875 protein-coding genes, 26 tRNA genes, 7 rRNA genes, 2 other RNA genes, 9 pseudogenes, 3 riboswitches and 6 other annotated features (2 of these 928 cut by a window edge) are annotated in these 922746 nt (G+C 43.7%); of the genes and pseudogenes, 306 read left to right on the top strand and 613 right to left on the bottom strand.

Annotated features, from left to right (window positions below; translation table 11 throughout):
* The 8 genes from C5Z26_RS01525 to C5Z26_RS01560 all read left to right on the top strand — a co-directional run.
* Positions 1–715 carry the 3' portion of a nucleotidyltransferase gene (locus C5Z26_RS01525; protein WP_105448272.1) on the top strand. Its footprint begins 431 nt before the window's first position, so 715 of the gene's 1146 nt are visible here — the last part of the coding sequence; its start codon lies off the left edge, out of view; the stop codon is at positions 713–715.
* 134 nt (positions 716–849) lie between these two features.
* Positions 850–1401, top strand: coding sequence for a YceD family protein (locus C5Z26_RS01530; RefSeq protein ID WP_105448273.1), 552 nt, complete (start codon positions 850–852; stop codon positions 1399–1401).
* A 57-nt stretch (positions 1402–1458) separates the two neighbouring features.
* Complete coding sequence (gene rpmF, locus C5Z26_RS01535; protein ID WP_105448274.1) at positions 1459–1638, top strand: 50S ribosomal protein L32; 180 nt, start codon at positions 1459–1461, stop codon at positions 1636–1638.
* A gap of 233 nt (positions 1639–1871) precedes the next feature.
* Positions 1872–3308 (top strand): NADP-dependent phosphogluconate dehydrogenase, encoded by a 1437-nt coding sequence (gene gndA, locus C5Z26_RS01540; protein ID WP_105448275.1) that lies wholly within the window; start codon positions 1872–1874, stop codon positions 3306–3308.
* 110 nt (positions 3309–3418) lie between these two features.
* Complete coding sequence (locus C5Z26_RS01545; protein WP_105448276.1) at positions 3419–4762, top strand: replication-associated recombination protein A; 1344 nt, start codon at positions 3419–3421, stop codon at positions 4760–4762.
* 198 nt (positions 4763–4960) lie between these two features.
* Positions 4961–5647, top strand: coding sequence for a response regulator transcription factor (locus C5Z26_RS01550; RefSeq protein WP_003638551.1), 687 nt, complete (start codon positions 4961–4963; stop codon positions 5645–5647).
* Entirely contained in the window at positions 5647–7284 is a 1638-nt protein-coding gene (locus C5Z26_RS01555; RefSeq protein WP_105448277.1) for a HAMP domain-containing sensor histidine kinase, read from the top strand. Before C5Z26_RS01550 ends, C5Z26_RS01555 begins: the two co-directional genes overlap by 1 nt.
* Before the next feature lie 147 nt (positions 7285–7431).
* Entirely contained in the window at positions 7432–8370 is a 939-nt protein-coding gene (locus C5Z26_RS01560; RefSeq protein WP_105450104.1) for a UbiA family prenyltransferase, read from the top strand.
* A 67-nt stretch (positions 8371–8437) separates the two neighbouring features.
* Here C5Z26_RS01560 and yidC read toward each other — a convergent pair whose 3' ends face one another.
* On the bottom strand, positions 8438–9370 hold the full coding sequence (gene yidC / locus C5Z26_RS01565; protein ID WP_105448278.1) for a membrane protein insertase YidC: 933 nt from the start codon (positions 9368–9370) through the stop codon (positions 8438–8440).
* A gap of 63 nt (positions 9371–9433) precedes the next feature.
* A complete protein-coding gene (locus tag C5Z26_RS01570; RefSeq protein ID WP_105448279.1) occupies positions 9434–9706 on the bottom strand; it encodes an acylphosphatase in 273 nt (90 codons plus the stop codon).
* Between the two features lie 111 nt (positions 9707–9817).
* Between C5Z26_RS01570 and C5Z26_RS01575 the strand changes: the two genes are divergently transcribed.
* The 11 genes from C5Z26_RS01575 (at position 9818) to C5Z26_RS01625 (ending at position 19640) form a co-directional block, all read left to right on the top strand.
* Positions 9818–10588 (top strand): TrmH family RNA methyltransferase, encoded by a 771-nt coding sequence (locus C5Z26_RS01575; RefSeq protein ID WP_105448280.1) that lies wholly within the window; start codon positions 9818–9820, stop codon positions 10586–10588.
* A 96-nt stretch (positions 10589–10684) separates the two neighbouring features.
* Positions 10685–11191, top strand: coding sequence for an HD domain-containing protein (locus C5Z26_RS01580; RefSeq protein ID WP_105448281.1), 507 nt, complete (start codon positions 10685–10687; stop codon positions 11189–11191).
* A gap of 37 nt (positions 11192–11228) precedes the next feature.
* Positions 11229–11600, top strand: coding sequence for a winged helix-turn-helix transcriptional regulator (locus C5Z26_RS01585; protein ID WP_105448282.1), 372 nt, complete (start codon positions 11229–11231; stop codon positions 11598–11600).
* Positions 11601–11927: 327 nt separating this feature from the next.
* Positions 11928–12974: a phenylalanine--tRNA ligase subunit alpha gene (gene pheS / locus C5Z26_RS01590; protein WP_105448283.1), complete on the top strand. Its 1047-nt coding sequence runs from the start codon at positions 11928–11930 to the stop codon at positions 12972–12974.
* Between the two features lie 8 nt (positions 12975–12982).
* The gene (gene pheT, locus C5Z26_RS01595; RefSeq protein WP_105448284.1) at positions 12983–15400 is read left to right on the top strand and encodes a phenylalanine--tRNA ligase subunit beta; all 2418 of its coding nucleotides are present in this window, start codon (positions 12983–12985) and stop codon (positions 15398–15400) included.
* Positions 15401–15504: 104 nt separating this feature from the next.
* Positions 15505–16692, top strand: coding sequence for an endolytic transglycosylase MltG (gene mltG / locus C5Z26_RS01600; RefSeq protein ID WP_105448285.1), 1188 nt, complete (start codon positions 15505–15507; stop codon positions 16690–16692).
* A gap of 20 nt (positions 16693–16712) precedes the next feature.
* Positions 16713–17342: a uridine kinase gene (udk, locus tag C5Z26_RS01605; protein ID WP_105448286.1), complete on the top strand. Its 630-nt coding sequence runs from the start codon at positions 16713–16715 to the stop codon at positions 17340–17342.
* 108 nt (positions 17343–17450) lie between these two features.
* A complete protein-coding gene (gene greA / locus C5Z26_RS01610; protein ID WP_105448287.1) occupies positions 17451–17933 on the top strand; it encodes a transcription elongation factor GreA in 483 nt (160 codons plus the stop codon).
* Between the two features lie 139 nt (positions 17934–18072).
* Entirely contained in the window at positions 18073–18819 is a 747-nt protein-coding gene (locus C5Z26_RS01615; RefSeq protein WP_105448288.1) for an SDR family oxidoreductase, read from the top strand.
* A gap of 9 nt (positions 18820–18828) precedes the next feature.
* Positions 18829–19212: a MerR family transcriptional regulator gene (locus C5Z26_RS01620; RefSeq protein ID WP_105448289.1), complete on the top strand. Its 384-nt coding sequence runs from the start codon at positions 18829–18831 to the stop codon at positions 19210–19212.
* Positions 19213–19337: 125 nt separating this feature from the next.
* On the top strand, positions 19338–19640 hold the full coding sequence (locus C5Z26_RS01625; RefSeq protein WP_105448290.1) for a HesB/YadR/YfhF family protein: 303 nt from the start codon (positions 19338–19340) through the stop codon (positions 19638–19640).
* A gap of 44 nt (positions 19641–19684) precedes the next feature.
* Here C5Z26_RS01625 and C5Z26_RS01630 read toward each other — a convergent pair whose 3' ends face one another.
* Positions 19685–22324 carry a YfhO family protein gene (locus C5Z26_RS01630; protein ID WP_105448291.1) on the bottom strand — a complete coding sequence of 880 codons (2640 nt, stop codon included), beginning with the start codon at positions 22322–22324 and terminating at the stop codon, positions 19685–19687.
* Between the two features lie 388 nt (positions 22325–22712).
* Here C5Z26_RS01630 and C5Z26_RS01635 point away from each other — a divergent pair, with 388 nt between their 5' ends.
* From C5Z26_RS01635 to C5Z26_RS01665, 7 genes are all read left to right on the top strand, one after another.
* A complete protein-coding gene (locus C5Z26_RS01635) occupies positions 22713–24755 on the top strand; it encodes a peptidoglycan D,D-transpeptidase FtsI family protein (RefSeq protein ID WP_105448292.1) in 2043 nt (680 codons plus the stop codon).
* Between the two features lie 128 nt (positions 24756–24883).
* Complete coding sequence (rpmG, locus tag C5Z26_RS01640; RefSeq protein ID WP_105448293.1) at positions 24884–25033, top strand: 50S ribosomal protein L33; 150 nt, start codon at positions 24884–24886, stop codon at positions 25031–25033.
* 148 nt (positions 25034–25181) lie between these two features.
* The gene (locus C5Z26_RS01645) at positions 25182–25748 is read left to right on the top strand and encodes a 5-formyltetrahydrofolate cyclo-ligase (RefSeq protein WP_105448294.1); all 567 of its coding nucleotides are present in this window, start codon (positions 25182–25184) and stop codon (positions 25746–25748) included.
* 25 nt (positions 25749–25773) lie between these two features.
* On the top strand, positions 25774–26412 hold the full coding sequence (locus C5Z26_RS01650; protein WP_234005739.1) for a rhomboid family intramembrane serine protease: 639 nt from the start codon (positions 25774–25776) through the stop codon (positions 26410–26412).
* A 27-nt stretch (positions 26413–26439) separates the two neighbouring features.
* Complete coding sequence (locus C5Z26_RS01655) at positions 26440–26661, top strand: YqgQ family protein (protein ID WP_105448296.1); 222 nt, start codon at positions 26440–26442, stop codon at positions 26659–26661.
* A 17-nt stretch (positions 26662–26678) separates the two neighbouring features.
* The gene (locus C5Z26_RS01660; protein WP_105448297.1) at positions 26679–27641 is read left to right on the top strand and encodes an ROK family glucokinase; all 963 of its coding nucleotides are present in this window, start codon (positions 26679–26681) and stop codon (positions 27639–27641) included.
* Positions 27642–27774: 133 nt separating this feature from the next.
* Complete coding sequence (locus C5Z26_RS01665) at positions 27775–28188, top strand: rhodanese-like domain-containing protein (protein WP_105448298.1); 414 nt, start codon at positions 27775–27777, stop codon at positions 28186–28188.
* Between the two features lie 53 nt (positions 28189–28241).
* Here the strand turns inward: C5Z26_RS01665 and C5Z26_RS01670 are convergent, their stop codons facing one another.
* Entirely contained in the window at positions 28242–28418 is a 177-nt protein-coding gene (locus tag C5Z26_RS01670; protein WP_024625559.1) for a DUF3042 family protein, read from the bottom strand.
* A gap of 107 nt (positions 28419–28525) precedes the next feature.
* Here C5Z26_RS01670 and C5Z26_RS01675 point away from each other — a divergent pair, with 107 nt between their 5' ends.
* The 9 genes from C5Z26_RS01675 (at position 28526) to C5Z26_RS01715 (ending at position 39866) form a co-directional block, all read left to right on the top strand.
* Positions 28526–29260: a glycerophosphodiester phosphodiesterase gene (locus tag C5Z26_RS01675; RefSeq protein ID WP_105448299.1), complete on the top strand. Its 735-nt coding sequence runs from the start codon at positions 28526–28528 to the stop codon at positions 29258–29260.
* Positions 29261–29263: 3 nt separating this feature from the next.
* Positions 29264–30190 (top strand): tRNA (adenosine(37)-N6)-dimethylallyltransferase MiaA, encoded by a 927-nt coding sequence (gene miaA, locus C5Z26_RS01680; protein ID WP_234005707.1) that lies wholly within the window; start codon positions 29264–29266, stop codon positions 30188–30190.
* Positions 30191–30299: 109 nt separating this feature from the next.
* Positions 30300–30680 (top strand): MerR family transcriptional regulator, encoded by a 381-nt coding sequence (locus C5Z26_RS01685; protein ID WP_105448301.1) that lies wholly within the window; start codon positions 30300–30302, stop codon positions 30678–30680.
* A gap of 43 nt (positions 30681–30723) precedes the next feature.
* Positions 30724–32070 (top strand): type I glutamate--ammonia ligase, encoded by a 1347-nt coding sequence (glnA, locus tag C5Z26_RS01690; protein ID WP_105448302.1) that lies wholly within the window; start codon positions 30724–30726, stop codon positions 32068–32070.
* A gap of 272 nt (positions 32071–32342) precedes the next feature.
* Positions 32343–34703, top strand: a complete 2361-nt coding sequence (locus tag C5Z26_RS01695; RefSeq protein ID WP_158682780.1) for a BspA family leucine-rich repeat surface protein — start codon at positions 32343–32345, stop codon at positions 34701–34703.
* Between the two features lie 342 nt (positions 34704–35045).
* Complete coding sequence (locus C5Z26_RS12755) at positions 35046–37280, top strand: BspA family leucine-rich repeat surface protein (RefSeq protein ID WP_158682782.1); 2235 nt, start codon at positions 35046–35048, stop codon at positions 37278–37280.
* Between the two features lie 203 nt (positions 37281–37483).
* Positions 37484–38371 (top strand): exonuclease SbcC, encoded by an 888-nt coding sequence (locus C5Z26_RS01705; protein ID WP_105448305.1) that lies wholly within the window; start codon positions 37484–37486, stop codon positions 38369–38371.
* Positions 38361–39311: a hypothetical protein gene (locus C5Z26_RS01710; protein WP_234005708.1), complete on the top strand. Its 951-nt coding sequence runs from the start codon at positions 38361–38363 to the stop codon at positions 39309–39311. Before C5Z26_RS01705 ends, C5Z26_RS01710 begins: the two co-directional genes overlap by 11 nt.
* Positions 39312–39326: 15 nt before the next feature.
* Entirely contained in the window at positions 39327–39866 is a 540-nt protein-coding gene (locus C5Z26_RS01715) for a dUTP diphosphatase (RefSeq protein WP_105448306.1), read from the top strand.
* Positions 39867–40731: 865 nt separating this feature from the next.
* On the opposite strand, the gene C5Z26_RS01720 is transcribed toward C5Z26_RS01715, so the two are convergent.
* Positions 40732–40805, bottom strand: a tRNA-Arg gene (locus C5Z26_RS01720).
* Positions 40806–40992: 187 nt separating this feature from the next.
* Here C5Z26_RS01720 and C5Z26_RS01725 point away from each other — a divergent pair.
* Together C5Z26_RS01725 and C5Z26_RS12695 are read left to right on the top strand one after the other, a co-directional pair.
* On the top strand, positions 40993–41907 hold the full coding sequence (locus C5Z26_RS01725; RefSeq protein ID WP_105448307.1) for a prenyltransferase: 915 nt from the start codon (positions 40993–40995) through the stop codon (positions 41905–41907).
* 120 nt (positions 41908–42027) lie between these two features.
* A complete protein-coding gene (locus C5Z26_RS12695; protein ID WP_255414937.1) occupies positions 42028–42153 on the top strand; it encodes a hypothetical protein in 126 nt (41 codons plus the stop codon).
* Between the two features lie 90 nt (positions 42154–42243).
* On the opposite strand, the gene C5Z26_RS01730 is transcribed toward C5Z26_RS12695, so the two are convergent.
* On the bottom strand, positions 42244–42399 hold the full coding sequence (locus C5Z26_RS01730) for a hypothetical protein (protein ID WP_105448308.1): 156 nt from the start codon (positions 42397–42399) through the stop codon (positions 42244–42246).
* 208 nt (positions 42400–42607) lie between these two features.
* Here C5Z26_RS01730 and C5Z26_RS01735 point away from each other — a divergent pair, with 208 nt between their 5' ends.
* The 19 genes and pseudogenes from C5Z26_RS01735 to C5Z26_RS01825 all read left to right on the top strand — a co-directional run bounded on the left by C5Z26_RS01735 (position 42608) and on the right by C5Z26_RS01825 (position 57348).
* The gene (locus C5Z26_RS01735; protein ID WP_105448309.1) at positions 42608–43234 is read left to right on the top strand and encodes a TetR/AcrR family transcriptional regulator; all 627 of its coding nucleotides are present in this window, start codon (positions 42608–42610) and stop codon (positions 43232–43234) included.
* A gap of 64 nt (positions 43235–43298) precedes the next feature.
* Positions 43299–43371, top strand: a sequence feature (ribosomal protein L21 leader region).
* Between the two features lie 22 nt (positions 43372–43393).
* Positions 43394–43702 carry a 50S ribosomal protein L21 gene (gene rplU, locus C5Z26_RS01740; protein ID WP_105448310.1) on the top strand — a complete coding sequence of 103 codons (309 nt, stop codon included), beginning with the start codon at positions 43394–43396 and terminating at the stop codon, positions 43700–43702.
* Between the two features lie 21 nt (positions 43703–43723).
* Positions 43724–44059, top strand: a complete 336-nt coding sequence (locus C5Z26_RS01745) for a ribosomal-processing cysteine protease Prp (protein WP_105448311.1) — start codon at positions 43724–43726, stop codon at positions 44057–44059.
* Positions 44060–44083: 24 nt separating this feature from the next.
* On the top strand, positions 44084–44362 hold the full coding sequence (gene rpmA, locus C5Z26_RS01750) for a 50S ribosomal protein L27 (protein WP_105448312.1): 279 nt from the start codon (positions 44084–44086) through the stop codon (positions 44360–44362).
* Positions 44363–44485: 123 nt separating this feature from the next.
* The gene (locus tag C5Z26_RS01755) at positions 44486–45550 is read left to right on the top strand and encodes a M24 family metallopeptidase (protein WP_105448313.1); all 1065 of its coding nucleotides are present in this window, start codon (positions 44486–44488) and stop codon (positions 45548–45550) included.
* Between the two features lie 68 nt (positions 45551–45618).
* Positions 45619–46176 (top strand): elongation factor P, encoded by a 558-nt coding sequence (efp, locus tag C5Z26_RS01760; RefSeq protein WP_105448314.1) that lies wholly within the window; start codon positions 45619–45621, stop codon positions 46174–46176.
* A gap of 41 nt (positions 46177–46217) precedes the next feature.
* Positions 46218–46676 (top strand): Asp23/Gls24 family envelope stress response protein, encoded by a 459-nt coding sequence (locus C5Z26_RS01765; RefSeq protein ID WP_105448315.1) that lies wholly within the window; start codon positions 46218–46220, stop codon positions 46674–46676.
* On the top strand, positions 46673–47092 hold the full coding sequence (gene nusB / locus C5Z26_RS01770) for a transcription antitermination factor NusB (protein WP_105448316.1): 420 nt from the start codon (positions 46673–46675) through the stop codon (positions 47090–47092). The genes C5Z26_RS01765 and nusB overlap by 4 nt, the downstream gene beginning before the upstream one ends.
* Positions 47093–47235: 143 nt before the next feature.
* Positions 47236–48096: a bifunctional 5,10-methylenetetrahydrofolate dehydrogenase/5,10-methenyltetrahydrofolate cyclohydrolase gene (locus C5Z26_RS01775; protein WP_105448317.1), complete on the top strand. Its 861-nt coding sequence runs from the start codon at positions 47236–47238 to the stop codon at positions 48094–48096.
* Positions 48089–49441, top strand: a complete 1353-nt coding sequence (gene xseA / locus C5Z26_RS01780) for an exodeoxyribonuclease VII large subunit (protein WP_105448318.1) — start codon at positions 48089–48091, stop codon at positions 49439–49441. Before C5Z26_RS01775 ends, xseA begins: the two co-directional genes overlap by 8 nt.
* Positions 49434–49673, top strand: coding sequence for an exodeoxyribonuclease VII small subunit (locus C5Z26_RS01785; RefSeq protein WP_105448319.1), 240 nt, complete (start codon positions 49434–49436; stop codon positions 49671–49673). Before xseA ends, C5Z26_RS01785 begins: the two co-directional genes overlap by 8 nt.
* Positions 49666–50556, top strand: coding sequence for a polyprenyl synthetase family protein (locus C5Z26_RS01790; protein ID WP_105448320.1), 891 nt, complete (start codon positions 49666–49668; stop codon positions 50554–50556). The genes C5Z26_RS01785 and C5Z26_RS01790 overlap by 8 nt, the downstream gene beginning before the upstream one ends.
* A 14-nt stretch (positions 50557–50570) precedes the next feature.
* Positions 50571–51386: a TlyA family RNA methyltransferase gene (locus C5Z26_RS01795; RefSeq protein ID WP_105448321.1), complete on the top strand. Its 816-nt coding sequence runs from the start codon at positions 50571–50573 to the stop codon at positions 51384–51386.
* Between the two features lie 86 nt (positions 51387–51472).
* Entirely contained in the window at positions 51473–51931 is a 459-nt protein-coding gene (locus C5Z26_RS01800; RefSeq protein ID WP_105448322.1) for an arginine repressor, read from the top strand.
* A gap of 61 nt (positions 51932–51992) precedes the next feature.
* Positions 51993–53687 carry a DNA repair protein RecN gene (gene recN / locus C5Z26_RS01805; RefSeq protein ID WP_105448323.1) on the top strand — a complete coding sequence of 565 codons (1695 nt, stop codon included), beginning with the start codon at positions 51993–51995 and terminating at the stop codon, positions 53685–53687.
* Positions 53688–53910: 223 nt separating this feature from the next.
* A pseudogene (locus tag C5Z26_RS01810) lies at positions 53911–55121 on the top strand (betaine/proline/choline family ABC transporter ATP-binding protein).
* On the top strand, positions 55118–55747 hold the full coding sequence (locus tag C5Z26_RS01815; protein WP_105448325.1) for an ABC transporter permease: 630 nt from the start codon (positions 55118–55120) through the stop codon (positions 55745–55747). Before C5Z26_RS01810 ends, C5Z26_RS01815 begins: the two are co-directional and overlap by 4 nt.
* A 12-nt stretch (positions 55748–55759) precedes the next feature.
* Positions 55760–56695, top strand: a complete 936-nt coding sequence (locus tag C5Z26_RS01820) for an osmoprotectant ABC transporter substrate-binding protein (protein ID WP_105448326.1) — start codon at positions 55760–55762, stop codon at positions 56693–56695.
* Positions 56695–57348 (top strand): ABC transporter permease, encoded by a 654-nt coding sequence (locus C5Z26_RS01825; RefSeq protein ID WP_105448327.1) that lies wholly within the window; start codon positions 56695–56697, stop codon positions 57346–57348. The genes C5Z26_RS01820 and C5Z26_RS01825 overlap by 1 nt, the downstream gene beginning before the upstream one ends.
* Before the next feature lie 153 nt (positions 57349–57501).
* On the opposite strand, the gene C5Z26_RS01830 is transcribed toward C5Z26_RS01825, so the two are convergent.
* Entirely contained in the window at positions 57502–57837 is a 336-nt protein-coding gene (locus C5Z26_RS01830) for a hypothetical protein (RefSeq protein ID WP_105448328.1), read from the bottom strand.
* A 189-nt stretch (positions 57838–58026) separates the two neighbouring features.
* Between C5Z26_RS01830 and gmk the strand changes: the two genes are divergently transcribed.
* From gmk to C5Z26_RS01890, 12 genes are all read left to right on the top strand, one after another.
* Positions 58027–58647 carry a guanylate kinase gene (gmk, locus tag C5Z26_RS01835; RefSeq protein ID WP_105448329.1) on the top strand — a complete coding sequence of 207 codons (621 nt, stop codon included), beginning with the start codon at positions 58027–58029 and terminating at the stop codon, positions 58645–58647.
* Entirely contained in the window at positions 58644–58856 is a 213-nt protein-coding gene (gene rpoZ / locus C5Z26_RS01840) for a DNA-directed RNA polymerase subunit omega (RefSeq protein WP_105448330.1), read from the top strand. The genes gmk and rpoZ overlap by 4 nt, the downstream gene beginning before the upstream one ends.
* A 170-nt stretch (positions 58857–59026) precedes the next feature.
* The gene (coaBC, locus tag C5Z26_RS01845) at positions 59027–60253 is read left to right on the top strand and encodes a bifunctional phosphopantothenoylcysteine decarboxylase/phosphopantothenate--cysteine ligase CoaBC (RefSeq protein WP_105448331.1); all 1227 of its coding nucleotides are present in this window, start codon (positions 59027–59029) and stop codon (positions 60251–60253) included.
* Between the two features lie 15 nt (positions 60254–60268).
* Entirely contained in the window at positions 60269–62686 is a 2418-nt protein-coding gene (priA, locus tag C5Z26_RS01850) for a primosomal protein N' (RefSeq protein WP_105448332.1), read from the top strand.
* Positions 62687–62702: 16 nt separating this feature from the next.
* Positions 62703–63650, top strand: a complete 948-nt coding sequence (fmt, locus tag C5Z26_RS01855) for a methionyl-tRNA formyltransferase (RefSeq protein WP_105448333.1) — start codon at positions 62703–62705, stop codon at positions 63648–63650.
* Positions 63647–64990 (top strand): 16S rRNA (cytosine(967)-C(5))-methyltransferase RsmB, encoded by a 1344-nt coding sequence (gene rsmB / locus C5Z26_RS01860; RefSeq protein ID WP_105448334.1) that lies wholly within the window; start codon positions 63647–63649, stop codon positions 64988–64990. The genes fmt and rsmB overlap by 4 nt, the downstream gene beginning before the upstream one ends.
* Positions 64991–65007: 17 nt before the next feature.
* Positions 65008–65757, top strand: a complete 750-nt coding sequence (locus C5Z26_RS01865) for a Stp1/IreP family PP2C-type Ser/Thr phosphatase (RefSeq protein WP_105448335.1) — start codon at positions 65008–65010, stop codon at positions 65755–65757.
* Positions 65754–67760, top strand: coding sequence for a Stk1 family PASTA domain-containing Ser/Thr kinase (pknB, locus tag C5Z26_RS01870; RefSeq protein WP_105448336.1), 2007 nt, complete (start codon positions 65754–65756; stop codon positions 67758–67760). Before C5Z26_RS01865 ends, pknB begins: the two co-directional genes overlap by 4 nt.
* A 119-nt stretch (positions 67761–67879) precedes the next feature.
* Positions 67880–68776, top strand: a complete 897-nt coding sequence (gene rsgA, locus C5Z26_RS01875; RefSeq protein WP_105448337.1) for a ribosome small subunit-dependent GTPase A — start codon at positions 67880–67882, stop codon at positions 68774–68776.
* A gap of 9 nt (positions 68777–68785) precedes the next feature.
* Positions 68786–69439, top strand: a complete 654-nt coding sequence (gene rpe / locus C5Z26_RS01880; RefSeq protein ID WP_105448338.1) for a ribulose-phosphate 3-epimerase — start codon at positions 68786–68788, stop codon at positions 69437–69439.
* Positions 69439–70080 (top strand): thiamine diphosphokinase, encoded by a 642-nt coding sequence (locus tag C5Z26_RS01885; protein WP_105448339.1) that lies wholly within the window; start codon positions 69439–69441, stop codon positions 70078–70080. Before rpe ends, C5Z26_RS01885 begins: the two co-directional genes overlap by 1 nt.
* A 132-nt stretch (positions 70081–70212) precedes the next feature.
* Complete coding sequence (locus C5Z26_RS01890; RefSeq protein WP_158682784.1) at positions 70213–70572, top strand: bacteriocin immunity protein; 360 nt, start codon at positions 70213–70215, stop codon at positions 70570–70572.
* Between the two features lie 136 nt (positions 70573–70708).
* Here the strand turns inward: C5Z26_RS01890 and rpmB are convergent, their stop codons facing one another.
* Positions 70709–70894: a 50S ribosomal protein L28 gene (gene rpmB / locus C5Z26_RS01895; RefSeq protein ID WP_105448341.1), complete on the bottom strand. Its 186-nt coding sequence runs from the start codon at positions 70892–70894 to the stop codon at positions 70709–70711.
* 238 nt (positions 70895–71132) lie between these two features.
* On the opposite strand from rpmB, the gene C5Z26_RS01900 reads away from it, so the two are divergent.
* The 18 genes from C5Z26_RS01900 (at position 71133) to C5Z26_RS01985 (ending at position 90323) form a co-directional block, all read left to right on the top strand.
* Entirely contained in the window at positions 71133–71495 is a 363-nt protein-coding gene (locus C5Z26_RS01900) for an Asp23/Gls24 family envelope stress response protein (RefSeq protein ID WP_105448342.1), read from the top strand.
* A 34-nt stretch (positions 71496–71529) separates the two neighbouring features.
* Positions 71530–73224: a DAK2 domain-containing protein gene (locus C5Z26_RS01905; RefSeq protein ID WP_105448343.1), complete on the top strand. Its 1695-nt coding sequence runs from the start codon at positions 71530–71532 to the stop codon at positions 73222–73224.
* 116 nt (positions 73225–73340) lie between these two features.
* Positions 73341–75380: an ATP-dependent DNA helicase RecG gene (recG, locus tag C5Z26_RS01910; RefSeq protein WP_105448344.1), complete on the top strand. Its 2040-nt coding sequence runs from the start codon at positions 73341–73343 to the stop codon at positions 75378–75380.
* Positions 75381–75418: 38 nt separating this feature from the next.
* A complete protein-coding gene (gene plsX / locus C5Z26_RS01915; RefSeq protein ID WP_105448345.1) occupies positions 75419–76465 on the top strand; it encodes a phosphate acyltransferase PlsX in 1047 nt (348 codons plus the stop codon).
* A 38-nt stretch (positions 76466–76503) separates the two neighbouring features.
* Positions 76504–76749, top strand: coding sequence for an acyl carrier protein (acpP, locus tag C5Z26_RS01920; RefSeq protein ID WP_105448346.1), 246 nt, complete (start codon positions 76504–76506; stop codon positions 76747–76749).
* A 168-nt stretch (positions 76750–76917) separates the two neighbouring features.
* Entirely contained in the window at positions 76918–77619 is a 702-nt protein-coding gene (rnc, locus tag C5Z26_RS01925; RefSeq protein ID WP_105448347.1) for a ribonuclease III, read from the top strand.
* Between the two features lie 23 nt (positions 77620–77642).
* Complete coding sequence (gene smc, locus C5Z26_RS01930) at positions 77643–81203, top strand: chromosome segregation protein SMC (RefSeq protein ID WP_105448348.1); 3561 nt, start codon at positions 77643–77645, stop codon at positions 81201–81203.
* Between the two features lie 20 nt (positions 81204–81223).
* Positions 81224–82573 (top strand): signal recognition particle-docking protein FtsY, encoded by a 1350-nt coding sequence (ftsY, locus tag C5Z26_RS01935; protein WP_105448349.1) that lies wholly within the window; start codon positions 81224–81226, stop codon positions 82571–82573.
* Positions 82574–82649: 76 nt separating this feature from the next.
* Positions 82650–82997, top strand: coding sequence for a putative DNA-binding protein (locus tag C5Z26_RS01940; protein ID WP_105448350.1), 348 nt, complete (start codon positions 82650–82652; stop codon positions 82995–82997).
* Between the two features lie 24 nt (positions 82998–83021).
* Complete coding sequence (gene ffh / locus C5Z26_RS01945) at positions 83022–84461, top strand: signal recognition particle protein (RefSeq protein ID WP_105448351.1); 1440 nt, start codon at positions 83022–83024, stop codon at positions 84459–84461.
* Between the two features lie 96 nt (positions 84462–84557).
* Complete coding sequence (rpsP, locus tag C5Z26_RS01950; RefSeq protein WP_003638633.1) at positions 84558–84830, top strand: 30S ribosomal protein S16; 273 nt, start codon at positions 84558–84560, stop codon at positions 84828–84830.
* A gap of 17 nt (positions 84831–84847) precedes the next feature.
* On the top strand, positions 84848–85105 hold the full coding sequence (khpA, locus tag C5Z26_RS01955) for an RNA-binding protein KhpA (protein ID WP_105448352.1): 258 nt from the start codon (positions 84848–84850) through the stop codon (positions 85103–85105).
* A gap of 70 nt (positions 85106–85175) precedes the next feature.
* Positions 85176–85700 (top strand): ribosome maturation factor RimM, encoded by a 525-nt coding sequence (rimM, locus tag C5Z26_RS01960; RefSeq protein ID WP_105448353.1) that lies wholly within the window; start codon positions 85176–85178, stop codon positions 85698–85700.
* Positions 85700–86440 (top strand): tRNA (guanosine(37)-N1)-methyltransferase TrmD, encoded by a 741-nt coding sequence (gene trmD, locus C5Z26_RS01965; RefSeq protein ID WP_105448354.1) that lies wholly within the window; start codon positions 85700–85702, stop codon positions 86438–86440. The genes rimM and trmD overlap by 1 nt, the downstream gene beginning before the upstream one ends.
* Positions 86441–86557: 117 nt before the next feature.
* Positions 86558–86914, top strand: a complete 357-nt coding sequence (rplS, locus tag C5Z26_RS01970; protein WP_105448355.1) for a 50S ribosomal protein L19 — start codon at positions 86558–86560, stop codon at positions 86912–86914.
* Positions 86915–87197: 283 nt separating this feature from the next.
* Positions 87198–87770, top strand: coding sequence for a PadR family transcriptional regulator (locus C5Z26_RS01975; RefSeq protein ID WP_105448356.1), 573 nt, complete (start codon positions 87198–87200; stop codon positions 87768–87770).
* A complete protein-coding gene (locus tag C5Z26_RS01980; protein WP_105448357.1) occupies positions 87763–89307 on the top strand; it encodes an MFS transporter in 1545 nt (514 codons plus the stop codon). Before C5Z26_RS01975 ends, C5Z26_RS01980 begins: the two co-directional genes overlap by 8 nt.
* A gap of 149 nt (positions 89308–89456) precedes the next feature.
* Complete coding sequence (locus C5Z26_RS01985) at positions 89457–90323, top strand: SPFH domain-containing protein (RefSeq protein ID WP_105448358.1); 867 nt, start codon at positions 89457–89459, stop codon at positions 90321–90323.
* Positions 90324–90489: 166 nt separating this feature from the next.
* On the opposite strand, the gene tnpA (C5Z26_RS01990) is transcribed toward C5Z26_RS01985, so the two are convergent.
* Positions 90490–90945, bottom strand: coding sequence for an IS200/IS605 family transposase (gene tnpA, locus C5Z26_RS01990; RefSeq protein WP_105448359.1), 456 nt, complete (start codon positions 90943–90945; stop codon positions 90490–90492).
* 98 nt (positions 90946–91043) lie between these two features.
* On the opposite strand from tnpA (C5Z26_RS01990), the gene C5Z26_RS01995 reads away from it, so the two are divergent.
* From C5Z26_RS01995 to C5Z26_RS12580, 4 genes are all read left to right on the top strand, one after another.
* A complete protein-coding gene (locus C5Z26_RS01995) occupies positions 91044–92300 on the top strand; it encodes an RNA-guided endonuclease InsQ/TnpB family protein (protein ID WP_105448360.1) in 1257 nt (418 codons plus the stop codon).
* Positions 92301–92558: 258 nt separating this feature from the next.
* Positions 92559–93257 (top strand): DUF6883 domain-containing protein, encoded by a 699-nt coding sequence (locus C5Z26_RS02000; protein ID WP_105448361.1) that lies wholly within the window; start codon positions 92559–92561, stop codon positions 93255–93257.
* Complete coding sequence (locus tag C5Z26_RS02005) at positions 93247–93429, top strand: hypothetical protein (protein WP_105448362.1); 183 nt, start codon at positions 93247–93249, stop codon at positions 93427–93429. The genes C5Z26_RS02000 and C5Z26_RS02005 overlap by 11 nt, the downstream gene beginning before the upstream one ends.
* Positions 93430–93921: 492 nt before the next feature.
* Entirely contained in the window at positions 93922–94302 is a 381-nt protein-coding gene (locus C5Z26_RS12580; protein ID WP_234005709.1) for a DUF4355 domain-containing protein, read from the top strand.
* A 262-nt stretch (positions 94303–94564) separates the two neighbouring features.
* Here C5Z26_RS12580 and C5Z26_RS02015 read toward each other — a convergent pair whose 3' ends face one another.
* Both C5Z26_RS02015 and C5Z26_RS02020 read right to left on the bottom strand, forming a co-directional pair.
* Entirely contained in the window at positions 94565–94780 is a 216-nt protein-coding gene (locus C5Z26_RS02015; protein ID WP_105448363.1) for a CsbD family protein, read from the bottom strand.
* 129 nt (positions 94781–94909) lie between these two features.
* On the bottom strand, positions 94910–96349 hold the full coding sequence (locus C5Z26_RS02020; protein WP_105448364.1) for a C69 family dipeptidase: 1440 nt from the start codon (positions 96347–96349) through the stop codon (positions 94910–94912).
* 128 nt (positions 96350–96477) lie between these two features.
* Here C5Z26_RS02020 and C5Z26_RS02025 point away from each other — a divergent pair, with 128 nt between their 5' ends.
* From C5Z26_RS02025 to C5Z26_RS02045, 5 genes are all read left to right on the top strand, one after another.
* Entirely contained in the window at positions 96478–97371 is an 894-nt protein-coding gene (locus C5Z26_RS02025) for a YitT family protein (protein WP_105448365.1), read from the top strand.
* Between the two features lie 51 nt (positions 97372–97422).
* Positions 97423–97617: a 2-hydroxymuconate tautomerase gene (thmT, locus tag C5Z26_RS02030; protein WP_105448366.1), complete on the top strand. Its 195-nt coding sequence runs from the start codon at positions 97423–97425 to the stop codon at positions 97615–97617.
* 86 nt (positions 97618–97703) lie between these two features.
* Positions 97704–99026 (top strand): diaminopimelate decarboxylase, encoded by a 1323-nt coding sequence (lysA, locus tag C5Z26_RS02035; protein WP_105448367.1) that lies wholly within the window; start codon positions 97704–97706, stop codon positions 99024–99026.
* Positions 99027–99248: 222 nt separating this feature from the next.
* Complete coding sequence (locus C5Z26_RS02040) at positions 99249–100022, top strand: potassium channel family protein (protein ID WP_105448368.1); 774 nt, start codon at positions 99249–99251, stop codon at positions 100020–100022.
* 179 nt (positions 100023–100201) lie between these two features.
* Positions 100202–100537 (top strand): hypothetical protein, encoded by a 336-nt coding sequence (locus tag C5Z26_RS02045; RefSeq protein WP_105448369.1) that lies wholly within the window; start codon positions 100202–100204, stop codon positions 100535–100537.
* 47 nt (positions 100538–100584) lie between these two features.
* On the opposite strand, the gene C5Z26_RS02050 is transcribed toward C5Z26_RS02045, so the two are convergent.
* Positions 100585–101394, bottom strand: coding sequence for a Cof-type HAD-IIB family hydrolase (locus tag C5Z26_RS02050; protein WP_105448370.1), 810 nt, complete (start codon positions 101392–101394; stop codon positions 100585–100587).
* 146 nt (positions 101395–101540) lie between these two features.
* Here C5Z26_RS02050 and C5Z26_RS02055 point away from each other — a divergent pair, with 146 nt between their 5' ends.
* Positions 101541–102908, top strand: coding sequence for an RsmF rRNA methyltransferase first C-terminal domain-containing protein (locus tag C5Z26_RS02055; protein WP_105448371.1), 1368 nt, complete (start codon positions 101541–101543; stop codon positions 102906–102908).
* A gap of 356 nt (positions 102909–103264) precedes the next feature.
* On the opposite strand, the gene fni is transcribed toward C5Z26_RS02055, so the two are convergent.
* The 4 genes from fni to mvk form a co-directional block, all read right to left on the bottom strand.
* Positions 103265–104305, bottom strand: a complete 1041-nt coding sequence (gene fni / locus C5Z26_RS02060; protein WP_105448372.1) for a type 2 isopentenyl-diphosphate Delta-isomerase — start codon at positions 104303–104305, stop codon at positions 103265–103267.
* A 93-nt stretch (positions 104306–104398) separates the two neighbouring features.
* On the bottom strand, positions 104399–105490 hold the full coding sequence (locus C5Z26_RS02065) for a phosphomevalonate kinase (protein WP_105450106.1): 1092 nt from the start codon (positions 105488–105490) through the stop codon (positions 104399–104401).
* 69 nt (positions 105491–105559) lie between these two features.
* The gene (gene mvaD, locus C5Z26_RS02070) at positions 105560–106540 is read right to left on the bottom strand and encodes a diphosphomevalonate decarboxylase (protein WP_105448373.1); all 981 of its coding nucleotides are present in this window, start codon (positions 106538–106540) and stop codon (positions 105560–105562) included.
* 14 nt (positions 106541–106554) lie between these two features.
* Positions 106555–107493, bottom strand: coding sequence for a mevalonate kinase (gene mvk / locus C5Z26_RS02075; protein WP_105448374.1), 939 nt, complete (start codon positions 107491–107493; stop codon positions 106555–106557).
* Between the two features lie 357 nt (positions 107494–107850).
* Between mvk and C5Z26_RS02080 the strand changes: the two genes are divergently transcribed.
* From C5Z26_RS02080 to C5Z26_RS02100, 5 genes are all read left to right on the top strand, one after another.
* Positions 107851–110655, top strand: a complete 2805-nt coding sequence (locus C5Z26_RS02080; RefSeq protein ID WP_105448375.1) for a helicase C-terminal domain-containing protein — start codon at positions 107851–107853, stop codon at positions 110653–110655.
* Positions 110656–110726: 71 nt separating this feature from the next.
* Entirely contained in the window at positions 110727–111227 is a 501-nt protein-coding gene (locus tag C5Z26_RS02085) for a cell wall elongation regulator TseB-like domain-containing protein (RefSeq protein ID WP_105448376.1), read from the top strand.
* Between the two features lie 22 nt (positions 111228–111249).
* Entirely contained in the window at positions 111250–112449 is a 1200-nt protein-coding gene (locus C5Z26_RS02090; protein WP_105448377.1) for a pyridoxal phosphate-dependent aminotransferase, read from the top strand.
* A gap of 17 nt (positions 112450–112466) precedes the next feature.
* The gene (gene asnS, locus C5Z26_RS02095) at positions 112467–113765 is read left to right on the top strand and encodes an asparagine--tRNA ligase (protein WP_105448378.1); all 1299 of its coding nucleotides are present in this window, start codon (positions 112467–112469) and stop codon (positions 113763–113765) included.
* Positions 113766–113837: 72 nt separating this feature from the next.
* Entirely contained in the window at positions 113838–114569 is a 732-nt protein-coding gene (locus C5Z26_RS02100; protein ID WP_105448379.1) for a DnaD domain-containing protein, read from the top strand.
* Between the two features lie 91 nt (positions 114570–114660).
* Here the strand turns inward: C5Z26_RS02100 and C5Z26_RS02105 are convergent, their stop codons facing one another.
* Together C5Z26_RS02105 and recU are read right to left on the bottom strand one after the other, a co-directional pair.
* The gene (locus C5Z26_RS02105; RefSeq protein WP_105448380.1) at positions 114661–116979 is read right to left on the bottom strand and encodes a transglycosylase domain-containing protein; all 2319 of its coding nucleotides are present in this window, start codon (positions 116977–116979) and stop codon (positions 114661–114663) included.
* Between the two features lie 32 nt (positions 116980–117011).
* Positions 117012–117620 carry a Holliday junction resolvase RecU gene (recU, locus tag C5Z26_RS02110; protein ID WP_105448381.1) on the bottom strand — a complete coding sequence of 203 codons (609 nt, stop codon included), beginning with the start codon at positions 117618–117620 and terminating at the stop codon, positions 117012–117014.
* A gap of 256 nt (positions 117621–117876) precedes the next feature.
* Between recU and C5Z26_RS02115 the strand changes: the two genes are divergently transcribed.
* The 6 genes from C5Z26_RS02115 (at position 117877) to C5Z26_RS02140 (ending at position 121791) form a co-directional block, all read left to right on the top strand.
* Positions 117877–118446, top strand: a complete 570-nt coding sequence (locus C5Z26_RS02115) for an SLOG family protein (RefSeq protein ID WP_105448382.1) — start codon at positions 117877–117879, stop codon at positions 118444–118446.
* Between the two features lie 74 nt (positions 118447–118520).
* The gene (gene gpsB, locus C5Z26_RS02120; protein ID WP_105448383.1) at positions 118521–118862 is read left to right on the top strand and encodes a cell division regulator GpsB; all 342 of its coding nucleotides are present in this window, start codon (positions 118521–118523) and stop codon (positions 118860–118862) included.
* Between the two features lie 15 nt (positions 118863–118877).
* An RNA gene (rnpB, locus tag C5Z26_RS02125) (RNase P RNA component class B) lies at positions 118878–119256 on the top strand.
* Between the two features lie 180 nt (positions 119257–119436).
* On the top strand, positions 119437–120585 hold the full coding sequence (locus C5Z26_RS02130) for a THUMP domain-containing class I SAM-dependent RNA methyltransferase (RefSeq protein ID WP_105448384.1): 1149 nt from the start codon (positions 119437–119439) through the stop codon (positions 120583–120585).
* 232 nt (positions 120586–120817) lie between these two features.
* Positions 120818–121249 carry a hypothetical protein gene (locus C5Z26_RS02135; RefSeq protein WP_158682786.1) on the top strand — a complete coding sequence of 144 codons (432 nt, stop codon included), beginning with the start codon at positions 120818–120820 and terminating at the stop codon, positions 121247–121249.
* Positions 121250–121272: 23 nt separating this feature from the next.
* Positions 121273–121791: a hypothetical protein gene (locus C5Z26_RS02140; RefSeq protein ID WP_105448386.1), complete on the top strand. Its 519-nt coding sequence runs from the start codon at positions 121273–121275 to the stop codon at positions 121789–121791.
* A 413-nt stretch (positions 121792–122204) separates the two neighbouring features.
* Here C5Z26_RS02140 and C5Z26_RS02145 read toward each other — a convergent pair whose 3' ends face one another.
* From C5Z26_RS02145 to C5Z26_RS02170, 6 genes are all read right to left on the bottom strand, one after another.
* Positions 122205–122585, bottom strand: coding sequence for a hypothetical protein (locus C5Z26_RS02145; protein ID WP_105448387.1), 381 nt, complete (start codon positions 122583–122585; stop codon positions 122205–122207).
* Positions 122578–122898: an acetyl-CoA carboxylase gene (locus C5Z26_RS02150; RefSeq protein ID WP_234005710.1), complete on the bottom strand. Its 321-nt coding sequence runs from the start codon at positions 122896–122898 to the stop codon at positions 122578–122580. The genes C5Z26_RS02145 and C5Z26_RS02150 overlap by 8 nt, the downstream gene beginning before the upstream one ends.
* Entirely contained in the window at positions 122891–124192 is a 1302-nt protein-coding gene (locus tag C5Z26_RS02155; RefSeq protein ID WP_105448389.1) for a Y-family DNA polymerase, read from the bottom strand. Before C5Z26_RS02155 ends, C5Z26_RS02150 begins: the two co-directional genes overlap by 8 nt.
* A 148-nt stretch (positions 124193–124340) precedes the next feature.
* The gene (locus tag C5Z26_RS02160) at positions 124341–125096 is read right to left on the bottom strand and encodes an alpha/beta fold hydrolase (RefSeq protein WP_105448390.1); all 756 of its coding nucleotides are present in this window, start codon (positions 125094–125096) and stop codon (positions 124341–124343) included.
* 183 nt (positions 125097–125279) lie between these two features.
* Positions 125280–126383: a hypothetical protein gene (locus C5Z26_RS02165; RefSeq protein WP_105448391.1), complete on the bottom strand. Its 1104-nt coding sequence runs from the start codon at positions 126381–126383 to the stop codon at positions 125280–125282.
* 153 nt (positions 126384–126536) lie between these two features.
* The gene (locus C5Z26_RS02170; RefSeq protein WP_105448392.1) at positions 126537–127055 is read right to left on the bottom strand and encodes a MarR family winged helix-turn-helix transcriptional regulator; all 519 of its coding nucleotides are present in this window, start codon (positions 127053–127055) and stop codon (positions 126537–126539) included.
* Between the two features lie 142 nt (positions 127056–127197).
* Between C5Z26_RS02170 and C5Z26_RS02175 the strand changes: the two genes are divergently transcribed.
* From C5Z26_RS02175 to C5Z26_RS02200, 6 genes are all read left to right on the top strand, one after another.
* The gene (locus C5Z26_RS02175) at positions 127198–128133 is read left to right on the top strand and encodes an ATP-binding cassette domain-containing protein (RefSeq protein WP_105448393.1); all 936 of its coding nucleotides are present in this window, start codon (positions 127198–127200) and stop codon (positions 128131–128133) included.
* A gap of 16 nt (positions 128134–128149) precedes the next feature.
* Complete coding sequence (locus tag C5Z26_RS02180) at positions 128150–128923, top strand: ABC transporter permease (RefSeq protein ID WP_370447977.1); 774 nt, start codon at positions 128150–128152, stop codon at positions 128921–128923.
* A 399-nt stretch (positions 128924–129322) separates the two neighbouring features.
* Positions 129323–133480, top strand: a complete 4158-nt coding sequence (locus tag C5Z26_RS02185) for a leucine-rich repeat domain-containing protein (protein WP_105448394.1) — start codon at positions 129323–129325, stop codon at positions 133478–133480.
* Positions 133481–133772: 292 nt separating this feature from the next.
* Positions 133773–134375, top strand: coding sequence for a nitroreductase family protein (locus tag C5Z26_RS02190; RefSeq protein WP_105448395.1), 603 nt, complete (start codon positions 133773–133775; stop codon positions 134373–134375).
* Between the two features lie 315 nt (positions 134376–134690).
* The gene (locus C5Z26_RS02195) at positions 134691–136229 is read left to right on the top strand and encodes a GH25 family lysozyme (protein WP_199774973.1); all 1539 of its coding nucleotides are present in this window, start codon (positions 134691–134693) and stop codon (positions 136227–136229) included.
* Between the two features lie 146 nt (positions 136230–136375).
* Positions 136376–137482: an NAD(P)/FAD-dependent oxidoreductase gene (locus C5Z26_RS02200; protein ID WP_105448397.1), complete on the top strand. Its 1107-nt coding sequence runs from the start codon at positions 136376–136378 to the stop codon at positions 137480–137482.
* Here the strand turns inward: C5Z26_RS02200 and C5Z26_RS02205 are convergent.
* Positions 137479–137865, bottom strand: coding sequence for a ribonuclease HI family protein (locus C5Z26_RS02205; RefSeq protein ID WP_105448398.1), 387 nt, complete (start codon positions 137863–137865; stop codon positions 137479–137481). The two genes, C5Z26_RS02200 and C5Z26_RS02205, sit on opposite strands and share 4 nt — an antisense overlap.
* 35 nt (positions 137866–137900) lie before the next feature.
* Between C5Z26_RS02205 and C5Z26_RS02210 the strand changes: the two genes are divergently transcribed.
* The 8 genes from C5Z26_RS02210 to C5Z26_RS02245 all read left to right on the top strand — a co-directional run bounded on the left by C5Z26_RS02210 (position 137901) and on the right by C5Z26_RS02245 (position 147213).
* Positions 137901–138278 (top strand): EbsA family protein, encoded by a 378-nt coding sequence (locus C5Z26_RS02210; protein ID WP_105448399.1) that lies wholly within the window; start codon positions 137901–137903, stop codon positions 138276–138278.
* A gap of 118 nt (positions 138279–138396) precedes the next feature.
* Positions 138397–140052: a formate--tetrahydrofolate ligase gene (locus tag C5Z26_RS02215; protein ID WP_105448400.1), complete on the top strand. Its 1656-nt coding sequence runs from the start codon at positions 138397–138399 to the stop codon at positions 140050–140052.
* 140 nt (positions 140053–140192) lie between these two features.
* Complete coding sequence (lspA, locus tag C5Z26_RS02220; RefSeq protein ID WP_105448401.1) at positions 140193–140642, top strand: signal peptidase II; 450 nt, start codon at positions 140193–140195, stop codon at positions 140640–140642.
* Between the two features lie 20 nt (positions 140643–140662).
* Complete coding sequence (locus C5Z26_RS02225) at positions 140663–141586, top strand: RluA family pseudouridine synthase (protein ID WP_105448402.1); 924 nt, start codon at positions 140663–140665, stop codon at positions 141584–141586.
* Between the two features lie 125 nt (positions 141587–141711).
* On the top strand, positions 141712–142236 hold the full coding sequence (pyrR, locus tag C5Z26_RS02230; protein WP_105448403.1) for a bifunctional pyr operon transcriptional regulator/uracil phosphoribosyltransferase PyrR: 525 nt from the start codon (positions 141712–141714) through the stop codon (positions 142234–142236).
* A 31-nt stretch (positions 142237–142267) separates the two neighbouring features.
* Positions 142268–143350, top strand: a complete 1083-nt coding sequence (locus tag C5Z26_RS02235; RefSeq protein ID WP_105448404.1) for a carbamoyl phosphate synthase small subunit — start codon at positions 142268–142270, stop codon at positions 143348–143350.
* Complete coding sequence (locus C5Z26_RS02240) at positions 143347–145914, top strand: carbamoyl phosphate synthase preATP-grasp domain-containing protein (protein ID WP_234005711.1); 2568 nt, start codon at positions 143347–143349, stop codon at positions 145912–145914. Before C5Z26_RS02235 ends, C5Z26_RS02240 begins: the two co-directional genes overlap by 4 nt.
* A 228-nt stretch (positions 145915–146142) precedes the next feature.
* Complete coding sequence (locus C5Z26_RS02245; protein WP_105448405.1) at positions 146143–147213, top strand: GDSL-type esterase/lipase family protein; 1071 nt, start codon at positions 146143–146145, stop codon at positions 147211–147213.
* Between the two features lie 62 nt (positions 147214–147275).
* Here C5Z26_RS02245 and C5Z26_RS02250 read toward each other — a convergent pair whose 3' ends face one another.
* The 3 genes from C5Z26_RS02250 to C5Z26_RS02255 all read right to left on the bottom strand — a co-directional run bounded on the left by C5Z26_RS02250 (position 147276) and on the right by C5Z26_RS02255 (position 150764).
* On the bottom strand, positions 147276–147680 hold the full coding sequence (locus C5Z26_RS02250; protein WP_105448406.1) for an iron chaperone: 405 nt from the start codon (positions 147678–147680) through the stop codon (positions 147276–147278).
* A 267-nt stretch (positions 147681–147947) separates the two neighbouring features.
* A complete protein-coding gene (locus C5Z26_RS12700; protein ID WP_255414938.1) occupies positions 147948–148076 on the bottom strand; it encodes a hypothetical protein in 129 nt (42 codons plus the stop codon).
* A 114-nt stretch (positions 148077–148190) separates the two neighbouring features.
* A complete protein-coding gene (locus C5Z26_RS02255) occupies positions 148191–150764 on the bottom strand; it encodes a YfhO family protein (RefSeq protein WP_105448407.1) in 2574 nt (857 codons plus the stop codon).
* A gap of 324 nt (positions 150765–151088) precedes the next feature.
* Between C5Z26_RS02255 and C5Z26_RS02260 the strand changes: the two genes are divergently transcribed.
* The 8 genes and pseudogenes from C5Z26_RS02260 (at position 151089) to C5Z26_RS02295 (ending at position 161322) form a co-directional block, all read left to right on the top strand.
* Positions 151089–152087: a glycosyltransferase family 2 protein gene (locus tag C5Z26_RS02260; RefSeq protein WP_105448408.1), complete on the top strand. Its 999-nt coding sequence runs from the start codon at positions 151089–151091 to the stop codon at positions 152085–152087.
* A complete protein-coding gene (locus tag C5Z26_RS02265; RefSeq protein WP_105448409.1) occupies positions 152080–154122 on the top strand; it encodes a hypothetical protein in 2043 nt (680 codons plus the stop codon). The genes C5Z26_RS02260 and C5Z26_RS02265 overlap by 8 nt, the downstream gene beginning before the upstream one ends.
* Positions 154123–154486: 364 nt before the next feature.
* Positions 154487–156238, top strand: coding sequence for a hypothetical protein (locus C5Z26_RS02270; RefSeq protein ID WP_105448410.1), 1752 nt, complete (start codon positions 154487–154489; stop codon positions 156236–156238).
* A 257-nt stretch (positions 156239–156495) separates the two neighbouring features.
* Positions 156496–157551: a MupG family TIM beta-alpha barrel fold protein gene (locus C5Z26_RS02275; RefSeq protein ID WP_105448411.1), complete on the top strand. Its 1056-nt coding sequence runs from the start codon at positions 156496–156498 to the stop codon at positions 157549–157551.
* Complete coding sequence (gene murQ / locus C5Z26_RS02280; protein WP_105448412.1) at positions 157548–158435, top strand: N-acetylmuramic acid 6-phosphate etherase; 888 nt, start codon at positions 157548–157550, stop codon at positions 158433–158435. Before C5Z26_RS02275 ends, murQ begins: the two co-directional genes overlap by 4 nt.
* Positions 158436–158453: 18 nt before the next feature.
* Positions 158454–159938, top strand: a pseudogene (locus C5Z26_RS02285) (PTS transporter subunit EIIC); the annotation flags it as partial.
* Positions 159939–159977: 39 nt separating this feature from the next.
* The gene (locus tag C5Z26_RS02290) at positions 159978–160823 is read left to right on the top strand and encodes a MurR/RpiR family transcriptional regulator (protein ID WP_105448414.1); all 846 of its coding nucleotides are present in this window, start codon (positions 159978–159980) and stop codon (positions 160821–160823) included.
* A gap of 16 nt (positions 160824–160839) precedes the next feature.
* Entirely contained in the window at positions 160840–161322 is a 483-nt protein-coding gene (locus C5Z26_RS02295) for a PTS sugar transporter subunit IIA (RefSeq protein WP_105448415.1), read from the top strand.
* Positions 161323–161627: 305 nt separating this feature from the next.
* Here the strand turns inward: C5Z26_RS02295 and C5Z26_RS02300 are convergent, their stop codons facing one another.
* Positions 161628–163331: an NFACT RNA binding domain-containing protein gene (locus C5Z26_RS02300; protein ID WP_105448416.1), complete on the bottom strand. Its 1704-nt coding sequence runs from the start codon at positions 163329–163331 to the stop codon at positions 161628–161630.
* A gap of 220 nt (positions 163332–163551) precedes the next feature.
* Between C5Z26_RS02300 and C5Z26_RS02305 the strand changes: the two genes are divergently transcribed.
* The 7 genes from C5Z26_RS02305 (at position 163552) to C5Z26_RS02335 (ending at position 168465) form a co-directional block, all read left to right on the top strand.
* On the top strand, positions 163552–163974 hold the full coding sequence (locus tag C5Z26_RS02305; RefSeq protein WP_105448417.1) for a transcriptional regulator, SarA/Rot family: 423 nt from the start codon (positions 163552–163554) through the stop codon (positions 163972–163974).
* Positions 163975–164065: 91 nt separating this feature from the next.
* Positions 164066–164932, top strand: a complete 867-nt coding sequence (locus tag C5Z26_RS02310) for a DegV family protein (RefSeq protein WP_105448418.1) — start codon at positions 164066–164068, stop codon at positions 164930–164932.
* A gap of 2 nt (positions 164933–164934) precedes the next feature.
* Positions 164935–165366 carry a GNAT family N-acetyltransferase gene (locus tag C5Z26_RS02315; protein ID WP_105450109.1) on the top strand — a complete coding sequence of 144 codons (432 nt, stop codon included), beginning with the start codon at positions 164935–164937 and terminating at the stop codon, positions 165364–165366.
* Positions 165367–165481: 115 nt separating this feature from the next.
* Positions 165482–166228, top strand: a complete 747-nt coding sequence (locus tag C5Z26_RS02320) for a DUF975 family protein (RefSeq protein WP_105448419.1) — start codon at positions 165482–165484, stop codon at positions 166226–166228.
* 266 nt (positions 166229–166494) lie between these two features.
* Entirely contained in the window at positions 166495–167247 is a 753-nt protein-coding gene (locus C5Z26_RS02325) for a hypothetical protein (RefSeq protein WP_105448420.1), read from the top strand.
* Between the two features lie 92 nt (positions 167248–167339).
* On the top strand, positions 167340–167627 hold the full coding sequence (locus C5Z26_RS02330; protein WP_105448421.1) for an RNA-binding protein: 288 nt from the start codon (positions 167340–167342) through the stop codon (positions 167625–167627).
* Positions 167628–167697: 70 nt separating this feature from the next.
* Positions 167698–168465, top strand: coding sequence for a DUF4931 domain-containing protein (locus C5Z26_RS02335; RefSeq protein ID WP_105448422.1), 768 nt, complete (start codon positions 167698–167700; stop codon positions 168463–168465).
* A gap of 62 nt (positions 168466–168527) precedes the next feature.
* Here C5Z26_RS02335 and C5Z26_RS02340 read toward each other — a convergent pair whose 3' ends face one another.
* On the bottom strand, positions 168528–168839 hold the full coding sequence (locus C5Z26_RS02340) for a hypothetical protein (protein ID WP_105448423.1): 312 nt from the start codon (positions 168837–168839) through the stop codon (positions 168528–168530).
* 148 nt (positions 168840–168987) lie between these two features.
* On the opposite strand from C5Z26_RS02340, the gene C5Z26_RS02345 reads away from it, so the two are divergent.
* Both C5Z26_RS02345 and C5Z26_RS02350 read left to right on the top strand, forming a co-directional pair.
* Positions 168988–169320, top strand: a complete 333-nt coding sequence (locus C5Z26_RS02345) for a hypothetical protein (protein ID WP_105448424.1) — start codon at positions 168988–168990, stop codon at positions 169318–169320.
* A gap of 24 nt (positions 169321–169344) precedes the next feature.
* On the top strand, positions 169345–169653 hold the full coding sequence (locus tag C5Z26_RS02350; protein WP_105448425.1) for a DUF960 domain-containing protein: 309 nt from the start codon (positions 169345–169347) through the stop codon (positions 169651–169653).
* Between the two features lie 71 nt (positions 169654–169724).
* On the opposite strand, the gene C5Z26_RS02355 is transcribed toward C5Z26_RS02350, so the two are convergent.
* Complete coding sequence (locus tag C5Z26_RS02355) at positions 169725–170582, bottom strand: DUF368 domain-containing protein (RefSeq protein ID WP_105448426.1); 858 nt, start codon at positions 170580–170582, stop codon at positions 169725–169727.
* A 193-nt stretch (positions 170583–170775) separates the two neighbouring features.
* Between C5Z26_RS02355 and C5Z26_RS02360 the strand changes: the two genes are divergently transcribed.
* Entirely contained in the window at positions 170776–172119 is a 1344-nt protein-coding gene (locus C5Z26_RS02360) for an amino acid permease (protein WP_105448427.1), read from the top strand.
* 37 nt (positions 172120–172156) lie between these two features.
* Here the strand turns inward: C5Z26_RS02360 and C5Z26_RS02365 are convergent, their stop codons facing one another.
* From C5Z26_RS02365 to C5Z26_RS02380, 4 genes are all read right to left on the bottom strand, one after another.
* Complete coding sequence (locus C5Z26_RS02365; RefSeq protein ID WP_105448428.1) at positions 172157–172507, bottom strand: hypothetical protein; 351 nt, start codon at positions 172505–172507, stop codon at positions 172157–172159.
* Positions 172508–172645: 138 nt separating this feature from the next.
* Complete coding sequence (locus C5Z26_RS02370) at positions 172646–174241, bottom strand: L-lactate permease (RefSeq protein ID WP_105448429.1); 1596 nt, start codon at positions 174239–174241, stop codon at positions 172646–172648.
* A 21-nt stretch (positions 174242–174262) separates the two neighbouring features.
* On the bottom strand, positions 174263–175612 hold the full coding sequence (locus C5Z26_RS02375) for a hypothetical protein (protein ID WP_105448430.1): 1350 nt from the start codon (positions 175610–175612) through the stop codon (positions 174263–174265).
* Between the two features lie 535 nt (positions 175613–176147).
* Complete coding sequence (locus C5Z26_RS02380; protein ID WP_105448431.1) at positions 176148–177116, bottom strand: alpha/beta hydrolase; 969 nt, start codon at positions 177114–177116, stop codon at positions 176148–176150.
* A 152-nt stretch (positions 177117–177268) separates the two neighbouring features.
* On the opposite strand from C5Z26_RS02380, the gene C5Z26_RS02385 reads away from it, so the two are divergent.
* The 11 genes from C5Z26_RS02385 to C5Z26_RS02435 all read left to right on the top strand — a co-directional run bounded on the left by C5Z26_RS02385 (position 177269) and on the right by C5Z26_RS02435 (position 189526).
* Positions 177269–177688, top strand: a complete 420-nt coding sequence (locus tag C5Z26_RS02385) for a MarR family winged helix-turn-helix transcriptional regulator (RefSeq protein ID WP_105448432.1) — start codon at positions 177269–177271, stop codon at positions 177686–177688.
* Positions 177689–177953: 265 nt separating this feature from the next.
* Entirely contained in the window at positions 177954–178655 is a 702-nt protein-coding gene (locus tag C5Z26_RS02390; RefSeq protein WP_105448433.1) for an IspD/TarI family cytidylyltransferase, read from the top strand.
* Position 178656: 1 nt separating this feature from the next.
* Positions 178657–179682: a ribitol-5-phosphate dehydrogenase gene (locus tag C5Z26_RS02395; RefSeq protein ID WP_105448434.1), complete on the top strand. Its 1026-nt coding sequence runs from the start codon at positions 178657–178659 to the stop codon at positions 179680–179682.
* Entirely contained in the window at positions 179670–180782 is a 1113-nt protein-coding gene (locus tag C5Z26_RS02400; RefSeq protein ID WP_105448435.1) for a CDP-glycerol glycerophosphotransferase family protein, read from the top strand. Before C5Z26_RS02395 ends, C5Z26_RS02400 begins: the two co-directional genes overlap by 13 nt.
* Before the next feature lie 25 nt (positions 180783–180807).
* Positions 180808–182697: a CDP-glycerol glycerophosphotransferase family protein gene (locus C5Z26_RS02405; protein ID WP_105448436.1), complete on the top strand. Its 1890-nt coding sequence runs from the start codon at positions 180808–180810 to the stop codon at positions 182695–182697.
* Between the two features lie 228 nt (positions 182698–182925).
* Positions 182926–184182 (top strand): ISL3 family transposase, encoded by a 1257-nt coding sequence (locus C5Z26_RS02410; RefSeq protein WP_105448437.1) that lies wholly within the window; start codon positions 182926–182928, stop codon positions 184180–184182.
* Between the two features lie 167 nt (positions 184183–184349).
* Entirely contained in the window at positions 184350–184607 is a 258-nt protein-coding gene (locus C5Z26_RS02415; protein WP_158682788.1) for a type II toxin-antitoxin system RelB/DinJ family antitoxin, read from the top strand.
* 313 nt (positions 184608–184920) lie between these two features.
* Positions 184921–186210, top strand: a complete 1290-nt coding sequence (locus C5Z26_RS02420) for a glycosyltransferase family 2 protein (protein WP_105448439.1) — start codon at positions 184921–184923, stop codon at positions 186208–186210.
* A 14-nt stretch (positions 186211–186224) separates the two neighbouring features.
* Positions 186225–187778 (top strand): ArnT family glycosyltransferase, encoded by a 1554-nt coding sequence (locus C5Z26_RS02425; RefSeq protein ID WP_105448440.1) that lies wholly within the window; start codon positions 186225–186227, stop codon positions 187776–187778.
* A gap of 539 nt (positions 187779–188317) precedes the next feature.
* A complete protein-coding gene (locus C5Z26_RS02430; protein ID WP_105448441.1) occupies positions 188318–189169 on the top strand; it encodes a phage integrase N-terminal SAM-like domain-containing protein in 852 nt (283 codons plus the stop codon).
* A gap of 156 nt (positions 189170–189325) precedes the next feature.
* Positions 189326–189526, top strand: a complete 201-nt coding sequence (locus C5Z26_RS02435) for a YozE family protein (protein WP_105448442.1) — start codon at positions 189326–189328, stop codon at positions 189524–189526.
* Positions 189527–189586: 60 nt separating this feature from the next.
* On the opposite strand, the gene msrA (C5Z26_RS02440) is transcribed toward C5Z26_RS02435, so the two are convergent.
* The 6 genes from msrA (C5Z26_RS02440) to parE all read right to left on the bottom strand — a co-directional run bounded on the left by msrA (C5Z26_RS02440) (position 189587) and on the right by parE (position 197268).
* The gene (gene msrA, locus C5Z26_RS02440) at positions 189587–190105 is read right to left on the bottom strand and encodes a peptide-methionine (S)-S-oxide reductase MsrA (protein ID WP_105448443.1); all 519 of its coding nucleotides are present in this window, start codon (positions 190103–190105) and stop codon (positions 189587–189589) included.
* 12 nt (positions 190106–190117) lie between these two features.
* A complete protein-coding gene (msrB, locus tag C5Z26_RS02445; RefSeq protein WP_105448444.1) occupies positions 190118–190555 on the bottom strand; it encodes a peptide-methionine (R)-S-oxide reductase MsrB in 438 nt (145 codons plus the stop codon).
* Between the two features lie 158 nt (positions 190556–190713).
* Positions 190714–191643 (bottom strand): manganese-dependent inorganic pyrophosphatase, encoded by a 930-nt coding sequence (locus tag C5Z26_RS02450; protein ID WP_105448445.1) that lies wholly within the window; start codon positions 191641–191643, stop codon positions 190714–190716.
* A 21-nt stretch (positions 191644–191664) separates the two neighbouring features.
* Positions 191665–192624 carry a LysR family transcriptional regulator gene (locus C5Z26_RS02455; RefSeq protein WP_105448446.1) on the bottom strand — a complete coding sequence of 320 codons (960 nt, stop codon included), beginning with the start codon at positions 192622–192624 and terminating at the stop codon, positions 191665–191667.
* A 174-nt stretch (positions 192625–192798) separates the two neighbouring features.
* Complete coding sequence (gene parC, locus C5Z26_RS02460) at positions 192799–195249, bottom strand: DNA topoisomerase IV subunit A (protein ID WP_105448447.1); 2451 nt, start codon at positions 195247–195249, stop codon at positions 192799–192801.
* A gap of 12 nt (positions 195250–195261) precedes the next feature.
* Positions 195262–197268, bottom strand: a complete 2007-nt coding sequence (gene parE / locus C5Z26_RS02465; protein ID WP_105448448.1) for a DNA topoisomerase IV subunit B — start codon at positions 197266–197268, stop codon at positions 195262–195264.
* A gap of 372 nt (positions 197269–197640) precedes the next feature.
* On the opposite strand from parE, the gene plsY reads away from it, so the two are divergent.
* Positions 197641–198255, top strand: coding sequence for a glycerol-3-phosphate 1-O-acyltransferase PlsY (gene plsY, locus C5Z26_RS02470; protein ID WP_105448449.1), 615 nt, complete (start codon positions 197641–197643; stop codon positions 198253–198255).
* Positions 198256–198427: 172 nt separating this feature from the next.
* Here plsY and C5Z26_RS02475 read toward each other — a convergent pair whose 3' ends face one another.
* The 5 genes from C5Z26_RS02475 to trmFO form a co-directional block, all read right to left on the bottom strand.
* Positions 198428–199306 carry an aldose 1-epimerase family protein gene (locus C5Z26_RS02475; protein ID WP_105448450.1) on the bottom strand — a complete coding sequence of 293 codons (879 nt, stop codon included), beginning with the start codon at positions 199304–199306 and terminating at the stop codon, positions 198428–198430.
* 23 nt (positions 199307–199329) lie between these two features.
* On the bottom strand, positions 199330–200757 hold the full coding sequence (gene hslU / locus C5Z26_RS02480) for an ATP-dependent protease ATPase subunit HslU (protein WP_105448451.1): 1428 nt from the start codon (positions 200755–200757) through the stop codon (positions 199330–199332).
* A gap of 14 nt (positions 200758–200771) precedes the next feature.
* The gene (gene hslV / locus C5Z26_RS02485) at positions 200772–201314 is read right to left on the bottom strand and encodes an HslVU peptidase proteolytic subunit (RefSeq protein WP_105448452.1); all 543 of its coding nucleotides are present in this window, start codon (positions 201312–201314) and stop codon (positions 200772–200774) included.
* 16 nt (positions 201315–201330) lie between these two features.
* Positions 201331–202242 (bottom strand): tyrosine recombinase XerC, encoded by a 912-nt coding sequence (xerC, locus tag C5Z26_RS02490; RefSeq protein WP_105448453.1) that lies wholly within the window; start codon positions 202240–202242, stop codon positions 201331–201333.
* 69 nt (positions 202243–202311) lie between these two features.
* Positions 202312–203634 carry an FADH(2)-oxidizing methylenetetrahydrofolate--tRNA-(uracil(54)-C(5))-methyltransferase TrmFO gene (gene trmFO, locus C5Z26_RS02495; protein ID WP_105448454.1) on the bottom strand — a complete coding sequence of 441 codons (1323 nt, stop codon included), beginning with the start codon at positions 203632–203634 and terminating at the stop codon, positions 202312–202314.
* A gap of 214 nt (positions 203635–203848) precedes the next feature.
* On the opposite strand from trmFO, the gene gnd reads away from it, so the two are divergent.
* The 3 genes and pseudogenes from gnd to C5Z26_RS02510 all read left to right on the top strand — a co-directional run bounded on the left by gnd (position 203849) and on the right by C5Z26_RS02510 (position 207654).
* Positions 203849–204745 carry a phosphogluconate dehydrogenase (NAD(+)-dependent, decarboxylating) gene (gnd, locus tag C5Z26_RS02500; RefSeq protein WP_105448455.1) on the top strand — a complete coding sequence of 299 codons (897 nt, stop codon included), beginning with the start codon at positions 203849–203851 and terminating at the stop codon, positions 204743–204745.
* A 16-nt stretch (positions 204746–204761) separates the two neighbouring features.
* A pseudogene (locus C5Z26_RS12775) lies at positions 204762–206299 on the top strand (gluconokinase).
* A complete protein-coding gene (locus C5Z26_RS02510) occupies positions 206299–207654 on the top strand; it encodes a gluconate:H+ symporter (protein WP_105448456.1) in 1356 nt (451 codons plus the stop codon). Before C5Z26_RS12775 ends, C5Z26_RS02510 begins: the two are co-directional and overlap by 1 nt.
* 58 nt (positions 207655–207712) lie before the next feature.
* Here the strand turns inward: C5Z26_RS02510 and topA are convergent, their stop codons facing one another.
* The 35 genes from topA to dnaE all read right to left on the bottom strand — a co-directional run bounded on the left by topA (position 207713) and on the right by dnaE (position 244702).
* Entirely contained in the window at positions 207713–209872 is a 2160-nt protein-coding gene (topA, locus tag C5Z26_RS02515; RefSeq protein ID WP_105448457.1) for a type I DNA topoisomerase, read from the bottom strand.
* 88 nt (positions 209873–209960) lie between these two features.
* A complete protein-coding gene (gene dprA, locus C5Z26_RS02520) occupies positions 209961–210833 on the bottom strand; it encodes a DNA-processing protein DprA (RefSeq protein WP_105448458.1) in 873 nt (290 codons plus the stop codon).
* Between the two features lie 36 nt (positions 210834–210869).
* A complete protein-coding gene (rnhB, locus tag C5Z26_RS02525; RefSeq protein ID WP_234005716.1) occupies positions 210870–211637 on the bottom strand; it encodes a ribonuclease HII in 768 nt (255 codons plus the stop codon).
* The gene (gene ylqF / locus C5Z26_RS02530; protein WP_105448460.1) at positions 211630–212484 is read right to left on the bottom strand and encodes a ribosome biogenesis GTPase YlqF; all 855 of its coding nucleotides are present in this window, start codon (positions 212482–212484) and stop codon (positions 211630–211632) included. The genes rnhB and ylqF overlap by 8 nt, the downstream gene beginning before the upstream one ends.
* Before the next feature lie 154 nt (positions 212485–212638).
* Entirely contained in the window at positions 212639–214138 is a 1500-nt protein-coding gene (locus tag C5Z26_RS02535) for a S41 family peptidase (protein ID WP_105448461.1), read from the bottom strand.
* A gap of 30 nt (positions 214139–214168) precedes the next feature.
* Positions 214169–214390 carry a YozE family protein gene (locus C5Z26_RS02540; protein ID WP_105448462.1) on the bottom strand — a complete coding sequence of 74 codons (222 nt, stop codon included), beginning with the start codon at positions 214388–214390 and terminating at the stop codon, positions 214169–214171.
* 12 nt (positions 214391–214402) lie between these two features.
* Positions 214403–215044, bottom strand: a complete 642-nt coding sequence (locus C5Z26_RS02545; RefSeq protein WP_105448463.1) for a YpmS family protein — start codon at positions 215042–215044, stop codon at positions 214403–214405.
* A 13-nt stretch (positions 215045–215057) separates the two neighbouring features.
* Positions 215058–216002, bottom strand: coding sequence for an SGNH/GDSL hydrolase family protein (locus tag C5Z26_RS02550; RefSeq protein ID WP_105448464.1), 945 nt, complete (start codon positions 216000–216002; stop codon positions 215058–215060).
* Between the two features lie 66 nt (positions 216003–216068).
* Complete coding sequence (locus tag C5Z26_RS02555) at positions 216069–216920, bottom strand: DegV family protein (protein ID WP_105448465.1); 852 nt, start codon at positions 216918–216920, stop codon at positions 216069–216071.
* Between the two features lie 106 nt (positions 216921–217026).
* Complete coding sequence (locus C5Z26_RS02560) at positions 217027–217515, bottom strand: dihydrofolate reductase (RefSeq protein WP_105448466.1); 489 nt, start codon at positions 217513–217515, stop codon at positions 217027–217029.
* Positions 217516–217526: 11 nt separating this feature from the next.
* Positions 217527–218477, bottom strand: coding sequence for a thymidylate synthase (locus tag C5Z26_RS02565; protein ID WP_105450110.1), 951 nt, complete (start codon positions 218475–218477; stop codon positions 217527–217529).
* 13 nt (positions 218478–218490) lie between these two features.
* Entirely contained in the window at positions 218491–220383 is a 1893-nt protein-coding gene (locus C5Z26_RS02570) for an ABC-F family ATP-binding cassette domain-containing protein (RefSeq protein ID WP_105448467.1), read from the bottom strand.
* A 143-nt stretch (positions 220384–220526) separates the two neighbouring features.
* Positions 220527–220979 carry a hypothetical protein gene (locus C5Z26_RS02575; RefSeq protein WP_105448468.1) on the bottom strand — a complete coding sequence of 151 codons (453 nt, stop codon included), beginning with the start codon at positions 220977–220979 and terminating at the stop codon, positions 220527–220529.
* 60 nt (positions 220980–221039) lie between these two features.
* A complete protein-coding gene (locus C5Z26_RS02580; protein ID WP_105448469.1) occupies positions 221040–222263 on the bottom strand; it encodes a CCA tRNA nucleotidyltransferase in 1224 nt (407 codons plus the stop codon).
* Positions 222260–223045 (bottom strand): 4-hydroxy-tetrahydrodipicolinate reductase, encoded by a 786-nt coding sequence (gene dapB, locus C5Z26_RS02585; protein WP_105448470.1) that lies wholly within the window; start codon positions 223043–223045, stop codon positions 222260–222262. Before dapB ends, C5Z26_RS02580 begins: the two co-directional genes overlap by 4 nt.
* Before the next feature lie 125 nt (positions 223046–223170).
* Positions 223171–223968 (bottom strand): Cof-type HAD-IIB family hydrolase, encoded by a 798-nt coding sequence (locus C5Z26_RS02590; RefSeq protein ID WP_105448471.1) that lies wholly within the window; start codon positions 223966–223968, stop codon positions 223171–223173.
* 64 nt (positions 223969–224032) lie between these two features.
* Positions 224033–225301, bottom strand: a complete 1269-nt coding sequence (locus C5Z26_RS02595) for a tetratricopeptide repeat protein (RefSeq protein WP_105450111.1) — start codon at positions 225299–225301, stop codon at positions 224033–224035.
* Between the two features lie 118 nt (positions 225302–225419).
* Positions 225420–225695, bottom strand: coding sequence for an HU family DNA-binding protein (locus C5Z26_RS02600; RefSeq protein ID WP_105448472.1), 276 nt, complete (start codon positions 225693–225695; stop codon positions 225420–225422).
* A 246-nt stretch (positions 225696–225941) separates the two neighbouring features.
* Positions 225942–227252, bottom strand: a complete 1311-nt coding sequence (gene der / locus C5Z26_RS02610; protein WP_105448473.1) for a ribosome biogenesis GTPase Der — start codon at positions 227250–227252, stop codon at positions 225942–225944.
* An 81-nt stretch (positions 227253–227333) separates the two neighbouring features.
* Positions 227334–228629 carry a 30S ribosomal protein S1 gene (gene rpsA / locus C5Z26_RS02615; protein ID WP_105448474.1) on the bottom strand — a complete coding sequence of 432 codons (1296 nt, stop codon included), beginning with the start codon at positions 228627–228629 and terminating at the stop codon, positions 227334–227336.
* Between the two features lie 89 nt (positions 228630–228718).
* Positions 228719–229402, bottom strand: a complete 684-nt coding sequence (gene cmk / locus C5Z26_RS02620) for a (d)CMP kinase (protein ID WP_105448475.1) — start codon at positions 229400–229402, stop codon at positions 228719–228721.
* A 34-nt stretch (positions 229403–229436) separates the two neighbouring features.
* A complete protein-coding gene (locus tag C5Z26_RS02625) occupies positions 229437–230063 on the bottom strand; it encodes a LysM peptidoglycan-binding domain-containing protein (RefSeq protein ID WP_105448476.1) in 627 nt (208 codons plus the stop codon).
* Positions 230064–230124: 61 nt separating this feature from the next.
* Positions 230125–231564: a RecQ family ATP-dependent DNA helicase gene (locus C5Z26_RS02630; protein ID WP_105448477.1), complete on the bottom strand. Its 1440-nt coding sequence runs from the start codon at positions 231562–231564 to the stop codon at positions 230125–230127.
* Entirely contained in the window at positions 231551–232591 is a 1041-nt protein-coding gene (locus C5Z26_RS02635) for a YpbB family protein (RefSeq protein ID WP_105448478.1), read from the bottom strand. Before C5Z26_RS02635 ends, C5Z26_RS02630 begins: the two co-directional genes overlap by 14 nt.
* A 129-nt stretch (positions 232592–232720) precedes the next feature.
* Positions 232721–233305 carry an ECF transporter S component gene (locus tag C5Z26_RS02640; RefSeq protein WP_105448479.1) on the bottom strand — a complete coding sequence of 195 codons (585 nt, stop codon included), beginning with the start codon at positions 233303–233305 and terminating at the stop codon, positions 232721–232723.
* 116 nt (positions 233306–233421) lie between these two features.
* A riboswitch (FMN riboswitch) is annotated at positions 233422–233543 on the bottom strand.
* A 58-nt stretch (positions 233544–233601) separates the two neighbouring features.
* Positions 233602–234318 carry a pseudouridine synthase gene (locus tag C5Z26_RS02645; protein ID WP_105448480.1) on the bottom strand — a complete coding sequence of 239 codons (717 nt, stop codon included), beginning with the start codon at positions 234316–234318 and terminating at the stop codon, positions 233602–233604.
* Positions 234318–234926 (bottom strand): SMC-Scp complex subunit ScpB, encoded by a 609-nt coding sequence (scpB, locus tag C5Z26_RS02650; protein ID WP_105448481.1) that lies wholly within the window; start codon positions 234924–234926, stop codon positions 234318–234320. Before scpB ends, C5Z26_RS02645 begins: the two co-directional genes overlap by 1 nt.
* The gene (locus C5Z26_RS02655) at positions 234913–235677 is read right to left on the bottom strand and encodes a segregation and condensation protein A (protein WP_370447978.1); all 765 of its coding nucleotides are present in this window, start codon (positions 235675–235677) and stop codon (positions 234913–234915) included. The genes scpB and C5Z26_RS02655 overlap by 14 nt, the downstream gene beginning before the upstream one ends.
* Positions 235649–236029, bottom strand: a complete 381-nt coding sequence (locus C5Z26_RS02660) for an N-acetyltransferase (RefSeq protein WP_105448482.1) — start codon at positions 236027–236029, stop codon at positions 235649–235651. The genes C5Z26_RS02655 and C5Z26_RS02660 overlap by 29 nt, the downstream gene beginning before the upstream one ends.
* 14 nt (positions 236030–236043) lie before the next feature.
* Positions 236044–236934 (bottom strand): site-specific tyrosine recombinase XerD, encoded by an 891-nt coding sequence (gene xerD / locus C5Z26_RS02665; protein ID WP_105450113.1) that lies wholly within the window; start codon positions 236932–236934, stop codon positions 236044–236046.
* 7 nt (positions 236935–236941) lie between these two features.
* Positions 236942–237829, bottom strand: a complete 888-nt coding sequence (locus C5Z26_RS02670; protein ID WP_105448483.1) for a CvfB family protein — start codon at positions 237827–237829, stop codon at positions 236942–236944.
* A gap of 16 nt (positions 237830–237845) precedes the next feature.
* Entirely contained in the window at positions 237846–238304 is a 459-nt protein-coding gene (locus C5Z26_RS02675) for a DUF441 domain-containing protein (protein ID WP_105448484.1), read from the bottom strand.
* A gap of 133 nt (positions 238305–238437) precedes the next feature.
* A complete protein-coding gene (gene pyk, locus C5Z26_RS02680; protein ID WP_105448485.1) occupies positions 238438–240198 on the bottom strand; it encodes a pyruvate kinase in 1761 nt (586 codons plus the stop codon).
* Between the two features lie 74 nt (positions 240199–240272).
* Positions 240273–241235, bottom strand: coding sequence for a 6-phosphofructokinase (gene pfkA / locus C5Z26_RS02685; RefSeq protein ID WP_105448486.1), 963 nt, complete (start codon positions 241233–241235; stop codon positions 240273–240275).
* A 113-nt stretch (positions 241236–241348) separates the two neighbouring features.
* The gene (gene dnaE / locus C5Z26_RS02690) at positions 241349–244702 is read right to left on the bottom strand and encodes a DNA polymerase III subunit alpha (RefSeq protein ID WP_105448487.1); all 3354 of its coding nucleotides are present in this window, start codon (positions 244700–244702) and stop codon (positions 241349–241351) included.
* A 127-nt stretch (positions 244703–244829) separates the two neighbouring features.
* Between dnaE and C5Z26_RS02695 the strand changes: the two genes are divergently transcribed.
* Positions 244830–245030, top strand: coding sequence for a YjzD family protein (locus C5Z26_RS02695; RefSeq protein WP_105448488.1), 201 nt, complete (start codon positions 244830–244832; stop codon positions 245028–245030).
* 55 nt (positions 245031–245085) lie between these two features.
* Here the strand turns inward: C5Z26_RS02695 and clpB are convergent, their stop codons facing one another.
* From clpB to C5Z26_RS02715, 4 genes are all read right to left on the bottom strand, one after another.
* Positions 245086–247689: an ATP-dependent chaperone ClpB gene (gene clpB / locus C5Z26_RS02700; protein WP_105448489.1), complete on the bottom strand. Its 2604-nt coding sequence runs from the start codon at positions 247687–247689 to the stop codon at positions 245086–245088.
* A 114-nt stretch (positions 247690–247803) separates the two neighbouring features.
* Positions 247804–249045: a peptidase T gene (gene pepT, locus C5Z26_RS02705; RefSeq protein ID WP_105448490.1), complete on the bottom strand. Its 1242-nt coding sequence runs from the start codon at positions 249043–249045 to the stop codon at positions 247804–247806.
* Positions 249046–249065: 20 nt separating this feature from the next.
* A complete protein-coding gene (locus C5Z26_RS02710) occupies positions 249066–250091 on the bottom strand; it encodes a Nif3-like dinuclear metal center hexameric protein (RefSeq protein ID WP_105448491.1) in 1026 nt (341 codons plus the stop codon).
* Entirely contained in the window at positions 250078–250785 is a 708-nt protein-coding gene (locus C5Z26_RS02715; protein WP_105448492.1) for a tRNA (adenine(22)-N(1))-methyltransferase, read from the bottom strand. The genes C5Z26_RS02710 and C5Z26_RS02715 overlap by 14 nt, the downstream gene beginning before the upstream one ends.
* Before the next feature lie 244 nt (positions 250786–251029).
* Here C5Z26_RS02715 and C5Z26_RS02720 point away from each other — a divergent pair, with 244 nt between their 5' ends.
* Complete coding sequence (locus C5Z26_RS02720) at positions 251030–251890, top strand: helix-turn-helix domain-containing protein (protein ID WP_105448493.1); 861 nt, start codon at positions 251030–251032, stop codon at positions 251888–251890.
* Between the two features lie 81 nt (positions 251891–251971).
* Here C5Z26_RS02720 and rpoD read toward each other — a convergent pair whose 3' ends face one another.
* The 11 genes from rpoD to rpsU all read right to left on the bottom strand — a co-directional run bounded on the left by rpoD (position 251972) and on the right by rpsU (position 262940).
* Positions 251972–253090: an RNA polymerase sigma factor RpoD gene (gene rpoD / locus C5Z26_RS02725; RefSeq protein ID WP_105448494.1), complete on the bottom strand. Its 1119-nt coding sequence runs from the start codon at positions 253088–253090 to the stop codon at positions 251972–251974.
* A 14-nt stretch (positions 253091–253104) separates the two neighbouring features.
* On the bottom strand, positions 253105–254973 hold the full coding sequence (gene dnaG, locus C5Z26_RS02730) for a DNA primase (protein ID WP_105448495.1): 1869 nt from the start codon (positions 254971–254973) through the stop codon (positions 253105–253107).
* Between the two features lie 263 nt (positions 254974–255236).
* The gene (glyS, locus tag C5Z26_RS02735) at positions 255237–257318 is read right to left on the bottom strand and encodes a glycine--tRNA ligase subunit beta (protein ID WP_105448496.1); all 2082 of its coding nucleotides are present in this window, start codon (positions 257316–257318) and stop codon (positions 255237–255239) included.
* Complete coding sequence (gene glyQ, locus C5Z26_RS02740) at positions 257318–258217, bottom strand: glycine--tRNA ligase subunit alpha (protein ID WP_105448497.1); 900 nt, start codon at positions 258215–258217, stop codon at positions 257318–257320. The genes glyS and glyQ overlap by 1 nt, the downstream gene beginning before the upstream one ends.
* Before the next feature lie 285 nt (positions 258218–258502).
* The gene (gene recO / locus C5Z26_RS02745; RefSeq protein ID WP_105450114.1) at positions 258503–259279 is read right to left on the bottom strand and encodes a DNA repair protein RecO; all 777 of its coding nucleotides are present in this window, start codon (positions 259277–259279) and stop codon (positions 258503–258505) included.
* Between the two features lie 29 nt (positions 259280–259308).
* A complete protein-coding gene (gene era / locus C5Z26_RS02750; protein ID WP_105448498.1) occupies positions 259309–260214 on the bottom strand; it encodes a GTPase Era in 906 nt (301 codons plus the stop codon).
* Positions 260215–260231: 17 nt separating this feature from the next.
* Entirely contained in the window at positions 260232–260645 is a 414-nt protein-coding gene (locus tag C5Z26_RS02755) for a diacylglycerol kinase family protein (RefSeq protein ID WP_105450115.1), read from the bottom strand.
* Entirely contained in the window at positions 260629–261102 is a 474-nt protein-coding gene (gene ybeY / locus C5Z26_RS02760; protein WP_105448499.1) for an rRNA maturation RNase YbeY, read from the bottom strand. Before ybeY ends, C5Z26_RS02755 begins: the two co-directional genes overlap by 17 nt.
* 12 nt (positions 261103–261114) lie before the next feature.
* The gene (locus tag C5Z26_RS02765) at positions 261115–262092 is read right to left on the bottom strand and encodes a PhoH family protein (protein ID WP_105448500.1); all 978 of its coding nucleotides are present in this window, start codon (positions 262090–262092) and stop codon (positions 261115–261117) included.
* Between the two features lie 175 nt (positions 262093–262267).
* Positions 262268–262711 (bottom strand): GatB/YqeY domain-containing protein, encoded by a 444-nt coding sequence (locus C5Z26_RS02770; RefSeq protein WP_105448501.1) that lies wholly within the window; start codon positions 262709–262711, stop codon positions 262268–262270.
* A gap of 40 nt (positions 262712–262751) precedes the next feature.
* Entirely contained in the window at positions 262752–262940 is a 189-nt protein-coding gene (gene rpsU, locus C5Z26_RS02775; protein WP_105448502.1) for a 30S ribosomal protein S21, read from the bottom strand.
* Positions 262941–263171: 231 nt separating this feature from the next.
* Between rpsU and C5Z26_RS02780 the strand changes: the two genes are divergently transcribed.
* Entirely contained in the window at positions 263172–263987 is an 816-nt protein-coding gene (locus tag C5Z26_RS02780; protein ID WP_105448503.1) for a pyruvate, water dikinase regulatory protein, read from the top strand.
* Positions 263988–264045: 58 nt separating this feature from the next.
* Here C5Z26_RS02780 and C5Z26_RS02785 read toward each other — a convergent pair whose 3' ends face one another.
* The 7 genes from C5Z26_RS02785 to hisS all read right to left on the bottom strand — a co-directional run bounded on the left by C5Z26_RS02785 (position 264046) and on the right by hisS (position 271940).
* Positions 264046–264942 (bottom strand): deoxyribonuclease IV, encoded by an 897-nt coding sequence (locus C5Z26_RS02785; protein ID WP_105448504.1) that lies wholly within the window; start codon positions 264940–264942, stop codon positions 264046–264048.
* 121 nt (positions 264943–265063) lie between these two features.
* The gene (locus C5Z26_RS02790; RefSeq protein ID WP_105448505.1) at positions 265064–265882 is read right to left on the bottom strand and encodes an ABC transporter permease; all 819 of its coding nucleotides are present in this window, start codon (positions 265880–265882) and stop codon (positions 265064–265066) included.
* Between the two features lie 27 nt (positions 265883–265909).
* On the bottom strand, positions 265910–267037 hold the full coding sequence (locus tag C5Z26_RS02795) for a CDP-glycerol glycerophosphotransferase family protein (protein ID WP_234005741.1): 1128 nt from the start codon (positions 267035–267037) through the stop codon (positions 265910–265912).
* 204 nt (positions 267038–267241) lie between these two features.
* Positions 267242–268117 carry a YitT family protein gene (locus tag C5Z26_RS02800; RefSeq protein WP_105448507.1) on the bottom strand — a complete coding sequence of 292 codons (876 nt, stop codon included), beginning with the start codon at positions 268115–268117 and terminating at the stop codon, positions 267242–267244.
* Between the two features lie 118 nt (positions 268118–268235).
* Positions 268236–268772, bottom strand: coding sequence for a peptide-methionine (S)-S-oxide reductase MsrA (gene msrA / locus C5Z26_RS02805; RefSeq protein WP_105448508.1), 537 nt, complete (start codon positions 268770–268772; stop codon positions 268236–268238).
* An 86-nt stretch (positions 268773–268858) separates the two neighbouring features.
* Positions 268859–270637, bottom strand: a complete 1779-nt coding sequence (aspS, locus tag C5Z26_RS02810; protein ID WP_105448509.1) for an aspartate--tRNA ligase — start codon at positions 270635–270637, stop codon at positions 268859–268861.
* A gap of 19 nt (positions 270638–270656) precedes the next feature.
* Positions 270657–271940 (bottom strand): histidine--tRNA ligase, encoded by a 1284-nt coding sequence (hisS, locus tag C5Z26_RS02815; protein WP_105448510.1) that lies wholly within the window; start codon positions 271938–271940, stop codon positions 270657–270659.
* Positions 271941–272330: 390 nt separating this feature from the next.
* Here hisS and C5Z26_RS02820 point away from each other — a divergent pair, with 390 nt between their 5' ends.
* Positions 272331–273179 (top strand): N-acetylmuramoyl-L-alanine amidase family protein, encoded by an 849-nt coding sequence (locus C5Z26_RS02820; RefSeq protein ID WP_105448511.1) that lies wholly within the window; start codon positions 272331–272333, stop codon positions 273177–273179.
* A 69-nt stretch (positions 273180–273248) separates the two neighbouring features.
* Here C5Z26_RS02820 and C5Z26_RS02825 read toward each other — a convergent pair whose 3' ends face one another.
* The 8 genes from C5Z26_RS02825 to C5Z26_RS12595 form a co-directional block, all read right to left on the bottom strand.
* Complete coding sequence (locus C5Z26_RS02825) at positions 273249–273872, bottom strand: HAD family hydrolase (RefSeq protein WP_105448512.1); 624 nt, start codon at positions 273870–273872, stop codon at positions 273249–273251.
* 88 nt (positions 273873–273960) lie between these two features.
* Positions 273961–274407: a D-aminoacyl-tRNA deacylase gene (dtd, locus tag C5Z26_RS02830; RefSeq protein ID WP_105448513.1), complete on the bottom strand. Its 447-nt coding sequence runs from the start codon at positions 274405–274407 to the stop codon at positions 273961–273963.
* 13 nt (positions 274408–274420) lie between these two features.
* On the bottom strand, positions 274421–276685 hold the full coding sequence (locus C5Z26_RS02835; RefSeq protein ID WP_105448514.1) for a RelA/SpoT family protein: 2265 nt from the start codon (positions 276683–276685) through the stop codon (positions 274421–274423).
* Between the two features lie 93 nt (positions 276686–276778).
* Complete coding sequence (locus C5Z26_RS02840) at positions 276779–277102, bottom strand: hypothetical protein (protein ID WP_105448515.1); 324 nt, start codon at positions 277100–277102, stop codon at positions 276779–276781.
* A gap of 69 nt (positions 277103–277171) precedes the next feature.
* Positions 277172–277924 carry a 16S rRNA (uracil(1498)-N(3))-methyltransferase gene (locus C5Z26_RS02845; RefSeq protein WP_105448516.1) on the bottom strand — a complete coding sequence of 251 codons (753 nt, stop codon included), beginning with the start codon at positions 277922–277924 and terminating at the stop codon, positions 277172–277174.
* Between the two features lie 15 nt (positions 277925–277939).
* Positions 277940–278890: a 50S ribosomal protein L11 methyltransferase gene (gene prmA, locus C5Z26_RS02850; protein WP_105448517.1), complete on the bottom strand. Its 951-nt coding sequence runs from the start codon at positions 278888–278890 to the stop codon at positions 277940–277942.
* 13 nt (positions 278891–278903) lie between these two features.
* A complete protein-coding gene (locus C5Z26_RS02855) occupies positions 278904–279539 on the bottom strand; it encodes a DNA-3-methyladenine glycosylase (RefSeq protein WP_105450116.1) in 636 nt (211 codons plus the stop codon).
* Positions 279540–279572: 33 nt separating this feature from the next.
* Positions 279573–279857 carry a hypothetical protein gene (locus C5Z26_RS12595; protein WP_105448518.1) on the bottom strand — a complete coding sequence of 95 codons (285 nt, stop codon included), beginning with the start codon at positions 279855–279857 and terminating at the stop codon, positions 279573–279575.
* Between the two features lie 258 nt (positions 279858–280115).
* On the opposite strand from C5Z26_RS12595, the gene C5Z26_RS02865 reads away from it, so the two are divergent.
* The gene (locus C5Z26_RS02865; protein ID WP_105448519.1) at positions 280116–280409 is read left to right on the top strand and encodes a hypothetical protein; all 294 of its coding nucleotides are present in this window, start codon (positions 280116–280118) and stop codon (positions 280407–280409) included.
* 132 nt (positions 280410–280541) lie between these two features.
* On the opposite strand, the gene C5Z26_RS02870 is transcribed toward C5Z26_RS02865, so the two are convergent.
* The 34 genes from C5Z26_RS02870 to rpsB form a co-directional block, all read right to left on the bottom strand.
* Positions 280542–281984 carry an APC family permease gene (locus C5Z26_RS02870; RefSeq protein ID WP_105448520.1) on the bottom strand — a complete coding sequence of 481 codons (1443 nt, stop codon included), beginning with the start codon at positions 281982–281984 and terminating at the stop codon, positions 280542–280544.
* A 15-nt stretch (positions 281985–281999) separates the two neighbouring features.
* Positions 282000–283349, bottom strand: coding sequence for an aspartate aminotransferase family protein (locus tag C5Z26_RS02875; protein ID WP_105448521.1), 1350 nt, complete (start codon positions 283347–283349; stop codon positions 282000–282002).
* Between the two features lie 697 nt (positions 283350–284046).
* Entirely contained in the window at positions 284047–284511 is a 465-nt protein-coding gene (gene tnpA / locus C5Z26_RS02880; RefSeq protein WP_105448522.1) for an IS200/IS605 family transposase, read from the bottom strand.
* A gap of 186 nt (positions 284512–284697) precedes the next feature.
* Entirely contained in the window at positions 284698–284952 is a 255-nt protein-coding gene (locus tag C5Z26_RS02885) for a hypothetical protein (RefSeq protein ID WP_105448523.1), read from the bottom strand.
* 893 nt (positions 284953–285845) lie between these two features.
* The gene (gene lepA / locus C5Z26_RS02895; RefSeq protein WP_105448525.1) at positions 285846–287681 is read right to left on the bottom strand and encodes a translation elongation factor 4; all 1836 of its coding nucleotides are present in this window, start codon (positions 287679–287681) and stop codon (positions 285846–285848) included.
* A 139-nt stretch (positions 287682–287820) separates the two neighbouring features.
* Positions 287821–289107, bottom strand: coding sequence for a D-alanyl-lipoteichoic acid biosynthesis protein DltD (gene dltD, locus C5Z26_RS02900; protein ID WP_105448526.1), 1287 nt, complete (start codon positions 289105–289107; stop codon positions 287821–287823).
* A complete protein-coding gene (gene dltC / locus C5Z26_RS02905) occupies positions 289104–289340 on the bottom strand; it encodes a D-alanine--poly(phosphoribitol) ligase subunit DltC (RefSeq protein ID WP_490329878.1) in 237 nt (78 codons plus the stop codon). The genes dltD and dltC overlap by 4 nt, the downstream gene beginning before the upstream one ends.
* A gap of 32 nt (positions 289341–289372) precedes the next feature.
* Positions 289373–290590 (bottom strand): D-alanyl-lipoteichoic acid biosynthesis protein DltB, encoded by a 1218-nt coding sequence (gene dltB / locus C5Z26_RS02910; protein ID WP_105450117.1) that lies wholly within the window; start codon positions 290588–290590, stop codon positions 289373–289375.
* Positions 290590–292116: a D-alanine--poly(phosphoribitol) ligase subunit DltA gene (gene dltA, locus C5Z26_RS02915; protein WP_105448528.1), complete on the bottom strand. Its 1527-nt coding sequence runs from the start codon at positions 292114–292116 to the stop codon at positions 290590–290592. Before dltA ends, dltB begins: the two co-directional genes overlap by 1 nt.
* A 38-nt stretch (positions 292117–292154) precedes the next feature.
* Positions 292155–292304, bottom strand: a complete 150-nt coding sequence (locus C5Z26_RS02920; protein ID WP_105448529.1) for a teichoic acid D-Ala incorporation-associated protein DltX — start codon at positions 292302–292304, stop codon at positions 292155–292157.
* A gap of 34 nt (positions 292305–292338) precedes the next feature.
* Positions 292339–293517 (bottom strand): serine hydrolase domain-containing protein, encoded by a 1179-nt coding sequence (locus C5Z26_RS02925; RefSeq protein ID WP_105448530.1) that lies wholly within the window; start codon positions 293515–293517, stop codon positions 292339–292341.
* A gap of 430 nt (positions 293518–293947) precedes the next feature.
* On the bottom strand, positions 293948–295204 hold the full coding sequence (locus C5Z26_RS02930) for an ISL3 family transposase (protein WP_105448531.1): 1257 nt from the start codon (positions 295202–295204) through the stop codon (positions 293948–293950).
* A 247-nt stretch (positions 295205–295451) separates the two neighbouring features.
* The gene (gene dnaJ / locus C5Z26_RS02935) at positions 295452–296603 is read right to left on the bottom strand and encodes a molecular chaperone DnaJ (RefSeq protein ID WP_105448532.1); all 1152 of its coding nucleotides are present in this window, start codon (positions 296601–296603) and stop codon (positions 295452–295454) included.
* 104 nt (positions 296604–296707) lie between these two features.
* Positions 296708–298567, bottom strand: coding sequence for a molecular chaperone DnaK (gene dnaK, locus C5Z26_RS02940; RefSeq protein ID WP_105448533.1), 1860 nt, complete (start codon positions 298565–298567; stop codon positions 296708–296710).
* A gap of 40 nt (positions 298568–298607) precedes the next feature.
* On the bottom strand, positions 298608–299204 hold the full coding sequence (grpE, locus tag C5Z26_RS02945) for a nucleotide exchange factor GrpE (protein WP_370447979.1): 597 nt from the start codon (positions 299202–299204) through the stop codon (positions 298608–298610).
* Between the two features lie 20 nt (positions 299205–299224).
* Entirely contained in the window at positions 299225–300268 is a 1044-nt protein-coding gene (gene hrcA, locus C5Z26_RS02950) for a heat-inducible transcriptional repressor HrcA (protein ID WP_105448535.1), read from the bottom strand.
* 191 nt (positions 300269–300459) lie between these two features.
* Positions 300460–301173: an acetolactate decarboxylase gene (budA, locus tag C5Z26_RS02955; protein ID WP_105448536.1), complete on the bottom strand. Its 714-nt coding sequence runs from the start codon at positions 301171–301173 to the stop codon at positions 300460–300462.
* A gap of 3 nt (positions 301174–301176) precedes the next feature.
* Positions 301177–302181 carry a riboflavin biosynthesis protein RibF gene (gene ribF / locus C5Z26_RS02960; protein ID WP_105448537.1) on the bottom strand — a complete coding sequence of 335 codons (1005 nt, stop codon included), beginning with the start codon at positions 302179–302181 and terminating at the stop codon, positions 301177–301179.
* Positions 302182–302195: 14 nt separating this feature from the next.
* Positions 302196–303119: a tRNA pseudouridine(55) synthase TruB gene (truB, locus tag C5Z26_RS02965; RefSeq protein WP_105448538.1), complete on the bottom strand. Its 924-nt coding sequence runs from the start codon at positions 303117–303119 to the stop codon at positions 302196–302198.
* A gap of 112 nt (positions 303120–303231) precedes the next feature.
* Positions 303232–303585 (bottom strand): 30S ribosome-binding factor RbfA, encoded by a 354-nt coding sequence (gene rbfA, locus C5Z26_RS02970; protein WP_105448539.1) that lies wholly within the window; start codon positions 303583–303585, stop codon positions 303232–303234.
* Positions 303586–303612: 27 nt separating this feature from the next.
* The gene (infB, locus tag C5Z26_RS02975) at positions 303613–306270 is read right to left on the bottom strand and encodes a translation initiation factor IF-2 (RefSeq protein ID WP_105448540.1); all 2658 of its coding nucleotides are present in this window, start codon (positions 306268–306270) and stop codon (positions 303613–303615) included.
* Between the two features lie 14 nt (positions 306271–306284).
* Positions 306285–306590: a L7Ae/L30e/S12e/Gadd45 family ribosomal protein gene (locus tag C5Z26_RS02980; RefSeq protein ID WP_105448541.1), complete on the bottom strand. Its 306-nt coding sequence runs from the start codon at positions 306588–306590 to the stop codon at positions 306285–306287.
* On the bottom strand, positions 306580–306879 hold the full coding sequence (gene rnpM / locus C5Z26_RS02985) for an RNase P modulator RnpM (RefSeq protein ID WP_105448542.1): 300 nt from the start codon (positions 306877–306879) through the stop codon (positions 306580–306582). Before rnpM ends, C5Z26_RS02980 begins: the two co-directional genes overlap by 11 nt.
* 18 nt (positions 306880–306897) lie before the next feature.
* On the bottom strand, positions 306898–308112 hold the full coding sequence (gene nusA, locus C5Z26_RS02990) for a transcription termination factor NusA (protein WP_234005718.1): 1215 nt from the start codon (positions 308110–308112) through the stop codon (positions 306898–306900).
* A 19-nt stretch (positions 308113–308131) separates the two neighbouring features.
* The gene (gene rimP, locus C5Z26_RS02995; protein WP_105448543.1) at positions 308132–308608 is read right to left on the bottom strand and encodes a ribosome maturation factor RimP; all 477 of its coding nucleotides are present in this window, start codon (positions 308606–308608) and stop codon (positions 308132–308134) included.
* A 136-nt stretch (positions 308609–308744) separates the two neighbouring features.
* Positions 308745–313061 (bottom strand): PolC-type DNA polymerase III, encoded by a 4317-nt coding sequence (locus C5Z26_RS03000; protein WP_105448544.1) that lies wholly within the window; start codon positions 313059–313061, stop codon positions 308745–308747.
* A gap of 132 nt (positions 313062–313193) precedes the next feature.
* On the bottom strand, positions 313194–314903 hold the full coding sequence (locus tag C5Z26_RS03005; protein ID WP_105448545.1) for a proline--tRNA ligase: 1710 nt from the start codon (positions 314901–314903) through the stop codon (positions 313194–313196).
* Positions 314904–314943: 40 nt separating this feature from the next.
* Positions 314944–316221: an RIP metalloprotease RseP gene (rseP, locus tag C5Z26_RS03010; protein WP_105448546.1), complete on the bottom strand. Its 1278-nt coding sequence runs from the start codon at positions 316219–316221 to the stop codon at positions 314944–314946.
* Between the two features lie 43 nt (positions 316222–316264).
* The gene (locus C5Z26_RS03015) at positions 316265–317050 is read right to left on the bottom strand and encodes a phosphatidate cytidylyltransferase (protein WP_105448547.1); all 786 of its coding nucleotides are present in this window, start codon (positions 317048–317050) and stop codon (positions 316265–316267) included.
* A gap of 16 nt (positions 317051–317066) precedes the next feature.
* Entirely contained in the window at positions 317067–317846 is a 780-nt protein-coding gene (gene uppS / locus C5Z26_RS03020; protein WP_105448548.1) for an undecaprenyl pyrophosphate synthase, read from the bottom strand.
* 119 nt (positions 317847–317965) lie between these two features.
* Positions 317966–318529 carry a ribosome recycling factor gene (frr, locus tag C5Z26_RS03025; protein ID WP_105448549.1) on the bottom strand — a complete coding sequence of 188 codons (564 nt, stop codon included), beginning with the start codon at positions 318527–318529 and terminating at the stop codon, positions 317966–317968.
* A gap of 1 nt (position 318530) precedes the next feature.
* Positions 318531–319253 (bottom strand): UMP kinase, encoded by a 723-nt coding sequence (gene pyrH, locus C5Z26_RS03030; RefSeq protein ID WP_105448550.1) that lies wholly within the window; start codon positions 319251–319253, stop codon positions 318531–318533.
* Positions 319254–319408: 155 nt separating this feature from the next.
* Positions 319409–320287 (bottom strand): translation elongation factor Ts, encoded by an 879-nt coding sequence (gene tsf, locus C5Z26_RS03035; protein ID WP_105448551.1) that lies wholly within the window; start codon positions 320285–320287, stop codon positions 319409–319411.
* A gap of 101 nt (positions 320288–320388) precedes the next feature.
* Positions 320389–321192, bottom strand: coding sequence for a 30S ribosomal protein S2 (gene rpsB, locus C5Z26_RS03040; RefSeq protein WP_105448552.1), 804 nt, complete (start codon positions 321190–321192; stop codon positions 320389–320391).
* Between the two features lie 223 nt (positions 321193–321415).
* Between rpsB and C5Z26_RS03045 the strand changes: the two genes are divergently transcribed.
* On the top strand, positions 321416–322138 hold the full coding sequence (locus C5Z26_RS03045) for an HAD family hydrolase (RefSeq protein ID WP_105448553.1): 723 nt from the start codon (positions 321416–321418) through the stop codon (positions 322136–322138).
* Positions 322139–322268: 130 nt separating this feature from the next.
* On the opposite strand, the gene C5Z26_RS03050 is transcribed toward C5Z26_RS03045, so the two are convergent.
* The 3 genes from C5Z26_RS03050 to C5Z26_RS03060 form a co-directional block, all read right to left on the bottom strand.
* A complete protein-coding gene (locus C5Z26_RS03050; protein ID WP_105448554.1) occupies positions 322269–323267 on the bottom strand; it encodes a D-2-hydroxyacid dehydrogenase in 999 nt (332 codons plus the stop codon).
* Positions 323268–323351: 84 nt separating this feature from the next.
* On the bottom strand, positions 323352–323624 hold the full coding sequence (locus C5Z26_RS03055; RefSeq protein ID WP_199774975.1) for a GIY-YIG nuclease family protein: 273 nt from the start codon (positions 323622–323624) through the stop codon (positions 323352–323354).
* On the bottom strand, positions 323614–324366 hold the full coding sequence (locus C5Z26_RS03060) for a tRNA1(Val) (adenine(37)-N6)-methyltransferase (protein WP_105448556.1): 753 nt from the start codon (positions 324364–324366) through the stop codon (positions 323614–323616). Before C5Z26_RS03060 ends, C5Z26_RS03055 begins: the two co-directional genes overlap by 11 nt.
* A gap of 112 nt (positions 324367–324478) precedes the next feature.
* Here C5Z26_RS03060 and C5Z26_RS03065 point away from each other — a divergent pair, with 112 nt between their 5' ends.
* On the top strand, positions 324479–325114 hold the full coding sequence (locus C5Z26_RS03065; RefSeq protein WP_105448557.1) for a lysophospholipid acyltransferase family protein: 636 nt from the start codon (positions 324479–324481) through the stop codon (positions 325112–325114).
* Between the two features lie 20 nt (positions 325115–325134).
* Here the strand turns inward: C5Z26_RS03065 and C5Z26_RS03070 are convergent, their stop codons facing one another.
* Both C5Z26_RS03070 and C5Z26_RS03075 read right to left on the bottom strand, forming a co-directional pair.
* On the bottom strand, positions 325135–325371 hold the full coding sequence (locus C5Z26_RS03070; protein ID WP_105448558.1) for a YneF family protein: 237 nt from the start codon (positions 325369–325371) through the stop codon (positions 325135–325137).
* A 97-nt stretch (positions 325372–325468) separates the two neighbouring features.
* Positions 325469–325708: a DUF896 domain-containing protein gene (locus C5Z26_RS03075; RefSeq protein ID WP_105448559.1), complete on the bottom strand. Its 240-nt coding sequence runs from the start codon at positions 325706–325708 to the stop codon at positions 325469–325471.
* 154 nt (positions 325709–325862) lie between these two features.
* On the opposite strand from C5Z26_RS03075, the gene lexA reads away from it, so the two are divergent.
* Positions 325863–326495, top strand: coding sequence for a transcriptional repressor LexA (gene lexA / locus C5Z26_RS03080; protein WP_105448560.1), 633 nt, complete (start codon positions 325863–325865; stop codon positions 326493–326495).
* A gap of 24 nt (positions 326496–326519) precedes the next feature.
* On the opposite strand, the gene C5Z26_RS12705 is transcribed toward lexA, so the two are convergent.
* Both C5Z26_RS12705 and C5Z26_RS12710 read right to left on the bottom strand, forming a co-directional pair.
* Positions 326520–326813 carry a DNA alkylation repair protein gene (locus C5Z26_RS12705; protein WP_105448561.1) on the bottom strand — a complete coding sequence of 98 codons (294 nt, stop codon included), beginning with the start codon at positions 326811–326813 and terminating at the stop codon, positions 326520–326522.
* Complete coding sequence (locus C5Z26_RS12710; RefSeq protein ID WP_105448562.1) at positions 326723–327172, bottom strand: DNA alkylation repair protein; 450 nt, start codon at positions 327170–327172, stop codon at positions 326723–326725. Before C5Z26_RS12710 ends, C5Z26_RS12705 begins: the two co-directional genes overlap by 91 nt.
* A 138-nt stretch (positions 327173–327310) precedes the next feature.
* Between C5Z26_RS12710 and C5Z26_RS03095 the strand changes: the two genes are divergently transcribed.
* On the top strand, positions 327311–327916 hold the full coding sequence (locus tag C5Z26_RS03095) for a hypothetical protein (protein ID WP_105448563.1): 606 nt from the start codon (positions 327311–327313) through the stop codon (positions 327914–327916).
* Positions 327917–327964: 48 nt separating this feature from the next.
* Here the strand turns inward: C5Z26_RS03095 and C5Z26_RS03100 are convergent, their stop codons facing one another.
* The 6 genes from C5Z26_RS03100 to C5Z26_RS03125 form a co-directional block, all read right to left on the bottom strand.
* The gene (locus C5Z26_RS03100; protein WP_105448564.1) at positions 327965–329134 is read right to left on the bottom strand and encodes a hydroxymethylglutaryl-CoA synthase; all 1170 of its coding nucleotides are present in this window, start codon (positions 329132–329134) and stop codon (positions 327965–327967) included.
* A gap of 45 nt (positions 329135–329179) precedes the next feature.
* Positions 329180–329554 (bottom strand): hypothetical protein, encoded by a 375-nt coding sequence (locus tag C5Z26_RS03105; RefSeq protein ID WP_105448565.1) that lies wholly within the window; start codon positions 329552–329554, stop codon positions 329180–329182.
* Between the two features lie 173 nt (positions 329555–329727).
* Positions 329728–330288 (bottom strand): TMEM175 family protein, encoded by a 561-nt coding sequence (locus C5Z26_RS03110; protein ID WP_105448566.1) that lies wholly within the window; start codon positions 330286–330288, stop codon positions 329728–329730.
* A gap of 170 nt (positions 330289–330458) precedes the next feature.
* Positions 330459–331019 (bottom strand): sugar O-acetyltransferase, encoded by a 561-nt coding sequence (locus C5Z26_RS03115; protein WP_105448567.1) that lies wholly within the window; start codon positions 331017–331019, stop codon positions 330459–330461.
* A gap of 117 nt (positions 331020–331136) precedes the next feature.
* Complete coding sequence (locus tag C5Z26_RS03120) at positions 331137–331793, bottom strand: putative bacteriocin export ABC transporter (protein WP_105448568.1); 657 nt, start codon at positions 331791–331793, stop codon at positions 331137–331139.
* Complete coding sequence (locus C5Z26_RS03125; protein WP_158682792.1) at positions 331783–333693, bottom strand: DUF1430 domain-containing protein; 1911 nt, start codon at positions 333691–333693, stop codon at positions 331783–331785. The genes C5Z26_RS03120 and C5Z26_RS03125 overlap by 11 nt, the downstream gene beginning before the upstream one ends.
* A 604-nt stretch (positions 333694–334297) precedes the next feature.
* Here C5Z26_RS03125 and C5Z26_RS03130 point away from each other — a divergent pair.
* A tRNA-Ser gene (locus C5Z26_RS03130) sits at positions 334298–334385 on the top strand.
* 294 nt (positions 334386–334679) lie between these two features.
* Here C5Z26_RS03130 and C5Z26_RS03135 read toward each other — a convergent pair.
* The 14 genes from C5Z26_RS03135 to rnz form a co-directional block, all read right to left on the bottom strand.
* Entirely contained in the window at positions 334680–335870 is a 1191-nt protein-coding gene (locus C5Z26_RS03135) for an NUDIX hydrolase (protein WP_105448570.1), read from the bottom strand.
* A gap of 103 nt (positions 335871–335973) precedes the next feature.
* Positions 335974–336426: an IS3 family transposase gene (locus C5Z26_RS12780; RefSeq protein ID WP_370447986.1), complete on the bottom strand. Its 453-nt coding sequence runs from the start codon at positions 336424–336426 to the stop codon at positions 335974–335976.
* A gap of 12 nt (positions 336427–336438) precedes the next feature.
* Complete coding sequence (locus tag C5Z26_RS12785) at positions 336439–336780, bottom strand: IS3 family transposase (RefSeq protein WP_370447980.1); 342 nt, start codon at positions 336778–336780, stop codon at positions 336439–336441.
* 59 nt (positions 336781–336839) lie between these two features.
* Positions 336840–337322, bottom strand: a complete 483-nt coding sequence (locus tag C5Z26_RS12790; protein WP_370447981.1) for a helix-turn-helix domain-containing protein — start codon at positions 337320–337322, stop codon at positions 336840–336842.
* Between the two features lie 203 nt (positions 337323–337525).
* Positions 337526–337945: a PTS glucose transporter subunit IIA gene (locus C5Z26_RS03145; protein ID WP_105448571.1), complete on the bottom strand. Its 420-nt coding sequence runs from the start codon at positions 337943–337945 to the stop codon at positions 337526–337528.
* 134 nt (positions 337946–338079) lie between these two features.
* Positions 338080–339831 (bottom strand): thiamine pyrophosphate-dependent enzyme, encoded by a 1752-nt coding sequence (locus tag C5Z26_RS03150; protein ID WP_105448572.1) that lies wholly within the window; start codon positions 339829–339831, stop codon positions 338080–338082.
* A gap of 84 nt (positions 339832–339915) precedes the next feature.
* Positions 339916–340338 (bottom strand): Rrf2 family transcriptional regulator, encoded by a 423-nt coding sequence (locus tag C5Z26_RS03155; protein WP_105448573.1) that lies wholly within the window; start codon positions 340336–340338, stop codon positions 339916–339918.
* A gap of 110 nt (positions 340339–340448) precedes the next feature.
* Positions 340449–340745 (bottom strand): DUF2316 family protein, encoded by a 297-nt coding sequence (locus tag C5Z26_RS03160; protein ID WP_105448574.1) that lies wholly within the window; start codon positions 340743–340745, stop codon positions 340449–340451.
* Positions 340745–341179 (bottom strand): MarR family winged helix-turn-helix transcriptional regulator, encoded by a 435-nt coding sequence (locus tag C5Z26_RS03165; RefSeq protein WP_105448575.1) that lies wholly within the window; start codon positions 341177–341179, stop codon positions 340745–340747. Before C5Z26_RS03165 ends, C5Z26_RS03160 begins: the two co-directional genes overlap by 1 nt.
* 162 nt (positions 341180–341341) lie before the next feature.
* The gene (locus tag C5Z26_RS03170) at positions 341342–341860 is read right to left on the bottom strand and encodes an adenine phosphoribosyltransferase (RefSeq protein WP_105448576.1); all 519 of its coding nucleotides are present in this window, start codon (positions 341858–341860) and stop codon (positions 341342–341344) included.
* Between the two features lie 18 nt (positions 341861–341878).
* Positions 341879–344212 carry a single-stranded-DNA-specific exonuclease RecJ gene (recJ, locus tag C5Z26_RS03175; RefSeq protein ID WP_105448577.1) on the bottom strand — a complete coding sequence of 778 codons (2334 nt, stop codon included), beginning with the start codon at positions 344210–344212 and terminating at the stop codon, positions 341879–341881.
* Positions 344213–344235: 23 nt separating this feature from the next.
* Entirely contained in the window at positions 344236–344586 is a 351-nt protein-coding gene (locus tag C5Z26_RS03180; RefSeq protein WP_105448578.1) for a lipopolysaccharide assembly protein LapA domain-containing protein, read from the bottom strand.
* Positions 344587–344598: 12 nt separating this feature from the next.
* Complete coding sequence (locus tag C5Z26_RS03185; protein WP_105448579.1) at positions 344599–345390, bottom strand: SDR family NAD(P)-dependent oxidoreductase; 792 nt, start codon at positions 345388–345390, stop codon at positions 344599–344601.
* A 19-nt stretch (positions 345391–345409) separates the two neighbouring features.
* On the bottom strand, positions 345410–346336 hold the full coding sequence (gene rnz, locus C5Z26_RS03190; RefSeq protein ID WP_105448580.1) for a ribonuclease Z: 927 nt from the start codon (positions 346334–346336) through the stop codon (positions 345410–345412).
* Positions 346337–346481: 145 nt separating this feature from the next.
* On the opposite strand from rnz, the gene C5Z26_RS03195 reads away from it, so the two are divergent.
* Positions 346482–346763 carry a hypothetical protein gene (locus C5Z26_RS03195; protein ID WP_105448581.1) on the top strand — a complete coding sequence of 94 codons (282 nt, stop codon included), beginning with the start codon at positions 346482–346484 and terminating at the stop codon, positions 346761–346763.
* 57 nt (positions 346764–346820) lie between these two features.
* Here the strand turns inward: C5Z26_RS03195 and obgE are convergent, their stop codons facing one another.
* A complete protein-coding gene (gene obgE, locus C5Z26_RS03200; protein ID WP_105448582.1) occupies positions 346821–348116 on the bottom strand; it encodes a GTPase ObgE in 1296 nt (431 codons plus the stop codon).
* A 234-nt stretch (positions 348117–348350) separates the two neighbouring features.
* Here obgE and C5Z26_RS03205 point away from each other — a divergent pair, with 234 nt between their 5' ends.
* The 4 genes from C5Z26_RS03205 (at position 348351) to C5Z26_RS03220 (ending at position 353475) form a co-directional block, all read left to right on the top strand.
* On the top strand, positions 348351–349106 hold the full coding sequence (locus tag C5Z26_RS03205; RefSeq protein WP_105448583.1) for a DeoR/GlpR family DNA-binding transcription regulator: 756 nt from the start codon (positions 348351–348353) through the stop codon (positions 349104–349106).
* Complete coding sequence (gene pfkB, locus C5Z26_RS03210; protein WP_105448584.1) at positions 349103–350020, top strand: 1-phosphofructokinase; 918 nt, start codon at positions 349103–349105, stop codon at positions 350018–350020. The genes C5Z26_RS03205 and pfkB overlap by 4 nt, the downstream gene beginning before the upstream one ends.
* 27 nt (positions 350021–350047) lie before the next feature.
* The gene (locus C5Z26_RS03215) at positions 350048–352000 is read left to right on the top strand and encodes a PTS fructose transporter subunit IIABC (protein WP_105448585.1); all 1953 of its coding nucleotides are present in this window, start codon (positions 350048–350050) and stop codon (positions 351998–352000) included.
* A 176-nt stretch (positions 352001–352176) separates the two neighbouring features.
* On the top strand, positions 352177–353475 hold the full coding sequence (locus C5Z26_RS03220; protein ID WP_105448586.1) for a metallophosphoesterase family protein: 1299 nt from the start codon (positions 352177–352179) through the stop codon (positions 353473–353475).
* Positions 353476–353547: 72 nt separating this feature from the next.
* Here C5Z26_RS03220 and uvrC read toward each other — a convergent pair whose 3' ends face one another.
* From uvrC to C5Z26_RS03235, 3 genes are all read right to left on the bottom strand, one after another.
* Positions 353548–355362 carry an excinuclease ABC subunit UvrC gene (gene uvrC / locus C5Z26_RS03225; protein ID WP_105448587.1) on the bottom strand — a complete coding sequence of 605 codons (1815 nt, stop codon included), beginning with the start codon at positions 355360–355362 and terminating at the stop codon, positions 353548–353550.
* A 149-nt stretch (positions 355363–355511) separates the two neighbouring features.
* Entirely contained in the window at positions 355512–356252 is a 741-nt protein-coding gene (locus C5Z26_RS03230; protein ID WP_105448588.1) for an amino acid ABC transporter ATP-binding protein, read from the bottom strand.
* On the bottom strand, positions 356245–357720 hold the full coding sequence (locus tag C5Z26_RS03235; protein WP_105448589.1) for an ABC transporter substrate-binding protein/permease: 1476 nt from the start codon (positions 357718–357720) through the stop codon (positions 356245–356247). The genes C5Z26_RS03230 and C5Z26_RS03235 overlap by 8 nt, the downstream gene beginning before the upstream one ends.
* A gap of 193 nt (positions 357721–357913) precedes the next feature.
* Here C5Z26_RS03235 and C5Z26_RS12530 point away from each other — a divergent pair, with 193 nt between their 5' ends.
* Complete coding sequence (locus C5Z26_RS12530; RefSeq protein ID WP_199774976.1) at positions 357914–358087, top strand: SPJ_0845 family protein; 174 nt, start codon at positions 357914–357916, stop codon at positions 358085–358087.
* 233 nt (positions 358088–358320) lie between these two features.
* Here C5Z26_RS12530 and C5Z26_RS03240 read toward each other — a convergent pair whose 3' ends face one another.
* The 10 genes from C5Z26_RS03240 to rpsO form a co-directional block, all read right to left on the bottom strand.
* Entirely contained in the window at positions 358321–358728 is a 408-nt protein-coding gene (locus C5Z26_RS03240) for an iron-sulfur cluster biosynthesis family protein (protein ID WP_105448590.1), read from the bottom strand.
* Between the two features lie 167 nt (positions 358729–358895).
* Positions 358896–359192, bottom strand: coding sequence for a nucleoside triphosphate pyrophosphohydrolase family protein (locus C5Z26_RS03245; RefSeq protein WP_105448591.1), 297 nt, complete (start codon positions 359190–359192; stop codon positions 358896–358898).
* A 2-nt stretch (positions 359193–359194) separates the two neighbouring features.
* Entirely contained in the window at positions 359195–359788 is a 594-nt protein-coding gene (yihA, locus tag C5Z26_RS03250; RefSeq protein ID WP_105448592.1) for a ribosome biogenesis GTP-binding protein YihA/YsxC, read from the bottom strand.
* A gap of 168 nt (positions 359789–359956) precedes the next feature.
* Complete coding sequence (gene clpX, locus C5Z26_RS03255) at positions 359957–361222, bottom strand: ATP-dependent Clp protease ATP-binding subunit ClpX (RefSeq protein ID WP_105448593.1); 1266 nt, start codon at positions 361220–361222, stop codon at positions 359957–359959.
* A 227-nt stretch (positions 361223–361449) separates the two neighbouring features.
* A complete protein-coding gene (gene tig / locus C5Z26_RS03260; RefSeq protein WP_105448594.1) occupies positions 361450–362766 on the bottom strand; it encodes a trigger factor in 1317 nt (438 codons plus the stop codon).
* A gap of 205 nt (positions 362767–362971) precedes the next feature.
* Positions 362972–364159: an elongation factor Tu gene (gene tuf, locus C5Z26_RS03265; protein ID WP_105448595.1), complete on the bottom strand. Its 1188-nt coding sequence runs from the start codon at positions 364157–364159 to the stop codon at positions 362972–362974.
* 215 nt (positions 364160–364374) lie between these two features.
* Positions 364375–365295: a hypothetical protein gene (locus tag C5Z26_RS03270; protein WP_105448596.1), complete on the bottom strand. Its 921-nt coding sequence runs from the start codon at positions 365293–365295 to the stop codon at positions 364375–364377.
* A 60-nt stretch (positions 365296–365355) separates the two neighbouring features.
* Positions 365356–367071, bottom strand: coding sequence for a ribonuclease J (locus C5Z26_RS03275; protein ID WP_105448597.1), 1716 nt, complete (start codon positions 367069–367071; stop codon positions 365356–365358).
* A gap of 15 nt (positions 367072–367086) precedes the next feature.
* Positions 367087–367962 (bottom strand): 4-hydroxy-tetrahydrodipicolinate synthase, encoded by an 876-nt coding sequence (gene dapA, locus C5Z26_RS03280; protein WP_105448598.1) that lies wholly within the window; start codon positions 367960–367962, stop codon positions 367087–367089.
* Positions 367963–368150: 188 nt separating this feature from the next.
* Complete coding sequence (gene rpsO, locus C5Z26_RS03285; protein WP_105448599.1) at positions 368151–368420, bottom strand: 30S ribosomal protein S15; 270 nt, start codon at positions 368418–368420, stop codon at positions 368151–368153.
* A 238-nt stretch (positions 368421–368658) separates the two neighbouring features.
* On the opposite strand from rpsO, the gene rpsT reads away from it, so the two are divergent.
* Positions 368659–368913, top strand: coding sequence for a 30S ribosomal protein S20 (rpsT, locus tag C5Z26_RS03290; RefSeq protein WP_105448600.1), 255 nt, complete (start codon positions 368659–368661; stop codon positions 368911–368913).
* 90 nt (positions 368914–369003) lie between these two features.
* Here the strand turns inward: rpsT and holA are convergent, their stop codons facing one another.
* The 18 genes from holA to pdhA form a co-directional block, all read right to left on the bottom strand.
* The gene (gene holA, locus C5Z26_RS03295; RefSeq protein ID WP_199774985.1) at positions 369004–370044 is read right to left on the bottom strand and encodes a DNA polymerase III subunit delta; all 1041 of its coding nucleotides are present in this window, start codon (positions 370042–370044) and stop codon (positions 369004–369006) included.
* Positions 370004–372253 (bottom strand): DNA internalization-related competence protein ComEC/Rec2, encoded by a 2250-nt coding sequence (locus C5Z26_RS03300; protein ID WP_234005719.1) that lies wholly within the window; start codon positions 372251–372253, stop codon positions 370004–370006. The genes holA and C5Z26_RS03300 overlap by 41 nt, the downstream gene beginning before the upstream one ends.
* Positions 372254–372292: 39 nt before the next feature.
* A complete protein-coding gene (locus C5Z26_RS03305; protein WP_105450118.1) occupies positions 372293–372778 on the bottom strand; it encodes a ComE operon protein 2 in 486 nt (161 codons plus the stop codon).
* A gap of 53 nt (positions 372779–372831) precedes the next feature.
* Positions 372832–373581, bottom strand: a complete 750-nt coding sequence (locus C5Z26_RS03310) for a helix-hairpin-helix domain-containing protein (RefSeq protein WP_234005720.1) — start codon at positions 373579–373581, stop codon at positions 372832–372834.
* A gap of 87 nt (positions 373582–373668) precedes the next feature.
* Positions 373669–374712 (bottom strand): SepM family pheromone-processing serine protease, encoded by a 1044-nt coding sequence (locus tag C5Z26_RS03315; protein WP_105448603.1) that lies wholly within the window; start codon positions 374710–374712, stop codon positions 373669–373671.
* Entirely contained in the window at positions 374712–375197 is a 486-nt protein-coding gene (gene coaD, locus C5Z26_RS03320; protein ID WP_105448604.1) for a pantetheine-phosphate adenylyltransferase, read from the bottom strand. The genes C5Z26_RS03315 and coaD overlap by 1 nt, the downstream gene beginning before the upstream one ends.
* 3 nt (positions 375198–375200) lie before the next feature.
* Positions 375201–375764 (bottom strand): 16S rRNA (guanine(966)-N(2))-methyltransferase RsmD, encoded by a 564-nt coding sequence (rsmD, locus tag C5Z26_RS03325; protein ID WP_105448605.1) that lies wholly within the window; start codon positions 375762–375764, stop codon positions 375201–375203.
* A 15-nt stretch (positions 375765–375779) separates the two neighbouring features.
* Positions 375780–376079, bottom strand: coding sequence for a YlbG family protein (locus C5Z26_RS03330; protein WP_105448606.1), 300 nt, complete (start codon positions 376077–376079; stop codon positions 375780–375782).
* Positions 376080–376227: 148 nt separating this feature from the next.
* The gene (locus tag C5Z26_RS03335; RefSeq protein ID WP_105448607.1) at positions 376228–379659 is read right to left on the bottom strand and encodes a pyruvate carboxylase; all 3432 of its coding nucleotides are present in this window, start codon (positions 379657–379659) and stop codon (positions 376228–376230) included.
* Between the two features lie 27 nt (positions 379660–379686).
* Positions 379687–380853 carry an FtsW/RodA/SpoVE family cell cycle protein gene (locus C5Z26_RS03340; protein WP_105448608.1) on the bottom strand — a complete coding sequence of 389 codons (1167 nt, stop codon included), beginning with the start codon at positions 380851–380853 and terminating at the stop codon, positions 379687–379689.
* A 204-nt stretch (positions 380854–381057) separates the two neighbouring features.
* Positions 381058–382896 carry a translational GTPase TypA gene (gene typA, locus C5Z26_RS03345; RefSeq protein WP_105448609.1) on the bottom strand — a complete coding sequence of 613 codons (1839 nt, stop codon included), beginning with the start codon at positions 382894–382896 and terminating at the stop codon, positions 381058–381060.
* 190 nt (positions 382897–383086) lie between these two features.
* Complete coding sequence (locus C5Z26_RS03350; protein ID WP_105448610.1) at positions 383087–383863, bottom strand: inositol monophosphatase family protein; 777 nt, start codon at positions 383861–383863, stop codon at positions 383087–383089.
* An 11-nt stretch (positions 383864–383874) separates the two neighbouring features.
* Positions 383875–384162, bottom strand: a complete 288-nt coding sequence (locus C5Z26_RS03355) for a UPF0223 family protein (RefSeq protein WP_105448611.1) — start codon at positions 384160–384162, stop codon at positions 383875–383877.
* Positions 384152–385084, bottom strand: a complete 933-nt coding sequence (locus C5Z26_RS03360; RefSeq protein ID WP_105448612.1) for a lactate dehydrogenase — start codon at positions 385082–385084, stop codon at positions 384152–384154. The genes C5Z26_RS03355 and C5Z26_RS03360 overlap by 11 nt, the downstream gene beginning before the upstream one ends.
* 203 nt (positions 385085–385287) lie before the next feature.
* Entirely contained in the window at positions 385288–386700 is a 1413-nt protein-coding gene (gene lpdA / locus C5Z26_RS03365; RefSeq protein ID WP_105448613.1) for a dihydrolipoyl dehydrogenase, read from the bottom strand.
* Between the two features lie 7 nt (positions 386701–386707).
* A complete protein-coding gene (locus tag C5Z26_RS03370; RefSeq protein WP_105448614.1) occupies positions 386708–388012 on the bottom strand; it encodes a 2-oxo acid dehydrogenase subunit E2 in 1305 nt (434 codons plus the stop codon).
* A 56-nt stretch (positions 388013–388068) separates the two neighbouring features.
* A complete protein-coding gene (locus C5Z26_RS03375) occupies positions 388069–389046 on the bottom strand; it encodes an alpha-ketoacid dehydrogenase subunit beta (RefSeq protein WP_105448615.1) in 978 nt (325 codons plus the stop codon).
* Between the two features lies 1 nt (position 389047).
* Positions 389048–390160: a pyruvate dehydrogenase (acetyl-transferring) E1 component subunit alpha gene (gene pdhA, locus C5Z26_RS03380; RefSeq protein WP_105448616.1), complete on the bottom strand. Its 1113-nt coding sequence runs from the start codon at positions 390158–390160 to the stop codon at positions 389048–389050.
* Positions 390161–390465: 305 nt separating this feature from the next.
* Here pdhA and def point away from each other — a divergent pair, with 305 nt between their 5' ends.
* The gene (def, locus tag C5Z26_RS03385; protein WP_105448617.1) at positions 390466–391026 is read left to right on the top strand and encodes a peptide deformylase; all 561 of its coding nucleotides are present in this window, start codon (positions 390466–390468) and stop codon (positions 391024–391026) included.
* 60 nt (positions 391027–391086) lie between these two features.
* On the opposite strand, the gene C5Z26_RS03390 is transcribed toward def, so the two are convergent.
* Positions 391087–391629 (bottom strand): hypothetical protein, encoded by a 543-nt coding sequence (locus C5Z26_RS03390; RefSeq protein ID WP_234005721.1) that lies wholly within the window; start codon positions 391627–391629, stop codon positions 391087–391089.
* 276 nt (positions 391630–391905) lie between these two features.
* Between C5Z26_RS03390 and C5Z26_RS03395 the strand changes: the two genes are divergently transcribed.
* The 3 genes from C5Z26_RS03395 (at position 391906) to C5Z26_RS03405 (ending at position 394836) form a co-directional block, all read left to right on the top strand.
* The gene (locus tag C5Z26_RS03395) at positions 391906–392124 is read left to right on the top strand and encodes a DNA-directed RNA polymerase subunit epsilon (RefSeq protein ID WP_105448618.1); all 219 of its coding nucleotides are present in this window, start codon (positions 391906–391908) and stop codon (positions 392122–392124) included.
* The gene (gene rnjA, locus C5Z26_RS03400) at positions 392121–393797 is read left to right on the top strand and encodes a ribonuclease J1 (RefSeq protein ID WP_105448619.1); all 1677 of its coding nucleotides are present in this window, start codon (positions 392121–392123) and stop codon (positions 393795–393797) included. Before C5Z26_RS03395 ends, rnjA begins: the two co-directional genes overlap by 4 nt.
* A gap of 82 nt (positions 393798–393879) precedes the next feature.
* Positions 393880–394836, top strand: coding sequence for a diacylglycerol/lipid kinase family protein (locus tag C5Z26_RS03405; protein ID WP_105448620.1), 957 nt, complete (start codon positions 393880–393882; stop codon positions 394834–394836).
* 52 nt (positions 394837–394888) lie between these two features.
* Here C5Z26_RS03405 and C5Z26_RS03410 read toward each other — a convergent pair whose 3' ends face one another.
* The 37 genes from C5Z26_RS03410 to C5Z26_RS03590 all read right to left on the bottom strand — a co-directional run bounded on the left by C5Z26_RS03410 (position 394889) and on the right by C5Z26_RS03590 (position 432219).
* Positions 394889–395092: a hypothetical protein gene (locus tag C5Z26_RS03410; RefSeq protein ID WP_105448621.1), complete on the bottom strand. Its 204-nt coding sequence runs from the start codon at positions 395090–395092 to the stop codon at positions 394889–394891.
* A 176-nt stretch (positions 395093–395268) separates the two neighbouring features.
* Positions 395269–396792 carry a C40 family peptidase gene (locus C5Z26_RS03415; protein WP_105448622.1) on the bottom strand — a complete coding sequence of 508 codons (1524 nt, stop codon included), beginning with the start codon at positions 396790–396792 and terminating at the stop codon, positions 395269–395271.
* Between the two features lie 430 nt (positions 396793–397222).
* Positions 397223–397753: an MFS transporter gene (locus tag C5Z26_RS03420; protein WP_105448623.1), complete on the bottom strand. Its 531-nt coding sequence runs from the start codon at positions 397751–397753 to the stop codon at positions 397223–397225.
* Positions 397710–398246: an MFS transporter gene (locus C5Z26_RS03425; RefSeq protein WP_105448624.1), complete on the bottom strand. Its 537-nt coding sequence runs from the start codon at positions 398244–398246 to the stop codon at positions 397710–397712. The genes C5Z26_RS03420 and C5Z26_RS03425 overlap by 44 nt, the downstream gene beginning before the upstream one ends.
* Before the next feature lie 487 nt (positions 398247–398733).
* A complete protein-coding gene (rbsU, locus tag C5Z26_RS03430; protein ID WP_105448625.1) occupies positions 398734–399618 on the bottom strand; it encodes a ribose/proton symporter RbsU in 885 nt (294 codons plus the stop codon).
* Positions 399619–399653: 35 nt separating this feature from the next.
* The gene (gene rbsD, locus C5Z26_RS03435; RefSeq protein WP_105448626.1) at positions 399654–400049 is read right to left on the bottom strand and encodes a D-ribose pyranase; all 396 of its coding nucleotides are present in this window, start codon (positions 400047–400049) and stop codon (positions 399654–399656) included.
* 1 nt (position 400050) lies between these two features.
* A complete protein-coding gene (rbsK, locus tag C5Z26_RS03440; protein ID WP_105448627.1) occupies positions 400051–400968 on the bottom strand; it encodes a ribokinase in 918 nt (305 codons plus the stop codon).
* Positions 400969–401075: 107 nt separating this feature from the next.
* The gene (gene rbsR, locus C5Z26_RS03445) at positions 401076–402074 is read right to left on the bottom strand and encodes a ribose utilization transcriptional repressor RbsR (protein ID WP_105448628.1); all 999 of its coding nucleotides are present in this window, start codon (positions 402072–402074) and stop codon (positions 401076–401078) included.
* Positions 402075–402185: 111 nt separating this feature from the next.
* Positions 402186–403151 (bottom strand): ribose-phosphate diphosphokinase, encoded by a 966-nt coding sequence (locus C5Z26_RS03450; protein ID WP_105448629.1) that lies wholly within the window; start codon positions 403149–403151, stop codon positions 402186–402188.
* A 126-nt stretch (positions 403152–403277) separates the two neighbouring features.
* The gene (gene recD2, locus C5Z26_RS03455; protein ID WP_105448630.1) at positions 403278–405779 is read right to left on the bottom strand and encodes an SF1B family DNA helicase RecD2; all 2502 of its coding nucleotides are present in this window, start codon (positions 405777–405779) and stop codon (positions 403278–403280) included.
* 12 nt (positions 405780–405791) lie between these two features.
* Positions 405792–406478 (bottom strand): tetratricopeptide repeat protein, encoded by a 687-nt coding sequence (locus tag C5Z26_RS03460; protein WP_105448631.1) that lies wholly within the window; start codon positions 406476–406478, stop codon positions 405792–405794.
* 13 nt (positions 406479–406491) lie between these two features.
* Positions 406492–407157, bottom strand: coding sequence for a histidine phosphatase family protein (locus C5Z26_RS03465; RefSeq protein ID WP_105448632.1), 666 nt, complete (start codon positions 407155–407157; stop codon positions 406492–406494).
* Between the two features lie 173 nt (positions 407158–407330).
* The gene (locus C5Z26_RS03470) at positions 407331–407993 is read right to left on the bottom strand and encodes a potassium channel family protein (protein ID WP_105448633.1); all 663 of its coding nucleotides are present in this window, start codon (positions 407991–407993) and stop codon (positions 407331–407333) included.
* A 15-nt stretch (positions 407994–408008) separates the two neighbouring features.
* On the bottom strand, positions 408009–409358 hold the full coding sequence (locus tag C5Z26_RS03475) for a TrkH family potassium uptake protein (protein ID WP_105448634.1): 1350 nt from the start codon (positions 409356–409358) through the stop codon (positions 408009–408011).
* 147 nt (positions 409359–409505) lie between these two features.
* Positions 409506–410630, bottom strand: a complete 1125-nt coding sequence (gene mnmA, locus C5Z26_RS03480; protein ID WP_105448635.1) for a tRNA 2-thiouridine(34) synthase MnmA — start codon at positions 410628–410630, stop codon at positions 409506–409508.
* Positions 410631–410747: 117 nt separating this feature from the next.
* On the bottom strand, positions 410748–411089 hold the full coding sequence (locus tag C5Z26_RS03485) for a DUF1831 domain-containing protein (RefSeq protein WP_105448636.1): 342 nt from the start codon (positions 411087–411089) through the stop codon (positions 410748–410750).
* Between the two features lie 22 nt (positions 411090–411111).
* On the bottom strand, positions 411112–412263 hold the full coding sequence (locus C5Z26_RS03490) for a cysteine desulfurase family protein (RefSeq protein WP_105448637.1): 1152 nt from the start codon (positions 412261–412263) through the stop codon (positions 411112–411114).
* A 26-nt stretch (positions 412264–412289) separates the two neighbouring features.
* Positions 412290–412985, bottom strand: a complete 696-nt coding sequence (locus C5Z26_RS03495; RefSeq protein ID WP_105448638.1) for a 5'-methylthioadenosine/adenosylhomocysteine nucleosidase — start codon at positions 412983–412985, stop codon at positions 412290–412292.
* A gap of 18 nt (positions 412986–413003) precedes the next feature.
* Positions 413004–413255 (bottom strand): hypothetical protein, encoded by a 252-nt coding sequence (locus C5Z26_RS03500; RefSeq protein ID WP_105448639.1) that lies wholly within the window; start codon positions 413253–413255, stop codon positions 413004–413006.
* Positions 413248–413808: an NUDIX hydrolase gene (locus C5Z26_RS03505; RefSeq protein WP_105448640.1), complete on the bottom strand. Its 561-nt coding sequence runs from the start codon at positions 413806–413808 to the stop codon at positions 413248–413250. Before C5Z26_RS03505 ends, C5Z26_RS03500 begins: the two co-directional genes overlap by 8 nt.
* Before the next feature lie 150 nt (positions 413809–413958).
* Positions 413959–414957 carry a diaminopimelate epimerase gene (gene dapF, locus C5Z26_RS03510; RefSeq protein ID WP_105448641.1) on the bottom strand — a complete coding sequence of 333 codons (999 nt, stop codon included), beginning with the start codon at positions 414955–414957 and terminating at the stop codon, positions 413959–413961.
* Between the two features lie 172 nt (positions 414958–415129).
* Positions 415130–417928, bottom strand: coding sequence for an isoleucine--tRNA ligase (gene ileS, locus C5Z26_RS03515; RefSeq protein ID WP_105448642.1), 2799 nt, complete (start codon positions 417926–417928; stop codon positions 415130–415132).
* Between the two features lie 64 nt (positions 417929–417992).
* Positions 417993–418209, bottom strand: a binding site (T-box leader).
* Positions 418210–418240: 31 nt separating this feature from the next.
* Positions 418241–418942, bottom strand: a complete 702-nt coding sequence (locus tag C5Z26_RS03520) for a DivIVA domain-containing protein (protein WP_105448643.1) — start codon at positions 418940–418942, stop codon at positions 418241–418243.
* 23 nt (positions 418943–418965) lie between these two features.
* Positions 418966–419751 carry a YlmH family RNA-binding protein gene (locus tag C5Z26_RS03525; RefSeq protein ID WP_105448644.1) on the bottom strand — a complete coding sequence of 262 codons (786 nt, stop codon included), beginning with the start codon at positions 419749–419751 and terminating at the stop codon, positions 418966–418968.
* Positions 419752–419774: 23 nt separating this feature from the next.
* Positions 419775–420029, bottom strand: coding sequence for a YggT family protein (locus tag C5Z26_RS03530; RefSeq protein ID WP_199774942.1), 255 nt, complete (start codon positions 420027–420029; stop codon positions 419775–419777).
* Positions 420030–420051: 22 nt separating this feature from the next.
* Positions 420052–420468, bottom strand: a complete 417-nt coding sequence (locus C5Z26_RS03535; protein WP_105448645.1) for a cell division protein SepF — start codon at positions 420466–420468, stop codon at positions 420052–420054.
* Between the two features lie 24 nt (positions 420469–420492).
* Positions 420493–421800 carry a cell division protein FtsZ gene (ftsZ, locus tag C5Z26_RS03540; RefSeq protein WP_105448646.1) on the bottom strand — a complete coding sequence of 436 codons (1308 nt, stop codon included), beginning with the start codon at positions 421798–421800 and terminating at the stop codon, positions 420493–420495.
* Between the two features lie 30 nt (positions 421801–421830).
* Positions 421831–423177, bottom strand: a complete 1347-nt coding sequence (ftsA, locus tag C5Z26_RS03545; RefSeq protein WP_105448647.1) for a cell division protein FtsA — start codon at positions 423175–423177, stop codon at positions 421831–421833.
* A 125-nt stretch (positions 423178–423302) separates the two neighbouring features.
* On the bottom strand, positions 423303–424175 hold the full coding sequence (locus C5Z26_RS03550; RefSeq protein WP_105450121.1) for a cell division protein FtsQ/DivIB: 873 nt from the start codon (positions 424173–424175) through the stop codon (positions 423303–423305).
* A gap of 30 nt (positions 424176–424205) precedes the next feature.
* Complete coding sequence (gene murG / locus C5Z26_RS03555; RefSeq protein ID WP_105448648.1) at positions 424206–425300, bottom strand: undecaprenyldiphospho-muramoylpentapeptide beta-N-acetylglucosaminyltransferase; 1095 nt, start codon at positions 425298–425300, stop codon at positions 424206–424208.
* Positions 425300–426679, bottom strand: coding sequence for a UDP-N-acetylmuramoyl-L-alanine--D-glutamate ligase (murD, locus tag C5Z26_RS03560; RefSeq protein ID WP_105448649.1), 1380 nt, complete (start codon positions 426677–426679; stop codon positions 425300–425302). Before murD ends, murG begins: the two co-directional genes overlap by 1 nt.
* 37 nt (positions 426680–426716) lie before the next feature.
* Positions 426717–427682 carry a phospho-N-acetylmuramoyl-pentapeptide-transferase gene (mraY, locus tag C5Z26_RS03565; protein WP_105448650.1) on the bottom strand — a complete coding sequence of 322 codons (966 nt, stop codon included), beginning with the start codon at positions 427680–427682 and terminating at the stop codon, positions 426717–426719.
* Between the two features lie 29 nt (positions 427683–427711).
* On the bottom strand, positions 427712–429853 hold the full coding sequence (locus tag C5Z26_RS03570; RefSeq protein ID WP_105448651.1) for a penicillin-binding transpeptidase domain-containing protein: 2142 nt from the start codon (positions 429851–429853) through the stop codon (positions 427712–427714).
* Entirely contained in the window at positions 429850–430233 is a 384-nt protein-coding gene (gene ftsL / locus C5Z26_RS03575) for a cell division protein FtsL (RefSeq protein ID WP_105448652.1), read from the bottom strand. The genes C5Z26_RS03570 and ftsL overlap by 4 nt, the downstream gene beginning before the upstream one ends.
* Before the next feature lie 20 nt (positions 430234–430253).
* Positions 430254–431213: a 16S rRNA (cytosine(1402)-N(4))-methyltransferase RsmH gene (gene rsmH, locus C5Z26_RS03580; protein WP_105448653.1), complete on the bottom strand. Its 960-nt coding sequence runs from the start codon at positions 431211–431213 to the stop codon at positions 430254–430256.
* 33 nt (positions 431214–431246) lie between these two features.
* Positions 431247–431672, bottom strand: coding sequence for a division/cell wall cluster transcriptional repressor MraZ (gene mraZ, locus C5Z26_RS03585; protein WP_105450122.1), 426 nt, complete (start codon positions 431670–431672; stop codon positions 431247–431249).
* A gap of 184 nt (positions 431673–431856) precedes the next feature.
* The gene (locus tag C5Z26_RS03590; RefSeq protein WP_105448654.1) at positions 431857–432219 is read right to left on the bottom strand and encodes a DUF3397 domain-containing protein; all 363 of its coding nucleotides are present in this window, start codon (positions 432217–432219) and stop codon (positions 431857–431859) included.
* A gap of 113 nt (positions 432220–432332) precedes the next feature.
* On the opposite strand from C5Z26_RS03590, the gene C5Z26_RS03595 reads away from it, so the two are divergent.
* Together C5Z26_RS03595 and C5Z26_RS03600 are read left to right on the top strand one after the other, a co-directional pair.
* Positions 432333–433289: a magnesium transporter CorA family protein gene (locus C5Z26_RS03595; protein WP_105448655.1), complete on the top strand. Its 957-nt coding sequence runs from the start codon at positions 432333–432335 to the stop codon at positions 433287–433289.
* A gap of 76 nt (positions 433290–433365) precedes the next feature.
* Entirely contained in the window at positions 433366–433488 is a 123-nt protein-coding gene (locus tag C5Z26_RS03600) for a DUF4044 domain-containing protein (RefSeq protein ID WP_105448656.1), read from the top strand.
* A gap of 73 nt (positions 433489–433561) precedes the next feature.
* On the opposite strand, the gene C5Z26_RS03605 is transcribed toward C5Z26_RS03600, so the two are convergent.
* The 8 genes from C5Z26_RS03605 to C5Z26_RS03640 form a co-directional block, all read right to left on the bottom strand.
* Entirely contained in the window at positions 433562–433948 is a 387-nt protein-coding gene (locus C5Z26_RS03605; protein ID WP_105448657.1) for a PTS glucitol/sorbitol transporter subunit IIA, read from the bottom strand.
* 21 nt (positions 433949–433969) lie between these two features.
* Entirely contained in the window at positions 433970–434971 is a 1002-nt protein-coding gene (srlE, locus tag C5Z26_RS03610) for a PTS glucitol/sorbitol transporter subunit IIB (RefSeq protein WP_370447982.1), read from the bottom strand.
* An 11-nt stretch (positions 434972–434982) separates the two neighbouring features.
* Positions 434983–435549, bottom strand: a complete 567-nt coding sequence (srlA, locus tag C5Z26_RS03615) for a PTS glucitol/sorbitol transporter subunit IIC (protein ID WP_105448658.1) — start codon at positions 435547–435549, stop codon at positions 434983–434985.
* A gap of 15 nt (positions 435550–435564) precedes the next feature.
* Entirely contained in the window at positions 435565–436068 is a 504-nt protein-coding gene (locus tag C5Z26_RS03620) for a transcriptional regulator GutM (protein ID WP_234005722.1), read from the bottom strand.
* 1 nt (position 436069) lies between these two features.
* Entirely contained in the window at positions 436070–437926 is a 1857-nt protein-coding gene (locus C5Z26_RS03625; RefSeq protein WP_105448659.1) for a BglG family transcription antiterminator, read from the bottom strand.
* Between the two features lie 15 nt (positions 437927–437941).
* Entirely contained in the window at positions 437942–438745 is an 804-nt protein-coding gene (locus C5Z26_RS03630; RefSeq protein ID WP_105448660.1) for an SDR family oxidoreductase, read from the bottom strand.
* Positions 438746–438958: 213 nt separating this feature from the next.
* Positions 438959–441310, bottom strand: coding sequence for a DNA translocase FtsK (locus tag C5Z26_RS03635; protein WP_105448661.1), 2352 nt, complete (start codon positions 441308–441310; stop codon positions 438959–438961).
* A 145-nt stretch (positions 441311–441455) separates the two neighbouring features.
* Positions 441456–441968 carry a tRNA (cytidine(34)-2'-O)-methyltransferase gene (locus C5Z26_RS03640; protein WP_105448662.1) on the bottom strand — a complete coding sequence of 171 codons (513 nt, stop codon included), beginning with the start codon at positions 441966–441968 and terminating at the stop codon, positions 441456–441458.
* A 154-nt stretch (positions 441969–442122) separates the two neighbouring features.
* On the opposite strand from C5Z26_RS03640, the gene C5Z26_RS03645 reads away from it, so the two are divergent.
* The 3 genes from C5Z26_RS03645 to C5Z26_RS03655 all read left to right on the top strand — a co-directional run bounded on the left by C5Z26_RS03645 (position 442123) and on the right by C5Z26_RS03655 (position 446149).
* Entirely contained in the window at positions 442123–442770 is a 648-nt protein-coding gene (locus tag C5Z26_RS03645; protein ID WP_105448663.1) for an NAD(P)-dependent oxidoreductase, read from the top strand.
* A 142-nt stretch (positions 442771–442912) separates the two neighbouring features.
* The gene (gene brnQ / locus C5Z26_RS03650) at positions 442913–444256 is read left to right on the top strand and encodes a branched-chain amino acid transport system II carrier protein (protein WP_105448664.1); all 1344 of its coding nucleotides are present in this window, start codon (positions 442913–442915) and stop codon (positions 444254–444256) included.
* A 117-nt stretch (positions 444257–444373) separates the two neighbouring features.
* Positions 444374–446149, top strand: coding sequence for an IS1182 family transposase (locus C5Z26_RS03655; protein ID WP_105448665.1), 1776 nt, complete (start codon positions 444374–444376; stop codon positions 446147–446149).
* A gap of 175 nt (positions 446150–446324) precedes the next feature.
* On the opposite strand, the gene C5Z26_RS03660 is transcribed toward C5Z26_RS03655, so the two are convergent.
* Positions 446325–447176 (bottom strand): methyltransferase domain-containing protein, encoded by an 852-nt coding sequence (locus C5Z26_RS03660; protein WP_105448666.1) that lies wholly within the window; start codon positions 447174–447176, stop codon positions 446325–446327.
* A gap of 192 nt (positions 447177–447368) precedes the next feature.
* Here C5Z26_RS03660 and rpsN point away from each other — a divergent pair, with 192 nt between their 5' ends.
* Complete coding sequence (gene rpsN / locus C5Z26_RS03665) at positions 447369–447638, top strand: 30S ribosomal protein S14 (RefSeq protein WP_105448667.1); 270 nt, start codon at positions 447369–447371, stop codon at positions 447636–447638.
* Positions 447639–447765: 127 nt separating this feature from the next.
* On the opposite strand, the gene C5Z26_RS03670 is transcribed toward rpsN, so the two are convergent.
* The 3 genes from C5Z26_RS03670 to C5Z26_RS03680 form a co-directional block, all read right to left on the bottom strand.
* A complete protein-coding gene (locus C5Z26_RS03670) occupies positions 447766–448314 on the bottom strand; it encodes a hypothetical protein (protein WP_105448668.1) in 549 nt (182 codons plus the stop codon).
* 106 nt (positions 448315–448420) lie between these two features.
* Entirely contained in the window at positions 448421–449548 is a 1128-nt protein-coding gene (locus C5Z26_RS03675; RefSeq protein WP_105448669.1) for an AI-2E family transporter, read from the bottom strand.
* Positions 449549–449567: 19 nt separating this feature from the next.
* On the bottom strand, positions 449568–449927 hold the full coding sequence (locus C5Z26_RS03680) for a PTS glucitol/sorbitol transporter subunit IIA (RefSeq protein ID WP_105448670.1): 360 nt from the start codon (positions 449925–449927) through the stop codon (positions 449568–449570).
* Between the two features lie 134 nt (positions 449928–450061).
* Here C5Z26_RS03680 and C5Z26_RS03685 point away from each other — a divergent pair, with 134 nt between their 5' ends.
* Positions 450062–451087: a lactonase family protein gene (locus C5Z26_RS03685; RefSeq protein WP_105448671.1), complete on the top strand. Its 1026-nt coding sequence runs from the start codon at positions 450062–450064 to the stop codon at positions 451085–451087.
* A gap of 16 nt (positions 451088–451103) precedes the next feature.
* Positions 451104–451742, top strand: coding sequence for a copper homeostasis protein CutC (locus C5Z26_RS03690; RefSeq protein WP_105448672.1), 639 nt, complete (start codon positions 451104–451106; stop codon positions 451740–451742).
* A gap of 47 nt (positions 451743–451789) precedes the next feature.
* Here the strand turns inward: C5Z26_RS03690 and C5Z26_RS03695 are convergent, their stop codons facing one another.
* From C5Z26_RS03695 to yjbM, 3 genes are read right to left on the bottom strand one after another with little or no spacing between them, the layout of a single operon-like run.
* Positions 451790–452677, bottom strand: coding sequence for an RluA family pseudouridine synthase (locus C5Z26_RS03695; RefSeq protein WP_105448673.1), 888 nt, complete (start codon positions 452675–452677; stop codon positions 451790–451792).
* Positions 452674–453477, bottom strand: a complete 804-nt coding sequence (locus tag C5Z26_RS03700) for an NAD kinase (RefSeq protein ID WP_105448674.1) — start codon at positions 453475–453477, stop codon at positions 452674–452676. The genes C5Z26_RS03695 and C5Z26_RS03700 overlap by 4 nt, the downstream gene beginning before the upstream one ends.
* A gap of 3 nt (positions 453478–453480) precedes the next feature.
* Positions 453481–454140 carry a GTP diphosphokinase gene (gene yjbM / locus C5Z26_RS03705; protein WP_105448675.1) on the bottom strand — a complete coding sequence of 220 codons (660 nt, stop codon included), beginning with the start codon at positions 454138–454140 and terminating at the stop codon, positions 453481–453483.
* Between the two features lie 298 nt (positions 454141–454438).
* Here yjbM and C5Z26_RS03710 point away from each other — a divergent pair, with 298 nt between their 5' ends.
* Positions 454439–455071 carry a DsbA family protein gene (locus C5Z26_RS03710; RefSeq protein WP_105448676.1) on the top strand — a complete coding sequence of 211 codons (633 nt, stop codon included), beginning with the start codon at positions 454439–454441 and terminating at the stop codon, positions 455069–455071.
* Between the two features lie 72 nt (positions 455072–455143).
* Here C5Z26_RS03710 and pepF read toward each other — a convergent pair whose 3' ends face one another.
* The 5 genes from pepF to C5Z26_RS03735 all read right to left on the bottom strand — a co-directional run bounded on the left by pepF (position 455144) and on the right by C5Z26_RS03735 (position 460517).
* Entirely contained in the window at positions 455144–456952 is a 1809-nt protein-coding gene (gene pepF / locus C5Z26_RS03715) for an oligoendopeptidase F (protein ID WP_105448677.1), read from the bottom strand.
* Between the two features lie 72 nt (positions 456953–457024).
* On the bottom strand, positions 457025–458116 hold the full coding sequence (locus C5Z26_RS03720; protein ID WP_105448678.1) for a competence protein CoiA: 1092 nt from the start codon (positions 458114–458116) through the stop codon (positions 457025–457027).
* Between the two features lie 95 nt (positions 458117–458211).
* Complete coding sequence (locus C5Z26_RS03725) at positions 458212–458943, bottom strand: adaptor protein MecA (protein ID WP_105448679.1); 732 nt, start codon at positions 458941–458943, stop codon at positions 458212–458214.
* A 138-nt stretch (positions 458944–459081) separates the two neighbouring features.
* A complete protein-coding gene (gene spxA, locus C5Z26_RS03730) occupies positions 459082–459480 on the bottom strand; it encodes a transcriptional regulator SpxA (RefSeq protein WP_105448680.1) in 399 nt (132 codons plus the stop codon).
* 293 nt (positions 459481–459773) lie between these two features.
* Positions 459774–460517, bottom strand: a complete 744-nt coding sequence (locus tag C5Z26_RS03735) for an MBL fold metallo-hydrolase (RefSeq protein WP_105448681.1) — start codon at positions 460515–460517, stop codon at positions 459774–459776.
* Positions 460518–460647: 130 nt separating this feature from the next.
* Here C5Z26_RS03735 and C5Z26_RS03740 point away from each other — a divergent pair, with 130 nt between their 5' ends.
* The gene (locus C5Z26_RS03740) at positions 460648–461148 is read left to right on the top strand and encodes a hypothetical protein (RefSeq protein ID WP_105448682.1); all 501 of its coding nucleotides are present in this window, start codon (positions 460648–460650) and stop codon (positions 461146–461148) included.
* Between the two features lie 121 nt (positions 461149–461269).
* Here C5Z26_RS03740 and C5Z26_RS03745 read toward each other — a convergent pair.
* The 28 genes from C5Z26_RS03745 to C5Z26_RS03880 form a co-directional block, all read right to left on the bottom strand.
* A tRNA-Asp gene (locus C5Z26_RS03745) sits at positions 461270–461343 on the bottom strand.
* A gap of 2 nt (positions 461344–461345) precedes the next feature.
* Positions 461346–461419 (bottom strand) — tRNA-Met (locus C5Z26_RS03750).
* A 13-nt stretch (positions 461420–461432) separates the two neighbouring features.
* Positions 461433–461505: transfer RNA gene (locus C5Z26_RS03755), tRNA-Glu, on the bottom strand.
* Positions 461506–461525: 20 nt separating this feature from the next.
* A tRNA-Ser gene (locus tag C5Z26_RS03760) sits at positions 461526–461613 on the bottom strand.
* Between the two features lie 2 nt (positions 461614–461615).
* A tRNA-Ile gene (locus C5Z26_RS03765) sits at positions 461616–461689 on the bottom strand.
* Between the two features lie 8 nt (positions 461690–461697).
* Positions 461698–461768: transfer RNA gene (locus C5Z26_RS03770), tRNA-Gly, on the bottom strand.
* Positions 461769–461782: 14 nt separating this feature from the next.
* Positions 461783–461855, bottom strand: a tRNA-Phe gene (locus C5Z26_RS03775).
* 33 nt (positions 461856–461888) lie between these two features.
* A tRNA-Asp gene (locus tag C5Z26_RS03780) sits at positions 461889–461962 on the bottom strand.
* Between the two features lie 2 nt (positions 461963–461964).
* Positions 461965–462038 (bottom strand) — tRNA-Met (locus tag C5Z26_RS03785).
* An 8-nt stretch (positions 462039–462046) separates the two neighbouring features.
* Positions 462047–462136, bottom strand: a tRNA-Ser gene (locus tag C5Z26_RS03790).
* Between the two features lie 43 nt (positions 462137–462179).
* Positions 462180–462253, bottom strand: a tRNA-Ile gene (locus C5Z26_RS03795).
* A 15-nt stretch (positions 462254–462268) separates the two neighbouring features.
* Positions 462269–462342: transfer RNA gene (locus C5Z26_RS03800), tRNA-Met, on the bottom strand.
* A 32-nt stretch (positions 462343–462374) separates the two neighbouring features.
* A tRNA-Pro gene (locus C5Z26_RS03805) sits at positions 462375–462448 on the bottom strand.
* Between the two features lie 5 nt (positions 462449–462453).
* Positions 462454–462527: transfer RNA gene (locus C5Z26_RS03810), tRNA-Arg, on the bottom strand.
* A 10-nt stretch (positions 462528–462537) separates the two neighbouring features.
* Positions 462538–462623, bottom strand: a tRNA-Leu gene (locus C5Z26_RS03815).
* 14 nt (positions 462624–462637) lie between these two features.
* Positions 462638–462709 (bottom strand) — tRNA-Gly (locus C5Z26_RS03820).
* Positions 462710–462725: 16 nt separating this feature from the next.
* A tRNA-Thr gene (locus tag C5Z26_RS03825) sits at positions 462726–462798 on the bottom strand.
* Between the two features lie 96 nt (positions 462799–462894).
* Positions 462895–462967 (bottom strand) — tRNA-Lys (locus C5Z26_RS03830).
* A gap of 3 nt (positions 462968–462970) precedes the next feature.
* Positions 462971–463043: transfer RNA gene (locus tag C5Z26_RS03835), tRNA-Val, on the bottom strand.
* A 6-nt stretch (positions 463044–463049) separates the two neighbouring features.
* Positions 463050–463166 (bottom strand): 5S ribosomal RNA (rrf, locus tag C5Z26_RS03840).
* Between the two features lie 47 nt (positions 463167–463213).
* Positions 463214–463286 (bottom strand) — tRNA-Lys (locus C5Z26_RS03845).
* 3 nt (positions 463287–463289) lie between these two features.
* A tRNA-Val gene (locus C5Z26_RS03850) sits at positions 463290–463362 on the bottom strand.
* Positions 463363–463368: 6 nt separating this feature from the next.
* Positions 463369–463485: ribosomal RNA gene (rrf, locus tag C5Z26_RS03855) — 5S ribosomal RNA — on the bottom strand.
* Between the two features lie 74 nt (positions 463486–463559).
* Positions 463560–466480: ribosomal RNA gene (locus tag C5Z26_RS03860) — 23S ribosomal RNA — on the bottom strand.
* Between the two features lie 206 nt (positions 466481–466686).
* Positions 466687–468260: ribosomal RNA gene (locus C5Z26_RS03865) — 16S ribosomal RNA — on the bottom strand.
* Together the 16S, 23S and 5S rRNA genes with 21 tRNA genes alongside form the textbook arrangement of a ribosomal RNA operon.
* 362 nt (positions 468261–468622) lie before the next feature.
* On the bottom strand, positions 468623–469003 hold the full coding sequence (locus C5Z26_RS03870; protein WP_105448683.1) for a hypothetical protein: 381 nt from the start codon (positions 469001–469003) through the stop codon (positions 468623–468625).
* Positions 469000–469404 (bottom strand): CvfD/Ygs/GSP13 family RNA-binding post-transcriptional regulator, encoded by a 405-nt coding sequence (locus C5Z26_RS03875; protein WP_105448684.1) that lies wholly within the window; start codon positions 469402–469404, stop codon positions 469000–469002. Before C5Z26_RS03875 ends, C5Z26_RS03870 begins: the two co-directional genes overlap by 4 nt.
* A 110-nt stretch (positions 469405–469514) precedes the next feature.
* The gene (locus tag C5Z26_RS03880) at positions 469515–470099 is read right to left on the bottom strand and encodes a peptidylprolyl isomerase (protein WP_105450125.1); all 585 of its coding nucleotides are present in this window, start codon (positions 470097–470099) and stop codon (positions 469515–469517) included.
* A 178-nt stretch (positions 470100–470277) separates the two neighbouring features.
* Here C5Z26_RS03880 and C5Z26_RS03885 point away from each other — a divergent pair, with 178 nt between their 5' ends.
* Positions 470278–470934: a VTT domain-containing protein gene (locus C5Z26_RS03885; RefSeq protein WP_105448685.1), complete on the top strand. Its 657-nt coding sequence runs from the start codon at positions 470278–470280 to the stop codon at positions 470932–470934.
* Between the two features lie 54 nt (positions 470935–470988).
* Here C5Z26_RS03885 and C5Z26_RS03890 read toward each other — a convergent pair whose 3' ends face one another.
* From C5Z26_RS03890 to ccpA, 20 genes are all read right to left on the bottom strand, one after another.
* Positions 470989–471630, bottom strand: a complete 642-nt coding sequence (locus C5Z26_RS03890) for a TIGR01906 family membrane protein (protein WP_105448686.1) — start codon at positions 471628–471630, stop codon at positions 470989–470991.
* Complete coding sequence (locus C5Z26_RS03895; RefSeq protein ID WP_105448687.1) at positions 471614–472405, bottom strand: TIGR01457 family HAD-type hydrolase; 792 nt, start codon at positions 472403–472405, stop codon at positions 471614–471616. Before C5Z26_RS03895 ends, C5Z26_RS03890 begins: the two co-directional genes overlap by 17 nt.
* Positions 472406–472420: 15 nt before the next feature.
* Positions 472421–473056, bottom strand: a complete 636-nt coding sequence (locus C5Z26_RS03900) for a YutD family protein (RefSeq protein ID WP_105448688.1) — start codon at positions 473054–473056, stop codon at positions 472421–472423.
* Between the two features lie 16 nt (positions 473057–473072).
* Positions 473073–474458, bottom strand: coding sequence for a bifunctional metallophosphatase/5'-nucleotidase (locus C5Z26_RS03905; RefSeq protein WP_105448689.1), 1386 nt, complete (start codon positions 474456–474458; stop codon positions 473073–473075).
* 68 nt (positions 474459–474526) lie between these two features.
* Complete coding sequence (locus tag C5Z26_RS03910) at positions 474527–475135, bottom strand: metallophosphoesterase (RefSeq protein WP_105450126.1); 609 nt, start codon at positions 475133–475135, stop codon at positions 474527–474529.
* 127 nt (positions 475136–475262) lie between these two features.
* Entirely contained in the window at positions 475263–476645 is a 1383-nt protein-coding gene (locus C5Z26_RS03915; protein WP_105450127.1) for an amino acid permease, read from the bottom strand.
* A gap of 334 nt (positions 476646–476979) precedes the next feature.
* Positions 476980–478176 (bottom strand): acetate/propionate family kinase, encoded by a 1197-nt coding sequence (locus tag C5Z26_RS03920; protein WP_105448690.1) that lies wholly within the window; start codon positions 478174–478176, stop codon positions 476980–476982.
* A gap of 12 nt (positions 478177–478188) precedes the next feature.
* A complete protein-coding gene (locus C5Z26_RS03925; protein WP_199774977.1) occupies positions 478189–479238 on the bottom strand; it encodes a class I SAM-dependent methyltransferase in 1050 nt (349 codons plus the stop codon).
* 60 nt (positions 479239–479298) lie between these two features.
* Entirely contained in the window at positions 479299–479496 is a 198-nt protein-coding gene (locus tag C5Z26_RS03930) for a hypothetical protein (RefSeq protein ID WP_105448691.1), read from the bottom strand.
* A complete protein-coding gene (locus C5Z26_RS03935; RefSeq protein WP_105448692.1) occupies positions 479493–479927 on the bottom strand; it encodes a type II secretion system protein in 435 nt (144 codons plus the stop codon). The genes C5Z26_RS03930 and C5Z26_RS03935 overlap by 4 nt, the downstream gene beginning before the upstream one ends.
* Complete coding sequence (locus C5Z26_RS03940) at positions 479908–480111, bottom strand: histidine kinase (protein ID WP_105448693.1); 204 nt, start codon at positions 480109–480111, stop codon at positions 479908–479910. Before C5Z26_RS03940 ends, C5Z26_RS03935 begins: the two co-directional genes overlap by 20 nt.
* Positions 480101–480553 (bottom strand): type II secretion system protein, encoded by a 453-nt coding sequence (locus C5Z26_RS03945; RefSeq protein WP_105448694.1) that lies wholly within the window; start codon positions 480551–480553, stop codon positions 480101–480103. The genes C5Z26_RS03940 and C5Z26_RS03945 overlap by 11 nt, the downstream gene beginning before the upstream one ends.
* Positions 480537–480884 (bottom strand): competence type IV pilus major pilin ComGC, encoded by a 348-nt coding sequence (gene comGC / locus C5Z26_RS03950; protein WP_105448695.1) that lies wholly within the window; start codon positions 480882–480884, stop codon positions 480537–480539. The genes C5Z26_RS03945 and comGC overlap by 17 nt, the downstream gene beginning before the upstream one ends.
* Entirely contained in the window at positions 480881–481930 is a 1050-nt protein-coding gene (locus C5Z26_RS03955) for a type II secretion system F family protein (RefSeq protein ID WP_234005723.1), read from the bottom strand. Before C5Z26_RS03955 ends, comGC begins: the two co-directional genes overlap by 4 nt.
* On the bottom strand, positions 481866–482843 hold the full coding sequence (gene comGA, locus C5Z26_RS03960; protein WP_105448696.1) for a competence type IV pilus ATPase ComGA: 978 nt from the start codon (positions 482841–482843) through the stop codon (positions 481866–481868). Before comGA ends, C5Z26_RS03955 begins: the two co-directional genes overlap by 65 nt.
* Before the next feature lie 118 nt (positions 482844–482961).
* On the bottom strand, positions 482962–483882 hold the full coding sequence (gene rbsK / locus C5Z26_RS03965) for a ribokinase (protein ID WP_105448697.1): 921 nt from the start codon (positions 483880–483882) through the stop codon (positions 482962–482964).
* A 136-nt stretch (positions 483883–484018) separates the two neighbouring features.
* A complete protein-coding gene (locus C5Z26_RS03970; RefSeq protein WP_105448698.1) occupies positions 484019–484747 on the bottom strand; it encodes a YebC/PmpR family DNA-binding transcriptional regulator in 729 nt (242 codons plus the stop codon).
* Between the two features lie 104 nt (positions 484748–484851).
* On the bottom strand, positions 484852–485175 hold the full coding sequence (locus C5Z26_RS03975; protein WP_234005724.1) for a DsrE family protein: 324 nt from the start codon (positions 485173–485175) through the stop codon (positions 484852–484854).
* Position 485176: 1 nt separating this feature from the next.
* Complete coding sequence (locus C5Z26_RS03980; RefSeq protein ID WP_105448699.1) at positions 485177–486043, bottom strand: TIM barrel protein; 867 nt, start codon at positions 486041–486043, stop codon at positions 485177–485179.
* A gap of 75 nt (positions 486044–486118) precedes the next feature.
* Positions 486119–487129, bottom strand: a complete 1011-nt coding sequence (ccpA, locus tag C5Z26_RS03985; protein ID WP_105448700.1) for a catabolite control protein A — start codon at positions 487127–487129, stop codon at positions 486119–486121.
* Positions 487130–487398: 269 nt separating this feature from the next.
* On the opposite strand from ccpA, the gene C5Z26_RS03990 reads away from it, so the two are divergent.
* Positions 487399–488508 carry a M24 family metallopeptidase gene (locus C5Z26_RS03990; RefSeq protein WP_105448701.1) on the top strand — a complete coding sequence of 370 codons (1110 nt, stop codon included), beginning with the start codon at positions 487399–487401 and terminating at the stop codon, positions 488506–488508.
* Positions 488509–488579: 71 nt separating this feature from the next.
* Here the strand turns inward: C5Z26_RS03990 and C5Z26_RS03995 are convergent, their stop codons facing one another.
* The 3 genes from C5Z26_RS03995 to C5Z26_RS04005 all read right to left on the bottom strand — a co-directional run bounded on the left by C5Z26_RS03995 (position 488580) and on the right by C5Z26_RS04005 (position 490566).
* Positions 488580–489533 carry an aldo/keto reductase gene (locus tag C5Z26_RS03995; RefSeq protein ID WP_105450130.1) on the bottom strand — a complete coding sequence of 318 codons (954 nt, stop codon included), beginning with the start codon at positions 489531–489533 and terminating at the stop codon, positions 488580–488582.
* An 80-nt stretch (positions 489534–489613) separates the two neighbouring features.
* Positions 489614–490147: a YtxH domain-containing protein gene (locus tag C5Z26_RS04000; RefSeq protein ID WP_105448702.1), complete on the bottom strand. Its 534-nt coding sequence runs from the start codon at positions 490145–490147 to the stop codon at positions 489614–489616.
* 2 nt (positions 490148–490149) lie between these two features.
* Entirely contained in the window at positions 490150–490566 is a 417-nt protein-coding gene (locus C5Z26_RS04005; protein WP_105448703.1) for a DUF948 domain-containing protein, read from the bottom strand.
* Positions 490567–490796: 230 nt separating this feature from the next.
* On the opposite strand from C5Z26_RS04005, the gene C5Z26_RS04010 reads away from it, so the two are divergent.
* On the top strand, positions 490797–491687 hold the full coding sequence (locus tag C5Z26_RS04010) for a mechanosensitive ion channel family protein (protein WP_105448704.1): 891 nt from the start codon (positions 490797–490799) through the stop codon (positions 491685–491687).
* Between the two features lie 61 nt (positions 491688–491748).
* Here C5Z26_RS04010 and C5Z26_RS04015 read toward each other — a convergent pair whose 3' ends face one another.
* From C5Z26_RS04015 to racE, 6 genes are all read right to left on the bottom strand, one after another.
* Entirely contained in the window at positions 491749–492903 is a 1155-nt protein-coding gene (locus C5Z26_RS04015) for an N-acetyldiaminopimelate deacetylase (RefSeq protein WP_105448705.1), read from the bottom strand.
* Positions 492904–492920: 17 nt separating this feature from the next.
* A complete protein-coding gene (dapD, locus tag C5Z26_RS04020; RefSeq protein ID WP_105448706.1) occupies positions 492921–493631 on the bottom strand; it encodes a 2,3,4,5-tetrahydropyridine-2,6-dicarboxylate N-acetyltransferase in 711 nt (236 codons plus the stop codon).
* Positions 493632–493652: 21 nt separating this feature from the next.
* The gene (gene cbpB / locus C5Z26_RS04025; protein WP_105448707.1) at positions 493653–494144 is read right to left on the bottom strand and encodes a cyclic-di-AMP-binding protein CbpB; all 492 of its coding nucleotides are present in this window, start codon (positions 494142–494144) and stop codon (positions 493653–493655) included.
* Between the two features lie 88 nt (positions 494145–494232).
* Positions 494233–494751, bottom strand: a complete 519-nt coding sequence (locus tag C5Z26_RS04030) for a metallophosphoesterase family protein (protein WP_105448708.1) — start codon at positions 494749–494751, stop codon at positions 494233–494235.
* Entirely contained in the window at positions 494748–495350 is a 603-nt protein-coding gene (locus C5Z26_RS04035; RefSeq protein WP_105448709.1) for an XTP/dITP diphosphatase, read from the bottom strand. Before C5Z26_RS04035 ends, C5Z26_RS04030 begins: the two co-directional genes overlap by 4 nt.
* Before the next feature lies 1 nt (position 495351).
* Complete coding sequence (gene racE, locus C5Z26_RS04040) at positions 495352–496164, bottom strand: glutamate racemase (RefSeq protein WP_105448710.1); 813 nt, start codon at positions 496162–496164, stop codon at positions 495352–495354.
* A gap of 199 nt (positions 496165–496363) precedes the next feature.
* Here racE and C5Z26_RS04045 point away from each other — a divergent pair, with 199 nt between their 5' ends.
* Positions 496364–496894: a YslB family protein gene (locus C5Z26_RS04045; protein WP_234005725.1), complete on the top strand. Its 531-nt coding sequence runs from the start codon at positions 496364–496366 to the stop codon at positions 496892–496894.
* Positions 496895–497023: 129 nt separating this feature from the next.
* Here C5Z26_RS04045 and trxA read toward each other — a convergent pair whose 3' ends face one another.
* The 18 genes from trxA to C5Z26_RS04135 all read right to left on the bottom strand — a co-directional run bounded on the left by trxA (position 497024) and on the right by C5Z26_RS04135 (position 516165).
* A complete protein-coding gene (gene trxA / locus C5Z26_RS04050) occupies positions 497024–497341 on the bottom strand; it encodes a thioredoxin (protein WP_105448711.1) in 318 nt (105 codons plus the stop codon).
* 84 nt (positions 497342–497425) lie between these two features.
* A complete protein-coding gene (locus C5Z26_RS04055) occupies positions 497426–499792 on the bottom strand; it encodes an endonuclease MutS2 (RefSeq protein WP_105448712.1) in 2367 nt (788 codons plus the stop codon).
* 56 nt (positions 499793–499848) lie between these two features.
* The gene (gene zapA / locus C5Z26_RS04060; protein ID WP_105448713.1) at positions 499849–500100 is read right to left on the bottom strand and encodes a cell division protein ZapA; all 252 of its coding nucleotides are present in this window, start codon (positions 500098–500100) and stop codon (positions 499849–499851) included.
* 172 nt (positions 500101–500272) lie between these two features.
* Positions 500273–501331, bottom strand: coding sequence for a WxLIP family cell surface protein (locus tag C5Z26_RS04065; RefSeq protein ID WP_105448714.1), 1059 nt, complete (start codon positions 501329–501331; stop codon positions 500273–500275).
* Between the two features lie 47 nt (positions 501332–501378).
* Positions 501379–501999, bottom strand: a complete 621-nt coding sequence (locus C5Z26_RS04070; protein ID WP_105448715.1) for a WxL domain-containing protein — start codon at positions 501997–501999, stop codon at positions 501379–501381.
* Positions 502000–502031: 32 nt separating this feature from the next.
* On the bottom strand, positions 502032–504389 hold the full coding sequence (locus C5Z26_RS04075) for a hypothetical protein (protein ID WP_105448716.1): 2358 nt from the start codon (positions 504387–504389) through the stop codon (positions 502032–502034).
* Positions 504390–504431: 42 nt separating this feature from the next.
* Positions 504432–505526 carry a polysaccharide pyruvyl transferase family protein gene (locus tag C5Z26_RS04080; protein WP_105448717.1) on the bottom strand — a complete coding sequence of 365 codons (1095 nt, stop codon included), beginning with the start codon at positions 505524–505526 and terminating at the stop codon, positions 504432–504434.
* A complete protein-coding gene (locus tag C5Z26_RS04085) occupies positions 505511–506908 on the bottom strand; it encodes a lipopolysaccharide biosynthesis protein (RefSeq protein ID WP_158682796.1) in 1398 nt (465 codons plus the stop codon). Before C5Z26_RS04085 ends, C5Z26_RS04080 begins: the two co-directional genes overlap by 16 nt.
* Before the next feature lie 59 nt (positions 506909–506967).
* Positions 506968–507960, bottom strand: a complete 993-nt coding sequence (locus C5Z26_RS04090) for a glycosyltransferase family 2 protein (RefSeq protein ID WP_158682798.1) — start codon at positions 507958–507960, stop codon at positions 506968–506970.
* Positions 507961–507982: 22 nt separating this feature from the next.
* On the bottom strand, positions 507983–509155 hold the full coding sequence (locus C5Z26_RS04095) for an EpsG family protein (RefSeq protein WP_105448720.1): 1173 nt from the start codon (positions 509153–509155) through the stop codon (positions 507983–507985).
* Positions 509156–510322, bottom strand: a complete 1167-nt coding sequence (locus tag C5Z26_RS04100) for a glycosyltransferase (protein WP_105448721.1) — start codon at positions 510320–510322, stop codon at positions 509156–509158.
* Positions 510319–511344 carry a Stealth CR1 domain-containing protein gene (locus C5Z26_RS04105; protein WP_105448722.1) on the bottom strand — a complete coding sequence of 342 codons (1026 nt, stop codon included), beginning with the start codon at positions 511342–511344 and terminating at the stop codon, positions 510319–510321. Before C5Z26_RS04105 ends, C5Z26_RS04100 begins: the two co-directional genes overlap by 4 nt.
* Before the next feature lie 168 nt (positions 511345–511512).
* Positions 511513–512283, bottom strand: a complete 771-nt coding sequence (locus tag C5Z26_RS04110; RefSeq protein ID WP_105448723.1) for a glycosyltransferase family 2 protein — start codon at positions 512281–512283, stop codon at positions 511513–511515.
* Positions 512280–512957: an exopolysaccharide biosynthesis polyprenyl glycosylphosphotransferase gene (locus C5Z26_RS04115; protein WP_105448724.1), complete on the bottom strand. Its 678-nt coding sequence runs from the start codon at positions 512955–512957 to the stop codon at positions 512280–512282. Before C5Z26_RS04115 ends, C5Z26_RS04110 begins: the two co-directional genes overlap by 4 nt.
* A complete protein-coding gene (locus tag C5Z26_RS04120; protein WP_105448725.1) occupies positions 512938–513882 on the bottom strand; it encodes an SDR family NAD(P)-dependent oxidoreductase in 945 nt (314 codons plus the stop codon). The genes C5Z26_RS04115 and C5Z26_RS04120 overlap by 20 nt, the downstream gene beginning before the upstream one ends.
* 18 nt (positions 513883–513900) lie before the next feature.
* Complete coding sequence (locus C5Z26_RS04125; protein ID WP_105448726.1) at positions 513901–514674, bottom strand: tyrosine-protein phosphatase; 774 nt, start codon at positions 514672–514674, stop codon at positions 513901–513903.
* Entirely contained in the window at positions 514661–515383 is a 723-nt protein-coding gene (locus C5Z26_RS04130; RefSeq protein WP_105448727.1) for a CpsD/CapB family tyrosine-protein kinase, read from the bottom strand. Before C5Z26_RS04130 ends, C5Z26_RS04125 begins: the two co-directional genes overlap by 14 nt.
* A 14-nt stretch (positions 515384–515397) precedes the next feature.
* The gene (locus C5Z26_RS04135; RefSeq protein WP_234005726.1) at positions 515398–516165 is read right to left on the bottom strand and encodes a YveK family protein; all 768 of its coding nucleotides are present in this window, start codon (positions 516163–516165) and stop codon (positions 515398–515400) included.
* 391 nt (positions 516166–516556) lie between these two features.
* Here C5Z26_RS04135 and C5Z26_RS04140 point away from each other — a divergent pair, with 391 nt between their 5' ends.
* Positions 516557–517117, top strand: coding sequence for a tyrosine-type recombinase/integrase (locus C5Z26_RS04140; RefSeq protein ID WP_105448729.1), 561 nt, complete (start codon positions 516557–516559; stop codon positions 517115–517117).
* 65 nt (positions 517118–517182) lie between these two features.
* Here the strand turns inward: C5Z26_RS04140 and C5Z26_RS04145 are convergent, their stop codons facing one another.
* From C5Z26_RS04145 to ruvA, 14 genes are all read right to left on the bottom strand, one after another.
* The gene (locus C5Z26_RS04145; protein ID WP_105448730.1) at positions 517183–517476 is read right to left on the bottom strand and encodes a DUF1292 domain-containing protein; all 294 of its coding nucleotides are present in this window, start codon (positions 517474–517476) and stop codon (positions 517183–517185) included.
* Between the two features lie 16 nt (positions 517477–517492).
* Complete coding sequence (ruvX, locus tag C5Z26_RS04150; RefSeq protein ID WP_105448731.1) at positions 517493–517927, bottom strand: Holliday junction resolvase RuvX; 435 nt, start codon at positions 517925–517927, stop codon at positions 517493–517495.
* Positions 517924–518193, bottom strand: coding sequence for an IreB family regulatory phosphoprotein (locus tag C5Z26_RS04155; protein WP_105448732.1), 270 nt, complete (start codon positions 518191–518193; stop codon positions 517924–517926). The genes ruvX and C5Z26_RS04155 overlap by 4 nt, the downstream gene beginning before the upstream one ends.
* A 107-nt stretch (positions 518194–518300) precedes the next feature.
* Positions 518301–520943 (bottom strand): alanine--tRNA ligase, encoded by a 2643-nt coding sequence (alaS, locus tag C5Z26_RS04160; protein WP_105448733.1) that lies wholly within the window; start codon positions 520941–520943, stop codon positions 518301–518303.
* Positions 520944–521245: 302 nt separating this feature from the next.
* Entirely contained in the window at positions 521246–523510 is a 2265-nt protein-coding gene (locus C5Z26_RS04165; protein WP_105448734.1) for an ATP-binding cassette domain-containing protein, read from the bottom strand.
* 192 nt (positions 523511–523702) lie between these two features.
* Positions 523703–525046: a DEAD/DEAH box helicase gene (locus C5Z26_RS04170; protein ID WP_105448735.1), complete on the bottom strand. Its 1344-nt coding sequence runs from the start codon at positions 525044–525046 to the stop codon at positions 523703–523705.
* Positions 525047–525048: 2 nt separating this feature from the next.
* A complete protein-coding gene (locus C5Z26_RS04175) occupies positions 525049–526005 on the bottom strand; it encodes a DHH family phosphoesterase (protein WP_105448736.1) in 957 nt (318 codons plus the stop codon).
* Between the two features lie 91 nt (positions 526006–526096).
* Entirely contained in the window at positions 526097–527230 is a 1134-nt protein-coding gene (gene dinB / locus C5Z26_RS04180) for a DNA polymerase IV (RefSeq protein ID WP_105448737.1), read from the bottom strand.
* Positions 527231–527355: 125 nt separating this feature from the next.
* Entirely contained in the window at positions 527356–533028 is a 5673-nt protein-coding gene (locus C5Z26_RS04185) for an immunoglobulin-like domain-containing protein (protein WP_105448738.1), read from the bottom strand.
* Positions 533029–533281: 253 nt separating this feature from the next.
* Positions 533282–533689, bottom strand: a complete 408-nt coding sequence (yajC, locus tag C5Z26_RS04190) for a preprotein translocase subunit YajC (protein ID WP_105448739.1) — start codon at positions 533687–533689, stop codon at positions 533282–533284.
* Positions 533690–533760: 71 nt separating this feature from the next.
* Positions 533761–534903: a tRNA guanosine(34) transglycosylase Tgt gene (gene tgt / locus C5Z26_RS04195; RefSeq protein ID WP_105448740.1), complete on the bottom strand. Its 1143-nt coding sequence runs from the start codon at positions 534901–534903 to the stop codon at positions 533761–533763.
* A 93-nt stretch (positions 534904–534996) separates the two neighbouring features.
* Positions 534997–536031 (bottom strand): tRNA preQ1(34) S-adenosylmethionine ribosyltransferase-isomerase QueA, encoded by a 1035-nt coding sequence (gene queA / locus C5Z26_RS04200; RefSeq protein ID WP_105448741.1) that lies wholly within the window; start codon positions 536029–536031, stop codon positions 534997–534999.
* Between the two features lie 20 nt (positions 536032–536051).
* A complete protein-coding gene (gene ruvB / locus C5Z26_RS04205; protein WP_105448742.1) occupies positions 536052–537062 on the bottom strand; it encodes a Holliday junction branch migration DNA helicase RuvB in 1011 nt (336 codons plus the stop codon).
* A gap of 10 nt (positions 537063–537072) precedes the next feature.
* A complete protein-coding gene (ruvA, locus tag C5Z26_RS04210) occupies positions 537073–537681 on the bottom strand; it encodes a Holliday junction branch migration protein RuvA (protein WP_105448743.1) in 609 nt (202 codons plus the stop codon).
* Positions 537682–537856: 175 nt separating this feature from the next.
* On the opposite strand from ruvA, the gene C5Z26_RS04215 reads away from it, so the two are divergent.
* On the top strand, positions 537857–538372 hold the full coding sequence (locus tag C5Z26_RS04215; protein ID WP_105448744.1) for a DUF1015 family protein: 516 nt from the start codon (positions 537857–537859) through the stop codon (positions 538370–538372).
* A 19-nt stretch (positions 538373–538391) separates the two neighbouring features.
* Here the strand turns inward: C5Z26_RS04215 and C5Z26_RS04220 are convergent, their stop codons facing one another.
* From C5Z26_RS04220 to yfmF, 11 genes are all read right to left on the bottom strand, one after another.
* Positions 538392–541463 carry a YfhO family protein gene (locus C5Z26_RS04220; RefSeq protein ID WP_105448745.1) on the bottom strand — a complete coding sequence of 1024 codons (3072 nt, stop codon included), beginning with the start codon at positions 541461–541463 and terminating at the stop codon, positions 538392–538394.
* 191 nt (positions 541464–541654) lie between these two features.
* Positions 541655–543622, bottom strand: a complete 1968-nt coding sequence (mutL, locus tag C5Z26_RS04225) for a DNA mismatch repair endonuclease MutL (RefSeq protein ID WP_105448746.1) — start codon at positions 543620–543622, stop codon at positions 541655–541657.
* Positions 543623–543648: 26 nt separating this feature from the next.
* Positions 543649–546270 (bottom strand): DNA mismatch repair protein MutS, encoded by a 2622-nt coding sequence (mutS, locus tag C5Z26_RS04230; RefSeq protein ID WP_105448747.1) that lies wholly within the window; start codon positions 546268–546270, stop codon positions 543649–543651.
* A 26-nt stretch (positions 546271–546296) separates the two neighbouring features.
* Complete coding sequence (locus C5Z26_RS04235) at positions 546297–547103, bottom strand: TIGR00282 family metallophosphoesterase (protein ID WP_105448748.1); 807 nt, start codon at positions 547101–547103, stop codon at positions 546297–546299.
* 129 nt (positions 547104–547232) lie between these two features.
* Positions 547233–548792 carry a ribonuclease Y gene (rny, locus tag C5Z26_RS04240; RefSeq protein WP_105448749.1) on the bottom strand — a complete coding sequence of 520 codons (1560 nt, stop codon included), beginning with the start codon at positions 548790–548792 and terminating at the stop codon, positions 547233–547235.
* Between the two features lie 333 nt (positions 548793–549125).
* A complete protein-coding gene (gene recA, locus C5Z26_RS04245) occupies positions 549126–550253 on the bottom strand; it encodes a recombinase RecA (RefSeq protein ID WP_105448750.1) in 1128 nt (375 codons plus the stop codon).
* A gap of 91 nt (positions 550254–550344) precedes the next feature.
* Complete coding sequence (locus C5Z26_RS04250; protein WP_105448751.1) at positions 550345–551607, bottom strand: competence/damage-inducible protein A; 1263 nt, start codon at positions 551605–551607, stop codon at positions 550345–550347.
* 144 nt (positions 551608–551751) lie between these two features.
* Entirely contained in the window at positions 551752–552336 is a 585-nt protein-coding gene (pgsA, locus tag C5Z26_RS04255) for a CDP-diacylglycerol--glycerol-3-phosphate 3-phosphatidyltransferase (RefSeq protein WP_105448752.1), read from the bottom strand.
* Between the two features lie 22 nt (positions 552337–552358).
* Entirely contained in the window at positions 552359–553252 is an 894-nt protein-coding gene (locus tag C5Z26_RS04260) for a helix-turn-helix domain-containing protein (RefSeq protein WP_105448753.1), read from the bottom strand.
* A gap of 106 nt (positions 553253–553358) precedes the next feature.
* A complete protein-coding gene (yfmH, locus tag C5Z26_RS04265; RefSeq protein WP_105448754.1) occupies positions 553359–554660 on the bottom strand; it encodes an EF-P 5-aminopentanol modification-associated protein YfmH in 1302 nt (433 codons plus the stop codon).
* On the bottom strand, positions 554651–555922 hold the full coding sequence (gene yfmF / locus C5Z26_RS04270) for an EF-P 5-aminopentanol modification-associated protein YfmF (RefSeq protein ID WP_234005727.1): 1272 nt from the start codon (positions 555920–555922) through the stop codon (positions 554651–554653). The genes yfmH and yfmF overlap by 10 nt, the downstream gene beginning before the upstream one ends.
* A 214-nt stretch (positions 555923–556136) precedes the next feature.
* Between yfmF and C5Z26_RS04275 the strand changes: the two genes are divergently transcribed.
* On the top strand, positions 556137–557492 hold the full coding sequence (locus C5Z26_RS04275) for an aspartate kinase (RefSeq protein WP_105448755.1): 1356 nt from the start codon (positions 556137–556139) through the stop codon (positions 557490–557492).
* Positions 557493–557618: 126 nt separating this feature from the next.
* Here C5Z26_RS04275 and C5Z26_RS04280 read toward each other — a convergent pair.
* The 16 genes and pseudogenes from C5Z26_RS04280 to ezrA all read right to left on the bottom strand — a co-directional run bounded on the left by C5Z26_RS04280 (position 557619) and on the right by ezrA (position 576218).
* A pseudogene (locus tag C5Z26_RS04280) lies at positions 557619–558453 on the bottom strand (amino acid ABC transporter substrate-binding protein).
* An 11-nt stretch (positions 558454–558464) separates the two neighbouring features.
* Positions 558465–559106 (bottom strand): amino acid ABC transporter ATP-binding protein, encoded by a 642-nt coding sequence (locus tag C5Z26_RS04285; protein ID WP_105448756.1) that lies wholly within the window; start codon positions 559104–559106, stop codon positions 558465–558467.
* A gap of 12 nt (positions 559107–559118) precedes the next feature.
* Positions 559119–559760: an amino acid ABC transporter permease gene (locus C5Z26_RS04290; RefSeq protein ID WP_105448757.1), complete on the bottom strand. Its 642-nt coding sequence runs from the start codon at positions 559758–559760 to the stop codon at positions 559119–559121.
* 166 nt (positions 559761–559926) lie between these two features.
* Positions 559927–560159: a binding site (T-box leader), on the bottom strand.
* 48 nt (positions 560160–560207) lie between these two features.
* Positions 560208–561014, bottom strand: coding sequence for a septum site-determining protein MinD (minD, locus tag C5Z26_RS04295; protein ID WP_105448758.1), 807 nt, complete (start codon positions 561012–561014; stop codon positions 560208–560210).
* On the bottom strand, positions 561014–561682 hold the full coding sequence (locus C5Z26_RS04300) for a septum site-determining protein MinC (protein WP_105448759.1): 669 nt from the start codon (positions 561680–561682) through the stop codon (positions 561014–561016). The genes minD and C5Z26_RS04300 overlap by 1 nt, the downstream gene beginning before the upstream one ends.
* A gap of 23 nt (positions 561683–561705) precedes the next feature.
* A complete protein-coding gene (gene mreD, locus C5Z26_RS04305) occupies positions 561706–562224 on the bottom strand; it encodes a rod shape-determining protein MreD (RefSeq protein ID WP_105448760.1) in 519 nt (172 codons plus the stop codon).
* Between the two features lie 16 nt (positions 562225–562240).
* The gene (gene mreC, locus C5Z26_RS04310; RefSeq protein ID WP_105448761.1) at positions 562241–563086 is read right to left on the bottom strand and encodes a rod shape-determining protein MreC; all 846 of its coding nucleotides are present in this window, start codon (positions 563084–563086) and stop codon (positions 562241–562243) included.
* Positions 563087–563156: 70 nt separating this feature from the next.
* Positions 563157–564161, bottom strand: coding sequence for a rod shape-determining protein (locus C5Z26_RS04315; protein WP_105448762.1), 1005 nt, complete (start codon positions 564159–564161; stop codon positions 563157–563159).
* A 222-nt stretch (positions 564162–564383) separates the two neighbouring features.
* Positions 564384–565013 carry a JAB domain-containing protein gene (locus tag C5Z26_RS04320; RefSeq protein ID WP_105448763.1) on the bottom strand — a complete coding sequence of 210 codons (630 nt, stop codon included), beginning with the start codon at positions 565011–565013 and terminating at the stop codon, positions 564384–564386.
* Positions 565014–565057: 44 nt separating this feature from the next.
* Positions 565058–566371: a bifunctional folylpolyglutamate synthase/dihydrofolate synthase gene (locus C5Z26_RS04325; protein ID WP_105448764.1), complete on the bottom strand. Its 1314-nt coding sequence runs from the start codon at positions 566369–566371 to the stop codon at positions 565058–565060.
* 78 nt (positions 566372–566449) lie between these two features.
* On the bottom strand, positions 566450–569119 hold the full coding sequence (locus tag C5Z26_RS04330) for a valine--tRNA ligase (RefSeq protein WP_105448765.1): 2670 nt from the start codon (positions 569117–569119) through the stop codon (positions 566450–566452).
* A gap of 54 nt (positions 569120–569173) precedes the next feature.
* Positions 569174–569526: a binding site (T-box leader), on the bottom strand.
* A gap of 37 nt (positions 569527–569563) precedes the next feature.
* Positions 569564–570058, bottom strand: coding sequence for a peroxiredoxin (locus C5Z26_RS04335; RefSeq protein WP_105448766.1), 495 nt, complete (start codon positions 570056–570058; stop codon positions 569564–569566).
* A gap of 100 nt (positions 570059–570158) precedes the next feature.
* Positions 570159–571439 carry a hypothetical protein gene (locus C5Z26_RS04340; protein ID WP_105448767.1) on the bottom strand — a complete coding sequence of 427 codons (1281 nt, stop codon included), beginning with the start codon at positions 571437–571439 and terminating at the stop codon, positions 570159–570161.
* A gap of 502 nt (positions 571440–571941) precedes the next feature.
* Positions 571942–573159, bottom strand: a complete 1218-nt coding sequence (gene thiI, locus C5Z26_RS04345; RefSeq protein ID WP_105448768.1) for a tRNA uracil 4-sulfurtransferase ThiI — start codon at positions 573157–573159, stop codon at positions 571942–571944.
* A 17-nt stretch (positions 573160–573176) separates the two neighbouring features.
* On the bottom strand, positions 573177–574331 hold the full coding sequence (locus C5Z26_RS04350; RefSeq protein ID WP_105448769.1) for a cysteine desulfurase family protein: 1155 nt from the start codon (positions 574329–574331) through the stop codon (positions 573177–573179).
* A gap of 177 nt (positions 574332–574508) precedes the next feature.
* Positions 574509–576218, bottom strand: coding sequence for a septation ring formation regulator EzrA (ezrA, locus tag C5Z26_RS04355; protein ID WP_105448770.1), 1710 nt, complete (start codon positions 576216–576218; stop codon positions 574509–574511).
* A 172-nt stretch (positions 576219–576390) separates the two neighbouring features.
* Between ezrA and C5Z26_RS04360 the strand changes: the two genes are divergently transcribed.
* Both C5Z26_RS04360 and rpsD read left to right on the top strand, forming a co-directional pair.
* Positions 576391–576852 (top strand): GAF domain-containing protein, encoded by a 462-nt coding sequence (locus tag C5Z26_RS04360; RefSeq protein WP_105448771.1) that lies wholly within the window; start codon positions 576391–576393, stop codon positions 576850–576852.
* A 199-nt stretch (positions 576853–577051) separates the two neighbouring features.
* Positions 577052–577660 (top strand): 30S ribosomal protein S4, encoded by a 609-nt coding sequence (gene rpsD, locus C5Z26_RS04365; RefSeq protein ID WP_105448772.1) that lies wholly within the window; start codon positions 577052–577054, stop codon positions 577658–577660.
* 48 nt (positions 577661–577708) lie between these two features.
* Here rpsD and C5Z26_RS04370 read toward each other — a convergent pair whose 3' ends face one another.
* Complete coding sequence (locus C5Z26_RS04370) at positions 577709–578323, bottom strand: DUF1054 family protein (protein WP_105448773.1); 615 nt, start codon at positions 578321–578323, stop codon at positions 577709–577711.
* 79 nt (positions 578324–578402) lie between these two features.
* Here C5Z26_RS04370 and C5Z26_RS04375 point away from each other — a divergent pair, with 79 nt between their 5' ends.
* Positions 578403–578864 (top strand): YueI family protein, encoded by a 462-nt coding sequence (locus C5Z26_RS04375; protein WP_105448774.1) that lies wholly within the window; start codon positions 578403–578405, stop codon positions 578862–578864.
* Positions 578865–578931: 67 nt separating this feature from the next.
* Here C5Z26_RS04375 and gshAB read toward each other — a convergent pair whose 3' ends face one another.
* The gene (gshAB, locus tag C5Z26_RS04380; protein ID WP_105448775.1) at positions 578932–581181 is read right to left on the bottom strand and encodes a bifunctional glutamate--cysteine ligase GshA/glutathione synthetase GshB; all 2250 of its coding nucleotides are present in this window, start codon (positions 581179–581181) and stop codon (positions 578932–578934) included.
* Positions 581182–581315: 134 nt separating this feature from the next.
* Here gshAB and C5Z26_RS04385 point away from each other — a divergent pair, with 134 nt between their 5' ends.
* From C5Z26_RS04385 to C5Z26_RS04395, 3 genes are all read left to right on the top strand, one after another.
* Complete coding sequence (locus C5Z26_RS04385; protein WP_105448776.1) at positions 581316–582596, top strand: replication-associated recombination protein A; 1281 nt, start codon at positions 581316–581318, stop codon at positions 582594–582596.
* Positions 582597–582931: 335 nt separating this feature from the next.
* Entirely contained in the window at positions 582932–583213 is a 282-nt protein-coding gene (locus C5Z26_RS04390) for a hypothetical protein (protein WP_105448777.1), read from the top strand.
* A gap of 69 nt (positions 583214–583282) precedes the next feature.
* The gene (locus tag C5Z26_RS04395; RefSeq protein WP_105448778.1) at positions 583283–583765 is read left to right on the top strand and encodes a universal stress protein; all 483 of its coding nucleotides are present in this window, start codon (positions 583283–583285) and stop codon (positions 583763–583765) included.
* 131 nt (positions 583766–583896) lie between these two features.
* On the opposite strand, the gene C5Z26_RS04400 is transcribed toward C5Z26_RS04395, so the two are convergent.
* The 5 genes from C5Z26_RS04400 to C5Z26_RS12605 are packed head-to-tail and all read right to left on the bottom strand — an operon-like array spanning position 583897 to position 588423.
* A complete protein-coding gene (locus tag C5Z26_RS04400; protein ID WP_105448779.1) occupies positions 583897–584784 on the bottom strand; it encodes a hypothetical protein in 888 nt (295 codons plus the stop codon).
* 36 nt (positions 584785–584820) lie between these two features.
* Positions 584821–585498, bottom strand: coding sequence for a zinc ribbon domain-containing protein (locus C5Z26_RS04405; protein ID WP_105448780.1), 678 nt, complete (start codon positions 585496–585498; stop codon positions 584821–584823).
* Positions 585499–586755 (bottom strand): serine hydrolase, encoded by a 1257-nt coding sequence (locus C5Z26_RS04410; protein WP_158682800.1) that lies wholly within the window; start codon positions 586753–586755, stop codon positions 585499–585501.
* 22 nt (positions 586756–586777) lie between these two features.
* Positions 586778–587872, bottom strand: a complete 1095-nt coding sequence (locus C5Z26_RS04415; RefSeq protein WP_234005728.1) for a PrsW family intramembrane metalloprotease — start codon at positions 587870–587872, stop codon at positions 586778–586780.
* Between the two features lie 11 nt (positions 587873–587883).
* A complete protein-coding gene (locus C5Z26_RS12605) occupies positions 587884–588423 on the bottom strand; it encodes a DUF805 domain-containing protein (protein ID WP_105448782.1) in 540 nt (179 codons plus the stop codon).
* Positions 588424–588710: 287 nt separating this feature from the next.
* On the opposite strand from C5Z26_RS12605, the gene C5Z26_RS04425 reads away from it, so the two are divergent.
* Positions 588711–589382, top strand: a complete 672-nt coding sequence (locus C5Z26_RS04425; RefSeq protein ID WP_234005729.1) for a helix-turn-helix domain-containing protein — start codon at positions 588711–588713, stop codon at positions 589380–589382.
* Positions 589383–589461: 79 nt separating this feature from the next.
* On the opposite strand, the gene C5Z26_RS04430 is transcribed toward C5Z26_RS04425, so the two are convergent.
* The 32 genes from C5Z26_RS04430 to C5Z26_RS04585 form a co-directional block, all read right to left on the bottom strand.
* A complete protein-coding gene (locus C5Z26_RS04430) occupies positions 589462–590358 on the bottom strand; it encodes a helix-turn-helix transcriptional regulator (protein WP_105448783.1) in 897 nt (298 codons plus the stop codon).
* A 462-nt stretch (positions 590359–590820) separates the two neighbouring features.
* Complete coding sequence (locus C5Z26_RS04435) at positions 590821–592380, bottom strand: glycerophosphodiester phosphodiesterase family protein (RefSeq protein ID WP_105448784.1); 1560 nt, start codon at positions 592378–592380, stop codon at positions 590821–590823.
* A gap of 140 nt (positions 592381–592520) precedes the next feature.
* The gene (locus tag C5Z26_RS04440) at positions 592521–594104 is read right to left on the bottom strand and encodes a cation:proton antiporter (protein WP_105448785.1); all 1584 of its coding nucleotides are present in this window, start codon (positions 594102–594104) and stop codon (positions 592521–592523) included.
* 125 nt (positions 594105–594229) lie between these two features.
* Positions 594230–595342, bottom strand: a complete 1113-nt coding sequence (locus C5Z26_RS04445) for a D-alanine--D-alanine ligase family protein (protein WP_105448786.1) — start codon at positions 595340–595342, stop codon at positions 594230–594232.
* Positions 595343–595442: 100 nt separating this feature from the next.
* Positions 595443–596471, bottom strand: a complete 1029-nt coding sequence (locus C5Z26_RS04450; RefSeq protein WP_105448787.1) for a zinc-binding alcohol dehydrogenase family protein — start codon at positions 596469–596471, stop codon at positions 595443–595445.
* 16 nt (positions 596472–596487) lie between these two features.
* Positions 596488–597462 (bottom strand): DUF2785 domain-containing protein, encoded by a 975-nt coding sequence (locus tag C5Z26_RS04455; RefSeq protein WP_105448788.1) that lies wholly within the window; start codon positions 597460–597462, stop codon positions 596488–596490.
* A gap of 144 nt (positions 597463–597606) precedes the next feature.
* The gene (locus C5Z26_RS04460) at positions 597607–598521 is read right to left on the bottom strand and encodes an L-lactate dehydrogenase (RefSeq protein ID WP_105448789.1); all 915 of its coding nucleotides are present in this window, start codon (positions 598519–598521) and stop codon (positions 597607–597609) included.
* Between the two features lie 150 nt (positions 598522–598671).
* Positions 598672–599499 carry a MetQ/NlpA family ABC transporter substrate-binding protein gene (locus C5Z26_RS04465; RefSeq protein ID WP_105448790.1) on the bottom strand — a complete coding sequence of 276 codons (828 nt, stop codon included), beginning with the start codon at positions 599497–599499 and terminating at the stop codon, positions 598672–598674.
* A gap of 20 nt (positions 599500–599519) precedes the next feature.
* Positions 599520–600212 carry a methionine ABC transporter permease gene (locus C5Z26_RS04470; protein ID WP_105448791.1) on the bottom strand — a complete coding sequence of 231 codons (693 nt, stop codon included), beginning with the start codon at positions 600210–600212 and terminating at the stop codon, positions 599520–599522.
* Positions 600205–601236, bottom strand: coding sequence for a methionine ABC transporter ATP-binding protein (locus C5Z26_RS04475; RefSeq protein ID WP_105448792.1), 1032 nt, complete (start codon positions 601234–601236; stop codon positions 600205–600207). The genes C5Z26_RS04470 and C5Z26_RS04475 overlap by 8 nt, the downstream gene beginning before the upstream one ends.
* Before the next feature lie 373 nt (positions 601237–601609).
* Positions 601610–601906, bottom strand: a complete 297-nt coding sequence (locus C5Z26_RS04480) for a glycine cleavage system H family protein (RefSeq protein WP_105448793.1) — start codon at positions 601904–601906, stop codon at positions 601610–601612.
* Positions 601907–601934: 28 nt separating this feature from the next.
* Positions 601935–603140, bottom strand: coding sequence for an FtsW/RodA/SpoVE family cell cycle protein (locus C5Z26_RS04485; RefSeq protein WP_105448794.1), 1206 nt, complete (start codon positions 603138–603140; stop codon positions 601935–601937).
* A gap of 89 nt (positions 603141–603229) precedes the next feature.
* The gene (locus C5Z26_RS04490; RefSeq protein WP_105448795.1) at positions 603230–603457 is read right to left on the bottom strand and encodes a DUF2969 domain-containing protein; all 228 of its coding nucleotides are present in this window, start codon (positions 603455–603457) and stop codon (positions 603230–603232) included.
* A complete protein-coding gene (gene yidD, locus C5Z26_RS04495; protein WP_105448796.1) occupies positions 603458–603712 on the bottom strand; it encodes a membrane protein insertion efficiency factor YidD in 255 nt (84 codons plus the stop codon).
* Between the two features lie 6 nt (positions 603713–603718).
* Positions 603719–604714: a rod shape-determining protein gene (locus C5Z26_RS04500; RefSeq protein WP_105448797.1), complete on the bottom strand. Its 996-nt coding sequence runs from the start codon at positions 604712–604714 to the stop codon at positions 603719–603721.
* A gap of 70 nt (positions 604715–604784) precedes the next feature.
* Positions 604785–605339, bottom strand: coding sequence for a GNAT family N-acetyltransferase (locus tag C5Z26_RS04505; RefSeq protein WP_105448798.1), 555 nt, complete (start codon positions 605337–605339; stop codon positions 604785–604787).
* A 126-nt stretch (positions 605340–605465) separates the two neighbouring features.
* Complete coding sequence (murA, locus tag C5Z26_RS04510) at positions 605466–606788, bottom strand: UDP-N-acetylglucosamine 1-carboxyvinyltransferase (RefSeq protein WP_105448799.1); 1323 nt, start codon at positions 606786–606788, stop codon at positions 605466–605468.
* A gap of 476 nt (positions 606789–607264) precedes the next feature.
* Complete coding sequence (locus C5Z26_RS04515) at positions 607265–607693, bottom strand: F0F1 ATP synthase subunit epsilon (RefSeq protein ID WP_105448800.1); 429 nt, start codon at positions 607691–607693, stop codon at positions 607265–607267.
* Positions 607694–607704: 11 nt separating this feature from the next.
* Positions 607705–609108 (bottom strand): F0F1 ATP synthase subunit beta, encoded by a 1404-nt coding sequence (gene atpD, locus C5Z26_RS04520; protein WP_105448801.1) that lies wholly within the window; start codon positions 609106–609108, stop codon positions 607705–607707.
* 24 nt (positions 609109–609132) lie between these two features.
* Complete coding sequence (locus C5Z26_RS04525) at positions 609133–610077, bottom strand: F0F1 ATP synthase subunit gamma (RefSeq protein ID WP_105448802.1); 945 nt, start codon at positions 610075–610077, stop codon at positions 609133–609135.
* Positions 610078–610107: 30 nt separating this feature from the next.
* Complete coding sequence (gene atpA, locus C5Z26_RS04530) at positions 610108–611628, bottom strand: F0F1 ATP synthase subunit alpha (protein WP_105448803.1); 1521 nt, start codon at positions 611626–611628, stop codon at positions 610108–610110.
* Positions 611629–611657: 29 nt separating this feature from the next.
* Complete coding sequence (gene atpH / locus C5Z26_RS04535) at positions 611658–612203, bottom strand: ATP synthase F1 subunit delta (RefSeq protein WP_105448804.1); 546 nt, start codon at positions 612201–612203, stop codon at positions 611658–611660.
* Positions 612193–612708 carry a F0F1 ATP synthase subunit B gene (gene atpF, locus C5Z26_RS04540; protein ID WP_105448805.1) on the bottom strand — a complete coding sequence of 172 codons (516 nt, stop codon included), beginning with the start codon at positions 612706–612708 and terminating at the stop codon, positions 612193–612195. Before atpF ends, atpH begins: the two co-directional genes overlap by 11 nt.
* 54 nt (positions 612709–612762) lie before the next feature.
* Complete coding sequence (gene atpE / locus C5Z26_RS04545; RefSeq protein WP_105448806.1) at positions 612763–612975, bottom strand: F0F1 ATP synthase subunit C; 213 nt, start codon at positions 612973–612975, stop codon at positions 612763–612765.
* Between the two features lie 40 nt (positions 612976–613015).
* Positions 613016–613729, bottom strand: a complete 714-nt coding sequence (gene atpB / locus C5Z26_RS04550; RefSeq protein WP_105448807.1) for a F0F1 ATP synthase subunit A — start codon at positions 613727–613729, stop codon at positions 613016–613018.
* A 278-nt stretch (positions 613730–614007) separates the two neighbouring features.
* The gene (locus C5Z26_RS04555) at positions 614008–615288 is read right to left on the bottom strand and encodes a uracil-xanthine permease family protein (RefSeq protein ID WP_105448808.1); all 1281 of its coding nucleotides are present in this window, start codon (positions 615286–615288) and stop codon (positions 614008–614010) included.
* A 526-nt stretch (positions 615289–615814) separates the two neighbouring features.
* The gene (upp, locus tag C5Z26_RS04560) at positions 615815–616444 is read right to left on the bottom strand and encodes a uracil phosphoribosyltransferase (protein WP_105448809.1); all 630 of its coding nucleotides are present in this window, start codon (positions 616442–616444) and stop codon (positions 615815–615817) included.
* A 79-nt stretch (positions 616445–616523) separates the two neighbouring features.
* On the bottom strand, positions 616524–617762 hold the full coding sequence (glyA, locus tag C5Z26_RS04565; protein ID WP_105448810.1) for a serine hydroxymethyltransferase: 1239 nt from the start codon (positions 617760–617762) through the stop codon (positions 616524–616526).
* Between the two features lie 55 nt (positions 617763–617817).
* A complete protein-coding gene (locus C5Z26_RS04570) occupies positions 617818–618837 on the bottom strand; it encodes an L-threonylcarbamoyladenylate synthase (RefSeq protein WP_105448811.1) in 1020 nt (339 codons plus the stop codon).
* 24 nt (positions 618838–618861) lie between these two features.
* Positions 618862–619722: a peptide chain release factor N(5)-glutamine methyltransferase gene (gene prmC, locus C5Z26_RS04575; protein ID WP_105448812.1), complete on the bottom strand. Its 861-nt coding sequence runs from the start codon at positions 619720–619722 to the stop codon at positions 618862–618864.
* Positions 619715–620797: a peptide chain release factor 1 gene (gene prfA, locus C5Z26_RS04580; protein WP_105448813.1), complete on the bottom strand. Its 1083-nt coding sequence runs from the start codon at positions 620795–620797 to the stop codon at positions 619715–619717. The genes prmC and prfA overlap by 8 nt, the downstream gene beginning before the upstream one ends.
* Before the next feature lie 14 nt (positions 620798–620811).
* A complete protein-coding gene (locus C5Z26_RS04585) occupies positions 620812–621390 on the bottom strand; it encodes a thymidine kinase (protein WP_105448814.1) in 579 nt (192 codons plus the stop codon).
* 214 nt (positions 621391–621604) lie between these two features.
* On the opposite strand from C5Z26_RS04585, the gene C5Z26_RS04590 reads away from it, so the two are divergent.
* Positions 621605–622951, top strand: coding sequence for a Mur ligase family protein (locus tag C5Z26_RS04590; RefSeq protein ID WP_105448815.1), 1347 nt, complete (start codon positions 621605–621607; stop codon positions 622949–622951).
* Positions 622952–622953: 2 nt separating this feature from the next.
* Positions 622954–623676 carry a type 1 glutamine amidotransferase gene (locus C5Z26_RS04595; RefSeq protein ID WP_105448816.1) on the top strand — a complete coding sequence of 241 codons (723 nt, stop codon included), beginning with the start codon at positions 622954–622956 and terminating at the stop codon, positions 623674–623676.
* 216 nt (positions 623677–623892) lie between these two features.
* Here C5Z26_RS04595 and manA read toward each other — a convergent pair whose 3' ends face one another.
* From manA to C5Z26_RS04610, 3 genes are all read right to left on the bottom strand, one after another.
* Positions 623893–624858 carry a mannose-6-phosphate isomerase, class I gene (manA, locus tag C5Z26_RS04600; protein ID WP_105448817.1) on the bottom strand — a complete coding sequence of 322 codons (966 nt, stop codon included), beginning with the start codon at positions 624856–624858 and terminating at the stop codon, positions 623893–623895.
* Between the two features lie 76 nt (positions 624859–624934).
* Positions 624935–625951, bottom strand: coding sequence for a serine hydrolase domain-containing protein (locus C5Z26_RS04605; protein ID WP_234005730.1), 1017 nt, complete (start codon positions 625949–625951; stop codon positions 624935–624937).
* Positions 625952–626120: 169 nt separating this feature from the next.
* Positions 626121–627149 (bottom strand): branched-chain amino acid aminotransferase, encoded by a 1029-nt coding sequence (locus C5Z26_RS04610; protein ID WP_105448819.1) that lies wholly within the window; start codon positions 627147–627149, stop codon positions 626121–626123.
* A gap of 167 nt (positions 627150–627316) precedes the next feature.
* Between C5Z26_RS04610 and C5Z26_RS04615 the strand changes: the two genes are divergently transcribed.
* The gene (locus tag C5Z26_RS04615) at positions 627317–627646 is read left to right on the top strand and encodes a hypothetical protein (RefSeq protein ID WP_105450134.1); all 330 of its coding nucleotides are present in this window, start codon (positions 627317–627319) and stop codon (positions 627644–627646) included.
* Positions 627647–627705: 59 nt separating this feature from the next.
* Here the strand turns inward: C5Z26_RS04615 and C5Z26_RS04620 are convergent, their stop codons facing one another.
* The 5 genes from C5Z26_RS04620 to C5Z26_RS04640 form a co-directional block, all read right to left on the bottom strand.
* Complete coding sequence (locus C5Z26_RS04620) at positions 627706–628674, bottom strand: hypothetical protein (protein ID WP_105448820.1); 969 nt, start codon at positions 628672–628674, stop codon at positions 627706–627708.
* Between the two features lie 14 nt (positions 628675–628688).
* Positions 628689–630578: an ABC transporter ATP-binding protein gene (locus C5Z26_RS04625; RefSeq protein ID WP_105448821.1), complete on the bottom strand. Its 1890-nt coding sequence runs from the start codon at positions 630576–630578 to the stop codon at positions 628689–628691.
* Positions 630578–632308, bottom strand: coding sequence for an ABC transporter ATP-binding protein (locus tag C5Z26_RS04630; RefSeq protein WP_105448822.1), 1731 nt, complete (start codon positions 632306–632308; stop codon positions 630578–630580). The genes C5Z26_RS04625 and C5Z26_RS04630 overlap by 1 nt, the downstream gene beginning before the upstream one ends.
* A gap of 368 nt (positions 632309–632676) precedes the next feature.
* The gene (locus C5Z26_RS04635; protein WP_105448823.1) at positions 632677–633069 is read right to left on the bottom strand and encodes a YxeA family protein; all 393 of its coding nucleotides are present in this window, start codon (positions 633067–633069) and stop codon (positions 632677–632679) included.
* Between the two features lie 211 nt (positions 633070–633280).
* Positions 633281–633352, bottom strand: a tRNA-Gln gene (locus tag C5Z26_RS04640).
* 161 nt (positions 633353–633513) lie between these two features.
* Between C5Z26_RS04640 and C5Z26_RS04645 the strand changes: the two genes are divergently transcribed.
* The 4 genes from C5Z26_RS04645 to C5Z26_RS04660 all read left to right on the top strand — a co-directional run bounded on the left by C5Z26_RS04645 (position 633514) and on the right by C5Z26_RS04660 (position 634682).
* The gene (locus C5Z26_RS04645; RefSeq protein WP_105448824.1) at positions 633514–633720 is read left to right on the top strand and encodes a hypothetical protein; all 207 of its coding nucleotides are present in this window, start codon (positions 633514–633516) and stop codon (positions 633718–633720) included.
* A 45-nt stretch (positions 633721–633765) separates the two neighbouring features.
* Positions 633766–633838: transfer RNA gene (locus tag C5Z26_RS04650), tRNA-Glu, on the top strand.
* 326 nt (positions 633839–634164) lie between these two features.
* On the top strand, positions 634165–634392 hold the full coding sequence (locus tag C5Z26_RS04655) for a hypothetical protein (RefSeq protein WP_105448825.1): 228 nt from the start codon (positions 634165–634167) through the stop codon (positions 634390–634392).
* A 23-nt stretch (positions 634393–634415) separates the two neighbouring features.
* Complete coding sequence (locus tag C5Z26_RS04660) at positions 634416–634682, top strand: hypothetical protein (RefSeq protein WP_105448826.1); 267 nt, start codon at positions 634416–634418, stop codon at positions 634680–634682.
* 128 nt (positions 634683–634810) lie between these two features.
* Here the strand turns inward: C5Z26_RS04660 and C5Z26_RS04665 are convergent, their stop codons facing one another.
* The 6 genes from C5Z26_RS04665 to C5Z26_RS04690 form a co-directional block, all read right to left on the bottom strand.
* Complete coding sequence (locus C5Z26_RS04665) at positions 634811–635002, bottom strand: hypothetical protein (protein WP_105448827.1); 192 nt, start codon at positions 635000–635002, stop codon at positions 634811–634813.
* A gap of 146 nt (positions 635003–635148) precedes the next feature.
* Positions 635149–636498 carry a glucose-6-phosphate isomerase gene (locus C5Z26_RS04670; RefSeq protein ID WP_105448828.1) on the bottom strand — a complete coding sequence of 450 codons (1350 nt, stop codon included), beginning with the start codon at positions 636496–636498 and terminating at the stop codon, positions 635149–635151.
* Positions 636499–636706: 208 nt separating this feature from the next.
* Positions 636707–637564 (bottom strand): GRP family sugar transporter, encoded by an 858-nt coding sequence (locus C5Z26_RS04675; protein ID WP_105448829.1) that lies wholly within the window; start codon positions 637562–637564, stop codon positions 636707–636709.
* Between the two features lie 225 nt (positions 637565–637789).
* Positions 637790–638971 (bottom strand): class I SAM-dependent methyltransferase, encoded by a 1182-nt coding sequence (locus C5Z26_RS04680; protein ID WP_105448830.1) that lies wholly within the window; start codon positions 638969–638971, stop codon positions 637790–637792.
* A 167-nt stretch (positions 638972–639138) separates the two neighbouring features.
* Positions 639139–640656: a sensor histidine kinase gene (locus C5Z26_RS04685; RefSeq protein ID WP_105448831.1), complete on the bottom strand. Its 1518-nt coding sequence runs from the start codon at positions 640654–640656 to the stop codon at positions 639139–639141.
* On the bottom strand, positions 640653–641381 hold the full coding sequence (locus tag C5Z26_RS04690) for a response regulator transcription factor (protein WP_105448832.1): 729 nt from the start codon (positions 641379–641381) through the stop codon (positions 640653–640655). The genes C5Z26_RS04685 and C5Z26_RS04690 overlap by 4 nt, the downstream gene beginning before the upstream one ends.
* Positions 641382–641793: 412 nt before the next feature.
* Here C5Z26_RS04690 and C5Z26_RS04695 point away from each other — a divergent pair, with 412 nt between their 5' ends.
* Positions 641794–642720, top strand: coding sequence for a DMT family transporter (locus C5Z26_RS04695; protein WP_105448833.1), 927 nt, complete (start codon positions 641794–641796; stop codon positions 642718–642720).
* Between the two features lie 55 nt (positions 642721–642775).
* Positions 642776–643147, top strand: a transfer-messenger RNA (tmRNA) gene (ssrA, locus tag C5Z26_RS04700).
* A gap of 256 nt (positions 643148–643403) precedes the next feature.
* On the opposite strand, the gene C5Z26_RS04705 is transcribed toward ssrA, so the two are convergent.
* From C5Z26_RS04705 to C5Z26_RS04735, 7 genes are all read right to left on the bottom strand, one after another.
* Entirely contained in the window at positions 643404–644567 is a 1164-nt protein-coding gene (locus C5Z26_RS04705; protein WP_105448834.1) for a DUF998 domain-containing protein, read from the bottom strand.
* A gap of 120 nt (positions 644568–644687) precedes the next feature.
* Positions 644688–646178 (bottom strand): hypothetical protein, encoded by a 1491-nt coding sequence (locus tag C5Z26_RS04710; RefSeq protein ID WP_158682802.1) that lies wholly within the window; start codon positions 646176–646178, stop codon positions 644688–644690.
* A 171-nt stretch (positions 646179–646349) separates the two neighbouring features.
* On the bottom strand, positions 646350–646904 hold the full coding sequence (locus tag C5Z26_RS04715) for an ECF transporter S component (protein WP_105448836.1): 555 nt from the start codon (positions 646902–646904) through the stop codon (positions 646350–646352).
* 39 nt (positions 646905–646943) lie between these two features.
* The gene (locus C5Z26_RS04720; protein WP_105448837.1) at positions 646944–647234 is read right to left on the bottom strand and encodes a hypothetical protein; all 291 of its coding nucleotides are present in this window, start codon (positions 647232–647234) and stop codon (positions 646944–646946) included.
* A gap of 221 nt (positions 647235–647455) precedes the next feature.
* Positions 647456–648625 carry a hypothetical protein gene (locus C5Z26_RS04725; RefSeq protein WP_105448838.1) on the bottom strand — a complete coding sequence of 390 codons (1170 nt, stop codon included), beginning with the start codon at positions 648623–648625 and terminating at the stop codon, positions 647456–647458.
* Between the two features lie 214 nt (positions 648626–648839).
* Positions 648840–650009 carry an MFS transporter gene (locus C5Z26_RS04730; protein ID WP_105448839.1) on the bottom strand — a complete coding sequence of 390 codons (1170 nt, stop codon included), beginning with the start codon at positions 650007–650009 and terminating at the stop codon, positions 648840–648842.
* Between the two features lie 94 nt (positions 650010–650103).
* Positions 650104–650877, bottom strand: a complete 774-nt coding sequence (locus C5Z26_RS04735) for an NrtR DNA-binding winged helix domain-containing protein (RefSeq protein WP_105448840.1) — start codon at positions 650875–650877, stop codon at positions 650104–650106.
* A 199-nt stretch (positions 650878–651076) separates the two neighbouring features.
* On the opposite strand from C5Z26_RS04735, the gene C5Z26_RS04740 reads away from it, so the two are divergent.
* A complete protein-coding gene (locus tag C5Z26_RS04740) occupies positions 651077–652333 on the top strand; it encodes an ISL3 family transposase (protein WP_105448531.1) in 1257 nt (418 codons plus the stop codon).
* Between the two features lie 100 nt (positions 652334–652433).
* Here C5Z26_RS04740 and C5Z26_RS04745 read toward each other — a convergent pair whose 3' ends face one another.
* From C5Z26_RS04745 to C5Z26_RS04755, 3 genes are all read right to left on the bottom strand, one after another.
* Entirely contained in the window at positions 652434–652598 is a 165-nt protein-coding gene (locus C5Z26_RS04745; RefSeq protein WP_105448841.1) for a hypothetical protein, read from the bottom strand.
* A gap of 475 nt (positions 652599–653073) precedes the next feature.
* The gene (locus C5Z26_RS04750; protein ID WP_105448842.1) at positions 653074–653949 is read right to left on the bottom strand and encodes an alpha/beta hydrolase; all 876 of its coding nucleotides are present in this window, start codon (positions 653947–653949) and stop codon (positions 653074–653076) included.
* Between the two features lie 8 nt (positions 653950–653957).
* Positions 653958–654860, bottom strand: a complete 903-nt coding sequence (locus tag C5Z26_RS04755) for a C40 family peptidase (protein WP_105448843.1) — start codon at positions 654858–654860, stop codon at positions 653958–653960.
* A gap of 162 nt (positions 654861–655022) precedes the next feature.
* On the opposite strand from C5Z26_RS04755, the gene C5Z26_RS04760 reads away from it, so the two are divergent.
* Positions 655023–655487 carry an Lrp/AsnC family transcriptional regulator gene (locus C5Z26_RS04760; protein ID WP_105448844.1) on the top strand — a complete coding sequence of 155 codons (465 nt, stop codon included), beginning with the start codon at positions 655023–655025 and terminating at the stop codon, positions 655485–655487.
* Positions 655488–655568: 81 nt separating this feature from the next.
* Here the strand turns inward: C5Z26_RS04760 and C5Z26_RS04765 are convergent, their stop codons facing one another.
* The 3 genes from C5Z26_RS04765 to C5Z26_RS04775 all read right to left on the bottom strand — a co-directional run bounded on the left by C5Z26_RS04765 (position 655569) and on the right by C5Z26_RS04775 (position 658212).
* Entirely contained in the window at positions 655569–655811 is a 243-nt protein-coding gene (locus C5Z26_RS04765; protein WP_105448845.1) for a hypothetical protein, read from the bottom strand.
* A gap of 172 nt (positions 655812–655983) precedes the next feature.
* Entirely contained in the window at positions 655984–657537 is a 1554-nt protein-coding gene (locus tag C5Z26_RS04770; RefSeq protein WP_105448846.1) for an ABC-F family ATP-binding cassette domain-containing protein, read from the bottom strand.
* An 87-nt stretch (positions 657538–657624) separates the two neighbouring features.
* Entirely contained in the window at positions 657625–658212 is a 588-nt protein-coding gene (locus C5Z26_RS04775) for a GNAT family N-acetyltransferase (protein ID WP_105448847.1), read from the bottom strand.
* A 58-nt stretch (positions 658213–658270) separates the two neighbouring features.
* Between C5Z26_RS04775 and C5Z26_RS04780 the strand changes: the two genes are divergently transcribed.
* The gene (locus tag C5Z26_RS04780) at positions 658271–658708 is read left to right on the top strand and encodes a VOC family protein (protein ID WP_105448848.1); all 438 of its coding nucleotides are present in this window, start codon (positions 658271–658273) and stop codon (positions 658706–658708) included.
* A 147-nt stretch (positions 658709–658855) separates the two neighbouring features.
* On the opposite strand, the gene C5Z26_RS04785 is transcribed toward C5Z26_RS04780, so the two are convergent.
* The 7 genes from C5Z26_RS04785 to C5Z26_RS04815 form a co-directional block, all read right to left on the bottom strand.
* Positions 658856–659134 (bottom strand): hypothetical protein, encoded by a 279-nt coding sequence (locus C5Z26_RS04785; protein ID WP_105448849.1) that lies wholly within the window; start codon positions 659132–659134, stop codon positions 658856–658858.
* 175 nt (positions 659135–659309) lie between these two features.
* On the bottom strand, positions 659310–661295 hold the full coding sequence (gene nagE / locus C5Z26_RS04790; protein WP_105448850.1) for an N-acetylglucosamine-specific PTS transporter subunit IIBC: 1986 nt from the start codon (positions 661293–661295) through the stop codon (positions 659310–659312).
* 273 nt (positions 661296–661568) lie between these two features.
* Positions 661569–662522: a ketopantoate reductase family protein gene (locus C5Z26_RS04795; protein WP_105448851.1), complete on the bottom strand. Its 954-nt coding sequence runs from the start codon at positions 662520–662522 to the stop codon at positions 661569–661571.
* A 432-nt stretch (positions 662523–662954) separates the two neighbouring features.
* Complete coding sequence (locus C5Z26_RS04800; protein ID WP_105448852.1) at positions 662955–663878, bottom strand: DegV family protein; 924 nt, start codon at positions 663876–663878, stop codon at positions 662955–662957.
* Between the two features lie 167 nt (positions 663879–664045).
* Positions 664046–665323: a homoserine dehydrogenase gene (locus tag C5Z26_RS04805; protein ID WP_105448853.1), complete on the bottom strand. Its 1278-nt coding sequence runs from the start codon at positions 665321–665323 to the stop codon at positions 664046–664048.
* Between the two features lie 19 nt (positions 665324–665342).
* The gene (locus tag C5Z26_RS04810) at positions 665343–666623 is read right to left on the bottom strand and encodes an O-acetylhomoserine aminocarboxypropyltransferase/cysteine synthase family protein (RefSeq protein ID WP_105448854.1); all 1281 of its coding nucleotides are present in this window, start codon (positions 666621–666623) and stop codon (positions 665343–665345) included.
* 2 nt (positions 666624–666625) lie between these two features.
* On the bottom strand, positions 666626–667486 hold the full coding sequence (locus C5Z26_RS04815) for a homoserine O-acetyltransferase/O-succinyltransferase family protein (protein ID WP_234005743.1): 861 nt from the start codon (positions 667484–667486) through the stop codon (positions 666626–666628).
* An 842-nt stretch (positions 667487–668328) separates the two neighbouring features.
* On the opposite strand from C5Z26_RS04815, the gene trpX reads away from it, so the two are divergent.
* From trpX to C5Z26_RS04840, 4 genes are all read left to right on the top strand, one after another.
* Complete coding sequence (trpX, locus tag C5Z26_RS04825) at positions 668329–669324, top strand: tryptophan ABC transporter substrate-binding protein (RefSeq protein ID WP_105450135.1); 996 nt, start codon at positions 668329–668331, stop codon at positions 669322–669324.
* A complete protein-coding gene (locus C5Z26_RS04830; protein WP_105448856.1) occupies positions 669321–670226 on the top strand; it encodes an ABC transporter permease in 906 nt (301 codons plus the stop codon). The genes trpX and C5Z26_RS04830 overlap by 4 nt, the downstream gene beginning before the upstream one ends.
* Complete coding sequence (locus C5Z26_RS04835) at positions 670213–670992, top strand: ABC transporter ATP-binding protein (protein ID WP_105448857.1); 780 nt, start codon at positions 670213–670215, stop codon at positions 670990–670992. The genes C5Z26_RS04830 and C5Z26_RS04835 overlap by 14 nt, the downstream gene beginning before the upstream one ends.
* 193 nt (positions 670993–671185) lie before the next feature.
* Complete coding sequence (locus C5Z26_RS04840) at positions 671186–672541, top strand: FAD-dependent oxidoreductase (protein ID WP_105448858.1); 1356 nt, start codon at positions 671186–671188, stop codon at positions 672539–672541.
* A 148-nt stretch (positions 672542–672689) separates the two neighbouring features.
* Here the strand turns inward: C5Z26_RS04840 and C5Z26_RS04845 are convergent, their stop codons facing one another.
* From C5Z26_RS04845 to hisJ, 13 genes are all read right to left on the bottom strand, one after another.
* Positions 672690–673550, bottom strand: a complete 861-nt coding sequence (locus C5Z26_RS04845; protein ID WP_105448859.1) for an NAD(P)-dependent oxidoreductase — start codon at positions 673548–673550, stop codon at positions 672690–672692.
* 3 nt (positions 673551–673553) lie between these two features.
* On the bottom strand, positions 673554–674309 hold the full coding sequence (locus C5Z26_RS04850; RefSeq protein ID WP_105448860.1) for a TerC family protein: 756 nt from the start codon (positions 674307–674309) through the stop codon (positions 673554–673556).
* Positions 674310–674465: 156 nt separating this feature from the next.
* On the bottom strand, positions 674466–675542 hold the full coding sequence (hisC, locus tag C5Z26_RS04855) for a histidinol-phosphate transaminase (RefSeq protein ID WP_105448861.1): 1077 nt from the start codon (positions 675540–675542) through the stop codon (positions 674466–674468).
* A gap of 14 nt (positions 675543–675556) precedes the next feature.
* Positions 675557–675877, bottom strand: a complete 321-nt coding sequence (hisE, locus tag C5Z26_RS04860; protein ID WP_105450136.1) for a phosphoribosyl-ATP diphosphatase — start codon at positions 675875–675877, stop codon at positions 675557–675559.
* Between the two features lie 5 nt (positions 675878–675882).
* Complete coding sequence (gene hisI / locus C5Z26_RS04865; protein ID WP_105448862.1) at positions 675883–676212, bottom strand: phosphoribosyl-AMP cyclohydrolase; 330 nt, start codon at positions 676210–676212, stop codon at positions 675883–675885.
* Complete coding sequence (hisF, locus tag C5Z26_RS04870) at positions 676209–676967, bottom strand: imidazole glycerol phosphate synthase subunit HisF (RefSeq protein ID WP_105448863.1); 759 nt, start codon at positions 676965–676967, stop codon at positions 676209–676211. Before hisF ends, hisI begins: the two co-directional genes overlap by 4 nt.
* Complete coding sequence (gene hisA, locus C5Z26_RS04875; RefSeq protein ID WP_199774979.1) at positions 676949–677680, bottom strand: 1-(5-phosphoribosyl)-5-[(5-phosphoribosylamino)methylideneamino]imidazole-4-carboxamide isomerase; 732 nt, start codon at positions 677678–677680, stop codon at positions 676949–676951. Before hisA ends, hisF begins: the two co-directional genes overlap by 19 nt.
* Entirely contained in the window at positions 677661–678287 is a 627-nt protein-coding gene (gene hisH, locus C5Z26_RS04880; RefSeq protein WP_105448865.1) for an imidazole glycerol phosphate synthase subunit HisH, read from the bottom strand. Before hisH ends, hisA begins: the two co-directional genes overlap by 20 nt.
* Complete coding sequence (gene hisB, locus C5Z26_RS04885) at positions 678288–678872, bottom strand: imidazoleglycerol-phosphate dehydratase HisB (RefSeq protein WP_105448866.1); 585 nt, start codon at positions 678870–678872, stop codon at positions 678288–678290.
* Positions 678873–678884: 12 nt separating this feature from the next.
* Complete coding sequence (gene hisD / locus C5Z26_RS04890; RefSeq protein WP_105448867.1) at positions 678885–680171, bottom strand: histidinol dehydrogenase; 1287 nt, start codon at positions 680169–680171, stop codon at positions 678885–678887.
* The gene (gene hisG / locus C5Z26_RS04895; RefSeq protein WP_105448868.1) at positions 680168–680821 is read right to left on the bottom strand and encodes an ATP phosphoribosyltransferase; all 654 of its coding nucleotides are present in this window, start codon (positions 680819–680821) and stop codon (positions 680168–680170) included. Before hisG ends, hisD begins: the two co-directional genes overlap by 4 nt.
* Positions 680822–680823: 2 nt before the next feature.
* The gene (locus C5Z26_RS04900) at positions 680824–681966 is read right to left on the bottom strand and encodes an ATP phosphoribosyltransferase regulatory subunit (RefSeq protein ID WP_105448869.1); all 1143 of its coding nucleotides are present in this window, start codon (positions 681964–681966) and stop codon (positions 680824–680826) included.
* Between the two features lie 70 nt (positions 681967–682036).
* Positions 682037–682270, bottom strand: a binding site (T-box leader).
* 58 nt (positions 682271–682328) lie between these two features.
* The gene (hisJ, locus tag C5Z26_RS04905; RefSeq protein WP_105448870.1) at positions 682329–683165 is read right to left on the bottom strand and encodes a histidinol-phosphatase HisJ; all 837 of its coding nucleotides are present in this window, start codon (positions 683163–683165) and stop codon (positions 682329–682331) included.
* Between the two features lie 239 nt (positions 683166–683404).
* Here hisJ and C5Z26_RS04910 point away from each other — a divergent pair, with 239 nt between their 5' ends.
* The 3 genes from C5Z26_RS04910 (at position 683405) to C5Z26_RS04920 (ending at position 685922) form a co-directional block, all read left to right on the top strand.
* A complete protein-coding gene (locus tag C5Z26_RS04910; RefSeq protein WP_105448871.1) occupies positions 683405–684568 on the top strand; it encodes a VanZ family protein in 1164 nt (387 codons plus the stop codon).
* A gap of 68 nt (positions 684569–684636) precedes the next feature.
* The gene (locus tag C5Z26_RS04915; RefSeq protein ID WP_105448872.1) at positions 684637–685545 is read left to right on the top strand and encodes a magnesium transporter CorA family protein; all 909 of its coding nucleotides are present in this window, start codon (positions 684637–684639) and stop codon (positions 685543–685545) included.
* Between the two features lie 29 nt (positions 685546–685574).
* A complete protein-coding gene (locus tag C5Z26_RS04920; protein WP_105448873.1) occupies positions 685575–685922 on the top strand; it encodes an iron chaperone in 348 nt (115 codons plus the stop codon).
* 202 nt (positions 685923–686124) lie between these two features.
* On the opposite strand, the gene C5Z26_RS04925 is transcribed toward C5Z26_RS04920, so the two are convergent.
* Complete coding sequence (locus C5Z26_RS04925; RefSeq protein WP_105448874.1) at positions 686125–687186, bottom strand: aspartate-semialdehyde dehydrogenase; 1062 nt, start codon at positions 687184–687186, stop codon at positions 686125–686127.
* Positions 687187–687339: 153 nt separating this feature from the next.
* Here C5Z26_RS04925 and C5Z26_RS04930 point away from each other — a divergent pair, with 153 nt between their 5' ends.
* Positions 687340–688293, top strand: coding sequence for a linear amide C-N hydrolase (locus C5Z26_RS04930; protein WP_105448875.1), 954 nt, complete (start codon positions 687340–687342; stop codon positions 688291–688293).
* A 60-nt stretch (positions 688294–688353) separates the two neighbouring features.
* On the opposite strand, the gene C5Z26_RS04935 is transcribed toward C5Z26_RS04930, so the two are convergent.
* Complete coding sequence (locus tag C5Z26_RS04935; protein ID WP_105448876.1) at positions 688354–688575, bottom strand: hypothetical protein; 222 nt, start codon at positions 688573–688575, stop codon at positions 688354–688356.
* Positions 688568–689200 carry a TMEM175 family protein gene (locus C5Z26_RS04940; protein WP_105448877.1) on the bottom strand — a complete coding sequence of 211 codons (633 nt, stop codon included), beginning with the start codon at positions 689198–689200 and terminating at the stop codon, positions 688568–688570. The genes C5Z26_RS04935 and C5Z26_RS04940 overlap by 8 nt, the downstream gene beginning before the upstream one ends.
* 157 nt (positions 689201–689357) lie before the next feature.
* Between C5Z26_RS04940 and C5Z26_RS04945 the strand changes: the two genes are divergently transcribed.
* Entirely contained in the window at positions 689358–691988 is a 2631-nt protein-coding gene (locus C5Z26_RS04945) for an MMPL family transporter (RefSeq protein WP_105448878.1), read from the top strand.
* Between the two features lie 72 nt (positions 691989–692060).
* On the opposite strand, the gene C5Z26_RS04950 is transcribed toward C5Z26_RS04945, so the two are convergent.
* Entirely contained in the window at positions 692061–693965 is a 1905-nt protein-coding gene (locus C5Z26_RS04950; RefSeq protein WP_105448879.1) for a SpaA isopeptide-forming pilin-related protein, read from the bottom strand.
* Between the two features lie 262 nt (positions 693966–694227).
* On the bottom strand, positions 694228–694662 hold the full coding sequence (locus C5Z26_RS04955; protein WP_234005731.1) for a GNAT family N-acetyltransferase: 435 nt from the start codon (positions 694660–694662) through the stop codon (positions 694228–694230).
* 192 nt (positions 694663–694854) lie between these two features.
* Here C5Z26_RS04955 and C5Z26_RS04960 point away from each other — a divergent pair, with 192 nt between their 5' ends.
* Positions 694855–697011, top strand: a complete 2157-nt coding sequence (locus C5Z26_RS04960; RefSeq protein ID WP_105448880.1) for an LTA synthase family protein — start codon at positions 694855–694857, stop codon at positions 697009–697011.
* 102 nt (positions 697012–697113) lie between these two features.
* Here C5Z26_RS04960 and C5Z26_RS04965 read toward each other — a convergent pair whose 3' ends face one another.
* Positions 697114–698115, bottom strand: coding sequence for an NAD(P)/FAD-dependent oxidoreductase (locus C5Z26_RS04965; protein WP_105448881.1), 1002 nt, complete (start codon positions 698113–698115; stop codon positions 697114–697116).
* A gap of 130 nt (positions 698116–698245) precedes the next feature.
* Here C5Z26_RS04965 and C5Z26_RS04970 point away from each other — a divergent pair, with 130 nt between their 5' ends.
* On the top strand, positions 698246–699001 hold the full coding sequence (locus C5Z26_RS04970) for an alpha/beta hydrolase (protein ID WP_105448882.1): 756 nt from the start codon (positions 698246–698248) through the stop codon (positions 698999–699001).
* Between the two features lie 52 nt (positions 699002–699053).
* Here the strand turns inward: C5Z26_RS04970 and C5Z26_RS04975 are convergent, their stop codons facing one another.
* Both C5Z26_RS04975 and C5Z26_RS04980 read right to left on the bottom strand, forming a co-directional pair.
* On the bottom strand, positions 699054–699731 hold the full coding sequence (locus tag C5Z26_RS04975) for an ATP-binding cassette domain-containing protein (RefSeq protein WP_105448883.1): 678 nt from the start codon (positions 699729–699731) through the stop codon (positions 699054–699056).
* On the bottom strand, positions 699732–700484 hold the full coding sequence (locus C5Z26_RS04980; RefSeq protein ID WP_105448884.1) for a hypothetical protein: 753 nt from the start codon (positions 700482–700484) through the stop codon (positions 699732–699734).
* Between the two features lie 247 nt (positions 700485–700731).
* Between C5Z26_RS04980 and C5Z26_RS04985 the strand changes: the two genes are divergently transcribed.
* Positions 700732–702135: an Ig-like domain-containing protein gene (locus C5Z26_RS04985; RefSeq protein WP_105448885.1), complete on the top strand. Its 1404-nt coding sequence runs from the start codon at positions 700732–700734 to the stop codon at positions 702133–702135.
* A 130-nt stretch (positions 702136–702265) separates the two neighbouring features.
* On the opposite strand, the gene C5Z26_RS04990 is transcribed toward C5Z26_RS04985, so the two are convergent.
* Complete coding sequence (locus C5Z26_RS04990; RefSeq protein ID WP_105448886.1) at positions 702266–703150, bottom strand: polyphosphate kinase 2 family protein; 885 nt, start codon at positions 703148–703150, stop codon at positions 702266–702268.
* Between the two features lie 262 nt (positions 703151–703412).
* On the opposite strand from C5Z26_RS04990, the gene C5Z26_RS04995 reads away from it, so the two are divergent.
* The 7 genes from C5Z26_RS04995 (at position 703413) to C5Z26_RS05025 (ending at position 709334) form a co-directional block, all read left to right on the top strand.
* A complete protein-coding gene (locus C5Z26_RS04995) occupies positions 703413–704372 on the top strand; it encodes a nucleoside hydrolase (protein ID WP_105448887.1) in 960 nt (319 codons plus the stop codon).
* 1196 nt (positions 704373–705568) lie between these two features.
* On the top strand, positions 705569–705991 hold the full coding sequence (locus tag C5Z26_RS05000; protein WP_105448888.1) for a DUF2712 domain-containing protein: 423 nt from the start codon (positions 705569–705571) through the stop codon (positions 705989–705991).
* Positions 705992–706062: 71 nt separating this feature from the next.
* Positions 706063–706860 carry a hypothetical protein gene (locus tag C5Z26_RS05005; protein WP_105448889.1) on the top strand — a complete coding sequence of 266 codons (798 nt, stop codon included), beginning with the start codon at positions 706063–706065 and terminating at the stop codon, positions 706858–706860.
* On the top strand, positions 706847–707560 hold the full coding sequence (locus tag C5Z26_RS05010; protein WP_105448890.1) for a hypothetical protein: 714 nt from the start codon (positions 706847–706849) through the stop codon (positions 707558–707560). Before C5Z26_RS05005 ends, C5Z26_RS05010 begins: the two co-directional genes overlap by 14 nt.
* Positions 707557–708198 (top strand): hypothetical protein, encoded by a 642-nt coding sequence (locus tag C5Z26_RS05015; protein ID WP_105448891.1) that lies wholly within the window; start codon positions 707557–707559, stop codon positions 708196–708198. Before C5Z26_RS05010 ends, C5Z26_RS05015 begins: the two co-directional genes overlap by 4 nt.
* A 24-nt stretch (positions 708199–708222) precedes the next feature.
* A complete protein-coding gene (locus C5Z26_RS05020) occupies positions 708223–708873 on the top strand; it encodes an ATP-binding cassette domain-containing protein (RefSeq protein WP_105448892.1) in 651 nt (216 codons plus the stop codon).
* Positions 708870–709334 carry a hypothetical protein gene (locus tag C5Z26_RS05025; RefSeq protein WP_105448893.1) on the top strand — a complete coding sequence of 155 codons (465 nt, stop codon included), beginning with the start codon at positions 708870–708872 and terminating at the stop codon, positions 709332–709334. The genes C5Z26_RS05020 and C5Z26_RS05025 overlap by 4 nt, the downstream gene beginning before the upstream one ends.
* Positions 709335–709453: 119 nt before the next feature.
* Here the strand turns inward: C5Z26_RS05025 and C5Z26_RS05030 are convergent, their stop codons facing one another.
* Both C5Z26_RS05030 and C5Z26_RS05035 read right to left on the bottom strand, forming a co-directional pair.
* Positions 709454–710224 (bottom strand): HAD family hydrolase, encoded by a 771-nt coding sequence (locus C5Z26_RS05030; RefSeq protein WP_105448894.1) that lies wholly within the window; start codon positions 710222–710224, stop codon positions 709454–709456.
* A 17-nt stretch (positions 710225–710241) separates the two neighbouring features.
* Entirely contained in the window at positions 710242–711180 is a 939-nt protein-coding gene (locus C5Z26_RS05035) for a LacI family DNA-binding transcriptional regulator (protein ID WP_105448895.1), read from the bottom strand.
* A 196-nt stretch (positions 711181–711376) separates the two neighbouring features.
* Here C5Z26_RS05035 and C5Z26_RS05040 point away from each other — a divergent pair, with 196 nt between their 5' ends.
* Positions 711377–712234, top strand: coding sequence for a MurR/RpiR family transcriptional regulator (locus C5Z26_RS05040; protein ID WP_105448896.1), 858 nt, complete (start codon positions 711377–711379; stop codon positions 712232–712234).
* A gap of 73 nt (positions 712235–712307) precedes the next feature.
* On the opposite strand, the gene C5Z26_RS05045 is transcribed toward C5Z26_RS05040, so the two are convergent.
* From C5Z26_RS05045 to C5Z26_RS05055, 3 genes are all read right to left on the bottom strand, one after another.
* Positions 712308–712955 (bottom strand): FusB/FusC family EF-G-binding protein, encoded by a 648-nt coding sequence (locus C5Z26_RS05045; RefSeq protein WP_105448897.1) that lies wholly within the window; start codon positions 712953–712955, stop codon positions 712308–712310.
* A 198-nt stretch (positions 712956–713153) separates the two neighbouring features.
* Complete coding sequence (locus C5Z26_RS05050) at positions 713154–714131, bottom strand: Gfo/Idh/MocA family protein (RefSeq protein WP_105448898.1); 978 nt, start codon at positions 714129–714131, stop codon at positions 713154–713156.
* Between the two features lie 11 nt (positions 714132–714142).
* Positions 714143–715165 (bottom strand): Gfo/Idh/MocA family oxidoreductase, encoded by a 1023-nt coding sequence (locus C5Z26_RS05055; RefSeq protein WP_105448899.1) that lies wholly within the window; start codon positions 715163–715165, stop codon positions 714143–714145.
* A 215-nt stretch (positions 715166–715380) separates the two neighbouring features.
* Between C5Z26_RS05055 and C5Z26_RS05060 the strand changes: the two genes are divergently transcribed.
* Both C5Z26_RS05060 and C5Z26_RS05065 read left to right on the top strand, forming a co-directional pair.
* Positions 715381–717384: a cation:proton antiporter gene (locus C5Z26_RS05060; protein WP_105448900.1), complete on the top strand. Its 2004-nt coding sequence runs from the start codon at positions 715381–715383 to the stop codon at positions 717382–717384.
* Positions 717385–717454: 70 nt separating this feature from the next.
* A complete protein-coding gene (locus C5Z26_RS05065) occupies positions 717455–718009 on the top strand; it encodes a cysteine hydrolase family protein (RefSeq protein WP_105448901.1) in 555 nt (184 codons plus the stop codon).
* Between the two features lie 98 nt (positions 718010–718107).
* Here the strand turns inward: C5Z26_RS05065 and C5Z26_RS05070 are convergent, their stop codons facing one another.
* Positions 718108–718458 carry a winged helix-turn-helix transcriptional regulator gene (locus C5Z26_RS05070; protein WP_105448902.1) on the bottom strand — a complete coding sequence of 117 codons (351 nt, stop codon included), beginning with the start codon at positions 718456–718458 and terminating at the stop codon, positions 718108–718110.
* A gap of 170 nt (positions 718459–718628) precedes the next feature.
* Here C5Z26_RS05070 and C5Z26_RS05075 point away from each other — a divergent pair, with 170 nt between their 5' ends.
* Entirely contained in the window at positions 718629–719648 is a 1020-nt protein-coding gene (locus C5Z26_RS05075; protein ID WP_105448903.1) for a zinc-binding alcohol dehydrogenase family protein, read from the top strand.
* A 479-nt stretch (positions 719649–720127) separates the two neighbouring features.
* Here C5Z26_RS05075 and C5Z26_RS05080 read toward each other — a convergent pair whose 3' ends face one another.
* The 6 genes from C5Z26_RS05080 to C5Z26_RS05105 all read right to left on the bottom strand — a co-directional run bounded on the left by C5Z26_RS05080 (position 720128) and on the right by C5Z26_RS05105 (position 724962).
* Positions 720128–720892: an ABC transporter permease gene (locus tag C5Z26_RS05080; RefSeq protein WP_105448904.1), complete on the bottom strand. Its 765-nt coding sequence runs from the start codon at positions 720890–720892 to the stop codon at positions 720128–720130.
* Entirely contained in the window at positions 720885–721595 is a 711-nt protein-coding gene (locus tag C5Z26_RS05085; protein ID WP_105448905.1) for an ATP-binding cassette domain-containing protein, read from the bottom strand. Before C5Z26_RS05085 ends, C5Z26_RS05080 begins: the two co-directional genes overlap by 8 nt.
* Complete coding sequence (locus C5Z26_RS05090) at positions 721588–721962, bottom strand: GntR family transcriptional regulator (RefSeq protein ID WP_105448906.1); 375 nt, start codon at positions 721960–721962, stop codon at positions 721588–721590. Before C5Z26_RS05090 ends, C5Z26_RS05085 begins: the two co-directional genes overlap by 8 nt.
* Before the next feature lie 143 nt (positions 721963–722105).
* Positions 722106–722891 (bottom strand): glucose-1-dehydrogenase, encoded by a 786-nt coding sequence (locus tag C5Z26_RS05095; RefSeq protein ID WP_105448907.1) that lies wholly within the window; start codon positions 722889–722891, stop codon positions 722106–722108.
* 16 nt (positions 722892–722907) lie between these two features.
* Complete coding sequence (locus tag C5Z26_RS05100) at positions 722908–723762, bottom strand: GRP family sugar transporter (protein ID WP_105448908.1); 855 nt, start codon at positions 723760–723762, stop codon at positions 722908–722910.
* Positions 723763–724038: 276 nt separating this feature from the next.
* Positions 724039–724962: an alpha/beta hydrolase gene (locus C5Z26_RS05105; RefSeq protein ID WP_105448909.1), complete on the bottom strand. Its 924-nt coding sequence runs from the start codon at positions 724960–724962 to the stop codon at positions 724039–724041.
* Positions 724963–725064: 102 nt separating this feature from the next.
* Here C5Z26_RS05105 and C5Z26_RS05110 point away from each other — a divergent pair, with 102 nt between their 5' ends.
* The 3 genes and pseudogenes from C5Z26_RS05110 (at position 725065) to C5Z26_RS05120 (ending at position 728165) form a co-directional block, all read left to right on the top strand.
* Entirely contained in the window at positions 725065–726867 is a 1803-nt protein-coding gene (locus C5Z26_RS05110; RefSeq protein WP_105448910.1) for a M3 family oligoendopeptidase, read from the top strand.
* An 18-nt stretch (positions 726868–726885) separates the two neighbouring features.
* A complete protein-coding gene (locus tag C5Z26_RS05115; RefSeq protein WP_105448911.1) occupies positions 726886–727302 on the top strand; it encodes a helix-turn-helix domain-containing protein in 417 nt (138 codons plus the stop codon).
* 9 nt (positions 727303–727311) lie between these two features.
* Positions 727312–728165 (top strand): annotated as a pseudogene (locus C5Z26_RS05120) (SAM-dependent methyltransferase).
* A 115-nt stretch (positions 728166–728280) separates the two neighbouring features.
* Here the strand turns inward: C5Z26_RS05120 and C5Z26_RS05125 are convergent.
* The 5 genes from C5Z26_RS05125 to C5Z26_RS05145 form a co-directional block, all read right to left on the bottom strand.
* Complete coding sequence (locus C5Z26_RS05125) at positions 728281–729066, bottom strand: alpha/beta fold hydrolase (protein WP_105448912.1); 786 nt, start codon at positions 729064–729066, stop codon at positions 728281–728283.
* Positions 729067–729211: 145 nt separating this feature from the next.
* A complete protein-coding gene (locus C5Z26_RS05130; RefSeq protein ID WP_048000313.1) occupies positions 729212–729532 on the bottom strand; it encodes a thioredoxin family protein in 321 nt (106 codons plus the stop codon).
* A gap of 76 nt (positions 729533–729608) precedes the next feature.
* On the bottom strand, positions 729609–730730 hold the full coding sequence (locus C5Z26_RS05135) for a PLP-dependent transferase (protein ID WP_105448913.1): 1122 nt from the start codon (positions 730728–730730) through the stop codon (positions 729609–729611).
* Positions 730731–731084: 354 nt separating this feature from the next.
* Positions 731085–731306 carry a hypothetical protein gene (locus C5Z26_RS05140; protein WP_105448914.1) on the bottom strand — a complete coding sequence of 74 codons (222 nt, stop codon included), beginning with the start codon at positions 731304–731306 and terminating at the stop codon, positions 731085–731087.
* 121 nt (positions 731307–731427) lie between these two features.
* On the bottom strand, positions 731428–732126 hold the full coding sequence (locus C5Z26_RS05145; RefSeq protein WP_105448915.1) for a hypothetical protein: 699 nt from the start codon (positions 732124–732126) through the stop codon (positions 731428–731430).
* A 580-nt stretch (positions 732127–732706) separates the two neighbouring features.
* Between C5Z26_RS05145 and C5Z26_RS05150 the strand changes: the two genes are divergently transcribed.
* Complete coding sequence (locus tag C5Z26_RS05150) at positions 732707–733144, top strand: MerR family transcriptional regulator (protein WP_105448916.1); 438 nt, start codon at positions 732707–732709, stop codon at positions 733142–733144.
* 54 nt (positions 733145–733198) lie between these two features.
* Here C5Z26_RS05150 and C5Z26_RS05155 read toward each other — a convergent pair whose 3' ends face one another.
* Positions 733199–733486 carry a hypothetical protein gene (locus C5Z26_RS05155; RefSeq protein ID WP_105448917.1) on the bottom strand — a complete coding sequence of 96 codons (288 nt, stop codon included), beginning with the start codon at positions 733484–733486 and terminating at the stop codon, positions 733199–733201.
* 228 nt (positions 733487–733714) lie between these two features.
* The gene (locus C5Z26_RS05160; RefSeq protein WP_105448918.1) at positions 733715–734350 is read right to left on the bottom strand and encodes a hypothetical protein; all 636 of its coding nucleotides are present in this window, start codon (positions 734348–734350) and stop codon (positions 733715–733717) included.
* 420 nt (positions 734351–734770) lie between these two features.
* On the opposite strand from C5Z26_RS05160, the gene C5Z26_RS05165 reads away from it, so the two are divergent.
* Positions 734771–735427: a DedA family protein gene (locus C5Z26_RS05165; protein ID WP_105448919.1), complete on the top strand. Its 657-nt coding sequence runs from the start codon at positions 734771–734773 to the stop codon at positions 735425–735427.
* Positions 735428–735515: 88 nt separating this feature from the next.
* On the opposite strand, the gene C5Z26_RS05170 is transcribed toward C5Z26_RS05165, so the two are convergent.
* From C5Z26_RS05170 to C5Z26_RS05195, 6 genes are all read right to left on the bottom strand, one after another.
* Positions 735516–736850, bottom strand: coding sequence for an MFS transporter (locus C5Z26_RS05170; RefSeq protein WP_105448920.1), 1335 nt, complete (start codon positions 736848–736850; stop codon positions 735516–735518).
* Between the two features lie 158 nt (positions 736851–737008).
* Positions 737009–737452, bottom strand: coding sequence for a MerR family transcriptional regulator (locus C5Z26_RS05175; RefSeq protein ID WP_105448921.1), 444 nt, complete (start codon positions 737450–737452; stop codon positions 737009–737011).
* 175 nt (positions 737453–737627) lie between these two features.
* Positions 737628–738077, bottom strand: coding sequence for a hypothetical protein (locus tag C5Z26_RS05180; protein WP_105448922.1), 450 nt, complete (start codon positions 738075–738077; stop codon positions 737628–737630).
* A 13-nt stretch (positions 738078–738090) separates the two neighbouring features.
* Complete coding sequence (locus tag C5Z26_RS05185; protein ID WP_105448923.1) at positions 738091–738474, bottom strand: hypothetical protein; 384 nt, start codon at positions 738472–738474, stop codon at positions 738091–738093.
* Between the two features lie 13 nt (positions 738475–738487).
* A complete protein-coding gene (gene lplA, locus C5Z26_RS05190; RefSeq protein WP_105448924.1) occupies positions 738488–739501 on the bottom strand; it encodes a lipoate--protein ligase in 1014 nt (337 codons plus the stop codon).
* Positions 739502–739996: 495 nt separating this feature from the next.
* Positions 739997–742315 (bottom strand): SH3 domain-containing protein, encoded by a 2319-nt coding sequence (locus C5Z26_RS05195; RefSeq protein WP_199774980.1) that lies wholly within the window; start codon positions 742313–742315, stop codon positions 739997–739999.
* 544 nt (positions 742316–742859) lie between these two features.
* Between C5Z26_RS05195 and C5Z26_RS05200 the strand changes: the two genes are divergently transcribed.
* Both C5Z26_RS05200 and C5Z26_RS05205 read left to right on the top strand, forming a co-directional pair.
* Positions 742860–743309 (top strand): universal stress protein, encoded by a 450-nt coding sequence (locus C5Z26_RS05200; RefSeq protein WP_105448925.1) that lies wholly within the window; start codon positions 742860–742862, stop codon positions 743307–743309.
* A gap of 80 nt (positions 743310–743389) precedes the next feature.
* Positions 743390–744292, top strand: coding sequence for an RluA family pseudouridine synthase (locus C5Z26_RS05205; protein ID WP_105448926.1), 903 nt, complete (start codon positions 743390–743392; stop codon positions 744290–744292).
* Positions 744293–744374: 82 nt separating this feature from the next.
* Here the strand turns inward: C5Z26_RS05205 and C5Z26_RS05210 are convergent, their stop codons facing one another.
* Both C5Z26_RS05210 and C5Z26_RS05215 read right to left on the bottom strand, forming a co-directional pair.
* On the bottom strand, positions 744375–746741 hold the full coding sequence (locus tag C5Z26_RS05210; RefSeq protein WP_105448927.1) for a phosphoketolase family protein: 2367 nt from the start codon (positions 746739–746741) through the stop codon (positions 744375–744377).
* 449 nt (positions 746742–747190) lie between these two features.
* Positions 747191–747913: a GntR family transcriptional regulator gene (locus C5Z26_RS05215; protein ID WP_105448928.1), complete on the bottom strand. Its 723-nt coding sequence runs from the start codon at positions 747911–747913 to the stop codon at positions 747191–747193.
* Positions 747914–748037: 124 nt separating this feature from the next.
* Here C5Z26_RS05215 and ybaK point away from each other — a divergent pair, with 124 nt between their 5' ends.
* Complete coding sequence (ybaK, locus tag C5Z26_RS05220; protein WP_105448929.1) at positions 748038–748544, top strand: Cys-tRNA(Pro) deacylase; 507 nt, start codon at positions 748038–748040, stop codon at positions 748542–748544.
* A gap of 4 nt (positions 748545–748548) precedes the next feature.
* Positions 748549–749328: a hypothetical protein gene (locus C5Z26_RS05225; RefSeq protein ID WP_105448930.1), complete on the top strand. Its 780-nt coding sequence runs from the start codon at positions 748549–748551 to the stop codon at positions 749326–749328.
* 87 nt (positions 749329–749415) lie between these two features.
* Here the strand turns inward: C5Z26_RS05225 and C5Z26_RS05230 are convergent, their stop codons facing one another.
* From C5Z26_RS05230 to C5Z26_RS05240, 3 genes are all read right to left on the bottom strand, one after another.
* A complete protein-coding gene (locus C5Z26_RS05230) occupies positions 749416–750069 on the bottom strand; it encodes an HD domain-containing protein (RefSeq protein ID WP_105448931.1) in 654 nt (217 codons plus the stop codon).
* A 13-nt stretch (positions 750070–750082) separates the two neighbouring features.
* Entirely contained in the window at positions 750083–750832 is a 750-nt protein-coding gene (locus C5Z26_RS05235; protein WP_105448932.1) for a LytR/AlgR family response regulator transcription factor, read from the bottom strand.
* A gap of 207 nt (positions 750833–751039) precedes the next feature.
* Positions 751040–751564: a DUF1836 domain-containing protein gene (locus tag C5Z26_RS05240; protein ID WP_105448933.1), complete on the bottom strand. Its 525-nt coding sequence runs from the start codon at positions 751562–751564 to the stop codon at positions 751040–751042.
* A 145-nt stretch (positions 751565–751709) separates the two neighbouring features.
* Here C5Z26_RS05240 and C5Z26_RS05245 point away from each other — a divergent pair, with 145 nt between their 5' ends.
* From C5Z26_RS05245 to C5Z26_RS05255, 3 genes are all read left to right on the top strand, one after another.
* Positions 751710–752066 carry a hypothetical protein gene (locus C5Z26_RS05245; RefSeq protein WP_105448934.1) on the top strand — a complete coding sequence of 119 codons (357 nt, stop codon included), beginning with the start codon at positions 751710–751712 and terminating at the stop codon, positions 752064–752066.
* A gap of 131 nt (positions 752067–752197) precedes the next feature.
* Positions 752198–752629, top strand: coding sequence for a MarR family winged helix-turn-helix transcriptional regulator (locus C5Z26_RS05250; protein WP_234005732.1), 432 nt, complete (start codon positions 752198–752200; stop codon positions 752627–752629).
* Positions 752619–753272, top strand: coding sequence for a YczE/YyaS/YitT family protein (locus C5Z26_RS05255; RefSeq protein WP_234005733.1), 654 nt, complete (start codon positions 752619–752621; stop codon positions 753270–753272). The genes C5Z26_RS05250 and C5Z26_RS05255 overlap by 11 nt, the downstream gene beginning before the upstream one ends.
* A gap of 55 nt (positions 753273–753327) precedes the next feature.
* Here C5Z26_RS05255 and C5Z26_RS05260 read toward each other — a convergent pair whose 3' ends face one another.
* Both C5Z26_RS05260 and C5Z26_RS05265 read right to left on the bottom strand, forming a co-directional pair.
* Positions 753328–753744, bottom strand: coding sequence for an Hsp20/alpha crystallin family protein (locus C5Z26_RS05260; protein WP_105448935.1), 417 nt, complete (start codon positions 753742–753744; stop codon positions 753328–753330).
* 33 nt (positions 753745–753777) lie between these two features.
* Positions 753778–754116, bottom strand: a complete 339-nt coding sequence (locus tag C5Z26_RS05265) for a hypothetical protein (protein WP_105448936.1) — start codon at positions 754114–754116, stop codon at positions 753778–753780.
* A 162-nt stretch (positions 754117–754278) separates the two neighbouring features.
* Between C5Z26_RS05265 and C5Z26_RS05270 the strand changes: the two genes are divergently transcribed.
* Positions 754279–755655 (top strand): hemolysin family protein, encoded by a 1377-nt coding sequence (locus C5Z26_RS05270; protein ID WP_105448937.1) that lies wholly within the window; start codon positions 754279–754281, stop codon positions 755653–755655.
* A 49-nt stretch (positions 755656–755704) separates the two neighbouring features.
* Here the strand turns inward: C5Z26_RS05270 and C5Z26_RS05275 are convergent, their stop codons facing one another.
* Together C5Z26_RS05275 and C5Z26_RS05280 are read right to left on the bottom strand one after the other, a co-directional pair.
* The gene (locus C5Z26_RS05275; protein WP_105448938.1) at positions 755705–756346 is read right to left on the bottom strand and encodes a LytR/AlgR family response regulator transcription factor; all 642 of its coding nucleotides are present in this window, start codon (positions 756344–756346) and stop codon (positions 755705–755707) included.
* 36 nt (positions 756347–756382) lie between these two features.
* Positions 756383–756715 carry a bacteriocin immunity protein gene (locus C5Z26_RS05280; RefSeq protein ID WP_370447987.1) on the bottom strand — a complete coding sequence of 111 codons (333 nt, stop codon included), beginning with the start codon at positions 756713–756715 and terminating at the stop codon, positions 756383–756385.
* Positions 756716–756978: 263 nt separating this feature from the next.
* Here C5Z26_RS05280 and nrdI point away from each other — a divergent pair, with 263 nt between their 5' ends.
* Positions 756979–757452 (top strand): class Ib ribonucleoside-diphosphate reductase assembly flavoprotein NrdI, encoded by a 474-nt coding sequence (nrdI, locus tag C5Z26_RS05285; protein ID WP_105448940.1) that lies wholly within the window; start codon positions 756979–756981, stop codon positions 757450–757452.
* Positions 757453–757552: 100 nt separating this feature from the next.
* On the opposite strand, the gene C5Z26_RS05290 is transcribed toward nrdI, so the two are convergent.
* The 3 genes from C5Z26_RS05290 to C5Z26_RS05300 form a co-directional block, all read right to left on the bottom strand.
* Positions 757553–758722: an MDR family MFS transporter gene (locus C5Z26_RS05290; RefSeq protein WP_105448941.1), complete on the bottom strand. Its 1170-nt coding sequence runs from the start codon at positions 758720–758722 to the stop codon at positions 757553–757555.
* A 19-nt stretch (positions 758723–758741) separates the two neighbouring features.
* On the bottom strand, positions 758742–760130 hold the full coding sequence (locus C5Z26_RS05295; RefSeq protein WP_105448942.1) for a class II fumarate hydratase: 1389 nt from the start codon (positions 760128–760130) through the stop codon (positions 758742–758744).
* Between the two features lie 94 nt (positions 760131–760224).
* The gene (locus C5Z26_RS05300) at positions 760225–760764 is read right to left on the bottom strand and encodes a TetR/AcrR family transcriptional regulator (protein ID WP_105448943.1); all 540 of its coding nucleotides are present in this window, start codon (positions 760762–760764) and stop codon (positions 760225–760227) included.
* Between the two features lie 140 nt (positions 760765–760904).
* Here C5Z26_RS05300 and C5Z26_RS05305 point away from each other — a divergent pair, with 140 nt between their 5' ends.
* From C5Z26_RS05305 to zwf, 3 genes are all read left to right on the top strand, one after another.
* A complete protein-coding gene (locus tag C5Z26_RS05305) occupies positions 760905–761690 on the top strand; it encodes an SDR family oxidoreductase (RefSeq protein ID WP_105448944.1) in 786 nt (261 codons plus the stop codon).
* Positions 761691–761853: 163 nt separating this feature from the next.
* Positions 761854–762207 (top strand): SdpI family protein, encoded by a 354-nt coding sequence (locus tag C5Z26_RS05310; protein ID WP_105448945.1) that lies wholly within the window; start codon positions 761854–761856, stop codon positions 762205–762207.
* 127 nt (positions 762208–762334) lie between these two features.
* On the top strand, positions 762335–763816 hold the full coding sequence (gene zwf, locus C5Z26_RS05315) for a glucose-6-phosphate dehydrogenase (protein ID WP_105448946.1): 1482 nt from the start codon (positions 762335–762337) through the stop codon (positions 763814–763816).
* 48 nt (positions 763817–763864) lie between these two features.
* Here the strand turns inward: zwf and pdxR are convergent, their stop codons facing one another.
* Complete coding sequence (gene pdxR, locus C5Z26_RS05320; RefSeq protein WP_105448947.1) at positions 763865–765253, bottom strand: MocR-like pyridoxine biosynthesis transcription factor PdxR; 1389 nt, start codon at positions 765251–765253, stop codon at positions 763865–763867.
* A 100-nt stretch (positions 765254–765353) separates the two neighbouring features.
* Between pdxR and C5Z26_RS05325 the strand changes: the two are divergent.
* Both C5Z26_RS05325 and dapA (C5Z26_RS05330) read left to right on the top strand, forming a co-directional pair.
* Positions 765354–766513: pseudogene (locus tag C5Z26_RS05325) on the top strand (aminotransferase class I/II-fold pyridoxal phosphate-dependent enzyme).
* A gap of 15 nt (positions 766514–766528) precedes the next feature.
* Complete coding sequence (gene dapA / locus C5Z26_RS05330) at positions 766529–767410, top strand: 4-hydroxy-tetrahydrodipicolinate synthase (protein WP_105448948.1); 882 nt, start codon at positions 766529–766531, stop codon at positions 767408–767410.
* 276 nt (positions 767411–767686) lie between these two features.
* Here dapA (C5Z26_RS05330) and C5Z26_RS05335 read toward each other — a convergent pair whose 3' ends face one another.
* Positions 767687–768328 carry an SDR family oxidoreductase gene (locus C5Z26_RS05335; RefSeq protein ID WP_105448949.1) on the bottom strand — a complete coding sequence of 214 codons (642 nt, stop codon included), beginning with the start codon at positions 768326–768328 and terminating at the stop codon, positions 767687–767689.
* Positions 768329–768469: 141 nt separating this feature from the next.
* Between C5Z26_RS05335 and C5Z26_RS05340 the strand changes: the two genes are divergently transcribed.
* Positions 768470–768988, top strand: coding sequence for a GNAT family N-acetyltransferase (locus tag C5Z26_RS05340; protein WP_105448950.1), 519 nt, complete (start codon positions 768470–768472; stop codon positions 768986–768988).
* 113 nt (positions 768989–769101) lie between these two features.
* On the opposite strand, the gene addA is transcribed toward C5Z26_RS05340, so the two are convergent.
* The 10 genes from addA to pyrR (C5Z26_RS05390) form a co-directional block, all read right to left on the bottom strand.
* A complete protein-coding gene (gene addA / locus C5Z26_RS05345) occupies positions 769102–772839 on the bottom strand; it encodes a helicase-exonuclease AddAB subunit AddA (RefSeq protein ID WP_105448951.1) in 3738 nt (1245 codons plus the stop codon).
* A complete protein-coding gene (locus C5Z26_RS05350) occupies positions 772836–776432 on the bottom strand; it encodes a PD-(D/E)XK nuclease family protein (RefSeq protein WP_105448952.1) in 3597 nt (1198 codons plus the stop codon). Before C5Z26_RS05350 ends, addA begins: the two co-directional genes overlap by 4 nt.
* Before the next feature lie 193 nt (positions 776433–776625).
* Positions 776626–777255 carry an orotate phosphoribosyltransferase gene (gene pyrE, locus C5Z26_RS05355; RefSeq protein ID WP_105448953.1) on the bottom strand — a complete coding sequence of 210 codons (630 nt, stop codon included), beginning with the start codon at positions 777253–777255 and terminating at the stop codon, positions 776626–776628.
* A complete protein-coding gene (gene pyrF, locus C5Z26_RS05360) occupies positions 777248–777970 on the bottom strand; it encodes an orotidine-5'-phosphate decarboxylase (RefSeq protein WP_105448954.1) in 723 nt (240 codons plus the stop codon). The genes pyrE and pyrF overlap by 8 nt, the downstream gene beginning before the upstream one ends.
* Positions 777967–778884, bottom strand: a complete 918-nt coding sequence (locus C5Z26_RS05365) for a dihydroorotate dehydrogenase (protein WP_105448955.1) — start codon at positions 778882–778884, stop codon at positions 777967–777969. The genes pyrF and C5Z26_RS05365 overlap by 4 nt, the downstream gene beginning before the upstream one ends.
* A gap of 19 nt (positions 778885–778903) precedes the next feature.
* On the bottom strand, positions 778904–782080 hold the full coding sequence (carB, locus tag C5Z26_RS05370) for a carbamoyl-phosphate synthase large subunit (protein ID WP_105448956.1): 3177 nt from the start codon (positions 782078–782080) through the stop codon (positions 778904–778906).
* Complete coding sequence (locus C5Z26_RS05375; protein WP_105448957.1) at positions 782073–783167, bottom strand: carbamoyl phosphate synthase small subunit; 1095 nt, start codon at positions 783165–783167, stop codon at positions 782073–782075. Before C5Z26_RS05375 ends, carB begins: the two co-directional genes overlap by 8 nt.
* Positions 783164–784456, bottom strand: coding sequence for a dihydroorotase (gene pyrC, locus C5Z26_RS05380; protein ID WP_105448958.1), 1293 nt, complete (start codon positions 784454–784456; stop codon positions 783164–783166). Before pyrC ends, C5Z26_RS05375 begins: the two co-directional genes overlap by 4 nt.
* Positions 784440–785399 (bottom strand): aspartate carbamoyltransferase catalytic subunit, encoded by a 960-nt coding sequence (locus C5Z26_RS05385; RefSeq protein WP_105448959.1) that lies wholly within the window; start codon positions 785397–785399, stop codon positions 784440–784442. The genes pyrC and C5Z26_RS05385 overlap by 17 nt, the downstream gene beginning before the upstream one ends.
* A gap of 159 nt (positions 785400–785558) precedes the next feature.
* Positions 785559–786098, bottom strand: a complete 540-nt coding sequence (gene pyrR, locus C5Z26_RS05390; RefSeq protein ID WP_105448960.1) for a bifunctional pyr operon transcriptional regulator/uracil phosphoribosyltransferase PyrR — start codon at positions 786096–786098, stop codon at positions 785559–785561.
* Positions 786099–786515: 417 nt separating this feature from the next.
* Between pyrR (C5Z26_RS05390) and C5Z26_RS05395 the strand changes: the two genes are divergently transcribed.
* From C5Z26_RS05395 to C5Z26_RS05410, 4 genes are all read left to right on the top strand, one after another.
* Positions 786516–787205, top strand: a complete 690-nt coding sequence (locus C5Z26_RS05395; protein WP_370447983.1) for a DUF1275 family protein — start codon at positions 786516–786518, stop codon at positions 787203–787205.
* Positions 787206–787413: 208 nt separating this feature from the next.
* Complete coding sequence (locus C5Z26_RS05400) at positions 787414–789003, top strand: PucR family transcriptional regulator (RefSeq protein ID WP_105448962.1); 1590 nt, start codon at positions 787414–787416, stop codon at positions 789001–789003.
* Positions 789004–789102: 99 nt separating this feature from the next.
* Positions 789103–789201, top strand: a riboswitch (purine riboswitch).
* A gap of 57 nt (positions 789202–789258) precedes the next feature.
* Positions 789259–790596, top strand: coding sequence for a nucleobase:cation symporter-2 family protein (locus tag C5Z26_RS05405; protein ID WP_105448963.1), 1338 nt, complete (start codon positions 789259–789261; stop codon positions 790594–790596).
* Positions 790597–790800: 204 nt separating this feature from the next.
* A complete protein-coding gene (locus C5Z26_RS05410; RefSeq protein WP_105448964.1) occupies positions 790801–792084 on the top strand; it encodes an NCS2 family permease in 1284 nt (427 codons plus the stop codon).
* Between the two features lie 104 nt (positions 792085–792188).
* On the opposite strand, the gene C5Z26_RS05415 is transcribed toward C5Z26_RS05410, so the two are convergent.
* The 15 genes from C5Z26_RS05415 to C5Z26_RS05485 form a co-directional block, all read right to left on the bottom strand.
* Complete coding sequence (locus C5Z26_RS05415) at positions 792189–793343, bottom strand: 5-methyltetrahydropteroyltriglutamate--homocysteine S-methyltransferase (RefSeq protein WP_105448965.1); 1155 nt, start codon at positions 793341–793343, stop codon at positions 792189–792191.
* A 383-nt stretch (positions 793344–793726) separates the two neighbouring features.
* Positions 793727–794962, bottom strand: coding sequence for a phosphoribosylamine--glycine ligase (gene purD / locus C5Z26_RS05420; protein ID WP_105448966.1), 1236 nt, complete (start codon positions 794960–794962; stop codon positions 793727–793729).
* A 15-nt stretch (positions 794963–794977) separates the two neighbouring features.
* Complete coding sequence (gene purH, locus C5Z26_RS05425) at positions 794978–796510, bottom strand: bifunctional phosphoribosylaminoimidazolecarboxamide formyltransferase/IMP cyclohydrolase (protein WP_105448967.1); 1533 nt, start codon at positions 796508–796510, stop codon at positions 794978–794980.
* Positions 796510–797088: a phosphoribosylglycinamide formyltransferase gene (purN, locus tag C5Z26_RS05430; protein ID WP_105448968.1), complete on the bottom strand. Its 579-nt coding sequence runs from the start codon at positions 797086–797088 to the stop codon at positions 796510–796512. Before purN ends, purH begins: the two co-directional genes overlap by 1 nt.
* Positions 797081–798106 carry a phosphoribosylformylglycinamidine cyclo-ligase gene (gene purM, locus C5Z26_RS05435; protein WP_105448969.1) on the bottom strand — a complete coding sequence of 342 codons (1026 nt, stop codon included), beginning with the start codon at positions 798104–798106 and terminating at the stop codon, positions 797081–797083. Before purM ends, purN begins: the two co-directional genes overlap by 8 nt.
* Complete coding sequence (gene purF / locus C5Z26_RS05440; RefSeq protein ID WP_105448970.1) at positions 798107–799558, bottom strand: amidophosphoribosyltransferase; 1452 nt, start codon at positions 799556–799558, stop codon at positions 798107–798109.
* On the bottom strand, positions 799543–801762 hold the full coding sequence (purL, locus tag C5Z26_RS05445; RefSeq protein ID WP_105448971.1) for a phosphoribosylformylglycinamidine synthase subunit PurL: 2220 nt from the start codon (positions 801760–801762) through the stop codon (positions 799543–799545). Before purL ends, purF begins: the two co-directional genes overlap by 16 nt.
* Positions 801755–802429: a phosphoribosylformylglycinamidine synthase subunit PurQ gene (purQ, locus tag C5Z26_RS05450; protein ID WP_105448972.1), complete on the bottom strand. Its 675-nt coding sequence runs from the start codon at positions 802427–802429 to the stop codon at positions 801755–801757. The genes purL and purQ overlap by 8 nt, the downstream gene beginning before the upstream one ends.
* Before the next feature lie 2 nt (positions 802430–802431).
* On the bottom strand, positions 802432–802686 hold the full coding sequence (purS, locus tag C5Z26_RS05455) for a phosphoribosylformylglycinamidine synthase subunit PurS (RefSeq protein WP_105448973.1): 255 nt from the start codon (positions 802684–802686) through the stop codon (positions 802432–802434).
* The gene (purC, locus tag C5Z26_RS05460; protein WP_370447984.1) at positions 802686–803420 is read right to left on the bottom strand and encodes a phosphoribosylaminoimidazolesuccinocarboxamide synthase; all 735 of its coding nucleotides are present in this window, start codon (positions 803418–803420) and stop codon (positions 802686–802688) included. The genes purS and purC overlap by 1 nt, the downstream gene beginning before the upstream one ends.
* A 3-nt stretch (positions 803421–803423) precedes the next feature.
* Positions 803424–804554, bottom strand: a complete 1131-nt coding sequence (gene purK / locus C5Z26_RS05465; RefSeq protein ID WP_105448975.1) for a 5-(carboxyamino)imidazole ribonucleotide synthase — start codon at positions 804552–804554, stop codon at positions 803424–803426.
* Positions 804538–805020, bottom strand: a complete 483-nt coding sequence (purE, locus tag C5Z26_RS05470) for a 5-(carboxyamino)imidazole ribonucleotide mutase (protein ID WP_105448976.1) — start codon at positions 805018–805020, stop codon at positions 804538–804540. Before purE ends, purK begins: the two co-directional genes overlap by 17 nt.
* Before the next feature lie 307 nt (positions 805021–805327).
* Positions 805328–806599: an NADPH-dependent oxidoreductase gene (locus C5Z26_RS05475; protein ID WP_105448977.1), complete on the bottom strand. Its 1272-nt coding sequence runs from the start codon at positions 806597–806599 to the stop codon at positions 805328–805330.
* Positions 806600–806614: 15 nt separating this feature from the next.
* On the bottom strand, positions 806615–807223 hold the full coding sequence (locus C5Z26_RS05480; protein ID WP_105448978.1) for an NADPH-dependent FMN reductase: 609 nt from the start codon (positions 807221–807223) through the stop codon (positions 806615–806617).
* Positions 807224–807442: 219 nt separating this feature from the next.
* Complete coding sequence (locus C5Z26_RS05485; RefSeq protein WP_105448979.1) at positions 807443–808234, bottom strand: tyrosine-protein phosphatase; 792 nt, start codon at positions 808232–808234, stop codon at positions 807443–807445.
* A gap of 146 nt (positions 808235–808380) precedes the next feature.
* Here C5Z26_RS05485 and C5Z26_RS05490 point away from each other — a divergent pair, with 146 nt between their 5' ends.
* The gene (locus C5Z26_RS05490) at positions 808381–809013 is read left to right on the top strand and encodes a carbonic anhydrase family protein (protein ID WP_105448980.1); all 633 of its coding nucleotides are present in this window, start codon (positions 808381–808383) and stop codon (positions 809011–809013) included.
* Positions 809014–809030: 17 nt separating this feature from the next.
* On the top strand, positions 809031–809840 hold the full coding sequence (locus tag C5Z26_RS05495) for an alpha/beta hydrolase (protein ID WP_105448981.1): 810 nt from the start codon (positions 809031–809033) through the stop codon (positions 809838–809840).
* Positions 809841–810124: 284 nt separating this feature from the next.
* On the opposite strand, the gene C5Z26_RS05500 is transcribed toward C5Z26_RS05495, so the two are convergent.
* Complete coding sequence (locus tag C5Z26_RS05500) at positions 810125–811099, bottom strand: asparaginase (RefSeq protein WP_105448982.1); 975 nt, start codon at positions 811097–811099, stop codon at positions 810125–810127.
* Positions 811100–811394: 295 nt separating this feature from the next.
* Here C5Z26_RS05500 and C5Z26_RS05505 point away from each other — a divergent pair, with 295 nt between their 5' ends.
* The 7 genes and pseudogenes from C5Z26_RS05505 to C5Z26_RS12820 all read left to right on the top strand — a co-directional run.
* On the top strand, positions 811395–812153 hold the full coding sequence (locus C5Z26_RS05505; protein WP_105448983.1) for an ABC transporter ATP-binding protein: 759 nt from the start codon (positions 811395–811397) through the stop codon (positions 812151–812153).
* A 14-nt stretch (positions 812154–812167) separates the two neighbouring features.
* A complete protein-coding gene (locus tag C5Z26_RS05510) occupies positions 812168–813958 on the top strand; it encodes an ABC transporter permease (RefSeq protein ID WP_105448984.1) in 1791 nt (596 codons plus the stop codon).
* Between the two features lie 23 nt (positions 813959–813981).
* Positions 813982–814260, top strand: a complete 279-nt coding sequence (locus C5Z26_RS05515; protein ID WP_105448985.1) for a hypothetical protein — start codon at positions 813982–813984, stop codon at positions 814258–814260.
* A gap of 30 nt (positions 814261–814290) precedes the next feature.
* Positions 814291–814659, top strand: a complete 369-nt coding sequence (locus C5Z26_RS05520) for a GntR family transcriptional regulator (RefSeq protein ID WP_105448986.1) — start codon at positions 814291–814293, stop codon at positions 814657–814659.
* Positions 814659–815531, top strand: coding sequence for an ATP-binding cassette domain-containing protein (locus C5Z26_RS05525; RefSeq protein ID WP_105448987.1), 873 nt, complete (start codon positions 814659–814661; stop codon positions 815529–815531). Before C5Z26_RS05520 ends, C5Z26_RS05525 begins: the two co-directional genes overlap by 1 nt.
* A complete protein-coding gene (locus C5Z26_RS05530) occupies positions 815521–816321 on the top strand; it encodes an ABC transporter permease (RefSeq protein ID WP_105448988.1) in 801 nt (266 codons plus the stop codon). Before C5Z26_RS05525 ends, C5Z26_RS05530 begins: the two co-directional genes overlap by 11 nt.
* Positions 816322–816429: 108 nt before the next feature.
* Positions 816430–816531: pseudogene (locus tag C5Z26_RS12820) on the top strand (IS200/IS605 family transposase); the annotation flags it as partial.
* Between the two features lie 72 nt (positions 816532–816603).
* Here the strand turns inward: C5Z26_RS12820 and C5Z26_RS05535 are convergent.
* Positions 816604–818010 carry an MDR family MFS transporter gene (locus C5Z26_RS05535; protein ID WP_105448989.1) on the bottom strand — a complete coding sequence of 469 codons (1407 nt, stop codon included), beginning with the start codon at positions 818008–818010 and terminating at the stop codon, positions 816604–816606.
* Positions 818011–818147: 137 nt separating this feature from the next.
* Between C5Z26_RS05535 and C5Z26_RS05540 the strand changes: the two genes are divergently transcribed.
* Positions 818148–818714: a TetR/AcrR family transcriptional regulator gene (locus tag C5Z26_RS05540; RefSeq protein WP_105448990.1), complete on the top strand. Its 567-nt coding sequence runs from the start codon at positions 818148–818150 to the stop codon at positions 818712–818714.
* A gap of 72 nt (positions 818715–818786) precedes the next feature.
* On the opposite strand, the gene C5Z26_RS05545 is transcribed toward C5Z26_RS05540, so the two are convergent.
* Positions 818787–819257 (bottom strand): universal stress protein, encoded by a 471-nt coding sequence (locus C5Z26_RS05545; RefSeq protein ID WP_105448991.1) that lies wholly within the window; start codon positions 819255–819257, stop codon positions 818787–818789.
* Between the two features lie 169 nt (positions 819258–819426).
* Between C5Z26_RS05545 and C5Z26_RS05550 the strand changes: the two genes are divergently transcribed.
* The 5 genes from C5Z26_RS05550 (at position 819427) to C5Z26_RS05570 (ending at position 822383) form a co-directional block, all read left to right on the top strand.
* Positions 819427–819666 carry a hypothetical protein gene (locus C5Z26_RS05550; protein WP_105448992.1) on the top strand — a complete coding sequence of 80 codons (240 nt, stop codon included), beginning with the start codon at positions 819427–819429 and terminating at the stop codon, positions 819664–819666.
* Between the two features lie 87 nt (positions 819667–819753).
* A complete protein-coding gene (locus tag C5Z26_RS05555; protein ID WP_105450141.1) occupies positions 819754–820161 on the top strand; it encodes a GtrA family protein in 408 nt (135 codons plus the stop codon).
* A gap of 89 nt (positions 820162–820250) precedes the next feature.
* Positions 820251–820574, top strand: coding sequence for a hypothetical protein (locus C5Z26_RS05560; RefSeq protein ID WP_105448993.1), 324 nt, complete (start codon positions 820251–820253; stop codon positions 820572–820574).
* Between the two features lie 122 nt (positions 820575–820696).
* On the top strand, positions 820697–820879 hold the full coding sequence (locus C5Z26_RS05565; RefSeq protein ID WP_105448994.1) for a hypothetical protein: 183 nt from the start codon (positions 820697–820699) through the stop codon (positions 820877–820879).
* A 247-nt stretch (positions 820880–821126) separates the two neighbouring features.
* Positions 821127–822383 carry an ISL3 family transposase gene (locus tag C5Z26_RS05570; protein ID WP_105448437.1) on the top strand — a complete coding sequence of 419 codons (1257 nt, stop codon included), beginning with the start codon at positions 821127–821129 and terminating at the stop codon, positions 822381–822383.
* A 97-nt stretch (positions 822384–822480) separates the two neighbouring features.
* Here C5Z26_RS05570 and C5Z26_RS05575 read toward each other — a convergent pair whose 3' ends face one another.
* From C5Z26_RS05575 to C5Z26_RS05600, 5 genes are all read right to left on the bottom strand, one after another.
* On the bottom strand, positions 822481–822681 hold the full coding sequence (locus C5Z26_RS05575) for a transposase (protein ID WP_105448995.1): 201 nt from the start codon (positions 822679–822681) through the stop codon (positions 822481–822483).
* A gap of 440 nt (positions 822682–823121) precedes the next feature.
* Positions 823122–823640 (bottom strand): 2'-5' RNA ligase family protein, encoded by a 519-nt coding sequence (locus C5Z26_RS05585; protein WP_105448996.1) that lies wholly within the window; start codon positions 823638–823640, stop codon positions 823122–823124.
* 143 nt (positions 823641–823783) lie between these two features.
* Positions 823784–824980 (bottom strand): MalY/PatB family protein, encoded by a 1197-nt coding sequence (locus tag C5Z26_RS05590; protein ID WP_105448997.1) that lies wholly within the window; start codon positions 824978–824980, stop codon positions 823784–823786.
* 151 nt (positions 824981–825131) lie between these two features.
* Entirely contained in the window at positions 825132–825644 is a 513-nt protein-coding gene (locus tag C5Z26_RS05595) for an NUDIX hydrolase (RefSeq protein ID WP_105448998.1), read from the bottom strand.
* Between the two features lie 255 nt (positions 825645–825899).
* Entirely contained in the window at positions 825900–826538 is a 639-nt protein-coding gene (locus C5Z26_RS05600) for an LVIS_2131 family protein (protein WP_105448999.1), read from the bottom strand.
* Between the two features lie 198 nt (positions 826539–826736).
* Here C5Z26_RS05600 and C5Z26_RS05605 point away from each other — a divergent pair, with 198 nt between their 5' ends.
* A complete protein-coding gene (locus C5Z26_RS05605; RefSeq protein WP_105449000.1) occupies positions 826737–827051 on the top strand; it encodes a hypothetical protein in 315 nt (104 codons plus the stop codon).
* 117 nt (positions 827052–827168) lie between these two features.
* Here the strand turns inward: C5Z26_RS05605 and C5Z26_RS05610 are convergent, their stop codons facing one another.
* Positions 827169–828899: a glycoside hydrolase family 13 protein gene (locus C5Z26_RS05610; RefSeq protein ID WP_105449001.1), complete on the bottom strand. Its 1731-nt coding sequence runs from the start codon at positions 828897–828899 to the stop codon at positions 827169–827171.
* A gap of 153 nt (positions 828900–829052) precedes the next feature.
* Between C5Z26_RS05610 and thrC the strand changes: the two genes are divergently transcribed.
* Positions 829053–830546, top strand: coding sequence for a threonine synthase (gene thrC, locus C5Z26_RS05615; RefSeq protein ID WP_105449002.1), 1494 nt, complete (start codon positions 829053–829055; stop codon positions 830544–830546).
* Positions 830547–830565: 19 nt separating this feature from the next.
* On the top strand, positions 830566–831363 hold the full coding sequence (locus C5Z26_RS05620; protein WP_105449003.1) for a Cof-type HAD-IIB family hydrolase: 798 nt from the start codon (positions 830566–830568) through the stop codon (positions 831361–831363).
* Positions 831364–831435: 72 nt separating this feature from the next.
* Here the strand turns inward: C5Z26_RS05620 and C5Z26_RS05625 are convergent, their stop codons facing one another.
* From C5Z26_RS05625 to C5Z26_RS05635, 3 genes are read right to left on the bottom strand one after another with little or no spacing between them, the layout of a single operon-like run.
* The gene (locus C5Z26_RS05625) at positions 831436–831993 is read right to left on the bottom strand and encodes an NUDIX hydrolase (RefSeq protein WP_105449004.1); all 558 of its coding nucleotides are present in this window, start codon (positions 831991–831993) and stop codon (positions 831436–831438) included.
* Between the two features lie 15 nt (positions 831994–832008).
* The gene (locus tag C5Z26_RS05630) at positions 832009–832755 is read right to left on the bottom strand and encodes a 3-oxoacyl-ACP reductase (protein WP_105449005.1); all 747 of its coding nucleotides are present in this window, start codon (positions 832753–832755) and stop codon (positions 832009–832011) included.
* Positions 832755–832976, bottom strand: coding sequence for a DUF2829 domain-containing protein (locus C5Z26_RS05635; protein WP_105449006.1), 222 nt, complete (start codon positions 832974–832976; stop codon positions 832755–832757). The genes C5Z26_RS05630 and C5Z26_RS05635 overlap by 1 nt, the downstream gene beginning before the upstream one ends.
* A gap of 167 nt (positions 832977–833143) precedes the next feature.
* On the opposite strand from C5Z26_RS05635, the gene C5Z26_RS05640 reads away from it, so the two are divergent.
* Both C5Z26_RS05640 and C5Z26_RS05645 read left to right on the top strand, forming a co-directional pair.
* Positions 833144–834235 (top strand): DUF871 domain-containing protein, encoded by a 1092-nt coding sequence (locus tag C5Z26_RS05640; RefSeq protein WP_105449007.1) that lies wholly within the window; start codon positions 833144–833146, stop codon positions 834233–834235.
* A 12-nt stretch (positions 834236–834247) separates the two neighbouring features.
* Positions 834248–835432 (top strand): GNAT family N-acetyltransferase, encoded by a 1185-nt coding sequence (locus tag C5Z26_RS05645; RefSeq protein ID WP_105449008.1) that lies wholly within the window; start codon positions 834248–834250, stop codon positions 835430–835432.
* A gap of 80 nt (positions 835433–835512) precedes the next feature.
* Here the strand turns inward: C5Z26_RS05645 and C5Z26_RS05650 are convergent, their stop codons facing one another.
* From C5Z26_RS05650 to C5Z26_RS05665, 4 genes are all read right to left on the bottom strand, one after another.
* Complete coding sequence (locus C5Z26_RS05650; protein ID WP_105449009.1) at positions 835513–836958, bottom strand: 6-phospho-beta-glucosidase; 1446 nt, start codon at positions 836956–836958, stop codon at positions 835513–835515.
* A gap of 18 nt (positions 836959–836976) precedes the next feature.
* A complete protein-coding gene (locus C5Z26_RS05655) occupies positions 836977–838416 on the bottom strand; it encodes a 6-phospho-beta-glucosidase (protein ID WP_105449010.1) in 1440 nt (479 codons plus the stop codon).
* 100 nt (positions 838417–838516) lie between these two features.
* Positions 838517–838867 (bottom strand): PTS lactose/cellobiose transporter subunit IIA, encoded by a 351-nt coding sequence (locus tag C5Z26_RS05660; protein WP_105449011.1) that lies wholly within the window; start codon positions 838865–838867, stop codon positions 838517–838519.
* A 98-nt stretch (positions 838868–838965) separates the two neighbouring features.
* The gene (locus C5Z26_RS05665) at positions 838966–839280 is read right to left on the bottom strand and encodes a PTS sugar transporter subunit IIB (RefSeq protein WP_105449012.1); all 315 of its coding nucleotides are present in this window, start codon (positions 839278–839280) and stop codon (positions 838966–838968) included.
* 193 nt (positions 839281–839473) lie between these two features.
* On the opposite strand from C5Z26_RS05665, the gene C5Z26_RS05670 reads away from it, so the two are divergent.
* Entirely contained in the window at positions 839474–840181 is a 708-nt protein-coding gene (locus tag C5Z26_RS05670; RefSeq protein ID WP_105449013.1) for a GntR family transcriptional regulator, read from the top strand.
* A gap of 93 nt (positions 840182–840274) precedes the next feature.
* Positions 840275–841009 (top strand): glycosyltransferase family 2 protein, encoded by a 735-nt coding sequence (locus C5Z26_RS05675; RefSeq protein ID WP_105449014.1) that lies wholly within the window; start codon positions 840275–840277, stop codon positions 841007–841009.
* A 71-nt stretch (positions 841010–841080) separates the two neighbouring features.
* Here the strand turns inward: C5Z26_RS05675 and C5Z26_RS05680 are convergent, their stop codons facing one another.
* Both C5Z26_RS05680 and C5Z26_RS05685 read right to left on the bottom strand, forming a co-directional pair.
* Entirely contained in the window at positions 841081–842418 is a 1338-nt protein-coding gene (locus C5Z26_RS05680) for a WxL domain-containing protein (RefSeq protein ID WP_105449015.1), read from the bottom strand.
* Positions 842419–842524: 106 nt separating this feature from the next.
* Positions 842525–843145, bottom strand: a complete 621-nt coding sequence (locus tag C5Z26_RS05685) for a WxL domain-containing protein (protein WP_105449016.1) — start codon at positions 843143–843145, stop codon at positions 842525–842527.
* Positions 843146–843451: 306 nt separating this feature from the next.
* Here C5Z26_RS05685 and C5Z26_RS05690 point away from each other — a divergent pair, with 306 nt between their 5' ends.
* Positions 843452–844126 (top strand): histidine phosphatase family protein, encoded by a 675-nt coding sequence (locus C5Z26_RS05690; RefSeq protein ID WP_105449017.1) that lies wholly within the window; start codon positions 843452–843454, stop codon positions 844124–844126.
* On the opposite strand, the gene C5Z26_RS05695 is transcribed toward C5Z26_RS05690, so the two are convergent.
* Complete coding sequence (locus C5Z26_RS05695) at positions 844104–844595, bottom strand: hypothetical protein (RefSeq protein WP_105449018.1); 492 nt, start codon at positions 844593–844595, stop codon at positions 844104–844106. The two genes, C5Z26_RS05690 and C5Z26_RS05695, sit on opposite strands and share 23 nt — an antisense overlap.
* A gap of 228 nt (positions 844596–844823) precedes the next feature.
* Complete coding sequence (locus C5Z26_RS05700; RefSeq protein ID WP_105449019.1) at positions 844824–845645, bottom strand: HAD family hydrolase; 822 nt, start codon at positions 845643–845645, stop codon at positions 844824–844826.
* A gap of 165 nt (positions 845646–845810) precedes the next feature.
* On the opposite strand from C5Z26_RS05700, the gene C5Z26_RS05705 reads away from it, so the two are divergent.
* The gene (locus C5Z26_RS05705; RefSeq protein WP_105449020.1) at positions 845811–846755 is read left to right on the top strand and encodes a DMT family transporter; all 945 of its coding nucleotides are present in this window, start codon (positions 845811–845813) and stop codon (positions 846753–846755) included.
* Positions 846756–846841: 86 nt separating this feature from the next.
* Here C5Z26_RS05705 and C5Z26_RS05710 read toward each other — a convergent pair whose 3' ends face one another.
* Together C5Z26_RS05710 and C5Z26_RS05715 are read right to left on the bottom strand one after the other, a co-directional pair.
* Positions 846842–847792 (bottom strand): phosphoglycerate dehydrogenase, encoded by a 951-nt coding sequence (locus tag C5Z26_RS05710; RefSeq protein ID WP_105449021.1) that lies wholly within the window; start codon positions 847790–847792, stop codon positions 846842–846844.
* 76 nt (positions 847793–847868) lie between these two features.
* Entirely contained in the window at positions 847869–849503 is a 1635-nt protein-coding gene (locus tag C5Z26_RS05715; RefSeq protein WP_105449022.1) for a hypothetical protein, read from the bottom strand.
* Positions 849504–849725: 222 nt separating this feature from the next.
* On the opposite strand from C5Z26_RS05715, the gene C5Z26_RS05720 reads away from it, so the two are divergent.
* Positions 849726–850178 (top strand): flavodoxin, encoded by a 453-nt coding sequence (locus C5Z26_RS05720; protein WP_105449023.1) that lies wholly within the window; start codon positions 849726–849728, stop codon positions 850176–850178.
* 9 nt (positions 850179–850187) lie between these two features.
* On the opposite strand, the gene C5Z26_RS05725 is transcribed toward C5Z26_RS05720, so the two are convergent.
* Together C5Z26_RS05725 and C5Z26_RS05730 are read right to left on the bottom strand one after the other, a co-directional pair.
* Positions 850188–850412 carry a hypothetical protein gene (locus C5Z26_RS05725; RefSeq protein ID WP_105449024.1) on the bottom strand — a complete coding sequence of 75 codons (225 nt, stop codon included), beginning with the start codon at positions 850410–850412 and terminating at the stop codon, positions 850188–850190.
* A gap of 12 nt (positions 850413–850424) precedes the next feature.
* The gene (locus tag C5Z26_RS05730) at positions 850425–851165 is read right to left on the bottom strand and encodes a type I 3-dehydroquinate dehydratase (protein ID WP_105449025.1); all 741 of its coding nucleotides are present in this window, start codon (positions 851163–851165) and stop codon (positions 850425–850427) included.
* A gap of 239 nt (positions 851166–851404) precedes the next feature.
* On the opposite strand from C5Z26_RS05730, the gene C5Z26_RS05735 reads away from it, so the two are divergent.
* Positions 851405–852838 (top strand): amino acid permease, encoded by a 1434-nt coding sequence (locus C5Z26_RS05735; protein WP_105449026.1) that lies wholly within the window; start codon positions 851405–851407, stop codon positions 852836–852838.
* A 219-nt stretch (positions 852839–853057) separates the two neighbouring features.
* Complete coding sequence (locus C5Z26_RS05740; protein WP_234005736.1) at positions 853058–853510, top strand: MarR family winged helix-turn-helix transcriptional regulator; 453 nt, start codon at positions 853058–853060, stop codon at positions 853508–853510.
* 173 nt (positions 853511–853683) lie between these two features.
* Here the strand turns inward: C5Z26_RS05740 and C5Z26_RS05745 are convergent.
* The 7 genes from C5Z26_RS05745 to C5Z26_RS05775 all read right to left on the bottom strand — a co-directional run bounded on the left by C5Z26_RS05745 (position 853684) and on the right by C5Z26_RS05775 (position 862922).
* A tRNA-Thr gene (locus C5Z26_RS05745) sits at positions 853684–853756 on the bottom strand.
* A gap of 90 nt (positions 853757–853846) precedes the next feature.
* Positions 853847–853963, bottom strand: a 5S ribosomal RNA gene (gene rrf, locus C5Z26_RS05750).
* Between the two features lie 74 nt (positions 853964–854037).
* Positions 854038–856958 (bottom strand): 23S ribosomal RNA (locus C5Z26_RS05755).
* A 206-nt stretch (positions 856959–857164) separates the two neighbouring features.
* Positions 857165–858738: ribosomal RNA gene (locus tag C5Z26_RS05760) — 16S ribosomal RNA — on the bottom strand.
* Positions 858739–859311: 573 nt separating this feature from the next.
* Positions 859312–859824, bottom strand: a complete 513-nt coding sequence (locus C5Z26_RS05765) for an ECF transporter S component (RefSeq protein WP_105449027.1) — start codon at positions 859822–859824, stop codon at positions 859312–859314.
* Positions 859825–859990: 166 nt separating this feature from the next.
* Complete coding sequence (tyrS, locus tag C5Z26_RS05770) at positions 859991–861247, bottom strand: tyrosine--tRNA ligase (protein ID WP_105449028.1); 1257 nt, start codon at positions 861245–861247, stop codon at positions 859991–859993.
* Between the two features lie 54 nt (positions 861248–861301).
* Positions 861302–861498 (bottom strand) — a binding site (T-box leader).
* A gap of 35 nt (positions 861499–861533) precedes the next feature.
* A complete protein-coding gene (locus C5Z26_RS05775; protein ID WP_105449029.1) occupies positions 861534–862922 on the bottom strand; it encodes an MFS transporter in 1389 nt (462 codons plus the stop codon).
* Between the two features lie 158 nt (positions 862923–863080).
* Between C5Z26_RS05775 and C5Z26_RS05780 the strand changes: the two genes are divergently transcribed.
* Positions 863081–863554: a MarR family winged helix-turn-helix transcriptional regulator gene (locus tag C5Z26_RS05780; protein ID WP_105449030.1), complete on the top strand. Its 474-nt coding sequence runs from the start codon at positions 863081–863083 to the stop codon at positions 863552–863554.
* Positions 863555–863640: 86 nt separating this feature from the next.
* Here C5Z26_RS05780 and C5Z26_RS05785 read toward each other — a convergent pair whose 3' ends face one another.
* The 4 genes from C5Z26_RS05785 to C5Z26_RS05800 all read right to left on the bottom strand — a co-directional run bounded on the left by C5Z26_RS05785 (position 863641) and on the right by C5Z26_RS05800 (position 866435).
* On the bottom strand, positions 863641–864306 hold the full coding sequence (locus tag C5Z26_RS05785) for a hypothetical protein (RefSeq protein ID WP_105449031.1): 666 nt from the start codon (positions 864304–864306) through the stop codon (positions 863641–863643).
* Positions 864307–864635: 329 nt separating this feature from the next.
* On the bottom strand, positions 864636–864836 hold the full coding sequence (locus C5Z26_RS05790) for a helix-turn-helix domain-containing protein (protein WP_105449032.1): 201 nt from the start codon (positions 864834–864836) through the stop codon (positions 864636–864638).
* A gap of 161 nt (positions 864837–864997) precedes the next feature.
* Positions 864998–865768, bottom strand: a complete 771-nt coding sequence (locus C5Z26_RS05795; protein ID WP_105450143.1) for a C39 family peptidase — start codon at positions 865766–865768, stop codon at positions 864998–865000.
* A 94-nt stretch (positions 865769–865862) separates the two neighbouring features.
* A complete protein-coding gene (locus C5Z26_RS05800) occupies positions 865863–866435 on the bottom strand; it encodes an NAD(P)H-binding protein (protein WP_158682806.1) in 573 nt (190 codons plus the stop codon).
* Positions 866436–866613: 178 nt separating this feature from the next.
* On the opposite strand from C5Z26_RS05800, the gene C5Z26_RS05805 reads away from it, so the two are divergent.
* Complete coding sequence (locus C5Z26_RS05805; RefSeq protein ID WP_105449034.1) at positions 866614–867963, top strand: sensor histidine kinase; 1350 nt, start codon at positions 866614–866616, stop codon at positions 867961–867963.
* Between the two features lie 84 nt (positions 867964–868047).
* A complete protein-coding gene (locus C5Z26_RS05810) occupies positions 868048–868548 on the top strand; it encodes a YueI family protein (RefSeq protein WP_105449035.1) in 501 nt (166 codons plus the stop codon).
* 209 nt (positions 868549–868757) lie between these two features.
* On the opposite strand, the gene C5Z26_RS05815 is transcribed toward C5Z26_RS05810, so the two are convergent.
* Both C5Z26_RS05815 and C5Z26_RS05820 read right to left on the bottom strand, forming a co-directional pair.
* Positions 868758–869435: a DUF554 domain-containing protein gene (locus tag C5Z26_RS05815; RefSeq protein ID WP_105449036.1), complete on the bottom strand. Its 678-nt coding sequence runs from the start codon at positions 869433–869435 to the stop codon at positions 868758–868760.
* A 33-nt stretch (positions 869436–869468) separates the two neighbouring features.
* On the bottom strand, positions 869469–869972 hold the full coding sequence (locus C5Z26_RS05820) for a YagU family protein (protein WP_105449037.1): 504 nt from the start codon (positions 869970–869972) through the stop codon (positions 869469–869471).
* Positions 869973–870141: 169 nt separating this feature from the next.
* Here C5Z26_RS05820 and C5Z26_RS05825 point away from each other — a divergent pair, with 169 nt between their 5' ends.
* Together C5Z26_RS05825 and C5Z26_RS05830 are read left to right on the top strand one after the other, a co-directional pair.
* Positions 870142–871209, top strand: a complete 1068-nt coding sequence (locus tag C5Z26_RS05825) for an ABC transporter permease (RefSeq protein WP_105449038.1) — start codon at positions 870142–870144, stop codon at positions 871207–871209.
* Positions 871210–871221: 12 nt separating this feature from the next.
* Complete coding sequence (locus tag C5Z26_RS05830) at positions 871222–871896, top strand: ABC transporter ATP-binding protein (RefSeq protein WP_105449039.1); 675 nt, start codon at positions 871222–871224, stop codon at positions 871894–871896.
* An 83-nt stretch (positions 871897–871979) separates the two neighbouring features.
* On the opposite strand, the gene C5Z26_RS05835 is transcribed toward C5Z26_RS05830, so the two are convergent.
* Together C5Z26_RS05835 and C5Z26_RS05840 are read right to left on the bottom strand one after the other, a co-directional pair.
* Positions 871980–872531, bottom strand: a complete 552-nt coding sequence (locus C5Z26_RS05835) for an ECF transporter S component (RefSeq protein WP_105449040.1) — start codon at positions 872529–872531, stop codon at positions 871980–871982.
* The gene (locus C5Z26_RS05840; protein ID WP_105449041.1) at positions 872528–873517 is read right to left on the bottom strand and encodes a nucleoside hydrolase; all 990 of its coding nucleotides are present in this window, start codon (positions 873515–873517) and stop codon (positions 872528–872530) included. Before C5Z26_RS05840 ends, C5Z26_RS05835 begins: the two co-directional genes overlap by 4 nt.
* A 22-nt stretch (positions 873518–873539) precedes the next feature.
* A riboswitch (PreQ1 riboswitch) is annotated at positions 873540–873584 on the bottom strand.
* Positions 873585–873995: 411 nt separating this feature from the next.
* Here C5Z26_RS05840 and C5Z26_RS05845 point away from each other — a divergent pair.
* Entirely contained in the window at positions 873996–874532 is a 537-nt protein-coding gene (locus C5Z26_RS05845) for a dihydrofolate reductase family protein (protein WP_105449042.1), read from the top strand.
* 60 nt (positions 874533–874592) lie between these two features.
* Here C5Z26_RS05845 and C5Z26_RS05850 read toward each other — a convergent pair whose 3' ends face one another.
* Positions 874593–875765: a cation:proton antiporter gene (locus tag C5Z26_RS05850; protein ID WP_105449043.1), complete on the bottom strand. Its 1173-nt coding sequence runs from the start codon at positions 875763–875765 to the stop codon at positions 874593–874595.
* A 295-nt stretch (positions 875766–876060) separates the two neighbouring features.
* Between C5Z26_RS05850 and C5Z26_RS05855 the strand changes: the two genes are divergently transcribed.
* From C5Z26_RS05855 to C5Z26_RS05875, 5 genes and pseudogenes are all read left to right on the top strand, one after another.
* Positions 876061–876744 carry a DUF6198 family protein gene (locus C5Z26_RS05855; protein ID WP_105449044.1) on the top strand — a complete coding sequence of 228 codons (684 nt, stop codon included), beginning with the start codon at positions 876061–876063 and terminating at the stop codon, positions 876742–876744.
* Between the two features lie 64 nt (positions 876745–876808).
* Positions 876809–877732: an AEC family transporter gene (locus tag C5Z26_RS05860; RefSeq protein WP_105449045.1), complete on the top strand. Its 924-nt coding sequence runs from the start codon at positions 876809–876811 to the stop codon at positions 877730–877732.
* Between the two features lie 192 nt (positions 877733–877924).
* Positions 877925–879411: pseudogene (locus C5Z26_RS05865) on the top strand (MDR family MFS transporter).
* Complete coding sequence (locus tag C5Z26_RS05870) at positions 879408–879911, top strand: DUF4811 domain-containing protein (protein WP_105449046.1); 504 nt, start codon at positions 879408–879410, stop codon at positions 879909–879911. The pseudogene C5Z26_RS05865 and the gene C5Z26_RS05870 overlap by 4 nt, the downstream one beginning before the upstream one ends.
* Before the next feature lie 344 nt (positions 879912–880255).
* On the top strand, positions 880256–880639 hold the full coding sequence (locus tag C5Z26_RS05875) for a type II toxin-antitoxin system HicB family antitoxin (protein WP_105449047.1): 384 nt from the start codon (positions 880256–880258) through the stop codon (positions 880637–880639).
* Between the two features lie 322 nt (positions 880640–880961).
* On the opposite strand, the gene C5Z26_RS05880 is transcribed toward C5Z26_RS05875, so the two are convergent.
* Positions 880962–881972, bottom strand: coding sequence for a YeiH family protein (locus C5Z26_RS05880; RefSeq protein WP_105449048.1), 1011 nt, complete (start codon positions 881970–881972; stop codon positions 880962–880964).
* A 115-nt stretch (positions 881973–882087) separates the two neighbouring features.
* On the opposite strand from C5Z26_RS05880, the gene C5Z26_RS05885 reads away from it, so the two are divergent.
* Together C5Z26_RS05885 and C5Z26_RS05890 are read left to right on the top strand one after the other, a co-directional pair.
* Positions 882088–882912, top strand: a complete 825-nt coding sequence (locus tag C5Z26_RS05885; RefSeq protein ID WP_105449049.1) for a LysR family transcriptional regulator — start codon at positions 882088–882090, stop codon at positions 882910–882912.
* A 292-nt stretch (positions 882913–883204) separates the two neighbouring features.
* Positions 883205–884344 carry an RNA-guided endonuclease TnpB family protein gene (locus C5Z26_RS05890; RefSeq protein ID WP_105449050.1) on the top strand — a complete coding sequence of 380 codons (1140 nt, stop codon included), beginning with the start codon at positions 883205–883207 and terminating at the stop codon, positions 884342–884344.
* 171 nt (positions 884345–884515) lie between these two features.
* On the opposite strand, the gene asp1 is transcribed toward C5Z26_RS05890, so the two are convergent.
* Positions 884516–886024, bottom strand: a complete 1509-nt coding sequence (gene asp1, locus C5Z26_RS05895) for an accessory Sec system glycosyltransferase Asp1 (protein ID WP_105449051.1) — start codon at positions 886022–886024, stop codon at positions 884516–884518.
* Positions 886021–887565, bottom strand: a complete 1545-nt coding sequence (locus C5Z26_RS05900; protein WP_105449052.1) for a glycosyltransferase — start codon at positions 887563–887565, stop codon at positions 886021–886023. The genes asp1 and C5Z26_RS05900 overlap by 4 nt, the downstream gene beginning before the upstream one ends.
* A 390-nt stretch (positions 887566–887955) precedes the next feature.
* On the opposite strand from C5Z26_RS05900, the gene apf reads away from it, so the two are divergent.
* The gene (apf, locus tag C5Z26_RS05905; RefSeq protein WP_105449053.1) at positions 887956–888822 is read left to right on the top strand and encodes an aggregation-promoting factor; all 867 of its coding nucleotides are present in this window, start codon (positions 887956–887958) and stop codon (positions 888820–888822) included.
* Positions 888823–888856: 34 nt separating this feature from the next.
* Here apf and C5Z26_RS05910 read toward each other — a convergent pair whose 3' ends face one another.
* Positions 888857–889426: a bifunctional transcriptional activator/DNA repair enzyme AdaA gene (locus tag C5Z26_RS05910; protein WP_105449054.1), complete on the bottom strand. Its 570-nt coding sequence runs from the start codon at positions 889424–889426 to the stop codon at positions 888857–888859.
* A gap of 146 nt (positions 889427–889572) precedes the next feature.
* On the opposite strand from C5Z26_RS05910, the gene C5Z26_RS05915 reads away from it, so the two are divergent.
* The 3 genes from C5Z26_RS05915 to C5Z26_RS05925 all read left to right on the top strand — a co-directional run bounded on the left by C5Z26_RS05915 (position 889573) and on the right by C5Z26_RS05925 (position 892246).
* The gene (locus C5Z26_RS05915) at positions 889573–890067 is read left to right on the top strand and encodes a methylated-DNA--[protein]-cysteine S-methyltransferase (RefSeq protein WP_105449055.1); all 495 of its coding nucleotides are present in this window, start codon (positions 889573–889575) and stop codon (positions 890065–890067) included.
* A 66-nt stretch (positions 890068–890133) separates the two neighbouring features.
* Positions 890134–891033, top strand: coding sequence for an ABC transporter ATP-binding protein (locus tag C5Z26_RS05920; RefSeq protein WP_105449056.1), 900 nt, complete (start codon positions 890134–890136; stop codon positions 891031–891033).
* Positions 891026–892246, top strand: coding sequence for an ABC transporter permease (locus C5Z26_RS05925; RefSeq protein ID WP_105449057.1), 1221 nt, complete (start codon positions 891026–891028; stop codon positions 892244–892246). Before C5Z26_RS05920 ends, C5Z26_RS05925 begins: the two co-directional genes overlap by 8 nt.
* Positions 892247–892294: 48 nt before the next feature.
* Here C5Z26_RS05925 and C5Z26_RS05930 read toward each other — a convergent pair whose 3' ends face one another.
* The 3 genes from C5Z26_RS05930 to C5Z26_RS05940 are packed head-to-tail and all read right to left on the bottom strand — an operon-like array spanning position 892295 to position 893792.
* Positions 892295–893038 (bottom strand): SDR family oxidoreductase, encoded by a 744-nt coding sequence (locus tag C5Z26_RS05930; protein ID WP_105449058.1) that lies wholly within the window; start codon positions 893036–893038, stop codon positions 892295–892297.
* A 12-nt stretch (positions 893039–893050) separates the two neighbouring features.
* A complete protein-coding gene (locus C5Z26_RS05935) occupies positions 893051–893374 on the bottom strand; it encodes a carboxymuconolactone decarboxylase family protein (protein ID WP_105449059.1) in 324 nt (107 codons plus the stop codon).
* 13 nt (positions 893375–893387) lie between these two features.
* Positions 893388–893792 carry a cupin domain-containing protein gene (locus C5Z26_RS05940; protein ID WP_105449060.1) on the bottom strand — a complete coding sequence of 135 codons (405 nt, stop codon included), beginning with the start codon at positions 893790–893792 and terminating at the stop codon, positions 893388–893390.
* A 154-nt stretch (positions 893793–893946) separates the two neighbouring features.
* On the opposite strand from C5Z26_RS05940, the gene C5Z26_RS05945 reads away from it, so the two are divergent.
* Entirely contained in the window at positions 893947–894381 is a 435-nt protein-coding gene (locus C5Z26_RS05945; protein WP_105449061.1) for a MerR family transcriptional regulator, read from the top strand.
* Positions 894382–894499: 118 nt separating this feature from the next.
* Here the strand turns inward: C5Z26_RS05945 and C5Z26_RS05950 are convergent, their stop codons facing one another.
* The 5 genes from C5Z26_RS05950 to C5Z26_RS05970 all read right to left on the bottom strand — a co-directional run bounded on the left by C5Z26_RS05950 (position 894500) and on the right by C5Z26_RS05970 (position 897729).
* Positions 894500–894730, bottom strand: coding sequence for a hypothetical protein (locus tag C5Z26_RS05950; protein ID WP_105449062.1), 231 nt, complete (start codon positions 894728–894730; stop codon positions 894500–894502).
* Between the two features lie 15 nt (positions 894731–894745).
* The gene (locus tag C5Z26_RS05955) at positions 894746–895000 is read right to left on the bottom strand and encodes a GlsB/YeaQ/YmgE family stress response membrane protein (RefSeq protein WP_105449063.1); all 255 of its coding nucleotides are present in this window, start codon (positions 894998–895000) and stop codon (positions 894746–894748) included.
* A 162-nt stretch (positions 895001–895162) separates the two neighbouring features.
* Complete coding sequence (locus tag C5Z26_RS05960) at positions 895163–895618, bottom strand: GtrA family protein (protein WP_105449064.1); 456 nt, start codon at positions 895616–895618, stop codon at positions 895163–895165.
* Positions 895619–895636: 18 nt separating this feature from the next.
* Entirely contained in the window at positions 895637–896872 is a 1236-nt protein-coding gene (locus C5Z26_RS05965; RefSeq protein ID WP_105449065.1) for an ArgE/DapE family deacylase, read from the bottom strand.
* Positions 896873–897114: 242 nt separating this feature from the next.
* The gene (locus C5Z26_RS05970; protein WP_105449066.1) at positions 897115–897729 is read right to left on the bottom strand and encodes a sugar O-acetyltransferase; all 615 of its coding nucleotides are present in this window, start codon (positions 897727–897729) and stop codon (positions 897115–897117) included.
* 186 nt (positions 897730–897915) lie between these two features.
* Here C5Z26_RS05970 and lepB point away from each other — a divergent pair, with 186 nt between their 5' ends.
* A complete protein-coding gene (gene lepB, locus C5Z26_RS05975; RefSeq protein ID WP_105449067.1) occupies positions 897916–898530 on the top strand; it encodes a signal peptidase I in 615 nt (204 codons plus the stop codon).
* Between the two features lie 79 nt (positions 898531–898609).
* Here the strand turns inward: lepB and C5Z26_RS05980 are convergent, their stop codons facing one another.
* The 19 genes and pseudogenes from C5Z26_RS05980 to C5Z26_RS06065 all read right to left on the bottom strand — a co-directional run bounded on the left by C5Z26_RS05980 (position 898610) and on the right by C5Z26_RS06065 (position 916789).
* Complete coding sequence (locus tag C5Z26_RS05980; protein WP_105449068.1) at positions 898610–899944, bottom strand: glycosyltransferase family 2 protein; 1335 nt, start codon at positions 899942–899944, stop codon at positions 898610–898612.
* Positions 899945–899960: 16 nt separating this feature from the next.
* A complete protein-coding gene (locus tag C5Z26_RS05985) occupies positions 899961–900485 on the bottom strand; it encodes a hypothetical protein (RefSeq protein WP_105449069.1) in 525 nt (174 codons plus the stop codon).
* A 14-nt stretch (positions 900486–900499) separates the two neighbouring features.
* The gene (locus tag C5Z26_RS05990) at positions 900500–901312 is read right to left on the bottom strand and encodes an EAL domain-containing protein (RefSeq protein ID WP_105449070.1); all 813 of its coding nucleotides are present in this window, start codon (positions 901310–901312) and stop codon (positions 900500–900502) included.
* Between the two features lie 194 nt (positions 901313–901506).
* The gene (locus tag C5Z26_RS05995; protein WP_105449071.1) at positions 901507–901968 is read right to left on the bottom strand and encodes a hypothetical protein; all 462 of its coding nucleotides are present in this window, start codon (positions 901966–901968) and stop codon (positions 901507–901509) included.
* 125 nt (positions 901969–902093) lie between these two features.
* Entirely contained in the window at positions 902094–902348 is a 255-nt protein-coding gene (locus C5Z26_RS06000; protein ID WP_105449072.1) for a hypothetical protein, read from the bottom strand.
* 26 nt (positions 902349–902374) lie between these two features.
* On the bottom strand, positions 902375–902677 hold the full coding sequence (locus C5Z26_RS06005) for a hypothetical protein (protein WP_105449073.1): 303 nt from the start codon (positions 902675–902677) through the stop codon (positions 902375–902377).
* Between the two features lie 99 nt (positions 902678–902776).
* Positions 902777–903412, bottom strand: coding sequence for a histidine phosphatase family protein (locus tag C5Z26_RS06010; protein ID WP_105449074.1), 636 nt, complete (start codon positions 903410–903412; stop codon positions 902777–902779).
* 100 nt (positions 903413–903512) lie between these two features.
* Positions 903513–903956: a universal stress protein gene (locus C5Z26_RS06015; protein ID WP_105449075.1), complete on the bottom strand. Its 444-nt coding sequence runs from the start codon at positions 903954–903956 to the stop codon at positions 903513–903515.
* A gap of 22 nt (positions 903957–903978) precedes the next feature.
* Positions 903979–904551 (bottom strand): sugar O-acetyltransferase, encoded by a 573-nt coding sequence (locus tag C5Z26_RS06020; RefSeq protein WP_105449076.1) that lies wholly within the window; start codon positions 904549–904551, stop codon positions 903979–903981.
* A gap of 94 nt (positions 904552–904645) precedes the next feature.
* The gene (locus C5Z26_RS06025) at positions 904646–905629 is read right to left on the bottom strand and encodes a zinc-binding dehydrogenase (RefSeq protein ID WP_158682808.1); all 984 of its coding nucleotides are present in this window, start codon (positions 905627–905629) and stop codon (positions 904646–904648) included.
* Between the two features lie 13 nt (positions 905630–905642).
* Positions 905643–906236 carry an NADPH-dependent F420 reductase gene (locus C5Z26_RS06030; RefSeq protein ID WP_105449078.1) on the bottom strand — a complete coding sequence of 198 codons (594 nt, stop codon included), beginning with the start codon at positions 906234–906236 and terminating at the stop codon, positions 905643–905645.
* 130 nt (positions 906237–906366) lie between these two features.
* Positions 906367–907533: a MalY/PatB family protein gene (locus C5Z26_RS06035; RefSeq protein ID WP_105449079.1), complete on the bottom strand. Its 1167-nt coding sequence runs from the start codon at positions 907531–907533 to the stop codon at positions 906367–906369.
* Positions 907523–908389, bottom strand: coding sequence for a DUF3737 family protein (locus C5Z26_RS06040; RefSeq protein WP_105449080.1), 867 nt, complete (start codon positions 908387–908389; stop codon positions 907523–907525). Before C5Z26_RS06040 ends, C5Z26_RS06035 begins: the two co-directional genes overlap by 11 nt.
* A 192-nt stretch (positions 908390–908581) precedes the next feature.
* The gene (locus C5Z26_RS12720; protein WP_255414946.1) at positions 908582–908716 is read right to left on the bottom strand and encodes a hypothetical protein; all 135 of its coding nucleotides are present in this window, start codon (positions 908714–908716) and stop codon (positions 908582–908584) included.
* Positions 908717–908758: 42 nt separating this feature from the next.
* Positions 908759–910546, bottom strand: a complete 1788-nt coding sequence (locus C5Z26_RS06045) for an ABC transporter ATP-binding protein (protein ID WP_105449081.1) — start codon at positions 910544–910546, stop codon at positions 908759–908761.
* Positions 910546–912296 (bottom strand): annotated as a pseudogene (locus C5Z26_RS06050) (ABC transporter ATP-binding protein). The gene C5Z26_RS06045 and the pseudogene C5Z26_RS06050 overlap by 1 nt, the downstream one beginning before the upstream one ends.
* Before the next feature lie 184 nt (positions 912297–912480).
* On the bottom strand, positions 912481–915786 hold the full coding sequence (locus C5Z26_RS06055; RefSeq protein ID WP_105450144.1) for a YhgE/Pip domain-containing protein: 3306 nt from the start codon (positions 915784–915786) through the stop codon (positions 912481–912483).
* A gap of 31 nt (positions 915787–915817) precedes the next feature.
* Positions 915818–916375 (bottom strand): TetR/AcrR family transcriptional regulator, encoded by a 558-nt coding sequence (locus tag C5Z26_RS06060; RefSeq protein WP_234005737.1) that lies wholly within the window; start codon positions 916373–916375, stop codon positions 915818–915820.
* An 84-nt stretch (positions 916376–916459) separates the two neighbouring features.
* The gene (locus C5Z26_RS06065) at positions 916460–916789 is read right to left on the bottom strand and encodes an ArsR/SmtB family transcription factor (protein WP_105449082.1); all 330 of its coding nucleotides are present in this window, start codon (positions 916787–916789) and stop codon (positions 916460–916462) included.
* Between the two features lie 182 nt (positions 916790–916971).
* Between C5Z26_RS06065 and C5Z26_RS06070 the strand changes: the two genes are divergently transcribed.
* On the top strand, positions 916972–917235 hold the full coding sequence (locus C5Z26_RS06070) for a hypothetical protein (RefSeq protein WP_105449083.1): 264 nt from the start codon (positions 916972–916974) through the stop codon (positions 917233–917235).
* Between the two features lie 94 nt (positions 917236–917329).
* On the opposite strand, the gene C5Z26_RS06075 is transcribed toward C5Z26_RS06070, so the two are convergent.
* Positions 917330–918574 (bottom strand): PTS sugar transporter subunit IIC, encoded by a 1245-nt coding sequence (locus C5Z26_RS06075; protein WP_105449084.1) that lies wholly within the window; start codon positions 918572–918574, stop codon positions 917330–917332.
* A gap of 622 nt (positions 918575–919196) precedes the next feature.
* On the opposite strand from C5Z26_RS06075, the gene C5Z26_RS06080 reads away from it, so the two are divergent.
* Positions 919197–919664: a VOC family protein gene (locus tag C5Z26_RS06080; protein ID WP_105450146.1), complete on the top strand. Its 468-nt coding sequence runs from the start codon at positions 919197–919199 to the stop codon at positions 919662–919664.
* 187 nt (positions 919665–919851) lie between these two features.
* On the opposite strand, the gene C5Z26_RS06085 is transcribed toward C5Z26_RS06080, so the two are convergent.
* The 4 genes from C5Z26_RS06085 to C5Z26_RS06100 all read right to left on the bottom strand — a co-directional run.
* The gene (locus C5Z26_RS06085) at positions 919852–920781 is read right to left on the bottom strand and encodes a DNA/RNA non-specific endonuclease (RefSeq protein ID WP_105449085.1); all 930 of its coding nucleotides are present in this window, start codon (positions 920779–920781) and stop codon (positions 919852–919854) included.
* A gap of 79 nt (positions 920782–920860) precedes the next feature.
* Positions 920861–921406: a GNAT family N-acetyltransferase gene (locus C5Z26_RS06090; protein ID WP_105449086.1), complete on the bottom strand. Its 546-nt coding sequence runs from the start codon at positions 921404–921406 to the stop codon at positions 920861–920863.
* 16 nt (positions 921407–921422) lie between these two features.
* Entirely contained in the window at positions 921423–922376 is a 954-nt protein-coding gene (locus C5Z26_RS06095; protein WP_105449087.1) for a zinc-binding dehydrogenase, read from the bottom strand.
* 90 nt (positions 922377–922466) lie between these two features.
* Positions 922467–922746, bottom strand: the 3' portion of a protein-coding gene (locus tag C5Z26_RS06100; protein ID WP_105449088.1) for an MFS transporter. It continues 1226 nt past the right edge of the window; only the last 280 of its 1506 coding nucleotides appear in the window; its start codon lies off the right edge, out of view — the gene reads right to left on this strand; it ends in the stop codon at positions 922467–922469.

Below are 922746 nucleotides of genomic sequence, written 5' to 3' on the forward strand. Positions count from 1 at the left end.
CACACTAAATCAGTCTAATGATTTATTAGGGTTCTGCTATGCAGTTGCGAATCAACGGTTAGGTCGGCCCTTGCAGCTGGTCCCGATTAAACGGCAAGTTGCCGGGCATAATGATATGTCGATTTCGCCCACTGGGCATTTTGCCAGTGGAACGGCGATTCGACAGGCGGCCTTTAAACAGGCTTGGCCGGCGATTGAACCAGTCGTCCCAGCCGTGACGTTGCAGGCACTGAAAACGCAACGACTACAACAATGGTCTGACTTTTGGCCGTACCTGCGCTACCAGCTTTTAACGGGGAGTGTGGCCCAGAGTCGAGCTTATGATCAAATGGCCGAGGGTCTGGAATATCGGATGCGTGAGATGGCTCAAACTGCGACTGATTTTCCAGCGTTTATCAGCTTGGTTAAGTCAAAACGGTATACTTATACCCGGTTACAACGCGTGGCAACGGCGGCGTTACTACAATTAACGCATGCTGAGGTTCAGGCTGCACAACAGCATAATTATGTGCGGGTACTTGGATTTACGCCGACTGGACAGCAGTATTTACATCAAATTAAAGCGCAGTTGTCGTTACCGTTATATACTAAAATCAACAAAAAATTACGATTACATGAGTTAGCTTTAGATTATCGGGCCGGGCGGGTCTATCAAATGATTAATGGTCAATCACAAGATCTGTATCGCCGACCATGGATACAATCAGCACGATAATATCGGTTGACTGGCTCGTAGGGAACTGTTATGGTAGTGACCAATGGCGGGCTTTTTAACCTGTCAAGGAAAAAACATTGACAAAGGATTTTTACACAGGTATAATTTATCACGTTGCATTAGGAGGTTTTTAAATGAAATGGTCGTTAGGGCAGCTTAAAAGTTACCGGGATGAACCACTTCAGTTTGATGAAGCACTGGATTTAAAAGACGCCCTGATGACGCGTTATCCTGAGATTGTTGACGCCGAGGCAGCCCAAGTTAAGGGTTACTTGTCATATGATCATGGTAATGTGCTAATTTCAGCGGCCGTGACAGTAACGTTAACGTTACCGTCAACCCGGTCGTTGACGCCGGTGTTGGTGCCACTGGCCTTTCAAATAACGGAATATTATGTGCCTCAAGGAGCCGATTTAGATCAGTTCGGTGAGGATGATACGGTAATTATTTTACCGGAAGATGATATTTTGAATTTTGATGTCGCTGTGGAGGATAATATTTTAATTCACATCCCCATGCAGATTCTTTCTGAAGCTGAACAGAATGGTGAACCTTTGCCAACTGGTAACGGTTGGGAAGTCTTCAGTGAAGACGACCTTGCCAAGCAAGCTACAGAACATAAAACTGTTGATCCGCGTTTAGCTAAGTTGAAAAACCTGTTCCCTGATCAGGAAACTAAGGATTAAGTTAGTTAGACCTATCAAAATCACATTTGTGAAATTATTTTAAGGAGGTGTTCGTTGATGGCTGTACCTAAGAGAAGAACATCTAAGATGCGTAAACGCAACCGTCGTGGTCATATTAAATTGGCTACCCCAAACTTGTCAGCTTGCCCAAATTGCGGCGAATTACGAGTTTCACATCACGTTTGCCCAAGTTGTGGATTCTACAACGGTAAAGAAATCGTTAAAGTAAACAACTAATTTGATTTAGTTGATGAAAAGGCGTATCGCGGCCATGGCGCATACTACTTTTCTTTACAAGACGGATTTAAAAACTCGCTGCGGCGAGTTTTTTTGTGGTTCACTATGAAAATTAATTTCTCTAAGAATGAAACTTAATGAAATTAATTTTATAAATCACGACAATATCCTTTTATTAAAAGCATTTTTTTGGTACGATTAGCACGTAGTAAAATTTGGGAGGTAAACAACTAATGAGTAATGAAAAACCACAGATTGGTGTCATTGGGATGGCCGTTATGGGCAAGAACTTGGCTTTGAATATTGAAAGCCGCGGCTATAAAGTTGCCATCTTTAACCGGACGGGTTCAAAGACGGAAAAAGTCGTTCAGGATCATGCGGACAAACAATTAGTTCCAAGCTATAACGTCGCTGACTTTGTTGCATCACTGGAAACGCCACGGCGGATTATCATGATGGTTAAGGCTGGCAAACCAACCGATGCCGTCATTGATGAATTATTGCCATTGCTCGATAAAGGCGATGTGTTAATTGATGGTGGGAATACCAACTTTAATGACACGATGGCACGAAATGCCCGCTTAGACAAGTCTGGGATTAACTTTATCGGTATGGGAGTTTCTGGCGGTGAATTAGGCGCCTTACAAGGCCCTTCATTGATGCCCGGTGGTCAAAAGGAAGCTTATGACTTAGTTGCCCCAATCTTAGAAAAGATTGCTGCTAAGGCCCCTCAAGATGGCGCACCTTGTGTCACTTATATCGGTGCTAACGGTGCCGGTCATTACGTTAAGATGGTCCATAATGGGATCGAATACGGTGATGAAGAATTAATTGATGAAAGTTACAACATGATGCGGAACGTCGCTGGCCTATCAGTTGATGAAATGTCTGACGTCTTCACCGAATGGAACAAGGGTGAATTAAGCAGTTACCTCGTTGAAATTACCGCAGATATTTTATCGCGTAAAGACGACTTGGGTGCTGACAAGACGAAGCCAATCGTTGATATGATTTTAGACCGTGGGAACAACAAAGGAACTGGTAAGTGGAGTTCCGAAGATGCATTGAACGTCCAAGTCCCACAATCAGTGATCACTGAAGCGGTTTATGCGCGTTACATTTCTATGATGAAGACTGAACGGGTTGCCGCTTCTAAGAAGCTTGCCGGTCCTAAGAATGACGTTAAGTTACCAGCTAAAGAAGAATTAGTTGAGAAAATTCGTCAAGCCTTATACTTCAGCAAAATCATGAGTTATGCGCAAGGTTTCGAACAATTACGCTTTGCTGCTGAACATTATGGTTGGGATTTGAAGTTTGGTGAATTAGCACAGATCTGGCGTGCTGGTTGTATCATCCGGGCACAATTCTTACAAAATATCACCAATGCTTTTGATAAGAAGCCTGACTTAAACAACTTGTTGATGGATGATTACTTTACAGATATTGCTGCGAAGTATCAACAATCAACGCGTGATGTTTTAAGCTTAGCGGTTCAAGCCGGTGTACCAATGCCAGCCTTTAGCGCTGCGTTGTCATACTATGACTCATATCGGGCTGAAGTATTGCCAGCTAACTTATTACAAGCGCAACGAGATTACTTTGGTGCCCATACCTACGAACGGACTGACCGCGAAGGGGCTTTCCATTACACTTGGTATGAAGAACAATAAAAATTAATGTTAATCTGAAAAGTTGCAGTCATTTGGCTGCAACTTTTTTGTGTCGAACGTTTGTTTGCGTTAAACTAGACTTATTAACTATGCGTAAATGAGGTGGGCGTGTGAAGCAAGCATCGTTGTTCAATCCAGACCGGTCAACCGATAGTCCATTAGCCTATCGTGTTCGACCGGCGACGTTAGCAGAATTTAAAGGCCAGGACCATTTGTTGGGGCCGGGTAAGTTGTTACGACAATTTATTACGCAAGACCAGTTACCATCCCTGATTTTTTGGGGACCACCGGGGGTCGGCAAGACGACCTTAGCAGAAATTATTGCACAACAAACGCAGGCCCACTTTATGACGTTTAGCGCGGTCACTAGTGGGATTAAAGAAATTCGCCAAATTATGGATGACGCAGAAGCTAATCGGGACTTTGGTGAAAAAACCATTGTGTTTATTGATGAAATTCATCGGTTTAATAAGGCGCAACAGGATGCTTTTTTGCCCTATGTGGAACGAGGAAGTATCACGTTAATTGGGGCGACTACCGAAAATCCGTCTTTCGAAATTAATGCGGCGTTATTATCACGATGCAAAGTCTTAGTCTTAAAAGAACTGACCGAAGCGGATTTAGAGCAGGTCTTAAAAGCGGCGTTAGCCCATCCGCAAGGGTTTCCAGGCTTGACGGTTCATTTGCAGGCGGATACGTTGGCCTTGATCGCTAACTTTGCTAACGGTGATGCGCGGATGGCGTTGAACACGCTTGAGATGGCGGTCCTAAATGGTGAACGAACGGCAGATCAGCAGGTCACCGTGACGGCCGCAAGTTTAAATCAATTAATCAATACGAAATCATTGCGTTATGACAAACATGGCGAAGAACATTTTAATCTGATTTCGGCCTTGCATAAGTCGATGCGCAATAGTGATGTGGATGCCGCGATTTATTGGTTGATGCGGATGCTAGGTGGCGGTGAATCGCCAATTTATATTGCGCGGCGGTTGATTCGGTTTGCGAGTGAGGATGTTGGATTAGCCGATCGGCAAGCCTTACCGTTAACAGTCGCGGTGTATCAAGCGTGCCAACTTATTGGGATGCCAGAATGCGATGTTAATTTAACCGAAGCGGTCACTTACTTGGCCTTGGCGCCGAAATCAAATGCCTTATATATGGCAAAAGCTGCGGCAAAAAAAGCCATCAAGACAACGGGTAATCTGCCCGTGCCATTACAAATTCGGAATGCACCGACGCAATTGATGCAAGACTTAGGTTATGGTGAGCATTATGAATATGCTCATGATAATCCAGATAAATTAACGGCAATGACGACGATGCCACCAGAATTAATGGGGCAGACGTTCTATACGCCGACGGACCAGGGCCAAGAAAAGAGTTGGCAACAACGCCTGGCAGCGATTAAACGTTGGCATGCCAACCATCCGGCACCATCGTCGCAAAATTAGCGTTGTTATCGATTGCATTTAACTAGATTCTTGATAGAATGAGATTTAGATGAGGGCTGGCCTAAATTTCGACAGTAGGAAATTTAGCAAATTCATGGTAAAATAACATGTTGTACCTGTTGCGTGCAGTTAGTTCTCATTTAACTCGGAACAGGTTGGTTGTTAGATAAGTTGAATATTAGGAGTGACTAAAAGTAAATGAGTCGAATATTAATTATTGAAGACGAAAAAAATCTGGCCCGCTTTGTCGAACTAGAATTAAAGCATGAAGGTTACGACATTCAAGTTGAATATAATGGTCGTAAAGGTTTGGACGCAGCGTTAGCCGAAGATTTTGATGCGATTCTCTTAGACTTAATGTTGCCTGAACTAAATGGGTTGGAAGTTTGTCGGCGGGTCCGTGAAGTTAAAAATACCCCAATTATTATGATGACGGCCCGTGACTCAGTCATCGATCGTGTTTCTGGATTAGATCATGGGGCAGATGACTACATTGTTAAGCCGTTTGCAATTGAAGAATTATTGGCACGTTTACGGGCCTTATTACGGCGGATTGATCTCGAAAGTGAACAACAGAGTACGAAACAAACCACAGTAACGTATAAAGATTTAACGATTGAAAAAGAGAACTTAGTCGTTAAACGTGGCGATGAAGTGATTAATTTAACGAAGCGGGAATACGAACTGCTATTGACCTTAATGGAAAATATCAACGTCGTCTTAGCGCGTGACGTCTTGTTAAACAAAGTTTGGGGTTATGAATCTGAAGTTGAAACTAACGTTGTCGATGTTTATATTCGTTACTTACGAAATAAAATTGATCGACCAGGCGAAAAGAGCTACATCCAAACTGTTCGTGGGACAGGATATGTGATTCGGTCGTAATGACTGACACGACAACTGCCAAGACAACGCAACCAAAACGTTGGTCGTTGAAATGGAAATGGGCGCTCGGGACCGCAATTGGGACCGCGCTCATTTTTATTTGTTTTTCATTATTGGTTTATAAGAGCTTCACGAACCTCTTATTACGCCAAGAACAACGTGACGTTGCGAGTGCCGTAAGCACTATTCAACAATCTTTGCGAACTGAATCCAAAGGCTTAACCATTAAATCAGTCGCCGAAAAACTACAACCAGAAGCCAATGTCGAGCCTAGTAGTAGTATGTCTGACCGACGACAGGGCGCTTTGAAGACGACGTTCTTTTCAGATTCAGAGCTCACGGCTTTATCGCGGACTAATCTAGCCGTGACCGTCTATGATCCAGACGGCACGACGTTATACATTTCACGACGTGATACGCATGAATTTAAGCGGAGTCCGCAACGTGATATTAAGCTTATCGGTCATGGAACAGCGGCTGAATTGGTTGGGCGGGCCCCCATCCGGACGGCTAATAAGGCCAAGGTGATTGGCTATGCGCAAGTCACGGATAGCTTAACGGATTATCACAGTACCACGCATAATTTAATGTGGATATTTGTTGTGATGACATTAATTGCCATTTTTGGCGCAACGTTATTAGGGTACTTTTTGGCCGCCTTTTTATTGCGACCAATGCGGCAGATTACCCGTACAATTAGTGCGGTTAATTTAGATCCACAGACAGATTCACGGGTCCCCGATTTAAAACGCAATGATGAATTGTCTGATTTGGGCCATTTGTTTAATGATATGTTAGATCAAATGCAGCGCTACATCACGCAACAACAACAATTTGTGGAAGATGTTTCCCATGAATTACGAACGCCGGTCGCAATTATTCAAGGTCATATGGAATTGTTGAATCGTTGGGGCAAGGATGATCCTAAGGTGTTGGCTGAGTCCTTGGCGGCTAGTTTATCGGAAACCAAGCGTATGCAAAGTCTGGTACAAGAGATGCTTGACCTGTCACGGGCTGAACAATTGGAAATCAACTTTAGTCATGAAACAACTGACGTCCAGAAGTTGGTTGCCCAGGCGTTTAATGACTTCAAGATGATTCATCCGGACTTTCTTTTTACGTTTGATGATGATGTTGAGCAACCCGTTTATGCCCAAATTTATCGGAATCATTTAGAACAAATTCTGATTATTTTGCTAGATAATGCGGTGAAATATTCAACTAAACGCCGCGAAATTCACTTATCCTTGTCGACGGATGTCCGGTATATTGAAGTTGCCGTTCAAGATTTTGGTGAAGGAATTTCAAAGGATAATCTCGATCGGGTCTTCAATCGGTTCTACCGGGTAGACAAAGCCCGTAGCCGTGATAAAGGTGGTAACGGTTTGGGCTTGTCCATTGCGCAACGGCTAGTGGAAGGCTATCATGGTCGGATTAGTGTTGAGTCAGTTGTGGGTCAAGGGTCGATTTTTAGATTCCATTTACCGATTTTAAAAGATCCTAAATTATTGGCCCAGGCCGCGGATGAGGCGACGACGGTTGAAAAGATTCCAAAGACCGCGCTACCAGCTGGTATTAAGCCAGCGACACCTGATCCAGATGAGCCACCGTTAGATGCACATGAACATGAAAAGTAAAGGTCACCAGCAGTCCGCTCAGTCACTTGAGCGGACTTTTGCTATTGCAAAGGTTTTCACAAACAATAATTACTGTTATAGTAAAAGAGCAGTAATTTTATTTTTGGGGAGGCAACTAGGGTGACTAATGAAACAGCTTATCGGCCAATGACGTTTAAAATCTTTTTGCAATTTATTCGATTGAATGCCAAGGCCGCCAGCGTCGTCCCATATTTTATGGGCGTTTTATTTTCAATTTACTATTTTCAAGCATTTAATTGGCTCAATTCACTGATTTATCTCATTGCCCAAGTGGCGATTGCCTTATTTGTAACGGGGTTCAATAATGTGCAGGATTATTATTTGGCAATCGACTTACATTATCGTGACACGTACAATATTATTGGCCGTGAGCACTTATCGCCACGCCGTTCGTTAAGACTAATGCTCAGTATGTTAGCGACAGCCATTATTTTAGGGCTCGTTTTAGTTTCACGGACCAATTTGCTTTTGCTATTTATGGGAGCGGCGGCGATTGGCGTCGCAATATTTTATACGTATGGGCCAGTGCCGTTTTCCCGCTTTCCGTTGGGAGAATTATTGTCAGGCACGGTTGAAGGATTCGGTGTGTTCTTTTTAGCGGTCTATGTTAACGTTGCTACGCCAGTGTTAATGGGCTTTACTTGGGCGTGGCCTCACTTTGCCATTGTCGGTAATTTACAACATATCTTAATCATGATATTAGTGGGCTTACCGAATATCTTTTTAGTGGCAAATATTATGTTAGCCGATAATATTTGTGATTTAGATCAAGATGTGCGAAATCAACGTTATACGGTGCCTTATTATATTGGGAAAGCGCGGGCTTTGAAAGTCTATGATTGGTTAGCGTTGCTCAGTTATTTACCGGTGCTTGTGAGTGTTGGCTTACAAATTTTACCGCTTTATCAATTATTAGTTGTTTTGGCACTACCTAAAATTATCAAAAATATTAAGGCCTTCAATGCTGTTCAGGTGAAGGAAACAACGTTTAATACGGCGCCACAGAATTTGATGTTGTTTCAAGGGTTACAATTAATTGCCCTGATTCTAGGGCTTGTTTTTTAAAATCCATCAAAAAAAGACGATAATCACAGTCCACTTACGGGCGTGATTATCGTCTTTTTATAGTTAATTAATGATGTCGTTGCTGTTTACCCGCATTGCGACCGGCACCATTTGCTTGGTGTGGTGTTGGGGTATCGGTTACTGGTTTTTCAGTGGCGTTAACTGGTTTAGCACCACCAACGGCACTTGGCGTTGGCGTCTTGATTGGATGCTTCTTTAAATCAGCTTCAACTTCTCGCCGAATGCGAGGACGGAAATAGTTGATGATTAAAGTTTGTAAGCAGGCGAACAGGCCACCAACGAAGAAGTAGAGCCCCAAACCGGCGGGTGCCGACATGGTTACAAATAAAATCATAACGGGGCTGACCACTAGCATGGTCCGCATGGCCTTACGTTGCTCAGCAGGTAAGCCAATCATTGAGAGGTAACCTTGGGCGAGGTAAGAAACGAACGCTAGAATTGCCAATAGGAGACTGGAGTGTCCTAAAGCAATCCCCATAAACTTAGCACTAGAAAGTTCTGGTGAGTAGCGAATCGCATAATATAATGCCGAGAAAATTGGAAATTGAATTAGTAAGGGTAAACAGCCGATGCCGCCAGTCATACTAATCCCATTATCACGGTAGAGTTGCATCATTTCATTGCTGACAGCGGCCTTTTCAGCTTGTGTCGTGGCTTGTTTTTGCCGCGCTTGGATATTAGCTAATTGGGGCTTAACTGCCGCCATTTTTTCTTGTTGATAGGTTGATTTACGTTGTTGATTAATCATCATTGGTAATAAGACTAACCGCACGATGACCGTTAAGCCAATAATGGCCCAACCATAATTGTTACCGAACAACTGTGATAACCATTGCATCACAATTTGTCCAGGTCGCGCTAAGTAGTCATACACGAAGCCGTATGGTTTACCAGCTTTTGAAACCTGTACACAGCCACTAAGTAGCAACGCTAAGCTGGACAGTGCCAGCGTAACGGTGAGGCCTTTTCTCTTTTTCACTTGATCATAATCCCCTTTATTTTAGTCATATAAGCATGATGATACTAGAGATGGCAGGGGATTTCAATTGGTTATCCGAAAATTATGATAGTTTTGTGGCGTAACGTCTTGCACAATGAGGTGTTTGACACGACCAAAGTCGGTCGGTGATTGTTTAATGACGTCAATGAAAACTTGAATGCGTTGGTCTTCACCTTCAGCCTCAATGAAAACTGAGCCATCCATCAAATTACGAACGATGCCATTGACACCGCATTTATCAGCGGCAACCTTGGTGGCCCAACGAAAGCCAACGCCTTGCACGCGACCGCTAACTTGTAATGTTACTGCTCGCATATTGTCACTCCCTTTTAAAGCTTACACTATATATAATAGCATGGAAGTTAGTTGGGGGCGATATGCTATACTTGTCTTTAACTAAAACGTTCAGTAGAGGAAGATTTTCGCATGGAAAAAATTAATTCGTTACAAAATGCCCACGTGAAAGCGTGGAAAAAATTACAGACGAAAAAGGGTCGTCACCAACAAGGCTTGTATTTATTGGATGGGTGGCATTTAGTTAATGAAGCAGTCAAAGCCAAAGTTTCAATCAAAACACTGCTATTAACTGAAAAACAATTGGCAACTAAGCCAGATCTAACGCATTTTCCAGACGTCATTGAAATTTCAGAGGAGGTTGCCAGTCATATCAGTGCAACCGTGACGCCACAGGGGGTGTTTGCGTTAGCCTTGTTACCTAAGCCAGCCGCTGATCCATTAGCTCAGCTGGATTTGAGTCGCCCATGGTTACTGTTAGATAATGTGCAAGATCCAGGTAATATTGGCACGATGGTACGGACCGCAGATGCAGCGGGCTTTGCCGGGGTAGCGTTCGGGACTGGTACTGGTGATATTCATCAACCTAAAGTAGAACGAGCCATGCAGGGGAGCCAATTTCATTTGCAATTAATCAGTACTGATTTAACGGCACTGGTGACCAAGATGCAAGCCCAAGGATTGCCAATTTATGGGTCAGAATTAAACCCACAGGCGGCCGCGTACTTAGATGTGGCTGCCCCTGCGAGCTTTGGGCTGATTATGGGTAACGAAGGTAATGGTATGAGTGCCGCTTTATTGGCCCAAACGACTAAAAATTTATATATTCCAATTAAAGGCCGGGCCGAATCACTGAATGTTGCGATTGCGGCTGGTATTTTGATGTTCGGACTTAATCGTTAAGTTGCCGTTAGAATTAGGGGGTTGCTAAACAAAATACTTTCAAAATGGCTTACTTTTTAGTAGAATAGCGGTAGTTATTAGCAAAGGGAGCTTTCAATGAAAATCAATGCATGGAAACAAGATTCCGAGTACGTGGCAATTGTCGCTGATTTATTAGCTCAACCGGCTGTGCAACACTTAGCCGATTTTACACAACACCATCATTCGAATCGATTAGATCATTCAATTGCAGTTTCATATGATAGTTATTTATTAGCAAAGAAATGGCACCTCAACACGACTGCGGTCGCACGTGGCGGTTTGTTGCATGATTTGTTTTATTATGATTGGCGTGAAACCAAGTTTGACTTGGGCTCACACGCCTTTATTCACCCGCGGGTAGCGTTACGAAACGCTGAAAAGTTAACCAAATTAACCCCGATGGAAAAAGACATCATTTTAAAGCACATGTTTGGGGCGACGTTAGCCATTCCTAAATATCGGGAAAGTTTGTTAGTCTCTTTAGTCGATGATTATGAAGCAGAACATGAGTTTTTTGGACCATTACGTCTCAAGGTGGCCAAACAACTGGACCGATTCCGGGGGAAAGTTTCCGCTGGGTAAATAACCGGCCAGGAGAACTTTTTTGGAGGTCATGTAAATGTCAGAAATGATACTGGATACGGTTGTTGACACGACCGCTGAATCCGAATTTGAATTGTGTCCTAAATTTGAACAAACCTTTTCAATTTTAGGCAAAAAGTGGAATGGCCTAATTATTGACGTTTTATTAGAAGATGGGCCACAACGTTTTAAGAACTTAGCCCGGCGAATTCCACGCTGTAGTGACCGAGTTTTGGTGGTCCGTTTGAAGGAATTAGAAGCAAATGGCATCGTTAGTCGGATTACCCACTGTGATTCGGCTTTGATTGAATATCGGTTAACTGCGAAGGGCGCCGATTTAAAGCAAGTGATGCAAACGGTCCATGGTTGGTCTGATAAGTGGAACAGTACGACTGATTCTTGCGAGTAGGACTTGACGCTACGCCGGGTTTGCCATAAACTGACATAGTAGATTGAAAAGCATTGATGAGAAGTAGTAATTAGTTATACCGTCTTAGGAACGAGTGTCAGCGACTGGAAGCACTCTGGCGGTTACGCTAACGAATTCACTCTTGGAGCTGAAGTTAGGCGTTTAAACCGCAATTAAATTTCCGGTACCCGGCCGTTATCCGGTGAAAGTGCGTTAATTTGAGCCAAGCGATAATTGACGAACAAGGGTGGTACCGCGATGACCTCGTCCCTTTTAGGACGGGGCTTTTTTGTGTCTAAAATGCAACTAAAAAATTGGAGGCAGCATATGAGTTTACAAGATCGATTAACCGAATTACGCGATCAAGGCTTAGCAGATATTAAGTCAGCGGATGTCTTGAAAAAAGTCAATCAAGTTAAAGTTGATTTGCTTGGAAAAAAAGGTCCGATTACAGAAGTTCTACGTGGTATGCGGGACTTGGAACCAGAAGAACGGCCTAAAGTTGGGGCTTATGCGAATGAAGTTCGGGATAAGTTACAAGCGGCAATTGATCATCGACGGGAACAATTAGAACAGGCCGTTGTCAATAAGCAATTAGTTGCTGAGACGGTTGATGTGACTTTGCCTGGTCGCACGGTGCCACAAGGGCAACCCCATGTGATTACCCAAATTATTACGGAATTAGAAGATTTATTTATTGGCATGGGCTATCAGATTGAGGATGGCGACGAAGTTGAAGAAGATTACTATAACTTCGAACGGTTGAACTTACCAAAAGATCATCCGGCCCGCGATATGCAAGACACGTTTTACATTACAAAAGAAGTCTTATTACGGACGCAAACTTCCGCTGATCAGCCACGCTCACTAGAAAGTCATGATTTTTCTAAGGGGCCTTTGAAGGTGTTATCACCAGGGCGGGTCTATCGACGTGATACGGATGATGCGACCCATTCACATCAATTCCATCAAATTGAAGGGTTAGTTGTTGATAAAAATATTACGATGGCCGATTTAAAAGGGACCTTAGTTCTAGTTGCTAATGAATTATTTGGTGATCAATTTGATGTTCGGATTCGACCAAGCTATTTCCCATTTACAGAACCATCTGTTGAAGCGGATGTCACTTGTTTTAACTGTAATGGCAAGGGCTGTGCCGTCTGCAAACAAACTGGTTGGATTGAAGTTTTAGGTGCCGGGATGGTTCATCCACGCGTCTTAGAGATGTCTGGAATTGATCCCGAAGTTTATGGTGGTTTTGCCTTTGGCTTAGGTCCAGATCGGTTTGCCATGTTGAAGTATGGGGTAGACGATATTCGTAACTTCTACTTAAATGATGTTCGGTTCTTGTCACAGTTCTATAAGAAAGGTTAGGCGGTCCTATGAAAATATCTTATGCATGGTTACGTGATTATTTACAGTTGGACATCCCAGCCGATGATTTAGCGGAAAAAATTGAACGGACGGCAGTTGAAGTTGATGGTGTGATTCGGCCCAGTGAAGGGTTGAAGAAGGTTGTCGTGGGTGCTGTGTTAACGTGTGTGCCACATCCTGATTCTGATCATCTACACATTTGTCAAGTCGATGTCGGCGCTAGTGATCCGATTCAAATCGTTTGTGGCGCGCCGAATGTGGCTGCTGGTGAAAAGGTGATTGTCGCATTACCTAATTCTTGGATTGGCAATCACACTAAGATTAAGCGTAGTAAGATGCGCGGTGAAGTGTCTAACGGGATGTTATGTGCGTTGGATGAATTAGGGTTCGATGAAAAACTAGTACCAAAAGAAGTTAGCGATGGGATTTTTATCTTGCCAGCTGATGCGACCCCGGGCGAACCCGTTTTCTCATATTTAGGGATGGACGATGAAATCATCGATTTATCAGTCACACCAAATCGCGGGGATATGCTCAGTATGAACGGGACTGCCCATGAATTAGGGGCAATCTATGATCAAAAACCAACGATGCCAACCGTTGATTTACATGAAGATGCGGCTGACTTAACGGATGATGCCTTAGACGTGACGGTTGACGTTGACGAAGCGGATGTGCCAATCTACAAAATGCGTTTAGTTAAGAATATTACCATCAAGCCGAGTCCCCTTTGGTTACAAATCCGGCTTTGGAATGCTGGAATGCGGCCGATTAATAACGTGGTTGATGCGACGAACTACATCTTAATGCAATATGGGCAGCCCTTACATGCCTTCGATTATGACCAATTAAATGCCGGTAAAGTGAATGTGCGCTTTGCTAAGCCTGGCGAACAGTTAACCACTTTAGATGGTGAAGAACGGGACTTGTTAGCCACTGATTTACTAATTTGTAGTGATGACAAACCGATTTGTTTGGCCGGAACCATGGGTGGCTTAGCTACTGAAGTGACTGATCAAACGACAACGGTAGTCCTTGAAGGGGCCGTTTTTGATGCGGTTAAGATTCGTAAGACTGCACATAGCCATGACTTACACAGTGAAGCTGCCATGCGTTATGAACGTGGGATTGACCACAGTGCGACCCAAACGGCATTAGATGCTGCCGCTGCTTTGATTGCTGAATTAGGTGCCGGTCAAGTCACCATGGGCACTGCAGTTGGGCGGGAAGAAGTTGTCACGCCTGCGGTCGTTGAAATTACGTTAACGCGGATTAATCATGTGTTAGGAACGACGCTCACCACGGCTGAAGTGACAGCCATTTTCCGTCGGTTAGCCTTTCCAACGGTTGTTAAGGCAGATACCTTTACCGTGACGGTGCCAGCTCGGCGGTGGGATATTCATATTCCAGCCGACTTAATCGAAGAAGTTGCACGGTTATATGGCTACGATAAGTTACCAACGACGTTACCAACTGGACAACCGACCATTGGAAAACTCAATGAAACGCAACAATTGATTCGCGATTCACGCCGGTTGATGGAAAGTGCTGGGTTGACACAAGCAATCAGTTATTCATTGACTACGGCAACTAAAGCGCAAGCCTTTGCGTTACATGCCAGTGAAGTAACGAAGCTGGACTTCCCAATGAGTTCCGAACGGACGACCCTACGCTTAAACTTAGTGGCCGGTTTATTAGATGATTTAGCCTACAACAAGGCCCGTAAAGAACATGATGTGGCGTTGTATGAAGTCGGGCGGGTCTTCTTCAGTCAACCAGAACAAGTTCGGCCCAAAGAAGTGACCCATATTGCTGGGGCTATTACCGGTTCAATGGTGAAAGCAGCCTGGGATACCCAAGCGACCCCGGTTGATTTTTACCAAATCAAGGGAATTGTCGCTGGCTACTTAAAGTCATTGGCCTTAGAAACGCCAGTAACGTATGTCGCCAGTGCCACCCATCCGGAAATGCATCCTGGTCGGACCGCGGATATCTACAGTGGCGATCAATTGATTGGGTTCGTCGGTCAGATTCATCCAACTACTGCTAAAGCCTATAAAGTTCGCGAAACCTTTGTGTTTGAATTAGATTTAGATGCGCTAATTGCGTTACCAAAAGCCCGGCAACAATATCAACCAATTTCAAAATTCCCAAGTGTGACGCGGGATGTTGCGATGTTGATTGACCAATCCGTGACGAATGCAACGGTAATGGCTTTAATTACGGCCAAGGGCGGTGCTCATTTACAAGATGTGCAACTCTTTGATGTTTATCATGGGAAGAATGTCCCAGCTGGGAAGCAATCATTGGCTTATACGTTAACGTATCAAGATCAAAATGCGACCTTAGTTGATGATGAAGTGACCCAAGCATTCGAAAAAGTCCTCACTGCTTTGACGACTGAATTAGGTGCGGAAATCCGTTAAGTTGTTATTAGAACGGACTTATAATCCTAAAAAAGCCTAAAAGTCTGATAGAACTAGTGCAAAATGAGCCTCAGTTTTGTATAATTGATAGGATTAATCAATAGATGGAGGGGCGAATTTTGAATAACGACCAAGATAAGCAGAATCAACCAGATCACAGTACCGATAATCAACCTGAGGTGAATCAGAAGGAACGCAAGTCGTTTTCTAAACATGTCATCTGGGGGGTCATTGGGATTCTAGTGGCTTTGTTGGTTATTATTGGGATAATGGGTTATCGCTATTTTGATAATGCTACACAGCCCTATAATAAGAGTGACACCCAAGTGGTCCAAGTTAAGATTCCATATGGGGCCAATGGAAAAAAGATCGCGAATATTTTGCAATCCAAAAAAGTGATTAAGAGTGGTTTTGTCTTTGAATATTGGACGAAGGCGCATAACTTGTCTAATTTTCATGCGGGCTATTATCAATTAAAGCCAGCGATGTCATTGGAGCAGATTGCGAAGAAATTAAATAAGGGTGGCACTTCTGAGCCTATTCAAAGTTCAACCGGACGGGTTTTAGTGATTGAAGGTAGTCAGATTAAGACGATTGCGCAAACCATTCAAAAACAAACTGATTTTACGTCGAAGGAATTCTATGCTTTGATGAAAGATCAAACTTTCTTGAATTCGTTAGCAAAGAAGTATCCTGATTTATTAGGTTCAGCAATGAAAGCTAAAAACGTGCGTTATCGCTTAGAAGGTTACTTATTCCCAGCGACTTATCAAGCCGATAAGAAGACGACGTTGAAGCAATTAGTGACCCAAATGGTGACTAAGACGGATGCCGAAATGCAACCTTATTATAAGCAAATCAAGAAGTCCGGAATGACGGTACAACAGGTGATGACTTTAGCCTCCTTAACTGAACGTGAGGGGAGTACCACGAAGGATCGTCGGATTATTGCTGGCGTCTTCATGAATCGGATTGCGGCTAAGTGGCGCTTAGATTCTGATATTTCAGTGCTATATGCGATTAATTCGACGAAAGCCTCTTTAACAGCGAAGGACCTCCAATCGAAGTCGCCCTATAACTTACGCTTACACTTAGGTTATGGCCCGGGACCATTCAATAGTCCTAGCTTGATTTCAATTAAAGCCGTCCTTGATCCAGCCCAACGTAGTAAAGATTATATGTACTTTGTGGCGGATCTCAAGACCGGGAAAGTTTATTATGCTAAGGACGACGCTGGACATGCTGCCAACATCAAGAAAGTTGCTAAGCATAACGCAGCTGCCGAAGATTAAAAATGAGGCTGAGATAAAATATGACTGAAAAAAAACATCGTCGCCCAGTTGTGATTGGCGTTACTGGTGGGTCCGGTAGTGGTAAGACCACGGTTAGCCAGGCTATTTATAATCAGTTGTCAGGTCAATCATTGTTGATTTTACAACAAGACTCTTACTATAATGATCAAAGTGAGATGACCATGGCTGAACGCCGGCAAGTTAACTACGACCACCCACTGGCCTTTGATACGGATCTAATGATTGCCCAAATCAAACAACTTTTGCGCTATGAACCGATTGAAAAGCCCGTTTATGACTATGAACAATCTACCCGTAGTACCGAAACTATTCATCAAGAACCACGTGATGTGATTATTGTCGAAGGGGTTTTAATTCTAGATGATCAGCGGTTGCGTGATTTAATGGATATTAAAGTTTTCGTGGATACGGATGATGATTTACGGATTATTCGGCGGATTCAACGCGATATTAAAGAACGTGGTCGGACACTAGATTGGGTCATTGACCAATATTTAGCGACGGTCAAGCCAATGTATCATCAATTCGTCGAACCGACGAAACGATATGCGGACTTAATCGTGCCTGAAGGTGGCGAAAATAAAGTCGCCATTGATCTTTTGACCACGAAAGTTCGTTCGATTTTATAAACAAAATTAAAAGACAGCCTATTTTTCGGATTTGAGCCTTTACTATTAAAATCCGGCATGGTAGGCTGTTCTTTGTTAACTATTTGAAGAACTAGAGGAGTGGAAACATTGGCTGAAGAAAAAAGATATCCAATGACGGAAGAGGGTCAAGTTAAGCTCGAACATGAACTTGAAGACCTCAAGCTTAACCAACGCCCAGAAATTATTAACCGGATTAAAATTGCACGGAGTTATGGTGATTTATCAGAAAACTCTGAATATGAATCAGCAAAAAATGAACAAAGTTTATTAGAGAACCGGATTAAGACGGTTGAACATATGCTTCAATACGCTGAAATCATTGACAGTGAAAAGATTGATGTTTCTGAAGTTTCAGTTGGTAAGATTGTGACTTTTAAAGAATTACCTGATGAAGAAGCTGAAAGCTACACGATTGTTGGTGCGGCTGAAGCTGATCCGGTTTTAGGTAAGATTTCCAACGATTCGCCAATTGCTAAGGGCTTAATTGGTCATCACGTGGATGAAGAAGTGACCATCGAAATTCCCGCTGGTAAGATGAACGTTAAGATTATTAAGGTAGAAAACGCCTAAGTTACGGGCGTGATATTAGACGACCAATTCATTATTGAATTGGTTTTTTTTATTTTGTAAAAAGGCCTATTTTCACTTGCCTTGGAGTCGACTCAAAGGTTTACACTAGGGCTATTAAATAAGTAAGGGAGTTTTTAACATGAGTATTAAAGGTAAAGTCGTGATTATTACCGGCGCTTCAGCGGGGATTGGTGCGGCGACCGCTAAGTTATTAGCCAGTAAAGGTGCCAAACTTGTATTAGGTGCACGACGTGAAAGTAAGCTGCAAGCCATGGTTCAAGAAATTATTGCCGCTGGTGGCGAAGCGGTTTATCGAGTGACTGATGTGACTAAGGTGGCTGATAATCAAGCTCTAGTTGAATTGGCACAGACGAAATTTGGCCAAGTCGATGTCATGTTTTTAAATGCTGGCTTAATGCCTAATTCCCCACTTTCGGACTTAAAGACGGCTCAATGGCACCAAATGGTTGATGTGAACATTAATGGTGTTTTAAATGGGTTAGAGGCAGTGTTACCAGTATTTAAAACGCAAAAGTCCGGTCATATCATTGCGACGTCATCGGTTGCTGGCTTGAAAGCTTATCCTGGTGGGGCAGTTTATGGCGCGACTAAATGGGCCGTCCGCGACTTGATGGAAGTGTTGCGGATGGAATCAGCCCAAGAAAAGACGAATATTCGAACGGCGACGATTTATCCAGCCGCAATCAATACAGAGCTTTTGGATACGATTACCGACCAAGCAACTGCCAAAGGGGCAGCGGAGATTTATGCGGCATACGGTATTTCACCAGCGCGGGTTGCTAACGTGGTCGCATTTGCGATTGATCAGCCTGAAGACACGAACGTTAGTGAATTTACGATTGGTCCGACGACGCAACCGTGGTAGACTAAAAGCATGAAAATTAAAGCTGTTGTTGAAAAATACCAGATTTCTGCTGACACGTTGCGCTATTGGGAACGGGTCGGTGCAATCCCCGCTGTTCACCGCGATCAGGCGGGCTATCGTAACTATGACCAAGAAGATTTAGGTTGGATTGAATTTGCACAGTGCATGCGAGAGGCCGGCGTCAGCATTGACTATTTGATTGAATATATTGACTTATTTCGGCGAGGCGAGGCAACTCGATCAGCACGTCAGGCGTTACTTAACGAGCAATTAGTTGGCATTCACCAACGCTTGGCCCGGATGCAAAAAACGTACGATTTAATTAAATACAAAGCGGACCATTACGAAGAACATGTGGAAGGCTATCATGGTAAGTTATTACCACCAAAATAGTTGGTGGCGTCCATTTTTTGGGCGCCTTTTTTTGGCATACTTTGCTCACCAAGTTGCAATGTTGCGTTTTAACGGTAAAAAGGAGACAATACTGTAAACGATTACAATTAATGAGGTGAACCGATATGAAAATAACAGTTACGGATGCAGCCAGTCATTGGTTCCAAACTGAAATGGGCGTAGTAGCTGGCAACGGTGTCCGTTTTTACGGTAAAACGTATGGTAAAACTGCCGTCCATCATGGTTTTTCGATTGGACTGGCGCGCGATGATGAGCCCCATCGCCCGATTGCACTAGTTGAAAAGGATGGCGTGAATTATTACGTTAATGACCGTGACGACTGGTTCTTTAAAGGCTATGATTTGACGGTTGATTTTGACGCTGAAAATGATGGTCCCAAATACGATTATCACCCAAATCAAGACTAAAAAAATGGATTCGAGACGCTGGTCTCGAATCCATTTTTAGGTTATTAGTGGCGCCGGCGCTTGATGGTAAACCAAGCAACGGTCCCAACGGCAGCGACACCAGTGACGAGCGCGCCGGTAGCGAGGTAAGGTGGCCGATACGTTAGCGTGACCGTATGGTGACCCTTACTTAGTGGGACGGCGACAAAGGTGTTGATGACTTTCTTAGTTGTAACCGTCTGACCATCGACTTTAGCATGCCAGCCAGCCGAGTAAGGAATGGTTGTCATTAAAACTTGGTGCTTTTGCTTAATGTTGATAGTGCCAGTCAATTTGCGACTGGAGTGCTTGGTTAACTTCCAAGGCGACTGTTGTAACTTTTTAGCGGACTGCTTGAACGCACTGTTATTTAACTTATACAGTGTGAAGTTTTGCAACCACAAGGACGTCTTTTTCATCTGAATCCCAAAGGTAATGGTTTTACCCTTACTATTAGCCGCAATGTTTACCGCAATGGTATGGCGGTAAGTAGGGTACTGCTTGAGCTCTTTACCATTGATATAGTAACTGGCATTAGACGTTGTTAAGTTTTGTCCAAGCGTCAAATAGTATGAATCATTGGTTTGCGGCGTGAATTTGAAGTAAATCGACCCAGTTTTAGCCAGATTTTGCTTATTAACCACTGACCCGGTAAGCGTGACGACTTTTTTCACATTCTGGAAAATGACTTGGTCAAAATTTTCCGCTGAAATTAAGCCGGTGGTGGAGCGGTTGGCTAAAGTTTGATAAATCAATTCTTGCCGGGCAATCGGATCACCAGTAGTTTTAGCAACTTTCAGATTAACAATCTTATCCGAAGCGGCAAAGCCTAAGCCTAGGGCATACGGATTCTGGTAAGTCGTTGCTTCACGGTTACTTAAACTTGATTTTTTATGATAATTTTGTAAATCCGGCTTCGTGCTCGTAACTGGGATATAACTATTGTAGTTGTCATTATCCGTTTGGGTAGTCGGCACGGTCTTATCCATGAAGTAAGACATGTCTAATAGGGAGTCCGTAATCAGTGTCCCGTTCGAATAAGTGACGACCCCATCACCATCTGGTTGACCGATTGAACCGAAGAAGTTCGGAATGATGCTTTCAAAGGTCGAACTGAAATGGTCGGCCCCGTTATAAGCAGCCTGCATTGGGTCATCCTTGGTCCGTGTAAACGTCTTACCAATGCGATAAAAGTGACTGTCGCTGGCTTTGATTTTATTAACGGTGCGATCCAAGGCAGTCGTGTAGTTACCAAATTCGGCTTGCGACACATAGGATAGGTTGCCTAAGGAAGCTGAGGCATTAATCATCATATCAGTTGCGACTAACAAGAGCGCAATCGCTTGATATAAGCCTAAATGGTGTTTAGGTACAATCAATAAGATTAAGGTAATCGCAGCTAGCCCGATAGTAATGACAAGGTTAGCTTGCGTCACGTACGTCACATGTTTCATATTCAAATAAACCGTTGTGAAAAGGCCAATTAGTAGTCCTAACATCACTAGCGCTTGCCATAATTTGATGGTCATTTCTTTGGTTAACGCTTGTGCGCCAAGCCATACGATCCAAAAGCTAAAGACAAAGGAGAAGCGGTAAGGATACCAAACGGGAAATTGGTCGGCGTGCCAGAGTAAGTCTAAAGGTTCGTAACAAAATGAGAGCAGTAAGAAGGCCGTTACTAATAAGACGACGAGCTTAACTTGCCATTTGGCCTGCCGGCGTAGGAAAAATAAGATAAATGCCAGAATCGCCAGCCAGGCGATGTAGAAGTTAGGCTGACCGGATGGCATTTGGTTAAAATTAAAACTGCCGGTAATGAATTTAGCGAGCATTTTCCAAGGTGCATATTCAAATTTCCAATGTACGGTGGTTTCATTATATTGCGCCTTACTTTGAACTAAGGCCCACAGGGTAGGTAAGAGTAACCAAGCTGATAATGCAGCTGCCAATAAGCCCCCCCAAGCGAATTTTAATGCTTGAATACCGAGGGTTTTAAAGTTTTGCCAATATTTCGTGGCGCCATACAACCAGTAGAGACAGGCAAACAACACGACCATGTAACCCATATAATAGTTATCAATTAACATGACTGCTAGCCAACCAGCGAACCAGCGTACTTTCCCAGTCTTAAAGAGGCGTTCAAGGCCTAAGATAACTAGCGGCAAGATGGCGACGGTATCCAGCCAAATCATGTTGAGTTGGTTAGCAACCATCCAGCCCATCATCGCATAAGCGGTACTGAAAGTTGGGACGAGCCAACCTTTTTGCGTCTGCGTTTTAGTTAATAGCCACGCGAAGGCTAAACCGGCACAGCCGTATTTCAAGACCGTGACGATGAAAATCCCAGTGGTCAGCGATTGACCAGGGAAGAATAGGTAGATTAAATTAAAGGGACTCATTAAGTAATAAGCCCAAACGCCTACCATTTCGCCACCAATCGTTTTAGAAAAGGAATAGAAAAAAGCACTTGGATCGTGCAACAGCGTATGGCGGAAGTAGGCGAATAGGTCAACATATTGTTGCCCTAAATCAACAGTCAATAAACTGCTGGACCCAAATGGCGCCATGTGTCGATAAATAAAATAGCCAGTCATTAATATTAATGGCAGCCAGAAACTCAGCCAGAGCGGCCAAGTTCGTTTGTCAAAAATACGACGGATTCTCAAAATGCCACCTCAATCTTTATTTAAATCTTCAACTAACGTAAAAGTTAACCGGATTAGCTTGCTTGATTAGTTGAAATTCTTATGTCTACTATATAGAATATCATATTCTTTACACGGTACGCGTTAAATCTTTATTATGATCAGCGGTTAATTAGCGGGACCAACTTTGGTTAATCGGCCCGCAAAAGCGTGCTGATTTTGGGAATTGTTAAAGATGGTGATAAAGTAGTTGCAATCGGAAGGCTAAACTGTCAGATTTATAGTACACTATTGATTGAAAAATAGGCATAGGCTACAATAGTATGAGTAATGCAATTATCTAAAAGTGCTAGTAACGGCTGATGAATGACGAGCCAATTTTACCAAATTAAGAACGGGAGCCTGAGAATTGAAACTGTTTAAGAAAATTACTGCGAACCGTGATCCTAATAAGTCGCATATTCCATTCCGATTGAATTTTTTGTTTTTTATCGTCTTTTTACTATTTGCGGCGTTAATTGGTCAGTTGGCTTACTTACAAGTTGATTATGGTGGTAAGTTTGCGACTGAAGTTAACTCAGCGAATAATACGACGGCGACGGCAAGTGTCCAACGGGGATCAGTCTATGATTCAACGGGGCGGGTTTTGGTCGGTAATAAATCACATCAAGCCATTCAATATACCAAGGGCTTGAGTGTCGCATCGACCAAAATGTACCAAGTTGCAACGAGCTTAAGCGACTATTTAACTATTTCGACGTCGAGTTTGACGGACCGCAATAAAGCTGATTACTATTTGGGTAGCAGCGCAAATTTAAAAGCAGTTGCCAAGCATATTTCAGGAGCGTCCGCTTTATCGGCAGATACCTTATATGATAAAGAAGTCGCTTATACTGAAAAACACCTCATTGATAATTTTACAACCGAGCAAGAAAATGCCGCCGCTATTTATGCCAAAATGAGTGCGGCGTATTCCTTGTCAACGGTTAACATCAAGTCGACTGGCGTTACCAGCAAAGAGCTGGCTGAGATTGGCGAACACCAATCGCAAATGCCTGGGGTAAAAGTTGGGACTAGCTGGACTCGGAGTTATCCCAATGGAACTAGTATGACCAGTGTACTGGGAACCGTTACCACTGAAAAGCAAGGGCTACCTAGTGATAACATCAAGACGTTATTGGCTGAGGGTTACTCGCGGGATGATTCGGTTGGTCAAAGCCAATTGGAAAAGCAATACGAGAGTGTGCTCCGTGGTACCAAGTCGCAAACTGAAGTGAAGACACAAGATGGCGTCATCAAAAAAGAAATTAAGAAGTACGGTGGGCAAAAGGGTGACAACGTTGTTTTGACGATTAACTCAGCCTTCCAAAAAGATGTTCAAAAGATTATGATGGCGCAGACTAAGAGTGCCGGGGCAGCTAATCCGTATTTGCCAGGCGCTTATGCCGTCGTCATGAATCCTAAGACTGGGGCGGTTTACGCCTTAGCTGGGGCTAGTCGTAATCTATCGACCGGTAAAGTTACTGAAAATGCACTTGGCACGATTAACCAATCCTTTGTTATGGGGTCGGTTGTTAAGGGTGCAACTGTGATGGGGGCCTTACAATCAGGCGTCATTACGCCAACCAGCAGCACATTAACCGATACGCCAATCAAGCTGCAAGGTACGGCTACCAAGAGTTCTTGGTTTAACAAAACTGGGGCAACGAGCTTATCCTTAAATGCGTCTGAAGCAATGGAAGTGTCTTCTAACTCGTACATGATGCAGTTAGCCATGAAGGAAGGCAACTATACGTATGCTTCAGGTAAAGCCTTGACCATGTCGACGTCGATTTTCTCCAAACTTCGGAGCTACTTTAACGAATTTGGGTTAGGGGTCAAGACTGGGATTGATTTACCAGGTGAAGCGACCGGGTATCAAGGGGATTCTAGCGAGAGTAGTATTGGTAAATCGCTTGACTTGTCCTTTGGTAACTACGATTCATACACGACTATCCAAGTTGCCCAATACATGGCAACCATGGCTAATGGTGGGCAACGGATTGCCCCACATGTGGTTTCTGCCATTACTGGGACGAAGTCTGATGGGACCCAAGGTCGGGTTAAGACGAATGTTGGCACCCGGGTCTTGAACACAGTTGATGTCCCATCATCATATTTTGATGTCGTTCAAAAGGGTTACTATTTGGTGGTTCATGGGACCAGTACCTATAAGACTGGGAGTGCTCTAGAAGACTTATCACCACAAGTGGCTGCTAAGTCTGGGACTGCCGAAACTTTCCATGGGACGACTTCGACGGAAACGTTGAGTTTGGCGACTTATGCGCCATATAAGAATCCAAAAGTGGTCATGGCTATTGTCTTCCCTGGGATTACAGCAACAAGTAGCGCGGTTAATACCACGACTGCGACCCAGATTTACAAGGCTTACTGGAAGTACTATGCAAAATAACTAAAATCTTGATTTTTAGGTGCCAGTATCTTAATTGATACTGGTATTTTTTTGCCATTAATGGTATAGTAATTCAAGTTAAGGGTTCCGGCCCTGTAATTTGCGAATGAGTTTGGAGGGTCAACAACATGCGGGTACACATTACACTAGAATGTACTGATTGCCATGAACGTAACTACTTATCTTCAAAGAACCGTCGGAACAATCCGGATCGGGTTGAATTTAAGAAGTACTGTCCACGGGAACATAAAGTAACTTTACATCGTGAAACAAAATAACAACGGGGTTACCTGTTGTTTTTCTGTTGCATTGTCATTAGACAATGGGTTTCTCATTTGTTGGCAAATGAGTGATTGGGTTTCCAGTCACTTATGTTGATGAATGAGATTTTTTGTTATTTAAGCAAAAAATTAGGAGCTGGTTACGATCGATAAAAAGCAATTTCGACAACAACAACTAACGCGCCTAGGCACAATGAATGCAGCTGATCGACTGGCCCAAAATCAAGCACTACAGCGGCAATTATTTGCTAGTCCTGCTTGGCAACAAGCCACCCGAATTGCTGTGACAATTAGTAGTGCCATTGAGGTGGATACCCGGCCAATTATTGAAGCGGCCTGGCGGGCACATAAACTTGTTTTTGTACCTCAGACGCGACCCAAGCGGCAACTTGCCTTTAAGCCGTATACGGCAACCACCCAATTAGAACGGACTAAGTTCGGTATTTTAGAACCGATTACTGGGTTGACGGTTGATAAGGCCACGTTAGATTTGATTTTGGTCCCCGGATTAGGCTATAGTCAGGCGGATGGTGCGCGGATTGGCTTTGGTGGCGGCTATTATGATCGTTATCTGGCTGATTATCCAGGGGTCAAGTTAACCTTGGCTTTTCGCGAGATGGCATTTGATCAAGCTGGCTGGCCGATTGAGCCGACTGATATCTTATTGGATCAATTATTAGTAGCAGAGGATGGTGATAGTGACGGACATTAAACGATGGTGGCGGACCCAACCTGCGATGACGCAAATCATTTTAGGGGTTACGGTCGGGGTCTTTTTAATTGAATGGTTGCTGGGTGGCAGTACGAATGCCGCTATTTTATATTTAATGGGAGCCAAGAATAATCAAGCCATCATTGCTGGTCAGTGGTGGCGGTTTGTAACGCCAATCTTCTTACATATGGGCTTAACCCACATTGTGTTAAATGGGGTGGTCATTTATTTCATGGGTATGCAGATTGAAGCGTTGTTTGGTCGATGGCGCTTACTAGCGATTTATTTATTAGGTGGTATCAGTGGGAATGTGATGAGCTTTGGCTTATCTGCGAACCAGTCAGTGGGCGCAAGTACGGCAATTTTTGCTTTACTAGGTGCGTTCTTAATGGTAGGCGAATCATTCTGGGAAAATCCGATGATTCGACAATTAACGGGGCAATTCTTACTATTTACGGTGATGAATCTGGTGTTTGATTTATTCTCGACGGGGATTGATATTTGGGGTCACGTTGGGGGCTTAATCGGCGGTTTCTTGATTGCTTATGTCATTGGGGTGCCTAAGATGGGTAAAATACCAAACTTAAAGCGGATTTTAGCTGGCCTCACGCTAATCGTTGCGTGGGCTGCCATGATAAAATTGGGTTTTACAAATTTTAAATAAACGGTATAATTAATCGAGGTTACGCACATGAAAACACTTTACGATGTACAACAGCTACTGAAAAAGTTTGGTGTTTACGTTTATGTGGGCAAACGTATTTGGGATATTGAATTAATGGCCATCGAAATTGATCATTTGTATCAAGCTGGGGTTATTAATGCCAAAATGTATGCCCGGGTGAAGATTGTATTGAATCATGAGCACCGGCTTGAAGCAGAACAAGCGCCAACAGCGCAGAAACATGATTAATGGAGGGATTTAGTCACATGGACCGCAAATTAATTGGTGTCGACCTTGGTGGGACGACAACTAAGTTCGCTATTTTAACTGAAAATGGCGACATCCAACAAAAGTGGAGTATTGAAACGACAATTCTTGATGAAGGGACGCATATCGTACCGAACATCATTGAATCAATCAATCACCACATCAATTTATATAAGATGGACCGCTCACAATTCGTCGGAATCGGGATGGGAACTCCTGGGACCGTTGATTTAGAAGCTGGGACCGTTATTGGCGCCTACAATTTGAACTGGAAAGTTTTACAACCAGTTAAGCAACAGATTGAAGAAGGTACCGGTATCAAGTTCACCTTAGACAACGACGCTAATGTCGCTGCCTTAGGCGAACGCTGGAAGGGTGCTGGCGAAAACAATGACAATGTGGTTTTCGTTACCTTAGGGACTGGTGTTGGTGGCGGGATCGTCGCTGGCGGTCACTTGTTACATGGTGCCGCTGGGGCTGCTGGTGAGATTGGTCACGTTACGGTTAAGCCAGATGGGTACATGTGTACTTGTGGTAAGCGCGGTTGTTTGGAACAATACGCCTCTGCTACTGGCGTTGTCCATGTGGCACGTGATATGGCTGAAGAATTCTCTGGTGTTTCTAAGTTAAAACAACTTTTAGACAACGGTGAAGAAATCAGTTCTAAGATTACCTTTGATTTAGCTAAAGAAGGCGACATTTTAGCCAAGAGCGTCGTTGATCGCGTCTCATTCTACTTAGGCTTAGCCTTAGCGAATGTTGGTAACACGATGAACCCAGCCGCCATTATTATTGGTGGTGGCGTTTCAGCTGCTGGCGACTTCCTATTGCGCCAAGTTGAACATTACTTTAAAGAAAATACCTTCCCAACGGTACGTAATACCACTGCTTTGAAGCTAGCGGTATTAGGTAACGATGCGGGTGTGATTGGGGCCGCTTCATTAGCCCAACGATTTATCTAATTTAACGATTTTTGAGAGGCTGACCAGCGATGGGGCCTCTTTTTTAGGGCATAATTAGCTTTTAATGGGTTTAGGTCTAGTAAAAGTAAGCGGTTTTGTGTAAAATAAAGAAGTAGAAATTAGGAGGGATAGTGTGGTTTTAGGTGCAATCAGCGTTTGGAATTCAATTAATATTGTCTTAATTATTCTTATCGCAGCGTATTTTATTTATGTTTTTTATAGTTATATTCGACGCCGCCAAGTCTCGACGATGTTGGAAGCTGACGAATTTAATGCCGGCATGCGGAAAGCGCAAGTCGTTGATTTGCGTGAAAAGAAGGAATTTGATGCCGGCCATATTCTTGGCGCCCGGAACATTCCATATAATATGTTGAAATCTCGGATGGGCGAATTACGTCAAGATATGCCAGTCTATGTCTATGATCAGACCCATACATTGAGTACCCGTGCCGTGGCAACCTTATCCAAAAATGGTTTCAAAGAATTGTTTATTTTGAAGCCAGGTTATGCCCGTTGGGAAGGAAAAACTAAAAAAGCGAAGTATTAAAAAATGGCGGCCAGAACAAAAATTTACTTTTTGTTCAAGCCACCATTTTTTAATTAACCATTATGAGCGGAACGGCTTTTACGTAAAGCCTTTTTCCGACTTTCTTCAAACTTATTTTCTTGATCTTCGATGGGATCGACGACCTGCTTTTTAAATGATAGTACAGAGCCGATAACGGCACCTGCCGTGGCAACGACGCCGAATAAAAAGCCGCGTGTAAATGATTTCATAGAATTGACCCTCCTAGTAAGTTATTAAGTTCATTATGATTGTTTTGAGGCTAGATATCAATACGAAAGGCTTAAAAAATATCTTGGATGAAGTTGAGGTGATTTAGATGTTAACGCAGATTATTGCGCATCGGGGGAGCAAGGGCACCCGACCAGAAAATACATTAGTGGCTTTTCAAGCGGCGTTGGCAGATGGGGCGGATGGTCTTGAAACCGATGTCCATTTATCTAAAGATGGGCATTTGATCATTATGCACGACGAACGGGTCGACCGGACAACTAACGGGACTGGGCGGATCGCTGATTTAACCTTGGCTCAATTAAAAAAGTTAGATGCTGGCGCTTGGTTTGCACCAGACTATGCTGGCACACGGGTTCCCACACTAGATGAAGTCGTGCAGTTATTAGTGGCACAGAATTTTACCGGTATCTTTAATCTAGAATTAAAAACCAATAAAATTCATTATGATGGGATTGAAGCGTTGGTGGCCGATTATTTTAATCATCATGACGTTCCATTTAAGTTGGTCTATTCCAGTTTTTATGGTAAATCAATCGAACGGCTACATGCGTTACAACCGACCGCTGAGTTTGATAGTTTATTTAAAAGTAAATTTCAAACCGCCAAACGGTTACATGCAGAACGAGTGATTCTTGGTTATCATCCAGATATTCGCTGGGTGCGGCGGCATTGGCTAATGTTGCCTAAGGTGCAACTACGGCCGTGGACGGTCAATACTGCCCGTGATATGAAGTTTTGTTTCCGGCACCGGTTTGCCGGCCTAATTACGGATTATCCTGGCCTAGCTCATCAGTTGCGCCGGACAATGCAAGGAGGATAAATTGTGACAACGAAGCAAGTACTCTTAATTGCGGGACCAACTGCAGTTGGAAAAACCGCGTTATCATTAGAATTGGCTCATCAATTTGATGGTGAAGTTATCTCTGGCGATTCGATGCAAGTTTATCGGCATTTAGACATTGGTACGGCCAAAGTCTTACCAGCCGAACGGCAAGCCATTCCCCATCATTTGATTGATATAAAATCAGTACAGGATTCCTTTACAGTCGCTGAATTTGTGTCGCGAGCAACGCTACTGATTAATCAGATTCAAGCGCGGGGGAAGCTGCCGATCATTGTTGGGGGAACCGGGTTTTACTTACAATCATTATTAGCCGGCTTTCAGTTTGGCACGGCCGAGGTGGCCCCGGACTTAACGTATCGGCAGACTTGGTTAGACTTAGCGGCACTTAAAGGCCCCCAAGCCGTCTGGTCAGTCTTGCAAGGTGTTGATCCGCAAGCGGCTGCCAAGATTGAGCCACAAAATGTGGTCCGCGTGGTCCGAGCTTTAGAGTATCAACATGTGAGTGGCCGGCGATTCTCAGAGCAGGCTGATCAGCGGCCGGCGGATTTATCAGCATTAACCGTGTGTTTAACAGCAGACCGGGCAGAACTGTACCAGCGGATTAATCAACGGGTGGATCAGATGGTTGCAACGGGGCTCATTGATGAAGCGCGCTGGCTTTACGAACGGGGCGGTCGGGAGTTGCCAGCCGGTAAGGGAATCGGTTATCATGAATTATTCCCGTATTTTGCAGGGGACACGGCGCTGACTACCGCGGTTGACTTAATCAAACGGGACTCGCGCCGGTATGCGAAGCGCCAGCTAACTTGGTTTCGCAATAAAATGACGGTCAACTGGTATAACTTACTGGAACACCCAGAACAACGGCGTGAAATTGATGACTTAGTCACTAATTGGCGCCACTAAAATATAATTGGTATACCCAATTAAAGCATGTAATGTTTTCTAACATGAATGATTGACATTCCGTGCCGACATTGCTACTATTAAGTCTGTATTAAGAAGGAGGGTCGTTATGAAAGAAAAGGAATTACGTCGTTCGTTAGCAGTCTTACCAATTGGTACGGTTATGAAGTTAGCTAACTTGTCAGCGCGTCAGATTCGTTATTATGAAGAACAAGACTTGATTCGCCCGGAACGTAATGCGGGTAATCGCCGCATGTTCTCTTTGAATGATGTGGATCGATTATTAGAGATTAAGGATTATTTAGCTGATGGCATTAACATGGCGGGGATTAAAGCCATCTATACCATGCAAAAGCAAAAAGCCCAGCAAAAAGAAGCGGACTTAGCGCGCCCACTGACTGACAACGATGTTCGCCGGATCTTACATGACGAGTTTCTGACTATTGGCGGTTTAAAAACCAAAGATGGGCCAGAATATCCCACTCATTAATCCATCTGCACCCATTAGTCAATCAATTTAAGGAGCGATTCACATGGCAAAACAGCAGTATACAAAGGACGACATTCGCAAAATCGTCGATGAAGAAAATGTTAATTTCTTACGTTTAATGTTCACTGATTTATTTGGGACGATCAAAAATGTGGAAGTTCCAGTGTCACAATTAGATAAATTATTAGACAACAAGTTAATGTTTGACGGTTCTTCAATCGACGGTTTCGTACGAATTGAAGAAAGTGACATGTACTTATATCCAGACTTATCAACTTGGTTGATTATGCCTTGGAATACTGAACATGGCAAGATTGCACGGATTATTTGCGAAGTTTATAATGCTGATCGCGAACCATTTGAAGGCGATCCACGGAACAACTTAATTCGGGTCCTAAGTGATATGCGTGACGCTGGTTTTACAGCTTTTAATATTGGGACTGAGCCAGAGTTCTTCTTATTTAAGATGAATGACAAGGGTGAACCAACCACTGAATTGAACGATAAAGGGAGCTATTTTGATTTAGCGCCAATGGACTTAGGTGAAAACTGTCGCCGTGATATTGCGTTGGAATTAGAACGCTTAGGCTTCAATGTTGAAGCTAGTCATCATGAAGTTGCACCTGGTCAACATGAAATTGACTTTAAATATGCGGATGCTTTAACTGCCGCAGATCATATTCAAACCTTTAAGTTAGTCGTCAAAACGATTGCACGTAAGTATAATTTATGGGCCACCTTTATGCCAAAACCATTGAATGGGGTTAACGGCTCTGGGATGCACGTTAACATGTCCTTGTTCCATGACCAAGGCAATGCCTTTTACGATGCAAGTGAAAAAGACGAACTGCAATTGTCAACGGACGCCTATCATTTCTTAGGTGGCTTGATGAAGCATGCCCGGAGTTACACGGCAGTCACTAACCCAACCGTTAACTCATATAAGCGGCTAGTGCCAGGTTATGAAGCACCTGTTTATGTCGCTTGGTCTGGTTCTAACCGGTCACCAATGATTCGGGTCCCAAGTTCACGCGGATTATCCACGCGCTTGGAACTACGAAGTGTTGATGCGTCTGCTAATCCATACTTGGCATTTGCGGCGGTTTTGGAAGCCGGCCTTGATGGGATTAAAAACAACATCGAACCACCAAAGAGTGTTGACCGTAACATTTATGTGATGGATGAGGACGAACGTCGGGCTGCTGGCATTGCGGATTTACCTTCGACATTACACAATGCTCTAAAAGAATTCCAAACTGATCCAACGATGAAGAAAGCCTTAGGACCACATATCTATCAGAGCTTCTTAGAAGCTAAACGGTTGGAATGGGCATCATATCGCCAACAAGTTAGTGAATGGGAACGTGAACAATATATGGAATTGTACTAAGCCTTATAAAAAATAAATGATTAAGTGACATGAAAGTTATTCGAGAGTTTTTAATTCTTGAATAACTTTTTTTATGTTTGTTAATAATTAATTAGTATTATTTTGGTGCGTTTACATGTCGATTAGGTCAACCTATGATACGATAGGTGATGATGATACGGCGGGTCGACAGTAAACGCCATTAATGATTAGTTCTAGCTAATCGATTGATTATTCAACGCATGACAAAAAAGTTGGTGCGTGCCACCAATTACAGAATGAAGGGATTCGTGATGAGTAAATTACAAAGCAAATGGGGCTGTTTGTTGCTTAGCTTAACGGTCGGGGCTGTGACACCGCTAACAACGGTAGGGGCTGCTGTGACTGAAGCGCAGACCGTGACGACCGCCAATTCACTGCCACCAGTTGATTCAGATGATGCGGTCGCGCGCTTGGTGGCGACCACGGCTTCAGCGGTGAGCGATTCGGCAGTTTCAAGTAGTGCACCGGTGACTGACAGTGGCGCAAGTAGTGTCACTGCTAGTTCGTCCGCGGTTCCTAACACGGCTGCATCAGCAAGTGAGACCACGAGTAGTGCCGCCGTGACCAGTGCAACGACTAGCGGTGAAGCTAGTCGGGCAGCGACTGAGACTGCAGTAACGAAAACCACGGCGACCACTGATGATGCGGTGGCAACTGGAATTAGTGGTACGGTTAATTGGACAATTGGTGATGATGGGGTCTTGCATTTAAGTGCTGGGAGTTTTGGCACATTGCCAAGCAGTGTTTCGCTGTGGAACAGCTATGCGGCTCAGATTACCAGCATTAGCATTGAGGGTGCCATCACAGCGGGAACGGGTGCGACCTATGCGCGTCTATTCTCCGGGCTACCTAATGTAACCACGATTACGGGATTAAAGCAGTTGAGTCTGGCTGGCGTGACCAATGTGAGTTATATGTTTTATAACGATACCAGTCTGACAAGCGTTGATTTTGGTGATAATGATTTTTCGAGTGTGACGACCATGCTATCAATGTTTCAAGGTTGTACTAAACTAACGGCTGTTGGGACGGCGTGGACCTTCAACAAGGTGACCAACTTAGCAAATGTTTTCTATAATTGTGCAGCTTTGACCACGGTCAATACGCGCGGTTGGGATATCAGTAATGTCACAACGCTTAGTGGGACCTTTTCAGGGTGTAAAGCCTTAACCGCCATCGATGTTAGTGACTGGCAGACTGGTAACGTGACCGCCTTGACTAATACTTTTGCTAATTGTACCAGCTTGACGACGTTAGCAGTCGGTAACTGGGACACAAGCAAGTTGACCTCCCTAAATAGCACCTTTAGCAACTGCTCACATTTAACGACGCTAAATGTGAGTAAGTGGAAAATGGGTAATGTAACCACTTTGGCATCTGCTTTTAATGGTTGTAGCAACTTGACGACACTTCCGGTGGGTAATTGGGATGTGAGCAAGGTGACAACACTTAGCTATACTTTCACTAACTGTAAGAGCCTCACTTCCTTAGATATTAGACAGTGGCAAACACCGCAATTAGTTACTTTTTCGCAGACGTTTCAGAATGCAAGTAGTCTTACAGCCTTGGACTTTAGCGGGACGGGGTGGGATACGAGCAAGGTGACCAGTATGTTTGGGCTTTTTAACGGTACCGGATTAGAAACGCTTGATTTAAGTCAGCTGACGACGGCTAACGTTACGAATTTTGGTAGTACCTTTTACGGAATGACTAAGTTAACCACCTTGAATTTGGCTAGTTGGGATACTTCAGCGGCAACTAGTTATAAGACTATGTTTGGCAATTCTCAAAACTTACAACATCTCACACTGGGGGAAAAATTCACGTTTCATGGTGATACGTCGATGGCGCTGACTAGCGGTGCGATTACTAATGGATATACTGGCGATTGGCAGTTGGGGGATGATGGGCCGGCCATTGCGACAGACGACTTAATGACGACCTATGATGGCAGTACGATGGCCGGGCAATATAATTGGGTCAAAGTGCCGACAAAATCAACGGTTACTGTGAAGTATGTGGATACAGTCGGTGAGACTGTGTCGCCAGCGGTAACTTATACTGGTATGGTTGGTTCTGACTACACGTTTGCGCCTAAAGTATTGGCTGGTTATACGTTAACAACGACCCCAGCTAATGCGACTGGTGTTTACACGGCTGACCCGATTACCGTGACTTATGTGTATACGGGTAACCTGATATTCAGTTCAGTACCTAGTATGGTGAGCTTTGGGCGCCATACTTTGACGGGACAGTCGGCGACCTATGGCGCTAACTTAGATCAGGAGTTGGTAGTGAAGGATAATCGAAGTCCCAATGCTAGCTGGACGTTGTCAGCGCAACTAGGTGCCAGCGGTTTTGTTAATACAGCGACCGGTGACTCATTGGCGGCGACCCTAACTTATCGAGATGCGCTGGGCACCGCAACGGTGATTGGCAATGTGGCAACGCCGATTGTGACCCAGATGAGCACCTCGAATAATCCTGTTAGCGTGTCAAGTGACTGGTCAACGACGACTGGGTTACTCTTAACGGCGCAAGATAGTAGTCTGATTGGTACTTATCAGGCCGAAATAACGTGGGATTTAGGCGATACCGTCGCAAATAACTAAATTTAATTATCCAGTTGTTGTAACTAACGATTGGATAATTTTTTTGTGGTGTTTGAACCTGTAAAATAGGCCCTAAAATAGACCCTAAAATAGTCGCTAAAGTCCCCGATTATTAGGGCTCTATCCAGATTATGATAGGCTAAGGGGATGATGACCCTAAAATTTGAAAAATTGCTGTGTCCATTACAGTAACCTATGGTACGATAGATAATAATAGTGTGAAAGGTCGACAGTAAACGCGGTTAACCGTGACTGAATTGGCTGGCTGAAAATAAGCTAACGGGAATGAGTTATTAGCACAAAAATGGCGGGGGTCGCCAGTTAAGGATGATGGGAGTAGCCATGAGAAAAAAATCATATAAATGGGGTAGCCTAATCATAGGGGTCATGTTGGGGCTGGTAGCGCCAGTTGCAACGGCTGTCGTGCCATTGATTGAGGTGCAAGCGGTTACGACCGCTGATACGTCGCAACCAGCCAAGGATAATTCAATTTCACGGTTGGTCACCGCCACGTCTTCGGCTGTCGATAATGAGGCGCCGATTCCACCGAGTGCGTCGACGGATACGGCGACTACAACCGCCGACCGTACTTCGGCTAGTGATCAGAGTAGTCAGGCAACCAGTGCGTCAACGGCGAGCAGTTCAAAAGCGACCGCTGTCAGCAGTAGTCGCATGCCAAAGTCGTTAGCCCGAGAAGCCGCAGCGACTGACGATATTGCCAGCGGTTCGAATGGGACTGTGAGTTGGCGGCTTGATAGTGCCGGGGTGTTGCATTTGAGCGGTGGGAGCTTGGCAGTTACCGGGACTAGTAGCGTGTCGCCATGGCCCCTGACAGCGGTTGATAGCATCAGTATTGAGGGGGATATTACCGTTGATACGCTGACTTCCTATACTTATTTGTTTGCCAATTTAGCTAATTTAACCAATATTGAGGGTCTAGATAAGTTGAAAATGGCTGGCGTTACGAGTACAGCATATATGTTCTATGGGGACAAGAAGCTACAAAGCATTGATTTTGGTGAAAATGACTTTTCCAGTGTGCAATCGATGGCATCAATGTTTTCACAATGTAAAGTAGTTGCCACTATTAATACCCAAAATTGGGACGTTAGACAGGTTAAAAATATGAGCCAGCTTTTTTCTGGCGACGCAGTTTTAAGAACTTTAGATTTCTCAGGTTGGCAGACCAGTAGTGTGACAAACATTAATATGATGTTTTGGAACTGTGATTGGTTACTAACGTTGGATTTAAGTGGCTTTGATACCAGTAAAGTAACACAGATGGCTTATACTTTTGCAGGCTGCACTAATTTACAGAAATTTAATATAACAGGCTGGCAGACTGGTAATGTCACGAATTTTACCCGCACTTTTTATGGTTGTATATATTTATCAAATCTAGACGTGGCTAATTGGGATGTTAGCAAAGCAACTACTTTGTCAGAGACCTTTTCTTTATGTACACATTTAACTAGTCTGGATGTCTCGAAATGGGATACGTCTAGGGTGACGGACTTTTATAGTACTTTTTATCAACTGGGACAAGGTAACCCACAGGTACTTGATGGTGGTACCTTGGATACATTGGATGTGGGAAAATGGGATACTTCAGCTGGAACTGATTTTAGACGGACGTTCTATCAGTGTGGCTTGCAGACCTTAGATTTGACGAATTGGGACACAAGTGCGGCAACTAGTCGCTTTAATATGTTCTCTGGCGCAAGTGATTTAAAACACTTAACATTAGGATCTAAGTTTAGTTTTCATGGTGATACACAAATGGCACTTAACCCAATCAAAATAGGAACATATGATAGTTACAGTTATACAGGCAAGTGGCAGTTTGGGACCGATGGACAAACTTATACAGCTGATGAGTTAATGACAACTTATGATGGTGCAACTATGGCCGGTCAATATAACTGGGAACGAAAATCAGGCACGATTACGACAAAATATCTTGATACTGCAAAGAATGTGCTGGCGCCCGAAACAACTCAAACTGGACTAGTTGGCGATAGCTACACGACAAAAGCATTAGATATTGATGGCTACGAATTAACGGAGACGCCAACCAATGCGACTGGTACGTATCCACGTGTAAATCGAACAAATGCTGATCCAAGCATAGTGACTTACATTTATCAGGCAGGTAGCCTAGCCTTTGGATCTGTACCGACTGTTATTGATTTCGGCACTCACAAGTTAGCCAGTCATGCCACTTATGGGGCGACGCCTGACCAACCACTAACCGTGCAAGACAATCGGCGGCTGGCTTCGGCTTGGACCCTCACAGCGCAACTAGGTTCAGGTGGTTTTGTGGATGATTCAGATGCTACGAAGCCAAAGTACCTTGGTGCCACGTTGCGTTATCGCACGGGTGACCAGAATACGATTATTGGCCAGGCCGCCACACCGATTGTGACTCACACGACCACATCACATGACCCAGTTGAGTTATCAAGCGGGTGGTCGGATACGGCCGGCTTGATGTTAACGGCACCGGAAAATGGGTTGGTGGGTCACTATCATGCCACGATTACGTGGAATTTGGGTGCCACGGTGGCAAACCAATAGTATGTCAATTGAGCTTTCAGAACCTTATTTTTTAGTAAAAGAAATGCTTAGAACGCAAAATTGGTCGTTCTAAGCACTTTTTTGTTATAAAATTGGAAAATTGATGGCACAAACCTTTATTAATTGGTTAATATTCGGTAACATAAACAACAGTAGCATAATTCAGCAATTTGCCAATTAACAATAATTGCAAGGAGATTATCATGGAAAAACAAAATCAGCCTGATCTCGAAAAACAAGATCAACCTACGCGCGAGCTAACCGATAGTTTACAGGAAAAATTAGACTATTTAGCAACGCTGCGTCAAGCAATTATGGCTGGCGATGACCGGTTGATCTATGAATTGATCGATGGTGATCACTATCATCAAGCCTTATTAAATGAGGATCAAAATCCTGCCCGAAATGTGCAAGTTGGTTTGATTACGGATGTTCATCCGTCAATTAGCCATTACCTTAGCACAAAGTTAATTGATTATTTAGCGCAGGTTTATCCGTTCTTTTACTATGAAGAAACCCAACCGGGCGAATTTCAAATTTACTTTGGGAACTGGTGGGACCGGCGTAAGTTCGGTAAATTAAACGTTTTAAAAGTCGCTTTTGAATTCAGTCAGGCTGAATTTGATAAATTACAAAAAACGTTTGAATTGGCCGCAGCGCATAAACGCTTCAATACGGATAATATTCAGAAGGTCTCAGCGGCTAATGATGAGTTGCAAAAGTTAATTACGGCGCAAAGTGATCGTGATGATCAAAAAGACGCTTTACGGCAACAATTAAAAGAAAATGGGCAACGTAATTCCTTGTTTGATTCTGGTCGAATTAAGGAAGAACGCCAACAAATTATTGATCAATTGTCGAAGCTGGCAGATGAAGACGAACAGGCGAACAACGCCCACGCAACGATGAAAGACAATGAAGCTAAAATCTTAACGTTGTCGAAAGAAGACACGATTTTGGCTTACGAAAAGCAAGCCATTGAAACCGCATTTAAGAGTTTTGAAAACTTTAATGAGCGTAACCGTAGCCTCTATGTCGACTACCTCACCACGCTGATTGGAAAGGCGCAGGTTGATGCTGATGGCGAATGAAGATAAGCAGATTGATTCCGCAACTTTAAGCACCCATGGCAAGCTGGCGATGTTTAACGAGGGTCTGAAGAGTGGTCTTGCTAATGGGCAACAGTTCACCGCATTGATGGACCAGTTGATTGATGCCACTGATGGTGAAGTGTTATTGACGGCAGCGCAAAAGCTCGCTGATTTTAAGTTGGATTCAGCGTATGTAACGTTCCCGCATCAATACAAGAATGCTGATTACTATCTTATTTTTATGAGTCGTTTGTTGAGCATGCATGAAGATGAGCAAGCAATTTTGAACACTCGGACCCATAGTGAATCGTTGTATCACGTTTTTTCAGCGTTATCAGACGATTATACTTTCTTGTATCAAGTCGTTGCGGGCGAAAATGGTGGCGCTTATTATCATGAACAGACGACGGGTGAAAATTTATTTTACATTCATTTAGAACGCCGGTTACTGCGGTTTAACAGTACGGCTTTTACGAATCTGTTCATTAACAAGTTACTGTTAAAGGGGACCGGTGTTGACCAGATTAACACGGTTTTAGCCACGTTAATTAACTTCGGTCATTTCTTGCAAGATGACTTTGGTTTTAACGTAGACTTCAATATCTTAGACGTGGATAATGCGGCTAAGTATGAACTCCGTGAGACTGATTTAGCTGGCGAAGTGGTCGATAAGTTATTCGTCACGGCCGCCCAACATGATTATATGTTACGTAACTCGCCAAATGGCCGCGGCGCTCAGATTGAACTACCTGGGAAGCTAGTCGTGGATCTCTTCGATACTGGCACTGCTCAGCAAGCCAAATGGGTTCTGACGGTACGTGATCCAGATCAACGGGTGTCATGGTTTGATGTCTTATTACACTTTGACTTCATGCGTGATTGGTATTTAGATAATATTGCCTCACTTGAAATTAAAGCGGACCCCGTGGTATTTGCGTAACTTTCAGGAGGATGTATGTTAGATTTAACCACTTTATTACAACAATCGATTCGTTTAGACCGGGATATTACGGCGAAACAAGCCATTCATTGGCGGCCAGCTGAACGATTACAAAATGCGATGGTCGCCTTAGATGTTGAATTGGCCGAAATGGCGAATACGTCGGAATGGTTCAAAGTTTGGAAGATTCACAAAGGTAAGGCGGATGCTGGGAAGACTGCGCGTGAAACGTTGTTAAATGAATACGTCGATGCGATGGATTTCTTTTTCCTAGTGGCTGCGATCCAACAGTGGACGCACCTCATTCCTATGACGGCGACTGACTTAGATGAGCTTAGTGCCAAGCCAAGTACGGACTTGAATAAACAGTATTTGGCCATTAAACAGCTATTATATGATGCTTACTTTACCCATCGTCAAGCCAGTTACCAACACGCTTGGCACGTGTTCTTGAAACTGGGACTCGTGGATTTTAGTTATTCGCAGGCGGAGATTCAAGCAGCGTTCATTGCTAAGAACCAGGTGAACGAGCAACGACAAAAAGATAATTATTAAAAGGGAAGTGTAACTGGCTTGGAGCTGGTTATGCTTTTTTGAAATTTGGCGAGGAAATACGTTCTTTTAAGGATGTGTTTCCTCGCCTAATTTCATAAAAAGCATTCGCTATATGGCGGATAGCAAAAACGCCCTCATCAGATTTAGAATGTCGGTGTCAGAGCCAAACAGTCAAAATCGAAAGGGGACGTCAGCAATGGTGAATAAACTAAGTGATTTTAAAAGGATATTCGATTATTATGCCGATTAAGGATCAAGATAAGCAATATCAACGCGGCTTAAAGTGGTGGCAACAGCAACTTGGCTTTGATACACAAAAGCCAGCGCCTTGAGACGCTGGCAAGTACATAGGACTTATAGCCCTAGAGCAAACTATTTTCTGTTTTCCAACTCGATCATTTTATCTAAAATTTGTCCAAATTTTTCTCCTAGTGTCAGGGCGATGGCCTTTATAATACGGCCGGATATACTATTAGTTCCACTTTTTGATAAGCTAGTGCGTTGCAGTGTTGACTGACTTACACCACTAGTTTTGCTAACTTGGTAGTGGGTGATGTAAGTCTAAATACTTTTGGAATATGCTCATTTGTTTGAAGACTCCTTTACTATTGAAACAAGAACTGTGAGGGTTATTAAAACTAAAAACGCCCATATAAAACTATTACTTAGATAATGAGTGAAAGAGTCAATTATAATCATCTGATATAATTATGGTCACGAAAAAACAGACGCTTTATGGACACATTTTGTGCACATTTTTTTAATAATACGGTGTAATCTAGTGCAAACTAAAAAACAGGAAACTCGCTAAACGTTGATTTAACGGGATTCCTGTTTTTTAAAAAAGTTCTTATGTGACCAATTATGTCACGAGTGGGACTTGAACCCACAACCCTCCGCTTAGAAGGCGGATGCTCTATCCAGTTGAGCTATCATGACAACAACAAGCCTAATTATAGTTAAGAAAATTAACCCTGTCAATTCTTATTTGAAGTTGTTACCGAGGGGCTTTAAGATTAATGCCGGCTGACTTGTGAAATGAAAAAGAGGCTGGTCGTCAAAAGTCGCTTTTTAGTGAAAAATTTGCAATACTAAAAACGAAATCAATTTCAGGGGGAACCAATAAATGGCAAAATGGTTGAAATGGTCAGTTTTTTACGAGTTAACAGAAATTTATACGGCGCCACTAAATATCATGTGGTTTATCTTGGGCGCAGCGATTGCACAGTATCACGTCCACACGGTTAATTGGATCAATGTGGGCTTGTGCCTGTTAGTCGTCTTCATCTTCGACTTGGCGGTAAACGTTGCTGACAATTATTATGATTATCAGCACGCGCAAGATCGCCAAGATTACGCCCAGAAAACGAATCCGATTGGTCGGTTAAAGTTGCCGTCGCGCGGTATTTTTTGGTTGGCTTGGCTATTGTATGCGGTCGCAGCCATTCCAGGAGTTGCGCTCATCTTGCGAACGGGCTGGCCGGTAGCGATTTTTGGGGTGGTCGGGTATCTGATTGGCATTTTCTACACAGCGGGACCGCATCCGATTAATGCGACACCGGTGTCGGCGCTCGTAGTGGCATTAGCAATCGCATTTTGGATTCAATTGACGTGTGTGTACGTGTCCATCTATGGGCAACAGCCGTTGACTTGGCGCATTGTTGGGACGACCTTTCTCCTGTGCTTACCTTTAACTTTAATCTTCTTTACGGTCCAATTAGCTAATGATACAGCGGATCGTAATGAGGACATTGCGAATCATCGCTATACTTTGGCCGTTTACTTGGGTCAACCGGGGGCGGTTCGCGTGATGCAAGTGGCAATTGGGATTGGGACGTTATGGACCTTGGTCAATGCTTGGCTAGGATTAGCGCCAGTGGTGACTGCATTAACAGTGGTCTTGCTCCCAATCATGTGGCGTGGGATGCGACCATTCTTTGCGGTTCAAGATAAGCAAAAAACGTTTATGGCAATTGTAAAAAGTGCGTCGTTATTTTTCGTCGCATATCCGGTCTTGTTTGCCTTGGGTACTTGGTTTTGAGGGCTTAAATCTTAAGAAAAGCTAAAGGTGATTAAAAAATGACGGTTAACTAGTCGTTTTGCTTGAAATAATCCTGTAACATAACGATAATATAAATGTAACAGGAGAGGAGAGACGCTTATGGTTTCAGTTTTAGCAATCGTTGGCATTTTAGCCGTTGCCGGAGGGATTCAATATTATTCGAACTTTGTTTCTAAGGAGAATGCAGCCAGTAAACATTTCACTGCTTCCCGTGATAACCATTAGTTATCAGTTAGTTCCTAATTGTTTACGGCAACTTTATCTATTAATGAGTAATAAAAAAAGAACTGACCAAAAGGCCGGTTCTTTTTTTTATTACTTGATTTTTGGTGTGGCTTCAATGGTTTCAGTCTTACCAGCGGCCCAACGTTGAATCGCGGCAGTTTGCTTTTCGCGACGAAGACGCTTTTGCTTATCAGCAACTGGACGACGTGTGGCCCATGTATTGTAAGGTTTTGCTACAACAGTCATGAGAGAATTACCTCCTTTTAATTAGTCCAATAACAATTATTGTAAGACTAGTATAACGTAAAATGCAACTAAAATTAATGAAAACCTGTTTTTTTTTGAAAAAAGCCCTCGATTATGGACGATTTGTCCTAATTTGTTCTGATAATAATGATTATTAGACGCTCCGGGGGATTGATGGTATATTTATCTTAGAAAGTAGGGAAGTTAAATGAACCATGAAATTGATCCCCGGGTTGATAAGACCCGGCGGCATTTACGGCAAGCTTTAATTACATTATTACAAACTAAAAATGTTGAAGATATCTCGGTCCAGGAGTTAACTGCAACAGCATCAGTGACTCGGGGCACCTTTTATCTTCACTATAAAGATAAGCCGGCGTTTGTTAGTCAAGCGCTCGATGATTTAGTGACCGATCTGTTTGCAACGGGCATCGTCACGGTTTCAATTGGGGAGGTCATTACCAATCCGGCTGATCCATTACGCCGTGTTCAAGTCCTATCCTTGGCTAAGGCGTTGGGCTATATCAACGATCATGCCGAGGCCTTTAAAACTTTGTTGATTGATCAGAGCCAACTAGCGGTAGATCACCGCATCAAGCAACAGCTCACGACTTGGATGCAACAGTTTTATCATGAGTTTGAAGATCAATTTGCCGACTTAGAAGTACCAATTAGTGTTCAAACCGCTTATTATGTTTCAGCGACCGTCGGGTTGATTACCGATTGGCTTGAAAATGATTTGATTTACACGCCACGTTACCTCACTAAATGTATTAAAAAGCTGCATCGGTTGATGACAGTTGGTAATATTACTTTCACAGATTTCTTTGTATAATGAAAATATAGCTTGACTAGTGGCGTCTATTTTGATAGTATTTTCTTGTTGTATTTGTGAACTTCTACAGCTACAACCGCACGAATTAAGTTTTAAGTTCGGCAACGACGCTTAATTTGGCGAGTCTAAGTGATTCATAATTTAAGGAGGTGCACAAACGTGTACGCAATTATTGTAACTGGTGGTAAACAATATAAGGTTGAAGCAGGTCAAGCTGTTTATGTTGAAAAGCTTGATGCAGCCGCAGGCGATAAGGTTGTTTTTGATCAAGTCGTTTTTGTTGGTGGCGAATCAACTAAGATTGGTAATCCGACTGTTGATGGTGCTACGGTCGAAGGAACTGTTGAAAAGCAGGGCCGCGAACGTAAAGTGGTAACTTTCAAGTATAAGGCCAAAAAAGGGACTCATACGAAAAAAGGTCATCGCCAACCATATACTAAGGTAACGATCGACACAATTAATGCATAATTAAGAAAGTAGGCATTCCTTATGATTCAAGCAATGATTTTCCGGGATCAAGACAGTGCAGTAACTGGCTTCCGGTTAACGGGTCATGCTGATTCAGGTGCTTATGGACAAGACATCGTTTGTGCGGCGGTTTCGGTGTTAGCAATTAGTACAATCAATGGGATTGAACAAGTTGCGCACTTGAAACCCGAAGTCCAGAGCGATGAAACCAATGGTGGTTTGTTAATTGCTGATTTTACTAAGTTAGATTTAGCTAACCAACAATTGCAGACGCTCCTTGAAAGTTTCACACTCGGATTAAACGATGTTGCCACGAACTATGGTGATTATATCCAGGTTCGTGAACAAACACGATAACCACATTCGGAGGTGGACTTTACTATGTTAATGAACTTGCAATTCTTCTCTCACCATAAAGGTGGCGGTTCGACTGCCAACGGTCGTGATTCAGCTGGTCGGCGTTTAGGCGCTAAACGGGCTGATGGCCAAACTGTTAAGGGTGGTAACATCCTTTACCGTCAACGCGGAACCCATATTTACCCTGGTGTTAACGTTGGCCGTGGTGGCGACGATACATTATTTGCAAAGGTTGACGGAGTCGTTCGTTTTGAACGCAAAGGTCGCGACAAGCGCCAAGTTTCTGTTTACCCAGCAAAATAATCTTTTGAAAGAGCCTCTGCGTGAGGCTCTTTTTTAACGCATTAGTGATGAATCATGACTGAGCGACGTTTACCAGGCTGAAGTTTGGTATAATGAAGCAGAGGTTATGATGGGAGTGACTAAATGCCAAGTCGAATTGAACGGTTACAACAGCAATTTGATCGGTTAAAAATTGATGCGTTTTTGGTGTCAAGCAATGGTAATTTACAATATTTAACCGGAATGGATGATCTAGCAGGTGCGGGCTATCTATTAGTTTTAGCGCACGAGGCTTATCTGATTACGGATGCACGTTATCAAACGGCCTTTGCTAAGGAATATGATCATGACCATCTGGTGATTACGCGGGATTACTTAGGGGCTATTTGTGAGTTGATTGCACAGACCAGCACCGGTGTCATGGGATTTGAGGAGACGTTGCCATACGTTGATTATACTTACTTAGATGAGTATCTAGTCAGCGATTTGGTGGCGCTATCAAATGTGGTTGAAGCTTTGCGCGTGGTTAAGAGTGCGGCTGAAATTGCCAAGTTACGTGCCACCGCGCAATTGGCGGATGCTGGGTTTGGCTATGTGACGAGCATTGTTCGACCTGGAATGCGTGAATGCGATGTTAGTAATTTACTAGATGCGTTTATGCGCTCACGTGGTGCCAGCGGACCGTCGTTTACGACGATTGTCTTAGGCGGTGCCCGGGCGGCTTTACCACATGGGGTGGCTTCAAATGCGCACCTCACGGCTGGTCACTTGGTTACCCTCGACTTTGGTTACTTTTTAGATGGGTATACGTCAGACATGACCCGAACTTTTGCTTTAGGGACACCAGATGCTAAGCTTAAAACGGCCTATGAGGCTGTCCAAGCGGCACAACAGGCCGTTGTGACCCAAGTACGTCCCGGGGCCGTCAGCGCTGATTTAGACGCAGTGGGTCGCGAGATGTTAACGACTGCTGGGTATGGACCAGCCTTTAACCATGGGATGGGACACGGGATAGGCTTAGAGATTCATGAAGCGCCGCTGATTTCGACCAACAGCTCGGCGACGTTAGTGAGTGATAGTGTCGTGACCGTTGAACCAGGGGTATATTTCCCCGGTCTTGGCGGGATTCGCATTGAAGATGATGTGTTAGTTACTGCGACTGGGCATGAACGCTTGACGCAAGCAACCCGTGATTTAGTGATTTTATAGCCAAGACAGTTGCCACGGCGGCTTGGTCTTGTTATAGTAATAAAGATATCTTCATAGGAGGACTTTAAATGATTTCTACAGCAGATTTTAAAAATGGATTAACAATTGAAGTTGACAATGCAATTTGGCGTATCGTGGAATTCCAGCACGTTAAGCCAGGTAAGGGCGGCGCGTTCGTTCGTTCAAAGCTTAAGAATTTACGGACTGGTGCAGTTCAAGACAAGACTTTCCGGGCCGGTGCTAAGATGGAACAAGCCCCAATCGAAAAGAGTACCATGCAGTATTTGTACGCTGATGGGGACAGTTATGTCTTCATGAACACGGATACTTACGAACAAATTGAAATTCCTGGGGACAACATTCAAACTGAATTGAAGTTCTTAAAGGAAAACATGGAAGTTCAAGTAACGTTGTTCAATAGCGAAGTTTTAGGGATTGAATTACCTAACACGGTGACGCTAGAAGTTGCTGAAACGGAACCCGGGATTAAGGGTGACACCGCTTCTGGTGGTTCTAAACCAGCTACGCTTGAAACTGGTGCGATTATTCAAGTGCCTTTCTTTGTTAAGGCTGGCGACAAGTTGATCGTTAACACTGTTGATAGCACGTACGTTTCTCGGGCTTAATTTACAAGTGCCGACAAACATGGAATTGGAGGAATGTCAAAATGGCTGATAGCAGCAATATTATGCTACAAAGCAAAGAACCCAGCTTAGGACAAATTCAAATTGCACCCGAAGTGCTTGAAATAATCGTTGGTATCGCGGTAAGCCAGATTGATGGTGTTAACCGGATGCGCGGTTCGATTTCTTCCAGTGTAAATGAGTTGTTCGGTCGTAAAAAGAGTCTGGGTAAAGGGGTTAAGTTAACGATTGTTGATGATCAAATCAGCGTCGATATCTACGCCTATTTGAATTATGGCGTTTCGGTACCCAAGGTTGCTTTAGCGATTCAAGATAAGGTTAAGCAACAAATCTTGTTTATGACTGATTTGGCGTTGAGTGAAGTTAACGTCCACATTACCGGGATTGTTACTGAAAAGACGGAGAGTGCAATTGATCCGAATAATCTTTTTGGTGAAGCCAATCCAGAAACTGATAACGATGAAGATGGTGAAGAATCTTGAGTTTAACGCGTCATGAAATCCGAGAAAAAGCCTTTCAAGCTTTATTTGCCTTGAATGCTAATCCCGATGCTGATGAAAATCAGTTGTATCAACAATTGTTAAATCCTGAGGGCACGGTGGAACTAGAAATCCCTAGTTATCTGAGTACGTTGGTAACGGGCGTTCGTGATCATCAAACTGAACTAGACACTTTGATTCAACCGTATTTAAGTCAAGCTTGGTCGTTAGATCGACTAGCAAAGACGGATTTAATTGTCTTACGGATTGCATTCTTTGAGTTGAAGTTTGCTGATGGTGTTCCAGCTAAAGTTGCCGTTAATGAGGCCATTGAATTAACTAAAACTTTCAGTGATGATCAATCACGTAAGTTTGTGAGTGGCGTCTTAGGCAAAGCCGTTAATGACGAAGCAATTTAAGCTAAATCCGAACAATATGATGTTCAACTTGAAAGTCTGGCAATTTGCCAGACTTTTTTTTATAAGTTATCGTTAAACCAGCTATTTATCTCTGGTCTTAATATGCTAAAATGAAAAAAGACAACCAAAGGAGCGTGGCAGGTGTGACAACAATTATTGATGGTAAACAAGTGGCAAAACAAGTTAATCAAGCAACTCAGGCTGAAGTTAGCAAGTTAGTTGAACGTGGGGTACAACCAGGAATTGCAGTGATTATTGTTGGTGAGGACCCAGCTAGTCAGATTTATGTACGAAATAAGAATCGTAAAGCAACTAAGTTGGGGATGCATTCGATTGTTCGGCAATTACCGGCAACGACGACCCAGGCTGAATTACTATCAATTATTGCGGCTTACAATGCTGATGATAAAATTCACGGGATTTTGGTCCAATCACCGCTACCAAAGCAAATTAACGAGCCGCTAGTGACGTTAGCAATTGATCCGAATAAAGACGTGGATGGCTTTCATCCCACCAATGTCGGTAAGCTAATCACGAACTATGCTGGTCACTATCCAATTGCCAATACCCCCCGGGGGATTATGACGATGCTGGCAGCGTATGATGTTGATCCAACTGGTAAGTACGCCGTAGTCATTGGGCGTAGTACGATTGTTGGGAAACCCATGGCCGCTTTGTTGACGAATGCCAATGCGACGGTGACGTTAGCCCATAGTAAGACGGCCGATTTGAAGGCCGTTGCGCGAACTGCCGATATTTTGGTTGTGGCAACGGGCATCGCGCATCTGATCACAGGTGCCGATATTAAGCCGGGGGCGACAGTGATTGATGTTGGTATGGATCGTGATGCGAACGGTAAGTTAGTGGGCGACGTTGATTTTGAGTCAGCCCAAGGTGTGGCTGGCTTAATTACCCCAGTACCTGGCGGGGTGGGCCCGATGACGATTGCCACGTTGATGCAAACGACGGTCGAGTTAGCAAAATGGAGTGATTTAGGTGAGTGATAGTCAAGAATATTTGACAGTTTCGGCGTTAACCCAATACTTAAAGCGTAAATTCGAAGTTGATCCTTATCTGGGTAAAGTTTATTTAACTGGGGAAATCTCAAACTATCGCCCACGGCCGAACACGCATCAATATTTTAGTTTGAAAGATGACCATGCTAAGATTTCGGCGATTATGTTCAAATCAGCTTTTGCCAAAGTAAAATTTCAACCAGAAGTTGGGATGAAAGTCCTAGTCGTGGGTCGCATTAGTCTATATGAACCCAGTGGCAGTTATCAAATCTACGTTGAACGGATGGAACCAGATGGGGTTGGGGCGCTTTATCAAGCGTTCGAACAATTGAAGGCTAAGTTAGCGGCCGAGGGGTTATTTAATGCGCCTAAACAGCCATTAGTCCGGTTTCCAAAGCGAATTGCAGTGGTTACGAGTCAAAGTGGTGCGGTCATTCGTGATATCATCACGACGGTGCGACGACGCTTCCCAATCGCACAACTGGTCTTGTTTCCAGCCCAAGTTCAAGGAGATGCGGCAGCACCAGAGATTGCGCGCCAAATCGAACGGGCTAATCAAGCGGGCGATTTTGATACGTTGATTATCGGCCGTGGTGGGGGCTCGATTGAAGACTTATGGCCGTTCAATGAAGAAGTCGTGGCCCGCGCCATCGCAGCCAGCCGCTTGCCGGTTATTTCATCAGTTGGTCATGAAACCGATACGACCATTGCCGATTTAGTGGCGGATGTCCGGGCGGCAACCCCAACGGCAGCGGCCGAGTTAGCGGTACCCGTGTATAATGATGTGTTGTTACAATTGAATCAAGACCGTTTACGAGTCTTTAATGCGTTTCAAAATTTAGTGCAACATGATCGGCAACGTTTAAATAAATTAAAACAGTCGTATGTTTTTACCCAGCCTAACCGGTTGTATGAAGGCTATTTACAAAAGTTAGACTTTTTATCTGAACGGCTAAAGCAAGCGGGTCAACAAACTATCAGTCAATCACAACAACGTTATCAGCAGATGGTGCAACGACTGACCCAACAAACGCCCATTCATCGAGTACGGCAAGCGCAGACACAATTAACTAACTTGCAACAGCGGCTAACACGGGCGACCCAGCAAGTGATGGTGACTAAACGCCAGCAATTGGCGCGGACGACCCAGTCACTTGATTTACTAAGTCCGTTGAAGATTATGGGGCGCGGTTATGCGTTTGTGACTGAACAAAATCAAATTGTGCGGTCAACCGAGCAATTGAAGCCAGCCCAGACGGTGGCAATTCATTTTGCGGATGGCGAGGCTACGGCACAGATTACTGAAGTTAATGGAGGAAAAAGCAATGGCTGAAAAACCAACCTTTGAAACAAATTTAACTAATTTAGAAACAATCGTTAACCAATTGGAACAAGGCGATGTGCCATTAGAACAGGCTTTGGATCAGTTTCAAAAAGGGGTAGCGTTGAGTCAACAATTACAAGCAACCTTAGAAGGGGCCGAAAAGACCTTGACTAAGATGATGGATGAAAATGGGAATGAAGTCCCATTTGAACAAGCGAAAGCGCCAGCAACTAATGAATAAGCAAGTTTTAGCAGATTTTGAAGCAGCTTGGGTGCCACGAATCAATACCTATCTGGATGAGCAGCTCCAGCAAGTTAGCGATCAAGATCAACTAACGGCGGCCATGCGCTATTCGGTATTGGCTGGTGGCAAACGGTTACGACCGTTATTAACGTTGGCAGTGTTAACGGCTTTTGAGCAACCGATCACCGCTAAGGAATTACGGGCCAGTGTGGCGGTAGAACTCATGCATACTTATTCGTTGATTCATGATGATTTACCCGCAATGGATAATGATCGTTTACGCCGAGGACAACTCACGAATCATGTAAAGTTTGGCGAAGATTTGGCGATTCTGGCTGGTGATGCCTTACAACCCTTGACGTTTCAATGGTTAGCTGACAGTCAATTATCCGCAACAATGATTGCCCAATTGACCTTGGCATTAGCGCAAGCAACGGGACCTAAAGGGATGGTTGCGGGGCAGGTTGCGGATGTGACTGGGGCTGGCGTTCAGTTACCACTCGCAGCGCTACAACAATTACACCGTGAAAAAACCGGCGCTTTGATTCACTATGCCGTCGTCGCTGGGAGTATTCAAGCGACCGTGACTGGTCCCGTTCAAACGGCATTATTAGCCTTTGCGGATGCATTTGGCTTAGCTTTTCAAATTTATGATGATATTTTAGATGTGACTAGCACCCCGGCAGCCATGGGAAAAGCGACGCATAAAGATGCGCAGGAGCATAAGAATACCTATCCCGGACTATTAGGATTAGCAGGTGCTAAAAGGGCTTTAAAACAAGCCTTGAATCAAGCTCAAAACGCTTTAAAGCAAGCCGAAACGTTGAGTCAACGTGATTTGGGATTATTGGCTGCATTTTTAACGTATTTTACGAATTAGAGGACTTAATCAAGATGGAAAAAGAACGGATTGATGTGTTATTGGTTCAGCAGGGTCTATTCGATACGCGTGAAAAGGCCAAACGAGCCGTGATGGCGGGTGAAATTCTCGGTGTGAATGAAGAACGCCTAGATAAGCCGGGGGTCAAAATTCCAGTGACCACTGAATTACATTTAAAGGGTAAGCCGATGCCATACGTCTCCCGTGGTGGGTTAAAACTGGAACGCGCGTTAAAAAGTTTTGCCATCGACGTGACCGATCGTACCGTGTTAGATATCGGCTCTTCGACGGGTGGTTTCACGGATGTCATGCTACAAAATGGGGCGAAGATGAGCTATGCGTTAGATGTCGGCAGTAATCAGTTAGTCTGGAAATTGCGGCAAGATCCACGCGTGGTCGTCATGGAACATACTAATTTTCGGTACAGTAAGTTAGCGGACTTTACGCAAGGCCGGCCTAACTTTGCGTCAATTGATGTTTCCTTTATTTCATTACATCTTATTTTACCACCGCTCCATGCTATTATTGAGCCAGGAGGTGACGTGGTTGCGTTGATCAAACCTCAGTTTGAGGCTGGTCGTGAGAACGTCGGTAAGCATGGCATTGTTCGTGATCCGGCCGTGCATACGGCAGTGTTGACAGATATTGTCACGTTTGCGCGTCGTGCGGGCTATAACGTCTTAGGTTTAGATCATTCGCCAATCAAGGGTGGCGAAGGTAATATTGAATTTTTAATCCATTTACAAGCAACTGATGAACCGGCGACAGTTGCGTCCACGGTTTCTATCGAACGGACGCAGCAAACCGCTTACGACCAGTTGAATAAGTAACGGATTCTTAAATCCAGTCTTTCATATTTATGCAAAATAGCTTATTATGTGAGTATAGATATGACTAAGACGCCGGGGGTGATCGGGTGAAAAAGCAAGAACGCCAACGCTACATTAAACGATTATTAAGTTCAAAAGAAATTGAACGACAAGAAGACTTTGTCAGCTTATTACGTGCGGAAAATATTGATGTGACGCAAGCCACGATTTCTAGAGATATTAAAGACATGCAACTGGTAAAAGTTCCCTCGGCGACGGGTGGCTATCGTTACAGTATGCCAGTGCAAAAAAAGATGGATACTGAAAAGAAGCTTAAGCGGACCTTGAAAGACGCCTACATTTCCTATGCCACGCAAGACAAGTTTGTGTTAATTAAGGTCTTACCAGGTAACGGCCCGGCTTTAGCGGCATTGGTTGAAGCCATGCATTATGAGAACGTTTTTGGAACCTTAGGTGATGATGCCACCGTGCTAATTATCTGTAAATCACTGGCGGCAACGCTAGAATTACAACAAACCATCCAACGATTATTAAGCGATAACTAGGTTATCATTGGGCCTGCTCACATTGCCGTGACAGGCCGTTTTTTATAGGGAGGAAATTGCAGTGTTACAAGAATTATCAATTACTAACTTTGCTATTATTGAACACTTGGACATTGCCTTTGAAGCTGGCATGACCGTCTTAACTGGTGAGACTGGGGCTGGTAAGTCAATTATTATTGATGCAGTCGGGTTGCTAGCTGGTGGTCGGGGGTCCCAAGAATTTATTCGGACCGGTGCGGACAAAGCCATCTTACAAGGGATGTTTATCTTGCCAAAAACAGGCAATACGGCGCAACTGTTAGATGCAGCCGGCATTGACCATGCTGATAATACGGTAATTCTCCAACGTGAGATTGCCAAAAGTGGGCGTAATACCTGTCGCATCAACGGCATGTTAGTCAATACGACGACCCTAAAGCAAATTGGCGAAACAATTGTCGACATTCACGGCCAAAATGAACATCAAGAGTTGATGCAACCAGAGAAACATTTAGGGTTGTTAGATGAATTCGCGGCTGCTAAAATTCGCAAGTTAAAGCAACAGTACGCGCAACAATATGAAGACTATCAACAGTTGAATCAAGAATTACGAAAAAAGAATGCTAATGAAAAAGAGTGGGCCCAACGGTTAGATATGCTGAATTTTCAAGTTGACGAAATTTCTGCAGCGCAAGTTAAAGTTGGCGAAGAAGCGGATTTAACTGCGGAACGCGACCGTTTAGATAATTATCAGACCATTAATCAGGCCTTGCAGCAAAGTTATAGTTTGTTGGCTGCCGAGGAAGAAACGACCGGGGCTGTCGATATGGTTGGCGAGGTGATGCATGCCTTAGATCCAATTGCGACCTTGGATCCTGCCTTCAATGAAATTGCTGTCAATGTAAAAAACGCCTTCTATGCGTTGCAGGACGCAGCTGGTCAAGTCTCTAATCAATTGGATTTGCAAGAATTTGATGAGGGCCGGTTAGATGAGTTAGAGCAACGGCTAGATGTGTTAAGTCAATTGAAACGTAAATATGGTGATTCTGAACAACAAATTTTGGATTATTATCAAAAGATTTCAGCAGAATTGGCTAAAATGACAGATTCTGAAGAAAACAGCGAAGATTTGGCTCAGCGTGTTGCGGATCAGCAAGCCGAGTTGTTAAAAACCGGGCAGGCACTGTCCGACAAACGACGGGCATGTGCCAAAATCTTGCAACGACAAATTCATCAAGAATTAAAAGACCTCTACATGGATAAAGCGATTTTTGAAGTGCGGTTTAAGCCGACTAATGGGCAGATTTATCGGAGTGGGCTCGATCGCGTTGAATTTTATATTCAAACCAATCCAGGTGAACGGATGCGACCATTAGCGAAAATTGCGTCCGGGGGTGAACTTTCACGGATGATGTTAGCGTTAAAAACCATTTTTTCAGAGTCACAAGGGATTACGAGTATTATTTTTGATGAAGTAGATACCGGCGTTAGCGGACGAGTAGCGCAAGCGATTGCTGAAAAAATCAGTGGTATCGCGCAATTTTCACAAGTGTTATGTATTACGCATTTGCCACAAGTTGCGGCAATGAGTGATCATCACTACTTTATTGCTAAAAAGATTACGGGGCAGCGAACTAAAACCAGTGTGTCAAAATTAGCTCATCCGGCGCGCGTGCAAGAATTAGCACGGATGTTAGCGGGCACGAAGGTCACTAAATTGTCATTAGAACATGCGGAAGAGTTATTACGCTTGGCCGGTGAAGCTAAAGCTAATTAACTGATTGACCAAGTTAGTCCTAGGTGAAATTAAAAAAAAACGTGGTTTTTTTTAATCGCGTTCAACCGGTACTGTTGACTGCAATCCAGCGAGGTCGGGTGGTTAATTAGATTTCGAGTTGTTTGCAATTTGGTTTCATTATAAGTTATCCTTTATTAAGCACTGCTTTAGAAAGTTAATTAAAAAACTAAAAAAGATTGGAGCGATGAGGTTGTTTCTAACAATGGAACATTTGAACAAAACTTATCCCGGGGCAAGATTGCTGTCGAAGATTTTAACCTAGAAATTGAAAAGGGTGAATTTATCTGCTTCATCGGGACGTCTGGTTCTGGTAAGACGACGACGATGCGGATGATTAACCGGATGCTTAGTCAAACTTCAGGAACCATTAAACTAGAAGGTAAAGACATCGGTCAGCTTGATCCAGTGAAGTTACGCCGTAAAATTGGGTATGTGATTCAAAATATCGGCTTAATGCCCCATTTAACCATTCGTGACAATATCACGTTGGTTCCGAAATTATTAAAATGGTCGCAAGATAAGATGAATGAACGGGCTGAAGAAATGATTAAGCTCGTTGAATTACCAGCTGAGTTTTTAGATCGTTACCCTTCCGAATTATCTGGTGGGCAACAGCAACGGATCGGGGTTGTCCGCGCATTGGCTGCCAACCAAGACTTAGTATTAATGGACGAACCATTTGGGGCGTTAGACCCGATTACGCGTGAAGCCTTGCAAGATTTGGTGAAAGACTTGCAAGAACGACTGGGCAAAACTTTTGTGTTTGTTACCCATGATATGGACGAAGCTTTGAAGCTTGCTACCCGGATTGTCATCATGGATGGCGGGAAGATTATGCAAGTTGATACGCCAGATGGTATTTTGCGCCACCCGGCCAATGAATTCGTTGAGAATCTAATCGGGAAAGATCGGTTGATTCAAGCACGTCCAAGTATTACCACCGTTGGTCAAGTGATGTTAAAGAATCCTATTTCAACGACACCGGGCAAGTCTTTAACGGCCGCATTACGGTTAATGCATGAAAAACGGGTTGATTCACTCTTGGTAACCGATGAAGCGAACATTCTAAAAGGGATGATTGGCATTGAAGATGTGGATTACAGTTTCAATTCGGCGACGAGTGTTGACGATATTATGACCCGTGACATTTTCTATGTTCAATCCAATTCGTTAATTCGCGATACGGTTGAACGGATTTTGAAGCGCGGCTTTAAGAATATTCCCGTGGTTGATGATCAACATCGCTTAGTTGGGATTGTCACGCGGGCGACCCTAGTCGATATTGTGTACGATGCACTTTGGGGTGATGAAGAAGAAGATGAAGAAACAAACAACATTCATCATCACAACGATGAAGTAGCGGCGACTTCAGCGGCCACTCAAACGACTACTGAAGGCGGTGATCAGCAATGATCACGTTTCTACAAAATTATGGCGGTCAGCTACTGCTTAAAACTTGGCAACATCTCTATATTTCGGCGATTTCGCTAGCTTTAGGGATTTTAGTAGCGGTGCCGTTAGGAATTTTATTGACGCGGACGAAAGCCATCTCCGGTTTTGTGATGGCGATTGCTAGTATGCTCCAGACCATTCCAGCCATGGCTTTGTTAGCACTCATGATTCCGTTTTTCGGAATTGGGGCAGTGCCAGCCATCATTGCGTTGTTCATCTATTCGTTACTCCCTATTTTGCGGAATACGTATTTAGGGATGGAAGATGTTAATCCGGCTCTGATTGATGCAGCTAAAGGCATGGGGATGACCTCATGGCAGTCGATTATTAAAGTAGAATTACCGATGGCTGCACCTGTTATTATGGCCGGGATTCGGTTATCAGCGACGTATGTGATTGCTTGGGCAGCGTTAGCTTCATATATTGGTGCCGGTGGTTTAGGTGACTTTATTTTTAACGGGTTAAATTTATATCGGACCGATTTAATTTTAGGTGGGTCGATTCCAGTTATTATCTTGGCCTTAATTGTCGATTGGTTGTTGGGTAAGCTTGAAGCTGCGGTGACCCCACAAACGACACAGGCGTAAGGAGGAAACGACATGCGAAAATTTAAAAAATGGCTCCTTGAGTTAATCGCCGCCGCTTCCAGTGCGTTATTGTTAGCGGGGTGTGGTTTTCCAGGGTTATCAGGAACATCTAGTGATACGGTCCGAATTGCCGCTCAAAATACGACGGAACAACAAATCATGGCGTATGTGATTCAAGATATGATTGGGCATTATTCGAACTTAAATACGACCATTATCAATAACTTAGGTTCCGGAACAGTTAGTTTTAATGCATTGAAAAATGACCAAGCGGATATTTCATCAATTCGATTTACCGGGACGGATTTAACGACGATTTTGGGTGAAAAAGTTGAGCGGGGACAAACCAAAAAGACCGATGCGAAAGTTAAACGGTTATTTAATTCTAAATATCAAATGACGTACTTCCCATCTTATGGTTTTGCGGATACTTACGCCTTTATGGTGACGCAACAAACGGCTAAAAAGTATCATCTGAATACGATTAGTGACATGAAAAAAGTGGCCCCTAAGTTAACTGTTGGGTTAGATCAAACTTGGCTTGAACGAAAAGGTGACGGCTACGATGCCTTCAAGACGTTGTACGGTTATCAATTTGGTAAGACTTACCCGATGCAAATTGGGTTAGTGTATGATGCCTTGGAGTCGGGTAAAATGGATGCTATTTTAGGGTATTCTACCGATGGTCGGATTGGGAGTTATGACTTAAAAATCTTAAAAGATGATAAGAGTTTCTTCCCACCTTACAATGCGAGTGCCGTTGCGACGAATAAAGTTCTCAAAGCATATCCACAATTGAAGCCAATCTTGTCACGTTTAAATGGCAAAATTAATTTGAAGACGATGCAAAACTTGAATTATCAAGTCGACAATAACTTAGTTGAACCCGAAGTTGTTGCCAAACAGTTCCTCGAAAAAAATAATTACTTTGAAGGGAGTGGCAAGTAATGGCTAATATGAATATGTTGCAACAATTAATTTATTACTACCAGCAAAATGGTGCATATGTCCTTAGTCAATTCTCGCGACACTTTTTAATTTCAATTTATGGGGTGCTCTTTGCAGCAATTGTTGGGATTCCAATTGGCATCTTTATTGCGCATCATAGTAAATTAAGTGCGACCGTCATTGCGATTGCGAACGTTATTCAGACAGTGCCATCGTTAGCGATGCTGTCGATTATTATGATCGGGTTGGGGCTTGGTGTGAATACTGTCATTGTGACTGTCTTCTTGTATGCCTTACTCCCAATTATTAAGAATACGTATACTGGGATGTTGAATGTTGATCCTAGTGTCTTGGATTCTGGTAAAGGGATGGGGATGACCCGTTGGCAGATTTTACGAATTGTCGAATTACCGTTATCGTTGTCAGTGATTATGGCCGGATTACGGAATGCCTTGGTCCTAGCGATTGGGATTACTGCGATTGGGACCTTCGTAGGTGCCGGTGGTTTAGGGGATATCATTATTCGGGGAACTAATGCCACGAATGGTGGTGCCATCATTCTTGCCGGAGCTTTGCCAACCGCTTTAATGGCAATTATCTCTGACGCAATTCTTGGTTGGATTGAAAAGAAAGCTGATCCAACTCAGAAATAGTTGTAAAATAAAAAGATTGATTTACAGGTATCAAGTCATACTCATTCAGGGGAGTAGCTTGAACTGTAACATCAATCTTTTTTTGGTTGCATCGAAAACACCACAGCAATACGCAAGGTTGTATGAACTATGATTTCATCTCTCGATGCAGCATTAGATGCGTTTTAGGTAGCGAATCTGATCAGCATCAATAATGTGGGTGAGCTGGCGGTCATGATTAACTAGAACCAATTGACCAGAAGCTAAGGTCTTTAAACGACCATGAATGTTATAAGGATGGGTTTCGGTTAAGCTGGGTTGCATTTGTAGCATAATTGGATAGTGTTTAGCTTGTGCCTGAGTTAAAAACAAAGTTAGTTGAAAGGTCGGCATCTGAGGTAACAAAGGCACGACGACTTCAGCAGCAGTAGAGAATTCATCAAAGAATTGCCGATAAGACGCTTGTAGATTTTTAGAAATATATTTAAGATTTGATTGCTTGTTTTGCATGATAACCACCTCGAACATTTGTTTGTGTTTATATTATACGAACAAACGTTCTGAAATGCAAGCGATAATTTTAGCTTTAAATGGGTCAAATTATGAAAATCAGGTGCCGACCGTGATAAGACTTGCAATCTAGCGCTAAAAAGTGCAAAATAATCTTTAAAACATATTTAATAAGGGGAATTTGCGATCATGGCGAAACAAGGCATGTTAATCGTCTTATCAGGTCCTTCGGGCGTCGGCAAGGGTACCGTCCGCAAGGTAATCTTTGACTCAGATGATAACGATTTTCAATATTCAGTCTCAATGACTACTCGGAAAATGCGTCCGGGCGAAGTTGATGGAAAGGACTATTATTTTGTCGCTAAAGATGAATTTGAGGATGAAATCAAGAGTGGCGGTATGCTTGAATATGCCAAGTATGTTGACAATTACTATGGGACGCCCTTAAAATATATTAAGCAGTCATTGGCTGCCGGTAAAGATGTCTTTTTAGAGATTGAAGTTAACGGTGCCATGCAGGTGCGTGAAAAAATGCCCGATGGGGTGTTTATTTTCTTAACACCGCCAGACTTAATGGAACTCAAACATCGTATTATTGGTCGTGGGACTGATGATATGACGGTCATCAATAAACGGATGGCCAAAGCTGTCGACGAAATCAAGATGATGCGTAATTACGATTATGCGGTCGTTAATGATGAAGTCCCGTTGGCTGCTGAACGGATTAAAGCGATTATTCGCAGTGAACGTTTCAGTGTCAAACGGGTAATGCCTCAATACGAAGAAATGTTAGGAGATGCTGAATCTTGATCTTATATCCATCAGTTGATGATTTATTAAAGCAAGTTAATTCACGTTACTCATTGATTATGCTAGCTAGCAAGCGGGCCCATGAATTAGATGCCGGCGCTGCACCAATGCTTAGCGAATACAAATCAGTTAAAACCATTGGTCGGGCGTTAGAAGAAATCGCGGCCGGCGACTTAATGATTGATCCTGACGAAACCGATAAGGACTAGTTACGGATTAACAAAGCGAGTGGGTTCGAGACTTTGGTCTCGAACCTATTTTTTTATATGCAACCTTTGGACTTCAACAAAGGCCTGATTCTTGATACAATCATATTAAGTGTATAATAGGCTGTTCATAGGTAAGTGAGCGATAAATTGATTAAAAGGGCGTGACCAAAGTGAGTATTTGGACGAATCGGCGGGTAACGGTAGTCATTAGTGGGGGCATTGCCAGCTATAAAGCAGTAACCTTGATTCGGTTATTAATGAAACAAGGGGCGACGGTCCGGGTCGCAATGACGGCACATGCCGCTGAATTTGTGACCCCATTAACGTTTCAAACGTTAACGCAACAACCAGTCGTTTGTGACGAGTTTACCTTGGCAGATCCGCACCACGTGGTGCATGTGGCGTTAGCAGATTGGACGGAACTCATGGTAGTCGTCCCAGCTACCGCCAATATTATTGCTAAAATGGCGATGGGCTTAGCGGATGATGCGGCGACCACCACTATTTTAGCCACAACGGCCCCTAAATATGTGATACCAGCAATGAATACACATATGTATGAGAATCCAGCCACACAACGTAACCTTGCGCAACTGACGGCGGATGGTAATCACGTTTTGACGCCGGCCACTGGCATGTTAGCAGAAGGTTATGTTGGTCAAGGTCGGTTACCTGAACCACCGGCGATTTTAGCGTGGTTGACAGATCAGCTACTAGCAGCGACGCCAACGTTACCACTGCATGGTCAAAAGGTCCTGGTGACGGCTGGTGGCACGCGTGAGCAACTTGATCCGGTGCGCTATCTCTCTAATCGGTCTTCTGGAAAAATGGGTTACGCAGTCGCACAAGCGGCCTATATGATGGGGGCTCAAGTGACACTAATTAGCGCTCAAACTGCCCTACCAAAACCAGCTGGTGTGACCATCGTGTCCGTTACTTCGGCAGCTGACATGCTGGCAGCGACAACTAAAGCCTTTGCTACGACCGATATTTTAGTGATGGCGGCCGCGGTTTCAGACTATCGACCAGTTCAGCCAGCGACTCAAAAAATTAAAAAGCAGGCCGGTCAAACTGGTCTGACGTTAGATTTAACGGAAACAACGGATATTTTAAAGTATCTAGCAACCCAGAAAAAAGCGCAATTTGTGATTGGGTTTGCTGCAGAAACTGAGCATTTATTAGCTAATGCTAATAAAAAATTAGCGGCTAAACAATTAGATTTATTAGTGGCCAATGACGTTGCTAAACCTGGTGTTGGTTTTAATGGGGAGACGAACCAGGTCACCTTGTTACGGTCAAATGCACCGGCAATCACGACGGCAGTGCTACCTAAATTAGCTATTGCCGAAAAGATTTTAGAAACCGCAATTAGTCAGGGCGCTGTGAAGCACCAATAAGAGAGGAAGTTAAAGGTGGCTCAAATTGCACAAGTCTTAGTCGATGTCCCAACGATGCAGACGGACCGGCCATATAGTTATCAAATTCCGGCTGCGTGGCAATCTCAAGTTCAGCCAGGCATGCGGGTGGTCGTGCCATTTGGGCGGGGTAAACGGCGAGTTCAAGGATTCGTTTTAAGTTGTGCGGCGGCGACGGATTACGCTGGCGATTTAAAGGCGATTGATGCGGTCGTTGATTTAGCACCTGTCTTGAATCAAGAAGCGTTGGCGTTGTCGGCTTGGTTAGCGAAGAGTACGTTTTCATTTCAGATAACGTGTGCCCAAACCATGCTGCCAGCCGTTATGCGTGCTAAGTATGAAAAGTTGTTACGGCCGACGCCGCAAACGTCACCGGCGATTGCAACCCAACTTTTTCAAGGTCAAGCCGAAGTTGAATTTGACCAAGTTGCAACGACTCCGGCTGCAGTGAGTCAGTTATTACGCTTACAAGCTGCCGGCGAAGTGGAAGTTTATTATCAAGTTAAAAACCAAGCGCACCATAAAACCTTAGTTGGCGTGCAAGCGGTCTTATCAACGAGCCAATTGCAACAGGCAATGACCATGGTCCGGGCTGGGGCAGCGAAACAACTAGCACTCTTGCAGGGCTTACAAATTTTGAATGGGGAAGCAATCACTCAAAAGGAATTTTGCCAACGATTCGGGGTGACTGAGGCGGTCATTCGAACGGGTGAACAAAAGGGCTGGCTGAAAAAGTTAGCGTTAGAAATATATCGTGATCCTTATGCGACTGCTGATATTAAACCAACGCAACCGCTGACTTTGAATGCTGAGCAACAAGTTGCTGTTGACCAAATTACACAAGCGGTTGATCAACCGGCGACGACCACCTTTTTATTAGAAGGGGTAACGGGTAGCGGTAAAACCGAAGTCTACCTGCAAGCCATTGCGGCAGCGTTAGCTCAAGGCAAAACTGCGTTGATGTTAGTCCCAGAAATTTCATTGACACCTCAGATGGTGCAACGTGTTAAGGGGCGCTTTGGAAAAGCAGTGGCTGTCTTACACAGTGGACTATCTAGTGGTGAGAAATACGATGAATGGCGCCGTATTCGGCAACAAACTGCGCAAGTGGTCGTTGGCGCCCGTTCAGCTGTTTTTGCACCGTTGACTAATATCGGTATTATTATTATGGATGAGGAACATGAAAGTAGTTATAAACAAGACGATGCGCCCCGCTATCATGCCCGTCAGGTGGCGTTATGGCGGAGTCAGTATCACCATTGTCCGGTGGTCCTCGGTTCGGCGACGCCGGCTTTAGAGACCCGTGCTCGAGCCGAAAAAGGCGTGTATCAGCGATTAGTCTTAGCGGATCGCGTCAATCAACGCCCGTTACCACCGGTTGCGATTATTGATATGAAAAAAGAATTACAGCAACATGCTGAAAGTAATTTTTCACCAGCATTGTTAGTGGCCTTGCAAGACCGGTTAGAGCGGCATGAACAGAGTGTTTTGATGCTCAATCGGCGCGGTTATTCATCGTTTGTGCTTTGTCGAGATTGTGGATTTGTGTTGAAGTGTCCAAATTGTGATATTTCTTTAACGCTACATATGGATACCCACACGATGAAGTGCCATTATTGTGGGCATGAAGAAGCGATTCCAAAAGTATGCCCCAACTGCCATAGTCGTCAAATTCGCTATTATGGGACGGGAACGGAAAAGGTTGAAGAAGAACTCCAAACGTTAATGCCAACTGCTCGGATTATTCGTATGGATAATGATACGACCCGTAAGAAGGGGGCCCATGCGAAGTTATTGGCACAGTTTGGCCGGGCCGAAGCGGATATTTTGATTGGAACCCAGATGATTGCTAAAGGCTTGGACTTTCCCAATGTGACGCTGGTGGGCGTGTTAAATGCCGATACGGCTTTGGGATTGCCGGATTTTCGTGCCAGTGAGCGAACTTTTCAGCTCTTAACTCAAGTTAGTGGACGGGCTGGCCGAGCCGAAAAGAGCGGGCAGGTGTATATTCAAACCTTTAATCCCGAACATTATGCAATTCGTTTTGCGCAACATCATGACTATGAAGGCTTCTTTAAATATGAGATGCGGATGCGTCATCAAGGCGGTTATCCGCCGTATTATTTCACAGTTCAGATTACGGCTAGTGATTTAGATGAAGCCGTGGCTGCCAAACGGATGTATCAACTGTTACAATGGTTAAAGCCGCGACTGGCGCCTTCGACTGTTTTGCTCGGTCCGACGCCCAAGCCAATTGCGCGCGTTAATCGACGCTATTATTATCAAATCGTCATTAAATATAAACAAGAACCAAACTTAGCAGCGACTTTAACGACCTTATTACAAGAAACTCAGGTCCAGCAACGGCAAGGATTACAGATTGCGATTGACGTGGAGCCGTTACACTTTATGTAATTGGAGGAATTTTTAAATGACATCAGTGATTTTTATGGGAACGCCGAAGTTTGCGGCCCCAATCTTAACAAGTTTGATTGAACAAGATTATCAAGTGTTGGCGGTTGTGACCCAACCCGATCGGTTAGTGGGCCGTAAGCGCGTCTTAACTGCTTCGCCGGTCAAACAAGTGGCCGTGGCGCATGATATTTTGGTATTACAACCAGAAAAGATCAGCGGTAGTGATGAAATGCAGCAAATTATTGCGATGCAACCAGATTTGATTGTCACCGCAGCCTTTGGTCAGTTTTTACCGACTAAGTTATTGCAAGCCGCTAAAATTGGGGCGGTGAACGTGCATGGTTCATTGTTACCGAAGTATCGTGGTGGTGCACCGGTGCAGTATGCCGTTATGAACGGCGAAAAAGAAACTGGGGTAACCATTATTTATATGATTAAAAAGATGGATGCCGGCGATATGTTGGCTCAGCGGGCAATTCCCATTGAAGCGGATGATGATACCGGTACCTTGTTTGACAAGCTCAGTTTAGTTGGTCGTGACTTGTTGTTGGCCACATTACCTAAGTTGATTGCGGGTGAGATTGTGGCGACTCCGCAAGATGAGACACAGGTCACCTTTTCACCAACCATTAAGCCGGAAGAAGAGCAATTGGACTTTACCAAAACGGCGGCGGCCATTGATTATCAAGTCCGTGGATTACGACCAGCACCGATTGCTTACGCTATTCTAGATGGTAAACGCACTAAGTTCTGGCAAGTGACCCCGTTAGCTGAAACGGTCACCCAAGCGCCAGGTCAGGTCGTTCGTAAGACCAAGCATGAGTTAGTTTTAGCGGCGGGACAGCATACCGCCTTAGCAATCAACGAATTACAGCCCGCTGGTAAGCCTAAGATGGCGATTACCGCTTTCTTAAATGGCGCGACTGATAAATTTAATACTGGAGAGCAGGTAATTACAAAATGACAGAAGTAGGCAATAGTCCTCGTTGGTTAGCCGTTTCGGCGTTAGCCAAGATCAATAATGGGGCGTACTCTAATTTACAATTGAGCCAATTAATCAATCAACATAGCATGGACCGGCGCGATATTAATTTATTAACGAATATCGTCTATGGCGTTATTCAACACCGGTTGACGCTGGAATATTGGTTAACCCCCTTTGTTCGCCATCCGCACCAACTTGATCCTTGGGTGCATGAACTATTACTAACAGCGCTCTATCAATGGCAATATTTAGATAAAATCCCACAACGAGCCGTCTTCAATGAAACGATTGAAATCGCTAAAGTGAAGGGTCATCCGGGAATTCGGCGGTTTGTGACGGGGGTCTTGCATCAAATGGATCGCAGTGGATTACCTGATTTTGATCAGATTGAAGATGCCGATGAACGATTGAGTGTGACTTATAGTATGCCAATCTGGATTATTGACGAACTGCGTGATCAATTAGGTGCAACTAAGATGCAGCAGATTATTGCATCGTTGAATCAACCCGCTAAGCAATCCTTACGAGTGAACACGGCTGTTTCCGACGTTGACGGGGTCGCAACGGCTTTGCGCAATGAAGACTTAGACGTTGAATTAAGTGAGCTATCACCGCTTGGCTTGGTGGTTACTGAGGGCCAAGCGATTAACACGGATGCCATGAAATACGGCATGTTTACCGTGCAAGATGAAAGTGCCCAACTCGTGGTACCAGCGATGGGGGTCCAACCGGGTGACCGGGTCTTGGATGCTTGTGCTGCGCCTGGTGGGAAAACAACCCAGATTGCAGCAGCTTTAGATGCAAGTCAAGGTGGGCAAGTGGTCGCTTTTGATATTCATACGCCGAAAGTTCGGTTAATTAACCAAAATGCCGCACGGATGCACGTGGCTGATCGGATTGTGGCGACTGAATTGGATGCGCGCAAAGTGCAGACTCAGTTTTCAGCAGAAACCTTTGATCGGATTTTAGTGGATGCGCCATGCTCCGGATTAGGTCTTATTCGGCGGAAACCAGAAATTCGTTACGAAAAAGAATTACAAGATAGTTTGAACCTTCAACGGGTCCAATTATCGATTTTAACGGCGGTTGCCCCAACCTTGAAAAAAGGTGGTATTATGACGTATAGCACATGTACCATTTTGCAACAAGAAAATCAAGATGTGATTAATGAGTTTTTAGCAAACCATCCGGATTTTGAATTGGTCAAAACACCCACTGAGCAGCAAGTGAAAGCTGACCGGGAGTCATTGACCTTAGCCATCTATCCAGATGATTATCTTTCAGATGGTTTCTTCATTGCCTGTTTACGAAAAAAATAACCGTGGAGTGATAAACTGTGGATTTTGCATATCGGTCGGATATTGGCCAACAACGCGAAGAAAATGAAGACTATGTTGGCGTGTTTAAAAATACGGCGGGCATTAATTTTGCCATTGTCGCAGATGGTATCGGTGGGCATCAAGGTGGCGACGTGGCGTCCGAAATGGCGGTCTCTCATATGGGGTACCGTTTTGAAAATACGACGTTTAGTCAACCAACAGATGCCGTTAAATGGCTCGCCAACGAAGTTCAAGATGAAAATCAACATATTATTGATAAGGCGCGGGAATTCTCAGATCTAAATGGGATGGGTACCACGATGGTAGCGGCCTTATTGTTTGATGATGAGTTCTTGATGGCTAACATTGGGGACAGTCGGGGCTACCTGTTGCGCGATGGCGAACTAAGACAACTTACCGAAGACCATTCTTTAGTCAATGAGCTGGTTAAACGAGGCGAGATTTCGGCAGAAGAAGCGCGCCAACACCCACAAAAAAATATCATTACGCGAACTTTAGGCATTTCACCGGATGCTGATATTGATACTAACTTGTACAAAATGCAAGCTGGCGATCAATTGCTATTATGTTCAGACGGGTTGACTAACATGGTGACGGATGCGCAACTTATGCAGGTGTTACAAACGACAACTCAATCCGCAACTGAAAAATGTGAAACCTTAGTTAAAATGGCGAATACCGCCGGCGGTTTAGATAATATTACCGCTTTAATTGTGGCGGTTGATGGTGAGGTGGCCAGTAAATGACACCTAACTACACACTTAGTGGACGGTATCGGATTATCCGGTCTTTAGGTGAAGGTGGTATGGCGAATGTTTACTTGGCGCATGACTTAATATTAGATCGCGATGTCGCGGTCAAACTTTTACGGTTGGATTTACGTGATGATCCTAAGACCATCAAACGGTTTCAACGGGAAGCTTTAGCGACGACGGAATTGGTGCATCCACATATTGTGAGTTTATACGATATCGGTGAAGAAAATGGCATGCAGTATTTGGTAATGGAATATGTTAAGGGAATGGATCTCAAGAATTATATTAAGCAACAGTTTCCGTTTCCACGCCAACAAGTCATTGACATCATGGAACAAATATTAAGTGCAGTTGCTACGGCCCATGCGCACAACATTATTCATCGAGATCTAAAGCCACAAAATATCTTAATCGATGAACAGGGCAATGCTAAAATTACGGACTTTGGGATTGCCGTAGCGTTATCGGAACATACCATGACCCAAACTAATACGATTTTAGGGTCAGTCCACTACTTATCGCCCGAACAGGCGCGTGGTAGCATGGCGACTAAGCAATCGGATATTTATTCATTAGGCATTATTTTATACGAGATGTTAACGGGATCGGTCCCGTTCAAGGGGGAAACGGCAGTCTCAATTGCATTGAAGCATTTTCAAAATGAAATGCCATCGGTGCGTCATTTTGATGCTGATATTCCCCAAGCTTTAGAAAACGTGGTACTACAGGCAACCGCTAAGGATCCACGTGAACGCTATGCGACTGTCGAAGATATGGCAAATGATTTATTGACTACTTTAACGAGCACCCGCGCTGGTGAAAAACGGTTTGAACCGCAAGATTTAGGTAATGATGAGACTAAAATCATGCCTAGCGCTGACATTGCGGCGGCGATTGCGGCTAATCAACCCGCTGATTCTGCGGCGAGTGTCACCGACCAACAACCTGAAACTACGGCAACGGCTGCCGCGCAAACGGCGCCGTTACCCAAGCGGTCTTGGTCAAAGCGCCACCCGTTAAGACGACGATTAATTATTGTTGGCGTTATTTTAGCGCTCTTGATGGTGGCCTTTGGTATTGGTCTAGCTTTAAGTCGGCCACAAATGACGACGGTGCCTAAGGTGACTGGTATGACCCAAGCCGCAGCCACCACTGCTTTGGCGAAACGCCATTTAGCGGTAGGTACAATTAAACGCGTCAAAAGTAATCGCGTTGCTAAAAACCAAGTGATTAAAAGTACGCCGGCGACGAAGGCCCATGTTCAAGTTCGTTCACGGATTAACTTAACGCTCAGTAATGGCGCCAAACAAGTCAGTTTCGGTAATTATATTAACGAAAGCTATGCGGCCGTGCGGCAAACATTAGTGGCGGAAGGGTTCAAAGTTCAGGAGCGTTTTAGTACTTCTGCCGTCGGGACTGGGCAAATTATTAGTCAAGACGTTGTCGCTGGTAGTCAGGTTTTGCCGACTAAAACAACGATAACGTTTACGGTAAGTGCCGGTAATCGGCTGGTAGCTTTGAAAGATTTGACGGGCGAAAGTCAGGCTGATATCTTGGCTTATGCGACCGCTAATCGGTTAAATGTGAACTTTAAACCGGGCTATTCTGATGAACAAAAGACGGGTTATTCTTATGATCAAACCCCAGATGGTGGGACGCAGGTCCGGGCCGGGTCAACGTTAACGGTCAGTGTGTCCAAAGGCGCACAGCCAGCGACCACGGCGACACTGAAAAACTTTTATGTTAAAGTAACGGTGCCCTATGTGACACTGAATTCGGCGACGACCCAATCAAATGATGTCAAAATTTATTTAGCTGATGATAGCCATTTATTGACGACACTTTATCGTAATGTTGCAATTACGCACAATACGCGGTTGAGTTTGCCATTTCAGTTAACCAATGGCGCAGTGGGGCGGTATCGAATCGTTCGTAATGGGGTGGTTGTTGCTGAAAATGCAAAAGTGACCAGTGCTGATGCGACGAATGAGTAAGGAATTAGTGATAAATAGCTGAATAAAAAATGGTCGGGGTTTTATCCTGACCATTTTTTTTGGTACAATAGAGTTATTAGAAGTGGACCGTACCAAATCATAAATAAGGTGGTGCTAATTTGAAAATTGGACAAATTCGACAATCGTTAAGTGGGTTTTATGATGTTTATGCGGATGGTGAACTTTATCGAACGCGGGCCCGTGGGAATTTTCGTAAGCGTAAGATTACGCCGTTAGTTGGGGACCGAGTCGAGTTTGATAGCACGACGCCCCAAGAAGGTTATATTTTAAAAGTGCTGGATCGAGAGACACAATTAGTCCGACCGCCAGTCGCTAATATTGATTTGGCGATTGTGGTGACTGCAACCACGACCCAAGAATTTTCAACCAACTTATTGGACCGCCAGTTAGTTGCGTTAGAAGTGGCGGGCGTGCATTCGGTGATTTACATGGCTAAGACTGACTTGCTTAGTGAGGCCGAATTTGCGGCCCGCGCGCAATTAGCAGCGGCCTATGAGGAGATTGGTTATCAGGTTATTATTGACCGAACCGCTTTTTCAACGGCTGCGCTAACGGCAGTTAAAAAAGCGATTGCGGGCCATGTTGCGGTAGTTATGGGCCAGACGGGGGCCGGCAAATCGACCTTGTTGAACCATTTACGCCCTGATTTAGGCCTCGCCACCGGTGAGATTTCACAAGCATTGAATCGGGGGAAACATACGACCCGGAAAGTTAGCCTCATTGAAATTGCTGCCGGATTAATTGCTGACACGCCGGGATTTTCTTCTTATGAAGTGTTCGATATTCCAGCAACGGATTTAACCCATTATTTCCCAGAATTTGTGCGGCTCAGTGTTGATTGTAAGTATCGCGGTTGTGTGCATATTAATGAGCCACATTGTGCTGTTAAAGCCGCCTTGGCGGATCAACAGATTTTGCAAAGCCGCTATGATAATTACTTACAATTTTATGAAACGATTAAAAATAAAAAAGTTATCTATAATAAGAAAAAGTGAGTGAGACTAATGATTAAAATTGCCCCTTCAATTCTAAGTGCCGATTTTGTTAATTTACAACGCGATGTCAGTATTGTGGAACAGGCCGGTGCGGACTATTTGCACATCGACGTGATGGATGGTCAATTCGTGCCGAATCTATCATTTGGGATGAGTACGGTCGCAGCATTGCGGCCTTTAACGTCGTTAACGCTAGATTGTCATTTAATGATTGTGGAACCAGAGCGATTTGTCACCCAATTTGCACAAGCTGGTGCGGATTTAATCGGGGTGCACGTCGAAAGTACCCAGCATATTTACCATGTCTTACAATTAATTAAAAATGCCGGTGTTAAGGCTGAAGTGGTGGTTAATCCCGGGACCCCCTTGAGCATGATTACGGAATTGTTGCCGCTTGTTGACCAAGTGTTAATCATGACTGTTAATCCTGGTTTTGGTGGTCAACATTTCTTAGCACCAATGATCAAAAAAATTCAGGCTTTACATCAATTAAAACAACAAAATGGTTATACGTTTGATATTGAAGTTGATGGTGGTATCAATGATCAGACGGTTAAAGCTTGTTACGAGGCGGGAGCGACGGTCGCAGTCGCTGGGTCATTTGTGTACGCCAGTGCCGATCCTAGTCAACGGATTCAGGATTTAAAGGTGGCGACGAACTAATGCCCAAAACGGTTAGATTGTTAGTGGGTGGACCAACGACGAACTGGCCGACCGGGTTAGCGCAATTACCGGGACCCTGGGTTGGAGCTGATCGTGGGGCATTACGGTTGGTTAAGTTAGGCCTTAAGCCAGTCATTGCAGTCGGGGATTTTGATTCAATTGATGCGGCTGAATTAGCGACGGTGAAACAAGTGTTGACGGGGACTGTCGTGGTTAAGCCTGATCAGGATCAGACGGATACGCAATTAGCGGTTAAGACAATTTTTGCGCAGCTGCATCCGGATGAGTTAATCATCTATGGGGCGACAGGTGGGCGCTTAGACCATCTATTAGCGAATTTGTGGTTGGTCCTCGATCCTCAATTTCGGCAGTGGGCGCCGCAAATTAAATTAGTTGATCGCCAGAATAGTGTGCAATTCTTTTTGCCGGGCGTCTATACGCTTCAAAAAGAGGTTGATAAGACCTATCTGGCCTTTGTACCACTGTTACCGACACATTTAACGTTAGCTGATGCGAAGTACCGCTTACAAGATGCTGCCAATGACTATCCAATCTCATGGGCCAGCAACGAATTTGTTGGGGATACAACGCGGTTTAGTTTTGACCAAGGTGTGGTGGCCGTGATTCAAAGTTGTGATTAAAGATAAGCCAGCCTTTAGTTGGTTATCAATTAGCGGTTGTCCTAGGTTGGACACCGTTTTTTTTCGCATTTTTTGCGGGCGAGTGTTAGTCTAATGAGAAGCGTTAGGTGTCAAATAGGGGAGATGATGTTGATGGATAAACCAACTAAGGCGATTGTAACATCGGCAGCGCGGGTGACGTTACTGACAGATCAGTTAAGTGCAGCCTACGCTGAGGCGCAGCAGGCGGATGATCAGGCCTTACAAAAGTTATTGTTAACGCATGCAATAGCGCTTAATAATGGCACGCCATATCTGGAGGTCATTAATCAGTTAACACATGCTATTTCAGGCTATTATGTTCATTATCACCAAGTGCCGCCAGCTGTATTAGCCATTTATCGTGGCTTACAGGCGGATGTTACTGCCGGTACCATCGACGCTGCGGCGTTACGAAAACGAAATTTAGCAACCGGTTTAAGTTTAGCCCCAATTACTTTTGAGGGCTGTTAAACGGTCATCAAAAAAATCGCTCATTGACTTAATCAATGGGCGATTTTCTAAAGTTTATAAAAAATGACGATCAAACTAGCCATTTTAAGCAACAAAAAACGCCACCCACAAAAAAATGTGGTGACGCTTTGCTGCGCTAAACGCGCGTTACTTTACCTGATTTCAAGGTCCGAGCTGAAATCCAAACCTTCTTTGGTTTACCATCAACTAAAATGCGAACTTTTTGCAAGTTAGCTTTCCAGCTGCGGCGGCTGTGGTTTAAAGCGTGAGAACGCGAGTTACCAAAGTGCGTCCGTTTGCCTGTAACGAAGTCTTTTGCCATGTTGATCTGCCTCCTTTGGTAATCATTAGATAAAAGGTCGATGCTTTATCATTCACTAGAATAATTTATCATAGATTAATAAAGGTTGCAATACATTTCTATCAAGTAATTTTACTTTACTGCTAAATTCCGTTAATTCAGGCTTTCTAAAAGCCAGTCGTGTAATTTTTCTTTCCACAACTCTTGTGCTATGATAAACTATCGTAAATGAACGCGTTAAAACAAGGAGGCTATTTTCATGGCTGTCAAAATCAAAACGCAATTTGGAACAATCGATATCGATAACGATGTGATTGCGACGGTAGTTGGCGGTGCCGCTACTGATAACTACGGAGTTGTCGGCATGGCTAGTCGGAACCAAATTCGTGATAATTTAAATGAAATTTTACGCCGCGAAAACTTTGCGCGGGGTGTGGTGGTACGACAAGAAGATAATGGGGTCGCAATTGAAGTCAACATTATTGTCAGTTATGGGACAAAAATCTCAGAAGTATCACGAAATGTCCAAGCCAAGGTCAAATATAACTTACAAAATATGCTTGGCGTTGCGGCAAATTCGGTCAACGTCATTGTCCAGGGTGTTCGGGTAATGAACGACTAATCGAAATTGTGTAAGCCAAGGAGGAATTTTGAAATTGAAAATCACCATGATAACTAATCTTGAATTTGGCAAGATGGTGCAAGCGGCGTCACAAAAGCTTAACCAACGGGCCGAATTTATTAATTCTTTAAATGTTTTCCCGGTACCAGATGGTGATACCGGTACAAATATGAGTTTATCAATGGCTAGTGGCGCGAAATATGAACGCGAAGAAACTAGCATTAAAGTCGGCGATCTAGCTTCAGCGTTAGCCAAAGGGTTACTGATGGGCGCGCGGGGGAATTCCGGCGTTATTTTGTCGCAAATTTTTCGGGGCTTTTCTAAGTCAGTCGCCGGTAAAGACGAATTAACGGCAACTGATTTGGCTGAAGCGTTAGCAGCTGGGGCTCAGACGGCCTATAAGGCAGTTATGAAGCCAACTGAGGGAACTATCCTCACGGTGATCCGTAAAGCTGCTGGTGCCGGTAAAGAAGCCATTAAAACGACGGATGATATTTGTGAAGTCATGGTGGCTGTAGTTGACGCGGCTGAAGCCGCTTTGAAGTCGACCCCTGATTTGCTCCCGGTTTTGAAGCAAGTCGGCGTGGTTGATTCTGGTGGTCAAGGGTTAACTTTCGTATTGGAAGCCTTTAGTGATGCGCTCAGCGGTAAAGTTGATGAATCACAAGACTACGTTCCAGACGATGCCGAGATGGATTCAATGATTGACGCGGCTCATCATCAAAGTGTCCAAGGACAACTTGATCCTAATGATATTAAGTATGGTTATTGTACTGAAATCATGGTTCGAATTGGTGACGGCAAGTTGGTCGACCAGAAGTTTGACTATGATACGTTTTATAACTACTTAGCGAAGTTAGGCGACTCACTGTTAGTCATTAATGATGATGAAATTGTTAAGGTGCATGTGCATACTGAACACCCTGGCGATGTCATGATTTGGGGCCAACGGTTTGGGGCTTTGATTAAAGTTAAAGTTGATAACATGCGGTTACAGCAAGAAACCATCATGGAACATGACCAGGCAGCAGCTGCCACTACGCCAGCTGTTAGCCAACCAGCCCAAGATATGCACGGCTATGCGATTATTTCAGTCGCTTCCGGTAAGGGAATCGGGCAATTATTCAATGGGCTAGGCGTCACCGATATTATTGCCGGTGGGCAGACGATGAACCCTAGCACGGCGGATATTGTTAAAGCGGTCAATGCAAGTGGAGCTAAGCGCGCCCTAGTATTACCTAATAATAAAAATATTTTCTTAGCTGCTGAACAAGCTGCGGATGTCGCGGATATTCCGGTTGAAATCGTCCATAGTAAGACAATCTCACAGGGGATGACCGCAATGTTGGCTTTTAACCCGGAAGCGGAATTAACGGCTAACCAAAGTGCCATGGAAGAGACGTTGGATACGGTGGTTAGTGGTCAAGTTACCCATGCCGTACGTGATACGACGATTGATGGCTTGGCGATTCATAAGGACGATTACATGGGCTTAGTAGACGGCGAAATCGTGGTCACTGATCCAGATCGTCAAACGGCAACTATCGCCATGGTCCAACACATGCTTGATGACGACAGCGAATTAGTAACGATTATTTTTGGAGCAGATGCGACACAGGCTGACGCTGATAAGTTATCAACGGCTATTCAAGGCTTGGATGATGAACTTGAAATAGAAATTCATGAAGGCGACCAACCCGTCTATCCATTCTTGATTTCGGTTGAGTAACGAATTTAATACAAAAATGGGTCGTGGGAGCTTGAGTGCCTACGACCCGTTTTTTGAGCAGGATTAGGTGCCGTTGGTCTAATTATTAAAAATCAATTGAAGGGGGAATTGAAGCCATGCCAAAACAATTAACTGATTCAGTTGGTGATCTGACCGGGGTTGGCCCCACTCGGCAAAAAGCGCTGGCTGAGCTAGGGATTAATACCGTGGCGGATTTGCTGACCTATTACCCCTTTCGTTATGACGATTTACAAGTGAAAGATATTAATGAGATTGCTGATCAAGAGAAGGTGACTTTAAAGGGGACTATTGCCTCTGAACCAGTATTAGCCCGTTTTGGGCGCAAAAAGAATCGCTTGAATTTTCGATTACTGATTGCGCATGATGTCTACATGGTGACTTTTTTTAATCAGCCCTATCTGATGAAACAACTTGAAACTGGACAGCCAATTGCGGTATACGGTAAGTGGGATGCCACTCGTAATAGCATGACCGGGATGAAAATTATTAATCCGAATAATGCTGAGTCGGCATTTGGTTCGATATATCCGGCAAGCAAGGCCGTGCGCCAGACCACGATTCAAAAACTCATTAAACAAGCGTATGACGCCTATCAGACTGAGCTGGTCGATATTGTCCCAGCGCCATTACTGGCTAAATATCGGTTATTACCACGCCGGCAGATGGTTCATGATATGCATTTTCCAACTAGTCAAGCGGCTTCAACGGCCGCACGGCGGTCGGCAACGTATGAAGAATTCTTAGTCTTTCAAATGCAATTACAAGCGTTAAAGCAAGCTGATCATGCGACGGATGGCATTGCGATTCATTATGATAATGACCAGCTAAAAGCCTTTATCAAGACGTTGCCATTTGAATTAACGCGCGCGCAAAAACGAGTGGTTAATGAAATTTGTTTAGATTTGAAATCACCTAAGCACATGAACCGGTTGTTACAAGGTGACGTTGGTTCTGGGAAAACGATTGTGGCCGCAATCGTCATGTATGCCGCCATTTCAGCGGGCTATCAAACTGCTTTAATGGCGCCAACCGAAATTTTGGCGGAACAGCATGCTGACAACTTGGCTAAAGTTTTTGCCGCGACGGATGTTAACGTTGCGTTGTTGACGGGCTCAACTAAGGCGGCGGCCCGTAAGACTTTGCTGGCGGCTTTAGCGGCGGGTGAGATTGACCTGTTGATTGGGACACACGCGTTAATTCAAGCGGGTGTTGATTATGCTAACTTAGGTCTAGTGATTACTGATGAACAACACCGTTTTGGTGTCAATCAGCGTGCGCAATTTCGTCAAAAGGGACATCAACCGGATGCTTTAGCCATGACGGCAACACCGATTCCACGGACCTTGGCAATTACTGCTTATGGTGAAATGGATGTTTCTGAAATTGACGAATTGCCGGCGGGTCGCCAACCGATTCAAACAACCTGGGTTCGCAGTAATCAAGCACAATCAGCCCTGGATTTTGTCCGCCAACAAATGGCAACGGGGTCACAAGTGTACGTTGTCACCCCGTTGATTGAAGAATCAGAAACGTTAGATGTTAAAAATGCGGAAGCTTTATCTGAAAATTTACAGGCTTATTTTGCCCCTGATTATCACGTGGGGTTACTCCATGGCCGGATGAAACCGGACGAAAAAGAAGCTGTGATGGCTGATTTTAAGGCGGGAAAGCTACAATTGCTAGTGTCAACGACAGTGATTGAAGTTGGTGTTGATGTCAAAAATGCCACGGTGATGATGATTTATGATGCGGATCGTTTTGGGTTAGCCCAGTTGCATCAGTTGCGCGGCCGAGTTGGTCGTGGCACGAAAGCCTCATATTGTATTTTAGTGGCCGATCCTAAAAATCAACAAGGCATTCAACGAATGCAAATTATGACAGAAACCACAAATGGTTTTGTATTAGCACAAAAAGATTTAGAGCTACGAGGTTCCGGCGAAGTGTTGGGCGTTAAACAGTCGGGGATGCCAACCTTTAAAGTGGGTGATCCGATTGCGGACTTGAACGTCTTACAGGTGGCACAACAAGATGCGCATGCGCTGATTGCAACGCCAGCTTGGCAACAACAACCGGAAAATCAAGCTCTAGCACAGTATTTGCAAGCAAAATTAGCCGCTGTTGGCACGTTAGATTAACCGATGGTGGCCTTAAACGAGAAGGAATGGTGAATAACATGGTAAAAATTGCAATTGATGCAATGGGCGGCGATTTTGCACCAACCGCAGTCATTGAAGGGGTCGAACAAGCCCGTGATTTATTTGAAGATACGGTCTTTTTATTATATGGTCAGCGTGACGTCATTAATCAACATTTGAAAAACCGTGATCGGATTCAAGTCATCAATGCGGATGAAGTGATTACCATGGAAGATGAACCAGTGCGAGCGGTTCGCCGTAAAAAACAGTCATCGTTAGTCATGGCAGCTCAGGCGGTTAAAGATGGGCAAGCCGACGCATTCTTTTCAGCAGGAAATTCGGGGGCTGTGCTTGCCGCGGGTTTGTTTATTGTTGGCCGCATTAAAGGCATCGATCGGCCTGGGTTAGTGACTGCATTACCAGTGGTTCGGAATGCCCACCAGTCAAATTTTGTCATGATGGATATTGGGGCCAATGCTGACAGCAAGCCATTAAACTTGGAACAATATGCCGTTTTAGGGACATATTATGCAGAACGGATGCTGCAAGCAACGAATCCTCGCGTGGCATTATTGAATAATGGGACTGAAGATGATAAAGGAAATAAAGTGCACAAGGCGGCCTTTGAACGATTACAACAAACGGCTGATATTAACTTTATCGGTAATGTTGAATCGCGGGACTTACTAAATGGCGTAGCGGATGTCGTCGTCACTGATGGCTTTACTGGAAATGCCGTTTTAAAGAGTATTGAAGGCACGGCCCGTGCGATGCTAGGCTTAGTGAAAGATGCCGTTTATAATACCGGGATTAGTGGTAAACTAGGCGGTTTGTTGTTAAAGCACGGGTTCAGCCAGATTCAATCACAAATGGATTATTCGCAATATGGCGGCGCGGTCTTATTAGGCTTAAAGGCGCCTGTTGTGAAGGCCCATGGTTCTAGTAAGGCGCCGACCATCGTTAATACGATTCGGCAAATTCGGCAGATGGTCAATACCGACTTAGTGCCTGGTGTGGCGGCATACTTTGCCAGCCAGCAAGTAAATCAGCAAGCAAGTGTAGACAAGCCTGCCGAAAACGATTAGAATACTTGAGTGAATTCAAGTTAGTGAGGGGTATTTGCATGACTAAGGAAGAAATTTTTAATAAAATTGCTGCAATCATTGCCGATCGTTTTGAAGTGGATCAAAGCAAAGTGACCATGGAAATGAACTTGCAACAAGATTTAGATGCAGATTCAATTGATTTTGTTGAATTTGTCTTAGAACTCGAAGACACTTTCGGTAGCGAAATCTCAGATGAAGATGCTGAAAAATTAAACACGGTTGGTGAAGTTGTCGATTATGTGGCAGCTCGGCAAGCCAAGTAAGACAGAAATAAGAATCAGTAAGTAAGCAGGTGCCCCGGTTAAATAACCGGGGGCCTGCTTTTTGCGACCTTATTTGATGAAAGTAGCTGGATAAAATTGTTATTAATCCAGCAATCATAGTATAATAATTTAATGTATCGGTATTTAAATTCAGAAAGGATGTTAAAAATGATTACTGAACTAGCCGCAATGTTAAAAGAACGCTTTGGAATCACCTTTAAGAACCCTGATTTGTTAGCTGAAGCATTTACGCAAGCTTCTTACGTGAATGAGCATCAAGATCAAAATTTAAAATTTTATGAACGGGTCGAATTTTTGGGAGATGCCGTCTTGGAATTGACAGTTTCTGAGTATTTATACAAACGCTATAAAGACATGCCCCAAGGTAAGTTGACTCGCCTCCGGGCAGCCATGGTTTGCGAAGATAGTTTCGCCAGCTTTGCTCGTGAGTGTGGGTTTCCGCAATATATTCGCTTAGGTAAAGGTGAACAAAAAGCCAAAGCCTGGGAACGTGATTCACTATTATGTGATATTTTTGAGTCCTTTGTCGGGGCCTTGTATTTAGACCAAGGTCGCGAGCCAATCTTAAAATTTGCCCATCAGGTCATTTTTCCTAAATTAGATGAAGGCCGTTTTGATGGCGTGTTTGATTATAAAACGACTTTACAAGAATATCTGCAACAAGCCGGCGATGTCGAGATTGACTATGACTTAGTCGAACAAAATGGTCCGGCGAATGACCGATCTTATGAGATTGCCGTGCTGGCTAATGGTAAAAAGATTGGTGTGGGTACGGGTTATTCCAAAAAGGAAGCGGAACAAAGCGCTGCCCGACAAGCTTATACGCAATTACAACAAAGTAACGATTAATACTTACAGGAAGTTTGGGTCGAATGCAACTTAAATCATTAGAAATCAGCGGCTTTAAGTCGTTTGCCGATAAAACAAAAATTGACTTTCAAGCTGGTATGACAGGGATCGTTGGACCAAATGGGAGTGGCAAAAGTAACATTATTGAAGCCATTCGTTGGGTTCTAGGTGAGCAAGCTGTCAAACATTTACGAGGCACGAAAATGGCCGATGTAATTTTTGCCGGCTCAGCGCATCGTAAACCGCTGAATCTCGCAAAAGTGACCATTGTTTTTGACAATAGTGATCACTTTCTCCCCCTGGATTATGCCGAAGTCAGCATTACACGGAAATTATTTCGAAATGGTGATAGCGAATACCTCATCAACAATCAAGCGTGTCGCCTCAAGGATATTACTAACTTGATGGTAGATACCGGTTTGGGGAAGGATTCATTTTCAGTCATTTCACAAGGCCGCGTTGAAGCGGTTTTTAATGCTAAACCAGAAGAACGTCGCAGTATCATTGAAGATGTGGCGGGGGTTTTGAAGTATAAAAAAGATAAATTGACGACCGAAAACAAATTAGCTGAAACGACGGATTATTTGGATCGCGTCAATGATATTGTGACCGAATTGGCACAACAAAGGGAGCCATTGGCTGAACAAGCAAGCTTAGCCCGTGATTATCAAGATCAAAAACAAAAATTTGATCAGCTTGATCAGGCGCGGTTGGCTAAAAAAGTCACGATTGCCCATGATCAATTAGTCGAAGTTAATGCACAGTTGGTGAAGGCCAAAGCTTTAGTCACGGATTATCAGCAAAAGGCCACCGCTGGCGCACAACAATTGGCGCAAATGCAAGCAGATCAAAGTGCCAAGTTACGCCAAAAGGACAAGCTAACTGCTAAAAACTTAACGTTGACTAAAACCATCGAAAATACCCAAGGTCAACAAGGGGTGGATGCTGAACGCCAGCAAAATCAGCAGGCCACCCATCAACGGGTCCAAGCTGAATTAGCAGCAGCAACGGCCCAACTTCAGACGCTGACGACGCAACAAACCGAGTTAACAACGCAGTTAGCTACGCAAAAGCAGCGGGTTATGACCGTTGAGGCTGTGGTCGATCAGTTAACGATTGCCACTAGTGCGCAAGGCCGGCAACAATTAGCCGCGCAACTGGCACAGCTGCGAGCGGATTATATTAACGAAATGCAGCGTCAGGCCTCACTCAATAATGAAGCGAAGCATTTAGATAAACAGCACCAACAAACTGATACGCAACGAACCGCCGCTGCCCAAAATTTAGCGACTAGTCAGGCCCAGCTCAAACAAGCTGAAACCACGGTCGATGTTAAAAATCGGGTTCGCAGTGAGTTAGCCAATCAAGTCACTGCTGAAAAGCAATTACTCCAGCAACGAGAAGCACAACAAAAAGCGAATCGGGTTAAAGTTGACGAGCAACAGCAGCAGTTGTTCGATGCGGCGGGAATCAAGCAAAAAGCGCGCCTAGAAGTCGAAAACTTGCAAGCGGCGCAAGAACGCTATACGAATTTTTACGCTGGGGTACGGACCGTGCTACAGCATCGGCAACAATTTCCGGGGGTGGCTGGGCCGGTTTCTGAATTATTGACGGTGCCAGCTGATTACACGAAAGCGGTTGAAGTCGCTTTAGGCGGTCAACTCCAGAATGTGGTTTGTGATACACAATTTACCGCCCGGAATGTGGTTAATTTTTTAAAGCAACAACATTTGGGTCGGGCGACCTTTTTACCAGTTGAACGGATTCAAGCCCGGCAGTTGCCCGTAGCGACAGAGCACGATCTCCAGCAACAAGTTGGCGTGGTCGGCGTTGCGAGTGAATTAATCAAATGTGAGCAAGCGTTTGTCGCCATTAAGCGCTATTTGTTAGGGACGACGGTCATTGTGGATACGCTCGAGCATGCGCTGACTATTTCCAAAACGCGGCGGTTTCATTGTAAATTCGTTACGGTTGCTGGTGAAACCATTGCTGCCAGTGGGGCTATTACTGGTGGGGCTAATCGCCATGAAACACAGGGTCCATTGCAACAACAACAACGAGTCAAAAGCCTAACCGCTAACATTGAAAAAATGGATGCGGCCCTAATCACGCACGAACAAGCACTAGCAACGGCCAAGCAGTTAGGGCAAGAATTGGTCAGTCAGATTGAAACCCGGCAACAACACTTAGCAGCGTTGCAGCAACAGCTGTCACAGGCGCAAGTAGCGTTGCAAGCGGCGCAAAATGACCGCCAGCAATTAGCGCGCCAAGTCAAAGCATTAACCTATGAACAGACGCAACGGGCGACGGATGAGACCAGTTATGCTACGCAAGTCAGTGAAAATAAAACTAATTTAGCCGAAAATCAGCAAAAATTAGCTGATTTCAAGGCTGAAATGGCTAATATTGAACAACAACAACGTGACTATGAACAGTATCAAAAGGACCAGACGGGTAAGTTGCAAACGCAACGTGAAACGTTAGTGACGTTAAAAGAGCGTTGTAAACAAACTGAACAACAGTTGCAGCAATGCCAAGCGCAACTTAAAAGCCAGACAATGGCGAAAACAACGGCGACTGCTAGTTTGGCCCAAATTCAAACGAATCTATCAAGTCAGCAACTTTCCGTGCAAGAACGAACTGCACGCTTAAAGCAAGCCAAAGCTGAGCAAGCCAAAGTCGTTGCCCAGCAAGCCCAAGTACAAGCTGATTTGACGGCTTTAACTGATGGTGTTGCGGCTGCAACCACTCAGCAAACGCGTCAACGCGAATTAGCTGCAGCTGCAACGGATGACTATCGTCGATTAGAGCTTAGTCAAACCAAGTTAACGGGCGAAGTTGAACATGCAACCGCTGATTTGGCAGAGAAATATGACTTAACTGTCAGTGCGGCGCAAGCAACGGTCAGTTCATTAACGTTGACAGAAATTAATGACCAATTAAAGCTATTAAAACGTGGCTTAGATGAGATTGGGACTGTTAATTTAGGTGCAATTGAAGAATTCGACCGGGTATCCGCTCGCTATGACTTCTTAACACAACAAGCCAGCGATTTGAAGGCGGCTAAAGTACACTTGTTACAAACGATGGCGGACTTAGACGCAACCGTGGTCACACGGTTTAAAACGGCCTTTGATCAAGTTGCCACGGCCTTTAGTCAAATTTTTAGTCAGATGTTTGGCGGTGGCGAAGCGCGCTTGATGCTAACTGATCCCGACCACTTGTTGACAAGTGGGGTCGATATTATGGCACAGCCACCCGGCAAAAAATTCCAACGCTTAAGCTTATTATCTGGTGGTGAACGGGCCCTGACGGCAATTACCTTGTTGTTTGCTATCTTGGCAGTTCGACCGACGCCGTTTAGTATTTTAGATGAGGCTGAAGCTGCCCTAGATGATGCCAATGTCGATCGGTTTAGTCAGTATTTGAATGATTTTCAAACGGACACCCAATTTGTCATCATTACTCACCGGAAAGGGACTATGATGCATGCTAACGTGTTATATGGCGTGACCATGGAAGAATCCGGCGTCTCTAAGATGGTCTCAGTATCATTGGATGATTTAAAAACGACCCAAAATTAACTCAAAGGAGTGTCAAATAAATGGGATTATTTAGTCGCCTCAAAAAAGCATTTAGTTTACCAGAGTCCGAAGCAGCTTCAAGTGCGGCCAGTACAAGTACCGCCGCTGAAACGACTGATGACAGTCAAGCGACTGCAGCCGTCACTGCTACAAGTACTGCATCGGCTGAACCAGCAACCAGCACCGCTACAACGGTTGCGGCACCGACGACGCCAACCGTTGTTGAAGTCACAGCCACTTCATCAGTACCAGCGAGTGCCGCTAGTGGCGCACCAGTAGTGAGTGCTGAAGCTGATGTCGTTGATAGTCAGGCGACCAATAGTGCATCATCAGCAGCGGCATCTTTAGCGCCCGCAAGTGAACCAGCGGCTAGTGAAGTTGCAGAATCAAACGTTGAACCAAGTGTTGAACCAGCGACGGCTGCAGCCGAACCCACGGAAGCGGAACGGTATGATCAAGGATTAAAGAAATCACGTCAAACGTTTGGTGACCGGATTAACAACTTTTTAGCCAATTTCCGGCACGTGGATGAAGGCTTCTTTGATGAATTGGAAGATACGCTCATTGAATCCGATGTTGGCTATGAAACGGCGATGCAAATTAGTGATGAGTTACGCGATGAAGTAAAACTCAAAAATGCTAAAAGTAAAAAAGAAATCTCGAGTGTCATTGTTGAAAAATTAGTCGACATGTATGGTGAAGCTGGTGCCGGTGAAGATAATAGTATTCATTTAGCCGCATCCGGACCGACCGTGATTTTATTTGTCGGCGTGAATGGCGCTGGTAAAACAACGACAATTGGTAAGATGGCGAATATGTATAAGCAACAGGGTAAAAAAGTGTTGCTAGCGGCTTGTGATACCTTTAGAGCTGGCGCTATTCAACAGTTACAAGTATGGGGCAAACGTGATGGCGTCGACGTGGTTGCGGGTCCGGAAAAGAGTGATCCGGCGGCTGTTTGTTTTGATGCGGTGAAGCGAGCTAAAGCTGAAGCTTATGATATTTTGTTCGTCGATACGGCGGGCCGTTTACAAAACAAAGTCAACTTGATGAATGAATTGGAAAAAATCAAACGGGTGATTACGCGTGAGATTCCAGCAGCCCCCCAAGAAGTTCTGCTAGTCTTGGATGCGACTACGGGTCAAAATGCGTTGAACCAAGCGAAGTTATTTAAACAATCGACTGCAGTGACGGGCATCGTCTTGACGAAGTTAGATGGTACCGCTCGTGGTGGGATTGTGTTAGCTATTCGTAACGAGTTACATTTAGCGGTTAAATACGTTGGCTTAGGTGAAAAGGTCACTGATTTACGACCATTTAATGCAAATGACTTTGTTTATGGGCTATTTAAAGACGTGATTACTGGTTAAGAGTTGACCTTTCTCAGTAAAATCGGTACTCTAGATTAAGCTTGTATTACTGCGCTGTCAATTGAAGGAGCCTCGCATGGAAATTGCAAAGAATTATCGCATCAATTCGTTATTTGAATTCTATGAACCCTTATTAACGAATAAACAAAAAAGTTACATTCAGTTATATTATGGTGACGATTATTCATTAGGCGAGATTGCGGCGGAGTTTGCCGTTTCACGGCAGGCCGTCTATGATAATATCAAGCGAACCGAAAAGATTTTGGAAGATTACGAAACCAAATTGCATCTTTATCAGGCGTTTGTTGCTCGTAATCACCAAGTAGATGCGATTTCTGATTATATTAAAAAATCTTATCATGGTGATGCACACTTGTTAAAAATGATTCAACAACTAGTCAACTTAGAAGCTGACTCAGAATAATAAAATGAAGGTTAGGTGACACTAATGGCATTTGAAGGCCTAACAGAACGTTTACAAAAGGCGATGACCAATCTCCGACGGAAAGGGAAAGTTTCCGAAAGTGATTTACGACAAACCATGCGTGAAATTCGGCTGGCACTATTAGAAGCCGATGTTAATTTTACGGTGGTCAAAGATTTTGTTAAAACGGTTCGGGACCGAGCACTCGGAGCTAAAGTCCTTGAAGGATTGAACCCCGCTCAACAAATCGTCAAAATCGTTAATGAAGAATTGACCAAGACGATGGGTGAGACGGCGGTACCGTTGAATCAATCGGATAAGATTCCAACAGTCATTATGATGGCTGGGTTGCAAGGGGCCGGTAAAACGACCACTGTTGGGAAATTAGCCTTAAAACTAAAGACTGAACAAAATGCGCGGCCGCTAATGATTGCGGCGGATATCTATCGGCCTGCTGCGATTGAACAATTGCAACAAGTTGGGGATCAAATTGATGTGCCCGTGTTCCAATTAGGAACGGATGTTGATCCTGTTGAAATCGTGCGCCAAGGGATGCAACAAGCGGCCACTAATCATAATGATTATGTCTTTATTGATACGGCTGGGCGATTACAAATTGATGAACAGCTCATGAATGAATTGGCTAACATTAAAGATTTAGTCCATCCTGACGAAATCTTGTTAGTCATTGATGCGATGACCGGTCAAAATGCGGTTAATACGGCACAAGGCTTTAATGACAAGCTGGATGTGACCGGGGTCGTCTTGACGAAGTTAGATGGTGACACCCGTGGTGGGGCCGCTTTATCCATTCGGGCCGTAACGGGTAAGCCAATTAAGTTCGTTGGTCAAGGCGAAAAGATGACCGACTTAGACGTCTTCCACCCTGATCGTATGGCTGATCGTATCTTAGGTATGGGCGATATGTTGACCTTGATTGAAAAGGCGCAACAGCAATATGATGAAAAACAAGCTGAAGAAATGAATTTAAAGATTCAGGAAAACAGCTTTGACTTTAATGACTTCATCGATCAACTGGACCAAGTTGATAAGATGGGGAGCATGGAAGATATCATGAAGATGATTCCAGGCATGGCGAACAATCCGGCGATGAAGAATATGACTATGGACCCGAAGGATATTGCCCATATCCGGGCCATCGTTTATTCAATGACAGCGAAAGAAAAGGCTGATCCCGACTTGTTGAACCCCTCTCGGCGGCGCCGAATTGCGGCTGGGTCTGGCCGACCAGTGCAAGAAGTTAACCGGATGATTAAGCAATTCAACCAAACTAAGAAAATGATGAACCAAATGTCTAAAGGCAACTTTTCTGGGATGGAAGGCTTAATGGGCAATGGCGTTGGCGGTAAAATGCAAAAGATGGCAATGAACCGGATGGTCCGTCAAACTAAAAAGCAAAAAAAGAAGCGATTAGCCAAGGCAATGCGGCGGCGTAAACGTTAATCTAAACCATTTTTTAGCCTGTCAAGAAAAAAACCTTTACAAGCTATTGATTTACTGGTATATTATTACCTGTTAAAGAATTCGGGAGGTGTTTAAATGTCAGTCAAGATTCGTCTAAAGCGGATGGGTTCTAAGAAAAATCCATTTTACCGGATTGTTGTCGCAGACTCACGGTCACCACGTGATGGTCGTTTTATCGCCCAAGTCGGCACATACAACCCACTTACAGAACCAGCCCAAGTTAAACTTGAAGAGGAAGATATCCTCGGTTGGTTGAACAATGGTGCACAACCTTCAGATACGGTTAAGAATATCTTATCAAAAGCCGGTATCATGAAGAAGTATCACGAAGCTAAGTTCACTAAATAATAAAGCGGTAATTGATCATGGCAGATATTAAAGCTTTAATCCAAACGGTCGTTACGCCGTTAGTCCAACATCCAACCGATATTAAGATTGGTTTCCAAGAAACTAGTCGTTACTTAGAATATAACTTAACTGTTAATCCTGAGGATATCGGGCGGGTCATTGGTCGACAGGGCCGGGTTGCTTCAGCAATTCGAACGATTGTTTATAGTGTCCGAGTTTCTGGACCTAAACGCGTCCGTCTTACGATCGAAGATGGACAGAAAAAAAACGCTTGAGCGAAGCAGCAATGTTTTGTTTGAGTGTTTTTTTATTACAATTAAATTGATTTTTTGAGGAGGCAACCAAATGGATTATTATCGAGTTGGAACTTTAGTTAATACGCATGGCATCCGTGGTGAAGTGAAGGTCGTCGCAGTAACGGATTTTCCGGAAAAACGTTTTGCCAAAGGGCAACAATTAACGCTATTTAAAGATATCGATGACACGACCGGTGGGTTAACCGTCACCATTACAAGTTCACGCGCACAAAAAGGCTTATTCTTTTTAACTTTCGCCGGTTTTGACAATATAAATGATGTTGAAAAGTATAAAGGTTGGACGTTAAAAGTCACAGCTGATAAGTTACAGGACTTACCCGCTGGTCAATATTATTATCATCAAATCGTTGGTCTTAAGGTGGTCACTACGACCGGAGAAACGTTAGGTCACATTAAAGAAATTCTGGCACCTGGCGCCAATGATGTCTGGGTCGTGCAACGCGAGCATGGTCAAGCTGACGTCTTGCTACCAAAGATTCCGCAAGTTATTAAAACGGTTGATTTAGCCACTGAGACGGTTACGGTGGAATTGATGGAAGGATTGATTGATTAATGCGGATTGACATTCTAAGTTTATTTCCAGAGATGTTCACCGGGCCCTTACATGAATCTATGATTGGCAATGCTGTGGAAAATCAAGTCATTGACGTGGGAGTCACGAACTTTCGCGACTATACGACGGATAAACACCAACATGTCGATGACTACCCTTATGGGGGTGGGGCGGGGATGTTATTACAACCGCAACCGATTTTTGACGCCTTAGCGGATGTTGAAGCCAAGCATCCTACTAAGGGGCGGGTCATTCTACTTGATCCAGCAGGGTATCAGTTCACTCAGACGGTTGCAGAAGACTTTGCTAAAGAAGACCACCTCACGTTTATTTGCGGGCATTATGAGGGTTATGATGAACGTATTCGGTCATTAGTGACGGATGAGGTTTCGCTCGGTGATTATGTCTTAACGGGTGGCGAACTAGGTGCCATGGTGATGATTGATGCGACGGTGCGGTTGATTCCGGGCGTGTTGGGTAATGCTGAATCGGCGCCTGGAGATTCCTTTTCGTCTGGCTTGCTGGAATATCCACAATACACGCGTCCAGCTGATTTTCGGGGGCTAAAGGTCCCAGATATCTTATTGAGCGGGGACCACGGTAAAATTGATGAGTGGCGGTTACAGCAGGCTTTAAAGCGGACCTATGAACGACGGCCTGATATGTTGGCCAAGTTACAGTTGTCGGGCAGGGCACGGCAGCTATTGGCTGATATTAAGGCGGATGCCGCCGGTCAGTAAAGAAAAACTTGCAGTGGCCCCCTGTAATATGGTATTCTATTTATTGGCTATTAAGCCCATTAACGACATTCCGCTGACCAAGTTGTCACGAATTTCGGCGAAAGGAAGAACTAAACTATGCGTCAAAACCAATTGATCGAAAAGCTTACCAATGAACAACTCCGTACGGATATCCCTGATTTCCGTGCCGGTGATACTGTTCGCATCCATGCCCGAGTTGTTGAAGGCACGCGTGAACGGATCCAATTATTTGAAGGTGTCGTTATCAAACGTCACGGTTCTGGAATTAGCGAAACTTATACAGTTCGTAAAATCAGTAACGGTGTCGGTGTTGAACGGACTTTCCCATTACACACACCACGGGTTGCTTCAATCGATGTTGTCCGTCAAGGTCGTGTTCGTCGTGCTAAGTTATACTACTTACGTGACTTACATGGTAAGGCTGCGCGGATTCCAGAACGTCGCCGTAACTAATTTAAAATCAATTAAACAACAAGCTTTTGCTTGAGTTTAATGAGCCAGTTAACTGAGTTTTCAGTTAGCTGGCTTTTTTGATGGCTAAATCAGAAAATTAAAGAGTCACTGGCTAATTATAAGCGGCAGGCCTCGTCACATAGCGGCGTTGTCAGGCTGTTTTTAACTGCGCAAGGGATTTAGCACTCTTATTTTGGCATAAGCTAAAATAATAATTGACAATACGTCGAAAAGACCTATACTTAATAAGTCGTTAAGACTTATTGAACAGGAGGAGACGCAAATGTATGACTTATTAGTATTGGGCGCGTTACTTGATCATGACCGATCGGGTTATAAGTTAGGCAAAGTGCTTGAAAATTCGTTAGTCCCGCGGCGTAAGATTTCAAATGGGGTCATGTATCCCTTGCTGAATAAGTTAGCGGCGGCTGGTGATATTGTCTTTGTTGCCGCTACCGAAAGTTCGCGTGGGAAACGGTTAGCGCATTTAACAGCTACTGGTAAAGCGCATTTACATACGATGTTGTTAGCACCGGTGCCGATGGATGCGAAACGAGAATCTATCTATCGATTTAAGTTTAAGGGAATGGCACAGGAAACACCGATGGTTCAAGGTCAAATTTTGAATGACTATAAAAATGCTGTTTTGACTGACTTACAAAGTTATCAACGGATTTATGTGCATTTAGAAAGAAAATCAGCGGTAGGCGGTTCAAACCAAGTTTCAGTCGATTGGGGCTTGCGTACGCTCAGTTTACAGATTGCGGAGAGTGAAGCTAAAATCAAATGGAGTAACCAACAATTAGAGAAAGTGCAGCAAGTGATCGCACATGGAGGAATGACCAACAATGACTAAAAATTACCGAAAATGGATTGGGTTAGTTGCCCTATCACTGGGTGTCTTTATGGCGCTCTTAGATGTCACGATTGTAAACGTGGCGTTACCAACAATGGTTCGTGATTTTAATGAATCATTTAATAATGTGCAATGGGTGTTGAATGCATATTCACTAGTTTTAGGGGTCACGTTACTGATTGTCGCTAAAATTGGTGATATGTATGGTTTAAAGAAGATTTTTGTGATTTCACTAGGACTTTTTGTCTTAGCCTCGGCAGTTAATGGCCTTGCACCATCTTTGTTAGTTCTGGACATTGGGCGTGGGGTTCAAGCGCTTGGCGGTGCCGGGATGAATGCTTTGGCGATGGCGCTCGTCGCCGTTAGTTTCAAAGGGAGCCAACGTGGCGTTGCGTTAGGAATTTTAGGGTCCGTGATTGGGCTATCTTCGGCTTCAGGGCCATTAGTCGGTGGCTATTTAGTGGCGTTATTTGGCTGGCGGTCAATTTTTTTCGTTAATATTCCGATTGGTTTAATTGCCATTGTGTTAACGTTGATTTATGTCGACGAGGTGCCTGATATTAGCACTAACAAAAAAATTGATTTTATTGGAATGTTTTTGTCAGCTGCAAGCTTATTTGCCTTGATTTATGGCTTGATTTTAAAAGAAAGCCATCCGACATGGGGTTGGACGAGCATGCACATGTTGCTATGGTTAGGTACCGCAGTCGTATGTTTTGGACTTTTCATTTTGGTGGAAGCTCATACGAAGCAACCCATGGTCAATTTAACCATGTTTAAAAATCCGCATTTTATTGGGACGGTTATTGTCGCCTTAACTTTGGGAGCTGGAATTTATTCTTATAACACTTATCTCACTGCGCTCATGCAAAATTATATGGGGTATTCAGCGCTGGATGCAGGGGTCCGACAATTAACGATCAGTATTTGGTCATTGATATTAGGACCAGTCACGGGGTATTTAGGCAATCGATATTCTAAAAAATGGATGATTAGTGGTAGTTTATTCTTGGGCGGTATTGGGTTTTTGATGTTAGCCAACGCCATGACGGTTAAGGTATCTTTTGCGCAATTGTGGCCTGGCATGGTTTTGATGGGGATTACTAATGGCTTGGTTAATCCTTTATTGAATTCTGCAGGTATGGAAGGGGTTGCTGTCCGTGAAATGGGGATGGCATCCGGCTTAATTAACGTCTTTCGGCAGATTGGGGTCACACTGGGTATCGTGACCATGGGCTTGGTTCAAAGTAATGTTTATGAACAGTATTTGACCCAACATTTCAGTCAGGCCAAATTACCAAAAGTCTCCGCTACTGCCATTCATGCGGCTTTAGTAAAGGCGGGGCCATTCTCAGGTCATGCGATTGCTTACAGTCAGCGGTTGAGTCAAATGCCGTTTGCTAAGACCGTACAACAACTTGTTTGGCAAGCATACGCCAATGGCACACGAGCCGTGACCTTGACTGCAGCTGGTATTGTGATTGTTGGTGGCTTAAGCGCAGCACTCTTTATGCGCAATCGTCAGATGACACATTAGCTCAGCTTAAATTAATATTAAAATGACATTTAGGTCGCCATTGGCTGGTTAAATGTCATTTTTAGGTTGTGGTGATAAAATTGAAGCAATTAAACTGGTTTTACTAATTTTGACAGGTATACTTAGAACATAAAAGGGGGCTTTTAAGTATGAAAGAAAAGCAAGTTTTTCATATTAATGGGTATATTGGATTAGTCTTAGCTATTTTATTTGTTCTCGGTGGTGGCTGGTTAGTCTGGTCGGGAAGCACGACTAATCAGTTGGTGACGGTCTTTTTAGGCGCTATTTTAATTATTATTGCGGGTTTTGGTGCAAGCTCGTTAACTATTGTGGGGCCTAATGAGGCACGGGTGATGACCTTTTTTGGAAAATATATTGGCACAATTCGTGATTCTGGCTTATTTATGACAGTCCCCTTAACGAGTAAGTTTTCAATCTCACTAAGAGTACGTAATTTTAACAGTGCCATTTTAAAAGTGAACGATTTACGTGGTAATCCTGTTGAGATTGCGGCTGTTATTGTGTTTAAAGTAGTTGATACCAGTATGGCCTTGTTTGCAGTTGATGATTATGAACAGTTTGTGCAGATTCAGAGTGAATCGGCTGTGCGCCACGTTGCTTCTGAGTATCCCTATGATACCTTTGATGATGACAAGAAGTTAACGTTACGCAGTAATCCAACGGAAGTGTCTGATCGACTAACGGCTGAATTACAGGCACGGTTAACTGTCGCTGGTGTAGAAATCTTAGAAACACGGTTGACTCATTTGGCCTATGCAACTGAAATTGCCAGTGCCATGTTACAGCGCCAACAATCTTCCGCGATTCTTTCGGCGCGTAAGGTGATTGTAGAAGGGGCTGTTTCAATTACGGAAGAGACGATTCGGCGCCTAGAGAAGGATACCGGGATGCAATTTTCAGATGATAAGAAATTACAATTGATAAATAATATGATGGTCACCATTATTTCGGAGCGGGGTTCACAACCGATTATTAATACTTCGGAGGTTAAATAGGAATGTTGATGTGACAACGTTTGTAGCTGTGTTTTTTAAACGCATCACCATTATAAAAATTGGTGATGCATTTTTGTGGTGAAGTCAGTGGTGAAGAAATCGCAAATTTAATTAAAAATAGGGCAGAAATCACCTGATTTTAATCAGGTGAATGAATGCCCTAAGCTTAACGCCGGGAGGCATTTTTATTTGCCGCTGTCGTTCGTTGATTGTCAATGTATCGTTCCACTACTTCTTTACTCATATTTCCGAGTGTACTCATATAGTAACTATGTGACCATAGATGCCCGCCCCAGAATTTTTGCTGTTTTATTTCAGGGTGTTTCTCGAAAAATAGACGGGCAGAGCCACCTTTGAAAGCCTTAACAACGTTGGTCGGTGCATATTTTGGCTTAAAGCTAATAAGAAGGTGGACATGGTCTGGCATAACTTCCATATGTTCGATAGTGACCTCATTGAGATCAGCGATTCGCTGAAGGATAATTTCCATATCATTTACTAATTGTGGTGTTGAAAATGCAGTATTGCGGTACTTAGTGACCCATATTAAGTGGAAATGGAAGTTGTAAACGTAGTTACGTTCATAAATAGTATCATCTAAGTGGTTGTTGTTTTTATTCATCTGTTTGCTCCTTAAAGCGTATGCTAATAGTATTAATACGTATAATTCTATGCTCATGTGTTATACTCAGTATAACACAATTAAGGAGGTGAATTCGTATGAGTAAAACGATGGCCCAGCTACCCTATCATTATGGTGTCAAAGTGCGTGTTTTCCCAGCCACTGAACAAAAACGGTTGATCAAACACAATAGTGATGCGAGTCGCTTTATCTATAACGAAATGAATGGTATGAATCGGGAATTACTTATGTTACGTCAAGTTAAAATTCCTATCACCATGGTTCAGCAACGTATTCAGACATTAGAACAGCGTCTTAAGTCACCAGCAACTGGCATTTCAAACATCCATGGCTGGCTTAATGATCATGATCTAGATAGCCTGATGAAGGCTAATGCTATCAAAAACTATCGTGCTGCTTGGAACCTTTTTCGTAAGGTTCATCAGTCAGGCACACCAGTTTTCCATAAAAAGCAAACTGAGCAAAAATATCAAACTTCCTGCCTGTATGCTAGTAAGGTAGGTAATCCTGGTATGGCTAATGGTAGTGTTCGATTACTCGACCAGCAGCATATACAATTACCAAAATTGGGTACCTTACGGTTCAAGGGAATGCCTACTAAATTACTTAATCGGCAAGATGATGTGCGGATTGGAACGACAACTATCTCAATGGATGCCACTGGTCGGTACTATATCTCGATGCAACTGGCTTCTGAACGACCGTTTGTCAGTGAAGTAAAGAATAAAACAGCCATAGCTATTGGCATTGACTTAAATATTGATAATTTTCTAACTGATTCTAACGGCAACATTGTTGCCAATCCACATTACTATCGTTCCATTAAGGGCAAACTTGCAAAAGCCCAGCGCAAGCTATCGCGCCGTGCACTTCGTGCGAAGAAGGAACACCGTCCTTTACGCAATGCTAAAAATTATCAAAAACAACGGGCAATTGTCGCAACTATCCAACGTAAAGTAGCCAATCGACGTAAAAACTTCTTGCATCTCGTCTCGACAACACTAATCAAGAACCACGATTTGGTTGTCGCTGAAGAGTTGCGGAGTAAGAACATGCTACGAAATCACGCCCTGGCGATGAGTATTGCCGATGTAGGTTGGCGCACGTTTTTGGGTATGTTGTCCTATAAAGCTGATCTGTACGGGCAGAAATTTATTACCGTGAACCCTCGAAACACGACGCAAACGTGTGCTGATTGTGGCTACTTAATGCATGGTGATGAAAAGCTAACTCTTGCAGATCGTGAATGGACGTGCCCACAGTGTGGCGTCCATCACATTCGAGATTGGAATGCCGCTAAGAATATTTTGGCAAAAGGCTCAACAAGCGCCTAGCTTGCTTGTCCGTCTGGCAACCTGCGGACAGTAAAGGCTTTGGTAATTAGCACGTAAGACCTGTTTACAGGCAACCGCTGTATCTAAGCAAATTGTGGTCATTGTACCGTTAGGTGCGATTCTCACAAGCTTCCGACTTTAGTCGGGAGTGGTTGACACAGATCTAGTAGTGCATCGTAGGCACGATTGGTTAGAGGAATCTTTTGAATACTTTTTGTCGTTTTGGGCGTATCTAGCATCATATCTTTTAGTCCATTGTTGTTTACCTTAGCTGTTATTCACTTATCAAACAGTCCGTATAAGTTAAATCGAACTGCTAACGATCCAATTGATGGTAATCTGATTAAATTAAAGCCTGATGCTACTTATGCGGAATGGGAAAAGGCTTTAGTCTTGAAGCACGGTAAGTACGAAGTTGACAAGAGTAACCAGCGGACTAATAGCTATCCTGCTGACAAAGCATTTTATGATGAAATGTCTGCATTCATTAGCGATAAACATATGCCAACCTTCAATAAGTTTCAAGAAATGAAGTATAATGATGATAGAGATTGGCGTAATTTGCATCTTGACTATTTACGTCAGAATAAGCTTAACAATCATTTAGAGTTACAATTACCTAATTTAAATAATTTGGATTTACCAATTGCCAAGTTCACTAAGTATTTGTTCAATCCTGGCAGTGAGGTTGGATGGCCTAAGGGTCAGTTAATTACTAATAAGCTTGGAATTGGAACGAACAATTATCAAGAACTACGAAAGATTATTTTAGATGCTGCCGTGAAGTATCCAGCGATATCCAAAGGTGACTTGGGGCACGGTGAACGTTATCAACAAAATATCATTGTTTATGATAAGGATAACCATGCAACCAATATGTTAGTTGCGTGGATTGATGATCATGGTTCTACACGGATGACAACTACTTTTATCGAGGAGGCTAAGGATGGAAATTAAAGAGTTTGATGATGTTGTGTTGAAAGATGGACGTACAGCGGGAATCGTTGAAGTTCTCGATAGTACGCACTTCTTAGCTGATGTTGGCGATGGACCGAGTGACTGGGAAAATATTGCAATTGAATTAAAAGATATTGAACGAGTTTACAATCGTCCAAGTGATTTCAAGTAGAGCTATCGGCAATTATATTACTGATGGCTTTTTAATTTGACCTGAGCATGTCACTAAACTACTCAAACTAAATAGCATGCGTGGGTCTGATAAGGATGCCACGATCAATTTAGCACAATTTGTGGGGCCTTCGGGCAATGCACGGGGTGCTTTTTTTGTGGGCTGATTTATCAGGAATGCGTGGGTATGGAGGAACTTAATTATGAAAAAACTACTGAAACTAAAGATGAATTTACAAATGTTTGCCGAAGGTGGCGATGAAGCCAGTGGTGATGGTGCTAACGCTGCTGATGTTGTGGCCGATAATGGTAATGTTGATTAAAATGATAGCAAGGACGGCGACGCTAAGGATGGTAAGCCAGTTACGCCATTTAAATCGTTTGCCAACGAGAAAGAATGGCAGTCGAGTGTTGATAAGCTAATCCAAACAGCTATTAAAACACATGACGAAAAGCCAGCCAGCACAGCTGAACAGAAAAAGGACTATACAAAATGTCAGACCTCGAAAAAGCTCAGTATGACCGTGATAATTTTCAGACTAAGCTAGCCGAAGCAGAACGTCACGGCAAGATTATTGAAAATCGGGCTAAAATGACTGAACAGCTCGGCGCTGATGACTTGCCTACTGGTTTTATTGCTATGTTTGGTGAAAGAACACTTGCTGATGATGGGGTTGAAGAAGCCTATAAAGCTATCAAAGAGGTATTTAGGGATAATTTGCAAAAGGCAATTGACAAACGAATCTCGGTCTCGGCGACAACCTCGCCTACTGACACTAGTGATGCTAAAAAGTCAGAAGGAGCCACAGTAGCTGAACAATTGAATGGTTCACAACAAGGTAGTTCGTCCAGCTTATGGGTTCCTTTAGCATAATCAATAAAACGAGGCCGAGACCACTAACGACTAACATTCTTTTTCCTCCAAATTATCTTGGCTCTATCAGGCCCAGGCGCTTTTTAGATAGCACTGGTAATTGAGATACTGTCGTACTTCTCTTCACCAATACAATTGGTATTAAATATGAAGCTGTCGTCACTTGTTTCAAGCGGCAAGTGGTGAACCAATGCAAAAAAAAACCAGCACCGCCTAAAGCCGTTGGTTCGGCAAATTAGGTGATACTGATTCGTATAAAAACTTATTTATCGGACTGATTTAATTTTTCTTTGGCACCATCTACGGCACCTTTGACTGAGTCTTTGGCATCCGCTAACTTTTCTTTCGCTTTGCCAATTAACCCTTCTGTTTTACCCTCAGTTTCGCGGGCTTTATCACCGGTAACTTTACCCTCAACCTCTTTAGCCTTACCACTAACCTTATCTTTAGTGCTATCGATCTTTTCATCTAAACTCATCAGATAACCTCCCTTAATCATAAGAATTGTTATCATTATGCCGTAGCGTTTAAAGAATGGCCAATAATATGCTCACGCTTATCAAAACGATAATAAATGCTTGAAAAACAAATGCTTCGATTCGATGAGTTACAGATTCAAATCGGTTTGATAATTTAAGGGTGACAGGTCCGTGCTAATGGTAATCAAGTCGGCCGCCAGTTGTTGCATGGCCGTTAAAGCTAAGGTCGCCGCAGTCGCATTGGCTTGATCAAGCGCGGCTGGCAAAGCCGTTGCTGATAAGGTTTTAAGGGTGGCATCCGTGGTTATTAGATGATGACCAAGCTGAATCGCTAAGTCCTGTTGCACGGCTTGCAATTTGGGATGCAGGTCATGATAATGAGCATCGACTAAGACACCAACGTGTTTAAAAATCCAATAGGCGGACTGAGGATCAAACTTTTCAGTCGCTAATTGATAGGCAGCTGGAGTGGTGTCTGCGCCCGCATAAAAAGGCACGTAGACGCTTTCAGCGGCGACACCCATCGCTAACCAGTGAATCCCACTAATTGCAGTGGGATAGTCTGGCCGAATTTGCAAGACGTGAGATTCCTGAGTTTTGGCTAGACTGATTGGTCGATAGCGGTGCTTATCGGCATCAGTGCCACCACCAACGGGGTCAAAGGGAGTACCTTCATAGTGTGAAGCTAAGAAGTGTTGTGCCTCGTCAATATGAATCAAGCGGTTCGCACGTTGAATAAAAGGTAAGTTGAATGATTCAGGTGTTTGGTCGATTTCGGGACTAAAGTAACGCTGCCCATCCCAAACGCGAGGGGTATTGTAGTGTTGGTCTGAAACGTCAGCAGTCCCAAAGACTTCCCGGAAGTTCAGGCCGTTAGTCATTGAGGCTAATTGATGGTCTACGACGAAATCGCGAATCCCTTTTGCATATAAGAAATTCTCGTGGTCAGCTAAATCAATTTCTTGAATAGCTAACTGGTTAGCAACGACTGCATAGGCGTCGTCAGGAATCCGTTGTGCCACCCAATAGTGGCCGGCACCGGTTTCCATGTACCAGACTTCTTCGGCATCGCTAAAGAGAATGCCATTAGTCTCATAAGTTCCAGCAGTTTCAATAATGTGACCGAGGCGTTCTACTCCGGCCCGTGCTGAGTGAATGTAAGGTAATGTTACGGTAACCATCGCTTCTTCACCAATGCCATTTTGCACGTATGGATCAGCGGCGAGAACGCGTGTATTACAATAAGCACTCTCAGTGGCACTCATAGCGACGCCGTATTCATTAATGCCGTCTTCTTCAAATAACCCAAACTTCGGGGTCCATTCGGGGGTAGCGGTATATTTAGCGCGGATTTTGGGCAAAGTCAGCTCAAACGGATGCGCAACATCCGCTGATTTAAATGTTGGGGCAGTGGTAAATTCGGCATGCGCATGAACGACAAGCTTTTTCGCCCAAGCGGCCCGTGAATCTTCATTGCGGCCAATCATGGTTGAGCCATCCGCCGTGGCATTTTTACCGACTAGGATACTGGTACAAGCGGAATAAGGATTAAACTGATGGGTCAGCATAAGGGACCTTCTTTCTAAAAGTAAACCGACAAGAAAAATTTTCTAATCTAATTTTAGCATTTATATGAATAAATGGGGCTTTTTCGCTATAATAGCAAGTGAGAAAAATAGGAAAAGAAGGTTAGGGCATGTCACATCTTTCAAATCCACGATTAGCCTTTCTTTGGCAACTAGTTGTCATGGTGGCTTCGGCGGTGGTTTCAGCATTTGCATTGAATGAATTTTTGATTCCGGCAAACACGTTTAGTGGTGGGGTTAATGGGATTGCTCAGCTTTTATATTCAGCCGGCAAGCCGCTGGGACTGCAAATTAACACCGGGTATTATATCCTGGTATTTAACGTCCCAATCGCCTTGTTAGGTTGGTTTAAGTTAGGTCATCGGTTTACGATTATGAGCTTTGTAACGGCCTTTTTAACGTCGCTGGCCGCAGTTTTGATGCCGGTCACCAATATTGCCCATAATCCGTTACTGGGCGCTCTATTTGGCGGGATTTTGACCGGAGTCGGTATTGGCATAACGATGCGTTACGGTTTTTCGACGGGCGGTTTTGATATTATCGTCCTCGTATTAGAACGAGCAACAGGACGGACCGTTGGTAGCTTGATGTTCCTGATAAATTTTGCCATCATTCTATTGTCTGGCCTGTTGTTTAGTTGGGAAAATGCATTATTTACGATCATTTCGATTTATGCGGCGACAAGAATGGTGGATTTAATTCATACGCGCCATCAAAAGTTGACGGCGATTATTGTGACAACGAAGCCAGATGCAGTGGCACAAGCGATTCAAACGGCGATTCTACGGGGAGTTACGATGACTGATTCCAAAGGGGCGTATTCTGGGCAACCGAATGCGACGTTAATGGTTGTCTTAAATCGCTATGAATTATACGCATTACAGGCGTCAGTTAGTACCACTGATGCGCATGCGTTTATTAATATTTTAAATACAGTTGATACTAGCGGTTTATTTATGAATGAGCGGGAACAAGCAGAACAACGCCAACAGTTGCAAAATTAGAAAATTAAGGTATGATTAGATTTTATAAGATAATAATAGGAGTGTGACCACATGCCAATCGTACACATTGATTTAATTGCCGGACGTTCACAATCACAACTTAAAGCACTGGTTAAGGACGTGACGACGGCCGTTAGTAAGAACACTGGCGCGCCGGCTGAACATATTCATGTCATTTTGAATGAAATGCAAAAGGACCGCTACAGTGTTGGCGGTGTTTTAAAAAGTGATGAAGCTGCCGAATAGGCGGTGAATTGCTTGGACCGGCCGGGTTAAAGGGCCGGTTCTTTTAGAATCGAGCCACGTGGTCTAATAAAAAGTGAGGTTAAATTGTGAATGAACAAATTACGCCAGCCGTTTTAAATACGGCAAAACATTTAACGGTCGGCGGGGTTGATACGCTGGCGCTAGCACAACAGTATCAAACCCCCCTCTATGTTTATGATACGGGGGCAATTCGGGCCGAAATTGCGGCGTTCAAACAAGTCTTTGAAGCCAATCAAGTCCATTATCAGATTAGTTATGCCAGTAAGGCCTTTGCAACGGTTGCGATGTACCAGTTGGCAGCGCAAGCTGGGATTCACTGTGATGTCGTGTCTGGCGGTGAATTATATACTGCCAAGCAAGCTGGTTTTCCGATGGCTAAGTTGTCATTTCATGGTAATAACAAGTCGATTGAAGAATTAACAATGGCATTGGATGCTGGTGTCGGTTGCATTATGGTTGATAATTTTTATGAATTGCAATTATTAGCACGGTTAACGGCCGAACGTGAACAGTTGACAACCATTATGTTACGGATTGCACCTGGAATTTCAGCGCATACCCATGAGTATATTTCGACCGGGCAAGCGGATTCTAAGTTTGGCTTTGACTTGCATAGTGGTCAAGCGGATACAGCAGTCAAACAAGCACAGGCTGCGCCATACTTAGATTTGGTCGGTATTCATTGTCATATTGGTTCCCAGATTTTTGAAGTCGATGGTTTTAAGCTGATCGTGGATAAGCTAGTGGCTGTATTTGCCCGCTGGCAGACCGAGTTAAACTTTTATCCTAAAATTATGAATGTTGGGGGTGGCTTCGGCGTCAAGTATACGTCAGCTGATCAACCCCTATTACCAACTGAATTCGTGGATGCAATCATTAAGGAGACCATCGCACAAACGCAAGCGCATGCGGTACCCATGTTAGAAATCTGGATTGAACCGGGGCGGTCATTGGTCGCAACGGCCGGGATGACGTTGTATACGTTGGGCGCCACTAAAGAAATTCCTGGAATTCGGAAATATTTGGCGGTTGATGGTGGGATGGGCGATAATATCCGACCGGCCTTGTATGAAGCAAAATATGAAGCTGTCTTGGCTAAGAACCCAACGTTACCAAGTGATGAGGTTGTCTCGATTGCCGGTAAGTATTGTGAATCTGGCGATATGTTGATTTGGAATCAGCAGTTGCCGGCTACACAGCCGGGTGACATTTTAGCCGTTTTAGATACGGGGGCCTACGGGTATTCAATGGCAAGTAACTATAACCGCAATCCACGGCCCGCCGTGGTCTTTTGTGAAGATGGTCATAGCCAGCTGGTCGTTCAACGAGAGACGTATGCCGATTTGGTCCGGTTAGACGTGCCGTTGGTGACAAAGGTCAATAATTAAAAGCGTTTGATGTGCCAGTAGGTGAGTCAAGCAGGCCTTAACTGGCGATTTAGGGTAATTTTTTTGGCGTCCAATAACTCATTGCGGGTTAGGTTGGATGCCATTTTATTTGTGCAGATTGAGAATCTTAATAAACCAATAAATTTAGGGGGTCGTGACTAGTTAATTTAAGCCGATAAGACTATATTATTAACTAGTTTATAGTGCTAGGAGTCTGATCATATGGGGAAACGACAGCAAAGTTTGGTCGTCGGCTATCATTTAGCAGTCACAATATTAACCCTCTTGTCCGTTGGTAATGTTATTTTAATGACGTTTCACATTGGTGATTGGCAAGTGGAACGGGTGGTGGCTAATAGTTTATTGGCGGTCTTTGCAATTGACTACTTAGTTCGCTTTGTGACCGCTCATGATCGTAAAATGTTTTTGATTCATTCAGCGTTTGATCTGATTGGGATTATTCCGATGCATCCTATCTTTGCCTTGTTTCGCTTGGGTCGGTTGGCACGGATGATTCAGTATCACCATCTTTTTTGGCGTTTAGGCCTAGACGGCAAGTGGTCACATGATTTTCATCGTTTTGTTTATAGCACCGGTTTTATTTATCTATTTTCAATTAGTATTGCCATCATTGTGCTAAGTGCGCTGTTATTTTCGGTTTTTGAACATCAAAGCTTATCGAATTCCCTGTGGTGGGCGATTACTACCGCGACAACGGTCGGTTATGGCGATGAGACACCGCATACGCCCGTTGGTAAAATTATTGCCGCCGCGCTAATGTTCGGTGGAATTGGGTTTATTGGGTTGCTAACTAGTACGATTACGGACTTCTTCACGACTCAGACTAGTGAGAACGACAGGCTAAAGCCGGCTGATAGTCAAGCGGATATTCAGTTATTATTAGCTAAAATCGAGACTTTAACTCAAAAAGTAGATGCGTTACAGACCGAGGTTAAACGCAGTGAAAGGCGGCAGCGGTCTAAAAATCAGCACTGAATTGAAAGGCATTTGGGATTAGCCCAAATGTCTTTTTGACGATAACCACTTTGATCACACAACTGCACGCGAATATTAATAAGCTTTCCAAATAAAACACTAAGTTTTTCATTCACGATTAACTGCGCTAAATTAGACTTATTCACTGTAACTAAGCTGACTTGGAGGGGCGGTTTTTCGTGGAAAAAAAGCAACCAGAATTCGACTGGTTAAATCGAATTAATTGGCGCATGCTGGGGGTACTAATTGCGAGCTTGGTATTAGTTGTAGGTAGCAAGACGCAAGTCGTTCAAGCCCACCAATCCGAACCAACGATGGTGCAGACAGCGTCTAAAAGTAGGTATCAGGTTAAACATCCAGAAGTGATTGATAGCCGCAGTGGTGCATTGTTGGTAGTAGCAACTAATGGAAATGATAGTACAACTAAAGTGAATGAAATCAGTATTGCTTTTTTAATTGCAGTATTGGTGATTGGCGGCTCCTGTTGGTATCGAGCGCGCCATTATGAGAAATGAGTGTCATAAAAAAACCGCCAGCTTGCCATGGCGGTTTTAGTTTGGCCCTATTCAGCTAATTTAAAATAATCTTGTAAATAGCGCGCTACGCCATTTTGATCATTATCATAGGCAGTCACGTCATCAGCGGTTGCCTTGATACTAGCAGTACCGTTACGCATGGCGACGCCGAGGCCGGCATATTGCAACATCTCTAAATCATTATGTTCATCGCCAAAGGCAATAATGTTTTGGCGTGGAATATGAAACTGGTCGGCTAAGTAAGCGACGCCCTTGGCCTTATGCACGCCTTTTGACGTAATTTCCAAAATGGCATTTGGCCCACCCCAAACGCCAACATCGACGAAATCACCAAAGTGGTCATTAATCCAAGCAATAATGGTTGATCGTTGGGCCGGCTTTACGAGTAAGACCAGTGAGTTAGGATTCCGGGTTAAATTGGCCGGTGTAATTGGTAAGCTTTTAGCAATTTCAGGGAAAAATTGACCTGCAATTAGGTCTTGTCCGGCCGTTAAGGTACTGTTTTTGTTTTCAGCAATGATTTGATTAATCCCCAATTGTTCACGGTGTTGCACCAAAGCGAAGACAATCGCTTTATTAACCGTGAATTGATATTCCGAATCCCATCGCTGGTGGGGTAAATGTCCCAATGAACCATTAAAATTAATCATAGGACTGGTTAGTTGGAGCTCATCATAAATCAATTGCGAGCCTTGATAAGAACGACCGGTAATAATACTAACTAAGTGGCCGGCCGTTTGCAGGCGTTGCATGATTTGGATGGTGGGTAAGTTTAATTTAGAACTGGCATTCAACGTGGTGCCGTCTAAATCTAATGCAATCAATTTTCGTTCCATTAAAAAAACACCTCAATTATCAGAAATACGCTTAGTCTTTTCAATTTAGCATATTTTCTGAAAGAATGCGAATGTGGATCAGCGAGGGCGGTTCGAAGTGTGGTAATCTATTCTATGATCATGTTTTGAATTAGGAGGACTGACGGTTGAACTTACCAGCAGAATTTATTACAAAATATCAAAAATTACTTGGTCCAGCAGCGCCGGCTTTTTTTGCGGCATTTGATGAACCGGTTGAAAAAGGCTTCCGCGTTAATCCGGAAAAAGCAGTGACGCCCGCAATGCGTGCCAAAATGGCTGACCCGATTGCTTACAGTGAAATCGGTTATTATGGCAAAGTTAATGGTAATTCGCTAGAACATTTAGCTGGCGCTGTTTATAGCCAAGAACCCAGTGCGATGACGGTTGGAGAAGTGGCGCGACCAGAATTGAATGAGCGGGTTTTAGATTTATGTGCGGCCCCTGGTGGCAAGACGACGCATTTATTAAGTTATTTAAAACAAACGGGGTTATTAGTCACAAATGAAATCAACCCCAAACGTGTCACGGCGTTAGGTGATAATGTCGAGCGGTATGGCGCCCGCAATGCTGTGATTATGAATGAGACCCCCGCGCATTTAGCGCAGGCGTTACCACACTTTTTTGACCGGATTTTAGTGGATGCCCCTTGTTCTGGTGAAGGCATGTTTCGTAAGGATCCGGATGCGATGCAATATTGGTCGCCTGAGTATCCAGCTGAATGTGCAACCCGCCAACGAGAAATCCTAACTGAGACGGTTAAGATGCTACGGCCAGGCGGACATTTGATTTATTCAACGTGTACGTTTGCACCTGAAGAAGACGAACAAATGATTGCATGGTTATTGGCGACTTATCCAGCATTGGCACTAGAACCAATCGAAAAAAGTGCTGGTATGGTGGCAGCTAAACCCGAATGGGCCGATAATAATCCTGAATTAGCGAAGGCTGTCCGGTTATTTCCACACTTAGTGCGTGGTGAAGGTCATTTTATTGCAAAGCTGGTTTATCGTGATGAGACCAAGGTTAAACCAGTCAAAGTTGTTCGTGATAGCTTAACGCCAGCTCAGCGACAATTATGGCACCAATTTTTAACGCAATTGCAGGTGACCGACTTTCCTGCGCTGGTCTTGCAAGCACATGGGGATCAGTTGTATGGATTGCCAGCAATGATGCCGGTCACGCGCCGGTTAAAAGTTTTTCGTCCAGGTATTCAATTAGGGACCTTTAAGAAAAAACGATTTGAACCTAGTTATGCGTTAGCCTTGGCTAGTGATGATTTGAACCTACCTAAATTGCCTATTACTGCGACACAATGGACTAAATATGTTCATGGTGAAACTTTTGAACTAACGGCACCAGCGATGACCGGTTTTGTGGTACTAACTTGTGCCGGCTTACCAGTTGGTTTTGGGAAAGTTGTTGGCCGGACCGTGAAGAATTTCTTTCCAAAAGGCTTACGTTTCTTAGCGACAACGGAAAATTCAACCCTATAATAGGGACATCTTTAACACAAAAAACCTCGCGCTGCTGTGACTGCGCGAGGTTTTTGTATGTTAAAGACTAACCGTCCGTTGACGGAGAACTTGAATGCAATAGGTACAGTAGCTGACTGAGTTGGTCTTTAAAAATGAGCGAATTTCAGTTAGCGCTGGTTTGGGGACCTCAAAAAGAAAGTAGGCCCGATCACGTTTGTTTAATGGTTTACCACAGTTTTGACAAATTAGCATTTTAATCGCTCCCATCCGTTTAAGCCTAGCTTACCGAAAGTAACGCTAATTGGATAAGATTGACATTTGAAAGGATACTGGCATATCTAAAGCAGGGACTGCAAGGGGTTCATACTCGTTTATTAGGGTGTCAGCGTTTGGCGATAAGCTAACAACGTAGGTGAAAAAATCAATTTATCACGCATTTGATGTAAGTCACTAATTTTGTTAGCTCCGACTAGTGCCATTAGTAATTTAAATTGCGCTTGCCAGTCGTTTAACTGGGCAATGACTTCAGCGTCAGTGTGATGTAAAAGGGCGTGTAAGACGACGCCCGCGATGCCCACTGCATCGGCGCCTAGAATTAGGGCCTTTAAAGCATCTAAGGGGTGGCGGATGCCACCAGCCGCTAAAATTGTTAAATCTTGTGGATGGTCCTGAACGGCTAATAAAGATTCAACCGTTGATAAGCCAAAGTTATCTAAATAGGCCATATCACGCGCTGGCCGCCGGCGGTTTTCAATCTCGACAAAGTTAGTGCCGCCATGTCCGCCTAAATCAAGATAGCGGACGCCGGCTTGGTAAAGCTGGGTCATCGTGGGCTTAGAGATACCAAAGCCCACTTCTTTAGCGATGACCGGGATTGGTAGGGTGGTCGCTAATTGTTGAATGTTCGCTAACCATTTAAAGTCGCGGTCACCTTCTGGCATGACAATTTCTTGAACAACGTTTAGATGCAATTCTAAGGCATCAGCGGCTAACATTTGAATGGCTGTTTTAGCAGCGGCTAAGGAGTGCCCAGCACCAAGATTGGCAAAGACTAAGCCCGTTGGATTAGCGGTCCGGACATTAGCAAAAGTCGGGGCTAAGCTGGGATCTTTAATGGCAACACTTTGGGAGCCAGTGGCAATTGGCAAGTGACAGGCGGCCGCAATGGTGCCTAACCGAGTATTCAAACGCCCGGTTTGAATTGAACCACCCGTCATCGCTTCGATATAGAGTGGGGTAGCCCAGTGCCATTTTCCAACGGTAGCCTGGGTTGAAATTTCCGCCACAGTGGTTTCTGGCAAGGCATCGTGACGTAGACGGAGGTCGTCGAATCCGTTTGGTTGATCGGCATGGTAATATTTTTCAGCTAATGAGACATGTTCATCTTTACGATGAGATTGCATACTTTGTGGCATGGGCCACCTCCAAATAAACAAAATTAAGGTTAAAAAAACGAATCGGCACCGCGACCTGCTTAGTGGCCGGAGCGATTCGTATTTAAAGTCAGTTTAAGCTTTCGAGATTGGGCTATCACCAACTAAATGCACGTTTAGGTTCAAGCGTTCGATGCCTTCATGCGCCCACTGTTTTAGAAGTGGGGCTGGATTGATGGCTTGGTCAATTAAGACGATGCCACAATCACCGCCACCAGCACCAGAAGTTTTAGCGGCCGCACCGGCGGCTTCAGCGATGGCAATCATTTTTTTGAGCATGGGCGTTTCAATCGTGACTTGACTAAAGGCGCCTAAGGCTTGTAATAACTGTCGATTTTGACGTAACTCCGCTTGGATTTCAGCCAGATTGTGCGTGTGAAAGCCTTGAATCATCCGTTTTAAGCAAGTTTTACTAGCAGCTAAAAAGGTTTGGTATTCGGACCGTTGCTTAGCTTTCACCAAGGCCACCTTGTCAACTAAGTGTGAAGTTGAGGCCGGCGACCCGGTCCAACCGATAATCAGCCGAAGATCGGCTGGCGGTGTCAGTAGCTCAATATTTAAATCTGGCCAGTCCATGGCAAGTAAGTCAGTTAATGAGGCTGTTTGGCGTTGCTTAGCTAACCATTGCCGATTAAAAGAGTGGTAGGCAATCCAGCCACCATAAACACTTGCCGCAATATCCCCTAAGGAACCGTTACCTTGGACGGAGAGGTGAGCAATCGCAGCTAATTTAAAGAGCTTACTTTTATCCATTGATAAGTGGTAGAACTCACAGAGCGCTTTGACCGTGGCAACGGTGACGGCGGCAGATGAGCCTAAACCGTATTTTTTGCCATCGGAACTATCTAGCTCACTATTAATGCCGAGGTGATAAACGCCCAGTTCACGCCCAGCTTCACGGGCATAACTTTCAGTTAAGCTAATTGCTGAAAGAATGTAGTGGAATGGATTATCGCGATTGTCAAACACCATTTTGTTGCCACGGCGTTGCCAAAAGATTGAGTTTTCTTGATATTGCTTCGAAACGATACTTCCGAAAGTATCACTAGGTGAAATTGTGGCCGTCACAAATTGGTCGAGAGCCACAATAATGGCCGGAAAGCCAGACTCAACCACTGCATATTCCCCTGCAATGTAGAGTTTTCCAGGTGCTTTCACCGTAATCATGCCATCATGTCCTTTCATGGTAGTAACACCGCACGCAGTTAGTCACTACCAGTCAAAATTAAGTCTAAATTAATTGGTTGTCATTGTAATTCCTGGGCCCGGTTTAGCAATGATGAGTTGTTCGGCGGTAAAGTGTGTTTGTAACGCGCTGGTGATTTTAGCAGTATCTTTACCAGCACAAATAATCTTCACGTTGGGCCCAGCATCCAAAGTATAATAACAGTTAATCCCCCGTGCACGCAAGTTTTCAACGATTTTAATGGTTGTTAACGTATCCGCAGTGAAATAATTAAAAGCTGGTTTAGCGCTTAGATTCAAAGCGTGCATCCGCATGGCGTTGGTCTCGGCAATTTCACCGACCGCAGTTAAGTTCCGGTCAGCGATAGCCGTGCGCATCTGTGCTAAATCATGATTAGCTGTTTTGACCCAAGCCGCATAATAAGGAGACGTTTGGACGACGCGGGCCATGCCATTAGTTGAACTGATGGGCTTTTTATGTGCCTGCAAGACAACTGCAATCATTTGAATGTCCCAATCAACGGGATCTTGAATGGTCTCCGCATAGGAACTGGCGTCATCATGGCCAGCATGCCATTCAACGAAGCCACCGAAAATGGAGCGGGTGGCTGACCCAGATCCGCGCCGTGCTAGCCGACTTAATTCAGTTGGTGTGAGGGTTAAGCCGGCTGCTTGGCTACTGGCTGCCGCTAAGGCCGCAAAGCCAGAAGCCGATGAGGCTAAGCCGGCCGAAGTGGGGACATGGTTACTGGTCTTGACAATCGCCCGGGCGGTTTGACCACTTAGCTGGCGAACAAGGTCGAGAAAGCTGACCATGCGCCGAGCCTTGCCAGGGGCTAGCTTCGTCTGATTAAAATAAATAACATCTTGATTAGCCTTAGCGTCAAAGGTGACACTCGTTTCGGTATAAAAATGATCTAAAGTTAATGAGATACTGCCATTTTGAGGTAGCATCAATGTGGCATCTTTTTTCCCCCAGTATTTAACGAGTGCAATATTGGTGTGGGCTTTAGCAGTAACAGTTTTTGACATGTGGGTCCTCCAAATTAATCAGTTGGTAATAGGGGTTCAACCCAAGTAGCGGTCGCCCCAGCGGCGGAAAGTTTTTGTGACAGATTATTTGCAATGCTAGCTTCAGGGGCGATGGCGATGAGACAGCCACCTTGACCGCTCCCCGTTAATTTAGCCGCTACGGCGCCATTTTGGCGGGCCACTGCCAAGAGCTGTTCTAAGGCTGGGTGGCTAACTCCTAATGAACGCAAATCATCTTGTGCACCATTCAAAGCCGTGGCTAAGGCCGTTAAATTACCGGTCGCTAAGGCTGAACGTGTTTGTTCGGTGAGCTGGCCTAAGTGTTCGATTCGGCTTTGAATAGTCGTTCCTTCAACCATTAAAAGATTTTTAACGGTTGCCACGGCCACTTTGGTCTGACTTTTAATGCCGGTGTCCGCAATCACTAAATAACCGGGTAATTTAATGGGAATTGGAAAGTTTTCACGATCTTTAATAAACCAGACCGGTGAATTAGCACTTGCGGTCGCCACATCTAAGCCGCTTGGTTGCCCGTGAGTATAACTTTCGGCAATATTAGCGGTTCGGAGTAAGTCCTGATGTGATAAGGGCTGTTCAAAGAAGTCATAAAGCGCCCGTGTCACTGCTACGGCGGCCGCCGCTGAAGAACCCATGCCGCGTTCCGAAGGGATATCACTGGTAATATGAATATCGAAGCCTTGATTAGGACGCTCAAAACGAGCTAACAAAGTTTTGATTAAGGCTTGGATACCACCTAAGTTAGCGCTCATCATTTGAAAGTCCCCATTAAAGTAACGACTTTTAACCGTTTGAGCCGTATCACGGCGGTGAATGACGGCTTGCATTTGAATCGTCGAAATCGGTAAGGCGATGGCGGGTTGTCCGTAGACGACGCCATGTTCGCCAATTAAAATGATTTTGGCATGACTAGTGCCGGTAGCTAGATTTTTCAATCGTGTCGCTGCCTTTCTAAATGGATTAATAATAGGATAATGATACCTTAGAATTTAGTTTTTTGCTACGTTCCATTAGGGGCCGGTTAGTAATTTATCGGATTTATAAAGAACAGTTACAAAAGTTTGAGTAAAATCTAACAAAAATGGGGTCAGTTGAGACTAGTCCGGTGACTAAAAGTTGAATCTGACCAGTTAGGTCAACAATTATGGTAAGCTTAGGGCTAAAATTTAGGACCGTTTGGGCGTGTTAACGCTTGAAATCGACCATAATTCGCTTTACGTCTATGCTATAATTTAAAGAGACTAATTTTTTCAGAAAAAATAATATTAAAGACTGAATTTGGGGAAATGACCATGAAACCAAACACGACCTATGCCGTTGTTGATATTGAAACAACTGGTACTAGTGTTAAGGATGGCGATCGTATCATTCAAATTGGCTGTGCGTTCGTCAAAAACAATAAAATAATTAATACTTTTGCAGCGGATGTTAATCCACTGACGAAAGTGCCACCGGTGATTGAAAATTTAACCGGTATTAGTAATGCGCGGGTGCGTAAAGCGCCGCCATTTGATGACTTGGCAGGGACGATTTATAGTCTTTTACAAGGCACTGTTTTTGTGGCGCACAATGTTAATTTTGATTTACCGTTCATCAATGCTGAATTACAACGAGTTGGCTATCCAGAATTGCCGATTCAAGCGGTTGATACGGTTTCGTTGAGTCAGATTTTATTGCCAACGGCCCCGAGCTTTCGTTTGCGAGATTTAAGTGCGCTATTGACGATTGAACATCAACATCCGCATGCTGCTGATAGTGATGCAATTGCGACGGCCCATTTGTTTATCTTTTTGCAACAACGCTTAGCACAGTTACCGTTGACGACGTTGCAACAAATGGTGCAACTAACGCCGGAATTACCACGCGATACAGCGGAACTATTTGCGTATGCCTTACAACAAGGGAAAAAGCATCCGGGCCGGTTGCCACATGATTTAATGATCAAGAACGGGTTAGCATTGCGCAAAAAAAAGTTGCCGCAACAACCAGTTGGCCGTAGCGATGCTCGTTATCCGTTAACTAAGGTGCAAAAAGTGCACCTATTTGGCACGGATTTACGGTATCGACCACAGCAAGCGCGGATGATGAACCAAATTTATCGGCATTATACGAAAGCTAGCAGTCAAAATGAACCGTTGTTAATTGAGGCGCCGACCGGAACTGGCAAGACACTGGGCTATTTGTTGCCACTGGCGTACTTGGCGCAAGGACAACGGCAAGTAATCATCAGTACGGCAACCACGGTGTTGCAGAATCAACTGTTAGACCAAGGCGTTCAACTCTTAAACGTGTTATTACCTAATCCGGTCACCGCAGTCGTCATTAAAGGAAATCAGCATTATGTTGATTTAGACCGGTTTGCGCGGGGGCTGGCGTTACATGAGCATTCTAAGCAAACGCAACTCCTAAAATTACGTGTGTTAGTATGGTTGACCACGACGACAACGGGTGATTTAGATGAACTTCATCTGACCACTTATCAGGCCCCTTACTTTAAAGAAATCGCGCATCATGGGGTGGCCTCACTTAAGGCGGATGATCCGTTCTTCAAAGATGACTTTTTACGGTTTCGGGATCAGCAGATGGCCCAAGCAACCTTTATTATTACGAACCACGCTTATTTGATGCAACACGTGGCGCAATTAGGTAGTCGACAACAACAGCCATTATTAGTTTTAGATGAGGCACAGCATCTCGCTGAAGGCGTCTTACGGGAATCGCGACAACGCTTTGATTTCAACTTCTTCATGGCAGCTTGTCATAGTTTGACCAGTCGGATTGATCAAGAACACGGGCTGAATCTACGGGCGCTGTTTGCCGAACAACCACAATCCGATTATCGGTTAAAGTTATTAGATAATTCCTTGAATGATACGGATTTACATTTGCAACAATTACAAGCGGCCTTAGCGCGGGAATTTGTCGTCGCACAAAAGGGTGGCAGTCAGCCGGTTGAAATTGCGGTTACAACCGAAGCGGTCACGGCCTTTTTTGCAACGCATAATAGTTTGATTAAGCAATTGCAGACGGCGATTGAGAATTGTTTCTTACAATTTCAACAATTGAATGAACAATATCAACATGATCAAGCGGAAGTATTGCCTTCTGAGCAACATGTTCTCGATGATTTTTATAATCGGATGCAGGATTTACGCCAAGGCTATGATTTGTTACGAACGTGGTTAATGCCAGCGACGCGTGAACAGCGGGTCTTTTGGATTACCCTGAATCAGTGGCATGATCGTGGTAGCTTGAGTTTGTCAGGTAGTTTGATTGATACGAAGGGGTATTTCAAGGAACAGCTCTATCCGTATTTCAGTGCGCCATTGTTTACGGGTGCGACGTTATTTGCGACAGGAAAGTCACAGTATGTTTATACGCAATTGGACCTTGATGAAAAGACAACGGTCCATCATCAATTATCAACCCCATTTGATTTAGAAAAGCAGGCGCGGCTATTAATTGCCACGGATGCTGTCGGTCCAGAAGCCCCCGGTGGTAAGCAACGGGTCGCCTACTTAACGCAGGCCATTAATGCCATTGCGATGGCGACACCCAAGCAAACACTGGTCTTATTTAATTCGTTGAACATGATTGAAGCAGTCTTTCATGGGCTACATCAAACGAAGTTAAGTGCAGATCGTGAAATCTTGGCTCAGGGTGTCAATGGCAGTCGCGAGAAATTATTGCGGCGTTTTGTTCAAGGTGATCATGCGATTCTATTAGGGGCGGCTAGTTTTTGGGAAGGCATTGATTTGCCACAAGACCAATTAGAGTTATTAATTATTACCCAATTGCCCTTTGAATCACCGGATCGTACCACAACTAAGGCCCGTTACCAGCAATTACGGCAGGCCAAGCTTAATCCATTCTATAATGAAGCGTTACCAAAGGCTGCGTTACGGTTACGTCAGGGGATTGGCCGGCTCATTCGTACGGAACAAGATACGGGTGCTGCGGTTATTTTAGATGATCGCCTCGTTACAAAGCGGTATGGACAAACAATTTTAAAGGCGTTACCTAAAACAATGCCGCCAGTTAATGGCTCAATTGCTGAAATTACAACGGAACTACAAAGTTTTTTCAAAACTAAGTAAGAAAGCGTTCCGTGCCCGGTGTAATTTGCTATAATTAGGCTATCTATTTTTTGAAAGGATCCGGAAAAACTATGAGAGTTCAACGTAGAAGACGTCCAGAACGACTAATCATGATCATTTTGTTAGTGGTCTTAGCAATTATTGTGGCCGTCTATGGGACCCTATGGGTGGCCCAACGTCCGGTGCACAATGCCCAAAAAACAGCTTATAGTTTAGCTGTTAGTAAAGGCAAGCTAAAAACGACGACGGCATTTTCTCAGTATAATGGGACAGCTAGTTATTATGTGGTTACCGGGACTTCTAAAAAGAATGTACCAGTATATGCCTTGATTAAGACTAAAAAGCCTCATCAGACGACAATTGTGAAGCAATCCGCCGGAATTACTCGTACGAAGGCCCTACGCAAAGTTTGGTCGAAACGTAATCCTAGCAAAGTGATCAAAGCCACGTTAGGCGTGTATGAAGGTCAAGTTGTTTGGGAAATTACGTATTTAAATCAGAAAAAAGCCCTCTGTTATGAAATTTTACAGTATGCTACTGGTAGTGAAATAAAATCAATTATTAATATTTAAATGTAAAGGAGCTCGGTCATCAATGGAATTATCGCATAAAGTCATGCAGATTCAGCCATCCGCGACCTTAAAAATTAGTGCGCAAGCAAAACAAATGATTGCGGCCGGTATCGATGTTATTAATCTGGGAATTGGTGAACCGGATTATCAGACGCCAGAAAATATTAAACAGGCGGCAATCACGAGTATCACTAATGGACAGGCCAGTTTTTATACACCGGCAACTGGATTACCCGCATTAAAACAAGCGATTAGTCAACGAATTATGGCTGATCATGGCTATCAATTTGACCCGAGCCAAATTGTCGTGACCGATGGCGCTAAAATGGCGTTATTTACGTTATTTCAGGTTATTTTGAATCCGGATGATGAAGTTTTATTGCCAGTTCCGTATTGGGTGAGCTATTCGGAACAAGTTAAACTAGCTGGTGGGGTGCCAGTTGAAGTTGGGACTGACCGGCAACTACGGTTCACGATTGCGGACTTAGAAGCCCAACGAACGACTAAGACCAAAGCCCTTGTCTTGAATTCACCACAAAATCCATCAGGGTTAGTTTTTAGTCGCGCAGAATTAACGGCAATCGTTAATTGGGCGGTTCAACATGATATTTTAATCATTGCGGACGAAATTTATGAGAAACTATTATATAATGGCAATCATTTTACGTCGGTATTGGAATTAGATGCTGCCAATATGGATCACATTGTGCTCATTAATGGGGTTTCAAAGGCTTATTCGATGACTGGCTGGCGGATTGGCTATGCCGCTGGTCCTAAAGCAATCATGGCGAAAATGGGTGTGGTTTTAGGCCATGCGGCTAGCAATCCAGCCGCAGTATCACAATATGCGGCCATTGAGGCGTTTGGAGGTGACCAGACGTCCGTGGAAACAATGCGTCAAGGGTTTGAAAAACGCTTGAACGACTTGTATCCACTAATTAATGCGCTACCGGGCTTCAAGTTGCCAAGTGGTAAGCCAGCGGGGGCTTTTTATCTGTTCCCAGATGTGACGGAAACGTTACGGCTGACCGGGTATGCGGATGCGCCGGCGTTAGTAAGTGCTATCCTGACTGAGGCCCATGTTGGTTTAGTGCCAGGCGAAGCCTTTGGATTGCCTGGTCATATTCGGTTAAGTTATGCGACGGATTTAGAGTCGTTACATACTGCTTATCGCCGGCTAAAAACATTTATTGATCAAAAAATTGCTGAACAAGCGAAATAACTGGAGGATTTAAATTAATGGTGCAAGAAATCAACATTACACAAGCTAAAGACCATGTTGACGAAAAAGTTAAAATTGGGGTCTGGCTAACAAATAAGCGTTCAAGCGGTAAAATTGCGTTTTTACAATTACGTGATGGGACAGCCTTTTTCCAAGGGGTTGTTGTTAAGAGTCAAGTGACACCTGCCGTTTTTGAACTAGCTAAAGAAGTTAAACAAGAAACCAGTATGTGGTTGACTGGGGTCATTCATGAAGATAGTCGCTCAAAATTCGGTTACGAAATCGAAGTTGAAGACATTGAAGTTGTCGGCGAAAGTGAAGACTATCCGATTACCCCGAAAGAACATGGGGTTGATTTCTTAATGGATCATCGTCATTTATGGTTACGTTCAACGCGGCCATGGGCGGTTATGAATATTCGTAATGAAGTTATCCGAGCAACGTACGAATTCTTCAATCAAGAAGGCTTTATCAAGATGGATTCACCAATTCTGACTGGGAGTGCCCCAGAAGGAACTACTGAATTGTTCCATACTGAATACTTCGATCGGGATGCTTACTTATCACAAAGTGGGCAATTATACGCTGAAGCTGGGGCTTTAGCCTATGGCAAGGTCTTCACCTTTGGGCCAACTTTTAGAGCTGAAAAATCTAAGACACGGCGGCATTTGATTGAATTTTGGATGATTGAACCTGAAATGGCGTTCATGCATCAAGAACAAAGCTTAGAAGTTCAAGAACGTTACATTGCCTTCTTAGTTCAAAGTGTCATTGACAACTGCAAGTATGCCTTGGATATTTTAGATCGCGATGTTGAAAAATTACAAAAGTATACGAAGTTACCTTACCCACGAATCAGTTATGATGAAGCAATTGATTTATTAAAGGCAAATGACTTTGATGTGGAATGGGGCGCTGATTTTGGCTCACCAGAAGAAACTTTCTTGGCGGACCATTTCGACCAACCAGTTTTCGTTCTCAACTATCCTAAGGCTATCAAGCCGTTTTATATGAAGCCACATCCAACCCGTAAAGATGTTGTGATTTGTGCCGATTTATTAGCGCCTGAGGGCTATGGTGAAATTATTGGTGGTTCTGAACGGGCCACTGATTATGACTACTTACTTGATCAAATTAAAAAAGCGGGTCTAGATCCTAAAGACTACGCTTGGTATTTAGATTTGCGTAAGTATGGTAGTGTGCCACATGCTGGCTTTGGTTTGGGCTTGGAACGTTTCTTGACGTGGATTACCTCTGAGGACCATGTGCGTGAAACAATCCCATTCCCACGGTTATTGAACCGTATTTACCCGTAAAATTTTAAATGAGTGGTAGGCAGGGAGTGAGACAAAATTGTCGCACTCCCTGTTTGTTCAGGAGGTTATGTGATGGAACCATTAGCACAAGCGTTAGTCAATGGCGGTCAGACCAATATTGCCAATAGTTTATTAAGTCATTATCGCGCCATTGGTCTCACAAATGATGAATTATTAGTCTATCTGCAATTTAAGCGGTTGATGGATCAAGGCGATCAATTTCCGGATGCGGGGGTCGTTGCACAAAGTTTAGGCGAGACGACGAATACTGTTTTTCAGCGGTTACATGAGATGTTAGCTAAGAAGTTACTGACGATTGAGTCGATTACGGCAGCTGATCAAAAAATTCATGATCGGTATAATTTTGATGGCCTCTACGACAAGTTGGCGGTGGCTTTGAAGCAGGAACCGACCGTGGCTATCGTCACTGGGACTGCGGCAGCAGTCACTGAGAATCCACGTCAAAAAGTGTTTAAAGCGATTGAAACTGAATTCGGTCGGGCACTTTCACCGATGGAGATGGAACGGGTCAGTCGTTGGTTTGATGAAGATCACTACGATCCCGAAATCATTAAACTTGGGTTGCAGGAAGCTGTTTTACGACAAGTATATAATTTAACTTATATTGATCGTATTTTGCTTAATTGGCAAAAACGACATCTGACGACCGCAGTTCAAATTGAAGCTGATCGGCGTCAAGGGATTGAGCAACGGTTGAATTCAGCACCAAAACCCCAACGACAGACCGGGGAGCATGCTGGTCCCCAGATGCCGCTGTTTAAGTTGGGTGAAACTCAAAATTGAAGGTTTAATCTCAGTTGACCCTGAGTGGATAACCAAAAACGCACCAACAGGCCATATTAGGCTTGCTGGTGCGTTTTTTGGTTGTGGCTAATTAATTACCTGCATTATCATCGGTCGCCGGTTCAGTGGAACTAGCGGCGGTTGATGACGAAGCAGCTTCACTGGAACTAGAACTGCTAGCGACTTCAGAGCTAGAACTAGCTTCGGAGCTACTGCTGCTACTAGTTTCGGCTTCCGAACTACTACTTGAAGCTTCAGATGAGGAACTAGCTGAAGACGATTCACTAGAACTGGCGGCACTACTGCTGGTCGCATTGTTGGAACTGGCAGTGGCAGTAGAACTAGTCGTTGAAGCGGAAGCGGCACTCGTGGTTCCTGAGGACGTCTGTGATGCTGAGAAGACATGGTTGGCCAAGTATAATTCTTGGAGACCATGTCTAGTTGTTGTTGCAACTGAGCTAGGCTTGGTCCAATCAGAATTCGGTGAATATTGTTGTAAGTAGGTCATCATTTCACGATAGATATCTTGCGAAATTTTTGACGTCGTTGAATCAATATAGCCGTTCTTAGCATAAGCTTGATCGTAACCAGTCCAAACTGAAACTGAATAGTTTTTCGTATAGCCGGCCATCCAAGAGTCAATATCGGCGTCTGATGGGACCTTACTCTTCCAATCGCTTGGATAACCATCGGTCCCAGTCTTGCCGGCTTGGTAAACACCACTAATTTTAGCGGTGGTCCCAGTCCCAGTAGAACTGTTAATGACGCCTTTTAACATATCTGTGATCATGTAAGCCGTGGATTTTTTCATCGCCCGTTTACCAGTACTACTGTAGGTGGTTGTCTCATTATCTTGACTGACAATTTTGTTGACATAGTAGGGCTTATGGTAAACGCCACCGTTGGCAAATGCGGCATAAGCGCCAGCAACTTGTAAGGTCGATACGTTAGCCCCAATGGCGTAAGCATAAGGAATCGTACCGGTAAAGTTCATCCCTAAACCATTGGCAAAAGTTTTGGCTTTTGTGCGGCCAACTTGTTCCAAGGTTCGTACGGCGGGAATGTTTCGGGATTGAACGAGCGCTTCACGCATCGTCATGTTCCCTAAGGTCTTGTTATCAAAGTCATTGACTGAAATCTTGCTACCAGGATACTTATATTTAGTATCAGAAACAGTCTTATAAGTTGGCCAATTGAGGTATTCAATTGCCGGGCCGTAATCCAAAATTGGCTTCATCGTGGAAGCGTTGGAACGGTCAGTTTGGACGGCTCGATTCAAGCCGTAGGTAACGTCCCCAGTTTTACGGCCACCAATCATGGCTGAAATTTTCCCAGTATACGAATCGACGACGGAAACCCCTAACTGAAACTTGTCATTGGGGTAGGAGACGTAGGTATCACTATTGGCAATTTGATAGAGCCGTTTCTGGGCATTCATGTTTAAGTTAGTATAGACTTTTAGGCCATCAGTATATGGATCGTAACCTTTGGCTTTAATGGCCGTGATGACTTCTTTTAAATAGGCATCGACTACTTTGTTTTTATGCTGCTGGGTGACTAAGCTGGTGTGCGTCTTAGCTAACCCCGTTTGAACATTCACATTTTTAGCGGCTGTCATTTGTTGTTTCGTGATGGCTTTATTAGAATACATTGCTTCTAAGACGAGGTTGCGCCGGCTCGTCGCATAGGCGGGATAGGTTGTTGGGTCATAATTAGTTGGTGATTGTGGCATACCGGCTAATAAGGCCAACTGGCTGAGATTAAGTTGACTCAAGGACTTGCCATAGTAATATTCTGCGGCGGTTCCCATCCCATAGACACCGTTCCCCATATAAACCTTGTTAATGTAGAATTCCAAAATTTGGGATTTACTAAAGTGTTTTTCAACATTTAGCGCTAACCAAGCTTCTTGGGCCTTAACTTTAATATTTCGATCGGAAGTTTTCGTTGAAAAGACGGACAACTTGACCAGTTGCATGGTCAGCGTACTCCCACCTTGCATCCCCAGTGAGGAGCCTTTAAGGTTACCTAAAGCTGCGCCGAGAATCCGGTAATAGTCGACCCCTTTATGTTGGTAAAAACGACGATCTTCAATGGAGACAACCGCGCTTTTTAAAGTTGCTGGAATCTGATTAGATTTAACGTATTCGCGATTACTGTTACCTAGATTAGCGAATAGTTTACCGTTAGCATCGTAGACACGCGTGGTGTTTTCGCTTTTAAGACTGCTTTCAGTAACTGTGGGGGAACTTTGGGCAAAGTAGAAGAAGAGGCCAATGCCAGCCAGAATACCGACAACTGCTAATGCAATTAACGTTAAGATGATTCGACGTACCCAATGTTTTTTGGGTGGTTGGGGGGTATCCCGTTTACGCGCTACCCGTGAGTTTTGATTATTGTTACCTGCCATGATGGTCTCCTTTAATGACTTGATAATTAATATTAATGCTTAATAAGGATATCAACCGCTTCTAAATAGGGAATGAGCGGATTAATCTGGTAGTGCATTTCACTGGCTAAGCGTTCAATGTCAGCAAGTGGAATTGATTTGCGACCACCATCAGCTTGGTGATCCCAATAAGTAAATAAATCTGAAGCTTTTAATAAAAATAACCGATTCAAAACTGCAAAGCGAATGATGACAAAACAAATGCCGGCTTGACCCAAACATTTTCGCATGTGCTCAATTTGGTGTTCGTGGAAATTTTTGAGTGGAAAGGCCGTTTTACTTTTGGTTTCCTTAGCTTCAAAATCAAGATAGTTGCCTTGATAAACGCCATTATAATCAGTCGTCGAGGCGTGTTTGAAATAAGCTTCGCGGATGACGGCGGCACTCCGGTTAGGATAATCCACCTTAACAATTTGAATGGGCGTCGGTTTTTTATAAACGACGGCGATATCATGTTCAAGATAATAGGTGTTGCTGGTGTTAATCTCTTCCTCCAGGCTCATCCCACGATCGCCAAAATTAACGTTAGCGAATTTTGATGGGTGCGATTTGGCATGGGCCGGTTGGTGATAGGGATTGCCGTTTGGATAACGAATCGTCACATTATCAACCTCCTAATAATCACATATTATACCAATAAATGCCGTTTTTACATAATGGACTCAAGTCCTTTTGAAAATATGGCGTTTTTAAAGTGTTTAGTGACAAGTTTTGATGACTTAATGATGTCATTAGTTGTTCCTATCATAACGTAAATGACTGGCAATTCCCGTAATTGAGTAACGTCGACAATGTACTTGTTAAAAGCGGCATTTCCGGTTAAAGTAAACATTAACGAATATTAAGGGAGGCTTTTTTGTGAGTCGTTTATGGATGAGCGGCTATCGTAGCTATGAACTGGGTGTTTTTGGTGATACCGATGATAAATTAAAAGTGATCAAGTATGCGTTGACCAGTTATTTAACAGCCCAGATTGAAGATGGGGTTGATTGGTTGATTACCGGTGGTCAATTAGGCGTCGAACAATGGTGTGCAGAGGTTGGGGTTGCTTTAAAACAAACCTATCCTGAATTAAAAGTGGCCATGATGTTACCCTATGCGGAATTTGGCGGGCGTTGGAAAGAAAATAATCAGGCCAAATTACAACTACTATTGGCGCAAGTTGATTTTCATGCCGCAATCAGTAAACGACCTTACGAAAATCCACAACAATTAAGAAATTATCAAGAATTTATGGTGACCCATACAGATGCGGCTGCGTTAGTTTATGATTTAGATAATCCAGGAAAACCTTCGTATGACTACGATGCTATCCAGTCATTTACTGAGACACAACCGTATCCGTTAACAGTAATTGACTTCGATTGGTTGCAAGAAAGTGCGAATGAGTATGCAGAAAAACAGAATAATGGTTTTAATTTCGAATAAAGTCTGCTACAATGTTTTAAGTAATGCGGATGCCGTTTCGGTATTGCGCGAATAACAATGAGGTGTTTTTAAGTATGGCTAAACATAATTTTACTCCCAAAGACATCCTACAAAAAGAATTCAAGCCAAAGATGCGGGGTTATGACCCAGCTGACGTGGATGGTTTCTTAGATAATGTCATTAAGGACTATGAGTCATTTAATAAAGATAACCAACAACTTTCAGATGAAAACGAACGGTTGCGGGCCAAAGTCGATGAGCTTACAAAGCAAGTCGCAGTTGGTGCAACCAGTCCATCTTCACAGCCAACTAGTACGGTGACGAATATGGATATTCTGAAACGCTTATCTAATTTGGAACGGCACGTGTTTGGCGCCCAATTAGATAACAATCAAAATGAATCTCATCGACTTTAGCAGAGATTCGATGTAAATTCTGGGTAATCGCGGTCGGCTTATGTCGGCTGAGGAAGGTCCATGCCCGCACAAGCTGCGATGCTTGTAGTGTTCGTGCTCGGTGAAAAAATAAGCTGGGGAACCGATTTTATCGGTTACGGCGGGAAAAACGGCTAAGGCGCAAGCTATGCCCGAGTATCCCTGAAAAGTGCCACAGTGACGATACTTAGCTGGAAACGGCTAAGTTGGAACGCGGTAAACCCCTCGAGCGGGCAACCCAAACTACGGTAGGGGCGCTTCACATAAGTAAATGAACTAAATGTGGGGGGAGATCCTTGTGATCTCGAGATAGATGATTGCCGCCTAATCAACAGCCACCTGTGCTTTGGTTAGGTACAAAACATGGCCTACAGGAATTTACATTTTGACAGGAGACTAGGACAAAAGTTCGCTTTTGTCCTAGTTTTTTTATATGGTCAAGCTAACCACCATAAAACTATGCTAAACTGAGTAGGGCGACCGCACCAACGTGGTCGCGATGAAATAAGTACTTAAAATAAATGATAATAATTGTTTTACGATGTAGGAGGAACACATGGAAGAATTTAGATTAATTGCGACCGCAGCCAGCGGGATTGAAGCCTTAGTTGGCCGAGAATTACGGGATTTAGGGTATCAAACGCAAGTTGAAAATAGCCGTGTTCGGTTTAATGGGACGATTAAGGATGTTTTACGGACAAACTTATGGTTACGGACGGCTGATCGGATTAAAATTATCGTGGGCGAATTTAACGCCTATACTTTCGATGAACTATTCGAAAAAACCTTGGCCTTACCTTGGGATCAATTTTTACCAATGGATGCGGAGTTCCCGGTTGAAGGTAAGTCACGGAACTCAAAGTTACACAGTGTGCCAGATGTTCAGTCAATCGTAAAAAAAGCGATTGTTAATCAATTATCTAGTACCTATCATCGGAGTGGGCACTTACCAGAAACCGGCGCCTTGTTCCCGTTGGAAGTTGCGATTAATAAAGATAAGGTCTTGTTAACCCTTGATACCACGGGTAGTAGCTTGTTTAAGCGTGGCTATCGGGTTGAAAAAGGGAGTGCGCCATTAAAGGAAAATATGGCCGCCGCCTTAGTGATGTTAGCCAAATGGTATCCGGATAATGCGTTTGTCGACCCAGTTTGTGGTTCTGGAACGATTCCGATTGAAGCAGCGATGTTAGCACGGAATTTAGCACCTGGTTTTAACCGTTCTTTTGCTTGTGAAAAGTGGGATTGGGTGCCGAAAGGTCTCAGTCAAGAGTTACGGGATGAAGCAGATAGTCAAGCTGATTATGAGACAGAATTAGATATCAGTGGGTATGATATTGATGGCAAGATGATTGATATTGCTAAGCTGAATGCACAAGAAGCTGGGTTGTTAGATGATATCAACTTCAAACAGCTGGCGGTCAAAGACTTCACAACAGAAAAAGTGAATGGGGTCATTATTGCCAACCCACCTTATGGGGAACGGTTAAGTGATCGTGAGAGTGTCCGGGTCCTTTACGAACAGATGGGTGATGTATATGCCAAGTTACCTAGTTGGAGTAAATACATTTTAACCAGTGATCTTGAGTTTGAAGATTACTTTGGTAAAAAGGCCACTAAACGGCGGAAATTGTATAATGGTGCGTTACGGACGGATTACTTCCAATATTGGGGAAAACGTATTCGACCAGCGCGGACTGAAAATTAAATTATCAGGTTTAATGACACTTTAAGTAATCGTGCGTCATCGGGGCTAGTCAATCTTTTTGGCTAGTTCTTTTTTAGCCTAAATATTGGCTGAATACTACTCAATTCAAACACTTTAATACTGTTTTGATATTGAAGGTAGCATAAGCGATGATGACGGTAATGCATCGGTGACATATAATGTGAATGACGGTAGTACAAACTTCACCATAAGTAGTGCGGTGGAGGAAATGTTGACTCAAAACGAGACTGCCATTGGCGCATCGGATATGACTAATGCGATGAACGAAATTGCTGGCATCATTAAAAATGGTGATATCACCAGTAATACATCGATTAGTGCTTCTAAAATGGATATTACGCTAAAAATCAAGTCCACTTATGAGCACAAGGCAAGTAACGGTCGGACATATTCCATTGAGTATGTCATGACTTTGAAAATTCATTTCAAGGAATTTGTAGATCCATTGCCAGTTGGAGTCACAGAAACACAGGCGACTGATTACAATGCGAACTTGGCGAACGCCTTACAAAAGTTTGAAAACTCAATGAATTTCCTAAATGATTTGCATCCAGATTTGCAATTTGCACCAGTTGCTGCGTTCGAGGAAGGTACAATGACAGGTGTGGCAATATTCATAGTCGCAATGTTGCTTACCGCATAATATGATTGAATGGAGGGTGGTTTGTGCAGAATAGTGTTCAAGAAGCGATAGTAAGCTGCGTATTTATAATGGTTATACTGTATTTACTAGTTGTGTCCATTGTTTTAACGTTTGTCAGAAGCTTTCACATATCAGTAGGTCCCTTGCACTTCAAAGCAAGATTTCGTGCTAGGAAGAGTTATGTTTCAATGCCGATGAAAAATAATCCAAAAATTCGCAAGGCTTATATTAGATACTTGATAATAAGTGCTCTGACTGCTTTAAGCATTGTTGGCCAGCTTATTGTCATGCAAATTGGTTATCCCGTTGAAGCGGCAGTAGTTGGATGCACCTTGTATGGATTAGAGTGGTGGTCCGCTAAGGCTGTCTACCTACTGAGAGATTATTGGGAAAAACATGATACAAAAGCTGCTGGACTTACACTGGCCTCTAAAGAAGTGTTTAAAATAAGAATGACGTTATATAAAAGTACTATCATTGGTACAACTATTATGACTCTATCCTTTATGATTTATATGTTAAATTTCGGAGTTTATTTCTAAAGTATTTGAAAGTCCTTATCATTGCCACAATTCGTCACACCAAAAAGATTCGAACCAGTCTGTCCGAACCTTTTTGGTGACTAAATACGTATACTAAAATCAAAAGTTTGATATTGGTATTCAGTACGATCGTAGAGTTCTTGACGACCATAAGTGACTGATGTGATGTCTTTTAATTCGATTGATGACGAAATTTTTGAAAATAAAAAATAGCGCCCGAAAGCACTATTTTGAAGTGAACGCCTTGAGTTAGAGTAAATCCAAATTCAGGGGGTTTTACTATGTTTAAGTTTAATTTAAGGCTCCTAAAAGTGAACCGCCTCAGGCTGACATTATTGTCCAGCTGGGGCGGTTCACTGCTTGGTGCCGTTTTTTTAATTGGGTAGCTGTTATTAGCTACGGCTGTGTCAAAACTAGTTAGTCAGCGGTCGAACGTTTCGAATCGATGCTAAGGCGATAAAGTGAGTCTCGTTGATAATAATGTCAGTGTTGTTGTAACCACTAACAGTGCCAACCTGGTCGGGAAACAAGTGTCCATTAGGGTCCACTGCCTGTAATTGAATAGTGACCAAAGTATGCTGGGTGTAACTAGCCGCTAAAATAGCCGAAATGGCTGGGAGCGACTGGTGGGGACGTTCTTCATAGGTTAGTTGCATTTGAGCATGTTGCTTATTTAAGGCACTCGTATGATCCGAAAGGTAGAAGCCTTGCCATTTGACCATGCCGCGATCATGGTAGTCAGACGTAAAAAAGCGGTTAACGATAGTCATATCAAAATCATCTGATTTATTCATAGTTATGGCGCACTTTCTGAATAAGGTGGTGGTTTTTTGGCCAGCGAATGCCAGCAAACCCTTCGTATTCAATTGTTAGCTGTGTCAAGTGGTGTAACTCAGTCACGACTAATTCCAAGTGAACCAAGTTGCGGCCATGCAAACTGTGTAATGGGACTGATTTTAAACGTTCCCATTTTCGTTGAGAATTGAAGAAAACATTGAATTCGTCATCATAAGGATCATTCACAATTTGAAGCCAGTATTTAGTAGCCGTTAAGCGTTTGAACAATAATTGCATGCGCGTATTAATCAGCCGGGTATCATCAGTCATAGGCATTACCACCATTGTGACCACCAACTAACGATGCCCGTTGAATCGCGGTACTACCAGTCAGTAAACTATTGCCATAGACTAATTTAGTGAAGCCAAAACGGTTACGGATGTCGTCAACAACCTGATTAATTTGGGCTTTTTTCTGTTGTTGCTGTGTATCTTGAAATGAATTCAATTGTTGACCAGCATTAGGGCTTAATTTAGTGGCGTAGACCGAAATATGACGGATTGGCTGCTTCGTCCAATTGGTTTTGAATAAATAGTATAGGGCCTGAGTGATCTCAGAATTGCTATTGGTTGGATCAATCGCAATTGTTTTTGTAAAGCCATTCCGACCGTCATCTTGCGTTGTGGCAAACGAAAAGCCTAGACTCAATGATAGCTGACTAGCCAATTTGTGATGGCTACGCAAACGAGCAGCGACTTGTTCACCGATTTCTTTAATGACTGTTTTGATTTCGATTGGATTATGATAATCACGGGAGAGCACCTGGGAATTACCTAGACTAGCTGCACGTGTTTGGGGCCGATACCGCATATCACTACGATCGACACCCCAAGCAACTGCAAATAATTGCGCGCCCATGAGGCCCAACTGTTGTTTGAGTAAGTAAGGATTATAGTGCGCTAAGTCATTCATATTTTGGATACCAAGCGTTGCTAGGCGTTTAGCTGTTCGTGATCCAATACTCCAAACATCAGTTATTTCAGGGATTGTCCAAATTTTTTGTGGCACCGTTTCGTAATGGATTTCACCAATTAAATCTGGATTGTGTTTGGCGTAAATGTCTAAGGCAATTTTAGCTTGGACCGGGTTATCGCCAATACCAACGGTTGTATATAACCCCAATTCTTGCCGAATCGTTTTCTGGATTAATTGTGCTAGCTCTCTGGGGTTCTTACCATAAAGACGCAAGGAGTGGGTACAATTTAGGAGACTTTCATCAATTGAGTAGGGTAATAGATCTTCTTCGGCGACAAAACGTGAAAAGATTTGATTAATTTGTAAGTTGCGCTGAATATATAAATTCATTCGCGGCGGCACGACCATTAAGCGTGGATCGCGAGGTAAATCACGTTGGCGGGACACGTTCGCTTTCAAATGAAATAATTGTTTAGCAGTCGGGGAGGTTGCCAGAATGAGCCCGCCATTAGTGTTAGCCTGTTCACTCATAACGACTAATGGCACTTTGAGCGGATTAAGCCCACGCTGAATGGCCTCAACACTAGCATAAAACGACTTATTATCAATTAAGAAATAGACGCCCCGGGGTTCCTTATCTATGAACATAGTGGTCAACCTTTCTAAGTAAGATGGTTTATATTTTATCACAAAAAGGGGAACTTGTGTTCTTGATAATGCCAGATTAAGGCAATCGCTTTATTATTTAAAAAAACCGCTAACTTGACATCTTTAAATGTCAAGATTAGCGGGAAGTCTAGGTGTTGAGATAATAGTCAAAGAAGTTGGCAATTTTAGTCATTAATGGGATTTTAACCAAATGCTTAGCCTGATAGCCGGTAATGAAGGCCACCTGTTCGGCATAGGGTTCGGTATGGATGCGGTCAAAAAAGTCACGGGATTGGGCATATGGAATCCGCTCATCGGCGGTGCCGTGCCAAAATAAGACGGGCCGGTGGTTAAGGGTTTCCGGTCGCTGATTTAAGTCATAATAGTTGAGCCAACTGGTTAATTGAACCATATCCGTTGGGAGATATATTTGGCGACGGGCTGCTGAATCGCGGACTAGCTGGGCATAGGCAGCTAGGTTAGGCGTGCCCATGATAATACTTGCAGCCTTAATCTCTGGGTGTTGCGTCAACAAGGCCCCAGTTGTCATACCACCCATTGAGTAGCCACCGACCCCAATTTTATCAGCCAAGATGAGGTGCTGTTGCTGATAAAAATCAATAATTAATTGAAACTCGGCGAGGTTACCTTGAATACTTTGCCAAAAGGTCCATGAGGGTAAGCGACTGACCGGTTGTTGCCGGGCACCGTGGTTTGGGGCATCTGGTAAAATGACGCGTAATCGTTTAGCGGCAAGCTTGCGCGCCTGGGTTAAGACGAGCGCTTTACTTGATTGCCAGCCGTGATAAAAGACGACTAGTGGTAAGGCTTGATGTTGGTCGTCGGCATTGACAACTTCGAGGAGCGGAATATCTTGAAGCTGCCGGTTAAAAATTTCAATCATTTTGTTAAGCTCACTTTAATATGGTTTTAGGTAACTTAACCATGCCAGAAACGACGTCAAAAAACAAGTTAAGGGCTTTCAAATACTGACCGGCTGAAAATACGTGTGCGACTAAGCCAAATTTTAAAGGCATATAAAAAAGCTCAGGAAAAATTCCTGAACTTTTTTTGATCAGCTTAACTTTTAATAGCCTAACAATAGCGTGTAATAGTAATAAGCGCCTAGAATAACGATCCAAATGACTAACCAAATAATGGTTATGCTGACATGGAAGGTGCGTAAATGATACCGGAACCGGTCAAAAGTATCACGGTCACTAATTTTGAATGGTAATTTAGTGGTATCTAAAGTTTGCAAATAATCGTAGTTACGTTGTGGCCAGGAAAAGCCGACGCCAACAATCAAACAAATAGCGAGGAGCGCCATAATAGCAGCGGGAAAGACTGTGGTTAAGTCTACTGAAAAGGTTGGCGATACGATGTTAAAGTACAGACTAGCTAGGGCCCAAAGTGCTAAGGCGTAACCAATTAAGCGAATCACGTGAACGAGAATAACACGGGTTTTTAAAGCTGGTTGCTGTTGCAAGAGCGCTTTAGTTGCTTGATAGTGGCGTTTTCCCCAGCTGATTTTACCAGGTTGAACGCGCAAGTAACGATTTTGGTGCAGATAAGGTAATTGCGCTAAGGCAGTAATGCAGGCAATTACTGGAATTGCTAACATCACCGTCATTGCTAAGTCTTCGAGTGCGACACTTGGCGTTGTACTACTTGCCCAAACCCGGCCAATCCAAATCACTAAGATGAGTCCAATTGCGGCCCAAGTGGCCCATAATTGATGACGTCGGTAGCGTTTGAAGGTCTTACCATCAACTAAGGTAAAAGGCTGTTTCTTAGTGAGGTGTGCTGCCCAATAATGATAGTTTTGTGTCGGCCAAACCAAGGGATAGATTGTGAGCAAAGCAGTGCCAAGCACGATTAAGATGGCACTGATAAAAGCCAATCGTGTGGGGAAAACCAATAAATCTAGTTTTGCTTCGACTAGGTAGGCACTAATCAGGATTAAGATAACGCCTAACCAAGTACTAATCTGGCTAAAATAAAACAAGCTTTTTAACTTGGGATTAGCGTTAGTAGTTGTCTGGCGAGCTTGTCGCGGCAAGGTAAGCCGGGCTGACAAATTCGCTGGCGCGGTAAGTGGTTCTAAATACGGATGAAACCAGTTCAAGCCAAGCTGTGATCCAAGTAAAATTAACAGAAGGGCTAGAAGCACAAAAATTATAATTAGCATAGATGTAAGTCCTTTTAAATGAATTATAGTACAACCAATTAAGTTTAAAGCTAATTGAAATGAAAGGTGGGGCTTCTACCAAACCTTGAGATTTTCTTAAGTTCTATGGCTATTTTGTGAAAAAATCATGTCATTTAATTGTTGTGCTTGCATTTAAAGGAACCAGTCGCGTAAGTGGTTGGTTACCGTTTGTTGGAACTTATTAAACAAAGTGGGATTAGCGGTGTTGATTTCGTTATAAAGACTGTCATTAATTTTTGTCAGAATTGTTGTGAGTTGATCTAGTTCAGTGTCAGTCAACACGTTTAAAAATTCTGGCACTTTTTCTATTTCTGCAGCCGCGGTTTCACGGCCCAATGCTGTCAGATGAATGATGGTTTTGCGGCGATCGGTCGTTGACTTTTCTTTTGTAACTAGCGCTCTTTTGACTAATTTGTTGACAAATTCAGCGGTTGATTGCGCCGTTAAATTTAACCGGGTAGCCAGTTCCTTTTGGGAAAGACCGTCAGTTTGTGAGAGTGCCAGCAGAATTTTGCCTTGCCCCTGAAACCGCAATGGGTGGTCATCTTTAGCTGAATGGCTACGGTGGCTTAATTCGTCAGCGGTGTGTCGCACCATACCAAATTCGATCAGCTTGCCGGTCGCTTTTTTTTGTTTACTTATATTAGGCATCTTAATCACGCTCCCTATAATCATTATACCCGACGAGGACTTTAAATGGGATGGCGAATCAATTCTTGACAAATTAATCAGGGGACCTTATTATATATTTAGTCAGGGGGACCTGATTAAAATGACCTAAGAGGGGATTAAAATGGCAGCTATTAATGCAATTGAAGTTAATCATTTGAGCAAGCGATTTGGACAAAAGACAGTGGTGGATGATATTTCGTTTAACGTGCGTCAGGGAACGGTCTTTGGGCTACTAGGCCCTAACGGTGCTGGCAAGACGACAACGTTACGGATGATGACGACGTTACTGCAAGCAACCACCGGGCAGGTGAAAATATTTGGTCACGATACGCGTCTAGAGGGGCGGTTAGCACGGTCAATGTTTGGGTTAACTGGTCAATATGCAGCTGTTGATGAAGATATTTCAGCACGCGAAAATCTGATGATCTTTTCACGACTAAATGGTCTTTCACGTTTAGCGGCTAAGCAACGTACGGCTGAACTGCTGACTGAATTTTCATTAACGCAGTCTGCGGATCAGGCATTAAAGCACTTTTCCGGTGGCATGCGTCGCCGGCTGGATTTGGCAGTTAGTTTGATTACGCGACCAGCCCTCATCTTTTTAGATGAACCGACTACGGGGCTCGATCCGCGGACCAGAACCCAGATGTGGACGACAATTCGTCAACTAGTGAAGCAAGGGTCAACCATTATTTTGACGACCCAGTATTTAGATGAGGCCGATCAATTAGCGGATGAGCTGGCAATCATTGATCACGGTAAGTTAGTGCGCATGGGGACGCCGGCGGAACTCAAACAGCAGGTTGGCGGGCTTAAGTTAAAACTGATGATTGACCAGGCAGGACAGGTGACACCAGCGATGCAGGTGTTGACGGCACAAGTGGCTGATGGTATTCAACAAACCGGGCAACAGTTCAGCTTGCGGGTAAATAAATTTTCACAGGTTGCGCCAATCTTGACGGTGCTTAATCAAGCTGGAATTGCGTTTAGCCAATTAGTTGTTCAGGAACCTTCGCTGGATGATGTCTTTATGAAGTTAACCGTCGGTAAGAATTAAGAAAGTGGGATGCAAGATGGAGATGCAAACGTACAAGCGTCATTTAGGCATGAATATAGCCACGATGGCTTATCGAAATTTACTGAAGACCATTCATAATCCGGATAGATTTATGGATGTGATTATACAACCAATTATGTTTATGTTGATGTTTGGTTATCTGTTTGGGGGGGCGATTGCGGGCGGTGTCAAAGCTTACTTGCCAACCATTGTGCCCGGGATTTTGATTCAAACGATGCTCTCAGCGGCGTCTGGTTCTGGCGCACAAATCAGAGAGGATCTCGACTCAGGGGTCTTTGATCGGTTTAAATCCTTACCGATGGCACACATTGCACCGTTGGCCGGCCAGCTATTTGCCGATAGCTTACGCTTATTGATTGCAGCCATGACGTCATTGGCAACCGGGTATGTCATGGGTTGGCGCCCTGCCGTGGGGGTTGGCTGGGTCGTGGTGATTGGATTATTAGCCATTTTTTCAGGTTGGGCGTTGTCATGGCTGTTTGCGTTGCTTGGCTTGTTGGCTAAAAGTGCGGGGGCCGTTCAAAGTGTTTCATTAATGACGATGTTAGTGTTGTCATTCATGTCAAATGCTTTTGTACCGCTACATTCACTGACCAAGCCGCTACAGGTGATTGCCCGTCTAAATCCGGTGACCTACGTTATTACCGCAATCCGCCAGATCCTGGTAACCGGTAGCTGGACATCTGAGGCGTTGCTCGTCTTGTTAGTTGATGTTGGAATTGTTGTGGTTTGTGCCCCGTTAGCCGTTTGGGCCTATGATCGCAATTAGTAGGTAGTTGTCTCGTATAAAAAGTAAGGTCTTAAGCAAACAGGACGAGCAACCAAAATTTGGTTACTCGTCTTTTTGCTTGTGTAGAAGCTAGTTATGGCACAGCCTGTTTTATGCAACAAGTTATAAGTTTAGTCCGAACAAGCTTGGAACCTTTCAATGGCAGTTTATCGACACTTAACTTTTAAGGTCGTCCATATTGTTCCGGGGGGCTTAAGCAGGTCAGACTGACACGTTTGGTTTAATGAAAAATTGGGAGTGCTTTTAATAAATTAGTGGCTGTACGCTGACTAAATTAAGTGGTAACGTTTAAATAGTAGAACCTATGAGCATAGAGCAGCGTTAGTCTTTTTAGTCATGAGCGGCTAACAAATAATTATCTGAGGGAAGTTAAGCCAGATGCATGATGAGCAACTAAAAAAACAACTGACAGCAAAGAAAAAGTGGTTATATACCGGGATTACAGTCTTAGGGATTGGTGCCGAAGTTGGCTTGACTAATGGGTTAATTGCGAATGCAGCGACTAGTACGACAACAACGGTGCAGACTGCAACGACTAGTGCTTCTTCAGCAACTGAACAAACGTCAAGTCAAACCGCAACGAGTAATCAAAGTAGTGCTGATAGTCGTACAACTGCTAGCATGGCTTCTTCAACCGAGGAGGCTAGTTCAACTGTATCAAGTGCCAGCAATAATGCTGTCACTAGTGCTGCTTCGACTAGTTCGGCGACTAGTCAAGTAACGGCTAGTGCCGTTTCAACGACGACCAGCACAGCACCTGTGGCGGTTGAATCACAAACGAGTACTGTAACGGTGACTTCAACCGAAAGTGAGGTTGCTACCGCATCAGCCGCAGTTACCCCTAGTAGTAGTTATGCACAAACGGCAACGGTTGCTAGTCAGGCGGCGCCCGTTACAACGGTTCGTGCAACTGTCAAAGCTTTAGGAACGACCACAACAGCGACGGCGGATGACGTGTCTGATTTTAACTTTAGCTTAGATGCAACTGGCACAGTTTATACAGTAACTGGTTACACCGGTGCGCGCCAGAAACAAAACGCAGGTGGTCAAACACCAACGGCTGGGTACCAAACAGCAATCACGATTCCAGATACTTATAATGGTCATGACGTGACGGCCATTGCTGACAACGCTTTCAACAATGACGGTTCCGAAAATGATAATTTGACAATTGTTAGCGCTTTAACGGCGGTGACTTTTGGTAAAAATATTCAAACAATTGGCGCCAATGCCTTTCAAGCTAATCAACTCACTGCGGTTAGTTTACCAGATTCGGCTTGGTTAATTGGTGCCAGCGCCTTTGCCAATAATCAATTAACGACAGTGACATTTCCTGGAGTAACGGTGATTGGTGCGGGTGCGTTTGCAAATAATCAATTGTCAGGAACTTTGACGCTACCAACTAGGTTAACGACAATTGGAGATAACGCTTTTCTGAATAATGCGTTGACGGGATTAACGATGGGAGCGGCAGTCATTTCAATTGGGACGGCAGCCTTTGCCGGTAATCAGTTGACGGGGACGTTGAGTTTGCCGGATACGCTAACTTCAATTGGGGATCAAGCCTTTCTAAATAATCAATTAACCACCTTAACGTTAGGCCAAGCAATTAAGACGATTGGTGATTCGTCTTTTTCGGGCAATCAATTGGCGGGAATATTAGTCGTACCAGCAACGCTAACCACGATTGGGGATCAAGCTTTTTATCAGAATGACCTCACGCAGCTCATTTTGGGGTCGAGTGTGAAATCAATCGGAACGTCAGCATTTGCGAATAACCAACTTAGTGGCACGCTAGTTTTATCGGCTGGATTAACTGATTTGGGGGACGCTGCATTTGAAAATAATGATTTGACACAGGTTAGCTTTGGCAATCAGCTGGCTGAAATTAAGGTAGCAACGTTTGCCAACAATGCGTTGACGGGGACCTTAAACTTAAATAATGGCTTAACGACGATTGATGAACAAGCTTTTTATAATAATGCATTGACTGGGTTAGCATTGGGAGCTGATGTAACTACAATTGGAACGTCGGCCTTTGAAAAAAATCACCTCACAGGTCAACTCACATTAGATGATGCGTTAACAACAGTCGATGAACGGGCTTTTTATGATAATCAACTAACGGGACTTACGTTAGGTCGTTCGGTCAATACGTTGGGCGTTTCGGCCTTTGAGAACAACCAATTAACGGGCAACTTAACATTAGATGCGGCCTTAGTCACGATTAATAAACGAGCTTTTTATGATAATCACCTAGTGAGGCTGACTTTTAATCAGGTTTTAACGATGGTTGGCACATTGGCATTCGCTGACAATCAGCTTACTGGTGCGTTGGTGTTGCCGCCTTCACTAGTGACAGTGGAAGCGGGTGCATTTGAAATGAATCAGATTACGAGCATTAGTTTTGGCGGGCTAACAACGATTAATGATGCGGTTTTTAGCCATAACAATTTAACTGTGTTAGTGATTCCAGCTGATATTACTTACATTGGTAATCAGGCGTTTGAAGCTAGTGGTATCACTGCTTTAACTATAGGCGCCGGGGTGGCCGCGATTGGGACGGCGGCTTTTGCAAACGACGATATTAATGGGACATTGTATTTGCCAAGTGCGCTATTGTATATTGGCGATCAAGCATTTACAACGAATCAGTTGACAGCATTGACAGGTGGAACCGCAGTTAAGACCATCGGGACTGAATCTTTTGCGAAAAATCTGCTGACACGGCTAAGTTTAGCAGATAGTGTGACTGATATTGGTCAGTCGGCTTTTGAAAATAATCACTTAACAACGCTCCAATTAGGTCAGGGGTTAAACAATATTTCCGAGCGGGCGTTTGCGACTAATGACTTGCAGCAATTAAATGCCAATGCTGCAGTTAACCAGATTTTAACGGCGGCGTTTGCTGAACAGACTGATTTAACGGTTACGGTAGCTGCCACGGCGACGACAGTAGTTGGAATTAGAGCCGCACTGATTGCTAAACTTGGCTTGAATAATCTAGATTTATCCGGGTTAACCTTGAGGGTAGGCAATCAGGCTTTGGCATATGATGAAGCCACAGATACGTTAACCTTACCAATCACGGCAACTGCGTTAGCTAGAACTAGTGATGCTAGCTTAACGGTTACGCTAACGTCGACGGGAGCTGGTCAATATGGCGTTAATACGTTGACGTTGGATTTGTCACCAGAAATGGTTACAGCAATGGTTGCCATTTCTAGTAACTTAGGCGTTCAATCGGTTAACGCAACCGGTGAAATTGGACGTACTATTCAAATTATGGTGCCAACAGTAGCCGGTTATACGGCGGATAAGCCGAGTGTAACGGCGACTGTGACTGTCGATGGGACGATTACGACCGATGAGGCAATTGTCTATACAGGTAATCAAGTGACTAACGATGTGACGATTGATAGTAACTTAGGTAATCAAGTTGTTATAGCGGTAAGCGGCCAAGTTGGTAGCACTGTGCTGGTAAGGGTTCCAGCAGTAGTTGGTTATACGGCTAATAAAACTAGTGTAACGGCTGTGGTGAATTCCGATGGCACAATCACAACTGATGAGGCGATTGTCTATACCGGTAATCAAATCACTAGTGATATCACAATTAGCAGTAACTTAGGCAATCAGCTGGTTAAAGCGGTGCACGGTCAAGTTGGTGAAAGTGTATCAATAAGCGTACCAGAGATGGCCGGCTATATCGCGGATAAAATTAATGTGCGGGCGACCGTGAATGCCAATGGCACCATTACCACGAAACAAGTTATTGTTTATACTGGTAATTATATGATCAGTGATGTGCTTATTAGGAGTAATCGAGGCAACCAATATATCACTGCTGGTGGGCAAGTGGGCACAATTATCCAAATTACGGTGCCAAACTTAAGCGGCTATACGGCTAACAAGACTAGTGTCCAAGCCGTGGTTCATACGGATGGCACGATTACGACCGCTGAAACAATTGACTATATTGGCAATCAGATTACAGGCGTTGTGACAGTGACGAGTAATCGAGGCCAGCAAGTTGTTAAAAACGTTAATGGTCAGGTAGGAACTAATGTCCTGATTAAAGCGCCTAAAATTAAAGGGTATGCAACCAAACAAACCACCATGCTAGCATGGGTTCAACCGGATGGGACTTTTAAGGTGACGATGCCGCTGGTCTATACGGAGTTAAAGCCGCGTTATCAGCCTGAGATTCAACTAAAATCAGATGAAAAATCGGTTAATGCTAAACGATTTGATAGAACCCCAGTCAGTGACCAACAGCAGGCGATTTTTGGAATTAATGGCAACTTTAATCTGAATTTTAAACAAGCCACAATACTGAGCAAATCAATGGTGATTAGCCCAATGTTAAAGCCCTCAAAGGGTCGAGTAATTAAGTCTAAAAGTGTGGTGCCAACAATCAGACTTAGTAATCAGACAACTTTACCTAAAACTAATGAAAGTGGAAACAGTTGGCGTTGGCTAGGGTTAGTAAGTTTAATTATCATTAACTTAGCCGGATTAAAATTACGGCGGCACTAAAGTCGTCATTTAATGGTGCCAAATAAAATCAGTTGTTATCAGCAATAAGTAAGGTTAATCGTTATAGATCAACGTTATCTGGAATAGAAAGTATCGGCTTTAGCGCTGTTTGTTATGGCTCAACATGTTTCAAGCCTATTACTTGTATTGGTCAAATCCAGATTTTACCTTTAGCACAACGACTATCTGAAGACGTAAAAAAGAATAATTAAAAAAATAGAATAAAACGCTTTACTAACTAAAAGTAAGTGATATACTGAAGTCATCATACAAATAAGGAAGTCGATTATTCATGGAAAATCAATTCATTAATTTACAAAGTAAACGTCGTTCAATCTATGCTTTAGGTAAGAATTTAACGCAGGCTAATGCTGATTTAGTTAAATTCATTGAAGCTGCCATTAAGAACGCCCCTTCAGCTTTTAACAATCAAACGGTTCGGGCTGTGATTCTATTCAATCAATATCATGATCAACTTTGGGACATGACTGCTGATCGTTTGAAGTCAGAAGTGCCTTCTGAAGCAGCGTACCAAAAGACCGTTGAAAAGTTAAACGGCTTCAAGGCGGCTTATGGGACCATCTTGTACTTTACCGATACTGATGTTGTTAAGCAAAATGAAGCTGATTTTCCATTATATGCGGCTAACTTTGCTGATTGGTCAGAACAAGGCCAAGGTAATGCCCAATACAGTGTATGGACTGCGTTAGCTGAAAATGGGATCGGCGCTAATCTGCAACATTACAATCCACTAATCGATGACGGTGTTGCTAAAGCTTACGATATTCCAGCTAACTGGAAATTACGGGCCGAAATGCCATTTGGTTCAATTGAAGCCGGTGCCGGTGATAAAGAATTTATGGCCGATGCTGATCGATTTAAGGTTTTTGAATAAATAAATAGTTTAATAATGCTAAAGAGTCAATTGCCTAGCTGGTGATTGACTCTTTTTTAGGAAAAACGGTGTTTGTAATCAATTTGTAACTGCGGATAGCAGTTTTCACATTGAATGATTAATAAATTTTGTGTATTATTAAGTATAAACATTTATGTAAAAAGACTTTTTATGACTGTGAGCAAACACCATTCATTTGTAAACGTTTTGTAAAATCATTGATACATGTTTGTTGCTAAATTTCAATATTTTATTAGTATTATTAACAAAGTAATTGTTATTTACATATTTTTTAGTTGGAAAGGTGAATTTAGTTTGAAAGTAAGAAAAGAATGGGGTTTACTCCTCATGGGATTGAGCTTTTTGTTAACTATCGGCGTGTCAACGAAAGCGTCAGCGGCCGTACCAGATATTTCTGAGTGGCAGGGCCAGTTGACCAGTACGCAGGTTAGTAGCTTGAAGTCACAAACCAGCTTTGTCATTAACCGGGTTCAGTATGGATCTGGTTATGAAGATATTTATCATAAGAGTAATGAAAACTTGTATGTTAAATACGGTGTGCCATTTGGCTCATATGATTATTCAACTTTTACAAGTACGAGCAGTGCGGTAACCGACGCAAAGAACTTTTATGCGCGTTCAAATAAGAATACGAAGTTTTACGTATTGGATTTTGAAACAACATCAATGAACAGTTCGACTGCGAATGCGGCGGTAAAAGCTTGGTATAATGAAATGCGTAAATTAACGAGTAAAAAGTTAATTTTCTATTCTTACCAATCGTTTGCGACCACTTATGCTAATAGCGCGCGTCAAAGTTTTGATGCCCAGTGGATTGCGAACTATTCTTATCGGCCAACGGTTTCGTTCTCATTGTGGCAGTATTCCAGCAATTATTATTTATCAGCCTTAAATCAATATGTTGATAATAATTTATTTGATAGTGCGTCAGTGTCCAACTACCATCCCTTGAGTTGGTGGTTGAATACCAGTACGGCTAAGCCTAAGACCTATGCCTACAGTAGCTACAAGACGGGGCAATATGCTTATGTCTATTCAAAGGCTAGCATGTATTATGATCGTAGCAAAGTTCCAAGCTCAGCCAAGCAAAAGATGTATAAAATTACTGCAGTTAAATCAGTGACCAAGAGTAATTCCAAACAACTGGTTTACTTGTCAGGGTTGAATCAATGGGTCCTTTCGCAAGATGTTGGTGGTTATTGGGGTCAAGGTCAAAAGGGCACCTTTACTTTAAACTATAATGCCAATATTTATAGTAATGCGGCGCTTTCGACTAAGTCAGGTCGGACTCTCGCTAAAGGTGCCAAGGTAACTGGGACGGTTGTTAAATACGGTAAATTGTACCGAGTTAAGTTAGATGGTGGTGGCTACATTACTGCCGCAGTGCAAGAAACTAACTTTACACCAGCACCAAAGGTTTATGCCTATAGTAGTTATAAAGCTGGACAATACGCTTATGTTTATTCGAAGGCCAGCATGTATTATGATCGCAGTAAAGTCCCAAGTTCAGCTAAGCAAAAGATGTATAAAATTACCGCAGTTAAATCAGTAACCAAGAGTAATTCTAAACAACTATTGTATTTGGCAGGACTAAACCAATGGGTCCTTTCACAGGACGTCGGCGGTTATTGGGGTCTTGGTCAAAGTGGCACTTTCACTTTGAAGTATAATGCCAATATCTATAGTAATGCGGCGCTTTCCAAAAAATCTGGTCGGACCCTTGCTAAAGGGGCTAAAGTGTCCGGGACGGTTGTTAAATACGGTAAATTATATCGGATTAGGTTAACAACGGGGGGTTACATTACCGCTGCAGTCCAAGAAACAAATCACTAATTAAAAGTTAATTTAAAATGGTCTTGTCATAATGATGACAGGGCCATTTTTTGTGTTAAGAAAATCTCAAACCGATTTTATTCGCTAAAGCACGCTAGCAAGGGTATGCTAAAATAGAAACTAACATGGGTGTGGAGGTAGTCAAAATGCGAAAACAGGTAACGATTATTGGTAGTGGAATTGTGGGCGCTGTCACGGCGTATTATTTAAGTGCAGATCCTAATCTAAGTGTCACTATTTATGATGATGGAATTGGACAGGCCACTAAAAATTCGGCGGGAATTATTTCACCATGGTTGTCAAAGCGCCGCAATCAACGTTGGTATAACCTAGCTAAAGCTGGGGCTGCCCTTTATCCAGAAATTGTTGAAGCGACTCAAATGGGTTATTCTGTCTATCAACAGTCCGGAACAATTGTCACGCGTCATGATGCGGCTGATTTACAAGCTTTATATGAGTTAGCAGTTAAACGGCAGCAGGATGCCCCGCAGATGGGGACGATTACCCAATTGACCGCTGAAGAAGTGCAAGCCAAAATTCCATTATTGACGCAGCCACAACCCGGGGTTTTTGTGAGTGGTGGTGCCCGTGTCGACGGTGATAAGTTTGCCCATAATTTATTGAAATATGCTGAAAAGCGTAATTTAATTCGGCATAAGGGCAAAGTTACTTTAGGCGATCAAGGCCAACTATTAACGCCCCATGGGCAACAAGCTTATGATACGTTGATTTTAGCAGTAGGCGCCTGGTTGAAGCCGCTATTGTTACCGATGCAAATTGTTGCCGATGTGCGTCCGCAAAAGGGCCAATTAATTGAATTACAATTGCCAGAAACTTGGGGGGATGAAGTCCCTGTTCTAATGCCAGAAGGTGAACGTGATTTTATTCCCTTTACACGTAGCAAGTTAGTCGTCGGCGCAACTCATGAAAATGATAAGGGTTACGACATTCAGGCGTCATCACTGGTTGAAGCAGATTTATTTGCGAGCGCCGTCAAGTTAGACGCTAATCTAACACAAGACCAGATCAGTCAGGTCAAAGTTGGTACCCGGGCGTATACCCGCGATTTTGCCCCATTCTTTGGCCCGTTGCCAGACAATCCACATATTTTAGTAGCGAGTGGCTTGGGTTCTTCTGGCTTAACGACGGGGCCAATGATTGGGAAGTTATTGGCAGATTATGTGCAGACTGGCCGTCATGATTGGGCGCAGTATCAGTTACCGATTGAGACTTATTTAGAAGTTGATGATTAAGCTTTTAAGTGTAGCCCTTGTTGGGCCAACTGATGGGCACCGTGATTTTCACTTTCAGGAATCCAACGGGTAATGACAACTTGGCACTGATCTTGTAAGTGTAGTAAGGTTTTTAGCTCAACTGAAAAGTTTTTGCTATAGGCTTTGCTGATACTTTCAGCGACTACTTGACTGTCAGTAAAAAAGAAGACCGCCTGATTAGACCCATAGGTGTCTAAAATCAGTTTAAAGCCTGCAATGGCGGCCAAAAATTCGGCGGTATGATTGTCACTAGGTGGTAAGACCTGCTTGAATTGATGTTGCTTGCCAGCGTCAATCAATAAAATTCCGGCGGCACTTTGGTGATTAGCCGGGGTTGTGGCCGCATCCGTATATAATTGCATGTTTAAGCACTCCATTTTGAAAGGATTTTAATATTTTGAATAATTCTAAGCATACCTTTAAATACCAGCCAAATCTATCTTCCAGCTTAATTGTCTGGTCATGGACACTAGTCATTCTGATGGGTACGATTATTTGGTGGTTAGAAACGTTAAAGTTTAAATGGCCATTTGTCTTATTAGGGCTCATCTTTATTGCGGTATGTGCCGTTCAGATCAGTCTACGACGTGTTTCAATTGACCGTAATCTAATGATTTTTAGTACGGTCTTAAATCGGTCTTGGCTTGTCATTCCACGCGATCAGCTGGAATCAGTGACTAAAGTCCGTGGTGGGATTGAAGTTAAGATTGATGGTAACGCCTATCGATTTTTAATGGCTAAAAAGAGTTGTCGGGCGTTACTTGATTTGATTTAAATTAACGAATAGCCGAACTTTATTAAGAATGATGAAATAATTGTTCCGGATTTTGTCGTTTTCCAAGCTAGAAACAGGTATACTAAATTTATAATATGACAAAAGGGGCGGATTTTGAATGAAAGATATCGATATTGCACAACAAGTGACACCCGAACCGATTACGACTATCGCGGCCAAAGCCGGTTTAACCAGCGATGAGATTGACCAGTATGGGAGTGCGAAAGCTAAGTTGAAGTTGCCATTGCCCAAAAAAGCGACCCAACGAAAGTTAATTTTGGTAACGTCGATTAATCCGACGCCGGCCGGTGAAGGTAAGTCCACCGTCACCATTGGACTTGGCGATGCACTAACGAAGCTAGGTAAGTCAACGATGATTGCATTGCGGGAACCATCCTTAGGCCCAGTTATGGGCATGAAAGGTGGCGCTACTGGCGGGGGCTATTCGCAAGTTATTCCGATGGAAGATATCAATCTGCATTTTACCGGTGATATGCATGCCCTGACGGCAGCTAATAATACGTTAGCTGCTTTAATTGATAACCATATTCAGCAAGGGAATGCTTTGGGATTAGATCAACGTCGCATTCAATGGAAGCGCACGTTAGATATTAATGATCGGGCATTACGTCGAATTGTAATCGGATTAGGTGGTCCTACATCGGGGGTACCACGAGAAGATGGGTTTGATATTACAGTTGCCAGCGAGTTGATGGCAATTTTATGTCTTTCAAAAAACATCGCAGATTTAAAACGGCGGATTAATCAGATTGTGATTGGCTATACACATGACCGGCAACCGGTAACTGTGGCCGATTTAAAGGTCGGTGGCGCAATTACGTTGCTCTTAAAAGAAGCGTTGCGGCCTAATCTGGTCCAAACATTAGCGCATACACCAGCAATGGTCCATGGGGGGCCATTCGCTAACATTGCCCACGGATGTAATAGCGTTTTAGCAACCCAAGCTGGCTTGAATTTAGCTGATTACACAGTCACCGAAGCTGGTTTCGGTGCTGATTTGGGCGGCGAAAAGTTCATGGATATTAATGTGCCAGCAGTTGGTCAAGCACCAGATGCGGTGGTGATTGTGGCGACCATTCGGGCGTTGAAATTACATGGTGGTGTCGCTTTAGCCGATTTGGCTACCGAAAATGTAGCGGCATTGAAGCAAGGTGCAGCTAATTTAGGCCACCACATTCAAGCGATGCAACAATATGGCATTCCAGTAGTGGTTGCAATCAATGAGTTTACGGCGGACACGGCCGCTGAAATTCAAGCGGTTCAGGACTATTGTTCAGCACTAGGCGTTGATGCAGTCTTGGCCGATGTCTGGGGGCAAGGTGGTGCCGGCGCCACTGATTTAGCAACGGCAGTCGTTAAGTTGGCGGCGCAACCAAGCACTTTCAAACCGTTATACGATAACAATGATTCCATTGAAGCTAAAGTTATGGCGGTGGTGACCAAGATTTATGGTGGTGCTAATGTTGAATACAGTGGTAAAGCGAAACGGCAATTACGTGATTTTGCCAAGTATGGCTGGGATAAATTACCAATTTGTATGGCTAAAACGCAATACTCATTGAGTGATAATCCGAAGTTGTTGGGCGCCCCAACTGGGTTTACGATTAAGGTGCGCGAATTCGTACCTAAGTTAGGTGCCGGATTTATTGTGGCCTTAACTGGCAATGTATTAACCATGCCTGGGTTACCGAAACATCCGGCAGCATTAGATATGGATATTACTGATGATGGTCAGATTTCAGGCTTGTTTTAACCGTTAAGAAGTGTTTGGGCCAAGCCCAGGCGCTTTTTTTGCTTATTTATGGAAAATGAAATTTACGGTGGAAGACCGCTTACTAACTTGTCATTGTCTGGTATAATTAAACAAGTTTAGCGGATTGTGAGGCGTAAGAAATGTGGATTTATTGGGGTCTAATGTTTATCTTGGTCATCATTGACCAAATTATAAAATCAGCAGTGGTACGTCAAATTGCTTTAGGCGCGACCCAAACGGTGGTACCTGGCTTATTTTCATTAACTAATTTACATAATAGTGGTGCAGCTTGGAGTATTCTGCAAGGTAAAATGGGCTTTTTCTACTTGATTTCCATCGTCGCGTTAGGTGTCATGGTCTATTTACTATGGCGCTTACGGGAACATCGACTGTATGAATTTGGGATTGTATTAATGATTGCCGGGACTTTAGGGAATTTTATCGACCGGGTCCGTATCGGTTACGTGGTTGATATGTTCCAACTGGATTTCATTAATTTTCCAATCTTTAATTTTGCGGATTCATGTTTGACCGTGGGGGTCATTCTTATTTTGATTGCCGTTTTGCGGGATGATACGTTCGATAAATAGGACTAAAAGGAGTTAAGAATTTGGCAGGGGCAACGACGGAACAACGATTTAAGGTTAGTGACGAAACGGGTCGGTTAGATAAAGTCTTGGCGGGATTACAAGCTATTTGGTCACGTTCACAAATTGACAAACTAATTAAGACGGCACAAGTGACCGTCAATGGTCAGCAGCAACCTAGCAAGTATCAGGTTCAAGCTGGTGACCAGATCGTGGTGGCGGCCCAGACCGTCCAGACGACTGAATTGACACCAGAGAATATCCCGTTAGACATTGTCTATGAAGATGATGATGTGATTGTGGTCAATAAGCCGCAAGGGATGGTGGTGCATCCGGCACCGGGACATCCAGATCAAACCTTGGTGAATGCCTTGCTTTATCATAGTCCCCTGTCCACGATTAATGGCGAATTTCGGCCAGGCATTGTTCATCGTATCGATAAGGACACGTCAGGCCTACTAATGGTTGCTAAAAACGATCAAGCTCATCATGCGTTGGCGGCCCAGTTAAAAGCTAAAAAAAATTTGCGAGAATACTGGGCATTAGTCCATGGTGTTATTAAAGAAACGACCGGGACAATTGATGCGCCACTTGGGCGATCACCTAAGGATCGAAAAAAACAAGCGATTGTCAAGGATGGTCGGCAGGCAGTGACCCATTTTGAGGTATTAAAACGTTATCAACACTACACGTTGATTGCTTGTCGACTAGAGACCGGACGAACCCATCAAATTCGGGTGCATTTACAATCTATCGGTCATCCCATTGTTGGTGACCCATTATACGGCCCGAAAAAAACAATTACTGGGCATGGCCAATTTCTGCATGCTCGGACGTTAGGGTTTGAGCACCCCGTAACGGGCCAATTGATGCAATTTGAAGCACCGTTACCAGCCATTTTTACGGCGACTTTGGCGAAGCTTGACAAAACGGATGCAACTCATTAATCTAACAGTAAAGATAGTCCTTTAATCCGGCCCAGTGAGACTGAAAGGCAAACGGGAACCATTACCTTTGACGGTCGTGACAAGTTTAATGTCCGACCGTCTTTATTTTAAATTAGGAGGCCATCATGCAAAAAGAAGTAGTGGATTCTATGGCAATGAAACGAGCTTTGACTCGAATTACGTATGAAATTATTGAACAAAATAAAGGTATTAAAAATGTGGCGCTAGTGGGTATTAAGACCCGTGGTGTATACATTGCACAACGGATTGCAGATCGACTACGTCAGCTTGAAAGTGCGACGATTTTAGTGGGTGAGTTGGATATTACTGCTTTTCGTGATGACCAGCCAATGGTGATTACGGTAGCGCCGACCGACTATCAATTGGATTTTGATGTTAGTGGCAAAAAAGTCATTTTAATTGATGATGTTTTATTTACTGGTCGAACGATTAGAGCTGCCTTAGATGCTCTAATGGGTGGTGGCCGGCCATTAAGCATTTCGCTAGCTGTATTGGTTGACCGTGGTCATCGGGAATTGCCGATTCGGGCTGATTTCATTGGCAAGAATATTCCGACTGCACGCCAAGAACGTATTAAAGTTTCAGTGACCGAAGTTGATGGTCATGATGGTATTGAAATTATTAATTAAGTTTCATATTAAAGGATGAGAAGGGATCGACATGGCAGACCGCTATTTGATTCTTGAAGACGGCAGTGCTTATCTTGGTGAGGGCTTTGGTTCACCAGCGGTTTCTACCGGTGAAATTGTGCTAAACACTAGCATGACGGGCTATCAAGAAATTATTACAAATCAAATTTATCATAATCAAATTATTGCTTTTACCCAACCAACGATTGGGAGCTATGGGATTAATCACGATAGTTATGAATCAATTTTACCCACGGTTAAAGGTGTGGTGGTGCGCGATGTAGCAAGTATTTCAACCAATCGTCAGCGCCGCTGGTCACTTGATCAGTATTTAAAGCAACAAAACATTCCAGGAATTAGTCATATTGATACACGGCATCTTGCCAAGCAATTGCGTGCTAGTGGCCCCATGAAGGCCAGTATTGTGGATGTTGCAGACGCACATGCTTTTGACCAATTAGGCGCCACCGTTTTAACTAATCAGCAGGTTGCCGCTGTCGCAACCCCGAAGCCGTTTCCTAATCCTGGAACCGGTCTAAATGTGGTGGTAGTTGATTTTGGGTTGAAGCATGGTATTTTGCGAGAGTTAAGTAAGCGTGCTTGCAATGTCACCGTTTTACCGTATACGGCCACGATGGAAGAAATCATTAATTTAGATCCCGATGGGGTCATTTTATCGACGGGTCCCGGGAAACCGCAAGACTTACCCGACAGTGTCTTAACGATGATTAAAAATGTCCAGACCCGGGTGCCGTTGTTTGCCATTGGCTTAGGTCATGAATTATTTGCGATGGCTAACGGCGCCAAAATTATGAAGCTTTCACCAGAACATCACGGTGCTAACCATCCAATTCGCGAAGTGATTACGAATCAAATTATCTATGCTTCGCAAGGACAAGGATTTACGGTTAATCCAGAAACGGTGGATCGTGACAAATTAATTACGACATTTGTAGATTTGATTGATGGTACGATTCAGGGGTTACGTTATCGTGACTTCCCGGCGTTTTCAATCCAGTTCTTTCCAGATGGTGCCCCAGGTCCAACTGATGCGCGTGATATTTTTGATGAATTCGTTGAATCAATGCAACAAGCAAGGGGGCCGGTCTGGTGAATATAGCTAGTCAAACATTACAAAAAGTTTTAATTATTGGAGCCGGCCACAATGATATTGGTCGTGAGGGCCAACATGATGCGGCGGTTACTCAAATTGGTCAGGCTATTCATAAATTAGGGATTGCAGTTATTTTAGTTGATAACAATCCATTTTCAGTAGCTGCTGAAAACAACTTTGCGGACAAAGTTTATCTAGAGCCATTAACGGTCGCCGCTTTGACTAAAATTATTGAAGCTGAGCAACCGACCGGCCTGATAGCGTCGCTAGGTGGTATTCAAGGGGTCAATTTAGTGCAAGGCTTGATTCGCAATAATGTTTTAAAAAATAACCAGGTTCGATTGTTACAGTGGGATACTGAAACGATTGATATGGTGGTTAATCCAGCACTAATGAGCAATCGATTACGAGCTTTAGGTCAACCGGTGATTGCGTCACAAGTTGTGGCGAGTCAAGTTGAGGCTGACCAAGTGGTTAAAGCTGTGGGATTCCCGGTGATTGTTAAAGCAGTTGCGCCCCGAATCGAAACTAGTCGGCAATTGTGTGAGGATGAAGATGATTTAGCCGTAGCCTTATCGCGCGGCTTTAAACTTTCGGCGGTTAAGCAATGTATTGTGGAACAAAGTATCGTGGGCTATAAAGAACTTGAATTTGTTGGCATGCGCGATGTGAAAGATACTGCGCTACTAGTCAGTGGTATGGAAAATTTTGATCCAGTTGGGATTCATTCTGCCGACTCCATTATTTTTGCGCCCACTCAAACGATTACTGATCAGGAGTATCAGCAATTTCGGTCAGCAACGTTAAAAATTATGCGGGCGTTACATTTAGTTGGTGCTTGCCATATTCAGTTTGCGTTAGATCCGACGACCCAACACTATTATGTGATTAAGGTGACGCCTTACTTTGATCGCACTATGGCGTTAGCAGCGCGGGCAACGGGTTATCCGATTGCGATGATTGCTGCTAGTTTAATGGTGGGAGTTAGTTTGGCAGAAGTGAAATTACCGGTTAATTACCGGAAGCAAACCGCATTAATTGAACCGGTTCTTGATCACATTGTTTGTCGAATTCCAGTCTGGCCGTTTAACGTCTTAAAAAAAGTCAGTCACCAATTGGACACGGTCATGGAGTCAACGGGTTCAGTGATTGGGATTGGCCGTTCCACGGAGGAAGCTTTATTAAAAGGCCTACGCTCGACTGATGAATCACGCTATCACGTCATCGCCAATCGACCACAGAATTATTCTGAAGGTGAATTGATTCAGCGGTTGATTCATCCACAAGCTGGCCGAATGTTAGTCTTATTGGAAGCCCTCAATCGGGGGTATCAAATAGATGAACTAGCTGAATTGACGAAGATCGATGCGTTTTATTTTTATAAATTACGGCATATTATCGAAATTGAAGAAGCTTTACGTGCACACCCACTAGATGTACATGCACTGGGTCGGGCCAAGTATTTTGGCTTCACGGATGAAGATGCTGCCGCCGCTTGGGACGTTGCCCCTAGTAAGGTCAGTCACTTTGCCATTGAAAATGAAATTCAGCCGACGTTTAAAGAAGTTGAGCCAACTGCCGGCGAGTTTACGGAACAGACCAATACGTATTATTCAACGTATGAATTCGATAATGAAAGTCAGCCCATTACGGAACGGAGTGCGGTGGTGATTGGTTCCGGTGCTAATCGTATTGGGACAAATCATGCCAATGACTATCTGGTTTCACAACTCCTATTCTATTTGAAAAAAGCTGATTATCGGCCCATTCTAATTAATGCAAATCCTAATAGTGTGGCGATGACGCCGCAATTAGCATCTAAACGGTATATTGAACCGAAACAGGTTTCAGATATATTGAATGTGTTAGCGATTGAAAAACCAAGTGTTATTTTTACCACATATCATGATTACCGGTTGGGACAACAGTTAACGCAACTTGGTTATCATGTGATTCAAATTAATAATAGCTTACCGCGTGAACAGATTAAGACTAATGATTCGCCGGCCGTTGAGGTGATTACGGATGGTGAATCAGTCATGATCTTTGGCATTAGTGAGATTATTGCGGGCAATAATTTACGGACCAATGTGCACGGAGCCATCTCGGTTTTTCCAATTCAAGATAAGGCTGAAAATCAGGCAATCGATGCCTTACGTGCTGAAATTGAGCAGCGGGTGTTGACTTTCGGGGTGCCCGGGTTATATACCGTTCGGTTAACGATTGTTGATGAAGCGTTGCGTTTAGCAACAGTGGAACCAATGAGTTTAGCAACCATTGCCTTGATTAGTAAGGCCAGCGGTTCGAGTGTCCCGCGCTTGTTATTGCACGTTAAGCTGGGTGAGCCGTTAGCTGATGTGATGTACGATTATCCTGATACAACGCATCTTAAAACGATTTTTGTGCAAGCCAATACATTTCCTTATAATCAGTTACAAATATATGATGATACGGAAATTACCGGTGAACCAGGGCATGCAACTGGGACGGTAATTGCCCATGGGGAGACGTTAAAGGCAGCATTAGTGGCCTTAAACGCTGGTAATGAGAGTACTGATTTCTAGTTAAAAGTGCGGTAGCCGATACGATCAGCGGCACTATAATGAGGTTTAAAAGTCATTCCGTAACTAATCAAATTTAGCCGGGATGACTTTTTGTTTGGCGAATTAGCTGTGATAAATTAAAATTATGTCAACTAAAGTTGAATCAATACCAATCAACTTTCAAATAGTTGCATTCGAGGTACAGGGTGCTTAAACTGAATTTATTATGAGGAGAGGTCGGAGATATAGATGGTTAAAGTTACAGCTTGGCGGCAAATGGTCGCAAATTTTCCTAATATTGAAGCGATTAATCAAAGCCATAAGCAAGTGGTTCAGATTAAACAATCATTAGGGACTCACAAGCTACGGTTGGAAATTGCGAATGACTTTGGGGCGACAGCTTTAGTTATCTCACAATTAGAAATTAGGTTAAATGATCAGGTTGATGCTTTGCTGGGGCGGGTTAATGGTCAGACTAGTTTTTCGGTACCGGCTCATCAGCGCTGCTGGACGGATTGGCTAACACTGCCAGTGCAGGCAGGAGATTGGTTAAGAATAGTCACCGTCTCACCCACAACTAGCCCACATACTTTAATGCAAACGTTAGATCAATCACGGATTAAGCTAAAATCAGTAGCGACACAACGGTTCTTTGGTGTTGATGCGATTGAAGTTGAACGTAGGCAACCGGCCCGGCAACTCTTGTTTTTTGGCGATTCATTAACTAATCAAGGTTATTATTCAGCGGCACTGACGCAAGCGTTTGAAAAGCGATTTCCAGACCAATGGGGCGTCATTAATGGTGGGATTTCCGGCAATCGACTCCTACGCCCGGGACATTCCACTTCGGTGTGGGGTCCTAGCTTTGGTGCGGCGGGGTTAGATCGCTTAGCACACTTATTAGTTGCGCAGCCAGTGGATCAATTAATCTTTATGGCGGGACTGAATGATTTGTTACATCCGGGGACCGGTTCACCGATATCGGAACTGCCAACTGCCGCTGAATTGATTGCTGGGTTATTGCAGGTTGAACAATTAGCAGCAAAGACTCAAACGAAGCTCATTCGGTTAACCGTGACCCCCTTTAAAACCAGCGTGATTGATGGTCAAGCTGGTTGGACAGTTGCAAAGGAGACGCGGCGACAAGCAGTCAATCACTATTTAGGTCAATTTGATACTACAATTGATGTGGCAAGTTATGTGGCGGCACCAGCGGATCCGGCTAGGTTAGCACCGGAATTTGATTGCGGCGACCATATTCATTTTTCAGCGACAGGTGGCCAGCTGGTTGCTGACTATATTGCCAGTCAATTGTGGTGAAACAAGTGAACTTTATCATAAAAGGATATTGCTACTAACAACTAATTTAATGTATTATACAACTAATTGCCTTTGGGACGCCAAAAGGTGGTCATCGTTTGTTTAGTGTCAAGATTGTACTGAATGGCCTGTTGTAGTAGCGAATAATTAACCGGGTGACCATACGCCACTTGCCAAAGCATGGTCGTGACACGGTCATCGCTAGCACTAATTTGGGGTGCAAAGTGGTCAAGCGTGGTCTTTTCTAGGGCAATGTTAAAGTGCGGCTTGGCAACACTGAAGCCAACAATAAACGTGTCATGCTGAGTAAACATGGGTTGCTTCCAAGCGTAACGGGGGGCAAGTTCGGGAAAGGTTGTGCTTACCCAGTTTAGGACGGTTATGACTTGTTTCCGATGAGTTGTATCGGTGATGGCGGTCGTGAAGGGTTCAAAGACTGCTAATTTTGGCATTAATAGGGTTGACATGGATTTTACCTCACCTTGTTTTAAGTTAGGCAAAGTGTAGCGAATTTAGCTAGTGGCGTCAATCAAAGTCGCTTTATCTAGCCGAAACGATAACCTGAATTCAAATCAAAATAGCACGACCGTAACTTTGCTAAAAAAGTTACGGTCGTGCTATTAAGTCATGTTATCGTTGATCTACTGATTGGTCTGGTGAAGCAGATTTTTGAAATTGGCAAAATGAAATTTGTAAGCCCACTACGATTCACGCCTTTCATTTTGCACAATTATTTAGTTTTTTTTGAAAAATAGTTGCCATTGCCAAGTTGTTGTTAAATCAGTGGTATAGCACACTAGCGGTATCGTCACTTTTAGCTTAGTTATCGGTGACTGTTGCAGATATAGTTGCTGTTTTGGCATTTGTGTCAGGTCCTTTCATCATTGAATACCCTTAGTTTAGCCAAAATCGACTTATACAACTACTGCATTTTGATAAGTGTTAAATAAGCTTTTCTTAGAAATAGGTGGTCACCGTTAATGCACGCGGTAGTGTTTAAATTGTTGCTGGTCGAGTTGTCGTTGTTTTGACCGATAGTGCTGAACTCCTGTCCACAAACCAAAGGTCAGGAAACCTAGCAGTGAGAGCACACTACTAAATTTTAATGCCGGGACATGGTACTGTAACTGAATCTTATTTTGACCCGCCTTAACGGGTAGAGCCGTTAAGCCGCCGATGATTTTTTTCGTATTAACTGGTTGGTCATTAACCGTGGCTTGCCAAGCGGTATCGTACGGAATCGCAACGTATAACCAATGCTTGTTGCTTCGGTTATTAACGTGGCCAGTGACAGTGGTGGTCAATCCATGCGCATGGTACTTTGGAATAAAGGCGCTGGATTTAAGCGTGTCATAAGCAGCTTTGAAAGTGGTCCTATCCAGACTGGCAAGCTGTTGGCTAGTCGTTAAATGCCGATTATTAGTTTCAAATTGCAAGGTGACCGTTTGACCACGGCGATAAGTCCCTAATGGCCATAACAAGCTTTGATAATCGGCATTGACGCTGGGTGTGATTGGCTGGCCATTAACTTTAAAGGTTGAATAGCGCGTCCCTTGATGTGGATCGCTATAATACAGTGGTCCACTGGCATTGATTTTTAGTTGCAGTCGATGTTGATAGTGATGACCACTTGCAGTTACTGAATTTTGCTTGAAAGAAGTTGCCATGTAGTATGGCGAAATGCTAGCCTGAATATTTTGTAGAATCTGTTCTTGATTAGCTAGCGCATGATTAGGCGTCAACGTCACTTGGGTAAGTTGCGCTGGAATGACAAAGCCCATTCCTAGATAGTTAGGGTTGAGTTCAGTTTGTGCGCGACCATTATGTCGTAAGAAGACATTGTATTTAATGCCTAACAGCATGGCACTGACGGGCGTTAATCCTTCTGAATTAATCCGACGAGCATTGCGACTATAGAGACCTAAATTCTGCAAAGTTAGGCGAGATTGTTCATTTAAAGTCGAACTATAGTAATTGATCCCATGGAAGTTAAATAGTAACGGGTCATTATAATTATTATATTTCTCGCGATAGGCATGATTAATGAGCGTATTTGTATTATTAACCCGATAAAGTTGTCCATCCGGATCACTGACTTTTTGCATCTGTTTTGCTTCCGTGGTGTAGGCGGTCTGATAGATCGCCTGACTACCAAATGAAGTTGTTTGCATACTTAATAATAGATTGCCGCCTAACTCAGTTAGCACGATGCCAGTGATTAAGAGCGCTTGGCGGCGTTTGACAAGAAAGATGGCGGCCGTTGTCAACCACACATAGCCTAGACTTAACGCCAAAGTTGAACTAGCAAGCGGCTGTTTAAGCCCATAATTAGTTAACCAGCCAATGATAAGGCCAGCGGTTAAAAGACTTGGGAGTCGCCATTGCCAGCGGTGCGGAATTTGACGAGGCCCAGCTAACCAAGCTTCATAAGCTAGCATAATTAAGACAAAGCTGAAGAAGAAGGCATTCCGGAATGGAAAACCAGCTGGTTGCTGAAACAGGTGCCAAATGGTATTAAATAGTTGAATGAGCATACTTAATAATAGTGCCAGCAATAAAAAGCCAGCTGCTCGGCGCCGACGTTTCGTAATTTTAGGATGAACAAAATAAGTCATCACCAATAAGATGACGAAAGTCGTGCAAAAAATAGTTGGCGCATGTGCTAGGCGTTGGGCATAGTTATTAGCGCCTAACCCTAGCTGGCTAAAAACTTCGAGCCCAAATTGCGGTAAAGGTAAAAAATTTGTGCTAGTTTGCGTGGTCTTCGCAGTTTGAAGCATCCCCAGGGCAGTTGGAATTAATAAAAACAACGCACTGACGACGCTCAGTAACCCGGTCATTAGTAATTGTAATAGCCGGTATCGGCGTTGATAGACCGTTTGCCAAAAGCTGGTCGTCTTAGTTAAAGCTAATTGATAGACGAGATAGAAGCCTACAAAGAGACAAGTCATGTAGCCCAAGTAGAAGTCCGTGACGATACTGACCCATAGCCACCAAAAGAAACGAGCGGCATGGCCGGTGGCAAGCAACTGATCGAGACCTTTGAGAATTAAAGGCAACCAAATCAGAGCATCTAGCCACATCAGGTCAAAATAATTCAAGGCCACGAAACCACATAAGCTAAAGGCTAACCCAAATAAGGCGGCGGACCGTCGATTGGTTCGATAATGTGTTTGTAAAAAATGGGTGGTCGTGATCGCAATTGCGCTGATTTTGACCATGATGATTATCGTGATACCAGTCGGTAACTGCGCCGCTGGAAATGCCAAAATAATCAAATTAAATGGGCTCATTAAATAATAAGCAATCGTAGGGACCATGCTACCACCCAAAGATTGCGAAAAGGAATATAATTGGAAATTATGATTAAGTAAGGCATGACGATAGGTCGTGAAAAATGAGAGATACTGGGTGCCCATATCACTAATCAATAAATTGTGATCACCAAATGGTGTAATTTGTTGTTGCCATAAGATGGTACTGACAATTATTAGGGCAAGTATCCCCGCAGTTAGCGGGACTGTCCATACACGTGGTACATTTTTTTGCATCTGAACCACCTCAATAAGTTTAGGTTGTTAAAAATAGATTGGGGAGGACAACGGACTAGTCATAAGTCGTTCAGTGCGTAAATTAGCGTTTCAATTACCATAATTTAGTCAGCGCTAGAAAGCAACCATTTGGATTGTTTAGTTAAGTCGATTATTTAGCCGGTTAATTATAATTCAGTTTACTTCGTATTAAGTTAACGATATCGGTATAATATTAAGCATAGGACCAGACTAGTGTCTGAGTTAGTTAGTATTTGGGGTATTAACTAGCTAGTATGTCAAAATTTTAGAGTTAGATTTGTCTATTTAAGGGGGAGTTCCATGATGAAGCAGCCACGGTTAACCATTGTGGTACCATGCTATAATGAAGAAGCCGTTTTACCAAAGTCGTCTGCCGTATTGGGGGAAATTGTAACCCAATTGATTCAAGCGCAACAAATCAACCAAGATAGTCAAGTGCTCTTTGTTGATGATGGTAGTGCGGATAAAACGTGGCAATTAATTCGCCAGTTTGAGGCGCAAAACAAAGTTTTTAGTGGTTTAAAATTTAGTCGCAACTTTGGTCATCAGAATGCGTTAATGGCGGGGATGAAAGTCGCCGGTAAGTTTTCGGATGCGGTGGTGACGATTGATGCGGATTTGCAAGATGATCCAAAGCTAATTCCCGAAATGGTCGCCCGTTTTAAGGCGGGCAATGAAGTGGTTTTAGGGGTCCGCAACGATCGAACCAGTGATTCACACTTTAAACGTTGGACGGCAGAAACGTTCTACCGGTTGATGCGGCATATCGGCGTTCAATTAGTGCCAGATCATGCGGATTTTCGCTTGCTTAGCCAGCGAGCGGTAGCAACTTTAATGCGGTATCATGAAACGAATTTATTTTTACGCGGTATTGTGCCACAACTCGGCCTGAAAACAAGTAAGCTGTACTATCAGCGTAAACCCCGTCTGGCCGGTGAATCAAAATATCCGTTTAAAAAGATGATGGCATTTGCCATTGATGGGATTACGTCATTTTCGGTAGCACCAATTAAAGCAATTATGACGCTCGGTTTGTTCGTCATTGGGATTAGCCTATTGATGTTAATCTACGCGACTGTGCGCTTTTTTACGGGAGATGTGATTGATGGCTGGACCTCGTTAATGATGAGTTTGTGGTTCCTAGGAGGGATTCAATTGATTGGCATCAGTATTATTGGAGAATACATCGGTAAGATTTTTGCCGAAGTTAAACACCGTCCACGTTATATTATCGAAACGGATGATTATAGTGCGGCTCAGCAGCCCGCCTTATTTACGAAGCACCAGCAGTACAATGACTAAGCGGTTACTGGTTGGCTTGAATTGGTTAGCTGCTGGGATTTTGTGTTGGGCCGTTGGGTTTGCAATCATCTTACCAATTCGTTTTTTTGCTGATCAAGACTGGGTGTCGCCAGTTGTCAATGTGTTACTCGTTTTAGGCTTAATCTTGATTTTAAATGGGTTAAAAGCTTGGATTAGCCAGTGGTCGGCGCGCACTTATCGCTATTGGTTGTGGGGATTGGGCGGATTAATTGTTGTTGTTCAAGTCTGGGTAGCGGTGCACTTTGTCGATGCAGGGCGAGCCGATGCCTTTTTTGTCCGTAATCAAGCTTTAGCACTAGCTCAAGGTAAGCTTAACTGGGCGGTGTATTTTAAAGTCTATCCGAACAATGTTAATTTTACGCTGTTGGAAGCTGGCTTATTAAAAGGGCTGCTAGCGGCCGGCTTAAAAACGCCATGGGTCTTGTTAAATGGGTTACGTTTTATCTGGTTAGATACAGGATTGATTGCCGGATTAAGCCTCTTATGGCAGTGGCAACGTTGGCGACCAGGGGCGTTCGGCCTGTTACTGACTTGGTTAGTTAGCGTGCCGGTGTATGCCTATGCCTTGTTTGCTTATACGGATGCCTTAGTTATGCCGCTAATAATTGATGTTTTAGCGCTCAGTTGGTGGTGGTGTACTAAAACGGGTTGGTCGCGTTGGCTAGCAGGCGGTATGACATGGCTGCTGATTGGGTTAGGCGTCGTGATGAAAAGTAACATGATTGTGTTATGGTTAGCGGCGGCAATCACCTTACTAGTTGCTGGCGCACAGCGGCATTTACCCTGGCAACTCGTGCTCAAGTGGCTAGTTGGCAGTGTTGTTGTTTTAGGTTTAATGTCAGCGGGACTCACTAAGGTAGCAACACAAGCGGGTTATCAAAAAAATGTGAATGCTGCGGTACCTGTGACTAGCTGGATTGCGATGAGTTTGAACCCGAAGACTAATGGTCAATATAATAATGCTGACTTCACGCGTGTTCGCCGTATCCCGACACAGGCAGGCAAGCAAAAAATGACGCAGCAGATGATTAAGTCCCGCTTAAAAACGTTACGCCCAACTGGAATCGCAGTCCATGTGATTAGAAAACTGCGGGTGTTTTTAGCAACTGGGGATTTTGACAGCTTTAAGCTCACAACCCAATGGTTACGGGAACCTAATTGGTATCGGCAACGACAACGTACGGTTCAATTCTGGTTAGTAATGGCAACACAGACTTGGTATTTAATTTTACTAATGGGGAGTATCAGTATCTTAGTCACACGTGGTCAGCACCGGTTAATGGTCGGTTTCTTAGCGTTAACAATATTAGGGTTAACGAGTTTTCACGTATTGCTGTGGGAAGTTGAGCCTCGGTATGCCTTGCCTTTATTGCCAGTAGTCATGTTACTAGGCTGTCTTGGTTGGACCCGTCGTCCAGCTCGCCAACTGACCTTGCACCGGCGGCAACTTTATAGTGGCTTGGCTATTTTAGGTGCTGGCTTTAGTTTGTGGAGTATTCGGCAGACCAGCCGTAGCACATTAATAACGGGTTATAGTGCTGCTCGTCAAGGGAATGGCGCATACTTCACACCAAATCGACGAACGCTGCAACCAGGACAAATGTTACGTGTTAAATTACCGGTGTCGGTGGCAAGTAATCAAGTGCGATTGCTGCCTAAATCCGCGCATGGGTTAGTGACGGTTAAGTTACAGGCTGGATCACAGCGACTGCAGCGTACTGGTCAGCCGAAGCAGGTTGCTAAATTAAGTTATCCGACCACGGCAGCAGCAACTTTAACCGTGACCATTATTAATCGTGGCAAGTTACCGGTTCAATATGGTTCAGTGCGCACTCAATATAGTCAACAAACCGGGCGCATTTTGCGGCAACGACAAAATAGCTTGCAATATTCAGTTGCCATGACGCATGCGCCAACTAGTTTAACTGGCACTAAAACAATCGTCGGGGTCGTTGGCACCGTGTTAGTGCTTGTTTTGAGTAGTTTATGGTGGCGACCACGTCAAGTTAATTAATGAGGGCTTAAGCTAATCTGGTTGGGGTGATTAGCTTAAGCTTTTTTTGTAGTTCCAACTTTGGCGCGGGTCATTCGAGTTCAAAGGATCAACTTGATAAGCATCTGCGTTGTTTGCTATAATCACAATTAATTTAGTGAACAATAGTTGGTGGCTAGTCGCTAAATTAATGGCTTAATTACGCTACTTTGGATATGCTAAAATTGAGTAGTATAAAATATGAAAAGCGCCTATAATTAGAACGGTGGTTTTCAGTTAAATGCCAATGCTAATCAGTTATTGATAACTTTTGAGGGATTAGCTTTACTATTGACATCGGATAAATATTTTTTTAGCTGCATCATTTGGGGAGGAAACGTTACTTATGTCTAAGAATAAAAGGGCGATTATTATTATTGGCCTTGCCGTGCTTTTATTGATGAGTCCATTGATTTTCAATCAACAGGCTTTATTAGGTGTTGATGGCTATTTTCAATATAGTCGAATTTATGAAGCTGCCATGCAATTAAAGAACCATAATATTAGTTTTATTAATATTTATTCATTTCAACAAGCTGGACGAATTGTTAATAGTCTATATAGTCCACTGATCACTTATCTTGCCGGTGCCGTGTTATTGTTAGTGGGTACCTGGTATCGTTTTCAATTAGTAAGTGTTTTTCTAGTTTACTTCATTAGTGGCTATGTGACCTATCATGCTGCACGTCGTTTTCAGTTATCACAACGGCTATCGTTGGCATTAGGACTCATTTTTCTAAGTTCCAATGCGGTATATGGGTTTATTTTTGGGGTCACTTGGCGGTCAATTGCGTTTGGGCTACTGCCGATCTTTATCGGACCAATGTTGGATCTTTATAAGGGGGACTGGCGCTTACCTGCGATGCTTAAACTTGGCATCTATATTGGCATTTTAGCCCAATTTCAAGTTTTAACGGTCGCATTGTTACTCCCATTCTTACTCCCGTTTTTCGTGCGTGGTTTGTGGCATTCTAGCCTTAAACTAAAAGCCCTATTAAATTTAGTAGCGGCAGTGTTATTAGTACTTTTACTTAGTTTAAATGCGTTATTACCATTGTTAGAGGTCTATCGTGGTAATACGTTAATTCCACCGGTTGCGATGGACATGATGAGCAATACCAGTTTGATTTTGCAGCCAATTTATAATGGCGTTGATTCCAATAGTGATATTGTCATAACGGTGATCGTCTATGCAATGGTGATGGGGTTAATTATGTTCTGGTCACGATTACATGGATTTACCAAGTTATTGGCCGTTGTGGCCTTGTGCTATACAATTGCGGGCACGAGTTTAATTCCTTGGGATTTAATTCAAAAAAACATGCCATATTTGCAATCATTTTTACAAATGCCTCGTCGTATCTCACTAGTTGGGACGCCATTTCTAATTGTTGCGGCGGCGCTCATCTATCATGATGCTGCTCGTAGCACTGAAAGTGTCAAATTTCAGAAGGGACTGGTCTTTGCAAGTCTATTTCTAGGGCTCTTATCATTGTTGCTTTGCACCCAAAAAGTTGTTAAAAATGTGCATCGGACGCTACAACCAACAACGTCTTTGGCCAGTGGCTTACAAACTGCGGACAATAATGTGCATTCTAAATTAACGCATTTTATGCAATTGCAACCGGCTTTTCATACCCATGATTTAAGCAAACTAATCCGAGAAGCTGATCGGACGACGCCAGACTATATTCCGATTACGCACAAAGTTGAAACTCATGCGAATGTTTACGGCGCTTATTTAAAGAAATTCTCAGCGCAAAAGCATAAGTTTAGCTATCGAGTTATGAGAGCTGGTGTTCAGTTGACATGGACTGCCAAGCGGGCTAAAACGCGCTCGGTACCCGTCGTGGCTTATCGGCGATCAACGTTAACTTTAAATGGGAAACCATTAACACATCAGCAGATGACACATAATTGGGTTGGGGATATTTCCATTAAACAGCACCGAGGGCGTAATGTCTTGACCGTTCGATATACCCCTAGTCGAATTACCACACTGGGTACGAACGTAACGCTGGGGGTGTGGTTGGTTGTTATCTTGGTGCTAATCCAGCAGGGCTTTAATCGGTTGCGACATCGCCGCTTGGTTGGATAAACGAGTCATGAACAGCTGATTACTATCAGCTTAAATATTTAACTAAATGATAGTTGCCAGTTAAAAAAATGGACCTTAAATAAAGTGCGACGAAAAACGACTGTTAAGTTTTTCGTCGCACTTTATTTTGAAAGCTATTTTGTGAATAATAGTTTCAAAAATAAAAGAATGTATTAAAAAATATTGTAATTTAAATACATTGATGGTATATTAATGACAAGCAAATGAAAACGATTTCAACAAAAGGAGCGAGACTCATGCTTGGTTTTTCGGTTTATTTGAATCAGTCATTAGATACGCACCAGTTTAATCAAATGGCCAGCTTGCAACAAGCCGGCTTTACCGGTGTCTTCACCTCGTTACATATTCCTGAAGAGGATGCGACGCAATATTTAGCACGGCTCAAGGCTTTGGGTGCGGCCTGCCAGCGGTTAGGTCTAACGTTGACCGCTGATGTGTCGGCGGCGGGGATGCAACGGATGGGACTGGCTATTGAGAATCCCAACGACATGCTGGCATTAGGCGTCACTACTTTAAGAATTGATGATGGTGTTGAAATGGCAACTATTGCAGCCCTGTCACAGCAACTCCCGATTGCGCTGAATGCAAGTACAATTACGACAGCCAATATTTTAGCGTTAAAAGCGGCCGATGCCAATTTTGATCATTTGGAAGCTTGGCACAACTATTATCCACGCCCTGAAACGGGATTAGATGAGGCCTGGCTGAAGGCGAAGAATCAATGGTTACAAGCACAAGGCTTTACAACTATGGCATTTGTTGCCGGTGATGCTGAGCGACGTGGTCCTATTAAGGCGGGGTTACCGACGTTAGAATGTGATCGTACTCGTCAGCCATTAGCCGCAGCCTTAAATTTGTTACGGCATGATCATGTCGATCGTGTCTATATTGGGGACCCAGCACTGAGTTGTCGAGTTCGCCACCAATTCGAACAGTATTTTAAAAATGATATTTTACAATTAACCGGTCGAACGACTGTCCCAGCGGTGTATGATCAGCTTTGGCATAATCGGATTGATGTGGCGCGTGATGTGGTGCGGCTCGTTGAAGGTCGTCAACGGTTGACTGCGATTACGCCTGTATCGCCAGTTAGTCGACCGATTGGCGCCATTACCATTGATAATGAAGCTTATGGTCGTTATGTTGGCGAATTACAACTGGTTAAACGCGGGTTAGCACCAGATCAACGAGTGAATGTTGTGGGTCAAATCAGTGCTGCAGACGTGGCATTATTACCATTAATTGGTGGTAATCAGGCCGTGAAGATAATTAAGGAGGAACCTAACCAATGAATTTAAGTCACTTAACTACTGAAACACGTAATCAAAAAACGATGGCGCTCGATACCATGCCGGTTGCGGATGTTTTAACTTTAATGAATCAGGAAGATCAAAAGGTACCGGCAGCGATTACAAAAGTTTTACCCCAAGTTGAAACCGCTGTCAAAAATATTATTAAAAGTTTTCAAGCTGGTGGTCGCTTATTTTATATTGGCGCTGGTACTAGTGGGCGTTTAGGCGTATTAGATGCTGCGGAGTGTGTACCAACCTTTGGGACTGAACCCGAGATGGTCCAAGGCCTAATCGCTGGTGGTATGACTGCCATGACCGTCGCAGTCGAAGGTGCAGAGGATTCTAAAGCATTTGGCAAACAAGATCTTGTCACTGCGCATTTAACCGCTAATGATACGGTTGTAGGGATTGCCGCGAGTGGTCGGACACCTTATGTGATTGGTGGTTTAGATTATGCCAAGACGGTGGGGGCCGCAACAGTGAGCTTGGCCTGTAATTCTGGGGCGCTTATTAGTGAGCATGCGGATACCGCCATTGAAGTGGATGCTGGTCCTGAAATTTTGACAGGGTCAACCCGTTTGAAGTCAGGAACGGCCCAAAAATTAGTCTTGAATATGTTGTCGACGGTTTCAATGATTGGTATTGGTAAGGTTTATCAAAACTTAATGGTCGATGTTAAACCCACCAATGAAAAATTGGTTGAACGTGCTAAGCGCATCATCATGCAAGCCACAGATTGTTCAAGTACAACAGCAACGACGGCGTTTACCGCAGCAGATCAAGATGTAAAATTAGCAATCGTGATGGTCTTGACGGATTTGGATCATGATGAGGCGGCTAAACGATTACGGGCTGGTCAAGGTTTCGTTAGGAAAGCAATTTAATTAAGGAGGATTAGGCAGATGGCTGAAGATAAATATGTACGCATCGGGCAGGAAATCTATGATAATGTCGGTGGACCTCAAAATATTGCCAAGTTAATTCATTGTATGACACGGGTTCGAATGACAATTCGGGATGAATCATTAGTTGATATGGATGGCTTGAAGGCGATTAAAGGCGTCATGGGAGTTGTTCAAGAAGATACGCTACAGGTGATTGTCGGTCCCGGGACGGTTGATAAGGTCGCACAAGCGATGGTAGACGCCGTTGGAGTAAAGTTAGGTGATCCCTTCCCAGCACCGGAAACTTTTACGACGAAAACCACGCCGGCTACAAGCCAGATGACAGATAAAGAACTGGTTGAAGCGAAAGCGAAAAAAGTGCATGCCGCTCAAAAAGCGAAGATTAAACAAACGCCGATGCGGAAGATATTAAGTGCGATCTCAAGTATTTTTATTCCATTAATTCCAGTCTTTGTTGGTGCTGGTTTGATCTCTGGGATTGCGGCTATTTTATCTAACATGATGTTGGCCGGTGATATTGGTAAGAGTTGGACTGATTTCATCAATGTTTTAAAGGTCATCAACAGCGGTTTATTCACTTATTTAGTTATTTATGTTGGGATTAATAGTGCGACGGTGTTTGGCGCGACTGCTGGATTAGGTGGGGTAATCGGTGCCGTTACGATGTTAACTGGGATTATGCCACAAGCACCGATTCATAATATCTTCAATGGTCAGGCTTTATCGGCTGGTCAAGGTGGGATTATCGGTGTCATCTTTGCTGTATGGGTCTTATCAATTATTGAAAAATGGTTGCACAAGGTCATTCCAGATTCAATTGACATTATTATTACGCCAATGGTGTCGTTACTAGTCGTTGGGGTGTTTACCATTTTCTTGGTTATGCCAATTGCAGGTGTTATTTCAACGGGCTTAGTTGGTGGTGTGGAATGGGTCTTAAACGTTGGTGGGGCCTTCTCCGGCTTCATTTTAGGGCTATTCTTCTTACCGATGGTGATGTTTGGGTTGCACCAAATTTTAACCCCAATCCATATTGAAATGATTAACAGTATGGGTAGCACACCACTTTTACCAATCTTAGCCATGGCTGGTGGCGGTCAAGTTGGGGCAGCGTTAGCGTTATGGATTCGTTGCCGTAATAATCAAGAATTAACAAATCTTATTAAAGGTGCCTTACCAGTCGGAATTTTAGGAATTGGCGAACCGTTGATTTATGGGGTTACCTTACCATTAGGACGCCCATTCATTACTGCTTGTATCGGTGGTGGGATTGGCGGAGCCGTTGTCGGTGGCCTGGGTCATATTGGCGCGATTGCCATTGGACCTTCCGGCGTCGCCTTAATTCCATTGATTGCCAATGGGCATTGGTTGGGCTATGTTGCTGGATTATTAGCTGCATATATCGGTGGATTTGTGGCGACTTACTTCTTCGGTATTCCCAAGGATGCCATGGCTGCTAAGGATAAAGATGGCAAGTTGCTAAATGCCTAGTTAACGGTAAAATGAGATGGGAGGGATATAATGACTAATATTTTATTTACCATTCATAGTCGGTTAGCCGATTTTTCTAAAGCGGATCAAAAAATTGGGCGTTATATTCTAAAACATGCGCATGCCGTGATTACGATGAGTACCGCTGAATTGGCAACCGCTGCTGGAGTTAGCACAGCGACAGTCGTGCGCTTTGGTAAGGCGATTATCCCAGATGGCGGTTACCCAGCTTTAAAATTAAAATTATCTGCTGAAACGAATGTTGATCAAAAATTGTATGCTGAAATCAATCCGCAAGATAGTTTGACGGCGGTTAAGTCCAAGCTAGCATTACGGGTATCACATACTATTGAAGAAACTAATGTGGTGTTAGAAAATGCCGCATTAAAAAAAGCCAGTCAATTATTGGCACAAGCACAAAATATTTATGTTTTTGGCATTGGCGCCTCTGATGTGGTGGCGTCTGATTTCCAACAGAAGTTTATGCGGGTCGGTAAATCGGTGATGCATGCGGCCGATGGTCACTTGGTGGCAGTCGGCTTGACAACACAGAAAGCCCATGCGGTCTTGGTGTTAGTATCAAATTCAGGTGAAAAAGCCGAAGGGCAACAATTAGCGGAACTAGCCAAAACCGTTGCGGTCCCGATTATTGTTTTAACACGCAATGCCAAAAGCCCACTGGGCCAATTGGCAGACGTTGTTTTACTGAATGATGATAGTGAGGAAAATCAAACGGCGCGGAGTGCGGCGACAACATCGTTATTAGCGCAACTTTATGTAGTGGATTTGCTGTATTATACGTACATTAAAGCTGATTATCAAACGCATATCCAACAACTAATTGAGTCACGAGACGCTATTCAAGAACATTTTTAATAAGGAGAATCAGGTCATGTTTGGACTTAAAAAGAAAAATAAATTGGTTCGTTTAGGGGCCATTGCCACAGGTCAATTAATGCCAATTACCGCGGTTACTGATCAAGTGTTTTCACAAAAGATGATGGGCGATGGCTTTGCCATTACGCCTAGTACCGGTCAAATTGTAGCGCCGGCTGCTGGTGAGATTAAAACAATTGCGGCTACGAAACATGCGATTATGATGACTACGGCGACTGGCTTGGAATTAATGCTCCATTTAGGGTTAGATACGGTTGAATTAAACGGTGCGCCGTTTACGGTTCAAGTTAAAGTTGGCGATCAAGTACAACTAGGAACGCCACTGGTGACGATGGATTTGGCAGCCATTCAAGCCGCCGGAAAAGCGACGACAGTGATGACCGTTGTGACTAATATGGATCAAGTGACTAACCTCACTGCAGCCAATAATCAAGCGATTACGGCCGGCGAAGTTGCTGTTGAAGCGACTTTGGCCTAAACAATTAAGCTAGTTATCAAGGATTAAGCCCTGATAACTAGCTTTTTTTAATCAGCTACATTGACTAACATAGAAATTAGCTAACGAATTAGTTCAAACGGGAGACGCTTAGTAAACCTGACTTTTGTATGATACAATTTTTTGGGGGAATCGTAATTATTAGCAATATTAGTAAAACAGGATTGTTGGGTATCACAATCGCCTTAGAGGCACTTTAAGATTTATAGAAAAATATTGATAAAAATAGGGCGTACTAAAATAAACGAGCCACCAATAATGGTGATTCGTTTATTTTTGGTGATGCTTTATTTTTTTACAGCCAATGCTTCAACCAAGTCAGCGTCTGGTGAGACATATAATGTTTTTTGTCCCTCGTAAATAACGAGCCCAGGCTTAGCACCATTAGGTTTGCGGATGCGATTGACTTGAACATAGTCGACTGGAACTGTAGCCGAGTCACGAGCTTTTGAGAAGTAGGCCGCTAGATTGGCTGCTTCAGTTAAGGTCTGTTCACTAGGCGTGTTTGAATGAATAATGACATGTGAGCCGGGAATCTTTTGCGTATGCAACCAATAATCACTCTTGCGGGCAGTTTTTAATGTCAATTGATCATTTTGCCGGTTATTTTTACCAACAGAGATTTCGGTGCCATCACTAGCCACGAATTTTTGAGGCTGGATGGGTTGGCGACGCCGGGCTTTCTTCTTAGTCTTACGAGCCTTTAAATAGCCCTGTTGCGTTAGTTCTTCACGAATTTCGGTAATGTCAGCCGGGGTCGCTAATTCAATTTGAGTTTGAACATTGTCCAAATAATCAATTTCAGCTTGAGTTAGTGTTAACTGTTCGCCAACATAAATTACGGCATTCTTTTGTTTCTGATAGCGCGAAAAATATTTCTGAGCATTACGTGAAGGCGATAATTGATTAGATAAGGCAATCTTTAAAGGAACATTATCATGATAATAGTCTGGTAGACTGATTTCAGTCATGCCCCGTTTGACTTCGTGTAAATAAGTCGTTAAGATCTCACCTTTGAGTCGTAGTTCATCGGCCTGTTTAGTATTAACTAGTGTTTGTTGTAACTTTTTGAATTTGTTGCGGTTTTTCTTTAAATCATTTCGTACGACCCGAACTAAATTACCAGCCTGCTGCTGCACGCGTTCCCGTTGGGCGGCATCTTGATAATAAAAGTCTAACAGCGCACTCAATGAGTCAAACTGGCGCGTTTTCGAGCCGAAAAATGGGTAAGGCCCGGCAGCAAACATCGTCTTGCGGTTAGCAAGGGTCAATAAGGTGGCCTTTGGCTGATCGAATTGCGCCAAGAAAGCCTGATAGTGAGCCGAGACATCGCCGGTTTGATGTAAATCAGCCGCTAATTGAAGGGAACTATCACGGCCAAGTCCTTGATAATGTTGTTGCAGTTGCTGAGCTAAAACTTCTTGATTGGGGTATTGCTTAACCAATTCCAGAAAATCCTGATTCGCGATGAAAGGATTAACTTTATCTTGTTTAGGTGGCTCGATATAAGTTGCCCCTGGTAGCAGTAGCCGGTAGCGATTTTGATCCGCCCCAACGTGTTTAATGACATCTAAAATTTTACCCGTTTGATTATCAACCAAAATAACATTACTGTGACGAGCCATAATTTCAATGATTAAAGTGAGCTGTTCAGCATCACCTAACTCGTTACGGGTGGTAATTGTAAAGTGGACGACCCGGTCATTAGCCACTTGTTTAATACCAGTTAAAATAGCACCTTGGAGATATTTGCGCATCATCATGGCAAAGTTAGTCGGGACCGCTGGGTTAACGTATGGAATTTGCGTCACTTGCACCCGTGGATAGGTAGGATCAGCCGATAACAATAACGGCCAATTTTTACCATTCGAACGAATCGTTAGAATTAACTCATTTTGATAAGGCTGGTGAATTTTAGTAATGCGGCCATTTAATAAATTTTCGTGTAATTCGGTGACCATGGCATGGGTAAATAATCCATCAAAAGACATGTGATCACTCGCTTTCATATAGTAGTTTCAACTTGACTGGTGATTAACAGTCAACCTTTACTAGTATACCTTGGGAACTAACTTGGTGCAAAATAATTGGTCGGGTAACTCAATGTTATATACAAAAACTGATTTACCAAGAGATTCTCGAAAAACTGCTTTCAGACAAAGGTTGCTTATTGTATAATACATATGACTTTATATTTTGGAGGTAACTAACATGAAATCGAGTTTAGCAGCCTTGGCAGCCACCGCCAAGCAACAGACCGCCGTCTTGAAAAAAATTACGAAAGCCCAGGGAATCACGGTGGCTGAGTGGCAATTACTCACTAAATTATTGGCTGGGTTTGATACACAAGAGAAGTTAGCGATTGAAATGCAACTAGATACATCGACGTTGAGTCGACAACTCGCTAGCTTGGTAAAAAAAGAAAAACTGAGTAAGCAAGCGGTTGGGCGGGATCGCCGGCAGTTGATCTATACGATGACGACCACGGGTCAACAGGCAGTCGACGTGGTTGCAACTGATTATGCGACCTATGAAGCAGCTGTTTTTGATAAATGGCCGCAAGATGAGCAAAACTTATTACGAATTCTATTGAACCGGCTAAATAAATCGGTTGAGCGGACTTTAGTCGACTAAGCCACTTTTTGTTGGCGACGACAAGGTGGAGTCGAACTTAGTTTTATGCTATGATGATGAATATTATTTAGATGAGAAGTAGGTGTATGTCATGAAGATTGCTGTTGTTACTGACAGCACTAGCTATTTGACACCGCAAGAGGTTGCTGACAACGATATTCATGTTGTGCCGATTCCGGTTATTATAGATGGAAAAGTGTATCAAGAAGGCGTCGATATTACGACGGAGGAATTCTACGCTAATATGAAGTCCTTTAAGTCATTTCCAAGTACGTCACAACCAGCTGTTGGTGAAATGATTGAATTTTACAATCGTTTAGGCGATGCTGGCTATGATGCAGTGATTAGTATCCATTTGGCCAGTACTATTTCAGGGTTTTATAATAGTCTTGAAAAGATGCGTGATGCGGTTGATCGGGTCAAGCTTTACCCTTATGATTCGCAAATCACAGTTCGACTAATGGGATACTTAGCACTAGAAGCAGCTTGCATGGCTAAAGCTGGTCATACGGTGGCTGAGATTTTAGCGCGTTTGGATGATTTACGGGCTTCTATGGGCGAGTACTTTATTGTAGATGATTTACAAAACCTCGTGCGTGGGGGCCGGTTATCTAATGCATCCGCTTTTATTGGCAGTGTTCTACGCATTAAGCCAATTTTAACTTTTAATGAAAAGCATGAAATTGTGGCGTTTGAGAAAGTGCGGTCAACTAAAAAAGCAATCGCACGAGTTGAGCAACTATTTGCTGAAGCGCAAGCTAAGCTGAATTACCCGTTGCGAGCAATTATTGTCCAAGGCAATAATCTAGAAGCGGCGCAAGCTTGGAAAGAAAAACTTCAGCAGCAATATCCGGACATGCCGATTGATATTACGTATTTTGGACCGGTGATTGGGACACACTTAGGTGATAAATCATTGGCGTTAGCTTGGCTGAAAGATATTGATAAGGCGTATTAATGATGACAATTATTTTTTCAAAGGCACCTTATAATCGGGCCGCTGCAATGGCATTACGACAAGCTGTTTTTGTGGAGGAACGTGGTATCGCTGCGCAGGTTGAATTTGACGACAAAGATGATGACCAGCGCTTATATGCGGTGGCTTACGCACAGCCGTCATTACCGGTGGCAACCTTACGCTTAGAACCACAAGCTAATCAAGTGATGCGATTTGGGCGCGTTTGTACCCGGAAAAGTTATCGGGGACGTGGTCTGGGACAACAGCTATTAGCGGCTGCTGAAAAATGGGCTGTCGAACACGGGTATACGCAAGGTCTGATTCATGGTGAGTTGACCGCACAATCTTTTTATGAACGTTGTGGGTATACTGTCGCAGTCGGGACGTTCGCTGAAGATGGCGCACCGGTGGTTAGTTTGCATAAAGATCTTTAGCACTTATTCAGATGTTGAGATTAAATTCTCACATCTTTTTTATTTTCCATGCCGTAATTAGGTTTGCTTGATAATCCTAAAATGTTATGATAAATACCTAAAAGGGAGTTGAAATATCGGAATGAAAACTCGAGCTGAGCTCAAACAAGAAGTTAAGCAATTATTTAAAGGGCGTTGGAAGAATGCCATTTTACTTTGTATTGTGGTTAGTCTGCTTAGTATGTTTGGTGTTTTATCTAATTATTCAAGCCGGATTAATCATTCAGACAGTTTAAGTGACAACCACCAAATGGTAACTGCGCTATTTGATAAGATTACGATGCAAGAGCTGATAACGGCTTTAGTGGCCTTCTTAGTGGTCTTATTAATTGAATTAGTCTTTGCTTTCATTGTTCGTATTTTTGCGGTTGGGACGTCTTATTCAATGCTCGATTGGGTTCGCCAACCAGACCGTGAAATTCATGCAGTTAGTGATTCAACAGTTGGCTTTACCAAAAAATATGCTTGGCCAATTATCGCCTTACAAATTCTTCAAGGTGTTTTGACGTTATTGTGGGGGCTATTATTAATCGTACCTGGGATTATCAAGTCCTTCGCGTATTCACAGACCTTCTATGTGTATAAAGATATGTTGGCAGCAACGCCGGCCGGGCAGCCACGACCACGTTTTCGTGATGCGATTACCCGTAGTCGTCAGTTAATGCACGGACATAAGTTTGAATACTTTGTCTTACAATTGAGTTTTATCGGTTGGGCGATTCTTAGCATCATGACCTTTGGCATTGGCCAACTCTGGTTAACGCCATATCGTTATGGGGTTTTTGCTAATTATTACCAAAACCTAGTGGACTTAGCCGCTTAATTTCAGTAGTAACTTGATTCTAGTTTAATAGGGTCAAGTTATTTTTTTGCAGTGTGGAAGTCCTGAACCGTTTGGATGTGCGGTGGACTCATGACTAATGGGGATTCAGAGGCTAAATATCAGCATCAGCCGGCGAATTAATATTTATTTCGTGATTTATTGCGGGAATTGGATTAATATTTAACTATGAGTGAGTAAAACCCGTCACGACAAGTGCCTAAAAATATGGTAAACTGGCGGAAGCAAGAAAGGAAGTGCGATAGTTAATGCCTGAACAACAGCCGACGCGGATGTCACGTTTAAAGTCGCGACAGGAATCGACGAGTAGTAAGCGATCAAAGACTAACACGCCGCAACCACCTAAGACGCCAAAGTCACCAAAATCGCCGAAATCACCGAAAAAGAAGCGCCATCTCTCGTTATGGTTATTGGCTCTAATCGTGATTGCGCTTGGGGGAACGATTGTGTATTTTGTGAAAGCTTCGACTGATCAAGATCTAGTTGAAACCACCAGTTCCTCAAGTAGCAGTAGGTCGCGTAAAAGTTCATCGTCCTCAAAAAAGAAAAAGGCCAAAAAACAGTCTAGTAAGTCAAGTTCCAGTACGAGTGATGAGAGTGATCTAACGGATAATACTGGCAATGACAATACTGCTGACTATGGCAATAGTACCGACAATGATAGTAGTAGTTCGGTGCAAAGTCATACGACCAATGCGACGACAACTACGCAAGCAACTAGTAGTAGTCATGCCACTGCCAACAGTAGTCATCATAGCTCAACCGCACAAGCGTCATCGACCACTGCTGCTAGCAGTAGCAGTAGCGCAACAGCGGCTAGTTCGAGCAGTGCCGCTGCATCAAGCACAACTAGCAGTAGTAGTAGTGCCAGTACAAGTGGATCAACAAAATCCTTTAGTACCCGTGAAGATGCCATTAAATATGGTCAATCACACAGTGGTAACTACACTGTTGTAAATGGCGATACCAATGGGACGTATTATAAGGTTACGACTGAATAATTTAGGTAACCTTTAAGAATTTAACCGACCCTTTTCTTTTTGGATGAATCCCGGTATGATAGCCTTAAAGTAATAGAATCGGAGTGGTGGGATTGAATCAAAATGTTGAAGTGAAATATCCAGCTATTTTTCGCGATGAAGGGACCTATTGGGATGTTCGTTTCCCGGATGTGCCAGCAGCCCAGACTTTTGGCTCAAGTGTGCAAGTGGCAGCTGATAACGCAGCCAATGCGCTAGCGGTTGCTTTGTTTGGACAAGCCTTACCAGCAGCATCGGATCCGCAATATTGGCGGTTAGCCTCCACGGAATTTGTTGTTTGGATTACCATGGCTAACGTTGAATTTGGACCAGATTCGGCGTCATCACCATCGCTTAAATAGAATTGGTCACTAAAGTAGGACGGTTTGCTAAGGGCAGACCGTTCTTTCTTGTTGAAAGGATGAATTAGCATTGCAAGCACACCCATTGATTTTTGATACTAATATTGCAAAAGATAAACCTGAAAATATTCGGCATCCGCATAACGATTGTCCGTTTTGTGATCCAACACAGTTGACTGATGTGTTAGCGCAAACGGCAGATCGTATCTGGCTCATGAATAAGTTTCCAACATTACAAGCAACTTGGCAGACGATTGTGATTGAAACTGCTGATCATCAAGGGGACATTGCCACGTATTCGCCAGCGCAAAACCAAGCTGTTTTTGCATTTGCTTTGAAAAATTGGCAAGCAGCGATTGCGAGTCAACGGTTTGAATCCGTATTATTGTATAAAAATTTTGGTCCCCATTCAGGTGGGAGCTTGCGACATCCGCACATGCAGATTGTTGGGTTAAATGACGTTGATGGTTATGCCAATATCACGCCAGCTAACCTATCTGGCTATCCGGTATTAACGGATGGGGATCTAAGTGTGACCGTTTCTGATCAACCCGTGATGGGGTTTGTTGAATTTAACGTCACCACCGCTTGGACCGCGCATGCACGCTTAGCGGATGCTGTTCAAAAAGTGGTTCAATATGTTTTGAATGATTATTTTAATGGTCGCTGTGACAGTTATAATCTATTTTTCTATCCAGACGGTGACCGCGTGGTTTGCAAGATTGATCCATTATTTAATGTCTCACCTTATTATATCGGCTACCGGTTATCACAGGCAGATACGCCGAATCGCATGCGTGAGATTGCGGCTGCTGTTCGGCAACGGTTTCAAGCGTAACGGAAAGTAAAAAATCCTGGTAAGCTGACTGACAGTCATTTTACCAGGATTTTTAAGTTGTTTTAAGCTTGTAACGTTGCTAGATCAGCTTTGATTGCGGTGATTAATGCCTCGCGCTGATCAATGTCATCGTCGCATTCAAAGAAAGCCCCAAGTTCTTGTTTTAAGATATCGTCACCAGTATCCATGTAGCGTTCATCATAGCTGGTTAGGGTATAGTCGCCAGTTTCTAAGCGGGCCACAACACAGCCGTTGGCAGCCTTATGACTGTCATCGGTAAATTCAACGGCATAAATAACACAGTCGGTCCGTTTATTCGTTTGATAGATTTGAATACTTTTAGCGATATTACTTGCAATTGCTGCCAATTTCATGTTTACACCTCAATTTAAATTATACCGATTATTAAGGTTAGATGCTAGCGTTGGCGATGAAAATTAGCAAGGAACTGGGGTTGATATGTTATCATAATAGGTAAGAAATCATTTAGTGATTCAAAGTTGATAAGTGGAGGAATGCAGCGTGCAAAATTTAATTCCAGGTGACATGCTTGAAGTGGGTCAAAAATTAAGGTGGGAATTAGATACTGGGATGACGGCGGATGAACAGAGTGTCATCAATGATGCCGTATTAGCTGGCACTCAGTATTTCGTGGATGAAGCTTTGGAAGGCAGTTATTGGACGGTCAAGTGGGATAGTCAACATCAAAATGTGGCTATTTATGGGTCTGATGGCACCATTGTCGGGACAATCAAACCGGTTGGCGCTAGCTTGGAAGCTGATTTTCGACAAGATTCACAACGATTGTTTATTCGGATTGAAAAAGAAGTTGCAGTGGTCGTGCGTAAAAATTAGTGACCAAGAAGTGAGGTGGCAAGAATGTTTGATCAAGATGCAGAGCGATATGCCACGTTTGGCCTGGTCGCAAAATTGCCTAGTTCAGTGATTGATCAGATTTGGCAAATCATTGATGAGGATTTAAAAGGTGTCGTGACCTTATCACAGGTGTTACAATTTGCGTTAATTGAACGCCATGGGACTGTCACCGTCGTTTTTGATGATCAGCATGATTCGATTTTAGAATTTGATTTACCGGATGATTATCAACGGGCTTTTCCAGAAACGATTGCAGTCTTGGATGATGGCCATTATCAAACGATGATGTTATTGGCGGAATTATCAGCCTAACTAAACAAACCAAGCAACAACTGAGCCGATGTGGCGAGCTGTTGCTTGGTTTGTTTAGTTTGCAATACCTTTTATTTGTATTTGGTTTCTAAACGACTCATCCAGTAACCCAATCCTACGCCAATTAAGCAGGCGGCTAGACTGATTAAAAGTGTCGTGGTGGTCACGCCGGTATAAACAATACTTTCGGCGGCATGCGGATTAGGGATTAAAATTAGCATTGTGCTAGCTACGACAATCCCTAAAATAAAGTGGTACACCCGTGAATGAAAGCGATGAATCAAATAATCCATCCCTTTGGAGAAGAGTAACATGGCTAAGATGCCACCCAACGCAATTGGCAAATAGGTGCCTAACAGGTCAAAGCGCTTGAAACCAGTTAGCATTGGCGTAAAGAGGCCTAGAATTAGCAATAAGTTGGATGGGCTTAGGCCTGGGACCAATACGCCTAAAGCAATCAGGACCCCGGCGATAACGAAGCCACCAAAGTTGGCAGGTAAGGGTCCAAATAACTCACTCATAAAGTATAACAACCCGCTACTGATTAATAAAGTGCCGAAAAACCAGAGGTAGTCAATGCCATCGCGTGGTGTTTTAGCGCTAGCGGTCTGAGCTAATGCGGGTAAGGTGCCGATGATTGCGCCAGCAAAACCCCATAAGACAATCACCTGAGCGTGAGCTAATAAATAGGCTAAAGGCGCCGATAACAATGCAATTCCAACAATGCCACCCAGACCAACGGGGACAAAATACAAAAAGTCGCGTTTGAAATTTTGACGAAAATGAGCCATAAAGCCTAGTAGACGTTCGTAAATACCAAGAATTGCGGCTAAAACACCACCAGAAACGCCGGGGAGGATAAAGCCTAAGGCAATGATGACCCCTTTGAAGAATCGTTTGATAAAGCTGTCAGTTTGTTTAGTTTGCATGAAAAGCTCCTTTAGTTGAATTATTGGCTAATAATCTAAACATACCAAAAGTAGTCACGTAAAGCAATCCAGACCACATGAAAAGTGAGTAGAAAATGAATTGAGTTGCTCGAAAAAGCTTTTTAGCATAAAATGTATTAATATGAAAATATGCGATTTTTTATGAAAATGAGTAAAAGAAAGTTGAGACAATATGGAAAATCAACAACTCGCGCGTAAGCTGAAGCGACGCCATGTACAAATGATCGCCCTCGGTGGTGCGATTGGAACTGGGCTATTCTTAGGTTCTGGGGCAGCGATTAAGCAAGCGGGACCATCAATTTTATTAGCGTATGCCATTGGCGGGCTATTTTGTTACTTAATGATGCGAGCCCTCGGTGAACTGCTTTTATCGAATACGAAGCTACATTCTTTCTTGGAATTTATTAATTTATATTTAGGTAAAAAATTTGAATTTGCGATTGGCTGGACTTATTGGCTCTGCTGGATCAGTTTAGCCATGGCGGACTTAACGGCGAGCGGGATTTATATTCGTTATTGGTTTCCGGCTATTCCACAATGGGTGACGCCACTCATCATTATTCTCATTTTGTTAGTATTTAATTTACTCTCAGTGAGCGCTTTTGGGGAGTTAGAGTACTGGTTTTCGATGATTAAAGTCGTCGCCATTATTGCTTTAATTGTGACTGGCGCTATTTTGATTGGTTCAGCGGCGCACGTCGGCGGTCAAACGGTTTCCGTCACTAATTTGGTTAGTCACGGTGGCTTCTTTCCCAAAGGGGCTGGTGGCTTCTTAACGTCATTCTCGTTAGTTATCTTTGCTTTTACCGGGATTGAAATGGTTGGGATTACAGCTGGAGAAGCTGAGAATCCAGAGACCGAATTACCACGGGCGATTAACAGTTTACCGATTCGAATTTCTTTCTTCTATGTCGGTGCTCTGTTTGTGATTATGTCCATCTATCCATGGAATCAGATTGCGACTAATCAATCACCCTTTGTGCAAGTCTTTAGTGATGTTGGCATTAAGGCCGCGGCTAGCATCATCAACTTTGTCGTCTTGACAGCGGCGTTGTCAGCTTGCAATAGTGCCATCTTTAGTACGAGTCGCACGTTGTTCACCTTGGCACATGGTCAAAATGCGCCTAAGTGGATGGGCAAGGTGAATCGACAGAATGTCCCCGCACGGTCATTACTTTTTTCATCGTTGATTTTACTAGTGATTGTGGTCCTGAATTACGTGATGCCTAGCACGGTCTTTACCTTGATTTCCAATGTAGCGACGACTAACTTTATTATTGTGTGGTGTGCCTTACTCATTTGTCACTATGTCTATAAAAAGACGGCGGATAGTAGTCAAAATCCTTTTAAATTACCACTATTTCCCGCTTCGAATCTATTGACATTAGCGTTCTTTATTGGTGTAACGATCATCTTGTGTTTTGATGCCGTTAATCGCTGGGCTGTTATTGGTTCAATCGGCTGGTTCATCGGATTATTGTTGGTTGAAACAGCACTACGACATAAAACGAGTTAACCTAAAAACGTCATTGGCAAAATTGCCGATGGCGTTTTTAGTTGGTTATAGTGGGCGGCTTTAGCTGTTGTTCAATTGAGGCGGTTACTTTTAAGATAACCGCCTGATCGGATATGGTTAATAAGTGATGTTGGGCAATAATTGCCGGAGTTAAAGCGTGGTAAACAGCGGCGGCGACTATCCAACAAGTTGTTGCGGTGTCATCCGCGGGCGCTTTAAGTAAGTCGTATCCGGCACTTTGATCAACGTAAACCTGAAAGCCAATTCCTAAACGCGCTTGCAGTCGATTACTGTAACGCTGGAATAAGGCTAAGTTAGCAGTCGCATCATTAGTTGGGCCAACCGTCCGGGTCCCAAGATGCAAATTAGGAACTAAGATTATTTTCAAATCCCCACCTCCAGTTAGCTCTATTTTAAGCCAAATCAGCGTTTTGTGCATCAACTGGCCGATACAGAATAAAAGTTTAAAATGGCTAAGCTTGGTGAGCTCAAAAAACGCTTGGGTTGCCCCAAACGTCAGTGGTTGTTAGATTAAATTGAGTAAGACGACGCCGGCCACACCGATTAAAGCGGCATAACCGAGTGCTGGTAGAATGGTCTGCCGTAAAATAACGCCTTCTTTACCACTAAGCCCCGCTACAGAGCTGACAGCCACGATATTGTGGACACAAATCATATTACCGGCGGCGGCGCCAATTAATTGAGCCGCTAAAACAACTGGTTCATTGAGATGCGCATTGGACGCAATGTCTGCTTGAATTTGGCTGAAGGTCAAGGTAGAGACTGTTGCACTACCGGTGACAAATGACCCTAATTCGCCTAAGAATGGCGCAATAATGATCCAGATACCAGCTAAATACTTGGCGACAAATTTAGCGATGTACATTGGCATACTAGGTAGGTCGGCGGTGTTTAGCCCAGAATTGGTAAAGACTTGTACCATAATCAACGTCACAATCAAGGCAATCGCCGTTCCACCCATTGAACCGACCACTTTTTTAGTTGTGGGCCATAGAGGCCGTAAAGATTTGGCTTGGACCGCTAACCCAATGATCGCGGCTAACGTTAACATTGTTCCTGGCGAGTAAAGAAATTCCCAATCGGAACTGATACTTTGAAAGCCTAGAATCTGCTGCCAGGATAAATTGAGATAATGCGTTAAAAAGGCCTTTAAAGGCACTAAAATACGACTAGCCAATAGTAAGACGATAACTAAAATGTAGGGGAACCAAGCTTTAATTAACGACATTTCTGACGGTGCTGTTTGTGTCGTATCCGTTGGAACCGTGGCAACTTGCCAGGGGGTGACTTGAGTGCTTTTAGGCAATAACCAATGTTGACGGATGCTAATGATTGCGACAATCAAAGTTCCAAGCGGTGCTAAAATCGAGATGAATTCATAACCAATTAGCCAAGCACTCACCAGCGCAATACTACTATAAACTAAACCAATGAGTAGCGCCCATGGTAAAATGGTCAACCATTGCCGAAAACGATGTTGCTTGGGGCCGAATAACCAAATTAAGATGAAGACTAATAAAGCTGGCATGAGAGCCCCCACAAACAAATCTAGTTGCGTGACCCTTAAGCCAATTAAATTTAAGAGCTGTGTTTTTTCAGTAACGTTACTAAGCCCCACAGTTAGCGGTGTCCCCACGGCGCCAAAAGCCGCGGCGGTCGAATCAGCAACTAGGGCTAAAACAACGGCGGCCATCGGTGAAAAGCCCAAGGCAATCATCAAAGGCGCGGTTACCATGGCCGGTGTCCCAAAGCCAGAAACCCCTTCGATTAGACCACCGAAAAGAAAGGCAACGAGGACAGTTTGTAACCGCATGTCAGCGGTCAAAGCTTGAAACCCCTGATTAATACGATTGATGGCGCCCGTGGCCCGTAGACTATTAAGCATCAATAAGGCACCAAATAAAATCCAGAGAATCGGTAAAGATTTGTGTAATGATTGTAAAATTGAAGCCCCAATCACCTTAGGCGTTAAATGCCAAAATAAGTAACCAGTGATAATCACAATGATTGCACTGATACTCATACCGCGAGTGGCCGGCATATTTAAGACGCCAAGTAAGATCAGTGGCAAAATAATGGCAGCTAAAGCAATGAAAATCATAATTTAGGTCTCCTTTTGATACTAAGCGGATTGACGGTGAGCTTTAAAGATTTGCTGACCATAGATCGTAATTAGTGAGATAAGTAGCGACAAGCCAATCAAGGGCCAAGTCATTCCATGTAAATAAGTTAGCTTATCCGTTGCCGTAGTGGGATTGAAGAAGGCCATTAAGCTTAAATGGTGCCCAGCGCTGACCGTTACTAGTAGTCCGAAAAAGCATAATTGGCAAAGTAACCCACCGTAAGTTGAAAAACGATACTTATTAATGATAGCTAAATCCGGGTCGTTCGCATCGGCCGTGTAGACACTCGTATTAATTGCCGGGTTTTCAAAACCGACATAGAGGGCAATTAGTAGCAGGCCAATAGTGTATAAAACTGGGATGGTGGTCAACGCTAACAGATGCCCAATAATTAGCCCAAGTTGTGCGTGTTTCTTCGCAACGGTGACGACCTGATGAGCCAAGCCGAGGTACAACGGTCGGCCACCTTCGAAGCCTAGCAAGTAGATGGCAAAAATAATGTACATGCCATGCTTGCCCAGGACGAAGTAACCAAAGAAACTGTTAAACAGTAAGACAAAGCTCACTAAAAATCCCCGATTCACAATCCGCAATTTATTAGCCGGCATGGCTTTCCAATCAGCCGCCAATTCTAAGTTTAATAAAACAATCGCTAAAATTACCACGCCCAGGACGTAAGGTAATGCGATGGTTAGATTGATTTTCCGTAGTAAGGTCAATAAACCAATCGCTGCAAAGAAAATAATGAACCCAAGCACACGCCAAAGCTTGATTGGTTGTCGTTGTGAACTCGTCTGATGTTTATAGAAAGCCAATGAAAATTGATTCAGTAGGCGGCCGGCGGGGAGCGCCAAAACGAATAGCAGGGCTAAGATAACGAATGCTAATCGGTAATGTAGGTCAAATAAGAAATCAGCGACGAATAATAACCCCAGGGCCAAAAAAATAACCCAATAAAGGCGTTTTAATTTGAAATTGGTACTAGCGGTTAAATGTAATTTAATCGTTAGAAAGTAGGGCCAAATATTAGATGACGTATAACCAAGACAAATGCCACCAATAATCAGCCAAACCAAATTACTAGTTACACTGTAGATAATGCTACCAACGACACCCAGCCAAAGACAAAGTAGTAAATAAGTGCTGGCTTTTAAATTAAGCCGCTTTGTCGAAAACACACTTGCAGCGCGAGCAACGTAGAAAACAATAATGGCAACTAAGTAATTAATACTGTGGGTCTGTTGATACTTAAATAAAATTAGCACATAAGGGAGGACGATTCCGATGTTAGCCAAAAAGTTTAGCGTTGCAATGGAAAAATCCAAAAACGTATTCCGTAATTTACTCAAAGATTTCACACACCATTTCATTAGCTTATATGGCTAAGTATAGCAATTTATAGGGGTAAAAGCTTAAAAAACGACTAAAAAAGACAGCTAGTGGGGTAGTGGCTGGCCATTGTTAAGCTTGAACAGCTGGGAAAAACAGCGTATCTTAATTTGTATATGCGTTGTGCATACATAAAAAAGAGTCGAAATCGCTCTGACTTTTCTGTTTTTGGCCTTTAATCAGAACGCATGTTCCTGTATAATAAAGAATGACTCACTTTAAAACGCAGGAGTTATGTGAGCTCAAAGTTACGTAGTTGTAATGTGTTACTTTAACTAATCACATGCAATCCAAAAACCTAGCCACCAGCTTATTCGCTTCCTTTGGCTGACGCAACCCCATCAAACCATTTTTCTCACAATTAACTACTAGGGCGAGGGACCTATAAGCAGACCACTTCCTATATTAATTAACCAAACTAGCATTAAAAACCCCCTGACAACCAGCTATAGTAGCCAGTTGTCAGGGGGTACTTTCGTTTTAAATTAAGAAGATCTAGTGGTTACGTTGCATGACCCAGCTGGTTGATAGATCCATTGCAGCCCGGGTTGCATGTGTTTGATCAAGTGCATGGACCATGACGAAATCATGCACCATCGCGAAATCATGCACCATCGCTTGAAAGCGGACCTGAGTAACAGCTACGCCAGCGGCACGTAACTTGTTTGCATAGGCTTCGCCTTCGTCACGTAAGACGTCGGCTTCATCGGTTAAAATTAAGGCTTCTGGTAAATCAGCCAACTCAGTTAAACTAGCTCGTAATGGCGAAGCAGTAATTTCAGCACGTTCGGCTGGGTCCGTGGTATATTGGTCCCAGAACCATTGCATGCCAGCTTTGGTTAAGTAATGATCTTCCGCAAATTGATTGTACGATTCAGTTTCGAAATTGGCATCCGTAACCGGGTAGTAGAGTAATTGTTGACTGATAGGTAAGCCTTGACGTTGTTTGGTCATTAAGGTCATGACAGTCGCCATGTTACCCCCGACTGAGTCACCAGCCACCGTCAACTTATCTAGTGACAAGTTATAACGAGTAGCTAATGCGGGTAATTGCTGTAAAATGGCGTAGTTTTGCTCGATGGCCGTTGGGTATTGTGCCTCTGGTGAACGGGTATATTCTGGGAAAACGACAACTGAATTAGTCCGTACGGCTAGTTCCCGAACTAACTTATCATGTGTTTGCGCACTCCCAAAAACCCAGCCAGCCCCATGGATATAGAAAATAACGGGTAATGTCGTATGGTTCCCAGCCGGGCGAACTAAACGAACATTCAGGTTCCCCCAAGAACCTGCAGTCATTGCCAAATCTTCAATATCAACATTGTACTTATTAACAGGTGCGGTTTGAACTTGTTCCAGCAACTCACGACCCGCAGTGGGTGCGAGTTCATAAATCCGAGGATGTGGGGCATTGGCCAAACTAAATGCTTGCGCAGCTGATTCCAACAAAACTTCCTTAGACATAATAATTCCCCCTTGTGTTTTACACGATTTAATCGTGTGTGTCCTAAGACAACTTCAATTATAACTAACTAGTTTAGGTTGTCAACAATTAAATTGCTTAAAATTAACAATCGCTCTATAATGGGGATGCTATCGAAGGAGGCAACCGTACCATGCGCAAACTAGAAGATCATTTTTGTTTTTTAATGTACGTCACATCCCGCGCTATTCAGCGGGCTTATCAACCAGAATTAGCAGTACAACCCCTCACTTATCCGCAATATCTGGTATTAGTGCTCTTGTATGAGCAACCTAACTTAACCGTCAAAACGATTGGTCGTTGGTTGGATCTCAGTACCGGGACCGTGACGCCGTTGTTAAAACGACTGGCCGCTGAAGGCTTGATTACCCGTCAACGTAGTCAAACGGATGAACGCCAAGTCAGCATTCAACTGACTCCAGCTGGGACTGCTAAACGGATGGCTATCAGTGATTTACCAGAAGTTCTAGTCGAAAAAGGGCAACTGAGTCCGGCAGAATGGACGCAACTGACGCAATTGGTCCATAAACTCATGACTAATCTTAAAAATTAAGCATATCTTAACCCCCATTAATCGCTAGGCTCACGCTAATTAATGGGGGTTAACTTTAACCAGACAACTGGTGTTATAACACTAGTTAAGCGTGATGCTAGTGGTTTAGGCGTGGTTCAGGGCAGTCATGAGCCGAGCAAAAAGCTGATATTCAAGGATTACCACCAGCTTGGTCACAGTTCCGTCACATAAAATTCATAAAAAAATCACATATTTTCTTTATGATTATCCTAATAATTTGAACCATGAATGGAGTAATGTTGATATGATTTATGCTCAGATTTTAGCCGGTGGCAAAGGTACCCGAATGGGTAATGTCCCGATGCCCAAACAATTTTTATCGTTGGCCGATAAGCCAATTTTAATCCACACAATTGAAAAGTTTGTTCTGGAAAGTCGCTTTGATGCCATTTTAGTTGTCTGCCCAGCGGACTGGTTGAGTCACACGCAAGATCTCGTTAGCAAGTATGTGCACGATGAACGCGTGCATGTGGTGACTGGTGGTTCAGAACGGAACGAAACCCTAATGAAAGGGATCAGCTACATCCGTGAAAATTACGGCAGTCATGATGATGATGTCGTGGTCACCCATGATGCTGTCCGTCCATTTATTACGCAACGGATTATTAATGATAATATTGAAGCCGTTTTAAAGAATCCGGCCGTAGATACCGTTGTGCCAGCAATTGATACGATTGTCCAAGGCACTGAAAATCAAATTGAAGATATCCCAGTGCGGTCAACGATGTATCAAGGCCAGACGCCGCAAAGCTTTAACATTAAAACATTAGTTGATTCATATGAGGCCTTATCAGCGGCTCAAAAAGAAACCTTATCAGATTCATGTAAGATCTGTTTATTAGCCGGTCAACCCGTTACTATGGTACGTGGCGAAAACTTCAACTTCAAAATTACAACGCCTTACGATCTACGGGTCGCTACTGCGCTAGTGGAAACGAGGTCTTAAGATGTTAAATCAAGTTTATCGGCTCGTAGCGGCACGCCAGTTTGAAGTTCAAACCGTCGCTGAAACGGTTACCGATCAAGACATCGTTGTCCGACCACGGTATTTATCCGTCTGTCACGCTGACCAACGGTATTTCTCTGGGCAACGCTCGCAAGCGGTGTTACGACAAAAATTACCGATGGCCTTAATTCATGAAGGGGTTGGCGAAGTGGTTCATGATCCTAAGGGCGAATTTGCGCCTGGGACCTTGGTCACGATGATTCCTAATACCCCCGTTGAAACGGACCCCATTATTAAGGAAAATTACTTACCAACGTCGAAGTTCCGTTCCAGTGGCTTTGATGGCTTCATGCAAGAATACGTTTGTTTACAACGTGACCGGGTCCTGGCCTTGCCAACTGATTTTGATATGGAAATGTCAGCTTTTATCGAAATGATTTCAGTCGGCGTTCATGCGCTAACTCAATTAGAAGCGACGATGGATGCTGATCAAAAAGTCATTGGTATTTGGGGTGATGGTAACTTAGGTTACATTACCGCAACGTTAGTTAAACAGCTCTTCCCAGAGAGCCAATTGGTTATCTTTGGTCGTCATCAGTCTAAGTTAGATTACTTCTCCTTTGCAGATAAGACTTACTTAGTCGATGATATCCCAGCTGACTTAAAAGTTAGTCAAGCACTCGAATGTACCGGTGGTCGGGGTAGTGAAGCGGCGATTGGTCAAATCATTGAACACATCCGGCCAATGGGAACCGCTATTTTAATGGGGGTTTCTGAAGACCCCGTTGATATCGATACTCGGTCAGTCTTAGCGGAAGGCTTAACCTTACGTGGGGTTAGTCGTAGTGGTCGCGTCGATTTTGAACGCGCTTTAGATATTTTAGCGAAGAGTCCCGTTACCCGGGAACGTTTACAGAATTTAGTCGGCTTAACGCGTAAGGTTAGCACCATCCAAGACATCATCGAATTCTTTGAAAGTGACCTCACGAATTATTGGGGTAAGGCGGTGATGGAGTGGGACGTCTGAAAACTATTAAGCTAACGCTATTACGCGCTAGCTTTAATCTTTTTTATCAGACTTGTTACCATCTAGGTGGACCACGGCCGCAGCGCGTGACCTTTGCCACGATGCGCAGCACCACGTTAAACGATAATTTAAAAGCCCTCCACCAAGAATTTTCAGCGGCTGATACGGATTATCAAGTAACGGTTTTCTGCTATCACTACGATCATTCGTTTAAAAGTAGATTAGGCTTTTTATGGGCTTCAATTCGGGCATTACATGCATTGGCCAGGTCCGAGCTATTTATCGTCGACGATTACTTTTTCCCACTGTATGCCATCAACAAGCATGCGGACAATCAAGTCGTGCAATTGTGGCATGCCATTGGGTCGTTGAAAAAGTTTGGCCTGAGTTTACCGCATGCTGATCAAAGTATTCTAAAGCCCCATACTAATTATGATTGGGTCTTTATTAACTCAGCGGTTGATAAACCAGCCTATGCGGATGCCTTTGATATTGATCCTGAACACATTCTAGCAACGGGTGAACCTATGATGGATCAACTGATGGCAATGCAACCAGAAACTCATCCAGGGCCTAAGCGGCTATTGTATTCACCGACCTATCGTCCAGGCATCCATGGTGAGCAGCAGGTCTTAGCTTATGTGCAAGCATTTATTAAAGCCGCCGCGCAATTAACCGCGGATTGGGAAATTAACATCTCATTGCATCCGTACTTGAAGTTACCGGCATCATTGAACTTGCCAGCTAACGTGCATATTTTTCAAGATGCAACCCGGGTCAAAACTAGTATGCCAACGACTGATCTATTTATAACTGATTATTCTTCATTATCGTTGAACTTCAGTTATTTTGACCGGCCCATCCTGTTGTTTACACCGGATTATGCGGCTTATATGGCGGTTTGTGGCTTCTACGTTGATTATTATGACTATCTAGGTGCACCACACTTTGCCCAAGCAGACCAATTGATTGAATTTATCAATCAACAGTTGCCTCGTTTAGATTTAGCGTATGTGCACCAGCTAAAAGCGAAGACGTTTCCACACCAAGATGGTCAAAATAGTCGCCGGGTCTACCAATTTCTAACCAAATTACTCTAATTATTAGCGGGGAGCGCATGTATTTATGTTACAACGATTAAAACGAGTCGCTCGACGGGTGCTTTACGGTCGTCGACCAGCACCAACCGTGGGCACGGTCCCGACTGAAGCAGTCGATACCTCGTTGAAGTATCTAAACGAACCACGTTTAGATAACGATGCTGAATCACTCATCAAGCGGCAAGTGACACGTTTAGAATTTAACAGTTCTTACTTAGTCATTGAAGGCCAAGCCTATTTTGAAAAATATCCAGAGACGGATGATGAACGGATTGTTAAGAGCTTGTTGCTGGTCAGTGATCAGCGTGACGAGCTTGAGATTCCGTTGGTTAATCAAACCATTGCGGATGGTCATTATCCCCAAGCCGGTTATCGAGGCGCCATTAATTTTTCAACTATTAATAATGGTAAACCCCTGCAACCAGGAACTTATGAAGTTAAATTACAACTTAAACAATATCTGAATAAAGGTTGGCTGATTCGCCGGACCACCATCGGTAAGATTGCTGATACCAATCAAGATTTAAATTATACAACGAAGATGACGAGCTATTCTGCTAAGAGCAACAAATCATATAGCTTAATTTTCCGGTATAACTTAGCTGCTCAGGCTTTAAATGTCACGTCTTATCAACTAAGTGAAATCAATCCATTGGAGAATGAATTCACGAGTGATGAGGGCCTTGATACAGCTGCCATGCGGGCGTTAAAACGCCGCGCATTGAAAATCTGGTATCGGTGGTATTGCCTACAACCAATTCGAAAGAAACAGATTTCATTTGTTTCTGACAGTCGGGTTACCATTTCCGGTAACTTTGAATTTATTTATCAAGAATTAAAGCAACGTCAAACTGATTTCAAGATTTCCTTTTATTTGAAGCCTAGTATTAAAGCTAAAAAATCTTGGAAAGAAGTGCGCACGTTAGCTAAAGCCTTAGCAACTAGTCGCTATATCATTCTTGATGACTTCTATCCTTTGGTCTATCCTTTGGCTATTCGCGAGCATGCTGACTTAATTCAAGTTTGGCATGCAGTCGGTGCCTTTAAGACCTTTGGTTATAGTCGTTTAGGGATGCCCGGTGGGCCGAAGCTCCAATCACTTAATCATCGAAATTATACGAAAGCGTTAGTCTCATCGCATAATATTGCTGATAAGTATGCGGAAGGTTTCGGCATTGCCCCCGATAAAATTGCCCCACTTGGGATTCCACGAACGGATGTTTTCTTTGATCAGCCTAAGCAAGCCGAGATTCGAGCCCGCTTAGAGACAGAGCTACCGTTCATTAAGGGCAAGAAAGTCATCTTGTTTGCCCCAACGTTCCGTGGCAATGGGCAACAATCAGCGTATTATCCGTTTGAAATGTTAAACTTCAAAGAGATCTATGAAGCTTTACATGAGGATTACGTCTTCTTGCTCAAGATTCATCCATTTGTACAAAATAAACCAACTTTGCCATATGAATATTCAGATTTCTATTATGATGTTTCAGACTATCGTGAAATTAATGATCTGCTGTTAGTTGCTGATCAATTAATTACCGATTATTCCTCAGTTTGCTTTGAATACGCTTTGCTAAAACGGCCCATGGTGTTCTTTGCACCTGACTTGGCTGATTACATGCAATCACGTAGTTTCTACTTTAATTACTTTGATTTTATTCCAGGTAGTTTAGCTGAAAATACTGGTGATCTGATTAAACAACTTGAACATCCAGCTTTAAATAAAGCCAAATTAGATGGCTTCATTAATTTCTTCTTCGATGACTTAGATGGGCATGCAACGGCACGTTTCGTTGATGCCTTACAAGATAACTTCGGGGAAGACGAAGCCTTGATTGATACTGGTGATGGTCCAGAAATGAGCGAGGATGGTAAAATTATCCCAACCTGGGGTAAGAAGACCCCTAAAGCTTAAATTAATATGAACGCCCTGACCTGTCGATTGACAAAGCGGGGCGTTTTTTATGAGGTTCTAAAATATCTGTTGTTGGTAATTGAGTGAAAACTTGATTACTGGCAGCGGATATTTTTGTATGTATTTTATTTGTAGTATATTAAAAAAGTGCAGAAAAAGAGATATAGTCGGCAGACTTATATATCTATCCACTACCACATTTCAAGAGAAAGAAGCGACTATACCCCTATGAGTAAGGATACTAAATTTTTATTGGGAATTAAAGACCAAAACATCAAAAAAGTAACTATTATCAATAACATTCAAGAAAAAGGACCAATCGAGGTTCAAGCAGTTTTGGACTATCGTCCAAAAGCGTGTCCAAAGTGCGGCGTGCTCAACAGAAAAAGCATCATTCGTTATGGCTGGCGGCAAGTAAAAGTTAAGCTACTTAGGAGCAGTGAGCGAGACGTTTTACTGCATCTAAAGAAACGGAACTTTAAGTGTAAAGTGTGCAACAGCTATTTTTTAGCAGCAACCAGTTTAACGCAACGGAATCATACAATCTCTAATAATGTTCGTATCGCTTGCTTAGAGAAGCTGAGTGAACCGGTGACCATGACACACATTGCTCACGAATTGAATATTTCAAGTAGTACAGTTGTCTCAATGTTAAAGACCTACGAACGTGATTTATTGACCCATTATGATTGGTTGCCAAGTGTCATTTGTATGGATGAAATCAAGTCAACCAAAGATGCCAATGGTTCGATGAGTTTCGTCTTTATGGATGGAGAAACTCATCAATTTATAGATATCTTAGAATCGAGAACACTTGCTAGTCTTGAAAAATACTTTAACCGTTATACGAAAGCAGCCCGAATGGGTGTCAAAGTTATTGTAACGGATATGAATTATACGTACCCTGAGCTAGTGTCAGTATTTCCAGAGGCCATAATCGTTACTGACCGGTTTCACATCGTGAAATCGGCGGTGGTAGGCTTTAATCAAACTCGTATTCGCGTCATGAAACAATTTGCTAAATCAAATATTAAATATAAAGCACTAAAGAGATATTGGAAACTACTCTTAAAACCTAACGAGAAACTTGATATCAAGAACTATAGGCACTATTCCTTTATTGCCGGACGCCATACCCAAAATCAAATTGTTGAAGAGATGCTGGAATTTGATCCAGATTTAAAACGAGCCTATGACGCCTTGCATACACTCAGAAGCGCCGTCAAATATCGAGATTTACCCCGTTTAAGACAGGTTCTCGATGCTAGTAATCAATTTCCAGAGGAAATGGAGAAACATTTTTTGAAACTACGAGATAGCCAAGAGTCGATTGAGAACGCACTTAGATATCAATATTCAAATGGTCCTTTGGAAGGGACAAATAACAAAATCAAAGTTTTAAAACATACCGCCTATGGTTTTGGAAATTTCAATAATTTCAGATTGCGTATACATTTAATGTTCGCATTAAAAAAAGGTGCTTAGCTGTTGCGCGGCTAAGCACCAATAAAAAGATTACCAACAACAGTTGACAGAGAACCTTTTATGAATCAATTGGCCGTTACAGGCCCAGCAATGGTGGGGTAGGGACGAAAATGTTTTGTATTGACATTTACTATACAAATGATATACTTGTTGCTGAGGTGATTGAGATGGATAACAGTAAAAATATTGCAATTTCATTTCGAGTAAATGAGCAAGATAAACGACAAGCGGCCTTAATCTATGAGGCACTAGGCTTAAACTTGTCGACGGCTTTCAGTATGTTTTTAAAACGCACCATCGCTGTTGGTGGCGTCCCATTCGATGTCACCAATCCTGATTTACAATATACTGAAACCGCAGCGTTGAAACAACAATTAGCAGCAATCCGTAATGGTCAACTGCCCACAACTGATGATGAAGCTTAAAAACGAGTTATCCTGGCCGATGAACTAAATAGATAATTCAAGTTTGAATGTCGGTATCATAAAATCTATTGCTAATAACCAATATTTTGGTTATTAGCAATAGATTTTTTTGTTCAACTTATAAAAGAAACTAATCATCATGGCCGGTAAAGGCGATATCAAAAATCAATTTTTTTTAATACAGTAATTCATAAGTTCACTATGTTTTCCCACTCCAATTAGTAGGAGTCAGGCCTAAATGATGGTTATAATGACAATTGATCACCTATCTAATAGGCGTAAAATCAGTATCGGCTTGGGGGAGCATTTTATAATGAAAATTATTATGGGGATTGGAATTACCATTTCAAGCTTATTTTATCTCTATTTTTTATTAGATATTATTTTAATGAATCACTATCGAGAACCTGTTCAGCCCACAACTAAAGGCGCTGCCAAATTCAACTTATATTTAGTGATTCCAGTTTTAAATGAGGATCAAATCATTGCGAAAACAGTTAGCCGGCTTTCTGCACAATTAGCAAAATTGCCGGCCACCATCCACGCTCAAATCATCACGGTTGATGATAATTCAACTGATAATAGCTTAGCGACCTTAGCGGCTTCTAAATCACCATACTTACAAGTACTGCATCGTGCTGGTAATGATCAGCAGGGGAAAGGGGCCGTCATTAACACGGCAATCCAATATTTAGCGCACACCTTAGTTAAAGGGACCGCTCCTGAACAAAATATTATTGGTATTTTAGATGCAGATGCGTTTATGAGCAGTGCTGATCTCATTCAAGTCGTTGCTCGCTTTGAACGGACAACTAAGTTAGCAATGCTCCAAACGGGCGTTAATATTTATAATCAAACTAATTGGCTGACCCGCATGCAAGATTTTGAGTTTATAGGGGTCAATAGTGCAACACAGCAGTTGCGTGAACGTCTAGGACAAGGGATTGCGTCTGGTAACGGGCAATTTGTCCGACTACCGCTAGCGCTTAAAAATCCCTGGGGGAATAGTTTACTAGAAGACTTAGAGTTCACGTTAAGAACTTGGTTATTGGGCGGGCAAGTTGAGTTCACGCATACCATTGTCGTCCAGCAAGAGGCCGTTGCGCACCTACGCCCATTTTTCAAGCAACGGGTGCGTTGGTGCCAGGGGGCTTTACAATGTATGTACTATTTACCGGCTATTTGGCGATCTGCTTACGTTAATTGGTTTCAAAAAATCGATACAACTTTTTGGATTTTAATGCCAATCACCGGTTGTTTGGTGCCACTGGCTAGTCTGATAACGTTAATTACGCTCATTAGTCGCAGTCTTCAGGATTGGACCGGGGGCTGGCATCACTTGGCAATTATAACCATTTTATTGATTGCCTTATTAAGCTGTGCACTATTAGCCGTTATTTGTCAGCGAAATTATGCCGATATTCATCAAAAGCTCCCGTTTTGGCGAGCCATGCTGACTAGCATCGGATTTCAGGGCTATCTATTAATTATTGCAGTGACGCCATATGCCGCGATTTATCGGCAATTGGTCGGCAAAACCAGTTGGACTAAAACACGTCATGAAGCGACGCCAGTGTACTCACACTTGAAACGCTCATATTAATAGGAGGGGCAGCGATGTTAAAACGAAGCTTTATCAAGAGTGGTCAGGGGTTAACGCTGGTCCTTGCTGGCGGGTTAGTCGTTTGGCTACTAGTGGCCATGATTCAGAGCATGTTAACAGAACTACCAGCCATTACTGGGGTAACAATCAGCTTAATCGCCGTTCTGAGTTTGGTGCTATTAATTGGTATTTGGGGGCTCGCACGTTTACTCGCACGACGCCAAACCAGTGGGGTGATTTTAACTTTTACATTTTTAACACTCATTAAATTACCAATCGTTGCTCTATTAAAAATTACCCCAACTTCAGATTTTTGGAGTTATCATGCTTTAGCGGCCTACAGTGCGCAGGGAATGACTTGGAAAACTATGGCGGCAACGGGGCGGTTGGGCACTTATGTTATTTTCCCACACGCACTGAACATTGCTAACTTTTTTAGTCTCGGCGCAGCCTTTGGTGGCACTAATTTTTTTATCAGCCAATTAATTAATATCAGCAGTACCTGGCTTGATATGTTACTCCTGTATTGGTTAGGATCACGCTGGTTTTCTCGTGAGGTTGGGATAACGGCCGGTTTGTTATTTTACGGCATTCCTGCCTATTGGTTATATAGCACTTTGCTAAATGGTGCTGAGCCTTTATTTTTAACGTTCGTTTTAGTGGCAATGTTAGCCTTAACAAAAGCATTATTCCCATTAAAAACGGCTACTCCCAGTGACCAGTGGTTAAACCTTGGACTCGCATGGTTGGCCACTTTAGCAGCCAATATGTTACGGCCAATTATGTTGGTTTTTATCCTAGCTTTAATCATCTTAAGTCTATGGCTCTGGATACAAAATTTAACTTTAAAAAGACACTTACGCCAATTAATCATTTATATTGTGGCAACGATATTACTTATCGGCTGTTCACCAGTAGTTTATAACTGGCTTTACGGGGTACAATTGGCGCCAACCAGGGTTAGTACGGCTTATAGTTTAGCCACCGGAACAGATTCACATAGTGCTGGCCAGTATGATCCGGCTATCATGCACCAAGTGACCACTAAATTAAAAAATAAGACCGAGCCTAACCAAGCTTATCCTAAATTAGCCTCAACTTTGCAGACCGATACGCAGCAACACCTACAAGAATTAACTAAACAAGGTCGCTGGGGCGCGTTTATCAATGTAAAAACACAAAATTTAATGAGTGCTGCTTACGGTTATAACTGGACGCTTTACAATTTAAATTTAAAGCAATCGCAGCAACAAATTAATCGCCATTGGTATCAATTACGTGGTCCAATCATATTATTATCATTTGACTACTTGGGCTTACTTTTAGTCGGCGCTTTAATCAGTATACTAATTGGTTTATGGACATTATTCAGCAGCAATAATTATCGTAGTGCCAATTGTTTCTTTTTTGAAACGTTGCTGCTGATTGGTTTGACGATTAGCACCTTATGTTTAGAAGTTCAGGGTCGTTATCAGATTGTGTTATACATCCCAATCATCATGTTAATTGGGACCGGCTTAGCAGCCATTAAGGCTCATCAACCAGATAATAAAAAATCCAATAATTGATTGCAATTAAAAAACTCAGCTCAAATTATTTGGGCTGAGTTTTTTATTATCTGCACATTTTTAAAACGAAAATACTGTAAATTGTTGTTTTTAGGGCTCATTGGTGGAACCATGCTGATAGTTTGAGAGGGGTGTTTTTAAACATATTCTAGTTTACATAATATATATTATGCGAAGTAGAAGCTAGAATTGAAATAGGTCCCCCACGGCTTATTTTTCATAATTAGATCCATTTTTGAATAGTTCCGATTACGCTGTTAGTTTTTTTGATTTTATTGCTATACCTGCTAGCAATAATCTGATTGCTGATAACTTGTTTTGGCTTAATTTATTTTTGCTTAACAATTGTGAGCTTGTTTTATAAAACATCAATATCAGCGAAATGTATTTTAAGGTGTTCAGCTTGATAGTTATCCGTTTTATAATCGAACTAACGCTTAGAATCGACCTCTCAGCATGTGTTTAATGGCTTGTTTTGTTTTTGATTTTGTGTTTTAGTTAAAGTAACGAATCACAACTAGAAAGGATTTCTGACCTCCATGACAATCAATTTCCCCTATGAAAAAAGTTTTGTGGCGCACTTAACTGCTGCTGATAAGCAACCTAAAACTATCACGCAATATCAATTAACTTTAACTGATTTTTTTAACTATGAACAACACTTTAACGATACCTTTGCTGCCAGTAATTTACTAGTAGATTTAACTGAAAATGACATTAAACTTTATTTAGCCATGCTGAAAGACAATCGTCACTATCAGCAATCGACTTTAAACAAAACACTTTCTAATTTAAATGGCTATTTTAGCTATTTATTTGAACATCGAATTATGCCAACTTTGCCGACCTTTGCAATCAAGGGCCAGCCACTAACTAACGAACAACTGCCAGCAGATTGGCCGACAACCTTACCAGAATTACTCAAAAATGATGACCTCCATGTCTACACACGTGCTTTCTTGCTATTAACTTGCAAAGGTTACACCGTTAGCGAAATGTTGGCCGTTGATTTTTACCAAACACTTAAAAAGATCACTTTCACCACTTCAGAACAGGTGTTCTTATCAACATTGACAACTTTTTTGAGTCCTTTACAAAGTCACTCCCAAACTAACGATATCTTCTTGAAAACACGCCAACGTGGTCAGGATCCACATCTTAGTTTAGCTGCCCTTCATAAATATTTAGCTGGCGATGGGCAACGCCTGGGCTTACCGTTAAAGCCTACCACCATGCGGCAGAGCTATATTTTATGGTACCTTCGTCAACATCGGTCACTTGATTCAGTCACCGTATTAAAAGTATTACGGCTAGATATTGAGAGTCTCGATTATTATCAAAATTTACTACGCAAACAGGATCTGAAACGATTACGCTCGGCTAATCAGTAGCATTGCAATTCGTTTACAAGAAGTTACGATTCAATCACAAGCTTTACAGGTCATTTGCAGGTTCGTTAAGAACGCTTAAATCGCTGTACTTCAAAGTTTCTAACCTTTAAACTAAGCATTAATCAAGTAAGTTAAGTTTTGAAAGGATGGATTCAGATGACTTTTTATCGCTGGCTAGAACCGTTTCTAAACCAACACGGCCCGTATTATTCGGCTGCCTGCTACGCCCATTCAGATTTTGATTTCCCATTAACTAGTGATGTCCATGAATTATCCAATTACATCACTTACTTAAATATCCGTGATTCGGTAAAAAAATCATTTTATTCGGCTTTAAACGCCTATCAAACCGCCTAAAAAATAGCGTCCTCATTGAAAATGAAAAATCAATGGGGACGCTATTACGTTAATAACTAGTTAGTTAGTCCAATGCTGTTTAATAAACTTTTCGCGGCCACCCATTTCTTCAATTTGATAACGGAATGGATTACGACGATAAAAGTCTTGGTGTTCAGGTTCCGCCGGATAAAATGGCTGCACATCCTCAATCTGGGTAACAATTGGGGCGTCAAACTGTTCACTAGCGGCTAATCGTGCCTTGGATGCGGTCGCAATTTGACGTTGGTCAGTATCTTTCACAAAAATAACCGGTCGATAGCTATCGCCACGATCTTGAAATTGCCCGGCGGCATCGGTTGGATCCGTTTGATGCCAATAAATTTCAACTAGTTCCGCATAACTAATCACTTCAGGATCAAATGTGATTTCAACGGCTTCGGTATGGCCGGTCGTATGACTAGCGACTTGTTCATAAGTGGGATTAGCAACGGTGCCACCAGTATAACCTGAGACAACCTTTTTAATTCCTGGCAAGCTATCAAAAGGCTTCACCATACACCAAAAACAGCCACCGGCAAAAATTGCTGTTGTTTCCATCTGATACGCCCCCTATTTATTAAAAAATGTCAAATACTTCCCATAGCCAGCTTGTTGGAGGTCAGCAACGGGAATGAACTTTAACGCGGCTGAATTGATGCAATAACGTAACCCGCCTTTGTCTTGCGGACCATCATCAAAAACATGCCCCAAATGTGACTTCGCTTCATGACTTAATACTTCCGTCCGACGCATGCCGAATGAGTGATCCGTATGTTCAGCTAATTGGGTTGATGCAATGGGCTTAGTGAATGATGGCCAACCACAGCCAGCGTCATATTTATCTAACGAACTGAATAACACTTCACCACTAACCACATCTACATAAATCCCAGCTTGATAAAAATCATCATATTCACCGCTGAAGGGACGTTCAGTAGCGGCTTCTTGGGTAACTGCATATTGTTTTGAAGTCAATCGTTGTCGTAAAGCGGCCTTATCTTCACTCATATTATCGATTCCTCCTAAGATGATATCTGAATTTTTAGCAATTGAGTTGTGTACAACCTAATTACCTTATTTATCATACCGCAAAATTTCATAAGTACAACTATTAGGCTCAAAAAAGGACTCGTTTTTTCAACGAGTCCTTTCAGGAAACAACCTATTTAGGCATTAAATGCATCAGTTAATGGTGGTACAACTTGTTTCTTACGTGAAACAACCCCTGGTAAGCTTAAGCGATTATTTTCGATTTTCTTACCAAAAGCTTTTTCAACTGGTTCCGTTGGGGCCCCAGCAATAATTAATTCAGAATTACTATCCAAAATGTTAGTTGCTAACATTAAGAATAAATCATAACCTTCAGCAGCATTTTCTGCTTTCGCAGCTGCTTCTAAGGCGACTTGACGATCAAGTACGTCAGCTAAATCAACGGTATTAATTTGAGCCACTCGCACCGTTGAACCATTCAATTCAAATGATTTGGCATCGGCATCAATTAATTCTTTTTCACTCTTGCTAGCTAAGTTAGTCCCTGCTTTAAGCATGTCCAACCCATAAGCTTCGTAATCAATTTTTGCAATATTTGCCAAGTCTTTAACAACAGCTACATCAGTTGGCGTTGTTGTTGGTGACTTCAACAATAACGTATCTGAAATGATTGCTGAAAGCATTAATCCGGCTAACTTAGCTGGAATTTCAACATTGTTTTCTTTAAATAACTTGTATATAACAGTGCTACAGCAACCAAGTGGTTCAGCCCGGTAAAACAATGGTTGAGTCGTTTCAAAACCAGCAATCCGATGATGATCAACCACATGAGTCACTGTAACATCAGCAATATCGCTGACACTTTGTTGTGGTTCATTATGATCAACTAACATAACCTCACTAACTTCAGGTGCCGCTTTAGTGATGACCCGTAGTGCGGGTTCGTCAAAATAATCTAAAACAAATTTAGTTTCTTCATTAGGTTCGCCCAAAGCAACTGCTTCAGTATCCATCCCTAACTTGTTATCTAAATATGAAAGTGCCTTAGCAGCAACAATTGCGTCAGTATCCGGACTTTGATGACCGAAAATTAATTCTTTGCTCATTAGTAAAAGACTCCCTTATAACTATTTTTGATTAATTTTTTGTAACCGTGAGATATAGTCTTCGGCATGTAAGTAATTATCAAATTCATCCAAGAAATTCTTAATCCGCGGAATTTGATCCTTATCCTTACGAAAGACGAAGTTTAAATCAAATTTAATCGCGGGTTCAAATGAAACCGTGTGTAAATTATCAGCTGTTGGATTAGCTACCATAAACGAATTTGGCAATGCCGTATTCGTGCCTGTCGCAGCCACAAACCGATAAATTTGTTGTGGCGTCGTAAACCGTGCAATCGCCGTTGGCAAATCCGCCAATTGGTTCTTGTAAGATTCTTTGATAACTTGATCCAAATAATAATTTTCAGGATACATTACCCATGGTTCGCTGGTTGTATCTTTAAATTTAATTCGTTTCTTTTTGGCCTGCTTAGGATCACTAGTAATAAATAGCAAGTCATCTTGAATAATCCGTTTTGATTGGTATGGTTTCCAGTTCTTGATACTTTCATCTGGCAAATACATAACCGCCAAGTCAATTCGGTTATTTTCTAAACGTTCCCAAATCTCTTTACGCGTTAACATGTGGAACGAAATAATCACGTTCGGATTAGCATCATAATACTTAATCGCAAAATCCTCGAAAACATGATCTTCAATCGACGCCAAAATCCCGATATTGATGGACCCTTGGGTTGCGCTGGTCGTTTGTTGAATTTCATCAGTTGCCTTATTAAGGACATTATAAATGCTATGTGTCGCATTCAACATCGTATAGCCAGCATCTGACAGTCGCAGCTTTTTACCCACGGAATAGAACAATGGTGCGCCGACTGTGCGCTCTAATTTTTTAATTTGTTGCGTTAACGCGGGCTGAGTAATTCCCAAAATTTGCGCCGCTTGTGTATAATTCATTGTTTCAGCTAATTGCAAAAAATAAGTTAAAGTTTTAGATGAAAAAATACTTTCTTGCGTTGTTTTCATGAATTTTACCTGATCCTTTCGTCTTATCGTAACCTTATAATAGCTATAATATTATACAAGTTTAGAATTGAAAGCAAGCGATTGTTATCAGTAAATAAACCTTAACTAATTATTAATTGTATCTTAGTCTTGTTTTCATGGTAAGCCAATGTTCGAACGCATGCAAGCGTTATTTTAAACCGTTAATGGCACTGGATGAACCTGAATGGACACTGGAGTTCCTTCCTTGTCAGTATCAATAACAAAGGAGCCGTTTGAATAACGGGCACTCACAGGATGTTCATCACTCAAAATAGAATGACGCTTATAATGGTCCGTTAAGACTTCTAAAGCGATCCCCGTTTGTTGGGCATCGATTAAAACGTAATCTGCAATCTCATGCGGCTTACTCTTCAATTCACGTAAGACTTGAACGCCCCGTCGAGCACGACTGGTCACAGGAATATCAGCTACTTTCATTTTCTTAAAGGACCCACGTTGCGTAATCATGGCAACCAAATCCGTCGTCGCCGCAATTGTTGCACGCACGATTAAATCATCTCGTAAATCCATTGACTTAACACCCACGGCCTTAGCACCGATGGTTGGCACTTCGCTCAAGTCATAGCGCAACCCATACCCATGCTGCGTCATTAAGACTAAGGTGCCCGTTGGTGCGCTTGGTAAATACTGAACCGATACGACTGCTGACGTGGCGGCCTTTAGCTTCATGAATTGACTCGCACGAGTTTTATAAGTTCGCCCAGGCAAGTAATCTGCAAAGGCCGTTTGTTTGATATAGCCATCATTAGTCGCAATTAGAAACTTCCCGGTTTGTTGTAGGTCAGTAAAATTAAAGACCCACGTAATCCGTTCATCAGCTGCTAAACCAATGGTTTGCGAAATATGTTCACCAGTATCTTTCCACTTGGCATCAGCGATTTCATAGACCGGCCGATAAATTAAGTGTCCTAAATTCGTGAACATCATCAAATGATCCAACGTATTATTCTTTTCCAAATAAATTGGGAAATCGGCTTCTTTCAAACCATTATCCTCGGCATCAGATGCCGTGTAAGACCGTAAGCTAGTTCGCTTGATATAGCCATCATGACTAATCATCACGACAACATCTTCTTGTGGAATCACAACTTCCGTTTCAATCTTCAATTCTTGAATTTCAGTTTGAATTTCAGTTAAACGCTGACTAGGATACGCTTTTTGAATCGCCTTTAACTCACGCCGCAAAACTTTATCAAGCTCTTTAGGTTCCTCTAAAATAGCATGATAGCGTTCAATTGCGGCAGCCAGTTCAGCCGCTTCTTTTTCCAATTGTGTAACGTCAGTATTAGTTAACCGATAAAGTTGCATCGTTACAATAGCTTCAGCTTGCGCTTCGCTAAAATCAAATTGTTGCACTAAGTTGGTTTTAGCATCTTTTTTATCTTTACTGCCTCGAATAGTAGCAATCACTTGATCCAAAATTGACATGGCTTTAATTAAACCTTGCACAATATGTTGCCGATCAGCCGCTTTAGTTAGATTAAACTGCGTCCGTCGAGTAATCACATCACGTTGATGTTCCAAATACGCCGTCAAAATGGTTTTTAAGCCCACATGTTCTGGCCGCTGGTGATAAATTGCCACCATATTAAAGTTATACGTAATTTGCAAATCAGTATTTTTAAACAGGTACGTTAAAATTCCAGCCGCATTCACATCACGTTTTAGTTCAATGACGATCGATAGGCCTTTACGATCACTCTCATCACGAACTTCGGCAATGCCTTCGATTTTCTTCATAATCCGAATTTCATCCATCTTCTTAACCAATTGGGCCTTGTTGACTTCATATGGGATTTCAGAAACTTCGATTTGAGCTTTATTCCCCTTCAAGGGAACAATCTTAGTCCGTGAACGAACGGCGATACGGCCACGACCAGTTTCATAAGCCTTCTTAATACCATTTAGTCCTTGAATAATCCCACCGGTTGGAAAATCTGGGCCCTTTACGAAATCCATTAAATCGGCCAAATTCGCTTTAGGATGATTCATTAGAAATAGGATTGCATCAATGACTTCTCCTAAATTATGCGGTGGAATCTCGGTCGCATAGCCGGCTGAAATCCCCGTCGCACCATTAACGAGTAAATTAGGAAACCGCGCTGGCAAAACCGTTGGTTCATATTCAGTATCGTCAAAGTTTAAGACCATATCGACCGTTTTGCGATCAATATCTTGTAACATTTCACCTGCAATTTTGCTTAAACGAGCTTCTGTATAACGCATCGCCGCTGCGGGATCACCATCCATGGACCCGTTATTTCCATGCATTTCGATTAGCGGTTCGCGTAACTTCCAATCTTGACTAAGTCGAACCATCGCTTCATAGATTGAAGAATCCCCATGTGGATGAAAATTCCCCATGACGTTTCCAACTGACTTGGCCGACTTTCGGAAGCTTTTATCAAAGGTATTACCATCCTGATTCATCGCATATAAAATCCGACGTTGCACTGGCTTTAAGCCATCTCGAATATCTGGTAATGCCCGTTCTTGAATAATATACTTAGAATAACGGCCAAAGCGGTCGCCCATGACGTCTTCAAGCGTCAATTCTTGAATTTTTGATTGATTAGTTGTCAATTTGCGACCTCCTTATTTTTTCAATTGCTGGGCCAGCTCTTCATCGGCCTGTTCATGAGCCGAAGTCACGGCTTGGTTATCTAGCAAAGAACCATCTTCATCGAGACTGAATTGAACGTTGTTTTCAATCCACTTCCGCCGCGGTTCAACCTTATCACCCATCAGTGTCGTGACTCTTTTTTCAGCTAAAGCAGCATCGTCAATCCGAACACGAACTAAAGTTCGCATATCAGGATCCATAGTCGTTTCCCATAATTGTTCCGCATTCATTTCGCCAAGCCCTTTGTAACGTTGCAGCGCATAGCCCTTGCCGAAAGTCTTGGTTCGTAAAGCCAATTCTTCATCAGTCCACGCATATTCCGTCCGTAGCTTTTTTCCTTGTTTCTTCTGTAGCCGATATAATGGTGGCAAAGCAATATAAATCTTACCGGCATCAATCATTGGGCGCATGTATTTATAGAAAAAGGTCAATAATAAAATCTGAATATGCGCACCATCAGTATCCGCATCAGTCATAATAATGACTTTGTCATAATTACTGGCTGCAACATCAAATTCTGGTCCAACTCCCGCCCCAATTGTATAGATCATGGTGTTGATTTCTTCATTCTTAACAATATCTTGTAATTTGGCTTTTTCGGTGTTTAAAACCTTACCACGTAAAGGTAAGATCGCTTGGAACTTACGATCACGACCTTGTTTTGCAGAACCACCGGCGGAATCCCCTTCAACTAAGAAAAGCTCATTTCGCTTGGCATTCTTCGATTGGGCCGGCGTTAGCTTACCAGACAGTAAGCGTTCTTGCTTGTGCCGGCGCTTCCCATTACGACTCTCATCACGGGCCTTGCGAGCTGCTTCACGTGCCTGCCGAGCCTTGGTCGATTTGCGGATTAACATCTGCGCAAATTCACCATTTTCCATTAAGAAAAATTGTAATTGCTCACTAATCACGCTATCGACAATGGTCCGTGCTTCTGGCGTCCCAAGTTTTTCCTTGGTCTGGCCTTCAAATTGCAACAAATTTTCGGGAATGCGTAGCGAAATCACTGCAGATAGCCCTTCGCGCACATCGGCACCTTCTAGGTTTTTATCTTTTTCCTTTAAAAGACCGACCTTCCGTGCATATTCATTAAAAGCTTTGGTCCAGGCACTCCGAAAACCGGCTTCATGAGTCCCACCATCAGGCGTCCGTACGTTATTGACGAACGATAATAAGTTTTCAGAGTAGCCATCGTTATATTGTGCGGCTACTTCAACCTCAACGCCATCCTTAGTGCCATCAAAGTCCATGACATCACCCAAGGTATCTTTGTCTTCATTGAGATAAGTCACGAATTCTTTGATGCCCGCTTCATAATGAAAAACAATTTCTTGCGCTTGATTTTCGCGTTCATCGGTCAACGTAATCTTGACACCTTTTAATAAAAAGGCAGATTCACGTAAGCGTTCCGATAAAGTTTGAAAATTATAAACTGTTGTTGTAAAAATACTAGAATCTGGTTTAAACGTTAACGTCGTTCCAGTTGGTTTATTGGTTTTGCCTTTTTTCTCGAGGGTGCCCACTGGGTGCCCGCCATTTTTAAATTTTTCTTGATAGCGATAACCATCACGAACGATGGTGACCGTCAATTCGGTCGATAGTGCATTCACAACACTAGCACCGACGCCATGCAAGCCGCCTGAGGTCTTATAGCCCCCTTGACCGAACTTACCGCCGGCATGGAGCACCGTCAGAATAACTTCTGGCGTGGGAACACCTGAAGCATGCATCCCAACGGGCATCCCACGACCATGATCCACGACCGTGATGCTATTGTCAGCATGAATGATGACATTGATTTCTTTCCCAAAACCTGCTAAAGCTTCATCAACCGCGTTATCAACTATTTCATAAACCAAATGGTGTAAACCACGGCCGTCGGTTGACCCAATATACATCCCTGGTCGTTTCCGAACAGCTTCTAATCCTTCAAGCACTTGAATTGAAGAATCATCATATGTTTGCATTTTTTTTGCCATTCATCATTTGCTCCTTTGGTTTTCTGTTCATAATTGTTTCATTAACCCTTTACTGTCGCCGATTATCCGGTCCTAGCAATGCTAAATCGAAACTATGCAGATTAAATTATAGCACAGCAATTGTAATTATTTACTTATTTTGCGATATTAAATGATTGTGAGGCGAATTTTAAGCCACACTTCGTTTAAAATTTAAGTAAATCCTATAATTAAAACATCAGAATACAGATTTAAATATACGAATGTATGTTCGCTTAATTGTAATCAATCGCCCCACCGTTTGTCAACTGAAAATTTTTTAATCAAAACTGACCCGATTGCCCTTAAAGCATGCTAAAATATTGGTTGACTCTATTACAGGAGGACTCAATTGTGGAAATTATACTCATGCTGATTGTCGCCTATTTGCTAGGTGCAATTCCTTCGGGTGTCATCATTGGCAAGCTTTTCTTTCATACGGATATTCGCCAAGCGGGTAGCGGAAATATTGGTACGACCAACACTTATCGGGTACTAGGCCCAACCGCTGGCACCATCGTAATGGCTATGGACATCTTAAAAGGAACCCTAGCGGCTGCACAACCAGCGCTCTTTCATTTACCCGTTAATGCGCTATTGATTGGTTTAGGGGCCATCGTCGGCCATACTTTCTCAATCTTTATTGGTTTTAAAGGTGGCAAAGCGGTCGCCACTAGTGCGGGCATTCTATTAGCCTATAACTGGCATTTCTTCTTAATTGCCAGTGCCATTATGTTCACATTAGTCTATCTAACCAGTATGGTTAGCGTTGCGAGCATGACCTCACTAACCTTAGTTAGCCTAATTGCAATCTTCTATTATCAAGATTGGATTTTATCCGTCATTGCAGTCATATTAACCATCTTTATTTTCTATCGGCACCGAACTAATATTAAACGTATTTTAGCTGGGACCGAATCGTTAGTGCATTTTGGGCTTGGCTGGCGCCACTATCAACGTAAGCAGTAACCTAAAAAGGCTGAAACGCAATGTTTCAGCCTTTTTGCTGGGTTAAAAATTGGGTTATTGCGGGTGTTGATTTTGTTTGCTTTAGTTAAAGTAACATAATACTAATTGATTATTTTAACAAAAACAAAAAAATAGCCGCCATCCGCAATGACGACGACTATCAACGAGCCGATTAGAAAAACTTAATCGCATAACTGGCATTAAATGTTTGATTAGCTGCTAACCGATTAATACCCATTTTATGACTTAATTGCCCATCATGATTGATATTATCCGCAATCCCCCACCAAGGTTCAAGACAAACAAACGGTGCCGCTTGTGGGTATGGTGACCACAGCCCCACGTATGGTGCCGCATCAATCGTCATTGCAACCCCATGGTCATCTAAGTCGGAGCTTAACAGTAATGTCGTTTCTTGCTTATTCAAGGCCAAAATAACCGCATCATCTTTAAACAGCTCCCGGGTTAAGGGTAACGGCTTAGACAGGTCCATCGTCGTCGCCTGATCAACATCATTATAAGGGGCTTGTAATGGGATGTGTTGATACTTTTGTTTAGGTGCCACTGTGACCTGATAATTAGCTAAACTTCCCTCAGGCGTCGCTAACGGGGCGTTAAACGCTGGATGTCCACCGATTGAGAACAATAGTTCTTGATTAGCTGGATTATGCACGTCATAGCCGACCGTTAATTCATGATCCGTTAACGTGTAGTGTAAGCGTAACCGGAACGCAAAGGGATACATCGCACGGGTAGCCTGGCTATCGGTTAATTCTAGTACGGCTTGCGTTGGTGTCTGTGACACCACTCGGAACGTTTGATCCCGCGCAAACCCATGTTGCCCCATTTGATAACTTTGACCAGCAATTGTATACTGATCGTCTTTTAATCGACCGACGATTGGAAATAGCACGGGCGCATGCCGACCCCAAAACTTCGGATCAGCCTGCCACATGTATTCAAGCCCATCATTGGCCTTTACACTGCTTAACTCTGCGCCCGCTTCATTAATTTGGACGGTGAGGTATTCATTTTTCAATTCAACTGTCATTACCGTTGACTCCCTTGTTTTAATTAGAGAATATACCGACTAAGATCCTTATCTTGGGCAATATTACCAATTCGTTCATTAACATAGCTTTCGGTAATCGTCACTTCACCCATTTCCATGTCAGGACCTTCGTAAAGCAATTCTTCTAATAGTTTCTCTAACACCGTATGCAACCGCCGGGCGCCAATATTTTCAGTTTCGTGATTGACATTATACGCAATTTCAGCAATTGCTTCGATTGCTTCCATCGTAAACGTCACTTTAATATTATCCGTCCCAATCAAGGCAATATATTGCTTAATTAAGGCATTTTTAGGTTCCGTTAAGATTTTAACGAAGTCATCTTTTGATAAATCATCTAATTCAACTCGAATTGGGAACCGACCTTGTAATTCTGCAATCAAATCGCTAGGTTTGCTTTCCGCAAAAGCCCCAGACGCAATAAAGAGAATGTGATCCGTATTAATCGGACCATACTTGGTCGTGATTTGAGAGCCTTCCACGATTGGTAGGATATCGCGTTGCACGCCTTCACGAGAAACCTCACCCGAGTTCTGTTGACCACCGGCAGTAATCTTGTCAATTTCATCCAAGAAAATGATCCCGGTATTTTCAGCCCGAACAATGGCATCATGATAAATATCCGCATTATTCACTAATGTTTCAGATTCTTCACGAACTAGAATCTCCCGTGCTTCCGCCACAGTCATGGTCCGCTTAATCCGCTTCTTAGGGATCATCTGGCCTAGGGTATCCCCCAGATCAATGCCCATTTGTCCTAGCATATTGCTATTGCCACTGGCGGCTTGTTGCGGGTCATCCATTTCAATCGTCACTTCAGAATTTTCGAGGACCCCTTTTTTCAATTGTTCAGCCACTGAAAGTCGTTGATTACGAACATCATCCGTCACGGTTTCCTCACTATTCGTCGCTGCATCCGGGGTTTGTCCATTTTGCATCTGGCTTAACATGTTCATCATGTTTTGGAAATCATTGCCATTACGCTTGTTCGTCGTTTGCTTTTGCGCTGGGACAGGCACCAATAATTTGACTAACCGTTGATCAGCGGCTTGCACGGCCGAAGAACGAACGCGTGAATAAGCCTGCTTTTTTTCCATCTCAATGGCAATTTCAACCAAATCCCGCACCATTGATTCAACATCACGGCCGACATAGCCAACCTCGGTAAATTTCGTCGCTTCGATTTTAACAAAGGGCGCATTCACAATTTTAGCTAACCGGCGCGCAATTTCAGTTTTACCGACCCCAGTTGGACCGATCATTAACATATTTTTAGGCGTAATTTCAGCTTGCATATCCGCTGAAAGTTCCATCCGGCGATACCGATTTCGTAAAGCAATCGCAACAGCTTTTTTGGCAGCGCCTTGACCAATAACATAATTATCTAAGGCCGCCACGATCTGTTTAGGTGTCTGATTAATTTGTTCCATAATAAGGTTCCTCCTTATAAGGCTTCTGAGATCACGTTATGATTCGTAAAGATATCAATATCACCAGCAATATTAATGGCCGCTTCCGCAATCGCTTGGGCACTCATATCCTGACTATGCAATTGCATCGCCCGCGCCGCAGCTAAAGCAAAATTACCGCCTGAACCAATGGCTAAGACATCATTGTCTGGGGTGATCACTTCACCGCTCCCAGAAACGAGCAACATGTCATCCTTATTCATCACAATCAACAAAGCTTCTAATTTCTGTAAAGCTTGGTCACTCCGCCAATCCTTGGCTAGTTCGACTGCCGCCCGTTGTAAATTCCCAGAAAACTCGTTTAGTTTCTTTTCAAACCGTTCTTCTAAGGTGAAGGCATCCGCAACACTACCAGCAAATCCGACGACGACTTCATCATTATAAATTCGCCGAACTTTCCGAGCGGTCCCTTTCATTACAACTTTTTCACCCATGGTGACTTGACCATCACCGGCCATGGCATTATGGCCATTTTGACGGACGGCACAAATTGTCGTTGCTTCAAATCTTACTGTCATGATAAAACTCCCTCAACTATTCCCGCGTTGCGCGTGGGAAGAAATTTCGATAATCTTGCTGTAAATGTTCCTTAGTGACGTGGGCATAAATCTGCGTGGTTGATAAACTCGTATGCCCCAATAATTCTTGGACCGTTCGTAAATCAGCCCCGTTGTTTAGCATTTGGGTCGCAAACGTATGGCGTAACATATGGGGATGGATATCTGCAGTCAAACTACTTTTTTTCACAATTTGATTTAAGACGTATTCAATCCCACCACCCGTAATGGCACCACCATGGCGATTAATAAACACTGTCGTATGGGTCTGGTCATATTGTGCCATGACTGGCGTTCGACACTGCTCAAAATACTGTTGTAAGGCTTGAGCAGCGTACCGCCCAAATGGCACATAACGTTCCTTATCGCCTTTCCCACGAATCAGCATCATCTTTAAGTCAAAGTCGACGTCGGCTAATTGTAAATTGACACACTCACTCAACCGAATACCAGTTCCATACAGGACCTCTAACAAGGCGGCGTTTCGTGACCCCATCAAGGACTCATCCGCATAGACGGTCTTAAACAACACATCTAATTCTTTTTGGTAAAAGAAGCGTGGCAACCGCGCGGCATGTTTCTTTAATTGCACGTAAATAAACGGATTCAATTTTGCCAAATCATTTTTAACAAGAAAATTATAAAAGGACCGTAAACTAGAGACTTTACGGGCAATTGAATTCCGCGTTAAATGGCGGTCATACAACGCACTTAAGTAAACGTTCACATCTAAATGGTCAACTGCCGTATAGGACTTAGCGCCACCGTTAGCTGTTAAGAAGGTGTCAAACGCTTGAATATCTTCGCGATATGCCACCGCCGTTTCTGGCGAATACTGCCGTTCAACCCGTACATATTTTAAAAACAAATCCAAGTACTGTTGTTCCATACAAAAAAACCTCCATACGTTGCTACTTTAGCAAAGTATGGCGGAAAAAACAATTAAGATTCTCGGGACTTAGTCAACTTTCAAAGCCGTTGCTTGAAAGTCGGTTAGTTCGGTCAAGGCCCGTTCTGATAAGGCCGTATTACGTTCGCGCTTATCATGAATCCGTTGCTTTAGCTTAGGAACAATGCCAAAATTCGCATTCATGGGTTGGAAATGTGCGGCACTGGTATGGGTAATATAGTGCGCCATAGCGCCCATCATGGTATGCTTTGGAAAGACTACTGGGTCTAAGCCTAATGCCAATCGGGCCGCATTAGTCCCAGCGACAATGCCACTAGCCGCACTCTCGATATAGCCCTCAACCCCGGTCATTTGGCCGGCAAAAAACAAGTCTGGGCGTTGTTTAGTCTGGTACGTTGGTTGTAGTAATTTAGGTGATTTCATAAAGGTGTTACGATGCATGACGCCATAACGCACAAATTCAACGTGTTCTAACCCAGGAATTAACCGGAAAACACGTTTTTGTTCGCCCCACTTTAAATGCGTTTGGAACCCGACAATATTAAAGAGTTCGCCAGAAGCATCATCTTGACGCAGTTGCACGACCGCAAAAGGTTGTTTTCCCGTCTCAGGGTCTGCTAACCCGACCGGCTTCAATGGGCCAAATAACATCGTCTGTCGTCCCCGTTGAGCCATGACTTCAATTGGCATACAACCTTCAAAGACTTCAGAATTTTCAAAGTCATGGGCTTCAGCCATTTCAGCATGAATCAAGGCATCGTAAAAACGATCGAACTCGGCTTCCGTCATTGGGCAATTGAGGTAAGCGGCTTCACCACGATCATAACGCGATTTTAGATAGACCTTGTCCAGGTCAATGGAGTCTTTCGTTAAGATGGGGGCCGCCGCATCAAAGAAGTGTAAGTCATCTTCTTCATTAAAGCTTTGAATGGACTGCGCTAAAGTAGCCGCAGTTAATGGCCCGGTAGCAACCACCGTAATGCCAGCTGGTAAGCTAGTGACCTCTTCGTTGATGACTTCAACATTGGGTAACTTGGTCAGCTTATCGGTAATCGCTTGTGAGAACGTGTCGCGGTCAACAGCCAAGGCGCCTCCGGCAGGAACGGCATGGCCGGTTGCGGACTGCATTACGACTGAATCTAATTGCTGCATTTCGGCTTTTAACAGCCCCGCCGCATTACTTAATTGCGTTGCCCGCAGTGAATTCGTACAAACGAGTTCTGCAAACTGAGCGGTATGGTGCGCTGGCGTCATCTTAGTCGGTCGCATTTCATAAATGCGCACATTGACGCCTAACTTTGCAATTTGCCAAGCGGCCTCGGAGCCTGCTAGCCCCGCACCGATGACGTTAACGGTTGGTATTGATGCCATCCAATTTTCCTCTTTTCTTGGAAACGTACCCTTGATAGTACTAGCGTCATCATACCGGAGTTCCATTGATTATACAAACTTTAATTGGTTAAGTTGCCGTTTAAAGCTAATTGATAAAATCGGCATTTTGTAAACCGTTTTCACGTTTATCTTTGATTTGCGTAAACTATTTTTATATACTGTCAGCGACTACTAAAACAAAGAGGGGCTTAATATGAAAATTGGCTTAATTGGCCTTGGTAAAATGGGGCTAAACTTAGCATTAAATATGCAAGCACACCAGGTGACGGTGTTTGGCACTGACCTTACTGCTCCCCACCGCCAAGCCGCAGCTGATCAAGGAATTGCTACTACAACTGACTTAACCACACTGTTAGCGCAACTACCACAGCCCCGCATCATTTGGGTCATGGTACCTGCTGGTCCGGCCACTACGACCGTCTTAGCACAACTAACCACCCAGCTAGCTCCCGGCGATATTGTTATCGATGGCGGCAATTCTTTTTATCGCGACAGCATTCAACATGGACAGGCCTTAGCCACCCATCAAATTGCCTTCTTTGATGTTGGGACTTCTGGTGGTCAAGCTGGGGCGCTTAACAATGGTAATTTCATGATTGGGGGTGACCCCAACATCTTTCCGCAAATTGAACCGCTCTTTAAAGCAATTGCCGCCCCCGGTGGTTATCTGTATACTGGTCCAGTTGGGAGTGGGCATTACTTAAAGATGGTGCATAATGGTATCGAATACGGCATGATGGCTGCGATTGGTGAAGGCTTCGATGTTTTACAGCATAGTGACTTTGACTATGATAATGCGGCCGTCGCTAATTTATGGAATCACGGGTCCATCATCCGTAGTTGGCTAATGGCGTTAACCGCCGAGGCTTTTACTGATGATAACCAATTGGCCCAACTAAAAGGCATCATGCATTCTTCTGGTGAAGGTCGTTGGACCTTAGATGCCGCTTTAGATCAACAAATTGCAACTCCCGTGATTGCAATGGCCCTGCTGATGCGCTACCGTTCTACCGAAACCGATACCTTTACCGGTAAAGTCGTGGCCGCGCTCCGGAATGAGTTTGGCGGTCACGCCGTTGACAAACAATAACGAGGAGGACAAACAGATGCACTATATTATTGGCACTGACTTAGGGACCACGAGCACCAAATCGGTCCTATATGACTTAGCGGGGCACGTCCAAGCGACCGCTAATGTCACTTATCCGTTATACCATGATGTTCCTGACATGGCTGAAGAAGACCCGACTGAAATTTGGCAGGCGGTCCAAACCACAATTCGCCAAGTGACGGCTCAAATTGATGCCACTCAAGTACTAGGCATCGCCTTTTCAGCCGCCATGCATAGCTTGATTTTATTAGATGCCCAGCGCCAGCCGCTGACGCGGGTCATCACGTGGGCAGATAACCGAGCCGCCGCTGCGGCAACTGCGCTCAAGGCGCAACCCTTGGGCGCCACGTTATTTGCAGCAACTGGGACACCGATTCATCCGATGAGTCCGCTTAATAAGCTGCACTGGTTAGCCACCAGCGTACCCGAAAAATTAGCACAAGCTAAACAAATTGTCGGGATTAAAGAATATATTATTAACCAGCTGACGGGCACCCTTCAAATGGACTACTCAATGGCCAACGCCACTGGCTTGTTTAACTTGCATACCTTTGACTGGGAACCGCAAGCCTTGGCTTGGGCCCAAATCAACCCTAATCAACTCCCAACATTAGTCGATACAGATGCGGTGATTGACCAGCTGTCTCCTGCGAGTGCCCAAGCTTTGGGGTTACCAACAACTACCAAAGTAATTATGGGGCTAGTGATGGTGCCTTATCCAACTTAGGCGTGGGCGCTGATCAGCCCGGAGTCGCCGCAATTACCATTGGCACATCTGGTGCCGTTCGCGTCATGACCAAAACCCCTTACTTAGATCCCGCCGGTCGATTATTTTGTTATTACGTCGCGCCTCACCGCTGGATTGTCGGTGGGCCGGTCAATAATGGTGGGCAAGTGCTGCGCTGGGTTCGCGATGAACTAGCTGCGCCTGAAAGTGCCGCAGCCAGTCAACAAGGCCAAGACCCTTACGACCGTATCACTGCGGCAGCGGCTAAGGTTCCTGCCGGCGCCAACGGCTTATTATTTCAACCTTATTTAAGCGGTGAACGTGCCCCACTATGGAATGCGGATGCACGTGGCTCTATGGTTGGCTTAACCACCACTACCACGAAAGCCGAAATTACCCGTGCCGTGCTTGAAGGCATTGTCTTTAACTTAAATGCGGTTCTAAACTTAACCAAGGCGGCGGTCCCCATCCATGAAATTCGGGCTACCGGTGGTTTTGCCCGCTCACGGCTTTGGCGCCAAATCTTAGCTGATATTTTAGGCCAACCCATCACCATCCCGACTAGTTTCGAAAGTTCCTGCCTTGCCGCAGCGGTCATGGGACTAACGGCGTTGGGAAAATTACCCGACTTAACCGCTATTCATCAGATGATTGGTCAAACGACCGTCTATGCGCCACAACCGGATAATCAGCGCCGGTATCAACAGCTCCAACCCTTATTTGATCAAATCACCGCTCAACTGGTGCCCTTGTATCATCAACTTGCGGCCGCTCAACGTCAACCGTTACCAGGAGGTCAAAACTAATGCCTTTTCTCATTTTAACGTTTGGGATTTTATTGTTGCTCGTCCTCATCGTTAAATTCAAGCTGAATACTTATGTGGCCTTAATTGTGACAGCAGTCGTAGTCGGCATCGGCTTAGGCATGCCCCTCAATAAAATTGCGACAAGTATTCAAACCGGGATTGGCAGTCAATTAGGCGAACTAGCTTTAGTCTTTGGCTTTGGGGCGATGCTAGGCCGATTAGTGGCGGATGCCGGTGGGGCTTACACGATTTCGACCACCTTAATTGATTTCTTTGGCCGTAAACGACTACAAATTGCGATTGTCATCGCTTCCTTTATTATTGGAATTGCGCTCTTCTTTGAAGTCGGGATCGTACTTTTAATTCCAATCGTATTTGCAATTGCGATTGAAGCCCAGGTGCCCATTCTATTTCTGGGAATTCCAATGGGGGCGGCGTTGTCAGTCACTCATGGCTTTTTGCCACCACATCCGGCACCAACCGCCATTGCCACAACCTTGAATGCCAACGTGGGCCGGGTCTTATTGTTCGGCATTATTATTGCCATTCCAACCGTCTATATTGCGGGTCCACTATTTTCCCGTTTGGCTAAAAAGATGGTGCCAGCGGCGTTTAATGCGAAACCTAACCTGCCAGCAATGAGCAATGAACGCAAATTCAAAGTTTCTGAAGCCCCTAATTTCGGGTTAAGCGTGCTGACTGCGTTATTCCCAGTTATTTTAATGACTATCACAACAGTCTATGATTTGGTGATTAATCACGGGGTTACTCCCAAGCATCCAACAACCCTAGACCAAATTGTGGCCTTAATTGGGGCACCTGGGATTGCCATGCTTATTTCGTTACTCTTTGCCTTGTGGTCGATGGGCCTACATCAACATAAATCCAAACCGGCGATTGCGACCACCCTCGAAGATGCCACTAAATCCATTGCGATGCTTTTATTGATTATTGGTGGCGGTGGCGCCTTCAAACAAATCTTAATTGATGGGGGCGTCGGTACGGCCGTAGCGCAACTCTTCAATGGCAGTCATATTTCACCATTGCTATTAGGTTGGCTAGTCGCTGTCATTTTACGAATTGCCTTAGGCTCAGCGACCGTTGCTGCCTTAACCGCAGCTGGCTTAGTTGCGCCCCTCATGACTCAAGCGGGCGTTGATCCAGCCCTAATGGTCATCGCCGTGGGCTCGGGTAGTGTCGCCGCTTCACACGTCAATGACGCTGGCTTTTGGATGTTCAAGGAATATTTCAATTTGACCATCAAGGAAACCCTATTGACCTGGACCTTCCTAGAGACCCTGATTGCCGTTTGTGGGCTCGTCGGTGCCCTCGGTTTAAATTTATTATTCCACTAAAAAAGTCAACCTTAACGGTCCAAGACAATTAGCCTTGGTCGTTAAGATTGACTTTTAATTATTTTTGTTTATCTTCAGTATAGTCGCCATTTGGACAAAGGACTTGTTTCCCGCCCTTGACCTTCTTTTCAACTAAGAAATGACCATCCTTTGGACAATCACGACCAATCGGTTTATCCCAAGAAACAAAGTCACATTCAGGGAAACGGGAGCAACCGTAGAAAATCCGATTCTTCTTGGATTTCCGTTCAATGACTTGGCCTTGTTTACATTGCGGACAAAGCACACCGATTTCTTTAACAATTGGCTTTGTATTGCGGCAATCAGGGAAACGGGAACAAGCATGGAACTTCCCGTAACGGCCCATTTTAACCACCATCGGCGCACCACAGATGTCACAGTTGAACCCAGCCAATTCATCTTTAATCTGAATCTTTTCCATCCCAGCTTCCGCATCCGCCACTTCTTTCGAAAATGGTTGATAGAAACTATCGACGACTTTGACCCAGTTTTCTTGGCCCTCTTCGGTGGCATCTAATTGCTCCTCCAACTTAGCCGTAAAGCCAACGTTCACGACATCCGGGAAATACTCCTGAATAATATCGTTAACGATGGTCCCTAGCTCAGTCGGGACAAACCGCCGCGCTTCAATTTTAACGTAATACCGCCGTTGAATCGTATCCAACGTTGGGGCATACGTTGATGGTCGACCAACCCCATTTTCTTCCAACGCCTTAATTAGGTTAGCTTCAGAATAACGCGCCGGGGGCTGAGTAAAATGTTGTTGTGGATCAGTCTTATTTAACTTGAGCACATCGCCTTCACTCAAAGCAGGTAAGACGTTATTTTTTTCGGTCTTATCATAGATCTTCGTGAACCCGGCAAATTTGGTCTGCGACCCATTCGCTCGAAATTGAACGTCATTTTGATCAATCGTCACTGCCATCGTATCTAAAACTTCCGGTGTCATCTGACTCGCCACAAACCGTGACCAGACTAATTGATACAAGCGGAATTGATCTTTTGACAAATAATCTTTGATGCTGGCGGGCGTCCGAAAGACGGAAGACGGCCGAATCGCTTCATGGGCATCTTGCGCACCTTCCGGCAACTTGCCTTTGACGGGTTTAGTGGCCGCATATTCCGCCCCATATTCTTTATGCAAGAATTGAGACGCTTCATGCTTCGCAATTGATGAAATCCGTGTTGAATCGGTCCGCATATAGGTAATTAACCCCACGTTACCGTCTTTCCCCACATTAATTCCTTCATACAATTGTTGCGCCGCCATCATTGTTTTCCGAGTTCGGAAATTTAGCTTACGGTTCGCATCTTGTTGCATTGTTGACGTGGTAAATGGCGGTGCCGGGAACCGTTTACGTTCCTTTTTAACGACTTTAACCACGTTAAACTCACCGTCACGGTCCAATTGGGCCAAAACTTTTTGAACCGCCGCATTATCGGCTAGGGCTTGTTTCTTTTGCTTGGTGCCATAAAAACTCGCCATAAACTTAGAACGACCTTTTTGAAATTCACTTTCAATCGTCCAATATTCCTGCGGCTTGAAGGCCTTAATCTCATTTTCCCGTTGAATAATCAAATCCAACGCAATTGATTGTACCCGTCCTGCTGATAACCCTTTTTTGACTTTTTTCCAGAGTAATGGACTAATTGAATAACCCACTAACCGGTCTAAAATCCGCCGCGCTTGTTGCGCATCCACCAGATCCATATCAATCGAACGTGGTTCTTTAAAGGCATTTTTTACTTTGTCTTTCGTAATTTCATTAAAAACAACCCGATTTTGGGCTTTAGGATCTAGTCCAAGTAAGTAAGATAAATGCCAAGCAATGGCTTCACCTTCACGGTCCGGGTCAGATGCCAGATAAACAGCTTTGGCCTTTTTAGCCTCTTTCCGTAACCCTTTAATCACATCACCTTTACCACGAATCGAAATGTAATGCGGTTCGTAGTCATTCTCGACATCAACACCCATTTTACTTTTCGGTAAATCTCTAATGTGCCCTAAACTGGCAACGACCTTATAGGAACGGCCTAAATACTTTTCAATGGTTTTGGCTTTGGAAGGTGATTCTACAATTACTAATTTCTTTCCAGTTTGCCGAGTGCGCCGCTTCGTGGCAGTTTTCTTGGCCGGTTTTCGCGTTCCGGTCTTCTTTGGTGCCGCTTGCTTAGCTTTGGTTGTACTAGCAGCCACTTGATCAGCTCCTTAAACTTTTAATTATCATTATCATGAGTCTTATACTTACAAATCCATGTAATCATATTTCAAAAGTTAGCACTTGTCAAATCATCGGTAAAAACTCTTCTATTATATGCCCCGAATTTAAGACTGGTTTCGCACCGGCTAAGATCAATTCATTACACCCGACCGACATGGGCGCATCGATTGGCCCCGGAACTGCCAATACATTTCGATTCGCTTGCAATGCCAGGTTAGCTGTTATCAAACTCCCAGAATGGGCCCGCGCTTCTATCACAACTAGTGACTGACAAAGGCCTGCGATAATGCGATTACGGGCCGGAAAATGATGGCGTGCCGGTGGACTGCCCAGGGGGTATTCACTGATTAGTAAACCAACCTGCCCAACTCGTTGTTGTAAAGCGGTATTTTGGCGTGGATAACTGACGTCTAGCCCAGTACCAATAACCGCAATTGTCTTCAAACCGACCCGTAAAGCCGTTTGATGTGCTAACCCATCCGTACCAGCAGCTAACCCACTGGTCACCGTTAAGGGTCGTTCTGCCAAAACTAACGGGGGCAACAGTCGGTTGAGTACCCGTTGTGCATATGGGCTCGCTTGACGGGCGCCCACCACCGCTAACTGCGTCGTCGCTAATAGTTGGCGCTGTCCCTGTAAAAATAAGACTAACGGGGGCTGATAACTCGCTAATAACGATGCCGGATAGTCGGCATCCAAAATGGTTAAGATTGGCACCTGCTCGTGTTGCCGCAAAGCTTGTTGAAAGCGGTCACTAGCCCAGTCTAATTTAAATTTTTGCGCCGCTGCCGTTGACAGCTGAGCGACAGTCGTCATAGCCGTCACCGTTGTTAAGACCGTTGCCGTCTGTCGACAATGCTGTAAAACTCGGACGATGCCTTGATAGCCAATGCCTTGTGCCAAGTGCAGTCGAATCAGTAAACTACGTAATTGCATGTTTGTCACTCCTTTTGAGTAACAACTCCGCAATAACTAGCCTTCTGCGTTGCGAACGGGGGCAAAAGAATGGCGATGAATGGGCGTGATGCCGAATTGGCGCAAGCCGGCTAAATGTTTTGCCGTGCCATAACCCATATTGTCAGCGAAATCATAACCCGGATAGACTTGATCATACATGGTCATTAAGTGATCCCGGGCAACTTTAGCGACAATACTAGCCGCTGAGATACTAGCGCTCTTGGCATCACCTTTAATAAGGCGGGTTTGGGCAATCGGTACCGGAATTTGCATGGCGTCAACCAATAATTGCGTCGGTCGAATGGTCAAACTTTCAACAGCTTGACGCATCGCCACCCGCGTTGCCTCGTAAATATTTAAATGATCGATTTGTTGCGCATCCGCGATGCCTAAACTAACGGCCACGGCTGCCTCTAAAATCTTAGGCATGAGTTCTGCCCGTTTTTTAGCCGTCAGCTGCTTAGAATCGTTAACTTCAACTAAATTAAAATTAGGCGGTAAAATAACCGCCGCCGTTACGACTGGTCCCGCTAATGGCCCACGACCGACTTCATCAATCCCAGCCACATAAGGCTCACCTTGTTGCCAAAACCGTCGTTCAAACTGCAAATGTTGTTCCAATCGCGCCCCTAATTGTGCTTGCTTTTCCATCTGGCGTAAATACCGCTGGTAAGCCTGCTGGACGCCTTTACGAGCATCAGCTTGGGCTGCTTGCAAAACTGCAGTCGTGGGGTGATCGGCTAATAAGGCTTTAAACGCTGCAATGGTCAGCTGTTCAGTCACGCTGCTCATCTCCCGTTAAGTCTAACGTGAACCGCCCGAGACGGCTCTTACGGATATCCAATAAAAAGGCCACACAGAACCGTTCCCAATCATCTCGCATCCCGGCATTTTTGGTCATCACAATCAACAACTCCGGATTAGCTAATTCAATTTGGGCCGCCGTCACGTGGTAGCGCTCCATTAGGCGTTGTGGATAATAAGTTTTGAAAAAGTCCAACGCAAATAAGGCCACATCATCGTTGGGATAAATATTTTCTTTGATTGCACCGGTAACCGCTAACTTAGTCCCCACCACTTGATCTTCAAATTTAGGCCATAAAATCCCCGGGGTATCGAGTAATTCCAACTTATTCGATGCCTTTAACCATTGCTGGCCTTTAGTTACACCAGGGCGATCGCCCACTTTAGCAATCTTTTTATTCACGATATGGTTTAATAACGTTGATTTTCCAACGTTAGGAATACCCACACAAACCGCCCGAATTGGCCGGTTAGTAATCCCACGCGCCGCAATGTTAGCTAATTTATCGGCTAGCATGGTCGTTGCGGCTTGGGTGATTTGTTTGCCCGTCAACCGATTACGAGAATCAATCGCAATTGCAGTTTGGCCTTGCGCCTCATAATGAGCCACCCAATCAGCGGTTTTTTGCGGGTCAGCTAAATCTTTTTTAGTCATAATTAATAAATGGGGCTTACTTTGAATTACTTTCTCAATATCAGGATTCCGCGATGCCTCTGGAATTCGCGCATCCACTAATTCAAACACGATATCCACTAGATGCAAATTATCTTGAATTTGATGGATGGCTTTTGCCATATGTCCGGGATACCATTGAATATTTGCCATAATAAGCGCTTCCTCTCATGCCGTTTAATACGGTGGTCTGCTTTAGTCACTATGCTCCATCATACCGATATTCCGCTAAAAACACCAGCTTAAACGCATGACAGCCCACAAAAAAGCACTCAGCTCAACCGCTGAGTGCTCACCTAATCATCTTTTAGTTTGACATTAATTTAAGGGCAGCCTTATAGGCCCGATCATTGTCACTAATTTTAGTTGCTAATTCAGTTTCCAACTTGCTTAAGGTCGTCTTATCAACAGTCCCCGTCGTCTTCAACTTAGCATGCTTTTGATACTGTTTAACCGCATCGGTCGTAGTCGCCCCAAAGTAGCCATTCGCTGAATCTTTAAAGTAACCTAACGCCTTAAGATAAGCTTGCAACGTCTTCACGTTATCGTTCACTTGGCCGGCCTTTAAATCGGCTAGTTTGCTAATAACAGTCAAACTGGCATAACTTGGTTCACTTGCCTTAACATCTGGGGTTAACCCGGTCTTATTAATCCAAGTCCCATTAGGCGTCAGCCACTTGGCGACGGTAATCTTCATCTCAGTCTTATCGCTAAAGGTGCTGACCGTTTGCACGGTCCCTTTCCCGTATGACTGTGCGCCCACTAACTTCACGCCAGCGGATTGCTGCAATGCCGCTGAGAAGATTTCGGCTGCCGAAGCACTCCCACCATCAATTAAGACCGTGGTTGGCTTGGTCTCTTTATAACCACCATCATACTTCTTGCCGGCCACATATTTTTCAGCTTGCGCACCGCGCGTTTGTACTTGCATGATTGTCTTGCCATTCTTCATAAACATTGACGCCATCTTCAAAGCAGCCGTCATTAAACCACCAGGATTACCCCGCATATCAATCACGAGCTTCTTAGCTCCCTTTTTATCGAGTGCTTTTAAAGCCGTCTTAAATTCTTTGGCGGTATTCGTTGAGAAGGTCGAAACAGTCACATAACCAATCTTCTTGTCCCCACCAACGAGCTTATAATCCACGGTAGTTACCGGAATTTTGGCCCGCTTCAAGGTCACCGTAAAGGTCTTACCACTACGGTCAATGACCAACTTAACAGTGGTCCCAACTTTACCACGCATTAAGTTCACCGCTTGCGTTAAAGTTTTACCCGCAATCGACTGACCATTCACGGACTTGATGACATCTTTAGGTTTTAACCCCGCCTTTTTAGCTGGTGTCCCCGCAATTGGTGAAATGATTTGAACATAATTCCCAGATTTTTGAACTTGCGCACCAATCCCTGAAAATGAACTGTCAATAGTATCATTCAAACTTTCAGTCTCGCTCTTATCCATATATTCAGAGAATTTATCCCCGAGGGAACTGACCATCCCGTTAATTGCCCCATTAGCCAATTTATTGGCGTTGACCGGTTGATAATAGTTATCACTGATGGTTGCATAGACTGATTGAATCTTCTTCATAGCTTGACTTGTCTGTTGCATACTGGCGATTTGTTGGTTAACTGCTCGGCCTAAGACCCAGTATGTCCCACCAATCCCAACACCTAAAGCCACCACGATTGAAATCACATACGTCCATAAGCCCACGCGCCGTTTTGGCCGTTGTTGGTGTGACTTAAGATGTGAATTGACCGCTTTTTTAGGTGTCGCCTTTGTTTGCTTTGGTTCTTCTGGCATGCCCAAAATCCTCTTTCCTTGCTAAATCAGCTAGGCTTCACTGGCTAAATAAGCCTGCCAAGCATCATCGAAAATGGTCATCGATGGTAAATAGCCCGCATTTAATTCTAAATACTGTGAAACTTCATGAAAATCTTTACCTTGTTTTGGAAATGATTGATCAAAAAACGCATTATTTGCGAATTCAGCAATTGATTCGGTACTATCCGGATTTCGTTGAGTCATTAAATATTGATAAAACGTTCTATGCATTAGATCGCCTCACTAATCATTACTTTGTGGAATATGCATCTTAAAATTAAAGGTATTGGCCTTTAAATCTAATTTATCAACGCTATACCGCACATCATTTTTACCTACTAGCTTATTCAAATACAAGTTAATCGTCTTATGCTTGGCACTTAATTTTACCCAACTTGGAATTTTATAATTATTATTAATGTAATTAATCACAAAACTGATTGGAATTGACATTGTACCGACCGATAAACGCGTCGCCTTTAACGAGATATTCCCGTTATCAATGACACTCGGTTGCATGGTAATCACAAATGAAATGTTTTGTCCAAGGACCTGCGTTGTCCCTAATAAATAAGCGCCATCCGCGCGGACCACAAATTTATATTTCAAATCCTGACCCTTTTGCACATCTGCCAAATAATAGGCTGCCAATGCATTCAATTGTTGCCGATTCATCTTGATTGGGATACTGGCCGCACTCGTGCTCGTCTTGGTAGTGACCGTTGCCGTTTCAGTGGGTGACCGTAATACTTGCGTCCCCGCGTATAACCCTAATCCTAAAATCAAGGCAATCAAGATAATTGCAACCCATTTCCAAAGATTAATGGGTCCCCGGGGAGCTTTGGGACTCGGGGTCTTTTGCTGTGTTCGTTGTTCTTCACGCATCCGTGCGTCCCCCTTACTTTTTAATTAACCAGGCTGGATGAGCAACCATAGTTTGATACAACTTATTGGTAAACACTTGATAACCACGCTGATTAGGATGGAAATTATCGCTTTTAGAAATCAACCGATTAGCCTTAGATTTGGCATTTAAAGCCGTCCCCAGTGCTGTCGAATTCGTAATTTTTGTTAAATCCGTATTCGTGGAAGCTTTCTTCAGGCGACTAATTTGGGCCGCCGTCGTGTACTGTCCGTGTGACATGGTGGTATTAATATCCATGAAATAAGTCTTTTGATAGTGACTGATTGTCGTTTGCGTCTGATCATTCCACTGACTGACATATTGCGTAATTGCCGTGACATTCGGAAAGTTCACATAAATTGGATTGTAAATACTAAAGACAAAAATTGAAGCCTGCTGATTCAACCCTTGCAACTTATTAAACAATTTCGTTAATTTGTTAGCATAGGTCGTTTGCGCCGTCGCCACGGTGGTATTATTTTTTGCCGTATTATTGGATGTAATCGACCCTTCCAAAGTTTGCAACAAATCATTACCCCCAACCGTGACCGTAATCACATCAGCAGCTGCAATTTTTTGTTGCAACGACTTAGACTTATTGATGCGTGCTAAAATTTGATCACTACGATCACCCGACTTACCTGCATTGGTCGTCATTACGGTCAAATTTTGCCGTTTCGTCAACGTTTTTTTTATTTGACCCACGTAGCCGCCCTCGGCTTCATCGCCCACACCTTCAGTCAATGAATCGCCTACTGCGACTAACTTAATTTTAGTTTTATGCGCCACTTTTTTCGTAGCTGATGATGCTTTCGTCGTCTTTTTAGACGTTGTGGTGGTCGTCGTGTGATGGAGACCACGGTTTAAGCCCCAAAAAACACCCCCGGCTAAAATGACAACGACCAACGCCACCTTAACAACTTCCCATATTTTCCGCATGCCGTTTTAGCATCCTTTCTTTAATCATTTTAAGCAAAAAGGACGCCACAATTGCGTCCCGTCTGCTTAAGCTAAGGTCTGCGTGTGGTATTCCACGGCAAACGCACCTGGACCACCATGGGTCGCAATAATCGGTACGGTTGGTTGCACACTAACCTTCAAGCTTGGAATAGCCGCTTGCAGGCGTTCCCGATAAGTTTCCACCCGTTCTGTAGCGCCAACATGTGAAATGGCAACTTCAACAACATTCGGGGTCTGAATGATATCTTCGATTACCTTATCAAAAAATTTATTAATCGCTTTAACGCCGCGACCCTTCATCTTAACGTCTAACGACCCATCATCAACTTCCAACGCAATTTTGACGTTTAGTAAGGTACTGATGGCCCCCGTCAAACGACTGATACGCCCGCCAGCAACTAAATTATTGAGCGTCATCACGCCCATGAATAATTTAGTATGTGCTTGGGTGGCATGAACTTGATCAACCACGGCTGCCTTATCTGCCCCAGTTTGCGCTAACTTAGCCGCATTTAAAACTTGAAAGGCCATTGCCCGATCAGTGGTACGAGCATCAATCACAGTCACATCGGTTTTGGTAATTGAAGCCGCCTGTTCCGCTGTGTGCACGGTCCCCGAAATAGCTTCCAACATGTTGATACAAACCACACTAGCGCCATCCGCACCGAGGCGATCAAACGTTTCGATGAACGTTCCTAAAGCTGGTTGACTCGTTTTAGGGAGAGATTTAGCGCTCGCCATCTTTTGGATGAACTCGTCACGCGTAATGGTTTCATCTTCAACATAAATTGTGCCATCGATCATGACGGACAACGGAATCACGGTAATATCGTATTTTTGAATCTCGGCATCTGTTAAATTTGCCGAAGAATCGGTCACAATCTTGATTTTCGTCATACTTTGCCACGCTTTCTTATGCTTGTAATGGTTACAATACCGTTACAATAAATTAATGCTTTTAGTATAGCAGAAATAGCGCCGTGTTTCACGGTTACTTATCGAATCATCGCCGGTTAAACTCATCAAAACTATAGGTGTATGGTACTGCAGCAGTTGCAATCCCCGGTGTTTGCGTGGTTAACTGCCACTGCGTATAATCAATCGCCGGCATCCATGTATCGCCAGTAAAATCCTGGTTAATCATCGTCCGGTACAAACGATCGGCGCGTGGTAAGACCGCTTCAAAAACGGTACTCCCACCAATCACGAACACTAATTCATCCGGCTGCTGCGCAATCAACGCCCATAACTCATCAAGTTGCTTGAATTGCTGAACGCCCGCCGGTAAGATAAGGGGTTGATGTGATAACACAATGTTTTGTCGGTAGGGTAACGGTCGTTTAAACCCGGCAAAAGTCTTACGTCCCATAACAATCGGATGATGCAAAGTTAACGTCTTAAAACGTTTGAGATCAGCTGGTAAGTGCCAAGGTAATTGACCCGCTTTCCCGATCACACCGTTGGCCGCTTGGGCCCAAATCAAAGCTAGCATTCAGGTCCCTCCTAAATCGCAACCGGCGCTTTAATCGCCGGTGCGGGATCATAACCAACTAACTGAATATCTTGCATTTGATAATCAAAAATACTTTCAGGATGACCACTCAATTGTAACTGTGGCGCTGGTTTGGGCGTTCGGGTTAACTGCAACTTGATTTGATCTAAATGATTCGTATACAGATGGGCATCGCCCAAGGTATGCACGAATTCACCGACTTGTAAGCCAGTCGCCTGGGCGACTAAATGCGTCAGTAACGCATAACTTGCAATATTAAAGGGAACGCCTAAAAAGACATCACCAGAACGCTGATAAAGTTGACAGCTTAACTTGCCATCCGCCACGTAAAATTGAAACAACGTGTGACATGGTGGTAAGGCCATACTAGGCACATCTTCTGGATTCCAAGCCGATACAATCAACCGCCGTGAGTCTGGGTGGGTTTTAATCATCTCAATAACATTAGCAATCTGATCAATCGTTGAACCAGTTCGGGTCTGCCAATGACGCCACTGAGCACCATAGACATCACCTAAATTTCCATACTGCGCCGCAAACTGATCATCCGTTAAAATTTGCTGATCAAAAGCGTGCATTTGTGCTTGATAGCGTGGTTTGAAATCTGGATCCGTTAAGCGCCGATGTTCAAAATCGGTCATATCCGGCCCCTGATAAGCTGGACTCGTGACCCAATTCTTAAACGCCCATTCATCCCAAATATGGTTATGATGTTGCAACAAATATTGAATATTCGTATCGCCGTGTAAAAACCACAACAACTCACTCTTAATCAAGCCAAAGGGGACTTTTTTAGTCGTTAACAACGGAAATCCTGCGGCTAAATCAAAGCGCATTTGATAGCCAAACAGACTATAAGTCCCAGTCCCAGTCCGATCATCTTTATAGGTCCCATGCGCTAAAATATCGCGCGCTAAGTTTAAATAACTATCTTCTAACATTGCCGCCATCCTCTCATGCCTCAGCGTATTGGCTTAGATAATCCCATCGATCCATCTGTTCATCAATTGTTTGTTCCGTCGTCGTCAATTCTTTTTGTAACGCTGCTAATTGTCCATAATCACTGGCATTATCGGCCATAGCTTGCTCAATTTCGGTTTTATGGCTATCTAGGGTTTCAATCTTACCCTCAATTTTTTCATACTCTAATTGTTCAGCATACGTTAACTTAACTTTGGTCTTGGGCTTAGTCGTTGGCGTTGCGGTAACCGGTGGCGTTTTGACTGCCGCATTAGCTGGCTTTAAAGCTGCTTTTTGATCTTTCAAATAGCTTGAGAAACGACCAGCATAGCGATCAATCTTGCCATTTCCTTCAAAAATCAATAATTCAGTGCCGACTTTATCCAAGAAATAACGATCATGTGAGACGGTAATGACCGTTCCGGCAAACGAAGCGAGGTAATTTTCGAGCACTGTCAACGTCCCAATATCCAAGTCATTCGTTGGTTCATCGAGTAATAACACGTTTGGTTGTTGCATCAACAATTTCAATAGATACAACCGGCGTTTTTCACCACCTGACAGTTTCCGAATCAACGTCCCATGCATGGCGCGTGGAAAGAGAAACTCTTCTAATAATTCAGTCACTGAAACCCGTTCACCTTGCTTATTGAGTACATTCTCCCCGACATCTTGCAAGTAATTAATCATCCGTTTATCACCTGGAATAGGTTCTGTCTGCTGGGTGTAATAACCTAACTTGACCGTTTCACCAATCGTCACGGTCCCTGAATCTAACGGCAAACGGCCTGCAATCACATTGAGCAAGCTCGACTTTCCCGCACCATTCAAACCAGTAATCCCAATACGGTCATTAGCTTGAATCAAGATGGAGAAATCGTTTAAAATCGTCTGCTGATCAAATTTTAAGTTGGCGGCTTTAACTTCGATGACCTTTTTACCTAATCGTTGTTGCCCTAACGAAATATCCACATCATCATCAACTTGTAAGGTATTCAGATTATCTTTTAAATCATTAAACCGGTTAATCCGGCCTTGTTGCTTGGTACTTCGGGCCGGGGCACCAGCTCGCATCCATGCTAGTTCTTGCTTGTACAGCTGCTGTTGCTTATGTTCCGCAGTCACGTCACGGGCCACCCGTTCGGCTTTAGCTTGGACATAATCTTGATAGTTCCCGGTGTACTTATAAAGTGACCCAAAGGACAATTCAAACATCTGATTAGCCACTTGGTCTAAGAAGTACCGATCATGGGTCACGACCATTAAAGCCCCTTTATAAGCGGCTAAATAGGCTTCTAACCATTCAATCGAGTCAAAATCCAAGTGGTTGGTTGGTTCATCAAGTAACAATAAATCAGGCGACTGTATTAGAACTTGGGCCAATCCGACTCGCTTCCGTTGCCCACCGGACATGGTCTTAACCACTTGCGTTAAATCCGTAATATGCAATTGCGTTAAGATGGTTTTAACATCATTTTCGGTCGTCCAAGCATCCGCTTGATTCATCTTCGTTTCGGCGTCTAAATAGGCCTGCTGCGCAGTGGGATCTTCTGGGGTTTGCCCATAGGCCGCCAGGGTCGCTTCGTAATGTCGAATCGTTTTAAAAATTTGTTGACTCCCAGCCAACACAGCATCTAAGGCCGTTAAGGTTTCATCTAATTCTGGTTGCTGCTTTAAATAACCAATTTCATAATTTTTGGGCTGGACTAATTGACCAGCTTCTGGTGCAGTGATCCCAGCTAAAACATCCAATAAGCTGGTCTTACCAGAACCATTGACGCCAATCACGCCAATCCGATCATGTTCATTAATGATAAATGAAATATCATCAAATAACGTCTTCTCACCATAAGTTCGGGTCAGATTTTCTGCTCTCAATGTTTGCATTCTTACAAACCACCCTTTTTTACATCATTAAACTCTATCTTAGCTAGAAATCTGCTAAAACACAACTAACAAACATGGTCATTCATGTTTCTCATAAAAAAAACTTCTAGCCTTAAAGACTAGAAGTTTCGGTTAACACGTCATTATTTTTGATCACCATAAACATCTAAAACCGTGTTTTCAGCGTCAACAACTAAATGTAATGACCCATTGGCAGACAATGAACTGGTTTGATAAACATTATCCAACCCGTCCACGTCTTTGGCTTTGAATGGCAAGTAAACTTGTTCACTCCCCCGTTCATCACCAAACAAGATATCCACTTTTTCAATATCTTGGAAATGCGTCACCCGTTCAAACATCCCACTGGTTACCGATGCTAGATGTGTGGTGTCTGGATCAACGGCATCGGCATCAGGTTCAAATTCAGCCTTGAATGACTTACAAGGATGAATAATCGTCATTTTGCCGCCTTTAATCCGACCATAACTCGTGGTTACTCGGCTAATCCAAAGATCAGAAATATCCTTGTGGTTAACAACCCAAGTATCCCCGTTCCGAAAATAAAACTTTAATGCTTCTAATGCTCTATCCATTTTCGATCACCTCATTGAAGAATTAGTTCCACTTCAATCCTAACAGATTAACAGAAAATATCAATCACTTTTTGTATCCGCTACCATCCGTGCAAAATCAAGCAATTGCTTGCTCTCATTTGGCACTTGGCCTTGGACAACGGCCAGCAAGGTTTGGGCCAAAATTTGACCCATTTGCGGCCCTGGTGTGACGAGGTGATTTTTTAATAAATCACCGCCATTAATCGCCAAGTCACGTTTATGTTGAATCGGCAACGCTGCATAATCAGCCAACAGTGTCGACATGGGTTGACCAAAGCCTAATAAGTTAGCCACCGTATTAGCGGTCGTTAAAGCCGCTGTGCCCGCGTTAAACAATTCAGGAGCTGTTAGATGACCATTCGCCTTAAGCGCCGTTAGAACCAACCAGGCGGCCGTGACGTGCTCAATTAAGTCGTTACTCGTCTTCCAAGCTTTTAAGCTCTGCCGAAGCGCAGCTTGATTTGGTAATGGTAATAACCAGACCAATAGCGTCCAAGTGCTTTCGATCGTTGGTAAGTGCCAGTCAGGCAACGCCACCAATTGGGCTAAGACCGCTCGTTGATCTGCAAACTGTGGCAAGTAACGATACAGCCCCGTCGTTAACAACGCCGTTAACCCACGTTTAGGTTCAGTCCCCATTAATAACTTTTCCCATTCAACGCGGGTACGCTCAATCGCAATCTTGGTGAGTAACTCAGCATTGTCTTGAATCGCTTGGCGCGTCACTGGCTCAATCTCAAAGCCCAACTGACTAGCAAAACGCACCGCACGCATCATCCGTAAAGCATCTTCATGAAACCGTTCCTCAGCGACACCCACAGCCCGTAAAATCCCATTTTGCAAGTCCGTCAGCCCCGCAAACAAATCAATAACTTCGCCATTAGCGCGCATCGCAAGGGCGTTAATAGTGAAGTCTCGGCGCTTTAGGTCTTCTTTAAGTGAGCGCACAAAGGTCACTTGGTCTGGCCGACGAAAATCTTGATAACCCGATTCCGTTCGAAAAGTGGTCGTTTCATAGCCTTGCCCGTGATCTAAAATCATGACTGTACCGTGCTCGATTCCCGTATCCACGGTACGTTTGAATAATTTTTTTACCTCAGCTGGAAAAGCACTGGTCGCAATATCAACATCATGAATGGGTTGACCTAAAATGGTATCCCGCACACTACCCCCAACAAAATAAGCATCAAAACCAGCTGCTTCAATAGTTTCGATAATCGGCTTGGCTTGTTGAAATTCGATCGGTAGTTGGTCCAAAATCATAGTAAGTGCTCCAAGCCAACGAAGAGTTCATGATACTGGTTGACCTTTTCAACTGCAACTTTAACTCCCGTCATAAATGAAATGCGATCAAAAGAATCTTGCCGAATCGTTAGACCTTCACCAGGACCGCCAAACATAACTTCTTCATGCGCAACTAGGCCTGGCAACCGCACAGCGTGAATGCGCATGCCTTCATAATCGGCACCACGAGCACCGGGTAAGGTTTCTGTGGCAGCCGGATTACCTTGTTGCTTGGGTTGCCGGACTGCCGCAATCTTCTTAGCCGTGCTGATAGCCGTTCCACTAGGTGAGTCAATTTTATCATCATGATGCATTTCAATAATTTCAACATCTGGAAAGTATTTTGCGGCTTGTTGGGCAAATTGCATGAGCAAAACCGCACTGATGCCAAAATTAGGCGCAATTAAGCCACCGACTTGTTGCGCTTTAGCTAATTTTTGTAACGCTGCCACTTGCTCATCCGTCATGCCAGTTGTGCCAATGACGGGAGAAATCCCATGTTTAAGCGCAAATTGCGCATTTTCATAAACTGCAGTCGGCACGGTAAAGTCAATCCAGACAGTCGCATCCGTGGTCAATTGATTTAAATCATGAAAAGCTGGGACATCCTGATCACTGAACTGATTAGTCTCGTTTAAATTCCGCTCGGTGCCACGCGCATCATACACGCCGACCAATTCAAAATCAGGGTTATCAATAACCATTTGTGCAGCTGTACTACCCATGCGGCCTTGATAGCCCGCGACAATTACTTTTATCAAAATAAATCCTCCTCAAATTTAACCTCTATTACTAACCTAGTTATCTTACAGTTTACCAGACTATCGCACATTGGTTAATTTTTAATCGAAAAAAGGAGCTTGGGCAACTACCCAAACTCGCAAATTTAAATTAACGTGGCGATTGTGCGTAAAACCCCGTCATGATTATTGTCATGAGTCGTCGTATACGCCGCCATCTGCCGCACCGGTAAAATCCCATTTTTCATGGCAAAACTATAATCCGCTTCACGTAGCATTTCAAGATCATTGCCATTATCACCAAAGGCGGCGGTCTGAGCGGCGGTTACTTGCCAGTGTGTTTGTAAATACGCTAAACCTTGTGCTTTATTCACATCTGGCGCAATCACATCGAGCCCGTTGCCACCACTGACGGTCGCTCGTAACCGACCTTTAAAACGAGTATTAATTAACGCAGCGTGGGCATCAGCATCGGCATCCGCCCAACTAAAGGTAGCCTTATAAATATGGTCATCGACCGCCATTAAATCATTAACTATTTTAATATTACTTAAATAATACTGCATGATAGCACTATCATCTTGTGGCCGAATATAACCGCCCTTTTTACCAGATAACGACACTTTTGCGGTGGCTAACACCGGATCGGTCATCACCATGGTCAAAAGCTCATGCAACACCGGCCGCGTTAATAAGCTTTCGTGTAAGACTTGACCATCATTGGTCACCACGAGGCCCCCATTTTCTGCCACATAAGTTAACTCACCATGAATCCCAGCAAATACATCAATACAATGTTGCAATTGATTCCCACTAGCGACCACAAAATGTTGCCCATTAGCATTTATCTGGTCTAATTGCGACTGAAAACGGTCATGGTCAAACTGATGATCATCTCGTAAAAACGTGCCATCTAAATCGGTGGCAATTAACGCTACTTTCAAATTTTGGCCTCCTAAGCTAACTCGTTACTCTTATTTTACCAAATTTGTAAGCATTTTCAATCCGTTAATAGCCCTGGTCTTCAAAATCTTCTAACATGGCGACTAATTCACCATCATCTGGCTCAATCACTAAATAATTACGTAACGCTGCAGCGGCTTGTGCTGGCAAGCCAGCTTCCCGGAAGAAATAAATAGCTGGCTTTAAGAAATCAGCATTGTGCTCAAAGAAAGGATACGCCGCTAAATAATTAGCCTTCGCTTCCTTGAAATGATCCAACTGAGCATTAGAAACCGCTAAATTCCAGTAGAACTGCGGGTCGAATTCATTACTTTGTAAATATTGATCCAATAATTCAATATTAGCCTGGTACCGCGTTTGCTTAACTAACAAGTTAGACAGTTCCAAGATGGTCGTCAAGTTATCGGGATCAATACTTAGCCCTTCCCGCAGATACTTTTCAGCGAGGTCCGCATCGTCTAATTTAAGCGCGATACGTGCCGTCTTCAAGTACAACTGCTCATTATACTGATCAACCGCTAAACCTTCTTGTAACGTCAATAACGCCTGGTCTAGCTCATTTAATTGTTCTTGTGCCTCTGCCAAATACGGATAGACCGTCGCATATTGGGAATCTTGTTCACGTAGCTTATTAAAAATATCAATTGCTTTTTGTGGTTCATTGAGCTGCAAGTAAGTAAAACCCAATTCAAATTGACTATCTGGCGTTAATTGTGCGGGCTTAATTTGTTCTAAATAGCCGACCGCTTGTTCAAAGCGACCTGCTTCCGCATAAGCGACGCCGAGTCGTTCAACTAGGTTAACTTTAGAAAGCTCTAATTGCCCCTGCTTGATTAAATCCAAATAAAACTGAATAGCTTTATTATAATTACGAATTAGAAAATAAAACTCGGCCAACGCAAATTCCACAACTGGTTCATCAGGAGCCAGTCGATACGCAGTCACAAGCTTCTGTTCACTAACTTCAAATAATTCTTGCGTTTGATAAAGATCTGCGGCGACCAGTAAAGCCTGCACATAAGCTGGCGAATCCGGCTTGACCTCGTTTAAGTAACGCAAGGCCAAGTCAGAATCATCGTCATCAATTGCGATATCCGCCAAGCTCGTCCGTAAACTATCTTCCGTTGGATATTTTTCCAATAACTTTTTATAGATTCGAGTGGCTTGCTTAATAAACCCTAACCCATACAATTCTTCTGCCAAACTATACAGGGTATCATCGTCATCTTTTCGTAACGCCCACGCAAACTGTTTGTTCGCTGTCTCTAATTGCCCGCTTGAAAGTGCCGCGAGCATCTTTTCTGAATAAGTCATCGCACCCATCCCTTTAGCCTATTTAGTCCTATCACTCGACTTACCATCATAACGCAACTGACAACAAAAAAGCCAGTATAACGGTTGTTATACTGACTTTAAAGTTACTTTGTGGAAACTATTTAACTGCATCCTTTAAAGCTTTCCCTGGTTTAAATGCAGGTACTTTGCTTGCTGGAATTTGGATTTCGTCGCCAGTTTGTGGGTTACGGCCCTTACGAGCAGCACGTTCACGTACTTCGAAGTTACCAAATCCGATTAGTTGAACTTTTTCACCCTTTGCAAGAGTGTCTTGGATTGATGCAAATACTGCGTCGACCGCAGCAGTTGCGTCTTTCTTAGTTAAGCTAGTTGCCGCAGCAACGTTGTTAACTAATTCAGCCTTGTTTGCCATGTTTGATTCACCTCCCCTTTACAGAGTGAAGATGTCAGTATTCTAAGTACTACATCCAGATGATCATTTTTGAGTGGTCCAAAAATGAGAGAAACGATGACAAGCATCATTTCTTCATCAAAGATAGCATAGGAATGCTGTAATAGCAAGCTTTTTTAGACTTTTTGCTTAAAAAGCTAAATTTGAGTAATAATCATTTACAACTTTAAATTCTTATGCTAAAATGCCGGTTTCAAGCCTTTTATGCTACTTTCGCCGACGTTCGATCATATGGATCGGCGTGCCGGAAAAATCAAAGGCATTACGAATCTGATTTTCCAAAAAGCGCTCATATGAAAAATGCATCATATCAGGATCATTAACAAAGACCACAAAGGTTGGTGGCTGAATCGCCACTTGCGTCGCATAGTAAACACGCAACCGTTTCCCATTATCACTTGGCGTTGGATTCATCGCAATGGCGTCCATAATAACGTCATTTAAGACGGACGATTGAATTCGACGAGAGTGATTCAAATCAACCTTTTGAATCAAGGCAGGCAATTGTTCCAAGCGTTGACTCGTCTTAGCTGAAACAAAGATAATCGGTGCATAGCTGAGATAAACGAATTGATCACGCACATACGCTTCAAATTCCTTCATCGTGTGGTTATCCTTTTTAACGAGGTCCCACTTATTGACCACGATGATAATCCCTTTACCAGCCTCATGCGCATATCCAGCAACCCGCTTATCTTGTTCCCGGATACCTTCTTCACCATTAATCACGAATAACGCCACGTCACTGTTGTCAATTGCTTTGAGTGCACGCATAACACTGTAACGTTCTGTGTTTTCATACACTTTACCTTTTTTACGAATTCCGGCCGTATCAACCATCACGAACCGATTACCGTCCGCATCCGTAAACTTCGTATCAATCGCATCACGAGTCGTCCCAGCAATATCAGACACGATCACCCGGTCTTCACCTAGTAAGGCATTAACAATTGAAGATTTTCCAACATTGGGACGACCAATTAAGCTAAACCGAATCGTGCCAGGTTCATCTTCGCCAGTTCCTTCAGGGAAATTCTTAACAACTGCATCTAACAAGTCCCCTAGACCCAAGCCATGCGCCCCAGAAATTGGATATGGATCTCCAAAACCTAAGGAATAAAAATCATAAATTTCATTTCGTAATTCTGGATTATCAACTTTATTGACCGCTAAAATCACTGGCTTATCTGATTGATATAAAATCCGAGCCACGTGTTCATCCGCATCCGTCACGCCTTCTTTGGCACTGACCAGATAGACAATCACGTCCGCCTCGTCAATCGCAATTTCAGCTTGTTGCTTAATTTGCTTAATAAACGGGGCATCATCCATATCGATCCCACCAGTATCAATCAAACTGAACTCTTGACCAAGCCATTCACTATTCGCGTAAATTCGGTCACGCGTAACCCCGGGTGTATCTTCAACGATGGAAATTCGATCACCGGCGATCCGATTAAAAATCGTGGACTTCCCAACATTTGGGCGACCAACAATGGCCACAACTGGTTTTGGCATTTAAATTCCTCCTTTACCTTAAAAATCATAAAAAAATATCCTTCAAGGCAAGCTTGAAGGGTATTTTTAACTTAACAATGACTAGTTTTCGTCATTATTATTGTTTTCGGCGTTCTTCAATTCGTTACCGATCAAATCACCTAATGTAAAACCAGTTGATTCTTCTGGAGCGTTAGCCGTTGAGCGTTCGCTTGCAGAACGATTTGAACGGTTGTTGCGACGGTTGTTGTTACCACCGCGATTGTTGTTGCTGTGGCTTTCTTCTTCGCCTTCAACAGCTTGTGGCTTTTCTTCCAAAGCCTTAATTGACAATGCCAACCGTTTTTCATCTGGACGAACATCCAAAACTTTAACTTTAATTTCTTGACCAACCTTCAAGACATCGTTTGGTGTTGCGATGTGTTGATGTGAGATTTGTGAAATATGAACCAAACCTTCAACGCCAGGGAATACTTCAACGAAGGCCCCAAAGCTAGTCAAACGTTTAACTTTACCATCAAGTACGGCACCTTGTGGCGCTTTTTCTTCAATGCCATCCCATGGTTCAGGTAAGGTTGCCTTAATTGACAATGAGACCCGTTCACGATCAGCATCAACAGATAAAATCTTAACTTCAACTTCTTGACCAACCTTCAAAACATCAGCTGGCTTTTCAACACGGTCATATGAAATTTCTGAAACATGCACTAACCCATCAATACCGCCAAGGTCAACGAATGCCCCGAAATTAGTTAAACGAGCCACTTTACCAGTAACAACTGAACCAGCTTGTAACGTTTGTAAAGCTTCGGCACGTTGTGCTTCGCGTTGCTTTTCAACAACTGCACGGTGTGACAAGATTAATCGGTTTTCGCTAGGTTCGATTTCAATAATCTTAAGTTCAAGTTCTTGGCCTTTGTAAGCACTCAAGTCTTCAACGTAATGATCATCAATCATAGAGGCTGGGATAAACCCACGTACACCAGCATCAACAACTAAGCCACCCTTAACCACTTGGGTTACAGGCGCCTTAATAGTATGGCCTGCTTCGTATTCTTTTTCAACGTCGTCCCAAACTTTGCGAGCTTCTAACCGACGATGTGACAGTAAGTAACTGCCGTTTTCTTTATCGGTACCAATCCGAGAAATGACAACTAAGTCTAATACATCGCCTACTTTGGCAACTTCATTGACATCTTCAACCCGTTGTGTTGAAAGTTCCTTCAAAGGAACCACCCCTTCAACACCGGTGCCTTGGATTCCAACAATGACTTGTTTGTCATCGTCAATAGCTAAGACTTCACCCTTAACTACGTCACCGACGTTAACTTCCTCAACGCTATTTAAAGCGTCTAAAAGTTCATTTTTCTCATTTTGACTGTTTTCGTTTTCACTCATGCAAATTTTCCTCCTGTCAACAATAACTCTAACCTATATCATAGCTGAAAACGCAATGAAAAGCTAGCTAAAAGCACTAAGTAATGCAATTAGATTGTTGAATTTTGTTTTTTTATAATTTCCGCAATGGTTGTCACAACTTCTTCAATCGACATTGGCGTCGTATCCACTAAGATTGCGTCGTTTGCCTGTGTCAAAGGTGACACCTTCCGGGTTGAATCCTTATGATCACGTAATTCAATTTCGGCTTGTAATTGTGCGAGCGGGGTTCGGATCCCCTTTTTTAAGTTTTCCGTATACCGCCGTTGCGCCCGTTCCGCCGCCGAAGCCACTAAGAAAATCTTTACTTCTGCCTGTGGCAAGACAGTGGTCCCAATATCGCGACCATCCATGACGACCCCACCAGCGGCCGCAATGCGGCGTTGCTGGTCAGTCAAAATCTCACGAACTTTAGGCAATGCCGCAATTGTTGACACATTATTAGTTACATCCGGTTGCCGAATCGCCATTGTCACGTCGACCGTATTAGCAAAAACCAATTGATCAGGTTCCCCTGGCTTGAAACTAATGGTTAACGTGGGCATTAAAGCAATCACGGCCGCTTCATCAGTCAACGCAACCTGATGTTGCATCGCCCAATAAGTGACGGTTCGATACATGGCGCCAGTATCCACATACACATACCCAAACCGTTTTGCTACTAACTTTGCCACCGTGCTTTTACCAGCTGATGCTGGTCCATCGATGGCAACTTGAAGTCCTTGCTTAGCCATTAACTTTTACCCTCACAATCTAAAAATCGCATTTTTAACGGACGCGTAACCGTTGTCCAGCTGAAATCGTTGCGCCAGACGATAACCCATTTAATTCCAGTAACTTATCCACTGAAATTCCAGCATTGGTTGCGACCCGATAAACACCTTGGCCCGCTTCAACGGTGACGTACTTGGTTCCTGCTGAAGATGATGAGGAACTACTACTGCTACTAGCACTGCTTGCGCTAGTACTGCTATCAGCCGCACTACTTGACGCTGAAGCAGCCTTAGCTTTAGAACTTGCAACCGCTAAACGACTACTACGTTTAGCCGCCTGCTTCTTGGCCGCTACAGTGGACGCACTTTTTTTAGCTGCGGCTTTTGAAGTCGATTTAGCAAGGGCCGCACTCGATGACTTTTTCTTAGAACTCGAACTAGCGACTTGCTCAGTTTGTTGTGGACTATTCAGTGAATTTTTACGCACCAAGAAATATCCAATTGGTGCTAAGGCGAGCAACAAAATTAAAACCACTAAAATGGTGGTTAACGTTGAATTACTATTATTTCGTTTGCGTTTTTGAGTTCGCGATAAATTACCCGAATCATCCCGATCGTCTTCAAAAGTTTTGTCCCATGGTTTATCTTTCTGGGACTTTTCATTATCATTCTTTTGACTCATAGGGTGTTCCTCCTCAAAAAACTTTCATCAAATATTGTAACATAACCCTTAACTGATTTCTTTAAGAATTTTGTAAAAACAGTTGTGTTAGAATTTGATGCCAAGCTGGCACCGGTGCTAACTTCGGCCTTTCAGGCGCCGTTAATCCTAATGAAGCCACTGGAATTGGCACGCCCTTTAACTGACAGCAAGCCGCCGTGTGGTCGTTGGCTTGCTCATCAAAATAAGCTAACAAGACCGCCCGCCGACAAGTTGCAGTTTGAATATAAGCCATTAACTGGGTTAGTTCTGCCGTCTTAGCTTGTTGCCGTTGTTTAAATAACGTGGTCACTTGGACCACCGAATAAGCATGCTCCCAATAAAATTGCAAGACCTGACTTTGAGCGGTCTCGGCTGGTCGTTGGCTTTGAAAACGCTGAAAATCTAATTGGATTTCCGCCGGACTAGCCGCAGTTAACTCATTTAAATTACGAACCAGCTGGTCATCTCCAGGCGCATACAGCAACACAGCTAATGCTTGCTCACCATCCCGACCGGCGCGGCCAATTTCTTGCACATAATCCGCTAACGTCGTTGGTAAATGATAATGAACAACCATGCGAATATCTGCTTTATTAATCCCCATGCCAAACGCTGATGTGGCACAAATCACATCCAAAGCCCCCGCCATAAATTGCTGCTGAATCTTGTAACGATCCGTAGCAGTCAAGCCAGCATGATAAGCGGCAACCCGTAATCCGGTCGTTGCCTGTAACCATTCGGCAATCAAGTCAGTTTGTCGTTTAGAGCTAAAATAGACGATACTTGGCCCTTTGACCGTCGTAACCAGTTGCTGCAATCGGACGCGTTTAGCAGCTTCATCTGCAGTTGCTTCCACCGCTAAATAAATATTAGCCCGATCTACCGAATAAACGACTTGCTTGGCTGCCTTAACTTGTAATTGGGTCACAATATCTTGCCGCACAGTCGCAGTTGCAGTGGCTGTTAACATTAACGTTTGTGGGTCATTTAGCTCGTGTTTCAATGCCCCTAATGCTAAATAATCCGGTCGGAAATCGGGGCCCCAAGTTGAGATACAGTGCGCCTCATCAACAACGAACAAAGCTAGTTTAATCGATTTCAATGCAGTTAATACCACTGGTTGCTTAAGCATTTCCGGTGAAATGAACAAATAATTCAACGCTGAAATATGCGTTAAAATTCGTTGACGCGCGCCGAAATCCAATTGTGATGTTAAGGCGGCCACCTTTTTTTCACCTTGATAATTTAACCGCGCTACTTGATCTTGCATTAATGAAATTAGCGGTGAAACCACAATGACCAAGCCCGGCGTAATCGTCCCAAAGAACTGATAAATTAACGATTTACCCGTCCCAGTTGGTAAAACGGCCAACACATCTTCACCTGCAAGTAACGCCGCAATCACCGGATATTGCCCTGGTCGAAAATCATCAAAGCCATACTTATTTTTTAATAGTCGATAAATTTCAGCGCGCTGCATCGTGACACCTCATAATCTGGAAAAGTCGGAACCAAAAGAAATCTAATTGTGGCTCAACAGCGCTAACTGTGGCATATTGCCACGTTTCAACTGCTGGATTCGTTGCAAAAATCGCTGTTAACCGTTGTACCCGCGCAGCTGTCAATAATTGCTGATACGGAAATTCTGGCATTAGAATCGCCACCTCCAACAAATGCTCGCGAACCGTGCTTAATTTTAAATGCCGTTGCTGTGCAATTTGGGCTAAATCTGGCGTCACTTTCAACGCTTGATACGTTTGCCAAGCGCTGGTGCTAACTGGCGTCGCCTTTATCAACGGGCGTAATAGAGCCGCTAGTGGCCCTTGCTTGGTCTGCCGTAGCCATTTAATCCACAAACAAGTCAAATCCTTGCGCATCACCAATATTTCGACCGTCGAACACTTAAATTGTTCAGCCAATTGTTGATCAGTTTGGCCAGGAAAAGCATGGCCCGTTAAGCTCGCCGCAAAAATCGTCGCTAAGTCTGGTGAGACCGTTTGTAAAAACTGCTGTAACTCCTGATAAATTGTCGTCCCTAGTTCCGGCCGGTACCATTGGCGTAACCATTGTTTAACTGTCGCTTGAACCCCTGGATCAGTACTGATTGGATAATATTGTCGTTGCTGGTGGACCGCTTCTGAAACAACTTGCAACGCTAACTGACTCAACGCTTCAAAACGGCGCACATCAACTTGTTGAAATTGGTCCCAAGCTTGCGGCAAATATAACGTCTGTTGCAACTTGGCCTGTTGTGCTTGCCCGGCAGTCGTTAATTGCAGTTGTCCGGCGGTTGGGGAACTTAGCCAACCGGCGGCGACCAACTCATCAGCGGCGGCTTCAAACTTAGCTAACGGGACCCCATGCCAACTGTCCAATTGGTCTAGTCGCTGGTAGCTTAGTCCAGCAAACAAGGTTGAGACTGTCCGGCGACCACGTAACAGGTTAAAGAGTGCCTTGGACCGCCGGGGCGTCGTCGTGAACATTAATAATAAATAATCAGCAAACATCCCCAACCACCTTTCAATCATTACCTTTAAGCATAGCATGTTAGCGTCTGACTGACTACTTAAAACCAGCTCATAAATTTCAAAAAAAGGCCCAAGACAATCCGTCTCAGACCCACTTTAGTGATTTAATTAAGTACGACTCATGAGTTGATTTTGCTTGCTTAACCATTTAGCTAAGCGATGATAGACTAGCCAAAAGACATTGCCAACCAGCACCCCTTTAATTAAGTTAAACGGCACCACCGCAACTAATATCATCGTATTGAGCGACACATTTAGCTTCAACCCCATCACCTGCATATAAAATGGCAAGACAAAGGTTAAATTAGCTAACGATTCAACAATAATCAAGCCAATCGTTGCCAAACCAATTGCCAGCGGCATCCGCCATTTCGGATTACCACGATAATAGCGTAAAACTAGTGCAAATACGATAATCAAAACCGCTGACCCCATAAAGCTGGCCAACGAGCCGATTAAATCTGGTAACGCAAAGCCCATCGTCGCTGAATGTAAGACTAGCTTGACCAAAGTAATGGCAAACGCGCCACCCATTCCATATAGGAACAAGCCAATCAAAATAGGAATATCTGAAAAATCAATCTTCATCCATGACGCCATCGGGATGATTGGAAACTCTAGTAACATGACAATATATGCACACGCGCCAAGCAAGGCAATGCCCACTAGTCGGCGTAACGTTGTTTGTTGCATAACGTACCCTCCTATGGGTCATCTTCAATGAACTACTTCGTCATTTTCTACAAAAAAACACCCTGAGCCTTAACGGTCATCAGGGTGAGGTTATTTGCGGATTTATGCCAAATAAGCTCGATCTTCTTTATACCAGACTTTAACTGTCGACTTTGGAATCACACCAAATCACTACAACAAACGTAGGTCGCGGGCTATAACCGCCGGTCGGGAATTACACCCTGCCCTGAAGATGAACCAACTATTTATTTTTGTAACAGTTTAAGTTTAACGATTTTTAACCCATAATGCAAGCGTTATCTTTCGCCTTTTAATTTACTAATTTCAATTGGCTTCAACTTACGATATTCACCGGCCTGCAAACTTTGCAAGTCTAAGACACCATAGCGTTCCCGTTTTAGCTTCGTTACGGGATGCCCAATCGCCGCCAGCATATTTTTAACTTGATGATTATGGCCTTCGTGGATGGTCAATTGTACCAACGCATTATTTTTCTTGTGGTCACTATCCAATAAATTAGATTTTGCCGGCGCTGTCATGCGGCCATCAATTTCAACCCCTAATCGTAATTGCTTTAAATCAGCATTTGTTGGGACGCCTTCCACTTTAGCCAAATAAGTTTTTTTGATTTCAAATTTTGGATGGGTTAACCGATTGGCTAAGGCGCCATCATTAGTCATAATTAATAACCCTGAAGTATCATAATCCAAGCGGCCCACTGGATAAATCCGTTCCGGTACATCTTTGAAAAAGTCCATCACCGTTTTCCGGCCCCGTTCATCATGAACCGTCGTCACAACACCACGTGGCTTATAAAACAAATAATAAACTGGTTTTTCTGCCAATAAAGGTAGCCCATCAACCTCAACCCGGTCGCTAGCTTCAACTTTAACCCCTAAGGTAGTCACGGTTTGCCCATTCACACGGACATGTCCCGAGGTAATTAGTTTTTCTGACTTGCGCCGTGACGCCACGCCCGCCTCGGCCATCACTTTTTGTAATCGTTCTGCCATTAGTTTTCCTCACTATCTTCATGTTGTCCATTCAATCTATCTTGAAATGCCGTTAAAAATAAATCAGTTTCAGGTGCTGGATGCGTGGTATCGCTTAACGCCTCCAAATCAATCTTAGGTAGCTCTTCCAATGATTTCAACCCAAAGTAATCCAAAAATAGTTCAGTGGTCCCATACAAAATTGGTCGACCGGGCTCACTTAGTCGCCCAGTTTCTGTTACCAATTGGCGTAAGACTAATTTTTGAATCGTCGAACCACTTTGAACACCCCGAATTTCATCAATTTCAATTCGCGTTAGCGGCTGTCGATAAGCAATAATTGCCAATACCTCTAGCGAAGCCTGCGATAAACTCGTTGATAGTGGCGCCTCAAAGTAACGCTTCAAAATCGGTGCGACCGCTTGCTTAGTCGCTAAGCGGTAGGTGTTCGCCGTAGATAAAATCACCAAAGCACTATCCGCATCTTGTTCATACTTAGCTGCTAGGTTCGTTAACATCATATTGATTGCAGGTTTGGCAAAACCAGTCGCATGTTCTAACTCCGCAACTGTAATTCCTTCATCCCCAGCAACAAATAATAAGCCTTCAATTTGTTCAATGTTCGTCATGCTGTTCATCCTGTCGTAAATATAAATGAATCGGTCCAAGGCCATCGGTCTGAACCAATCTTAATTGTGCTTGCTTAGTTAATTCTAACACGGCCATAAAAGTCGTGACTAACATATCATCACTGGCAGTCACCGTAAATAAGGCCGCAAAATCGACCCCCTGTGGCTGCTGTTGTAACTGCTGAGCAATCTGTTGCATTCGGTCTTCAATGTTGACAGGATCGGCCGTCACCGTTTTTACGAGCGGCTGAGCGCGTCGCCGCTTGGCAACCAATTGTCGAAATGCCGCTTGCAAATCAGCGACGGTAATCCCCGCAGTGAGCTTGGGGACCGCTAATTCGGTTGGCACCAACATGGCTTCGCGTGTAAAATGCTGATGACGCGCTTGCTCTTTAACGCGCAATTCTCCTGCCGCTTCTTGGTACACTTTGTAAGCCAATAATTCCGCAACCAGTGAATCACGGGGATCCTCATCTACCTCAGTTTCAGCCAACTCATCGGCCTCTGCCGACGGTGGCAATAAATATCGACTCTTAATCGTCATTAAAGTCGCCGCCATGACCAAATAATCACCTGCCACATCTAATTGTAACGCCTGCATAGAATGTAAATAATCCAAATATTGCTGCGTAATTTCAGCGATTGGAATATCGTAAATATCCATTTTGTTTTGCCGAATGAGGTGCAATAACAAGTCCAAGGGACCCTCAAATTCTGAGATTTTAATGGTGATTGGCTGTTCGTTGTTCATCACGATTGCGCTCCCATTCCCCAATAATTGGGGCCATTTCTAAGGTACCCATCACCCGTTTATCCGGATATAACGCTGCTAGCTCATCTAACATTTGATGTTGATTGGCCGGTGTCCGTTCTTCTGGCGATAAGGAATCGTGGTGAACTAGAACAAAATCTGTCCCAACTTCTAACCCCACGATGCCACTAAAATCACCACTAGCTTGCCGCCACAATAATAATTGATGATTACCAGTCGCCTGATACCATTTCATTTCAGTCTGCAAATGACCAATATCTTTAAAATCAGGAATAAAAGAGAGTAAGCCCATCGCCACTTTTTCGTAGTCTTTACGATATTTAACTAACATCAGACCCCTCCTAACTAAGCCCGGGGATGGTATTTATTATAAACCTCCGCCAGTCGCTTTTTGGTAATATGCGTGTAAATTTGCGTCGTTGAAATGTCCGCATGACCCAATAGCTCTTGTACCACCCGCAAATCAGCGCCATTTTCCAAAATATGCGTTGCAAACGAATGGCGCAAGGTATGCGGGGTCACATCTTTTTCAATGCCAGCCGCTTTCACACTGGCTTTCAGATTTTTCCAAACACCCTGTCGTGTCAGTTGCCCACCGTGATTATTAAGAAATATATAAGTATTTCGTCGCTTAGGTGAAACTAACTTGGGCCGGGCTGTTTTAAGGTAACGTTCAACGAAATCAATCGCAATATCACCGATTGGAATAATCCGTTCCTTATCACCCTTACCAATCGTTTGTACCAAGCCTAAGTCTAAATGTAAATCATCCATTTTTAAATTAATCGTTTCACTGACTCGTAGACCAGTTGCGTACATTACTTCCAGTAGCGCCCGATCGCGTAAACCTAAAGTGGTGTCTAGCTTAGGCACTGCTAATAGCCGTTCGACCTCGTGCGCCGACAAGACTTGTGGCAAATGTTGTGCCCGTTTAGGGGTGTCGATTTTTAGCATTGGATCTTGATCAATCTGTCGTAATTGCACCAGATATTGAAAAAATTTCCGTAAACTAGAAACCGCATGAATAATTGTATTCCGCGACTTACCCGTCTCATCTAAAACTTGAAGATAATTTAGAATCACATAACGATCGACTACCTTGAATGACGCAATTTTTTGAGTGGTCAAATAACCACAAAATTCGGTCAAATCCTGCCGATAACTTTTAATACTATTCGTAACTAGCCCGCGTTCGACACGCAAAAAATGCAGGTAGTCAGCAAGCTGGTCCTGCATCTCTCGATTAATCGTCGGCTTCGTCATCGCTAACCTCAATTAACTTAATTTCACCGGGTTGTTGACTAATGAGTCGTTGCTTCAATAAATTACCGACGGCGCGCTTAAATTGTGACTTACTAATCCCAAAATAGGTCCGAATATCTTCGGGATCACTTTTATCCCAAAAAGGTAATGTATGAGTGCCTTGATGTTGTAATGCCGCTAATAACATCTGAGCATCATCGCCAATTTCTTCATAGCCCCGGGGCTTCAAAGAAAGGTTCATTTCGCCATCACGTAAGTTACCGATGACCCGGGCCTTCATGTGCTGCCCCAGACGTGGTTCTTGATCTCGTTCTGAAGGGTGCACAAAACCCAAATGACCATCATCAGTAATCACGGAAGTTCCCGCCATTTTTAAGCGAAAGACCGTCACAACTGTATCAGTATTTTTAACTTGGTTACGATCATAAGGCGTCGCAATTTCCGCAAAATAAGTTTGATCGGCTAAAGTACCCCATAACCGTTGCTTGTTATCCCGCGCGAGCTTAACCATTAATCGATCGTCTTTTTTAGGCCATAGCCGACTAATCGTTGGCAATTCATCCAATGAAACCACTAAATCTTTGTTTGGTAACCCAACATCGACAAACACCCCTAAATCATGGCGTGTGCGCACAACAGTCCCCCAAACATAATGGTCAAATGAGATTTCAGGAATATGCCGCGTTAATTGTAACCGATGTTGCTCATTTTCATAAGCAAACCCTTCATATAAGCCACCGATATGTAACGGTTGTTCTGGTTCCAACTTATCAACCCAGAACGTTTCACCATTAACTTGTACAAAATACGCATCATCATTTTCATCCGTTACCTTACCTGTAACGACCGTTCCCATAATACTTTCCATGTTTAACTCCTTTATATTATTGCAAACTCAAATGTAAAACTTGAATAATACAATAAGTAATGCCGGCCGCAATAATCGGGCCAGCCGCAATTCCACGTAACAACACCACACCTAAGATAGTCCCAAAAACTAATGCCACTGTAATTTCTGGCGTTGCCGATAATAAACCGACACCGTGAAATGACAGCACTGAGACTAACACACCACAGGCAACTGCAATCCAACCGACTGGCGATTTGAAAGCATGCCATAAATCCTTAAAACCAACTTGACCCGTGGCAATTGGAATGAGGATGGCAACCGTAATGACGGTCACGCCCCAATTAATCCCCTTTTGCCCAATCGTCGTCAATAATTTATTCGTATTTGGAATGAGCTTAATCAGTAAAACAACCACGGTGGCAATTTGCAAGGATTGATTCTTACCTAGCCAAGCCACCACTAAAATAGCTAATAAAAATAGCCAACTTTCCATATGACACCTCACGTGATATTAATTGTAACTGAAAACGCACCAGATAGCGAGGTTTGACCGCAATTAACTCATAATATGTATATAAAAAGCCGCCGCAAAGCGACGACTTTTTACGTTCAAATTAAATTTGAAATTAAAGTGCGTTAGATGCACCGCGGTAAATGAACCCACGACGTGAATCAACTGTGATCAATTGACCATCAGCAATAACAGAAGTTGCATCCTTAACACCAACGATAACTGGAATCCCCATTGAGATACCAACAACCGCAGCGTGTGAAGTTAAACCACCGTTTTCAACAATCAAAGCACTAGACTTTTCAATTGCTGGCAAGTAGTCTTTGTCGGTCGTCTTAGTAACTAAAACGCCGCCTTCAACAGCCTTGTCAATTGCTTCTTGCGCAGAAGTAGCAATAACAGCCTTACCAATGACAGTTTCGTCACCGACACCTTGGCCATCAGCTAATTTTGAGCCGATTAATTGAATCTTCATGATATTAGTTGTCCCACGTTCACCAACTGGAACCCCAGCGGTGATCAAGATTAAGTCGCCTTCCTTGGCAAAACCAAGTTCAACAGCTTTAGAAGCAGCTAAATCAAACATGTCATCGGTTGTTTCTGGTTTTTCAGCCACGATTGGTTGAACACCCCAGTTAACCATCAAACCACGTTGTGTCCGTTCGTCGAAAGTGATTGCTAAAATGTCAGCATCTGGACGGTACTTTGAAATCATCTTAGCAGTGTAGCCAGATTCAGTCGCAGCAACAATCGTCTTGATACCCAAGTTTTTAGCAGCCCGAGCAATCGCGATACCAATGGTTTCAGTAACACTAGTCTTATCGAAACGGTTTAATTGTAAACTACCGTTTTCAGCTAAAGTGTTTTCAGCCTTTTGGTCGATTTTAGCCATCATAGCAACTGATTCAACTGGGTAAAGCCCATTAGCACTTTCACCTGAAAGCATCGTTGCGTCAGTACCATCAAAGACAGCATTGGCAACGTCAGAAGCTTCGGCACGAGTAGGACGTGGGTTTTCTTGCATTGAATCAAGCATTTGAGTAGCCGTAATAACTGGCATCCCTAAAGCATTACATTTCTTGATCAAGCTCTTTTGTACCAAAGGTACATTTTCAGCTGGAATTTCAACACCCATGTCACCACGAGCAACCATCAAACCATCACAAACCTTAAGAATTTCATCGACATTGTCGATACCTTCTTGTGATTCGATCTTAGGGAAGATTTGAACATGTTCCATATGCTTTTCTTCGAGTAATTCATGGATGTCTAAGACATCTTGTGGCTTACGAACGAAAGAAGCAGCAATATAGTTGATTTCGTGATCCAAACCGAAGCGAATATCGCTTGAGTCCTTTTCAGTAATCCCTGGTAAGTTGATTGAAACGCCAGGAGCGTTGGTCCCTTTACGTGAACCTAGAACACCGGCGTTTTGGACAGTGGTAACCAATTCGCGGTTAGCTTCGTCTTTTTCGTCAATCTTCATGTCTAATAAACCATCATCGAAGAGGACATGACCACCAATATGAACATCGTCATAAAGGCCATCATAGGTAACGGCAATTCTGTCATGAGTTGATTCTAGAGAATCATCCATGGAAATACGTACCTTATCACCGATCTTGTATTCAGACTTACCATCTTTTTGAACAGTTGTCCGAATTTCAGCACCCTTAGTATCAAGCATGATACCAACAGTCTTACCCGTAATCTTTTCAGCTTCATGAACCTTGTTTAAACGATCCAAATGTTCTTCATGATCTCCATGTGAGAAGTTAAAGCGGAAAATATTTGCGCCGGCTTCAATCAATTTAACAATAGTGTCGATATCGGTGCTGGCAGGACCAAGTGTTGAAACAATCTTGGTTTTCTTCATAAGAAAAATCTCTCCCTTGAAAGTTTTTATAAAAAGACATTTACGTCATTTTTATCAAATTAGTAAAAAACAAATTAGTTAAATGAAATCTCATCATTCAACTTAGTCAATGATAGTTCAGATTCATGTTTAGAATCAAACAAATCTAAAATACTATGGTTAACCAATTGATTATTTTGGATTCCAACGGCGACGCCACCCTTACCCGCAAGTAAGAGTTCAACTGCATAGGCGCCCATCTTGCTGGCCATAACACGGTCTTTAGCAGTTGGACGACCCCCACGTTGCATATGACCAATTGTATTGGCCCGGGCATCAAAGTCACCATATTCAGATAACTTTTCAACAAATTCAGCTGCACCCATGACACCTTCCGCCAAAACAACAATGTTGCTTCGATGGCCGTTAGCCCGGTTGTACTTAATTTTGTTGGCGATGGTTTCCATATCCCAATCTTGTTCAGGAATCACGATAGCGTCGGCACCAGCTGAAACGCCAGCCCACATAGCAACGTCACCAGCTCCACGACCCATAACTTCCACAACGAAAGTCCGGTCATGACTGTGTGCCGTATCATGAATCCGATCAAGTGCTTCAACGTCAGTATTAACTGCCGTATCAAACCCAATCGTGAAATCAGTAAATGGAATATCGTTATCAATTGTTCCTGGTAATCCAATAGTGTTATAACCATGTTCAGTTAAGCGCAAGGCCCCATGATAAGACCCGTCGCCACCAATAACTACCAAGGCATCAATACCAAACTTCTTTAGTTGTTCGATACCTTTCAATTGACCTTCAACTTGAGCGAATTCAGGATAACGTGCTGAATAAAGTAATGTGCCACCTTGTTCAATCACACCATCCAAATCTGCTGACTCTAATTTATGAATGTCGCCAGCAACCAATCCGGCAAAACCGTAGTTGATGCCGTATGCTTCTAACCCTTCGGCCATTGCTTTACGAGCAACAGCACGAACGGCCGCATTCATACCAGGAGCGTCACCGCCACTGGTTAAAATACCAATGCGTTTCATTTTTTCACCTCAGGCAATAAATTGAGTTCGTAACTCCATGAGTAATTTTAACACTTTTACCAAAAGTTGTCTGTTATTTTTTGAAATTAAATATGATTAAAAACGCCGTCACATCAAGGGGTTTCGCTTTTTACGACAACATTATCGCGACCTAACAGGCTTGTAAGCGCTCCAACCATTTTTTCATCATCCGTCACCCAATACTGGGAATTTAGTTCAACTGTCTTACGAGCAGTGGCGGAATAGATCAAAACCGGGTTTGGCCCGGGGGCTTGCCGTAAAATCGTCAGAATCTGCTTTTGAATTGTTGGGGTTGCCTGGTCCGCTGTTAATCGTAAAAATAGCTGGCTCGTTGGTGCCGTAAAACTAGCTGCCGGTTGCCATTGATCAACAATCAGTTGTAACCCACGCTGTTGTTCTACTTTGCCACTAACTAATACGACGGTTTCCGATTTCAACTCGGCCTGTAACCGTTGATAGGTGTTAGGGAAAATCGTTAGATCAATTTCGCCAGACAAATCACTACCCGTGGCAAAGGCCATCGGTTGTCCTCGTTTGGTCCGAATAACCCGTGTCTTCGTAATATAGACCAATAATTTCACGCGTGCTTCAGCACGGCACGCACTAATTAACGTTGTTCGCTGCTGTTGTGCCAGCCAACGATAGGCTTCCACCGGATGTCCTGACACGTATGCCCCCAGATAGTCGACCTCTTTGGCCAATCGTTCACCTAGCGGTAATTCTGGTTGCTTTTTGATAGTCGGCGCTAATGAAGCAAACAAGCTCATACTATTTCCCGCCAATTCGGCACTAGACATTAGTTCTGGCACGGCGGTTAGTAGTTCCGCTCGATTCAAACCAAAATGATCCAAAGCACCCGCATAAATTAAGGCTGTCATTAGATCCGGCTTCAACCATTGTGAATCAAGCCGCTGCATCAACTGCTGCAAGCTTTTAAACGGCCCATTTGCTTGCCGTTCAGTCACAATACTACTAATAAAATCGCGCCGTAAACCCTTAATTGAACTCAGGCCAAAGATGATACTTTCGCCGTCCCAATCAAAATAATTGCGACTACGATTAATGTCTGGCGGCACGATTTTGACATGGTGTTGTTTAGCTTCCCCTAAGTATTGCTTTAATTTGGTCCCGTTACCCAGGATTGAATTCATGAGTGACGTGAAAAAAGCACCAGGATAATGCACCTTTAAATAAGCTAATTCAAACGCCATCTTGCTATAAGCCACCGCATGTGACCGATTAAAGCCGTAATTGGCGAATTGTTCAATATATTGGTACACTTCGGCCGCCACCGCGGTTGAAAAATGTAAAGCTGCTGCCCCTGTCATAAACTTTTGTCGCATCTCATCAAGGACGATTTTCTTCTTTTTACTCATTGCGCGCCGCAACAAATCCGCTTCCCCGAGGCTAAAGCCCCCCATCACGGCGGCCACCTGCATCACTTGTTCCTGATAAACCAAAATACCATAGGTGGGGCCTAAAATAGGTTTAAGCGCATCGGCGGGATAAGTGACCGCTTCAGTCCCTTTTTTACGCGCAATAAAGTGATCAATGTTTTCCATTGGTCCTGGCCGGTAAAGCGCATTGACTGCGGCAACTAGTTCAAAATTATCGGGATGTAGTTGGCGTAAGACGTTCCGAATCCCAGCTGATTCAAATTGGAAAACGCCCGTCGTATCTCCTGCTTGAAATAATTGCAACGTTTTTTCATCATTTAGATCAATTTTTGTCAGGGCCAACGGCTGGCCTGTTTGACGTTGCACATAATGAAGCGCACTCGCCATTAAAGATAAATTTCGCAAACCCAAGAAATCCATCTTTAACAATCCCACGGCTTCCACCGTGTCTTTGGTATATTGGGTCATCAGCATCGTTTCACTACCCGCTTGTAAGGGCACAATTTGAATTAACGGAACCTGACTCAATACCACCCCCGCCGCATGTGTTGAATAGTGTCGCGGTAGCCCTTCAATGCGTTGTGCCGTTTGAAAGAGCAACTGATTCTTACTGGAATCGGCTACGAGGTTTTGCAGTCGGCGGGACGCTTGATAAGCGGCTTTCAAGGTAATGTGTAACTGATTAGGGATGGCTGCACTCCAATCACTCATCTCAAAAGTCGATAGGCCAAAGACCCGACCAACGTCTCGTAAAGCTTGTTTAGCCGCCAAGGTCCCAAAGGTAATGATTTGTGCCACCCGGTCATGGCCGTATTTGTCATGGACATAGGTCAAGACTTGCTCACGACGATTATCCGGAATATCTAAATCAATATCCGGCATGTTCGCCCGTTTGGCATTTAAAAATCGTTCAAATAAGAGCTCATATTTGATTGGATCAACATCCGTTATTTGCAACACGTAAGCCACGAGTGACCCCGCTGCTGACCCCCGGCCTGGTCCGGTTGTAATTTGAGCCTGATGCGCATAATTCATGACATCCCACACAATTAGGAAGTAATCATCAAATCCCATCTGATCGATGACTTCTAATTCATGATCCAAGCGCTGATGATACGTCTCAGTAGCAGTTGTCGCTGGCATTGCTGCCAAACGCTGTTGTAATCCTTGTTCACAGAGCTGGCGTAAATATTGGGTTGCCGGTTGTTGGTCAGGTGTGGGAAACTTTGGTAGCTGGGGTTTTTGAAAAACTAAGGTGACTTGACAAGCGGCAGCAATCTCAGCCGTAGCTGCAACGGCAGCCGTTAAATCCAACTCAGTATACGCTGCAATCAGGTCGGCGGGCGCCCGTAAATAATGACTGCCCGGCACCGTCTGCAATTGTTCCGGCTGGTCAATTTGTTGACCACCGCCGATTGCTTGCAAGACTGAAACGGCAAAATAATCCGTCGCTTGGACGTAATCCACCGGATCTAAAGCGACAATTGGCACTTGTAACTGCTGCGCAAATTGTACTAAAGTTGTCCGCAAAGCCGGTGATTGATCTAACGAGACCCCCAAATAAAGACTATCGGCAGTCGTTGCTGCCTGTAGTTGCTGTACCCAGGCAGTCGCAGCTTGGGCGTTATCTTGTAATAATAACGTGGCCAACTCACTATTCCGAGCTGGCGTTAATACCATTAAATGACCCAAATGTGGGGTCACCGCTGCTAAAGTTAAGGGTGCCGCCTTAGTGGCCGTTTGTTTCAAGGTTGATAGTTGCATTAACGCTTGATAACCGGTCCAGTCTTTAGCTAAAACGATTAAACTAAACGTTTGCTCACTTTCCGGACGTTGACTAGCCAACGTTAAATTAATCCCTAAAATTGGGGTAATCTCAGCTTGACGACAGGCATTATAAAAATCCACAATGCCATACATCACGTCAACATCAGTCAATGCCAACGCAGGGTACCCTTGTTGCTTCGCTGCTTGGACCAAATCAGTGACGGTACTTGTACTTTGCAGTAAACTAAAGGTACTCATCACTTGTAGGGGAATATATTGCATCTTAGGGCTCCTTTCTGAAGATTAATTGATTTCATTATACCAAACAGTTGTTCCAGACGGCAGTCATAAGGTAATTGCATTTCTGATTAGTTGTGCTAAAATTACTTTCACTGGGAGGTGTTAGAATATGACTAAACAAATCATGGTAATCGTTTGGAGTGTTATTTTTGGTGAAGTCATCGGTTATATCGGTGGTGCACTTGAACAAATGACTTACAATTTTGGCGAAATCGGCGTGGTTTCAGCAATTTTTGCCTTAATTATGGTCAACGGCATTTCATACATTACTAATCATTCTATGCCCATTAAAGGTGCCAAAAACAAGTAAACTGGCTAAAAATAAAAACCCGACTTAGTCGTCATTGACTAAGCCGGGTTTTTGTTTAGGCTTTAACTGCCGGTTGTGTTTCAAAGGTTAACTGATTGTCCACTAATTTAATCAATACCGTTGACTGTGGGACCACTTTGCCAGCAATAATTGCCTTGGCCAGTGGGGTTTCCACATCTTTGGTAATCAATCGCCGCAATGGCCGTGCACCATAAGCCGGTTCGTAACCTTCTTGCGCTAACCAGGCTTTGGCTTGATCTGAAATTTTCAAAGTAATTTCACGGTCTGCCAGCCGGACGGACAACTGATCAATCAACTTAACCACGATTTGTTCAATCGCGGACAACTGTAACGGTGTGAACATGATAATATCATCCACCCGATTTAAAAATTCAGGTTTGAAGCGACTTTGAACCAACTGCATCACTTGGTCATGCGTTCCCGCAGCTAAGTGACCTTGATCATCCATACCAGCCAATAGTAATTCCGATCCCAGGTTCGACGTCATGATCAAAATCGTATTCTTAAAGTCAACCGTCCGTCCCTGACCATCCGTCAAACGCCCGTCATCTAACACTTGTAACAAGATGTTAAAGACATCGGGATGGGCCTTTTCGATTTCATCAAATAACACGATTGAATAAGGATTTCGACGTACCGCTTCAGTCAGTTGGCCACCTTCTTCATAACCAATATAGCCCGGTGCCGCACCCACTAATCGTGAGACAGACTCCTTCTCCATATATTCACTCATATCGATTCGAACCATATGATCATCAGCATCGAACAAATTCTCAGCTAGCGCTTTAGCTAACTCAGTCTTACCGACCCCGGTAGGACCTAAGAACATGAATGACCCTAGTGGTCGGTTAGGATCTTGTAGCCCCGCACGCGACCGTAAAACGGCATCCGCTACCGCGGTTACAGCGGTATCTTGACCAATGACCCGTTGATGTAAGTTATCAGCTAAATGCAACAGTTTTTCCCGTTCACCTGCCACTAACTTATTCACCGGAATCCCAGTCATCCGCGAAACCACATTAGCGACTTGGTCGGCCGTGACAGACTCTTCAACGAGCCAATCGGCATGGTGATCATCCGCTTCTAACTGTTGTAATTCCGCCGTTAGCTTCGGAATCGTGCCATGCTGCAAGCGAGCTGCGGCTTCCAAATCATACTGGCTTTCCGCATTTTCAAGGTCATGCTTTGCTTGGTCTAAAGCCGATTTTTTAGCGCTTAACGTTTGCAAACTCTTCTTTTCAGCCGTCCAACGTTCAGCCAAGGCCCGTTGTTTTTCTTGGGCACTAGCGAGTTCCTGTTTTAACTCACCCAAACGTTGCACCGAAGCCGCATCCGTTTCTTGTTTCAACGCCGCAGCTTCAACTTGTAATCGCATTAATTGCCGGTTAACCTGATCGAGTTCTGTCGGATTAGAATTCATTTCAACTCGAATTTCTGCTGAAGCTTCATCAATCAAATCGAGCGCTTTATCAGGTAAAAAGTGGTCGGTAATATACCGATCAGATAGCTTAGCTGCGGCCACTAGGGCATTATCATGAATTCGGACACCATGATGAATTTCGAACCGTTCTTTGAGTCCTCGTAAAATACTAATGGTATCTTCCACGGATGGTTCCGCAACTAAAACCCGTTGGAACCGCCGTTCAAGGGCTTTATCCTTTTCAAGATATTGCCGATACTCATCCAACGTCGTGGCCCCAATCAAATGCAATTCACCGCGGGCTAACATTGGCTTTAATAAGTTCCCCGCGTCCATGCTACCTTCCGTTTTACCGGCACCCACAATATTATGAATTTCATCAATAAACATAATAATCTGACCATCGCTCTTTTTAATTTCTTTAAGGACCGCTTTAAGTCGTTCTTCAAACTCACCACGATATTTGGCCCCAGCAATTAAGGCACCCATGTCTAAAGAAAATAGTGTTTTATCCTTTAAATTTTCCGGCACATCGCCACGGACGATTCGTTGCGCTAAGCCCTCGACAATCGCCGTCTTACCAACCCCAGGTTCACCAATTAAAACGGGATTATTTTTAGTTTTCCGTGATAGAATTCGAATCAAAGCCAAAATCTCTTCATCGCGCCCAATAACTGGGTCTTGATTCCCTTTCCGAGCAGCCTTAACTAAATCGACCCCATACTTCTCTAAAGCTTGATATTGATCTTCTTGATTTCGTGATGTCACCCGTTGGCCCCCACGAATCCGGTCCACGGCATTCTTAACCTGCCCAGCCGTAATCCCTTGTTTGATCAAATATTTTGTGAACTGATCACTAGTTTGAGCCATTAACGCGAGTACCACGGCATCAGTCGCTAAGAAGTCATCACCCAGTGTTTTACGTTTGGCATCAGCTGCCTGCATCAAGGTCGCTAAGCTGTTACTAAAACTCTGACCATATTGCACGTTACCACCACTGACCGTACTAATATCATCCAATTCACGATCTAATTCCGTTTGTAATTGTTCAAGATCTGCACCGGCTTCACTGAAAATCTGACGCACCAATTCACCTGGTTGCGTTAGGAATTTAAATAGATGTGGGACCCCAACTTCTTGATGATGCCGAGTTTGCGCAATTTGTTGGGCTTGTGCTAATGCTTGTTGTAAGCTTTCTGTTAGTTGTTCTGGATTCATAATTATCATAACCTCCCAAAATTCGGTTAGCAAAAAGGTAGCTAAAATAGCTACCAATTATTGTTTGACCTTTATTGACTATTAAATTATATAACGAATCGCATCACTTGCCAACTATTTAGCTTGCTGCGTATTATCGTGCACAATTTGTAGAATAACATCCACCGCTTGTGCCATAACTTGTTCTGAAACGTATTCAAAACGGCCATGCATGTTTTCACCACCAGCAAACAAATTCGGCGTCGGTAAGCCCATGAACGAGATTTTTGAGCCATCAGTCCCACCACGAACTGGATAAATAACCGGTTTAATCCCTAAGGTCTCCATCGCATGTTTAGCGAGGTCAACCACCGTCATATCCTTTTCAATCACTTCACGCATATTGTAATATTGGTCTTTCATCATGACTTTTAGATGATTAACGCCATATTGCGCATTGATTTGGTCAGCGGCCGCTTGGAACGTCTTTTTACGAGCTTCAAAAGTCGCGCGGTCATGATCACGAATAATATAGGTCATTTTTGCATTATCAACCGTTCCATCTAACGCCAACAGGTGGAAAAAGCCTTCCCGACCACTGGTTTTTTCGGGCACATCATGCGCGGGTAAAGCCTGCTGAAAGTCTACCGCTAATTGTAACGCATTCACCATAATTCCTTTGGCTTCACTGGGGTGCACATTAACGCCGGTGATTTGGACCTCAGCTTGAGCCGCGTTAAACGTTTCATATTCCAATTCACCTAAGGGCCCACCATCAACGGTGTAGGCATAGTCCGCATTAAAATCGGCAACATTAAAATGATCCGCACCAGTCCCAATTTCTTCATCCGGGCCAAATCCCAGCCGAATCGTGCCATGTTTAATTTCCGGATGAGCTAATAAGTATGCCGCTGCACTAATGATTTCAGCCACACCGGCCTTATCATCAGCGCCCAACAAAGTCGTCCCATCCGTCGTAATTAACGTCTGGCCAGCATAGTTTTTCAAGCTAGCAAAAACCTTTGGATCGAGCTCATAACCACTTTCACCGAGCTTAATAATAGATTTGCCATCATAGTTTTCAACGATTTGGGGAGTCACGTGTTCCGAATTAAAATCAGCTGTGTCGATATGCGAGATAAACCCCAATGTTTTCATTGGTTGCGTGCTGGTCGCGGGCAACGTTGCAAACACGTAGGCACTTTGTGGGTCCTGATGAACATCACTTAGCCCTAAAGCGGTTAACTTAGTCATTAATTGCGTTAAAAAAGCTGTCTCGCGTGGTGATGATGGGACCGTTTCAGACTGTTCATCTGACCGACTATTAATTTTTACAAACGTTAAAAAATCAGAAATCAACTGTGGATATTTTGCCATATGAATCTTCCTTTCGAGGTTTAAATAAAGGTAAACGGATCGGTATTAATTTTAGACGGGACAACTGCCAAAGCCCACTCATTTTCAAGCCGCCACTGGTCAAATAAGGCTGTTAACTTCGGAATACAAATACTTTCAATATGGTGACCGGGATCAACTACTGATAATCCTGCGGCCAACATATCATGGCCGGTATGATAATAAACATCACCAGTAACATAGACCTGCGCACCCTTTTGTAGTGCCTGCTGATAAAATTTACCCCCATCACCGCCTAAAACGGCCACGCGCTGAATCAATTGATCTGGTTGGTCACTTATGAGCCGTAATCCACCTAATTGAAAGACTTGCTTACACTTAAGGGCAAATTCAGCAACAGTCATTGGCTGAGCTAACTCACCAATGCGACCCATCGACGACGTTTGACCGCCAGTTAATAGCGGGAGCGCTTCGTAATCCCAAGTGCCCGGCGTCACAAATTGATTAATGCCAGCAACCGCCGTAGCTAAATCTGGCCGTGGTAAGTTCACGCTAAATTGTTCACCCGAATTCAACGCATACCGATTCAAATGAGCTTGGGGACGTGCCGTCAAGTATTCTTGGACCGCTTCCACTTGATCCGTCGGCACCGTTACGGTTAACTTCACAAATTCAGTCCGATGACCAGGTACTAACCCCGTCACGTGCTGTAAGTTTAGCGCCGCTGCCAACCAGTCATTCATCCCATTATCAGCACTATCCAGATTCGTATGTGCTGCATAGACCAAGATATGATGAGCAGCAATTTTCGCATACATCGCTTTTTGGGGATCTTGATAATCTAAATTAGCCGTTGGCCGAAACATCACCGGATGATGTGCAAAAATCATATCAGCACCGACTCGAATCGCTTCATCAACGACTGCTGGCCGAACATCCAGGGTGACCAACACACGTTTTACTGGTTGCTTAGGATCGCCAATTTGTAACCCACTCGGATCTCGATCCCATTTTAAGGACAAGGGTGCAAATTGCTCAAAACGGGTAATTAAATCACTTGCCAACATCAGCTAAGACTCCTTCAATTAATTTTATTTTAGCGTTAATCGTGGCTAACTGTTCCGTTGGCGCCACTTTTGCTTGTTGCATCTGGGTCACTGCAGTTTGTGCCCGTGCTAATTCATGTTGCCACTTAGCACTAAACACCGGTGATTTTTCAGTCCCTAGCAATGGTCCCACTAGCAACTCTTCCGCCGTATATTGAACCGCATGCGTCACCGGTTCAGCCACAATAATTTCATACGTATGACCATCCTCAGCTAGAATCCGTTCAGCCACGATTTGAAACCGATGCGTCATTAACCAAGTCCGTAACGTTACTTCACCAACATTAGGTTGTAAAATCAGCCGTTGCACACCAGCTAATTGGGCTTGGCCTTGATCCAAAATATGCCGAATCAACGGGCCACCCATACCAGCAATCGTCACCACGTCAATCTGATCAGCTGGTTGAATTGCTGCCAAGCCATCGGCTAAACGGGCATGAACCCTTGCCGTTAATTGTAATTTTTCAATCTCCTGTTGTGCATTCTCAAATGGTCCACGAACCACTTCACCCGCAATACCATAACTAATTCGCTGATTTAAAGCCAAATTAGCTGGTAAATAAGCGTGATCGGAACCAATATCGGCTAGCCGTGCTCCTAGCGGGACAAAAGCCCCCACCGTTGCTAACCGTTGTGATAATTGTTTGGCATCCACCGACATAACCCCTTTTATCAAGTCATTTTAGTATTCTAAACATAGTTTAACATGCTTTAACCTGCTTTTTCAGATTGACCTTTAAAAATTATTGGATTAAATTAATCCCTTTTTAAAATTAATTTCCAAGCGTTACCGTAGCTTAATGATATGAGGAGGTCAGTGAACCAGCATCGCGACAGCTCACGGTGCCAAGCGCCACCATTACCATCTAATCGACCCACACTAAAAGGAGTGCTTCAATATGATTCAATCGCAACTTGAAACCATTTTGCAAGATCGAACAATGACCCCAGCCGAATTGGCCCACTTAACGGGGATTGAGCATCATACTTTGACCAAGTTAATTAATGGTCACGCCAAAAGTATCACTTTTAGTCACCTGAATAAAATCATTCAGGCATTAGACATCGAATTGGAAACGCTTTTCACAGTTACGCCTGATTTAGATTTGGACGTTGACCTGACCAGTATTAACGAAACTACCAAACACTTCACCGGGACACTTCACTTTATCGACCACGAGCAACAATTAACCGTTGACTTGCCACTAACCGGCACCTATCGCCAGACCGGTTCGCTGTTTACATTCACCATGAATGATGCCTTTGACGACCAATTGGATGGCGATGGTATCGCCACGCGTTTAGATGAGTTACAACCTGTCGAAACCGTGACGCACACCAAGCAACAGTTATTGGCGCTATTAAAGGCTCATCCCGAACAGCAAGCTTGGTTTGAACCCGCCGGCATGCAATTAAGTGATGAGCCGACTGATGCTGAACTCGAACGCTACTTACAAGTCGGTAACTTAGTGGCTCGGACTCAATATGAAAAGTTACATCGCTTATTGGAACCCTTAGCAATGAATTTTTTAGCCGCCATTTATAATAGTTTCCCGCAATTTTTAGGTGACCCCCAACTCATCACGGTCCCCTGGGGCATTCCTGACACCTTTCGTGTTTTTAATTTCAACTTGGCTGAAAGTCCTGAATCCCTGGCAACCAACGGGATTACCAAACGCCAAGAACAATTCCGCCAGCAACAAGCCTTTCCCGTTAGTTATACTAGTTTAGACGTTATTAGCTATTTTTCGCCCGCTTAACCTAAATTAAGGTCTAACTAAAAATGGCGCCAAAAGTCCCCTCATTGCAGGGGTCTTTTGGCGCCATTTAAATAGTTGTTTTTATTCCAAGAAATCTTTTAATTGTTTGCTCCGTGAAGGATGGCGTAACTTCCGTAAGGCCTTGGCTTCAATTTGGCGAATCCGTTCGCGAGTAACCCCGAAGACTTTTCCAACTTCTTCCAAAGTCCGTGTCCGACCATCATCCAAACCGAAACGCAACCGTAACACATTTTCTTCCCGATCAGTTAAGGTATCTAAGACCCCTTCTAATTGTTCTTTTAATAATTCATATGCAGCGGCATCGGCCGGTGAAGTCGCATCCTGGTCTTCAATGAAGTCGCCTAAATGGGAATCATCCTCTTCACCAATTGGCGTTTCCAACGAAACTGGTTCTTGCGCAATCTTCAAGATTTCGCGAACTTTTTCCGTTGGCATATCCATTTCAGCCCCAATTTCTTCAGGGGTTGGTTCCCGGCCCAAATCTTGTAGTAATTGCCGTTGAATTCGGATTAACTTGTTAATCGTTTCGACCATATGAACGGGGATTCGAATAGTCCGCGCTTGGTCCGCAATGGCCCGCGTAATTGCTTGGCGAATCCACCAAGTGGCATAAGTTGAAAACTTGAATCCTTTGCGATAATCAAACTTTTCAACCGCCTTCATCAAGCCCATGTTACCTTCTTGAATTAAATCCAAGAATTGCATCCCCCGACCAACATAACGCTTCGCAATCGAAACGACTAGCCGCAAGTTAGCTTCAGCTAATTCCTGTTTAGCCGATTCATCGCCTTGTTCGATCCGCAAAGCTAATGCCACTTCTTCGTCAGCCGTCAACAAATCAACCCGGCCAATTTCTTTCAGATACATCCGCACGGGATCATTAATCTTAATCCCCGAAGAAGAGCCGGCGCTACTTAATTCTTTCTTGCTAACTTTTTTAACACTCTTAACGGCCCGAACATCGGGTTCACCCTTTTCGTCAACGACACTGATCCCAGCATCTTCAACTTTTTGCAATAATTTATCAATGCCACTAGCATCTAATTTATATGGCGCCGCAATCTTGTCTGATAATTCATCATACTTGATACTGCCCGTTTTCTTATATTCTTTAATTAAAGCCTTAACCGTCTTGTTGTACTCAGCTGTCGTGGTTTTTGTTGCTTTTGCTTTCGCCATAAAGTAGTAGCCTCCTATAAATTGTCAGCTTGTTTGACTTGCTGTTGTTGCCGATATAATGTAATTAATTCTAGCGTTAGTTGCTGCACTAAATCATGATTACCGATTTGCTTAGCAGCCATGAGTTCTGCTTTTTTACTTGTGATTTTTTCGACCACCGGTTGCTGGTTCATAATGACATTCACGAGGTCCGCCACTTCTTCAGTAGACGTTTCCTCGGCCACATCCATAAACTCTAGCCCAGTTAGGACCGGTTGTAATGCCGAATCCGCCATAAAATCAGTAAAGTTAGCTAACTCAAATTGCGAATGGGTCTTAAAATAAGCCTCCGCATACACGAGAATTTGTTGGTATTGGTCATGAATAAAGTTAAATCCCGCAATGGCCATAACCCGTAACCACACATCATGATCGTGCAGTAACCGATATAAAAGCAACCGTTCCGCCCGTTCTGCACGACTAAGTGGCCCTGCCGCAGCCGGTGCGCCCGTCATAGATAAGGGCGGGGGGGTCTGCGGCGGTGGCGCTTGCTCCGGCCGGGTTGTTGGCTGCCGATGAACAGTTTGCTGACCAACTAACGAGCGTAATTGCTGGCGCAAGTCTCCTTTATCCAACCCAAATTCCTGTACTAATTGATTCAGATATAAGTCTTGTTCCACATTGGAAGACAACTTAGCTAATTGTGCTAGCACAGCTTCCAAATAGGTGAGCTGATCCTGCGTATTTTGCAAATTCAAATCATGCCGTAAATATTGCATTTCAAAGGCCGTGGGCGTTTGTTTACCATCATCAAAGACTTGCTGAAACTTAGTTGCATCCGTAGCGCGCAAATACTCATCTGGGTCCATCCCATCAGGCATTTGCACGACACCCAGTTGCAAGTGACTGTTGTCACCCAAAAGTTTCAAGGCCCGATCAGTCGCTTTTTGCCCGGGCATGTCACTATCATAGCAAATGTACAGTTGGTCCGTCACCCGTTCCAACATATAGATTTGTTCGTTCGTCAAACTGGTCCCCATCGAAGCGACCCCGTTTTGAATGCCAGCCCGATAGGCCGCAATGACATCCATAAAACCTTCAAACAAGATAACGGCTTTTTGCTGACGAATGGCGCCCCGCGCTAAGTCAAAATTAAATAGCACCGCCCGTTTGTTGAATAGCTTTGTTTCCGGACTATTTAAATATTTAGGTTCATCCGGAGACTTTTTTAAGATTCGGCCAGAAAACGCAATAACGCGCCCACTCGCATCCTTAATCGGAAACAAAACCCGATCAACAAACCGGTCCCGTAACTCGCCGGCTTGATTTTCAATAAATAATCCAGATTGTCGTAATAATTGATAGTCGGTTTGATGTTCCTTAAAAAAATCTAATAATAATTGATTGGCCGGCGCATAGCCGATACCAAAGGTTTTAATGGTCTCATCGTCCAACCCACGGGCATGTAAGTATGCTAACGCAGGTTCGCCTAAGGCAGTATTCACTAGAATATGTTGATACATCTTAGCGCTATCAGCATACAGCGTTAATAAATCCGCTTGTACTTGATCTTTAGGCGCAGCTGGCTGGGATTGCGCAGTATAAGTTGCTGGCAAGTCAATATGACCAAACTCAGCGACCTGTGCCACAGCTTCAGGAAAAGTGAGATTTTCTAAATCCATGATAAATGAAAAAACATTCCCACCACGGCCACAACTGAAACAATGAAAAATTTGTTTTTGCTCATTAACTGAAAACGATGGGGTCCGTTCCTCGTGAAATGGACAGAGCCCAAAAAGGTTCTTCCCCGCTTTTTTCAGTTGCACATACTGACCGATAAAATCCGCAATATTGACCACTGAACGAATCTGGTCAACTTTTTCTTCCGGAATCAAATTGGCCACTTTGCCACCCCATTTCTCACTTAATCGACTGACAAACCGCTTGAAGCCTCTAACAGCACCGAAAAATCGCATCACGTCAACGAGATGCGACTATTAACGGGCAAATTTATACAGAATATATATTATCACAAGTTTGACAGCTGTGCAATAATAAGTCTCAACTATTAGACACTTTTGTCAAGTTTGTCGGTTTTTAGACCAAAAAAGACATCAAGTTAGGGCGACTGGCCTCACTTGATGTCTTCATTATACGCGCTTCAATACTATTTAACGATTAATTGGTTCAAATCACCCATAACCGTTACCATATTTGCAATAATCAATAATTGCTTCAAATGATTATCGCGAACCTGATCATCTTTACTCATCACCATCGTTTGGTCAAAGTAAGCCGCAATCAATGGTTGGAGACCGGCTAAAGCTTTGAATCGATCCTCCATCGTCATTGCTGGTGTCATTTGCTGTTGTAATTTTTCAACGGCGGTATAAAGGGCCTGCTCAGCGTCATTTTCAAATAACGCCGGGTCAACAACTAAGTCATCAACCGTCAGATCAGCTTTGGCCGTAATCCGTAATAACCGGGTCAACGCTTCAATCACCGCTCTAAATTTAGGATCATCTTGATGGGCATTTAAAACATCGGCGGCCATAAACATTTCACGAATATCTTGACGGCGGCCTTTAACGACCGTATCAACGATATCATATCGTAATTTCCGATTGCTAAACCACTGCTTGACCCGATCAGTTAAGAAATCAACCACTGGTTGTGTCTGCTTAGCAAAGTCCAAATTATAAGTCGCATCATGGGCTTGCAATTCAGCTTGAATCTCTGTTTCAAGTTGTTGAATTGGGAAGTCCCAACCCTGATCACGGACAATCCGAACGATACCAAAAGCTTGGCGCCGTAACGCAAAGGGATCATTCGACCCACTTGGCGTTAACCCGACTGCGAAGAAACTCGTGATTGAATCTAATTTATCAGCAACCGCTAACACTGCGCCTACCTTTGACTTTGGTAAGGCGCCATCTGCGTTAATTGGCAAATAGTGTTCCCGAATTGCTTGACCGACCATCGGATCTTCACCCTTTAAGACGGCGTATTTTTCACCCATGACCCCTTGTAACTCTGGAAATTCACCAACCATCCCCGTTACCAAATCAAACTTATAAATTTGGGCGGCACGATGTAATTGATTCTTTTCAGTTTCAGTTAGGCCAAAACGGTTGGCTAAGAAACCACTAATATACATAACCCGTTGCATTTTTTCATACATCGTCCCAATCTTATCATGGAAGCTAACCTTCTTTAACCGTTCAACATAGGCCTGAATTGAGTGTTGTTGGTCTTCATGGTAGAAGAAGGCAGCATCTTCTAACCGGGCCGTTAAGACTTTTTGATTCCCTAACACCACGTTTTGTAAATGATCAGCGTTCCCATTACGAACCGATACGAAATGTGGTAACAAACTACCAGTTTCATCCGTCACATGGAAAAACCGTTGATGGTCGCGCATCGACGTCACTAAGACCTCGTCTGGAATCGTTAAATACTTGGTATCAAAATCACCGGCAAAGGCCGTTGGGAATTCAACTAAGTTATTCACTTCTTCAAGTAAATCTTCATCGACCACAATGTGCCAGGCGTGTGTCGTTGCTAAGGTCGCAATTTGTTGTCGAATTTGATCTTTCCGTTTAGCAGCATCCGCAATGACCGCCACTTGTGCCAAATCAGCTTCATAGTCCGACGCTGTTTTAAGGGTCACATCATGCCCCAAGAAACGGTGGCCGCGACTAACCCGACCCGCTTCAACATCTAAAATCTTAATTGGGACAATCTCATCATCAAGTAATGAAACTAACCATCGAATTGGCCGGATATACTTAAAACTGAACGTGGACCATTTCATCATCGTTGGAAAGTTCATCTTAGTGATGACCGCTTTAACCCCCGTTAAAACGTCACTAGCCGCTTTGCCTGGCGTAAATGTTTGAACAAAAACGTATGGGGTGCCCTTAATTTCTTTAAAGACGATATCGTCAGTCGAAGCACCTTGACCTTTAGAAAAGCCAATCGCTGCTTTCGTCCAATTGCCATCCGCATCTTGAGCAATTTTTTTAGCAGGGCCACGGACCTCTTTTTTAACATCAGCTTGTTTGTCTGCCAAACCTGTAATTTGGACCGCCAATCGCCGCGGGGTTGAAAAAACAGTCATGGATTCAAACGGCAACCGTTCTTCCTTCAAAAAAGTCGTCAACCGTTCTTTCAATTGTAAAATGCTTGGCGTAACGACGTGTGCAGGCATTTCTTCCAAACCAATTTCTAATAAATAAGTTTTAGCCATTATTTCGTCTCCTCCTGCGCATGCTTCAACAATGGGAAGCCTCGTTTTTCACGTTGCGCCACAAATTCTTTGGCAATCGACTTCGCCATGTTCCGAATACGATCCAAGTAACCGGCCCGTTCTGTAACCGAAACCATTCCCCGTGCATCCATTAAATTAAAGGTATGGCTACACTTCAAACAATAGTCATAGGCCGGATGAACCAAACCATTTTCAATTTGGCGTTTAGCTTCTTTTTCATATTCATCGAATAGCATTAGTAGTAATGTTTCGTTACTTGTTTCGAAAGCATACTTTGAGTTTTCAAATTCTGGTTCCAAGAAGATATCGCCATACTTAACACCGTCGCCCCATTCCAAATCAAAAACAGAGTTAACGTCTTGAATATATGATGATAGTCGTTCTAGGCCATAGGTAATTTCAGAAGTCACTGGATCAACCTCGAGACCCCCAACTTGTTGGAAATACGTAAATTGGCTGATTTCCATCCCATCAAGCCAAACTTCCCAACCAACCCCGGCACAACCCATAGATGGGTTTTCCCAGTTGTCTTCCACGAAACGAATATCATGTTCCAACGGATTAATGCCAAGTTTCTGTAAGCTTTGTAGATATAAATCTTGAATATTTTCAGGCGAGGGCTTCATCACAACTTGGAATTGATGATGTTGATATAACCGGTTAGGATTTTCACCATACCGACCATCAGCAGGACGCCGTGAGGGTTCCACATACGCTGCATGCCAAGGTTCTGGACCGATTGCCCGTAAGAAAGTATACGGACTCATCGTCCCGGCCCCTTTTTCCGTATCATAAGATTGCATTAACATACAACCTTGATCTGACCAAAATTCTTGCAAGGTTAAGATAATATCTTGCACTGATAATTTTTTGCTCATTTTCTGCCTCCCAAATTTAGTGACTGACTAGCTTTAATTCCACAAAAAAAGTCCCCTGCCGTTCAAAATAACGACATAGGGACGATTGATTTCGCGGTTCCACCCTACTTCTGAGTCACCTCAGCAGCTTAATTAAGTTATAAAAAGCTCCGAGAGCGCCAATTATCACAGCTCTTGACCATTTTCCACCACCATGGTCTCACTAAAAAAAGCTTGTCATAATCTTCTCTCATCAACACTTAACTATTCAGTTCTTCATCATCATAGCCGACCCATTCGCATTTGTCAATCATCGGCTGACCGTGGCTTGAGGGGTTGATACCAACTCCCCATCTGGTCAATGAACTTTTTAGACTTCAACCGCAGACCGACCGAATTTTGATAAATCTCATCTAAAATTCGTCTTAACTCAGCGGCTGTCGTTGGTTTAACTTTGATTGACTTAACTTTGGCTAAATCTAACACTGAAAATTGTCGCAGATAAAAAATAGCTGCTGGACTAGCATGTAACCGATGTGGATCCAAATGCCAATGTTGCTGACATAATAACCCACCGTAGCTTTCCGAGTAATCCAGCGGTAAATCTTGACGGCCACAAACCGTACACCACCGTAACTCGGGGGCAACCCCAAAAGCACCTAACAACTGAATCTCAACCACATTAGCCACTAAGGCTGGCGCAATCTCTTGGTCAATCAGTTGGAGGGCACTCGTTAGTTGTTGATACCAACGTCCCACCGGTTGATTATCCGGATACGCCACGTCAATTAAATTCATCACATACGTCGCATAAGCGTTAAGGGCAATATCTTGACTAATCTGTTCAAAATACTGAACTGAACGGACACTATTAATATAGGACAGGCTTTGGTCCCGTAAATCACCAACATATTCGCCCATCGTAAACGGCAATAATTCCGCGGCCATTTTAAACCCACGCCGGCGAGCACCGCGAATGAAGAACATTTTTTTGCCATACTCGGCAGTTAAAAACTTAATTAACATATCGCGTTCTCGATAATCACGCCGATATAACAGAATACCATTAAAATTGGTAATCATTTGTTGGGCCATTTACTCACCTAACGTTTCTAATAGTCATCTTGCCGGTAACCATAGCTTGCTAATAAGTTTTCCCGGTCTTTCCAATTTTCTTGCACTTTAACCCATAATTCCAAGTAAACTTTATCACCTAACAAGTTTTCAATATCACGCCGTGCCATCGAACCGATTCGTTTGAGCATACTGCCGCCCTTACCGATAATGATGCCTTTTTGCGAAGAACGTTCGATAATAATCGTCGCCTGAATATGAATTTTTTCTTCATCTTGGCGCTTAATGGATTCAATCACCACAGCCGTTGAATGTGGCACTTCCTGCCGTGTCAAGTCCAAGACTTTTTCTCGAATCAATTCCGAAATAATGAACCGTTCGGGATGATCAGTCACTTGATCAGCGGGATAGTACTGCGGGCCGACTGGCAATTTTTGTTTAAGCGTTGTGACCAATTCGTTCACATTATTGCCTTCCAACGCAGAAATGGGATAAACGTCAGCCCAATCTAAGGCATCCTTATATTGATCCATAATTTCCAATAAATGATCTGGATAAATTTGATCAATCTTATTAATCACTAAATAAATCGGCTTTTTAACCGTCTTCAATCGATCAATAATAAAATTGTCGCCCGCGCCTCGACGTTCATCGGCATTAATCATAAACAAGACCGCATCAACTTCACCTAAAGTCGACAACGCCGACTTAACCATGAAATCACCTAACCGACTTTGTGGCTTATGAATTCCGGGTGTATCAATAAACACCATCTGTGTATCATCCGTGGTATAAATACCTTGAATCCGGTTACGAGTCGTTTGGGCTTTATCTGACATGATCGCAACCTTTTGACCAACAACTCGATTTAATAAAGTTGATTTACCAACGTTAGGTCGGCCGATAATTGCGACGAACCCTGAGTGAAAATCTTTTTTGTCCATATTATTGTTATCCCTTTCTACCACCAAGTTAGCATCAATTGCCAAACTTTTGGTATAAACAAAATTAAACCGACTAGTACTGCAAACGCCGCGGCAAACACGACGGCACCGGCCGCAATATCCTTCACCTTTTTGGCTAACGGCTGATAATGCGGGCCCGTCACTAAATCACAAATATTTTCAGCAATCGTATTATTAATCTCACATAACATCACTAAGAAGATAGCCAGACATAGCCAGAGCCATTGATTAACTGACAGTCCGAAATACCAGCCCGCAATGATTGCAACCGCACCTAAGACCAGATGGGTCTGCATGTTACGCTCTTCGCGAACCACCGTTGTTAGCCCAGTCCAGGCATGCCGCCAAGACTGCCAAAACGAATGATTCTTCCCAACTTGCGGGCGCTGTGGCTTATTTTGCGAGGCCATAGTCATCTAAGATCTCCCGTTGTAATTGAAACATGGCTTTTTCGTCGGCTGGTTGTAAGTGATCATAGCCATTCAAATGCAAAAAGCCATGTACCACCAAATAGCCTAATTCCCGCGCACGAGAATGTTGTAAAAATGCAGCCTGTTCATCGACTTTATCAACTGAAATCATAATATCACCCAAGTTCAATGGCATTGCCGCCGCCATTTCTGGGTCCATAATAATGGTTTCATCGTCATCATGCATCGCAAAACTAATCACATCCGTGGGGCGATCAACCCCACGATACGTTTCATTAATTTTTTGAATAGCAGCGTTATTCATCAATGTCACGGAAACTTCAGTATCCTCACGTAAATCTAACCGTTTCCCAGCTAATGCAATTAATTCCCGGACTAACTGTAAATCTGCCGCCGCAGCCCCCGCAGTCGTTTGATCATATAATTCTAAATCCATGATTTCCTCCGTTTAGCGTTGTGTCGCATCATCGTAAGCCGTGACAATCTTGGCAACTACCGGATTACGAACCACGTCATCCGCGGTAAACGTCACAAACGTAATATCACTAATATTGCCTAAAATTTGTTCCGCTTGAATTAACCCACTAGCCGTATGCCGTGGTAAGTCAATCTGTGACACGTCGCCATTAACAATCATCTTAGCGCCAAAACCCAACCGGGTTAAGAACATCTTCATCTGTGCATTAGTCGTATTCTGAGCTTCATCCAAAATGACGAAAGCATGATCAAGGGTCCGACCACGCATGTAAGCCAACGGCGCAATCTCAATCACACCCCGATCCATTAACCGCTGCGTGTGTTCTGCACCGTAAATATCATAGAGCGCATCATAAATTGGCCGTAAGTAAGGGTCAACTTTTTCTTTGAGATCACCAGGTAAGAATCCCAGACTCTCGCCAGCCTCAACTGCCGGTCGAGTTAAAATGATTTTTTCTACTTCGCCGCGCTTCAAAGCTGCAATCGCCATTACAACGGCTAAATAGGTCTTCCCGGTCCCCGCAGGTCCGATGCCAAACGTAATATCACTCTGCTTGACCGCTTGCACATATTGGCGCTGACCAAGATTTTTAACTCGGACAGGACGCCCGCGATTATCTTTAATCAAGGTTTCAGCATATAAGTCTTTAAAGTAATCTAAAGTCCCGCGATTAACCATCTTAATGGCATTAATCACATCGGGCGCCCCAATCTGAATACCTTGTTTCATTAAACTCGTTAAATTTTCTAAAACAGCTTGCGCATTATGAACGGCACTTTCGTCATCACCGCTAATTGTCATCTGATCACCAAAGACGTGCAAATTAACATGTAACCCGTCTTCCAGCATTGCTAAATGCTGATCTTCTGGGCCCAGTAACGCTACTGATTGTGCTGGGTCAGCGATTAGAAATTTTTGTTCATATTTTGAGTTTTCAGTCAAAAACATGGACCCCTTTATTAACAGATTTAATTCACATCATTGGGCACACTAAATCAGTCTAATGACACTTATTTAAGTGTACTTTTGTGAACTAATCATAGCATAAAAGCCTAACCGCTACCAGCTTAGCGGATTTGGGACAAATAAAAAAAGTCAGGGAACGAATTCCCTGACTCAACCGTTAATTCAATAATGATTTAACTGTTTGATTGATAAGCTTGCCATCTGCTTGACCTTTAAGTTTTGGCATTACTGCACCCATTACTTTACCAAAGTCACCTTTACCAGTGGCTCCGACTTGTTCAATCGTGGCCGCAACAATTTGTTTGACTTCATCGTCAGACAATTGCTTTGGCATATACTTTTCAACAATCGTAATTTCGGCTTTAACCCCATCAACTAAATCTTGCCGACCAGCGTTCTCGAATTCACTTAATGATTCCCGACGTTGCTTCAATTCACGTGAAATCACGCTCGTTGCTTCATCTGCCGTTAATTCGTGCCCAGCATTAATCTTTTCATTCACTAATGCGGACTTAAGCATCCGTAAAACACTAAGGCTTTGCTTATCGCGTGCCTTCATTGCAGCTTTAAGATCACCATTGAGTGTTTCTGCTAAACTCATTGGGTACCCTCCTCGACTCAAGTGTTTCAATTAAATCGAATTACTTGAAACGACGACGGTTCTTACGCTTACGAGCTGCTTCAGATTTTAACTTCTTCTTCACACTTGGTTTTTCGTAAAATTCCCGTTTACGGTATTCTTGTAAAGTACCACTTTTTGAAACGTTACGTTTGAAGCGACGAAGAGCATCATCAAGAGATTCGTTTTTACGAACGACTGTTTTTGCCATATGAAATTCCCTCCCTCCGAGCTTAAAAAGTAACTGTCAAATTATGCATACTTACATAATACAACTGTTCTAGTAAATTATACATAAATAGAAAAACGGCGTCAACAAAAGTTTAAAAATAAATAAAAATAATCTGATTATTTTAACCAAATTGAAATGATAAATCGTTTTCATAACCGCGGTGCTATGCTACACTGAAGACATTATTGATACTGAAATGGGGTTTTGACAATGCAAGAAATAAAAATTTTTCTTTTATCTGATTCAGTGGGTGCCACCGCACATGCCGTCGCTCAAGCTGCCGCTGCCCAATTTTCAAATGTTGAAATTAACTATCAGCGGTTCCCATTCGTACGGACCACGTCGCTGTTAAATACCGTCTTGGCACAAGCTTTAAAAGACCATGCCGTTATTTTTCATACTTTTGTGGATCGTCAGCTTAGTAAAAGTGTGAATGCCTTTTGTCAGGAACATCACTTACCTTACTATGACGTCATCACGCCGGCCTTAGATACATTCTCCGAAGTGACCCACTTGCAACCGGCCAATCATCCGGGCACGGTCCACGCCCTAAATGATAACTATTTTGACCGTATTAACGCCATTGAATTTGCCGTGACCTATGATGATGGTAAGAATCCCACTGGTTTCTTAACTGCTGACGTTGTTTTACTAGGGGTATCTCGAACTTCTAAAACACCGCTATCTCTATATTTGGCTAACCAAAACTTAAAAGTCGCTAATTTACCGTTGGTTCCCAAGGCTCAAATCCCAGATGAAATCTGGCAAGTCGATCCTAAAAAGATTTTCGGTCTCACTAACGATCCTGAACAATTGAACACGATTCGCCGGCAACGCATGGTGCAATACGGCTTAAATCCAGATACCATGTATTCGAATACCGACAAAATCAAAGAAGAATTAGCTTACGCAGATAAGATTTTCAAAAAAACTGGCTGTCTTGTGATTAACGTGGCCAACAAATCTATTGAGGAGACGGCAACCTTGATTACAGAAAGTCTCGGTTATAACGAAGCCAATCAATAAACTAATCTTCACTGGCGCTTGGACTAAAATCCAAGCGTTTTTTTGTTCACGTTCATATTTAGGCTTGCTGTTCAATCGTTGCCAAGAGATCAGCATTAAATTGACCCGCTTTAAGCATCGCAATCTCATATTTATAAGGGGCAACTTGATGTTTTTTATCTGGCCCAACATAAGGCGTTTCTAAAATTTTACTAATCGTCGTTAATTGGGGATGATGGGCAATCTGGTTCAACGTTTCAAACCCAATGGTCCCTAAACCAAGGTTAGCGTGGCGATCTTTATGTGACCCTTGTGGATTTTTAGAATCGTTCAAGTGAATCACCTGTAATCGGTCTAGCCCAATCACATGGTCAAATTCATTTAGAACCCCATCAAAATCAGTTTTAATGGCATAACCCGCATCACTCGTATGACAAGTATCAAACGTCACCGACAGCTTTTCATTATAAGTGACCCCATCAATGATGGCCGCCAATTCCTCAAACGTCCGCCCAACTTCGGTCCCTTTCCCCGCCATCGTTTCAATGGCAATATGAATCGTTTGATCTGGTCGAATCACTGCATTTAATCCCTTAATAATTTGGGCAATCGCTGCTGGTGCGCCTGCCCCAACGTGCGCGCCAGGATGCAAGGTTAATTGAGTCGCACCAACCGCTTCAGCACGTTCAATCTCATGATATAAAAAGTCAGTAGCAAAATCAAAGTACCCCGGCTTCTTGGTATTACCAAGATTAACGATGTACGGCGCATGCACCACAATTTGTTGTAAATCGTGAGCTTGCATAACCGCTTGACCGGCTGAAATATTCAAATCTGCAATGGGCTTGCGACGCGTATTTTGTGGCGCCCCAGTATAAATCATGAACGTATTGGCCCCGTAACTAACGGCTTCATTAGCAGCACCCAGTAACATATCTGGCGCCTTCATTGAAACATGTGACCCTATTCTAAGCATTTTTTACACCTAACCTTTTTAGTTTTTAATCAAGAAAGGGCCCGAGACAATTGTCCCAGGCCCTTTTGTAAGCAAGTCCTTTAATGGCATGGATTTGGCTGACCTGTCATCAAATTATCGTTTAAATCATATCCACGAAACGTGAACGGAACTTATAATGTAAATGTGAACCGACTAGTAATACGACTAAGATAAAGCCCCAGAAAATGAGCGTTAACAATGGTCGATCCCAGATATAGGTTCCGCTACCTTGATTAAACATCGATTGGCGGAACCCTGAGATAATATACCAGAATGGATTCAATTCAAGAATCCGGACAAACGGCGCTGGAAAGCCCGTTGTTTGGAAATTGAATAATACGCCTGATAAATAAAATAGCATCCGCATAATGGATTGTAATAAGATCTGCCAATCTCGGATTAGGACAGAAACTGTCGAGTTAAAGACACTCAGGGCAAACATTAGTGCCATCATCGCAATAAAGTAATAAATCCATTGCAACCAAGCAATTGAAGGGTAAATGCCATTAAAGAAGCCTAACCCAATTGAGAACACTAACATCGTCCAAAATGCATTCAAGTTACCAACAATTCGAATTGAGGGTAACACAGAAACTGGAAACTTCATTTTTGAGACCATGTTTACCCGTTGATAGATACTCTTCGACCCATCCAGGATGGCTCGGTTCATGAAGAACCACGGGGTAATCCCAATAACCATCCACATTAAGTATGAGACGCCATCCAGATCACTGCCCTTTTTGAACCCACCACTGAAGACAATCCAATAAATGGCAATTTGAATTAACGGATATAAATATTCCCAAGCTAATCCCAGATAATGGCTTTGATAACTGGCTTGATCTTCATAATTAGAAATCCGCCAAATAATTCCCCAATTCTGGAATTGCTCTTTAATAATTGATACGACCTCTTTCAAGGCACTGACACTCCCTATCTGTACTGTTTATTTTTTATAAAAATAGGCTAACGTTCGCGCAGTTGCTTGACCATCATTATAGGTATTCCACAATTGATTGAAAGCCTGCACGGATTGCCGTTCAGCCGGCGCTGCTAAGACACGATTCAGTTCGGCCATCGTTTGAACTAACGGCCCTGGTGCCCACTGTTCAAAATCAGGTTGTAACCCCACGGCCTGCTGAAAGTTTTGCCAGTCAAAAACATAGAATACCATTTTTTGACAATTTGGCAAGAGCGCATAGTCAAAAATAACGGATGAATAATCACTAATTAACGTCTCGGTGATGGTTAACAATTCATCAGTACTAAAGTCTGGTACTAGCATAATTAACCCTGGATACTGCTTTAACAAAGCTGCCGCTTGCGCCGCCAAGTGCGGATGTAACTTAACAATCAGCACTTGCTTAGCCGTTAACTGCAATTCGCCAAAATCTGCCGGTAGCTCAAAGGTGACGCCAGCCCGATAAGTGGGGGCATACAAAAGCACTTCACGATTTTCTAATTGCGGATACTGCGCATAGATAGCCGCCCGAGTTTGTTGCACCCAAGTCGGCTGCCGATAACGATCCGAGCGTGGATACCCCAACACCCGCATCCGCTCGCGGGGGACATGATAACTCGTCGCAAACACTGCGCCCATCTTATCAGCCCCAACCACATAGTCGGTCAACTGATTATAGACTTTTTGAAAGCGATGCTGATCAGCGGTGGAACGTTGCACCGTCTGTGGGTCGCCCCAACCAAACGCTTTAACCGCCCCACCAGCGTGCCACAGTTGAATGAGTCGTTGTCCTTTGCCACGGGTTAACCCTGCCGTAAACGCAAAATAATTATCACAATACACATCCACGGCCTGAGTAATCACGGGAATTCCGGTTAACACAAAGTGCAACGAATCTTGAAATGGCTGAGTTGCTACCCCCTGAGCAGCTAATTGTTCAGCACCGACCGTCGCTGACGGCAAGTAATACACGGTTAAGCGTCCAGGGACCCGCTGCGCCAGTGCCATGATAAACTCAAGATTATCTGCAAAACTCATCAAATAAATAATCTGTTGTGAGCGTTTAAAATGGGCTAACCACGAAACTAGCGTGAGTAGCCACAAATAGCCCATTTTTTTCAAACAAGTCACCCTTTCACGGCTAAACTAACCTCATCTAACCCGTTAATAAGCACTATTTATCAGTTTAGCATATTTAAAAAAACCAAGTATGGCATTCTTATAAAATAATATAATTTTAATAAACAAGCCGGCACTTTTTGCAAGCGTTGCTAACTAAAAACAGCCATCAATCACCATTGACAGCTGCTTAGGTCGTTACGGCTCAGGCTCATAAAAGTGGCCCAAGATTTTAACTGTATCTGAAATACTGACAAAGGCATGCGGGTCAGACTCGGCCATTGCGGCAGTAAGTTCTGACATTTCATACCGCGTAATTACCGTAAATAAAATCGTCTTATCATCGTGACGATAGGCCCCTTCAGCGTTATGCACAATGGTCACCCCGCGCCGAATTCGATTCTGAACACTATCAATCACCGTTTTCGGACGACTGGTAATAATCATCACTTGCATCTTTTGTTGGCGCGTATACGTCATATCAATGACTCGGCCATTGACCAATAACCCTAAAGCAGAGTAAAAAGCATAGGGCCACCCATAGATGAACCCTGCGGCAATGACAATGAGCGAGTTAAATGCCATATTAATGGTCCCGATACTACGGCCTGTTTTACGCCGTAAGACGATGCCGATAATATCTAAGCCCCCCGTTGAAATCCCATTTCTCAATGACATCCCGGTCCCAAAGCCATTAACTGCGCCCCCAAAAATCGCACAAATAATCGGATCATGGGTCAAACTTTCTGGCGCCACAACTTTAATCATAATACTTGAAAGTGCGACGGCTAAGAATGTAAAAATTGTAAACCGGTGGCCGATTGACCGCCACGCAATGATAAACATTGGCACATTCAATAGGAACAATAGTAACGCCGTTGAAAATTGAATGGGTAAGAATTTCGTCATCAAACTATTAATTAATTGCGCTAACCCAGTAATCCCAGAAGAATAAATGTGTCCCGGTGTCCAAAAGAAGTTCATCGCGACAGACACTAAAATCGCGTAAATAAATGCTGTTGAGGCCTTCGTCACATCACGATGCCGCCGAGTCAACTGCTGAAAATCATTCATGGCTGAAAATGCTCCTTTATATGTTGTCTTCGTTATTTTAACATTACTAAACTGCGACAAACAGGGCTGTGCACTTTTCTACCGAAAGTCTCACGGTTCTCAGCAAATTCACAGGTTATCAATCGACTTTTGGCGCTTGTTGCCAATGGTCTGCAATAAAGGCCGCCCGACCACCTGCTTCTTGTGCTGCAAAGACGACTGGATTATTCGCATAGAACCGTTGATGTTGCGCTTCAGCTGGATAAAAGGGTTGAACGGCTTCAATCTTAGTCACAATGGGCTTATCAAACTGTTCAGCGGCTTGCAACCGTTGCTTAGACGCTGTTGCTAGCTGTCGTTGTTGCTCACTATTGACGAAAATCACTGGCCGATAATTATCACCACGATCTTGAAACTGTCCCATGGCATCCGTCGGGTCCGTTTGCCGCCAATAAATATCAACTAACGTTGCATAAGTAATTTGGGCCGGATCAAAGGTAATCTTTACCGCTTCAGTATGACCAGTTTGATGTGATTTCACTTGTTCGTAAGTTGGGTTAACGGTATGACCACCCGTATATCCTGAAACAACACTGATAATTCCGGGCTGATGATCAAATGGTTGGACCATACACCAAAAACATCCACCAGCAAAAATTGCAGTTTCACTGCTCATTAAAATCACTCCAATTAAATTTTAATATAAATTTAACACTAACTAAAAAGAACGTCCAGTTATTCACCAGACGTTCTCGCTTAAAATTAAGCTTTATCAGTTGGTTTAGTTACAAATAAAGCCAAATCTTGTAATTGTCGTTCAGAAACTTCAGCTGGCGCATTGGTCATTGGTTCGGAAGCCTTGGAATTCTTTGGGAACGCAATCACTTCACGAATGTTATCGTTGCCGGACAGCAACATTGCAAATCGGTCTAAGCCGATTGCTAAGCCGCCATGCGGTGGAAAGCCCATGTCTAAAGCATCTAACAAGAAGCCAAATTGCGCTTGTGCCCGTTCTGGCGTGAAGTTTAATGCTTTGAACATCTTTTCTTGCAAGTCGCGGGTATGAATCCGGATTGAGCCGCCCCCTAATTCATAACCATTTAAGACGATATCATAAGATTGTGCATGCGCTTGATGAGGATCTTCACCCTCATTTAAATAATGCACATCTTCTTCATTCGGCATTGTGAAAGGATGATGCGCAGAGACCCAGCGTTCAATCCCTTCATCATATTCGAATAATGGCCAGTCAACGACCCAAAGGTAGGCATATTTGCTATCATCAATCAGCCCTTGTTCTTTGGCAATTGCTTTCCGCAAGTAACCTAAGGTATCAGAAACGACCTTAAAGCTGTCTGCGGCAAATAAGAGTAAATCACCAGGCTTAGCATCTGCCGCCGTTGTAATTGCCTCAAAATCATCTTTAAAGAACTTGGCAACGGGACCGCTGAAGCTATCATCGGTGACTTTCATCCAGGCCAAGCCCTTAGCACCGAACCGTTCGACATAACTCGTGTAAGCATCAATGGCTTTACGTGAATATTGGTCAGCACCACCAGGAACTGCAATCGCTTTGACACAACCGCCATTTTCAAGCGCGCCGGTAAAGACTTTAAACTCACTATTAGCGACTACTTTGGACATATCCTTTAATTCCATGCCAAAACGCACATCTGGCTTGTCAGAACCAAAGCGGTCCATTGCTGATTGCCAAGTAATCCGATCAAAAGGTGTTTTAATCTCGACCCCTTTGACGTCATGCATGACTTTTTTGATTAAGCCTTCTGTATAACTTTGAATTTCTTCCGCCGTTAAGAATGATGTTTCCATATCAATCTGGGTGAATTCTGGTTGCCGATCTCCCCGTAGATCTTCATCACGGAAACAACGCGCAATTTGATAGTACCGGTCGAAGCCAGCCCCCATCAATAATTGCTTAAATAACTGTGGTGATTGTGGTAACGCATAGAAATGACCTTGATAAACCCGTGACGGTACCAAGTAATCCCGCGCACCTTCAGGCGTTGATTTCGTCAAGAATGGCGTTTCAATGTCATAAAAGTCATTAGCATCAAAGTAACTGTGAACCGCACGCGTAATCCCATTACGAATCTTTAGGCCACGTTGCATTTCTGGCCGACGTAAGTCTAAATACCGATACTTCAACCGTAATTCATCAGATACATTGATGTCATCTTGAATATAAAATGGTGGCGTCTTAGCTTGGTTTAAAATCTTAGCCGTTTGAATTTCGACTTCCACTTTACCCGTCTTCATCCGTGGATTGATGGCAGCATCACTACGACTAACGACCTTACCTTGAACTTCAATCACGTATTCATTCCGTAATTGATCAGCAATCGCTAATGCATCCGTTGAAAATTCTTGGCTAAATACCAACTGAACGATGCCTTCACGATCTCGTAAATCAATAAAGATTAAGCCACCTAAATCCCGGCGTTTTTGTACCCAACCTTGTAACGTCACGGCTTGACCCAAAAATTCTTCGTTAACTAGACCAGCATAAGTTGTTCGTTTCATTAAAGTAGGACCTCCTTAATTATTGTGCAGTTAAAACTTGCTTCACATTGGCGTAAATGTCAGTCATGCTAACTTGAGTTTCAATCCCAGTCGCCATGGCTTTGACATTCACAACGCCAGCTTCAATTTCACTCTCACCGACGGTCATTGTATAACGTGCATGCAACCGATCAGCACTCTTAAATTGCGCTTTAGGCTTACGATCCAAGTAATCCCGTTCGGCGGTTAAGCCTGCCTCCCGGACCGCTTGTACCAACTTCAAGGTCGTGGCGCTAGCTGCATCACCAATACCAACGACATAGACGTCTAACCCATCATCAGTTGGGAAAGCACTCTGTTCAGCGTCCATCAATACTAATAGCCGTTCAACACCGAGACCAAAACCAACCCCGGACGTTTCTGGACCACCGAGTTCTTTGACTAACCCATTGTAGCGTCCCCCAGCACAGATTGTGGTGTAACCTTGACCCAACGCTTTTGACTTGGTCATGATTTCAAAAATAGTATGGTTATAATAATCCAACCCACGAACCATCGTGGCATCAATTTCAAACGGAATCGCTAGCGCAGTTAAAAACTGCTGAGCCTGGTCAAAGTGAGTCTTCGCTGTTGGGGTTAAGTAATCTAAAATCGATGGTGCGGCGGCAACAAACTTTTGATCTTCAGGGGCCTTACTATCGAGCACCCGCAATGGATTCTTGTGTAACCGAGCCTTAGAATCATCACTCAACTCTTCAAAATGAGGTTCCAAATAGTCAATCAACGCTTGTCGATAAGCATCACGTGTGGCCTGATCACCTAAAGTATTAATCACCAACTTCAAGTCATTCAAACCAAATTTTTTCAACAGATTAAAGCCCATGGCAATGACTTCGACATCTAAAGCTGCACTTTCACTCCCAAAAGCTTCCACCCCAAGTTGATGAAACTCACGAAGCCGACCAGATTGTGGCCGTTCATAACGATACATTGGTCCCATGTAATAAACCTTATAAGGCTTCAAAATTTGTGGCCCATATAATTTATTTTCAACAAAGGCCCGCACGACCCCGGCAGTTCCTTCTGGCCGTAAGGTAATGTGACGATCTCCTTTATCATGAAAATCATACATTTCCTTAGTCACAATATCTGAAGTGTCTCCCGCTGAACGTGAGAAAACTTCAAAATTTTCAAAAATTGGCGTCCGAATTTCTTTGAACTGGTAAGTCTTAAACACTTGTCGCGCTGTTGCTTCAACATATTGCCACTTTTCACTATCACCGGGCAAAATATCGGCTGTCCCTTTAGGCCGTTGATATCTCATTTTATTTTCCTCCTTCAGTAAATCGACAAAAAAAGCGCCCTTGATTGTTTATCCAAGGGCGCTTTTATGCGCGGTACCACCTTTATGAGCACTGACTGATAACGTCTGTTCAACACAGGCGGAACTTTACGTTCACCTCAAAAGTGTCTCCTCATTAGGATGCTTTCCGGAATTCTCAGCACTACCGGTCTCTGGTTAAAGCGTTGCCTGATGCTCTGGCTTTCTCTGCGGTCGATTTATTAACTTATGATTAAAGTTACACGAAATACTAGCAAAAGTCAACTATTGCCAGTAAAATTATCCGGAATAATCCGTTACAAGGGGTCCTTTTTTGGTATACTACTTTGGTACTAAAAAAAGCAGTCATTATTTAACTAGTTGGTGAAACTCATGCAAGTATTAAAACGCTTTTGGCGGCAAATTACCGTCACGCTAATTTTTATTGGTTTAGTCGCGGGCTTTACCTTTCTGCTCGCCACACACAATACCGCCGTTGTTAACATCGCCAACGTTAACATCCGGCAAGGACCTGGAATGAGTTATGCCATCACGGACGCAACCACCAAGGGCACAAAAGTTCACATTGTGCGGCGTAAAAACAACTGGCTGTACGTGCGCTATGCGGACCATAAATTTGGTTGGATTGCAAGTTGGCTCGTTAACGAAAACAACAGTCAACTCACCAGAACGACTAAGATTTCTGAGGCCACTATCGTGATTGATCCCGGCCATGGCGGCTCCGATTCCGGGGCCCTCTCCAGTAAAGGTAAAATGGAAAAGACCTATACGCTCCGTGTTGCTAAAGTCGTCGCAAAACGGTTACGCGCTGCGGGCGCTCACGTTGTCTTAACACGTGATACTGATAAATGGGTCAGTCTAACTAATCGGCCTGCCGTCGCCAATAAATTACACGCTGATGCGTTTATCAGCTTCCATTTTGACAGCACTGCCGAGAAGAATCAGGCCTCTGGCATTACCACTTACTACTATCACAAGTCGACGTCATTAGGGCTAGCCAATGCCCTAAGTAGCGATGTGGATGCGTTACCCATTAGAAATAAAGGGACTGAATTTGGTGATTTCTTAGTCATTCGGGATAATCAAGTTCCAGCTGTGTTAATGGAACTCGGTTATATCAATGATAAATCTGATTTTAAAACCATCAGTTCTAAGAAATACCCCAACGAAGTCGCCCACGCCGTTTACGCTGGTTTATCAACCTACTTTGCCAATCAATAAGCCCTACAGTAAAATCCCAGTTACCGCCGCATCTTTGCCGGTAACTGGGATTTTACTGTGTCACTGACCCTACTTAATCCGAGGTAATAAAGCCGTCAACTGATCGACCTGCAGTTCTGGATGACTAGTCACGGTAATTAGATGATCGACATCAAATAAATACCCAGCTATCTTAGCGTTGTGCCCGGCGTCAATATCTAAATTGCGATCGCCAACCATCACTGCCTGCGACCGGTCTACTTGATGTTTCGTTAACAGATAGTTCAACGCAGCCGGGTCTGGCTTGCGTGGGAAAGGCTGGGCGGCCGTGACAAAATCAGTAAAATAAGTGGTCAAGTGAGCCCGCTGTAAATAGGTTAACGCACTCGTTCCACGATGTGTCATCAAATAATTATGACCACCAACTGCTTGCACCTTTGCTAAGACCTGCTCAGCACCAGCAAACGCGTTTGGGGCGACTTGTAAGGTTGGTTCAACTTGCTGATAACCGGCCCGAATCGCCTGCCAATCCCAGCCATAACGTTCAGCCAGCGTTCGTTCCGCCATACCAACCGAGTGTTGGCGCATCAGTTGATAGGTTTCATCAGCACTCACTTGCCCCCCTAGTACTCGCACAGCTTGCTGAAAAGCAGCTACCATTGCTGGATAAGTGTTCAATAAGGTCCCATCTAAATCCCAAATAAAATCATGCATCGTCTGTCAACTCCTTAACCTGTTTGTTGGTATTCACAAAAACGTGGGCCCCAATCGGTCATCACTCACCTTGGTCCCACGTTTAATCTTATTTATTTTCAGTATCGTAACAAATAGTCACTGGCCCATCGTTCACCAAAGCCACTTGCATATCAGCACCAAATTCACCAGTCGCCACTTTAAGCCCCGTTGCTGCTAGCTGTTCATTAAATGTATGATACAACTGATTAGCCCTAACTGGGGCACCGGCAGCGGTGAAACTAGGCCGATTGCCATGTTGGGTCTCCGCATAGAGGGTAAATTGTGAAATTGATAAAATAGCCCCACCAACTTGCTGGATATTCAAGTTCATTTTTCCTTGGTCATCACTAAAAACACGTAAGTTTAAAATCTTATGCGTTAAATAATCCAATTCTGGTTGACCATCGCCATCACGAAACCCGACGAGTAACACATAACCAGCTTGAATGGCCCCATGAACTTGACCAGCAATCGTTACTTGGGCTTTTTGAACCCGTTGTAAGACAACTCGCACGTCCAAAAACCTCCTAGAATAGCTTCCGTTCAACAACGTACACATCTTGAATATTCTTAAGACTCTCAATAATGCGTTGCAAATGCGCTAAGTTGCGAACACCTAACGAAACGCTAACAATCACCATCTTGTTATGGTCAACTTTCCCATTAACGTTCGTCAAAAACTTCGTATTATTGTTAACCACTTTGAGCACATCATTCAATAGTCCATTTCGGTTATAACCTTGAATTTCTAAATCAGAGTTATAGTTTGTCCGATCGCCTTCTGAATCTTCCCAAGCCACTTCAATCAACCGTTCACCCTGAGACTCAGCGTTCTTGACATTGGGACAGTCTACCCGGTGTACCGAGACACCACGACCTTTGGTGATATACCCCACGATTTCATCGCCAGGAATTGGCGAACAACAATGGCTCAATCGCACTAAGAGGTTGTCAACGCCTTGAATAATGACCCCACCAGATGATGACACTTTTTTGCGCTTGTCATCTTGTTTGTCCTTATCCTCATGCTGATCTTTAGCCTTTTTCTTAGGCGTCGCCTCATGATGTTCGGCCAGAATCTCTCGCTCACGTTCTCGCTGACGATCCGCTTCACGTTGTTTCCGTACATCACTCGTTAACCGATTAGCAATCCCTACCGGCTGAATATCCCCAAATCCTAAAGCTGCATACAAATCATCATCACTTGCATAATGCATCTTTTTAGCAACTGCTTCAACCTTTTCTTTGGTCATGACTGTTTTCGGGTTGAAATCAAAATCACGTAATTGTCGATCTAGCAAGTCACGACCAGTGCTGATATTTCCCTCACGATCCGCATTACGGAAAAACTGTTTGATTTTATTACGTGCCCGTCGCGTATAGACTAATTTTTGCCAATCCCGACTAGGCCCAGTTGAACTTGTGGACGTTAAAATATCAACAATGTCCCCATTTTTAATCTGATAATCCAACGGCACGATTTTACCATTGACTTTAGCACCAGTCGTATGGTTGCCAACTTCAGTATGAATGGAGTAAGCCATATCCAGCGGACCAGCACCTTTCGGCAATTCCGTGACATCACCTTTAGGGGTAAAAGCATAGACGCGGTCGCTAAATAAATCGCCTTTAACGCCTTCCATAAAGTCAGCCGCGTCTTTACTTTCATCTTGTAATTCGATAATTTCCTTAACTAAGTTTAATTTATTACCAGAACGCGTCGTCTGAACTTGATCATGCACGCCTTCTTTGTAGGCCCAGTGCGCTGCAACCCCATATTCAGCCACCCGATGCATCTCATAAGTACGGATTTGAATCTCTAATGGCTTACCTTCAGGACCAACAACGGTCGTGTGTAAGGATTGATACATATTAGCTTTAGGCATGGCAATATAGTCTTTAAATCGCCCGGGCATCGGCTTCCATTGCGTATGAATTGCCCCTAAAACAGCATAACAATCTTTAATCGAGTCAACCACGACCCGAATAGCCAGCAAATCATAGAGTTGACTAAACTGCTTATGCTTATCACGCATTTTTTTGTAGATAGAATAAATGTGTTTCGGTCGCCCATAGATTTCAGCATCCGGTAAGTTAAGATCACGCAAAGCTTGATGAATGTCTTGGATGGCAATTTCGATATACTTTTCCCGATCTTCACGTCGCGAATTCATCAAATGCACAATCCGATAGTATTGCTGTGGATTTAAATAGTGAAGTGAAATATCTTCTAGTTCCCATTTAATCGTGCTAATCCCTAATCGGTCTGCAATTGGCGCATAAATTTCCAACGTTTCATTGGCAATCCGGCGTTGCTTATCCGGCCGCAAATGCTGTAAGGTTCGCATATTATGTAACCGATCCGCTAACTTCACAATCATCACGCGAATGTCCTTTGACATTGCTAACAACAATTTACGATGATTTTCAGCTAGTTGTTCCTTGTTGGATTTATAGCGAATCTTACCCAATTTCGTCACACCGTCGACAATGACGGCCACGTCTTTACCAAAGACTTCTTCAACATCACCCAAAGTGACGCCAGTATCTTCAACCACATCATGCAAAAAACCAGACGCTACTGTTTCCGGATCCATTTTAAGTTCCGCCAAAATACCAGCGACCTGAATAGGATGCATAATATAAGGTTCACCAGACTGTCGCGACTGATTTTTATGCACATACGTCGCAAAATCACAGGCCCGTTTGACCAACGCAACATGTTCCGCATTCATATATTTTTGAACCGCATCAAGCACATCTTGCGCAGTCCAGGTAGGTTGTTTAGACATTCTATCACCACGATTTCAAAAGATTCAAATTTTATAAAAAGACACGTTAGCTTGTCACCACGTGTCTTATCGCTCACTTATTACATTTATGGACTACCGTGGGCGACTCATACCGTAACCCAAATACGAAATCCCCAAGTCCACTAAAGCCAAGTAATAAACGTACGAGGGGAAAAATAAATATAGACCCAGCAAACAGAACACTGGTAATAGCCAGACTAGCCAACCGGTTCGAGCCGTTCGTCGAATCTGCCAACCAATAATGGCGGCAACCAAAAAATCAAAAACAAATAACAGCCATACGATTTGATGAAAACGGCTAACGCTTAATAACTTTAATAGCCATGGCAAGCCAACGCCAACGATAATCGCAACTAACCAATATTGACCACTAAATTCACGAAATTTTTCCGTCAAACTAATCCCTCGCTTACGATAAATTGCTTACTAATTATAATAATTTATTGTACACCATCAACTGGCAAATTACACTAATTCCTGCCAAAAAGAAACCGCACTAAGGAGGTACATTGGCGCCGTTTCAGCCCGCATTATTCGCGGACCTAATCCCGCCGCAACAACGCCCATCGTTGCCAAATCGGCCACTTCGGTCGTCGTTAACCCACCTTCAGGACCAAAAATAGCTAATAAACGCTGTTTAGCTTGTAATTTGGTCAACGTTTTTACTAACTGGCCCCGCTCACCGTGCTTCGCCGATTCTTCCCAGGCAACGACACCTGCATCATGCGGCACTTGAGCAACCAACGTCGTTAAGTTAGACTGATAGCTCACCGTTGGAACCACCGTCCGATGGGATTGTTCCGCTGCCGACTGTGCAATTTTTGCTAACCGTGCGAGTTTGCGTTCACGTTTATTAGGTGCCCATTTAGCCACAGCATATTGACTATCAAAGAAAACAAAGTTAGCTGCCCCTAGCTCAGTACCTCGTTGCACAATTTGTTCGGTTTTATCCCCCTTAGAAACCCCGCAAGCAATCGTCACATTAAGTGCCAGTTCCACTTGTGGCATGGTGACAGTCATAACCTCAACTTGAACTGTTTCAGCTGTAACCGTAGCGAGCTGCCCGATAACGACTTGCTGGCTAGGGGTCACGAATTCAGCTTGGTCACCTACTTGAGCCCGCATGACTTTAAGCCAATGATGGACTGGATCACCAGTTAAGGCAAACCGACTGCCAATTTGCGTCGCAATTGCCGTTGTCAAAAAATAACGTTGCATCGTCGTCATCCTCCACTAATCTGTCGCCGTTGGTAAATAGGCCACGATACTATGCCAATCACCCATTTGCGTATGTTGCTTAATTTGGAACCCAGCCGTCGTTAAGGCCGTTAAAACAACTTGGAACTTATCATCAATGATGCCAGAGGTGATAAAATAACCCCCACGTTTCAAGTTGGCCTTAGCTTGCGGCACTAAGGGGACAATAATTTCAGCCAAAATATTGGCGACAATAATATCTGCCTGGGTCTGAATGCCAGTCAATAAATCATTGGCAGCCACCTGAACATCCGCTGCAACTGGATTCAAGTCCAAGTTAGCCTGAGCCGCAGTGACTGCCACTTCATCTAAATCATAAGCTTCCACTTGACCCACACCCATCGCTTTAGCCGCAATGCTTAACACTCCTGACCCGGTCCCAACATCAATTAAGTGTTCGCCACCATTGATCACCGTTTCTAACGCTTGCAACGATAATTTAGTCGTGGGATGCGTCCCAGTCCCAAAAGCCATGCCAGGATCTAACTTTAAGACCAATTCACCTGGTTGCACCGGTTGATAGCTTTCCCAGCTGGGAACAATCGTTAAGTACCGCGTGACCCGGACCGGATGATAATACTTTTTCCAAGCAGTCGCCCAAGCCTCATCCGACAGATTCACCATACTGACCTCATTTGGTGCAGGATTTAAGCCGAATTTAGCAAGTTCGGCCACACGTTGTTTAATCGTGGGCAAAATTTCTGGTACAAACACAGTTTCAGGATAATATGCCGAAATCAACGCGCCACTAGTCACGTGCGGAATCGTATCTAAATCAATAATTTCACCATATCGATTAGGTTGCAAATTCTGATAGTCCAAGGCATCATCAATCTTAACGCCACTCGCACCTGCTTCCATCAAGATATTCGAAACAGCCTCGACAGCTTCATTTGAGGTACTTACGGTTACTTCTGTCCATTTCATAATATCGCCTCCATTAATTTTTAAGGGGTTGCCAGCCTGCATTGACCGTGTCAATATCTCGTTTACGCATTTGCGAAACAAACGGATTACCAGCAACATAGTAACGTAACGGGACGGTCGACCAATCACCCTTGTTGACAATTCCAATCCGGGCACTACTCGCAATCGTCTGGGGTCGCCGTTGCATTTTCAAACTCAGATTCAACGTCTGGGAACTCAGTGGTTGCCCATTTAACTCATGCTTCAACCCCAACGCTTGCATTAATTTACCCGGACCATTCGTTAAATTAGCCAATGGGACCGGCCGATTACGTTGCATCTGATCTAGGCCAGTTACTGGTTCAATTCCTCGAATCAGGACACTTTGTGGGGTCCCAACCGCTTGCGTCACAAAATTCAATAAGAATTGTGCCCGCATCTGATAAATGTAAATGGTTCCCGGTGCCAACCATAAGGCTTGATTACGAGGAGTACGATGGTTTTTAAAGGCATGCGCCCCAGCGTCCCGTTCGCCTAAATAAGCTTCAGTCTCAGTAATCCAAGCGGTCAGTGGACCAGCAACAGTTGTTAATTGTAATTGTTTACCTAACAAGTCAGCAGCGATGGTTGTCGTGGGCCGCCCCGTTAGAAAGTCTGTAAGTTCTGTCATCATCCGTCACCTACCTACATAATAAAAAAGCGACTATTCAGCCGTCTTTTTTGTTAAATGTTTATTTAAATACTTGACCAGATCCGCTTCGTGTTTGAAAATTCGAGGATGCTTTTGCTTATGCAACCGCAAGGCAATCTCATTAATCTTCACGCGCCCCGTCCAAGTATGGCTATACTTTACGACCACGCGATTATTTCGATGGTCCTTACCGAATTTCAACACGTAAACGCTGTCGGGAACCATAAGCGGTCTGATATATGTCTTATCGTATTCATAATGTATCGATCGCAGGAACTGTTTCGTGCGTTTTAACATGTCGGTTATCTCTCCTTCACAACGTGAAATTGATTTTACAAAAAGAACTTCAATTTAACGAAGTTCGCTTCAGTCATATCTTAAAATATTATAACAGATTTTAAACAGTTATTGTATCAATTCACAACCGGTTACGCAAGAAATTGCTGGCAAAGTTTGCTTATTTACTAAAGTTAAACGCAATTAACCGAACCGGAAAAATAACTATGTTAAACTAAAGTGAATTAGGGGTTTATTATTTTTAGGGGGATATCACACATGATTTTAGTTGAAAAAATTTATCACCGTGGTCACGCGCAACTAACCAATGTGACACAAATCGAAAGCTTTCAAACTAATGATGGTTACATTACAACCAATCAAGTTTTAGCACGTGAGATTGGCGCTGACAATGAAAATTGTTTTTACAAAGATCCGACTACTGGCAAACGTAAAAAAGTGGTTGCGACTAAAACTGATCAAGGTCAATGGCAATTAAAGACTATTGGTAACACTGACCCAACCACGGATGGCTTATTGCAACTACCATTGATGGACAACGCTTGGGGTTAATTGTCAACTACAATTAGACTGATTCATTAAATTTGTCACTAACAAGATCTGATTAATAGTGCCTTTAGTGCTAAATAAAAGAACTTGCTTTCAACAGGCTACTCAGCCAGCGAAAGCAAGTTTTTTTAATTGTTATTTTTTAGTATGTTGCTGTCCTAAATAAGAATGCCGAATACCATAACCAAAGTAAATGATTAATCCTAAGATGAACCAAATTCCAGCATACAATTTAGCTTGAATATCCAAGCCCCAGAAAACAAACAAGGCCCCTAAAAAGGCAATTGCAGGTAAAACTGGATAAAACGGCATTTTAAATGCTGGTACTGGCAAATCATGCCCTTCACGCCGCCGTAACCCGTAAATACCTAGCGAGACAAACATAAATGCAATTAGAGTCCCGGCCGAAATCAATTGTGCCAAAAAAGCAAATGGACAAAATGCGCCAATAATAATAGCGACAATCGTTAAGGCCAGCAACGCATTGTTTGGCAGCTTATTCTTATTCAGCTTACCAAGCCAACTTGGCAACATACCATCACGACCAAAGGAATAAATTAACCGTGACCCCGCCAACGTCATCCCAATGAGTGCGGTAAACATCCCAATCACCGCGATACCCTGAATCACACTAGCAACAATCGGATGACCAGCATGGCGTAAAGCCCAACCAACAGGTTCAGCATTGTTCGCATACGACGTATATTTAAACATCCCGACTAACACCAGTGCTACTGCAACAAACAACACAACGGCAATTGCTAAGGAACCTAGAATCCCTCGTGGCATCGTTTTGCCTGGATTTTTAGCTTCCGCTGAATTAGCTGCAATGGAATCAAAACCAATATAAGATAAGAAAATCATTGAAACACCGGCATAAATACCTTGCCAACCGCCAAAGGCAGTCCCATCAGCGTTTAGCTGGTATTTAGGAATGAACGGCACGTAGTTATTAACATGTAGTGCTGTCGCCCCAACAATAATGAAAATTAAAATGGCAATTACTTTTAAAATCACTAACACATTTTCAACGCGAGCAGCTTCACGGACACCATGGGCTAACAACCAAGATACTAAGGCAATCACGACCACTGCCACAATATCAACGACGCCCCCATCGGTCCCAAAGGTATTCGCTAACGCCTTGGGAAAGGTCACACCTAATGGCGTTAATAGCCCCCGGAAGTTAGCCGAAAGCCCTGAACCAACAAAGGCCAGCGCAATGAAATACTCGGCTAACAAGGCCCAACCGGCAATCCAGCCAAAGAATTCACCAAACATTACATTAATCCAAGAATAAGCTGAACCAGCAAATGGCATGGCCGCTGACATTTCGGCATATGCAAAGGCAACCAGTCCCGCCACAATCGCAGCCACTAAAAATGAGAACACCACCGCTGGGCCGGCATGCTCAGCAGCGACTACGCCTGGTAGCGTAAAAATCGAAGTGGACACAATTGTCCCCACCCCTAGTGCTAAGAAATCTTTGACCGTCAGAACCCGTTTAAGATGGGCGTCTTTATCTTCATAGATGCTTGGATCTTCTTTTAAAGTCAATCGTTTCAAAAAATTATGCATTTAACTACCTCCTAGTTACCAGCCAATTTTACCAGCTGGGAGTGTCACGTCATCATTTTTGGCTGCAGTAAAGGCCGCATCCAACACGGTCAGTGCCGTATCCAATTGGGCCCGGGTGATTACTAACGGTGGCTGAAACCGTAAAATATTGCCTTTTAGCGTAATTATGACCACTCCATGCTGAAAAGCGGCATAGATAACACGACTCGCAAATTCTGGGTCCGGCGTTTTGGACACTGCGTCTTTAACGATTTCAATCCCACCGTCCAAACCATACATCCGCACATCACCAATTTTAGGATGTCGTTGTTGTAATTTCAAAAACTGCCGCCGCACATAGTCACCATCTGCTAATGACTTAGCTAATAATTGTTCAGTATTTAAAACATCAAGTGTCGCTAACGAGGCCGCACAACAGATTGGGTTTGCACCAGTTGTAAAGGTATGGGCTGGTGCCGCTAAGCTCTCCATAATATCTCGTCGACCAATTACAGCGCTTAATGGCATCCCCGAGGCTAACGACTTCCCAACGGACATCAAATCTGGAATCACGTGTTCAAACCGTTCAACGCTCCACATTTTTCCGGTCCGACCCATTCCCTGATTAACTTCATCGACCGCAAACAAAATACCGTGTGCGTGACAAAAATTATAAACAAGCTGCAAATATTCAGCGGGAGCCTGCCGAATACCGCCATCGCCTTGAATCGGTTCAATCAAAACGGCCGCCGTTTCATCGGCCGGTAAATAAGACTCAAATGGCGCTTTAAATGCGGAAAAATATCGCATGGAGACCGCATGTTCACTTTCATGTGGTAACCGCCGATATAAATCAGGATATGGCACATGGATCACTCCTGGTAACAATGGTCCCATTTTACGTGTCATGTTCAAGCTAACGCCAGATAATGTCATGGCCCCATACGTTGAGCCATGATACGCATCCATGTAAGACACTATGTATTGTCGCCCAGTATAGGCACGAGCAAATTTGATAATGGCTTCATTGGCATCTGAACCAGAATTGCCAAAAACCACTTCACGGTCATCGCCAGGTGCCAATGCCGCTAACCGTTCCGCCAACTGTTGTTCAGGCTGATGATGAAAATAAGATGGTGTATAGTGAATCAACTTTTCCGCTTGTTGCTGAATAGCCCGCACCACTTTGGGATGCGTATGACCAACATTGACCGCAGAAGCACTCGCCAATAAATCAATATAGTCATTCCCATCCACATCCGTCAAAATTGCCCCCTGCGCATGATCAATAACTAAATCATAATAATTAATGCGTGCCGCCGAAGCTAAAAAATGATTTTCTCGTTGTACTAATCGTTGTCCCATTTGATGTTTAGCATCTACCATTAGCATCGTGACCTCCTCTAATTAACGATTAGCAACATTCTAATGTTGTTTTAATAATTAATCAAGTCTAATTTTAAAAAAATTATGGTTAAAAAAGAGACTATTCCAGTCATAGCAAGCCAAATAAATCCTTTTTAAATTTGTTACTAAGTATCCTTAACTGGTGGCAGTTCTTTAATTATTAATAATTTGGTGTTAAAAGTGACTCTTTGATCAATATTAATTATCGTTTTATTTAAATAATATGATAGGACCAATCGATATCGACTTTTATACAGTTCCATCCTTTCAAATGATTAGTTATATTTCCGTTAGCAATTCTCTCTTCAAATCGGTAAAAATGCCTTGTGAGTGAACCCGTAATGGGTAACTCACATCTTATTTTTTTAATTCTGATAAAAATCGCGTACTTTGTCTTCCTCAACTGGAGTATCGTAGCTAACACTTTGTCCTTACCGACTTCAGCCATAATTTTAGCGATGGTATGGACTAACGTTTTTTACGTCAGGAGCCACTTGACAATACAATAAAGAGCAGTTTTATACCATCCTCAGGGCAAATAACTACCCGTAAAACGGGTAGTTTGCTCCAGGGCTATAAGCCCTATGTACTTGCCAGCGTCTCAAGGCGCTGGCTTTTGTGTATCAAAGCCAAACTGCTCTTGTCACTTTTGCCACCGCTTTAAGCGGTGTTCGTATTACTTACCTTGACCCTTAAAAGGGTCCTCATATTCCCGAACACTCAAGCGATCTTCCGCTTGATCATGTTTCTCCTGATCACGGATATACTTCTTGATGGTTGCCTCATTCAACCCAACTGTGCTGACATAATAACCAACTGACCAGAAATGTCGATTTCCAAATTTATATTTTAAATTCGCATGCTGGTCAAACATCATCAATGCTGATTTACCTTTCAAATACCCCATGAAACTTGATACACTCAGCTTCGGTGGAATACTTACCAATAAATGCACATGGTCCGGCATCATATGGCCTTCCAAAATTTTTACGCCTTTGTATTGGCATAGTAATCGAATATCTTCTTGCAAATCACGTCGATATTGATTATAAATTATTTTTCTCCTATACTTTGGAGTGAATACAATATGGTACTTGCACAGCCATTTGGTATGCGCAAGACTATTTCGCTTATTCGCCATTTCTGACGTCCCCTTTCGATTTTGAATGTTTGGCTCTGACACCTACATTCTAAATCTGATGGGGGCGTTTTGGTTTAACCATTTTGCCATCCGCCCGCATAGCGGGTGGTTTTTTGTTTCGCACGCTTTAGCGCGCTCAACTAGGCCTAAAGGCATAATAAAAAAGACGATCCTAGTCGTCTTACATCATGAATACATTTTCCAAATTAAATCATCAAGTTTTAACCCTTTCGGAGTTAATGGCTCATCCCCCGGCAGATAGGATTCATCTATGATTTCTCCAGTTATCATATCGTTCACCTTTTCTTCAACTTCATCTGGCACAACGAAGGGATACTTGAAATCATTATTAGAGTAACAAGAGAGAATTTTAAATATGTCAGGAAAATTCTTTTTAATAAAATCGACATCATTAGAATCCATGCGAAATTTCATACTCATTTTTTCTTTCTCCTTTCCTTAGGAACAACTATAATTGCATGACCTTTGGGGTCTTTGTACACACCAATGAATCGAGAAATTAAGCGATAAAGTTCATTACTAATCACATAGTTGCTGCTACTATCCCACTGATGGAATTCAAGCAACCCTCTTTTGTGCCATTACTGGACGACCGTAATGGATATACTTAGTCAGCTCGTCAACCACGGCGTAATTTACTATCTATCTTTTAATTAACAGCCAACCCATCACCGCCACAATTACAGTCCATATTACTTTTAACTTTCCATTATTCACTTTACTAGAAAAATCATTTTTATCAGTAAGCCAGTCTCAAAGGGTTTTTAATAACCATCTCAAACAGTCAATTATAATGAACGTAACAATAAAACAATAGATTAGGATAAAAGTTACATTACCTTGAGTGGTCAATAGTTTTGTAGTCACAGCTAATAATACTGAAGCAGAAATAACTATTATTACAAAAAATGCAGCGACATAATTCAACATTCTTTTAGTCGTTGGATTTCTTAACGTATCAAGCATAATTGCTAAACTGAACAATGAAGGGACCACCAGCATTATAACAGATACAGCTTCAACCATTTGCCGCATTTCATATTGAAGGTTAATTATAGGCTGACCTTTATACACACCTGATCCATGTGTTGCATAATATACAATTACCAGCCATATCATTTTTCTTACACCATTTTGTAGCTATTAGATATTTTTTATGAATCTTATTTTCCATAGAATTTCCCCTCCAAACTAATCTATCTATACAACAACTCCCACTAATTTATCCCCTGTCCTTCTCAATGTTGGCAAAATGTTGGCAAACGGCCAAAATAAAAAGGACCCTACCAAAGTAGAATCCCTTAACACCGCCATTATGACGGATTTTCTTCCTCATCAGTTTTCAAAACTGCCATGAACGCTTCTTGTGGGATTTCGACCCGCCCAACGGCCTTCATCCGTTTCTTACCAACTTTTTGTTTTTCGAGTAACTTCATCCGCCGCGTCCGATCACCACCATACAGATGGGCCGTAACATCTTTACGATAAGCCTTAATATTCGTCCGCGCAATAATTTTAGCACCGATTGTCGCCTGGACTGGAATTTCAAAGTTTTGTCGGGGGATGATATTCTTCAACTTAGCCGTAATTTCACGCCCACGGGCCGCAGCAAAGTCTTGATGCGCAATAAAGCTCAAAGCATCAACCTTATCCCCATTTAATAAGATATCAATCTTAACTAAATTGCTAGGCCGATAACCTTCAATATCATAATCCAATGACGCATAACCGCGTGTATTGGATTTTAATTTATCAAAGAAATCAAAGATAATTTCAGATAGCGGAATATGATAGACCACGTTTACCCGATTATTATCCAAGTAAGCCATCGTATCAAATTCGCCACGCTTCCGTTGTGCTAGCTCCATAACTGCGCCAACGTAATCATTAGGAACCATAATCTGAGCCTTAACGTATGGTTCACGAATTTCTTTTAAAGCTGACGCTTCAGGCATGTCAGCTGGATTTTCAACAGCTTTCTCCGTCCCATCCGTTAACTTAACATGGTAAGTCACTGATGGCGCCGTCGTAATCAACTCTAAATTAAATTCGCGTTCCAATCGCTCTTGCACCACATCCATGTGCAACAGGCCTAAGAACCCACATCGGAATCCAAAGCCTAACGCTTGTGAAGATTCTGCTTCAAATTCAAGGGCGGCATCATTGAGTTTCAGCTTTTCTAATGCTTCCCGTAAATCGGTAAACTTCGCATTATCAGTTGGATAAATCCCGGCATACACCATTGGATTCATTTCCCGATAACCTGCCAACGCTTTTTCAGTCGGATGCGCCGCATTCGTAACCGTATCACCTACTCGCGTATCTTGAATATCTTTGATGCTGGCCGTAATATAACCAACATCACCCGCCATTAGAAAATCACGCGCAATTGGTTTAGGTGAATTGACCCCTACTTCGGTTACTTCATATTCACTACCACTGTTCATAAGCCGAATCTTATCGCCAGGGCGAACGACCCCTTCATGAACCCGAATACTTAAAACAACCCCACGATAATCATCATAGACGGAATCAAAGACTAATGCTTTTAAGGGCGCTTCAATGTCGCCAGTTGGCGCTGGAATCTTATGCACAACTTGTTCTAGCAATTCTTCAATCCCAATGCCAGCTTTAGCAGAAGCCAAGACCGCATCATCAGCCTCAATTCCGATATCATCCTCAATTTCTTGACGAACTTTTTCCGGTTCGGCTGATGGCAAATCAATTTTATTAATTACTGGAACGATTTCTAAGTCATCATCAATCGCTAGATACACGTTCGCCAAGGTCTGGGCTTCAACCCCTTGCGCAGCATCAACGACCAAGACAGCCCCTTCACACGCCGCTAAGCTCCGTGATACTTCATACGTGAAGTCCACGTGACCGGGGGTATCAATTAAATGAAAAATATAAGTTTCGCCATTTTTGGCAGTATAATGTAATTCCACGGCGTTCAACTTAATGGTAATCCCACGTTCACGTTCCAAATCCATTGAGTCGAGCACTTGATCTTGCATCTCACGCTTAGAAATCGTATCCGTTAATTCGAGAATTCGATCGGCCAACGTTGATTTACCATGATCAATATGGGCGACGATTGAAAAATTACGGATATGTTTTTGTCGATCCTGCATTGTCGCTTTATCCATGTATGTTCCTACTTTCTTACTAATTCCTAGTCTTAGCAATTATACCAACTAACCTCAACAAGCACAATTGTTCCGGCCATTCTAACCCGTTAGCCGCCAAAAAAGATCTAATCGCTTGGATTAGATCTTTTTGGTCACACTATTGTTGTTCAAAAGCACTAATAGCGTTCGGATTTAATTGTTGCCACTGCTTTGTGTAGAAAGCATCATTGATCTGATAACTTGGAGTGGTTGTCGTTGATTTGCTTAAGAATGGATCTAACTTCTGATCCACTGCTAACCAGCCGCGCCAACCCAAGTGAATGGTATCAGTCATGAAGTAATTTTCTTGACCATCTTTTGATAAGTCAATAATGTTATTAAATCCTTGACTGGTCAATTGGTAACGAATCTTTTTATCAAAAGCTGTCATCATTTTCATCGATAACCCCGTATAGTTCGCCCATTTTTGATTAATCGGCGGAATAATAAAGGCAACGTCAGTATGATTTTTAGCAAATTGATTCAAGACCAATTGAAAATCCGCAAATTCTGGTGACTTCGTATAATCTAAAGTCGTTTGACTACCTTTAAGGCGTTTGTAATGTCGCTTTAACTGCGTCTGCCAAAAGGTATTACTGATTTCTAAATTATTTGAAGTGGTGGCTTGCTGACCAAGCTTACCAGCCAATGCATCTAGGTTCGTATAATTATAAGTCGCCGGTAATTGTTTTTCCTGCGTCGCAACTTTATTCAAGTTTTTACCAGAAACACCAAATTTAGAGAAGAATTCATCTTCGCTACCCAAAACGCGCGCTTTATAATTAATGTAAGCCCGTTGTGCACTAGTTGGCTCTAAGCCTGCCGCTACCCGAGCCAATGCGCCCGATAAGACGCGGTCCGAAGAACCTGACGGCATTTGCAATAACCGCTTAGCCGCATAACGATCCATGGCAGTATTTTGTTCCGTCTGTAACCAATCGGTCGTTTGTAAAGGTGAGTAATAATACCCAAAAGCATCCTTTCGCGTTCCTTTTGGGACAAACCATTGTGGCGAAATTACAAAGACAGCTTTCTTATTAGTTAACTGCTTTTTTACCGATTGCATCACGAAGTATTGGGTCAACGACTGTGTCCCCCGCGCCCCCAGTAAAAATGGCCGATAATTACGCTGGTACTTGTCTGCCAATACAGATGGATGCATCGGATCAAATCGTGACCATTCTGAAGAACCGAAGAACGGCACATAGCCATCATCTAGCGCTTGTCGTTTAACTAAGCGACCCTTCAAAATGTTTGGTGATAATGAAACAGCCGCTTTTTTTTCGGTCGTTTTAGACACATGATTTAATCCGAATGAAAATGGTGAAAGCAGAACGGCCAATAATAAGATTGCTGCCAAAATAATTGGCCCAAAAATCTTAAAAAGGCGTTTTGGAACACTCATTGCATGCTCTCGACCTTAGCAACGATTTTTTCGGGGGTATCCCATTCACTACGTTCAAATTCAGAAACTGGGACTTCAATACCCAATTGACTTTGTAATTCCAATAATAACTGAACTGAGCCCATTGAATCTAAAATGCCTTCATCAAATAAGTTCGTGTCCATGTGTCCAGAAACATCTTCACCCGTTAAATCTTGTAAAATTGATAATACTGTTGATTTTGTGTCATCCATTGTTATTACGCCCCTAATATTAATTTATTTTTTTAATGCCGTGGAACAAAGAACAAAGTGTTTAAAAAGCCTGAGAACAATAAGAAACTTAAACAAACAACGTTAAACGTTAAGAAAATTGCGAAGCCTTCCGTAAACTTATTATGTGGAATTTGTTCGCGGTGCTTTTTCTTAAAACGCAACCAAGCATCATTGGCAACCATCGCCAAGCCATGGAATAACCCATATGCAATGTAGTACCACGTCTCACCATGCCAGAACCCCATGATTAACATGTTGATCACGTAGCAGACATTAGCCGTCGTAATTCGGCTCTTAAAGACTTTATGTTTCATGAAGAAGAAGACCATCCGCATATAGATAAAGTCACGGAACCAAAATGACAGCGTCATATGCCAACGATTCCAAAAATCTTTAATATTCTTTGACCGGAACGGTTGGTTAAAGTTCATTGGGGTTTCGACCCCCATTAAATAACTCACCCCAACCGCAAACAAACTGTATCCGGCAAAGTCAAAGAATAGATCCATACTGTACACGTACATGTAACCCAGTAAGGCCCATGAAATACCATGTGCTTGTAAGGCCGCATGCCCCACCGTTGGTAACATTAACGTGCCAAAAATATAAGCCAGTAAAAACTTATACAAGAATCCCAAGAAAATGTAACGGACCCCTTTTTCCACTAAATCTAAATACTTCACGCGCGTTGGCACACTATCATAATCTTTAACAAAGCGACGATAACGGTCAATCGGTCCTGAAGAAATTGTTGGGAAAAATAGTAAAAACTGTCCGAATAAGATCGGATGGAACTCTTTAATCGTCCCATCTCGAGTTTCCATAATGGTTTGGACCACTTTGAAGGTCAAATAGGAAATACCTAAAAACCCAATAATGGAACTAGCGCCCTTTGAAACGGCCGGCGTGATTTTTACCACAGCCAACGGAATAATCGCTAAAATGACGCTAACCACAAATATCCAGCCTTTATTCGACGAATCGGCGCGTTGCCGGTACCGCGAATACAACCAAACTAGACAGATCTGGTAAACCAAGTAAATTACCAATGCAATCCCAGTGTGCCACTTCACGCCACCAAAAGTCAGCAATAAGAATACAAAGGAAATAATTGATTCGTAAATATGCGAGCGGTGACCATAAAGTAACCCAATCATCAATGGTAATAACGCAACGAAAAGTAAGATGAAATAGGTGGGATTACCATATGGATCAAACGTAAAGGACATCATTCGGGGTTAACCTCTTTAATGATCGACTTAACATCAATTTTACCGTTCGGCGTAAGTGGCAAGCTGGTTTGATAAACAAACCGTTGCGGAATCATGTATTCCATCATCATTCCTTGTAAGTCTTTCTTAATAGCAGTCGTTAGGGCAAAGTCACTGGCAAAATCATTAGCCTTAGGCACAACATACGCGATCATCTGTGTGACTTTGTGGTCCTTATTATACTTAGGCACTGCGACTGCTTGCTTAATATGCTGTTGTTGGCCGAGAAAATGATCGACCTCTTCTAGTTCGATACGGTAGCCATTCATTTTAATCTGAAAGTCTACCCGACCACAGTAACGGAATAAACCATCCGCATCCATCGTCCCAATATCACCAGTATGATAGGCACGTTGTCCAGCTAAGGTGAAAAAGGCCTTCGCCGTTTTGGCCGGATTATTCAAATAGCCTTTAGACACACTAGGTCCGGCAATCACTAATTCACCTTCAACCCCAGCAGCAACCGGTTGATTCGCCTCATCAACGACCAGCATTTGTGTATCAGCTTTTGCATAACCAATTGGCAAGCGCGGATACTTTTCAAGCGCCGCAGTCGTAATTTCAATCTGCGTCACTGCCACACAAGTTTCCGTCGGACCATACGTATTAAAAATCCGGGCTGCAGGAAAACGCGCTTTGAGCGTTGCGGCCGTCTTATGTGTCAGTTCCTCACCACAAAACAGAAAATGCGTTAGGTTAGGTAAATGACTGGCATCAAATTTAGGTTCTAACAAGCAAATATCCATAAATGAGGGCGTTGAAACCCAAACATTAATCGGTAAGGTTGGTAAAACCGCAAACAGTTGTTTGAAGTCATCCGTCACCGCTTTCGGTAAGGCATACAGGGTTCCCCCGCTAGCCAAGGTTGGATACACATCCATAACCGATAAATCAAATGAATACGGTGGTTGTGACAACGCCTTAGGTTGCTCAGGTAAGCCAAAATCATCACCTAACATCCAATTGACATAGCTCAATAGATTGGTGTGACTAATTTCAACCCCTTTAGGCTGCCCCGTTGTCCCTGACGTAAAGATGATGTAATAATCCTCATCACCACTGACCGCATGCTGCGGCTGGTACTGCACGGGCGTTGCAAAAATTGCCTTTAATTGATCTGGAATGATAACAGGTGTCGTCCCCACACCAGTCGGCAAATCGGCAACCGCAATTACTGCCGCGGGCTTGGCAATCGCATTAATCATCGTTAAACGTTCATTTGGTGAATGCGTATCAATCGGAATGTAGGCGCGTCCCGCTTTAACCACCCCTAAGAAAGTGGCAATCATTTCAAAAGTTTGCCCACCGAAAACAATAATTGGTGCCTTTGGTGTTAAAGCTAGTGTCTCGAGGTGAGCTGCTAACGCATCTGAATAAGCTTTTAATTCAGCGTACGTGTGCGTCACGCCCTGGACATCATAAACCACTTTTTCAGGTTGCGTCCGTGCATAATCATCAATGGTACTGATTATATTTTTGATCATTAGTAATCTCCCCCAAAAACAAATTAATCCGTTCTCAATTAGAATTCATTGTAGATAAACTTGGCCTGATTAATACCGCTATACCCGTACAAATAAACCAGGGCAAGCATGACAGCAAAATAGAATACTGTAAGCACAATGAATTGAACAACTGGACGTTGGAACCAGAGTTTCAATTTTGCGAACATGCCTTCACCTCCTCAAAATAAGTCAATCAACCGGTCACTTCAAATTACCGCTCATCATTTCCTGATAGATTTTATTCATCGCTGTTAATAATGTATCGGTCGATCGATAATAGTTGGATAATAACACGACGCCGTTTTTGCCATCTTTAGATAAGCGGATGCCAGATTCATAGCCATAACCAACCCCGTGTGACCGTAATGCAGTTGGTTGATCATTATAAACGCCGCCGCCGTATGTTCCTGTGGCGGTACGCTTATGCAAAATTGCCACGTTCTTAGGCGTTAACAATTTGCCATCCACAATCGCTCGTTCCGTTTTGAATAAATCGCCGGCACTCATATAAACTTGACCGGTTCCAAGTTCATTTGCCATTTGCGCGGTCGTTTCAGGGGCTTCGGTCGCATAAGTAGGCGTCGTTTGCCCCGTCACTGCTTGATAACCAGTCGTTGCACCTTTGCCTTGACCATTAATCACGAAACCAGTTTGGTGCAAATCTAGCTTTTTAATAATCTGTTGGTTGAAAAATGTCTTATAAGATTGCCCCGTAATTTGACGGATAATCCCCGCTAATAATAGAAAGTTTACGGAAGAATAGTTGAAGGTCCCTAATTTTTCCGGGGTAAATGTTAAGTGTTTAACGGCGTAATCAACGACTTGTTGTTCAGTTAAAGGATCGGTTGCCCCATCTTTCAATCGAAAACCGGTGGTCATATCCAATAATTGCCGGATGGTCGTTGTGCCACCTTTAATGGTTGGATAATATTTATTGACCGGATCGCTTAGCTTCAACTTACCAGCTTGAACTAACCGCATAATACCCACGGCAGTGATTGATTTTTGAATCGACAATATTTGATATTTTGACGTCGGTCCATTCAATGTTTGCTGCGCCTTATTAGCGTAACCAAAACCCTTTTGATAAATCACCTGGTTATTTTTAACAACTAAGGCGGTCCCCACGAACTGACTTGTCTTCAAAATTTCTGTAATCTGTGCATTAGAGCTTTTAGTCTTTGAAAACGTCGCGGCTTTAATCTTTTTTGCAAGTGCCCGTTGCTTTTGCGCTGTTCGGCGTGCTTGTCTCTTTTTGGCAGCAATTTTTTGCTGCTGCACTTGTTCAACCCGTTTGGTATGGTAATGATAAGCACCAAAACCGCCACCAATCACACCAATTCCCAATATAATCAATAAACCTAGTTTTAATCGTTTCAAAGTTATTAACTTCCCCATCCGTTAATTTATGATGAACCCTAGCCAACGATTACACTTAGCCTTAATCCTGATTCATCAAGTTCAATAGTACTAGTTTAACAGGCTAGCTGAATTGAACCCATTTTGCACTTGAAAAGGATAAAAACTTGCCTGTCCGTCTAATCAAAGGTCAGTTTTGTAACGGTTTTGTAACATTACCGTCAGTTTTAGCGGCAACCCTTTGAAAAGTGGCCATTGATTCACCTCCTTGATTAATTCTAGCACCCTTAAATCAGGCACCTGTAATATATCGAAACCGTTTATTGAAAAATCAGGTGCCAGGAAGGTTAGTTAATAAACAAGCGTCTTTGCTTTACGCCACAACTCATTTTTTGGGTTCTCTGTCAACTGTTGTTGGTAATCTTTTTATTGGTGCTTAGCCGCGCAACGGCTAAGCACCTTTTTTTAATGCGAACATTAAATGTATACGCAATCTGAAATTATTGAAATTTCCAAAACCATAGGCGGTATGTTTTAAAACTTTGATTTTGTTATTTGTCCCTTCCAAAGGACCATTTGAATATTGATATCTAAGTGCGTTCTCAATCGACTCTTGGCTATCTCGTAGTTTCAAAAAATGTTTCTCCATTTCCTCTGGAAATTGATTACTAGCAGCCAGAACCTGTCTTAAACGGGGTAAATCTCGATATTTGACGGCGCTTCTGAGTGTATGCAAGGCGTCATAGGCTCGTTTTAAATCTGGATCAAATTCCAGCATCTCTTCAACAATTTGATTTTGGGTATGGCGTCCGGCAATAAAGGAATAGTGCCTATAGTTCTTGATATCAAGTTTCTCGTTAGGTTTTAAGAGTAGTTTCCAATATCTCTTTAGTGCTTTATATTTAATATTTGATTTAGCAAATTGTTTCATGACGCGAATACGAGTTTGATTAAAGCCTACCACCGCCGATTTCACGATGTGAAACCGGTCAGTAACGATTATGGCCTCTGGAAATACTGACACTAGCTCAGGGTACGTATAATTCATATCCGTTACAATAACTTTGACACCCATTCGGGCTGCTTTCGTATAACGGTTAAAGTATTTTTCAAGACTAGCAAGTGTTCTCGATTCTAAGATATCTATAAATTGATGAGTTTCTCCATCCATAAAGACGAAACTCATCGAACCGTTGGCATCTTTGGTTGACTTGATTTCATCCATGCAAATGACACTTGGCAACCAATCATAATGGGTCAACAAATCACGTTCGTAGGTCTTTAACATTGAGACAACTGTACTACTTGAAATATTCAATTCGTGAGCAATGTGTGTCATGGTCACCGGTTCACTTAGCTTCTCTAAGCAAGCGATGCGAACATTATTAGAGATTGTATGATTCCGTTGCGTTAGCGTAGTTGCTGCTAAAAAATAGCTGTTGCACACTTTACACTTAAAGTTCCGTTTCTTTAGATGCAGTAAAACGTCTCGCTCACTGCTCCTAAGTAGCTTAACTTTTACTTGCCGCCAGCCATAACGAATGATACTTTTTCTGTTGAGCACGCCGCACTTTGGACACGCTTTTGGACGATAGTCCAAAACTGCTTGAACCTCGATTGGTCCTTTTTCTTGAATGTTATTGATAATAGTTACTTTTTTGATGTTTTGGTCTTTAATTCCCAATAAAAATTTAGTATCCTTATTCATAGGGGTATAGTCGCTTCTTTCTCTTGAAATGTGGTAGTGGATAGATATATAAGTCTGCCGACTATATCTCTTTTTCTGCACTTTTTTAATATACTACAAATAAAATACATACAAAAATATCCGCTGCCAGTAATCAAGTTTTCACTTAATTACCAACAACAGATATTTTAGAACCATTTTTTGACACAAAAAAAGTTGAACGCTTGCCCCGAAGACAAGCATTCAACTTGGTTTTTAATCATTTAAGCTACACGCCACGTAATTTATCAAATAGTGAACTTTTGCCATTACCGGCAACCGTTTTACCACTAGCCTTGGCAAACGTCTTTAAGGCTTCTTTTTGACCCTTATTGAGTTTGGTTGGCGTTTGAATCATAATCGTAACCCGTTCATCACCAGTCCCGTTACCACGTAAGCGTGGTGCACCCTTGCCACGTAAACGGAACGTGGTGCCAGTCTGCGTACCAGCAGGGATCTTCATCTTAACATCCCCGTGGACCGTCTTAACTTGCACTTCGTCACCTAACGCCGCTTGGACGAAATCAATTGGCAACTTAAAGTAAATCGTAGCGCCATCCCGTTCGAACTCATCGCTGGGTTCAACTCGGAAGATAATAAACAAATCACCATAAGGACCACCGTTAACCCCGGATTCCCCTTGATTTTGTAACCGCATCTGTTGGCCTTCTTCAACCCCAGCTGGTACCGTTACTTTAATAGAATGACTTTGTTCAGTATGACCTGCGCCACCACAAGTTGCACATTTATCTTTGATTTCTTTACCAGTTCCATGACAAACATCACAAACTTGTTGACTCATCATGCGGCCAAGTGGCGTATTCGTTTGCACTTGAATATAGCCACTCCCTTGACACTTCGAACAGGTCACTGGTGATGTCCCAGGCTTAGCCCCAGAACCACCACAAGTTTCACATTGTTCTTCACGATTATAGGTAATATTAGTTTGTTTCCCAAAAATGGCATCTTCAAACTTCAACGTCATTTCATATTGTAAGTCACGACCTTGTTGTGGTGCAGTCGGGTTTGGCCGCCGACTACCGCCACCGGCATTGCCACCGAAGAATGAACTAAAGATATCTTCGAAACCGCCGCCACCGCCGCCGAAGCCACCGTAACTTTGACCGTTGAAGCCACCAGCGCCACCAAAACCGCCTTGTTGACCGCCTGTTGAGCCATATTGATCATACTGGGTCCGTTTTTGTGGATCACCTAATGTCTCATAAGCCTCATTGACAGCCTTAAACTTGTCCTCAGCGCCCGCTTCATGATTTAAATCAGGATGATACTTTTTTGAAAGCTTTCGATAAGCTTTCTTAATTTCGTCCTGACTTGCATCTTTCGCAACACCCAGAACCTTATATAAATCTTGTTCTGCCATTGTAACCTCCTAATGATCCTTGATAAAGTCCCATTAATATTAGCATATCTGACACAAAAAGCCAAAGCCGCGCGGCCTTGGCTTTTTGTTGCAACCGGTAATGGTTACTTCTTATCCTTATCTTTATCTAAGTCTTCGAAGTCACCGTCAACAGTGTTATCATCACCGTTTTCCTTGCTTTGATCAGCGGTATCAGCAGCACCGTTATCATCGCCTTGGGCTTGTTGCGTTTGTTGATATAACTTGACTGATAAGTCTTGAACAATCTTGTTCAATTCGTCCTTCTTAGTCTTCATTTCATCAACATTATTGTCATCTTGGGCTTTCTTCAAAGCATCACGCGCATCTTGAGCTTGTTTAACTTCATCGTCAGAAACTTTGCCCTTGAGTTCTTTGAGCGTCTTGTCAGTCGTAAAGATTAATTGATCAACTTCGTTCTTCAAATCAACTTCTTCTTTACGCTTCTTGTCAGCATCTTCGTTTTCTTTGGCTTCCTTGACCATTTGATCAATTTCTTCGTCTGAAAGACCCGATGAACTCTTGATGGTAATCTTTTGTTCCTTATTAGTTCCCATATCCTTAGCGGAAACATTAACGATCCCGTTCTTATCAATATCGAACTTAACTTCGATTTGAGGCACGCCACGTGGGGCTGCAGGGATATCAGTCAATTGGAACCGACCTAAGGTTTTATTATCAGCAGCCATTGGCCGTTCACCTTGCAAGACATGAATGTCAACAGCCGGTTGATTATCAGCAGCCGTTGAGAAGACTTGTGACTTGCTAGTTGGAATGGTGGTATTCCGTTCAATTAATTGTGTGAAGACCCCACCCATGGTTTCAATTCCAAGTGACAATGGCGTAACGTCAAGTAAGACCACGTCTTTAACATCACCGGTAATGACCCCACCTTGAACAGCGGCACCTAAAGCAACCGCTTCGTCAGGGTTAATTGAATGGTTTGATTCTTTGCCCGTCCACTTTTCAACGGCATCTTGAACAGCTGGAATCCGAGTTGAACCACCGTTTAAGATCACAACGTCCAAATCAGAAGCTGTCAAGTTAGCGTCTTTCAAAGCATTTTCAACTGGGATGCGCGTCTTTTCAACTAAGTCAGCAGTCAATTCGTTGAACTTAGCCCGTGTTAAGGTTTGTTCCAAATGTAAGGGACCACTAGCACCGGCTGAGATAAATGGTAAACTGATTTGAGCTTCAGAAACACCAGAAAGGTCCTTCTTAGCCTTTTCAGCAGCATCCTTTAACCGTTGTAAGGCCATCTTGTCTTGAGCTAAATCAACGCCGTTATCAGCCTTGAAACTAGCTACTAACCAATCAATGATCTTTTGGTCAAAGTCATCCCCACCAAGTTGGGTATCCCCATTGGTTGATAAGACTTCAAACACACCATCGCCTAATTCCAAGATGGAAACATCAAAGGTCCCACCACCAAGGTCATAAACTAAGATTTTTTCATCTTTATCAGTTTTGTCTAAGCCGTAAGCTAAAGCCGCTGCAGTTGGTTCATTGATAATCCGTTCGATATCTAAACCAGCAATTTTACCAGCATCTTTAGTTGCTTGTCGTTGTGCATCATTAAAGTAGGCAGGTACCGTTACAACCGCTTTTTCAACGGTGTCGCCTAAGTAATCTTCAGCAAAACCTTTAATGTATTGTAAAATCATTGCTGAAATTTGTTGTGGTGTATAATCTTTACCTTCAACGTTTACTTTGTACCCAGCTTCACCCATGTGACGCTTGATTGAAGCAACCGTGTTAGGGTTAGTGATTGCTTGCCGCTTGGCAACTTCACCAACTTGAGTTTCGCCATCTTTAAATGCAACAACTGATGGGACCGTCCGGCCGCCTTCAGGTGTTGTGATAATTTTTGGTTCGCTACCTTCAAGAACTGCGACTGCAGAGTTCGTTGTCCCAAGGTCGATACCGATAATTTTATTACTTGCCATAAATTAACAAACCTCTTTTAAATAGTTTTTTATTTTAATATTATTGCGCCACAACAACCATCGCTGGTCGTAAGGTGCGGTCTTTAAACATGTACCCTTTTTGCAACACTTTAACCACCGTTTCAGCTGGTTGGTCATCCGTTGCAGGTACCGTTTGAACAGCTTGATGAATAGTCGGATCAAACGTTGCCCCATCAGCTGAGACTTCAGTAACGTTATTTTTCTTCAAGGCTTCTTGTAAATGACCATAAACCATTTCGACACCCTTCTTCAACTGTTGTGCAGTCTCATCCGTAGCGTCCGTGGCTAAAGCCCGTTCCAAGTTATCAAGCACTGGTAACACATCTTTAGCTAAGGTTTGACCATCATACTTAATAATCGATGCTTGTTCTTTCTTAAACCGATTTTGCATGTTCACAATTTCAGCTTGCGTCCGTAATAATTGGTCATCCTTTTGATCTAATTCTTGCTGCAAAGCTGCGAGTTTCGCATCTTTAGGATCAACTGGTGCGGTCGCCGTATCGGTTTGTGCATTTGTTTGATCATCAGTTGGTGCGGTTTGATCAGCTGCGGACTTTGCCGTTTGGCTAGCCGTCTGCTCATCAGCTTGCTCGCTAGTAGTTGGTTTTTTTGCCAATGATTTCATCTCCCTGTCCGTCACTCATCAAAGTACCGGTAATATTCTAACAGTTTGCGGGCCAGTTCACGCTGGAACGCGCCCATTAAGCCAATCATCCGTGAGTATGGCATGGCGGTCGGTCCTAGCAAGGCAATCATGCCTTGCCCGTGCCGATCAACATCATACGTTGCGGTAATTAAACTATAGTCTTTCAGCAAATCATTGGTAATTTCGTTACCAATTCGTACTTGAATATGCTGACCAGGCGACCCAATCACATTTGCGAGACTGTCGGTCTGATCAAGCAACGAGTACAATGACTGCATTTCCTTAGGATTCTGCATGGTCGTATAATTAAATAAATTTAACTTGCCACCCACATAAAATCGTTCAGAAGCTGCCTTGGACAATACACTGCCAAAGATATCCAAGAACCCGTTGGGATTTTGCAAGTACTGCGATAATTTCAACGGAATTTCTTGCTGTAGCTTTGACAAGACGTCTTGTAACGGCAGGCCAATCAATTGGTCATAAATGAAACGAACAACTGGTTCCAGCTCATCGCCAGTTAAGTCATTCGGAATTGTAAACGTTTGGTTCTCGACATCACCGTTATTCGTCACTAAGATAGCCATCACCTGATGATTACCTAGTGGGACTAACCGGAAGCCACTTAACCGACTGTTCTTTAATTCCGGTCGCAGTGTAAACGTCGTATAACTTGTCAATTGTGACAAAATATCCGCCGATTGTGCGACAATCTCATCAATTTTATGAAATTCACCACCCAATGAATGTTGGATGACCTTCAAATCGTTGCCGTCAACTTTTTCAGGCTTCAAGATATGATCAACATAATAACGATAGCCTTTAATTGACGGAATCCGACCAGAAGATAGATGCGTTTTGACGATTAGACCTAAATCTTCAAGTTGGGCCATTTCATTACGAATGGTGGCCGAGCTAACCTTCATGGGCAGCTCTTGGACTAAAGATTTAGACCCGACTGGGTTACCGCCTTCGGTATAGTCACGGACAATAGCCTTCAAAATTAGGCTTTGTCGTTCAGTTAACGTGATCATCACCTCTTTTTAGCACTTAACTTAATAGAGTGCTAACACAGTTACTAATATAACAACCTCTTAGGTTAAAGTCAAGGAAAGACAAAGTTTTTTAGCAAAATAATTGTTCGACTGCTAATTTAGCCTAACCGATCACTGAGACCGCAAAAAACCTCAGACCACGGTCCAAGGTTAATGGCAATAATTTGAATTTAGCGTTCGGCACGATTGATAGCCGCATCAATCACTTGATTATCGAACGGTTCTTGTAGATAAGCCGGATTATCAATTGGCAAATGCACCTTGAAGTCTGCAAAACGTTGAATTTTAACCGTTGCTTGGTCGATTTCAAACCCCAAGACGTGCCCGCCCAACTGATGGTCGTGACTTAAGAAGTGCAAGTGAAATCCACCGACTGTTGCACCTTGAAAAAGTTGGGGGGCAAAGTAGCCAATAATCGTACCATCGACAGCTTGCCCTTCAAATTCTGGTTGCTGAGCCGTAGCCGCTACCAATGGCTGATAAGGTGGCTGCTGCCGTGGTGCGACCCGCGTCTTGATGTGTTTAAAACGACCATCCACTCGGACCGCTGCAAAAACATTCATTAATTGATAGTCCTTTAATAGCTGCTTTTCAAACGCTGCTTGTGTTAGCGCGGCAACGGGGCTACTCTTCACTGGCTTTTCAAAATGAACGGAAGCAAATGGCAACGTTTCGGTCGCCGCAATCTCACGAATCTGGCCGTCTTCGCGGGCTTGATAAGCAGTGCCATTTAAAATAATGACCTCCCCATCTAGCCCATCTAAAGTCCCAATTCCAGTATCACCATGTTTTAACAATTCGCCAGCAGTAATCGTCCCTGTATATAACCCTGGCACCAATAAGCCTAACGTCCCATGTTGAAAAATCGTATCTGTTGCTACCATTTGCTAGTCCTCCTCATCGTTCGCTTTTGCTGTACTCGCCGACCATAATCGCGGTTTGGCCTGGAACGGGTGGGCCATATAATAGGCCCGGGTCGCTTGTTCATCACTTTTTAGTTGTGTGACTAAATCGGCCGCTGCTGCAAACTTTACTTCACCACGCATCCGATGACCCCAGCGAATCACTAAAGTTTGACCATAAATATCACCCGTAAAATCTAATAAATAGATTTCAACGGTAATCGGTCGATCTTGACCAAAAGTAACATTACGCCCAACTGAAGCCATGCCTTGCACCCACTTTGAGCCAACTTGAACCATCGTGGCATAAATACCAATTCCAGGTACTCGGGTATTGGTATTATGCGCAACATTTGCCGTTGGAAAGCCTAACGTTCGCCCACGAGCTTCACCGTGGACAACCACCCCCGTCGTTTCATATTGATAACCTAATAGCTCATTAGCCTCATCAATTTGGCCTAAGTCTAGTGCCGTTCGAATCCGAGTTGAACTAATTTTAGCTTGTGCATCAAGTTTTTTAGGCACCTCAATAATGTCAAAACGGCCCTGCGCATACGTCCCTAAAAGCGGCATATTTGCAATCGTTGCGGGTCCATAAGTATAGTCAAAACCAGCAACCACCGTCTGCGCATGCAAGCCGACAATTAATTGATCGACAAAGACTTGGGGCGGTAAAGCGCCAACGATTGCATCAAAATGTAAAACGTACAATAAATCAACGTCTAATTCGGTCATCAAAGCGGCCTTTTGCTCGATAGTCGTCAAATAGCGGACTTGTTGTGGGTCTGTTTTTTGAAAAACAACGGAGGGATGTTGATCAAACGTCATCACTGCCAGTCGGGCACCTTGAGCTCGGGCTACTTTTCGTGCCGTTGCCACCACTTGCTGATGGCCCCGATGTACGCCGTCAAAAAAACCGAGTGCCAAAACAACTGGCCCAGCCGGAATTTGACTAGTGACATCAGGATAAGTTAAGTTAATCACCTGCATGTCAAAAAAACTCCTTAATTTACCGAAAACATTTTAAATGGTTTATAACGTTGTTCGGCTTCACGATAACCATATAAACATTTTAGACTGCCTTGATAGGTCAATGCAACCAACGTGTCTGCATTAGGCGCTTTTTGTTGGCCTTCGTCAGCCGTTAAAAAGGCCCCGTTTCGGACACGTTCCCATTGCGCAGCCGTAAGCGCCACTTGGGGATACTGGGTTAAAGCTTGATCGATCGGGGCTAATAAATCGTCAGCGGTCCCAGCTTCAACTTGAGCCGCAATTTCTTCAAAGGTAACCGTTTGATCCAAGGTAAAGCCGCCGCTCTTTAAGCGCGTTAAATCACTCATCACAGCGGGGACGCCTAGCTTTTTACCAACATCAACCGCCAAAGTTCGGACATAAGTCCCCTTGCTACAAGCCACCGTGAAGTAAACCGTCTGTGTTTGCGTGGCATCATCATAAGTTGCAGCTTGACGTTGTTTGAAGCTAGCGATTTCAATCTGCCGTTCTGGCCGTGCGACTGTCTCTCCATGCCGTGCATAGTCATATAATCGCCGACCATTCACTTTCACCGCTGAAAACATTGGTGGAATTTGGGTAATGGTACCCGTCATTTGGGCTAAAGCCGCATCAATTTCGGTCGCCGTAAACGGCTTGGTAATTGGCGTTCTTGCAACTTCTTCACCATCTAAATCTTCCGTTGTTGTCGCAAACCCAAAGGTAATACTCCCTTGATATTCTTTGCCAGAAGCGACTAAGAACTGCACAACTTTGGTCGCATTACCGATACAAATTGGCAACACACCATCGACACTCGGATCGAGGGTGCCAGAATGGCCCACTTTTCTAGTTTGATATAATCTACGAATTTTGGCAACGCAGTCAAAACTAGTTAGACCGCGGGGTTTATATAATGGTAAAATTCCATTTGGCATTATTTTTGCTCCTTAAAATTAACTCTGTTCAGTATACCACACCACTTGGCCGCCAAAAAAGCGTCGCCAATCCAAATGGATTGGGCGACGCTTTTTAAGGTTAACGTCTTGCTTAATCTTGACGTTTCAAGTTGTTAATCAACTGATCAATGTGACTCCCATATTGGACGGAATGATCCCGCTCAAAAGTAAGTTCAGGCGTCTTATAAATACTGAGACGTGATCCTAATTCACTCCGAATCAAGCCCTTCGCTTTTTCAAGCCCGGCAGCCGTCTTCGCATCATCTGATGCTTTATCAGATAAAATACTGTAGTAAATCGTTGCTTGCTGTAAATCGCCCGTTACCGTTACGCCGGTAATCGTCAATCCAGCCACGCGTGGATCACGAACTCGTTTCAATAAAATGTCATCGACTTCGCGTTGAATCTCTTGCTCTAGTCGACCGACTCGATAATGTTGTGCCATCGCTAATGCACCTCCGTTGGCGTCCGTTTATTCAACCGGAACTTCCTTCATGACATAAGCTTCGATAACATCGTTAACACGAATATCGTTATAATCTTCAATCCGTAAACCTAATTCAAAGCCTTGCTTAACTTCCTTAACGTCATCTTTGAAACGTCGTAAGCTGGCTAACTTGCCATCATAAATAACGACACTATCACGGATAACACGAACACCGGAGTCCCGATGGATCACCCCATCAGTGACCATCCCACCACCGATTGTACCAATCTTAGAAACCTTATAGATTTCACGGATTTCGGCTTGACCAGTGATTTTTTCTTCGTAAGTTGGTTCGAGCATCCCCTTCATCGCACTTTCGATTTCGTCGATTGCATTATAAATAACTTGATGCAACCGAATATCAACATCGTCCGTGTCAGCTTGGGACTTGGCTTGTGGCGTTGGCCGCACATTGAACCCAATAATGATGGCATTACTTGCTTCTGCTAAAGCGACATCACTTTCGTTAATGGCCCCAACTGCGGTATGGATAATATTGACCCGCACGCCTTCAACTTCAATCTTCCGTAAACTACCAGCTAAGGCTTCCACGGAACCTTGAACATCCGCCTTAATAATGACGTCAACTTCTTTAATTTCACCTTGTTTCATTGAATCAAACAAGTTATCCAAAGTAACGTGTGCAGTTTGCTTCCGTTCATCCATTAAAGCTTGCTTAGCCCGTTGTTCACCAGCATCACGCGCTGTCTTTTCGTCATCGAAGACTACGAAACGATCACCAGCTTCAGGAACATCACTTAATCCAGTGATTTCAATTGGCGTTGATGGAATGGCTTCTTTCAGGCGTCGGCCTTGATCATTGGTCATCGTCCGTACACGACCATAGGTATTCCCAACAACAACTGGGTCCCCAACATGCATCGTCCCTTGTTGAACCAACAAGGTTGCTGTTGAGCCTTTACCACGATCTAAACTAGCTTCTAGTACTGAACCAGCCGCATTTTGTTTTGGATTGGCCTTTAATTCTAAGACTTCTGCTTGTAATAAGATCATGTCCAATAATTCATCCAAGTTCTTACCGAATTTAGCTGAAATTTGAACAAAAATCGTATCGCCACCCCAGTCTTCAGAAATTAACCCATATTCAGTTAATTGTTCCATGACATGGTTCGGGTTAGCACCTGGCTTGTCAATCTTGTTAACCGCCACAATAATTGGGACCTTGGCAGCTTTCGCATGATTAATCGCTTCGATTGTTTGTGGCATAACACCATCATCGGCTGCCACAACCAAGACCGTAATATCGGTAATATCAGCACCACGCGCCCGCATTTCTGTAAAGGCCGCATGCCCAGGTGTATCCAAGAACGTAATCGGTTTACCGGCATGCTTGACCTGGTAAGCCCCAATCGCTTGGGTAATCCCACCAGCTTCACCAGCAGTAACGTGTGTATGCCGTAACTTATCAAGCAACGTCGTCTTACCATGATCAACGTGACCCATGACTGTAACAACTGGTGCCCGCGTTTCCAAGTTTTCGGTATTGTTGTTTTCATCATCGAAGAACTTATCTAAGTCGGTAACATCCACTTGGACTTTTTCTTGAGCATTGATGCCGTAATCAGCTGCTAGAACTTCAATCGTATCCTTATCTAAGGATTGATTTTGGTTGACCGCCACGCCTAACATAAATAACTTCTTGATAATTTCAGCTGGTTCGCGATGTAAAATTTTACCCAAATCTTGGGCGTTCATCCCGATGGTATAAATCAACGTTTCTGGCAATGGCCGGTCTTTACGTACTGAAACCGGCTTGTTGCTAACTTGACGAATCCGTTGATTCTTGCGGCTTTGTTTCTTATTGCGACGACGGTTGTTATTCCCGCCACGATAACGACTATTACTATTGTTTAAACCGCCACCAAAGCGGCCACTACCATTGCGGCTACTGTTATTGTTGTTGCTGCCGCTAGTGGTTCGATTGCTGTTACTGGTCCGATTAGCACTCGTTGTTGACCGGTTACTACTCGTATTTGATCGGTTACTACTGGTGTTAGAACGATTTGAACTGGTAGTTGACCGGTTTGAACTAGTCGTTGATCGGTTCGTATTGTTGCTAGTACGACTTGAGTTATTCGATGAATTCCGCGAGCCAGTCGTGTTATTTGAGCGGTTAGCTGAGTTGCCATTACTCCGGCTACTATTGTTACTCGTCCGGTTGTTAGTCGTATTAGAACGACTAGTATTGCCGTTACTCCGGTTACTATTAGTCGTATTTGACCGTGAGCTTGATGGTCGTGAATTAGTTGAACTAGTCCGACTACTATTGTTGCTACTCCGGTTTTGGCTACTACTGTTGCTACTGCTATTATTAGTTTTGTTATTATTTCGATTATTATTCAAAGAATCACCACTCTGTTGATGACGCGAGTTGGATTGCTGCTGGTTAGCAGTTCGTGTCACACTTTTGGCTTCAGTTTTTGAAGCCGGACTGGTTGCCCCAGTCGTTGTAGATTTCGGATTGGTAACAGTGCGAGCGCCCTTTAACTGCCGCGCTTCATTGTCACCGAGTGTCGACATATGATTTTTGACGGAGAATCCCAACTGTTGTGCTTGCGCAATCAACTGTTTACTTGGAATATCTAGCTCCTTCGCTAATTCATAAATTCGCTTTTTCCCCATATCTTCACCCTCCTTTAACTAGTCATGATCGCTACCATCTTCCGCGCAAATCCGCGATCGGTAATCGCATAAACGGTGCGTTGATTACCGGTTGCCGTGTTCATTTCCGCTTTTGTAAACGTATCGATCACTGGTACATCATAAAATTGGGCCTTGTCATGAAACTTCTTAGCAGTCGTGGGACCGGCATCACTGGCAATAAAGACCAATTTTGCCGATTGGTTACGAATTGCAGCTAGGGTTAACCCTTCGCCCGCAATTTGTTTTCTGGCACGCCTTGAAAGGCCCAGTAGGTTTAAACAAGCTTGATTAGGCGTCATCACCGAACAATTCCTTTCGGGCCTGTTGATGATCAACATATGCCACTAAATCATCATAGAATGCGGCGTCCACTTTAATCCCAAAAGCCTTATCAAAAGTCTTTTGCTTTTTGGCCTGCGCCGCAATCTTAACATCTAATGCGATATAAGCGCCACGACCTGGATTTTTACCCGTTGGATCAACGGACACTTCATCTTGCTTGTTTTTAACAACCCGGACTAAGTCTTTCTTGGGATGCATCTCACCCGTTACAATATCTTTACGTAACGGCACTTTTCTTTTTTTCATATCCCGGACCTCCTCTAATTACGCCTCATCACTCGCTGAAGGATGCGACTCATCAGCTACCGTTGCGGTAACATCTAAGTCATCATCGTCAGCACTTGATGGTTCATCTGGCGCAACACTGTCAGCAACCACATCGACTTCCGGTGCATCGGGGGTTGATTCAGGTGCTACTTCAGCTGGCTTTTCATCCATTATATCAGAAGCTTCGGTTTCAGATTTAATATCGATCTTAAATCCAGTTAATTTTGCAGCTAAGCGGGCATTTTGTCCCCGTTTACCGATTGCCAATGATAATTGATAATCTGGCACAATTACTGTACAGCCACGTTCATTTTCAGGATCAAAGATAACATCCAAAACTTCAGCTGGGTTTAAGGCATTGGCAATAAAGACAGCCGTATCATCCGTCCATTCCACAATGTCCATATTTTCGCCGTGCAGCTCATTAACGATGGTTTGGACCCGTTGGCCTTTAGGACCGACACAAGTCCCCACAGGGTCAACGTTAGGGTTATTAGAACGAACCGCAACCTTCGCCCGATCGCCAGCTTCACGAGCAATCGAAACAATCTCAACAATCCCATCAAAAATTTCAGGGACTTCTTGTTCAAATAATCGTTTCAATAAATCTGGCGCAGTCCGTGAAACGAAGACTTGCGGCCCTTTAGCAGCATTCTCAACCTTCGAAACATAAACCTTAATCCGGTCATGAATCCGATAAGTCTCGCCAGGTAATTGATCCGCCCGGCTCATAACAGCTTCGACTTTACCTAAGCTAACATAAACAAACCGATTATCTTGGCGTTCAACTTCACCAGTCACGATTTCATTCTCGTATTGGCTGTATTCATCAAAGATTATCCCACGTTCAGCTTCGCGTACCCGTTGCATAATAACTTGTTTAGCGGTTTGGGCCGCAATCCGACCAAAGTTTTTAGGCGTGACTTCAAACCGAATATCATCGCCTAATTCGTAGGCTCGATTAATTGCTAGGGCATCTTGCAAACTAACTTCCAAACGGGAATCAAACACATCTTCCACGACTTCTTTAACCGCATAAACATGAATATTACCTTTAATTTGATCAAAGTCAACTTCCACGTTTTGGGCTTGGCCGTAATTGCGCTTATAAGCTGAAACTAACGCCGCTTCTAAGGCTTCAATGACGACTTCTTTTTTGATGCCTTTTTCTGATTCAAGGGTGTCTAACGCCCCTAATAATTCCTTACTCATGTGTAAACTCCTTTGCTAACTAGAACTTAACCGCTAATCGGGCTTGTGCAATTTGTTGCCGATCAATGGTAATCGTCTTGTGCCGCGTTTTATCTAAGTAATCAATGGTCAAAGTGGTTGGGGTAACTGCTTTTAAGTCGCCTTCAAAGATTTTCTTACCATCTAATTTTTGATATAAGCCAACGTGGACGTATTGTCCAATCGCCATTTCGTAATCGGCTTCTTTTTTCAAAGGCCGTTCAGCACCCGGTGAGGATACCTCCAAGAAATAGGCTTGTGGAATTGGGTCTGGATCCATTGTATCTAATTTTTCACTTAATTCATCACTGACCATTGCACATTCTTCAATGTTAATGCCACCTGGTTTATCGATATAGATTCGCAAGTACCAACTTTGGCTCTCACGAACAAATTCAACATCGACTAATTCAAACTGATGGGCAGTCACAATCGTTTGTGCCAAAGGTTGAATGGTCTCAACAACAGTATTGCTCACGTCTACGCCTCCTATCCAGATTAGTCCAATAAAAAGAGTGAGCATCGCTGCTCACTCGTTAACGAGTTTTAAAATACACTCATATATTATCATAATTGGACTAAATCCGCAACTCTACGCTGTTTTAACGTCGCAATTAGAATAGTGAAAGTTGGTTTTCATCAGGCAAGCCTTCTAAAACCCCATTTTCAGTCATAAAGTCAATTAATGTCTTGGAAACTTTGCCTCGTTTAGACAAGTCTTCCTTTGATAAAAACGGCTTATCCGCCCGAGCCGCCACAATTTGTTTAGCGACGTTCAGCCCCAAACCAGGCACGGAGCGGAATGGCGCAATCAATGTTTTACCATCAATTAACCAATCAGACGCATCCGACTTGTCTAAATCAACCATCGAAAAATTGAACCCCCGTTCAAGCATTTCATTGGCTAATTCCAACACGGTCAGCAGATTTTTCTCCTTCGTCGACGCATCCATACCTTTATCAGTAATTGTCTTCATTGCGGCTTTCACGGCTTCTTTACCATGGGCCATTGCAACTAAGTCAAAATCATCGGCTCGAACTGAGAAGTAGGCTGTGTAGTAAATCAGTGGGAAATAAACCTTGAAATACGCCACCCGCAACGCCATCAAAATATACGCCGCGGCATGGGCCCGCGGGAACATATACTTAATCTTCAAACAAGATTCAATGTACCAATCAGGAACATCGGCATCTTTCATCGCTTGTTGCCAATCATCAGGAATCCCACGCCCTTTTCGCACGTGCTCCATAATCTGAAATGACATATCTGATTCCATCCCATAATGAATCAAGTCGGTCATGATATTATCCCGACAACCAATAACCTCGGCCAAAGTGACGGTGCCATCTTTAATCAATTCTTCGGCATTTCCCAACCAAACATCTGTCCCATGGGAAAGACCGGAGATCTGTAATAGTTCATTAAAGGTCGACGGATGGGTCTCTTCCAGCATCCCACGGACAAATCGCGTCCCAAATTCTGGAATTCCTAAGGTCCCGGTTTTGGAGAAAATCTGTTCCGCAGTCACCCCAAGCACTTCTGGACTCGAAAAAATCTTCATCACATTGGGATCAACTGGTGGAATACTTTCCGGATTAACCCCTGATAAATCTTGGAGCATCCGAATCATAGTTGGATCATCATGACCCAAAATATCAATTTTTAAAATATTATCATGAATCGAATGGAAATCAAAATGGGTCGTTTGCCAAGCCGCACTCTGATCATCCGCGGGATACTGAACTGGCGTAAAATCATAAATATCCATGTAATCCGGCACAACAATAATACCAGCCGGATGTTGCCCAGTCGTTCGTTTAACCCCGGTCGTCCCTTTCGCTAACCGATCAATCTCAGCATTTCGCAACGTCTGATTGGTATCCCGTTCATACGCTTTAACGTAGCCATAACCCGTTTTGTCTGCCACCGTCCCAATCGTCCCAGCTCGATAAACATTCTTCTCACCGAACAAGACTTTCGTATAATTGTGGGCAATTGGCTGATAATCGCCTGAAAAGTTCAAATCAATATCAGGGACTTTATTCCCGTAAAAGCCTAAGAACGTTTCGAAAGGAATATTATGGCCATCTCGCACTAAGTTAGTCCCACACTCAGGACAAGCCTTGGGCGGCAAATCATAACCGGAACCATATTCATTATTTGTATAAAAGTGCGAATATTGGCAGTTTGGACACCGATAATGCGGCGGCATGGGGTTAACTTCAGTAATCCCCGACAAGGTAGCCACTAAACTAGAGCCCACTGACCCCCGCGAGCCAACTAAGTAACCATCTTTATTACTCTTAAATACCAAACGTTGCGCAATCAGATAAATCACTGAGAACCCATTGCCGACAATACTCTTTAATTCTTTATCGACACGCTTCTGTACAATTTCTGGTAATGGCTGACCGTACCAAGCATGTGCCCGATCCATGGTTAACTTTTTAATTTCATCTTCGGCGCCGGCCATTCGTGGTGTATAAAGCTTATCCTTGACCGGCCGAACCACTTCAAACTGAGCTGCAATTTGTTGCGGGGTCGTCACGACAAGCTCATGTGCTGTGGCTTCACCTAAGAAACTAAAATCTTTTAACATTTCCGTGGTCGTCCGAAAATGGACATCCGGGCGCTCTGTCCGATTCAACGGATTGGCCCCACCTTGTGAATGAATCAAAATCTTCCGATATATTTTATCTTCCGGATTTAGATAATGGACATCCCCAGTCGCAGCAACCGGAATCTTTAAATCATGGCCCAAATCAACCATATTTTTAATAATTTCTTCCAAATGCGCATTATCTGCAATTAAGCCACTTTCGATCAATGGCGCATACACTGGTTTTGGCTGGACTTCCAAAAAGTCATAGTAACTCGCTTTTTGTCGCGCTTCTGCCTGACCTTTTTGCATCATTGCCGTAAAGACTTCGCCACTGGCGCATGCTGATCCTACTAAAATCCCATCGCGATATTTATTCAGCACACTACGCGGCACTCGCGGCACACGATAATAATAGGCCACATTTGATAGTGAAATGATTCGGAATAAATTCTTAAGCCCGGCTTGCGTTTGCGCATATAAGGTTGCGTGAAAAGGCCGAGCATGTCGATACGCCGCATTTTCATTCATATGATCATTTAGTTGGTCATGGAATTGAACGCCATAACGGTCTTCAGCATCTTTCAAAAACAAATGATTCAAGTGTCCGGTTGATTCTGCATCATAAATCGCCCGGTGATGATGTTCCAAAGCCACATTGAACTTTTTGGCTAGGGTATTCAACCGATAACTTTTAAAAGTTGGATATAGCCAACGCGCCAAAGTTAACGTATCAATAATTGGATTCTCAATTGGTCCCATCCCATGACGTGCATAACCTGTATTCATAAAGCCCACATCAAAAGTAACGTTATGTCCAACAATAATGGCGTCACCGTAAAAATCACGAAAGTCTTTAAAGACCTCTTCTTCAGACTTAGAGCCACGAACCATATCATCCGTAATACTGGTTAAATTAGTCGTCGTTTCTGATAAATGAAATCCAGGATCAATAAATGCTTCAAATTGATCAACAACATTCCCTTTGACCATTTTAACCGCCGATAGTTCAATGACCTTATCGTAAATCGCCGATAACCCCGTTGTTTCAACGTCAAAGATAACGTAAGTGGTCTCTTTCAAGTCCGTGTGGGCGTCATTATACGCAATCGGCACCCCATCATCGACCATGTTCGCTTCCACACCGTACAAAATCTTAATATGGTTCTTTTCACCGGCAGCAAAAGCTTCTGGAAAGGCCTGTGCTCCCGAATGATCAGTAATTGCAATCGCTGGATGCCCCCATTTGGCCGCTTGCTTCACATAATCGCTCACACCATTAGTTGCATCCATCTGACTCATATTCGAGTGTAAGTGTAATTCCACTCGTTTTTCATCAGCAGGCGCCGTATCTTGCCGCGTCGCATGCGATGTTTCATTAATATCATACGCATTAATCGTCAAGTCTCGCATGAAACTATCTTCTTGCACTGAGCCGCGGGCACGAACCCACATCCCAGGTTTTAAGGCCGCAAATTGCGCCTCATCTTCACTATTACGCGAGAACTTCTTAATGACCATTGATGAACTGTAATCAGTCACTTTTAAAATTAAGAGTTGCCGTTGTGACCGTAAAACCCGGACTTCCATGTCAAAAACATAACCTTCAACAATAACCGAACGTTCTTCTTCTGTGATTTGAACCATTTGTTTGGCCGGTTCAGCTGGATTAATTTGTTTTCCTAATTGAACTGGACCATCAATTTGAGCTGGTGCATCGGCTTGCTGCTGACGCTTTTCATTGGCTTTTTTTATCGCCACTGCGGCTTTTTTGGCTAACGCTTCATCAGATTTAGCCTTCTGCACATGAAAAGCATTGATTTTGGCTTGCGAGGCTGATTCATCAATCATCGTATGCACTGAAAACTTAGGAAATCCAAGTTGCTGATAGGTTGCTTCGATAGGACCAAGCGCCTGATTATTCAAAAAATTCTGAATCACTTCATTTTCAGCTAATAATAAGACACGACCATCTTCATACGTTGGCACATTGCTATTACACAATGATTGTACTAAAGGCGATGAAATCCCACTATTTTGAACAATCCATTCCCAATAATCGGCCAACAACCGTTGATTAACTGCCTCGTCATCCGTGGTAATTCGTAGTTGAACACCAGCAATGTCATGAAAAGCGGCACTTAGCTGGTTCTGAAATGTCATAAATTGCGTATATGGCAACACGTGTTGGAAATGAAGTTGGAATTCCCAGACCTTTGACGTTTGATGCACGACTAACTTTTCAATCGTCGCATCGGTAAAGGCGGGATCCATCGCCATTCCAATCTGTTCAAGCAATTTCGTAAACATTTCTTGCTGATTTAAACTCACGCTGGTTCCTCCTTGGTTACAACTAACTAAAATCACCTAGTTTCTAGGTTGCCGAAACTAGGTGACTTCTGCCTACATTATCATTAAGTGTACGCATTTTTAGACTAACTTGCAACGATTGCACTGCAAAGCTTAGTTAATGTTTTTTAATAAAACTGCCAAATTATTGGCGATTTCTTCTTGTTTAACTTCTAACGTTTCACCAGTTTGACGAAGCTTAATTTCAACAATGCCTTCACTGGCCTTTTTCCCAATCGTAATCCGTGCAGGAATACCCATTAAATCAGAATCCGCGAACTTAACCCCTGGCCGTTCTTTCCGGTCATCATAAAGCACATGATACCCAGCCGCTTCCAATTGTGCTTCGGCCTGATTGGCAACTTCGACTTGGTCTGCTTTTTTAGGATTAACTGGAATCACATGCACGTCAAATGGGGCGATGGCTTTGGGCCACACTAACCCATTTTCGTCTGAGCGCTGTTCGGCAATGGCTGAAAGTAACCGTGAGACCCCGATTCCATAACATCCCATAATAACTGGAATATTTCGACCATTTTGATCCAAGACTTCGGCATGTAAATCTTTAGAATAACGCGTCCCTAATTTAAAGATATGTCCAATCTCAATTCCCTTGGTAAACTTCAAGACTCCAGCGCCATCAGGTGATAATTCGCCCTCTTGCGCAAACCGAATATCGACATAAGCTTCAGCGTGGAAATCTCGCTCTGGATTAACATTAATCAGATGATGGCCATCTTCATTAGCGCCAACCGTAATATTCGCCATATCCTTAACATAAACATCCGCAATAATTTTAACTTCATCACTAACGCCAACTGGGCCTAATGATCCAAAGCTAGCCTTAAGATACGTTTGCGCTTGTTCAGGAGTTGCCATTACTAAGGTATCCACACCAAGGTAATTCTTTAATTTAATGTCATTAACTTCGTGATCGCCACGAACTAATGCCATTACTGGTTCGTCATCTGCCATAAACAGCATACTCTTAACCAATTGATCAGCATCAACTTGTAAGAATTCAGCCAATTCATCAATTGTGCCAACACCAGGGGTGTCAATTTTTTCCAAGTCTTTTAGTGAAGCATGTGACTTCTTAGGCACGTACAAACTCCGGGCCATTTCGAGGTTAGCGGCATAGTCACTCGCATCAGAATAGACAATTGTATCTTCACCAACTGGCGCAATCGCTGAATATTCACGCGAATCCTTGCCACCCATGGCACCGCCATCACCAATAATTGAACGAAATTGTAACCCACACCGTTCAAAAATATTTTGATAAGCTTGCGCCATCCCTTGGAACGTTTCGTCTAAGGAATCTTCATCTGCATGAAATGAATAGGCATCCTTCATGATAAATTCTCGTCCCCGTAATAAGCCATAACGTGGCCGATCTTCATCACGATACTTTGCTTGGATTTGATACAACGTTAAGGGGAGCTTTTTGTATGATTTAACTTCGTCACGAATGATGGAAGTGAACGTTTCTTCATGGGTCGGACCCAAGATAAATTCCCGATCATGCCGGTTTTTTAACTTAAAAAGTTCTGGGCCATAAGTTTGGTAACGGCCCGTTGCTTGCCAAAGTTCCGCGGGAATTACTGCTGGAACTAACATTTCAGCTGCCTCAATTTTTTCCATTTCTTCACGAATAATTTGTTCAATATTCGTCAATACCCGGTAGGCCAATGGTAAATACGCATACATCCCCGCTGAAATTTGCCGAATATAGCCGGCCCGTAACATCATTTGATGACTTAACGCTTCCGCGTCATTAGGCACTTCTTTTAAAGTTGGAATTAACAATTTTGATTGTTTCATCTACAAATATTCTCCTTAATTGTTCTGATCTAAGTCAAGCTTAGAAAAAATAACGCTGAATATCATTCCAAGTCACTAAAACCATTAATAACATTAATAAGCCAAAACCAATTAATGTAATCACACTTTCAGTTTCAAGTCGTAGTGGTTTACCACGAATACCTTCAACGATGTTTAATAAAATTTTACCACCATCCAGGGCCGGAATGGGTAACAAATTAACAATCCCTAAATTAATCGACAAGACTGCTAATAAATAAATCACCTGCCGCACCCCAGATTTGGCTGCTTGTGAGGTCGTTGCAAAAATTGCGACCGGCCCACCAAGGTCATTCAAACTAAAGCCATGAGTCACCATATGCCCTAATACTTGGAAAATTTGTTTCGTAATATTCCACGCACCAGTCACGCCATAGCCTAATTTTGCGCCTAAACTCGTATCCGTGACCGTCGCCCATTTAACCCCAATTTGACCAACTCGATTACCTGCAACTTTTTTAGCTGCTGGCTTGACCGCAATTGTTTGGGTTTTCCCCGCTCGTTTAAGGGTTAACTGCAACCGTTTATTAGGATTATCTTGAATAAGTAACGAAATTGACTGCGCATCCGTCATTTTTTTGCCATTGACAGCAACGATTTGATCATTTTTCTGAATGCCAGCTTGGCGCGCAACTGAATGGGCCGTCGTGCCAGCAACATGCGTGGTCACCGTTGTTACGCCACCTTGCATAAATGCTAAGATAGCAAACGTAATGATGGCTAAAATGAAGTTATTCATTGGGCCCGCAAAATTAGTGAGCATTCGTTGCCACAACTTAGCTGATTGAAACTGGACATCTACCGGTGCAATCTGAACTTCGGTCCCATCGTGCTCGACAATGGTCGCATCGTGTTGTACCTGGTAACGTTTAACCGCAGTTTCATCGCCATTTTCATAGCCTTCAATCCAAAGTTCTTTTTCTAAATCCGTGGCCGTAACCGACATGGGAATCCCATTAAATAAAGTTGTTTTCTTACTAGCATTAATGGAATGAACCAACCCATCCGCGCCAATTTGTAAACTAACTGGCGTACCAGGCTTCAGTTCTTCATCCTCATCATCGGCGACGCCGGCCATCCGTACATAACCACCAATGGGTAATAAACGTAACGTATAGGTAGTTGCATGCCGTCGCATGGCCACAATCTTAGGCCCCATGCCGACTGAGAATTCGCGCACTAAAATTCCGGCTCGTTTGGCAAAAAAGAAATGTCCAAACTCATGAACAATAACGAGAATCCCAAAAACGATGATGAACGTAATAATCGTAACTATCAAATTAACGTTCCTTTCTCCCACCTAATTCGGGGAACTGCCAGCCTTAAAAGAGACCAAATAAATGTGCAATTGGGAAAACTAATAACATACTATCAAACCGATCTAAAATCCCACCGTGTCCTGGTAAAATTTTACCAGAATCTTTCACACCATAGTAACGTTTCAACGCAGATTCGACGAGATCACCGAATTGACCCACAATTGATAAGATAATCGTGATTGCTAACATACTGAACCAGTTGGTATATCCCACTTGGAACCAGAGGGCAAAGGCCATCCCAATTACAACACCAATCACACTACCACCGATACAACCTTCCCACGTTTTATTCGGGCTAATGGGGGTTACTTTATGTTGACCTAATTTCCGACCAACTGAGTACGCACCGCTATCAGTCGCCCAAACGATAAAGAGCAGATAGAGAAGCATTTCCACGTTAACACCACGGGCAGCGGTAAAGTAGTTAAAGCCCATCCCGATATAGAAAATACCTAAAGTTAACATCCCTGCATCATCAAATGAAAACCGATTACGTGACCAAACTGTCCGTAACAGTAATAAAATAATGAGGAAATAAACAACATAAGCTTTGTTTAATTGATCTGGCAGTCCATTAAACCACTGATTAGGTGCAATCTCAATCATAACGGCCAGCATACTGATTAACGCTTCAAACGAAATCAATAGTTTTTTACGCATGATTAACAGCTCACCCATGGCAATTACTCCTAAGACCATGGCAACAATGTCTAACGTAATGCCACCTATAAAAATCACCGGTATAAATAGAATTAACGCAATTACGGCCGTAATGACCCGTTGTCTCATAACTTAAAACCCCTTTTTATTTTTGATCCGACAACCCGCCAAATCGGCGATCCCGCCGTTGGAAATCAGCAATACAAGCCTGTAAGGTCGTCGCTGAAAAGTCTGGCCATTTTACATCCGTAAAGACCAGTTCACTGTAAGCAATCTGCCACAGCAAAAAGTTGGAAATTCGTTCTTCACCACTGGTCCGAATCAATAAATCCGGATCATTATACGGTGCCAACTGAGCAGTCATTAGCGCTTGATCGACCGCCGTCTCATCAATCGCGTCAACTGCAAGATGCCCGTCAGCAACTTGTTGAGCAAGTGCTTTGATTCCGGTGACAATTTCAGCCCGTGAACCATAGTTTAATGCAAAGTTCAGTACCATACCATCACAGGCTTGGGTATCCGCAATCGCTTTGTTAACCGCCTTTTGGGTTGCAGCCGGCAACTGATCCGTATAACCCATCACTTGCACCCGAACGTTATTCTTAACCAAATCGGGCACAAAGGTATCAAAGAAGTTCACCGGTAGCTGCATTAAATAATTAACCTCAGCCTGTGGTCGCTTCCAATTCTCGGTTGAAAAGGCATACAAGGTTAACACTTTGACGCCAAGATCACTTGCCGCAATCGTGATTGTCTTAACTGTATTCATACCTTCTTTATGCCCAGCAATGCGCGGTAAATGCCGTGCTTTGGCCCAACGACCATTACCATCCATGATAATTGCAACATGCGCCGGTATCCGCTTAGGATCAAGTTCCACCGTAGCTGCGGTTGTTGCATCATTCTTATTTAAAAAAGCGAACAAATTGCACCTCCAAAAAAAGCTTAACCAAGCACTATTTTACCAAAAAAAGACCGATTAAACTATTAGTCAACAAAAAAAGGCTTGAATTTCTTCAAGCCTTAATAAATAGACAAGCTTTATTAGCCTTCAAGAATTTCTTTTTCCTTGTCAGCAACGATTGATTCGACTGCCTTACCAGCAGCATCTGTCAATTTTTGCGCTTGGTCTTCAAGTTCATGCAATTGATCATCCGTAAATTGGCCTGCTTTATGGCCGCGTTTTAAAGCATCCATCGCATCACGACGTGCATTTCGAACGGCAACCTTACCGCGTTCACCTTCGGCTTTAACATCTTTTGCCAATTCTTTACGACGTTCTTCAGTTAATTGTGGAATCACTAACCGAATTGCCGAACCATCATTAGCAGGACTGATACCCAAGTCAGAAGCCAAAATAGCTTTTTCAATTTCTTTTAAAGCTGTTTTATCGAATGGCGTTACCATCAAGACCCGTGGTTCTGGGACAGTAATTGAAGCCATTTGATTTAATGGCGTTAAAGTCCCATAATAATCGGCTGAAACGCGGCTTAATAAGGATGCATTTGCGCGACCTGCACGAATATTACCTAATTCACGTTGTAAGGCAACTTCAGCCTTCTTCATGTTGCTTTGTGCTTCTTTTAAGATTGGTTCTGTGACTGCCATGTTATTTCCCCCTGACGGTTGTGCCGATGTGTTCACCAGCAACAACTTTGCGAATATTGCCTGGCTCGTTCAAGTTAAAGACTACGACTGGAATATCATTATCCATTGATAATGAGCTAGCCGTGGTATCCATCACTTGTAAGCCTTTATTGATAATATCAAGATGAGTTAACTTATCGAATTTAACTGCGCTTGCATCTTTATTAGGATCAGCCGAATAAACCCCATCAACCCCATTTTTAGCCATTAAAATGGCATCAGCGTTGATTTCAGCTGCTCGTAAAGCGGCCGTGGTATCCGTTGAGAAATAAGGACTACCCGTACCACCAGCAAAGATGACAATCCGCCGTTTTTCTAAATGTCGCATCGCTTTGCGCCGAATATAAGGTTCAGCAATTTGACGCATTTCAATCGAAGTCTGAACGCGCGTCGGCACGCCGATTGATTCTAGGTTATCTTGTAACGCCAAAGCGTTCATGATGGTTGCTAGCATACCGATATAATCAGCTTGCGCACGTTCCATGCCCATTTGAGCACCGGCTTCACCACGCCACATATTCCCACCGCCAACAACGATGGCAATCTGAACACCCATATCATAAACATCCTTCAGTTCTTCAGCAACAGTCTTAATTACCGGTGGGTTAATTCCAAACCCTTTTTCACCGGCTAAAGCTTCACCACTCAACTTTAGGATTACTCGCTTATATTTAACTTCCGACATCGTTTTGTCCTCCTCGAGATTATCTGTAACTATTCTACCATAATATTAATAACCATTATAGCAAAGCCGTAATTAGCCGTTGATTTTGCTAAAAAGGGATCGCCACAAAACAATGTTTTGTCGCAATCCCCATTAGTAAAGTCGAAAATCGACAGTTAGTCTTTGATTTGGCTCATAACTTCATCAACGAAGCTACCAGTTTGTTTTTCGATGCCTTCGCCGACTTCAAAGCGAACAAAGGTATTAACCTTGCCACCCTTTGATTCAACGTAGTGGGCAACTGTTTGGTCAGAATCCTTAACGAATTCTTGATCGTCTAAGCTGATTTCTGAAAGCCATTTATTCAAGCGACCTTCAACCATCTTTTCGATGATTTTTTCAGGTTTGCCTTCATTTTGAGCTTCTTTAACCAAGACTTCTTTTTCATGTGCCAAGGTTTCGCTAGGAACTTCAGCCCGAGAAACGTATTCTGGGTTAATAGCAGCAACATGCATTGCAACATCCTTAGCAGTTTCAGCATCGGCACCGTCTAAGACGACCAGAACCCCAATTTGGCCACCATTATGCAGGTAAGCGCCAAAGTTTTGGTCGGCACTCTTTTCGATCACTTTGAAACGACGTAAGCTGATCTTTTCACCAGTAACTTGACTCGTTTCGATGATTGCATCATTGATCGTGCCCTTAGTGGTCTTTAAGGTCAAAGCATCTTCAACAGATGCTGGTGCTTCTAAAGCAATTTGGTCAGCAACGATATCAACTAAGTCTTTGAATTGGTCGCTTGAGGCAACAAAGTCAGTTTCTGAGTTAACTTCCACGATGGCAGCGTGGTCATCATGAATTGCGACAACAGCCATGCCTTCAGCGGCAACGCGGCCACTCTTCTTTTCAGCTTTAGCAACGCCTTTTTCACGTAAAACATCAACGGCCTTTTGCATGTCGCCTTCAGTTTCAACTAATGCCTTTTTAGCATCCATCATACCAACACCCGTTTTGTCACGGAGTTCTTTAACTTGTGCTGCTGAAATCTTTGCCATAGTTTACTCTCCTTTGAGTACGTTTGATTTTTTTATAAAAGGCTGCCCACAAAATCAGGCCGATGAGGTCCGCGATTTTTTAGACAGCCTAATTATTTCAATTATTTATTGTCAGACTTGGTGTTGTCACCTTCAACAGCTTCAACGATGTCTTCTAAAGAGTCAACTGACTTTTTAGCATCCTTGTCGCCCTTGAAAGAGGCTTCAGTAACGTCTTCGTCTTCACCTTGACGACCTTCAATAATGGCATCAGCCACTTTAGAAGTAATCAAACGAACGGCACGAATAGCATCGTCATTTGAAGGGATGATAACATCAATATCGTCAGGATCAGTATTAGTATCAACCATCGCTACGATTGGAATGTTCAATTTTTGAGCTTCCTTAACCGCAATTTGTTCCTTACGAGGGTCAACAATAAAGATAGCATCTGGAATCCGAGGCATATCTTCGATACCGCCCAAGAACTTCTCAAGCTTTGCCCGTTGTTTCATTAATAATGAAACTTCCTTCTTAGGCAAACGATCAAAAGTACCGTCTTCTTCCATCTTCTTCAAAGATTTAAGACGCTTGATCCGAGTTTGGATGGTGTTCCAGTTAGTCAAAGTCCCACCTAACCAACGATGGTTAACGTAGTATTGACCAGCACGGGTAGCTTCTTCTTCGATTGAATCTTGGGCTTGCTTCTTAGTCCCAACAAACAAAATAACGCCATCGTCAGCAGCGGTATCTTTAACAAAGTTGTAAGCTGAATCAATCATCTTAACCGTCTTTTGTAAGTCAATGATGTAGATTCCGTTACGTTCCGTAAAGATGTATGGTTTCATCTTTGGGTTCCAACGACGAGTTTGGTGACCGAAATGGACACCGGCTTCAAGCAATTGTTTCATAGAAATAACAGCCATAATATAATGTGCCTCCAAAAAATTAGTTTTGATCCTCCTCATAGCTCAACTGACCACGGGACTCAAAGAGCACTACCGGGTCATCACTACGAGTGTGAATTGGTTTTAACACCGAAAACTAGTATACCGAAAATTTGCGATGCTTGCAATAACTTTAATCAGTATTTGTTAATTTAAATTTATATGTTAGAATACTATTTCGCATAGGAGGCTCAATTATAACATGATCAAAGCCATTGTTTTTGACATAGATGATACACTCTATGATCAAAAATCGCCATTTGGTATGGCTCTCACCAAGACACTTGAAACACCGGTGACGCCCACTGACCTGGCACAAATTTTTAACCGTTTTCGCGACTTTACTGATCGGACCTTTAATCAAGTCACGACTCATGATTTGACCCTTGAAGCTTGGCAAACAGCCCGTTTACGGCATGCGCTGGCTACCTTCACAACGGCAAAAATCAAAACTGACTGGGCTATCCAATTTGAAATAGCTTATCAACAAGCACTCAAGGAAATTCAATTTTTCCCGGAATTAGCACCAGCGCTTGAAAAACTAAGCCACTGTTTTCAAATTGGTATTATCGCTAATGGTCCGGCCAACACCCAACGGGCGAAGTTACACCAATTACAAATTGAACGTTATGTTCATCCGGATAATATTTTTATTTCGGAAGAGCTCGGCATTGCTAAACCAGACCCTTCAATTTTTACAACTTGGGCCCACCAAGCCGGGATTAAAGCTAACCAAGCGGCCTACGTCGGTGACAATATCGCTTTAGATATGACTAGCGCTAAACACGCTGGTTGGCAGACGTTCTGGTTCAATCATCGCCTAAATTTACAGATCCAACCTAATGTTATTCCTGACCAAATCATTCAAAGTCCGGCTGAACTCGCTGAGTTATTATTAGCGCTAGCACAAGCTGCGACAGTTTAAACACCCTACTCAGAGCCTTGGCGAATTTGCCAGGTTCTTTTTTTCGACCTATTCTATTAGACCAATTTCATGCTATGTACAAAAAAACGTCCGAATCAAAAGATTCGAACGTTTTCATCTTCAAACGAGCTTAGTCAAACTTAACTTGCGTATCAGCTTTACCAGTTTCGATGAATTGTTTGTTGTTGTCCATTGAGATGTGCACCATGTTATGAACAGCAGTTTCAGTATAGAAAGCTGTATGTGGTGTAATCAAAACGTTGTCGCGGTTGAACAAGTTCATGAAGACCTTGTCATCAATCGTTTGACCTTCAAGGTCTTTGTTAAAGATCTTAGTTTCGTATTCATAAGTGTCAAGGGCAGCACCGGCAACTTTGCCACTGTCTAAAGCCTTGATCAAATCTTCTGAATCGATAAGAGTCCCACGAGCAAAGTTTAAGATGTAAGTCCCATCTTTCATCTTACCGAAGGCATCAGCATTTAACATGTGATAGTTATCCTTCAAAGCTGGAACATGTAACGTAATAACATCAGCTTGGGCGTATAATTCGTCTAAGGTGTCAACGTACATTCCTTCTTTGTCAAGTTCAGCATTACGATAAACATCGTAACCGATAACCTTGGCACCGAAGCCTTTAAAGATGTCAATTGCGGCGCGGCCAATCCGGCCAGTACCGATAACCCCAACAGTCAAGGTGTTTAATTCCTTGCTGATGTTTGGTGCCCAACGGAAGTCTTGGTTAGCTAACTTCTTGTTGAACTTAGGGGTTTGACGTAGTAATTGCATCAATTGGGTAACTGATAATTCAGCAATGGCACTTGGTGAATATGCAGGTACGTTAGAGATGTTCAAGCCACGTTCCTTAACAGTTGGGACGTCGACATTGTCAACCCCAACGTTACGAAGTGAGATGTTCTTAACACCTTCGTCAGCTAACTTAGTTAAAACAGCAGCGGTGTAATCCTTTTGTTGGTATACATCGGCGCCATCAAAGCCCTTAGCCAATTCGGCAGTCTTTTCGTCAAGTAAGTCTGGGACTAACTTAACTTCAACATCGGGATGTTCTTCCATCCAAGTCTTAAAGAATGGACGTTCGTCATCACGTACAGCATATGCAATAATTTTCATTACAAAAATTCCTCCTATATATTGATACATTAAATATTATAACAGTAAATGTCAGAAATAGAATGACTATTTATGAAAACTTTGTTAAATTTCCACACCATGTGCTGCTAAATACCGTAGTTTAGCCATTCTAGGTTGATGTTTAAACGCATATTCGGCCTTTAAAGCTGACGACTTATCTGCAAAACACTCGTGATAGATCATTTTTAAGGGGCGGCGTGTTTTAGGCCGAGTGTATTTAGCCCCTTTGCCGGCGTTATGCGTTGCTAACCGGCGCTCCAAATCATCAGTAAAACCCCCGTACAACGTTTGATCTGCACACAACAACACATAAAAATAGTACGCTTTAGTCGCCATAAAGTAACTGTCGCACCTCTTTTCCATATGTGCCATCTGCTTGATAAACAACGACTGGTGGTAGAATTCGGACCCCATTTGAACGCCCATCCTTAATCATCTCAACTAACACCATGTTAGCTTCACGATCAGCCTTGGGATGAACAAAGCGAATCCGTTTCGGCGCTAATCGGTGCTGCGCCATTGCTTGGAATAACTCATCCAACCGATCCGGTCGATGCACAAAATACGCTTTGCCAGTCATTTTAAGTAAGTCACTAGTTACCGTTAAAATTTGAGCCAAATTAGCTGAAATTTCATGGCGGGCAATTGCTAAATGTGGATTAGGGTTCTTTTGACTTTGAGGCTGATCTTTAAAATAAGGCGGATTGCATAACACCACATCAACCGAATCTTTGGCAATTTTTGTCGTCACTGTCAATAAATCCTGATTCAACACTGTCATGCGCTCAGTAAGTTGGTTTAGTTCAATACTCCGTTGCGCCATATCCGCAAGCCGCGGTTGTAATTCAACTTCAATAATTGCGCTATTGGTTTGTTGACTCGCAAATAACCCCACGGCACCATTGCCAGCGCACAGGTCAACTGTCAGCGTTTTAGCACTACGCGGAACCTGTGCAAAAGCTCCCAGCAAAACCGCGTCTAATGAAAAAGAAAACACTTGTGAACTTTGAATAATCTGAATATCTTTACTATATAATTGATCAATGCGCTCATCGGCGCGTAATGGGACCGTCGTCATCCAAATAGCCTACTTTCAAAAAAATATCAGTGTCAGCATACCATAATTTGCTTGCAGAAATTAAGATTATTCGTCATACTATGACCAATAACCAATCGAAAGGAAGTTTGCGATGTTTTATTCATTTATGCGGGGACTGGTACGGGGGTTAGTTGCTATCATTAATGGCAATACCCACTATCAAGGTCGCGAAAACTTACCGCAAGGCGCCTATATTCTAGTGGGCCCTCACCGCTCATGGTTTGACCCGTTGTTATACGCACTAGCGGGTAGCCCCATGCAATTTAGCTTCATGGCTAAAGAAGAACTTTTCAAAAATCCGATTTTACGTACCATTTTAACTAAGGCCAATGCTTTCCCGGTCAATCGCCAACATCCAGGCCCTTCAGCGATTAAAACGCCAGTCAAATTTCTCCGTAGCGGTCAACTATCGCTAATCATGTTTCCATCCGGAACTCGGCATTCCCAGGAACTAAAAGGTGGCGCAACCGTCATTGCTAAAATGGCTGGCGTCCCCCTTGTTCCCACAGTCTACCAAGGACCATTAACTTTTGGCCGTTTGTTTAGTCGCCGTCGCATCACGGTCCGTTTTGGTAAGCCTATCTATGTTGATCGTAAGTTAAAGCTCGATGAAGCTGGTCAAAAGAGCATCGAAACGCAAATGCTTACTGCTTTTGATGACCTCGATAAAAAAATTGATCCGAATTTTCATTACGTTGATCCAGCCGAAAAAAAACACGCCAACTAAGGCGTGTTTTTTATTAGCACTTATTTGCTGTCATTTTTAGCCGAAGCCTTCATTGAGTTAAGCATTTGATGCAATTTCTTTTCGGATGGGCGTTGACCCATTTGCATCATCATGCTGCGCAACATTTCTTCACTAATTGGTGGATTTTGTTTTAAGTAGTTTTGCATATAGTGTCGCGCACCAAAGAAACCACCAGTAATCCCAACTAACACACCAACAAGCACGATTAAGATCCAAATACCAGTAGACACAGTCATTCCCCTCCTTTATTACCGTATTCATTAAACTAGTCTACACAAATTACTTATAAAAGAAAAGGAAAATTTGTCAATTGACAAATCTTCCTTGAAACGCTTAATCATCGCGTAAGCCACGGTCACGTTGAACCTGACGAACCTTTTCAGGTGTCACTTCTTGACCATCTTTATCATAAACTTGTAACATTTCAACTTGTTGCCGGAATCCGGCCCGAAATTCTTTTAAATATTTTTCACGTAATTCTTGGCGTTCAGCCGCTTCCAGCTCAGTTAACCCTTCTGCCTTGGCCTTGTGTGCCAATTCATTAATCCGGGCAAGTAGCTCTTTTGAAATCAATCCACTCACTCCTTTCAAAAGCAAGAATAGAATACACGATTTTTGACCTTAAATCAATTCTCAGGGTTTGTCAACCGAACATTTGTTTGAAAGCCGTAAAAAGCTATGCTACAATTGAAATAATAATTATGAAATAAAAAAATGAGGTGCCAAGATGAGTAAAACATCAGAAAGCAAACAAATGGCCGTTCTACGTTTTATTTATGAACGCGTCAATGAAAAAGGTTATCCGCCAACCGTCCGTGAAATCGGCGAAGCCGTCTCACTATCTTCAACATCAACGGTCCATGGTCATATTTCTAGATTGGAAAAAAAGGGCTTAATCGAAAAAGACCCTACCAAGCCACGGGCTATCGAAGTGACAGCGGCTGGTTTTGAAGCTTTAGGCGTCGAAACGACTCCCCATCAAATTCCAATGCTCGGCACGGTAGCCGCTGGGCAACCGATTTTGGCGGTACAAGAAGCTACTGACTATTTCCCAATTCCAAAAGATTTGGAAACTTTCGGTGGCGATTTATTCATGCTCACCATTCGTGGTGAAAGTATGATTAACATCGGCATCTTAAACGGCGACCAAGTTATCGTGCGCCGGCAAACAGCTGCCGACAATGGGGATATTATCATTGCAATGACTGACGAAAATGAAGCTACTTGCAAACGATTCTTTAAAGAAGCTGATCATTATCGGCTACAACCAGAAAATGATGCGATGGCACCAATTATTCTAACCAACGTTGCTGTCTTAGGCAAAGTGGTTGGGTTATATCGCGATATGCTCTATCAATAGTGGTTCATCGACCGGTGACGTTGGTTACCGGTCTTTTTTATTGGTTAAATATTTACTGCCTTCACGCATTGCTAGTGGTGATAATACATGTGACGCAATAAATTGCGTCACCCAAGCTGGATTAGTTTTGCTATAATCTCGTAATGCCCGACCAATCGCTTTTTGAATAAAAAATTCATCATCAGTTCGATTGGTTAGAATCGCCGTCGTCAAATAGGCCTGATCAGTCATTTGCCGGCGGCCCAACTGTAAGATAATGCCAACCCGCCGAAGCCAAAAATCTGATGCTTGTATATATGCTGGCCCCAATTCTGACAATGCTGCTGTTGCTCAATGTAAGTCGCCAACAGTTTACGCCAGCTATCAACGCTATCCCACCAGGCATTATGTGTCACCTGTTGCCGACACCACTCATACTGACTTGGTGTTAAGCGACGTACATTTGCTAAGGCCAAATCAATCGCAACATAGTGATACTCTCGAAATGGTTGCCCATAATAAAACACTAGCCAATCCTGTAGCTCAGTTGACGTCAACGTTTGACTAGTTTTAAGATATGGCTGCGTTAATTGCCGTCGTTCACCCGCTCGCACACCTAAAAATTTGAATTGATGTCGCATATAGGCGACCATCGCTGCTTGATTAGCCGGTTGCACCGGTAAAAATAAATCTGGCATGCTATCTCCCCCTCAAGTTGCTTACTAACTTATTTAATATTAATGCTGCTTTTTTTCTCAGCTGATCTATTCTTAATGAGTTGAACGCTGGTTGAATGGTATAATGGTTACACTAATTTTATACAGGGAGTTGTTGACATGTTATTTCTAGCCATTATTGGCTTACTAGTTTTCACAATGGCCATCTTTTCAATCTTTGCCGCTCGTCAAACTGGCGGTGGGTGGAAAACCTTTGCAATCATTGCCGTAATTAGTGCTCTCACAATTGGTTATGCTGTTTATAAGCTACCATTTTGGTCCCATAATCAAGCTACCGCCGCACGATCAAATTCGTCAGCTCGTCAGAGTTCAGCAAAACTTAGTTCGTCACATACCGTTTTTAATGAAGACACCACTAAAAAAGCGGCGGCTACGATTAAACTAAAAGAAAACAACATCCTCAAACAATTAAAATCAAATTATCATACGATTGGTACTGTCACTTTAGATCGAACAACAAAAACCTTTACTGTCAACCCGACAAATAAGGACTATGTTCAGTCATTAAAAACAATTCAAAAATATCCGGATAAAAACCAAAAAGCTCGGACAACGATTACGACAAATTTTCAAACACTCTCGAGTTCAATTCAAAAAAACTTAGCAGTAGGTTATACCATTCGTCTCATGCAACCGGAACAACCTGATAATACCCTATTGAGTGTTAAAGACGGTAAAATCATTATTAATCAATTACAAAAATAAGTAAAAACATCATTGTAGCCAGTTATTGCTAACTACAATGATGTTTTTTTACCCCCGTTGATCACGATATTGTCGCTGTTCTTGCTTCTGACCGGTTAAGACAAAGCGATGTGGATCAGTCGCATAATCAATAGTCTGATCCGCAGCTTGCCATTGCAATTGATGTGTAAACAGGTCCTCATAAGTGGCAATATCAATTCGTTGTCGCCGAGCTAATCGCTGAGGGAGTCCCAGGTCCACGCCGTGTTGATAATTAGCTTGTAACCGCCCAGTATAGAATTCACCCTCAGCACCTGAACCATAACTAAAGAGCCCAATTAAGTCATCCGCTTGCAAATTGGCATCTGATACTAACAAAGACAATAAACTTAGATATAGTGATCCGGTATACAGATTACCCACCTGTCGATTTAAAGCTCGCGCAGCTTCAAAATGGGTTAATAAGGCGGCTTGTTGCGTCGTATCCGCCAAAGGCAACACTGACCGCAACGCCTTGAGACCCATTTTTGTATATGGCAAATGAAATGTTAATGCCTTAAAATCAGCCAAAGTTCGTTGCTGTTCTGTTAGATGCGTTTTAAAGACATCTTGAAAATAATCAATGTAAATATTTGAGGAATATTTACCATCAACTAATGCCTCGGTATGATACAGTGGCCGCCAAAAGTCCATGACATCTTGGCTCAAGACAACCGCGTCATCATTCAAGGCCAACACTTGCGGATTAGCACTGATCAACATTGTAACCGCGCCGCCACCTTGTGTCGGCTCGCCAGCTGTATGTAAGCCATAGCGGGCCACATCCGTGCCGATTACTAATGCTTTCTTATCTGGATGCACCTGCACATGATCTCGTGCAAATTGAACACCAGCAGTGGCGGCATAACATGCTTCCTTTAATTCAATCGTGCGCACCCGCCTTTTAAGTCCCAACAACTGTGCCACATAAATTGCCGCCGCTTTAGAATTGTCTACTCCCGATTCAGTCGCAACAATTAGTAAATCAATCGCATCAATGTCAGCGGCTGTCAACATCGGATAAGCCGCATTAGCTGCCAAGGTAACCGCATCCTGACTTGGCGGAATAACCGCCATCTTGGCCTGTCCAATTCCTATCAAATATTTATCAGGAGCTTCATTACGAGCGGTCGCTAATTCGGCCATATCTACATACAAGTGTGACGTTGCAAAATGCAACTTATCAATTCCAATTTTCATGTTATTCCTCCTTTTTGTTAGTTACAATCTTCAGGGGTTGATTACTTATCCAAGTCGTTTAAAATCTGGATTACTACCGTTTTTGTAACATGCAAATGCTTGGTCCGATTCGTGGTGAAACGTAACTAAAATTGCTGGCGTCGCCCAAGTTGAAGCTACCCAAAAAACAGTATCATCAAAATCGCGGTTATCATTGGGATATCGATAATAGCCTTGCTGTTCATCCCAAATTGTGCCGTGCGTATTGAGCCAATCTTCGGCCAAGCCTGCTTGTACTACTGCCATGACATCATGATTATCACGAATTAGTGCCGCTAATCGCTGCCAGTCTAACTGCCAATGATGCCGTTTAGGTAGCTGATAACGAGTCCCTAACGGCGTATGCTGTAAGTTAATCGTGGCTAATTCAACAAAATCCATGCGCTCACCTACTCATGCTTCCATTTTACTCGAAAACAGGTTGATTTGAAATAACTGGAACATAAAAAAAGACACCCCAGTAAACCGGGATGTCTTCTTGGAGAAGCTGAACCATCAGCTTCTGGATTAAAACGAGATACGTGACTACCTCTTCATTAGAATACCACACTTACTTACGCTTTACCATGGAGTTTAACCCACATTAGCGAATTAATAATCGTTGAGATCAAGGCAAATGGCGGCCAAAACCATAAAATCACCAAATTAATCACATTATTCACTAACGACCAACGGTTAATTTTACGATTGTCAGCCGCTGCGCGGATTAATACAGTATTTTCTGCATTGGCGCGTACTAAGGTTGCCGTTAAAATAATAAATGAGATATTAAATAGTGCAATAACAATCGAATACAGGAACGCTGCTGGCACCGAAAATAGATCTGTCCCAAACCAAGCCGTGGTCGCTGGTACTAACGAAATCCACAACAACATATTCATACTAGCCCACAAAACTCGATTATCAATTTTTTTAACGGCTTGAAATAACCGATGATGATTGACCCAAATATTAGCTAGCAAAATAAAACTAATCAGATACGCTAAAAAAGCCGGCCCCATTTGGGCGATGCCATGCCAACTATGTTGCGCTGGTAATTTAAGTTCTAATACTAAAATCGTGATTACAATTGCAATCACAGCGTCAAAAAAAGCTTCTAAACGATTCTTTGTCATCTCACACCTCTAAAATTAAATGGTTAACTCAGCGCATACTAGACCTCAAGCGGTTAACTTAAACTGCCAGTATTAATGCCCTTATTCTCTATAGCATACCATGTTAACTTTATCAGTAACAAAATAACTTAGCTTGGAATCAAAAGTTGGTTACAGTTAATCCCCCTTTTTTAAGCTTCTAGGGATTTAATTACCTTAGCCGGTACGCCAGCAACGATAACATTATCTGGCACATCCTTAGTCACGACAGCCCCCGCAGCGAGTACCACATTATTGCCAATTGTCACCCCTGGCAAAATTGTCACGCTACCGCCCATCCAGACATCATTACCAATCGTAATCGGACTAGCTTGCGCTAGATATTGCCGACGACCGGCCGCAGTTAACGGATGATTGACTGTATAAATACCAACGTTAGGCCCAATCATAACATTATTGCCAATCGTAACTGGTGCCATATCCAAAACTGTTAAATTATAATTGCTTAAGAAATCATGTCCTACTCGAATATTTTTTCCATAATCACAATTAAATGGCGCTTGCACCGACAAATGGTCACCATAAGAACCCAAAATAGCCTGTATCTTTTGCACTTGTTTAGCCGGTTCCGTTGCAGAGATCGCATTAAATTCCTGACATAATTTGGCAGCTCTGGCTTTACGTGCCGCAACTTCTGAATCAGAAAAATCATACCATTCCCCTGCTTTAAGTTTCTCAAGTTCACTTTTCATATAATCAGTCCTTTCATAACTAGGATAACTCTTACAGTTAGGTCTAAGTCAAATAACTTATCGTTGCTCGTAACGGTTAAGCGTTTGTACGTCTTGCAAAGCTATCATTTCCATAGATCAGAAAGCTGCTAAATCAATAATTTGGTCACTAATTTGTTCAAAATAATGATCATGTGAAACGACCACAACTGTCTTACCTTGTTCACGCAATTTTACGAGTAACTGGCCTAAAATCTCCCGATTCTCTGAATCTAAGGCACCAGTTGGTTCGTCAGCTAAAATTAAGTCTGCTGGCTTCAAGAGTAGCCGTGCCACGGCCACTCGTTGTTGTTCACCACCAGAAAGTGTATAAATTTTGGTTTTAAGATGACAATTCAGTTGAACATCCTGCAAAGCCTGCACCTTAAGTTTTCTTTTTTCCGCTCGACTCACCTTGACATAAGCTAGGCCAATATCCAAGTTCTGACTAACTGTGCCATCATCAATCAAGCCAAAATTCTGGAAAAGATAACTGATTTTAGTTCGACGTAATCGTAATGCGGCTGTTGACCGGCTGCTAGGCGCTACTTGACCAAACAACTTTAATTGTCCAGCATCCACTGATTCCAACAGGCCAATCATATTCAAAATCGTTGACTTACCGGCACCGCTTTTACCAAAAATAGTTGTCAATTCATGGGAATTAATTGACAAGTCCAAGTCGTCGAAGAGCACCCGCTCTCGATAATGCTTATTAACGTGCATCATTTCAACTGCGATTGGTTTATTTGTCATTTAAAAGCTCCTTCATATTCTGACGCTCTAATCTTTTAACTGTTAAACAAACGATGCCAAACTCAATAATTGTTATCAAACCGGTTAGCGCCCAATAATAGAAATTATTTTGATGCTGGCTAACTGTTAGATAACTCATTACACCTGCCTGGGTCATTAGCATTACCATTAAGGGATGATATGTTTTAAACAAACTATAGCCGTTGACGCGTTTAATTGTCAGCGAATTTTTATTAACTTTGAAATAGAGTAATGTGATATAGCCAGTTAGAAAGAACGTAACAATCGCACTAATCGTCACTGCCACGCTGTTGTGAAGCAGGTTACCAACAGCCATCTTTAAGTCTTCCATCGGTAAATCATTCAACTTAACCAGCTGTGGATAGTTATCCAAATAATTATTTTTAACCAAAATCGGCCTAAGAGACATATAGGTTTTACGTACATTACCTTTAACCGGTACTTTTAAACCATCCCTAGCACCTTGACCGTTCATCACAGAACGATAGGCACTGCCAGTATTATTTTGTGTGCTAATTAACATCGGCCATGCTTTGATTGTTTTGCCATTGGTTAAATCAACCAATGCTTGGTTAGCAGGATAATAAACGACCTTTACAACGGGCCGATATCCGAAATCATAAACAAAATTTGTTTTGATACTGGCAACCATTTTTGTTGTCAATGGCTTAGCTGTAGTTGGCATCAACATCCAAATTGAAGACGTGTTTTCGGCGATGGTAATTCGCTGACCTGACGTGTCATAAAGTGGATATTGGCGCAAATAATTAGGATTAACTGATAGATACTGATAGCGCTTAAGGATTGCTTGATAAATGCTGTCATCATTAAAAAATAGGCCACCTCGTTTATTAATAGCAGTGTACATTGTCGTATCCAATTGATTTAATTCTGCCCAGGTGATATTACCCGCAACAAAATCATTGCCAGTGACATGGGGATAAAAGACTGCATACTGGTTTCCTACTATTGAAGCCTCCGTATGCCCTTTAAGAACATTATAGGAACCAGTAGCAACTTGTAATAATGGAATTAGACCTAAAAACATGTACACAATAAAAAATGCTTTGACCACATATAGCCCTAAAAAGGTCCAACGATTATAATTTCGGCGTCGCACTTGATTCGTTAGAGATAAAGACGTCATCCCCCAGATAGTTAACCAGGAAATAATCAGTATCGGTACTAATCCAAGTAATAACGTACCCATTTCTATAATTGAAATTTTCCAACCAATTAACATCGTTATCACGAATTCAACACCCAATATGGCAATCGTAACCATAATTATTTTGCTAAAAAAACTAGTAAAAATCTTAAAAACAGTAAATCCATTTAAGCGATAAGCCGCAATTATTTGACTACTATCAAGTAGTAAAATAACGATAAAGATGCCTAGGAAACACAATATTGTAACTTGATACCCCGCTAAATCAGTTGCTTCAAGTACTAGCAGTACAGCTTTATCCTGTTTGCTTGGCCTGAACTCTTTACTAGTGGTTTGCTCGTGAGTTTCTTGATTTAAATAGTAGGCGCTCAGCTTTAAGAAGCGATGATACGTCTTTGAATCTGAGCTTTCTAAGTAATAGTCTCCTTCACGTTGATCTTGTCGAACACTCTGCTCGATTGGTTCCATGGTCAGTTTGAAACCTAGGCGTGGCTTTTTTAGCAGGTAACGACGGCTTGTAACCCTTGCATGCGGTTGGTTGCCATTAGACAAAATCGTCGTTGGCTTGACCCCTGCAATCTGAAAAGTGACTCGTGTTAGCGACTGGCTATAATTAACTTGCTGGTTTTTGATCGCCCATCCGTATTTAATTTGTCTTTTGAAATAATTTGTATGCGTTTTTTTAGCCGCATGATTCAATGCCGCAATCAATTGACCATAATTTTTTTGAGAAGTTGGAACTTTCGGTACCGTAAATAATTGATAACGTTGTGAAGAAACCCTCGTTGCCCGCTGTGCCTGCCGAATATCAGTTTTAGATTGACTTTGGGTTAATCCAATAAACCCATAAAGAATCAACAAAATTGAGAGGATGGCGACTAGTATTTTCCGATTCATATTGGCACCCCTTACATCCAAAGAAAACGTTTTCATTCAATGATGCACTACTAAATATAAAAAATCAATAACTCATAGATCAGAAAACACTTCAACGACCAGTTCATTCCATGATGCACTGAAATTTAATATAAATCCGGCTTAAAAATAAAGACTCAAATATGGCTATTGGGTACGTTTTACACCCTAGATTAATGTAAAAGCATGTTTTTTTGAGAGATTATTTAGATTAAGATTTGACTAAACTAGTGGTTCAGCGCAGTGGATGAAACCTTAGCAAAGATACCTATACGATACCGACCGAGTAATGTTTGGCAATGATAAAAGTAGTGTCTGCTGATTATCTATCGAAGGCTGGAAATTTTGAATAAATATTTGTTCTGAACCAAAATTATGCTATACTATTTAGGTACCTTTTGGAGAGTTGGCAGAGTGGTAATGCACCGGACTCGAAATCCGGCGAACCGGCTAATACCGGCGCGCAGGTTCAAATCCTGTACTCTCCTTATTAGAACAGTAGAGACCAGATTAAAAAAACAAGAACCCTGACAAATCAACATTTGTCAGAGTTCTATTTTTTAGAAAGGGCTAAAAAAGAAAAACATTTTGCGCATATTTTGCGCGTAGCATCGATTGATACGTATAGGGTTAGTCTTTGTTTGAATTTAGCGTTTTGCGCAATCGGCTGAGTACAGGCTTTGATAACGTTGATATACCAACGTTTTGAAGGTGCGCGTGCAAAATTATTCAAACGAAAAATCCCCGTACCAGTCAATTAAGACCAGTATGGGGATTAGTGTTTATTTTATGTTTCGGCTAAGCGTAATCGCACTTAATGTAAAACCATCGATGATTGTTCTTTTCTTGACTTCATTTGTAAGACTAGCTTCATTCATTAACCTGTACTCTACTATCTTCTCTGAGGACTGTAATTTAATTTCTTTCAATTCAGAGAGTTCTACTCGTACAACATGAATTGAACTTTTGATCAAACCAGAATCGGGTTCTACTTCTCCTAAATCAATCGTCTTTATTACAGTCGATAAATTTACATTTAGTTCTTCTTTCAACTCACGTTTGGCTGCTGCTGAATAGTTAACCACACTACCGTCTATTTCATCTGGCTCAACAAACCCTCTCGGAAACTCCCAATTAAACCGCCCGTCAGACCTTTTAATCTTAATCATTAAATACTGATTTCCAATAGTTGTAACAGTAATTACACCAGCTGTATTTTGTTTCAATGATAAAACCCCATGATTAATATTGATATCATAATAACTGAAGTTTTTCCTACCATTACTGTAATAATCAAAGTCTAGTATCCAAGTTTTATAACTTTTTGCGCTTTCAACACTTTCATTTAAAAGTTTATACATATGACGAAAATAAACAATGAACACCAGAGAAAACGCCACTATTAGAATGGTAAATAATGCTGCCTGTTTACTTCCCCAATTAACTAGTTTGTAGATACTATGCTCAATCATAATCAGCGGAACCATTGAAAATATCCAAACCCCATAGAACATACTATCCTCAGTAGAATTAATAGTGTGTTTGAACCATTTTATGATTGACCGCTTCTTACTCTTATTTTCCTTTCCATTTGCCCTATTATTTACCAGCATTTCCTGAATTGTATTTTTCAAATCATCAACTGTCACATACTGGTTTTGATGAGCCATGGCATAGTTAATCACATATATTGCATCCAGATACTGTGTATGCCACCCTCTTAAACTAGCAATTGAAATACATACTATCGCACCAATAGCACAAAGTGCCAAGTCTAATATCATCATCATGACTGGCCCACCAAAATTCGCTTGAATCGTGTGATTTGCGGTTATTATGAAACTGATTAATACTGCGTAAAAGGTAACCACCTGATCACGTTTATGTTCTTGTTCACGCAGATGCTCGTTCGTCTGATCATATATTTGCCTTAAGTAGTCTAGAAATACTCTTTTATCTTCATTCATATTCATTAGATAACAACCTTTCGTTAAAGTAATTATACAATAGTCACTAAATCAAAAAAATCCCCACACCAGCCATTATGAAGTGGACCCCATAAATTGGAGTGAATTTCTAAGCTGCTAATTGGCTGGTATGTTCCCGGTATTTTACCGGGGACATACCGGCTAATTTTGTTTTAATACGGCGATGATTGTAATAGTCTACGTAGCTTGTAATGGCAAATTCTAGTTCTTTATAGGTTTCGTATTGATAATTGTGAACCGTGCCAACTTTAAGAATGTGAAAGATACTTTCAGCTACCGCATTATCTAGGCATGTGGTCTTACGGCTCATGCTTTGGAAAACACGAGCTTGTCGCAAAATATTTACGTACCGACAGTTCTGATACTGAAATCCCTGATCCGAATGAATTGTCATGCGGTATGGTAAGTCTGGACGCCTTGACACTAATCGTTCAAGGGGGCGTGTGACGAAGTCTACCGTTGGTCTACGACCAATGGCCCATTCAAGAATTTCTCCGTTATAAAGGTCAATATAAGCAGTAAAATATGCACGTTCATTGATAGTTTGATTCCCTCAACGAACCTCAGTCACATCGGTAACGATTTTTTGAAATGGTCGGTCCGTTTTGAAACGACGGTTTAAAAGGTTATGGGCAACTGTACCAACGGTTCCTTTGTAAGAATTATATTTCTTAGTTCGGCGATTGAATGCCTGACAAAGGAGATTGTTTTCACGCATAATGCGAAGTACGGCCTTGTGGTTAACGTTGATACCCTTGTTTTTAGGCGCTAAGGTCACGGTTCGGTAACCATAATCGGGATTTTCCAAGCGAATGCTTTTAATCTCATCAACTAACATTAATGAGCCTGATTGATATTCACGGTGAAGTGCATCGTGGTAACTACTACTCGACATCTGTACTGCTTTTAAAACCACAACTAATTTAACATTGAATTTACGCCTTAGCTCAGTGATTAGCTGGGCTTTTTCTTAGTTTGAGATTTTTTCTGTGCCAAGGCTTCGAGTTTTTCCAAGTATGCTACCCATATTCGTAAAAGCTCGTTTTCTTCTTGAAGTTGCTTTAAAGTTTTGGGTTGTTTAGATTTATCTGTCATTTTTAAAGACCGTCCTTTAGATGGCTTAAGACGTCCCTCAATCAGTTTGCATTCCCAGTCCCAAACCATCATCGGTTGCTTTAGTCTGAAATGAGTTGCCGTTACTGGATATGAGGCATGGTATTCTTGTCGCCATTTGATAACTTTAATTTTAAACGAATAGTCATAAAATGTCTTCCTACAACAATGCTCTAATCCTTGAATTCCAAAAATTTTAAATTGAGTGAGCCACTGATAAATCGTTGCACTGCCTTTAATGCCATATTTTTTCATAAGTAACAGGGACGAAGTTCCTTGGAGATATTCCCTTAATACTTGTTGCTTTATTTTAGCTGAAAACATAGTAAAACCCCCGGAGTTTGGATTTCCTCCAACTCAGGGGGTTCACTTTAAAGCCCAATTCGTAAATGAATTGAACCCCAATTTTCCTCATCAACACCGGTTGACAAAGAACCAGTATTCCTTTGCTTTTCTTAGTCGTTAAGTAGTTGTACTCGCTATGGATTTTTTATTCAGCTATAGATTGCACTTCAATTGTAAATTCGTCACCCTAATAATTGGGCCACCAAACCACGGCCATGCGTACTGCGACGCGAGACAGGTATTAATTCATCACAAACCACTACCGCTGAATCCACTGCGGCAACACTTAAGGTGCCCAATAACGTAATGGGCGAAACTGTATCACCGACACGTACTTGCCAGTCAAATTGACCGGCTAATTGTGTCGCACCAGCCGCTAGCCGTAACCAATATTGGCGGCCATCCAGGGCTTGAAATTTAATTCGTTGACTGGTTATTGCCAAAACTTCACCATTTACCGGTGAATAAACTGCATCATTACTTGGTTGTAATGCTAAGACTGCCGTCGCCGCCGTCATTGCTGGCACTGCGGTTAAATCTACCGTACGACCTTGAACCGGTGCCGAAAGTTTCGATAATTGCTGTTGTCGCCAGAATCCCATGAAATGACCTCCTCTATTTTTCTACACCTTCACCCTAACCTATGAAACCCGTATCAGGTCAAGGCAGCAATCCTACTTTCTCAATAAAAAAAGCGAATCGCTAATAAAACGCGATTCGCTGATAGCTTCTTTAATTAAGCTAATTGTTGCATTAACGTTGATAATGCTGGCTGAGTTGCCTCATCCAAGGCATATTGTTGCCGATAGCTGGCAATCGTGTCGGCATCAAAATTAGCCGGATCAACGGGCACAAAACTCGTGTCAATTGGATCAACATTCTTAATTTTAGCATCCAACACGATTGGCAACTTGTTGCCAGCGGCTTGAAGTTGGGCAATCTTTGCCATTGCCACTTTCAATTCGCTCAAATTAGTCGCTTTCAAACCGATGGCGCCCATGTTCTCCGCCATGCCAGCCCAATCGGCACCAATTAAATCAATCCCATATGGTGCTTGACCAGCTGCAAGCTTTTCATGACCGATATAGCCCAATGCCTTATTTTCTAGGACTACATTGACTACCGGTAATTGGTATTTCACTTCAGTTAGTAAGTCTGGCATAACCATGGCATAGCCACCGTCACCAGAAATTGACCAAACCTGTTGATCAGGATAGCTCAACTTGGCTGCTAAACCAGCTGGTAAGCCAAAGCCCATCGTGCCATACCAAGCCGACATGGCAAACCGTTGTTGCTGGTTAAATGGTAATTGCCGAATTGCCCATTCCGTATTATTTCCAACATCTAAGCCAAAGACTGCATCCGGTGTCGCAGCAGCTTTAATCGCTGCCATCACACCTTCAGCCGCTAAACCAGCTTGGTCATCTTCAGCTAATTGTGTCAGCCATTGATCCCAGTTGGCCTTATCTTGTTTAGCTGCCTGAACAAAGGTCGTTTCAGGACGTGTGACCTTCGTCGCAGCTAAGGCAGTTAAAAACTCACCTGCATCCGCCAAAACAGTTTGATCCGCATCCCGTTGCTTACCTAAATCCGCTAAATTATTGTTAACTTGAATAAATTTAATGGTTGCTGGCAAAAACCGGGCAAAGGGATAATTGGTTCCAACAAAGAGAACTAAATCGGCTGCTTGCGAGACTTCAAAAGCAGCCTTAGTGCCTAAACGCCCACGTGAACCCATGAATAATGGATGATCAGTTGGCATGACACCAGTCGCAGGTGCAGTCGTCAATACTGGTAAATTGAATTGTTCAGCAACTTGGACCACCGCTTCACGCTGACCACGAGCGCCCTGACCCACCCACAAAATCGGATGCTTAGCTGCTTGTAACTTAGCCGCAACCGTTGTCACATCGGCTGAATTCAATACGGGTTTTTGCACCACTTTAGCTAACGGTGCCGTCTTAAACCCATCAAAATCAATCGTTTGACCTGATAAATCATCCGGTAAAATCACGACTGAAACCGAATGAGTCGCATAGGCCGAACGAATTGCTTCGTCAACAACATATGGAATTTGCGCCGCATTTGTGACTTGCTTATGAAATTCCGCAACATCCGCAAAGACGGGATCTTGATTCATTTCTTGGAAAAAGTTCGTGTTCATAATTTCCGTTGCGGATTGACCAACTAAGGCTAAAACTGGCACTTTATCCATTTTGGCATCATAGAGACCATTTAATAAATGTACCGAACCAGGCCCGGCGGAACCAAAACTGACCCCAATTTTGCCGGTCAACTTTGCATCAGCCGCTGCAGCTAAAGCGCCAATCTCTTCATGGCGTACTTGAATATACTTAATTTGTTCACGTTCTTGGTATAACCCATCCACTGTGTTATTAATCGAATCGGCTGTAATACCATAGAGATGATCAATTTGCCAACTTTCTAATACTTTTGCTACTGCTTGACCAGCTGTCATTTTTGTCATATTTAGTTCCTCCTACGTTGATTGTGTCTGTTATAAGCACATCATTACTTTAAAGCTAACTGTCGGCCTTGTCAAAATTTTTGTCTAAATCGATTGATAACTTGCCAAATCATCTAGCACATCTTGTAAGGTGATTTTTTCCATGCGCCCTTCAGCACTACTTTGAATTTGTTGATAGTACGTCGTCATCACTTTCGGAATCACACTACCAACCGGACAAGTGACTGACGTATCTCGATCAACCGATAATAACTCACGATGCGTGCTAACCGCCAGATAAATCGCTTTTAAGCTAATCTGAGCTGGCAGACAAGCAAGCTGTGGTTTAGCAATGCCACGGGTTGATTGTAATAAGCCAGCCTTTCGTAGCTTACTCATCAACCGCCGCACCATCGTCGGATCAGTATTTAAGCTGGCCGCAATCCGGTCACTTTTTAACTCATCCGCCTGATGGAGGGCCACATAAGCCATGATATGGGTGGCATCGCTCAATTGTGTATTTGCCATCATCTTCACCTCAATTTCAGTTCCGTTGTTGTGGTTAATAATAGCACATCTAAATTAAAAAAACGAGCTTTAGCAACCTGCCAAAGCTTGTCTCGTTCAATCGGCCCCGCCTAAAGCCGTTCACGGTTAATACGCGCTTGATTTAAAAACCAATAATCCGCAGCATCTCCGACCAAATAATGATATGGTACTGGTGTAATCCCTTGTTGGGTCAACTGTTGCGCTAAATAATTTCGTAAGATCCAAGGATCTTCAATTCGCCGCACCTTCAACGCCAAAACCGCTTGCAGGTGTTCAGGTGTTGTTTGTAACGCTGTCGCAACTTGTGCGTCCGTTAACCCACTGCGTCTAAAATTCGTTTGTAGCTCTTGACTAGTCGTTTGCCGTTCAACTGGATTTAATGACATTAATCAGCAGTCCCTTCCAATAAAGCTTGCATAACTTGTAATAATGGCGCTGGTAACTGTGCCTGCTGTGCCATTGTTAGACCGCTTTTAACCTGTTGGTCCAAAGCAGCAAAACTCAACTTGATTTTTTGAATCAATGCCGTACCGGTGACCGTCAAAAATAGTTGTTTTTCGCGATCATTTGCTGGTGCCAGCCGCCGTTCAATGAGCTGTCGCTGGCTTAATCCTTTTAATAAATTAGAGGTACTGGCCGCTTGCCGATGCAGGTAATCCCCCACTGCTCGCTGGTTAGTACCAGGGTGATGATGAATATAAGTTAAGGTACGCGCTTGTTCAGGATTAACGCCCCATTGTTTCAATTGACGACTTAACTGCTGTTCTTCTAATTTGGCAATTTGATAAATCAAACTCGCCAAAGATGGTTGTGTCTGCATGACTAGTGACCTCCTTTACAACTGTGACTATCATACCACCAACACTTTTAATTACAAGTGTTTTGATTGAAACTGTTAATTTGCCTGATGGTTCTGAGCAACCGATTAAAAAAGTGTGCTACTTTGAGTTAATCTTCAAAGTAGCACACTTTTAATCATTCTTTAAAATTCCATCAAACTTAATTTATCGTAACCTTTTAGCTTGTCGTCACCATGTAACGCTTTTAATTCGACTAAGAAAGCTGTCCCGACGACGTTACCGCCCAACTCTTCTACGAGTTTGATTGTCGCAGAAATGGTCCCACCAGTCGCTAATAAATCATCCGTCACTAAGACGTTTTGACCTGGTTTAATCGCGTCTTTATGCAAATAAAGGGCTGATTGGCCATATTCTAAGTCATAAGTTGCTTTCACGGTTGCCCGTGGTAACTTTCCCTTTTTACGGGCAGGTGCAAATCCCACGCCTAATTCATAGGCAACTGGACAACCCACGATAAAGCCCCGTGCTTCTGGTCCAACAATCATATCAACATGCTTATCACGTGCAAACTTGACGATTTGGTCAGTCGCTTCACGGTAGGCTTCACCATCCGCCATCAAAGGCGAAATATCCCGAAAGATAATCCCAGGTTCTGGATAGTCGGGGATACTTGCAACATACTTTGTTAAATCTAATGCCATTGCTTAATAACAGCTCCTTCAATTCTTCTCTGCGGCTTGATTTTTCACCCAGGTTTGGAGGGCCGCAGATTTACTATACAAAAGCGTTTCTTCAGCGACGATTTGTTGCTCACGTAACTGATAACTGGGGGCGTGATGTAGATCCGCTTTAGGCGGATTCGAAACGCCATTCATGACACCATCATTTATTTTAACAAATCCGACCTCAAAAAACACCTGTATCATAAAAATAAGCAAATTTCGTTGTAAATGTAAGTGACTAGCCACCAATGATAATTGATGATGAATATCCACATCTTGCTGAGTCATCGCAAATTTATACAGGTTCGCAAATTGAGTTCGGCTCGGCATTCCTGCCAAATAGAGCGATTCCCGCCGATATAAGTACAACGTTAACTGATTAAGGGGCAAGGCCGTTAACACCGCTGTTAAATCAGCCAAAGTATCCGGACAATCCACTATAAAGACCGGCTGATCAGGCTTAATCGCACTAAAGTCAGTGGTCTGATCACTCACTAAAATCGCTTGCGCAGTTGGCTTTAAATAATCCGACGACCGTTTCAGTAACGCGGCATGGAAAAACAAATAAATACCCGGCGTACTAAAATTCTTGGCCGCCAAATGCTGCGTCCGCGCATCAATGACTTGTGATCCCGTAATAGCTAAATCTTTAATCATAATCTGTGGCGTCGTTCGACCATTCCACGTGTTAGCATTTAACTCGCCAACGACGCTCACAGCCGTCGGGCTAGCCTGAATAGCTGGCGCGACCGCTCCCATTGAAAAAGCAATCGCATCCACTTGTTGCTTACCATCACTTAATTGTAACTTTAAATGCTGATGTTCTGACCCAATAGCTCGCACTTGTGGAATGGCCGTCGGTTTCAATTCAAAGAGTGGCGCTGGATTATCCATACCAAACGGTGCGAGGCGTTTAATCGCCGTCAACGTTGCTAATGAAGCCGCCTCAATGGTCAATTCACCGGCCAATTTTAGCTTTGGCTGTGCATTTTCAGCCAAATTTTGCGCCGTAGCCGCCGTCTCTAATGCCGCTTTAAGTTCAGCCAAATGGTCGGCCATCACGGTTAACCCAACCGCCATATGATGCCCACCAAAAGCCACTAGTGCTGTCCGAATTGGATCAATCGCCGCAAACAAATTATAAGCCTCAATACTGCGTCCACTGCCCTTCAAGCGACCATTTTCATCCGCATTTAAGACTAAGGTTGGTTTACCGGTGCTTTCCACAATCCGACTCGCTACAATCCCTAGCACCCCTTCGTGCCAATCGTGACCAGTAATGACCAACGTTTGTCGCGGTTGATTTTCCGCTGTTTGGGCCTGGGCCAACGCTTGATCTACAATATCATGAACTAAACTTTGCCGTTGTTCATTCAACTGATTGATTTGAGTGGCTAATTCGGTTGCACGTGCCTCGTCCAAAGTCGTTAACAGTTCCACACCGGTTTGCGCCGATTGTAGCCGCCCTAAAGCATTCAGCCGCGGTGCAATCCCAAAGCCAATACTGGTTTCATCGAGTTGATCCGGTGTAAGCCCGGCAGCCTTGATTAACGCCGCTAAACCTGGCCGGGACGTTTGCCGTAAAACTTTTAACCCTAAGGTCACTAAGGTTCGGTTCTCACCAGTGAGGCTGACTAAATCAGCCACCGTCCCAATGGCGGCCAGATCCATTAATTCTTCTGGTATTTCTTCTAATAATGCAGTTGCCACTTTAAAAGCAACGCCGGCACCAGACAAGTCCCCAAAGGGGTAATGCCCTTCTGGGTGCCGCGGATGCACAATCGCATAAGCCTTGGGTAACGTGGTTGGCAATTCATGATGATCGGTCACCACGACATCAATCCCTTTGGCCTGTACCGCATCAATCACGGCATTACCTGCAACCCCATTATCCACTGTAATAAAGAGTTGGGTACCTGCCGCAATCAAGCGGTCAAACGCAGCCTGATTGGGACCATAACCGTCTTTAAAGCGGTCAGGAATATAATAATTCACGTTAGCGCCAATTTGTTCCAGCGTTTCGTACATAATCGCCGTACTTGTCAGCCCATCGGCATCATAATCCCCGTAAACCGTAATCTGATCATCCGCCATAATGGCCGTCTGAATCCGTTCAACCGCGCGTTCCATATCATGCATTTGTAACGGATCATGCAACGGTTGTGCCGCTGCATTTAAAAATTGTTCCGCTGCCGCTGTCGTCGTAAAACCACGCTCAATCAGTAGTTTTGCGACTAACGGTGGGACGTCGACCGCCGCTGCTAACGCCGTCACTGCAGTATCGTCAGTTATCGCTGCCGGTAAAATCCATTGTTTTTTAGCCGCTAACATGGCATGCTTCCTTTCAAACTGTTTTATTTAGTCGGTGTCGTTGGTTGTGCCGCACCTTTACCGCTAGTTTGCTTACCTTTATTATTTAAGCGTAACGTCAACCGTTTGTTTTCCGCCGTTAAATCAGCGATTTTTGCTTGGGCATCCGTCAAAGTTTGCTTATATTCGTTATTCTTTTTCACTGAATTAAACGTCGCCATTAAAACCGCAATCGCAACTCCTAAAATCAGGGTAATTAAAATAACCAGAATTAACGGCCATTGAACTTTGGCTACCCCAAAATTAACTTGGACTGGATCCACATTTAAAATAGCAAAAACGACAATGACCAAAACAATCACTAAAGCACTCACTAACCGCCATTGATTCTTCATCTTACCAACCCCTTATTTAAAATTAAATACTGTCCCAGCTAACCAATCGCCAAGTTTGGGCGCCATCTGATACCCCAGATTAGCGGCAGCCATGAGCCGTGGGCGATTAAGTTCACGGCGTTGGTGCCCTACCTTACTCACAATTAATGCTGCCAATTTAACCGGATTTAACGCAATTTTATCAACTTGTTCCAAATAATGACCCGTTGGATCGGCTGTTTTAAAGAAGTCAGTCGTGATTGGCCCAGGATTAACCGTCATCACATTGACTCGTGCCGGCTTCAATTCCAACCGAAGTGCATTGTCATAGGCAATCAAGGCCGCCTTAGTTGCGGCATAGACCGCCGACTTAGGCGTTGCCAACTTACCAGCAATTGACGCCACGTTCACAATTTCCCCGTGTCGTGCCAGCACCATGCGTTGAGCCGCTAATTGACTGACATACATGACGCCCAAAGTGTTGACCCGAAACATGCGGGTCATCATGGCCGGTGAAATCGCCACAGCTGGCGCCAAGTACCCAAAACCAGCCGCATTAATAACGATATCTAAGCGTTCGAACTGTTGATCAATCATCGTAAAAACCCGTTCAACCGCTGCCACTTGGCTAATATCACCGGCACAAACTAGTGCTTGTGCCTGCGATAACACCCGACATTGCGCAGCCACCGCTTGTAACCGAGCTGCCCGTCGAGCCATCAAAACAACATGCGCCCCCTGTGCCGCCACCGCTAAAGCGAGCTGTTCACCTAGTCCACTAGACGCCCCGGTAATGAGCACGGTTTGCCCCGTCAAATCTGGCATATTAGCCACCTCAACTTTCTTATTTAATCGGAACTTCAATTAAATCAAAGTCACGCACAACTTTGGTATTTTTAAATACTTGTTGGGCCTGCTTTTGGAGTTCTTTTGATAATTTACCCGTATAGCGAGCTGAAATATGCGTTAATAAAAGCTGCGTCACACCTGCTTGTTTAGCGACTTGTGCCGCTTGTGTACTCGTTGAATGATAATAATTACGGGCCAACTTGCCTTCATCTTTGCCAAAGGTACTTTCGTGAACTAACACGTTCGCATTTTCAGCCAGACTAATGGCATTCGCCGTTTTACGCGTATCCCCTAAAATCGTCACAATCCGACCAGGTTGCGGTGCCGCAATGAAATCTTGACCATTAATCGTCCGACCATCAGGCAACGTCACTGTAAGACCGGCCTTTAATTGACCATATACCGGACCACTTGGAATCTGCATGGCTTTCAGCTTCTCAGCCTGTAACTCACCTGGATGTGCTGCCTCCTCGACCCGATAACCGACCGTTTCAATTCGATGTTCCAAATGCTGGAAAGAAACTTTAAACGTGGCATCTTCAAAGATGACCCCATCATCACCCAGCTCTTCAAAATGGAGTGGATATGACAGCCGCGTGCCCGAAACCCGCAGTGCAGTCATCACAAAGTCACGAATCCCCTTAGGCCCATAAACCGTCAAGGCTTCATCACCGCCCTGAAACGAGCGTGAACTTAAAAAGCCTGGCAAACCAAAAATATGATCGCCATGTAAATGTGTAATAAATATTTTAGTGATTTTACGTGGCTTTAACGTCGTTCGTAAAATTTGATGTTGCGTCCCTTCACCCACATCAAATAGCCAGACCTCATTGCGCTCATCAAGTAATCGCAAGGCCGTGCTTGTTACATTTCTAAACTTCCCCGGCGAGCCGGCACCGGTACCCAAAAATTCTAATTGCATAATTTTGTTCGTCCTTATCTGTACAGTCTGCTAACCATTTTACCGAAAATAATTGGATTCGACAACGATTAGTCTTTGTATTTAGTCTCAACCTATTGTATCATTTCAGACGGAATTATTAGTAACGAATTATTGGAGGTTCCCGATGCGTTTAATTGATTTCAAACTTTCAACGGTGGATTTGGACCACCAGCTCCCACTCTATTGGGAACATGACCACCAACAGTTCCCAATTGACACCGTGACTTTAGTCGCATCACACTTGATTTTACAGTCGCACCCCCAAGCAAAACCCCTGACTTTAGACCAATTGACGGCGCGCACGCGCCAAGTCAATGGTCAAGTCCAACTAATGGTGCGACCGGCGGCTGATCTCATGCCATTATTTGGCTATCGGTTAAGCCAACACCACCTACTACTAGGTTAAAATATGAAAGAAACGTGAGCTCAAAAATGGGCTCACGTCTCTTTTTAGGACTAGGTATTAGTCCATGAATTGGAATTGATAATCTAAAATTTGAATCGTATCACCATTCTTAGCACCAGCAGCTCGTAAAGCATCGTCGATTCCCATGCCACGAATCTGACGTGCAAACCGCATCAAGCTTTCTTCACGATCTAAGTTGGTCATCTTAAACAAGCGTTCCAATTTTTCACCAGCCAGCACAAACAAGCCTGGTTCTGGATTATCAACCGTAAATTCTTGGCTAGGTTCAGCTTGATACTCACGATGAGCCACATCATCGATCCCTTTGATTGGGAATTGAGGGGTGGTATCTAACAAGTCCGCCGTTTGTGCGAGCAAAGCTTTAATGCCTTGTTGCGTAATGGAGGAAATTGGATAAATTGCTGGCACGGTGGCCAACGTATCATCCGTTTTTAACTTAGCTTCAAACTCAGCTAAGTTTTCGGCTGAATCGGGCATATCCATCTTAGTCGCCACCACGATTTGTGGTCGTTTTAGCAATTCAGGGTCATAACTCGTTAATTCATGATTGATTTTTAAATAATCTTCAAATGGGTCATTTTCTTCAACGCCACTCATATCAATCAAATGTAAAATAACACGGGTCCGTTCAATATGCCGTAAAAACTGAATCCCAAGACCAACCCCATTTGCGGCGCCTTCAATCAGTCCCGGCAAATCTGCCATAACAAAGTCACGTCCGTCATCTAACCGGACCATCCCTAAGTTTGGCACCAACGTCGTAAAGTGATAAGCCGCAATCTTAGGCTTAGCACTGGTAACGACGGATAGGAGCGTCGACTTACCCACGGATGGGAACCCAACTAAACCAACATCCGCTAGCACTTTCAGCTCTAAACGAATCGTTAACTCAGCACCAGGTTCCCCATTTTCAGAAATTTCCGGTGCCGGATTTTTAGGACTGGCAAAGTGAATATTGCCACGACCACCACGACCACCTTTAGCAATGACGAGTTTTTGGTCCTTTTCGGTAATATCACCAATTAAGTCACCACTTTCGGCATCCGTGACGGTTGTCCCAAGGGGAACTTTGATGATACGATTCTTAGCGGAACGTCCCGTCATCTGCTTAATCATCCCGTTACCACCGGATTCTGCCTTGAACTTACGGGTGTACCGAAAATCCATTAACGTCCGTAAACCTTCATCAGCGACCAGCACGATACTCCCACCGCGACCACCGTCACCACCGGCTGGACCACCGTTAGGAACGAATTTTTCGCGCCGGAATGCGACCATCCCATTGCCACCGTTACCGGCCTTTACATCTACTTTTACTTGATCAACAAACATCGTTTTCTCCTGTTTCTTCTATATTATTTATCTACGAAATGGTTCGTGCGAAATTAGATACCTGACCTAGTATACAAATGTTCGGTGACTACGTCAAAGTATCCGCTGTAATTGGCGGTTAGCGCTCAGTTTTAAGCTTCAATGACTGCTTTTGAACTAAATTGACGTTTTTTGAAGCTTTTTGTTGCGTTTTGACGATTGAACGTGTATATTATTCTTCGGAGGGATTTGAAAGTGCTTACAGAAGAGCGTCAACAATACATTTTAAATACAATCCGTTTTAAGGGCATTATTAAGATCAAAGACATTTGTTCAAAAACTAATTGTTCGGAGTCCACGGCTCGCCGCGACCTTCAACAATTGGAAGAACAAGGTGATTTATTGCGCGTCCATGGTGGCGCTAAATATATGAACTCACTCCAAGAGGAACCCGCCATGAATGACAAAGTTTCTCGTAACGTGGATGCCAAAGATCGCATTGCCCAACAGGCCGTCGCCAATATCCAAGTGGATGACGTCATTTACTTGGATGCTGGGACATCAACTTTAGCGATGATTGCCCACCTCAGCCCGCGGTACAACTTGCGGGTTGTCACTAACGGGGTCGTGCACGCTTCAGTCTTAGCCGACATGGGCATCAAGACTTACCTGCTCGGTGGTAATTTAAAAAACACCACTAAGGCCGTCATCGGACCAGAAGCCGTAAAGTCCTTACAAGAATATCGTTTCAATAAAGTTTTCTTAGGCATTAACGGCGTCCATCCCAAGTTTGGGCTCACGACGCCTGATCCTGATGAAGCCATCGTCAAAAAGACTGCGATTGCACAAAGTGAAGAAAGTTTTATCTTAGTGGATAATACTAAATTTGACCATGTTTCCTTTGCGCGGGTTGGCGATCTCGCTAGTGCGACGATTATTACCGACCATTTAACGCCAACTTTGGCGGAACAATATCAACCATTAACCACTATCCAGGAGGTCACATCATGATTTACACCATTACCGTCAATCCTTCGATTGATTACGTGGTTCAACTGCCCCATATGACACTCGGCAGTGTGAACCGCCTTGCCCATACCGCTAAATTACCTGGTGGTAAAGGTATCAATGTTTCACAAATCTTAAACGAATTAGCCCAACCCAATATTGCGCTCGGTTTCTTAGGCGGGTTCACGGGTACTTTCATCAGCACGGCTCTAACTGCCAAAGGCTTGACCAGTCGCTTCACGACGATCGCCGATGACACCCGCATCAATGTTAAAATCCATGCGGATGCTGAAACTGAATTAAATGGCGCCGGTCCACAAATCACCGCCACCGAAATCGACCAATTCTATCAAGAATTAGCCCAATTAACACCAGCCGATGTGGTTGTCATGTCTGGGAGTTTAGCACCTAGTCTTCCTGACAGTTTCTACTATGACATCATTCAAAAAGTAAAAGCTGCGGGCGCTAACTTCGTGATTGACACCACTGGCGAAGCCTTAAAGAAGACCTTGCCTAGTCAACCATTGGTCGTCAAACCAAATAATCATGAATTGGCCGCTTATTATGACACGACTTTCAATAGTCAAGCCGACATTATCGCTGCTGGTCAACGGATGTTAGCCGCAGGTGCCCAACATGTCTTGATTTCAATGGCCGGTGACGGTGGCCTGCTCATCACACCAGACCACGTTTACTTTAGCCCCGCACCAAAGGGGCATGTTATCAACTCCGTTGGTGCTGGTGATTCAATGATTGGCGGATTTGTCGGTACTTTCGCTAAAACTCACGATGCGGTTGAAAGCTTCCGATATGGCCTAGCTTGTGGGTCCGCAACGGCCTTCTCTGAAGACATTGCTACCCGGGCTAAGATTGATGAGATTCTACCTTTAATTAAGATTGAAAATTTAACTAACTAACCAGTTCAGAAAGGACTGTTACACCACATGGATATTCGCGACTTATTACTAAAAGACGTCATGATCATGGATATGACTGCCACGACCAAAGACGAAGCCATTGACGAATTAGTTCATAAATACGCTGAACAAGGCGTCATCAATGACGAAGCACTGTATAAAAAAGATATTATTAAACGTGAAGCCGAATCAACTACTGGGATTGGCGACGGGATTGCAATGCCCCACGCTAAAGATAAGGCTGTTCAACGCGCGACTGTCTTGTTCGCCAAGAGCGACGCCGGTGTTGACTTTAATGCTTTAGACGGTCAACCCGTCCACTTATTCTTCATGATTGCTGCGCCTGAAGGAGCCAACAACACACATTTGCAAGCTTTAGCTGCCCTTTCAAGTCTCTTGATTGATCCGGACCTAGTCGCTAAGTTGAAGCAAGCCCAAACACCAGCCGACGTGCAAACGTTATTCGGTGATGCTCAAGCTGCTAAAGAAGCCAAGGACGCTAAAGATGAAGCGGCCCGCGCTGAAAAGGCCGCAGCACCCGCTGCACCAACTAGTCACTATGTCGTCGGCGTCACTGCTTGTCCAACTGGGATTGCGCACACTTACATGGCCGAAGCTGCTTTAATCAAACAGGCAGAAGCAATGGGTGTTGATATTAAAATTGAAACCAATGGTTCTGAAGGGGTTAAACATCTTTTAACCGCTGACGAAATCGCCAAAGCTGATGGCGTCGTCATTGCCGCTGATAAAAAAGTTGAAATGGCTCGTTTTGATGGCAAACATTTAGTTAACCGTCCAGTGACCGATGGGATTAAAGAACCAGAAAAATTAATCAACGAAGCTATCAGTGGTGATGCCCCAATTTATCATGCTGATAGTAGTGATGTTGCCGCTGATACGACCGGCAATGCTGGTAGCGGTGTTTGGAACGAAATCTACAAGAACTTAATGAACGGGATTTCACATATGTTGCCATTCGTCGTTGGTGGTGGGATCTTAATGGCCCTCTCCTTCGTCATTGAACAATTTGCTGGTGGTGGCAAGAGCACAGCCTTTGTCTTCTTGAACCAAGCTGGGAACATGGCCTTTGCCTTTATGATTCCTGTATTAGCCGCCTTCATTGCCGAATCAATCGGTGATCGTCCAGCCTTAATGCCTGGGTTTGTTGGTGGGTTTATGGCAACTGTCTACACTGGCGCTTATGGTGGTGCTTATACGGCTTCCATCGTGGCTAATGCCAAGAGTCCGGCCGGCTTCTTAGGTGGTTTAGTCGCTGGGTTCTTAGCAGGTTACATCACCGTTTGGATGAAGAAAGCCACTAAGAATATTCCGGCTTCCTTAGATGGTATGAAACCAATGCTGATTTTCCCAATCTTGGGCTTACTATTAACTGCCCTCTTAATGTTCTTCGTTGTTAACCCAATTTTCTCAGTCATTAACATCTGGATTACCAACTTCTTGGAATCCATGGGAACTGGGAATGCCATTCTCTTAGGGATTGTCCTGGGTGGGATGATGTCAATTGATATGGGTGGTCCTTTCAACAAGGCTGCTTACGTCTTTGCAACTGGTGCCTTTACCGCAACCAACGATGGTAACTTAATGGCTGCCGTTATGGCTGGTGGGATGGTGCCACCATTGGCAACTGCCATCGCCACGGCCTTTTGGCCAAAGAAGTTTACGGATGACGAGCGTAAAGCTGGGATTTCAAACTGGTTGCTTGGGATTTCCTTCATTACTGAAGGGGCTATTCCATTCGCCACTGCTGATCCATTGCATGTCATTGGTTCAAGTGTCGTCGGTGCTGCTATTGCCGGTGGTTTAACTCAACTATGGCAAGTTTCCGTTCCTGCTCCTCATGGTGGCCTCTGGGTCGCACTCTTAGCCACTAATATTTGGGGCTACGTTGCCGCTACTGTGATTGGTGCGGTCATTGCCGGGGTAATTCTTGGTATTTGGAAGCCCGCTAAAAAAGCTTAATTCAACCCAAAAAGTGATTGCCGAAAATCTTTTGATTTTCAGCAATCACTTTTTTTGTTCCCCAGCCACTACTACCTCGGGCCAACATCTTTATTTTGCCACATCGGTTCAATCCTGCAATCAAACGGTTATAATAAAAGTATAAATTAATTTATTATTGAAATGAGACGATACTTTTGAAAGTCAAAGCAACAGTCCTTGGTAGCCTAGTAATCGCTGCCCTACTCCTATTAACCGGCTGTCATCAGGCGACCGTCACCACCCTGCCAGCAGTCAAGAAGCCTACGATCACAGCCATGGTGATTAGTGACGACCATGTGATTGCGCCCCGTCTGCATGATAATGGTCCGGCCTTCAAATCCTATGCAGCCAGTGACGCCGGTGCTGACTTAAAATATAGTGCGACTATTTTTAAGGCCTTTATTGCGACTGCCTTAACTAAAAAACCAGATGTCGTCATTGTCAGTGGCGACATTACCAACAATGGCGAAAAAGCTAGTCATGAGTACGTGGCACAGCAACTAAACCGGTTAATTCAGGCCCATATTCGCGTCTATGTCGTTCCCGGCAATCATGATATTAATAATCCGCTAACTCGCCGTTTCAAAGGGAAGAAACAAGCAGAAACAGTTGCCGTGAGCCCCAGTGACTTTAAGCATATTTATAAAAACGCGGGCTATCAGCAAGCCACCGAGACTGACAAAAATTCATTAAGTTATCTGGTTAAACCGAGCCAGAAAACTTGGTTCTTAATGCTCGATTCGGCCATTTATCGCAGTAATTACCAGCAAGGTAGCTCAACCGTTGGTGGTGGCTTTAATGCCGGTACTTTGGACTGGATTGCCAAAGTCGGTCGTGCAGCTAAGAAACAACATGCCACGCTAATTCCAGTCATGCACCACAACTTAATGGATCACACCGCTATTCACCAAAATTACACTATCGGATATGCCGATGAAGTTCAGCAAGTTTTCGCTAAAGCGGGCATTAAATTAGCTTTAACTGGGCACTTGCATGCGCAAAATATCAAGCAAATGACCACTAACGGCCAATCATTAACGGATATTGCCAGCGGTGCCCTCATTCTCGGTAGCCATTATTATGGGACGCTCAAGCTTAATCAGACGACCGGGACTGCCAGCTATCAGGCACAAGCCACTAATGTTGACAATTATATTCGAACCCACCAAGGCGCAGCGGCAGTTCAGGCTTATCAAAAATATGATCACGACGTCTTATTTGCAGCCGGCTATAACGCCGCTTTACAATCATTACTAGAAGACCCTGATCTTAACTATTCAACTAAACAAACAAAAACGTTAGCAACGGGCATGGCTGCGGCTAACATTGCGGTCTTTCGTGGCACCGCTGTTCAAGCTAGTGCGAACATCACAGCTTGGGAAAAACTCCCAAAATCAACGCCACTACGCCAATTTGTATTAGCCACCCGCCATTTAAGTGGTAATCTCACTTAGATGCCCACTAAAAAGCCAGGCACTGCAAGAAGTTGTGAATTCTTGCAGTGCCTGGCTTTTTTGACCTACGGACTAAGTAGCCCCTTTTTGATAATGTTTGGGAGTCACGCCACCACCAGCTAACGAAAACTTAATGGTCTGTGCGACATTTTTTGCAACACCTAACTTCTGAATTTCTTCCACGGGTGCAGCCGCAATCTTCCCCATTGAACCGAATTGACGTAATAGCTTGTTACGCGTTTTCGGACCCACACCTGGAATCTCATCTAGGCGTGAACTTAATGAATGTTTCGTATGCACTTGCCGGTGGAACGTGATAGCAAAGCGATGGACTTCATCTTGAATACGTTGTAGCAAGTAAAATCCCTGACTCTTCGGATCAAGATTCAAATGAGCGTCACCTGCGGAGGCTAATAAATCCGCCGTTTTATGATGATCATTTTTAACCATGGCCGCCACCGGCGTAGTCAGGCCTAATTCGTTTTCTAAGACGTCTTTAGCAGCATCCAACTGAATGTCCCCGCCATCCATTAAAATCAAATCAGGTAAGGCTGCGTGCTCTTTTAGTAACCGCGTATACCGACGTCGGATGACTTCCCGTGTCGATGCGGCTTCATCCGCATGATCGACCGTTCGTAATTTATATTTTCGATACAGTTTCTTATTCGGTTGACCATCTGTGAAGACAACCATTGCTGAGACCAGATCCGTCCCTTGAATATGTGAGTGGTCAAAAGCTTCAATCTTATGACCAGCTGGGATCCCCAATGCAGCCGTAATCTCTTGCATGGCCCCCGTCGTTTTTTGCTCATCCAACTCCAACAGGCGGAACTTTTCTTCTAATACGATCCGAGCATTCTTTTCTGCTAAGTCAAGCAAGTCACGCTTCTGTCCACGTTGTGGCGTCCGCACTGGAATCCCTAGAATCTCACTTAACACCGTCTTATCTAGCCCCGCTGGTACCAAGACTTCCCGTGGCAAAACGTTATTTTTACGATTATAAAATTGCAAAATAAAACTCGTCATTTCTTCAGGCGCCGTTGAAACAATTGGAAACAAGCGTTTTTCACGTTTCATTAACCGGGCCTGTCGAATAAAGAAGACTTGGATCGATAACCAACCTTTATCCAAATAAAAGTTGAACAAATCACGCGGGGTATTATCATTTGAAATGATTTTTTGTTTTTCAACGGTCATTTCAATGTACGTTAACTGATCCCGTAATTCAGCGGCCCGTTCAAATTCCAAAGCCGCTGCGGAACGCGTCATCCGTTTCGTTAATTGTTGCTTAACGGTCTCAACATGCCCATTTAAAAAGGACTTAATCCGTTTGATTTGGGCCGTATATTCAGCCACCGGCACCGTCTTAAAACACGCGCCCAAACATTGTCCCATATGATAATACAAACAAGGCCGATGCTGAAAACCATTGCAACGCCGTAACGGATAAACCTTTTGAATAAAATTAACCGTTTCTTGTGCGGCATAAACGTTTGGATATGGGCCAAAATAATACCCCCCATCTTTACGCACATCGCTTACAATCAAAATTTGGGGGTCTCGTTCATTCGTGATTTTAATATACGGATAACCAGTGCCTTTTTTTAATTTGATATTAAAATATGGTTGATGCTTTTGAATCAACGTGATTTCCAACAAAAAAGCTTCTTTATCTGTCGAAGTTACGATAAATTCAAAATCAGCAATTTCAGAAACTAGGCGCGCGGTTTTACCGGTATGACTACTTTTAAAATACGACCGGACGCGATTCTTTAAATTCTTCGCTTTACCCACATAAATAATCTGACTATTTAGATTTTTCATCAAATAACAGCCTGGTAAATCAGGTAGTAACGCAAGTTTATGTTCAATATGTGCCAATGCCATGACGCGCGCTCCTCTCATTAATTTAGCGATACTAGTATACCGCCTGACACTAGGCGTGACAAGCAATCTACTCGCTAAGCTAATTTTAATGAACAAACGGGCCCGACTGGACTATTTTCCAGCCGAACCCGTTGATCACTCATAGCAGACTACATTAAAATTTTTGATAGAAAATCTTGTGCCCGTTCCGTTTTAGGGTGGGCAAAGAACTCTTCTGGCGTGTTATTTTCTTGAATATAACCATCCGCCATAAACCAGATTCGGTCGCCAACTTCTTTCGCAAAACCCATTTCATGGGTGACCACAACCATCGTCATCCCATCTTTAGCCAACTCCTGCATGACATTCAAAACTTCACCAACCATCTCTGGATCTAGCGCTGAAGTAGGTTCATCGAATAACATCACTTTGGGATTCATGGCTAAGGCCCGGGCAATTGCGACCCGTTGGGCTTGGCCCCCTGATAAGCTCGCTGGAAACGCCTCGGCATGGTCATCTAGTCCCACACGCTTTAACAACGTATGCGCCGTTTTAGTTGCAGTAGCATCATCGGTGCCCTTAACTTTCATTGGTGCCAGCTTAATATTTTCCAAAACTGTCATGTTCGGGAATAAATTAAACCCCTGAAAGACCATGCCCATTTTTTCGCGTAACGCATTAACACTCTTCGTATCGAGCGTCGTTAAATCTTGTCCTTCAAACGCTACTTTACCGCTAGTTGGGGTTTCAAGTAAATTCAAGCACCGCAAAAAGGTACTTTTCCCACCACCAGAAGGTCCGATAACGACAATCACCTGGCCGGCATCCACCTGTTCGGTAATATTTTTTAAGACTTCATTTTCACCAAAGCTTTTCGCCAAGGCTTCAACTTCAATAACTGGTTTAGGCATGTTGCATTCTCCTTTCGAAGTAGTTCAAGATCCGTGAGGCAGTGAAGGTCAAGATGAAGTATAAGACCATGATGACTACAATTGGTGCCACCCCACGATAGGTATCTGAACGGACGATATTGCTTTGATAGATTAATTCGGTTACCCCAATAATTGACACAATAGAACTATCCTTAATTAAGGTAATAAATTCATTCCCTAAGGATGGCCAAATGTTCTTCAAGGCTTGTGGTAAAATCACGTACCGCATAGTGCGCCCGTTTGACATTCCTAAACTACGAGCAGCTTCAGTTTGACCAACATCAACAGAATTAATCCCGCCCCGAATGTATTCGGCCACGTAAGCTCCAGAGTTTAATGAAATCGCAATAATCCCGGACGTTAATGCCGGTAGATTAACGAATAACCCTAAACCAAAGTAAACGAACATGACTTGAACCATCATTGGCGTCCCACGAATAAATTCAACGTAGGCCGTGGCGATCCACCGTAAGATGGTCTTGAAAACGCCACCTTTAGCCATCCGTGCTAAGGCCAAGATAATCCCAATGATAAATCCGAAGAAGACCGAACAAACGGTAATAATTAACGTATATTCAATCCCCGTCAAGAAAGCCTGCCAGTAATGACCCATTGAAGTATTAACCGTATTCGTTTTTAAGTATTTGCCGGCAGTTGGCAAGTACGTCTTTTTAACCAGCTTTTCCTGCTTAATTTCGGCAACAGTCTGATTAACTTTGTTAACTAAGCTTGTAGAACCCTTCCGAAAAGCAATTGCTGAACTTGTTGCGGAAGAACTCATATTAAATTTACTTGGAATCGCCGCTAATTGCTTGTTGTTAGCAACGTAGGCTTCTGCGGATGGTTTTTCCATCGCAACGCCGTCAATTTTATGACTTTGTAAGGCTAGGATTAAGTCTGACTGCGACGTCATCCCTTTAACTTGTGTATTTTTAGTTTGCTTTTTAGCAGCATTATATTGGGTCGTCCCGGTTTGCGCCCCTAGCGTTCCCCCATTAAATGAATCCTTATTCTTATACTTGGCCGCGTCCGTCTTGTTAATAACGATATCATAGCCACCTTGATAATAAGTATTCGTAAACGCGACATTTTTACGTCGTGCGGGCGTTGGATTCATCCCAGAAATAATCATATCAACTTTCCCTGTTTGCAGGGCAACCAATAGTGAATCAAATGACATTGACTTGATTTTCAGCTTCACACCTAAATCTTTAGCCACTTTTTGTCCAATCTGGACATCCATCCCAACGACTTTACTCTTACCATTGACCGTCGCTTGAAATTCATAAGGCGGATAGTCTGGCGAAGTTCCCATGACTAGGACACCCTTTTTTTGAATATCTTGTAACGAGGTATCAGCGGCCTGTGCTGATTGCGTCCCTAATGGGAGTACCAGCATGACTAACGCCGTTATAATTGCTAATAATAATCCAACTCTTTTTTTCATAAGCGTTCTCCTTGTTTTTGGTTTACAAGAACAAAGTATAAACGCTTATGATTATTTATGCAAGTAATTTTGATTATTTCTTTTCTTTATGCATAAAAATGCTATTTATACGATTTTTAATGTATATAAAGCGGATAACTGACAAATGCGCTAAAATTTGCTATGATTAGCCATAATTGAAAGGAATGATTGGATGAGTTTAAAAGTTCAGCGTCAAGACAACCTCGACAAATTATTCGATAAATTTGCGATTGGTCCCGATGACAAGGATAAATTAACAACTAAAGCGATTCAAACAACAATTGATGAACATGCTAACCGGCAAACGGTTGAACCTAAGCCTAAGGATCAAACAACCAAAAAATAGGCTAATTTAAAAAATGACAAGTTTAAGACGAAAGTCTCAAACTTGTCATTTTTTAGTCGGTCGATAACTGAACAACTTCACTGAATAGTGCCAGTTCAGCAAATTGCTTGGTCACTTTTAAATGTTGTGCATACTTTTGAGCTAGGTCTGGCTGAACTGCATTAGTTCCCGGTGTAAATAAAAAAAGCAGTGATTTTCATCACTGCCACTTAGTCCTTGAGTTAAATTTTTAATTAGCAAATTTTGGTCCCAATAGTTTGCATCTTTTCACGCCGTTCAGCTTCTGTTTCAGGGCTAACGTTCCGCCAGTCAACTACTGATAACGCGCCGTCTAGCATCCCACTGTCATCTTTTAAGGCCAGGGCATTGTGCCAACGTGAGATAGTCAACCCATTACCAAGAAAATCTTCATCTGCTGGTGCGGTTGCCATGTCATAATCGGCATTATTTTCCAATGCTATCGTATAATCTGGATCAGCCTGCTTCAAAATAACTAATTGGAACTTATTCCCAATTGCACAGCTACCACCCAAACTAGAGTATTTATTGGAACCATCATCAGTCGTCAGAATAACACGGCTCCCAGCTGGAATCTTATCTGCCAAATAGGCCTGTGCGTCATCTTTAATGTTAATCTTCATCGTCAACACCCTTTCAATTACAACAATTTAGTTGTGCACAACTCTTCTACACTTAATAATATAACGCAGACCGGATGAAATTGCAAACAAGATGATTTCAGCAAAAAAAGCCATGATTTCAACGCTTGTCTGCGTCGGAATCATGGCTAAACTAACTATTACGCCACTTACTTGGGCGCTTTATCGTTAGGATATTTCTGATTAAGTTTGGCAATATTTTGTTGCGCAACGTCATCAAATGGAATATCAGCCCACTCGGCAACTTGCGACAGATACCATAAAACATCGCCCATTTGCTTCGTTAGCTGGTCTTTATTCAAGCTCTTACCATGGAACGTATATTTTTTAACTAAATCAACTACTTGACCGGTCTCAGAAGCTAAGCCTAACGATAAATTCGTTAAAACTTGTTCATTACCGTAAAGTGTTCGATTTGCTAAAGCTTGATAGTCATTAAATTCCAATCCTACTTGCCTCCTACTGTATGTGCTTCAATCCACTGCCAAACAGCGTCTTTACCATCTTTCGTCTTCGCAGAAAAGGCGATAAAGTCGTCCTTTGCTTGGAACCCTAGTGTCTTTTTAATGAGACTCTCTTGCTTGTTCCACTTACCCCGCGGGATTTTATCGCTCTTAGTGGCAACCACTAGTATTGGCATCTTATAGTAACCCATCCAGTCATACATCGCTACATCATCTTTGGTGGGTGCATGGCGGGCATCGACCAAGATAATGACACCACGTAAAGTTTCACGGTTAGTTAAATAAGTTTCAATCATCTGACCAAATCTCTCACGGTCTTTTTTAGAAACTTTCGCATAGCCATAGCCAGGAACGTCAACAAAGTACAGTTGTTCCTCAATTTTGTAAAAATTCAGCGTCTGCGTCTTCCCGGGTTGCCCCGACGTCCGCGCATAGCTATTGCGGTTGATCAACACATTGATCAATGATGACTTTCCAACATTGGAACGCCCTGACAACGCAATTTCTGGATAGCCAGTCATTGGATATTGGCTGGGCGCGACCGCGCTCATGACAAGTTCTACGTTATGCACTTCCATCAAAATAGCTCCCTTACCAAATAGTCTTTTTCCATTCTAACACATTTCGTCCGTCACATATTGCATTCAAACTAAAGCAAAAAGGGCCTAAACAGCATTCAAGACCGTGATGCCCAAAGTCACCGCGGTCTTGAAATTAATTTAATTCACTTTAATTAATTTTGCTACTTAAGACGCCTTCTGATCGGCCAAAACCAGTTCTGGTTCAGCGTGATCTTCGACTGTAGCCTCATTAATAATCACTTTTTTAACGTCTTTGCGACTTGGAATATCAAACATAATATCCCGCATTGTATCTTCAATGATTGACCGTAAGCCTCGCGCACCCGTATTACGAGCTAACGCTTCACGTGCGATTGCTTGTAGGGCTTCTGGTTTAAAGTCTAACTCGGCATCATCTAATGCAATCAATCGTTGATATTGTTTAACTAAAGCATTCTTAGGTTCTGTTAAAATCCGGACCAAATCAGTTTCAGTTAATCGTTCTAACGCCGTTAAGATTGGCAAACGTCCAATAAATTCAGGAATTAACCCAAATTGTAATAGATCTTCGGGAACAACTTGTTGCATCAAGCTCTTCGAATCATCCAAGATGGTATTCTTGCCATCAGTATCCGTCCCAAAACCAATCGTCTTGTCACCTAGTCGTCGCTTAACGATGTCTTCAATCCCATCAAACGCGCCCCCTACGATGAATAAGATGTTCGTCGTATCAATCTGAATGAACTCTTGTTGTGGGTGCTTACGTCCGCCCTGTGGTGGCACATTGGCAATGGTTCCTTCCAAGATCTTCAAAAGCGCTTGTTGAACCCCTTCGCCAGAAACATCTCGTGTAATCGAAACATTTTCACTCTTCTTAGCAATCTTATCAATTTCATCAATATAGATAATACCCTTTTCAGCCCGTTCAACGTCATAATCGGCGTTTTGCAACAACTTCAAAAGAATATTTTCAACATCTTCCCCAACATAGCCAGCTTCAGTTAAGGTCGTCGCATCCGCAATAGCGAACGGCACGTCCAAAATTCGCGCTAGGCTTTGGGCTAAGAATGTCTTTCCAGAACCAGTCGGACCAACTAAACTAATATTACTTTTTTGTAATTCAGGACCTTCGTTATCTTCGTCGTCGCTCTCAGCCATCGCTTTAACACGTTTGTAGTGGTTATAGACCGCTACTGAAAGCGTCCGCTTAGCTTCATTTTGACCGATGACATATTGGTCTAATTCGTCAACGATTTCTTTAGGCGTTGGCGTATCTGTTAATTCGTGTGAGCGTTCTTCACTGAATTCTTCATCGATTATTTCCTTACATAAATCGATACATTCATTACAGATATAAACGCCGGGTCCGGCAACAATTTTTTTAACTTGATCTTGTGACTTGCCACAAAATGAGCAGTTAACTGGGCCATTTGTCTCGGTATTCTCAAACATTCATTCTCACCTCATCGATGTATTTACATAGTCTAATCATAACAGAAAATCCGGGTCAAAACCAGCTACGACCCGGTCATCTACGCTCATTACTATAACATGCGTTCATGAAAACAAAAAATAATTTGTCCATTAAGTTTCAAAACCAACCAATTGCTTTTCAAGCAAAGAAAAAAGCCTTGAAGGCTAGCCTTCAAGACCTCTCTAATTTTAGACCAATAAATTAATTAGTCTTTATCGTCTTTTTTTTCATCAGCTTTAGCAGTTTGCTTAGCAGAATCAGTAATCATATCAACTGCTTGGCGAATTGCGATGTCATGTGACAACATATCATCAGTTAAAGCGCCACGAACAGCACCTTCTTCCATGTTGTATTGACCAGCTAAATCTTTAACTTCGGCATCAATTTCATCCTTAGATGGCTTGATGGCTTCCGCTTCAACGATGGCTTCTAAGACTAAGTTAGTCTTAACCCGACGTTCAGCGTCCGCAGCGAATTGTTGACGTAAATCATCTTCAGTTGTGCCAGTTAACTTATAATAAGTTTTAGCATCAATACCTTGTTGTTGCATGTTAGCCAAGTATTGATCCATTTGACGATGAATATCGTCTTCCTTCATGGCATCAGGAACGGCTTCAATTTCAGCATTGTCAACGGCTTGGTTTAAAGCTTCGTCTTCAATGGCATCATGAGCAGCCTTTTCTTTTTGATCTTTAAGTTCATCTTTGATTTTAGCTTTTAATTCTTCAAGTGTATCAACATCTTCGTCAACATCCTTGGCAAATTCGTCGTCTAAATCAGGGAGTTCCTTAGTTTTAACTTCATGAACGGTAACCTTAAAGACGGCTTCTTTATCTTGAAGATCTTCAGCTTGATAATCTTTAGGGAACGTTACTTTAACGTCTTTTTCATCGCCGGCTTTAACGCCAACTAATTGGTCTTCAAAACCAGGGATGAATGAGTTAGAACCCAATTCAAGTGAATAGTTTTCTGATTCGCCACCTTCAAAAGGTTCGCCATCAACGGAACCCTTGAAGTCAATGACAACAGTGTCGCCATTTTCAGCTGGTTGGTCTTCTTTCAAAACTAATTCAGCTTGCTTTTCACGCCGTGATTCTAATTCAGCATCAACGTCCTTAGCATAAACACGCGTATTTTGACGCGTTACACTAAGTTCCTTGTAGTCGCCCAATTTAACATCAGGTTCAACCGTTACAACGGCCTTCAAAACCCAAGGCTTGCCTTTTTCCATGCTGTCAACATCAATCTTAGGTTGATCAACTGGTTCAATTTCAGTATCTTTAATGGCTTGTTCGTAAGCTTCAGGAAGCACAATGTTCAAAGCATCTTGATAAAGGGCTTCTTCACCATACATTTGATTGAAAATTTGACGTGGAACCTTACCCTTACGGAAACCAGGGACATTTAAGTTCTTCTTTGTGTTTTGGAAGGCTTTGTCGATTCCTTCTTTAATCTTGTCAGCACCAATTTCGAATGTTAATTCGCCTTCGTTGCCTGCTTTCTTTTCCCACTTTGCAGCCATTATATTTCCTCCGAAACATTAATATTTTCTACAATTCAAGTCAATTGCATACTTGTTAAGTTTAACCTATCAAATCCATAAAGTAAACCAAATCAGTTAAAAAAGCGCTAGATATGGCCGGCTTATTTGCGATTTTCTTAAAAAAAGAGACTTGGAAGAATCTCCCAAGTCTCTCTTAGATGAATCAATGAAAATCAATTAGAGATTAGTCATCAATTTCAGAAACAACCCCGGCACCAACCGTATGGCCACCTTCACGAACAGTGAACTTAGTACCCTTTTCAATCGCAACAGGGGAAATTAATTCAACTGTAAATGTAACGTTGTCTCCAGGCATAACCATTTCAACGCCTTCTGGTAATTCGATAACACCAGTAACATCAGTGGTATGGAAGTAGAATTGAGGACGATAGTTTGAGAAGAATGGCGTATGACGGCCTCCTTCTTCCTTGCTCAAGATATAAACTTCACCCTTGAAGTTCTTATGAGTTTGGATCGAACCTGGCTTAGCAAGAACTTGACCACGGACAACTTGTTCGCGGTTAACACCACGAAGTAAAGCACCAACGTTATCGCCGGCTTCACCAGTGTCAAGCGTCTTACGGAACATTTCAAGACCTGTAACAGTTGACTTGAGTGTTTCGTCATGCAAACCAACGATTTCAACTTCGTCACCGACTTTAACAGTCCCACGGTCAATACGACCAGAAGCAACTGTCCCACGACCAGTGATTGAGAAGACATCTTCAACAGGCATTAAGAAAGGCTTTTCAGTATCACGAACTGGAGTTGGGATGTATTCATCTACAACGTCCATTAAGTGTAAGATAACCTTCTTTTGTTCTTCGTCGCCTTCAAGCGCTTTAAGTGCTGAACCGCGAAGGACAGGAATATCGTCGCCAGGAAAATCGTATTCTGAAAGTAATTCACGTACTTCCATTTCGACCAAGTCAACTAATTCGTCATCATCAACAAGATCAGTCTTGTTCAAGAAGACAACGATGTAGTCAACACCAACTTGGCGAGCCAACAAGATGTGTTCACGCGTTTGTGGCATAGGACCATCAGTTGCGGCAACAACTAAGATAGCACCGTCCATTTGCGCAGCACCGGTGATCATGTTTTTAACATAATCAGCATGTCCTGGGGCATCGATATGAGCGTAATGACGCTTTTCTGTTTCGTATTCAACGTGGGCAGTATTGATTGTAATACCACGTTCACGTTCTTCGGGAGCAGCATCAATTGAGGCAAAATCTTGAGCTTGAGCTAAGCCCTTTTCAGATAATACCTTTGTGATAGCAGCTGTCAAAGTAGTCTTCCCATGGTCAACGTGGCCGATAGTACCAATGTTTACATGGGGTTTTGTTCTTTCATAATGTTCTTTTGCCATTAATGAAACCTCCTGTGATTTTCGCAAGAATGATGTCAGACCAAATTAATGCCCCGACAATTCTTTAGTTAATATTATACTACATCCTAATGAAAAGGCCAAATCACTCGCCTATCACTAGGAATCCTTAAACATTATATATAGTACCATCTGGTTTGTAAACAGATATTATTCAAAAAGTTGAATTTTTGTAAATTAAACGGCTTTGTTTTCAATTATTGGGCAAAATCAAGGTTCAGTTGTTGAATTCGTTGCTGCATGTCAAGCATTTTCTGCCCAGTCACCGTTAAGTTTTGGGGCACGGTCCCTGTTTGTGATGCCAATAATAAGGTCAACCAAAGTTGGGCATCCGTCATTATTTTTTCAGTTTCTGGGTATAAATACATCAATTGTAAGGCCAAAACTGCCTGTAAATTTTCAAACAATGTGACATCGGTTTGCGCAAATTGCTGCTGTAAGGCATGTTGAACCGTTTGACTCCCTGAATCTTGCCCCATTGCTGGCAAAGCTGCCGGAATGACTGCTAACCGCGTCTCATCGAGCCACAGAAACTGCACTGATGTTGTGACTCCCAAAGCTCGTAAGGTGTATAGGACCTCTACTCGTGACAATTGATGTAAAAATGGATCAATCAATAAAAATTTAGCAGCCGTCACATATTGCGCGTAAGTTAAATGTTGGGCAGCCAACAACTGATCATTTTGAGCGGCCACCGGTTGATCAGACAGGTGATAAAACTGGCGCATCGTCGTCTTTAAGGTTTGTTGCAAGGTCGTTGTTGCCAATGTCTCAGCCGCCGTAATTTGCGCAAGCGTTTGCGTATACCAGCTGGTTTGGGCAATACGTAATTCTGCGGCCATACGTGCTTTAATAAATTGATGGCTTTCGAGTAAGGCGGTCAGATACAAACTCGCCGCCGCATCCGTTGCCAGATAGGTCTGTTCATATTCAGCCGCATAGGTGCTGGCCAAAGTATACTTTTGCGTAGCAACCAAGGCTGTGACTAACTGTAAATTCAACGGATAACTTTGTGTCGTTTGATAAACCGTTTCAAACAAGCTGGCGGCTGTCGACCAATCCGCTTGGTCAGCAGCAAGTTGGGCTGCTTTAAGCTGTTGTTCAGTGTTACGGGTCATTGGCGCCCTCCTTTCCATTAGTAAGCAAAAAAGCCGGGAAATTCCCGACTAATTGCTTGCTTAAGCTTCAGTTTCGGCTGGCGCTGGTTTCGCCTTTTTGGTTCGCCGATGATGTTGATTAACTTCCATAATCACGGGTAAAATCACAGGATGTCGCTTCGTCTGATCCCACAAATAGTGGTTCAATTTTTCACGAACTGCCTGCTTTAGATGACCCCAATCAAATTCTTTATTATCCAAGTTAGATTGGACGGTTTCTTTGACCAGTTCCGCACTCTCTTGCATCAAATCTTTACTCGTCTTCACGTACACAAATCCACGTGAAGTGATTTTCGGCGTTGCGATAATTTTCTTTTTCTTACGATCAATCGTAACTACTGCGACAAAAATACCATCTTCAGATAAAATCTTACGATCACGCAAGACGATATTACCAATGTCGCCAACACCAATGCCATCAATCATCGTGTCGCCAACTTCAATCGAGTTAGCAAGATGCATGTCGGTCCCATCATAAACGAATTGATCACCTTTAGCAGCGATGAAGATATGATCAGCGGGAATGCCAACCTCTTTCGCATATTCAGCATGCGTATCTAATAAGCGATACTCACCTTGAATTGGCATAAAGTATTTAGGTTTCATTAAATTCATCATCAACTGTAAATCAGTTTTAGTCGCATGACCTGAGGAATTCATTTCATCCGCAATTGCTTTTACATCTGCCCCGGCCCGATAAATCATATCACGAGTCTTGGCAACCACTGTTTCCATTGAATGTGAAGGGGTCGTCGTAATAAAGACCAAATCACCAGTTTCAATATTCAACTTGCCCTCTTGTTTGTTGGCCATTCGTTGGAGGGCCTTAATTGGTTCACCCATCCGACCAGTTTGTAAAATAACCACTTGAGCTGGGTCTAACTTATCAATTGAGTCCAACGGTACGACAACATCTGCTGGCATCCGTAACTTGCCGAGCTTCAAGGCTGTGTTAATAATACTTTCAACATCACCGGGCATCAAGGCCACTTTACGACCTGATTTTTCGGCAGCATCCAACACTTGCTGAATCCGCAAAATATTCGAAGCAACCGAAGCCACAATAATGCGACCAGTATGATATTTGAAGGTATCCAAAACGTAAGCCGCAATGGCATGTTCGCTGACAGGTTGATCAAAGTTTTCAGCACTCGCTGAATCACTCAATAGTGCCAAGACACCTTTGGAACCGATCTCAGCTAACCGAGCAAAATCAGTCTGGTAGTTGGTAATAGCTGTCTGATCAAACTTAAAGTCACCGGTATAGACGACTTGTCCGGCACTCGTTTGCAACACAATTCCCATAGAATCTGGAATCGAATGTGTCGTCCGGAAAAATGATGCCGTCACCGTTCCAAAATCAATTTCAGTTTTTTCATCAATAATATGAAAATCATCGAATTGCTTCGCCTTAGGATCTTTTTGTAATTGAATCTTAGCCAATTCAACGGTTAATTTTGATCCAAAAACTGGCACACTAAACTCATTTAAAAAGTAGGGTAAGGCCCCAATTGCATCCGCATGACCATGGGTTAAGAAGACCCCGACAATACGGTCAGCATTTTCACGCAAATAACTGAAATCGGGAATCACGACATCAATACCGAGCAATTCATTTTCAGGGTATTTCAAACCACAATCCAAGATATAAATTTCTTCATCGACTTCGACTGCATACATATTTTTACCGTTTTCACGGACCCCACCAAAGGGGGTAATTTTAACTTCACTACTCAATTATTTCACCTTGATTCATTTAATATTTAGAGTGACAAACAACTTAGCTTCTTGTTCGGAATTTAACGGTAAGATTGGTAACCTGGGATCGCCCACTGGTTGCCCTAAATAATTCAACGCTGCTTTCACCGGTGATGGCGATGGCGCACTGAACAAAGCGGCCATTTTAGGTGTTAAATCACGTTGATACTTAGCGGCTAATGCCACGTCACCTGTCGTGACAGCTTGATACATCGCGGTCATTTCATCACCGTATAAGTGACTCGCCACCGAAATAACGCCAGCACCGCCGATTTCTTTGGCAGCTAGGCTTTGCGCATCCTCACCGGTGTAAACTAAAAAGTCGGCCGGTGCTTGTTCAACTAAGGCCCCATATTCTTCCATTGAGGCACACTGCTTTACCCCGATAATATTAGGCTGTTTGGCAAGCGTTAAGATGGTCGCCACCGTCATTTTCACAACAACCCGACCGGGAATATTATAAATAATCACAGGTAACCCACCCTGTTCGGCAACAGCCGTAAAGTGAGCAATCATCCCAGCTTGATCAGGTTTGTTATAGTAAGGGACAACCACCAAGGCTGCATCAATGCCTTTAATTTGACTCACTTTTTGAGTAAATGCAATCGTTGCCGCTGTATTATTTGATCCAGTACCGGCAACAATTGGGACCCGACCAGCCACAATCTTAGCGGTTTTAGTCAATAAGGCTAGTTTCTCTGCTTCTGACAACGTTGGGGCTTCGCCCGTTGTACCACCTACGATTAAACCTTGGGTCCCGTGAGCCAACAAATGTTCAATCAAACTAACTAATCGTTCGTCATCCAATTGTTGTTGCGCGTTAAACGGGGTCACCATCGCAGTCATTAAATCAACATTTTCAAAGTTCATGAATTAAAAACTCCTTATAATAAAAATTTACAAGTACCATTGTACTTGTGCCGAATAAGTAACTCACCCCAGTTTACCACATTTTAAACTAAAGCAATAGCTAGACCTTTAACCACTCTAATTAGGCCCAACACGACCTTTTATGTAAAAAAAAGAACCGCCAGTTGGCAGTTCTCTCAATTTCAATATTAACGACGAAGACCAAGACTTTGGATTAAGTCACGGTAACGGTTAACGTCTTCCTTACGCAAGTAAGCTAATAAGTTACGACGATGACCAATTTTCTTCATCAACCCACGTTGTGAGTGAAAATCTTTCTTATGAACACGTAAATGTTCGTTTAATTCGTTGATATCCTCCGTTAAAACTGCAACTTGGACTTCAACTGAACCAGTGTCGCCTTCGTGACGGGCATACTTAGTAATAAGTTCCGTCTTCTTTTCGCGTGAAATTGCCATGTGTATCAACCACCTTTCGAATAATTGCCCTAAACTGAGTAAGTCGTTGGTGGTGCACGATAAACTAAGTAAAGGGTTGCTGAACACTTGATATAGTCTAGCAAAGTCACGTTTAAAAAGCAAGTTTCAATGCATATCAAGTTAAATTACTTTACACATAACAGTTGCAATCAGGCCGGGCCTTATGTATAATAACATTTGTTGAAAAAAAGTTGGTCCTTGATGGAGGTGAATCTATATGCCAATTATCAAATCCGCTATTGAACGCGTGAAAACAAACAATAAAGCAAATGCTCGTAATACCACTCAAATGAGTGCAATGCGGACTGCTGTTAAAAAATTCGAAACTGCTAAAACTACCGGCGCCGATAACGTCGATGATTTATACTTAGCAGCCGTTAGCGCGGTTGACAAAGCTGCTTCTAAGGGGCTTATCAAACGTAACAAGGCTGCCCGTGACAAGTCACGGATGGCTGTTCGTTACGCTAAGTAAAGCGCAATTCGACTCCCGAGCATTTGCTTAGGAGTTTTTTAATACCTAAAAATGCTTCAAAACTCGTCTAACTGAGTTTTGAAGCATTTTTTAGTTTTGGACTAACGCCTGTCGTTCATTCACAAATTGGACCATGAATAATTCAAATAATAATTCGGGATCACGTTGCGTCGTTTTCATTTGGACTTCCGTCTGCAACAAACCTAGATAAGCCGCTCGCAATGCGGGTTGGTTAAACTGTCGGACCGTTTGCAAGGCTAACTTCACCCGATACGGATGCACTTTTAAAGTGCTCGCCAAGCTTCCCTGGCTATACCCAGCGCGTGCCAAAATCTTAACTTGTAGTAACAAGCGGAATTGGCCCAGCAGAATCGCATTGATTTTTAATGGCGCCTCTTGGGCCGTCACTAACTCATGATAAAGTTCGACGGCCGCTTGCGTTTGATACCGTAAGACGTTATTGACCAAGTCAAATACATTTTGTGTTAATGATTTCGTGACTAAGGCATCCACAGCCGGTAAATCAATTCGTTGTGACTGAGCGGCGTAAATCATCAGTTTAGGTAGTTGTGCCATGATTAGTCCTAGTTGACCATCAGTCCGACTAACTAAAGCTTGTAGCGCATCTGGATCAATCGAAATTTTTTTGGCCGTTAATTCCGATTGGACATACTTTTGTGTGTCGTGTTCTGAAACCTGATTGATTTCAACGATGGTCGCCTGTTTTTTTAACGATTTGACCAGTTTTTTCCGTGCATCTAACTTTTCATAAGGCGCCATCAAAACCATGATTGTGTCTGGTTCCGGATGGTCAAAATAACTTTGTAACGTGTCCAAATCGTGATCAATTTTATTTTTTTTCGTTTCACCGGTTAAAAAATAGGGATGATTAATAAAAACTAACCGACGTTCACCAAAGAAAGGCGCCGACATGGCGTCGTCTAACGCGACCGCTACAGGCGTCGTTTCCATATCATAACTCCCCACATTCATGGTCTGTTCTTCACTGGGAATCACCTGCAGTAATTTGGTTTTCAGTTGATCTGCTAAATAATTAACGGTCCCTAAAACCACATAAATTGAGGCTAATTTACCGTGCTGAAGGTCCTGTATGGCCTGCTGTGCGTTGATAGAAATTACCTTCCTTCAAAAATGTTTGCCAGGTGCTTGCGCGACCACCACCAAAACGATACGTAATCATCCCCTGTAACGCCGTTGAATACGTGATAATATGTTGTTGTGCAAGCGTCGTCAATGTTTCCTGGTTGGGGTGACCATACCGATTATGCCGGCCAACTGACAGAATTGCCCGCCGGACTTGCAATTGTTGTAAGGCCTGATAATTTGAGGCAGTCTTACTGCCATGATGTCCTAATTTTAACACATCCACTCTTAACATCGGATACCGAGCCACAATGGCCCGCTCTCCAGCCTGATCCAGGTCACCGGTGAACATAAACTGTTGCCCCCCAAACCGCCCCGTTAATACTAATGAATCCGCATTCTCTGCACGACCGGGATGAAACGGATGGACCGCAGTTAAGCCATCTGCAAACCGTTGTCCAGCAATAACTTCTCTAACCTGTGGTTGCCACCTTGCTTGTGCTAATAGTTGTTTAAATTTAGGTAACCCAGCCATTCCAGCCGGAACCACCACTTGTCGCACCTTAATCAGCTGCAACAATCGGCCTAAATCGCCAATATGATCCACATCTTTATGCGATAAATAAACCGTATCTAGATGATTTAGACCTAGCTGATGTAAATAATTAACTGTAATCGTTTCAACGCGTGCTCGCGCCGGTCCACCAGTTTGCCAGGCCGGGGTTGGAAACTGTAAGCGGCCGCCCGTATCAATCAGACTAACTTGTCGATTAAATGGTTGTCGAATTAAAATCGAATCACCTTGACCGATATCAATAAATTGCACTGCGCCACGTAATGGCCATCTGATACTCAAAATCAGCCCAAAATAAGCTAACCCTAAGCGAATTGCCAGACGTTTAGTGGGGGTCCGTAATAACCATAGCGTGGTTAAAGTCAGCCCCCAAGCTAACCAAGGAGCCGGGCGACCGATCGTCAATAACCCCGGCAGCGTCCCGACCCAATCAATCCCCCGTTGAAAGAGCGCTAATCCCTGTTCACACCAAGTCGCAATGGTTAGCGAATATTGCCCCAGACTGGCACCAATTATGGTCAATGGCAGTAGCCCCCAACTGAATAGTGGCGCCACAATTAGATTGACTAGCAGCGTCAATAGATGCCACTGGGCAGTTGCCATTAAAATCACGGGCAAACTAAGCAGTTGTACCCAGCCACTTAACCGCCAACCGGACATTGGTGGCGCTAAAATCAAGAGCAACGCTAACCCATAACTTAGTTGACCGCCTAATTGTAATAACACCAAAGGATTCGTCCAAATTCCAATCAATAAGGCCAAACTCCAGCCCGCCAACGCACCACTAGCTTGCCGCGTCAGTAATTGCCACCCCAGCGGTAGCCAGGCAGTGATAACGGCGCGTTGTAAGCTATCCGCACCACCGCCAAGCACCAAGTATACCGGCAATAAGCCTAATAGCCAGTAATCAATCGCCGTTTGGCTCAAGTGGCCCCGAACCAGTACCCACCGTAACATCTTAATTAGTAGAATGACGTGAAGCCCTGACAAACTAAATAAGTGCATTAGCCCCAACTGTTGCACACTCGTCATCTGCGTCCGAAAATTAACTGGCCGTAGTCCGACTAACAAGCTTTTAGCATATAATTGCAATGTCGGTGGTAATCGTTCCAATGCCAAGCTAAACCGCTGTCGCACTTGATGAATCCAATCCAATCCTCCCAGCCAACCAGTTCGTGGTGCCAAGGTTAAAGCTGTAACTTTTTTAATGGTTAATTGCCGATAAATCCCCTGGCTCCGATAATAGCTAGGTCCATCGAATTGACCAGGATTGGTTGGTGGCCCGATTGGCGCTAATTCGCCCACGACTTGCCACCGTGTTCGTTGCGTCAGCTGACTTAACTGTTGCTTTTCAGCAGCTGAGGTTAAGCGCCCATAACTGATTAACTGACCATGAGCACTCGTTGCCAGCAGCTGATACTGACCGCCTTTCAACCTAATTTGGTCCGGCTGAACCGTCATCGCTAATGTGACCGTTTGTGGTAATTCCCCACTAATCTGAGTAAACTGCCGATTTTTAAAAATCAGCCAGCTGGCCATGACCGCCATCACACACACTGTCCCCATTAACAGCCGCCGCTGTCGCATGTAAACAAGCCGTAACCCCCACAGGCCTAACAACCCAGCTGCGGGCCACTGCTGGCCCACAAGCCAACTACTCAATAAGCCACTACCAATAGCCGCAAAAAACAAGCCCCGCAACTAGCTATTTTTTAATAGAATTTGATCTAAGCTTAATTTATCTAAATCAGCTTGGTTAAATTCAACTTGTTGTAATTCGACTTGCTTACGTTCAATTAATGACATCGCATAAGCATCATTATGATAATTTCGTAAATAATGGATCTTTTTAATTCCCGCTTGCAATAACATTTTCGTACATTGTAAGCAAGGAAAATCCGTGACGTAAATTTCAGCACCATCCGTGGCAGCACCGAACTTAGCACACTGTAAAATAGCATTCATTTCGGCATGAATCGTCCGCATGCAATGCCCATCCACTAAGTAACAGCCTTCATCAATACAATGAACATCACCTGAAACTGAGCCATTATAGCCACCGGCAATAATCCGTTTATCTCGCACAATCGTTGCACCAACTGATAACCGTTCACAGGTACTGCGCGTTGATAACAGTACCGCCTGCATCATAAAATATTGATCCCATGGAATTCGTTGATCTTGCATTAATTTTTCCTCACTTTCAATGACCGTAGTATACCAAATGGCAGCCAATCCGCCTAGACCGTGAGTTGATCACGGAATTTTGCTAACGTTTTATCGCCAATCCCACTAACTTGCTTCAAATCATCAACACTTTTAAACCCACCATGTGTGTCACGATAGGCAATGATTCTTTCGGCTTTCTTTTGACCGACCCCCGCTAACTGTTGTAACGCACTGACATCCGCCGTATTTAAATTAATCGTCCCTGCACTCGTACTAGCGGTGCTCTGACTAGGCATCGTCGTTGTCGCGTGGCTGTCACTACTACCATTAGCTGCTGAACCAGCACCAGGTCCTGCCGGTTGTTTAGCCGTGGGCGGCACTGATTCACCTTTTACTGGTACATAGACAACTTGTTGATCGGTAACCTTAGCAGCTAGATTGAGCTGCGTCTGATCGGCTTGCGGTTGTAACCCTTTCGCTAAGGCAATCACGTCCGCAATCCGCGTCGTGGCCTGGACCTGATAAAGTCCTGGTTGGTTGACCGCACCTTTAACGTCAACATACAGAGGGCCCGCCGAACTAGCCGTGGCGTTAGCTGGTGGTGTGGCACTGCTACTGCTAACCAAAGCAGGTGAACGGCTATGCTGACTGGCAACTGGTTGTGATTGACTGCTTAGCGCATCGTCAGCTACCGGTGCCGGCATTCTCGGGGAACGTAAACTCATCATCAATCCGATACTAATCAACCCTAAGCTCAAACCGCCTAGGGCAATGGCACCCCAACGATGGGCTTTCAGCCATGCAAAAATTTCTAATCCCATAATAACCTCCCTTATAGTCATCAACTACGTGGAAGATTAGCTTTTCGTTTTAACTTCGCAAAAAAAGGACCGGTTCCCACCGAATCCCTAATATCGTGCTAAATAATTAACGGCTTGCTTAAATGACGTTACCGGTACGACCCGTAATTTAGGGGCATATCGTTTAGCCGTTGCCTTTGCAACCTGATAATTGGTTTGATGACCATCTTCTAATGCTAAGACGGCCTTGGTCGGCTTCACATAAGGCGCTAAAAAAATCGTCGCACCTGCTTTTTTAGCCGCAATGATTTTTTTATCAATGCCACCAATTTCACCGACTGACCCATCCGCACCAATCGTTCCAGTCCCAGCAATCTTACGACCACGCCGTAAGTTCTGATTGGTTAGTTGTTGATAGATTTGGAGACTGAACATTAATCCTGCTGACGGACCACCAATTTCACCTGGATTAACCTTAACTGGAATTTTAGTCGTTACTTTAACATTATCGGTCAACGCAATCCCAATACCGGCCTGCTTAGTACTTAATTTAATTAAAGGAGCGGTAAAATGTTTAGTATGCCCATTATGCCGATACGTAATAGTCACCGACTGACCAACCCCCTGGTTCGCAATATAAGTCTGATAACCTTGGGCATTCGTAAAGTGGCGGCCATCGACTTTGGTAATCGTATCGCCTACTTTGACCGCGCGTTTAAATTTGGAATTTGCTTGAACTTCCAAAACATAAATACCACGATAAGTTTTATGAGCCGTTTGCTTAGCCGCCTGATAAGCCGTTGCAATCGCTTCATTAATTGCACTTTGCATGTAAAAAGTCTGGACTTTGTCATAGGTGGCGTCATCCTCGCCCCCACTAATTTCAGCCGCACTAACCACGGCATAATGTGGGTTCAATTGCGCATATAACCAAGTAATCGGCCGTGCCTTTGCCAAGGTGACCGAAGTCAACATAAATTTACCGGCCCGCTTGTCTGGATGACCCTTGACCGTGACTAATGATTTCAAGTTATTAGCACTCCCGGGGCCTTCAATATAATCTGGTAAAGGCACTAAAAAAAGCCCTAAAACGACGATTACTGCTAGGATACCTAGCCAGTAACGCCGGATAAATTGACGGACATTTTTCATTAGCCCTGCCCCTGTAACCGTTGTTGTAACTTAATTGCGACAGCGGTCGGCACATAGGTCGAAATATCCGTACCCATTTTAGCGATTTCTTTAATTAAACTTGACGAAAAATAGGCATACGGTGGACGGGCAACTAAACAAACCGTCTCAATCGTGGCATTCAAGGATTGATTCATCCAAGCAATGTCTCGTTCATACCCAAAATCCTGTTCATTACGTAAGCCACGAACTAAGACCGTAGCCTGTTCTGCAGCCATAAAATCAACCGTCAAGCCAGTCGCTGCCTTAACTTTAACATTGGGTAAATCCTGCACTTCAGCCGCAATCATGGCAACTTTTTCAGCAGGCGTAAATAGGGCTTGCTTACTGGTATTGACCATCACCGCTACGATTAATTGATCAAACAATCGACTTGCCCGTTGAATTAAATCTAAATGGCCGCGCGTAATCGGATCAAAACTACCAGGAAAAACCGCAATTGTCATGAACTAGGCCTCCACTTCTACTTTTTGATAAATTGTAATGACTGTAATCCCATAAGTTTGCCGCCGAACCAGCTCAAAACCAGGAATTAGCGTTGGTAAATCAGCCGTCGTGTCCGTTTCACAAACAATCCGACAGCCTGAATTTAATAATCCTAGCGACTCAATCGTTTGAATCGTCTTCACGATTTGTTGTTTGGCATAGGGCGGATCTAAAAAAACCATATCAAAACGTTGCTGCTGTGTCGCTAGATGAGCAATTAACCGCTGCGCATCGCCCTTAATAATCTCAAACCGTTCAGGGGCCTTGGTCACTGCGACGTTATCTTTAATCGTCTTAATTGCTTGATACTGTCGATCAATTAAAACAGCCGCAGCCATCCCGCGCGACACCGCTTCAATACTCAAACCGCCACTACCAGCAAACAAATCTAATGCCCGGCCGCCATCAAAGTATGGGCCAATCATATTAAAAACAGCTTCTTTAACTTTATCCGTGGTCGGTCGGGTCTGCATGCCCGGTACTGCCTTTAAGCGGCGACCACCAAAATCTCCTGCTACAATCCGCATATACTTTCACCAACTTTAATCATCATCATCTTCAGGTGCTACACCAGTTTGAGGTTTAAAGAACCCTTGATCAACCCGTTCACCAAAGTTCATATCGATATCTGGTCGGTAAGACGGTTCGACCCGCCGAACAAAATTGAGTTTTCTTAAACGAGCGGTTGCTGGTTGTACTTGGCTTTCATCTAAATAAATTACAACATAATGGCCGCGGCGCGATTGATATTGAATATTGCCAAAACGTTTCAATTGACGCACCTGTTTCATTGAATGCAAATACACAATCAATGAGCGACGTGGTTTTACGGTAAATTCCATCGAACGGTCACCTCTTTTAACTTTCTATCTTTTTAAATGTTAGGCTAGATTAGCAGTTTCGTCAACTAAGAGTATGGCGATAACTTAAGTTTCATTTCATCGACCACTAAAAAAGCCTGAGAAGCGCTCTTCTCAGACTTAATTTAGGTTATTTAGGTAACACTTCTAATAACAAATCATCTGTTTGAATGACATCGCCAGCTTGAACATAGACATGTTCAATCACGCCGGCCTCCGGTGCTTGAATTGTCGTTTCCATCTTCATGGCTTCCGTTACGAGCAACGGTTCACCCTTCTTAACTGTTTGGCCTTTTTTAACCAACAGCTTTAAGACTGAGCCACTCATCGTTGCCCCAATTTCATTTTCATTCGTTGGTTCAGCTTTGCGTGTGCTTGCAGCCGTTTGATGCACGGCGTTATCTTTAATCGTGATTTCTTGGCTTTGACCATTGACACTAAAGTACAAGGTCCGCATGCCATCAACATCGGGGTCACTTAATTGATTTAATTTCAAAATCATTACTTTCCCTTTAGCTAACGTCACGTTGACAGTTTCACCTAGCCGCATCCCTTGGAAGAAGGTGGGCGTATCTAATAGTGAGACGTGCCCATATTGTTTGTGTTGCGCCTGATAGTCTAGAAAGACTTTCGGATATAAGAGATAGCTCAAAACTTCTTGTTTCGACGGTGTATGCCCGATTAGTTTTGCTAAGGCCATCTTAGTTGCGTCAAAATCAGCCGGTTTCGCTAAACTACCCGGTCGCACAGTCAATGCCGGATGACCCTTCAAAATAATTTTTTGTAATTTCTCTGGGAACCCACCAACCGGTTGACCAAGATTACCAGCGAAGAAATTAATAACAGACTCAGGGAAATCTAACTTCTCCCCGTGATCGTAAATATCAGCCGTCGTCAACTGATTTTCCACCATGAATAACGCCATATCGCCGACCACTTTTGAACTCGGCGTCACCTTAATGATATCGCCAAATAAGTCATTGACCGTGGCATACATTTGTTTAACTTCTTCCCAACGATCGCCTAACCCTAAGGCCTTGGCTTGTTGTTGCAAGTTAGAATATTGGCCACCTGGCATTTGTGTTTGATAGATATCAGTTTGTGGTCCGGTCATCCCATTAGAGAAGTCCTGATAATAAGGGCGAATACCTTGCCAGTAACGGTTAATCGCTTCAACTTGGTTAATATCGACTTGCGGTTGCCGGTCATTGTGCGCCAAAGCATAGTAAAGTGAACTCATCGAAGGTTGACTAGTCGTCCCAGACAAGGCACTGGCAGCCACATCGACCACGTCGACGCCAGCATCGACGGCCCGCGCATAGGTAAAGATACCGTTACCAGTCGTATCATGCGTATGCAAGTGCACTGGGATATCCAAAGCATCCTTTAAAGTAGCGACCAATTCATAGGCGGCCTCTGGCTTCAAAACGCCAGCCATATCTTTAATCGCAATCATATCTGCACCAACTGATTGCAAATCTAGTGCTAATTGCCGATAGTAAGCTAATGAGTATTTCTGTTGATGAGGGTCCATGATATCGCCCGTATAACAGATTGTCGCTTCAGCGATTTTTCCGGTTTCCTTAACTGCCAAAATACTTTTTTCCATTTGCGGTAGCCAGTTTAAACTGTCAAAAATCCGGAAAACATCAATCCCACTATGTGCCGCTTCTAGAATGAATTCCCGAATAACATTATCAGGATAATTCTGATAACCGACGGCATTACTCCCACGGAATAGCATCTGGAGTAACGTCCGTGGCATCGCTTGCCGTAACTTTTTCAATCGATCCCATGGGTTTTCATTTAAGAATCTAAAGGCAACGTCAAAGGTCGCACCGCCCCACATTTCATAAGAGAAAAGTTGTGGTAATGCCTTTTGTGACGCCGCAGCAACGGCTAACATATCTTTAGTTCGCATCCGGGTTGCAAATAAGCTCTGATGGGCATCTCGCATAGTCGTATCCGTCAATAAAACATCCTTTTGACCCAACAACCAGTCCTGTAAGCCAGCAACGCCCTGCGCATCTAAAACATCTTTAGCCGTCACAATCTTTTTAGACAGTGGGGCAAAATTGTCTTGAAACTCAACGTCTGGATAGTATTTTTTAGCATGTTGTGCCACATCAGCAAACCCATTAACGGTCACATTGCCAATATACTTCAACATTTTATCTTCTTGTTGCGTGCCCTCAGGAAATTTAAAGAGTTCTGGCGTCATATCAATAAAGCGGGTATTGGCCTGACCAGCTTGGAATGTCGGGTGATCAATCACATTTAACATAAATGGAATATTGGTCTTAACCCCGCGAATATCGAATTCAACTAACACCCGCCGCATTTTATGCACGGCCGCCTTAAAATTACGGGCGACAACACAGGCCTTGACCAATAAGGAGTCAAAGTATGGCGTCACAATTGCACCTGAATACGTATTACCAGCATCTAAACGGACCCCGTTCCCACCAGGAGAACGGTACGTTTCGATCCGGCCGGTATCTGGCATAAAGTCATTGGCCGGGTCTTCGGTGGTCACCCGACATTGAATGGCAACCCCCGTATACGTTAACTCAGATTGCTGTGGTAAATGCAAATCTTTAAATAAATCGCCACCTTGGGCAATTTTTAGTTGGGCGTGAACAATATCAATTTCGGTAATCATTTCCGTCACGGTATGTTCAACTTGAACTCGAGGGTTAACTTCCATGAAGTAGAATTGATCCCCTTCAACTAAAAATTCAACCGTCGCAGCATTCAAATAATGGACGTGTTGCATTAACCGCACGGCTGCTTCACAAATGCGTTGGCGTAATGCCACTGGCAATGAAACGGCTGGTGCAAATTCAATCACCTTTTGGTTCCGCCGTTGCACTGAACAATCCCGTTCAAATAAATGTAACATGTTGCCATGGGCATCCCCTAAAATCTGCACTTCGATGTGCTTCGGATGCGCAATAAATTTTTCTAAGTAAATTTCATCATCGCCAAAAGATTGCATGGCTTCAGAACGTGCTCGGTCAAAAGCTTCTTGTAACTCTGAAGCCGCCCGGACAATGCGCATGCCACGACCGCCACCACCCATGGCCGCTTTGATCATAATGGGGAAACCATATTTTTGAGTGAATTGAAGCGCTTCGTTCAAGCTGGTCACCGGGTGCGTGGTACTTGGAATTGATGCGACGCCAGCTTCCTGAGCAACTTTTTTAGCGGTAATCTTATCACCAAACATCTCTAAATGTTCGGGTTTAGGCCCCACAAAAGTTAGCCCTTCTTCAGCACAACGACGTGCAAAAGTGGCATTTTCTGACAAGAAACCATACCCAGGATGAATCGCATCCACTTGATTTTCTTTGGCAATTCGAATAATGTCTTCGATATCCAAATAAGCCGCAATTGGGGCTTGACCTTCACCAACCAAGTACGCTTCATCCGCTTTAAACCGGTGTACCGAAAATTCGTCTTCTTTAGCATAAATCGCAACGGTTTGTAGGCCTAATTCATGACAAGCCCGAATGACCCGCGTCGCAATTTCACCACGATTAGCAATCAATACTTTTTTCATCAGAATTCTCCTCATTTCCAGATTAAATCAATCCGCCTCGCGAACGGCATTTGCTCGCGCCATCTTTTCTAACGCACTAATATTGAGCACTAGTCCAAGTGACAGTGTCAATACCATCATACTAGAACCACCATAACTCATGAACGGGAATGTGACCCCAGTAATCGGAATAATCCCCACAATCCCACCAACATTGATAAAGGCTTGAATAGTCAAATAAGCAGCTACGCCATAACATACGAGGGTATTAAACGTTGTCGTCGCTTGCACGCCAATATAAATGATCCGTCCCACAATGACAAGCAATAAGCCCATGACAATTAATACCCCAATCAAGCCAAGTTCTTCAGCTGTAATCGACATGATAAAATCGGTATTAGGTTCTGGTAAGTAGCCGCGCTTTTGCAGGCTATTCCCGATACCGACCCCCGTTAAACCACCATTTGAAATGGCATAATACGAATTAACCAGTTGCGTCCCTGCGCCTGAAGCGGTGGTAAATGGATTCAAGAACCCTAAAAACCGTCGGAGTTGGTAAGAGTTAGATAACGTACTCTTCGGCAAATGGCTCATTAATGGCACTAAAACCCATTCAAAACCCACGACTACCGTCGCAAACGTCCCTATCCCAACGAGATAAGACATCCCAGTGGCAAATAAAATGACGGCCGCAATGGCCAAGTTAATCGTCGCCCCACCAATATCTGGTTGAATGACAATTAAAAAAATCATCATAGCTAACATCAAAATCTGCGCACCTAAATCACGAAACTTAGCAACCCCCAGCCGTGCTTCACGTTGGGCAATAATAGCTGATAAGTACACAATTAAGTAAAACTTACAAAACTCAGCCGGTTGAATCCCAATCGGTCCCAGCGTAATCCAGCCAGCGGCCCCATTGATCGTATGACCAACTAACCGTAAGATGACCAAGATTCCTAGCATAACAAATCCAAATATCCCCCATAAATTAGTGCGCTTAAAATAAGTGATTTTTAGATTCATACTAAGCATCGTAATCATTAAGCCACCAATGACCCAGATTAACTGTTTTATCAAATAGCCGGTTGGCGACGAGCCATTGCTAGCAGCAACGTATGAACTTGACGAATAAACCATGATAATCCCAATCCCACATAGGATAATATACGGGATGAAAATGACATAGTCCAAGTAGTGCAACTTCTTCAACATGACCTTTAATCCCACCTTAAAACGTTTAAATTCATGGCACGTTCGTCAATAATAATCATAAAAATTAACTTGCAATAATTATAGCATAGTCGCAATTACCACAACCCGTGAAATTATTAAAACCGCGTAGTTTTTATTTTTCTTTATAAAAAAAGATGGCACAACCCTTACAGGTCGTACCATCTTGAGACATCGACTGTTAATTTACTTACCAGTCTTACGTTTTTTAGCTTCTTTTTCACGCATATTCGTGTTCAAAATTTGTTTCCGTAAACGAACATGGTCTGGCGTAATTTCACAGTATTCATCACTGTTCAAGAATTCCAAAGCTTCTTCAAGCGTCAAATGAGTTGGCGTCTTGATGCTGGCAGTTTGGTCCTTATTTGATGAACGCACATTGGTCATGTTTTTACCCTTCGTGATATTAACTGAAATATCATTTTCACGACTATTTTGACCAACAATCATTCCTTCATAGACGTCCGTACCGGGATCAACAAAGATCGTCCCACGTTCTTCAACACCCATGGTTGCATAAGTCGTCGTCTTACCTAAGTTAATTGAAACTAAGGCACCGTTCCGACGACCAGGGTTCCAGTTCGTAATTACTGGCATGTATTTTGCAAACGTATGGTTCATAATCCCATAACCACGAGTTAATGATAGGAATTCAGTTGAATAACCAATCAACCCACGTGATGGGGCTAAGAATGTCAAACGTGTCTGGTTGTTACCAGTGCTTTCCATGTTCTTCATTTCAGCTTTACGTTGTGATAACGTATCGATAATCGTCCCGGTATATTCATCAGGCGTATCAATCTGAACTGATTCGAATGGTTCGCTACGTTTGCCATCAATCTCACGATAGATAACTTCTGGACGAGAAGCTTGTAATTCATAACCTTCACGCCGTAACGTTTCAATTAAGATTGACAAATGCAATTCACCACGACCAGAGACAACCCAAGCACCGGGTTCATCAGTGTCTTCAACCCGTAAAGAAACATCAGTTTCCAATTCAGACTTCAAACGAAGTTCCAATTGACGAGCAGTGACGAATTTACCTTCTTTACCAGCAAATGGTGAGTTGTTGGTCCGGAAAGTCATCTGTAAAGTTGGTTCGTCAATCCGTAAGATTGGTAAAGCTTCAGGGTTGTCAGAAGCAGCGACGGTTTCACCGACGTTAATATCTTCCATCCCAGAAACGGCAACTAAGTCACCAGCTTTAGCTTCGTTGATTTCAAGCCGTTGGAGGCCAAAGAAACCAAAGAGCTTCGTCACACGGAAGTTCTTCTTAGAACCATCAAGCTTCATGACTGAGACACTGTCACCAACCTTGATTGCGCCACGGAAAACCCGCCCAATCCCAACTCGACCAACGTAGTCATTATAATCAAGTAAAGCAACTTGGAATTGTAATGATTCGTCTGAATTATCAATTGGTGCTGGAATCGTCTTGATGATGGTTTCAAAGATTGGCTTCATCGTATGTTCTTGCTTTGCAGGATCTGATTCGTAACTTGAAGTCCCGTTTAAAGCTGAAACGTAAACGACTGGGAAGTCTAATTGTGATTCGTCGGCGCCTAATTCAATAAATAGGTCCAGAACTTCATCAACAACTTCTTCAGGACGTGCACCAGGACGGTCAATCTTATTAATCACAACGATTGGTGTCAAATGTTGTTCAAGGGCTTTTTTAAGCACAAAACGCGTTTGTGGCATCGTCCCTTCAAACGCATCAACAACAAGTAGTACCCCATCAACCATTCGCATGATTCGTTCAACTTCACCACCGAAATCGGCATGTCCAGGGGTATCCAAAATGTTAATTTGTTTGTCGCCGTAACGTACGGCCGTGTTCTTTGAAAGGATCGTGATACCGCGTTCCTTTTCAATGGCATTAGTGTCCATCGCCCGATCGTCAATCTGGACATGTTCATCTAAGGTATCCGATTGTTTAAGCATTTCGTTAACCAAAGTTGTCTTACCGTGGTCAACGTGGGCAATAATGGCAATGTTGCGGATATCATCTCTAAATTTCAAAATTGATCTTCCTTTCATCCTTCAAAATTCATACTATCCAATTGATAGCTGAAATCTTACATATATTAATACAAACTGGCGCTACTATCAAGTTAATGATGCGCACTGACTAACTCGTAACGACGCTTTCATCTGGTTTTCATCGTTTGGCATAAAAAAAGCTGTGACGGATGGGTCACAGTCACACCGTTTACTTGACAATTGCCAAAATAGCACGTTGCGCACTTTTAGTCGCTATTAGTACAGCACCAGATGATAACATATTTACAGGCGTGCCGTCAACTTGGGTCACGCTCAAACCGAGGGTCTCAGCGAGAACCCGACCAGCCGCAAAGTCCCACGGTCGTAGATATGACAGGTAGCCGACCAGCTCCCCAGCTAAAACTTGACTGATTTGAATACCGGCACTGCCAATGATGCGTGGACCTAAGCTAGTCGCCGCAATCGTCTGCATCTGATAGCGGTTATGAATCAGTAACGGCGCACTTGCACCAAATAATCCCGCTGACAACGCTAAATCCAGCGGTGCTGCAAGTGCAGTGCCATTTAAGGTTACCCCAATCGCTGGCCCACCGGCATACAATTTAGCTGCCATCACATCATAGATATAGCCCAGTGTGGGTTGACCATCAATATACAAACCAGCCATGATGGCAAAATGATTACGTTGATGCACAAAATTCATGGTGCCGTCAATGGGATCTACAATCCAAACATGCCCCGCTAACGTGGTCACATGGTCACCAGACCCTTCCTCGCCCAAAATTTGGGCACCGGGATCTAGTTGCTGTAACGCTTGCACTAAAAAATGCTCGTTGCTACGATCAACGTTGGTCACTAAATCTTTACGACTCGTTTTTTCCATGACCGTCATGGCAGTCCCCATCTTAACTAATACCTGTGAGCGTGCTTGCTGCATCACCTTTTGGACGGCCTGATTAAGTTGCTGTAAGGCTGCTACTTCCATTATAGAATCACCTAGATTCGATACTTAAAACGGCGGGTATTCGTTGCTTGAGCCGCTTGCATCGTCCGATAAATGTTTAACCCAGCGACCGCTTCAAATTCCCGGGATAATTGTTTTTCTTCCGACTTAGCAGGTACCACCGTTTTAAACGCTTGATACGCGGCTAATAGTTCCGCCGTGACAACGGTAGCTTCATTTGCCGCCTCAATTTGTCGATAAAAAGTCGTCACTGTAATAATTTCAGCGGTCGACCACATTTCATTCAATGGATATTGATAATTTTCATGTCTAGCCGTCATTTTGTTCAAACTCCCCTGCTTCAACCCGATCCAAGTCACGCCGGATTTGGCTCGCAATTTCAGCATATTCTTTTTGTTCCTCATCCGACAATACCATGTCAGCCAAGCGTTTAATGCCATTGGCACTCACCAGCACTGGTGACGCGAGCCCGACCAATTGTTCAGCGCTATCGCTTTGAACATTAGTTACAGTCCCAATAAATGGGGCTTGGTCATAAAATGCCCGTAAGACTTGCGTTAATGCTAACACATTCAACGTTTGATTGGTAACAACAGCCGCATTATCAATCTGATCCAACGCCGTGCCCATCACTTCCGCACTAAAGTTCGTATCCTGATTAGCCACATAGGTTAGAACTGGCGCAGCGCCAATGTATGAGCGACTCCACGCAATCAATGGGGCCTGGGCCGTACCGACAACAAATGCATGCACATCATGTTGACCCACGTTTAATTGATCACGTAATAATTGTTCTAACAATCGGCTCTGCGACAAGGTCCCTAATCCCAGTACGCGTTGATGATCTACACCGCTAAAACGGGCCGCCAGCACACTTAGCACCGCATCATTACTGCCAGCTAAAACTAACTTACCGTTAAACCCACCCGCCATCGCGAGATTAACAAACGTCCGAAATAACGGTAATGTTTGTTGTAAGTCAGCCTCAGGCCCGCTGTCGGTTGCTAACGGCGCCAAATTGCCGATAATTAAGCTATCGGCTTGCGAATAATCGGGTTTTGCTTGTGCCAATAACGAAAATTTCCGACAAGCCAGACTGGCCATAATCAAAGCTTGATACCGCGATGCGTCATCCGCATCGGTGGCAACGATTAAATTTACTGGTAAATCTTTAGCAATTGCAATTAATATGAGTTGTTGTACAAATTCGAATAATCCACGAATAATAACTGTATTGTTCATGAAATCCCTCCCAACCTTCGCTAACAATTGTACCTAAGCTGTCAATGAATTCAAGTAAATGTTAACGAAATGCTTACCCTTTTGTTATCTTAGCCAGTACCATTATCGACTAACCCCGCCAATTTTCACTAAAAAACAAAAGTTTGAGCCCACCCACGTGGCCTCAAACTTCGCTTACACAACTTTAATTTAATTCAGTCGCTTTAAATATGCGTTGGGTAACCCATCGCAACATCAGCGGCTTCTTGAACCACTTCACCCAAAGTTGGATGTGGATGAATCGTCAAAGCTAAGTCTTCTGCATTCATCCCACCATTAACGGCGACACTCAATTCAGAAATCAAATCACTAGCGCCAGGGCCAGCAATTTGGGCGCCCACAATCGTGCCTTCATCCTTAGTTGTCACTAAGCGGAAGAACCCTTCTGTGGTGTTCAACGAAATGGCCCGGCCGTTTCCAGCAAATGGGAATTTCGAAGTTGTCACACTCAAACCAGCTTTTTCAGCTTCGGCCTTAGTCATACCGACCGTTGCAAGTTCTGGGTCGGTGAAGCAAACCGCTGGCACGGAAACATAGTCGTTTGCCGTCTTTTTATCACTGATAGCACCTGCGGCAACCTTACCTTCAGCGAACGCTTTATGCGCTAAAGCTGGACCAGCAACGATATCACCAATTGCATAAATATCTTTAGCGGTTGTTTGGCCTTGTTCATCAACAGTAATCAAACCACGATCCGTTAATTTAACATCGGTATATTCTAAGCCCATGTCATCCGTATTCGGCCGCCGACCAACAGTAACCATTACATAGTCAGCGCGAACCGTTTGGGCCTTGCCATCAACTTCATAAGTGACGGTCACACCTGAGTCATCCTGTTCCGAATTTTTAGCCATGGCATTAGTCACAACATCAACGCCTTTAGCTTTAAAGCTATTCAAAACTAGCTTAACCATGTCTTTTTCAAAGTTAGGTAAGATTTGAGGCGTTCCTTCCAGAATCGTCACGTGAGCGCCTAAGTTTGCATAGGCCCCTGCTAATTCTGAACCGATGTAACCGCCACCAATTACAACTAACTCTTTAGGCACTACTGGCAAGTTCAAGCCACCGGTTGAATCCACGACACGACCATTAAACTTAAAGCCTGGGATTTCAACTGGGCGTGACCCCGTCGCAATGATTAAATGTTTGAATTTGTACGTTTGACCCGTATGATCACCATTCATAACTCGCAAAGTATGGTTATCATGCATGTAGGCTTCCCCACGGACAATTTCAACCTTATGCTTTTTGAGTAACATTGCCACCCCGCCAGTTAGCCGGTCGACTACTTGATGGTCTTTCCAATCCTGAGTCGTTTTGAAATCCAAAACAGGCGCTTGAATATTCTTAATACCAAAGATTTGACTATCTTTAACCTCTTGCAGCCGATGACCAGCGCTAATTAACGCTTTTGATGGAATACAACCCACGTTCAAACAAACCCCACCGATATATTCTTTTTCGATTACGGTGACTTTTTGACCGAGTTCAGCGGCCCGAATTGCGGCGACATAGCCCCCAGGGCCGGCACCGATGATCATTGTATCGCGTTCTTCAGCAAAATCTCCTACAACCATTCTGACCTCATCCTTCCATCAAAAGTAATTCTGGATCATGCAACAATTGTTTCAATAAGTTCATGGCTTTTTGCGCCGTTGCACCATCAATTAGTCGATGGTCAAAACTTAAGGACAATTTTTGCATCTTACCAACGACAATTTCGCCATCATCGTTGACATAGGGTTCTTTACCAATCCGTCCAACCCCAAGAATTGCAACTTCTGGCTGGTTAATAACTGGGGTAAACCAACCACCACCGATTGACCCAATGTTACTGATGGTAATTGAAGCCCCACTCATTTCTTGTGACTTTAGCTTGCCGTCGTAGGCTTTTTGCGTATTGTCAGTAATTTCCTTGGCAATGGCAAATAACCCTTTACCTTCAGCATGCTTAATATTTGGTACTAGCAATCCACGATCGGTATCCGTCGCTACGCCAATATTGTAATAGTGCTTGTAAACAATTTCTTTATTCGCATCATCAATTGACGCATTGAATTCTGGGAACTGTTGCAAGACTGCCACTAAAGCTTTGACAATGTATGGCAAGAACGTTAAATGAATATCGCGATCTGCGGCTAAGGTCTTGTACTTCTTCCGATGAGCCATTAATTCGCTAACCTCAACTTCATCAAACAAAGTCACATGTGGCGCAGTATGCTTACTGTTGACCATGGCCTTAGAGATTGCCTTCCGAATTGGGGTCATCTTTTCACGGGTTTCTAATTCGGGGGTGTCAGACACATAAGGTTTCACTGGTTCTGGCGCCGCCGTTGGTGCGGGTGCTGCTTGCGCTGCAGCTGGCGTTGGTGCGCCGGTTGCGGCGAGGGCACCGGTATAATTATCAATATCTTGTTTGGTAATTTGACCATGGGCCCCACTGGCAGTCACAGCGGTAATTTCAACCCCTTTATCACGGGCATATTGCCGGACAGATGGCATTGCCAAAATCCGTCGATTAGGATCAGCAGGAACAACTGGCGCCGTAGCTGGAGCAGCTTTCGCTGGTTCAGTCGCCGCTGGTGTTGGTGCGGGTGTGGTAGCGGTTGCATTTCCAGCCGGTGCTGCAGCTGGTTCAGCATTAGTCCCAGAACCATCATCAATTTCAACAATTACGTCACCGATTTTAGCGGTTTCACCTTCAGGGATTAAAATTTTGACAATCGTCCCATTAACTGGTGATGGTAATTCTTCAACAGATTTATCATTTTGAATTTCAACTAGAGAATCGTCTTCCTTGACTTGATCGCCAGGTTTAACGAGCCATGATGCAATTTCGCCTTCCTCAAGTCCTTCACCAAGCTCTGGTAGTTTAAACTCGTAAGCCATTGGATAACTTCCTTTCATAACAACCGTCACGGTTGCTTATCACGACCGTAAAATAATTAATAGTTTAAAATTTCACGGGTTTTTGCTTCAATGTCGTCTTCAGCTGGTAGCCAGTCATCTTCGGCTAATCCAAATGGATAAACCGTATCAGGTGCGTAAACACGGCCAACAGGAGCACTTAAATAAAGCGCACCCTTTTCAGCAATCAATGAGGCCACATTAGCCGCAATCCCAGCTTGCCGTTGTGCTTCTTGAATCGCAACAGCCCGCCCGGTTTTCTCAACAGACTTCAAGATGGTGGTTTCGTCTAATGGAGATAAGGTTCTCAAATCGACCACTTCAACCGAAATACCTTCTTTTTCAAGTTTCTCAGCAACTTTGAGTGACTGATTTACTTGGGCACTGTAAGCAATTAGCGAAATATCAGTACCTTCTCGAACCACGTTGGCTTTATCCAACGGTACCGTATAGGCTTCGTCTGGAATATCCGCCTTCATCGAACGATATAGTTTCAAGTTTTCAAGGAAGAAAACTGGATCATTATTACGAATTGAGGCAATTAATAAGCCTTTAGCATCGTAGGGATTAGATGGTGTCACTACTCGGAGACCTGGAATTTGTGCTAAATAACCTTCTAAGGAATCAGCATGCATTTCAGGGGTATGAGTCCCACCACCATAAGGTGACCGAATCGTAATTGGCATATGACGCGTGCCACCGGTCCGGAAACGTTCACGTGACATTTGACCGGCAATTGAATCCAACGTTTCAAAGATGAAACCTAAGAATTGAATTTCTGGAATTGGACGGAATCCTTCTAGGGCTAATCCGATTGAAAGACCACCGATTCCGGATTCAGCTAAAGGAGTATCGAAAACTCGGTCTTCACCAAATTCAGCTTGGAGGCCATCGGTTGCTCGGAAAACCCCGCCGTTTTTACCAACATCTTCACCAAAAAGTAAGGTTTTTTCGTCAGACCCTAACTCTAATCGAAGTGCATCAGTAATCGCTTGAATATACGTTTTCTTTGACATGTTACTTCGACTCCTTTGCTTGATATTCCGTAATTTGTTGTTGAATGTTTTGTGGTTGTTCTTCAAAAACATTTTCCAAGAATTCGGTCATTTTTTGCTTAGGTGCATCATCCGCTTGTTTAACAGCGGCTTTAATATCAGTTTTAACTTGTTCAACATAGTCGTTTTCCAAATCTTCTGACCAAACGCCTTGGTCCGTTAAGTATTTGCGATAACGAATTAACGGATCATTGTCAAACCATGGTTGTTCTTCTTCATGCGTCCGATAACGTTTCGGATCATCACCGGCATTTGTATGTGGGCCAAAGCGATAAGTTAAGGTTTCAATCATGACTGGACCATTGCCAGCTGCCGCATATTCGCGGGCAGCCTTAGTCACTTCATGGACAGCTAAGAAGTCCATCCCATCAACTTGAACACTTGGGATCCCAGCAGCAACTGCTTTTTGTGCCAACGTTCGCGCAGCCGTTTGCTTCCGTCGTGGAACTGAAATGGCGTAACCATTGTTTTGCACAATGAAGACAGCTGGGGCTTGGAATGCGCCTGCAAAGTTCATCCCTTCATAGAAGTCCCCTTGCGACGTCCCACCATCACCGGTGTAAGTATACGCAACTTTATCTTCGGTGCCGTTCTTTTTAATCCCTAAAGCGACCCCCGCAGCTTGAATATATTGCGCCCCAATAATAATTTGTGGTGGCATCGCATGCAATTCAGCTGGATATTCATTACCTAAGACATGTCCTCTTGACCAGAGGAACGCCTTATATACAGGTAACCCATGTTGAATCAATTGTGGAATATCTCGGTAAGCCGGCATTAATACGTCCGTCGACTTCATGGCCGAGTTAGTCCCCATCTCACTGGCTTCTTGGCCTTCAGTTGGGGCATAAAAGCCTAACCGACCTTGCCGAGTTAACGCATTGGAACGTTGGTGTAAAGTCCGTTCCCAAATCATTAGTTTTAAGAAATCAACTAATTCATCATTTGAATATTTAGCAATAATTTCTGGTTTAATCACTTTAGCTTGTCCATCCATCACTTGGACTGGCTTAAAGTCTTTTCCAAGTGCATCCCGGATCGCGCTAAAATCGACAATTGGTTTTTCGTTGTCCATAAATGACACATCCCTTTCATGAACGTATGAGCCTTGAATTGGTTCGCTTAGCTCATAATCGTTTTCATAATTACAAGTCTAATTTACCATTGGTTTTCAATTTTTGCAAGCCCTTTCAAAACGCTAAATAACGCCTTTTTAGCCGTTTTAGATTGTGAATTGTTTCATTAGGCTCAATCCAATGATTTCAGCTTTTTTTCGAGAAACATTCTACTTTTTCATTTTTAGTTATGCTAAACTTATTTGGAAGTGTGAATTGTGAGTAGCAGTTCCTACCATAGAATAGTTTTTGGAGGTAATTTGGGTTGATTAAAATGAAAGATATCATTCGTGAAGGTAATGATACGCTACGGGTAGAGGCCCAACCGGTCAAATTTCCACTAAGTACAACTGACCAGAAGTTGGCCACTGATATGATGGCTTACTTAGAAAATAGTCAAGATCCAGAATTGGCTAAAAAATATGGGTTACGCGCTGGCGTTGGGCTAGCCGCACCTCAAGTCGACGTTTCTGAACAAATGGCCGCCGTCCTAGTTCCTGGGGAAAATGATGGTGATGAACCCGTCTTTAAAGATGTCATCATTAATCCCGTAATTATTAGTCACTCCGTTCAACCAGGCGCTTTGACAGAGGGCGAAGGTTGCCTTTCTGTTGATCGCGATGTCTCCGGTTACGTTGTTCGGCATGATCGCATCACCCTACGGTACTATAATATGGCCGGCGAACAAAAAAAGCTGCGCCTAAAGAATTATCCTGCGATTGTTTGCCAACACGAAATTGATCATTTGCATGGTATTTTATTTTATGATCACATTGATACTAAGAACCCCTTTGGTGCCGATGACGATCTCGTCTTAATCTCATAAAAATAGCAAAAAAGCGCTCAGGACTGCGATTTTAATCGCACCTGAGCGCTTTTCTTGTCTTCACAACTCATCAGGCTTGTCGGCTTGAGATTTGCCCGCTGTCTTAGTCGTGACGGCCTCATGATTTAACCGCCGTAAGTCTTCTAAATATTCTAAAGTCGCTTCATTCATTAAATAAGCAATATCAAGGTGCAATTGACCAGCTCGTAACCAAGTATCGGTCACTCGTAAAGCAGGTTCGCCGGCCTGAAAGGTGGCAAGCTGTTCATCACGAGCATAAGCCTGCAGATGATTATTCAAGATTCGTCGAATTTCTGGTAAATCAGCTTGGACCATGCCTGGTGCGGTTAAGACATATTCAAAGGCCATTACACCACGCCCCCAAACATCAGCAACCGGTGCCGAATGGACCGCCCCACTAACAGTTTGTGCCGCCGTAACACTATTTAGCTGTTGCAAGACCGTCGTCATCGCTGCATCCGCCGTTCGTTGACCTTGCAAACGAATTTTAAAAGCAGCGCGTTTTAAAACCCGCCGTCGTAACACTTCATAGATTACGATTGCTAAAATCAGACCAATTAAGAGTGTTAGCCATTTGCCCATCACGATTTCCTCACAATTCGATTGTTTATTTATTCACAATTTCAATAATAAACCCTTTTTTTAGTTATTATTAGCATAGCATGTTTGCAAAAAAAAAAGACATTCCCAGCATCGTTTTTGAGGAAAATTAACATTGTATACACCTATCCAAAATTATGCTAAAATGTAAGTTAATTGTTGTGTTTACACAACCTAGTGTGCGGATCAAACTTTTATTTTTGCTACTATTTAGAATCTTTAATTCTAAATAAATATTTTTTATAAGGAGTTTTGTTAATGATTTACAAAATTTATTACCAAGAAAACCAAAAACGGAATCCTCAACGCGAAACCACGCAATCACTTTATCTGGAAGCGGATACTGAAGTTGCAGCTCGTGTTTTGGTCGAAGACAACACAACGTACAATATTGAGTTTATCGAACCGTTAGAAGGTAACTTCTTGGATTACGAACAAGAAAATCCAGAGTATCAACTAACGGAGTTTAATAAATGAAACGCTTAAACGTCAAAAATAACGAAACCGCCGTCTTTGCAATCGGTGGTTTGGGTGAAATTGGGAAAAACACTTATGGTGTCCAATTTCAAGATGAGATTATTCTAATCGATGCCGGCATCAAGTTCCCTGAAGATGAATTACTGGGAATTGATTACGTCATTCCAGATTATTCTTATCTAGTTGCAAACCAGCAAAAAATAAAAGCATTGGTGATTACGCACGGACATGAAGATCACATTGGTGGGATTCCATTCCTACTCCAACAGATTAACGTGCCAGTTTACGCTGGGCCCCTCGCCTTAGCCCTGATCAAGGGTAAGTTAGAGGAACACGGCTTATTAAAAACCACGGAACTCCATGAAATCAATGAAGACACTGTCTTGAAATTTCGTAAAACCCGAGTTTCGTTCTTTAGAACAACCCATTCGATTCCAGATACTTTAGGAATTGCGGTTCAAACACCACCTGGTACCATTGTCGAAACTGGGGACTACAAGTTCGACCTGACACCAATTACGAACCAGCCACCGAACTTGCAACGGATGGCACACTTAGGTGAACGTGGCGTTTTGGCATTACTATCTGATAGTACCAATGCTGAGCGCCCCATCTTTACTAAGTCCGAACGATGGGTTGCACAATCTATTCGCAAAATCTTCGATCAAATCGAAGGGCGGATTATCTTTGCCACCTTCGCCTCGAATATTTCGCGGATTCAGGAAGCTGCCCAAGTTGCGCTCGAGCATCACCGTAAAATCGCTGTTTTCGGTCGTAGTATGGAAGCTGCCATTGTTAATGGTCGTGAACTGGGCTACCTCGATATTCCAGACGATGCGATGGTCGATGCCAACGATATTAAGTCCCTACCGGCTAACAAAGTGATGATTTTATGTACCGGCTCTCAAGGTGAACCCATGGCGGCCTTATCGCGCATTGCGAACGGAACCCACCGCCAGATTTCAGTTCAACCTGGTGACACGGTCATCTTCTCGAGTTCGCCAATTCCTGGCAACACCTTAAGTGTGAACCACGTTATCAACGAGCTTGAAGAAGCCGGCGCCCATGTTATCCACGGGAAGGTCAACAACATTCATACTTCCGGCCATGGTGGTCAGGAAGAACAAAAATTAATGTTGCGCCTCATGAAACCGAAATTCTTTATGCCAATTCATGGTGAATACCGGATGCTTAAGATTCACACTGAATTAGCGGAACAATGTGGCGTCCCATTAGATCACAGTTTCATCCTAGAAAATGGGGATGTTTTGGCACTCACTAAGGATTCTGCGCGTGTTGCCGGCCACTTTGGTGCGGGTGATGTTTACGTGGATGGTTCTGGGATTGGTGATATCGGTAACGTTGTGTTGCGCGATCGTCAAGTCCTTTCTGAAGAAGGTCTCGTGGTCGTAGTGGCAACGATTGATCTGAACAAGAAAGAAATCCAGGCCGGACCAGATATCTTATCTCGTGGCTTTGTCTATATGCGTGAATCTGGTGACTTGATTAATGAAGCCAGACGACACGTTTTCCGGACGATTCGTCGTAAGATGAAGAGTGATAAAGTCAGTGAAGCGACGATCCGAAATGCCATCATTGATGACCTTCAAAGCTTCTTATTTGAGAAGACGGAACGTCACCCAATGATTTTACCGATGTTAATTATGAATTAGCCCCTTTGCCGGAACGCACCTGTTCCGGCTTTTTGTGGTGTAAGGGTCAGTTTTAACTGATCGATCTTTGTGAGGTGTAAATTTGATTGCTGAATACAACATTATTATTAACGAACTAGCTGGCTCTGGTCATGGTAAAACCGTTTGGAAAACTGTTAAACCAATCTTGGAACAACGTCAAATCCGTTTCGAGTATCATGTGTCTGAATATGCTGGACACACCACCCTGCTAGCCACCCAATTTGCGAAAAATTTGCATCGGCAGCCAAATGTCACGCCCATTCTATTGGTGATTGGCGGCGATGGTTCGTTAAATGAAGCACTGAATGGCCTCATGCAGGTTCCATTAGCAGAACCTATCCCAATTGCCTACCTCCCTGGTGGTTCCGGTAATGACTTTGCTCGCGGACTCGGGATGGCAACTGATCCAGAAATCGCACTTGCTCAAATTCTAAACAATTTACGTCCCCGACCTTTAAACATCGGTGTCTACCATGAAACGTTAAAAAATGACCACCGGTACTTTGTTAATAATGTCGGGTTAGGCTTTGATGCCCAAATCGTTGACGACACTAATCGCAGTAAACAAAAAGGCCGCTTAGGACGTTGGTCCTACTTGAGTAACGCCCTCAAAGCTTACTCCCAACAGGTCGGTTATCCATTGACTGTTCATGTTGGCCGACAACGTGACACTTATCGGCATGCTTTTTTATGTACGGTCTCTAATCACCCGTACTTTGGTGGCGGCGTTAAGATTCTGCCCCACGCAAATATCCACGATGAACAACTAGAGTTAATTGTTGTAGAGGAACCACATTGGTGGATTATCCTATGGCTGTTTGCCCTCTTATTAATGGGTGGCCGGCATCTTAACTCACGCTTTGTCCATCATTACCGTAGCGCAAAATTACATCTACTAGTTAATTCCGTTGAAATCGGTCAAATGGATGGTCAAATTATCGGTAATCGAAATTACGATTTATATTTATCAACCCAAACCTATCCTTTTTGGATTGACACCAGCATTCATGATCATTAATAAAAAAGTCGAACTTACGAAAGGAAATTTTTCGTAAGTTCGACTTTTTTGATTAATCTTCAGAAGCGTTAATTGCTTCCAGAAGCATATTAAGCTGTTCACATTTTTTTGAAAGATGACTAACCCGCTCATTCAAATGCGGGTAAATCGTGACCACTCGAGAACGATCACGTTGCCGATCAGCTAATCCTTTCAAATGATCCAATTCCGTATTAGCCTCTTGGTATTCTTCCAGAATTTCAAATCTGTTACTCACCTTAAACACTCCCTTAAAACCATCATTCTTAATTTTTTAATTTAAAAACAGCAGATTTAATATACCACAACGCCGCTAAATAATAAATCAAAATTTTTGAAAAAATAACTAACGCAAAAACAGCCAAGCTAGCCCACTGATCGTAGGAAGCTGGCTGTTAGTTTTAACGTTAATTATTAGTTCACCGTACCGGCAAAACTTGGGGCAAAATAAGTGCTGATTGTTTGAACTTGAACATTTTCACCTTCGGTTGGTGCGGCAACATATTGGTTGTTACCAATATAAATCGCGTCATGCCAAGTCGAACCCCGACTACCCCAGAATAAGATATCGCCTGGTTTAGCATCTGCAACTGAATGCGTTGTCACATAACCTTCTTGTGAGACAGTGTTATGTGGCAAACTAATCCCAGCAGCATGCTGGAAGACGTAAGAAACTAAGCCAGAACAATCCATCCCGGATAAGCTTGCGCCACCCCAAACATAAGGAATATTTGCATCAGCTAACTTCAAAGCAAGACTAGTCACTGAACCAGTCGTCAAATCAGACGTGCTAGCAGTGGCAGTACTGCTACTGCTAGTCGTCACTGCTTGTGAGCTTGAACTAGCCTGTGAAGCGGTTGATGTGGCCGCTGAACTGCTGCTTTGCGTCGTGGTTGTCGTGGCTGCAGTTGAACTGCTTTGACTTGCAGCTGAGCTACTTTGCGTTGCTACTGAACTGCTAGCACTTGCCGTACTGGTACTTTGACTAGCTGAGCTACTACTTTGGCTCGCAGGAGTCGTGCTGCTTTGACTGGCCGTACTACTACTTTGGCTCGCAACAGAACTACTTTGTGATGCTGATGAACTACTTTGACTCGCTGTACTGCTGCTTTGACTTGCGGCAGAGCTACTGCTTTGACTAGCGGTGGTACTACTACTGCTAGTCGCCACTGTATTCAAGACAACTGACTCAGCAACAGCGGACGTTGAACTGGCAGACGTTGCTGCTGATGAACTAACCTGACTGCTGCTAGTTTCAGAGCTAGCACTGGTCGCATCGGTTGTTGACGAACTGAGGCTAGCACTTACAGAACCCTGAACTTCTGTATCGCTTGTAGCGCTACTACTGGTTGATGCAGCTGAACTTGCACTAACCTGACTTGTTGAGCTAGCGCTAGTCGCTGCAGTACTACTACTATTATTGTCAGTCGTAGTCTTCGTTGCTGATGAAGACGCTGCAACTGACGTCTTATTCGCCGTCGTTGCGTTAGCACTGGTCTTAGCCACTGAGCGAGTTGATTGCTGGGTGCTTGTTCCAGAAACCTTCAATGTTTGACCAGTGACAATAAGATCACTAGACAATCCATTTAACTTTTGTAACTTTTGAACTGTCGTTTGATACGCGTCAGCTAAATCCCACAGCGTATCGCCAGCTTTAACGGTATATGTACCTTTTGCTGATGATGTCTGACCTGATTTACCACTAACTTGTAATTTTTGACCAACATAAATTAAACTCGTGTTTCCGTTAAGTGCTTGTTGATTTAACTTTTCAATACTCTTAACCGACACCCCATGTTGCTGAGCGAGGCCCCAGACCGTATCGTTTTGCTTAACGGTGACTGAAGCCGCATTGGCAGCTTGTCCTGTGGCAAGCAATAAACCAACGGCACCAACCGTACTGGCTAGAACCTTGCCCGTTGTATGTGCTTGTGACATTAACTTCACTCCTTTGGAAAATTAAAATTTCCTAAATCAGAATTAAAATACCGGTGCGCCGCAATTAGACTTTAAGAAAAACTTAACACCTTTTACAAATCATAACTTTATTGTAGCACATTTTAGAAAAATACAAACTACAATCACTTACTTTTTTATAAAACAGTCCGTTTAATTTTGTCAACTAATTGCTAGTGCCAGATTAATACAATTAGCCGGTAAACCAATGTTTGAAACCACTATCATTTTTCTAACAGTTTGATAACCCAACGGTTTTAATGACGCCTGAAACCAAATTCAAGCTGGTCAACTTTGAGTCTCAACTGCTCGCACAAAAAAAGACCTTTTAGCAGGCCTTATTCTGACCAGTTACTCATTTAAATCGTTAGTTTTGACATTTTTTCAAGACCAATATTGTGCTTTAACCATTTCAGTTAGTTCGCTTTTGAGTAACTAGGAAAGCACTATATAACAACAAGGTCACGCTGGCTACCACAATCCCAAATAAAATGAATGAGTTCTCAACACCAAACACCGAAAATAACGCCGACGTTAACATGGTCTCGAAAAACATTAATCCCGCAGTCAATGTATTCACACTTGAAATGAGCGACGTGCGTATTTTGTCATTAGCTAAGTCTTGTACAACCGCATTTAATGAAGTATCGACAAATTCAAAACTAAATTGGATCAAGAGAAACCCCAGTACGATTACCGCGGCCGTATTACTCTTTAAACTAACAAACATCGCAATTGTGACAGACAAAAATAAAAAGATAGCACGTCTGTTGCCAATTTTTGCTGAGATTTTTTCAATCGACACTGACGCTACAGCAGAAAAAGCTAGCGCAATCGTCAAAATAATCGCCGTTTGAAATGCTGAAAAATGTTTGGCAGAGAATAAAAGTTGCGCAAAGTTAAGCAACACTGAAATCGCACTTTGAAAAACTGAAATTGTCATGACCAAGTATCTGACATGCCTTTTTTTTTAACATTTTAAGCAGTTCAATAGCCAAGTTTTTCAATGACATGGGCAGTTCATCATCGCTAAGCTTCTCTTCATGGGTTTGTTTTTTTAAGAGGACTAACAATATTATGGCAACTAGTTGCGTCAGAATACCTGCAATAAAAATAGCATCCCATGAAATAGTTGTTAAGGCCCCGCCTATCAAAGAACTTATCGTGAGTCCAATAATCATAATTGCTTCAAAGATACCTATCTTATGCTGATAGCTTTGCTCTGGATTGATCTGATAAATCAACGTTTGATCACTACCAGAAATAAGCGACAAGCCAATACCATAGGCTAAAAATCCAACGATTAAACTAAAATAGTTAACCGCAAAGAGCATCGTTAATAAATAAATGATGATTAAAACATGGCCAAAGTTCATCGTCCTTCTAGGCCCAAGTCGATCTGTTAAAACTCCAGATGGCAATTCAAAAATGAACATGGCTAAGGTTAATAGCGTTTACAAGAACCCAATTTGTAAAGTCGTAAATCCCTGATGGTGTAAATAGTTGATCCAAATAGAACGCTCAAAAAACAACGCCCCCCAAAACGCATAAACATATAATCTATTTCTTTTTACGATCGTCATGACTTAATCTCCCTAACGTGCATTTACTGGTGTTGCTGTTTTTTCTAATTGCTTTACTTTTTCGCCCAAGATAAAGTTAGCAGCTACTATCATGAAAGTGGTATCCCAATTATGACAAAGTAAAAAGGCAACAGATCAAGCTAAAATCCTTGTCATATCGCCCTCTAGAATACTATTAACCACTGATATGTCATTCACTAAAATTGCTATCTTAAACGTTCTTTCATTTTCTTATTTAATTTTAATATTAACATCAGATTTTAATTTGTCAATTGAATACCAAATAAAAAGAGCATTTGGATGGCCTCCAAACACTCTCAATTCATATTTTCAACTCATTTTAAATCAAAACAGTGACCGTGGCTGCGGCTAAAATCAGGAGTAGCCCCAAAATCGTAATTCGCATTTCCTTTGGGGTTTTCTTTTGGCCTAAGAACCAAATTCCAGTTAACGTTGCTAAGACAACCGATGTTTGTGACAAGATAAATCCAGTTGCCAACCCGTTCATATCCGGTTGAGCCGAAATTAAATAGGTCAACGCCGCAAAAGCAAAGAAGAGTCCTGAAAATATATGCTGATAAGAAACTTTTTCAACTAACGCCAATTTTTCACCACGCACGGTTAACCAAAGTGCATAACCAAGCCCAACTAATAACATCCCGATAGCTTGTGGTAAAAAGGCCTGCATCCCATTCAAATTAGTGGCTTGTGGGGCGGCAGAATAAGCCCAATAACCAATCTCACCACCGGCTAACCACAATACCGCACGCCGCAACAACCGCCTATTACCAGCATCTCGCTGCTCTGACCACACTGTCAAGCTGGCCCCAATAATAATTAGAATCAAGGCCAAGCCGCCGAGAATCTTCGCAGTCATCCCTGGCCAATCACCCAAGGCAATAACGCCCCATAATGAGGCTCCCAGCAATTGAAAGGCCGTGGTTACAGGCATTGCCCGCGATGATCCGACCATTGCGAAAGCTTTGAACGTGATAATTTGAGCACTGGCCCAACCAATTCCTGATAAAATGGAAAAAAACAAATCATGGCCTTGCGGGAGTGACAGGCCTTGGGTCCAAGCAAAAATCAAAGCAAAGATGAAAGTTCCCAGCGTTGAACCTAAAATCTGATTAACGGGACGCCCCCCGATTTTTGAAGCGATGGTGGGATATAACCCCCACCCGATTAAGGGCCCTAGCCCAATTAGTAATGCCGTTGCGTGCATATTGTTTTCCTCCTAGGTGTTTTTAAGCTGATAAGCTAAAAGGTGACGCCACTTTCCAATAAGATATTCGCATAGGACGTCATTTCACCAGTTCGAACAAACGCGCGACACTCATTTAACGCTTGCTTCATTTCAGTATGCGGAATAAACGTAATTGGCGTATCTGGTAACCGCTTTTTAATTTGTGTCAACATCTGGGGATTGTCCGTTTTAATTTCAGCTGCTAAATAAATCCGTTGGACTTCTAGTTCTTCTAACACATTATTTAGCACTTGCATAAAACTAGGAATGCCGTTGTCCACGGCTAAATCAATCTTTTCAGTTCCCATTGGGACTGGCATCCCAGCATCCCCAAGACTTAGTTTATCAAAATGACCCATTTGCGCAATGACCCGAGATAAATCAGAGTTAATCACTTTACCTTTTTTCATTTTACTTGTCCTCCTCGATTAATTCACTTTTGTATGGAATAGATGGTTGCGCACCAAACCGTTGGACCGCTAATGATGAAGCTCGATTGCCATAACGAATGGCAGTGGCTAAATTACTAAAATCGGGTTCTAGTTGGCTACTCATGGCGCCAATAAAGGTGTCGCCCGCTGACGTCGTATCCACGGCATTTACCTTGAAAGCTGGAATAATGCCATGTTGCCCAGCGACATCATAAAAGGCCCCTTTGCTGCCAATCGTGATAATAACTGCGGCAATACCAAGTTGATGTAAATCAGCCGCTGCTTTTAACATACTTGCTTCATCCGTAATTTTAATTCCCGTCAAGGTCTCAGTTTCAGTTTCGTTGGGGACAATCATATCAGTCACAGCTAATAAATCAGCTGGCACCTTAACCATCGCCGGTGCTGGATTCAAAATCGTTTTCACCCCAGCCTGGCGGGCAATTTTGAAGGCAGCCGTCGTACTATCGGTAGCGCTTTCAAATTGAGCAATGACAAAATCACTGGCTTTAATCAGATTGGCTTGTTCAGCAACATCTGCGGGCGTAAACGCCATATTAGCGCCAGCATGAATCATAATTTGATTCTCACCGGCATCATCCACAACCACGTAAGCTTGCCCAGTCGATTGATTTTTCAAAGTGGTCACTCCGGTCAAATCAATCTTTTCTTGGGTCAACAATTCTAACATCGCTTTACCGGCATCATCATCGCCAACTGCACCAATAAAGTTAGTTTTAGCTGCTGAACGTTGCGCTGCAACAGCTTGATTAGCCCCTTTACCACCACCCGCTGAAAAGATTTCTTTCGTATGCATCGTTTCACCCGGCTTAGGCATCTGTTTAACCCGAATCGTTCGATCTAAATTAATACTACCGATAATTGTGATTGTTTTCATCATTGGGACCTCCAATTAATTGTGTGTGTTAATAAGATTATTTGCTGATTAAAACGTTTTATGAAAACGTTTTAATAGGCCAACAAAAATATAGCACATTTTGAAACTTAATTCAAATGTGCCGTTGAAAATCTTTCAATTAATTGAACTGGTAACCGTTTTTCTTCCCATGGTTTTTGCGGCTGTTGAATACGTTCTAACAATAAGGCGGCAGCAGTTTGCCCTAACTCAACTATCGGTTGCGCCACAGTTGTTAACTGTGGGACCACATATTGACACATCTCGATGTCATCATAACCCACGATACTATAATCAGCCGGAATTCGTTTGCCGGCCCGTGCCAATCCTAAGTACAGCCCAATCGCAATCTCATCACTAACGGCAAATAAAGCCGTGGCTGCCGTCGCTAGAATGGCCGGTACCGCCTGACACCCCGCTTGCTTGGTTAATGCCGTATAGATGATTGGACTATTTTCCGATGCATAGACCGTTCGAAATCCAGCTAACCGTTGCAAAATATTAGCGGGGGCAGCAGCTGGCAATAAGATAGCGACTTGTTGATGGCCTAATTTTTTCAAATGTTCAGCCGCCAAACGACCGCCCATAAAGTCATCCGTTAAGACCGCATCACTAACACCTTCAGCCTTCTTTTGATCTAAAACAATAAACGGATGCTGATTCGCCCGTAAAATCTGATTAATGGCCTGATTAGAAACCGCTGAACTGGCAATAATAAACCCATCAACGCCGCGACGACTTAACTCGGCCAGATAACTTTGTTCCTTAGTTTCATCCAAATCAGCATTACACAACATCGTAATAAAATTTTCTTGATATAAGCCAGCCTCAATTCCTCGAATTAAGGCACTAAAAAATGGATTCGTAATATCCGGGACTAATACCCCAATCGTTTGACTCCGTTTCATGACCATCCGCCGAGCAAAATAATCAGGCTCATAATTAAGATCATCTTTAGCCGCAATAACTTTGGCGACTGTTTTAGTACTAAATTTATCACCGTTACCATTTAAAATTTGTGAAACCGTTGAAATTGACACCCCTGAATGTTTGGCGACATCCTTAATCGTAATGGCTTTATTCTTCAATTACAGCCACCCCCTTAATAACAATAGCCTTATTGTATAACAGATTGGTGCCTTTACCTAGTCGAATAAAAAGAGAACCCCTGGTAACTGGGCTCCCATTATTAAACAACTTTAAATTTCTGAATTAAATAACCGATCAACCGGCTGTTGTTCATGAACTAACTTAATGGCATCACCTAACAATGGTCCCACTGAAAGTTGAACTAACTTGTCGAAATGTTTAGTGGCCGGAATTTGAATCGTATCCGTCACGATAACTTTTTCTAAAGCTGAATTTTGTAGTTTTTCAGGCGCATCTTGTGAGAAAATGGCATGTGTTGCACAACCATAAATTTTAGCTGCCCCAGCTTGTTTTAAGGCCTGTGCTGAAACATCGAACCGGGTTCCCGTATCAATCATATCATCAATAACAATCGCGATACGATCTTTGACTTCACCAATAATACTACTTGGCACTTGGCTATCATCATCCGGATGGCGATTGTCAATAATCGCAATTGGGGCTCCTAATAGTTCAGCCATCTTGCGGGCCCGGGAAACGCCAGCATGATCGGGTGAAACCACGACCAAATTGTCAGTAATCCCACGATCTTTAAAGTAACTTGCCAAAATTGGCGCAGCAATTAAATGGTCGACTGGAATATCAAAGAAACCTTGGATTTGCGCAGCATGCAAATCAATCGTTAAAATCCGCGTGGCGCGATCTTTTTCTAACAAGGTTGCAATTAATTTGGCCGTAATTGGTTCCCGTGAACGCGCTTTCCGATCTTGACGTGAATAACCATAATAAGGAATCACCACGTTAATTTCAGCCGCACTAGCCCGACGAAGTGCATCAATCATAATCAATAATTCTAAAATCGTATCATTGACTGGTTCTGAAATTGATTGAATGACAAATACTTCGGCGCCACGAATACTTTCTTCAATATTAATTTGAATTTCACCATCACTAAACCGCTTGACCGAACTTTGGCCTAACGGAATACCGACGCGTTCCGAAATCTTTTGCGCTAATGGCATATTAGAATTCAAGGCAAATAATTTCAGCTTGGTATTTGATTCATCTACTGACATAACAACCTCCAAAAAATAGTTTCATGACAAACATTCTTAATTATAGCAGTGTCGTCTCACAAAAACAGGTCCAATCTGACTGAATCGTCGCTTTTTCCATTAGTTGTAACTAACAATTAATTAGAACTAGGTTGCTTGTGCCATGAAATCAGTCGGTTTAATCCCGTCCATGCCAATCATCGGATCAATCTGCCCATTTCGAATCATGGCCGGTGTTAATCGCTGATCAGCGGTCGGACTTGCAGTTGGTTCAGACGCAGGTGCCGGTGTTGGCGCCACTGGACTTGATTCAGGTTCAGTTACAGCTGGCTTCGTCACAGGATTGGTGACCGCCTCACCCGCAAAGACTTGTTGTAATCGTTGTGTCAAGGTCGTTAACCGATTGACCGACTCATTGCTAACGCTCCGCTCAAATGACTTAACATCACCCACTAAAATCAACATTTGTTCGGCACGCGTCACGGCCGTATACAACAAATTACGTTGTAGCATCCGTGAAAATTGTGGCACCATCGGTAAGATCACCATTTTAAACTGACTACCTTGCGCCTTATGGATCGACATACTATAAGCCAACGTCAATCGGTTCCAATCACTGCGTTGATAGACCACTTCATTTTGTTCAAAAGCAATCGTAATTTGATCTTTTTTGCTCTTATTATGTGGGTCATTTGCCAAATCAATCCCAACAATTTTTCCAATATCACCATTAAAAACATTGTCTTCCGGCGAATTGACTAAGTGTAGGACTTTGTCACCAACCCGAAATTGTTGCCCGTTATAAGTTAATTGTTTTTGTCGCTTGGACTTAACCGGGTTAAAAATATTTTGAACGGTTGTATTTAATTGATCAATACCGGCGGCGCCCCGATACATCGGCGCTAAGATTTGAACATCATCCGCTGAAAAACCACGAGTCTGCGCTTTAGCCACAATCTGTTCAATGATGTGGTCAACTTGATACGCCCCACAAGCAATGAATGAGCGGTCTTTTTGATTGACCGTGAAATCCGCTGGCAAGCGCCCATTCTTAATGGCATGGGCCAACGGAATAATGCTTGAATCATCATCCTGACGATAAATCGTTGTTAATTCAATTTGCGGCAGTTGCGGACTTTTTAGTAAATCATGAAAGACTTGTCCCGCACCAACCGATGGTAATTGATCCTTATCTCCCACCAAAATGACCTGCATATGACTGGGCACGGCTTGTAATAGTAACCGGAAAAGCTTGGTATCAACCATCGACATTTCATCGATAATTAAGATTCCGCCTTCTAAATCTTTCGTTGGCATTTCAGGACCATCTTCCCGTCCCGTTAACCCCAATAGCCGATGAATGGTACTAGCAGGTAACCCAGTTGTTTCAGCCATTCGCTTGGCCGCGCGACCCGTGGGTGCCGCTAACAAGATAGGAAAAGACTTGTCTTTATATTGCTCTAAATCTAATGACACGTCATGGAGCTCCGCAAATAATGCCACCAACCCACGAATGATTGTTGTCTTACCAGTCCCCGGTCCCCCCGTCAAAAGAAACAGGTGCGCCGTAATCGCCGACTTTAAGGCTTGGGTCTGCGAGGCATCATAAGTTAATTGACTCGCCTTAGCAACATGTTCAATCGCCCGGTCAACTTTTGCCGCCGTTAAGTTGCCATCATTATCCGCATCATTTAGGCGTTTTAGATGCTCCGCAATGCCCCATTCGGCCTCGTACAAATCGCGTAAATAAATTCGATTCTCATCGCCAACAATTTGATTGTCTTGCGCTAAAGCCACTAATTGATCCGCTAATTTTTGTGGATCAATGGCAACATGCCGCGCAGTTTCAAGTAGTTGCATCGTCGCCGTTAGTAGGGGCTTAGCAGTCGTATACGTATCGCCATTTTGCGCACTAGTTTCGGTGATTTCAGTTAATAGCCCTGCTCGTAACCGATTGTCCGCTTGGGGATCAATTTGTAACTGCATCGCAATCTGGTCTGCCTTTTTAAAGCCCACCCCTTTGATATCTTCCACCAATTGATAAGGATTTTCCTGAATGACACTTAATGTATCGCCTTGATACTTGGCGTAGATAGCCGCCGCTAACCGACTCCCAAAACCGTACGCATTCAACCCAATGATCGTCTGCTCTAGGCCGTTATTCACGCGTAACGTATCCAACAAAGTCTGTTGAACTGAGGCTCTTAATCCAATTGGGCGTAAAACCTTAGGGTCAGCTAAGATTGCATCAATGGCATTTTCACCTAAGGTATCAACAATCCGTTCAGCCGTACGACGACCTAATCCAGGAAAGTCACTCCCCGCTAAATACGCGATGAGGCCGCTACGTGAAGTCGGCGTCTCATTTTGATAGTTATCAGCTTGAAATTGAGTCCCATATTTAGGATGGCGGACGGTCTTACCCGTAAACTTATACGTGGCCTCTTCCTGAATATCTGCAAAACTCCCAGTGACTACAATTTCGTCTTCTGACCAGTCAATATTTTGTTCCGTTACTTTGACCAATAGAACTTTGTAAAAACTATCCGCGCTACTAAAAAAAACGGTCGCCACTTTGCCAACTACAAAGTGCGTCACCGTTTGGCTATTATCATCCGCAGCAAATAAACTTTGATTTGTTGTCGTCACTAGGACACCACCTTACGCTTTTTGATTTTTGTGTGGCACTTTATCCGCTGCCGCAACGGTTTTTTCAATATCACTTAACTGTTGTTGGTGGGCTTTAAAATACGCCGCATCATATTGTTTGGCCTTAGCAAATAAGGCCGCATACGGTTTACCCAGCACCATCGCCGTTAAGCCAGCATTAAAATTAGCCGGACCATGCTGCGGATTTTGAGCCAATACTTTTTGATAAAAGTCGTATGCCTGTTCATTATTGCCTAACGCAAGTAAAATGTTTGCCGTTAACAGATTCACGTCAATCGCCGTGGGCCGTTGTTCTTGAACCGTTAACGCCCAAACCAGCGCATGTTGATAATCTTTTTTAGCCATTAACGTCTGTGCCATCATTAAATAAGCATCGGCCTTTAACTTTGGGTCATCAATCGTTTGATAAGCCGCTAACGCCCGATTATATTCTCCAGCTTGATAATAGATATTGCCGAGCGCATACGTTAAAAGATTATGTGCCCGCGTCACTTGCTCGAAACGACCTAACGCTTTCATCGCTAACGCCTCAGCTTGTTCATAATCTTGACCAGCGGTTAGAACCACGGTCAAATCATAATAAGCCTGATAATCATCTGGATGGTGGTCAATCGTCGTGACCAGTTGATGAATTAAAGCCTGTTGTGCTGCTTTAGTTGCTGCTTTCGTCTTAGCCAAGTCCGGCCACCTCCTAAATCGTATCTGTGGGATCAGGTTCTCGGGACAAATATGACGTATCATTCCATAGTAATAAGTTATAATGCTTACCACGATCGCGCGTTTCTAAAATCGTCGTGCTCGTATTTGATAAGCCACCACGTTGCCGTAAAGTCGCTAATGAGGCCCCCAGTAACGTATTCACTAAGGCATTTAAAGCCGCACCGTGACTCACGACCAATACATTATCGGTCCGACGTGGATTAGCAGCGACGATTTGATTAATTGCCGGCGTCATTCGTTTTAATAATTGCTGAAAACTCTCGCCATGAATCGTTGTGGGATCATAATGATCAGGATGTTGCCGAAAATCTTCAAATTCCAGCGGATAGCGCTCTGCTACGTCAGTAAATGCCATCCCTTCCATTTTTCCTAAATTAAATTCACGTAAGCGACTCAAAATCGTCAGCGACAAGCCCGGTTGACTTAAATCTTGTTGGAGCGTCATTGCTGTATCCCGTGCTCGTTTTAAGGGACTCGCATAAATATGGCTAAACTGAATATCATGTAAAGCCGCCGCTAATTGATGAATTTCATCATAGCTCGCTGGTAACAACGGTGAATCACCTTGAGACCCTTGATAACGGCCCTCCAAGTTCCATTCCGTTTTTCCATGGCGAACAAATAGTAGTTTTGTCAAATCATTACTTCCTCATCTCAATCACAATTTCGACCCTAATTATACTTTCTATTATGCCAGTTTTAGCCGTAGTTTTCAAAAAGTTCTCCAACTACTATAAATTAAAATTATGTCAACTAGTTAATTAAACGCTGCAACTAAAAAAACGGTCCCCTAATGGTTACCGTTCTAAGCTACTTCGTTAGCGCTGCATCTAATTCGCGAACCCCTTTAATCGGTCCAACGACGGTTAACACATCGTGTAACGCAATTGTATCGGTTGGCTGTGGTGACACGTTAATATCAGCCCCATGCTTAATGGCAATCACGGTCAAGCCATACCGTTTGCGAAATTTTAGATCAATTAGATTCTGGTTCGTTAAATTATCATCAGTAATCTCAATTGCGGCTAAGGTGTATTCATCACTTAAATCAATAAAATTCAGAATATGATTCGTCAGTAATTTTCGGACGATGGTATGCCCCATATCACGCTCTGGGAAGACCACCTTGTCCGCCCCGACACGTTCTAAAACTCGCCCTTGATCACTCGTCTCAGCCTTTGCAATCACATGTTTAGCGCCTTGTTCCTTACTTAACATGGTCGTTAAAATACTGGCTTCCATATTATTACCAATTCCGATAATAACATAATCAAAACTATCAATATTTAATTCCTTTAAAACGGCCTCATCGCGCGTATCCGCAATCATCGTTTGCGTTGCAACATCCATCAATTTATTAACCGGACCCTCATGAATGTCCACGGCTAGTACTTCTTGTTGCGCAGCCGCTAACGTCCGGACCACGCTTTCACCGAAGCGTCCTAAGCCAAACACTGCAAAATTCTTTTTCATGCAACATCGTCCCCCTTAACCAATCAAAATATTTTCTTCAGGATAACGAATCAAATTCGTTTTCGCTTGTCGCCGTGATAAAGCATAGAGCGACGTAAAAATACCCACCCGGCCAATAAACATTAGTAGCATAATCACAAATTTTCCCACTAATGTTAATTTAGCCGTTAAGCCAAGACTTAAGCCAACTGTGCCAAAAGCCGATAAAACTTCAAAGACAATGTATTCCAAGCCCATCCCTTTAGGAATTGTCTCCGTTTGCGCTAAAATCAACGCCGCCACGGTTAAAACTACACTCGCTAAAAAGACTAATAATAATGCCCGGTTCAAGTTATTTTGACTAAACCGTCGATGACCATATTCGACATCCGCACGACCACGCAATTGGGCAATACTTTGAAAGACTAAAATCCCAAAGGTAGTCGTTTTAATCCCCCCGGCAGTTGATCCAGGGGTCCCCCCGATAAACATCAGGACCATAATCACTAAGACACTCCCAGCCTGTAACCGGGTAACTGGAATCACTGAAAAACCCGCCGTTCGTGGTGAAACACTCATAAATAAGGTGTTCATAATCCGATCAAGCCAACTGGTATCTGCTGGCAATAGTGCCAGCCCTCGTTCAGTCACTAGTAACAAGATAAAGCCTAAGACAAACAGACTAATCGTGGTCACCAATGTTAATTTTGAGTTCAAGCTCAAGCGGTGACGCTCATGATAAAGTAATAGATCACGCCAGACTAAGAATCCCAGGCCACCCGCAATCACGAGCACCATCGTCACCAGCAAGACGTACGGATCACTCTGAAAAGTCGCCATACCGTTGGTAAAGATATTAAAACCAGCATTACAAAATGACATGATGGCATGAAATAACGATAAAAAAAGACCTGACTGCCAGCCATAGCGTGGGACAAAATCAAGGGCTAATAGCCCAAAGCCGCCTAATTGAAATAATAACGACAGGCCAATGACATATTGCATAACACTTTTCGTATCACTTAAATTCTCAAGATTCAGTGATTCCTTGACTAACAATTGTGTTGATAGGCCCAAGTTGCGCCGCATTAAATTTGAAATCAAGACTGCAAACGTCATGTAACCCAACGCACCGACTTCTGACAATCCCATAATGACGATTTTACCAAACAACGTCCAATGGGTCATTGCAACCACATTTAACCCGGTGATACAAGTGGCTGAAGTGGCCGTAAATAACGTATTAATCAATGCCGTTGCTTGCCCGCTTTGTGCCGCAATTGGTAACGATAATAAAACCGTCCCCATCGTAATCACTAAAATAAATCCCGCTACCATTTTTTTCGATAACGTGTCAAAAAAATTAAACCGCCGTAATTTTTCCATAATCGCCCAATCCTATATATCCATTCTTTCCCTTAGCTTAAGCAACCCTAGCTAGAAATGCAAGACCCCATTTTAAAAAAAGGCCCCTAATGGCGACAAGTCGTCATCAGGAGCCCTAAATAAGCTCATTTAAGTCACTAACCGAACTTAGATATATTGCAAAACACGCTCATCATTATAAGCAGCATCAATCATCCCAGAACCTAAACATTCCTCACCGTTGTAAAAGACCACGGCTTGACCAGGCGTAATCGCCCGCACCGGTTCGTCAAAGGTGACCCGCACTTGCGTATGATCGTCATTAAAGTGTACGGTCACACCAGAATCAGTCTGCCGGTACCGGAACTTGGCGGTCACATGAAAATCATTACCTAAATCTTCATTGGTGACAAAGTGCAAATCAGACGCCTCTAAATAGGTCGCATAGAGGTGTGGATTATGGTAACCCTTGCCGACGTACAAGATATTTTGCTTCAAATCCTTACCAATGACAAACCATGGTTCGTTATCCTCACCATCGCCACCGATGCCAAGGCCACGACGCTGTCCAATCGTGTAATACATTAAACCGGCATGCTCGCCCTTAACTTCGCCTTGGTCCGTCATCATCTTACCAGGCGTTGCTGGTAAGTAATGGCCTAAAAATTCCTTGAAATTCTTCTCGCCAATGAAACAAATTCCGACTGAGTCCTTCTTCTTCGCCGTTGCTAAGCCTGCATTCAAAGCTAATTTCCGAACATCTGGCTTAATCATATCGCCAAGTGGGAACATTACCTTTGACAACGTCTTAGAATCCAACTGGCTTAAGAAATAAGTCTGGTCCTTATTGCTATCAACGCCACGCAATAGGTGCATTGTGCCATCTTCATCATGCTGCAACCGTGCGTAATGACCAGTGGCAATATAATCCGCCCCTAAATCCATCGCATAGTCCAAGAAAGCCTTAAACTTGATTTCCTTGTTGCAGATAACATCCGGATTTGGCGTCCGGCCTTTTTTGTACTCATCTAAGAAGTACGTGAAGACCCGATCCCAATACTCCTTTTCAAAGTTGATTGAATAATATGGAATCCCAACTTTATCGGCAACTTTAGCCACGTCCTTGTAATCCTCGGTCGCGGTACAAACCCCGTTTTCGTCAGTATCATCCCAATTCTTCATAAAGACCCCCACCACGTCATAGCCTTGCTGCTTTAACAACAATGCCACGACGGATGAGTCAACCCCACCACTCATGCCGACAACGACACGCGTGTTACTGTGATCAGTCATACTTTTTCACCATCATTTCCAAAAGATTCTGGAGAATCCACGATTTGAAGGTCGTACAATTCCAGTAAGTACCATTATAACAAAGAAAACGCCAGCTGCAAGCCAGGCGTTTCCCAATTAAACTTCAACTAAGAGATCACGGTCAATAAAACTGGTTAAAAGGAACCGTAGTTGTTCAACCGCTTCCGGATGGGCATCATTTTTAAAAATATCCGCACGTTGTAACCCGTTACCCGTTACCGTCGCCATTTTAAAAGCCGTTAAATCAGCATTAACTGCCATTTTCAACTTAAAAGCTGCTTGATAAGGGGTGTTAGGGTCCAATGAACGTTCAAAAGTGAATACCCCTGATTTACCCTTCGCAAAACCTAAATCCATTAATGTATACTTCTTGATTGCCGAACTTAATTGATACGTTTTCGTATCACCCGCAAGTTTCACCGTCGTTGTATAAGCCATCGTGACAACCTCCTTTTAATGTTTAACGCTTGGATAACCGATTAACCGTGTTGGTTAATACCGTGATAAATTGATCTAAATCGGCCTTAGTCGTGTAACGCCCGAAACTCAGCCGAATAGATTCATTCACCCGTGGCGAATCTTTGCCAAACATCGCAATCAACACGTGTGACGGCTCCAGACTCCCCGCAGTACAAGCTGAACCACCAGAAACTGCGATACCACCTAAATCTAGATTCGTTTGCATGGTATAAGTTGAAATGCCTTTAATCCAAAGATTCAAGACATGTTGTAAGTTATCCGGTCCCAAAGTACCGTTCACGTCAAAATCAATGTGATTAGCCGTCAATTGGTCCACGACATATTGCTTAAAATCAGCATACTTACTTTGGCGATGCGCTTTTTCAGTCGGCGTCAATTCCTTAACGGCTTGCGCAAAACCCGCAATTGCCGGCACATTTTCAGTTCCGGCACGCCGCTTGTCTTCTTGCTCCCCACCTTTAATTAAGCTTGGAAAGTTAATGCCATTGCGTTTATACAAGAAACCAATAAACTTAGGGCCATTAATCTTGTGCGCTGAAGTCGACAACATATCAATATGATCACGCTGAACATCAATATCCAATAGGCCGTATGCTTGCACAGCATCCGTATGGAACCAAGCTTGATGGTCCTTTAAAAGGTCACCAATCTCATGAATCGGCATGTGAGACCCGACTTCATTGTTCCCCATCATAATTGAAACTAGGATCGTATCTGGCCGTAAAGCGGCTTTAAAATCAGCTAGCTTAATATTACCGTTGGCATCCACAGGTAAATACGTCACTTCAAAGCCCCGCTGCTCTAAAACAGCTAATGACTTTAAAATGGCTTGATGCTCAATTGCTGTGGTAATAATATGCTTACCTAAATTTTGCCGCACTAACGCCGTTTGCATGATGGCTGTGTTATCGCCTTCCGTCCCACCACTATTGAAAATAATATCATCGTCAGGCGCATTGATACTTTGCGCAATGACATGGCGACTATCGTCTAAGACTTCGCGAGCAGCCCGCCCAAACGCATGGGTACTCGAGGCATTGCCAAACGTATTCGTCATGCGCGTCATCATTTCGGTGACAACTGATTCCGCCATGGGGGTAGTCGCTGCGTTATCTAAATACACTTGCTTCATTTGAACGCTTCCTTTTAAAAATAAATTTACTTGTTTTGAGCAGCGAATAACGCTAATAGCATCGCGGCTGATTGCTTGCCAGCAGCCAAGATGAATTCATCAAAGCTGACACCCGCATCTTCGTTACCAACATCAGACATCGCCCGAATGACAACATATGGGGTGTTAAATTGATGACAGGCTTGCCCAATCGCTGCGCCTTCCATTTCACTCGAAAGCGCCATTGGAAAATGACTTAAAATTTGATCCGTTGCAGCCTGACTGGCAATAAATTGATCACCTGACACAATTAGCCCAGTCTTGGCTTTCAAACCAGTTGCAGTAGCGGCTTGAATGATTTGGTCGACCCAATTTTTGTCTGTGTCGTAATACAACGGTTGTTGTGGTAATTGCCCATAATCGTAACCAAAGGCCGTTGCATCCACATCATGATAAGCCGTTGCAGTTGCGACGACCACGTCGCCAACAGCTAAGCCGGCCCCAATCCCACCGGCTGAACCAGAGTTAATCACCACATCAACCTCAAAGTTTGTAATCATTAAAGCGGTCGTCATTCCAGCCTGGACCTTACCAATTCCAGATTGCACCAAAACAACTGCTTGTTGATCAATCGTGCCTTCATAAAAGACAATATCTTTAATGGGGGTAATTTTTTCATCTTGTAATGCGGTGCGGAGCGTTTTAAGTTCTTCTTCCATTGCACAAATAATGCCAAATTTCATGTGAGTTGCCTACTTTCCTTAGGGGGTTAAAAATAAAATTAAAAAAACAATAATAATTGCTAAAACTAAGCCTAAAATAACCCAATTGAGCTTGCGGCCCAAGCGTTTTGTTTTAGCCTCTTCCAATAAACGGTTGTTTTCAGCCGCGTAACCGCGCCGTGAAGCCGCTGTATCTGGTTCATTTTCTGGCATATCATCAGGTTCAGCAGCCGTGGGTTGGGTTTGCTTTTGATGATATTGTTGCCGCGTCATGCGATCTTCATCAGCCATGTAAATCCACTCCTAACGCTTGGTGACTTTGCCAATACCACACCGCCATTACTGTCTTAGCATCCGCTAATTCACCACGAGTCACTTGGCCCATCACCGTTGGTAAATCTCGATAGACTAACCGGAGCTGTTCATCAGCATCTTGTGGTAAGGCCGTGGTAACTGGCTGTAATCCTGTGGCGACGTACAACGTCATATATTCATCGGTGAAGCCTGGTGACGTGTAAAATTCCGCAATGGGTGTTAACTGATCAGCTACTAGCCGAGTTTCTTCATTTAATTCACGAACGGCCGCAGCCAGCGGCGTTTCGCCGGGTTCAACCTTGCCGGCCGGAATCTCAAAGGTTACTCCGTTCGTGGCCGCTCGCCACTGCTTAACGAGTACCAGCTGTTGTGCGGCCGTCACCATCAAAATCGCCACAGCTGGTTGATGGTGGACGATTTCACGCGTCGCCGTCGTCTGATTGGGTAAAGTCACGACTTGGCATTCCACTTGCACCAAGCCACCGTCAAAAACTTGAGTTCGCGTCTGTACCTGCTCTTCAAAATCCATCCGATCTAACCTCCTGATAACAAGCGTTCTCAATAAGGATACCGATTTTTACGTCTGAATGCAATTGTCACCCAAAATATAAGCCAACGTGTCCGACTAAAAAAGCGTCAGCTAGCCAAATCGACCACCCAACGCCTCTTTAAACGACTTCTAAACTGTGGCTACCCCCGCGATAAACGCTTCATAAGCTGGTTGTTCGCCAGTAATAGTGGTGGTGGCTTCACTGAAGTCCGCCTTTAAAGCCGCCGCTAATGGCAACGTCACAAACTTAACAAAGGTGGCATTCCCAATTAATTCCATCCAATATTCTTCATCGGCACCTTGGTGGACGACCGTTTTGACCATGCCCCCTGGATTGGTGACGTGAATTTCTTGGTTAAAGTCAGTACTTTCTTGATGCAATAAGACGTACATCAATGAAGATGCCGACATCGCCGTCCCACAAGCATCGGTGAACCCAACGCCCCGTTCAAAGGTCCGGACAAAAATCGAGTTAGCACCAAGTACTTCGACAAAGCTCACATTGACACCATCTGGAAAGAGCTTATTTTGACCATCATTTAGCCATTGCCCAATGCGACCTAACTCAGAACCGGTTAAGGTAGCATGATCAACAAACGCAATCAAATGTGGATTGGGAACGGAAACCGCTGAAAACTTTAAATCCGCTGAAATTTCTGGAATAGCTTCATTAATAATCGTGGTGGCTTCATGATTAACATGCATGCCTAGGTTTTTAGCATCAAAGGAAACTGGTGAGATTTCAACACTGTACGCTGGAACATGGTCGGCAAAGTCAGCGACCGCTTGCACCTTTAAATCGGCATACATTGTCTCCACTCGAAAATCAGTCTGACTATTCTGAGTGCCTAAGTAGCGTGCAACGGTCCGTAACCCATTACCGCACATGCTAGCTTCGGTGCCATCCGCATTGATAACACGCATCCGACCGAGCACTTGGGCATGGTCAGATTTATCAACGACTAAAATGCCATCGGCCCCTTCATAAAGGCCATCACCATTGCGTTTGCAACTATTAATTGCCAGTTGTTTCAAGTCAGTATCAGTCAACGGTTCTGGAAATTGCGCTTGATCCAATAAATAAAAATCATTACCGGAACCGTGCACTTTGATCATTTTCACTACCATCAGCATCCTATCTATTTATAATCTCGAGTTAACTACTTTACTATCATACTGATTTTTCAAGCAGAATTCAATTCCTAAGGACCAAAGTGAAGCCTACAAAATGCGGCGGCCAAAAGAAAAACAGTTCCTGCAAGAAGTTGTAGATTCTTGCAGGAACTGTTGCAATCATTGACTAAGCTTCTAAACCAGTCGTGATTGATTCAGGATAATTAGTCCGAACAATTTCAGCACACCGGGCACATAACATTGGATAAGCATCATCTTGACCAACATCAGTCTTCGTCATGCGGCAGCGTGAACAAACGTCACCCTCAGCATGACTCACCTTGATGGCTAATTGGTCACCAAACTTTTCGACCGTCTGATCAGCTTCGGCCAAATCATGAATCGTTAAGGCTGAAACCATCAACATTTGTTGGACATTGGTAGCTAACCGTTGTAGCAAGGCTTGCGTCGTATCAGTCACATACAAGTCCAAGTGAGCCTCCAACGACTTCCCGATTAGTTTCGCATCCCGGGCTTCTTCTAAGGCCTTTAAAACGGCGCTCCGCAGTTCCATGAATTGACCCCAGTCAGTCGTTAACGTTGCTGCATTTGGTAACGTTTGTACTGTTGGCATTTCAGTCAATTGTGCAAATTCTTCTGGTTCCTTCAAGAATGGCCAGATTTCTTCGGTCGTATGTGGCAACATTGGCGTAAACAACTTCGTCAAGGCAACCAAGACGTCATAAAAGACTGTTTGCATGGACCGCCGTGAATGGCTATCTTCGGCATCAATATACATGATATCTTTGGCGATATCCAAGTAGAAGTTTGATAAATCAACCGTTAAGAAGTTTAGTAGCTTTTTGTAAATATCCAAAAAGTCATAATGATCATAATGATCCTTCACTTCAGCAACGAATTGGTTAAGTCGAACTTCCATATATTGGTCGACAGTTGCTAAATCAGCCGTTGCGACCCGGTTCACTTTTGGATCAAAGTCCGTAGTGTTCGCCAACATAAACCGCATCGTATTCCGGAACTTCTTATAACCATCGGATACTTGCTTGAAGCTTTCCATCGAGACCCGCACATCAGAACTTGTATCGACAGAAGCCACCCAGAGCCGCACGATTTCAGCACCCATTTGTTTAATAACTTCGGCAGGCGCAATCGTATTGCCCAATGACTTGCTCATCTTCCGGCCTTGGTTATCTAACGTGAAACCTTGTGACAAGATTTGCTTGTATGGCGCCTGACCCGTTACGGCCACACTCGTAATCAAACTGGAGTTAAACCAACCACGATACTGATCAGACCCTTCCAAGTAAAGATCCGCTGGATAAGTCAAGTAAGGCCGCTCCGCTAAGACCCCCTGGTGAGAAGAACCAGAGTCAAACCAAACATCCATAATATCAGTTTCCTTAGTAAAGGTCCCATTAGGTGAATGCTCATCCGTAAAACCAGCTGGTAATAAGTCTTTCGCCTCTCGTTCAAACCAGACGTTTGACCCATATTGGCCAATTAAATCGGCAACATGTGCAATCGTCGCTTCAGTCATGATGGCCGTCCCATCTTCTGCATAAAAGATGGGTAGTGGTACACCCCAAACACGTTGCCGTGAAATGACCCAGTCACCACGATCACGAATCATGTTATAGAGCCGTTTTTTACCCCATTCTGGTGAAAATTGAACCGCGTCAATTGCCCCTAGAATTTCATCACGCATATCACCAACGGATGCAAACCATTGAGGTGTTGCGCGGAAAATGATTGGCTTTTTAGTCCGCCAATCAAATGGATAACTATGCTCATAAGGCATGTAATCCAATAATGCGCCACTAGCTTTTAACTTATCTAACGCAATTTGATTAGCATCTTCATAAAAGACCCCAGCAAAATCAGGACCAGCTTCGGCCGTTAAGACCCCTTTGCCATCAACTGGTGCAAACACGGGTAACCCATACTTTTGACCAATTCGGTAATCATCTTCCCCATAACCAGGCGCCGTATGGACTAATCCGGTCCCAGCATCTAAGGTGACAAAATCACCTAACATGGTGACAATTTTACGATCAGCGTCAAATGGATGTTGACAAATAACACGATCTAATTCGGCACCCTTAACTGTTTTGAGGACTTTAACCTCTTCCCAACCAAAACGAGTCACATTTTCGGCTAATAAATCAGCAGCTAACACATATTTCCGTGAATCGCCAGCTGGTTGCACAACCACGTAGTCAAAACCAGCATCAATCGTAATCCCTTCGGAAGCTGGGATGGTCCAAGGCGTTGTCGTCCACACAACCATGTATGTGTCAGTATCTAGAACCCCTTTACCATCAATGACGCGTTCCCCATAAAAAGCGGATGGTGACGTCACATCATGATATTCGACTTCGGCTTCTGCCAAGGCTGATTCTGATGACCATGACCAAAAGACTGGCTTTTTACCACGATAAATCAAATGACGCTTGGCAAAAGCACCAAAAACGCGAATCTGGGCTGCTTCAAACTCTGGATTTAACGTCAAATATGGGTGGTCCCATTCGGCGGCTACGCCCAAGCGTTTGAATTCATCACGTTGCCGATCGACTTGTTTCAAAGCATATTCACGACATAATTCCCGAAATTCATTAGTGGTCATTTTCTTACGATCATAACCCGCTTGCTTTAATTTCTGTTCGATAGGTAACCCATGGGTATCCCAGCCAGGAACATAAGGTGACCGGAAACCATTCATTGACTTATAACGGACAATAAAATCTTTGGTGATTTTATTTAACGCATGGCCCATGTGAATATCACCATTCGCATATGGTGGGCCATCATGTAAAACAAAAGTGTCTTTACCTTCATTTAATTTTTGCCGTTGTTCATAGACCTTGTTTTCGCTCCAAACGTTTTGCCGTTCGACTTCTTTAACAGGTAGGTTACCTCGCATTTTAAACTTGGTCTTACCAAGATTAAGTGTTTCTTTAACGCGCATTTGATCACTCCTTAAAATTTTTGGTGCTAATCAATCTAATTTTGGCGACAAAAAAACTCCGTCCGCAAGGGACGAAGTTATCGTGGTACCACCCAAATTTAGAATTGTTTAGATTCTCTCTTAGCATGGTTAACGGTCATGAACCGGTCGACCCTACTGAATAATTTCAGGTCCACATTCGGAGATGATCTGCAACCAAACCAGGGACGACCGAATTCACATTCACATCGGCTCTCTGAGCGTATAGCAAGGTTGTTTGCTGTTCTCCTCAAAATTTTAGTAACATTTAATTATACCCTGATTCTAGTCGACTTAGTTCGTGGCGTCAACATTATCATCCGGGAAAATAACCACCGTTTGCTGTTGTGCTTGATCGCCACCATCAGCGACCGGGGTTTCGCCAGCCGTTGCATTCGTGATTTCAGCGGCTGCTTCTGAGTTTACGCTCGCATTAACCCCATTGTCAAGGTTGTCTTGCTTCAAAACGTGTTGGATTTCTGCGTAACTAGAGGTATCGGTTTCACTCAGTAACTGGTCCCAATCCTTGCTCTTAACCACTTCTAATTGTGATTCAAGCATCACTTGTAATCGTTGACGGAAGACCCGGGTTTGCTTCTTCAAGTCATCGGTTTCAACCGACAAACGTTTGGCCTTTTGTGAGGCTTCATCAATCATCTGGTTAGACTTATCCGTCGCTTCACTGACAATATCAGACGCTTGCTTTTGCGCTTCACGCGTAATAATGTCCGCTTCTTTCTTCGAATTCGTCTTAACCTTATCCGCAGCTTCTTGGGCCACTAAGATTGATTGATTCAAAGAATCTTTCAATTCATTGAAGTACTTCAACTTACCTTCACTAGCGTCTAAACGTTCCTGGAGGTCCTTATTCTGTTTCAGAGTAATTTGATAATCCTTAATAATTTGTTCAAGAAAATCATTGACCTCGTCAATATTGTAACCACGTAATTTCGTGGAAAACTCTTTGTTATGAATGTCGTCAGGACTTAACACCATACTAAATTTCCTCCAATATCTATCTATTTACTATGAATAATCTTTAACGTAATTCGCAAGCGCGCTTTTTTAGTCTCATTGCCAATCTCTGCCAACTGAACACGCCCATAATGATTGACACTTAACATGTCTAACAAAGCCAGTTCATAATCAGCTTTTGGCAAATCGGCCCAATTCAACCGCACGTGCGCCCCTTCAATTAATTCTTTGGCATGATGCCGTGAAAGATTGAAAGCCGCCTTAATGACACTGTCAGCACGTAATGAGCTAACGGTTGTCGTAATGGTTTCCCAATCATTCTGCGGATTAATCGCTGCCGTTACTGGTACGGCCGTTAAGTGAACTTTCGTCTTACCTAATCGGTCAATCTGTGCCGTAAAATAATCAAACAGTTCGGTCTCACAGAAGAACTGCCAGGTTTCACCATCCGAGATAATATCACCAAATACATCGCGCTCAACGCCAGAATTGGCTAAGGTACCTAAGATATGCCCATGTTTCAGCGTGGCAAACTTAACCGGATAAACAATATTTACCAAAGTAATTTGAAAATCCGCTGACTCTGGGTCGTAATAATCCGGATAAAATAAAATCCGTTTTAATTCCGCCCCTGCGTAGCCACCATTAGCTTGCATCCGAACCCCGTCTAATTGATTGACCATGGTCTGGGCAATATAGACTTGGCGGGGATTCAAGAAAGCCGTCAAAATGGGCCGGTACTGATCAGTTACACGCCGTAACCAACCGGTCACTTGTTCAATAAAGGGGGCCTCGTTTGCGCGAAAATGTTGCTTTAAATTTTCATCCACGATCCTATCCTCGTTATTTCAGTTTAAAACCCAATAAAGGTTAACAAATAATATAAGCCTTGCTCAGCAAATTGTAAAACCAATAACGCAATTAGCGGTGAAAAATCAAGCCCCGCAATTGCGGGCACAAACCGCCGGAAAATACTTAAGAACGGTTCACAAATCTGCCCCAAGAAACGGCCGATGCTGGTGTTATAAGCGCCTGGAAACCAGGACATTAAAATATAAACAATCAGCGCCAGTTGGTAAATTTGGAACAAGCGGGAAATTAATGAAATTAACAGCGCAATCACTCCTTACTTACAACGTGTTGGGATTGAATTGATTGGTCGTGCTCCCTGAAACTTCATAGTTTTCAGGAATACAGAGAAAGATTTCGTCACCAATCCGTTCAATTTCGCCGTTAATGGCGTACACGGTCCCAGTTAAGAAATCAACAATCCGGCGGGCCATCTGATCATCAACATGATCGAAATTAATAATGACCGCTTGATTTTTTAATAACTGAGCCGCAATTTCTTTAACATCTGAATAAATTTTAGGCTCAAACAGGGCAATCTTACTGTTGACAGACTTACCACCTTGCATCGGCACTACCTTTGGTGAAGTTGTCGCATTAGCTGGGGTCTCACGCGGCGGATTAAGATTCGTTGCCGCTTCCTCAGCCTGCTCATCACTAACGCCAAAAAAGTTACTCAAACTAAAGCGTCCGGCCATTATTCATCGCTCCCCTTCAACGGCTTATTTACGGCGCCGTTTGAAGAATGGCGGCGTATCTAATGAATCACCATTGTCATTAGTCTTAGTTTCTTCAGCTGGTTGATTGTCATTAAAGACATCAAAATCAGTTTTTTCAACATTTTTAAATTCTTGCCCATTGCTAGGCGTCGTTGGTCGCGCACTAGTAGGTTCGCGACGAATATCCCAGTTACCAAAAGGATCATTATTAGCTGATGTTTGTGGTTCAGTAGCATTGTCCTGGTTAGCCTGCTTTGCATGACTTTGATTGTCAGCTGGCGTTGTAAACATGCCACCACGTTGTTGGCCTTGTTCGCTACGATTATGCGCTACACCGGTCTTTAGTTCCCGCTGCTTTTTGTCAATCCCAGTTGCAATAACCGTCACCCGCACTTCATCGCCTAAGCTTTCATCAATTGACGTCCCAAAAATAATGTTAACGTCCGTCGTTGCTGCTTGCGTCACAATATTCGAAGCGGCTTCGGCTTCGTATAAGGACATATCTGGACCACCCGTAATGTTAAGTAAGACTTGTTCAGCACCATCAATGGAAACTTCCAACAATGGTGATGAAATAGCTTCCTTGGTTGCATCCGCAGTCCGGTTTTCACCACTAGCAGACCCAATTCCCATCAGCGCAGAACCTTGATTTTGCATAACCGTCTTAACATCCGCAAAGTCCAAGTTAACGTAACCAGGTGAGGTAATTAAATCAGAAATCCCTTGTACCCCTTGGCGTAACACATTGTCAGCTTCTTGGAAAGCTTCCATCATCGGTGTCTTTTTGTCGACGATTTCTAATAACCGATTGTTGGCAATGACGATTAACGTATCCACATTGTCTTTCATTTGCGAGATTCCTTCAGCCGCATTACGCGCCCGCTTAGGTCCTTCAAATGTAAATGGTCGCGTGACGACCCCAACAGTTAAAGCACCAGAGTCCTTTGCAATCTTAGCAACAACTGGTGCGGCCCCGTTACCAGTACCGCCACCCATACCGGCCGTTACAAAAACCATGTCGGCGCCCTGTAAGGCTTCAGTTAAGGCTTCTTCACTTTCCTGAGCTGCTTTGGAACCAACGTCTGGATTAGAGCCAGCACCAAGTCCACGGGTCAGTTTAGGTCCCAATTGAATTTTAGTTTCGGCATTAGCGGTTTGTAGGGCTTGCACATCGGTATTAGCGACGATAAATTCTACACCCTTAACATCTTCCGTAATCATCCGGTTAACGGCATTACCACCACCGCCACCAACCCCGATGACTTTAATATTAACCCCTGAATCTTGGGCTGAATCTAAAGAATATTCCATAATTTTTCCTCCGTCATTCCTATCATAGTTTTAATCGAAAAAGTGATTAAAGAAGCCTTTGAACCGGTCAAATGCCCCGGTGCGATCAGAATCTTGCGCTGGTGCTGACTTAGATTTGGTTGGTTTAGGCGTCGTTGGCGCCGCAGTTGTCTGGCGATCAGCCGTACTAGTGCTGATTGCTTCTGAAAAATCTAATGCCACACTGGCACGGGTATCGCCGGTTAATGCACTTTTAACCAATAAGGCGACTTCACTTAAGGCCGCTTGATATTTGATGACGGCTAAAGCCTCATCAAATGACGGATGTCTTAAGCCCATTTGGTTGGGAATAAAGACGCGTACACGCGTTCCGAATAACTGTGCGGCTAAATCTGTAATTCCTGGTAACGCCGCAACGCCACCAGTTAAAACGACACCACCGGGTAACTCTAATGCGTGAACTTCATCTAAGTGTTGCTTTACTTTATCAAAGATTTGATCTAAGCGCGCTTCAATAATTTCGGCTAGATATTGTTCGCTAATCTGCGTTGGGGTACTTTGACCGACAACTTCAACTGGGAACTCATCATCATCAGAAGCTTGTTGCGCATCTGCATAACCATAATCACGTTTGAGCTTTTCAGCGTTTTCAATCGACGTATTTAAGACGACTGAAATATCTTTCGTGATGTATTGACCGCCTTCTTGATCCACATAAGTATATTTAAGCTGATGGTCATGAATCACAGCAGCGGTCGTTTGACCACCACCCATATCGACGATAATTGATCCAAAATCTTGTTCGCCATCATTAAGGACTAATGAACTTAACGCTAACGGCGCAATCACAATTTGTTCAATTTGCAAACCGGCCTTTTCAATGGCCTTACGTGTATTGTGAATAATTGTTTTAGGCCCGGTAAATAACGTCCCATGCATTTCAAGCCGGACGCCGACCATTCCACGCGGGTCTTTAATGCCATCAAAGCCGTCAACCACAAACTCATCTGGAATCACATCTAACACTTCACGCTCGGGCGGTAAGCTTTGAACCAAAGCTGCTGCCGCAACGTTTTTTACATCTTCATTATTAATTTCTTTTGATTCATCAGCTACGGCAATCATGCCCCGACAACGTTCGATCTTAACTAAGTTGGCCGGGACACCCGCAATAACTTTCTTTATTTCGATACTTGCTTTTTCTTCCGCTTGGCGCACTGCCGACTGAATCGCAGTAGCGGCTTTGTCGATATCGACAATAACCCCACGACTCAGACCATTAGAACGTTCGCTTCCCACACCAATAACGTTCATTTGTCCCTTCACACGTTCAGCAACAATGACTTTTATTGAGGTGGTCCCTATATCAAGTCCGACATAAATTCCTGAATTATCCATAATAGAGGAACCTCCTAGTAATTACATAAATATTTAAATATTCAAAGTTTTAGCTAACAGAACTAATTATCACTTAGTTTACCATATACTAAGCGCTTTAATAAAGGCTCCCGCCTACATTTAACTCAATTATTCGACTTTTTAAACGAATACGAATAGGCGCCAACTTCAAGGTTAATCACACCACTGGTTTTCATTTTCGCAGCAATTCCTGAATAATAAGTCATTTTGCTAGCAAACGTGGTAATCGTCGCATAAACTTCATTGCCATCATTCATATACAAATGAACTCGCTCAGGATTAGCTTGATTTGGCGAATATTTTATTTCCGAAATATTGTGCTTTACCGCAGCCGGTAACTTAGCATACTGGGCAATCATCTTTTGCAAGCGCGCTCCACTTTTAAAACCAGCATAAATGGGATAACCACCACCTGGTTGCGTCACGCTTTTAGTCAGAATCGAGCCATTCTCTAAGACCCGATGGTAATAATCCCCACTGACTAAATAACCAGCAATTCGAATCTCTTTAACTTGTAGCTTAATCTGATTAAAACCAACCAGTTTGGTCGTGACCCGCCCAATTTGTGGATTAGCTTGCCGCGCAACCTTGCTTGTCGTGGCATCTTGACCGATTATGGACCAGATTGCATCACCATTTTTTAAATCTGCCGCCGTTTTAACTTGCGTCGTTGTTAATTGTTCAGTACCGCTTACCGTTATTTTTTGAACATGGCTTAACGGTGAAATAAAATACCCGGCAATCACCATGCCCATTAAGAACAATCCAATCAAAATACTAGCGCGTTTGACCACTAACTTACGGCGTTGCGACATCAGTTTAGGCAACTTATCACCAATTCGAATTCGTTTACCCGACCAATTAAAATGCCGTTTTTGAGCATTCTTATGATTCGTCGCCGCTTGCCGTTGATACCGTTCCCAAGGGGTTAGCTGGTCAGGCTTCTGTTCTTTTGGCTGCCGTTTAAAAATGGCCATCACGCCCACCCTTTCACTCTTAACCGATGCCTAGTGGTTAATTGCCGTTTCTAAAACCGTTAATAATTGATCCGCTGCATCCGGCATGCCTAACCCTTTTGCATTAGCGGCCATTTTCTGCCGTTGATCAGCCGACAACATTAAGCCATCCACCGCCGTCAATAGACTAGCTGCTGTCAAATCAGTTTCCTTAATTAATTCAGCTGCCCCGGCATCAACCAAACTTTGGGCATTCTTAGTTTGGTGGTCGTTAGTAACATACGGGCTGGGAACCAAAATTGATGGAATCCCTAATGCCGTAATTTCAGCAATACTCGTTGCACCAGCGCGCCCAAGAATAGCCGCAATCTCAGGTAAAATTGCTGGCATATTTTTGATATATGGCACAATTTTAACATTCGGTGCTAACGCTGTCTTTCCAAGACCATTGCGGATTTTATCATAGTGGACCTGTCCAGTAACAAAAAGGGTCTGATAAGACCGTTGATTTAACTCTGGAATCGCCGCCAAGGTCGCTTGATTGATGCGTTCCGCACCACGACTCCCACCAAAAATCAATACTGTTGGTTGTTCATCTGATAAGCCTAGCGCCTTTAAAGCTGCCGTTTTTTGAATATTCGCAACTTGTTGTGCCCGCGGATTACCAGTCATCACGACTTTTTTAGCTGGGAATTGAGACCGCGCACTTTCAAAAGAAATCGCAATTTTATTGACGAAATGGCTCAGAAATTTATTGGTGACGCCGACAACTGAGTTCTGTTCATGAATCACTGTTGGAATATGCATCTGGCTTGCCGCAAAGACGACTGCCCCACTGACATAACCTCCAGTCCCCACCACGACATCCGGTTTAAAAGCTTTGATGTAGCGGCGTGCCGTAACAACACTCTTTAAAAACAAGCCAATTGTTTTAAAATTTTGAAGTGATAATGACCGTTTGAACCCTTGAATTTTAATCGTTTTAAAGTCAATGCCACGTTCCGGGACAATCCGACTTTCAAGTCCCCGATGAGTCCCAACATACAGGACTTCTGCCTGTGCATCGTGTGCTTTGAGCGCATCAATTAACGCCAAGGCTGGGTAGATGTGGCCACCAGTGCCACCGCCAGAAATCATTAATCGCATTAATTTTCCTCCGCCTTTCCAGTAACTTGCTCGATGGCCTTAATGTAGCGGTCACCCCGAATTTCAAAGTTTGGATACTGATCCCAGCTCGCACAGGCTGGTGATAACATAATTATGTCACCCGGGGCACTGAGCCGCCAAGCAACCGGCACTGACGTCTCACAGTTTTCCGTGGCTTCAATGGTTGGGATGCCAGCTAGCTTTCCTGCTGCCGTCATCTTGTCAGCCGTTTCACCAAAAACAATCAGCGCCTTAACATGTGCTTTTAAAGCTGGTGCCAACTTTTCAAAGGTATTGCCACGATCTAAACCACCTGCTAACAAAATAACGGGTTGGTCGAATCCTTTTAATGCCATCTCAGTTGCCACTATATTAGTGGCCTTAGAATCATTATAGAATTGTCGGCCCTGATAAGTTTCCACGTATTGGGTCCGATGCCGAACACCAGAAAAGGTCTTCAAAACTTGCACGATTCCGGCCGTTGGAACTTGTTGCAATTTAGCCACCGCAATGGCCGCTAAGGCATTTTCAACATTATGATCACCAGGAATCTTAATGTCCTTGGCAGCCATAATTAATTCATCTTTAAAGTAAAGTTGTCCATCTTGTTCATAGGCTCCCGCTTTAGAATTACCTTGCCGAGAAAATGGCACGACTTGCGCGGCCGATTGCTGACTCAACGTCCGCCATTCTTCACTATCCCAATTAATGACTAAATAGTCGGCGGCCGTTTGATTTTCAGTAATGCGCATTTTAGCTTTAACATAGTTAGCGCGGGACCCATGATAGTCCAAATGGGTTGAATAAATATTCGTAATGACCGCAATATGCGGATGTAACGTTTGAATCCCGACTAGCATAAAACTAGACAATTCGGTGACCATCGTATCCGTTGGTAACGCTTTTTGGGCCACGGCCGAAGCTGGCACGCCAATATTGCCTGCCACGTAAGCTTTACCTGCATTTTGCCGTTGATTTAACATCATCGCAATCAAAGTCGTGGTCGTCGTTTTACCGTTGGTCCCCGTTACCCCAATCAATTCACCAGCCAAAATTTGTGACGCTAATTCTACTTCCGTAATCACCGGAATATGCTTCGCTAAAGCGCCAGCGACAATTGGATTCGTGTATGGGATGCCAGGATTTTTGACCACAATTTTAAAGTCTTCATCCAGAAGTGATAATGGATGGCCACCGGTAATCACCTTAATGCCATCACTCAATAACTCTTGTGCATCCGGATTGTTATCAAACTCTTTTTTATCATTAACAGTCACGAAAGCACCCAATTGATGGAGCAAACGGGCAGCGTTCATCCCACTTTTTGCTAAACCTAATACCAATACTTTTTGGTTGCGATACTGTTCAACCGACTTCATATGCCAAGATCTCCCTAAATTTGTTTAATTATCCACACTAAATAATGGTTGCCACACTAATTGCCGCTGCCACTAAGCCAACTGTCCAAAACACCCAATCAATCTTCCACTCACTCCAGCCTTTCATCTCAAAATGATGATGAATAGGGCTCATTAAGAAAATCCGTTTTCCAGTTAATTTAAATGAAGCAACCTGTAAAATAACTGATGCCGTTTCAATCACAAAGATAATCCCGATAAATAGTAACGATAGCTCATGATGCAGTAAGATCGAAACCGCTGCTAACGCGCCACCTAAAGCCAGTGAGCCCATATCGCCCATAAAAATTTTAGCTGGCTTATGGTTGTAGACAAAGAAGCCAAGTAATGACCCGACTACGGCGATACAAAATAGCGCCACATCTAATTGATGCTGATGAATGGCAATTAACGCATAGGCGCCAAAAGCAATCGTCGCTTGACCGGCCACTAAGCCATCTAACCCATCCGTTAAGTTAACTGCATTAGAAAAGCCAACAAGCCAGATAATGACGAAAATAATATACCAAAGCCCTAAGGACCAATCACCTAAACCAGGTATCCGTAAGCCCATTGGTAATTGTTCATGCTGATAGACTAAAGTAAAGACTACTGCCCCGATAATTTGACCCAATAATTTCTGCCAAGCTTTGAGGCCCTCATTTTGTTTGCGCCATAGCTTAATGCTATCGTCCCAAAATCCTAAGGCGCCATAAAGCACTAGAATAAACATTAAGATCCAAGTGGTTGGCCGTAATTGTCCCTGCCACCAGCCGACTAAACCAGTGCTCACAAGGATGGCGATGATAAATAACAAGCCACCCATCGTTGGCGTCCCTGATTTTTTTTCATGCCATTTAGGGCCTTCTTCGCGAATCATTTGCCCTTCTTTACGAGCACGAAAATATCGAATCAAAGACGGCATTAACGCAAATACAATTACAAAACTACTAACTAAAGTCACTATCCATTCCATTAAACTCACAACAATTCTCCATTCTAAAACTTAATCATTTATTTTAACGTGACACTTAAAGCTTGCTTAGCCTCAATCGGATTTCCTGCTGAAATCCCTTGCGCTGTCACATAACCTGTGCCATTAGTTGTTAATTTCAAGCCAGTCAGTGCAGCAAAATCAGCGACTTCACTGGCAGACCAGCCGGTTAAGTTCGGCATATACATCTGTCCGTTTGTAACTAAAATCACCCGTTGATGACGTGTCAAGACCGTTCCCGACGTGACTGACTGCTTCACAATATGCGCACCTTTACCAATGATAACCGGGTTAACACCAATCTTTTTGGCCGTTGTTTGGGCCGCACTAGTGGCTTTGCCGGTTAGATCCCGCATTTTTATCGTGGTCGTTTTAGTCTCACTGGCTTTTTGTTCATCTAAAGCCCGCTGCATCACTGGCTTAAAGATTTCGGCCATATCTTCAGAAGCAGACGTGTCATTCAAAGTTGGTTGTTTCATCGTAATATACATAATATATTTCGGATTTTTAGCTGGCGCCATCCCCACTACTGAATACAGGTAAGAATTATCACCCGTTTCATAAGTGGTCCCATTACTAACCTGAGCGGTCCCTGTTTTAGCAGCAATCCGATAGCCATCAATTTTAAACGCAGATCCAGTACCATAAGACTTATAGACCACATCTTGCATATGGGCCAACACCGCCGCCGCAGTTTTTGACGTTACCGGTTGACCCACCACTTTCGTTTTAGCCTGATAAGTGGTTTTGCTCGTATTCGGATTAGTAATTTTAGAAATGTAATATGGCTGTAACATTTTACCATGGTTTGCAATTGCCGTGAAGCCACGGAGCATCTGCATTGCTGTGATTTGGATGCCCTGACCAAATGACGTATCGGCCTGTTCAATTGGATACGTAAATTGAATTGACCCGATTTGTTCATTCGCTAAGCCACTGTTGGTGCTACTGCGTAAGCCAAATCGCTTAATATATTTCAGCCACGTCTTCGCACCCATCGTTTGTTCCAAGTGCGCCATCGCCACATTACTAGATAAAGCAAACCCTTTGGCATACGTAATATTTCCCCAACCAGCCGTGTTCCAATCAGGGACAGTTTTGCCACCAATCTTATATTCACCAGTTGGGACGGTAATATTACTATTATAGTTACCACTATTAATCGCCGCCGCCATTGTAAAGACTTTCATGGTCGACCCGGGTTCATACGTGTCTTCAACTAACAGGTTACGCCACATTTTCGATAAGCCCGACTTAGTTTGCGAATTGAACGTTGGCCGCTGACTGGTTGCCAGAATCGCCCCCGTTTTCGCATTCATCAAGGTGGCCGTCATCGTTTTCGGATGGACTTGTTTTTCAACTTCAGCCATCTTACTCTCTAATAACGTTTGTAGCTTACTATCCAAGGTCACGTAGATATTGTTCCCATTTTTTACTTTTTTGACACTATCAGTCGTCCCCTGATAACCACTTTTAGTCACAGTTTTATGACCATCAGTCCCGGAAAGTTGCTTATTAAAGGCTAATTCAATGCCCATTGATCCGGTTAAACGGGTTCGTTCAGAATCTTTAATATTCTTAGACGCCGTTAACCCAACCAAGTGTGACGCAAAAGTTCCATTTGGATACAAACGCGCTTCAGATTGGATAAAATGGAGCCCAGTAATATTTTGGGCTTCAATCTTCTTCTTCGTTGTTAGTGAGATGTTTTGCCCAGCTGTCCCAAATTCAATCTGGAACTTGCCATTGCCCTTTTGCAACGTCGTCAACGCTTGTTTATAACTAATCGATAAATACTTGGCTAACACCCGTGCTGCCTTAGCATCATTCTTAACATACAAAGCTTTGCCATCAGCGCTTCGCTGGTTCTTAGCCATAATTGCATAAATCGTATAAGTACTGGTATCTTCCGCAATTGCATCCCCATTAGCACTATAAATGGTCCCACGCTTAGCGGCAACTGTTTGATCTTCGGTATAAAGTTGTTTCGTCGCACTCGCCAAGTTAACCCCATTAACATGGCGACCAATCGCAATATATGAAAAACGAATGATCAAAACACCAAAAACGACAATCGCCCCAAAGAATAGCCATTGGCCAAAGATTCTACGATTTTGTTTTGGTGACCGTTTCGAAGTCATTCGTTGTTTATTCTTATTCATTTGTAAACATTCCTTATGCTACCGTTATTCAACGATAACCCGAACTCTTTAGCAATTTTATTTAAGCGTGTCCGGCTGGAAAGCTCGCTAATTTGTTGCGTTGCTGAAGTGTTGCTGGCCTCAACCTTTGTCACTTTAGTTTGAATCGTTTGCAATTGGCTTTCAGCATTGCCAATTGTGATATTAACCGAAACTAAAGCGATTGCAAGGGCAAAGACAATCAAACTAAAACTGACACACAGCGCCTTTTCAAATCCGGAAAATGGGATGCGTTGGGTTTCAATTGCTGGATTTGGGGTTACGACAGTTTTATGTACCGGGGTCGTCGAGGTATTCGGGGTTTTACGGGGCAACTCCCGCGCCAATCCATTTTGGGCCATTTTATTTCACTCCTTAAGTTCTAATTATGTTTTTTATCTAAACGTTCAATCACGCGTAACCTAGCACTACGCGCCCGCCGATTAGCCGTTATTTCAGCCGCACTAGGGACAATCGGTTTCCGACTCACGAGTCGATAATCTGGTTGCATGTCGGCTGGAATCACTGGTAAACCTGGCGGTAATTCTGGCAAATCACTATGTTCTTTAAAAATTGTCTTTACTAATCGATCTTCTAAGGATTGAAAGGTAATGACACTGACACGGCCTTGAATACCAATCAGGTCAACGGCTTGTTCCAAAGACGTCTCTAATACCCCTAATTCGTTGTTAACCGCAATTCGAATCGCTTGAAAAACCCGCTTGGCTGGATGACCACCCGTTCGTCGGGCTCGCGCTGGAATCGCACTTTTAATTAACTCAACCAACTCACCGGTCGTTTCAATTGGCGCTATTGCGCGAGCCCGCTCAATCGCACGGGCCACCTGCTTGGAGAACTTTTCTTCACCATACCGATAAAAAATTCGGACCAAATCAGCATAAGGCCAGGTATTCACCACAATCTGTGCCGTTAACGGCGCACTTTGATCCATCCGCATGTCTAAGGGCGCATCATGCTGATAAGAAAATCCTCGTTCAGCGTTATCAAACTGAGGCGATGACACCCCTAGATCATACACAATCCCATCAACTTGGGTGATGCCACGCGCTGTCAATTCCGCTTTTAAATTTGCAAAGTTACTTTTAATAAAGGTCAATTGACCAGTCGCTAAGTAAGCGGCCAAATTTTCTTGATTATAATCAATCGCCGTTTGGTCTTGGTCAAAACTAAATAAATGACCGGTTGGTCCGAGTTGCTCTAAGATTCGACGAGAATGACCACCGCCACCCAACGTACAGTCGACATAAATACCCGCTGGCTTAATTGCTAACGCCGCGACGGCTTCTTCTAATAACACCGTTGTATGTTCAAATTCTGCCACGCCAAATCCTCCTCATAAGTTTACTTTTTTAAGTTAAAAATCAATCAAATTTTCAGCCAAATCATCAAAGTTAGCCGCCGTCTCAGTTTCAAAGGCTTGCCATTTAGCAACACTCCAAATTTCAAACCGATCGGATACCCCAACAATGACACATTGTTTTTCTAATTTCGCATATTGACGTAATGATGCTGGAATCATCACACGTCCTTGTTTGTCTAATTCACATTCGGCCGCTGCGGCATAAAAGAACCGAACAAAGGCACGAGCATCTTTTTTAGTTAACGGTAAATCATCTAATTGGGCTTGTAACGTCGCCCACCGTGCAGCCGGATAGCCAAAAATGCAACCATCCATCCCGCGAGTAATCACGAAAGTTGTCCCTAACAGATCCCGAAACTTAGCTGGGATGATTAAACGACCCTTAGCATCTAAGGCATGTTCAAACTCACCAAAAAACATCTTAGACGCCACAGTCAATCAACCCCTTTCATTAAACATAATTAAGTCTACCACACCCCCCCACTTCCTACCACATTGATTTGTGACCTTTTCGAATTTGTTAATAAAAACGCTAAAAAAAGCCCCTACCAATGATCATTCGTTGGTGGGGACTAGTGGGGCTGATTTTCAATAATTGGCACATTTACACGATAAATTGGAAAATTAACGCTAAACCATAAACTAAGATAACCACCAAATCACTAGCTCGCCAATAGAGCCTAAAAAAGCGGCCGTAAAGGATTTCGCCTCGTTGAATGACTTCCAGCACTGTCAACCCAATGCCTAAAATCATTAATGAAATGATTTCATAGGGAACGATTGAATCGGCCATGGCTTGCATGGTTAGGAAGTGAGTAAAGATAATTAAAAATGGGCACCAAAAATCAATAATTAGTAATCCGACTGGCCAGTGACGGCCTAACAACCGTTTTAAACCCATCAAAATCATCGAAAATACCACAATAAAACTTAATTGTCCTAGCCAAGTTGTAAATAGGTCGTGCATTGCGGCTTCCCTCCCATTAGGTTCGCTATTATTATAGGGATTCTCGCTTGACTTTTCAACCAGTCCAACCAGCCTTATAATAATATTCAGACTAGGAAATGGAGATGGTCCCCGTGTTGCAATACTTTTCAACCTATTCGACTGGCTTAGTCATGACACCGAAGCAGACCGCTCAAACGGATTGGATCAATATTGAACGGCCCACTGCTAGCGAAATTGATACTTTGGTTCAGAAATTTAACTTTCCACGTGATTACCTAACGGCCGTCCTCGATGACGCCGAAGTCTCACGAACGGAGCAACTGAATCAGGCAACGCCAGATCAACCCGCTTTAATCGTGATGCAATTTCCGAAATTAACCACCAGTGACCTTGGTTACTTGGAGTACCAAGTTTTCCCCTTTGCGTTAATTCTCACGCCGACGGTCATTCTCACAATCAGCAATTACCCAGCTAGCTTTATTCAGGATTTCGTGTTGGCGCCAGCGGCATCACACCTGAGCTTGGATAATCACGAAGCTTTTGTGCTCACAATCATGTGGTCGATTTCACACGCTTATGTAACAGCACTGGAGGCCATTAATGACCAGACAGCAGCCTTAGAACGGCGGTTAACCCGTGCGACGCGTAATGCCGAAATTTTCCGAATTATGGCTTATCAAAAGTCATTAATTCGCTTTAAAGCAGCTTTAACTCAGAATGCGCCTATTTTAAAAATGGTCGAAAATTCGGCAACCTTATTTAATACCCCTAAACACCAGGCCTTAACTACTGATATTATTGTTGAAACTAAGCAAGCAGCCGACATGGCCGCCACCACCAATCAGATTTTACAGCAGTACAGTCAATTAGTCAGTGCCGTTATTTCGAATAATCTTAATGATGTGATGAAAGTTTTAACATCATTGACGATTATCTTAACGATCCCGACCATTATTGGTGGAATCTATGGGATGAACGTCCATTTACCGGGCGCCAGTCTCGTGCACGCGTTTAGTTGGTTGATGCTTGGAACCATCATCTTATGTATTTTAAGTATCGAATACTTAAAAAATCATGACTATTTTTAATAGTTAATTGAAAAAAGCCCCATTCCACGTTAAACTATGAAAGAATTACTGAAAAAGTGTGGTGCATATTAAACTAATGAAGAAAAAATCAACGTTCCAAAAAATTACAATGGTTATTGTTTGGGTCATGATTATCTCAATGATTGGGTCACTGATTTTAACCGCCTTATCTGGGTTAGGATTATTATCCTTTGGTTAATGCGATTGCAAAAAAATAAGTTGCTAAATTTCTAATTCAGAAATTTAACAACTTATTTTTTTATCGTTAACCCTTAGCCTAACGCGCCAATTGTGATCACCGCACCTGTTTCAATTGCAGGATAGGCCCCCTGTTCAACGTACAAGGTTCCCGGCAATTCCGCCGTCGTTTTTCCAGTAAAACTAATGGCAATGTGCCCTAGATTTGTGAGATTTCGTTGTACTTCATCGCCAACGGCAGTGATTTGATAACTGGTATCATTAATTTTCAACGCCATCTCAGTCGTAATCGTCGCCTTAACCGGCTGAACATTAATGATATAGCAAGATGATCGTAAGGCATCAGGCGCTTCTTGACCGAATAGAATCAACATATTAATGGCACTAAAATCTTGGGCTTCTTGTCCGACTTCAATGACTTGCGTTTCAAAAACCAATTTTTGCTTATTGTTTAACATCATGAATGACCCTCACATTCTTTTTTACTTGCCAGCATACAATCCAAAACTCGCAATCCAAGCCACGAATACTCGTGGCACACCATTAATAAAACGTGAATATAATACTGACGGTACTCCCACTTCAACGGTTGCGGCATCCGCTTCCTCTAGTCCTAAACCAACTGGAATAAAATCACACCCATTTTGAGTATTAATAGCGAATAACGCTGGCAATGCAAATTGTGGTGAAATGTTGCCTTTACCAATTTCAACCCCAATCAGCGTACCAATAACTTGACCAATGACGCCACCAGGTCCTAGCAATGGTGACAAGAATGGCAACGAACAGATAAAACCAAGAATCATTAATCCCCAAATGTTGCCTGCTAACGGTGACATTAACTTGGCGAACGCTTTACCTAGCCCCGAACCATTAATAATTCCGATGAGTAAAGAGACAAATGCCATAAATGGAATAATCGTATTAATCACTGTTTGAACGGCATCTTTAGCAGCTTGATTAAAAGTTGCCACGACCCGACCGGCTGCCACACCAACTTTAGCAATCAAACCCGGCTTTTTATTGGGCTGTTGCGTCAAAGATTTAGTTTGATCATATTGAGCAGTTGGCTGAGATGATTCAGTAACTGTTCCCTCAGCGTCCTGATTGTGGTCATTAGCTGATACCTGATCAACATCGACATTGGATACATATAATTCTGGCGTAATAAACTGGGCCAATGGACCACTTTTCCCAGTGGGCAAAACGTTAACCGTTAGAATCCCTTTTTTAGGATAAATACCACACCGTAAGGTCCCGCCGCAATCAATCACAGCTAAGGCTGTTTCTTCATCTGGAATTGATGTCTTAAAGCCATCGACTGCTTCCATCCCACTTAACTTAGCGATTTTATCAACAATTGCCGGACGATTACCACCGGTTACATAAATAAATTTATGTTTTTGTTCCGTAGGGGTAATGATTAATGGACCACCAAAACCACCGCTCCCTTTTACAATCCGAATACTTTTCCATGCCATCATTTATCTTCTCCTTAGACTGTTGTCTGTCTTGCCGTCAGATCAACGGTCTTTGATAATTTAACACCAGATGTCCGACAAACATACGCAGTCGTAAAATCAGTAACCCAACCGCCGATAAAGTTCATCAATAAGCCAACTAATAAATAGCGCATCGCTAAATCCATCGTATCTAGTCCTAGCTTTTGAACCCCTTGGGCTATCCCCATCCAAATGAAAAGCTCCCCTGGATTAATATGTGGAAAGACCCCATTACTAGTGTGACAGAATTGGGCTTGGGCCGCATAATAACTAGGCTTATAGTATTCTGGTAAGAATCGACCTAGCGAGAAGGCCATTGGATTACCCAACATAAAGGCCGATAGGAATGGCAAAATCATATATCGTGTTAACACATTACGTGAAGACGCCTGTGCTAACTGTGTCATCCGTTTTTCACCTAAGAAAGCAATAATTGTATTCATTAACACGAGTAACAGCAGCACAACCGGTACGATTGACGACATCCAACCAATAAAAGTCTTCCCACCACTTTGAAATAATCCCATAAAACCAGATGCAAAATCAGTAATAATTTTCATTTGATATCTCCCTTTCTATCCGCGTACGAAGCGACGCTTAAGGGCTCCCAATACTTGGTTCCCTTGTGCTTTCACCTGATCAACTAGTGGCAATGAAAAAATATTAACGTGCGTATCAAACGCATCAGTCGTTAAATGACCCGTTCGATAATCAATAAAATTTTTATACGCATTTTGAATGCATTGCCGCGTCAAGCGTTTAAATTGATGTAGTTGCGTGTAGTCAGCTACTAAGGCCGCAATATTTTGCCCAGCTAATGCTTTAACTGGCCGAAAGTGAGCAAAAACTGTCACGCCTTGCAATAATTGGGCCGATTGAATATTACCATCTTGGTCAATCGCCATTAAAATCAAGCTTCCGGCTTGAATTTTGCGTGGATTCTTACCGATTAAAACTTTACCTTGTTGTCTTAATAGTCGATATTGACGCGCAAAATTTCGAATTTGAAAGAAACCTAAGGCACCTTGTAATAAAAATGCCGCAACTAAGATAAAACCAATCATCAACATTGGTGACATATTAAATTCCCTCCGTAATTTGAATCAATGGTCGATTAGGATCGTAATTCAATAAATTATGATAAACGCCTTGATTTTTGGCGATTGAAAAAATAAAATCGTAGACTTCTGATAGTACCCGACTTAACGGTTGATCAACTTCAGCTGGAATCCCAATTAAGAAGACTAGCCGTACTTTTCGATCTTGGTACTCAATTTCATGGTCAAAAACGCCAACGCTAATTAGAATGCGATGTTGATTGGTATGATCAATTACATGGGGAATTGCCACACCACCCTCAAAGACACATGACGATTTTTGTTCTCGTAATTGCCAATCTTTCAAAAATGTTTGATTTAATTTTCCAAGCGTAATTTTTTGCTCAATCATTTTTTGTGTTGCTGCTAAATACCCATCTTGACCGGCTAAAGTTTGATAGCTAAAGTCACATTGTTGATTTTTAATCGCTTCTTCAATCAGTGAAACCTGTAATTTGCTTTGCAACTCATCCGCTCGAAAAACTGTGCTAATTCGGACAATCGATGATACCCCATCATCATAATTGATTGGGCCATTGGTAAAAATTAATAGGAAATGTTGATGTTGTGCTTTTAAAGCGGTTACATCATCAAACACCGTCACCGTAACTGATCCTTCAAAAATAGCATTTAAACGATGTTCAATAAAGCGCGTCACATTTTTTCCAATCGCGCCTACCATCGCCACCGCAACAGTATTCTTTAATGCGCTTTGATTTTCTTCTAATTCCATTTCAAAATAAATTGTTAAATAACTGATTTCAATTGGATTAATGGGCGTTGACAACGTTTGTTCTAGGGTCTGAATAGTCAGAACCGCTAAATCATTGGCTACTGGATACTGGTTGGCAACATTTTCAGGTAATAACGCCGTCGAGCTTACCTGAAAAATCGCTCGATTAATTAAAAATAGTAAGTGATACTTAATTTGTTGATAAAAGTGCGTAAAATCAAATTGAACGTTCAAGGCCGCCGTTTGTGCGACTGTACGGAATAATTGCTGGTTAGTAGCGACTTGCTTAGCTACTAACTCTTCGGATAATAACTCATTGGTTTGAAAGGTTAAAGGCGCTAGTAGATAGGTCATCTCAGCTTCAGCAATTGACCGATTCAAAACAAACTCAATGGTCGCTGCTAATTCTTGGACGGCTTCACTATGTTGCCATAGTGGCTGAAAATGAGGAATATGCTTTGTGAGTTGATAGCCACCACTAAAAGCTAAATAATCAGCAACAACTTTACGTTCAATTTGAGCAATAATGTGACTAGTGAGTTGGAGGTCATTACAAGTATTACGTAACTCTGCCAATCGCGACTTTATCGGTAAAGTCGCCACTGGATAATAGTCATAAACAAACTGTTCAATCACAATCAGGACGTGATACTCATCAGTAAAAACTAACCGAATACCATTATTAGTCATAGATTCAATTTTAGCCCGATATTGACTTAACTTTTTCCGCAAGCTCGTGATATCGCGAGTTAGCGTTGGCTTACTAATCGACAATGATTCAGCCAGTGCATCCAAAGTAACGTAACTTGTTGCTTGAATCAATTGATTCACGATATATGCCTGACGCTTATCTGGATCATTAAAATCTAACTTTTGTTTTAATTGACTAGTTTGTAATTGCGCTAGTTGCTGATAATCATTAACCTGTAAGAAAAAGCGCTGCTGTTTTTGTCGAACTTCTGCAATTCCTTCAAGATCATCATTCAAATTTTGAATATACTTGTGCATCGTCCGTTTAGAAACGTGCTCATGGGCAAGTAACTCAGCCATCTGGACTGAATCATTAGCCACCAAGTAATTTAATAAACGAAAATCTTGATTATCCAATCAAACCAAATCCTTTCATCCGCGCGACTTACCACCCGCAACATTCGTGGTAACACCCGTAATATAGCTAGCGCGTGTGGATAGGAAGTAACTGACTAAATCAGCAACTTCAAATAGATGCCCACTACGACCCAGCGGCGTGGTAGTCGTACTCTTATACCCAGCTCTTAAATCCGCAACCGTTTTATGCCGTGTATAGGCTAGTGCTTCTTCATATGCTGGCGTTCGTAACCCAGTTGCTTCCATAATGCCTGGTGCAACCCCGACGACACGAATATTAAATTCGCCCAATTCTTTCGCCCAAGAACGCGTTAAGCCATTAATGGCGCCCTTAGTACTTGAATAAATACTCTGACCCTGTGACCCTTCTAACCCAGCCTCAGATGACATATTCACAATGACGCCTTGCTTTTGCTTAGCCATGTAATGCCCGACTGCCTGTGACATCAAAAAGACACTCTTAACATTAACAGCAAACATCTTATCAAAAGCCCCTTCATCCAATTCATATTGGCTTGCTGGCGCTTGGTTGTCGACTAATAATCGTGGTAAATTAATTCCAGCATTATTCACTAACCCATCAATTCTACCAAACCGGTCAATGACTTGTTGAACTAAACTGGCAACCGCCACTTTTGAAGTCACATCCGTCTTAATAAAGGTTAACTTATCGGCCTTAAATTCACCAGCCCTTAAATCAGCATTAATAACTTGGGCGCCATGACCAATCAATTCTTGGACAATGGCATCCCCTATCCCAGATGAACCTCCGGTAACAATCATGACCCGGTTTGCTAATTCTAACCAATCTGCTGACATATTCATGCACTCCAATCAAATTTTTGTTTTTTGCTTTTCAACGTCTTAATCGTATAGCAAGCGCTTTCATTAATTAAGAACGTTAATTTCACGACCAGCTGAAAATATCGTGTTTAATTAATACCTACCGATAAACCACCGATCACACTCACAAAAAAAGCCCGATAATGAGGGTCATTTACCCCATCATCAGGCTATCGCCATCATATTATGTTATGGTTCATCAGAAGTTGGTGTCGACTCATCCGCTGAGGCTTGCCGATAAACTTGACGCGCTTTGCTCCCTTCAGAAGGTCCTACCACGCCGCGTTCTTCCATCTCATCAACAATCCGGGCCGCACGATTATAACCAATTCTAAAGCGCCGTTGCAGCATTGACACACTAGCCGACTGCTGTTCCGTCACTAATTCAACCGCATCGGCATAGTAAGCATCTTCACCATCACGAGGATCATTGCCCTCACTTGGTTCATCATCTTTAACTAGCATACTTTCATCATAATCAGCACTTTGCTGTGCCTTGATATAATTAATCACTTCTTCAACATCATGATCCGAAACATAGGCGCCCTGGACTCGCAATGGTTTATTCATCCCCATTGGTTGATACAACATGTCGCCACGACCTAATAGTTTTTCTGCCCCATTACTATCAATAATCGTCCGCGAATCCGTCCCACTTGAAACGGCAAATGCCATTCGTGATGGCACGTTCGCTTTAATGAGCCCCGTAATAACGTCAACTGAGGGCCGTTGCGTCGCTAGAATCATGTGAATACCAGCCGCTCGCGCCATTTGACCAAGCCGAATAATCGCATCTTCAACTTCACTAGACGTGACCATCATCAAATCAGCCAATTCATCCACAATCACGACAATATAAGGGAGCACGGGCCGATTTTTATCATCCGCCGCATTTTGTTGTCGAATATACTGATTATAACCTTGCAGGTTCCGTTGCTTGGAATCAGCAAATAACTCATACCGTCGTTCCATCTCAGCCACAACCTTATGCAACGCTCGAGCTGCTTTTTTTGGTTCTGTCACGACTGGCGTTAGCAAATGTGGAATACCGTTATAAATCCCCAATTCAACTTTTTTAGGGTCAATCAGCATAAACTTAACTTGGCTCGGTTTGGTATTCATCAAAAGACCGGTAATCATGACATTGATTGCCACTGATTTTCCACTCCCGGTCGAACCAGCAATTAATAAATGTGGCATTTTCGATAAATCTGCGGTAACTAAATTACCTGACACATCGCGTCCCAACGGCACCTCTAACGGTTTCGTTGGATGCGCTGGTTGCGCCTCGACAATATCACGAAATGAGACTGTCGAAACTTGTTTGTTCGGGACTTCAATCCCAATCAGTGACTTTCCTGGAATCGGTGCTTCAATTCGCAGATCTTTCGCTGCCAACGCCAATGCCAAGTCATCAGCTAAGTTAACGACCTTGCTAACTTTAACCCCAACTGCGGGGTGTAATTCATACTTAGTGACAGAAGGGCCTAAGCTAACGTTTTTCACTTCGACACTGACGCCAAAACTAGCCAAAGTCTCCTTTAGCTTTTTCGAATTGCTTTCGATTGTGGCATATTCAGCACTTTGATCAGTTTTTGGAATCTTCGTCAACAACGCTGACGAAGGCAACTGATAATTTGTCTCATCAACCGTCTCGAGCCCTTGTAAATCTGGCTCAGCTGGTGCTGCCGTTTTAGCGCTGGGGGCTTCTTGTTCGCTAGCCACCACAATTTTCACTGGCTCAACCGATGCCGCACTAGTTGGGGCCGGCGTAACCGGTGCTGGTTTTGGCGCCGGCTTGGATGGTTTGCGGCCCACGGGTGATTGCTTTTCAGCTGCAGCCGCTTGTTGATTCGCTTTAACTTGGCGTTGTGCTCGCCAACGCGCAATCTGAATCCGACTGTAATGAGCCACTGTTTCGTAAGCATCTTTTAAATGTGTCCCAATAATGATTAAAGCATTGCGAATCGCCACCATCGTCTGGTGAAACGGTAAGTCAAATGCAATAAAGACCCCGGCGACGATTAAAATAAGCGCAACTAACACCGTCCCTAAATTAGCCACTAACGGGTAGGTCACACTGTATCCTGCCGCACCAACTAGGCCACCGCCGAGATGTACAGATACACCGCCCTTAGCAAAATCATTCTTAATTAAATGCCACGTAATCGACCAAAAGTCAGTATGTCGATTAAGCTGATTGAACATTGGAATTTCTAATAAGAGTAAATAGCTAAAGCCGACTAAGTTCAGCCCAGTCCACCAACGCCAGCCAATCCGGGGCAAACGGCCAAAAATGGTTAAATAACCCATCAAGCCTAGCGTCACAATCGCCAGCACCTGATAAGCATCCCCGGCAACTAACCGAAAACATTCTATAAAAAAGACACCAATTAGGCCGAGCTTAAACAGCGCCAGGACGGTAATCAAACTGCCGACAAACCCAATAATATTGCCGGTCATTTGTCGCTGTACGGTCCGATTTGTTTTTTTAGTCCGGGCTGGCTGCCGTTTTTTAGTTGTTTGTTGCTTTCGTGCCACGCTGTAATCGTCCTTCCGTTTCTAAATTAATTCCATTGTACCAAACTTATGTTCGGAATGTTGCTATTTTTGACAGCTATCTAAAAAACGTGCCCTAACGTTCGCCAAGTGCGCCGCTAAGTCACGTCTAGTGCCAATCACTAGGTTACTTTAATTTATCATCCTCATAACGGTGCGACCGTTCTAGACTCAAAAAACTTTGTTGCCGCAATGCTTCATAGATGACGATAGCCGCTGAATTAGATAAGTTCAACGCCCGAATATGCGAATCATCTTGGGGAATCCGAATCGCTTTTTCTGGATATTGGCGCATAAAGGGTTCGGGTAGCCCGGTTGTTTCCTTACCAAACAAGAAGTAATGATCTTTAGTCGTATCGTGGTAATCAACATCCGTGTAATCATGGGTTGCAAATTTTGAGACAATGTATAACTGGTCCAAATCCGGAATACTAGCTAAAAAAGCCGGTAAATCAGCATGATAAGTAATATCCACACTATCCCAGTAATCTAACCCCGCACGTTTGAGGTGTTTATCATCAACTTTGAAGCCCAGTGGTTCAATTAAATGGAGGGCCGTATCCGTACCGGCACAGGTCCGAGCAATATTACCAGTGTTAGCTGGCATCAATGGTTCAAATAGGGCAATATGATTTGTCAAAATAATCTTCCTTTTAATTATAATCTTAGTCATTATCATACCATGACTAACGGGGCAATACCTAGTGTTTCCATCGTAAAAGCTGATTATTCGCTAACCTACTAAACTTTCTCTATACTAAACTTGTGACTTAAATAAAGGAGGAATTCAAATAATGAAAATTATGATTATCGGTGCTACCGGCATGACTGGGAGTGCCCTAGTGACCACGGCCCTTGACCGTGGTCATCAAGTTTTAGCCGTGGCACGTTCCGCTGAAAAGTTGGCTGCGCTACCAGCCCATGCTAACTTAACCACCCAAGTTAAAGATGCTTTTAGCCTAACTAAGGCTGAGCTCTCGGCAGTTGACGTCGTCGTTGACGCCATGGCCAGCGCCCCTGACAAAGCCTATTTACACGTCGACTTAGCCACTAAATTAGTTGCCACCTTACGACAAACCACAACCCCACGCCTAGTCTTTATTTTAGGTGCCGGAAGCTTAACAACTGGTGATGACCACCATTTAGTTGTTCGTGATATTGAAAGTGATCCTGCCAATGATGCGTTTGTCGCAATCCCCAAAAATCAATTAAGCGAACTCACCTTCTTACGAACGGTCACCAACGTGAGCTGGGTCGGCATCTCACCAGCCGCTGACTTTCATGATGGCCTGGCAACCCCGGCCATCATGGGGACCGACACGTTACTCGTTAACGCTCAAGGTCAATCAGTCACAACGAGTGGGACCATGGCCGTTGCGGTCTTAGATGAAATTGAACACCCGCAACACCAGCAAACTCGTTTTACAGTCGCTAATCAATAAGCACTATCCGCAGAACTTAGCCCCGCTTCATTCGGGACTAAGTTCTTTTTTATGGTCACTAAATTAGCCGGCTTTAATCCTTTCTTCACGGAAACATGCTAAGCTAAATCTTATTCAATTCTGTCATGAAAGTAGTGATTCCATGCAAACCCGTTTAACCGGTCGTCAATTACTCTTTATTAGTACCATGTTATTTGGCCTATTTTTTGGCGCTGGTAATTTGATTTTTCCAATTTATCTTGGGCAACAAGCCGGCCACCATGTTGGACCAGCGATTATCGGTCTCCTAATTACAGGTATTGGCTTGCCATTGTTAGGCGTAATTGGTATTGGACTAACGCGCAGTGCTGGCGTTTTTGCACTGGCAACAAAGGTAAGTCGGCCTTACGCCTATGTTTTTACCGTCCTGTTGTACTTCACTTTAGGCCCCTTATTTGCGATGCCGCGATTAGCGACCACGGCCTTTCAAATCGGATTAGTGCCATTTTTAGCCAAATCGCAACAATCTTGGGCCTTACTGGCCTTTTCCTTAGGCTTCTTTGGCGTCACTTGGGGGTTAGCCCGCAATCCGGGCCAAATCATGACTTACATTGGTAAATGGTTAACACCTATTTTTCTCCTTTTATTAGGTAGTCTGATGTTAGTCGCCCTCGTTAAACCCTTGGGTGACTTCAACGTCGCCGCCCGCGGCGCTTACGTTGCCCACCCCATTTTAACCGGGTTTACTGAAGGCTACAATACCATGGATGCCTTGGCAGCTTTAGCTTTTGGCATCGTCGTGGTGGATGCCATTCGTGGGCTCGGCGTCACTGAACCTAAACAGATTGCCACTGACACCATTAAAGCCGGCTTGATCAGTATGGCACTCATGGCCTTAATTTATGCTTTGTTAGCCTTGATTGGCACAATGAGTTTAGGCCGCTTTAGTCCAGCAAGTAACGGGGGGATTACGTTAGCGCAGATTGCGCATGCCTACTTCGGTCGCTTTGGCAATGCCCTCTTAGCTTTGATCGTCATCACTGCATGTCTCAAAACAGCCGTCGGGTTGACCGCAGCATTTGGTGATACCTTACACACGATGTTTCCCAAAGTCTCCTACACCGTTTTAATTAGTGGTGCTTGCTTGATTCCAGCTATTTTAGCTAATATCGGACTGACCCAATTAATTACGTACGCCACGCCCATCTTAATGAGTTTGTACCCACTCGCAATTGTCCTCATTTTATTGGCTGTCCTCTCACCCTGGCTGGGCACGTCGCGCTGGTTATTTGCGATGACTACCGCTTGGACATTAATTCCGGCATTACTAGCGGGCTTAGTCGCCTTACCGCAATCCTTGCGCCAAGCCCCGTGGCTACGTACTTTGGTCCACTTAAATGCCAACTTACCACTGGCAGAACTAGGACTTGGCTGGACTGTTCCGGCCTTAATTGGCTTAATACTGGGCTTAGGTGGTCGTTATTGGCAACGCCGACGACTGGCTTAAACTACTCAGTTCAACCATTTTTACGTCGAAAAAGAGTTTGGGACAAAAGTCCTAGATTCTAAAAAATAGTTCTGAGAAATCGTTTTTTGATTTCTCAGAACTATTTTTTCATTCTTTATGTACGCAGAGAAAGTTCTCTGGTATTCTTATTGCGACCAAACAAAAAAGAAAATAGAGGTGCTTTCTATGCAAATGAATTATATCAATAATCAAACTATTTTGAAACTAGAATTGGACTGGCAACCCAAAAGTAATCACATTGTTTGGGCAATCAATACTTTAGTTGAATCAATTTCAATGGCTGATTTGGACGCCGAGTCCTCTCGGACCGGTCGTCCTGAGTATCCTGCTAGATTATTACTTAAAATGTTATTATTTGGATATTCTCGTAAAGTTTTTTCTGGTCGAAAAATCGCTGAAATGGCGGAAGAAAACTTACCGATGCGTTGGCTATTAGGCAATATCCAAACAACACCTAGTTATCGAACTATCAATCGTTTTCGGGTTAAACCGCAAACTAAAACACTGATCAAACGGCTTTTCTTAACTTTCCGCCAACGGTTAGAAGCATTGGGGCTGATTGATGACTCGGCATTATTTATTGATGGTACTAAACTGCTTGCTAACGCTAATAAATATACTTTTGTATGGCGAAAGTCTGTTGAGAAAAATGAGCCTAAGCTTAATGTTAAAACTAGCCAACTTTATCAGGATTTAATTCAAGCTAAAGTTGATTTGGCCGTCAATCAAGAGACCGATCGGCCTCTTGATAGTGCTAGTTTAGATGTAATCTCCAATCAAGTGGATGATGAAATCACTCATTTGAATACAATTATTGCCGACGAAAAGATTAAACCCGGTGGCTCTCAAAATAAGCGCCGTCGTCGTAAACTAAAACATTACTCACATTTGCTACACAACGATCTGATTCCACGCAAACAAAAATACGAGTTTGCCAATAGGACTTTTGGTAAACGCAATAGTTTCTCTAAGACTGATCCTGCGGCAACTTTCATGCGTATGAAAGAGGATCCAATGAAGAACGGTCAACTAAAACCAGGATATAATCTTCAGGTCGCAAGTCAAAATCAATTTACATTATTCTTCGATTTATTCCATAACCCTACCGATACTCGGACGCTACAGCCATTTTTATCGACTATCTTTGATACCAACCAATATACTGCCCGGTATATTGTTGCTGATGCCGGTTATGGTAGTGAAATGAACTATCAATATATTACTGATGAGCTTAAAACTAATTTTTTGATTCCATATGGCATGTATGAAAAAGAACAAAAACGTTCTTATCATAAAGACAAACGGAAAGTTGCTAATTGGAATTATGATGAAAAGAACGATTGTTTTACTGATTTGGATGGCATTCAATTTGTCTTTTCTAATTACAGCACTCGTCACGATAAATACGGTGCTGAGCGAAACTTCAAAGTGTATCGAGCTGTTAAATATTTTGAAGATCCTATTCGGCAAAAATTAGCCACTACCCCCAAGGGTAACAAGCGCCAAATCAGTATTAACTCAAATTGGGAATATTTTAAAAACAAAGCAAAAGAACAGCTTTCAAGTCAAGTTGGCCAACAAATTTACGCGCAACGTAAAATTGATGTTGAACCAATTTTTGCCAACTTGAAAGCTCATTTGTCGTTCAACCGTTTCTCGGTGCGAGGTTTAATGGGTACATGGAATGAAGTTGGTATCGCATTAATGGCAAATAATATGGCAAAATTAGCCATGCTATTTGCAGACCCGGAGGGGCAAAGAAAAAATGAGGTAGTAAATTCTCAAAATTCGAGAATTTACTACCTCATTTTCTTATGGAATCCGAGTTATGTCCCGGACTCTTTTTATTTTAAATTTGTTAACCTGAGATAACTACAGTCTAATGAAAAAAACGTAGTATTTCGGTGTGGGCACGGCGAAACGCTACGTTAATGAAGTACAACTCGGTAGTCACCAACGATTTACACCGATGTTAGCTATCAAACGATTTCTCATGGGTTATCTTAACACCCGTTTTACAATCATGCAAGCATCTGCCGGGTCGCAACTACTTGGTCATCGTTAACAAACTAACATCGACCGTAATTTTGTCCAAACCAGTCGCCGTTGCCGCAGCTAAACTAGCCGCATTAGCGCCCCAATGCAAAGGCGTCATCACCAATAAATCGGCAAAATCAACTGCGTTTAAATCAAACTCATAATGAATCCGTTGTTGGGTGGCATCAGGATAATGTTGCTGGAATAAGTCCAAGACACGTTGATTATCATACTGATACTGCCGGTCCATTGGGTCGAACAATAAATGCCGTAATTCGACTAAATAGTCACTATTTGGAATAACCTTTAATAGGCGGCCACCTGGTACCAAGACCCGTTCAAACTCCTGATAAGCGGATGGTGAAAAGACATCCATAATCGCCGTAAAAGACTGCGCCGTAAAGGGGAGCTGGGCCAAATCAGCCACACAATAGTAAGCCGCCGTGGTCAGTTGGGTCGCGAGATTCACCCCTGCCTTACTAATATCAAACCCAATCCCGACATCTTTTGGTTGTTGATGTAATTGCAACAAATCGGCTAATGGCGTCCCTTCCCCACTACCGATATCTAAAATCCGTTGTGGACTTGCCGGCAATTGGGCATTAATCGCTTCAACAATTGGCCGAAAAAAGCCAGCCTGTAGAATTCGTCGCCGCGCCGCTAGCATTGCCGCATCATATTCACTTTGCACTTGGTGCGTCAAAAAATACAACGTGCCTTTTTTAGAAAAATCGAGTTGATGGCCGTTAGCACAGCCGACACTCTGTCCTTCAATCCGGTCATAAGGTTGGTCACAAACTAAACACCGAAACAAACCCAGATTAGCTTGTACAAACTGAATACCGCGCGCCATTTTATTCACTATTTTCACACTCTCTAAATTGATTTAACTCAATCATACCATAGTCATGCTACCGGATTGAAACAAAATAGTAGCTATTACGATTTAGCTATGATAGATTAAATACCGTTCTAAAAAAACACTAATTGTTGTTCCGAATGCTTTGCTAATGAATCGCAGCTAAAATTCAATTGCAAAGGAGCATAAGTTAAAATGGCTAAAAAATCTAAAATTGCTAAAGAACGTCGTATTGAAGCCACGGTTGCCCGTTATGCTGACCGTCGTGCTGCCATGAAGGCTGCTGGCGACTACGCTGGATTAGCGACCTTACCACGTAACGCTTCCCCGGTTCGGATCCATCGTCGGGACCACCTTGATGGTCGTCCCCACGCCTATTTACGAAAGTTCGGGATGTCTCGCTTGAATTTTCGACGCTTAGCACATGCCGGTCAAATTCCCGGTGTCAAAAAAGCCAGCTGGTAATACCACTGACTAACCTTGTAACCATCCCTAAAACGGATGGTTATTTTTTTGTGGTGGCTGAGTTAGCGCTCAACTAAGCTAAGAAATTAAAAGGGCTAACTAAAAAGTCAGCCCCTTTAATTCAACTTTAAAACGAGTTAATCTCATAAGCAAGCCAACTCAGCCACAATATAAAGCCACAGGTTTCAACTTGTAATAACCACAAATAAACTAATGTCGCTATTGATCGTGCCTGCGAATGGGCGTGAAGGCTAGGAATGTTCTGCGATAATAACAACTGATGCTGCCGATAAAGTTGTCGCAATTGACGTAACGTACGCGCCATACTATAAATCGCGCCACTACCTAGTCCAAAAGTCACTACTGCTAAAGCCGCAAACGCCCCCCACAATGGTAACTTCGTTAATAATAGCAGTAAGCCACCTAAACTCACTACTAAGTCTATATAAAAGATAATCAGCGCATACCGATAACGTTGTTGATAGCGATGCACGAGTGGCTGTTCTCGATTAAACAGCAGTTGCCGGTGATAAGTTGCCGCTAATAAATCCAAATCCTCAGTGCTCACTAACGTGCCATTCACAATTGCTTCACTATATTTACTTAACTTCAGCCGATTGATAAAAGCCAAAACTGACGTCACAACAACGCAACCCATCCAAATTAATTCTGCCATTTTTTGCCTCAATTGATTGACTTAACTAACATTCTTACCGCTGTCTAGTACCGCTCTCAGTAACAAAATCACGAGCTGCGAGCCAAACTCCCCCTCACAGGCCGCCTCAATCATCCGCTTCGTACAGTCCTGATTGGTGCCGATACCACGCAAACAGATGGGTAATTAGCACTTTCAAGATCGCATATCCTGGAATCCCAAAGATTACACCCAATAACCCGAAAATTTTTCCTGCGGCTAATAATACAATCAAGATGGTCACCGGATGAATTGCCAAGCTACTGCCTAAAACTAACGGTGAAATCACACGACCTTCAATTGTTTGCTCGATAGCGAAGACAATTAGCACCTTAACTAACATCCATGGTGAAATAACCATCGCAATCACGACCGAGGGCACCATCGCTAGAAACGAGCCCAGATATGGGATTAAATTCAAAATACCAGCCGCAATCCCTAATGTTAACGCAAATTTTAGGCCAATCGCCCAATATCCAATCGCAAACATCACTGCGACAAAGAAAGCTACGGTTAATTGCCCACGAATATAGTTACTAACTTGCGTATTAATTTCGGTCAGCATTTGTAAAAAGCTGGCGCGACCTTTATCTGGAATGAATTTCACCAAATACTTAGGTAATTGATGCCCGTCTTTTAATAAGTAAAACAAAATAAATGGCATCGTAATTAACCCGATGATAACCGTCGTGACGGTGCTTACGACACTCGTAATTGAAGAGACTGTACCAGTTAAGTATTTAGTGACCTTTCCACTTAGCAACTTACTCGTATCCGCATTCCATTGATCGACTTGATCACGTAACGCTGATAATTTGGGGTCATTCAACCAATGATTAACCTCACTACTGGCATTTTGCCAATACTTTGGCCATTCATTAATGATCGCCAAAGTCTGGGTCCGAATCGTCGGAATGATTGCGACGATTCCCCAAATAATCAACCCTAAAATAATCACAAATAACGCAATAATCGTCCAAGTACGCCGGATGTGATACTTCGTTTCCAACCGATCAACGAGCGGATTCATCAAGTAATACAATACCCCGGCTAACACAATCGGAAACCCAACAATGCTAAAGAACTGCTGCACCGGGGTTAATAGCCAATCAACTTGTTTCCCTAAAAAGAAACAGGCCAACACTAATAAAATAATAACCAGTGTGCGGATTGTTTTGGTACTCGTCCACCGCTTTCGGCTTGGTTGATTTTTCAAATTACCGCCCCCTTTTTAATTATGCGCGATACGTCATGACACTCCCAACTTTAATTGTGGGTAACGTTGTCGGCGCTAAATACACGCCATTTTGCATCGGTTTAGCCGGGACTGCCGTAAAGTATAGCGTGGCATGCCCAATACTAGCAAGACTTGTGTTCACTAATTCACCCACATAAGCAACTTTATATTTTTGATCATCAATTTGTAGTGTACTACCGACTTGTAACGCCAAATCGGTCACTGGCTGTGTAAACTTTTGAATGATCGCAATCTGTTGTAGTGCGGCAGTGGCCGTTTCATTGAATAAGATTAACATTGGTTCCGTTGGTGAAATGGCTTGTTGCCCAATTGATTGTATCGTTGCTGTCGTTGCCATAGTTACAAAACCCCATTCTTTATATTGGATGTCTTAATTGTAGCATAGCCTAAATGTTTCACGCCAATTTGTCATCGCTTACAAGCCGTTGACTTATGCTATACTAAAACTAATTATTGAGGAGGCTTTTTTGCATGCAAGAAAAAATTCTATTTGGAACTTATACTAAAAAAACGAGTCAGGGGATTTATCAAGGCACCCTGGACACCACGGCAAAAACATTAACTAATGATGGCCTCTTAGCCCAAACCGCTAACCCAACTTACTTAGCTTTATCTGCTAAAAATCGGTTATACAGCGTGGCTAAAGACGCTGATCAGGGTGGTGTTGCCGCTTGGCAATTAACTGACCAAGGCGCAACTCCTTTAAACACGGTTGTGGCCCCCGGCACGCCGCCTGCTTACGTCGCAGTTGATGAAGCTCGCCAATTAGTCTACAGTGCCAACTATCACCAAGGCACCGCTAGTGTCATGTCAATTGCTGAAAATGGTGACTTAACGTTAGTTGACCAGCTGACACATACGGGTAATGGGCCCCGGCCAGAACAAGATAGTTCACACATTCACTACACTGATTTAACACCGGACAACCGCCTAGTTGCGATTGACCTGGGTAGTGATAAAGTCTACGTTTACAACGTAAGTGCCGCTGGTAAGTTAACGGCGCAATCCGTCTTAACGTTAACACCTGGTTTTGGCCCCCGTCACTTAGTCTTCACCCCAGATGGCACGCATGCCCTCTTAGCCGGTGAGCTATCCAGTCAAGTCGCCAGTCTAGCTTATGACGCAACTACTGGTCGTTTGACACAATTAGGAACGGTTAAAACCATCCCTGAAGATTACACCGACCATAACGGTGCCGCTGCAATTCGCTTAAGTAACGATGGGCATTACCTCTACGTTTCCAATCGCGGTTACAATAGTTTAGCTGTTTTTGCAGTTGCAGCTGATGCTAGCCTGACCCTGATTCAAGAAATCAGTACTGAAGGCGATTTTCCGCGTGATTTTGACTTAGATGCAACCGAAGCATTCGTGGTCGTCGTCAATCAAAACACTGATAATGCAACGTTATATGAACGTGATTTACACACCGGTAAACTCAGCTTATTGCAAAAAGATCTCACCGTTCCCGAAGGCGTTTGCGTTTTATTCGCAAAGTAAAGGATGATTAACTGATATGCTATTAAAAGAAGTCGCCCTTGAAAACTATACTAACTTGCCAGCCGCAATTGCGGCCGGCGCCCAACGGATTGAATTAAATGATAATTTAGCCGTCGGTGGCACCACTGTTAGTCGTGGCGTCATGGCCGAAGCCGCTAAATACACCCAAGAGCACGGCATCACCTTAATTACGATGATTCGACCACGAGGTGGTAACTTCGTTTATAATGATACCGAACTAAAAATCATGGAAGCCGATCTCTTACAGGCCCAAGCTTTAGGCGTCGATGGCGTCGCTTTAGGCGCATTAACCGCCGATGGTCACTTAGACACCGAAGCCATGGCCCTATTAATTGGCGCTGCTGGCGGCATGAGTGTGACTTTCCACATGGCTTTTGATGCCTTAGCGCCTGACCAACAGGCCCCAGCCCTAGAGTGGTTAGTGGCCCATCAAGTAGACCGCATTTTAACTCATGGTGGTCCTTTGAGCACGCCGATTGAAGCCTGTTTACCAACATTGCAAACGACTTTGAAATTAGCAGCAGGTCGGATTCAAATCTTACCTGGCGGTGGTATTACGGCTGCAAATGTCGACCAAATTACAACTGCTTTAAACGTTCCCCAAGCACACGGAACAAAAATTATCATCTATTAGAAAAATCGTTTAACGACAACTTGACTAAGCTGTGGTTAAACGATTTTTTAGTTAGACTGAATTAACTGAGCTAAATCTGCCGGTAACGGCGCAAAAGTGGTTAACGTCTGCTGAATAAAGGGATCCTCAAATTCTAATTGCATACAATGCAAGGCTTGCCGCTGAATAATTGGCGACCAAGGTCCCTCATATAAGTCATCGCCGACTAGCGGATGACCGGCAGCCGCAAAATGAATCCGAATTTGATGTGTCCGCCCAGTGTGTAAGCGAACCCGGACAACGGTCATCGTTGGGAGCCGTTTAACGACCCAATATTCCGTTAACGAGGGCTTCCCGTCCGGCGTAATTGTGCGCTTAATAAATGACCCCGGCGCCCGACCAATCGGTTGATATAACCAACCATGGTCAACGGGTAATGTCCCACTAACAACTGCCAAATACATTTTGCGCATCGCATGGGCTTTTAATTGGTGATCAATGACTGAGTGAGCAAAGTGGTGTTTGGCAAATAAGACAATCCCACTAGTGTCTCGATCGAGACGCGTCGTGATATGCACGACCTCATTATCATAACCATGGGCTTGATAATAGCCTTTAACCCGATTAGCTAAGGTGTTGTCAGGATACAAGTGGGCTGGCACCGACGCCACTCCTGCCGGTTTATTCACAATCAAATAATCACGATCTTCATATAGCACCGTAATGGGTAGCGTTGAAACGCCTAGATGGTCATTGCCAACTTCACGTGGTGTCACCATCGTGACCGTCTCGCCACCTGTTAGCATGTGAATCGCTAAAACGGGCTGCTCATTAACCAAAATGGCGCCCCCATGAAACTTCACCTTTTTGAGCAAACTACGGGTCACCCCATGTTGCGCCAAAATAGTCTTAACCTTAACCGGTGTCGTCATTTGGTTGATCCAAGTAAACCTCATTTTTCGTCCAATCCGATGAAGGATGTGCCCACCCGTCGCCAAAAACGATTATGCCGGTGCTGTGCAAAAGCAATCCGCCGATTTGCAATTGAATACCGAATTTGTTTAATTGGTCGTGGCTGAGTATCCATCTGATCCGCCGTAAAAATAAAATGAGACTGTTGTTGTGGCTTAATCGTAATCGTTTCATAGGGTGCCACAATGACTGGCGACCCTAACGTTCGAAACACACGATTATTAATTGAGGCAATTTCAGCCATCTGTAACGCATCCAAGCGCGGATGAATCACGGCGCCGCCAACTGACTTATTATAAGCTGTTGACCCAGTTGGCGTAGACACACAGAGACCATCGCCTCGAAAGCGTTCAAACAATTCATCTTGGATAAAGACATCCGCGACCATTGTACTCCCGAGCTTCTTTAAAGTTGACTCGTTCAACGCCAAGTAGTGATCGGTCTCCTCGGTATCTGCATACGTAATTTCAATTGATAGCAATGGATACGTGACACTTTGACCATTGTCATCCAATAAGCCAGCAACTAATTGATCAATCTCATAATCACGCCAGTCCGTATAGAAGCCCAAATGTCCCGTATGCACGCCGACAAACCGGACTTGATCAACCATGTTACTGTAGTGATGAAAAGCTGACAAGAGCGTGCCATCACCGCCTACCGTTAACACGACGTCTGGTGAGACGTCATCAATTTCAAAGCCGGCTGCGATTAATTTTGTATGTAGTTCTGCTGCTACTTTTTTGGTTTTTGGATTTGAATTAGCAAATATCGTTACTTTCATGACTTATTGATCTTCCTTTGTCGGTGTGGGCGCTTCACTTGTAGGCGTCCCTTTGCCGTATGAGAATAAGCTCTGTGCTTCTTGAATTTCTTCCCTAATTTCAGACATTTCTTTATCTAAACTAAAAGCTGCTTCTGCCGCCCGCTGTAAGCGTTGGCTGAGACTTTCTGGAAAATCACCTTGATACTTATAATTCAAAGAGTGTTCAATCGTGGCCCAAAAATTCATTGCCAAAGTGCGCACTTGAATTTCTGCTAAGATTTTCTTTTCGCCGCCCACCATTTGGACCGGATATTCAATCACGATATGATAAGAACGATAACCAGATGGCTTTTCATTACTAATATAATCACGCTCTTCTAGAATCGTCATATCCGTGCGCTTCCGCAATAAATCCACCACTTGATAGATATCCTCGACAAACTGGCACATGATTCGCAGACCAGCGATATCCTGCATATCTTGTTCTAATCGATCCTCTTGAACCTTGCGCCGCACCACTTTTTCCTTGATACTGTCAATGGGCTTCACCCGTCCCGTCACAAACTCAATGGGTTCATGTTGGTTTAAGTCCCGAAATTGTTTCCGCATTCCACGTAACTTAACTTTTAACTCATCCACAGCTTGCTGATAAGGCAATAAAAAATGGTTCCAGTCTTCCATTGTGGCACCTCCGTTTAAAAACTATACCTATAAAATTCTACCATAATTTCGCAGAATAAAAAGCGCAGGCTTCCCAGTTTAATAATTGATTGCAACAACCTTACAAACCCATTAGTCAAGAGCAAATTACTTTACGAATCACTTAAATCGGTGCATGATGACAGTCGAAGGTTTATTTTAAGTTACGATTTAGCTGAACTTAGTATAAAAAAATTATGAAATTTAAGGCTTGCAAATACCCTGGTTCATTTGGTATTCTGCACTATGACGCGAAAAGCGAAAATGGAGGAATTATGACGTGTTAGAAGTGTATTTATTTGTAAATCCATTGGCAACTCAATGTGTCCGTGATGAAAAAAATGTTTTACGGTTAGCCAACGATTCGGATAAACAAATTCGATTTCAATTCATCCCCTTACTAAATATCAACGTGGTGCAAAAAGCGCTTAAAAGTCAGGGAATTCAAACCGCTGACTGGCAAGCTCAAAATCAGCAATCACAGACGTTATACCGGGTCATCTTGGATTATAAAGCCGCTCTTTTTCAAGGTAAAAAACGGGGTCGCAACTTTTTAATTGCCCTCCAAGATGCCATGTTAAAAACGGGACAACGTTATTCGGAAAGTTTGGTGCAGTCAGTTGCCGAACAATGTCAAATTGATCTCGATATGTTTATGGAAGATCGTAATGGCCGCTTAGCAAAACAGGCTTTTCATGCCGATCAACGCTTAGCTTCCGAGATGAATATTACTGAAGCTTCATCCGCAGTGGTCTTCGACTGTGATCAGTATGATTATGGGGTTTTATTGGAACAATTTAACTACACAACCTTGTTTAATTTAGTTAACGGTCGTTTAGATCCATTTAACGACTTAGCCCATCAACAAGCGGGCTGTACTGATTTAGATGCAACGCAATTACACGTGTTATAACCTGCTCAGTTATTGCAATTATTAGCCATACTAAAAGACCTAGGACATTGTTCTAGGCCTTTTAGTATGGCTTTAATGCTTAATGAGTTGTTCAAATTCAGTTAATCGTTGTTCAAAAACAGTAAAGGCGGCGGTTAAATACGTCGATTTTGTCATATCCACGCCCGCATTGCGCATCACATCAATTGGAAACTCGGAGGAACCAGCCTTCAAATACCCCAGATACGCCTTAACCGCGCCTGGTTCATTGGTAGAAATCTTTTGAGCCAACGTTGAAGCTGCGGCAAAACCAGTCGCATATTGATAAACATAATAATTGTAATAGAAATGTGGAATTCGTGCCCACTCATCCGCAATTTGAGGATCACTAACCACTGCATCGCCATAATAGCGTTGATTGAGCTTCAGATAATGCGCTGAAAGTCGGTCAGCTGTTAAGGCTTGACCGGCAGCTGCTTGTTCATGTAACCACTGCTCAAATTCAGCGAATTGTGTTTGGCGGAACAAGGTCCCCTTAAAACCATCCAAATAATAATTAAGCACGTAAGCCCGAACTTTAGGATCAGTCTCATGCGCTAACAAATAATTGGTCAGCAAGTTTTCATTCGTCGTGGAAGCAATTTCAGCCACGAAGATGGCATAATCGCCATACTGATAGGGTTGGTGGTGGGTCGTAAAGTATGAATGCATACTATGACCCATTTCATGGACCAACGTATATAAATTATCGATGTTGTCTTGCCAATTCAATAAAATATATGGCGCCGTATCATACATCCCTGACGAATAGGCCCCACTTCGTTTACCCTGATTCTCCACAACGTCAATCCAGCGCGAATTAAAGGCCGTTTTAACCGCTTTTAAGTAATCAGGTCCCAGAACTTTTAATGCCTTTAAGACAGTCGCTTGAGCCTGCTCATACGTATACGTCAATTCTGGTTGTCCCGTTAACGGCGTATATAAGTCATACATATGCAACTCGTCAACATTAAGGATTGATTTTCGGAGAGCAACATAGCGATGGAGTAAGTCTAAGTGATCATCAACCGTCGTGACCAACGTGTCATAAACCTGGGTTGGAATCTGATTTGCACTTAAAGCTGCGGTCCGTGCATCCGGATAGTGATGCGCTTGGGCCACAAAATTATGCACTTTCACTTGACTAGCCAAAGTAGTGGCCAACGTCCGCCGAAATTGAGAATAAACTTGATATAATGCCGTAAAGGCTTCGCGACGAACAGCCGGTTTAACCGATTCCAGCAAAACACCATAAACCCCCTGTGATAACTTAACGGGATTGCCTTGCTCATCATTAACAACCGGAAATTCAAAATCCGCATTATTCAAAACGCCAAAAGTTTTTTCAGAAGCCGCAAAGATATCACCGGCCCCCGCTAAAAGTGATTCTTCAGCGGTGGATAAGACATGCCCTTTTTGTAACCGCACGGTATCTAATAAGTGGCGATAATCACGCAAGGCGACGTTCTCATCCAAATACGTGTCTAATTGTGCTGGCGTCAACGTCAAAATGGCAGGTTCAAACCAAGCAGTCGCTGCTGAAACTTGAGCCGTTAAGTTCCCTGCTTGATCATCTAATGCTTGATTTTGACTATTACCAGTATCTTGATCACTCTTTAAGCTTGCATAAACGGCGACCTTTTCTAAGCGCCGATACAAGTCTAAAATACCTTGAACCCCTGCTAAGACGGTTGTTGCTGAATCTGTAAAATGTTCAGCTAAGGCTGAAACCGTCGGCAAAGCCGCTTGAATTTGTTTAACATCCGCATCATAAGCGGCTTGGTCTGCATAAATAGGCGTTAAATCCCAGGTCAGTTGCGTCGGGACGGCTGACCGCGTTGGTAGGTGCTTGGTTGCTACCATATGTTAGTCCCTCCAATTAAATTGATATAATTTAGATTAACACAAAATCCTACCAACATTGGCTTACTTGTTTCACTTTTCGTGGGGCTGCCACTTAAGTTGCGCTGGATTTAAGCGCCAGTCAGCCCCAACTGGTTCAATCACTTTGGCTTGCTTTAACTCATGCACAACGGCAATAATTAGCTGACGAGCTAAATCATTTTTAGTAGGTAAACATGACCTTAAGGCCAATAAAGGCTGTAAAGTCGTCCAAATAACCGTGGTTAATTGAACCATCCTAAGGACCAGCGGTTGCTGACGTAATTGGATAAAGAGTTGTAAATACCAGACAAGATAAGTCGTCCGTAAAATTGGCGGTTTCGCACTTACCGGCACGACCCAAGCTGGCAGTTGACTCAGCGTTCCGCCTTGCGTATAGCAAATTTTTTGTAACTTAACGGCGGCGGCTTGATGCGTTAAACGGCCTAGTGTCAAGCGCTGTTGATACGTTTGGTAACGGGTTGCAACTTGCATTGGGGCAACCAAGACCGGTTGGTAAGCTAACAGACCTAACACCGATGTCGTTTTAGCCAATACTAGCTGGCGTTGATACGTCAACGGCTCCCCATCATACGTGGCTATATTCAATACTAATAATAGCCCATTAAGATTGACCTGCCAAAAGGCCAAGTAACAGCCCCATTGCTGATTATAATGTAAAAATTTCAACGCTTTAGCATTAGTCCGGAGTACGCGTTGATACGGTGACCCTAACAGCCATAAGACGCGATAACCATGATTGCGATAACCTTGTGTCCGTTCGGCCAAGCGTTCGACTGACAATGGTGAACATTGAAATTCTAATGCAAGTGGGCGATTTTGGCCTAATTGTACTAAGACATCCGGTCGTTGATGGATTGCTGGCAATGGTGCTTCTAACTGGACCGTATAGCCACTGGCTTTAAACCATGACGCCAATTGCTGTTTGCCTTGTAAATGTTCAGCCGTCTCCCCTTCTGAAAAGGTGTGACAATCCTGAACAGACTGATGGGCAAAATGGGCGACCATGACGGTGCCGTGCTTTAATCGCACCGGCGCCTGACAGCCTGGACAATGATACGTTGTCTGGCGTTGTGCCTCGGCGGCAGCAATTAAGTGGTGCTGTTCGTCCTGAGCCATCAGCATAGTCATCACGCTCCCTTTACCCATCAACTCCGTGAGCACCATTTATCTCCACTAAAAAAGTTGCTACCAAAATTTTGGTAACAACTTTTTTGATGCTATTTAAAGTAATGACGAACAGTTTCTAAAGCGGCATTCGACATAATCTTTTCACCATGTTCTAGTAAAACATCTGCCGTTACCTTAGTCGCATTGGCATATTCCAACACCACGGCGACATCATCTTTAATAACACCACTAGAAGTCTGATCAACAAAGAAAACTAATTCCAAATAGTACTTATCACGATATTTGAATAAATTAGACGCCAAACCTTCTGGCCGGAAAATTCGTGCTAATGAAATCACATCTTCAAAATTATCAAACTGTAAGACAAACTCTTTAGTTGGTGTATCAGGGTCATCAATATACGGATCTAAATCATTGGTATCCTTAGTCTGATTATGTTTGACCCCTTGTGGTTGATCATTATCATCAGTATCAGTTTGCATTAATTTACGCTTTAAATAATCTGAAACATCATCTTGCATCGCATGGTCATCTGATTGATCAGACGAATCAGTCGTCTTGGCAATCGTATCCTGCAAGCTCTCGCTATTCTTGCTAATGAATAATTCTAACCCATTTCGATTAGGTAAAACTTGGAATGTTACCGCATCATTATCTTGAAATTGATGATCAACATCAACTTCTTCTAAGATACTATAAAAGAAACTTTCAATTTGCTTATGATTCCCTAGTAAATCCAGTACGCGAATACCGCGCTCATTGAGATCATCGTTGCCGATTAGAACTCGAATCGTATCTTCATTGATTCGTTCCATCTCCATTGCAGATCCACCCCTTTCTAAGTGTCAAGGGCCATAATCACTATCATAATTTTAACTTATTTTAGCGCATTGTAAAGTAATCTATCTGAAAATAAAAAAATTGACTAAATTAGTCACCCAATTAGCCAATCGTTTAAGTTATAGATTTGCGAGTTGTTGCGCTTTTAGTAAGGCTAATGTCCGAATTTTCCGTGGTAAGAAGCGCCGAATTTCATCTTCATTATAGCCAACTTGTAGTCGTTTTTCATCTAACATAATTGGTCGACGCAATAAACTCGGATCCTGACTAATCAACTCATAAAGTTGATTTAAAGAAATATCATCAATGTCTACTTGCAATTGCTGGAAAGCCTTAGACCGCGTTGAAATAATTTCTTCCGTACCGTCTTCCGTCATTTGCAAAATACCTTTAATTTCTTCAATTGAGAGTGGATTAGAAAAAATATTGCGTTCAACAAAATCAATATCGTGCACCTTTAACCAAACTTTTGCTTTTCGACATGAGGTGCAACTTGGTGAAGTATATAAAGTAACCATTGAGTATCCTCCTTTTGCGTCGTCAACTTCAGTTCTTTGCTACAAATAATATTATACCTTTTTTCATTATGTTTGTGAATACTTTTTCTAAAAATAATTTTATTTTATTTTTAAACATAATATACACATGTTACGTTTGTGTCCTATAAAAAGTGAATAAAGACTTTTAATCGCAGTTTTGTCATTTATTAAATAGCACGCAATTTAGGTATGACTTATTATGATTATAAATGTAAATAGATTAAAACTAAAAAAAAAGCCAAATCTTCATGACTTGGCTTAGAAACATATCATTAATCTAATACTAACTGTAAATATTTTTTAGCAACCACAACCGGAATTTCGGATCCAGCTGTCACCTGTGCTTCAGCTCGTAATTGCTCAGCATCAACATCCTGTGGTAAATGAGTTAATAACAACTGCTTAACCTGTGCTTGCTTGGCAACTACACCTGATTGTGCCGTGGTCATATGCCACATTTTTCCTGTCTTATCAGCCGTAAAATTAGTATCCGTCATTAATAACTGCGACCCGGCCGCAAATTCAGCTAATTCCGGGACCCATGCTGTATCCGCTGAAAATGTCAATTGTTCGCCAGTCGCCCGTTCAACTAATTTAACCGCAAAGGCTGGGACTGGATGTTTCGTCTTCATAAAGGTCACATCAAAAGGACCTATCTGGTTAACAGCCGCTGGGTCATAAGCGCGTCCCTCAGTTGCACCGGCCCAAGTTAACGCCCCAAAGTTCAAGGGGTCTTCAGTATGCCCGTAGATGGGCAGAATTGGCGTTTTACGATTACCTTGACGTAATTGCCAATAATATTGTAAAACACCAACATCGGCTGTATGATCGTGATGATAATGGGTTAATAAAACTGCATCTAGCTGTAAAGGATCGAGAATCTCCTCTAAAGCATTCAGCGCACCGGAACCACAGTCTAATAATAATTGGTAATTTCCAGCTGTAACCAAATAAGCACTCGTCCCGACACCGTTATAGGGATAGCCACCATAATATCCTAACACTGTTAATTTCATTATTACCATTCCCTTCTGGCTCTATTTTAACTTAGATTTTAAGAAAATTGAAACCGTTCACCTAACATATTTTCAATTGTTTTAGAAAACACGTATAATAATAAGTGTAATAATTTAAGGAGTGATATTGATGAGTAAATCTATTTCAGCAACATTTGGAACCCGTAAAATTTTGACGATGCTTCAACAAAAGCATGCGGACCGTGACTTACTACTCATGCAAGCCAACGCTACTGAAGATCGCTATATGCTACTTGACCTCTCTGGTGACAAAACAGTTTTTGCCAGCCCTGTTTCTTATGATGTGCTACTTGCTAAAGGTAATGAAGATTGGCACGGCATGACTAGTTTTATTTTCGTCGATCTACCAATGGAGGAACAAAAAGTCTTCAATTCTAAATTTTCAGCTTTTCGGGCTGATTTTGAAAAGCCAAATGGCCTTAAGCACTTTTGGATCTTACGTGAAGCCAAAAACAATGCTGCTTTCGTGATTGTCACTAATTGGCATAGTGATTCTGAATATGCGGTTTGGTTACGGAGCGAGTCTTTCAAGCCCTTCGCTAAATACCTTAGCTCGGACTATGATTACCACGAAAGTCGTTACGCCTTTGTTCGTTCATTAAAATCATAATTTCATAGTAAAACTTTAGCATCCAAACCAGTGTTACTTTGTGATTTGGATGCTTTTCGTTTGTTATAAGATGCAGACTACAAAAAAACTGATATTCTAGAAGAATATCAGTTCAATAAGACGGTCCGTACGAGACTCGAACTCGTGATCTCCTGCGTGACAGGCAGGCGTCCTAACCAGCTAGACCAACGGACCAATTGCGGGAGCAGGGTTTGAACCTGCGACCTTCGGGTTATGAGCCCGACGAGCTACCAGACTGCTCCATCCCGCGATAATTTGTATAATGACCCCTACGGGATTCGAACCCATGTTACTGCCGTGAAAGGGCAGTGTCTTAAACCACTTGACCAAGGGGTCATGTTTATATATGGAACTAACGGAGAAGGAGGGATTCGAACCCTCGCACCGCTTGCGCGATCTATACCCTTAGCAGGGGCACCTCTTCAGCCACTTGAGTACTTCTCCAATGGGCCTAAATGGACTTGAACCATCGACCTCACGCTTATCAGGCGTGCGCTCTCACCAACTGAGCTATAGGCCCCTAATAAAAGCGGGTAACGAGAATCGGACTCGCGACTACAGCTTGGAAGGCTGTCGTTTTACCACTAAACTATACCCGCATCATTTAATGCTATGGCGCGGGACAGAATCGAACTGCCGACACATGGAGCTTCAATCCATTGCTCTACCGACTGAGCTACCGAGCCATTTTAGCCATAAAAAATATTTACTTAGTGTAACGGTCCGTACGAGACTCGAACTCGTGATCTCCTGCGTGACAGGCAGGCGTCCTAACCAGCTAGACCAACGGACCAATTGCGGGAGCAGGGTTTGAACCTGCGACCTTCGGGTTATGAGCCCGACGAGCTACCAGACTGCTCCATCCCGCGATAATAAAAGGAGGATGAGAGATTCGAACTCTCGCGTGGTTTGACCCACCTGACGGTTTTCAAGACCGTTCCCTTCAGCCAGACTTGGGTAATCCTCCATATAAAGTTGTAACTAGGAACTTGTCCACTATTATTAGTAGATGGACCTTGTAGGACTCGAACCTACGACCGGACGGTTATGAGCCGTCTGCTCTAACCAACTGAGCTAAAGGTCCGAGCACTTATTCCTATCGCGGCAGGGGGGATCGAACCCTCGACCTCCCGGGTATGAACCGGACGCTCTAGCCAGCTGAGCTACACCGCGATTTTGATAAATAATCAATAATGACTATCTAATCGGGAAAACAGGATTCGAACCTGCGACCCCCTGGTCCCAAACCAGGTGCTCTACCAAGCTGAGCTATTTCCCGTTATATGCACCCAGTAGGAGTCGAACCTACAACCTTCTGATTCGTAGTCAGACACTCTATCCAATTGCGCTATGGGTGCTTCATAAAAGTGCCGAGGACCGGGATCGAACCGGTACGGTTATCACTAACCGCAGGATTTTAAGTCCTGTGCGTCTGCCAATTCCGCCACCCCGGCAACACTTATTGAAAAGCGGAAGACGGGATTCGAACCCGCGACCCCCACCATGGCAAGGTGATGTTCTACCACTGAACTACTTCCGCATAATTATTCAGTTAATGCCGACTAGAGGATTCGAACCTCCGACCCCCTGTTTACAAGACAGATGCTCTGCCAACTGAGCTAAGTCGGCATGACTTAACGATTAACCACAACTATAACATCTTATCATGTTAGGTTATGTAAAGCAATGAAAACTTTTTAAAACTTAACTATTGAACCGTGCCAATGAGCCGTGACAGGCTCGAACTGTCGACCCTCTGATTAAAAGTCAGATGCTCTACCAACTGAGCTAACGGCTCAAATGGAGGATACAGGGCTCGAACCTGTGACCCTCTGCTTGTAAGGCAGACGCTCTCCCAACTGAGCTAATCCTCCAAATGTGCATGGCAACGTCCTACCCTCGCAGGGAGCGATCCCCCAACTACTCTCGGCGCTAAGAAGCTTAACTTCTGTGTTCGACATGGGAACAGGTGTATCCTTCCCGCCATCGCTACCACACTATTGGAACTAAATTTTCAAATGTTACATTTAACCTTGCGGTTAAATGAGCCGTGACAGGTTCGAACTGTCGACCCTCTGATTAAAAGTCAGATGCTCTACCGACTGAGCTAACGGCTCAAATGGAGGATACAGGGCTCGAACCTGTGACCCTCTGCTTGTAAGGCAGACGCTCTCCCAACTGAGCTAATCCTCCAAATGTGCATGGCAACGTCCTACCCTCGCAGGGAGCGATCCCCCAACTACTCTCGGCGCTAAGAAGCTTAACTTCTGTGTTCGACATGGGAACAGGTGTATCCTTCTTGCCATCGTCGCCACACTATTGAGAAACTTGTGCTCTCAAAACTAGCTAATATCAAATTGTATTTTTCATCTTACCGGAACACCAATTACTTGGTTAAGTCCTCGACCGATTAGTATTAGTCCGCTTCACACGTCACCGTGCTGCCACTTCTAACCTATCTACCTGATCATCTTTCAGGGATCTTACTTCCATAAAGGAATGGGAAATCTCATCTCGAGGTGTGTTTCACACTTAGATGCTTTCAGCGTTTATCACATCCATACGTAGCTACCCAGCGATGCGCCTGGCGGCACAACTGGTACACCAGAGGTATGTCCATCCCGGTCCTCTCGTACTAAGGACAGATCCTCTCAAATTTCCTACGCCCGCGACGGATAGGGACCGAACTGTCTCACGACGTTCTGAACCCAGCTCGCGTACCGCTTTAATGGGCGAACAGCCCAACCCTTGGGACCGACTACAGCCCCAGGATGCGATGAGCCGACATCGAGGTGCCAAACCTCCCCGTCGATGTGGACTCTTGGGGGAGATAAGCCTGTTATCCCCAGGGTAGCTTTTATCCGTTGAGCGATGGCCCTTCCATACGGTACCACCGGATCACTAAGCCCGACTTTCGTCCCTGCTCGACCTGTCTGTCTCGCAGTCAAGCTCCCTTGTGCCTTTACACTCTGCGAATGATTTCCAACCATTCTGAGGGAACCTTTGGGCGCCTCCGTTACTCTTTAGGAGGCGACCGCCCCAGTCAAACTGCCCACCTGACACTGTCTCCCACCACGCTAAGTGGTGTGGGTTAGAGTGGTCATACAGCGAGGGTAGTATCCCACCAACGCCTCCACCGAAACTAGCGTTCCGGTTTCTATGGCTCCTACCTATCCTGTACAAGCTGTACAAACACTCAATATCAAGCTACAGTAAAGCTCCATGGGGTCTTTCCGTCCTGTCGCGGGTAGTCCGCATCTTCACGGACAATATAATTTCACCGAGTCTCTCGTTGAGACAGTGCCCAGATCGTTACGCCTTTCGTGCGGGTCGGAACTTACCCGACAAGGAATTTCGCTACCTTAGGACCGTTATAGTTACGGCCGCCGTTTACTGGGGCTTCAATTCTGAGCTTCGCCGAAGCTAACCCATCCTTTTAACCTTCCAGCACCGGGCAGGCGTCAGCCCCTATACGTCATCTTACGATTTTGCAGAGACCTGTGTTTTTGATAAACAGTCGCCTGGGCCTATTCACTGCGGCTGATCTTGCGATCAGCACCCCTTCTCCCGAAGTTACGGGGTCATTTTGCCGAGTTCCTTAACGAGAGTTCACTCGCTCACCTTAGGATTCTCTCCTCGACTACCTGTGTTGGTTTGCGGTACGGGTAGTTAAATACTCACTAGAAGCTTTTCTCGGCAGTGTGACATCAGACGCTTCGCTACTAAATTTCGCTCCCCATCACAACTTGTCCTTAAATTGATAAGCATTTGACTCATCAAAAGACTTGTTGCTTGGACATCCTAATCCAACAGGATGCACATCTTAGCCTACTGCGTCCCTCCATCGTTCAAACGCATTTAACTAGTACAGAAATATCAATCTGTTATCCATCGTCTACGCCTCTCGGCCTCGACTTAGGTCCCGACTAACCCTGGGAGGACGAGCCTTCCCCAGGAAACCTTAGTCATTCGGTGGATGGGATTCTCACCCATCTTTCGCTACTCATACCGGCATTCTCACTTCTAAGCGCTCCACAAGTCCTCACGATCTTGCTTCACCGCCCTTAGAACGCTCTCCTATCACGTGACCTAATGGTCACATCCACAGTTTCGGTAGTATACTTAGCCCCGGTACATTTTCGGCGCAGAATCACTCGACTAGTGAGCTATTACGCACTCTTTAAATGGTGGCTGCTTCTGAGCCAACATCCTAGTTGTCTGTGCAACTCCACATCCTTTTCCACTTAGTATACATTTAGGGACCTTAACTGGTGATCTGGGCTGTTCCCCTTTCGACGGTGGATCTTATCACTCATCGTCTGACTCCCGGATATGAATCAATGGCATTCGGAGTTTATCTGAATTCAGTAACCCAAGACGGGCCCCTAGTCCAAATAGTGCTCTACCTCCATGATCCTTCATCCGAGGCTAGCCCTAAAGCTATTTCGGAGAGAACCAGCTATCTCCAAGTTCGTTTGGAATTTCACCGCTATCCACACCTCATCCCAGCAATTTTCAACTTACACGGGTTCGGTCCTCCAGTGCGTTTTACCGCACCTTCAACCTGGACATGGATAGGTCACCTGGTTTCGGGTCTACAACCTCGTACTAAAAACGCCCATTTCAGACTCGCTTTCGCTACGGCTCCGACTTTTAAGTCTTAACCTTGCACGGGATCGTAACTCGCCGGTTCATTCTACAAAAGGCACGCCATCACGCATTAACGCGCTCTGACTTATTGTAGGCACATGGTTTCAGGAACTATTTCACTCCCCTTCCGGGGTGCTTTTCACCTTTCCCTCACGGTACTGGTTCACTATCGGTCACTAGGGAGTATTTAGCCTTGGGAGATGGTCCTCCCGGATTCCGACGGAATTTCACGTGTTCCGCCGTACTCAGGATCCTGAACTGAGAACGTCTAATTTAATCTACTGGGCTATCACCATCTATGGCGGATTTTCCCAAATCCTTCGACTATCAAACGTTTTGGTAACTCAAATGTTCAGTCCTACAACCCCAAAGAGCAAGCTCTCTGGTTTGGGCTGTTCCCCGTTCGCTCGCCGCTACTTAGGGAATCGAAATTTCTTTATATTCCTGCTGCTAATGAGATGTTTCAGTTCACAGCGTTTACCTCCGACTAGACTATGTATTCATCTAGCGGTAACAGTTGATTAAAACTGCTGGGTTGCCCCATTCGGAAATCTCCGGATCATAGCTTACGTACAGCTCCCCGAAGCATATCGGTGTTAGTCCCGTCCTTCATCGGCTCCTAGTGCCAAGGCATTCACCATGCGCCCTTGTTAACTTAACCTCATTTTCCTAACGGAAAATGCGATTAATGAGTTTAGCGATTTAAAACTTCTTTAAAAAACTCAAAAAACGCGGTGTTCTCGGTTTAATTATGAAAAATTATATTTGATATTATCTAGTTTTCAAAGAACAAGTTTGAGAGTTAGACCTCTCAAAACTAAACAAAGTTTCAACAATCATGTGTAAGGTTTCCGTAATATTCCTTAGAAAGGAGGTGATCCAGCCGCAGGTTCTCCTACGGCTACCTTGTTACGACTTCACCCTAATCATCTGTCCCACCTTAGGCGGTTGGCTCCCGAAGGTTACCCCACCGACTTTGGGTGTTACAAACTCTCATGGTGTGACGGGCGGTGTGTACAAGGCCCGGGAACGTATTCACCGCGGCATGCTGATCCGCGATTACTAGCGATTCCGACTTCATGTAGGCGAGTTGCAGCCTACAATCCGAACTGAGAATGGCTTTAAGAGATTAGCTTGCTCTCGCGAGTTCGCAACTCGTTGTACCATCCATTGTAGCACGTGTGTAGCCCAGGTCATAAGGGGCATGATGATTTGACGTCATCCCCACCTTCCTCCGGTTTGTCACCGGCAGTCTCACCAGAGTGCCCAACTTAATGCTGGCAACTGATAATAAGGGTTGCGCTCGTTGCGGGACTTAACCCAACATCTCACGACACGAGCTGACGACAACCATGCACCACCTGTATCCATGTCCCCGAAGGGAACGTCTAATCTCTTAGATTTGCATAGTATGTCAAGACCTGGTAAGGTTCTTCGCGTAGCTTCGAATTAAACCACATGCTCCACCGCTTGTGCGGGCCCCCGTCAATTCCTTTGAGTTTCAGTCTTGCGACCGTACTCCCCAGGCGGAATGCTTAATGCGTTAGCTGCAGCACTGAAGGGCGGAAACCCTCCAACACTTAGCATTCATCGTTTACGGTATGGACTACCAGGGTATCTAATCCTGTTTGCTACCCATACTTTCGAGCCTCAGCGTCAGTTACAGACCAGACAGCCGCCTTCGCCACTGGTGTTCTTCCATATATCTACGCATTTCACCGCTACACATGGAGTTCCACTGTCCTCTTCTGCACTCAAGTTTCCCAGTTTCCGATGCACTTCTTCGGTTGAGCCGAAGGCTTTCACATCAGACTTAAAAAACCGCCTGCGCTCGCTTTACGCCCAATAAATCCGGATAACGCTTGCCACCTACGTATTACCGCGGCTGCTGGCACGTAGTTAGCCGTGGCTTTCTGGTTAAATACCGTCAATACCTGAACAGTTACTCTCAGATATGTTCTTCTTTAACAACAGAGTTTTACGAGCCGAAACCCTTCTTCACTCACGCGGCGTTGCTCCATCAGACTTTCGTCCATTGTGGAAGATTCCCTACTGCTGCCTCCCGTAGGAGTTTGGGCCGTGTCTCAGTCCCAATGTGGCCGATTACCCTCTCAGGTCGGCTACGTATCATTGCCATGGTGAGCCGTTACCCCACCATCTAGCTAATACGCCGCGGGACCATCCAAAAGTGATAGCCGAAGCCATCTTTCAAACTCAGACCATGCGGTCCGAGTTGTTATGCGGTATTAGCATCTGTTTCCAGGTGTTATCCCCCACTTCTGGGCAGGTTTCCCACGTGTTACTCACCAGTTCGCCACTCACTCAAATACTATATCACTCAGGTGCAAGCACCGTCATTCAATAGCCAGAGTTCGTTCGACTTGCATGTATTAGGCACGCCGCCAGCGTTCATCCTGAGCCAGGATCAAACTCTCAAATTAATGATGAGTTCTAAAAAAGCTCATTTAGTACTTGATTTAAAAATTGTTTGTTTACGAATTGACTTCGCAAATGTTTGCTATCAATTCAAGAATTGATAGACCCTACACATTTGATTTGTCGAAACTTTGTTCAGTTTTCAAAGGTCTAATTTGTTGGCTGATTACCTCAACGCAACTATTACATAATATCATCTCATCTTTATCGTGTCAACAACTTTTTTTAAAAGTTGAATATTTATACAACAACGATGATTTTCAATTATACTATCGAAACGTTTTGGACTAGCCGTTTGCTAGCTCTCTCGCAGCGACAAGATATATATTATCAAGAATTAGTATGCAGGTCAACCCCTTATTTGAATTTATTTTGATAATTTTTCAAATGCAGGCGTCGTATCCACCTTAACACTCGTAAATAGGCCATGTAACTGACTTGCAGAAACAAAGTTTAACCCGCTATTAGCAAAGGATTGGCGGACTTCATCATCAACTTGTAGATGATTAAAAACAAATAGTGCAATCTTTTCACCATCAACCTCAGCAGTAACGGAATCATACAGGCGGAGTTGGTCAACATCTACGCCAACCCCATTTCTCAATTCTGATAGCACTGACGCTAAGGGACTTTGACCCGTTAAAACCGTCAGATGATAGAAGCGATACTGATTTTTTTGCTGCTGCACTAAAAAGCTCGTCCCAGTTGTATCCATATTAATAATCGTTGCTGCTACTTGCTTAGTCATGAATGAGCCTCCGTTTTCAAACGATGCAATGAATCTTCAATCCAACCATCTAAATGAGTTGCAATTGGCTGAAAACCATTATGGACATGGCGATTCGTCCAAAAATGTTTATGCCGGAACGTCTTATAAATTTCTAGATCACTAGTCGTCTGGTCTGGTCGCTGTTCAACACAACGTAACGACAAGCTGATTTTCTCCGTGTATTCATCAATGTCTAAAACCACGACGTCCACCGCTTGGCCCACTTCTAAATAATCAGCCACACTTTTAACATAACCTTCATGACATTCGGAAATATGGATTAACCCCTGATGGTCGGCATCTAACGTGACAAATGCCCCATAGGGTTGAATACCCGTGACATGTCCATGGACTTGCATGCCAATTCGATAATCGCTCATTCGTTAGTCCCTCCTTAAATTAATATTCTCATGTATTATAACCTGAATCAATTGGATTTCAAAAAATATATAAAAAGAGCGCCGCCTTAGCGACCCTCTTCTTTAAAGCTTTAGTCCTCAATGGCAATTGTTTCAATAACAACGTCTTTGACTGGCTTATCTTGCATCCCCGTTTCAACAGCGGCAATTTGATCAACAATTGCCATGCCATCGCTAACAGCACCAAAGACAGTATGGTGGAAATCGAGCCATGGTGTCCCACCATTCCCATAAGCCGTGACAACTTCTTCTGGATAATCGGCTGACTTCATTTGATCAGCCATCCCAGCATCTAACTGTGGCTTTTGTACAATGAAGAATTGACTACCGTTAGTATTCGGCCCAGCATTAGCCATCGATAAGGCGCCACGCAGGTTAAATACTTCTGGTGAAAATTCATCTTCGAACTGATTGCCCCATAAACTTTCGCCACCCATGCCAGTTCCCGTTGGGTCACCGCCTTGAATCATAAAGTCTGGAATAATGCGGTGGAAAATAATACCATCATAGTAGCCTTTTTTCGCTAGGCCAACAAAATTCTCAACACTTTTAGGTGCTTGTTCTGGGAAAAGTTGTACCTTAATATCCCCATAGTTAGTCTTAATCGTTGCTTTTGGTCCTTCGACCTTGGATAAATCTAATTGTGGATAAGCCACCAAAATCACCTGTCTTCTCTTTAGAATACTTCGATGATACAAGAGAATCCCAATAAATGCCAGTAAAGTTCGTCTGATTTCTTAACGATTTGTTTGCGATTTGTCGACACGAATAGTATTCATTAACGTTATCTGGTATGCTATATCAGAAATATTTATAACTACTTTGGAGGTACCTATGAGTTTTTTAATTGATTTTGTGCTACATATTGATCAACACTTGATCACAATCGTCAATAGTTTTGGCATCTGGACGTACTTAATTCTGTTTGCCATCATCTTCATTGAAACTGGTGCAGTCATTCTGCCCTTCCTACCTGGTGATTCATTGCTCTTCGCTGCTTGTGCCTTAGCAGCAAATCCCAGCTACGGCCTGCACATCTGGACCTTTGTTGGGTTATTCTTAGTTGCCGCCTTAGCTGGTGACTCGTTGAACTTCTTAATTGGTCACTCCTTAGGTGAAGCGCTGACCAGAACGTCGTGGTTTGGTAAACTCATTAATCAAAAGCAACTGGCTAAATCCGAAAAGTTCTTTGAAAAACATGGTGGGATTACCGTAACTATCGCCCGTTTCATGCCCATCATCCGGACCTTCGTCCCCTTTGTAGCTGCTAGCAGCCGCATGGACTATCGTCAATTCATCCGCTACAACGTCATCGGCTGTATCCTTTGGGTCGCGTTATGTTGTGGTGGGGGTTACTTCTTTGGTAATATCCCGTTCGTCAAAGAACACTTCTCCATAGTGGTCATCGGCATTATCTTAGTTTCCTTAATTCCAGCCGTTTACTCCGCCTTAAAAGCGCGCTTTGGTCAACCAACAGCTAGCGATGATTAATAACTGATTCCACAAAAAAGCACGTCACTCATTCACAGTGACGTGCTTTTTGCTTTAATCTAATGTCTTTAAGGCTTGTTTACCAACTGACAGGCCATATGCAAACGCCCATTCTAAAATGATAATAGCTAATCCAAAACACTGTAAGAAAAATGTATCCGGCAAAACAATGATGATGCGATCCAGCAAAGGATCAAATAACCAATCTGAATTGCGGAATAAGATTTCATGGAAGAAAATAAAGAACTGATCAAAATTAACCGCCATGATTGCTGCAACTATCGGTGGGACCCATAGCGCAGTCTGCATGGGTAAGACTAACCGCCATAGTTGCCGTTGTCGTTTTAACCGGCGCCAAAAATAATAGGTCGTCACACTAGTCACGATAAAAACGACGTAATCTAACAAGAATAGCTTTTTAACATCTGCAAAATGAATCAAGGCGCTGGTTGAATCCGTGAAATCGGTCATTTTTAATGATGTGACCCACGGAAAATTCAGGTAGGCCAACAATTGAAAATAATTCGTCATGAGCCGACCAAGCGACAGATTCACTAAAGCCCCGAGCTGCTGACTCCAAGCGTTGACGTAATATAACCAAGTCGCATTAATCGTTAAGATGATGGTCCCACTGAGCAACCATAAGTACAGTCCTAGCCATTGCAACCAATTTTTTAGCTTATTTAGCCACACCATTGTCTAAGTCCCATTCGTCCAATGAATTCACTTCATTAGTTGGTTTAATCGCTTGTTGCGCCACTAGTTCCGGCGTTGAAACACCCGTATAAACCAATAATGAATCAATATCAAAGTTAATTGCCGCTGAAATATCGGTCATATAGTTGTCCCCAACCATGACACAGTCTTGCTTGGCTAGGCCGATACGATCGACCGCCTTTTGCATAATGATGGTTTCTGGTTTGCCGACATACGTCGCCCGCTGTTGGGTGGCCCGTTCAACCATCGCAATAACTGAACCGGCTCCCGGCACCAAGCCACGTTCATTGGGTAAATTAGTGTCAGCATTCGTGCCAATAAACTTTGCGCCCCGCTTAATCGCTAAGGTCGCTAATTCAAACTTATGGTACGTCACGTCATAGTCCAAACCGACAATGACAAACTTAGGCGTCGTTTCATCAAAATAAAAGCCCTGTGACAACATTGCGCCCTTTAAGCCAAGTTCACCGATGACATACATCGACTTTTCACCAGTTCCTGCTAAATCATTGACATAATCAGCTGTGGCTAAAGCCGCCGTATAGACATTGGCAGGACTCACATGAATATCATGATTATCCGCCAAGTTCGCTGCAACATCCGCCGGTGACTTCGTCGTATTATTAGTCACTAATAAAAAGTCAGTCTCGGTCGCTTGTAATCGTTCAATAAAACGCTTGGCTGCCGGAATCCGTTCTCGCCCTCGATACACTGTGCCATCTAAATCAATTAAATAACCCTTATACTTACCCAATCTAAAAAATCCTCTCTACTTCTGCCGAATGGTAAAATGCCGTTTTCCACTCGTTTGTTTAGTGGTTTGTGCTTGTCGGCCACTGCCAGCATTAACTTTTGCAGGCGTCTGCCGTTTTTCGCTGAACGGCGCTGCTTTTTGCTTCGTCGTAAAGCTCTTACTCTTATGGCGCTGCTTACTCTTACTACTACTGCGATTGCTACGGCCGCGCGACTGGTTAGTCGTACTGCCATTCCCCCGCTTACCGTGGCGGTCATCCTTACGTGGATGGCTCGTCCGTTTTGGCTTAATGACCCGTTCATTTTTCAAAATAAAATAAGCGCAACCGAAGTTACAGTATTCATACAAATAATCCTGAACAGCCCCGATTGTTTGTGACCGCTGAACTTCTTTGGTTTCATCACGGAAAAAGCCTTTTAACCGTAATTGTTCAAAGCCCCAGTCACCCACAATATAATCATATTTATTTAAAATTGGGCTAAACCGCTCGACAAATTTATCGAGATCGAAGCCATCATGATACTCAAAAACAATCTCAAACGGGTGTTTATTGACTTCGACGTGCGTTTTATCCGTTCGCAGTCCCTGATACAGATTTCGCCGTCGTTCGGCTTGTTGTTCAGCAAGTTCATCAATATGATCGCGATTCAAAGCGACACCACCTTTCTTATGATAACGGCCATTGGGTGCGTAAATAATCGCCGACAACCGTTCTAAATAATGCTTTAAATAAAATTTCCGTCTGACCATCAATCGTTAAGGTCGGGAAAAACGGGATGAATAAATGATGGTCCAATAAAGCAATTTGATAATTTTTAGTGAAATCAACAGCCTGGCCAGCCACTAATAACTGCTGCTTTTGTGGCAACCATTGGAGGCCCTGATATTGAATATAACCGAAAACTTGACCGCGAAATCCCATGCCGTGAATCTGATACTTATTCAAAAATGGCCGGGCAATTTCCATTTCGTAAACCAAGCGCCATAACGCTTGGCCCGATAATGTCACGCGAATCACATGCATGGCATGCGGTAACATCGTGTGCAAATCATTCAGATTTACTGGTCCAGCCGGCAAATCACGCATGAACAGGCCACCATTTAGCATCCCTAACTCAGTTCCGGCATAACTCGTAATCGCCGCTAAACCAAGCTTGGTTAACTCACTTTTATGATGCCAATGTGGGCGTAGCTGTTGCGGCGACACGGCGACAACTTGTTGCGCTAATAGTGTTTCGCCTTGTGCTTGCCACTCGTTAATTTCACCCGCATCCGTTGCTGCTACCGGTAACGTTTTGGTTGCGACCGTCTGCGCCTGACTAGCGACAACTTGGTGGTGACCATCTAACGTGAGGTTAATCTGACCAACATATTCCCCATATTTACCAGCGGCAGCAACTAAGACGCCGTGATCATTTTCGCCATTGACTAGCAAATGATGCGTATGACTCCCGATAATCACATCAATAGACGGATAGTGCTTGGCTAACCAACGATCCACATTAATACCTAAATGTGACATCACCACTAACACATCATATTGACCGGCATAGGTTTGCAATAATTGTGGCAACCGTTCCTTAACGCTCGTCGGGGTCCATCCATTGAGCGGATACGTTAAAATAAACGGCGCCGTAAAGGCCAATAACATGATGCGGGTCCCGGCAGGCGTCGTGATGAACTTAACCGGTTGGGCCCAGGCTGGTAGCGCACCAGTTTGGGTAGCCGTGATATTATCTAAAACCACCTCAAAGTTAGCCGCCGCATATAACTGATCTAACTCTTGATGGGTCAAACCAAGACCTTCATTATTGCCAATTGTGACTGCATCATACCCAATTTGATTCAATAACTGAACATTCGCTTGTCCACGAGTCGCTTCTGACAATGGGTGCGCCCGATCGACTGCATCACCTAAGTCTAAGGTAACGACTGTCGTTCCCGCTGCCCGTTGAAACGCCTGTTGCGCTAATAAGTATCGGCGAATCCGTGGCCAATTTTCAAAGTGTGAATGCAAGTCATTCGTATGCAAAATGGTTACTTGTTCACTCATCATCGTCGCCTCTCAATAATTATCTTTGTTAATCCTAAAGCATTCCATGAAACCGGTCAAGCACCCAACTAATGCCGCTTAGCAAAATCAGCAGCTTTGCCAACGACCATTTGTTCAATTTCTGCTAACGATAACGGCGCCCCAAAGGGGACTGAATGGTCTAGATAGGCCACTTCCGGCGTATCAACACCCACGTTTAAATTCTCTTTAACGTTAACGGCATAATGATGAATATGCCCATGCAGATTAATAATCTGATTAACAATGCCTAACATCATTGGATAGTGTGTCATGTAATACTGTCGGTGATCGTACTTAATTAAGACACCCACATCATGGAACTCAAACTTGGGTTGCCCATTTAACTGCGGATCATGCGCCGCCAAATACTTAAAAAAGTCGCGTGAATCATGATTGCCCTTAATAAAGATAATCTTACCATGTAACTGGCTTAAAATCGCCAAGACCCGTTCGTAAGATAGCTTAGCCGGACGGGTAAAGTATAAGGCGACATCACCCAAATGATAAACCGTATCTTGATCGGTCACGCGCGCATTCCAATGCGTGATGATGGCTTGATTCATTGTCGCGACATCTGGAAATAGCCGCGGTGCAAAATCATTTTGACCTAACAAATCAGCATGATAAAAATGCGTATCCGAAGTAAAATATTGCATACTAGTCCCTCGTTTTTCATTAATTGACGTTAACTTTAATTGTACCGCTTCCCCCGCCAAAACACACTGTCCCACGTTTCAGTGCGCAAAAAAAGCGTTTGGCTTTTATCCCAAACACTCAATTTCATTATTTAGTAGTTGCGAGCCGGTCCTGAACTACTTTGATAACATATAGTAAGACCAACCAAATCAAAGATGCAATAAGCGCAATTAACGTTTCTGTCTTCAAACAAAGCACCACCGCAATAAAAGCTAAGAAAATCAGAATGAAGTAATCTGAATACGGTGCTAACGGCATTTTAAACCGCTTTTTAGGTTGACGACCGGCTTGCTTGCGATAAGCCAAATGGGCGAGCACAATTGCTCCCCAAATGAAAATAAAGCACGTCGTTGAAATACTGGCGATTAGTGAGAAGACCTTCCCCGGCATAAACAGGTTCAATAAGACAGCAAGACCAATGACCAACGTTGAAAACCGTAAGGCATGGGTTGGTACCTGGCGCGTTGATAAGCGCCCCATTTTTTTAGCAAACTTACCTTGACCGCCATAAGTTAATGAAAATAACATGCGGCCCGTGCTGAATAGCGCACTGTTACACGAGGAAGCTGCGGCCGTTAACACCACAAAGTTAATAATTGCGGCTGCAGCCGTAATGCCAAGGTTCGTAAAGACTTGCACAAATGGACTATGCGCCGCTGAAAAGTAACGCCATGGGTACATACACATTAGGAAGAACAACGACCCCACGTAAAATAAAATGATTCGTAGCGGAATATTATCAATGGCCTTCGGAATAACCGTTTTAGGATCTTCCGTTTCTGAGGCGGTCATCCCCACCATTTCAATCCCAATAAAACTAAAAAGGACCATTTGAAATGAGAGAATCAACCCTTTGAGTCCATGCGGCATAAAACCACCATAATTCACTAAATTACCTAAACTAGCATGACCAACGGGCGTTTTTACCCGAAAAACAACCATCCCAATCCCAACTGCAATCAACGCTACAATCGCCGCAATTTTAATAATTGCGAACCAAAATTCGGTTTCCCCAAAAGCCGAAACATTGACCGAGTTCAAACCTAGTAACAAAATCAGGATGACAAACCCTGGAATCCATTGTGGTAACTGGGGAAACCAGAACTGCATATATTCACCGACAGCGGTAATTTCAGCCATCGCAATTGTGACCCAGCAAACCCAATAGGTCCAGCCAGCCACAAATCCAGTCCGATCACCCAGATATTGCTTAATAAAATCAATGTAGGAATGGGTATTTAAATCGGACAGTAGTAACTCACCTAAAGCCCGCATTAATAAGAAACACACCAGTCCCGTCACTAAATACGCAATTAAAATCGACGGGCCAGCTAAGTGGATGGACTGACCAGCACCTAAGAACAGGCCGGTCCCAATCGTGCCACCAATCGCAATTAACTGCACATGGCGGCTTTTTAACCCACGAGAAAGTTGTGTTTTCTCGGCAGGCTGTTGATTTTCTTTCATAATATCAGCACTCCCCTTAGAATTCATTATACGGGTCATCAGAACCGCATTCAAAAGGGCGCGCTCTAGTTTTTAGCAATATTGGTATAGGCCATTGGTGGTAGTTGGCGCCAATGCAAGTCGTCACGGGGCCGCTTGCGTTCGACCATTTCAGCATTAGCTATGAATTATCATTGTGTCAACTAACTAACCAATTAGCATGAACAACATGAAATCAAAGCACATTAAGATGAATAAGTTTCAATTGAATACCACCTGGCCTTAAAATGCACCTATGAAAAAACGCTGTAAAACCAAATTGGCTTTACAACGTTAACTCTAAATCACTTGTTATCAACTAACCTTCCGGATGACCGACACGTTCAACATCACGCGCAATCATTAATTCTTCATCAGTTGGAATTAACACCACTCGTACCTGAGCATCATCAGCGCTCAAGTCTCGTTCAACCCCACTAACCTGATTCTTAGTAGGATCAAGTTTAACGCCAAAATAGCTTAACTTATCAGCAATTCGTTGGCGCATCCGGGCATCCCGTTCGCCGATACCGGCTGTGATTACAATCGCATCAACGCCTTGTAGTTCGGCAATATAACTACCGATATACTTCACAATACGATTAACAAAGATATCAATGGCTAATTGGGCCATCGGATCATGGTCGCACCGTTCTTCTAATTCCTTCATATCGGCAGAACCCGCCAGCCCTAACAATCCTGACTGGGTATTCAAAATTTTCAACATCTCATCAGGATCAGTTAACTTGAGCTTTTTCATCAAATAAACCATCAATGATGGATCCAAGTCACCAGAACGGGTCGCCATCGTAATCCCCGCCAGTGGTGTAAAGCCCATTGACGTATCAATACTTTTGCCATTCTGAATTGCAGTGATAGAACTTCCCGCCCCCAAATGGACCGTGATTAGCTTTAAGGCAGTCAACGGTCGCTGCAGTAAGTGGGCCGCTCGCTCAGCCACGTAACGATGACTCGTCCCATGTGCCCCAAATTTACGAGCGCCGAATTTTTCATAGTAGTCATAAGGTAGTGAATATAAATAATTTACGGCCGGCATACTCGTATGAAATGACGTGTCAAAAACAGCGACAGCTGGCACATTGGGTAATACCCGCTTAAAGGCTCGAATACCAACCGCATTGGCCGGATTATGCAGCGGGGCATATTCAGCCAAATCCTCAATCTGCTGCAAAACTTTAGCTGTAATAACGACCGAATCTTTAAAAATTTCACCGCCCGCAACGACTCGATGGCCCACGCCGGTGATTTCATCGTAGTTTTCAATAATGTGTAACTTAATGAGCTCATCTAAGATGATATTAACAGCGGTCAGATGGTTCGGGACCGTCTCAGTCTCGCGATATTTATGATCTAAGCCATACCGAATATGCACTGGTGACTGTTCGAAACCAATCCGTTCAATCGCCCCACTCGCAATCACCCGTTCTTGAGGCATTTCAAATAGTTTAAACTTTAACGTTGAACTACCAGCATTAATTGCAATCGTTTTCCCCATGCCGATTCACTCCTAGCGAATAATATTTTGACCAACCCAAGTATCAATTTGCGCAGTAAACGCTTCAAAAGCCGCTTTATCTTCAAAGGATGGAAATTCTCCCAATAAGACTTTACCAGCCTGCTGCGCTTGACCCCCTCGTTTTTGTAAGACGACCATTGATTTACGTGACTTTTCATCCAAAAACAAATTAGCCGGTAAATTCAATAAGCCTTGCAAATAAGCCGCTGAACTCATCCATTTCAATAGGCCTTGGGCTTCTTGGGATTGGAAAATAGTTGTTGGCACTAAGAAAACACCCCAACCGCCTGGCAATAATTGCGACATGGCTTGTTCCATCAACAAATGATGGGTATATGAATGCCCATTAGTTGCTTTCGTTTCGAAACCTTGAACCCGCTCGTCCAATGGATAATAACCGACTGGTAAGTCACCAATCGCCACATTAGTCTTAGGCATCACTAAAGGATCGATCCCATCTTGATGGAATAACTCAACTTGTGACTGTTGTAATTCCATGCTCATCGCGGCAATTGCCAACTGGTTATCGTCGTTATCAACCCCATAACCTTGAATAGGCGTTGACCGCGTTGGCTGTAGCTGATTAATCACCGTTGTCAACAAGTTACCGGTGCCGACTGCGATATCTAAAATGGCTAATTGCTCATCCACGCCAACTAACTTGGCAATTAAATAGGCGGTTAATAACCCAATCGAATCTGGGGTCATTTGATGGTTTGGATCTACCCGGTCATTATGAATCGCTTTTAATAATGCGAGTTGTAATGCCCGGCGAATCGTCTCCGCATCATATTGGCTTAACGTTACTGTCTGATAGAGTTGTTCCAAAGACGTCACTTGTGCAGCGTCAGGCTTTCCATCTTCGACATGGACTGATTGACTTAATAAATTATCACCCGTTTCAATCAACGCATCGACATAAGAGACGGATAGCTGTTGCATTAAAATCGTCACTGATTGATCTAAGACCTTAAAAAGCGTCTCAGTTGCTGTTTGTGCCAGAATACTCACCTCTCCAAAAAAACTTAAATACTCACTCATCTTACCGATTTTATGGGTCGAGTTCAAGCTGGAGCTTTGACGACACGCTAAAAACAGGCGTTAATTGGCAGCAACTGGGTTTGACGTTTTAGTGGTCGGACTCGGTTTTAGCGGCGCCGGCTCACGATACGCCTTGAGCATAAACCGATAGAGCGTTTGCCGCTGCACGTAACTGTTATATCGATGACTTTCAAAGGCCCCAAAAATCAGTAAAAAGCTCATGACTGATAATAGAATCGTGCCACGTCGTTTCTTCACGCTGGCACCTTCTTAGGTAATAGCAGCCGGGCCTTAAAAGTCTGCCCGCGGTCAGTTACAATCGTCATTTGCTGGTCAGCAGTGACGGCGTACTTTTTGACGTGTGCCATTAAATAAATAAAACCACTATTTGAATGAAGATCGATTAATTTGATTTGGCGGCCATCAAACGTTAATAGATATGTTTTCTGGTCTACAAACAATTCAACCGTGCCACCTGGCGAAATCCGACCAACTTTAAAATGATGGGCCGGGTTTTCTAATTCGTGTAACATCAGGTACCATTCAATCGCAGGCATGGTTTTCTGCCTGCGACTCATTAAATCACGCTGGCCTTGAAATAAGAATTGACCCACAATTAATAACACACTTAGCGCTAACACGACTTCTATCAAGGTAAAGCCCGCCCGCCTATGCATCCGCGATCGCATTCAATTGTGGTAATCGTTGCTGTTCATACTGATAACGCGCTTGTTCAATCTGTCGAATCATCGCTTGATCACGTTGCTGCATCATGACTTCTAAACCACCCCAAAAGCTGACTGCTAGCGTTAACAGGCTCAATGCCACTAGCGTTTCAGCCATCACAAAACCCGATCGTCGTTTAAGTAACATAGGCAATTCGATACGCTCCCCATCCCATAATTGACGTTAGTTTGATGCGCACATTTGGTCGTAAACTTGACTGCAAATAAACCGTCAATAAATTTGCATGACCATTTTTATTAATATTAATGAATTGCACAACACCCGCATGAAAAAGAGTTGCCGGCATTTTTACATCGGTCTGAGAAAGCGTCGTCGGTTCACCTGGAATCCACCGATTAAAGCGAATGAAATTACCATGAATTTCAACCTGTTGGCGGTGGCTATAGGCGCTTGCCAAAAAAACTTGTTCTTGCCATAACGTTTGAAATTGTTCCCAAAAAAGTTTTTCATGTCCCCGCTGCTGCGATAGACTAGGCGAACGATAAGCACCAATGAGTAACATCGTCCCCAGCAAGACTAAGACCACGGTCGTTTCAATTAGCGTAAAACCTTTAAGTGGTTTTCGCATTTTTATTTTCTGGCCGGACCGGATCGATTTTTTGGTCTAACGCTTGCTTGGCCTGTTGTGAATTCAAGTATTTAGCGGTCTGAAGCTCTTGGATGTTGACGGTCGTAATATCTTTATTCATGTCATTGGCATACATTTCGGCTTGATTTTGTACGACTTCAGTCAACGCTTTATTTTGGCGATCCCCGGCCGTCTTACGTTGGGCATTTAAATTTGGCACTACGATTAGCATCAGTAAGGCAATAATCGACAAAACAATCACCATTTCGATTAATGTGAATCCTCGGTGTGGTGCGCTGACTTTATGCCAGAATTGCTTAACAGTTTTCATTTTAAAATATCCCCCATTGAATTATACATTGGTAATAACAAGTTCAAGTAAGTGCCCACGATCACCACCGCAATTATCATAAACATCAGCGGTTGAATCCAGCTAATTAACCGATTTAAATCACGAATCAAGCGGTCATATTGGACGGTGGCGAAATAGAGTAGTTCTTGGCTCAATTGTTCAGTTGGACTTTCTTTACTGACTAATAACGCTAATTCATTCGGTAATAACCGATCGGCCTTAATGATGGCCGGTAGTGCTTGCCCGGCTAATAGTGCTTGTTCAACAAAAGTCCCCTGTTGCTGTAATAAAGATTGGGCTTTAAAATGCGCACTGACCTCACAGATTGCCCGTAACCCCAGGCCGCCCGATAACAACATGCCAGCATTTAAGGTTAAATAATACCCACAATACGTTTTAATCAAGGGCCCAATTAACGGCCATGGGGCTAACCAGCGAAATCGGTCACGGACTGGCAGGCGTCTTAAGTGTGCGCCAACAATGCCTAGGCTCAATAAACTTAGCGTGCCAAAACTTCCCAGCAATAATTGCCAAGTCCGCGCTTGGGCTGGCGCTGTGGCGACCTGACTAAAATTCGGTAAAATAGCGGTCTTCACCAGCACTAAGGTCCCGATGAGTAGTAACAATAACACCAATGGATATTGTAACAAACGCTTGATTTGCTGCTGTTGCAGCGCTTTGGTTCGCATCAAATGGCCGGCCTGTACCAAGGTTGGGGTTAAATCACCATGTTGTTCAGCAATCAACAGTTGATAATATAGGTCAATGCCAATATAAGCTTGCAAAGCGGTTGCTAAGTTATCGCCGGCCTGTAATCGCGCAATGACCGGGGTAAGGCGTTTAAACTTCTGGCCATGAATATCGACAATAAAGCGCATGGCGTCACGTAATGAAAAACCATTACTAATCAGATCAGCCAAAGTTGCAAATAAAATAGCTTGTACCCGGATACTCAAGCGCTTATTCGGCTTGGAGCCGTTGGGCCAATGCCGCACTAATCCGGCCCATGGCTTGTTGTTCTTCAATTAATTGCCCCCATCTTGCCGTCATCATCGTCGTGGCCTGTGCAGTGACTTGTGTCGGTGTCGTCACAATATCAAATAACGCCGCTTGTGACCCATCGGTCGTGGCGACTAATCGTTGATAGGTCGCTGCCACCAAGGCTTGTTGCAATGTCGCCGGTGCAATCCCCAATTGTTGCAACCGGGGACCAATTCCAAACACGCCCCGAGCATGAATCGTACTCAACACCAAATGCCCACTTAAGGCTGCCTGAATCGCCACTTGGGCCGTCTTTTCATCCCGGATTTCACCAATAATAAAGACCTCCGGATGGTGGCGCAACCCGACTTTTAATAAATCGGCATAAGTCATCTGGGCTGCGTCATTAACTTGTAGCTGTAGAAATTTAGGTTCATAAATTTCAACGGGATCTTCAATCGTCATGACCACCTGGGGACGTTCAACCTGGCGAACTAAATCATACATTGTTGAGGTCTTACCCGATCCCATCGGCCCTGAAAACAGAACTAAACCGGTGCGTTGCATCAACGCTTGTAACTGAGTCCGTTGACTCGGAATCAAATACTGTAAAGGTGTCTCGCTGGCCTGATAAAGTAACCGCATCACTAATGATTCACGCCCGAGGAAGTCGCCCACGGTTGAAATCCGTAAGTTCAAAACGGTCGTCGCTAGCGGAAACGTCATCGCCCCTAATTGAGGCCGCCGATGATCACTGATAGCCATGTTACTTTGGTACTTAATATGATTAATGACTTGTTGGGCCGTTGCTAAGTCCAAGGTCATTAACGGTTGCAATTGTCCCGCTGCTTGCAGTAAAACTTGATAGTCAGTCGTCGCCGGTAGCCAATAAATATCACTAGCCTGTTGGGCGACGGCTGCCTGAATAATGGTCATTAATTGGGTCTCAACGGACATCGCTTCACGCTCCTTTCATCCTTCAACTCCGTAAACCCAGTTTATTTAGACGAAAAAAAACACCTGAATTAAGCAATAACTTAATTCAAGTGGTCACATATTTAACTTCTTTTTTCGTCTAAGCGCGTTCAGCAGCGGAAATTTCAGCAGCCGTTGGAATTGACGGTTGCGCACCTAACTTTTGTACGGCTAATGAAGACGCCCGATTCGCAAAACGGACTGCGGCATTTAAATTACTGAAATCCGCTTGCAACACGGAACTCAAGGCCCCAATAAAGGTATCCCCTGCGGCAGTGGTATCAATGGCCGCCACTTTATAAGCGGGAACAAAACCATGCTCATGATTTCGCATCCAAAAAGCTCCTTGGCTACCAACGGTGATGATGACCGTATCAACCCCCATTGCTTGGAACTTTTCTGCCGCTTTAATCATCGTCTGCTCATCTGTGATGTGCACCCCGGTCAAGGTTTCCGTTTCTGTTTCATTGGGAACAATCAAATCAGTCACGGCTAATAATTGTGCGGGCACAGTCGTTGTCGCCGGTGCCGGATTCAAGATAGTCCGCCGATTAGCAGCTTGTGCCAATTCAAAACCATGTTGGGTTGCAGCTTGCGGCGTTTCAAATTGTGCAATCAAAAAATCACTCGCAGCAATCACCGGCTGCGCTAAATCGACATCCGCTGGTGTCACCTGTTGATTCGTACCACCATCAATTAAAATACGGTTTTCGCTACTATTATCCAACAAGATAAAGGCCGAGCCCGTGCTGGCAGCCGTACTATGTTGCACATAATTAGTCACTACCCCACTAGCCGTTAATTGCTTAACCATAAATTGCCCCTCGGCATCTTGACCGACTTTACCAATAAACGTGGTTTGAGCGCCGGCCCGGGCGGCGGCAATCGCCTGATTAGCCCCTTTACCACCGCCAGCAATACTTTTACCAGTCAGTGGCAATGTCTCGCCAGGCTTAGGAAACCGTTTCACGCGGAGAATGGTATCGACATTTAAACTACCTAATACGGTTACTTTATTCATTATTTTTCGTCCCTTCAAAAATACGCTAGCCTAATTTTAGCAAAGTGCCGTCCTAAGCACCAGTTTGAGCCAATATTTATGATAAAAAAAACTGGTTTAGTCTCATCATAAGACTAAACCAGTCACTTTAAATTGATTAATCTGGGAAATTAGCGGCTTCATAAACTTCTGAAACATCGTCATTATCTTCAAGTTCATCAATCATGTGTTGTAACTTTTCAACTTTATCCGTTGGGACGTCCGTCAAGGTTTCAGGAATCATCGTTAATTCCGCATTTTCAAGCTTATACCCCTTGGCTTCCAAGGCATCCCGAACTTCAGCCAATTGCTTTGGATCCGTATAGATTTCGAAAGCTTCATCACTGGATTGTAAATCATCGCCACCAGCATCTAAAACATCCATTAACATCGTGTCTTCATCCGTGTCTAAATCTTCACGTACAATCACGATGTAACCTTTACGGTCAAACATATAGCTCACTGCACCAGAGGCCGCTAAAGCACCACCATGATGAGTGAAAGCAGAACGAACCGCTGCGGCCGTCCGATTTTTGTTATCTGTTAATGCGTGAACCAGAACAGCGATACCACCAGGGCCGTAGCCTTCGTAGGTAACTTCTTCGTAGTTCGCCGCACCGGAGCCACTACCTTTATCCACTGCCCGTTTGATGTTATCTTTAGGCATGTTGGCAGCTTTAGCCTTATCCATAATCAACCGCAATTGCGAGTTAGAATCTGGATCAGGACCTCCGGCTTTAACAGCCATGTAAAGTTCGCGAGAGATCTTTTGGAAAATCTTCCCACGTTTAGAATCTTGGGCGTTTTTACGTCCTTGAATGTTATGCCATTTTGAATGTCCTGACATTGTGACTCCTTCTTTCTTTATTTATTCGATTTATGATTAAACATACGGTTAGTAGTTTAACAAATAAACCGGTTCATTTCAAGGTCTAGACCTAGTCTAACCGATTAAGGGCGCAAGTAGGCAAAGCCATGACCCTCTAATTCAACAATCCGGACCACCCCGGCTGGGACGACTGTCACCCCGGCCACTAAATCACTAATGGCAACGTGATGACTAGTTAACGCATTTTGACAAGCATCAAGCTCAACTTGGGGCTGTGCTTGAATAAATGGTTGCCATACCGCTGACGTCAGCGTTGTCACGGCCGGTCCGTTCACCACTAGCACAATTTCACTAGTTGGTTCTGCCGCCAGCAAGTTTTCAATATTACTCATCACCATCGCAACTTTTGCCACTTCATCTAGGTGCACCACAACTTTTGCCATCATTTCACCGTCGACTTTCTAATCCTTTAACTTCTAGATTTCTTAAATAGTGATAGCTCGCCAACATGTTCGCACAAGTTGCATCCGTTTCATCGGGCACCTCATAAATCATGCTTGCCGTTGGATTCAGTACTGGCAAGACGCGTTGCCAGTCAATCAACCCCGTGCCTAGCGGTAAACTATCGTGTTGTTGGCCCAACGAATCGACCAGATGATAATGTTGGATTAAGGGTCGGAGCCGTTTTAAGCTCAACATCGTTAAGGCCATATCGCCATGTAAGCCAATAAAAACATGACTCAAATCACAAACTAACGGTAAGTGATGTTGAATAATCAGTTCATCCAACTGCGGATCACCATACATAAAACTCGGCGTGATGCCATTTTCAATCATCACATGCCCTTGGCCTTGCCGCACTAACATATCTAACCGTTCGAAGACCGTGGCTCGTGCAGCTGCCAGTGACGCATATTCAGTCACGAGCGCAGCACTTTCAGCACCGCCATAGCCGCCATGAACTAACAATCGAACATCTAGTTCAACGGCTAATGCGATTAATTGAGTCGTCGATTGCTGTAAAAATTGATACGCTTTTGCTTCACGGTTGGGATCTAATAATTGGTCTAAATGAACGCCCTGGTAACTCATCGGATGATGGACAATCACATCGGTAGTCACCTGCGCTTTAACAAAAGTAATCGCTTGTTTTAACCGCTGAAAGGCCGCGGGTTCAAAATCAGCCGCACTCGTGAAAAATTCAAAGGTCGTTGGTCGGTATTGCAACCGATTCATCAATTGATCTGGTTCGCTAGACGCCTTTAAGCCTAATTGGACCATTCCTGGTCGTTTCGGTAACTTTAATGTTGCCATCTCGCATGCCCTCTTTCTATTCATCGCAAAAAAGCTCAGAACCGAAGTCCTAAGCCTAGTATACCCTACCTGAAACTATTCAGCGGATTTGGTCGAATCACGCCGGACAATCCCATATGGTAAGGTGATTGTCTTTTCTTCGAGTGGTTTATCATTCATTAATTTGGTCAACATCCGCATTGCCACTGCACCGATATCATACAAAGGTTGCGTAATTGACGTGATTGACGGCCGGGTAATCTGAGTAATGATCGTATCATTACTGGTGATCACTTCTAAGTCGCCAGGAACATCTACGCCCGAAGCCATGCTAGCATTAATAATACCGGCAGCCATTTCATCGTCGCCAACGAAGACTGCAGTGGCACCACTGTCTGCAATGACCGGTTGTAATTTTTTACCGGCATCGTAAGAATAGCCCGCTTCATAAACCAAGCTGTCATCAAATGGCACATTGGCTTTACTCAAGGCTTGCTTGTATCCTGCCAAGCGATATTCTGCATTAATTGATTGTGACAAGGGTCCTAAGGCAATCGCAATCTTCTCATGACCACGCTTAATTAAATTAGTCACGGCTTCTTCAACTGCGGTCACGTAGTCAATGTTGACACTAGGCGTATCCCCTTCAGGATCAACGGTCCCAGCTAAAACCACTGGTGCTTTGGCCCGCTTGAATTCAGCCCGCAACTTGTCATCAATATGATTTCCCATAAAGATAATCCCATCAACTTGCTTGGCCATCAACGTATTTAACACGTTCACTTCTTGTTCACCAGCGTCATCAGAGTTCGTTAAGATAATATTGTATTTGTACATCATCGCAATATCATCAATCCCCCGTGCAAGTGACGCAAAATAAATATTAGTGACGTCGGGAATAATGACGCCGACCGTCGTTGAACGTTTGCTAGCTAAGCCACGTGCCACGGCATTTGGTCGGTAATCAAGCCGTTCGATAACTGCCAAAACCTTCTTACGAGTCGCTGGTTTAACATTGGGATTCCCATTAACGACCCGGGAAACTGTCGCCATAGAAACCGCCGCTTCACGTGCCACATCATAAATCGTTACTGTTTGTTTTTCCATATAAAATAGCCCTTTCTTACTTGGTATCATTTGTTTTCATTCGTTTTCATGCAACATCAACCAATATAGCAAAATTATGGCATTGTTGCAACTTTATAACCTATTGAAATCGCTTTCATGAAAATAATACCTTACTTGTTTCCAAAATTCAAGATTTTACAACGCCTTAACCAAATTTTCACCATTAAATTTGCCCCTTTTCTAAAGCAACAGCGCTATACTATCTTATATGGTAGGAACCAAAAACTTATTTTTGAGGAGTGATTGAAATGGCAGATTACACCAACCTGCAACAAGTACGCCAATGGACCGTCGATAATCACGTTGACGTCACCTATGTAAGTGACTTTCACACAATTTCATATCTAACTGGATTTGGCAGTGATCCGATTGAACGGACACTAGCCTTGTTCGTTTTTGCGGATGCGGAACCCTTCCTATTTGCGCCCGCTTTAGAAGTTGAAGCAATCAAAGGTACTGGCTGGCCTTATCCCGTTTATGGCTATTTAGATCATGAAGATCCCTATGCTTTAATTGCTAACCATATCACGGCCCAACTAACTGACCCTAAAGTTTGGGCTTTAGAAGCTGGTAACTTAACGTTGGATCGGTTCCAAGCGATTCAACAACAATTCCCAGCAGCTCACTTTGATAAAAATCTATCCCCAATGATTCAAAAGTTACGCTTAGTCAAAACACCGGCCGAACTTGAAAAATTGCACGTTGCCGGCAAATGGGCTGACTTTGCATTTGAACAAGGCTTCGCTGCCGTTAAAGCCGGCCGGACTGAACAACAGATTGCGGCCGAACTTCAATATGCCCTAATGAAAAAAGGGGTTATGGAGATGAGCTTTGGCACGTTGGTTCAGGCAGGGACCCACGCTGCGGAACCCCATGGTGCCACCAATCAGACTCAAATCAAACCTAATGAATTAGTGCTCTTTGATTTAGGCGTGATGTGGGACGGCTATGCTTCAGATGCCTCACGGACAATTGCTTACGGTCAACCAACTGCTAAGCAAAAAGAAATCTATGACGTTTGTTTAGAAGCGCAATTGACAGCCCAAGCCGCAGTCAAGCCAGGGATGCCAGCTGAAGACGTCGACAAGCTAGCCCGCGATGTCATCACTAAAGCCGGTTATGGCGACTACTTCATTCACCGCCTTGGTCATGGACTTGGTCAAACTGACCATGAATTTCCATCTATTATGGCCGGCAACCACATGCCATTAGTTGAAGGCATGTGCTTCTCAATTGAACCCGGGATTTATATTCCAGGGGTGGCCGGTGTTCGGATTGAAGACTGTGGGGTCGTTACTAAAGACGGCTTCGACCCATTCACGCACACCTCAAAAGACTTAAAAATATTAGCCCTTTAATTACTAATATCAAAATCGCTCGGCTATCAGCTATCCAGCTGGTATCCGAGCGATTTTTAGGTTAGTTTACATTAAGGTAAATCGTTGCCGGCAGCAAAGTAAATATCATACCATTCCTGCCGCGTCAATTGTACACCAGTCCCGGCGATACTTTCCGTTAAATGTTGTGGATTCATCGACCCAAGAATGACTTGCATGTGGGCCGGATGCCGCAAAATCCAGGCTGTCGCAATCGCATTTTTAGTCACGCCCCGACTGGTTGCCAAGGCTTGCAGTTTCGCATTCAGCGTTGGAAACTTAGGATTATCAATAAACGTTCCAGCAAACATCCCGTATTGATAAGGCGACCAAGCCTGAATCGTCATTTGATGTAGGCGTGAATATTCAATAATTTCACCATCGTGATTGGTGCTGGCCGAATCCGTCATATTCGTGTGGAAGCCAAATTGAATCGGTCCAGTGTGCATCACGCCAAATTGTAATTGATTAATGATTAACCGCTGACTTAAAGCCGCTTGTAATAAAGCCACTTGCATGGGATTAAAGTTAGATACCCCGAAGTGCCGAACCTTGCCAGCAGCTTGTAACTCGTCAAAAGCCGCTGCTACTTCGTCCGGTTCCATCAAAGCATCCGGCCGATGCAACAAGAATGAATCCAAATAATCGATCTGCATGCGTTTTAAAATACCATCAACAGCCGCAATTAAGTGGGCCTTTGAAAAATCGTAACGTTGGCCAAATACTAAGTCACCCTGACTGCGCTTGGGGTCAAGGACAATGCCCCCCTTAGATTGAATAAAGAAATCTTCACGTTTTAAGCCACTTTGTTTAAGCGCCGTCCCAAAAATCGTCTCTGATTGACCATTCCCATAAATATCGGCACCATCAATAAAGTTAACCCCTTGATTGTGGACAGTTGTTAAGACCTGCGCTGCTTGAGTGGGTGTCAGACTCACCATGCGCATAATTCCCAGGGCCACCGCTGAAACTGACGTGCTCGTTGCGCCTAATTGAACTGTTTTCATTGCCATAAAACTCCCTCCAACTTCATTAACTGCACAAAAAAAGACTGAGCTCAATACTCAGTCTAGCAGATATCATCGGTTTATTCTTTGGTTGTATCTGGGGTAGCGCTTGAATCATCAGCATCAGTGGTCGCGTTTGTTGGGTCACTTTCCACATCATCTGGCATCGCAGTCGTCGCCTCACTAGCCGCCGTAGCTAAGTCAGCGTCTGCTGAATCACCAAAAGCCGCCGCACTATCAATCACAATATCATCATTAGCATCGGTTGAATCAGCTTCAACGCGAGCTAATTCAGAACGCAAACTATCCGTAGCTTGATCTAAGCTCGAACTGAAGCTTTCACCGGCTTCACCTTTAGTCGCTTGATATTGATCAGCAAAATCAGCCACCTTTTGTTTGGCATCCGCAAATTGTTGACTAGCTTCCTCTTTAAAATCAGCCGCAGCATCATTAGCGTAAAAGGCATAATCAATGGCCCGGTCTTTAAAGTCGGCCACCCCTTGTTGTGCCCGTTCCTTTAAAGTAGCTTTTTTATCAGCATCTAGCTTCATGACGGCCGTCGTAATTGCGGCGCCACCCAATACTAAACCGAATAAGAATCCTTTTTTTGACATTGTTAATCCTCCTCGCTATTCTTCTTTGATCGCCGGTTCCGATAAACATCAAAAGCAGCTTTACCAACCTTGGAAGCACTTGAAAACTTGTTACGTTTTTCGTTGTTTTTCCCAACTTTAGCCGTTAATTCACGGGTCGCGGCATTCAAATCAGAAACACTCTGGCCTAAGTCACCCATCGCTTGGAAAGCTGGATCAATCGTTGCGACCTTGCCATTAACATCCTTTAATAATTCATTCGCATTGGACATAATTTTTTCAGTTTCATGTGAGAGCGCATCGACATCATCCGTGATGGCACTTAAACTTCGGTTAACTTCGCCCATCGTTTTCGTAATTCGCACTAAGAAAATCCCGATGAAACAAACTAGTAGTAAGAATGCGATAGCGGCAATGATGCCCGCAATATGTGTAATCATCTTAAAATTCCTCCTTCAACTGCCTTTAATATTAGAATAAGCATAGCATTGTCATAATAATACTGCAACGAAAAAAGTGCTTACATCCTCGTGAGACTAGTCTACCAATTGTCGTAAACCGTTGCCACTGTTGTTAGCTCGCGTAACCCAGTGATGCCCAGCAACTAGCTTGGTTCCCACGTTAAAATCTGCTAAACTAGACTGCAGACCAACTTAACGAGGGTGAAAACATGTTTTTTTCAACAGTCCTAGGGGTGAGTACCTCTAAGCAAGTCTCCGTGTGGGTAAAACTCGCGGCTAAAATTGATTGGCAACAAATCTTAATTAACATCGGCGGTAAACTGCTCGAAATCGTTCTATTCAGTTTACTCTTTTGGATTATCGATCGCTTAGGTAAACACTTGATTCATCACGTGTTTCTCACTAACGCTCATACCAACGATACGGCTTCTAATCGTATTTCAACGATATTCACGTTATCCTTGAATATTTTTCATTATGTGATGATCTTTTTCTGGCTCTATGCCCTCTTATCGGTCTTAGGGGTTCCCGTGGGGACTTTAATTGCTAGTGCTGGGATTTTCAGTGTGGCCTTAGGATTAGGGGCCCAAGGCTTTGTTAGTGACATCGTCACCGGCTTTTTTATCTTATTAGAAGATCAAATCGATGTGGGCGATTACGTTAAAATTGAAACCATTGAAGGCACCGTCTCGGCAATTGGCTTAAGAACGACGCAAGTTACTAGCCCCGACGGCTCACTGAATTTTATTCCCAATCGCAAAATTATGATTATTAGTAATCAATCTCGCAATGATATGCGCGTTTTAATTGACCTACCTATCACTACCGATACCCCAATCGACGCCTTAGCGACTGCGATTAAAGCCACAAACCGTACCTTGGTCCCCAATTATCCAGACATTATCGGTGATCCAGATAGTCAAGGTGTGACTACTCAGACGGATGGCACCTTAGTCTTCCGCGTGCAATTTTACGTTAAAAATGGCATGCAGGTCACCATTCAACGAGATTTTTTAGCTGCTTACTTAGCCGCAGCACAAGCAGCTGACATTCAGCTCCCATCCCCCACCTTAACGTTACAACCGCATTCAAAAGCCTAAGTAGCAAAACAAGTGTCAATCAACCCCCGATGGGTGCGATTGACACTTGTTTTTTCATCAGCTACACAGTTCGTAACTGATTACGATGCGTCAAATAACCCGTCATCGCATTAACCCCAGCCATGATAGCGCTCGTATGCGGCACCATATGTTCTGAATGGAGTGAATAAGGACTATCCACTCCTAGCCAAAACATCGTCCCGGGAATTTGGTGAATCAGATACCCAAAATCTTCACCCGTCATTGCTGGCCGCGTTTCGATAAAGTTAACGGCATCATCATTTTGCATGTACGTCATAAAATCAGCGGTAATCTGGTCATTGTTTTCAACCGGATAATAACCCCCCTGATGTAAATCCAAATCAATTTGACAATCGTAGGCTAACGCAATGCCTTCAACAATTGTCCGAACTCGCCGTTGAATATGCAAATTCATTTCCTGCGTTAACGCCCGAATCGTCCCATCAATCTGAGCTTCACCCGCAATGACATTGCCGATAGTGCCCGCCGTGAAGTGGCCTAACGTGACCACGCCACTTTGAATAGGATCAACATTACGCGCGACGATTGTTTGCAATTGTTGGACCAAAGCAGCCCCCGCAACAACCATGTCATTAGCTTGATGTGGAAAGGCAGCATGACCACTTTTACCGGTTAAGTGCGCGTGGATCTCACACGTTCCTGCAAACAAAGTCCCCATGCGACACCCAATTGCACCTGCAGGTAAAGCTGGATTATCATGAAATGCAAAAATTTCATCCGGCATCCAGTCATCCAAAGCACCACTTTCATATAAGCGTTTGCCACCAGATGCATTTTCTTCCGCCGGTTGAAAAATAAAAATCATATCCGTCGTCGGTTGATTAGTCGCAAAATAACTCAGAATGCCCAATGCAACTGACATGTGAATATCATGACCACACGCATGCATCTTACCCGGATGCTGTGAGGCAAATGGTAAATCCGTTGCTTCCGTCACGGGTAACCCGTCAATATCAGTCCGATAACCGATACGATAGTCATGGCGTTGACCACTCACTTTAACCAAGATTGCCGTTGGCACCGCCGCGACCGTTTTGATAGTCAACCACGTTTGCGGCATGGCTTTAATAATCGATAACAGATATGCCTGCGTTTCGTGTTCTTCCAAGCCAAGTTCAGGAATTTGGTGGAGATGTTTATAAATTGGTATTAACTCATTTTCCTGTAAGACCATTGGTTGTCCCTCCACGCTTAGAGCTGACGTAATTCACTCATGAGTTCTGTTTTACTCTTAGTTTTATCATCAATATCTTTTAATTTACGAGCAGGAACGCCACCGACAACGGTGTTTGGTTCAACATCATTAATCACGATGGCCCCAGCCGCAACTACAGCGCCTTTACCAACATGCACGCCTTCCAAGACAACGGCATTGGCACCAATCAAAACATCATCATCAATCCGAACTGGTTGTGCCGACGGTGGTTCTACCACGCCAGCTAACACAGTACCGGCACCAATATGACAATTCTTACCCACAATCGCCCGGCCGCCTAAAACTGCGCCCATATCAATCATGGAACCTTCACCGATTTCGGCACCGATGTTAATTAAGGCACCCATCATAATCACGGCATTGTCGCCAATTAAAACTTGGTCACGAATAATCGCACCGGGTTCAATTCGTGCATTGTATTGCTTCAAATCAGTTAAGGGTACCGCTGAGTTGCGCGCATCATTTTCTAATTCAGAATCCGTGATTAACGCCGCATTGGCCTTTAAAAAGGGTTCGACGTCGGTCCAATCACCAAATAAAACGCCAGCATTACCGCTAAAAAACGTCTTAATCGTTGCTGGTGCGTCTAGTTGGTCTAATTGACCCTTCACATAAACTTTCACCGGTGTTTTTTTCTTCGCATTACCAATGTAGTTAATAATTGCTTGTGCATCTAATTTTGCCATTGGAACCCCTCCATGATGTTTTTATTTAGCTTTTTCGCTAACGGAAAAATCTTTCTCAATCATATCATATTGCTTACCAATTTCGTGGGCCAAGAAGTTAAAACTCTTCATAAACTCTCGGCGCGTAATAATCCCACGGAAAACACGGTCAGCCGTGACAACCGGCACAAATGGATTATCGACCATTAAATGCAAGGTGGTCTCAACATCCGTCACGGTTGCCACCGTTTTGACCTTGGTTGCCATCACATCACAGACTCGCTTTTGCATTAAAACCTCTGTATTCAATTGGTCAAAACCGAGCATCTGTTCCGTAATTAATGGCAATGAAATCAAGCCTTCAAAGTGCCCTTCATTATCCAAAACTGGAATTCGCGAATATTTAATCTTCGTCAATACTAAAAAGGCATGGTACAAATTGTTATCAGTTTGGACGTTCGCCACAATATCGGCCGGAATCAAAAAATGGTCCGTATTGCGCATTAATAAATCCGCTACTGGTTTAATTAGCATCGTGTGACCCTCCCTTAAGAAGTTACCCCCTTATTCTAACCGAAAATCACGGTAAGTTGCGGGGAATCTGCTCATCTTTAAGGATTTTTTAGCGGGCAAAGTGAAATTTCAACGCCTTAACTGGCCGTTGTTGGCGATCATAATATTGCACCTCAATGGCAGCTGCTTGAACGTCAACAATGGCATAGGTGCCACCTAACTGGGTAAATTCACCCCGTGGATAACTGATACTGCCAGGATTTAAAACCAATAAGCCGGCATGCCGTTCGACTCCTAATTGATGAGTGTGCCCCAAAAAAGCCAGCTGCGCATTGGCCGCCTGGGCAGCCGCAATCAGATGATCCAAGCTCAGATTAACACCAACTAGATGACCATGCGTCATATATACCTTAACGCCCGCCACCGTAGTCGTCACTGCCGTTGGGTACTGATTATCAAAATCCATATTACCTTGAACGACGTGCATCTGGTCAAAGACAGCATCATCCGCCGCCAGCTCTGAATCACCGCAATGAAAAAAAGCATCTACTTTATCTTGATAAGCCGCTAGTAATTGCACCAAAATATCGCGATCACCATGACTGTCACTCACAACTAAACATTTCATTTTTGCGGTGCCCACCATTCATCAAATTTAGTCATTAATTGCCGTAAGGCTGCGCCGCGATGACTAATCGCATTTTTCTCAGCCGCCGTTAATTCCGCCAATGATTTTTGATACTGGGTTGACCAAAATAACGGATCATAGCCAAACCCATTATCGCCACGCGGCGCAATTAAGATGCGCCCTTTTAACTCACCGGTGACGACTAATTTTTCACCAGTCGGTTGCAGCGCAACTAAAGTCGTGTGAAAGGTTGCTGTCCGTTGTGCTTCCGGCACGCCACCTAAGTTAGCCAATAACTTCGCATTATTAGCTGCATCATTATGATCCCCCGCATACCGTGCCGAATAGACCCCTGGATCACCATGCAACGCCGTCACCATTAACCCTGAATCATCGGCGATCGCCGGTAACCCCGTCGCCTGCACGACAGCGGTCACTTTCTTGGTCGCATTCGCTTCAAAGGTAATGCCGTTTTCTTTAATCGGTGGGATCGTTGGAAAATCCGCTAACGTTTTAATTTCAATCGCATACGCCTTAAGCATCGCACTAAATTCACGCGCTTTATTGTCATTGTTTGTCGCAATAATTAAAGTTTTCAATTTAGTCCCCCCCTAAAGTTGTTTGTGTGACTTGAAAAGCTGGTTGTTGGAGCCAATTTTTAGCAATCGTCGCAAAGTGTGCTGGCGATCCAGTCGTATAATAGGCATCCGGATAAGCTTTAGTCGCACTCGTATTTTCAATCCCCAGATAATCTAACATGAAAGAGACGTCATTAATCGTTTCCGCCCCTGAATCAATCAAGGTCACGTCTTGGCCGACGACATTTTGAATCAAAGGACGTAGCAGTGGATAATGTGTGCAGCCTAAGACCAACGTGTCAATCCCGCTTGTTTTAAATGATTGTAGCGACTCCGCAACCACCTTTTTAGCAACAGTGGACTGATACTCGTTAGATTCCACCAAGGGGACAAACTTCGGGCAAGCCTTGGAAATCACCGTGGCGGTCGGGTCCTTGGCTAAAATGGCATCCCGATAGGCATTACTGCGAATCGTCCCTTCTGTCGCAATCACCCCAATTCGGTTGTTCTTAGATGCTTTGAGCGCCGCTCGTGACCCTGGTGAGATAACCCCAATCACTGGAATTTTAAGTTTCGCACGTAAGTCGGGTAAAGCCGCAGCGGTGGCCGTATTACAAGCAATCACCAGCATTTTGATATCTTGTTTTAGCAAAAAAGATGCCATCTGCCAAGAAAAGTCGCGGACTTGTTCACTGGGGCGTGGGCCATAAGGAAGCCGGGCCTGATCACCAATGAAATTAATGGTTTCCCGTGGCAATTGCTTAAGCGCTTGCTTGACGACGGTTAAGCCGCCCACGCCGGAATCCATGAAACCAATTGCATGTTCATTTGCCATATTAAAAATCTCCGTTCGCTGAATTCTGAAACTTCATTATGGCCTTTTTTGAAACTGATTTCAAGCCAGACCCGGCGGCTTAAATTAGTAAAGTTTCCACTCAGATGGTCGAAAAAGTTCTGCATCTGACCAGAAACAAGGTATAATATTTATTATGAAGTGGCAATGATGCCGCGATTAGACATGGAGAGGACTTATCATGACGAATGCCTTTTATTCTCAATTTGCAGGTAATGCGATTAAGACTTCAGTTTTAAGTGTTGAGGTTTTACGCGATGCCTTGTTACCAAACTTGCTGGGAGCAGATAGTAGTGGGATTCTCTACTGGGCTGGTAAGGATTTAGCGCGCCAATTTCCAGTCGCAACGACGGCTGACTTGGTCACTTTTTTTGAACAGGCTGGTTGGGGACACTTACTAGTCATCAAAGAAAGCGCAGATTTAATTACCTATGAATTAACCGGCGAACCCGTCGCTCGTCGCAGTTATGCTATCAAAAAACCAGACTTTATGCTCGAAACTGGCTTTCTCGCTGAACAAGCTGTTCAACGCGTTGGCTGTGTTAGCGAGGCTAAGCTGACCTTTCAAAATAAGATGCGGATCCGGATTGCCGTTACGATTGACCATAAACAACCCATCACTAATCACGATCCAGCCACCCCAATTGAAATCGTGCAGCCATTAGTTGACGAGACGCCAACTGATGAGACCACCCCTGAGCATCAAAACTAACCCATCATTTATTAACTGATGGCTGAAAAAACGACTAAGTTCGGCCAACCGCCGTCACTTAGTCGTTTTTTATCGCAAAAAAAGACGCACAGCCTGAACTGTGCGCCTCCTTAACCTCATCGTAACCGGCTATGCTTCAACGTAAGTTGCTAAGGTCTTTTTAATTTGTTCTTTTGAATGGTAACCAACCAAGGTATCGACCACTTCACCGTCTTTTTTAACTAATAAAGTTGGAATACTCATAATACCAAAGTTTTGCGCCGTGTTTGGGTTCGCATCCACGTCCATTTTATTGAAAGTAACTTGATCACCCATCTCACCGGCTAATTGTTCAACTACTGGTGATTGCATCCGACAAGGACCGCACCAAGTTGCCCAAAAATCAGTTAGTGTAACGCCCTTTGCAGTATCCGTTTCAAAAGTCTTATCAGTAGTAGCTTCGACCATTTTGATCGGCCTCCCTATATTTAGTTATTTACTATTTGTAAGTATATCAGTTATGCCCAAAAGAACAACTAATTTGCCTACAATCTATTTAAAATTAACTTCAGTCGCCCCATTGCCACCGTGGTTCGGCGCAGCAAAGTGGAATGACTTCACTTGACGGTTAGTTTGTAAATAGTCAGTAATTCCTTGTCGTAAAGCCCCGGTCCCTTTACCATGCACAATCGTGACAGCAGGATAGCCTGCTAACAAGGCGGCATCAATATAGCGATCGACTTGCGTCATTGCATCTTCATATCGTACGCCTCGTAAATCAAGGTTGGGTGCCACATGACTGGCATTAGCACTTTGAACCGTTGCCCGGGCCCGCTTCGGTTCGGCTTCCGGCTTGACCTTTTCTAAATCAGCCACTGAGATCTTCATTTTAAGAATTCCCAGTTGAACTTCCCAAGCTTTGGCCCCCATTGACCGTACTAAGACCCCACGTTGCCCGTATGACTTAACTAACACATCGTCGCCTTGATGGAAATCTTGTTTCGCTTTTTCATGTCGCAAGACCCGATTCTTTTTAAGCTTCGGTTGTTGCTCCAGCGCATTTAAGGCTCCCTTCGCATCAATCAGCTCATTTTCTTTGATCGTCGCTGTCCCACTAGCTAATTGCTTTTTACGCAGGTCGCTAATGATTGCATCCGCTTGCGTCTTACTCTTTTCAACGATTGCATTCGCTTGGGCCTTGGCAGCCTCAACCAATTGGTCTTTTCGTTGCTCATAGGCATTGAACTCACTCTTTAATTGCTTATGCAGCTTATCTGCGTCAGCTAGGTCAGTTGTAAGCCGCAACTGTTCATCTTCAACCTGTTTGCGCTTAGCAACTAAGTCAGCAATCATCGCATTCAAGTCTTGGCTATCCGTATCTGTTAATGACCGGGCCTGCGCAACAATACTAGCTGGAATCCCTAATCGTTGGGCAATATCGAGGGCATTACTCCGCCCAGGAATCCCCACCAATAACCGATAAGTTGGCTTCAACGTGGCTTCATCAAATTCCATACTGGCATTGATCGTATCCGGCCGATTAAAGCCGTACGCTTTTAATTCCGGATAATGGGTCGTGGCAACTACTTGAGTATCTTTAGCGCCAATGGCATCCAGAATGGCAATGGCTAAAGCAGCCCCTTCTTGGGGATCGGTCCCGGCTCCCAATTCATCGACTAAGACCAAGCTACGGTCATCGATTTGAGCTAGGAAGCTTTCGATATTTTCCATATGGGATGAAAAAGTACTTAAGTTTTGTTCAATCGACTGCTCATCACCAATATCGGCAAAGATTTCATCGTAAATGCCAATCCGACTCCCTTCATCCGCAGGGATAAACAGGCCAGATTGCCCCATCAATTGTAAGAGCCCCAACGTTTTCAATGTGATTGTCTTCCCACCAGTATTGGGTCCGGTAATGACAATTGCTTGATAATCCGTCCCCAACGTGATGTCGTTAGCCACGACCTTCTTTTGATCAATCAACGGATGCCGAGCTTGACGTAAGAAGACTTCATTTTTGCTAGAAACTTGCGGTTCAGTCGCATGCATCGCATGGGCATACCGGGCCTTCGCATTGATAAAATCAAAATGACCCAGAATTTCTGCATTGGCTAAAATTTCCGTCTGATAAGGTGCAATCAAGTTGGATAATTCTTCTAAGATACGCTGTTCTTCTTGTTTTTCAGCAACTTGATTCTGGCGTAACCGGTCATTTAGCGCCATCACGGCCTGTGGTTCGATGAACAAGGTCTGTCCACTGGCACTTTGATCATGGACAATCCCCCCAAAACGGCTGCGATTTTCAGCCTTAACGGGAATTACATAGCGATCATTACGAATGGTGATGATTGGATCACTGAGATACTTGGAATCCTTACCCCGGGTATACTGTTCCATTTTGGCCCGAATCTCAGCTGCCGTCTTACTGATATGCCCCCGAATACTGCTTAACTCCGGTGACGCTGAATCAGTGATGTGGCCGTCACCTTCGATGGCATTCGCCAATTGTTTCGTCACGGCTGGTAAAGTGACCAGTGCTTGGACTTCATCAAACAAACGGCGGACGCCATTCTCTGGGGCTTCCGCTAAGAGCTCCTCAAAAAAACGCGTAATGGCTTGCGTCGTTTTTAAGACCCGCCCAATTTGACCGAGTTCACTCCCATTTAACGTCGCACCAATGGCTAAACGCTTCATATGGGGGGTAATATCCGCTAACCGCGCAATCGGAATACCACCTTTAAGCCGGTAAACTTCGGCCCCATCGTTGGTTTCATCTAAAGCCAATTGAACAGCGTCTAAATCAGTCATTGGCTGTAACTCGTTTAATTCTTTTTGACCAGCAGCCGAAACCACGTAAGGTAATAGCTGCTGTTTAACTTGTTGGTATTCTAAGGTGGTTAATACTTTGGAATTCAATGTAAATCCCCTCTCATTGTACGACTTACCTAAATGGCAAAAAAAAGACGATGCAGTTATTCATTGGCATCATCCGCTTGCATCTTTAATAATTCTGCTTGTTTATCCACCTGATCTGAAATCGCATTGAAAGCGAGTAACGTCGCAATCTCTTGGTCAGACAGGTCGGGGGCTAACTTCTTTAATTGTTCAATTTGGTCGTTCATCATCCGCGTCACCGTTTGCATGTGACGGTCGGATGCGCTGCCGATGATCGTATAAGTGTGACCATCAATCTCGGCTTTGAAACGCCGCTTGTTCGCAGTCATCAACATCCAGCTCCTTATTCAATAACACATACTTTGCAATATAAGTATATTTTAGCATGAATGCCGTGGTTATGCGACCTTTGGGCCTAAACTCACCATTAACTTAATCAGACCATCAAAAAAGCCATTGCCAGTAATCAAACATTGATTACCAACAATGACCAAACTTAACTTATTCGTGTTTTTTAGCCGCACGCTTCGATCGTCGGCGACCCAAGTAATATGCTAATAGGACCAATAAAATAATGAGTAAGAGCAGCCCAATGAGCAACCACCACCAGAAATGGGTGGTATTTTGCAAATTCCGGTTGGCGTGTTGCGCTTGCGCAGCTGTAATCGTAAAGTTCCGATTAAAAACCCAGCTTTGAGTCCCTGACTTCGCTACTAAGTGCAATCGATACTTACCAGCCTTTAATCGCTGCTGCTTCGTATTGATTTTATAATCAAAGTCGGAATCCGGCGCCATTCCTAAATCATTTTGGCGGGACGTATAAACAGTTTTGCCAGTTCGCGTCATCACTTTACTATTAATCGCTAATTTTTGAATGAGTTGCGGGGCAGTGTTAGCCAAATTAACTAACACCGCTGGACTAAACTTTGCCTGACTATCCGTCCCCGTTGTAATCTTGGTTAACTTCAGCTGTGGCGCAACCACATCAGCCACATCTTCACGCAACACAATGCCAAGCGCTAATGCATACTGATTGTGAATCCGAAAGCCCTTTTTGTTGGTCGCTTTTCCCGTTGATTTTGCAGTATTGACCACATAGAGTGCCCCTTCTAACATGCCTTTAAACGCCACTTGCGGAACGTGGTATGTTAGCTTAATCAGCCGTTTTTCATGCGCCTGAAGCGTCACCTGTTGTGGCACTTGAAAAAGGGTCTTCAATTGATACGGCACCGTCGTTTGTTGCGCAGTTAAGTTCGTCGTGTCATAGGCCTCTGAACCACTTTCGGTCGTGTAACCACTGTTCACCGCTAACTTGAGCGTCAACGGTTGATTCGTCAAGTTAGTCGCCAACACCTTTAACGTCCCTTGCTCGTTTGGCTTAACTTGCAAATCAAAATACGACACCCGCTTTTGCTTTAACTGATGGCGATCACGTACCATCTGGAGCGTAAAACCAGCTCCCGTGTCGGCTTTCGCTAATAACGGGACACTTAGTAACCAAAAACTCAACGTTATTAGCCACCAACTGGCTAACTTAAAAATCCACTTTTTCCTACCCATATTATTCGTGGCCCCTAGTCTCTCCTAAGTTAAATTAATGATTCGCTTTATGGTGTGGTCGTTGATGCGGTATTACTCAAGGTCCAAGTAATCGTGGCATCATAAGTGCCGGCATTCACACTAGACGCTTGATCCAATGCTAAAGTACTCGTGTCAGCGGTAGTAGCCGTAGCGGCACCAATCCCACCAGTTTTAGCACTCGTATTATCCCAAACTTCAGCCGCGGCGGTCCCAATGGTCTTCGCATCAATCCCGTTGCTAGCGGAATAAGTGATGGCACCATTGACAGATGTACTGCCGTTCTTAAATGGACTGATGGCTGCTTGGACGTTCCAGTCTGGGGTAGTGGCCCCACGATAGTCACTCACCGTTAGTTCAGCGGTTTTGGCGCCAACAACCGTCCCACTTGTTGCGGTAGCCGGATTAGCGACCCCAGCGCCAGTATAGGCTAACGTTGGATTAGTCGTCATGACCGTCTTAACATCCGTATTCGCAAATTCAAAATCTGGGACACTAGTCAATTCTAGTTGACCGGCATCGACCGTAAATTCACCAACTGAATTGCCTGCAGTAACAGCGGCAGTATCAGCGGCTTGCGCTGGTATAACATAAACCGCACTTAGCCCTAACGTCGCAACTAACCCTAAAACAAGTTGCATCTTCTTCATGAAATTACCTCCAATATAATTTTTTAATCACGCTAATCATCCGTGGTGGTCAAATCATAATTCAGGGTCCAACGTAGTGGCACTTGGTACGTATGCCCCCGTTGAATATTCGCTGAACTGCGATTTGCATCAACTTGCATTGCCAACGTTAATTGGGTACTGGTGGTTGGCGTGGTCGTCTTAGATAGTAAGTCAGTTGAATCATCATTAAGACTCATCTCCTTTGAAGTCGCTGTATCTCCGATTTGATACTGATAAGTCATAATCGAATTATCCGCGACTGGCAAGGCGCCATCGGCCAAAGTTTGATTCAAGTCAGCATCGGCTTGTAAACTTAGGCTCACTGGTACTTGCCAATCATTCGTTAAAGTCACGGTTTGTTGCCCGCTATAGATTAGCGCTTGATCAGTGACTTCGTTTAACTTAAAGACATTTGGAATGGTTGCTTTGACTTGCCCCGTGGTCACAACTTTTAAAGTCGTCGTAGGGTAAGTCGTCGCATTGGTTTTCAAGAAATCAGCAACATCGCTGGCCTCAATTTGATCTCCGTTAGTCATCGTTTTCGGTAAGACCACTAATTTAACTTGATTCGTCTGTGCTAACGTCGCATAAATGGCTTTGGTTAGTTGCGTGGCATGTGCGGTAGGATCAACCGCACTGCTCTCGGTCACTTGGTCATCAGTTGCGGCTAACGCCGACTTAAAACCGGTTAAGTCTTTGACCGCACCAAGTTCAAAGGTATTAGTCGTTTGCGTTATATCATAGTTATCACTCGCTAACGGTGCGGCTTGCCAAGTTGAACTGTCATTTAATTGATAGAACAACTGATAGTCCGCTTTGTTAGTCGTGACGGTGGTTTTTAACTTAAGTGGTTTAGTCGCCGTCACGGTCCGCGTATCCGTTGCAGTACCGCCACCAGCGGTTGTTTTCCCGGTGGTATCAGCACTCGTCCCGTCCCCCTGATACGCTGTCACCGTCTTTAGTTTCGGGACTCGGACCTGATTAGGGTCAAGTTGATCAATCACATCACTCGAAATATGGGCCACATCAAAGCTACTAGCCATGACCCGCGCCGGTAACATGTTATTTTCAACCAACACATTTTTTCCTGAAATAACATTGCCATAGAAGTATTGGCTCGACCCAACGTTTGAGACCTTGATACTCGCATTGGGTGCCATGATACTGCCAGTAAATAAGTTATTGCTATCGCCTTGATCAGCCGTGAGATAGTTATCGCCGGTCGTCGTCGCATTTGGAAAGTTATTAAGAATATGACTTGAGAGTAATTGGTTAACCGTCGCCTTGGTGCCATCAGAATTCGTGACAGTATCGTTTTGATTGTTAGTAATCACCTTGCCTGTCGTGTCAGTCACGCTAAATTCGTAAGCGCTTCCCCAACTGAACGGCATACTCGTCGTCACCCCTGTCCAATTGACAAAGATGTACGGCGCATACCGGTATGTGGCATAAGCTTGGTCGTCACCGCTGGCACTGCTAGCAGTATCCGTTGCCATATTTTTAATGTTGATTTTGACAGAGCTCGGTTTACCAGAAAAGTTTAAGAAGACCATCGGTGGTTCCGTATCAAAGACACTTTTATAATTGTCGGCTAACGTTATCGTCACACTCGGACTACTGCCACTCAGATCACTATTGGCAGTGACTCCAGTGACGCCCCCATTGGCAATCGTCGCTTGCTTAGTTGTAAAAGAATTATAATAGGAAGAAATACGTTTAATTTGAGCGGCCGCAGCCTTAAAATAATTGGTAGCGTCCGTCGCATCAGCGTCCAACGTCAGGCTGGCACCATCATTTTCTTGGGCATAGTCGGCCAACATGGAAGCTTGATTGTCTTTAAAATAGGTCACATCGCCAACGTTGGCCGCCGCTAAGTGACTAATCAAGGTTTGATAACTTGTCTTTTGACTACTTGTCCAAACATCAGCGGCTTGATGCCGTAGATTATTCGCCACAACCGTATCATCAGTGGCTAACTTGCCAGCATGATTCAAAATATCAAACATATTTTGTCCCTGCGACTTTAACGTACTATCAGTGGCATCATAAGGAATCTCATTGGCAACATACACGGGTGAAAATTGTGACAATTTATTCCACTCAATCCCATTATTATCAATGCCACCATCACGTTCCACAATCTGATTAGCCGCATAGCGCCCCTCTAGCGTCGATATTGGACTCCCACCAATCGTCAGCTTGCCAGCTGCAAAAGCGTTATAGTACGACCCCACACCGAAAACATAATTGCCAACTGACGAATCCGGAAATGGTAACGTGTCGGCTTTAGCTGACAGCTGGCAAAAAACACCACTAAATAGACTAATCAACGCTAAGAGCATAACTGCTAGTTGTTGTCTTTTTTTCATAAGTCCCCACACTTCTGATTGGTTGGAAAATAGTGTTTATAGTTATTTATTTTTTAATACACTCTTCAAATCGTCAAAATGTTGCTTAGCTAAGTCATGTAATTCCTTCAGCTTGATTTGATCAATTTCTGAAAAGGTCATTTCTTCCAACGCAGACTGCCTTTGTGACGCTCTTAAATCTGTATAGACCTGCTCAACATTCCAAGTTTTGATAAAATTAATAATTTTATCGCTGTATGCTAAAACATGTACTGGTTTCCCATATAGCCAACTTAAAATCATGGCATGGTATCGAGTAGCTATCACCGATTCAGCAAATTCAAATTCCTGTAAGGTCGATGAGATATCTTCATAATTAACCACTGAAACGGCCTCATTATTACCAAAATTATTAACTTTCAAACTAGTAGCTGCCTCTAAATCACCATCTTTAACATTTACAGATAACAGGTGTACATCCATACCTAGCTCTAATTGAATACTGATAAACGTTTTTAGTCTATTAAAATACGACTTGACCAGTTCATCGCTAAAACTATTCACTTTTAAATTCATGACATTAACCAGCACATATTGATTATTGAATGGGTTAATATCTTTATTATCTACATCGAGCCCTAATACGACATCTGGCAGTAATTTTTGTTGAACATCTTTATGTTTAAAAAGTTGAAATGACGTTTTATCTCGCCACGTAACTCCCTCTACTGAAGAAAGAAAGTCTTCATACGAACGCATAAAGGTTTCACTGCTGTATGGTCCAAAATTACTGCCAATCACAAAGGTGTGTAAACTAATGGCTTGATTAAACCTGCGATACTTCAATAGATTTGCTGAACCTGCTGTCTCTATAAATATTGAACCACCTAGTAATACAAAAACATCATTCCGTTTAAAAAACAGGCAATATAAATGCGCTAATAATTTTGTTGGTAAAAATAAGGTTAGTTTTTTTATCAGTGCGTTCTTAACGACTTTGATATTGGTCATTTTTTCATAATACTCATGAAAATCAGGACTACTATAATTTAAAATTCTAAATTCAATATTGGGAATCATTTGTGTTAGGACAAGTAAAAATAAATCATCCCCAATATTTTGGACAAAGTAGCCGCTTATACTTATTTTTTTCTCCATATCAACCCTCGTACAATTCCATAACAACTAATAAGTAGTTTTCGATTTAAGACCAACATCACGCTAAACGAAATGACAAATAAAACAGATTGAATCATCCCAGTAGTTAGATACAACGTCATAATTTGGAATACCAAAATCAAGTGTCCTTTAATTAACAATGGATAATTTACAACAATTTTGATAATCTTTTTTGTATCGTGTAAACGAATGATAGCGATCGCTAAAAAGGCAATCATGGATCCCACTGCTGCACCAATAGTGCCAAAAAAAGGGACCAGTGCAAAATTTAAAATAACATTAAAGATAGCCCCTAAAACAGTGGTGTAAAAAATTCCTCGTGTAGCAAAAGCTGCAATATAAGTGGTCCCCAAGAAAGATGACAGACTGATATACATCACTGCCATTGCCAGCCAAGGAACAATTGTCCAGGCTGAAAAATAGCTTGGTGAAGCAATTATCCTTAGGATGACTTTATCAAAAACAATCAGGCTAGAAACCCCTACCAATAGTACTTGGATAATCAAATTAAAGACTATTGAATAATATTGACTGTTGTCCTTACTTTTATATTCTTCAACTGCCGACATTTGCCACGCCTGCATAAAAATTGTATATAACATCGTTATTAATGATGGAATTTTATTAGCAACTGCATACAGACCATTTGCTGCTACCCCAACAAAAGAAACTACAAATAACCGACTTGAGGCGCTAGCTAGCCACCACGATAATGTATTAGGAATTAGTGGAATACTAAATGCCAACATTATTTTGATGAAAGCTGGACTAAAGGCGCTAATTCTTATATATCTCCATGCTCTTAAAGCATTAAAAAGATAAATAAAGCCTATTAATTGAGCAATAATCATTGAGGCCAAGTAACCCATCAAACCAAAATGATAGACAAAGAGTAATAGCACATTAGAGATGACAGTTCCAAGCGTAATTATAATCCCAGTCATCGCAAAAATTTTAACATGCCCAATTGAACGACTAAATTCCTGTAACATAGCAGTAATAGCCCCCAAAAATGTTAAGGTTAAAACAACCGATATGTATGGAATATTATGGAATAGTGGGCTAATTAATAACACAATTAGCAAACTAATTAATGACACCGCAAAGCCGTTGGTCAATACCTTATGCGGATCATTACTCTTTTCCATTGTGAATCTAAAAACAGCATCTGAAATAGATAGTGTAATAATTGGTATTAATAGATTTACAATAGTTGTAATTAAATCTGAAGACCCGAATTCTGCAGTTGTAAGTGTTCTCGTATAAAACGGTACCATAATAAAATTTAGTAACTTGCTTCCTAGGTTACTAATAGCAAACAGCATCGAGTTTCCAAGTAAACGTTTTCCTCTAGTATTCATATTCAATCCCATCGTTACATTATAAAATGTATTTTAAACACACCTATCAAAATAAGTAATCAAACTTTTACCAATGTACTGTTTTTAGCTAGTGTTTCATCAAACTTTTTTCTTTTACCGATTAATAACCTTATCATTGGATATAACTCAAATAAAAATAACCACGCTAAAAATTTTCGTCGTTTTGGTAAGGTATTAAACAACATTTTTTTAATTGATATGTTCTGCCTTAAAAATTTTCGTAATTCAATCAATTCGTTATTATCTTTACTTTGAATGACCGCCTGAAAGGAATCACTAAGCCACGTTATAAGGACCATTTCCTGATACCAATCTGCAGCATCTTCTTTTGAACAATATTTTGTCAAAATGATTTTTAGCCTAGTCAAAAACTTTTTATTATTGTCAACAATGTTATATTCTACTTTATGAGTAACAGACGCTAAGTTCTGTCGATATAAATAATACGAAACTTCAGAAACATAGATACGTTTTGCCACTAAAAAGGCCTCAGCATTGAATAACATATCTTCTCCAACCTTTACACCAATCGGAAATTCTATTTTATGATCTTGTAACATTTTCAAACGATATATTTTTGAAAATGGCGCAGGGATACATTCTCTACTAGGAATTATCTTCAGAATCTGTTTAACTAAATTTTTTTTGTCGTTTGCTGTTGAGTATTCTGAGTTCTTCTGGCCTAAAGCAAATGAGATAATATCATAGGAATCTATTGTATCCAGTCGATCGATAATTGCTTGAAAAACTGCTACTTCAAACAAATCATCCGAATCTAAAAATGCAACATAGGGGGTCTTACATATTTTCAAGCCGAAATTCCGTGCATAACTAACACCTCTATGCTGATTAAAAATAACTTTTGCTTTTAAGTTTCTAGCAATGTGACTAAGATCCTTACGTGCCTCCAATGAAGACCCGTCATCCACAAAAATGATTTGAATTGATTTTAGTTTTTTTAATCTATCAGTTAATTCAGGCAAATATTTTTCACTATTATATGTTGGAATAATCAAAGTCAGTTTTTCCAAGTTAAATAACCTCCGCATACATCTACTTGGACCAAATGGGGTTTAGCAAAATGTCTTTTAATGGCTCCAACAATGGTGGAAAACTTGCATAATGCACAATAATTAGATTTAAAACACTAAGCATTATTATTGAAACAGGAATAAGTAGTTCCCACCAATATAATTTTTTTCTTAAAAAACTAACTTTACTTAAGATAATTACAGACGTTGGAATGGTAAATTGAACAATTCTACTAAACACACTAAAATCAATCAATAACATGTTGAAAATAACTATTATTAATAAATAATTCAATATTGGTAGAAAATTAGCCTGTCGTTTCAATTCAATAATAGTAATCAGTATTACAATCAATATAATAAAATATAATAAATTATCAATTTTTCTTAAATCAGTACTACTACGTGTATAAACCAAAAAATCATTGAAATAATTTACTATCATTTTTATAATTCGATTATATTCAATCATACTTACCACTACAGCTAATGCGATCACTCCTTGCGCAACCTTTTTATCATGTTTATTTGTAGAAAACATCAAAGATATAATCCTTAAAAACAAGAAAATGAATGCCGCTGGATGAAAGCTGGCTGCTAATATATAAAACCAAAAATAACGTAGTTTAAAACCATTATGAATTTCAAAATAGGTCGTAATCATTAATACTGAAAGCGATAGGTACCATCGAAAGCCGCTAATAACAAGATAAGGTTGAAGACTGATAAAGATTGCTATCATCCACAGAAAATATTTCAACCAATCATGTGACTTACTCTCTAAATAATTTTTCTTCATGACAACTAACCGGCTAGCATAAGTAATAACCAAAGTAGTTGCACTTAGAACACGATAACTTGAATACTTTGAAACAAAATATAGAACGATTCCAGATCCAGGCCATTCTGAAGCATTCAATCCCTGAACAGAAAATGGGGCGGAATAGAGCTTATACAGATAGTCAAATACATTGGCTGCATTAATCGTCTGCATATAAGCCATGTATCGAGACATATCGTCAACTTCGCGAGGGGCATAAAAGAAACTGATATACCCTAATAAAAGAATAAATATTATTATTATTAATTGATGACCTTTATTATATAAAAAAGAAACTGGAGCGCTAATTAACAATCCTAATAATGGGCACACCAATCCTATTAAAAAAACCGACGCTCCCAATAATAGCTCCACTTATTTTTCCTCTTTTCCTTCAATCAATTTTATATACTGATTAACAATATTACGATTACTAATAAAGCCCAAATTTGGCCGATAATTTGAGTCAGTTTTATAGTCAATAAAAAATTTTATTTGTTTTGAAAAATCCGCTTCAATCTGATTAAAATCTGTCTCATCATTTCTAAAATCAAATCTTTGTGTCAAAACACCATTGGGCAATTGCACCGGATAATGCGCTTTATCATTATAGTTTGTGTCTTTCCCCTGTGATAATATCTCTCTAGGGCCACTAAAAATATCAGCAGATATTACTGGTAATTTACTTTTAACGGCTTCAACCAAGGCTCCTGGAAATCCTTCAAACCAGGATAAGCTTACATACAGATCACACTGTTCCATCCAAGTTAGAACATTATTTCGACTACCAATAACATGCACATAATCTTGCATACCATTCTGATTAATATACTTTTTGATATTGCGACTATCTGGACCCTCACCAATCAGAATTAAATGAATATTTTCATGTTTTAAAAATTTGAATCCATGTACTAAATTCATTTGTCCTTTGGGCGTTGTTATCCGTCCAACATTAAGAACTATCTTGCCATTGCCCTTAGTTATACGATCAATTAACATTTTATCTTCTAGTTTTAAACTTGGTTGTTTTTCATTCTTGGCCAGCGGATTATAAATAACTTGAATGTTTTTCAAACTAAAATTTTCGACTAAATCTGCTTTAATTCCATCAGAGACTGCAACTATACTATCGGCCTTTGGATATATATGCTTAATACCAGCTTGATAGATAAATTTCTTTATTTTACTTTTCTCAATTTCATTATCAAACGATTTAGTACTATGCTCTGTAATAATCCGTCGAACACGTTTAGGTGTTAATATGATATTCAGTAGATTATCAATAATTCCAAAACTAATTACTACTGAAAACCGATTACTTGTTAATACCCTTTTTAAATCAAAAAATTTTCCTATTTTTTTACCCTTTAAGTGGACAACTTGCACTGCATGCGTATCAACTCTAATTGGCAGTTTATTATTCACTAGAATTAGCGTAATTTCATAGTACGGTTTTAACAGACCGATTAATTCAGACGCTACATGTGGCATTCCTCCCCAATAAAATTGAGGAATTAAAAATGCTATTTTTTTCTTCATAGTTCACCCTTTTCAAAATTAGAAACATCGGGAAAACGTTTTTTAAACATTGATAAGATAGCATCCAAATTAGCATCAGTTGCCGTTTGAACATCGTTAATATTGACTAATTTGACCTTACCAGTTTTAAATAATAACCGTTTTGCTTTTTCAGGATTATCTGTATTGGCCGTTTGACCAAAATACATACTTCTAGGTTGCGCATGATTTAAAATAATTTGATAGTAACGAACAAACTGAATCGAGTAATCATCTGATGTTCTAAATCGCTGTAAAAAAGTATGACTCAACTCAGGCTCTAGCATATCAGCTGCCGCTTTCATATCAGTCTTTGTAAATGAATATGCCGTATGCGCATCATACAATCGAGTGAATCTTGGAAAAACACTAAAGAAAACATTCAATAAAAAGATAGACAATCCTTGTCGTAACGAGAAAAATTTCTGCCACTCAGCCTTTAAAATCTCTTTTTTATTAACCAACTGATTCACTTTCATCGTATTGTTAACCAAACTATAATCATAAGATTCCACCGGCATTATGACCGACTGACCGATAGTATCTTTCACTGCACCCTTTGCCGTGAAAAAATCATTTTTTGAAACTGGGCGATTGATGAAGAAATCATCATTAAAATAGACAAAATGCTCAACTAAACCCGGTATTTTATATAAGTTCCAATCAATCGTGTTCGAATCAAAGGTTGGCAAATAACGTTTATTAATAATCGTTGCATGATCAATTATTTCAATCTTAGGATTATTTAAATTCAAAAAATCTGGCACCTGACTATCAGTCACAACGTATATTTTATGAACCCAACTTGCATTCGCTTCAACTGCACGAAACCAATATTTAAACAACCCAAAATCTCGATATCGACTCTGCGAATCTTCATCATCTTTACTTGCTTTTGTAATGTGTTCAAGTTGTTCATATTTAGCTCTTTTTTGTTGCCAATTAGAATCATTGTCGTTAACCCAAGTTACAACAAAGTCAACAGGAAATTTAATAGAATCCATAATAGTCCCTTCGCATAAAAATCATTAATTATCAACAATATAAATTTTAAATCATTTATTACTTAAAACAGTTTAATGTAATCACACTCAAAAGCCATTAGAAGATCGTCCAAAAATTGTGCCCATAATTAACGTGATAATGAACTTTTTACTAAAACTCGTAAAAAACTATCTACGAAATAATTTAGTGCGCCTGTGCTTTCTGATCCCAAATATAATATATGTGATCATGTTTTTTGATGCTTTTAATAAAGATAATTTTTCTTCATATCGATAGACATTCCAAACCCACAAAGCAGATTTAAACTTGTTACTACTAATTGACTTCCCATGTACTCTATATTGGGCTACCATTTCTGGACACAAAAATGCTTTCATTTCTTCATTTCTTAATAGCTTCAACCACAATATATAATCTTCATGTTTAACATTTTTAAAAGATAATCCTTTTAAAAATGAGCTTTTAACTAGTACCGTTAATAATGGAATAAAATTGGTTTTTAAAAGATCTGAATAAGTCGCCTTAAAATTTAGTTTGTCAATTATTTTTAATGTTTCTTGCTTACTGTCGATAATTTCATAATAACTGTAAGTAAAATCAATTTTATTTTTCTCTATAAATTGCAACTGTACACTTAACTTATTTTTCAACCAAATGTCATCAGAATCAATAAAGGCGACATACGCTCCCCTCATGTTTCGAAGACCGATATTTCTCGCAGATGCAACACCTGCATTATTAGCTGATTTGAAATATCTTAAGCGTACATCTCCTGAAAATGACTGAACTATCTTGCTTGTTCCATCTGTTGAACCATCATCGACAATAATTAATTCCAAATTTTTATACGTTTGTGCAAAAACAGAGTGAATAGCAGCTGCGATATAATTTGCACTATTATAAACTGGCATAATCACAGAGATTAATGGTTCGCTCATCTCGCGCCATCCCCTGTAAAAATAACTCGAATGGTTCCAAGCAACATCTTAATATCAAACCACAACGAATAGTGTGCGATATAATAGTTATCCAGCTTACACTTTTCATCCGGAGTAATATCATAGCCACCGTTAATTTGAGCATAACCAGTGATGCCCGGAATGATTCGTAGCCGCTTAGGAAAATCTTCAAATTGTTGACTGAATTCTTCGGTTAGTACTGGCCGTTCTGGACGTGGTCCAACTAAACTCATATCACCTTTGAGCACATTCCAAAATTGTGGTAATTCATCAATCCGAGTTTTACGCATGAAACGGCCTACTGGCGTAATGCGATTATCATTTTTTTGAGCCCAGACGGCACCGGTCTTAGCTTCCGCATTTTGATACATTGAACGGAGCTTAATCACCATAAAGTTCTTCCCCATCAGACCAACCCGTTCTTGCTTATAAAAGGCTGGTCCCGTTGAAGTTAATTTAACTAACAGTGCAAAAACAAGCACTAACGGCGAACTTAAGAGGCTACCTAATAGCCCAACGACTAGATCAAATAGGCGCTTAATCACTAAGGCAGGACCAGTGACTGGCTGCCCAATCTTCTTTACAAAGCGATACGTTGGTTGTACATGTGGTACTTTTATGACTGTCGTGTCATTAACTTCGGGTTGTCGCATTTTGAACCCCTTCCCAATACTGCGTAAGGCCCTTCTCCAATGACCATTGTGTTGAATAGCCTAACTTGATTAATTTATTAATATTGGCAAATGAACGCTTAACTTCACCAGTCCGGCCAGCAGCCACTTTTATATCTAACTGATAACCAGCAATTTTTTCATAAGTGGCAATGATATTGTTCAAGCTAAGTTCATGCCCATTGGCAATATTGAAGACTTGATGACGGGCTTGTTTTTCAGTAATTAGCCAAAGTGCCTGAATAACGTCTTCAACGTTGATAAAATCACGAGTCTGGGACCCATCACCGTACAACGTAAATGGTTTATGATGTTCTAAACAATCCGTTAAAATTGACAACACCCCAGAATAGGGTGAACTTGGATTCTGACCCGGACCATAAACATTAAAGAACCGCACACAAACCGTTGGTAAATCATATAATTCACCATAAGCTAACACATACCGTTCAGTCGCGTACTTATCAATCGCATAAGGCGACAATGGATCGACGCGGGAATCCTCTTGCTTCGGTAATTCTGGCAAATTCCCATATACCGCCGCAGAAGATGTAAATAGAAACTGTTTAATCGGTAATTTAGCTGCCCGAATAAATTCCAAGGTGTTTAACACCGCATTATGATTAATTTCATGGGTTTCACCTGGACGTTCAATTGAGTCAGCAACACTAGCAACTGCAGCTAAAAAGTAAATATAATCAAACTTTTCTTCTTGTAACAGTTGTTGCATGAACTTCTCATTACGAACATCTTCAATGAAAATTGTCACTTGATCACGATACTTAATATTAGCCGTATTCCCCATCGACAAATTATCAACAACGACGACTTCAATCCCCTGTTGTACCAATCGATCCACTAAATGCGAGCCGATAAAGCCCGCACCACCAGTCACCAAAGCTTTCAATACTTAGCACTCCCTTTTTTAAAACAACCAAAACCGGCGCTTTTTTCGTGGCATTTCAATCGTTTGAACATCAACTAAATCACCATTCAATAAGTTCCGGGCATTCATTGCGAATTGCGTCGCATAATCAGTACCAAGTTTTTCCAGAACTTGATACGCTGCTGTCATTGCAAATTGCCGATTGGCTAGCACATGGGCATCTGAAGCCACCACCTGTACTAAGCCACACTCGACAAACTCCTTTGCCGTTCGCTGAACCTGCTTGCCAAAAGTCCCCACTAAACTCGTTGCGGTTACTTGTGCTAGCACGCCCTGCTTGACTAATTCATATAACTTTTGTGGTTCTGCAATCAATTGGGCATTGCGTTCCGGATGAGCAATCACTGGTGTAATTCCATCACAAGAAAGTTGAAAAATGAGTTCTTCCAAATAACTCGGTACCATCTCGTGTGGTAATTCCAGCAATAAATACTGCCGATCTACATCAATCCCTAGTAAATCATCCAAATGGGTCATCAATTGCCCATTTAAGTGCACCTCTTGACCAGGAAAGATCTCCAAATCTATTCCGCGACGGTCAAGTTCACTTTGAAACGTTTGGACGGCTTGTCGAACCGCCGGTGCATGATTAACATAATGTCGATCGAGATGATGTGGCGTTGCTAAAATATATTTAATGCCATCGGCAACTGCCGCTTGCGCTAACCCAATTGAGTCTGCTAATGATGGTGAGCCATCATCAATTCCTGGTAAAATATGACAATGAATATCCACCAAATTATTTTTCTTCATCACTGTAATACCCGTTGCTATAGCCGTAATAGCCATTATGCTGACCATCTTGCACATCATTTAAAATTGATCCTAAAATGTTTGCGTGTGACCGTTTCAGGACCGAAACAGCCTCGCGGACCGCCGCCTTTTGTGCCACACCCTGACGAACAACTAGGACCGTACCATCAACTTTATTCGCTAATAACTGCGAATCTGTCACAGGCAAAATCGGTGGCGCATCAATAATAACCAAATCTAATTTTTGCGTCGTTTCTGTTAAAAAAGCATTCATCATCTGGCTACCTAACAGTTCTGCCGGGTTCGGTGGCTTGGGACCGCTCGTCATCACAAAGAGATTATCAATGGTTGATTGAATCGCTTGATTCACATCATCCGTTTGATGACTTAACCATGAACTTAATCCCCGCTCATTTGATAGCCCGAATGTTTTATGCACAGTTGGCCGCCGCAAATCAGCGTCAACTAACAAGACTTTTAGCCCTTCATTTGCATATTCGACCGCTAAATTAGCACTAACAGTGGACTTACCTTCGCCTAAAGTTGCCGACGTCATCATTAATGTCCGTAACTCGTGATCAGTGGCCGCAAAATTAATATTGGTTCGAATTGTTTTAATTTGTTCTGTAATCACCGACGTCGGTTCATTAATTGTGGTCAAATTAATTGGCGCGGTTAATGTCGTCGTTTTTCGTTTTCGATTAAACATCCGTTACCTCCTCGCTAAATTCGTTTACGTGACCGTTGGTTGGTCGCCATTTCACTACTAGCATTACTTTGAATATTCTCAACTTGCCGCCGAACATGCTGGTGTCGGTGCTGATGATTAACTTGACCTAAGTTCGCTAAGCCCAAGTCATCCGTTAGAAATTCAACATTATGAACTCGCCGATCGGTAATCACCCGCACACTAGCGTAAACAAAGCCTAATAGCACACCGATCACTAACCCGATGAGTAAATTCAAACTCTTCTTCGGTGACACTGGACTATGGGCAATACTTGCTGGCGAAACGATTGTCACATTATTAACTTTAATAATTTTCTTAACTTGCTTCTTAAAACTTTCGGCAACCTGATTGGCAATTTCAGCACTCTTGGTTGCGTCTGCATCAACAACATCAACCGAAAAAACTTGTGAATTTTGAGTACTGGAGACACTGACTTCGTTTTTTAAGGTCCCTAACGAACGGGTATAGCCATACTGTTTTTTTAAGGCTTTACTAGTTGGGTTTAAAATAACCTGGTTCGTAATCAATTCCTTATAAGTCGTAATCATCTGCACATCGGCTTGCTGATCAGCATATTGTGTCGCCGAATTCTCACTATGCCGACTAACCAAAATCTGCACACTCGACTTGTACTGCGGCGTAATGACAAAAAAAGTCATCACAGCGGCCACTAAAACACCGGCCACGGTCCAGGCAATAATGGCACGCCAATACTTACGAACTAGTCGGATAAAAAAGTCAAAACTTACTGCTTGATCCATCATTCACGCTCCACTCAACATAATCTCTTATACGAACAATATTTTCACGTTATACACCAGTCGTGTCATCATTTTGTAAAAAATAATGCCATTTTATAAGTAAATCTATATATAAATCTAACATTATTGAATAAATTGTCAATGTAATTTGAAGATATTGTGCCCGAAAACGCTTAATTTGGTGTTTTTAGCCAGTAAACGTAAAACTAGCAACAATAATTAATAATAGATGGAACTATTATTTACAAAATAATGCCGTTTTATATTAAGAAATATATACACAGTCTATCATGTGACTGTTATATGATTTAACTTGATAAATGATTAATGTCGTTTAAAATTAATTATTAATCATCTCTATTAGTAATTAACGAAGAAAGTAGGCGTTAACATGCAATACAATGTGGAACCCTTACGCAGTCCCGCTGAAATTGCGGAATTCGTTAACCTAGCAAGCCTTGGTGTTCATGGTCAACGAAATTCACTGTTAGTTCTAGTTGGACTCAACACTGGCCTGAGAATGAGCGACATTCTTAACCTCAAGGCCGGTCAGGTCCGTTATCAAGACATTGTCACTATCATTGAACAAAAAACGCAAAAAAAGCGCCTGATTTTATTAACCAAACTACGACCCAAACTCGACTTGTACATTCGTAATCTAGCTGACGACGACTACCTCTTCACGGGTCAATCACCACAGCACGCCCTCAGCGTTAATGCCGTCTATAAATTTTTTCAAACCATTGCTCGTAAAATGCATCGCAATGATATTGGCACCCACACTCTCCGTAAAACATTTGGCTATCACTACTATCAGCGCACCCACGATGTTGGCACGCTAATGATGATCTTCAACCATTCCAGTGAAGCCATCACAAAACGCTACATCGGGCTTAATCAAGACGTCATTTTGGCACAAATGGCCAACTTTTCGCTCGGATTGGATACTTAATTGGACACAAAAAAGGACGTACCGACTCATTGCAAGTCAGTACGTCCTTTTTCAATTCTATTAGCTTACTGCATCCCACCATCATCGGCTAGGAAGGTATTTAAAACTTGTTCAACCATATCCCATTCATCATCGGACTCGATTAATTGTAAGTCGCCATTGTCGCCGTCTTCTGGATTGAAGATATAGGCTTGAATATCAACTTCATCATCTGCCGCCGCATCGGCTGGGTAGATTAAAATGTAAGAATGACCGAAGTCTTCCGAATCAAAGGTAAATAAGATATTAAATAAAGTTTCGTTACCTTCGTCGTCAACTAATGTGATGACATCGTCTTTACTGTTTTGGTTTTGGCTCATTTCGTTAAGTTCCTCGCTATCCTTGGGTGAGTTTACCGTGGCGATCTAAGTAGTTCTGCAAGATTAAGCTTGCTGCTAACTTATCAATCACCTTTTTGCGCTTTTTACGCGATGTATTGGCTTCTTCAATCAACATCCGTTCTGCTTCCACAGTCGTTAACCGTTCATCTTCAAAGTCAATTGGTAAGTGAAACCGTTCTGTTAATAGGTCACCATAATGTTGCGCCGCTTCAGCTCGGGGGCCTAAGGTATTGTTCATATTCTTAGGTAATCCCAGCACAAAACCGCCAGCATCATGTTCTTTAATTAATTCTGCGACCCGGTCAAGTCCAAAGACTTCCTCGTCTTCATTGATACGAATGATTTCGACCCCTTGAGCGGTCCAGCCGAAAGCATCACTAATCGCTATCCCAACCGTTCTAGAACCAACATCTAACCCCATTAACTTCATGCATTAACATCCTTATCTGCCTTTAAATAAGACTTTACAAGTTCTTCAATAATTTCATCCCGCTGGTGCTTACGAATTAAATTACGCGCATCATTTAAGCGCGGGATATACGCTGGATCGCCGGACAGCAGATAACCAACAATCTGATTGATTGGGTTATAGCCTTTTTCTTGTAACGCTTCATAAACTGTCGTTAACGTATCATGGACATCCTTAGCGCCGTCATTATCGAAGTTAAAATACATGGTTTTGTCTAATGAACTCATATAAAGCACCTCCCGCTCGTTTCCGCTTCTAGTCTATTCTACTAAATGCTTATATGAAGTACAATCAATCCACTTTGATGTAACACATTCGTAATAAAATATCAGCTTTATTGCGCTGCTAACCACTCATGAGCTGCTTTCAAAGCCGCTGGTAAGCCGGCTGGATTTTTACCACCAGCTTGGGCCAAAGTTGGCCGGCCACCACCGCCACCACCGACTTTTGGTGCAATGGCTTTAATCAAATCACCAGCTTTTAGTCCGGCTTTGACTTTGTCATCACTCACAGCGACTAATAAGTTAACCTTGTCGCCTAAGACCGTCCCTAGGACAAGCACATCAGAATAATGCTTTGCTTGCCAAGTATCACTTAATTGTCGGAGTTGATCCATGCCAGAAACTTGCACTGCTTGAGCAATCAAAGTTGTCGCATTAATTGTGTCAACTTGTTCAAAGACCGCCCCGGCCTGTTGCTTGGCTAGCTTGCTCTCTAAAGCAGCCCGTTGCTGTTGTTCGGCTTTTAAGTCAGCCTGTAACTGGCTAACCCGGTCTGGTGTATCTGCTAATTTTGGTGCCTTAACTTGACTCGCAATCGTCTTCAACAACTGTTCCTCATTAGATAATAATTCAAAGGCTTCTTTGGAAGTAACGGCTTCAATCCGCCGAACACCCGCGCCAACCCCGGATTCAGAAACAAGCTTGAATAAGCCTAGTTCACTACTGTTCTTAACGTGAGTCCCACCATCAAATTCAATTGAATAGTCACCAATTGAAACGACTCGGACCACTTTACCGTACTTCTCAGTAAAGACGGCAATGGCTCCCATCTTATGACCCGTTTCTTGATCAGTTTGAATGGCACTCACTGGTAGCGCCGCCCAAATCTTATCGTTGACGATTTGTTCAACCTTAGCTAATTCCTCAGCTGTTACTTGACCAAAGTGGGTAAAATCAAAGCGCAGGTAGTCGGGTTCAACTAAAGAACCCGCCTGTTGCGTATGTTCACCGAGCACGTCGCGTAACGCCTGGTCCAATAAATGAGTCGCGGTATGATTCTTTTCGACCTTTGCATGGAACGCCAAGTCGACATTTAACGTGTAAGTAGTCCCTTTGTGCATCGGTTTTAAGACTTCCACCGTATGCAAGTGTTGCTTGTTAGGTGCATTTTGGACATCCGTCACCTTGGCAACTGTCTGACCATCGGCATCTAAAATCACGCCACGGTCAGCAACTTGACCCCCCATTTCAGCATAGAAAGGCGTTTTGCTAAAAATCATCTCAGCGGTGCCGCTGCTAAGGTCGTCAACCAAGGTGTCATCAACAATAATAGCCGCTAATTGACCAGCGACATCCGTCAATTCATCGTAACCGACATACTCACTCGGTGTCTTAATATCCATCAATAAGCCACGTTGAACCCCCATAGATTTGGCGCCACTACGGGCATTCCGAGCCCGGTCACGTTGCGCTTTCATTTCAACTTCAAACCCAGCTTCGTCAACGGCTAACGCTTCATCGCCGGCATATTCTTTGGTTAATTCAAAGGGAAAACCGTACGTATCGTATAATTTAAACGCTGCCGCACCAGATAAGGTCGTCTCATTGGCCGCTTTCGTGCTGGCAATCAAGTCATTTAGTAAACTCAAGCCATCATTTAACGTTTCATTAAAGCGACTTTCTTCAGAACGCACAATTTTTGCAATATAATCACTATTCTTTAAGACATCCGGATAGTGTGATTGCATGATTTCGCCCACAATCGGCACTAATTGGTCTAAAAAGGCATCTTTCAGGCCCAACTTTTGACCATGCAAAATAGCCCGGCGAATTAAGCGACGAATGACGTAGCCTCGTCCTTCATTAGAAGGCAAGGCGCCATCACTGATGGCAAACGTAATAGTCCGTGCATGATCCGCAATGACCTTAAACGACACATCGTCCTGGTCATTTTCACCATAATGCTTATCGGCACTGAGCGCTTCCGTCTTATGAATAATCGGTAAGAATAAATCCGTTTCAAAGTTAGTGGGCGCATTTTGGAAGATTGACACGACCCGTTCAAGCCCCATCCCCGTATCAATGTTCTTTCGGGGTAGTGGTTCATAAGTGCCTTCCGGCGTATGGTTAAATTGTGAAAAGACGATATTCCAAACTTCTAAGTACCGTTCATTTTCACCACCGGGATAATTTTCTGGATCATCCGCTGCGAGATTATTAAAACTTTCGCCACGATCATAAAAGATTTCAGAATCTGGACCAGAAGGGCCCTGACCAATATCCCAGAAGTTATCTTCAACTTTAATAATGTGGTCCGGCGCAACGCCGGTAGCTTCCCAAAACTTAGCGGCATCCGTATCTTTAGGATAGACCGTCATATAGAGTTTCTCTGGGTCCCAGCCAAACCATTTTGGCGACGTCAACAATTCCCAAGCCCAAGCAATCGCTTCTTTTTTGAAGTAATCCCCCACTGAGAAGTTTCCCAGCATTTCAAATAGCGTATGATGCCGTGCGGTCCGGCCCACGTTTTCAATATCATTGGTGCGGATACTCTTTTGTGAACTCGTCATGCGGGGATTATCTGGCACAACTGACCCATCAAAATACTTCTTCATCGTTGCCACACCGGAGTTAATCCATAATAACGTTGGATCATCAACGGGAACTAACGACGCACTAGGCACAATGGTATGGCCCTTTTCATGGAAAAAGTCCAAATACATTTGCCGAATTTCACTACTGCTTAATTTTTTCATTGCTTCATAGCACCTTTCTTGGTTAGGTCTAAATTATGGCAAAAAAACACCGTTGCTAGCAAAGACGCTGTTAACGCGGTACCACTCTGCTTGCAACGATGTATTCGTTTACCTCTTAAGCTCATTAACGCTGAGAAACGGACTAGTTCACTAGTCAGTCGAACCCAAGGGAGCATGCGCGACACACCGCGTTTCTTGCAGCCAAACAAAACGTCTCTAAATCGGTGTCAGCCTCGCACATATCCTTACTCTAAAAGTATAGAAAACTTAAGCCGTATTGTCAACTAAGCAACTGTTAAACCTTAAGCGTCCAGCCAAGCTTTTAAGGCGACCCCCGTCCGTGATGTCGCCACCTTAATGGCGGCTTTCGGCGTCCCACTATACTGAATTTGACCGCCATATTGACCGGCATCCGGCCCTACGTCAATTAACCAGTCCGCTTGACTAATAATGGCTAGATTATGTTCAATGATAATAAGTGAGTTACCGGCCGCAACCAATTCATTGAAGAGCTTCAATAAGCGTGCGGTATCTTGTAAATGTAACCCCGCTGTGGGTTCATCTAACAAATAGATGGTCCCCTGCTTACCCAGTTCCACAGCTAACTTCAAGCGTTGCAATTCACCACCAGATAACGTCGTCAACGGTTGGGCCAAGGTCAAATAACCCAAGCCGACCCGATCTAAATTCGCTAATTGACGTGCTAATTTCGGCGACTCTTTGAAAAACTTAGCCGCCGCAGTCACAGATAGCTGGAGCACAGCTGCAATATTTTGACCATGATACAGATACTGTAGGGCCGTTTGATTATAACGTTGGCCTTGGCACAACTCACAAGTTTGCACGACCGGGTCCATAAACGCCATATTGGTAATCGTGACCCCTTTCCCCTTACAACGTGGACAAGCACCCTTCCCATTATAGCTGAACCAACCGGTCGCCACTTGATTCGCTTGACCAAATAACTTCCGAATCTCATCTAAAAGACCTAGGTAAGTCGCGGGGGTCGACCGAATATTAATCCCCACGGGGGCTTGGGCCAAATCGATATAATCGCTAGTCAATTGTGACCGCAAGGCTGTCACCAACGAGCTTTTGCCAGAGCCAGCCACCCCGGAGATGACCGTCATCACCCCTAAGGGGACCGCCACGCTCACATCTTTTAAATTATTCGCGTGGACATGCGTTAACGCCAATTGACCGGTAGGCTGACGTTCCGGGCCAAACTGATGTGGTCGTCGCAGCCAATCCCCAGTTAACGTCTTTGAGGTTAACAAGTCCTGATAAGTTCCCGTAAAGGTAACGGTCCCGCCAGCTCGACCGGCTTTCGGTCCCATCTCCACGACATAATCCGCCAATGAAATCATGGCTGGATTATGTTCGACTACGAGAATCGTATTCCCTTTTTCTTTTAATTTAGTTAGTGCTTGCCGAATCAGCTGAATATCGTGTGGATGTAGCCCAACACTCGGTTCATCCAAGATATACACCATATCGACCAACGAACTAGTCAGGTACTTGGCAATCTTAATCCGTTGAGCCTCACCACCAGAAAGTGAGCTGGTCCCACGATCTAACGTTAAATAACCCAACCCGATATCAATCAATGATTGAATTTTCGTCGCCAATTCACGAACAATCTCCGTCGCTAGCGGTGCTGTAATGCCGTTCAAAAATTGCAACACATGTTGCAAGTCCATCGCCGTGACCGTCGCAATATTTTGACCGTTAATCCGATTCGTTAAAACCTCTGCACGCAACCGAGTGCCATGACAGACAGGACAAGCCTGTCGCGTCACAATTGCGCCAATTGCAGCTTTATGATGTTCCGCTTCCTTTTTTCCAATAATTGACCGTTGAATCCGGGGCACCACCCCTTCATATAACGCAGTTCGGGGAAAGCCTTCCCCAGGCTGTTTGAGCGTCTGTTGCGGGGCATGCATCAACAATTCATATTCCGCCGGGGTATAATCCTTAATGGGTTTATCATTATCAAATAGCCCACTAGTCGCATACCGCCGCCAGCGCCATGTATTCGGCTCGAAGCTAACAAACGTGATTGCGCCCGTATTCAATGATTTTTCAGGATCAATCAACTGCGTCTCATCAATATCATCCACATAACCTAACCCCTGACAATTGGGGCACATCCCCTGTGGTAAGTTAAACGAGAACGTATCAGAATAACCGATAAACGGTTGCCCAACCCGTGAAAATAGCAGCCGTACCAAGGAATAGATACCAGTATACGTCGCCAACGTCGACCGGGCATTCTTACCTAACCGTTGCTGGGCAATTACAATCGCCACCGGCAAATGATCAATGCGATCAACATGCGGTTGCCCATATTTTGGCAAATATTGTTGGGTAAAGCTTGGAAAGGTTTCATTCAATTCACGTCTGGATGCCGCCGCAATCGTATCAAATACCAACGACGACTTCCCCGATCCCGATAAGCCAACGAAAACAGTCGTCCGATATTTGGGAATCCGTAAACTAACCTGTTGTAAGTTATTTTGCGTCGCCCGATGCACATCAATGGACCCATCTTCAAATACTGATTGCATGCCAAACCCCTCTCTTTTTCAAACCAATTCACGTTGCGATTAAACACCGCCGCTCAACGAATTAACAGCACTATTGCATGTTTTAATTATAAGACTGGTCGCCTGAATGGTTAAGTAAAAGGGCCACTAGTTAACCAATTTGCAATGAGCAATTGATTAATTAACGGTCCCTTTACTGACAATACATTTACTTTAGCCCTTACGATCTTTCCGGGCTTTCCGAGCTGAAGCTCGTTGTTCAATTCGGCGATCCATCCGCGCTTTATCCGAAATTTTAGTCCGAATACGACGTCGATAGCCGGGCTTGATCTTTTTCTTAGCTTTCTTAACATACCCAACCAAAGTTGGATCAAGCTTTTCTTGATGCTTGCCCCGCTTTTCACGACGGTTACGGTCATAAGAATCCACGATTTCGTCATCCCGAATCGCTTTCGGTTTGAACTTAATTCCTAAGGCTTCCACAGCACTGACCTTGTCTTCTTCACCTGGACTGTAAAGCGTAATTGCGGTCCCAGCCATCCCATTACGACCAGTCCGGCCAACCCGATGAATAAAGAATTCTAAGTCAGTTGGAATATCATCATTAATGACATGTGAAACCCCTTCAATATCAATCCCACGCGCAGCCAAATCAGTTGCCACAACGAATTGATACTTCAGGTTTTGCACGTCACGCATCACCCGCTTACGTTCACGTGGTTTCACGTCACCGTGAATCATCGCTACCGTTAAGCCTTGTTGCTTCAAGTAACGGGTGATTTCTTGAACCCGTTCTTTCGTATTGGCAAAGACCAAGACGAGGTAAGGTTCACCAATCGTCAGCAACCGATAAATAATACTATTCTTGTCATGACTCTTCGTCGAAATCAGCCAATTATCAATGGTTGGACTAATGACCGATTCAACTGGGATTGCTTCCATCACGGGATTATTCATATACTTCTTCAAGAATGGCGTTAATTTTTGCGGCATCGTTGCCGAAAAGACTAACATTTGTAAGTCGGCTGGCATCCGGCCGGCAATTTGATCGACCACATTTAAGAAGCCTAAATCAAGTGTCATATCGGCTTCATCCACAACAAGTTGACTTGCGGTATGCACATTCAAAGCTTGTGAACGCATCAAGTCTAAAATTCGACCCGGTGTCCCAATAATTAATTGCGGTTGATGCCGATTTAATTTATTGATTTGTTCCTGTTTATCCGTCCCACCAACATACAATCCAATGTGAATTGCTTTGGGGCTATGTTGGACTAACTGCTTTGCGGCAGCTTGAATCTGGTAAGCCAGTTCACGACTGGGCGTCGTAATTACGGCTTGAACCCGCCGTTCTTCAGGATCAATACGATTGAGCATTGGTAATAAGAACGTGTGGGTTTTCCCACTCCCAGTGGCTGATTGACCGATAACACTCCGACCCGCTGTAATCACGGGAATCAATTTTTCTTGAACTTTAGTTGGAGTAACAAAATTAATTTCTTGTAACGCCTGCATCAAAAACGGCTGCAGGTTAAATGCCTTGAAACTTGCGGTCATAGTTAAACCTCTTTCTCATATTGACGAGCAACTTGGTCGAGTTCACGCACAACTTGCTCAATTTCTTGTTGATTTTGCGCTTTAGCACCACTCGCCATTGGATGACCACCACCATCATGATTTTTAGCCAATTCATTGATAGCAGGGCCTTTGGACCGTAATCTGATTCGGAAGTCGCCCTCTTTTTGTTGTAAGAAGATTGCCCAAGTCTTAACCGTATCAATCCGACCGGGTAAGGGCACAACGCCCGCAGTACTAGCATCACCAATATCAAAGGACGCCATAATATCATTCGTTAAAATAACATAAGCCGCTCCAGAATCCAGTTGCGTCAAATGCTCATAAACGTACGCTGACAACCGAGCCACTGGTAACGTGATAGTATCTTCAATCCGATTAACCGCAGTTGCGTCTGCGCCGGCTTCCATTAAAGCCGCTGCTGCTCGCATCGTACTAGGTTTCGTTGCTGAATATAAGAAACGGCCGGTATCGCCAACAATCCCCGCATACAGTAATCGGGCAGCATTCGCCGTCAAGGTTAATTCTGCCTGACAAGCGGCGTAGAAGTCATAGACCAATTCACTGGTACTAGACGCATCGACATCGACCCATTGCGGGTCACCAAAGGCATCGTCATTAGGATGATGGTCAATTTTAACTAACGTTTGGCCGCTATTATAAAACTCCCCATCAATCCGTGGCTGATTAGCCGTATCTAAAACTAAGACTAAGGCCCCTTCATAGTCAGCTTCGGTGATGTCATCCATCTGACCGAGCCAGTCGAATCCATGATACTGTTTACCAGGCGTTAACACACGTTTGGTTGGAAAACTAGTCTTAATAATATCAGCCAATCCTAATTGGCTCCCAATCGCATCAGGATCGGGGCGTTGATGGCGTTGAATAATAATGGTTTTTGCTTGTTTAATTAAATTAAAAATTTCTGTTTGGACGGTCATAATGATCCTTCCTATTCCAATATTTACTGGTGGCTCAAATTCGTGTCACAGTACTTTAGTATACCGAACAATTGCCCTCACGCCAAATTAATTAATTATCACCTGGATATAATGGCAACGTTAAGTTTTCAAATGCGAGGGGCGCCAGTCCGGTTAACGTAATGCCTAACAGTCGAATCCCGGTATCAAAGTGCTCATCAACGACGGTATCAAAGATTTCCTCGGCATACTGATCAAAGACCTCCGCATCATTAGGTAAGAATTCAGTAAACGTTTGTCGCTTCGTAATCGTCACAAAGTCGCCATAACGTAATTTTAGGACCAACGTTTTCCCATGTCGTTGGTGTGATTGCATCGTTGCCGTTACTAACTTAGCTAACTGTTTTAAATGAGCTCGGACTTCGGTTTGGGTCTGCAAGAATGGCCCAAAAGTCCGTTCCTTGCCAATTGATTTACGTTCACGTTGATATTCCACTGGCCGATCATCGCTCCCGCGCACCCGGCGATACAAAATATAGCCGAGCTTACCGAAGTGTTGAATTAAATCCATTTCAGTACGGGCCGCTAAATCTCGTCCCGTCTTAATCCCTAAATCATGCATCTTCGGCACCGTTTTCTTACCGACACCTCGAAACTTTTCAATCGGTTCTCGTAATAAGAAGGCAGTCGCATCGTTAGGCAATACAATCGTTACGCCTGCAGGCTTACGATAATCTGAGGCTAACTTAGCGATGAATTTATTGTAAGAAATTCCTGTTGAACAAGTTAAATGCGTTTTATGCCAAATCTCGCGTTGTAGTTGATGAGCCAGCTGAACTGCACTATGGATGCCAGGCTTATTAACGGTCACGTCTAAGTAAGCTTCGTCAAAAGCAATCGGTTCCACCATATCCGTATATTCATGAAAAATCTCATGAATTTGCGCTGACACCTCACGATACAACGGAAAGTTAGGCGTCTTAAACACGGCCTTTGAACAAAGCTCTAGGGCCTTTTGAGCGGGCATGGCCGAATGAATCCCATATTGGCGCGCCACATAATTAGCCGTAGTTACGACACCACGACCACCGGTTTGACGGGGATCATGGGCGATAACCAGCGGTTGGGTGCAGTAAGCCGGCTGCTCCCGTTCTTCAATCGACGCATAAAAAGCATCCATATCGACATGAATAATTTTACGACTAGTATCAATATTAATGGGTGCGGCAATGATTGCTGTGGCCATCTGATCCCCTCCTAATCACTCCATTATACACAAACGTGTGTTCTGAACGCAATCAGGAAACCCTTTAATAATGAAAAGAGCCCGAGATTTAAAATCCCAGACTCTCAACGTAACATCGTTCAAAATTAATGTCGTTTCAAGAAATAATAACCAAACCCACCAATCAATCCTAGACTAACCACTGCAGCCATCGCAATCACTGCGGCACGGGTTGTCGCCGAGTTCGTCTTAGTCGCTACCTTAGCCTTAGTTGGCGCAATCGCAGCGGCTTTAGTCTTAGGTGTCGTGGTTGACTTAGCTCGCGCCACGGTCCCGGCTGACTTCGTCGCTTTAGCTTTGGTTGCTTCGGTCGTTTTAACCGCGGCGGTAGCCTGAGCTTGCGCCGTTGCTAGGGTCACTTGTGGGGCTTTAGCTACCGTTGTTGGAGTCGCAGTAATAGTGCCCACTGGCTGTGATGCAGCGGCCGTAACTGCCGTTGAGGTCGCAGTAGTTGCCCTGACCGGTGTTGTAACTGCCTTAGTCGCTGCCATCGGTATCACGGTTGCTTGGTACCGACGTTGACCAGTCTTAGTTGCAGTTCGAACAGTGTCGGTCGACTTAGTCTCCTGACTAACTGTACTTTCGCTCCCAGTAACCGGCGTCTGTGAATCAGATTCACTAGGTTGCTTAGCCGGCGCCGTAATCACTGGTTTAGCTGGCTTTGAGGCCGCTACCACCGTGATGATTGCCGTGCTAGTCTGCGTTTGACTATGACTATCCGTATAACGATACGTCACGTGATAACGTCCGGGTTGCGTGGTGTTTACATTGCCCGTTACCGTCACATCGGCCAGCGTAATGGCTTGACCATTGGCATCAACCCCACCGTTAAAGTTCGCTGCTTGCTGCCACGTGTCATTAACCGCTAATGTACTATTATTAACGGTAAATGACCGTGCTGGCGCTAATACGGTAACATAAGTTGCTTGTGTGATCACATTGCCTTGGCGATCCGTATACGAATAGGTCACCTTGGTCGTTCCCGGTTGGCGCGTGTTAATTTGCTTATCCACTGTGACCGCTGAATAATTTAGTGCCTGTCCAGTAATCGTGGTGCCGGCAAAATCAGTTTGTGGTGACCAACTAGCACCATTTTCAACCGTCACCGTCGCTGGCACCGTGAGGCTGGCTTTAGAAGCCACAACCGTCACGGTCGCCGTTTCAGTCTGTGTCTGCTGATGCCGATCCGTATAGGTATAGGTCACCTGATAAGTACCAGGCTGGTTCGTTTTAACTTGATCCGCCCCGGTTACCGTCACATTAGCCAACGTGATAGCTTGCCCATCGGCAGCTACCCCGGCCGTGGCAAAGTTAGCCGCTGGCAACCAGGTTGTCTTTGGACCAGCGATGAGCGTCTGATTCTTAACGGTAAATCCCTTAGCTGGCGCTAACACCGTAACTTTAGTGGTACCGGTCTTAACGTTCCCTTGACTATCGGTGTACGTATAAGTCACCGAATAAGTCCCGGCTTGCGTGGTTTTAACTGGATTATCCACTGAAACTGCCGCATAATCCAACTGATTACCAACCGCATCGGTCCCAGTAAAGGCCGTTGCTGGTGTCCAATCAGCGCCATTTTCAATCGTCGTGGTCGTTGGCACCGTCACACTGGCCTGAGAAGCCACGACCGTAATCGTCGCCGTTGCTGTCTGGGTCTGTTGGTGACTATCCGTATAGGTATACGTCACTTGATACGTCCCTGGTTTGGTCGAATCGACTGCGCCAGCTACTTGCACGTTTGCCAACGTAATCGCCGTGCCATTCGCATCTAAACCAGCGGCGCCAAAACTATCCGCTTGTGACCATGTAGCTTTAGGGCCAGCAATTACCGTAGTATCTTTCACAGTGAACCCTTGGGCCGGCGCTAAGACGGTCACTTTGGTAATACCAGTCTTAACGTTACCTTGACTATCCGTGTATGAATACGTAACTGTATAGGTCCCGGCTTGCGTGGTTTTGACTGGATTATCGACCGTCACGGCCGCATAAGCCAATGCCTTACCAGTAACATCCGTCCCGGCAAAATCGGTTGCTGGAGACCAATCTGTGCCATTTTCAATGGTAGTCGTGGTTGGCACCGTTACACCGGCCTGAGAAGCAACGACCGTAATTGTCACCGTTTCAGTCTGGATCTGCTGGTGACTATCGGTATAGGTGTAGGTCACTTGATAAGTGCCTGGCTTGGTTGAATCCACTTGACCAGTCACTCGAACGTTTGCCAACGTGATGGCTGTCCCATTGGCATCTAAGCCAGCACTATCAAAGTTATCGGCTTGGGCCCAAGTGGTTTTAGGACCCGCAATTAACGTACTATCTTTGACCGTAAAGGCTTTTGCCGGTGCTAAGACGGTAACCTGTGTCGTGACTGGCGCTATAACGTTGCCTTGACTATCTGTGTATGAATAAGTCACCGTATAAGTCCCGGCTTGCGTCATATTAACTGGATTATCCACCGAAACTGCTGCATAATCCAACTGATGACCTGCCGCATCGTTCCCAGTAAAGTCCGTTGCGGGTGTCCAATCAGCGCCATTTTCAACCGTAGTAGTCGTGGGCACCTTCAAACCAGCTTTAGAAACGGCCACTGTAATCGTCACCGTGTCAGTCTGCGTTTTTTTGTGACTATCCGTATAGGTATAAGTCACTTGATAAGTGCCCGCTTTAGTTGGATCAACGGTGCCACTCACTTGCACGTTTGCCAACGTAATCGCAGTCCCATTGGCATCTAAGCCAGCACTAGCAAAATTATTGGCTTGCGACCAAGTGGTTTTAGGACCCGCAATTAACGTACTATCGTTGACCGTAAAGGGTTTTGCCGGTGCTAAGACGGTAACCTGGGTCGTGACTGGCGCTATAACATTACCTTGACTATCCGTGTATGAATAAGTCACCGTATAAGTCCCAGCCTGCGTCATATTAACTGGATTATCGACCGTCACGGCCGCATAATCCAACTTTTTGCCAGCCGCATCGTGCCCGTCAAAGTTCGTCGCTGGTGTCCAATCAGCGCCATTTTCAACCGTAGTAGCGGTTGGCACCTTCACACTGGCTTGAGAAGCCACTAAGGTTACTATCCCAGTCGCTTCAAACACATAACCATTTTGATCAGTATAGTGATAAAGCACCGAGTAAGCACCAAGATGGTCAGTATCAAAGACTGGCATCGCCCCAGCCGTAGCGGTCGCATCATTTTGACGCGTCCAAGTCGTCGTGATATTAGCTAGCACCAGTGGACCACCCACTCTGCCATCTTGACCACTAACAACTGGTTGCCACGACGTCGCTGGTCCGACAATCAGTTGTTGATCACTAACACTAAATGTGGTGCGCCGAAAAGTCACATTTTTAAGCTCATCATGCTCTTGATAATAATCAGGATCAATCATCTGTTGCGTGGTATAAATCGTCGAGTTCACATCATCAACACTAGCAGTCCATACATCATCAGTTATTTCAGCGGGAAGGTTCATATCCGCAGTTAAAAAATAACTACTTGGTAATTTCAAAGTGGCTAGAGCAGTCATCCCCTTAAACATATCAGCAGACCCAGTACCGTTATCAAGGATCCAGGGTTTAACTATCACATTTGTCATAACTAAACTAGACAAATCTAACGTAGCCAACTTCGCATCTCCTTGGAACATGCGTTTAGTCCCAACCAAGTTATCACTAGTGACCCAACCGGTTAAATCAAGCGTCGTTAAATTGGATAGCCCTGCAAAAATATCTGACAATAGCGACACATTACTGACATCCCAGCCTGATAAATCAATGGTTGTTAAATTGACCGAATTCGAAAAAAGACCTGCTAAGTTCGTTACCTGCCTGACATCCCAGCCCGATAAATCAACGGTTGTTAAATTGGCCAAATTCGAAAAAAGACCTGCTATGCTCGTTACCTGGCTGACATCCCAGCCTACTAAATCAACGGTTGTTAACTTGTCATCTCCCTGAAACATAGCAGTCATGTTAGTGTTTCCGAACTGGTCAGTATAGAGCTTGAATTTACAATTGACAGCAGATAACTTAGTTAAGCTCGGAAGCTCCTTAAACGTACTTAAAAAATCATTGAGATCACGAAAGTCTGCACCATCTATATTTAGTTCAGTCAGCTTATTAGCATTGCTGAGCCAGTCGGACGGATTGGAATTAAAGATAATATTAGAGGCTATAACTGTTTTCACTTCACTGTTTGCAAACATTCTCGGGGAGAATGCAATGTTCCAACCAGAGATATTAACCGTTTTAAGATTCTTCGTATCTGCAAACAAATTATCAGCCGAGATAGCCTTATCAAAATTCCAGCCGGTTAAATCAATATCACTATCCGCAAATGTTGCTCCCTGAAACGTTTGTGGTAGAAATATATTTTGCTGACTTGAAAATGAATCCGCTAACGGCAGACTTTCGACTATCTTTGCAGTAACGCCAGTTGCCCCTTGAAACATCCCGCCGAAATAGACATCACCTCCACTATTTTCAAAACTCCAGTTTGATATATCAATCGAACTTACATTAGCATTCTGAAACATTCGATCTAACATAAACACTTTAGCCGTATTCCACTTTGACACATCAATGTGCTGTAATTGGACATCACCAGAAAACATCTCGCTCATGTCCATGAGATTAGGACCCCAATTAGTGAAAATGTCATCCACCGTTACTAATTTAGCATCATTGGCAAACATCTTGGTGGTGATATTAATCTTACTACCATCAAAAGAACCAGCCGCCGTTTTCGTAACAACTGTTAGATTCTGATTGTTAGAAAACAATGAGCCCATGATTGTTGCCCCAAATACAGCACCTTCAAAGCTAATTTTTTTAATCGCATCATTCCCCTGCCAACGATTATCAGGTAGCGGATCATACTCAGCAGCAACATCATCAAGAGCTGAATTAACCAAGGTACCGCCCTGAATATGCAAAACCCCTTCGCTATCTAACGTCCAGTCCACTGTCCCATAGGTACCACTTTCAACGGTTGTCACGGCCGTCATGGCTGATTTCACTTGCGGCTTAACCGTTGCGACTGCGGCCACCGCCGTGCTTGTCGGTAATACCGTGGTGGCAGTAGTCGTCACGGCACTATCGGTTGTCGCCACACTGGTGACACCGTCACTAGCCACTACGGCAGAACTGGTAGCTGATACTTCACTAGTGGCTACAGCACTGGTACTACTAACCGAACTAGCAGCAGTTGAAATAGGCGTCACTGCACTGGTACTGCTGACCGAACTAGCAGTAGTTGAAATAGGCGTCACCGCACTGGCACTACTACTGGCTGACGTGGCATTGGTTGCAACCGTCGCCTGACTAGTGGTTCCTGCCTGACTGGTCACAGAATTACTACTGGCTGTCACAGTCTTAGCAGTTGCTACCGAACTTGTTACTGCAATCTGACTAGTTCTAGTTGCAACGCTACTGGTAGCGGCACTGGTTGTCGTACTCGTGGTACTAGTACTGGCAGCACTAACTGCAGTGGTACTCGTTGCACTAGCACTAGTACTGCTAATCGCACTAGCAGCGCTGGTTGAACTTGTCGCCGCACTACTGGCAACAACCGTCGTACTACTTTGACTAGCTGCACTGACAGTCGCCGTCACACTGCTACTCTCAGTACTCGTCTGATTAGTAGCCGCCCGAACAGTCATCGTATTCAATTGCCAAGTGGTCATCATAATCCCGGCAAATACCCAAAAACGCCCTTTTTTGTACATTTTGTAAGTTAACTTATCATCTTTTATTTGGCGCATCACTTATCAACCCCCGCATTAATGACTACCCTATCTTTAAGCTTAAAAATTGTTTAAGTTATATTTAGTTCAAGGGTACCACAATTAATAGCATTATAAACAAAATATTATTAAATAATTTTAATAATATTGAGGTTCCAATGATAATCTAGTTATCGCCTTAATTATCGCTTATTAGACCCATTTTCATCCATTAAAGACCAAAAAAATAAGCTCAAATCCGCTAACGGACTTGAACTCATTATCAATTAACTTATTTAGCTTCAGAATCGTCAGCAGCACTATCCGCACTAGTAGCGGCACTGTCAACGTTACTAGCAGCTGAATCAATATGACTTTCAGCACTAGTGGCAACTTCAGCATCGGCTTTTGGTGCAGCCGTTGCAGCGGCGTCAGCTTCGTTTGGCGCAATCTTAGCAATCGCACTTAAATCGAAAACTAAGAAAATCCCGTCGCAATCTAACGTGACAGTCTTATCAGCTTCGTTGACTTCATCAACGACACCGTGTAACCGACCAATCGTCGCAACTTTATCGCCGCGTTTGATTTTGCTTAACATTTGTTGATGTTGTTGTTGTTGTTTCCGTTGTGGCCGGATCATGAAGAAGTACAAAAATGCGAACATAACCACAATGAAAAGAACTGATGTTAGTTGACCCATTAAATATCGCTCCTAATCTATGTTTGACTATCTTTAACTTTAACAAATTACACTTAAAATTACTAGTATGACTAGAAATTTTTGGCGTTTTTCTTGTTAAAGCCGTACATTTCAAAAAAGTTTTCGCGGAATTCCAATAAGTTATCATCCATAATTGCTTGCCGCACTTGTTGCATCACGTGCAATAAGAAATACAAATTATGGTAACTCGTTAACCGTAACCCGAATGTCTCATCAGCTTTAATCAGGTGACGGACATAAGCCCGGGTGTAGTTACGACACGTATAGCACCCACAATTCTCATCGATAGGTGTAAAGTCATGCGCAAACTTCGCATTCTTGACGACCAACCGACCGTGCGACGTCATACAAGTCCCATTCCGCGCAATTCGTGTCGGTAGGACACAATCAAACATATCCACGCCACGAATTGCCCCGTCAATTAAGGCATCGGCCGAACCAACACCCATTAAGTAACGGGGTTTGTTGGTCGGTAATAATGGCGTCGTAAAATCAAGCACGTGGTTCATCTCGGCTTTCGATTCTCCGACGGATAAGCCACCAATCGAGTAACCAGGAAAGTCCATGCCAACTAAATCTTTCGCACTTTGTTCCCGCAAATCTTTGAAGCCCGCACCTTGGACAATCCCAAATAACCCTTGATAATCCGGATGTTGATGCACTTTTTGGCCTCGTTCAGCCCACCGACTGGTTCGTGCCACTGACTTACGAACATAGTCATAGCTTTCAAAGAATGGGGGACATTCATCTAAGCTCATCATGATATCTGGTCCCAAGTCATTTTCAATCTGAATGGCTTTTTCAGGCGACAAAAACATCTTCGCCCCATTCAGATGATTCTTAAAATGCACGCCTTCTTCGGTAATATCGCGATTCTTAGCTAATGAAAAGACTTGGAAGCCACCAGAATCCGTTAAGATTCCTTTTTTCCAATTCATAAATTGGTGTAACCCACCGGCCTCTTTAACAATCTGTTCACCGGGTCGTAGCCAAAGATGGTACGTATTCGATAGAATAATCCCGGCCCCCATCGCATCTAATTCTTCAGGTGCTAGTGATTTTACACTCGCTAACGTCCCCACGGGCATAAACATTGGCGTTGGAAACGTGCCATGTGGCGTGATGATTTCACCCAGACGAGCACCCGTATGTTTTTCTGTTTTAATTAATCGGTATTTAATTGCCGGTTCCATATAATTCCTCCGTTAACTGTTGCGTCAAACCATTAAGTCACGAAAGCGTCTGAGAGTTGCCCCAGACGCTGACTTTGCTGCAAAATACGCGTTTTAATGAATAAACATGGCATCGCCAAAACTAAAGAAACGATACTTTTCATCAATGGCGTGTTGATACGCGTTTAAAATCATGTCCCGGCCCGTGAAAGCTGCGACTAACATCACTAGGGTTGACTTTGGTAAATGGAAGTTCGTAATAAAAGCATCAACCACTTGCCACTCATAACCGGGCTTGATGAAAATATCGGTCCAGCCAGAATCAGCCTTGATTTCTCCATGAAATTTCGTCCCGATCGTTTCAAGCGTCCGAATTGACGTCGTCCCCGTTGCAATAATCCGACCACCATTTTTCCGCACGTCATTTAACGTCTTGGCAGCGGCCGCATCTAATTGATAGAATTCACTGTGCATTTTATGATCTTCGATTTTATCTTCTTCAACCGGGCGGAACGTGCCTAGGCCAACATGCAAGGTTAAATAAACTAACTTAATCCCTTTATCCTGTACCTTTTGTAAGAGTTCTTTTGTCCAATGCAAGCCCGCAGTTGGCGCTGCCGCTGACCCATTTTCCTTGGCATAAACGGTCTGATAACGATCTGGATCGTCTAACTTTTCTTTGATATACGGTGGTAATGGCGCTTCACCTAAGGCTTCGAGGATTTCCATAAAGATGCCATCGTAATGAAATTCAATCAGCCGAATCCCATCTTCTTTTTCAGCCGTGACCGTCGCTGTTAATTGACCGTCGCCAAAAGAAATCACGGTCCCAACGTGCGCCCGCTTAGCAGGTTTCATTAAGGTTTCCCATTCGTCACCTTCAGTATTGTGTAATAACAAGACCTCTGCATGACCCCCAGTTTCGGGCTTAACGCCGTACAACCGTGCAGGCATGACCCGCGAGTTGTTCATAACCACGGCATCGCCGGGATTTAAGTCATCGATAATGTCATAAAAATGTTTATCTTGCATGACACCCGTTTGGCGATTCAAATCAAGCAACCGCGACGTATCACGTTGTTTGATGGGTGTTTGGGCAATCAATTCATGTGGTAACTCATAATCAAAATCTTCAAGTGTTAAGCTCATCACTGGGACCTCTTATCTTTTTATTTAGTTTCGGGGTATGGGAACCCTAAATGTTGATACCCTTTGATGGTGACCACCCGGCCACGCTGCGTCCGTTTTAGGAACCCAATTTGAAGTAAATAAGGCTCCACCACTTCCGCAATCGTATCCGTTTCTTCACCAATATTGGCTGCCAATGTTGCTAAGCCGACCGGACCACCATCGTAATATTCTAACATGGTCCGCAATAATTTGTTATCCGTTTCGTCTAAACCGGCTTCATCGACCCGCAGATAGGTGAGGGATTGGTCAACGATCACGTCATCAATCGCCGTTTGGTCAGCGACTTCTGCAAAATCACGAATCCGCTTGAATAATCGATTCGCAATCCGCGGCGTGCCTCGTGATCGCCGGGCAATCTCATGCGCACCGGAAGGCTTGATACTTGTCTGAAAAATAGCGGCCGTCCGTTTGACGATGTCTTCGAGATCACTGACTGCATAATAAGCCATATGTTCAACAATCCCAAACCGATCGCGCAGTGGCGCTGATAACATGCCGGCCCGCGTGGTCGCCCCGATTAAAGTAAAGGGTGGCAGCGGAAAATGCACGGGATGCGCCGTCGGACCTTGACCGACAACGATGTCGACAAAGAAATCTTCCATTGCTGAATAAAGCATTTCTTCCACAATCTTAGGCAAGCGATGAATTTCATCGATGAATAAAATATCCCCCGGTTCAAGTTCATTTAATAAGGCTACTAAATCGCCGGGCTTTTCAATCGCCGGACCACTAGTCGTCCGGATATTAACTGCCATCTCATTAGCAATAACCATCGCCAAGGTGGTCTTACCTAAGCCAGGTGGGCCATACAGTAGAACATGATCTAACGATTCTTCGCGTTTTTGAGCTGCTTCAATATACACACTCAGTTCATGCTTCACCCGATCTTGACCAATGTATTGGGCTAACCGTTGCGGACGCAGCGACTTTTCTAAAGAAGCTTCGGTGGCATCCGTTTTGTCCCCCGATAATAAGTTGTCGTCGTCCATCCAATCCCTCCTACTTCGTCAATAACCGTAATCCTTCGCTCAATAAGTCATTAGTGTCCACGGTCTCAGCTTGGCTAAAGTCTTCTAAAGCCTTGGTAATCTTTTTGACCTCACGCTGTGAATAACCCAAGGCGGTCAAGGCAGCTAACGCATCCGCTAGGGCCCCAGTATCCGCCGTTGTCGCGACGTCTAGCTCGGTCTGACCAGTAATATCGACGTTCAAGTCGTTTAACTTCCCTTTTAAATCTAAAACAATCTGTTGGGCCGTCTTCTTACCAACCCCGGGAAAACGCGTTAAATAAGTCGCATTTTCTTGATTGATGGCTTGAATCAGCCCCGAATGGTCATTATTCGCTAAAATCGCCAATGCCGACTTCGGACCGATACCAGAAACCCCCAAAAGCTTTTCAAATAACGCCTTTTCGTCGGCATCATAAAAGCCAAACAACGACATGGCACTCTCGCTGACCGCTTGATGGATATACATCTTAACGGGTTCAGATGCGACTTGATAACGATACGGATTGGCCGTCAACACTTTATACCCGATACCCGCCACTTCAATCACAACAAAGCTGGGGGTCACATCAGTAATTTGGCCGAAAAAATATTCATACACGGTTGTTAAGCTCCTTTAAAATAAAACGTATGTTTGCTTGCTAAATTGTACCACAATTACGTGGTCGCTTAATACCGCTAGTCTTTCAAATCCCGATAATTTCAAATCCGGCCGACCAGACTTGCCGAATTGCGACCAAACATGCTATGCTCAGGACCTCAGGAGGTTATTTTCTATGCAATTAAATCCTTTTACCGCCGTCTTACCCAGTGCGTCTGGCTTAACCAAATTAACAGCTGGGACCACACCCTGGGCAGCGGCTGATGACCACGTCCAAGCTGGTGCCAGTTATTATTGGTACGAACTGACTCAAAATGGGATTCATCAATGGCGCCTCATCGCCCAATGGCCAACCGACGTCACTGTCACCAGTATGGTCCCCGGGCTGATGAATACCGTGCTCTATCCGCAACAACCCGTCATTGAAATGTTAATTGATGATTGGGTCGGTCACTTTCCCAAAGCCTTGGAATTCACCGATACAGTCGGCGTCACCCATCGCCTTTGGCAGATTACCGATACCGACGTTAATGCCGACATCACAGCGGCCATGGCACCAGTGGCACCCCGTCAAAGTTGGTTAACTACGACCAGCACTCCGCTAGTCATGCTAGTTGCCGACCAAGAATGGGCCAAATTCAAGACGCCCGTCACGATTCCAGACCATTTAATTAATCTGTTCAAAGCTTAACCGACAAGACCGATGGCACCTAGCGTCGGTCTTTTTTGCGCCACCAACGCCAACTAAGCCAACCCATTAGCCCGACACTGATCACCCCACTGAGGACGCTTAACCCCAGCCCAAGCTTTAAGCCGGGCGTGCGATAAGTCAACTTAATCACGTGTTTGCCAGCCGCTAAGCGGGCCCCAACAAAGGCTTTGTTGACTACTTGGGTGGCGGTCGTGCGCCCATCTACTTGTAATTGCCAACCAGTTGAATATGGGATACTCGTCGTTAACACCGTGGGTTTAGTCGTCGTGGTCGTCCCGGTTACTTGATTAGCACCAACCTTTAAGTGCGCTAAGCCTTGGCGTTGCAGGTGGTGAGTTTGTCGGGTATAACTTTTACCGAACGGCACAGCAACTAATTCGGCCTGCTTGAACTTTAACCCTTGAACCTGAGTAAAGTTTAAGGTAATAACTTTGCGCGCATGGGTGCTGTACCCCAAATTGATGACTGCTGATTTCCGGGGCTCATAATCGGACATGTTAGTCGTCCCTAATTGACTAAAGCTAGCGAGATTATCCGTCGTTTGCGCCGTCAAAGTATAGCCACTGGCACTTAAATTCCCCTTCAAGCCATCGCGCAACCGATTTATTTGATCAATCTTAGTATTGGGACGAGCTGTTAACGTACTGGTCTGCTGGCTGACTGTCATGGCATGTTGAATCGAAGACCGTTGATAAGTGATGCCTTTTAGCACCAAATAAAGTTCCGTCCGTCGATACTTTTTTGGTTGTTTAATCGTTAAAGTCACCGGTAACGCGTGGCCTTGAACATCACTGGTTAACGCAGTCAAACCGTTTTGATTGGCCGCTTGGTTTTGAGCAACTATCTTTTGGTTGGCCGCCACTAAGGCCAAAACCGATTTTGTTGGCTTAGTCATCCCCGTTGCCGGGGCCAAGCTTTGACGTTGTTCCGGCGTTAACATGCTGGTCGTCGCTGGCAACTTCGATAAGACATTGTTCGAACTGCCAGTTGCGTGTTGATTGCGATAAATGATGACCTTATCCGTCGAATCTAACGTCGTTGTATCATCAGTTTGGGCCGTATAAGCCACCGCTTTACGCTGTGACCGTGGTCGAACTGTCGTGACGCCTTTAGCGGGGGTCGTCGTTAAGGCCCCCTGCAATAACGCTTGTTCTCGGTCAACCGCTGATAAATGGTTAAAGGCGGTCTTTGTCAGTTGCTGTGTCTGCGTATAGACCAATGGTAATGCGCTTTTAGACGCTAACAACACGGTGCCGGTATGGTTACTCAAGCCATATATAAATTGATCCGCATAGATCTTAGGCAACCCTTTGGCCGTCTTAACGACCCGATAACCAGCTGGTAGGGCTTGCCCTTTCAACTGATCTTCACGAACAAACAAATAGCGCACCCCTAATAGATTACTTAAAGTCGTCCGCTGATCCAACGTTCCTAACGGTGAATTCATCGCATAATCCGCATTGCCTAAAGCTTGGCTCAATTGCCCAACATACGCATTTTGTACGGAAAAATACGACCCCACGGTATGAGTGCCTAAAACCATTGGAATATCACTTTCCGCCGACCGCATCGTATAGTAATTGGGGCCTAAGGCGGTGCGATAAAAGCCCCGTTGTGGGAGGTTAGCTTGAGCGCCATCTAGGTATCCATGAACCCATTTCATTGCCGTGCCCTGCCGCAACTGTTCACTACTTCCAGAAGTCGTATTAATACTCAGCCAACCCAAGCCATTATTAGCTAAGTTCAGCGTGACCATCCCCATCAGCAACCACTTAAATTGGCGTTGTGATAGTTTCAGACTTGTTTTAGCTAACAGTAACCCCATTAATGCCAATAAAATCAAATAAGTGGCAATATCATGTTTACGAATATTTAAATAAAACCCATTAATGAGCCAGATGACCCCTAGTAACCCACAGCTGATGCCAGCAAGCCATTTTAAATCAGCCACGGTGAGCTGTGGTAACTGATCGACAAAAATCATCGTGGCATAGGCAAACACCAAGGTTGCCATCAATAACCACCGATTAGATGGCGTCGATAAAACATTGAAAACCGCCGCAAATGCGGGCACCAAGATTCCCACTAACATCGCGAGTAAGACCCAATTCAAATAACGATAACGTTTGAAATGCCGTAAGGTGTAAATCGCCCCAATAAAACTAATACTACTGAGCCCCAAAGTGACCCAATATTGCACGCTACCACCATTAGTTAATAATCGGTTCGGCAAATTAACGTAATAGTTGATGGGATACGTCCACAGCCCATTGGCAAAATCAAAACTCGTCCGCGTTGCATGGAACATCGCTAAAATGGTTGGCACTAAAATCACCCCGGCCATCGTCACACCGAGTGTCACCGCCACTAACAAGCGCCAGAACAACCCCCAAAATGACCGGAGTTGCGCCCCACTTGACCGCAAGTGACCATAGCGGACAAGCGCATAAATCAGGCTGCCTAACGCTAATAAATAAGCAAAGTAAAAGTTACTCATAATCACAATTGCGGTAATCAAGCTCAATGGTAACCAGTGGTGCCCCCGCAAGACCCGTTCAATGGCCCAACAAAGGAGTGGAAACCAAATCATGGGTAACAAAAAGAACGGATGATGCATGCCGACATAAAACGTATAGCCCGTAAAGGTATACGTCAAAGTCCCAATCAAACGACTAAAGCGACTGAAATGAAACTGCCGACTAAACCCTAAAAAGGCCAGACCGACCACGTATAACCGCAAAATAATTAATGCTTGATAACCAAATTCTAGTTTGGCTGGTGGAATCAAGGCCACCAAATAATTAAACGGATCACCGACCACATAATAAGCAAACGTTGTTAATCGATCAGCACCTAACCCTAGGTTCCACGACCAACTGAACAAACTTTGCTGACCGCTTTGCAAGATGTGCTGAAATTCCAACAAAATTGGAAAATGTTGCGCCATGCCATCGACTTCCCAAATCAAAGTCCGGCCGGCCAAAAATAAACTGCCAAATGTAATCGTCGCGATGACTGCAAATAAGCCCGTGTACCACACCCATAGCGGCATTTTTCGTAATTTAAGCAAAATCTGGTCCCCTTTATTAATTGTGGCACGCCACAATCCCCATTCTATATGCGTTAAAATAATGGTTTAATTTTACCATGAAACCATTAATCGTCACTAATTTGCTGCCAATCTTTAGGGTTTTCTACTGATTCAATTTGTATGTGCAAAAAAAACGAGTTTGAGCAGACCCCCAAACTCGTTACTGCCTATCATAGCTGTTGCGCATCGTGATTATCTTGAATGCGTTTGAACATCTTTTCCATATCGGAATTGGTAAAGTGAACCGTCACCGGCCGACCATGCGGGCAGTTAAACGGATTTTCACAACTTGGTAACTTGGCTAATAACGCTTGTGCTTGCCGATCATCTAAATGATGATTGGCTTTAATGGCCCGTTTACACGACATCATAATCGCCGCTTTTTCGCGGAATTGCGCAACGGTTAGCTTAGCATCTTGGAGCAACCAATCCACCATTTCTTTAATCGTCTCGGTCTCTTGACCGGCTTTAAACCACGTTGGATGGGTATGGACGATAAAACTATTACCCCCAAAAGCTTCTAAGTTAAGTCCCAGCGCTGCTAGTAACGGCAACTTCTCTTGGATTTTCAAGACATCACTAGTCGGATAATCTAGAATAATCGGAACTAACAAGTTCTGCTGATTCGGACTGACCTCACCAATCGCTTGCCGATAATACTCATAATTAATCCGCTCCTGCGCTGCATGTTGATCCAAGATATACATCCCATCTTCCGCTTCCGCCAATAAATACGTACCATGCATTTGGCCTAAATAGCGTAACGCCGGAAAACGTTCCGCAGCTGGGGCCGTCGTCGTGGCTGGTTGAATCGCAACCGATGTTGGTGCAACTGGTTGTGACTGTGCTGGTCCAAATGGCTGGACACCGGCTTCCGACTGATACTTTTCATCAAACTGAGTAACCGCTGGTGTCGTTAATTCGGCCTGATCACTAATCATAATCGGTGTGGTCGCTGTCTTGGGTGCGGCACTCGTGGCTGCTGAAGTAACCGCACGGGTTGGACTAGCCGCCGTCGCAGTCATTGGCGCCGTTGAAGTGGTCAATTGCGGTGCATGCTGTGAAGAAGCCGCATTCAAGTCAATCGCTAATTGATCGGTATTCAGCCGTTCGCGTCGATGACTGCCCAGATTAGTTAACGCCGATGGAATTAAATTAATTTGGGCTAACCGGTCAGTAATCGTCGTACTAATCAGCTTAGCTAGTTCAGGCTCTTGGCTTAACCGGACTTCTTGTTTCGTCGGATGCACATTCACATCCACTAACAAGGGGTCCATCGTCAACGCAATGACCGCAATCGGATAACGACCGACCATTAATTTTGAGCCATAGCCTTTGATAATGGCCTTCGTGAGTTGCTGATTTTTAATGGCACGACCATTGATTAAGAGCGAAATATATTGCCGACTCGCACGGGTCAATTCAGGTAACGCAATGTAGCCGGTCACCTGATAGTCCGCCGTGGCGCCTTTAATGGCAACCATCTTACGGGCATTTTGGACACCATAAATTCCGGCAATCACCTGCTGTAAATCCCCACGGCCAGCCGTTTTCAGTAACTCCTTTTGATTATGCACTAAGCGAAAGGCCACGGCTGGATAGCTCAACGCTAACCGATTGACCACATCTAAAAGATTGGCTAATTCAGTTTGGGCTGACTTCAAATATTTTAACCGTGCCGGCGTATTAAAAAACAACTCGGTGACCGTAATATCGGTCCCTTGCCGCAATGGCGCTGGTTTTTGTTGTAGGAGTTTGCCCCCACGATAATGAATCTGGGTCCCCGTCTCACCCGTACTCGTCTGCAAGACGACATCCGCAACTGACGCAATACTGGGTAACGCTTCGCCCCGAAATCCGAGTGAATGCACGCGAAACAAGTCTTCACGTGATGTGATTTTACTCGTCGCATGCCGCTTAAATGCCGTTAAAACGTCATCGGCTGCAATCCCCGTGCCATCATCAATCACCCGAATGGATTGGACACCCGCTTCTGTGACTAAGACATCAATCCGCGTGGCCTGTGCGTCCAACGCATTTTCAACCAGTTCTTTCACTACCGATGCCGGTCGTTCCACAACTTCCCCAGCGGCAATTTGATCCGCTAAAACGGATGATAATTCATGGATTTTTCCCATCGCAATCGGCCTCTTTTTCTAAAAACTTACTTCTCTAATTTCTGTTGCCATTTATATAACTGAGTCATGACATCCATTGGCGTCATGGCCATCAGATTCAACGTCTTCATTTGTTGGAGTATTTTTTCACCCTTGGTATCCGTTAATGTGGGTTCACTAAACAGCGAAAGTTGGGCTTCCGCAGCGGGCGCCGGTTCGCTAACCGTTGGCGTTGGGGTCACGGGCGCAACCGCTGGCGATTCAGCCGGTTCAGCCGTCGTCGCCGTTGTGGCCTGACTTTCCAAGTGCGTCAAAATCGTGTTCGCACGGTTGAGTAAGTTCGTTGGCATCCCCGCTAGCTTCGCAACATGGACCCCGTAAGATTTATCGGCCGCGCCGGGTTCAACTTTATGCAAAAAGACTAACTCGCCATTTTGTTCCGTCGCCCCAACGTGCACATTTTGTAACCCCGTCAATTCCTGATCTAGAGTCGTTAATTCATGGTAATGGGTCGAAAACAACGTCTTAGCATGGATATGGTTATGCACAAACTCAATAATCGCTTGTGCTAACGCCATCCCATCATAAGTCGCCGTGCCCCGACCAATTTCATCAAATAAAATGAGGCTGTTCGCCGTCGCATGCTGTAACGCATTGTTTGCTTCTTGCATTTCAACCATAAAGGTACTCTGCCCAGAAATCAGATCATCCGTCGCCCCAATACGGGTAAAGATTTGATCAAAAATCGGTAACTGCGCTGATTTCGCTGGCACAAAGCACCCAATTTGCGCCATGATAACTGTCAACGCTAATTGACGCATATACGTGCTTTTCCCAGACATATTGGGTCCCGTGATGAGTAAAACTGTTTCGTCAGGGGTCATTTTGACATCGTTTGGCACATAGCTCTGGTTCCCCATCACCTTTTCAACCACCGGATGACGACCATCCACAATCTGCAAATCATGCGACTTAGTCAACGTTGGCCGGACAAATTGATAATCTTCACTCACAACCGCAAAACTTTGGAGCACATCAATTGCGGCCACGGCCTTAGCCAAGGTCTGAAGCCGTTTGATAGCCCCTTTAACCGTCTCACGAACCTTCGTAAAGAGTTCATACTCAACCTGGGTAGAATGGCTCTCAGCTTCTAAGATTAAGCTTTCATGGGCTTTAAGCTCCGGTGTGCTAAACCGTTCGGCATTCGTTAACGTTTGCTTGCGTTCATAACGGTCGGCGGGGAGCTGGGCCAAGTTAGCCTTAGTCACTTCAATATAGTAGCCAAAAACCCGGTTAAAGCCAATTTTTAACGTTTTAATGCCGGTTGTCGCCCGTTCTTGGGCTTCAAGTTCAGCAATCCACTTCTTCCCATTATTCATGGCATCCCGATACTTATCAAGTTGTGGATCGTAACCGTCCTTAATCACACCCCCATCGGTTACCGACAAGGGCGCTTCTTCAACAATCGCTTGTTCAATCAAGTCCGCTACATCTTCGACCGGGTCTAACCGACTCACTTCATCCTTAAAGACCGTCGCATCCAACGCCGATAAAATATACCGTAATTTTGGAATTTGCCGTAAAGAAGTCTTTAATTGAATCAGGTCCCGACCATTCACGCTCCCAAACGCAACGCGCCCAGCCAGTCGTTCTAAATCATAAACTTTCACCAATTCTTCTTGTAAATTACTGCGTTCGAAATAATGATCTAATAACGCTGCAACTTTATTTTGCCGGGTTTCAATATCAGCCTGCACAATCAGGGGCCGTTCTAACCACTGCTTCAACAACCGCCCACCCATGGCCGTTTTAGTTTCATCTAATAACCACAGTAAGGTACCTTGTTTCTTCCCGGTCCGAATTGAGCGCATTAATTCCAAATTATATTTAGAATTATGATCTAATTTCAAGAAATACGATGGTTCATATGCAATTGCCTTTTGTAAGTGCGCTAAGCTACGTTTTTGTGTCACGTTGATATACATTAGCAGGTGCGCAACCACTTGCTTTTCAAGGTTAACCGTCAAATCTTGGGTTAAATAGCTTAATTCCGCTTGTAATTCAACTTGATTTTGTTCCGAAATCAAAATATCAAGGGCCTTAATCTGCTGCCGTAAGGGGGCCGTGACCGAATCGTCCACCACGATTTCTTTCGTTTGCAGACTGGTCAACTCATTGATTAAGGCATCATTGGTCGTTAACAGGCTGGTTTTAAGTTCACCCGTCGATAAATCGGCATAGGCAAACCCGTATTGTCCCTGTGCTTGCACCAAAGCCGTCAAGTAATTATTGGACTTGGCCTGTTCGGCACCACGTTCCAGCGTCGTCCCAGGCGTCACTAATTGAATGACTTCTCGTTTAACCATGCCTTTAGCCAGTTTGGGATCTTCCATCTGCTCACAAATCGCAACTTTATAGCCCTTATCAACTAAAATATCAATATAATTTTGAACCGCCCGATGTGGCACCCCACACATGGGAATCGGGTTGGCCGCCGAATGATTCCGTGTGGTCAACGTTAACTCTAAGAGCTGGGCCCCTTTAATCGCATCGTCAAAAAACATTTCATAAAAATCACCGAGCCGATAAAACAAAAATGCATCTGGGTATTGATCTTTAACTGCAAAGTATTGACGCATCATCGGCGTATCTTTGGTCTTTTGTGGCACTGTTGTTCCTACTTTCTATTTGAAAATTAATCATCAAAATATGGGTGATCGGGATTAATTAAAATACGTTGAATCTTTTTCGCATGGCCTGTTTTACCATCCACATCAATCAAGCAACCAGATAAGACGGCCGGACTATCTTCTTGTACGTTAAAACGCGTCGGCATCTGTTCTAAAAAGCGTCCAATCACATTCTCACGTGTCATCCCTAGAATTCCATTATAAGGACCTGTAAAACCAACGTCACTTAAAAAGGCCGTTCCGGCTGGTAGGACCCGATTGTCACTCGTTTGAACATGGGTATGCGTCCCAATAACCGCACTAACTTGCCCATCGAGATACCACGCCATCGCTTCTTTTTCACTAGTTGTCTCCGCATGCAGATCAATAAAAATATTAGGGGTCTGTTCCCGTAATTCTTTAATGAGTGGGGCCACAGTCAAAAATGGATTCGCAAGATTTTGTCCCATGAAAACATTGCCTTGTAAGTTAATAACGGCTAATTTTTCGGTATTGACGTTCACCATCGTATAACCGGTACCCGGGGTCGTTGCAGTTGGAAAGTTCAACGGCCGCACTAGCTTTTTCGCATCGCCAATGAAGTCAAAGATTTCATCATTATCCCAAGTATGATTGCCCATCGTGATTACATCGGCGCCCGCAGTTAAAAAGTCCTTATAGACTTCCCGATTAATCCCACGACCACGGGTTGAGTTTTCACCATTAACAATGGTCACTTGGGGCTTGTAACGCCGCTTCAGCTTTGGCAAATACATCTCAATTGCCGCCTGACCGACATTACCCATTACATCACCTACAAATAGAATTCGCATATATTGCTCCCTTGTTTAAGTTATATCAATTATTTTAGCATTAATTTCCATCGAAAAGTGAATTCATTCTTTAGCTTAGACGCAAAAAAAATAAGTTTAAGACAAAATTGTCTTAAACTTACTGCCAAATTATTTAGCGTAATCAACTGCGCGAATTTCACGAATCACTGTTACTTTAATGTGACCTGGATATTCAAGTTCATTTTCAATTTGCTTTTTAATATCGTGTGCCAAAACAGTTGCCTGTAAATCAGAAATCTCTTTTGGTTTAACGATAACTCGAATTTCACGACCCGCTTGAATTGCATAGCTCTTCTTGACGCCATCCTCATCATTCGCAATCGCTTCAAGTTTTTCAAGTCGATGGATATAATTCTCCAACGATTCGCTTCGAGCGCCTGGACGTGCCGCAGAAATAGCATCCGCAGTCGCGACCAAGACTGCAATAATTGATTTTGCTTCAACATCCCCATGATGGGACGCAATCGTATTGATTACAGTTGGACTTTCTTTATACTTAGTTGTCAATTCCACGCCAATTTCAACGTGAGAGCCTTCGATCTCGTGATCGACGGCTTTACCAATATCGTGTAATAACCCTGCGCGTTTCGCTACAGTAACATCTTCACCAAGTTCAGCGGCCAAAACGCCCGCCAACTTCGCAACTTCAATTGAATGATTTAAGACATTTTGACCATAACTGGTCCGATAATTCAATCGGCCCACCATCTTAATCAAATCAGGATGCATGCCATGCAATCCTAAGTCAAAGACGGTTTGTTCCCCAGTCTCACGAATCTTTTCATCCATTTCTTTCCGGGCTTTTTCAACCATCTCTTCAATCCGTGCCGGATGAATCCGACCATCTTGAATTAATTTTTCGAGCGCAATTTTAGCAATTTCGCGTCGAATTGGGTCAAATCCACTCAAAACGACCGCTTCTGGGGTATCATCAATGATTAAATCAATCCCCGTAAGCGTTTCAAGCGTCCGAATATTTCGACCTTCACGGCCAATAATGCGGCCCTTCATGTCGTCATTTGGCAAGGAAACCACTGAGACGGTGGTTTCAGAAACCATATCCGCCGCACTTTGCTGAATCGCTTGCACGATTAAGTTTTTGGCTTCCTTTTCAGATTGCGATTTAACTTCGTCCGTACTTTCTTTGATCATCACGGCCCGCTCATGCGTTAATTGATCCCGCGTTTGCGTTAAAATCCGTTCCCGCGCTTGGTCTTGTGACAAGGCGGCGACCTTTTCTAATTCAGCTTGACGTTGCGTGATTAGTGAAGCTGCACTTTGTTGCTGTTGTTCAACCCGTTTTTGCTCATTGGCAATTTTATCTTCCTTTTTGCCTAAAGCGTCCTCGCGTTTTTCAAAAGTATTCTCTTTGTGGTCCAAAGTTTCTTCGCGTTGTAACAACCGGTCTTCCTGCTTTTGCACTTCATTCCGGCGTTGCTTCAACTCGTTTTCTACTTCAGATCGATAACGGTGACTCTCTTCTTTGGATTCGAGAATCTTTTCCTTTTTTTGAGTCTCCGCTGCTCTTTTAGCCTCAGAAATAATACCTTCGGCGGTGTTCTTGGCCACGTCCAACTTTTTCTCTTGGACATTCTTACGAACATAATAACCAATCCCATAGCCGACAACAATTGCGATGACTGCGAGGATTATACCGAAAACATTCATGTTTCCACCTCCGCATCACCAAAATCCAGTTAACATAAAATCAACTACAAATTTTCAGATGTTATATTTTGATTACTTACACACTTGTTATTCTAATGTTTGAAACTAGCAGTGTCAACTTAAAGTCTTATGTGAAGCCATTATTTTCCCGGTCCTCCGACCATCGATGACCAATTGAGCAGCCGCTAAATCCTGTTTTCCATCAATCGTGTGTTGCCTAAAAGTAATGCTACCGCTGACTAATGGTTCGTTTTAATTGCCACAATGTTGGCATCGAATTTTGTGTCACAAAAAAGACGCTTGGAAATTTATCCAAGCGTCTCGAGATTAACTTTATTTATCTTTTTTAGTGTCATCTAAATCAAGCTTAATGGCCGCTTTTTTGTCCGGTGCTTTACCCGCAGCTTTATCGTTAGCTGCCTTTGGTTCAGTCCGCTTACCGTCCACAGCTTCAGTCTCTTCATCAGCAGAAGCATCCATCCCATAAGCATTCCGAACTTTCTGACGAATTTCGGTCATGACATCTGGATGTTCAACCAAGTATTTCTTCGCATTTTCACGGCCTTGACCAATCCGGTCTTCACCATAAGAATACCAAGAGCCACTCTTCTTAACGATGTCTTTATCAGCAGCCATATCCACGATTTCACCTGTTTGTGAAATCCCGTGACCGTACATGATATCAACTTCAGCTCGTTTGAATGGTGGCGCAACCTTGTTCTTGACAACCTTGATTCGAACACGGTTCCCAATAATATCGGTTCCGTCTTTGATTTGTTCGGCACGCCGTACTTCCAACCGAACGGTTGCGTAGAACTTCAAAGCCCGACCACCTGGGGTAACTTCAGGATTACCAAACATAACCCCAACTTTTTCACGAATTTGATTAATAAATAAGGCAATGGTCTTAGTCTTATTCAACGTCCCAGATAATTTCCGTAACGCTTGTGACATTAAACGGGCTTGTAACCCAACGTGTGCGTCACCCATTTCGCCTTCAATTTCAGCACGTGGCACCAAGGCCGCCACTGAATCGACAACTAAAATGTCAACTGCCCCACTAGAAACCAAGGCATCCGCAATTTCGAGCCCTTGTTCACCAGTATCTGGTTGTGAAAGCAATAAGTCATCAATGTTAACGCCTAGATGTTCCGCATAAACGGGATCTAACGCATTTTCAGCATCGATATATGCAGCCGTCCCGCCTTGCTTTTGCACTTCTGCAACTGCGTGCAACGCAACGGTCGTCTTACCAGAACTTTCAGGACCATAGATTTCAACGATGCGGCCGCGGGGATACCCACCAACACCTAAAGCATCATCGAGGGCTAGCGACCCACTAGAAATGGTCGAGATTGCTGTATTAGCAGCATCCCCCATTCGCATAATAGCGCCTTTCCCGAAGTTCTTTTCAATTTTTTTTAAGGCAGCATCTAGTGCCGCTTGCCGTGCATCAGCCAAATTATTTCCTCCTTTGGTTCTCGCTCTTAACTCTTAATATCATAGCGGTTCATTTACATAAATGCAAGCAAAAAGCGAACAAAAGTTCGGTTTATTTTTTGGTCCCTTGATCAGCAGCCAATGTCCGCCGTAATAAATCAAGTCCAGCCATCACACTACGCTCACGAATCTTTTGGCGATCCCCCGCAAAGTGATATTGCTTGGCAATCGTTGGTTGGTCACGATAAGCTAGACCAATCCAAACTGTGCCAGCTGGTTGACCTTCAAGCTCATCTGGACCGGCAACGCCCGTAAAGCTCAAGGCGATATCCGTCTTCAATTGGGCCCGGCCACCTACTGCCATCGCCATCGCCGTTGCTTCAGAGACCACGCCAGCTTGATCAATCGTCGCTTGTGGCACCCCAGCTAATTGGTGCTTAGCCGTGTTGGCATACGTGACGAGGCCACCGGGAAAGATAGCTGAAACTCCGGGAATCCCCCCAATGGTACTCTGAAATAATCCTGCGGTCAGACTTTCAACCGCCGTCAGCTGCAACTGCCGCGCAATCATTGTCTCAATAACAACTTGGGCCAATGAATTGTCATCACCGTAACCATAAAAGTAATCGCCAACCTGGGCCTTAATTTGGGCTTCCACTGTATCTAAGGCCGCAGTCGCATCAGCTTGGGTCGCGGATTGCGCACTCAATCGCAACGTCACCTCATTTGTTTTGGCATAAGGCGCAATCGTAACGGCTTGTTGCGTCGCAATCAAGTCCTGTAATTCCGTCACCAATTGTGACTCACCAATCCCGAAAAAGCGTAAAACACGCGAATAGATTTGTGCTTGTTGCCCATACGCTTGCTGCAGTCTAGGTTTAGCTTCCGTATCAAACATCTTTGTCATTTCCCGTGGCGGACCTGGCAATAAGACAAAGTCCGCTGTATCCGGATTTTGATAAAAGGCCCCGACGGCTAGCCCATTATGATTAGTCAGCGGTTGTGCACCTTTTGGATAAAGTGCTTGTAACCGATTATTTGCAGTCATCACTTTACCTGTTTGGGCAAACCGTTGCTCAATCACTTGCATCGCTGGCGCATCTTCAACTAATGGGACGCCTAGATAAGCTGCTAAAGTTTGTTTCGTCAAATCATCCTTGGTCGGCCCTAGTCCCCCCGCTAAAATCACAAGATCATTACGTTTCGCCGCAATCGCAATCACGGCTGTTAAGCGGGCGGGATTATCGCCTACTACCGTTTGATAATAGCTATCAATGCCTAATTCAGCTAGTCCCTGTGCAATATGAGTACTATTGGTATTCGTAATCTGGCCGAGTAAAATCTCAGTACCGACCGCAATAATTTCTGCTTGCATTAATTCAATGGCCTCCTGGTAACCCGTTTTTTGTGGTTACATTAATTATATACGAAATTAATTTGATTCGACACTCAAAGGATTGCGCATGTCAATCGAAAAAGTTCCGTTAAGCCAGTCTGGCCTAACGGAACTTTCTTATTTTTATTTAAAACCGTCTGCAAAAACGTCGCGATTTTGGACAAAATAATCAATGCCCGAGTAAATCACGAAGAAGAGACAGATATACAACATAATGCTGGCAAACGGAATATTAATCGCCGCAAACAAGACATTGTTAAGCAGTAAAAAGATAATCGCAATCATTTGCGTCGTGGTTTTAATCTTACCTGGCATGGCAGCGGCCATGACCTGACCGTTATTTTCAACGATTAAGAGCCGTAGCCCAGTCACCGCTAATTCCCGACACATAATAATCGCTACAACCCAATCAGGGGCCATGTTCAAGCGAACCAGCACAATAAACGCAGTCATCACTAGCATTTTGTCGGCCAAGGGGTCCGCAAACTTCCCAAAATTAGTCACTAAATGGTTGCGTCGCGCAATCTTCCCATCCGCTAAATCGGTCAATGACGCCCCGGCGAAAATAATCGTCGCAATGACTTGGGTCACTGGAATCGTGGTCCCCGCCCAAACAACTTGGCCCCAACTTAATGGTAGGACCATAATTAATAAGAAAACGGGAATCAAGATAATGCGAAAAACGGTTAATTTATTGGGTAAATTCAAAATACTAGCTCCTCTACAACGTTTATTTAATGGTTAACGTAATCGTCCGAACTTGGGTCGAACTATTCTTAGGATTGAAGTTAAACTGCTTGCCGTTGATCGTCACCGACGTCGCCGCAGCGTTCCCAAATTGGAACTTAACCGTGCTGGCATTAGTTGGTAATGTCAACGTATGCGTGCCATCCGCAGTCAAAGTCCCTTGCCAAGTTTGCGTGCCATCAGTTGTCACTGACGTCCACGCTGCTTTGCTAGCCTTAACAACAACTTTGTTTTTATCCGCACCATTCGTCAACGTATAGGCACTATCACTGCTCCCATTGGCTTTAATCGTTTGTTCAGTCGTTGACTTTTTAGAACTGGTCTTCGCTGCACGACTACTGCTAGCAGCTTTTTTAGCGCTAGCGGCCGTTTGCTTACTGCTGGTGTTCTTCGAGCTAGAAACCTCGACCGATGAACTGCTAGCGGTATCAGCTGAGTTGGCCCCGACGTGGGTCCGGACAGCCATAAACCAGATAAATAGTAAAATTAAGACAACAATCGCCGTCACAATAATCGTGGGTAAATAGTTCCGCACCCGACTACCGGTACTGGTAGGTTGTTCTCGTGATTCAGTCCGTGTTGGTTGGGCCTCATCAACATTTTGTACAAAAGTTTCGGCATGGGTCTTCGGTAATTCATCGCGATATTCTTCCAATAACGCATTCCCGTCTAAATCGACCGTGTCGGCGTATTGTTTAATAAAAGCCCGGACGTAAAAATCGCCTGGTAACTTATCAAACTGTTCGTCTTCAATCGCAATCAAATAACGTTTTTGAATCTTGGTGATTTGTTGTAAATCATCAATCGTCAAACCTTTCGTTGTTCGTGCGGCCTTTAAACGGGCCCCAATATTGCTTTTTTCTTCATTTTCACTCATTTGACTTTTTTCGCCACCCTAAGTCTAGTTTTCAAAATCTTTCGCTTCATAGTATATCACAGCCAACTCAATAGTCGACTAAGACGAAACGAAATTTCACGGTTCCTTAACCCTTTGCTGCTGGTCGGATTTGATATTCACTAATCGCTTGCGACGTGAGTAGTTGGGCCGCAATTGCTTCGATATCAGTTAAGGTCAAGCTGTCGATAATTGCGGGTTCATCAAAAAGCGTCGCTGGGCCATAAAGGCGTTGATCATAACGGCTCGCAATTGCTTCCAGTGAATTCGCCATAAAGACCACGCGCCCAATCATCTCCTGCTTCACCACGGCTAATAACTCATTTTGGTCCAACACTGCCGTTTGCCAATGTTCAATAACCTCAATAATGGCCGCATCAAAAGCGGCAGGATCATCAGTTTCACCACTAAATGTAATGAAGTTAAAGCCATTTTGTAGCTCAAAATCATACCCAAAGGTATCATCAATAATCCCTTGGTCGTATAAGCGTAAATAATTTTTAGAGGTATCGCCAAATAATAATTCTAATAAAACGTTAACCCCCGCACGATATTTAAGCGCTGCTAGGCCAGGTTCAATCGGGGTTAACCCTTTAACACCGACAATGGCTTTGGCCCGGTTAACTGGCATATCAATGGTCCGATAAGGGATAATATCATGCCCATCTGTAGCAGTCGCTGGAATCTTCCGTTCAATTGGTTGGAAGTCATCAAAATGCTTGGCCGCTTGATTAGTCGTAATCCAGTCCAAAACTTCGTCAGGGTCCAACTTGCCGACCACAAATAAAGTCATATTTTCAGGATGATAAAAAGTCCGATAGGCCGCATATAGATCAGCCGCCGTAATCTTAGCGATGGACGCAGTTGTCCCGGCAATATCGTATTGGAGCGGATGATTAGGATACAAGTTACCAATCATCCCAAAATACAATCGCCAACTAGGATCGTCATCATACATTTCAATTTCCTGGCCAATGATCCCCTTTTCTTTATCAACCGTGGCTGGTGTAAAGTAGGGTGCTTGCACAAAATCAAGTAAGGTGACTAAATTTTCACGTAAGTTTTGCGTCGCAGAAAATAAATAACTCGTGCGAGTGAAACTGGTAAACGCATTAGCACTGGCGCCGTATTGCCCAAACGTTTGGAAAGCATCATGGTCAGCTTTTTCAAACATTTTATGTTCAAGAAAATGGGCAATGCCATCTGGAAAACGGTGCATTTCAGTGTCCCCGGCTGGGACAAAAGTATTGTCAATTGAGCCATAATTGGTCGTAAACGTGGCATAAGTCTTATGGAAATCTGCCTTTGGTAGCAGCATGACCGTCAACCCGTTCGCAAGTTTAGTTTGGTAGCTCACTTCATTAAATTGCTCATATTTTTTTACTTGCATGCTGTCGCCCCACTTAAAAAGAACCCTCGGTTTAAGGTAACTAACTGCGCAACGGCCTGAATTTGGTCGCGCGTGACGGCCTTAATCTGGCGTAACCATTCCGCATCCGTCACCGTTTGTTGGGTTAAGTCATCAATCAAAGCCTGAATAGCAAACGTCCGCTGACTATCTAAACTTGATTCAAAATCATTAATCAAGCCGAGTTTCACTTGGTTCACCAACTCATCCGTAAAGTCCCCGGCTTGAATCGCCGTTAATTGGGCCGCAATAATAGCTAGGACTTGGTCATGGTTTTGCCCATCAATCCCGGCCTGCACCTTCATAACACCCCGAAAAGTATCTAATGAACTGCTGGCGTAATAAGCTAAACTGGCTTTTTCCCGCACGTTCATAAAGAGCTTGGATAACGGTGACCCACCAAATAGTTCATTAAAAACTAACGCCGCATAATAATGCTCATCACGATAAAAGACTGGGAAATCATAACCTAAGTTCAACTTAGCTTGGCTCAAAGCTTGCACTTCACTAGTTTCCACGTAAGTCCCCGTATTTTGGTGGCGATAAAAAGCGGCGGGTTTGGTCGTCACTGGTCGATCTTGAAACCCAACCGCTTGCCATTGCGCTAAGACGGCGGCCTCATCCAAATCACCCATCATGATAATATCCACTTGATCAGTCGCTAACAGCTGCTGATAATACGTGTAGACGCCCGTTGCCGTTAAAGTTGCTAAATCGGCGACTGTCCCATAACTTGGCATCTGTTGCGCAATATCGTCGGCAAATAAAGCGGCATTTAATTGTTGCGCGGCATAATACTGCTTGTCATCGTCGACTGACTTGATTGAAGCTTGCAAATTCGTCACTTGGCGGGCAAACGTCGGCTCATCAAAATGGCCCGCTTGCGCTAATGGCCGAAAAATCACATTTTGTAAGAATTGAATTGCTTGCGCAGTTAACGGCTGCTCGGTCGCTAAGAAACGCTCGTTTGGCACCGTAATGGCTAATTGTAAGCTGTGGGTCGGTCCCTTGCGACTGACACCAGCACCAAATGCCGCCCCATACATACCAGCTAAGGCATGGGCCAACGCCCGTTGATCGGGATAATCTGCGGCGCTCGTTTCTAATAAGTTGGCTAATAACGCCCGTTGAGTAATTGTCGCCCGGTTAATGGGTGTTCGAAAATTAACAATAATTTGATTGGTTTTGAATTGATGACTCATAACGGTCGTCACTTGTACCCCTGCTGCTAACTGAGATTGCAAATTAAAATCCTCCTTGCATATGTACTAAATAATAAGCGAAAGGCTCTGCCGACGCAACTCTCCACTTTGAAACACCGGCTAAATCATTTAGCTGCGGTGACCAGTGACGGTTTTTATTTGAATATGAGATTTTTATGAGTCGAGAATAACATTGCAAACTCGGGGTTTGTCTGCTATTCTTTTCAGTATTGATATAATCGAGGAGCGATTTAATGTGAAAGTAATTAAATTTGGTGGCAGTTCCCTTGCCAACAGTACCCAACTGAAAAAAGTGCTGTCAATCGTCAAAGCTGATGACCAACGGCGTTATGTGATTGTTTCAGCCCCCGGTAAACGGTTTGACGGCGATACCAAAGTAACTGACTTGCTTATCCAATACGCGCGCTTGACGATTCATCACCAAGCCACGACCGCCATTGTCCAGACGATTATCGACCGCTACGCCGAAATTGGTCATGGATTTAACGTTCCGGAGGCACAATTGACCCCCATCTTCACGACCATTAAGAACCTGCCAAACCAACCTTACGCTGACAATACGTATTTAATGGCCGCCTTTAAGGCCCATGGTGAACGGCTTAATGCGCAATTAGTTGCCGCGGTGTTCCAACAAACGGGACTCGATGCCCGTTATTTAGATCCTAAAGACGCTGGGATGGTCGTCACCGACGTTCCTGATGATGCCCAGTTCATTGCTAGTAGCTATGCCAATTTGGCTAAATGGGCCGCTAGTGAACAGATTCTAGTCATTCCCGGCTTCTTCGCTTACAATCGCAACGGACAGATCTGTACGTTCTCACGGGGAGGCTCCGATATTACTGGCGCCATCGTTGCCCGTGGCGTACAGGCCGACCGTTATGAGAACTTTACGGATGTGGATGCCATCTATGCCGTTAATCCGAAGCTGGTTCACCAGCCAGCTGCCATTAGTGAGATGACGTTCCGTGAAATGCGGGAACTCTCCTACGCTGGCTTCTCGGTTTTTCATGACGAAGCTTTGATTCCAGCCATTGAAGGCAATATTACCGTTAATGTCAAGAATACCAATCATCCGGAAGCCCCGGGAACCCTAATTAAGTCTACCCGTGCCAGCAATACCACTTATCCGGTGACTGGGATTGCAAGTTCTTCGAGTTTTTGCTCATTATACTTGCGCAAATATCTTTTAAACAAAGAAGTTGGCTTTGGCCGCAAAATTCTAACGATTTTAGAAGACCACCACGTTAGTTATGAACATATGCCATCTGGGATTGATGACCTCACCATTATCTTCGACGAACATCAGCTAACGACGGCCCTAGAAACTGAATTAACGGCCGAGATTGCAGCGGCTGTGCAACCAGATGAGCTTTATTTCACCCATGACTATTCCATTCTAATGCTAGTTGGGGAAAATATGCGGAACCGAGTCGGCATCATGTCCCGCGCTGCGACAGCCCTAGCGCAGCATGCTATTAAATTAATTATGGTTAATCAAGGGGCCTCCGAAATTTCAATCATGTTCGGTGTCCATGACCGTGATGCCGACCAAGCAGTTATTGCCTTATATCATGAATTCTTTAAAGCTTAGCCCTTACGTTTACTGTTAGTATCCGCTTGATGACTAATGCAAAACAGTCGCTGCAAGAAGATAACTTCTTGCAGCGACTGTTTTTTGGCTCATACCCTTTATAACTAGTCCGCGTTGGGTTAAGTCCTAGTTAGTCGTACCAAACCATTTTTCATTAATTTTAGCTAAGGTCCCATTCGCTTTCAAGGTCTTTAAGCCAGCGTTGATTTTGCTTTTCATCGTCCGATCCCCTTTACGGAGACCGACAGCAAAGTCTTCGGACTTGAAGTTACCTTGGGTCTCTTGGTAATTCGCTGAATTGGCTTCGTGCTTAATATAATAATTGGCATACACATTATCAATCAGTAACCCTTGAATCCGACCAGCATTTAAATCTAAAAAGGCATTATTAAACGTATCATATTGTACCGGTGTCTTTTTAGCGATTTTGTCTTTTAACAGCTTCGGATTATTTTCGAGTGATTCATAACCCGATGACCCCGACTGAACGCCTAAAGTCTTCCCCGTCATATCATTAAAGGAACTGATTTTATTTTTCTTCAATGAAACTAAAATCTGCTTATTCTTTAAATAAGTGTTGCTAAAAGCAACCACTTTTTCACGTTGGGGATTTTTCGTGTAGCCATTCCAGATCAAATCAATCGTGCCGTTGCGCAGTTCCGTCGCATTCATCGACCAATCAATCGTTTGGAAGTTCACTTTAATCCCATATAATTTGAAGACTGCCCGCTGCCCGGGCTAAATCAACGTCATAGCCGACTAACTTCCCGGACTTTTCACGAAACCCCATTGGCACAAAGCTGTCATCTAAACCAACAATGACATAGCCTCGTTTTTTTACTTTCGCCCAGGTATCTTGGGTGTTAGCGCGTTGGGTCACATTTTCGCAACCTGATAAGGTCCCGACGACCCCCACCAACATGACCACTAGTAAGCACATTGAAATTATTCTTTTTTTCATTCCAAGGCCCCCTATTTGGTCGTATTTGGTTCAACGTGTAATACATCATCCGCAATATTTTGCGCAAAGGTCAAATCATGAGTGACAACAATTTGCGTCATCCCATCGGCTTTTAAGCCTAAAATTAATTTTTCAACCGCTTGGCGCAAGTTAGGATCTAAAGCCGACGTCGGTTCATCGTAACAAAGAATATTTGGTTTCATCGCCAAGGCCCGGGCAATAGCAACCCGCTGTTGTTGCCCACCAGAGAGTTGGTAAGGATATTGATCAGCGTGATCGCCTAAGTCCAAACGTGCTAATAATTTTTTGGCCTGCTGATTAGCAGCCGCCGTATTCTCTTTTAAGACCATCGTTGGTGCCAACGCAATATTTTGTAGCACAGTCAAATGTGGAAATAATTCAAAGTTTTGAAAGACAACCCCAATCACACTCTCGTTACTCCGATTCGTGTAAGGATCAAAGGCTTGACCATCCACTAAGAACTGGCCGCTATCGACTTGTTCCAACCCGGTAATACACCGTAACAAGGTCGTTTTACCGGCTCCTGAAGGCCCGACAATACTTAAAATTTCACCATCTTTAACGGTTAAATCCAATTGCTTGATAATGGTCCGATTTCCAAAGCTTTTTGTAATCTGTTTAAGTTCTAACATGGCAAGGCCTCCTTATTTCCAGTAACTGTAACGTTTCTCAACTTGACGTAACACGAAGGTCGTTACCCCGGTTAGTAACAAGTAAATGACTCCGACTAAGACTAATGGTACTAAGGTGACATCTCTAGCTGTAGCAACATTGCCGGCTCGTAATAAGTCGCCTAAACCAATGACATAGACTAACGATGAATCCTTGACCAAATTAATCACTTCATTACCCACGGATGGTAATACAATCTTAACCACTTGGGGAATGATAATCTTACGAATCGTTTGCGGATAACTCAACCGTAAGACCCGTGCACTTTCATACTGCCCATTATCGATTGATTGTAACCCACCACGGAAGATTTCGGCGAAGTACGCCGCGTAATTCAAGATAAAGGCGAACAAGGCCGCATCATATCGTTGGAAGACCACGCCAATTAAAGGTAGGCCATAAAATACGAAAATCAATTGGAGCAACAATGGCGTGCCACGCATCAGCCAAACATAAAAGGTCAACACCCATTGTAGTGGCTTAATATTTGAAATTAAGCCTAAACTGATCAATAACCCCAATGGAATCGATCCAATTAACGTCCAAATAAAGATCTGTAGCGTCATGCCGGCGCCGGATAATAATGATGGCAAAATTTCTGAAATATAATGCATAAGCTTAACCCTCCCAAATTTAATTAACAGTAACAAAAAAGTCCCCTTGAGAAAAAATCTCAAGAGGACGTCTATGCGCGGTGCCACCTCACTTCGCAGTAACTTCACAGTCACTGCCTCAGGGAGTTCAGTGATAATAAAAAAAATCGTCCCTAGGTCTAAAACCTAAGAGGACGATTAATATCGCGGTACCACCTCAACTTTATCAATTGCTCACGCAACTGAACTCAGCGAGTTTATCACTAAACTCCACCGCTAACGAGGCCAACCGGAACAGCTTACTTGGTTCAGCCGTTCAACTCACAGATGTGGTTCGTTGTTTAAACGTGATCGACTTTCCAGCCCCGTCGACTCTCTGCGCTCCGTCTAACCAACTACTCTTCTGTTCTTTGTTTTTTAATGTTGTTCTCATATTAACCAAAACTTAACACAACGTCAAGTCTTTTTTTATTTATTTCGATGGAAAATTCCCGTAATCCGTGACCAGACCCCTGGCTTTTGGGTTTCGAGATTCATTAAGGGCACCGTTTCGCCCTCTAAACGCCGGGCAATATTTCGATAACCTTGCGCCGCCGCATTCTTTGGATCTAACACAATGGGTTCACCATTATTAGAAGTCCGAATCACTGCATCATCATCAAAAACAATCCCTAATAAATCAATGGACAAATGATGGGTAATCTCATCAATATCCATCGTTTCACCATCTTGCATCATCCGCCGCCGAATCCGATTAATCACTAACTTAGGCGCTTCCGCTAATGGATATTGTTCCAATAAGCCTACGACCCGGTCAGCATCCCGAATAGCCGAGATTTCAGGCGTTGAAACAATAATCGCCGCATCTGCCCCGGCAATCGCGTTCATAAAGCCACGCTCAATCCCAGCTGGACAATCTAATAGGACATAGTCAAAATCAGGCTTCAATTCGGCAACTAAAGCTTTAACTTGGTCCGGATTCAAAGAATCCTTATCCGCATTTTGGGCCGCTGGTAGTAAGAATAATAAATCATCAAAACGTTTATCTTTAACTAATGCTTGCCGTAACTGAGCCCGATTTTCAACCACGTCGACAATGTCATACAAGATTCGATTATCGAGTCCTAAAATGACGTCCAGATTACGCAAGCCAATATCTAAATCAACTAAGCAAACTTTTTTGCCCATTAAGGCTAACGCCGTCCCAAGATTGGCCGTCGTAGTTGTTTTACCAACGCCACCTTTACCTGAGGTAACGACAATTGCTTTTCCCATCAAAGATGTCCTCCATTCCGCGTGAATAATTTTGGTCGTACACGTTTTAGCTGATTCAAAGGTTGATAATCAAGCGCTTGAATATCGTTAATATAAACCACATTCGTGCCCGTCGCAATCTTCTCTAAGTCAACCAATTCTAATAACTCACCGACCCGCACTCGAGGAACCGTTGCGAGGTCGCTCACAATCACGGCATCATTATGATCAGGATAGCCAGCCTCTAATCCACCAGCCACTTCACCCATGACAAAAATACTACCGGTTGCGCGTAAGATACCACCCTCGTGAATCTTACCGAAAAATAACACGTCCCCCGTCACCGCAATTACTTGCCCATTACGGATGATTTGATTCACCAAGTGGACCGTATTGCGATCAATCATGGCCAAGGCATCCGCCGTCACAATGACATCCGCCGTTAATTTATGAATACTAAACAACGGATAACGATTGACCAACTGGGTCACTTGTTTAGTTTGGTCAGCTGTTAACAGCCGACCTTCGGTACTCATATCAAAAGAGATTTGTTTTTCAGTCGTATTGTCAACTTGCATCCGGGTTAACAAGGCCTTCAGATCAACCATGATTTCATCGAAACTGGCGGCTTGACGAAAAATCAAGTCATAGCCATCATTGCTGGCTTTTAAAACCACACTTTGCTGCATGTTAATTCCTTTCCACCGACTAATTAATTAACCCTTAGATACAACTGCCGTACCGGATAATACAAAACAACGAAAATAGCTAAGTTGACGGCAATCGTCGGGCCTAGCGTATAGACCGCAAAGTCAGTTATGTTACTGGTAATCACTTTCCCAACTAAGTACCAAATGTACACAAATGATTCAACAATCGTCAAATTGATGATGTAAACCATCAGCATGGTCAAAAAATTCAAATCTAACCACGGCTTAAATTGACGACAGAGGTACACCACTAATGGCAAAGCAAGTAGGTAGACGCCAAAAACGCCCGTATAGAACCAATCAAAAACCAAGCCCGCAAAGGCCGACCAGATGCCGATAGCCAGTTCATTTCGATCATCTAAAAAGACAGCGAACACCAGCCATAATAGGACTAAATGCAACACACTGGAATAAGGATATTTAAATAAACTACCAGCAAACACGTTGGACATTGACCCATCTAAAAACAAGGCAATGAATAGGCCCACTGGGAAGATTATTTTTAACCGTGAATACCTCAATATGATGGCCCTCCCCTTATTGTTCGGCGACCGTTACGACCGTCAAATCACTAAGGTCAGCAGCGGGGGTTATCTCAACTTCAGAGGCTAACCCATAATCATCTTGTTTAACTTTGGCAACAGTGCCGACGTATAAGCCCTTAGGGGTAATCCCACCAAGCCCACTCGTAACCACCTTGTCACCCTTTTTAATCTTAACTTTAGACGTCACCGACCCCATTTCAAGCAGGTTGGTACTCTTATCATAGCCAGAAACGATTCCATTAACGGTCGCGCCTTTGCTAGTCGTAATCTGAATGGCAAACTTATCGGCCGTCGAACTCGTATTTGAAATGAGTTCCACCTTAGAATTAGTTTGATTAACTTCAACGACCCGGCCAATTAAGCCCGTTTGTGACATGACTGGCATATTCTTCTTAACTCCGGCCGTAGCCCCTTTTGAAATCACCACTTGGTTCATCCAAGACGATGGCGTCCGGGTTAAGACATTTGCAGTCACAGCCGTATAATCGGTCAGTGAGTCATTCAATTTTAGCTCTTTACGTAACTGTTTATTTTCAGCAGTCGTCGTTTGGGCCGTGACCTTAGCTTGCGCTAATTGGTCAACTTGTTTCTTTAACTTTTGATTTTCTTGATAAGTGTTCAGTAAGTCGGACACTGAATTAGTCGCACTTTGTAAGCCATTGACCGGCCAAGCAATGACTCGGTCAACCGCCCCCGCCACATCGTTCCCAAATTGTTGGACCAATGGTGGCGTTGACTTACGGTCACGAACAGCGACAGAAACGCTCATCAAGCCGAAACTGATAATTAATAAGATAATGACAATCACCAATTTACGGTTAGAGAAAAACTTTTGCATAATGAACCCCCGGTCGAAAATCCTATGATTTAACAATAAATAAGCGGGAAGTCATCTTCCCGCTCACCTGTTATCGCTTTTTCATAACGTCGATGCTCTTGAGTGATTCGCCAGTTCCAACGGCCACACAATCGAGTGGTTCGTTAGCAATGAACACTGGCACTTTAGTTTCGTCAGCAATCACTTCGGAAAGATTCTTTAATAAGGCGCCACCACCGGTTAACACAATCCCATGATCAATTACATCAGAGGCAATTTCGGGAGAGGTTTCTTCTAAGGTTTCTTTAATGGCTGAAACCACTTCAGAAACAATTTCTTGAATGGCTTCGGCAACGTCAACTGCGGAGATTTCAACGGTCTTTGGTAAGCCTGAAATCAAATCACGGCCACGAATTGTTGAGCCTTCAATGTCAGCTGCGGCCGCTAATGAAGCTGAACCAACATCAATCTTCAATTGTTCAGCGGTCCGTTCACCGATTAACAAGTTAAATTTTTGCCGAACATGATAGATGATTGAATCATCGATCTTATCGCCAGCCATTCGAATGGACCGACTAGACACAATGCCGCCTAACGAAATGGTCGCAACATCGGTCGTACCACCACCAATATCAACCACCATGCTACCGGTTGGATCCATGACTGGCAAGCCAGCCCCAATCGCTGCAGCAAATGGTTCTTCAATGACGTAAGCGTCACGCGCACCAGCAACCCGAGTTGCATCAATGACGGCCCGCTTTTCAACTTCAGTTACACCGCTTGGTACACAAACCATGACATATGGTTTACCGTTTGAACGGCCCAATGTCTTCTGAATAAAGTATTTCATCATCGCAACGGTGGTATCATAATCCGCAATGACCCCATCTTTCATTGGTCGAATTGCCACGATACTTGCTGGGGTTCTCCCGATCATATCTCGTGCTTCTGAGCCAACTGATACAATTTCGCCAGTTTTCGTGTTCTTCGCAACTACGGATGGTTCCCGTAACACGATTCCCTTGCCGTCAACATACACGATTGTATTGGCCGTACCGAGATCAATCCCGATATTTTTTGTCCCAAATCCGAACACTACATTCATCCCTTCATCATTTACAATTTAATTTATTTATTAGTCATAATAGTAAGTATTATAGCATAGTAGCTCAGCATTAAAAATACTGCCTAAATCCTAGCATACCGTAATCTATAAAAAAATACAGTCCCATTATTGAACTTAGATAAAATTTAACAAAAAAATGGCGTTAAGTCGAGTGATTACCCGTCCTAACCCCATTTATTTTAACACATTATATTATGAACCTATATTACAATTTAATAAGCCCCGCTCCGCAAAACTAATGTAATCCGTCGCTCCTATCACAAAACTATCCAACACTGGTACTCCCAATAAATTGCCACTAGCCACTAAGCGTTGGGTCATTTCTGTATCTTTTGACGACGGTTCCGGATCGCCACTCGGATGATTATGGGCAATCACAATCCGTGCCGTTGGACTGCCTAACGCTACCCGAAAAATTTCACGCGGATGGACCGGACACGCATTCAAGGTGCCTTGAAACACCACTTGTTGTTTAATAATTTGATTTTTAGTATTCAAACACACTAAAACTAATTGTTCTTGGTCAAGCCCGGTAAAAGCCTGTATCAATTGCGCGCCTAGTTGCTGAGTCCCATAGACTTGGCCGAGCTTAATGCGAGATTGTTGTTGTAACAACTGACCACACCGAATTGCCACTAATAAGCTTTGCCACAACGGCTCAGTTGCAGGTTGCAGCCCCCACTCATTCACTGCTTGTGCTGGATAAGTCGTTTCAAACGCCACGGTCGCCGTTTGTGCCGCGGCAGGCGTTAAAAAGCCATTGAAAAATTGTTGAATTAACGCGTGAATCTGCGTCGGTTGTTCGTCGGTTAATAAACTCATCTAAAAGCCCCCTATTCGATATAGGTCAACTCCGTAACATCAGTCTATTCTGCTTTAAAGTAAGCCCGCACAGCCGAAATAAAATAAAGTGATCCCGTCATTAATAACACATCGTCGCTCGACATCTCACTGGTGACATGTACTAACGCCGACTGCCAATCGGCAAAGATCGGCGCGGCATACCCGGTTGGTAGTTCGGCTTCCAAAGTTGCGGGCGCTGTGACCTGGCGGGTATTGGGCCCGGCAAATTGGGTCAATACCAATTGAACATTAGCCAACTGCGCCAACGTCTGAATCATTTTAGTATGTTGTTTGTCTGCTAAAACTGCAAAAATGACGTACACGGTTTGTTGCTTAAAACGAGTCTTTAAGGTCGTCGCTAATTCCTGAACAGCTGGTTCATTATGCGCACCATCAATTAAAATCAACGGTGACGCATTCAACCGTTCAAAGCGCCCCGGCCAAATCGTTTGTGCCAAGGCTTGCCGCACGTCGCGTGCTTGGACGGGAAGTGCTTGTTGCTGATGGTACGTCAAGTAAGCTGCGAGCGCAAGTGCCGCATTGTCCACTTGATAATCACCCAGTAACGGGGTCGTCAATGCTTTAAAATGCTGCGCCATACCATTAAAATCAAACCGTTCTTCCCATCCTTGTGGCGGTAACAACCGTGTCGTAAAGTCACGACCCAGGGTTTGCAAGGGCGCCGCTTTTTTAGCAGCCGTCTCAACCATAACAGTCTGCGCTTCTGCGGGTAAGCGGCCCACCATAACTGGCACGCCGGCTTTAATAATTCCTGCTTTCTGCGTCGCAATTGCAGTTAAAGTGTGACCAAGAATCTGCATATGATCGTACCCAATTGTGGTAATGACACTTACTTTAGGCGTGAAGACATTAGTAGAGTCGTACAGACCACCTAGACCCACTTCAACAATGGCAATATCAATCGGTTGCGTCGCAAAATAACAAAACATCATGGCAGTAATAATTTCAAATTCTGTCGGCCCCCCCGTTGGTAACGTCGCATCTAATCTCGCCACCACCGGCTGAATCATTTGAACCAATGCAACCAAATCAGCGTCACTAATCGGCTGACCATCAACACTAATTCGTTCATTGAAACGTGTAATAAATGGCGAGGTAAAGGTTCCCACCGTCAAGCCATCGGCCATAAATAAGTCGCGTAAATTAGCAACGGTCGAGCCTTTACCATTGGTCCCCGCCACATGAATACCATTCACCTTTAACTGTGGATCACCCAGTTCGTGCAAGAATCGACGCATGCGATCTAGCGTCGGCAATTTTTTAAACTTGGTGCGCCCATGAATAAATGCCAACGCCGTTGTATAATCGGTTATCATTCCGCTTAACTCCTTTCAAACTTAGCAAAAAAGGCCCCGCGACACCTTCCAGTGACCCGTAGCCTTTTTCGGTAAACTTTAAGCTTGCGCTTTAATATCAATTAATCGTTGTTTCGTAGCAGCTAACTTAGTCTTATTATCGGCTAACTTAGCTTGTTCACTAGCGACAACAGCCGCTGGTGCATTTGCCACAAATCGTTCGTTGCCTAACTTCTTAGTTGCCCGAGTGACTTCACTTTCAAATCTTGCTTGTTCTTTTTCAAGTTTCGCAATTTCATCATTTAAGTCAACCAGTTCAGCTAATGGCATGTAAACCTCGGCGTCACTAATCACTTGGGTCATGGACAACTTCGGTGCCACCACCGCTGCGCCAATTGACAAGCTCTTCGGATGGGCAAAGCGTTGAATATAATCTTCATTAGTCTTGAAGACCGTCTGTAAACGCGTGCTATCTGTTTTAACCAGAATATCAACTGCTGATGACAACTTGGCGTTAGCTTCAGCTCGAATACTCCGAACCGCGGTAATCAATTCGATCAAAGCGGCCATGTCTGTTTCAGCAGTGGCGTCATCAAATTCGGGATGATCGACTGGATAAGCGGCGACCATGAGAGATTTACCCACGTGTGGCATGGATAACCAGATCTTTTCGGTAACGAATGGCATGATTGGCTGTAGTAAGCGGAGCACTTGATCCAAGACATAAGCCAAAACATTTTGCGTGTTCTGCTTTGCTTGGGCGTCGTCACCCGTTAAGGTGGCCTTACTCATTTCAATGTACCAGTCACAAAAGTCATTCCAGATAAAGTTATATAAGGCCCGACCAGCTTCACCGAAATCAAATTTTTCAAAGGTCGCGGTAACTTGTTTGACCGTCGTATTCAAGCGACTTAAAATCCACTTATCTGCTAAGGTCCAGTCCGCTTTCGCGGGCAAGGTTGGCGCGGTCATATCACCTAAGTTCATGATGACGTAACGGCTCGCATTCCAAATCTTGTTAATGAAGTTCCAAGCTGCATCCATCTTTGTATAACTGAAACGCACATCTTGCCCAGCGGTCGAGCCATTTGATAGGAACCAACGGAGGGCATCCGCACCATACTTTTGAATAACATCCATTGGATCAATCCCATTACCTAAGGATTTACTCATTTTACGTCCTTGTTCATCACGAATTAAGCCATGCAATAAGACGTGTTGGAATGGCCGTTTGCCAGTAAATTCAAGGCTTTGGAACATCATCCGTGAAACCCAGAAGAAGATAATATCGTAACCGGTGACTAAGGTATTCGTTGGGAAGTATCGCTTGAAATCAGCAGCATCTTCATCCGGCCAGCCCATGGTTGAAAATGGCCAGAGTGCACTTGAGAACCAAGTATCGAGCACATCTGGATCTTGTTCCCAGTTTTCAATGTCCTTTGGCGGTTCAACATCTACGTAGGTTTCGCCAGTCTTTTTATTGTACCAAGCAGGAATCTGATGTCCCCACCAAAGTTGCCGTGAGATAACCCAGTCATGGACGTTTTCCATCCATTGATTGAACGTCTCTTCAAAGCGATCGGGCACAAAATCAACTTTATTAGCGGTTTTTTGATTCTTCAACGCTTGTTCAGCTAATGGCTTCATCTTCACAAACCATTGCGTTGATAACCGCGCTTCAACTTGAACCCCAGTCCGTTCAGAATGACCAACACTATGCACAATTGGGTCAATCTTAAGCATTAAGTCTTGGGCTTCCAAATCCTTAACCATCGCCTTACGCGCTTCAAAACGATCCATGCCGACGTATTTACCGGCATTTTCATTCATGGAAGCATCTTCATTCATGGTATTAATCCGCTTTAAATCATGCCGATTCCCCACTTTAAAGTCATTCGGATCATGTGCTGGCGTGATTTTAACCATCCCAGTCCCAAATTCAGGATCAACATAGGCATCCGCAATAATCGGAATTTCACGGTCTGCTAATGGCAAAATAACTTGCTTACCCACAAGTTCCTTGTAGCGTTCATCGCTTGGATTAACCGCGACGGCGGTATCGCCCATCATGGTTTCTGGTCGCGTCGTCGCAATTTCAATATAGTGCTTGCCATTGAACGTATAGTCCTGATCTGCAAAGGGATACTTCACATGGTAAAAGGCCCCTTGGTCATCCTTATGAATAACTTCAATATCCGACAAGGCTGTTCGCGCCTGTGGATCCCAGTTAATGATGTATTCGCCCCGATAAATCAGGCCTTTTTTGTAAAGGGTCACGAAGACTTTTTTAACAGCCGCTGACACGCCTTCATCCATCGTGAAACGTTCACGTGAATAATCTAATGACAAGCCTAGTTTTGACCATTGTTGCTTAATAACACTGGCATATTCATCTTTCCAGTCCCAAACTTGTTGCACAAACTTTTCTCGGCCCAGGTCATAACGACTGATACCCTGTTTGCGTAATTTAGCTTCAACTTTAGCTTGCGTGGCGATCCCAGCATGATCCATCCCCGGCAACCAGAGCGTATCATAGCCTTGCATCCGTTTTTGGCGAATAATAATATCTTGTAACGCCGTATCCCAAGCATGACCTAAATGTAACTTACCTGTGACATTGGGTGGGGGTAAAACGATGGAATAAGGTTGTGCTTTTTTATCGCCCGAAGGCTTGAATAAATCTTCATCGAGCCAAGTCTGATACCGACCCGCTTCCACGGCAGTCGGATCATATTTGGTTGGCATATCAGTCGTAACTTCTTCTGACATATGGAACACGTCCTTTCAATTTTGGGTCAAAAAAAAGACCACTCCTCCTAGAAATACTAGGACGAATGGACTTCGCGGTACCACCTAATTTTGAAGAGCGTAGCCACTGGCGTTCAGCTACCGAGCAACGCCTAACTAATGCAATTACTCGGTGTTTTTCCGAGTGGTTACATTAGTGTAGCGTGCACAGGTCGCTGCCAGTGGCTGCGCGTTTCGACCATTCAGTCAAAACCTCTTCACACTTAAACTTTATTGTTAACGAACGCGTTATCCGTCCGGTCACCCCTACGACTCATTCAGGGCAACAGCTCGCAAGCTACCTTCACCTAAAAACGCCGAAAACTTCCAACTCCCGTTTTCTTTCTGCAGACGTCCTTTTAGGCTACTCTCTTGCTCATTGCTGGCTGACACTATTGTAATGAATTTAATCACTACCGTCAATGGTTATTCAAATTGTTTTAAGGCGTCTAAAGCCGCCACATAGTTTGGTTCATGACTTAAATCAGGCACGATTTCATGATAAACAATCTTCCCGGCCGCATCAGCCACATAGATGGCCCGGGTTAATGTCCCGTTATTTGGCAAGTAAAGGTTGGTTGCATACCCAAAAGAAAGGTCTTCATCTGACACCACGGTCAGATTCTTAACGCCTTCTTTAGCACACCAGCCAGCTTGATCGGCAATCGCGTTATTTGAAATGGCTAAGAAGCGGACCCCTGGATACTGGTCAGCTTGTTGGTTAAACTTCCGCGTTTGGATTGAGCAAACCCGGGTATCAATATCCGGCATCACACTAAACAAAACTGGTTTACCTAATAAATCTTTGGTTTTAAGCTTTTCGTCGTGGGTCGTAAATACTTTAAATTTTGGCAATTGGTCGCCATCGGCTAATGGTTCCCCGACTAAATCTAACGGCTGATCATGAGATAATACTTGCACATCCAACACCCCTTCATAACTTGATTACACTGACACATACTAGTTTCAGTTAGCATAAGTTAAATGTACCGCAAAGTTGCAGGAGTCGCAAATAATAACTTTAGGAATTGATGAATTTTTGATTAATTTTAGCTGAATTTAAGATCTGTTTTTGGGCCCGTTTCGCAAAGGTGGTCGCGACAGTCTGCTGGTTTTGACCTTGAATCAATTGCCACCATTGACCAGCTACCGTTTGACTAGGGGTTCTTAACTGCTCTGCTAAATGAGTCAATAAGGGCTCATAACCAGGCAATTTAAATTGCTGGACCACGGCTTGTAGCATTTGCATCAACCAATGGCCTTCTGTGCTAAACAGCATCGGCGCTAGTGGTGCCGTCAGCGCCGTCTGCTGATTGCGTTGGTCACCAACCGCCACCCAGTCATCAGCTGCTTGCGGCTCATCTAAAATCAACATGGTGATGAGAAACAGCTGTAAGAATTGCACCTGCGATAGCCTAATCCCGGTCACTGCCATGGGATTCAAATCCAAATGCCGGATTTCCAAATACTGAACGCCCGTCCGTTTAACATCAGTAATCCGCTGACCACCACGCAACCGCACTGCGCCATAAAATTCCTGCATGCCACTTAACTTACCTTGATCAACTAATGCCTGTAAGTCACCCCAATAATGATCAAATGATGCGTATGATACTTTAATGGTGGCTTGATTATGATACCCATAATGACTATTACGAATGCTGCGGACCGGTCCTTTGGGGCCAGCATGGGGGTCGAAGAAATGTGACTCACTAATTGGCGTCGCACCGAATAAATAGGTCACAAACCACCGATATCGCAAATAATTGCGTGCCATTTTTAAATACATCGCCGTCTTAAAAGCTGATAAAGTGGCGTAGCCCGTTTGTTGCTGAAATAACCGGTCCATCAAGCGTGGTGAAAACTCATAGTTAAAGTGCACGCCACATAACATTTGTCGGCGCCGACCATATCTCTGCGCTAAATGTTGGCGATAGGCGACGGCTCGGGCATCAGCCAATTGTGCAATAGGAATATCTGCCGATAATACCGGTAACGCCGGTGGCATACTCAACGGCCAAATCAGTTCGTCTGGCGTCAGGGCACGTTGCGTTGTCTGATGTAAGTTCATCAAGCTTGCCATGAGGGCCGTGGGTGACGTTGTGATGGGCGTGACTAACTCTAATTGTGTTTCGGCAAAATCACGGCCAATCCCTAATTCATCGTACAACTCTGTGGGAAATGCCGTCAGCGCCAATCGCCCCGCTGGGATTATCCGCTGCCCTTCCCGTTCAATACCGAATCGGCCAGCTAGTAATGTCGTTGCAGTTGCCTTGGCTCGTAACAACGGTGTCAAGTCCATCTTCGCCACCTCCGTCTCTTACTCAGTTGGAATAATGGCATTAGTTTATCATTTTTCAGACATAACTTTAGTAATATTGTATCGATTAACCAGACTTGGTTCAGCGAACTAAAAAACAGCTTGGTTAACAAGCAATATCGTAATAGACCCCAGTTAGTCCCACTGATTCGTGCTTTGAAAACTAAATTTTGCTAAAAAAACGAGCTCGGGATAATCCCAAGCTCGTTGCTTAACCATTTAAATTTGTGTGGTCACTATGTTCAGAAACAATCTACATTGCCGAAACGTGCTCACCACCACTGCCCCCTAGGCTTAGGGACGTCACGAGCACCATGCTTAGAACCGCATGATACTCGAACCCGGATGGTGTTTTTTTGCCGAAACGTGCTCACCACCACTGCCTCCTGGGCATAGCCTAGTCACGAGCACCATGCTTAGAACCGCATGATACTCGTGACTAGGCTATGCTCGGAAGCAACCCGTGGTGGTGAGCACTCTTGTCTTACAACAATTCCGCAAAAACATCTTCCTGGGCATTCATATAATTCTCGCCCGGTTTGATTTCGCTAATCTTAATCCCGTCCATTGCCCGTTGCATTAGACCTGCCACGTCAATTCGTTCTTCATATGAACGTGACCGGTCGAGCTTAGGATGGGTCTTCGGTGCTGGCGGTGCAAAAATCGTACAGCAGTCTTCAAATGGCATGATTGATAAATTATACGTATCAATCTTTTCTGCCACTTTAATGATTTCAGTCTTGTCCATTGAAATCACTGGCCGCAATACAGGAAGTGCCGTCACATCATTGATTGCAATCATACTGTCCATCGTCTGTGAAGCCACTTGACCTAAAGATTCACCATTAAAAATGGCCTTACCATGGCGTTCCCGTGTAATGGCATCCATTAGACGCATCATTAACCGTCGTTGGACCGTCATTAAATAACCTTCAGGGACTTTTTCTTTGATTTCTTCTTGAATTTCCGTAAATGGAATCTGGATAAACTTCACACTACCAGAATAACTCGCTAACGTTGAAGCCAATTGCTTGGCTTTAGCTAACGCTTGTTCACTCGTATATGGCGGACTGAAGAAATGCACCATCTCCATATCAACCCCACGCTTCATGCCCAAGTACCCGGCAACTGGTGAATCAATCCCACCAGAAAGCATCAGCATCCCTTTACCAGCAGTGCCAACGGGTAAGCCCCCGGCACCATTAATGGTCTCAGAAGATAGGAAAATGCCGTTCATGCGAACTTCTACGCGAATGACAATATCAGGATGTTGCATCTTCACTTGAATACCAGCAACGTGATCTAAAATCTGACCACCTAACATGTCATTGATTTCGTTCGTGTCGTATTCAAAATGATGATCAGAACGACGGGTATTAACTTTAAACGTCATCCCAGGCTTAAATTGCGCTTGCACCATGGCAATCGCCGTTGCATAAACCTCGTCCATATCTTGAGCGACCCGAATACTTGGTGAAAAGTTTTGAATCCCAAAAACCAATTGTAACCGGTCCATGACACCTTGCGCATCTTCATCATGTAATGAAATGTGCATCCGGTCACGGTCAGCATGTACTTTTAACGTCGGAAAGTCGTGGAGCGCTTTGCGGACGTTACGGCCTAAGCTATCAATAAAGTTGCGGCGATTCTTGCCCTTAGTTGATAGTTCACCATAACGCACCATAATTTCAGTATATTGCATTAACAGGTTCCTTTCAGTTATGCGTCAGCATTGATCTTAGAAAATTTTTGATAGAGGTTATCAAAGACACGATTAAATTCATCCGCTTCGGCCAACGTATTGTTCTCATCTAAACTAATCCGAATAGCACTCGTGGCAATTGCTTCTGGCACTTGCATCGCCATTAGCGTACTGGAGGCCAGATGTTTTTTAGATGAACAAGCACTCGTCGTCGAAATATAAATGCCTTGGTCTTCGAACGCATGCACGATGGTTTCACCACGGACCCCATTAATCGTAAAACACAAAATATGCGGTGCAAAGCCAGCCGTTGGTTGACTAAAAATAGTCACTTTCGGGAGGTCCTTGATATGGTCATAGACGCGTTGCTTGATGGCTCGTTCACGAGCAACTTTAGCCGTTTCATCCGTTAATAAGAGCCGCAGCGCTTTTGCCATACCAGCAATTGCGGGCACGTTTTCTGTTCCCGAACGCCAGTTATCTTCTTGACCGCCACCTGTCATTAATGGCGCTAACTTGCGACCTTGACGGGCATAGATAAAGCCCACGCCACGAGGCGCATGAAATTTGTGCCCCGAAAACGTCACAAAATCAACCCGATCATTCATAATCAAGTTTTGAATCCCTTTGCCAATTCCTTGGACGGCATCCACATGAAAATGAATCTTAGGATAAGGTTTTAAAATCTCAGCGACATCTAACAACGGTTGAATCGTACCAATTTCATTATTGACCGCCATTACTGACACCAAAATCGTATCCGGGCGAATCGCCGCTTTTAAGTCGGCGGGATTAATCCGGCCTTCTTGGTCGACCGGTAAGTACGTAATATCAAAACCCAAATCAGCCAATTGTGCCATTGAGTTATGAATTGCGGGGTGTTCAACTGCAGTGGTAATGAGGTGTTTTCCAAAACTTCGCTTTTCAATGGCAGTTCCTTTAACGACCCAATTATCGCCTTCAGTTCCCCCAGAGGTAAAGAAGATTTCACTAGTTTTCGCGCCAATCAAATCTGCAATTTGGTGTCGTGATTGTTCCAACAAATGAAACGCATTTTCACCAAAATTGTGCAAACTTGATGGGTTACCCCAAACCTTTTGCGACACCTTAGCATAGGTTTCAACCACAGCTGGGGCAGCTTGCGTCGTCGCACTATTATCAAAATAAATCATACATGAGCCTTCACTTTCCAAAAAAGTCGTGCTAAGCACTTACTTTCGATAAGAATTCTTTGCAATTATACCAAATAATCACGTTGAAACAAGTCCTGCTGTCTGACCGTTCACCAGTCAGACACCCAATGACACCACTACTTTCTCAATAAAAAACCACCGTCACCGGTGGTTTTACTACTCAACATCATCTTTTTTTTGCGCATAATAACTGTCTTCAATTCGTTTATAAGCACCTGGATCGACCTTGTCAATCGCCGTCGCAATCACTTCTAGGCTATGGGCATAGTCATGGCCCTCATTAAACAATTGCTGAGCCGACACACTAGCTGCTTGAACCTCTTCATGATTCGTTTTATAACGGTTTGCATACTGTAATAGTTGTTCGGCTAAAATCGCTGAATCCATTAAATCAGTCGTTTTTTCTTTTAAGGTTGCCAAGTCGGCTTGAATCACAATCAATTGTTTCGTAATGTCATCCATATTAATCACTAACTTATTAATATCGTGATCTAAGCGTTCGATTTCTTTGCTGACAACAAAAAAGTAATCCAAATAGTCTTGCGGTAGCCCAGGCAAGTTTAGATTTTCCACTTGCCGTTTAACGGCATGGATTTCGAAATCAAAGCGTTGCAACGTTGATTGGGCTTTGGATTCCTCAGCCGCTAAGCCAGCAACCCCTTTATCAATCGCCACTTGTTCTTCCTCAATCCCTTTTAACTGCGCTGCTTGATCTGTGTAATGCGCCGCAATTTGGCTATAGACCGCTTGCTTACTCGTAATGGCCGTAACATCGGCCTGATAAACGGACTCAATATTTTTCAACTGTTCATTAAGTTCCCGCGTCCGTTCAACTTCATGGTCATTCAATGTGTAACTTTGTGCTAACCGATCCAATTCAATCTGTAACCGATGATTTTGGTTTATCGCATGGGTTAAAAATTGACTGATTTCAGCTTGCTTTTCATCAACGACCGCTTTGGCATCAATCTCTACCTGTAGCACATCATAGATATGGTCAATCCGCTTTTCAATGGCATGATTACCAGCTTCAGCCTCGGCAACCTTTAGCTCGCCAAGTAACGCCGTGTTCGCATCAATAGCTTGCTTTAAGGACTGAATTTCAGGTTCGATTGTAGCCACTTCAAAATGAAAATGTTGGTCCACTAATTGCTGGTATCCCATCGCTAATTCTTTGATTTGATCGGGGAACCCAGTGACCAAATCCTTATAGATTGGTGGAATCCGGTCAATATCTGCTTCTAAGGCACTCGTATCATGCCGCAACTGATCCAATACTTGTTCAGCTGCGTCATGATCACCGGCTTTGGCTAACTGTGAAAAACGATCAAAATCACTTTCAAGATTAGCGAGGCGATCTTCCAATTGGTCGATACTTGGCCCAAACGAAAAGTTTTGTGATAGCAATGTTTTCCGTAAATTCTGATATTTCTTTTCTAATTGTGCGACCGCTTGCCGATGGGCTTGGTCAGCGTCATCTAACGCTTTGAGTCCTTGTCGCGTCTCATCAATACTGGTCTCGACAATGGTTAAGGCCTGACTGGCTTTTTTTAGATTCTGTCGTGCCTCGACAAATTTGATTTTGCGCGTCAATTCTTTGGTTTGCGTCAACTGTTCACTGATTGCAGGTAACCGATCATTTTGAACCACTTGATCGTCATTTTGCAGCGTTGCCAACTTTTCTAACGACCCACCGGTTAACCCTAGTCTTTCGATTTTTTCAAAATCAGTTGCTTGCGCAGCGGCGACTAACGCTTGCTGCTGCGACGTTAGCTGCTGAATTTGTTTATCTATGTACAGTTGAAAGCCTTTGATCGCAGCGTAAATCACAATCGCGACAACCACAATACCGATTGCTACTTGCATATAAATGCCCCTTACTTAATTTAAATTACTGTATAATAGTTTAGTTGGTGGTTCACCCTGTCGAACCGCAACCTTGCATTTTGCTATCAATCCAATTAAAATCTAACACAAATTATAGCATAGTCGCAATTATCAAACAGTATGAATTTACTAACTTCTAGGAGGATTTTTTATGTCAACGACCGAAACTTCACTTATGAACCAACAATTAGATGCGCTACTCTACGAAGAAACCAACTTAATCGCGAATTTAGCGAACGCTAGTGCCCTCATTAAGACGACTGATACTAATCTTAATTGGGCCGGCTTTTACTTATATAATAGTAAAACCGACCAGCTTGACTTGGGACCATTCCAGGGTAAAGTCGCTTGTATGCATATTAAAAGTGGCGCTGGGGTGGTCGGCACGGCCTTTGATGAACAGTCGAGTCGCCGGGTCGCCGATGTTCATCAATTTCCTGGTCACATTGCTTGTGATAGTGCCAGTAATTCAGAATTAGTCGTGCCCATCACAAAAGACGGCCGTAAAATCGGCGTTTTAGACTTAGATTCACCTGATCTTGATCACTTCAGTGCTGCCGCTGAAGCTGAAATGGTCGAATTTGTCACTATTTTAACGCAACACATTGACTAATCAGACCTTAGCATGCTATGCTACTTATTGTGTAAAATAATGCAGCAGTAAGTGGTAAGCTCGTCAACAGATTGGTGCCAGTAATGGTCGGTTAGTAACCTGCGGCTGCAATGGCGAAAACTGCAGTCTAATCTGAACGAATATCGAACTTACATCGGATTATTTTACTCCAACTAAAATTTATTGGAGGATACAACATATGTCTCGTTATACAGGTCCAAGTTGGAAGATCTCCCGTCGTTTGGGAATGTCTCTTTCAGGTACTGGTAAAGAATTAGCTCGTCGTCCTTATGCTCCTGGTGATCATGGTCAAGGTCGTCACCCAAAGCTTTCTGAATACGGTACGCAATTACGTGAAAAGCAAAAGTTACGGATGATGTACGGTTTAACTGAACGTCAATTCTCTAACTTATTCCTTAAAGCTGGTAAGATTCGCGAAGGTAAGCATGGGGTTAACTTCATGATCTTACTCGAACGTCGTTTAGACAACATGGTTTATCGTTTAGGTTTGGCTACTACTCGTCGCCAAGCTCGTCAATTGGTAAACCATGGTCACATCACTGTTGATGGCAAACGTGTTGACATTCCTTCATACGAAGTTAAAGTCGGCCAAGTTATCTCAGTTCGTGACAAGTCTAAGAAGTTAATCGTGATTACGGGTGCTGTTGAAGCCGTCGTTTCACGTCCTAACTTTGTTTCATTCGATGCTGATAAGCTCGAAGGTTCATTGACTCGTTTACCAGAACGTGAAGAACTTGAAGCAGATATCGACGAATCACTTATCGTTGAATACTACAACAAACTTTAATTTCCGGTCGTTAAAAACACGTCGCATTCGCGGCGTGTTTTTTTGTGTCTAGGATTCTAAAGCCTGCCTGATGGCCACATAAATGGGACTTAACGTCACCAGTGTCTGCTTTAGATACGCTAACTGGTCAGCGTTATTTTGCAATAATAGTGACGTTAGGCTTAAGCTACGCCCAATTAATAATTCGCTATGCCGATACTGGTCAAACGTCGTAATCGCCTTAGTGATATTGGTCGGTGTGGCTGGTTCAGTCTGAGCAACCGTATGATTATTACTAATCACATAATCAGCGGGTAACGGTGCCAACCAAGTCTGTAAGTCAGCTGACGTCACTTGTGCTTGCAGTGCCGCCTTCCCTTCATCCAACAAATCTAAATAAATGAAGAGCCGATCCGGCCATAGCCCCAGTTCGAAATGCGGTAACGCTTTATACCGCCGGCGCTCATCACTAAAGGCGACCCAAGTATCAACCGGTGGATTTTTATAGCGGCGCAAATGTTGCGCGACGTGGGCATAAAACGGTCGCCCCGTTTGCGCCGTCAAGATTGGCATCAATTGAACGGCTAGGGCGTCAAACTTTGGATCAATGACTGTTTTAATTAAGTGCATTCGCCCCGCTAAAGTTGGCTCATCAAAAATCTTGAAATCACTTGCTGTAAACATGGTTATCCCCCTCTATCCATCGCTTTTGCCTACAGAACATGCTACAATACTATGATAATCGGAGAAAGGATGTTTGACAATGGCTGACACAGATAAGCAACCCGTTGATCGACTACAAACCGCGATGCATGGGACCCCTGAACTGCATCCAGATCAACAACATAAATATTTAGGCACGTTTCGCGAGCGGGTTGAACTTGCCGTCACCGTCTACCAAATCAAGCGCCATCACTACGTTGATCAATTGAATCAAGCGTTTCAGGCGCACCCAGATTATCGCCTCTTAATTAATGGCAATCTTGACCAAGATATTCTGGGACCTTATCTAAGGGCAGTTGCCCAGACGGACGTGCAATTCACCATCAAAACGGACGCTGTTTACCGGACTGAGGATACTAACTATGCCCTCGTCTTTGCCGCGCCGACCGCGATTAATCAACCCAACATTGATATTGACCAGTGTTACCAACCGGTCAATGACACCCCTAACAAGCCTACTAAATCAACTGGTTTGTTCGGACACTTTAAAAAGTTACTCTAAAAAAAACAAGCTTGGGTTGCACCCAGGCTTGTTTTTTTATGGCATTAATTTGATTTTACCCCACCATTTATGCAGGAAACAATTGATCTAATAATTGGGTAGCGACCGGTTGTGCTGTCCCAAACATCGGGAAACAATGCGGATAAAGTAGCGGTGCCGCATGAATCCCCAAGTAAACAGCCATTTCTGGATGTTCCGGCGTTAATGCGGCATAGAGATTAGGAATCATAACATCAATTCCCGCCACCTGCAGCTTCAAAGCCGCCGCTAACGCTTCTACCGCCTCAATATACGAATGATGCATATCTGCCGTAACATCTAAGCCATCGGCACCATTACCAAAGGTCGCATCTTCACGTAACAAGATTTGGGTGCCCCGACCAACGACTTGATCTAAATCCAACTGATAAGATGCTAACCGATATCGTTCGACGGTCCCCAGCTTAAGCGTTGATTGGGGCGCTTTAAATGCCGGTCCCCGTAAGGCCCGGGCATTTTTTCGATCCAATAACGTTTGTACCGTTGCACGACCATCGCCAACAATATTGGCTGGAATCCGTTCAAGAATTGCCGTGACACGGCCGCCAATCACCATGAACCGATAGCTTGACCCCACGATTAGTTCTTCGGCCATCACACTTTTAGTTTGTTCGAATAGTTGCTGGACCACTTGTTCAAATAATTGCCGTTCGGGCATGATGCGAAAGGCAACCACGGCATGGGCTTGATCGGTCGCTTTCAAGACAATGCCGCCGCCACGCACATAGCGATCATAATCTTTAATCAACTGATTAGCCGTGTGATAAGTTTGCGAGGCCGGCACCGCAACGCCCTGCTCCGCCATAATTTGCTTAGCCGCAACTTTATGCGTTAAAACAGTCGTTAACGCTTGCGGATTCAAGTCGGTCCCACTCCCATTAACCACTAATTGCGCCCGTTCACCTTGGGTCAATCGTAAAATATCTGCCGTAGCTGATACCACATCCACTTTAATGCCCCGCGCCAATGCGGGCTCGATTAATAGTTGACTCGATAAACTCAAATCCGTAAAACCAGGTAACTCAAATGGCGTCGTTTGCGTCGCAGTCTGATAAGTTTTGGCGCGTTCAAGTGCCCAAGCTAAAGCATCAGGCGCCATCGCAATTTGGGCACTCAATGTCTGCTTGGGGTCCGCAATGCGCGATTTTAACGCCGTTAACAGCGCGACATCACTGGCTGGTAACCCCTGCGCCGTAGCAAAATCCCGTAATGCATCCAAAACTTGCCGCGCCGGTTCAGCTTGAGCACTCGCCGTCGTCGGATTTTCAGACGTTACTTGCGTCATTAGTTGTGCTGCCTGCGTGTTAACCTGACCAACCATCGCAGTCGGTAAAGCCGGCATCATCACAAAGTAATTGGCTAACAAGCGCATGAACGCCAACACTTGGGGATTAACCCCAGTTGCTTGGGTTGGGTCTAAATCCAGTCCTCTAAATTCTAAGTAGTACACCCCTTGCTGACCAAGCTCGGTTAACTGACCGTTGCTTCGTAGCCGAACCGGACCCGCAAAGTCACGCGCCGTCGCCAATGTGCCCTGCCGAACTGCTGCTTGAATCTTCGTCACATACCGGTCAATTGAGCTATAATCACCAGCAACCTGGTTGTGCCGATTGACCGGTGCCTGGACACTCGTTCGTTGCCGTTTCGACTGCGTGTCTGTCACCATTAAGGTCGGCGTGGCACCGAACAGATACTGAATCAGCCAGTCCATACGGACGAAACCTTGAGCGACCTTCAAATAAATGGCATTCCGAAATTCAACATAACTGGCATACTGTTGATGGAATTTTTCAGTATATAAACGCATAAATAATTGTTCATTAAAACTTAAATTAACGTGAACCCCGGTCGTCATCAACTTCGTTATATCCCCGGTCTGTGCCTGTTTTTGACGGCGTTTGAAACCGGCCGCATCGGCATCGGCCAACGGAATCTGGGACTGATCTGCCGGTAGAATCGGCGTACTAGATAATGGCCATAAATACTCATCTGCTGCCAACGCCCGGCGCGCCGTTGTATTCAACCCCGTCAAGTAAGCCATTAATGGTTTAATGGCCGCAAACGCTGGCGTAGTTAACTTTAACTGGGTCTGGGCAAACCCATTGTGCAATTGCTGATTTTTCCGCTGATTGCCAAATGCCTTCGGATAAGGCTGGGGGCTTAATTCACCTTGCCCATTGACCCGGTGCATCGTAACTTCTAACCCTAAGTTCATCTGGTGTACCAGGGGAACTAATTGATAGTGCTCAATCGCTTGCCCAACTGCATCTAATTTCATTTTATCAATCCTTATCTATTTTATAATTTTATTGCTGGTAACTGGCCCTAACGTTAAACCGAATCTTTCAGGGTATCTCCCCTTAAATGTTATAATAATTGGGACTAGTTTTGCAAGAACAAGGAGGAGAACGGATGCAACAACCATTAGCTTATCGGATGCGACCCCAAACTATTGAAGAAGTCGTTGGTCAACGCCAACTGGTTGGTCCCGGTAAGATTATCGCCCGCATGGTCACGGCCAAACGCCTCTCATCAATGATTCTATACGGTCCGCCCGGTACTGGCAAGACCAGTATTGCGAGTGCCATCGCTGGCTCAACCAAATATGCGTTCCGCATGCTGAACGCCGCAACCGATAGCAAGAAACAATTACAAATTGTTGCCGAAGAAGCTAAGATGAGTGGGACCGTCATTTTATTACTGGATGAAATCCATCGGCTTGATAAAACCAAACAAGATTTTTTATTGCCACATTTAGAAAGTGGCCGCATTATTTTAATTGGGGCTACGACGGAAAATCCTTACATTAGCATCAATCCGGCGATTCGCAGTCGGACTCAGATTTTCCAAGTCACGCCATTAGCACCAACTGACATTGAAATTGCCGTTAAGCGAGCGTTACAAGATGACAAGCGTGGGCTGGGTCAATATCACGTCGACCTCGACCCGGCCGCCTTACATCATCTGTGTACTGCCACAGACGGCGATCTACGGAGTGCCTTAAACGGCTTAGAACTGGCTGTCTTATCGTCGCCCCCCACCGAACAGGACCATCGCGAAATCACGCAACCAATTATTGAAGAGTGTTTACAAAAAAAGGCGCTCTCCGCCGATAAGGATGGCGATGCCCACTATGATGTCATCTCCGCCTTCCAAAAGTCAATTCGCGGTTCCGATGCTAATGCAGCCTTACATTACATGGCACGGCTCGTTGAAGCTGGTGATTTAAAGAGTTTAACGCGCCGCTTGTTGGTCATCGCTTATGAAGATATCGGCTTAGCCAACCCGCCCGCATGCCAACGGGCCGTCGCTGCGGTTCAAGCTGCCGATCAATTGGGCTTTCCCGAAGCCCGAATTCCATTGGCTAACGCCGTCATTGAATTGGCCTTATCACCTAAATCCAATTCAGCGATGCTAGCCATTGATGGTGCCTTAGAAAAAGTTCGCGCTGGCCATTTTGGTGATATTCCGGCCGACTTAAAAGACGCGCACTATGCCGGCGCCGCCAAGTTAGGTCATGGGGTTGGTTACGATTATCCGCATGACCATCCTGGTGATTGGGTCGCACAACAATACTTGCCAGATGCCATTAAACACGCTGATTATTATCAACCCAAAGCCAATGGCCGCTTCGAACCAGCCTTAGGTGATCAATATCGCAAATTACTCAAAGCCAATCAGCGTAACCGCTAACAAGATTATGCCTAGGGCCATCGTTGCAACTTTAAAGCGAATATGCTAGACTAATAGTCGAAATTACTAAGGTGTGCGCATTGCTCTAAAAAAAGTGTTGCCGAACAATTAATACTACTTTGGGACTAACTTTAGCTAGTTATCATAACATGCCTTATCATTTGGTAGTTAGAGGGCTAGACAGCCGGTCCCACCTGCCTTGAAGCGGGTCAATACTGAAGAGCGATTAACGGCACCACTAGTTTTTCCGGAAGCTTGCTTCCGTGGGTCAGGACTTGTTCCTGACCCTTTTTGTTTACACCAGCTTACTAAATTTAACTTTCGGAGGTTTCGTTTTGATTACCTTATTACTCAGTGTCTATACGCTAATTGCGGCCTTACTAGGAAGCTACTTAGTTCGGCATCAAGCCCAACCGTTTCTAACCTTTGATCCTACTAAATCTCCAGCCGTTCGCCACATTGCACGTTACGGGGGCAGCCTGATGTTATTGGTCGCTCTCGGCAGTGTGCTGACGATTTTTTATCAAAGCATCGTCTTAATCGCCTTAGTCTTAGCCAGCGGTTGCTTGATTATGATGGCAATTGCCCTCCTTCTCATGACTTTTATGCAAATCTAAGAGAAAACGCTTTTTATTTTTTACGAAAACCTTTACAATATAAGTATCAAGTATTGAGGGGTGAGAATGATGTTACAACAATACCAACACATCTTAGTTCCCGTTGATGGTTCTTATGAAGCGGAATTAGCATTCAAAAAGGCCGTCGCTGTTGCGAAACGAAATGGACCAAGTGCTTCAGTTCATATGGTGCATGTCGTGGATACTCGGGCTTTCCAAAACATTTCTAGTTTTGACACAACCATGGTTGAACAAGTTACCGACACCGCACAAAAGACTTTAGACAAGTATGTTGCCGAAGCCAAAGCGGATGGCCTTAACAATGTCGACTATTCCATTGAATATGGCGCACCCAAGACGATTATTGCGCGCGATGTGCCTAAAGATTTAGGCGTTGACCTCATTATGATCGGTGCAACTGGTTTGAATGCCGTTGAACGATTATTAATTGGTTCAGTTACCGAATATGTCACTCGGATGGCAGTTTGCGATGTCTTAGTCGTTCGGACTGATTTAGAGAACAAACCTGCACCAAAACCAAAGAAAAAGTAATCTCACTGACTTAAAGTGACCTGTTCCAAACCTAATTGACTGGTAACCTGGTGACAAGCTGTCATCCGTTTATCAGTCAATTTTTTTATGCTAAAAGGCACTTAAACGCAATGTTTAAGTGCCTTTTGAGACTATTGTGGATCACCTGGTGCTTTGACAGTGCCATCCGCCCTAACAATCCAACAAAGTCCTTCTGGCGTGACAAAAGTCCAGCCACCCGTTGAACCTTGGTCGATTTTCAACTCATCCATTGAATAGCCACCAAAATCGCCACCATCAGGAAATGCCGCAGTTAACGCCGCCTTCGCTTGGTCTTCAGTTAAGCCAGTTGAACTGGACGCACTACTACTGCTACTATCTGCAGTCCCGCGCGTACCGGTACTGGTTTCGGAACTGGACGCTTCATCGGTGGTCGTCGATGAGTCGTCATCGGAATCAGTCGACGAGTCAGTCGCTGTTTCTTCATCACTGTAACCACTCACCGATTTATTAGCCGCAATCAATTTTTTGTTTTTTAGATTACTCGACTTGGCAACCCCATTCTTAAAATCAGCATAAGCTAATTTATTCGTCTTATTCAAGTATTCAATAATCCCATCGCCCAAAGTACTTTGCTCAGGAATTGTCGTGAAGAGCTGATCAACACTTTCAGTTTGACCAGCTTTAACTTTTAGGACGCCACGCTTTTTCGATAATTTTTTGTCATCATTTAAGATAAAGACAAACTTAGTCCGGTTAAATTTAATTGTCTTTTTCGACCTATTAGTGACTTTCATCGAAACCACATAAACTGGATCGGCATAATTATCCTTGGTCTCATCTTGATCAAGTTTAAATTTAAAGTTGACCTTGGCTTTATCGGCCTTTGTCAAATTTTGATAATACACCGTTTCAGTCTTCGCTGCCGTTTTTGTGGCAGTTTTTTTCGTCATCAGCGCACCACTACGCTTAAAACTACACCCGACCAACAACAAGACACTCCCAATGACCATCACCACTAATTCAAATTTACGTCTCATCACAGTTTATCCTCCACAATTGATCGTCTCCCGGCACTAATCATTAAAATCATAAACAACCGTCCCATTTTCAACAATATACAAATACCGATCCTCATTCTCAGGATTGACTAACTGAACTTTGACATCATGATCCTTCGTCGGCATTTTGTCAGCCATTTCCTCAGAGATTTTTTTGAATTTTTCCAGATAAGTTGAAATAATGCCATTACCGTCATTGTAAGTAATCACATCCTCAACGGCCTGATAAAGCTTGGAATCATAATCTGGAATCACTCGAATTGTGTTCGTGCGTTTTGAGTAATAAACTTCATTGCTTGACCCGAGGTGCTCGGTAACTACCGTTTGACTAATATCAGCAATCGCCTGTTCCGACAAATGGTTCCGCTGATAAGTATCATAGCCATACTTCCCCAAACCAACTACGATAACCAAGACAATCACGCCAATAATAATTGATAAACTACTGTGACTAGCTGGCGCTGTGGGTGCAGACTGACTGGTTGATTGATTGACCGGTGGGACATCAGCAACTGGCACTGATTGCTGCGGCTGCGTTGCCGACGTTACCGGTTCAGTTTCACCGGTCGCACTTGCCGGCATATCAGCCTGAGAACTTGGTTTTTCAGGCAGTGGCGGTTGCTTCGTCCCGCAAAACGGGCAAAATTCAGAATCAGCTTCAATTTTTTGACCACACTTAATACAAAATTTCATTTAGTTATCCTCCAAAATAGCCTGATACAGCTTGGTTCCCAGACTGTTCATTGCTGTGACTTGTGCGGCTTCATCACCGCCCTGTGATAAGACCACGACGACAAACGCCCCGTGTTTATTCTTAATAATGGCCGCATCGTTTTGAACCCCATAATCCCCATACTCACCGGTTTTATTATAAATAATTGCCGCACTTGGTAAATCATGTGGTAATTTAGCATGGTTCGCATTTTGGCGCATGATTGTTAGCATGGCCTGATCGGCAGTCGGTGAAATCAGCTTACCCGCATACATCTTAGTTAAAACCGTCGCAACATCAGTCACCGATGTATAGTTATCCTTACCATCAGCTAATGCATCCGTATCCATCATTTTGCGTTCTAGCTGAGTCTTGCTTAAATCTAATCGTTCAATTTCAGCATTAACCGTACTGATACCACCAACTTTATCAATCATGATGTTGGCTGCTGTATTGTCACTTTCATCCATCATCCGTTTTAAGATTTCCCGATAACTTAACTTACTACCAGTTGGCAGCCCTTGGAGTGTCCCCGTCCCGCCAACTTTGTCGTTAGCCGTCAACGTATAGGTCTCATCCAAGTTTAGCTGGTCAGAATCAGCTTGCTCATAAGCTGTAATCAAAATGAACAGTTTAATTAAGCTTGCGGCCCGTTGTGACTGATCGTTTTGGACCACTTTGGCCGAGCTAGCCGTTGCGGCTACAGCTACTGACGTCGTTCCCTTTAGCCCCGATAAGCTCGTATTAATCGCCTGTCTAATAGTTGCTTTGGGAAATGACGATTTAGTGGCCACCGATGACGACTGCTTTTTAGTCGACTGGCTTGCTTGCGACGTCTCCTTTTTAGTAGCCGCTGGCGTCTTTTTTTTAGCCACCGTTGTTACCTGCGATTGCTTGCGCTGCGTGATGACCACATAGGCTGCGCCACCACCGATTGCGACCACAACAATGATCACGATGATCAACCACCAATAATGGTGTTGATGGGGTGGCCTTTTGGGCGTTGCTGGTTGCGGTACGGTGCCCGTTGGCCTAGCCTGGCTGGTCGCTGACGTTGGACCTGCACTGGCTGCCTCTGAGTCACTGTGTTGCGCTTGACTAGTGGTGACATCCACACGACTTGATCCAGTTGCCGCCGGTTGTGATTTAGGTGGCACGACTTGGCTAAGTGGTCGACCGCAATTACGACAAAAGCGGGCTGCCGCTTGATTTTTTGTGCCACAATATTTACAAAACATTGCACTCATTTCCTCCAAATTTTCAATCTGCCTGCCCCTGTTGCAACGTCTTAATTTCCCGTAAACCAGCATCAATTAGTACTAATATAATGACCCACGCAATAATAATCAAAATGGTGTATTTTTCCATATTAAAAGATAGCGGTGCATCCCAAGTGGCGTGCAAAGCAATCGATAATAAGAAAAATCGAATAAAACGGCCATTCTGAAAAACACTGGTTGAAAGTGGCGCTGATCCTTTGGCTAGTGCTAAGGCCGCACCGACAATGGCACACCATAAGGTATGCGTCCCCAGGGCCGTAACGCCCCGCAGTAGCAATACAGATACCCCTAGTTCACCAGCGTAACCAGCCGTTTCAAACGTCGCAAACCCAGCACCAATGGCCGCCCCAATCAACATGCCATTTAAAATAAACTTGGTATTGATCCGATTAATATAATAAGCAATCATGATTAACTTACCAGTTTCTTCAATCACGGCGACAACCGCCGCCGTCACAATTGACATTTGACCAATTTCAACAAATTGATATAATCCCAACGTGGCTAATAGTGAAGCCACGCCACCCACCATAAAAATTTTGGTGACTTTAAAAATACTAATATTTTTAAACGTATTAATTTCAAAAAACATAATTAATAGTGAAAACGGCACCGCTAATGAACTAATCGAAATCAAGCCAACATACATCTTTTGCCCATTTAAAACATAGAGACTGCCGACCAGTAAGCTAATCGTCAAAATGAACAACGCCAACACGCGCGAAAATAGCCACGGTTTCACCGGCGAATCACTCACCTGCGCTAAAGTTGGTGTCGTTTGACTAGTCCCGACAATGAAAAGCGCTTCGGCTTCCGTTTCAGAATGTGACTTAAAAACTTCACTGAACATGGTGCCTAAATGAATCGGCACCTTCTTCTGTTCACCAGTCCAACTGTTTAACTTTTCCGTCGCCGAATCAAACAAATTTTGAGTTGGACGGGCGGCTTGTGATTGCTGCTGATTTGGGGCCGCAGTCACGTGCATGTCACTAACATTAAAGCCACAATTAGTGCAGAACTTGGTCCCAGCAGCCAATGCTTGACCACATTTGGGACAAAAACTAACATTATTCATACTAAAATCCTCTATTCAAACCGATTGGCTTGGGTATCCCCACGGCGACATAATAAAACAAGCAAATAAATCCAGCCCACAACTGGTAGTAGTAGCCACCAATAATTGGCAAATGAGCGATTAACATCATGTAAACGGCGACTAACAGCCGTCAATGATGGCAAACAAAAGACCGCCGAGAAAATAGTCAGTAATAACCGACCTAATTGCGCATCAAACAACAGATAAATTGCCATCAAAACCAAATAGCATAATTCATAGGCTAGGATTGACCACCAGTAATTTGCGCGACTCATTCGACCACGGAACTGCGCATATTTACTAAAATATTCCTTAAAGGCCCCCACCAATCCCAAATTCGATTGATAATCAGTATTGGGCATTGCTTGATCACGCGGCACTTGCGGTTGCGCTGGATTCATGGTGGGCGTCACTGGTGGCGTTACTGTAGTACTTTCATCAGTGCTAAGCTGACTTAAATCTAACCCACAGTTCGGACAAAACCGGGTCTCACGATCAATCTTCGAACCACATCTAGGACAAAAACTCATTATAATTCCTCCAAAGTGTATTACTTTTGTAAACACTGCTACCTAATTAGTCAGTCTTATAAGTGTCACAGCTGCTGCTATCATTGACGCTTACGCCTTTAACAAACGCATTGATTGCAGTCATTCCCCATTTTAACTAACAAATTAATAAACGTATTCACATATTCCTATACAAAATTATAATTATATCGTTTTACTTTAGCAAGCACTTTTAGCAATATCATTCGCCTATCAGTATAGAATCCCCGCTTCCATTGCTATACTAATGTGATACAAGGGGTGATTTTTTGGTCGACAAAACCTTTGGTGATCGTTTAAAAGAACTTAGAATGCAAAAAGGCTATTCCGTACGCAGAGTTGCTCTTTATGGCGGTATTTCTTCTTCCTATTATTCACAAGTTGAAAATAACAAACGTAAAATTCCAAAACCAGAAACTTTAAGAAAAATTGCAACGGGACTACGTATTTCTACTAATACAATCTTTGAGCTAGCGGGACTCCTACCTGAGAATTCAAATCCAGAGCTTAACTTGTCACCGACTCAAAAAGCACACAAAATTTCACTAATTGGCGCTAATGATCAAATTATCTTGCCCACCAATCAGCGCGTCTACACACAGCTGCCGCCATTAGGGGCCAGTCAACAAACACATTATTATTGGTTACGAATTACCGAAGATAATATGCATAGTGAAGGAATTTTGCCTGGTGATTTAGCAATCATCAGTACCAATCCAAAACTTAGTTTGTTTTCTGAAATTCATCGTAGCCGGCTAGTGGCTGTCAACTTAAAGCATCAATATAACACTGTTATTCGCCGCATCCTTTGGATTACAGATGATCACTATTTCATTATCAATCCACATGAAAGTGAAGAACCACTCGTGGTCACTGGCAGTGAATTTAAAACGATCTTTACGGGGGTCGTGATTAACGTTCACCGCGCGATCAACAGCTGAAACCTGACTTTAAATGCACGCATCAAAAAAACGCTAAGCTTTCCTAAAATGGGAAAACTTAGCGTTTTACTTGATTTACTTAGGCTTCTTTAGCCACTTGCAATGGTGCAATATGATAATTGGCCATTTCTTCGGTAATTTTTTGGGTCAAAGTCGCATTATGCGTCACTAAGCTTAAGGCATAGGCCACGTAATAATGGTCATGGGCCGCTTGAATATCGTTTAAGACGACTTCATTGGCTGCCTTTTGTGCATACAAACGATCTAGCAAGTACAATGATTGACTGTCCTGCGCTTTCTTCAACGCCAAATCAATGAGCTCTAAGGCCGCTTCTGGAAAATTGATTTTAGCATATAACTGCGCAGCGGACGCATAGATTAAGATTTCATTTTGTAAATAATCATCATCACCAATCGGCAACGCTTCGGCGTCCATGTTATCCAAAGTCGCCACCGCTTGCTTCACAAAGATTTCGGCTTTATCGTAGGATTGCTTGCGTTCGTAAGCCAAGCCGGTGCCTAAAGTCGCTAGAATCGCAAACATATCATGACTCGATTTGACGAATTGATTTAATAACATCCCAAAGTTAAAAATAGCTTCATCCGCATTGTCACCTAACATCAATTGTAAGTAACCTTCATAATAATAATATTGTTTTTTATCAGTAATACTGCGCAACTGTTTCGGTCGGATCTTTGTAAAGGTCGTATTTGCTGCCTCCAAATTATCCTGCCGAATTAATAAATTAATCTTTTTAAAAGTCCGATATAATTGATCATCATTTTCAATGATCACTTCTGACAACCGAATGCCCAAGCGATTACAAATTTTCATCATAATTTTCATGCTGGGAATCTTACTTTTCTTCTCAATTAAACTAATCGTAGCCTGGGTACAAATACCCTCCGCCAATTCCTTTTGCGACATGCCTTTTCGCTTCCGAAATTGCCGAACTTTCTCTCCCAATATTCTCATCTTAAACCCCTCTTTATGTCTGTTGCCTTTCAACCTAACACTAATTTGATCACCATTTAGTCCGACCCCACTCGCAACCTAAATGTCGTTAACTGCCTCATCAATCCCCAATAGACCAATTCAATAATTGGACTGCCCGCTTTTGATAAATTGGACAATACCAATTACGCATATTATTATATTCAGATAATACATAATACGCAAGAAATAAGAGTAATTCTTATTTAATATTAAGTTATATCATGTTTTATACCCGTATTCACTCATTAATCACCAGCAGTTCCAATTAGTTCACTAAATTTATCTACGTAAAGTTTGGTGACTCACCAGACCATCGAAAGCGATTTAAAGCGGATAAGGCCAGTCTTTATTTTCGTCAAGTAACCTCACACCACATAACCATTACGCGCCCATCACGGCTCCTCATGCCGTCGTTATCTTTCTCATGCAACCCACAATTAACTATAACCAACTTATTAACCAATTAATGAGCTGATAGCCATAATAATGTTGTGGCAGCTTTTGTAAGTGCCGTAGCCGGCCGGGCCGATTGGTAATTAAGCCCGTCGCCCCACTAACGGCCAAGCGCCGCAAGGCCAGCCGCCGGTCCACCGTCCATAAATAAACGGCTTTATGTTCCCGGTTAGCAGCCGTCAGTTGCTCGCGCGTGACCGTCAATGCTTGTAAGGAATAGAAATCTGCTTGATTAGGCGCCAAATTAGTTAAATAAAATGGCATGATATATCCCACCCGTAATTGTGGCGTATGCTGTTTCAACCGCATCACGACTTGATAATCTAACGAATGAACTGCATCGTGACGCTGTCTGAGCGTTGCCGCATAGTGGTTAGCAAATGGCGTCACTAGCGGGGCAACGTTGCCAACTGCCTTGATTTCAACGAGTAACGGTTGTTTTAACTGTTTCGACGTCGCCAAATAGTGATCGAAGGTACTTAATTCACCACGGTGTCCATGCTCGCACAATGGTAACCCGGCGAGTTGATCTAACCGATAATCAGCAACTGGCCCCGGTCGCCGCGCTAAATTAGTCAAAGTAGCGTCATGCATCACGACCCAATGACGATCAGCGGTCGGTTGAATGTCCATCTCGACCAATGTCGGCCGAGCCGCCTTAACCGTCCGTTTTAAAGCGCCAGTCGTATTCTGAACGCCATCCGGTCCATTAACCCCCCGATGTGCAATTACCGCTGGTGCCGTCTTAGGTGGCGTTTGAAGCCACCAAGTTGCATAGCCTAAATTAAGGGCCGCCAACCCCAACATTAAATAGCGCCCCAGTCGCCGCTGACGCTGTGGTAACACCGGCGCAACTAACCGCGCCCAACTGCCTGCCAACACTAACCAAACAGCGCTCTGTAAAGTTGCCAAACTGACAATTGCCATCAGCCGTCCGGCAGTCACATTGAACTGTTCAACGCTAAAAGTTAAAGCCACTAGGAAGCCACTAGCCAAGCTACCCCAAACGACCCACGGCACTAAGACCCGTAGCACGCGTTTGACAACTGACCACCAACTCGTCTGCCACCCCATTGCCCACCAGGCCCGCCAGGTCGTTGGCTGGCGTAACTGTTGGCGCCAACTCGGTAACCATTTAAAAGCGACTAACCACAAGCTTAGCCAGACGCCCCCAACCCACGACCCCCAATCGTAACGCGTCATAAACAGGCTATTTTGTAAGGGGACCGACAACCGAATACTGGCTTGTAGCGTGGCTAAATAACCGCCCCAACCAAAAGGCAGCCAAATTAAGCCTAATAAAAGTTGTAACGCCCAAACCAATCGACGTTGCCGCCAAGACCAAGTCTGCGCCGTTGATTTTTCAGCTAACCACGGCAACCAGCAACTCAGTCCTAATAAGCCCAATAAACTAATCACCCCGCCAAACTGAATACCTAAAACTTTGACACCCAGCGCAACCGCCAAGCCACCGCTCCACCAAAGTGTCAGCGGACCTTGTAACTGTTGCACGCCCCGTTTGATTACTTGCCAGCCCCGTAGTCGCATGTCCCCATCTCCTCGTCGTTTTCAACTAAAGCTCTCTCAGACTATCTTATGTGAATTTACCGCTAATTAAAAGACCCACATCTCGATTTTTAGCAATTAAAAAAGTCCCCCAAAATAACTTTGAGGGACCCTAATTAACACTAGACCATCCGACTGTACGGATCAACGACTAGCGCTTCGGACATCAATACTTCCGTATAAATATCATGAATGAGCTCAACTGCCACTACATGTTGACGCGCCTGCGTCGTTAGAAAGGCACGTTCACTGGCAAAAGCTTGCATCATCGCCCAGCGCTGGTCGCGGCTTTGAATAAGGCTGACCGCTTCAGTCCGACTTGTGATTTTTCGCCAGCGTCGCACAAACGCGCCCAGCGGATTATTCTTAGTTTGGTCCTGCAAATCATAAATAACCGTTTTTTTCAGCTCAGGGGTTAACTTTAGCGCCTCAACCCGGGCAATCCCAACTGCCGTCATTTCGCGTCGTAACTGCGCAAGAATTATGGGTTTATTTAGCACATCACCATCTCGTGGCAGTAGCCATTTGAAGGCAATCGTGGGCACCAACATGCTCACGATAATCACCACCGTTTCAACCAGAATGATCTGTTGAAATTGTGTGGCTGATACGATGCTCGCAATCGGAAAAGTCATCGCTAGTGTAACCGCGCCATGGACACCGCCTAAAGCGAATAGCCAGCTGGCCTGCCATTGGTGCTTGGCGATAACCAGATAGGCATAGCCTAACCGACAAATCACTAGTAAGCCATAAATTGCTAGTCCCAGCCATAACCACCGTAATGAAACAAACATCTGCTGATATTGCGCCCGAAAAATCCGTTCCAGACTAATCCCTAAAATGACAAAGACGCCGCCATTTAAAACCTCCGAACTAAAATTCATTAATTCTGTGCCAAAATACATTTGACGTGGCACAGCAAACCGACTACTGTTGGCCTCACCATTATGGACTAACCCAGCGACCACCACTGCAATAATCCCCGAAACCATTAGTTTCTCAGCAATTAAGTAAATAATGATTGGCGTTAACAAATAAATAAGGGTTTGTGATGAAACCACATTTGCTTCCGTGCGGGCAAAAGCTTGCCGAAATAACATAACCCCCAAAGCAAGTATGCCACCTACAATAACCCCACCAATCGCTGACACGAGCAACCGTCCCACATTGCCAGCTAAAGCAAGTTGACTTGTTTTAAGCCATAACACGCCGGCCTCCAGCAGAATTAGCCCAGTCGCATCATTAAAGAGTGACTCCATCTTCAACTGATCACCCAAGCGTTCACTGAACTTTCGCCCAGAAACAACTGATTCAAAAGCGGTCGCATCCGTTGGCGTACTGATTGCCACCATTATCAGCGCCACAGGGAGGCCAATTGCAAAGCCCTTACTCAACCCTAAAGTTGCCACGATTGCTGACACAATTGCCAAAATGAACGCCGTACCTAGGATACTAGGAATCCCTTTGCCGACCTTAACCATTGGCGTGACCTGGCCTTCAAAGAACAACAATGGTGCCAATATCAGCAACATAAAAACGTCATTTTCAAAACTCAATACCACCTGATTCAAACTAGGAATCATGCCAATCACAATCCCCGCCAATAAGGTTAAATACGTTTTCGAAATTCTAGGTAACCATTGGGCGACAAGATTGGCTAACGCCACCGCAATGACTAACACAAACAATGAACTCATCAGTGCCATTTATCTTTCCTCCTGTCAAAAGCCTTATTGTGGCCGATTACCCCACTTTAAGACCAGTAAAAACGAGCTTAGGCCATCTCGCCCAAGCTCGTCTGCAATACTAACATCATTCGATTTTCACTATGTTATTCGGCGTCTAAACTCACAAAATCATAATGAATTTCTGATTGGCGTTTGAATTCATCAAAACCGAGTTGAATCAACCGGTCGATCAAGTCAGCATAGCCAATGCCAGAAACTTCCCACAACTTAGGATACAAGCTAATGTTCGTAAACCCAGGTAAGGTGTTGATTTCGCCCAAATATGGTTCGCCATCTTCAGAAACCAAGAAGTCCACCCGAGCCATCCCCTTTAAGCCTAACGCTTTAAAGGCATCCAAGGACATTTGCTGAATCCGTTTCGTTAACTCAGCGGATAATTCAACCGGTAATTCGAAGGTCACGCCACTAGCGTCCACGAACTTATTATTATAATCATAAAAAGTATCGGACTTTGGCACATCAATCGCGCCTAACTTAGAAGCTTTCGCATCTTCGTTACCTAAGATTGAGCATTCAACTTCGCGGGGATTATCCACAGAAGCTTCCACTAATATCTTGTAATCATACTTAAAAGCATCCGCTAAACCAGCCAAGTAATCTTGTTCATTTTCAGCTTTATGAATGCCGACTGATGACCCTTGGTTGGCCGGTTTAATGAACAAATGCTCACTCACGTTTTCACGCAAATACGCATAGGTCATCTGGTCCCGATTTTCCGGCGTCACCACCACATATTTTGTATTTTGAATATGATGATGCGTCAAAATCTGCTTCGTAATATCCTTATCGAAACTAGCAGCTGAAGCTAACACTCCACTGCCGACATAAGGTTTCTTCAATAACTTAAACAACCCTTGTAACGTCCCATCTTCACCTAAATTCCCATGTACGACGGGGTAAAAAATATCAATGTCCTTAGCCGCCGCTAAGTTCTTGATGGGCGCCAATGGATCACTCATATCGAGTTTTGGCAGTTCGGTCGCCACAACTTGGTCTTCGGGCTCGCCATTAAAGACGCGCCGAGTCGCAGCGTCACTTAAAACAATCCCGTCCTTCGTTAATAAGAACAAGTCGATATCATACTTCGTTTTGTCCATGGCATCGTAAATATTGTGCGCTGAACGCTTTGAAACATCATGTTCCGAAGAGTTCCCGCCAAATAACAAGCCAACATGGATCTTTGTTTGTGTCTCCATTATTAAGTTCATCCTATCAAGATTTATTTCATACTACGGCTTATCTAATTCTACAATATCTCATCAAGATTGAAAACATTTTTGCAATGTTTAATCACAATTAAGCCTCAAAAGCAGTTGTTAGGACTAATTTACCAAGCATCTGTCCCGTTTCAACCAGTTGATGGGCTTGCTTTAAGTTGGCGGCATTCAGCCCGGTTATGACTTGCTGCGTTGTGGCTTGCAAAACACCATCATCGGCCAACTGCGCAATCCGGGCCAACATCATGCCTTGTGTCGCTAATTCTGGCAATTGATACTGCGCCTTAGTGAACATGAACTCCCAAGCAAAGTTAAGCCCTTTATTTTTTAACAGCACCATTGGCAACGGTTGCGTATTCGTCACTACGGCAACAATCGTACTCAGCGGCCGCATTAACGGGGCGACCAGTGGCAAATAACGATCAGTTGAATGTAATAATAGCGCACTATCCACGGTTGTTATCCCGTGAGCTTGCAGCTGTGATGCTAAGTCTTCATGATAATCCAACACGACATCAGCGCCTAGGTTTTTCACCCAAGCCTTAGTTTTAGCTTGCCCAGCCGTCGTAATCACCGTCAACCCAGCCCACTTCGCTAACTGAATGGCGATTGACCCAACGCCACCGGCCCCATTGATGATTAACACCGAATGACCCTGATTGGCCTGCGCTTGCGCTTGCCAACCGAGCTTTTCAAAAAGCGCTTCCCAAGCCGTCAGCCCTGCTAATGGTAATCCCACGGCATCCGTAAGCGACCACTTTTTTGGTGCTAAAGCGACTAACCGTTCATCAACTAATTGATACTGGGCATTACTTCCAGGACGAGTCACGTCGCCCGCATAATAGACCACATCATCGGTCATCACGGTAGTCACCGTTTCACCAACCGCAATCACCTTACCAATCGCATCAAATCCCAAGATACGTGGCACCTCAGTGGCAGGCTGGGCTTGCCGTTGTTTCGTATCAACCGGATTGACCGCAACCGCTTGAATTTCAACTAAGATATCACGACCAGTTGGCGCTGGCACCTCAATCGTGACATCTTTAAAACTAGCTGGATCACTAATGGGTAACCCGACATAACTGCCTACTGCTTTTGCTTGCATCGAACTAGCTTCCTTCCTAACCTAAAAACTCTAATTCATCATCGAGATAATCCACCACTGACGTTGGAAAATCATCATGCAGCGCCATCGCTTCTAATAATCGGTTGCGATTAAAGACTCGTGTCCAAGCAGCCTCTGTCGCTGGTGCGGGTTGCATCACTAATTGTTGATGCCACCGCTTAAATGCCAACAATAAATAATCCGCATACAAGTCATCACGACTGGTAATGGCGGCTAAATAAGTGGCTAAACGCTCTGGCTCGCCAAAAATCAGCGGCGTCGATAACCGCTGGTAACGTTCGATTAAAACGGCCAGCATCATCAGCTTATCCGCCCGCGCCAACTTATGTTCATCGCCCAATTCATCTAATAAGTTACCAATATGGGTATAAGCATGGGCCCAACCCGACCGGCCAATAAAGCCCCGCGTATCACGTTCTAAAACCATATAAACGATAAATTGTTGAACTAACTGTTCTAACCGTGCGGCCGTCATAAAGGCTAAACCGGCGTGGTCCGCATAGACCAAAATCGATAAAATCAATACACTAAAGGACCGCTGATAAACGGCGTCATTTTCAGTTTGATCGATATGGGTAAATAACTGTTGGTCTTGAATAACTAAGTCAAAGATGACACCTAATTGTGTTGCCGTTAATAATTGCTGTTGTAATGATTCATTCAATAAATAATAACAACCACGGTCACGCACCGCCGGATTTAATGACCCTAAATGCGCAATTAATTGTTGGAGCTGTGCATCCGTAATTTCAGTTAACGTCCCGGCTTCTAAGCCATCATGTAGTTGCTTAATTAAAGTTAAGACTTCACCATCATCCGGTATCGTTACCGTAGTGGCTGGTTCGACTGGGACTTGGTTAATCAAATAACCCAGTCGCTGCGGCAACGATTGGTAGAGTTCGCCGGCGCGCAAATGCTGTCGTAATTTCAAAACATCAGCTTTTAAAGTTGCTAATTTTTGTGTGTCCATAAATAACCTCGATTGCTTAGTTTAACCTTTATTTTAGCATGATTACCCCGCAAATCACATTAGTTACACGTTCTAACCCGCATATTAAAAGAGTTACTTTAGCCTCAAATAGCACTAAAATAACTCCGCTTTCGTTCAGAGTGACTATTGTGGTAAAACATCCACATTTGATTTGATGAACTTAGCCGAAGCGGTGAGCGCCGCTTGTTCAGCCGTAGTTAAGTCCAAATGAATCAGCGATTCCACCCCATTTTTACCAATGACTGCTGGCATCCCGACGTAAGTGCCAAATTCAGGATCAAACGCTGATACCGGACAAGCTAACTGTGCATCCGCACTGACCGCTTCCGCTAACCGCACGGCGCAAGTGGCAATGGCGAAGTTGGTATAATGCTTCCCATTCATCACGGCAAAAGCACCTTGACGCGCATCTTCTTCAAGCTGGTTTAAATCCAACCCGTTGAAGTTCTTAATCGGTTGCCCATTAACACTGACCGTTGACCAAGCAACAAACTGGGAATTACCATGCTCGCCATAGACATAGCCAGTGACATTCTTACCATTCGTGCCAACTGCTTGGCCGACATACTTTTGCATCCGTGCCGTATCTAAGAACGTCCCCGTCCCAAAGACCCGGTTCCGATCAAAACCAGTCATCCGTTGCAAATAATCCGTCATGACGTCACAAGGATTCATGATATCAATGAGAATCCCTTTGAAGCCTGAGGCCACAATTTTTGGAGCAATATCTCGCACAATGGCTTGATTAGACTCATATTCGCCAAAGCGCCCCTTAGGACTAGTCATATCGATAGCTTTGATGTTCCCAGAGGCAACGATTAACACTTCAGCATCAAGCAACGCCGCATAATCGTTCAGAATGATCTTCGTCGTTGAGGCTAACCGCGCTGAAGCATCATCTAAATCAAGTTTTTGGGCTTGCGCTAAAGCTTCATTATGATCAATTAAGACCAACTCGTCGACAATCCCTTGTTGAACTAACGTATAAGCCACCGTTGCGCCCACTTGACCCAGACCAATCACACCATATTTACGCATCTTGCTAACTCCATTCTGCAATTTATTTTCTTGATTTTAGACTACCTTGCAAGCCCACCAAAGTCAAGCCAGACAACGTCTAATCCCTAGTCAAGCTCACAAAAAAGCCAGACAATTAAAAAATTGACTGGCTTTAACTTAGTCTAATCTTTAGTTGGTTTTGGTTACAGGTAAGATGGCCCCTTTGTAATGGCTCTTAATCCAGCTTTGCGTACTCTTAGAACGTAACGCCTTCATCAATTTTTTGATAGCTGGCTTCTGCTGATCACCTTTACGAACCGCAACAATGTTAGCGTATGGTGAATCTGACTTTTCAAGGGCAATGGTATCTTTACGTGGATCGAGCCCTGCTTGAACCGCATAGTTCGCATTAATAACGACGGCATCGCCTTCGTTATTCTTGTAAAATTGTGGCATTAGCTTGGCTTCGTATGAATGCTTAAACTTCAAGTTCTTCTTATTCGTCTTGATGTCATCAAAGGTTGCTGACGTAATATCAGTCCCTGGCTTCAACGTAATCAAGCCGGCATCTTTAAAGAGCGTTAAGACCCGGCCATAATCGGCCACATTACTGCTGACCAAGACCGTCGCACCGTTCTTTAAGTCCTTTAGATTTTTGACTTTCTTCGAATAAACCCCGATTGGTTCCAAATGCACGGCCCCTGCTGACACTAACGTCCCGTTATTTTCTTTATTCCAATTATTTAAAAATGGCACATGCTGAAAATAATTAGCATCTAATTCCTTAGCCGCCAATGCCTTATTTGGCAAGACGTAATCTTGGAAGACTTTGATTTTTAAGTTGATGCCTTCTTTTTTCAATTGTGGCTGAATGTGCTTCAAAATCTGTGCATGTGGCACTGATGACGCCCCGACTGTAATCGTCGTGCTCGTTGAAGAAGCTGACTTCCCACAACCGACCAACAAGATAGCCGTTGCAGCCACTGCTAATAACCCTAAAATCCCTTTTTTTCGCATACTAAGTTTCCTCCTAAATTTTAATTCGTGCGCTTGTCAATCTGTTTAACCGCAAAATCCCCGATAAATTGGAAAATAAAAACAATCAATACAATGATGACCGTAGCAACTAACGTGATGGCATTGTTATTGGATTGGAACCCATCTTGATACGCCAGATTACCTAAGCCACCGGCCCCAATGGCCCCCGCCATCGCCGTATAGCCAATCAATGAAATCGTGGTCACGGTAATTCCAGAAACCAGGGCTGGCATACTTTCTGGCAGTAACACTTTCCGAATAATCTGCCACCGTGTCGCACCCATGGACTCAGCCGCTTCAATCACCCCATGATCTAACTCATGAAATGCTAACTCAACCATCCGGGCGTAAAATGGCGCCGCCGAAATAATCAGTGATGGTAACGCTGCCCGTGGGCCAATGATAGTTCCCACTAACTTTTGGGTAATCGGTAACAGCAACACGATTAAGATGATAAATGGAATCGACCGGAAGACGTTCACGAACAAGGCGACAATGCCATTTAATAGCTTAACCAACGGGTTATGACTGTTCGTGGTTTCGAATAATAGCAACCCCAACGCAATGCCTAAAATAGCCACCACAATCATGGATCCAATCGTTAACCACAAGGTTTCCCAAGTCGACGTCAACATGTTGCCCCAATCCACATTTGAAAATTTAAAATATGACGCTAACCCTTGACTATTCACGATTTAAGACCTCCGTTTCAACGCGCATTTTTTGTAGGTAACCGAGCGCCCCGTCGATTTGGTCCGGTTCACCTGTCAGTTGAATATATAACGATCCGATGGCCCCTTCTTGAGTCTGATGAATGGCCCCTTCAATAATATTTAAATCTAATGGATATTGTTTCAACATTTCAGAAACAATCGGTAACTTGGCTTGGTCCCCGTGGAAGGTCAATTGAACAATCGTCCCCTTAGGATACTTCGCCAATAATTGAGCCACGACGGCGGTGGTATCCGTTAATGAAGGCGTCACTTCTTCGTTAACAAAGCGCTTGGTAACCGCCTGTTGTGGCCGTTTAAAGACCTCTAAGACGGGGCCATGTTCGACAATCTTCCCGTTTTCCATCACGGCAACATGGTCCGCAATCTTACGAATAACGTGCATTTCATGCGTAATCAGTACCACGGTCAGATTTAGCTTTTTATTAATGTCTAATAACAAGTCCAACACTTCATCCGTCGTCTGTGGGTCTAGCGCACTGGTCGCTTCATCTGACAATAGAATCTGCGGATCATTCGCTAGCGCACGGGCAATCCCAACCCGTTGCTTCTGACCACCGGAAAGTTCTGACGGGTAAGCTTGTTCCCGGCCAGCTAGGCCAACTAAGTCTGCCAAGTGCGCCGCTTTTTGTTTAGCTTCAGCCTTACTTAACCCGGTTAGTTCTAGCGGAAACATGATATTTTGTAACACGGTCCGCGACCATAACAAGTTAAAGTGTTGGAAAATCATCCCAATTTGATGCCGTTGTTGCCGTAATTTAGCTCCGCTCAGTGCCGAAATCTCAACATCATCAATCGTGACCCGACCACTGGTTGGGGTTTCAAGACCATTTAACATGCGCACCAAGGTACTCTTGCCGGCACCGGAATAGCCCACAATCCCATAAATATGCCCATCTTCAATTTTTAGATTGACGTCTTGCACCGCGTGAACAGCGCCTTGTTTACTGGCAAACGTTTTGGTCACGTCTTTAAATTCAATCAATTTATTTCCTCCTTATGCACAAAAAAACTTCTCATCCCACTGGTAAAAATGATTTCAATCATCATCACCAATAGGACGAGAAGCATAGTCTCGCGGTACCACCCATCTTTGTCACTTGCTCACACAAGTCACCTCAAGAGTTAGTTCTAACTCAGCACAATAATGGGTGCAACCCAAGTCTGGTTAACCGAAGCTCGCCAAACTACATTAATTCAAGACCATCTTCCATTTCACGATTAATCTCTTTTACACCGACCAGAGACTCTCTTGGTAATCGTAGCCACGTACTCATCTTTTCAAAATGACATTTTTTTAATGATTTATTAATGTATCGAGTATACCGAGGGCTTATAAAATTGTCAAGCCCTTGGAATTAGTCCACGTCGATTAACCAAGCTTCGCCATCGACTACACTGTTCAAGACCGAAAAATCAGTCTTTAAAGCCGGATTAACTGCAACTACCGTACCACTAATTGGGCAGTTGAACTCCGAAACCGCTTTGGTCGCTTCAATGCTTAAAAAAGCCATCTTTTGGCTGACTTTGTCACCGATTGCCGGTAATTCAGCGTATTTCACTTCACCCAAGGCTTCGTGGGCCGCTTTAGTTAGCCCAATACGGGTATGACCATCAGTATCTTTTGTCCAAAAATAGGCTGCATCTTCACTCATTTAAACCACCATGCTTTCCTTGATTACGTTACTCAAACCGATTGTTACGACTAAACATATAAGACTTGAAATGGAACCGCATGGACATCATTAGCCCAATACCGGCCATATTGGCAATCAATGCCGAGCCCCCTTGACTAATAAATGGCAAGGGAATCCCCGTCATTGGTAACAGTCCAATACTCATCCCGATGTTTTCAAAGACATGGAACAAGATCATCATAATAACCCCGGTTGAAATATACGCATAAAATTCGTTTTTCGTATCAAAAGTAACCCGGATCATTTGATAAATTAATAAAAAGTATAATAACACCACGACGGTACAACCAATGAAACCAAAGTTTTCACCAATGACGGAAAAAATCATATCAGATTCACGAACCGGTACGGTGACGTGCGACACATTGAATCCGCGCCCGGTAATTTGCCCGGACCCAATTGCCTTCATACTTTGCCAAACTTGATAAGCATTATTCGATGTATCCGTAGCGGGATTTAACCACGTATCAATCCGTGCGAATTGATACGCCTTAAAGCCAACCGCTTCTAGCACTTGTCGACCGCTGGTAGAGATGACTAGATACAAGACCGTCCCAGCAAAGGCCGCAACTAGCGTGAACGCTGGTGCTAATAACCGCCAAGAAATCCCCGAAACGATAATCACACCACCTAAAATGGCAAAGAACACTAACAGTGTCCCAAAGTCATTTTGTAGCTTCAATAGTACGGCAACGGGGACCGTATACGCAATCAGCTTACCGATTAACTGCCAATCGCCAGCCATACTGTGCACGGGATGCTCTGTGTTGTGCATCGTGACGACCCGGCCGAGCATCAGGATAAAGGCCGGTTTCATGACTTCCGATGGCTGAAACGTCAAGCTCCCAACGGCAAACCAACTTTTGGCACCGGTACTATTAAACATTGCTCGACTATAAAGAACTAACACAGCAACTAGTAGAAAGATGCCAAACCAATACGCAATTGGTGCCACCCGCCATAATTGTTCCGAATCAAATTGCATGATAATAACTGCTAAGGCCGTCCCAATGACAAACCACATAATCTGACTAACGACTTGTTTAGTTACACTAACGACACTTGAATCATGGGTAGCTGCGACATAAATCGACGCCAACCCAATCAAGCCCAACATCATTACTGAAAATATGATACCGTAATCAACACGTGAATCATCCGCTTGACCACGAAGTCTAGATTCTTCTGCCACAATAATGCTCCTTAATTTTCTAAGATAACCTTAATTATACAACAACCTGGCCTCAAAGGAACGAGACCAGGCTGAAGGTTAATTAAAAATTAGCCTTTATGCAAATGGTAAGCCGAGAGAATCTCTTGTAGACTCTCGTCAAACGATTTGTTATGGGCAAATGGTTTACTATCACTAGTTAGTTCAGCGTCAAAGCGATCGCCATTTTGCGTCACTTGACCAATCACTTGTTTGCCAATTAAGACTTCCGTAATGACTTGATCATTGACTTTCGTCTCGTTTAACGTCACTGAAATTGCTTTATCTTTTTTTGACACTCATTTTCCCTCCTTTGCAATCGGGTTACGTCGCAATGAAAACGTCGCTGGTACCGGATCAAAACCGCCTTTAATAAATGGCTGACACCGTAAAATCCGGGCCCCACCCATCAGGCTCCCTCGCCAAGCACCGAACTGCTCGATGGCTTCAATCGTATAAGCCGAGCAGGTCGGAATATAACGGCAATGGGCCGGGGTAAACGCCGAAAATGACCGTTGATACCACTGAATACTGCTAATTAAAACCCGTTTCATTTGCGCTTATTTCTTCCCACTTTTTTGCATGTGCTCGAGTAAGACACCAGCGCCTTGGGCCACATTATTCAGTGGATTTTCAGCTACGGTAACTGGTACTTTTAAGTTCTCACTAATTAATTGATCTAGGCCGCTCAATAAAGCGCCCCCACCGGTCAACATAATGCCGCGGTCGATAATATCAGCCGCAATCTCAGGTGGCAACGTCTCCATCACGTGATGGGCCGTCGTCACAATTTGCATTAACGTTTCATGAATGGCAACTTCAACTTCGTTCGAATCGATCTCAATTGAACGTGGCATCCCAGAAACCGTATCCCGGCCACGAACTTGCATATGTTGATCATCATCGCCATCTTGCTTGAAGACTTGGGCAATCTGCATCTTCACTTTTTCGGCACTGCGTTCACCAATCAACAAGTGATGTTGATCCTTCACGTAGTTCACGATATCTTGGTTCATCCGATCGCCAGCCATCCGTAATGAACTGCTAGCGACGATATCGCCTAATGATAAGACCGCAATATCACTTGTCCCACCACCAATATCGATGACCATATTGCCACGTGGTTGGAAAATATCCAAGCCCGCACCAATTGCCGCCACCTTTGGTTCAACTTCAAGGTAAACTTTACTACCACCAGACTTTTCAGCGGCTTGTAAAATCGCCTTGCGTTCGATTTCAGTCGTATTAGTCGGCGTACAAATCATAATACTTGGTCGTGACATGATGCCACGCACATTTAATTTTTTAATGAAATAAGACAACATTTCTTCGGTAACATCAAAGTCTGAAATTACCCCGTCCTTCAATGGTCGAATTGCCCGAATATTACTAGGGGTCTTACCAACCATTTGATAGGCTTCGGACCCGACTGCCAAAACTTGATTCGTATTAGTATCAATCGCCACTACGGAAGGTTCATTGAGCACGATTCCTTTACCAGAGACATAAATCAAAACATTGGCGGTCCCTAAGTCAATCCCAATATCTAAAGCCATTTTTTTGCTCCTCTCAAACATCCAGTTATACAACTTATCATTATAGCATACTCAATTATGCTTGTACGGCCTAGCTATCGCGCCGTTTGGACCATTGGTCGACCGTTAAAGAATAGAACACTTCATCTTCGAATTTACCATTAATATAAATATTTTCAGGTAAAGTTGCGTCTAAATGATAGTGCCGCCGTTCCGCTACGTGCCGACTGGCTTGATTAGCCACCATTGCGCCTAACGACAACTTGTGTAAGTCGAGTTCCGTAAAAGCCAATTCTTCTAACCGTTCAACTGACTTTGTCATGACCCCTTGACCAACAAACGCTTGACCTAACCAATAGCCAATTTCACCATTTTTATTCACATTGCTAATATTATGAATGTCGAGCATACCAGCAACTTCACCATCTACCACAATGGTGGTCATAAAAACAGTCCCTTGGGCTTGTTTAGTCAACATTGTTTCAATAAATTGACGTTCATCAGCAACGGTCATCATCTGGTCCACCCAAGGCAGCCAAGGCTTTAAGTGGGTTCGATTAGCCGCGACTAAATCAAAAAGTGGTTCCGCATCAGCTAACTCAGTGGGTTTTAAAGAGATGTGTTTATCGATAATATTAATGAACATGTGGGTCCTCCTGAATAATTAACTTGATATTTTCACAAAAAAACCTTCAAATACGAGTTTATCGCATTTTGAAGGTTTTGTAAGCCATTTTTTGATTACAATTCAACGAAGCTTGGTGAATTAACCCTAAGCCCGTTCGGCTGTTTCACTCGCAAAATCTGGATTCAAAGCATAAACCGCTTCATCAGGTACATTAATCCGTTCAATTTCAGCGCCTAATTTTGCTAATTTACCGTGGAAATTAAAATAACCCCGATCAAGATACTTTAAATTCGTGACCTCAGTATACCCGCGACTAACCAAGCCCGCAATGACTAGGGCTGCAGCGGCCCGTAAATCAGTCGCCGTCACTTGCGCACCATTAAAATTAGTTGGGCCATACATGATGACCGAACGTCCTTCAATTTTAAAATCTGCGTTCATCCGCCGGAGCTCTTCCAAATGCATGAACCGATTTTCAAAAACAGTTTCTGTTAGCAAGCTAGTTCCTTGAGCACAGAGCTGTAAAATCGTCATTTGTGGTTGCATATCCGTTGGAAAACCAGGATGTGGCATGGTTTTAACTGAAGTTGGCTTGAGCTTCAAGGGGCCAATCACCCGAATGCCGCCCGCTTCTTCAGTGACCGTTACACCCATTTCGCGCATTTTAGAAATCAAGGGCTTGTTATGTTCCGCAATCGCATCTTCGATTAACACATCACCTTGCGTGACCGCCGCTGCAACCATGAAAGTCCCAGCTTCAATGCGATCTTGCACGATGCTATGTTCGCACCCATGCATTGCTGATACGCCTTCAATGCGAATAGTCTCGGTCCCAGCCCCGATAACTTTCGCCCCCATCTGGTTTAAGATGTTGGCTAAGTCAACGATTTCAGGTTCGCGCGCAACATTTTCCATGACGGTCGTCCCTTCAGCTAAGGTCGCTGCCATCATGATATTCTGCGTCGCGCCGACACTTGGAAAGTCTAAATAAATTGTCGCACCTCGCAATTGATCAGCCGTGGCTTCGACATAACCATCATGCCGCTCAATTTTGGCTCCCAAGGCACTTAACCCTTTTAAGTGTAAATCAATTGGGCGCGAGCCAATGGCACAGCCACCAGGCATGGCAACTTTAGCATGCCCTAGCCGCGCCAATAATGGACCCATGACAACAATTGAGGCCCGCATTTTTGAGACATATTGGAAAGGCGCTTCTGCTGATAACGGTTGACTCGCATCGATATCAACCGTTTTATTAATTTCATCAAATTCAACTTTAGTATTTAAAAACCGTAAGACATTGTTCATCGTGAACACGTCGGATAGCACCGGCACATTGGTTAAATGTGTGACACCTGAACTAGCCAATAAACCGGCTGCCAAAATTGGCAAAACGGCATTCTTGGCGCCTTCGATATGGACATTACCCGCCAACCGTTGACCGCCATGAACTACAATTTCCTCCATGGATAACCCTCCATCACAAAACGATATTAGCAAACTAGCGACACAAACTAATGGGATGGCACCAACTCATGACTGGGTACGTTACCCGTATGAGTCAGTCATTCCAGTTGAGCGCCTAGTTTGCAATCGCAACACTACCACGCTCGGATACCATCCGAATGACTAAATAACCTAACAATTGACTTAATCATTGGTCGCATTTTAATTAACGCCTAACGGTTAAGTCCTAATTTCTTTCCTAATCATCATACCATAATTAGCTTTCTAACAAGCAGTATATTTTACAATAATGTTACATTTTTAACAGCTTTGTCATTTAATTATGATTGGTTAATTAATTAGCTATTGTTCACTTAGTTTAACGGTTAACCCGCAACTTTAGCAAGGTAAACGCTTGCTAAATGACGGTCATTGCATTTTTAACGCAAAAAAGGATCTGGGCTAAAAACCCAGATCCTTGATAAATTCAAAACTGATTAACGATGGGCAACATGTAGTCGGTTAACTGCCCGTCGCAAAGCGACTTGGGCCCGCGCCAACTCAGCATCGTCATGCTTTTGTTGGGCATCTTGAATCCGACTTTCTGCTCGTTTCCGAGCATTTTCAGCGCGCGCAACGTCGATATCATTTTGACGTTCAGCACTGTCTGCCACAATTGTAGCCACATTATCACTGAATTCTACGAAACCACCATTAACAGCAATTTCGTCGTCATCCTGATCAGTTTCGAGTTGTTTAATACGCACTTCGTCAATTGCTAACGAGGCCACCATTGGGATGTGATTAGGCAAAATCCCTAATTCCCCATCAATCGTCCGTACAATTAACATCGGTGTTTTACTTTCATAGACCTGACCGTCTGGAGTTACGATGCTAACGGTTAATGAGTTTGCATTGTCAGCCATGATAACCCCTCCTAATCAGTTGCCATTGATTTCGCTTTTTCCACGGCATCTTCAATCTTACCAACTTGACGGAAAGCATCTTCTGGTAGGTCATCATATTTACCGGCAAGGATTTCTTTGAAGCCCTTAACAGTATCTTTGATTGGCACGTATGACCCAGGTTGCCCCGTAAAGTTTTCAGCCACGAAGAAGTTTTGTGACAAGAAGAATTGAATCCGACGAGCCCGTGAGACCGTCGTCTTTTCTTCATCAGATAATTCATCCATCCCTAAGATTGAGATGATATCTTGTAATTCACGATAACGTTGTAAGACCCGTTGAACTTCCGTGGCAACTTCATAATGTTCTTGGCCCACAATTGATGGGTCCAAGGCGATTGATGAAGAAGCTAACGGATCAACAGCGGGATAAATCCCTTGTTCAGTCAAAGAACGTTCCAAGTTAGTCGTTGCGTCCAAATGGGCGAAAGTCGTTGCGGGCGCAGGGTCGGTGTAATCATCGGCTGGCACGTAAACCGCTTGAATCGACGTAACGGAACCTTTTTTGGTTGAAGTAATTCGTTCTTGCAATTGACCCATTTCAGTTGCCAAGGTTGGTTGGTAACCAACGGCTGAAGGAATCCGACCAAGTAAGGCCGAAACTTCAGAACCAGCTTGGGTAAACCGGAAAATGTTATCGATGAATAACAAGACGTCTTGACCAGCCACGTCCCGGAAATATTCCGCGATCGTTAACCCAGTCAAGGCAACCCGCATCCGGGCACCAGGTGGTTCATTCATCTGACCATACACCATGGCAGTATTCTTCAATACGCCAGAAGCCTTCATTTCGAAGTAAAGGTCATTCCCTTCACGAGTCCGTTCACCGACACCGGTAAAGACGGAAATCCCGTTATGTTCTTGGGCAATATTATGAATTAATTCCTGAATTAAAACGGTTTTACCAACTCCGGCACCACCGAACAACCCAATTTTACCACCACGAACATATGGGGCTAATAGGTCAATAACTTTAATCCCAGTTTCCAATACTTCAGTACTGGTTGTTAATTCATCGTATGCAGGTGCGTCCCGGTGAATCGGGTCGCGTTCTGCGTCTGAACCGAATTCTGGACCACCATCAATGGTCTCCCCTAAAACGTTAAACACCCGACCTAACGTCTCTTTACCAACGGGAACTGTGATTGAAGACCCAGTGTCTTCAACAACCATCCCACGGCGCAAACCGTCCGTACCATCCATCGCGACAGTACGAACGACCCCATCACCTAATTCTAGCGAAACTTCAACCGTTAAGGTATCGTCGCCATCTTTATGAATGATTAAGGCGTTATTAATATCAGGTAACTTGTCGTTTAGAGAGAATTCAACGTCGACAACGGGTCCAATAACTTGTACAACTTTACCTGTACTCATTAGTCGTTAATTCCTCCCAATTCGTTATTCTTGCGCAACCAAGCCACCAGTGATTTCAGTAATTTCAGTGGTAATAGCAGCTTGACGAGCGCGATTATATTTTAGATTTAGCTTATCGATTAAATCGCCAGCATTATCTGATGCAGCCTTCATCGCCGTTGACGATGAAGCATGTTCCGCAGTCTTGGCATCCAAGATTGCACCATAAACCAAGCTTTCAGCGTATTGTGGCAAAACTGCCGACAAAATCGCTTCTTCTGACGGTTCCATTTCATACTCAGGACCGACATCAACCCGGCTGTCTTTGGCTTTACGATTATCTTGTTCACTCTGAGCAAAGGTTTCTTCGGAAATCGGTAGCATTTTAACTGACCGAAATCCGGATGATAACCGGTTGATAAAGTGATTATAGAAAACGTAAAGTTCATCAAAGACTTCATTATGGTACATCGAAGTGACTGTTTTAACGATTTCACGGACTTCTGTAAAAGTTGGCACGTCGGAAACCCCGCGGTATTCATACGCGACGTTTAAGCCGTTCTTCTTGTAAAAGTCCGCACCAGTGCCACCAACCGCTAAAACAACGGCATTATCAGCATCTAAATTATGAGTCCGCATAAAGTCGTTTGTCTGTTTCAAGACATTACTATTATAGCTTCCCACAAGCCCTCGATCAGAGGTGATGATTAATAAGCCAGTGCGTTTAACGGGGCGTTGGGCCAATAATTCACTCACCGAAATGGTATTGGAATTACTGTTTGGCACACCAGCGCTCGCTGACATCAGATGAGCTTTGGCAAGATGTGAAACGATGCTTTCAACCTTGGAGGCATACACTTGATACGTACTCGTATGCTTTTGAATCTGGTTCAACTTAGACGTTGAAACCATTTGCATTGCGGACGTAATCTGATGGGTCTTCTTGGTTGAGTCAATCCGGCGCTTGACATCCATTAATGATTCTGCCATGCACTACTCACCATCCTTTTCAGCCATTAACTACTTAGCAGCGGCAGCGGTTGGCTGGAACTGCTGTGCAAATTCATCCAATGCGCCATTGATTTGGTCAGCATCTGGTAATTTTTTCGTTGAAACAATCGTATCAAATAAGTCTTGATGACTGGTCCGAACAAAGTCGAATAATTCACTTTGATAACGGGCAATATCTTCAATTGCGACTTTATCCAAATAACCATTGGCTAAGGCGTACAAAATCATGACCTGTTCTTCAACCTTTAATGGTGAATGAACGGGTTGCTTTAAGACTTCGACGATCCGTTGCCCACGGTTTAACTTCGCTTGCGTTGCCGCATCCAAGTCAGAACCGAATTGTGAGAATGATTCCAATTCACGGAAAGAAGCCAAATCCAAACGTAATGTCCCAGCAACAGACTTCATCGCTTTGATTTGTGCATCCCCACCGACCCGAGAAACAGAAGCCCCGGCATCAATGGCTGGTCGAACCCCAGAATAGAATGAATCGCTATCCAAGAAGATTTGACCATCGGTAATTGAAATAACGTTCGTTGGAATATAAGCTGAGATATCCCCAGCTTGGGTTTCAATGATTGGTAAGGCCGTCATCGACCCGCCACCTAACTCGTCATTCAACTTAGCTGCCCGTTCGAGTAACCGTGAATGCAAGTAGAAAACATCACCAGGATAAGCTTCACGACCTGGAGGACGACGAAGAATCAATGAAAGTTCACGATAAGCGGTTGCTTGTTTTGATAAATCATCATAGATAATCAAAACATGCTTGCCATTAAACATGAACTCTTCACCCATTGCAGCACCCGCATATGGTGCCAAGTAAAGTAATGGTGCTGGTTCCGCAGGACCGGCAGTGACGACGATGGTATAATCCATGGCGCCATACTTCTTAAGGGTTTCAACTTGAGCCCGTACCGTTGAGTCTTTTTGACCAATTGCAACGTAGACACAAATCATGTCTTGGTCTTTTTGGTTCAAAATAGCATCAATAGCGACAGAAGTTTTCCCAGTCTTACGGTCACCGATAATCAATTCACGTTGACCACGACCAATTGGTACTAAGGCATCAATGGCCTTAATCCCAGTTTGGAGGGGTTCATTAACTGATTGTCGTTGCATAATCCCAGGCGCTTTATGTTCAATTGGCCGCGTATTCGTGGTCTTGATTTCGCCTAAACCATCAATTGGTTGACCTAAAGGATTAACAACCCGGCCAATCATGGCGTCCCCAACTGGAACTTCCATGATGCGACCGGTCCGCTTAACAGTATCGCCTTCACGAATACCATCAAAGTCCCCTAAAATAACGATACCAACATCGTTACTTTCAAGGTTTTGTACCATACCATAAACCCCGTTATTGAATTCGAGTAATTCACCTTGTAAGGCGTTATCGAGTCCATGTGCCCGGGCGATCCCATCACCAACATAGGTAACAGTACCAGTTTCAGCAACTGAGAGCTCAGTTTGATAACTTTCTAATTGTTGTTTGATTAGAGCACTGATTTCTTCAGATTTAATGCTCATAAAAGTTTCACCTCTTCGTAAAAGACTTTCTAATTGTTGATGAGTGCGCGTCGTAAGTTGGTTAACTGTAACGCGACGCTGCCATCAAACGTTTGATTGTTCGACTTGACGATTACGCCACCAATAATGGCAGGGTCGACTTTTTGTGACAAGGTCACTTTTTCGGCACCTACCCGTTTGGAAAACGCTGTTGCAATGGCGTCTGCTTGCTCATCTGACAACTCGACCGCCGACGTTACTTCGGCATGCACGATCTTATGACTTTCATCATAACGTTGTTCAAACGCGTCGATAATGGCTACCAAATTCGCCATGCGGCCGTAATCATACAACATTTGAATAAAGTTTTTAATGTATTCTGAAGCCTGGTCAGTCAAAGTTGACAACGTTGTCTGTTTTTGATCAACCGAAAGCAATGATCCTGTTAGGACCTCTGCCAATTGCGGGTTCTCGTTAAAGACTTGCCGTAATTGTTTTAATTCAGCCAGGAATGCTTCGGTCTGATCTTTTTCAACTGCAAGCTCAAAGAGTGCCTTTGAGTATCGGTTTGCAATTGTAAGATTATCAAGACTCATGCTTTCCCAACCCTTCAATATACGAATTAATTAATGCCTGTTGGCCTTTAGGGTCTAATTGCTTCTTAATAATTTTCGAAGCAATCTGAACAGAAATGTCAGCCACGTCAGCTTGGACGTTCTTTAAGGCATCTTGACGCTCCTGTTCAATATCTTTGCGCGCATTTTGTTTATACTGCGTCGCTTCGTTTTGAGCGTCAGTAACGATTGAAGCCCGTTGCTTTTCACCACTTTGCTTGGCATCTGAGACAATGTCGCTCGCCTCGCTCCGTGAATGTGATAAAGCCTCGCGCCGTTGATCAGCTAAATCAGTAGCAGTTTGCCGTGATTTTTGTGCTGCATCAATATCGTTAGCAATTTTGTCAGCTCGGTCAGCCATCATTTTCGTGATAGGATTCCAAGCAACTTTAGCAATAATTGCCATTAACACCAAAAAACTAATCGCAATAAACAACATGTCGCCTAGGTATAAACCGGATGCACCGATAATTAAATGCGAGAGCATCTAATGACACCTCCTTCTTTCATTTTTATAAAATGAACTCGTTTAACCAATGGCCTACTTGTTCATAACCATTAAGGCAACAACGAAGGAAATGATAGGCATCGCTTCAATTAAACCAACACCAATGAACATGTTAGTCCGTAATTGACCAGATAATTCTGGTTGACGGGCCATACCTTCAAGCATTTTAGAAATAACCAAACCGTTACCAATACCAGCACCAATCGCGGCACCAAACATAGCAATACCTGCTGCAAGAGCTCCCATAATCTGTGTATCCTCCTTAAATTTAAAAAGCTGAAAATTTCTATTCCTCAGGTGAAACCTGTTGAGAAATATAAACTGAAGTCAAGGTGACAAACACGAATGCTTGCACACTACCGATAAAGACTGAAAATCCTTGCCAAGCTAACTCAACGGGGAATGAATAAATGTAACTGAACCAGTTATTACTGCTGGTTAACCCACTGATCAGGGTCAGTAACATTTCACCGGCGAAGATATTCCCGAACAACCGCAATCCCAACGTTAGGAAATTTGTAAATTGCTCGAAAATGTTAAGCGGTAGGAATAAAGTGAATGGTGCTAAATAGCCCTTAAAATAAGTCTTGGCACCATTTTTCGCAATTCCGGCATAATGTGCTAAAGCAATCGTCATTAACGATAACGTTAATGTCACAATCGGATCAGCGGTTGGACTCTTAACGTACGTATACTGACCAACTTGGACATGAATCAATAGCCCGATTTGGTTAGCAACGAAAATGAAGAGGAATAACGTAAACGCATATAAACCAAATCTTGATGCGTCATTCCCCTTAATTGAACCTTTGACAATGCCATTCGTGAACTCGATGAGCCACTCCAGCACATTTTGTCCACCCTTGGGTTTCAACGCGATATGTCGCGATAATAAAAAGACAAACAGAAATACAATCACACAAGTGAGCAAAACTGAAATGTCATTCGCAATATTGAACGTTAGACCCAGGAATTTGACCGTAGGAACTGGATCACCCACTGAATATCACCTCTTTCCTTAATTTCGATGTTTCACGATAACCATAACGTGTACTGCACATAACGTCAATTGTATCGAAACATGAAATAGTAAATTAGATTCTCACCTAATTAAAATACAATGGTAATAATACCACCACCGCATCAAAATTTCAAAATAAATTCAACTTTTATTCACTTCACAAAAATCCCACAACATCAAGCTTTCATGTCGCTTTCATGCCGTGGGATTTTTAATATTTAGCCTTGGTTCATTTTGAATGACTGATGTGTTTGCGCTTACTTCTCATTGCCTGCTTGCTTTGGCAAGACTAGGTTCATTACGATTCCTAACACGGTTGCCACTGCTAAACCACTAAATTGAAATTGGCCAATTTGTAAATAAGCATTCCCAATCCCGATAACTAAAACGGCTGAAGCAATCATTAAATTACGTTTTTGATTAAAATCAATGTGATTATCAATCAGAATTCGCATCCCACTTGACGCAATTACCCCAAATAGTAAGAAGCTGACGCCACCAATGACGGGTGACGGAATACTTTGAATTAAGGCTGATAATTTACCAACAAAGCTAAAGACAATCGCAAAGAACGCCGCTCCGGCTAGCACATAGATACTGTGTACCCGGGTGATTGCCAATACCCCAATATTTTCACCATAAGACGTCACTGGCGGGCCACCGACCAACCCAGCAATGATTGAAGCCGTCCCATCACCGGCTAAAGTATGATTTAACCCCGGATCCTTAAAAAAGTTGCGTTTGGTCAGTTTGTTTAAAACCATGATATGGCCCATATGTTCCGACATGGTAACAAAGGCAATCGGTGCCATACTAAAAATCGCACCCCAATAAATTCCTGGATGATAGCTGATAAATGGCATCTGAAAATTAGGTAACGCAAACCACTTTGCAGCCATAACGGGGGCAAAGTTGACAATCCCAAACAGCACCGCAATCAAATACCCGGAGACAATGCCTAATAAGATTGGCACCAAGCCCATAAATCCCCGCAAGTACATATTAAAGATAACCGTTAAAATCATCGTTAACATCGCAACTGCAAAGAACCTTAAATCATAGTTACTACCATTAATAGTCGCATCCTTAGCTGCAGTTCCCGCTAACGACAAACCGATAACCATGACAATCGGTCCAACAACAATTGGTGGTAAGGCCTTATCAATCCAATCAGAGCCAATTAAGGTAACCAACAAACTAACAATTAAGTAAACGACCCCAACTGCAATCGTCCCTTGCGCAATTGCGGGATAACCGGCAGTTTTCATCAATGATTGCATCACCACAATGAATGAAAAACTCGATCCCATATAAGCTGGAATTTTATGTCGCGTAATCAAAATGTACATCAAGGTTCCGACCCCGGAACTAAATAAAGCAATCCCAGGATTCAGACCGACTAAAATTGGCACTAATACAGTTGAACCAAACATTGAGAATAAATGCTGAATCGAAAGTCCCAGCCAACTGCCAAACTTAGGCCGATCATGAATATCTAAGACAACATCATCATTATGAAATGCTTTTTGCTTCGCCATCGCGCACCCCTCTAAGAATTTTTACAAAAGAAAAGACAGGCCCCCACTCAAAGTGGCTGGTCTGCCTGAATAGTATCCACTCTTAGCGAGTAAATTTCCGGTCAAATCCTTTTCAGCCTCTCTGAGCTAATTTAAAGGAACTGTTTAATTTTGATTAGTATAGGCTTTTGGGGACTGGTTGTCAATTTTATCGTGTGAACCCAACCGGGGTGAGGGTGAGCATTAGTCGCCCCGGCCGATGACTCGCTGGGCTTGCGAGTGATTGGCCGGGGTTGCTAAGCGGAACCCTCAGGTTTGGTGAACACGTTTCGGCAAATTTAATCCAACCGCACTTAACCTTGCCAGCCGAAACGTGTTCGGAACCCCAGCTTTTTCCGCTTGCTACACCCTAGCGCCATTCGGCAGGACACCGAATAACGCTAGGGCTAGGCAATGCTCAAAAGCTACCGGGGGTCCTTCTCACTCTACCAAAAAGACCCCCCAGCCATTATAGCCAGCGGGATCTTCTCAATCAATTTAATTAACTTTACTTCGTACCAAATAACCGATCGCCAGCATCGCCCAATCCAGGGACAATGTAACCATCTTCGTTCAAATGATCGTCTAAAGCTGCCGTATAAATATCAATATCTGGGTGAGCTTCCTGAAGGGCTTTAACCCCTTCTGGTGCTGCAACTAAACACATAAACTTAATGTTGCTAGCGCCACGCTTCTTCAACATGTCCATTGCCATGATGGCAGAACCACCAGTAGCTAACATTGGGTCAACGACAAATAATTGACGTTGCGAAATATCAGTTGGCAATTTAACAAAGTATTCCACTGGTTTAAGTGTCTTTTCGTCGCGATACATGCCGACGTGCCCAACCTTGGCCGCTGGAATCATGTTTAAGACCCCATCAACCATGCCTAACCCGGCCCGTAAGATTGGTACAATCGCAACTTTCTTACCAGCCAAAGTTTTTTGCGTTGTCTTGACAATTGGGGTTTCAATTTCAATGTCTTTCAATGGCATATCACGTGAAACTTCATAAGCCATCAATGTCGATATTTCATTGACCATTTCCCGAAATACTTTAGTCCCGCATTCTTTTTCCCGAATAATCGTTAACTTATGTTGAATGAGCGGATGATTCAAAACCTCAAACTTACCCATGTGACGTTACACGCTCCTTAGTGATTTCTTTCTATTGTAGCTAACTTGACGGAAAAAAACCAGACCTGAACGGAATTACTTAGTCAACATCAATTGGATGCTTAGCAGTTAAGGCTAAGGCTTGTTGTTTAACCGCCGCTAAATTAGCCTCATCTTTAGGTGCTTGTAACACTTGCAGAATCAATTGGGCCACTTGTGCAGCTTCGTCTTCATTGAAGCCCCGCGTCGTAATTGCCGGTGTCCCCAACCGAATACCAGAAGTTTTAAAAGCGCCTAAAGTTTCATTCGGAATAGCTTCCTTATTAACCGTAATATAAACGGTATCCAATAAGTCTTGAACTTGGCGCCCATTTAAACCAGATTTCGTAATATCTAACGTCATCAAATGATTATCGGTCCCACCAGAAATAACCCGCACTAAATCGGATTGATTGAAGACAGCTGCCATTGCTTGCGCATTCTTAATAATCTGCTGCGCATAGGTCTTAAATTCTGGTTGTAAATCTTCACCAAAAGCTACGGCTTTACCTGCAATCACATGGTCCAATGGGCCACCTTGATTACCAGGGAAAACAGCTGAATTTATTTTTTTGCCATATTCAGCCTTAGCTAAAATCATCCCACCACGCGGGCCACGTAAAGTTTTATGGGTCGTCGTTGTCACAACATCCGCATATGGAAATGGACTTGGATGTAACCCAGCTGCTACTAAGCCAGCAATATGGGCCATATCAACCATTAACAACGCCCCAACGGCATCCGCAATTTCACGGAACTTAGCAAAATCAATCAACCGACTATAGGCTGATGCCCCAGCAACGATTAATTTTGGTTGGAATTCCTTGGCTTGAGCCAAAATTGCGTCATAATTTAATTCCTCAGTTTCAGGATCTAAGCCATAGCCTTGGAAATCATAGAGTTTACCAGAGAAGTTAACACTCGAGCCATGGGTCAAATGACCACCGGCATCTAGCGACATCCCCATAACGCGATCACCGGGTTGAATTAGCGCCATGTAAGCCGCCGCATTCGCTTGCGAACCGGAGTGTGGTTGGACATTAGCATAATCGGCCCCAAATAACTGCTTGGCCCGTTCAATGGCTAAAGTTTCAACTTGGTCAATAAATTCATTGCCCCCATAAAACCGATGACCAGGATAACCTTCTGAATACTTATTCGTCAAAACACTGCCTTGAGCAGCCCGCACACCTTTGGAGACGATGTTTTCTGAAGCAATCAACTCAATGTTATGTTGCTGCCGTGCTTGTTCCTGCTTAATTGCCGTCCAAACTGCTGGATCTTGTTCTTGGTAATTCATGACTATTTCCTCCGTTTCGCAAGTGACAATCTTCGTGTTTTACTAACTGAAGTTATTATACACTAAAATGGGTCTGGCCGGCAGATTTATTTAGCCGATTCATATACGCCGCACCTAATCCCTTATTTTCAAAGGCTTGACACAAGATAATCTTAATATCAGTTTCAGTATCGAAGTGTCGTAAGCCTGCAAACAGTTCACGACTTGCCGATTGAATATCAGTTCCTAACGAAAATTGTTCGCAATTTGCTGGAATCTGATTGTTAGTTAAGATAACGTCCGTCGCCATTACCCCAACCGCTGCTGCTTGCTGACGCGCCCAAGTTAAGGCTTGTGGCCAGTCAGTGGGCTGATCCACAATATAGACTTGCGCATCCGGCGCATAATGTTTATATTTCATTCCGGGTGCTTTGGGCACTTCCGTCACGCCAACATGCTGTTGTTCCGTTAAAACAGTCTCATCAATGACGGCTTCAATTTCAGCTGCGGTAACCGCCCCAGGCCGTAAAATAGCCGGTTGCGTGCCGGATAAATCCAATACCGTGGATTCAACGCCAACTTTAGTCGCACCATCATCCAAGATACCGGCGATTTTACCAGCTAAATCATGATACACATGTTGGGCAGTCGTGGGACTCGGCTTACCAGAAGTATTTGCCGATGGCCCGACAATGGGCGTCTGTGCCGTGCGAATTAAGGCTAGGGTTGCCGCATTATTCGGATTTCTAAAAGCAGCTGTCATTAAGCCCCCAGTAACTTCGGGTGCTAAAGCAGCCGGCTTCAACTTAAAAATCATCGTCAACGGTCCCGGCCAGAAGGCTTTAATCAACTTTTTCGCCGCTACCGATAGCGGTTGGGTAAATCGTTCCACTGTCGCCACATCCGCCACATGGACAATCAACGGATTATCACTCGGTCGGCCTTTGGCTTGATACACTTGCTTAACTGCTGTGACATTAGTTGCATCTGCACCTAAGCCATACACAGTTTCTGTTGGAAAAGCCACCAATTGTCCCGCCTGAATTAGCTGGGCTGCTTGAGCCACGTCGGTAGGCCTAAAAATTTTTGTTTCCATAATATATGCCGTCCTTTTCTCTCGTTAAGCTTGCTTAATCACGCGCAACATCCGGTCATGACCGGCTAAGTCTTGTCGTCGCGTCACGGTTGCGGTTGGCAAGGCCTGTTCAAATAACGCTTGGACTGCCGGGCCTTGCTGGTAACCAAATTCTAAATACAGTCGACCTTGTGGTGCCAAATGTTGGGCCACAGTCTGGGCCAACCGTTCATAAATTGCTAACCCGGCATGGGCCGCAAATAACGCTTGCTGGGGTTCATAATTTAAAACACTGGCATCCATCACTGCCCGCTCCGTCGTCGCAATATACGGTGGATTGCTCACAATCACCTCATACGGCGTGGGTGGTAGTGCTGCGAACAAATCACTTTCAACCAAGTTAACAGCGAGTTTTAGGCGATCAGCATTCGTTTTAGCAACAGCTAAAGCGGCGGCTGAAATATCACTCGCCGTCACTTGCCAAGTCGGCTGGGCTTGCTTTAAAGCTAAGGCAATAGCGCCAGAACCAGTGCCAACATCCAAAAGCGTTAACTCCGACTGAGCCGCCTGATCGGTCAAAATCCAATCTACTAATTCTTCGGTTTCAACTCGTGGAATTAAAACTGCTGGCGTAACGGCCAACTCTAACCCATAAAAAGGTGCCCGACCGAGCACGTATTGGGCCGGTTCCCCAGCAATCACTCGTTGCACGGCGGCTTGAAATACCCGCCAGTCAGCTAAGGGTAACTGGTCACGATAATGAATTAACAGTTGTGTCTGATCTAAATGCGTCAGCCCTAACAGTAAAAACCGCGCGTTATCTGTAGGTAGCTGAGCCGTTTTTAGACAAAAAGAAGCCCATCGCTGGGCTTCAAAGTACGTTGGTTGACTGGGGGCTTTAGTCATTAGTTAATTGCTCCATCTTTTCCGTTTGATCGGCTAAGATTAATGCGTCGACCACTTCATCCAATTCACCATTCATGACCCGATCAAGTTTATTTAAAGTTAAGCCAATTCGATGATCAGTTACACGATTTTGAGGGAAGTTATACGTCCGAATCCGTTCAGAGCGATCCCCGGAACCCACGGCCGACTTCCGTTCAGCATCGTATTGGTTCTGTTCTCTAGATTGATAATAATCATAGACCCGCGCCCGCAAAATTTCGATTGCTTTGGCCCGATTTTGTTGTTGTGACCGTTGATCTTGCATTGAAACCACGATACCAGTAGGTAAATGCGTCATACGGACCGCTGAAGAAGTCTTATTGATATGCTGACCACCGGCACCAGATGACCGGAACACGTCCACGCGAATATCTTTTTGTTCAAGCTTAATATCCACATCTTTGGCTTCCGGCATCACGCCGACCGTCGCAGTTGAGGTATGAACCCGACCAGCAGATTCTGTCACTGGGACCCGTTGGACCCGATGAGCGCCGCTTTCATACTTCAGTTTCGAATAAACTTTCTTCCCTGAAATAATTAAGACGATTTCTTTAAAACCACCCACTTCGGTTTCGTTACGATCAGCAACTTCAACACTCCAGCCCTGCCGTTCAGCATATTTAGAGTACATATTAAATAAATCCGCTGCAAACAAACTCGCTTCATCACCACCAGCAGCCCCATGAATTTCCATGATAATATTCTTATCATCATTCGGGTCGGTTGGCAACATTAAGAGCGTAATGGCATGTTCCAATTGATCTTTTTCGGCGTTCAAACTTTTCAAGTCGTCTTTGACCATCGCATTCATGTCATCGTCCAACTTTTCACGTAACAGTTCGTCGTTTTCTTTGATTTGACTCGTAACATCTTTGTATTGGTTATATTTTTCAACCGTTTCGCGAATATTACCCATTTCTTTTGACAGCTTCATGAAACGTTGGCTATCAGCAATTACTTCTGGATCACTTAACAATTCACCGAGTTCTTCATACCGATCGGCAACGGCTTGTAATTTATCAAAAAATTTATCCATGCTTGGTTAATTCCTCACTTCGTTAATTTCGGCGGACAGAAATAATGACGACGACAAACGGGATAATACGCTTCATTACCCCCAATTTGGACTTGTTCACCCTCATAGACTGGCTGACCATCGTGAAAGCGTAAGTTCATAATGGCCTTTTTACGACAGAACCAACAAATCGTCTTCATCTCTTCAATCTTATCCGCATACAACAACAGGTATTTACTACCTTCAAATAGTTCATTTCGAAAATCATTTTTGAGGCCAAAAGTCATGACCGGAATCTGTAATTGATCAACGACATGGGCCAGTTCAATAATATGATGCTTTTTTAAAAATTGCGACTCATCAATGAGGACACAAGCAGCATCCGGATTAGTTTGTTCAACCTTTTCAAATAAGTTCGTCTCATCAAAAATGGGAATAGCTTGTCGTTTCAAGCCAATCCGACTAGCGACGTAGCCCACGCCATCCCGATTGTCCAACCCACTTGTCATAATAATGACCGCCTTATTTTGCTCTTCATAGTTATGGGCAACTTTCAGGATTTCAATTGTTTTACCGCTATTCATCGCACCATATCGAAAAAATAACTGTGCCAAGCTACTCAGTCCCCTTTTTTACACATTTCTAATTAATTATAGCTGATTTAAGGTTGAATTTCAGCAATCAGTAGCGAAAAGCCATTAATGATTTCATAAATGCGGGCCAATCCCAACAGTATCGCTTTTCTTTTAGGCGCGTTCAGTATAAAATACTTGAGAGTAGGACACACAGTTCCACTGATTTTATTAAATAGTTAGGGGCCCATATACGATGTCAATTAATAGTACACTGGCAACTTGGACCGGTAAGTCGGCTTACTGGTTCCTGCACACTTTCCGCGGCGGTGGTAGTTCACTGCCTGGCAAATTAGCCTTAAAACTAGATCCAACTATTCTAAAACAACTGGCTAAAGATTATAACGTCATTGTCATTACTGGCACCAATGGCAAAACTTTGACAACGGCACTGACAGTAAAAGTTTTGCGGGAACAATATCCTGATATTTTAACTAATCCGAGTGGATCAAACATGAAACAAGGGATTGTCACGACGTTCTTAACCGCGCCCCACGCCCACCAAAAACCACTAGCAGTTCTAGAGGTTGATGAAGCTAACGTCATCATGGTCACCAAATATATTACGCCAAAAGCAATCGTTTTAACGAATATCTTCCGTGATCAAATGGACCGTTATGGGGAGATCTACACCACTTATCAAAAAATCTTAGACGGTATTGCGCTGGCCCCCACGGCAACGATTATTGCCAATGGGGACTTGCCCTTATTTAATTCAAAAAAATTGCCTAATCCGGTTCTTTACTACGGCTTTGACTATCAGCCCGATACCGATATTAAGGCTCCGGCCAATACGGATGGTTTACTTTGTCCGCGTTGTCAACATATTTTGCATTATCATACTCGGACTTACAGCAATATGGGAAAGTATTTTTGCCCCCACTGTGGCTTTGAACGCCCACACTTAACTTACCGGCTCAATGCGTTGACCGCAATGACCCCTACCTCTTCCGACTTTGAAATCAACGGCCAAGCGATGCACTTAAATATCGGCGGCCAATACAATATTTATAATGCCTTGGCTGCCTTTGCAATCGGCCGTTTTATGGCGGTTGCCCCAGCTAAAATTGCACATGCTTTAAGCGACAATGACGAACAAGTCTTTGGCCGCCAAGAAATTTTCCACGTCGGCGACAAGGACGTCACGTTGATTTTAGTGAAGAATCCGGTCGGCTTAAACCAAGTTATCCAAATGATCAGTACAGATGACCGGCCCTTCTCTTTTGCTGCCCTATTAAATGCTAATTATGCGGACGGCATTGATACGAGCTGGATTTGGGATGGCGACTTTGAAAAGTTACCAACCATGCACGTGCCAGCTTACATTAGTGGTGGCGAACGCTATCGTGATATTACGTTCCGCTTGAAAGTTGCCGGGGTAACACCTGAAAAGCTGACGATTGTCCCAGATTTAACCACGATGACAGCCGAAATCAAAAAGTTGCCCACGCAACAAGTCTATGTGGTTGCAACTTACACCGCAATGTTACAACTACGCAAACAACTGGCAAGCCAAGGGATTATTGACGGAGGGATGGCGTAATTATGACTTATACTTTAAAAGCGGCCCATCTATATGGCGACCTCATGAACACCTATGGCGACATTGGTAACCTTCTAGCGATGCGCTATTATGCCAAAGCCGTTGACGCCACTATCGATGTGGACTTAATCAGTTTAGATGACCCTTTCCCCGCTGACACGTATGACTTTGTGTTGTTTGGTGGTGGTCAAGACTATGAACAAACTATTGTTTCTAAAGATTTACAAACCAAAAAAGCCGCTTTAACGGCTTATATTGAAAACGATGGCCCTTGTTTAGCTATTTGTGGTGGGTTTCAAATGTTGGGACACTACTATATTGGTGCCCATGGTGAAAAAATCGCCGGCATTGGTGCCTTAGATCACTACACGCTCAGCCAAGATAACAATCGGTTTATCGGCAATATCACCATTAAAAATGCCGAAACCGGCCAAACTTATTATGGGTTTGAAAACCATAACGGCACCACCTTTTTAGGTCAGGGCGAACGGCCTTTGGGTCAAGTCTTACAAGGTAATGGTAATAATGGTCAAGACCAATCCGAAGGCGTCATTTACAAAAATACCTTTGGCTCTTATTTCCATGGTCCCATCTTAGCGCGGAATGAAGCCCTCGCCAAACGAATCCTAAAATTAACGCTGCAACGTAAATACCCAGCCGCCGATTTTAGTGCTTTGGATACATTGACTGAAGATCTCACCAAAAATGTCATCATTAAACCTTAATTAGCTATCACCAAAGCACTGCCTTAGTTGGCTCACACAACTAGGTCGGTGCTTTTTTTGACGCATTTAATACACCCCCTTAATAGATAAATTTTATTTATGCACTTTTAGAAAGCGTTTCAACTATTCTGATAACATCAGCTTTGGCGTAAAAAAAGATTGACACTCGTAATCGACGAGTATCAATCTTTTTTATGGTTTAAGGGGGTTAACTAATTAGGCTTGTTTCCCTGGTTCAGAAGCAATTAATTGTAAGTCACCCTTGATTGTCCATTGCTTAACATCAAATGGCAAGATAAAATGAACACCCTTCTTCAAAGGAAAATCCTGACCATCTACGGTAATACTCCCAGCTCCCGCCAAGACAGAAACTAACGTATATGGTGCTTGACCACGATTAAAGGTCGCTTGACCATCCGTCAACCGCCATTGCCAAACGCCAAAGAATGGTGATTCAACATATTTCGTAACCGTCGCATCGCCAACTTGCGTGGTGGTAATCGCCAAATCAGGATCATGATGCGGCACATTTGTCGTATCAATTGATTGTTGCAGGTGTAGTTCCCGCTTTTGACCAGTCGTTTGATCTACCCGATCCCAGTCGTAAAGCCGATACGTTGTATCTGAACTTTGCTGAGTTTCTAAGACCATGATGCCCTTACCCACGGCATGAATCGTCCCAGATGGCACGTACAAAAAGTCGCCCGCCTTAACCGGAACCCGTCGGAACAATTTGTCCCATTCGCCATTATGAATCCAGTCGGCTAATTGTTCACGGGTCTTGGCATAGTGGCCGTAGACCATCGTCGCACCAGGTTCAGCTGCAATGACATACCAGCATTCTGTCTTACCTAATTCATGTTCATGCTTTGCCGCGTACGCATCATCTGGATGCACTTGCACAGATAAATCTTCATTAGCATCTAAAATTTTGGTTAATAATGGGAACACATCGCCCTTCGCATTACCAAAGACATCACGATGTTCGGCCCAGACTTGGTCCAAGGTCATCCCTTGATAAGGCCCATTTTCAACAGTGGCCGGGCCATGGGGATGCGCTGAAATTGCCCAACATTCACCGGTATGGTCGCTAGGAATATCATAACCGAAGTCGGTCTTTAATCGTTGCCCACCCCAGATTTTTTCATGAAAAACTGGTGCTAAGAAATAAGGTTCACTCATGACGTCACTCACTCCATTTACTTGATTTGTAATTAAAGTTTAGCATAGTTGTAAGCGGTTGTGAAACCGCTTAGCATTAATTTTCAAGAGTCTCGGCCACCCAGGTGCCAATTAACCGCCGACGTGCTGGGAGAAAGGCATTGTTGGGGGCCGTTGGATGGACCCGATTAGCTAAGAAAATCAACGCTGATTGTGTGGTCTGATCCAACATTAATAAAGTGCCGGTATAACCTGTATGAAAAATAATCGGTGGTCGATGCAGGCCCGCCTGCCATAAGTTCCAACCAAAGCTTCGTCGTAACCGCTGATTAGGCGTCCAATCTTGGTACAAGCTGGTAATCACTGCTGGCGTGAGCACCGCTGGTAGCTGCCATTGGCCTAACATGAATTGCGCAAACCGGACTAAATCAGCGACACTTGCAAATAAGCCGGCCGAGCCACAATGGGCCCCTAAAATCCGCGCTTTGGGGTCATGTGCCACGCCTTGTAGTAAACCAGTCTTAGCTGAATAAACCGTTGGCACACAGTCAGCCGGTTGCGGGGTAAAAGTCGCGTGGGGTAACCCGAGCGGCTGGATGACCTGGGTCATGATAGCTGGTTGAATCGCCTGACCCAAGATTTTTTCAATAATTAGCCCAGTTAGCAGTGGCCCTAAATCCGTATAAACTACGCGATGATTCAAGTTAGCCTGACTAATGGGCAACACTTGAATCGCTGCTAACAATTCAGTTGCACTTAACGTATTTCGCTGCGGAATATAACCGCTAATCCCACTCGTATGGGTCATCAGGTGGCGAATTGTGACCTGTTTATTTTTAAATGCCGGTAAGTAATCATGGATGGGACGGTTGAAGTCCAAGGCGCCTTGTGCACGTAATTGTAACGCTAAAGTCGTCGTCCCAATGACCTTCGTTAACGAGGCTAAATCATACAAGGCATCCGTCCATAATGGTTTGACGGCTGGTTGAATCTGAGCGACACCGACCTGACCAGTATCAACCTGGGTCCCATGTAGCAGCGCATAGCTAGCGCCTGGCACCAGATGCTGGTCAACTAGTCGGTTAATTTCAAGTTTAGTTTGCGTAAATATCATTTTTAGCCGTCCTATTCTCAAGTCTTGCATCTAGTGTAAGCGTCCTGACCAGGAACTACCACTCTTTTCTGCACACGACCCAAAACACGCATTAGCCAAAAAAATAGTCGCTGCAAGCCTAATGCTTGCAGCGACTATTTCATCGCGCTTACCAGGAGCGCCACACCGATTAATCTAAAGGTACTTTTTGAATCCAGCCAGCTGGTGCTGGGCGATCACCAAATTGAATACCGGTTAATTCATCGTATAACTTTTTAGTGACCGGACCGACTTCCGTCTCACTATAAAAGACGTGGAGCTTGCCTTGATGTTCGAGCCCACCAATTGGCGAAATAACAGCCGCAGTCCCACACGCGCCAGCTTCAGCAAAGCGGTCTAAGTCGTTGATATACACGTCGCCTTCTTCAACTGCCATGCCAAATTTATGTTCCGCTAAATAAAGTAATGAATACTTCGTAACGGACGGCAAGATTGATGGTGACTTCGGCGTTACAAACTTATTGTCCTTAGTAATCCCGAAAAAGTTAGCTGAACCCACTTCTTCAATCTTTTGATGATCAACGGGGTCCAAATAAACACAGTCAGAATAACCATTTTGATGCGCTTCTTGTCCAGGAAAGAGGCTGGCCGCATAGTTTCCGCCGACCTTATAGGCCCCGGTCCCTTTATGGGCGGCCCGATCATAATTAGACGTCGTGAAGTTAGTTGGCGTCATCCCGCCTTTAAAGTAACTACCGACTGGCATTGCAAAGACCGTGAAAATATATTCTTCTGCTGGATGAACCCCAATATTACCACCGACCCCGATCATGAGTGGCCGCAAATATAGCGTTGCGCCGGTACCATAGGGTGGAATGTAATCTTGATTAGCTTTAACCACTGATTTAACGGCGTCGACAAACATATCAGTTGGCACTTGTGGCATTAACAAGCGTTCACAGCTGGTTTGCATCCGTGCGGCATTCCGGTCTGGCCGGAACAATTGCACGTCACCAGCCTTCGTCCGATAGGCCTTTAAGCCTTCAAAATCTTGTTGTCCGTAGTGTAAGGCCGTCGACCCTTCACTAATATGTAAAGTTGCATCACCAGTTAGTTCCGTTTTATACCAGCTGCCATCTTTCCAATAGGCGCGATAACGGTACGGGAGATTCCGATAGTTGAACCCCAAGTTGTTCCAATCCAATGCTACTGTTGCCATAACTTTCAGCTTCCTTCATGAGTCATTTACCCCAATTGATTAATTGGAATTTAGTTAAAAGATTAATAGTTTATGAGAGATTTGTCAAGCTTCGACTGGAAACAATTACTGTCTTTCGGCAATACTTTGGTATAATAGGTTTAAATTCAGCAAGGGAATGGTTCGTCGTGGCAAGTAATTCTGACTCAATCTATAACATTATGTTCTACATCGTCCATCATCCAGCAGAAATTTCGTTCACCATGCCGGAGTATACCAATGTCATTCGGATGGGCATTCCAGACCACTTAAAGGTCGCTAATCCAGAAATTTATTTTCCTGACAATAAGTTACTCGTCAATCGTTTTCAGGATGACTTTGTCGCCAAAAACGGTAATCTACTGGACTTCTTTTTCGATTATACGGAAAAGAAAGTCCCCAATTACCATGAAGTCTGGGTCTCAACTGCACATCTCCCCAGCAAACAACTCTATTTCTTAGAACTTTCATTCGAATAAAAAACGTCAAATGCGCTTAGGAGCTTAGCCCCTAGGCGCATTTGACGTTTACATGGCGCTTACTTCGCCATAAAGATATAGAGATTGGTCGTTGAGATCCCGATTGTGAACCGGACCCCTTTCGAAGTGATGGGATCAATCGTCGTCGTACTACTACTATTATTTTTAGTTTCTTTATTAAACTTTTTCATAACTTGTTTCGCATTTGCACCAGACATGCTGGTCATTAATGCAAATGACACGCCGAACTTCTGCTGACGGGTCTTATCTTTAAAGGCTTTAGTTGGCACAATCATGGCCGTTCCCATGACGTCACCAGACTGAACATTCATCCGAATCTTGTAGTCTTTAGTCGTAACCACGTTAGTGACACCAGTTGGGGTCTTGGTTGGTAACAGCTCACCCTTAACTTGGCTTTTAGCCGTCTTCATCGCCGCCGCAACAGTCTTTTGACTGGCTTGTAAACTAGCCGCTTGCGTTTGGAGCTTAGCAGCCGCTGCTTGTTGGGTCTGCAACGTTTGCGCGCCAGTCACTGCCGCCGTCCCGCCTTGGGCCACTTGGGCTTTCGCCTTTTTAACTGTGGCTTGGATCTGCGCCTGTTGTTGTTTCATCGCAGCTGCTTGCGTTTGTAACTTCTTAGCCGCTGCTTGTTGTGACTTGGTCATCTTCGATGCGATCAACGCTTGGTTATACGCCGTTGCTAACGTTTGGTAGTTGGCAATCCGCTTAGCGCTTTTGACATAAACCGTTTTTTGGCGACTACCAGCAGTTAACTTAATCACTTGGCGTTTCGTCTTAGTCGGAACTTGAATAATGAACGTCCCGTTGTGGACGGTCTGCTTTTTAGTCGCTTGACCATCAATCTGATAACTGACTTTTTTCGTGCTAGCCTGACCTTTAACTGCTGCCACTAAGCCGTTACGCGTATAGGTTGACTTGGTCGTCGTTAATTTTGACTGCCCACAGCCCGCTAAGACTAGTGCCATCAGACCGGCCACGGTCGCAATTACATATTTTTTTCGAAACAATTGACACCCCTCCTTTAGTCGAGACTAATATTACCGGTAAATTGACTGTTATATAAATCGGCATAGAAGCCATTTTGGGCCATCAATCCTTCATGCGTTCCAGTTTCAACAACGGAACCATGGTTCATCACAATAATATTGTCGGCACCTTGAATCGTTGATAACCGGTGCGCAACCACGAAACTAGTCCGGTTTTGTAACAGCCGTTCCATCGCATGTTGAATATGCACTTCGGTCCGCGTATCAACTGAACTCGTGGCTTCATCGAGAATCAAGATTTCTGGATCAGCGACAAATGCCCGGGCAATCGTCAATAATTGGCGTTGACCTTGTGAAATATTTGAGGCTTCTTCATTCAGAATCGTTTGGTAACCATCTGGTAACTTCCGAACAAATTCATCCACGTGCGCTGCTTTAGCCGCTGCATAGATTTCATCATCCGTTGCAGTTTCACGACCATACTTCAAGTTATCGAAGATGGTTCCTGTAAATAACCACGTGTCTTGTAAGACCATCGCAAAGTGTGACCGTAAGTCTTCACGTGAAATATCACGTGTATCGACCCCGTTCAAGCGAATAGAGCCGCCACTAATATCGTAGAAACGTTCCAACAAGTTAATAATGGTCGTTTTACCGGCCCCGGTTGGCCCGACAATTGCGACCTGCTGACCGCGTTTAACATCTAAGTTATAGTCGGTTAACAATAAGTCACCATTGTTATAGCCAAACTGCACGTGATCCAAACTAATCAGGTTATCATCATCCGTCTTCGCTGGTAACGCCGACTTAGTTTGTTGCATCTCTTCTTCATCCAACACGTCGAAAACCCGTTCAGCAGACGCAATCGTTGATTGAATCGTGTTCAACAAGTTCGCCATCTGTGAGATAGGTTGTGAGAATTGTTGGGTATATTGTAAGAAAGCTTGAATGTTCCCTAGGGAAACTTTCCCATTGGCAACATCAATCCCACCAATAATCGCCACGAAAACGTAGCCGATGTTATTCAAGAAGATCATCAATGGCATAATAATTCCAGAAATAAATTGGGCTTTCCAAGCAGATTGATAGTAATTATCATTTTGAATTTCAAAGTCATCAATGGCATCTTGTTCTTTATTAAAACTCTTGATAACCACATGACCAGCATAGTTTTCTTCAACTTGGTTATTCAATAACCCTAAGCTCTTTTGTTGCGTGCCAAAGAATTTTTGTGACTTCGGCGCAATCACACCGACGACGACCACACTCAATGGAATGGTCACTAAGGCAATTAACGTCAACTTCCAACTAATTGACAGCATCATCCACAATGTCCCAATAAAGGTCACTGTACTCGTGACTGCTTGCGTTAAGTTTTGCTGCAAGGTATTGGCAATATTATCCATATCATTAACCGCGCGACTCATAATATCCCCATTTGAATGGGTATCATAATATGAGATTGGCACATCTTTCATCTTACCTTTGAAAGAACGGCGCAACTTATAAACGGTGCCTTGCGAAATCCGCGTCATAATAAACTGTTGGATAAAACTAAAGATGGCCGAAGCCAAGTACATTAAAATAACGACGAGGATAATTTGACCGATTTTTTCAAAATTAATCGGGAAACCCGTTTGGTGAATCCCAGCTTGTTGCTGCGCATTCCCCTTCATGATTCCCTTATAAATTTCAGTCGTGGCTTGCCCTAAAATCTTCGGCGTCCGAATTTGGAAGATCACGGATGCAATCGCAAAAATCATGACAACCACTAGACCAACCCAACGGTCCGACATGTACCGCATTAAGCGCATCGTCGTTTTCCAAAAGCTCTTAGGCTTTTCAAACGTCTGATGTGAACCAGGGCCATGTTGTGGGCCGGCTGGACGGGGCTGAGCTTCATTCGTTGATTTCTTTTCACTCATTACAGTTGATCCTCCTCTCGTAATTGTGAGTTCATAATTTCTTGATAAACGGCATTAGTTGCTTTCAATTCAGCGTGGGTCCCTTGACCGACTACTTTCCCATTATCTAAGACGATAATCAGGTCGGCATCGGCAACCGTTGCAATTCGTTGCGCAACGATTACGACAACACTTTGTTGAATTAACTTATCTTGCCGTAATTCAGCCCGTAATTGTGCATCTGTCTTGAAATCCAAGGCAGAAAACGAATCATCAAAGACATATACCGCGGCTTTTTTAACCAAAGCTCGCGCAATCGCTAACCGTTGTCGTTGCCCACCGGAGAAGTTACCCCCGCCTTGTTCAACGTGCGCATCTAACCCGCCTTCTTCTTTAACGAAGTCCGTCGAACGTGCAATTTCTAACGCATGCCAGATATCAGCATCGGTTGCGTCGGGTTTCCCAAATTTCATGTTATCGCGAATGGTCCCAGTAAATAACGTGGCCGTTTGCGGTACAAATGAGACGACTTGGTGTAAGTCCTGTGTCCGAACATCTCGAACATCTTGCCCATCAACCCGGACATGCCCGTTATCAATATCATAAAAACGAGGAATTAAGTTAACTAACGTGGTCTTACCGGAACCAGTTCCCCCGATAATCGCCACTGTTTGCCCAGAATGGGCCTTAAAATTAATGTCCGTTAACGCAAGTTCTTCCGCACTTTGATAACGGTAGTCCACGTGGTCAAAGGCCAAGGCGTGAGCCGTCGTATCTGATAATGCAACTGGCTTTTCTGGATCAGTAATTTTTGGTTCAATGGCTAAAACTTCTTGAATCCGTGAAGCTGAAGCCGCAGCCCGTGGAATCAAGGCAAAGACCATCGCTAACATCATAAAACTCATCAAGACTTGCATAGCATAAGTCATGAAGGCAATCATGTTCCCAACGGGCATCGTTTGGCTGCTGATCAATTGACCCCCAAACCAAACAATCGCCACGTTAGTCCCACTCATAATCAAGGTCATGACTGGGAGCGCTAACGCTACAATCGTGTTAACTTTAATCGCATTATGGGTATAGTCTTGGTTGGCTTCTTCAAACCGATTTTGTTCAAACTTATCTTGACGGAAGGCACGGATAACCCGGACCCCAGTTAAGCCTTCCCGGAAAACTAAGTTGATCCGGTCAGTTTTAGTCTGCATCGCCCGGAATAATGGAATTGCAAACATCATGATTAACCCAATAAAAATAATAAGTACAGGAATTGATACCACGAAAATCCAAGTAAGTTCATGACTTTTGGTATACGCTAAAAAACTCGCCCCAATTAACATAATGGGGGCCATAATCATCATGCGTAACGCCATCATGGCGACATTTTGAATCTGGACCACATCATTAGTCGTCCGTGTAATTAATGAAGAGGTTTCAACTTTATCAAACTCATCATTTGAAAAATTAATGACTTTCTTATAAATATCTGAACGTAAATTCTTACCTAACTGTTGTGATGATCGTGCCGCTAAGAAAACATTGCCAAAAGCTGCGACAACTGATAGTAGTGAAAATCCAATCATTTCAAAACCGATTTTCCAAATATAACTAATATCACCTTTAGCGACCCCGTTATTCACAATATTCGACGTCAAACTAGGTAGATTCAAACTGGCGATAACTTGGACGACCATAAATAAGATCGCACCAATCACGGCCATATATGAAATCCGACCTTTCGCTATTTTAAGCATCAACACGCTCCCCTTCACTAATATAATTTATGTTATAACAACGTAACATCCTAATTTAACGAAAAACCGTTACTTTGTCAACCATCTTTACAAGTATCACGTAAATCATTGTAACTCACTTATGGCGACCTTGACAGTTAAAAAGTCGCAACTAATTGATTTTTTGCGACTTCATTAATAAACATAGTCTCAGCATACCACTATTATTTTCACCATTCCGCTTAGAACACACCCAAAAGTGCGTTTAATGGCAATTTGCGCAGGTCCTTGCTTCGAAATGAGTTGCGCAAAAAATAGCCCCTGCAAGCATGTGGCTTGCAGGGACTATTGGCAGCGCATATTCAGTGGTCGTGAACTACTCGCCTGAATTAACTTTCAACGAGTCTTTGAACGACTTCAACTGGCACGGTGGTCTGCTCAACTGCCGTCCAACTGTTCACATTTTGACCTTTAGTTTCAATTTTCAGATATTTCTTTAAGCGTAACCGCTTATCCGCTGTAAAGGTTAACCAGCGCACGTTACCAGCCTGATCATAGGTTTCCATCCGATACGTATAGATTGTTTCACCCATTTGGCCGGTGCCTTTTTTAACGGCGGTATTCGTTAGCGCATAAACGGTACTGACCTTAACCAGCGGATTCACATTGTCCAAAGCCATCGCCAATTCAGTCCCTTGATTTTTTGTGACCTGTTTAGAACCGAATAGCGCACCTAAAATAACTAATCCAACGACTGCTAACCCAATTAATCCTTTTTTCATGTTGACGTCCCCCTGCAACTATCATTTAGTTGTTGATAAGACTAAGCTTAGCAAGGAAGCCAACTATTGCCTAGGGGGGCTATGGCTTTCTTAAGCACTTTTAGAAATTACTAACCAAGTCAACTATTTCTTAATAATTTTCGCTTTGTATCAAAAAAAGCCATCAACTAACCGCAGGACGGCTTCATTGATGACTTATACGACGATCTAATTGGGTATACTGGGCTCGAACCAGTAAATTACGGATTCAGAGTCCGCGGCCTTACCATTTGGCGAATACCCAATAACAACTCTTTAATATTAACCGTAAGATGAAATCATGTCAAGACCTGAACCTGAATTTAATCCGCTTAATAACTCACAATTAAATTCACTGTCATTCAGTATTCTGACTTGTAATTTAGGCCCCAAACCACCACACTAAACCCTAAGGAGGGACCCCTTTTGACCTTTAACGAACTCACTCATTTATTCAATTGGCTTCGACAACAATTAATTGTCTGGGCAGTCACCGCCATTGGCTTAGCCGTCATGCGGACTTTTTTATTGCCACAACTCTTAACCTTTGTTTTCTGGTGTAGCGTTGGTTACTGCCTCATTCTTTTTATCGGCTTAGTTATTGTCACGATTTTACGCTTACGACTCAAATGAATGATTGACAAGTTGACCAGTTTTCGCTAAGATAGTAATTGAATTTGCCCGCTGGTCAAATTGGTTAAGACGTCGCCCTCTCAAGGCGGAGTTACGGGTTCGATCCCCGTGCGGGCGATTAATTCAGGTATCTGAAAGTATTGTTAAGGCATAAAACGTTGATATATCAACGTTTTATGCCTTTTGTTTTTCGCTCGGTTAAACGCTTGCCAAAGTAACTATTTAAGTCCGTAATCAGTCCTAGCACGCTAACAAAATGACGACCTAACACTGTATTTTCAACCTGACAGTTTGAAATTAAGTTAACTTATCGAGCAAATAGACTTTACGCCGTTGGTCTGGGGTTTATAATAGAGATGTTGCAACTGGTAAAGAATGTCTTTAAAGCGACGTTTAGTAAAAATTAACCGTTTTAGATTGTCAAAATAAAGGAGATAATGTTTTTTGGTCTATAAAGATGTTTTCGGGATTGAACACGAAGATTGTCACATCGTCCAAACACGACACGAATTTAACCGGATTTTTATCATTGAAAACTCTGTTGGCTCGCGCTTCACCTGCATCAAAGAAAACGCCCCCCTCGAGAAGAAGATGTCCGGCCATTGGAAGTACGCCAAGGCCAGTGATGCACCTAAGAACTACGCTGTCCCATACAAGGCTCAAAAGAGCTAAAAACCATCGAAAAGAGGATTGAGATGCAACTCTATAAACCGTTAGCCAAGCATGATGGTCGCACCGATCGTCATCGTAGTATCAACCCTTATTACGGTAAAAATGGCGCTGACTGGGTGAAAAACGCCAACGCCTCCTTGTTTAATGCCCAACATGATCATTCTCAAGCCAAGCTGCACTTACAGCATCGATTTGGCCGGGCTGCTTACAACGTTTTATGGCTAGTCATTGCAATTCTCATCATGTTAGTTGGGGGCTTCATTATCTATTCGTTGGCACTTAATCTATAATTCAAAAGCGCATGGAACAAGCCACCTATTTCGGCCCACTTAATGATTAACAACAAACAGTCACTACAAGAAGTTGTAACTTCTTGTAGTGACTGTTTGTTGTTATCCTCGTTCTTTAAGCGCCAAAATCACTTAAGAAAACTATGCTTGGTGACCACTCGATAAATGGCATCACCTAACCCAGTAACGAACACCAGACCTAAACCGGCATATTGTAACCATGGTAAGGCAGTGTTAACCGATTGAACTTTGCTACCAACGCCGAACATGATCAATCCAATGACAATTAAAATACTTTCAATTAAATTCAGTTTTTTCATTTCGCTGCATCCTCATCAATTTTCTAATTGCATTTATTATACTAGTTTCATCTTCAAAACGCTCTTGAATTTACAAAAAATCCCACCATCATTAAGCGAGCCAACGATGGTGAGATCTTCATTATAATTATTTTAGTAAATTTTTATTACTTAAGGCGTGAAGTTAACTTTGCAGTTAATTCTTCGTAGCCAGGCTTGCCAAGTAAGGCAAACATGTTATTTTTGTAAGCTTCAACCCCTGGTTGGTTGAATGGGTTAATCCCATTTAAGTAACCAGAAATAGCAACTGCAGCTTCAAAGAAGTAAATCATGTAACCCAAAGTATACGCATCTTGGCTAGGAATGTTCACAACCATGTTAGGAACACCGCCATCAACGTGGGCCATAATAACCCCTTCGAAAGCCTTGGTGTTAACTTGTGCCATCGTCTTACCTTCAAGATACTTCAAACCATCAAGGTTTTCGGTTTCCTTAGGAATCGCAACATCGCTCGTTGCGTTATCAACTTTAACAACGGTTTCCATCAAGTTACGACGACCTTCTTGGATATATTGACCCAATGAATGTAAGTCAGTCGTAAAGTTAGCAGATGATGGGTAGATGCCCTTTTGGTCTTTACCTTCGGATTCACCCATTAATTGCTTCCACCATTCTGAGAACATCGCCATATTTGGTTCGTAGTTTTCAAGAATTTCAGTGGTGTAACCCTTCCGGTATAAGATATTCCGGAAAGCAGCATATTGGTAAGCTTCATTCTTGCTTAAATCAGCATCAGAATAAACAGCTTTCCCATCGGCAGCACCCTTCATCAATGAATCAATATCGCCGCCAGAAACTGCAATTGGTAACAAGCCAACTGGAGTTAAGACAGTGAAACGACCACCAACATCATCAGGGATAACGAATGATTCGTAACCTTCAGCATCAGCTTCTTGCTTCAATGCACCGCGCTTACGGTCAGTGGTTGCAAAAATCCGGCCCTTAGCGGCTTCAGCGCCATACTTAGCAACTAACTTTTCCTTGAAGACCCGGAAAGCGATTGAAGGTTCAGTCGTCGTCCCAGACTTCGAAATAATATTAACAGAAAAGTCACGGTCACCAATTAAATGAACTAAGTCATTAACGTATGAAGATGAGATTGAGTTCCCAGCAAAGACAACTTGTGGGAATTTACGGTCTTCACGTGAAAGTGATGACCAGAAAGTTTCATGTAAAAATTCAATGGCTGCTCGCGCACCAAGGTATGAGCCACCAATGCCGATTACAACTAAGACATCTGAATCAGATTGAATTTTTTTAGCCGCTGATTTAATGCGGGCGAATTCTTCCTTATCGTAATCCGTTGGTAAGTCTAACCAGCCACGAAAATCGTTACCGGCGCCAGTACCTTCACGCAGCTCCTTGTCAGCAGCTGTGACCATTGCTTGCATTTCACCAAGTTCGTTGTCGTGAACAAACTTAGTCAAATTGGAGCTGTCAAATGAAATGTGTGCCATTTATAATTACCTCTTTCTATACATATTTAACAACTCACATTATACAATACGAATGAAGCGAATGAAAAGCGCTTACCCGTTTTTTTCGTAAATTTTCGCAATTTATGTAAAAAAATAACTAAATTTATCAAAAAAACGAAGCCGATAACCTAATCGTTACCGCACTTCGTTACTTTTTAACGCTTTATTGATAAATTAATTCATTTTATTAAGCTTTCATTAGTGATAATGCAATCCCACCAACGATGACTAATATCGAACCAATGACCACATAAACCATCTCACGCTTCGTTTTCCGCTCACCGAGGAGGTAGATGCTCCCAAAGGTTGAAATAACAATCCCCATTTGTGATAACGAATAAGCAATCGCTTGACCGATTTGGGCCATCGCCATGAACATAAATAAGTTCCCAATCCCCCAGACAAGTCCGGTGATGATATTGCGATAAGTGGCCTTTTCTAACCAAGGCTTGTCCTTAAAGGACCAAACTAAGGCACCAATTAGCATCCCAACTGCTTGGGGCATGACAACTGCTTGGGCATTAACGTTCCCATAATGCACAACAATCGTATAACCAGCATAGCCAATCGTTGAAATGATCAACGCTCGAATCCCAACGCCCCAGCTTTCAGACGCTTGCCGATTCGGATCAGTTCGATCAGTTAACGACGTTAAAACTGCCCCAGCAATTAAAACAATTACTGAAATTGAGCCAATCCAATACATCCGGCCATGCCACTCATTGAACAGCAAGACACCTGCTAAGGCATTCGCTACCAACTGCATCCCAGTTGACATTGGCGTCGTCCGTGAAATCCCGATGGCTTTCATTGACGTGAATTGTTGGCCTTGACCAACGCTCCAAAATAGCCCAGAAACAATCCCAGTAATCCATACCGCTGCAGTTAGCGCCGGTTGTTCCACAATCCAAAGAACGAGCCCAAATACTAAAGCGCCCATTGTCATACCAAGGGTCTGTTGCCGCGCAGAACCACCCATATGACCACTAATCAAGCCGATACTACCCCACGCAATCGCAGGAATCAGTGCAATTAGAATTCCCATTAATCTAAATCCTCATTTCTATGTTTTCTCTCATGCCTAACGACAAAAAACAATTTTAACAGGAAAGTAACCGTTTTACCAGCTAAAAAATGCGCTTGCACTATGAAAATAAATCATTTTATATTTTCATGAATTCGTTTTCTTATCGATAAGGGACCGTTTTCAATTACTGAAAACGGTCCCTTAATTTAGTGCTAATTTTTTTTAATTTTAGTCATAATTAACTTATTTATCGAGCGTTAGCACCAGTACCTTTAAATAGTTGCTAGCCAGATAAGCTTTCCGTGTCACAAAATCAGCTGGTAAGCGGAACGTTTCGGTAATCGTAAACTGCCGATCACTTCCATCAAACGCCGCTGTTACAGCTTCCTTGAACTTATTCATTGAGAAGTTGTTAGCCGTCGTTGCAACAACCAATTGACCATCGCGCCGAACAGTTGGTAGGGCTTGAGTCAATAAGGCCGTCAAATCAGTCGCTACTTGGAACTTTTGCTTTTTAATCCGGGCAAAAGTTGGGGCCGTTACCACGACAACGTCATAACTCAAATGATGTTTCTCAGTGTAATCCAAGTAACGGTTTGCTTCAATTGTCCGAATTTCGTGCTTATCAGGATCAATATTGTTCATCGCCAATTGCTCAGCAGTCGCAGTTGCCCCTTTTTTATTGGTTTCAATCGAGATGGTCTTAGCGGCACCAGCCACGGCAGCGGCCGCTGTAATCCCATTTTCTTGACTGAACAAGTTTAAGACCGTTTTACCTTGAAGTTCGGCACTCGCAATCCAATCACGGATCGGTCGCATATCTAACAACAAGCCGGTCGTTAAATCATCTTTCAAGTTAACGGGGTAAGTTACTTCACCTTCAGTAACCAGTAATGGTTCTGGTGCTTCCGTTCCAGTCACGAGCTGACTCTTCAAGTTGGCTTCTTCCACGTTAAACCGTAACTTCGCATAAATACCCTTGAATTGATGATCAGTTGCCGTCTCAAACGCCGCATAAATCATATCGCGTTGTTGATAGACCCCTTCGGCATACCAAGTAAAGACATAATAGTCATCATAACGGTCAACGGTCACGCCGCCTAAGCCATCCCCAGCTGCATTAAATACCCGGTGTGGTAAGCGACCATCAATCGACGTTTCCCGCCGAATCAAGGCTTGCTTGAATAATTTCCGGAAGTAATCTGGCGTTGGGGTTTGCGTTTCATCTAAGCTCAAAACCCAGCCTAATTGCCGGCGATGCTTGGCAATCAAGGCATAGCCCATAAATTGCGAACTGGCCATCAATCTTACGAACGACCCATCTGTCAATCGTAAGCTGGGATCCTTTAAATCTTCTTCCACTAATAACGGATAGCCATCTTCGACTTTTCGTTGAGAATTACCTGTAATTTGTACGCTTTGCATTTGTTTGCTCCTATTCGTTCTTTTCTTATCTAAAATAGCGGTAAATCGCTGTTCACAGCCCTATTAAGAGTAACATATTCGGGTCCGGAGTGCGAGAGTGAACTAGTTGGTCGCCAAACAAAAAGGACTGCGACGTTAATCCCAATCCTTTTGCCAGCTAAATACGCTTAATCTTCAATTATTGGTTTATCAAAGCCTTTATCCGGGAAGGTCACCGTAAAGCAAGTGCCCTGATTAGCTTCACTCGCAACCGCAATCGACCCACCATGTTGTTGGACCAATTGATGAGAAATCGCTAAGCCTAAGCCAGATTCACCATAGGTCGTATTTTTACGTGATGGATCTGCCTTGTAATACCGTTCCCAAATATTTTTCACTTGGTCGGGAGTCATCCCGATACCATGATCTTGAACCGCCACAACAGCTGCATGGGCCGTGCGGTGGGCCGTCACTTCAATCATACTGTTTTGTGAAAACTGAATCGCATTTTGCATAATGTTGAATAACACTTGCACAAACCGATCATAATCCGCCCAAACAGGTAATTCGGCAGGCATAGTAAGCTTGAATTGGTCATCCGCTGCCGCTGATTTCTTTGTGAGTTGTTCAACTAAATTATTTAAAACCGTGGTGCCATCAAAATTGGTCTTATTCAATGCAATCTGACCAGTCCGGATTTTTTCGTAGTCTAAGTTCTCGTTGACTAACCGAATCAAACGCTTGGTTTCATTTTGCATTAACTCAATCGAATGGCCCTTATCCTCTTCCGGAATCGCATCATACGCTAACCCCTCTAACAACCCATTAATTGTGGTTAGCGGCGTCCGCATCTCATGGGCCGCATCCGCCATAAACTCACGGCGCCGTTGCTCTTGCCGTTTGATTTCATCATCCGAAGCCCGCAATGACGTCACCATGCCGTTAAAATCATCGGCCAAATCATCAATTTCATCTTTGTGATTACTATCCACTTGAATATCAAAATCACCGTTAGCCACTGAATGCGTCGCATAGCGCAGGCGATTAATCCGCCGAACCGAATAGCGGGCTAGGATATAGCTCAACAGTAACGCCGTAATTCCTGAAACTAACAAGGCAATGAACAGATTATTTTCAATCTGCTGCTCATTGGCTTGTAACGTTTGTTCAAATGACCCGATTGAAATGGCGCCGACGAACTTTTTCGTAGTCCCATTTTTGTAAAATAACGGGACTAACACATCAATCGTCTTCAAAGATGGCGTATTGACTGGCCGATCATGGCGGCGTGACTTAAAGCTAACGTGTGGCGACTTGGTAATTGTCTTGTTGCGCTTCAACTTTTTCCAGTCACTGGCTGAAATGCTCGGCGCATAAAAGGACCCACTCGGCACATTACTCATGTCCAACGGATTCGGATAAACGATCTTTTTATTGGCATCATAAACCGAAAAATGAATATGTTGGTCCCGTAAAATAGCAGTCCCATCGTTTAAGAATTGTTGATTAAAGCCAACCACCTTATGCGTTTTCGTATTATAACGAATGGCTTCCTTTTCAATACTCGTTGCATATTGCTGTAATTGCTGCCATGAATTTTGGTAAATCATGGTTTTCGTGGTCCGAATAAATGCGAACCCGAGTACCACGATGACGGTAATTATGACGGCAAAAAAGGACAACATTTGTTGGTAGATCAGTTTCATTTAGCGTCAACTCCACTATCGTCAAACTTATAACCAACCCCCCAAACCGTCTGAATAATTTGTGGACCGGCCTTTTCAATCTTTTGCCGCAACTTTTTAATATGGGCATCAACCGTCCGTTCATCCCCATAATATTCATAATCCCAAACTAGTTGTAAGAGTTGTTCACGCGAGAATACTTGTCGGGGTTTTTGCGCAAGCGTCTTCAATAAATCAAATTCCTTAGGCGTCAAATCAGCAATCTGCTGATCTGCCAAATAAGCTTCCCGCGTTTTAGTATTGAGCTTAAAGTGGTCGGTTTGGACATCAAAATCACTGACGACATTTTCCACTGGTTCTGCCGTGGTGTTTTTACCTAAATCAGCGCGTCGATGTAACGCTTTAATCCGGGCAATCAATGTAATTGGTGAAAACGGCTTAGTCACATAATCATCGGCACCCATTTCCAAGCCCAAAACTTGATCACTCTCTGAGTCACGCGCCGTTAACATAATAATTGGTACAGTTGGTGAAACTTTGCGAATATCTGCACTAACTTGCATGCCATCTTTACCAGGCAAGTTTAAATCAAGGGTCACCATATCCCAGCCATCGACATCTTCATTAAACATCTTGACTGCTTCATTACCCTCATAGGCAAAATGAGCATCCCATTGTTCCTTTTTAAAAAACATCGCCATCATTTCAGAAACTGATTTATTATCTTCAATCATTAGTAATTTCATTAACATCGTCCTCCAAGTTTATCGTCAGGTTATTATCGATAAATTTATGCCAGGTTCATTTGGTTATCTTAGTGACCGAACACTTGGCCTAACTAATATCATACCCCACTTTACGCTAATTTTCAGTTTTAGTATATCAACAAATTTGTAACAAAATATGCTGGTTTTATGAAATAATTGTGGTCATCAAATCAGTGACCATGAACCAGAACCCTTAATATAGTAGAAAAAAACTTTTAGTTGCTTAGTTGGCAAAAATAATAGCGTCATGATAATTACGTGAATAATCGCTAACACCGCCAGTTATCGCCAATTCGTTTGCTATAATGAAACTTGCTTTGCTAATTTTCATTATTAAAGGGGTGCAATCAATGTTTATCAAATCAACATTTAGTCGGAAGTGGCCCGTCCAATGACACGTCAACATCATTTACGGGGCGTCCTTTTAGCCAGTACTGCGTGCGTTTTATGGGGCGTCTCGGGGGTTGCTGCTAGCCATTTATTCCTTAACAATCCCCGGATTACGGCGATGTGGCTCACCCAGATTCGCATGATTAGTGCCGGCCTAATCTTATTACTATGTAGTCAACTAGGCGGTGCTAAGCCACTGCACTTATTTGCGCATGCTCGTGACGGTTGGCAAGTCGTTAGTTACGGTTTACTCGGACTCATTCCCGTTCAACTTTGCTATTTTGAGGCCGTTAAAGTCGGCAATGCACCGGTGGCAACCATTATTCAATTTTTAGGCCCATTTATTATTAGTATTTATTTTTTAATTTTTAAACACGTCCGGCCGACCCGAGCTGAAGGGATTGGGATGTTAATGGCCTTTATTGGTACCCTCCTGATTGTGACCCATGGACATTTAAATAGTTTAGCTATTTCACCCGCCGTTCTATTCTGGGGTGGGTTATCAGCAGTCGGCGTTGCCACCAACACCTTAATTCCACGTTCGTTATTACCAAGATTTGGCGCCCCCACAGTTACCGGTTGGGGCCTGCTGATTGCGGGGATTTTCTTGATGGCCTTACAACCAATGTGGCAGTTGCATCTCACCTTAACCATTAGTGAAATCAGCCTGATTGGCTTAATTATTATACTAGGAACCGTCGTGCCTTTTTGGTTATTTGCCCGCAGCTTAAGCGATATCTTACCGACGACCGCTAGCCTGCTAGATGCGTTTGAACCCTTGGCAGCGACTATTTGTTCTGTCTTATTTTTACACATTCAACTCACTAGCTTTGATTTGTTTGGTGGTCTCTTGATTATCCTGGCAGTCATGGTATTATCGCTGAATGTTCGTCAGATGCTGCACCAGCTCCATCAACGACTGAGCTAAAAACTTATTAGTTGGCAGTTAATCCAAGCTATGCTACACTGGTAGTGTTGAATTTGGGGATGTTCTGGATTCGACAGGTATAGTTTGAGTTCGGATTGCGTTTCGTAGGTTGCGTCTACGTAAAAACGCTCAGTTTAAATTATAACTGCAAAAAATAATAATAATTCTTACGCTTTAGCTGCTTAATAAGCGCTTAACGTAGATCCTCCCAGGATCGTCCATGTTCTGGATCTGGGTCTTAAATTTAGTGGACTCACGCTCAATACTCCCACCTGAAGTAACGAGAAGAGACTAATCAGGTTAGTCATTACTGGGTGCCCTGTCATACGGCGTTTGTAGTGATGAACTTTAAATAGTATGAATATGAGCGTAGATATCCGAAGGGCAATATGCTTGGACGCGAGTTCGACTCTCGCCATCTCCATAATGAGTTTCAAATCGATGTAATGAGCTCCAGAACACTTGTTATATCAGCATTTTACAGTTGTTAGCATAATGACGTTCATTAATCATTGCATGCTGGCAAGCTGGCTATGAAGTCATCTTAACGGATGGCTTTTTATTTTGGCTTTTGGTCGTTAACATTAGTGACACCAATACCCGCAACTACGGTAATAGTTGCGGGTATTTTGAGTGTTGCCTAGCTGAGTTGTGATTTTTACAGTCTAACCGTTTAACACGATTTATTTACCACGTGTAATCTTACTTTCAATCCCTAGGTCAACCAACGCTTCAATTCGATCTAGTAACATCAGTAACCACCCGAAGGCCATCACAAAAGCCACCATCTCAAAGACGGTCAACGAAAAATAGCCCACCACTTGAAATAAAATAGCCGCGACGACCAAAGCGATACCAACCCCATCCGATAAATACAAAAAGTCTTTGCTGATGTGTGGCAATAGCCACCGAATCCCAACAATTAACGCAATAATAAAATACACCAAAAAAATAGCAACTTGATCATGGAGGGCGTGATAAGCCACATTATTAGGGAAGACCCCTACTAAGCCTAAATCAACAGCCGTTAAAGTCAACAATACTCTTAAAACAAAGAGTTGCCGTGACTTTGGAAAGGTACGCCGTAAACTGACAAACAAATAATCAATTAAGGCTAACATTAATAACGCTGACAGTATCAAAGTCGCATTAAATTGCCACCCACTGGAAGCATCCGTCGTCCCCAAAAAGCTCAGGTTATGATGCCACCAATAACGTTGATCATTGACTGCCATTGAAATCACGACGCCACTAATAATTACTAAGGTTAATACCGTCGTTAAAATGGTTGCATCTACGATTAACGCAAAATAAATCATGGCAAAATTAATAAAAATACCAAACACAAATAGAATGATACTGGCCGTAAACCGATCAAAGGTCGCCCCTCTAAATAACAGGCCTAATAACCACATACTGCCCGTTAGCACCAGGCCTAAAATCAGCGCAAAGGATAGGACAATCACGGGAAAGTTTCGCCAATAAATATTTTTAGCAAAGTGATTATTCGGATTATTCCGGTCATGAATAAAAAAGATGGCAAAGAGTAACGTTCCCATAATAACGCCCACGACAATAATCGCCGTTGCCAGTGAATCATTCCCGGTTAGTCGAACGTAGTTGTGCTGTTGCCACCCACAAAACCAGTAATAACCGCAACTTGCGATCAAAGCTAGCATCAATGGCCATACCAAAACCCGCTTTTGAAAAATACTTAAACGGGATTCATCGAATTGAACAACTAACCGTCCCCGTTTAACGATTAACTTCGCTGTCGTTTTATTTTCCAGTTGTAAGCGTTCGCCAATATCAGCTGGAATAGTTAATTGAAAATCTTTAGCTTTCATTTATGCCTCCAAGATGAATGGTCTGCCTTTGATTATACCAAAGTTTATTGTTCGGATAATCATGAATTGCAACAAAAACCCCCGTAACCTTAATCGTTACGAGGGCTAATAGCAATAGCTTTATTTATCAGGGGTATCTTGTAAACTCCAATTAACCGTCCCATCATAAGCGCCAGCAACCACGCCTGGTTGAACGTCTAAAAAAATCCCTTTAGTCGCCGACCAGTCCGTCGTCGCATTCGTCGTATCGCTAGCGCGAGCACCGGAAGCAACTAACGTTGATTGATTGGTTATCACCTGATTATCAGCGGATCCATTTCGGTAAACCAAATTACCTTTTAACGTTGTATTTGCCGCAGTCAACGTTGACGCCGAGGCATATAGATACCAATTAGCCCCTTTAGCTCGGGTATCATTGATGGTGACTTGCCAGTTACTCGTTGGCTTAATTAAAGTTTCCTTCGTCGGCACCTCATTACTCCCAAAACTAACTTGGTCAGATACGGGACCTAAACTCAACGTCCCCGCAGACCGGGTAATCGTCAACTTTAAATCCGCTATTGCTTTATTATTGTTACTATCACTCGCTGACAAATTTAAGTCCGTACTGCCACCTGCCGCCAAGGCCATCAACTTAGCAGCCAGCCCGGTATCGGTTGACGTGATATTAATACCATCGCTAGTATTATCATCAACATATTTTGCCGTGATGCCCCCCTTAGTCGCTAACCACTGGCACACCTCGCTATCACTTTTTCCTGCCAACGATTCAATCTCATCATTGGTTAGTGCTAAGTCCTTGTTAGTTGCCTCTAAGTCAATCCGCCGCTGAACCGGCGCAGTTACCGTCCCAATATCACCAAAGTCGTTGCTTTCAGTGACCGTTACACTATTCTTCCCCAGTAATGCAGTGGAACCTACATTTAAGAAATAGCCATTACCAGTAACAACAAACGTTGGCGCATCACTAGCATCACTAGTAATCGTATCGCCTTCAACCGTTCCAGTTCCAACAATGCTAGTATCAGTTGAATACAAGACAGACGAAATTTGGGGGGTTAGCGTCGTCCCCGTAAATCTAGCAAACCCATAGTTTATTGTTTGACTAGTATCATTAGTTGGATGAAAGGTAAAGCCAACGTACAATGGCAAATCATGCTTTAAGTCTGATAAATCTACGGTGACGGTCTGGATTGTAGCTAGTGAAACAGTCGCTGCACCTTTACCATCAATTACTTTTTTAGGAGTCGCCACACTAGTCCCATCGCTCTTAAAAACATTAAAATAAACTGAACCGAACCCACCATCACTGGCATACTTCATCACGGCCGACCCCTTGAACTGAATTGAAAATTGAGTCGTCTTAGCATTAATTCGACCACTAGTCACATTATCTGCTTGGACGACACCTAAAGTTGGATAAGTGCTAATTTGATAATAATTAGACGTACTCCCATAACGATTGGCATTATCCAACACCTTATAATTGGCATTTTCTGTTAGCGTTGTTAAATTTGAAGTAGCCGCTTGACCGACTAGCATCATTTGCCATCCCATAAATAATGCTAATAAAAATAAACAAGTTTTTAATATCCTAAATTTTTGTCGCACTGTTACCCACTCCCAATATCATTCACTCGATCTCTTAGTCTGATGAGTCTATTCTACACTAAAAACGTTCATCCTGTTAACTATTATGACATTTAAACCAGATACATCAGGTTTGTCACGCTGACAAAAAAAGCACATGCCATGACTCACATGTGCTTACATTAGCTGGTCTTAATTAAAGCGCTGGCGATTAAACCCTAGTCTAACTAATAAACGATATAAAATTGGGACTAATATCACACACGCAACGGCATTAATCACCGCAGCTAATAAGCTACTAAAAGCGCCAATCACCGCTACTTTTAAAGTGGTGCCGGCCATCAGGGCCATGATCACGCCACTCCCCCATGACGTCACCACTTTAATCACCCCGGCCATCAAGGCAACCACGTATAGCTTAACGAGATGCTGTTCATCATACCCAACTGCCCGAAAAGTCAAGCTAACGACAGCGGCCAAAATCAGCGCCTCTAAGACTGTGATCCAAGCCGTTGCGGCATAACCATTCAATACGTCGAATAGGCCCAGGCCAATCGCCCCAGCAGCGGCGCCATAACCAAACCCCACCAACATCACTGCAATGACCGTTAAAATATTACCAAAATGAATAAAAGGCCGGCCAACGATTGCCGGTAATGGAATTCGAATCACACTAATCCCAATAAATATAATTGCCGCAAATAATCCAGTAAACACCAGTTTTCTTAATCGCTTAGTGCTATCCATAAAATCCCTCTTTCAATCTTTACTATGAAACATCTTGACTCAATAGGTCGGCACTAACCCGGTTAAAGTCTGTTCCGCAACCGCCAACAAATCATAAGCCGCCCGTGGCATTTGATACTGATGGCAAAATAAATAATACCCCAGCTCGACCGCAATTTGGTGGGCGACCGGCTGACTTGCGCCCGTTAGATTTAGACGCCGGCTCGCCCGCCTAACTAAGCGTTGTAAAACTTGATCCGTTTGAATTTCTAAATTCGCCGCTGCTAAAATTAACTGTATTTTAAGTCGGTCACCAGCTTGATATTTAAGTCGCACATTTGCCGTCGTCATCTACGCCACTCCAATCTTTTTATCGGCTTTATCATAGAATCTAAACGCTGCGTTCGCAACTTAAAACACCTCAAAAAAAGCTGATAGACCGGCTTTCTTCACCAGCAACAAAAAATATTATGTGTGCTTTTGAAACTAAATTATCGCACGGTCAACGGTTTTAGCCGCCAAATCCAATTAATTAGTTAATTAACGTAATCAAAGCCACGATTAAATTTATATTAATACGACCACGCCTCGCCAGCCTGCATCGCCCACATCGTGCGATGATACGCGCCGTCTTCTGCCGAATAATAGCCTGCAATCAATTGTCCCAGCTTAACTTTAGACTGCGGATATTCTTGATAAACCGGGACTAATCCATGCAGTTCAGTTGGCGTCTGGCTGGTAAAATGATACAGCCGAACATGATTTTGCTTATCTATTTGAGCTAAATAGAAGAACTCATTTTTTGTACCAGTCGCTTTCAGCACAATCGTTAATGGGTGATAGTTCTTAATCAAGTGATAGGTATACGTCACACTCGGATCATCTTCCATCCCGGCTGGCGACCCATGTGTTATCGCTAAATAGTACATCGAAATCAGGCCAACCTTTTCTTGCGTTGTCAAATAAGCCTCATGTTTGGGCGTCAAGGTTCGTACATATGCCGCATCCTGTTCGGCGCGATCAACGCCCGCTGATTGACTACTACTAGTGGCGGTCGTGGTGTCATTACTCGTCTGAGTCGCTGAACCTGACGACTGGCCTGACATCGTGGTCGTTGTCGCTCGTGAATCAGTCCTTGAAATCCCTATCGGACGACTGGCCAATAATTGGTCCACTTTGGTAACAACCCCATCAGCCGGTAAGATTGACAACGCACTGGCCAGGGTCGTCACCACCAACAAAACACTCACACCAATACCCAAGCCTAGCCGATGCCGTAACGTTTGTTGACCAAGTGGCGCCGGTGTCATCATCAAATTCACCGATTTGGTCGCTGTAGTTGGTGTCAAGACTTGCACTAACTGCTGTCGCAACCACCAATCAGCCACCCAAGCTAAACTAAATCCAACTAATAGCATTGCCCAACCAGCGGTGAACCAAGCTTGTTGACTATCAAAAAAAGTCATCCCATCAAGTAATTGTAGCCCAATTAGAACTAGACCAATAATCCCTATAGCCCTACCAAGCCGGTTCCAGCCACTTAATTGTCGATAGGCTGACAACTTTTGGCGCTCACGCTTAAAGAAGAAACGCCGACTATGTCGAATTTGAGTTGGCGTCATCGTTTTATGATAACCTAACTGGTAATCAATAAGTTGGCGACGATCCAATTGTAACCGAACAAAGTTATAGCCGCCACCCAGAACGGCTAGGCTAGCAATAATGATCAAACCAACTGTCATTAGTAAGCCTCACTTTCACATTTTAAATCTGTTTTATCATACCATTTAACGCATCCAAGTGTCTGTTTGATAGTGGTTCTCAAATGGCCCCCCCGCAGTTTATGCCACTTAACTCGAAAGCGGCAATCATTCTAAAATCAGAATGACCGCCGCTTTCACATTAATGCTCGCAACTTATTCGATTTTTGGTCCACTATCAACGGGGCTGATTTAATTAACGATCAGCATCACGTAAGCCTAATAGGACTACTAAAATACCGATTAATAAGGCGCCAACAAAAATAGCAAAAATGGCAGGAATCTTGAACCCGATAGCAATTAGAATCCCAATCAAATAAGGTCCAATGGTTGCGCCAATGCGACCAATTGACTGCGCAAATCCCATGCCCATCCCACGAATGCTGACTTCAAATTGACCCGGCGTGAATGCAATCATAATCCCCCAGGCACCTAATGTGAAGAACGACAACCAAGCACCACTGATTAAAAGCATCGTTTCTGAGGTCGCTACCCCAAAGGCAGCAGCGCTAAGCATGGTGCCGAACATGTAAATCGCTAAAACAAGCTTCCGTGGTAGCTTACCAATCAACCATGCGGCTAAATAATAGCCAGGTAATTGCGCTAGACTCATCAGAATCGTATAGCCAAAGCTATGCACGATTGAAAATCCGCGCAACACTAAGACACTTGGCAGCCATAAAAACAGCCCATAATAAACAAACATAATGACAAACCATAAAATACTCATGCAAATTGTCGTTTGCCGATATTCCGTTGACCAGATTCGTTTCAAAGCTGGGCCAAAACCTAACTTATGACTCGTGATTGGTTTCGGATCTGGTAAATGACGGCGCATTAATAGGGCATATACCCCCATTAAGGCTGTGATTAGGACCGTCAATCGCCAGCCAAACCGTGGCATGACTAAAAATGCTAAAATTGACGCTAAGATCCAACCAAAAGCCCAAAAACTATCAACCAAAACCAGCATTCGCGCTCGCTTAGTTCCGGTAAAATTATCCGCAATTACTGCCGCAGCTACTGGGAGTTCCCCACCCAAGCCGATGCCAGTAATTAACCGGACCACTAAAAACCAGCCAACATTTGGCGTTAATGTCAATAATAAATTTCCAATTGAAAATAATAACAAAGTTGCAATTAGTACTGGTTTACGCCCAATCTTATCGGCTAAATAACCACAGCCGAGCGCACCAATAATCATTCCTAATGAGGTTACCGCCCCCACGGCCCCCAATTGACCCGCTGACAACTGCCAGCTTTCCTTAATGACCGGCATAATAAATGATAATAAGGCCACATCCAATGCATCAAAAAGCCACGCAGTTCCGATTAGTAACAAGAGCCGATTGCCCTTTACTTCCATCGTTTCAATCCCCCATGATTGTCCTAAATAACAGCGCTGTTATATTTTAGGTCTTTTTTACCTTTAAGGTGTCATCAGATTACCATGCCAAAATTTAACTGTCAACCACCGTTTTCAAGCGATAGACTTTCGCTGGTCGCCCAGAACCTTGTTTTTGAGTTAGACCAATTTCATCAAATAGATGCACGTGAGTTTTGCGGAAATTGGAATTATCAATGGCGGTAACGGACTTTCGTTGGATAATCGCATACAATTCACGCGCTTGCTTCAATGTGAACTGGACACCCAAAACTAACAAAATGGTCGGCGCATAGGCTAACCGATTTCGAACTCGCGTCAAGGCTGTTCGTAAAATCAACGTATGATCTGCCGTCAATCCGGCCGCCGTCGCATACCGCATTGGATTAGCATAGTAAGCTGCCCGACTCACTGAATCAGGTAACCCTTTAAATACCAAATCCGCCGTGACTAAATCATCACGCTCACCCGCGGGAGTTACCGTAAACCATTGGACCGCTTTAGCCCCATAGCCTGGTATTAAAGTTGGCTTAACGGGTAAATAAACCATATAGGTCAACGCTAATTCACGTTCCCCACTGGCTCGATGCACGTTCGTAAACGTTGCTAGTTGTTCGGTATGCAAGCTGGGCAACGTAACACCTAATTTTTCGCGTACTAAGCGCAACGCCGCCGCATCCGCACTCTCATCCGCCCGCAAATAAGTCGTCGGTAACCCCCACGTTCCCTTAAACGGTGCCGTTGACCGCTGCAATAATAGCACGAGTAACTGTTGCGTTACCGGATCAAAGCTCCAAATAACATTGGTAATACTAATTAAAGGTCGATTGACCACTTTTGAGACATTCATCGTAATTTCACTCCCGCAAAAAGGGGTTCTAAAATATCTGTTGTTGGTAATTAAGTGAAAACTTGATTACTGGCAGCGGATATTTTTGTATGTATTTTATTTGTAGTATATTAAAAAAGTGCAGAAAAAGAGATATAGTCGGCAGACTTATATATCTATCCACTACCACATTTCAAGAGAAAGAAGCGACTATACCCCTATGAATAAGGATACTAAATTTTTATTGGGAATTAAAGACCAAAACATCAAAAAAGTAACTATTATCAATAACATTCAAGAAAAAGGACCAATCGAGGTTCAAGCAGTTTTGGACTATCGTCCAAAAGCGTGTCCAAAGTGCGGCGTGCTCAACAGAAAAAGTATCATTCGTTATGGCTGGCGGCAAGTAAAAGTTAAGCTACTTAGGAGCAGTGAGCGAGACGTTTTACTGCATCTAAAGAAACGGAACTTTAAGTGTAAAGTGTGCAACAGCTATTTTTTAGCAGCAACTACGCTAACGCAACGGAATCATACAATCTCTAATAATGTTCGCATCGCTTGCTTAGAGAAGCTAAGTGAACCGGTGACCATGACACACATTGCTCACGAATTGAATATTTCAAGTAGTACAGTTGTCTCAATGTTAAAGACCTACGAACGTGATTTGTTGACCCATTATGATTGGTTGCCAAGTGTCATTTGCATGGATGAAATCAAGTCAACCAAAGATGCCAACGGTTCGATGAGTTTCGTCTTTATGGATGGAGAAACTCATCAATTTATAGATATCTTAGAATCGAGAACACTTGCTAGTCTTGAAAAATACTTTAACCGTTATACGAAAGCAGCCCGAATGGGTGTCAAAGTTATTGTAACGGATATGAATTATACGTACCCTGAGCTAGTGTCAGTATTTCCAGAGGCCATAATCGTTACTGACCGGTTTCACATCGTGAAATCGGCGGTGGTAGGCTTTAATCAAACTCGTATTCGCGTCATGAAACAATTTGCTAAATCAAATATTAAATATAAAGCACTAAAGAGATATTGGAAACTACTCTTAAAACCTAACGAGAAACTTGATATCAAGAACTATAGGCACTATTCCTTTATTGCCGGACGCCATACCCAAAATCAAATTGTTGAAGAGATGCTGGAATTTGATCCAGATTTAAAACGAGCCTATGACGCCTTGCATACACTCAGAAGCGCCGTCAAATATCGAGATTTACCCCGTTTAAGACAGGTTCTGGCTGCTAGTAATCAATTTCCAGAGGAAATGGAGAAACATTTTTTGAAACTACGAGATAGCCAAGAGTCGATTGAGAACGCACTTAGATATCAATATTCAAATGGTCCTTTGGAAGGGACAAATAACAAAATCAAAGTTTTAAAACATACCGCCTATGGTTTTGGAAATTTCAATAATTTCAGATTGCGTATACATTTAATGTTCGCATTAAAAAAAGGTGCTTAGCCGTTGCGCGGCTAAGCACCAATAAAAAGATTACCAACAACAGTTGACAGAGAACCCAAAAAGGCCACGACAATTTGCGTCGTGGCCTACCATTAATAGCTTAATTAAATTGTTGTAAAGCTTCCACTGTCCAGCCGTTGATTGCTGATTTTTCAATGATGGCTTTTTTAATTTCCCAGACATCCGCTTTAATATAACGTTGTCTAGCGGTCATGAGTGGAATGTCTTGATAAACCACTTGGCCTTTATTAATTGTTACACGCACTTTATTACGTCCTTTCCTAATGCTCAGGAAATTTTGTAAATAATTCTGGGTACTGATACTAGGGCATCGTACTTCATACTAAAATTACTTTAATCAAAATCTGAGATTCTTCAGTTACGTTTGGTTACTCCACATGTCCCAAACTAAGTATCAACCATACCATACCCAACAGTTTTTAGCTAATGCTTTGACTTTAAGTTAGGTTATTTTTAAACTTTCTACCTAAACCGAGCGCGTTTCGATTGTTTCATTAACGAAAGCGCTTTACACTATAGTTAACGATTTGCGAGGAGGCTTTAACATGCGCTTTTATCACTATTTAGTCTATGGCGGCATTACCGCAGTTTATCTGGTGGCATTATATGCCTTATATCAAATGCTACACTTAGCTTATTTTTTGTTTTTAGCTTAATTAATCGGTGTGCAAAAAAGATGAGCCTGGGGATACCCAAGCTCATCTTTAGTCGCTAATTCTTTAGCGATGCCATAGATACCGATTCACGGTCAATGCGACCTTAGCATTTTCATGCAACTGCATATGTTGCGCCTTTTTACCATGGAAGTCGGCTTCCGTGTAATGCACGTCACGCCCTCGTAACAGATACTTGATTGACCGTGCCGAAACATTGGTCACTAAGCTGTCAGAGTTCGTACCATCATCTAAATTACCGACCACATTTAACAACTGGACCCCACGTGGAAAGTGCGTTCGTTTAGCCGCTAACAAGTCATAGGCCGCATGCAAATATTTAGGGGCACCAGATGACAAAAACGTATTTTGATTAGCGACATCGTCTTCACCCACGACCCCATCAAAGGGGCCTGCAATGGTGACTAACTTTTTCAGCTTCGGAAAACCGTTGGCTTGCGTCGTCATTGCCATATTAACACTTGCCACACACCCCGCAGAATGCGCCACAATATTATACGTTTTAAACGCATGCTGCGCTTGCACAGTGGTAATGACTTTTGCCAACCACGCACTTTGCTGGTCATATTGCGCTAAATTATTCTTAAAAACGACTTGAATAATTGGGTTGCGTGCTTGCGCTGACCAGTGCCCCGTTAACGTCACTGTCCCCGTGGTACTAACCGTGGCAACGAGCACCTTATTGGCATGGGCCGTTTTTTCGGCATGTTTAATCAACGTATTAGTTGACTTAGCACTGCCTTGAAACCCGTGCACATACAACGTGGGCCGCGTACTTTTAAGATAAGGGGACTGCTTCTTTTTGCTCACATGACTAGCAGTCGGTGCCGTTGAAGTTGCCGCTTTAGTACAACCGCTTAACCCAACAACCAGCACTAGCGCTAAGACAAGCCATTTAAGGAACTTTAATTTTCGTAACATCATCCGCCTCATTCATTTTCCCAATTACGTTTGATCTGTACCAATTCATCCTGCAAGTAAGTAGCCGCAAGTTGTAAATAAGTCACATGTTTACCAGGAGTCGGCGCATGTAATAACCAGCCATCGCCAGCGTATAAAGCCACATGATGCAAGCGACCGTGCCCATGATCATGGGCAAAGAAACATAAATCGCCAGGCTGAGCTGTGGCCAAAGTAACTGCGGTGCCACTTAACACTTGCTCACTCACATCTCGGGCTAAATTAACGCCGATGCACCGATGCAAGGCCCAAGCAAAGCCGGAACAATCAAAGCCATCTGCACTGACTCCGCCCCATAGATAACGATCATCTAAAAAGCGTTGCCCTAACTTAACCATGATGGCCCCTGGCGTTAATCCCGCCGTTGCAAAATCAAATTGGGTCGCACGTTTCGCTAGCCGACCGGGACCCAATGGCGTTTGGACCACATCATAGTGTCCATCTTGACTAGTGATCACTGGTAATTGCGTTCCCAATCTTAATTGCCGCAAGGTTGTGCCGTCCGCCCGCAATAACGGCGTGGTCGCCCGCCGCACAGTGACCAAGGGCCCGGTTTGGATGGGAAGTTCAACTAACGATAATTGTGCCGCCCAAATCCAACCAGGATAACCTTGCGGATGCCGCTCATCAGCTTGACTCACCACGTAGCCATACGCCCAGCCGTCCACCAACCGTTCAACTAAAATCAAGTCATTAAACAGGGCCTGTGTGACTAAAATATTATCCCGCTCTAACCGCAGTGTATCGGCATCTGACAGCTGCATTAGCCAAGGTTGTAGCCCTTGATTAGCCAAGGCCGCCAAGTCAATTGAGGCCACTTTGGGCTGTCGCCAAACGATTGCGACCGCTGCTTGTACTCGTGCTGTTTGCATCTAACCACCCCACTTGTTATGTTAAAATCTATCATACCAGTTTTAGTGGCTAATATTAAATAATCACTAATAACGTTAATTTCAACCGATTTGAATGACAAAATTAAAACCTGCTGTGAAAGTATGCTATGATACTATTAAAGACTCAGGGAGGCGTTGTATATGGATAAAACCGATTTAAAAATTTTGAACGCCTTACAATTAGACGCACGGATTTCACTCAAATCCTTAGCAGACCAATGCTTCATCTCATCACCAGCAATCTCTGCGCGCATTGCTCGGCTTAAAAAAAGTGGTATTATTCGCGATTATCAAGCTAACTTGAACTACGAAAAGTTAAACTATCGCATTAAGGCTTATATTCAATTACAATTAGAACCAACGCAAAAAGAACGGTTCTATCCGTTCGTCGCTAGTGTCCCCAATATTCTCGAATGTGATTGTGTCACCGGTGAATATTCTCAAATTTTAAAGGTCGTCTTTGAATCGACCCAGGCCTTAGATGAATTTGTCAATAAAATTCAAACTTTCGGCAAAACGAGTACCCAAATTGTCTTCTCAACTAGTGTGACTAATCGGGGGTTAACCTTACCGGATGACCACGACCTTAGTCAAATCATTGAATAAGTGACCACTACTAACAAAGAACAGTCGCCGCAAGTTATGACCACTTGCGGCGACTGTTCTTTGATTACCTCTAAAATAACCTCATTCTGCAAATTGATGCATGATACAAATAACCACTGCTCCCAGTAGCCACAACCCCAATAGTGGCAACCAAATAGCTGGGCCCAACCGATACCAGCCAATGACTCCCATGAAAAGAATCTCAACCGTGTGGACCACCATCAAAAATTCAAAATAAGGCCGATAATACCATTGCACGACCATCCCCAATAAAAACATGACTAGCATGCCACTGTAAAACAACCCCTGCCCCTGTGTTAACATCCTAACTCCTTACAAAAATTAATTTAAGCCCCATTGACACCTTTTATTTTTACGGATTATAGCTTCCATAACTATCAATTTTTAGTAATTTTTTTGTATGTTTTGTGTAAATAATTAGCGCAACCTAAAAAAGGGCTGTGAACATTGCCGTTCACGGTCCTTTAATAACTGACTAAGCTTGCCGATCTTTCAAACTCAGCTTTTCAACGTTTAATTCTTTATCGACCCAGTCATCCACAAAACTACTTTCATGACTAACCAGAATTAAGTTACCCGCAAAGGCTTGTAACGCGCGTTTCAAACCAGCCTTGGTTTCATCGTCCAGATGATTAGTTGGTTCATCCATAATTAAGAAATTACATGGGATAAGTTCCAATAATGCCAACTTAACCTTAGTCTGTTCCCCACCACTCAATAAATGCATTGGTTTCATGGCATTCGCAGCATTAATTCCACACTTGGCAAGCTTCGTGCGAATTGTTTTTGGTAGCATTGTTGGATAATCATTTTGAATCGTCTGTAACGGCGTCCATTCTGGATGATCCCACTCTAAGTCTTGATTAAAATAATTGATCTTAGCTGAAGGTGAAAAGTCGGACTTACCGCCGAGCGCAGGAATGACCCCTAAGATGGATTTAATCAAAGTTGACTTACCAACCCCATTAAACCCTTTAAAGGCTAATTTCTCCCCATTAGTCATGGTAAACGTGACGGGTGCTAGTAACGGTTTCCCATAACCAACGGATAGCTTCATCACACTTAGCGCATTTTGTGAACCCGTATCTAAGTACGGGAATGAGAATTTTGCATGCGCATTTTCACTCGGTGGATCAACGCGATCCAAATGCGACAGCATCTTCTCTCGTGATTTGGCCATCGTTGATTTCGACCCGGCCTTATTCTTACGAATGAACTTTTCAGCCTTATCAATCACCACTTGTTGCTTTTCAAAGGCCTTTAATTGGGCTTGCTTCCGTGCTTCTTTTTGCCGCATCGCTGACTTAAAATCGCCCCGATACTTGATGATTTTGCCAAACGCCACATCACAGATACAGTTCGTGACCCGCTGTAAAAAGTCATAATCATGTGAGATAACCATAACGGCCCCCGCAAAGCTATTCAGGTAATCCTCCAGCCACGTGATATGTGCGGTATCCAGATAATTAGTCGGTTCATCTAAAATAATGACATCTGGATTTTCCAACAATAATTTTGCCAAAATAATCTTGGACCGTTGACCACCAGACATCTCACTGATGACGTGGTCGCGACCAATCTCATCTAAGCCTAACCCAGTAATCACCCGTTCCATTTCGGTTTCAATATCATAAAAATTATTAGCTTCCAAAGTTTCTTGAATCCGACCGGCCCGTTCTAGGAGGACGTCATCCATATTTTCAGCATAATCGGTGTAATATTGTTGCATTTTTGCGTCTAAGTCAAATAACCACTGAAAAGCGGTCTTTAAAAAGGCATATAGCGTCATCCCCGCAGGAATATCCGCATACTGGTCCAAATAGCCCGTCCGAATATGACGTTGCCATTTAATCTCACCTTCTAAGGGCAGAATTTGACCCGTTAAAATCTTAATTAAGGTACTTTTACCCGCCCCATTTTGACCGACAATTCCCATATGATCGGCCCGTTCTAAGGTAAAGCTAGCGCCCTCGTATAGTTTACGATCAGCGAAACTTTGCGACAAATCGGTTACTTCTAATAAAGCCATTTTATTTTCATCCTACACTTTCATTTATTGCCCCTGCAAAACAGGCCCCGTTAGCTAACGAGGCCTGCCAATCAAGGATTAGCGGCGCTATGCCATGACTAAATCCTTATTTAACTCATACTGCATATGAAAATACATATGATCACCAATTGGCTTAATCCCGACAGTTTCATAATCATGACGATCATAAAGCTTCTTGGCACCAGGGTTAGCCATATCAACATTCAAGCCAATCCGTTGCTGGCCGGCTTGCCGCGCATACTTGGGTAAGGCCGCTAACAAACGCCCCCCAATGCCATGCCCTTGATAATTGGGATCAACTGCAATTGAGTCCAAGTACCATTCATGTTCATAACTTTCAGTTTCAGCTTCGAATGCGAAACCAAACGCATCGTTAGCCGCCGTGACCTGTGCAAGCACGTCATCGACGGCATCTTCATTCTTGTCGGGGTAACCAAACGCCACCCCAACCACTTGACCATCGGCCTCGGCCACTACCGTCGTCGCTTTCTCAGACAAATACGCAGGTGTCTGATACGCGGCAGTAATGGCCTGCTCTAAGTCAGGTTCAGGAATGTCGTCTAGTTCCTCAAGTTGCATTTCATCAAAGATCATATTAATTAGCGGTGCTATCTGGCCCGCGTCATCTTGATCAGCTGGTCGAATCGTTATCACAAATAGTCCTCCTTCTTAGTAGTTATTACCTTACTATGAATTGTTAAGGTTGTCAAAAATGAGGGCATCCCGTGGTATACTAGGAAGCGAATTCATTTTGAAAGGATTTGAGCCTGTGAATATTCGTGACATTGATCATCTCGTTTTAACCGTCACCGACCTCTCCCGGTCACTCCGCTTTTACCATGAAGTTTTCGACTTACCCATCGTCACTTTTGATGGTGACCGCCAAGCGGTATTAGTTGGCAAACAAAAGATCAACTTCCAAACCGTTGACGCCCCCCATGAACCCTTGGCGGGCACCCCAACCCCTGGTAGTGCCGATCTTTGTTTGATTGCCCGTGATAAAATCGCTGATATCGAACACCATTTAAATAGTTATTTCGTCCCAATTGTCGCCGGTCCCGTTGAACGAACCGGTGCTCACGGGCAATTAACGTCATTATATGTTCGTGATCCTGATAATAACTTGATTGAAATCAGTAACTATCATTAACAATCCGGTAAAAAGCTGTCACTAGTCATCAAAAATTGATGACTAATGACAGCTTTTTTGCGCTAACGCCAAACTTTAATTTTAAAAACCACTTAAGTTGATACGCTCATCAACCTAAGTGGCCCTGTCAAGGTCGACCTACTCGGCCTAGCTATTTTCACGTAAAATCACGCTAGCTTGATTATTCGCAGTGTCGACACTCGTGTCGGCCTTTTGATTAATCGCCGTCGTCTGTTTTAGAATTTGCTGATTATCTAACCGTTGGGCCGTGGTGCAAACTGGTGCTGGCTTGTTAGCGGCCACCGCAACTGCTTGGTCCATTGTCCGACTACCAAAATTCTGACCTTCAAAGCCAGTGACTAGTAACGTCCCTAACCCCATGATCGCCGTCAATGCCAATACTGCAGAACCAACTCGTTTGAACATCTTGAACTCCCCCTTTGACTCCTCCAGCATATCAGCCCCTAATAATTTAGCAACTTAAGCGACACGTGATGCCAGTCACACGGCGCACAAAAAGATCGCCTAACGCAGCTGATTTAGCGTTAGACGACCTTAAACTAGGTTGACCCAGCTTATTTTTTAACCCACTTAAACAACCCTATTCGGCAGCGCCGATGATATCACCAGCCACGACCGTCTTCGTCGTATTTAAGGTTAACTTGGTGACTTGAGCCATATTCGTGATAACGACCATCATCGTCGTCGCTTTACCAGCGGCTTTGATTGCGGCCAAATCAACTGTTGCCACTGCGGTGCCAGCTGCAATCTGATCACCAGCTGCCACATGCAAGTCGAATGGCGTCCCATTCATTTCAACGGTATTAATCCCCATGTGTAGCAAAATTTCTAACCCTGAGGCCGTTTTGAGCCCTAACGCGTGTTTCGTTGGAAAGATACTGGTCACTTCGCCACTAACTGGTGAAACGACTTCATTCGTCGTGGGTTCCACTGCATAGCCATCCCCCAATAACTTTTGTGCGAAGGTCGTATCTGAAACCGCACTGATTGGCATTAAGGCACCAGTTGCTGGCGCTTGCAATACCGTCGTGACTGGTCCACTGGGCGTATCAGTCGTTGTCGTTGCGGCGACCGCCGTGGTGGCATCCGTGGTCTGCGTTGGCGTGGCACTCACTTTACCATCGAACAAATCCTGTAACGCTTCGGCAACGAACTGTACTTCTGTCCCAATCACGATATGAATATTGTGAACATCCAACACGTTTAAGCCTGGTACGCCAGCGGCTTTAACTGCTGGTTGATCCACTTTACCGGTATCATTTAACTGTAACCGTAAACGAGTCGTGCAATTATTAATCACACTAATATTGTCACGCCCACCGATTGCGGCATAAATTTGTTTTGCTTGTTTCATGAATTTATCATCATTTGGATCACTATCGACAACCGCCGTAGTGGTATCTGCTGCAACCACGGGTTCGCGCCCGGGAGTCTTTAAATCAAATTTTTGAATTGCAAAATTGAACCCAAAATAATAAATGGCTGCCATCACAGCTCCTTGGACTAATAACATGTACGGTTGATTAGCCAGTGGCATCCGAAAACTCAATAAGTAATCGACTAAGCCACCACTAAATGAAAAACTAGCGGTCCAATGCATTAACGCCGCAAAACCCAAGGATAGTCCCATAAAAATAGCATGCAACACGTATAATGGCCAAGCCACAAACATAAATGAGAATTCTAATGGTTCTGTTACCCCAGTAAAGAAGGAAGCAAATGCCCCGGCCAACATTAACGACCCGGTCTCTTTTTTACGTTCTGGTAACGCATTACGATAAATCGCATATGCCCCAGCTGGTAATCCAAACATCATTACTGGGAAAAAACCCGCTTCATACATCCCGGTAACGCCTTTAACCCCTTTGCTCGCCCAGAAATTACCAATATCGTTAATGCCGGCCACATTAAACCAAAATACCGAATTCAACGCATGATGCAATCCAGTTGGAATCAATAGTCGGTTGAAGAATCCATACAATGCGGCCCCGACAAAGCCTAACTTAGAGATACTCGTGGCAAATAAAACCATGGCATCATAAACGGCTGGCCAAACAAAGTACATCCCAGCCGTGAAGAATAGCATGACAAACGCCGCCGCAATTGGCACTAAACGTTTCCCACTAAAGAAAGATAACGCCATCGGTAACTTGACTTCATGTAACCGATTATAGAGCGCCGCCGCAATCAAGCCGGCACAAATCCCAATCAACACATTCTGGTTTACAAAACTAAATGCCGAACGCACGGCCCCGACTTTGATGCCTAATAAATTCGCTAGACCAATCGTACCGCCTGGTTGTAACATCGTGGTTGGCACTAAGTAAGCGACCACCCCGGCGATTGCCGCAGAGCCATCTTTATTTTTAGACATGCCGACTGCCAAACCAACGGCAAATAATAGTGCTAAATTATTTAAAACAACGTCGCCACCACTAATCATGAATCGTGATAATAGCCACGACTTCGGTAAATAGTTACCGAGCCCCACTAAGATTGCGGCCGCCGGTAATGTGGCGATCGGCAACATTAGTGATTGCCCCATCCTTTGAAAATATGTCTTCATACCAATTTCTCCCTGTCATCTTTTTTAACACGTTGTAAATACTATCACAGCATGTCATAAGATAACAGTTGAGTGTCACAACTTATGTATAGACCAATTCCGAAGATAGCGGTTCCAACCTTATAAAATTAAGTTTTGATTGGTTTGAAAAAAGTTATGAAATATTTCGTCCTATTTTCATAAAGTTTCTTCAAATTCATCAGTTTACGTTTACAAATAGTATCATAACTAACCCAAAAAAAGATCTGAATAATTTCAGATCTAACTACCGCATTAAACGGTTTTATATTGACGCATCATTTCGGCCAAGTGAACTTCGTGGGTCACAAACTCATGCACCCGACAAACATAATCATGTTCCCGACCTAATTTTGCAATATAACCGTTAATATAATCGACTTCGGTTGGCCGGCCGTTGGCAAAATCTTGATACATGGAAGGATAATGATATTTATAAGCTCGACTAACCGTCGCCACGGAATCGACGGATGCTTGCCGGGTCTCAATTAGCTTGATACCCGCGCGTTCACAGGCATCGTATGCTTCATTAAATAGTTGGGTTGCCATATCCTTGACACCCGGATATTCAATAAACTGACCCATTTGTAGTTCGAACATCGTACACAGGCTATTTGTCACGGCGTTAAAGACCACTTTTGAAAGACACATCCCCATAAAATTGTCCGACCAGATTGGGTTCAAGTCAGCTGCTTTGAAATCAGCCATCACCGCTTTGGTCGTCGCATCAATTGGCCCTGCATACTTACTCATATGCATCGCTTCACTCCCGACAGCCCCCATAAAATCAACATCGCCAGGGCCATGTAAGACTGTCGCAATCATCGCCGTGCCGCCGATAATGTGATCAGCCGCAAAGTACTGCGCAATTTTTTCAAAATGCCCCATCCCATTCATCGCTGAAAAAACATACTGATCATCATGAAACAGCGGTGCATCGCGTTTGAGTTCAGCCGCTAGTTGCATCTGCTTTTTGAAGATAATCCAAACATCCGGATGCCCCTGATAATCTTCAGGATAATAGATATTGATGGGCACGAGCCGTTGATTTTCATGATCACGCGCAACTTGTACGCCCCCCTGTGCACGAACTTTTTCAACGTTAGGCTGCCAAGTCTCAATAAAATCAACTTGCACGTTTGCATTTTGTTGTAACATAATCCCGTACCGATATCCCATGGCGCCAGCGCCAATAATGCCATACTTCATAAGCGAAAACTTCCTTTCAACGATGGTTATGTGTCCGACGGTTGGTTCTAAAACGATGTACCTGTTCTATGAATTGGGCCAAAAATGGGGCTTATATGTTGCTTGATAAAAAAATGGCCTCTGGATTTGCATCCAAAGGCCGTTTACACGGGTGACCACCTTAATTTAAGAAACGTTCACACGTTCCAGCTCAGTGCGTTAACTCACAGTCAACGCTAGCACGTTACCGGGTGCCACCCTGCAGACCTCGTAAAATCTGCGCCAAGGTTGAACTTTAATTAAATTGCCATGGCACCTTCACAGCGACCGGTGCTCTCTCAGCATGTCAATTTAACGACTTCTTCTAACCAAATTAGCTTTTCATCAAGTTTTAATGTTCTAATCTTAATATTATTAATTAAGATTGTCAACCCTAATTGAAATCTAATTTAATTATTTTTCAGACTCCGGAACTTGTTCAACTGCTGGTAGTGGTGCTGGCAAGTTCGCCAACAATGGTTGCCAATCTAATGACCAAATCATTCCCAAAGCATGTTCACCCGTTAAGACCCCCATCAGCGGCCCAATTTCACCGGTTTTAACTCGCACGGCGGGGAACTGATAACGCAATTCGCTCGCCCAATCCTCAACAATATCCGTATCATTGGCACTAATAATATCCAACCGGACCGGTAATTGGGTTTTAATGACAAAGCGGTCGAATTCCTCTTGCACCGCCTGTTGGGCATTTTTCAGGGTTCGTTCTTTACCCAATAATTGGATTTTACCATGATCATTAAACGTGATAATAGGCTTATTGCGTAAGACCATTGTGCCTGCCAAACTACTATTATTGTATATCCGCCCATTCTTCACCAAATGCCGCATACTATTCACAATAAAGACCGTTTTAGTCATCGTTCGTAATTGGGTTAATTGGGTTAAGATTTCCGTCATACCATAGCCCGCTAAAGCCATGGCCGCCGCCAACTTAACCATGTTGCCAGTGCCAGCACAGGCCGTCCGTGAATCAAAAACACTAACTTGCATCCCTTTAACTGAGGGCGCATATGTTTTGAGATTATTCACATAGCCACTGATACCGCTGCTCAACCCAATCACCAAGACTTGGTCATAACCAGCGGCTTTTAACGTATCAAAAACCACTTGCATTTCAGACATCGAAATCTGTGAAATTGTCGGAATATCTTTTTCAACTTTTAATAAGCGATAAAATTGATCCGCATTAATATCGACATTTTCATGATAGACATGGTTGCCAAACATAATCGGATCATTCACCACCGTGATTTTATACTCGGCGGCCGTCTGGGCACTCAAATTAGCCGAACTATCGGTTACTACCGCAATTTTCATATTGTTCACTCCAATTCAGAGTGTGAATCAAGGCCAGCTAGCATTAAGTGCACTGACTGGCAAGCTTGACGAACACGTTTCAAAACCCGGCTGCTTCAGGTTTTCCTTTATCAGTGCCGTAAAAAAAAGACACTTACATACAGTATACTGTACCCAAGCGTCCTTTTTCAAATGTTTACGGATGGCCTCACCGGTTGGGCCGTGGGCGTGCTTGCCCAGTTCGTGGAAAAAGCAATTGGGACTGTCGTGACCGGCCCCGCCCCCTGTCGAACCAGTTGCCACACGATGGCCGCTAACTGATTTGGCGTTAGAACCATGGTCTGGTAACAATTAGCAGTTCGTTGCTGAATATCAGCAGTTACTGGTCGTCCAATTGCCACGGTGGTAAATACCAAGTAGGCTTGTGGGACCGTTCGTAAATTTGTCACTGATAACGTTGCCTGATTGGCATTAAACGTTCGGCCTCTGGTATGCTGAATCAAATGATTGGCAGCAACCAACAAATCATTTAGGATACTGTTCGCGGTTGCAGCACCTCCAGCTCCCGGTCCGGTATATAACGTCGCTCCTAGGGCTTTGCTAGTAATGGCAATGCCATTTTGAACACCGGCAACTTGACTTATCGGCACCGTCTGCGGAACTGCTACCGGCGCCACCCGACAATAAATTCGACCTTGGTGTTGTTGCGCCTGCGCCAATAATTTGAGTTGCCAACCGGCACGAACTGCCTGCTGGCACTGTGCCGCCGTTAAGGTGTTAATCCCGACCGGTTGAATTTGGTCAACGGTCAGTGCTTGTCCAAAAGCGAATTGACTCAAAATCATTAATTTGTACGTGGTATCAAGTCCAAGGACATCATTAGTCGAATCGGCCTCGGCATACCCCGCAGTTTGAGCGGCGGCTAATGCCTGCGCATAGGGCTGTCCCGCGGTCATCGCACTTAAGATATAATTAGCCGTTCCATTAACAATCCCCACAACCTGTTGAATCTCATCCGTCGCATAACTATCTGCTAAGGTCCTTAAAATCGGGATTCCACCAGCAACACTGGCTTCGTAAAATAGATCCACCTGATAATACCGTGCTAATGCGACTAACTCGGTGCCAGCAAGAGCCATTAGATCCTTATTGGCTGTCACCACCGACTTACCATGTTGAAACGCCGAAATAATAGCCGCTTTAGCAGTGGCAATCGTCCCCATCACCTCAATCACAATTTGAATCGCTGGCGCGGTCACAACTGCCTGCAACGTAGTAGTTAACCGCGTCCCCACCGGCAAAGTTAGCGGGCGTGCCGGCTTAAAATGATGCACTGCCACCATTGCTAAGTGAAAATGAACCCCCTGTTGTTGTTCAATCCGCGTCATTGCTTGCGTCAAACGGGTAACTACCCCGCTGCCAACGGTTCCGAGCCCTAACAGGCCAACTTCAATGGTTGTTGCCATTTGCACCACTCCAATCGTCTTAAACTTGGGCTAACGCTTGATCTAAATCGGCAATTAAATCGGCGACATTTTCAATGCCCACGGACAGCCGAATTAAGTCCGGCGTCACCCCGGCAGCCAATAATTCATCATGTGATAACTGGGCATGCGTCGTGGAAGCTGGATGAATGATTAACGATTTCGCATCTGCCACATTTGCCAATAATGAGAACAACTTCAAGTGTTCGATCAAGGCTTTACCAGCAGTCTCGCCACCCGTAAGGCCAATGGTAAAGATTGACCCCACCCCATTAGGAAAATACTTAGTCGCCAGCGCATGATACGGGCTATCCGGCAATTCTGGATAATTAATCCAAGCAACTTTGGGATGTTTATTTAAGAATGCCACGATTTTACGGGTATTGGCAACGTGCCGTTCCACTCGCAATGACAATGATTCTAGTCCTTGCAACAGTATGAATGAATTGAACGGACTAATTGCTGCTCCAGTATCTCGCAGCGCCTCCGCCCGTACTTTTGTCGTAAAGGCACTATCACCTAAATCCGCAAAAACCAAGCCATTGTACTGCGGACTGGGGGTCGTAAATCCTGGATATTTACCGCTAGCTTGCCAATCAAAAGTGCCACCTTCCACGATGACCCCGCCCATGGTCGTCCCGTGACCACCGATGAATTTGGTGGCCGAATGAATGACAATATCTGCCCCATGTTCCAACGGTCGCACTAGGTAGGGCGTCCCAAACGTATTATCCACAATTAAAATAATGTGATGCCGATGCGCAATCGCGCCAAGGGCTTCAAAGTCAACCAAATTAATACCTGGATTCCCAATACTTTCTACATATAAGGCTTTAGTGTGCGCATTAATTTGGGCTTCAAAATTTTCAGGGTCATCAGGATCAACAAAGTGCGTCGTAATCCCTAACTTTTTCAAAGTCACGCTTAATAAGTCGTAGGTCCCACCGTAAAGTGTCTTCGCCGCAACAATTTCATCACCTTGTTCAGCAATCGTGAGGATAGCAGCCGTAATGGCAGCGGCCCCCGTTGCCAAGGTAACGCCAGCTGTTCCATGTTCCAATGCGGCCACCCGCTTATCCACGACTGCAGTTGTTGGATTCGTCAACCGGGTATAGATATTCCCGGCATCCGTCAACGCAAATCGACCGGCAGCTTGCTTCGCATCTTTAAATACATACGATGTTGTTTGATAGATTGGTACCGCTCGTGCGCCCATTTCATCAACCGTCTGACCAGCATGAACTTGTAAAGTTTCAAAGTGTAAATTATTTTTCGTCGTCATTTTCAAAAACCTGCTTTCATTAATTTAAGGGTTGCCACCCAATTCTGATAAAATTGGCAACTGGCCTGTTGCCAACTATAATTAATCGTGCCCTGTGAATCACTAAAATAATGCTGTGGTTGCTGAATTGGTCGGTGTTGTTGCCGATCACGCCGATACTCTAACGCCAACGTTTCAGCCGCGTATTCGGGATGTCCGGTCACGTACACGGCATGTTGCGCCGGCGCCGCCAAGACTAATGGCCCCACTTGCGCATTGGCCGCAACTAGTTGTAGCGCAGTCGGTAATTCAGCCGGCAAGACCAATTGTGTCTGTCGCGATTGTGGCATCTTCAACTCGGCTGGCTGCGTTAACCCAGCCATCAATGGCGAGTCCCCGTCCACCATAGTTGCGGTATAAACGCCAAAGATTTTATTAGCAACAAGCCGTTTATTAATCCCAAATTGCAGATACAATCCAGCCTGGGCCGCCCAGCATTCAAACAGCGTCTGTCTGACATGCGTTTGCGCCCACGTGATGATCGTCTGTAATTCCGCCCAATAATCGACCGCCGTAAAAGGCAATTGTTCCACGGGAGCTCCAGTGACAATCAAACCATCAAAATGCTCAGCTTGAATCTGCGCTAATGTCACATAATTAGCTGCAATCGTCGCCCGGTCACTGCCCTTAAAATGATGGCTAGTGGGATACATGAAAGTCACCGCCACATCAGTAGGTCCCACTGCCAGTCGTTGTAAGAATTGTTGCTCCGTGACTTTTTTAGTTGGCATTAAATTCAAAATTAATACTTGAATGGTCGCCGGTGCTAATTTCGGCTGGCACCCTTGTGTTTGGGCCTTTGAAAGTCCATTCCGTGCAATCACCGTCAATTGACTAACCACCTTTCATTTTCCTTAAACGCAAAAAAGCTTTCGTCCGTTAATTCCTAAAATAGAAATTAACGGACGAAAGCTGACGCGTTACCACCGTTATTTATTGGCATCTCACAATACCAATCTCGACAAGTACCCGGCTTGTTCCGGATACTCCGCAAGTTATCGGTTGCAACCGCGTACGTAGCCTTGCTACCCGCACGATGACTCCGAGTTCATCTTCACGTCATGACTGATTTGCTCCTCACACCAACTCGAAGCTCTCTGGAAAACCCTCATTATCGCTACTTTTCTCTTCAACGTCTAATTTATTTTTAATTTAAAGTTAATCTATCACGATTACTTTTAATTGTCAACTCATCACAAAACAGCCCCCACATTTTAAAATTTTAACTTGACAGTATTTTTAACTGTGGCTATACTGAGTTCATTCGATAAATGAAAGCGAGGAACTGGAAATGACAAAGTTAGTACAATTCAACTTGAATCGTTCATGGCAAAGCCGGCAATTCAGATTGTAATTCCGTCAACACGGATACAATCTGGCAAACAGTTTGTATCTGTGCCGACTAACTTTGTTATCCAAAGAAGTCTGCATGGGTTTTAACACAGCAGGCTTCGGTTCCGTAAAGGGCAGACCAGAGCTTACTGGTTTGCCCTTTTTTTATTGGTCTAATTTAGTGACGCTGCCGTGCAGTTACGCTAGTCATGGTGATGGGGATGACCATCATGACTGGCATCATCCCCGCACTAAGCCGGCTAAGTTAACCTCCCCCCTTGCCCGAAAAAAAGAGTTTGAAATAATTAAGTTGAGGTGAACCACATTGAAACGTATGCTTGCATTTATTAGCGCTTTGGTCGTCTTCTTAGGTGTCGCTTTTGTCATGACGACCCAATCAGCCAAAAAAACCACTAGTTCAAAAAAGGTCCCCACAGTCGGGATATTACAATTGGAAACCCACCCCGCCTTAGACGCCATTCATCGCGGGATTCTGGCTGGATTGAAAGAATACGGTTATGTCCCTGGTAAAACCGTCAAGATTGATTATCAAAATGCGCAAGGTGATCAGAGTAATCTGAAAACAATGAGCCAAAAGTTCATTAATGAAAATGCGGACGAAACCATTGCCATTGCAACGCCCGCTGCCCAAGCCTTAGCTAACGCCGCTGGGAAACAAACGCCCGTAATTTTGGCTGGCATTACTGATCCAGTTGGTGGCGGTCTGATTAAAAGCAATACTAAGCCCGGCGCTAACATCACTGGGACTTCCGGTGAATCACCATTAAAGTCCCATTTAGACTTATTACGCCAGCTCGTCCCTAAAGCTAAGAAGATTGGGATTATCTATACCACTTCTGATCACGGTGGCGAATATAACGCCAAGAAGTTCGCTAAAATTTGTCGTCAAGCTGGGATTGCATACAAGCTGTATACCATTTCTAGCACCAACGATATGCAACAAGTTGCGGAAACGATGGCGTCGCAAGTTGATGCCGTCTACGCCCCCCAAGACAACGGGGTTGCCAGTGCAATGAAGACCTTGGTTTCAGTCACAAGTAAGGCTAATATTCCCGTGATTCCCGCCGTCGATACGATGGTTAAAGATGGCGGTCTCGCAACGCTTTCCGTTGACCAATATCAATTAGGTAAATTATCTGGTGAAATGGCGGCCCGGGTCTTACAAGGAAAAGCCACCGCAACCTATCCAGTTGAACTGATTACTAAAGGGAAAATGACGCTTAACTTAAGCGAAGCTAAACAATTAGGGCTTAAATTCCCAGCTAGCGTCTTGAAGGAAGCCAAACAGAAAGGGGTCATTTACAAATGAGTATGATTGTATCCAGTATTGGGCAGGGCCTCTTATGGGCCATCTTAGGCATTGCACTCTTTTTAACTTTTCGAATTTTAGATTTTCCAGATATGACCGTTGAAGGCACCTTTCCATTAGGCGCAGCGACCGCCGTAACCGCAATTGCGCATGGCATGGATCCCTATACCGCCACGCTATTAGCCTTTGTCACTGGAGCCGCCGCCGGTCTAATCACCGGGCTCTTATACACTAAAGGCAAGATTCCAATTTTATTAGCCGGTATTTTGGTGATGACCGCCTGCTTATCTGTCAATCTCCGGATTATGGGTAGCGCCAACGTCTCACTATTAGGCAAACAGACCATCTTTGCCAACCACTTTTTAGCCAGCCTACCCAAATACTTTGACAGTGTCTTTGTCGGGTTGGTCGTCATTGTCGTGGTCACCGTATTACTCATCCTGTTCTTACAAACTAATCTTGGTCAAGCCTTCATCGTTACCGGTGACAACCGGATGATGGCACGTTCAATTGGGATTAATACCGACAATATGACGATGATGGGCTTAATGGTCTCTAACGGGATGATTGGGATGGGCGGTGCCTTAATTGCGCAAAATAACGGCTATGCTGACGTCAACATGGGGATTGGGATTATCGTAATTGCTTTGGCTTCCATCATTATTGGCGAAGTCGTCTTCGGCGATTTGACCTTAAACCAACGTTTGATTGCCGTCACACTTGGTAGTATCTTATACCGATTCGTCTTATTAATCGTGTTACAACTCGGTTTCAGTACCAACGATTTGAATTTGCTATCCGCCATCATCTTGGCCGTTTGCTTGATGTTGCCACAGGCTAGTAAAAAGCTCCATCTCAATCATTTATTAAAGAAAGGGGTCGCTAAATATGACGAAAACTAAGACACCATTGCTGGCCTTAAAAGACATCGTGACTAAGGTGAACGTGGGCACCCCCAATGAAGTGATGATTCTCCGGCATTTAAACTTAGACATTTATAACGGCGACTTCGTCACAGTCCTCGGGTCCAATGGGGCTGGTAAATCCACCCTTTTCAATACGATCAGTGGTGAACTCCCCGTCAATGGTGGAACCATCGCTTTGAATGAACATGATATTACCTCCCTTTCCGTTGAAAAAAGAACTGCCTTTTTAGCCCGCGTCTTTCAAGACCCTAAAATGGGCACGGCTCCACGGATGACAGTAGCTGAAAACTTACTGTTGGCGAGCCAACGTGGTCAACATCGGACGTTGCGTTTAAGACGGTTAAAGCAACAACTCCCACATTTCAAGGACTTAACAGCAACTATGAATAATGGCCTATCGGAGCGCTTGAATACGGCGACCGAAAACTTATCCGGTGGTCAACGACAAGCATTAAGTTTCTTAATGGCAACTGCTCAGCGCCCGGACTTGCTCTTATTAGATGAACATACCGCGGCCCTAGATCCCAAAACGAGTGCAGAACTGATGCGGCAAACCAATGAACGCGTGACGCAAGAAAAGCTGACTTGTTTAATGATTACCCACCATTTAGATGATGCCCTTCAATACGGGAATCGTTTAATTGTCCTCGACCAAGGCAAGATCAAGTTTGATGTCCGGGGGGCTGAAAAAGCCCAACTCACCAAAGAAAAACTATTGACCTTCTTTGATACCATTGACTAACTGTGGCCCGCCTAAAAAGCTGTTTTCAGATTTGGTAGTGACTTACCAAACTTTGAAAACAGCTTTTTAGGCGTCTTTGCCCCCATTAAGCAAAGCCAGTATAAAAATCGTAATTGGTTTCGCTTTCAATTGTGCACAAGTAATGTTACGGTGAATTAGAACAGTTATAAACTAAATATTTGGAGGTTTTATCATGAAAGTTATCGTAGTTGGTTCTTCCCATGGTGGTTACGAAACGGTCCGCGGTATTTTAGCTGAACAACCTGACACTGAAATTCAATGGTACGAAAAAGGCGATTTTCTCTCATTCTTATCTTGTGGGATGCAGTTATACCTTGAAGGTACCGTCAAAGATGTTAACAGCGTGCGCTATGCAACGCCTAAAGCCATGACGGCCCAAGGGGTACATGTCTTTGTGGAACAAGAGATTACCAAAGTTGAACCAACAACACATACGGTCCACGTCGTCAACCACGTGACCGGGGCTGAACGTGATGAAACTTATGATAAATTAGTCCTCAGCGTTGGCGCCGTGCCTTTTGAATTACCAGTTCCTGGTCATGACTTAAAGCACATCTATGCCATGCGTGGTCGGGATTGGGCAATCAAGTTAAAGGCTAAGACCGTCGATCCAGATATTAAAAACGTGGTCGTCATTGGCTCCGGTTATATCGGTATCGAAGCCGCTGAAGTATTTGCCAAAGCCGGGAAACACGTTACTGTCATTGACTTATTGCCACGCCTATTGAGTCTATATCTCGATCCTGAATTTACTGAAGTGTTAACCACTGAAATGGCTGAACATGGGATTCAAGCTGCAACCGGTCAAAGCGTCAAATCCTTTGCGGGGGTAGCCGGTAAAGTGACTAAGGTCGTCACCGATCAAGGCGAGTATCCGGCCGACCTAGTTGTCTCAGCTGCTGGGATTCGGGCTAACACGGCGTGGTTAAAAGATACCATCGACTTAGATGCCCACGGTCTCATCACGATTAACGATTATTTGCAAACCAGTGATCCTGATATTTATGCCGTCGGCGATGCGACCTTAGTGCCATTCGCCCCAACTGGTCAGCCTAATCGGATTGCCTTGGCAACCAACGCGCGGCGGCAAGGGCGCTTTGCCGCTAAAAATCTGTTGGGTACCAAAATTGCCATGCCCGCTGTTTCAGGGTCATCCGCCCTATCTGTCTTTGATTACCATTTTGCTTCTACTGGTATCAAGGCCGGGACAGCTAAAAACTTTGACTTGCAGACCAAGTCAGTCCTAATCACAGATACGGCGCAACCAAAATTCGTCCCTACCGCAGCCGGCAATGCCAAAGTATGGTTCAAATTAACGTTTGATCCTGCCAATGGTCGTATTTTAGGGGCCCAAATCATGTCTAAAGCCAATGTAACTGCTAATATCAACACAATTGCACTTGCCATTCAAGCTAAGCTCACGGTTTATGATTTAGCTTATACTGATTTCTTCTTCCAACCCGGTTTCGACCGGCCTTGGAATATCATGAATGTGGCCGCCCAAGCAGCGGTTAAGGCCCTGCAATAGGCCGCCATCAAAACGAACTTTTAGTCCGCTTAATAATCAAAAGAAAACAGTTGCTGCAAGAAGTTCTCACTTCTTACAACAACTGTTTTGTTATGCCACGCGCTTTTTAGTACGCTATAACCCGCTATGATATCGATTGATGACCTGTTCAGCGATAACTATTAATCAACCCCTGGGTTCCTTGGTCACCCAACCCTTTGACGTCAACCATGACTTCATACAACCGTTTTGCTTGGGCAGTTGCGACTAAGTCCAAGCCCATCGCATCCGCTTCGGTTAACGCAATTCGCAAATCTTTTAAGAAATGCCGCGCAAAAAAACCGGGCGTATAATCAGCTTTCAAAATACGAGGGACATAGTTTTCCATACTCCAGTTATCGGCCCCCCCACTGGATAAGGTGGCCAACACCTTTTCAGGATCTAATCCGGCCGCTTCCGTATAAAGGAGCATCTCCGTTAGGCCCGTCATCGTACCCGCAATCATGATTTGATTTGCCATTTTAGCATGCTGCCCGGTACCAGCCGCACCAAAATAATTAACTTTATGTCCCACCGCCTGGAACAATGGTAACATGGCGGTATAAGCCGCCTCATCGCCACCAACCATCACTGTTAAGGTTGCATTCTTAGCACCAATGTCACCACCTGAAACCGGTGCATCCAAGGCTTGAATACCATGTTTCTGCGCATAAGCCGCAATTTTCACCGCTAACTTCGGCTGACTGGTCGTCATATCGATGACCGTTTTACCAGCAGCTAGCTGACTAAAAATACCTTGCTCCCCAAAATAAACTTGTTCAACATCTTTCGGAAAACCAACCATTGTAAAGACGACATCACTGGCAGCCGCGACTGCGGCCGGCGTCGCTGCCCACGTCGCCCCTTGTGCCACTAAAGCATCCGTCTTACTTTTAGTGCGGTTATACACCGTCAACGTATGCCCAGCCGCCATCAAATTTTTGACGATTGCCGCTCCCATCACACCAGTTCCAATCCATCCAAGTTGCATCGTTTAATCACCTTTCTTAATCTGTTTTTGAACCCGTTGGCGCACAAAATGAATTACCATCGTCACGACAAAAGCGGCTAAGACGATTAGCCCAAAAGCGGCGGCTGGAATATCCCAACCAATCGCTGGAATCGAAACGAACAATTTAAACGCAATAATGACAATTAGTCCATACGCCATTGGTTCTAGTTCCGGAATCTTACGCATTAATCGCATAATAATCTCAGCGATGCCCCGCATGCACGCAATCCCAATCATGCCACCAATCAACACAATTACGGGATTATCAGAAATGGCTAACGACGCTAACACTGAATCAATTGAAAAAATAATATCCATCATTTCAATCTGGACAACGACGGACCAGAATTGACTGAGACCAAAAAAACGACGACCACGTGGCTTCCGCTCAGGTTTACTTTGGTGCTGGGTAAAGAAACGGTAGACCAAATAAATTAAATAGGCCGCGCCAAGCACCTTGATTTCCCAAAAGCTAATTAAATACGTGCCAATGCCAATAATTAAAAAGCGGAAAATATAGGCCCCCCACAAGCCATAAAACAATGATTTTTCACGTTCCTGCAAGTTATCCAGCCGTTGCGTCTGGGCTGCCAACACCACAGCATTATCCACTGACAGTAAACATTCAATAATTGCCAATGATAGAATCACTAACCAATCATTGGGGGAAGTGATCACCTGACTCCAATTAGCACCGCTAAAAAACGGGCCATATAACTGTTCAACAAAGTGTAGCACGTCGTGACCTCTTTTCAAATATAGTAACGCACCAATCAAGTATACCGATTATTATTAACATCATAATACAGATAGTTAATTTTATAAATAATCTAAACTAATTAGCAGTCCTAAATTGCGTTAATGGCAACTTAGGACTGCTAATTAGTTTAGGCGTTATTTTGACTGACCATAGCGAGCAATCAATTGACGTAACTGGTGCCCATCGGCTGCGGTACCAAAGGTCATTCGTAACCAATCTGGCCGTAAGCCGGTCCGCAGACTATAACCTTGGTGTAATAAGTAATCCGCCAAGCGGTCCGCTTGCGGATACTCAAAGAAAATAAAGTTTGCGGCACTCTGATCATAATGAATCTGTTGTTGATCGAAAAATTGTTGCCACAATTGCCGTTCAGCGGCATTTTTAGCAACCGTCGCTTGCAAAAAGGCCTGATCTTTTGCCGCCGCCACGGCTGCCACTTGGGTTAGGGTATTTAAATTATACGGTAACCGCACCGCCTGCATGGTGGGCACTAGTTGTGTTGAGAAGACGGCATAGCCTACCCGAAAATTCGCTAAGCCATACGCTTTTGAGAAGGTGCGCATCACGACCACATTCGGCCATTTTTCTGGCAAATGCAACGCCGTAATGGCTGCAGCATCCGTGGCAAAATCCAAATAGGCTTCATCAATTAGTACCATCGTGGTCGGCGGCACTTGTTGGACAAAAGCCGTGATTGCCGCCAAGCTTTCAACCGTCCCCGTCGGATTATTGGGATTACACAGCCAAACTGACTTTACTTGCGGGGTCACGGCGGCAGCTAAGGCCGCAAAATCGACTTGACCCGTCTTTAGGGTGGGCACGCTGACTAAGCTGGCCCCTTCAATTTCGGCATGTAACGCATATTCTGAAAAAGTTGGTGCCGAAACCAAGACTTGGTCCCCCGGTGCTAAAAAGGTTCGTGAGACCATCGCAATCATCTCATCGAGGCCGACACTAAAGACCAGTTGGGCTGGATCGACCGCTAATTGCTGCGCCAAAACACGTCGTAAAACGGTCGCATTACCATCAGGATAGCGATTACTCATCGTCCAATCCCAATTCTTAATCGCCGTGGCAACTTGTGGCGACGTCCCATACGGATTCTCATTAGCGGATAGCCGGACTAAATGCGATAGCCCTAACTCAGCTTGCAAAGTTGCTAATGGCTTTTCTGGAAGATACGGTTGGAGTTTTCGAACACTTTCCTTCATATAATAACCCCCTCTTAACGATTCTTGATTTCAGGCCGATCTTTAAAGTCGCTCATTTCACCTTCACGTTTAGCGAGTTCAACTTTAATCTGGTCAAAGCTCACCCCTCGTTGCACGAGTAAAACTAAAACGTGATAAAACAAATCAGCGGTTTCATAAACTAGGGCATCATCGTCAGGGTTCTTAGCGGCTACCACAACTTCAGTTGATTCTTCGCCCACCTTTTTTAAGATTTTATCCAATCCTTCGGTAAACAGATAGTCGGTATATGACCCCTTTTTAGGTGTTTTTTGACGATCAGCGATTAATTGATATAAAGCTTCCATATCTTGCATCATTATCATCCTCTCTTATCTTGAATCGTTTGAAAAAAGCAACTGGTGTGACCGGTATGACAAGCCGGACCTGCAGGATTAACGGCAATGAGTAACGTGTCATTGTCACAATCCAACTTGATGCTGACAACAGTTTGGCGATTGCCACTCGTAGCCCCTTTATGCCACAACTCTTGCCGTGACCGGGACCAGAACCAGGTTTCACCAGAAGTCAGCGTCCGCTGATAGCTTTCGGCATTCATCCAAGCCACCATCAAGACGGCCTTAGTCTGCGCATCCGTTACGACGGTTGTGACGAGGCCTTGGCCTTTTTCAAAATCGGGTTTTGCTGTCATCTAACCACCACGCCTTTCGCTTTTAAAGCTTGTTTTACTTGACCAATTGTCAATTCACCATAGTGAAAAACTGACGCTGCTAAGGCCCCATCGACTGGGGCCTGTTGAAAAACAGTCACAAAATCAGCTAGTTGACCAGCGCCACCCGAAGCAATGATTGGCACAGCCACCGCTGCGCCTAATTGCTGATACAGCCGCAAATCAAAACCGGCCTTAGTCCCATCGCAATCCATGCTGGTAACGAGTAATTCACCAGCACCTAAAGCGACGGCTTGCTTAGCCCACGCCACTGCTGACAATGCCGTTTTCTGTTGCCCACCATGCGTATAGACACGATAGTCCTGTGCTTGATCGTCCCAAGCCACATCAATTGCCACAACAATACACTGATTACCAAATTTTTCAGCTCCGGCGGCAATAAGTTGTGGGTCAGCAACCGCCGCCGAATTAATGGCAATCTTATCCGCCCCCGCACGTAACAACCGTTGCATATCGGCAACACTGCCAATCCCGCCACCGATGGTTAACGGCATAAAGACCTGGGCTGAAACCTGTTCAACTAAATCAACCATCGTTTTACGGTGTTCATTCGTTGCAGAAATATCTAAAAAGACCAATTCATCGGCGCCTTGCTGTTGATAGGCCGCCGCAATCGCCACCGGATCCCCCACATCCGTTAGATTGACAAAATTAACCCCTTTTTTTACCCGCCCAGCTGCCACATCTAAACATGGAATTAATCGTTTTGCGAGCATTTGTCAACCTCCGCTAGGGCCGCTAACGTGACGGTCCCTTCATACAAGGCTTTCCCAATAATGGCGTCTTGAATTCCCATTGCCTGTAGCGTTTGGATATCGGTAATATCCCGAATCCCGCCACTGGCAATGAGTGTTGCTTGTGGTAACTTGGCTTTAAGTGCGGCCAATAAGGTGATATTAGGCCCCTGCATCGTGCCATCGCGCGCCACATCCGTCACGACAAACTGTTTGGCACCACTCGCCATCATCGTTGCCATCAAAGTACTCATCTTTGTTTGGGATTGTTCTAACCAACCATTAATTGCAACTTGACCGTGATTACCATCCATCCCAATTACAATGCGGTCGGCGCCAAAATCAGCCAGTAAGCGTTGCACCAAGGCCGGCTGGGTTAATGCCGCCGAGCCGATGATCAACCGGTCAACCCCTAACTTTAAGTAACGGGCAGCTAAGTCATAACGACGAATTCCGCCGCCCAGTTCCAAGGTGCCTGTAAAAGCTTGCCGAATCGCCGTGATGGTCGCCAAATTTTCTGGTTGTCCTGACTTGGCACCATCTAAATCAACTAAGTGTAATTGTGCTAATCCCGCAGCTTGGATCTGCTGCGCTTGTTGCACCGGGTCGGCATTAATGAGGGTCGTCTGGGTAAAGTCCCCCTGATACAAGCGGACACTTTGCCCGGCTTTTAAATCAATTGCTGGAAAAATCATTTGCACTCACCATTTTCTTAAAAGTTGCTAACTGGTCTAAGCCAACTTGTCCACTCTTTTCAGGATGAAATTGCATCCCAATCACGTTTTGTTTTTGCACGATACTTGGCACCGTCACGCCATGTTGGACGCTGGCGACAATCTGATTAGCTGGACTAACGGCATAATACGAATGCACAAAATAAGTATACGCACCGTCAATGCCAACAAACGGCGTTGTCGGTCGTTGGACGTGGTTCTCATTCCAGCCCATTTGTGGTACTTTCACCCCTAAATCGGTTGGCAAGGCGGCCACGTTCCCGGTTAATAAGCCCAGACCGGGATGCACTCCATATTCAGTGCTGCTCTCAAATAACAACTGCATGCCCAAACAAATCCCGAGCATCGGTTTACCATCACGGCCCAAGCGTTGCAATACCGGGACAAGTTGCCGTTCGGTCAAAGCCTGCATGGCGGCTGCAAAAGCTCCCACACCGGGTAAAATAACGGCTTCTGCTTGAGCTAAGACGGTCGGATCAGCGGTTAAAACCGTCGGTACCTTTAAATACGTCAAAGCTTTTTGAAGATTGCGGGTATTACCCGTATCATAATCTACAATTGCAAACATCTAAATCACACCCTTGGTGGAATTGACCCCGATAATATCTGGATTAACCGTGACGGCTGCCCGCATCGCTCGACCGAAGGCTTTGAACAAACTTTCAATTTTGTGATGTGTATTGCGGCCATATAAGATCCGCGCATGTAAATTCATTTCGGTCGCAAACGCCACGGCTTGAAAGAAATCTTCAATCGTTTCCGTATCGAGACCGCCTAAGCGGGGGTTAGTTAATTCTGCATCAAAGACCAAATAAGAACGGCCGCTCAAATCCACACTGACTTGTCCCAGCGTTTCATCCATTGGAACAAATTCAGTCCCATAGCGTTCAATCCCGACTTTGTCACCCAAGGCTTGTTTGAAACATTCGCCTAAGACAATCCCAGTATCCTCAGTCGTATGGTGCGGGTCAACATCTAAATCCCCATGTGCTTTGACAACCAAGCCAAAGCGCCCATGTTTCGCAAATAACGTGAGCATGTGATTCAAAAAGCCAATGCCGGTATCAATCTGAATACCACTTTGTTCATCCAAATTTAAGCTAATTTCAATTTGCGTTTCTTTAGTTTCACGCTTAATCGTTGCTTGTCGCATCTGCTTGACCTCCTAGTCGTAATACGTATCAAAGCGGGCTTCAATCGCACGCGCATGACCTTCTAAGCCTTCGACCCGTGCTAATGTCGTAATTGCATCCGCTTCTTTAGCCAGTGCCGCACGCGTATATTGCACAAACGAGGTTCGTTTGACAAAGTCGTAGACCCCTAATGGTGAAGAAAACCGGGCCGTCCCACTGGTTGGTAAGATATGATTAGGCCCCGCCACATAATCTCCCAGCGGTTCCGAGGCGTAACGGCCTAAGAAGACTGAACCCGCATTTTTAATCAAACTCAAATATTGTGTTGGATTTTCCAATTGTATCTCTAAATGTTCTGGTGCCACCGTGTTCATCAGGTCAAACATTGCCGTCACTTGATCCACCACTGCGATGAAGCCTTTATTATTAACCGCCGCCGTCGCGATCTCCCTTCGTGGTAAAACTTTCAATTGTCGCGTCACGTTATCACTAACAGCTTGGGCTAATTTAGAACTATCGGTAATTAGAATTGGCCGTGCCAACGGATCATGTTCTGCTTGGCTGAGTAAATCAGCCGCTAACTCACGTGGATTAGCACTATCATCTGCAATAATCCCGATTTCCGATGGGCCAGCCACCATATCAATTGCGACCTGACCAAAGACTTGCTTTTTCGCCGTTGCAACGAAGACATTCCCCGGACCGATAATCTTATCCACTTGTGGAATTGATTCAGTCCCATAAGCTAAAGCCGCAATCGCCTGGGCACCGCCAACTTGATAAATCGCATCGACGCCCGCAATTTTAGCCGCCGCTAACACCGCCGGATTAATCCCCGCTTTTTGTGGCGGTGTGACCATAATAATTTCATTCACGCCTGCAATCTTAGCCGGTAAGGCACTCATCAAAATAGTCGATGGATAAGCGGCGGTCCCACCTGGCACATAGAGCCCGACCCGATTCAAGGGTAATAATTTTTGTCCCCGTAAGACCCCTGGTTGTTCCGTATCCATAAAACCAGTCGCCTTTTCCTTCTCATGAAAGCTCGTAATGTTACGCTTGGCTAACATTAATGCCGCTTTCACTTGGGGGTCTAATTGCTCATATGCCGCATCAATAGTCGCCGTCGATAACTTAAACGCCTCAATATCGACTTGATCAAATTGCTTTTCATACGCTTTTAAAGCCGTATCGCCCTCTTTAATCACCCGGGCAATAATTTTTTGAACGGCTAAACCAACTTTTTCATCTGTTAATTGTTGCGTTTTAGTTTGGACCAGTTTTTTTAAGGTCGCTAAATCTTCATTAATAATTTTCATGACAAACACTCCTTTGGTTGTTCCACGACTGTCGCTAAGCGATCGACCAACTCATAAATAGCGCTTTGATGCTGTTTCAACGCCAAGCGGTTCACGACTAAGCGGGTCGAGACCGTCTGTAAATAATCATAAATCTGTAAGTGGTTCTCACGAATGGTGGTTCCGGTCTCTGTAATATCCACAATGGCATCCGCCAACCCGGTTAGCGGCGCTAGTTCCACCGAACCTTCAATCTTAATAATCTCCACATCTTGCCCCAATTGATCAAAATAGCGCTTCGTAATTAAGGGATACTTCGTGCCAATAATTTTGCGTTTGGGCGCTTGCGGATCAAAATCTGCCGTTGAAGCTAAGACGAACTGGCACCGGCCGACACCCAAGTCCAACAATTCATATTGCGTGCTCTGGTGTTCAATCAAAATATCACTGCCGACGATCCCAATATCGGCAGCCCCACGTTCTAAAAACGTGGTCACATCAGGGCCTTTCGCTAAAATAAATTCATAGGGTTGCGTTGTGGAATCAAAGATCAAGCGCCGTTGCTTATTACGGACCAGCGAACAGTCAATCCCGGCTTGTTCTAACAACGGCAACACTTGTTGTTCAACGCGCCCCTTAGTCAATGCAATTTTTAAACGTTCTGCTGTCATAATTAAGCCCCTTTTGTCAAATCAACCAACGTTGCACCCATTTGTTGCGCTTCCACTCGTGCTAGCGCCAACGTCGGTGCCAAACTTAAAGTTGCATTTGGTTGGGCGGCTAGTCTTTTTTCAGCTTGCGACCATTGGGCTGGTTCAAAGTATAGTAATTGTTTAGCCGGTGGTGTCGTCGTATCAAGCGCCAATTCCGTCAATAAATCAACATCTAAGCCCATCCCGACGGCTGGTTCACTTTGTGCTTGGAAGTTCGCCAGTAGTTGGTCATAGCGACCACCGCTGAACAAGTAACCGGCACCAGCTTGTGAATACCCCCGAAAGGTCAAGCCGGTATAATATTTTTGTGGCGCTTGACTACTCAAATCCAGTGACACCGCCTGATTCGGCATGGTACGTTGCATCCACGCAACGACCGCGCGTAAGCGTTCGATACTTGGCTTAACGCTGGCCGGTAATGGTGCGGCCGTTAGCTGGGCTAAAATCAACGCCGGCTTGCCAAACAACCGTGGCCATTTTTGTAAGAAGTCATATAACGGTTCAGCTTGATAGGTCGCAATCAACGCATCATATTGTGGAATCTGCTTATTGAACAAGGCCTGCTTAATGGCAGTTTGCCGGGTCACATCCGTCGTCAGGCTCGCCACGACTTGTTGGGCGAACTGCGCATCGCCAAGTTCGATTTCAACGGCATCGGCGATTAGCGCCGTACTCAATTGATTCGCAATCGTGAGACATTCCAGTTCAGCCTTAATCGAGGCATACCCGATTAGCTCAACCCCCGCTTGCGTCATTTGGTTATAAGAACCTGACAACCGCCGACTCACTCGGAAAATATCGCCAACGTAGCCAAATTTTTGGGGTAATGGAATCTTAGTCGCACTCAGAAAACGCGCAATTGGCAACGTTAGATCCGGGCGTAACACCAACGTCTGCCCTTCCGCATCTAATAACCGATACATTTGGTAGCTGCCCATTTGGTAAGGATCAAAGACCGCTTGATGCTCTAATAATGGTGTGGCAATGGCCGCTAAGCCTCGCTGTCTAAAATGGGCCTGAATCACCGCGATTAATTGCTGTTTTCTGGCTGCCCGCCGACCAAATTCATCGCGAGTCCCAAGTGGTAAAAGATTACTTAACATTGTCAATCCTCCTTAACTTTCGTTCGCCTAGTTTAATTTAAATAAAAAAACGCCCCATTAGCAAAATTGCTAAAAGGACGTTTAACCGTGGTTCCACCTTAATTCGTTACCAGCTCACACTGATAACCTCATGTTGACTGATTGTCAACTTGGATAACGAAACCATTCGGCTAAGGCTAATGCGACAGGTTCACCTTAGCAGTTCATAGATGTGGGTTCGCTGATAATATCTGCCCGGTTCTCAGCTATCCGGACTCTCTGGATGAGGAATTTATCAGTTACTTTTTCTAATCAGAACTTTTTATTAAATTTTAATTAGTTGTTTAATTTAAAATTCATTTTAGTGGTCAAAAACTCATTTGTCAACCATTAATTAAAGCAATTGCTAAATGTTGCCCGTGACCAACGCTTTGAATATCATGCGCATCAGAACCGTATATTAGCGGTATACCACGTTTTTTAGCCCGTTCTAAGATTTGATGACCGGGATAAAAATCATTACAAAATGGTTTAAATAAACCAGCCAAGTTTAAATCAATTTCACGATTTTGCCATTTTATCTGATCTAAAATCTCATCAACCAAAGCGAGATTGGTCGCATCTAAAGGCGCCGTTAAGTTAAAACGGTCTTGAAACTTGCGAATTAAACTCATATGACCAATACGTTGCGGCGCAGTCGGACCTAAATCAGCGACGACCGAAGCCAAAACTGTTTGATAATACTGATTGAACAGCACTTGCGGTTGGTTGAGCCATGCTTCAAACCCAGTTTCAAAATCCGTCAACGTATCATCCAAACACCAAAATTTTTGATCCGTGCCCCGCATAAAATGCACTGACAAAATGTTTTCTTGCGTTTGTGGCCCATATTCATTTAAAAATGCCCGCGTCCATGCCACCTGATCCGGCAAGAAATCCACTTCGAAACCAACGGAAATCGCTAATTGACTGGCATATTTCTTTTGTAATGCCCGCGCCAGCTTTAAGTAATCGGGGACCAGCGCTAACGGCAACGATGCCGTGGTAAAGCCAGTTAGCTGTCCCGCATATTGTTGCTTAAAATCCGGCGGTAACGGGGCATGTTCCGTAATGCAATACTTCTGCATTCCCAATTGAATCGCACGTTGAATCATTTTTTCAGTGGCTTCACCACTACCGTGCGGACATAGTTCAGTATGTGTATGACCATCCATTAACATGTTGTTCAGCTCCTTTTAAAGTTAGCCTATGGTACTAATTGCCCATAATTCAAACACATCTACTACCAAATAGCAATCGGTTTTAAACGTAGTTGCCCCACTTTTACCCGTTTTGACCCCAAATAAATCACTAAATTTTCACTAATTTAGTTATATTATGAGAAAAAAAGACTTATTAACCATCATTCAGTCATACTTCTCCGTTACAATAAGGCTAACCAATCATCGGGGGATATCACATGCAAATACTGATCACCAAACTCTATCAACTTGGCTTATCAAGCCAGATCGTCAAAACTTTATTGGAACCCGTTCATATTATTATTCTCGGCTTACCTTTTATAACATTATTAATTGCCATGATCATTTTAAGTCTCCAATTACACACGCAATCAACGTTGACTGAACGCAATATTATCAGCACGTATTCGTTCATTTGGTACCTGTCAGCGGCCTATTTACTGATTATCTTGCCGTTACCTTCGCGTCGTGCAGTCGCCAGCTTAACGTCGGCCGAATACAACTTACAACCGTTTTTCTTTTTAAGTCAATTAAAGCTTTTAACTGCCTTTCAATTTAGTGATCCTAGCACTTGGCTGGCAGCATTCAAATCGTCAACTTTCTTCCAACCCTTCTTCAATGTCATCTTTTTCATGCCGATTGGCGCTTACTTAAAATGGCGCCATCACTGGCCGCTTTGGTTAATTACGTTAACCAGCTTTGCGATTTCATTATTCTTTGAAACGACCCAGCTCACTGGCCTCTATGGTTATTACACTCGCGCTTATCGCATGTTTGATGTCGACGACTTGATGACTAATACATTAGGTGGTTGGGCTGGCGCCGTGGCTTTAAGTTTCATCCCACATCGTTGGCGTGAAACCGACCACTCGACGCGCTTAGATTCGCAGACCCATCCGATTAATTGGCGCCGTATTTTGGCTCTAGTGATTGATTGGCTTGCCATCGCCGGCTTTGATGTTATCTATTTCGTCCTGGTTAAACACTTTGCTTGGCCGTTAACCCATGACTTCCGTTGGTTATACCTAGCCGATATCGTTCTCTTCTTCTGGCTACCAGCAACCTTTAATGGTGGCAAAACCCTCGGCGGCTGGCTTATGAACAGTCGCCTAGTTGCAAGTGATGGGCAACCCGCCCGTGGTTGGCAGTTAGTCATCCATTATGCCGGCCTCTATCTAGTAAGCTTACCCTTGCTATTCCTAGATTTGTGGCTGTTTAATCGCCTGGGTAACGTCCCTAGTGCGGCTTTGAATCGACTCGATATTTACTTGGTCATTGTCTCCCTGATGCTGTTGATTATTAGTTATGATCTTTTACTAGCTTTCTTCAGTCGCAAGCATCAGCTCTGGTGTGAACGGCTTAGTCGCACCACGGTCGTCTAAATAGCGCTTTACGTTGACCCGTAAAACATGTTAAATTTAGAGTAAATCAAACTTCTGGAAGTAAGCAAATGATAAAAGTACAAGCACTAAGCGACGATTTTCGCTGGGTCGCAGTAAACAACTATACCGATAACGATTATCAACAACTGGTTAATGAAGAACACGTCACCGATGAAATGCTAGGTTATGCCACCGACCGTAACGAACGGGGCCGCTTGGAATACGATGACAAGAGTGCCATCACAACCATTATTTTTGATGTTGTCACGAAGAATACCGATGAAGGCACTCATACCGCCCAAGTCAGCTTTATGTTAGTCGACCACACGCTCTTGACCTTTACCACTGACCACACAGCGTATGTCGATGATTTGTTAGGCGATATTATTGATGCGGATTGGGAAAAAGTGAAGCATCCGTTTGATTATATTTTCGATGTCTTGTATCAATTGTCCCGGCAGTATTTTCAGGCTATTAACACCATCAATAAGGAACGCCAAAATATTCAATTAAAAATGCAAAAGCAAATTCAGCGGTCCGTTATTTTACAATTGATGGAATTAGAAACCACCCTAGTCTATTTTTTGACCTCTTTAAAAACGAATAACGACTTGTTGCAATCCCTCAAACGGTTTGCACCCATTAAATTTTCGACAGCCCAAAAGGAACGCCTAGACGACATCATTGTTGAAGCACAACAAGGGCTGGAAATGGCGAACATTGCTTCTGATATTATTGGTCGGGTTTCAAATGCCTACTCAAATATTTTAGATAACAGTCTGAACAACACGATGTGGTTATTAACCATTTTTTCAATCGTTTTGACCATTCCAAATATTGTTTTCGGCTTTTTCGGTCAAAACGTGGATCTCCCATTTATGAAGAATCCTTTTGGTTGGGAAATTACCGTCCTAATCACGATTGGCCTTTGTGTCCTAACCATTTGGCTATTACGCCGCAACTCGTTTCACAAATAACGCATTTGACCATTAGGAGGTCTTTACAAATGCCTAGTCGGATTCCAGTTACTGATACCGCTGATTATATTAGTCAGGCGGCCCCCCAGGCCCAGCCGGTGCTCCAAGCCTTGCAACAATTGATCACCACTGAATTACCGCAAGCCACGCCTAAAATAAAGTGGCACCTGCCATTTTATGACCTGGACCAAAAATACGTGAGCATTGCTGCATATAAAGCCCATGTCAGTCTCAGTATTTCAGCAGATTTATCGCCAGCCGTACTGGCAACTGCCAAAGCAGCAGGCTACACAACTGGTCAAAAGCGTTTAAACATTGCTTTTGATCAGCCGATTCCGGTGGCCTTGGTCACAGCGGTCTTAGATTTATTAAAATAACTAGCCGTTTTATGTCATTGATTACAGCGTGGGTCACTTGCCTGGACAATTCTGTCCTGGTAAGTGACTTTTTTACTGGCTAGATTTTCAGCCAGTTTAAGCTAGCGTTTGCGTTTAGTCTGCCCATAACAAAAAAGCACTGTAAAACCGTATTGGTTTTACAGTGCTAATTCATGATTGGCTATTTAAGCAATTAAACCGCTTATTGCATGTGCAGTAAGCCTAACTTATCTAAATGTTCCGCAATCTGAACTGAGTTCCAAGCGGCACCCTTTAGTAAGTTATCCGAAACATCCCATAAATGGAAGGCTTTTGGTGTTTCTTGATCTGGACGCACGCGGCCAACAAAAGTGTCCTTTGACCCTTCAGCATTATGTGCCAATGGGTAAATCTGATTAGCTGGATCATCTTGCAATACAATGCCAGGTGCCGCCGCTAAAGCAGCCTGAATACCTTTGACATTAGCTTGATCGTCTTCAACCTCAAAGTAAACTTCTTCTGAATGACTAACGGGGACCGGAATCCGGACACAAGTTGCGGTGACCTTAATCGCCTTACTATCCATATCGCCGCCACACATAATCTTCTTGGTTTCATGAATCATTTTCCATTCTTCATGCGTATAACCGTCTTCTTCAAAGACATCAATCTGTGGCAACGCATTGAAAGCAATTGGATAATGTTTCTTTTCACCAGCTACGGGCAAGATATGGGCTTCCATATCCTTGCCATCGAGATAAGCTTGCGTCTCATCTCGTAATTCTTGGAGGGCCCGATTACCCGCACCGCTAACTGCTTGATACGTTGAAACGATCACACGCTTCAAGCCATATGCTTTACGGATTGGTTCCAAGGCGACTACCATTTGGATTGTTGAGCAGTTAGGATTCGCAATAATCCCATGATGTTGATACAACGCATCTTCGTTAACTTCTGGAACCACTAATGGCACGTTCGGGTCCATCCGAAAAGCACTGGTGTTATCAACTACCACGGCTCCACGCTTAACTGCTTCGGGAGCAAATTTCTTTGAAACTGACCCACCAGCTGAAAAGAGCGCTAAATCCACGCCTTCAAATGATTCTGGGACCGTTTCTTCAACCGTCAAGTCTTGACCGTTGAATTTGAGTTGCTTACCCGCTGACCGACTTGATGCTAAAAGTTTAACCGAATTAACCGGCAAACTCGTTTGTTCAACCATTTTGATCATCCGGGCACCAACTGCGCCAGTAGCACCGACAATCGCGACGTTATATCCACTCACAATGAAGACCTCGCTTTGATAGTTATTGAAACTTTATTATAGCACAATTTCAATCGTTAGAAACTTATGAGACCATTTCGATGACCTTCGTTAAACTAATGCTCATTTGGCGTATACTAACCTTAGCTCATTAACTGAAAGGTGATGGTCAAAATGTGCACTAGCTTAACTTATACCAATCTTGATCAGCAGCATTTTTTTGCCCGGACCATGGATTTTCCAACGACGACCCCATGGCGCCCCATCTTCTTGCCACGTCACTATTCCTGGCAGACCGGGCTAACAACTCAGCGGACCACGCAACTTGCCATCCTAGGCGGTGGTCGTTTACCTGCCCACTTTTCCACGCCACTAATGGCTGACGGCCTAAATGAAAGCGGTATCTCGTGTGCTGAACTCTATCTACCACATGCCGTCCATTATGCGACGCAGACCCGCTTAGACCAAGTCAATTTAACCCCGCAAGACTTCATCTTGTGGGCTTTAGGTGAACACACGACACTGGCCGCCATTGTGGCAGATTTGCCTCACGTTAATCTAGTTGGTCAAACTTGGGGGGCGGCACCAGCCGTTTACCCTTTCCATTGGGTCTTAAGTGACCAAAGTGGTCAAAATCTAGTGATTGAACCCACGGGTGGCCCGCTAACCGCGCAAGTAAATCCCAGTGGCATTCTCACTAATACGCCTATTTTAGCCACCCATTTGAGTCGTCTGAATCGGATGTTACACGTTGCCGGCACTGCTTTTAATGCTCAAACACAAGTTGCGGCCAAAAATTGGCTGGCAACCAAGCAACCTCTGCCCACCGGTAGTATTCCCACGGAACGCTTTGTGCAGATGGCAATTCGTCGTTGGGGCACCCCCACTTTATCTGCGGCAGCCACGGTGCCAACCATTTTGACTTGGCTAACCGCTGTCAGTCTGCCCTATGATCCTGCTCGTCGCAATCAAATTAGTCACAACTATACGCATTATCACGGTCTCATTAACCTAACTACCCAGACTTACTACTTCCGACCGCGCACGACACAACGGCTACAAACCATTGCGTTAACCCCAACTATGATTACGCGCTGGACCCGGCCCAAAGTCTATCCAGCCGATTAAATTAGCCTGAAAAAAAGACATTTGGCTTACTCGCCAAATGTCTTTTTGATCGCCTTAACGTTAATGGCGTTGTTTTAAAAACCGGTCAAATTGATCGGCAATTTTTTGTAACACCACGGGATCGTGGAGGTCGGCTTGCGTGGCTTGCTGGTCACCTGTCACGTCACTCACAACTTGTAAATAACCAAATAACACTTGGCTAGGATCCAGATGGTACTGTTGGGCAATCTTGACCGCTAAATCATAACGGTCCGGACCCAATAAAGCAGCATAATTAGGCATGATGTCCTCCTTTCGATAATTCGAGTTGCTTACTCATTCTTAAATAGGCAAAGAAATGAAAAATAATGCCGCCGGCTAATAACACTGCGCCAACCCAGACTGACCAGAAAGTTAATAAAATCGCCATGCCATAAATTGTGACACTCCGGACAGGATCAAACTTAATCGCCGCATAGAATTCACTGGAAACAGCAGTATTTTTTAATTCTTGGTGCCGATGCAAATAGGCGTACATGAAATAGAATGTGGCCGAAATAAACAAAGCGACTAAGTCATAAATGATAAACGCCGTCTGCATATCGGCACGATTGCCACTGGTTAGGGCATCCGCAACCAAGGACATTGGATAATCTAGTAACGTGATGCTAAACAGCATTAGTAAGTTTAAAATATTAACATTCCGATCAATCCGTTTTAGCATACTAAAATAATCATGGTGAAATAACCACAATGTCCCAACATAAAAGTACGAGAATGCATAGGACAAGAATAACGGCCATTGCGCTAACAATGACGGCAACAACTGGCCTGGATGATAAGCTGGAATATGAAACTCTAACACCAAAATCGTAATTAAAATGGCAAAAATACCATCACTAAACGCTTGAAACCGATCCGTCTTCATGGCAACGCCCTCCCACAATCAATCCAGAATAGCACAAAACGACGCGCAATGTCGGAATTAACTTTTACACCCTTCACCCAGTTTTAAAATAGGTCACTGCCTATACTAATTATATGGTATGATATTAAAATCAACGACGAGGGGACGTCATATTAACATGGGAAAAATGCTCAAATTGAAGTTTTTATACTTAGGATTCTGGCTTTTAATTAGCTTGGCCAGCATTGCTGTATTACCAAACATGTCCACTTTTTTAGAGTCACATCAAACCACCACCCGTGATCAGATTCACGCCACTAAGTTAGTTCAGTTACAGAATAATTGGGGACACCATTTATCACGTACAAAGCCGGTAACAATGGTTTTTAACAATCCAAAAACCACTTTATCACGGCGTCAACAAGCTAGCATTCAACGGCGTTTAACCGCAATTGAACAAAAAGCTGATTACTATCGCATTAAACAGCTCCGCACCAGTACAACTTCACCTAACGATCGTCAGTTATTGACCGCCAAAGACGGCTCAACCGTGCTCGCTGTCGCTGCGATTGATACGCGCCAAGCAGATTTACCCATTGTTGCTAAAGAATTAGCAGCTGCGATTCAAATTACCGGACTAAAAACCGCTGTTACCAGTCCTGAATTAGACACGCTGAATCAGCAGCGCACCCAGCAACACCAAATCCGCTTGATTCTCGGGCTAGTCTTAGGGAGTGCCTTCCTATTACTGGCACTGATTTTCCGTTCCGTTCTGATCCCGCTGATTAACCTTTTAATTCAAACGGTCGGACTCGTCGTTACGACCAGTGTGGCCGCCAACGCTAGTCAACACTGGCACTTACCAGTCACCAGCAACAGTAGCTTACTCGTTGGCCTAACTGGATTACTCCTGAGTACCGGGCTAACTTGGACCTATATGCAGGTTTATTTAACGTCGGGACGCTCAGCTACCACCCCTTTACGCCAAATTCGTCAAACTTGGGGGCTGCCACTAATTACCTTGGCAGCCATGACCCTCGGGCTTAGTTGGACCCCTTTCTTAACCTTGGCTTCAGCTTGGCTCATGACCTTGACCATCGTGATTATGACTTTAGCGACGCTTACCCTCAATGAAGGCTTTGCGACGTTATTATTACCAGCTGAACTCCACTGGCCGGGGACGCACGCCTGGTCACATTGGTCAAAAAATGCTTGGGGACAATTAAGTCGTTACGGCCAACGTTGGCCGTTGGGGGGGATTTTAGTGACCCTCCTAATGCTAATTTTGGGGTTGAGTTTAGGCCGCCCTTTGACTGACGCCAATCGGGTCACCCCAACACTGGGAACCCAATTAGTCACTGCTCACTTTGGGCCCGGGGCCGCCACCAAAACGACCCTCTATTTAGCGACGCCCACTAAGCTGACGACTCAAACTAGCTTACAAGCCATTGATACTTTAACAACTAAATTACAACAAATCCCAGGGATTGCAACGGTGACGTCGGTGACCCAACCCACCGGTAAACGACTAACGGGGTACTATGTTGAGACGCAACTCAAGCTAATCAACACAAACTTAACCGTTAATCAACAGACTTTGAGACACTTGCAAAAAGACTTAACTACCAATCAAGCGGCCATTACCGCAACCGCCCTTGATACCCAGCTAACTGATTTGCAAACCTTACAAACCAAGTTGGCCCAATTAGCCACTTTAAACGATACCATCGCCCGCCATTTAACACGTCTGACCGCTGATGAAGTCGATCCGATGACACAACCAACTTTAACGGCACAACTGACGATGGCGACCGACTTAATCACGACCATTACTGACTTAACCACCACGATTCAAACCGATCAAACGGCTTTACTGGCGACACTTGCAACAACGACCCAGCAACTCACAACAATTCAACAAAGTCTCACCCAGACCATCGACCAATTAAAAACGGTCACTGATTCAATTACGGCGACCAATGCTTATCTGACCGCCTTAAAGACAAGTCAAGCTGGCAAACTGTTCTACCTAACGCAATCAGCACGGCAAGCACCTATTTTTAAGACCAGCTTAGCAACCAATGTTAGCCAAACAGCAAAAATCACTCAGCTAGTCATTACGTTTAAGACCGCCGCAACTGATCCAGCCAGCTTTGCAACACTTAAACAAGTTCAACAGACTGTTCAAGCCGCACAATTAGCATCGCCGTTAGCTCATGCGACCGCCACTTATAGCGGCGAACCTGAACAACAGGCCACTAACCATCAGCAGTTAACCACGCACGCTTGGCAATGGGCCTTAGTGACGTTACTCCTCATGGCTAGTTGCCTCTGGCTAGGCTACCGTTCATTAGTCATTAGTGGTTATTTGACGACTGGCTTGGTCCTCATGATTGCTGCTAGTCTGGGCGTGACGCAATTTATTTACGCGCATTGGCTGCCCACGCTGTCAATCCCGTGGTTAGCCCTAGGGTGGAGTAGTCTCTGGCTAAGTCTGCACTGGATTTTAGTCAGTCTGACCCTGATTGACCGTCATAATTGGCGTAACATCGCAACTGAACATACTTGGCCGCAACAATTTTATCGTTGTAGTCAGCGTATCTGGCCGTTAATACTCTTAGAATTAAGTGGCTTGGTACCCATGCTTTTTCTATCAGATATGACCCTAGCCGCAACTGGCCTGATGACCACCTTAGGAATCGGCCTAATCCAGTTAAGCCTGCCATTAATCCTACCAGGGCTACTGACTTGGACCGTTCGGCCGCCGCAACTCAATCCCAAAAAATGGTTCCATTCTACTGACGCTTAACCTAAAAAGCGACCAACGCTGATTAATTCAGTGCTGGTCGTTTTTAGGTTTTCCAACTAAAAATAGACTTGCTCAATAACGACGTCCCAACCAACGCCCAAATCCAATCAAACTACCCAATAACATTAATCCAATTGCCATGACCCAAACAACTTGATGACTTGCTTCAGCTGTTTGCGGTAATTTACCGGGCTTAGTTGCTGCCGGCGCATTATCTTGCCCCGTTACTGTTGTACTTGGTTGCCCTGGCAACGTCACGCCTGGCACTGCCGGCTTCGGTTTCGGCGTTCCAGGTAAACTTGGTGCCGTTGGTGGCGTCGGTTGATTAGCATCACCTGGTAAACCTGGTGTCACTGGCACTTTAGGTTCTTCGGGTGTCCCAGGAACTTCCGGTTCGCTAGGTTCGCCTGGCACTGCCGGTTCAGTTGGCGCTTCTGGTTCAACCGGAATTTCGGGTTCGCTCGGTTCAACTGGCACTTCCGGTTCACTGGGTTCAGTTGGTGCCGTTGTTTGCTTAACATCCTTAGCCGTCACCGTCACAGCCGCCGTCTGACCGGCCACAATCTTAAACGCAAGTGGTGTCGTGCTTAAGTCATAACCAACTGGTGCTTTCGTCTCAACTAAGGTGTACTCAGCTGGATTGAGACCCGTAATTTCAAGTTGGCCTTGCGCATCCGTCGTCAAGCCGCTTTTAATCACGGTTCCCGCTTGATTTCGCAGGTCATACGTGGCACCGGCTAACTTTTGGCCGGAAGCCGCATCAGTTTTAGTTAAAATGACGGCACCGGTCGTCGGCATTTGGACATCTTTTTGTGTGACTCGAACTGGCGTACTCAATTCACCAGCGGTAATTTCAAACGGCACCGGCGTCTGATTCAATTCATAACCAGTCGGCGCTTTAGTTTCCACGAAGCTATAGGTACCAGGGACCAGATCATCAACTGTCACTTCACCATTTGCATTCGTCTGAATTCCACTGGCAATCACGGTTCCATCACTCGCACGTAAGTCATAAGCGGCCCCTGCAATGGCAACGCCAGTCGTTGCGGCTTGCTTAGTCAAAATAACTGAACCAGTCGACGCTTCATCATTGTTGCCTTGACCGGTCCCAGCACCACCCCAGCTCACATGACCACTGACAGTCGTCCCTTGCATATTAGCGGTATTGGTCCATGAATTACTGGTCGACGAAACGTTTTCAAGTTGCGTGTTATAAACCATATTGACCGCCGTCGTGATGTTACTAAAAATAAATTTCACTTGATTCCCTTGATAGATCACTTGGGGCGTCAATGGCTCACCACTACTAATAAATGCGCCAGCTGAATCATATTTACCGGCCATTGCTGAAACCGTTGTCGGTAAAAAGGTTTGGTTGGGTCCTAATGTATCCGTTACCACAACCGTCCCTAAATCAGCTCCGGTTGGATTAAATGCCACATTCCAAGTCAATTGTGATGGCTTACCTTGTTCATCATAACTGCCAATCCAACCGATTTTGTTAAGCTGCCAGCCGAAATGATTATCACCAGCAGTCGTGCCTTTCGCATAAAAGTTCAAGGTTCCGTGCCGATTAATGGTCTTCGTGGCTAACTCATCATTAAACGTGATGGTCCCAGTCGTTTCACCAGCCTTCAGCACAAACGTCCCAATCGTCGTGCCATCAGCATCCGTCAATGGAAAGTTCAAATCAGCACCGGCAACTACCCCATTCGGCAATGTAACCGTCGCCGTATCGCCAGCTGCCAGCGTCTCCCCATCTGGAATCGCCCATTGATACTGCACATTATAGTTTTCCCATTTGCTTAACGTACTGGGATCTTTCACAACCGTGCCATTGCGGTCCATGACTTGCGCATCCGTACCATTCAGACCAGTCGTCGTGATGGTGGCCGCTTGTGCAACCTGGCCTGTTGCTAAAACAACTAACATGACTGTTAGTAATCCCAATAAAGCTAAATAAACCTTCGTTCGCATAACCGATTGCCTCCTCGCTAATTAACCCGCGCTAACTTAAGTTTTAGCGCCTCACTCCTAACCAATAGTTCTCATCAACAGTGCCCACTCCCCATTCCAAAAGAACGTCAGCCCTTGCGCTTAACGTTACCTGTACAATACCGCAAACAACTAGTTAAGTTATCGTTAAAAGTTTTAATTGGTTACTAAACAAACAAATTGAGCGACGACTAAAAGGCGTTTGGCCTAAAAGCCAAACACCTTTACAGTCATCCTATTTTGCCTATAAGGCTAACGTCATCGTTTGATGGGCTAATCCGGCCTCCATAAAGACCGCGCCTTGTGGCTCAAATCCAAGTTGGGTATAAAAACCTTGTGCCGTCACCTGCGCCCCTAGGACCAATTGTCGTGCGCCTTGTTGGCGGCCATCCGCCATCATTCGTTGCAAGATAGCTTGCGCATAACCGTGACCACGGGCAACCTTCAAAGTTGCGACCCGCTGTACATGTAACTGTTGGTCAGCGATTGGTGTCATTCGGGCCGTTGCCACCGCTTGCCCAGCATCGTTATATAAAACGTAGTGCCAAGTTGCTGGCGTAACGGTGTCTAACTCCAAGGCCGGCGCAATCTTTTGCTCCGCAATAAACACCGCTCGTCGAATCATTATCGCATCAGCATAGACTGGCGACGTCGGCTGATTACTCATTTTAATTTCCAATTTCTCACCCCACTTTAATGCTACCCTTTTGAGAATACGCGTACCAACCGCTACCGTCAAACCCTACCAGCTAGCCAACCGGACCCATTTAACCGAATGTTAACGATTACGCCCGCATGAGGTATGGTAGAATGACATGATGACTGATTTTCGGGTCATCTCCAAATTTGTCACAAATGAGGTCTTATAAACATGTTTACGAAACTCCGCCAACACGTCGACACGCGGATTGGGTTCTTTTGGTTACTCATTTTCCTATTTTGGGCCAAAACCCTCTTCGCCTACTTTGTAGAATTCTCCTTAGGTGTTACGGACATTCTACAAATTTTGCTAATGCTCGTTAATCCGTTAGCAACGACTGTGTTTTTATTTAGCTTAGCGTTGTACATTCGCAAAACTGGCTTTTATTACTACATCTTATTATTAATTGATGCCCTTAATACGGTCCTGATGTATGCCAATGTGATTTATTACCGCGAATTTACTGATTTTATGACTGTCAGTACCATTACAGGTTATTCCAAAGTCAATCAAGGCTTGACTGGCTCTTCATTAGCCTTAACCAACTGGTACGACTTTATTTATTGGCTGGATATTATTATTTTACTGGTCTTATTTATTTTTCACCGGATCAAACATGATGACCGTCCCATCAAAAAACGGACGGCCTTTGCGTATACTTCCGTGGCGATTGCTGGCTTCGCATTAAACTTAACCTTAGCCGAATCGAATCGGCCGCAACTGTTGACTCGGACTTTTGATCGCACTTATATCGTTAAATATCTTGGCTTAGATGCGTTTACCGTTTATGACGGTATCAAAGATGAACAGACTAATCATCAACGCGCCAGTGCTAAAAAATCAGAACTCGATACGGTTAAAGCCTTTACACAGTCGCATTACGCCGCCCCAAATGCCAAAATGTACGGTATTGCCAAGGGCAAGAATGTGATTGTCATTCACTTGGAAAGTTTCCAGCAATTCCTCATTGATAAAAAAATCAATGGTCAGGAAGTGACGCCGTTTCTGAATAAGCTCTACCATAGTAATTCCACTTATTCGTTCAAGAACTTCTTCCATCAAGTGGGGCAAGGTAAGACCAGTGATGCCGAAAACATGCTAGAAACTAGCACTTACGGCCTAGCAACCGGTTCCTTATTTGCCCAATTAGGCTCCGATAATACGTTCCAAGCTGCCCCGGCGATTCTAAATCAACGTGCGAAGTATTCCTCCGCCGTCTTCCATGGCAATGTGGCTAGCTTCTGGAATCGTAACAACACTTATAAAAACATGGGCTATCAATATTTCTTTGATGCCAGTTACTTTGACACGACCGGTGATAAATCAACCGGCTATGGTTTAAAAGATAAGCTGTTATTTAAGAATTCGGTTCAATATTTGGAACGGTTACAACAACCATTTTACGTCAAATACATTACCGTCACGAATCACTTTCCATTCAGTATGGACTCTGAAGATACCGACTTCAAAACGACTGACACGAGTGATTCAGCTATTAATGGGTACTTCCAAACTGCGCATTATTTGGACCAATCTGTGAAAGAATTCTATGCTTACCTCAAAAAGGCTGGACTGCTTAAGAATTCGATGATTGTCTTGTACGGTGATCATTATGGACTTTCCAATAGTGAGAACACGACGTTGGCACCCATTCTTGGTAAATCAGCTAAAGATTGGACGTCCTATGACAATGCCCAGCTTCAGCGAGTGCCATTCATGGTCAATATTCCGGGTACCACTGGCGGTAAGATTGAGTCCACTTATGGTGGCGAGATTGACGTCTTACCAACGATCCTACATTTGTTGGGCATCTCCAGCAAACGGTATATCCAGTTTGGAACCGACCTATTCTCGAAAGACCACGATCAAGTCGTCGCCTTCCGGAATCGCGATTTCGTGACCCCAAAGTATACCGTTCTTGGTGGGACAATCTATAGTAATGCCACCGGTGAAGAGCTAATGGCAACGGACGCCGTCAAAAAAGCTGTCGCCAAAGATCAAACTAAGGTCAGCAAAGAATTGAGCTTGTCTGATTCCTTAAACTCTAAAAACCTATTACGCTTCTATACACCGAAAGGCTTTAAGAAGATCACCGCTGCTAACTATAATTATGCCGATGGTCTCCAAAAAGAAATTAAGATTGAAAATGCCTTAAAGAACGCTTCAACTAGTCTGTATTCTAAGAATGGCGATAAATCAACCGCTGAATTTTACGAAACTGATGCGCCGGAAGCAACGCATAAGAAGACTGATTCAACCCGAATCCAAATTACTAATCCGGATGACACTGATAGCAACGCCAGCACCACTAGTAGCAGTTCCAAATAACGTAAAAAGCACGTCGATCTCATCACTAACTAGTGACGAGACCGACGTGTTTTTTTGATGTACAATTACATTGTCATTGCTTCCCTAACGATGGCGATCAACCTAATGCGCACGTTTTTCAAACAATGTCGTACTGTGTAACGGACTACGCCGTTCCGGATAGAGTTGCATCATTAATTGATTGACCGCATTCGGTGCCTCGCCAAAACCACTCGCAATTAAGCCCAACTTACCGGCATACGTGACAATATCACCAATGGCAGCCATGCCGGGGACATCGGTGTTCATTTGTGTATCCACCGTAATTAACCGATGCGCTAAAGTCGGCGTAACTTGCCAGGCCTGCAAGAGCTTGTTATCGGCAATAAACCCATAATTAACGACTAATTTATCCACTGCTAAGGTTTCTGCCGCCGTGCCCCGAACTTCTTTCATCGTCAATTGAACTTGTCCATTAGCCAACGGCGTCAACGCCTTGATCAAAAATGGGGTTTTAATCTGAACTGGTGAGGCTTTTAATAAATCAACATTATGTTCCATGCCGCGAAACTGATCACGCCGGTGCATGATATAAACTTGTTTCGCCACTGGCGCTAACATGAGCGCCATATCAATCGCCGAATCGCCACCGCCGGCAACCAACACCGTCTGATTTTGGAATTGGTCACGACTAGGCAAGTGATAAAATAATTGTTGGCCTTCAAACTGCGCTGCATTATCAACGGCGAGCTTCCGTGGTTGAAACGCCCCACTCCCGGTAGCCACAATTACTGCCTGACTATGTGAGACTGCGCCCGTCTTGGTCGTAATCGTAAAATCACCCAATTGACCCGTGATATTTGTGACTGCGCTATTCAACTGCACCGCAATTGGAAACTGCTGCATTTGGGTCGCCAATTGTTGCACGAGTTCCCGCCCACGAATGGCTGGGTACCCCGCAATATCGTGAATCATTTTTTCAGGATAGAGCGCTTGAACCTGGCCACCCAATTCTGGCAAGCTTTCTAACAATTGGACCCGGGCATTACGCATACCGGCATAAAAAGCCGCAAACATCCCCACGGGGCCCCCACCAATAATGGTTAAATCGTACTTTGCAGTCATTCGTCAACCAACTTTCTCAATTAATCATTAACTATCCTCAGTTTAGTGGATTCTACGACCATTTGCAAAAACATTACCACGACTTTCCACTATAATAGACCTAACTTAGTGAAGGAGGTTTGCCGGCAATATGACACGAAAAAAAATCATTTGGCTCATGGCTATCATGAGCAGCTTAGTCGTCACTGGTAGTGGTGCTTATTGGCACCACCGCTTAGCACCGTTGCGGTCAGTTAAAGTTCAAACAACCAACATTCCCACGGTCTTTATTGCTGGTGATTATGCTCGAGCCTTCTCAACAAACGGGTTCGTGCATCGTTTAAGCGCCGCTCACCTTGCGACTAAAGCGCTAGTGGTTAATGTCGGTCGCCACGGGCAGGTGCACGTTCATCAATTCGCACCCTTACGCCATAATCCAACAATTCAAGTCGTCTTCGCCGATAACCATCAACCTAAGCGGCAAGCCCGCCAATTAGTCAGCGTGATGCGACTACTAAAACAACGTTACCATGTCTACACTTATAACGCCGTCGGCCATTCGTCGGGTGGGAATATTATCTTTGATTACTTAACTCATCCGTCCAAACAACAACCTAAAATCAATAAGTTCGTGACCATTGCGTCAACTTATCCACAGGCCACCACAGCCATCAAACGACTGCCGGCCAAGCTGCCGATTTTAACCATCGCCGGGCACGTTTGGCAAAGTAATGGTGACGGGACTGTCAAGCTGAAAGCCGTCCTTGCATTCAATACGGCATTACGGCACCAAGGTCGCCATCCCCAAACCAAGTTAATCCAGGGTAGTCCATTAACCGCCGCCCATTCGATGTTGCATATCAATCCGACCGTGGATCGAGCGGTTATCACCTTTTTATATCATTAAGCAGGCAGCTGGGCCAAAACTCAGCTGCCTTTTTTACTAACAAGTGCCCCGTTTAATCCTGCTGAAAGGCTTGTAAGAATGGTGCCGTCACCGCTTGTGCTTCAAAATCAGCGCGCGTCAGACTGGCTTTGATTTTGTGATCAGCTAACCACAGCACTTGATACTTTGAAAAAGCCCGCACGTCACGAACATCATGGGTAATCATTAGATAAGTACGCTCTGGATGCGCTTGAATCACGTTGACTAATATCCCAACATGTTCACGATCAATAAAGGCCGTTGGTTCATCTAGCACGACCAGTTCACGGTCCAATTGCAAAAAGAGCACTAGTTGAACTAACTTCTGTTGCCCACCCGATAGGTCATGATACCGGTGATGCCAAAGTGGCGTTAAAAAAGCCAAAGTCGGTGCATCCAGGCGACTAGTCAGTTGGGCTAGTGCCACCTTAATCTGTCCATATTCAATGCCCAAAATAAGCTGCGCAACATCGCTCACGCGAACTGACGCTAGCATCGGTAAATGCTGGCTTAAATAAATTGCCGTTAATTTTGGGGTAAGCGTCCCCTGACAAGGCCGTAACCCAACCAGAATATCGGCTAGCGTCGTTTTACCACTCCCGTTTTGACCGATTAGAAAATTGACTTGCTGTTCCGGTAACTCAAAACTCAACTGATCAAAAAAAGGCTGTTTGGCATGTGGAAAGGTATAGCTAACTTGTTGAATTTGCATTTAAAGCGCCTCCGTTGGTAATAACTTAAACCGGCGATAACTGAACCGACCGACTAAGAGACTAACGACTAATACACTAAAGTAAGTCGGTAAAAATTGTAACCAGTGCCCACTGACCAACACTGAGAAGCTATTTGTCACAAAGAAAATCGGATTCACCAAATTCAGCCAAACGTTATTCAAACTAATCCTAAAAGTTGCTGTCAACCAAGCCGAACCGAGTGCTAACCCTAACATCACAAGGTTCATAATGGCATTGATAGTTTTATAACGTATGGCCCAGCTTAATAGTGGTAGACAACCACTAACAATTGGCAAATACACGATTAACAACACCACCCACAACCGCCAGATAATGGCAAATGGCGCCAACTTGAAAAACACACCACCCCCAAACCCCACCAACGTTAAAACAACGCCTAACAGCAACAAATTAATCAACGCTTTACTCACGATAAAAACGGATGGCTTCACGACTAATGCTTGATATTGCTTTAAATACCCTTGCTCACGCAACATGGCGATATCGGCAATCACGATTAGCGTATTTGAAAAAATCATCCACGCTACAAAAGGCATCACCATTGTCGTAAATTGTGCTAACGTCAATGCTTTAAACCACTCGCCTTGAGTATTCAAAGCAAGCAAAATAATCGGTACTAGCACGGTGTACATTAGAACTGTCAAATTATCTAGCATGATTTTTAGAAAATAGTGGCTATAAAGCCAAACCTGTACGCTGTATCTCCGCATGTGCCCGTCCCCTTTTTAATCAAAACATGTGATTTCGGTTAACATTCTAATTATTTTATAATGATACGAGCAATTAGTCGTTCTGTCAATCAGGCTTAGCTTGCTTCACAGCTGGTGCTTGGCTTAAATTAGTCAGGATTACGAATAAACCTTATCAGTCACGTTGAAATGTACAGACGTGGTATTTTGTGGGTGCTAGGTAAGTAAATTTGACTTAGCAAATAAAAGTTTAAAGGACTGATGATAGATGCAAAAATTTTGGCGGCAGATATTACTAGCCGTAGTCGGATTAACGTTGATTTTGCTAAGTCCCCCCTTGTTGGGACATGCACAGGTCATTACGACGGTAACCGGGCTAGATGCTGATAGTGCCATTATTAAAGATGCTAGTGGTCAAGTTTATAGTCACGATGCGCAGTTACCAGAACAGAACAAGTACACGGTCAGTTACAAGTGGCAGATTCCCAATACCGCCATCATTAAGTCAGGCGACACGATGACTGTGACAGTACCGGCTAATGTTCATATTCCAGCTGATGCTAGTTTTCCAATGAAAGGGACCTCTGGGTTATTAACGATTGGCACATTCTTCATTGCCAAAGGATCGCACATTGGGACCGTTACCCTTAATAGTAATTTACAGTACAATACGCTTAATCGTAATGGTTACATTAATTTGTACGTCTACGGTAATCTGCCAACTGATTCCGATGAGGAAGCTCCCGGTGTAACTAATCCCGGTTCTGAAGAACCTAACACCGAAGAACCTGGAACCGAAGAACCTAACACTGAAAAACCTGGGACTGAGGAACCTAATACCGAAAAGCCCGGAACCGAAGAACCTAACACTGAAGAACCTGGAACTGAAGAACCTAATACCGAGAAACCTGGGACTGAAGAACCTAGTACCGAGGAACCTGGAACCGAAGAACCTAATACTGAGAAACCTGGAACTGAAGAACCTAATACTGAGAAACCTGGGACTGAAGAACCCGGGACTGGGGAACCTAACACTGAAGAACCCGGAACTGAAGAACCTAATACTGAGGAACCTGGAACCGAAGAACCTAACACTGAAGAACCTGGAACTGAAGAACCCGGGACTGGGGAACCTAACACTGAAGAACCTGGAACTGAAGAACCTAATACTGAGGAACCTGGAACCGAAGAACCTGGGACTGGGGAACCTAACACCGAAGAACCTGGGACTGGGGAACCTAACACCGAAGAACCTGGGACTGAAGAACCTAATACCGAGAAACCTGGGACTGAAGAACCTGGAACCGAAAAACCGGGGACTGAAGAACCTAGTACCAAAGAACCTGGAACCAAAGAACCTGGAACCAAAGAACCTGAAACCAGCGTCCAAAATTCTAAGCAACCGAAACCAGTCAAACCTAAGCAATCTACGCTTGGGGCACCATTGGTATTAGTTAAGACCCCTGCTAATCAAACCAAGGCAACTAAAACTAATAACGATCAAGCGTTGCCTCAACCAACCCTTACGACGGCTAACGCTGGGTCTAACAGCCGGCAGTTACCCCAAACTGGTGAACAAGCTAGCAAGCGTGGTCTTATCATCGGCTTATTAGGATTAAGCTTAATTTTACTGGTTGGTCTTTTCAGCTTTCGGCGGCAAAAAAAGAATTAATCTCAACCAATATCACGAGATTAATTCTTAAATACGAGCGCTATTTGCCACAATAAGTGACTGCTTTCATCATCACTTGGGCACCCTAACCCATCAGTTCCTGTAAAACTGATGTTAAGTTAGGGTGTTTTTAGTCAGCTTCTCGATCTAATTGATCTAAGGCTGTTTTTAATTGCGCTTGGTCGGCGGCATCTAATGACGGGTATGCCAACGGTAACTCGCTCAACCGCTGATTAATAATCTCCGACACACATAGCCGTGAATACCATTTACTATCCGCTGGAATAACATACCAAGGATTCGTTTTGGTCGCAGTATGGGTGATTGCATCATCGTAAACACGTTGATAATCATCCCAGTATTTGCGTTCCCGAATATCAGCCGCTGAGAATTTCCAGTTATGGCTAGGAATTTCAATCCGACGAATAAATCGCTGCTTTTGTTCGGCCTTTGACATGTGCAAGAAGAATTTCAATACGGTAAAGCCATTATGTTGTAGATATTCTTCGAAGAACCGCATATCTTGGAAGCGTTGGGTAAAGAAGTCATCATCAACTTGCTTAACCGCTGTCGTATCACCAACATGCGCGTTCACGATGATTTCCGGATGCACGCGACTAACCAAGACATCTTCATAATAAGAGCGATTAAAAATACCAATCATGCCGCGCTTAGGCACCGCATTATGAATCCGCCACAAGTAATCATGCGCCAATTCCGTACTGGTTGGTTGCTTAAATGAAGTAACCACACATCCCTGCGGATTCACACCACTCATAATATGAGCAATCATGCTATCTTTGCCCGCCGCATCCATCGCCTGAAAAATGATTAAAACACCATGGCGATCTTGCGCATAGAGTTTACCTTGTAATTCTTTTAATTGCTTAATATTTTTCGCAATTTGAGACTTAATCAGCTTCTCATCATCATACTTTTCATCTGGACCCGTTGCTAATTTTGTCAGCCCTAATGCTTGTTTGCCCGTATACCGATATTGCTTTTCAAAATTCATCCTGATGACCTCCTACATAACCAGCTACCATTTAATCGTAATTAGCCGCTTAATCTAAAGTATAAGTCAGCGGTTACATTTTGACCAGTCACCCTGGTTTAATCCAGTTGCCGGTAAAATTTACTCGTCGGCGTTGTCACACTCTGTTGAAACGTTTACAATTAAGTTAGTATTAATTATTATTTGGTAATGGTCCCATTTGTCGGCCACGCAACCGCAATTGGGAATTCGCAACACCTGAAAATTAGGGAGGAATTTGCACATGGCAAAACGTAAAATGATTTTAGATTTGGATACCGGGATCGACGATGCAATGGCGATCGCCTATGCGGTTGGCGCCCCAGATGTTGATTTAATTGGTATTATCAGTTCATATGGTAATGTGGTCGTTGACCAAGCTGCACATAACAGTCTCCAAATTTTAGCCTTATTAGGTGCGACCGACGTGCCCGTTTTTGTCGGTGAACCACATGCGAGCACCACTGAACATTTTGACGTCATGGCAATCTCCGAACAAATCCACGGCAAAAACGGCATTGGTGAAGTGGACTTACCAACACCAACTCGGCAACCAGAAACCCAATCAGGCGTTGACTTCTTAATTGAGGCCGCCCATCAATACGGCGCCGACTTAACCTTGATTCCTACGGGACCCTTAACTAACTTAGCGGCCGCCCTGGAAAAATCACCTGATATTGCTCACCTAATTGGCAATGTCACGATTATGGGTGGTGCCTTAACCGTTCCCGGTAACGTTAGTCACTACGCCGAAGCGAATATCAACCAAGATGCCGAAGCTGCTAATGCCGTATTCACAAGCGACCTCAACTTAACAATGGTCGGCTTAGACGTGACTTTGCGAACCCTACTAACTAAGACAGAAACTAGTCAATGGCGTGCTTTAAAGACAACGGCTGGTGAGAAATTCGCCGACATTGTTGACTATTATATTGCCGCTTATGATATTACCAGTCCTGACCTCCACGGCTGTGCGCTACATGATCCTTTAGCTGTTGGTGTCGCCTTAGACCCTACTTTCGTTACCACGTTAGGTCTCAACATGTATGTTGAAACAACCGGTGAAGATTATGGCCGTACCATCGGTGACCCCGCTCGCTTGGCTGATCCTAAGACTAACGTGACTGTGGCCCTAACCGTTGACAAAGATCGCTATTTGAAGACTTTCATGACTTACTTAACCACATTATTTAAAGCCAACTAATTGGCTTAAGGCATTGGGAACTAATTTCCATTGAAACAAAAATCTATTTCACCACATAATTTAATTTTCAACTTTTAGATAATTGATATGAGAATAATAATAATATATGTAGTTATAGCACAACACATGAACACAGTGTTAATGGTACTTTTAACTCTAATTGCAACTGGCTTAATCGTATACTTATCTAAAAGTCTTAAAAAAATAACCAGTTTTACTCAAGAAAACGTATCAGTCTCTGTCAAGCTGACAGGTGAAGTAATATAATTTTTGATATTACTTAATCGGCTTCATCTCGGTATTAAATCGCGGTGAAGCTTTTTTATATAGTTCGATTGACGTAAATAAAGTGGTAAATGCCCTCTTCAACTACATCAATTAACACTTACTTTATTTCAGGCTGAATGAATTCTAGCAAACTTAGTTTAACCTAATTTCATCAACACTCCATTGACGCATTGGCATATAGTGTTCTCGGTCGTGATGTAATTATGATTATTTCGTTATCAGCCATAAAATTCTTGCCATTGTGAGACTTAAACTATATGACAAAGGCGTCAATCATATACATCTAGAACACTACACAACCGTACCTTATGCTCGCCACTAATACCATGACCAACCTCTGTAGAATCTGATAACCATACTTGAGCCATTTAATCGAAACGTAAAAATCAAGACTTTCGTCATACTCAGGGTAGATTCTTATTTTGAGAGCAACATTTCATTGTTGATGACTTTCAAAGCACCTAAGTATCTTTTGATTAATCAGTTTTTCTCGTTATTTTTCGACTCATACTGGAAACAAAGCTTTTTCAAGGGATATCCATCAATACCGTCCTACACAAAAAACATTTGCCAATTAAATATGATTTAAGATAGCCAGTTTTCGATAAATCAGTTTTTGATATACCTTGAATAATATTCAGCTTTTATGTACTGCAACCCTAATTACTAGGTATAATAAAATTCTTTTAACGTTGACTGATGAATTTTATATTTTCATCTATCAACCTCAAAGAGACTGTAACATAATAATTCCAGTCAACCTAGTTCTCTTTTTTAAATCTGAATATCAAGCTAATCGTTTCCAATAGCACACTCAATGAACAGTTATATACATATAATTAAATGATTATTATATAACTAGTATAATAATTATTTATCTGTTATAGTAATGCTCAGGGGGTGAGATTATGAAAAAAACATTATCTCGAATTTTAATAGCAATACTGTTGGTGATTCCTTTGTATAGTCTTGGAGGGACTAAGGTTGCATCTGCAGCTGATTTAACACGGGTTCATTTTGAATTTCGATGGAACAATCCAAATGACGTAAGCTATCGTCAAACGAAGCAAACTACGTCTGGTTACGGTCTTAAGTCCAATACAGTTAACATTCCTTGGTATAGCGCAACAGCTTGGGGACATTCATATAAAGCTGGAAAAACTGGGAATGTCAATGTTTCTCAAGGTCATACCTATCATATTTATGCTAACCACTCTTATAACCTATACAATAAGTTGGTGGAATGGTATGGGCGTGGGAATGCCGCTTACATCAATGCCTCATCGCATTCAAACGGACATGCCTACGGTTACTGGCATGCCGATCATTAATTAAATATTCGTCCAAAAGAGTGCAATTTACGCACTCTTTTTTAATAAATATTAACACTATGGGGGAAATCATGGCTTTTACAATAAAAAGAAGTTTAGTTCCTAAATACTTTATTGGCTTATGGATTGGTCTACTAATTGCGCTAATCCACGTCATCGCGACTATGTTACCATTACTATCACAACTTGATGGTAATAACTTTTGGTTTTCAACTTATAATCGTTGGATCAGCTTTGACAGTAGTAGCTGGACCATCGCTTTCTTCTGGGTCATTCCAATTATCAGTGCCTTAAGCGCTAGTCAAATCGTAAGTGATGATATCAAGAGCGGTTTTTTCTGGCAACAAATTAGTAAACAAGGCATCATCAAATACTTTTGCTACACCTTTCCGATTAGCTTTTTCAGTGGTTTATTGACTGTCTTAATCCCACTACTAGTCAATCTTTTCTTTGCTTGGAGCTTATTTCCGACACTTAAACCTGATTTAATTCTGAATGCTAATGCCGCAATTTTACCACAATCTACTTTTTTAGCTTCTGAATACTATACTAATCCAGCAAATCTAGTCCTACTATATTTGCTATTACCTGCCTTATTGGGCGGTGGATTTGCATTGTTTTCAGCCACTTTAGCTTTCTTCATTAACAACCAATTTGCTAATCTAACCGCTGGCTTTTTAATCACTTTACTCCTAACAATATTAGCAACAATTTTCCCACAAAAGATATTTTCACCGATTCTACTAGTTGCTGGCGTTGGTTTTGGCTATGTCCCGTCACTTTTAACCTATCTATTGGTTTATTTGATAAGCCTAATAATTATGCTATTATTTTTCATTTGGGGAGTGCGCAAACATGCTTATGTTTAATTATCTTAGAAAACGCACGACCTTTCAAAATAAATTGCTGGTCGTATTTTTCATGCTCATCTTAAGTATATTTACTTTTTCACTACTGGTTAACACCACTAGTGCCATGGCACCAGCGCACTTAGACTTAATACCCTTACTTGTCATGACCATTCAAAGCTTTCACAATCAGACGATCTATCTCTTGCCAATAACGAGTGCTTTAATCGTCTTGGCCTTGCAAAAAGCAACGCCAGTAGAACTATATTGGCTTACCCTCAATGACACACTGAAATCCTTTTGTCTTACCCAAATCATAAAAGTATTATTAATATACATGGGTTGTCTTTTGCTTGGTACGACTGCTTTTGGACTGATTTATCATCAATTCGAATTGTTTTCATTCACCAATGTTCTTCTAGGACTGGGCTTTTTAAGCTTACACTTCGTTGGCTTCTTACTTAGCAGTTATATCCTAATGTTGCTGTTGATTTTCTTTGAAAAAATAATCGCCTATCTTCTATTCCTATTATTGCTGTATTTAGATGCCAGCTTATTCACACACTTCAATGTGTCCTTAATTATTGGCAATGGCTTAACGATGTCGGTTGATACCTTTGATTTGATCATAGCGCTCAAAGACCTAAGTCTAACTGCACTATATTTCATTATACTGACAAAATACAGCCAGCCTTTATTATTGCGAGGGGTACGACTATGATTGCTACCTTACGTTTAATCTTACAAAGAAATAATCAACTCATGTGGCAAAATGGTCATATTAGGGGCATCGTGATCATACTAATTGATGGTCTGATAATCTTTAGAACCGGCTCCATCACCAATGCACTAACTGGCGCTGTCATCTCGATTACCACTCCTACCATTCCAATCAATTGGTTTTTCTTAGTCTTATCACCACTATTAATAGTAGGTAATTACAGTGAACAAGTTGTTAAGACTGACTATCTCCTTGTCAATACGACCAAGCTAACCCTCTATCTTAGTAGTCTCGTTTTACAACTTGTTGGGTTAACTTCGGGGCTCGTACTTAGTTGGGTATTAATCGCCCCTACACCTTTTAATTTTGTTTTTTGCCTTTACCTATTAATTACGCTAAATGTACTCACTTTATTTTATAGTATGCTATCAATTTTGATCGGCAGTATCTACAGCTTAATTATCTTTATCGTTGCTTTACTAGTCACCACTGGTAGTCTTTACATCCCGATTCTGGCGCCACTAATGTTCATTCATTTTTCAGCCAACCAATTAGGCTGGTATTTAAGTGCCTTATTGCCAATCATTGGGCTAATCCTAATGTTACCAGCCTTATTAAAAAAAATTGATTTCAATTAACTAGCTATTTAAGGAGTGCTCATCATGACCTTACCATTAATTAAATTAACCAAAGTTTCAAAAAAATATAAACACAATTTTGCCTTAAAAAACATCAATTTAGAAATTAAGCATCCCGGTGTTTATGGATTTAGCGGTCCTAATGGTTCTGGAAAATCAATGACTTTTAAAACAATTCTGGGCTTTATCCGACCAACTACCGGTACCGTATTAGTCAATGGGGCCATTATCCGCAAGGACACCCTCTTTGCAAATAACGTCGGCTTTTCAATGTCCGAGTACGGCGTCTTACCCAGCAAAAGTGGTCCTGCTAATTTAGAACTACTTTGTATCCTAGCCAAGTATCCAGTTAGCGAAATTCCAGTATTACTAAAATACGTTGGTTTAGACCCAACCGACAATCGTAAAGTTTCAGCTTATTCATTAGGTATGCAACAACGACTATCAATTGCAACAGCGCTGATTGGCAATCAAGAAATCATTATTTTGGATGAACCTACTAACGCTTTAGATGAAGATGGTCAACATTTTTTACAAGCCTTAATCCGAGACCTACGTCAAAAAGGGAAGACAATCTTAGTTTCTAGTCATGATGCGAGCTTCCTGCGTTCAGTGTCTGATTATATTTACTTTCTCAATGAAGGTTGTATTACACGGGAGGAAGCCATTTCATGAGAGGTAAAAAACTATCGCTTTTATTACTGCCAATAATCGCTATTGCGGCTTTATTAATTGTACACAAAGCTAACGTTGATCAACGCTATCACAATTTTTCAGTCAACACTGTTCACATTTCACCAGTAGCTAATCAATTAACGCCTAATGTAACACTTAAAAGCTTTAGCCAGTATCGTAAAAAAAATCACTATTATGCAAGCTTAACCGTCACAGCAACTAAAAAAATGCCCTTCACTTTAGACCATTGGTACCTTATGGAAGGAACGGCTATCCAACCAAATCAATTTTTAACGGATGATTTAACAATTAATGGTATGCCATCAACTAACTTAAGTCGGGGGACTAATGTCATCAAAGTCAATACTCAAGTTGATCCACAGGTTCAACCTAATCTAGTTATCGTGACTAATCCCGCTAAGGGCCACTATCGAAAACTAGTGTTCAAGACTTTGAACTAACTTTTAAATCTAACTATTTTTGCAGCGCTTGGGATAAAATCCAAACGCTTTTTTATTCTTCTTATAACGCAAAAGAAGTATCTAGACGAGTGCCATCTAGATACTGCTTTGACAACGATTTAAATCCAACCAATCGACTTCAACCCATTCGCAATCCCATCGTGATCACAATCCGTTGTCGTTAAATCTGCATAAGCTTTAATTTCAGGCGTCGCATTGCCCATTGCAATGCCGATGCCAGCATGCTTCAACATTTCACGATCATTTTGATTATCGCCAAAAGCAACGACATCCGCCGGTGCCACGTTTAAAGCCGCCGCCAACTTCGCAATCCCCGCTGCCTTAGAACCCACTTTCGGAATAACATCCACGCCGAACTCGTGAAACCGCACGAATGAGAATTCAGCGGCATGTGGTAACCGTTGATGCATGGCATGGTCATAAAACATCATGGCTTGATAAGTATCATGCGTTAAATAATAATCTGGATCATAAGTCATTTCAGGCGCATGAAACGTTGCTAAGACTGCTTGCGTCGCCGCTGACGGATGCGTATGGGCATGCAAGCCATCCAAAGATTCAAAAACAATGTCCACATGCTGTTCATCCGCTGCTTTTACTAAGGTTGCCATATTCGCTGTTGATAAAGTCTGCTGATGGACTTGTTGATGGTTCGCAAATGCTGCGGACCCATTGCATAAGACAAAATCTCTTAAATCCAACGCTGAAATCACCTTTTTAGCCATTGCTAAGTTCCGACCAGTGGCAATTGCCACGTTAATGTTTTGTTGCTTTAATTTTTCAATACTCTTAATGGTACTGGGTAATAATTTTTTATTCCGCGCCAACAAAGTATCATCAATATCAAAAACTGCTAATCTCGCTACCATTTTTCCAGGCCTCCAGCCTACCGTCTAATAAATTCTGATTTTATTAACTCATGTTGTGTGGTGGTACTAATCGCCAACTGGAACGCCGCTTGTCCCAAGGCCTCTAAATGATGATCAATTGTTGAAAATTTTAATAATCGACTTGATAACAAGTTTTCTTGTCCAATCACCGGTATCGGTGGTAATCCCTCGTCAACAAAATACTGATGGACCCCGGCCCCAATGTCATCCCCATTAGCGAAGATGGCATCGACCGTTGGCGTCAGCTTTGCAAAGTAGGCCCCGGCACGGTAACCATCGTCATAAGTCACGGCCCCGACAAATAAATTACGAGCTAACAAAGGCCCATAAACTTGTTCGTAGGCACGCCGGGTCACCCGGGTACTGGCACTAATTTCACTACTACGACTAAGTACAACGCCCATTTTCTGATAACCCGTCGTTTGGGCCCAAGTCAAGGCGCGCACATAAGAAGCCATGCGGTCCGTATAGGCCGCTGCCAGTGGTTCCTCGTCACCGGGGTCTTCACAACAGACAATCTGACCGTACTTGCGATATTGGGTCAATACCGCCAACGAACTACTTCGTGATGTAAAAATTAACGCATCATACGCTTTACTGCGTAACTGATCTAAGTAAGCTTGTTCAACTGTCCGATCATAGTTTGTCGGGAGTAATGTAATCTTATAACCGGCTGCAAAAGCCGCCCTGACAATGCCATCAATAATCCGCGCAAAATAGGGATGATTCGCATAAGGCAATACCACCCCAATCGTCTTTGTTCGGCCACTACTTAAATCCCGAGCCACCCGATTCGGCACGTAATCCAATTGTTGCATAATGGCTTCGACCTTGGCACGTTTTTCATCGGCAACATATTTTTGATGATTAATAACACGTGAGACCGTTGAAACGGAATATCCGGAAAGGCGCGCAATATCATGAATATTTGTCATCGGTCTTCAACTCCTATCAATTCCATTTTACCGTTTAACCGCTTTCAATGCACGATTAATTCTTAACGACGCTTGCTGACCTTGAAAATTAGTCAGTAGGTCTAGCCTAATTTATGAAACCGGTCCCAGGTCAAGGCGTAAGTTGATCGTCATCGACCTAAACTCATGGTAAACTAAGATTTAAGAGGTGGCTTTTATGTTAATTCTAACGGCACTCACCAAACAGGCCGATTTTACCACAACCGAAAAACGCATTGCCGATTATATTCTTCAAAATTTAGCGACGGTGACCACTGGGTTCATTAAAGACCTAGCTACCGCCACCTATACGTCACATTCGGCCATTATTCGCCTAGCACAAAAGTTGGGTTACCGTGGCTTTCGGGACTTCCAACGGGCCTTAACCACAGCGGCGGCCGCTCAAACCCACGCCCCGGTCGATGCTAACTTCCCGTTTGACGCCACCGATTCCACCCAAGCCATTGCCCAAAAGATGGCGACCTTGACGATTACTGCGATTCAATCTGCCCTAGCACAACTTGACGTTACGACCCTAACAACCCTTGCACAACAGTTAAACACCGCTGAGCGAATTTTTTTGTTTGCCGAAGGTGATTCTCAATTACGCGCCCGTAGTTTTCAAAATAAGTTGGTTAAAATCAATAAATTTGCTATCATCGCCGATGAATACCACGATGAGGCTTGGAATGCCGCCAACCTGACAACGCATGATTGGGCCTTTTTCATTTCTTATGCGGGCACCATCAAGACACAGTGCCAATTTGCCCGTTACTTCCAGGCCCACCAGATTCCAAGTATCGTCTTAACCGGTAATCATCATTCACCCCTGATTCCATTAACGACCCATCATTTAATTACCGCCCAAAATGAAACTGATTTTGCTAAAGTGGGGACTTTTGCCTCCCAAGCAGCCTTTGAGTATCTATTAGATACCTTATTTGCAAAAATGTATGCGCAAAATTTCCATCAACATCTAACTCAGTTGCAGCAGGCGCAAGGACTCATGCAAGCAGGCCCTTTAACCACCAAATAAGGCCAAGTCAAAAATGACCACCAGTAATCGTCATCATGACGTTACCAGTGGTCGTTTTAATTTAAATTATCAGTTAACGTTGTGGTCGTACCACCGCTAAGAAGGCGGTTAGTGCTTGTGGATCGGTTAACTGCCGATTACATTGCGCACTATCTCGACAAATGTAGTTTCCCTTACGCGTATAAGTTCCCAAACCAGAACGCCTAGTCGTTGCCATAAATAAAGCCACGTTGCCAATCGTCTGACAAATCGCACAAACGCCTTTGACAGTCGTCGGCGCTAATGACCCCTGAATCCCAATTAAGCGGTCATTATCTGGCAATACCAAATATTTCTTCTGATTGCCACCATCATTCCAGCCCAGATAGGTCAACTCATGCAAATTCAAGTCGGCCCAAGTGGGCTGTTTGAGCTTCTTAACCTTGCGAAACAGCTTCGTTAATTGTTTCGCCGACAGCTGCGGAAACGGGACGACTAACGGAATCAATTGAGTTAACAATTGCGCCGCCATAGCTCGTGAAAGCCGATCAGGTGCCAATTGTGTCAAAAAAGCTTGCGTAATAGGGTCCCCACTAGGCAGAATGGCGGCAACTCGTTCCACCGTCATTGCTCGGACGGTGGCTCTAATTTGCCAATCATTAACGGCCAAATAGGTGCTCACTAAGTGATTGATTTGCTGGGTAATATAACTATAGTCGTAAGTGGTGATTGTCGGTTTCATAAGTTGGTTTCCTTTCAGATTCAAACCAGACACTTCTCTGAAAGGTTTTGCAGAAAAGTGTCGCTAACTAGCAGCACTTTTCCGTACCAATAACGATGCCATCATCGTTGATCATCTCCTTATCGCTCACCTGTTTGGTGGCGATAAATATTAGTATATAAAAGAATCCCCGACTTGGCAATCCACTGAACCACTGACTTACCCTAAAGTTAGTTCCGCAGAGGATAAAGCTTGGTCTACTACGGCCATGACTTGTTGCGAATGCGCCAACTGTTGTCGCACGCGCGGCATATCATGGGTCGTAATCATCCGATCAAACTCAGCAAATTCAGCGAACATCCGATGAGCGTGTTGATTTTGGTTAACTGTCGTCGCAGCGGTCGCGCGTAACGTCGTTGTGTAACTCGCCACCGTATTGGTCGGACCAGCCACGACGATAGAACCGTCAGTCCCCTGAATTGTTGACTGAATCGGCGCCGTACAGTCCTTAGCACCGATGCAGACAACCTTGGTTGTTGGATAGGTTAAGATTAACATGCCCGAAGTATCAATGCCGCGGTCAAGATTAGCCAAATACTTAACTGCGGTAGGCGCTCCTAACAAGCCGACGACAAAGTGGATGTTGTAAATGTTCAAGTCCATCAACGCCCCACCACCCATTTTAGGATCAAATGCTGGTAAAACGATGCCCGCTTTAAACCGATCATATCGTGACGAATATTGAGAATAATTGCATTCGATCACTTTTAAGTCACCAAGCTTAGCTAAGTTAGCCTTGATGCCTTGATAGTTGGCTAAATACTGAGTCGTAATGGCCTCGACTAATACCAAATCCCGTGATTGCGCTAACGCGATTAACTCATCCAATTGACTAGCTGCCAAGGTAAACGGCTTCTCACAGATAACATTTTTTTCTTGCTGCAACGCCTGTTTCGTGAATTGATAATGCAACACATTGGGTAGCGCCACATAGACGGTATCAATTGCCGGATTTGCCAATAGCTCATCATAATCCGTATATACGTGTTTAATGCCATAAGTGCCTTGTAACTTTTGTGCACGGTCCACACTGTGTGGTGTACTCAAGATGCCTTCCAACTTAATCGCTGGTAAGTCGCCAATCATGGTTAACATATCTTGCACAATCATGCCAGTCCCAATTAATCCTAAGTGCATATTACCACCTCCTATGCGTTTTGCATGGCTTGAATGCCACCTTCTAATAATTCAATCTGTAAAATCGTTTCTTCATCTTTAACCGTCTTAGGTTGACCATTAATAATGGCCTCGTACAGGCCGGCATAGACCCGACTATAATCGCCCACCGCTGAAACCACTTTTTCTTCATGATACTGAGCTGCATCGTCCATATACGTTAACGTCCCATAATCAGCTGGCTGGTCTAACCCAAAGTCCGGATGATCTGGTAAATAAAAATGCTTTAAATCCGTTTCTTGCCGGTCTTTACCCGCTTTTAAGAACATGCCTTGCTTCCCATACACCACAAAACTTGGCCGTGGCTTAATCCGGAAATAACTGGATTTAACGGAAACTTTTAAAGTGCCATAATACAGATCTAAATCAAAATAATCATTCATCCGGTCAGTGCCGAGCAATTGCCGTACATCGTAATGAACTTTATCCGGCCGACCAAAATAGGAAATGACTTGATCTAAAGTATGACAAGCATGCCCATATAAGTAGCTCGTCCCAACGGAAAAGTGCGTAATACTAGCTGGCACTTCTGGTCGAAAATAATCAAAATGCATTTCAACTTCTAACAAGTCCCCTAAACGACCACTTTCAATCACCTTTTGGACGGTCAAAAAGTCGGAATCATAGCGGCGATTTTGATAGCATTGAATCAGTAAATTCTTTTGTTTTGCTAGTGCAAATAACGCTCGTGCTTCTGCTGACGTTTCTGTAAAGGGCTTTTCAACTAATGCATTTTTACCATGCATTAAGACATCTTTCGCCATCGCATAATGCGACTGACTCGGCGTGGCAACCACGACTAATTGAATTTCAGGGTCACCGTAAATATCGTTGAGGTCCGTGGTATAATTAATGCCGGCAATTGGGGCCCAGTCCGAATGACCAGACCGTGAATAGATCGTTTTTACTTTAATCTGCTGATCGAGTTTCAAAGCAAAGGGTAAGTGATAGCGATTCGTACTCTTCCCATTACCGATATACGCAATTGTTAACATGATTAAGTGCCTCCAAGTTGATTTGATGCTTTCATTATACCGGGTTATGCCAGGTATCCAAGCGTTTTCACTTAAACAGGTCACCATGTTCAAAATTCATGCCGTTAACTGCGCCAATTCAAACGTCAGGTTCAATCCATTGGGACTTGCTTTCAATCATGTGCTAACTTGCGTTAAAATTAAGTCAATTAACTAACTCAAGGAGGAAACACCGGGTGCAAACTGTCTTCTTAGTGCTTTTATTAATCGCGGCTGTCGTCGCAGCCAACGCGGTCTATGCACGCTTTAATCATATCCCCGTGGCTTTTTTACAAATTGCTGCTGGGCTTATTTTGTCGTTTATCCCATTATATCGACATTTTGAATTGGAACCAGAACTCTTCTTATTGGTCATCATTTCCGTTCTCATGTTCAATGATGGTCAGAATACAAGTATTCGCAAATTGACTCATCGACTAGGGACGACCCTCTCGTTAGCGGTCGTCTTAGCCATCATCACGATCTTAGTCGTGGGGGTTGTGACCCACTTACTCGTCCCAGCATTTTCATTAGCTTTGGCTTTTGCGCTAGGGGCCATTATCACGCCAACCGATGCGGTCGCCGTTTCGTCAATCACGACGAAGGTTTCCGTCCCCGGTGAAGTTATGGATACCCTGGAAAATGAATCCTTATTCAATGATGCTTCCGGAATTGTGGCCTTCAACTTAGCCATTGCGGCCTTAGTCACCGGAGAATTTTCAATCTGGCATGGTATCAGTAGCTTTCTCTACGTCTTTGCCGGCGGAATTATGGTCGGGTTAGTCTTAGGTTACATCATTGTGGCTGGCCGCTTAATGCTCATCCGTATTCACGTCGATACCCCGTCAGTCATTGTCCCTTATACTTTACTCACCCCATTCATCGTTTATTTATTAGCCGAAGCGGTCGGGGTTTCAGGGATTTTGGCTGTCGTTACCACCGGCTTAATGCACGGGGTCCAGCAAGAACACTTGCGCCTCACCACCTCCCGCTTACAGATTGTCATGTCCACGACTTGGTCGATTGTCGCCAGTATTTTAAATGGGATTGTCTTTGTCTTATTAGGGGTCTCACTGCCTGAAGTAATCGTCCATCTGCAACAACGTGATACCCGGTCAGTCACGATACTGGTCGGTATTGGTCTCGTCCTTTATGTGGTCATGACCCTGATTCGTTTCTTATGGACCCGGCTCGATTTCGCTAAGCTTCGAGCGTGGGATACCCATGGCAAAAACATCAATAGTCTCGTCCTAGCCCTGAGTGGCGTGCATGGGACAATTACATTAGCCATGGCTTTCTCGTTGCCATTAACTTTAGGAAATCACGCTTTCACCTATCGTAACGATATTATCTTTATTGCAGCCGTGGTCATTCTAACCAGTTTACTAGTGCCGACGCTCTTATTGCCCTTAATCTTGCCACAAAAAAAAGTCAAGATTACGGCCGCCGAACTTGCAACTGCCAAGTCAGAAATGGTGGCGGATGCGATTCATATGATTCAGTCTCGCTACGGTGATACACCGAATGCCAGTCAAGTCATCATGACTTTAGAAGGCCAACGGACCGTTGATGGTCGCCCGAATCGCACAAAGTTAGCTGCCCTCTTTGACAAGGTCTTTATGCTTGAACGCCAAACCATTGAAACAATGGTTGCTAATGGCGATACAGACGTTGAGACTGCTGAACGCTACATTCGGGTAGCGGCGCAGACCCGCTTACAATATCAGCAAAGTGCCGGTCGCCGAGTGCTCATCTTTATCAAATTCTTGTTCATAAAAAAACTATCCTTTGGTAAAGGGGCTCGCCGACGCCGCCAATACTTCCGTCAGATCAAAAAAGCCCACCTGACCCGTGAACAAGTTATCGCTCAAGGACAAGAATTTTGGGCACAAATGCAGGCGGTGGAAAAACAACCTTACACCGCCATTATCGCTTATCTCGATGACCATCTAACTGCTGACAATCGCCAAGAAACCGAACTAGTTCGGCGGGCCTACGATGAACGCCATCGCCGTTTTTCTGGTCAACGTAATTTCCGTGCGGTCCAAAACGAATTATTAATTGAAGCCTTTCAACAAGAATATAACTTTATTCAAGCACAAACGGCCGCTAAAAAATATTCCAAGGCGTTAAGCAATGAATTATATGAACAAATTTCGACCGATCAATTAGTCTATCTTCAATCCGTCAATACCGATTAACTTTGCAATCAGTTGACAGTCATCGCCCCACTCGACATACTAGAACCAAGTTAGTTTAAGGAGGCTTTTTATGGCAACGAAACAAGCATTACTCATCATTGATTATACGAATGACTTTGTCGCGGACAACGGTGCCTTAACCTGTGGACAACCGGGACAGGCCTTAGCGCCAACGATTGTTGCCCTAGCTGATCAGATGGCTACGCAAGGCGATTGGATTCTGTTACCTACCGATGTGCATACGCCGAATGACCCTTATCATCCAGAAAGTAAGCTATTTCCACCCCATAATGTCCGTGGGACTTGGGGGCGCGAGTTATATGGCCCTTTGAATGCTTGGTATGCCAAGCATCAGCAAGAAGACCAAGTTTGGTTGTTCGACAAAACCCGTTACAGTGCCTTTGCAGGTACCGACCTTGATTTACGGTTACGAGAACGTCACGTGGATACGCTCCATTTAGTGGGCGTCTGTACCGACATTTGTATCTTGCATACTGCGATTGATGCCTATAATCTCGGGTACCAATTAGTGATCCATCAAGCTGGCGTTGCCAGCTTTAATCCCACCGGTCACGCTTGGGCTTTGGACCATTTTAAAAATAGCTTAGGTGCGACAATTGTTTAGACTTACAAGTTAGCTTAATCACATTAAATAGCTTCAAAAAAATACACCGCCACGGTTAGATTTTTCTATCCGCAGTGGTGTATTTTATGATGAACAAATCAGCCCTCAGTTTGTTCACTATGAACAGTGTTGTAATACTCACCCCATCGCACCATTTCGTCAATTAATGGCTGTAACGTCTGCCCAAATTTGGTGAGCTTATATTCCGTTTTGGGTGGCATAACTGGAAATACTTTTTTTGCAATGATGTTATCTTGTTCTAATTCATTTAATTGCAACGCCAACATTCGTGCAGACAACCTGGGTAAAAATCTCTGAAAATCTCCAAATCTACATTTTTTATTTTCAAACAGATAATACAGCAATACCGCTTTCCATTTGCCGGAGATGACTTGCAGCGTACTATCAACCGGACAGCCCTGCTCACAATTATAGGTGTATCGTTTCATATAAACACCACCTTTTAAGACCATATCTTACACCATCCACGCCCTAAATTAAATTAGTTCTAATTGGTAACTATAGTGCAGTTACCAACTTGTAACTAACTAACAAAAATTACAGGATTGTCGTTTTTGTTAACAGGTCTATAGTTGTGGTTGATAAAGGGGGTCTCAACATGAAATCATTTGGATTTAAAGAATATTTAGACATTAATAACAAGAACAGTATTTATGAGTTTACCGCACCCATACCAATAGCAAAAACACATGATATTTTAGTCAAGATTAAGGCGGTCTCGGTTAATCCAGTTGATGTCTACGTCCGTAGTACCCGTGGTACACCGCTTAAAAATCCAAAAGTAATCGGTTGGGATGCTTATGGCACTGTAGCCAGTATTGGCAAAGCAGTCACCTTATTTCGTCCAGGTGATCGTGTATTTTATGCAGGTGCATTTGATCGTCCGGGATGTGATAGTGAGTACCACGTCGTTGACGAACGACTCGTAGGAAAAGCTCCCACCAGTCTAAATCCGGCTGAAATAGCAGCAATGCCATTAACAAGTTTAACCGCTTGGGAAAGCCTATTTGAACAAATGGCTATTGATCCTAGCGCAACTGCATCTAATCACCAAAAAAGTCTATTAATCATCAATGGTGCTGGTGGTGTCGGTTCAATCGCTATCCAATTGGCACATATGGCCGGGTTGCACACTATTGCAACTGCCTCACGTACAGCTGCAATCAAATGGGTCAAAGCGCTTGGAGCCGATGATATTATTAATCACCATCAAGATCTCGTGCAACAGGTCCATGAACTAGGTTATGACGGCGTCGATTATATTTTAGAATTAAATAATCTTTCAAAACACTGGAAAGAAATCACTAAATTAATTAATCCCTCGGGAGTTATTGTCTCAACGACCGGTAATAATCAACCAATTAAATTAATCGATTTAAAAGCTAAGAGAGCCAAATTTGCTTGGGAGTGGATGTATTCTAAATCATTTTTTCAAACTGCTGATATGATTTCGCAACACGAAATATTAAACAAGATAAGTGGCTTATTGGATTGTAACTTACTAAGAACAACGTTAACTCAGGAAATTAAAGGCTTGTCTGCTAAAAATTTGCGCGAAGCCCATAAACTAGTTGAAAAAGGACATATGATTGGAAAAGTTGTTGTTTCAAATAAATAATGGCTTTACCAGTCATTCAGAAAGGTAGATAAGAATATATGCTTGGAAATAATCGTTATTATCATAATGTATCGCCAGATATAAGCTCAGGATTTTCAATACTAAGTGCTGGTTTCTCACAACATACAACTTTTGAAATGATGCCTGAATTATTATATAGATTTCAAACTAAATTGGTACAAGAACAGGGTTATACAGATGCTAGTTTTGTAGATGACAAATCATATAATCCTATCTTGGATACAAATATTAGTTCGTTACAATTGACTTTTTTAAGTCAAATTAACTTTTATGTAATAAGTTAATTCGATTCATCTACTCTCTTTTAATCTTCATATAATAGTTGTAGTTCTTCTATAGTGCTTAATTTAGTCACATAAAAAAGTACCTATATTTAGTCCCAAAAAATGACGTAGCAGCAACTCATCAATCAAGTTGCTGCTACGTCATTTAATTATCCGGTTGAACACTATCATTGCTTAATTAGCGGCGGTTTCAACCCATTTGTGTAATAAGAAAATGTTAGCGGCCGTTTCTAGTGCAATAATAATAACCATCACTAATAGCCCCACCAACCACTGACTACTACCACTTGAGCCTAACAACGTCTGTGACACGGTCGCAACTTGATGCATCACGAAACTGACGATGCGGAATGTTAGGAAGATGACCACGATGTACACAATCACATTCACTAACCGTTGCCGAGCGCTTGGTAAGAAGTTGCTAGCAGCACTCGTAATCAGATGAACTAAACTAATTGTACTCCAAGCTAACAAGTACAATACCAGCACCGTGACCAGCGTCCCCAAGCCATACCAAAGTAGATTAGCTGCACTTTGATAAACTAAGAGCGTATCATAATACGTTGATAAATGTGACCAGCCAATTAACGCCGTTACAACGCTTAAAACGACTTGCGCTAGTAAAAGGTAGATAAAATTAGCTAGCGTCGATAAAATATTAACCGCGTAAAACTTAAGATTACTGATTGGCACTAAGCGGAACGTATCTTGTCGAAACGCCCGTTCATTACTAACTGACAACATCACGAATGCAATGAAATAAGGTAATACCGACCAACCGGCAACCGAGTAAAATAAAGTCGCACTCGTAAAGTTACCCTTAATCGCAATCCAAATTGCTGAGACCGCAGTGGCGGCCAGTTCTAGTAACAGTAATTGATTCATGCCTCGGAATTTAGTCCGACTCATTTCTTTAAAAATCGCCCAAAAACTAGTCATCACTGACGCCTCCTTCATATAAGCTTTCATAGTAAGTCTCAATATCCATGCCCGCATCGTTACGAATTTCGTCCGCACGCTTATGCACTGCAATCCCTTGATCCTTCACAATTACGACTTCATCTAAAATAGCGGCAATTTCTGCGACATAGTGATCACTGATTAGAATCGTCGCCGTGGCGGGTTTCCACTTTAAAATACTACTAATGATGCGTTTACGACTCATACTATCAATCCCACTGAAAGGTTCATCGAGTAAATACAAGTCAACTTGTCGAGCCAGCGTTAAAGCAATCACAACTTTTTCTTTCATCCCTTTTGACAATGCACTTAATTTCTTAGTGCCGTCAATTTCAAGGAACCCGGCAATTTCTTGATAACGAGCTTGGTCGAAATCTGGATAAACCGTCTCGTAATAACTAACGACCCGATCAACTTTAACGGCACTGGAAAAGCCATGGAGTTGTTCAGAAAAGCTCAAATGACGCTTCCGCTTCGCCTCATCGGTTTCATCACTGACGGTAATCGTGCCACTGCCTTTAGCACTACCCGTGATTAACCGCATCAATGTCGTTTTGCCGGCACCGTTCTCACCTAATAAACCGACAATTTTGCCAGCTTGAATCGTTAAGTTAACCGTTGATAGGATTGTTTTACGATTATGGCGATAATTTAAATCTTTAACTGCTAATACATTACTCATGTTGTGCCCCTCTCTGCTCAATATACCGTTGTAAACTAGCCATAATTTCTGAATCGTCTAAATTTAGCGCATGGAGTTGTTCATAAACCGTCGCCAACTGAGCCATGACTAATTGCTCTTTTAATTGGGCAATTCGTGCGGTATCCGTTGTGACAAAGTTACCTTTTCCCCGTTGCGACGTCAAGGTACCTTCCGCAATCATCTCGCTCAAAGCCCGCTGCACCGTGTTCACATTAACCGTCAAATCCACGGCTAACTGCCGCACTGCCGGTAACTGGTCGCCTGGCTTTAGTTGATTCATCATTATTTCATGGTAAATATGCGTTTTAATCTGTTTATAAATTGGGATCTTGTCGTCAAATTGCACTTTGTAACGCCTCCCTAGTGTTCTATTCATCTATAACACTATAACACAACTACTTTTAAACCACAAGTTGACACTAAAATGATCCACTTGTAGGGTTAAACCATTACAAGCGGATCATTTTAAGGGGTCCTATTTATCTAAATTTAGCCTTGACCATCCTTGAAAGCAGGATATAACGTCATCCCACCATCAATAAATAGCGTTATTCCGGTCACATAGCTTGACTCCGACGATGCTAACCAGGCTGCTCCAGCGGCGACTTCGGCGGGCGACCCAATCCGATTCATCGGTACCATCGAAACGGTTTGGTCGTATTGTGCTTGATTCGCAAACTTTTTCGCATTAATCGGTGTATTAATGGCACCCGGGCCAATGGCGTTCACGCGAATCCCATCTTTCGCATATTCCATCGCAATTGTTTTCGTAAATAACTTAACGCTGCCCTTAGCCGCCGCATAACTGGCAAAGGTCGGCCATGGAATCTGTTCATGAACCGAAGACATGTTAATAATGGTTCCTTTGACGTGATTAGCTTTAAAATACTTCAACGCCATCCGTGCGCCCAAAAAGACCCCCGTTTGGTCAACTGCGGTCACTTTATTCCAATCCGCTAGGGATAATTCATGGGTTGCCGCCTTAATCTCCATCCCGGCATTATTCACCCAAATATCGAGTTTGCCAAAATGATCTAAGGCTGTTTGACACAACTTTTCAGCGCCGGCTGCCGTACTAATATCCGCTTGAACAATTTCAGCTTGACCACCACTTTTAACCACAGCGGCAGCGGCCGTTTCAGCACCAGCCCGATCACGATGATAATTAATAACCACGTTCATTTTTTCAGCACCAAACCGTTCGGCAATCGCATTCCCGATTCCTTTGGAGCCACCTGTAACGACGGCAACTTTACCTTTTAAATCTTGATACATCTTAGCATTCCTCCATTTATTTGATTACGGTCGTTAGCACCGCGCCGACTACAATCAGGCCTAAACCTAACAACGTTAGCACTAAGGCCCGACCATGACGAGCCTCGTGTAAAAACAATAAACCGCCGAGTGTCGAAATAACCACGGACAATTGTGAAACAACAAAGGCAATATTTACCCCATTCAGGCTAACTGAATAGATATAAGCAATCGCCCCAATTGAGAAAAACACGCCAGCAATCATCGTTTGCCAACTGGCTGGTTCCTTAATCACCTTAAAATTATGCGTTACTAGCAAATAGATCAGCACAGCCAAGACCATGCCCACAGCTTCTGGTAAAAATAATGCAATCCCAGATGTGCTAGCAACCTTGGGAATAGCGCTGTACACCCAATACCCAATCGTCGTGAGCACTAATGTCACCACCGCCTGATGCCCACGCCCCGTTGTTTGCGTCGACTGCTGCACCGACGTTAGCACAATGCCGAGCACAAGTAATAAGATACCCATAAAGCCCAGTAACTTAGCGGCTGCACTGTGCCATTCACCAAAAATAATGACTCCAATCAAAGTCGTCCCAATTAATTGCAACCCCGTTGAAAGTGGCATTGTCCGGGCGACCCCGATTGCTTGATAAGCATTATATTGACCAACTTGGCTTAAGACCCAGAAAGCACCAGCAACCATTCCTAACATAAAATCAGTCGTGGTGACTGCAGGCCGAACCACCAGCACAGTCAATAGGCCAACTAACAAGGCCCCCACCGCAGTCCCAAAAATTTGATTACGCGGATTACTTTTAATCCGTGAAACCGCCAATGGTAAGGCTCCCCAGGCGATTGCGGGGACCAAAGTTAGGATTAATTTCATTTAACTTGGCTTCCTTCCATCTTTTATTCCATGCAATACCTTTTGCACAAGTTAAATATAACCGATGCCCCTACTCAAACAACAGCTAAAACCACTTGCATTTTTTGCAACCGCAATTGGTTGAATCGCGACACAAAAAATGCCTAGTCCCTAATAAACGTGGACTAGGCCGTAAATAATTGCCAATTATATTTAATTATTACCAGTAAACAAACTGGGCTTACCATTTATCCTTAACCAAGCTAACTGTTGATTTTGGCATGGGTAAGGTCATTTTTATTGCACATATTGGGCTAAAAAGGTAGCAACTTGTCGCTTATATGTCGCATAATCTTGCGTAATCGCCGTCGTATGTCCAGCCCCTTTGACCAACCATAACTTTTTAGGTTGATTAGCCTGTTGATACAATGTTTTTCCCATCTTAGTCGGCACAAAATCATCTTTAGTCCCACTAATAATCATAATCGGTAACCGATTCTTTTTGATTTGTTTAACAGCATCCGCCGCACCAAACGTATACCCCGCACGTAGTTTCGTAATCGCACTCGTCACATCGACTAATGGAAAGGCTGGTAAATGGTACAACTGCCCTGCTTGATAACTAATAATCGCTTTGGCACTTGTAAATGGACTATCTACCACGTAGGCCTTGATAGCCGGAATTTGCGTTTCACCACTCGCCATGGTCATGCCAGCCGCACCCATGCTAATCCCGCTCATGACAATTTGGGTGGTTGCGGTTCGCTTAACCACGGCCTGCGCCCATTGCAAATCATCTTTACGTTCCAGCCAGCCATAGCCGACCGCCTGACCTTGACTAGCACCGGCGGCCCGAGCGTCTGGGACCAATACGTTATACCCAAGTTCATGATACATGCCAGCCCAAGCGCCCATCAAAGCTTTATTACCCGCAAAACCATGGGCTAACACGACTGTTTTCTTTGACTTATTTTTCGGTAAATACCAAGCAACTAATTTTAAATGATCCTTAGACGTCATCGTCCAAGTTTGCTTCTTGGCGGTTAAATACCACTTTTTTTCACGATAGACTGCACTCTTTTTCGATAGTTTCGTACTCTGGGTCACAAACGCTTTATCGCCCCGCGCAATCGCAACTTGATAGAAGTACGTTCCCGCCCCAATTAAGGCGCCCGCTAACAAAATAACGATGACGCCGCCTGTAATTAACCACTTTTTCATCCATTCCGCCAACCTTACTTAAATATTGGGTGAATTTTCGCCACTACCACCATCATAACGTTTATAATTAGAGATAACTAGACTATATTTGGAGGGTATGTGATGCATTATTCAGAAACTTGGGACCTCGATCGGATTTTTCCCGGTGGGATTGATTCACCAGCTTTAACCACTAAGCTGGCCACCATTAAACAGCAACTCCAAACGACACAAACGGCTTTAACGAACTGGCGGGTCGACGCTGACACCCCCACTTATGATTGGTTTCAACAATTAGTCAGTGACTTGCAAACCATTCAAGCTGGCATCGCGCAGAGCCAAGTCTTCGTTGTGGCAATCCAGTCGGCGGATGCTAGTGATACTAAGGCGGGCACGCAACTTAACCAACTGTATCAATTAGATAATCAATTCGAAAATTTAATGACGCAATTCAAAAAACGGTTAGTCCAACTATCGACGACGACCTTTAATCACCTATTGGCTCAGCCAAAATTACAATCATTAGCCTTTAACCTAACAGAATTTCGCCAACAAGGCTTAACCTTACTGGATGACCGAACCGAGGCTTTGATTAACGATTTCGCCGTTGATGGTTTTCAAGGTTGGAGTGACCACTACGACACCTTAGTGAGTCAACTTAAGATCAAATATACTGACGAACACGGTCAGCGACAGACACTATCAGCCGGTCAGGCTCAAAATAAATTGGCCGCTGCCATGCCAAATGCGCAACGAACGGCATTAATGGCTAGCTGGGAACAAGCTTGGCAAGCACAAGCAGCCCCCTTTGCAGATACGCTCAACCATCTGGCGGGTTTTCGCTTACAGAACTACCAAGCACACGGCACCACCGACTTTTTACGTCGGCCATTAGCGCTTAATCGGATGAGCCGCGCCACCTTAGATACCATGTATCAAGTGGTCGCCGACAACCAAGCCTTACTGCTCAGCTATTTGAATCGCAAAATTGCCCTCATGGGTAAAACCCAACTTGATTGGCAGGATGTCGAAGCACCATTAACACTGGGACACGCGACCAATAGTCAAACCTACGATCAAGCGGCAGCTTTTGTCATCGCCAACTTTCAAAAATTCAGTCCGAAAATGGCTAAATTAGCCCAGCATGCCTTTGAAAATCGCTGGATTGAAGCCGAAAATCGGCCAAATAAACGGCCCGGTGGTTATATGGATACCCTACCTGAGACCCAAGAATCGCGAATTTTTATGACTTTCACGGGGTCACCCAATGATACCGCCACCTTAGCCCATGAACTGGGCCATGCCTTTCATGCTGATGTCATCAAAGACTTACCGCTTTGGCGGCAGGACTATGCCATGAACGTGGCCGAGACCGCTTCAACTTTTGCGGAACTAATTGTTGCGGATGCCAATGTCAAGACGGCTACCGACCCCAAAACTAAGCTGAATCTATTGGATGCTAAAATGCAAAATCCATTAGCCATGTTCTTGAATATTCGAGCCCGGTACTTATTCGAAACCAGCTTCTATCAAGCTCGTCAACAGCATATTGTGACCCCTGATGAGTTATCAAGCTTAATGCTAGCCGCCCAAAAAGAAGCTTACGGTCAGGCCTTAACAACTTATCATCCAACTTTTTGGGCCAGCAAGTTGCATTTCTACATTGCGGATGTCCCTTTCTATAATTTCCCGTATACTTTTGGCTATCTGTTCAGTCTGGGAATTTATGCGCAAGCGCAAACGAATGACCACTTCGAAGACCGCTATATCGCACTTTTACGGGATACTGCGGCGATGTCAACGGAAGCTTTAGCCCAAAAGCATCTCGGCGTTGACCTCACTAAGCCAGATTTCTGGCAGGCTGGGGTCGCTTTAATCAAACAAGATATTGATGAATTTATGACGCTTTCGGAACCCCTACTATAACGAAATGGAAGTGACAACATGTTTCCAGAACGCTTAAGAGCTTTACGTCGCGGTCAAAAAATGACCCTCGGTGAACTTGCCACGGCCTTAAATAACTTAGCTGACGCTGATTTAACTCATCGCCAAAATACCGCTGCCCAAATTGGAAATTGGGAACGCAATTTACGAACCCCTTCTTATTTAGAAGTCCGTAAATTGGCTGAATTTTTCAACGTGACAACCGATTATTTATCGGGACGTGCTGACCAAGAAGAATATGATTTAGGCCGGATTTTCTTATCTGGCAAACCGCTCACCTTTAATCAAGAGCATCTCTCCAGTGAAGATCGTTACGAATTATTTCAATTAATGAATGGCTATCTACACGGTCGCCAACAACGGTTAACGCCCGACGCTGCTGGTCAAGAAGAACTTGATTTACACTTTGACAATTAGGAGTACACCATGAATCCGAAAAAATTAAAGCAATTAAAGAAACGGGCCAAAAAACAACCAACCACTAAACCATATATTGAACAACTCACCCATTATCGTGAGTTGTTCCAAGATGACCCGCAAGTGTTAGTACTCATTAATAACGCCTTGGAAAGTGATCGGTTGCTAGCCGCCGGGTTACCCCCCAACAATTACCGGTATTACAATTGCCTGATGACTTTCAAGATCAACTTTTTCAACGCCTTAATACTCAGTATGCCATGGGAGATCCGGCCGGTGACGCCGCCTGGAATCAGCTTTCAGCTGCGTTACCAAAAGTTGACCAACTTCTTCGTGATTTCCGGGATTATCTCGAAGATCAGTATGGCATGTGGGCCTATATCAGTGCGCCCTTTTTAAAAGACTTGGCCGATTTCGTTGGTGACGCCCCCGTCTTAGAGGTCATGGCAGGTAATGGCTACATCTCAAAAGGCCTCAAGCGACTACACCCCAATCAAACGGTCATCACCACTGACTCGAAAGCTTGGACTAAAGAAACTGATAATCAGACCGGCCGCCAACCAGTCACTGCCATTGAAGCATTGGATGCGGTCACTGCTTTTAAACGCTACGCCGCTGACATCGACTACGTTATCATGGCATGGTCACCAGATAAGCTCACTTTAGATTGGGACCTGCTGCAAGCTATTCGTGCCAGTGAGACACCAGTCCCATTAATTTGTATTGGTGAAAAGTATGGGGCCACCGGTTCCAAGCAGTTCTGGGATCACGCCCATTATCGCGACGATGACGCAGTTACCCAATTAAATGCGCATTATCGTCCCTTTGATTTAATTCATGATCAAGTCTATGTCATTTCATAGCATTTTGATGCTCTTGATGACCGACAAAAAACAATCGTAACCAGAATTTTGCGAATTCCGGTTACGATTGTTTTTTTGTCTAACTCGCTGCTCAAGTTATCCACAGGGGATAACTTTAAGCCAAAATTGCGGTTTTTAAAAAGTCGACTGCTGCCGCATGCATCTTATGTGGTACATGATGCCCACCACCTTCAGCCGTTTTAAAAACCGTTTGAGCTAAAGCTGGCGTATCTGCAAATTTCTGCTTAAAATCAGCGACGTATTGGTATGGAACCATCGTATCTGCCGTACCATTAAAGAAAAACATTGGCCGCCCAGCTAACCGGTCAGCATGTTGTGACAAATCAAATTGACCAAGCTGGTCGTAAGTAGTCTGCAACCAAGCACTCGGTAACTTGGCTTGGATGGCAGCTGGTAATTGCGCAACTTGGGCCTTAGCAAATGCCGTTGGGGCTGGCGCACCAATTAAGGAGGCCCCAGCAACGACAGCTGGTTGAGTTGCCATAATTGCAGCCGCCGTAATGCCTCCCATCGACGTCCCCATTACCCCCAGCTGGTCAGGATCACTAATACCTTGTGCCACTAGCGCCGCAACTAACCGTGGAAATTCAGCAACCGAATGCCCCACAATTTCCCAAAAATGTTCCGGATGTTGATCCAAGTCAACTTCGGTTGCCCGACTACCGTGCAAATAAGCAGTCGGTAAAATCACGCGAAAACCCGCTTGGACCAATTGATAGCTAGCCACTAATTCAGCTGACGTAGGGGTGGTCCAACCATGATAATCAATGATAGTCGGTTGTTTGGTCTGGGCTTGACTCGCCGCAAACACATGTAATACAGGTAATTCATCCAGCTTCGTCGTCCGGACAATCACATCTTCAAAGACAGTCGTTGTCATTATTATCACCATTTCTCAAATTAATAAGTCTCAGTTTAGCAGAGAATTATCCACAAACCAATCAATAAGGCCCTCGCACCCCCTTCAAACCACGCACAAAAAAACGCTAACTCCGGAGTTATCCACAGTTAACGTTAGTTACCGCTTATTTTTCTAAAGTATCTAAGAAATCTTCAACTTGTTTTTGGGTTTTACGGAACTTATCCACATAGCGACCCGTTTCTTCACCGTCTTCAATCCCAACGAAGCTTGGAATCCCCATAACGCCCATTTCTTGCGCAATCTCAATGTTAGCATCCCGGTCAACCGTAATCCAATCATATTGATCATATTTAGCTTCGATTTGGGGCATGACGGGCTTAATAAAAGCACAATCAGGGCACCAATCCGCCGTAAAGAATAACATATGCTTGCCAGTTTTGATGCGTTCCCGAATTTCTTCATCACTTAAAGTTGCTGTTGCCATCTGAATGCCTCCAAATATCTATTTATTTCAATAATTCAAGTTTACCACGTACAAAAAGTAAGTAAAGCCTTTTGTCCTATTTTGTGCCTGCAATAATCGCCTGTGCTAAGTCTGCCTTTAAATCAATCACATTCTCAATCCCAGTGGATAAGCGCAACAAATTCGGCGTGATGCCCTTGGCCTGCCGTTGTGCTGGGGTTAAGTCTTTGTGTGTTTGTACGGCCGGTACCGTGATTAGACTCTCCACACCGCCCAAGCTTTCAGCAAATGAGATTACTTTCAAGGCTTGTAAAAAGGCATCAACTTCAACCGATTCAGCTAAATAAAAGCTAATCATCCCGCCTCGACCAGGATATAAGACACGTTCAATTTGCGGATTAGCCGTCAGAGCCTTAACCAAGGCCTGCGCATTCGCCTCATGTTGCCGCAACCGCAGTGGCAACGTCTTCAAACTGCGCAATAATAGCCAAGCGTCAAACGGATCTAAAACGGCCCCGGTCGTCACCAAGTTAAACGTTAATTTATCCACATCCGCGGGAGCTTTCGCAATCACAATTCCCGCCAATATATCATTATGTCCTGCCAAATATTTGGTCGCAGAATGGACCACAATATCAGCACCTAAATCCAATGGCCGTTGAATTAAAGGGGTATAAAACGTGTTATCCACAATTAATTTTATGCCATGTGCCTTCGTTGTCTGGGCCGTCGCTGCAATATCAATGACGTGCATCATAGGGTTAGATGGTGTCTCTAACCATACAGCAACCGTGCGCTCATCAATCAAAGTAGCCAATTCAGATTGACTTTTGCCATGCCATACTGCAAAGTCCAACTGGTAGTGGTCATGTAGCAAATCAAAGAAACGATAGGACCCACCATACAAATCATCCGAAATAATGAGCCGATCGCCAGTTTTAAAAAGTGTAAAGACCAGCTGAATAGCTGCCATGCCAGAAGATAACGCCCAAGCTGCCATCCCATGCTCTAACGTTGCCATCGTCTGTTCCAAAATACACCGCGTTGGTTGTGCTTCTCGCGGATAATCAAACCCCGTCGATTGACCTAACCCCGCATGGCGATAGGCGGTGGCTAAATAGATTGGCGCTGAAATTGCCCCGGTTTTTGCGTCATCCGTCCGATTTCCAGCCTGTGCTAACTGCGTTTCAACTTGTAACTGTTGCGTTAATTTCTTCATCCCATCAAACTCCCTTTCACTTTTTAGCATCAAAAAAGCCCTAATCCAATGAAGGACTAGGGACGTTTATCGTGTTACCACCCAAGTTTATTAGCTGGTCACCCGCGCTAAACTTATCGAGTTATGGACTTCATAACTCACTAAAATATCGGTTAGTTACCGCTAAGACAGCCAAGTGACCATCATTAGGCGTTCCGAGTTCATCTTCATTAGCTCAACATTCACCGCTTTACAGTCTGGACGGCTTCCTGTAGAACGTCTCGTTAATTACTCGTCTCATCACTACGCAATTTTTAATTGTATTTTAATCATACTTTAATCACACTATTTTTGTCAAGTTGTTGTTTCATAAAGTTAGCCGACTAATCCCAGCTGTTGATTTAATCCAGCTAATTCGCGTTGTAACGCTTGTCTCAAGCAGGATGCTTGAGTTGGTTCGGTCAGTTGCTGTAATTTTAAAGTTAAAAGTTGTCGTTGCGCTAACAAGTAAGTTTGCCGCCCAGTTCGATTCACCGCTGCTACAACTCGAGCCGCATCGGCACCCCTAGGTAGCAACTCAATGACTTGATCTGTCATCGCCCCATCCTCCTTAGTTTCAATACCCTTAGTATAGTCCCCTCGTCCAACTGTAAGGCAACCGTTTTCATCAAAAAAGCTGACTTTTGTCCTAAGCTCACCATTAATTTTTACCTAACAGTTATCGCATGATACGTTCTAAATAGGCGGCTCGGATCAATCGGTAAGCGGTCTTACTTTTTAACTGCGTCAATTGAAATTGATCAGTCTCAACTTGGCTTAACATCGCCGCATTGGCCGCTAACTCCCACGCCACCGATCGACCGGCTATTTGGCAGGCATCTAGCGCCAATGGTTGCGTTACTAAATATTGCAACAACACAGTTAGGGGTTCATTGGTTGCCAATAACTGTAAATCTGAAACACGGGCCGCTAATAACCAGCAACGTGCTTGATCTGCTAAGTTGCGTAACGGCGGTTTTAGCCTCGGCAAAGCCTGCGGTGATTTTTTCAAATAAGCCACGGTTAAGCTAAGTAAGGCGGCAGCCGTATTAAGCAAGGCTTGATGATCTAAGCAGGCTTGGTAGCCAACCAAATACCACTGCCGTTGCAATCTGGGGGCCACCGGCTGTTTCAGTGCAGCCAGCACAAGCGTCATTTTTTCAATCAACCGGGCATATGGGGTGTGATCAATTTTGGTGACCAACGTTTCCAAGGGATACTGAACCATAATTTGACTCTCATCCGTCGCCGGATTCCAAACTAATAAATCGACATCGGCCTGAGTTTTTACCTGCGCGATGGCTGCCTGTGGATTGCTGGACCAAGCGCCGACTGGTTCAAAATCATGGTTAGTTAATTGAATCGCATATTGCCGCATCTTCAGCGCCCCCTTTTATCATGCCGACCGCACCACTCATTCATATTATTCCGGTCGATTAATCCCGACACTTACCTTAAGATACGCCTGATCATCAGCCGCATGCATGACTAAATCAGCAATAGCGCGTCGTGAAACTAACTGACCACCAAATGGGGCCCCTTTTTGTGGACCTTCATAATCATCACGACCATCATCGGTAACCAGTTGGTTGGCACGCCCGTGAGAACAACGTCAATTGATCATCCCTATGAGCTCATAAGTCATCCCGGGTCGTCGCCCTAACTGAACCAGTCGCACCTAAAATTAAGACTTTTTGCATTTTCGAAGCCCGCTTTTAATTATTTTATAGCTTAACTTTAACAGCTTCGACCAACACTAAGGCAAGCCGAACGTTCAATTTATTTTAGCGTCATGACCCAATGTTCTGTGATTCTGATTTGATTTGCACCGCTAGCGTCACGGATTACACTTACTGTAAGGTCAGCCCTGTTTAAGATTGATCCTTTTGCTTGCTATTGGCGTCAATTCGCCGTATGATACTAGTCGAAACTAATGTCAATCTTTAGGAGGGTTACAGTTGTCCTATACTATCCAAGCAGTTGCTAAAAAAATGAACGTCTCAACCTATAGTATCCGCTACTACCATGACCACGGCATGTTGCCGTTCGTCAAACGTGATGAAAATAATAATCGAGTTTTTGATGATATTGATTTGGAATGGCTCAAAATCATTATTTGCCTCCGCTCGACTGGGATGCCGGTTGAACGCATTCAGCATTATCTCCAGCTCGTCCAACAAGGTGAAACCACCGTTCCTGAACGCTATGAGATGATGAAGACGCAACAAGATCGCACGTTAGGCGAGATTAACGACCTTCAAAATCATTTAAAGACCATTAATATGAAAGTCGACCATTATGCTGATGTGTTGATTAATCATAAAGTGGATAGCTTCGTGCCTTCTAACACGGCAGAAGCTGTCGAACACGACGTTTATCAAGAAAATCAACCTTAAAATCTTAAAAGACGATTGCAAGTTAATCCCTGCAATCGTCTCTTTTTGATCATTTTAGATGAATTTAGCAATCAACACAAAGTAGAGTAAGACCAACACCCCTAATCCTAATGTATATAATAGCGCTAACCATTGGCCACCCGGTGTGCGGCCGGTCTTACCAAAGCAAATCGCCGTACCACCACAAATGACACTGAGACTACCTAAGTCCAAGCCCACGCTATGATTCATCATCATTACAAATGGTCCGAGTAAACCACCGATAATTGCCAGCCATTTCGCTGCCACTAAGATTACCCGTCCAACCTGCTTATCCTTTTCATCATACTTTTCTTTTGCCATCCGCCAGGCCTACCTTAGTCTCTTATTTTTAACGACACTTAATTGTACCAACTTATCTAGTATGCCGTATTTTAGTCAACTGTGCAAGAAGGCGCTTACTTATACCAAAAAAGGACCGCCGCTTCCACCCGGAGATCCAACTTAATTCCACTAAGTGATTAACTTAGTAACTTTTACTAGTTTAGCTTAACCCTTCAAGTCGACTTTAAGTCAAGCGCTTTTATTATTTTAATTGTTATAAGTTGCGGATACAACGGTCCAAGTAGTTGCCATCGTTGCTTGTCGTTCCAATTGTCCCTTGGCATTTACCCGATAATTTCCGACCAAATGTGACACACGATCATTTGTATTCTCATAAACCGCGACATAAACTAGTCCCGCCGCTCGGTACTGGTTAAACAAAAAATCAGCTTTCGTGACACTGATTGTCGTGTACTGTTGCGCCACCTGTTGCCAAACCCAATCATTGAGTTGTGCCGTAGTTAGCTGTGTGGCCGTCACTGCTGACTGACTAGTGCTTTGATTGTCTGTGACGTGACTGCTATTTGTCGTTGAACTGGCACTGGTACTCCCTTTAGATTCAGTGGTAGCAGCGCTTGTCGCAGTCATCGTACTGGTAGCCGCTTTTTGACTAGTGGTTGCGTTCGACTGGGACGCTGATGTCGCCGTGGTCCCTTGCTTAGCTTGCGACGTTGATTGTTGCTTAGTAGCTGATTTGGTTGATTTAGTTGATTTGACTGAAGAACTGACCGCTTGATGGACTGGTTGCGTCGTTGTCTGACTGGATTCCGGCCACAACAAATAACCACCACCCAAAACTGCTACGCCAACTAACACTGAAGTCCCCATAATCATTTTTCTCATCACTCATCAACTCCCCAAAATTTTAGCTTTATGCTTGCCTTAACCATACGCTAAGTTTGTTAGATTTACCATCTTTTTCCAGCATTAAACTGAAAAAACGACGGTTGCAGAAAAAAATGGACTAACAGTATAAATACTGTTAATCCATTAATCGCGGTACTGGTAAAACCAGTAGGGATGCCGCTCCACAACGTCAGTGACCCAAGCACTCCGAATACGTCGGAAAAACGTGCCCCGCTATCAATAATTAGTCACTAGCCGCTCGCGCGGAACTTCCATTGCTGGAAATCTGACTTTATCGACTCATCGCATTAGTAAGACTACCATCTTTCACCACAGGATGCAAGTTTACCTCACCACAATAGTTGGCGTCACCCCGCAAACATGGTATATTTAGTCGGTGTTATAGGAGGAATTTCCATGACTTGGCTCATTTCATTTTTAGCTATTCTGATACGACCTTTAGGTTTTTTAGTCACGTTAACGAATCAAATCGGCGGTTGGTCTTATGTCGTCTTATTCCTAGTGATTTTCTTGGAATCGGCGTACCTGGCCTTCGCTTTTTTACCCGGACAGTCGCTCTTATTCTTAAGTAGCTCCATCGCCGCTAGTACGCATTCCAAATTAAACATTTGGCTTTTATTGGCTATCTTTATTACTGCCGCTACTAGTGGTGCCATGCTCAAATACCGCGCGACGCGACACTTAGATCAGCACAGCCGTTTAGAAAAAGGCTTGAATTCCAGCAAGCTTGATACGACCAAGGCCCTTTTTGATCGCCATGAGCGACCATCCTTACTTTGGGGCCGCTTTATCCCCTTTGTCGGCCTGTTCATCCCAGTCATTGCTGGTACGACCCAAATGGACTGGCGTCACTTTGAAATCTGGAATTTTTTAGGCGTCTTAGTTTGGGTGGGCAGCTGTTGTTTTTGTGGCTATTACTTTGGTGACTGGCCATTTGTCGAAAAAAATTTCACTTGGATTATGTTAGTGCTAATCATCCTACCAATCTTAGGCCGTTATGGTTATCACTATTTGAAACGCAAACATCACCTATTACTTAGTAAAGCTAACTAAAGAATTTACTTTTGGCGCATGACGGTCTTGATGACCGCTACCAAATAAGCGTGACAAGAATTTATAAAATTCTTGTCACGCTTATTTTTTATTGGCGTTCGCCTGGCACAATTAAGAAAATAGCCGCCAGTAGTGCCAATAGTAATAGGCCAGCGCCTACCAAAACGGCTTGCTGAAAACCAACCATTTGCGTCTGGGCTAAACTTTGGGTGGTCACTAAAATTGATAGCCCGACGGAACCCCCAATTTGATGCATCACATTGACAACGCCTGAAGCTGCCCCGGCATCAGCACCTTGGGTATGCGCAACCCCCGCCGCCGTAAAGGGACTTAAGGATAACCCTTGACCGATACCAATCACCACCATTGGCGCCGCAATCCCCCACCAATAACCAACTGATTTGGTAAAGAAACTCATCCAAAACATCCCGATTAAAGTGAGCATAATCCCAATCACCAGTAGCCCCCCATTGCCCCACTTAACCGTCAACCGGGCCACTTGTAAGGCAACGATAAAGTTCACAATTGTTAGCGGAAAAAATGCGACCCCTGCCATTAATGCATTGAACCCTAATTGTTGTTGCATTAATTGCGGCGTAATGAACCAAAACCCTAGCATCGCGCCCATATAGAGAAAGCGACCCAGATAGGCGCCAATCCGTTCACGATCCACAAACAGATGTAACGGCATGATTGGTTGTGCCGTCCGTCGTTCTTGGATAACAAACCCGGCTAAAGCGACGATGGCAATAAGTAATGCTGGTCCCTGAGCCCAATCACCAACAATACTATAAACCAGGGCGCTCATCCCGATTAAAGACGTCAACGTCCCCAACCAGTCTAAGGTGCCATTTTGTCCATGATCCACCTTCAAATCACGATTTGCTAAGACATACATCCAAATACTGATTGGTACATTAATGAAAAAGCCGATGCGCCAAGTTAGGAGACTCGCAAACACGCCACCAATGACTAAGCTCACACTAGCACCAATCCCAGCCATTGCACCGTAATAAGCAATCGCGCGAACTCGAGCTGGTCCAGTATACGTATCCATCAAAATTGCCAAGGTAGTTGGGGCCAAAATCGCTGATCCGATTCCTTGGAAAGCTCGAGCGGCAATTATCATCGTGGCATTCACTGATAAGCCCACAACTAACGAACCAATTCCAAAAATAATTAAGCCAACTTTGAAGACCCGGCGTCGGCCAAATAGATCACCCGCACGACCACCCAACAATAGAAAGCCGCCAAAGGTTAATGAATAAGCACTACTAACCCAAGAAAGCGTCTGCTGATTTAACTGTAACTCCTGTGCAATTTTTACTGTTCCTGTGAAAATAATCGAATTATCTAGCAAAATCATAAAATAACTAAACAAAATAATTAATAAAATCCAATCGACTCTTCTTTTATTGTCCATGTGATTACTCCCTGTCTTTAAGTGAATAAAAGGTAGTTTAGACCTTCATCTACACTTTAAGGCAAGCTATAATCAAAACTTTTTCAAAATCATAGGCTGAATGGTTAGTTTCAACAAAAAAGGCGTTGGGTTCAATTCCCAAACGCCACTCGCACAACTTAATAATCGAATTCATCCGCAGTCAACCCTGACTTGTGGGCTGTTTGCTTTTGATGTTGCCGCTCTAATTCCCGTAACTCCGCCTCAGTTGTCTCCATATGATCATAAAAATGATTGAGCTTATAGTTCAAATGGTCAATTGCGGCTTGTAAATCATCACGCTTTTCTTCCATAACAGCCAGCTGAGACCTCAATAACGCCTTTTGTTCCTTGGTATTGTCCTCCTCAGCATCAAATAATTCAATATAGTGACGGAGATTTTCAATACTCATACCGGCCGCTCGCATTTGGGTTGCAAACCGAATTCGTCGAATAATCCGGGCATCAATATCGCGATTGCCTACTTCGGTTCGATCAATCGTTGGAATCAACCCTTCTTTTTCATAATACCGAATTGCCGCCGCCGAAACGCCGGTCTGTTCACTAGCTTCTTTTATGTTCATATCAGTTGCACTCCTTTTTACTTAATGGCGGCTTAGTAACCACCATTAGCTGCTAAATTGACCTTAGCATATCCCTTAATGTACACTTTAAGGCAAGCCCAAATAAAAAAGAGTTCGCTGGTTAGATTCCGATAGCAAGTACCATCAAAATTCAACGCAGCAAACCCCATCTTAATTAAGCCTCTGCTTCAGTAATTTGATTCAAATGATCAATTTGAGCTTCAAACCAACTGGTCAAAACCATTTTAGCATTAGCCCGATCAGCGAGAACATCCGTTGCCGTTCCGAGTTCATCAATTCGTAACCCAGATTGGAAGGCTTCCGATTCCGCAATCATATAAAGCTTAATTGGCATCGTATCCTCCGCCATCGTCACCTTACCGATTTCAGTTAAGGCATTCCATGGCAAGTTAATCACACTAGTCTCCAAACGAAAACTAATCGCTGGATCATGTTCAGTGGTTAAGATTGCTTGCGTCAACTGATCAGCAGCCACTTGGTCTAAAAAGCCAGTCAACCAAGCATCTAATTGGTCAGTTAACTGATCGTAACGACCACTAAAAGTCGGTTGTGCGATCTTTTCAGCAGTGATTTCATCTATAAAAGTCTGTACATTTCGTTGCATAACTATCCCTCATTTAGTTAGTTTTGTGACGCCAACGGGTCAATAAGACCAGCGTATAAAAGTTCACGCCAAGACCAATCACCGCCATGACCTCTAGTATCAGCTTGATTTCCATGCCGGCAGTGCTCTGATAACCGGACATCAAAGCGCTAATCAACCCTAATGAATAAATCACCAAGACTAGACCCAAGACGTAAAACCCGAGCATCCGATTCACATAAACAGCCAATACGCCTAAAAAATATAAGACTAAGGCGATTAATAAGCCCTGCCACATTTGGCTAGCTGACAATCGTGCCGTTTGTAACTGAAAGTGACTGGTCGACATCATCCAATTGACGATACCGTAACAAAAAAAGGAAACAAACGCAAATGCAACTACCCGTGTAAGTTTCAACTAACCACTCCTGTTATTCGGCGATTAAATCAATAATAGCTTCCCGTGGAATTCCAGTAAAGTAACGATTCAAATCAACATCAGCTAACTTGTTCGTCAATTCATCATGATCGTAACGCACGCCCGTTAAGGCTTTTTCAATATCAGCCACGTTACCACTACCGAAGAAATCACCGAAGAATTTGATAGTTTGAATATGACCATCCGTCACCAATAATCTCGCATCAATGGTCCCCATATCGAAATGTTGACGCCGCTTAACCGAGAATTCAGGTGATTTGCCATAAACCCAATCCCAATTAGCATAATAGTCTTCATAAATTTTATCAATGGCTTTTTGCTGTTCTGGTGAAACTTTATATTCTTTATCCGCAATTTCGGCCAAAGAATCCACTTTAAATAGTTCAGTTAACAATTTATCCCGGAACTCTGGTACTGAGATATTTTGATACTCTGGGGCTAAGAATGGACGTAGATTGGTCACGCGACTTCGAACCGACTTAATTCCCTTCGAAGCAATCTTATCAGTTGGAACTGTCAAGGCATTTGGTACCACGTTTAAATCCACATTTAACATCAACGTACCATGTGAGAACGTCTTACCATTGCGAGAATACATCGCATTGCCTGAGAACTTCTTGCCATCGACCAACAAGTCATTACGGCCACTGACCGTTGCGGTTGTGGCGCCCATATCGTGTAAGACATCAATAATGGGTTGCGTGAACGTCTTAAAGTCACCGAATTCTTGACTATCACTATCCACAACAAAGCTAAAGCATAAGTTACCTAAATCTTGATAAACTGCTCCGCCCCCGGATAACCGACGCGTCACAGTAATGTTATGTTCCCGCACATAATCAGCGTTGATTTCTTCCAACGTATTCTGATTACGCCCGACGATGATACATGGTTCCTCATAGTAAAACAAAACCAACGGTTCATCAAACTCAACATTATTCATTAGATACTGTTCAGTCGCAAGATTACGACCAATTTCATGATCTTTCATTGAGACATAATACATTCGATATCAGCTCCTCAGCTTTAAGCTACTTTCATTATACTGCTCCGAATCAAAAAGGACCCACACTGTGAGTCCCCATTTTGGAAGAACCAATAAAATTGAGTGTGGAATTCGTCATTCCCCAAAATCGTTGATCCACAAGCCACATCCTTGAACAATTTAATTGGCGGCAATTTGTTCTCCGTGGCATTAGCGTGCCATCAATAGATGGATGGTCAGTTGGTTATCCGAGATTAGCGGAAACACTGGGTACTGTACTAGCTATCACTTGACGGGTTTGTTACAACAATTGGGTAACGTTGCTACTGACCGATGATTCTTCCGATGAACTTAATATACCACATAATGTAAGCGATTGCAATGGCGATAAAAAAACAATCCAGTCAGCGGTAGCCGACCAGATTGCCTGAAGTTAATAGCGGTCGTAATCGCTATTTATCTTAATACAGTTAGTATAGAACGAAGCTATTAATAAAACAATTTTTTTGCATGCTCTTAATGGACGACTGCGACATAATGCGTTGCTCCAGAACGGCTCAGATACTTCAACCAAGTATAGCCATCCGCTACTACGGTGCCACTGTAATAAACACGATCACCGGGGTAGTATTCCCCAGCAATGCTAGCTCGCGTGCTAGGAGCGGTCCGAATATTAGTCGTCGTTGTAAAGGTAAAACTCCCGGCCTTAGCCGTGGTCGTGGCCGCATTAGTATGACTGCCATCGACTGCCACATAATGGGTCGCTCCTGAATACGATTGGTAACGTAACCAGGTTTGACCATTGACGGTGACTTTAGCATTATAGCGAACGGTATCGCCAGCATAATAGGTGCCGACTGTGGCCGCATTCGTCGCCGGTGTCCCCTTAATAGCCGTCGTCGTCTGGAAACGATACGTACCACTTGTGGCCGTCACAACTGGTTTATTTTCAGTCAGATTGCCATTAATTGCGACATAATGATCCGCTCCGGAATATGACCGGTAACGTAACCAAGTTTGCCCATCAATCGTCACTTTACCATTATAATAAACAGTTTCCCCAGTGCGATAGGTGCCAACCGTGGTCGCTGTCGAACGTGGTGCACTTTTAATTGCGGTATCAGCAGTAAAGCGATACGCACCAGTGGCGGCTTCAACGCTAGGTGCCGTGACAGCAACATCATCACCAATCGCAACATAATGGGTCGCGCCGGAATAGGATTGATACCGTAACCAAGTAATGCCCTCGGCTTCAATCTTCCCATTATAATGGACAGTTTCACCGGTATCATAAGTGCCGACGATTTTAGCTGAACGACTGGCGCCATCACGAATATTAGTTGTCGTCGTAAATTTGAAAGTGCCAGTGGCGGGAGTCACCGTCACACTGTCATCGCCACTAATCGCAATATAGTGCGTTGCGCCTGAATATGATTGATAGCGTAACCAAGTATAACCATCCGCCACGACCTTACCATTGTAATGAACGGATTCACCGGCATCATAAGTGCCGACCACTGCTGACTGCATGCTAGCAGCCGTATGAATATCAACGGTTTTAGTAAACTTATAAGTACCGGCAGTCTCATTTTCGGCTGGCTTTTCAGGTGTCGTCCCGGTAACTTCATGGTCCCAATCCTGTAACCGATAACTATTGATGGTATTAATTAACGTCGTTGCGTAATTTGGATCGGTCGCATAGCCATCACTTTGCAATAATCGGGCAACTGTTTGATAATCAGTGACCCCTAACAAGTTATGGTAACGTGAATTATCAACTAAAAAGGCCCCATGATCTTCTACACTAGCAGACCAGTTCGGGTACTGTCTGAAAGCTGCTCGGACGGTGATATACTGGCCATTCACCCATTCATTGGTTTCAAAATAGATGGATTGACCTTGATAGGCACCTTTGATTCCGAACAAGTTATTCCCTTGTGTCGATAAAGCTGAACGGCCCCAGTCACTTTCAATAATGGCTTGTGCTGCTGTGATAGATGGCAAGACGCCATATTTACGCCAGCCCTCTAAAGCACCGGCTTTAATCTGATTAAAAAACGTCTGTTGATAATCATTCATGGCTGGTGCCACGGCTTCATCCGCTGCACTGCCAACTGTCATATCCTCTGGTTCAATTGCCATGGCTGCCGAGTTCGCAACGGATTCAGCTCGAACCGGCGCCGCACTAGTCACGGTATGCGTCACTATGCTCGTTGCCGCCACTGGTTGTTTGATTGACTCCTGACTGGCAACCGCCGTGGCTTCATCAACGGCCGACAAGGCTTGATCAGCAGTTGGTGTGGCACTTACTGGCGCTTCACTAGCCGTTGCTGAATTAGTTGCGCTACTGGTTGCACTAGTCGTGACGGTTGCCGCTGATGTTGGGGTCACCGTTGCCTGACTAACAGCAGTTGAACCGACAGATGTCGCCTGACTAGCAGCCGAAACTGGGGTGCTCGTAGGCGCTGCCGAACTAGCAACCGGCCGACTAGCGACTGAACGGGCTGGGGCAACCGTACTAGTCGTATTAGCGGCGCTGGCGTCGGCATCCTGACGACTAACCGTTGAACTGGCTTGACTGCCACTAGTCACACTCGCACTAGCCGTTGACGTGGTCGCTTGGCTCGTCGTCGCCGGCGTCGCAGCTGGTGTTTTTCCGGACTGTACATAATTATTTTGACCATTGACGGCTTGATCAGTGGCAACCATGGTCGCAGCCGTATCGGTATCGTTAGTCGCCTTATCGACGGTTGATGCTGCTTTGCTAACTGCCACTGGTAATAAAGCGGTACTCAACATTAATGATGCAATTATTTTTGTCATTCCGATTTTCAATTAAAATTCCCCAAATCTCTTGTTAAAGCTGACTAACGGACAACGATATATTTAAACTTATTATCTCAGGATTACTGCTACGGCCTTAATACTAGCACCACCCCGTGTTACATTCAATTCGAATATTGTAATATAATTTTACTGTTACTTCGTTATTTTTAAACTAATTAAATTTTACGTGCTAGGTTTTTATTCATAGTGACAATAATTAACCTCGCTAGCTAATTATTGTTCTTTTTAGCACCCCGCTTTCACGAGCATAAAACAGGGTAATTCTTAAATCTTATGACAATTAATATTGTTTAGACCTATCTTTTAACCAATATCAAGTAATTAATTTTAATTTACCAACTCGTAAAATCACCGCTCAAAGGAGCTTAATAAAAAAATTAACTTTTTTCAATAATTAATATATCAATATTAAATTTTACAAACTGTAAAAAAAGTCATCAGACTGCAACTTCTAAGCTAAAAGGCTTACAGCCGCCGAAATTAATGCTAAAATAAACATATTAATTAGCTATTAAAAACGGGGGTAACTATTATGTTACAACAATATCAAAATATCTTGGTACCAGTTGATGGTTCCAAAGTCACCGAAGAAGTTTTAAAACGCGGCATTGAAGTTGCCAAGCGCAACGACACCCATTTAGACATTTTAAACGTTTTGGAAGTTAACCAATTCAGTGATACGTACGGTGGGGCTGTCAGTGGTGATGTGATTTATAAGCTATCCGAAGACGTCCAACAACGCTTAGCTGAACTCAAACAAGAAGTCATTGACGCTGGCGTTAAGAAAGTTGACGTGCATGTTCGTTTTGGCAATCCGAAGACGGTCATTGCACGGGAATTTCCTGCTGATCATCATAATGAATTGATTATGATTGGGTCAACCGGCTTGTCCGCCGTTGAACGGTTAATGGTCGGCTCAGTCACAACCTATGTTAGTCGTAATGCAGTTTGTGATGTGCTAATCGTCAAACCAGTCAAATAATGACACGTTAAAAGTGAGTTTTGAGGCACCTAACCAGGCCCTTAGAACTCACTTTTTACGTTAAGAAAGGTGCTACTATCGTGCAATGGACCAAACAAGTTAAGCTCCCAGCAGCTCTCAATCAACAGACCGTGCGCACCTGCTTAAAAACATGGTTGCTTCCCAAACGCATCCAAGGACAATTACGACAAGGGCGTCGTATCTGGGTCAACGATTGCCCAGCTTCCGTCGCAACCATTGTTCATACGAATGACCGTTTAACTTTACAATTTTTACCAACTGATTTTCGGACCCCAGTTTCTAGTTATCAACCGGATGTTGCCGGGGCCGTCCCCATCCTCTATCAGAACGCAGATCTGCTCGTCATTAACAAACCCGCCGGCTTAAAGGCGCACCCAAATCAACCCGGCGAACAAGGCTCGGTTTTAAACCATTTAGCGGCGGACCTTCAAGCAACGGGACAGGCCCCGTACATGGTCCATCGACTCGACCAGATGACCTCTGGCGCCATGCTAGTCGCCTTAAACCCGATAGTCGTGCCAATCCTTGATCGTTTGATTAGCACCAAGCAAATTCACCGGACCTATTATGCTTGGGTCCGCGGCCATTTTGACCATCCCACTGGTCAGTTCACTGACCCCATTGGTCATGATTTGACTGATCAGCGTAAACGTTGGATCAATACTCCTGACGCTCAGCGTGCGCTGACCAACTACCAAGTTATTCAGACCACCCAGCAACAAACCTTGGTTAAACTTGACCTGCAGACTGGTCGCACCCATCAATTACGGGTTCATCTCGCAGCTAACGGTCATCCTATCATCGGTGATCCGCTTTACGATACCACTTATCAAATGGCGCCCCGTTTATTATTACATGCTTGGCAGCTACAGCTCACGTTACCATTTACTACAACGGCAGTGACCGTTACCGCGCCGTTACCGGCCAGTTTTGATGATTTAACTCAACTAGACCATTTTTAAACCCTAAAACGACGTTTCAACTTGGTGAGTAGTCACCAAGTTGAAACGTCGTTTATTTTATCATCAATTCAATAGTAACCTGTTATTTCAGGCCTTTCCATTGCCAATCATTAACTTCTGGTAAATCAGTACCGGCATCGCGAATGTAAGCATTGTGCTTAGCCAGCATGTTATCCATACTCTGAACAAAGGCCGCCCCTTGATCTTCCATCGCTGGTTGCGCCGCAATTGCGGTTTTAGCCAAGTCGAAACGGTCCATTTGGTTCATGACCCGTACATCGAATGGCGTTGTAATATCACCATTTTCACGGTAACCATGCACGTATAGGTTATGATTATGACGGTCAAAGAAGATATCACGAATCAAGTCTTCATAGCCATGGAACGCAAAGACAACTGGTTTGTTCTTCGTAAAGTAATGATCAAATTCTTCATCAGATAAGCCCCGTGGATCACGCTTAGGACTCCGCAACTTCAACAGGTCAACCACGTTAACAAACCGAATCTTCATGGCTGGGAAACTCGTGTGTAAGAGTTGTACCGCAGCTAAGGCTTCCAAGGTTGGTTCCGTACCAGCCGTTGCAAACACAATATCTGGTTCGCTGCCTTGATCGGTGCTTGCCCAATCAACAATTCCTAGACCATTGTCAACCAATTGTTTAGCTTCTTCAATACTAAACCATTGTTGCCGTGGATGCTTAGACGTGACCACGTAGTTAATCTTTTCTTGGCTTCGTAAGACCACATCACCAACAGCTAATAAAGTATTGGCATCAGCTGGTAAATATTCCCGAATATATTCAGGTTTCTTTTCAGCTAAATGCGTCAAAGCACCTGGATCTTGATGGGTATACCCATTATGATCTTGTTGGAATACCGTTGAAGCAGCAATAATATTCAGTGAAGGATATTTTTTGCGCCAATCAAGTTCATTGGCTTTCCGTAACCACTTGAAGTGTTGCGTCAACATTGAATCCACAACGCGTAAGAAGGCTTCATAACTTGCAAACAAGCCATGGCGACCGGTTAGGACATAACCTTCGAGCCAACCTTCAGCTTGATGTTCAGATAACTGTGCATCTAGGATTCGGCCAGCTGGCGCTTCATATTGATCACTATCTGGATGAATATCTTCAAGCCATTGCCGATTAGTCGCTTCAAAAATACCATATAAACGATTGGACATCGTCTCGTCTGGTCCAAACAATCGGAAATTATCTGGATTTTGTTTGATAACATCACGCAAGTAATCTGACCAGACAATCATATCTTGCTTAACGTTAGCACCGCGTTGCGTCGTATCAACGGCGTAATCTCGGAAGCTTGGTAAGTTCAAGGCTTTTGGATCAACCCCACCATTGGTGATTGGGTTAGCAGCCATCCGACTTTGACCGGTAGGCATAATTGCTGCAATATCAGCTTTCAAAGTCCCATCGTCATTGAAAAGTTCCGTTGGCTTGTATGATTCGAGCCAATCGACTAAGGCATCAGCATGTTCCATATCAAGTTGATCAACTGGAATTGGAATTTGATGTGCCCGGAATGACCCTTCAATCTTTTCGCCATCCCATGACTTAGGCCCCGTCCAGCCTTTAGGTGCACGGAAGACAATCATTGGCCAAACTGGTAAACTTGGGTCGTTATTTTCACGCGCATTCTTTTGAATAGCTTTAATCTTTTCAATTGCTTCATCCATGGCTTTAGCCAATAACGGATGCACTTTTTCAGGATCATCGCCCGTTACAAAGATTGGTTCCCAGTTCATACTTTCAAAGTATTGTTTGATTTTGGCATCTGAAGTCCGACCGAATAACGTTGGGTTGGAAATCTTAAATCCATTAAGATTTAAAATTGGCAGAACTGCCCCATCATTAATTGGGTTGATAAACTTCGTTGATTGCCAAGAAGTTGCTAATGGACCCGTTTCGGATTCACCGTCGCCAACGACAACCGCTGCAATTTCGTCAGGATTATCTAAAATCGCACCAGTACCATGTGAGATTGAGTAACCAAGTTCGCCACCTTCATGGATTGAACCAGGCGTTTCAGGAGCCGCATGTGATGCCACGCCCCCTGGGAATGAGAACTGCTTGAATAATTTTTGCATCCCAGTTTTGTCTTGCGTAATTTCAGGATAAATATCGGTATAGGTACCGTCCAAGTATGAGTTAGAAACCATCACTTGACCACCATGACCGGGACCTTCAACGTAAAACATTTTCAAATTATATTTATTAATGACCCGGTTTAAATGGGCATAAATAAAGTTTTGACCGGCAATGGTTCCCCAATGACCGATGGGATGAACTTTAACGTCACTCGCCTTTAAAGGCCGTTGTAATAATGGATTATCTTTTAAATAAAGTTGACCAACTGATAAGTAGTTGGCGGCACGCCAATACTTGTCAACTTCTTGCAAATATGCTGGTGATGAGTAATCTGTAGCCATTCAAAACACTCCTTAATTTGCTTGCATTTATCATTTGAGTTACTAGCTGACATCGTTTACAAGTTCTATCTTAACAGGTTCATTTTAAAAATCAACCTTTTTGTTAATTGGAACGGTCCAATTATATAAATTAACCTTCACTTGCACAACTAAAAAGGCTTGAGCCACTGCTCAAACCTAGTTTAGCGAGTTTCACTTAATCTGTCGCGAATTTAAACCTGCCGTTTTACTTGCTAGCAGTAACCATTCAAACGCTTTCAATAATTGGTTTCAAACCAGCCGCATCACCAATCGCCAGTTCAAATGACTGCGACGACCGAAACTTGCCGCAACGGGTGCGAGCCAGCAATGGTCACGACTTAGCTATGCCAGTTCTACGATGCCTAACCCGCATCATAGGACTGGCTAGGCTAGGTCCAACCGCTAAACGCTGGCTCGCACCCGCTACATTAATCCGTCGAAACAAACGTCGTATATTTCATATACTGATAATGTAAGCGCATGTTTGACACTTCAAATGGCGTCCCATCATCCAAAAAGAAAATACCACTCATCACGCCGACCGGTTCCGTTGGCTTCAATCCTAATAATTTTTGATCATTTGCTTGCGACACATCCGCTGAAATCGACAAAAACGATTTTGTCACCGCATCATGCAACGTTGCTTGAACATAGTTAAAAATCGAGCCACTCACCACTTGCCGATTTAACTCCGGTACCAACTTAATTGGAATATACCCGGTTTCAATCATAAAGGGCTGGTCATCTAATAGACGTAACCGCTTAATTTCATATACAAACTCATCTGCCGATAAAAATAAGTCCTGCTGCAACTCTTGACTTGCAGGAATCACCTGAAAGTCTAATAATTGGATACTAGGTTGGGCGCCTTCCGTATTTAAACTATCCGTAATGCCCAAATTGGTGCCTTCATATTTAAACGAAGATTGATTTTTAAGATATAATGGATTGATAAACGTTCCTGAACCGCGTTTTTTAAAAATTAACCCTTGATTAGCTAACACATTCAGTGCTCGCTTAATTGAACTCCGGCTCACTTGATATTGCTCACTGAGGCTCCGTTCATCTGGCAACTTCTTATCGACAAATTCATTGGCCATAATCCGTTTGTTTAGGTCGGTAATCACTTGTTGATAGACTAAATCTGCCATATCGGTCCCTCCTTTACTTAACTTGTTTAGTTAAAGTATAGCAGACTTTGACCGCCGAGGGTTAATTGCACCGGTCCATTTTTAAAATTGGAACGTACATTTATAATTGTGAGGATGAAACAATATGTCAAAAAAAAGTAAAAAAGACGCGAAATTAGGAAAAACTTTGGTCGAAAAGATTCTTGATAAGGCTAATCTAAGCTATCAACAATACGAATTTCCAACTGAAACCGAGGGGGATGTCGCCCAATTACAAGTCGATCACTTAGGTGTTGATGAACATCACATCTATAAAACCCTCGCTTTAATTGGCAACAAAACCGGTCCCTTAGTCGGGGTTTTACCACTTGATGAACATCTCAGCTATAAGAAGCTTGCCAAACTTTCTGGCAATAAAAAAGTAGGCATGATTCCATTAAAAGACTTGGAGCGCACCACCGGGTATCAGCACGGTGCTAATACACCCGTTGGCATTTGGGAAACTAAAAAGTTTCCAATTTTTATTAATGAGAGCGCCAAAAAGCAAGGCAATATCTTGGTCTCATCTGGCAAAATCGGCCGTTCGATTGAAATTAACGCCGAGGATTTACGCCGCTTGGTCCATGGGACTTTCGGCGAAATAACGGAGTGATTGTGTGAAACAACTTATTTGGAATAATTTACTCTTATTAGCGACCCTGTTAGGAATTCCCGCCCTATTCGCTTGGGTGTTGACCTTAATCAATCGGCAGACTAAGGCACACTTAGTCAGTCGTTTCGGCATTAATAGCCAGGTCTATCTAGGCTGTTTAGGGATTATTATTCATGAACTTAGCCACTTAATTATGGCCGTAATCTTCCGCCATGGCATTCAGTCCATCCGGCTGATTAAGCGCCCCCACTTGCATCAAACGACGGGTAACCCAGATGACTTGGCCCTAGGTTACGTGAATCATACCTGGCGACAAGGTAATTACTATCAAATGATTGGTAATTTGTTTATCGGCGTCGCACCGATCTTTGGCTGCACGGCCAGTTTATTAGGGCTTGATGCGTGGCTTTTTCCAGGGCTATCACGGGCAATCTTAACGTTAGCAGCGACCCCTAAAAATCCTAATTGGCACGGCAGTTGGACCGCTTTAACCACGGCGGAGACCAGTTGGTGGCAGCTCGGATTGTTATTGATTTTAACGATCTTAATTGTGATTGGTGGGTTTGATCTTAGTCCCGCTGACTATCAAAATAGTGCGCTCGGATTGATGAGTACGGTCATTTTAATCATCGTTTTTACAACGATCATCACCTTACTTGATGGTCAGGCGACCGCAATCTTCACCAGCATCATCACTTTTGGCTTTACCATTGCCATTATCTTGAGTTATGCACTAGTCGTTTCCCTAATTGTTTTAATCATTACCCGCCTAATCGCGGATTAACTTGGCTTTTAACTTAACTAAAAAGTGGGACTCCCGGCATTTCGCTACCGGTAGTCCCACTTTTTGTAACTTTTAGGTCAACGCACTTTAGTCATCATCCGCAACCCATTCAGCTTTAAATTGGGTGACGAACTGGCGCATGACCGCCGTTCGTCGCTGGGCTAATTGCTTCGCCGCCGCAGTATTCATCAAATCCGCTAACTTGAACAGCTTTTCGTAAAAATGATTAATTGCCGTTCCCGGTTCTTTTCGATATTGCGCTTTAGTCAGGTGTTCACGGGGTGCAATCTGCGGATCATAGATTTTTTCACCAACGTGCCCAGAATAATATAACGCTCGGGCAATTCCAATTGCCCCAATGGCGTCTAGTCGGTCAGCGTCTTGCACAATTTGGCCTGCTAAACTTAATTTTTGCGGGCCATTCAAAGACTTACTAAAGGACATATGGTCAATAATCTCAAAAATGGTCGTTTGCGCTTCAGTGGTCACGCCAATCGTCGTTAATTGCGCCGCTAACGCTTGATGGGCCTGTTTAGGATCAGCCATTAATTTATCATCAATCACATCATGTAACCAAGCCGCCGCCATGGTCAACATGACATCCGCCTGTTCTGCCACGGCTAACCGGTGAGCTAACTTAACGACCCGCTCTAAATGATCCGTACCATGACCACTATGATCATTGGCTAATCGCTGTAAGGCATACATTTTAATTGCTACTAATTGAGACGCCGTTATCATCTAATCATCATCCTTAATCTTCAGTTTGATAATAAGCCCGTAACTTTTTAATTGTGCCGCGACTAAACGATAAGTGGTCGCCATTACTCATCGTAATCACACCCTTATTGAAATCTACCGTCACAATTTTATCCAAGTTCAGTGCATAACTCTGAAAATCGTTAAAGAAGCGCGGTTGGGACAATTGGCCTTTAATCGTACTTAGGGTTTTACGCACCACATAAGCTTGATTGTCCGTCACAATCCGCGCAGTTCTCAACCCGTGTACCTTTTCACAGTACACAATATCTTCGAGCTTCAACTTCAATAATAACGCGCCACTCTGCAAATTCAAAGTCGGTGCCGGCGCCTGCTGCATCGTTTCTAATCGTTTTTGAATGACTTGTAACACGCGCCGAATCCGGGGGACAAACTTAGCTTTATCAAATAAATCAGCTTTCGAAATAAAGCCAGTCGGCGCCGTCATCGCAGTTAACGTTGCGGGGACCATATCGTCGCGGGCACTCACATACACCACAAATCCATCGGGATCATAGTCACGAATCTGCGACGCAAGTTCGATGCCATTCGTTTCCCGCTTTAAAACAATATCTAAAAAATACAAATTAGGTCCCGTACTCATCGCTACCGCCCGCAACACATCCGCCGGTTGCCAAACCGACGCTAACTCATAATCAAACTTTAAGTCATTTAGTTGCGCCGTAATAATGTCGGTTAACCAGAGACGGTGTTGTTCCTGATCGTCACTGATGAACACCTTCATATCAATCACTCTTTCTCATGGTAAATAAGCTTCACTAATTAACGTGCCTTCATGAAACTCACTCACACTGCTAGTTGATTCAATTCAATTGTTTACAACCTATCAAAGGTCTTCTTAAGCATACTAAATCCCACGCCTGACAGCAACTAAAAATGAGACCATTGACTAAATTTAACTTATCAGTCAATAAATCTCATTGGATTCACTTTATTTTTCAATTTGTGTCGGTTGAATTTGCGCCTGATTCAAGCGTAATAATTCATCAGTCCGTAATTTATCCACAATCAATTGGGCCGCAGCGGTGGTCAAACTACCACTTAAGTCGCGATCAGATACCCGGGCCGGCTCGTCTAAATGATGTAACCGATCGACTAAGGTGGTGATAAAACTATCGTAAGCTCGTTTAGGATAGCCGGTTGCCGTTACTTGATCAATCCCTTGTCGAATCATATCTAACGGATAGCTGGGTTTAAGCAAACTAATCACGATGATGTCTGCCAATTGCATAATCTGATACTTCTTTTTAACGGGCGACAAAATCACCTTATGCTTCACGTAATTGTTAATCATTGCCGCCGTGACCGGATCGACCCCCAACGGCTGCAAAGTTTCATTAATTAATAGTAAAACTTGATCCATATATAAATCAAAATTCGGTAATTCAGTCCACTTAGGCAGGATGACTTTACTCATCCGTTGACGCCAATCAGTATAAGTTTCGGTAGTTGCCATTAAATATCCCCTCCTTGATTGCTTACCCTCATTATATACAGATTAACTAGTCATGTAAACTAGATTTCCTTATTAATAGCATTAATAATGGATTGTGGTATGATTTATGAGTTGATTTAAATTTTAAAGAAAAGTGGTTCCATATATGTATGAAATGACTAAGAAACACCGCGTTGGCGACGATGTTAAGGCCGTAATTCCTGCGCCAGTAATCACTGGCTTATGGGAACGCCTAAAAGCAATGCGCCAAGAAAAGCTCCTAATTGATAGCACCATGGCTGTCATGTTTAGTGATGACTATGAAGATGACAAGATTTTCTTCATGACCTTGCAGAAATCTGGCTCATTCGCGAATGAATACGAAATGGCTTACGATGGCCCCAAGAACTTTCTCGGCCAAGGGACAATCGTTATTATCAAAGATCGGCCACGGACGATTCACATGGGCATCTCAGATGCAAATAAAGCACAACCAACTGATACCGAAACTAAAGCTGAATAATTGGTATCGCGCACTATGGAGTTTGGTATAAAAGCCAAGCTCCTTTTTGCTTCCTGCAATTCAATTGACAAACTGGCCTTTTGAGCATTTAATGGACTTATCCATCATTTCATTGAAAGAGGCTATTTACTTTGGAAACCTATAATTTAAGTCAACTGATTGCGGGCATCTATCGCCGCTCGAAGAATGAGTTTAATCAGCAAATCGCTGGTCTCGATATGCGGGCCACGACTAGTGACGTCATCTTATTTATTAACGACCACCATGGACTATCCCAAAAAGAAATCGCTACTGCAATGAGTTTAGATCCAAGCTTATTAGCGCGTAATCTAAAGACGCTTGAACAGCAAGCACTGGTCAGTCGCCAGCCCAATCCCGACGACCTCCGTGCCCATCAGATTATTTTGACGACCACCGGAAAAGCTTTAGCTGCCGAGCTTCGAACAGCGATGACAACTTGGTGGACTGATCTATTCAATCAACATCCTGAAATTGACGCCGCCACATTTACCACGCAACTAGGGCTAGTCTTTGATTCTTTGGTGCATTCTGATGACCAATAACGCGCTGCGGACCCCCTACCAATTCATTTTGCACTTGATTATGTTGTTGTTTGGCCTATTCTTCATGGCAATGGGTGTCGCCCTCTCAAAATTAGCGGGCATCGGTACCTCACCAATTTCAAGTATTCCCAACGTTTTAAGCTTAGTTAGCCATTACTCGATTGGCCAAATGACCGTCGTTATCATGATTATCACCATCATATTAGAAGCAGTCATTTTACGGCACCAATTTGCCTGGACAAATTTATTACAACTACTGCCAGCCGCCTTCTTTAGTGCCCTAATTGATTATTTTGTGCGGATTTTTGGTGGCTTACCCATTACAACTTACCCGCGCCAGCTCATCGTCAGCTTTATCAGTATCCTCATCTTAGCTTTGGGTGTTTACCTAGAAGTCAACGCTGGCCTAATCGTCATGCCCGGTGAAGGGATTGTCGTGGCAATTGTCTTGGTAACCCACCAACCATTCGCTAAATTAAAAGTTGATTGTGATATTGCAATGGTACTCATCGCTGTTATCATTGCGCTCATCTTTTTGCATGGCCTGATTGGCGTTCGTGAAGGTACCGTGTTAGCCGCCCTCTTAACCGGCCGCTTTGTGGCGCTCATCGCTAAGCTGGTTAGTAGATTTAAACTTAATTAAAGCCGAAAAAAGCATTAAGGTTAGTCCGTCTAGGGGCTTCCCTTAATGCTTTTAATTATTGAATCGTAATTTTACCGGCTGGTGTAGTCACCTTTTTAGTCAAAGTCACCATCAACAAGCCATCGCTATAATGCGCCTGAATCTGGTCTTTCAACACGTTCTTAAAATAGAAGCGCCGCATCAAATCCTTCAGCGGTCGTTCCTGTCGTAAGCGGCGACCGTCATCCGCTTGGCTACGCATCGTTCCTTGTCGCGCTCGAATGGTTAACCAGTCGTCAACATACGTGACGGTAATCGCTTCTTTATCAAAACCGGGTAATTCAGCGGTTACTGTGTAATCATCATCATGTTCAACCACATCCGTTTTCATCACTAATGGTGCAGTCACCACGGTGTGAACCGCTCGATGCAGTCGCTTTAACACGTTGATTGGTTGTAAGTCATTCAAATGACGCCGTAGTTGTTGATGCATCGTTCATGCTCCCATCCCAAATAAAATTATTTTTTAATAAGCCGTCTGATGAATGGCGTCAGCTAATAACGTTAACGCATGTTCCCGGGTCTTGACACGATCCATATCAAAGATGACTGAATCAATGTCGCCGCCCTTAAAGTCAAATTGTTCAAAATAAATATAAGGGTCTTCGCCTTCGACCTTTGCAAAAGCCGCTTCAATCTTTTCATTAAAACCTTCAGCCCAGTCAGCATCGGCCATTTGACTGAAGTCGTTACGGGTCACATAACCTTGCGCCCGAATTAAAGCCATCGCCTTTTGCACGTCGCTAGCTTGATAAACCAATTTCTTCGAATCCTCGTGAACCTTAGTTTTCGTTTCTACTGGCATCTTAAAAGATCTCCTTTTTTAATCTACCCTTAGTCTAGCACCATTACCGCTAAACGTTAAACATCTTTCTTCGATTGCAAAATATCGTAACTATCCTTATAATAGTAGCTACTTCGCGTTATAATTGATGTAACTTAATTAAATGAAATGAGGAATGTTTCTTTGGACAGTGGCCAGATAATTTCAAATTTAGTCATTATTGTCATTACGTTCTTCGTCGCCGCTTTCTTCGTTGCCTGTGAATTTGCTTTAGTTCAGACCCGACCAAGTGCGCTCGAAGAAGAACAGAAAAAACGTGATAAGCCATCTAAACGGATCGCAACATCACTGCATATGGTACAAAACCTTAACGAATATCTTTCAACCACGCAGGTGGGGGTCTCATTAGCTGGGATTATCCTCGGCTGGATTGGTGAACAAACAACTGAACACTTTGTCCTACAATTATTGGACTTGTTCAACTTATCCATCAGCACCTCTATTTTGCGTGTTATTAGCATTATTTTAGGGGTCTTCATCCTAACTTACTTAGAAGTTGTCCTAACTGAAATCGTCCCGAAAAACATTGCGATTGATATGCCTTTAAAAGTCATGGCAGTCATCACAACACCGCTACGGTGGTTCCATGTCATCTTCTACCCATTCGTTTGGCTGTTGAACACCTCGTCAACCGGCGTAGTCAAGCTGCTCGGTATTCCTGTGGCTAATGAAGATAACGATGTCTATTCACAAGCTGAAATCCTGAACTTGTCACGTAACGCCGTTTCAGGCGGTCAACTGGACCGTGACGATTATCTCTACATGGAACGGGCCTTTGAATTTAACGACAAGATTGCTAAGGATATTATGATCGACCGAACGCAACTAGTCGTGATTGATATTAACGATACGGTTAAACAAGCGATTCGCGTTTACTTACAAAAACGTTTCAGTCGGTTACCCGTTGTCGCTAATAACGATAAGGATAAAATCTTAGGTTATGTTTACAACTATGATTTAATCCGCCAAGGTGAAGTTGATGACGAAATTCGGGTTAACAAAGTGCTCCGAAATATCATCACCATTCCCGAAACAACGCCAATTCAAGCTATCTTGCAAAAGATGATTGATAAGCAGACCCCCATCGTCGTCGTTGTCGACGAATATGGGGGAACGAGTGGGATTGTTACTGATAAAGATATTTATGAAGAACTCTTTGGTACCGTTAATGATGAAATCGACAATGTTTCAACTGAATACATTGAAAAACAAGCCGATGGTATTTATCAGATTAGCGGTAAAATGACCCTTTATGATTTCGAACGGTTCTTCAAGACTGACTTGCAAGAATTCGAGGATTCGGATGTGGTCACCTTAACGGGCTATATCTTAGATAATTTCCCTAAGATTCAGGCTGGCGATACGATTACAATTGCTGACTTTGATTTTAAAGCGTTAGATTTTGAAAATGCGTATATTAACTGGTTTGAAGTTAGTCGTCGAACCACTTCAACGACTGCTTCAACGGTTGATGACACCGCTAATGATGATAAAAAATAACTAAAAACACGACCCGAAAAATCAATGATTTTTCGGGTCGTGCTTTTAGTTAGCCAACGATACCATTAACTTTAAGTTGCTTCTTCAAGGCTTTAACTTTAGTTATTGAACACTTGCAGCTCAAGTCAGCACCAAAATAAATTAGTTTAGTTTTAACATCATATTCAATCACATTATCCACATTGATTAAGGCCGATTTTGAACAGCGAAACAACTGCTGATACTGCTTTTCAAGCGCTGATAACTTCCCATAAAATTCGTATTCACCCGTTTGCGCATAGCACTTAAGTCGATGTGGTATATCAGCCGGGGTTACGAATAAGATTTCTTGTAACTTAAGATTGAAAATTCGACTGCCAACTGTGAACGCAAAATTTTGTTGTCGCGTCGTTGCGGCTGCCAATGAACGCTGTTGCGCTAAAGCTAAGTTATCAATAATTTCCGCCCGAATGCTGTCAACCGGCTGATCCTTACTGATGAATCCTAGCGCTTCTAACTGTCGTTTCAACGTAATTGGGGCCATTTCATCATGAGTCGTAATGAAAATCAGTTTATCCTGAACATCAACCGCTCGAATTTTTTCAGCCAACTCAATACCATTAATATCAGCATTTAGATCAATATCCAATAGATAAATACCGTTTTCTGGCTTAGCTTGCCTCAAATAGTTAAAACAAATTCGGCCAGACACACATTAAGTCACGGCCGTCATCACCAAAATTGGGGACTAACTGTGCCGTGGAAATTTTTCTAAAAAGCCATAAAATTGTGATTTATCAGAAAAATCAGCCATATATAACCCGTTTAAGCCAGCCTTTTTCCCAATTGCACTGAGCTTAATCATCAAATCCTCTTCCTCTGCTGGAAAATGAAGCCGCCCCTTGATGGCCATACTACGAATATAATTAACTAATCGATTCACTAATGCGGCCGAATCCTTCGCCTTATCAAGCTTTTTATATACCTGAGCCAAAACATCCATTATATCTAAAAGTTCGGCAGGTTGCTGCGCATGATTTTTAAAACTTGTTAGTAATACCTGAATATAAGCCTTAGCCATATCGCGGTTCTTTGTCTCATTACTCATACTTTTGACCTCCTAATCGTCAAAACAACTCTTAACTTGAACACTTATTACTTTAATCGTTTTTTTAACGCCCGACTCAAAAACATCTTGTAACCTCATAAATCCATCATGAACACTAAGCTTGCCCTTACGATTAGCTGATAATAATAACGTTATCGCTTACAATTAGTTTGCAAAACTACCCCCCACAGCGTAAAATTAGGCTACAAGTTTAAGACAGAAATGAGGAAATGACCGTGAGCGAAACAACCATTAATATCATTTATCTTTCCATTGAAGGTAATACCCGTTCATTTGTAACGCGGATGCAGGACTATGCTAAGACCCAACATGCCGCGGATGAAAGTAATCCGGTAATTACACTAAAAGAGATTACAGAACAATCTGACTTTGCAATTGAAACAAAACCTTACTTCGCCTTTGTTCCAACCTACTTAGATGGCGGTAACGGTATTGATAACGGGGTCAAAGAGTTAATGACCAATGTTTTAGGTGAATACCTCAACTACGATCAAAATGCTAACCAATGCCTCGGCGTGGTCGGTAGTGGTAACCGTAACTTTAATGATCAATATTGCCTAACCGCACGCCGTTACGCCGAACAATTAGACACCGACTTCATTGCCGATTATGAATTACGCGGCACCTCAGTGGATACTGAACGTATTTATAACGTTATGAAAGAACGGCTACAAGCTTTAACGGAATAAGTCCGACAAATTATAAACGGTCCGCTAGCAAACTAAAAATTTGCTAGCGGACCGTTTGCTTTTAAGCGATTAATGACTCGATCCTCACTTGAAAAATGAGTTAGCCATTCAACAAATGAGCTTGCCGCGCCTTAACTAACACAATACCTAAAGTCATCAGCATGGCTGCGGTCACCGTGATAAACAACACGGCGTACGAGAACTGGGCCACCATCATCCCACCAAATAAGGGGCCCACTGCCCGCCCCAACGACAAAGCCATATTGAAACGACCTTGATATTTGCCACGTTGATTAGCTGCGGCCATATCATCAATCCACGCAGGCACGATTGGCAGACCAATCACTTCCCCCACCGTTAGCACCACCATAATAATAATAAAATCAACATATTGCCGGGCGAAGACTAGACCTAAGAAAGATAACGCAAACAGCGTGATGCCAAAACCGATTTGCGTGCCAATCTTAAAACGCTCGTTAAACAGCGTCACCACTGGCTGACTCGCAATAATCAGCACCCCATTAATGGTCCAGACTTCACTGTATTGCCGGAATGGAATCCCTAAGTTCGTCATGTGAACCGATAAGAGACTCTCCCAAAGCGCATAACTCAGATAGATGGTAAAAATCATCAAGCAAATCAGCCAAATTAAGTGACGCTTGCGACTAGGGGTCTGATCAGTCGCTACTTTAGTCACAGTTTGTGGTTGCTTCATCGCAACGGGAGCAACATTAAAGGTCGTCAACACAATCGCGAACAACCCGAGATAGCATAAAGTTGCCACCATGAAAACCACGTTAATCCCCAGATCCAACAAATAGCCCACAAGCAACGTCCCGATGACAACGCCCACATTTAAAGCCATATATAATAAGTTAAAGACCACGCGATTCGACTTAGTCGTAACCGTAGCCGCGTAAGCATTGACGACCGTCATACTAATACCGTCACCAAAACCAACTAAAATCAAGCCACCAGCATAGGGCCACAGGCTGTGCCAAAAGACCAATATTATTAACGCTGCAGTCGAAATGGTCACGCCTAAAATAGCCGTCCAATACGGGCGCCAACGGTCAAATAACCGGCCGCCAACGAAGTTCCCTAAAATCATCGCCAACGACATGCAAAACAGAATAATGCCTGAAAATGTTAACGTTTGATGCAAATAATTGTGCATGTAAACCGTGGTCAACGGCCACATAAAAGCTGCTCCCGCATTATTAAGCAAATTGGCAATAAACAGCCACCGTAACCGAACTTCTTTTTGCATTACTTTCACCTAAGTTTTTCTATTTTGAACGATCAATATTCGTCATTTTTAAGGGGTCAACCCATTGGTCAAAGTCGGGGCCAGTGACATAGCCACTCTTCAAGGCTGCTTCTCGCAACGTTGACCCAGATTGTTCAGCTAGTTGGGCGATTTCAGCCGCATGATGATACCCAATTTTAGGCGACAACGCTGTGACCGTCATTAATGACTCATCAACTAACGCTCGCATCCGTTCAGCATTCACCGTCAAGCCTGCGACTAATTTCGTGGTTAAACCATCAATCGTGCCACTCAATAAATCAGCCGATTCCAAAAAGGCTGCAATAATCACTGGTTTGTAAACATTCATTTCAAAATTCCCTTGACTAGCCGCAAAAGTGATAGTGGTATCATTGCCCATCACGCGGGCCGCCGCCATCGTCAACGCTTCAATCTGCGTGGGATTGACTTTCCCTGGCATAATTGACGAGCCGGGTTCATTGGCCGGAATGGTTAATTCGCCATAACCGGCCCGTGGCCCACTAGCTAAGAACCGCAAGTCGTTACCAATTTTAACTAAATCCGCTGCCAAGGTCCGTAATGCGCCGTGAACCACGGTTAATTCCGAATGTGCCGCTAACCCCGCAAAATTATTATCCGCAGGTCGAAAAGCAATCTGATAAGTCACGGCCAGGTTAGCTGTCATTTTGGCCGCAAAGGCTGGTGGCGTATTTAAGCCCGTCCCAACGGCGGTGCCACCGATTGGCAACGCTAACAATGCCGTTTTTAACTGATTCACATAACCTAAGTCATGGTTTAACATACTAACCCAACCACTGACTTCTTGACCAAAAGTTAAGGGCGTCGCATCTTGTAAATGGGTCCGACCAATCTTAACTGTGTGCCAATACTGTTGCTGCTTCGCTGTTAACGCCGTGATTAGCGCTTGTAATTGCGTGACAACTGGTGCTAATGCCAAAGTTGCCGCAATATTCATTGCGGTTGGAAAGGTGTCATTCGAACTTTGTGATTGATTAATATCATCATTGGGCATCAACGGTGTGGCCGGATCAAGTTGCGCCGCGACATGGGCTAATACCTCATTCACATTCATATTCGTTTGCGTCCCCGACCCGGTCTGATAAACATGCAACGGAAAATCCGCCATTAAAGCGGCATCGTCTAGGGCTAAAAGCTGTTTGGCCGCTTGTTCAATCACAGTTGCTTTGGCAGCAGTCAACGTTCCCACTTGTTGATTCACCCGTGCCGCCGCTCGCTTGATTTGTAATAAGGCCCGAATGACTTGCACCGGCATAACCGCTCCATGCGGAAAATTATGGCGACTACGTTCCGTTTGTGGCCCCCATAAAGCGGTGGCGGGAATCTTAACCGGCCCCAACGTATCGGTTTCTTCACGATATTCTTCCATTTAAAAAATCCTCCTCAGTCAAATAATTATCCCTAAGTATACGCCCTCCTCGAGACGAGACCTAAGGATTTTCTCATCAAATTAACCAGCCCACTCACAGTCCTGGTTCAATTAACGCCCATAACGCCTCAAAGCGGTCTTTATAATCAGGCCAATTCCAAGTTTCTTTAAACGTCGGTAGCATGAATACGGCCAAAGTAGCCAGAATCGTCTCGGCTTTAGCAGTTTCCGCCATTTCATAACCCATGATTTGATTGATTTCAAGATACGCCGGTTGGAGGACTTCCCGCAAGACAGCCGGTCGATCATCAATATACCGTGTATTCAGCGCGAACATCCTTGGATTCGTATTGTAGGTCGTTTTCTTCGCATTGACCAGTTGCCATAGCCAAGCTTTCAACGCCACTTTTGCCGGAGTCGCCGTTGCTGGTGGCGTGATTTTAGCAATGATTTCTCGACTAAACCATTGCTTCAAAACGGCGGTCCATAAATCGTCTTTATTTTTAAAATGCTTATACAATGCGGCATGTGTAATATTTAAATCATGACTTATTTTGGCTAATGTCACATCGTCATCGGTTGCTAATAGTTGCTCCGCCGTTTGAATGATTAACTCATTTGTCACTTTTTTCATCGTTATCAACTCCTCAAGGCTTTATTTTAGCACAGCCTATCCTAATGATGATGACTCTAAGTAACTTTTTTTGATTTTTGTAACCAATGACGCTATAATACCTAACATTATCTAAATAACGTCATTGACAGGAGCAACTGATGAAATTAAAAAATGAAACAATCCTAGTAACTGGTGGTACCTCGGGTATCGGCTTAGCCTTTGCCCTTCGCTTCATGACCATGGGCAATACCGTCATTATTGTCGGGCGCTCACAAGCTAAGTTGGACACCCTACTGGCTAAATATCCCAAACTCCATGGCATTGCCGCTGATGTTAGTCAGCCGACAGAAGTTCAAGCCTTAACCGCCACTTTAACTCATGATTTTCCAAAATTAACGCTTATTTTTAATTCGGCCGGTGTGATGCGGCAATACGATCTATTCGATTCACAGGTGGCACTGACCGATTTAATGGCTGAAGGCCAAACTAATTTATATGGCACGGTTTATGTCACTAAATCCTTATTACCCCTTTTGCAAAAACAACCAGAAGCCATGATTGTCACGGTTAGTTCGCTCCTCTCATTGATGACCGTTGCGGATTCACCGCTCTACTCCGCCTCAAAAGCGGGCATCCATATGTATACCGATGCCTTACGTGAACAAATTCGCGCTCATGGCGCTAATATCCATGTGTTGGAATTACTCCCGCCATTAGTTACCGAAACTAACTTAACGTCACAGTATGATCATGACCGTTTAACAACCCTCGTGAGTTCACCACTATCAAAATTAGTTGATGCCGGCATTAAGGGGATGACGAAAGATCGGTTACAAGTCGATGTTGGCTTCACGCGAGTCTTACGTCAACTATTGAAGCTAATGCCCAATACCATCACTCATATTTGGGGTAAGCGAGCGTTAAACACTTTTTTGAAAAAGTGACCCCTAACCCAACCATCATCTGCGCTGATATTATTGATTTTATTTTAAAAAAACGAGAAATCAACACTTTTTCGACCTGAAAGTCGACGGCTTCGGTCGATGATTGTTATAATGTTATTAAACGTAGTTTTGGCGTTAATCTATGAACTGGCGGGGTAACGAGATGTCGAGTAATAATTTTGGTTTAGCGACTGGCTTTTTGGTCATTTTGCTCATTTGGGTTTACCAGCGGATTCGGATGCCCAAAATGCATTCGTTAGCTGGCTACATGTCACGACGCGCTATTAAGAATGAGCAAACTTGGAAATTTGCTCAACATTTCTATGCCATGTTGGGCATTGAAATTTTCGGCCTACTTTTCATTGGTGCCGTTTTAGGTGGGCTTTTTAATATCGCGGGCTTACAAAGTGTAAACTTACAAGCGATCGCTTTAGGGGCTGGTCTAATTTTGCAAAATATTGCCACGGAACGTGAATTACGGCATGAATTTCCAGATGATCCACAACCCAAGGCATAACCAGTGCTTTATAATTGACCGTGACTATTAATTGCTTAATATTAGTAATGGTAACTTTTACAGTTTTAAAAACTTAATTCCAATTAAATGTACTTTAATTAATATTTCTAGTAAAGAAGTGAAATTGATGACTGAAGAAAAAATCGCCCTGTTCACCATTTTTGGTGGTACCGGTGACTTAGCCCAACGTAAACTCTACCCTTCATTGTTTAAACTCTATCAAAAAGGGTATTTACAGGAACACTTTGCCGTAATCGGGACTGCCCGACGGCCATGGACGGATGATCATTATCATCAAATTATTGCGGATTCGTTGGCCAGCTTACATGCTGATCCAGCCACGGTCACTAAATTTGCGAGCCATTTTTATTACCAATCTCATGATGTTACGGATGCGCAACATTATGTCACCTTAAAGCAATTGTCTGAAAAATTAGATCAACAATATGGCTTACAAGGTAATCGGATTTTCTACTTAGCGATGGCGCCTAACTTCTTTGGCACGATTGCGCAACATTTGAAGTCTGAAAACATCTTGACGCCAAATGGCTTCAACCGGGTTATTATCGAAAAACCATTCGGTCATGACTACGCTAGTGCCAAGGAATTAAACGATCAATTGACGGCAACATTCAATGAAAACCAAATTTATCGGATTGACCATTACTTAGGTAAAGAAATGATTCAAAACATTTCGGCCATTCGGTTTGGCAATAACATTTGGGAATCACTTTGGAATAACCGGTACATCTCTAACGTTCAAATCACGTTAAGTGAAAAATTAGGCGTTGAAGAACGGGCCGTTTATTATGATAACAGCGGAGCTTTACGTGATATGGTTCAAAATCACATTCTGCAGATTTTAAGCTTACTCACGATGGATCAACCCGTTGAATTCACCGAAAATGATATTGATGTCGAAAAAGTCAAAGCTTTACGTAGCTTGCGACCATATAAGCCCGCTGAAATTGCGACTAACTTTGTTCGGGGACAATATGCCCCTACTGACGAAGCTAAAGGGTATCGGCAAGAAGATAAGATTTCACCTGAGTCCAATACGGATACTTTTGTCGCTGGTAAAGTGATGATCGATAACTTCCGCTGGTCGGGAGTGCCATTTTATGTGCGGACTGGGAAGCGCTTAGCTGACAAGTTTACTCGGATTGATGTGGTCTTCAAACGCCCCGTTGTGAATATCTTCAATCACGACGATAATCCTGATCAAACGCCTGATAATGGCTTAGAACCAAATGTTTTAACCATCAACGTTGAACCAACTGAAGGCTTTGAATTACGGATGAACGCTAAATGTGTTGGTCAAGGCTTTGCGACGACTCCAGTTAAGCTCGACTTCGACCACGATTCTGAAGCTACAGCTAATAGTCCTGAAGCGTATGAACGGTTATTGCATGATGCTTTAAATGGCGATGCAACTAACTTTACCCACTGGCAAGAAGTAGCCTATTCTTGGAAATTCGTCGATGTTATTCAGAAATACTGGGATGAACATACCCCTGACTTTCCGAACTACCAACCTGGAACTATGGGACCAGCCGCTTCAGATGACTTATTAAAGCGCGACGGTAACGACTGGATTTATAAAGGTTAATCACTAAAAATCAAAGTCCCACTGAGAAAAATTCTCAGCGGGACTTTTTTATTTGGTCGTCTTGACAGCCATCAACTGCTGGCAAACTGCAATCAACTTCGGAATTGCGACGGTCAATTCCGCTAACGTCAACGCCGTAAAACCTAATAAATAATAGTCGTGACTAGGCATATCAACCCAATTCGAATCCAACGGATAAATCCGAATACCAGCGGTGGCTAAGGCGGTTAAGAGTTGTGCTTGGTCTAAATTTGGAATCTGAACAACTAAGTGTAGGCCAGCCCCTGTTTCAATCGGCACAATTAAGGCAGTGGCCGCTAACAATTGACACACCCGCTGATATTTTTGGCGATTCAAGGCCCGACTACGGCTCAAATGACGATAGTAGGCCCCACTTTCAAAATAATTCACCATCGTTTGTTGTAATAATCCCGCAACCATGGCGGAACGGTATTGATACTGGTGATGATAAGTCGCCATCAACGCCGTTGGTAAGACTACGTAACCCATACGGGAAGTCGGATCAATCCCTTTGGCAAAGGTTCCTAAATAGGCCACTTGATCTGCTGTAGCTAATGATTGCAGGGCAGGCAAAGGTTGGGCATCATACCGATATTCATTATCATAATCGTCCTCCACAATTAAACGCTGATGCGCGGCAGCCCATTGCAATAAAGCTAAACGTTGCGCAATCGGTAACGCATAGCCTAAGGGAAATTGGTGGGACGGCGTTGTATAGACGACCTGTGGCTGTTGTTTTTTAATTGCGGTTAAGTCCACACCAGCAGTGGTGACCGGTAAGCGTACTGCTTGGTGACCAACCCCAGCAATCAAGGTTGCTAAACCACGATAACCGGGATTTTCAATGCCCACCGTCCCGGCTGGTAATAAACTCAACAATAAGCTAAGTCCAGTTTTAGGCCCATTAGTAATGACAATCTGATCAGCCTGACATTGAACCCCCCGCGTTTGCCGTAAAAAAACCACCAGTTGTTCGCGTAACGCTAATAACCCCTGCGCATCTGGATACAGTTCGGTGGGCGCCTGTTCCGTTTGTTGTAGTGCCAAGCGGACGGCTCGTTTCCAGCTATTCCAACTGGGTTTTAAAACTTCAGTAACCCCATAACGAAAATCAAATTGAATGGGTTGTGGCGCAATTTGCCGTGGCGGGGTCGGCACGACCGGCTTAACAGTCGTCGGCCAATGACGAATATCATTAAAATAATAGCCACTACCAGGTACCGTATACACATACCCCTCTGCCAGTAATTGGTCATAGGCTTGTTCGACCGTGGTCTTTGAGACACCAAGATTTTGCGCTTGTTTTCGAATCGACCATAACTTTTGATGGGCTGATTGTTGGGGCACGTAACTCGCCCGCAATTGGTGATAGAGCTGTAAATACAACGGTGTCGCTGAGTGACGATCTAGTGGCATAAGCTAACTGTCCTTTCATTTTTGTCAAAAGTGTCTATTTTAATCAATACAATTTTTCTCTATTATAAGCATTAATCCTGAGGAGAGGAAGCTGATTTAATTGACTAATCACATTATAAAAACCATCCAAGTTTCTGGTATCCGCCGTTTCGACGAGGCCATCAGCGCCATTCCAAACATTATCAAATTAACCGTTGGTGAACCAAATTTACCAACGCCTGACCACATCAAAAAAGCAGCTACCCGTGCTATCCAAGCTGACTGCAGCCATTATTCACCATTAATGGGATTTCCAGCATTACAAGTGGCAGCTAGCCATTATTTTCACGAAAAATACGGCTTAATTTATCAACCAAATGAAATTCTAGCAACCGTCGGCGCAACTGAAGCGGTGGCAACGAGTTTACTGACCCTGCTCAATCCTGGTGATGGCGTCTTACTACCGATGCCTTGCTATACTAGCTATGAACCCCTGTTAGCAATGGCACAAGCTCACGTCGTTCCCATTGACACGACTGCCAGTAATTATAAGTTGACGCCAACTGGCTTAGCCGCCACCATTCAGGCCCATCACTCAGACCATTTGAAAGCCATTATTTTAAACTACCCGACCAATCCGACCGGGGTCACCTACACCCGCTCGGAATTAGCCGCGCTAGTCAAGGTTATTCGTCAAGCTGGCTTACTCGTCATTAGTGATGAGATTTACAGTGAAATCACCTACGACCAACCCCATGTGGCTTTGGCAACCCTATACCCAGAACGCACCATTACTATCAATGGCCTGTCCAAATCACATGCCATGACCGGGTGGCGTCTAGGCTTCATTATGGCCCCCAGCCCCTCATGACTGAAATGAAAAAGACCCATCAATACTTAGTGACTTCTGCAAGTTCCATTACGCAAATGGCAGGGATTGAGGCCCTCACTAATGGCCTAGCCGATGGCCCCAAGATGCGGGCCAGTTATCAGCACCGGCGGGATTACTTAATGCAGCGACTAAACGAAATTGGCCTTAACTATCTCCATCCGGCTGGTGCCTTTTACCTTTTTGCGCAGATTCCCGCTGACTATAACGGAACTAGCTGGGACTTTGCGACCCAGTTAGCTGAACAAGCACAGGTAGCTGTTATTCCGGGATCCGCTTTCGGCGCCGCTGGCGAAGGTTGGTTTCGAATCAGCTATGCGGCTAGCGAAGCGGCCTTGCGTCAAGAGATGAATCAGCTCGCAACTTGGTGTGCCCAACGTCAAAATTTATAAACGGAGGCTTTTACCATGGATTTCACAACCGCAACTTTAATGACAGCGATGGTCACGCCCTTCGATGACCAGAATCAGCTTGACTATGCACGTTTAAAGCGCTTAATTGAGACCTTGCTTGCTCACCATACCAATGGGTTGCTCGTTGGCGGCACGACTGGTGAGGGGCCAACCTTAACTCATTCTGAAAAGTTAACCCTGTTTCGAACGACCGCTCAAATCGTCGCTGGGCGGGTCCCAGTAATGGCGAACACCGGATCAAATGACACCGCCGCCACAATCGCGCTAACGCGCCAAGCCAGCCAAATTGTTGGTATCGATGCAGCATTAGTCGTGGTGCCACCGTATAACAAACCCGATCAAGCCGGAATGCTAGCCCACTTCACTGCTATCGCTGACCGTGGCGGGTTGCCACTGATGATTTACAATATTCCCAGTCGCGTTGGCGTTAAAATGCAAGTTGACACCATCTTAACGCTGGCACAACATCCAAATATTATTGGCGTTAAGCAGTGCACTTCCTTAGAAGAATTGGCCACCGTCGTTGAACAAGCGCCACGTGATTTTTACGTTTATACTGGCGAAGACGCTCAGACCCTTACAGCTAAATTGCTCGGCGCCCATGGCGTTATTTCCGTCGCCAGTCATCTGTTTGGCGATGAAATGGCAGCAATGCTCTCGGCCTTAGATGCTGGTCAGATTGCTCTGGCAGGTCAACGCCAACGCCAGCTATTCCCTAAAATGGCGGCACTGTTCAGCTTTCCCTCACCGGCACCGGTCAAAGCAGCTTTAAATCACCGCCACTGCGACGTTGGGCAGCCACGGTTACCCATCCTGCCCCTAACACCTAGCCAGCAAGCAACCTTGACCAGTCAACTGACCTGCAAGGCAGAATAATTCTTTAATACTTAAAAACCGGTTATAATGGCCTTAAATATGGTTCGTAGAAAGTGGTGAAGAACATGTGTGGCGGTTGGTATTTCGGTGGCTTCCCCTTCATGTGGCTAGGAGGCACCTTAGGTTTAATAGCCATAGTCATGATTAGTGTGTTGGGCACAATGTTAGTTGTGACTCATTCGAAACACAAACAGTAACGCAATCAGTACGAAAAAAGCCTGGCATCATGAAAATGCCAAGCTTTTTTTCGATTTAAATTTAGTTTTAGCCGGTGGTTTAAGCCATTTTAACAGCTGTTGTAATTTCGGTATCACCATTAATCAACGTAATTGTTTGACCAATCGTCGCCGGCGTTGCCAAGGCTTTAACGGCAAATGTCGCCACATAATCGCGAGTGATTTCGCCACCGACACCAGGGTTAACCGTCACTTTACCAGTCCCAGCATCATTAACTAAGCCCCCAGGTTGTAGAATCGTATAATCAAGCTGTGTCCGATTTTTCAACCAATCATCCGCATAGTATTTAGCAACGTAATATGGTTTCAAATTAGCAGTCCATTTTTCACGATCCGCTGCAAATTCAGCACTAATAATCAGATAGCGTTGCACGCCAGCCAATTCGGCTGCTTGCATCGACTTAACGGCCCCATCTAAATCAATCATCAAGGTCATATCATATCCAGTTTTACCACCCGAACCAGCTGCGAATACCACGGCATCCATCCCTGCAAAAGCGGTCGCTAATTCGGCTGGTTGTGCTAATAAATCGAACTTAACTGGTTGCGCACCAGCATCTTCAAAAGCTTCAGCCTGATCAGGATTACGAATCCCAGCAAAGACTTGATCGCCCTGAGCCACTAACTTGGAAACAATTTTCTTACCAATTTGGCCATGAGCCCCAATTATAAATACTTTCATATTCGTCACTCCCAATTATTAATAGTTCTTATTATAAAGCTAATCATCACTAACTTGGTATCAATATGTTTCAGGATTTGTTCCAGTCTCAGATTAGTCTTATAATAGAAGCCATCTCAATTAAGAAGGAAGTTATCTGCGATGCTTAAATACGTTCGTGCCGCCACTATTGCGGATTTACCCGCCATGTTAGCCATTATTGAACAAGCTCGGACTGTTCTCGCTAACGATCAGATTCCACAATGGCAGGATGGCTATCCCGTTGCTGCTGATATTCAGGCGGATATTACGGCTAAACGGGCTTGGCTTCTAGTCGTTGATGGTCAAATTGCAGGAACCGCTGCCTTACTTACTACCCCAGACCCTAATTATCGGGACATGCAAGCTGGTCAATGGCTTGCAGCGACGACCCCTTACACATCAATTCATCGGATTGCGATTGCCGGCGCCTATCATGGTCAACACTTGGCTGATTTTTATTTCAGTAATCTCATCACCTTGAGCCACCAACTTGGCTTTCGCCAATTACGCGTCGACACGCACGCTTTAAATCAACGGATGCAACACGTGATTCTCAAAGCTGGCTTTACGTATCAAGGCGTCGTCGTCATGGATGGTGATGTCACCGATCAACGTAATGCTTATCAGCTTAACCTTTAACCACCTAAAATCAATTTGTTTGCACCGATTAACCTGAAATCAGCGGTCATTCTTTTTTGAATGACCGCTGATTTTTGATATCTATGATGAATGCTGCCAAATCCCTTTTTAAGTTAATTTGGAACCGTCACAATGGTTTGACTAGCCAATGCGTACAAGACTTTTTGGACCACTGGCCGTTGATACATGGATTCTAACGCCTTGGCATATAAGTTAACCTGCCCGGCATAGCGTTTGCTTAAGTCGGCTGGTTGCTTCACATGATCCGTTTTGTAATCAAACAGAATCAAGCCAGCCGGCGTTTCTAAATACCCATCAATAATCCCATGAATCAGAATTTTATTCTCATCGGTTTGTTCAAACTCATCAAATAAGCGCCAAGTCGGCATCAATAATGAAAATGGCACTTCGCGATGTACGTTCTTCGGTGCCGCTAAAATCTGTTGGCCCAACGAACTGGCATAAAAGCCCACAATTTCAGCTGGTGATACCAAGGCGGCCACCGCCGCTGTTAAGACCTGCTTTGCCACTAAATCAGCAATAGTCGTCGTAACCACAGTCAAAGTTATCGGTTGCGTCAACGGTAACTGTTCCAAGACCAAATGAGTGGCACTCCCCACTTCAGCACTAGTCGGAGCCTGGGCCGTTTGTAAGAACTCGGGTTGCCCTAAATCATCCGTCACATACCGACTAGTGATTGGCTGGGCCGTGACTAATGGATTGGCTTGCATCAGCGGGGTATCCGGATCTTCGAAGACCCGCTTAATTTCTGAAACGGACTGATAGGCCGTCGTCGCCGTCGCAACTTGATCTGGATAATGATAATCCAAGAGCTGAGCCACAGCGGTTTGCGTGGCAGCCGGAACCGTGTCCATGACTTGCGCCTCTACTAAATCTACGCTACTAGTGTCTTGCGCCACTGCAGCCGGCGTATCGGTCGTCGCAAACGTCTTCGAATCCGCCAATTCAATTGCGACGTGGGTCTCATTATCCGCAAATGAATAAACCGGTTGCATCCCATCCCAATAATCTTTTAAATCTGGATGGCGAATTAGTGTCATTCCCAGCCAGTCTAAGTCACTCTTTGCTGTGATGCGTGCTTGCGCATTTAATACCCGTTGAGGTGTCTCTAAAACCCGCCGCCATTGCTTGGTGGCAGCCTCAATTGTGTCAATGGTTCCTACCAGATACAATTGTTGTTCGGCCCGTGTAATCGCCACGTATAATTTCCGCATCTCTTCAGCCCGTAATTTCTGACTAACCACTTGTTGTGTGACCAATCTTGGTAGCGTGGGATATTTGACCCGTGTTTCAGGGTCCAAATAAGTAATCCCAATCCCCGCTTGCCGATCTAATAAAGCGGATTGCCGTGTATCAGTCTGATTAAATTGTTTATCGAGATCCATAATGAAGACCACTGGATATTCCAAGCCCTTACTTCCATGAATCGTCATTACACTAACAGCTTCGGTATCCGTGTCAGCCACCGCTGACGCCAAGTCTTGATCCTTAGCTTGCATCCGTTTGATGAACCGCACAAACTGGAATAAGCCCTTAAAACTCCCGGCTTCATACGCATGCGCGCGTTCATACAAGGCATTTAAGTTTGCTTGTCGTTGTTTACCGGCGGGCATACCACCAACATAATCCAAAAAACCGGTCCGTTCATAGATCCGCCAAATCAGCGTAACGAGTTGATTCCGCCGAGCTAAATCGCGAAATTCAGTCAATTGGGTCATAAACTGGTCAAGCTTGGCAAACACCACATCACCGTATTGCGTATGGTCACGTTGCGGATACTCGGTGTAAAACGTTTGTAACGCCTGAAAATAATCGCTGGTTTTATCTTGAATCCGTAAATAAACCAATTGATTTTCGTCAAAGCCAACGATAGGTGAGCGTAAAACGGCCACTAATGGAATATCCTGATACGGATTATCAATAATACTTAGTAAAGCCATCATAATTCGAATTTCAGTCGTTTGAAAATAGTTTTGCGCATCATTAACCACAATTGGGACTTGTAATTGCTTAAAAATATCAATAATCGTTAAGTTATGATTACGGGTTGGCACTAGCAACGCTGCGTCACTGTAGCGAAATGGGCGATACGTTTTGGTCGCTCGATCATAAATCGGGCGATCCATCGCTTTTAACGCTAATATTTTTTGGGCCACCATCCGAATACTACCTTCAGCAGGATCATCAATCGCAAAATCCGCCTCCACATCCGGCGTGACTGCCGGCGTGGCTTGCCCCGTTTGATAGAGCAATAAATGCGTCGTCTGTGGTAAATCGGCAGGGTAATCTTCCGGACCATACTTGAGATAAGCCGCTTCATCATATTCAATCTGGCCAACCGGTGCATCCATTAATTGACTAAAAATAAGATTCGTTAAGTTATCCACATTTTCAACCGACCGAAAATTCTCAGCTAACACAATGCGATCACCATGTGCCGGTTGCTGTCCATAGTCGCGATATTTCGATAAAAATAGTAACGGATCGGCTAGTCGAAATTGATAGATTGATTGCTTAACATCCCCTACCATAAACATATTGCCTGGTGTTTGTCGCGATATCAACTGGAGAATCGTCTCCTGCAGACTATTAATATCTTGATACTCATCCACCATCACTTCTTCAAACTGTGCCCGTAGTTGGGCTAAAGCGCCCCGCCCACTGTCGCTATCCTGCGTTAAAATTTGGAGTGCCAGATGTTCTAAGTCACTAAAATCTAACACATGGCGCCGCCGTTTTTCTGCTGCAAAGGCTGTTTTAAATTGTTGGGTCGCCTGCACGAGTTCTGTCACAATCGCCGCTGCCCCGGTCATAATATCCAAGACCTGCTGTTCATCCGCCGCAAAGTAGCGGTCACTAAGTTGTTTCAATTGCTTCTTAATACCATCAACTAAAGTCCCGACAGTGGCAGCCGCCGTAGTTCTTAGCTCATCGTCTTTATAAGTTTTCTTCAAACGACCGACCTTTAACGTTTGACATTGATCGCGTAACTCATTCCAACTGGCCGTGGTTAAAGCTGCCTGTAAAGTCGTTAATTGTGTCTGAACTAGTTGCAAAACAGTCATCGTTTTGGCTTCCAAAGCTGCATCTTTAGCGACCGTAATGGCTTGTTGACTAGTCGTTAACATCGTCTGAACTTCAGTCTGTAATAATGGTAACAACTGTGTCTGATAATAATCAGCCGTCGTTACTGTGGCTGCATTCAAGTTATAGCGGGCTGGCAATGCCGTTAACCAGGCATTCGGGTCTGGCGTTGATTGGGCAAAATCAAATAACCGCATGATTAGTGCACTGAGGCCATCATCATTACGATCATTCGAAAAATTGGCCGTTAATAAGGCAAATAAGGCACCATCATCGCCGTATAACTTTTCACGGACGGCGCCCCAAACTTGGTCACGAATCAAGAGGCCTTCCGTATTGTCTGTTAATAATCGGAACACTGGGTCCAAATCAATGACGTAATAATACCGTTGAATCAGCCGCAAACAAAAGGCATCTAGGGTACTAATATTAGCAACACCAAGTAAATTCAACTGTTGCCGTAATTGTTGTACAGCCGTGGAGGTCTGCGCTTGACCAGCTTCAGTTTTTAACAACTTGGAGATTTGGGCATTCAATTGTTGTTCTAATTTTTGTTTCATATGTTTAGCAGCTAAATTCGTAAATGTGACCACTAATAATTGGTCCAGATTCGTCCCGGCGGCTAATTTGCGCATAATGCGTTCAATTAGCACAGTCGTCTTCCCAGACCCCGCTGATGCTGAAACCAACAAGTTGTTGCCATGTTGCGTAATTGCCGCTTGTTGACTGGCTGTAAATGCTGTCATTTTGACTGACCTCCTTGTTCGTCCGCTAACCGTTGCAACACCTCAGCTGCAGTCAACGGTGGCATGTCTCGATAATTATTCTCAGCTAACATCGCATCAAATTGCATGATTGATAAATACGGCGAATATTGTAATGCCGTCGTCTTATCGGTCAATCGTACTGGATTCAACGCAACTGCACCTGCAAAAATAGCTTGTGCGGCAGCGACAATCAATGCTTGATTATGCGCCAGTAATTGCGTTAACTGCGTTTCTGTCACTAAGGATGGCGTCCGCGTATTAGCGTGATTATAAGCCCCAGAAGTCTTACGCCGAAACGGATAAATTTTGGAGACCCCACTTTGCTGTTGTAAATCACTATCCAACTGCGTTAACAAGTCCGGGTCATCCAATAAAATGCCTTTATATTTGTTCGCTTTTAGTACGGCGGCCTCAAACCCCGACTGCACATCACTAGGTTTGAGCGTCGGATTTTGAATATGCATATATAATGCACCAGCCAACTTCACTTTAGCTGGCGCCGGCGTATCGGTACCCACAATCGCTTGTTCATTAGCCAAGACTGCATCTAAATACGTCAGCATTTGCATCGCTAACCCATAATAAGCTTGTTGAAAATCAAAGCGATGGGTCGAAGACTTATAGTCCACAATACCTAAATAGCTTTGATCCGCCACTTGAATCCGATCCAAACGGTCAATTTTGCCACGGACATGCACACTGTGCGTCGCATCCACTTGAAAATCCAAGGCACGTAGTCCTTTAGTTTGGCCCACATTGCCAAACAACAACTCCGTTTGTTGCGGTTGGGCGGCAGAAAATGTGCTCTGATTACGAATCGCCACCGCCATTTGTCGTACTGTATTAATCAGCTGTTGTTGCACATAGCCCATCCGTTGCGAGCTTGCCAAAATCATAAACTGCGGTTGCGCTAATACCGTTGCGGTAACCTGATTTAAATAATGATCCAAACGACCATCGGTAACGTTGGCTAATGCAAGGTGATCCGCACGAATCGCCTTAATGAAGCCATCCAAAACCGCATGGAAGAACTCACCGGTACTAGCCGCTGAAAGTTCAAACACATCACGTTCTCGCAACTTTAAGCCATACTTTAAAAAGTACGCATATTGATTGCGATAAAATTCTTCTAACTTTGAAATTGACGTATAAATTTGATTACCGTACAGCGCTTGGACACTGGCCGCCGTCAATGGTGTGGGGACATTATGATAACTCAATCCCGTCAGCAATTGCTGCGCCAAGGCCCCAAACTGAGAATCTTGCGTTAAGCGCCGCCGTAACCAGACCCAAATGGGGGCTGGTCGCAAGGGCGCGCCTACTCGATTTCGATCAGTATTCGCCGTCAGAACTTCTCGATAAACTTGAATCACGTGCGTTAACGTCCGCCGCTTGGTCCCAATAAATGGGGCAACTTTAGTTTGCGTTGGATCTGGCGCACTCAAGTAAGTTACCACTGGTAATTTAAAATGTTGCTGTAACTGTTTGACATAATTAGACAAATTCAAATCAGTTTCCTGATCATCTTTTAACGGTGCACTTAAGAATAGTGTTTGTTGGGCATTCATAAAGGCTAAATAATTCAAGCATCGTTCATCACCTAATTGAATAACGGCAGTATCACTTAAATAATGCTCACCGGGAATTGTGACCAAAGTTGGCTGTAATGCTGATTTATCAACATCACTCAACAGGTCATTACTCATAATACGATCAGGCATCACTAGGTCAGTGGCCCCAATCATAAAGACGATCTGTCGTTGTTGACTTTGAACCATTCCACTTTCAGAAATCAGCACTTGATCCAAGGTCGCTGGGATTTGACTGTAACTCGCCCCTTCAAAGCCGGCTTGCAATAACGCTAAAAAGTCCGTGCTATCAAAAGGTTCCGCCCCTAGCGTTGTCACAAACTCATCTAACATCTGGCAAAAAGTCTGCCACGTTTGTTCAGGTTCAGCGGCCGTCGCTACGGCTTGTTGTGCTAACGCTTGATCACGCCACGCCATCAATTGTTGGGCGACCCCATGTTGGTTTAAAAAGTTAAATAAGGTCGTTGCTGCTGCGCGCCCGTCAACGGCCTGCGCCATTGCTTTAAAGAATGGCGGGAAGATTTCGGCCACAAAATGATGAATTAAATTAATTTGCGCTGTAATTGCCGCATTCTTATCAGTCTCAACACCAGCATCGCCAGCGGTGAGTTGGAAATACTCCCAATCCTGGCTTTGTAACCAGCGATTGCCCGCATACCCGCTCTTCAAAATAAAATTTTCCGTCAAATCAACAGCTTGCCGATAAGCTTGCCGGTCCATCGGTTGACCGTCCACCATCGGTAAAAGTAATTCAGTTTTCAAAATCCGCATGACATCTTGATATTGATAATGTTTGGCATCCAAATCAAATAAGGCCCCAATTAATTCGACCAAGGGATGATCTGCCATTGACCGTTGTAGATCTACGAAAAATGGAATCGCCATCGTTTGAAAAATCGGTGCTAACATCGTCTGATACCGATCCAAATGACGAGTCAATACCAAAAAATCACGATAATGATAACCTTTAGTCGCCACTAATTGGCGAATCTGACGGGCCACCTGGGCTAATTCAGTTTGCCGACTATCCGTCCGAAATAAGTGAATGTTTGAATTGTTAGCGGTTTGTGGCGTAATGGGTTGCGGCTGACCACGCCAGTAATCATCCAATGCAGCTAACCCAGCACTAACTCGGCATGTTTTGGCTTGAATATCCATCAAAACCGGAATTTTCCGAATCCGTGCATACTGGTATAGTCGATAATACAACCGACCAGTTTGGTAGAACAATTGCCCATTTTCAGGGGCTTGATCGGTTCGTGCATGATCTAACATTAGACTGATAGTCACGTCGGCACCGCGATCCAGCATTGTGGTGATAACACCTTGTTCCTGCGCCGGTAATTGCGCAAAGCCGGCCAATTCGACATACACATGCATTCCAGTCAAATCCTGTTGTTGCAAGTAGTGATTCAGCTGTGCTAAGACATCCGCCGCTTTTAGATATTTACCCGCAGTAGCTGTGGTAAAGTCAGCATAAATCAAGGCTAAATCATGTAGCTTCGCTTTTAAATCTCCGGCCGGTGCTTGTTCAGCTAGTTGAACCACTGCTTCAGGTGTTAAATTAGCCGTCTGCAATTCATTAATTTCTTTTGCCAATTGGGTCACAAAACCAGTCTGGTTACTTTCCCCACCGAAAAGTTGCAATTCCGTTGCATGCGCCCGCAAAATTTTAAAGAGCAGCATATTAACTCCAGCAGCTGATAACCGTGGGACCTGATAAGCCGCTTCATTTTTCATTAAATACCAAGCTAACCGGGTAAACGAAAACACTTGGACTTGGGTCTGCGCATATAAATCAGGCTGCGCAAAAGCTTGCGATAAGCGATTTAAAACATCAACTTCAGTCTCAAACTTGATATGATTGGGAACCAAATAAAAGAACTGATCAGTCGGTCGGGCCTTTAATGCGGCCACTAACTGAGCCACCATCGTTGTCCGGTGATCCTGCTTGGCTGGGCCTAAAACGAATTGTAAACTCACTAGAATAACCTCCCTCAATCTGAACAAACGTTCTACTAATTAAGTCTAATTATCGCATAGTTACGCCGACAAAAAAAGGACGTTACCAGCAGTTTTTCACCAGCAAAAAACGGGCCATTTGCCGACAATAAAGCCCCCAAATTTGGCTATTGAGCCAAGCTTGGGGGCTTACTAACTTTTTTAGTTTAAATCATTAGGCCCAAGCGGCCGGATCTTCCCGCCAGGCATGTAATGAAGCTAACTCTTGGTCATCAATATAATTGGCAGCCCGGGCAACTTTAATTAACGTGGTATAGTTCGACAAGCTAAACAATGGCAAGTTGGCAGCGGCAAAATTTTGCGTGGCGGCAGCCAGTTCATAACTAAAAACGGCACCGACCGCTAAAACTTCGCCCCCAGCGGCTTGAACCGCTTTAGCTGCTTGGAGCACGCTCCCACCGGTAGAGATTAAATCATCCAACATGACAACTTTAGCCCCAGGTTTAAGGACCCCTTCAATCTGACGGCCAGCGCCATGATCCTTAGGCTTAGAACGGACATAAATCAATGGTAAATCCAGGAGTTGTGCCACCCAAGCCGCATGTGGAATACCGGCAGTAGCGACACCCGCAATCACTTGGGCTTCAGGATATTGCGCGCGAATCACCGCAGCAATCCCAGCAGCAATATGTTGGCGTACCTGAGGATACGAAATCGTTAAGCGATTATCGGTGTAAATGGGGCTGTGAATCCCACTAGCCCAAGTAAATGGGTCATTAGGACGTAACGTGACCGCCTTAATTGTTAATAAATCTGTGGCAATTGTTGCTGCTATTTCAGTCATTGCTAGCACTCCATTCAGTTAAAATTTGTTGATACGCTTGATAGGGGTCAGCGGTTTGCGTAATCGGCCGGCCAATAACTAAGCCATCACTACCGGCTTGTGCCGCTGCTGCTGGTGTCATCACCCGTTGTTGATCATCAGTCGCTGCTGTTTGCGGCCGAATTCCTGGCGTAATACCGATAAAATCCGAACCAACGGCGGCATGAATTGCGGCCACTTCTTGAGCGGAACAAATGACCCCGTCGCACCCACTCGTCTGAGCTAATTGTGCATAGTGCACCACGCTAGCAGCAACCGTCCCTGGAATTCGTTGGTCTTGATTCAACATAGTTTGACTGGTCGATGTCAGTTGGGTAATCGCCAATAACTGCGGTGCTGGTAACCCACGTTCAGCGGCTCCCGCGACCAAGCCCTGTTTGGCTGCCGTCAACATAGCTGCTCCGCCGGCGGCATGCACCGTCGTATAACGAACGCCTAACCGGCCAATGACTTGCATCGCCGCCCCCACCGTATGCGGAATATCATGAAGCTTTAAATCTAAAAACACCGCATGTCCCCGGGCCTCAATGGCTGTTACAATCTGTGGTCCGGCAGCGTAAAAGAGTTCCATACCCACTTTGACCGTTAATGATAACTGCGCTGGAAAACGGTCTAAAAAAGCTAACGCCTGCGTTGCAGTTGGAAAATCCAAAGCAATTATAACTGGTCGCCTCATCCTTGCACCTCCGAAATCAATTGGGTTAAGCTCGTAATCCCATATTGATCCATTGCTGCGGGCAAGCCCGCAATAATAGCCGTACAGGCGGTCGGTTGCCCATACGTCGCTGCGCCAACTTGAACTGCGTTGGCACCGGCTAAGTAAAATTCCAATACATCAGCTGGCGTAAAGACACCCCCGACACCGATAATTGGTAACTTGGTATGTTGCCGAACTTCATGAATCATCCGCACAGCTAATGGATGAATGGCTTTGCCAGATAAGCCACCAGTGCCATGCGCTAAGATGGGTTGTCGGGTCTGCAAATCGATTCCCATCCCCGTTAGCGTATTAATCATGGTTAATCCGGCAGCCCCGCCAGCTTCAGCGGCTTGCGCAATTGGGACAATTGCCGTTACATTTGGCGTTAGCTTCATAAAAACAGGTTTATCGACAGCCGTCACAATTTGGCGTGTTAAAGCTTCCACCACGGCTGGGTCAGTCCCAAATGCCAAGCCACCGTGATCAACATTGGGACATGAAATATTAATTTCCAGTAATTTAACGTTCGGCGCCATTGCCATTTGTTGCGCTACCGTCACGTATTCGTCAAACGTGTTACCGGCCACACTTCCCACGACTGGTAAGTCTGGGTAATGCGCCGCTAGCCATGGTAACTTTTCCGCCAGCACATTTTCGATACCTGGATTTTTCAACCCAATCGCATTCAACCAACCAGCCGACGTCACGGCAGTTGTTGGCCGTGGATTACCCACGCGAGGTTGCGCGGTCGTGGATTTTATCACGAATCCACCCAAATCGCCCAGTGCTAATTGTTGCGCCATCGTTTGACCATAAGCGGCCGTCCCACTGGCAGGCATCACTGGATTTTTAAACGGTACCCCTGCTAAATTAACTGCTAATCGTTCCATGTTGATCCCCTTTTCCTATTTATAAGGCTTGCGTCACAAATGATTGTGATTCTAAGACTTGCAAAATTGCGGCAACTGTATCTAAGGCGGTAAACAACGGAATACCATGGGCAATCGCCGTATTACGAATCAACGTGCCATCATTTTCCGCTTGTTCTTCATCTGAAACGGTATTAATCACCACTTGAACTTGGCCCGCCTCCATTTGATGGCGTAAGTCATGCTCACCGGTCGCAATTTTATTGACCACTTTGACGGGCAAACCGGCGGCCATTAGGTCCGTGGCGGTCCCAGTGGTCGCCATTAATTGGAATCCCAGTTCGTGGAAACGTTGTGCTAATTGCCGCGCTTCGGGTTTATCATCATCACGCACCGTAATCAAGACATTGCCATGACTTGGGACATGCAGTTTCGCCGCTTCAAAAGCTTTATATAGCGCTTTTGCCATCGTCTGATCACTCCCCATCACTTCACCAGTAGACTTCATCTCTGGTCCTAACAGACTGTCAACACGGTTCAACTTGGAAAATGAGAATACTGGCGCTTTAACGTGCACAAGTGGCCCCGGTTGGACTAAACCTGAGGCATAGCCTTGTGCTTGCAACGTTTGTCCCAAGATAACGCGCGTTGCCACTCGAGCCATTGGAATGCCGGTCACCTTACTTAAAAATGGCACTGTCCGACTAGCCCGGGGATTGACTTCAATCACATACACTTGCTCATCGTGAATGACAAATTGGATATTCATCATACCGATGCAATTTAACGTCAAAGCCAATTGTTTCGTATAAGTCACAATTTGGTGCTGGACCGCCGCTGAAAGTGATTGTGGTGGATAAACAGCCATCGAATCGCCTGAATGGACACCCGCTCGTTCGATATGTTCCATAATGCCTGGAATTAAGACCGTTTCACCGTCACAGATGGCATCCACTTCACATTCTTTACCGACTAAATAGCGGTCCACCAATACCGGATGGTCATGCGAGACTTGGACCGCATTGTGCATGTAATAATCCAAATCCGCCCGCTTTTTAACGATTTCCATGGCACGACCGCCTAATACATAACTTGGCCGGACCAAGACCGGATAGCCTAAGCGGTCCGCAATCGCCAATGCCGTCGCCTCATCACTAGCTGTATCGCCAGCTGGTTGTGGAATCTGTAATTGTTTAATTACCCGATCAAATTCATCCCGGTCTTCAGCACGGTTCACATCCGCCACGCTAGTCCCAAGGATTTTAACACCACGTTTTGCTAACGGCGCGGCTAAGTTAATCGCAGTCTGACCACCAAATTGCACGATAACCCCTAAGGGCTGTTCCAAATCAATCACATTCAAGACATCTTCTAAGGTCAAAGGTTCAAAATATAGTTTATCGGAAATCGAGAAATCGGTTGAAACTGTTTCTGGATTACTATTCATAATAATCGCTTCATAACCAGCCTGTTGAATCGCTTTGACTGAATGAACCGTGGCATAATCAAATTCCACACCTTGACCAATCCGAATCGGTCCAGAACCGAGAACTAAGACCGATTGGCGGGCACTAACCTGACTTTCATTCTCAGTCTCATACGTGCCATAGTAGTATGGTGTTGTAGAAGCGAATTCGCCCGCACAAGTATCCACCATCTTATAAACTGGCGTTAACTGATTGGCTTGCCGGAAATGCCGAACTGTATCGACCGTTTCATGCCATAAGTCGGCCACTGTCGCATCCGCAAACCCATTTTGTTTAGCTGTCGTCAGAATTTCCAGATTATCCGGCTGCGCGGTTAACGCGCGTTCAAGTTCAATCAAATGTAATAATTTATCCAAGAAGAACACATTAATCTTAGTTAGCTCTGCTAAATCTTCAATCTGATATCCCCGGCGAATCGCGGCGGCTAAGTAAAATAACCGATCGTCTTGTGCATGAATCAACTTATCACTAAGTGTATCGTCGTCGACCGTTGCTAATGCCGGGTCATCAATATAAGTATGACCAATTTCTAAGGAGCGCACCGCTTTTAACGTCGCTTCTTCAATATTGCGGCCAATGGCCATCACTTCGCCAGTGGCTTTCATTTGGGTTCCCAGCCGGCGGTCAGCATGGGTAAACTTATCAAACGGCCACCGTGGAATCTTGCAAACCACATAATCCAATGCCGGTTCAAACTCCGCATACGTGGTACCAGTAACCGGATTTTTAATTTCATCCAAGTGCAACCCAACCGCAATTTTGGCGGCCATTTTCGCAATGGGATACCCAGTCGCCTTAGAAGCTAAGGCTGATGACCGACTCACCCGGGGGTTCACTTCGATAATATAATAGTTGAAACTGTTGGGGTCTAAGGCAAGTTGAACATTACAGCCCCCTTCAATTTTTAACGCTCGGATAATCTTTAACGACGCATCCCGTAATCGTTGCACTTCACGATCAGATAAGGTTTGGACGGGCGCATACACAATCGAATCCCCCGTATGAATTCCCACGGGATCGAAATTTTCCATGTTGCAAACCACCATCGCATTATCGGCCGCATCTCGCATGACTTCAAATTCAATTTCCTTATACCCGGCAATGCTTTGTTCAATCAAGACTTGAGTCACTGGCGACAATGCCAACCCATTTTCAGCGATCGTCCGTAAATCAGCTTCATTTTCAGCAATCCCACCACCAGTGCCACCCATAGTAAAGGCCGGGCGCACGATGACCGGATAGCCGGTCGTTGTTGCGAAAGACACGGCGTCTTCAACCGTATAAGCAATCCCCGAAGCTGGGACCGGTTCACCCAAAGTTTCCATCAACTCTTTGAATTTCTCACGATCTTCTGCTTGGTCAATCGCACTTAATTTAGTGCCTAATAATTCAATTTTTAGTGCCGTTAAAATACCGGAATCTGCTAATTCCATCGCCATATTTAAACCTTGTTGCCCACCTAAAGTTGGGAGAATGGCATCCGGATGTTCCTTACGCAGAATTTGTGAAACAAACTCTAAGGTAATGGGTTCTAAGTAAACCTGATCGGCAATTTCTTTGTCCGTCATAATAGTCGCGGGATTTGAATTAACTAAGACGACTTCATAGCCAAGTTCTTTTAAAGCTAAGCAAGCTTGCGTCCCAGAATAATCAAATTCAGCCGCCTGCCCAATAATAATGGGCCCCGAACCGATGACCATAATTTTATGAATATCTGTGCGTTTAGGCATTGAAATTGCTTCCTTTCTGTGTCTTTGGTTGGGCTGCCATTAAATCAATAAATTCATCAAAGATATGGTCAGCATCATGCGGACCTGGGGCAGCATCCGGATGATATTGCACTGAAAAGGCCGGATAATGCCGATGTCTAACGCCCTCAACGGTGCCATCATTAATTTCTTCGTGCGTGATCATCAAGTCGGTTTGGGCTAAAGAAGCGCGATCCACCGCATAACCATGATTTTGAGACGTAAAGTCAATTCGCCCCGTCGCAATTTCTCGCACCGGATGATTGAAGCCTCGATGTCCAAATTTCATTTTGAACGTATCGGCACCATTTGCTAAAGCAAATAACTGGTGGCCTAAACAGATTCCAAAGAGTGGCACGTGCTTTTCCACTTCCCGAATCATCGTCAACGCGGCAGGTACCGCTTTAGGATCACCTGGGCCATTCGTTAACATGACCCCATCTGGATTTAAAGCTAAAATTTGACTGGCCGTCGTATTGTACGGTAATACGGTCACGTTACATTGCCGTTTAGCTAATTCTCGCAAAATAGAATGTTTCAAACCGAAATCAACCACGACCACATTTGGTCCAGTCGCTGGATTTGGATAGGCATTAGTGGTAGAACTTTCAGCCACAACTGCCGCGTTTAAGACCGTGGCTTGTAGTCGCGTCACAGTATCTGGTTTAACCGTATCCACAATGGTCGCCTTCATTGCCCCCATCGTTCGAATATGTTTTGTCACTGCCCGCGTATCAATCCCCGTAATCCCAGGAATTCCGGTCATTTTCAAGTAATCATCCAACGACATTTCACTACGCCAATTGCTGGCACGGCGGGCAAGTTCATGCACAACCACCCCTTTACAAGTTGGCGTTATTGATTCATGGTCATCACGATTAATCCCATAATTACCAATTAAAGGATAGGTAAACATCAAAATTTCACCATTGTAAGATTGATCAGTAATCGATTCTTGGTAACCACTCATTCCGGTATTAAAAACTAACTCACCGAGTGCAACCGTTGGCGCCCCAAAAGCGGTACCGGGATAAATTGTCCCATCCGCTAAGACTAAATATCGTTTCATGCTTGCCGTTCCTTTCCATAAACTACCTGACCGTCCACCAAGGTCATTAATACTTGACCATAAACTTGCCAACCAATGAAGGGTGAATTATGGCCCTTCGATTGCATTTGATCGGCTTTAATCTCATAGGCTTGATCCAAATTAATAATGGCAATATCCGCAGGAACCCCGGGAGCTAGTCGACCAGCTTGTTTTAACCCAAATAATTGGGCGGGCCGGGTGCTCATCAAGGCCACTAATTGACCTAGTGTTAACAAACGGGTCCTAACTAAAGCGGTGTACAACGTGGCAAATGCCGTTTCGAGACCTGTAATGCCAAAAGCCGCGGTCCGCATTGAACCCGCTTTTTGCGCATCCGTATGTGGCGCATGATCCGTCGCAATCATATCAATGGTCCCATCGAGCAACCCCGCAATTAAAGCGGCGCGATCTTGCGGTGACCGTAATGGCGGATTCATCTTCAACATCGGATTATCGGCCGTAATGTCCGTATCCGTTAATAATAAGTGATGGGGCGAAACTTCACACGTCACATTAATCCCAGCTCGTTTGGCGTCACGAATCACCCGCACACTAGCTGCTGTAGAAACATGACACACGTGATAATGCACCCCACTGGCTTCCGCTAACAAGACATCGCGTGCAATTTGGGCAGATTCTGAAATCCCCATAATTCCCGGTAACCCTAACCGATCAGCCACCGGACCGGCGTTCATCACACCACCATAAGTTAAGGAATCATCTTCAACATGGGCCGCTAACGTTAAGCCCGCTTTAGCAGCGCCACACATGGCTTGATACATGGTTCCCGCGGTTTGAACGCCGGACCCATCGTTACTTACCGCGAACGCACCGGCTTGTTTAACGCCAGCAAAGTCAACTAATTTATCGCCGGTCCGCTCAGTGGTAATGCTGGCATATTGGGCCACATGGATATGCCCTTTTTCAGCATTAGCGGTCACCATTGCGGCTACTTTTGCCGGTGTATCCGGAACCGGCGCCACATTCGGCATGGCACCAATGGTTGTAAAGCCACCGTGAGCTGCCGCCATCGTTCCCGTGGCAATGGTCTCTTTAGCCGTCAAGCCTGGGTCGCGTAAGTGTACATGAACATCCACCAACCCGGGAATAACGAGCTGACCAGTCGCATCAATCAATTGGTCAGCAGCCCCATATTGCTGATTCAACTGTTGGCCGATGGCTTTAATCCGACCGGCTTGAATTAAAATATCTTGGGTCGTTAGTTGACCAGCTACTAAAATTTGTGCATTTTTAATTAAGGTTGACATCGACGGACTCCTTTTCTAATTGGGTCGCATCGAGCAACCCTTGCTGACCTAACAACTTAGCAACCATTGCCATCCGAACATAAACCCCGTTAGTCATCTGTTGAAAAATACGGGATTGTGGCGCTTCAACCAACTCACTGGCTAATTCGACGCCCCGATTAACCGGTGCTGGATGCATGATAATTGCCTGCGCCGGCATCTTAGCCGCTCGCGCCACCGTTAACCCATACTGTTGATGATAAGTCGTCGCATCAAAAGCGGCATTATTCACTTGAGTTAAACGTTCGTGTTGCACCCGTAATAACATCATGACATCCATCTGACCAACTAAGTCATCAAGCGGCCGATACGTCCCATAGGTAGCAAAATCACTGTTATACCATGCTTTGGGTCCACTAAAGTACACTTCTGCCCCTAGCTGGGTTAATAACATCATGTTTGAGCGGGCTACCCGTGAGTGCTGTAAATCACCCACAATGGCAATTTTCAATCCTTTAAAATGACCAAAGGCTTCATAAATCGTTAACATATCTAATAAGGATTGCGATGGATGTTGACCACTGCCATCGCCAGCATTAATCAAGCTCAACGATAACTTTGCCGCCACGATAGCATCATAATAGTGATCTTTAGGGTGGCGAATGGCGACTAAATTAACCCCGATTGCGGCCACCGTTTTAAGCGTATCTAATAAACTTTCACCCTTAGTGACGGAACTCGTTTGCGGGTCAAACGGAATAACCTGTACCCCTAAGCGGCGTTCGGCCATCTCAAAACTGGTATGGGTCCGCGTACTGTTCTCAAAAAACAAATTCATGGCGTAGACCGGTTGCTTTAACGATACCGTTAACCCCCGTTTGAACGCTTGCGCCAAATGAATATAGGTCATCACATCGGTGTTACTAAATTGATCAACACTTACTAAATTAGTCGTTGTTTGCATGCTCTTTTGCCGTCTCCTCATTATTTTTAGCCTAAGAAAAAAGTCTAACCCCGTTGCAAATTTGTTTGCAAAGAGGTTAGACTCCGATTAAAATGACCACGCATGGTCAACCGTTTCGTTCCTCTCTGGAAACAATTAAATGGTTAATTATTCAATTCATTATTCTAATTTTTCGATAGCGATACCGTCATGACCATCATGTTCTTCTAAGGCGACGCTCACTTGTTCATCTAACGCCGTCGGAATGTTCTTACCAATAAAGTCTGGCCGAATTGGCAATTCCCGATGACCACGATCAACTAAGACAGCTAGTGAAATTTTGGCTGGCCGACCTTGATCCATCAAGGCATCTAATGCGGCACGCACCGTCCGCCCGGTAAATAACACATCATCGACTAAAATAATATGCTTGCCATTAATATCAACTGGAATTTCAGCGCCATTTAAGCGGGCTTGTCCCTGAACATCAATCGCATGATGATCGTCGCGGTATAAGGTAATATCTAATGAACCAACTGGCACGTCGACGCCTTCTAATTGCTTTAGACGTTGCGCCAACCGTTGCGCCAAAAAAATCCCCCGGGTTTTAATCCCGATAAAGACCAAATTACCAACGCCTTTATTTTGTTCAATAATTTCGTACGTAATCCGCGTTAACGCGCGGCGCATCGTCATTGCATCAACGACTTCTCGTGCCATAATAGTCAGCTCCATTCATTTTATTGGGCGGTGCGGGGAAAAGAAAAAAGTCCCCCCGTTTTTCCTGCGAAAAGCGTGGGAGACTCCTAGTTACCGTTCCCCTTGTTAGCCTCACAGGACTAATTTAAAGGTGCTCTTTAATTTCACTAAGTGTAACTAAATGTCAGTAGCCTGTCAAGGAAAGATTCCAAGTTGGCAAGACCAAGTCCTACTATCATTATCACCACTATCAACCCGAATTTCGGCCTACCGGTTCGGTCAAAATTTCCGATTACGCATTTCTTTAAAGACTTTTAATTAGCGGCCTAATGCCCGTCGTTACTGACTTTCATCCCAGTTGCACCCAGTATTATCTGGATGTCGTCAGCTTAAATCGCTCGGCTTACGCTATACTAAATGAACAACAAATTTACTGAGGTGACTAAATTGAAACAGCGCACTAATCCCGCCCGCGAGCAGCTCTTGTTCGGTAGCGGCTTAATGCTAGTAGCGGGAGCTTTAGAAGCTTACACTTACTTGGAGCACGGCGCCGTCTTTGCTGGCTTCCAAACGGGAAACTTAATGTTACTCGGTTTACAGCTCGGCCAACTAAACTTCACTCGGTTAGGCAATTACATGGTAGCGATGCTCGCTTTTATGCTCGGAACGGTCTTAGTTCGGCGCTTACACACCTATCAAGTTCGTAAGCATTATCAACCAACTACTGGCTTACTCTGGTCAGAATTGCTTATTTTAGTGCTAACAACGCTTTTCATGACGTGGTTACCAGAAGTGGTCTTGGTCGGTTTATTAGCGTTAGCGGCGGCCGTTCAAGTTCACACTTTCCAGACCCTAAAAGCGACAACCTTAACGAGCAGTCTTTTAACTGACCGTTTTCGCACGCTAGCAACTGCCTTAGATGCGGGCATCCGCCATCATGACCAAGCAGCACGGGTCCAAGCTTTAGATATGCTCCTTACTATGGGAAGTTTCGGTCTTGGGGCCGTCCTGATTGGCCTATTAGCACCACTGCTTAAAGATTATACCTTGCTTGGTCCGGTAGTCGGCCTATTGGGCTTAATTCTATGGCGTCATCAGCGGCAACAACAACGGCAATGGAAGCATTAGCCACTTAAAAAACTAATCACGACCGGAATTTTGTAAATTCTTGCCGTGATTAGTTTTTTTAGCGCTAACAGCCGTCGCATCATTAACCCAACTAACTTTCAGCTAAAACAATTCATCATTTTTTAATCTTATTTTCATTTAAATATAGTCAAACTGCCAAATTATCGGTATACTACTTGTGAAAGATAACCAATTTTAGGGGGATTGCATGCGTTTACAAACTTTATTACAAACCCCATCCATGCATCAGATGCGGGTCATTGCAGGTACTCAGGGACTCAACCGAGAAATTCACAGTATTGGGATGATTGAATCACCCGACGTTGCTAACTATTTAAAAGCCCATCAGTTTCTCATTACTAATGGTTATCCCTTTACTAATGCCACGACTGACCCGGCAACGCTAATTCAAGCAATGCACCACGCCAATTGTGCCGGCCTAGGGGTAAAGGATCAACGCTTTTTGGACCACCTGCCAGCTGCTGTGATGGCATTAGCTAACACCCTTGATTTTCCCATTATTGTGACTCCCGCTACCGAATTAATCTCAACAACGATGCGTAAAATGCTCACCATTATTCTCAGCTCCCAAACAGATGAGTTGAGTCGCATCGTTCAAGTCAATCAAACCTTAGCGGACTTATTATTGAAAGATCCGTCGTATGCCACGGTCTTGAATAAATGCAGTGACTTAATTACGCATCCACTATTTTTAATGGACAGTCATTTTCGCGTGGTCAGTGCTTCAGAAGACTTACCCATGACACGTCACACATTAACACATTATTTACGCACCGAAACCAATATCGATTATTTAAATTTACATACCCGATTAACTTTAGACTATCAAGGTCAATCCATTACGATTCACCCTTTATTTTCTGCTTATAAAGAAAATAAAGCGTTCATCGGTATTTTAAATTTCGATGCCACTAACTCCACTGACCAGATGTTAGCCCAAATCGTCTTAAATACCCTCAGCTTCGTGAATAGCCGTACTGATATGTTAAACGAATCTGCATTTCGTAACCAAAGTGGCTTCTATTTGAATGTTATGGACGGCGGCATTTCTAATGACTTGATTCATAAAACTTTGAAGAGTCGCGAGATTGACCCAAGCACGAAGTTCCACTGTGCAACCATTCTAGTGACGACACCGCACCAAACACTCTTGAGCAATGCCTTGTTGGAACAAGTTCAGCAGCTAACATTGTGGTTTATTAAAGAATATCAGACACCAGTCATTGCTTTTTCACTCAAACAACAACTGGTACTACTGATTAATGAGCGCCAAAATGCCCAACACTTTTTATTAGCACTAGTCAACTTCATTCAACCACGGCTGACAAAACCCGCGCGCCTGATAGCCGGTTATAGCTACTCCACCTTACCGTTAACTGAACTAGCCACCATTTATAATGAAGCCGCTGAAGCGTTGGCTTTAAGCCGACAAAGTCAACAAGCGGTCACGATTTATCGTCCGAAATACGTCAAAGAACTGATTTCATTGATTCCACATAATGAAGCAAAATCTTTTGTCGAGCGCGTTTTAGGTGGGTTAGTTGGGGGCGTGAGTGCCAGCGAACAACTGAACCTATTAAATACGTTATACGGCTTCTTTTACTATCATCAAAATATTGCCGAAGTTGCCGGTCATCTGTCGATTCACCGTAACACCGTTATTTATCGCTTAAAGAAAATTGAAAAAATGCTGATGCTGACCTTGGATGACCCTGAACAAACGCAGACGCTTGAAATGGCTGTTTTACTTTGGCACCATCAACAGGTAAAAAAGTGAACGTTTTCATTTTTGCCGGGAGTGCTTGTGACGATTTCACGAACATTAATTTGTTCGATTCCGTTTGTATTCGGTTTTCATCTATGCTAAACTTATCCCATTCTAATACGAGTAATTGCCTATATAATGTCATGATATGGATGACGAGTTTCTACCCAGTGCCGTAAACACTGGACTATAAGCAAACGAGGACATCCCGTTTGCCGGGGTGTCCTTTTTTTCGGGCATATTCGCAGAATTGAGGAGGAAGATTTTTTGAAAGAGACCATTGCAACCCCTAAAATCTCCAATGTCAAAGCGGCGATTTTAGGTTTTCAACATTTATTAGCGATGTATTCTGGTGACGTTTTAGTGCCCTTATTGATTGGTGCCGCCCTGCATTTTAGCGCGCAACAAATGACTTATTTAGTTTCAATTGATATTTTTATGTGTGGTATTGCAACTTTCTTACAATTAAAGCGCACACCATTAACCGGGATTGGACTACCAGTCGTTTTAGGCTGTGCCGTCCAAGCGGTCAATCCCTTAATCCAGATTGGTAAAACTTATGGTTTGGGGACAATGTACGGCTCAATTATTGGCGCCGGAATCTTCATCTTCTTAATTGCGGGCCTATTCTCTAAAATTAAAAGCTTATTTCCTCCGGTCGTCACCGGATCATTAATTACGATTATCGGGTTTACTTTAATCCCAGTCGCCTTTGAAAACTTGGGTGGCGGTGATACCAGTGCTAAAAACTTTGGTAGCTTGCCAGCCTTAGGAATTGGATTCTTAACGATTGCGATTATTTTACTCATCAGTGTCTTTGCTAAAGGGTTTATGAAGTCCGTCGCCATCCTAATCGGGATTCTGGCTGGAACTTTACTGGCCGGAGCCTTCGGGATGGTGTCTTTAAAGCCCGTTGCCGCTGCCAGTTGGTTCCACTTGCCAACTTTATTCTACTTCGGCACGCCACACTTTGAATGGTCGTCAATTTTGACCATGATTTTAGTTTCCTTAACCACTATGGTTGAATCAACCGGTGTCTTCTTCGCATTAGGCGATATCACCGGGCGTAAAATTGAGGGCGATGACTTAAAACGTGGTTATCGTGCCGAGGGCTTAGCCGTTATCTTGGGTGGTTTGTTCAACACCTTCCCTTACTCTACTTTCTCTGAAAATGTCGGCGTCGTTCAATTATCCGGCGTCAAAACACGTAAACCAATTTACTTTTCTGCCGCTTTCCTAGTTTTACTCGGCTTATTACCAAAAGTCGGTGCTTTAGCAACGGTCATTCCGGCGCCAGTTTTAGGGGGTGCCATGGTCGTCATGTTCGGGATTGTCGGTATTCAAGGTATTCGGATGTTGGCGCAAGTTGATTTTCAAAACAACAATAACTTATTGGTTTCTGCCGTTTCAATTGGATTAGGGTTAGGCGTTACCGTCCAAACAAACATTTTCCAATTTTTACCCAATGCCTTGCAAATCATGTTAAGCAACGGGGTCGTCGTTGGTAGCTTAGCAGCCGTCTTACTCAATCTCCTCTTTAATCGGCATGCTGCTGAAAAAAAGATCGATGACGAAGCGGTTGGACTAAATGAAACTGATCACTAATGGTGCACTAACAAGCTTTAGACAACTGAAAAAATTGCGATCAGAATTTCATGACTTCTGATCGCAATTTTTTTGTTATCATGGTTGCCAAAAATCAGTTTGTGCTGCTTAACCTGAAACCACTATGTTATACTGGATAATTGTTGAATTGTTAAGTTTTTACTACGTTAGGAGTGGACCACTATTTTAGAGCAATTATTTCATTTGAAGCAACGTCGCACAACTGTCCGGGCCGAATTGGTCGGTGGGCTGACGACCTTCTTAGCCATGTCTTACATCCTTGCCGTAAACCCCGAACTATTGGGAAGTGCCGGCATGAACAAGTCCGCCGTCTTCACAGCTACCGTCTTGGCCGCAATTGTCGGTTGCTTATTGATGGGGTTAGTCGCAAATTTCCCCGTTGCGTTAGCACCTGGAATGGGCTTAAATGCCTTCTTCACTTATACCGTCGTCCAAGAATGGCATATTCCATGGCAAACTGCCTTAGCGGGGGTATTTGTCGCTGGGATTTTATTCATTTTATTAACCCTTTCTAAATTACGCGACCAACTAATCAACTTGATTCCAAGTGCGTTGAAATATGCGGTTTCTGCCGGCATCGGCTTATTCATCGCCTTTTCTGGGTTGCAAACTTCCGGCATTATTGTTGCTAACAAGTCCAATGCGGTCGCTTTGGGTAACTTGCATAATCCGACTGTTTTATTGGCCATTTTCGGGATTGTCGTTGGGGTGATGTTAGTTACAGCGAACGTGACTGGTGGCATTTTCTGGGGCATGTTTATTACCGCTGCGGTGGGCATGATCTTCCAGATCATCCCGTTACCAACCGGGATTGTTAGTGGTATTCCTAGTGTACAACCGATTTTCGGTCAAGCACTGACCCATTTAACCGATATCAACTCGTTTCAAATGATTATCGTGATTCTCACATTCTTCATTATCGGACTCTTTGATACTTCAGGAACACTAGTCGGGGTTGCCACTGAAGCTGGCATGGTCAACCATGACACCGGCGAAGTTAAAGGCGTTGGTAAGGCCTTGTTTAGTGGGGCTTTAGCCACAACAATCGGTGCTATCTTTGGGACTTCTCCTACTACCGCTTATGTTGAATCAACCTCCGGCGTGGCTGTCGGTGCTCGCACCGGACTATCCTCAGTCGTTGCCGCGGCCTTATTCGTTGTTGCCGCCTTTTTCTCACCGGTTTTAACAGTAATTACCTCAGCCGTAACTGCTTCAGCCTTGATTATCGTCGGGATTTTAATGCTATCAAATGTTCAATATATTGATTGGACTAAGTTTGAAATTGCTGTGCCGGCCTTTTTCACGATGATCATGATGTTATTGACCTACAGTATTTCAGAAGGTCTCGCGGTTGGCTTTATCTTCTACCCAATTACCATGACAGTTAAAGGTCGTTGGCGTGAAGTCAATGCCTTAATGTGGACCATGATGGTTGTCTTCATCTTATATTTTACTTTTGTCGCTTAACTCATTAAGCACCCAAGCCAAATTGATTTTTGCGAACGACTACGAAAAGTTGCTGCCAGCAGTTCTGAATTCTGGCAACAACTTTTTTAACTTACTTTGCTTAATTAAGCGCCCCAAACCTCGGTCGCAATTGACTTAACGAGCGCGATTTTTGCCCATTGTTGGGCTTCAGTCAAGACATTGCCTTCTTCGGTCGAAGCAAAGCCACACTGTGTGCTTAAACATAACCGGTCCAAAGGAATGTATTTGGCAGCTTCATAAATGCGATCAATAATCGTTTGACGTACTTCCAGTTCACCCGACTTTGAGGTAATTAAACCGAGCACCACCAATTTATCAGCACTCACCAACTGTAATGGGTCAAAACCACCGGCCCGATCACTGTCATATTCCAAGTAATACGCGTGCACCTTCTCATGGTTGAACAATGGGTCAGCCACCGTATCGTAACCCCCAGCTGATGCCCAAGTTGAATGATAATTACCGCGACAAATATGCGTATTAATCGTTAAATCCGCTGGTAAATCTTGAATAGCCGCATTATTAACCGCTAAGTAGAGTTGTTTATTTTCAGTCAACACCGCATCGTTACGCTGCGAAACTGCACCGGTTTCTGCACCTTTGGCATGGTTCCCTGCCAACATTCCCCAAGTACAATCATCCAGTTGAATCGTGCGTGCACCAGCTGCATATAAGGCTAACAGAACTTGATGATAAGCCGCTGCCAAATCGGCCACCACCGCTTCATCAGTCGCATAAACCCGGCGTAAAGCCGCTATATTTTCAGGACGTTGTAATTCAGCTAAACATTGCGCCGGTGCAGGTAAGGTCTGCTTGACTTGAATACCCGCACTGACATGTGCTTGGACAAATTTAAAATGGTCAACAAACGGATGGTTAGCACCACCCAACTTGCCAGTAACCGTCGCTGATTCGGCCCGCGTTTCTTCATCATGGAAAACGTACCCTTGATCGAGCGTCTTCTTAGCAATTCCTTGTAAGCCCCAGAAAAAATCTAAATGCCACCAACTACGCCGGAATTCACCATCAGTCACAGCCTTTAAGCCCGCTGCCTCTTGTTGTTTGATCAGGGTCACAATGGCTTGATCTTCCACCGCCGTCAATTGTTCAGCGGTAATGGTGCCTTGGGCAAATTGTGCCCGGGCCGTCTTTAAAGCTTGTGGGCGTAAAAAGCTTCCAACCGTGTCATACCGAAATGGGGATGTTGTTTGTTTAGTAAAAGCTGTTGTTGTCGTCATAAATAAATCCTCCGTTTAAAATTTAATTTAATGTTAATAATCAAAAAAATCGCCCCTTCTAACCACAATTGTGATTAAAAGGGACGATTTTTTGCGTGTTACCACCCTAACTTCGCCAGTTGCTGACACAACTAGCCTCAACAGTACCCAAAATAGCGGATACCTGACAAGTTAACGGTTGTAACCGGCCAGACAGCGTGAACCATCTGACATGCTCAGAGCTCATCTTCAATTTCAACTATAAGCCCCGTTTGCACTAGCCGGGGTCACTGCGACTTAAGTTTGAAATTTACTCTTCTCTTCAACGCAAATATTAGATTACGATTAAATGTTGATTAAACTATAAGTCGTTTTGACCAGCTTGTCAAGGTGACGACAGTTTTTTATTTTTCAGCTAACCCTTGCTGACCAATATCGGTCCGATAAATTAAGGGCCCGACGTTCAACTGATCAAGTTGTGCATAGGCAGCCATTTGCGCGGCCTTTAAATTAGCCGCATGTGCCGTCACCATCATCACCCGGCCGCCTGCACTAACCAACTGTTGCGGTGTTCCAGCGACACTAGCGTAATCCGCACCGGCTAAGGTTGGCACCGCAACCCCCTTTTTAGTCGGTCCAGGATAGCCGGGTGCCGCCAAGACTACCCCCAAATAAGTCGCCGTGGTTTGCCAATGCACTGCAGGTTGCTGATGATGGATCAAAGCTAAAATCACTTGATAAAAATCACTTTGCAACTGTGGTAATAAAATTTGCGTTTCCGGATCACCCAACCGTAAATTATATTCAATCACTTGCGGCCCAGTCGGGGTAATCACCCCACCGACATAAATAACCCCTTCAAAACTTAAGTGCTCCGCTTTTAAGCCGGCCAACGTCGGTACCACAATCTGATCAATGGTGGCTTGAGTGATTGCCGGTGTCACTTGTGGCACTGGGGAATAAGCGCCCATCCCACCAGTATTGGGCCCCCGATCATGATCACGTAATCGTTTATGGTCTTGCGCCGTTGGCAACATTACATAGTGTTCACCACCGACTAAGACCATTTGTGAAAATTCAAAACCGGCGACATAAGCTTCGATTAAGACCGTATCAGTCGTTGCAAATGCTTGGGTTAAGGCTGCCGCTGCTTGGTCATATGTCGTGGCTACGGTGACGCCCTTGCCCGCCGCTAAGCCATCAACTTTAATCACTTGAGGCAATGGTCCCTGACGACTGGCTGTTAAGGCCGTCGCTAAGTCATGAAACAACTGATAATCCGCAGTTGGAATCTGATGTCGTTGCATAAATTGTTTGGCAAAAACTTTCGAACTTTCTAAGCGAGCTGCTGCTTGTTGCGGGCCAAAGACGGTTAAACCGGCTGCCTGAAAAGCATCGACAATCCCAGCAGCTAATGGAACTTCCGGACCAATGAACGTTAAGTCAATCGCCTTTTCGTGAGCAAAGGCCACTAAAGCCGCAAAATCCAGCTCCTCAATTGCAACGGTCTGAATCAGATCCAACTGCATCCCTGGATTTCCAGGTGCACAATAGACCGTCGTCACTTGTGGACTTGCGAGCATTGCTTTGGCAATGGCATGCTCGCGGCCACCGCCACCAACAACTAGAACTTTAGCCATGCTTAGTCCCCCTTTTTAGTGTCGGAAGTGCCGGACACCAGTTGTCACCATTGCAATCCCATAACGGTCTGCCATTGCAATCGACGCTTGATCTTTAATACTACCACCCGGTTGAATAATCGCCCGAATGCCATGTTGCGCCGCAAAGGCTACACAATCATCCATTGGGAAGAAGGCATCTGAAGCCAAAATGGCATTTTCATAGCCGGGCTTCGACATCGCCTTTTCAATCGCAATCTTCGTCGAATCAATGCGGTTCATTTGACCAGAACCAACACCTAAAGTCCGATCCGCAGTTGTCACTACCATTGCGTTACTCTTGATATGTTTAACCACTTGTTGTCCAAATGCGAGGGCCGCTAATTGGGCTGGCGTCGGTTGTTGTTTCGTCACTACCGTAAAATCAGCTGGTTGTTCAAAAGCTTGATCAACTTCTTGCCGCAAGAGACCACCACCAACCGAAATTGTTTCAAACTGATCCGCCGTATGGGCTTGATCAAAATCAACTGTCAATAGTCGTAAGTTCTTCTTCTTAGCTAAAACCGCATAAGCATCGTCAGCAAAACTGGGTGCAATGATAATTTCCAAGAATAATTGATGCATTTTTTCAGCAGTGGCTAAGTCAACGGGCCGATTTAAGGCAATAATGCCACCAAAAATTGAAATATTATCAGCTGCATAAGCCTTATCCCAAGCTGATTCCAAGGTATCACCTAACCCGACCCCACAAGGATTCATATGTTTCATGGCAACGACGGCTGGCCGTTGATATTCACTGACCATCCGTAATGCGGCATCCGCATCTTTGATATTGTTGTAAGACAATTCTTTACCATGTAATTGGTGCGCAGCGGTAATTGAGAATGGTGTTGGTAACGCATTCTCATAAAAGGCCGCCTGCTGATGACTATTCTCACCGTAACGTAACGCTTGTTTTTTATCGTAGGTCAACGTTAATTTCGCTGGAAATTCATCAGTTGTTAAGTATTGGGCAATTAGTGCGTCATAAGCAGCGGTATGTTGGAAAACTTTTGCTGCTAACCGTTGCCGTAAAGTTGGGGTCACTGCGTCAGTTTGAAGCGCAGTCAAAATTAGTTGATAATCAGCTGGATCAACGATTGGTAAAACAGCTGCAAAATTTTTAGCTGCCGAACGTAACATTGAAGGACCACCAATATCAATTTGTTCGATTGCAGCCGCTTGCGTGACATCTGGCTGTTGAATGGTCGCTTTGAAGGGATACAGATTAACGACCACCATATCAATCGGCGTAATTCCAGCCGCCTTTAGTTGTGCCATATGGTCCGGCAAATCACGACGGGCTAACAAGCCAGCATGGACTTTAGGGTGTAAGGTTTTCACACGACCATCTAACATCTCAGGAAAGCCAGTCACGGTTTCAATGCCAATGACTGGAATTCCAGCCGCTTCCAAAGCTTTTTTGGTGCCACCGGTTGAAACTAACTCATAGTCTAAAGCCACTAACCCGCTAGCAAACTCTGTTAACCCCTGTTTATCAGATACACTTAATAATGCCCGTTTTGTCATTAGATTGCTCCTTCTTTGATGAGTGCTTGTAAGACGTCTGGATAAAATTGATGTTCCGTCGCATGAATCCGGGTGGCTAAAGTCGTCAGGGTATCGTCTGGTTTAATGGGAACCGATCGCTGTGCAATAATTTGACCGGTATCAATCCCAGCATCGATAAAATGAATCGTGACCCCGGTTGTTGCAACCCCCGCAGCCAATGCATCTTCAATGCCATGCCGACCCGGAAAATGTGGCAATAATGCTGGATGTAAATTAATAATCTTATGGGGATAAGCTGTGAGCAACGTATTGCCAATAATTCGCATATACCCCGCCAGTAAAATTGCTTCAATATGATGCGCTTGTAACGCAGTCAAAATTTCAGCTTCGGCTGCACGCTTACTGGCATACGCTTTAAAATCAATCACCGCAACAGGGATCTTGGCAGCTTGCGCTTTTTTAATCACGGGTGCGGCGGCCTGGTCACAGACCAACAAGCCAATCGTAGCCGGAATAGCTCGCGTTTGAATTGCTTGTTGCAATGCGACAAAGTTGGTTCCTTCCCCAGAGGCAAAAATCGCCAATTGTTTAAACATGGGATGCCTCCTGAAATTGGACCGGTTGATCAGCAACGGTCACTTGCCCAACTTGATAATAAGGCTGATTCTGGTGCGTTAAGATTGTTTGCACCGCCGCTAATTGGGCCGGATGAACAATGAGCACTAGTCCTAAACCAAGGTTGAAAGTTGACCGCACATCCGTGGGCGTGAGTTGCCCCAACTCAGCCAATAATGGCATAATCGGTGGCACCGGCCAGCTCCCCATTTCAAAGACTGCGCTTAATTTCGGTGGCAAAGCACGGGCGACATTTTCAATTAGCCCACCACCTGTGATATGAGCCATGCTAGCAATCAGGTTTTGTTGCAGTAGTGGCAACACCTGATTAACATAGATTTGCGTTGGCCGGAGTAATTCTGTTTGCAGGTCATGCCCTAAGACTTCAAAAACTTGGTCTAATTTAAAAGCATGTTGCTTGAACAAGATATCGCGAACTAAACTAAACCCATTCGCATGGAGACCGTTCGACGGTAGGCCAATTAAAATATCCCCCGCTTGAACTGCCGTTGGCGCCAACAGGTCAGCCCGGTTGGCAATTCCGACCGCAAAACCAGCTAAATCATAATGCTTTGCGCCATACATATCCGGCATTTCAGCTGTCTCACCACCGATTAGTTGCACGCCAGCCTGCTCACAGCCCTGCACAACCCCTTGTAAGATTGCTTTAACCTGCTGCGGATTCGTATGACCCAAGCCTAGGTAATCCAAGAAGAACTGTGGTCGCGCGCCTTGCGCCAAAATATCATTGACACACATTGCGACTAAATCAATACCAATGGTGGTGTGCTGGTTAGCCGCAATGGCAATTAAAAGCTTGGTCCCGACACCATCAGTCCCCGCCACTAGAACTGGTTCGTTGGCAACTGCTGCGTCCGATAACGGAAACGCCCCGCCAAAACCACCAATCTGGGCATTACCACTAAGTTGTTGTACGGCTTTTAAGACTTCATAACCCGCGTTCAAATCGACCCCCGCGGCTTTATACGCATCACTCAACTAATCACTCCTTGATTGGCTTTTTTGCAACTGGCGAATTTCTTCATCATATTCGGCTTGATAATCATATAGCGGGGTGGGATAGTCACCATTAAAATACGCCATGCAAAGCCCGCCGTATGGTGCGGTGACTGGCAACCCTACCGACTCAATCACACCCGCTTCACTCAGGAAGCCCAAAGAATCCGCCCCAAATGTGTGACACATCTCAGGAATTGTTTGTTGCGCTGCAATTAACTCCTTCGTCGTTTGAATATCAATGCCATAAAAACAAGGATAACGTAACGGCGGCGACGCAATCCGTAAATGAACTTCTTTCGCGCCAGCAGCCTTTAATAAGGCAACGATTCGCCGACTAGTTGTCCCACGCACGATCGAGTCATCAATCAAGACCACCCGTTTACCCGCGACGACTCCTTTGACAGCGGATAACTTCATGCGAACCCCTTGTTCCCTTAATGCCTGGGTTGGTTGAATAAATGTCCGGGATGAATACTGGTTCTTAATCAGTCCCATTTCGTATGGCAATCCGCTGGCTTCCGCATATCCGGTCGCCGCTGACAACGATGAATTGGGCACACCAACCACAATATCCGCCGCCACGGGTTGTTCTTGCGCCAACCGAGCACCCATTCGTTTCCGTGCTGAATGCACATTCACGCCATAAATATCCGAGTCTGGGCGGGCAAAATAAATAAATTCCATCGAACAAATAGCGAGTTGTGTCTGCGTCGTATAATGGTCAATTTTGATACCATTTTGATCAATCGTTAAGAGCTCACCCGGATGTACATCTTGCATAAAGGTTGCACCAACCGCATCTAGCGCACAGGTTTCACTACAAACCACGTAGCCCCCAGTGGGTAACTGCCCCACAACTAACGGTCGAAACCCATTTGGATCAAGGGCCGCAAATAAGCGATCATTAGTCAACAATAAGTAGGCAAACCCACCATGCACTTGTTGTAAGCCGGCCTTTAATTGACCCGTCAAGGTCAGTGCCGAACTACGTCGAATCAAGTGCATTAAAATTTCACTATCAGAACTGGCATGAAAAATTGCCCCATCCGCCTCCAGGTTTCGGCGTAATGTCACCGCATTCGTTAAATTGCCGTTATGTGCTAAGGCAAACTGGGCATCACTAAAATTAAATTCTAGTGGTTGAATATTTTCTACGCCATGATTACCAGCAGTCGCATAACGCACATGACCAACTGCCGCAGTACCAGTCAAGCGTGCCAATTTCGCTGGATCACGGAAGACATCCGCTAACAATCCTAAACCACGTTCTGATTGAAGTACCCCATGGTCATTGGCTGTAATGCCGGCGCCTTCTTGACCACGATGTTGCAACGCATGTAACCCAAAATACGTGAGTTGGGCAGCATCCGGTGACCCCCAGACGCCAAATAATCCGCATTCTTCATTTAATCCTTTTACTTCAGTAGGCACGGTAAGGCTCCTTCCCATAACCGCTTAGCAAAACTAACGGGTAAATCAAACGTCTGATCAGCGGTGGCAACGACTAACCGATCCGCTGTCGTGGTCTGCCCTAAATAAGTGGCATAAGTTCCCATTAAATTGTCGAATTCAGCCCGTTTATCAGCGGCTACTGAAATCACAAACCGGGATTGCGTTTCTGCAAAGAAGTGGGCGGCAGGTAGGGTACTCGTCAGTTGCACGCCTAACTCATTATCGAAGCAAGCCTCCGCAATGGCAGTAATTAGCCCCCCTTCGGAAACGTCATGGGCACTAGCAACCAATCCTTTTTGAATGGCCCGTAACATCAAGCGTTGATTCTGGTGTTCTGTAACCAAGTCAAAATCAAAGAGGTCACCCGCAATCTTACCGGTTAACATTTTTTGTAACTCGCTCCCATTAAAATCAGCCCCGGTTTGACCTAAAACATAAACCGCATCACCAGCTTGCTTAAAAGCCTGTGTCGTAATATCACGTTGGTGCTTAATCAACCCAACCATCCCAATCATGGGCGTTGGGTAGATAGCAGCGCCATTCGATTCATTATTTAACGAGACATTACCAGAAATCACTGGCGTATTAAACAACTGACAAGCTCGGGCAATCCCCAGCGCCGATTCATCTAAATCATAAAATTGTTCGGGTTTTGTTGGATCACCGTAATTCAAACAATCCGTAATCCCCAGCGGCTGACCACCAGAAGCCACAATATTGCGGGCAGCTTCAGCAACGGCAATTTCGCCCCCAACACGTGGATTCAAATACAGGTAACGCCCATTCACATCGGTCGTGACAGCTAAAGCTTTATCCGTATGCCGAATGCGAATAACGCCCGCATCCGACCCGGGTTTAACCACTGTATTCGTTTGAACTTGTGAATCATATGTTTCATAAATCGCTTTTTTGGAGGCAATTGTGGGTTGTTGTAGCAGCTTCTTTAAGGCGCCGGTAGCGTCGACAATTCGTGGCATAAATTGATGATGGCTAGCCTGACTGAGACGACTTGGGCGTTTTTTATCCCGTTGATAAACTGGTGCTTGCGTCGCCAAGGCATCTACCGGAACATCCGCCACTAATTGACCATGATGGAATAGTTGATACTGATGGCCTGCGGTTACATGACCAATCGTAACGGCCGCCAAACCATATTTTTCAAAAACGCGATAGATCTCCGCTTCAGCACCGGCTTTGACACACAATAGCATTCGTTCTTGCGATTCAGACAACATCAACTCATATGGTGTCATCTCACTTTCACGTTGTGGGACTAAGTCCAGATTCAATTCCAAACCACTGCCCGCTTTTGACGCCATTTCGGCCGATGACGAAACCAGACCTGCAGCGCCCATATCTTGAATCCCGATTAGGACCGCAGCATGGTCATGGATAACCTCTAGACAAGCATCCATTAACAGCTTTTCCATAAATGGATCGCCAACTTGAACGGCCGACCGTTGTGTTGCTTGCGCATCGTTAAATTCAGCGGAGGCAAAAGATGCCCCATTAATGCCATCACGACCCGTTTTAGCACCCACGTAAATCACACTATTGCCAATACCAGTAGCTTGTCCCTTTTGAATATCTGCTTGATTCAAAAGACCAACACACATCGCATTCACCAATGGATTCTTTTGGTAACATGCGTCAAAAGCAGTGTCACCACCAATTGTGGGAATACCAATACAATTACCATAGCCACCGATTCCGGCAACGACTTGTGAAATCAAATATTTAGTGTGTGCATCAGTTGGTTCCCCAAACCGTAAACTATCCAGTAAAGCAATTGGTTTGGCGCCCATCGAGAAGATATCGCGAATAATACCACCAACTCCGGTCGCCGCACCCTCATAAGGCTCAACAGCGGACGGATGATTATGACTTTCGGCTTTAAAAACGACCGCCTGACCATCACCAATATCAATAATGCCAGCACCTTCGCCGGGTCCTTCTAACACTTGTTCACCTTGGGTCCAAAACTTTTTTAAGACCGGTTTGGAATTCTTATAGGAACAGTGTTCACTCCACATTCCAGAGAATAAGCCGGCTTCAGTATAATTGGGTAACCGGCCCAACACTTCTTTACTAATGAGCTGATATTCCGCATCGGTAAGGCCCCAATCCCGATAAGCTTGCGTATCACGCAAGGCTTCCGGCGTCAATTCAGTCGTTTTAAGCATGTTGTGCCTCCTGATAATGTTCAAGTAATGACTTAAAGAGTCCTAATCCATCCGTCGAACCAAGTAAGGCTTCCACGGCCCGTTCAGGATGTGGCATCAAGCCCAAAACATTGCCTTGCCGATTCATGATTCCCGCAATATTAGCCACACTCCCATTCGGGTTATCTGCATATTCAAAAACAATCTGATGGTGCGCTCGTAACGACGCTAACGTCGCCGCATCACAATAATAATTACCCTCACCGTGTGCAATTGGTAATTGAATCGTAGTGGTGTCATAAGCCGTTGTAAATTGTGTATCGGGATTGCGAATGATGAGCTCACTCGTTCGACAAATGAACTTAGCCGACCGATTCGCCTGCAAGACTCCAGGCAATAAGCCCGCTTCCGTCAAAATCTGAAACCCATTGCAAACGCCTAAAACCGGTTTGCCGGCCGCTGCTAGCTTTTTTACAGCCTGCATCACTGGCGCAAACCGTGCAATTGCACCGCCACGTAAGTAATCACCATAAGAAAAGCCCCCGGGTAAGACGACCGCGTCATAAGCGGTTAAATCCGTCGTTGTCGCTGCTACCAGCTCCGCTTCCGCCGACAAACTATCCCGTAAAGCATTAACCATATCCTGATCACAATTGGATCCCGGAAAAACTGGTACGGCAAATTTCATAACTACTCAGCCTCCATCTCGGTGATTTCATAACGATAAGTCTCCATATTAACGTTCGCTAATAACTGATCACACATCGCATCCACTTCGGTTTCAACTGGTCGGTGCCCCGCCTGTAACTTGATTTCAAAATATTTTCCTAAGGCCACTTCAGTCACATTAGTATAACCAAGACGATGGAGCGCATCGTTAATTGCTTCACCCTTAGGATCAAGAATTGACGCTTTATAGGTCACATAGACTTTAACTAAGTACATTAAGCTTGGCTCCCTTCAACAGCGGTTAGGCGTTGTAACACTTCTTGATACACCGTGGTTAAATCACCGGTATTCTTGCGAAAAACATCTTTATCTAAGGAAGCCTGTGTCTGCTGATCGACTAATCGACAGCTGTCTGGTGAGATTTCATCCGCCAACAAAACTTTACCTTGATCAGTAAGACCAAATTCAAGTTTAAAATCAACGAGTTGAATCCCCATAGCCTTAAAAATAGCCTGCAAACGCGTATTAACCAACAACGCTTGCCGCTTCATTTCAGCGACAACTGCCGCACTAGCGACATCTAAAGCCGCGACTTGTGACTCATTAATAAAGGGATCATCTAACTGATCACTTTTATAGAAGAACTCTAAAACGGGCGTTGCAAATTTAGTAAGATGGGGCACCGCAAATTTACGTTCAAAACTACCAGATGCGGCATTGCGAACGACTGTTTCCAAAGGAATCATTTGGACGCGCCGGACTAATTGCACCCGGTCTGATAATTGTTCAATAAAATGATTCTCAATACCATGCTGCTTCAAATCCGTAAAAATCAAGCTAGCAATCCGATTATTCAACAGCCCTTTTTCAGTCACAGCTACTTTCCGTTTGCCATTTAAAGCAGTCGCCTGATCCAAGTATTCCACCCATAAGATTTCTGGATCATTGGTCGCATACATTTCTTTCGCTTTACCGGTATATAACAACGCACCTTTTACAAGTTCTGCCATAATTTATTGTGCTCCCTTCAATAGTTGCAACGACGCTAACGCTTGATCAATATCATTATTTAAGACGGTAATATGGCCCAGTTTGCGTTGTGGGCGAATAACCGCCTTCCCATAATCGTGAAAATGCCATTCCGGATGGGCCATTAAGTTCTCACGCGCAATCGTTAAGTCTGCCCCTAATAAGTTGCGCATAACGGCCGCCTGGGTTTGCTGAATAGCCGGAATAGGCAACCCACAAATACTACGAATATGTGCTTCAAATTGTGAAATATTACAAGCTTCAATCGTGTAATGTCCAGAATTATGCGGGCGTGGCGCTAATTCATTCACCAGTAAGGTGTCATCGGGCAAGACAAAGAATTCGATACCTAAAACACCACGTAGCTGCAAGGCTTGTGCAATTGAAACCGCAATTTTACGGGCACTAGCATGCACCTTTTCACCCACATTAGCGGGCGCAATCGTCGTATGCAAAATATGGTGTTGATGGCGGTTTTCAACTAAAGGAAAAGTCGTTACAACCCCGGCTGCACTGCGCGTGACCATCATCGAAACCTCTAATCGAAAGACTTGCCGGGCTTCTAGAATACAAGGCTGTTTTAATAACGCTAAGCCGGCGGGCGTTAAATCAGCCTGATTTAAATCAACTTGACCATGACCATCATAACCACCTGTCACAGTCTTCAAAATAGCGGGCATCCCGACCCGTTGACGCGCATAAGTCAACGTTTTTTGATCCGTTACGGGTGCAAAAGGGGTCACAGGAATACCGTGATCATGTAAGAATTGTTTTTCATTTAACCGATTCCCAGTAATGTGTAGGAGTTGTGTCCCTTGTGGTAAGGCGGCATACTGTTGGGCAGCTTTTAAAGCCGTTTCATCAACATTTTCAAATTCATAAGTTAAAACAGCACTACGTTTAGCTAAAGCTAACAAAGCAGTCTGATCATCATAGGCGGCCGTGATTTGAAAATCAGCCACTTGGGCAGCTGGCGCTTGCGGCGTCGGATCTAATACGCCGACATGATAGCCCATTGCTTTAGCACTCAATGCCATCATCTGACCAAGCTGGCCGCCGCCAATGATGCCGATTGTTGCTGGCGGTAAAATTGGTTGTTTAGAATTGCTGTTCACTAGCTTCTGCCTCCTGACGTTGTCGCTGGCGAAAGGCGATAACTGCTTGTTGCACTGTTGGTGTCGTTAAGCCTAGAATCTGGGCCGCCATTAGTGCAGCATTTTTCGCACCGGCTTCGCCAATCGCCATCGTGGCGACCGGGACCCCCGCCGGCATTTGCACAATTGACAGTAACGAGTCCACGCCATTCAAAGCGCGCGTCTTAATCGGCACCCCAATCACTGGCAAAACGGTATTAGCCGCGAGCATGCCCGGTAAGTGAGCGGCACCACCCGCGCCCGCAATAATGACCTGTAACCCGCGATCAGCAGCCTGTTCACCATAAGTTTGCAGTGTTGCCGGCATCCGATGTGCTGAAATAATATGTCGTTCGTAGGAAATCCCCAACGCTGTTAACTGATTAGCCGTCAACTGCATGACCGGCCAATCCGAAATCGACCCCATTACTAAACCAACCTTCGCCATTTCAATCCCTCTTTCTTTGTTTTCACCATTAGTTTAGCAACTCAGTGGCCAACTGTCAACGAATTTCTTAACTTTATCAATAAATAGTCGTTTTAATGTTCGTGTTTTAAAGATAAACATCTTAGAAATATTAATATATTTCTAAGATGTTCGGCCTTTAACTGCTTGATTAAGCGGGTTTGCTCCCCTTTAAGCAGCCTCGGTCATCATAATATTTATATTAAACAATCAAAAAACGAGCCTGGGATGCACCCAAGCTCGTTTTTTTACCTTTTAATTTTAATTGCAAGCGGACGTGCTGTTTCACTTACTCATTCGCTGAAGCACCTGAAATACTGTCCACTGCTGGTGTCGTTGGCGCTGGTTTTGGTTCTGAATCAGCGGAAGCTCCCGTCACACTATCTGGTTCAGGTGTCGCCGCTTTAGCTGAAGCACCGGTGACGGCATCGGCCTTGGCCGTTGGATCCTTGGCTAAGACTTGCCCGGTATGTTCGAGATAATACTTAACAATTGGCATTAAATCAAGCACATATTCATTAATTCCTTGATAGTCACCTTGCTGATCGTGCATCGCCTGATAATAATGCATAATGTATTTTTCGGGACCATTGCCGGGCACTGGCAACTTGAATAACTTAGTCTGCCCAGTCCGTAACATATGAATCACTTGTTGAACATGGGGAATAGCACGTTTAGGATGACAATCGGCCATCGGATTCCCCGCCTGGGCTGGTGTCCGGGCAGCCAACATATCGGCCGCATCCGCATTGTGATTATAGTAAATGAATTGGTTATTCGCATCCGCAAATGTCAGTTCCATCGGCATGGAATTCAAGAAGTAATTCAGTTGATCAACGGTTAAAACACCACGATCTAACTTCACATAATCTTGACCCTCAGCCGCGCCCGTCTTTTTAGCAGCTTGTTCAACCCAATCAGCAGCGTGCATATCCACCCCATCAATCGTGGTCGCCACATGCCCCGTCGCATTCAAGTCTTCTGACTGCCAGTCATCAGCGGCAGCTTTGGCATTCATTTGATTAATCACACCGACAAACGTCACGAACTTAGTTAGGGTTGTTTTCAAGAACCCGACTGTCTTAGGATCTTTTAAGTTATTTTGATCATCAAATGCCGTCTTAACTTCACCTAACAAAAATTCATTGCCAGGCATGACCGTTGCGTCAACCCCTGGTGCTTCTAAGATTTGTCGTAGATTGAGTTGTGCTCGTGATGACCCTTGATCATAGTATGATGCGCCGACAATCATTACTGGCTTGCCAGACAAAGGATGAATCTTAAACGAAAGCCATTCAATCACACTTTTCAAGCTCGCCGTAATCGTATGATTATGTTCTGGTGTGGCGATAATCACGCCATCAGCCTGTCTGATTTTTCGACTTAAATATTGAATCGCTTCACTATTTGTTTGGTCATCGCTCTGATTAAACATCGGAATGTCTTGAATATCTAACAACTCTAAATCAATCGTATCACTAAAATGATTGGCCATAAATTTTAAAAGTGTTCGATTATAAGATTGGTCGGCTACCGAACCCGCAATTCCAACTAACTTCATTTAAAAGACTCCTATCTATAAATTATCCCAATCAAAATCACGAACTTCTTGCTGGTTTGCCGCATTGGCATGCTTTAATTGGGTCGTGATTGTCACAAAAGTTTGAAAATCAGCAAATAATCCGGCTAACTTAGCTAACTTTTGTTGATCAATTAATTGCCCCTGGTCATCAAAGGCTTGTAGTGAATGCCCCAATAAAAATTCTGAACTGGGCATAATACGTGCTCGTAACTCAGGTGAATCCAGAATTTGTCGCAAGTGGGCTTGGGCTCTGGAAGTCCCTAATGACCCGTAAGAGGCCCCAATAATCATGACTGGTTTGTCGACAAAAGGATGGATATGATAGGATAACCATTCCAAAGCGTTCATTAAAACGGCCGGCGCCGCATGATCATATTCAGGCGTACTAATGATAACGCCATCGGCTTGATCAATCTGGGCAGCAATGGTCTTAACTGCTGCCGGGACCTGTTTATCCGCCGGTTTGTTGAACATCGGTAATGCCTTAATCTCAACCAAGTCGATCTGCGCTTGGTCTGCAAAATGAGTCTGCATAAACTGTAATAGCTGGCGATTAGTCGATTGATCCGAATTCGTGCCAGCGATTGCGATAAATTTTTGCATTTAATTCAGCTCCTTATATAATTTAGGAATCGTTGTCTATATTGTAAACGATTTCACAATTTAAATCAAAGTGATATTTTGCTAATTCTAAAAAAGGGGCTTCTCCACGGTAGCCCCCACCTAATCAGTCAATATTCAGTTGCTGGTGCTGATTAATCACCAATCGGCTCAAGTATCGTGACTTGGACTAGTTAAATAACGCCGTCGTGCATTTCCGACTTAATTTAAATAGATTTTTCTTAAATCTGACACTTCTTGTTTGGTTAAGTTCAATTCAGTCCGTAAATAATGTTCAATATTACCCGATTGCCGTTTGATTTCTGCTAATGCCGTATCTAAATAATCTTCATTCACAGACCAGAGCGCCTTAATGCTGGCAATTGTTGCTGCCGAAGCGCCTTGATTGGTGGCCGCTTGTACAGCACTCGTAATGCGATCCGCCGAAGCCGTATTAGTTAATAAATAATCCTGCCGAATCGTTGCTTGGTCCACACCCAGGGCACTTAACAAATAAACTGCCCCCATCCCGGTACGATCCTTACCAGCTGTACAATGGAATAATAAAACATCGTCGGGCTGGTCATTGGCTAATAAACTATCAAAGAAACGCCGATATTCATATTTCGCATGCGCTTCATTGGCAATCATCCGATAGACCTTCAGCATGTGCCGATAGCCACTATCCGGATGAGTTTCCAAATCAGCAGTCATTTTATCCGTGCCATCCGAATTTTTAGTTTCATCTACATTAAAAACTGGCGCATACTGATACTTGGCCTGACCAGGGACCCGGTCGGGACTATCCAAAACTTCTTTCGGTGACCGAAAATCAATATCATAACGGACACCATATTGATCTAAGTAAGCTAAGTCAGTTTGCGTCAAGCTATCTAGGCCACCGCTTCGCAGTAATTTTTGCCACTTCACGGTATGCCCATCTTTAGTCTGATAACCGCCTAATTCTCGGAAATTAAATCCTTGCTGTATTGGTAATACCCGCTGTTTTTCCATTGCACAATCCACCTATTCTATAAGTTATCACGCTTCTAGTTTAACATTGCTAAGCGCTTTCGCCGAGATAATGTTCATCATTAATTGACAAAGTTGCCGACGGTGGGAAAATAAGACTAAGCAACTAAAATACGGAGGTTTTTCACATGACATCAAATATCCAACCAACCAGCTGGCAACCGGTCGCTGGTAACCATCAATCACCACTCGATTTAGTCACGACCAATGCGGTCAGCTCACAGCTTTCAGCAATTAGTTGGCGCCGCTTGTATCAAGCCAAATCGCGGCTAGCCGATACAACCACCCTGAAAGTTGCTGGCAGCGGTGCAGCCTATTTAAACGACCGCGATTTTGCTTTTCAACAATTACATTTTCATATTCCAGCTGAACATTTAATCGATGGTCAAGCTGCACCAATTGAATGGCATCTCGTTCATCAAAGCGCCACTGGTCAGTTGGCCGTTGTTGCCATCTTTGGCCGGCTTGGCAAACCCAATGCCAGCTTTCAAGCCCTGTTAGATCAAGCCACGACAACTGGCGATGCTGACTTTGCCACCCCAATTGATTTAACTGAATTATTACCTGATACTGGCACCGTCTATCATTATCTAGGCTCATTAACAACGCCGCCATTCACCGAAACCGTTGAATGGTATGTCTGTAGCGATGCTGTGATGTTGGGCGTCGACCAATTAGCCGCCTACCAAGCACAATTTGCCACTAACCAACGACCCGTCCAACCCTTGAACGAGCGACCAATCATTGCCGAACGATTTTAAATAAATGAGGTGTGTTTATGCCCAAAAAAGTTAAATGGGGTTTAATTATTTGTGGTGTGTTTCTATTATCCATTATTGGGCTTGGACTGGCTACACAGTTGCATACTGATAAGACGAGTCACGTTATCACTGATCAACGCCGACCCTTAATCATGGTGGGCGGCAGTAACAGCACCAAGACCGACTTTAAGTCATTAACCATGGCCCTCAACGCCCAACATCCGCACCCAACCATTATGGTGACAGTTGATCGGCAACAGCACATTTCAGCGACGGCAACCCGCGTTGAAAACACCAAAATTGATGATACTTTAATCGTCATTTATTTTGAAAACAGTGCTGATACCAATGCAAACATCATCGTCCAAACTCAGGGCCTGGTCAAAGCCATGCGGTACTTAGCCGATCATTATCACGTCAAAACGGCAAATGCCCTCGGTTACTCTAACGGTGGCTTAATTCTCAGTCGCTACGTTGCTGGCACTACTGCCAGTCAAACGGTCCCGCTTCACGACCTCATGTTGCTGGGAACCCCCTTCTTGGGCACAGACGCCAAACAACCGGATCGCACGCTATTCGCGCCATTATTGACCCATAAAAAACGCTTTAAAACTTTACATGCGGTCATTAATATTGCTGGTGATACCGGTAACGGTGACGATCAGGTCGTCCCACTCAGTAGCGTGACGGCGGGTGGACAGCTCTTTATGAACGAAGCTAAGCGTTACACTGCCATGACCATCACCAAAAAAGAAATTAGTCACACGAATTTGATTCAAGATCATTATTTGGCTCGGCTGGTGCGCCAAAATATCTTAAACCAATAATCCAGCAAGCCAATCGTGACCAATTTTCATCTATTCAATACTAAATACGCATTTTGAAACAATTTCTATTAAATAGACGCTACTTACAAACCAAAAAACGATTCATCACGTCCTTAAAAGAACGTGCCTTCCTTGCCTAATTTCAAAAAAGTAGGTTGACACAATAAAATAGCCGCTTTAAGAATTCACGAAATTCTTAAAGCGGCTATTTTTTATCGGCAAGACGATTAAAACGTGCGACCAAAATCCGGTTATTCTGCCGATGTCACGCTTGTTTTTTCAATTTATGAATTAGCCGTAGCAACAAAGTGTGCCAGCTTAGCGCCAGCCATGCCTGCACTGACCCCGACTAATAATTTAATCCGCGCCTTTTGCCCATTCAACCCCTGACAGAAAATCACGCCCATCTTTTTCAACTGGACACCCCCACCTTCGTAATCATAAACATCTTGGGCGATACCATTAAAGCAACGTGAGACCAAGACGACTGGAATGCCCTGATCAAGTAACGCTTGGACAGCAGGTAAGGTTACTGGTGGTAGATTACCAGCACCTAACGCTTCAATCACGACGCCATTAGTTGTTGGTTGCGCAATAGCTTCAAATAATTCTGGCCCCATACCGGCATACGCTTTAATCAAGAAAACATGATCCGCCACCGTTTCAATCGGACAGACGGTCGAACGTAATAAGGATTCAAAAAACACAATGCCATGCTTAGCTACTAAGCCAATCGGGCCAAAAGTCGGCGTCCGAAATGTGGCGACATTCGTGGTATGCGTCTTGGTCACATACCGGGCCGAATGAATTTCATCATTCATCACGACCAAGACCCCTTTATCAGCAGCATCAGGGGTACTGGCCGTTTGAATTGCAGTTTCTAAATTGTGCAGGCCGTCGGAACCAATCTCATTGGCCGACCGCATGGCGCCAGTGACCACGACTGGCAACTCGTTTGGTAACGTTAAATCTAAAAAGTAGGCGGTTTCTTCTAAGGTATCAGTCCCGTGGGTTACCACCACCCCGTCAATGCCCTCATGCGCCGCCTGGGCAATGCGTTGTTTTAGTGCCAACATCTGGATTGGCGTCATATGTGGTGACGGCAAATTAAAAATATCTTCCGTTTCCAATTGGATTTCACCACTAAATGGATTTTCATAACTATCCAACGGATTTTGCGCCCCCGGTGCCATATTACCTGCAGCATCAGCTGACATCGCAATTGTACCACCTGTATGTAACACTAATATCTTCTTCACTTGTTCATTTCCTCCTAGCCGTACGACCAAATCTTAGTAAGCATAATTTTAGGCCAGGCTAGCGTTGATTGCAATCACAAAACCACGTCTCTTCTAATAATGTTACTGGTCCATCAGCAGAATGCCACAATTAATCATCAAAACAAGAAACGATTCATCACGTCTTTAAAAGAACGTGTTTCCTCGCCCAATTTAAAAAAAAGCATTGACAGATTAGTCCATCACCCTTATAGTTAGTTACATAAGTAATTAACCGCATAACAAACGAGCAACTAAAAAAAGGAGTTATTCAATTATGACAAGCAATCCAATCATGACAGTCACCGACCTTCACAAAACTTACGGCAAAGCCGGTAGTAAACAATACGAAGCTTTAAAGGGTATCAACTTCAACGTTAACGCTGGTGAATTCGTCGGCATCATGGGCGCTTCTGGTTCTGGGAAGACGACGTTACTCAACATGTTAGCCACCTTGGACAAACCAACTAGCGGGCAGGTCACCATTAATCAACAACCAATTACCCATTTAAAGGGCAATCAATTAGCTGATTTCCGGGCAAAAGAAATTGGGTTTATTTTCCAAGACTTCAACTTGTTAGAAACGATGACCGCTTATGAAAATATCGCCTTACCATTAACGCTTCAAAATACACCGGCGAAAAAAATTAAACCGGCAGTGGCTGCCGTTGCTACCCATTTAGGCATCAACGACTTCTTAACGAACTATCCTAATGAACTGTCGGGTGGTCAAAAGCAACGGGTGGCCGCCGCGCGGGCGCTCATCAACGAACCTGCCATTCTATTTGGTGATGAACCCACTGGGGCATTGGATTCAAAATCAGCGCGCGAATTATTAGAGCTATTTACCACCATCAACGCCGCACAAGCCGTTTCAATCTTGTTAGTCACCCATGATCCTTTTTCTGCCAGTTACTGTCAACGTATTTTATTCATCAAGGATGGGCAGATCGAACAAGAATTAAAACGTGGGACCCAAACTAGACAAGCCTTTTATCAACAAGTACTCGATACCCTTGGCACATTCGAACAATAGAAAGGAACTTCTCAATGTTAACCAAACTTGCTATGACCGGTTTTAAACATCGTTGGCGTGATTATCTCGTCCTATTCTCCGGTTTAATTATGTCCAGTGCCATCTTCTATATGTTCGAAGCCTTGGCAACTAATCAAACTTTTCTCAAACAAAATACCAGCATCAGTATGGTCGGCTTTATTTTCCAATTTGGTTCGGTCCTCCTGACCATCATTACCTTGGTCTATATCGGTTACGCCAATTCATTTTTGCTGAGTATGCGCAAACGTGACTATGGCCTCTTCATGTTAGTCGGCGCCCGCAAAGGTAAAATCGGCCAATTAATTTGGCTAGAAACCTTACTAGTCGGCATCACTGCGACCATCATCGGTATCTTGGTCGGACTGTTGTTAACAGCTGGAATCAGTCAATTATTAATTACCAGCTTAGGACTGACCTTACACCATTTGTCCGCGTGGTATTTACCAGCGGCCGTCACAACCTTACTACTCTATTTAGGGTTATTCTTATTAGCCGGTCTATTCAACTTAATTACCTTAACCAAGACCCCGGCTTTGAAACTATTACACAGTAATGACCAACCCAATCGGCCACAACTAAAACCAATTCGGCAACTGATCGAAGTCATCATTGGCCTCATCTCAATTGGCGTCGGCTACTGGTCAATGGCCCATTTAGGCGACCTACAACTGGCTGGTATTGGCATTGCGTTAGTGACAATTGTTGTCGGCACTTACTTGTTGTTCAACGCGGTCTTTGTTTGGCTAGTGGTTTTATTAAAGCGGCTACCATTCGCGCAACGCGGTTTAAATGGCTTTACGTTATCACAACTCGGTTTTCGAATTCGGAATTACACCAAAATTTTAGCAATTGTTGCCATGTTATTTGCTTTGGCATTAGGCGCAATCACAACTGGGATGGGCTTTCATCGTCAGGCCCCGTTAATGGCTGCCGCTAGTAACGCCTACGATATGGGGCTCGTTAATGCGACTACTGCCGAAAAGCAACAAGTCACTAAGCTACACCCAACGCGTCAAGCAACTTATCACTTTAAAGTTGGTAAAAAAGCGATCTATTATCAAGCCACTGATTTTAATCAACAGCCATTCACGACAGTTGAAAGCCATGGTAAAGATCAATTAACTTTCAAGTCGCAAACGAATAATGCCCAGCAGTTTAAAAAATCAACTTTTAGTTATCAGCTGGCCCAACTTCAAGGTAGTGCTAATCAACAATTGCCAGCAATTTTAGTTTCAGCTAAGACATTTGCCCAATTACCACAACCTTCAAAACAATTATTAATCTTTGCAACCAAAGATGTGACCGCTCAGTTACCAGCTCTAAAACAGTTAGCGCAGCACCAACAACAACGTGATACTGGCCTAAAGGCTGAAAACTTAGGTGGCCGTTATGGCTACTACCAGCTGCTTAACGGGATGTACTCAGGCTTAGAATTCATGGGCTTTTTCTTAGGGGTCGCCTTCTTAGCAATGTTAGCCAGTTGTCTAATGTTCAAAATCTTGTCGGGGGCCGCAGCTGACCGGCAACGTTATCAGATGTTAACCAAGATTGGTACCCGTTCAGCCTACCAGAATCAGGCTTTGGCTAAAGAAATTGGGATTCTCTTTGCTTTACCTGGTATTGTCGGGGTCGTGCATGTTTTATTCGGCCTACAAATGTTCAAGTTCTTGATGGTTGGCTCACCTTATGTCGGCATCTGGTTACCATTCGTCATTTTTGCCGTCCTCTATCTGAGCTACTACTTGATTACAGTCCACATTTATCGGCGCATTGTTTTGCATTAAGCTTTTGGAGGAGGAAATAAATCATGGTATACTTTGGATTAGTCACTTTGTTAATCGTTATTACACCCATCCACCGTTTCGGTCTGGCCAATCGCCAGACCTTTTGGCTAGGCGGGCTCATGCCAATCCTGTGGCTCGTTGTGAATGGCATCATCGCCAATATCACATTGTATGCGCATCAAGATATGCTCTTGGCAGTGCTTGGTACCCTCTTACTCGGTTCAAGCTGGGTTGCCGCTCGGATTGACCGAACGGAACACCAATTACCCTTAATTCACCACCACAAGGTTGCGGCCAAATAACGATTAACCCACTGCAATGAGGTGAAAAATATGCAGTTCAACTTTAATAGTACTGAACCAATCTACTTGCAAGTCGCTGATCAAATCGAAGAAGCCATCTTCGCGCAAACCTTTGCCGAGGGGGAACAGATTCCTTCAACCACTGAAATTTCAAAAGAGTTTCATATTAATCCGGCCACTGTTTTAAAGGGCATGAATATCTTAGTCGATGCCAGCCTCATCGAAAAGCGACGCGGGGTCGGCATGTTCGTGATTGCCGGCGCTCAAAGTCGGATTGTCGCAAAACGCCGTGATCAATTTTATGATGACTACGTTAAAAATCTCGTGAGTGAGGCACGTAAACTTCATATCACTAAACAAGAACTGGCACAACTAATTGAACGGGGGTTTTCAGCATAATGGGGATTCAAATTCAAGCGCTCAACAAGCGCTTCCATCACCAACAAATTCTAGATAATATTAATTTGACTATCGAGCCTAATAAGATTTATGGGCTCTTAGGTCGTAACGGCGCCGGTAAAAGTACGTTACTCAACATTATTAGCAATCGGATTTTTGCCGACAGTGGTACCCTCACTTTAGATGAGGAATCACTGCCCGATAATGATCACGTGTTAAATAATATCTATTTGATGAGTGAAGTTAATCTATACAATGAACGAGCCCGGCTCAATAAGCTCTTCAAAACGACCGCCCTTTTCTACGGTAGCTTTGATTTGGCTTATGCGACAGAACTAGCTGATAAATTTGGCTTAGATTTAACTTCCCGGTTTGGTAAATTATCAACTGGGTATCGCTCTATTTTCAAATTAATTGTGGCCCTGTGCGTCCCCGCCGATTATATTTTCTTAGATGAACCAGTACTTGGATTAGATGCTAATCACCGTGAATTATTTTACCAAGAATTGCTTGAAACCTATGCAGAGCGACCACGGACGTTTGTGATTTCGACCCACTTGATCGAAGAAATTACGAATTTAATCGAGCACGTTTTCATCTTAAACGACCACCAAATTGTCGTTAATGGCGACATTTCCGATATTTTGGACCGGGCCTATACCATCACTGGGCCACAAAAAGAGGTGCAACAATACACACAAGGGTTGAACATCATCGGTGAAGACCACCTTGGGGGTATTACCGCCCATTATGTTTATGGCCCGTTGGAAGACGATCGACCACTTCCAGATACGGTTCAGCTGGAACATGCTGACCTACAAAAATTGTTCGTTAACTTGACGAATACCAAGGAGGAAGCACATGTCAACTAAAACCCGGGCCGTGACTCGTCACTTACTAAAAGAATACACACAAACCTTGGGCTGGTCATATGCCATCGTCTTGATTGTCCTCGTCGTCTTGCCGGTTTTATTTTCATTATTGACTGGTGAAATCAGCAAATATGATTTTGCCAGTAATTTTGCCAATTTAAACGTTGGGATGATTTTTGGCTTTGTGGTCTTCATTCTTTATGCGCTGACCTATGATAATTTCAAATTACTCATTCAAAATGGAATTTCGCGCAAAACATATTGGCAAGCACGCCTCAGTAGCCTAACCATCTTTAGTTTGTTTGGCACGTTAATTGCTTTTATTTACAACTATGGTATCGCTGCCCCATTACTGAATACCACTTTACAAAGCAAATTAAATAGCACTTATTATCAACCCTACAGCCATTTTTTCGGGACACAACTGCTTTGGAATCTTCTCGGTAATACGCTGTTTACATGGATTTTCTTCATTGCCTTAGGAACTTTTGGCATGGCAATTGGGAGCATCTTTGCCTTACTAACGAAGTTCGTTCGCCGACTTTGTTTCGTTGTCATTCCAATCCTTGGGGTCTTCTTGCTGGGGTTCATCTCATCAGTCACGGTGACACACCTAAATGACCGCTATGCTTTCGATGGCTTTGCCAATTTTGTTAAATTTCTCGTTGGTTATCATGCCAAAAATGGCTACTTCAATCCTTGGATGCCAATGGCCACGATGATCATTGGGAGTGTCATTACGGCTGCCATTGCTTACTGTTTCAATCAGCAGTTAAAAATTAAAAACTAACGCAAAAAAGTTTGAGTCAAACGACCCAAACTTTTTTTAAATTAGGCGAGGAAACGCGTTCTTTTAAGGACGTGTTTCCTCGCCTTTTGTTTTGTAAGTAGCGTCTATTTAATAGAAATCGGTTCAAAATACGGATTTAGTATTGAACAGATGGAAATTGGTCACGACGATTATAGCCACTTATTAGTTAATGTACCGCAAAAGTTATCGGCACTACTAACCAGCAAGCAGTTGCTAAATATATTGATGACCAACGAATAAAAGAGATGATTATAGATGCCACTATTCTTCATACGCTAAAACTTCATCAGATAAAGGTTCCGCTTTTAAAAATAAACTAAGCACTAATAGTAACCCAGCTAATGGCAGTCCCCAGCCAAAGACAGTTTGAAAAGCCTGCAAGTGACTAAGCGCTGGTCTAGTTAATTGCGCTGTCAAAATAACGCCGAAAATAGCCGAACCAAACGCCCCACCTAACGTTTTAAAGAAGTTCAAGACGCCCGTCGCCGTACCTAAATCCTGCACGGCTACTGTATTTTGCCCAACTAATAATGAAATCTGCGTAAAAATACCAATGCCCAAGCCAACTGGAATTTGCCAAATCATCAACGACCAACTGTTAGCTAATTGTGATAGGCCGTAAAACCCACCTAACATCAGTAACGCCCCAATAATTGGCAATGCCTTATACTTGCCCGTGCGCTCAATCACCATGCCTGCAATCATCGTTCCAATAATTAACGCAACTAAAGTTGGGATAATATCAAAACCCGCCCGACTGGTCGTCACCCGATAAACTTGTTGCGCCACCATCGGAACATAGATCATCGCGACAAATAAGGCAGCCGTTGATAACGCAAACATCAGACTGGCTATGTTAAACGTCCCGTTACGAAATAAGGTTAATGGCGTTAATGCACTTGCCTTAGCCCGCTGCTCGACCACCAAATACACAACGATTAACGCCAAATCACCTAGTAGCATCCCTAACATGGTTGGTGACATCCAAGCAACTGTCGTGCCACCTAACGTGACCATGAGTAACGTTAGCGTCGTAATGCCAGTCGCCAAACCGCCGCCGAAATAGTCAATCGCCATCGTCTTTGGTTGCTGTGATTGCGGCAACGTCAACTTAAAGCCTAAAATGGCCATCGCGACAATACCAATTGGTAAATTGATAAAGAAAATCCACCGCCATGTCAAATACTGCACAAAATAACCGCCTAACACAGGCCCAGCAATCAACGCAACCATGCTAATTAAGCCGAATAAAGCTTGATACTTTCCACGTTGACGCGCCGGCACCAAATCCGCCAATACGGCCTGAACCAATGAATTCAAGCCCCCGGCACCAATACCTTGAAAGCCCCGCGCTAAAATTAACGTGAGCATCGACGGCGACAAACCACTTAATAACGAGCCAACCATAAATAATCCTAATGCCAGCTGTAAAATCCGTTTGCGTCCAAAAATATCACCTAATTTTCCAAAAATAAGCGTCATAACTGCACTCGTCAAGAGAAAACTCGTAATCACCCACACCGACTGATTCAAATGACCTAACTCTTGCACAATCCCATTCAGAGCCGTAGTAGTAATCGTTTGATCTAAGGTCGCCATAAATAAAACCAACCCTAAAGATAAGAAGAGCCAGTAACGCCGACTAATGAGCTGTTTTTCTGATTGCATCTCGCTTGCATCTCCAATTAAGTAACCGAGTTACTTTTTTATTTTATAAAACAGAGGCTATTATATAAAGCTTAGTTAGACTTGTCAACAAAATGTTACTCGGTTACTTTTTAACGAAATTATGATATACTTAACTCATGGGAAAACGAGAAGCTAAAAAAGCCGCTAAACGGCTTGAAATATTTAATGTTGCAACGAAACTCTTTATTCAATTTGGCTATGACAACGTCACGACGGCTGAAATTGCCGCTCAGGCGCATATCGCTAAAAAAACGTTATTTCAATATTTTTCTTCGAAAGAAAATATTATTTTTGATCATGAAACTGATCTTATTGACGCCTTAATTATTGCATTGAGCACTGAAAGCAACGTCTGGCACGCTTTTGTCGGTTTTGTTCGCCAAGCAATCATGACGCCTGCGCCGCAACAGCAAGCCCTTATTCCAGAAGCATTGCAACTCCCACAAATCATTCAGGCCAGCGACGTCTTAACAGGGCGCTTACTTAAAATGTGGGCACAAGACGAACAACAATTAACCGGTTATTTTGAATCAATTGGTTATGCGGCGGCTCCCGCTCAGGCGCTAGCAATGACCATGATTAACCTCTTACGTCAACTATTTGCGACTAAACTGCCATTTGAAACCTTATTGGCGGCACACGTTGATATCGCTAATCTAATCATTACCACACCGACTGATTAGGCCGCTTGAATAACAGTAAAGGGCATCAGCAGCCGAGGTTAACTCAGCCACTGATGCCCTTTTTACCCGATTTTATTTTTTTACTTGGGTATTATTCAAATCCGTTTTAACAACAATCACGTCGGTTAAGGCATTACGTTGCACGAATGTGGTGACGGAACCTTCTAAGACCCGTTCAACCGCGTTCAACCCAGTCGCCCCCATCATAATGAGATCATTATGGTGATCTCGTACAAAGTCTTGCGAGATGATTGGTTTAGGACTGCCCATCCGAATATGGAATTCAATATCTGTAAAACCAGCCTTTTTAATCTTGTCGACAGCTGCTTTTAAATAAGTTTCTGAATCTTGAACCAGTTGATACGTGATATCGCCATCCGCTAAACCTGCCAAGTTATACCCAAACTGACCGGGATCAATCACCGCTAAAACATCAACATGCGCTTCATTACGCTTGGCAACCGCAACCGCTTTATCTAAAGCAACTTCCGCTTGCTTGGAACCATCTAAAGGAACTAAAATATTTTTATATTCTTGTAACATTTGCGCCACACCCTTTCCATCACCTAAGGTTATTTTACCATTTATCATTAATGAATGCGTTCCCAATTACCGCTTTTAGCCGTGACTTTTACATAATTTTTACATAAACAAAATGGTTACTTTACATCCACCGCCTATACTTAAGTTGAAACCTTGGGGGGGTGTTGCCATGTTAACCACTTTAAAAGCTAAAAAAGCAGTCATTGTTAAGCGTACCATCATTGGGGCTGGTGCGTTGACTTATCAAATCAAATTGACCTTTGACACTCGGCAAGCAGCGCCATACACCGTTAGCGTCACTGCCTGCACCTTACTGGGACAAACAAGTATTAGTCACCAGTCATTCACCGAACTAAGTCCCGCAAAACTTGTTTTTCAACATTATTTTGCTAATTTAACGCATAAATAATCAATAACTCGCGCACGATTAGCTTTTTTATGCTAGGATAATAGCTATTAATTAACTAGTTGGAGCGGGGAAAATTTGAAATCTATTATGCAACTTTGGCAACGCTATCGGAGTGTGTTGTCGTACTTAATTTTTGGCGGTCTAACGACGGTCGTTAACTTTGTCGTTTTTTGGGTTTTCAATGATTTTGTCCATTGGCCCGTCCTCGTCAGCAACACCATGGCTTGGATTCTTTCCGTCCTTTTTGCCTACGTCACTAATAAAATCTGGGTTTTTGATTCTAAAACACCCACCTTACAAGCAGTGCTTAAAGAAGCAACGTCGTTTTTTGGCTTTCGCCTTTTGAGTTACTTCGTTGACCAAGGCATTATGTTTGTGGGGATTACCTTGTTACATGGTAATCCGTTAATCGTCAAATTACTTGACCAGGTCATCATCGTCGTCATGAATTGGTTCTTTAGCAAACTCTTTATTTTTAAAGATCGCGGTAAGTAACGACAATTTGGCGTTTGGGCTAACACTCAAACGCTTTTTTACTACTGCAATAATTCCTGCCCATCAGCTAACCTCAAGGAGCCGTGACCATGACCTTTTCAACCACTGAAACTGATTATTTAATTGACCTATTAACGACCCAACTATTCACCCTTTTAACTCGGGTAACCCGCTGGCAAACGCACAGCCTCTCACAACAACAATATGACAACCAAGTTAGTGAAATCTTGCAACCTAACTTGACCATGCTCCAACAATTGGCTCAAAAATTGGCCCCAACTAGCGGTGATCAAGCCCAATTCAAGGCCTTGCAGCTTGGTCTCCAAAAGCTCGCGCAAGCAACAACTTACCAACTCACACTGGCTCAATTAAGCCAAGCTAATGAACGGCGACTCAATCGACATCGACACTAATTTTCAATTTTGCTCGAACTCTTAACAAAAAATTCAAATTTCAATCACGAGATAGCTATTTTTACCCAGTACAATGACTTTATAAGCTTGCAGAACTTCGACGAGAAAGCGGGAGGGTCAACATGTTTCTAATAGTCTATTGTGCATTAGCGATTGCAGTCTTCTTCTGGATGTTCGGCTTCACAACAGTCGCCACCGTCATCGGTCTTTTAACACTGGCTTTACTTGGCTACTCCTTCATTCGACGCCAAATCGAACATCGCCGGTTCTTAAAACAACATCCTACTAATAAAAGTCGTGGCTAAAACAACGACACCTAAAAATGACGAGTCTGGGACACAACTCGGATTCCATAAGAAAATGAGGTAGTAAATTCTGGTTCTAAAATATCTGTTGTTGGTAATTGAGTGAAAACTTGATTACTGGCAGCGGATATTTTTGTATGTATTTTATTTGTAGTATATTAAAAAAGTGCAGAAAAAGAGATATAGTCGGCAGACTTATATATCTATCCACTACCACATTTCAAGAGAAAGAAGCGACTATACCCCTATGAGTAAGGATACTAAATTTTTATTGGGAATTAAAGACCAAAACATCAAAAAAGTAACTATTATCAATAACATTCAAGAAAAAGGACCAATCGAGGTTCAAGCAGTTTTGGACTATCGTCCAAAAGCGTGTCCAAAGTGCGGCGTGCTCAACAGAAAAAGCATCATTCGTTATGGCTGGCGGCAAGTAAAAGTTAAGCTACTTAGGAGCAGTGAGCGAGACGTTTTACTGCATCTAAAGAAACGGAACTTTAAGTGTAAAGTGTGCAACAGCTATTTTTTAGCAGCAACCAGTTTAACGCAACGGAATCATACAATCTCTAATAATGTTCGTATCGCTTGCTTAGAGAAGCTGAGTGAACCGGTGACCATGACACACATTGCTCACGAATTGAATATTTCAAGTAGTACAGTTGTCTCAATGTTAAAGACCTACGAACGTGATTTATTGACCCATTATGATTGGTTGCCAAGTGTCATTTGTATGGATGAAATCAAGTCAACCAAAGATGCCAATGGTTCGATGAGTTTCGTCTTTATGGATGGAGAAACTCATCAATTTATAGATATCTTAGAATCGAGAACACTTGCTAGTCTTGAAAAATACTTTAACCGTTATACGAAAGCAGCCCGAATGGGTGTCAAAGTTATTGTAACGGATATGAATTATACGTACCCTGAGCTAGTGTCAGTATTTCCAGAGGCCATAATCGTTACTGACCGGTTTCACATCGTGAAATCGGCGGTGGTAGGCTTTAATCAAACTCGTATTCGCGTCATGAAACAATTTGCTAAATCAAATATTAAATATAAAGCACTAAAGAGATATTGGAAACTACTCTTAAAACCTAACGAGAAACTTGATATCAAGAACTATAGGCACTATTCCTTTATTGCCGGACGCCATACCCAAAATCAAATTGTTGAAGAGATGCTGGAATTTGATCCAGATTTAAAACGAGCCTATGACGCCTTGCATACACTCAGAAGCGCCGTCAAATATCGAGATTTACCCCGTTTAAGACAGGTTCTCGATGCTAGTAATCAATTTCCAGAGGAAATGGAGAAACATTTTTTGAAACTACGAGATAGCCAAGAGTCGATTGAGAACGCACTTAGATATCAATATTCAAATGGTCCTTTGGAAGGGACAAATAACAAAATCAAAGTTTTAAAACATACCGCCTATGGTTTTGGAAATTTCAATAATTTCAGATTGCGTATACATTTAATGTTCGCATTAAAAAAAGGTGCTTAGCTGTTGCGCGGCTAAGCACCAATAAAAAGATTACCAACAACAGTTGACAGAGAACCTAAATTCTCAAAATTCGAGAATTTACTACCTCATTTTTTCTTTAATATCCAAATAACAACATTTTAAGTAATAATCTAGCGGGATACTCAGGACGGCCGGTCCAAGCAGACTCGGCGTCCAAATCAGCCATTGAAATTGATTCAACTAAAGTATCGATTGCCCAAACAATGTGATTACTTTTGAGTTGCCAGTCCAATTCTAGTTTTAAAATAGTTTGATCATTGATATAATTCATTTGCATAGAAAGCACCTCTATTTTCTTTTTTGTTTGGTCGCAATAAGAATACCAGAGAACTTTCTCTGCGTACATAAAGAATGAAAAAATAGTTCTGAGAAATCAAAAATCGATTTCTCAGAACTATTTTTTAGAATCTAGGACTTTTGTCCCAAACTCGTCTTTTGTGTGCTCAATGATACCAAGTCGTCAAAAGATGTTAATCGTAGTTTAGCAGCATTGCTGTCAAAATTACCACGCCATTTATTCAAGTCGATGACATTTGAGAATGGTAAAGAGTTCACCGATTGGCGAAATCATATTCCACGAAAAAGGCTTAACTCCCCCCCACTGGCGGCGTTCCTAAATCAAATCACAGATGAACAACTAGCAAATTTCTAACTTAATTTGACAATTTGGGATATTTAAGGCACACGAAACTCTGATTTACTAGGATTGTAAGACTGTCATTTACCAAGCAATTTCTTTGTGAAAATCTCAATAGAATCTCCATTAGATCGTATTTTTTCAACCGAGATGCTCTTAACATCTGCAGAAACATTACCTATCTGCTTATTCAATTCATCCGCCAATTCGACTGCTTTTTCTGGAGTTAATCCCTGTGCAATTGTGATATGTGGTACATATTTTTTATATCTAAGTTCGTGAGCCGAAAATATAGAACAATCATATAGACTTCGATGTAGGCTGCTAATTTTATTCTTACTTTTTCCGATTTCTAACCAAACATATCCATTTTCATAATCACCAGACACTTTAGAGATATCTATTGAAAAAGCTGGCACATCATGGCTCACTTCACAAAGGGAATCAAATATTAACCCATTCTCCGATTCACTCTCAAACGGGAAAATTAAAGAAATATGTGGTCTGACATGTGCATATAACGAATCATACTTTTGCCTAATTCTTTGTACTTGATTAATATTATCAAAATCAGGAAATATTAGGACTGAACGCTCCAATTATCTCACCTCTGTATAATTGTCAATTAATTTCGAGAAATTTAACCAGACTGGAGAATCCACTTTTGAAGCATATTCTTCAGAGACACTAATAATATACTTTTTTAAAAAATGGATATACTATTAATCCCAACAAGGACCGTTTATTTCGTTAATTGATCTAAACAGGTGATGATATTTTGGACCGCTCGCTGAACATATTTCGGATCAGTCGCCAAGTTTAACCGCACAAAGCCTTGATCATTGGCACTGAACCACTCACCAAAATCAACTGCAAGGCCACACTTGGCTTGAATGAATTCCCGCGTGTATTCCGGCGCAATGTAGCCCCGAATATCCAACCAGGTGAGATAAGTCCCTTGCAACTCGGCCACGACGATTTTAGGCGCATGCGCCGCTAGCTCAGTTCGTAAGTAATGATAGTTAGCGCGCACAATGGCTAAGATTTGATCCAGCCAGGCTGCCCCAGACCGATAAGCTGCCTCTCCCGCCGTTTGGCCTAAGACATTAACTTCGGTTTGATTGTTGCGGGTATTAAAGGCATCATATTGTTGCCGCAAAACGTCATTAGGAATAATCACGTGTGAATTGAGCAAACAAGCCACATTAAAGGTCTTAGATGGCGAGTTCACAACAATCACCCGGTCAGCAAACCGACCATCCGCAACCGTTAAAGCTGACACAAACGGATGATCATCCGGATCAATCTCAATATCTTGGTGAATTTCATCAGAAATAACCAGGACATGATATTGTTCACATAACGCCAATAACCGGGTCTCTTCCGCCACTGTCCAAATGCGGCCAACTGGATTATGCGGCGAACATTGAATAAATAGGCGCACTTCATTTGCTTTAATTTTACGTTCGACATCATCAAAATCAATCGTGTAATGTCCCGCCGTATTCGTTAACTCTGACGTCACTAACTGCCGATGGTTATCTTGAATCGCATTAAAGAACGGATAATACACTGGCGTCAAGATTAGGACGCCGTCACCCGGTTGAGTATAGGTGTTCACCAACGCATATAAGGAATTCACAACCCCGGTTCCAAACCGTAGCCAATCCTTTTGTAACGTCAAGCCATGCCGGTCTTGTTCCCAATTGAAAAATGCCTCGTAATAACTATCTGGCGTATATGAATAGCCATAGATACCGTGCGCCACCCGCGCAGTTAACGCATCCGTGACTGCCGTGGGCACTTTAAACTCCATATCTGCCACCCACATTGCAATTAAATCCTTGTCTCCATAACGTTCCGCTAATGCGTCCCATTTTAACGAATTGGTATTCAGCCGATTCGTTGCGTATTGTGCAATAAAAGCTGCCTGATCCATATCAAAAACTCCTTCCAACCGACACCTAAAAGAAAAGACCTCGTCCTCATTACAAGAACGACGTCTCACCTTCATCGTGTCACTTTTCTCATTAATATATCATCTTTTAAGTTAAATCTAATTTACAACGGACTTAACTAAATGTCAATCCTTACTCCACGCTGAACTGCGGCGTGGCCGGGATGTCATACTTGGCAATTTGCTGGTCAGTAACCGGAAATGCCCCGGCCACCAAAAAACGCTTTGCTTGCATCACCATCGGTGAACTATTCGCCCAATTTAATTGCGTTAAGGGCATTCGCGCAGCCCCGGCCGATAAAGCAGCCGTAAAAGCGGGCCGTTTCGTCATTAACGTGCCCCCAACGGGTTCCAACAAGTAAAATGTACTAATAATATGGCGTTGGCGCTGGGCAGTTGTGGGATCTGAATCCGGTATTATAAACTGAACCGTCCCTAATTGACGCTCAATTGTGGTACGTAAGCCCGTTTCCATCACGGTAATTTGATTAACTGTTTCATTCAAAGTGGCATGGGGTGTAATGGCCGCTGTCGGTAAATCATAACGATTGGTAAATGGTCCCGTTAGACATTTGGTTACGACTAAAGTGGTCTCATCACCAATGACGCCACAAACGACTAACGGATTAATTTGTTCGACTATCATCGGTTCGCTTCCTTTACAGGTTAACCTATTAATTTTATTATCTGATACTATTAATTACTCTTTAAATATCCAAAAAATTGTGACATTTTTATTTTAACGCTTTCCTGGGCTAACTCAAACTAAAAACTGGCTTAAATCCAAATATTTAATAACTTTTATTATTTCATCCCCAAAACAACCAATTTTCAACCCGGCTACATCGCTAATCGACAAAAAAAGACGCTAACCTTAAAAAGGCTAACGTCAAACAACTGCTTATTCAGCTTGAATATCGGTCGTATTAATAAAGGACTGTGCGGGTACACGAATTAACCAGCGACTCATCGCTTGATGCCCAACTCGGACGCCTAACCCATTCCAAAAAGTGGGTTGATACGTGGCTGTCATCTTCACCACGTACGCCTTTTCATGCCGTTGGTCTTGCTTAACCAAGGCTTGATGCGACCACGGAATACCAGCATCCGCAATTTTAACTTGTTTTAAACTACTAATCACCGTTGCTTTGTTACTAGAGACGGTATATTTCGCATTCTTAACCCAGTAGTTATAAATATGCACGGGTTTCTTCGTCGTGCCCCGGTCAACGGCCACATAATATGAGCCTTTAGTCCCGACACGTAAAACCAATGGTTCATAACGATAAGTTACTTTAACCGTCTTTTGATCATTTAAACTAACATGATTGCTAAAAGATGCATAGCCCATCCCGATTAGTAAGCCAAAACTGACAATCAATTCACCAATCGTAATCAATAAATTATTCCACTCAAACGTATGCTGACGCGCCACAATCATTTTAATGCGACGAACGCGGATATTATGAAATACCCACACGATTAACGCCAAGACAATAATCCAAGCAATGATTCCAATCCAATTCCATGCAGAAGTCATTGATAGGCCAACCCTTTCCCGATTTCCTTATTATTATGTTCTAATTGTAAATAATTCACCGCCAAATAACAAGTGATGCTCTCTAAATTAACCCAAGTTCTAAGAAACTCAGATTGTGAAAAATATCACTGAAACCTCCCAATGTAATCGAATTCATGGTAAAATAATACTATCAACTTGTAGAAAGAAGGCATACCGATGATCGCATCACTTATTTACTGGGTTGTTGTCGTAGGATTAATTGTCTGGGGTGTTTGGATGGCAATTTTGTCGGCCTATTGGGCCCGTCATCAACAAAACGGCAATTTATTCTTTATTGCAATTATGAATACATTAGGCTTACTAGCTGGACTATTAGTTTGGTGGGTCTTCAATCATCAAAACTGGCAATACTACTGGTTATCTAGTACCGTCAACACGTCAAACTTACTAGGCCTGATCCTAATTTGTTACGTGGTTCTAATCGTGATTGAATTCATTCAAGGTCGCGGCATTAAACCTGAAAAGGCTTAATAAAAAACGTTTGGGTTAGTCCCAAACGTTTTTTTATCGTCTTAATGAGAACGGTTTCATCAACTGACTAACCTAATTCATAACCCTTATGCATCGTTATTTTATGACCAATATCCTTTAGCGCGTCTTAGACACCGTTAAGGCAAAGCCATCCCTCGCAATTTCACCAGCAGTCAATCCCATTGCCATAATGACTGTAGCCGTCGTTGGTAGCGACACGGTCGTCGAACCAAGGTTGAACCGTCCGGTGACCGTTTGCGTGGCTGACTGGCGGATTAACTCGAGACAATCGTCCTCAACGTGCCAACTCAGCTGACTCGTGGCTAAAAATTCAGCCTGGGCTAACCGCCACCGAATCAGTTGCTTAACAAAGGTGCGCACTTGTTGTTCAGCTACCGTGGGGTGCCAATTCATGCACCGCCGATTATCCGGATCAGCCCCACCAGCCAAGCTGACTTCCGTCCCATAATAAAGACAGGGCGTGCCGGGTAATAACATGAGTAGAGTCAATGCAGCTTGTACCCGCCGTTGATTGCCTTGCAAGACCGTCAATAATCGCGGCGTATCATGCGTATCAATCGCATTAAACATCACCTGCTGATTTGGCTGTGGATACTGTAACAACTGCAAGTTAGTCTTGTAGATATAGTCTTTTAAGCTTAGCTCACGCTTGAACAACGCCAAAATCGGTTGCGTTAATGGATAATTCATCACCGCATCAAATTGCCCCTGATTCACTAACGCTTGGCTACTGTGCCACGCTTCACCCAACAAATAAATATCGGGCTTAACCTGACGCAACGCCGTACATAGACGGCGCCAAAACCCATGGTCAACTTCATCCGCCACATCAAATCGCCATGCATCAATGTTAAATTGTTCGACCCAATATTTGGTAACGGCAATCAAGTAATCCTGTACCGCTGGATTCTGGGTATTTAATTTAGGCATTGCGGCTCCAGTTGCAAAAGTTTCATAGTTTAAGGTCCCCGTACGCGTATCACGTCCAACCGGCCAGCCGTGAATGTGGAACCAATCGGCAAACCGTGAGGCCGGCCCATTTTTAACCACATCCAGCCATTGCGGTGCTTGATCGCCAAAGTGATTGAAGACAGCGTCTAACATAACTTTCATGCCACGCGCATGGACGGCATCCACTAAGGCTTGAAAGTCTTTTTTAGTGCCAAAGTGGGGGTCAATTTCGAAATGATCAATCGTATCATATTTATGATTTGACGGTGCAGTAAAGAGCGGACATAGATATAACCCATTAATGCCCAAATCAGCCAAATCATCTAAATGATCAATAATTCCTTGCAAATCACCGCCATAAAAAGACGTTCTTTTAACCGGATCAACGCCCCACGGTGTCACGTTTTGTGGATCATTAGTGGCATCGCCATTGGCAAACCGTTCCGGAAAAATCTGATACCAGACCGTCTTTTTTACCCAGGCTGGTGGTAATTGGGCGTCACTAACGTGTAGATAAGGCAGATGAAAATAGTGACTCGTCGTTTGCCAATTAGTCGCGGTATCCGCAAAAAAGCCATCATCACCGTAGCCTAACGTCTGCCCGGTTAAATCTGTCAATTTAAACGCATAAATCAACCGGTTCGTCGGCAACGTCAACGGACAAGTCCAGACTTGCTGGGCTGCAGTAACCAGTCCTGGCTGGAGCACCGTCTGCTGGAAAGGCGCCCCCGCTTGCCATAAATACATATCGGCAAACACGACTTCAACTTTTTGAATATCTTGCCGCGCTGTCTTTAACCGTAATAATAAGTGGTGATCGGCTAGAATCGCCGTATCTTCACTCTCCGGTCGGTGCAAAATTCCTGCTAATTGCATGCCTAGTCATCCTCTTTTTAGTAACCGGTTACATTTTAACCGGCTTTAAATTTTTTATCAGCAGTATTAACCGTTGATTTTTGTGTAAATCCCCCCACACAAACGTAATTTAGTGTATCATTTATACCAAATCAACTGAAAGGACGTGCATCCATGGAAACACTTTATCGCAGTACCCGCGAAACTGCAAGTCAGACAATGACCAGCTCACAAGCCGTTTTACAGGGACTGACCCCCGACGGCGGCTTATTTGTCCCCGTTCAACTACCGACCGCCAACTTTGACTTTGATTACTTGGCAACTTTATCTTATCAAGCAGTCGCTTATGAGGTTTTGAAGCTCTTCTTTACCGATTACACTGAAGCCGAACTCAAAGCCTGTCTCAAAGCAGCTTATGGTGACCAGTTTGATGATCCAGCAATCGCCCCCGTCACGAAACATGGGCAACAATACTACTTGGAACTCTTTCATGGACCAACGATTGCCTTCAAGGACCTCGCGCTCCAACTATTGCCCCAGCTAATGCTGACAGCGGCTAAAAAGAATCACTTAGAATCCGAGGTGGTTATTCTAACCGCTACCTCTGGTGATACTGGTAAAGCGGCCATGGCTGGTTTTGCTGATGTCAATCAAACTAAAATCATCGTCTTTTATCCTAAAGACGGCGTTAGCGCCATTCAAAAACAACAGATGGTGACGCAAGCCGGGGCCAATACCTACGTGGTCGCGCTTAATGGGAATTTTGATGATGCTCAGACTAAGGTCAAGGCGCTACTTAATGACCCCCAATTGCACGCCGAACTGGCTCAAAATAACTTACAATTTTCGAGTGCCAATTCAATTAATATTGGTCGGCTCTTTCCCCAAGTCGCCTATTACGTCTATACTTATGCCCAATTAATTAAACAAGGGCGCATTAAAAATGGCGATGAAATAAACTTTAGTGTCCCAACGGGTAACTTCGGTGATATTTTAGCAGGATACTACGCCAAGCAATTGGGCACCCCCATTCATAAATTAATTTGTGCGTCGAATCGTAACAATGTCTTGACCGACTTTTTCAATACTGGCATTTACAATAAACAACGGGACTTTTTCTTAACCAGCTCGCCATCAATGGATATCCTAGTTTCTAGCAATCTAGAACGCTTGGTCTTTTATCTGACCGGTGCCAATCCTGTGAAAACCGCTGGCTTAATGCAAGACTTACAAACTAAGGGCGCTTACCAGTTGACCCCAACCATGCGCCAAGCCATTACCGATTTTTGGGCAGGGTTTGTGACTGAGGACCAAGACCAACACGAAATTAATCATCTGTATGTGCATCATCACTACACGATTGATCCTCATACTGCCGTCGCTTCCGCGGTTGCGAAACAATATTGTGCCGCCACTAAAGATCAACGCCCCATGGTAATCGTTGCCACTGCTAGTCCGTATAAGTTTCCACAAGCGGTCTTAACCGCAATTACGGGGGCGCCCGTAACGGTTGATGGCTTGAGTGCGGTCGATCAACTCCATGATCGCATCAAAACGCCAATTCCAGCGACGGTGACTCAGCTACGGACCGCCACCGTCAAGCATGACCGTGTCAGCGACCCCGAACAAATGGCCACAACGATTCGTCAAATTTTGCATTTAACGTAATTTGGAAAGGACTTATCACATGATTACAACGATTGCACTCGACTTGGATAATACTTTGTTAACTTCCGCAAAGACGATTTCACCCCGGACGGAACGGGTCCTAAAACAGCTACACACTGCGGGTAAACGCATCGTGCTCTGTACTGGTCGTCCCATTAAAGCCATTCAGCCGTTACTCAAGCAACTGGCGTTAACCCAACCAACTGATTACTCGATTACTTTTAATGGGGGGTTAGTGCAACAAAATACGACGGCCGCAATTTTGGCACGGACCAGCTTAACCAAGGCAGATTTAGAACCGCTATACGCTTTTGCAAAAAAGTTCGGCTTTCCGTTAGACGTGATTGACCTTACTCAGGTGTATTCGCTCATCGAGCTTGGCAAATCACCCTATGAAGACTTTCTACAAGGACTCATGCCATTTACGGACTTAACTTTTGCGACCTTACCAGCCGATGATTTATTCGGTAAAGTCGTCAGTGCTTCCGACCAAGTACCGGCTATTCAGGCCAACTTACCGGCAACCATCGCCGCCAACTTTCACGTCGTGCCCTCACGGCGAAACCTATTAGAATTTTTACCGAACCACACGGATAAAGCGAGCGGACTTACCCAACTACTCGCCCACTTTAACGAACAGGCCACTAATTTAATGGCCTTCGGTGATGAAGAAAATGATTTAGGCATGCTCAAGCTTGCTCAGGTGGGCGTCGCCATGGACAATGCCATTCCCGCCGTTAAAGCCGTGGCAACGGCAACAACGCTCAGTAATGATGATGATGGCGTTGCCGTTTTCTTAGAAAATTATTTTAGTTAACCGCAAAAACAGCTAACGCACTTCAATCATGCGTTAGCTGTTTTTGTATGATTAGGCGTTAAAAAAACCAACTTAGCGTATAAAAGTCAAATACCACGTCAATGCACAAACCGCTTGCGCTGAATGTAATTGACCAGTTCGTAACAACTCAATCACTTTAGCCAATGGGACTAACTGCGTATTCACGTATTCGTCCGCATCAAAATGCCGTTCAACACGTTCACTAGGATCAATATGCGTCAAAATCAAGCTCACCGTTTCATTCGTGAATCCCTCCGATGAGCTAATCGTCGTCATCACTTGACTGTCATGGGCAACGTAGCCCGCTTCTTCTTGCAGTTCACGAACAGCCGCCGTTAAAGGCGCCTCACCAGGGTTGATCAATCCCGCCGGTAAACTAATCGTTTCGGCATTGCGACCCACCCGATATTCTGAACCTAATACGACTTGGTCATCCGCCGTCAGTGCTAAGATTGTCACGGCATCACCATGATCAATCAAATCACGTTCAACGGTTAACCCATCGGGAGTTTGAATCGTTTCTTTTAACAAATTAAAAATCGGTCCCGTATAGACCTGTTGCTTACGCAGCACTTGGCCGGGACGCCCAACATTATCCATTACTGCCATTGCGTTATTCCCTTCTTACTTCTCTAACCAACCACCATCAATCGGAACCACCGTGCCATGAATATAGTCAGCATGGCGACTCGCCAAAAATAACGTTAAATCAGCCACCTCTTGTGGTTGCGCCCAGCGTTTAGCAGGGGTCTCTTGGGCAACCCATTGCGCCATCTTACCGGCCCCGGCAAAATCAGCCGCATTCATTGGTGTGTCAATTGCACCAGGAGCCAGACAATTAGCCCGAATCCCCTGGCTTGCATAGTCTAAGTCGACTTGCTTGGTATAACCAATTACGGCATGTTTGGCCGCCGTGTAAGCTGCCCCACCACCACCGGCGACTAAGCCCGCGATTGAGGCCATGTTAACGAAAACCCCATGTTGCTGGGCTAACATGGCCGGCAAAACCGCATTCGTTACGATGAACTGACTAGTTAGGTCAGTCGCTAAGATCTGTTGCCATTGGTCTAAGCCAAGCGCCAAAGTCGGTTGATAGCCATCGAGCTTGCCAGCCGTATTACACACAATTTGGGGCTGTCCCAGCACCGCACTGCCAGCCTTAATTGCTTGCGTTAACGCTGTGGCATCACAAACATCGGCGCGCTGATAGCTTAGTTGCGCCTGCGGCAAGAGACTAGCTGGTTGCGGTTGCCGGTCAATCGCAATCACTTGGGCGTGTTGGGCTAAAAAAGCCTGCGTTTGGGCCTGACCAATCCCAGAGGCCGCCCCCGTCACTAATACTGTCTGCCCAGCAAATTCACTGAATTGCATTAGGCGACCAGTTGCCAGTCTTCAGCCAAAATATCACAATCCGTTGGTGACCATAAACTATAGGCTTCATCAGCAGTTTTAATCAAAAAGTAAGGGTTCAACACATCACCTTGAAAAGTTGACGTCGGTTGTAGCACTACAAAGAGTTCGGTCCCTTCCCAACCAGTCCGAACGGCGCGCTTGCCAGCCTTTAAGGCCGGTAAAATTGCTTCAAATGTCATCATAAATCCTCCATTAATTAAGTCATACTCAAATCGTAGCATAATCGTCCTGATAAAAACAGCGCCTAAATTTGTACCAACAAATTTAGGCTTTTGCTGGTATGGACCAATTAATCATGCTACAATGAAAGCGAATACAACTACCAATTATGGAGGAATTAATTATAATGAGTAAACTTGGTGTGTCCGTCTATCCAGAACGGTCAACGTTTGAAAAAGATGCGGCTTATTTAGATTTAGCAGCAAAATACGGCTATCAACGGGTTTTCACGTCCCTACTTGAAATCAAAGGTAACCAAGATGAAGTCGTCGCTAACTTTAAAAAAGTCATCACTTATGCCAACCAGCTTGGCTTACAGGTGATGGTCGATGTGAATCCTGGGTTATTCAAACAACTCGGTGTTTCCTATGACGACCTCTCATTCTTCCACAAGTTGGGCGCTTGGGGCGTCCGCCTAGACCTCGGCTTTACCGGGCAAGAAGAAGCACGCATGACTCACAATGAATATGGCATCAAAATTGAAGTCAACATGTCCAAAGGGACCCATTACGTTGACACCATCATGGATTATTATCCTGAAAAAGATAACCTATTGGGATCACATAACTTCTATCCACAAGAATACACCGGCTTAGGTTACGACTATTTTGTCGCTACTTCAAAGCAATACCGGCAATACGGCATTAATACTGCCGCCTTCGTCTCATCTAATGACGCAACTTATGGTCCTTGGCCGATGCAAGATGGCCTTTGCACGTTAGAACAACATCGTGGGCTCCCCATTGCGACCCAAGTGCAACATCTTAAGATGACCGGCTTAATCGATGATGTCTTAATCGGGAATGCTTACGCCAGTGAAGCGGAATTAAAGGCGACCGCTGACATCTTCTTCAGCCCATATCCTTTATTACACCTCACAACGCCCAACGACTTGTCCACTGCTGAAAAAGCGGTGCTCTTTAATCAAGCGCAAACTTATCGTGGCGACTGTTCCGACTATGTTTTGCGGTCATCACAAACCCGGGTCATCTATAAAGATGATGCTTTCCCAGCCAAGCATACGGATGATATCCACGTTGGTGACGTCTTAATTGATAACGATCAATATGGTCAATACAAAGGTGAACTGCAAATTGCATTACGGGACTTTAAGAATACTGGGCGCATTAACGTCGTCGGTAAACTCGTCGCCGCCGATCACCAAATTCTAGCTTTATTAGTCCCATGGATGGACTTTAAGTTAGTCGCTGCGAAATAAAGGAGCTAAACGATGACTGAAAATTTACGGTTAACAACTGATGCGGACCGCGAAGCCTTTTATCAGTTATATCAATACGCTTTTAACAATCATGACAGTCCGCAACGCCGCCAATTCTTCATGGCACGTTACCAACATGGTTGGATTTACGGTCGCCATGAGCAGCAACAATTAGTGAGCGGCTTATATAGTCTGCCAATGCAAGTCAACTTTCACGGTGTCACCTATCCGATGCATGGGATTGGCGATGTGATGAGTGCCCCCGAGTATTCTGGCCGTGGTGGCGCTGGCAAATTATTAACGGCGGCGTTACATGACATGGCCGCGCAACAAGTGCCGTTGTCCTATCTGGCCCCGTTTTCGTATGGCTACTATCGCCAATTTGGTTATGAACAGACTTTTACTCATACCGAACAAGTGTTACCCGCCGCCAACTTGCCGCGGCTTAAACCCACGGATCTTTCAGGGACAATTACTCGGTATGGCAACGATGGTATTGCACGCATTAACGACTTTTATGCGGCCCAGCCGATTAATCAACGTGGTGGCTTGATTCGGTCAACCTGGTGGTGTCATTATCTCACCTTAAAGCACGACTGGTCCGTTGCGATTTATCGGAATGCCACCAATCAGATCGAAGGTTATCTCATCTACGAGCGCCAAGCGACCAACTTCGCCATTCAGGAATGGACGACCAGTACACCAGTCGCCTTTGAGCGGTTGGCGGCTTTCATCACCAAGCATGGGACAACATTTGATACCTTTAGTTATACGGCCCCTAGTGATGATAATAATTTGGCCGACTTAGCCGCACCTGAAGCCTTAAAAATCCAAACAACGCCCTATATGATGGCAAGAATTGTCGATTTGCCGGCCTTTTTAAAACGGTATCCCTTTACAACAACCGACTTAGCGCCACTTCGCTTGGCGATAACTGATCCAGTCTTAACCCAAAACCAAGGTATCTGGACGCTCAGCATCACCGCTGGAACCGTCACCTTGAATCGGGTGACACCAACGCTTGACGGTGCCGCTGCGGTGCGCTTATCTATTCAACGGCTAACCCAAGCACTCTTTGGCACCCGCACCTTAACTCAAGCTTGGCAGCACGGACAAGTTACCGGGGACATGGCGGCGATTAAACGCTTAGATGCCAGTTTGGTTACCACTAAGCCCGCCCTAATTGATTATTTCTAACCTAAAAAGTTGTTTAGCCTGGTAACCGGATAATCCGGTTCAGCTAAACAACTTTTTTGTATTACGCTAATTTAGGCCAATTATTTCAAATCAGCACCGTTAGTTTGAATTACTTTCTGATACCAGTAGAAGGAATCTTTCTTAGATCGAGCTAGTGTCCCTTGCCCCTCGTCATCTTTATCCACATAGATAAAGCCATAACGTTTGGACATTTGACCGGTCCCAGCAGAAACCAAATCAATACAGCCCCATGGCGTATAACCAATCAAGTCGACGCCATCTTCATTGACTGCTTTGATCATTTCATTGATATGTGCCCGCAAGTAATCAATCCGATAGGGATCATGAATTGCCCCATCGGCTTCCACCTTGTCACGCGCACCTAAACCATTTTCAACAATCATCATCGGCTTGTTATACCGGTCTTGTAACCAGTTCAAGGCATATCGTAAGCCCACTGGGTCAATTGGCCAATCCCATTCACTCGTCTGTAAATAGGGATTGTCAACGGCTTCGGTCCCCACAAAGTGGTAACTTGGATTATCAGCTTGCGCTTCAACCGTATTAGAATTGTAATAACTAAATCCAATATAGTCCACGGTACCGTCCGCTAAAACGGCCCGATCTTCAGCGGTAATATCTGGCCGGAACCCCGTCCGTTTGAAGAAGGCTTCCATGTTACGTGGGTAGTACCCCCACGATTGCACATCTGCAAACCAATACCGCCGTTGCATGGCCTTTTCAGCTTGCATAATATCGCCTGGTTTGGCGGTTAACGGGTAGATTGGCGTCATGTTAATCATATTCCCAATCTTAAAGTCGGGATTGATCTGATGCCCCAACTTAACTGCTAAGGCACTGGCGACGACTTCATAATGCGCCGCTTGATACATCAATGCCTCGGCCTTTGGATCATCTGGTTTTAACACCAACCCTGAATCAGTTGCCATTAAGAATTGGTTCGTATAAGTCGTTTGGTTATTGATTTCGTTAAAAGTCATCCAATACTTAACCTTATTGCGATACCGTTTGAAGACAACTTCCGCATAATGGACAAAGTAATCAATCACTTTCCGATTACGCCAACCGCCATACTTTTCAACTAAATGATATGGCATTTCAAAATGTGCCAACGTAATCACTGGTTCGATGCCATACTTCAAACAAGTCTCAAACATCTCATCATAAAACTTTAAGCCCGCTTCATTTGGTTCGGCTTCATCCCCATTGGGAAAAATCCGGGTCCAAGCAATCGACGTCCGGAAACATTTAAAACCCATTTCGGCAAATAATTTAATATCTGCTTGATAATGGCCGTAAAAATCAATGCCATCATGATTGGGATAGTTCTTACCTGGTAAGACCCCATCAGTAATCTCACGGGGCACGCCATTCGCACCAGCGGTCATAACATCCGCCATGCTAACACCTTTACCACCGGCCTGCCAGCCACCTTCTAGTTGATGGGCCGCAACGGCACCACCCCATAGAAAATCTGAACGTAAGCCACTTTTAGTTGTTGTCATTAAGCCATCATCCTTTCACTATAAACTTTCGCCGTCACTGGCAATCACCTTTTGATACCAATCAAACGAGTCCTTCTTCGAACGATCAAAACTCCCTTGCCCGTTATCGTCAGCGTCCACGTAGATAAAGCCGTAGCGTTTGGCCATTTCACCAGTGCTGGCAGAGACCAAGTCGATACAGCCCCATGGGGTATAACCAATCAAATCAACCCCATCTAAAGCGACCGCCGCTTCCATCGCTTTAATATGGTCACGGAAATAACTAATCCGATAATCATCATGGACACTGCCATCAGCTGTTTTTTTATCATAAGCGCCAAAACCATTTTCAACGATGAATTGTGGTAAATGCCACCGGTCTTGCATCCAGTTCATGGCGTATCGTAACCCGGTAGGATCAATTTGCCAGCCCCAGTCGGACTTTTCAACGTAAGGATTTTCCACAAAATCATCGGGTTCTTTAAAATCGTAATCGCTATCATTTTTGCGGCCCTGCGTTACAAAGGACATATAATAACTAAACCCAACGTAATCGACAGTGCCGGCCTTTAAAGCAGCCAAATCGGCGGCAGTAATATCAATATCAAAGCCCTTGCGTTCAAAGTACTTTGGTAGCCACTTAGGATACTCGCCACGACAATGCACATCGCCAAACCAATACCGTTTTTGCATCGCCCGTTCAGCCATCATCACATCTTCAGGTTTGGCGGTTAAAGGATAGATTGGACACATGGCAATCATGCACCCAATCTGAAAATCAGGATTAATGGCATGACCAGCTTGAACAGCTAAGGCGCTAGCAACAAGCTCGTAATGCGCCGCTTGATACATCGCTTGTTCCCAGTTATCATGCTTACCTAATTGGAGCCCAGAATTTTGTAATAACGGATGGGGATCTTGCCAAGCCGTTTGATTATTGATTTCATTAAAGGTCATCCAATACTTAACCTTATTTTTATAACGTTTGAAGACCGTCTTCGCAAAGTGTAAGAAGAAGTCGATCATCTTCCGATTGCCAAAACCACCGTAGGCCTTGACCAGATGATAAGGCATCTCAAAATGTGACAACGTAATCACGGGCTGAATCCCATGTGCTAATAAATCATCAAATAAATCATCATAGAATTTTAGCCCCGCTTCATTGGGTTCAGCTTCATCACCATTAGGAAAAATCCGAGTCCAAGCAATCGATGTTCGGAAACATTTAAAGCCCATTTCTTCAAATAATTGCACATCTTCATGGTACCGGTGATAAAAATCATCACCCCAATGATTCGGATAACTTTTGCCAGCTTCCACGCCATCGGTAACTTCCCGTGGGACCCCGTTTTGACCAGCCGTCATCACGTCCGCAATACTAACGCCCTTACCATCAACTTGCCAAGCGCCTTCTAGTTGATGGGCCGCCACAGCACCACCCCATAAGAAATCTTTCGGCATTTTATATCCAGTTGCCATATCTAATCCTCCAGCTTGTTTCTATATTTTTAACGTATTTTGATAAATAAGGGACCCGACCAATACCCTTAAGGCATTCGTCTGGGTCCCCCACTATGACCTATTTTGCTTCAGCAGCTAACCGCCGATATAAATCAACAATTTCTCCTGCTAAATCGCGGAAGGTAATGGCATTCATAATATGATCTTGTGAATGAACCAACAACAATGAAACGTGGGTATGTTCCCCATTAGCTTCATCAGTTAACATTGAAGTTTGTGAATTGTGTGCTTCAGTTAAGAAGTTATCAGCTTCCTTTAACTTAGCATCCGCTGTTGTAAAATCGTTCTCTTTAGCGGCTCTAATTGCTTCAAAAGCGGAACTTTTGGCGTTACCACCATTCACAATTAACCCCATAATTGTTTCTAGACTTGCTTCTGTTTCAGGTGTTGCTTGCTTTTCTTCTGCCATTGACCCTCATCCTTTTTAACTTATTTTTCATCATCCGCATGCCACTAAAATACTGCCCACCGACACACGTTGTTAGGCAGTATCTCAACTCTTTTAACCTACTTTTTAGCCATTGATGATTCAGCTTCGCGTAATACTTTTTCGCCATTCATCATGCCGTAGTCTTGCATGTTGATGACTTCAACCGGAATATCAACCCGTTTTTGGAAGTCACTTAACATATAACGAACTTGTGGTCCAAGCATTAAAATATCTGGATTCTTTTCGCTTAACTTAGCATCCGCATCACTGGCAGCGGTTGCAAAAATTTCTGCGTCAATACCATCAGCTTCAGCAGCCTTTTGCATTTTTGAAACTAATAGTGACGTTGACATTCCTGCAGCACATACCAACATAATTGTTTTTTCAGCCATAATAAACACGCTCCTAGTATAGTTTATAAATTAATTTTCTTCAGCGGTTGCTTTAGTAAACCGCTTTCATTACAATTAGAATTATAAGTCATGGGTACAAATTTAACAAGTCCTAATCATTAAAAAACGGGAATTTATTAAATTGGTACCTACAAATTATTACTTAATCTAAAAATTGAAAGAAGTGGTTCCAATGTATCGTGATATTGCGACTAAACTCGTTAACGCCATTCAAGACGGGCAATTTGAAGTTAAACTGCCAACTGAAGCACAGTTAATGGCCCATTATCATGCCAGCCGTAATACCATCCGCAAGGCCATCGACCTCGTTTACCAACAAGGGCTATTACGGCGGGTTCAAGGTAGCGGTTATTTCATTACAACTATTCAATTACAACACAAAACAGTGGTCAACCTCTCGGCGCGCGCAATGCCTAGCAGTAATTTACACCCCCGTGAATTAGTTTCTAAAATTCTAACCTTTGATACGATTCATAGCGATCCGGAACTGGCCAAACAGATGGGAATTCCAGTTGATCAGGAACTCTATCGGGTCATTCGACTTAGGTATTGGCATAATCAGCTCTATTGCCTGGAAAAAGCTTATTATCTCCGGTCAGTCGTCCCCTATCTCTCAACTGAAGCTATTAATCAATCGATTTGGGACTTCATTTACGAAGCTTACGGGATTGGCGTTGCCAATAGTGATGATTACTTATCACTCACTAACCTAACCGAAGAAGAGGCCCAATTAATGCAATTAGGGCATGGTGATACCTACTTAGCCTTAGATTCTTGCAACTATTATAAAAATAATAGCTTATTGGATTTTTCGCATACGGTCTTCGCTTATCCCGACTTAGCCTTGTATTTTCATACGACTAACTTATCAAATCCTTAAATTATCGACAATTTAAGGCAAATCACTACATTTTCATCACAATTTACGGCTATAATAGAAGATAGTATACGAAATTATGATGGAGGAATTAGCGTGTCTGCACCCCTTTTTTCAGTGGTTGTACCAGCGTACAATCAACATAAATTTATCAATAGTTGCTTAACCAGTCTCCGGCATCAGACAATGACAGACTTTGAAGTCATTGTGGTGAATGATTGTTCAACCGATGATACGGCCCAACAGATTCAAGCAGTGATCGAAACGGACGACCGCTTTAAAGTCGTTACCCATGCTCAGAATCGCGGGGTTTCTGCCGCACGTAATTCCGGGATGGCCGTTGCTCAAGGTCAATACTTGTGTTTCGTCGATGGGGACGACTGGGTAGAACCAAACTTTTTAGCAACCTTTTTGGCCGCCTATCAAGCTGCACCCCAAAGTCAGTTAGTCGTTTGTGGGCATTTTGGCTATTTAGCGGTGCCTAGTCCGGCCAAGACCTATGCTAAAAAAGAACTAGTGGCTAATATCAACTTTGGCACCGTGGGTGGTTTTTCGTGGAATAAATGTTTCCTACGCACAATTATTACGACCCACCACTTAAAGTTCAACGAAGAGATCAATTTTCTCGAAGACCAACTGTTTGCATTCCGTTATGCGGATTATGTGCAATCAGCCGAATATCTCCCCGCCAAAACTTATCATTATCGTTGGCGCTTCCGGAGCAATCTAGCCCATTTAGGCCTACCTTTCTTTGCAGCACGGCGCAAAATGATCAAGATTTTAAAGCAAGAAAGTAAGCAAGCTTTGAGTGAAGATTGGAATAACCAATAATACTCAAGCTAATCAAAAATGGCTTCAACCGCCCACTTAAGGGTAGTTGAAGTCATTTTTTATCGTTTAACTTAACCGGGCGCATCTTCTAAAGTCCACGTAATGGTCCCAGTATACTTACCAGGAAGGGCATCGCCCCGTACTTCCATCAAGACCCCCGTTCGATCCGACCAAGTCGTCGCCGTGTCAAATGACGTGTTCGTTGCCGTCGTTGTGCCTTGGGCGACCACAGTACCAGTCGTTGTCAGCATCACCCGGTTTTGACCCGCTGCTTGATACACGACCCACCCCGCTAAGTCGCGGCCTTGATCCGTTTTAAAAGCGGTCGCCGCAGCAATTAAGCGCCAGTGGGCACCAGCGGGCCGTTCATCACTAATCTGCAAGTGCCAATCATCAGCACGACCAACGACTTGTGACCGACCAGTTAAGGTCACATCCGTAAATGCGGCATGCTCAGGCACGGCTTTAAAGCTCAAATCACCGCGGACATTCACGGTCCACAATACCGAATCTGATCGTAACTCATGTTCATCAACCGCATAGATTTCCAGGTCATTGGTCCCCGTTGTCAATTCAGTCGCCGCCAACTCATAGGTAAAAGCACCGGGCGCTGCCGCTGGGTCCAATTTGAATTGGGCTAAGGTTTGGTCACCCTTTTGAATGTAAATCGTGATGTCTTCATTCTTAAATCCGCCTTGACGATGAAGTTGACCACTAAGCTGCACCTTACCATTTTTAACAACGTCAAACTGGCTCTCATCCAAGCTTAGGATTAAGGGTGGCACCGGTAAAATCTGATAGTTCGGCAGCTCAAACGTCGTTCTAGCAGTATCAATGGTCGTAAATGCACTCCCACCTTCAACTGAGGATAAATGTTTGACCCAACTAGCCGCGGCCACCACCGTGATTTCAATCCACGGATTATCGGCATTAAGTGGGGTCATAATCGTCGTGCGCACCTTGCTACTACTCGCATGGGCCGCCGTTGTTTTACCGGTAGCGGTCGTCACCGTTGCCGACTTAAAGGTCATATTTTTCGGGCGGTTAAAGGCAAAGTGTAGTTGCTCATTGCTGGGCGTTCCCGGTCGATACATCAGTCGAAATTGGTAAGTGACTTGGTCACCACTCGCCACCTGGGTGTCTTTATCGACGGGGGCACCATGGGCATCTGTCACCGTGAGACTATGATCCACTTGACTAACTGCTGGGGGCTTAGGTGCTGTGGGGACTACCGGCTCAATTACTGGTGCCACCGTCGCTGGGGGCTGCTGCTCACTTGGCGGCTCAGTAACCGCACTACTGGCATCAGCTGGCTCCAGTGTCACTGGCTGATTAGCATCCACTTCAGCCGACACCGGTTCCGCTTGAACACGGGGACTCCCCAAACTACCCCATAGTGCCACTATCATTATCAATTGCCATCCCCGCATTATTTCAATCCTTTCTTAATGACCTGCTATGTATATGGGGCGATCAGTTGGACCGCCCCACAACCTGCTGTTTCAACGATTAACATTAAGCACCCGTTGGCGCATTACCTAACGTCCAAGTAATCTTTGCTTGGTAGGCACCGGTGCGATTACCACCAGGAACGCTTAACTTAATTTGTGAGTTAACATGTTCCAATTGATAAGTTCCTAACCCCGCCCCTTTGGCCGCAGTCATAATGGCTTGGTCTTGATCACTTAAAACAATGTTATTGGTTGTCACCGGGCGAACTGACGGATTATCATCCTCAGTTGGCGCTACCATCCCACTCATCAAGGTCAACTGGGCCCCAACTAACTGATTGGCACCGTCTGGCTGCCGATTGCTAAGCCGTTTAAAATCTGAAATCTTAGCAGTGACTTGCCAACCACTTTCAACCCCTGGATTGCGAACAACCAAGTGATCATTAACTGCGGTCGCCGTGTAATCCCGTCGACTAGCCGATAATTCTAAATCCTTAAACTGATATGTTGGGGCTTGATCCAATGTGATACTGTTATCGGTGGCTGATTGTTTTAAATTAACATCCGCCGTTGTTTCAGCAGCCGTTTTATCGACGCTACCCGCCATTGCCGGGATTGTACTTAACAAACTACCCAAACCCAAAATTGTGCTCATCAATGCAAGTTGTTGTGTGACTTTTTTCATAATGTTACTCCTAACTGGTGGATAGTTATTTACTGCGCGCAATTTATCCAAGTAATATCCTAGCAAGTTTTAGGTCCACTGTCAAACCTTTTTCTTATGATAATCATACACGGAAACTTATGATTATTTTAACTAGTCCAATCACTAATATCGGTATTATTAAAATTATGGTCAACCTATTTTGACCTTAGATGTACCTGATCCGTGGCTAAGTTTTTATTTTTCATGGTCTGATTAAAAAGCTTGTTCTATCCTAGGCCACGCCGTACAATTAAAGTATGTTAATTCATCTGAGGAGGCCTTTAAATGGCAACAATTCATCTTTATCTGGTTCGACATGGTCAGACCAACTTAAATGCCGCTAACCGTTTACAGGGCATTTATGACTCAAAGTTAACCGCAAATGGCGTCCGTTCAGCACAACAATTGGCCCGAATGTTGGCTAGTGTGCCTTTTGATGCGGCTTATACCAGTGACCTAGGTCGCGCCCAACAGACGACTCGGATTATCACCGCTTTACATCCTGAACTAAAAAAACCGACGATTGACGTCGGTTTACGAGAATTTAACTTTGGCGGCCTTGAAGGCACTAAAAACACTTGGGTGGTTCAACAGGTCCGCAAACAATTAGGGATTGGGACCTTCTTGAAATTGATGCTAAGTAAAGAACGCTTTGCAACCCTTTTATGGGTCTTCAACTCCTTAGACCAGACGCGCACCGCTGAAACACTAGTTGGCGTTACTGACCGAATTAACCGAACTTTGCGGCGTATCAGTCTGTTTGAATCCCAAACAGCTACCCAAGATCGCAATATCTTGATTGTCTCACACGGCTTAGTTTTAAGCGCTTTCCTCTATCAACTTAGCCCCCACAAATTGCCAACCCGGTTATTAAAGAATACCAGTGTCACCCGTGTCGACTATACCGATCGTCAATTTGACTTAATCGATATTAACGTTACGCCGAAGACGCGCTCTTAACCGTATCTAAAAGCTGTACCGTGGCCGAACTAGTTCGAAATTGCAAGCGCGCTTGGATGCCAAAAAAAGCCTTCAGTTTTCGTTGTAATTCTTGACCAGTGGCATGAACCGTTTCACTGCTAGCTGTTGGATCACCGATAACAATTAGGACCTGACTACTCTTAGTTGTCAGATTAACCGCAACCGGTGGCTCATCTGCAGCTTGTAGGTGCACCGCTGAATCAGTCGTGACCAATTGCCCCGTCACTGCCGGTAACATTGCCATATCCCAAGCCTGCATGACCACGCAATGCCGTTGCCCAATCAATTGCAATAAATCCGCTAACGCATTTTGCGGTTGCGCCGGCTGAATTTGGCGCATCGCCAGTTGTTTTTCGATGGCCGGATTCAATTCTCGATTATCTAACCCCGTCATTGATAGGATTGCTAGGGGCACCGCCGTCGTGGCCGGTAAAATTTCTATTTTCAACCAAATCACTTCCTAAAACCCATTTCCTCTTTAAGTGTGCCAAATTTGACGAAAAAGTCAATTATTCATCGCAGCTAATACCAAAATTTTAATAATCAAAGCTACTCGTTGGGGCCTAATCCAGTTAGTTACTAAGGTTAACCAAGTTAGGTTGTTTAACTAAAAAAGAGTTCGAGATAATCACCTCAAACTCGCCATAATCACCATAACTGCCCGGTACACCTGGCGTTATCGTGGTTTCTTTTCAAAATACTGATCTAAGAAGAGCGCTAGACCATCATTATAATTTGTATCGGTTTCATAATTAGCCGCTGTCTTAACTTGGGGCAACGCATTCCCCATCGCAACCGAGAGATCAGCTGCGGCCATCATGCCAACATCATTCAAGCCATCACCAAAAACAAAGGTATGAGCTGCATCAACATTTTGTTCTTGTTGAATCTGTTTGACAGCAGTTCCTTTATCCGTATGCAATGGAATCATTTCAATATTATTCGGATTAGATGACGATAACCGTAATAATTTGCTACTGGTTAACTTTTCACGGGCTGAGTCTAAGCGTGACATATCCTCACGACTTAAAATAACGCCATTCGTAATTTGGTCCTCAATTGCAGCTAACTGTGAGAAGCTCTTAACTTCAGCATAGCCAATTGACGTTTCATCCGCATCAAAGTTAGCCGCATTCCGTGCCACAAAGCGCGGAATCTGTTCCGTATAATAAGCCATGGTGGGTGTAAATAACATCATTGGTAAATTATCACGCCGCGCAATTAAATAAGCTAATTCGACTGCGGCGCCACCTAACTTCGTAATTTCACGACCCTGGGCACCATCAAAGACGGCCCCATTTGACGTGACTAAGCGAACGTCTGGATTCAACTTTCCACGGACAATCTTAGCTAATTCATACATCCGGCCAGTGGCAATATAAAACATGACATCCTGTTTTTGTAATCGTTCGATGGTGGCCTTGGTATGATCAGAAATGTACTGATGATCGGTTAACAAGGTGCCATCAATGTCCATAAAGACTAGATATTTTGGCATGCGCTACCCCTCCTACATTTTTACACTTACAATTGTACGCTATTCTCACCAATAATGGAAATCGCTTTCAAAAAGGGGGCAAATTTTCAAAACAACGATGCTGCCACTACTCAGCAAACTAAGTTACAATAGATAGTAATGTTTATTAACCGGGAGGACGTCCGCATGCAAACCAATCATGAACTCAAAGGTCTCTTTTTAGCCAGTATCAGTGCCACCTTTTGGGGTGTTTCGGGTGCGATTGCCCAAACTTTATTTGATACCACCAATATTAACTCACTCTGGTTAACGGGCATTCGGATGCTAGGAGCTGGCATCGGTCTGCTCATCATTAGCTTGATAACTAAAGTTGACTTGTGGTCAATCTGGCACCAGCCACAAGATTTATTGCAAGTGGCGGCCTACACCCTATTAGGGCTAATGCCCGTTCAATTCACTTATTTTCTCGCAGTTGAGGCAAGTAATGCCGCAACGGCCACGATTTTGCAATTTATGGGTCCTGTATTTATCGCAATCTGGCTGGTCTTAGCCCATCATCAACTGCCAACCCGACCAGAAGGTCTCGCCATTGGCCTCGCCCTGATTGGGTCATTTTTACTGGTCACGCATGGCAATCCTGCAACGTTAGTTATTTCAGTGGCGGCCCTTGGTTGGGGGTTACTTTCAGGTGTCACTTCGGCAACCAACACCTTACTGCCGACCCGCTTACTCACTAAATACAGTCCAATGATCGTTAATACTTGGTCAATGTTACTAGGTGGACTTTTATTCAACCTAGTTCAACCTGTTTGGCAGATTCAAATTCCATTGACCCTCGCCAACATTAGCAAGCTGGGCTTCGTTATTATTTTTGGGACATTGTTAGCCTTTCTCTTCTTTTTGCAAAGCCTCAATTATATTCGGCCGACTGTCGTTAGCCTACTGGATGCCTTCGAACCATTATCTGCCACGATTATCGCAGTCGTCTTACTAGGGGTCAGCTTTCAATGGCTAGATATCTTGGGTAGTCTTTTAATTATCAGTACCGTCTTTGTCTTGGCACTTGGTCAACGCCACAATGACGTCGCCGCAGTGAATTTTCACCAAGGGCAACGTGAAGATGACCTTTAATCAATCCATTCAGCGACCGCAAACTCGGTTGGTCTAAAAAGCTGGCCCTTAATTTTCAAGGTTGAAAATTAAGGGCCAGCTTTCGACTAATAACCACGTGCTAAATCAACTTGATTACGACACAACGTGCCTTGAGCGTTGAATTGATCAAAATTAGCTTTAAAGATTGGAAAAACGACTGCCCTAAAATGTGCAATCTGGCCTGAAATATGTGGCGTAATCAAAACATCGGGGCGTTGCCACAATGGATGGGCCGCTGGTAATGGTTCTGGATCAGTCACGTCTAAGGCCGCCCAACTCAATTGCTGCTGGTCTAACGCAGCCATTAAATCCGCCGTAACCACGGATGGGCCACGACCAATGTTAATGAACATTGGGTGCTGGCCTAATTGTTGAAACCACTGGGCATTAAAAAAGTGGGCTGTCGTTGGCGTTAATGGCAGGGCGTTAACAATAAAGTTAGCCGTTGCTAAAACCGCCGCCGTAGCCGGCAATGCGACCGTTTGTGCGAAATGCGGTGCAGGATGCCCAGTTGTATTGACCCCAACAACTTGTAGCCCTAAAGCAGCTGCTTTAACCGCTAAAGACTGACCAATCTGACCGGTCCCATAAATCAACAGCTGTTGTCCCGTCAGCGTACTCGTCGTTGTTGGTAAGTCCCACTGGTGTGCGCCAATTTGATTTTGCCAAGCAGCGTGATAGCCACGGACCACCGTGAGCATCGCTGCTAGCGCCGATTCACTGATTGCATCCGCATGAATCCCACTTGTATTAGCAACCAGTACCTCCGCCGCTTTTAGCTGTGCGAGTGGTAAATAATCAACCCCCGCTGAAATCACCTGTAAAAATTTCAAATGGACTGGTGTTTGAGCCAATAACTGTTGCAAAATCGGATGATTGCCATACATCACTTCAACTTGCGCATATTCGGTTGGCTTTAACGTCGTGACTGTTTTAAATTGCCAAGCCGGATAAGCCTGCTGTAACTGTTCCAGTTGTGCTGTTTTAGTTGCTTGTACCATTAATGCAATTGGCATCTCTAAGGCCCCCATTTCTAAGTTTTAGAAAAGCACAACGTCGATAATGACGTTGCGCTAATTGACTTAACTTTAATTAATAAGTGGTTGAGTAACTATAGCCATCCGTGGTGGTACTAGTGGTATCACTACTACTTGAATTATCGCTAGATGCATTGCTGCTACTGCTGTCAGCACTGTAGTAACTGCTGCTATCCGCAGAACTCGTCGCCGTATCATTATCACTCGTCGTGGTGTTATCCGTGGTACTTGAATACGTCGAATAACTCGAACTCGTATCTGATGAGCTTGACGATTCTGAACTTGATTCCTCACTTGATGAGCTTGAGGATGGTTCACTATAACTTGATGAACTACTTTCATTCGCAATCGATGTTTGGCGTGAGCTTTCAGCAGCGGCTGCGGCAGCTTCTGACTTCGCTAACTTCTTGCGATCAGTCTTCAACCGTGCATAGTCGTTACGTGCTAATTGCGCTTTCGACTGATAAGCTTTCAAGTGTTTCATAACTTTATCAGCGCGACTCGTTGAAACTGAAGCCTTTAACTTATCTTTCTTATTATACAAGGCTTTAAAATCGCGATGATAACCTTGAACTGCCTTGACCGTTTTGCCTGTCGCTGATAACTTCTCTTGATACTTAGTCGTAAAATCAGCTTTACTAGTCGCTAAATCAGTCGCCTTCAGTTGATTGTTAGCTGTCGTGATTGTTGCTGTCGTAACACCAACTTTAATGAGCTTAGCTTCATTATACAACCCTTGATACGTGGTCCGCACTTTTAACATCTTAACTGCCGTATCATGTTGCTTTTGCAGACTAGTTTTTTCACTTGACGCTTTCAGATCATCAATCGCTGTTTGAAGTTGTGCCAACTTCGTCGTTGATGCGCTGGCGCGTAAATCACTTTGATCAGCCGTATAAATCTTTTTGACCTGCGCTTCAGCATTACTTTTAGCTTGCGATTGCATGGTTTTAGCATTGGTCCACATATACATAGACCCCACTGCGGCCACAATTAAAATAACGACCCCTAACAACATCAAGCGCCGATTACGTCGCCGCCGTTGTGGTTTTTGATGGGGCCTGTTCGAGTTAGGCTTGGCCTTCTTCTTCAAATGCGGATTTTCATCATTAGTTGCCGCCGCACTAACTGGCGTTTCACCATGGCGGGCCATCCGTGACATCGTTTCTGAATCATCAGTCGTGCGGTCCGTGCGTGGGGCAGCACTGCCGGCATTTGGCTGTTGATCACCATATAACGCTTCACGTGACAATGGCAACTCAGGCTGGGCGTCGTTATTCGTCCGCGCCTTTTCAATCGCTTGAACCGAAATAACTGGTTGGTCATGCGGTGTGGCTGCGCTAGTTGCCGTTGATTGCGGTTGTTGCGCCGTAGCACTCGTCACTGTAGTCGTGGCTGAACTTGGCGTCGTGTCATCAACGGCCGTAGCTGATTGTGGCTGCCGATCCAAGTCAGGATCAATAACTGATTTGGAGACGGGCGCTGCCGCCGTTGAAGTTTCAGGCTGCGCTTGATCGACATCAATAGTTGCTGCCGACTTGGCAGTCGCAGATTTCGCCGCTGCACTATCCTTTAAATCATAAGCCAACGGAATTTGTTCATTAGCCTGACTATCATCATCTGGTAGTGGCTCTGTAATTGAGTTCCATAGTCGTTTCCCAAGTCGACCTTTATTTTCTTTCTTTGCCATTTAATTACCCCTAGCTTGCTTCATTTTTAGTTTATGATTAAAATTCTGATTAATACGTGTTGATTGGAATCAACCGCCGTTTAATAATTAAATTATAGCATGGAATTAGCTTGCGAGAAACCGCTCTCGCAACGGTTTTGAGAATAATCCAGCCGTGACTTAATTTTAGATTAAAATTCTGTTATAATCGCCTTATTAACATTTTGAAAGCGAGGGATTCCGATGGCAACTGCTAAAGTCATTTTTGCAACGATTACCGGTAACAATGAAGATGTTGCCGACGTCATTACTGAAAAGTTCGAAAACTTAGGCGTCACGGTCACGAAAGAAGAAATCTCACAGGCCGATGCCAGTGAATTTGAGTCCGTTGATATTGCCGTAGTTGTACCTTACACCTATGATGAGGGCGCACTTCCTGAAGAAGGACTTGATTTTTACGATGACCTGCAAGCCCTAGACCTAACTGGCAAAATCTACGGTTGTGCGGGTTCTGGAGATACTTTTTATGAAGACGACTATTGCCGGGCTGTCACTGACTTTAGTCATGCCTTTAAGTCAACTGGGGCAACTCAAGGCGCCGCTGACGTTTTCGTCAATCTAGCACCGGCGGGCGAAGATTTAACTCATTTAGACGCCTTTGTTGAACAGCTCGTCCAAACGCAACAAAAAAACTAGACCACTGGCCTAGTTTTTTTTATGCCGTTTTAACAACCGTTGTCGAAAATAGTTATAACCAACTTCGACTAAGAAGAATAACCCAGTAATGCCTACAATATTAATTAGATACTCGCCAAGCTGGTAGCCGAGCTTAGCTCCCCAGACGTCATAGGGACCTTGAATTAATAAGAAGTAAATTGCTAAAGTTTGAATAATATAACTGGTATGTCGCCAGATTGACTGCCATTTCATCGTTTGCCCTCCTTAAACGGTCGCTAATGTTTGTAAAGTTTGCTTTAACTGACTGACTGATAATTGACCATGTTCACCCACATGACCCACGCGTCCAAAAGTAACCGCTGACCCCATCAATTGACCACAGACGCCACTATAACGACCTAAGCTACCGCTAGCCGTTGCAATTAAAGGCACGTCTAGGAGTTGATTGGCTTGCGTCGTCGCTGCCATTAAGGTCACCACATCGAGCGCCTGCGTTGGTTGGATCACCAATCGAATGACATCAGCACCCGCCACCGCCATGGTCTGATAACTAGCCACTAGTTCAGCTAGTGATGGTAGCGGACCAGTGATCGTTTGACTTAAAATCAACCGAATCTGATGTGTCCGCATTTGGGTAACTAATGGCCCAAATTGTGGCGCTTGCAAATAGCGGCTTTCAACGTCAATTGCCGCGACTGCTCGGTTATTAACTAAAGTCTGATAAAGCTGATAATACGCAGTCGGCGTTAGTGCCGACCCTCGTAAAGTGGCAATTACTGGAATTGTACCCAATAGTTGCTGCAACTGCACCGCTGTATTAATTAGTTCAGCTCGATTATCTAATTCCTGATAGGTATCTAAGCGCCATTCAACGATTTGCGCTGCTGAACTTAAGACCTGCGCAGCTTGACCCAATAACGTTTGCCGCTTTGCCCCCGTCAGTGTCACACCAATCTTGGGCATGCCTGGCGCTAACACTACACTACCAATCGCTACATTCTTCAATCCCTTTACCCCACCTTCGCCATCGTCAGTTCAAATGGCTCTATCACTAATTATTATACACTTTCCATTTAGGTCCAACCGTCCCGCTTAATAATAGCAAAATTTCGCTAAGCTAACAGCTAATCTTCATTTTTAAAATCAAATTATCAACTACTTTTAATATTAAAAAAATAAAGTTGTCAACGCTTCCATTTCCATCATATAATTAGTCGTATTCAGACTAAAAAAGGAGCCCAACTATGAAAACAGAGAAACAACTGCGCTGGTCCAATATTGCACTAATTGCATTCGTGGCCGTATGGGGCTTAGGTAACGTAGTTAATAACTTTGCGTTACAAGGCTTATCGGTCGTCACATCTTGGATTTTAATTATGATTATTTACTTCGTTCCCTACACCTTAATCGTTGGTCAATTAGGATCAACTTTTAAAGAAGCCGAAGGTGGGGTGTCCTCCTGGATTCGAGCAACTAGTACTAAGCGCCTTGCTTACTACGCAGCTTGGACCTATTGGATCGTTCACATTCCTTATTTGGCCCAAAAACCACAGGGGATTTTGATTGCCTTTAGTTGGTTATTCAGAGGAAACGGTAATTTTGTTAACAGCACCCCGGCGATTGTCGTCCAAAGTATTTGTTTAGTGCTATTCTTATTCTTCCTTTGGATTGCCTCCCTCGGTTTAACAACCCTTAAACGCATTGGTAGTGTGGCTGGGACTGGGATGTTCATCATGTCAATCTTGTTCATTATTCTTGCGGTCTCAGCACCATTGATGACTAAGTCAACAGTTCAAACACCGGACATGTTATCTTTCAAGTCTTATCTACCGAAATTTGATTTTGCTTATTTCACAACTGTCTCAATGTTAGTCTTTGCGGTTGGTGGTTCCGAAAAAATTTCGCCATACGTTAATAAGACTAAAAATCCAGGCCGCGAATTTCCACTTGGCATGTTAGTGCTAGCTGGAATGGTTGCCGTTTGTGCCCTACTAGGATCATTTGCGATGGGGATTCTCTTCAACGCTAAACATATTCCTTCAGATTTGATGGCCAATGGTGCTTACTACGCGTTCCAACGGCTTGGTTCCTTCTACCATGTTGGCAATCTCTTTATGATTCTATATGCCATTGCCAATGTCTTGGCTCAAGTTTCGGCGTTAGCCTTCTCAATTGATGCGCCTTTAAAGATTTTATTAGGTGACGCTGATCCTGAATTCATTCCGAAAAAATTAAGTAAAATGAATAAGAAAGATGTGCCGGTAAACGGCTACATCATGACTGGTGTTTTAGTTAGTATTTTAATTATCATTCCTGCTTTAGGGATTGGTAATATGAATGAGTTATATAACTGGTTACTAAACCTAAATTCCGTCGTCATGCCAATGCGTTACCTCTGGGTCTTCTTAGCTTATATCTTATTAAATCAACATTTAAAAGAGTTTAAGAGTGATTACATGTTCTTAAAGAATCCAATGGTTGGTAAGCTAGTTGGGGCTTGGTGCTTCTTATTCACCGCCTTCGCTTGTATCTTAGGGATGGTGCCTAAGACAACCTCACTAGCTGACAATCCTAGTAGCTGGTGGTTCCAATTATCCTTAAACATTGCAACTCCGATTATCTTTGTCGCCTTAGGCATGATTCTCCCAATGATTGCCCGTCGTCATCGGACTGCTTAATATCGAGCACCCAAAAGACTGAGTCATTAACTGGCTCAGCCTTTTTTTATCCCTTTATTACTCCTCAATAGTGGTCAAAGACGATTAAAAGTTCAATTTTTATACTTTAATTCGATTTAGGTTTATTATCTTTATGTAGATATAGATTGACTAATGCTATAATTAATTTCATACAATTAATTACTTAACCAAGGACTTCGACTATAGGGAGGATACAGAATGAACGGATCGCCTAAAATGCTAGATGATTTTCTAAAATATTATGCTACCGTCTTCAATTATATGGATGACTACATCGCTGAACCAATCAATCGCTATCATCTCACGTTTGACGCTTTTTTAATTATGCATGAAATAGGCACTAGCACAACGCCCTTATTACTCATGGACATTGCGGAAAGCCACCACGTCTCTCGTAGTGCCATTTCACGTCAAATTAGCATTCTATTGAAATACAACTATGTTTATCAGGTTGCTAAACCAACTGACCGTCGTAAAAAGATTTTATTACTAACTGAACAAGGCCAGCGTATTGATCAGCAGCTGATTGATGATCTCCAAGATATCTTTGATGTCTGGGTCAATCGGTTAGGTGCTGAGCGCGTTGTTTCAATGCTGGCGCTCCTACACGACTTTAATCAAGAAGTTATTCAGCCACAACACAAACGTTAGGACAACGTGCTAACTGCCCATTGTCGTTGACGCTAACACTTTCAAAAAAATAAGCGAGTCACAATCGTGAACACCGCCAGTAATCCTTTCCTGATGTTACTGGCTAGGATACCGTACAAGTCACGATTAAGACCCGCTTATTTTATTGTCTCGTTGGCAATGGCGCCATTAACAGCCGTTTAGCAGATTTGAACTGCCGACCTCTTCCTTACCATGGAAGTGCTCTACCTGCTGAGCTAAAACGGCAAAATCCCTCTTGAATAGTATACCAAAGCTTAAATTCAATTGTAATCCTAAGCATAAAAAAAGGAACCGAATTAATCGATTCCTTCGTTTGCATGGCAACGTCCTACCCTCGCAGGGAGCGATCCCCCAACTACTCTCGGCGCTAAGAAGCTTAACTTCTGTGTTCGACATGGGAACAGGTGTATCCTTCTTGCCATCGTCGCCACACTATTGAGAAACTTGTGCTCTCAAAACTAGCTAATATCAAATTGTATTTTTCATCTTACCGGAACACCAATTACTTGGTTAAGTCCTCGACCGATTAGTATTAGTCCGCTTCACACGTCACCGTGCTGCCACTTCTAACCTATCTACCTGATCATCTTTCAGGGGTCTTACTTCCATAAAGGAATGGGAAATCTCATCTCGAGGTGTGTTTCACACTTAGATGCTTTCAGCGTTTATCACATCCATACGTAGCTACCCAGCGATGCGCCTGGCGGCACAACTGGTACACCAGAGGTATGTCCATCCCGGTCCTCTCGTACTAAGGACAGATCCTCTCAAATTTCCTACGCCCGCGACGGATAGGGACCGAACTGTCTCACGACGTTCTGAACCCAGCTCGCGTACCGCTTTAATGGGCGAACAGCCCAACCCTTGGGACCGACTACAGCCCCAGGATGCGATGAGCCGACATCGAGGTGCCAAACCTCCCCGTCGATGTGGACTCTTGGGGGAGATAAGCCTGTTATCCCCAGGGTAGCTTTTATCCGTTGAGCGATGGCCCTTCCATACGGTACCACCGGATCACTAAGCCCGACTTTCGTCCCTGCTCGACCTGTCTGTCTCGCAGTCAAGCTCCCTTGTGCCTTTACACTCTGCGAATGATTTCCAACCATTCTGAGGGAACCTTTGGGCGCCTCCGTTACTCTTTAGGAGGCGACCGCCCCAGTCAAACTGCCCACCTGACACTGTCTCCCACCACGCTAAGTGGTGTGGGTTAGAGTGGTCATACAGCGAGGGTAGTATCCCACCAACGCCTCCACCGAAACTAGCGTTCCGGTTTCTATGGCTCCTACCTATCCTGTACAAGCTGTACAAACACTCAATATCAAGCTACAGTAAAGCTCCATGGGGTCTTTCCGTCCTGTCGCGGGTAGTCCGCATCTTCACGGACAATATAATTTCACCGAGTCTCTCGTTGAGACAGTGCCCAGATCGTTACGCCTTTCGTGCGGGTCGGAACTTACCCGACAAGGAATTTCGCTACCTTAGGACCGTTATAGTTACGGCCGCCGTTTACTGGGGCTTCAATTCTGAGCTTCGCCGAAGCTAACCCATCCTTTTAACCTTCCAGCACCGGGCAGGCGTCAGCCCCTATACGTCATCTTACGATTTTGCAGAGACCTGTGTTTTTGATAAACAGTCGCCTGGGCCTATTCACTGCGGCTGATCTTGCGATCAGCACCCCTTCTCCCGAAGTTACGGGGTCATTTTGCCGAGTTCCTTAACGAGAGTTCACTCGCTCACCTTAGGATTCTCTCCTCGACTACCTGTGTTGGTTTGCGGTACGGGTAGTTAAATACTCACTAGAAGCTTTTCTCGGCAGTGTGACATCAGACGCTTCGCTACTAAATTTCGCTCCCCATCACAACTTGTCCTTAAATTGATAAGCATTTGACTCATCAAAAGACTTGTTGCTTGGACATCCTAATCCAACAGGATGCACATCTTAGCCTACTGCGTCCCTCCATCGTTCAAACGCATTTAACTAGTACAGAAATATCAATCTGTTATCCATCGTCTACGCCTCTCGGCCTCGACTTAGGTCCCGACTAACCCTGGGAGGACGAGCCTTCCCCAGGAAACCTTAGTCATTCGGTGGATGGGATTCTCACCCATCTTTCGCTACTCATACCGGCATTCTCACTTCTAAGCGCTCCACAAGTCCTCACGATCTTGCTTCACCGCCCTTAGAACGCTCTCCTATCACGTGACCTAATGGTCACATCCACAGTTTCGGTAGTATACTTAGCCCCGGTACATTTTCGGCGCAGAATCACTCGACTAGTGAGCTATTACGCACTCTTTAAATGGTGGCTGCTTCTGAGCCAACATCCTAGTTGTCTGTGCAACTCCACATCCTTTTCCACTTAGTATACATTTAGGGACCTTAACTGGTGATCTGGGCTGTTCCCCTTTCGACGGTGGATCTTATCACTCATCGTCTGACTCCCGGATATGAATCAATGGCATTCGGAGTTTATCTGAATTCAGTAACCCAAGACGGGCCCCTAGTCCAAATAGTGCTCTACCTCCATGATCCTTCATCCGAGGCTAGCCCTAAAGCTATTTCGGAGAGAACCAGCTATCTCCAAGTTCGTTTGGAATTTCACCGCTATCCACACCTCATCCCAGCAATTTTCAACTTACACGGGTTCGGTCCTCCAGTGCGTTTTACCGCACCTTCAACCTGGACATGGATAGGTCACCTGGTTTCGGGTCTACAACCTCGTACTAAAAACGCCCATTTCAGACTCGCTTTCGCTACGGCTCCGACTTTTAAGTCTTAACCTTGCACGGGATCGTAACTCGCCGGTTCATTCTACAAAAGGCACGCCATCACGCATTAACGCGCTCTGACTTATTGTAGGCACATGGTTTCAGGAACTATTTCACTCCCCTTCCGGGGTGCTTTTCACCTTTCCCTCACGGTACTGGTTCACTATCGGTCACTAGGGAGTATTTAGCCTTGGGAGATGGTCCTCCCGGATTCCGACGGAATTTCACGTGTTCCGCCGTACTCAGGATCCTGAACTGAGAACGTTTAATTTAATCTACTGGGCTATCACCATCTATGGCGGATTTTCCCAAATCCTTCGACTATCAAACGTTTTGGTAACTCAAATGTTCAGTCCTACAACCCCAAAGAGCAAGCTCTCTGGTTTGGGCTGTTCCCCGTTCGCTCGCCGCTACTTAGGGAATCGAAATTTCTTTATATTCCTGCTGCTAATGAGATGTTTCAGTTCACAGCGTTTACCTCCGACTAGACTATATATTCATCTAGCGGTAACAGTTGATTAAAACTGCTGGGTTGCCCCATTCGGAAATCTCCGGATCATAGCTTACGTACAGCTCCCCGAAGCATATCGGTGTTAGTCCCGTCCTTCATCGGCTCCTAGTGCCAAGGCATTCACCATGCGCCCTTGTTAACTTAACCTCATTTTCCTAACGGAAAATGCGATTAATGAGTTTAGCGATTTAAAACTTCTTTAAAAAACTCAAAAAACGCGGTGTTCTCGGTTTAATTATGAAAAATTATATTTGATATTATCTAGTTTTCAAAGAACAAGTTTGAGAGTTAGACCTCTCAAAACTAAACAAAGTTTCAACAATCATGTGTAAGGTTTCCGTAATATTCCTTAGAAAGGAGGTGATCCAGCCGCAGGTTCTCCTACGGCTACCTTGTTACGACTTCACCCTAATCATCTGTCCCACCTTAGGCGGTTGGCTCCCGAAGGTTACCCCACCGACTTTGGGTGTTACAAACTCTCATGGTGTGACGGGCGGTGTGTACAAGGCCCGGGAACGTATTCACCGCGGCATGCTGATCCGCGATTACTAGCGATTCCGACTTCATGTAGGCGAGTTGCAGCCTACAATCCGAACTGAGAATGGCTTTAAGAGATTAGCTTGCTCTCGCGAGTTCGCAACTCGTTGTACCATCCATTGTAGCACGTGTGTAGCCCAGGTCATAAGGGGCATGATGATTTGACGTCATCCCCACCTTCCTCCGGTTTGTCACCGGCAGTCTCACCAGAGTGCCCAACTTAATGCTGGCAACTGATAATAAGGGTTGCGCTCGTTGCGGGACTTAACCCAACATCTCACGACACGAGCTGACGACAACCATGCACCACCTGTATCCATGTCCCCGAAGGGAACGTCTAATCTCTTAGATTTGCATAGTATGTCAAGACCTGGTAAGGTTCTTCGCGTAGCTTCGAATTAAACCACATGCTCCACCGCTTGTGCGGGCCCCCGTCAATTCCTTTGAGTTTCAGTCTTGCGACCGTACTCCCCAGGCGGAATGCTTAATGCGTTAGCTGCAGCACTGAAGGGCGGAAACCCTCCAACACTTAGCATTCATCGTTTACGGTATGGACTACCAGGGTATCTAATCCTGTTTGCTACCCATACTTTCGAGCCTCAGCGTCAGTTACAGACCAGACAGCCGCCTTCGCCACTGGTGTTCTTCCATATATCTACGCATTTCACCGCTACACATGGAGTTCCACTGTCCTCTTCTGCACTCAAGTTTCCCAGTTTCCGATGCACTTCTTCGGTTGAGCCGAAGGCTTTCACATCAGACTTAAAAAACCGCCTGCGCTCGCTTTACGCCCAATAAATCCGGATAACGCTTGCCACCTACGTATTACCGCGGCTGCTGGCACGTAGTTAGCCGTGGCTTTCTGGTTAAATACCGTCAATACCTGAACAGTTACTCTCAGATATGTTCTTCTTTAACAACAGAGTTTTACGAGCCGAAACCCTTCTTCACTCACGCGGCGTTGCTCCATCAGACTTTCGTCCATTGTGGAAGATTCCCTACTGCTGCCTCCCGTAGGAGTTTGGGCCGTGTCTCAGTCCCAATGTGGCCGATTACCCTCTCAGGTCGGCTACGTATCATTGCCATGGTGAGCCGTTACCCCACCATCTAGCTAATACGCCGCGGGACCATCCAAAAGTGATAGCCGAAGCCATCTTTCAAACTCAGACCATGCGGTCCGAGTTGTTATGCGGTATTAGCATCTGTTTCCAGGTGTTATCCCCCACTTCTGGGCAGGTTTCCCACGTGTTACTCACCAGTTCGCCACTCACTCAAATGCTACATCACTCAGGTGCAAGCACCGTCATTCAATAGCCAGAGTTCGTTCGACTTGCATGTATTAGGCACGCCGCCAGCGTTCATCCTGAGCCAGGATCAAACTCTCAAATTAATGATGAGTTCTAAAAAAGCTCATTTAGTACTTGATTTAAAAATTGTTTGTTTACGAATTGACTTCGCAAATGTTTGCTACCAATTCAAGAATTGATAGACCCTACACATTTGATTTGTCGAAACTTTGTTCAGTTTTCAAAGGTCTAATTTGTTGGTTGATTACCTCAACGCAACTTAATTATCTTAACATCTTGATTTCTTTTTGTCAACTTCTTTTTTTAATAGAATTAACAATCTCAAGCTGTTTGTTGCCGTTGTGACAACAGGAATAATCATATCAATTACTGAAGCAGTTGTCAACAACTAATTTCAATATTTTTTTGTATTCCTTGTCGCCGTAGCAGCAACGTGTACTAATATACCAACCACAGCTGAAACTGTCAACAACTTTTTACTTCTTTTTTCAAAAAGGTGAAAAAAGCAGACAACATGGTCATCTATTTTCATGACATTGGCCAGCGTCATCGCCTTTTTTCACGCTGCCGTTCACCAACTAATCGCTAAAGCTTCTATATAAAGACATAAAAAACGACTACCATTTAACTGATAGTCGTGACCCGCTCTGATGACTTTAATTAAATTGCGTTTTAACGCGGTCCTTAAGCCGTAACACAATCGGATAGGCAATTGCACCACCAACCACCGCTTGAATCGCATTGGTCGGCACGCCGGCTAAACCGGTTGGCAACGCATATAAAATAGTATCGGAAATAAAATACCCGATGACCATGACGACACCACCAATCGCAATCGCCATGAATTGACGCCCCTTGGATTGATCAGCCCCAAACTGACCAACTAAAAAGCCCTCTAACCCATGCACGATGAGCGAAAATAGCATGTATTGCGAATAACCAGACAACAAGTCTAATAAGAACCCGCTGGCACCGCCAACAATTGCACCGCCGCGACGACCGAACAATAAGGCCGCAATGAAAATTCCAGCATCACATAAGTTGATGTTACCATGCGTCATTGGTACTGGAATAATAAACCACATCGAAATGACAACTGTTACCGCAATCAGCAAGCCCAACATTGCAACTAAACGTGTCGAAAACTTAGTTTGCTTCTTCCCTGACATCTCTAAACCATCCCCTCTAGTAGCCGTACTTAACCTAACAATGTGTATTCTCTAATCTAGCTCTCATTTTACTACAATTATTTGAAAATGCTACTACGGGTGCGACTGACAAACAAAAATCTGGCTACCAACTAGTGGCGTCAGATTTTCATCAGTCTTACTATTATTATTTAACGCGTGCTAAGAAGTACCGCTTCTTCCCTCGACGTACAATCACGAATTTGCCATCAAAAGCAGTCGCTGGATCAATCACAGCATCAACATCCGTAATTTTCTCACCATTAATGCGAATTGCGCCATTTTTTAAATCTTCACGAGCTTGACGTCGCGAAGGTTCAAACTTGGTTGCATCAACTAGCCATAGCACAATATTCTGCTTTTCGACTGACACTTCAGCTGAAGGTACGCCTTTAAATCCTTGTTCAATCTCAGCCACATTCAAGTTTTGAACATCACCAGTGAATAAGGCGTTGGTGATATTTTGTGCTTCTGCAACGGCCGCTTTCCCATGCACAAATTCAGTGACACATTCTGCTAACCGCCGTTGGGCTTCCCGCTTACCAGGTGCCAACTTGACCTTTTCAGCTAAATCATCAATTTCAGCATGACTTAAGAATGTGAAATACTTCAAATATTTAACGACATCCCGGTCATCTTGGTTAATCCAAAATTGGTAAAATTCATAAGGTGACGTGCGTTCTGGATCTAGCCAAACGGCCCCACCCGCAGTCTTACCGAATTTTGTCCCATCTGCTTTGAGCAATAGTGGAATCGTCAAGCCATAGACTTTGGTTTCATTGCCTTCTAACCGATGAATCAGATCCGTTCCGGCCGTGATATTCCCCCATTGATCAGCACCACCAATTTGTAATTGGACGTGGGCTTCACGGTATAAATGTAAGAAATCAACCGATTGTAGGATTTGGTAGGTAAATTCGGTATACGAAATTCCAACTTCTAGCCGACTAGCAACGACTTCTTTATTCAGCATCGTATTCACACTAAATAACTTGCCGTAATCCCGCAAAAAGTCGAGCAATGAGATTTTAGATAACCAGTCATAATTATTTACAATCGTAAAGTTATCATCATTACCAAACAACTTGTGCATTTGCGCACTCAAAGCCGCTTCATTATGGTTAACTTGCGCCATCGTTTGTAAAACCCGTTCTGAATTCTTACCGGATGGGTCCCCAATGGCACCCGTCCCACCACCAACTAACACATAAGGATGATGACCAGCTAACTGGAACCGTTTCAAAATCATAAACGGAATCAAATGGCCGATATGCATGCTATCACCAGTTGGATCAATCCCACAATATAACGCCACAGCTTCATTAGTTGCGAGTTCTTTTAATCCAGCTTCATCCGTTTGCTGATTAATCGCACCACGCCATTTTAAATCATCAATAATATTCATTTGTATTCCTCCTAAAGTATGGTCCGAAAAACAAAAAAACTCGTCCTGTTATTAAACAGGGACGAGTTTTTCCGCGTTACCACCCAAGTTATCACTAAAAAGTGATCGCTCATTTATTGATAACGAAATAATCCGGCCGATTGGCAACTCACTCTATGTAATTCATCATTAACCACAGCTCGGTTCACACCACCCACCGAGTCGCTTAACTGTTGGATCAATGACTACTTATTAGAGATCACCGCTTTTTATATTACTCATATCATAAGCACTCCGTTACCAAATGTCAATCATGGTGACGTTGCCGCATGGCGAGGCTCAGTGCCCCTAAATTCACAATAATCAAAACTAATAAGAAAACTAAGGCCACCGTAGACCCCAAAGCTGTCCGCCGAGCTAGCGACCCACTAGTCTGAGTTTGAACTAACGTGATAATCGCCGAAACGACTGACGTTCCCGTGGCGCCGGCAAATTGTTGTAAGGTATTAAACATCGCATTCCCATCCGCTTGTAAATCGAAACTCAATTGCCCTAACCCACTCGTCATTGTATTACCCATGGTTAATCCCATGCCAATCATTAATAAAATATAAAGTACAGCAATTAAGGGACCGTTAAGTTGTAACCCTAGCCCAGTAAACAACGCCACAGCAATTACTAAAATCGTCGCCCCCGTTAAGATGGGTTTAGCCGCCCCAAACCGATCCAACAACCGACCGCCTAAAGGGGCAAAACCGGCCCCAATCGCGGCACCGGGTAACACAAACAACCCGGCCAACAAAGCACTCTTCCCATTAACCAACTGGATATAGTTCGGTAAGATAAAGGCTAATCCGAGCGCATTCATCTGCACTAAAAAGAACCCTAATAAGTGCCAATTAAAAGCGGTCACTTTAAAAATCTGCAACCTAATTAGCGGCTGGGCCGACTGCTTAGTCCGCTTGATAAACCCAACTACGCCTAAAATCCCGACTAATAAGAGACCACTGACCATCAATGGTTGCTCACTAAAATTCTGTAAATTACTAAAAGCTAACGTGAATCCAACAAAAATGACCATCACCAATCCCCAAGCTAAGCCATCAAAGCTGGCCTTGGTAGTCGGCTGGGCTTGGCGAATAGACCCTAACCCTAAGATGAGTGACAACACTAGCAATGGCAACAATAAAATAAAAATCCAGTGCCAATTCAAACTGCTAACGACCAGCCCACCAAAAGTCGGTCCTAACGCCGGCGCAATCGCAGTAATTAACGTCCCAATTCCCATCAAAGTCCCACGTTGTTCATCCGGCACCCAATCCAAAATAATATTAAACATCAGTGGTAATGCAATCCCAGTCCCAAGGCCTTGTACAAGTCGACCGCTGACCAAGACGCCAAAGTTCGGCGCCAGCGCATCAATCACTAGTCCCGCCATAAAAAGTAAGTTGGCCGTTACAAATAACGTCTTAGTTTTAAAGCGTCGTTTTAAAAACGACGAAATCGGCACAATAATGGCAACCACTAATAAATAAGCCGTCGTTAACCATTGAACCGTTGCGGTATTAATCGAAAACTCGCGCATTAAAACTGGGAACGTAATATTCATCGCCGTTTCCACCACGACCCCACAAAACGACAATAACCCAGCCGCAATCACGGCCATAATCAATCTTGCATCACATTTTTTAGTCATCTTATCAACTCCACTTAATAGTAGTTCGTGTTCGAACTAATTGTTTATTTTAGCACAATTAAGCGATAAAACCAGCATTAATTAACAATTGACTTCTGGATTTTACTGCCTTACAATGCCAATTAGTACGTAATCGAACTACCAATGGAGATGACCGCATGCAACATTCAATCGGGATTGCAATCAAAAAAGCCAATAACGCACTAGCCCGTGATTCAGACCATTTTGCAAAAAAAATAGGCCTGACCGGTATGCAAATCAGTACCATCAACTATATTGCCGACCACGAAAACACCCAAGATATTTTCCAACAAGATTTAGAACACGAATTCAATATCCGTAAAGCAACCGCCTCCAGTCTGGTCACCACCATGGTCGCTAACGAATTATTGATTCGCGTACCGGCTACCGAAGATGCCCGATACAAGCGCTTGCTCCTAACGCCCAAAGCCCGTCAGTTAGCCACAGTTATCGCTGCTTTTTTTGCTGAAAGTGAACAGCGCATTAAGACCTTATTGGGCGCTAGTACCGCGACAACCTACACTGATTTAACTAAGCTTAGCCAGGCTTTTACCACTGCCCCAACGCCAAAAAAAGGCCCCCAACAAACACATGAGCCAACCGTTAGCTAGTTTGACATCCGTAGATCATCGCTTTAGACCAAAAAGATTGCAACCAGAATTCACAAAATTCTGGTTGCAATCTTTTTGGTCTAATCCTATTTTTGAGCTGTTGCGGCGATTTTTAGAACCGTATTAGCTTGTTGGCCCTGAACTTGTGAAACTTGATCTGAGTTCTGCCATTTAACACTATTGGCTTCACCAGATTGTGGTTGGTTATAAACAGTCACGGAACCAGAAGTAGCACCTTGAGTCGTTAAACTTTGTTGTTTAATTTGCGAATTAACTTTATTCGCAAATTTAGTTGGGTTTTGTACGACATCTTGGGTATTAGCAACCGTGGTGACGGACCAATTGCCGGTATTCCAGTGCACATATAACCGGCCCATTGTGCCTTGCACCGTCGCTGTCGTTCCAGAATTCAACTTAACCGTATCACCTTGCGTATTTGCTAAATAATCTACTTTATTTTGCGCAACACTACTATTATCGTAGTCAGTTTGCTTATATGTAGCCGTTTTAGAACTCGTCCCCGCTTTAACATAGCTAACGCTATAGTTAGATTTGGTTCCGCTTGCTGCGGTGGCTTTAACGGTTTGGTCAGTCGCCTTAACAGTCGTTGGCGCTGTTGTGTCACTAACCGTCGTCACATTATTTGAAGCTGCATGTAACACATGGTCAACGGATGGTGCGGCCACTAATCCAATGACTAACGCCCCGGTGGCCGTAAAAATTCCTGATTTAACTTTTTGCTTAAAATCCATGAAGAAACTTCCTCCTTGTTTTGTTCCCACTCGCTAACTGTCTCCGTCCTAAGCAACCTTTTAACTTAATCACCATAGGCCGAAACACTTAACGTTTATTTTACCATTTTTATATTCTAAAATAATAATTTTTTTAACTTTCCCTATCATAGGCCTATTTTTCTTTAAAAAGGCGTCATTTAGTTTTCATTTAAGTTACAGATATTTCAAGAAATTAAAAAAGTCCACGATAGTCAGTCGCGAACTCTCCTTTTGATGGTGCTTGATTTACTTGGTCGTCCAATTACTAGCATCCGGTAGTCAGTCGCATGCCGTTAGACGTTTAGCGCTTAATCATGGAAGAAATACTGCGTGGGCACTTTAAAATCATCATGTAATTTTTGAACTTCCACAATGCTCCAATTTGAACGCCCATGTAATTTATTCCAAACCGTATTGACACTACGATCAATCGAGTCGGCTAAATCTTGTTGCGTAATATGGTTCTGCTTAAAGTAAGCCAATAATAAGACATCATTGTCGGGTTTCATTTGAACTCCTCCTTTATTTCCCCCATATAGGGATATTACACCATTTTATCGCTTTCATCAATATATAACTGTGAAAAATCACAGTAATTTGTGATTACAACTAAAAAAACACCCAGAAATCTTTTTTCCCGGGCGTTTTTTGCGCAATAGTTACTATTAAATTAATGGGTTGACGTTAATACAACGGCTTGTTTACCCATTTGCTTATACGCCGCTGCAAAATCAGTCCAACTAACGGCTTGTTGTTTCTGTCCATATGGATTATTAATATAAATTAATTTTTTTGTCCGATTAAAGCCCACAATCACAACACTATGCATGTCATAAGTGATCTTTACTGGCCCCTGTGGGGTTTGCCACGTTTGCATGCTAGTCACCGGCGCAAAAGTCACCGTTGTAATCGTCCAAACCGGGCGTCCAGCTTCAAGCTGTTGAATGATGGCCGCAAAACTTGAGCCAGTCAAATCTTTAACTTTACTTGTCTGCGTCTTCGCTAGCTTATAGATAGGGCCATGGTAAACCCCTAATCCCGGATTATCGCCAGAAATATCGCCGACAAAACCCGCATTCGGATTACCGTGATCACCATTATCATAAGTCAACGGCACACTCGGTAGTTGTGCCGCCAATTGGTTTTTAGTGATATTGAGATGATTATAATTCAACATCATAGTCAATGATGTGACTTCACAACCATTATATAACCGGGGCGCCGTCATTTGATTAATCAAAGGCACATTGAGTTTCACTTGATTAACCGTTTTGGGTGCCTTAGTAGCCGGCTTAGTTTTAGACTTCGTCGTTTGACTAGTCGTGAAAGAGGCATCAATCCAATCAGAAGCTTGAGTCACGGAAAAACCAACAACCCCCACTACTAACACCACAATAACCCCAACCGACCAACTTCGACGTCGATTCATATGTCTTGGCATTTTATTTTCATCCATTTCTGTCATTTAACTTGCTTATCCTTAGCCATGATACCATTAAATAATTGAGAAAAGAATTAAATTAACCAGTAATTATTTAAGCGGTTAGTGACCAAGTTGCCCCCGTCGTTAAATAATCCTTCAATGGCAGTGATCGCCGGGTTGGCATCGCGGTTGCCCAGCTAGCACTCATCTGCTGTGTATAGATTGCGGTATCCATCGCCTGCGTACCTTCGACCAAAGTAAAATCCAGCTGACTTTGCTGTAATAGTTGTTCGACTAAGTGCAAGGCCCGTAGTTGTTGGCGTTGCTGATGCGTCTGATACCATTTAATGGGTTGTTGCACTAAGGATAAGACACTCTGCGGACTAGTCAAAACAATTTGTTTAATTCCCCGTGCGTGCATTGCCGTGATTAATGCCCGGGTTTGTGGCACTAATTGTTGCGGCGTTAATTGGGCTAAGACTAACGGTTGCCCCGCCATCGCTTGGCTCAAACTGGCCACATCCGTTAATTCTCCTGCGATAAAGTGCGTCGTGCTAGGCCAATTTGACCGCGTCGTTGCTGGTGCATAGACGGTCAACTGTGCCATTGATAAGTGACGAACCGTCGTCAAAATGGCTTGGGCTTGCTGGGCATCCAAAGCCCCCACTGCTAAAATAGATTGCATCTGCCAACTTCCTCTCATTAAGTTAATGTTATGAGTTTACTAGCTTCTAGTAGGTCGAAGGCAAGCCCGTTACGTCATTTTTTATAAAATTTTGGTGGCATCGGTTGCAATTTGATTTATGATAATAATGTCAACTAACTTTCAGACTCGTTTTAAAACTAATTAATGAGGTGTCGCCATGGCGTTGTTGTTTTATTCCCTATCTTTAATTTCTGGTTATTACGAAATGATTATTTTATCACTGACTTTTCGTGAATATTTCACCTGGAAACTGGGACTGACTTGGGCTGGGTTAATTACCCTTTGCAATTTGTTCGGTCAAGTTGCGACTGCCCAGTGGCCGCAAGTCCCCTTAGTCTTCTTTTGGATTTTACCAATCACACTTGCCAATATGATTATGAGTGCCCGCCTACTCTACACGAAATGGATTTTAATGTTACCGATTGTCTTATTTTTAAATGCTTTCAAGCGCTTAATCGGTGGCTTATCCGGTAGCTTTTTGAAATGGCTAACGTCATCCGATGTTCAAATGCGACTCCGGCAAATTGTTGATTTAAACTTAACCGCCAATTTAAATATTTTCGGCGCCATGCTCATCGGGCTACCTATCGTGATTATTATCGGCTTCATTGCTCACCACTGGGTCATCAAAATGGCGGCAACTGACTTTTTCCAACATGCGCAGATCGATCGAAATGATTATCTCTTGGTCTTATTATTCTACGCCCTCTATATCCTAGCGTATGACTATGCTTTAAATCTTTCCGTTGTCTTGCAAACCTATGTGGCCGTGGCCTCCAGCATTATTTTCGGCATTATTAGTTTTTATCTAGTTAGCAGTAAAAATAGTCGTTTAACTGATGCACAGCTCCTAAGTGAAGTGTCTAACTATAATCAATTATTAAGCAATCGCAATCAACAATTACATTTATTCAAACACGATTATCAAAACATCCTGCTGAGCCTATCGCAATATATTCAAAGTGACGACATGACTGGGTTAAAAACTTATTTTGAAGCTGAAGTTTTACATGGTGATCAGAGTCTCCCCGTCGATGGTGGCCCTGAACAATTACGACGCCTGCATATTCCAGCACTCAGTGGCTTAATTTATGCCAAATATGAACTGGCGGCTAGTCGCCACGTGACCTTGCAACTCACGATATTACAAACCATCCAAGCACCTGAATTCGAACAAGTTCGCTTGGTTCGTATCCTTGGTAACTTGCTAGATAATGCCATTGACGCTGCTACCCACGTTGATGGTCAAGTGCAAGTCACTATTGAACGCACAACTCAAGGTGACCTTCAGTTCAATATTCAAAATAAAATTCCAGCTGGTGATACGATTAACTTGCATCGGATTAAGAAAAGTCGCTTTACAACCAAACCAGGTCATCTCGGTTATGGCCTTAGCAGTATCGAACAACTTGCTGGTAAACAGGTCAACGTTACCTATCAAATTAACGATGCTCATTTTTTAGCACAACTCACCGTTCAGCCGGCCACGGCCTTAAGAAAATCTTAAAGACTTAACCCTAGTCGTTTGCATGCCGTTAATTCTATACTAAAACCTGTCAGTTCAGTTCACCTCAGAAAGGACCTAACCGCTATGTCACAATCGGAAACGCAACTTGATAAACATCTTCAGTCAGCCATTTTTGGCACACCAGTCCTTCATCCGGATGAACAGCACCGTAACTTAGGGACTTTTCATGAACGCCTTGACTTAGGAATCACCTTTACTCAGGCATTAACCCGCGACTATACCGCCGCCCTACAAACAGAGCTCCAAGCACATCCAGATTATCAACTGCTCTTGCACGGCTTATTGGATCAAGACATTTTAGACCACTACATTCACTTGGTGAATCAAGCAAATGTCAAGTTCGCTATTCGCAACGATTTGCTTTATCAACATACACCAGACAGTCTGGCTATCGCACTAGCGGCGCCAACTGCCATTAATCCTGAAACAATTGATATTGATATTCGGTTTCCGTTAGCCACTGCCCCAGCAGCAACTGTGCCAAAACAAGTATTGTTCAATCGCATCCACCAACACTTAGCTCATAATCGTCAAATTTTGCGTCAGAAACATCATTTAAACTAGTTAGCGTGCTACAACAACGCTTCGTTTAACGCTAGGCTTTTACAAAGTTACGCCAAAATTAACCTCATCGCATTTCAAGTCGCCACAATAAAACACAAAACGACCGCCTTCCAGTAACATTACCGGAAGGCGGTCGTTTCACAATAATCTAAAATTCAATCAGCCGCCTGCTAGCAACCATCATAAGCGACTAACTGAAACAAGCCCTTTTAAAATAAATTCAATAAGCCAATCACAATTGGTGGCACAATCAGTGCTGGTAGCAGATTCAGCGTATTAATTTTTTTAATATTTAACAACCCTAATCCTGACCCCAAAATTAAAATTCCCCCGACAATTGTAATTTCATTCAGCATGACCGTACTCAACGCGCCTTTTAACACCAACGCCAGTACATACAATGAGCCTTGCCAGGCAAATAACACGCCCGCCGCAATGGCAATGCCAAAACCAAAAGTCGAAGCCAACACAATTGAGGTAATGCCATCTAAAATCCCGTTCGTAAACAAAAACGTATAGTCATGTTTCAAAGCGGCTTCAATCGGACCAAGAATTGATAACGACCCAATACAATAAAGTAAAATGGCTGTCGCCAGGCCCTCCGCTAAGTTACCGCCAGAAAAGCGTCCCACTAACCGGTTAAAGTGCCCTTGTAAATCGAGTGCCTGACCAACTAAGCCCCCAACAGCTAAACTCACAATGAATAAAACCGGGTACTTACTTTGTGGCATCCGTTGCACAACCGCATTAATCCCAATCAACATGGCCGCTAAGCCCAGCGCTTGCATCAAAATATCATGATACGCCGGCTTAATCCCACGTTTGAAAAGACTTCCCACCAAACAACCAATGAGAATCATACTAACATTAAAAATGGTTCCAATCATGACGATTCACTCCAAGGTTGTTTTTTAACAAAATTATGACCGCTTCGTTAAGCGATCATAGACCGTCGCACTCACCCAATCAGCCGTCCACATCCACAAAACATGGCCAATCGCTTCTGACAAGTGCTCTTCAACTGGCTGGTCTTTTGCGGCTGGTACTGTTCCTAAAGCTGGTAAAATCAAATGGTGAAAAGCGGTCCAAACCCCTAAACCATACAGGGCACTACTACCAGCTTGGGCCTTAGGATGTTGCCGCGCCCACAGACTGTATGCCACTGCAAATGTTGTCGAAAACCCAAAATGCATGACATAACTGACACCAGGTAATTGGTGACCAGCATACGTATAAGTCGCATGCGTGATGCTGGCGGGTACCCCTACTTGTTGTAATAACCGTTGCGGTGGATTGGTTTGATCACGCGCCGCAGTTCGGGGTGGTAACACATTTTCCCAACCCAACTTTACTAATCCAGAAATCACACCACCAGTAATTCCAGCAACCATCGCTGCTTGGTGATTAAAACCTTTTTTTGTCATTTCAAGAACCTACCTCTCTATTGAATAGTTTCATCATACCAGCCTTTTAACGAGAATCGTACTTATTTATCTAATTTCAATCAGCAAAAATCTTGCGCTAATTCGCAATCAATGCTAATATTTGGTTATTCGCTTATCACTTGATAAACAAAAAGGAGGGCATTATGAAATGTATTTAGGTCTAAAAGAAATGCAGCACGACAAATTACGTTATGCGTTACTCAGTGGCGTGCTCTTATTAATCGCACTCGTTGTTTTCATGTTAGCCGGCTTAGCAAATGGCCTTTCTAACGGGAACCGCCAAGCTATTGATACTTGGCAAGCGACGGATGTTTACTTAAATAAGAATGCCAATCAGACACTGTCTGCCTCACAACTCACACTGGCGGATCAAAAACACGTGCAAGGAAAATCAGTGGCGCCATTAGCGACATTATCGGGCACTTTACGAACAACCAATAATCAGCTAAAAACAACCACCAGTGTCTTAGCCACTAATCGACACAGCTTTTTAATGCCAAAATTAGTTAGTGGTCATCATATTACTGGCAAACGTCAACTATTGATTTCAGCAGATCTAAAAACAGCTGGCTTTAAACTCGGACAAAAAGTGCGCTTGGGGACAACTAAACGCACCGTCACCATTGTCGGGACTTACGCCCCTAGCACCTATATGATTGCTCCCACAGTATATACCGATATTGCCACCTTGAACTATTTACAAAAAGCGCCCATCACTAGCGGTAACCAACAGACCGTGAATGGCTTCATCGCTAAAAAGGGCAACTTTAAAACGACGACGCACGGCAATCTCCAACATCTTACGATGGCCACTTTTATTAATAAATTACCTGGTTATAGTGCCGAACAGTTGACGTTAAATACCATGATTTACTTCTTATTTGTGATTGCCTTAGCCATTATCGGCATCTTTATGTTTGTCCTAACCCTACAAAAGCAAGCCCTCTTTGGGGTTTTAAAGATTCAAGGAATCGGCTCCAAACATATTTTAGCAACCTTATTAACGCAAAGTATCGTCATGGCGCTAATCGGGATTGTCGTTGGCCTCGGGATTACCGTTGGCCTGGCTCAAATTATGCCGGCTGGATTACCCTTTGTGATTAACTGGTTACAATTTAGTGGTTATAGCTTAGCCTTACTCGCCGCCGCCATCATTGGTGCGCTATTATCATGGCGAACCGTTGCTAAAATTGACCCAGCCGTCGCCATTGGATAGGAGGAACGAACCATGTCACAACCCATTTTACAATTACAACAAATCACTAAACAATTTGGTCAGGGTCATACCGCCATTACAGCGCTCAAAGACGCTAATTTTGAAGTTAATGCCGGTCAATTCGTTGCCATTATCGGCCCATCTGGTTCTGGCAAAAGCACCTTTTTAACCATTGCCGCCGGACTCCAAACCCCGACTAACGGCCATGTTATCTTAAATGGCACCGAACTGGCCTCCCAATCTGAAAAACAACGGTTAGCTTATCGTTTTGACGAGATTGGCTTCATTTTGCAAAGTTCCAATTTGATTCCTTTTTTAACTGTCACTGAACAACTAAAACTCGTCGACAAAATGGCTAAGCGACCGTTCCAAAAACAACGGGCCACTGCCCTATTAGCAGAATTAGCATTAAGCGAGGTCGCCAAAGCCTACCCCAATGAATTATCCGGTGGTGAACGACAACGGGTCGCCATTGTCCGGGCTCTTTATAATGATCCCAGTGTTATCTTAGCCGATGAACCCACGGCCAGCTTAGATACACCACGGTCAATTGATGTGGTCCAACGATTAGCCAAAGAAGCCCATCAGCATCAAAAAGCGATTGTCATGGTAACTCATGACCAACGCCTGATTAAGGATTGCGACGTCGTCTATAAAATCGAAGATGGTTTGATGACCCGTCAATAACAAAACGAGAGACCAAAAAAAGTCACTGCAAGTCGTTGCGGTGACTTTTTTGCATCGATCATCAAATGACCAAAACGAAGTGCTTAATTTGCCTGTGGTAACCGATAATGTAGTGCTTGATAGACGAGTGCTACGATGTAAACCGTTAAAAAACGATCTAAATAATCAGTACTAATTTGTATTAAAAAGACCGCCAATGGTTTACTTAGTCCGGTTCCTAACAATAGTTGCACCAACAAACTTGAACCGGACGATGTAATTCCATGAAATAGAATCACCGTGATACCAGTACTGAGCAACGTTCCTGGTAATGAAATCGCTAACGCTAACCACCAATTATGCCGAAACTGATTGGGTTTAATCCGCCGATAAAGGGCACCGGCAACCAAACCCGTTAACAATTGTACCGGCAGAAAGAACAACGCATATAAATCCGTCGTGGTGCCAACAATCACGCCAGTTGCGCCCCCTACTAGCATCCCACCGAGTGGGCCAAAAACAGCTGCCGCTAAGACGGTCCCAATCGAATCTAAATAAATCGGTAATTTCAACATTAATGCCAGGTTACTGCCGACAATATTTAAGGCAATCAGTAACGCTAATAAAGCTAGGGTCTTGGGCTTTAACTTTTTCATGCGCCCACCACCTTTAATTGGTGCAAGGTCGCTGATAAGTCCGGTTCCGTTGCGCCAGCAACTCGTGTTAAGAATAAACGCCAAAAAGCAGCGACATCGACGTGTGTCTCAACCAAGCTGTTATGTGGTCGCTGCCAAAATTCATGGTCATCGACAATTGATTGCCCCCGGGCCACGTCATCGGTGGCAACCACCGCCGTATATGCTGAAAAACCGGTTAAGATTGTCGGCTCAAGCATTACAGCCACCGCTAGCGGATCATTAATGACACACCCGATGACCCGTTCTTGTTGCCAATGAAAATCAAAATAAAAACGCGTAATTTTTTTAATAAACTGTCCCATCACTGGATTAATCGCTTGGATATATTCTAGCAAGCTCGGCGTCAACACAATCTGGCGCGTCACATCTAAACCAACCATCTGAATTGGGACTGGTAACTGGTCAAAAACCAGTTGAGCTGCATCCGGATCACACCAGAAGTTATACTCGGCCACCGGCGAACAATTCCCATGACTACGGTAATTACCACCCATTAACGTAAACTGGGCAACCTGCTTAAAGACCGCTGGTTGCTGTTGTAAGACTTGAGCGATGTTGGTCAGTGGTCCCAATGCCAAGATTGACGTCGTCGGCGCCGCAGTTAACGTTGCGATGATAAATGCCACCGCATCAGTACCCACCGTCACCGTTGTAATCGCTGGCAATTGACTATTACCTAACCCATCATCCCCATGCGTATCTTGAGCACTCGTATAAGGCACCCGCAACGGGGCTTTCGCACCAACGTGGACAGGAATATCCAAGCGTCCCGCTAATGCTAAGACTTTTAATACATTTTGTGCGCCCAACTCAGCGGGGACATTCCCACTGACAGTAGTAATTCCAACCACCTTTAGTTCTGGCGATTTTAACGCCAATAACAAGGCCAAACTATCATCAATGCCGGGATCACAGTCGATGATTACTGATTTTATTGCATCCATTTTCCTACCTCCGATTAACATGAAGTTCTTGGTTTTTTATCCTGGGAAGTTTACGAACCAGGCCAGTGGCCGCCATGTTAGGCACCACTGATTGCATAAATGCACTTCTAAGTATACGGGATACGGACTGAAAAAAGAATCACTTTTCACGACTACCACCGACATTGGGCTTAATTTTGACACCAGTTGCTGGAATTCAAAAAAATTAACCCATTTTAAACTTAACTAATTAACTTGGACTGCTGAACCGTCAATTCAAGTCAATCTTTAAACTTAATTGGGGTTTCTTGGATTATTTTGGTAAAAAAAGCGTTAATTAGTTCGCCATTCCAACATTCATGGTTAACTAATTAACGCTTTTTTTCGGCGATTTGCCTGTTCTGCCACCATCACCCCACGTTTTTCCGGATTTGTTGCTTAGTTAGCAGATAAAACATGTTACAATATGGTTACAAAACTAAAAGTAGGTGTCCAATTTATGCGCAAAGTTCAATTTTATGGCGCCGTTTCGATGGATGGTTATCTAGCCACCAAAGACAACCGGCTCGATTGGTTGTTCAAGACTACTGGCGCCGAGGACGCGCCCACCGCTGAGTTCATGCAACAAGTCGATACCGCTATCATGGGGCGGCACACTTATGATTATACGATGGAACAGACCACCGATCAGCTCATTAATCCTTACAATCCGTTAACTCAAAACATTGTCATGACGTCAAACCCACATCCGGGCGATGACCGGACCACGTTCACCAATACCGATGTCACGACTTTAGTCGACCAATTACGACAAGCCGATGGCGCCAATATTTGGATTGTCGGTGGTGCGGGCGTCTTGATGCCTTTATTGACCGCCAATTTAGTTGACGATCTATTCATCCAAATTGCGCCCGTTTTACTAGGGACAGGAATTACACTATTCACACCAACTAGCGACTATCACCAACGATTTGAACTTGTTGCGACTAATCAATATGGTCAATTAGCAGAAGTTCATTATCGCCGCTTATCTTAATGGACAACAAAAAAAATTGCGCCAAGAATTTTATGAATTCTTGGCGCAATTTTTTATAACCTATACTTTATCTAACTGGGCTTGATGATGAATTGATTGTCGCAATAATAACGGTGCAATCAGCGTCGTTAAAATAATGGCCGTGATTACCGCCGAATAACGATCGGCTGATAATAACTTACCTTGATACCCAATTTGAGCAATGATTAGGGCCATTTCACCACGTGAAACCATCCCGGCGCCAATCTCATAGCCACTGGTCCAACTAAAGCCCGCTATTTTAGCACCAATACCAGCCCCAAGTAACTTCGTGACCACCGCAGCGACTGTAATGACAACGATGAACCAAAAATCATTTGCGAATCCTTTAAAGGACATGTTCAACCCGATACTAACAAAGAATACGGGAATAAATACGGCATTTCCAATGGGCTGAATATGTTCATCAATCACCGTGTGATAGTCGGTCTGTCCAACCGCAATACCAGCAAAGAATGCGCCAATAACCGCACTCAAGCCAATAAAATCAGCAAAATAAGCTAACCCAAAGCAAATCACTAATGACATTAAAGTAACCGAAGTTGGCACTAACAACGCATCGCCAATCTTCATCAGCCGTGGCACAATCCACTTCACCACCACATATAACCCCACAAAGAAGGCGGCTTGAATACCTAACGACAATCCTAAGTTCGTCGAACTACTACCGCTAGAGCCCACTTCACTACCGAATAGACTCACCATCAGGCTTAAAATCAAAACAGCCAAAACGTCATCAACTACCGCGGCGCCTAAAATCGTCGTCCCTTCCTTGCCATCTAAAGCATTGAGTTCCTTTAAAACTGCGACCGAAATTGACACTGAAGTTGCCGCAAAAGTTACGCCAAGAAACAAACTTTCAACACTGCCTAAGTGGAATAACTGACTACACCAGTCAATCACGCCCACTGGCAAAATCACGCCCAATACGGCCACTAATAAACTTGGCTTCCAATACTTTTTCAGTAACCCGAGATCACTCTCCAGTCCGGCCATAAACATCAAAATAATGACCCCAAGTTCGGCAAAATCCGTGATGAAACTGGTTGCTGAAACCCAGCCAAGTAACGCTGGCCCTAACACAATACCACTTAATAGTTGTCCAATAACGGCGGGTAACCCCATCCGTACACTCAAATGACCGGCAATCGCGGTCACAATTAAAATTAAACTTAATGTTCCAATATAGCCCATAGTGCCTCCTAAAAAAAAGAACACACCAAGAAACAACTGCCCAACCCAAAAGCAGTTCGAATTCTTGAAGTGTTCTTCAACCGAATGTAACTATTCAATGAAACTAAGTATAGCATATTTTCATGACCATCGTGGCGACCATTTCCTAATTAGTCAGTTTAGATGGGCAACTTAGCTTTCAAGCAAGCCGGCTTCAAGTTAATCACCTCGCGACGACCACAACGCTAAATATTTTATCCTAAGCTCACCAAAAAGACGCTATAATAGCACTATACCTCGGTAAAGGGATGATCATGTGTCACACATTGTTGATTTTCGACAACGCTTTATTTTTCTCGTTTTTTCCATTTTATTAAACTCGGCCGCTAATGCGTTAACGATTGCGACTAACTTGGGCAGCGCCGTTTGGACCGGTTCAAGTGTGAATCTGTCTGACTGGATTCACATTTCATTGGGCACCACCTTGCTCTTATACGGGCTCGCCGTCACCCTTTTAAACCAACTCATGCTTGGTCATTTTGATCAGCGCCGGTTTATTTCTAATCTACTTTATATTCTACCGTTTAGTTATCTAGTTGAATTCATTGGTTACTTTTGGCGTTGGTTAGGGGTGCCAAGTTTCGCTTGGCCACTGCGCCTAGTCCTTAATCTCTGTGGCTTATTAGGCGTTGCCATGGCCGTCTCTATCTATCAACGCTGCAACCTCATCCAACATCCCAATGATGACCTTTCTTATATTTTACGGTTTCGTTTCTTACATGGCTCCGCAATTATTGCCCAATGGACCAGTTATTTGCCGCCATTGACGATTACAGTGGTAGCCTTTTTAGCCACTGGTCAATTACGCGCAATCGGCATTGGGACGCTCTTTGCCCTAACCGCTCAGGGCGCTATCATGGGCTGGTCTGATACGCACGTCTTCCCCGGTCTCAAACACCATGTGGACGTTCCCACGGCAACGCCCCATCATCCCGCCTAACATTGACAAAATTAGCCGTTAACCGGGATAATGGATTTATTCTTAATTATTGGATGGCAATTATATGAATCTTACACAACTAACAAGTCAAATCGGCTTAATGTTTATTTTGATGTTGATTGGCTTAATGGCTAACAAGCTAGGTTTTATGCACGGTCAAACATCGACCGATTTAACCAATATCTTACTGTACATCGTTTCACCTTGTCTGATTATCAAGGCCTTTGAACAACCATTTTCGGTGAATCGTCTCCAAACGCTAGGCCGCGTAATTGTGGGCATTATCCTGATTTACGGGTTAATGATTCTGATTACGCAACTGGTTTTTAAACCTGTTAAGGACCTCAATTTACAGCGTACCATGCGTTACGGCGCCGTTTATTCAAACGCTGGTTTTATGGGGATTCCCTTAACCAGCGCCCTTTTTGGGAGTACTGGCGTCTTTTTTGCCGTCGCTTCATTAGCCGCTTTTAATATCTTTAGTTGGACTCACGGGATTACCTTATTCACCGGTAAACAGGGCAACCGGCGCGACAACTTTAAACAAATTATTTTGAATCCAAATATTATTGCCATTATGCTCGGCTTGATTTTATTCGTGACTGCGGTTCCCTTACCGAATTTGATTAACCGGACGATTACCACTGTCAGTTCGGTTAATACCCCGCTGTCCATGATTGTGATTGGTAATAGTCTGGCGGCCGTCCGTTTCAATCGGCAAACCCTTGATAAACGCTTAGGTTGGGTTTTATTGTTACGCAACTTTATCTTTCCCTATCTCACGATGGTCGTTTTGGAACTCATGGGGATTACTGGCGTTCCACTCTACACAACCGTCTTAATGGCCGCTTGTCCCGTTGCCGGCATCGTGGTCTTATTTACCTTAAAAGTCCATGGACAACCAGGACCAGCTGTCACGTTAATGAGTCTCTCAACTTTATTAAGTGTCGTCAGCATTCCGCTGGTATTCAGTCTAGTTCAACTCTAAATTTTGCGTCGACTCAAACTCGCTGTCAGTGTTTTACTGCTGACGGCGAGTTTTTTTGCCATACTTTTTTACGTTCTCTGGTGACAAACCGTCGACCTAAGCCCAACAATGGGAGGCCTTTACCTAAAGTGCTATACTTATTAGTTATGTGTGTTATTAAATATATTATTTTGAAAGGACTGTTTTTAACTCATGTCAACCGCCAATTCAGATTTGCCATTAGATGCCAACGGCCGCCCCTATCACCGTACTTGGCTCGTATTAACTTTGCTTGTCGGCACTTTTAGTACTTTTATTACCCAGACCTTACTCACAACGGCTTTTCCAACTTTAATGGCTTATTTTCATATTTCAGCCAATGCCGTTCAATGGTTAACCACTGGTTTCATGTTAATTATGGGAATCATGATTCCCGTCAGTGCCTGGATGTTAACTCGAATTAATTCGAAGATTCTCTACTTAGCGGCCATGATTATCTTCGGTTTAGGTACCTTACTCGCTTATTTTTCAGTTAACTTTCAGATGTTACTCGTTGCCCGCATGATTCAAGCAATGGGGGTCGGAATTTCAGCCCCGGTCTTCCAAACCATTATGTCTTCCGTCTACCCACCGGAAAAACGTGGCGCTGCTATGGGAACTGCCGGCATCGTCATTGGGCTAGCCCCGGCCATCGGTCCCACCTTATCTGGTTGGATTATTGATAACCACTCTTGGCGGGCCTTGTTTTTGTTCATCATGCCCATTAACTTAGCCGTCATTGTTATTTCATTATTTACTTTACGCAAAGTTTTACCGACCTCTAAGCAACCCATTGATTGGTGGTCCGTTTTGATTTCTACCATCGGTTTCGGGAGCATGCTATATGGATTTTCTTCCGTTGGTGAAAGTGGCTGGGGCGATCCAGTCGTATTAGTGACCTTAATCATCGGGATTATTTTTATCATTTTATTTGTTTGGCGCCAATTACATATGGATCAGCCATTATTGGAACTGCGCGTGTTTAAAATCCCCGCCTTTACCCTTTCTGCCGTTTTAACGGCCTTGTCTTACATGGCAATGATGGGGGTTGAAATGATTTTACCGTTGTATATTCAAACTGTTTTAGGCCGTTCACCAATGGATTCCGGACTAATTTTGTTGCCAGGCGCCATTATGATGGCATTATGAGCCCCATCACTGGTCGAATCTTCGATCATATTGGTGCTCGCCGCCTTGCAATGACCGGGATGTTACTTTTAACGATTGGGACGGCCTTCTTCTTATCGATTAGTGCAACGACGCCCATTCTCTGGATTATTGTGGTCTACGCCATCCGGATGTTTGGCTTGACGATGGTCACAATGCCAGTCACTACAACTGGGATTAACGCCCTACCATTTAATCTGATTGCCCATGGAACAGCCGCCAACAATACGTTACGGCAAGTCGCTGCTTCAATGGGAACCGCCGTTTTAATTAGTGTCTATTCAAGTGTGGCCAAGTGGCAAATGCCAAGCCAACACTTACTCACAACGGCACCGTTAAAATACAAATCAGCGGCCGTCACCGCCACCTTATCTGGCTATCATATGGCTTTCGTTGTTTCATTAGTCTTTTGTGCCCTTGGCTTTGGCCTCACCTTCTTCTTAAAGTCCGGCCATCATTCCGTATCAGTTAAAAAGGAGGATCAAGCGGCATGATTATCATTGGCTTAATTTTATTTGTCTTTATCTTTTCCGGCTTGATGATTTTTAGGCCCAATAGTCTGGGTCGTACAATTGGGATTACCCTCAGCTTTCTGATTATTGCCGGTAGTTTGATTGCCTTAATCCTAAATGACAATTACCACTGGGGCATGGTTAAAGTCAAAACAACTCAAACTGTTACTTTAAAACCGCTCCGTACTAAGCGTCTTGCGGTTGGCATTCACCAGCTCGGCCATGGTTCCGAACGTGTCCTAGTTTATCGGACCACGTTAAAGCCCAACCAAATTCAAACCACCACCACTAATGCGACGACCACGCTAACAACCGGGGCCACGCCGCACGTTCAAATTGCCACAACGCGTTGGCAGTATCGTAACGCTTGGACACGTCATTTATTTGAACTTGGTAAATCAAAACAGCCATTAGCCAGCAAGCAGTATACGTTTAACTTGCCGACCAATTGGCACTCATTTACCTTGACTAACACTAAATAACTAAGAACCAGATCCCAAAAGTTGGGGCATTTGTGAACATTAATCTAAAATCGGCGGTCATTCTGTTCTTGGGAATGACCGCCGATTTTAAGCTAAGCAGATTGAGATTAGTCATTTTGTCTCAATCTCTTTTTTGATGCTGGATGAATTATCAAAAAAATCTCGGTGGCCGCACACTTTTAATTGACCAACACACTTTCAATTATGTATGCTTACTATTGACTTAGTCGCATGGTGACTCAGCTACCGATTAAACCTGAACAGGCTACTAAGTTGCTGCAGTGAAATGGCTTGATTGAAAACTTCTTAAAATTCAATTTTCAGACTTAGACGGAGGGTTAGTTGTGAAAAAAGACGTGGTAATTTATCCAACAATTTTTAGTAAAGACGGTGACAATATCTTTGTACGTGTTCCAGATTTAAAAAATGGCTTTACTCAAGGAAACAATATCATTGATGCGGTTACTATGAGTGAAGACTTAATTGGAAATTTACTAGAAAATCAAACAAGTTATCCAGAACCATCAGATATTGATCCGGCATCTCTAAAAACCGATGAGAAATTAGTTTACATTACTGTGGATTTAAATGCTTTTCGTAGAGAATTTTCACAGACCGTTCAGAAGAGCATTTCTATTCCTGTGTATCTAAATGACATGGCTAAAAGTCAAAAGCTAGACCTTTCTCAGGTCTTAACAAATGCACTAAAGACTAAACTAGAGGCTTAATTTCATTAAAAAACCAACATAACTTTGTGCCGGCTCATTTAAATAACCTACGCTTTAATCAAGCTTAGGCTATCAATTGGTAGTACGGCAGATAAGTTCAGTCGTCAAAATCAGCTTGAACAACGGCATTATTGGCATACTGGGTCATAACCGTAGTATCCTTAAGACACAAAAAAGACTAGTGCTATAACACTAGTCCGATGCCAACCGTTTCAAAGGCGATGGCCTATTTACAAAACGATATTATTGTCGCCCTGCAACCTTCAAAGTTAAGCAGGGCGGCTTTTTTGTTGTGCTTGTTGCGCTCATTTAGCACTAAACCTTAGTGTCGCAATAATAAGCTAATTAAAATCAAAGCACTCACAACCTGTAATGTTCCAACCCCTAGTCCATAAAGTGCTAATCGTTTACCCGCCTTCAAGAAATTCATCAAGTTCAAGCGTAAACCAATCGCAGCTAGCGCAATGATTTCAAACCAACTACTAATCGTATGCGCCGTTACTGCAATAACAGTAGGTAACGTTATCAAACTGTTAATACCACACAGAATCAGGAAACCAGCAACATACCATGGCAGCCAATGCCCGTTACCATTTCCACTCACCACCGCATCCGTCGCAACGGTCTTGGCTAATGAACGCTGATGTAGCCGACCAAAAATCAAGACGACCACAACCAGCATCATAATCCGCATAATCTTAAAAATCGTTGCAAACTGCACAGTCGCTTGATTAATCATACTAGCTGAAGCCACGACTTGTCCTACCGATTGTAAAGTTCCCCCGATCAGGGCCCCTTTTAGAATCACTTGGCTACCAAAAACACTCAGTCCCAACCATGGCAACGTTAGCATTAGGACCGTTCCCATCAAGTTAACTAACGTAATTACAGTCCCTTTTGCCTCATCATCCGCCTCAATTACTGGTGCAATCGACGCAATCGCTGATGACCCACAAACGGCATTCCCACCAGCCATCAATAGTCGGATGGATTGATTAAACCCTAGCTTTTGGCCTAACCATAACGCCCCGATAATCGTAATCGTCATTTGTAACACAATGAAACCGACACCCCAACCACCCACTCGCCCGATAGTTTGCACCGTCATCGTTGCGCCCAACAACATCACTGAATATTCGAGTAATTTACTTTCTGAAAACTTAGTTCCTGGTGCTAATTGTGGCTGCCGTAAAAAGGTATTCCCACCAACAATCCCTAATAAAATCGCAATCGTAGCGGCCCCTAATGCCGGTACGACTTGTGCTAATAACTGACTAATAATGGCAATTCCTAAACTGGTCACCAATCCCGGCAAAATAGCTTTAATTCTCAATCCTTTCAACCCCTGTCCCTTTTAATAAGTCTAAGTATACGGAATTGATTTACATTTGAGAAATAAATTATTATGATAGTTACTATTAAGATTATTAATAATAAGGAGCGCGGCAATGTTAAAACAACTACAGACCTTCAAAACCGTTTTTGAAACCCGTAACTTTTCTCAAGCAGCCGCTCAATTATTCATTTCACAACCCACCGTCTCAACACAGATCAAACAGTTAGAAACTGAATTAGACACCGTCCTATTCACGCGCAACGGTCGCCAAGAAATCAGTCCAACCACTAGTGGCAGCTTGCTTTACCGCCAAGCCCAGAAATTATTAGAGACCTGGTCAGCTACAAAAACTGCCGTTCAAGCCACCGGGCCGCTAACCAAGATCACGGCCCGGATTGGGGCTTCTCATACCACGGCTAGCTTAGTCATGCCCAGCTTACTGCAAGCACTTGCACCATTAAGTGACCAATTCGATTTTGAAGTCACCTTAGCTAACTCCGCCGAAATTTTAACGCAAATGTCACAACATCAATTAGACTTTGGTCTCGTTGAAAAACCGCTGGTAACCGATCAACTCAATCGGCTGGCCTTTGGTCAAGACAAGCTCGTCCATGCGGGGCACTTTGACAGTCCAATATGGCTCTTACGCGAGCCTAATTCTGGTGTCCGCCATTACACGAACGCCTTTTTAAAGGCGCAGAATATCCAACCTGCGCAAACCATGATTATTCATAGTAACCAGTTAATCGCTGATTTGCTGGCACAAGGCGTTGGTCAGTCGATTATTTCGCAACAAGTGCTAGCGGCCAACGTCCCGTTACGCCCGTTAAGCCAAAACTATCAACGGCGATTCTATCTCTTGACCCCGGCCGCAATCCGGCCCCAACTAAAGCCCGCCCAGTCAGTCATTACGACTTGCTTGCAGCAGTGGTCTTAACCTGAAAACGGCAGTCATTCTCAAATTTAGAATGACTGCCGTTTTCAATTTTTGAAATTAGGCGAGGAAACACGTTCTTTTAAGGACGTGATGAATCGCTTTTTAGTTTGTAAGTAGCGTCTATTTAATAGAAATCGGTTCAAAATGCGGATTTAGTATTGAACAGATGGAAATTAGTCACGACGATTATAGCCACTTATTAGTTAGGGTACCGCCAAAGTTATTGGTATCACTAACCAGCGAGCCGCTGCTAAATATAGCGATGACCAACGAATAGAAGAGGTGCTTATAGATGACGCTGCGGGCGATTAAAACCAGGATCTATCCCCAAATTGACCAACAAGCCAAAATTATTAACAACTTTGGCTGCTGTCGTTTCGTCTGGAACCAGTTATTAAGTATGCAGCTTGAGCGGCATAACAACGGTGGATCCTACGTCAATGAATTTGGCATGAATTATCTGATCAAGTGTCTCAAACAGGAATACCCGTTTCTCAAGCAAGCGGAATCAACCAGTCTTTTACACGTTAGCCGTGATTTACATCATGCTTTTCAGAAGTTATTTAAGGAGCATGTCGGTTTTCCGAAGTTCAAATCACGTAAGTTCCCCAAACAGAGCTATCAATCTAATGCCGTAAATCACAACGTTATTCAGATCAATCAATATCAAATCAAATTGCCAAAATTAGGCCGTATCGCCTTTAAATCCGGCCGACAACTCACTGGTAAAATCAAGAATGTCACAATCCGACTATCCGCTACCGGCAAATATTACGCCATTGTGTTAGTCGATAATGACGTGCAAAAACTTCCTAAAACTAAGCAAGCGGTGGGAATTGATATGGGGGTGGCGGATTTAATGATTACCAGTGATGGTGTCAAATATCCGACTATTCGCTTTGATAAGGCCTTATCGCAGAAAAAACACTATTGGGAAAAACGGTTAGCCCGTCGAAGACTACAAGCTCAAAAAGAAGTTGCGTGGGATAAACATAATCAAGTCTTAGAACCACGTGAACTGAATGACTTCAGTAATTATCGTAAGGCGCGTCTCATGGTTGCCAAATATAACGAAAAAATCGCTAACCAGCGAAATAACTATTTGCATCAGCTTACCAAGAGACTAGTAACATTGTACGATGTGATTAAAATTGAAGATTTGAAAACCAAAAATCTTCTCAGCAATCATCGGCTCGCTCGAGCAATTGCCAATCAAGCTTGGCGGGAACTACGCACTCAGCTTGAATATAAATGTGCTTGGTATGGTAAACAGCTGGTCACTGTGAACCCTAGAAAAACTAGCCAAATTTGTGCTGACTGTGGTTACGATGACGGTAAGCATGGGCTAGCTATCCGGCAATGGACATGTCCAAAATGTGGCGTTAACCATGATCGTGACATTAACGCCGCTAAGAACATATTGAATGCTTAAAGAAAAGAAAAGACTAACTAGGCTCGGAACGAGCCGTGATAAATAGCTGTAACCGCTGTGCATAGTGCTCGCACTATTGTGTAAGTTGGCAGTGTTCTCAGAAGCGCGGTCATTCATGGCCGAGTAGTTCACGTGAAACTAACTCACTTTGTGGCTGACTTAAACATGGCCTTATTTGAGTAACGCCTGCCACTGCGCCCAAACCGTCGCATCGCTATACTGCTGACTACTGTGATAAGCGCCTTTACTTAAACGTTGCTGCCGCTTGGGGTTCTCTAACGTTTTAATAAGCGCCGACGCTAATTGCGCAACATCACCGTCTTCAACTAAATAACCATTTTTACCGGCTTTGATAATATCTCGCGGACCATAGTTAATATCATAGGCAACCACGGGCAAGCCATGGCTCAACGCTTCAACTATTGATAGTGGCTGTGTATCGCTAGCCCCCGTATACACGGCGGCTCCCGCCTGATCATACACCGCCGTTAAGTCGGGCTGATAGCCCGCAAAAGTGACGACCTGAGCGAGCTGTTGTTGCTCGACTTGCACTTTCAAGTCCGCCAAGGCACTGCCGTAACCATGAATAACCAAGGTCGCATCCGCCAGCACTTGGTGCACCCGGGCAAAGGCCGTTATTAACTGATCAACCTGCCGTTCTGGATCTAGGCGACCTGTATAAACCAGCTGATGTGCTTGGCGTGCGGCCATTGTAATGGCCGGGCGCGTGGCTTGTTCCACCGAAACCACTGCTGCTGAAATCGTATAAATCGGTCGACTAGGTTGCCCGCCTAACCACCGCGTTAAGTCAGCTCGTTGCTGATCAGTACTCGTAATCAAGCCATCTAACGCCGTTAAATGCTCATGAATTCCATAAACATAGGCATTATTTAAGTTAGCGAAGACTTGATCTTTAGGATCAACAGTATGCGGTGTCGGTAGCCATAAATACTTACGAGCGGGGGTTTGCATATTGATCACCGGCCATTGTGCTGCCAGTGGTCGATCGGCAATAAAGGTATTATTGGTCCCATTTTGCCGATTAAGTTCATCTAAAAAGAACCGATACCAAGCCTGCTCACCATTAAAATAATAATCTTGACCTTGGTAGTCGATCAGCTTACACAATGAGACCTCATTCACACCAGCCGCATTATGCGCATAATATTGTTCCGCAAAACGTGTTTGATCGGGTCGATAAAAAATCGCGGTCACCGGTTCTTGATTCGGCGCGTAAAAAGTATCGCACGCTTTAAATCCCCGTTCATCATAATCAGTCCGCTGAGCCAAATTGCCAAAAGTATCAAAGAGTTCGACAAAATAAACGTGACCAACCGTGCCCGGTACAAAATGGACTTTCGCAACTAAGCGATCACCATCAACGACCTGACTAACATTCGGACTTGGTTGCACATTATAATCCCGTGGAAAATCTAAATCTTCTAGCTTAAGTACTTGGGCTGGATACGTGGTGGTCTGTCGAAAGAAATCAAATAAGTTAACCATTTGATCATCAGCGAGCTTAAAGCGCCGCATATTTTGATGTAATAACCCATCAAAGTGGCGGGTCACTAATTTAGCTGGCATCTGATGTTGTTTGAATAATTGCAAGCGTTTAAATTCGGCATGTTCAACCCCAGAATTTAACGCCATCAAATATTGATTGACAAAAAAGATCATTTTGACGCCTCCTGATTCGGTTGATAGAAAGCCTGCGCTGCTTGCATCAGTGGTTGCCATTGTTGCCAAACCACATCCGGACTATAACGCTTCGCATCAATATAAGCTTGCTGACTAAACGCCTGCATTTTAGCGGGATCTTGCAAAAGCTTGATCATCGCCGTCGCCAAAGCCTCAATATCATTAACCGGCACCAACTGGCCATCAACCCCATCACGAATAATATCGCGGGGACCATACTTCACGTCATACGCAATCTGCGGTAGACCGTGGGATTGCCCTTCCAATAAAGCCAAGGCGAACCCTTCCGCGCGTGAGGTTAACATCGCCAATTGCGCTTGATCGTACACCGCCGCTAGATTAGCCGTGTAATCATTAAACTTAACGACCGCTGTCAACTTTAACTTCGCTACTAATTGTCGCAGTTGCTTCCCAGTATCGCCGTTGGCATAGCCCCAAAAATCAAGAGTTGCTTCGGGTAGTGCTGCATGCACTGTTTTAAAAGCTTCAATAACATGGCGCTGTTGTTTTTCTTCGGATAGCCGCGCCACAAAAATAACTTTACCAGGAATTCGACTCGCCCACTTAGGCTGCGGTGCAGCCAAAGTTTTCGGTGACACAATGCCAACTGGAATCGTATAAACTGGCGGCTGGGTCCCATATCGCGCTGTAAAATCTTCGGTTTGCTGGGGGGTGGCCGCAATGACCCCATTCCAAGCCGCTAAGTTATTTAAGGCATAGGCATAGTTATAATTCAGTGTCGCTGTTTTGGGATGGGCTGGATCATTCAAATGATTACTGTGTAAATGCATGACTTTAAACGCCTTAGTCCGCATCCGGAGGGCCGAATAGGCGAGCTCATACGTCCGATCAATAATAAAGACGGACTTGGGGTTTTGCCGATTGAGTTCATCTAAAAAGAACCGGGTCATCGCCTGCTCACCCGTAAAAGACCAATCTTGACCGTGATAGTTAATGAAGCGATATAACGAATTCTGCGTTTCATTTTGTCGATTAGGTAAATGGAACGTCTGATAAACGACCTGCCCGGTTGGATCAAAAACCTGTTCACTAGCCACCTGACCGTCAAACGTATAAAACTGTTCTAATCCCTTAAACCCGCGGGTATCATACCAATCAGTTTTCACGAGCTTTCCATTGACATCAAAAAATTGCACATTATTAACTTGTTGATAATCTGGAGCAAAGGTGTGGACACGCATTAATAGTTGATTCTGTTGATAGACTTGATAATGGTGCCCATCTGGTTGCACTCGCAAGGTGGCGGCCAGATGTAAATCATCAATCGTCAATTTAACTGGTTTAAACGCTGTTGACTTTTGGATAAAATCAAACAAATTAATTTGATTCTTTTCCGCAATGCCAGCACGTTTTAACGTCTGATGTAAATTTAAGGCAAAGAATCGCGTGACCAGTTGCGCTGGAACTTGATGTTGATTAAATAGTGCTAGCCGCTTCATTTCAGCATGTTCAATGCCGGATTTTTTAGGATTAATACTGGTATTCACAAAATAATACATATGTTCGCTCCCTCATTGAAACATAATCGTTAGCGTTGTCGATTATAGCAAACTTCACTCGTTTTTTAGCCGCTAACGAACTGATTTAACCTTTTTCTAGCTTTCATCACTGACTATTAACTAAGTTAAGCCTTTTAACCAGCAGTTGATAATCATTCTAGACGAAAATGTTATCAAAGTTTGACGAAATTGTTAAGATATTACAATACGTTACAATTAGCAGCCTATATTACAAAAACCGGCCAAACTGTAACTTGCCATTTATTGTGCTGCAACACTCACCGGCTATACTAGGCACTGTTGTTAATTAACGAGCGCTTCACAAAGCTCAGTTATCTATCGAGAATGATTAGTTATCCAATCAACCAAATACAGGAGTGAATTAATTTAATGAAAATCAAAAGTCTATTATTATCATCCGTTGCTGCCACTGGTTTGTTTGCCATTGGAACGACCATCGCTAACGCCGATACTGTCACAGTTAAATCCGGTGACACGGTCAGCGCCATTGCTGCTTCACACAAAACGACCATCGCAGCGATTAAAAAAGCTAACGATTTAAAAAATGTTAATTTAATTTTTATTGGTGATAAATTAGAAGTTAACGGTACAGCAATGACGGTCCATGCCACGGTTCCTGCAACCAGTGCGGCTAGTCAAAGTACCAGCACCGCTAGTTCAGCTAGCCAAAGTAGCGCAACTAGTGCCAGCTCAGTTGCAACTTCAACGGCCACTAGTGCGGCTAGTCAAAGCACCAGCACCGCTAGTTCAGCTAGCTCAAGTCAAGCTTCAGTTGCTTCAAGTACTAGCTCAAGCTCAGCTAGTCAAACTAGTGCCAGCTCAGCTTCATCTTCAACGGCCACTAGTGCCAGTTCAGTTGCAACTTCAAGTGCGGCGCAAAGCAGTGCCAGTCAAGCTTCAACGACTTTAAGAACTACTGCTAGCTCAGCTGCTAGTCAAAGTACAACAACTAGCACCACCGCAACGGCAACTTCTGCTTCAACGACTAACGTTAGCACCACCACAGCAACGACTTCTGATTCAGCTGCCAAAGCTTGGATTGCCAACAAAGAATCTGGTGGTTCATACACCGCTTCTAACGGTAACTACTATGGTAAGTATCAATTAAGTAAGTCATTATTAAACGGCGACTTATCTGCTGCTAACCAAGAATCCGTTGCTAATGCTTATGTTAGCTCACGTTATGGGTCATGGAGTGCTGCTAAGACATTCTGGTTATCTAACGGTTACTACTAAACCAAAATTCACTTTAATGATTAAAGTAACAGGTTCACAACTTCGGTTGCGGACCTGTTTTTGTTTGCAACCGAAATTGGCGCGGTGTTTGCTGAAATGCCTTTTTGAACGTCGTACTAAAATACGCAGCGGATTGAAACCCACAGGCTTGGGCCACAGCACTAATGGGTAACGGCGAGGTCATCAATAAGCGGCGCGCCTGTTGTAGCCGGATTTGCTGCAAGTAAGCCAGCGGCGTCTGCCCAGTTTGTTGCCGATAGACATGATGCAAATAATCGGGCGCCCCATGTGCGCGTTTGGCTAATTCAGTTAAGGTCAGCGGTTCCGCATAATGGTGCGCCATAATTCGATTAATGGTGATCACCCAGTCGGCCGCCGAAACCACGCGCCCGGTTGGTCGACAACGCTTACAGGGTCGAAAGCCGGCTTGACTGGCCGCTGCCGTCGTTTTAAACACTTGTACATGTTCCCGTTTCGGTAAGCGTGAGGGACAACTTGGTCGACAAAAGATGCCCGTACTCGTGACACCATAGTAAAAGTCGCCGTCTTTAGTGACATCGTTAGTTTGAATCGCCTGCCATCGAGCTGCTGTTAACCGTAGCATTTTAATCAACTCCCTTAGGCCTTAATTATACCGGTTATCCGGCCAAATAATCACGTTTAGGCAGATTAAAAAGCAAGATAACGAAACTTTTTTGGCGTGACTTCTGCTATACTGACGCTACGTTATCAAAATCAGGAGGCTCTACCATGCAATTAACGCTAACTGTCGCAACCATTACGTCACACCACTACCTAGTTGGCAGTACCCCCATTGGCGTTGCCTTCATCGGTCGCGCCGATGGTCCTGCCAATGAATGGCAAACTTTCTTTCCGGCTGCCACAGCCCGAGTTGTGCCAACCGCCAATCAAGCAGCAATCCGGGCCCTAACGGCTTACTTAACTGGTAAACAGACCACCTTTACTTGTCCCTTAGATGTTAGCTACGGCACCCCTTTTCAACAGCAAGTCTGGCAAGCGCTGCGCACCATTCCTTATGGTCAGACTTGGAGCTACACCCAACTTGCACATAGCTTAAACCGCCCCACCGCCGTCCGGGCCATTGCCTCAGCGGTTGGGCGTAACCCGTTGCTAATCTTTGTGCCTTGTCACCGAGTCATTCGCCAAGACGGTCAACTTGGTGGTTACCGTGGTGGCTTACCCATGAAACGCGCCTTATTAGCCTTAGAAAAAAGACCGTCTTGATTCTAATTGCAACCCGTTATAAACTATGCCATGATTAATGTATTCAAACTTATTGGGGGCAACAGCATGCTATCGGTCGCACATATTAGTAAGCAGTTCGGTACCGTTAAGGCCTTAACCGACGTTTCATTTACAGTTCATGACGGGGAAATCATGGGCTTAATTGGACAAAATGGCGCTGGTAAATCAACTACTTTTCATAGTATCTTAAACTTTCTCAAATTTGACGGTCAAATTACTTGGAATGGACGGCCGTTAAATACCAGTGACTATGATCACATCGGTTATTTACCAGAAGAACGGAGTCTGATGCCCAAGCTAACAATTACTCAGCAACTGGTTTATTTGGCACGCTTAAAAAGCCAACCTGCTAAAGTGACCAAAGCCCAAATTGCCCCTTGGATGACCCGGTTTGCCGTTAAAGGGCAGCCAACTGATAAAATTAGTCGGCTCTCCAAAGGTAATCAACAGAAAGTCCAATTAATCAGTACCTTGATTCATAATCCCCAGTTAATTATTCTCGATGAACCCTTTAGTGGCTTAGATCCAGTTAATGCCGACTTATTAAAACAAGCCATCATTACGGCCAAGCAAAACGGCGCCACTATTATTTTCTCCAGTCATGACATGACCAACGTCGAGGAAATCTGTGATACCTTAGTCATGTTGCGTGACGGACAAGTCGTTTTAAAGGGCTCGGTTGCTGCAATCCGCAATCAATTCGGTCGGACGCGGTTATTTGTCACCACAGATTGGTCCGCAACCCAATTAGCCACCCTAACTGGTGTTGACACTGTTACTCCCTTAACGCCTGGGCGTTACCGGCTACAATTAGCAAGCGCAGCCGCTGGACCGGCTATTTTTGACGCCCTGACTGCCGGCCATTATATGCCGGAATTCAGTCAGCAACCACCAACACTAGATGAAATTTTCCGAACAGAAGCAGGCGAGGTCACTCATGAATAAAACTTGGATTGTCACCAGTGAAACTTTTCTCCGCCAAACCAAATCGTGGAGTTTTTTAATGTTAATTTTGATGCCGTTCTTATTTATGGGCCTAACCTTTGGGATTACCTACGTTTCGGCACCTAATCGTGGTAGTCACGAAATTGCCGTCATCAGTTCAAATCCAACGCTTCGGACGGCTCTTTTAAAAACTAATCAAGTCACGACAACGGCCCATTACGCCACCATTAAAGCCGCTCAAACGGCCACTTATAAAAATGACATCAGTGGTTATCTCGTATTGCAACAAACTGCTCAACACCAATTAGTCGCCACTTTTCACGGTCCGAGCGCCTTAGCCAGTTCCAATCAGGCGCAACTGCAACGTTGGTTAAGCAGGCAACAAGCCCTTTTGAATCAACAACAGGCGCACTTAACCACCCAACAAAGGCGAGCTTTAGCACTGCAACCACAATTGAAACAGCATCTTCAAAAAAAGACGGCCGCTGACAAGACCGCCAAAACAATTTCATTTTATCTCTTAGTGTTCTTTGTTTACTTAATTTTGACAACCTATTCGTCAATTACGGCTCAAGAAATTGCGGCTGAAAAAGGCACTAAAATCATGGAAGTCATTTTTTCAAGTACCACCCCCCGACGCTACTTTAATGGCAAAGTCTATGGCGTTTTATTGATGATTTTGACGCAACTACTGGTCTATCTCATTGGTGGGGCTGTCATCTTACAACTTGTGCCCCACAGCCCACTGCTCGCCACTTGGTGGACACAATATGCGCCAATTATCACGCAAGTCCTGCATAATCTACTCTCCATCAACTTGATTTTTGCACTCGCTGCGGTGCTCTTATATACTGTAGTTTCAGCTTTTTGCGGCGCTTTAGTGACCCGTGTTGAAGATGCCGGTAAAGCCTCGCAACCTGTGATCTATCTGAATCTACTCACTTTTTTCACTGCGATGGCTTTTCAAAACAATCCGACCAACCCATTTGTCACCATCTTTTCATACGTTCCCTTTTTCTCATCTTACCTCATGCCGTTACGGCTCATTAATGCGACGGCAACATTACCAGCTGCTAGCTTATCCTTAGCCCTGCTATTGCTAACCGTGATTGGCAGTATGTGGTATATCGGTAAAGTCTACGGTGGCTTGATGCTACAAACGGATGAACTCGGCTTTTGGGGCAATCTAAAACGGGGCTTACATTTAAAATAAACAAAAAACCGAGCCTGGAATTTTTCCAGACTCGGTTTTAGCTATTACTTAGGCTTGCTTGGTTGGATAGATTGTAAATTCACTGACGTTCACTTCAGCAGGTTGATCAACCGCAAAATTGACCACGTTGGCAATGGCTTGCGGACTAATTCCAACTTGTTGGTAAAAGGCTGTCATCCCTTGCTTCGTTTCTGCATCCGTAATCGTATCCAATAACTCCGTATTAATCGCAGCTGGATACAAGGTTGCCGTTCGAATATTGGTGCCTTCTTGGGCACTTTCCATGCGGATAACTTCCATTAAGTTACGTACCGCATACTTTGTCGCCCCATAGACACCAGCGCCAGCAAAGTTTTTAATCCCCGCAACTGATGAGGTCGTAATAATTTGACCATGCTTTTGGGCTGTAAAAATTGGCATTACAGCGGCCACCCCATTCAAGACACCCTTAATATTAATGTCAATCATGGCATCCCATTCATCCGTATGCAAGGCACTAATTGGCGATGACGGCATAATACCAGCATTATTAAAAATCACATCTAGGCCACCGAACTTAGTTTGCGCTAAGTCAACTAAAGCCTGAACTGCCGCTTTATCAGTCACATCGGTCACCTGATAGACCGCTTGCCCACCCGCAGCTTCAATTGCTTGAACAATTGCTTGTAACCGGGCTTCACGTCGTGCGCCCAAGACGACTTTCGCGCCATGTTGCGCTAATAACTTGGCAGTTGCTTCACCGATACCCGATGATGCCCCCGTAATTACGACCACTTTATCTTTAATTGCCATTAATTGACCTCCTTAGTCTTCACCAAAAACTTCTTGTGCTAACCCCATTGCTGACCACGCTTTAGCCCAACCGGCATAAAAAGCCAAATGGGTGATTTCTTCCACAACTTCATCCTTCGTCAAACCATTTTGTTTGCCCATCTGTAAATGTGCTTTTAATTGTGGAAAACTCCCACTAGTCATTAAGCTCGCAATCGTAATCATACTCCGATTGTGCAAACTTAATTCGGATTCCCGGGACCAAACTTCACCAAATAAAACATCATCATTTAAAGCAGCGAACTTAGGGGCAAATTCTCCTAAGTTATCGCGACCTGCTGTTTGTTTTTTCGCCATCGTTATTTCCTCCTTAACCTAATTGGTTGTACGTCGCATCGTCAACTTTTTCTAACCATTCGCTAGTCCCCTTTGTAATTGCAACGTGGGCAAACCAGCTGTCTTTAGTGGCGCCATGCCAATGCTTAACCCCTTCATGAATCGTAACGGCATCACCAGCATGTAATAATTGAGCGGGCTTACCAGCTTCTTGATACCAGCCTTCACCACTCGTGACCAACAAAATCTGGAATCCATCATGATGAATATGCCAGTCATTGCGACACCCTGGTTCAAAAGTCACATTAGCGACGGTCACATCCACATTATCATCGGCAACTGCTAATCCTTGTAAGTAACTTTGCCCAATAAAGTATTGTTGATAGGCGTCGTTCTTTTCACCTAGTCCAAATACACCGCTCTTATCCGTTGTTGTCATTTTTAATTTCCTCCTGAATAGTTGCTTAACTTTTACAATGTCATCAGTATAGAACTTAAAGTACACTTTAAGTCAACCACAAAGTCTAAACTTGTTAAATTAATTTTTCGTGGTATCATCATGCTTAAAGTAACTTGAAGAAAGCAGGCTAATTATGGCAACTGAAATGCTCCTCCACTATTCAATTGGTGATTTTGCCAAAAAAGTTGGCTTAACCGCACCAACTTTACGATATTACGAAAATGAGGGCTTAATTGAACCGCACCGTTTAGCCAACGGGCGGCGTTATTATGAACCGGCAGATATTAACTGGGTCAAATTCTTATTACATCTAAAAGGTACCGGTATGAGTATTAGTGAACTAAAGCAATACGTGATTTGGCGGGCACAAGGCGATGCGACAATTCCACAACGGCGGGCATTACTGCAAAAAGTAAAAAATGACTTTCTAGTTCAGTTTAATGAAGTCCAACATCACTTACAGATTCTAAATGATAAGATTAATTGGTACGAAGAGAAAGAAGCTGGGGTGACGACCGATCACGAAAGCTTTGAAACTTATCTCAACCGGTTCGGTCATCAAGAATAATTGAATACCAAAAATTAAAGTGCTAACTAAGACCTCTGAATTAGGCTTAGTCAGCACTTTTTTAATTAATTCACTGCATTTTACTAAGACTGCCGTATTAAGCGGCTATCCTGACCGTTTATCGTGGCTTTCTAAAAACGCTAACCAGCACCATACTCCCGCCAACAAGCCCGACAATGGCCGCAGCAATGACCGTGATCAATCCAAATATAACCGGATAATCCAAGGTCATGAGTGAAAACCATGCGGTAACGATTGGGATTGGATAGCTCTGACCAATCTCAAACAGGGCCATGAGTAAGAGAACCAACCCGACTATGAACACTAATGCTTTGGTCGTACGACTCATCGCTAGCCACCATCCTTACCGTTTTTTGCGCATACCGAACACCGCTGAAACAATCAAGACTAAAATCACGGCACCTAAGATTGACGGCACTAACGCCATCCCTGCTAATGATGGTCCCCAGGTGCCTAACAATGCTTGGCCAATCCAAGCCCCAACTAATCCAGCAACAATATTCCCAAAAATCCCCGCCGGAACGTCGCGACTCGTAATTGCACCCGCTAATGCGCCAATGATACCACCAACAATTAATGACCATAACCAACCAAACATCGCACTCACCCTTTCTTTTTGAAAGTTAACACTTTCTGAATAACATTATGATAACCATAAGCTATTTTAGTTTCAACCGATTTGCTCATCCACTTACAAATACAAAAAAGTTAGGCACAATGGCTTGTCACCACTGCCCCTAACTTTTTGTGTTTACTTGATTTAATCCTTTTTGAAGACTAACCATTTAGACAAGAAATAATTAGCGACAAGGGCAATCCCATGGCCGATAATTTTAGTCATGGTGCCATTGACACCCATCAGTGAAATCCCGATCCATAAAATCAAGGCTTCAATGAAGTAAGTCGCCACCCGGGTACCATAAAAGGTTGCCACTTCCTTAGTCAAACTAACCGTTTTGTGTTGGAACACAAACATTTTATTCACGATGAATGAGAATAAAACACTCAAAAACCAATCAATTAAGTTCGCAAGTTGGTATTCAATCCCAAACATATGATAGAGCACGTAGAATAACACCACGTTAAAGACAACTGTAATAACGCCCCAGAGCGCATAGAGTTGTAGCTCATTATTAGCTTTTTCTTCAACAGCTTCGAGTTCCTCTTCAAACTCGGCTTCGGTATGAGGTGCGTGTTTTAAATCTTTATCTGCCATCGCTGATTCTACCTCTCATTACTGTAATAGTTTCGTGATTAATTGTTCGTATAACTTAATGAACCGTTGATACATATCTAAATCAACATATTCATTCACTTGATGCGCAGTAATGTTACCAGGTCCAAAGACGATGATTTCCATTGCAGGGTTTTTAACAATATATGACGAAGCATCCGTACCACCGGGCGCGCCGAAGTAAGGTAACGCTTGGGTCAAGACGGCTTCACCAATTTGTTTAGCAACCTGAACTAGGGTCGCATTTTCAGGCGTATGCACTGGATAGAAACTGCTTTGAATCTCTAAGGTTAACGCCGCCCCGTGTTGATTACAATCCGCAATAATTTGTTCCAACTTCGCAATAATCTTATCGTTACGCAACTCTGGAATCGTCCGGACTTTCATTGATAACTCAGCACTGGCGGGCACCGTGTTGATCTGCTCGCCACCCTTAATTAAGGTAACCACTGGAATCGTCGCACCTAAGACCGGATTAACCACCGTCTTAAAGCGATCAAAATAAGCCTGTTGTTCTTGATAGAACGTCATTAACATCTCAATCGCATTCTTACCAATCGTTGGCATCGAGCTATGGGCAGCTACCCCTTTAGCATGCACGGTATAAGTAAGTGACCCTTTGTGGGCTAATTCAATAAAATGTTGTTCCGTGGTTGGATTAGCCGCCGCCATTTTTGCCGCTGTCGCTGCATCAACACCGAGCATGGCCTGAATCGGTTTTTGACTTAAAAGTCGTTTATCAGCGCCACTTGGTTCGCCCACAATTAAGGTCTGCAAGTCATCTGCATACCCTTGTTCAACTAATTGTTCAGCGCCTAAATGCCCGTTTTCTTCACCAACCGTCGCCATCAGCCGCAAAGTCCCATGCAATGGCACATTAGCTTCTTTTAAGTTAATCATGGCTAAGACCCCCGCCATGAGACCAGCTTTCATATCCGTTACGCCCCGGCCAAACAACTTATTATCTTTAACAACCGCCGACAAAGGACTCCCCGTCCACTTCGACGTGTCCCCTAAGGCAACCGTATCTTCGTGACCATCAAATCCAACTACCGGACCATGGCCGTCACCAATTTCTGCAACTAAACTCGTCCGCTTCGGCCCATAGTCAATTAATTTTGTTGCAATTCCATGTTGATTTAAAAGTTGCGCTAAATAGTCCGCAACTTGTTTTTCATTGCCATTAACCGTGTTCATTTTAACGATTGCGCTTAAGGCTTCGACTGCTTCATTCATGTTGATTCCACCCTATCTAAATTTTAGTTGTCGATAAACTGACACCCACAACTTACTCATTAGTTTGATTACAGCACTTTTTTTACTACCGTGCAAGTCCCTACGTTTAGTTAGCCACCGTTCAAACGCTGGCATCGCTGCTATATCAACCTTACGTCGCATCTCAGTCATTATAAAAAATTCAATTTTTTGCCATTACTTTTTTCGCTAAAACGAGTTGTGTCAACGTAAATTGAATCGATTTAATCTTGATCGGCTAAATAAGCGGCTTTTTGTTGTTGCCAAGCGCTTTGGTCAGCGGCAGTAATTGGGCGGAGAACCCGACAAGGATTGCCCACGGCGACCACATTATCCGGAATCGATTTGGTGACAATCGAACCAGACCCAATCACCACATTATCACCAATCGTGACGCCCGGATTAATCACGACATTGCCGCCAATCCAAACATCATGACCAATCGTAATTGCTCGCCCGTATTCATACTGTTCACGCCGAATCACTGGATCAATTGGATGCCCCGCAGTGTATAACCCGACCCGCGGCCCCATGAAGACATTATCACCAATCGTAATTGGGCCACAATCAACAAAAATGGCATCGTAATTAGCATAAAAGTTCTTACCAATCGTGGTATTGGTCCCGTAATCCGTATGGAACGGCGGTTCAATATAGCCATTGGGACCAATCTTTTTGAATAAGGCAGTTAATAATTCTTGGCGGTAGGCCCCTTCGGCTTCCGTTGTTTGACTATAGATACGGGCCAACCGCTTACCATGACGGCTTTCCTGACTAAGTTGCGGGTCTTGCGCAATATATAACTCGCCCGCTAACATTCGTGCTTTTTGTGATTTCATTTTTATTAGTCCTCCATTACTTAAAGTCCTGACTATCTAAAGTTAACCAGATAATGACAGCGATTACAACTTCAATCCGGTTCATCACATGCCTAATTCACTTAACTTTTAAGTTTTTTTATGCTAAAAAAACCACCACTTCGTATATAATAAGACTTATACACACACTTAAGGGAGTCAAATACTATGAAATCAGTTAAGAATATTATGAGTTGGGTGTTACCAGTCCTAATTGGGTTGGGCTTAGCACTGCTGATTCGACAATTTTGGTTCACGATGGTTCGCGTCGACGGGAGTTCCATGCAACCTAATCTGCAAAACAACGAACGGGTGATTGCCTTTAAAACGAGCCAAGTTAAGGCTGGCGCTGTCGTCGTCTTCAATGCCTACGGACTCGGGGATGATGCCACTAAAAACACTGTTTACGTCAAGCGGGTCATTGGGATGCCTGGCGATACTATTCGTTATTCCAGTACGGGGAAACTTTATGTCAATAACAAGTTGGTCAAACAAACCTATTTAAAGAATACCTATCAACAAACCACAGGCTCCTTTATGGCTAACAAACACAGCCAAGTGACCGGCTGGACCTTAACTAGCTTGAGCCATGATCAAGGCTGGCAGAAGCCTGTCACGACCAATAAAGTCCCCAAAGGTTATTATTTCGTCTTAGGCGATCACCGCAGCGTCTCTAGTGACAGTCGTTACTGGGGGCTCGTTCCTAAGAACAAGATGATTGGGGTCGTCAAGGCTTGGCCTTGGCAGAATCGGCGTCAATATATTAATAGTTATCAACCGTAAAGAATAAACGTGGGGCAACTTTGATGCCCACTACCAAATAATCGCAACAAGAAGTTGATGTTATGACTTCTTGCTGCGATTATTTTTTTGGTTTATTTTGTAAAGATTTACGTTCCGGACTAACCCAAGTTCCCGAACCAAAGCCTAGAATCGTTTTTAGGGCTGGAATAAAGGTCGTCACAACCGTAATCGGATTAATCGCCCAGTAGAACAGCATGTAGAGGGGCGCAAAAATCAAATATTTCAATTTAGCGCCACGATGATCTAATAATAATGCCGCAATCAACTGCATAAAACCCGCAAACAGTTCAAACGTCACGAAAATAAACGACATCATGATTCCATGAAACACCCGTTCAAAATTGCCCGTAACTAAGAAATACCCCATTAGCAGAATAAATAGGACGGTGGTGATCAAAAAGAAAAATGACCAGACAATCGACAAAGTTGAATCAACAAACATTGAAATCTGATACCGCCGTTGAATTGGATGAAACAAAAACTTTTTAATGTTCGTTAACCAGACTTCAGTGCCCCCCTGCGCCCAGCGTTTACGTTGTTTATAGAGATCATGAATCGTTTCTGGAACGTTCATATGGAAGACAATGTTTGGGGCAAAGCGCGGCACGGCGCCGACCATCTGATGGTCCCAAGCAATACTAATATCTTCAGTCGCACGGTTTTGCCGAAAGCCCCCAACATCAATCAAAAAACTCTTTTTATACAACGTATTAGCACCACTGTAGGCATACATGGAATCGTTCACCGATGTTTGGCTACGCTTAATAACGCCCACAATACTCGAAAATTCCACCGTTTGCGATTTTCCTAATAATTTTGTTCGATTTTGAACATCCATATTGGCCGTTACGGCCGACGTATTCATATCACGGTCATGCACAAAGAAGTTCATATACTTCATGAGCGCATCCTTTTCAGGAATCGTATCCGCATCATTACTTAAAATATAATCGCCCTTGGCAAAATACATGCCAATATTAAAAGCATGGGCCTTCCCTTTATTCTTAACGATTTCAACGGTTCGTAACCGGGTATATTTAGCTTGGAGGCGTTGAATAATGGCGCCCGTTTGGTCAGTTGAACCATCATTCATCACTAAAACTTCAAAATTTTGATAGTTCAATTCTTCAAATAAATAAGTAATAGTTTCTTCAATCATGACTTCTTCATTGTGCGCCGGAATCATAATCGTAATCATCGGTTGTACCGCTACTGGAATCGGCGTCCAATTATCATCCCGTTTATTCGTCTTTAGATATCGGTACGACAACGCCCCTGCAAACCAAAAAAAAGACCCCACTACGGGATATAAGCATAAAATCAATAAACAAATATTTAAAATAGTTTGACCCAGGGAGGCTTCAAAAATATGATCAATAAATAGATTGAACATGCCGGACCGACCTCCCTTAATCTAAATCATTAATATCTTGGTCATCATACAAAGCCTGAATCTGATTGGTATCCAGATTTTGTTCCGGTTTAACTTGATAATAACGTGTTTTTTCACGTGATTCAGCGTCACCAAAACGCTCATCCATAAAAGCGGCCAAGGCTTTTTTTCGCTTGTTTTGATTAATTGGATTAAAGGTAGGCCATTGTTCAACCACCCGATTACGCTTCCGATTTTGAATAATCGTCATACTAACGGCAAACAACGCGGTTAATACAAACGAGAATAGCAATAAAATCCCAATAAACTTGATCTCAAAAATACCCTCTTGGTAGGACCAGATTTGGGGAATCCGCCGGTCATATGTCGACCAAAATGAAATAATCGTAATGGTGATGGGAATAATGACCGCCGCCCAGCCGATTAAAGCAACCAAGGTTTGCCAAATTTTTAGGCCCCAATGGCCCTTTTCAAAATAAGCATCGGTATATAGTTGTTGGCGGGCAGCTTCGGTCTGCTTCGTTGATTTTGTTTGTTGCATCAGATACATCTACCTCACGATGACGTTTTAGTGGCCTTCGGATTAATCGGTCGGCCGAACAAATACCCTTGCCGGATATCAATCTTTAATTGCTCCGCTAACTTTTCGTCCGCTTCATCTTCAATCCCCATTAAGATGAGATCGATTTGATTATCTTTAGATAATTTGTTCCAAAACTGTAAGTTAAGGTCCAGCCAGACCGAGGGATCGTCTTTTCGAAAACTACGCATCGAACACTTCAACGAATCCACATCTTTTAATAACCACTCAATACTTTTCAAGTTACTCAGACTGGACCCCACGTTATCAATGCCAAATGACATCCCGTACTGCCGAGCTTCATGAACCCGCCGGCGCAGCAAGGACTTATTAATCCGTTGTGGTTGAAATTGCGGTGTATATTCAATCGCTAACTTCATCGGATCAATCTTAGAAATCGCCCAGCGGACAAAATAATGAAATTCTGGACTTATAATCTGATCGTATTCTAAATTAATGGACAGCGTGATTGGTTCCGTCGGCAACGCCTGAAAGGTATCATCTAATAAAAAAATGACCCGTTGTAAGGGTAATGAATCTAATTTTTTCGGTAACGACCACGACCCATCTGGATCATGTTGCCGTAACAAACATTCATAACCAGAAACATTTCCATGATAATCGACTTGTTTTTGAATGAAATAGCGCAACTCAATCTCATCATTTTCTAGATAATTATTAGAACTCTTACGTGAATACCAATAGTAAACAATGATAGTCACCACAAAAATAATCGCCATCATTAGCGTGATCCATAACAAATATTGTTCTAGTCGCGCTAATGCCATTTCATCAGTCCCTATCGGTTACTAATCATTAGTAGTTAAGCCTGCCAACAATTCATATCAGACTAAAGTATAGGCTTTAGATTAATCCATTTCAACCTAATCGACTCCTATCAGTTAAATCATTATTTATGCTGTTATTACTTATGCATAAAAAAAGCGTTTGGCAGTCGCCCAAACGCTTCACACCATTATTATCAGTTGGTACGCCGGTCTTTCACCCAGAAATAGCCACACACAATCGGACTAAGTGGCACTAGGATTAAGGCCATCAAAATGTTCTTAAAAAAATTAATGAAATCATCCATAAAGTCGCTCTTAGCCTCAACTTGAGGCGTTAGTGCGGTCGGTACCGGCTTAGGTTTCGTCCGCTTAGTGGTAATTGACCACGGCCGCCCTGAATCCTGAATGATTTGATCCTCATCAGGCCGCGTTTCCGGCATCGCTTTAGGGGTCTTCCGCCACACTTTAAAGACCTTCACCCAACGATACTTTACAATTGGAAATAAGATTAACGCACAAATAATGCTATAAATCACTAATGGATTAAATTCCAGCACAATTCGACTGACTTCTTGACGTGCGGTCCCCACCATGATGATGAAAACGGCAATGGCGCCTAAAAACCAACTACTTATTAAATTACCGGCTCGCCACATTGCTAACGCCTACTTTCTTAATCAGTTACGACACACTTTGCCACGGTGATACCCGCAAGAAATAAATTTTGTGGGTTATCCACAGCACAAGTGTGCCCGCCCGTTGATAACTTTTTGCATGCAAGCTACGATTGCCGGCGGTTCGCTCGCCGCTGGAAACCATTTCCCCAACACACATACGGTGCAATCACCGCAATAATCACTAACGTATAGTCCACCACTGTTAAGTTCGCTGCCGCCACAATTACGACATATGCTAAGAAGATGGTCCACAACACGGGGGCAATCCCGCCAACCCAAAAATAACGACTTGCTGAAAATACGAATTCTTCTAAAATAACTAACACAATGGCAATGCCACCTAAGGTTAATAAGTTCAAGACGCTGACCTCCACCTGTTGATAACTTATTTATTGAGTTGTTGTAACATATCCACAAAACGCCCAGTCTGACAGTTATCCACATCGTCATCCGCATAGTAAATAATCATTTTTTGACGTTGTTCCGCCGTTAAATTGGCTTGTGACCCAAAATAAACCAGATAGACTGCTGGGGTTGGGGCTTGAAAGGTCTGCCCATAATCAGTATCCAAGGTCACCGTATACTTCGATCCTAATTGTTCACTTAAAGCGGTAATAAAGGCTTGCATCGCCTTTGGAGCCACCGTCGTTTGACCGGCAACTACACTCGTTACAACATATACTTGCATCTTTAAAGACTCCTATTTTAATAAATTTAATGGGTTACTTTTAACTTTAATACTTATCCACAGGCGACTCAACTCGCCAAAGTTATCCACTGGGGATAACTAATTAGCGGCTAATGTGAATTGATCCCCAACTTGTGACAAGATTGTCACCGCACTATTGGCCAACCGTTGCGCAGTTGGCTGAACTTCTGTTGTTTGCGCTAAGAACGTCCGTAACGCAAAACTATCAATGATCACTAATGCACTGCCGTGGTTGGGGGTAGCGGCGGTCACTTGATCCAAGCCGGCTTTATAACGTTGCCAGAATTCTAAGCCGTTTTCGGCTAACCCATCGGCATCATGGTCATGAATCAAATTCTGAATTTCAGTTGGCGTCTGGTCAGCCTCAAAAGCTTCCACACTAGGATAACCTAACTTAGTCGCAAAGCCAGACCACACGGCAGATTGTTCAAACCCTTCAAAGCCACCATAAAATGGCGATCGTAACGCCGCTTTTAATTGTAACTTAGGGGCAGCTGACTGCGCAGCCAAGATAGCTTGACCAGTTTGGGCGCCACGGCTCGTATCACTTGCAAACGCGGTATCAAATTTTACCGTTTTTAAATGTTGCCCAACGGTCTGACTGGTTTGTTGCCCAGCGGTAGTTAACGGCGTCCCGCTCCAACCTTGAAAACGATCAAGTTGGTTAAAATAAGTGGTGCCGGTGACGACCAGGTATAAAGTGATATTTTTCATATGCGGACCTCTTCCGTTAGTTTTATATTTCTCAATAATAGCATAAAAACGGGGCGCCTGGCTGGCTTCCCCGCTTTTTTAAACCTAGTTTTAAAGTTGACTATCGGACAACTAGTACTGAAATCGGCGCATGCTTCGCCATATAGGCCGCTTGCGAACCGAAATATTTACGCACACCCTGTTTTGAGATTGAGCCAATCACCAACAAATCTGGTTTAAGGGCTGGAATAATATCCTTGACGATGGTTTCGCCAGGATCACCTTCATCAACGACCGTGTTAACATCGGCCACCCCAAATTGACGGGCTAACTTCTCGTACTGTAACACATGGTGCTCCAAGTCGGCCCGCTGACCATGAATAAAATCTTTACTCATCGCTTCATAAACATTCATGTTATCTTGTTCCAAAATTGAAACAATGGTTAACTTTGCACCATCTGTTTTAGCCCGATTAATCGCATAGCGAAAGGCTAATTGGGCATCATCTGAATCATCAACGCCCACTAAAATATGTTTAAATTCTTTAGGACTCATTTCTGACATGGTAATCCCCCATTTTGTAAGCTTACTTAGCCGCTGGTTTATTTTCTTTTAAAATACGGGCTGGGTTCCCCACGACAACCACGTTATCTGGAAATGAATGGGTAACCACTGCGCCTGCACCAACAACCACGTTATTGCCTAACGTTACACCTGGCAAGACCATGGCACTACCACCGATCCACACATCATTACCAATGGTAATTGGTGCGGTTCGTTCAGCTTCGGTCCGACGTACCGTTGGATCTAACGGATGAACTGGGGTATACAACCCGACTTTCGGTCCAAACTTACAATCATTCCCAATCTTAACGACCCCTTCATCACAAATCGTCACACCATGGTTCGCATAAAAATGGTTTCCAATTGTGATGTTCACACCGTAACTAAATTCAAATGTGGGTTCAACGAAAAAGCGATCTCCCACTGAACGTAAAAGCTTGCGCATTCCATCATTGCGTTGGTCATTATCAGCAAGCTGGTTATAGGTCATAATTTGGGTCCGAACAAAATTCCGTCGGGCTAATAAGAGTGGTGATTCTAGATACAGTTCACCGTTGATCATTTTTTGATACGCTGGATCATTATCGATTTCCATGCTGAACTTCCTTTAATATTAAGATACATTAAGCATACCACACTGACCGAACTTGCTGTATGTTAACCCGCAGACTTCGCTCATTTGACCCCGGCTAATCAAGATTAATAACCAACTTACCAACATTTTCTCCAGCTTGCAATTGTTGTAATGCCGTCGCAGCCGCTGAAAATGGTTGTACCGTATCAATCATGGGGGCTAACTTACCGGCCACAACGAGCTGACCAACATCATGCGCCATCACCGCCAAATCATGAATTTGTAACCCATCTTTTGACCGGTAAACCCCACCTAAGCTGGACCGAATTAATGACAGCGCCCGGTCATCTAGCTCAACCTGTTCTGGATACCCGTCACCAATAGCAACAATCTGACCATTATAAGCCATCCGTTCAGTATCCGCAGCGAGTTCAGCACCACCGATTGTATTCAGACTGATATCCACACCACGGCCTTGCGTTGCTTCTAAAACAGCCGCCGTGACGGACGTTTGCTGATAATCAATCACCGTATCCGCACCGATTTGGTCAACTAGTGCTCGTTTTCGCGCTGAAACCGTTGTAATGGTTTGTAAGCCTAATAGCTTTGCCAATTGTAACGCCGCCAAGCCAACGGCACCTCCGCCCGCATGAATCAAGACGCTGTGTGCCGTCTTTAAGTTCACTTTTCGATATAACGCTTGATAGGCCGTTAAGTTGGCACATAAAATGGCCGCACCTTGAACATAGCTTAACTCCGCTGGCAAATGCGCCACACTTGTACTGAGCGTCACCGTATACGCGGCCAAACTCCCATTTCGCCGTAAATCGCCATGATAAAAGACCCGGTCACCGACTGCAAAACCCGTTACCGCTGACCCAACTGCGCTAACGTCTCCAGCCACGTCAATCCCAATCACATGGGGATACTGCCAATTGGCACCACCACCGGTGACGACTTTATAATCGACTGGATTTAATCCAACGGCGTGCACTTTAACCTGTAGCTCATCAGGTGCTGGCATTGGCTTTGCGACGGTTGCTATCTTTAAATCAGTTAACTTTTTTTCATTTGAAATTGTGACCACCCATGCTTGCAAATAATCGTCCTCCCTATTCATCTACCTGAACAAAATGCGTATTGCCTAAACCGCCACCAACCTGCATGACACTGCCACCATGACGGAGTTTGCCCAAATTAACTGGCCGAAAATTCAATGGCCGCACTAAGGCCGCAAATTCTTTTTTAGCTGCAACATCGTCCCCGGCATAGAATAGCACGCGGCGACCGCCCGCTGCTACCTGACCTGTCATAAATTCAGGCGGTAACGTGTTGAATGCCTTAATCACCCGGGCATTGTTAGCGGCCGCCGCCAATACTTCGCTGCCGGTTAACGGTGCCGTCTTAATTCTTTTGAAGTCAGCCGTGAATTGATTCGTCACATCGACCACGATCCGTTGGTGATAATCCGCCACTTGTGCTAAGACCCCTGGTGCTTGTTCAAATGGCACCGCAATAATGACTAGCGGCGCCTGCAAAGCGGTTGCGACAGTGACAAATTGCACATTGGCTGGGAAGTCCTTGCGCCGAGCTGCCAAGCTTGCCGGTCCTTGCCGCCGACTTAACTTAATTTGATGCGCCTGTTGTGCAAAAGTTTGTGCTAACACCGTACCGACTGTGCCAGCCCCAATAATCCCAATTTCCATTATCATCACCCACCGTTTTCATCGTTTAATTTCATTTTAGTGGAAGGTTGATTTTTATGGAAGTTTCATGCTTCATTTTGGACACAAAAAAACGTGGGACAACAGTTAACTTGTCCCACGTACGACCTAATTATTTAGCTTGATACGCCATAATCCCTGCTTGCAAGCGCTGTAAGCCATCCATTAATTCACTCGTCGGACAGGCTAAATTCAACCGTAAAAAGTGGTTGCCATCGCCACGATACACATCCCCGGCCGATAAAAATAACCCCGTCTGTTGGCGAATAAACGTCGCTAACTCGGTGGCATCGGTCGCTAGCTGACTAATATCCAACCAAATTAAGTAAGTGGCCTGCGCCTCAATAACCGTAATTGTTGGGATATTCGCTGCAATAAAAGTCTGTAACGTCCGTTGATTAGCCGCTATCTTGGTCCGCAATGCGGCCAGCCAAGCATGCCCCTCTTGATAAGCAGCTATGCTACCCGGAATCGCAAATGAATTGGGCTCAGCGAGTTCATCATTGTTGATGCCTCGGCTCACACGGTCCCGGATCGTCTCATCTGGAATCACCAAGGTCGCCGCATGCAAGGCCGCCACATTGAACGTCTTGCTAGGTGAAATACAACTGATACTATTGGCCGCAACCGGTGCCGTTAGTGACGCTACCGGCGTATATTGGGCGCCATTCAAGGTTAAGTCACAATGAATTTCATCCGCCAATAATAAAACATGATACTTTAAACAGAGTTCGCCAATGCGTTGCAGTGTCGCCCGTGACCAGACAATACCAATCGGATTATGTGGGTTGCACACAATCATCATCGTTGTCAAAGGATCGGCAAGTTTTTGGGCTAAGTCGTCAAAGTCAATTTGATACTGCCCAGCGCGATTTTGTAAATCACTAGAAACCGAATGACGACCGTTATTTTCAATCGAATGATAAAAAATATTATATACGGGCGCTTGTACCAGAATGTTATCGCCAACCGCCGTCATTTTCCGCACAATTGATGAAATCGCTGGCACAACACCAGTACAAAATAATAGCCAAGCGGTTGGCAACTGAAAGTGATGTTCTTGCCCCCACCAATTGGCGACTGCCGTATAATACGCTGCTGGAATCTCTTCATAACCAAAAATGCCAAATGCTGCTCTTTTTTTCAATGCCGCCGTAATGGCCGGCGCAGTTTTAAAGTCCATATCCGCAATCCACATCGGTAATTCATTGGGCTTAACGTGCCACTTAGCCGAATTAGTCTGCCGGCGATCAATCACCGTTTCAAAGTCAAATGGCATGGGGATCACGACTTTCCGTTGTCACGCTAATCACCGTTTGATGGGGATCAATCGCGGGATCATCCATAATGATTTTTGTGATAGCTGGCGCCTGAATCCGGCCACTGATTGGATTTTTAACACTATCAATCGTTGAGACAATCTCAGCATCAATCTGACGACAGTATTCAAAGGCTAAATCCGTATTTAATAATGTACAGTTTTCCATTTTAAGCCCATCAATGTAACAGAGGCCTTGGTCACTTTCAATCGTACAATTAACCAAGCGCACGTTTTTAGAATTCCACCCAAGATACTCACCAATGATTTTAGAATCATAAACAGTAACATTTTCACAATTCCACAAAGCATCTTTCGTCATCAAAGTGGCGTGATGAATTTCTAAATTTTTGGCGCCATCAAAGGCGTAGTTGCCAACTAAGTCGAGCCCGTCTATTTTGATGTTTTCACTATTCATCCCAAAATAATCACCGGCGGCCTGAACTGAAGTCATCTCAATATCACGACAGTTCCATAAAGTTTCCTCCGCGTGTGAAAAATGGACGTGATCTAACTTAATTTGACTAGCACGCCGGAATAATTTGGGTGCTTGTAAGGTACTGTTAGTCACCGTAATGTCATCGGTATACCAAATCCCAGAACGTCCCATTTCTTTAAAAATCGAGTTATCCACCTTGACATGCTGGCTGTACCACAATGGATATTTCCATTCAAAGATTGACTGCACTAACTCGATCCGTTGACTTTCTTTGAGTGGCGATTCGCCCGCTGCAAAAGTACTGTTTTCAATGTGTAAATCATGCGCCTTGAACAATGCGCGTTCACCCGTTAATCGTTGTTGTTTGATTGTTTTCATTTTATTAAAAATGCCCCTTTTCCAATCGACATTTGGTTATGTCTATTGATTAGTCTACTAGCTTACAGTGGGACTAAGGCAAGGGGTTTGTCTAAAAAAAATTAAAAAGCGGTTGAAACTGAGATTTTCATCGCAGCTTCAACCGCTTCATTTAACGATTACAGACGTAATCATCGAATTAAGCAAGATACTTTACTTAATTTTCACTTTCAGCTTAATTTTATGTGGCACCGTTGTGTCAAATGACCGTAAGAGCGCCAGTCCTAAATTAAAGCCACTCAAAACTAGCATTAAACCGGCCGTCACAATTGTTAGTTTTCGTTGCATCCATTTCACCCCAGTTAATTTTGTCTCTAGCTTAACATGGTTTTAATCCGTATGCGCTGAATTTTGTAATTGAATCATATCGTAATAATACCCGTGTTGCGCCAACAAGTCGTCATTCGTCCCACGTTCTACGATTTTACCCTGATTCAATACCAGAATTAAGTCGGCCTTTTGAATCGTCGATAATCGGTGCGCAATGGCAATCGTGGTCCGATTTGCTTGAATCCGATTGAGACCAGTTTGAATCATCGCTTCTGTCTCGGTATCCACGTTGGCGGTCGCCTCATCCAGAATCAAGATTTTTGGATCCGTCACGATTGTCCGTGCAAATGAAATTAATTGTCGCTGACCAGAAGAATAACTGGCGCCACGTTCAATCACCCGCGACTGGTAGGTCTTGGGTAACTCATCAATAAAGTCATCGGCTTTAACAAACTTAGCCGCCGCCTGAACCTGCTCATCCGAAATCTGTTCGTCAAACATCCGGATATTAGAGTTAATATCGCCATAAAACATAAAGGGTTCCTGTAAAACAAGCCCCATTTTTTGCCGTAATTCTTGGGCGGGATACTCACGAATATCACGGTCATCAATTAAGACTTCACCGGCTTGAAACTCATAAAAACGCATCAAGACATTAATCGTCGATGTTTTGCCACTCCCGGTCTGTCCAACTAACGCAACAGTTTGGCCTGGTTCGGCAACAAAAGAAACATCGTTTAAGACTGGATTAACGCCATCATAGGCAAAAGTCACGTGTCGAAATTCAATCTTACCCTGCGTGATTTTTGCGGTCGGGTCGGCTTGTTGGGCCGGGGCAACGGTCGGATCATCCATCACCCGTAAAACACGTGACCCAGCGACAACCCCATCTTGAAAGTCAGATAGATTATCCATCATTTGCGTCATTGGATTATAGAAGTTATCTAAATACGTAATAAACGCATACACGACCCCGGCGGCCACGTAACCATTCAAGCCACGGACCCCAAAGAAGCCTAAAATCATGACCGTACCAAGCGCGTAAAATAGGTTAATAATCGGACTAAGTAACAATGAATTGGTACGAATCATCGCTTGCCGCGTCTTAAAGTACGCATCATTTGTCTGATCAAATTCACCGTTAATGCGGTGTTCTTGCCGAAATTGTTGAATCACACTGACGCCAGTAATGGCTTCACTTAGCTTAGTATTTAATTCGCTTAATCGTTCCCGCATGCGCCGATACACCCGTGAACTATACCGTTGATAATACCAGATGGTTACTGCCAAAAACGGCATAAAGACGAGTAACCATAACGCAATTTCATGGTCCGTAAAATACATGGCTAAAAATGATGAAATCACGGCAAAAAAAGCGGTAAATAACGTATTAAACAACGCCCAGAAATTGGAAAAAGACATCGTATCATTCGTTAAGCGGGACAGAATTGAGCCGCCGGGAACTTGATCAAAATACCGCATACCCATGCGGTGCAGTTTCTTAAACATCTGCCGCCGAACATTTTCCAGCATGTATTCCGCACCCATCGTACTCGTATAATTCTGGAAAAATTGCATGATGGCTCGCATCAACATCCCAAAGAAGTATAACCCGGCAAAATACCACATGATTGGTAAGGTAGCGTGTCCGACCCGCAGGTAGCGGTCAATAAACAGTTGTAACACTTTTGGCAAGTAGATATTAACTAAACTAATTAACCCGGACATCACAATCGTAATGACGAAATACCACTTAAATGGTTTGGCATACGCAAAGAGTCGCCGAATCACCGTCAATTGTTCTTTAACCGGCATACTACGTGCCCAAACTGATTGATGTTGTGACATTATTGCACCGCCCCTTCCACTTTTGTTTCAAGCTGTTGGCGATCAAACATCGCACGATACCATCCATGCTGCGCCATAAGCTCGGCATGCGTACCACGTTCCGTAACTTGACCAGCTGACATGACGATAATTTCGTCGGCATTCATGACGGAGCTTAAGCGGTGCGCTGCAATAATTGTCGTTTTATCCGCCCGTTCGGCTTTTAAATTCGCTAAAATTTCGGCTTCAGTTTCAGCGTCCACGGCCGATAACGCATCATCTAAAATCAATAATTCTGGATTAATCAATAACGCTCGCGCAATTGCCAATCGTTGCCGTTGACCACCAGATAGTGAAATACCTTCTTCACCAACTTGCGTGTCATAACCAGCGGCCATCCCGGCAATCTGACCACTTAAATCACTTTTAGCCGCGACCGCTTCAACAGTCGCTTGACTCACTTTAGGATCAGCGAACCGAATATTTTCCCGAATCGTATTCGAAAATAGAAAGCTATCTTGTGGCACGTAGCCAATCGCTGGCAAATAGCTATCCAAAGCATAGTCTTTAATGTCATGACCACCATAACTAATCTGACCGGCATAATTATCAAATTCACGCAAAATCAAGCGCATAATCGTTGATTTACCGGCACCAACACGGCCAACAATCCCTAAGGTTTGGCCCGCTTTTAAATCAAAATGAACTTCTTTTAAGCTAGTCCCATCATCATTAGGATAATTAAATTGATTAATTTGATAATGTAAATCACCACTTGGCCGTTGCTGCAGCCCGTCTTGACGGTCCACAATTGCACTAGTCTGATTTAACAATTCCATGACCCGATCATAAGAAGCATTGCCACGCTCCATCGTATTAAACAGCATGCCAACTGCAAACATCGGCCATACCATCATCCCTAAATACGTGATAAATGACACCAAATTACCAATCGTAATCACCTGATTAGTCACATACAAGCCGCCTAGAACAATCGTGGCTGCATATGACACCGCAATAATTAACGTAATCGCCGGATCAAATAAGGAATCTAAAAAGTTCACGTGTCGATTAATTTTAATGGTTCGATCAACCTGCTGATCAAAGTCTGCCACGTCCGCTTTTTCTTGGCCCAACGCCTTAATCACTTTAATCCCACTAATACTTTCTTGGGCTTTATTGTTTAAGCGTGAAAAAGCCGCCTGGGAATCACGAAACGCCACATGAATCTTACGACCCAAGTACCGTGAGACCACCGCCAACAATGGGAATGGAACCACCGCAATCACGGTCAATCGCCAATCAATCAAGGTCATCATTGCGATTAAAGTGGTCCCACCGGTAATAATGGAATCTGCGAACTGCAAAATACCACCACCGGCGACTCGTTCAACCGCCGTTAAATCATTGGTGGCGTGCGCCATCAAGTCTCCCGTTCGATACTGTTGATAAAAGGTCGCGTCCATCTTCATAAAATGACTAAACAACCGTTCTCGCAAAGTACGCTCTAAGCCAGCGGCACCACCCCAAATTGCGTTGCGCCATAAATAACGTGTTAAATACTGGCCAACCGCTGCGACGGCAATAATCGCTAAATAGCTGGTTAGTGAGCGAGCGGTTAACGTATGCTGATTAATCCCATCCACCACATTCCCAATAATTCGTGGGGGACGACCCCAATAATAGCAGTTAAAATCAGACCAATGACGCCTGCGAGATAAAGCTTCCATTCACGCCGAAAATACCACCCTAATTTTAGAAAAATACTCAATTTTGCACCTCCAACTAATGAAATTAAAATTTAATGAAACAATCATTAATATTACCACATTCGGTGATTAGACGACCTAATGTTGTTCGAACTTGCGGGGATTGGCTCAAGTCGATTAAACAGAAAAAGCGGCGATAACCAACCTTAACCTGTTGATTATCGCCGCTTTTTAATTTTCTGACACCTATTTACCAGCTTTCATCTGGATTGGTGCCGTTGTTGGTTCTTGGAGATTGCGCTTTTTAAGTAGGACCATTGACCCCCAAAGAAGGACCAAGGCACCAATTGTAAAGCTTAGTAACATGATAATTGAGGAGACATAGGTACTGCTGCCCCAACCACCGGTAATTGATTGCCGGAATGCTAAGATGGAATAAGTCAATGGAAGATATGGATGAATCGCATTGAAGAACGAGTTCGTGATTTCCATTGGGAACGTCCCACCAGAACCACCTAGTTGCAACATTAGCAAGACCATCGCTAAGAAACGCCCAGGATTATCCAACAGCATCGACAAGAACATGACGATAAACATTGAGGCTAACGCAATCATAATTGCCGTGGTAAAGTAACCCACCATACTAATTGGTTTTAACCCCACAATTAACAACGCAATACATTCGATAATCGCCATTAAGACGGCCACTGGTGCGCCGACTGCAATTTTACTAAAGAACCATTGCGTCGCAGTCCCATCATCATCCGCAATCCGTCGAATTGGATAAGCAAAATTAAAGACAATCGCACCAACATAAAGCGCTAATGACAAGACATATGGTGCTAAGGCATGACCATAATTAGGGACATAACTATAATTAGAATGCGTCAATTTCGATGGCGTCGCAAACATTTGCGCGTTTGCACTCTTCAACGGTGTTGCATTAACCGTATCGGCGCCACTTTGTAAGGATTCCGCCAAGGTCGCATTACCCTTTTTAATCTTTTTAGTGCCGCTTAATAATTTAGGTGAATTCGTATCCAATTGATCAGCACCATCAGCTAATTGTTGCACGCCGTCAGTCAATTGGCCGGTACTCCCTTGTAAAGTCTGTAGCCCAGTATTTAATTGACTTGCCCCAGTATCCAATTGTTGGACGCCAGAAACTAAAGTTGGAACTTGGGTATTGAGCGTGTTTAAGCCGGCCGTCACCTGACTAGACCCGCCAAACAATTGCGCAACACCACTCACTAACACCGGAACTTGACTGTTCAAAGTGGTTAGCCCACCCGTGACTTGATCAGAACCAGCAGTGACTTGATTAGAGCCGGCAAATAATTGTGCAACACCCGCAACTAACGTTGGCACTTGGGTATTAAGTTGCGCATTACCAGCAGCAATTTGGCTGGCACCGCTGTTCAAGGCAGCTGAATTAGACGCCACCGTCTGGGCACCTGTGCTTAACTGACTAATTGCGCCAGTCAAGGCAGGAACAGCCCCATTAACGGCTGTCAAGCCATAGTTCAATCGACCGGCACCCGTGTTAAGTGCTGCATTTTGGGCCGTCAAAGTTTGGGTGCCCACCGTTACCTTATTGGCGCCACTTGCTAAGCCATCAATCCCGCTCGTTAATGCGGGAACTTGACTGCTCAATTCCGTCATGCCGGCATTTAACTTATCGGCACTCTGCTGAAGCACGGTTAGGTAACTTGTAATTTGACTAGAGCCTTGGCCTAAGGTATCGACTGTTTTCGTCACACCATCTAATTCTGAGACTAACGTATTAACCCCATCTTCGAGCGTTTTAAACTCAGTCACTAAACTAGCTGATTGACTAGACGCAGTCTGTTGTAATTTAGTCATATTGGCCGTCAAAGCCTGCGCTGCTTGTGTATTTGTCGCTGATTTAGTTGTTGTCGTCGTTGATTTCACACTTGCTAAGCTGGTTTCTAGTGCTTTAACTTGGTCATCAGTTAAATGTTGTGACGTTTTCAATGCTTCAATCTTGGCATTAATTTGTTGGGTCACATCATTATCCTGACTAGTAATCGTCGTGGCTGTTAATTGATCGACATTGGCTTGCATATCATGCATAACCGTCGCCATCGCCGTCGAATTCGTAGGTTGTGAACCGGCCGCTGATTGTTGCTCGACTTGCGCCAAGGCTTTAGCCATCTGACTCATGCTAGTCTGTAAATCCTGAATTTTTTGCTTGTTTATCTCACTTGTACTAGTACTGGTAGCATAGAGCTGATTCAACCCGTTACTAATATCCTTAATACCACCGATACCCGAACTTATACCAGCTGTCCCCTTAGCCAGCGTTTTAGCCTGGGTGGGTAAACTACTTGTTTTTGTTTGTAAGCTAGCTAACCCATCACTGACTTGTTTGGCACCATCACTAGCATCCGATACCCCGTTAGTATAGGTCGTTAAGCCATTTGCTAAGGTTTTCGAACCATCATTTAATGTTTTCACGGTCGTCGATAGTTCCCCGGTTTGGCTATTTAACGTCCGGAGACCTGATGACACTTGATAGACACCATCCGTATAACTAACCAAGTTAACGGCTAGCGCCTGTGACCCATCGGCTAAGGTCACAACGCCATCCGCCAACGTCCCCGTCTTACTATTTAACGTCTGGAGACCGTCAGTCACTTGTTTAGACCCACTCGTGACTTGACTGGAACCACTCGCTAGCTTGGTAACGCCACTCGCTAAAGTCCCCGTCTTACCATTTAACGTTTGTAACCCCGTCGTGACTTGTCCAGAACCATCCGCTAACTTGGTTACACCACTCGCTAAGGCACCGGTACTATCATTTAACGTATCGAGGCCCGTTTGTAAGGCACTGCCACCATTGGCTAACTTGGCAATGCCAGCCGGTAATTGCTGCACCTTGGTGTTAAGTTCCGTCGTGCCATCCTTTAAAGTATGCACACCGGTGGTATACGTCGTCAGCCCGGATTGGAGTTCGACCCCACCGTTCTTTAGTTGCGTCGCCCCATCGGCTGCTTGGCTGAAACCCTCACCGGCCGTTTTCACTTGTTTAAACATTGCTAAGGCATAAGCTTTTGTCACGGCCGCACGGACATTTTGATTCAGTTGGGTGGCCCCAGCATCACTAATCACTTTAGCAATGTAATTCAACGACGCGTTAGTCGCATAATGCAGCTTCATGGTTTGGGGCTGCTTACTAGTTACCGTCGTTGCATGTTGTGAAAAATTAGCCGGAATGGTCACGACCGTATAATATTTGTGCGTTGCTAACCCGTTTTTCGCCTTTTTGGCTGAAACAAAGTGCCAACCAAGTTGGTCATTTTTCTTTAGATTAGTCACTAACTGCTCACCAACCGCAAAACGCTTGCCTTGGTAGTTAACAGCTTTATCTTGATTAACCACTGCCACTGGTAACTTCTTAGTATCCCCATAAGGATCCCAAACTGAAGTTAAAAAAAACACACTGTATAAAAATGGAATTAAAATCATGACTGCAACTGAAATCCATAGAATCTTGTTATGACGAATTGATCGCCATTCCCCGCTAATCATTTTCAAAACATCGAGCCTTCCTTCAAAGTAATTAAATTGATTGTTGTTCTAGTGAGAAGAAAGTTGCCAAGGTGTGTTCAATCGCTAATTGCGTTTGCACGGACGCCCCATCAATTCCCTCACTACTGAGCCATTGCACGATACTCGTAATGGCACCACTAACCAGATATGCCGTTAAATCTGGTTCTGCTGCGGTCCGCATCATCATGAGAACCCGATCAGTAGCCCCGGTTTGCGCAATTGTTAAAAAACAATCATTAATGACCCGCTGCGAGCGATTATTATCGCCTTCGGTATTTGTCACCAATAAATGACGTAACACTTGCGTATGGGTCCCAATAAATTGCGCCATCACAGCGGAACCAACGGCATTTGATTGTTCCGCTGCCAGTAATTCGGCCAGCGTATGCATGACCATTTGTGCTAACAGGTTGAATTTATCCGTATAATACCGATAAAAACTACTCCGATGAATCAAAGCCTGCGTACAAATCTGCTCAACCGTAATTTGTGATATTGATCGCTGTTCTAATAATTGATACATCGCACGTTGCAAATCCAACTCCGTACGAATAGAAATTGTAACCACCCCATTTTTTAATTCTTATATTCGAATATTAGAATGCAATAGACCGAAAGCAACGCTGCTCCCACGGCAACGCCTGGACTAATCTTACTGTAAATATGGCTTTTGCTTCAAATCTTCCCGTAACGTATGAATTAAATGTTCGACTTTAGTTAGTGGACCGTCAAAAGTCACGTGATAATAATTACGTGTCCCCTGCCGTTCAACACTGACAAAATGATGATCTTTTAACGCCTTAAGTTGATGGGAAACGGCTGGTTGTGAAATTTGCATAATTTTAGTCAACTCACCAACTGTTAATCCCTTAGCATGCTGCGTTAACTCAATCATGATCTGCTGTCGGCGTTCGTCCGCCAGCACTTCAAAAATCGGAATTGTCTCGCGGAACTCTTTCAGTGCCGCCTCGTTTCGGTCCATGTTAAAGGCCCCTTTCATTCTTCTATTCAAATATTAGAATGTATCAATGTTAACCCGAATCAATCATTTTTGCAACACTTCATTTAAATTGTCTGATTCTAAAACAACTCCTGATAATTGCGCTGTTTATTAGCAATGATAGCGATTACAATCAAAAGTAATTAATTAGGAGGTGTCACCTCATGAAACCATTACGTCAAGATGCTATTATTCAACGTTTATTACTCGTCACCGGGGTTTGGCTGATTGTACAACTCATCCTACTCCCTTATACCTTGCATCAAAATGATACCGTATTACTTTTTTCCAGCTTTGCATTACTCGCCATTATGGTCGGTATTTTAGGGTTCGATAGTTATCGTGCTTGGAAACAACGCCTGAACTGGGCCTTTGCTGGCATTGATCTGCTACTTTTAATCGTCATCGCGAGCTTACTATTATGGTGACCTCGTCCAATCAGCCGATTTGGCAGGAAATTCAAATCCTTTTTATGACTAAAAGCCCGCTAATCACTTAAGGTTAGCGGACTTTTTTACTGACCTATTCTACTTTAGTTGCCGTGACTTCTTTAGTTAACATCTGTTGTTCAGCGACTTTGAAGAATGGATAATAAGCCGCACCGGCGATGACCAGTTCAATCGCTGACCAAACAGCGGCCCGCCAATCCCAACCAGTGGCCATTAGCGGTCCGATAATTGGGGGCATTGTCCAAGGAACCATCGCAACTGGGGCTGAAATCCAGCCAATGGCAATCAAGAGATACGACAAAGTAGCCAATACTAACGGCACAACGATAAATGGAATCATCGTGATGGCATTCATCACAATCGGGAACCCGAATATAACGGGTTCATTAATTTCAAATAAGGCACTTGGAAAAGCGACTTTACCTAGGTCCCGATAAGTTTTGCTCCGCGAAAACAGCATTAAAGCGACTAAGGTAATCGTTGCACCGGTCCCGCCAACATTAACATAAAGGCTTGAAAAACCAGCAGCGGTCACATATGGTAAGGGCTGATGATGTGCCAAAGCAGTACCGTTGGCCGCTAAAAATTGTAAGAAAATCGGGTCGGCAATCCCTTCTAGTGTCATATCACCATGAATCCCGCAAACCCACAATAGACTAACCAGTAAGGTATAAACCAGAATTCCTGGTAACGTATTCATAGCGAATAGTAATGGATGAAAAATTGTCTGGACAATCTGATTAATATCAATGTGTAGCGGCATCCGTACAACCCAGAATAATACTAAAATAACAAATCCTGGGAAAAGGGCAACGAATGAATTAGAAACTGCCGTGGGAACTCCGGCTGGCAATTTGATGACAATGTTGCGTTTAACAAAGAAATTAAAAATAGATACGGCAATAAATGCCGTAATAATGGCAGTAAATAAACCCGATGAAGCGAAGTTGGCTGTATCTAAGGTAAACTTATCATTAAAGGAACTGATAATAAACGCCATAGTTGCCAAGCCAGCACCTGATAACGGGTCTATTTCAAGCGCTTTAGAAAGTTCATAACCAATACCAATGACAGCTAACAACGAAATAATGCCAAATGAGCCATTAACCGCAACTCCAATCATATTAGTATATGGCTTAATAAAATTAGTCCACGCCGCAATTGGAATATTTCCAATAATTAGGAAAACACTCCCACTAATAATGGCCGGTAAAGTGAGTACTAACCCATTCCGGACCGACACTAAATATTTATTATTCCCCACTTTAGCCATCGGTGGCATCAACGTATTTTGAAGCCAATCCATAAAATGTTGCATCTGAATCCCTCCTCTATAATGGCTTAAGCGTAAGGGTCTCACCGGCTACTGTAAACCCTTACATTTCGTGATAAACCTATACCTATCGTTAGACTAACGTAGACCAAATTCCGCACAAGTAATTGGTACCTACAAATTTTCAGCAGACCTCATTATGTGAGCATCATTAGGATAACCTAGAACTTTTTTTACTTACCCTTACAGATCACTAATTTGACCAACAAAAAAACGCCTAACCAATTAGTCAGACGTTCCAAGGGGATCGTACAATCACACGATCGTATCACAATCACTGGTTGGGAGACCACTGATTGCTATGGAAAAGCCACTAGTCGTTCTGGGAAGGATTAACTAGTGATTGAGATTTAGATTGTTAAGCGCTACTTGTCAATATAAAATAAAACGAATAAATTGCTATTAACGGCGGTAAGCAACGCTATGTCTAATAGTATAAACGCATTTTAAAACTTGACCAGCATCGATTCAACCAGTCTGTCGCGGAATACGACAATTTTCATAAATTGTCTTTCCAACGCAATTGAGGATTGCTGTTTTATCGCCAATGGCAGCGGTTAATGCTACAATCAATTTGTTACCATTAATCTATCTTGGAGATGACTTGATGCAATCACAACTTTACCCTTATCTCACTTTTGAAAACGCCAAGACAGCCATTGCTTACTATCAACGGGTCTTTGGTGCCACTGACATTTATCGCCTTAGTCCTAAGCCTGAACAAGCGCAACAATTTGGCCTGCCCGCTGACGCCGACCTCAATAATCTCACCATGCACGCTGGCTTTTCAATTCTAGGGACTAAATTTGAATGTGCGGATGCCTTTCAAGGAACGCCTAAACCGTCCGCACAAATTACGCTCATGTTGGATATTAATAGTGAAGATGCGGCTAGTGCCCAAGCAGCGACTGCCTTTTATCAACGGCTCGTTGATTCCGGTGAAGTCACCATCACCATGCCATTTGAAACGCAGTTCTGGGGTGGTAAAATGGGCCAATTCACGGATGCTTTTGGCATTACTTGGATGTTACACACATCGCCTTGGTCAATTGCCGCTGACCATCAACCCTCATAGACACTTTTAGTAACGCTTTTGGCTAACAGCCAGAGGCGTTTTTAGTCACTAAATCCTGGCCCGTGAACAAAAGTCAGTTTGTGTCGTAAAAAAGATTGGCACTCATTCTCAAAACCAGAATGACCGCCAATCTCAGGTTAATACGCACAAACGAGCCAACTTTTTGGTCCTTGTGTACACTGATTACTTACTGTACCGCTTTTTTGACAAATTTATACCCGTACTTATATAACTCTTTTTCAACTTGTTTAGACGTTGTCGTCTGACTGGTTGACCGATTAGCAGCAGTATTGGTGCTACTGTTAATTCGGTCAGCACCAGCCACCTGCATCGTCGCATCCGCTTTACCGCGTCCGGTGGCATAGTCGAAACTCACACCGGGCTCAACATTCCAAATATAAACATTGAAATTGACACTGCCATCCGTTGAAATCGCTTGTGACCAGTAACCACGTGGCATTAATTCATTCCCACGAAAAACCGTAGTCACCCGATAGATGACTTTCTTACCTTGTTCTAAAGCCGTTCGAACTTGGTTCTCATAAATCTGCATGGTTTGCTGATTAGAATAGGCCGTTTGGGTCGCTAAGTTCTTAGGATTATCCAAGCTCCCCGCTTCACCAGCCTGATATTGCCCATCATTCGTCAAATTAAATGAAATAGTATAGGCAATTAAATGGCCCCGATTTTGCGGGTAAACCCGTTTACCATTAACCGTAATTGGTTGATTATGCCAACCTGTTGGGCTCCAGGTTTGTGCGGTACGGCCAGCAGACTTGCCTAGATTAGCCTGACTTAAATAAGCGGTATCGGTCGTTGTCCGGTTCAATTGATCGAGATTACCATAATCAATCTTTGACTTTTTCCATAAACTTGCTTGCAAGGTGCTTTTACCGCTATTAACTTTTATTGCTGCCGCACCACCGGACTGATAGGTTTGCTTTGCTAAGCTGGCATAGGTTCCCGCCACGGTCGAATTCGCCGGCGCACTTGCGGTTGTCGAGTGCGTCGAACTGGTATCACTTGTTAAGGTATCGATTGCCCGACATCCGCTGAGCACTAACATTAGCCCTAAAACGCCCAGTAATTGCCACCATCGCTGGCTTCTTTTTCTCATTATACATTCCCGCCCCATCTTTTTTAACTACTGTATCTATGATACCGTATTTTAGATAGGGGAACAAATGTTTTATTAATTATTCTGACTGACGTAATTTTTTCCAATCTGTGCGTAAAATACCGTACTTCACTGAATCATAATAATGCCCCTGCCAGTAACGCACTTGCGGCATCCGAGCTTCTAAGTTGAGCCCCACCGCAACTGCCAATTGCATCATTCGCTGATTGCCAGACCAAGTGGTTAACCCCAGATGTGGCACGGTCATGGTTGCAAACAAATGGTCTAACCATAAGGTCAACGCTTGCCGGCCGACCTGGTGTCCCCAGACCTGATTATCATAAATAATAATTCCTACCTCTAGCCAATGTTGCAAGTCACCATCGACGAAATGATAATTAACCCCACCGACCAGTGTTCCGTCGACGGTAATAATCCAATTGCGCGGGGTTATCACCCAATCTCTCGGCCCAATGATTGTTTCAAAATCAGTTTGCTGTGGCAATTTATCATGAAAGTACGGCCCATTCCACTTTAACCATTCAGCTTGTGGATTACTGAAGCCGCGATGCCACAACTCACTTAGTTCCGTCATTTTAACAGGACGAATCTGTACCCCCGTCATTTTTACCCCTCCTTAATTAAGGTAGGACGACGACTTTACCAAAACTATGTTGGCTCGCTAAATAAGTATGTGCCGCTTGAATCTCAGCTAATTTAAACGTTTTGACGGGGCGCACGTCAATCTTTTTCTGGGCAATGACTTGTAACAAGGCATCTAACCGTGGTTGATCCACATCGCCCGAATAAAAACTCGTTAAATAAGCCCCATTGGGGATGCGTGTGATTGGATCGAATTGATCTAACGTCCAAACACCACCTAGTTGACCGGTCGAGCTCACAATTCCACCTGATTGCAAATGTTGCAACGAATCAGGTACCGTCGCTGGGCCAATTAAATCTAAAACACGGTCGAAACGTTGGTCCGTCGCTAGCTTGCCGTCGGTTTCGATAACGACTTCATCAAACCCATGTGCCAACATCAACGCCTTTTTAGCCAAGCTCCGACTGCTACCGACCACTTTTAAGTCCGGTTGCATGCCATGGGCTAGCTTAGCAGCACTCACGCCGACACCACTAGTCCCACCCCGAATGAGTAACGATTGTTGCGGCGCTAATCTTAGTCCTAGCAACGCTCCATAAGCGGTATAAAAAGTTTCGGGAATCGCTGCCAGTTCAGCCCAACTTAACGTCGTCGTTACCGGATAAAGTTGCGCATTCGGTACCAACACATAGTCGGCATAACTGCCATCAAAGGCCCGGCCCATTTCGCCCATTATCGAGATTGCAGTTTGCCCGATTGGCAGGCGCGTTGCATCCGTGGTTTCAGCAATCACCCCGACCGCTTCAATCCCCAAGATACGTGGGAACTTAACCGATGGCGACTTGCCTTGACGCGTAAATATCTCAGAATGATTAATCCCAAAACCTTTGACCTGCAATAGGGACCAACCAGCCTTTAAAGTTGGCTTGGATACTTCAGTATAAGTTAAAACTTCCGGCCCACCTGGCTGGGTCACAACAACTGCTTTCATATGACTACCTCCACTTGTAACTATTTTAGTTACATTAATTATAACGAAAAGTGCGCCAGACGCAAGTCCAACACACTTTAATTCACTTATTTAGTTCAGATGATGCTTTATATTCAAGCTATGTTGGCGTCGGCGGCCAACGCGGGACTGCCGAAAACCGAATACATTGATGACTAAACCTAACACCAGTAACCCGAAAGCCAACCCCATAATGTGATGCAAGCCTGTATATAAGATTGCCCGCATCGCAGGTATCAACTGTACCGGTAACGTTCGCGCACTGGTCGCATCACTCAACTGATTCAACATCGTCATGGTGATGTTGCCATGTGCTTGCCGGACCCCCGTCGTTAATGCTTGGTTTAAGACG

The organism is Lactobacillus sp. CBA3606 (assembly GCF_002970935.1).
In the GTDB taxonomy this organism is placed as follows: Bacteria; Bacillota; Bacilli; order Lactobacillales; family Lactobacillaceae; genus Lactiplantibacillus.

What these genes read in the sequence shown, in the direction of transcription:
- C5Z26_RS01530 (WP_105448273.1), top strand. Translation starts at nt 850, where the DNA reads ATGAAATGGTCGTTAGGGCAGCTTAAAAGTTACCGGGATGAACCACTT.
- rpmF (WP_105448274.1), top strand. Translation starts at nt 1,459, where the DNA reads ATGGCTGTACCTAAGAGAAGAACATCTAAGATGCGTAAACGCAACCGT.
- gndA (WP_105448275.1), top strand. Translation starts at nt 1,872, where the DNA reads ATGAGTAATGAAAAACCACAGATTGGTGTCATTGGGATGGCCGTTATG.
- C5Z26_RS01550 (WP_003638551.1), top strand. Translation starts at nt 4,961, where the DNA reads ATGAGTCGAATATTAATTATTGAAGACGAAAAAAATCTGGCCCGCTTT.
- C5Z26_RS01555 (WP_105448277.1), top strand. Translation starts at nt 5,647, where the DNA reads ATGACTGACACGACAACTGCCAAGACAACGCAACCAAAACGTTGGTCG.
- C5Z26_RS01560 (WP_105450104.1), top strand. Translation starts at nt 7,432, where the DNA reads ATGACGTTTAAAATCTTTTTGCAATTTATTCGATTGAATGCCAAGGCC.
- C5Z26_RS01570 (WP_105448279.1), bottom strand. Translation starts at nt 9,706, where the DNA reads ATGCGAGCAGTAACATTACAAGTTAGCGGTCGCGTGCAAGGCGTTGGC.
- C5Z26_RS01575 (WP_105448280.1), top strand. Translation starts at nt 9,818, where the DNA reads ATGGAAAAAATTAATTCGTTACAAAATGCCCACGTGAAAGCGTGGAAA.
- C5Z26_RS01580 (WP_105448281.1), top strand. Translation starts at nt 10,685, where the DNA reads ATGAAAATCAATGCATGGAAACAAGATTCCGAGTACGTGGCAATTGTC.
- C5Z26_RS01585 (WP_105448282.1), top strand. Translation starts at nt 11,229, where the DNA reads ATGTCAGAAATGATACTGGATACGGTTGTTGACACGACCGCTGAATCC.
- pheS (WP_105448283.1), top strand. Translation starts at nt 11,928, where the DNA reads ATGAGTTTACAAGATCGATTAACCGAATTACGCGATCAAGGCTTAGCA.
- pheT (WP_105448284.1), top strand. Translation starts at nt 12,983, where the DNA reads ATGAAAATATCTTATGCATGGTTACGTGATTATTTACAGTTGGACATC.
- mltG (WP_105448285.1), top strand. Translation starts at nt 15,505, where the DNA reads ATGGAGGGGCGAATTTTGAATAACGACCAAGATAAGCAGAATCAACCA.
- udk (WP_105448286.1), top strand. Translation starts at nt 16,713, where the DNA reads ATGACTGAAAAAAAACATCGTCGCCCAGTTGTGATTGGCGTTACTGGT.
- C5Z26_RS01615 (WP_105448288.1), top strand. Translation starts at nt 18,073, where the DNA reads ATGAGTATTAAAGGTAAAGTCGTGATTATTACCGGCGCTTCAGCGGGG.
- C5Z26_RS01620 (WP_105448289.1), top strand. Translation starts at nt 18,829, where the DNA reads ATGAAAATTAAAGCTGTTGTTGAAAAATACCAGATTTCTGCTGACACG.
- C5Z26_RS01625 (WP_105448290.1), top strand. Translation starts at nt 19,338, where the DNA reads ATGAAAATAACAGTTACGGATGCAGCCAGTCATTGGTTCCAAACTGAA.
- rpmG (WP_105448293.1), top strand. Translation starts at nt 24,884, where the DNA reads ATGCGGGTACACATTACACTAGAATGTACTGATTGCCATGAACGTAAC.
- C5Z26_RS01650 (WP_234005739.1), top strand. Translation starts at nt 25,774, where the DNA reads ATGACGCAAATCATTTTAGGGGTTACGGTCGGGGTCTTTTTAATTGAA.
- C5Z26_RS01655 (WP_105448296.1), top strand. Translation starts at nt 26,440, where the DNA reads ATGAAAACACTTTACGATGTACAACAGCTACTGAAAAAGTTTGGTGTT.
- C5Z26_RS01660 (WP_105448297.1), top strand. Translation starts at nt 26,679, where the DNA reads ATGGACCGCAAATTAATTGGTGTCGACCTTGGTGGGACGACAACTAAG.
- C5Z26_RS01670 (WP_024625559.1), bottom strand. Translation starts at nt 28,418, where the DNA reads ATGAAATCATTTACACGCGGCTTTTTATTCGGCGTCGTTGCCACGGCA.
- C5Z26_RS01675 (WP_105448299.1), top strand. Translation starts at nt 28,526, where the DNA reads ATGTTAACGCAGATTATTGCGCATCGGGGGAGCAAGGGCACCCGACCA.
- C5Z26_RS01685 (WP_105448301.1), top strand. Translation starts at nt 30,300, where the DNA reads ATGAAAGAAAAGGAATTACGTCGTTCGTTAGCAGTCTTACCAATTGGT.
- glnA (WP_105448302.1), top strand. Translation starts at nt 30,724, where the DNA reads ATGGCAAAACAGCAGTATACAAAGGACGACATTCGCAAAATCGTCGAT.
- C5Z26_RS01695 (WP_158682780.1), top strand. Translation starts at nt 32,343, where the DNA reads ATGAGTAAATTACAAAGCAAATGGGGCTGTTTGTTGCTTAGCTTAACG.
- C5Z26_RS12755 (WP_158682782.1), top strand. Translation starts at nt 35,046, where the DNA reads ATGAGAAAAAAATCATATAAATGGGGTAGCCTAATCATAGGGGTCATG.
- C5Z26_RS01705 (WP_105448305.1), top strand. Translation starts at nt 37,484, where the DNA reads ATGGAAAAACAAAATCAGCCTGATCTCGAAAAACAAGATCAACCTACG.
- C5Z26_RS01710 (WP_234005708.1), top strand. Translation starts at nt 38,361, where the DNA reads ATGGCGAATGAAGATAAGCAGATTGATTCCGCAACTTTAAGCACCCAT.
- C5Z26_RS01715 (WP_105448306.1), top strand. Translation starts at nt 39,327, where the DNA reads ATGTTAGATTTAACCACTTTATTACAACAATCGATTCGTTTAGACCGG.
- C5Z26_RS01725 (WP_105448307.1), top strand. Translation starts at nt 40,993, where the DNA reads ATGGCAAAATGGTTGAAATGGTCAGTTTTTTACGAGTTAACAGAAATT.
- C5Z26_RS12695 (WP_255414937.1), top strand. Translation starts at nt 42,028, where the DNA reads ATGGTTTCAGTTTTAGCAATCGTTGGCATTTTAGCCGTTGCCGGAGGG.
- C5Z26_RS01730 (WP_105448308.1), bottom strand. Translation starts at nt 42,399, where the DNA reads ATGACTGTTGTAGCAAAACCTTACAATACATGGGCCACACGTCGTCCA.
- C5Z26_RS01735 (WP_105448309.1), top strand. Translation starts at nt 42,608, where the DNA reads ATGAACCATGAAATTGATCCCCGGGTTGATAAGACCCGGCGGCATTTA.
- C5Z26_RS01745 (WP_105448311.1), top strand. Translation starts at nt 43,724, where the DNA reads ATGATTCAAGCAATGATTTTCCGGGATCAAGACAGTGCAGTAACTGGC.
- rpmA (WP_105448312.1), top strand. Translation starts at nt 44,084, where the DNA reads ATGTTAATGAACTTGCAATTCTTCTCTCACCATAAAGGTGGCGGTTCG.
- C5Z26_RS01755 (WP_105448313.1), top strand. Translation starts at nt 44,486, where the DNA reads ATGCCAAGTCGAATTGAACGGTTACAACAGCAATTTGATCGGTTAAAA.
- efp (WP_105448314.1), top strand. Translation starts at nt 45,619, where the DNA reads ATGATTTCTACAGCAGATTTTAAAAATGGATTAACAATTGAAGTTGAC.
- C5Z26_RS01765 (WP_105448315.1), top strand. Translation starts at nt 46,218, where the DNA reads ATGGCTGATAGCAGCAATATTATGCTACAAAGCAAAGAACCCAGCTTA.
- C5Z26_RS01785 (WP_105448319.1), top strand. Translation starts at nt 49,434, where the DNA reads ATGGCTGAAAAACCAACCTTTGAAACAAATTTAACTAATTTAGAAACA.
- C5Z26_RS01790 (WP_105448320.1), top strand. Translation starts at nt 49,666, where the DNA reads ATGAATAAGCAAGTTTTAGCAGATTTTGAAGCAGCTTGGGTGCCACGA.
- C5Z26_RS01795 (WP_105448321.1), top strand. Translation starts at nt 50,571, where the DNA reads ATGGAAAAAGAACGGATTGATGTGTTATTGGTTCAGCAGGGTCTATTC.
- C5Z26_RS01815 (WP_105448325.1), top strand. Translation starts at nt 55,118, where the DNA reads ATGATCACGTTTCTACAAAATTATGGCGGTCAGCTACTGCTTAAAACT.
- C5Z26_RS01820 (WP_105448326.1), top strand. Translation starts at nt 55,760, where the DNA reads ATGCGAAAATTTAAAAAATGGCTCCTTGAGTTAATCGCCGCCGCTTCC.
- C5Z26_RS01825 (WP_105448327.1), top strand. Translation starts at nt 56,695, where the DNA reads ATGGCTAATATGAATATGTTGCAACAATTAATTTATTACTACCAGCAA.
- C5Z26_RS01830 (WP_105448328.1), bottom strand. Translation starts at nt 57,837, where the DNA reads ATGCAAAACAAGCAATCAAATCTTAAATATATTTCTAAAAATCTACAA.
- gmk (WP_105448329.1), top strand. Translation starts at nt 58,027, where the DNA reads ATGGCGAAACAAGGCATGTTAATCGTCTTATCAGGTCCTTCGGGCGTC.
- fmt (WP_105448333.1), top strand. Translation starts at nt 62,703, where the DNA reads ATGACATCAGTGATTTTTATGGGAACGCCGAAGTTTGCGGCCCCAATC.
- rsmB (WP_105448334.1), top strand. Translation starts at nt 63,647, where the DNA reads ATGACAGAAGTAGGCAATAGTCCTCGTTGGTTAGCCGTTTCGGCGTTA.
- pknB (WP_105448336.1), top strand. Translation starts at nt 65,754, where the DNA reads ATGACACCTAACTACACACTTAGTGGACGGTATCGGATTATCCGGTCT.
- rpe (WP_105448338.1), top strand. Translation starts at nt 68,786, where the DNA reads ATGATTAAAATTGCCCCTTCAATTCTAAGTGCCGATTTTGTTAATTTA.
- C5Z26_RS01885 (WP_105448339.1), top strand. Translation starts at nt 69,439, where the DNA reads ATGCCCAAAACGGTTAGATTGTTAGTGGGTGGACCAACGACGAACTGG.
- C5Z26_RS01890 (WP_158682784.1), top strand. Translation starts at nt 70,213, where the DNA reads ATGGATAAACCAACTAAGGCGATTGTAACATCGGCAGCGCGGGTGACG.
- rpmB (WP_105448341.1), bottom strand. Translation starts at nt 70,894, where the DNA reads ATGGCAAAAGACTTCGTTACAGGCAAACGGACGCACTTTGGTAACTCG.
- C5Z26_RS01900 (WP_105448342.1), top strand. Translation starts at nt 71,133, where the DNA reads ATGGCTGTCAAAATCAAAACGCAATTTGGAACAATCGATATCGATAAC.
- recG (WP_105448344.1), top strand. Translation starts at nt 73,341, where the DNA reads ATGCCAAAACAATTAACTGATTCAGTTGGTGATCTGACCGGGGTTGGC.
- plsX (WP_105448345.1), top strand. Translation starts at nt 75,419, where the DNA reads ATGGTAAAAATTGCAATTGATGCAATGGGCGGCGATTTTGCACCAACC.
- acpP (WP_105448346.1), top strand. Translation starts at nt 76,504, where the DNA reads ATGACTAAGGAAGAAATTTTTAATAAAATTGCTGCAATCATTGCCGAT.
- rnc (WP_105448347.1), top strand. Translation starts at nt 76,918, where the DNA reads ATGATTACTGAACTAGCCGCAATGTTAAAAGAACGCTTTGGAATCACC.
- smc (WP_105448348.1), top strand. Translation starts at nt 77,643, where the DNA reads ATGCAACTTAAATCATTAGAAATCAGCGGCTTTAAGTCGTTTGCCGAT.
- ftsY (WP_105448349.1), top strand. Translation starts at nt 81,224, where the DNA reads ATGGGATTATTTAGTCGCCTCAAAAAAGCATTTAGTTTACCAGAGTCC.
- C5Z26_RS01940 (WP_105448350.1), top strand. Translation starts at nt 82,650, where the DNA reads ATGGAAATTGCAAAGAATTATCGCATCAATTCGTTATTTGAATTCTAT.
- ffh (WP_105448351.1), top strand. Translation starts at nt 83,022, where the DNA reads ATGGCATTTGAAGGCCTAACAGAACGTTTACAAAAGGCGATGACCAAT.
- rpsP (WP_003638633.1), top strand. Translation starts at nt 84,558, where the DNA reads ATGTCAGTCAAGATTCGTCTAAAGCGGATGGGTTCTAAGAAAAATCCA.
- khpA (WP_105448352.1), top strand. Translation starts at nt 84,848, where the DNA reads ATGGCAGATATTAAAGCTTTAATCCAAACGGTCGTTACGCCGTTAGTC.
- rimM (WP_105448353.1), top strand. Translation starts at nt 85,176, where the DNA reads ATGGATTATTATCGAGTTGGAACTTTAGTTAATACGCATGGCATCCGT.
- trmD (WP_105448354.1), top strand. Translation starts at nt 85,700, where the DNA reads ATGCGGATTGACATTCTAAGTTTATTTCCAGAGATGTTCACCGGGCCC.
- rplS (WP_105448355.1), top strand. Translation starts at nt 86,558, where the DNA reads ATGCGTCAAAACCAATTGATCGAAAAGCTTACCAATGAACAACTCCGT.
- C5Z26_RS01975 (WP_105448356.1), top strand. Translation starts at nt 87,198, where the DNA reads ATGTATGACTTATTAGTATTGGGCGCGTTACTTGATCATGACCGATCG.
- C5Z26_RS01980 (WP_105448357.1), top strand. Translation starts at nt 87,763, where the DNA reads ATGACTAAAAATTACCGAAAATGGATTGGGTTAGTTGCCCTATCACTG.
- C5Z26_RS01985 (WP_105448358.1), top strand. Translation starts at nt 89,457, where the DNA reads ATGAAAGAAAAGCAAGTTTTTCATATTAATGGGTATATTGGATTAGTC.
- tnpA (WP_105448359.1), bottom strand. Translation starts at nt 90,945, where the DNA reads ATGAATAAAAACAACAACCACTTAGATGATACTATTTATGAACGTAAC.
- C5Z26_RS01995 (WP_105448360.1), top strand. Translation starts at nt 91,044, where the DNA reads ATGAGTAAAACGATGGCCCAGCTACCCTATCATTATGGTGTCAAAGTG.
- C5Z26_RS02005 (WP_105448362.1), top strand. Translation starts at nt 93,247, where the DNA reads ATGGAAATTAAAGAGTTTGATGATGTTGTGTTGAAAGATGGACGTACA.
- C5Z26_RS12580 (WP_234005709.1), top strand. Translation starts at nt 93,922, where the DNA reads ATGTCAGACCTCGAAAAAGCTCAGTATGACCGTGATAATTTTCAGACT.
- C5Z26_RS02015 (WP_105448363.1), bottom strand. Translation starts at nt 94,780, where the DNA reads ATGAGTTTAGATGAAAAGATCGATAGCACTAAAGATAAGGTTAGTGGT.
- C5Z26_RS02020 (WP_105448364.1), bottom strand. Translation starts at nt 96,349, where the DNA reads ATGCTGACCCATCAGTTTAATCCTTATTCCGCTTGTACCAGTATCCTA.
- C5Z26_RS02025 (WP_105448365.1), top strand. Translation starts at nt 96,478, where the DNA reads ATGTCACATCTTTCAAATCCACGATTAGCCTTTCTTTGGCAACTAGTT.
- thmT (WP_105448366.1), top strand. Translation starts at nt 97,423, where the DNA reads ATGCCAATCGTACACATTGATTTAATTGCCGGACGTTCACAATCACAA.
- C5Z26_RS02040 (WP_105448368.1), top strand. Translation starts at nt 99,249, where the DNA reads ATGGGGAAACGACAGCAAAGTTTGGTCGTCGGCTATCATTTAGCAGTC.
- C5Z26_RS02050 (WP_105448370.1), bottom strand. Translation starts at nt 101,394, where the DNA reads ATGGAACGAAAATTGATTGCATTAGATTTAGACGGCACCACGTTGAAT.
- fni (WP_105448372.1), bottom strand. Translation starts at nt 104,305, where the DNA reads ATGCCACAAAGTATGCAATCTCATCGTAAAGATGAACATGTCTCATTA.
- C5Z26_RS02065 (WP_105450106.1), bottom strand. Translation starts at nt 105,490, where the DNA reads ATGATTACGGTGAAAGCACCTGGAAAACTCTACATTGCAGGGGAATAT.
- mvaD (WP_105448373.1), bottom strand. Translation starts at nt 106,540, where the DNA reads ATGTCAAAAACTGTTACTGCTAAAGCCCACACCAATATTGCACTCGTT.
- C5Z26_RS02080 (WP_105448375.1), top strand. Translation starts at nt 107,851, where the DNA reads ATGAAACCAAACACGACCTATGCCGTTGTTGATATTGAAACAACTGGT.
- C5Z26_RS02085 (WP_105448376.1), top strand. Translation starts at nt 110,727, where the DNA reads ATGAGAGTTCAACGTAGAAGACGTCCAGAACGACTAATCATGATCATT.
- C5Z26_RS02090 (WP_105448377.1), top strand. Translation starts at nt 111,250, where the DNA reads ATGGAATTATCGCATAAAGTCATGCAGATTCAGCCATCCGCGACCTTA.
- asnS (WP_105448378.1), top strand. Translation starts at nt 112,467, where the DNA reads ATGGTGCAAGAAATCAACATTACACAAGCTAAAGACCATGTTGACGAA.
- C5Z26_RS02100 (WP_105448379.1), top strand. Translation starts at nt 113,838, where the DNA reads ATGGAACCATTAGCACAAGCGTTAGTCAATGGCGGTCAGACCAATATT.
- C5Z26_RS02105 (WP_105448380.1), bottom strand. Translation starts at nt 116,979, where the DNA reads ATGGCAGGTAACAATAATCAAAACTCACGGGTAGCGCGTAAACGGGAT.
- gpsB (WP_105448383.1), top strand. Translation starts at nt 118,521, where the DNA reads ATGGCTAAACATAATTTTACTCCCAAAGACATCCTACAAAAAGAATTC.
- C5Z26_RS02130 (WP_105448384.1), top strand. Translation starts at nt 119,437, where the DNA reads ATGGAAGAATTTAGATTAATTGCGACCGCAGCCAGCGGGATTGAAGCC.
- C5Z26_RS02145 (WP_105448387.1), bottom strand. Translation starts at nt 122,585, where the DNA reads ATGAATAAATCAGATGATTTTGATATGACTATCGTTAACCGCTTTTTT.
- C5Z26_RS02150 (WP_234005710.1), bottom strand. Translation starts at nt 122,898, where the DNA reads ATGACTGATGATACCCGGCTGATTAATACGCGCATGCAATTATTGTTC.
- C5Z26_RS02155 (WP_105448389.1), bottom strand. Translation starts at nt 124,192, where the DNA reads ATGTTCATAGATAAGGAACCCCGGGGCGTCTATTTCTTAATTGATAAT.
- C5Z26_RS02160 (WP_105448390.1), bottom strand. Translation starts at nt 125,096, where the DNA reads ATGATTGAAATTTTTAACCGGCAGCTTCAAGATATTCCGCTCCTCGAA.
- C5Z26_RS02165 (WP_105448391.1), bottom strand. Translation starts at nt 126,383, where the DNA reads ATGCTAATTATAATTTTTGTGCTTCTAGCCCTTCTGTTAATTTTACTT.
- C5Z26_RS02170 (WP_105448392.1), bottom strand. Translation starts at nt 127,055, where the DNA reads ATGCCTAATATAAGTAAACAAAAAAAAGCGACCGGCAAGCTGATCGAA.
- C5Z26_RS02175 (WP_105448393.1), top strand. Translation starts at nt 127,198, where the DNA reads ATGGCAGCTATTAATGCAATTGAAGTTAATCATTTGAGCAAGCGATTT.
- C5Z26_RS02180 (WP_370447977.1), top strand. Translation starts at nt 128,150, where the DNA reads ATGGAGATGCAAACGTACAAGCGTCATTTAGGCATGAATATAGCCACG.
- C5Z26_RS02185 (WP_105448394.1), top strand. Translation starts at nt 129,323, where the DNA reads ATGCATGATGAGCAACTAAAAAAACAACTGACAGCAAAGAAAAAGTGG.
- C5Z26_RS02190 (WP_105448395.1), top strand. Translation starts at nt 133,773, where the DNA reads ATGGAAAATCAATTCATTAATTTACAAAGTAAACGTCGTTCAATCTAT.
- C5Z26_RS02200 (WP_105448397.1), top strand. Translation starts at nt 136,376, where the DNA reads ATGCGAAAACAGGTAACGATTATTGGTAGTGGAATTGTGGGCGCTGTC.
- C5Z26_RS02205 (WP_105448398.1), bottom strand. Translation starts at nt 137,865, where the DNA reads ATGCAATTATATACGGATGCGGCCACAACCCCGGCTAATCACCAAAGT.
- C5Z26_RS02215 (WP_105448400.1), top strand. Translation starts at nt 138,397, where the DNA reads ATGAAAGATATCGATATTGCACAACAAGTGACACCCGAACCGATTACG.
- lspA (WP_105448401.1), top strand. Translation starts at nt 140,193, where the DNA reads ATGTGGATTTATTGGGGTCTAATGTTTATCTTGGTCATCATTGACCAA.
- pyrR (WP_105448403.1), top strand. Translation starts at nt 141,712, where the DNA reads ATGCAAAAAGAAGTAGTGGATTCTATGGCAATGAAACGAGCTTTGACT.
- C5Z26_RS02235 (WP_105448404.1), top strand. Translation starts at nt 142,268, where the DNA reads ATGGCAGACCGCTATTTGATTCTTGAAGACGGCAGTGCTTATCTTGGT.
- C5Z26_RS02245 (WP_105448405.1), top strand. Translation starts at nt 146,143, where the DNA reads ATGGTTAAAGTTACAGCTTGGCGGCAAATGGTCGCAAATTTTCCTAAT.
- C5Z26_RS02250 (WP_105448406.1), bottom strand. Translation starts at nt 147,680, where the DNA reads ATGTCAACCCTATTAATGCCAAAATTAGCAGTCTTTGAACCCTTCACG.
- C5Z26_RS12700 (WP_255414938.1), bottom strand. Translation starts at nt 148,076, where the DNA reads ATGCCAAAACAGCAACTATATCTGCAACAGTCACCGATAACTAAGCTA.
- C5Z26_RS02255 (WP_105448407.1), bottom strand. Translation starts at nt 150,764, where the DNA reads ATGCAAAAAAATGTACCACGTGTATGGACAGTCCCGCTAACTGCGGGG.
- C5Z26_RS02260 (WP_105448408.1), top strand. Translation starts at nt 151,089, where the DNA reads ATGAAGCAGCCACGGTTAACCATTGTGGTACCATGCTATAATGAAGAA.
- C5Z26_RS02265 (WP_105448409.1), top strand. Translation starts at nt 152,080, where the DNA reads ATGACTAAGCGGTTACTGGTTGGCTTGAATTGGTTAGCTGCTGGGATT.
- C5Z26_RS02270 (WP_105448410.1), top strand. Translation starts at nt 154,487, where the DNA reads ATGTCTAAGAATAAAAGGGCGATTATTATTATTGGCCTTGCCGTGCTT.
- C5Z26_RS02275 (WP_105448411.1), top strand. Translation starts at nt 156,496, where the DNA reads ATGCTTGGTTTTTCGGTTTATTTGAATCAGTCATTAGATACGCACCAG.
- murQ (WP_105448412.1), top strand. Translation starts at nt 157,548, where the DNA reads ATGAATTTAAGTCACTTAACTACTGAAACACGTAATCAAAAAACGATG.
- C5Z26_RS02290 (WP_105448414.1), top strand. Translation starts at nt 159,978, where the DNA reads ATGACTAATATTTTATTTACCATTCATAGTCGGTTAGCCGATTTTTCT.
- C5Z26_RS02295 (WP_105448415.1), top strand. Translation starts at nt 160,840, where the DNA reads ATGTTTGGACTTAAAAAGAAAAATAAATTGGTTCGTTTAGGGGCCATT.
- C5Z26_RS02300 (WP_105448416.1), bottom strand. Translation starts at nt 163,331, where the DNA reads ATGTCTTTTGATGGATTATTTACCCATGCCATGGTCACCGAATTACAC.
- C5Z26_RS02305 (WP_105448417.1), top strand. Translation starts at nt 163,552, where the DNA reads ATGAAATCGAGTTTAGCAGCCTTGGCAGCCACCGCCAAGCAACAGACC.
- C5Z26_RS02310 (WP_105448418.1), top strand. Translation starts at nt 164,066, where the DNA reads ATGAAGATTGCTGTTGTTACTGACAGCACTAGCTATTTGACACCGCAA.
- C5Z26_RS02315 (WP_105450109.1), top strand. Translation starts at nt 164,935, where the DNA reads ATGACAATTATTTTTTCAAAGGCACCTTATAATCGGGCCGCTGCAATG.
- C5Z26_RS02325 (WP_105448420.1), top strand. Translation starts at nt 166,495, where the DNA reads ATGCCTGAACAACAGCCGACGCGGATGTCACGTTTAAAGTCGCGACAG.
- C5Z26_RS02340 (WP_105448423.1), bottom strand. Translation starts at nt 168,839, where the DNA reads ATGAAATTGGCAGCAATTGCAAGTAATATCGCTAAAAGTATTCAAATC.
- C5Z26_RS02350 (WP_105448425.1), top strand. Translation starts at nt 169,345, where the DNA reads ATGTTTGATCAAGATGCAGAGCGATATGCCACGTTTGGCCTGGTCGCA.
- C5Z26_RS02355 (WP_105448426.1), bottom strand. Translation starts at nt 170,582, where the DNA reads ATGCAAACTAAACAAACTGACAGCTTTATCAAACGATTCTTCAAAGGG.
- C5Z26_RS02360 (WP_105448427.1), top strand. Translation starts at nt 170,776, where the DNA reads ATGGAAAATCAACAACTCGCGCGTAAGCTGAAGCGACGCCATGTACAA.
- C5Z26_RS02370 (WP_105448429.1), bottom strand. Translation starts at nt 174,241, where the DNA reads ATGATTTTCATTGCTTTAGCTGCCATTATTTTGCCACTGATCTTACTT.
- C5Z26_RS02380 (WP_105448431.1), bottom strand. Translation starts at nt 177,116, where the DNA reads ATGTCTAAGGAAGTTTTGTTGGAATCAGCTGCGCAAGCATTTAGTTTG.
- C5Z26_RS02385 (WP_105448432.1), top strand. Translation starts at nt 177,269, where the DNA reads ATGCGCAAACTAGAAGATCATTTTTGTTTTTTAATGTACGTCACATCC.
- C5Z26_RS02390 (WP_105448433.1), top strand. Translation starts at nt 177,954, where the DNA reads ATGATTTATGCTCAGATTTTAGCCGGTGGCAAAGGTACCCGAATGGGT.
- C5Z26_RS02395 (WP_105448434.1), top strand. Translation starts at nt 178,657, where the DNA reads ATGTTAAATCAAGTTTATCGGCTCGTAGCGGCACGCCAGTTTGAAGTT.
- C5Z26_RS02405 (WP_105448436.1), top strand. Translation starts at nt 180,808, where the DNA reads ATGTTACAACGATTAAAACGAGTCGCTCGACGGGTGCTTTACGGTCGT.
- C5Z26_RS02410 (WP_105448437.1), top strand. Translation starts at nt 182,926, where the DNA reads ATGAGTAAGGATACTAAATTTTTATTGGGAATTAAAGACCAAAACATC.
- C5Z26_RS02415 (WP_158682788.1), top strand. Translation starts at nt 184,350, where the DNA reads ATGGATAACAGTAAAAATATTGCAATTTCATTTCGAGTAAATGAGCAA.
- C5Z26_RS02420 (WP_105448439.1), top strand. Translation starts at nt 184,921, where the DNA reads ATGAAAATTATTATGGGGATTGGAATTACCATTTCAAGCTTATTTTAT.
- C5Z26_RS02425 (WP_105448440.1), top strand. Translation starts at nt 186,225, where the DNA reads ATGTTAAAACGAAGCTTTATCAAGAGTGGTCAGGGGTTAACGCTGGTC.
- C5Z26_RS02430 (WP_105448441.1), top strand. Translation starts at nt 188,318, where the DNA reads ATGACAATCAATTTCCCCTATGAAAAAAGTTTTGTGGCGCACTTAACT.
- C5Z26_RS02435 (WP_105448442.1), top strand. Translation starts at nt 189,326, where the DNA reads ATGACTTTTTATCGCTGGCTAGAACCGTTTCTAAACCAACACGGCCCG.
- msrA (WP_105448443.1), bottom strand. Translation starts at nt 190,105, where the DNA reads ATGGAAACAACAGCAATTTTTGCCGGTGGCTGTTTTTGGTGTATGGTG.
- msrB (WP_105448444.1), bottom strand. Translation starts at nt 190,555, where the DNA reads ATGAGTGAAGATAAGGCCGCTTTACGACAACGATTGACTTCAAAACAA.
- C5Z26_RS02450 (WP_105448445.1), bottom strand. Translation starts at nt 191,643, where the DNA reads ATGAGCAAAGAATTAATTTTCGGTCATCAAAGTCCGGATACTGACGCA.
- C5Z26_RS02455 (WP_105448446.1), bottom strand. Translation starts at nt 192,624, where the DNA reads ATGAAAACAACGCAAGAAAGTATTTTTTCATCTAAAACTTTAACTTAT.
- parE (WP_105448448.1), bottom strand. Translation starts at nt 197,268, where the DNA reads ATGGCAAAAAAAATGCAAACATATGATGATTCTTCAATTCAAGTGCTT.
- C5Z26_RS02475 (WP_105448450.1), bottom strand. Translation starts at nt 199,306, where the DNA reads ATGACAGTTGAATTGAAAAATGAATACCTCACCGTCCAAATTAATGAA.
- hslU (WP_105448451.1), bottom strand. Translation starts at nt 200,757, where the DNA reads ATGGAACAAATTAATCAGACACCTAAACAGATCGTGGCGGCCTTAGAT.
- hslV (WP_105448452.1), bottom strand. Translation starts at nt 201,314, where the DNA reads ATGACAGTAAGATTTGAAGCAACGACAATTTGTGCCGTCCGTCAAAAT.
- xerC (WP_105448453.1), bottom strand. Translation starts at nt 202,242, where the DNA reads ATGGAACAACAGTACTTGGATTTGTTTTTAAAATATGTACGGGTTGAA.
- trmFO (WP_105448454.1), bottom strand. Translation starts at nt 203,634, where the DNA reads ATGGCATCAATACCAACCGTTAACGTCATCGGTGCGGGGCTAGCAGGC.
- gnd (WP_105448455.1), top strand. Translation starts at nt 203,849, where the DNA reads ATGAAAATTGGCTTAATTGGCCTTGGTAAAATGGGGCTAAACTTAGCA.
- C5Z26_RS02510 (WP_105448456.1), top strand. Translation starts at nt 206,299, where the DNA reads ATGCCTTTTCTCATTTTAACGTTTGGGATTTTATTGTTGCTCGTCCTC.
- dprA (WP_105448458.1), bottom strand. Translation starts at nt 210,833, where the DNA reads ATGCAATTACGTAGTTTACTGATTCGACTGCACTTGGCACAAGGCATT.
- ylqF (WP_105448460.1), bottom strand. Translation starts at nt 212,484, where the DNA reads ATGGCAAATATTCAATGGTATCCCGGACATATGGCAAAAGCCATCCAT.
- C5Z26_RS02535 (WP_105448461.1), bottom strand. Translation starts at nt 214,138, where the DNA reads ATGCCAGAAGAACCAAAGCAAACAAAGGCGACACCTAAAAAAGCGGTC.
- C5Z26_RS02540 (WP_105448462.1), bottom strand. Translation starts at nt 214,390, where the DNA reads ATGCATAGAACGTTTTATCAATATTTAATGACTCAACGAAATCCGGAT.
- C5Z26_RS02545 (WP_105448463.1), bottom strand. Translation starts at nt 215,044, where the DNA reads ATGCGTGAAGAACAACGAACACAGCAAAAGACCCCGAGTCCCAAAGCT.
- C5Z26_RS02550 (WP_105448464.1), bottom strand. Translation starts at nt 216,002, where the DNA reads ATGCGGAAAATATGGGAAGTTGTTAAGGTGGCGTTGGTCGTTGTCATT.
- C5Z26_RS02555 (WP_105448465.1), bottom strand. Translation starts at nt 216,920, where the DNA reads ATGACGAAAATCAAGATTGTGACCGATTCTTCGGCAAATTTAACAGAT.
- C5Z26_RS02560 (WP_105448466.1), bottom strand. Translation starts at nt 217,515, where the DNA reads ATGCTAGCTTTGATTTGGGCCCAAGCGGCCAACGGTGTGATCGGGAAA.
- C5Z26_RS02565 (WP_105450110.1), bottom strand. Translation starts at nt 218,477, where the DNA reads ATGTTAGAAGATAGTTATTTAAACTTAGCGCGCGATATTTTAGCGCAT.
- C5Z26_RS02570 (WP_105448467.1), bottom strand. Translation starts at nt 220,383, where the DNA reads ATGCAAACATTGAGAGCAGAAAATCTGACCCGAACTTATGGTGAGAAG.
- C5Z26_RS02575 (WP_105448468.1), bottom strand. Translation starts at nt 220,979, where the DNA reads ATGGATAGAGCATTAGAAGCATTAAAGTTTTATTTTCGGAACGGGGAT.
- C5Z26_RS02580 (WP_105448469.1), bottom strand. Translation starts at nt 222,263, where the DNA reads ATGATTTTGGACCAACTACCGATCGAATTTCAACAAGCCAAGCCGATT.
- C5Z26_RS02595 (WP_105450111.1), bottom strand. Translation starts at nt 225,301, where the DNA reads ATGACTTATTCAGAAAAGATGCTCGCGGCACTTTCAAGCGGGCAATTA.
- C5Z26_RS02600 (WP_105448472.1), bottom strand. Translation starts at nt 225,695, where the DNA reads ATGGCAAACAAGGCTGAATTAGTTAACAACGTTGCTGCGGCAACTAGC.
- der (WP_105448473.1), bottom strand. Translation starts at nt 227,252, where the DNA reads ATGCCAAAACCAGTTGTGGCCATTGTTGGTCGCCCAAATGTTGGGAAG.
- rpsA (WP_105448474.1), bottom strand. Translation starts at nt 228,629, where the DNA reads ATGAGTGAAAACGAAAACAGTCAAAATGAGAAAAATGAACTTTTAGAC.
- cmk (WP_105448475.1), bottom strand. Translation starts at nt 229,402, where the DNA reads ATGGCTAAGCAAGGACTTCAAGTTGCCATCGATGGACCAGCATCAGCT.
- C5Z26_RS02625 (WP_105448476.1), bottom strand. Translation starts at nt 230,063, where the DNA reads ATGAGTCAAAAGAATGATAATGAAAAGTCCCAGAAAGATAAACCATGG.
- C5Z26_RS02630 (WP_105448477.1), bottom strand. Translation starts at nt 231,564, where the DNA reads ATGCAGCGCGCTGAAATTTATCGACTATTAAAAAATAAGTATGGCTTT.
- C5Z26_RS02635 (WP_105448478.1), bottom strand. Translation starts at nt 232,591, where the DNA reads ATGTTTGCTGATTATTTATTATTAATGTTCACGACGACGCCCCGGCGG.
- C5Z26_RS02640 (WP_105448479.1), bottom strand. Translation starts at nt 233,305, where the DNA reads ATGCAACAAACAACGTTACGCCGACTAGTGGGCATTGCCTTGCTTGGC.
- C5Z26_RS02645 (WP_105448480.1), bottom strand. Translation starts at nt 234,318, where the DNA reads ATGGCAGAACGATTACAAAAAGTGATGGCCGAGGCGGGCGTGGCGTCA.
- scpB (WP_105448481.1), bottom strand. Translation starts at nt 234,926, where the DNA reads ATGACGAACATTGAACAAATTGAAGGCTTATTATTTGTTGCTGGGGAT.
- C5Z26_RS02655 (WP_370447978.1), bottom strand. Translation starts at nt 235,677, where the DNA reads ATGAACAACGAACAGCCAATCACCATTAAAATCTCAGAATTTGAGGGT.
- C5Z26_RS02660 (WP_105448482.1), bottom strand. Translation starts at nt 236,029, where the DNA reads ATGTTAGTTAAATATCGTAAAGACTACGAAAAAGTGGCGATGGGCTTA.
- xerD (WP_105450113.1), bottom strand. Translation starts at nt 236,934, where the DNA reads ATGCAGGACCAGCTTGCTGACTACCTGCATTTTTTGCGTGTCGAACGC.
- C5Z26_RS02670 (WP_105448483.1), bottom strand. Translation starts at nt 237,829, where the DNA reads ATGGAAAGTATTATGGGAACGGTCGTTACAGGTAAGGTAACGGATGAA.
- C5Z26_RS02675 (WP_105448484.1), bottom strand. Translation starts at nt 238,304, where the DNA reads ATGGAAAGTTGGCTATTTTTATTAGCTATTTTAGTGGTGGCTTGGCTA.
- pyk (WP_105448485.1), bottom strand. Translation starts at nt 240,198, where the DNA reads ATGAAGAAAACCAAGATTGTTTCAACACTTGGTCCTGCCAGCACCGAT.
- pfkA (WP_105448486.1), bottom strand. Translation starts at nt 241,235, where the DNA reads ATGAAACGCATTGGTATTTTAACCAGTGGCGGTGACGCTCCTGGTATG.
- dnaE (WP_105448487.1), bottom strand. Translation starts at nt 244,702, where the DNA reads ATGCAATATATTCCCCTACAAGTGATGAGTACCTTTAGTTTACTGCAA.
- C5Z26_RS02695 (WP_105448488.1), top strand. Translation starts at nt 244,830, where the DNA reads ATGACTAAACAAATCATGGTAATCGTTTGGAGTGTTATTTTTGGTGAA.
- clpB (WP_105448489.1), bottom strand. Translation starts at nt 247,689, where the DNA reads ATGAATCCAGAACAACTAACAGAAAGCTTACAACAAGCATTAGCACAA.
- pepT (WP_105448490.1), bottom strand. Translation starts at nt 249,045, where the DNA reads ATGGCAAAATATCCACAGTTGATTTCTGATTTTTTAACGTTTGTAAAA.
- C5Z26_RS02710 (WP_105448491.1), bottom strand. Translation starts at nt 250,091, where the DNA reads ATGTTGGCAAGTGATTTAATTACCCGTTTTGAGCAATTTGCACCCTTG.
- C5Z26_RS02720 (WP_105448493.1), top strand. Translation starts at nt 251,030, where the DNA reads ATGATTCAATCGCAACTTGAAACCATTTTGCAAGATCGAACAATGACC.
- rpoD (WP_105448494.1), bottom strand. Translation starts at nt 253,090, where the DNA reads ATGGCGAAAGCAAAAGCAACAAAAACCACGACAGCTGAGTACAACAAG.
- glyS (WP_105448496.1), bottom strand. Translation starts at nt 257,318, where the DNA reads ATGGCTAAAACTTATTTATTAGAAATTGGTTTGGAAGAAATGCCTGCA.
- glyQ (WP_105448497.1), bottom strand. Translation starts at nt 258,217, where the DNA reads ATGAGCAAAAAATTATCAGTGCAAGATATTATCTTAACCTTGCAAGAA.
- recO (WP_105450114.1), bottom strand. Translation starts at nt 259,279, where the DNA reads ATGATTACCAATTTTAATGGTATTCTGTTATATCGGCGTGATTATCGA.
- era (WP_105448498.1), bottom strand. Translation starts at nt 260,214, where the DNA reads ATGGACAAAAAAGATTTTCACTCAGGGTTCGTCGCAATTATCGGCCGA.
- C5Z26_RS02755 (WP_105450115.1), bottom strand. Translation starts at nt 260,645, where the DNA reads ATGGCCTCGCAAAATAAGCCACAGCGCCCGCAAGTTGGGAAGAATCAT.
- ybeY (WP_105448499.1), bottom strand. Translation starts at nt 261,102, where the DNA reads ATGGATTTAGAATTATATGATCAAACGACTGCGGGGGCTGCGGCGGCA.
- C5Z26_RS02765 (WP_105448500.1), bottom strand. Translation starts at nt 262,092, where the DNA reads ATGTTTTTGACTGAAAACTCAAAATATGAACAAAAATTTCTAATCGCT.
- C5Z26_RS02770 (WP_105448501.1), bottom strand. Translation starts at nt 262,711, where the DNA reads ATGAGTTTAGCAGAAACACTCAATGGTGATCTTAAAGCTGCAATGAAG.
- rpsU (WP_105448502.1), bottom strand. Translation starts at nt 262,940, where the DNA reads ATGGCAAAAACAGTCGTTCGTAAAAACGAATCTCTTGATGATGCTCTT.
- C5Z26_RS02780 (WP_105448503.1), top strand. Translation starts at nt 263,172, where the DNA reads ATGCAAGAAATAAAAATTTTTCTTTTATCTGATTCAGTGGGTGCCACC.
- C5Z26_RS02785 (WP_105448504.1), bottom strand. Translation starts at nt 264,942, where the DNA reads ATGCTTAGAATAGGGTCACATGTTTCAATGAAGGCGCCAGATATGTTA.
- C5Z26_RS02795 (WP_234005741.1), bottom strand. Translation starts at nt 267,037, where the DNA reads ATGGGCTATTTGTGGCTACTCACGCTAGTTTCGTGGTTAGCCCATTTT.
- C5Z26_RS02800 (WP_105448507.1), bottom strand. Translation starts at nt 268,117, where the DNA reads ATGAATGATTTTCAGCAGTTGACTCGGCGGCATCGTGATGTGACGAAG.
- msrA (WP_105448508.1), bottom strand. Translation starts at nt 268,772, where the DNA reads ATGAGCAGTGAAACTGCAATTTTTGCTGGTGGATGTTTTTGGTGTATG.
- aspS (WP_105448509.1), bottom strand. Translation starts at nt 270,637, where the DNA reads ATGAAACGAACAACTTATGCTGGTCTAGTTAACGAAGAATTTTTGGGT.
- hisS (WP_105448510.1), bottom strand. Translation starts at nt 271,940, where the DNA reads ATGAGATATCAACGGCCTAAAGGGACAGCCGATATTTTGCCCGGTGAT.
- C5Z26_RS02820 (WP_105448511.1), top strand. Translation starts at nt 272,331, where the DNA reads ATGCAAGTATTAAAACGCTTTTGGCGGCAAATTACCGTCACGCTAATT.
- C5Z26_RS02825 (WP_105448512.1), bottom strand. Translation starts at nt 273,872, where the DNA reads ATGCATGATTTTATTTGGGATTTAGATGGGACCTTATTGAACACTTAT.
- C5Z26_RS02835 (WP_105448514.1), bottom strand. Translation starts at nt 276,685, where the DNA reads ATGTCTAAACAACCTACCTGGACTGCGCAAGATGTGCTTGATGCGGTT.
- C5Z26_RS02845 (WP_105448516.1), bottom strand. Translation starts at nt 277,924, where the DNA reads ATGCAACGTTATTTTTTGACAACGGCAATTGCGACGCAAATTGGCAGT.
- prmA (WP_105448517.1), bottom strand. Translation starts at nt 278,890, where the DNA reads ATGAAATGGACAGAAGTAACCGTAAGTACCTCAAATGAAGCTGTCGAG.
- C5Z26_RS02855 (WP_105450116.1), bottom strand. Translation starts at nt 279,539, where the DNA reads ATGACAGAACTTACAGACTTTCTAACGGGGCGGCCCACGACAACCATC.
- C5Z26_RS12595 (WP_105448518.1), bottom strand. Translation starts at nt 279,857, where the DNA reads ATGTTAAAACGCACGAAACAGTTCCTGCGATCGATACATTATGAATAC.
- C5Z26_RS02865 (WP_105448519.1), top strand. Translation starts at nt 280,116, where the DNA reads ATGATTTTAGTTGAAAAAATTTATCACCGTGGTCACGCGCAACTAACC.
- C5Z26_RS02870 (WP_105448520.1), bottom strand. Translation starts at nt 281,984, where the DNA reads ATGCATAATTTTTTGAAACGATTGACTTTAAAAGAAGATCCAAGCATC.
- C5Z26_RS02875 (WP_105448521.1), bottom strand. Translation starts at nt 283,349, where the DNA reads ATGGTAGATGCTAAACATCAAATGGGACAACGATTAGTACAACGAGAA.
- tnpA (WP_105448522.1), bottom strand. Translation starts at nt 284,511, where the DNA reads ATGGCGAATAAGCGAAATAGTCTTGCGCATACCAAATGGCTGTGCAAG.
- C5Z26_RS02885 (WP_105448523.1), bottom strand. Translation starts at nt 284,952, where the DNA reads ATGAGTATGAAATTTCGCATGGATTCTAATGATGTCGATTTTATTAAA.
- lepA (WP_105448525.1), bottom strand. Translation starts at nt 287,681, where the DNA reads ATGGATAAAGCGACAATGCAGGATCGACAAAAACATATCCGTAATTTT.
- dltD (WP_105448526.1), bottom strand. Translation starts at nt 289,107, where the DNA reads ATGAGTGTTCCAAAACGCCTTTTTAAGATTTTTGGGCCAATTATTTTG.
- dltC (WP_490329878.1), bottom strand. Translation starts at nt 289,340, where the DNA reads ATGGATGACACAAAATCAACAGTATTATCAATTTTACAAGATTTAACG.
- dltB (WP_105450117.1), bottom strand. Translation starts at nt 290,590, where the DNA reads ATGTCCTTTACGTTTGATCCATATGGTAATCCCACCTATTTCATCTTA.
- dltA (WP_105448528.1), bottom strand. Translation starts at nt 292,116, where the DNA reads ATGATCAAAAATATAATCAGTACCATTGATGATTATGCACGGACGCAA.
- C5Z26_RS02920 (WP_105448529.1), bottom strand. Translation starts at nt 292,304, where the DNA reads ATGTTCGCAAAATTGAAACTCTGGTTCCAACGTCCAGTTGTTCAATTC.
- C5Z26_RS02930 (WP_105448531.1), bottom strand. Translation starts at nt 295,204, where the DNA reads ATGAATAAGGATACTAAATTTTTATTGGGAATTAAAGACCAAAACATC.
- dnaJ (WP_105448532.1), bottom strand. Translation starts at nt 296,603, where the DNA reads ATGGCAGAACAAGATTTATATAAGGTTCTGGGTGTTGCGAAAGATGCA.
- dnaK (WP_105448533.1), bottom strand. Translation starts at nt 298,567, where the DNA reads ATGGCAAGTAATAAAATTATCGGTATCGACCTTGGGACAACGAACTCT.
- hrcA (WP_105448535.1), bottom strand. Translation starts at nt 300,268, where the DNA reads ATGATCACGTTAACTGAACGACAAAGCCTAATTTTGAAGGCTATTGTC.
- budA (WP_105448536.1), bottom strand. Translation starts at nt 301,173, where the DNA reads ATGGTAGCAACAGATACGATTTTTCAACATGGGACGTTAGGCTTATTG.
- ribF (WP_105448537.1), bottom strand. Translation starts at nt 302,181, where the DNA reads ATGCAGGTGATTAACTTAACTTATCCTGATGTCACTAGTCAAATTCCG.
- truB (WP_105448538.1), bottom strand. Translation starts at nt 303,119, where the DNA reads ATGCCAAATGGAATTTTACCATTATATAAACCCCGCGGTCTAACTAGT.
- rbfA (WP_105448539.1), bottom strand. Translation starts at nt 303,585, where the DNA reads ATGGCACAACATTATCGAGTCGGTCGACTAGAGCAAGAGATTCAACGC.
- infB (WP_105448540.1), bottom strand. Translation starts at nt 306,270, where the DNA reads ATGGGGAAAAAGCGAATTTATGAATTAGCGAAGGAGCTAGATATTCCA.
- C5Z26_RS02980 (WP_105448541.1), bottom strand. Translation starts at nt 306,590, where the DNA reads ATGACGCCTAATCAAGCTTGTTTAAACCTACTGGGCCTTTCAAGGCGT.
- rnpM (WP_105448542.1), bottom strand. Translation starts at nt 306,879, where the DNA reads ATGAAAAAAAGAAAAGTGCCGTTACGTAAAGATATTGTAACGGGTGAG.
- nusA (WP_234005718.1), bottom strand. Translation starts at nt 308,112, where the DNA reads ATGAGTAAGGAATTATTAGGGGCGTTAGACACCCTTGAATCAGAAAAA.
- C5Z26_RS03005 (WP_105448545.1), bottom strand. Translation starts at nt 314,903, where the DNA reads ATGAAACAATCAAAATTGTTAATTCCAACTTTAAAAGAAGTGCCTAAT.
- C5Z26_RS03015 (WP_105448547.1), bottom strand. Translation starts at nt 317,050, where the DNA reads ATGAGACAACGGGTCATTACGGCCGTAATTGCGTTAATTCTATTTATA.
- frr (WP_105448549.1), bottom strand. Translation starts at nt 318,529, where the DNA reads ATGGCAGTCACAGAACCAATCTTAAAAGAAGCACAAAGCAACATGAAG.
- pyrH (WP_105448550.1), bottom strand. Translation starts at nt 319,253, where the DNA reads ATGTCGGAAGTTAAATATAAGCGAGTAATCCTAAAGTTGAGTGGTGAA.
- tsf (WP_105448551.1), bottom strand. Translation starts at nt 320,287, where the DNA reads ATGGCAAAGATTTCAGCAGCACAAGTTAAAGAACTCCGTGACAAAACG.
- rpsB (WP_105448552.1), bottom strand. Translation starts at nt 321,192, where the DNA reads ATGGCTGTTATTTCTATGAAACAATTGCTTGAAGCCGGTGTCCATTTC.
- C5Z26_RS03045 (WP_105448553.1), top strand. Translation starts at nt 321,416, where the DNA reads ATGATCAAAGCCATTGTTTTTGACATAGATGATACACTCTATGATCAA.
- C5Z26_RS03050 (WP_105448554.1), bottom strand. Translation starts at nt 323,267, where the DNA reads ATGAAAATTATTGCATATGCTGTACGTGATGACGAACGTCCATTCTTT.
- C5Z26_RS03055 (WP_199774975.1), bottom strand. Translation starts at nt 323,624, where the DNA reads ATGGCGACTAAAGCGTACTATTTTTATGTGTTGTTGTGTGCAGATCAA.
- C5Z26_RS03060 (WP_105448556.1), bottom strand. Translation starts at nt 324,366, where the DNA reads ATGACGACGGTCCCATTACGCGCCGATGAGCGCATTGATCAATTATAT.
- C5Z26_RS03065 (WP_105448557.1), top strand. Translation starts at nt 324,479, where the DNA reads ATGTTTTATTCATTTATGCGGGGACTGGTACGGGGGTTAGTTGCTATC.
- C5Z26_RS03070 (WP_105448558.1), bottom strand. Translation starts at nt 325,371, where the DNA reads ATGACTGTGTCTACTGGTATTTGGATCTTAATCGTGCTTGTTGGTGTG.
- lexA (WP_105448560.1), top strand. Translation starts at nt 325,863, where the DNA reads ATGAGTAAAACATCAGAAAGCAAACAAATGGCCGTTCTACGTTTTATT.
- C5Z26_RS12710 (WP_105448562.1), bottom strand. Translation starts at nt 327,172, where the DNA reads ATGCCAGATTTATTTTTACCGGTGCAACCGGCTAATCAAGCAGCGATG.
- C5Z26_RS03095 (WP_105448563.1), top strand. Translation starts at nt 327,311, where the DNA reads ATGTTATTTCTAGCCATTATTGGCTTACTAGTTTTCACAATGGCCATC.
- C5Z26_RS03100 (WP_105448564.1), bottom strand. Translation starts at nt 329,134, where the DNA reads ATGAAAATTGGAATTGATAAGTTGCATTTTGCAACGTCACACTTGTAT.
- C5Z26_RS03105 (WP_105448565.1), bottom strand. Translation starts at nt 329,554, where the DNA reads ATGGATTTTGTTGAATTAGCCACGATTAACTTACAGCATACGCCGTTA.
- C5Z26_RS03110 (WP_105448566.1), bottom strand. Translation starts at nt 330,288, where the DNA reads ATGACAAAGAATCGTTTAGAAGCTTTTTTTGACGCTGTGATTGCAATT.
- C5Z26_RS03115 (WP_105448567.1), bottom strand. Translation starts at nt 331,019, where the DNA reads ATGAAAAGTGAACTTGAGAAACTTAAAGCAGGGGAATGGTATGATTTT.
- C5Z26_RS03120 (WP_105448568.1), bottom strand. Translation starts at nt 331,793, where the DNA reads ATGACAAATAAACCAATCGCAGTTGAAATGATGCACGTTAATAAGCAT.
- C5Z26_RS03135 (WP_105448570.1), bottom strand. Translation starts at nt 335,870, where the DNA reads ATGAATATGAATGAAGATAAAAGAGTATTTCTAGACTACTTAAGGCAA.
- C5Z26_RS12785 (WP_370447980.1), bottom strand. Translation starts at nt 336,780, where the DNA reads ATGTCGAGTAGTAGTTACCACGATGCACTTCACCGTGAATATCAATCA.
- C5Z26_RS12790 (WP_370447981.1), bottom strand. Translation starts at nt 337,322, where the DNA reads ATGTTTTCAGCTAAAATAAAGCAACAAGTATTAAGGGAATATCTCCAA.
- C5Z26_RS03145 (WP_105448571.1), bottom strand. Translation starts at nt 337,945, where the DNA reads ATGGGATTCTGGCGACAACAGCAATTATCGAAACTTTCGGCACCGGTT.
- C5Z26_RS03150 (WP_105448572.1), bottom strand. Translation starts at nt 339,831, where the DNA reads ATGACAAAAATGACAGCTGGTCAAGCAGTAGCAAAAGTATTAGAAAGT.
- C5Z26_RS03155 (WP_105448573.1), bottom strand. Translation starts at nt 340,338, where the DNA reads ATGGCAAATACACAATTGAGCGATGCCACCCATATCATGGCTTATGTG.
- C5Z26_RS03160 (WP_105448574.1), bottom strand. Translation starts at nt 340,745, where the DNA reads ATGTCATTAAATCCAGTTGAACGGCAAACGACTAGTCAAGAGCTACAA.
- C5Z26_RS03165 (WP_105448575.1), bottom strand. Translation starts at nt 341,179, where the DNA reads ATGCAGACACAACCATCTTTGGCGAGTTTGATTTATCAAATTGCCAAA.
- C5Z26_RS03170 (WP_105448576.1), bottom strand. Translation starts at nt 341,860, where the DNA reads ATGGCATTAGATTTAACAAAGTATGTTGCAAGTATCCCCGACTATCCA.
- recJ (WP_105448577.1), bottom strand. Translation starts at nt 344,212, where the DNA reads ATGTTAGCGGCTAAAAAACAATGGATTTTACCGGCAGCGATAACTGAC.
- C5Z26_RS03180 (WP_105448578.1), bottom strand. Translation starts at nt 344,586, where the DNA reads ATGAAGAATCAATGGCGGTTAGTGAGTGCTTTAGTGATTGTTTTGGTC.
- C5Z26_RS03185 (WP_105448579.1), bottom strand. Translation starts at nt 345,390, where the DNA reads ATGCCAGATTTGACGGGGCAAACCGTGCTCATTACCGGGGCGTCTAGT.
- rnz (WP_105448580.1), bottom strand. Translation starts at nt 346,336, where the DNA reads ATGCAATTAGAATTTTTGGGTACCGGTGCCGGCTCGCCGGGGAAGTTT.
- C5Z26_RS03195 (WP_105448581.1), top strand. Translation starts at nt 346,482, where the DNA reads ATGCGTTTAATTGATTTCAAACTTTCAACGGTGGATTTGGACCACCAG.
- obgE (WP_105448582.1), bottom strand. Translation starts at nt 348,116, where the DNA reads ATGTTTGTTGATCAAGTAAAAGTAGATGTAAAGGCCGGTAACGGTGGC.
- pfkB (WP_105448584.1), top strand. Translation starts at nt 349,103, where the DNA reads ATGATTTACACCATTACCGTCAATCCTTCGATTGATTACGTGGTTCAA.
- C5Z26_RS03215 (WP_105448585.1), top strand. Translation starts at nt 350,048, where the DNA reads ATGGATATTCGCGACTTATTACTAAAAGACGTCATGATCATGGATATG.
- uvrC (WP_105448587.1), bottom strand. Translation starts at nt 355,362, where the DNA reads ATGGCATTGGCACATATTGAACATAAACTTGCGTTACTACCTGATTTA.
- C5Z26_RS03230 (WP_105448588.1), bottom strand. Translation starts at nt 356,252, where the DNA reads ATGCCTAAACCAGTTATTGAAGTTGAAGCCTTGGCGAAAAGCTTTGGT.
- C5Z26_RS03235 (WP_105448589.1), bottom strand. Translation starts at nt 357,720, where the DNA reads ATGAAAAAAAGAGTTGGATTATTATTAGCAATTATAACGGCGTTAGTC.
- C5Z26_RS12530 (WP_199774976.1), top strand. Translation starts at nt 357,914, where the DNA reads ATGAGTTTAAAAGTTCAGCGTCAAGACAACCTCGACAAATTATTCGAT.
- C5Z26_RS03240 (WP_105448590.1), bottom strand. Translation starts at nt 358,728, where the DNA reads ATGAAGATTAACATTAAAGATGACGCACAGGCCTATTTGGCAGATAAG.
- yihA (WP_105448592.1), bottom strand. Translation starts at nt 359,788, where the DNA reads ATGGAAGTGCATAACGTAGAACTTGTCATGAGCGCGGTCGCGCCCAGC.
- clpX (WP_105448593.1), bottom strand. Translation starts at nt 361,222, where the DNA reads ATGTTTGAGAATACCGAGACAAATGGCCCAGTTAACTGCTCATTTTGT.
- tig (WP_105448594.1), bottom strand. Translation starts at nt 362,766, where the DNA reads ATGGCTGCAAAGTGGGAAAAGAAAGCAGGCAACGAAGGCGAATTAACA.
- tuf (WP_105448595.1), bottom strand. Translation starts at nt 364,159, where the DNA reads ATGGCAAAAGAACATTATGAAAGAACAAAACCCCATGTAAACATTGGT.
- C5Z26_RS03270 (WP_105448596.1), bottom strand. Translation starts at nt 365,295, where the DNA reads ATGACCCGTAACACTGAACAACAGCTTAAAGCAGCCCAACTTGCTGCT.
- dapA (WP_105448598.1), bottom strand. Translation starts at nt 367,962, where the DNA reads ATGAACTTTGAAAATGTTGATTTAATGACTGCGATGGTGACCCCGTTT.
- rpsO (WP_105448599.1), bottom strand. Translation starts at nt 368,420, where the DNA reads ATGGCAATTTCACGCGAAAAGAAGACGGAACTTATTACTAAGTATGCC.
- rpsT (WP_105448600.1), top strand. Translation starts at nt 368,659, where the DNA reads ATGCCAATTATCAAATCCGCTATTGAACGCGTGAAAACAAACAATAAA.
- C5Z26_RS03305 (WP_105450118.1), bottom strand. Translation starts at nt 372,778, where the DNA reads ATGCAAGATCAACGAATTCCATGGGATCAATATTTTATGATGCAGGCG.
- C5Z26_RS03310 (WP_234005720.1), bottom strand. Translation starts at nt 373,581, where the DNA reads ATGGGATTAGAAATTTTTGCATGGCTGAAAGCCCATCGTTGGGGTGCC.
- C5Z26_RS03315 (WP_105448603.1), bottom strand. Translation starts at nt 374,712, where the DNA reads ATGAAAAATGTCCGTCAATTTATCCGGCGTTACTGGCTAGGTATCCTA.
- coaD (WP_105448604.1), bottom strand. Translation starts at nt 375,197, where the DNA reads ATGACAATTGCGGTTTTTCCTGGTAGTTTTGATCCGATTACGCGCGGC.
- rsmD (WP_105448605.1), bottom strand. Translation starts at nt 375,764, where the DNA reads ATGCGGATTGTAGCAGGAGATTTTGGTGGTCGCCGCTTAAAGGCAGTA.
- C5Z26_RS03330 (WP_105448606.1), bottom strand. Translation starts at nt 376,079, where the DNA reads ATGGAATTTACCGTAAAACCACGTCGCTCATTGATTGTGTATTTGCAT.
- C5Z26_RS03335 (WP_105448607.1), bottom strand. Translation starts at nt 379,659, where the DNA reads ATGAAAAAAGTATTGATTGCTAATCGTGGTGAAATTGCGACGCGGGTC.
- C5Z26_RS03340 (WP_105448608.1), bottom strand. Translation starts at nt 380,853, where the DNA reads ATGTTGAAGAAGTTGCACTACTTGGACTATGTCATTTTCATCCCGTAT.
- C5Z26_RS03350 (WP_105448610.1), bottom strand. Translation starts at nt 383,863, where the DNA reads ATGGAAGTAGCAGCCTTACAGCAACTTAATCAGGCCGTCCAAAAGGTG.
- C5Z26_RS03355 (WP_105448611.1), bottom strand. Translation starts at nt 384,162, where the DNA reads ATGACGGCTAGACATGAAAATTATCAATATCCATTGAATGAAATGTGG.
- C5Z26_RS03360 (WP_105448612.1), bottom strand. Translation starts at nt 385,084, where the DNA reads ATGAACAATACAGTTATTATTCGTGGATTATTCGAATTTGTACAACAA.
- lpdA (WP_105448613.1), bottom strand. Translation starts at nt 386,700, where the DNA reads ATGGTTGTAGGAGATTTTGCTGAAGAACGCGATACAATGATCATCGGT.
- C5Z26_RS03370 (WP_105448614.1), bottom strand. Translation starts at nt 388,012, where the DNA reads ATGGCTTACGAGTTTAAACTACCAGAGCTTGGTGAAGGACTTGAGGAA.
- C5Z26_RS03375 (WP_105448615.1), bottom strand. Translation starts at nt 389,046, where the DNA reads ATGTCAAAGAAAACGTATATTCAAGCGATTACTGATGCACTTCGATTA.
- pdhA (WP_105448616.1), bottom strand. Translation starts at nt 390,160, where the DNA reads ATGGACAACGAAAAACCAATTGTCGATTTTAGCGCGATCCGGGATGCA.
- C5Z26_RS03390 (WP_234005721.1), bottom strand. Translation starts at nt 391,629, where the DNA reads ATGGGCAAATGGCTAACACTCTTAATTGGTCTGATTTTAGCAATCGTA.
- C5Z26_RS03395 (WP_105448618.1), top strand. Translation starts at nt 391,906, where the DNA reads ATGATTTACAAAATTTATTACCAAGAAAACCAAAAACGGAATCCTCAA.
- rnjA (WP_105448619.1), top strand. Translation starts at nt 392,121, where the DNA reads ATGAAACGCTTAAACGTCAAAAATAACGAAACCGCCGTCTTTGCAATC.
- C5Z26_RS03415 (WP_105448622.1), bottom strand. Translation starts at nt 396,792, where the DNA reads ATGTCACAAGCACATACAACGGGCAAGGTTCTAGCCAGTACGGTTGGT.
- C5Z26_RS03420 (WP_105448623.1), bottom strand. Translation starts at nt 397,753, where the DNA reads ATGACAATTTCAGTTTTTCAAAGTGCGATTTCAGTGTTGCTTAACTTT.
- C5Z26_RS03425 (WP_105448624.1), bottom strand. Translation starts at nt 398,246, where the DNA reads ATGTTCATTTTTGAATTGCCATCTGGAGTTTTAACAGATCGACTTGGG.
- rbsU (WP_105448625.1), bottom strand. Translation starts at nt 399,618, where the DNA reads ATGCACGCAACGGCATTACTAATTGGGCTAGGGCCCTTAATCGGGTGG.
- rbsD (WP_105448626.1), bottom strand. Translation starts at nt 400,049, where the DNA reads ATGAAAAAAGGTAAAGTGATTAACTCTGATTTATCTCGGGTCATTGCG.
- rbsK (WP_105448627.1), bottom strand. Translation starts at nt 400,968, where the DNA reads ATGAAAACAATCACAATTATCGGTAGTATTAATTTAGATCGAACGATT.
- C5Z26_RS03450 (WP_105448629.1), bottom strand. Translation starts at nt 403,151, where the DNA reads ATGTCAGTAGATGAATCAAATACCAAGCTGAAATTATTTGCCTTGAAT.
- C5Z26_RS03470 (WP_105448633.1), bottom strand. Translation starts at nt 407,993, where the DNA reads ATGAAAAAGAATTTTGCAGTGTTTGGCTTAGGACGCTTCGGTGAAAGC.
- C5Z26_RS03475 (WP_105448634.1), bottom strand. Translation starts at nt 409,358, where the DNA reads ATGGAAAAATTACGGCGGTTTAATTTTTTTGACACGTTATCGAAAAAA.
- mnmA (WP_105448635.1), bottom strand. Translation starts at nt 410,630, where the DNA reads ATGACTGATCACAGTAACACGCGTGTCGTTGTCGGCATGAGTGGTGGG.
- C5Z26_RS03485 (WP_105448636.1), bottom strand. Translation starts at nt 411,089, where the DNA reads ATGGCTTATACAACGACGGTGAAACTTGCGGGTGATACGAAAACGTAT.
- C5Z26_RS03490 (WP_105448637.1), bottom strand. Translation starts at nt 412,263, where the DNA reads ATGAAGCAAGTGTATTTAGATAACGCAGCGACTACCCCCATGGCGGAA.
- C5Z26_RS03495 (WP_105448638.1), bottom strand. Translation starts at nt 412,985, where the DNA reads ATGAAATTTGGCATTATTTGTGCAATGGAAGAAGAACTTAAAACGCTC.
- C5Z26_RS03500 (WP_105448639.1), bottom strand. Translation starts at nt 413,255, where the DNA reads ATGGCTGATGAAGATCGCATGACGCGGCAACAATATCATCAAAAGCAA.
- C5Z26_RS03505 (WP_105448640.1), bottom strand. Translation starts at nt 413,808, where the DNA reads ATGGATTTTGAAGAGCAGGTACAGACGCGAACTCAAGTTTTTGACGGT.
- dapF (WP_105448641.1), bottom strand. Translation starts at nt 414,957, where the DNA reads ATGGTAGTGAAAATGATCAAAGTGCACGGTTCCGGTAATGATTTTTAT.
- ileS (WP_105448642.1), bottom strand. Translation starts at nt 417,928, where the DNA reads ATGCGCGTTAAAGAAACACTTAATCTTGGTAAGACCAAGTTTAAAATG.
- C5Z26_RS03520 (WP_105448643.1), bottom strand. Translation starts at nt 418,942, where the DNA reads ATGGTGTTAAGTCCTGACGACATTCATAACAAAGAGTTTTCCACGAAA.
- C5Z26_RS03535 (WP_105448645.1), bottom strand. Translation starts at nt 420,468, where the DNA reads ATGGCCGGACGCTTTAGTTTGAGTAACTTTTTTGGCGTTAGTGATGAG.
- ftsZ (WP_105448646.1), bottom strand. Translation starts at nt 421,800, where the DNA reads ATGGAATATTCTTTAGATTCAGCCCAAGATTCAGGGGTTAATATTAAA.
- ftsA (WP_105448647.1), bottom strand. Translation starts at nt 423,177, where the DNA reads ATGGATAATTCAGGAATTTATGTCGGACTTGATATAGGGACCACCTCA.
- C5Z26_RS03550 (WP_105450121.1), bottom strand. Translation starts at nt 424,175, where the DNA reads ATGGCCATTTTTAAACGGCAGCCAAAAGAACAGAAGCCTGACCAGCTA.
- murG (WP_105448648.1), bottom strand. Translation starts at nt 425,300, where the DNA reads ATGCGATTAATGATTTCTGGCGGTGGCACTGGTGGCCACATCTACCCA.
- murD (WP_105448649.1), bottom strand. Translation starts at nt 426,679, where the DNA reads ATGAAGTCGGTTGAACAGTATCGCAACCAAAAAGTATTGGTATTAGGT.
- C5Z26_RS03570 (WP_105448651.1), bottom strand. Translation starts at nt 429,853, where the DNA reads ATGAATAAGAATAAACAACGAATGACTTCGAAACGGTCACCAAAACAA.
- ftsL (WP_105448652.1), bottom strand. Translation starts at nt 430,233, where the DNA reads ATGGCCCAAAATGGATTGGCGCGGGAGTTGCCCCGTAAAACCCCGAAT.
- mraZ (WP_105450122.1), bottom strand. Translation starts at nt 431,672, where the DNA reads ATGTTTTTTGGTGAGTTTGAACATGCCTTAGATGCTAAGGGTCGTTTA.
- C5Z26_RS03590 (WP_105448654.1), bottom strand. Translation starts at nt 432,219, where the DNA reads ATGCACGACCTATTTACAACTTGGCTAGGACAATTAAGTTTTATTGTG.
- C5Z26_RS03600 (WP_105448656.1), top strand. Translation starts at nt 433,366, where the DNA reads ATGAAGAAAAAATCAACGTTCCAAAAAATTACAATGGTTATTGTTTGG.
- C5Z26_RS03605 (WP_105448657.1), bottom strand. Translation starts at nt 433,948, where the DNA reads ATGATGTTAAACAATAAGCAAAAATTGGTTTTTGAAACGCAAGTCATT.
- srlE (WP_370447982.1), bottom strand. Translation starts at nt 434,971, where the DNA reads ATGATGGCATGGAAAAGTATTCGGATTGTAAAAGGGAGCGGTGGTTTT.
- srlA (WP_105448658.1), bottom strand. Translation starts at nt 435,549, where the DNA reads ATGAAAATTATTACTGATTTTGCATCTGGTTTTATGGGATTATTTCAA.
- C5Z26_RS03620 (WP_234005722.1), bottom strand. Translation starts at nt 436,068, where the DNA reads ATGTCACCAATGTTGATGATTGGTTTTATCTTAGTTGCGGCATTTTTA.
- C5Z26_RS03630 (WP_105448660.1), bottom strand. Translation starts at nt 438,745, where the DNA reads ATGTCAGCAGATTGGTTAGAATTAGCAAACCGGGTCATGATTGTTACC.
- C5Z26_RS03645 (WP_105448663.1), top strand. Translation starts at nt 442,123, where the DNA reads ATGAAAATTATGATTATCGGTGCTACCGGCATGACTGGGAGTGCCCTA.
- brnQ (WP_105448664.1), top strand. Translation starts at nt 442,913, where the DNA reads ATGCAAACCCGTTTAACCGGTCGTCAATTACTCTTTATTAGTACCATG.
- C5Z26_RS03655 (WP_105448665.1), top strand. Translation starts at nt 444,374, where the DNA reads ATGTACGCAGAGAAAGTTCTCTGGTATTCTTATTGCGACCAAACAAAA.
- rpsN (WP_105448667.1), top strand. Translation starts at nt 447,369, where the DNA reads ATGGCTAAAAAATCTAAAATTGCTAAAGAACGTCGTATTGAAGCCACG.
- C5Z26_RS03670 (WP_105448668.1), bottom strand. Translation starts at nt 448,314, where the DNA reads ATGGCAGAATTAATTTGGATGGGTTGCGTTGTTGTGACGTCAGTTTTG.
- C5Z26_RS03680 (WP_105448670.1), bottom strand. Translation starts at nt 449,927, where the DNA reads ATGGCAACGACAGCAACGATACAATCAATTGGGCAACAAGCCATTTCA.
- C5Z26_RS03685 (WP_105448671.1), top strand. Translation starts at nt 450,062, where the DNA reads ATGCAAGAAAAAATTCTATTTGGAACTTATACTAAAAAAACGAGTCAG.
- C5Z26_RS03690 (WP_105448672.1), top strand. Translation starts at nt 451,104, where the DNA reads ATGCTATTAAAAGAAGTCGCCCTTGAAAACTATACTAACTTGCCAGCC.
- C5Z26_RS03695 (WP_105448673.1), bottom strand. Translation starts at nt 452,677, where the DNA reads ATGAGGTTTACTTGGATCAACCAAATGACGACACCGGTTAAGGTTAAG.
- C5Z26_RS03700 (WP_105448674.1), bottom strand. Translation starts at nt 453,477, where the DNA reads ATGAAAGTAACGATATTTGCTAATTCAAATCCAAAAACCAAAAAAGTA.
- yjbM (WP_105448675.1), bottom strand. Translation starts at nt 454,140, where the DNA reads ATGGAAGACTGGAACCATTTTTTATTGCCTTATCAGCAAGCTGTGGAT.
- pepF (WP_105448677.1), bottom strand. Translation starts at nt 456,952, where the DNA reads ATGGTAGCAACCAAGCACCTACCAACGCGGTCAGCCGTCCCGACGCAA.
- C5Z26_RS03720 (WP_105448678.1), bottom strand. Translation starts at nt 458,116, where the DNA reads ATGCTGATGGCTCAGGACGAACAGCACCACTTAATTGCTGCCGCCGAG.
- C5Z26_RS03725 (WP_105448679.1), bottom strand. Translation starts at nt 458,943, where the DNA reads ATGGAGATGGAACGAATCAATGAAGATACGATTCGAGTTCTAATCGGC.
- spxA (WP_105448680.1), bottom strand. Translation starts at nt 459,480, where the DNA reads ATGGTTACTTTATATACTTCACCAAGTTGCACCTCATGTCGAAAAGCA.
- C5Z26_RS03735 (WP_105448681.1), bottom strand. Translation starts at nt 460,517, where the DNA reads ATGAAATTAACAGTGTTAGGATATTATGGTGGCTATCCCTATAACGGT.
- C5Z26_RS03740 (WP_105448682.1), top strand. Translation starts at nt 460,648, where the DNA reads ATGAGTAAATCTATTTCAGCAACATTTGGAACCCGTAAAATTTTGACG.
- C5Z26_RS03870 (WP_105448683.1), bottom strand. Translation starts at nt 469,003, where the DNA reads ATGACTAAGCAAGTAGCAGCAACGATTATTAATATGGATACAACTGGG.
- C5Z26_RS03875 (WP_105448684.1), bottom strand. Translation starts at nt 469,404, where the DNA reads ATGAGCGATTATCGAATTGGCATGCAAGTCCATGGACATGTCACGGGT.
- C5Z26_RS03885 (WP_105448685.1), top strand. Translation starts at nt 470,278, where the DNA reads ATGAGTTTTTTAATTGATTTTGTGCTACATATTGATCAACACTTGATC.
- C5Z26_RS03890 (WP_105448686.1), bottom strand. Translation starts at nt 471,630, where the DNA reads ATGGTGTGGCTAAATAAGCTAAAAAATTGGTTGCAATGGCTAGGACTG.
- C5Z26_RS03905 (WP_105448689.1), bottom strand. Translation starts at nt 474,458, where the DNA reads ATGAGTGAACAAGTAACCATTTTGCATACGAATGACTTGCATTCACAC.
- C5Z26_RS03910 (WP_105450126.1), bottom strand. Translation starts at nt 475,135, where the DNA reads ATGCAATATTTTACTTCGGATACGCATTTTTATCATGCTGATTTGTTA.
- C5Z26_RS03920 (WP_105448690.1), bottom strand. Translation starts at nt 478,176, where the DNA reads ATGGGGAAAACGATTGCAATTAATGCTGGTAGTTCAACGTTAAAGTTT.
- C5Z26_RS03925 (WP_199774977.1), bottom strand. Translation starts at nt 479,238, where the DNA reads ATGAGTGAGTATTTAAGTTTTTTTGGAGAGGTGAGTATTCTGGCACAA.
- C5Z26_RS03935 (WP_105448692.1), bottom strand. Translation starts at nt 479,927, where the DNA reads ATGCGATCGCGGATGCATAGGCGGGCGGGCTTTACCTTGATAGAAGTC.
- C5Z26_RS03940 (WP_105448693.1), bottom strand. Translation starts at nt 480,111, where the DNA reads ATGTTACTTAAACGACGATCGGGTTTTGTGATGGCTGAAACGCTAGTG.
- C5Z26_RS03945 (WP_105448694.1), bottom strand. Translation starts at nt 480,553, where the DNA reads ATGCGAAAACCACTTAAAGGTTTTACGCTAATTGAAACGACCGTGGTC.
- comGC (WP_105448695.1), bottom strand. Translation starts at nt 480,884, where the DNA reads ATGAAAACTGTTAAGCAATTCTGGCATAAAGTCAGCGCACCACACCGA.
- comGA (WP_105448696.1), bottom strand. Translation starts at nt 482,843, where the DNA reads ATGTCCGTTGAGACCCAATTAATGACCATTATTCAGGCAGCCGTCGCC.
- rbsK (WP_105448697.1), bottom strand. Translation starts at nt 483,882, where the DNA reads ATGAATAAAGTAACCGTATTAGGTAGTTTAAATGTCGATACCATTCTC.
- C5Z26_RS03970 (WP_105448698.1), bottom strand. Translation starts at nt 484,747, where the DNA reads ATGTCAGGACATTCAAAATGGCATAACATTCAAGGACGTAAAAACGCC.
- C5Z26_RS03975 (WP_234005724.1), bottom strand. Translation starts at nt 485,175, where the DNA reads ATGATGGCAAAAGTTGTGGTGCACCTAGATGAAGTGGCAAAAGTTGCG.
- C5Z26_RS03980 (WP_105448699.1), bottom strand. Translation starts at nt 486,043, where the DNA reads ATGGCAACATTAAAGTTACCGAAACGACCAGGAATGGTCCAATTAGGC.
- ccpA (WP_105448700.1), bottom strand. Translation starts at nt 487,129, where the DNA reads ATGGAAAAACAAACAGTAACGATTTATGATGTGGCACGTGAAGCGGCG.
- C5Z26_RS03990 (WP_105448701.1), top strand. Translation starts at nt 487,399, where the DNA reads ATGGCAGATTACACCAACCTGCAACAAGTACGCCAATGGACCGTCGAT.
- C5Z26_RS03995 (WP_105450130.1), bottom strand. Translation starts at nt 489,533, where the DNA reads ATGAAAACAGTTCAATTAGGCGCAACGAGCACGTCAGTTTCAGCGGTG.
- C5Z26_RS04000 (WP_105448702.1), bottom strand. Translation starts at nt 490,147, where the DNA reads ATGTCAAAAAAAGGATTCTTATTCGGTTTAGTATTGGGTGGCGCCGCA.
- C5Z26_RS04005 (WP_105448703.1), bottom strand. Translation starts at nt 490,566, where the DNA reads ATGATTACACATATTGCGGGCATCATTGCCGCTATCGCATTCTTACTA.
- C5Z26_RS04010 (WP_105448704.1), top strand. Translation starts at nt 490,797, where the DNA reads ATGTTTTTTTCAACAGTCCTAGGGGTGAGTACCTCTAAGCAAGTCTCC.
- C5Z26_RS04015 (WP_105448705.1), bottom strand. Translation starts at nt 492,903, where the DNA reads ATGGTCTTACAGGAAAATGAGTTAATACCAATTTATAAACATCTCCAC.
- dapD (WP_105448706.1), bottom strand. Translation starts at nt 493,631, where the DNA reads ATGGCAAAATTAGATGCACAAGCAATTATTAACTACATTGGTAATGCG.
- cbpB (WP_105448707.1), bottom strand. Translation starts at nt 494,144, where the DNA reads ATGCTAATTAAACCAGTAGCGGATTTATTAATGCGCAATACGGACCAT.
- C5Z26_RS04030 (WP_105448708.1), bottom strand. Translation starts at nt 494,751, where the DNA reads ATGAAATGTTTAGTTGTGAGTGACAGTCATGGTGATCGCGATATTTTG.
- racE (WP_105448710.1), bottom strand. Translation starts at nt 496,164, where the DNA reads ATGGCAAATGAACATGCAATTGGTTTCATGGATTCCGGCGTGGGCGGC.
- C5Z26_RS04045 (WP_234005725.1), top strand. Translation starts at nt 496,364, where the DNA reads ATGACGAATGCCTTTTATTCTCAATTTGCAGGTAATGCGATTAAGACT.
- trxA (WP_105448711.1), bottom strand. Translation starts at nt 497,341, where the DNA reads ATGGTCGAAGCTACTACTGATAAGACTTTTGAAACGGATACTGCAAAG.
- zapA (WP_105448713.1), bottom strand. Translation starts at nt 500,100, where the DNA reads ATGACTGCGAACAAGCGGCGTTTCAAAGCCGAGATTGATGGTCACACT.
- C5Z26_RS04065 (WP_105448714.1), bottom strand. Translation starts at nt 501,331, where the DNA reads ATGGGTAGGAAAAAGTGGATTTTTAAGTTAGCCAGTTGGTGGCTAATA.
- C5Z26_RS04070 (WP_105448715.1), bottom strand. Translation starts at nt 501,999, where the DNA reads ATGAAGAAGATGCAACTTGTTTTAGGGTTAGTTGCGACGTTAGGGCTA.
- C5Z26_RS04075 (WP_105448716.1), bottom strand. Translation starts at nt 504,389, where the DNA reads ATGAAAAAAAGACAACAACTAGCAGTTATGCTCTTAGCGTTGATTAGT.
- C5Z26_RS04080 (WP_105448717.1), bottom strand. Translation starts at nt 505,526, where the DNA reads ATGGAGAAAAAAATAAGTATAAGCGGCTACTTTGTCCAAAATATTGGG.
- C5Z26_RS04085 (WP_158682796.1), bottom strand. Translation starts at nt 506,908, where the DNA reads ATGAATACTAGAGGAAAACGTTTACTTGGAAACTCGATGCTGTTTGCT.
- C5Z26_RS04100 (WP_105448721.1), bottom strand. Translation starts at nt 510,322, where the DNA reads ATGAAGAAAAAAATAGCATTTTTAATTCCTCAATTTTATTGGGGAGGA.
- C5Z26_RS04105 (WP_105448722.1), bottom strand. Translation starts at nt 511,344, where the DNA reads ATGGATTCTATTAAATTTCCTGTTGACTTTGTTGTAACTTGGGTTAAC.
- C5Z26_RS04110 (WP_105448723.1), bottom strand. Translation starts at nt 512,283, where the DNA reads ATGAGCGAACCATTAATCTCTGTGATTATGCCAGTTTATAATAGTGCA.
- C5Z26_RS04115 (WP_105448724.1), bottom strand. Translation starts at nt 512,957, where the DNA reads ATGCGACAACCCGAAGTTAATGACACGACAGTCATAAAAGTACCACAT.
- C5Z26_RS04125 (WP_105448726.1), bottom strand. Translation starts at nt 514,674, where the DNA reads ATGAAGAAAAATAATTTGGTGGATATTCATTGTCATATTTTACCAGGA.
- C5Z26_RS04130 (WP_105448727.1), bottom strand. Translation starts at nt 515,383, where the DNA reads ATGTTTAATCGAAAACGAAAAACGACGACATTAACCGCGCCAATTAAT.
- C5Z26_RS04135 (WP_234005726.1), bottom strand. Translation starts at nt 516,165, where the DNA reads ATGGATCAAGCAGTAAGTTTTGACTTTTTTATCCGACTAGTTCGTAAG.
- C5Z26_RS04140 (WP_105448729.1), top strand. Translation starts at nt 516,557, where the DNA reads ATGCAATACAATGTGGAACCCTTACGCAGTCCCGCTGAAATTGCGGAA.
- C5Z26_RS04145 (WP_105448730.1), bottom strand. Translation starts at nt 517,476, where the DNA reads ATGAGCCAAAACCAAAACAGTAAAGACGATGTCATCACATTAGTTGAC.
- ruvX (WP_105448731.1), bottom strand. Translation starts at nt 517,927, where the DNA reads ATGAAGTTAATGGGGTTAGATGTTGGTTCTAGAACGGTTGGGATAGCG.
- C5Z26_RS04155 (WP_105448732.1), bottom strand. Translation starts at nt 518,193, where the DNA reads ATGAGTTCATTAGACAAAACCATGTATTTTAACTTCGATAATGACGGC.
- alaS (WP_105448733.1), bottom strand. Translation starts at nt 520,943, where the DNA reads ATGAAAAAATTAAGCAGTAGTGAAATTCGGCAAATGTATTTGGACTTT.
- C5Z26_RS04165 (WP_105448734.1), bottom strand. Translation starts at nt 523,510, where the DNA reads ATGCAATCAGTATTTGAAGATGGGTCCATTGATGTGCATCGGGCGACG.
- C5Z26_RS04170 (WP_105448735.1), bottom strand. Translation starts at nt 525,046, where the DNA reads ATGACCGCAAGTTTCAAGGCATTTAACCTGCAGCCGTTTTTGATGCAG.
- C5Z26_RS04175 (WP_105448736.1), bottom strand. Translation starts at nt 526,005, where the DNA reads ATGACCGTCCAAACAGAAATTTTTAATTTAATTAAACAAGCAAAAACC.
- dinB (WP_105448737.1), bottom strand. Translation starts at nt 527,230, where the DNA reads ATGGCCACAGCAATCATTGCCGCACCCATTAATATTGATACTAGTCGT.
- C5Z26_RS04185 (WP_105448738.1), bottom strand. Translation starts at nt 533,028, where the DNA reads ATGCGCCAAATAAAAGATGATAAGTTAACTTACAAAATGTACAAAAAA.
- yajC (WP_105448739.1), bottom strand. Translation starts at nt 533,689, where the DNA reads ATGGGTCAACTAACATCAGTTCTTTTCATTGTGGTTATGTTCGCATTT.
- tgt (WP_105448740.1), bottom strand. Translation starts at nt 534,903, where the DNA reads ATGGAACCGGCAATTAAATACCGATTAATTAAAACAGAAAAACATACG.
- queA (WP_105448741.1), bottom strand. Translation starts at nt 536,031, where the DNA reads ATGAGCTTAACACTTGAAGATTTTGATTATGAGTTACCACATGAATTG.
- ruvB (WP_105448742.1), bottom strand. Translation starts at nt 537,062, where the DNA reads ATGGACGACGACAACTTATTATCGGGGGACAAAACGGATGCCACCGAA.
- C5Z26_RS04215 (WP_105448744.1), top strand. Translation starts at nt 537,857, where the DNA reads ATGCAATTAAATCCTTTTACCGCCGTCTTACCCAGTGCGTCTGGCTTA.
- mutL (WP_105448746.1), bottom strand. Translation starts at nt 543,622, where the DNA reads ATGGGAAAAATCCATGAATTATCATCCGTTTTAGCGGATCAAATTGCC.
- C5Z26_RS04235 (WP_105448748.1), bottom strand. Translation starts at nt 547,103, where the DNA reads ATGCGAATTCTATTTGTAGGTGATGTAATGGGTAATGTCGGTCAGGCG.
- rny (WP_105448749.1), bottom strand. Translation starts at nt 548,792, where the DNA reads ATGAATGTTTTCGGTATAATCCTCGCAGTCATCGCAATTGTTGTCGGC.
- C5Z26_RS04250 (WP_105448751.1), bottom strand. Translation starts at nt 551,607, where the DNA reads ATGCAAGCAGAAATTATTGCGGTCGGTACTGAGATTTTACTCGGCCAG.
- C5Z26_RS04260 (WP_105448753.1), bottom strand. Translation starts at nt 553,252, where the DNA reads ATGAGTGAAAATGAAGAAAAAAGCAATATTGGGGCCCGTTTAAAGGCC.
- yfmH (WP_105448754.1), bottom strand. Translation starts at nt 554,660, where the DNA reads ATGCAAGTAAAAAAATATGAGCAATTTAATGAAGTGAGCTACCAAACT.
- C5Z26_RS04285 (WP_105448756.1), bottom strand. Translation starts at nt 559,106, where the DNA reads ATGTTAGAACTTAAACAGATTACAAAAAGCTTTGGAAATCGGACCATT.
- C5Z26_RS04290 (WP_105448757.1), bottom strand. Translation starts at nt 559,760, where the DNA reads ATGCATTATATTTCAGAAATTTTGCCATCATTATTATCCGGCGCCGGC.
- minD (WP_105448758.1), bottom strand. Translation starts at nt 561,014, where the DNA reads ATGGGAAAAGCAATTGTCGTTACCTCAGGTAAAGGTGGCGTTGGTAAA.
- C5Z26_RS04300 (WP_105448759.1), bottom strand. Translation starts at nt 561,682, where the DNA reads ATGCAGCAAAGTGTGGTTTTAAAAGCCAGCAATGATGGCTATGACTTG.
- mreC (WP_105448761.1), bottom strand. Translation starts at nt 563,086, where the DNA reads ATGCAAAAGTTTTTCTCTAACCGTAAATTGGTGATTGTCATTATCTTA.
- C5Z26_RS04320 (WP_105448763.1), bottom strand. Translation starts at nt 565,013, where the DNA reads ATGAGTTTATTAACCGACGAACAACCGACGCAGATTCACGCGTTAATT.
- C5Z26_RS04325 (WP_105448764.1), bottom strand. Translation starts at nt 566,371, where the DNA reads ATGATAACCGATTATACAACGGCGTTGGCATTTATTCATGGGCGCACC.
- C5Z26_RS04330 (WP_105448765.1), bottom strand. Translation starts at nt 569,119, where the DNA reads ATGTCAGAAGAAGTTACGACTGATATGCCAACCAAATATGATCCGACT.
- C5Z26_RS04340 (WP_105448767.1), bottom strand. Translation starts at nt 571,439, where the DNA reads ATGGACTTGACACCGTTGTTACGAGCCAAGGCAACTGCAACGACATTA.
- thiI (WP_105448768.1), bottom strand. Translation starts at nt 573,159, where the DNA reads ATGCAATATACTGAAATTATGGTGCGTTATGGTGAACTATCAACTAAG.
- C5Z26_RS04350 (WP_105448769.1), bottom strand. Translation starts at nt 574,331, where the DNA reads ATGATTTATTTTGATAATAGTGCGACGACGCAAGCTGCCCCAGCTGTG.
- ezrA (WP_105448770.1), bottom strand. Translation starts at nt 576,218, where the DNA reads ATGCAAGTAGCAATCGGTATTGTGGTTGTCGCGATTGTGATTTACGCT.
- C5Z26_RS04360 (WP_105448771.1), top strand. Translation starts at nt 576,391, where the DNA reads ATGTCAACGACCGAAACTTCACTTATGAACCAACAATTAGATGCGCTA.
- rpsD (WP_105448772.1), top strand. Translation starts at nt 577,052, where the DNA reads ATGTCTCGTTATACAGGTCCAAGTTGGAAGATCTCCCGTCGTTTGGGA.
- C5Z26_RS04370 (WP_105448773.1), bottom strand. Translation starts at nt 578,323, where the DNA reads ATGTTTACAGCAAGTGATTTCAAGATTTTTGATGAGCCAACTTTAGCG.
- C5Z26_RS04375 (WP_105448774.1), top strand. Translation starts at nt 578,403, where the DNA reads ATGGCTGACACAGATAAGCAACCCGTTGATCGACTACAAACCGCGATG.
- gshAB (WP_105448775.1), bottom strand. Translation starts at nt 581,181, where the DNA reads ATGAAATTAGATGCAGTTGGGCAAGCGATTGAGCACTATCAATTAGTT.
- C5Z26_RS04385 (WP_105448776.1), top strand. Translation starts at nt 581,316, where the DNA reads ATGCAACAACCATTAGCTTATCGGATGCGACCCCAAACTATTGAAGAA.
- C5Z26_RS04395 (WP_105448778.1), top strand. Translation starts at nt 583,283, where the DNA reads ATGTTACAACAATACCAACACATCTTAGTTCCCGTTGATGGTTCTTAT.
- C5Z26_RS04400 (WP_105448779.1), bottom strand. Translation starts at nt 584,784, where the DNA reads ATGAGACGTAAATTTGAATTAGTGGTGATGGTCATTGGGAGTGTCTTG.
- C5Z26_RS04405 (WP_105448780.1), bottom strand. Translation starts at nt 585,498, where the DNA reads ATGAAATTTTGTATTAAGTGTGGTCAAAAAATTGAAGCTGATTCTGAA.
- C5Z26_RS04410 (WP_158682800.1), bottom strand. Translation starts at nt 586,755, where the DNA reads ATGTTTTGTAAATATTGTGGCACAAAAAATCAAGCGGCAGCCCGCTTT.
- C5Z26_RS04415 (WP_234005728.1), bottom strand. Translation starts at nt 587,872, where the DNA reads ATGAATAATGTTAGTTTTTGTCCCAAATGTGGTCAAGCATTGGCTGCT.
- C5Z26_RS12605 (WP_105448782.1), bottom strand. Translation starts at nt 588,423, where the DNA reads ATGAGTTTTTGTCCTAGATGTGGTTCGAAGATTGATCGTGAGACCCGG.
- C5Z26_RS04430 (WP_105448783.1), bottom strand. Translation starts at nt 590,358, where the DNA reads ATGAGAATATTGGGAGAGAAAGTTCGGCAATTTCGGAAGCGAAAAGGC.
- C5Z26_RS04435 (WP_105448784.1), bottom strand. Translation starts at nt 592,380, where the DNA reads ATGCGACTACGGGGCTGGCAAGTAATCAAACGGGGCGTGCAACAGTTA.
- C5Z26_RS04440 (WP_105448785.1), bottom strand. Translation starts at nt 594,104, where the DNA reads ATGGCACTGATGAGTTCATTGTTTGTGTTAGTCATTGCGGTGGCGTTA.
- C5Z26_RS04445 (WP_105448786.1), bottom strand. Translation starts at nt 595,342, where the DNA reads ATGGAGACACAAACAAAGATCCATGTTGGCTTGTTATTTGGCGGGAAC.
- C5Z26_RS04450 (WP_105448787.1), bottom strand. Translation starts at nt 596,471, where the DNA reads ATGCAAGCAAAAGCAGTAGGCAGTTATGTCGGGTTACCCATTAGTGAT.
- C5Z26_RS04455 (WP_105448788.1), bottom strand. Translation starts at nt 597,462, where the DNA reads ATGGACACACAAAAATTAGCAACTTTAAAAGCTGATGTTTTGAAATTA.
- C5Z26_RS04460 (WP_105448789.1), bottom strand. Translation starts at nt 598,521, where the DNA reads ATGCGTAAATATGGTGTGATTGGTCTGGGTCAAGTGGGCGCAACGGTG.
- C5Z26_RS04465 (WP_105448790.1), bottom strand. Translation starts at nt 599,499, where the DNA reads ATGCGAAAAAAAGGGATTTTAGGGTTATTAGCAGTGGCTGCAACGGCT.
- C5Z26_RS04480 (WP_105448793.1), bottom strand. Translation starts at nt 601,906, where the DNA reads ATGAGTGAAGATGCAGCCTATTTTTGGACAAAAGATACTGATGGTCAT.
- yidD (WP_105448796.1), bottom strand. Translation starts at nt 603,712, where the DNA reads ATGAAACGGGTTTTAATTAGCAGTATTCAGTGGTATCAACGGTCATTT.
- C5Z26_RS04500 (WP_105448797.1), bottom strand. Translation starts at nt 604,714, where the DNA reads ATGGCTTTAGATATTGGGATTGACTTAGGGACCGCCAATGTTTTGATT.
- C5Z26_RS04505 (WP_105448798.1), bottom strand. Translation starts at nt 605,339, where the DNA reads ATGTTCATTAATATTATCGATAAACACATCTCTTTAAAACCCACTGAG.
- murA (WP_105448799.1), bottom strand. Translation starts at nt 606,788, where the DNA reads ATGGAGGAAATTGTAGTTCATGGCGGTCAACGGTTGGCGGGTAATGTC.
- C5Z26_RS04515 (WP_105448800.1), bottom strand. Translation starts at nt 607,693, where the DNA reads ATGGCTGACAATGCAAACTCATTAACCGTTAGCATCGTAACTCCAGAC.
- atpD (WP_105448801.1), bottom strand. Translation starts at nt 609,108, where the DNA reads ATGAGTACAGGTAAAGTTGTACAAGTTATTGGACCCGTTGTCGACGTT.
- C5Z26_RS04525 (WP_105448802.1), bottom strand. Translation starts at nt 610,077, where the DNA reads ATGGCAGAATCATTAATGGATGTCAAGCGCCGGATTGACTCAACCAAG.
- atpA (WP_105448803.1), bottom strand. Translation starts at nt 611,628, where the DNA reads ATGAGCATTAAATCTGAAGAAATCAGTGCTCTAATCAAACAACAATTA.
- atpH (WP_105448804.1), bottom strand. Translation starts at nt 612,203, where the DNA reads ATGAGTCTTGATAATCTTACAATTGCAAACCGATACTCAAAGGCACTC.
- atpF (WP_105448805.1), bottom strand. Translation starts at nt 612,708, where the DNA reads ATGCTCTCGCATTTAATTATCGGTGCATCCGGTTTATACCTAGGCGAC.
- atpE (WP_105448806.1), bottom strand. Translation starts at nt 612,975, where the DNA reads ATGGGAGCTCTTGCAGCAGGTATTGCTATGTTTGGTGCCGCGATTGGT.
- C5Z26_RS04555 (WP_105448808.1), bottom strand. Translation starts at nt 615,288, where the DNA reads ATGGCGAAGCAAAAAGCATTTCATAATGATGATGTTGTCTTAGATATT.
- upp (WP_105448809.1), bottom strand. Translation starts at nt 616,444, where the DNA reads ATGGGTAAGTTTGAGGTTTTGAATCATCCGCTCATTCAACATAAGTTA.
- glyA (WP_105448810.1), bottom strand. Translation starts at nt 617,762, where the DNA reads ATGAATTACCAAGAACAAGATCCAGCAGTTTGGACGGCAATTAAGCAG.
- C5Z26_RS04570 (WP_105448811.1), bottom strand. Translation starts at nt 618,837, where the DNA reads ATGGAAACAAAAATTTTTAGGCCTACCGACGTGGCTCAAGCAGCCCAG.
- prmC (WP_105448812.1), bottom strand. Translation starts at nt 619,722, where the DNA reads ATGACTAAAGCCCCCAGTCAACCAACGTACTTTGAAGCCCAGCGATGG.
- prfA (WP_105448813.1), bottom strand. Translation starts at nt 620,797, where the DNA reads ATGGATAAATTTTTTGATAAATTACAAGCCGTTGCCGATCGGTATGAA.
- C5Z26_RS04590 (WP_105448815.1), top strand. Translation starts at nt 621,605, where the DNA reads ATGTCAATTAATAGTACACTGGCAACTTGGACCGGTAAGTCGGCTTAC.
- C5Z26_RS04595 (WP_105448816.1), top strand. Translation starts at nt 622,954, where the DNA reads ATGACTTATACTTTAAAAGCGGCCCATCTATATGGCGACCTCATGAAC.
- manA (WP_105448817.1), bottom strand. Translation starts at nt 624,858, where the DNA reads ATGAGTGAACCTTATTTCTTAGCACCAGTTTTTCATGAAAAAATCTGG.
- C5Z26_RS04605 (WP_234005730.1), bottom strand. Translation starts at nt 625,951, where the DNA reads ATGATATTTACGCAAACTAAACTTGAAATTAACCGACTAGTTGACCAG.
- C5Z26_RS04610 (WP_105448819.1), bottom strand. Translation starts at nt 627,149, where the DNA reads ATGGCAACAGTAGCATTGGATTGGAACAACTTGGGGTTCAACTATCGG.
- C5Z26_RS04625 (WP_105448821.1), bottom strand. Translation starts at nt 630,578, where the DNA reads ATGAGTGAAAAGAAATCAACGAATGAAGCTCAGCCCCGTCCAGCCGGC.
- C5Z26_RS04630 (WP_105448822.1), bottom strand. Translation starts at nt 632,308, where the DNA reads ATGCTTAAAATAGCGAAAGGTCGGATTTCATATATGGCCGTGATTGGT.
- C5Z26_RS04635 (WP_105448823.1), bottom strand. Translation starts at nt 633,069, where the DNA reads ATGAAAAAAGGATTAATTGGGTTAGCAGTCGTTGGATTAGTTATTTTA.
- C5Z26_RS04660 (WP_105448826.1), top strand. Translation starts at nt 634,416, where the DNA reads ATGCAACTCTATAAACCGTTAGCCAAGCATGATGGTCGCACCGATCGT.
- C5Z26_RS04665 (WP_105448827.1), bottom strand. Translation starts at nt 635,002, where the DNA reads ATGAAAAAACTGAATTTAATTGAAAGTATTTTAATTGTCATTGGATTG.
- C5Z26_RS04670 (WP_105448828.1), bottom strand. Translation starts at nt 636,498, where the DNA reads ATGGCACACATTTCATTTGACAGCTCCAATTTGACTAAGTTTGTTCAC.
- C5Z26_RS04675 (WP_105448829.1), bottom strand. Translation starts at nt 637,564, where the DNA reads ATGGGAATTCTAATTGCACTGATTCCTGCGATTGCGTGGGGTAGTATC.
- C5Z26_RS04680 (WP_105448830.1), bottom strand. Translation starts at nt 638,971, where the DNA reads ATGCAAAGCGTACAAATTACAGGTAATTCTCAACGAAAAGTCGAAGAT.
- C5Z26_RS04685 (WP_105448831.1), bottom strand. Translation starts at nt 640,656, where the DNA reads ATGAAACTGATCTACCAACAAATGTTGTCCTTTTTTGCCGTCATAATT.
- C5Z26_RS04690 (WP_105448832.1), bottom strand. Translation starts at nt 641,381, where the DNA reads ATGAAATTACTAATGATTGAAGATAATAAATCAGTTTCTGAAATGATG.
- C5Z26_RS04695 (WP_105448833.1), top strand. Translation starts at nt 641,794, where the DNA reads ATGACACGTCAACATCATTTACGGGGCGTCCTTTTAGCCAGTACTGCG.
- C5Z26_RS04705 (WP_105448834.1), bottom strand. Translation starts at nt 644,567, where the DNA reads ATGAAAGCTAAAGATTTTCAATTAACTATTCCAGCTGATATTGGCGAA.
- C5Z26_RS04715 (WP_105448836.1), bottom strand. Translation starts at nt 646,904, where the DNA reads ATGGATAGCACTAAGCGATTAAGAAAACTGGTGTTTACTGGATTATTT.
- C5Z26_RS04720 (WP_105448837.1), bottom strand. Translation starts at nt 647,234, where the DNA reads ATGACGACGGCAAATGTGCGACTTAAATATCAAGCTGGTGACCGACTT.
- C5Z26_RS04725 (WP_105448838.1), bottom strand. Translation starts at nt 648,625, where the DNA reads ATGACAGTTGGTTTGATCATTATTGCTAGCCTAGCCGTTCTGGGTGGC.
- C5Z26_RS04730 (WP_105448839.1), bottom strand. Translation starts at nt 650,009, where the DNA reads ATGGAAGTAAAGGGCAATCGGCTCTTGTTACTAATCGGAACTGCGTGG.
- C5Z26_RS04735 (WP_105448840.1), bottom strand. Translation starts at nt 650,877, where the DNA reads ATGAATGTCTCAAAAGTGGTCAATCGACCTTTAATTAGTATTACCAAT.
- C5Z26_RS04740 (WP_105448531.1), top strand. Translation starts at nt 651,077, where the DNA reads ATGAATAAGGATACTAAATTTTTATTGGGAATTAAAGACCAAAACATC.
- C5Z26_RS04750 (WP_105448842.1), bottom strand. Translation starts at nt 653,949, where the DNA reads ATGTTACGAAAATTAAAGTTCCTTAAATGGCTTGTCTTAGCGCTAGTG.
- C5Z26_RS04755 (WP_105448843.1), bottom strand. Translation starts at nt 654,860, where the DNA reads ATGCAAACAGCACGAGTACAAGCAGCGGTCGCAATCGTTTGGCGACAG.
- C5Z26_RS04760 (WP_105448844.1), top strand. Translation starts at nt 655,023, where the DNA reads ATGGATAAAACCGATTTAAAAATTTTGAACGCCTTACAATTAGACGCA.
- C5Z26_RS04765 (WP_105448845.1), bottom strand. Translation starts at nt 655,811, where the DNA reads ATGTTAACACAGGGGCAGGGGTTGTTTTACAGTGGCATGCTAGTCATG.
- C5Z26_RS04770 (WP_105448846.1), bottom strand. Translation starts at nt 657,537, where the DNA reads ATGGCTTTATTAGAAGTAACCGATTTGTCGCAAAGTTTCGCTGATCGT.
- C5Z26_RS04780 (WP_105448848.1), top strand. Translation starts at nt 658,271, where the DNA reads ATGAGGGCATCCCGTGGTATACTAGGAAGCGAATTCATTTTGAAAGGA.
- C5Z26_RS04785 (WP_105448849.1), bottom strand. Translation starts at nt 659,134, where the DNA reads ATGTTCAAACGAGTTGGTTCTGCAGTATTGGCATTGACGGCGATCATG.
- nagE (WP_105448850.1), bottom strand. Translation starts at nt 661,295, where the DNA reads ATGAAGACATATTTTCAAAGGATGGGGCAATCACTAATGTTGCCGATC.
- C5Z26_RS04795 (WP_105448851.1), bottom strand. Translation starts at nt 662,522, where the DNA reads ATGAAGTATGGCATTATTGGCGCTGGCGCCATGGGATATCGGTACGGG.
- C5Z26_RS04800 (WP_105448852.1), bottom strand. Translation starts at nt 663,878, where the DNA reads ATGAAAATTGCGGTAGTAACCGATAGTTCGGCTAATTTGAGTGCCCAG.
- C5Z26_RS04805 (WP_105448853.1), bottom strand. Translation starts at nt 665,323, where the DNA reads ATGGCAACAACCATTGAAGTTGGCCTGTTAGGGCTCGGAACCGTTGGC.
- C5Z26_RS04810 (WP_105448854.1), bottom strand. Translation starts at nt 666,623, where the DNA reads ATGACGACGAAAAATAATTTACACTTTGAAACTTTACAAGTTCATGCT.
- trpX (WP_105450135.1), top strand. Translation starts at nt 668,329, where the DNA reads ATGCTTGCATTTATTAGCGCTTTGGTCGTCTTCTTAGGTGTCGCTTTT.
- C5Z26_RS04830 (WP_105448856.1), top strand. Translation starts at nt 669,321, where the DNA reads ATGAGTATGATTGTATCCAGTATTGGGCAGGGCCTCTTATGGGCCATC.
- C5Z26_RS04835 (WP_105448857.1), top strand. Translation starts at nt 670,213, where the DNA reads ATGACGAAAACTAAGACACCATTGCTGGCCTTAAAAGACATCGTGACT.
- C5Z26_RS04840 (WP_105448858.1), top strand. Translation starts at nt 671,186, where the DNA reads ATGAAAGTTATCGTAGTTGGTTCTTCCCATGGTGGTTACGAAACGGTC.
- C5Z26_RS04845 (WP_105448859.1), bottom strand. Translation starts at nt 673,550, where the DNA reads ATGCAACTTGGATGGATTGGAACTGGTGTGATGGGAGCGGCAATCGTC.
- hisC (WP_105448861.1), bottom strand. Translation starts at nt 675,542, where the DNA reads ATGAAGGAAAGTGTTCGAAAACTCCAACCGTATCTTCCAGAAAAGCCA.
- hisE (WP_105450136.1), bottom strand. Translation starts at nt 675,877, where the DNA reads ATGCAAGATATGGAAGCTTTATATCAATTAATCGCTGATCGTCAAAAA.
- hisI (WP_105448862.1), bottom strand. Translation starts at nt 676,212, where the DNA reads ATGACAGCAAAACCCGATTTTGAAAAAGGCCAAGGCCTCGTCACAACC.
- hisF (WP_105448863.1), bottom strand. Translation starts at nt 676,967, where the DNA reads ATGCTCGCAAAACGATTAATTCCATGTTTAGATGTGGCAGCTGGGCGG.
- hisA (WP_199774979.1), bottom strand. Translation starts at nt 677,680, where the DNA reads ATGATTTTTCCAGCAATTGATTTAAAAGCCGGGCAAAGTGTCCGCTTG.
- hisH (WP_105448865.1), bottom strand. Translation starts at nt 678,287, where the DNA reads ATGTTTGCAATTGTAGATTATGATACGGGTAATACCCGCAATCTTCAA.
- hisB (WP_105448866.1), bottom strand. Translation starts at nt 678,872, where the DNA reads ATGCGACAAGCAACGATTAAGCGTGAAACTAAAGAAACGCAAATTGAA.
- hisD (WP_105448867.1), bottom strand. Translation starts at nt 680,171, where the DNA reads ATGAAAATTATTAATGAAGATTTAGCGACCTTAAAAAAACTGGTCCAA.
- hisG (WP_105448868.1), bottom strand. Translation starts at nt 680,821, where the DNA reads ATGACAGCAGAACGTTTAAAAATTGCATTGACTAAGGGGCGCGTTGAA.
- C5Z26_RS04900 (WP_105448869.1), bottom strand. Translation starts at nt 681,966, where the DNA reads ATGTTAAGTAATCTTTTACCACTTGGGACTCGCGATGAATTTGGTCGG.
- hisJ (WP_105448870.1), bottom strand. Translation starts at nt 683,165, where the DNA reads ATGTTAATGGATGGTCATACACATACTGAACTATGTCCGCACGGTAGT.
- C5Z26_RS04910 (WP_105448871.1), top strand. Translation starts at nt 683,405, where the DNA reads ATGCAAATACTGATCACCAAACTCTATCAACTTGGCTTATCAAGCCAG.
- C5Z26_RS04915 (WP_105448872.1), top strand. Translation starts at nt 684,637, where the DNA reads ATGATAAAAGTACAAGCACTAAGCGACGATTTTCGCTGGGTCGCAGTA.
- C5Z26_RS04920 (WP_105448873.1), top strand. Translation starts at nt 685,575, where the DNA reads ATGCCTAGTCGGATTCCAGTTACTGATACCGCTGATTATATTAGTCAG.
- C5Z26_RS04930 (WP_105448875.1), top strand. Translation starts at nt 687,340, where the DNA reads ATGTGCACTAGCTTAACTTATACCAATCTTGATCAGCAGCATTTTTTT.
- C5Z26_RS04935 (WP_105448876.1), bottom strand. Translation starts at nt 688,575, where the DNA reads ATGCCTAATTATGCTGCTTTATTGGGTCCGGACCGTTATGATTTAGCG.
- C5Z26_RS04940 (WP_105448877.1), bottom strand. Translation starts at nt 689,200, where the DNA reads ATGAAGACGGATCGGTTTCAAGCGTTTAGTGATGGTATTTTTGCCATT.
- C5Z26_RS04945 (WP_105448878.1), top strand. Translation starts at nt 689,358, where the DNA reads ATGGGAAAAATGCTCAAATTGAAGTTTTTATACTTAGGATTCTGGCTT.
- C5Z26_RS04950 (WP_105448879.1), bottom strand. Translation starts at nt 693,965, where the DNA reads ATGCGAACGAAGGTTTATTTAGCTTTATTGGGATTACTAACAGTCATG.
- C5Z26_RS04960 (WP_105448880.1), top strand. Translation starts at nt 694,855, where the DNA reads ATGTTTACGAAACTCCGCCAACACGTCGACACGCGGATTGGGTTCTTT.
- C5Z26_RS04965 (WP_105448881.1), bottom strand. Translation starts at nt 698,115, where the DNA reads ATGACTGCAAAGTACGATTTAACCATTATTGGTGGGGGCCCCGTGGGG.
- C5Z26_RS04970 (WP_105448882.1), top strand. Translation starts at nt 698,246, where the DNA reads ATGACACGAAAAAAAATCATTTGGCTCATGGCTATCATGAGCAGCTTA.
- C5Z26_RS04975 (WP_105448883.1), bottom strand. Translation starts at nt 699,731, where the DNA reads ATGCAAATTCAACAAGTTAGCTATACCTTTCCACATGCCAAACAGCCT.
- C5Z26_RS04980 (WP_105448884.1), bottom strand. Translation starts at nt 700,484, where the DNA reads ATGCGGAGATACAGCGTACAGGTTTGGCTTTATAGCCACTATTTTCTA.
- C5Z26_RS04985 (WP_105448885.1), top strand. Translation starts at nt 700,732, where the DNA reads ATGCAAAAATTTTGGCGGCAGATATTACTAGCCGTAGTCGGATTAACG.
- C5Z26_RS04990 (WP_105448886.1), bottom strand. Translation starts at nt 703,150, where the DNA reads ATGAATTTTGAAAAGCAATATCGGTATACGGGCAAACAAGCATTAGGG.
- C5Z26_RS04995 (WP_105448887.1), top strand. Translation starts at nt 703,413, where the DNA reads ATGGCAAAACGTAAAATGATTTTAGATTTGGATACCGGGATCGACGAT.
- C5Z26_RS05000 (WP_105448888.1), top strand. Translation starts at nt 705,569, where the DNA reads ATGAAAAAAACATTATCTCGAATTTTAATAGCAATACTGTTGGTGATT.
- C5Z26_RS05005 (WP_105448889.1), top strand. Translation starts at nt 706,063, where the DNA reads ATGGCTTTTACAATAAAAAGAAGTTTAGTTCCTAAATACTTTATTGGC.
- C5Z26_RS05010 (WP_105448890.1), top strand. Translation starts at nt 706,847, where the DNA reads ATGCTTATGTTTAATTATCTTAGAAAACGCACGACCTTTCAAAATAAA.
- C5Z26_RS05015 (WP_105448891.1), top strand. Translation starts at nt 707,557, where the DNA reads ATGATTGCTACCTTACGTTTAATCTTACAAAGAAATAATCAACTCATG.
- C5Z26_RS05020 (WP_105448892.1), top strand. Translation starts at nt 708,223, where the DNA reads ATGACCTTACCATTAATTAAATTAACCAAAGTTTCAAAAAAATATAAA.
- C5Z26_RS05025 (WP_105448893.1), top strand. Translation starts at nt 708,870, where the DNA reads ATGAGAGGTAAAAAACTATCGCTTTTATTACTGCCAATAATCGCTATT.
- C5Z26_RS05030 (WP_105448894.1), bottom strand. Translation starts at nt 710,224, where the DNA reads ATGGTAGCGAGATTAGCAGTTTTTGATATTGATGATACTTTGTTGGCG.
- C5Z26_RS05035 (WP_105448895.1), bottom strand. Translation starts at nt 711,180, where the DNA reads ATGACAAATATTCATGATATTGCGCGCCTTTCCGGATATTCCGTTTCA.
- C5Z26_RS05040 (WP_105448896.1), top strand. Translation starts at nt 711,377, where the DNA reads ATGTTAATTCTAACGGCACTCACCAAACAGGCCGATTTTACCACAACC.
- C5Z26_RS05045 (WP_105448897.1), bottom strand. Translation starts at nt 712,955, where the DNA reads ATGAAACCGACAATCACCACTTACGACTATAGTTATATTACCCAGCAA.
- C5Z26_RS05050 (WP_105448898.1), bottom strand. Translation starts at nt 714,131, where the DNA reads ATGCACTTAGGATTAATTGGGACTGGCATGATTGTGCAAGATATGTTA.
- C5Z26_RS05055 (WP_105448899.1), bottom strand. Translation starts at nt 715,165, where the DNA reads ATGTTAACAATTGCGTATATCGGTAATGGGAAGAGTACGAATCGCTAT.
- C5Z26_RS05065 (WP_105448901.1), top strand. Translation starts at nt 717,455, where the DNA reads ATGGCAACGAAACAAGCATTACTCATCATTGATTATACGAATGACTTT.
- C5Z26_RS05070 (WP_105448902.1), bottom strand. Translation starts at nt 718,458, where the DNA reads ATGAAACGATACACCTATAATTGTGAGCAGGGCTGTCCGGTTGATAGT.
- C5Z26_RS05075 (WP_105448903.1), top strand. Translation starts at nt 718,629, where the DNA reads ATGAAATCATTTGGATTTAAAGAATATTTAGACATTAATAACAAGAAC.
- C5Z26_RS05080 (WP_105448904.1), bottom strand. Translation starts at nt 720,892, where the DNA reads ATGACTAGTTTTTGGGCGATTTTTAAAGAAATGAGTCGGACTAAATTC.
- C5Z26_RS05085 (WP_105448905.1), bottom strand. Translation starts at nt 721,595, where the DNA reads ATGAGTAATGTATTAGCAGTTAAAGATTTAAATTATCGCCATAATCGT.
- C5Z26_RS05095 (WP_105448907.1), bottom strand. Translation starts at nt 722,891, where the DNA reads ATGTATCAAGATTTAAAAGGTAAAGTTGCCGTCGTTACAGGTGGCTCC.
- C5Z26_RS05100 (WP_105448908.1), bottom strand. Translation starts at nt 723,762, where the DNA reads ATGAAATTAATCCTAACTTTGGTCCCCGCAATCGCCTGGGGAGCCTTA.
- C5Z26_RS05105 (WP_105448909.1), bottom strand. Translation starts at nt 724,962, where the DNA reads ATGAAAAAGTGGTTAATTACAGGCGGCGTCATCGTTATTTTGTTAGCG.
- C5Z26_RS05110 (WP_105448910.1), top strand. Translation starts at nt 725,065, where the DNA reads ATGCATTATTCAGAAACTTGGGACCTCGATCGGATTTTTCCCGGTGGG.
- C5Z26_RS05115 (WP_105448911.1), top strand. Translation starts at nt 726,886, where the DNA reads ATGTTTCCAGAACGCTTAAGAGCTTTACGTCGCGGTCAAAAAATGACC.
- C5Z26_RS05125 (WP_105448912.1), bottom strand. Translation starts at nt 729,066, where the DNA reads ATGACAACGACTGTCTTTGAAGATGTGATTGTCCGGACGACGAAGCTG.
- C5Z26_RS05130 (WP_048000313.1), bottom strand. Translation starts at nt 729,532, where the DNA reads ATGGCAACAGCAACTTTAAGTGATGAAGAAATTCGGGAACGCATCAAA.
- C5Z26_RS05135 (WP_105448913.1), bottom strand. Translation starts at nt 730,730, where the DNA reads ATGAAGAAATTAACGCAACAGTTACAAGTTGAAACGCAGTTAGCACAG.
- C5Z26_RS05140 (WP_105448914.1), bottom strand. Translation starts at nt 731,306, where the DNA reads ATGACAGATCAAGTCATTGAGTTGCTACCTAGGGGTGCCGATGCGGCT.
- C5Z26_RS05145 (WP_105448915.1), bottom strand. Translation starts at nt 732,126, where the DNA reads ATGCGGCAATATGCGATTCAATTAACTAACCATGATTTTGAACCAGTC.
- C5Z26_RS05155 (WP_105448917.1), bottom strand. Translation starts at nt 733,486, where the DNA reads ATGGCAAAAGAAAAGTATGATGAAAAGGATAAGCAGGTTGGACGGGTA.
- C5Z26_RS05160 (WP_105448918.1), bottom strand. Translation starts at nt 734,350, where the DNA reads ATGAGAAAAATGATTATGGGGACTTCAGTGTTAGTTGGCGTAGCAGTT.
- C5Z26_RS05165 (WP_105448919.1), top strand. Translation starts at nt 734,771, where the DNA reads ATGACTTGGCTCATTTCATTTTTAGCTATTCTGATACGACCTTTAGGT.
- C5Z26_RS05170 (WP_105448920.1), bottom strand. Translation starts at nt 736,850, where the DNA reads ATGGACAATAAAAGAAGAGTCGATTGGATTTTATTAATTATTTTGTTT.
- C5Z26_RS05175 (WP_105448921.1), bottom strand. Translation starts at nt 737,452, where the DNA reads ATGAACATAAAAGAAGCTAGTGAACAGACCGGCGTTTCGGCGGCGGCA.
- C5Z26_RS05180 (WP_105448922.1), bottom strand. Translation starts at nt 738,077, where the DNA reads ATGCAACGAAATGTACAGACTTTTATAGATGAAATCACTGCTGAAAAG.
- lplA (WP_105448924.1), bottom strand. Translation starts at nt 739,501, where the DNA reads ATGTATTATGTCTCAATGAAAGATCATGAAATTGGTCGTAATCTTGCG.
- C5Z26_RS05200 (WP_105448925.1), top strand. Translation starts at nt 742,860, where the DNA reads ATGTTACAACAATATCAAAATATCTTGGTACCAGTTGATGGTTCCAAA.
- C5Z26_RS05210 (WP_105448927.1), bottom strand. Translation starts at nt 746,741, where the DNA reads ATGGCTACAGATTACTCATCACCAGCATATTTGCAAGAAGTTGACAAG.
- C5Z26_RS05215 (WP_105448928.1), bottom strand. Translation starts at nt 747,913, where the DNA reads ATGGCAGATTTAGTCTATCAACAAGTGATTACCGACCTAAACAAACGG.
- ybaK (WP_105448929.1), top strand. Translation starts at nt 748,038, where the DNA reads ATGTCAAAAAAAAGTAAAAAAGACGCGAAATTAGGAAAAACTTTGGTC.
- C5Z26_RS05230 (WP_105448931.1), bottom strand. Translation starts at nt 750,069, where the DNA reads ATGATAACGGCGTCTCAATTAGTAGCAATTAAAATGTATGCCTTACAG.
- C5Z26_RS05235 (WP_105448932.1), bottom strand. Translation starts at nt 750,832, where the DNA reads ATGAAGGTGTTCATCAGTGACGATCAGGAACAACACCGTCTCTGGTTA.
- C5Z26_RS05240 (WP_105448933.1), bottom strand. Translation starts at nt 751,564, where the DNA reads ATGGCAACTACCGAAACTTATACTGATTGGCGTCAACGGATGAGTAAA.
- C5Z26_RS05245 (WP_105448934.1), top strand. Translation starts at nt 751,710, where the DNA reads ATGTATGAAATGACTAAGAAACACCGCGTTGGCGACGATGTTAAGGCC.
- C5Z26_RS05255 (WP_234005733.1), top strand. Translation starts at nt 752,619, where the DNA reads ATGACCAATAACGCGCTGCGGACCCCCTACCAATTCATTTTGCACTTG.
- C5Z26_RS05260 (WP_105448935.1), bottom strand. Translation starts at nt 753,744, where the DNA reads ATGCATCAACAACTACGGCGTCATTTGAATGACTTACAACCAATCAAC.
- C5Z26_RS05265 (WP_105448936.1), bottom strand. Translation starts at nt 754,116, where the DNA reads ATGCCAGTAGAAACGAAAACTAAGGTTCACGAGGATTCGAAGAAATTG.
- C5Z26_RS05280 (WP_370447987.1), bottom strand. Translation starts at nt 756,715, where the DNA reads ATGGCTAAGGCTTATATTCAGGTATTACTAACAAGTTTTAAAAATCAT.
- C5Z26_RS05290 (WP_105448941.1), bottom strand. Translation starts at nt 758,722, where the DNA reads ATGCAAAAAGAAGTTCGGTTACGGTGGCTGTTTATTGCCAATTTGCTT.
- C5Z26_RS05295 (WP_105448942.1), bottom strand. Translation starts at nt 760,130, where the DNA reads ATGGAAGAATATCGTGAAGAAACCGATACGTTGGGGCCGGTTAAGATT.
- C5Z26_RS05300 (WP_105448943.1), bottom strand. Translation starts at nt 760,764, where the DNA reads ATGAAAAAAGTGACAAATGAGTTAATCATTCAAACGGCGGAGCAACTA.
- C5Z26_RS05305 (WP_105448944.1), top strand. Translation starts at nt 760,905, where the DNA reads ATGAAATTAAAAAATGAAACAATCCTAGTAACTGGTGGTACCTCGGGT.
- C5Z26_RS05310 (WP_105448945.1), top strand. Translation starts at nt 761,854, where the DNA reads ATGTCGAGTAATAATTTTGGTTTAGCGACTGGCTTTTTGGTCATTTTG.
- zwf (WP_105448946.1), top strand. Translation starts at nt 762,335, where the DNA reads ATGACTGAAGAAAAAATCGCCCTGTTCACCATTTTTGGTGGTACCGGT.
- pdxR (WP_105448947.1), bottom strand. Translation starts at nt 765,253, where the DNA reads ATGCCACTAGATCGTCACTCAGCGACACCGTTGTATTTACAGCTCTAT.
- dapA (WP_105448948.1), top strand. Translation starts at nt 766,529, where the DNA reads ATGGATTTCACAACCGCAACTTTAATGACAGCGATGGTCACGCCCTTC.
- C5Z26_RS05335 (WP_105448949.1), bottom strand. Translation starts at nt 768,328, where the DNA reads ATGAAAGTATTTATAATTGGGGCTCATGGCCAAATTGGTAAGAAAATT.
- C5Z26_RS05340 (WP_105448950.1), top strand. Translation starts at nt 768,470, where the DNA reads ATGCTTAAATACGTTCGTGCCGCCACTATTGCGGATTTACCCGCCATG.
- addA (WP_105448951.1), bottom strand. Translation starts at nt 772,839, where the DNA reads ATGACAGCATTTACAGCCAGTCAACAAGCGGCAATTACGCAACATGGC.
- pyrE (WP_105448953.1), bottom strand. Translation starts at nt 777,255, where the DNA reads ATGACTGAAATAGCAGCAACAATTGCCACAGATTTATTAACAATTAAG.
- pyrF (WP_105448954.1), bottom strand. Translation starts at nt 777,970, where the DNA reads ATGAGGCGACCAGTTATAATTGCTTTGGATTTTCCAACTGCAACGCAG.
- C5Z26_RS05365 (WP_105448955.1), bottom strand. Translation starts at nt 778,884, where the DNA reads ATGGAACGATTAGCAGTTAATTTAGCAGGGGTACCGTTTAAAAATCCA.
- carB (WP_105448956.1), bottom strand. Translation starts at nt 782,080, where the DNA reads ATGCCTAAACGCACAGATATTCATAAAATTATGGTCATCGGTTCGGGG.
- C5Z26_RS05375 (WP_105448957.1), bottom strand. Translation starts at nt 783,167, where the DNA reads ATGAAACGATATTTAGTCTTAGCGGATGGGACAATTTATCCCGGTACC.
- pyrC (WP_105448958.1), bottom strand. Translation starts at nt 784,456, where the DNA reads ATGTCAACCTTAATTAAAAATGCACAAATTTTAGTAGCTGGTCAACTA.
- C5Z26_RS05385 (WP_105448959.1), bottom strand. Translation starts at nt 785,399, where the DNA reads ATGCAAACAACGACTAATTTAGTAAGTGTTGATCAATTTAGTAACACC.
- pyrR (WP_105448960.1), bottom strand. Translation starts at nt 786,098, where the DNA reads ATGGCACGAGAAGTCGTTGATGCAATGACGATGCGCCGCGCGTTAACG.
- C5Z26_RS05400 (WP_105448962.1), top strand. Translation starts at nt 787,414, where the DNA reads ATGCGTTTACAAACTTTATTACAAACCCCATCCATGCATCAGATGCGG.
- C5Z26_RS05415 (WP_105448965.1), bottom strand. Translation starts at nt 793,343, where the DNA reads ATGACGACAACAACAGCTTTTACTAAACAAACAACATCCCCATTTCGG.
- purD (WP_105448966.1), bottom strand. Translation starts at nt 794,962, where the DNA reads ATGGCTAAAGTTCTAGTTGTTGGTGGCGGTGGCCGCGAGCATGCCATT.
- purH (WP_105448967.1), bottom strand. Translation starts at nt 796,510, where the DNA reads ATGACAAAACGGGCATTATTAAGTGTATCTGATAAACAGGGGTTAACA.
- purN (WP_105448968.1), bottom strand. Translation starts at nt 797,088, where the DNA reads ATGTTTAAACAATTGGCGATTTTTGCCTCTGGGGAAGGAACCAACTTT.
- purL (WP_105448971.1), bottom strand. Translation starts at nt 801,762, where the DNA reads ATGCTTAAAACGACTGAATTGACGCCGGAAGCCTTGCGTGATACGCAA.
- purQ (WP_105448972.1), bottom strand. Translation starts at nt 802,429, where the DNA reads ATGAAATTTGCCGTACCAGTTTTTCCGGGATCCAATTGTGATCAGGAT.
- purS (WP_105448973.1), bottom strand. Translation starts at nt 802,686, where the DNA reads ATGTACTTAGTTAAAGTCTATGTGACCTATAAAGCGTCAATTCTTGAT.
- purC (WP_370447984.1), bottom strand. Translation starts at nt 803,420, where the DNA reads ATGGCAGAACTTGTAAAAGGTGCGTTGTTATATACCGGTAAAGCGAAA.
- purE (WP_105448976.1), bottom strand. Translation starts at nt 805,020, where the DNA reads ATGGCGAAGGTTGGTTTAGTAATGGGGTCGATTTCGGATTGGCCGGTC.
- C5Z26_RS05475 (WP_105448977.1), bottom strand. Translation starts at nt 806,599, where the DNA reads ATGAAGTTAGTTGGAATTGCGGGTTCGGTAGCCGACCAATCTTATAAT.
- C5Z26_RS05480 (WP_105448978.1), bottom strand. Translation starts at nt 807,223, where the DNA reads ATGCAAAAATTTATCGCAATCGCTGGCACGAATTCGGATCAATCGACT.
- C5Z26_RS05485 (WP_105448979.1), bottom strand. Translation starts at nt 808,234, where the DNA reads ATGGAAAAACAGCGGGTATTACCAATACAGCAAGGATTTAATTTCCGA.
- C5Z26_RS05490 (WP_105448980.1), top strand. Translation starts at nt 808,381, where the DNA reads ATGACATCAAATATCCAACCAACCAGCTGGCAACCGGTCGCTGGTAAC.
- C5Z26_RS05495 (WP_105448981.1), top strand. Translation starts at nt 809,031, where the DNA reads ATGCCCAAAAAAGTTAAATGGGGTTTAATTATTTGTGGTGTGTTTCTA.
- C5Z26_RS05505 (WP_105448983.1), top strand. Translation starts at nt 811,395, where the DNA reads ATGACAAGCAATCCAATCATGACAGTCACCGACCTTCACAAAACTTAC.
- C5Z26_RS05510 (WP_105448984.1), top strand. Translation starts at nt 812,168, where the DNA reads ATGTTAACCAAACTTGCTATGACCGGTTTTAAACATCGTTGGCGTGAT.
- C5Z26_RS05515 (WP_105448985.1), top strand. Translation starts at nt 813,982, where the DNA reads ATGGTATACTTTGGATTAGTCACTTTGTTAATCGTTATTACACCCATC.
- C5Z26_RS05520 (WP_105448986.1), top strand. Translation starts at nt 814,291, where the DNA reads ATGCAGTTCAACTTTAATAGTACTGAACCAATCTACTTGCAAGTCGCT.
- C5Z26_RS05525 (WP_105448987.1), top strand. Translation starts at nt 814,659, where the DNA reads ATGGGGATTCAAATTCAAGCGCTCAACAAGCGCTTCCATCACCAACAA.
- C5Z26_RS05530 (WP_105448988.1), top strand. Translation starts at nt 815,521, where the DNA reads ATGTCAACTAAAACCCGGGCCGTGACTCGTCACTTACTAAAAGAATAC.
- C5Z26_RS05535 (WP_105448989.1), bottom strand. Translation starts at nt 818,010, where the DNA reads ATGCAATCAGAAAAACAGCTCATTAGTCGGCGTTACTGGCTCTTCTTA.
- C5Z26_RS05540 (WP_105448990.1), top strand. Translation starts at nt 818,148, where the DNA reads ATGGGAAAACGAGAAGCTAAAAAAGCCGCTAAACGGCTTGAAATATTT.
- C5Z26_RS05545 (WP_105448991.1), bottom strand. Translation starts at nt 819,257, where the DNA reads ATGTTACAAGAATATAAAAATATTTTAGTTCCTTTAGATGGTTCCAAG.
- C5Z26_RS05550 (WP_105448992.1), top strand. Translation starts at nt 819,427, where the DNA reads ATGTTAACCACTTTAAAAGCTAAAAAAGCAGTCATTGTTAAGCGTACC.
- C5Z26_RS05555 (WP_105450141.1), top strand. Translation starts at nt 819,754, where the DNA reads ATGCAACTTTGGCAACGCTATCGGAGTGTGTTGTCGTACTTAATTTTT.
- C5Z26_RS05560 (WP_105448993.1), top strand. Translation starts at nt 820,251, where the DNA reads ATGACCTTTTCAACCACTGAAACTGATTATTTAATTGACCTATTAACG.
- C5Z26_RS05565 (WP_105448994.1), top strand. Translation starts at nt 820,697, where the DNA reads ATGTTTCTAATAGTCTATTGTGCATTAGCGATTGCAGTCTTCTTCTGG.
- C5Z26_RS05570 (WP_105448437.1), top strand. Translation starts at nt 821,127, where the DNA reads ATGAGTAAGGATACTAAATTTTTATTGGGAATTAAAGACCAAAACATC.
- C5Z26_RS05575 (WP_105448995.1), bottom strand. Translation starts at nt 822,681, where the DNA reads ATGCAAATGAATTATATCAATGATCAAACTATTTTAAAACTAGAATTG.
- C5Z26_RS05590 (WP_105448997.1), bottom strand. Translation starts at nt 824,980, where the DNA reads ATGGATCAGGCAGCTTTTATTGCACAATACGCAACGAATCGGCTGAAT.
- C5Z26_RS05595 (WP_105448998.1), bottom strand. Translation starts at nt 825,644, where the DNA reads ATGATAGTCGAACAAATTAATCCGTTAGTCGTTTGTGGCGTCATTGGT.
- C5Z26_RS05600 (WP_105448999.1), bottom strand. Translation starts at nt 826,538, where the DNA reads ATGACTTCTGCATGGAATTGGATTGGAATCATTGCTTGGATTATTGTC.
- C5Z26_RS05605 (WP_105449000.1), top strand. Translation starts at nt 826,737, where the DNA reads ATGATCGCATCACTTATTTACTGGGTTGTTGTCGTAGGATTAATTGTC.
- C5Z26_RS05610 (WP_105449001.1), bottom strand. Translation starts at nt 828,899, where the DNA reads ATGCAATTAGCAGGAATTTTGCACCGACCGGAGAGTGAAGATACGGCG.
- thrC (WP_105449002.1), top strand. Translation starts at nt 829,053, where the DNA reads ATGGAAACACTTTATCGCAGTACCCGCGAAACTGCAAGTCAGACAATG.
- C5Z26_RS05620 (WP_105449003.1), top strand. Translation starts at nt 830,566, where the DNA reads ATGATTACAACGATTGCACTCGACTTGGATAATACTTTGTTAACTTCC.
- C5Z26_RS05625 (WP_105449004.1), bottom strand. Translation starts at nt 831,993, where the DNA reads ATGGCAGTAATGGATAATGTTGGGCGTCCCGGCCAAGTGCTGCGTAAG.
- C5Z26_RS05630 (WP_105449005.1), bottom strand. Translation starts at nt 832,755, where the DNA reads ATGCAATTCAGTGAATTTGCTGGGCAGACAGTATTAGTGACGGGGGCG.
- C5Z26_RS05635 (WP_105449006.1), bottom strand. Translation starts at nt 832,976, where the DNA reads ATGACATTTGAAGCAATTTTACCGGCCTTAAAGGCTGGCAAGCGCGCC.
- C5Z26_RS05640 (WP_105449007.1), top strand. Translation starts at nt 833,144, where the DNA reads ATGAGTAAACTTGGTGTGTCCGTCTATCCAGAACGGTCAACGTTTGAA.
- C5Z26_RS05645 (WP_105449008.1), top strand. Translation starts at nt 834,248, where the DNA reads ATGACTGAAAATTTACGGTTAACAACTGATGCGGACCGCGAAGCCTTT.
- C5Z26_RS05650 (WP_105449009.1), bottom strand. Translation starts at nt 836,958, where the DNA reads ATGACAACAACTAAAAGTGGCTTACGTTCAGATTTTCTATGGGGTGGT.
- C5Z26_RS05655 (WP_105449010.1), bottom strand. Translation starts at nt 838,416, where the DNA reads ATGGCAACTGGATATAAAATGCCGAAAGATTTCTTATGGGGTGGTGCT.
- C5Z26_RS05660 (WP_105449011.1), bottom strand. Translation starts at nt 838,867, where the DNA reads ATGGCAGAAGAAAAGCAAGCAACACCTGAAACAGAAGCAAGTCTAGAA.
- C5Z26_RS05665 (WP_105449012.1), bottom strand. Translation starts at nt 839,280, where the DNA reads ATGGCTGAAAAAACAATTATGTTGGTATGTGCTGCAGGAATGTCAACG.
- C5Z26_RS05670 (WP_105449013.1), top strand. Translation starts at nt 839,474, where the DNA reads ATGTATCGTGATATTGCGACTAAACTCGTTAACGCCATTCAAGACGGG.
- C5Z26_RS05680 (WP_105449015.1), bottom strand. Translation starts at nt 842,418, where the DNA reads ATGATAGTGGCACTATGGGGTAGTTTGGGGAGTCCCCGTGTTCAAGCG.
- C5Z26_RS05685 (WP_105449016.1), bottom strand. Translation starts at nt 843,145, where the DNA reads ATGAAAAAAGTCACACAACAACTTGCATTGATGAGCACAATTTTGGGT.
- C5Z26_RS05690 (WP_105449017.1), top strand. Translation starts at nt 843,452, where the DNA reads ATGGCAACAATTCATCTTTATCTGGTTCGACATGGTCAGACCAACTTA.
- C5Z26_RS05700 (WP_105449019.1), bottom strand. Translation starts at nt 845,645, where the DNA reads ATGCCAAAATATCTAGTCTTTATGGACATTGATGGCACCTTGTTAACC.
- C5Z26_RS05705 (WP_105449020.1), top strand. Translation starts at nt 845,811, where the DNA reads ATGCAAACCAATCATGAACTCAAAGGTCTCTTTTTAGCCAGTATCAGT.
- C5Z26_RS05710 (WP_105449021.1), bottom strand. Translation starts at nt 847,792, where the DNA reads ATGCCAATTGCATTAATGGTACAAGCAACTAAAACAGCACAACTGGAA.
- C5Z26_RS05715 (WP_105449022.1), bottom strand. Translation starts at nt 849,503, where the DNA reads ATGGCAAAGAAAGAAAATAAAGGTCGACTTGGGAAACGACTATGGAAC.
- C5Z26_RS05720 (WP_105449023.1), top strand. Translation starts at nt 849,726, where the DNA reads ATGGCAACTGCTAAAGTCATTTTTGCAACGATTACCGGTAACAATGAA.
- C5Z26_RS05725 (WP_105449024.1), bottom strand. Translation starts at nt 850,412, where the DNA reads ATGAAATGGCAGTCAATCTGGCGACATACCAGTTATATTATTCAAACT.
- C5Z26_RS05735 (WP_105449026.1), top strand. Translation starts at nt 851,405, where the DNA reads ATGAAAACAGAGAAACAACTGCGCTGGTCCAATATTGCACTAATTGCA.
- C5Z26_RS05740 (WP_234005736.1), top strand. Translation starts at nt 853,058, where the DNA reads ATGAACGGATCGCCTAAAATGCTAGATGATTTTCTAAAATATTATGCT.
- C5Z26_RS05765 (WP_105449027.1), bottom strand. Translation starts at nt 859,824, where the DNA reads ATGTCAGGGAAGAAGCAAACTAAGTTTTCGACACGTTTAGTTGCAATG.
- tyrS (WP_105449028.1), bottom strand. Translation starts at nt 861,247, where the DNA reads ATGAATATTATTGATGATTTAAAATGGCGTGGTGCGATTAATCAGCAA.
- C5Z26_RS05775 (WP_105449029.1), bottom strand. Translation starts at nt 862,922, where the DNA reads ATGACTAAAAAATGTGATGCAAGATTGATTATGGCCGTGATTGCGGCT.
- C5Z26_RS05780 (WP_105449030.1), top strand. Translation starts at nt 863,081, where the DNA reads ATGCAACATTCAATCGGGATTGCAATCAAAAAAGCCAATAACGCACTA.
- C5Z26_RS05785 (WP_105449031.1), bottom strand. Translation starts at nt 864,306, where the DNA reads ATGGATTTTAAGCAAAAAGTTAAATCAGGAATTTTTACGGCCACCGGG.
- C5Z26_RS05790 (WP_105449032.1), bottom strand. Translation starts at nt 864,836, where the DNA reads ATGAAACCCGACAATGATGTCTTATTATTGGCTTACTTTAAGCAGAAC.
- C5Z26_RS05795 (WP_105450143.1), bottom strand. Translation starts at nt 865,768, where the DNA reads ATGCCAAGACATATGAATCGACGTCGAAGTTGGTCGGTTGGGGTTATT.
- C5Z26_RS05800 (WP_158682806.1), bottom strand. Translation starts at nt 866,435, where the DNA reads ATGCAATCTATTTTAGCAGTGGGGGCTTTGGATGCCCAGCAAGCCCAA.
- C5Z26_RS05805 (WP_105449034.1), top strand. Translation starts at nt 866,614, where the DNA reads ATGGCGTTGTTGTTTTATTCCCTATCTTTAATTTCTGGTTATTACGAA.
- C5Z26_RS05810 (WP_105449035.1), top strand. Translation starts at nt 868,048, where the DNA reads ATGTCACAATCGGAAACGCAACTTGATAAACATCTTCAGTCAGCCATT.
- C5Z26_RS05815 (WP_105449036.1), bottom strand. Translation starts at nt 869,435, where the DNA reads ATGATTGGAACCATTTTTAATGTTAGTATGATTCTCATTGGTTGTTTG.
- C5Z26_RS05820 (WP_105449037.1), bottom strand. Translation starts at nt 869,972, where the DNA reads ATGACAAAAAAAGGTTTTAATCACCAAGCAGCGATGGTTGCTGGAATT.
- C5Z26_RS05825 (WP_105449038.1), top strand. Translation starts at nt 870,142, where the DNA reads ATGTATTTAGGTCTAAAAGAAATGCAGCACGACAAATTACGTTATGCG.
- C5Z26_RS05830 (WP_105449039.1), top strand. Translation starts at nt 871,222, where the DNA reads ATGTCACAACCCATTTTACAATTACAACAAATCACTAAACAATTTGGT.
- C5Z26_RS05835 (WP_105449040.1), bottom strand. Translation starts at nt 872,531, where the DNA reads ATGAAAAAGTTAAAGCCCAAGACCCTAGCTTTATTAGCGTTACTGATT.
- C5Z26_RS05840 (WP_105449041.1), bottom strand. Translation starts at nt 873,517, where the DNA reads ATGGATGCAATAAAATCAGTAATCATCGACTGTGATCCCGGCATTGAT.
- C5Z26_RS05845 (WP_105449042.1), top strand. Translation starts at nt 873,996, where the DNA reads ATGCGCAAAGTTCAATTTTATGGCGCCGTTTCGATGGATGGTTATCTA.
- C5Z26_RS05850 (WP_105449043.1), bottom strand. Translation starts at nt 875,765, where the DNA reads ATGGGCTATATTGGAACATTAAGTTTAATTTTAATTGTGACCGCGATT.
- C5Z26_RS05860 (WP_105449045.1), top strand. Translation starts at nt 876,809, where the DNA reads ATGAATCTTACACAACTAACAAGTCAAATCGGCTTAATGTTTATTTTG.
- C5Z26_RS05870 (WP_105449046.1), top strand. Translation starts at nt 879,408, where the DNA reads ATGATTATCATTGGCTTAATTTTATTTGTCTTTATCTTTTCCGGCTTG.
- C5Z26_RS05885 (WP_105449049.1), top strand. Translation starts at nt 882,088, where the DNA reads ATGTTAAAACAACTACAGACCTTCAAAACCGTTTTTGAAACCCGTAAC.
- C5Z26_RS05890 (WP_105449050.1), top strand. Translation starts at nt 883,205, where the DNA reads ATGACGCTGCGGGCGATTAAAACCAGGATCTATCCCCAAATTGACCAA.
- asp1 (WP_105449051.1), bottom strand. Translation starts at nt 886,024, where the DNA reads ATGATCTTTTTTGTCAATCAATATTTGATGGCGTTAAATTCTGGGGTT.
- C5Z26_RS05900 (WP_105449052.1), bottom strand. Translation starts at nt 887,565, where the DNA reads ATGTATTATTTTGTGAATACCAGTATTAATCCTAAAAAATCCGGCATT.
- apf (WP_105449053.1), top strand. Translation starts at nt 887,956, where the DNA reads ATGAAAATCAAAAGTCTATTATTATCATCCGTTGCTGCCACTGGTTTG.
- C5Z26_RS05910 (WP_105449054.1), bottom strand. Translation starts at nt 889,426, where the DNA reads ATGCTACGGTTAACAGCAGCTCGATGGCAGGCGATTCAAACTAACGAT.
- C5Z26_RS05915 (WP_105449055.1), top strand. Translation starts at nt 889,573, where the DNA reads ATGCAATTAACGCTAACTGTCGCAACCATTACGTCACACCACTACCTA.
- C5Z26_RS05920 (WP_105449056.1), top strand. Translation starts at nt 890,134, where the DNA reads ATGCTATCGGTCGCACATATTAGTAAGCAGTTCGGTACCGTTAAGGCC.
- C5Z26_RS05925 (WP_105449057.1), top strand. Translation starts at nt 891,026, where the DNA reads ATGAATAAAACTTGGATTGTCACCAGTGAAACTTTTCTCCGCCAAACC.
- C5Z26_RS05930 (WP_105449058.1), bottom strand. Translation starts at nt 893,038, where the DNA reads ATGGCAATTAAAGATAAAGTGGTCGTAATTACGGGGGCATCATCGGGT.
- C5Z26_RS05935 (WP_105449059.1), bottom strand. Translation starts at nt 893,374, where the DNA reads ATGGCGAAAAAACAAACAGCAGGTCGCGATAACTTAGGAGAATTTGCC.
- C5Z26_RS05940 (WP_105449060.1), bottom strand. Translation starts at nt 893,792, where the DNA reads ATGACAACAACGGATAAGAGCGGTGTATTTGGACTAGGTGAAAAGAAC.
- C5Z26_RS05945 (WP_105449061.1), top strand. Translation starts at nt 893,947, where the DNA reads ATGGCAACTGAAATGCTCCTCCACTATTCAATTGGTGATTTTGCCAAA.
- C5Z26_RS05950 (WP_105449062.1), bottom strand. Translation starts at nt 894,730, where the DNA reads ATGAGTCGTACGACCAAAGCATTAGTGTTCATAGTCGGGTTGGTTCTC.
- C5Z26_RS05955 (WP_105449063.1), bottom strand. Translation starts at nt 895,000, where the DNA reads ATGTTTGGTTGGTTATGGTCATTAATTGTTGGTGGTATCATTGGCGCA.
- C5Z26_RS05960 (WP_105449064.1), bottom strand. Translation starts at nt 895,618, where the DNA reads ATGGCAGATAAAGATTTAAAACACGCACCTCATACCGAAGCCGAGTTT.
- C5Z26_RS05965 (WP_105449065.1), bottom strand. Translation starts at nt 896,872, where the DNA reads ATGAATGAAGCAGTCGAAGCCTTAAGCGCAATCGTTAAAATGAACACG.
- C5Z26_RS05970 (WP_105449066.1), bottom strand. Translation starts at nt 897,729, where the DNA reads ATGAAATCACAAAAAGCACGAATGTTAGCGGGCGAGTTATATATTGCG.
- lepB (WP_105449067.1), top strand. Translation starts at nt 897,916, where the DNA reads ATGAAATCAGTTAAGAATATTATGAGTTGGGTGTTACCAGTCCTAATT.
- C5Z26_RS05980 (WP_105449068.1), bottom strand. Translation starts at nt 899,944, where the DNA reads ATGTTCAATCTATTTATTGATCATATTTTTGAAGCCTCCCTGGGTCAA.
- C5Z26_RS05985 (WP_105449069.1), bottom strand. Translation starts at nt 900,485, where the DNA reads ATGCAACAAACAAAATCAACGAAGCAGACCGAAGCTGCCCGCCAACAA.
- C5Z26_RS05990 (WP_105449070.1), bottom strand. Translation starts at nt 901,312, where the DNA reads ATGGCATTAGCGCGACTAGAACAATATTTGTTATGGATCACGCTAATG.
- C5Z26_RS05995 (WP_105449071.1), bottom strand. Translation starts at nt 901,968, where the DNA reads ATGTGGCGAGCCGGTAATTTAATAAGTAGTTGGTTTTTAGGCGCCATT.
- C5Z26_RS06005 (WP_105449073.1), bottom strand. Translation starts at nt 902,677, where the DNA reads ATGCAAGTATATGTTGTAACGAGTGTAGTTGCCGGTCAAACGACGGTG.
- C5Z26_RS06010 (WP_105449074.1), bottom strand. Translation starts at nt 903,412, where the DNA reads ATGAAAAATATCACTTTATACCTGGTCGTCACCGGCACCACTTATTTT.
- C5Z26_RS06015 (WP_105449075.1), bottom strand. Translation starts at nt 903,956, where the DNA reads ATGTCAGAAATGAGTCCTAAAGAATTTAAACATATTTTAGTGGGCGTT.
- C5Z26_RS06020 (WP_105449076.1), bottom strand. Translation starts at nt 904,551, where the DNA reads ATGGAAATCGATAATGATCCAGCGTATCAAAAAATGATCAACGGTGAA.
- C5Z26_RS06030 (WP_105449078.1), bottom strand. Translation starts at nt 906,236, where the DNA reads ATGGAAATTGGGATTATTGGGGCTGGCACAGTCGGTACGGTGTTAGCA.
- C5Z26_RS06035 (WP_105449079.1), bottom strand. Translation starts at nt 907,533, where the DNA reads ATGCCATTTGACTTTGAAACGGTGATTGATCGCCGGCAGACTAATTCG.
- C5Z26_RS06040 (WP_105449080.1), bottom strand. Translation starts at nt 908,389, where the DNA reads ATGAAAACAATCAAACAACAACGATTAACGGGTGAACGCGCATTGTTC.
- C5Z26_RS12720 (WP_255414946.1), bottom strand. Translation starts at nt 908,716, where the DNA reads ATGCAACGAAAACTAACAATTGTGACGGCCGGTTTAATGCTAGTTTTG.
- C5Z26_RS06045 (WP_105449081.1), bottom strand. Translation starts at nt 910,546, where the DNA reads ATGTCACAACATCAATCAGTTTGGGCACGTAGTATGCCGGTTAAAGAA.
- C5Z26_RS06055 (WP_105450144.1), bottom strand. Translation starts at nt 915,786, where the DNA reads ATGATTAGCGGGGAATGGCGATCAATTCGTCATAACAAGATTCTATGG.
- C5Z26_RS06065 (WP_105449082.1), bottom strand. Translation starts at nt 916,789, where the DNA reads ATGGACCGAAACGAGGCGGCACTGAAAGAGTTCCGCGAGACAATTCCG.
- C5Z26_RS06070 (WP_105449083.1), top strand. Translation starts at nt 916,972, where the DNA reads ATGAAACCATTACGTCAAGATGCTATTATTCAACGTTTATTACTCGTC.
- C5Z26_RS06075 (WP_105449084.1), bottom strand. Translation starts at nt 918,574, where the DNA reads ATGCAACATTTTATGGATTGGCTTCAAAATACGTTGATGCCACCGATG.
- C5Z26_RS06080 (WP_105450146.1), top strand. Translation starts at nt 919,197, where the DNA reads ATGCAATCACAACTTTACCCTTATCTCACTTTTGAAAACGCCAAGACA.
- C5Z26_RS06085 (WP_105449085.1), bottom strand. Translation starts at nt 920,781, where the DNA reads ATGAGAAAAAGAAGCCAGCGATGGTGGCAATTACTGGGCGTTTTAGGG.
- C5Z26_RS06090 (WP_105449086.1), bottom strand. Translation starts at nt 921,406, where the DNA reads ATGACGGGGGTACAGATTCGTCCTGTTAAAATGACGGAACTAAGTGAG.
- C5Z26_RS06095 (WP_105449087.1), bottom strand. Translation starts at nt 922,376, where the DNA reads ATGAAAGCAGTTGTTGTGACCCAGCCAGGTGGGCCGGAAGTTTTAACT.